Source organism: Occultella kanbiaonis (assembly GCF_009708215.1).
GTDB lineage: Bacteria > Actinomycetota > Actinomycetes > Actinomycetales > Beutenbergiaceae > Occultella > Occultella kanbiaonis.
Genome location: NZ_CP046175.1, coordinates 1,716,950 through 2,627,051 on the forward strand (window position 1 = coordinate 1,716,950; position 910,102 = coordinate 2,627,051).

Below are 910,102 nucleotides of genomic sequence, written 5' to 3' on the forward strand. Positions count from 1 at the left end.
GTCAAGGGCTACGGGCAGCGGGCCCCGATCAAGACCAGCAACGGGAAGTGGACCGGCCAGTTCCACGCCGGCGTGGACATCACCGCGCCCGAGGGTGACCTGCTCGTGGCGGCCGTTTCCGGGACCGTCGTGGCCACCGGGTGGGCCGGCTCCGGGCTCGCCGTGGGCCGCTCCGGCATGTTCGTGCTGATCCGCTCCGGCGCCTACGACATCTACACCGGGCACATGTCCTACATCGGCGTCCGAGCAGGCCAGCACGTGGTAGCCGGCCAACCGTCCGGCGCAGTTGGCTCCACCGGCAACGTCACGGGCCCGCACGTGCACGTTGAGGTCCGCTACGCCGGCACCACCACCACCCTCGACCCGATCGTGTGGTTCGCCGCACGGGGCGTCACCCTCGGCGCCGACAGTCCCAACCCATCACCAACAGCAGAGGATCCCGACATGGCATTCACCGACGCCCAGGCCAAGCAGCTCGCCACCCTCGACGCCAACGTCAAGTTGCTCATGGAGTGGATGCAGACCAGCGCCGGCCCGACCTACCTGTGGCAGATCCGGCAGGACACCGCGAGGCTGCTCGGCCGCGACCCGGGCGCCGCCACCGATCCGGCGGCCCTCGCGGCCGACATCGTGGCGGCGATGGGCAAGGACATGGCCAAGCAGGTCGTGCAGGAGCTCGGGCGCGAGCTCACGACGTAGAACGGGCACAGAGCGGCCCCGGCGCCATGGTGGGACTCACCAGGTGCCGGGGCCGCTTTCGTGCGCTCAGACGGGCAGCGGGGCCATCCGATAGAGCTGATTCTCGGCGGTGACCCACAACAGGAACCAGTGCGGGCCGCGGCCCCACGTCTCATGACACTCAGCGTGGAACCGATCGGCCGGGTAACCGATCGTCTTGGCGATCCGTCCCGGTCGTCGGGGTTCGGCAACTGGAACACCGCCACCAGGTCACTCTGCGCGAGCACGAGCGGGGAGACGTTCACCGCGGGGGGCCCGTCGAAGAACGCCGTCGTGCGGTAGTGCCGGTTCTGCATCAGCAACCGGCGCATGTGCGGGCCGATCTTCGCCGCGGTGGGCCATGAACTCGCCCACCTCGCCCGCCCACACCCGCCGCCGGCCGGTCCTGCGGGTACAGACCCAGCCTACCGCCCGGTCCAGGTCGTCCACGTAGGTGTCTGACCCGGGATCGGCCCGGTAGTGCAGGTTCCGGGTGACGCGGCGCCCGTTGCGCGCCGGCGCGGCCGGGAACGCGTCCGGCACCGGGCCCGTGAGCTGCTCGGCGTCGTCGCCCGGCTCGGCGTTGCCGTTGACATCGATCGCGACCTTGTCGAACGGGTAGGACTGGTAGAGCCGGCGGTTGAACACCGACTTCCCCGACCCCTTGCGACCCCACGCGCTCACGATCATCGGCCGGGACGGGTCCAGGTCGCCCAGCGGCATGCCCTGGTCCTGCTCGTGCGCGCTGGACGTCACCACGCCGTGGGGCTCGTGCTCGAGGTAACGCCGGCGTCCAGGTCGTCGAGCTGCTCGCCGTCGTCGGTGGGCACGGTCGCCGCGGCGGCCGCCCGCTCAGCCTTCGCCTGGCGGTTGCTGCGCCACTTCACGAGCTGCTTGCCGAGGTACATGACCAGGCCGACGCCGGCCGCGATCGCGTCCACGACATCGGGGTTCGCCGCTGAGGTGATCATCGACCGGCGGGCGGCGATGTTGCCCAGCGGGTCACCGATCGCCTTCGCGTCGTCGTCGTCGGTGAGCCAGATCCCGGAGTCCCGGTCCACGTCGTCACGGGCGGCCACCTCGTGCACCACGACGCCGGCCCCGAGTACGCCGTCACGGGCGGCCTTCTTGATGATCGCCTTGGGTGCGACCGGCTTACCGGATGATCCCGCCGAGGAAGTCGGGGATGGGCCGGGGTCCGCGACGTCGCCGCTGGCGCTCCACGGGTCGCCGGCGTCGGAAGGTGACGGGGCCGCCGTCTCTGCCATCGTCGCCGGGTCCGGCTCCCGGAACAGCAGGGCTCGGGCTCGGGATCGCCCGCGGGCTGCTCGGGCTCGGGTCCTGGAGCTGGCTGCTGCTGCTGTCGTCGCTGCTTGGGTTGCGTGCCATAGTCGGTCACCTCTCGGACGGTGTAGGGGTCGGCGTCGGCGGCCGCCGGCTTGGCGGTCACGACGTCACCGGGCGGGGGAGTGTCGGCCGGGATGCGCCGGCCCTTGACCGGCAGACCACACCCCTCGACGGCACACACCAGCTCGGCGGTGAGCCGGCCGGGGTCGGACTGACCCTCGGTCGTGTGCCCGTCGCGACACGTGCCACGGACTCTGACAGTTTTCTTCGATCGGGTGCTCACGGTTGTGTAATCTGCCATCGGGGCTGGGTGTTCATGGAAGTGAACAGCGCCGTTCACGCGGGTGAACGTGTCACCCGAGATTGGCTAGATTCCGTGGCTACCGCAGTGCTCACCGACATGAAAACCCGCCTCTCGACCGCCGGCGCGGCGGTCACCAGCGCCAAGGACTCCTACGACGCCAAACGGGAGCAACGGGACCGGCTCATCTGCGAAGCCGTCGACGGCGGCATGTCCCAGCGGGGCGCCGCGGCCGCGGCCGGCGTCTCCATCGCCCGGGTGTCCGCGATCCTGCTCGCGAGCTACGGCGACTAGCTCGCGATCGCGAGCACGGTCCGGCGCAACGCGTCCGGTTGCACCAGCACGTAGCGCTGCGTCGTGGACGGTGAGGCGTGCCCTAGGAGCTGCTGGACGCTGAGTAGGTCCCGCTCAACGGCGTGGGCCCGGGTGGCGAACCGGTGCCGGAGCGTGTGCGTGCTGACGCCATCGGGCAGCAGGTCCGAGACCCGCTTGGCGAGGTAGTGCGCGGACAGGTGCCCATCGATCCGGCCCGGGAATGCGAACCCGCCGCCGGCCTCGCACGCTCGCCGGATCGCGCCGGCGGAGGGAGTCCGACAACGGGACGTCCCTCTCGCGGTCGCCCTTGCCGTGTACCACGAGCGTCCAACCGATCAGGTCGTCCACCAGGTCCCGGGCGTGCACGAGCACCATCTCCCCGCGGCGGAGGCCGGCCTCGGCCCCGAGCCGCAGCGCCAGGTGCTCGCGGGGCTGTGCCCGGGCAAGGGCGGCGGTCAGGGCGCGCTCCGGCGTTGGCGCGGCCGCGGCTGCCCGGGCTTGACCGCCTGCAGGGCCCGGGTCGGGTCGGTGTCGGTGTGGCCGGCCTCGATCGCCCATCGGTAGAACTGGGTGAAGCTCGACCGGTGCGAGCGGCGCGTCTCGGCCGCCCACGTCTGACCGCCGGTCCACGCCACGAGCTGCGCTCCGGTGACCTGCCAGGGCCCGCGGGGCCGCATCACCGCGGCGAGCCGGTCCAGGTGGTAGCGGCGAAGCGCGATCGTCTGCTCAGACCGTCCAGCCGACCGGAGAGCCAACACGAAACCCGCTACCGCCACTGCCCACGTCATTGTCACGCCAGTGCCTATCGGGCGATTCCGGGCACCTGAAAGCCGGCACCCGACGTGACGCCGGACACATGCAGGCCATCACGAGCTGCCGTCGCGTCGGCACCGAACGCCACCGACCCGCACGTGCACCGCGCCGCCCACTCGCCGGCGAGCTCGGCCACGGTCACCCGGTGCACACCGGTCCCCGGAGCGCCGGACCACGCCGCGAGGCCGGCCTGTGACGAGTGCCCGCTCACCGGATCGCCTTCGGCTCAGGGTTGGAGTCCAGTCCAGCCCCACGGTCCAGCCCCACGATCCGGGCGCGGCTGATGATGTCGGAGACGTTGAACAGAACGTCGGCGTCCCAGCCCTTCAACCACGCGACGATCCGCAGTTGATCCGCGGTCAACGGCACACCTTCGAGCGCGTGGTCAAGCGCGTCCTGGCCGGCGGCGCTCATGCCGGCACCGCCGTGTCGGTAGCGCGGTTGCCGCGCCGGCGCTCCCGCTCGGCGTCCAGGTCTACGACGGCTCTGACCTGCGCATCCTCTGAATCACTGGGTTCTGGGTTCGAGTCCCAGGGGGTGTACTCCACATGATCCCCGTCCGGTCCAACCGGGCGGGGATCATCTGTCTCTCCGAGCAGGAAGCCTCCGCCCACATTGAGGTGGCGCGCGGCGGCGACGACATCGCCGGCTGACCACGCAACCTGACCACGGAGCTTGCGCCCGACTACGGACGCGGACACTCCGAGCACCGGGGCCATCTCTCGCGCCGTGATGCGCTTCAGGAACATGACCTGGTGAGCGCGTTGACCGATCGCCTCGTCGAGCGATCGCGGTTCCGTAATTCCCGTCAATAGCGTCATACGCGTCACGGTAGCACCGTACGCGACACGCCACTAGTAGTTCGTATGTTGACGTGAGTGACGCGAGGCGTCACCCTGTGACGCATGGCGAACGATGATGACTCGACATGGCTAACAACGACGCAAGCCGTCACTTTGCTGCCGGCTGTCACCCCTCGCACTTTGCAGCGATGGGCACAGAAGGGCTCGGTCCAGGTCCAGGTACTGGCAAGCGGTCGCTACCGCTTCCGCCGCTCGGACGTTGAGAAGCTCGCTCGGGAGCGTCAGTCGTGAGCGGGCCGACGCTCGTGCACCTGCTGCGCCTGGAGGCGGAGCGGCGCCGGGTGATCGACCGCATGGTGGCGGACCTGGCGCGGCTGACTGGCACGCCTGAGGCGGTCGTCCGGCTCAAGTACGCGCTGACGCCGGCGGAGCTGGCGGAGCTCGACGCGGAGCTCGTCGCGTGAGCCGGGCGCTGCGGGCGATGGCCCGCGCCGCCGTGCTCTGCGTGCTCGCGTCGGTGCCGCTGGCGGCCACGCTGCTCGCCGGGTGGTGGGCCGCGTGAGGGTCACCGAACCGATGCTCCCCGGGATGGCAGCGGTGCCCGGCTACAAGCGGCCGGCCGCGCGGACCCCGAAGCCGAAGCCGGCCCCGCGGGCACCATGGGCAAAGAAACTCCAGGCGAAGAACCCAACCGTCTGCGACGTGTGCGCGGCGTCGGTCCTGGCGAAGCTCGGCGCCGGCGAGCGGACCTACGCACCGCGCCGGGCCGCGTTCGTCGTCTCGGACGGCAAGGGTCCCGGCCAGCCGCTGTGTGCTGAGCACGCCGCGGACCGCAAGCGCCGGTTGGGGCTCAAGTGAGCGGGCGCTGGGGCCGGCTCGCGGTCGTCGTCGTCGGCTCGGCCGTGCTCGGCGCGGCGCTCGGCGTGTGGCAGGCGTGGGCGGGCACTCCGGTGCCGTTCGTGCCTGAGCCGGAGCAGACCCGGTGAGCGGGTACGTGCCGTCACCGGGTGACCTGGTGACGCGGGGGAGCGGCCTGGCGTTCTACGTCGTGGTCAAGGTGCACCGGTCCACGGTCACGCTGCGCTCGACCAAGCGGAACTCCCGCTCTGGTGCTTTCGCGACGTACACGGCGACGCTCGGGGAGCTCTCCCTGGTGGAGCGTGGCTCGTGAGCGCGGCGGCGGACGGCGCGGCCGTGATCGTCGCGGAGCTGCTAGGCGACGGCGACGGGCACACCCGGGACCTGGCCCCGACGAGGCGCGGGAAGTTCGTGCCGTTCCGGCTGTTCTACGACGTGACGCCGGCGGGCGAGCTCGTGCCCGTCACGGTGCAGCCGGCCACGCTCAGGCGCCGCGCCTGGCCTGAGTTCGGGTGAGCGCTGCGGCCCTGGCGGCGCCGGCTACTAGGCCGGCGCCGCCCCGTGTGCGTCGGGCGAACCGTCGCACGGAGCGAACCTCGACGTTCCACCTGATGCGGGGCGTTGCCGGGCGGCTCGACCCGCGCCCGGCGGATGACCGACTGGCTGGAAGCGGTGGAGGACGCCGCTACGACGCACTGCCGTGCCGATGGGCGCCGGACGGTGCTCGCGATCGCTGACGGGCTGCGTGAGCGCGCTCTGGGCGCGTCTGCGTGCATCACGTCCCGGCCGACGTGGGCGTTCCTGGCGGAGCGCGCCGGCGTCTCCCGCGCCCGGGTGGCGTACTGGCTCGGCCGGCTGCGCGCGTGGGGCTTGCTCGGGATCGTCGCCACGGGCCGCTCACGCGCCTACGCGGCGGCCGCGAAGGACGGCCGGGACGGCATCAACGAGGCCGCGGTGTACCTGCTCGCGGTGCCCCGCCGGCTCGCGCCTGTGGACGTAAACGAGACCCCTCCCCTGGTAAGGGTTGGGATGACCCCCGCACGCACGCGCGAGGCCGGGCTGGGAGGCTCCATCGGAGCCGCTGCGCGGCAGGAAAGCCCTATTGAAGCGCCGCGCGCCGCAAGGCTCGCCCCGGTAGGCGACCTCGCCAGCGCGGCGACCGGTCACCCGGGCGAGCAGCGGCGCCAGGGCGCGTGGCCGGGTGGGATGACGGCAAGACGCCGGGACGAGGCCATGGTGGCCGCGGAGCACCTGCGGCGCCGCTACCCGGTGTTGCGACGCGTGACGGCCAAGCACGTCCGATCGGTGATCCGGGAGTTCCTGCTGGCCGGGTGGACGCTCTCGGACCTGGCGCACGCGATCGACCAACGCCCGACCGGCCGGCAGCCGCACTCCGGCGCCAACGGTGTCGGCAACGTGGGCGCCTGGCTGACCAGCCGGCTCGCGTGGTGGCGAGACGACAACGGCACCGTGGTGGTGTCCCCGTCGCAACGGGTGGCCGCCGAACGGGTGGAGCTGCGGGCCCGAGCTCGGGCACGAGCTGAGGCGGAGGCGGCGGCGGCCGCGGCCCGGGTGCCGGCGACGTCGAACGCCGAGTACCTCGCGGCCCGGGCCGCGCTGCGAGCCAAGGCCTCGCTGTCGAATACACCCCTGTGAAACCTCGGCGTGTCGTGGACTTCCGAACCTAGGTCCCGCGACAGTGCGCCTGTTAGCCGCTTCCGGTGGGGCCGGGTGTGGCGAGGATCGGCCCGGCCCCACCGACGCCCGATCCTCACCGCACCCGGCCGCACCGGCCGCGCTGGCTCGCCACCGTGCACCTACCTAGGAGACACCATGAAGAAGCTTCTCTACACGGCCGGGATCGCCCTCGTCGTGGTCCTGGCCGTCGACGCCGCGAAGGGTGGCGGGATCAAGCTCCCGTCCATCCCGGGGCTCAAGGGCTGACCCACCGATGAAGCCGCTCAGTTTCTGGCTCGCCGTGGGCGGCGTGTCCATCCTCGCCCCGGTGGTGTTCAACATCGCCGCGGACCGGCTCGGGGACCACGTTCCCGGGCTTCGCACCCTGAACGACTACCTCACCCGCCGCAACGGCTGAAAGGCATCAACCAACATGGCAACCATCGCCACCCCGACCGCCGCCGCGCCGCAGCGGTACATGCAGGGCATCGCCGTCCCGGCGTCGTCCGTGCGACCCCCGGAGTTCTTCGCCCGCACCCGCCGGCACATCAGCCTGGAGCGGTCGTTCACCTACGACGGCTCCGAGACGCAGACCGTCGTTGAGCTGCGCAAGTCCGACATCCTCGCCGGGATCGATGTCCGGTTCACCGGCTCGGTCACCGTGGCCCCGGGCACCGGCACCGTGGCGTCCACCGCCCGCTGGCCCTACGACCTGCTGCGCGCGCTGCGGTTCACCGCCAACGGCGCGTCCAACATCATCAACGTGTCCGGCCTGAAGCTGAAGGTCCGCGACATCATGAAGCGCTCGGACCTCACCGACCGCGGCGTGTCCCAGACCTTCGGCGGCTCCGCCAAGTCCAACGGCACGCTCGCGATCGCGTCCGAGGCGTGGGGCGTCGGCGCGAACAGCTCCGGCCTGGCCGCCGGGACCTACGACGTGGAGCTCGTGTGGCACGTCCCGGTCGCGGAGGACGAGCAGGACCTGGCCGGCGCGATCTTCCTCGCCACCTCGAGCTCGGACCTGACCCTCACCCTGGACTACGCCCAGAAGGCGGACCTGTTCGCCATCACCGGTGACGCCGCGGTGGACATCGACGGCACCTTCCAGGTGTCGTCCACCAAGTACTCCATCCCGATCGGGCAGGACGGGCAGATCGTCGTTCCCGACCTGTCGGTGTTCCACTCGCTGATCCAGTCCCGCTACGCCAACGGCGTGCAGGCCGGCGAGAACGAGCTCCGCCTCATCGGGCAGGGCGCGGGCAAGTCGCTGCTGCGGATCTTCTTCCAGGTCTACAACGGCACCCCGGCCGCGCCGCTGGCGATGAACGCCGCGAACTTCGGCCGGCAGGCCTGGCGCTACGCCAACAACGAGACGCCCGACGCGTTCCACGACGGGACGCACATGCGGGTGGACTCCGAGCGTCGGTACAACTCCGACATCGGCGCGCTGTGGGGCTTCGGCTGCCACGACTTCGCCCACGAGAACGCGTTCCGTGACGTCGTGGACATGGGCACCACCTCCGAGCTGCGCCTGGTCACCACGATCAACTCCGACGTGGCCCTGACCTCCCCGGCGGTGGAGATCGTCCAGGAGACCGTGTTCCTGGCCGGGCAGGCGGTCTGACCCATGACCACCAGCCCTCTGGCTACCACGTGGGCCCCGGCCGGCGTGGACGCCAAGTACGCGCTCCACGGCGGCGGACCCGTCAGCTCGGCACCCACCGAGCTGAACACGGTCGCGTCGCCGGCGGAGGGTGCCAACGCCGAGGGGACCTGGACGGCGCGTAACCCGCTCGTCTGGTTCGGCGCCATCGCGGCCGTCACGTTCGGCCTGATGGCGTTCTCGACGTCGGTACGGGTGGGCGGCACCACGGCAACCCTCGCGCTCGGAAACGCGAAGGGCTGACCCGTGGCCATCCCAGCCGCCGCGGCCGCGGGCGGCACTGTCGCCCGCGGCGCGGGTGCCGCTGCTACCCGTCAGGCAGCCGGCACCCGCACCGCGGCGGCCGGCCGCGCGTCCTCGGGCCGGGCACCAGCCACCACGGCTGGCACGCGGGCCGGCGGCGCGCCGCCGGCGTCCGCGCCCGCGCCCGAGCCGCCGGCCAAGCCGTCCCGCCTACCCGGGCCCGCCGGCAAGTCCGCCACGAAGGCGAAGGCCACGCGGCGGCGGGTCACCCGCCCGCTGCGCGGCGCCGCCCGAGCCGGCGGAAACGTCCTGCTCGGCACGCTGGCCTACGTCCTCGCACTCACCTACATGCGCGGCGGGGCGCCGGCCGTCAAGCAGCTCCTGGCCGCAAAGTTCCTCAACAGAACACCGCTCGATATTCAGGGCACCGGATCAGAAAGGATCGGCTGAAATGAATAGCGGCGGAATCGTCCTGGTCGTCTTTGGCATTTGGGTGCTCACCCAGGTCCTGGCCGGCGACATGCTCGGCCGGCTCAACGTCGTCGGCGGTGACGAATAGTGCGCGGGCTCCTGTCAACACTGTTCGTCACCTGGCTCGGCCTCATCGCATTGCAAACCCTGTCCGGCTCGGGCGCATCCGGTCGCGTTGCAGAAGCATTCCGCGACGCGAACACCATCATCGAAAAAGCGCTCGACCCGACCGTTCCCGCAATTCCAGACCTGCGCAAGTAGAAAGAGGAAACATCATGCTTCGGCAACTCACCAAGTACGGCGCGGGCCTGATCGCGCTGTACGTCATCGTCGCCAACGGCTCCCGGTTCGGATCCGTCATCAGCGCCGGCGCCCGCGGCGTCTCGGACGTCACCCGCACGCTCCAGGGGCGCTGACCCGTGGCCCGTACCGACGTCGCCGCGGCGGTGAACGCCCGCGTCTCGGCCATCGTGTCCTATGGGCTCGACCGGCGCGGCGCGGGCCTGTTCGCGGCCCTGACCGGCCGCACCAACGGCGAGCTCAACGGGTCCCGGCCCGTCGTGGACACCGCCCGCGACGGCGGCCGCACCTTCCACGGCACCACCGCGACCCCGCAGCGGTTCACCGGGATCGCCCCGCTCGGGATCGCCCGCCCGGTCGCCCCGACCAACGGCACCATGGCGGACGAGCTGTCGGCGTCCCCGCTCAACGATGGCGCGTTGCGCATCTTCGCCCAGCGGCTCGCGCGGGGCCGGCGATGAACGTCAAGGCGCTGTGGGCGAAGGTCCAGGACAACAAGTGGGTGCTCGGCGGGCTCGGCGCGGCCGCCGTCGTCGCGCTGGCGTGGTTCTCGCGTCGCTCTGCCACCACGCCCGCCGCCGACGACACCGGCGGCGCTGGCTACGGGCTGGCGGCGCCGGGTGCGACGTCCACCACGGGCGGCTACACCGCCTCGGCGGGCGGCGCCTACGACTCCAGCGCCAGCGACGTCTACAACGCGCTGCAGCCGGCCTTGGAGAACGTGGGCAAGCAGTATGACGAGCTGCGCGACCTGCTCAACAAGACGCCCGTGCCCGAGGCCGAACAGCCGCGCGAATCGCTCGGGTTCTTCCAGGTCCGCGGCACGCCCGGGATCTACGAAGTGTTCACCGACAACACCCGCCGCCACCTCGGCAAGACCGAAGCGCAAGAGCGCGGCATCTTGCACAACCCGGCCGCGGTGAACGCCTCGGACGCGAACGCCGATTGGTCCAAGTACCGGATCGTCCCGGACTGATGCCCGCCCTCGCCACACCCACCGAGCTCCAGGAGCCGCCCGCGCTCCCGGGGCTCGGCCGTGCGTGCGCCCGCACGTGCGCGAAGCCGCCACCCTGCTCGCCGGCCGGTTCGGGATCTCCACCGTGGGCGGGTGGCGCGCGCTCGCCCGCGACATGGGCGGGCACCCCGCCGGCCTGGCCGTGGACTTCATGTGCACGAAGGCACAGGGAGACGCGCTCTCGGCCTACGTGGCCGCCAACCACCAGGCGCTCGGCGTTGACTACCAGATCTGGTGGCAGCAGCTCTGGACGCCGCGGCGCGGCTGGTCCGCGATGGCCGATCGCGGATCCCCGACACAGAACCACCTCGACCACGTACACGTGCAGTGGAAGTCCGGCGCCGTGCTCGCCCTCGACGGGCTCACGGACGGCACCGGCAGCGGGAAGATCGGCACCGGCTCCGGCACGTCCGGCGGCGGCCTCGGTGGCGTCGGGGAGGCGCTCTCCGGGCTGAACCCGTTCTCCGGGTGGCAGGACGACGCCCAGGAGCTCGGGATCAAGGTCGTGGTAGTCGTGGCCGGCCTCGCCCTGGTCGTGCTCGGCCTCGTGCGGGGCGTGCGCTGATGGCCACGCTCACCACCGCCCAGGTATACGGGCTCGCCCGCCGGGCCGGCCTGGATGCTGCGGACGCCACCATCGCCACCGCGATCGCCGCGGGAGAGTCCGGCCTACGCACCGACGCCCGCGGCGACGTCGGGCTACAGACGTCGAAGTGGGGCCCGTCCATCGGGCTATGGCAGGTCCGCTCCCTCAACGCCGAACGCGGCACCGGTGGAGTGCGGGACGAGCTCGCACTCACCGACCCCGAGCACAACGCCCGATCCATGGTCTCCATCAGCGCCGGCGGGAGCACCTGGCGCCCATGGACCGTCTACACCTCCGGAGCCTGGCGCCAGCACCTGGCCGCCGCCGAAGCGGCCGCGGACGGCTCCGAGAGCGGCGAGACCGACTGGCGCAAGGGCGGCGGCGCCGGCACCCAAGGGCTCGGCGGCAGCGCCGGCAGCGGCGGCAGCTCGGGCGGCAGCTCGGGCAGCGGCGGCGGCCTGCTCGACGGGCTGAACCCGTTCTCCGGGTGGCAGGACGACGCCCAGGCGCTCGGTATCAAGTTGGCCGTCGTCGGCGCCGGCGCGGTCCTCATCATCGTCGGCGCCTGGCGCGCCGTCTCCACCAGAAAGGCAAGCGAATGAAGGACACCATCAGCGACCGGATCGCCGCGACCCTGGCCGCCATCCCGCTCGAGCTCGAACGCGTCAAGTCCGAGCTCGCCACCGGGCTACAGGCCTTCGCCGGCAACACCGCACTCCAGGGCGCCCGGGTACTGCCCGTGGGCCCGACCGGGCGGCCGCTCGCGTGGGCCGGCCCCGGGCGCCTGGTCGGCTGGTCCGTGCGCGCCGGCGAGGCCGCCGCGGCGCTCACCCTGCGCGACTCCCGGCAGGCCGGCGAGGGTGACGTCGTGGCCGTCCTGGACGTGCCCGCCGGCGAGTCCGCCACGGTGTGGCTCGGCCCCGGTGGCGTCTCGATCACCGAGGGCCTGTACGTGGAGACCGCCGGCGACGTCACCGCCGGCGCCGTGTGGCTCGGAGCGGTCGACTGATGCTCGACTCGCTCCCCGGCCTGATCGCCAACGCCGGCGCGCTCGTCGTTCTCGCCCTGGCCCTGCTGCGCATCGCTGTGACTCTTCGCCGCGACACCGCGGAAGAGCTCACGAGGCGGGTCGGCGCACTGGAGACCGAGTACCGCTACGCCGTCGCCCGGATCTACCAGCTCGAAACCACCATGCGCGAGGCCGGCATGACCGTCCCGCCGTGGCCCGCCCGCACACAGGAGGCAACCCCATGAAGAACGTCACCCCCTACGCCTACGCTCTCGCCGCGCTCTGCGTCGTCACCATCGGCGTGCTCGGCGGACTCAGCCAGCCGATCCCCGACGTGCTCGGCCTGGTCGCCACGGGCGCCATCGGCGTCGGCGCCGGCTCCAGCCTGCCCAACGCGGCCGCCCGCGCGATCGCCCCAGCCCCGGAGCCGGCGTCGGTGGTCCCGCACGTGCGCGAGCTCGTGCCCGACCCGACGCCGGCGACGGGGGAGACCACGCCGCAGTCCCCGCGCCTGCCCGGCGGTTCCGAGTGAGGCCGTTCATCGGTGACCGGCGGGTGGCCCTGACCGCCGGCCTGGTCCTGGTCGTGGCCGGCGCGTGGCTGCTCAAGGACGCCTACGAGCGCCGCGGCCGCTCGCGTCCGTTCCTGATGCGGCTGGTGCCCGGGGCGTGAGCCTGATCCTGCCGGAGTCGCGGGCCGGCACCGCCCGCGGCTGGACACTGGCCGACTTCCGCACCGTGCAGGGCCGCACCACGCCCGCGGTCGGCGGCGCGTGCGAGCTGCGGCTGCCCGAGGTGGAGCAGGACGAGCTGTGGCTGATCGATCACATGGTGGCCGCCTGCGACTCCACCACGCCGACGTCGGTGCGCCTGTACGAGTCGTCCGTTGACCCGCTCGCGCTGCTCGACGGCAGCTCGGCCGGGAACTTCGACGTCGCGGACTGGCCCGCCGGCTTGCAGGTGCGCTCCACTCAATTCCTGATCGCTCGGTGGGATAGCGCCAGCGACGGCGCCCGCGGCACCCTCACTGTGCAACTGCGCTCTCTGAGGCGGTGAACAATGGGATTCCGAAACCCCATCACCACGGTGACTGCGCAGAATGCAACCGGAACAATGACGTTCGGCGCTGATCAGTGGGACGAAACAACACCCGGGATTGTCTTTACTACCGTTGAAGGTGGCGAGGAAAGTCCGGCCGGCCTCGCCTACGGCATGGATAACCGCATTGCGGGCGGGCAGTGGGGGCCGGGCATTCTCGGCCTGGCCCTCGTCGGTCCGAGCGGCGACACGGCACAGGAGCGCACCTACGTGATGATCACGAAGAATGGCCGTCTCAGCGTCCGCGCGCTTTCCTACACCGATAACGATGACCCGGTGCCGGTCAATCACGGGATGCCGGCCACGTTGAGCGTCGGTGGCGGCAACGTGGGCATGGATCCCGGCGGACTCGGGGCGCCCACGTTGCGGGCAGACTCCACCGTGGCGGCAGACGGCACCCTCACCGCCGGCTCGGTCACGGCCGGTCGGGCCGACTGGCAACCAGCCGCGCTCACTCACCACGGCTTCTACCACACCACCGCCACCATCAACGGAGTGCCGCCCGCGTGGTACCTCGGAGACTCCGATGGGGCGCGCATCGTGGCCGCGGTCGGCGGGGCGCACCAGCTGACGATCACCGCGCCCGGCGGCGCCACCGTGGACGGCGACTTGGAGGTGACCGGCTCCACCACGCTCGCCGGCCTGGAGCTCGCCGGCGGGCTCGACGTCGCCGGGGCGCTAACACTGCCCGGGGTGACCCTGATGGGGGACGCCGGCACCGACGTCCTCGACATCGCCGCGCTCGGCGGGGTGACCGTCAACGGTGCCCCGATCGCCGGCGCGAGCACACCGCTGGTCTACTTCGAGGCGACGTCCGCAACCGGCGTCAAGGGCACATGGGTGCTGCCCCAGTCGTCCTTCGTCACGGTGCCCAAGGCGCTGGTCACCGTTGATCAGGGCGGCGGTGTCTGGGACCCGATCGCCAACACCTACGCTGTGCCGGTCGCCGGCATCTATCTGGTCACCGCCTCGGTGAGGCTCTGGGACGACACAACCGCCGGCGTCGCCCGCTCGACCGGGCACGGCGCCGATATCGCCAACGTCGATACCGCCGCCGGCTTCGCCTGGCGCAAGATGCAGGCCACCACGGGCGCCGATCGCCGCGACGTCTTCCAGTTCACCCGGGTGATGCACTGCAACGCCGGTGACCCGCTGCGCCAGTTCATCTACTCCGACGCCCGCACGTTCGACGTCCAGGCGTCCGCGCTGTCGGTGCTACTACTCCGGGAGGACTCGTGATCGTTTCACCTGCGGCGGGCTCGACATCGCCGCTCAGCAAGGCCGGCCTGGCCGTCAAGGGCTACGGGCAGCGGGCCCCGATCAAGACCAGCAACGGGAAGTGGACCGGCCAGTTCCACGCCGGCGTGGACATCACCGCGCCCGAGGGTGACCTGCTCGTGGCGGCCGTTTCCGGGACCGTCGTGGCCACCGGGTGGGCCGGCTCCGGGCTCGCCGTGGGCCGCTCCGGCATGTTCGTGCTGATCCGCTCCGGCGCCTACGACATCTACACCGGGCACATGTCCTACATCGGCGTCCGAGCAGGCCAGCACGTGGTAGCCGGCCAACCGTCCGGCGCAGTTGGCTCCACCGGCAACGTCACGGGCCCGCACGTGCACGTTGAGGTCCGCTACGCCGGCACCACCACCACCCTCGACCCGATCGTGTGGTTCGCCGCACGGGGCGTCACCCTCGGCGCCGACAGTCCCAACCCATCACCAACAGCAGAGGATCCCGACATGGCATTCACCGACGCCCAGGCCAAGCAGCTCGCCACCCTCGACGCCAACGTCAAGTTGCTCATGGAGTGGATGCAGACCAGCGCCGGCCCGACCTACCTGTGGCAGATCCGGCAGGACACCGCGAGGCTGCTCGGCCGCGACCCGGGCGCCGCCACCGATCCGGCGGCCCTCGCGGCCGACATCGTGGCGGCGATGGGCAAGGACATGGCCAAGCAGGTCGTGCAGGAGCTCGGGCGCGAGCTCACGACGTAGAACGGGCACAGAGCGGCCCCGGCGCCATGGTGGGACTCACCAGGTGCCGGGGCCGCTTTCGTGCGCTCAGACGGGCAGCGGGGCCATCCGATAGAGCTGATTCTCGGCGGTGACCCACAACAGGAACCAGTGCGGGCCGCGGCCCCACGTCTCATGACACTCAGCGTGGAACCGATCGGCCGGGTAACCGATCGTCTTGGCGATCCGCTCCCGGTCGTCGGGGTTCGGCAACTGGAACACCGCCACCAGGTCACTCTGCGCGAGCACGAGCGGGGAGACGTTCACCGGGCGGGGCCCGTCGAAGAACGCCGTCGTGCGGTAGTGCCGGTTCTGCATCAGCAACCGGCGCATGTGCGGGCCGATCTTCGCCGCGGTGGGCATGAACTCGCCCACCTCGCCCGCCCACACCGCCGCCGGCCGGTCCTGCGGGTACAGACCCAGCCCTACCGCCCGGTCCAGGTCGTCCACGTAGGTGTCTGACCCGGGATCGGCCCGGTAGTGCAGGTTCCGGGTGACGCGGCGCCCGTTGCGCGCCGGCGCGGCCGGGAACGCGTCCGGCACCGGGCCCGTGAGCTGCTCGGCGTCGTCGCCCGGCTCGGCGTTGCCGTTGACATCGATCGCGACCTTGTCGAACGGGTAGGACTGGTAGAGCCGGCGGTTGAACACCGACTTCCCCGACCCCTTGCGACCCCACGCGCTCACGATCATCGGCCGGGACGGGTCCAGGTCGCCCAGCGGCATGCCCTGGTCCTGCTCGTGCGCGCTGGACGTCACCACGCCGTGGGGCTCGTGCTCGAGGTAACGCCGGCGTCCAGGTCGTCGAGCTGCTCGCCGTCGTCGGTGGGCACGGTCGCCGCGGCGGCCGCCCGCTCAGCCTTCGCCTGGCGGTTGCTGCGCCACTTCACGAGCTGCTTGCCGAGGTACATGACCAGGCCGACGCCGGCCGCGATCGCGTCCACGACATCGGGGTTCGCCGCTGAGGTGATCATCGACCGGCGGGCGGCGATGTTGCCCAGCGGGTCACCGATCGCCTTCGCGTCGTCGTCGTCGGTGAGCCAGATCCCGGAGTCCCGGTCCACGTCGTCACGGGCGGCCACCTCGTGCACCACGACGCCGGCCCCGAGTACGCCGTCACGGGCGGCCTTCTTGATGATCGCCTTGGGTGCGACCGGCTTACCGGATGATCCCGCCGAGGAAGTCGGGGATGGGCCGGGGTCCGCGACGTCGCCGCTGGCGCTCCACGGGTCGCCGGCGTCGGAAGGTGACGGGGCCGCCGTCTCTGCCATCGTCGCCGGGTCCGGCTCCCGGAACAGCAGCGGGCTCGGGCTCGGGATCGCCCGCGGGCTGCTCGGGCTCGGGTCCTGGAGCTGGCTGCTGCTGCTGTCGTCGCTGCTTGGGTTGCGTGCCATAGTCGGTCACCTCTCGGACGGTGTAGGGGTCGGCGTCGGCGGCCGCCGGCTTGGCGGTCACGACGTCACCGGGCGGGGGAGTGTCGGCCGGGATGCGCCGGCCCTTGACCGGCAGACCACACCCCTCGACGGCACACACCAGCTCGGCGGTGAGCCGGCCGGGGTCGGACTGACCCTCGGTCGTGTGCCCGTCGCGACACGTGCCACGGACTCTGACAGTTTTCTTCGATCGGGTGCTCACGGTTGTGTAATCTGCCATCGGGGCTGGGTGTTCATGGAAGTGAACAGCGCCGTTCACGCGGGTGAACGTGTCACCCGAGATTGGCTAGATTCCGTGGCTACCGCAGTGCTCACCGACATGAAAACCCGCCTCTCGACCGCCGGCGCGGCGGTCACCAGCGCCAAGGACTCCTACGACGCCAAACGGGAGCAACGGGACCGGCTCATCTGCGAAGCCGTCGACGGCGGCATGTCCCAGCGGGGCGCCGCGGCCGCGGCCGGCGTCTCCATCGCCCGGGTGTCCGCGATCCTGCTCGCGAGCTACGGCGACTAGCTCGCGATCGCGAGCACGGTCCGGCGCAACGCGTCCGGTTGCACCAGCACGTAGCGCTGCGTCGTGGACGGTGAGGCGTGCCCTAGGAGCTGCTGGACGCTGAGTAGGTCCCGCTCAACGGCGTGGGCCCGGGTGGCGAACCGGTGCCGGAGCGTGTGCGTGCTGACGCCATCGGGCAGCAGGTCCGAGACCCGCTTGGCGAGGTAGTGCGCGGACAGGTGCCCATCGATCCGGCCCGGGAATGCGAACCCGCCGCCGGCCTCGCACGCTCGCCGGATCGCGCCGGCGAGGGAGTCCGACAACGGGACGTCCCTCTCGCGGTCGCCCTTGCCGTGTACCACGAGCGTCCAACCGATCAGGTCGTCCACCAGGTCCCGGGCGTGCACGAGCACCATCTCCCCGCGGCGGAGGCCGGCCTCGGCCCCGAGCCGCAGCGCCAGGTGCTCGCGGGGCTGTGCCCGGGCAAGGGCGGCGGTCAGGGCGCGCTCCGGCGTTGGGCGCGGCCGCGGCTGCCCGGGCTTGACCGCCTGCAGGGCCCGGGTCGGGTCGGTGTCGGTGTGGCCGGCCTCGATCGCCCATCGGTAGAACTGGGTGAAGCTCGACCGGTGCGAGCGGCGCGTCTCGGCCGCCCACGTCTGACCGCCGGTCCACGCCACGAGCTGCGCTCCGGTGACCTGCCAGGGCCCGCGGGGCCGCATCACCGCGGCGAGCCGGTCCAGGTGGTAGCGGCGAAGCGCGATCGTCTGCTCAGACCGTCCAGCCGACCGGAGAGCCAACACGAAACCCGCTACCGCCACTGCCCACGTCATTGTCACGCCAGTGCCTATCGGGCGATTCCGGGCACCTGAAAGCCGGCACCCGACGTGACGCCGGACACATGCAGGCCATCACGAGCTGCCGTCGCGTCGGCACCGAACGCCACCGACCCGCACGTGCACCGCGCCGCCCACTCGCCGGCGAGCTCGGCCACGGTCACCCGGTGCACACCGGTCCCCGGAGCGCCGGACCACGCCGCGAGGCCGGCCTGTGACGAGTGCCCGCTCACCGGATCGCCTTCGGCTCAGGGTTGGAGTCCAGTCCAGCCCCACGGTCCAGCCCCACGATCCGGGCGCGGCTGATGATGTCGGAGACGTTGAACAGAACGTCGGCGTCCCAGCCCTTCAACCACGCGACGATCCGCAGTTGATCCGCGGTCAACGGCACACCTTCGAGCGCGTGGTCAAGCGCGTCCTGGCCGGCGGCGCTCATGCCGGCACCGCCGTGTCGGTAGCGCGGTTGCCGCGCCGGCGCTCCCGCTCGGCGTCCAGGTCTACGACGGCTCTGACCTGCGCATCCTCTGAATCACTGGGTTCTGGGTTCGAGTCCCAGGGGGTGTACCACGAGAGGGCCTCTGACCAGCGTAAACGCGGTCAGGGGCCCTTCCTCATGCCCGGCTCCGGCCCGGGCCGGCGGCCTTCGGCGGCGTCGCCGCATCCGTTCTGGCGGCGGGCGTTCACGCAAAACCCCTTGATCGCACACCCGGCGTGGCGTAGGAACGTGATCGGGGACCGACGAGGAGAGTGGTGCTTATGGCGATCGCCGTGCTGAACCCGCCCGACGACAAGGTCCTGCACATCGTGCCCCTGCGCAAGGCGATCGCACTGCTGCGCCGCAACGTCGTGGAGATCGTCGAGGTCGAGGACGGCTCCACCTTCGGCCCCTACGTGGTGCCTCGTGTGCTGCGCCTGACCCGCGCCGTCTCGATCGTGCACCAGCTCGAGGGCCGCCGTCCGGTCTTCTCCAAGGCCGGCGTGCTCCGCCGTGACCGGTTCACCTGCGCCTACTGCGGTCGGTCGGCCACGACCGTCGACCACGTCGTGCCCCGCGCCCGCGGCGGCCGGTCCTCCTGGCTGAACCTGGTCGCGGCCTGCCGCCCGTGCAACCAGGCGAAGGCGGACAAGTCGCTGCGTGACTGCGACATGCGGCTGCAGTTCCTGCCCTACGAGCCGGACTGGGTGTGACCGAGACCGTCACGGGTACCTGGTTCGTGGTGCGCACCAGCCTGCCGTTCTGGCGCCACCGGCGCGATCCTCGGATCAGTTACCTGTCACTGCCGGACGGGCGGGTGCTGGATGCCGTGAGGTATACGCGCCGTGGCCGGGAACGGTGGGTCCTGGGCATCGATCTGCCGGTCCCGGGCGGCGGCTACCGTTGGCGGGGACTCGGCTCGTTGACTCGGCTGACCAGCAGCATGTGGCGCGTGGTGCACGCCGAGGAGGACTGGGCCGTCACGTACTTCGCCCGGACCCTCTTCACCCCCGCCGGGGTGGACGTGTACGCGCGGGGCCCGACCCTCGGGTCCCGCGCGGAGCGCTCCGCACTTGCACAGATCGCGGCGGACCCCAGCGCGGCGGAGCACCTGGACGAGTTGTTCGCACCGGCGCACGGCGGGGCCTGATCCCACCGAGCCCGAGCGGTGACCTCCGGGAGGCGGACCGGACAGCCGCTGCCGAGCCACCGCCGTCGGGCCTCACCGCACCTGCAGCGCCGCCATCTTGTCCGTGGCGGCGACCAGTGCGCGGGCGATGCCGGGCTCGGTCGAGGCGTGCCCGGCGTCCGGCACCATGACGAACTCGGCCTGCGGCCAGGCCCGGTGCAGGTCCCAGGCGGTCGTGGCCGGGGTGCAGGCGTCGTAGCGGCCCTGGACGATCACGCCGGGGATGTCCGCCAGGGCCGCGGCGCCCTCGATGAGCTGGCCCTCGGTGAACCAGCCCCTGTTCACGAAGTAGTGGTTCTCGATCCGCGCGAACGCGAGCGCGAACTCCGGCTGGGAGAACTTCGTGATCGAGTCGTCGTCGATGAGCAGGGACGTGGTCGCCGCCTCCCAAGTGGACCAGGCGACGGCGGCCGGGCCGTGCACGCTCGGGTCGGGGTCGTGCAACAGGCGGTGGAACGCGCCCATGCAGTCGCCCCGTTCCGGCGGCGGAACCGGCGCGACGTACCGCTCGAACCAGTCCGGGAACAGCGCGCTCGCGCCGCCCTCGTAGAACCAGTCCAGCTCGGCCTTGCGCAGCGTGAAGATGCCGCGCAGCACGAGTGAGCGGACCCGCTCGGCGTGCTTCTGTGCGTAGGCGAGGGCGAGGGTGGAGCCCCAGGACCCGCCGAACACGTGCCAGGACTCGACGTCCAGGTGCGTGCGCAGCGCCTCGATGTCGGCGACCAGGTGCCAGGTGGTGTTCGCGCTCATGTCGGCACCGGGAGAGGCGGCGTGCGGCGTGGAGCGGCCACAGCCGCGCTGGTCGAACAGGATGATCCAGTAGGCGACCGGGTCGAAGAACCGGCGCTGGTCGGGGTTGGTGGCCCCGCCCGGACCACCGTGCAGGAACACCACGGGCTGCCCGTCGGGATTGCCCGAGACCTCCCAGTAGATCTCGTGCCCGTCGCCGACGGCGAGCATGCCGCTCGCGTACGGGTCGATCGGTGGGTACAGGGGTGAGTCGTCCGAGGAGATGGCCATGGCGCCACGGTACGGCGCCGGTGCACCTGGCGTAGTCCCGCCGGCGTGAACTTCTTAGTACGGTTCAGGTGTGCCCACCACTCCACGCCTCGCGCTCGTCACGTGCGCCGAACTGCCCGACCTCGACGACGAGGATGCCCCGCTCATCCCCGCACTGGCCGAGCGCGGCGTCGCGGCCGAGTCCGTGGTCTGGGACGACCCGGCGGTGGACTGGTCGCGCTACGACCTGACCGTGATCCGGTCCGCGTGGGACTACGCCGCCCGTCGTGAGGAGTTCGTGGCGTGGGCCGGGTCCGTGCCGCGGCTGGTCAACCCGCCGAACGTGGTGCGCTGGAACTCGGACAAGCATTATCTGCAGGCGCTCGAGGACCATGGGCTGCCCGTGGTGCAGACCACCTGGCTCGAGCCGGAGCGCGGGTACGACAAGCGCGCCCTGCACAACAGGTTCCCGGCCCGCGAGGACTTCGTCATCAAGCCGGCGATCAGTTCCGGCTCCCTCGACGCCGGTCGGTACACGGCCACCGACGCTGACTCCCGCCGGTACGCCATCGAGCATGCCAAGCGGCTCCTCGGCGAGGGCCGTTCGGTGATGGTCCAGCGGTATCTGCCCGAGGTGGACTCCCACGGCGAGATCGCCCTCGTGTTCTTCCACGGCACGTATTCGCACGCGACCCGCAAGGCCGCGATGCTGACCACCGAGGAGGTGGAGGCCGAGCGTCCCCGCGAGGAGGTCATGGAGGCCTACCACGCCACCCCCGAGGAGATCGCTGCGGGACAGCAGGCCCTGGCGTTCGCCCGGGCACGGATCCCCGGCCGGTCCATCTCCAGCCGGCCGCTCGCCTACGCGCGGGTGGACCTGGTGCCCACCAACGGCAAGTCCGTGGTGATGGAGCTCGAGCTCATCGAGCCGTCGCTGTTCGCCTCGCTCGGCCGCGGCGCGCTCGACCGGTTCGCTGACTCCCTCGTCGCGGAACTGCGGATGGGACCGGACAGCAACAACATCGACCTGGCCTGATCGCGGCGGCGCCGTCAGGCGCGCGGTGCCACGATCGAGCGCTCGGCGGGCACCGCCAGTTCACGGGGTACGAAGGTTCGGCCGCGCGCGGGCATCTCCTCGAAACGCGTGAAACTGATCGGCAGGCCGCGGGCGGACAAGGGGTCGACGGCGTCCATCGCCTGTACATGGACGTGCGGCTGGGTGGAGTTGCCCGAGTTGCCGCAGTCGGCCACCTGCTCGCCCACGGTGACCCGTTGGCCGACGGCAACCCGGACGGAGCCCGACCGCAGGTGCATCAGACCGACGTACGCCCCGCCGTCGGACGTCTCGATCACGACGTGATTGCCGGCGAGGGCGATCGCACCCTGCCGGGCGCGGCTCGCCTGGCCGAGCAGGTACGGCACCAGGGCCACCGAGCGCCGGGCGTGGTGGTCGGCCTCGCCGTCGTGCACCGTGGCGACCCGGCCACCGACCGGTGCCAGGATCGGGCGCCCGAACGCGTGGAACAGCTCGGGTGGCTCGGCGGCGAGGAGCGTGCGCCAACTCGTGCTCGGCGCGGTCCGGCCGCGCTCGTCGACCCCGACGAAGTCGATCGCATACCTGGTCGCGAACAGGTTCGTACCGTGGCTCGGCACGCGTCGGGCCGGGCTGTTCTCCACTCGCCACCGGCCGTCGAACGGCAGGGCCAGGGTCACGGCCGGCGGGGTGGTGCCTGGTCCGACGGGCACGGGAACTCCTCATCCGTTCTGGGTGGTCCGGGCGAGCCGCTCTGGCGGCGGCTCCTGCGGAACGTGATACTGATCACTTCAGGTGCGACTCCGAGAGGAAACATACGCGTGACTACGTTCACCACATGGAAGTTCGATTCGGTCGACGGTGCCGATCGTGCGGCGTCCACGCTCAAGCAGGTCAAGAGCGAGGGCCTGATCAAGGTCGAGGACTACGCCGTCCTCACCTGGCCCGCCGATGCCGATCGTCCCGAGGTCAAGTACGAGAACCGTGACAACTGGCGCGCTGCCGGCTGGGGTGCGTTCTGGGGCGTGCTGTTCGGGGCGCTCTTCTTCCTGCCCCTCATCGGAGCCGCCGCGGGTGCCGCGATCTCACTGCTGAACAAGCACATGCAGGACGTCGGCATCACCCGGGAACAGCTCGACGCCATCGGCAAGCAGGTGGGCCCAGGTAGTTCCGCGCTGTTCGTCGTCACCAGCGAACGCGACCTCGACCTGGTGGCCGAACGGTTCCGCGGCCACGAGGGCACGCTCATCGCGACCAACCTGGTCGCCGGCGAGGCCGACGAGGTCCGTCAGGCGTTCGAGGGCTGAGCGCCGGCGCCGCCGTGGACGGGCGATCCCGCTCGTCTGCGGCGCCCCCGGCCGAACCGGGCGAGGCCCGAACCCTGACCGGAGCGCTTGTCCGCCCTGGGTTCGGGCCTCGTTCGTGCTTGGGGTGAGTAACGGGGCTTGAACCCGCGGCCTCCTGGACCACAACCAGGCGCTCTACCGACTGAGCTATACCCACCATGACGTCCCGCGCAGGCGCGGTCGCGATTGCCAATCATAGCGAAGTTCGGAGGGTGGTCGCGCCACCGCCGAACGCCCGACGGCGCGGGTCAGGTTGCGGAGGTCGGCGCCGCCGCGACCGTGGGCGCCGACGCGATCATCGCGGCGACCTTCCTGCTCGTGGCCGAGTCAGGCCCGGAGCCGTCGGGGAACAGCACGGCACGGTAGTACCGCAGCTCGTCGATGCTCTCGGCGATGTCCGCGAGGGCGCGATGGCCGCCGGCCTTCTTGGGTGCGTTGAAGTAGGCGCGCGGGTACCAGCGGCGGGCCAGCTCCTTGATCGAGGAGACGTCGATGATCCGGTAGTGCAGGAACTCGGTGAGTGCCGGCATGTCCCGCTCGAGGAAGCCACGGTCGGTGCCCACGGAGTTGCCCGCGAGCGGGGCCCGGGCTGATTCCGGCACGAACCGGCGGATGTAGGCCAGGACCTGCTCCTCGGCGTCGGCGAGCGTGATGCCCGAGTCGAGCTCGTCGAGCAGGCCGGACGAGGTGTGCATCTCGACGACCACCTCGTTCATGTCCACAAGCGACTCGGCCGGTGGCTTGATCACGAGGTCGAGGCCGGGGTCGAGCGCGTGCAGCTCGGAGTCGGTGACGATGACGGCGATCTCGACGAGGGCGTCCCTGGTCAGGTCGAGGCCGGTCATCTCGCAGTCGATCCAGACGATCGCGTCGGAGCCGGCGGTCTTGGCGGAATTGCTCACTGGGTCAGCCTAGTCCGAGCCTGCGACATGGTGGCAGTCGCTCACGCTCCTTAATCAACTCAAGGGTTGACAACGACTCCTGCGCGGTCTTCAATGAGGTCAACGAACTGGTTGATTACGAACCTGGTCAACGGGTGACCTAGAGGAAGGGCAACGAGATGAGCAGGGATCCCGCAGCCGAGTACCGAGAGGTCGCGGCGACATTCACAGCACGCGTGGAGGGCACCGACCCGGGCAGCTGGGGAGATCCGTCTCCGGTACCCGAATGGGTCGCCCGGGACGTGGTGGCCCACCTCATCGAGTGGCTGCCCCAGGTGCTGGGCTTCCAGGTCGCGGAGGTGCCGCCGGTGGCCGACGATCCCGTCGCCGCATGGCGTGCGCACTCGGACGGGGTCCAGGCGTTGCTCGACGATCCGGTACGCAGCCGGCGAAGCGTCAGCAATCCGAACTTCGGAGAGATGGCGGCCGCGGACGTCGTTGACCGGCTCTACACGCCGGACGTGTTCATGCACACCTGGGATCTCGCCCGGGCGACAGGTCAGGACGACCGGTTGGATCCCGATCGGTGCGCCGCCGGACTGGCGGCCGGCGAGCCGATGGAGGGGATCATGCGTTCGAGCGGCCAGTTCGGACCGCGGGTGCCGGTGCCCGACGACGCCGACGTGCAGGACCGGATGCTCGGGTTCATCGGCAGGGACCCGGCCTGGCGGGCTCCGGAGCGCCGGGCCGTGTGAGCGGCCCGGGCCCGGCGACTGCACGGCCCGGGAAACAGAGAACCCGGCGGCACCGAAGTGCCGCCGGGTTCTCCGGCCGGTCCGGACTCGATCCGTCCGGTCTGGTTTCGGGCGAGGCGACCACCACCACGCGCCCACACGGGCCGGCGTTCAGCTGGCCCTGACGTAGTCGCGGTCTGCGGGCTCGTTCGAGCCGGACAAAGAAGAAGGACGGCCGATTCTCCGGCCGCCCCGAGCGGTGATCTGGTTGCTTCGCGTGATGCGATCGAACAGTTGCTGCCTGAGCCTGCGGCGCTGTTCGACCTCGGTGCGCAGCTGTGCCTGCTCGAGGTGTTGGACGTCATAGATCGTCAACGGGTGCATGGGTGTTACCTCTCGATGCGGTGGTGGTGGGTGCCGCCCGACGGAGCGACCCCGATAGGTAACCATCGGACCGCAGCCCCGGTCACTGCTTTATTCCTGAACGAGCTCGGCGCGGGTCGGCGCGCACAGCTGCTTCCCGGTGACGGTGGACGGTCGTAGGGTCGGCGGCATGCCTTCGACGTCGTCCGAGCCCAATGCCGCGCGGTACGCGGTCCTGCTGCGCGGGGTCAACGTCGGCGGGATCAACGTCAAGATGGCCGATCTGCGCAGGGTCCTGGAGGCCGCCGGTCTCGCCGAGGTGCGCACGGTCCTGGCCAGTGGCAACGCCCTGGTCACCTCCGACCTCCCGGCCGCGCGGTTACGGCCCGAGATCGAGACCGCGCTGCGGGACGCGTTCGGCTACGAGGCCTGGGTGCAGGTGCTGCCGCTGGAACGGATCGCCGCCATCGTGGCGGACTATCCGTTCGACACCGACGAGGCCACCCACCACCCCTACGTGATGTTCTGCGCCGACGACGCCGCGCTCGGGGAGGTCGGAGCACTGGCCGCGGAGGTCGACCCCGACGTCGAGCAGGTGCGCCCCGGGGAGGGCGTCATCTACTGGGAGGCGCCGAAGGGTTCCAGCACGGACACCGCGTTCGCGAGGCTGACCTCCCGGGCGCGGTACAAGTCGGTGCTGACCACCCGTAACCTGCGGACGCTGCGGAAACTGCTCTGATCCGAGCGCGGAGCCGCGTGTCGGATTTGTTCTATCGACGCAGGCGCGGGTGCGGCATCGTGGCCGCCATGCCCGCACCAACGCTGAAGATGATCACCCTTGACTGCGCCGACGTGCGCCCGCTCGCGACCTTCTGGTCCGCCCTGCTCGAGACACAGACCCTGGTCGTCCAGGACGAGTACGCCATGCTGGCCGGTCCCGGTGCCGCCATCGGGATCGGCCGCGTCGAGAACTACCTGCCGCCCGCGTGGCCGAACCCGAACGGAAGCAAGCAGTTCCACTTCGACCTCGCCTGCGAGGACATCGCCGCCACCGAGGCGCGCTGCGTGGAACTGGGTGCGACCGTCCCCGCGGACCAGCCCGGCGAGACCTGGCGGGTGCTCCTGGACCCGGCCGGCCACCCGTTCTGCCTCACCGACGCCGCCAACTGGGGGTGACGCCCGCGTCCTGATCATGCGGCGTGGTCGGGCCGGCCGGCTCCCTGCGCTCGCGAGCAACGCCCGACCCGAGCGCGATCGTCGACCCTTGACCGTTCTGACCGATCGGCCTAATCTCGGATCATGCGGTCAGAAAGCGGTTCAACCGGTCGGTCCGGGACGTTCACCGAGGCCGCCCGCCGCGCGCAGATCATGGACGCGGCCATCGCGACGGTGAACGACGTCGGCTATCACCGGGCGTCGCTCGCGCAGATCGCTGCCCGGGCCGGGATCGCGAAGAGCATCATCAGCTACCACTTCGAGGGCAAGGAGCAGCTGCTCCTGTACGTGATCGACCAGGTGTTCACCGGTGTCGAGGAGGCCACGCGCGCGGCCGTCGCCGGCGCCGACGACCCCGCGGCCCGGCTCGCGGCGTTCGCGCGTGGCTACCTGACCTTCGTGCGGGACCACCGGGAGGAGATGATCGCGGCCGTCGAAATCGCGGTCTCGCACCGTGACGGTGACGGAGTGCCGCTGTACCTGGCCGAGAGCGACGAGGAGAACGCACTGCTCGAGGGCATGGTCGCGGAGGGGATCGCCGCGGGCCAGTTCCGCCAGGTCGACCTCACCGTCGCCCGGACCACCGTGATCCACGCCCTCGACGGCGCCCTCACCAGATCGCAGATCGATGCGGGCGTCGACCTCGACGCCTACGGCGACCAGCTGATCCCGATGCTGCTCGCGGCGCTGGGATACCGGCCGGATGGGTGAGCGTGCGTTCGGCGTGCAGGGCATCGGCTACGACGCCGGTGTCCGCTACGAACGTGACTTCGAGTCCAACCCGCACTGGACCCCCGAGCGGGCCCGTCGCGACATGCGGGCCATCCGGGACGGACTCGGCTGCGACACCGTGCTCGTGATGGCCACGGACGCCGGCCGGCTGCTGGAGACCGCCACCGTCGCCCGCGAGGAGGGCCTGGCTGTCTGGATCCAGCCGCGCGTGTTCGACGTGGACCCGGAGCGGATAGCGGAGAATCTCGAGCTCGTGGCCGAGCGGGCCGAGGCGCTGCGCCTCAGCAAGGGCGATGTGAGCCTGAACGTCGGTTGCGAACTCAGCCTGTCCGCCAACGGCTTCGTGCCGGGTGGGACGTTCATCCGACGAGGGCTCGCGCTCCCGTACGTGTCGATCGCCCTGCCACTGATCAACTGGCGGCTACGCCGCTTCCTCGCGCGACTCGTCACCGTTGCCAGGGGCCGATTCGCCGGACCGATCAGCTATGGCGCGGGGGAGTGGGAACGGCCGGACTGGTCGTTGTTCGACGCAGTCGGGCTCGATGCGTACCGGGACGCGGCGAACGCCTGGCGGTTCGCCGGCGACGTGCGCCACGCCGTCGAGCGCCACCACCGGGCCGGACGTCCGGTCCTCATGTTCGAGTTCGGCACCTGCGCCTACGTCGGTGCCGCGGAAAACGCCTCCGAGGCCGCCAATGTACTCAGAGCCGGCGCCGACGGCGGGATGCGGGTCCCGATGTCACTCGAACGGGACGAGCGCGTCCAGGCGGACTATCTCGACGAGCTGTTCGACATCTTCGGGGACGCGGGTGTGGACGGCACGTTCGTGTGGGGCTTCAGCGAGCCCGCCCTGACCCGATCCGAAGAACCCGGCCATGACCTCGACGCCGCCAGCTACGGCGTCGTCGCCCCTATCGCGGACTCGTGGCTCCCGAAGCTGGCGTTCGGCACGATCGCGCGCCGCTACGGCGGTAGCGGTCGCGCGGCGCCCACCCACACCGATGAGCGGAGATCACCATGAGTGCGCACGGCACGACCAGAACGATCGTCGAGACGCGACCCGGCGTGGTGAGTTTCCTAGCGCGGCTCGCGATCGCCGTCGGGTCCTTGGCCGGTGGCCTCCTGCTGCTGGTCGCAGTGGCGGGCGACGGCGGACCGGCCGAGTCCCGTTCCCTCGCCGTGCGGGTGGTCGGCGGTGCGATCCTCTCGGCGGCCGTCCTCGCGATCGTCGCGGTCCTCGTGCGACGCGTGGACCGCCGCGACCTCGCGTCGTTCGGGATCACCCGCCCGCGGGATGGCTGGCGAGCGTTCACGACGGGCTTCCTGGCCTGGCTCGTGCCGGCCGCAGTCGTCCTCGCGGTCATGGCGCTGACCGGGACGCCGCTGGCGCTGCATGGGTCGCCGACCCAGGTCGTCACGGCCGTGGTGTTCGTCCTCTTCGCGGTGCTGGTCAGCGAGGCGATCCCGGAGGAGGTCGTGTTCCGTGGCTACGTGACCGGGGTCCTCGGGGAGCGGCTACGAGGCTGGTGGATCATCGTGGGCCAGGCCGTCCTCTTCGCGGGGTTCGCGCTCGCGCTGCGCGGCTACACGGGCGTGGCCGACCTGTCGATGTTCGTGGCGATGGGGATCGGGCTCGGCTACCTGCGGATGATCACCGGATCGGTGTGGACGTGCATCGGCTTCCACGCGGCGTTCCAGACGGTCTCCCAACTGCTGCTCGCGCATGACGTGGTCGAGTTCGGCGGGAGCACCGGGATGGCGATGCTCGCGCTCGGAGTCGTGCCCTTCGCCGTCGGCATCACGGTGGTGGCGGTCCTGGCGCCGACGCGGCCGGCGCTCTTCCGGCGCGTCCCGAGCCGCCGCTCACGGTGACCGGTCGGGCGATTCTCAGGTCGTGGCATCAGGCAGTACGCTCTGCGGGTTAGATGTTCCTTACCTAACTTGTGGAGTGCTCCATGCGTCGTCGTGCCCGTATCACCGCAGTGCTCGTCTCCGCCGTTCTCACGGTCGCCGTCGGAGGATGCGCGGGGCAATCGGAGGCCGATTCCGAGGGCGGGTCGTCGGCGGAACCCGGCTGGACCTACGTCTCGGGTGACGGCGAGACCTACACCGCGGACGAGGTTCCGGTGCGGATCATCGCCGAGGCGTACGCCGCGAAGGTCCTCATGGAGTTCGGCATCACGCCCGTCGCGATCTGGGCGAGCTCGCCGGTCTCCGAGGACGTCGGTCTGCAGGGCGTGGACTTCACCGGCATCGAGGTGATCGGCCAGGAGTGGGGCAAGATCGACGTCGCCGCCGCTGCCGAGCTGGCACCAGACCTGATCGTCGGCGACTGGTGGCCGGTCGAGGAGGCCTACAGCGGTTTCGAGGCGGGCGTCGAGGACTCCAGCCGTCGGTTGGCCGACCTCGCTCCCGTGGTCGGGGCGAGCCAGGGTGACTCCATCGTCACCCTGATCGAAGGCTACGCCGACCTCGCCGCCTCGCTCGGTGCGGATCCCGAGGCGATCGCCCAGTCGCGCGCCACGTTCGAGGAGGCCGTGGCGGACTTCGAGGCCGCGAACGAGGAGAACCCCGGTGTGACCGCGCTCGCGATCAGCCCCTGGGACACGGACTACTCCGTCGCGGTGCCTGCCTATGCTCCCGAACTGCTCGACTTCCAGCGCTGGGGCCTGGACGTCATCGTTCCGGAGACCCCGGACCCCGACTTCCCGTACTGGGAGACGCTGAGCATGGAGACCGCGGACACCTACCAGCCGGACCTGCTCCTGTTCGACGACCGCAACCACCCCGGCAACGAGGAGATCCTCGCCGAGGCGCCGATCTCGGGTGAGATCGCCGCGTTCGCTGCCGGCCAGACCACGACGTGGCCCGCCTACTGGGTCCACACCTACGGTGACTACGCCGCCGAGCTCACCCGCCTCGCCGAGGTCATCCGGGCCACGGACTCCTCCGTCGGCGAGTGAGCGCGACGCAGGTCGCGCCACCGCCCTCGGTCGCACGACGCTCCGGTCGCGCACTCGGTCTGCTGCCGGTGGTCGTCGTCCTGCTCGCCCTCGTCCTGGTCAGCCTCGGCCTTGGCTCGCGTGACGTCGCGCCGGTCGATGTCTGGAACGCCCTGATCGGGGCGACCGACCTGGCCGATGCCACGGTGATCCGGGAGATGCGGATGCCTCGGACCCTCATCGCGATCGTGGTCGGGTCGGCACTCGCCCTCGGCGGGACGATCCTGCAGGGAGTCGCGCGCAATCCGCTCGCCGACCCCGGTGTGCTGGGCATCAATGCGGGCGCGGCGCTGGCTGTCGTGGTCGCGGCGCTCCTGCTTGGAACGATGCCGGTCAGTGGAGCGGTGTGGTTCGCGTTCGCGGGCGCAGGCGTTGCCACGGTGGTGGTGTACGCGATCGCGGCGGTCGGGCGCGAGGGGGCGACCCCGGTCAAGCTGGCCCTCGCGGGGGCCGCCGCGACGGCCCTGTGCAGCTCGTTCTCCTCGGCCATCCTGCTCGCGGATCCGGACGCGCTGAACGAGTTGCGGATGTGGCAGGTCGGCGCGCTCGCGGGGCGGTACTACCCGGTCCTGGTCCAGTTGGCCCCGTACTTCGCCATCGGCATCGTCGCTGCCCTGTTCACCGGGCGGGCCCTCAACCTGCTCTCGCTCGGCGACGACCTCGCCAGCACCCTCGGGCTGCGCATCAGCCGCACCCGCGGGGTGCTGTTCGCGATCGTGGCGGTCCTGTGCGGGGCCGCGACGGCGGCGTGTGGGCCGATCGTGTTCGTCGGCCTGATGATTCCGCACCTCGCCCGGCTCATCACCGGGAGTGACTACCGCTGGATCCTCGTCTACTCCGCGCTCCTGGGTCCGGTGCTGTTGCTCGGCTCCGACATCCTGGGCCGAGTGCTGCTGCCGACGGCGGAGGTGCCGGTTGGCGTGGTGATCGGCGTGCTCGGCGCGCCCGCCTTCGTGCTTCTGGTGCGGTTCCGCAAGATCGTGAAGATATGACGGCGGTCGTGGCTCCGGTCGCGACGGCGGCCCGTCGGTACCGTGCGGGCGCGCGTCGCCGCGTCGGCGTGGTGGTGGCGGCCCTCGGCGTGGTGGTGGCCGTGTTGTTCGTGGCCTCACTGGTGGTCGGCAGCGTCGTGGTTCCGCCCGTCGAGGCCGTCCTGGCGTCCTTCGGAGTCGGTGAGGACGCCACCGTGTTCGTGGTCCGGGAGCTCCGCCTGACCCGGGCGGGTGCCGCGGCCCTCGTGGGCATCGCGCTCGGAGTCTCCGGGACGCTGTTCCAGCGGGTACTCGGCAATCCGCTCGCCTCGCCGGACTTCCTCGGCGTCGCCGCGGGGGCGGGCACGGCCGCCGCGGCCGCGCTCGTGCTCGGCGGTGTCGCCGGTTTCACGCTGTCCGGCTACGCGCTCCTCGGGGGCCTCGCGACCGCGGCCGGTGTCTACCTGCTCGCGTGGCGCCGAGGCGTGTCCGAGTACCGGTTCATCCTCGTCGGGATCGGGGTGGCGGCGTTCGCATTGTCGGTCACCTCCTACCTCGTTGCGCGTGCCGAGTTCACCGACGCGCGTGCGGCGCTCAGCTGGCTCGTCGGCTCGGTCGGGATGGCGACCCCCGGCCTGGTGACGGTCGTCGCGGTGCTGCTGGCCGCCGTCGCCCTGGTCGGGCCGGGCCTCGCCCGGATGCTGCGCGCGCTCGAGCTCGGCGACGAGCCGGCTCGGATGCTCGGCGCCCGCGCGGAGCGAGACCGCTTCGTACTGCTGGGCGTTGCGGCCGTGCTGGTCTCGGTGGCGACGGCGGCCGTTGGCCCGGTCGCTTTCGTCGCGATGCTCGCCGGACCGATCGCGACGATCGTGCTCGGCCCGGCCAGTCGGAGCATCGTCGCCGCCGGCCTGATGGGTGCCGTCATCCTCCAGGTGGCCGACCTGGTGGCGCAGCACGCGCTGGCCTGGCCGATCTCGACAGGCGTCGTCACGGGCATCTTCGGTGCCCCCTACATCGCGTGGGTGCTGATCAGCGCCGCGCGGGAATCGAGCGGCACGTGAGCCCCGAACACCTCCTGGAGGCCAGCGCGCTGACGCTCGGCTACAACGCGACCCCGGTCGTGCGTGAGGTCGACTTGAGCGTGCCAACGGGCCGGATCACCGCGATCATCGGGGCGAACGCGTCCGGCAAGTCGACGCTCCTGCGCGGGTTCGCACGGCTCCTCGAGCCGCGCTCGGGCGTGGTCCACCTCGACGGCGAGCCGCTGCACCGAATGCGGCCGGGGGACCTGGCGCGGGTCCTCGGGATGCTGCCCCAGGCCCCGGTCGCGCCCGACGGGATCACCGTCGCCGATCTCGTCGGACGGGGCAGACACCCGCATCAGGGCTGGTTCCGGCGGTGGAGCGCCGCCGACGACGCCGCGGTCGACACCGCACTGCGCGCGACCGCCACCCTCGACCTCATCGACCGGCCGGTCGCCGAGCTCTCCGGCGGCCAGCGCCAGCGGGTCTGGATCGCGATGGCACTCGCCCAGCAGACCGACATCCTGCTGCTGGACGAGCCGACCACGTTCCTCGACATCAACCACCAGATCGAGCTGCTCGACCTGCTCGTCGACCTGAACCGGGAACGGGGCACCACGATCGTCCTGGTGCTGCACGAGTTGAACCTCGCGGCCAGGTACGCCGACCACCTCGTCGCGATGCGTGACGGGCGCGTCGTCGCGGCCGGGCCACCGGCGACCGTCGTGACGGCACAGACCGTGCGTGAGGTCTTCGACCTGCCGTGCGACGTCGTCGCCGATCCGCGCACCGGCGCGCCCATGGTGATCCCGATCGGCAGGCACGCGCCCGGCGCCACCGCCTGAGCCCCGGTGGCGTCGCACGGCCCGGTCGCTCAGGGTGAGGGCCGCCGTCGCCGGCTCGGGGCTCGGACTACGAGACGATCCCGTCGAGGTCGCCCAGCGTGTGCCGCGCCCACCGCTCGACGGCGTCGGCGTAGTCGGCCTGCGGCCCACCGATCACGTCGGTCGCCGTCATGGTCCAGCGCCTGGGCCAGTGCGGCACATGCGCGCGGTCGCCCGCAGGGGCGCGGCGGGCAACGCGGCTCGGCCCCTCGGCGAACCCACGCACCTGCCGGCGAAGGTGGTCGATCGGCGGACGGTCGCTACCGAGCATCCGCCGGACGCCGTCGCGCAGTTGTGTCACGGCTCCGCTGGTGAGCCGTGACGGGTGCTGCAACTGATACGTCGCGATCGCGAAGAAGTGTGCGAGCAGGCCCACCTCGACGTCCTCGATGCCGGGCAGCAGCCGGGCCTCGATCTCGAGGAGCTCGTGCACCCGCTCCCAGCAGTCGCGACCGGAGGGCAGGACGGCACCGCACTCGGGGCACCTCGCGGTGCGCTCGTCGATGCGTTCGCTCACATGGCGGAGTATTCCAGCCCACCGAACCGGGCCCGTGTGATCGTCCGGCCTCATCCATCCCGGGTGATTCTCCCAGGAACAGGGCGAACGTCCTGTCCGCGCCGGGGGCCATGTGCAAGGCTTCCAGGCGTGGATCTGACGATCGGTACATGGCTGGAGCGGCCCGAGGACGAGGCGCGCCTGGCCGCTGCTCGGTTCAACCGACACACGTTCTGGTGCGGCCAGAGCGGGTCGGGAAAGACGTACGCGCTCGGAGTGGTGCTCGAGCAGCTCCTGCTCAAGACCGACCTGCCGCTCCTCATCCTCGACCCCAATGCCGACTTCACCCGGCTGCACCAGACACGGCCAGGACGGGACCCGGACGCCGTTGCGGCCATCACAGGTTCGGACGTCCGGATCCTGCACTCCACGCGACCACACGGCGAGCGGCTGCACGTCAGGTTCTTCGACCTGTCCGCCGCGTCGAAGGCGGCCGTGCTCCAGCTCGACCCGATCGCGGACGCCGAGGAGTACAACGTCCTGCTGCATGTCGACGCGGACATTCAGACCTTCGCCAACGAGAGTTTCCTGGCGTCGCTGCGCGACTCGAACGATCCTGGCCAGCAGCGGCTGGCGCGGCGGATCGAGAACCTCCAGGTGCTCGAGTGGGAGCTGTGGTCACGCGGTTCGACCTCGGCGACCCAGGTCATCGACGAGCGCCCCCCGGCGACCGTGCTGGACCTGGGCGGGTTCGCGGACGTGGCCGAGCCGAAGGTCGCTGCCCTGGCCGTGCTAGAGCACCTGTGGGACACCCGTGAGTCCCGGCGTCCGGTCCTCATCGTGATCGACGAGGCGCACAACATCTGCCCGCCGGACCCGGTGACGGCCGTCGAGCGCGCGCTGACGGACCGGGTCATCCAGATCGCCGCAGAGGGCCGGAAGTTCGGCCTGTGGCTGTTCGTGTCCACCCAACGTCCCACCAAGATCCACCCGAACGTCCTGTCGCAGTGCGACAACCTCGGCCTCATGCGGATGAACGCACCGCGTGACCTGGCCGAGCTGGCCGACGTGTTCGGGTTCGTACCGGAGGAACTTCTGGCTCGGGCCGCGTCGTTCACGCAGGGCCAGGCACTGTTCGCGGGTGGCTTCATCGGTGAGCCGACCCTGGTGCAGATGGGGGAGCGGCTCACCGAGGAGGGCGGCTCGGACGTGAAGGTTCCGCTCCGACCGGAGGCGTAGCCACGCGGCTCGGCGGCCACGGGTTCACCCGGAACGGGTGGGTCCACCACGCGATCCGCCATGCCACGATCGGCCAACGGTGCGGCATCACGCACACCCGAGCGCCTCAGGGCGTGGCCGTCGTCAGTTGGTCCGTGCTTGACCGAGTTGAGGAGTCCCACAGTGTTCGAGACGATCTGGAACGTCATCGTTGTCTTCTTCTGGGCGTTCGTGTTCATCGCCGCATTGGTCACCCTGATCACGATCATCTCCGACCTGTTCCGAGACAAGAGCCTGGCAGGCTGGAAGAAGGCGATCTGGCTGATCTTCCTGGTCTTCGTGCCGCTGATCACCGCGCTCATCTACCTGATCGCTCGCGGCGACGGCATGGCCGACCGCAACGCGAAGCAGATCCAGCAGTCCCAGCGTGCCGCTGACGACTACATCCGTTCCGTCGCGGCCGCCAGCCCGACCGACGAGATCGCCAAGGCCAAGCAGCTCCTCGACTCGGGCACGATCACCGCGGAGGAGTTCAACGGCATCAAGGCCAAGGCGCTGGCCGCCTGACGGCGCACCGACGTACGTAGGATGCCGCCATGGGCAGGCGCGTCGAGGACGTCATCGACGGACTCGACGCGCCCGTCCGTGAGATCGCCGAACGGCTTCGGGACCTGGTGGCCGGGACCATCCCGGAGGTGATCGAGGAGCCGGACCCGGCGTCCGGGTTGATCGGCTACACCTTCGAGCCCGGCACCTACACGTTCCTGGTGGCCGGGATCGCACCGCACACCGCGCACGTCAACCTGATGTTCGCCAGAGGCGCCGAGCTCGCCGGCCATGACCCGGGCGGGCTCCTCGAAGGTACCGGGAGGCGGGCCCGGCACATCCGCTTCGTCTCCGCCGCAGACGTCGACAGGCCCGGAGTCCGGGACCTGCTCGCGGAGGCCGCCCGCCGAACACCTCGGCCGTGACTCGGCCGTCCGCTGGGCTCGGCGGCTGAGTCAGGCGCCCTGTGGGTGGCGCCCGGCCTCGACGACGGCGAGGTAGGCAGCACCGAGGGCCTGCGCGATCGACTCGGGGTCGCTGAGATAGCCGTTCACCATCGCGCCGTCCCGCAGCATCATCAGCTGCCCGGCGACCGTGTCGGACTCGGCCACGCCGGCCTCGACGGCGAGTCCGGCGAAGACGTCCTGGGTCCACCGGCGGTGCGCTTCGACGACGATGCGCACGGGGTGCTCGGCCTCGGGGAACTCGGCCGCCGCGTTGATGAACGCGCACCCGCGGAACCCGGGTCGGCAGCTGTCAGCACCGATGCCCATGGCGATCGCTCGAAGCGAGTCGAGTGCGGTGCGCCCCTCGAGCGCCAGTGAGATTGCGTTCCGCTCCCACGCAGCGCTCCTCTCGAGATACGCCACCACCAGATCGTCCTTGGTCCGGAAGTGCCGGTAGAAGGTGACCTTCGTTATCCCGACCTGCTCGATGATGCGGTCCGCACTCGTCGCACGGATGCCGTTCGCGTAGAAGAGCTCGGTCGCGGCCGCCAGGATGCGCTCGCGCGTCGACGGCCCGCCCCGGCTCCCAGCTGCCTGCTTCGGGGCCTCGGTCTCCACGCCTTCCTCCGCCTCATCGAACCGCGGGCTTGCGCCCGATGCCGTCACCACCTTAGAGTCCCGGATGTAGACGTACTAGTTACTCTACTTCAAGATCCACTGTCGATTGAAGGACTCCACCTCATGTCTGAACCCCTGTACACCACCGTGGCCACGTCGACCGGTGACGGTCGCTCCGGAGGACGTGCGGTCACCGATGACGGCCTGCTCGACGTCACGCTGGCGATCCCGCGCGCCATGGGAGGTCCGGGAGGCGCCACGAACCCCGAGCAGCTCTTCGCCGCCGGTTGGTCGTCGTGCTTCCACTCCGCACTCAAGCTGGTGGCCGCTCAGCGCAAGGTGCCCGTCGTCGATTCAGCGGTGGTCGCCGAGGTGAGCGTCACGCCGACGCCAGAGGGAAGCTTCGGGCTCAGCGCCGTCCTGAACGTGGAGTTCGGTGGCGGGATCCACCAGGACGTCGCCGAGGAGATCACGGAAGCCGCCCACTCGGTCTGCCCCTACTCGGTCGCGACCCGCGGCAACATCCCCGTCGTCCTCGTCACCACCGTGGCCTGACCACGCAAACCATCCCCGAGACCCGAAACGGACAGACCCATGATCACGACCGAACCCCCGGCCGCATCGACCCTCCCCGCCACCCTGCGTCGCCTCTACCTCGGCCGCTTCGGCTTCGCCGTCGTGTGGGCTCTGCTGGTGGCCCTTGTCTCGCCCAGGTCCGACGCACTCCTGACCGTGCTGCTGGTGCTGTACCCGCTCGTGGACGCGGCCTCGGTGTACGTCGAGCTCCGAGCGTCAGGATCGTCCGCGCGGTCCCGGCTGAGCGAGCGGGCCAATGTCGCTCTGAGCGTCCTCGCGGCGGTCGCGCTGGGCTGGTCGGCGCTCAACTCGGTCGGCGCGGTTCTGACCGTGTGGGGCGTGTGGGCCGTCGTGTCCGGCGGCACACAGCTGCTGACCGGCATCGGCCGCCGCCGGCTCGGCGGGCAGTGGCCGCTGATCGTCAGCGGGGCACTTTCGTTCCTCGTCGGGTTCGGATTCATCGGCCAGGGGTTGGGGAACGCGACGGGTCTCGGCCCGATCGCCGGATACGCCACGCTCGGAGGAGTCTTCTTCCTCATCTCGGCGATCCGGCTCGGCCGCACGGCGCGGGCGTCCTGACGCCCGGGTGGGCGTATCAGGTGGCGGCGAACCGGCGCAGCGCGGCGGAGGACGCGCTGCCGGGCTCGGCGGTGTGGGTGAGAATGCGCTGGCCGTTTCCTTCGGGTAGGTGCAGGAGTTCGTAACCAAGCGTGAGCTCGCCGAGCTCGGGGTGGTGGAGCCGCTTCGTCCCGCTCGTGCACAACCGCACGTCATGACCGGCCCAGAGCCGGGCGAACTCGGGACTGTTCATGCTCAGGTCGCCGACCAGCTCGACGACTCGCCGGTCCTCGGCGAACCGTGCTGCGACGAACCGCAGTGATGCCACCGCCAGCGCGGCCTCGTCCTCCCAGTCGACGTAGAGGTCGCGCATCCGCTCGTCGAGGAACAGCAACCTGATCTGGTTCGGACGCCGATCCAGGTGGGACGGAGCCTCGGGGTCGAGGTGGCCGGCGAGCACCAGGTGTCCGGTGCGATTCCAAGCGAGGATGTCGTTGAACCGGCCGAGGAGCACCGCGGGCACGTCGCCCATCGCATGGAGCAACCGCTCGGCTCCCGGTCTGGCGTGTTCCGACTGCGATCGGTAGGGTCGCGCTGCCGGGGCCGGGTGGGCAAGAGCGAACAGATGCGCTCGCTCGTCAGGGTCGAGTTGCAGCGCTCGGGCGAGCGCATCGATGACCTCTGCTGAGGCGTTCTGCGACTGTCCCTGTTCCAGCCGGGTCAGGTACGTGATCGACACTCCCGCGAGCAGGGCCAGCTCCTCGCGTCGGAGGCCGGGCACGCGGCGACGTCCGTAGCTGCTGACGCCGACATCGCCGGGAGCGAGGCGGTCGCGGCGGGAGCGCAGGAACTCGCCGAGCTCGGTCACGGGACTGCCCGACGCCGTGGCTCGCGGCGGGTCGGTCGACGGTCGGTCCATGCATACCAGTGTGGCTCAGCACGCCCGGCCGAGCCTGACCCTGCCAGTGCTAGGCAAGCGGGGGCCACGCAAACCGGGGTTCTGGCTGCCGACGTCGCCCGTCCGCAGTCTGGACGGCATGGCTCAACTCGACGCACCACCAACGGCTTCATCCGCCCGCACGGCTCGGTTCACCCCGCTGCAGAAGATCGCGATGGCCGTGCTGCTGACGGCGAACTTCACCCTCGCGGTGGACTTCTCGATCCTGAACGTCGCGCTGCCGCACATCGGGCGCGACCTCGGATTCGCCACCGACGCGTTGCAGTGGATCGTCACCTCGTTCGCGCTGTGCGCCGCTGGGTTCACCCTGTTCTTCGGCCGGGTCGCCGACCTGTTCGGCCGCAGGCGGCTGTTCCTGATCGGGATCGTGCTGCTCGGTGTCTCCTCCCTGGCCGGCGGGCTTGCCCAGGACCCGGCCCAGCTGATCGTCGCTCGGGTCGGGCAGGGCTTCGCCACCGCGATGGTCACTCCCGCGGCGCTGTCGCTGATGACCACCATGACTCCCGAGGGGCCCGCCCGCTCGCGGGCGCTGGGGCTCAACGGCGCGCTCATGGCCGCCGGCTTCACTGCGGGCGCCGTCCTCGGTGGCGTCCTCACGGGCACCGTGTCCTGGCGTTGGGCGTTCTTCACCAACGTCGTCGTTGCGATCGCCGTGACCCTCATCGCACCATTCGTCCTGCGCGAGACTCGTGGCGGAGTGCGTCCCCGACTCGACATCCCGGGAGCGGTCGCCATCACCTCGGCCCTCGTCGCCCTCGTGTTCGGCATCGACACCGCCGGAAACGCAGGGTGGCTCCATCCCGGTGCATGGGGGACGATCCTTGCCGCGATCGCGCTGTTCGTGCTGTTCTGGGCCATAGAGTCACGCGTCGCCCAACCGCTCCTTGCCCCCGCGCTGCTCAAGCGCCGCACGATCGCCTGGGGCAACATCGCGGGTCTGCTCGCCTTCGCGACAGAGACATCCCTGGTGTTCCTGCTGACCCTTTACCTGCAGGAGACCCTCGGGTTCACCGCAGTGGCCGCCGGCCTCATCCTCGGCGTCCTCGGCATCGGAACGGTCGTCGGCGGGCTCATCGCTCCCAGGATCATCGTCCGCACGAGTGCCAAGGCCGCGGTCGTCGCCGGCTTCCTGGTCCAAGCCGCTGCGACGGTGCCGCTGGTGTTCGTCTCCGACAGCCACGCCTGGGTCCTCCCGTTGCTCATCGTCACGTTCATCGGCGGCGTGGCGAATCTCGTCGCGATCGTCGGTTACGTCGTGACCTCCACCAGCGGCGTCCCCGACCACCAGCAGGGCCTCGCAACTGGACTCGTCACCATGAGCCAGCAGGTCGGCATCGCTCTCGGCACACCGATCATGTCGGCGATCGTCACGGTTTGGGCTACGGCGGACCTCCTGCCCGGGCTGCGGGCCGCGATCGGCGTCAACGCGGCACTTGCTCTGGCCGCCGGACTCCTGGTGGCGGTCGTCCTGCCCCGGCTCCGTGGCACTCCCGATCCTTGTGCCGAGTCGGAAGCAGGTGAACACGTGGTGCCCCTGAACCAGTGGTGCCCCTGAACTACTTCGGTTGATGCTTGACGTGCTTATGCCGGCTGATCCTTGACACTCGTTCGTAGCGTACGTCTGCTGTGGGTGCCCTGGGAGTGCTTGACCCTGACCGGTCCGGTGGTGGTGCGTGTGTCGGTGCGCAGGAGGTGGTCGCCGTCGTAGAACTGCAGGACCTCGTCGGTGACCCAGACGTCGATCAGCCGCCCTGCACTGGCCACACCTAGGCAGACCTGCTGGTGGTTGACGCACACCACTCCGACCGTGCTGGCTCGGCGGGCGACCCACTGCCCGTCGGTGCGGTCGGGGTCAGGCCGAAGGGCCGCGGGAGGTAGCCGCAGCGTGAGGACATCGGCCGGCTCGGCGCGCACGAACCGCTCCGCGGGCGTGGCCATCTGCAATCCCTGGTGCGGACGGCGGGTGTTGTAGTCCTCCACCCAGGCGTCCAGCTCGGCCTGCGCGGCGACCAACGACGCGAACATCCGGTCGGTCCGGAACTCCGTGCGTAGCGCCCGATGGAACCGCTCGATCTTGCCCGTCGTGGTCGGCGACCTGGGCTGGGTCAGCAGGTGCTCGATCCCGTTCTCGCGACAGATGCGGTCGAAGAGGACCTCCACCGGCGGATTGTTGAACCGGCCGGTGAACACCTTGCCGTTATCGGTCAGGATCTGCGCCGGCACCCCATGGGTGCCCAACGCGAGCGCTAGCGCCTCGCACACGGCGCGGGAGGTCTCCCTGACCATCAACCGGGCGCTGACGCAGTACCGGGAGTGATCATCGACTCCGGTCAGCGCCTTGGCCCGGGTGCCATCGGCCACCAGGAACCCGCCCACCACGTCCATCTGCCACAGCTCCATCGCCGACCCGCGCTCCCACCGCTTCCACCTGCGCTCACGAGGCCGACGCGCGGCAGGATCGATCAGCCCCAACCGCACCAGCGCCCGATACACCCCCGACTCACTCGGCGCCGGATCCACTCCACGCTTGACAAGCTCATAGACCAGTCGGCGCGGGCCCCAGCCCGGATGCACTCGCCGCAACTCGGCGACCACGACCTCCACCGAAGCGCTCATCTGGTGCGGACACGACCGCGGGCGATGAGAACCATCGCCCAGCCCCTCCAGGCCGCCCGCCTCGTACTTGGCCAGCCAGGCATGCACGCACTGACGCGACACACCGAACCGGGCCGCCACCGAGACCACCGTCTCACCCTCGGCAATGACGGCGAGAACCGCTTGATACCGCTGCTCAGCCACACTCATCTCCCTCATCAAGGGAGTGTCAGGGATCAACCGAAGCAACCGTCAAGCATCAACCGAAGCACCGTCACCCATCAACCGAAGCCCGAACGTCACCCATCAACCGAAGTCATACAGAACCAGTGGTGCCCCCGGCAGGACTCGAACCTGCAACCTACGGATTAGAAGGCCGTTGCTCTATCCATTGAGCTACGAGGGCGCCCGCTCAGGATATCCGGGTGCGGACGCTCCGCCGTCGGGGTCGATCGCCGACGCCACGCATAGAATGACCACCGTGTCCCGACCCTCCTGCACCGCCGCCGCCGGGACCGGTACCGATCCGTCACGACAGCCCCAGGTTCCGTGGGGCCGCGTTTGGTCCAGGGCACCCGGAACGGGCAGGCTAGGGCCGTGACCGACACGCCCACCACCACCGCAGACCCGGACGTGACCGCGCGCCCGGAGCGGCTGCCGATGGTCGAGGTCATCGAGGACCTGCTGGCCAACCTCGACGCCGCGTCGCTGCCCCTGGACACCGCCGACGCCGAGAACGCGCGTGGCCGGCGCGACCGGCTCTCCACGCAGGTCCGCAATCACCTGCTGCCGCGCCTGAAGCAGGTCGCAGCCCCGGTGATCGTGGTGGTCGGTGGAAGTACCGGCGCGGGCAAGTCCACCATCGTCAACTCGGTGGTCGGCTCGGACGTGAGCGAGGCCGGCGTACTGCGGCCCACCACCCGCGAGCCCGTCCTCGTGGTGCACCCCAAGGATGCGGAACTGCTCGAGGGGCACCCGGTCACCGCCGTCGCCCGGGTGAGCGCCCACGAGGAGGTGCCCCGCGGGCTCGCCCTGCTGGACGCCCCGGACCTCGACTCCGTGCACTCCGGCAACCGTGGCCTCGCCGACGAACTCGTCGAGCTCGCCGACCTGTGGGTGTTCGTGACCACCGGGTCCCGGTACGGCGACGCCGTGCCGTGGGCGCGACTGCACACCGCGTCCGAGCGCGGGGTCTCCCTCGCCGTCGTGCTGAACCGGGTGGAGCGCGCCGGCCTCGGCAAGGTCCGCCGGGACCTGTTCGACCGCCTCGACGCGCAGGGCTTCGGAGCGGTCCCGTTTTTCGTGATCCCCGACGTCGGGCCGCACGAGGGGGTGCTGCCGCCGGAGCGGGTCGCCGAGTTCGCCAAGTGGCTCACCGTGCTCGGCTCGCAGAGCCAATCCCGGAGCATCATCGCCCGCACCGTGCGTGGCGCGTGGCCCGCGCTACGCCAGGACGTCCAGGACGTCGCCGCGGCGTTGGACACCCAACGCCGGACCGCGCTGGCGCTGCGCAACCAACTGGCCGCTGCGCCGTCGAGCGCAGCGGCCCAGGCCAAGGCGGACGTCGCCTCCGGTGCGGCGGCCACCGGGGCTCCGACCACGACGTGGCTGGCCGGCGCCAGCAGCGGTGGCATCCTCGCCCCGCTCGTCGCGCCGCCCGCGAACGTGTTCGAGAACTGGCGCTTCCGCCGGGCCGCCAATGCGCGCAACGAGTCGGTGCGGAACCTGAGGGAAGTGGCCATCGGGGCGACCCGCACGCTGATCAAGGAGGCCGCCGAACGCGGCGAGCGCCTGGTGCGCAGAGCGGCGGAGCGCACGCCGGCCGGGCGGCAGGTCGCCGAACTGGTCTCTGCCGATGCCTCGGTCACGGCTCGCACGAACCGTCTCGAGGTGCTCGTACGGGAATGGGACGACGTCGTCGCGGACGTCTGCGCGGCGCTCAAGCCGGTCGGTGACGACGCCGGGCTGGAGCCCGACGCGCTGTCCGCCCTCGTGGAAGTGGCCGCAGCCGGCCTGGACGGGGCCGAGCGAGCGGTGCGCCGGATCTTCGGTGATCGTGGAGCCAGCGCCGTGACCCGCCTGCGCCGGGACCTGGCGGACTGGGCGGAGGTCGCGGTGAACGCTGAGGCGGAGCCGTTCCTGACCGCTCTCGACGGCATCGGCCTGGACGACGGCGCAGCGCACCGGCTGCGTGTGCGCGCGAGCGAGCTGAAGGGGTACCTGTGAGCACTGCCGCGGAGACCGGCGCGGAATTGAGCCGGCGGATCGCCGAGATCGGCGCGGCGCTGGAGTTGGCCGGTGACCGGATCGATGCCGACGTGGTCGGCCGGGCCCGGGCCGACCTCGCCGCCGTGACGCAGCGGGTCGAACTGGGCGTGGACTACACGGTGGTCGCGCTCGTGGGCGGCACCGGTTCCGGGAAGTCCAGCCTGTTCAACGCGCTCACCCGCCTCGAGTTCGCCGACGTCGGCGTGCTCCGACCCACCACCGCGCGGGCCGCCGCGTGCGTGTGGGGCAGCGACGCCACCGCACTCCTGGACTTCCTGCAGGTGGACCCGAAGCGGCGGATCCAGCGTGTGTCCGAACTCGACGCGGGCACCGGCGAGGAGGCGCTGAACGGGCTGGTCCTGCTCGACCTCCCGGACCACGACTCCGTCGAGGAGGACCACGCCCTTCAGGTCAACCGTCTGCTGCCGCTGATCGACCTGCTCGTCTGGGTCGTGGACCCGCAGAAGTACGCGGACAACGCGCTCCACGAGAAGTACCTGCGTGCGCTCGCGGCCAGGCACGAGGCGATGATCGTGGTGATCAACCAGATCGACACGATCCCGGAGCGCTCCCGTGACCCGGTCCGCGACGACGTCCGACGCCTGATCGACGAGGACGGCCTCGGCGACGTGCGGATCCGAATGGTCTCCGCACGTGCCGGCGACGGCGTGGAGGCGCTGCACGGCGAGCTGGGCGAGGTCATCGCGGGGGAGTCCATCAGCGCCCGGACCGCGCGCTCGGAGATCGACGCCATCACCGAGCGGCTTCGACCGCACCTCGGCGACGGCGAACCGCAGCCTCCGTACGAGGAGGCCACGGCGGAGCGCATCGCGGTCGCGGCCGGGGTGCCGTCGGTGACCGAGTCCATCCGGTCGGCGGTTTCGAGCCCGCGGCGGGTCGCGCTCAGCCCGGTCCAGCAGCCGGCCCGCAGCCGGATCGAGGCGATCCGGGACCGCTGGATCGCCGAGGCGACGAAGGGACTGCCGCCGCTGTGGTTGGAGTCCGTGACCGCAACGGTCCCCGACGGTGCGGAGTTCGACGCGCACGTGTGGAAGGTGCTCTCGGCCGAGGAGCTGCCCTCAGCACAGGACGGTGCGGCGGCTCGGCGAAGGATTCTGGGGGTGCTCGCCACCGTCCTCGGTGCCGCGCTCGTGATCGGGGCGCTCGTGATCCTGGTGCTGCACACCCCGGTGCCCGCCGCGGCCCTCGCCGCCGGCGGCGTGGTCGTGCTCATCGGCGGGATCCTGCTGCTCAGCGCCGCGAAGCGACAGCGACAGGCGACGGCGGTCGCCCGGTCCGAGGACTACCTCACCCGGACGACCAGTGCGATCGCCGACGTGGTCCGCCGTGATCTGAGAGAGCCGACGGCCGGCGCGCTCGCCGATCACGCCGCCGTACGCCGAGGTATTCGCGGCGCCTGAACGTCCACAACTGCGCAGTTGATGCGTCGGGATCCCCAGCCCGCTCCCCGGCCGAACGTCGCCGAGGTGCCTGGTTCCACGCTTGAGCTCACCGGAACACGCCGGTTCGAGCGAAGGAACAGATCATGCCGAAGGACGTCGAAGTCACGATCCAAGGACACGTGGGGCAGACCCCCACGCTCTACCTCAACGACGGGCGCCCGCCGTTCGTCAGCGTGAGCGTCGCCACCACGCCCCGCTACTTCGACCGGAAGTCGCAGGAGTGGACCGACGGCGCCACCCAGTGGTACGCCGTGAAGGCGAACGGCGACCTCGCCACCAACATCTCCGAGAGCGTGCACAAGGGCGACGCCGTGCTCGTCCAGGGCCGGTTGTCCTTCCACGAGTACGCCACCAAGGACGGCGGGTCCGGGTGGGAGCCCGTCATCCGACCGTCCGCGTTCGGGGTGGAGATCAGCCGGGCCGTCGCCTCGGTCCGGAAGGTGCGGCGGGACGCGGCGGACGGGTCGGTGGACGTGTCCGGCCTGGCCGAGCTGTCCGGTGACGAGGAGGCACCACCCGACCCGCTGGACGACGCACTCGGTCAGGACCCGGATGCGCCTGACCCGGAAGACGAAACGTCGCAGTTCCAGGACGGCCAGTCGCTCGTCGCGAAGGTCGGGGCCCCGTTCTGACCCGGGCGGTGCGGTCCGCCCGTGCGTGGACCGCACCACCCCGCCGCGGAGGAGCCGGCTGCTCTCACGCGGCCGCGAGGCGATCGACGACGAGGTCGGCATCCTCGCCGACACCGATCAGCAGCGGGGACTTCCGGGTTCGCAGCCATGGCACACCCACGAAGTGGAGACCGGGCACGCGTGTGCTCGCGCCGTCCACCTGGATGGGGAAGCCGACGTCGTCGACCACTCCGGTAACCCCGATCCACTCGTACGCCGGGCGGTAGCCACACGCGTTGACGACGACGGCGAGGTCCGCCAGCCGCGGCGCCGGCGCCGGATCGAGCCCCGACGCGGGCATCTCGGGTACCTCGGGGGCCGGCCATCCCCGCGAGAGGGCGAGCCGGACGACTCCGGCGCAGACCTCCCTGAACACGCGGTCGCCCGTCGCCACGCACTCGTCGAGGTCGTCGGCGGCCACCACACGGTCCCCGTCGATGCCGACGACGTGGCCGATCAGCCCCACGCCACGGCCGGCGAGGGTCCTCAGGTTGAGGTCGTGACCACCGTGCGCACCCGTGGCGAGGGGGTTCGAGGCCAGCCGCGCGGCGGGAGACGGCAGCTGTGCGAGCGTCTGCTCGAAGAAGCCGAGGTCGATCAGCCAGTCGAAGATGTCGCGTCCGGCGACACGACGCGGTACCGCGGGCGCGCGGCCGGCTGCCAGCACCACCTCGCGCCCGGCATGCGAGAGTTCCTCGGCGATCTGGCACCCCGACTGGCCGCCCCCGACCACGAGCACCCGGCCCGCGGGCAGCAGGTCCGGTGCCCGATAGTCCGTCGTCGCGACCACCGGTAGCCGGCGAGCGAAGTCGGCGATGAACGGCGGACGATGCTGACGCTGATACGCGCCTGTGCACACGACGACGCGACGCGCCCGGATGCCCCCGGACGCCGTCTCAGCAACGAAGCCACCGCCGTCGACCCGGAGTGCCTCCACCCGGGTCCGCTCGGACACCGGCGCGCCGAACGAGGATGCGTAGCCGCGCAGATGCTCGGCGATCTCGTCGCGCGCGAGATAGCCGTCGGGGTCGTTTCCGCCGTATTCGCCGCCGGGCAGGCGGATGGTGTGGTTCGGAGTGACGAGCCGGAAGCTGTCCCAACGCCCGTCCCAGGTATGACCGATTCGGCCCTGTTCCACCACCACGTGCTCGAGGCCGGAGCGGGTCAGGGCGTGGCTGACGGCGAGGCCGGCCTGACCGCCACCTACGACGAGGACGTCGACGTCCGATCGCATGCGTCAACGGTACGCGCGCCGGTCGGCGTGCGCCGGACACCCGGGTCGACCGAATCGAGGGAGGTGCCGGCGTCAGCGGGCCCTCTATAGTTGGCTCCTGTGTGCGTCCGCCTGCTGCCGTAGTTCCGCAGGGTGCACGCGCTCCCAGACACAGAGGCTCTCACTGGCGTTCCCGCAGGTCAGAAGCCATAGACGGAGGTTCATCCCCATTGGCCGAGTACATCTACTCGATGGTGAAGGCGCGCAAGGCGCACGGAGACAAGGTCATCCTCGATGACGTGACGATGGCGTTCCTGCCCGGAGCCAAGATCGGTATGGTCGGCCCGAACGGGGCCGGGAAGTCCACGATCCTGAAGATCATGGCCGGCCTCGAGAAGGAGTCCAACGGCGAGGCCCGGCTCACGCCCGGCTACTCCGTGGGCATCCTGCTCCAGGAGCCGCCGCTGAACGAGGAGAAGACCGTCCTCGGGAACGTGGAGGAGGGCGTCGGGGAGATCAAGGGCAAGATCGATCGGTTCAACGAGATCGGCAACCTGATGGCCGAGCCGGACGCCGACTTCGACGCCCTCATGGAGGAGATGGGCACGCTCCAGGGGGAGATCGACGCGGCCGACGCCTGGGACCTCGACTCCCAGCTCGAGCAGGCCATGGACGCCTTGCAGCTGCCGCCCGCGGACGCCGACGTGACCACCCTGTCCGGTGGTGAGCGCCGTCGCGTGGCGCTGGCGAAGCTGCTCCTGGAGAAGCCGGACCTGCTGCTGCTCGACGAGCCGACGAACCACCTGGACGCGGAGAGCGTGCAGTGGCTCGAGCAGCACCTTGCCAAGTACCCGGGCGCCGTCATCGCCGTCACCCACGACCGGTACTTCCTGGACCACGTGGCCGGCTGGATCGCCGAGGTGGACCGGGGCCGGCTGTACCCCTACGAGGGCAACTACTCCACCTACCTGGAGAAGAAGTCCGAGCGGATGCAGGTCCAGGGCAAGAAGGACGCCAAGCTCGCCAAGCGCCTCAAGGACGAGCTCGAGTGGGTCCGATCCAGTGCGAAGGGCCGGCAGACCAAGTCCAAGGCGCGCATGGCGCGCTATGAGGAGATGGCCGCCGAGGCCGATCGCACCCGCAAGCTGGACTTCGAGGAGATCCAGATCCCGCCCGGCCCGCGGCTCGGCTCGACGGTGCTCGAGGCGAAGGACCTGCGCAAGGGCTTCGGGGACCGGGTTCTCATCGACAACCTGAGCTTCTCGCTGCCACGCGCCGGCATCGTCGGCATCATCGGCCCGAACGGGGTCGGCAAGACGACGCTGTTCAAGACGATCGTCGGCCTCGAACCGCTCGACGACGGTGAGCTGAAGGTCGGCGAGACGGTCAAGATCTCCTACGTGGACCAGAGCCGCGGCGGCATCGACCCGAGCAAGACGCTCTGGGAGGTCGTCTCCGACGGGCTGGACTTCATCCAGGTCGGCAACGTGGAGATCCCCTCCCGGGCCTACGTCTCCCAGTTCGGCTTCAAGGGGCCGGACCAGCAGAAGCCGGCGGGCGTGCTCTCCGGTGGCGAGCGCAACCGCCTGAACCTGGCGCTGACCCTGAAGCAGGGCGGCAACCTGCTGCTGCTCGACGAGCCCACCAACGACCTGGACGTGGAGACGCTCGGCAGCCTGGAGAACGCGCTGCTCAACTTCCCCGGCTCGGCGGTCGTGATCTCCCACGACCGGTGGTTCCTGGACCGCGTGGCCACCCACATCCTCGCCTACGAGGGCACCGCCGAGGATCCCGCGAACTGGTACTGGTTCGAGGGCAACTTCGCCGACTACGAGGAGAACAAGGTCGAGCGGCTCGGCCCGGAGGCGGCCCGCCCGCACCGCGTCACCTATCGCAAGCTCACCCGGGACTGATCCGTGCCACGGATCAGCGTCCCGGTGCCGATGCGCTGGGCCGACCTGGACGCCTACGGCCACGTCAACAACGCGGCGATGTTGACTCTCCTCGAGGAGGCCCGGATCGCCACGTTCTGGGCCACGGGTGATGGCCGCGAGTCGGCGGCTACGAAGGTGCTGGCAGGCGGAGCCGGCGCGTCCAGCTACACGCTGGTCGCTCGGCAGGAGATCGAGTATCTGGCTCCGCTGGAGTACCGCCAGGAACCGGTCCACGTCGAGTTGTGGATCGGCAGGATCGGCGGGGCCAGCCTCGAGGTCTGCTACGAGGTGAACGGCCCAGGTGGGCAGGTCTGCGCCCGGGCGGCGACGTCGATCGTCATGGTCGACGCAGCCTCCGGGCGGCCCCGGCGTCTCACCGACGACGAGCGCGATGCGCTCGAGCCGCTCCTCGAGGAGCCGATCGAGTTCCGGCGCCGCGGCTGAGCCACCGGGTGCGCTCAGCTCTCGCCGTCGAACAGCCCTCCGTCGAGCAGCCAGTGATAGCGCAGGCGCAGCGCGCGTTCGGTGCTGGCCACGAGGGTGGCCAGCACGAGTGCGAGGTTGAGCCACGCGGGGAGCTGGATCGGTGAGGTGAAGGTACCGAGGTTGGCCGCCACGGGCGGGATCTGCGAGATCTCCTCCACGATCTGCGGGACGCCGAGGGCGAGAGCAACGACGAGGACAACCACGCTCGCGAACCCGATGGTGCGGCTCAGGCCGGGCCGCTTGCGCTCCAGGCGTGCGCGTCGACCCTCGGCGGACGCGGGGTCCGGACGTAGCTGCTGCACGGCGCCGGCGTCGCTCACGTAGTGGCAGCGCTTCAGCCCGTAGCTGCTGGTCTCCACCTCCACCGTGCCGCCGGGCACGGAGAACGCGGCCGGAAGCTTGGACCGGGCGTAGTGCTGGCCGTCACGGTAGAGCTCGGCTCGGACCTCACCGTTCGAGTCTCCCCAGAGGCGTACATCGACGGACCAGGTCTCCCGCTCGCCGTCCGCAGCGGTCAGGGACAGGTGGAACAGCGCGCGAGAGAGCAACTGCCACCAGCGGAAGCGTTGCAGCGCGTGCCCATCCCCGGGCTTGACCCGCCGGGCGGCACGCCGACGCTTCCAGTCCGAGAACACGTGAGCCACCGTAGCAACACCGGGCATGCTCCCCCGATCGTGGGCCGCTGCGACCCGTCCGTCGGCTGGGTGCCTCAGCCCGACCGCTACACGTCGCGCGGTCGCCTCGTGCCGTCTCCGGGAGTTCCGGCGAGGGGATGGGTCTGGGCATCACCCGGTCCCTCGCGGACTACGACTCCATGCTCGGGCACGTCGGGGAATCGCATCCTGCCCAGGTGGTCGAGGCGGCCCTGCCCGCCCCGCGAGGTCAGCACCTGTGGGGCGCGCGTGCGAACCCACCGCGCGGTCGATGCCGGGCGACCAGGCGGCCCTTGCTCGAGCCGGGCGAGGTCGTGATCCAGGGACGCGTCCCACACCCGCGCGGCAAGTTGCGCCACGTATCGCAGGGATCTGTCCGGCAGGAGTGGGGTGTCTCGGACCACGACGCGACGCAGGAGCGGCTTGTACGAGCCCGGGTCCGGACCCACGGAGACGGCGTGCATCAGCTCCTCGGCCAGGTAGCCGGATCGGAGGAAGCGCGGTCGCGCGTCGAGGTAGGCGACCGCGTCATCGAGGCCGGCGGCGTTGCCCCTGCGCAACTGGTGCGCGGCCAGATCGTACGGGTCGAGCACCGCGCCGAACGCCGCCCAGTACGCCATGGCCTCCTCGTGCGTCACCGCACGGGTGCGTGGCGGTGTCGGGTCGCGCCGATTGAGCCGGGGGACGTGCGCGTCACCGTTGTCGATCGCGTAGACCCGTTCGAGCAGCGAGTAGGCCGTGGTCATCACGTAGGAGTAGCACGCCGCGGGCTCGGCCGGGTCCGTTCCACTGCGCCGCCTCGTGAAGGGACCCTGTTGTCCCGGCCGGGATGATGATAGTTTCCCAATCAGCAGGGGATCTAGGAAGAAATCACCATGACGGGTGTCGGCGACGAGGCCGACGCACCACCCTGGACCGGCGGGGGACGACAGCCGGACGCGAGGGAGTAATCGGCATGAAGAGATCGATTCCCGCACTGACGGCCGGCGCCCTGGTTCTGGCGCTCGCGGCGTGCGGCAGTGGCGGCGACAACGCGGACGAGCCGACGGACGCCGGCAGCGGCGCCGAGGAGAGCGGTGGGTTCGAGGGACAGACGCTCACCGTCTGGATCATGGAAGGCACCAACCCGGACGCCGGCGGCTACTTCGAAGGCGTTGCTGAGGAGTTCACGGCCCGGACCGGTGCCGAGCTGGACGTGCAGTTCCAGCCCTGGGACGGCGCCCATGACAAGTTCGTTACCTCGATCGCGGGCGGCACCGGCCCGGACGTGGCCGAGGTGGGCACCACCTGGACCGCCGAGTTCGCCGAGCTCGGTGTGCTCGCGGACCTGACGGGCAGCATCGAGGGGGCGGGCCTGGACGGCGACCTCGTCGAAGGGCTCGCTGAGGCGGGTACCTACGATGGCGCGCTCTACGGCATGCCCTGGTACGCCGGGGTGCGCTCGATCATCTACAACCGGGACCTGTTCGAGGCGGCGGGCATCACCGAGACGCCCACGAACTGGGAGGAGCTGACCGCCGCGGTGGAGGCGCTCAAGGCTTCCGACCCCGACGTGATCCCGTTCCCGATCCCGGGGGACTCCCAGTACAGCGCGTACCCGTTCATCTGGGGCGCCGGGGGAGAGATCGCCACCGAGTCCGACGGTACCTGGACCGCCGCGCTGGACTCCCCGGAGGCGATCGAAGGGCTGGAGTACTACACGGGCCTCGCGCTCGAGCACGGATCCTCGACCGCAGCCGCGGACACCTGGAACGAGGCGGACGCCCTCACCGCGTTCGAGCAGGGCAACGTCGGGATGATCGTCGCCGGCAACTGGACCGTGGGCAGGATCGCGCAGGATGCCCCGGATCTGATGGAGAGCATCGGCGCCTTCCCGATCCCGTCGCGTGACGGCGGTCCGGCCGGCTCGTTCCTCGGCGGCTCGCACCTCGGCGTGTGGGCCGACTCCGATCAGCAGGAACTCGGCTGGGAGTTCATCGAGCTCATGAGCACCGGTCAGGCCGCCGCCGACTGGTCCGAGCAGACCGGGTACTTCCCGGGTCAGGCCAGCGCCCTGGCCGAGATCGCTGCCGACGAGGACCCGCTGGTCGCCCCGTTCGCCCAGCAGATGCTGGAGGCGGGCAGGTCCGTGCCACTGACGCCCGCGTTCGGTCAGATCCAGGGCGCGAAGACCGTCGAGGCCATGGTTCAGAACATCCTGACCGGGCGGATGGGTGTCGAGGAGGCGGCCGCGGAGGCGGTCGCCGCCATGAACGAGACGTTCAGCGCCGGGTCCTGAGGTGACCACGTCCACGGCCCGCGTGGCACCGATCGTGCCACGCGGGTCGGCCCCAGACGCGCATCGACGCCGAGCGGCCCGGCGCCGGGCCGTTCGCCCGTGGGTGCTGCTCGCGCCGACCCTGGTCGTGCTGGCAGTGCTGCTGCTGTGGCCGTTGGTGCGCGTGGTGGACCTGTCCTTCCAGGACTTCGGCCTGCGCGAACTGGTCTCCGGAGAGTCGAACTACATCGGCTGGGCGAACTACGCCGCGATCCTGGGCGACTCCTACCTGTGGACTGTCGTGCTGCCGAACACGGTCGGCTTCGCCGCCTGCTGTGTGGTGTTGACCGTGGGGCTCGGCACGCTTGTTGCCCTGTTCCTGAACATCCTCGGCACGTTCTGGAAGACGGTCTGCTCGACGGCGATCATGGTCGCCTGGGCAGTGCCCGCCGTGACCGGCACCTACGTCTGGATCTGGCTGTTCGATCCGCTGAACGGGCTGGTGGCGAGCGTGCTGGCCGGGCTCGGCATCATCGAGCCGGGAACCGTGAACTGGTACACGGACCGGCTCGGCTTCTATGCCATCGCCACCCTGAACGTGGTCCATCACGGCTTCCCGTTCGTGGCGATCACCGTGCTCGCCGGCCTGCTCACCGTGCCGAAGGAGCTCTACGAGGCGGCCACCATGGACGGCGCCGGCGCCTGGCGACGGTTCTGGCAGATCACCGCGCCGATGCTCAAGCCGGTCTTCGCCGTGGTCACGATCCTCTCCACGATCTGGGACTTCAAGGTGTTCACCCAGATCTATCTGATGCCGGGCGGCAACGGCGGCAACGCCGAGGTGTTCAACCTGGGGGTCTGGTCGTACATCCAGTCCTTCGCCCAGGGCAAGTACGGCATGGGCTCGGCCATCGCGGTGCTGCTCACCGGGATCCTGCTCGTCATCACGGTGGTCTACATGCGCACGCTGTTCAAGGAGGAGGACCTGTGAGGCGCACCGGTTCGGCGCTGGCGTGGCCGGCCCTCGGCAAGTCACTCGGGGTGGCCGCGATCCTGGCGTTCGCGCTGTTCCCCGCGTACTGGATGTTCTCCAGCGCGGTGGACGTGGACGCCGCGCGCCGCGGCGCCACCCTGATCCCGACGGACCTGACCCTTGACCACTTCGTCCGGGTCCTGGACGTCGGCGGGTTCGGCCAGTTCATGCGGAACTCGGCGATCGTGGCGCTGGGGACCGTGCTCATCTCCGCGGCCGTGGCCCTGCTCGCCGCGGTCGCGGTGGCACGCTTCGCGTTCACGTTCCGCAGGGCGGTGCTCGTGCTGATCCTCATCGTGCAGATGGTCCCGCTCGAGGCGCTGGTCATCCCGTTGTTCCTGCAGGCGAAGAACCTGCAGATGCTGAACAGTCTCCTCGGCCTCGTGATCGTCTACCTCGCCTTCTCGCTGCCGTTCGCGGTCTGGATGCTCCGTGGCTTCGTGGCCGCGGTGCCGAAGGAGGTCGAGGAGGCCGCCTACATGGACGGCGCCTCGTGGGGCCGGATGTTCTGGGCGGTCCTGCTGCCGCTGGTGGCTCCCGGCGTGGTGGCGACCAGCGTGTTCTCGTTCATCACCGCCTGGAACGAGTTCATCTTCGCGCTCACGTTCCTGCAGGACGCGGACAAGTACACGGTGGCCGTGGGCCTGCAGCGGTTCTTCGGCCAGAACACCGCGGACTGGGGGGCGGTGATGGCCGCGTCCTCGCTGATCACGGTACCGGTCGTGATCTTCTTCGTGGTCGTCCAGCGGCGCCTCGCATCCGGCCTGACGGCGGGGGCGGTGAAGGGATGAGGGTGCTCGCGCTGAGTTCGGGTACCTCGGTCGACGCCATCGACGTGGCGCTGGCCGAGCTCGACGACGCCGATGGGGTGGTCCGGATGCGGATGGTGGCGCACACGGAGCGGAGCTGGCCGACGCAGCTGCGCCGGCGGATCCTGGCTGCGCTGCCGCCGGCGGCCACCGACCTGGGTGAGGTCTGCCGGCTGGACACCGAGATCGGGCAGGCGTTCGCAGACGTGGGCGCCCGGGCGATCGAGGAGTGGGGTGCCGTGGATCTGCTGGTCAGCCACGGCCAGACGGTGCACCACTGGGTGGAGCACGGCCCGCCCGACGGCGGTGGTGGCGCGGGCGATCGGGCCGGCTCGGCCCGGGGCACGTTGCAACTGGGCTCGGCGGCGTGGATCGCGGCGCGCACGGGGCGGCCCGTGATCCATGACCTGCGCACCGCCGACATCGCCGCCGGTGGTCAGGGCGCCCCGCTGGTGAGCCTGCTGGACGCGCTCTGGCTCGGCGACCGGCCCACGGCGGCGCTGAACATCGGAGGCATCGCGAACATCACCCTCGTGGGCGACGGGCCGGTGCGGACCGGCGACACCGGGCCAGGCAACTGCCTCCTGGACGAGGCCGTCGCGGCCCGCACCGGCCACAACTTCGACCCCGACGGAGCGCTCGCCGCGGCGGGCCGCGTGGACCCGCCGGCCCTGGCCGCGCTGCTCGCGGATCCCTACTACGCCCGGCCGTTGCCCAAGAGCACCGGACGGGAGACCTTCGACGGCGGATACGTCACCGCCGCACTGGGTGCCGCCGGGGTGCCCGTCCCCAGTGGCAATGACCTGTTCGCCACGCTCACCGAACTCACCGTCCGGACCATCGCCGAGGCGATCGGCCGTGACGGCGCCCGCACCGAGCGCGTCGTGGTGTCCGGCGGCGGTGTACGCAACGCCACGCTGATGGCCGGACTACGCTCACGGCTACCGGGCGTGATCACCTCCGATTCGCTCGGGCTGGCCGCCGAGGCGAAGGAGGCCTACCTGTTCGCGTTGCTCGGCTACCTGTCGGCTCGTGGGTTGCCCGGCACGGCCCCAGGCGTGGGCCGCCGCCGCGCGACCGGGGCGAGGTCCGCCGTCGTGCTGGGCTCGTTGACCCCACCCGCACCCGCGCCGTGTCCGCCCGGACGCGACCCGGTGCACACGCTCGTACTCGAGGAAGGATGACCATGGCCGAGATGTCCCACGACTGGCGCGAGGTGCTGGGGCTGCACTCACCCACGGAGGAGCGCAACCCCCGCACCGAGGATCTCGATCGGCTGCCCACCGACGAACTGGTGAGCCTGATGATGGAGGAGGATGCCGCGGTCCTGACGGCGGTGCGAGCGGTCGCCGACCAGGTGGCCGCCCTGGTCGATCTCGCCGTGGCGGCCCTAGGCGCGGGTGGACGGGTGCACTACAGCGGCGCCGGGACCTCCGGGCGGCTCGGCGTGCTCGACTCCGTCGAGCTGATGCCCACCTACCGGGTCGGCGCGGAGACGGTGGTGGCACACCTGGCCGGCGGTGACCGGGCGATGATGCAGGCGGTGGAGGGCGTGGAGGACGACCCGGACGCGGGCGCCGCGGACCTGGGCGTCGTCGGCCCGGCGGACGTCGTCGTCGGGATCGCAGCCAGCGGACGCACGCCGTATGTGGGCGGCGCCCTCGCCAGCGCTCGGGAGCAGGGAGCCCGGACCGCCCTGATCGCCACGAACCCCCGCGCCACCCTGGCCGCTGGCGTGGACGTGGCGGTCCTCATCGACACCGGCCCGGAGGTGATCACCGGATCCACCCGGATGAAGGCGGGAACGGCCCAGAAGATGGTCCTGAACATGTTCTCGACGGCGGTGATGGTCCGCCTCGGCAAGACGTACTCGAACCTGATGACCGAGGTGGCGCCCACGAACCAGAAGCTGCGCGCCCGCACCGTACGGATGCTGGTGCAGGCCACGGACCAGGACCCGGAGCGGTGCGCGGACGTGCTGGCCGCGGCAGGGGACGCCCGGACGGCGCTGGTCGCCCTGATCGCCGGGATCGACGTGGCCCAGGCCCGTGAGCTGATCGCCCAATACCCGCCCGACGTCACCCGGATCGCCGATCCGGGAGGGGTGCGTTCAGCCGTAGCCGCAGCAAGGGGAGGGCACCACGAATGACCCGGCCCCCGCTGGTGCTGCGGTTGCGCGGCGGGCTGGACCAGCTCCAGCCGTCCATGCGCCGGGTGGCCGAGTACGTGCTCGAGGATCCGCGGCGGGCCGCCCGGACCACCATCACCGACCTGTCCGCCGCGAGCGGCGTCAGCCAGACCACGGTGATGCGGCTGTGTCACGAGCTCGGCCTGGCCGGGTATCGGGAGTTCCGGCTCGCCCTCGCGGCCGAGACGGGCCGCAGCGATGCCGCCGCCGAGCGTGAGCTGCGCACCGGGGACATCGCCGAAGGTGACGACCTGGCCAGCGTGATCGCGAAGATCGCCTACGCCGACGCCCGTGCCGTGGAGGACACGGCCCGCTCGCTGTCCGTCCCGGAACTCGAGGCGGTGGTCGAGGCCATCGTGACCGCCGGCCGGGTCGACATCTACGGGGTCGGCGCCTCCGGCACCGTCGCAACGGACCTGCAGCAGAAGCTGCACCGGATCGGGCGGGTCGCGTTCGCGCACGCCGATGCGCACCTCGCTCTCACGTCGGCCGCGCTGCTCGGGGAGCGGGACGTCGCGATCGGGATCTCCCACACCGGGACCACCATCGACACCGTCGAGGCACTGCGGCTCGCCGGGGCCCGGGGTGCCACCACGGTGGCGCTGACGAACGCCCCCGGGTCGCCGATCGCGCGGCTCGCCGACCGCGTGCTGCTCACCGCCGCCCGGGAGACGACGTTCCGGTCGGGGGCGACCGCCAGCCGCCTCGCTCAGCTCACCGTCGTGGACTGCGTGTTCGTGGCGATCGCCCAGCGCACTTACGACGCCAGCCAAGCGGCGCTCGAGGTCACCCGCGCCGCCGTCGAGGACAGGAGGTACACCCGGACCCGATCCGGTCCCGGCGGGATCTGATCATCGACGATCACGACTCATCTCGTACATGGAGGGGAACATGCGACGATCACTCGCAGCAGTATTGGGCCTGGCACTGGTGCCGGCCCTGGCATTGGCCGGACCGGCCGCCGCGGACGAACCCGAGGAGCAGTTCCGCGCACTCTGGGTCGACGCGTTCAACGTCGGCATCTACACGCCCGAGCAGGTCATCACGTTGGTCGAGGACGCGAGCGAGCTGGGCGTGAACGCCCTGATCGTGCAGGTCGGTCGGCGGTTCGACTGCTTCTGCAACGACGCGCTCTACCCGCGCACCGACGCCGCCGTCGACCCGGCGCCCTACGACCCGCTGGCCGAGGTCATCGACGTGGCGCACGCGGCCGGGATCGAGGTGCACGCCTGGGTGAACGCCACCACGCTGTGGAACTCGGCCACACCGCCCACCTCGCCGGAGCACGCCTTCAACGCGCACGGACCCAGCGCGACCGGCGCCGACCGCTGGCTGAACCAGCGTGAGGACGGCACCGAGCTCGTCGGAAACAACTCCTACATCGACCCGGCCAACCCGGCCGCCGTCGACTACGTCGTCGAGGCGATCTCCTCGATCACGGACAATTACGACGTGGACGGGGTGAACCTCGACTACATCCGCTACCCGGACTACAGCGCCGGCGAGTTCCAGAACGACTGGGGCTACTCCGAGACGTCGCTGGCCCGGTTCGCCGCCGAGACCGGCCGGACGGACCGCCCGGCCGTCACCGACGAGGAGTTCAGCCAATGGCGCCGCGACCAGGTCTCCGCACTGGTACGCAAGATCTACGTGGCGATGTACGGCTCCGACCCGAGTGACCGGCTCAGCATCAACGGCATCACGTACGCGTTCGGCCCGGTCAGCTACGGCGGTTGGGAGAACGCCCGGCCGTACACGAACGTGCTCCAGGACTGGGTGGGCTGGCTGGATGAGGGCATCATCGACACGGTCACCGCGATGAACTACAAGCGCAACTGGATGCCGGCCCAGGCACAGATGTTCACGGAGTGGAACGACGCACTCATCGCCAACCGCGCCGACCGGCACGTGGTCAACGGGCCGGCTCTCTACCTGAACGAGTTGCCGGACATCGTGGCCCAGGCGGAGGAGACGGTGGCCGCCGGATTCGACGGGTGGAGCGGATACTCCTATGCGAACTTCAGCGCCACGGCGACGGCGTCCACGGATCCCGCCGTCAAGGACGCCGAACGGGAGGCGGTGACCGCGGCACTTCGGGCCGGGCCGCTCGCCGACGACGTGGTGGTACCCGAGATGGAGTGGAAGACCCAACCCACCGCCGGACTTCTTGAGGGCACGGTCACGCTGAGGACCGGCGCGGTCGCCGACCAGGTGGAGGTGCGGGTCCAGCCTCTCGGCCGCACCCCGGGGGAGTCGTTCACGGTGATCACGGACGGGTCCGGGTGGTTCGCGGCCGTCGACCTTGCCCCCGGGCAGTACCGGTTGCGCGTGGTCGAGGACGGCGCCACCGGCACGGGAGCGACGGTCGTCGTCGTCGCCGCCGGTCGGATCACCTCGGCGGAGGTCACCGCCGGCGGGGTCTGAGGGTGCCCGCCCTCGTCGGCCCGGTCACGTGGAACGGGGCGGCGAGGGCGGCGGCGCGGTCCGACCCGCCAGGGGCCGTCTGCGTGTCAGGATATGGGCATGGATCGATCTAGTAGCGACGCCGACGCCACCCGTTCGCGCCGGGCGACGATCACCGACGTCGCCCAGCTGGCGGGGGTGTCGCGCTCGGCCGTCTCCCGGGTGTTCAACGCCCAGGGCGGCATCTCCGCCGCCACCGAGAAACGCATCCGGGATGCCGCGCGCAAGCTGCACTGGACCCCGAGCGCCACGGCGATCGCGTTGCGCTCGGCCAGGTCGCGCACCGTGGGACTGGTCCTGAACCGACCGGGGGTCGCCAAGGACGGCGACCCTGAACTGCCGTCCGGGATGTTCACCGGTCTCGAGAAGGTGCTCGCAAGGCACGACTTCGGGCTGCTGCTGCACATCGCCACGTCCGCGGAGCACGAGGAGCAGACCTACCGGCGGCTCGCCGAGGCCCGTCGCGTCGACGGCGTGGTGCTCCTGGAGTCACGGGTCGGTGACACCAGGTTCGACCTGGTCCGTCGGCTCGGGCTGCCCGCCGTGCTCCTCGGGACCCCGTGGGTGGAGGATCCGATCTCCTACATCGGCCACGGGCCTCGAGGCGCCGGGATGCGCGAGGTGGCCGAACACCTTCTCGAACTGGGCCATCGGTCGATCGCCGCGGTGAGCGGGCCGGAGGACTACGTCGAGTCGAGCCACCGGGACCGGATCCTCCGTGAGGTGCTCGCGGCGGGCGGCGCCGGACTCGTGGCGCATCGCCCGGGACCGTACACACCGGTCACGGCGGCCGAACGCACCCGGGCGATCCTCGAGCAGCACCCCGAGATCACGGCCATCGTCTATGCGACCGACGAGATGGCCATCGCGGGGATGGCGACCCTGCGCGAGCACGGTCTGCGGATCCCCGAGGACGTCTCCGTGGTCGGGTACAACGGCACCGATATCGGCGCGTGGTACTCGCCCGCGCTCACGACGGTCCGGCGTGATGTGTCCCAGCGCGGTCGGGCGGCGGCCCGCACGCTCCTGGGCCTGATGGGCGTGACGGTCGAGGCGTCGGATGAGCAGGTCGTCGACCCGGAGCTCGTGATCCGCGCCTCGACCGCACCCCCACGTGAGGCGGCTACGGCCACCGCGACTGCAGGCTGAGCGCGATCCGGTCCCGTTCCTCCTCGCCGAGCGGAGTGTCCTGCGCGTTGTAGGCACCGACCTTGGCGCCGCGCCGGTCGGCCGGCAGCTCCGCCATCCGCGGAACCAGGCTGAAGTGCAGATGCCGGATGCCCTCGGAGAACTGCATCACATAGGAGCGGTTCGCACCGACGGCGTCCACGAGCGCCCGCGTCCCCTCCCGCAGCACCGCGCCGAGTTCGGCCGCCTCACCTTCGGTCAGGTCTGCCAGCGATTCGACGTGCCGCCGAGGAAGGACGAGCATCCAGCCCGGGAGGGCGCTGCGGTGCGCGATCACCCGCCAGTGCTCGGTCACCCGGACCCGCTCCCGGGGCGGCAGGGCGGATTCCGGTTGGGCGTTCCCGGCGCAGAGCGTGCACTCGGTCATCGTCACGTCACTGAGCCGTGAGGTAGCCGGCGGCGTCTGAGACGAGGCGCGCGACCGCCTCGGTGACCGTGACCTCGCCGTAGGCGATCTCCTCACCGATCCTGGTGAGGGCGCCGTTGAACTGCTCCGATCCCTCCGGCCGGATGGGGAACGGTCGGGCCGGGTGCTCCATCTCCCGCGAGATCTGTTCGATGAAGGCGGTCTCCGCACCTTCGAGGTCGGGAGTGAGCCCGTCACGGATCTCGGAGGAGGACGGTGCGCCCTGGTTGAGCCGGGTGACATCGGCCGCAGCGGTGTCGTTGATGAAGAAGTCGATGAGTGCGGCGGCGACCTCGGGGGAGTCGGTGTTGGCGGCTGCGCTGATCAGGATCGGCGGGAAGAACCACCAGTCGTCGGTGGAGTCGGCGAAGGACGGGGTGCTGAACAGCCCGAGCGTTGCCTCGGTGAGTCCGGAGACGATCGTGAAGTGGTTCGTGCTGGACAGCCGCATCGCGGAGGTCCCGAGGACCAGGAAGTCGCCGGACCAGCCGGCGCCGTTGGCCTCGCTCTGGGAGTCGGCCGGCGGCAGCACCCCTTCGTCCCGGAGCGTCTTCCAGAAGACGAACCATTCCTCGATCGCCGCCGGGTCGGCCGCGAGCGTGCCTTCGGGGGTGAACAGTTCGCCGCCGGCCTGTCGGATCCACGCCTCCAGGTGCCGGTGCGTGTCATCGAGCGTGGGGTCGTTGAGCCCGAAGACGCCGGTGGTGGGGTCGGCCACCTCGCGGGCGGCAGCAGCGAGATCGTCCCAGGTCGCGATGTCGCCGCCGAAGACGCCGGCAGCGCCCAGCAGGTCCTCGGCCGTGATGAGCGCCTGGCCGACGTAGTGCGTCGGCAGCGCGAACACGCCGTCGCCGACCGTCCCGCTGGCGACGCCGGCGTCACCGATCGCGCTGACGTCGATCACGTCGTCGAGGTACTCGGAGAGGTCGAGCAGCGAGCCGCCGGCGCCGTAGCGGCCGACGTGCGTGTCCCGCATCCAGAGGACGTCCGCGAGGTTCCCGGCCGCGGCGGCGGTCGCCATCCGCTCGAGGTAGGGACCGAGGTCGGCGAACTCGGATCGGGTCGTGACGCCCTCATGGTCGGCTTCGAACAGCGCGAGGGCGGCGTCATAGAGCTCGGTCCGGCTCGCGTCGCCCCACCAGGTCACGGTGAGGCTCGCGTCGGCGTCGGACTCCGACCCGGAACCTCCGCCGCCGAATCCGGCACAGCCGGCGGTGGTCAGCAGGGCGCCGGCTGCAGCAGTGCCGAGGAAGGAGCGACGGGACAGGGGTGGGTTCGGGTTCAACGGGTTCAACATGGAATTCCCTTCAGGAGCGTCGTTGCTGGTGGCGGGCCGGGCCGGTTACTTCAGCCCGGTGGTGGCGATGCCGTTGATCAGGTGCTTCTGGGCGAACAGGAACACGAGGAAGAGCGGCAGGATCGACAGGATCGACATCGCGAACATCGGGCCCCACGAGGAGGCTCCGGTCGAGTCCAGGAAGGCGTTCAGCGCGATCGGGGCCGTGTAGAGCTCACGGTCGGAGATGTACAGCAGCGGCCCGAGGAAGTCGTTCCAGGTCCAGATGAAGGTGAAGATCGCAGCCACCGCGAGGGCGGGGCGCATCAGGGGCAGGATGATCCGCCAGAACACGCCGAACGGGCCGCAGCCGTCCACGGTCGCGGCGTCGTCGAGGGTCCTCGGCAGCCCCCGCATGAACTGGACCATGAGGAAGATGAAGAACGCGTCGACCGCGAGGAACTTCGGCACCACGAGCGGGAAGTACGTGTTCGTCCAGTCGATCGACTGGAAGAGGATGTACTGGGGCACGAGGGTCACGTGGAACGGCAGCATCAGCGTGGCGAGCATGGCGGCGAAGAGCGTCTTCTTGAACCGGAAGTCGAGCCGCGCGAATGCGTAGGCGGCCAGTGAGCAGGACAGGAGGTTTCCGAGCACCGAGATCGCCGCGATGACGAATGAGTTCAGGAAGAACGTCGAGAACGGGATGCCGAGCGCGTCCCAGCCCTTCGTGAAGTTCTCCGTCGTGAACGTCGCGGGCAGGAGACCGGGGTCGGAGAAGATGTCCGACTCCGGTTTGAAGGCGCTCGCCACCATCCACAGGAGCGGGTAGACCATGGCGACGGCGCCGAGCAGGACGACGCCGTGCAGGACGATCCGACGCCACGGGCGACGCTGCGGCCTCGGGGCCGGGGCGCGCACCACGGCGGGTTGCGTGGTTGTCGAAGTCATGTCATTCCCCGTCGTAGTGGACCCAGTACCGGGAGGTGAAGAAGGCTGCGCCGGTGAACAGGCCGATGACGACCAGCAGGAACCACGCCATCGCCGAGGCGTAGCCCATGTCGAAGTCGGTGAACGCCTTCTGGTAGAGGTACAAGGTGTAGAAGAGCGTGGAGTCGACCGGCCCGCCGGAACCGCCGGAGATGATGTAGGACTGCGTGAATGCCTGGAAGGCATTGATCATCTGCAGCACCAGATTGAAGAAGATCACCGGGGTGAGCATCGGCATGGTGATTCGCCGGAACCGCCCCCACGCGTTCGCACCGTCGACGCTGGCCGCGTCGTACAGCTCCTGTGGTACCTGCCTCAGGCCGGCCAGGAAGATGATCATCGGGGAGCCGAACGTCCAGACATTCAGCACGATCAACGTCCCGAGCGCCCATTCGGGTGTGGCGATCCAGTTCGGCAGGTCGGTCAGCCCAAGAGCACCGAGCGCCGTGTTGACGAGCCCGGAGCCCCCGAAGATCTGACGCCAGAGCAGCGCGATCGCCACGCTGCTGCCGAGCAGGGAGGGCAGGTAGTAGACCGAGCGGTAGAAGGCCAGGCCCCGCAGACCCCGGTTCAGCAGGGTCGCGAGCGCGAGTGCGAACGCCAACTGGAGCGGCACCGAGACGAGTACGTACTTCAGGGTGACCAGGCACGCGCTGACGAAGCGTGGGTCGTCGGTGAACATCCGGACGTAGTTGTCGAAGCCGACGAACGACAGCCGGCCGAGCAGGTTGTAGTCGGTGAAGGACAGGTACAGCGACGCGATCATCGGCCCGAGGGTGATCCCGAAGAGCCCGACCAGCCAAGGCAGCAGGAACAGCCAGGCGGCCCACCTGCGCTTGCGCCGGCGGCGTCCGCGCTCGGGGAGGTCGCCGGTCGGGGGGACGGCGACGGTGGTCCCCGGGGGTGATGCGGTGTTCACGCTCATCAACGCCTCCTTTGGCGTAGCGGTGCGGGCCTTGAGTCAGTACCCGGCGGCCTTGTCGACGACGTTCGCCAGCGGGGCACCGTCCAGGAAGCGCTCGAGATTGCCGAGGAAGATGTCCCCGCCGCGTGCGGCGGTGGCCCCGGTGGTCGCCCCGTTGTGCGGGGTCACGACGACGTTCGGCAGGTCCCAGAACGGACTCTCCGGCGGGAGTGGCTCGGTCCCGTGTGCGTCCAGGCCGGCCCCGGCGATCCACCCCTCCCGCAATCCCCTCAGGAGTGCCGTGTCGTCGGCGATCCCGCCCCGGGAGATGCAGATGAAGTAGGCGTGAGCGGGCATCGCCCGGAACGCGGCCTCGTCGAACAGACCCCTGGTGTCGGCCGTCAGTGGCACCGTGACCACCACGAAGTCGGCCCGGGCCAGTACCTCGCGGAGCCGTTCCGGTGCGAACAGCTCGTCCACGCCGGGCACGGGGCGGTCGACCCTGCGGCGGACGCCGAGCACGTGCATGTGGAATGCCTTCGCCTTCGCGGCGAGGTCCGCGCCCGCGTTGCCGAGCCCGACGATCGCGACCGTGCGGCCGTTGAGCTCACCGTGGGTGAACCGGTCCCAGCGGTGCTCGGCCTGGGCACGCTGCCAGCGCGGCACATCCCGGCTGAGCATCAGCATCAGCAGCATGGAGTGCTCGGCGAGCGGGATCCCACCGTTCCCGGTCGAGCTCGTCAGGGTCACCTCGCTGGCGAGCATCTCCTCCGACAGGTCGGCGTTCGCTCCCGCGGCCCAGCTGTGCACCCAGCGGGTGTTCGCCGCGGCCGTCAGCTGGCCCGGTCGCAGCGTGCCCGCGATCGCGGTGGCACGTGCGAGGGTGTCTGGGCCCGCGTCGGCGGCACTCGACACGATCTCCAGGACGCCGCGGCCCGCCAACAGGGCCTCGGCGCGGCTGCGTACCTGGTCATCGAGTGATCCGAAGGCGACGATGTGCTCGGTCAACTGTTCTCCTTGGTTGTGATCGTGATGACGTCGAACGTCTCGATGGCCGGCAGCAGCAGCTCGCCGGCGGGTGTCACGGGCACGTCCTGACCGGCGACGAGGGCCGTCGCCGCGGCGATGTGCAAGCCGCGCGGTGGCGTGATCCGAACGCCCGTGATCGGGATCGGCGGTCCGTAGGACCGTCGGCGCAGCCCGCTGTGGTTGACCAGGTGCACGACGACGCGCCCGTCCGCCGCGCGGTGCACGGTGTGTTCGAGCTGCTCTGGTGCCCAGAGGCGCAGGCAGCCCCAGGGATCGCCGTCGGGCCCGGTCCGAGCGCCCGGCACGCTGCTCAGCAGCACGTCGCGGATCTCGCGGGTGCCGAGCCTGTCGTAGGTGCGGCCGGCGGTCCAGGGCAGGTAGGCGGCGGAGCCGGCCCCGTAGGAGCGGCTCGCGAGGCCCGGTTGGTCGGTGGTCCGCTGGCCGTGGGCCAGCTCCGGTGGCCCGTACGGGGCCGGGCCGATGATGGTGAGCCAGCGGTCGATGTCCGAGTGCCAGGCCATGCTGCGCCGGGCGCCGAGGATGGGGACGGTGGGAGCCGTGTAGACGCCACTGTCGGCGGTGGACTCCAGCCCCGCGCTGACATAGGTGCCCTTCAGCGACTCGACGTCGCCGACGACGGCGAGCTCCGCCGTCGCCGGCATCGACTCCAGCTGCACCCGGCCGCCGCTCAGGCCGCTCGAGCCGGTGGCGACGAGCGTGCCGCCGGCCTGGACGAATGCGTCCAGGAGCTCGGCGACGCCGGGAGGCAGCGGCCCGACGTCGGGGAGCACGAGCACGCCGAACCGAGCCAGCGAACCGTCCACGGCGAGCCGCGCGACCTCCTCCAGGGCAAGCACGTCGGCGGCCAGATGGACCTCGGCGAGGGCGTCGAACCAACCGTGGAACTCCTCCGTCGCCCCGGCGGCATCGGCGGGTTCCCTGCCTGCGGCCGGCGGTCGGATCAGGGCGAGCGGCGCGATCGGACGGATGCCGGCATAGAGGTCCTGGTGATCACGGTGGAAGCGGGTGATCGCCCGGGCCGCGGGGAGCCCGGCGTAGGGGATGTCCCCGGGCACGCCCATGATGTAGGTCGACGGTGTTCCGCCGCGCGCGATCGTCTGGGCGAAGTAGGTGGCGAAGTGATGGGGTTCCTCGGCGGCCATGCGGTAGGGCATGTCCACGAACGCGACCGAGTTCACCAGGACCGGGGTGTGCTCGTGGGCGGTGCGGGAGGCGCTCACCGCGGCTGAGGTCGCGTACGGCCAGAGCGGACGTCCGATGGCGTTGTTCGCCTCGTGGAAGACGATGTCGCTGGAGTCACCGAGGATCAGTGCGGCCTCCGGCCGGCGGGACTTGATGTGATCACGGATCCGCTCGGTCAGGGTGGCGACCGTCTCCCGGGCGTAGGCACGCCAGCGCCCGTACTCGGCGTCGTCCGGACCCGCCGGCAACCGCGCACCACCGGCGAAGGCCGCGAACCCCGCCACGCACGCGTCGCAGTGACAGACACCGTGGTAGGTGCCCGCGTAGTCCACCTCGTTGAAGCCGAACCAGTTGCAGAAGAAGCCATCGACGTCGTAGCGGCCGAGCACCTCGTCCAGGACGTCGAGGGTTCGCTCCTGGTAGTAGCCGGCACTCGGGCACGTGCTCACCAGACCCTGGTAGATCTGGCGCCCACCGTCCGCGCTCCGGAAGCACCACTGCGGGAAGCGGTCGGCGATCCGGGGAGCGATCTTGGAGAAGTCCATCCGCGCCATGAGTCGGATCCCACGGTCCTTGGCGGCCCGGCGGCAGTCGCCGAACAGGTCGCCGCCGGGCCGCCGGGCCAGCAGCGGGTTGCGCGTCTGGAAGTCGAGATCGGTGGGATAGAAGGACAGGATGCCGCCGGCGTTGACGAGCCAGGTGTCGGCGCCGTGGTCCTCGATGGCGTCGAGGACGGCCTTCACGTCGAAGGTGACATCGGTCTCGCGCAGGTTGGTCTGGAACATCCGGAACGGTGCGTGCCACCAGCGGGTGGTCGGCTCCTGGTGCTGCTCCAGCGTGGACGTGGTCGTCACTGACCGGCTCCCTGTAGATCGTGGCGCCCTGGTCGGGCACGCACCGAAACTAGATCGATCTAGTAGGGATGTCAACCCCATGCATCGCACGGAGAAGGTGAATTGGCTGCCGGGTACTAGATCAATCTAGTTTCCACGCGACGAGAACTCGCCGGATCGGCGCGGACCAGTGGCCCGCTGCACCACGGCGCCGCGGGCGTGACCGGGGCGCCCCATGCGGGAGCGCGCGGACCCGGCCTATTCGCTCGGGATCTCCGGGATCCGGAGCATGCCCTCCTGGGCGATCGTCGCGACCAGCAGGCCGGACCGGTCGAAGACCTTCGCGACACCGAGGCCACGCCCACCGCTGGCGGACGGCGAGGACTGCGCGTACAGCAACCAGTCGTCCAGGTCGACGTCGCGGTGCCACCACATGGCGTGGTCGAGACTCGCCACGCTCGCGCCCCTGGTCCGCCAGCTGAGGCCGTGGCGACGCATGATCGGCTCGAGCATCACCTGGTCGCACGCGTAGGCGAGCATCGCGCGCTGCTGCAGCTGGCTGCCGGGCACCTCGGCCCGTGCGCGCATCCACAGGTACTGGGTGTCGGTCTGCTCCGCGGCCGGCTTCGTGAACAGGGCGCCGTCGACGTGCCTCATGTCGAAGGCGCCGTTGCGATAGAAGAACGCCGCGATCGGGTGGTCGAGCGCGTTGAAGAACTCGACGGAACTGGCCAGCTCCTCCGGCTGCGGCACCTGCGGCATGGTCTCGGCGTGGTCGAGGCCCTGCTGGGGTTCCTGGAAGGAGGTGATCATGGACAGGATCGGCTTGCCGAACTGGATGGCGTGGGTACGCCGGGCACTGAACGACCGGCCGTCGCGCATCCGCTCGATCGAGAACGTGATCGGCTCGTCGAGGTCGCCCGGGCGGAGGAAGTAGCCGTGCACCGAGTGCGGGAGCCGGTCGGGCGCCACGGTCCGCCCGGCGGCGAGCAGTGCCTGGGCGAGCACCTGGCCGCCGTAGACCCGTCCGTGGATCTGCGGCAGGGACCGGCCCGTGAACGTGTCCTCGTCGACCTGGTCCAGCTCCAGTGCGGACAGCACGGCCTCGAGTGGACGGGCCGGCTCCACCTCCTCGGTCACTGCGGCCCCCCGGGCTCTGCGGTGTTCACCAGGGAGAAGGCCGCGCGCTCAAGATAGTCGAGCAGGGTGGCCTCGTGCAGCGGGGCCAGACCGGCCTCCTTGACCGCGACGGTCATGAGCTTCAGCCACCGGTCGCGGGCCGTGGGGGTCACCGGGTAGGGCGCGTGCCGCATCCGTAGCCGCGGGTGCCCGCGGGTGTCCGAGTACGTGGTCGGGCCACCCCAGTACTGCTCGAGGAACATCCGCAGCCGGTCCTCCGCGGGGCCGAGGTCCTCGGGCTCGGGGTACATCGGGAACATGATGTCGTCCACTGCGACCTGCTCGTAGAAGCGGTGCACGATGCGGCGGAACGTGGGCTCGCCGCCGATCGCCTCGTAGAAGGAGTCCGGCCGGCGGGCCGGCGGCGCGTCGGCGCCGCGCAGACCGAGGCTGCGGCGTCCGGCCGGCTGGGGCGAGGCGGGGGAGGAGGCGGTACTCACCCGGTCAGCCTAATGCTCGCGGGCTCGCCGGCCCGCTCGGGCAGCCTGCCCGACGGCGGTGGGTGGCAGCCGTCACAGGCCCAGTTCGGCGAGGGCCGGCAGGGCGTCGCGGGCGGTCAGGCGGGCCGCGTCGGCGTCGTCGGTGCCGAGGGCGAGGGTGGCTGCGCGGCGGCACTGCTCGAGGGACGTCGCGGCGAGGACGGCGGCGACGTCACCGAGGGCTCGTGGGGTCATCGACAGGCTGGTCACGCCCATGCCGACCAGCACGGCGGCCAGGGCGGGGTCGGCCGCGGCCTCGCCGCAGACCCCGACGGGCCGCGACTGGGCCTGCCCACCCTCGCAGGTGGTTCTGATCAGCGACAGCACGGCCGGGTCCCACGGGGTCGACAACGGCGCCAGGGCACCGAGCAACCGGTCGGCGGCCAGGGTGTACTGCGTGAGGTCGTTGGTGCCGATGGACGCGAACGCGGCTCGGGCCAGGATCGGGCCGGCCAGCAGCGCGGCGCTGGGCACCTCGACCATCACCCCGGCGGTCTCGAGGCCGTGCCGGGCGCACGCGGCGACGAACTCCTCGGCCTCGCCGACCCGGGACACCATCGGAGCCATCACCCACACCTGGGCGGAGTGCGCAGCCGCGGCCGTCGCGATCGCGGCGAGCTGGTTCTCCAGCACGTCCGGATTCTTCCAGGAGGTGCGGAACCCGCGGACCCCGAGCGCCGGGTTCGTCTCGTCCGTGGGGTTCAGGAACGGCATCGGCTTGTCCGCACCGGCGTCGAGCGTGCGCACCACCACCTTCTTGCCGGCGAACGCGGCAAGCACGGTGCCGTAGGCCTCGACCTGCTCGTCGATGCTCGGCTCCGTGTCCCGGTCCAGGAAACAGAACTCCGTGCGGAACAGTCCGACACCCTCGGCGCCCGCCGCCGCCGCGGGCTCGGCCTGAGCCACCTCGCCCACGTTCGCGAGCAGTTCCACGCGGTGCCCGTCGCTGGTGGCACCCCGCCCGGAGAAGGTGCGGGCCTCGTGCTGCTCACTCGCCTGGGCGACCTCCTCGGAGGTGGGCGCGAGGACAACGGCGCCCGATCCGCCGTCGACCACGATCACGGCACCCTCGACGATCTGCGCGGCGGCCTCCCCGAGACCGACGACGGCCGGGATGCCGAGTGCCCGGGCGAGGATCGCGGTGTGGGAGGTGGGCCCGCCCTCGGCGGTGATCAGGCCGCGGACCACGGCGGGGTCGAGTTGCGCGGTATCGGCGGGCGCGAGGTCCTGCGCCACCAGGATGAACGGCTCGGTGCGGGCCGGCACCCCCGGCGTCGGGACCCCGGTGAGCCGGGCGACGATCCGGTCCCTCACGTCGTGGACGTCCCGGACCCGTTCCGCGAAGTACCCGCCGAGCTCCTCGAACTGGGCAGCGACGGCGGCGGCCGCCTCCCACAGTGCTCGCTCGGGGCTGACCCGCTCGGTCGTGATGCGCTGCCGGGCGTCCTTGATCAGCGTGGGGTCGGTGGCGATCTGGGCGGTCGTCTCCAGCACCTCCTTGGCGGTGCCGGTCACGGTCTCCGCCCGGGCCCTGAGCTCGATGGCGACGGCGTCCGCGGCGGTCGTGAGGGCCGCCTCCGACTCCTCGGGGGCGGCCGGGGAGCGCCGCAACGGCGGTTCCGGCACCCCGGCGGCGAGGCGAACAGTGGGCCCGGCGGCCCGTCCGGGGGAGACCCCGACGCCCTGGAGCGTGCTGCCCCCGGCGGCCTCGGCGCTGTCCATCTCGACGTTACTCACGGTGGTCCGCCTTCCGTCGCACGGGGTTCGTCATATTGTGGCCAGCGCGCTGGGGGGCGGGCACCGGTTGTAGAGTGTCATTCATCACAGGACGATGCTTGTTGGGAGAAGAAGTGAGCAAGGCCGAGGACATTCTCGCCGCACTGGGAGGCGACGCGAACGTTGTCGACCTGGAGCCGTGCATCACCAGACTCCGGGTCGAGGTGAATGACCCGGCGCTCGTGAACGAGGAGGACCTGCGCACCCACGGTGCGTTCGGTGTGGTCCGTTCCGGCCGCGTCGTGCAGGTGGTCGTCGGCCCGGAGGCGGACGACCTCGCTGCCGACATCGAAGGGCTTCGCCCCGGCAGCTGAGGCCCACGCCCCGGCCCGGCGAAGGCGCCTCACGGGGCGAGTTCGATGCCGCGCTCGGCGAACGCCACGGCGATCCGGTGGCGCAGTTCGCTCGCGACCGACTGGTCGTGGTCGGCGCTGACTCGCACCCGCCAGGTGAGCGCGACCAGGTCGGCGGTGACCTCGTTGATCAGGCACTCCGGCTCGAGGTGACTGACGACGTCCGCGTAGAGGTTCTCGTTGCGCATCTGTGTGGTGAGTTCGCTCAGGGTGGTCCGCACCAGGGTGAGGTCGGTGGTGCGCGCGACCCGGAGCTCCACCACCGCGAAGGCCCAGCCCTGCGTCAGGTTGGCGACCCTCAGGATCTCGCCGTTTCGGACGTACCAACGGCGGCCGTCGTCGTCGCGGATGAGGGTGACCCGCAGGCCCACCTCCTCGACCACACCGGAGGCGAGGATCCCGCCGCCGGTGCCGAGTTCCACGCGGTCGCCCACGCCGTACTGGTCCTCGATGAGCATGAAGCCGCCCGTGATCACGTCCCTGACGAGGGCTTGTGCCCCGAAGGCGATGGCGATGCCGACCACCCCGGCGGAGGCGATCAGGGGTGCCACGTCGACCCCGAGGGTGGTCAGGATCATCAGCACCGCGACGCTCCCGATGAGCGCGGTGGTCGTCGAGACGAGCACCGTCCGGAGGGTCTCGAGGCGCTGCTTGCGGCGCGGGTTCGGGGCCACGCCGAACTTCTCGGGCGTCCGCAGCAGACCCTTCGCCTCGGTGGCGATCAGCCCGCGTATGGTCCGGGAGATCAGGAAGCGCACGAGGACCGTGGTCAGGCTGGCGATCACGATGATGATCAGGACCGTCAGCGGGGCACCGGTCAGCGCGGCGACGACGTCGGGCGCGGCGATGTTCACGGCTGCCAGCCTAACCACGGGTGCCCGAGTGGCCGAGCACGCGGGTCCCCGGGCGTTGCCACGCGGACTATTGCCGTGCGCTCTGGCAAGATCAGGGCAGGAGTCGTCCCGCCACCATCTCGCACTGACTCAGGAGCCTGGAACCTCACGTGAACGATCAGGACAAGAGTGACGTCCTCAGTGACAGCCTGCGGGCTCTCGCGGCCGCGCATGGCGTCGCCACCGAGTTCTGGGACTACCACGGGAACCACCGTGCGGTGAGCGCCGGCACCATCACCGCGGTTCTCGCCGCGATGGACGTGCCGGCCGGCAGTCCGCGCGAGGTCGAGCGCTCCCTTGCCGCGTGCGACCTCGCGCCCTGGCGCCGCGTGCTGCCGCCGAGTGTGGTGGTGACGGCGGGGATCGAGTCCCGCGTGCCGGTCCACGTCCCCGACGGCGAGACGGTGCATCTGCGGGTGGACCTGGAGGACGGCGGCTCCCGCGCCCTGGAGCAGGTCGACGACTGGGTCGAACCGCGGCTCGTGGACGGCCGCTCGATCGGGCGCGCCACGTTCCTGCTGCCGATCGACCTGCCGCTCGGGTGGCACACGCTGGTCGCGACCGTCGGCTCCGGCGGCAGCGAGGTGGGTGCCGTCCTCGCGGTCACTCCCGCCGTGCTCGAGATTCCGCAGCTGCGCGATGATCTCGGTCATCGCGCCTGGGGGCTGATGGCGCAGCTGTACTCGGTCCGCTCGCAGCGGTCGTGGGGGATCGGGGACCTCGCCGACCTCACCGAGCTGACGTCCCTGAGCGGGGAGCTGGGCGCCGACTTCCTGCTCATCAACCCGCTGCACGCCGCCGAGCCGAGCACACCGATGACGCCGTCGCCGTACCTGCCGGCCACCCGCCGGTTCGTCAACCCGATCTACATCCGCCCCGAGGACATCCCCGAGGTGGGCTACCTGCCCACCTCCCAGCGCACCCTGCTGGAGTGGGGCATCGAGGAGATCCAGGGCACGAACACCGAACCCGGCCCGCTGGACCGGGACGCCGTCTGGGACGTGAAGAAGCCCGCCCTTGAGACCATCTACACCTCGGGCCGGTCCCGGTCCCGGCAGCGCGCGTTCGAGCGGTTCCGTACCGATCAGGGCCAAGGACTGGAGGACTTCGCGCTCTGGTGCGCCGTGCAGGAGAAGTATGACGCGTCCAACTGGCCGCTCTCGGTGGAGCAGAGCAGCCCGGCGCGAACTCTCGCGCTGCGCCGGGAACTGGCGCAGCGGGTGGACTTCCACTGCTGGCTGCAGTGGATCGCCGACTCCCAGCTGAAGCGCGCGCAGGAGACCGCGCTGGCATCCGGCATGCGGATCGGGGTGATGCATGACCTGGCCGTCGGCGTACACCCGGAGGGTGCCGACGCGTGGTCCCTACGCGAGGTGCTCGCCCGCGGGATCAGCGTCGGGGCGCCGCCGGACATGTACAACCAGCAGGGTCAGGACTGGTCCCAGCCGCCGCTGCGCCCCGACGTGCTCGCCCAGCAGGGGTACGCGCCGGTCCGGGACATGGTGCGCACGGTGCTGCGGCACGCGGGCGCGCTCCGGGTCGACCACATCATCGGACTGTTCCGACTGTGGTGGATCCCGCAGGGCGCCGGCGCGGCCCAGGGCACGTACGTGCGCTACGACCACGAGGCGACGATCGGGGTGCTCGCGCTCGAGGCGCACCGGGCCGGCGCGATCGTCATCGGTGAGGACCTCGGCACCGTGGAGCCCTGGGTCCGGGACTACCTGAGCGACCGGGGCATCCTCGGCACCTCCGTCCTCTGGTTCGAGCGCGAGAACGACCGACCGCTCCCGCCGGAGCAGTACCGCTCCCTCGTGCTGTCGACAGTGACCACCCACGACCTGCCGCCGACCGCCGGATACCTGGCCGAGGAGCACGTCGACCTGCGGGACCGGCTCGGGCTGCTGACCGAACCGGTCGCCACCGTGCGCCTGGCCGCCCAGGTCGAACGGGAACGGATGCTCGAGGCCCTGCGGCACCGGTTCCTGCTGCCCGAGGACCCCACCGAACGGCAGATCGTCGAGGCGCTGCACCGGTACGTCGCACAGACGCCGTCGGTGCTGATCGGGGTGGGCCTCGCCGACGCGGTGGGGGAGCGCCGCGCCCAGAACCAGCCCGGCACCGACACCGAGTACCCGAACTGGAAGGTGCCCCTTGCCGACGGCGGGGAGAAGGTCGTGTTGGTCGAGGACCTCGCCGGTAACGCCCGCTTCGCCTCACTGGTGGCCGCCCTGACGCAGGAACTGCGCGAGCAGGCCTAGCGATGGCAGCGACGGACGCGAACCAGCCGGCCACGCCCGCCGTCGGCGTCGTCACGGTCCTGGCGCCGCTTCCGGGTCGCTCGGTCCCGCTGGCCGAGGTGCCCGACCCGGTGTTCGCCGATGCGATCGTCGGCCCCGGGGTCGCGATCGACCCGCACCGTGAGGGCGAGGTCGAGGTGATCGCGCCGATCGGCGGAACCCTCGTCAAGGTGCACCCGCACGCGTTCGTGGTCGCGGACGGCAACGGTCACGCCGTGCTGGTGCACCTGGGGATCGACACCATCCAGCTCGCCGGCGACGGGTTCACGGTGCACGTGGCCGAGGGCGCGGACCTGGTCGCGGGACAGCTCGTGATCACCTGGTCGCCGCAGGCCGTCGTCGACGGCGGCCGCAGCCCGGTCTGCCCGGTGATCGCCCTGGACACCCGGGCCGCGAGCCTCACCGAGCGCGTGGAGCTCGGCGACGTGCTCGACGCCGGGGACCCGCTCTTCGACTGGGCCTGACGCGTCGTGCGGTCCCTGCTCACGGGGTTCCCGGGCTTCATCGGAACCCGGCTCGTCCGGGCGCTGCTCGACGATGACGACGTCGCGGTCGACGCACTGGTTGAGCCACGGATGCTCGACCGAGCCCGGGCCGCGGCACGGGAGTTCGGCGGCCGGGTCCGGGTGCTCGAGGGCGACATCACCGAGCCTCGGCTCGGGCTCGACGAGGCCACCTACGTCGACCTGGCCGCGACCGTGACGCGGGTCTACCACCTGGCCGCGGTCTACGACCTCGCCGTCTCCGAGGCGCTCGCCACCCTGGTCAACGTCGAGGGCACCAGGCACATCCTCGACCTCTGCCGTGCCAGCGCCCGGCTGGAGCGCCTCCACTACGTCTCCACCTGCTACGTCGGTGGCGAGCGCACCGGTGTGGTCCTGGAGTCCGAGCTGGACGAGGGCCAAGGGTTCAAGAACCACTACGAGGCCACGAAGTTCGCCGCGGAGGCGCTCGTCCGGGACGCTATGCCTCGGGTGCCGACCACGATCTACCGGCCCGGCATCGTCGTCGGTGACTCACGCACCGGCCAGACCCAGCGGTTCGACGGCCCGTACTTCATCCCGTGGTTCATCCACCGGATGAACCGGTTCGGCCTGACGGTCGGGGCGATGGGCAGCGAGGAAGCCACGTTCAACGCCGTGCCGGTCGACTTCGTCGTCGACGCGATCGCCGCGTGCTCGGGCGATCCGGAGACCGTCGGGGCCACTCTGCACCTGGCCGATCCGGACCCGTTGACCACGGCGGAGTTCGTGCGCGTCCTCTCCCGCACCCTGATCGGCAAGGACCCGCGCGGGCCTGCCGTCCCCGACGCCCTCCTGCGCCCGCTCCTCTCGCTCCCACCGGTGCGCAGGTACGTCGGTGGGACCCCGTTCGAGTCCCTCGTGTTCCTCCATCACCCGGTGCGCTACGACACGACCGAGGCCAGCCGGCACCTGACCCGCAACGGACTCACGTGCCCGCCCTTCCGCCAGTACGCGCCGGTCATGGTCGACTTCTTCCGGCGCCATCTCGGGGACGAGGAGCTGCGGGCACCTGTCTGAGGTGGGCGCCACGCGCTCCGGTGCCCGCACGGCTGGACGAACGCCGCCCGACCGTCAGGCCAGCGCGGTACCGCGGAACAGCGTCTGTGTCTGGCCGCCGACCCACACGGCCCGATGCGCGTCGACGGTGACGGTGATGTCACCGGCGCGGTCGAGCCTTCGACCCTGGGAGACGCGGTAGCCGTCGACCCTCTCGCCGGTGCGGACGAGCCACTGGCCGACGGAGGCGTTCATCGACCCGCACACCGGGTCCTCGGCCACGCCCGCACCGGGAGCGAAGCTGCGCAGCTCGTAGGCGTGTTCCGAACCGGGCGGGTATGGACCGAGCGCGCCGATCATCGCGTCCGGGATCAGGGACAGGTCGGGGTCGAGGTCGAGCACCTCCTGGGCTGTGGACAGACGGATCACGGCCCAGCCGGGGCCGTTGTCGATCCACTGGTGATCCACGACCTGGGTGCGGTCGATGCCGAATGCGGCCACGACCTTGCTCAGGTGGTCCGCGTCGAGGTTCCCGCTGCGCAGCGTCGGCGGGGCGGCGAAGGCGAGCAGGTCACCGTCGCGCCGCACGTCGACGAGGCCGGCGCCGCACTCCTGGACCACGACGCGCGGATCACGGGGCGCTCCGCCGTGCTCGAGCCAGGCGTGCGCGGAGCCCAGCGTCGGGTGGCCGGCGAACGGCAGTTCTCCGCCGGGGGTGAAGATGCGCACCCGGTAGTCGGCGCCCGCGGACGTGGGAGTGAGCAGGAACACGGTCTCGGACAGGTTGGTCCACCTGGCGATGCGCTGCATCTGTTCGGTGTCGAGGTCGTCGGCGTCGTGGATGACGGCCAGGGGGTTGCCCAGATAGGGGTCGGCCGAGAAGACGTTGACCTGTGCGAACGGGCGGTGGCGAGTCACGATGACGGTTCCTTCTCCTCGCGGGCGGGTGGCTTTCGTGCCCCCCAACTATGCGACAGATCCCCCCACGCATCCACGCGTCACGCTCACCCGAGCAGCGCCTCGAACTCCGGAAGTCGGCGGAACATGTCGGGCAGGCCCCGCACACCGTCGCGGACGACCTCGTGCGACAGGGCGAGGTCAGGGCCGGTGCTCGCCTCGACGTCGGCGAGACAACGGATGATGTTCCACCTCGTGTGTCCCAGCCAGCCGCCGATCGTGAACACGAACCAGCTCGGACCCGACGGTGGCAGCGCGCCGCCCCCTGCGACATAGCCGTCGAGGACCGAGCGGAAGATGGTGGGCTCGATGTCGTCGAAGCCGGGCCCCTTCGAGAGGCCCAGCGCGGTCGAGCCCAGCTCACCGGCCAGGTCGAGCATTCCGGAGAGCTCCCAGTCGAGCACCACCGGCCGGCCGCCTCGGGAGAGCAGGTTCCACGGCTGGATGTCCCTATGGGTCAGTACGACGGGGCCCGGCCGTTCGCAGGTGTCGACGAAGTGGGCGATGGCGAGGAACGTCTCGACGTGCGAGGCGAGTTCGTCGGCCCACGGTTGTCCGGTCGCCGCAGCCCGCTCGGCGAGGTCCGGCCAGTCTCGCGCCGACGGGCCCTCGACCGACCGGTCGGTCCACTCGACGCCCAACGAGTGGATGCGCGCGAGGATCTCACCGATCTCGAACGCGTACGGCGCCGACACCGGTGCCTCGGGCATCGAGCGTCCATCGACCCACCGGTGGATGAGCACCTGGTGGCTCGCCGAGATCGGCTCCGGCATCGGGATGCCGGCGGCGAAGGCAGCCTGTTCGAACCTGAACACATCGCCGGCCCGATAGGCCCGGCGGCGGTCCACGAGGTTGAGCTCCTTCACCGCGAAGGACCCTTTGTCGGTGTCCAGCCGATACATCCGGTTGGCGAACCCGCCGTGCATGCGGGTCATCGGCGCGATCGGCGTGCCGAGATGCGAGAGATCCGGGCCGCGCAACTGGGATGAACCGTTCATCGACCTACCGGGGACCCGCCTCAGCGAGCGGCGCGGTCCACCGCCTGGGCCGCCAGGGCGCGGCGCACCGCGTCCCGGGACTCCACCACCAGGCGGCGCAAAGAGGGGGTGCGCTCGCCCAGCTGGGCGAGGAACTCATCGGTGCGGGCGAGCACGTCGACGCCGGTGGAGGTATCGATGTCCGCCAACTGCGCCGGGTACAGCCCGACCACGATGTTCTGCGCGATCTCGTTCGTGCGCTCGGCCCAGACCCTCTCGAGGCTGTCGAAGTAACGGTCGGAGAACGGGGCCACCAGAGCCCGGTCGCGGGCCCGACCGAAGCCCTCGATGACCGCCGCCTGCACGGCGTTCGGCAACTCGTCGCCGTCGACGACCGCAGCCCAGGCAGCCTCCTTGGCCTGCGCCGTCGGGATCGCCGCCCGGGCCGCCGCCGCGGCCCGCTGGCCGGCGGCGGTCGAGTCCCGCTCGAGCTCGGCCGCGATCTCGGCCTCGCGCGCGGCGCCACCGGCGGTCAGCCCGGTCAGAAGGCTCCAGCGCAGGTCGGTATCGATGGCCAGCCCGTCCAGGCTGACGTCGCCGGCGAGCAGACCGCGCAGGGTCTCGATCTGGGCGCCGGTGGTGGCCCGGCTCGCGAATGCCTTGACGAACTGCAGCTGCGAGTCGGACCCGGTCTCGGCTGCCACGGCGAGCTCCCAGAGCGCGTCCGCGGCGTCCGATGCGACCTGCTCACGCTCGGCCGGGTCGGTGTAGTACTCGATGCTCGTGGCGAGCTGGCGAAGCAGCACGAGCACCACGGTCGAGTCCGTCTCGGCGCCGATGTTCGCGGTGACCAGGTCGATGAACCGGCTCGCCGGCCACTCGCCGTCCCGGGTCATGTCCCAGGCGGCCGCGAGCACCAGGCTGCGCGGCAGAGAGTCGGTGAAGTCGCGCAGGTGCTCGACGGCGGTGGCCAGGGAGGCCTCGTCGAGGCGCACCTTGGCATAGGCGAGGTCGTCGTCGTTGACCAGGATCAACTGCGGTCGGTCGATGCCCACGAATCCCGGCACCGGCGTCGCCGCGCCGTCGATGTCGAGCTCGACGCGATGGGTGCGCACCAGGGCGCCGGTGGCGTCGACGTCGTAGCCGCCGACGGCGATCCGGTGCGGTCGGAGCACCGGGTTCGTCTCCGGCGCCTCCTGGGTGATCACGAACGAGGTGATCCGGCCCTGGGAGTCCACCTCGAGCTCGGGCCGCAGCAGCGTCACGCCGGCCTCCTCGAGCCACAGCTTCGACCAGGCGGTCAGGTCCCGGCCGCTGGTGGCCTCGAGCTCGGTGAGCAGGTCCTTCAACTCGGTGTTGGACCGGGCGTGCTTGCGGAAGTACTCCCGGACCCCGGCCAGGAAGTCGTCCTGGCCCACCCACGCCACGAGCTGCTTCAGCACCGAGGCACCCTTGGCGTAGGTGATGCCGTCGAAGTTCACCTCGACGTCCTCGAGGTCGTTGATCTCCGCGACGATCGGGTGCGTGGACGGCAACTGGTCCTGCCGGTACGCCCAGGACTTCTCCAGCGAGGAGAACGTCGTCCATGCCTGCGTCCACCGGGTCGCCTCGGCAGTGGCGAGCGTCGAGGCGTACTCGGCGAAGGACTCGTTCAGCCACAGGTCGTTCCACCAGCGCATGGTCACCAGGTCGCCGAACCACATGTGTGCGAGCTCGTGCAGGATCGTCACCGCGCGCCGCTCGACGGTCGCCTCGGGCACCTTGGAGCGGAACACGTACGTCTCCACGAACGTGACCGCGCCGGCGTTCTCCATCGCACCGGCGTTGAACTCGGGCACGAACAGCTGGTCGTACTTCTCGAACGGGTACGGGACCTCGAACGCGTTCTCGTAGAACGTGAATCCGGCCCGGGTGATGTCCATGATGTTCTCGGCGTCCAGGTGCTGCGCCAGGGAGGCGCGGCAGAGCACCCCGAGCGGGATGGTGCGGCCGTCGCTCGACGTGAGTTCGCCGTCGACCCGGTGGTAGGGGCCGGCCACCAGGGCGGTGACGTAGCACGGCAGCACCCCGGTCGGGGCGAACGCCCACGTGGCGCTCGCGCCGTCACCCGTGGCGGCGGGGGTCGGCGAGTTGGAGACCACCTGCCAGCCCGACGGCGCAGTCACCGTGAACTGGAACGTCGCCTTCAGGTCGGGCTGCTCGAACACGGCGAACATGCGCCGGGTGTCGGCGACCTCGAACTGTGTGTACAGGTAGACCTCATCGTCGACGGGGTCGACGAACCGGTGCAGGCCCTCGCCGGTGTTCATGTACGCGCCGTCGGCGACGACCCTCAGCTCGTTCTCGGCGGCCAGGCCGGTCAGGGTGATCCGGGAGTCGGCGAACACCTCCGCCGGGTCCAGCGCGACCCCGTTGAGCACGACCTCGTGCACCACGGGCGCGATGAGGTCGATGAACGTGGATGCGCCCGCGGTGGCGGCGAAGCGGACCGTGGTCGCGGAGCCGAACACCTCGGCGCCGCGGGTGAGGTCGATCGCGACCTCGTAGCTGGACACGCTCAGCAGCGCGGCGCGCTCCTGGGCCTCGACGCGGGTGAGGTTCTCTCCGGGCACGGACGTGACTCCTTGATCGACGAGCTGGTGGTATCGACGGTGACGGTGGGCCGGGTGGGCCGTGGTGCGATCCTGCCACTTCCGCCTGCCCGGCCGGAAACCGATTAGTGCCCTGTCGGCGCCGGGCCGATCGTGGCCGGGGTGCCGACGACCACTCAGCGAGACGGCACCCCACCCCGGAATGCCACGGCCGGGGCCGGTGTTGCCGCCAACGCCGAGAACTCGCACCCCGCTGAACCCGTCCGAAGGAGAACCGTGAGCACCGCAACCGAGACAGCCGCCAGCACGACCCGTGAGACCGCCAAGGACGTCGCGGACTTCTGGTTCGACCCGGCCTGCCCGTGGGCCTGGATGACCTCACGCTGGATCAGCGAGGTCGAGAAGGTCCGCGACATCACCGTGCGCTGGCACATCATGAGCCTGTCCGTGCTGAACGAGGACCGCGACCTCGACCCCGGCTACCGGGAGCTGCTCGACAAGTCCTGGGGTCCGGTGCGCGTGATCAACGCCGCCCGCGAACTGCACGGCGAGGAGGTCGTCAAGCCGCTCTACGACGCGATCGGGACCCGGTTCCACCCGGGTGGGCGCGGCAAGGACCGGCACAACGTGCTGGTCGAGGCCCTCGCCGAGGTGGGCCTGCCCGCGGACCTGATCCGGTTCGAGGACTCCGACGAGTTCGACGAGTCGCTGCGGGCCTCCCACGCCGAGGGGATCTCCCTGGTCGGCGAGGACGTCGGCACGCCCGTCGTCGCCTTCAACGGCACCGCGTTCTTCGGTCCGGTGATCACCCCCGCGCCCAAGGGCGAGGAGGCCGGCCGGCTCTGGGACGGCGTGGTCACGGTGGCCTCCTACCCGGGCTTCTACGAGATCAAGCGCACCCGCAAGCAGGGCCCGATCTTCGACTGACGCCGACGAGCTCGCCGGTGATCCCCGGCCCCCGCCGAGGGGCCGGGGATCGCGAGCACCCGCGCGGACCGCGTACCGTATGGGAGTTCCCAGGGCCGCGATAGCGGTACCGGTGCCGGTTCTGGAGGAGGAAGTGATGGCGAAACAACGTGCGCTCGGCGGCTGGGCGATCGCGCTCATCGTCATCGACGTCATCCTCATCGCGATCCTCGTCGTGATGCTGGTCACCCACCCGCGTGGCGACTCGGGAACTGACGGTGGCACCGACGGCGCGTCGACCGGTGCGACCGATGGTGAGTCAGGGGCCACGGGCGAGGCCGAACCCACCACGCAGGCACCCGCCGTCACCGTGCCGGAGGATGCCTTGGACGTTGCCGCGTTCTCGTCGCCGAGCCGCAACATCTGGTGCCAGATCGAGGACGACAACGCCACCTGCATGATCGGTGACATCACGTTCACGCCTCCGGCCGTCGAGGACTGCGACCCGGCGATCGCCGGCCACTACTGGCGGGTCACCGCCGAGAGCGCGGACCCGATCTGCGGCGCCGAGGCGCCCACCGAGGCGCCGTCCGACCTGCCGGACCTCGCCTACGGAGCCAGCACCGTCGTCGGCGACTTCCTCTGCACGAGCGAGACCGACGGCGTCACGTGCGTCGCGATCAGCACCGGGCACGGCGTGACGATCGCCCGGGGCGGCTCCAGCCAGTACTGAGGTTCAGCCAGGACTGAGGTTCAGCCAGCCCTGAGGTTCAGCCAGCCCTGAGGTTCAGCCAGCACCGAGGTCGTCGGTAGGGTCGTGGGGGTCCCGTTCACGCCCCGCACCCGGCCAGGAGCCTCCCGTGTCGCACGCGTACCTGTTCGCCCTCGTCGACGGTGGCGGCACGGTTCCGCCCGAACTCGGGGTCGCGCGACGGCTGATTGAGCGCGGTCATCGGGTGCGGGTGCTCGGAGAGGACTCCATGGCCGCCGACGTCGCGGCCACCGGGGCCACGTTCGTGCCCTGGCGGCATGCGCCGAACCGGCCCGACCGCAGCGTCGCGCACACCGCCTACCGGGACTGGGAGACCACCGATCCCCTCGCCCTCGCCCGAGGCATGGCCGACCACATGATCGCCGGCCCCGCGTCCGGCCAGGCCCGCGACGTGGCGGCCGCCATCGAGGGGGAGCGGCCGGACCTCGTGCTCGCCTCCTTCACCGCCCTCGGGGCGATGATCGGCGCCGAGGCCGAGGGGGTGCCGTTCGATGTGCTGCTGCCGAACATCTACACGATGCCGGCGCCGGGGATGCCACCGATGGGGCTCGGGCTGCCGCCTGCCACCGGTCGCCCGGGACTGCTGCGCGACCGGGCCGTGAACGCGATGAGCACCCGGCTGCTCGGACGCTACGGCCTTGACCGGGTCAACGCGGCGCGTGCCGCGCACGGACTCGCCCCGGTACCCACGATCTGGGACCAGGTCCACCGCGCCCGCCGCGAGCTGGTCATGACCAGCCCCGAGTTCGACTTCCCGGCCACCCTCCCGGCCAACGTCCGATACGTCGGACCGGTGCTCGACGACCCATCCTGGGCCGGCGGGGACTGGACCCCGCCTCCTGGCGACGAGCCCCTGGTCCTGGTCGCGATGTCCTCGACGTTCCAGGATCAGACCGGGTGCCTGCAACGCATCACCGATGCCCTCGGGACGCTGGTGGTGCGCGGCCTGGTGACCACCGGACCGGCACTCGACCCAGCGGTGATCCACGCCTCCCCGAACGTGCGCGTGGTGACCGCCGCACCGCACGCCCAGGTGCTCCCGGTGGCGACCGCCGTCGTGACCCACGGCGGCCATGGGACCGTGATCAAGGCACTGGCCGCCGGCCTGCCCACCGTGGTGCTCCCGCACGGGCGGGACCAGGCGGACAACGCCGTGCGGATCACGGCCCGCGGCGCCGGGATCACGATCTCGCGGGAGTCCTCGACGCCGGTGATCGCCCGTGCGATCAACCGGGTGCTCTCCGACCCTGCCTTCGCCAGGGCGGCGCGGGAGCTGGGCGCGGCCGTCGCAGCGGATGCCGCCGGCGATGTGCTGATCCGTGAGCTCGAGAACCTCGAGGATGCAACACCCGCCGAGGGTTGAGCGGCACCGGATCACCTCCGGGTGTCAGGTCCGAGCCGCGCGGTCGGTCAGAGGTGTTCACGGGCCGCACCGGCCCGTCCTGACCGAGACGAGGTGGAGACCCATGAACGTCGCCCTCTGGATCGTCGCCGGACTGCTCGCCCTGTTGTTCCTGTTCGCCGGCGCCAACAAGGTCCTGATCCCCTACGACACGCTGTCCAGGGCTCCGCTGTCCGAGTGGGTCAGCCACGTGAGCCCGGGCCTGGTCAAGGTCATCGGCGTCTTCGAGATCCTCGGCGCCCTCGGTCTGATCCTTCCCGCCGTGACCGGTATCGCGCCGGTCCTGGTGCCGGTCGCGGCGCTCGGGCTTGCCACCGTCATGGCGGGCGCCGCTCTCCTGCACGTCCGGCTGCGCGACCCGAAGCACCTGACGTTGAACCTGGTCTACCTCGCCCTGGCCCTGTTCGTCGCCATCGGCGCCCTCGTCACCGGACACCCGGCCTGAGGCGCTGATGCGGAAGGGCGCGGCCGACGGCCATCTCAACCTGTGAGATGCGCGGCCCGACGGTCGTCACGGGCGGCCCGACCTGTTTGGCTGTCACCCATGGTGAACGGAGTGCGGACCCGCGTCATGCGGGCATGTCTGATGTGTTGCTGCGCCTGAGCGCGCCCCCAACACATCCGACCACCCCTCGCACACCCTGGAGCCATCACATGGCCATCACCACCGGCACCACCTGGGACATCGTCCTCAACGCGGCCCCGACCCGCGCCACCACCCTCGAGCAGGCCGTGAGCGCCCGCGCCGCCTACCAGGACGCGCTCCACTCGCGCGCCGTGGTGGTGGACCTGCGCCCGGCGGACGACCGGGCCGGATCCGGATCGATCCACCCGGATCTCGGCGCCGTCACGATCGAGCCGCGGGAACTGCCGACCTGGCTCGTGCACAACGGCCGCGGCGCGGACGCGATCCTGCTCACCCAGGACGGCACCCTGGCGGCCGAGCTCGCGACCGGGCTCGACGCCGTCGGGATCGCCCGGACCACCTACGTCACCGGGGGCTTCATCGCCTGGCGAACCGCCGGGCTCCCGGTGATCACCGCCGGCTGAGCCGGCGGCGCGGGGCTCCGGCGACGGTGCACCGCAGCGGCCCTGGGCCCGTGGGGGGACCCGGGGCCGATCCCTCGGCCTACCCGATGCTCACCAGATCCGGACGCGCTCGGACTCCTCGAGCCACATCCCGTCCCCGGGGCGCACCCCGAACGTCGTGTGGAACTCGTCGATGTTGCGCACCACCGCGTTGCAACGGACCTCGTCGGGGGAGTGCGGGTCGATCGACAGCAGCCGGATCATCTCCTCGTCGCGGGCCTTCAGACGCCAGCCGCGCGCCCACGAGAAGAACAGCCGCTCCAGGTCGCTCTCCCCGTCGATGACCTCACCCTCGGTGCGGCCCTGCCGCTCGAGGGCGATCCGGTAGGCCTTGATGGCGATGCCGAGCCCACCGATGTCCCCGATGTTCTCCCCGATGGTCAGGGCGCCGTTGACGTGGTGCGAGCCGTTCAGCTGTGCGGGGGAGATGGCGCCGTACTGGTCGATGAGGACCTTGGTGCGCTTCTCGAACTCCTCGCGGTCGCTCGCCTCCCACCAGTCGTGCAGGCGGCCCTCGCCGTCGTAGCGGCTGCCCTGGTCGTCGAAGCCGTGCCCGATCTCGTGGCCGATGACCGCACCGATGGCGCCGTAGTTGGTCGCGGCGTCGGCGTCGGCGTCGAAGAACGGCGGCTGCAGGATGGCCGCGGGGAACACGATCTCGTTCATCGCGGGGTTGTAGTAGGCGTTCACCATCTGCGGCGGCATGAACCACTCGTCCCGGTCGATCGGCTTGCCGATCTTGCCGAGCTCGTAGTCCGTCTCGAACGCGCTCGCGGCCCGGACGTTGCCGATCAGGTCCGTCTCGTCCACGGCCAGTGCGGAGTAGTCCCGCCACTTCGCGGGGTAGCCGATCTTGGGTGTGAAGGCGTCCAGCTTGGCCAGCGCCCGCTCGCGGGTGGCCGGGCTCATCCAGTCCAGCTCCGTGATCGAGCGACGGTAGGCCTCGATCAGGTCCGCGACCAGAGTGTCCATGGCGTCCTTGTGGGACGGCGGGAAGTGGCGCGAGACGTAGATCTTGCCGATCGCCTCACCGAGCACCCCCTCGACCAGGGAGACGCCTCGCTTCCAGCGCTCGCGGACCTCCTGGGCGCCGGTGAGCGTGCGCCCGTAGAAGTCGAAGTTCTCCTCGACGAACGCCTCCGGCAGGTACGCCGCACGGGACCGGATCACCCGCCAGGTCAGCCACAGCCGCCACAGGTCGACGTCCTCGGTGGCCCAGGTCTCGGCGAACGCCGCGAGGTAGGAGGGCTGGCGCACGATCAGGTCCGCCATCGCGCCCTCCGGGGCGCCGAGGGCGCCGGCCCAGAGGGCCCAGTCGAAGCCGGGTGCCTGCTCGGCGAGGGCGGCCAGGGTGCTCGGGTTGTGCGTGGCCTGGGCATCCCGGCTGCGCACGTTGTCCCAGTGGCCGGCCGCAAGCTTCGTCTCCAGCGCCATGATGCGCTCGGCGGCACCGTGCGCCTCCGCCTCGGTGACCACGCCGGCGAGGGCCAGCATCGCCGCGACGTGCGCCACGTAGGCCGTGCGCACCTGCGCGTGGGTGTCGTCGCGGTAGTAGGCCTCGTCGGGCAGACCGAGTCCGGACTGGGTGAGGTAGACGACGTAGCGGGTCGGGTCGTCGGCGTCGTTCTCGACGAAGAGCCCGACGCCGCCGCCCACACCGGTGCGCTGCAGCCCGCCAAGGGCACGGGTCAGCTGCTCGCGGGTGTGTGCCGCGGTCACCGGCTCGAGGTCCGGGGTCAACGGGTTCGTGCCGAGCGCCTCGATCCGCTCGCTTCCCATGAAGGAGGCGAAGACGGCGGCGATCTTCGCGGCCTCGTCGGCGGCAGGGTCGTCGGCGGGAACGCTCGCGGCCTCGGTGATGATCGTGCGGACATCCTGCTCGGCCTGGTCATGGAGCAGGTGGAAGGTGCCGTCCCTGCCGCGGTCCGCGGGAATGGTGTGGGAGGCGAGCCAGGAACCGTTCACGTGTCGGTAGAGGTCGTCCTGGGGACGGACGCCGGTGTCCATGGCTGCGCGGTTGGCCTCGTGGGACGTGGCGTCGGCTATTGAGATCGTCATGGATCGAATCTAGTTCACGGCGCCGACGCCTCGCTCGGGCGAGTTGGCGTGTCCCCGGGTCGTGGGCCGGCCGGCAGGGCGCTCGACCGGGTGCGGGGAGCCATCGGTGCCTAGTCTTGCCGGTGTGCTCGACGACGACCGCCTCCAGGACCTTGCCGACGATCTGTGCCAGGTAGCAGGCGTGCGCGCCGTCGCGCTCGGCGGGAGCCGTGCCCGCGGCACCCATCGCCCGGACTCGGACTTCGACCTCGGCATCTACTACGAGGGAGACCTCGATCTGGTTGCGCTCGAGCATCTCGCCGCGCGTTGGGCCGATGCCCCTGTGCGCGTCACGGCGCCCGGTGGTTGGGGGCCCCGGGTCGACGGCGGTGCGTGGCTCACCATCCGCGGGACCGCCGTGGACTGGATCTTCCGCGACCGGCATCGAGTGGCCGAGCAGTGCGAACGAGCACGCAGAGGAGAGTTCGGTTTCCACGCGCAGGCCGGCCACCCGTTGGGATTCCTGGACGTCTCCTACGCGGGTGAGATCGCCACGTGTGTCCGGCTGCGCGACGACGATGCGCTCCTCGCCGAGCTGTCCCAACGAGTATCGCCATATCCTGAGGCGTTGCGGACCGCCATGCTCACGAACCTGTGGCAGGTGGACTTTCTGCTCGATGCAGCAGAGAAGGGTGCGAAGGCCCTCGACGTCGCCTACGTCACGCTCTGCCTGACGACGGCGGCGATGCTGACGGCGCATGGCTGGCATGCTCTCGCCGGCCGGTGGGTCACCAACGAGAAGGCACTCGTACCAGGCGTCGCGCGTCTCCCCGTCGATGCTCACGGTTTCAGCGACCTGGTCGCCGCCATCCTCGGGTCCGTCGGGGCGACGAACCCCGCTGAGCTCCATCACTCGATCGCCGCGATGCGCGCGGCGCCTCGCCCGAGCCGCGAGTAGGAGCACGATGGTGCGGCATGATGACCTCCATGCGCATCCACATCGCCGCCGACCACGCCGGTTTCGAGCTCAAGTCCGCACTGATCGCCCACCTCGCCGGTGCCGGTCACGATGTGGTGGACCACGGCGCCGAGGACTACGACGCCCTCGACGACTACCCGTCGTTCTGCTTCGCCGCCGGAGAGGCCGTCGTGGCCGAGCCCGGCACGCTGGGCATCGTCATCGGCGGCAGCGGCAACGGGGAGCAGATCGCCGCGAACAAGGTCACCGGGGTGCGCGCCGCGCTCGCCTGGAGCACGGAGACCGCGAAGCTCGGCCGCCAGCACAACGACGCGAACGTCGTCGCCGTCGGAGCCCGCCAGCACAGCGAGGCCGAGTCGATCGCGATCGTCGAGGCGTTCCTCGCCGAGCCGTTCTCGAACGACGAGCGGCACCAGCGCCGCATCGACCAGCTCGCCGCCTACGAGGCCGCCCGCTGACCACGCCGCCGGGCGACGCTCCCGCCCGCGCCGGCGCTGAGACAGAACCTCGCGCCTGACGTAGACGGCTATACCCTTCTGTTTCGGGCCTGACGTCCTGCCTCACGGGCGGCGGTGGGGCAGACTCCTCGCGCAGGTCCTTGCGCGGCCCGGTCAGGCCTCGCGCAGGCGGCGGGACAGCGCCAGCAGGGCCACGTGCAGGGGGATCAGCACGATCACGAGCACGGGCAGGAACTGGCACGCGAACACCCAGAGGCCGAACACCAGGGCGCTGGCCACGGTCCAGACCAGGTCACGGACCGGGTGCCCGGACGCTCGGGTGCGCACCGCGACGTCTCGCGCCGCCTCGCCGGCGCGGGACTCCTGCAGGAGCAGCCGGCGCAGGCTGATCGTGCCCACCACCTCGGACCCGGCCGAGCCCAGGTACCAGCCGAGGGCGGCTGCCACCGCCAGCGCCGTCGCCGCACCGAGAGCAAGTGCACTTGAGCTGTCGGAACCGCCCGCGCCGGCGAGCCCGTCCCGCGCGGCCAGGGCCACGCCGAACGCGGCCAGCGGCGTCAGCGCCGCACCGGCGAGCACCGCCGTCAGCACGAAGGCGCCCTCACGCCGGTTGCCGGTGCGAGCGGCCCGGAACGAGGCGACCAGCAGACCGAGCGCCGTGGTGAGCGCCCACGCGACCAGGCCCGCGAGGACGTAGGCGAGGGCCGCCGTCGGCGGGGTGAGAACGAGCAGCGCCACCAGGGCGAGCACGCCGATACCGGCCCGCAGCCATGCGAACCGCGCGAGCGAGGTCAGCCGGGCCAGCACCACGGCGTGCTCGTCGACGTGGTCGTGCTCGTGGGTGGCTTCGCAGTGTGGGCACACGTAGCCGGCGGACTCGTCGGGGGCGGGTGCGGACTCGGAATGGGTGCTCATCGACATCTCATGGGTGATCATAGGCGGGTGAGAGACGTCGCCGAGGACTACGTCGAGGCCGTGCTCGACCTGGTCGCCCAGATCCCGCCGGGCCGTGCGAGCACCTACGGGGTGATCGCCGAGGCCGCCCGCGAGCGCACCGGCAAGGGCAGTGCCCGCACCGTCGGCCGGGTGATGGCCCTGTACGGGTCGGACGTGCCGTGGTGGCGGGTGGTCACCGCGAGCGGTGCCGCCGCCGAGCGGGTGGCCGGGCGCGCCCTCGAGGCGTTGCGCGCCGAAGGTGTCCCGCTGACCGCGCACGACCCGCCGCGGGTGGACCTGCGCGAGGCCGGCTGGGAGCCCGGCGAGGAAGCCGAGAGCGCCTAGGACAGAACCGGCGGCTGGGCCGAACCGCCTGCGCGATCTACGCAGGCGGCCCGGGGACGGCGTCAGTCGTTCGTGGTCCCGAGAACGACGGTTCCATCGCGAGCCACCGTGTACCGGACCTGCTCGCCACTCCAGAAGTGGAAGGTCAGTTCGACGGCGCGGCCGTCCTCGACCTCGGCGAAGAACGCCGGGCGGAGCACGATCTCACCCGCGGCCGCGTCCGGCGCGAACGTCTGGTCGAACTCCTTGAAGGGCGTCCAGTTGTTCGGGCCGGCGTTGGATCCATCGTCTGCGTACCGCGCCTCCATGGTGGCCAGCCGATCCCCGTTGAACTGCGTGGGGATCGCGAAGTCCTCCGTCGTGCCCGTGGCGTCGGCAGGTGAGGGTGTCTCGTATGCGATCACGTCGATCCGCCAGGGCAGGCCCAGTCCGCGGGAGAAGGCAGCGGTGAGCTCGGCGCGCTCGCCCAGTTCGCCGCCGGCCACGATCGAGCGCAGCAGGGCGGCGGTCAGCGTGAGCGTCTCACCCTCGATCAGGTAGTCCCTGCCCCTGCGGAGCCCTTCGCCGTCGAGGTAGAGCCCGATGAACCGATGGCGGTCCAGGTCGAGGATGACCTCCTGCGCCGTGACCGCGCCCGGACGCACGAACACCTGGTCGGTCGACGCCGTGGCGGACTGTGTGGTCCAGCTCGTGGAGATGCGGGCGAACAGCTCCGGGTCCCGCCAGGTCAGGGCGGTGCGGTCGAGATGCTGACCGTTGTCCCACAGCATGGTCGTGGCACCGGTACGGCGAGCCTCCTGGCCGAACTGCTCGAAGAACTTCAGCTTCTCGCCCTGCTCGATGGTCCCGGTGTGGCGGTCGAAGCCGAGCAGGCCGTACTCGCCGATGATCACCGGGATGCCCTGGGTGATCAGCGAGTCGTTGACCCGGGTGAACATGTCCCGCATGTGCTGTTGAGCGACCTCGTCGAAGCGGGTACCGCCGGCGATGTTCACGCTGAACGGCCAATAGCCGTAGTAGTGCACGGTCGCGGCAAGGTTCTCGTCGTCCAGGGCGTCGAAGGTGGCGAGCAGGGCGTCCAGCCGCGGCTGTTCGTCGTTCGTGTGCAGCGTCGGGAGCACGAGCAGGCGGTCGGAGTTCTCGCCGCCGGAGGAGCGGACGACGTCGTGGAAGATGACGTTGAGCTCGTGCAGCAGCGCGTAGGCATCCTCGTCGGTGACGTCGGCGAACTGCGGCTCGTTGAGGCTCTCGAACACCAGCTCGGAGGGGTAGTCGACGAAGCGCTCGGCGAGCTGTTCCCAGGTGGCGGTGAACTGTGCTCGCACCTCGGCTCCTCGTGCGGCCATCTGATTCGTCCACATCCAGGAGTCGTGGTGCAGGTCGAGCATCACGTAGAGGTCCTCGGCGAGGGCCCAGTCCACGACCTCGGCGATGCGGTCGAGGAACTCGGGCTCGATGGTGTGGTCCGGCGCGGCACCCTCGTGCTGGCCGAGGGTCACCGGGAGTCGAATGCTGTGGAATCCCTGGTCGGCCACGGCGGCGATCAGTTCGGGCGTGACGCGTGGATTGCCCCAGGCGGTCTCGTCCGCGCCGACGGCGTCGAAGGTGTTGCCGAGGTTCCATCCCGGCTGCATCGCGGCCACGGTGCGCTCCGCGAACGTCGGTGCGGAATTCTGGTCCGGCGGGTCGGCCGCGACGGGCATCGCGGTGCCCAGCGCGAGTGCCAGCCCTACGGCCAGCGCGGTGATGGAGGACGGGATCGATCTCTTCACGGGGTGCCCTTCTTTGCGCACGGTTTCCTGGGCCCCCGACTCAAGTGTCGAAGCGCCTCGATAAGCCAACTGGCTTCAGAGGTCTCCTGTCAAGGGGCCGTGCGGGAACCAGCACGACAAGGAGGCGTCCGTCGGATCGAATCGGTTCGAATCCCGATGCTCGAGGAAGCGCCGCGCGGGCACGTCGGAACCGCGCACCCCACCCGTGCTACGGCCCTGGTGTGCGTCCGCGCCGACGGCGGCGAGAGTCCCCGGCCGTCGGCTCCAGCCGGCTCAGATGTAGATCGCCGGGTCGATCAGGTCCTCGGGGGATGCCTCGGCCGGCCGGGGCCGCGGGCGACCGGGCACGCCCACCACCACGTCGCCGTCGGCCACGTCCTTGACCACGACGGCGTTCGCGCCGATCTGCACGTCGCTGCCGATGGTGACCGGTCCGAGGACCTTCGCCCCGGCTCCGATCACCACGTTGTTCCCGACGGTCGGGTGGCGCTTGCCGTGCGACATGGTGCGCCCGCCGAGGGTCGACCCGTGGAACATCAGGACGTCCTCGCCGACCTCGGCGGTCTCACCGATGACGACACCCATCCCGTGGTCGATGAAGAATCGCCGGCCGATCACGGCGCCGGGGTGGATCTCCACCCCCGTGAGCGTGCGCGCCAGCTGGGAGATGATCCGGGCCGGCAGCCGCAGCAGCGGCGAGACGTGCCACACCTTGTGCGCGACCCGGTGCAGCCACAGGGCGTGCACCCCGGAGTAGGTCAGCGCGACCTCGACCCGGGTGCGCGCCGCCGGGTCCCGACGGCGCGCCGTGGCCAGGTCCTCCGCGATCAGTGCGCGCAGTGGCAGATGGTGCACGTTACTCGGCGAGGTCCGCGAACAGGATCGTGGACAGGTAGCGCTCGCCGAAGGACGGGATCACGACCACGATCGTCTTTCCGGCGTTCTCCGGGCGGGCCGCGACCTGCAGGGCGGCGTCGATCGCGGCGCCGGAGGAGATGCCCACCAGCAGACCCTCCTCGGTCGCGGCGCGGCGGGCCACCTTGACGGCGGTCTCGGCGTTGACGTCGATGACCTCGTCGTAGATCGAGGTGTCCAGGATCTCCGGCACGAAGTTCGCGCCGAGGCCCTGGATCTTGTGCGGACCTGGCTGGCCGCCGTTGAGGATCGGTGACTCGGCGGGCTCGACCGCGATGATCTGCACCCCGGGCTTGCGCTCCTTGAGGACCTGCCCGACGCCGGTGATGGTGCCGCCGGTGCCGATGCCGGCCACCACGATGTCGACGGCGCCGTCGGTGTCGTTCCAGATCTCCTCGGCCGTGGTGCGGCGGTGGATCTCGGGGTTGGCCTCGTTCGCGAACTGGCGCGCCAGGATCGAGCCGGGCCGCTCGGCCGCGATGGCCTCGGCGCGGGCGACCGCGCCCTTCATGCCCTCGGCGCCCGGGGTCAGGATCAGCTCGGCGCCGTAGGCCTTGAGCAGCATCTTGCGCTCGTTCGACATCGTCTCGGGCATGGTCAGCACCACGTCGTAGCCGCGGGCGGCGCCGACGAACGCCAGCGCGATGCCGGTGTTGCCGCTGGTCGCCTCGATGATCGTGCCGCCCGGCTGGAGCTCGCCGGAGGCCTCGGCAGCATCCACGATGGCCACACCGATCCGGTCCTTGACGCTGTTCGCCGGGTTGTAGAACTCGAGCTTGGCGAGCACGGTGGCGCCGACGCCCTCGGTGAGGCGGTTCAGCCGCACCAGGGGCGTGTTGCCGATCAGTGCGGTCGCGTTGTCGTAGATGCGGGCCATGGTTCCTCCGGGTGGCTTCGTCTGCATGGGCGGTCAGCCGCTCGACCGGAGGTCCTCACCGACCGATTGGTTGAACGGACGACTTTCGTTACGCCGTCATCCTTCCACCACCGACACGCACCACGCACCCCGTCGTGTGCTCGGGAGTGCGGCAACGCCCGACGGCGGCCGGGCGGGTCGTGTGCGTCCCGTCAGCTAATCTTGTCGAACTAGTTTTTGCGAACTAGTCTGGTGCGCATGCCCCGACGAATGACGAACCTGCTCGGCCTCGCCGTGCTCGTCTACCTCGAAGAACGACCGATGCACGCCTACGAGCTGCATCGCCAGTTGCTCGATCGCGATGCCGCGCAGACCTTCCGGCTGAGCTACGGCGCGCTCTACAGCGTGGTCCGGCAGCTCGATGCGGCGGGCTTCATCAGTCCATCGGGCACCGACCGCGCCGGCCGAATGCCCGAGCGCACCACCTACACGGTGACCGGCGAGGGCCGTGCCGAGACGCGCCGGTGGCTCAGTCGCCTCATCGCCGAGCCGCAGCATGAGTACCCCGCCTTCGCGGCCGCGCTCTCGCTCATCGTCGTGCTGCCCCTGGACGACGCGCGCACCCTGCTGGAAGCCCGGCTGGAGCGTCTCGGGGGCGACGTCGCGGCCATCGCCGAGCAACGCACCGCGATCGTCGCCGGCGGGCTGCACCCGATCTTCGTGATCGAGGACGAGTACCGCGAGCGGGTGCTCGGCGCCGAGGCCGACTTCATCCAGACCCTGCTCGACCGCCTCGACGACCCGGATGCCGGCTGGACCGAGCCCTGGCGTGCCTACCACCAGGGGGTCGTCGGCGCTCCCGAGAACCCCGCGGACACCACAGGAGAACCGTCATGACCGCAGCACGAACAGCACTCGTCATCGGTGGTGGTGTCGCCGGCTCGGCGGCTGCCGTCGCCCTGACCCGGGCCGGGATCGAGGTGAGGGTGGTCGAGGCGCGTGAGCGCGCCGACCGCGACCGCGGCTCGTTCCTGACGCTCGCGACCAACGGCATCGACGCCCTGCGGGCGATCGAGGCCGACGGGCGCGTGCTCGAGGCGGGCTTCCCGACGGCGGCGATGACCATGCGCAGCCATACCGGCAAGCTGCTCGGCACCACCAGCACCGGCAGCGCGCTCGCGGACGGCACCGTCAGCCAGACCATCCGCCGCGCCGATCTGGTCCGAGCGCTCCAGGCCGAGGTCGAGGCACGGGGGATCGAGATCCGGTACGGGCGTCGCCTGGTCGGGCTGGACGCCGGCCCGGGGCGGGTGCGCGCCGAGTTCGACGACGGAAGCGTTGCGGAGGCGGACCTTCTGGTGGGCGCGGACGGCATCTACTCCACCGTGCGTCGTCTCGCGCTGCCGGCGTCGCCCGGGCCCGTCTACTCCGGCCTGGTGACCACGGGCGGGTACGCGCCCGGGCTGGCGCTGGGTTCGCCGCCCGGCGACTACGAGATGATCTTCGGCAAGCGCGCGTTCTTCGGCTTCGCGGTGGCACCGGGCGACGAGGCGTGGTGGTTCGTGAACCTGCCCCAGCGCCGTGAACCGGCTCGGGGAGAGCTGGACGCGGTGGGCGCGGCGCAGTGGCGTGCACGGTTCGCCGAGCTGTACGCGGACGACGCCGGGCCGGCTCTGGAGATCATCGCCGCCACTGCCGACTTCGCGCCGATGACTCCGATCCAGACCGTTCCACGGCTGCGACCCTGGTCCTCGGGCCGGGTCATCGTGATCGGCGACGCTGCCCACGCGCCGTCGCCGACGTCGGGTCAGGGCGCCTCGCTCGCCATCGAGGACGCGGTGGTGCTCGCCATGGCGCTGCGTGACGGCGACAGTGTCGAGGAGGCGTTCGCCCAGGTCGAGGCCGTTCGCCGGCCGCGCGTCGAGGCGATCATCCGGATGGCCGCCCGGATCAACAACAACAAGGCGCCCGGGCCCGTCGGCCGGCTCGTCCGGGACGCGGTCCTGCCCAGGATCCTCGGCTCGGCGATGGCACAGAACGGCGCCAACCGGGCCTCCGAACACCATCTCGACTGGACGGCCGGCCTCACCCAGGGCAGCCGCTGACGCACCCCCCGATCAGGCGAGCGGCCCGCCCGAGGAGGATCCGCCGTCGGGCATCGGCGTCCGTGCCCGGACTGCCACCGTGTTCAAGAGAGCGGCGCCGCGCTCGGCGTCGGGGACCGTCACCACGACGACGCGCCCGCCGCTGCGCTGGATGCTGATCGCCGGGCCCTTGCGGACGACGAGGCCGGTGCGGCCGCGCACGTCCGTGCGTAGGCCCCAGCCGCCGAACTCTGCGAACGGGGAGATGGTGATCGCGTCCGCGCGCTCCACCTCGTCCGCCGGCACCCGGATGCGGGGCCACCCGTACAGGCCACGAGCGGTGAGGCCGCGCGCGTCCACCCGCACCGACCAGGAGGTGGTCGCGGCGACCAGGGCGGCCGTCGCGGCCAGGACCGGGATCAGCCACCACTGGCCGGTGAGCACGCCCAGCACCGCGCTACCGGCGAGCACCACCACCACGAGCGTCCACAGCAACCACGGGCGCGCAGGAGTCACCGTCCGGATCCAGACGGCGGTCTCGGTCGGCCCGAGCGGGAGCCGGGCCGCATCGGCCGCAAGTTCGCCCGTCGCGGCCTGCGGAGGATCGGAGCCGGCCAGGGCGCCGACGGCCGCGCCGACGACGGCCAGCGCGAGCAGGCCAAGGGCGATGGTGGTACCCGGGTCGCCGGCCTGCTCGGCGGTCGGGACGTCCAGCTGCACCCAGCACATGCCCACCAGCAGCACCGCGTACATCGCCGCCATCCCCGCTGAGATCCCCACGATCATCCGGCGGTTCAGGGCACTACGGCCGGTGACGACCGACAGGGTCGCGGTCACGGCGAGCGTGGCGAGGCCGAGGATCAGCATCGGCGCGACCAGCCCGGCGAACGAGCCGGTCCGGTCCACGCCCGAGATGCCCCAGTGAACGGCGACCGGGTCGGGCAGTCGGTCGCGCCAGGACAGCACGAGGGCGTAGGCGCCGCCCAGGAGCAGTGCGGGCAGCACCGCGCCGAGCGCGATCGCGCGGCCCCGATGTGGCAAGGGTGTCCGGGACTCTCCGGCAGCAACGGTCATCGGGTCTCCTCGTGAGTGAGCAGGCCCGCGAGGGCCTGACGGGTCAGTCCGAGCCGGTCGCCCTCGGCGACCAGAGTGTCCAGGGCGGCGCGCAGGTCCCGGAAGTCCCGCCCGCCGGTCGTCGAGACCGTGGCGCCGCGGCCGCGGCGGACCTCGAGCAGGCCCTCGTCGCGCAGGGTGCGGTAGGCGTGCAGGACCGTGTGCACGTTCAGGTCGAGGGACTCGGCCAGCTCGCGGGCGCTCGGGAGCCGCTCGCCGGCGCTGAGCTCGCCGCGCACCACCGCGAGCCGGACCGCCGTGGCGATCTGGTCGAACAGCGGCGCGGCGCTGGTGGGGTCGACCGTGATGAGCATGGCCTCATTCTATTGTTCTAGTTGAACTAGAACAACTTGGGTGAGGCGGCGTACGCAGGGTGAGGGATCCGTCACACCCCGCGCGCCCGGGCGGGTGGCAACAGGGTGCGAGGTGTCCCGCGAGCGGAATCTTGGGTATCATCTCTGAGGCGCATCGTGACCTCGAAGGTCCCGTGTGCCCACGGGTGGCACGCCCGCGACCGGGATTCCGGCGCAGACGTTGACAGCCAGGTTAGTGGGGAAGCGCCCTTCACCGGGATGGCGACCTCGCCCTCACCGACATGAGCGCCGGGGTGACCCGGGGGTCGGGCGTGTGGGGGAGCAGGAGCAAGGTGCCACTAGAGCGCACACCGTAATCGCAAGGAGCAGAGGACACGCATGGCGAAGAAGTCCAAGATCGCCCGCGACGCGCAGCGTCGCGTGATCGTGGCACGGTACGCCGAGCGCCGCGCCGAGCTGAAGAAGACGTCGGTCAACCCGAACGTCGCCGAGGCCGAGCGGGACGCGGCCCTGGCCGCTCTGCACGCCCTGCCCCGGAACGCGAGCCCCACGCGTGTGCGCAACCGGGACGCAGCGGACGGACGCCCCCGCGGCTACCTCCGCAAGTTCGGACTCTCGCGGGTCAAGCTCCGTGACATGGCACTGCGCGGCGAGTTGCCGGGCGTGACGAAGTCCAGCTGGTAATCACCGCACAACCCCCCATGCAGCGAACTAGGTAGGAAGCAGACATGAAGAACGACATCCACCCGGATTACCACCCGATCGTGTTCCGGGACATCTCGGCGAACTTCTCGATCCTGACGAAGTCGACCCTGACGTCGGACGCCACGGTCGAGTGGGAGGACGGCAACACCTACCCGGTGGTCGACGTCGACATCTCCGCGGCCTCGCACCCGTTCTACACGGGCAAGCAGAAGATCATGGACACCGCCGGCCGCGTCGAGAAGTTCCGTCGCCGCTACGCCAAGTCCGGCGACCAGGCCTGATTTCTCCGGCGGGGCCCACACCGGGTCACCGACGGTCTGTGCATCACGCATCGGCGTGAGGCAGTTTCACGACGATGCTCCATCGAGGACGGAAGGGGAGGTAGAGCCATGGCAGTTCCGAAGCGGAAGATGTCGCGCAGCAACACGCGTGCGCGTCGCTCACAGTGGAAGATGACGGCGGCGGACCTCGTACCTGTCCGCGCCGGCGGGCGCGAGGTCAAGGTGCCGCGGCGCCTGGCTCGCGCCGTCGAGCGTGGCCTGGTCGACGCCGACGACTGATCCACCAGCGCAGCCTGGCGATGGCCGCTCCCTCCTCGTGAGGGGGCGGCCATCGTCGTCTCTGCCCGACGGCGGAGCCCGCCCTGCGTGATCGGGCGACGGCCCCGTAGGGCGCGAGCACGCACGAACGCCCGGGCCGCGAGGCGGCCCGGGCGTCCGGGGTCTGGAGCGGGTGACCGGGATCGAACCGGCACCATCTGCTTGGAAGGCAGAGGCTCTACCATTGAGCTACACCCGCAATGACTCGCCCATAAGGATACTGGGTCAACGGGAGTGCTCGGTCATCGCTAGACTCAGACCAGCAGCGGGGTGTGGCGCAGCTTGGTAGCGCATTGCGTTTGGGACGCAAGGGTCGCAGGTTCAAATCCTGTCACCCCGACAAAGAAGAAGGCCAGACGGCGCCAGCCGTTCTGGCCTTCTTCTCTGTCGCGGTGACACGATGCTGGGAGGAGGAACGCCCGGCGAGGAACGAGCCGGTCGTGACGCCGGTTCCTGTCACCCCGACCGGCGACCCCCATCTCCTAACCCGCGGCCCCCCAGGTACCGGCCCGCTACGTCAGGTCCCGGCGCATCAGCCATCGCGTCAAGCCACCCGACGTCGAGGTGGTCCGGGCGACGCGCTCGAACCCGGCGGCCTCGAACAGCCCCGTCGTGCCGACGTAGGCGAACGCCGAACTGATCCGCCCGCCCTCCGGGTCGATCGGGTACGCCTCGAGCGCCGGAGCTGCCCGGGTCGTGGCGTAGGCGACGGCGCCATCGAGCAGCTCGGCGGCCAGCCCCTGGCGTCGGAACGGTGGCCGGATCACGAAACAGATGACGCTCCAGACGGGAACGTCATCCACGGTCGGAATCGTGCGGGAATGGGTGAGGCGGTGATGGCTCGCCCGCGGGCTCACCGAGCACCAGCCCGCGGGCTCACCGTCGACGTAGGCCACGACCCCGGGCGGCGTGCCCTCCTCGGCGTACCGGCGCAGCCGGGCGGCCCGGTCAGGTCCGCGCAGGCCCTGGTTCTCCCGGTTCGGCAGCCGGTAACTCAAACACCAGCACACCGGGGCGTCCGGGTTCTTCGGCGCGAGGATCGCGACGACATCGTCGAAGCGCTGAGCCGTTGCCGGGCGCACCTCGATCGCGCCCGGGTCTGCGCCGTTCATGCGTTGCCGATCGGCCGACCGACCACCATGCCCTCGAGCACCTCCGGGTCGAACGCCGCCGCCGTCTGCGGGTCGAGCCGGGCGCCGAGGCCGTCGAGGACGGTCGTGAAGAACAGGCGCGCGGCGACGGCGTGCACGACGTCCGCGATCTCGGCGTCGGTGAACCCGACATCCCGGAGGGCGTCGACGTCCGCGGCAGCGACGGTGGAGGCGTCCTGGGCGACCTTCGTCGCGAACGCGTAGACGGCGGCGTCCTGAGCGGAGAGGGTCTGCCCGTCCGGCGCCAGGCCGAGCTGCTCGAGGGTGTCGCCGTCGCCGCACACGTCCCGCAGGAATTTGCTGTGCGCCACCGTGCAGTATGTCGAGCGCCGGGCGCGCGCCGCCGCGATGGTCACCAGCTCGAACCGGCGCCGATCCATGCCGCCGCGGATCGTCAGGTTGAGGTTCGCCCACGCGCTCGCCACGTCCGGCCGGGTCGAGAAGCAGCCGGCGTAGTCGGGCAGGAAGCCCCAGCTGCTCCGCTGGGAGTGGTACCACTCGGCGAGCGCACCCTCGGCCGCGCTCTCGGCCGTCGTGTCGATGAACATGGCCAATCGTCCCGCCGCACATCCGTGCAGACAAGTAGGGACGAGGGCGACCGGCCCCGAACATTGCTGGACAGGTATATAACCAGTCGGATATGTTATCCGGGATGATATCGATGTGGTCGGCGGTGGGTGACCCGAACAGGCGAGCGATGCTCGGGCTGCTGCGGGTGAGGCCGCGCACCGTGACCGAGCTCGTGGACGAGCTCGGACTCAGTCAGCCGGGCGTCTCCAAGCACCTGCGGGTGCTGAAGGAGGCCGGGCTGGTCTCGGCGCGGCCGGAGGGCGCTCGCCGCCACTACCGACTGGAGCCGGAGCCGCTGCGCGAGCTCGAGGACTGGCTCGGCCCGTTCCGCGCGTTCTGGAACGCGAGCCTCGACGCCCTTGAGGACCACCTCGACGCCCGGGCGCAGGAGCCCGAGCCGGCTCCGGCCGCACCGGCACCCACGACCGAGACCAACCGACGCAAGGACCTCCGATGACAACCGAACGTGGAACCTACGAGCAGATCGACGGGCAGCACGCCCTGCGGTTCGTGCGCGACCTCGCCCACCCGATCGAGCAGGTCTGGGACGCCGTGACCACACCCGAGGGACTGGCGGCGTGGTTCCCGTGCCGGATCGAGGGCGACCTGCTCAGCGTCGGCGCCGCCCTGCGTTTCGTCTTCGACGACGACCACCCCGAGGTCGAGGGCACCGCCGGTGGCACCGTGCTGCAGGTGGAGCCGCCGACGACGCTCCGGTTCAGCTGGGAGGCCGAGGAGCTCTGCCTGCTGCTCGAGCCACACGGGCAGACAGGCTGTCGCCTGACCTTCATCGACCTGATGCCCGAGGACTACACGCCTGGCGCTGCGCGGACCGCCGCGGGTTGGCACGTCTGCCTGGACGAGCTCACCGAGCACCTCCGCACGGGTGCGGGCACGGCGCCCGGCCCCGAGCCGACGCCGCAGTGGCGCGCCCGGTACGAGGAGTACGTGGCAGACGGTGTGCCCCACGGTGCACCGGTCCCCGGCGCGGACTGAGCCGCCGCCGAGCACCGGTCACAGCCGAGCCATGGCCTCCCGCGCCAGGGTCCGGGTGAGCTCGGCGGCTCCCAGACCCGCGTACCTGGCGCTGAGCGCCCCCGCCTGCCCCGACCACAGCGACATGAAGTCGACGGAGCCGGCCGGCTCCGTCGCCGACCGCAGCGGCGCGAGCGCCCCGCCGGCCCGCGGGAACGGCGGCGTCGCCTCGCTCATCGGCCCGAGCTCGCGCATGGCCCGGTTCACGATGCCGCGCGCGGGACGACCGGTGAACACGTTCGTGAGCGCCGTCGCGTCGTCCGAGTTCTGCTCCAGCAGGGCGTTCCGATGCCCGACGGCGATGCGCGCCTCGGGCGTGTAGAGGTAGGCCGTGCCGATCTGCACCGCGGCGGCGCCGAGTGCGAGGGCGGCCACGATGGCGCGCGGGTCGCCGATGCCGCCGGCCGCGATCACCGGCACGTCGACGGCGTCGACCACCTGTGGCACGAGCGCGAACGTGCCGACCTGAGTGCTCACGTCCGTGGACAGGAACATGCCACGGTGCCCGCCCGCCTCCGCGCCCTGCGCGATGATCACGTCGGCGCCGCGGTCGGCGAGCCAGCGCGCCTCGGCCACGGTGGTGGCGCACCCGAGCACCTTCGCGCCGGTGGCCCGGACGCGCTCCAGGAGCGCCGCCTCGGGCAGCCCGAAATGAAAACTGACCGCCTCGGGACGGAACTCCTCGATGATCTCGCACGCCGCGCCGTCGAACGGGTTCCGGTCCGACGCCACCGGCGTGACGGACGGGTCGAGACCGGCCTCGACGTAGTACGGTGCCAGCCGGGCTCGCCAGGCGAGGTCCGCGACCGGGTCCGGCTCGGGCGTGGTGTGGCAGAAGAAGTTGAGGTTGATGGCCGCGTCGGTGCGCGAGCGGATCTCGGTCAGCTCGGCGCGGACGCGGTCCGGCGGCAGCAGCGCGCACGGCAGCGATCCGAGGCCCCCGGCCTGAGCGACCGCGACCGTGAGGTCGGCCAGGACCGGCCCGGCCATGGGGGCCAGCACGATCGGTGCGGAGATGCCGAACAGGTCCAGGATCCGGGTGTCCGGCCACGACGTCATGACAGCGATGGTAGTCACGCCGGCGGGCGTCGCCGGGGGCTTGCGCCTCACGTGACGTGAGGGCCTACCGTCATCACACCAGCGAGGTCGACCGCCCCGCATCGGACGAAGGAGACCGAGATGACCCGCCTGATCCCGTACCTGACCGTGCATGACGGCGCCGCCGCTGTCGCCTTCTACGCCGCCGCGTTCGGGGCGCGGGAAACGGGGGAACGCTACGACGACGACGGGAAGATCGGTCACGTCACCCTCGCCATCGACGGCGACGTGTTCTACCTCTCCGACGAGTACCACGACTACGGCGCGTACGCCCCCGCGACCCTGGGGCACAGCACGGCGGCGATCGTGCTCGGCGTCGACGATGTCGATGCTGCCTACGCCACCGCGGTGGCGGCCGGAGCGACCGTGGACCGTGAGCCGAGCGACTCCGGCGACGAGCGCCGCGGCTGGCTGGTGGACCCGTTCGGGCACCGGTGGGCGCTGTACACCCCGAAGGGCTGACCGTGGCCGGGGGAGGCCCGCCGGACGGCTGGCGGGTGGGTGAGCTCGCCGAACTCTCCGGGCTCACCATCCGCACGCTGCACCACTACGACGACGTCGGTCTGCTGCGCCCGGAGCGCACGAGCGCAGGGCACCGCGTCTACCGTCGCGAGCACGTCGAACGGCTCTACCGGATCAGCGTGCTGCGCCGGTTCGGCACCCATCTCGACGAGATCGGCCGTGCCCTGGACGACCCGGCCTGGACCCTCGACGACGCCTTGCGCGGGCACCTCGCCGCCCTCGAGGATCAGGTGCTGCGGACCGAGCGAATGCTGCACCGTCTCTCCGGCGTGCGCGCGGCCCAGGCGCCGGCGGCCGGTGCCATGGCGCACACCAGCGACGGCGGGCCAGATGTCGACGTCTGCCGCCGGCTGCTCGCGGTGCTCGAGGACACCGCCGTGGCCCGGACCGAACCCCTGCGCCGGATCGCCGTCCTCGTCTACGAGGACCTCGAGCGGGCCCACGAGCACCTCGTCCGGGTGTTCGGGCTCGAACCCGGACCGGTGCACCGGGATGCGCACGGCGCCGTCGTCCAGGCGGAGGTCCGCACCGTCGACGGGCTCGTCATGCTGCACCCCGTCGCGCCCGGGTGGCGGCTCGCGTCACCCGCCGCCCTCGGGGCCGCCACGGGCATGCTCGTGGTCACCGTCAAGGACGTCGACGCCCACCACGCCGGCGTCGTCGCCCGCGGTGGCACGATCACGTTCGCGCCCACCGACCAGCCCTACGGCGTCCGTGAGTACGGTGCGCTCGGACCCGAGGGCGAACCGTGGTCCTTCTGGACACCGCTCGGCCCCTGAGGGCGATCTCGGCGTCCTTGTGCGCTCCCGCCGGAGGCTGCCAGAATCCACCCCCATGAGCTCGGACGGCCCGCTGACGCTGTGTTGCCTGCTCTGGGCGACGCCCGGGAACGAGGCGGACCTGTCCGCCTACGAGGACACGGTGATCGCGCTGCTCGTCGACCACGGCGCGCAGATCGTCCAACGGGCCGTCGCCGGCGGCGCGGACGGCAACCCGCACGAGGTGCAGGTCTACCGCTTCGCCGACCAGGCCGACCTGGACGGCTACCTCACGGACCCGCGCCGCACGGCCCTGGCCGCCGAGCGCGACCGGGTGGTCGCGCGGACCGAGTTGTTCCCGGTCACCCTGCGCGAGGGAGAGCAGGTCAGGGACCCCGCGGGGGCAACCTGACAGGGGTCCTGGGTCCCGCGTCTCGCCGCGTACCGGTCTCCCACCGGCGGGGTAGACTAGGGGCCGCTGTTCGCTTCGCCGTGCCCTCACGTGTCTGCGGACGCCAATGACGAACGAAGAGGCGGCGACGCCGCCGAGTGCGTTCGCGCGACTTGCCCGACAGACACCCATGAGTGGAGAACACGTAGTGAAGAGCGCCGTCGAGAACCTCGAGCCGACCCGGGTCAAGCTGACCGTTGAGGTCACGCCGGAGGAACTCAAGCCGAGCATGGACCACGCCTACTCCCACATCGCCGAGCAGGTGAACATCCCCGGCTTCCGCAAGGGCAAGGTGCCGCCGCGCATCATCGACCAGCGGGTCGGCCGCGGCGCCGTCGTCGAGCACGCCGTCAACGACGCGCTCCCGGGCCTGTACCGCCAGGCCGTGACCGAGGCCGAGGTGCGCCCGCTGGGCCAGCCGAGCATCGAGGTGACCTCCGTGCCGGGCGTCGCCACCGAGGGTGCTGACGAGGACGCACTCGTCTTCACCGCCGAGGTGGACATCCGCCCCGAGATCGCCCTGCCGGAGCTCGACGGCGTGACGCTCACCGTCGAGGACGCCGAGGTGTCCGATGAGGACGTCGAGGAGCGCCTGACCACGCTGCGCCAGCGCTTCGCGACCCTGGTCTCGGTGGACCGCGCCGCCAAGACCGGTGACTTCGCCACGATCGACCTGCGGGCCACCATCGGCGAGGAGGAGATCGACTCGGTCTCCGGCGTCTCCTACGAGATCGGCTCCGGCAACATGCTCGAGGGCCTCGACGAGGCACTGACCGGCCTGACGGCGGGGGAGACCACGACGTTCAAGGCGCCGCTGGCCGGCGGCGAGCGCTCCGGCGAGGAGGCCGAGGTCACGGTGACCCCGACCGCCGTCAAGGAGCAGGAACTGCCCGACGTGGACGACGACTTCGCCCAGACCGCGTCCGAGTTCGACACCGTGGCAGAGCTGCGCGAGAACCTGCGCGAGCAGGTCGCCGACGCCAAGTCGAACAACCGCGCCGTGCAGGCCCGCGACCAGCTGCTCGAGCACCTGCTCGCGAACACGGACTTCCCGCTGCCGAGCGGCGTGATCGAGGAGGAGATCCACCGTCACCTCGAGAACGAGGGCCGGCTCGAGGACGACACCCACCGCGAGGAGGTGCGCGTCGAGGCCACGGACACGCTCCGCCGTCAGCTCCTGCTCGACACCCTCGCCGAGAAGGTCGACGTCAAGGTCGGTCAGAACGAGCTCATCGAGTTCCTGCTCCGGACCGCCCAGCAGTACGGGATGGACCCGAACGAGTTCATCCAGCAGGCCGACACCAACGGCCAGATCCCGACCTTCGTGGCCGAGCTGTCCCGGAACAAGTCGCTCGCGGTCGCACTGCGCCAGGTGAAGATCGTCGACGGCGCCGGTGCGGAGGTCGACCTGACCGACTACATCGGCTCCGACGAGGAGGACGCCGTCCAGGCCGCCGTCGCCGCTGCGCAGGCCGCTGCCGACGGGGCCGTCGAGGCCGGTGGCATCGAGACCGTCGAGGTGGATGTCGAGGACCTCGAGTCCGCCGACAGCGCCGAGTCCGCCGACAGTGCCGACTCGGCCGACTCCGCGGACAGTGCCGACTCGGCCGAGGACGCCGACGACGCCGACGACGCGAAGGCCTGAGCCTCACCTCACCCGCGCAGGAGGTCCCGCACCCACCCGGGTGCGGGACCTCCGCCGTCCCCGGCAGGCCCGGGCGTGCGCCAACAGCGAAACCAGCGATGTGCGGGCAGATACCGACGGCACTCGGCGTTAGTGTCATGCGCAGGGACAACAACCGACGATCAGGAGCACGAACCGTGAGCGAGATTCCCAAGGCCGCACAGTCGGACCAGCCGGGACTGGGTCTGGGCGACCACATCTTCAACCGACTCCTCAAGGAGCGGATCATCTGGCTCGGATCCGAGGTCCGCGACGACAACGCGAACCAGATCTGCGCGCAGATGCTGCTGCTCGCGGCGGAGGACCCCGAGAAGGACATCTGGCTCTACATCAACTCCCCGGGTGGTTCGGTCACCGCGGGCATGGCGATCTACGACACCATGCAGTACGTGCAGCCGGACGTCGCCACCGTGGCGATGGGTATGGCCGCGTCGATGGGGCAGTTCCTCCTCGCCTCGGGCACCAAGGGCAAGCGCTACGCGACCCCGCACGCCCGCGTCATGATGCACCAGCCCTCCGGCGGCATCGGCGGCACGGCGACGGACATCAAGATCAACGCCGAGCTGATCCTCCACATGAAGAAGGTCATGGCCGAGCTGACCGCCGAGCAGACCGGCAAGACCGTCGAGGAGATCGACCGCGACGCCGACCGCGACCGCTGGTTCACCGCGGCCCAGGCCCTCGAGTACGGCTTCATCGACCACGTCGTCACCGATGCCGCGTCCGTCACCGGTGGTGGCGGGACCACCGACTGACGCCCGCCGATCATCGATTCGTAGGAGAACACTTGTGAACCTTTCCCAGCAGGCGGCGAACTTCGGCGGGCGGGCCATGCCCGCGCCCACGTCGCGCTATGTGCTCCCGCAGTTCGAGGAGCGGACCGCGTACGGTTTCAAGCGGCAGGACCCGTACACGAAGCTGTTCGAGGACCGCATCATCTTCCTCGGCGTGCAGGTCGACGACGCGTCGGCGGACGACATCATGGCCCAGCTCCTCGTCCTGGAGAGCCAGGACCCGGACGGCCTGATCACCTTGTACATCAACTCACCGGGTGGTTCGTTCACCGCGATGACGGCGATCTACGACACGATGCAGTACATCAAGCCGCAGATCCAGACGGTCTGCCTCGGGCAGGCCGCGTCCGCGGCCGCCGTGCTTCTCGCCGCCGGTTCGCCCGGCAAGCGGCTCGCACTGCCGAACGCCCGCGTGCTGATCCACCAGCCCTCCCTCGAGGGTGGTGGCTACGCGCAGGCCTCGGACATCGAGATCCACGCCGCCGAGGTGCTCCGCATGCGCGAGTGGCTCGAGGACACCCTTGCCCTGCACTCGGGCAAGCCGGTGGAGGACGTCCGCAGCGACATCGAGCGGGACAAGATCCTCTCCGCCGCAGGCGCACTCGAGTACGGCCTGGTGGACCAGGTGCTGGAGAGCCGCAAGGCCCCGCAGCTGCCGGCCGGCAAGTGACCCGGAGCGCATGACCCGAACGGCCCGACGCGTGACGACACGCGGCGGGCCGTTCGCGCAACAAAAGACGTGGCGCACGTAGTGTGAAATGGTTGTTGTCGAGGATCGATGACGCACAATGGAACGACGGCGGATCGCCGGGCGACCAGGTTGACCAGCAGATCGGAGAGGTGAGGCGCATGGCTCGGATAGGGGAGGGCGCCGACCTGTTGAAGTGCTCGTTCTGCGGAAAGAGCCAGAAGCAGGTCATCAAGCTGATCGCTGGCCCAGGCGTCTACATCTGCGACGAGTGCATCGACCTCTGCAACGAGATCATCGAGGAGGAGCTCGCCGAGGCGAACGAGCTCGGCCTGGTGGACCTGCCGAAGCCGAGGGACATCTTCGAGTTCCTCGAGCAGTACATCATCGGCCAGGAGGGCGCCAAGAAGTCGCTCGCCGTGGCCGTCTACAACCACTACAAGCGGGTCCAGGCCGGCCCGTCCGCGGCCTCCACCACCGGCGACGACGCCGACGTGGAACTCGCCAAGTCCAACATCCTGCTCATCGGCCCGACGGGCTGCGGGAAGACCTACCTCGCCCAGACCCTCGCCAAGATGCTGAATGTGCCGTTCGCGATCGCCGACGCGACCGCGCTGACGGAGGCCGGCTACGTGGGCGAGGACGTCGAGAACATCCTGCTCAAGCTGATCCAGGCCGCCGACTTCGACGTGAAGAAGGCCGAGACCGGGATCATCTACATCGACGAGATCGACAAGATCGCCCGCAAGAGCGAGAACCCGTCGATCACCCGGGACGTCTCCGGTGAGGGCGTGCAACAGGCCCTGCTGAAGATCCTCGAGGGGACGCAGGCCTCGGTGCCGCCGCAGGGTGGGCGCAAGCACCCGCACCAGGAGTTCATCACGATCGACACCACGAACGTGCTGTTCATCGTGGCCGGAGCGTTCGCGGGTCTCGACGAGATCATCTCCGCGCGGTCCGGTCGCCGCGGCATCGGCTTCGGGGCACCGCTGCACAGCGCCGACGACGTCGACGTGATCGACGACGTCATGCCCGAGGACCTGCTGAAGTTCGGCCTGATCCCCGAGTTCATCGGCCGGGTGCCGGTGATCAGCACCGTTTCCCCGCTCGACAGCCCCGCCCTGGCACAGATCCTCACCGAGCCGCGGAACGCGCTGATCAAGCAGTACCAGCGGATGTTCGAGATGGACGGCGTGGAGCTCGAGTTCACCCCGGACGCGATCGAGGCGGTCGCGGACCAGGCGATCCTGCGCGGCACCGGCGCGCGTGGCCTGCGGGCCATCATGGAGGAGGTGCTCCAGTCGGTGATGTTCGACGTGCCCAGCCGCGAGGACATCGCCCGTGTCGTGATCACCCGTGAGGTCGTCCTGGAGAACGTGAACCCGACCCTGGTGCCCCGCGAGGCCCCCCGGTCCAAGCGGACCCCGCGCGAGAAGAGCGCCTGAGCGCACCCGACGATGACGCCGCAGTAGCGGCCGAGCACCACCCGATCCCGGCGGGACCGCCAGGATCGGGTGGTGCTCTCGTTCCACGCCCGGAACCGATAAGCATCCGCTATCGGTGGGTCGGCGGATCGTTGTTGGACGCCGGCGCCGTGCCCCTGCGAGCATCGACGTCATGACTCGGAGCACCCTGAACCGGCCCGCCGCCACGCGGCGTGGGTCCCGGGCTGCCCGGATGCGGTGTCGGGAGTGTCCCAGCGGGCGCGCCCGAATGTCCTGCTGTCGGCCCTGACGCCGACCCCGCCGGGCACGTGCCCGCCCTGCGGCCACTCGGGCACCGTCCCGACGCCGCCGCCGGTTGAACCCCGGCCCTCCGCCCACCGTGCCCCCGCACACCTCCCTCCGCACCACACAGGACGCCCCCATGACTTCACGCCGACGCCCCGTCCGCGCGCTCATCCCTCTGCTCCTGCTCGCCCTCCTGGCGGCCTGCTCCGGCGGCGCCGGCGGGAACAGCTCCTCCGACGGCACCCCGGACCCGGACGGCACGCTCATCTGGGGCTGGCACCTGCCGACCTCCTGGGACCCGGTCGCCTCGACCGCCGGCCAGGACGTGCACGCCCTCGCGCTCGCCTACGACGCGCTCGTCCAGCAGGAGAACAACGGCGACGCGCGACCCGGGCTCGCGGAGTCCTGGTCCTACAACGACACCGGTGACCAGATCACCTTCACCCTCCGGCCCGACCTGACGTTCAGCGACGGCACCCCGGTGGATGCCGAGGCGGTCAGGGCGAACATCGAGCGCGGGCAGACCCAGTCGAACTCCACGATCGCCGCGCAGCTCGCCGTGATCACGGGAGTCACCGTGGTCGACGAGCTGAACGTCACCTTCCAGCTGGACCAGCCCGACTACCAGATCCCGCTGCTGATGGCCGGCAAGACCGGCATGCTCGTGAGCCCGACGGCGTTCGCCGCCGACGTCGACGGCCTCGCGATCGCCCCGGTCGGCTCGGGCCCGTTCGTCCTCACCGAGTACGTGCCCGACTCGCGCGCCGTCTTCGAGCGCAACGCCGAATACTGGAATGCGGAGAACATCCTGCTCGGTGGGGTGGAGCTCAAGCCGCCGCCCGACCCGACGGTCGCCGTCGCGGGGCTCACCTCCGGCCAGTTCGACATCGCCGTGGTGCCGCCCGCGCAGGTGGCGGCCGCCGAGGCGGCGCAACTGACCGTCGAGGAGCAGCGCGTGTTCACCGTGCGAACCCTGGACGTGAACAACACGGTCGCCCCCTACGACAACCCGCTGGTGCTGCAGGCGCTGAGCCACGCGATCGACCGCCAGGCCCTCGTGGACGTCGCCTACTTCGGCCACGGGGAGCCCAACTGGCAGCCGTTCCCGGAGGGCTACCTCGCCTACGACGAGTCGCTGGACGACCTGTACGCCTACGACCCCGACACGGCCGCCGACCTGCTGACCGAGGCCGGGCACCCGGACGGCATCGACCTGACGCTGACCATCGGAAGCGCCGCCGACCAGGCGCTCGCCGAGCAGATCCAGGCGCAGGTCGCCGAGGCCGGCATCACGATCACCATCGAGGTGGCCACGCCCGGCGTGAGCAACTACATCTCCCGCCAGTACCCGCTGTACCTGGACAGCTTCTCCGGGCGGGAGTCCCCGCTGCAGGCCCTCGAGGTGCTGTTCGGCCCGGAGGGACTGATGAACCTCGGCCGCAACAGCCCGCCCGAGCTCGACGCCGCGATCGACGCGGCCCGCCAGGTCCCGCTGGACGACCCCGCCTACGCCGAGACGCTGCAGACGGCCGTGCACACGGCCGTGACCACGATGCCGAACACGTTCCTGTTCACCTGGCCGCGGCTGTACGTCCACGGTGACAACGTGCACGACTGGCAGCACCAGATCGGCACGGTGCGATTCGAGGGCGTGTGGGTCGAATGACGGCGGTCGCGACCCCCTCGGTGCAGGCCCAGGACGAGGAGGTGCTCGCCCCGCTCGACGAGGTCGCCGACCTCGCCCCGCACTCGCCGGCGCGCGGTGTCCTGATCGCGCTCGGCAGGGGCCTGGCCATCGCGGTCCCGGTGCTGTTCCTGACCACCCTGATCACGTTCGCGCTCGGCGCGTTCAGCGACCAGGACCCGGCGGCGGCGGTGCTCGGCGAGGTCGCCACCCCGGCCGACGTGGAGCGGATGCGCCACGAGTTCGGGCTCGACCGGCCGTTCTACGAGCAGTACGGCAGCTGGGTCTGGAACGCGCTGCACGGCGATCTCGGCTCCTCGTGGTTCACGAACATCCCGGTCGCCGACTCGATCGTCGAGCGACTCCCGGTCAGCCTGTCCGTCGCCGGGCTCGCCCTGGCGATCGCACTGGTCCTCGGCGCCAGCGGCGGCATCGTCGCAGCGCTGAACCGGGGCCGGTTCGTCGACCGGGCGATCACCGCCGTCTCCGCGGCAATCACCACGGTGCCGGCGTTCGTCGCCGGCATCGGCCTCATCATCGTGTTCGCGGTGCTCATCCCGGTGTTCCCGACCGGCGGCTATGTGCCGATCTCCGCCGGCATCGGCCTCTGGGCATCGTTCCTGGTGCTGCCGGCGTTCGCGCTCGGACTCGACGCCTCCGCGGACCTGGCCCGGCAGCTGCGCACCGGTCTGGTCGGCTCGCTCGACGAGAACTACGTGCTCGGCGCCCAGGTGCGCGGCCTGCCGTGGCGGCGGGTGGTGCTCGTGCACGCCCTGCGCAACGGTGCGGCCCCGGCGATCGCGGTCGTCGGCCTGCACATCCCACGGCTGGTCGGGGGCGCCGTCATCACCGAGGCCGTGTTCCAGATGCCCGGCATCGGGCAGCTGACCCGGGACGCGGCCCTACGTGGGGACGTGCCGGTGATCCAGGGTGCGCTCCTGGTGGCCGTGCTGCTCGTGCTGGTCTCCTCGCTCGTGGTGAACGTGGTGCTGGCCCGGCTGCTGCCCGCGTCGGGACGTGCGGCATGATCCGCCGGGCACTGCGGGCACGAACCGCCCAGGTGGCCGTGGCCTTCCTCGGCCTCGTCCTCGTGCTCGTCGTCACCGGTGACCTGTTCGCACCGCAGGACCCGCTGGCCCAGAACACCAGCGCCATCCTGCAGGGTTCCAGTGCCGCGCACTGGCTCGGCACCGACTACCTCGGCCGGGACGTGCTCTCCCGGCTGATCGCCGGGACCCGGGTCTCCGTGTTCGCCGCGCTGACCGCCGTCGTGATCGGCGCCCTGCTCGGGATCGTGCCGGGCATGCTCAGTGCGTTCAGCGGCAAGGTGGCGACCTGGACGAGCCTGCGGGTCGCCGACGCGTTCATGGCCCTGCCGTTCATCATCTTCGCGATCGCCGTCGCCGGCCTGTTCGGCAACGGACTGTTCCAGGCGATGGTGGCCGTCGGGGTGCTGATCGCCCCGGTCTACTTCCGGATCATCCGGGCCGCGGCCCTCAGCCACGCCGGCGCGCAGTACGTCGAGGCGGCGACCTTGCTCGGCGCGCCCTGGTGGCACGTGCTGGCCGTGCACATCTGGCCCAAGGTGCTGCCCGCCGTCGTGGTCACCACGGCGAACCTCGCCGCGGGCGGCCTGCTCGTGGTCTCGTCGCTGACGTTCCTCGGCATCGGGATCCAGCCCCCGGAGCCCACCTGGGGTGGCATGCTCGCCAGCGACCTCGGCTACCTCACCCAGCGTCCGTTCGGCCCGGTGGCCCCGGCACTGGCGATCATGGGCACCGTCGCTGCCCTGAACCTGCTCGCCGACGCGATCCGCGACGCCAGCGGTGACGCCGGCCGCGCGGCAGAGGCCCTGCGCAACCCACTCAAGCGGGAGGTGGCCGATGTCCGCTGACGCCGGCACCGGTTCGACCGTCCCCGCGACGGCGAACACCGACCTGGTCCAGGTCGAGGACCTGTGGATCGCGGCCCCGGACGGCCGCGACCTGGTCGCCGGGGTGTCGTTCAGCCTGGCCCGGGGCGGCTCCCTCGGGATCGTGGGGGAGTCCGGCTCCGGCAAGACCCTCACCACCCGGGCGCTGCTCGGGCTGCTGCCCCACGGGATCACCGTGACGAGTGGCAGCGTCGGTTTCGACGGTCTCGACCTGCGCACGCTGCGACGCAAGGAGTGGGAGCAGGTGCGGGGCTCGCGCATCGGCGCCGTGTTCCAGGACCCGGCCTCCTACCTGAACCCCTCGATCGCGGTCGGGAAGCAGCTCACCGAGGTGCTTCGCGTACGCGGCGGACTCTCCCGGGCCGCAGCGAAGGAGCGGGCCGCCGAGCTGCTCGAGTCCCTGGGGCTGCACCGGGTTGACCTGGTCCTGACCCAGTACCCGCACGAGCTCTCCGGCGGGATGCTGCAACGGGTCCTGCTCGCGATCGCGATCTGCCTCGGGCCCGAGCTGCTCATCGCGGACGAGGCCACCACGGCCCTCGACGTGACCGTCCAGGCGGACGTGCTCGACCTGTTCGACACGGTCCGGACCCGGGAGGGGCTGGCCCTCGTGCTGGTCTCGCACGACCTCGCCGTGGTGGCCCGGAGCACGGAGAACCTGCTCGTCATGCGGCACGGCGAGGTCGTCGAGTCCGGGCCGACGACGCAGGTCCTGGCGAACCCACAGCACCCCTACACCCAGCTGCTGGTGGAGCACCACGACGCGTACTCGCTGGCCGGGTACCTGGAGAAGGAGTCCGCCGATGTCTGAGTCCGTCGTGACCGCGTCCCGACCGGGCAGCGCGCCCGGCTCCGCCGACCGGGTCGGGCCCGGCCCGGTCCTGCTGACCGCCACCGGGGTCAGGGTGCGCCTAGGGCGCCGGGAGATCCTGCACGGGGTGGACCTGTCGGTGCGCTCCGGTGAGGTCGTCGGCCTGATCGGGGAGACCGGATCCGGCAAGACCACCTTCGCCCGGGCGGCGCTCGGTCTGGTCCCGACCACGGACGGGTCGATCACGGTCGGCCGGGAGGGCACCCAGGTGACCGGCCTGCGCGGCTCCCGGCTACGAGCATTCCGCCGCACCGGCGCCGTGCAGTACGTCTTCCAGGACCCGCTGCGCTCCCTCGACCCTGACCTGACCGTTGGCCGCTCGGTGGCCCAGGGGCTGGTGCTCCGTGGCGGACTCGGCGCCGCGCAGATCGAGACGGGAGTGACCGAGGCGCTGCACGCCGTCGGGCTCGAGCCCGACCTGACCGACCGCACGCCGGGACAGCTCTCCGGCGGCCAGCGTCAGCGCGTCGCGATCGCCCGTGCGCTCGCGGTCTCGCCGCAGGTCCTCATCTGCGACGAACCCGTCAGCGCGCTCGACGCGGCGCACCGCAACCACGTGCTGCAGTTGCTGAACGGGCTGCGCCGAGACCGCGACCTCGGCCTGCTCCTCATCTCCCACGACCTCGGCTCGGTGGCCGCGGTCAGCGACCGGGTCGCTGTGCTGTATCGCGGCTCGATCGTGGAGGAGGGCCCGACGGCGCAGGTGCTCGCCCACCCGGAGCACCCGTACACCCGGATGCTGCTCGCGTCTGCGGCATCGCTGCACGCCGGTGACGCCGGGGCCGCACAACGCCAGGCCCTGCGCCGGGAGGTGCTCGCCAGCAGCTGAGCAGTGCCGGACCGTCTGCCCCACCCACCCGTCAGAACCACCCGACTTGACCCGACCTCATCGTCACCCAAGGAGTTCGAAATGAGCATCCAGATCCTCGGCATGGTCGCCACCCAGAACGGCTCCGAGTCCCTCGGCTGGGCCAACAGCAAGGTCGTCGACCCCGCCTTCCTGCGCGCGTTCGCCCGCGCCCACGACGCAGCCGGCTTCGACCGCACCCTGATCGGCTACAGCGCCGCCTCCCCGGACGGCTTCGCGATCGCCTCGGACATCCTCGCCACCACCGAGCGGCTCGGCGTGCTGATCGCGCACCGTCCGGGGTTCACCGAGCCGGTGCTCGTGGCCCGCAAGCTCGCCACCCTCGAGAACCTCTACGGTGAGGGCCGCGTCGCGATCCACCACATCTCCGGTGGCAGCGACACCGACCAGCAGCGTGAGGGCGACTTCTCCGACAAGCCCGCCCGCTACCGCCGCACCGCGGAGTTCATCGACGTCCTGCGTCGCACCCTCACCAGTGCCGAGCCGTTCGACCACGAGGGCGAGTTCTACAAGTACGTCGGCGCGTTCAGCGCGGTCAAGCCCAACGGCCAGATCCCGATCTTCTTCGGCGGCCAGTCCGGTGACGCCGTCGCGATCGGCGCCGAGCACACGGACACGTTCATGCTGTTCGGGGAGCCGCTGGCGCCCACGGCCGAGCGGATCGCGCTGATCCGTGCCGAGGCCGCCAAGCACGGCCGCAACGTCGAGTTCTCCGTGTCGCTGCGCCCGATCGTCGCGGACACCGAGGACGCTGCGTGGGAGAAGGCCGCGGCCATCTACGACGCTGCTGCGGAGCGCCTCGGCAACCACCAGGCCGGGTGGCGCTTCGGCAGGCGGCAGGGGGACCAGACCTCCACCTCCGCGCAGCGCCTGCAGGACGCCGCCGCCGAGTCCGAGGTCCACGACGAGCGGCTCTGGACCGGCATCACCAAGCTGGTCGGCCCGGCCGGCAACTCGACGGCGCCCGTCGGCACCCCGGCGCAGGTGGCCGAGGCGATCCTGAAGTACTACGACCTCGGCGTCACCCGGGTGCTGATCCGCGGCTTCGACCCGCTGAACGACGTGCGCCGGTGGGGCGAGGAGCTGGTCCCGCTGCTGCGCTCCGGCGCCGCCGCGCGCGACGCCGCCGCGTCCGACGTCTCCGGCGAGCCCGCCCTTGTCGGCGCAGGCGGGACGGCATGAGCACCCTGATCGAGAACGCGGTCGACGCCGTTCGCTGGGACCCGCCGGCTGCCGTCCGCGGCACGATCGTGGTCGTGCCCGGCCGCGGTGAGCGCCCCGGGCACTACGAGCGGTTCGGGCGCCGGATCAGCGCCGACGGGTACGCCGTCGAGGTCCTGCCGCACCTGGCCTCCGACGGAGACGAGCTCGCGCACGCCTGGGACGCCCTGGCCCTGGCCGGGCGGCTCGGGGACGCACCGCGAGTGCTCGTCGCCACCGATGTGTCCGCAGCGGCCGCCGTGCAGGCGCTCTCCCCGGCCACCATCGACGCGAACGCGCTCGTGCTGGCCGGCACCACCCTTGAGGTGGGAGCCGCGCCGACCGACGTCGAGGAGGCACTCGCCGCCCGCACCGCCTGCCCGTTGCACCGCGGGCTGCTCGCCGCGGACGAGGCCACGGTGACCGCGCTCGCGGACAGCACCCCCGCCGTCGGGCAGTGGCGCGCCGCGCTCGACGGCGCCGCCATCGAGGGCGGCGAGGCCTGGCAGGTCGCCGTCCCCACGCTCGTCCTGCACGGCGAGGCGGACGAGCTCGCGCCCTGGGACCGGGTGCGCGACGCCGTCGGGCACTGGCCCGGCGTGGAACTGGTCACCGTGCGAGGCGGCGTCCACGACGTGCTCAACGACGCCAACCACCGCAGCGTGGCCGGTGTCATCGTGCAGTTCCTCGAACAGTTGCGCGTCGGCGGCCAGATCCTCAACCACGGCGGCCGCCCGGCCTGAACCGGCCGGCGAGCTCCGAACACCACCCCCACACCCCCGAAGGAGACCAGCGATGCGACTGGGCTATTGGACCCCGATCTACGGCGGATTCCTCCGCAACATCGACGACGAGCAGATGCCGGCCACGTTCGCCTACGTGCGCCGCGTGTCCGAGATCGCCGACCGGCTCGGCTATGACATCACGCTCATCCCGGAGTTGTACCTGAACGACCGCAAGGGTCCGTCGGCGCCGAGCCTGGAGGCCTGGGAACTCGCGGCGGCGGTCGCCGCGGTCACGGAGCAGGTCGAGATCATGGTGGCGGTGCGGCCCGGGTTCCACACGCCGCAGGTGCTCGCCAAGCGGGCCGCGACGCTGGACGACATCAGCGGGGGCCGGCTCGCCCTGAACGTGGTCTCCGCGTGGTGGGCCGAGGAGGCCAAGCAGTACGGCGGGGTGTTCGGTGAGCACGACGAGCGGTACGTGCGCACCGAGGAGTGGATGGACGTGGTGTCCGGGCTCTGGCGGGAGACGCCGTTCAACTTCGCCGGCCAGTTCTACACCGCGGAGGGCACGATCCTCGAGCCCAAGCCGCAGCGGATCCCGCCGATCTGGGCGGGCGGTGAGAGCGAGGGCGGCAAGGCCTCGATCGCGAGGTTCGCGGACTCCTACGTGATGCACGGCGGCACGGTCGAGGAGATCGGCACGAAGGTCTCCGATATGCGCCGGCGCCGCGAGGAGCTCGGCAAGGAGGGCTTCGGCGAGTTCGGCATGGCCGCCTACGTCATCGTGCGGGACACCGAAGCCGAGGCGCAGGCCGAGCTCGAGCGGATCACCGCCGCGCCGTCCGCGGACAGCCCGAGCTTCGCGTCCTACCAGGAGTTCATCTCGCACTCCCAGCTGGAGCAGCAGGTCAGTCTGCGCGACTACTCGGTCGGCACCCGTGGGCTGCGCCCGAACCTCGTGGGCACCCCGGAGCAGGTCGCGGAGAAGCTGCTCGCCTACGCCGACGCCGGCCTCGACCTGGTGCTCATCCAGTCCTCGCCGCTGCACGAGGAGCTGGAGCGCATCGCCGAGCAGGTGTTCCCGCTGGTGGGGCACCGCCTCGGCACGGGCGCGGGTGTGAGCCTGGCCGAGGTCACCAACTGAGAAAGGACCTCTCGGCCTCGCGCAGCATTCCCTTTCTGGCCCCTCGCTGCCGGCGGGAGCGACTGCATGTAGTGATCCCTGATGTCACCCGTCGGCACTGGGCGATCAGCATCCGCGAGTACGTGGTCCGGGCAGAGCGGGGTCGCCGATCTTGTGGCACCGCCCTACCTCTCGGCCCTGCTAGACGTTGCCAGTTGGTCGGCGTTGAGCCGGACCACGTAGCCGTCGCTGTACCTGGCCCAGCGTCGCCCGGACACGTCGGTGAACTCGACCCGGCACCGAGGAGGCTCAGGGGAGCTCAGATCGGCGCCGTCCACCGTGGCCACCATCTCCTCACCGGGCGTCACGAGCTGCCACGGCGTGCCCGTATCCATGGTGCCGGTCGGCGCTCCCGGGACCACATTGAACACCGGGTTGTCCGAGTGGTTGGCCACGTGCACGGTCAGGTACATGACCGTCGTCGGCCCCATGCCACTGTGGAAGGGCAGCAGCGTGGGCCAGACGGCAACGCGGCGCACCTGGGCGAGCAGGTCAGCCTCGGCGCGGCGCTGCTCTGCCTCGGCGCGGTCGCGGCGCTCGGCGGTGAGTGCTTTCTCCGCTGCCTGGCGCCCGCGGCGCTCGAAGAAGAACAGCACGCCGGGGACGATGGCTGCCAGGACCGTGCCGATAGCAGTGACCCACAGCAGCGCGACTTCCAGGCCTCTCATGAGCTGGCCCGCTCACGCTGTGCGACCAGTGTCGCGCGCTCCCGCGCGATGGCGGCCAGCGCTTCACGGAACTCGCGGCGGAGCGTTAGAAAGCTCTCATCGGACAGTGGCGCTGCTGTGCCTCCGGCGGTCCTGAACCTCGGCGCCGTCCCGCCGACGATCGCCTGTGTAGCGCCCCGCAGAGTGTCCGTAACCTGAATGAGTGCGTCGCTGCTACGTGGGTTGGCCTGGAGAATCTCGGTCGCCGCGAGCAGAGCTCCGACATCGGTGAGTCCCTTCACGCTGCCCATGGCTGCGTGGAACCCTCGGAAGTCCTCGCGGAACTGTGCACTCTCGGCGTCCAACGCCGTAATGCGGTGGTTCAACGAAGCGATGCGGTGGGCTCCCTCGGTGGCGGACTTGGAGGAGCGATAGGACAGCACTGCCGCCGCGACGCTGGCAAACGCGGCGATGACGGCGATTGCGAGAGCGGTCTGCATGCCGGACAGCGTAGGAGCCCCTACCGACATTTAGGTTGGTGGTGGGTCCGTGGGCGGCCGTGCTTGCCGACTGGGACACGTGGTGATCTCTTGCAGCTGAGTGGCCGTCCGCGGACCCGGTGTCTGGTCGAAGCGGTGTCCCTGTTCGGGAACTTGGAGCCAGCCTGGGTGCGGGACTCCTGCTTAGAGAATGTCTGGGCCGTGGCCGTGGCGGCTAGCCACCCGGGATTCGCAAAGTGACTGACAGGAGGACGCCGATGGCGCTGACATTGGGAATCGATGTGGCCTGCCGGGCCGCTCATCAGGCCACGCTCGCGGTCGAGGGCAAGACCGTGTGGCGGGGTCGGAAGTTCTGGACCCGATCCGCCGAGCTCGAGCGGCTCTGGGACGATCTCGAGCTCGCGGACCCGGCCGAGCTGACCGTGGTGGTCGAGCCGACCAGGAACGCGTGGATCGTGGTCGCGGAGTGGTTCCGCCGCCGGGGCGCGAAGGTGGTGATGGTCCCGACGACGCAGTCCTCGGACCTGCGCAAGTACTACTCCAAGCACACCAAGAACGACCGGATCGACTCCGAACTGCTCGCCCGGCTGCCGCTGCTGCACCCTGAAGGTCTGCGGGAGTACTCCGGTCAGGGGCCGGCCGATCCGTTGCGTCGGTTGACCAAGCAGCGATCGACGATGGTCAAGCGTCGCACCGCGGTCTTCGCACGGCTGGACGCGCTGATCGAGCTCCTCGGCCCGGCTTGGTACGAGGCCATCAACGCCCGCTACGGCATAGCCGCGCTGGAGTTCCTGGCCCGCTACGCCGACCCGCACGCGGTGATCCGGCTCGGTCAGGCCCGGCTCACCAGGTTCCTGATAGCCCGTTCCCGCGGTGCGTGGCGCGAGGACCGCGCCGCTGCCCTGATCGTCGCGGCGAAGGAGGCTCTCGCGCTGTGGGGAATAGGGGACGGCGACGGATGGACTTCGCCGAGCTCGCCGCCGACATCGCACATGAGGCTGAGCAGGCACTGTTCCTGACCGGCCAGATCAAGGAGATCGACGAGCGGATCGCGAACCTCTACGCCGACGCCGATCCCGACGGCATCGTCGCCTCAGCTCCCGGCGTCGGACCTACCATCAGCGCCGTGATCGCCGGCCGGCTCGGCGACCCACATAGGTTCACCTCGTTGGCTGCGATCCGCGCCTACTCCGGCTTGGTGCCCAAGGTCAGTCAGTCCGGGGTCACCAAAGTCGAATCGAACATCACCAAGGCCGGCGACCCGCTGCTACGCGAGATGCTGTTCGCCGCTGCCGATCAGGCACGCAAGGTCGACCCGCAGATCGCTGCGAAGTACCAGCGGCTGATGGCCGGTGATCGCCACCATTCCTCGGCGATCTGCCACCTGGCAACGATCTACCTGACCCGGATCGCGACCTGCATGCGCAACCACGAGCACTACGTTCTGCGCGACGTCGACGGCACCGTCATCAGCGAGGCTGAGGGCCGCGCAATCGTCCAGGAGCGCTATCAACTCGAACCGCGGCGGCGCGACAACATCCGTCACAAGCGGATGCGGGAGCGCCGCAAGCAGGCGGCGGGCCAGGAGTCACAGGAGTCGCAGAGCGCTCCAACATCCCAGCCCGCCAACACCAAGCCTACAAACCGCCAAGTGGCTTGACGTTCCTTAGGAACTCACTGCGTGGGCGAACTCGGTGTCAGTCGGCTAACGCGCCGACCCTGACACTGATATCCATGGGCAATGGACTCGTCAGCGTGGATAGCCAGTGCCTGCGCCGTCGTCGCGCTGGTAGCCCTCATCTTCACTGGGATAGCTGCCATCGCAGCCAAGCGCCAAGCCGCCGCCGTAACGGCCCAGACCGAGGTCCAGCGCGCTCAGGCGGACGCCGCGATCGCCCAGACCGAGGTCCAGCGGGAACAAGCCGCCACGGCCGTCGCCCAGACCCACCTACAGGAGGAGCTGGCGAGGCGGAGCCAGCAGCCCTACGTGTGGGCCGACATCCTGCCCGACATGCAGCAGGGCACCTTGCTCAACTTTGCGGTCGGGAATTCGGGCCCAACCATGGCGCACAACGTGCAGGTGACCATAGATCCACCCCTGCCCGCTGGTGACCAGATGGCAACGAAGATCGTGGGTGTGCAGGAACGGCTCGCAGGGTCTGGCATCAAGTCGATCTCGCCCGGCCGCACCATCAGCTGGTCGCTAGGCGCAGGCTACGACCTGCTGAAGGAGCAGGAATCCCAGATGTATCACATCCGGGTCGAGGCTGAAGGGCCCCACGCGCCGGTTGACCCGTTGGAGATCGATGTGGATGTTTCCGATTGGCGCGAGGCCAGGGATGCGCCGGACGGCTCGCTCCACCACCTGCGCAATACGCTCAACGACCTGAACAGGACGATCGAGAGTGCTGCCAAAAAGTTGCCGCGCTAGCAGCCCTCGTCAGAGGCCCTAGGCGGCGAGGGTCTCATCGTCGGGGACCTCGATGGGGCCGACTTGCTCGGGCATCTTCCATTTGAACGTCAGCCGTGACGTGTCGAGACCGCGCCCGGTTCGGCCTCGGCGTACCACGATGCCGACCAGTACCCCGCGGCGCTCCTCGACCGTCTCGGCCTCGGCCCAGTCGGCGCCGAACCGCTGGGTGCTGCGGACCTCCCGCTGGACTACTCGGGGAGCCGTCGCCCGTGCCTCGCGGCGCACCCGCCGAAGGTTGCCCATCTCCTCGGTCAGCCGCTCGGCCTCGGCGTCAGCGTCGGTAGCCTCGAGCTCGGCACTGAGCTCGGCGAGCCGATGCTCGATCTCCGGCAGCATCGCCGCGCCGCCCTCCTCGACGTCGTCCACAACCGACCAGCGCTCGTACGGGCCCTTCTGCCGGAGGAACTCGCTCCTCGATGTTCGAGATGGCCATGTGGCAGCGCGGGCAGTAGTAGCTGTGGCGTCCCTGGGTGGTGCCGCGGTGCATGCGGGCGTCGCAGTGGCCACACCGGACCAGACCCGAGAGCAGCGCCGAGGGTCTCGGAGCGAAGCGCACGCGGCTTCGACTGGCCCGAGTCGCGCTCGTCCAGAGCCTGCCATTCACCGACGGACATGATCGCTGCGGACTCGTCCACGACCGGCAGCCCGTCGCTATCCCTGACCAGGCCGTCCCCGCGAACCTTGGTGTCGTTGCCGGGGTTGAACGCCGTCATCCCCGCGAGGACCGGGTTGCGGAGCAGCCGCTCGACCGTGGCGTAGTTCCAGCCGGTCCGCTTGTGCGTGGTCTGCGAGTGCTCATGGGCTAAGCATGCCCTGAACGTGCTTGGTTGGCACCGGGCTACACGCAGGCGGGCAAGACGACCATGGTGCACGCGCTGTCAAGCGTTGCGGCATGACTCTTTACACCTTGCGTGCGTTCTCGCCATCCCGCCCGCGCATGCGCGGCTGGCGCTCTGACCTTAGGTCCTCGCCCGCCTCACCGAGCTCGCCGCGGCCATCCCCCCGCCGGCCTCGCCACCGACCGGTCCGCATAGGGCGAGAGGTCGGCTGAGGGCTGAAACGTCCCTACGCGCGAGCGGAGTTTGCCTGCGCGCCCGCGTTGCCAGGTGGGAGTGTGGAGCGGTCCGGCCCAGAGTGGTGCCGGTCTCCGCCAAGGAAGGCAAGGCAGGCATGGATGCAATCTCGTCTGGGCACTACGTACCAATCCTGCTCGCGAAACAGGGGGAGCGTGGCGCACTCACTGCTCTGAGTGGTCACGTGCGATCGGCGCTGACACCGATACTCGTGGTCGCACCGATCGACTGGAACTTCGACGCCGATGCACCCAAGCGTGACGTCAACGAGCACGTTCAGAAGGTGCCTGACCAGATCTTGAAGGCTTGGGGCACGCAGGACGCGTTTATTGACCTGGTGTTCCTGCCGGATGGGGCCATGGACACAGGCCAACATGCGCTCGTGTGGCTGACCGAGCGGGCCGCGGCGTCGGGTTTGGCCCTCACTCCAGTCGTTTCGCCAGACAGGACAGACGAGTACCTTCAGGCCGCCCGCGACGTAGTCGCTCGTGACATGTCCGATCTCTGTGTGCGGCTGGCTATCGACGAGTGGCCGACTATCGCCGGCGATTCTGCCGTCGATGATCTCCTGGCTTCGTTCTCTCTCGGACCCGAGCGGGTGCACCTGGTTCTCGATCTGGGAGAGGATCTCGGTCCCGCAGCACTCGCCGCGATAACCGGGGAGCTGCGCACGATCCGCCATCTCGATCGGTGGAAGAGCTTGATCGTGGCGGGAGCGGGCATGCCCAAGACGATGCCGCCAGGGAAGGGTGCTCACACGCTGCCGCGTCGAGACTGGTTGCTGTACGGCGAGCTCCGGGGAGCGCTCGCGGCCGGTGCTCGTGTGCCGACGTTCGGCGACTATGGGATCGCGAGCCCGGACCCTACCTCGGACGTCGATCCCAAGTTCATGAATATCTCGGCCACGCTTCGATACACCACGGATGATGCGTGGCTGATCGCAAGGGGCGGATTGTTCAAGGGGAACGGTGGCAAGAGCCTCGGAGCCGAAGCAGTGCCCCCCGTCTGCCGCCTTCTGCTCGCGCAGCCCGCCTACATGGGGGTCGATCACTGTGACCTAGAGAAGTGGGTGGAGGAGGTTGCGGTGTCCGACAAGGGCGGGGGCGGCGCGGCGAAGTGGAGAGACTACGGAACAAGGCACCACCTTCAGGTGGTCACGGACCAACTCGCCAGTCTTGTCGGCCCTTGAGGCATTGGCGCACTTCGGCGCGCAAGTCATCTAAGGCGACTCGCTCTGCGATTCTCTGCCAGAGCACGGTTCGTGGCTTGCTCCGCACCCCGCGGTCGGCGCCGTGACGCTCTAGCAGCGAGAGAGCCTCGTCGCGCCAGAGCAGTTGTGCCAGCGCATACGGGACGATCCCGGGGTTGGTGCCGGCTGGACGGTGCTCACGTAGCGTCACGTGAGCCCCGTCCCAGTCAGCGACAAGACAACCCCACCACTCGGGGATCAGTGCCAGCGAATGCTCCGCATGGTTCTCCGCAACGACCAGGGTGGCGTGATCGAGCACCCGCGAGTAGACGTCGACCTGGGTTGGGAGACGCCGCAACGTGTCAGATGCGCTCTTCAATTCGTAGCCGGAGAGCGTCCCGTTGACGACGGCGACATCGACGCGGACTTCACCGCACAGTCCGAGTTCGTCGACGCGCACCGTGTCGTCAGCGTCCGCCCAATGCTCCGCCGTAAGTTGGGCGTGGAGGGCGCTGCGCACGTGCCGGTCCCGCATGTTTGTCACAGTACACGCGCAAGATGAGCGCGCATCCGCGCTGGGACGGCATGTTCCGTAGCGCTCGGTCATCCGATCAGCCGATGCGCGAGACGCCAGGTTCGTTGGATCTCGGAACGCTGGCAGCGGCCCAGGCGCTCGCGTGGAGCGAACTGCTCGGTGAGGTCGAGCCGCAGCGCCCACGCGGCGTGGGACAGGGGGGTTCGGCGTCGTGCTGGTGCGCCCACGCAACCAGGCTTGCATCGAACCGGGCGACGGCCTGAGCGAGGCTCTCGCGGTCACCACGTACCGGGTCCAGTAGTCCAACTGGCAGCGGGTGCAGGCGCTTCATGATGCCCTCGCGGTGAGCTTGTGCTGAGCGTTGGCGTGGTGCCTACGCAGCTCGTCCGCGATCTCGGCTGTGATCTCAAGTGCGCCGATGACCTGCCAGCGCAGCAGGAGCGCGATCGCCTCGGCGCGCACACGGCGCGGTGCGTTCGTGTGCAGGGCGCACCAGGTGGCGAGCGAGCCGGGATCGAGCACCTCGGGTAGCGGGACGAGGGAGACCGCGATGGGCGGCCCGCGGCGCCTCACTGGACAGCGCCCCTGATGCCGTAGGCGCCGCGTGAGCCGCCTCGGCGCTGTGGGCCCTGCGGTTGCGTTCATGTCACTGGCCTTCCGTACCTGCCCGGCACCTTTGGTCGGGCTCGCACTCAATACAGTGTCATCGGTACATATGCCCTCGCAGGTGCGATCCCTTCGAACGATGCGAGGAATTTTCGAACTCCCGTTCGCGGCCAGGGACGTCGTCGGCATGCAATGTCGCAAGGTGAATCTCGAGGGGAACGGGGGAGATCCCGCCCCGATGTCTCGTGAAGGAGGCCCCGCGGACGCGCCCCGACCGGTTGAACATCGGTGAGGTGCGCGAGGCGGAGGCGCTCGACCTGGTCCTCGCCCTCAAGGCGGGGATGCTTAACATCGTGGACGCACTATCTAGGGTCCAAGCCACAAAATCGGGACACCGTTCGCCGGACGACCACGCCGAGCGGATGTCACACTCCGAGGCATGGTTGAGGTAACTGGGGCCGCTGCGGTAGTCGGTGCGGCGATCCTCGTCGGCAAGCAGGTGCTTGGCCCAACGATCCAGCAGTTCGGCAAGGACCTCGAAGCCGTGTACTCGGCCTGGCGTGCCGAGAACTTCAAGCGCATCCTGGAACGCGCCGCGCGGAGGAAGCCGAGCGGCGACAGCGGCGTGCACCCTCGGGTAGCACACGAGGTGCTAGACGCTGGCTCATGGGTCAACGACGACGTGCAGCAGGAGTACCTCGCGGGCCTGCTGAACTCGGCCAGAAGCCCGGACGGCCAGGACGACGGGATGGCGTACCTCGCCCGGATCGCCGCCAATATGACCGCGCTACAGACCCGGGTGCACAACGCGATCTACTCCGCGCTCCCGAGGTCCGTGGAGCCCGAGGGCGGGGAGTGGCCCCGCCCATTCGCGTTTCATGCGACCTTGGGCTTCACGGTCACCACCGACCTGGCCGACTTCGAGGCTGCAGTCGGCAACCACGGGGTGAAGATTGTGGACGCCTTCAACGCGTTGAACCGCGACGGTCTGCTGGTGGACTTCGGCCACGGTCTCGCGATCCAGGGCGGGCCCGTAAACATGAAGTACGTGTGGGCAATGCCGACAGCGCTCGGGGCGCGGCTTTACCTGACCGCCCGCGGATCCGGGATGCGCCCAGCTGATGACATCCTGCAATTGTCGCGGGAGCAACTGGACACGTTCGACCCGGAGCCACCCCGCCTTCAACGGGCGAAGGTTGGCCGTTCGCCGGAGCGGGCGCAGTAGGACGCCCCAGACGAGGCCATGTCTCGCCTGGTCAGTGCCTGAGCGCGTTCGTCCGTGCGCTTCTGGCGCGCTCCCCCGACGCCACGGTCATTGGGGTGGCCGGGGCGGCCGTGCTCTGCGCGGTGCCCAGCCGGTCGAGCCGGTTCCGGTGGGGCCCCGCGCGGTCGGTGAACATTCGTAGCCGGGCCTGTGCGTCGGCCTCGGCAAGCGCGTTCAGCGCAGCCTCGGCGGCCTGGCGCTCGAGGTGCGGTCCCACGCCGTCCGTCCCGCCACCGCCGGCGGGAGCGGGCCCGATACCCGCGGGAAGCATGCCATCGATGGGTTACGGCCCGCCTGTCCAGCCCAGTCGTCGGGGGAGGTCCTGCGGGACGGAGTGCCGTGGGTTGAACCTGGACGTGGAGGGCTCGGGTCAGTTCGCCGTGACGAACGTGCGGACGTGGGTGTCCGAGTCCGAACGCAGGTGGTCGCGGATGGCCTGCGCGGCCACCCGGCCGAAGTCGATCGCACCGACCCGGGCGCGGACGCGCAGCGGGATCGGCTCCAGATCCGGCAGGTCCGGGCGGAGCACGAGGCCGGGGACGGCGTCCTGCAGCGGCAGGGCGGTGACGCCGAGGCCGGACCGGACCGCGACCAGAACGCCGGACAGTGAGGTGCAGTCGACCGCCACCTCGCCCGGGCGGCCGTCCTCGGCCAGGCCCTGCAGGGCCCGGTCCCGGATCCGGCAGGGGGCGTCGAAGGCGACCACCGGGATCGCGCCGTGCTCGGGGGCGCGCCAGCCGGGCGCTGCGAACCAGCTCAGCGGCAGGGGAGCGGCGGGCAGATCACCGGGTGTGGCGTCGTCCGTGCCGAGCAGCAGGGCCACGTCCACGGTGCCGTGCTCGACCTCCTCCGCCAGCCGGGCGCCGCGGTCCACGCGGAACCGCACGGTGGCGCCGGGGTTCGCGGCGCGCAGGGCGTCGGCGACGACGGGGAGCAGGTCCTCGGCGCCGTGCTCGGTGGAGCCGACCACGATCGTGGTCGGCAGGGCCTGCAGCCGTCCGAGCGCGCCGTCGTGGGCGCTCAAAATCAGGCGGGCCTCGTCGAGCAGCTGGGTGCCGGCCTCGGTGAACACGCTGACCCGGCCGCGCTTGGTGACCAGGTCCCGCCCGACGGCCTTCTCGAGCTTGCGGATGTGCTGGCTCACCGCGGGCTGGGTCAGGTGCAGCGCCTCGGCGGCCCGTGCGAAGCCGCCGTGGTCGGCGACCGCGACGAGGCTGCGCAGCGGGGTGATGTCGAGGGTGGCCTGCATGCCGCGAGTCTAGGAATCCGCCGGGACGTCCACAGGCTGCGCCGCATTCGTCTCACCTGGTGGGAACAGCCCACCAGCGACTCAGCCACCGCCGACTGAGAACTCTCCGACCTGCGTGGTGCCGTCCGACTCGTAGACCGGTAGCAGCCGGACCTCGCCGGCGTGCTGCTCCTGCCACGCCAGCGCCTCCTCCGGATCGGTGACGTGGGCACCCGACGCCTCGTCGAGCATGTCCCGGTCGACGTAACCGAACAGCCCGTTGGTGGCCAACACGGCGATCAGGTCCGGCTCGCCCTGCGAGGTCCCTGTCGCCCCGTAGGTCTGACCGTTCGCGTTGAGGCCGAGCAACGTCGGCAGGTGCGCGACGTACTGCACCGTGACAATGCCGGTGAAGCCGGCCGGTTCCAGATACAGCGTGTCGACCGAGCCGTCGAGTGGGAAGTCGTACCAGCTGGCTGACGACGGACCGTCGGTGAGTTCATCCGCCGACCACTGGGCCGACGGGTTGTTCCCACCAGCGTCAGTGCCCCAGTTCAGCGAACCCGCGCTCGATGCGGTCACGATGACTCGCGCGTGGGTTGCCTCTGGCGGTCGCTCGGTCAGCGGGACCTGGACGTCGGAGTCGACGGTCAGGGACAGCGGCTCGCCCAGGAGCGAGATGACCGGGGATCCCGGCACCACCCCGGCCGGTGCCACGACGGCGTCCGGGAGGTCCGGCGTGGGCTCACCGTCCGGTGTGGCGGTGGCCTCGGCGACGACGGGCGGCGGGGTGTCGGTGGCAGCGAACGCACTGGCGGTGGCGCCCGCCCCGACAAGGGCACCGGAGACCAGGAGTGCGATCGTCCGGGACGCGTGACGCCCTCGGCCGGGATGACGCGACACATGCTCGATGAGCGCCCGCTCGATCGCCTCGGAGCGCTCGGGGGTGAAGTCAGCAGCCATCATGACCCTCCTTCGGTGAGTGGTTGTTCGCCGATCACGGCTCGAAGAGATCTGCGCAAGCGAGACAGGCGCATCTTGGCCGCGGACTCCGAGAGTCCCAGTGCCGCGGCCGCCTCCCGGATGGTGAAGCCCTCCACGGCGGTCATCGCGAGCAGCCGCGCGTCGGCGGGACGCGCCGCGGCCATTGCCTCACGCACCACGACGAGCCGTTCGTCGTGTTCGTCGACCACATCCTCGGCATGATCGTGGACTTCGGCCGGTGGCGGCAGGGCGGCCAGGAAGCGGTGGTAGCGGCGCCGTGAGCGTGCGGCGTTGCGGGACACGTTGTGCGCCGTGACGATCAGCCATGGCAGCAGCGAGCGATCCACGAAGCGCACCGCGTCGCGGCGTCGCCACAACTCCAGGAACGTCGCGGCGGTCAGGTCCTCCGCGTCCGACGCCGGGGTGCCACAGGTCAGGTGATGACGGAAGACGCGATCCCGGTGGCGGCGCCAGATCGTGCCGTAGGCCGGGGCGTCCCCCGAAAGCACCCGCTGCCACACGGACTCATCGGAATCGTCGGTCACACCCAGTAGTGTCCGCGCGGCACCGGATGGTCACAATCGTGGTGACGCTCGCAACCGTGGGACGAGTCAGCCGAGCCGGCCCAGCGCGTCGTCCAGGTCTGCGATCAGGTCGGTGACGTCCTCGATGCCCACGGACAGGCGCACCACGTTCTCCGGCACCGCGAGCTCGGTGCCCCGCACCGAGGCGTGCGTCATCTCGGGCGGGTACCCGATCAGCGACTCGACGCCACCGAGCGACTCGGCCAGCTGGAACAGGTGGGTGCTCTCGGCGAGGCTACGGGCCGCCGTCGGGCCCGCCGTCAGAGCGAGCGAGACCATGCCCCCGAACCGGGACATCTGGGTCGAGGCGATGCCGTGCCCGGGGTGGTCCGGCAGGCCCGGGTAGTAGACCCGCTCGATGGCCGGGTGGCCGGCGAGGTGCTCGGCGATGGCCTGGGCGTTCTCGCTGTGCCGCTGCATCCGGACCGAGAGGGTCTTGATGCCGCGGGTGGTGAGCCAGGCGTCCAGCGGGGCGGAGACCGCGCCGGCCGCGAACTGGATGAAGCCGACCTTCTCGGCCAGTTCGTCGTCGTTGAGCAGCACTGCGCCACCGAGCACGTCGGAGTGGCCGCCGAGGTACTTCGTCGTCGAGTGCACCACCACGTCCGCGCCCAGGGCGAGCGGGGTCTGCAGTGCCGGGGTCGCGAACGTGTTGTCCACGACCACGAGCAGACCCCGGTCGTGACCGACCTGCGCCAGGCTGGCGATGTCGGTGATCTTCATCAGCGGGTTCGACGGGGTCTCCACCCAGAGGACCTTCGTGCTCGGCCGGATCGCGGTGGCGACGGCGTCGAGGTCGCCCATCTCCACGGTGGTGATCTCGATGCCCCACCCGCCGAGGATCTTCGAGATCAGCCGGTGGGTGCCGCCGTAGACGTCGTTGCCGAGCACCACGTGGTCGCCGGGGCGCATCGCGGCACGCAGCAACGCGTCCTCCGCCGCGAGCCCGGACGCGAACGAGTACCCGTGCGCCGCACCCTCGAGCGAGGCGAGCTGGGTCTGCAGCGCGCTCCGGGTCGGGTTGGCGCTCCGGTTGTACTCGTAGCCGCCGCGCAGTCCACCGATGCCGTCCTGCACGAACGTGGAGGTCTGGTAGATCGGGGGGATGACGGCGCCGGTGGTCGGGTCGAACGCCTGGCCGGCGTGGATGGCCCGGGTGTCAAAGGCACCGGAGGCGCTGTGGGGGTCGTTCCCGTGGTCCTCGGTCATGATGGTTCCTCTCCTCAGACGCCCGCGTAGGCGAGCAGGTCGTGCCGGGTCAGGACACCGACGGGCTTGCCCGCCTCGGTGACCAGAAGGGCGTCCGCGTCGGCCAGGGCGGACCGGGCGGACCGGACGGACTCGGTGGCCCCGATCAGCGGCAGCGGCGGGCCGATCACCTTCGAGACCGGGTCGGTCAGCTCGACCTCACGCGAGAAGACGAGGTCGACGAGGGTGCGCTCGCTGATCGAGCCGGCGACCTCGCCCATCACAACCGGGGGCTCGGCGGACAGGATCGGCACCTGGGAGACGCCGTACTCGTTGAGGATGTCGATGGCCTCGCGCACGGTGTCGGCCGGGTGCACGTGCACGAGGTCCGGAAGGTGCCCGGTCTTGGCGCTGATCACGTCGGCCACGGTGCGCTCCTCGGAGTCGGGTGCGAAGCCGTACGAGCGCATCCAGGCGTCGTTGAAGATCTTGCCGAGGTAGCCGCGGCCACCGTCCGGCAGGAGGACGACCATGACGGCGTCGGGCCCGAGGTTCTTCGCTGCCCGCAGCGCGGCGACCACGGCCATGCCGCTGGAGCCGCCGACGAGGATGCCCTCCTCCTGTGCGAGCCGCCGGGTCATCTCGAACGACTCGGCGTCGGACACCGCGATGATCTCGTCCACCACGGACGGGTCGTAGGCGCCCGGCCAGAAGTCCTCGCCGACGCCCTCCACCAGGTACGGGCGGCCGGTCCCGCCGGAGTAGACCGACCCCTCCGGGTCGGCACCGATGACGGTGACCGCGCCCTCGGAGACCTCCTTGAGGTAGCGGCCGGTGCCGCTGATCGTGCCGCCGGTGCCGACCCCGGCCACGAAATGGGTGATCCGCGAGTCGGTGTCCCGCCAGATCTCCGGCCCGGTGCTCTCGTAGTGGGAGAGGGGGCCGTTCTGGTTCTCGTACTGGTTCGGCTTGAACGCCCCGGGGATCTCCGCGGTGAGCCGGTCGGAGACGGAGTAGTAGGACTCGGGGCTGTCCGGCGCCACGGACGTGGGCGTGACGACCACTTCGGCCCCGTAGGCGCGCAGCACGGCGCGCTTGTCCTCGCCGACCTTGTCCGGCACCACGAACACACACCGGTACCCGCGCTGCTGGGCCACCAGGGCCAGCCCGACACCGGTGTTGCCGGAGGTCGGCTCCACGATCGTGCCGCCCGGGCCGAGCTTCCCCTCGGCCTCGGCGGCCTCGATGATCTTCGTCGCGATCCGGTCCTTGCTCGACCCTCCCGGGTTGAAGTACTCGACCTTGACCAGCACGGTGGCTGCGATGCCGGCCGTGACGTGGTTGAGCTTGACCAGCGGGGTGTTCCCGACGAGGTCGACGATGGTTTCTGCGTACTTCATCTCAGTGTCCTTGCGTGGGGCTAGGAGAGGTGGTGTGGGCCGGGAACGGTTCGTGAGCGCCGAGCGCTTGATCGGCTGAGGCGGGCCCGTCGTCGGGCCGTGAGGTCGTGCGGGGTGCAGCGGCGGTCGGGGTGCGAACGCGCCGCGCGGCGTGGGTCGGAGCTCGGCTCAACAACAACACAGGCGGGTGCACAGGACCATGGCTTGACTGTAGCCGACGCCGCGGCCCGCGTCGGCCCGGCCCCGGTGCCGACGCCGGCGTCACCGGCGCGGACCCGGGTTCGGCCCGGGCGGGCGTAAGCAGTGGCGCGCACAGTGCCGTTGATGCAAGGTTGGGGGACAGTCTCACCAGCGGGATCCGAGCAACGTTGCGGAGGAGCAAATGCGCCTGAATGTCCCCGAACTGCCGGCCGGTGAGCCGGTGGTGACCGTGATCCTGGACGCCACGCGAACCAGTGAGAGCGGCGACCAGACGGTGCTCGGCCGGTGGGCCGATCTTCGCCGTCAGTTGCACAAGCAGGGCACCGACGGCGCGCTGCTCGAGGCCATCGACGACACGGTGTCCCGGCCCACCTGGCTCAGCGGCCCGCACGGCCGGGTGGTGGTCGCCGCGGGGAGCCGGGTGTACCTGGACCGGTCCCTGGCCGCGCCGCCCGGTGTCGACAGGGCCGTCGTCGGGGACGCCCCGCACGCGTTCGCGCTCGCTCGGGTGGCGGACTGCGGCGTGCGCTACCTGCTGGTCACGGTGGACCGGGCGGGGGCGGACCTGAGCCTGCATGACACCACCGATCTGCAGGCCACCCGTGAGCAGCACAGCGTGGAGGGCGATCACGACGAGCTCGCGAAGCCGCAGCTCGGTCCGCTCGCACACAAGCGCATCGAGAACCGCGCCGAGGACTCCTGGGAGCGGAACGCCGAGGTGGTCGCCACCGAGATCGACCGCGTCGTGGCCGAGCGGCGTCCCGAGCTGCTGCTGCTCACCGGGGACCTGCGCGCCGTGTCCCTGGTGCGGGCGGACCTGGGTCAGTCCGCGCGGGAGATCCTCGCGGAGGTGGAGGGTGGCGCCCGAACCGAGGGTGTGAACAACCGTGCGTTCGATGCCGCCATCGGTCAGGCTCTCGGCGAGTTCCGGGACCGGCGGCGCGAGGCGGCCCTCGATCACCTGCGCCAGGAGCAGGGGCGGGACGGTGCGGCCGTGTCCGGCGTCGAGGACGTGGTGGAGGTGCTGCGCCGAGGGCAGGTCGCCGAACTCGTGATCACCGAGGAGGTGGCCGGGCCGCCGTCGGCGATCGCGCAGCGGCTGCTCTGGGTTGGACCCGGCGCGCTCGAACTCGCCCTGACCCGCTCCGACCTCACCGACCTCGGGGTCACCGAGCCGACCGAGCTGCGCGCGGACCTCGCGATCGGGCGGGCGGCCCTGGAACAGGGCGCGGGCATCACGGTCGCGGACGCCGACTCGGTCACTCTCGTCGACGGTGTTGGCGCGATCCTGCGCTGGAACGACGCGTCCACCCCGGGGGAGACCGCGTACACGCGCAGCACGGACCGCAGCCGCGCCTGAGGGCGTTCGCGCGGGCTCGGCGCCTGAGCGACGGGCCGGGTCAGGCGCGCCAGGCGGGGTCGCGGCCGAGCAACCGCAGGAACGTGGCCAGCAGGTCCGAGTCCGGGTCCGCGACCGGGAGCCGCGGCGCGAACGCGGCGCCCGGGACGAGCCGCGCGGGACCGTCGGGCACCTGCTCGGCGATCCGCACGGCCGTCGCGAGCACCTCGTCGTCGAACGCCACGTCCGTCCCGAGCGCGCGAGCCACGTCCCAGCCGTGGGCCACGTAGTCGATCAGGTGGAAGCCGAGCGCGCTCTGCCCGGGGAAGTCCTGGCGCGGTGAGAACTCCGCCAGGTGCCACGTCCGCTCGGTGGCCCCCTCGGCGGCGACGGCGGCCAGCACCCGGTCCACCGACGTGTCGTAGCCGGCCGCCGGGTCCGCGGCCACGTCCCGCGGCAGGAAGTCCTCGGTGGTGGTGCTCGGTCCGTCCGCCGCGGCGGCGAAGCCGTGGTTCTGGCCGGTCATGTGCGCGAGCAGCGCACCCAGGTCCCAGTCCGCGCACGGTGTGGGCGCCCCGAGTGCGTCCGGGCCCACCCGGCCCACCAGGTCACGGCTCACGGTCAGGGTCCGGTGGTGCAGCTCCAGCAGCGTCGCCATTCCGCAAACCTAGCGCGCGGCGCCGCCGTTCGGTCCGTGGGACTGCACTCCCATGAAGCGGACGTCTGCCTAGGATGGGCGTCCATGAGCGAGGGAACAGACGTGGACCTTCCGGCCGAGCTGGTCCGGATCCGCGGCAGTATCGACAACATCGACGCCGCGCTCGTGCACATGCTGGCCGAGCGGTTCAAGTACACCCAGACGGTGGGCCGCCTGAAGGCACGCACCGGTCTGCCGCCGTCGGACCCGGCACGTGAGGAACGGCAGATCAAGCGCCTGCGCGCGCTCGCGGAGGAGGCCGGGCTGGACCCGGTGTTCGCGGAGAAGTTCCTCAATTTCATCGTCGCCGAGGTGATCCGGCACCACGAGGACATCGCCGGCGCGCAGGGCTGATCGCCGCCTCCGGGCCGCTCGAGCGAGCCCGGGCGCGTTCCTCTCACAACGAGCCCGACCGGCCTGTGCGGAAATGATTACGGGCGGGTAACCGCCCGCGCGGGCCGGTGAAACACGCGGTTCCTACCGTCCTCGGTACTGACACCGAGCGCGTGAGGAGCCGCCATGTCTGCGCCTGCGACACCGTCGAGCACCACCGAGGAGACCACGGATCGAGGCGCCGCGCCCGCGGCGGCGACCACCGCCGTCGGGCAGGTCACCCACCGCGGTGGGCGGTGGATCGACCACTGGGACCCCGAGGACCCGACGTTCTGGCGTGACGGCGGCGCGAAGGTCGCCGGCCGGAACCTGCGGGTCTCGATCTTCGCCGAGTTCCTCGGCTTCTCCGTGTGGGCGCTGTGGTCGATCGTGGTGCCGCAGCTGGGTGCGGCGGGGTTCGCGCTCACCGTGGACCAGCAGTTCTGGCTGATCGCGGTGCCGTCGCTGGTGGGGGCGACCCTGCGGATCCCCTACACGTTCGCGGTGCCGATCTTCGGCGGCCGGAACTGGACCGTGGTGAGTGCGCTGCTGCTCCTGCTGCCCACGATCGCCCTGGCCATCGCGGTGCAGAACCCGCAGATCCCGTTCGGGGCGTTGCTGGCGATCGCGGCGCTCGCGGGCGTCGGCGGCGGCAACTTCGCCTCCTCGATGGCGAACATCTCGTTCTTCTTCCCCGAGCGGGAGAAGGGCCGGGCCCTCGGGCTGAACGCCGCCGGTGGGAACCTCGGTACCGCGGCCGTGCAGTTCGCGGTGCCGCTCGTGATCGTCACCGGCGCGGGCATCGCGCTGGAGCGGGCCGGGCTGATGCTGATCCCGTTCATCCTGCTGGCCGCGTTCCTTGCCTGGCGCCGGATGGACAACCTGTCCACCGCGAAGGCGGACCTGCGCTCGTTCGCGGCAGCGACCCGCAACCGGCACACCTGGATCATCTCGTTCCTGTACATCGGCACGTTCGGGTCCTTCATCGGCTACTCCGGGGTGTTCCCGACGCTGCTGCGCGGGGAGTTCCCGACCGTGACGCTGTCCATCGCGTTCCTCGGGGCGCTCGTCGGCTCCGTGTCGAGGCCACTCGGCGGCATCATCGCCGACCGGGTCGGCGGCGCACGGGTCACCATCGCCTCGTTCGTGGTGATGGGGCTCGGCGCGGCCGGTGCGATCGCGGCCCTGGACCGGGGCAGCTTCGGCCTCTTCTTCGCCTCGTTCCTCGTGCTGTTCGTCGCGACCGGGGTCGGCAACGGGTCGACGTACCGGATGATCCCGGCCGTGTTCCGGGTCGACGGCGGTGGGCCGGCTGCAGTGAAGGCGGCGGCCGGTTGCATCGGCATCGCGGGCGCGATCGGTGCGTTCGGCGGGTTCCTCATCCCGCGCGGGTTCGCCGCGTCGAGCTCGATCGCGGGCTCGCTCGCGCCGGCGCTGTGGATCTTCATCGGGGTCTACGCGGTGATGGCCGTGGTGACCTGGGCCGTCTACGCGCGGCGCGGCTCCGCCATGGCTGCGGCCGGGATCTGAGCAGCGTATGAGCGTCGGCACGCAGTCCCACTGTCCGTACTGCGCGCTCCAGTGCGCGATGAGCCTGACCCGTCCCGAGGCAGGGACCGGGCCGACGCCGGTCACGATCACGCCCCGGCAGTTCCCGACCAACCTCGGCGGCCTGTGCCAGAAGGGCTGGACGAGCGCCGAGGTGCTGTCCACCCCGGACCGGATCACCACCCCGCTGCTGCGTGGCGCGGACGGTGCGCTGCACCCGGCCGGCTGGGACGAGGCACTCACGGTGATCGCGAGCAGGGTCCGGGCCATCCGGGCCGAGCACGGCCCGGCGGCGATCGCGGTGTTCGGCGGCGGCGGGCTCACGAACGAGAAGGCCTACGCGCTCGGAAAGTTCGCCCGGACCGTCCTGCGCACGCCGAACATCGACTACAACGGCCGGTTCTGCATGGCCAGCGCCGCGGCCGGGGCGAACCGCAGCCTCGGCGCGGACCGCGGGCTGCCGTTCCCGCTCGCCGACCTCGCCGGGGCCGGCGCGGTCATGCTGCTCGGGTCCAACCTCGCCGAGACGATGCCGCCGTCCGTGCAGCATCTGGCCGGTGCGCGCGAGCGCGGCGGTCTCGTGGTGGTGGACCCGCGTCGGAGCACGACGGCGGCCCTCACCGGTGCCGAGGGCGAGAGTGGGGTGCACCTGCAGCCGGTGCCCGGCACGGACCTGGTGGTCCTGCTCGCGCTCACCCACGTGGTGCTCACCGAAGGGCTCGCGGACCAGGCCTACCTCGCCGACCGCACCACCGGCGCGGCCGAGGTCCAGCGCTCCGTGGCGGCGTGGTGGCCCGAACGGGCCGAAGGCGTGTGCGGGGTGCCGGCGGCGCAGCTGCGGGCCACGGCCAGGCTCCTCGCGGCCGCCGCACCGGTGCACGGGGGACCGGGTGCCTACATCCTCACCGGCCGCGGGGTGGAGCAGTCCACCCAGGGCACCGCCACGGTCACCGCCGCCATCAACCTCGCCCTGGTGCTCGGCCTGCCCGGCCGGGTCGGTTCCGGCTACGGCGCCATCACCGGGCAGGGCAACGGGCAGGGTGGACGCGAGCACGGCCAGAAGTCCGACCAGCTGCCCGGCTACCGCAAGATCGACGATCCGGCCGCCCGCGCCCACGTCGCACGGGTCTGGGGCGTGGACCCGGCCACGATCCCCGGCCCCGGCAAGCCCGCGGTGCAGCTGCTTACCTCGCTCGGCACCCCGGGCGGCCCCCGGGCGCTGTTCGTGCACGGCTCGAACGTGCTCGTCAGCGCCCCGAACGCCGACCGGGTCGCGGACCGGCTGGCTGCCCTGGACCTGCTCGTGGTGTGCGACTTCGTCCCCTCGGAGACCGCACTGCGCGCGGACGTGGTGCTGCCCGTCACCCAGTGGGCGGAGGAGGAGGGCACCATGACCTCCCTCGAGGGCCGCGTGATCCGGCGCCGCCGCGCCGTCGACGCCCCCGGACAGGCCCGCTCGGAACTGTGGATCCTCGCCGAGCTGGCCCGCCGGCTCGGCTCCGACGTGCACTTCGCGACCGACCCCGCCGCGGTCTTCGACGAGCTCGCCGCGGCCTCCGCCGGCGGGATCGCGGACTACGCCGGCCTGAGCCACGCCCGCCTCGACGCCGACGAGGCCGACGGCGGCCCCGGCCTGTTCTGGCCGGTCCCCGGCCCGGACCACCCGGGCACGCCTCGGCTGTTCCTGGACGGCTTCCCCACACCGGACGGGCGGGCCCGGATGATCGCGGTCGACCACGCCGGCCCCAGCGACGACGTCCGGCCCGACGCGCCGATCTATCTCGTCACCGGCCGTGTCCTGCAGCACTACCAGTCCGGCGCGCAGACCCACCGGGTGCCCGAGCTCGAGCGCCTCAGCAGTGAGCCGTTCGTGGAGCTACACCCCATCCTCGGCTTCCGGCTCGGCATCGCCGACGGCGACCGGGTCCGGCTCACGTCCGCACGCGGCACCATCCAGGCACCCGCCCGCTGGACCGACCGGATCCGCCCGGACACCGTGTTCATGCCGTTCCACTGGAGCGGCGCCGGCAGCGTGAACCGGATCACCACCGACGCGACCGACCCGATCTCGCACATGCCGGAGTACAAGGTCTGCGCCGTCTCGGTGACCCCGCTGCTCCCCGCCGCCGCCGAGCCGCTGGCCGCGCAGGGGGTCGCCCCGTGACCGGACGCACCAGGATCGTGGTGGTCGGCAACGGCATGGTCGGCTCCCGCTTCGTCGCCGACCTGACCGCCCGGGACGCCGACGCCGAGTTCGACGTGACCCTTCTCGGCGAGGAGGAGTACCACCCCTACAACCGGGTGCTGCTCTCCGAGGTGGTGGCCGGCAAGGTCGACCTCTCCGCCCTCGCACTGCCAGAGCCCGACGGCGACCGGGTGCGGGTCGAGCGTGGCGCCCCGGTCATCGCGATCGACCGCGCCTCGCGGACCGTGCTCACCAGTTCCGGGTCGCACCACTACGACCGGGTGGTGCTCGCCACCGGCTCGGTCGCCCGGATCCCGGACCTGCCCGGCCTCGAGGGCGACCTGCCGGCCGGCGTGCACGCGCTGCGCACCCTCGACGACGCCCGCGAGATCGTCGCGGCGACCGCGAACGCCCGCCGCGCCGTCGTCATCGGCGCCGGGGTGCTGGGCCTGGAAGCCGCGTGCGGGCTGGCCCGCCGGGGGCTCGAGGTCGCCGTGATCCACGCCGCCGGGACCGTGATGGACCGCCAGCTCGACGCCGACGCCGGCCGGGTGGCGCAGGCGTCCCTGGCCGGCCTCGGCATCGCCACCTGGACCCGGGCCAGGACCCGGCGCGTCGTCGTCGAGGACGGCCGGGTCACCGGGATCGAGGTCGACGCGGGGGAGGACCCGGTCACCCTGGCGGCCGATCTGGTGGTCCTCGCCTGCGGCACCGCTCCGGAGGTCGCGCTGGCCCGCTCCGCAGGCCTCGCCGTCGACCGGGGGGTGCTGGTCGGCGCGGACCTGGCCAGCCCCGACGACCCGAGGATCTTCGCGATCGGGGACTGCGCCCAGCCGCCCGAGGGTGGAGCCGGTCTGATCGCCCAGGGGTGGGACCAGGCCCGCCGGCTCGCGGGCCGGCTCACCCGCCCGGATCAGGGGCCGCCCACCGCGGCCCGGCCGGAGCGGCCGAGCATGGCGCTGCGGCTCAGTCTGAACACCGGGGTGGTGTCCCGCCCGGCCGTGCCCGCGTCGACGCCGGCCCTCGCCGCCGGCACCGACGTGGTCCGGCTCAAGGCCGCCGGCCTCGAGGTGGTCACCATGGGCGTCAGCGGCGCCCGTCGCAGGTCGGACTCCGCCCACCGCTCGGTGCGGCTGTCCGACCCGGCCGCGGGGCGGCATATCGAGGTGGTCGTGGCCGACGGGCTGCTCGTCGGCGCCACCTGCGTGGGAGCGCCCGACGTGGCCGCGGACCTGAGCGCCGCCTACACGCGCCGCACCCCGGTCCCCGCCGACCCGGCGCAGTTGCTGATCCGGCCCCTCGCGAGTGCCGCGGCCCCCGCGGCCACCCCGGAGCGGATGCCGGACTCGGCCACCGTGTGCCTGTGCAACGGGGTCACGAAGGGAGACATCGTGACGGCCTGCCGCGCCGGCGCCCACACCGCCGCGGACGTCGCGCGCGCCACCCGCGCCACCACCGGGTGCGGCAGCTGCAAGGAGACCGTCTGCGGCCTGCTGGACTGGCTCGGCGCGGCCGAGGGACCTACCCGGCCAACGCCGTCGGGCCGCAGCGACGCGATCTCTCACCAGGCCAGGGCGGCGAGTGAGAACAACGTTACGACCGGGCAACGGGCGGGGCACTGACGTGAAACCGCCGCCGCATAGCGTCACCGACATCGCCCCACCACTGCCGATCGGCAGCCGGTCGACGATCCCCGGAGGAGTTCTGATGAGCCAGACCGAGAACCAGCCCAAGCACCTGGTCGTCGTCGGTGGCGGCATGGTGGCCCAGCGCCTCGTCGAGGCCCTGCGCGCCCGGGACGGCGCAGGCGCCTGGCGGATCAGCGTGTTCGCCGAGGAGGCCGCGAAGCCGTACGACCGGGTGGCCCTGACCTCCTACTTCTCCGCCCGTGACCCCGAGGAGCTCACGCTCGGCGACCCGGCGTTGTGGGAGGACCCGCTCGTCACGCTGCACCGGGACTGTGCGATCACGGCGATCGACAGGGACAACCACCAGGTCACCGACCGGCTCGGGCGCACCCACCACTACGACGAGCTCGTCCTCGCGACCGGATCCAGCGCGGCGATGCCGCCGATCCCCGGCAACGACCTGCCCGGCGTGTTCGTCTACCGCACCATCGACGACGTCGCCGCCCTGCGCGGCTGGGTCGAGGACAAGCGTGCCGCCGCCGGCAAGGGGAGGTCCACCGACTTCGAGCGCCCGGTCCGCGGCGCCGTCATCGGTGGTGGCCTCCTCGGCCTCGAGGCCGCCGGCGCGCTCAAGGCGCTCGGCGCGCAGGCCACCGTGATCCAGTTCGGCACGCACATGATGGACGCCCAGATCGACCTCGGCGGCGGGCAGGCACTCAAGCGCCTCATCAACGACATGGGCATCGCCGTGCGCACCGACACCGCCACCGCGCAGATGCGCCCGTCCCGCCGCAACGGGCACGTGGGCCGGCTGGACTTCGTCGACGGCGGCCGGCTGGATGTCGACGTCGTGGTCGTCGCCACGGGCGTGCGTCCCCGCGACGAGCTGGCCCGGGCCGCCGGGCTGGACATCGGGGACCGCGGCGGCGCCGTGGTGGACCTCGGCTGCCGTACGCAGGACCCGCACGTCTGGGCGGTCGGTGAGGTCGCGTGCATCGAGGGCCGCTGCATCGGCCTCGTCGCCCCGGGGTATGCGATGGCCGAGGTGGTCGCGGACCGTCTCCTCGGTGGCGAGGCCACGTTCCCCGGCGCGGACACCGCCACCAAGCTGAAGCTGCAGGGTGTCGACGTGGCCAGCTTCGGGGACGCGTTCGCCCGCACCGAGGGCGCGATGGAGCTCGTCTGGGCGGACCCGGTGGCCGGCGTCTACAAGAAACTGGTGCTCTCCGACGACGCCCGCACCCTGCTCGGCGGCGTGTTCGTCGGGGACGCGACTCCGTACGCATCGCTTCGTCCCATGGTCGGAAGCGAGCTACCGGGGGATCCCGGTGCGTTCCTGCTGCCGGAGTCCACCGGCGGCGCGGCGAGCCTGGAACTGCCCGACGCAGCCACCGTGTGCTCCTGCAACAATGTGACGGCCGGGACGATCCGCGCCGCGGTCACCGAGCACGAGTGCACGGACGTCGCCGGCGTGAAGGCCTGCACCAAGGCCGGCACCTCCTGCGGGTCCTGCCTGCCGCTGGTGAAGAAGCTCACCACCACCGAGCTCGAACGGGCCGGCGTGGAGGTCTCCAACGCCCTCTGCGAGCACTTCGACCTGTCCCGGGCGCAGCTCTTCGACGCCGTCCGGGTCGCGGACCTGCACACGTTCAGCGAGATCATCGGCCGGTTCGGCGCCGTCGGGACTCTCGGCTCCGTCAGCGCCGCTTCCGCGGAAGCGCCCGACGGCCTGGGGCCGGGCCGCGGCTGCGACATCTGCAAGCCGGTGGTCGCCTCGATCCTGGCCTCCCTCGGCAACGGCCACATCCTCGACGGGGAGCAGGCCACCCTGCAGGACACGAACGACCACGTGATGGCGAATCTGCAGAAGGACGGCACCTACTCCGTGGTGCCGCGGATCCCCGGTGGCGAGATCACCCCGGACGGGCTGCTCGTCATCGGGCAGGTCGCCAAGGACTTCGGCCTCTACACGAAGATCACCGGCGGCCAGCGCATCGACATGTTCGGCGCCCGGATCGAGCAGCTGCCGCAGATCTGGCGCCGGCTCGTGGAGCACGGGTTCGAGTCCGGGCACGCCTACGGCAAGTCGCTACGGACCGTGAAGTCCTGCGTCGGCTCCACCTGGTGCCGGTACGGCGTGCAGGACTCGGTCGGCATGGCCGTCGAGCTGGAGCTGCGTTACCGGGGGCTGCGGTCCCCGCACAAGCTCAAGCTCGGGGTCTCCGGGTGCGCCCGCGAGTGCGCCGAGGCCCGCGGCAAGGACGTCGGCGTGATCGCCACGGACAAGGGCTGGAACGTCTACGTCGGCGGCAACGGCGGGTTCACCCCACGGCACGCGCAACTGCTCGCCGAGGACCTCGACTCCGAGGCGCTGATCCGCACCATCGACCGGTTCCTCATGTACTACATCCGCACCGCGGACCGGCTGCAGCGCACCGCGCCCTGGATCGAGGACGTCGAGGGCGGCCTCGACGGCGTCCGCGAGGTCATCATGAACGACTCCCTCGGCATCGCCGCGGACCTGGACACCGCGATGGCCGCTCACGTCGGCAACTACGAGGACGAGTGGCGGGCGGTGCTGGAGGACCCGGAGAAGCTGCGCCGGTTCGGATCCTTCGTCAACGCCCCGGCCACCCCCGACCCCGACCTGGCCTACGTGCCCGAGCGTGGTCAGATCCGCCCGGCCACCGAGGCGGAACGCGAGGCCGCCGCCGAGACCGGCGCCCCCGTCCTGATCGCCGGCGCCACCCTGGCGGTCCGCTCATGAGCGCCGCCGCCACCGCCGCGGACGAGGCGAGCACCGCCGTCGGGCTGCGTTGGGTGCGCGTCTGCCTGCTCGACGAGCTCGCGGTCGAGCGCGGGGCAGCCGCCCTCGTGGACGGCGCCCAGGTCGCCCTGTTCCGGCTCCCGGACGACTCCGTCCGGGCCGTGCAGCAGCGCGACCCGTACAGCGGCGCTAACGTCATGTCCCGCGGGATCGTCGGAACCCGGCAGGGCCGGCCCACGGTCGCGGCGCCGATGTACAAGCAGGTGTTCAGCCTCGAGACCGGTGCGTGTCTCGACCCGGTCGGCTACACCCCGCTGGACCCCGCGCACGCGCATCTGGTCACCTATTCCGTGCGGGTCACCGACGGCGTGGTGCAGGTGGGACTGCCCGACGGCGCAGCGGAGCCGGCCGCGTGAGCGCGCCGCGGGTTCGTGGTGCCGCGGGTGCCGGCACCGCCTCCGGCGGCGCCGGCCGGGTGATCCTCGTCGGCGGCGGCCCGGGCGCGCTGGACCTGCTCACCCTGCGGGCGTGGCGAGCGCTGCAGACGGCGGACGTGGTGGTGGTGGACCGGTTGGCCCCGACCGAGGTGCTCGACGACCTGCCGCCGCACGTCGAGGTCATCGACGTCGGGAAGGTGCCCGGCCACCACCGGGTGCCGCAGGAGGAGATCAACGAGATCCTCCTCGAGCACGCCCGGCGGGGCCGCGTGGTGGTGCGCCTCAAGGGCGGCGACCCGTTCGTGTTCGGCCGCGGCGGCGAGGAGGCGATCGCGTGCCGGGAGGCCGGCATCGCCGTCGAGATCATCCCCGGGGTGAGCAGCGCACTGTCCGTGCCTGCGCTCGCGGACATCCCGGTGACCCACCGCGGCACCGTGGCCGCGTTCCACGTGCTCAGTGGCCATGACGGGCTCGACGAGGCCGCCGTCACCTGTCTGAAACACCGCAGCGCTACCGTCGTCATCCTGATGGGCGTCGCGATGCTGGAGCGGATCGTGGACCAGGCGCTGGCCGCCGGGTCCGACCCCGGCCTGCCCGCGGCCATCGTCGAGAACGGGTCCACGCCGGCCCAGCGGGTCACCCGTGCGCCGCTGGGGGAGCTGGTCGTCCGCGCCGAGCAGGTCGGGGTGCGCAATCCCGCCGTGATCGTGCTCGGCGACGTCGCCGCGCCGGGCCTGCTCACGCCGGCGCCCACCGGGGACCACGGGGTGGCGGGTCGCCCGACGCGGGTGCGCTCCGGGTTCGACCCCGAGCATGCGGGTCACGACGTGGCGCCCGGCGCCCGGGTGCTCCTCGCGTGAACCGCGAGGACCTGCCGACGGGCAGGCCCGCCCTCGGTCAGGTGATGGCCGGGTGCACCGTGCTGATCACCGCGGACCGCCGCTCCGCCGAGCTCGCCGCGGCACTGACCCGGCGTGGCGCGCAGGTGCGGCACGCGCCCGCGCTGAGCATCCTGTCCAACGTCGACGACGAGCAGCTCATCGCGGACACCCGGGAGCTGGTCGAACACGCCCCGGACGTCGTGGTCGTCACCACCGGGATCGGGTTCCGCGGCTGGATCGAGGCCGCGGACGCGCACGGCATCGCCGATGACCTGCTGGCCGTGCTCGCGGGCTCGCGCATCGTGGCCCGCGGCCCGAAGGCCCGCGGCGCCATCCAGGCGGCCGGGCTGCAGGCCGACTGGGTCGCCGAGTCCGAGACCTCCGGGGAGATCGCCGACGTCCTCCTCGGCGAGGGCGTGGCCGGGCTCCGGGTGGCCGTGCAGCACCACGGCGCCGGCGCCGACGGGCTGGACGCCGTGTTCGCGGAGGCCGGCGCGGACGTGCAGAGCCTGATCGTCTACCGCTGGGGACCTGCTCCGGATCCCGACGCGGTGCGGGCCTCCGCCCGCGCCGCAGCGGCCGGGGAGATCGATGCGGTCGTGTTCACCTCCGCGCCCGGCGCGGAGGCCTGGCTGTCCGCCGCCGAGGCGGAAGGGGTCGGCCCGCAGATTGTGGCGCGCTTCGTCTCGGGGTCGATGATCGCGGCGGCAGTGGGCCCGATCACGGCCAAGCCGCTGGAGCACCGCGGGATCACCACCCTGCAGCCCGAACGCGGCCGCCTCGGCGCGCTCGTGCGGGCCCTGGTGAGCCACTACGAACAGGCCGAGACCCTCGCGCTGTGCACGGTCGTCGGGATGCTCCAGATCCGCTCCCGGGTCGCCGTCCTCGACGGCCAGGTGCTCCCGCTCTCACCGAGCGGGGTCGAGGTGCTGCGCCTGCTCGCCGGCGGCGGCGTGGTGTCCCGCGAGGCGGTCCTGGCCGTGCTGCCGGGCGACTCCACCGACCCGCACGCCGCCGAGGTGGCCATCGCCCGCCTGCGCGAGGCGGCCGGGCGGGGCCTGATCAAGACGGTGGTCAAGCGGGGGTACCGGCTCGAACTCGCCTGACGCGGCTGGTCCGATCGGCGCCGGCGCACCCGGGCCGGTCACGACTCCCGACTCCGATCCGCCACGGCCCGACTGTCCGGCTCGGTACTCTGCGCTATCCGTCGAACGGCGGGACGGGAGGTCGTGGCTGATGGACCAGGCGTCGCGGCGCTGGGACGAACCGGCATGACGCGAGGACCGAGAGCCCTCACGCCCGCGAACCGAGCCTTGGAGATGTATGAGGACGGGCGCGTCGCTCGGGAGACTCCGTCCGACGGCGAACCGGTGACGCGGAGGGACCCCGGCCCGGAACGGCCGACTCCAGACGCCGCAGGCGGGCCCGGCACCCGAAGGCGAGCGGCAGGCGATGAGTCTCGATGAGGTCCACCACCTGGCTACGGCTCGCTCCGCCACGGCCTGTCATCGCCTTCTTCTGCACAGCCGCGTCGCTGTATGTGGTCACGATGTTCTCCCTCGTCATGATCAGTGATGCGGCGTGGCCCGGGTATGCGGGCTATGGGGTCCTGATCACCGGGTTGGTCGGATTCTTCGGCGCGATCGGCACCGCGCAGGTCTACGCACAGGACGACGACATGGTGATCACGGATGTCTTCGTCGAGTCACGGATTCCCCGGTTTCTGATCGCAAATGTGGAGCGGCACAACGGGATCACCGTGCACTTGTTCGACGGGACCAGTCACGAGCCGGCCGCGTACGGAGGCTCGTTGCTTCAGAGCTTCGTTGCGAGCCGTCGATTCTCGGATGCCGGTCGCGCGATGCGGGCCTGGGTGGACGATGACCCCGGAGATCCACCAGACGGGCGGACCGTGCGCCGGCGGCTGCGGAGGTGGTGGACGACGGCGGTTCCGGCGATCCTCGTCGTTGCACAGGCGTGGGGGCTCATCCTCTGGTGGCTGACCCCGATGCTGCGGCCCTTCGTGGTCTCGTGAGCACGTGGGATCCGGCCTCCGCGATCTGTGAGGTCGTCGCTGCTCGCGCCGCCAGGGTGACATCGTGCGGCTGATGGCGCCGTTACGCCGCAGGAGCGCACGTTCGTCACCATCAGACCAGGACGACCTTGCCGGTGGTGGCGCGGGACTCGAGGTCGCGGTGGGCACGGGCGGCCTCGGCGAACGGGACCTCGTGGATCAGCGGACGCCACGTGCCGGCGGCCGCGAGGGCCAGGGCGCGTTGCTGGCGTTCGTGGATGTCCGTGATCGGCTTCGCGCCGGGTCCGACGATCGGCACCACCGTGTAGGGGGCGTCGGCCGGGACATCGGTCGCGGCGCCGGAGGCCCAGCCGTAGCCGACCAGGCGGCCACCTGAGGCGAGTAGGGACGCCGCCGCAGTGCCCGATGCGCCGCCGACGCCGTCGAACGCGACGGTCGCGCCGCCGTCGCCGAGCGCCGTGCGGGCCTCGTCGAGCCAGCCATCGGCGCGGTAGTCGAGGACGGTGAGGGCGGCCGTGTCCACGTCGCCGAGCGCCCCGGCGAGTCGGTCCGCCTTCGCCCGCCCACCGACGAGTGCGACCACCCGGGCGTCGGCCCGCAGCGCGGCCTGCACGAACAGGTTGCCCAACCCACCGGCCGCCGCGGTGATGACCACCCTGTCCTCGGGCCCGAGTCGAGCGGCGTCGAGCACGATCGTGGCCATCCGGCCGGTGCCGATCATGGCGACCGCCACGGCCTCCGAGAGCCCGTCGGGGATCGGGTGCAGCACCTCGAGCGGTGCCACGACGAGCCTGGCGTAACCTCCGCCGTCGGGCACCGCGCCCAGGTGCGCGGCGACCCGGCGACCGACCAAGGCCGGGTCCACCCCGGACCCGACGGCGGCGACGGAGCCGGCGACCTCGCGGCCCGGGATCGTCGGCAGAGCCGGCAGCGGCAGTGGGCCGGGCTCGCCGCGGCGCAGCGTCGTGTCGAGCAGGTGCACGCCGTGCGCGCGCCCGGCGATCAACACCTGGCCGACGCCCGGCTCGGGGTCGGGGACCTCGTCCAGGACGAGGTTCTCGGGTGGGCCGAAGGCGTGCAGGCGGATGGCGTCCATCGATGGTCTCCCTGTGGTCGGTGGGTCAGGACTCCAGCCAACGACATCAACAATGGTTGAGGTCAAGACCTGGGAGGTCGGCTCAGCCGCCGACCCGGACCACGTCCCCGAGCACGATGACGGCGGGGGAGGAGATCCCGGCGAGGGTCGCCTCGGCGACGGCGTCCCCGACGCTGCTCACGGTGCTCGCCTGGTCCGGGGTGTACCCGCGCTCGATCGCCGCGACCGGGGTCTCGCGGGCGAGGCCGGCCCGGAGCAGCCCGGCGAGCAGGTGCGGCAGGGTGCCGACGCCCATCAGGACCACGACGGTCCCACCGAGGGTCAGCGCTCGGGCCAGGTGGGCGTGCTCGTCGTCGGAGAGGGGGTGGTGGCCGGAGATCACGGTGAAGTGGTGCGAGAGGTCGCGGTAGGTCACCGGGATCCCAGCCGCCGCCGGCACGGCGATCGACGCGCTGATCCCGGGGACCAGCCGCGCCGGGACCCCGGCGGCCCGCGCGGCCGCGAGCTCCTCGGCGCCGCGGCCGAACACGAACGGGTCCCCGCCCTTGAGCCGGACCACCCGCTGCCCGGCGGCGGCCCGGGCGATCATCAGCTCCTCGATCTCGGCCTGCCCCAGCGGGTGATGGCCCGGCCGTTTGCCGACGTCGATCAGCTCCGCGCCGGGAGCGAGATCGGCCAGGTGATCGGTGGGCGCGAGCCGGTCGAACAGGATCACATCCGCGGCAGCCAGGGCGTGCACGGCGGCAATGGTGAGCAGGTCGTCGGCACCAGGACCGCCTCCGACGAGGGTCACCTGCCCGGCCGGGGGACCGGGCTCACGGCTGATCAGGTGCGTGCGGGCGACCCTGGCGAGCGCGTGCTCCCAGTCCGCCGAGACCTCGGCCGGGTCCAGCCCGACCACCACGAGAGCGACGCCGTCGAGCGCGGCGGGCGTGACGCCGTCGGGCATCGACGCGGTGCGCACGGAGGCGCCCGCAGCGGCGTAGCGGCGCTCGAGGCGCGCGGCCTGTTCGCCGGAGCCCAGCACGAGCACGGGCAGGCCGTCGACCTGGGTCTCGATCAGCATCCGGCGGGCTCCCTCATCGCTTGGTGGACAACATTGTCGACTACGTTTGACCTACCGCACGCCCGCCACGGAGGAACGTCCCATGCTGCCCCTGAAGCTCGGTTACAAGGCCTCGGCCGAACAGTTCGCCCCGCGGGAGCTGGTCGAGCTCGCGGTCGCCGCGGAGGCGCACGGGATGGAGAGCGTCGCCGTCAGCGACCACTTCCAGCCGTGGCGCCACGACGGCGGGCACGCCCCGTTCTCGCTCGCGTGGATGGCGGCCGTCGGTGAGCGGACCTCCACCGTGCAGATCGGCACGTCCGTGCTCACCCCGACGTTCCGGTACAACCCCGCCGTGATCGCGCAGGCGTTCGCGACCATGGGGGTGCTCTACCCGGGCCGGATCATGCTCGGCGTCGGCTCCGGTGAGGCGCTGAACGAGATCGCCACCGGCTTCCGCGGCGCCGGCGAGCAGGACTGGCCGGAGTTCAAGGAGCGGTTCGCCCGGCTGCGCGAGGCGGTCCGCCTGATGCGCGAGCTGTGGTCCTCCGACCGGGTCGACTTCGAGGGCGAATACTACTCCACGCATGGGGCGAGCATCTACGACCGGCCCGACGGCGGCATCCCCGTCTACATCGCGGCCGGCGGCCCGATGGTGGCCCGGTACGTGGGCCGCGCCGGGGACGGGTTCATCTGCACCTCGGGCAAGGGCTGGGACCTGTACACCGAGAAGCTCATCCCGGCGGTCGCCGAGGGCGCGGCGAAGGCCGAGCGGGACCCGGAGACGATCGACCGGATGATCGAGATCAAGATCTCCTACGACACCGACCCCGAGGCGGCGCTGGAGAACACCCGGTTCTGGTCGCCGCTGTCGCTGAGCGCGGAGCAGAAGCACTCGATCCACGACCCCATCGAGATGGAGCGGGCTGCGGACGCCCTGCCGATCGAGACGATCGCCGGCCGGTGGATCGTGGCCTCCGACCCGGACGAGGCGGCCGAGAAGGTGCTCGAGTACCGCCGGGCCGGGTTCAACCACCTCGTCTTCCACGCGCCCGGCCACGACCAGCGCCGGTTCCTGGATCTGTTCGAGCGAGACCTCGCGCCGCGGCTGCGCGCGCACGGCTGACCGGCGCGGCGTGCGGAAGTCTTAACCGTCCCGAAACGGATCGGCACCCTCGGACGTAACAGCGCCCTCCTACCGTCGGGGCATGACAGCGATCCTCGCCGGTGCCCCGCACACCCGCCACGGCCGAGCACCGCTCACCCCTGCCACCCGGACGATGCCGGCGCTGCTCGCGTGCTCGCACGGCACCTCCTCGCCGGCGGGCCAGCGGGCCGTCGCCGGGCTCGTGCAGGCGGTCGCGGAGCGTCGTCCGGACGTGCCCGTGGCCGGCTCGTTCGTGGACGTCCAGCAGCCCGACGTTCCGACGTCGCTGACCGGGCTTGGCCGCGGAGCCGTGCGGATCGTGCCGCTGCTGCTCTCGGCCGGCTACCACGTGCACGTGGACCTCACCGAGGCCGCCGCCACGAACCCCGACACTCGCGTGATGCGCGCGCTCGGTCCGGATCCACGGCTCGTCCGCCAGCTCCAGCGCCGGCTCACCGAGGCCGGTCTGGCGCCGGGTGATGCGGTGGTGCTGGCGGCCGCCGGCTCCTCGGACGCGGGCGCCGTGGCCCACTGCGAACAGACCGGCGAGATGCTCGCCGCGGCGTTGCGCCGCGACGTCATCACCGGCTTCATCTCCGCGGCCGGGCCGCGCCTGGGGGACGCCGTGGCGACCGCGCGGGCCGGCCTGCGGTCCCGGGGCGACGGCGCAGGTCGCGTCGTCGTCTCGACGTACCTGCTCGCTCCGGGCTACTTCGCAGACCTCGCCGCGGGCTGCGGCGCCGACGTGGTCACCGCCCCGCTGCTCGTCGACGGCGAGCAGCCGCCGGCCGAGCTGGTGGACCTGGTGCTGGACCGGTACCTGGCCTGCTGAGGGCCGCCGCGTCAGCGGATCTTCGCCCCGTACACCCGCTCGACCTTCATCGTCATCAGCACCCGGCGGTCGGAGACCATGACCGCGCGGTACTCCGCCCAGTCCGGGTGCTCCCCGGCCGCGCGCCGGTAGTAGTCCACGAGCGCCTCGACCTCGGCTCCGTTCTGGTCGGTGCCGGGTCCGGTCAGGGTCACCGGGCCCTCGGCGGTCGCCCACTCCCAGCCGTCCGCACTGGTCACCTCGAGCGCGGCCCGGGGATCGCGGCGCAGGTTCACCGTCTTCGCACGGCCCTCGGTCATCGAGACGAGCAACTGCTCGGTGTCGCGGTCGTAGAACGGGGTCACCGGCGAGAGTTGGGGCAGGCCGTTCGCCTTGATCGTGGCGAGGACGCCGATCTTGGCGGCGGAGAGCACGGTGCGGGGATCGAACGTGGTGTCGGTCATGCTGCGTCGAACCCCGTCACGGGCACGGCTATTCCGGCCGGGCCGCTCCGAAGGTGAAACGGTCGCGCTCGAGCCACCGGACGCCGTCGAACTCGTGCAGGGCGAGCGCCGTGGCCGAGAACGTGACCGGCAGCGCGGCCGACACCTCGGCCGCCACCTCGGCGAGCACCTCCTCCGGCTGCTCGTGGGCGACCGTCAGGTGGGGGACCACCGTCTCGAACTCGCCGCCGTAGGGTTGTGCCTGCGGCCACCGGAGCGCGACCGCCTCGGTCAGCGCCCGGAACCGGTCCGCCGGTCGCGGATCCAGCCAGAGCGTGCGCGGGAACCGCGCCGTGCGGGCCAGCACCGCCTCGAACGGGGCGCTCGCGCGCGCGAGCGAGCGGACGCCGTCGAGGTCGTCGGCTCCGAGCTCATCGCGCGGCAGCCACGGGTAGAGCACCGTCACGTGGGCGGGCATCCCGAACTGCGCCGCGACGTCGAACCGGGAGCGCGGACCCGCGACCAGCGGTTCCGCCTCCGGAACCAGGACGGTCAGGCCCGTCGCGCCGAGGGGGAAGGGAGCCACCATCGGAGCATACGGACACCCCGTCCGCCCGAGCGAGGGGAACCAGGGGCGGCGGGCGGATAGTCTCGCCCTGTGCGCGACGACTCCATCTCCGAGACCGTCGGGGACGAGTTGTGCTTCCGCCTCGCCGACCCCGACGCCCGCTACCGGCGCGTCCGGGTGGACGCCGACCTCGGCACCACCGACGCACCCCGGGACCTGACCCGGACCGACGGCGTCTGGGAGCTGCGCATCCCGCGCCCCCCGCTCGGCCGGGTGGAGTACCAGTTCGAGGTCACCACCACACTCCTCGACCCGACCAACCCGCGCACCGCGCCGGGCGGCTTCGGCGACCGGTCCGTGCTCGAGCTGCCCGGCTACGCCGAGCCCGACTGGCTCGCCGCCGAACCCATCGCGAGCCGGCTCGCGGACGTTTCCTTCACCGACACCCCCGTCGGGGACATCGACGCCACGCTCTGGGTTCCGGAGCGGCTCGACCCCGACGAGCCCGCGCCGCTGCTGATCGCCCACGACGGGCCCGACTACAGCGCGATGGGGCACCTGACCGATTTCATCGGGGCCCAGATCGGCGCCGGACGCCTCGCGCCGCTGCGGGTGCTGCTGCTCGGTGCACCCGACCGGATGTCCTGGTACGCCGCCAGTGACGACTACGCCGACGCCCTCGTGCTGCACGTCCTGGACGCCGCGCGCGACCAGTGGCCCACGACCGCCACCATCGCCGCCGGGGTCAGCCTCGGCGCTCTCGCCGCGCTGCACGCCCAGTGGCGCCACCCCGGCACGTTCGACGGCCTGTTCCTGCAGTCCGGTTCGTTCTTCACGCCCGGCACCGACGCGCAGGAGTCGTGGTTCAGCAGGTTCGGCGACATCACCTCGTTCGTGGCCGAGGTCGCGGGAGCGCCGACAGCACAGTCGGCGAAGCCCGTACCCACCGTCACGCTCACCTGCGGCGCGACGGAGGAGAACGTCGTGAACAACCGGCTGATGGCCGCCCACCTGAGCCGGCTCGGCTGGGACGTGCGCTACGTCGAGACCGATGACCTGCACAACTTCGTCTCCTGGCGCGACGCCCTGGAACCGCACCTGGAACGGCTGCTGACCTCCGCCGTCGGGCACCCCGTGGCCGGAGGCCACGATGCGACGTGACCAGCTCGAGCTGGACGCACCCGGCCTGGACCGGCCCGGCACACTGATCCGGTACGGGCACTGGGGCCGCCCGGTCGTGGTGTTCCCCACGGAGCTCGGACGGGCCTGGGAGTACGAGGAGAACGGCATGGTCGGCGCGCTCGCGTCGCTGATCGACGACGGCCGGATCAAGCTCTACTGCGTGGACTCCTTCGACCACATGACCTGGTCGGACACCTCGATCTCGCACGAGGAGCGGGCCCGACGCTACCGGGACTACGAGCGCTGGGTGACCGACACGGTCGTGCCGGTGATCCGCGACGACTCCCCGGGCGCGGGTGATCTGATCACCACCGGCGCGAGCCTCGGCGCCTACCACGCCCTGCACCTGATGCTCGCGCGGGCGGACCTGTTCACGGTGGCGATCTGCCAGTCCGGCAACTACGACCCGTCGTTCTGGCGCACCTGGGGCGAGCGCGGTGACGACGCGTACTTCACGAACCCGATGGACTACCTGCGGGGTGCGGACGGTGACCACCTCGACTGGTTGCGCGCGCGGGTGTACCCCGTGCTGGTGGTGGGTCAGGGCGAGTTCGAGGTCGACCCGACCGGAGCGCTGCCCGCCACCCTCGCGATGGACCGGCTGCTCACGGGGAAGGGCATCGGCCACGAGCTGGACGTCTGGGGCCACGACGTGTCCCACCAGTGGCCATGGTGGCGCAAGCAGATCGCGCATCACCTGCCGCGGTTCTGCTGAGCAGCCCACTCAGTGGTCCAGATCGGCCCGGTAGCGCAGATCGGCCCGATCTGCGGGAGCGAATCCGGCCGCGAACTCGGCGTCGTTCGGCGCCCAGACCTCGGTCCAGAGCCGGTCATGGCGGCGCCCGAGCATCCGGTCGCGAGACATCCCGCGCCGAAGGGCATCCTTCGGGGCGGCCTCCACCCAGATCGTCAGCGAGAAGAGGTCCCGGAGGTCGGGATGGAAGATGCCGATCGCGTCGAGTACCAGGACGTTGCCGGCAGGCAGCGTGACTGGCTCGCCGAGTTGCCGACGGGACCAGTCGAACGGTCGGTACCGGATCGGGTGGTCGCCGCGCAGGTGCGGCCGGAGCACCTCCTCGCGCAGCCGATCCCGCTCGACGCCATCCCAGTCCGGTGATCGCCGGTGTGAGCGTGCAGGGTCCAGGAAGTCATCCCCACGCAAGCGGATCGCGCCGGGCAGTCGATCAACTAGGGCACGGGTGAGCGTGGACTTCCCCGCACCGGCATACCCGGAGATCCCGATGGCGACGCGGCCGGGTAGTGCGGCGATCCGCGCCGCGAGCGAGTCCTCATCGGCATGGACGACCACCTGGCGACCCTATCGCGGGGGCTGCGGCCGCGGCCGCGCCAACCGAGTAGGTTGCAGCCAGGCACGAACCCCACCTGCGGAGGACGCAATGGCCGACATCTCCCGGCACCTGATCGGCCTGCTGCTCGGGCAGGAGGAGGACTGGCCGCGTGCGTTCGAGGCGATCGTCTCCCGGCTCGGGCCGATCACCGACGGGGGCGGCCGCACTCACGAGATCACCACGAAGCGCCTCACCGTGGCACCGTTCGAGCTCACCGACCCGGTGGCCTCGGACCTCGTGATCGACCGGCTCGCGTACTGGTACTACGTGCCTCGGGAGTGGCTCAAGAAGGCCGCCCTGATGGACGGCACGTACCTGCTGAACTCGCCGTTCACGTTCCAGTCGATGGAGAAGCACAGCGCCTACTGCGCGATGCTGCGGCTCGGGCTGAACATCCCGCGCACCGTGCTGGTGCCGTACAAGAACCCGGTCGACAACGCCCGCTGGGCCTACACGTCGGCGAAGTACAACGAGCAGTTCGACCTCGAGGCGATCGCCGCGGACCTGGGCTACCCGCTGTACATGAAGCCGTTCGACGGCGGCGGCTGGCGAGGAGTCTCCCGCATCAGCAACCCGGAGGACCTGCGCACCGCGTACGACTCCTCCGGGCAGATGCTCATGCACCTGCAGGCGACCGTGGACTACGAGCACTTCGCCCGGGCCCTGTCGATCGGGCCGGAGACGATGGTGATGGACTTCCGCCCGGACCAACCCATGCACAACCGGTACGCCGTCACGCACGACTTCCTGTCGCCGTCGGCGGGGGACCAGGCGGTGACCATCTCCCGGCTGGTGAACGCGTTCTTCCGGTGGGAGTTCAACTCCGCGGAGATGCTCGTGACCGGGGACGAGGTGTACCCGATCGACTACGCGAACGCGTGCCCGGACGTGGCCGTGACGTCGCTGCACTACTACTTCCCGTGGGCGATCACGGCGCTGGTGCGCTGGAGCACGTACGCCCTGGTGACCGGGCGCCGGGTGTCGGTGGACACCGACACCGCGGCCTACTACGCGATCGCCGACGACCCCGAGCTGGACTACGCGGGCAGGCTCGCCGCATACCGCCGGCTCGCCGACGACCACTTCGAGACCGACCGCTACTGGGACTGGTGCGTGAAGCACCTGGCGGACCTGCCCGGCCGGGTCCTCGACTGGGTCACCTCACCCGACTTCGACCGCATGCTCGTCGACACCGTGCGCGCCACGTACCCGCCGCACGAGCACGAGCAGTTCCTCGGGCACTTCCGGGGACTGATCGGGCTGTGGACCTCCGACGAGCAGGCCCGGCTGGCGGGCGGCGCGGCCGGCTGAGCGCCGAGCCGGTCCGAGGACGACCCAAGCATCGCCGGGCCGCACGGCAGGAGACTGAACGCGTCGACGTGGGCGGGTCGCACCACGGTGAACTGACGTCGGTCGACGGTGGCGATCTCACTGACCCCGAGACGTTCCGCACGACCGAGGGCGTCGACGGTCCCCAGTGGCAGGTCCCGGTAGCGCGCGGCCGCTCCGCGAAAGCGCAAGCGCACCCCGAATCCCATCGATTTGGTGCGGCTCTAGACGTTCTTGCTCACGTGTGCGAAACTGCTTTCGCACCGACCCCGACCAGCGATTCCGGTCACCCGACGCTCACCGATGAGATCGAGGCCAGGCAACATGATGCGATACCGATCGGCGGCACTCGCCGCCATCCTCGCCCTGGCGGCCAGCGCCGTCACCGCCCTCGGCGCCACCGCGGCGCCGCTCCCTGCCGAACCCGCACCGGCGGCGACCGGGCAGGTCGTCGTCGGCGACTTCGAACCGGGCTCGCCGGACTGGGACGTGTACACGACCGGGGCGGCCAGCGGCGCGATCACCCTCGCCACCGAGGCCCCGGCCAGCGGAGCCGGGCACGGCCGGATCGAGGCCTCGGTGCCGACCGGCACCTTCGAGCTCGCCCGCTGGCCAGGTCAGATCGAGGCCACGGCGCTCGAGCTGCAGGTGCGCACCGCGGACGTCGACCTCGTCACCCTGCGGCTGCAGGACTCGACCGGCCAGGCGCACCAGCAGCGCGTCGCCGTCGAACCGGATGCCGAGGGTTGGCAGACCCTGCGCCTCGAGGACTTCACCTCGGGCGACGGCTACCTGCACTTCGGTGGCGCCGACGACGGCGTCTGGCACGGCCCACTGCGAGCGTTCTCGGTCATTCTGGACACCTGGTCGTTCCGGGAGGGCAGCACCGCGGGCACGCTCGACATCGATGCCGTCGTCGCCGAGGTCGACGTCGTGACCGCGCCGCTGGCGCTGCAGACGCTCGCCCGCGGAAACGTCTTCCACACCGGCGATGACGTCGCCGTCGCCTTCACGGGCGACGACGTCGTCGAACTGTCCTGGACCGTCCGCGACGCGCACGGCACCGTCGTCGACCAGGGCGCGGCGCCGGCCGCCGACCTGGAGGGAACGCTCCCCTTCGGCGTCACCGATCCCGGCTGGTACACGGCGGACGTCGTCGGGACCACGGCGGACGGCACCCGGTACCTGGTCGGTACCGACCTCGCGGTGCTCGAGCCGCTGCCGGCGGACTTCGTGCGCGACCCCCGCTTCGGCGTCGCCACCCACTACGGCCAGTCCTGGCCCCTGGAGACCGCCGCTCTGGTCGCCGATGCCGGATTCGGGCTCGCTCGGGACGAGGCCTACTGGGCCGGCCAGGAGACGACGCCCGGTCAGATCGTCTGGCAGGACAAGGTCGTGGCCTACCAGGACGAGTTCGAGGACCTCGGCCTCGGCCACTTCCGCGTGCTCAGCTACGGGAACCCGCTGTACTTCCCGGACGAGGCACCGACGACGCCCGAGGGTCGGGAGGCGTTCGCACGCTATGCCGTCGCCACCGTGGCCGAGCTGGGCGTCGAGGGCAACTACTTCGAGGTCTGGAACGAGTGGAACTGGCGCGACCTCGACGGGCCGGCGGCCGGCAGCGCGTCCCAGTACGTCGCGCTGCTGCAGGTGGTGCACGACGCGGTCAAGGCCGAGTACCCGGACGCGGTGCTGGTGGGCCCGGCGCTCGCACCGATGAACGACTGGCAGGACTGGTTCTCGGAGTTCGCCGACCTCGGTGGGCTCGAGTTGATCGATGCGGTGTCGACCCACCCCTACACGCACCCGAACGCCCCCGAGGGGTCGTCGCGGTTCCAGGGCCAGTACGGCGCGCTCCGCACGATCATGGGTGAGCACGGCCACGCCGACATGCCGCTGCTGCTGTCCGAGGTCGGCTGGCCGACGGCCGAGACCGCCGTCGGCGTCGACGAGGCGACCCAGGCGCGCCTGATGGTCCGTGGTCAGCTCACCGCCTTCGCTGACGGCGCGCAGAACTTCACCATCTACGACTTCATGGACGACGGCACCGACGCCGGTGAGGTCGAGCACCGGTTCGGGATCGTGCGCAACACCGACGACCCCCGCGGTGCCTGGGTGCCCAAGCCCGCCTACGTGACCAGTGCCGTCATGAACCGGATGCTCGCGGGCCTGCCCTTCGAGAGCTCCGGTGACCTCGGGGACGATGCGTGGGATGTCGTGTTCTCGGACGGGAACCGCACGGTCCACGCGGCGTGGGCCACCGTCCCGACGACGGCAGCGTTCGCTGCGACGGGTCCTGTCACCGTCACCGACGCCTACGGCGGCGCCGTCGAACTCGCTCCGGACAGCGACGGGCTGGTGCACGTGAGCCTCGACGAGGAGCCCATCTACGTCGAGGGTGCCGTCACCGCCGCCTCGGTCTCGGACGCCTACCGGTTCGACATCGAGCCCGAGGTCGCGGGAACCCCTGCGACCGGCCACGTCGTCGTCGACCGGACCGGACGGGCGGGCATCGAACTCGAGCTCGAGCCGGTCGGAGGCGACTCGGCGAGCGCGAGCGTCGGTGCCGGCCAGAGCGCGACGGTCGACGTCGCCTACCTGCCGCAGAGTTCCGGCGCCGAGCGCACCTACTCGGTGCTCGCACGGGTCGACGGCGTCGCGGTCGCGCTGCTGCGCACCACGGGCTCGCCCACGCCGGCACTCTCGATCACCGGTGTGCACGGCGTCGACTCCGACGGTCAGGTCCTGCGGCTGCAGGTGACGAACGCGACACCCACGGCGATCACGCTCGACGGCGTCGACGTGGCCGTCGGGGACGAGCGCACGCGGTTGGGTGACGGCGAGTCGGTGCCGGCGACGGGCACCGTCGTGCTGAGCGTCCCGATCGCGCCGACCGAGCCGACCGACTGGACCGCGACGGTCCTGACCATCACCGGCACGCCCGCCACGGCGTCAGGCACGCTGACGCCGCTCGGCGAGCCGGTGGCGGTGCCCGCGGTCGGGGTCGACGTCGACGGTGTCGCCGACCCGGCGGTGCTGGAACTGGCCGCGCAGGAGGTCGGGGTCGAGGAGGCTCCCGCGCTCCCCGGCTGGGAGGGCCCAGCGGACTCCTCGGCGTCGATCTGGCTGACCCATGACGACGAGAACCTCTACCTGACGCTTCGTGCCCAGGATGACGTCCACGCCCAGCCCAGCACCGGCGGCGACATCTGGCAGGGCGACAGCGTCCAGATCGGACTCGTCGCCGGAGCGCCCGGCGAGGACCCGGTACCGCAGGAGATCGGAGTCGCCCTCACCGATGCCGGCGAGGTGGTCGTGCACAGGTGGGCGCCCGCCGACGTCGCCGGCACGCCCGCCGGTGTGACCGCCGCCGTCGTCCGTGACGAGGGCGCCGCGACCACGACCTACGAGGTCGCGATCAGCTGGGCGGAGATCGGCATCGACCCGGCCGGGCGACTGCTGGCGAGCACGGTCGTCCTGAACGAGAACGACGGGTCCGGCCGGGAGGGCTGGCTGAGCTGGGGACTCGGGCTCGCCGAGACCAAGAACGTCTCGTTGTTCAACGCTCTCGTCCTCGCGGTGACCGACGAACCGCTGCCACCGGTGACGCTGCGGATCTCCGTCCGACCGCAGTGCTGGGGAGCCGAAGCGGTCATCGCCGTCCACGTCGTCAACACCTCGGAGGTCCCGCTCGACATCCGCATGACGACGGACTACGGCAGCCACAAGCTGACCGGTACCGCGCCCGGCGCGGCCGGCTACCACGGCTTCACGAGCGGAGCCGGGGCGGTCGACGCCGGATCGGTGACCGTCGCCGCGTACGCCTGGAACGACGGTCAGCCCGTGTACGAACGCTTCACGGTGGCGTACGAGGCGGTGACCTGCGCCTGAGGGCGGCTGCCGAACCGTTCGAGCAGGGCGTCGAGGTCGTCGACGGTGAAGGTGCCGCCCATCCCCATCAGCGGCACCTTCACCAGCGGCATCGCGGTCAGGAACGCGGCGGTCGCCGGCTCCGGACTGTCCGGGCCGAACATGGCCCCGAACTCGCCCATCGCCTCGAGCAGCGCAGGCCCGGCGGCGGGGTCGGCGACCCACTCGCCGATCGTCGAGTACGCGGTCAGGGGCACCGGGCGTACCGGGGCCTCGAGCGGAACGGTCGCGGTCAGCGGGAGGTCCCGCGAGGACGCACCGACCGAGATCTCGAGGGTCCCCGGCTCGACCGACCAGCCGCCGGTCACCGTGTCCCAGTGGCTGAGGTCGCGCCGGGTCAGGGCGAACTCCACCGTCCGGGACGCACCGGGCGCGAGCTCGAGCCGCGCGAAGGCCCGCAGTTCCCGCGGCGCCCGCGCGATCAGCGAGTCCGGCCGCCCGACGTACAGCTGCGGCACGGCGACGCCGGCCCGACCACCGGTGTTCGTGACGACTGCGGTGACCACGACCACGCCGTCGCCCGCGCCGGTGCGCTCCGTGACCGGGGTGGCCTCGACGGTGAGGTCGGAGTAGGCGAACGTGGTGTACGTCAGGCCGTGCCCGAACGGGTACGACACCGGCGCCGACGTCGCGTCAAGCCCCCGGTAGCCGATGAAGATGCCCTCGCCGTAGCGCACCACCCCGTGCTCACCCGGGAAGTTCAGCTGTGCGGGCACGTCCGTCAGCCGCTCCGGCATCGACTCCGCGAGGCGGCCCGACGGCGCGGCGTCGCCGAGGATGAGGTCGACGGCGGCGCTCCCGCCCGCCTGACCACCGAGCCAGAGCTCGAGGATCGCGTCGGCCCGCTCCTGCCAGTCGGCGACCGTCACGGCGGACCCGTTCGCCAGCAGCACGACCGTCCGCTCGGCCACGGCCGCCACCTCCGCCAGCAGCAGCGTGTGGCTGCTGGGCAGGTCCAGGTGCGCGCGGTCGTAGCCCTCGGACTCGTCGATCGCGGGCAGGCCGAGGAACAGCACCGCGGTCCTGCCGGTGGCCAGCTCGACCGCCTCGCGGCGCAGCTCGCTGTCGCTGCGCTCCTGCCCGACGGCGCCCGCGGCCTCCGCGAGCGGGTACCCCGGGGCGAAGGGCACGTCGAGGCCCCGCTCGCGCAGGGCGTCGAGCGTGCTGACCAGCCGGGTCGGGTTCACCTGCGAGGAGCCGGCGCCCTGGTAGCGCGGCGTGCGCGCCAGCTCACCGATCACGACGGCGGTCGAGGCGAAGGTCTCGCGATCCAGCGGGAGCACGCCGCCCTCGTTCTTCAGCAGCACCGCAGCCCGGGTCGCGGCCTCATGGGCGAGCGCGTGGTTCGCCTCGAGGTCCGTGGTGCCCGGCTCGGCGAGCGCGGCCCGGGACCGCGCGATCAGGGCGAGCACCCGCGTGACGGCGCGGTCGAGGTCCGCCTCGTCGAGCGCGCCGGAGCGCACCGCCTCGACCACCCGGGCGTCGTTGATCCCGTCGGAGGCGGGCATCTCCAGGTCCAGGCCCGCGGCCACCCCGGCGACCCGGTCGTCCACGGCGCCCCAGTCGGAGACGACGAGCCCCTCGAAGCCCCACTCGGTGCGCAGCACGTCGGTGAGCAACCACGGGTCCTGTGAGGCGTAGGTGCCGTTGATCCTGTTGTAGGAGCACATCACGGTCCAGGGCTCGGCCCGGGTGACGACCTTCTCGAACGCGGGCAGGTAGATCTCCCGGAGGGTGCGCTCGTCGACCTCCGCCGAGACCCGCATCCGGTCGGTCTCCTGGTTGTTCGCGGCGAAGTGCTTGAGCGAGGTGCCCACACCCTTGGACTGGATGCCCTGCACCAGCGGCGTCGCGAGCTCGCCGGCGAGGTGGGGGTCCTCGGCGAAGTACTCGAAATTGCGCCCACAGAGCGGGCTGCGCTTCATGTTGATACCGGGACCGAGGAGCACGGCCACCCCGTTCGCGCGGGTCTCCTCGCCGAGCACCTCCCCGACCCGCCGGAGCAGGTCGGGGTCCCAGGAGGAGCCGAGCCCCGCGGCGGACGGGAAGCACGTGGCCGGCACCGACTCGTTCAGCCCGAGGTGATCCGTCGCCCCCGCCTGCTTACGCAGCCCGTGCGGACCGTCCGTGAGCATCACCGCCGGAACGCCGAGCCGCTCGACGGCCTGGGTGTGCCAGAAGTCCGAGCCGGACAGCAGCGAGGCCTTCTCCTCGAGGGTGAGCTCGGCGAGGAGGCGGGGAATGTCGGAAGCGGTGACGCCCATGTCTGCGGATCCTTCGGATGGGAGGTGGCCGGCGGAAGCGAGGGAGCGGGTGCCGTCGGGCCCGGACTCAGCCCTACGCCGTCGGGCCCAGGAAGAGCTCCACGACGGGAACCGCCACGTCCGGGCGCCGCACCGGAAGGGTCAGGGTCAACGTGCCGGGCGCCGGCCCGTCCGGGGTGGTGTTCCACCCGGCCTGGTCCGGGTCGACCTCGGAGTAGGCGACCTCGGAGGCGTCGTGCAGGAACTGCGCGTAGGTCACCTTGCCGGCGAGCCCGGGCAGCTGCACGTGCCCGAACGGCCACGTGAACAGGTGCAGGTAGAGCCGGTCCCCGGCGCGGGTGTAGCGGGCATCCGGCGGGGGCGTGAGGTCGGTGGCCCCGGCCCCGCGGATCGAGCGGGCGTGCGGGTCCATCCAGGCGCCGATCCCGGCCAGCGACTCGATGGCGCGCGGGTCCAGGTCGCCGCGGCCGGTCGGCCCGACGTTCAGGAGCAGGTTGCCGTCCTTGGCGACGCCGTCGATGAGCATCCGGACGAGCAGGTCCGGCGACTTGTAGTCGTCGTTGTCCCGGTCGTACCCCCAGGACCCGTTCAGGGTCTGGCACGCCTCCCAGACCACCGGCACGCCGTCACGCTCCATCGGGCCGTCCGGCTGGTACTGCTCGGGGGTGATGAGGTCCCCGGGGATGCCGAGGCGGTCGTTGACGATGATGCCGGGCTGCAGCTCGCGCACCATGGCGAGCAGGTTCTCTGAGTCCCAGTCCGCGGCGCCCTTGCCGGGCAGGTCCGCGTGGTGGTCGCGACCATCGGGGTAGGAGAAGTCGAAGAACAGGTAGTCGATCTGCCCGTATTCGGTGAGCAGTTCGCGGACCTGGCCGTGCAGGTACTCGCGGTAGCGCGCCATGTCCCGGCCGGCGTTCTGCTCGGCGATGTCCGCGTCGTCGCGGCGTGGGTGCAGGGCGTCGATGGTGAAGTCCGGGTGGTGCCAGTCGATCAGCGAGTGGTAGAACCCGACCCGCAGCCCTTCGGCCCGGACCGCCTCGACGAACTCGGCGACGGCGTCCCGACCGAACGGCGTGTTCGTCGCCTTGTAGTCGGTGAGGGCGGAGTCCCACAGGCAGAAGCCCTCGTGGTGCTTCGTGGTGAGCACGACGTACTCCATGCCCGCCGCCTTCGCCGCCTGCGCCCAGGCGCGCGGGTCGTACCGGTCCGCCTCGAAGTGGGTCGCGTACCGCTCGTAGTCGGCAAGAGGGGTGAACTCTCGGCTCATCACCCACTCGTGCCGGGCGGCCAGGGAGTACAGGCCCCAGTGGACGAACATGCCGAACCGGGCGTGGGTCAGCCACGCGTGCGCAGGATTCACGGGCGCCATTCAACCCGATCCTGCGTGCCCGCGCTACGAGCTGGCGGTGCTACGGCGCAACGGCCCGATCAGGATGACCCGCTCGAGGTCCTGGGAGGATGGCGGCATGGACACCGAGGGGGTCGCCCGCCGGATGGACCACCTGATGGCCGCCGGGCACGTCCGGGCGCTCGCGGTCGGCATCGTCGCAGATGACGAGGGGCAGGTCAGCTGCCGAGGTGGTGTCGACGGCCGGGCCGTGACCGCGCGGACCTCGTTCTACGCCGCCTCGGTGACCAAGCAGGTCATCGGGCTGCTGCTCGCGCGGGCGGTCGTGGCCGGGGCCGCCGACATCGGCGATCCCGTGCGCCGCTGGCTACCGGAACTGCCCGACTGGGTCGAGCCGGTCCGGCTACGTCATCTCGTCCACCACACGTCGGACCTCCCGGATGTCACCGACCCGACCCGCTCGGTCCCGACCGGCAACGCCGAGGTCATCGAACGCCTCCAGGCGTGGACGCCGGTACAGCCGCCCGAACCCGGTGTGCGCTACGCCTACAACAACACCGGCTACGTGCTCCTGGCCGAGGTGGTGGGCCGGATGTCGGGCCGGCCGGTCGACGAACTGGCGGCGGCCGAACTGTTCCGGCCGCTCGCGCTGCGGGAGACCAGGCTCGGCGGACCCGCCGTCCGGGTCCCCGGGGCGCCGGACCCACCGGGCACGATCGGAGACGGCGGCCTGTGGACCTCGGTCACGGACCTGACCACCTGGCTGGATGCCTGCAACCGGGACCGCCTCGGGGAGCGTGCCCAGCGCATGGCCGAGACACCGGGCGGGCCCGACGCCGGGAGCGGATCCGGGTACGCCTGGGGTGTTCGCGTGAGCGCCCGACCGTACGGCGCCCTGGTCACCCATGGTGGCTCCTGGGGTGGCTGGCAGGCGAAGACGGTCCGGGTCCCGGCGCGCCGGATCGCCGTTGCCGTCCTCAGCGTGGGTGCCCCCGAACAGGCCATCAGTGACCTCGGCACCGACCTCGCGCAAACCCTCGCAACCGGGTAGTCGGCCACACGAGCGCGCGGTCCTGCGGCGCAACGGCCGCCACAGGACCGCACCCTCGCGAGCGGGACTACTGCTTCGGTTCGGCGGGCAGGAGCTCTCCGGCGACGGTGACGCCGGCCGTGCCATCGCCAGCCGCGAGGGTGAGGTCCCCGGCCACGCCACCCGCGGCGCGCAGGTCCGTCAGCACGGCCAGCACCCGGTCGTGGTTCGCCCGGTCCAGGGTCAGTTCGGCCGAGGCGAACTTCGTCCGCTGCGAGACCTTGGCCTCGGACTTCACCTTGCGCAGCGCGGCCAGGGCGGTGCCGGCCACGGCGACCAGCTCGGGGTCGCCGTCGCCGGCGGCCTCGCGCAGCACCTCGGAGGTGGGCCAGGCGGCGCGGTGCACCGAGCCCTCCCGCCACCAGGACCAGACCTCCTCGGTGGCGTACGGCAGCACCGGGGCGAACAGGCGCAGGATCGTGTCCAGGGCGAGCGAGAGCGCGGCCCGGGCCGAGGCCACCGCGGCCGGGTCCAGGCCCTCACGACCGTAGGCGCGGTCCTTGACGAGCTCGAGGTAGTCGTCGCAGAACGTCCAGAAGAACGTCTCCGTCACCTCCAGCGCCTGGGTGTGGTCGTAGGCGTCCAGTGCCCCCGTGGCGGTGTCCACCACGTCGGCGAGGCCGCGCAGGATGGCCCGGTCGATCGGCTCGGTCACGGCGTCCGGATCGAGCCGGACGGGGGCGTCCCCGGCGAACGAGAGCGCGAACTTCGAGGCGTTCAGCACCTTGATCGCGAGCCGTCGCCCGATCTTGATCTGGGTCGGCCGCTGCGGGTCGAACGAGGCGTCCGTGCCGAGGCGGGCCGAGGCAGCCCAGTACCGGACCGCGTCCGAACCGTGCTCCTCGAGCATCGCGAGCGGGGTCACCACGTTGCCCTTGGACTTGGACATCTTCTTGCGGTCCGGGTCCAGGATCCACCCGGAGATGGCGGCGTGCGCCCACGGCAGGGCGCCGTGCTCCAGGTGTGAGCGCACGATCGTGGAGAACAGCCAGGTGCGGATGATGTCCTGCCCCTGCGCGCGCAGGTCCATCGGGAACACCCGCGAGAACAGGTCCGAATCCACCAGCCACCCGCCGGCGATCTGCGGGGTCAGCGAGGACGTCGCCCAGGTGTCCATGATGTCCGGGTCGGCCACGAATCCGCCCGGGACGCCGCGCTGGTCCTCGGTGAACCCGTGCGGCACGTGCGAGGACGGGTCGATCGGCAGGCTGGTCTCGTCCGGGACGATCGGGTGGGCGTGGTCGATCTCGCCGTCCGCCGTCACCGGGTACCAGAGCGGGATCGCCACGCCGAAGAAGCGCTGACGGGAGATCAGCCAGTCGCCGTTCAGTCCGCCGACCCAGTTCGCGTACCGGACGGCCATGAACTCGGGATGGAAGTCGAGCTCGTCGCCGCGGGCGAGCAGCTCGGCGCGCAGGTCGCGGCCCGGGGTCTCACGGCCGCCGTTGCGGATGTACCACTGTCGGGACGTGACGATCTCGAGGGGCTTGTCACCCTTCTCGTAGAAGTTCGCCTTGCGCTGGGTGGCCACCGGCTCGCCGAGCAGGTCGCCGCTCTCACGCAAGGCGTCGACGACGGCGGTGCGGGCCGAGAACGTCGTCTTGCCGGCGATCTCGGCGTACGTCGTGCGCCCGGCGTCCGTGGTCAACCAGTCCGGGGTCTCCCGCAGCAGCCGCCCGTCCCGGGCGATCACCGAACGGGTGGGCAGCTGGAGCTCGCGCCACCAGGTGACGTCGGTGAGGTCGCCGAACGTGCAGCACATCGCGATGCCGGCGCCCTTGTCGGGCTCCGCCAGCGGGTGTGCGAGCACCGGCAGCTCCACCCCGAACAGCGGGGACGAGACGGTCGTGCCGAACAGGTGGGCGTACCGCTCGTCGTCCGGGTGCGCGATCAGCGCCACACAGGCCGGGAGCAGCTCGGGGCGGGTGGTCTCGATGACCACACCCTCGCCGTCGGCCGTGTGGAAGGTGATCTTGTGGAAGTGGCCGGGATAGTCACGGGCCTCGAGTTCGGCCTGGGCGACCGCGGTCTGGAACGTGACGTCCCACAGCCCGGGTGCCTCGGCCTGGTAGGCCTCGCCGCGGGCCAGGTTGCGCAGGAACGCGGTCTGCGCCACCTGCTGGGCCCGGTCGCCGATGGTCTGGTAGTGCTGGGACCAGTCCACGCTGAGGCCGAGGTAGCGCCACAGGTGCTCGAACTGGCGCTCGTCCTCGGCCGTGAGCCGCTGGCACAGTTCCACGAAGTTGCGCCGGGAGATGGGCTGCTGGTCCGCGGCCTTCACGGACTTCCCGTCGCCGCCGTCGTGCGGGGGCGTGAAGTCCTCGACGTACGGCAGCGACGGGTCGCAGCGCACGCCGTAGTAGTTCTGCACCCGGCGCTCGGTGGGCAGGCCGTTGTCGTCCCAGCCCATCGGGTAGAACACCTCGCGCCCGCGCATCCGCTGGAACCGGGCCACCACGTCGGTGTGCGTGTAGGAGAACACGTGCCCGACGTGCAGCGAGCCGGACACCGTGGGCGGCGGGGTGTCGATGGAGTACACCTGCTCGCGGGTGGCGCTGCGGTCGAAGGCGTAGGTCCGTTCCTGCGCCCAGGTCGCGCCCCAGCGCTCCTCCAGACCCTCCAGGGAGGGCTTGTCCGGTACCTGCGCGACCGGGCGGATGGCCTCGGTCGGGGCGGGTGCGGGACGGGTGGAGGATGCGCTGGAAGTCATGGTTCTAGATCATCCCAGATCGCCGGGGTGTGGCCGAACCGATCTGGGTGGCGCCCTCACCCGGCCGGCGCCGCCGTCTCCCAGAGCCCCACCAGGTTGCCCTCGGAGTCGGTGAAGTAGGCGGTGAAGCCCATCTCACCGACCGGCTGCTTGCCGATCACGACGGCTCCACCCGCGGCGGTCACCTTCGCCAGCGTGGACTCGATGTCCGGGGTGTCGATCGTGATCACTGGCGCTTCGATCGGTGCCTCGCGCTGCATCATGCCGCCACCGATGTAGCCGGGCTCCGTTGGGCCCCGTTCGGGCGAGCTCGGCCCGGTGGTGACGACCGAGTAGTCGAAACCGGGCATCGCATCGATCTGCCAGCCGAAGATGTCGCGGTAGAAGCCGCGGGCCCGGTCGCCGTCGTCGAACGGGACCTCGAAGTGCACCACTCGACCGGTCATGGAACTCACCTCCACGTAGAGGCCGCGCCGCTCGCGGCCGCGAGTTCCAGGCTACGTCCGCTACTCCCGCACGGCACCCTCGAGCATGCCCCGGATGAAGGACCGCTGCGCGAACAGGTACAGGATCACCACCGGCAGGGCCACCAGCACCGCGGCGGCGGCGAGCAGCGCGGTGGCCTGCACGTGCTGCCCCTTGAAGATCGCCAGCGCGAGCGGGGCCGTGCGGAACTCCCCGTTCGGGCTCATCACCAGCGGGATCAGGAACTCGTTCCAGGTCCACATGAACGCCAGCACGGTCAGCGTCATGACCGCGGGCCGGCCGATCGGCACGAGGATCGACCACAGCACGCGGCGCGGGCTCGCGCCGTCGAGGGTGGCCGCCTCGATCAGCGACGGCGGACTGGTCCGGAAGTACGCGCGCATCCAGTAGGTGCCGAACGCGATGGACTGGGCGATCTGCGGGAGCGCCACGGCCCACAGCGTGTTCGTCAGGCCGAGGTCGCGCAGGTCGTAGAACAGCGGCACCACGATCGCCTCGGTCGGCACCATGATGCCCAGCAGGAACAGGTAGAACAGCGCCCGCGAGCCGGCGAACCTCATCGTGCCGAACGCGAACCCGGACAGGATGGACGCGACCACGGCCACCGACACCACGGTCACCGACACCAGCAGCGACGTGCGCAGGTACCGCGAGAACTCGCCCTCGGTCCAGGCGTCGACGAAGTTCTCCGGGTGCAGCCCGAGGATCCCGGGTGCGGCTGCGGCGGACTGCGGCGAGAGCGCCGCGGCCAGCACGGTGACGATCGGGGCGAGCGCGAACGCCGCGAACACGATCAGGATCAGGTAGTTCAGGGCGCGTTCGGTGCCGGAGGTGATCATCCCTGGCGCCCCTCGGCGATCCGGTTCACGATCACGTTGAGCACGAAGATGATCGCGGTCAGGGCGACGGCGATCGCGGCCGCCGAGCCCACCGCGCCCTCCCGGAAGGCCCGCTGGAACACCTCGTAGGCGGGCACCGTGGTGGAGTTGCCCGGGCCGCCGCCGGTGGTCACGTAGACGAGGTCGAACGTCTTCAGCGCGGCCACGATCGTGAGGGTCAGCGCCACCGCGATCTCCCCGCGCACGCTCGGCAGCGTGATCGCGAAGAACTCCCGGATCGCCCCGGCACCGTCGAGGCGGGCCGCCTCGAACAGTTCCCGCGGCACCCGCCCCATCCCGGCCAGCAGCAGCACGGTCACGAGCCCGGTCTGCACCCAGGTGCCGACGATCCCCACCGCCGGCAGGGTCCACGTGTAGTCACCCAGCCAGGTCCGGGTCAGCGCATCCAGCCCGACGGCGCGCAGCGCGGTGTTGAGGCCGCCGTCGGGTGCGTAGATCTGACGCCACGCGACCGCCACGACCACCATGGCCAGGACCTGCGGCAGGAACACCACCGTCCGGAACAGGCCGAGACCGCGCACCTGCGCCCGGTTCAGGATCGCCGCGACCACCAGGCCGAGCACCAGCGGCAACACGCTGAAGAAGAGGATCAGCACGAGGGCGTGCCCGAACGCGGCCCGGAGCACCTCGTCGGTGAACAGTTCCACGTAGTTGTCGAACCCGACGAACTCCGACGCCCCGAGCCCGTCCCATTCGAACAGCGAGAACTGCACGGACCGGATCAGCGGGTAGATCAGGAACCCGCCGAACAGCAGCAGGGCTGGGGCCAGGTACAGGTACGGCAGGTAGCGGCGCTGGTGCCTCATCGTGCGCCCGTGGTCCGTGCCCGGCCCGTCGCGTCGTGCACCCTCGCTCAGCCTTCGGCGACGAACGCGCTGTAGTCGTCCTCCAGGACCTGCGTGAACTGTGCCGGATCCGTCTGGGCGGCGATCAGGTCCTGCAGTGCCGCGCCGATCGTGTCACCCATGGTCGGGGTCGCCCAGTCCAGGTACGGGAGCAGATGCCCGTTCTCGCTGACGTCCCCGAACGCCGCGAAGATGTCCGCGTTCACCCCGGACTCCGGGGCGAGCTCGGCGGTCCGGTTCACCGGCATGTTGCCGGTCTCGGCGAGGACGGCCATAGCGTCGTCGCTGGTGATGAAGTCGATGTACCCGGCCGCGGCGTCCGCGTTCGGGCTCTGCGCCGTGACGGCGAACGGGAGCCCCGTCGCACCGGTGGTGGCGCGCTGTCCGCCGGCCTCCGCGGGCGGCGGTGCCATGAAGCCGACGTCCTCGCCCATGGCCGCCTCGAGGTCCGCGGCGAGCCAGGAACCACCGATCAGGAACGTGCCGGTGCCCTCACCGAAGGAGGCCCAGGCGGCGTCGTAGTCGGTGCCGTTCGGACCCTCGTTGAAGTAGCCGGACTCCACCCAGCCCTGCAGCTCGGCGGCCGCGGCCTCATTCTCGGGGGTGAGCCAGGAGGCACCCGCGTTGCCCTGCCCGAGCGCGGCGATCTGGTCCGCGGGCACGTGCTGACCCTGGATCGGGCCGAACACGTGCACGGCCGGCCAGCCGTCCAGGTTGCCGAGCTGGATCGGCACCTGACCGGCGGCCTGCGCGCTCGCCAGCGCGGCGGTGAAGTCCGCCCAGGTGCCGCCCGTCAGCGCCGCCTCGTCGATGCCCGCGGCGCTCAGCGCGGCCCGGGAGTAGAAGATCCCGACGATCTCACCGACCTGCGGCAGCCCGTAGATGTTGCCCTCGCCGAACGTGACGCCGTCCGCGGAGTAGGTCGAGGCCGCCAGCACGGACTCCGAGTACCGGTCGGTCCAGCCGTACGCGTCCGCGTACGGGGTCAGGTCGAGCAGCAGGTCGGCGCCGACGAACGCGCCCATGGTGCCGCGGGAGTTGTTGGCCTGCACCACGTCCGGGGCGTCGTCCCCGGTGAGGGCGCCGCGCAGGGTCGTCTCGAGGTCGTCGAAGGACTGCGAGAGCCGGTCGATGGTGATGTTCGGGTAGGCGTCCATGAACGCCTCGTTCAACTGCGTCATCTGCTCGTCCTGGCCGCCGCGGGTCTCCTGGTCCCACACGGTCAGCGTGATGTCCCCGAGGGCGGCGAGATCCGTCGAGATCTCCCGGTCCTCGGACGACGGGGGATCCTCCGAGCCCGAGCCGGGAGCGCAGGCGGCGAGCAGCACGCCGGCGGCGAGCACCGCCGTCGAGATCTTCAAAGCATTGCGGTTCATGATCGTCCTTGTGTTTCGGGGGGATGGGTCAGCGGGTCGACGGCGGCCCGTCGGGTCGTGGGGGCGGCGGCGGATAGCGCAGCGCAGGCTGGGCGACGGGCTCGTCGGTGGCGGCGTCCGCGTCCGAGAACCGGGCGATCGTGGCCTCGGCCCGGCGCACCCGGCGGGTGTCCACACCCTTCAGGCACTCCTCCATGAAGCCGTAGTGGGTCACGGTCTCACGGGCGTCGGCCCTTCCGTCGGCCGCGTGCTCCTTCGTCACGCGCCACCAGTCGGCGAGGTCGCCCCACCCGGGCGCGGCCAGCGAGCCGCCGAACTGCTGCACGGCCAGCGCCGAGCAGAGCACGCCGAACCGGAGCCGCTTCTGCAGCTGCCAGCCGCGCAGGGTGCCCAGCACCAGGGCCGCCGCGAACACGTCGCCGGCACCGGTGGGGTCGATCGCACCGACGCGCAGCGACGGCGCCGCCGCCCGCTCCCCGGTGGAGGAGTCGATGGCGATGACGCCCTTGTGCCCGCGGGTGACCACCGCGAGCGGCACGTGCTCGGCGAGCGCCACCAGGGCGGCCTCGGGGGTCGTGGTGCGGGTGTAGCCCATCGCCTCGTCGGCGTTCGGGGTGAACGCGTGGCAGTCCGCGAGGTCGGTGAGGATCCGCCGGTCCCACTGCTGCTCCGGGTCCCAGCCGGCGTCGGCGAACACGAGGGCGCCGTCCCTGGCGGCCGCACGCCACCAGGACGCCTCCCGCACCTCCGGGTCGCCGAGGTCCGCGAGCACGGCGCGGGTGCGCGGCGGCGGTGAGAGCAGGTCGGTGATCGGCTCCGGCGCGGGATGCCCGTGCGTCACCATCGACCGGTCGTCGTCCAGCGCGAGCGAGACCGTGACCGGGGTGTGCCAGTCGTGGAAGCGCCGGGACCTGCTCAGGTCCACGTGCTCCTGGTCGCGCAGCACCGACCACATCCAGTCGCCGTAGAGGTCGTCGCCGAAGCCGGCCGCGAGGCCCGTGCGCAGGCCGAGGCGGGCGGTCGCCACGGCAAGGTTCGCGATGCCGCCGGGGGAGGAGCCCATGCCCTCGGTCCAGACCTCCGTGCCCGGTGCCGGCGGGACCGGGAACCCGGTGAAGACCAGGTCGAAGAAGACGGTCCCGGCGAGCAGCACATCGAGCGTGGGTGGGACGGGGGCGGCGGCGGGCGGCCTGGCGGGGTAGATCATGGTGAGTAGGGAGTCTGCCATGGTGGGCTACGTTGCGGACATGAGAATTGCCATCCTCGGCGGCGGAGGGTTCCGGGTGCCGCTGGTCTGTTCTGCGCTGGCCCACGCCCACGACCGCGTGGGCACCACCGAGGTCGTGCTGCAGGACACCGACCCGGCCCGGCTGCGGACCATGGCGGCCGTCCTCGACGGCATGGCCGCCGACCTGCCGCACCCGCCCACGGTGACCGTCGCCGCCGACCTGGACTCCGCCGTCGCCGGCGTCGACGTCGTGTTCAGCGCGATCAGGGTGGGCGGCACGCACGGGCGCACCGTCGACGAACGGGTCGCCCTCGGCCTCGGCCTGCTCGGTCAGGAGACGATCGGCGCGGGAGGCCTTGCCTACGCGCTGCGCACCGTGCCCGTCATGGACCACGTCGCCGCCCGCATCGCGGCGCTCGCACCGCAGGCCTGGACCATCAACTTCACCAACCCCGCCGGCATCATCACCGAGGTGATGCGGACCCACCTCGGGGACCGGGTGGTCGGCATCTGCGACACCCCGATCGGGCTGGTCCGGCGAGTCGCTCGGACCCTCGGCGTGGACCTCGCCGACGCCGTCGTCGACTACGTCGGGCTGAACCACCTCGGCTGGCTGCACTCGTTGACGGTCGACGGCGTCGATCGCCTTCCCGAGCTGCTCGCCGACGATGGGCTGCTCGGCTCGATCGAGGAGGCCCGCACCCTTGGGCCGGACTGGGTCCGGGCGCTGGGGGCCATCCCGAACGAGTACCTGTACTACTACTACTTCGCCCGGGAGGCGGCGGCCCGGATCTCCGGCGCCGAGCAGACCCGTGGTGAGTTCCTCGACGCCCAGCAGTCGGCGTTCTACGCGCGCGCGGGCACCGGCACCGAAGCCGTGGTGGCCCGTACCGCCTGGGACGAGACGCTGCACGAGCGGGAGGCCACCTACATGGCCGAGGCACGCGAGGGCGAGCGGGAGCAGGCCGATGTCGAGGGGGGCGGCTACCACGAGGTGGCCGTCGACCTGATGGCGGCTCTGCTCGCGGGCGAGCGCGCGTCGATGATCCTGGACATCGCGAACAACGGCATCATCCCGACGCTGCCGGACGACGCGGTCATCGAGGTGCCATGCCAGGTGGACTCCTCGGGAGTGGCGCCGTTGGTGCCGCCGTCGCCGTTGAGCCTGGACGAGCTGGGTCTGGTCACCGCGGTCAAGGCCGCGGACCGGCTGCTCATCGAGGCCGCCCGGACCGGTTCGCGTGAGCTCGCCTGGCGTGCGTTCGCGGTGCACCCGTTGGTGGACTCGGTGGACCTGGCCCGGCGCCTCGTGGATGGCTACGTCGCCGCGAGTCCCGAGATCGCGGCGGTCCTGCACGCTTCGTGAGTCATCTCACACCACGGGTGCCATTCGCGATCCGGCATGGCACACTCGTTTGGCCGGGGGGCGGCGCCGCGGGGCGCAGGGGGAGGATCCGAGAACGAGGGGAAGTCTATGGCGGGAGGGTTGCGGATGCGCCGCGCCATCGTCGGGCTGACCCTTGCGATCGTCGTGGCGCTCGCGGGCTGTGCCGCCGAACAGACCCTCCCACCGGAGGAACCGATCACGCCCGCAGCACCCCAGGAGACCGAACCCACGCCCGAGGACGGACAGGGCGGCAGACCGGGGGACCCGCCGTCGTCCACCGCGCCCGGCGGCAGCGACAACCCGGCGCCGGGACCGACGTCCACAGACCCGGACAGGTCCGACCCGAGCGACCCGGCCACACCGCGCACGCCGGACCCGACCACCTCCGACCCGGGCGCCGAGACGCCCACGTCGGGCCCGACCACGTCCGATCCGACGACGTCGCCCTCGCCGGAGCCGACCGACCCACCCACCGACCCGGGAGCCACCCCGGAGCCGGCACCGCCCACGCTGCTGCGGCCGCCGCCGGGCTATGCCCGGGGCGATGGCGCCGTGACCGCGGACGGTTGGACCGAGGTCCTGGTCGGCCGGTGCACCTACCTGACCCGCGCGAGTGCGGGCGAGGACCCGGTGAACCCGCGTGAGGCAGGCAATGCCCGTGAACTGTCCGCGACGACCCTCACCGGGCACCTGGCCGCGGACGGTGGCGCCGGAGCCACGGCTGCGACCGACCTCGCCCTCTACAACGGCGCCGCTGCCGACGCCGACCAGCAGGACCGGACCAACCTGCTCACGTCCGACTGGACGAACGCCGAGGGGTCGGTCGTGCGCGGCGCCGCCCGTACCGAGGTGATGCTGGACCACTGGGGCACCGCCTACCTGGACACCATCGAACTGCGGTTCGTGTGCCCGGACGGCACCGTCGACGAGGACGGCTGGGCCGAGCTCTGGCCACAGGTGCGGGTCGCGAACCCGGCCCATGAGCGCCCGGGCGAGTGGTCGCCGGCGCCGGCGACCGACTAGCTGTAGCCGGGCCGTCGGCACCGCCGGTGGCGGGCGTCGACGCCCGCCACCCGCGCGGCAGCGCGGTCAGCGCGCTTCGCGGAACTCCACGTGCCGGCGCACCCGTGGGTCGTACTTGCTCAGCACGATCCGGTCGGGATCGTTGCGGCGGCTCTTGGTGGACACGTACTCGTAGCCGGTACCTGCGGTGGACCGCAGGGTGATCTTCGGCCGCAGGGTCTTGCTGGTCGAGGCCATCGATGCTTCTCCTTCTGCGCAGGACTCCCGCGCGCGTGCATCCGGCACTGCGCCGGACATTGCGTCAACCCGCGATAGGTGAGAATCATTCCCGACAGCGGCGAGGGTTCGTCGGACCTGCGCCTGCCGGCGGGACAACGGAAAGGGGGGCAACCGTGACCTAGGCTCGCCACATGACGTTGACCATCGGCTACGCGGCGATGCTCGAGCAGTTCCATCCGACGGACGTACTCGCCCACGCGGCCCACGCGGAAGCGCACGGGTTCTCCGGGGTGATGGCAGCCGACCACTACCAGCCGTGGGTGCCCGCGCAGGGTCAGGCGTCCTTCGTGTGGAACGTGCTGGCCGCGCTCGGGGAGCGCACCTCCGGCGACATCGGTCCGGGCGTGAGCACTCCGACGTTCCGGTGGCACCCGGCCATGGTGGCGCAGGCGAGCGCGACCCTTGCGGCGATGTATCCGGGGCGGCACTGGCTCGGGATCGGCTCGGGTGAGGCGATCAACGAGCACATCGTCGGCGGGTACTGGCCGGAGGCGCCGGAGCGGATCAACCGGATGTTCGAGGCCGTGGACATCATCGGCCGGCTGTTCTCGAACTCCCTCGCCGGCCGGGACTACAAGCACAGCGGTGAGTACTTCAAGCTGGAGTCGACCAGGTTGTGGACGATGCCGGAGGTGGCCCCGGAGATCCTGATCGCGACCGCGGGACCGGTGACCGCACGCCGCGCGGGCAAGCACGCCGACGGTCTGATCACCATCGGCGCCCCGGTGGACAAGGTGGCCACCCTGCTCGAGAGGTTCGCGGCCGGTGCGAAGGAGGCCGGCCGGGCACCGGACTCGATGACGAAGGTGGTGCGGCTGCACCTGTCCTGGGCGCCGACCGACGAAGAGGCGCTGACGAACGCGATGACCCAGTGGCCGAACGGGGCGATGCGGTTCCCGAAGGCGGATATCCGGTCCCCGTTCGAGTTCGCCCAGGTGGCGAAGATGGTCCGCCCGGAGGACTTCGAGGGCAGACTCGTGATCTCCGCGGACCCGGACGTGCACCTGCGCGCGATCCAGGCCTACGCGGACCTAGGATTCGACCGTATCTATCTGCACAACGTCGGCCGTAACCAGACCGAATGGATCGAGACCTTCGGCCGCGACGTCCTCTCGAAGGTGGTCCACTGAATGTTGCTCGTCCAAGCGCCCGACGGCGTGGGTGAGGTCACGTCCGGAACCGACCTCGCCGCGCTGCTCACCCCGTTCCTGGCGACCCTGACCTGGCCGGACGGCTCGGTCGGGCCGGCCGAGGGGGACATCGTGGTGATCGCCTCCAAGATCGTGGCCAAGTCCGAGGGCCGGCTCGTGGCCGGCAAGGACCGCGAGGCCGCGATCACCGGAGACGGTGCGCGTGGTCGCCACCCGCGACTACCCGGACGGCTCCACGCTGCGGATCGTGGAGAACAAGCAGGGGCTGGTGATGGCCGCCGCCGGCGTGGACGCCTCCAACGTGCTGCCCGGCACCGTGCTGCTGCTCCCGGAGGACCCGGATGCCTCCGCCCGGCGGATCCGACGCGGTCTGAACGCCCGGCTCGGGCTGCGCCCCGGCGTGCTGATCACCGACACGGTCGGACGCCCGTGGCGCCGCGGCATCGCCGACATCTCCATCGGCGCGGCCGGCATCGACGTCCTGGAGGACCTGCGCGGCCAGCAGGACATGCAGGGCCGGGATCTGCGCGCCAGCGTGATCGCCGTCGCGGACGAGATCGCGGGCGCCGCCGACCTCGTGCGCGGCAAGGCGAAGGGCCGCCCGTTCGCCGTCGTCCGAGGGCTAGGACACCTGGTCACCCACGAGGACGGCGACGGCGCGGCCGTCGCGATCCGCCCGCCCGAGGAGGACATGTTCCGCACCGGCAGCTGACGGCCGCAGCAGTCGCGGGCTTCGCACCGATCCACGCGTCGGGCCTGCCGACCGCATTAGGATCAGCACCATATGAGTGCACGAGTCGATTCGGTCCACGTCAGCCCGACCCATAACTTCAGCAAGTCCTCGACGCCGGCGATCGAACTCGTCGAGGGCGTCGGCGTCCGGGGGGACGCCCATGCGGGTGCCACGGTGAAGCACCGGAGCCGGGTCGCTGCGAACCCCAGCCAGCCGAACCTGCGCCAGGTGCACCTGATCCACGCCGAACTCCTCGAGGAGCTCGGCGGGGCGGGCCACCGGGTCGCGCCCGGTGAGCTGGGCGAGAACATCACCACCGCGGGTATCGAGCTGCTCGAACTGCCGGTCGGTACCCGGCTGCACATCGCCGACGCGGTCATCATCGTGACCGGCCTGCGCAATCCGTGCCAGCAGATCAACGACTTCCAGCCCGGACTGCTCAAGAAGGTGCTCCGCAAGGACGACTCCGGGCAGGTGCACAAACTGGCAGGGGTCATGGGGGTCGTGGCGCGCGGCGGCACGGTCCGTCCCGGGGAAGCGATCGCCGTCGAACTGCCACCGGAGCCCCACTTCGCCCTCACGGGCGTCTAGGACGCGGTGCCGGGGGCACGGCATCGACGGCGTGGGCTGGGTAGGTTGAGGTCATGCTGTTCGAGGTACGGTTCCGCGACGGGGTGCAGTCGGGCGCGGTGACGCTCACGTTCCGCCGGTGGAAACGCCACCAGGTCCTCGCCGGGAACCGGTACCGGACCATCGTCGGACGCCTCGCCGTCGACGAGGTGTCCGTGGTGGATTCCGCGCAGATCACCGACGCCGAGGCAGTCCGGGCCGGCTATCCGAACGCGGCCACCCTGGTCGCGGATCTGCGTGGCACGCCGGACCTGCCCACCTATCGGGTCCGGTTCCACCTGGACGACGGCCCGGACGAGCGTGCCGACCTGGCCGCCTCCGACCGGCTCGGACCCGATGACGTGGCCGCCATCGCCGCGCGGCTGGACCGACTGGACCGGGCCAGCAGCCACGGCCCTTGGACGGCGCAGACCCTGGACCTGATCCGCGACCACCCGGCCCGCCGGGCACCGGACCTGGCCGGAATGGTCGGCCGGGAGCGGGACCCGTTCAAGCTGGATGTGCGCAAGCTCAAGAACCTCGGCCTCACCCTGAGCCTGCCGGTCGGGTACGAGCTCTCGCCCCGCGGGTGTGCCTATCTGGCCGCTCGAGCCGCGGAGTCCGGCTAGAGCAGTGGACCGAACGGCCTGGTCAGGTACTCCAGCAGCCGCGTCACCCGGCTCCGCTCGCTCCACTCCTGCGGCGTCAGTTGGCGCGCGTTCGTCAGGTCCGTCTTGAACACGCGCTCCATCTGCGCCGCGAGCTCGTCGTCGTAGAACTCGAGGTTCACCTCGAAGTTCCCGGTCATCGACATCCGGTCGATGTTGGTGGTGCCGATGGTGGACCAGCGGCCGTCGACGGTCATGGTCTTGGCGTGCACCATGGCGCCCTTGAACAGCCAGAGGGTGACACCCGCCTTGAGGAGGCGGGTGTAGTAGGACCGCGCGGCCCAGTCCGCCAGCACGTGGTTGGAGACCTCCGGGATGAGGACCCGGACGTCCACGCCGCGGCGAGCGGCCGCGATCAGGGTGGCAAGGATCTCCCGGTCCGGGATGAAGTACGCCTGCGTGATGTACACGTGGGACTCGGCCCGGTCGATCGCCTCCAGGTACAGGCCTCGCACGGGGAACAGCAGCCGGCTCGGCGCGTTCTGTGCCGCACGGATCCGAGGCTCCCAACCATGCGCACCGGTGTCCGGGAGTTCGGGGAAGTCCGCCTTGCGGTGGTCGTTCCAGAAGTCGACGAAGGCGTTCTCCAGCTCCCACACCGACGGGCCGTCGACGCGCACGTGGGTGTCGCGCCACTGGGTCCGGTACAAGGATCCGATGTTGTACCCGCCGACGTAGCCGACGTTGCCGTCCACGACGAGCACCTTGCGGTGATCGAGCCCGGTCTTGCGTACGTTCATGGTGAGCATGCCGCCCCGGAACAGCGGGAAACGGAGCGCGTGCAAGGTGGGCAGATCGGGCATCCGGTAGAAACGGGGGTCGACCACCAGGTTCCCGAACGTGTCCCAGATCAGGTAGACGTTCACCCCCCGGCGGGCGGCGGCGATCAATGCCTCCTTGAACTGGTGCCCGACCTCGTCGGCCTTCCAGATGTAGGTCTCGAACAGGATGGTGTGCTTGGCGTTGTTGATCGAGTCGAGCATCGCGTCGAAGACGTCCGCCCCGTAGGTGAACGTCGTCACCTCCGAGTCCGCCACCGGCATGGTGCGCGGGGCGGTCCGCGGGAACTCCCCGGTCAGTGGGGTGCGCCGCTTGCGCATGTGGTCCACGGTCATCACGGTCACGGCCGCACCGAGGTGCACCGTCACGGTGGCCGCGATCCACCAGCGCGCCGCTCTGATGAAGGTCTTCAGGCTCGGCCGGGGGATGTCCAGGCGCCAGCGTCGTCCATCCTCGCTCACAGGCATGCGCCCCAACCTACAGTCGGAAGGGCTCCGCCAGTAGCGCCCGGTCCGTATGAGCGGGGCCGGCGTCGTGCAACGGCGAGAACACCAGCGCGGACCCGTGCTCGCCGTCGACCCATTCGGCCCGCACGCCGTAGACGGCGGCGATCAGCTCCGGGGTGAGGACCTCCCGCGCCGGCCCGGCGGCAGCCACCACGCCGGCGTCCAGGACGAGCACGTCGTCGCACACCGTGGCGGCGTGGGCGAGGTCGTGGATGGCCATCAGCACGCCGGTGCCGGCCGCCGCGACCTCCCGCACCAGTGCGAGCACCTGCAGCTGGGCGGCGACGTCGAGATGGTTCGTGGGCTCGTCCAGGAGCAGCACCCGGGGGGTCTGGGCCAGGGCACGGGCCATCTGCACGCGCTGCTTCTCCCCGCCGGAAAGGGTCGCGAACTCCCGTTCCGCCAGGTCCAGCGCGCCGGTCCGCCGCAGTGAGGTCTCGACCAGTTCGAGGTCTGCGGCGCTGTCCCCGGAGAAGGCCGGGCGGTGCGGAGTCCGCCCGAGGAGCACCACGTCCCGGACGCGCAGGTCCACCTCGGCGTGCGCCTCCTGCTCCACGAAGGCCACCCGCCGGGCCCGCTCACGCCGGCTCACCTGTGCCACGTCCCGGCCCATCAGATGCACCTGGCCGCTCGAGGGCGGCAGGGCGCCGACGATGAGCCGCAGCAGGGTCGACTTCCCGGATCCGTTCGGGCCGAGCACACCGGTCACCCGCCCGGACCGGACACTCACGTCGACACCGCCGAGGATCTGCGTCGCGTTGACCCGGTACCGCAGCTCGCTCGTCCACAGGTCCGCGACCGTCACGGCCGGCTCCGTCGCCCCGCTCACGCCGCCCTCCTCGAGCGCACCAGCAGCCAGGCGAACACCGGGGCGCCGATCGCCGCGGTGAGGATGCCCACCGGGACCTCCTGCGGTGCGAACACGGTCCGTGCCGCGGTGTCGGCCCAGATGAGGAACGTGGCGCCGCCGAACGCTGCGACCGGGAGCAGGCGCAGGTGCCGCCCACCGATCAGGAGCCGCACCACGTGTGGGAGCACGAGACCGACGAAGCCGATCGCGCCGCTGACGCTGACGAGCGCTCCGGTGAGCAAGGCCGTCAGCGTCAGCAGCACCCACCGGGTGCGCGTCACGTGAACACCGAGGGAAGCCGCCGCGGCGTCCCCGAACGCGAACGCGTCGAGCGTGCGCCCGAACCCGAGCACGATGAATCCGATCAGCACCGTCGCGATGCCCGCGATCGTGACCGAGGCCCACGTGCGGCCCGCGAGCGAACCCATCAGCCAGTTGATGATCTCCCGGTACGCGTCGCCGCGTGCGCTCGCGAAGATCGTGAAGGACACCAGCGCTGAGCAGGCCTGGGCCACCGCGATCCCGGCCAGGATGGTCCGGTTCGGCGTGAGGGCGCCTCCGATCCCGGCGAGGGCGAGGGTGGCGCCGAGCGCGAGCAGGGCCCCGCCGAAGGCGGCGACGGGCAGCGCCACGCCGAGACCGAGGAGCAGGACCGCGACCGCCCCGAGGGCCGCGCCCGAGGACACTCCGAGCAGGTACGGGTCCGCGAGCGGGTTGCGCGTGATCGCCTGCATGACCCCGCCGCACAGGGCCAGTCCGGCACCCACGAACGCGCCCGTCGCCAACCGTGGTGCACGCCCGGCCCACACGATCCCGTCCCGGATCTGGGTGAGCGGATTCGGGGGTACGTCGACGCCAAGTCCGAGCCCGTGCAGCCAGGACAGGACATGGTGCCACGCGGACCCCGCGATCTCCGCGACGGTGATCTGAGCCGGACCGATCGTCAGTGACACCAGCAGCGACGCGACCAGGATCCCGACCGCCACGGGTAGCCAGAGCAGCACCGACCTGGAGATCGGGGCGCCGGTGCGGCCGGGGCTGCTCGGTGCGGGCGTCCGATCGCCGCGAGCTCGGACGGGGGCAGGCCCGGGGTCCGCGGCGCCGAGCGCCGGGCCACCGCCGAGGTCGGTGCGGGTCATGATCCGGAGCCCTCCTGCGCCAGCTGCTCCAGCTGCGCGGCGAGGTCTGACGCAGCCGGCACGCTGCGCACCCCGGCCTCGGTGGCCGGGAAGTCGACGATCAGGTACCGGCCCTCCTGCACGGCGGGAAGCAGCGCCGTCGTCGGGTTCGCCTCGAGCTGACCGATCTTGTACTCGGCGGTGTTCCAGGCGGAGTCGACCAGGATGATGACATCCGGCTCGGCGTCCGCGATCGCCTCCCAGGACAGCGAGGACCAGGAGTCGTGGACGTCGGCGGCGATGTTCTCCACTCCGATCGCGTCCATCAGCATCTGCGGCGCGCCGATGCCGGCGCCGACGTACGGGGTGTCCGAGCCCGAGGAGTACCAGAGCGCGCTGAGCCCGGCTTCGGACGGCGTCACCTGCGCCAGCTCCGCCTGCTGGGCGGCCACCAGGTCAGCGGCCGCGTCCGGGGCGCCGAGCAGATCACCGGCCTCGATGATGTCGGCGAACACGCCCTCGAACGTGAGTGGGTCGGGCTGGTAGCCCTCCTCCAGGCACGCGGCCGGGTTCACGTAGGTGGCCACGCCGAGGTCGGCCAGCGCGGTCCGGTCCCCGGCGGTCTCGGCGCTCAGGTTCGACTCCCACCCGGCGTAGACGAGGTCCGGCTCGGTGCTCAGCACCACCTCGGACGACGGCGCCTGCTCGGCGAGCACGGGCACGCCCGCCCCGGCGTCGGCCAGGTCGTCCGGAAGCGGGCCGTCGGCGAAGGCGGTGCCGACGAGCCGGTCGCCGAGGCCGAGCGCCAGCACCATCTCCGCGGCCGCCGACTTGATGGTCACGATCCGCTGCGGGGGAGCGTCGAGGGTCACCTCGGTGCCGCAGTTGTCCACCGTGATCGGGTACCCGGCCACGGCCGGCGCGGTGGTTCCCGAGGGGTCGTCGTCGGGTGCGCCGCCGGCGCCGGCCGAGCAGGCAGCCAGCGCGAGGACGAGCGGAACCGCCGCAACGAGGCGCACGGCGGAGGGTCGAGCAGAGGACATGGGCAGGCTCCAGCGCAGAGTGGGCGTTCGGGATTGCGCATTGGACCCGCCGGCCAGATCGGGCCGGGCTGGCACGGGGCACAGTCAGCCCCGGTGTCCGTCATCTCCCACCCTACAACGGGAGCCGACCGCGCCCCCGCGCGGCCGGCTCCCTGTGGCGCCGGATGGCCCTCCCCACTCCGGTGCCCGGACCTGCTCGATCCCGTGTAGACCGGGCCGTCCAAGATCTGTTCGGTTCTGTGCTCCGGCTCAGTCGCTGTCCTCCGGGTCGGCCGTCTCGTCGGAGGTGCTCGGCACCGCGGCCACTTCCCGGGTGGTGCCGTCGCTCGTGGTCACGGTGAGATCGGTGCTCAGGTCCACGTCGCCCGGGAACCAGACGGCCCACCAGCCGTCGGCGAGGGAGGCATGCGCGAAGCTGCCCGAGTCCGTGTGCACGTCGACGGCGGTGACGTCGGTCCCGGCCGTGCCGAACACGTAGGTGATCGCGTCCTCCTCCGAGGCCACGCTCCAGTCGACGCTGTCGTTGAGCACGACTACCGCATCCGGTGCGGACGGAGCCACCACCGCGTCCGCGGGAAGAATCGCACCCTGAGCGGTGGTCCGGTCCGGCTCGATGAGGCAGACGCTGTAGGCACTCTCGCCCTGTGCGCCGACGCCGGAGGAGACGGCGAACGTGTAGTCCCCGCGCTCCTCGGCCAGGTGCAGGGTCAACGGGATCTCGGTCACGTCCACGCCGCCGTCGTCGGCCGGCTCCTGCAACAGTTCCACGTCGGGGCACTCGGCTGCGCGCTCGGCCGCGACCGGGGCCGTGAGCTCCGTCGGGGTCGGTGTCCAGGAGGCGTATGCCGGTGGCTGGTCCGGATTCGCAACCGTGTACACCGCGGCACCGAGGAGGATCGCTGCTGCTGCTCCGGCCACGACCCGCCGGGTGGTGCGGGGGACCGGCCGCGGCGCGAGGTCCGGCATCTCCTCCGGCGCATCCGCGATCGCCAGCCGCACCCGCGCCAGCAGTGCCTCGCTGTCCACCGGATCCGGATTGGCCTGCGGGTCCAACTGTTGCACCGCCCGCAGCAGTGTCGAGTTGCGATCGGTCATGACTGGCTCCCCTGTGCCTGGCGCCGCGGGCCCGACCCTGAGGATCCGGTCCCGGTGCGTTCCAATAGATGCAGGAGACGGCGGCGAGCCCTGAACAGTCGCACGGCGAACGCGCTCTTGGTGCACCCCAGCACCGTGGCGGCCTCGTTGTTGCTGAGGTCATCCCATGCGGTGAGCGCGATGACCTCCTGCTCGGAGTCGGTCAACAGATTCCAGGCCCGGACCAGGTCCGCACGGCTGGCGATCGACACCGAAAGGTCGTGCTGCGCCTCCGGCGGCTCCTGCTCGAGCCGGATCCGGAGTGCCTGTTGTCTGCTGTCCGCCCGCACATAGTTCCGGATCGAATTCCGGGCGACGCCGAACAGCCACGGTCGCGCTTCCATCGGCACCTCCTCGATCCGTCGCCACGTGACCACGAACGTCTCGGCCAGAATGTCTTCCGCGACGTTCGGCGAGGTGCGACGGCGGATGAAGGCCAACAGCTCCTGGTGGTGAGTCCAGTACAAGGACTCGAACCGTTCCTCCGGCGTGGCCTTCATCCACCCTCTCCCCGTCCCCTACACCTTGATATGTCCGGCACCCCAGGGGTGATTACATACGTGATGTGTGTCACGATCGTGCGGGTAAGGCTTTAGTCGAACTGACCCCGGTCGAGCGACCGGCGAAGGGGGAGTACGTGAGTACCTCACGAATGAAGGCGGCCGTGACCGCGGTCGCCGCTGCGGCAGCCCTGTTGGCCGGCGCGGTCATGGCGGCACCGGCCTCGGCCGACGTCCAGGTTCTGGAGCCGCAGGCCGGCGACCAGCCGGCCGCCGATGCGACCGACGCGCAGTGGTACGCGTGGGCGGAGGCGGAGCGGGAGGCAGCGCGCGCCACCGATTGGGCAGCGGATGCCGCCCAGCGCGGCTGCACGCTGCTCTCGGTAGAGATCACCGACACCACCATGCCAGACGTCGCCGCCCAGATCGGCGCACCGACCGACGTGTTGCTGCCTGTGGTCGACCGTCAGGAGAACTGCGCCGCCGCGACGAGCAGAACCTTCGGGGGTTCCGCCACCCAGGGGCTCGCCAGCGCCGAGGCGCACACCCAGCAATTCGGCACGGCCGCAGCCGACTGCACCACGACGAGCGGACCCGGTTCGATCTGCGTGAGCCGCAGCGGCAACTATGTGGTGAGCAGCTTCGCCTACTACGGCAGCGGCAGCATCTCCGGCTACATCAGCATCTACAAGAGCTGCGGGACCTCCCCGAAGCTCGTCAGCGGCAGTGTCGCGAGCTACAGCTATGGGACGCAGCGCAGCGTCAGCGTGTACTCGGCGGCTACCTCGAACTACAGCGCCCGATTCTGGCGGCACGTCGGGCTCGGTCACTACACGAACTGGGGCACCGCCTGCGGTTACCTGTGACCGCGGCCCTCGCCGGTGGGCGTCGAGTGACGTCCACCGGCCAGGGTGCGTCCCGTCCCGTGGACGGTGCTACCCCGGCGGCCGTGGCGACGGGCACGATGACGGCATGAGCCAGCCACCGACCACCCGGCCCGACGCACCGACCGCACCGCGCGCCGTCGTCACCGGCGCCTCCACCGGCATCGGAGCCGCAACGGTGCGCGCGCTACGGGCGGCCGGCTACGCCGTCGTCGCCACCGCCCGACGTGAGGACCGCCTCGCCCAACTGGCCGCGGAGACCGGCGCCGAGTACGTCGTCGCCGATCTCACCAGGGATGCGGACGTGGCCGCGCTCGTGCACGCCGTCGCGGCGGGCGGCCGGCTCGACGCCCTCGTGAACAACGCCGGCGGCGCCCGCGGCGCCGACCGGGTCGAGTCCGCCTCCGTGTCGGACTGGGAGGAGATGTTCCGGATCAACGTCTCCTCGACCCTGCGCGTCACCCAGGCGCTGCTCCCACACCTTCGCGCCGACGGCGGCGGGGACATCCTGCTGCTCACGTCCACGGCGGCGCACGGCACCTACCCCGGCGGCGCCGGGTACGTCGCCGCCAAGCACGCCGAGCGGGTCATCGGCAACACCCTGCGCCTCGAGCTGAACGGTGAGCCGATCCGGGTGATCGAGATCGCCCCCGGCATGGTGCGGACAGAGGAGTTCGCACTGAACCGGCTCGGCGACCCGGCGCGGGCCGCCGCGGTGTACGACGGCGTCACGAACCCGCTGCTCGCCGAGGATGTCGCCGATGCCATCACCTGGACCCTGACGCGGCCGCGGCACGTGAACATCGACTCCCTCACCATCCGTCCGGTCGCCCAGGCCTCGAACACCCAGGTGGCCCGCGGCGTCGGACTCTGACCCACGTCCCCACGGTAGGCACGAATCGTTGAAGATCGTGCCAGAGTGCCCGCCGTTCGATTACGTTGGGACGGGCACGAGGACGTGTCACCGTGTGACACCGAGTGAAACGTCGTCGTAACACGCACGCCTAAGAATGACCAACCACGAGCCGGGTGTGGGTCGATCGGGCACACATCCGTCTCCTAGACGGGAGCCACAGCATGGCCGTTGTACGCGCTGCGATCACGCAGACGACCTGGACCGGGGACAGGGAGTCGATGCTCGACAAGCACGAGCAGTTCGCCCGGGACGCGAAGGAGCAGGGGGCGCAGATCATCTGCTTCCAGGAGCTGTTCTACGGCCCGTACTTCGGCATCACCGAGGACCCGAAATACTACGACTACGCCGAGCCCGCGGACGGGCCGATCGTGCAGCGCTTCGCCGCCCTCGCGAAGGAGCTCGGCCTGGTGATGGTCCTGCCCATCTACGAGGAGGAGCAGCCCGGCGTCTACTACAACACCGCGGTCGTGGTCGACGCCGACGGCGCCGTCCTCGGCTCCTACCGCAAGCACCACATCCCGAACCTGGACAAGTTCTGGGAGAAGTTCTACTTCCGTCCCGGCAACCTCGGCTATCCGGTGTTCAAGACCGCGGTGGGCCCCGTCGGGGTGTACATCTGCTACGACCGGCACTTCCCCGAGGGCTGGCGCGAGCTCGGCCTGAACGGCGCGCAGATCGTGTTCAACCCGAACGCCACCAAGCCCGGCCTGTCCAACCGGCTGTGGGAGATCGAGCAGCCCGCCGCGGCGGCCGCGAACGGCTACTTCGTGGCGGCGCCGAACCGGGTGGGCACCGAGGACAACGAGTACGGGGACCTGGCCGTCACGTTCTACGGCTCCAGCCAGTTCGTGGACCCCCGTGGCAACCACATCGGCGACCTGGGCTCGTCCGAGCACGAGGAGATCGTGATCCGCGACCTCGACCTGGACCTGATCCGGCAGGTGCGCAACGAGTGGCAGTTCTACCGGGATCGCCGCCCGGACTCCTACACCGCGATCCCCAAGCCCTGACCCGGATCCGAGAGGAGCACACCATGGCCACCACCCTGATCAGCGGAGGCACCGTCGTCTCCAGCACCGGGCGCCGCGAGTTCGACGTCCTCATCGACGGCGAACGGATCGTCGCCCTCCTCGAGCCCGGTTCCACCGTGCTCGGCTCCGACCTGCGGTCCACCGTGGACACGGTGATCGACGCGTCCGGGAAGTACGTCATCCCCGGCGGGATCGACGCGCACACCCACATGGAGATGCCGTTCGGCGGCACGTTCGCCTCCGACACGTTCGAGACCGGTACCCGCGCCGCGGCCTGGGGCGGCACCACCTCGATCGTCGACTTCGTGGTGCAGTACCCGGACCAGGGCGTCCTGGACCAGTACCACGCCTGGCATGAGAAGGCCGCCGGCAACTGCGCCATCGACTACGGCTTCCACCAGATCCTCTCCGACGTCCAGGACTCCTCCCTGAGCGCCATGGACGAACTCGTCAACGAGGGCGTCACCAGCTTCAAGCTGTTCATGGCCTACAAGGGGGTGTTCCTCTCCGACGACGGGCAGATCCTGCGGGCGTTCCAGAAGGGCGCCGGCAACGGCGCCATGATGATGATGCACGCCGAGAACGGCGCCATGATCGACGTGCTCGTGCAGCAGCTCATCGCCGAGGGCAAGACCGACCCGTACTTCCACGGGATCTCGCGCCCGTGGCAGGCGGAGGAGGAGGCCACCCACCGGGCGATCATGATCGCCGACCTCACCGGGGCGCCCCTGTACGTGGTGCACGTGTCCGCGAAGCAGGCCGTGGAGCAGATCACCGCAGCCCGGGACCGTGGCATGAACGTCTTCGGCGAGACCTGCCCGCAGTACCTGTACCTCTCCCTCGAGGAGCAGCTGGGTGCGCCCGGCTTCGAAGGTGCCAAGTGGGTCTGCTCCACGCCGCTGCGGTCCCGGGCCGAGGGCCACCAGGACCACATGTGGCGGAGCCTGCGCACGAACGACATCCAGATGGTCTCCACCGACCACTGCCCGTTCTGCATGAAGGACCAGAAGGACATGGGCATCGGCGACTTCTCCAAGATCCCGAACGGCATCGGCTCCGTGGAGCACCGGATGGACCTGCTCTACCAGGGCGTCGTCGAGGGCCGGCTCAGCCTGGAGCGGTGGGTCGAGATCACGTCCACCACCCCCGCGCGGATGTTCGGCATGTACGGGCGCAAGGGCGTCATCGAACCGGGCGCGGACGCGGACGTGGTGGTGTATGACCCGAACGGGCACACGTCCATCGGGCTCGGCAAGACCCACCACATGAACATGGACTACTCCGCATGGGAGGGGTTCGAGATCGACGGGCACGTGGACACGGTGCTCTCCCGGGGCACCGTGGTGGTCGACGACGGCGAGTACCGCGGGCGCGCGGGGCACGGCCGGTACATCAAGCGCGGCCTGTCCCAGTACCTCGTCTGACCCCTCGCGAAGGAGCGCACATGGATCTCGGCATCGTCCTGCAGACCAACCCGCCCGCCTCGCGCGTGGTCGAGCTGACCGTGGCCGCGGAGGAGGCCGGCTTCTCCCACGTGTGGACGTTCGACTCGCACGTGCTCTGGGAGGAACCGTTCGTCATCTACTCCGCGATGCTCGCTCGCACGCAGCGGGTGATCGTCGGCCCGATGGTGACGAACCCGGCGACCCGGGACTGGAGCGTCCTGGCGTCGATGTTCGCGACCCTGAACGAGATGTACGGCAACCGCACCATCTGCGGGATCGGGCGCGGGGACTCGGCCGTGCGGGTGCAGGGCGGCAGGCCGACCACCCTCGCCAGCCTGCGGGAGTCGGTCGGGGTGATCCGCGAGCTCGCGAACGGACGCGAGGCGACCGTGGGTGAGAAGACGGTACGGATCCCCTGGATCACCTCCTCCGAGCTCGAGGTGTGGGTGGCCGCGTACGGCCCGAAGGCGCTCGCCCTGGCCGGGGAGGTCGGGGACGGGTTCATCCTGCAGCTCGCCGACCCGGAGATCGCGTCGTGGATGATCACGGCGGTCCGAGCCGCCGCCGAGGCGGTGGGCCGGGATCCCGCGGACATCACGTTCTGCGTGGCTGCACCCGCGTACGTGGTGCCCGACGGCGGCGCCGAGGCTCGGGCGCACGCGCTGGAGCAGTGCCGGTGGTTCGGTGGGATGGTCGGCAACCACGTCGCCGACATCGTCGCTCGCTACGGCGCCGGCGACGGCAGCACCGACGGTGCCGGGGTGGTGCCGCAGGCACTCACGGACTACATCAAGGGCCGGGAGGGCTACGACTACGCCGAGCACGGCCGGGCCGGGAACACCCACACGCAGTTCGTGCCGGACGAGATCGTGGAGCGGTTCTGCATCATCGGCACCCCGGACGAGCACATCGCCAAACTTGAGGCGCTGGCCGATCTCGGGGTGGACCAGTTCAGCGCCTACCTCCAGCACGACGCCATCGACGCCACGCTGGCCGCCTACGGCCAGCACGTGATCGACGCCTTCGCCACGGCATGAGCGCACCGGTCGCGATCGGGCGGGGTCGCCGATGAGCGAGCACACCACGGCGACCGCGATCGCCGAGCGCACCGCCGACCCGGCGGCGGCGCTGACCACGCCCACCCGGGAGGGTTCCGGCCGGGCGCGGCGGCTGCTGATGGGTCTGCTCGGGGTCCTGGCCGTCGGCGCGGCGTGGGAGGCGTACAAGTTCCTCGGCCCCGACGACGGGGTCGTCGTCGCCGGGGTGCGGGTGCTGCCGCGGACCACGGACATCGCGATGCCGCACCTGTGGGACATTGCCATCCGGATGACCGAACCGGTGACCCGGGCCGAGGGCGCGGACCTGCTCTGGGTGGCCACCGCCAAGGCCGCGGCCTTCAGCCTCGGGGTCGCCGCGCTGAGCTGGGTCATCGGGGTCACGGTCGGCCTGGCGCTGGCCCTGCTCATGCAGCGCCTGCGCACCGCCGAGTCCGCGGTCCTGCCCTGGGTGGTGCTGTCCCAGACGGTGCCGCTGATCGCGCTCGCACCACTGGTGCGGAACTGGGGCTCGAAGCTGTCCCTGGGCCCGATCTCCTGGGAGAACTGGATGTCGGTGGCGGTCATCGCCTCCTACCTGGCGTTCTTCCCCGTGGCGGTCGGCGCCCTGCGCGGCCTGAAGTCCCCGGACGCGATCCACGCGGACCTGCTGCGCTCCTACGCCGCGTCCTGGTGGCAGACCCTGATCAAGCTGCGGCTGCCGGCGAGCGTGCCGTACCTGCTGCCGGCGCTGCGCCTGGCCGCCGCGAACGCCGTCATCGGCACCGTGGTGGCGGAGGTGTCCATCGGCCTGCGTGGCGGCATCGGCCGGATGATCCTCGAGTTCGCACAGTCGGCGGCCGGGGATCCACCGAAGTCCTGGGCACCGATCTTCGGCGCCATCTGCCTCGGCCTGCTCGCCGCCGGCGCGGTCGCGCTGCTCGGCCTGGCGCTGCGCCGCTACCGACGAGGAGAGGAACCAGCATGAGCACCACCGAGACGACGGCGCCGCCCGAGCGTGCCGGCGCGAGTGCCCCTGCGGTCACGGTCGCCGGCCTGGACAAGACGTTCACCACGAAGGAGGGCCGGACCCAGGCCCTCGAGGGCATCGACCTGGAGGTCGCGGCGGGGGAGTTCGTGTCCCTGATCGGGCCGTCCGGATGTGGCAAGAGCACGCTGCTGCGGATCATCGCCGACCTCGAACGGCCGACCACCGGCGAGGTGAGGGTGTTCGGGACCTCCGCGCCGCAGGCCCGCCTCGACCAGGCCTACGGCATCGCGTTCCAACAGGCCGGGCTGCTCGGCTGGCGCACGGTGGCCGCGAACGTCGAACTGCCCCTCGAGCTGCACGGTGTGGGTAGGGCCGCGCGCCGGGACCGGTCCACGGAGCTGCTCGACCTGGTCGGCCTGAGCGACTTCGCGGCCCGGTTCCCCGACCAGCTCTCCGGCGGCATGCAGCAGCGGGTGGCGATCGCCCGGGCCCTGGCGGAGCGACCCCGGCTGCTGCTCATGGACGAACCGTTCGGTGCCCTTGACGAGATGACCCGGGAGCGCATGCAGACCGAACTCGCCCGGATCAGCGCCGAGACCGGCGCCGCCGTCGTGTTCGTCACGCACTCCATCTCCGAGGCCGCTTTCCTCTCCGACCGGGTCGTCGTGATGTCGCCTCGGCCCGGCCGGATCACCACCACGGTGACCACCGGTCTCGGGCCGGTCGGGGAGCGCACCGACGCGCTGCGCGAGGATCCGCGCTTCTTCGCGGCGGTCACCGCGATCCGCGAGGGTCTGCACGCGGGCAGCGCCGGCACGCTCGGCCCCGAAGGCCGGTCCGGCGGTACCGGGGCGGCGACATGAACGTCGTCGCCCGCCGGGTACTGCCACCGGTGCTCCTCGGCGTCGCGGTGCTCGCGGCGTGGCAGATCCTGGTCACGGTGCTCGCGATCCCGCAGATCGTGCTGCCGAGCCCGGCGGCCATCCTCGCCGAGACCCTCGCCTACGTTCCGGTGCTCTTCTCGGCGGCGCTGGTGACCGGCTGGAACGCGCTCGTCGGCCTCGTCGTGGGCAGCCTGCTCGGGATCGGGCTCGCGCTGGTGGCAGCGAGCATCCGGGTCTTCGACGAGCTGACGACCCCGCTGGTCGCCGCGCTCGCGGTGATCCCGATCGTGGCCCTCGCACCGGTGCTCTACACGATGTACGGCGCGGACGTGCAGTCCGCCCGGCAGGCCGTGGCCGGCATCAGCGTGTTCGTTCCGGTGTTCCTGAACACCCTGCGCGGCCTGCGCCAGACCCGGCCCGTGCACCGCGACCTGATGCGCGCCTACGCCGCCACCCGGTGGCAGGCGATGCGCACGGTGACGCTGCCCACGGCCCGTCCGTTCATCTTCACCGGCCTGCGGATCGGGTCCTCGCTGTCCGTGATCGCCGCTCTCGTGGCCGAGTACTTCGGCGGACCCCGCGGTGGCCTCGGCACCTTCATCACGGCCTCCGTGGCCGGCAGCGACTACGCGCGCGCCTGGTCCTACGTGCTCGCCTCGATCGTGCTCGGCCTCCTGTTCTACCTGGCCGCGCTCGCAGTCGAGACCCTCGCCGTGCGGCACCGCCCCGCCTGAGGCGACCACCGCCGTCGACCCCTACCAGGAGCCACCCCCGGAACGAAACCTCCGACGCACCGCACCACCAACCGGAAGGAACCACGATGAGGCACTCCAGACGACTGGCCATCGGCGCCAGCGCGATCGCGGCGGCGCTGCTACTGGCCGCCTGCACCGTCGACGACGGCGGTGACGACGGCACCGGTTCCGGCGCGACCGGTGGGGGAGACGACGGTGAGCTGACCCAGGTCCGGCTGCAGCTGCAGTGGCTCACCCAGGGGCAGTTCGCGGGCTACTTCGCCGCCCAGGACCAGGGCTACTTCGCCGACGAGGGCCTCGAGGTCGAGATCGTCGAGAGCGGCGGTGACATCGTGCCCCAGGATGCCCTGGTCAACGGGGACGTCGACTACGCGATCGCCTGGGTGCCGAAGGTGCTCGGGTCCATCGAGCAGGGCGCGAACATCACGAACGTCGCCCAGATCTTCGAGAGGTCCGGGACGCTGCAGGTGTCCATGGCCGACTCCGGGATCGAGACGATCGCAGACTTCGAGGGCCGCCGGATCGGGTCCTGGGGCTTCGGGAACGAGTGGGAGATCTTCGCCGCGCTCTCCCAGGAGGGGCTGACGGTCGACGACATCGAGCTCGTCACCCAGGGCTTCGACATGCTCGGTTTCCTCTCCGGGGACATCGAGGCCGCGCAGGCGATGACCTACAACGAGTACGCGCAGGTGCTCGAGACGCTCAACCCGGACACCGGCGAGCTGTACCAGCCGGAGGACCTGAACGTCATCGACTACAACGAGGTCGGGTCGGCGATGCTGCAGGACGCCATCTGGGCGGACACCGAGCGGCTCGCGAACGAGGAGGGCTTCGCCGAGACCACCGTCGCATTCCTGCGCGCGGTGATCCGCGGGTGGGTCTACGCCCGGGACAACCCGGCCGAGACCGCCACGATCGTCACCAGCGCAGGGTCCACCCTCGGTGAGAGCCACCAGCTCTGGATGACGAACGAGACGAACCGCCTCATCTGGCCGTCCACGAACGGCATCGGGCTCGTCGACCAGGCCACCTGGGACAACACCGTGGACATGGCCCTGCAGACCCAGAACGAGACCGGGTCCACGCTGATCACCGCCGCGCCGCCGGAGAGCGCGCTGGACATGCAGTACATCGAGCAGGCGCTCGAGGACGTGGAGGCGGAGGGCCTGGACGTGATGGGCGCCGACTTCCAGCCGATCGAGGTGGAACTGGTCGAGGGCGGCAACTAGCGGCCAGTGGCCGGTCACGGGCCAACCTCTCCCACGCGGGCCGTACCCGGCGATAGCCTCGCCGGGTACGGCCCACTCCAGAACAGAAGGTCATCGATGACTGAATCCGATCTCGGCGCCGAGGCACTGGCGCTGGACAAGCAGGTCTTCCACTCCTGGTCCGCGCAGGCGCACCTGAACCCGATCGCGATCGCCCGCGGTCGGGGCTCGCGGCTCTGGGACCACGCCGGCCGGGAGTACCTGGACTTCTCCTCCCAGATGGTCAACGTCAACATCGGGCACAGTCACCCGAAGGTGGTCGCCGCGATCGCCGAGCAGGCCGCCGAGCTGGCCACCATCGCGCCGCCGACGGCGAACCTGGTGCGGGGCCGCGCCGTCGCCGAGATCCTGCGGCACGCGCCTGAGGGCATGACGAAGGTGTTCCTGACCAACGGTGGGGCGGACGCCGTCGAGAACGCGATCCGGATGGCGCGCCTGCACACGGGCCGGGACAAGGTGCTGTCCACCTACCGCAGCTACCACGGGAACACCGGCGCCGCCGTCGTCGCCACCGGGGACTGGCGCCGGCTCCCGAACGAGTACGCCCGCGGCCACGTGCACTTCTTCGGGCCGTTCCCCTACCGCTCGGAGTTCTGGTCGGACTCACCGGAGCAGGAGACCGAGCGCGCCCTGCACCATCTCGAGCGGGTCATCCTCAGTGAGGGTCCGACCTCGATCGCGGCGATCCTGCTCGAGACCGTGCCCGGCACCGCCGGCGTGATCGTGCCACCGCCCGGCTACCTCACCGGGGTCCGGGAACTGGCCACCCGGCACGGCATCATGCTCGTCCTGGACGAGGTCATGGCCGGGTTCGGCCGCACCGGTCATTGGCTCGCCCGCGACGGGGTCGACGGCGGCACGGTGGTCCCGGACCTGGTCACCTTCGCCAAGGGGGTCAACTCCGGCTACGTGCCCGTCGGCGGGGTGATGATCTCCGAGCCGATCACCAAGACCTTCGACGACACGGTGTTCCCCGGTGGGCTGACGTACTCGGGGCACCCGCTCGCCGCGGCGTCCATCCTGGCGGCCCTGCAGGCCATGGAGTCCGAGGGCATCGTGGCCAACGCGAACCGGATCGGGGCCGACGTGCTCGGTCCTGGCCTGCGCGCGCTCGCCGCGAAGCACCCGATCATCGGCGAGGTGCGGGGGATGGGGGTGTTCTGGGCGCTCGACCTGGTCACCGATCCGCAGGCACGCACCCCGGTGCCGCCGGCAACGATCGGGGCGATCAAGGCCGCGTGCGCGGAGCGCGGCCTGCTCGTGTTCGCCGCCGAGAACCGGATCCACGTGGTGCCGCCGTGCATCGTGACGGATGACGAGGTGGCCCGGGCACTCGCGATCTACGACGAGGTCTTCGGCGCGCTCGGAGCCGCCTGAACGATCCCGGGCGGTCCCGGACGCCGGGTCGAGGGAGGTCAGGAACGCGGGGGAGTGCATCGTGAGGGAGGAACGAGTGCCGGAGCATCCCATCGAGGCCGGTCAGGAGATCACCGCGCCGGATGCGGAGCCGAGGTCAGCCGCCCCATGGCCGTTCGCGGGCCTCACGGCACGCTCGGGCGACCTCGAACTGCGCTACCCCGATGACGAACTGTTGGCTGCGGTCGCGACCGTGGCTGCCACCGGCGTACATGCGGAGGACCTCCTCCCGTTCAACAGCCCGTGGACGCGTGGGACTCCGGTGCAGGTGGCGCGCAGTGTGTTCGCCTACGCGTGGGGCAAGCGCGCGGCGATGTCGCCCTCTGACTGGACCATCGAGCTGGCGGTCCTCGTCGACGGCGTCCCGGTCGGGCTCCAGGCGATGACCGGCCGGGACTTCGCGGTGGTGCGCTCGGTCAGGAGCGGCTCCTGGATCGGCCGCGCCCACCAGGGGCGCGGCATCGGCACCCGGATGCGCGCGCTGATGCTGCACCTCGCGTTCGCCGGGCTCGGGGCCGAGGTCGCCACCACCGGCGCCTGGGCCGACAACGGCCCTTCCATCGGGGTCACCCGCAAGCTCGGCTATTCGCCGAACGGCCGGCAGGTGGAGTCCCGGGACGGCCGAGCCACCGAGAAGCTGCACTTCCGGCTCGCCCGCGCCGACTGGGAGGAGACCGTGGCTGCTCGGCTTCCGAACGTCACCCTCACCGGGACCGAGCAGGTGCGGGAGTTCCTCCTGATCCGCTGACGCTCTCCTCGGCGCCCGGGTCGGCTCAGCCGCGGCCGGCGTCAAGTTGCGCCTTCGTGAGCACCCGTCGCACCTCGAGCCCGACGTCGGCCAGCGGGTTCACGCCGGCGGGCGAACGATCGATCGCGCAGACCACCACGGTCACGACCGCGCCCCGTTCTCGCAGGGCCGTCGTCGCGGCACGGACCGCGCCACCGGTGGTGAGCACGTCCTCGATCAGCGTCACCCGGCGGCCGGCCACGTCCGGACCCTCGGCCAGCTTGCAGGTGCCGTACTCCTTGGCCTCCTTGCGGACGAAGAGCGCCGGGAGGCCGGTCTTCGCCGACACCATGGTCGCAATCGGCACGCCACCGAGCTCGAGGCCGCCGAGGAGCTCCGTGCCCTCGGGCAGCAGGTCGACCATCTGGCCGGCGACCCGGTCCAGCAGCCGCGGGTCGGACTCGAAGAGGTACTTGTCGAAGTACTCGGTCGACACCTGACCGGACCGGAGCGTGAACTCGCCGCTGAGGCGGCACACGGCATCGATGTCAGCGGCGAGGGTCTCATCAGTGGCCATGCGCCAGAGGCTACCGGGCGCACCCCCACACCCCGGACCCGACCGCTCGATGTCTGCCCGTCGTGCAACCGGGCGCGCCGTGAGGCAGACCCTCATGCCTGAGGAAGACGGGTGTTCAGTTCTGACTCGGGCGCGAGGGTCTGCCTCACCGCGGCGGCCCACTCCGGGTGGCGGCGTTCTGGCTCGTGGACTGGCGGCCACCGGGGCCGGTGCCAGTCGTGAGGCGCTCACCGGCCCCCGCAGTCAGACAGACCCTGGCGCGGTGAGGCAGACCCTCGTGCCTGAGGAAGTCGGGTCTACCGGTCTGGCTCAGGCGCGAGGTTCTGCCTCACGTCAGGTGGCTGGCCGGTGCGGCTGGCCGGCGCGAATTCAGCGTGATCGGGGCCAGGATGCGCCGTTAGGGTGGCGCCCATGCCCGCACCGATCGAACCCGTGACCGCCGCTGAGCCGGACCTGAGCCCTGCCGCTCTCTGGCCCTTCACACGTCTCGCGGCCAGGTCGGGCGACCTCGAGCTGCGCTACCTCGACGACGACCTGCTTGCCGGGGTCGCCGCGGTGGCCGCTCGAGGAGTGCACGCCGAGGACTTCATGCCCTTCGACTTCCCGTGGACGCGAGGCACCCCGGTGGAGGTGGCTCGCAGCGTGCTCGCCTACGAGTGGGGCAAGCGGGCCGCCATGTCGCCGGACGCGTGGACCATCGAGCTCGCCGTCCTCGTCGACGGCGTCCCGGCGGGCATCCAGGCGATCGATGCGACGAACTTCGCCGTGACGCGCACGGTCGAGACCGGCTCCTGGTTGGGTCGCGCGTTCCAGGGCCGCGGTATCGGCACCCGGATGCGGGCTCTGATGCTGCACCTGGCGTTCGCCGGACTCGGCGCCGAGGTCGCCACCACCAGTGCCTGGGCGGACAACGGTCCCTCCAACGGGGTCACCCGCAAGCTCGGATACTCCCCGAACGGCGTGCGCCTGGAGTCCCGCGAGGGCAAACGGACCGAGAAGCTGCACTACCGGCTCGCCCGCGCCGCCTGGGGCGAGAACGAGGCCGCCTGGCTCTCGGACGTCACCCTCACCGGCACCGAGCAGGTGCGGGAGTTCCTGCGGATCTCCTGAGCGCACCGGTCCCGGCGGAACTGCCCGGACTCCCGGGACAGGATGCCCTGCCGGCCGGGACATCGGGCCGTCCAGCATGACGTTGAAGCGCCCGCACGCCCCGGTCACGGTGACCGACCCGCGTCGGGCCGGAGGAGAACGATCATGTCCACACACGCCGTCGCACCCCGCACGGTTCCGCCGGGCGGTCCGGCATCGGAGCGACCGTCCCGCGGCTGGGCCCTCGCCGGTATCGGCGCCGGTCTCGCGGGGATCGTGAGCATCTACCTGTCCCTGTCCCTCAGCCCCGCCTACGACCCCGCGGCACCACCCACCCCGGAGTCGATCACCGAGCACCTGTCCACCCAGGTGCCCCAGCTGCTCGGCTTCCACGTCGCGACCATCGTGGCCGCACTGCTGCTGATCCCGTTCGCGGTCGGCCTGCACCGTCATCTGGCCCGCCGGTCCCCAGCCGGGTCACTGCTGCCGGGCGTCGCCGCGGTGGGACTCGTGGTGCTCTCCACGGTGCTGGTCCTCGGCTCCGGCCTGAATACCGAGTTCGTGTTCGGGCTGACCGAACCGGAGCTGCTGATCGCGACCGACGTGTCGTTCTACTCGCACTGGGTCGCGACGATCCCCTGGCTCTGGGTCACGGCCGGCGTCACCGGCCTCGCATTGGGTCTGGCGGCCGTCCGGCACGGCGCGTACCCGCGTGGGATCGGTGTGGTCAGCCTGGTGCTCGGCGCCCTGATCGTCCTGGTCGGCGTCTCGCCGCTGCAGTACATGGCGGGCTTCGTCGGACCGGTCTGGTTGTTGGTCGTCGCGGTTGCCGCGCTGCGCGCACAATCCCGGCCCGATACGGCCCCGCCGGGACGCTGACCCTCTCTACAGTTTGCTCATGTCGGAGCCAACCGAGCCCGGGCGCGGCGGTCACGGACTGCCGCGCCTGGCCGTCGTCCTGGGCGGGGCGGCGTGGCTGCTCGCGCTCGCCGGGCTGCTGCTGTTCCTGTCATCCCGGCCGGTCGGAACCGTCGACGACCTGTTCCTGATCGTCGACGTCATGGTCGGCCTCGTGTACGGAGCGGTCGCCACCGTGGTGCTGCTGCGCCGCAGCCACGTGGTCGGCTACCTCGCGGCACTCACCGCGCTCGGTGGTGGACTGTCCGCGCTCGGCGGCGGCTGGCGCATGTTCGCCGAGAGCCGTGGCCTGACGCCCGGCGCGCTCGCCGACACCTTCGGCTGGGCGTGGGTACCTGGGACCCTTGCGATGTTCCTGGTGGTGCCGTGGCTGGTCAGGGAACGCCCGCTCGGCCGCGCCTGGTGGGGACCGGCAACCGGCGGCCTGATCGCCGCGGCCGCCCTGGTGGCGAGCCTGGCTGGCAACTACGCGGTGCTCGCCGGAGTGCTCGTCGTCGCCGTGGTCTTCGGGTTGATCACCGCTGTCGCGGTCGAGGCCCGACGGCGTAGGTCGCCCGAGTCCGAGGCCGTCGGCCTTGGCTGGCTCGGACTGGGCACCCTGGTGCTGGCCCTGTCCTTCGTGCCGCTGCTGCTCCCGGTGGGAACGGTGCCGGACTGGCTCACGCCGGCGCTGCACCTGGCCAGCCAGGCGCTGTTCCCCGTGGCGATCCTCACGGTCGTGCTGCGCCAGCGGTTGTGGGGGATGGAACTCGCGGTGTCCCGGGCGCTCCTCGCCGGCGTCCTCACGGCGGCGCTCGTCGGCATCTACCTGCTGGCGGCGTTGCTCGCAGGGGTCCTGATCCCGGGGCAGGGCATCGCCCAGGCGGTCGCCGCCGCTGCCGTCGTGATCGCGGTCGGCCCCACCCGTCTGTGGTTCGCGGAACGGATCCGGCGGCTCGTGTACGGCGTCGCCCACGACCCCTGGCGCGTGGCCGGCTCGATGGGGACGCGGATCGGGCGAGGCGGCACGGACGACGGCCTGCTCACCTCTCTCGTGGAGAGCGTCGGGACCGCACTCCGGCTGGAGTCGGTCAGCGTCCGCGGGGCGGACCCGGCCGAGCCCTCCACCGGCGGCGGCCACGACCCGCAGGCCCCGGTGCTGGCCGCCTGGGGCCTGCCGACCGGCGACCCCGTCGCCGTTCCCCTGCTCTCCGGAGACCGGACGATCGGCACTCTGGAGGCCACGCCGCGCCCCGGGGAGACCCTCGACCCCACCACCGGCCGCGCACTCGACGAACTCGCCGCCGTCGTCACGGCAGGGCTCGTGCTCATCCGCACGGCCGACGAACTCACACGGACCCGCCGCCGGCTGACCGACGCGCGGCTCCAGGAACGCCGGGTGATCCGGCGCGAGCTCCACGACGGGCTCGGCCCCTGGCTGGCGGGTCTGCGCCTGGGCCTGCAGGGCGTGACCAACACGATCGGAACCGACCCGGAGGGGGCCACGAAGATGCTCCGGGCGCTGCAGGGCGAACTCGACCAGCGGATCGAGGACGTCCGCTCCATCGCCCGCACGCTGTTGCCGCCGGTGCTCGAGGAGCTCGGACTCGAGCCCGCGCTCGCGGAACTTGTGGCGCGGCACCGGCGCAGCGGCTTCGACGTGCACCTGCGCTTCGCCGTCGACTCCGACCTGCCCGGCCCAGTCGCCGCGGCCTGCTACGGGATCGCCGCCGAGGCGGTGCTGAACGCGGCCCGGCACAGCGGTACCGCCGAGTGCGACCTGGAGGTGTCCGAGCACGAGGCCCTGGTGCGCGTGTGCTGCCGGGACCACGGCGGCGGCTATCGCGAGGACGCACGCGTCGGCGTCGGCACCCTGTCAATGCGTGAGCGGGCCGAGGAGCTGGGTGGGACGGTCGAGGTCCGCGATCTCGCCCCGCACGGCATCGCCGTCGAGGCCAGGATCCCGGTGCGGCCGCCGGGCACGAACCGGCCCGTCTCGCAGGCCGGGGTGGGCGCCGGTGGCGCAGTGAGCGCGGCAGGCACCCTGCGAACCGCGGGCACCGCATGACCGGGCCGATCCGCGTCGCCATCGTCGACGACCACCCGGTCTTCCGGCTCGGCATGGCCGGACTGCTCGAGTCGCTGCCCGGCGTCCTCGTCGTCGGTCAGGCCGCCGACGCCGACCAGGCCCGGGTGACGATCACGGCCGACGTGGACGTGGTGCTGATGGATCTGCACCTCGGGGCCGACTCCGGCATCGAGCTGACCCGGGAGATCGTCCGCGAGCACCCCGGAATCGGGGTCCTGATGATCACCATGAGCGACGACGACGAGGCGGTCGTCGCGGCCGTGCGCTGCGGCGCCCGGGGCTACCTCCTCAAGACGGCCGGCCCGGACGAGGTGGAACGGGCGATCCGCGCCGTCGCGAACGGGGAGATGATCCTCGGCCCGCAGGTGGCGGCCCGGGCGATGTCCACGCTCGTCTCCGGACGCACCGCCGTCCGGGTGCCGTTCCCGGAACTGTCCGCCCGCGAACGGGAGGTCCTCGACCTGGTCGCACGCGGCCATGACAACGCGGCCGTCGCCCGCCGGCTGGTGCTCAGTCCGAAGACCGTCCGCAATCACGTGACGGCGATCCTGACGAAGTTGTCGGTGTCGAGCAGGTCGACGCTGATCGTGCGGGCCCGCGAAGGCGGTCTCGGCGGGACGGATCCCGCGCGGGCGACGGATCAGGCCTGAGACGGGCCCGAGCAGCCGGAGCGCGTGTCCGCCCACGCCCGCAGCCGGCGGTGCCGATGCGCGAAGAGCGCGTCGATCAGCGCGTGCATGCCCCGCCCGGGCAGCGGGAACCGCGGGACCATCGTCACCTCGTCGGTGACCCGGGTGAACCCGTCGGCCAGGCCCACGAGCTCGCGTCGGTGCTCCCAGACCCGGGCCGTGAGCATCTCCGAGCGCTCATGGAACATGGTCGGGGCCGTCACCGCGACGAGGAACAGGTCGTCGTACTCGACCGGGATCAGGCCGGCGAGTCGCAGGCCGGCCCTGCCCAGGGGTTCGCCGACCGGTACGGTCGCGATCGTCCCGGCCCGCCAGCGCGCCGGCATGGTCATGGTGAGGTACGGCGCGAGTTCGTCGTTGATACCGGCCGGCGCGGTGACCCGGTCCCAGACCTCGGCCAGCGGTGCGGCGACACCGACACTGCGGGTCATGCGCACGGGTGGGCTCACCCTGTCGATGGTAGGTGCGGGGGTGCCTTTCCCGGCCCACCGGGCGGTGCCGCCGGTAGACTCGGGCCCGGACGCCGTCGTCGAGGAGGGCTCGCCAGGGGAACCGGTCGCAGGTGACTGGGACCCGGCGACCGGTCGATCGCCGTCGACGCCCCCCGGGACAGACCCACAAGGTCACCACCCGGGCCACGATCCACAAGATCTGACGAGGGAGTCACGAGCATGTCCTATGGGTTCACGCCGCAGCAGCAGGAACTGATCGAGCAGGTCCGCGAGTTCGCCGACACCGTGGTCCGGCCGGCGTCGTACGAGTACGACACCAAGCGCGAACTGCCGTACGGCATCATCAAGCAGATGGGGGACCTCGGCCTGTTCGGCCTGCCGTTCCCGGTCGAGTACGGCGGCGGTGGCGGTGACTACGTCTCCTTCTGCCTGGCCGTGGAACAGATCAGCCGGATGGACCAGAGCCTCGGGGTGACCCTGGAGGCGGGCATCGGGCTCGGCGCCATGCCGATCATGCGGTTCGGCACGGAGGAACAACGGCGCGAGTGGATCCCGAGGTTCGCGTCCGGTGAGGCGCTCGCTGCGTTCGGGCTCACCGAGGCCGCGGCCGGCTCCGATGCGGGCGGCACCTGTACGACGGCGGAGCTCATCGACGGCGAATGGGTCATCAACGGCTCCAAGCAGTTCATCACGAACTCCGGCACGGACATCACCCGCCTCATCACGATCACGGCGGTCACGGGTCGGACCACCCGGGCTGACGGCACGGTCAAGAAGGAACTCTCCGCGATCCTGGTGCCGGTCCCCGCCGAAGGGCTGACGGTCGGGCCCGCCTACGACAAGGTCGGCTGGCACACCTCCGACACCCACCCGCTGACCCTGACGAACGTGCGCGTGCCGGAGGCGAACCTGCTCGGCGAGCGCGGGCGTGGGTATGCGAACTTCCTGGAGTCCCTCGACGAGGGCCGGATCGCGTTCGCGGCGCTGTGCACCGGTGCGGCCCAGGGCTGCCTCGAGGAGGCGATCCGCTACGCCCAGGAGCGTGAGGTGTTCGGGCGTGCCCTGGCCGACAACCAGCACACCGCGTTCATGATCGCGAGGATGCAGGCGCGGGTGCACTCCGCCCGGCTGACCTGGCTGAACGCTGCCCGGCAGATGGCGGCGGGGGAGCCGTTCAAGATGCAGGCGTCCATCGCGAAGCTCACCGGCAGCGAGGCGGCGATGGCGAACGCCCGGGACGCGTCCCAGATCTTCGGTGGCTACGGTTACCTCAACGAGAACCTCGTGGCCCGGCACTACCGTGACTCGAAGGTGCTGGAGATCGGCGAGGGCACCACGGAGGTGCAACTGATGGTGATCGCCCGCGGACTGGGCCTGGCCGGCGCCGGGCTCTGAGCCGGCGCGAGGGTCGCGGAGCGGGCGAGGAGAGGAATCCATGACCGATCGACCGAGTCTGACGCTGACCACGATCAACATCGGTTCGCCCGACCCGGCGGCGCTCGCGCACTTCTACGCGAGGCTGTTGGACTGGGAGGTGGCCCGGGTGGAGGAGACCGACGCCTACCTGCGCAATCCCAACGGCGGGATCTCGGTCTCGTTCCAGCTCGAGGACGTCTTCACGCCGCCGGTGTGGCCCAACACCGCCGACCACCAGCAGATGATGATGCACCTCGACATCATGGTCTCCGACCTGGAGACCTCGGTCGAGTTCGCGCTGGGGTGCGGCGCCACGCTCGCGCAGTACCAGCCGCAGGAGGACGTGCGCGTCTGCGTGGACCCGCACGGCCACCCGTTCTGCCTCTGGCTGGGCTGAGCCCGGTCGGATCGGCGGTCCGGTGTCAGTCCGCGACGGCCGGACCTGAGCCCAACCTGCGCTCGAGTGCGGCCGCCAACTGGGCGTAGGCATCGGCGAGCGCCCGGAGCGCGTCCAGGTCCAATTCGCCGAGGATGTCCCGGCCGAGCCGTGACCTCATGTCCGCCGCCTCGGCGAACAGCCGCTCCCCGTCGTCGGCGAGGCCGACGAGCCGCACCCGCCGGTCGTCCGGGTCCTCGCGGCGGCTCAGCAGACCACGCTCGACGAGCCGCTCGATGGCGCCGGAGACGGTGGGCATCGAGACCCGCATGGCCTCGGCGAGCGCCGAGATCGTCTGCTCGCCCTGGAAGTGCACGATGGCGAGCAGCTTGAACTGCTGCATCGTCAGCGTGCTGTCCAGGAGCGGCTCGAGTTCGGCCGCGAGACTCGACCGCATCATCGCGTGCTGGGTCTCGAAGACCTGCTCGATCAGTCGGTCCCGCTCATCGTCGTGCTGACCCACGTGTAACCTTACTTCGGTTGAACCGAACTGTTCGGTTCTCTTTCACCATTGCGATCCTATCGGAGTCCGCTCGTGACGTTCCTCGCCCGCTTCAGCCTCGGCAACCGTGCCCTCGTGGCGCTGGCCACCATTCTCGCCGTAGCGGGTGGCCTGTGGTCGACCACCACGCTCAAGCAGGAACTCATGCCGTCACTCGAGCTACCCGTGGTGGGCGTGGTGACGGTCCTGCCCGGTGCGTCCCCGGAGATCGTCGAGGAGCAGGTCACCACCTACGTGGAGCAGGCCACCGGCTCCGTGAGCGGGCTGGAGAGCACCTCGTCCACCTCGAGCGCGAACGTCTCCACGGTGCTGCTCACCCTCGAGTACGGCACCGATGCGACGACGGCGCAGCAGGAACTGCAGTCCGCACTCTCGCGGATCTCCTCGAGCCTGCCGGCCGAGGCGGACGCCCAGGTGTTCACCGGCAGCCTCGACGACCTGCCGGTGCTCCAGCTCGCGGTCACCGCCGACGCAGACCCGGACGCCACCGCGGCCGTGCTCGCCGAGTCGGTGGTCCCGCAGCTCGAGGGGGTCGACGGCGTCCGTGACGTCACGCTGACCGGTACCGCCGCGCAGGTGGTCACGATCGCCGTCGACCCGGCGGCGCTGGCCGCCGCGGGTGTCGGCGCGGACGCGATCAGCACCGCCCTGACGGCGAACGGCATCGTCGTCCCGGCAGGGTCTCTCACCGAGGGCGACACCACGCTGAGTGTTGAGGTCGGGCAGCGCCTGAGCACCGTCGAGGACATCGCCGCGTTGCCGCTGCTCACCGCTGCCGGGCCGGTCCGGCTGGACTCGGTGGCACAGGTGAGCCTCGACGACGCCGCGGCCACCTCCTTCGCGCGCACGAACGGGGAGCCGTCGTTCGGGATCGCGATCACCCGTGCCCCGAACGGGAACACCGTGGAGATCTCCCACGCCGTCCAGGACCTGTTCGGTGACCTCGAGGCCGCCCTCGGCGAGGGCGCCGAGATCTCGATCGTGTTCGACCAGGCACCGTTCATCGAGCAGTCCGTGGAGGACCTGACCACCGAGGGCCTGCTCGGGCTGGCCTTCGCGATCATCATCATCCTGCTTTTCCTTCGGGCCTGGCGGCCCACCGGGGTGACCGCGCTGTCCATCCCGCTCTCACTGCTGGTCGCCCTGATCGGGCTCAAGGTGGGCGGGTTCTCCCTGAACCTGTTCACCCTCGCCGCGCTCACCGTCTCCATCGGGCGGGTCGTCGACGACGCCATCGTCGTCATCGAGAACATCCAGCGACACCTCTCCTACGGAGAGGACAAGCGCACCGCCATCCTGCGCGCCGTGCGTGAGGTTTCCGGCGCGATCACGGCGTCCACGATCGCCACCGCGGCCGTGTTCGTGCCGATGGGCCTCGTCAGCGGCCTCGTCGGTGAGCTGTTCCGGCCGTTCGCGTTCACCGTGGCGCTCGCGCTGCTCGCCTCCCTGCTGGTGGCGCTGACGATCGTGCCGGTCCTGGCCTGGTGGTTCCTTCCGGTACCCAAGGACGTGGCCGACGCCGCCCGGGCCCGTGAGGCCGCGGAGGACAAGGAGCGTCGCGGCGCCCTGCAGCGGGGCTTCGTCAAGGCCCTCGGGGGAGTCCTGGCCAGGCCGGTGGTCACGGTCATCGGCGCGGTCGCGGTGCTCGCCGGCACCCTCGCGCTCGTGCCCCAGCTGGAGACCGAGTTCATCGGGGACACCGGACAGAACACCGTCTCGGTGACCCAGGAGCTGCCCCCGGGCACCTCCCTGGCGGCGCAGGACTCAGCCGCCGCACAGGTCGAGGACGTGATCGCGGGCATCGACGGGGTGGAGACCTACCAGGTCTCCGTGGGCTCCGCCGAGGGCATCCTGGCGATCGCCGGTGGGGGCGGCACCACGTTCTCCATCACCCTGGACCTGGATGCGGACACCGCAGCGGTGCAGGAGCAGCTGCGCGACGGCGTCACGGGACTCGAGAACGCCGGGACCGTCACGGTCACGGCCGGGCAGGCCGGCTTCTCCTCCGGCCTGGAGGTCATCGTCAGCGGACCCGACGGCGATGCCGTGGCGAGTGCCTCCGAGCAGGTGCTGGACGCCGTGGCCGGGGTGGACGGGACCACCGATGTCGCCTCGAACCTCGCCGCGGACCTGCCCACCGTGGAGGTGATCGTCGACCGCGACGCCGCCGCGGCGCTCGGCATCCCCGAGGCCCAGGTGGGCCAGACCGTGCGGGTCGCGCTCAGTGGCGCGACTCTCGGCACCCTCACCACCGACGCCGGCACCAGCGACATCGTGATGCGGGTCGGCGAGTCCCCGGCGAGCGTGGAGGCGCTGCGGGCGCTCCCGATCGCCGGCGCGGCCGGCGTGACCACCCTCGGCGAGATCGCGACCGTCGAGGAGGTGGAGCGGCCCGCCACGATCACCCGCCTCGACGGGCAGCGCAGCGCCACCATCACCGCGGCGACCACGAGCGCGGACCTGACCACCCAGAGCGCCGACCTGCAGGCGGCGCTCGACGGGCTGGAACTGCCCGACGGCGTCACCGCGGAGATCGGCGGCGTCAGCGCCGATCAGGAGGAGGCGTTCGGCAACCTCGGCCTGGCCCTGCTGCTGTCCATCGCGATCGTCTACCTGGTCATGGTGGCGACCTTCAAGTCGCTGGTGCAGCCGCTGATCCTGCTCATCTCGATCCCGTTCGCGGCCACCGGCGCCATCGCCCTCCTGCTTATCACCGGCACCCCGCTCGGGGTGGCCGGCCTGATCGGGGCGCTGATGCTCGTCGGCGTGGTGGTGACGAACGCGATCGTGCTGATCGACCTGATCAATCAGTACCGGCGGCAGGGTCGTCCGCTGCGTGAGGCGATCATCGAAGGCGCCCGGCACCGGCTGCGCCCGATCCTGATGACGGCCCTGGCCACGATCGGGGCACTGACCCCGATGGCCATCGGGCTCACCGGCGGCAGCGCGTTCATCTCCCAGCCGTTGGCGCTCGTGGTGATCGGTGGCCTGATCACCTCCACGTTCCTGACCCTGCTCCTGGTCCCGGTGCTGTACTCACTGGTGGAGGGGCGCAAGGAGCGCAGGGCGGCCGCCCGGGCCGGCACCGATCAGCGCGTCGGCGCCGGCGCGGACGCGGGACCGGACGGGTCCGGTTCCCGGGGCAAGCACGCGGCGAGCGACTCCTCCGACGCGGAGGCGGAGACCGCGCCCGTCGACTGATCGCCGTCGGCGCGCCGGGTCGAGTGGGGCCGGCGGCCGACCGTGATCACCACGGCACCGAGCAGCACGAAGGCGATCGGCACCCCGATCGCCGCACGGATCGCGTCCAGGCCCGCCTCCGGTCCCGTCGCCGCTCCGAGCGCCGCGACCTGAACGGCGGTGGCGGCGGAGATCCCCAGGGCCGCGCCGAACTGCAGGGAGGTGTTGAGCAGCCCTCCGGCGATCCCTTGGTCGGACCCGGCCACGCCGTCGGTCGCGGCGATCGCGAGCGGGCCGTAGACGAGGGCGAACATGAAGCCGATGCCCACCATGGTCGGCACCATCGCGGCATAGGCCCAGTCCAGGTCGGCACGCAGGAACAACGTGTACGCGACCAAGCCCGCGAGGAGCCCGCCCGCTATCACCCGGCGCACCCCGAACCGCTGCACCAGCCGCGGCGCGAGCGTCGGCGCGAGCACCACGTCGAGCGCCATCAGAAGCATCGCGAGCCCCGTCTGCAGCGGGGTCCAGCCGCGCAGTTCCTGCAGGTACAGGGTGGTCAGGAACTGGAACCCGTAGAACGAGCCGGCGAACAGCAACGCGGTCACGTTCGCGGCGGCCAGCCCCGGCGCACGCAGCAGGCCCGGCCGGATCAGCGGGTCCGCCGCCCGGCGTTGGCCGAACGCGAAGACGACCAGCAGTGCGGTGGCCAGCAGGAGGGTGCCGACCGCGGGCACGCCCGTCTCGTGGACCCGCTCGAGCAGGGTCAGCCCGAAGGCGAACAGCACCATCGACACGGTCAGGGTGAGCGCCGCGGGCACGCCGAGCCGGCCGCGCCGTCCGTCGTGAGGCGGTTCGGTGAGCAGCGGGATCGCCAGGGCGAGCAACACAGCGGCGATCAGCACCGGGGCGAAGAAGACCCACCGCCAGCCGATCGAGGTGAGCAGACCGCCCGCCACGAGACCGAGCGAGAACCCGGCCGCACCGGCGGCGCCGTAGATGATCAGGGCCCGGTTGCGCGCCGGTCCCTCGGCGAACGACGTCGTGATGAGTGAGATCCCGGCCGGGGTGAGGAAGCCCGCCGCGATGCCGGTCACGAACCTGGCCAGGAGCAGCATCCAGCCCTCGGTGGCGAACCCGCCGAGACCGGAGAACAGCAGGAACACCACCAGCCAGGTCAGGAACATCCGGCGCCGCCCGAACACATCGGCGGCGCGCCCGCCGAGCAGCATGAATCCGCCGTAGCCAACCACGTAGGCGGTGACCACACCGCTCAACTCGGTGGTGGTCAGGCCCAGATCGGTACGGATCGCTGGTAGGGCCACGTTGAGCATCGCGACGTCGCTGCCCTCGAGGAAGATCGCCCCACACAGGACCACCAGCACCCCGAGGTCTCGCGCGCTCATCCTGCCGGCTGTCGGTTGTGCCATCGCCGTGTCGTTCCCTTCGCCCCGGGGAAGGCGTGAGCGGTTCCCCGATTGTTGGTCAGTTACTTCTTGTAACCTCGCCAAGCGTGCGGCACAGTGAGTCACTATGGAAGAAGGCACTTCTCAGTCCCTCGGTTCCCCCGCGGATACCGCGGGCCACCGCACCGACTACGACGTCTGGCAGTGGGACGCCCGCGAGGACTGTGAGGTGCGCCAGATCCTTGACCGGGTCGCGGACAAGTGGTCGCTGCTCGCCATCGCGCTGCTCGACCGGCGCAGTCTGCGGTTCACCGAGCTGAAGCGTGAGATCGACGGCATCAGTCAGCGGATGCTGACCCGCACGCTGCGCCACCTCGAGCGGGACGGGCTGGTGGAGCGCACCGTCCACCCCGTCGTGCCGCCCAGGGTCGACTATGCCCTGACCCCGCTCGGGAGCACCCTGCACGCGACGATCAAGTCGCTCGTGGTGTGGACCGAGGCGCACCAGGAGGAGATCGCCCGGGCCCGCGCCGACTATGACCGGCGTGAGGCGGACCTGCACGAGGCCGCCGCGGGACGCTAGGCCGAGAGTCGACGAAGCCCCAGGGGCGGGCAGCGGATCTCGGCGCCGTCGAAACGACCCCTTGGCTCATCGAGATGCACGATGGCGTTGTGGGACGCCCAGCCGGTCACGGTCCCCGTAGCTCCCTTGAGGTACAACGGCCGGATGTGCTCCGTCAGGGCGACCCGGTCGCCGACCCGCAGCTGCGCAGCCGCCTGGTTGGACGCCTCCCGCACCCGGGCCTGATGGCGTTTGCTGATGGCGGCCTGCAGGGTGCCGAGGTGCACGTCGAGGGCGCCGGTCGTGATCAGCCCGACGATGACCTGGAGCTGGGCGAGCGCCGCGTCCGGCCCGTCGCTCCGGTTGCCGGCGGGCCGCTGACCGGGGGGTTCCGTCAGTTGGCCCGAGCGGGACCCTGACCGCGGCCGGCCAGCGCCCGCCGGGCGGGGTCGGTCGGTACCGCGACGCTTCCTCTTGCTCATCGCTCCAGGGTGCCGGACCGGCGCGCACGGCGCCGGGCGGGTGTGGATAACCCGACGGGCCGCCGACTTCCGGCGGCGTACGGCTCAGGCCGCGTGCCGGCCCGGCCCCCGCGGGCGCCATGTGTGCACCATGTACCCGTAGCTGAGTCCGAGCCGGTGCCGGTGCGCGCGCAGCCACGGGTCGGCGACGTCGGCCGGGAACTCGAGCCGGAGCACCGTCTCGAGGTCGGCCCGGGTCTCGAAGCTCCAGCTGCTCAGCACCGCCTCGCTCGTGGCTCCGTGCTCGCGCCACCAGTCGAGGATGTAGCTCCCGGTGCCCTGCTTGGCCGCCCAGGGGCTGACCGCGAGCAGCTCGGCGAACTCGCCGTCGTCGTGGTCGTTGTCGATCACCACGAGCGTGCCGCCGGTGGCCAGGACCCGTTGGACCTCGTGCAGGCCGGGGGTGGCGTCGAAGTCCGGATCGGGGAAGAAGTAGGCGAAGCGTGCGTGCACCACGTCCACGGACGCATCGGGCAGCGGGATGTGCTCGGCGGAGCCGCGCAGTACCTGGGCACCGCCGGGCCGCGCCTGCGCGAGGGGCAGCAGGTCGGGATCGGGTTCGACCCCGATCACCTGGGCCGCGTCGGCGTAGCGGGGCAGCCAGAAGCCGCTGCCGCAGCCGAGGTCGAGGAGCCTGCGCCCGGCCCACGGCGCGACCGCCTCCAGGTGCGCCCAGAGCGTGCCGTCCGGGTCGATGGCCGCGTTCTCGATCTCGTAGACGGCCGGGTTCACGCCCTGGTTGCCCGCCTTCACGAAATCGCTCAACTCGGTCATGGTGCCTCACCCTGCCACACGCCACGGAGCGCGCCGTCCGGCGCCGGGTCGGCGTACTCGGCCGGTCGCCCATAGGCTGACGGGTATGGATTCCGAAGAGCGCCTCGCCGTATTCCTCGACTACGAGAACCTCGCGCTCGGGGCGCGTGAGCACCTGGGCGGGATGACGTTCGACTTCGGACCGATCGCGGATGCGCTGGCGGTGCGCGGACGGGTGGTGGTGCGCCGCGCCTACGCGGACTGGTCCTACTTCGACGAGGACCGCCGATCGCTCACCAGGCACCAGGTGGAGCTGATCGAGATGCCCCAGCGAATGGGCGCCTCCCGCAAGAACGCCGCCGACATCAAGATGGTGGTGGACGCGATCGAGATGGCGTTCGAGCGCGACTACATCTCCACGTTCGTCATGTGCACCGGGGACAGCGACTTCTCCCCGCTGGTGCACAAGCTCCGCGAACTGAACAAGCGCGTCATCGGTGTCGGCGTGGAGAAGTCGACGTCCCGGCTGCTGCCGCCCGCCTGCGACGAGTTCCTGTTCTACGACCGCCTCGAGGGTGTGGAGGTCCCGGAGCCCACACCGGTGAAGCGCGCCGAACCAGCCCCGGCCACCCGTCGGGAGACGCGGCTCAAGGCGGCCCCGGACCCGGCGCCGACCCCCGAGACCCCGGACGAGGACGAGGACGACGAGGTCGCCGACGACACGACCGCGCTGGACGTCCTCGTCGCACAGACGCTCGCGGGGCTGCAGTCCTCCACGAGCGCGTCGGTGACCGCCTCGGTGCTCAAGCGCACCCTGCTCCGCAAGGACCCGACGTTCAGCGAGTCCGACCACGGCTACCGGACCTTCGGCGAGGTGCTCCGCAACCTGGCCGAGCGGGGCATCGTCGAGCTGGGCACCGGCCCTGCCGCCGGCGACCCGGAGGTGTCGCTGCCCGAGCGCGACGAGCGGGACGACGCCTTCGCGCTGGTCGCCGCCGTGGTCTCCGAGTCCGACGGGCCGTCGGCCCTGTCCGGCCTCAAGAACCACCTGCGCAAGCGTCGCCCGGACTTCTCCGAGAAGGCGCTCGGCTACCGCAACTTCCTGCAGTTCTGCCGGGCGGCGGCGGAGGCCGGCGCGGTGACGCTGCGCTGGGACGACGACGCCGAGGACTACCTGCTCACCACCTGAGCCTTCACCTCACCCGCCGCGCTCCGCACCCGGGGTGCGCGTCCGGTGGGGACCGGTTCAGAACAGCGTGGAGCCCCGGGACTCCAGGTCGAGGAGGAACTTCTTCGCGTCGATGCCGCCGCCGTAACCGGTCAGGTTGCCGTCTGCGCCGATCACCCGGTGGCAGGGCACGATGATCGAGATCGGGTTCCGGTTGTTCGCGAGTCCGACCGCTCGGGCCGCACCAGGCTGCCCGAGCGCGTCTGCGATCTGGCCGTAGCTACGGGTCTCGCCGAACGGGATCAGGAGCAACTGCTCCCAGGCCGCCTGCTGGAACGACGTTCCCGCCGGCGCGAGGCGCACGTCGAAGCTGGTCCGCCCACCCGCGAAGTACTCCTCGAGCTGGGTCCGTGCCTCCCGGAACGGTGCCGGGTCGGCGAGGGCGCCCTCGGCGAGCGTGATGGTCCGGTGCCCCGGGTAGAGCAGGCCGGTGAGCGCGCCGTCGGAGTCGGCGAGCAGGACGAGTGGCCCGATGGGGGAGTCGAGGTCATGGCGGTAGGTGGTGCCCGCCGCGAGCATCTCAGTCATCCCGGCCCCGTTCATCTCGGTCATGCTGCCTCCAGTTGGGCGTGCCGCCACAGGTGGTGCGCGGCGTAGGTGCGCCACGGTGCGAACTCCGCGCCGATCGGGTCCACCGGTGCGCCCGCGAGCCGCTCCGCCGCACGCCGGAGCACGAGGTCGGTGCCACAGTAGGCGTCGGGGTCGCCGAGGGCGCGCATGCGCACGTACTGGGTCGTCCACGGGCCGATCCCGGGGAGTGCGAGCAGACGCCGCTCGGCCTCGTCGGCGTCGAGTCCGCCGTCAAGGTCGAGGCCGTCGGCGGCGGCTCGGGCGAGCGTGATCAGGGCCCGACGGCGACCGGTCGGCATCGCGAGCGTCTCGCCGTCGTCCGGGTCCACCCGGGCGAGCTGCGCCGGGGTCGGGAACAGATGGGTGAGCGTGCCGTCGGGGGCGGCCAGCGGCGTCCCGATCGTGTGCGCGAGCCGGGAGGTGTGCGTACAGGCGGCGGCGAGCGAGACCTGCTGGCCCAGGACGGCCCGCACCGCGATCTCGAACCCGCCCGCCTGTCCCGGTGCGCGCACGCCGGGCCGCGCACGCACGAGGGGACCCAGCCACGGATGCTCGCCCAGACCGGCGACGATCGCAGCCGGGTCGGCGCCCACGTCCGCGATCCGGCCGGCCGCGCCGGTCGCGGCGCCGAGGTCCGCGGGGTGCGCGGCGACCTCCAGCCTCAGGCCGGCCGCCCCGGGCGCCGGCCGCGCGATCGTGATCACGCCGGGTCCGTGCGGCAGTGCCAGCGTGCGCCGGTACCTGTGCGCGTCGATCTCCTCCACACCGACGATGATGCGCGCGGCGAGGTAGTCCCACAGCGCGTCCCCGTCGAGCGGGGGCGTGAACGGGAGCGCAACGGTCGTCGACGGCATGCGGCCCATCGTGTCACCCACCTCCGACACCGCCTCGGCACGTCGACACCGACGGTACCGGCGCACTAGGGTCATTCCGTATCTAGAAACGCAGTTCATGATGAAGAACGAGGCACCCATGCCCACGACCGTCCCGGCACAGATGCGCGCGCTCGTGCTCGCCGAATTCGGCAACCTTCTCCTCGAGGTTCGGCCGACCCCCGTCCCGGCGCCGGGGGAGGTGCTCGTGCGCATCGTGGCGACCGGGATCTGCGGCTCCGACCTGCACGGGTACACCGGCGAGAACGGGCGTCGCCAACCGGGTCAGGTGATGGGGCACGAGACGGTCGGCGTGGTCGCGGCGCTCGGCGACGGTGCCACCGGCCACTCCCTCGGTGACCTCGTGGTGCTGAACCCGAACCTGGCGTGCGGGACGTGCGCTCGCTGCCTGGAGGGCAACGCCCACATCTGCGCCAAGCGCCGCGTGATCGGTGTCGACCCGGCCATCTCCAGTGCGTTCGCCGACTATCTCGCCGCTCCCGCGGTCAACCTCGTGCCGTTCGCCGGCGATGTCGCCGTCGGCGCCCTCGTCGAACCCCTCGCGGTCGGCTACCACGCGGCGCTGCGCGGCGGGGTCGACGCGCACTCGCGCGTGCTCGTCCTCGGTGGCGGCCCGATCGGGCAGGCCGTCGCGATCGCCTGCCGCCGGCTCGGCGCGGCGTCGGTCCTCGTCTCGGAGCCGCACCCGGCCCGCCGCACGCTCGTCGCCCAGCTGGGGTTCGCCGTCGTCGATCCCGGCACCGACGACGTGCACGAGGCGGCCGGCGAGATCGATGTCACCATCGACGCCGTCGGCGTGAGCGCCACCCTGGCGACGGCCCTGGCCGTGACGGCGGCCGGCGGCACCGTGGTGCTCGTCGGCATGGGCGCACCGACCGTCGAACTGCCCGCCTACGCGATCTCGACGGCGGAACGCACCCTGGTCGGCGCGTTCTGCTACGCACCGGCCCACTTCGCGGACACGGCCGAATGGGCTGCCGGCGCGACTGCGGAACTGGCGCCGCTGATCTCGCGCACGGTCGGCCCCGAACAGGCGCAGGCCGCGTTCGCCGGGCTGGCGGACGGCTCTGACTCCGCGAGCAAGATCCTGGTCGCGTTCGCCCCGGACCTGCTCCGCTGAGTCAGGTCACCCGGGACTCCGGCCGGGCGGCCGATAGGTGTGCCACGTCTCGGTGATCTCGTAGCCGACCGCGCGGTTCATCGCCAGGCTCGCAGTGTTGACCGAGGCGCCGCCGGTGCCGAACAGGTCCGCGCCGTCCGCCGCATGCGCGAGGACCGACGCCGCCTTGACCGCGGTTGCGAGCCCCTGCCCCCGATGCGCCGGGTCGACGGCGGTGAACGCGGTCTCCACCAGGGCGCCGACCTCCTCGGTGGCCGTGACGGCGACGAGCACGCCGTCATGCTCTGCGCCGAAGACGCGGCCACGGGTGAAGAGATCCCTCGTGCCGGCCGCGTCCAGCGGTTCGTGGAGGGTCGCGGCGCCGCCGGGGTAGTCCGATGCCGTCGCCGCGTCCAACGTCAGGACCGCATCGGCATGCGAGACCGTCAGCTCTCGGATCCTCGCGCCGGACTGCCCGGCACCGGCCACCACCTGGCCCAGCCTCCCGAGCAGTTCCGGCGTGACGCGCAGGCGGGCACCCCACGAGGTCGCGACGACTGTCCACCCGGCGCTCTCCAGCTCGGCGCGGCGCGGGTCGTCGGATCGGATCACCATGTCAGGCACGGCGCCATCCTGTCAGTCGCGTGCAAGATGCCCTGCAACCCCTCGACCGGTCGCGACACAATCTCGGTAGGACAAGGGAGGCTCGGCATGGGTCGACGATCGGTGGGTGCGGCGCTGGCCGCGGTCGTGGGACTGGTGCTCGCGGCGTGCGGCGGGCTCGGTGGGGCGCCGGGCAGCGGAGGGCCGTCGGACGACGGACCGACGGTCGACGGCACCACCGCCGACCCGTCGGGCGTGGTCCTGGTCGGTACGGGACTGATCATGCAGGTCGGTGACGAGCCACCACAGCTCTGCCTCGGCGCCGTCGCCGACTCCTACCCGCCCCAGTGCGGCGGGCCGGAACTGATCGGCTTCGAGGGCTGGTCGGGCATCGAGCACGAGTCGGCGTCGGGCAGTACCTGGGCGAGCGCCTGGGTGGTCGGCACCTATGACGGCACCTCGTTCGCGCTGACCGAGCCGGCGTCCGTGGAGCCGCCGGCCGGGTGGGAGCCGCCCGCCGACACATCCCCGGACTTCCCGCAGCTGTGCGACGACGACGCGGCCCGGGCCGGTGACGGCCCCAGCGGTTCCGATCTCATCACGCAGCAGTCGGAGCTGTCGGTGTTCCTCGAGACCTACGACGGGTACGTGCTCAGTTACGTCTCCGGAGGTGGCGAGGTCATGAACGTGCTGGTCTCCGGTGACGCGACCCAGGCGCGGGCGCAGTTCCGGGAGATCTACGCCGGGCCGCTGTGCGTGCAGACCAGCGATCTGCCGCTGCAGGCCGACGTCCGCGCCGCCCAGGACGCGCTCAGCGCCGTCTGGGAGGACCTTGACCTGCTCTCGAGCGGCAGCGGCGTCAGCGGACTGCTCGAGGTGCAACTCGTGGTCGCCGACCCCGCTCACGTCGAAGCGGTGACCGAGGTCGTGGCCCCGTGGCTCGAGCCGGACGAGCTGGTCTTCAGCGGCGCGCTGGAGCCGTTCCCGAGCTGACCGAGGATCCGGCCGGCATGCCCTCCTGCGTCACCGCGCGCCGGCCCGGTCGCTGACCGCGCCGGTCAGCCCGGTCAGCCCGAGCAGCCCGAGCAGCCCCGCCATGGTGCCGCCGAGCACGGCGGCCGAGGATCCGCCGTCGAGCCCCGAATACGACCGGACGGTCTCGAGAGACTGCCGATAGGTCAGGTGCGGGCGGGAGACCGGGAAGTCCGAGCCCCACACCAGCCGCTGCGGCCCGAAGTGCTCCAGCAGGTCCCCCAGGACCCGCCGGTCGGAGTACGGGAAGTCCCAGGTTCGCTCGGTCAGGTGGTGGAATCCGCTGACCTTCACGTACACGTTCGCCACCGTGGCGAGGTCACGAAGTGCCGCGACCTCGGCCGGTGCGTCGGCGTCGACGTGGCCCTGGTGGTGGACCAGCACCGGCACGTCCGGGTGCGCTCGGGCCGCCGCCGCGACGGCGCCGAACCACGCCGGCCGCGCGTGCAGCGAGAGGAGCAGGCCGTGCGCGGCGAGCGTGGAGAGGAAGCCGGCCGCGTCGTCACCTCGGAACCAGTCGTCGGTCTCGTCGGCGAGGTAGTGGGTCACCCCGGCCACCTGCCCGACGGCGTCGCCCGCCTCCGCGAGCGCCCTCGCCAGCCGCCCGGGTGCGCCGGGCAGGTGGTACTCGTTGGTCCAGCGCGAGTCCACGTCGAGCGCGACGCTCAGGCGGTCCGGGTGCGTGGCCGCCGCGGCCAGGACGTAGTCGTTGTTCCCGGTGTTGTCCGTGCGGTCCTCGCCTGCGCCGATCCCCGCGCAGACCACCAGCGCCCGGTCCACGCCCGCCGCGTCCATCTCGTACAGCAGCGAGCCGATACTGCCGCGGGTGAGCGGGTCCGGCACGGCGGCCGGATAGGGCCAGCGCGCCCAGGCGTGGGCGTGCGCGTCGATGATCACGGGACGACTCCTCGGGCCGGCGGGGGCGTGCGCGGAAAGCCTAGCGAGCAGTCTGCGGTTGTCCATGGTGAAATATCGTTCGACATGGTGAACGACAGGGGATCATCGGTGGACAACGAACGACGAACCGGCGCACCGGCGCTCGCCCGCGGCCTGCGGGTGCTGGAGCTGCTCGCCGACTCCGAGAGCCTGAGCCTCACCGAGGTCGCTGTCGCCCTCGACCTGCCGAAGTCGAGTGCGCACCACCTGATCGGCGCCCTGATCGACGGCGGCTGGGCCGAGCGCGATCCCGCCACCATGCGGGTGACCCTCGGCCTGCGCGCCTGGGAGGTCGGCCAGGCGTATGACGGTGCCCAGAGTCTGAGCCAGCGCGCCCGCCCGTTCATGGACGCCGTGCGGGACGCGACGGGTGAGACGGTCCGGCTCGCGATCCGGTCCGGCGCGGACCAGGTCTGCCTCGCGAAGAGTCACGGCACCCACAAGCTCGTGTTCGACCAGCGCATCGGTGCGCGGCTGCCCTGCCACGCCACCGGCCTCGGCAAGGCGCTTCTGACGGCCCTGGACGATGCCGGCCTGACCGAGCTCTACGGGAACGGCGAGCTCGAGGTCTTCACCGAGCACACCCGTCCCGACGTCGCCTCGCTGCGGGCGGACGTCTCCGCAGCCCGGGAACGGGGCTGGGCCGAGGACGACGGCGAATACATCCTCGGCATCCGCTGCGTCGCCGTGCCGGTGTTCGACCGCGGCGGCGGGGTGGTCGCGGCGCTGTCCGTGAGCGGCACCACCGCGCGGTTCTCCGCGGAGCAGGCGGACCGGTGCCGACACGAGCTGCAGCAGGCGGCCGGCGAACTCGCGCAGCGACTCGGCGAGCACACGCTGCCCGCGTAGACGAGCGCGCTCGAGTGAGACATCGACGTCGAGGGAGACGATGAGTGAGTACCGCACCTGACCTGACCGAGCCGTACGACGTGGTGGTCGTCGGAGGAGGCCCGGCCGGCTATCCCGCCGCCGTGCAGGCCGCGAGGATGGGGGCGCGCACGCTCCTGGTGGAGAAGAACGGCTCCCTCGGTGGCACCACCACGGTGGCCGGGGTGTTCACGACCTCGCTCTTCCACGCCTGGGGTCGGCAGGTCATCGCCGGCATCGGTTGGGACGCCGTCACTCGGGCCGTGGCGCTGGCGGGGGACACGCTGCCGGACTTCACCGACTGGGATCGACCGCACTGGAAGCTGTCCGTGCGGGTGACGCCCGTGATCTACGCCGCGGTCCTCGACGAGCTGGTCGCCGACGCCGGCGTCGACGTCCTGATGCACACGATGCTCGGGGACGTGACCCAGGATCCGGACGGCGCCCACCTGACCCTGTGCACCAAGGAGGGTCTGGTCGCAGTGCGCGCCGCGATGGTCGTCGACGCCACCGGCGACGCGAACGTCGTGGGTCAGGCCGGCCTGCCCCGCCGCCAGCACGAGGAGCTGCAGCCGGGCACGCTCATGGTCCGCCTCGGCGGGTATGACGTCGACGTCCTCGACCTGGACGCCCTGGACACGGAGTACGCCCATGCCGTCGCCGACGGGCGGCTCCGGGCGGACGACTTCAGCAGCGCCGACGCGCCGCTGCGCACGCTCCTGCGCAACAGGGGCCTCAACGCGATCCACGTGACCGGGATCGAGGGCGCCACCAGCGCCGAACGCACGGACGCGGAGATGGCGGGCCGGGCCGCCCTCCTGCGGATCTTCACCTTCCTCAAGAGCCAGCCGGGCCTCGCCGCCACCACGGTCGACTGGGCCGCACTGGAGACCGGCATCCGGGAGACCTCGACGATCGAGGGCCTGGTCACCATCACCGGCGAGGACTACGCGTCCGGCCGGTTGTGGGAGGACGCGGTGAGCTACAGCTACTTCCCGATCGACATCCACCGATCCGACGGCGCCGGCGTGGACTTCCGGATGCTCGAGGTCGGCACGTTCCCGAGCATCCCGCTCCGGGCGCTCATTCCCGCGGGTAGCGAGCGGATCGTCGTGGCCGGGCGCTCGCTCAGCGCGGACCGGGTCGCCAACTCCGCCGCCCGGGTGCAGGCCTCCTGCATGGCGATGGGGCAGGCCGTGGGTGCGCTCGCGGCCCTGGCCGGGCCGGCCGGGGGAGCGACCCGGGTGGCCGTGGACGAGGTCCGCAGCGCCATTCGCGCGGACGGCGCGATCGTGCCGGGCGACCCGGGGACACCGCACGGCACGGCTGCTTCAGGCGGTGTCGCGATCATCGGGTGACGTCCCGCCCACCCGGGCGACGATGCGCTCAGGCGCGTGGCTCCCAATCGGAGGACGTCGACCGTGCCCGGCTGAGCGGTCGGCGGCTCAGCGCGTCCGCGCCGGCGAGGACGTCGGCGCGCACGCGTTCGGCGTCACGGTCGGTGCCCCGGCGCCAGTACGGCTCGGCGTCGCGGTTGCGATGGTCATCGCGGTGGAGCAGGAATCCCAGCAGGGCGATGGCGAGGACGGCGAGTGCGAGTTCCATGTCAGTCATCATGCGCTCGCAGCATCTCTGCCACGAGTGGCAGAGATGCCATTGCGCGCAGGAATCCAGCCACCTACGCTGTGCCCATGGCACTGCACCGCATCGCCGCGCTGCTCCTGGAGCCGATGGCCGCGTTCGAGTACGCCGTCGCGGCCGAGGTCTTCGGCCTCGACCGCACCGATGACGGCGTCCCATCCTTCGAGTTCATCACCGCCGGCCCGGTCGTCGGGGAGCCGGTCGGGCTCAACTCCGGCGGCGCCATCGTGCCCACCCATGCGTGGTCGGACGCGATCGACGCCGATCTCGTCGTGGTCCCGGCTTCCGCGATCCGGGAGGACTACCCGGTGGACCTCCTCGACGTGATCCGGACCGCGCACGCACGCGGCGCCACCATCCTGACGATCTGCTCCGGCGCCTTCACGCTCGCGGCCACCGGCCTGCTCGATGGGAAGAGGGCCACCACCCACTGGCGCTACCTCGAGCTGTTCCAGCAACGGTTCCCGCAGGTCGACGTCAGCATGGATGTGCTCTACGTGGACAACGGCTCGATCATCACCGGAGCCGGGACGAGTGCCGGCATCGACGCCTGCCTCCACCTGGTCCGGCGCGAACTCGGCGCCGGCGTCGCGAACGTCATCGCCCGCCGAATGGTCGTGCCGCCGCAGCGTGACGGCGGGCAACGGCAGTACGTCCAGGCTCCCGTGCCCGAGTGCACCGCCGACAGTCTGCAGCCGATCCTGGCGCACGTGCTGGAGAACCTCCAGGAGCCGCACTCCGTCAGCTCGCTCGCCCGCCGTGCGGTGATGTCGGAACGCACCTTCGCGAGGCGGTTCGTCGCCGAGACCGGTACCACGCCGCACCGGTGGCTGCTGCAGCAACGCGTGCTCCGCGCCCGCGAGCTGCTGGAGCGCACCGACGCCTCGATCGAGCAGATCGCCGGTGACGTCGGCTTCTCCTCCGCCGCGCTGTTGCGCGCGCACTTCCAGACCGTCGTCGGCACGGCGCCCCAGCGCTACCGCCGCGCCTTCTCCACCACCTGATCTCGGCGCCCGTCAGGTGCTGGTCGCCACGGTCGCCGATGCCACTACGGCTGTGGCTGTAGGCTCGGCGAGCACACGATCGGCTGCGTCGAGCGCGTGCCCCCAGTCCTCGACGGTGAGGTCGTGGCCGCCCGATCGCACGTGGTAGGAGAGCCGGCCGCCGATCCGCTCACCCAGGGACGGCAGTGACACCGGCTGCTCGCCCTCGACCCGGGTACCCGTGAGCGCGAACGACTCATACACCGGCGAGGCGGCCACGGTGGCCAGGTACTCGCCGAGCGGGTCCGCCCATGCGTCCTCGACCGCGCTCGCGACGTGCAGCGCGCGCGGTGCGATGAGCGCCAGCAGTTGGTGGGCGTCCACCGGGAGGTCGTCCTCGCGGCCGGCGTAATCGGCGAAGCCGGGCGCGAACCAGTGCGGGAAGCTCGTCGTGATGGCTGCGATGGTCTCCTTGCCCGGCACGTGGTGCCGGTGCAGGGCCGCTCCTGCGCAGCCCGAGTCGTTGGAGACCACGACGGCGAACCGCTCGTCCTGCGCGCCCGCCCAGAGGGCCGCCTTGCCGAGCCGGGAGTGCCCGATGGCCACGGCCGCGGCAGGGTCGATGCCGGGTACCCCGGCGACGGCGTCGAGGATCCGGCCGAGCCCCCACGCCCAGGCGCCGATCGCGCCCCAGCCCTCGGGATCACCCGGGTCGCGGACGAACAGGCCCCGCACACCGTCGTCCGCGTGGCCGGGCGCGTCGACCTCGACGTCGTCGTAGTGCGCGGTGGCGACCGCGTACCCCCGCCGCAGGATCTCCTCGCACGGCCACCGGGACGCCTGCGCACCCCGCTCCGTCTCGGCGTTGCGGTGGATCCGGACGCCCGGCGCCGGGGTGGTGGTGTGGTTGCCGGCGAAGTTGAGGCCGATGACGACCGGGACCGGGCCGGCCGCTCCCTCGGGCACGTGCACGAGGACCGGCACGACGCGTTCCCCGAGCGGGCCGGCGACGGTGACGTCCAGGTCCAGCCGGTGCCCGCCCGGCACCGCCTCGGTCCCGCGGTCCTCGACCCCGGCGGTGCTCCCGCCGGCGGGCGTTCGGCCGTACACGTGCCGCGCGAACTGCTCGAGGAGTTCCGCGCGGCGGTCCGGCCACTCGTCGGGCTGCGTCACGGACAGGGGTGGCAGTTCGAGCATGGGTGGCACTCCATCGGGCTGGACCGTCGGGTCGGGTCGAGCGTAGTTGACCCGACGGCGGCGGTTAGGCTCGCGGGCATGCGGGGGAACCAGGGCTGGCCGGTCGGCGTGCGCGCGCTGCTCGGCATGGCCGGCTTCGGCCCCGGGCCCGATGCCGTCCACGAGGTCGTGGCAGGGCGAACCGTGCTGATCACCGGCGCGTCGCGGGGCGTCGGCGAACGGGTCGCGATCCGCCTCGGGGCCATCGGCGCGCACGTGCTGCTGCTCGCCCGCGGTGAGGCGGTCGAGGACGTCGCGGAGCGGATCCGGACCCTCGGTGGCCGGGCCGACACCTACCGCGCCGACCTGCGCGACACCGACGCCGCCCGCACCACCGCCGAGACGATCCTGACCGACCACGGCACCCCCGCCGTCGTCATCTCCAACGCGGGTCACAGCATCCGCCGCAGCCTCGCCGACTACACCGACCGCTTCCACGACGTGCAGCGACTGACCGGTGTCAACGCCCTCGGCCCGATCGCCCTGCTGCTGCCGCTGCTGCGGGAGATGACGGCCGACGGCGCCGGTCACCTGATCTCCGTGGCGTCCGCGAGCGTGGACGTGCCCAGCCCGGGCTACTCCGCGTACGCGGCGAGCAAGTCCGCGTTCGAGGCGTGGCTGCGGGCCGTGGCACCCGAGTTGGCGGCCGACGGCGTGGCCACCACGTCCATCCATCTGCCGCTCGTGCACACCGCCATGAGTGCCCCGACCGCGCACTACGCCACCGCGCCCGGCCTCGGTGCCGACGACGCGGCCGCGCTCGTCTGCCGGGCGATCGTGGACCGGCCGCGGCTGATCTCGCCGTGGTGGGCCCGGCTCGGCGGTGCGGTCAGCGCGCTCGCCCCCGCGACGTCCGACCTGCTGCTGCGCACGGCGCTCCGGAACCGGTGGTGAGTCACCGGTCCGGTTGGCACGCCGTCCCCGAGGCCGCCGCGGTGCTCGGCGCGATGGCGCCGCGGCCGGCTGACCTACCCGCGGTCGGCCCACTGTGGCGCTACGGCACCACCCTTCCCGGGGCGGCCCTCGCGGCCGCACGCCGGAGCCCGCATGGCCCGGTGCTCGTCGATCACCGGGGCCTGCTCGACGGCGAGGGGTTGGCTCGCGAGGTCGAGGTCGCCGCCGCGCGCCTCACCGGGGAACTGCGCGTCGCCCGCGCCGACCGGGGCGCGGCCGGCGGCGAGCCTGCGCCACGGATCGCCGTGCACGCCCGCGACCACCGCGGCCAGGTCGCGACCGTGATCGCCGCCGGTGCCCTCGGCGTGGACGTCGTGCTCATCGGCCCGAGCGTCGGCACCACTCGGCTGCGGTCGATCCTCGGCCGGACCCGCCCCGACGTCGTGGTCCATGACGACGCCACCGCCGCCGGTCTCGCCGCAGCCCTCGACCCCGGCACCCGGCACTACGACTGCTCGCCGCGGCCCGACCCGGCGGCCGTAGGAGGGGACCCCTCGGGGGGTCCCGCTCGCCCGGCCGATCGGTGGCGACGGCGGCGGGTCGGGACGCTGCACCTGTTGTCCTCCGGGACCACGCACACCCCGCACGCGACCGCCCGGCCGGGGGTACGCCGCGCGCAGTTGGCGACCGTGCTCAGCCTGCTCGCAGCGCTGGGGCTGCGCCGCGGCGAGCCGGTACTCGTCACCGCGCCGCTGTCGCACGGGCACGGGCTCAGCGTGTTCTCGGCGGCCCTGGTGATCGGGGCGCCGGTCGTGCTCGGCCACGGCCAGGCGCCAGAACGCTGGGCAGAGCTCATCGACACCCACCGGATCGGGGCCGTCCTGGGTGTCCCGGCGCAGCTCCTGGGACTCGTCGACGTGCTCGAGACGTACTCGCCGCGCCCCCCGTTGCGTCGGATCGCGGCAGGCTCCGCGCCGCTGCCCGTCGACCTCGCCACCCGGATCGAGGCGCTCTACCCCGGCGCGCTCGTGGACTTCTTCGGCACCAGTGAGACCGGCACCGCCACGATCGCCACCGCTGCCGACCTGCGGGCCGCCCCGGGGACGGTGGGCCGGCCGGCAACCGGCGTCCGCCTGCGGATCCGCGACGACGGCGCCGACGTGCCCGACGGCGTCACGGGACGACTGTGGCTCCGCTCGCCCTGGCGGGCCGCCGACACCCCGGGTGGCTTCGTGGCAACCGGGGACGTCGGCCACCTGGACGGCACGGGCCGCCTGTTCCTGGCCGGGCGCGCGGACGACGTCGTCGTGGTCGGTGGTCACAACGTCCACCTGGGCGAGGTGCGGGACTGGTTCCTGCGCCAGCACGAGGTGAGCGACGCCGTTGTCCACGCGGTCCCCGACGAGCGCCTCGGGCAGGTGCTGCACGTGGAGGTCAGCGGCGTCGACATCGACGACGCGGCCCTGCTCGGGAGGGCCCGGGACGAACTGGGCTCGGCCCGTGCGCCGCGGCGCGTTGATACGGTGGGTGCAGGGCAGGCACACACAACGCCCGGGCATCGTGGCCCGGGGCCGTCACGGCACGAGGGGAAGTCACGCGTGAGCCAGACCGAGGTACCGACGATCGTCCGCAACGACGCGGAGGGGCAGTACGAGATCTGGGTTGGAGGGACCAGGGCCGGGATCGCCGCCTTCCACACCGAGGCCGCCGGCACCGCATTCAGTCACACCGTCGTCGACGACGAGTTCGCCGGCCAGGGGCTCGGCAGCGCCCTCGCGCGCGGTGCCCTCGACGACACCGTCGCCCGGGGCGAGACGATCGTGCCCTACTGCCCGTTCATCGTCGCCTACCTGCGGCGCCACCACGACTACGACGACTCGGTGCACTGGCCGGACCCCGACCAGGGGCGGTGACCCACGCCGTCGGCGGGTGACTCTCGGCGGCCGAGGTCATCCGCACCGTCCTGGCCGGGCTCGACCTCACGCCGGCGCGCCGGGCGGCCCGTCGAGCACCGTGGGCCGGTACTCGAGCATCTGGAGCCGGCCGTCGAACACCCGGTGGTCCAGCAGGTCGAGCCGGACGTCGGGCCAGTCGGTATAGATGTTGTCGTAGCCGGTCGCTCCGTTCACCACCGGGAACACCACGACCCGGTACCGGTCGACCAGCCCAGCGGTGAGCAGCGTGCGGCACAGCGAGAGGCTCCCGAGGGTATGCAGCGCGGTACCGTCCTTCTTCATCGCCCGCACCACTTCGACGGCATCGCCGCTGACGAGCTGAGTGTTCTGCCAGGTGAGCGGCTCCGAGAGCGTCGATGAGAACACGACCTTCGGCAGGCGATCCAGCGGGCCGAGGTCTTCCTCGCCAGTACCGGCGAACCCCGACATCAGCTCGTAGGTCTTGCGACCCATCAGCACCGTGTAGTCGGTCGGTTCGTTCGCCATCCACTCGAAGTACTCGGGGCCTTCCATGCCCCAGAAACCCGGCCAGCCCTCGGCGGCTCCATAGCCGTCGAGCGAGGTGATCACGTCCACGGTCAGTTCCGACATTGTCGTCGCCTCCATAGGTCTCAGGTGACCAGTCACGCTAGCGGTGGCCGTGATGTCGGTAAAGGGACCTTCCGGGTCGCTGGGGTCTCCGTCCAGCACGCTGGGGTTCAGGGGGTGGTGGTGCCACCGGGCCGTGGCCGGGTCCGAGGTCCGATCGGGCGCGGAGCGCGCCGGGACGCGCCATGATGGACCAACCGCACCCTTCGGAGGGACCCCGGCATGGCCAGCCTCGACGACGCCGTCGCCACCCAGATCGCCAACATCGAGGCGAACTCCGGGCGCACCATCGCTCAGTGGACCGCCGCGATCACCGCCGCCGGGCTGACCAAGCACGGCGAGATGATCGCCTGGCTGAAGGCGGAGCACGGCTTCACGCACGGCAACGCCAATCTCGTGGCGACGCTCGCCCGCCAGGGTGACGCCCCGCCGTCGGACGATGAGCTTCTGGCGGCCCAGTACGCCGGCGCGAAGGCGGCGCTGCGGCCCATCCACGACGCGATCCTCGACGCCGCCACGGCGCTCGGCGACGACGTCGAGGTCGCCGTCAAGAAGACCGGGGTGAGCCTGCGCCGGCGCAAGCAGTTCGCGCTCGTGGAGGCGCCGTCGGCGAAGCGGGTGGTGCTCGGGCTGAACGCCGCCGACGTCGCACCCACGGACCGGTTGGAGGCTGCGACCGGCATGTGCAACCGGAGGGTGCTCCTCACCGACGTCGAGCAGGTGGACTCCCAGGTCCGGTCCTGGCTGAGGGCCGCTTACGAATCAGCGTGACGTCGGCGCTAGACTCGCGCACAGAGGCATCGACCCGGCCATCACCGGTGAGCCTTCCGGAAGAACGGTCGACCCGCCCGCGGGCCGGCTCAGTAGAACCGGAACGGGTGGGCCCGTCATAGCCTTCAAGGAGCGGTCGGGTGCCCTCGGGCATGCGGCAAGCGAGGTGGTACCGCGGTACGTCCCGAACCCGGGCGCGCATCGTCCTCGTACGGCAGGCAACCCGTACCCACGAAGGATCCGCGCAGATGGCCACCCAGCCGAGCGAGCAGCACTACCCCCGCCACAACCAGGCCGACGGCATAGCGCCCTCCCCGAGTTTCCCCGAGCTCGAACAGGGAGTGCTCGCGTACTGGGACTCCGACGGCACGTTCCAGGCCTCGATCGACCAGCGGCCGGCCGGCGAGGACGGGTCGAACGAGTTCGTCTTCTACGACGGGCCGCCGTTCGCGAACGGGCTGCCGCACTACGGGCACCTGCTGACCGGGTACGTCAAGGACGTCGTGCCCCGGTTCCAGACCATGCTCGGCAAGCGGGTGGAGCGCCGGTTCGGCTGGGACACGCACGGCCTTCCGGCCGAGCTCGAGGCCGAGCGGATCCTCGGCATCAACACCAAGGCCGAGATCGAGGAGATGGGGATCGAGGCCTTCAACGCGGCCTGCCGTGACTCCGTGCTCCGGTACACCAAGGAGTGGGAGGAGTACGTCACCCGGCAGGCCCGGTGGGTGGACTTCGAGAACGACTACAAGACGCTCGACGTCACCTACATGGAGTCGGTGATCTGGGCGTTCAAGCGGCTCTACGACAAGGGCCTGGCCTACGAGGGCTACCGGGTGCTGCCGTACTGCTGGCGCGACGAGACGCCGCTGTCCAACCACGAGCTGCGGATGGACGACGACGTCTACCAGATGCGCCAGGACCCGGCGCTGACGGTCGGGCTGCGGCTGGAGACCGGGGAGCTCGCGCTCATCTGGACCACCACCCCCTGGACGCTGCCCTCGAACCTGGCGATCGCCGTCGGGCCCGAGATCTCCTACGTCGTGGTGCGCCCCGCGGAGGGCGCGCTGGCGGGGGAGAAGGTGCTGCTCGCGTACTCCCGCCTCGGCGCGTACGCACGCGAGCTCGGCGAGGACCCCGAGGTACTCGAGCGGCTGACCGGCACCGAGCTCGCCGGGCGCTCCTACACGCCGCCGTTCCCGTACTTCGCCGGCCACGAGAACGCCCACCGGCTGCTCGCCGCGGACTTCGTCTCCACCGAGGACGGCACCGGGCTGGTGCACCTCGCGCCCGCGTTCGGTGAGGACGACATGGCGGTCTGCGACGCCGCCGGGATCACGCCTGTGGTGCCGGTGGATGCGGCCGGGAGGTTCACCGCCGAGGTGCCCGACTACGCCGGGCTCCAGGTCTTCGACGCGAACCCGAGGGCGATCGCCGACCTCAAGGGCGGGACCGGGGCCGTCGGGCAGTTCGCGCCGCAGGTGCGCCCGGTGGTGGTGCGGCACGAGACCTACGACCACTCCTACCCGCACTGCTGGCGTTGCAAGAACCCCCTGATCTACAAGGCGATGACCTCCTGGTTCGTGCGCGTCACCGAGTTCCGGGACCGCATGGTGGAGCTCAACGAGGACATCACCTGGGTCCCCGAGCACATCAAGCACGGTCAGTTCGGCAAGTGGCTCGCGAACGCGCGGGACTGGTCCATCTCCCGGAACCGGTACTTCGGCACGCCGATCCCGGTCTGGGTGAGCGACGACCCCGCCTACCCACGAGTGGACGTGTACGGCTCGATCGCCGACCTCGAGGCGGACTTCGGGGTGCCGGTGACCGACCTGCACCGCCCGTTCATCGACGAGCTGACCAGGCCGAACCCGGACGACCCGACCGGTGGCGCCACGATGCGCCGCATCCCGGACGTGCTGGACGTCTGGTTCGACTCCGGGTCGATGCCGTTCGCACAGGTGCACTACCCGTTCGAGAACGCGGACTGGTTCGAACACCACTACCCGGGCGACTTCATCGTCGAGTACGTCAACCAGACCCGCGGCTGGTTCTACCTGCTGCACGTGCTCGCCACGGCCCTGTTCGACCGGCCCGCATTCCGCACCTCGGTGTGCCACGGCGTGGTGCTCGGCAGCGACGGGCGCAAGATGAGCAAGTCACTGCGCAACTACCCGGACGTGAACGAGGTGTTCGACCGCGACGGGTCGGACGCGATGCGCTGGTTCCTGATGGCCTCGCCGATCCTGCGCGGCGGCAACCTGATCGTCACCGAGGAGGGGATCCGGGAGAACGTCCGCCAGATCCTGCTGCCGCTGTGGAACACCTGGTACTTCTTCAGCCTCTACGCGAACACCTGCAACGACGGCGCCGGCCTGGATGCGCGGGCCCCGTCGCCGGAGGAGGTCGCCGACCTCGACGACATGGACCGGTACCTGCTCGCGCGGACGCGCACCCTCGTGACCGGGGTGCGCGCGGACCTGGAGGTCAACGACATCCCGGGTGCGTGCGCGAAGGTCCGCGAGCACCTCGACGTGCTCACGAACTGGTACGTGCGCACCTCGCGGCAGCGGTTCTGGGACGAGGACGAAGGCTCCTACAACACCCTCTACACCGCGCTCGAGGTCCTCACCCGGGTGATGGCGCCCCTCGCGCCGCTCGTCTCCGAGGAGGTCTGGCGCGGGCTCACCGGCGGCCGGTCGGTGCACCTGACCGACTTCCCGGACCCGGCGAACGCCGGCGATGCCACGGCATCGGCCCTGCTCGCCGACGATGAGCTCGTCGCGGCCATGGACGCCGTCCGCGACGCCGTCTCCACCACGCACGGCCTGCGGAAGGCGAACAAGCTGCGCGTGCGCCAGCCGCTGCGCAAGGTACGCGTCGTGGTCCCCGACACCGCGGCACTCGCACGGTTCACGGACCTGATCGCCGAGGAGGTCAACGTCAAGGACGTCCAGGTGCTCGACCTGGCCGACGGTACCGCCGGCGACTACGGCGTCTACACCAAGCTGACCGTGAACGCCCGGGCCGCCGGCCCCCGCCTCGGCAAGGACGTCCAGAAGGTCATCGGCGGGGCTCGCGCAGGTGCGTGGGAACAGTCCGACGACGGCGTGGTGACGGTCTCCGGGATCGCGCTGGAGGAGGGGGAGTACTCGCTGAGTACAGAGATCGAGGACCGGTTCGGCGACTCCATCGCCGCCGGGGTGCTCGACGGCGGCGGGTTCGTGGTGCTCGACCTCGAGCTGGACGACGAGCTCATCGGCGAGGGGTATGCCCGGGATGTCATCCGCCAGGTGCAGGACGCCCGCAAGGCGGCCGACCTGCACGTCGCCGACCGGATCTCGCTGCGACTGGCCGTGCCCGGCCAATGGGTGCAGGCCGTGACGGACCGTAAGGAATTCATCGCTGCCGAGACGCTCGCGCTCTCGGTCGCCGTCGACGTGTCGCCGGTCGTCTCCGAGGACGGCGACCACGGCGTCGGCATCGATCTGGAGAAGGTCAGCCTGTGAACGTCACCAGCCACCGGTACGGATTCGGCGAAGAGGACAAGCCGAAGGTCTCGCCCGTCGAGCGGGCCGCGGAGGAGGCCGCCGAGGCCGAGGCGAAGGCGATCTACTCGGCGATCCTGACCCGCGCGCCCGAGCACGACATCGACCCGACCATCGACCGGGTCGCGGCACTGGTCGAGCTGCTCGGCGACCCGCAGAAGTCGTTCCGGGCGATCCATCTGACCGGCACGAACGGGAAGACCTCCACCTCACGGATGGTGGAACGGCTGCTGCGCGAGCTCGGGCTGCGCACCGGACGGTTCACCTCCCCGCACCTGCACACGGTCCGCGAGCGGATCGCGATCGACGGCGAGCCGATCTCCGCCGTCCGGTTCGTGGAGGTCTGGCGCGACATCGAGCCGTACGTGGCGATGGTGGATGCCCAGCTCAAGGAGAAGGGGCAGTCCCGACTGAGCTTCTTCGAGGTGCTCGCCGGGTTCGCGTTCGCGGCCTTCGCCGACACTCCCGTTGACGTGGCCGTCGTCGAAGTCGGGCTCGGCGGCGAGTGGGACTCCACGAACGTCGTGGATGGTGAGGTGGCGGTGTTCACCCCGATCTCGCGGGACCACGAGCGCTGGCTCGGGCACACGATCGCCGAGATCGCGACCGTGAAGTCCGGCATCATCAAGGCGCTCGACCCGGGCGCCATCGTGGTGACCGCCGAACAGCCCGAGGAGGCGGCCGTCGTCATCGCGGGCGTGGCGCAGGCACGCGGGGCCCGGGTGGTCGCCCAGGGCTACGACATCGAGGTGGTCAACCGGACCGTCGCCGTCGGTGGGCAGCTCATCGACCTGCGTGGCACCGGCGGGCTCTACACCGAGATCTTCCTGCCGCTGCACGGTGCCCACCAGGCGCAGAACGCGCTGCTGGCGCTGGTCGCCGTCGAGCAGTTCACCGGCGGGGGAGCCCTCGACGGTGGTGTGGTCGAGGCCGCGTTCGCGGACGTCGACTCGCCCGGACGCCTCGAGGTGGTCCGGCGCAGCCCCACCGTGCTCGTCGACGCCGCGCACAACCCCGCCGGCGCCCAGGTGCTCGTCGACGCGCTCGGCGAGGCGTTCGCGTTCCATCGGCTCGTGGGCGTGGTCGGGATCATGGCGGACAAGGACGCCGAGGGCATCCTGAGCGTCCTCGAACCGGCCCTGGACGAGATCGTCATCACCCGCTCGACGTCCATGCGGTCCATGGAGATCGACGACCTTGCCGACATCGCCAGGGACATCTTCGACTCCGACCGGGTACACACGGCCGAGCACGTGGGGGAGGCCGTGGCGCTGGCCGCGGACCTGACCGAGCAGGGCGACTCCGACCAGGTCGCGTCCGGCACGGGCGTGCTCGTTGCGGGATCGGTGATCCTGGCCGCGGAGGCGCGGGCGCTGTTCCGGCGGGACTAGGGGGCGAGTTCCATGGAGTGGACGGTGGAGGACCATCTGCGCGACAAGCCGGCCGCCGCCGTGGCCCTCTACGAGCGGTTCGTCGAACTGGTCGCCGCGTGCGGCCCGTTCACGTACGCCGTCGCCAAGACGACCATCACGGTCAAGGGGACCCGCCGCGGGTTCGCGGGTGCTCGACCCACCGAGAAGGGCCAACTGGTCGGGTACCTGGACCTGCAGCGGGTGGTCTCCGACCCGCGGATCCGCAGCGCGGCGCCGTACACCAAGCGACTGTTCGTGCATCACTTCCGGGTCAGCGACCTGGCGGAACTGGACGAGGATTTCGCCGGCTGGGTGGCGGAGGCGTATCAGGTGGGCGCTGGCGCGCACCTGGACCGCCAGGTCTAGGTCGCCGTCGCCGGGCCGGGCCCGACGATCCGGTTCTCCCGGGAGTCTGATGGTGCGTGGCCCGGCTCGCCCGGTCCCGACGGTCGCCTTCCTGACCCGCCCACTAGGCTGACGCCCGTGAAGGTACTGGTCACCGGCGGCGCCGGCTACATCGGGTCGGTGACCGCGACGGCGCTCGAGCAGGCCGGGCACACCCCGGTGATCCTGGACTCGCTCCTCAGCGGCCCGCGCGCGTTCACGACGGGGCGGACCTTCTACGAGGGTGACATCGCCGACCGGGGCCTGCTGCGCAGAGTCGTCGCCGAACACCCTGACATCGAGGCGACGATCCACATGGCGGCCCGGATCGTGGTCCCCGAGTCCGTCGCGCAGCCCTATCTGTACTACCGGGACAACGTCGCCAAGTCGCTGGAGCTCTTCGACGAGCTGACCGCGCTGGGCAGGCCACGGGTGCTGTTCTCCTCCTCGGCCTCGCTGTACGCGCCGAAGGAGGGCTTCGAGGTCACCGAGTCGGACCCGCTGGAGCCGACGTCCCCGTACGCGCGCACCAAGCGGATCATGGAGCAGATCCTGCAGGACCTGGCCGTTGCGACCGATCTACGCGCGGTGATCCTGCGCTACTTCAACCCGATCGGCTCGGACCCCGGCCTGACCAGCGGGATCTACGACAAGGAACCCTCGCACGTGCTCGGCCAGCTCGTCCTCGCGGCCCGCGGGGAGCAGGAGGCCTTCACGATCACCGGCACCGACCTGCCGACCCGGGACGGTACCGGGATCCGCGACTACATCCACGTGTGGGACCTGGCGCGGGCGCACGTGCGCGCGATCGAGACGTTCGACGACATCCTCGCCGGGGTCGACGCACCGAGCGTCATCATCAACGTCGGCACCGGTTCGGGTGTGACGGTGCGGGAGCTGATCGGCGCTTTCGAGCGGGTCGCGGGTGCCGACGTGCCCACGGTGACGGCGCCGCCCCGCCCAGGGGACGCCGTCGGGGCCTTCGCGAACGTGGACCGGGCGACGGCCTTGCTCGACTGGCGCGCCGAACTCACCCTTGAGCAGGCGATCGCGTCCGCACTGGCCTGGGCGGAGCGACGTGCCCAGGTGCTCGGCCAGGGGTGAGACGCCGGGCAGAGAGCGGCGACCCCTCAGTCCGCTAGAACTGCGGCCAGCTCAGCGGCGACGGCACGGGCGTCCTTTCCGTCGGTGCGCAGGACATGGTCCGACGGCGTCCGCTGCGCCTCGTCGTAACGGCGCCGATAGAAGTCGTCGAGTTCGGGACGACCGGGGTCGGTCTCGAACCGCCGTCGCCAGGTCGCGGGTTCGGCGTGCAGTTGCACGCTGACCGTCGGCAGCCCGGGCGGCGCGAGCGAGCGGACCAGGTTCTGCATCCGGGCGTCCTGGAACACCCAGGTGACCAGGAGGAGGTCGACCCCGGCGGTACCGGCGTTGGCGATGACGGCTCGCAGGTTCGCCTGCACCATCGCGGTGGTCCGATCGCTCACCTCCCATGGTTGGTGCGCCCACAGGGTGTCGACGTCCACCCATTGGGTGAGGAGGGTGCCGCCCACGGCGAGCTTCAGGAACTCGCGGGCGGCTGCGGTCTTCCCGATGCCTGGCGCACCACCGAGGAGGGCCAGGCGCATCGGGGCAGCCCGCTGACGGGCGGGATCTGGCGTCGCGGTCGGATCTGGCATGCGTGCACGGTGGCAGTCATCCGGGCATGGATCAACCGTATTGATCCGTTCTGGCTCCCAGCCTTGCACCGAAGGTCTTGGGTGGATCCGGGCGCGTGGTTTTCCACAGTCCTGGGCGTCCCGGAACGGTTGTCGTACGTTTGTTCTAGGGTGGGCGAATGGCATCGGAACCGGTGGGTGGAGCGGCCCGCAGCGAGGGCGGGGACGCCTCGCGGGTCGAGTTCTGGCCTGCCGGGCCGAGGCCGGCGCGGGTCGCGCTTGCCGTGGCGGACGCCGCGTCGCAGGACGCCGCGTCGCAGGACACCGCGACGCAGGACACCGCGTTGGAGGCCACCCTCTCGGCGTTGGTGGCCGGGTGGGATGCGTTGCCGGAGGCGGCCCGGTTGTCGCGGATGCTCCCGACGCCGGCGTTGATGACTCGCATTCAGGCGTTGGATCTGGATGCGGCGGATGATGCGACGCTGGTGGAGGTCGCGGCGGCGGCCCGGCGGGTGCAGGCGGCCGCGCAGGAGACGTTGACGAAGGCGGCGGCGATCCTGGCGGAGCGGTCGGCGATGAATCAGCCGGCGCTGGCGTTGGTCACTGATGGGCAGCCCAGTACGGCGGGTGAGGAGCTCTCGATCCGGTTGTCGGCACCGAGGAATGAGTGCTTGTCGTTGGTGCGGCAGGGGCTGATGCTGACCACGATCCTGGCCAAGACTGGGATCGCCCTGCGGCTGGGCCGCATTGATGCGGCGAAGGCAAGGGCGATGGTCGACGCGTTGTGTGAGGTGCCGTGGCAGACCGCGATGGCGGTCGAGGACCTGGTGTTGCCCAAGGCCGCGGGTCGAACGCCGCAGCAGTTGCGTCGCGACATGTCGAAGGCGCTGATCAGTGTCGACCCCGACGATGCCCATGAACGCGCCCAGCGTAAGGCGCGTGGGCGTAGGGTCACCCGGCCCCGGGCGTTGCCTGATGGGGCGGCGTCGATGTGGATCGAGGGACCGGCCCGCAGGCGTTGGCCCTGGATGTGGCGTTGGATGCCGCGGCTCGGGCGGCGAAGGCCGATGGTGATGACCGTACGTTGGACCAGTTGCGTTTCGACTCCCTGGCCGGGGTTGCCTCGCGCGCGTTGGCCACCGGGGAGTTCCCTGATGGCACCAAGCTGGCGGACACGGTGGGTGGGCGTCGGCCGGTGATCCACGTCACGATGGCGCTCGAGCACCTGTTGCCACCGGGTGCCCTCGCTGGCGGTGACGTCGTCATCGTGATGGGCCAGGGCACCGCTGCGGGCCAGGACTCTGCCCCGAGCGCCCCGCCGGTGGTGCAGGCTCCACCCGGCACGGGTGGCCCGGACGTGGCTGCTGCCGGTACGGGTGGTCCATCTGAGCCTGACGCGTCCTTTGCGGCGCCCACGGCGGCGCCGACCGGGGCCGATTCGTCGGTGCGGGGTCGGTGTCGGGATCCGTTGTGCCCGAACTCCGCCGCGCCGCGGCAACCCGGCGCTGGGACCGGTGTGGTGTCGTCGGATCCGCATGCCGATCATCCGGATCCGCCGACCCGGTCGATCGATCCGGGGTCGGTGCCGATCCTGGCCGGGTACGGGCCGATCACCCCGGCCACGGCGCGGGCGATCGCGGCGGGTGGGATCTGGCGGCGCCTGGTCACCGACCCCCTCTCGGAGACGGTGCTGGATCTCGGGCACACCCGGTACCGGCCGACCCAGGAGTTGGCCGATCACGTCGTGGCCCGGGACCGCACCTGCGTGCGGCCCGGCTGCTCGTGCCCCGCGGGCGGGTGCCAGTTGGACCACAACGTGCCCTGGGTCGATGCCCCGGATGGGTCCGAGGAGCCCGGCGACCCCGCCGGTGGGCGGACTGCGGCGGACAACCTGTCCCCGCTGTGCGGCCGGGACCACAACGTCAAGACCCACGGCGACTTCGAGGTCGAGCAGACCGAGCCCGGCGTGTTCGAGTGGACCACCCCGGCCGGGCTGCGCTACCGCCGCGAACGCGACGAGACCACGACCTTCCTCGGCCACATCATCAACGGCACCCTCCACCCACCCCTGCCCCCAGACGCACCACCACCCTTCTAGCCAGGCCGGCGAGGGCCTGTTCTCGGCCGCAAGCAGTCGGCAGACTAGGGCGCATGCGATACACGACGGCGATCCATCAGACCGGAAACAACACTGGCGTCCCAGTTCCGGAGGAGGTCATGGCGGCCCTGGGGCCGGCGAAACGACACCTCGTCGTCGTGACCATCAACGGACATACCTACCGCAGTTCGGCCGTCTCCTACGAGGGCCGGTTCATGATCTCCCTGAGTGCCGCGAACCGGGCGGCTGCGGGTGTCGCCGGCGGCGACACGGTCGAGGTGGACGTCGAGCTCGACACCGAACCCCGCGTGGCCGAGGTCCCGCCGGAGCTTGCGGCGGCGCTCGCGGAAGACCCGGCGGCCAAGTCCTTCTACGAGTCGCTCTCGGCCAGCAAGCAGAAGCGTTTCACGCTGCCCGTGGCCGAGGCGAAGACGGACGAGACCCGGACGAGGCGGGTCGAGAAGGCCATCACCGCGTTGCGCGAGGGTCGGGTGCTCTGACGACCGGGCTCGCGTGTCGGCCGCGTCAATCGCCGATCACCTGAGCCCTGCGAGGGCAATCGGACCTACGATCACCAGATGACCTCAAACATCGTCACCGTCAACGGCACCGTCGGGATCCGGGAGCGCCTCGCGTTGCCGGAGGGCTCGGTCTTCACGGTCAAGCTGGTCGCCCACGACGGTGAGGTGCTCGCCGGGGCTGCCTTCGACGCAGGGGTGGGGGACGCGGACTTCACGCTCACCGTGGACGCAGCCGACGCCCCGAACCGGAAGAAGCTCGGCCTCTGGGCGAAGCTGACCTCATCGGTGGGTACCTGGGGCACCCCGGAGCTCGTCCACGTGTACGAGCCGCTCACGGACCTGCTCCTGGTCCGCGTGGAGAACTGACGAGCCCGCCTGGGTGAGCTGACCGCTAGGGCGTCAGGCCGTCAGAGGCGAGCTGGCGAGAGTGCCACTCCGCGGCTCATCCACCGGATGCGCCGCACGATCGCACCCGTCAGGGACCCGAATCAGCCGGGGATCCGGTTCCGCAGTCGGTGCTCCAGGTTCGCCCGGACCGCTGGCCACTCAGAGCGCAGGATCGAGAAGAGGACCGCGTCCAGCAGGGCGCCGTTTCGGAAGCGTCGATTCGCGCGCAGCACGCCGTCCTGCTTCGCACCGAGACGTTCGATGGCGGCACGGGACTGGTGGTTCACCCACTGCGTCCGCAGGCCGACACACTCGCACCCCAGGGTCTCGAACGCATGCGTGAGCAGCAGCAACTTCGACTCCGCGTTCGTGCCGCTCCCGTGGGCAGAGGCCCGGTTCCAGGTGTACCCGATCTCCAGGCGTGGCACCGCGGGGTCCCAGTCGTAGTACGTGGTCATCCCAAGCACGGTCCCGTCCGGCCGGAGTGCGGTGAACGCCAGCATCTCGCCGCGAGCCTGACGCTCCAGTCGGCTCTCGATCTCACCGGCCATGTCCTCCGGCCGCGGGATCGAGGTGTACCAGCGGTCCCACATCCGACCGTCCTGCACCGCGTCGACGAGGCCGTCGTGGTGTGCTGGGGAGAGCGGCTCCAGCCGAACCAGGTGGCCGGTCAGGGTGAGGTGTTCGAGCGGAATCGACATGCGCCAAGGGGATCACGCCGGGCCGGGGCGGCTCCACTCGCCACGCCCGGCGAGCCTGCGCCCGCCCCGGGAGTCCAGCGGCCACCCGGGACAGCGACCGCCTCAGGACTCAGGCTCGGGCGGCGGCCACGTCCGCCAGGCGCATCTGCCCGAGCCAGCCCGGGATCGCCCGCCTGACGTCCGCGGGCCCCTCGACGGTGACGTCCCCGGAGCGCAGGGCGCCTTCCCAGCGGGCCTCCCCGCGCCACAACCGGACCAGCGTGCGCAGGGTGGTCCGGACGGTGGCGATCGACCCGAACCCCGGGTCGTAGTCGCAGACGTCCACGTCGTCACCGGTGACCACCAGCCACCATCCGCCGACCCGGAGGGGCAGGTCGGAGAGCCGGAACTCCAGCACCGTGCGTGTCCGCGGCCACGCCGCCACCGGGATGGTCCGGCGCATGTCCCAGAACAGCAGGTGCGGGTCCAGGTCGTCCTCGCCGAGGTCACCCACCCACCGCAGGCCCCAGACCCCGAGTGCCTCGACCACCTCCTGCAGATCCAGCCCGGACTCGGTCAGGGCGTAGCTGACCTTGCCGCCCACCTCCACCCGGCGCACCAGGCCGGCCCGGTCAAGGCTGCGCAGGCGCTTGGAGAGCAGCGCCGGCGACATCTTCGGCAGCCCGCGGCGCAGTTCGTTGAAGTGGCTGCTGCCGGAGATCAGCTCCCGGATGATCAGCAGCGTCCAGCGCTCGTCGAGCACCTCCATCGCCTTCGCGACAGGGCAGAACTGACCGTACGTCGCCATAGTGACCTCCTCGTCCTGCGCCAATTAGACGCCTGCCGCGACCCGCTGACCAGTACAGATCGTGAACCACCTCCGGTTCAGAGATGGCACTGGAGGCGCAGGTCCGGCGGCCGCACGCTGGGAGCTCCCCCAAACGAAGGAGTTCCGACCATGGCACAACAGATCACCACCGACCCCGTCGACCGCGAACTCAAGGCGAAGCACCGCACCATGTGGGGCCTCGGCGCCTACGACCGGGTGGCCGCCGAGATCATCCCGTCACTGGGGCCCGTGCTCGTCGAGGCCGCAGGCATCACCCCGGGGCAGCGGGTCCTGGACGTCGCGGCCGGCACCGGCAACGCCGCCGTCCCCGCGGCCCGCGTCGGCGCGCACGTGGTCGCGAGCGACCTCACCCCCGCCCTCCTCGAGATCGGCGAGCGGACCGTCGCCGGCACCGGCCTGCGCCTGGACTGGCTGGAGGCGGACGCCGAGGCACTCCCGTTCGACGACGCCGCCTTCGACGCCGTCCTGTCCTGCGTCGGCGTGATGTTCGCGCCCCATCACCAGGACGCCGCCGACGAACTCCTCCGAGTCACCCGCCCGGGCGGAACCATCGGGCTGCTCTCCTGGACGCCCGAAGGATTCATCGGCCAGATGTTCGCCACCATGAAGCCGTTCGCCCCGCCGCCTCCGCCCGGCGCCCAGCCTCCGCCGCTGTGGGGCCGGGAGGACCACGTCCGCGCCCTGCTCGGAGACGGCGCCGAGCTCCGGGCGGCGCAGCGGCGCACCCTCGTGGTCGACGCCTTCGCGGACGGCGAGGCGTTCCGCGACTACTTCAAGGAGACGTACGGGCCCACGATCGCGGTCTACCGCGCCATCGCCGGCGACCCGGGGAAGGTCGCCGCCCTGGACGCCGCGCTGGCCGGGCTCGGCGAGCAGTACGGGCGCGAGGCCGGCGGGTCGTTCGTGATGGAGTGGGAGTACCTGCTGCTCACGGCGACCCGAACCTAGCGAGCAGGTGCCAGACCCGTTTGAGGTCCTGCTCGTCGTAGTTCCCACCGCGGGCGGCGGTACCGATCATGGTCGCGTCCAGAACGCCGTCGACGGCGAGGCGCAGCCCGAGCTCGACGAACCGCCGCCCGCGGTAGGCCGCGTGCGCCCTCAACTCGTCGGCGGTGATCCGGAAGCCGGGATGCCACTCGACCGCGCAGCCGAGCCGGGCCGCGTCGGACTCCACGGCGGTAGCGCGGAAGCAGGGGTCCAGCACCAGTGCCTCGACGTCGTCCGGGATCCGGACCGGCCCGTGCACGTGCGCCTCGATGCAGTCGTCGAGCAGGTCGACCGAGTCCGCATCGGCGATGGCGATCAGCGGCATCCTCATCGCCACCCCGAAGTCGACCGGCTCCAGCACGCTGTCCGGATAGCAGAACGTGGTGCGGGCGTTGACGTCGGCAGTCAGCCGGAAGTGGGCGGAGCCGAAGCGCTGCGCGCCTCCCACGGCCCGACGGCGGTGGTTCAGTGCGCCGTACACCGGCCGCTGGTCCGGCGGTGCGTCGTCGTACGCGCTGCCGAACAGGCGGCTCTCCCAGGCCCAGCGGTCGCCGCCCGGGTGGGCGGTCAGCCCACCGTTGCTGGTCCGCGTCTCGAACTGTGAGCGGTACCGGCCGTCGTCCGCCATCGCCGCCAGGATCGCACGGCCGCCCGCGAACCGGTCCGGGTGGAACTGCAGGGTCACCCGCTCATCCGAGGAGAGCGGCGGCCCGGCGTCACGCTCGACCTGCACCGCCACGTGCGCGAGCGCACGTTGCTGTGCCGGCGTGAGTGTGAGGGTCATCGCGAGGAGACTATGCCGCCGGCCGGCGCCCGCCCGTGCGCGGCGTCGGGTGGCGGGCGCACGTTGTTCCAATCGCTAGGCAAATCCGTGCTGAGAGGTACAGAGTTGGGAGCACAGTGTCGGTCCCCACGCCTTCGGCCAATCGCCGGGGCGCAGATGCGAAGGAGCAGTCATGAAGAAGTTGATCAACGACCCGCAGAACGTGGTCGCCGAGAGCGTCGAGGGCTTCGTGGCCGCCCATGCGGACCTCGTCATCGCCAGCGACAATCCCGAGTTGCTGTTCGTGTCCCGGGCCGGTGGGGCGGTCCAGGGCAAGGTGGGTCTGGTCAGCGGCGGCGGCAGCGGGCACGAGCCGCTGCACGCGGGCTTCGTGGGTGTCGGCATGCTCGACGCGGCGGTGCCCGGCCCGGTGTTCACCTCGCCCACGCCGGACCCGATCCTGGCTGCCACGAAGGCGGCCGACGGGGGCGCCGGCGTGCTGCACATTGTGAAGAACTACACCGGCGACGTGCTCAACTTCGAGACCGCCGCCGAGCTGGCCGACGCCGAGGGGATCAACGTCAGGGCCGTGGTCACCGATGACGACGTGGCCGTGCAGGACTCCCTGTACACGGCTGGCCGCCGGGGCGTGGCGGGCACCGTGCTCGTCGAGAAGATCGCCGGCGCCGCCGCCGAGCGCGGCGACGACCTGGACACCGTGGCCGAGATCGCCACCCGCGTGAACGCCGGAGCGCGCTCGATGGGCGTCGCGCTGACCGCCTGCACCGTGCCGCACGCGGGCAAGCCCTCCTTCGACCTCGGCGAGGACGAGATCGAGATCGGCATCGGCATCCACGGCGAGCCGGGCCGCCGGCGCATCCCGCTCGCCGGCGCTGACGAGATCACCGACCTGCTCCTGGACCCGATCGTCGAGGACCTCGCCGTCACGAGCGGCGACCAGGTGCTCCTGTTCGTCAACGGCATGGGCGGGACGCCGTCGTCGGAGCTCTACATCGTCTACCGTCACGCCCGCGCCCAGCTCGAGGCCAAGGGCGTCACCGTGGCCCGCTCCCTGGTCGGCAACTACATCACCTCCCTTGAGATGCAGGGCGCGTCCATCACCGTGCTGCGCCTCGACGACGAGCTCACCGCCCTCTACGACGCGCCGGTGCACACGCCGGCGCTGCGGTGGGGCGTCTGATGGCGGACGTGCTGGACGTCGCCTGGGCGACGGAGTGGGTCCGCCGCAGTGCCGCCGTCGTCGGTGAGCACCGGATGGAGCTGATCGATCTGGACCGTGCCATCGGCGATGGTGACCACGGCGAGAACCTCGACCGCGGCTTCAAGGCGGTGCTGGTCAAGCTGGACAATCCGGACACCCCGAAGCCGGAGTCGGTCGGCGACGTGCTCAAGCTGGTCGCGACCACACTGATGTCCACGGTCGGTGGTGCGGCCGGCCCGCTGTACGGGACGGCGTATCTGCGTGCCGCCAAGGTCGCCGACGGCCCCACGGTCGACGCCGCCGGCATCGCGGCACTGCTCGACGCCGCCGTTGGCGGCATCGTCGCGCGCGGCAAGGCCGAGGTGGGCGACAAGACGATGGTCGACGCGTGGACCCCTGCGGCCGCGGCCGCCCTGGAGGTCGCCGACGGCGGTGGGACGGCCACGCAGGCGCTGCGCGCGGCGGCGACGGCGGCCCGCACCGGTGCCGAGTCGACCGATCCGCTCGTGGCGCGCAAGGGCCGGGCCAGTTACCTGGGGGAGCGGGCCGTCGGGCACCGGGACCCGGGTGCGGAGTCCTCCGCCCTGCTCCTCGCGGTGGCCGCCGACGTGGCCGAGGCAGCCGGGGCCGGCGCGGCCGGGGCGGCGGGGTGAGCGCCGCCACGGCGCTCGTGCTCGTCTCCCACTCCGCGCAGCTGGCTGCGGGTGCCGTCGAGGTGGCCCAGCAGATGGCTCCGGACGTGGCCATCCGGGCGGCCGGGGGCACCGAGGACGGCCGGATCGGGACGAGTTACGACCTGGTCGAGCAGGCCGTCACGGCCCTGCTCGACGGCGGGGCGACAGCGGTCGCGATCCTCACCGACCTGGGGTCGGCAGCGCTCACGGCGGAGTCGGTCGTGGACGTGCTCGACGACGACCGCGTGGTCATGGTCGACGCCCCGTTCGTCGAGGGGGCGGTCGCGGCGGCGGTCGCGGCCCAGTCCGGCGGCGACGCCGCCGCGGTCGGCGCCGCCGCCCGCACCGCGATCGACTCGTTCGGCGACTCGGCCACGGTCGGGGCGGGCAGCGCGGGCGACGTCGCCGCGGCGGCCACGGACGCCGTCGAGCGCTCCGTGGTGCTGCGCAACCGGCTCGGGCTGCATGCCCGGCCCGCGGCCACCCTGGCCCGCAAGGCGGCGGACTTCGACGCCGAAGTGACCCTGAACGGGGTGGACGCGGCCAGCGTGCTGGCCCTGATGGGTCTCGGCCTGACCGGCGGTGCCGAGCTGCACCTGCGGGCCACCGGTCCGCAGGCCGCGCAGGCCCTGGAGGCGATCGTGGCGGACGTGGAGGCCGGCTTCGGCGAGGAGTGAGCCGGGCAGGTCGGGCGGAGGTGACGGGCGGCTGTGGCGAACGCCACAGCCGCCCGCTCCCTTGTACTGACGCCGGAACCGCCGGTCGTCCACCCCTGGTCTGACTCGGCTGGGACACATTTCCCCATGTCGGACGACCCGCCGGCCGTCGGCATCGCGCACTATTGATCTGATCGGTGCGCCCTGCCCGCCGGCGCCGCACGAGAACCGAACGTCGAGGAATCCATGGCACACGCCCCTACGTTGACCGATGACAAGCCGAAGATCGTCCTGAACCAACGGATGGTCTGGCTCATCTTCGGTGCGTTGATGGCCGGGATGTTCATGTCCTCGCTGGACCAGTCGATCATCGGCACCGCGATGCCGACGATCGTCGGCGAGCTGAGCGGCGTCGAGCACCAGGGCTGGCTCGTCACGATCTACATCCTGTCGCTCGCGGTGGTGATGCCGCTGTACGGGAAGTTCGGTGACATCTGGGGCCGGCGCTGGCCCTTCCTCGTCGCCATCGCGCTGTTCACGATCGCCTCGGCGGGCGCCGGGTTCGCCCAGGACTTCAACCAGCTGGTGATCTGGCGGGGCGTCCAGGGCCTCGGCGGTGGTGGCCTGATGATCCTCTCGCAGGCGATCATCGCGGACATCGTCCCGGCCAGGGACCGCGGCAAGTACATGGGTCCGATGGGTGCGCTGTTCGGCATCTCGGCCGTGATCGGCCCGCTCCTCGGCGGCCTCTTCACCGAGAACGCGGACTGGCGCTGGTGCTTCTGGATCAACATCCCGATCGGGATCGTCGCGTTCGCGATCGGCTGGTTCACGCTGAAGCTGCCGAGCCACCGGTCCGGTCGCCGGATCGACGTCGGCGGCATCGTGTTCATGGTGCTGGCCACGTCCGGGCTGGTGCTGGCCACCAGCTGGGAGAGCTGGAGCGGCTCGCGGGGCTACGACTGGAGCGACCCGCTCCTGCTCGGCCTCGTGATCGGCACCGTCGTCTCGGCGGTGCTGTTCGTGATCGTCGAGAACCGGGTCGCCGACCCGCTGCTGCCGATGCACCTGTTCAAGAACCGTACGTTCTCGATCTCCACGGCGGTCGGGCTCATCATCGGGGCCGGCATGTTCGCCGCCCTCGGCTTCCTGCCCACGTTCCTGCAGATGTCCACCGGCGCCGGGGTCACCGAGTCCGGGTTCCTGCTGCTGCCGATGATGGTCGGCGTCATGGTCACCGCGATCGGATCCGGTCTCGCGATCACGAAGATCGGCCGGTACCGGATGTTCCCGATCACCGGCATGGCGATCGCGACCCTCGGCCTGATCTGGTTGACCCGGATCACCGGGGACATGTCGATGGTCCTGTTCGGGGCGATGATCTTCACGCTCGGCGCCGGGCTCGGCCTGGTGATGCAGACGATCGTGCTCGCGGTGCAGAACTCCGTGGACCCGCATGAGATCGGGACGGCCACCAGCGCCAACAACTTCTTCCGGGAGATCGGCGCCGCCGTCGGCGCTGCGCTGTTCAGCACGATCTTCACGACCCGCCTCGTGGACAACCTCACCGAAGGACTCGCCACGATCCCACCCGACGAGCTGCCCGCGGACGGGCTCGGTATCGAGACGCTCACGCCCGGGGTCGTGAACCAGCTGCCCGACGCCCTGAAGGAACTCGTCGTGAACAGCTACGCCGAGTCGCTGGCACCGTCGTTCTGGGCGTTCGTGCCCCTGCTCGCGTTCGGGTTCGTGCTCACCCTGTTCTTGCGCGAGGTGAAGCTGTCCGACACCGCCGGCATGGTCGCCCGCGGCGAGGCAGTGGTCGAGGGTCCGCCGCACAACCACGGGCACTGGCACGGTCACCACGTCGCCGAGTCCGACGAGGATTCGGGGGCGGACGAACCGGCCCATGAGCACGGGCCCGCGAAGCACAGAGCCGGCGACCGCAGGTCCGGCGAGCATGGGCCCGGCGGTTCGGTCGACGAGACCGAGGACGCGGGCTCTCGCAGCCGGTGAGCCGGACTAGCCTGGGGTGGTGACCATGCCCCCCGCCCCCGTGCCGAGCCCCGACGACCGGGCCGCGTCCGCCGTCGACGGTGTCCACGTGGCGCCCGCGGCCACCGGATCCGGCACCGCGACACCACCCGCTCGGCGACCGCAGCGTTCGGCGCGGCTGATCTTCTGCCTGACCGTGCTCACCCTCGAGGTGTTCGTGGTCTTCTTCGCCACCCTGGTCGCGTTCGGGCTGCAGCTCTCCGAGCCCGGGGTGGCCTGGGCGGTCGGTGGCGCAGGCATGCTGGTCTGCATCGTGGCGGCCTACCTGCAGAAGTACCCGATCGGGCTGATCGCCGGGTACGTCGTCCAGGCGCTGCTCCTGCTGAGCGGCATCCTGGTCCCGATGATGCTCGTGATCGGCATCGTGTTCGCCGCCATCTGGGTCACGGGCGTATGGCTCGGCGGGAAGATCGACGCCGAACGCCTCGAGCGGCTGCGCGCCGAGCAGGCCGCCGCTGCATCCTGACGCCACTACTGTGAGTGCCATGACGACCAGCACCGAGCGCACCCTCATCCTGATCAAGCCCGACGGCGTCCGGCGCGGTCTCGTCGGCGAGATCCTCCGGCGGGTGGAGGCGAAGGGGTACACGCTCACCTCCGTCGAACTCCGGACCGCCGACGACGACCTCCTTGCCGCCCACTACGCCGAGCACGAGGGCAAGCCGTTCTACGCCCCGCTCGTGGAGTTCATGGGCTCCGGCCCGGTGCTCGCCGCGATCGCCGAGGGCAACCGCGTGATCGAGGGTTTCCGCGCGCTCGCCGGGGCGACCGACCCCACCGCGGCGCTGCCGGGCACCATCCGCGGCGACCTCGGTCGCGACTGGGGCCTGAAGGTGCAGCAGAACCTGGTGCACGGCTCCGACTCCGTGGAGTCCGCCGAGCGCGAGATCGGCCTCTGGTTCCCGGGTCGCTGACCGCTCACGGCCTCGGGACAGGCGCCTCAAAACGCACACGAACCGGGCCGGCGTGAGGCCACGATCGGACATTGCCCCGCCCGATGCCGCGTCCGTAGCCTGCTTCCAGGGACGGGTGACGACGCCCTCCTGTGACACGACACCTTCACGGACCGCAGGGGGAGCCTTGACCAACCCGCCCAACCCGACCATCCTGATCGACCTGTTGCCGGACCTGCGGCGTGACCTGTTCGGTCCGGCGCGGATGGCCAGGCTGGCCGAGTTCGGCGAGGTGTTCGCACCCGATCGCAGGCTGGTGGCCGAGCGGCGCCTGGAGTACGACATCGTCGTCACCGGGTGGGGGTCGGCACGGTTCCCGGACCGGTTGCAGCCGGAGAACCGTCTTCGGATGATCGCGCACAGTGCGGGCACGATCCGCAAGGTCGTTCCCAGGACGCTGCTGACGGACGGCGTCCGGGTCAGCCAGGCGGCCTCGGGGATGGCCGTCTCGGTGGCCGAGCTCGCCCTGTACATGACGCTGTCCCTGATGCGGAACCTCGCCCAGGTCGATCGACGGATGCAGCGGGGCGACTGGGCCGGCGCGTCGGGATTCGGCCTTGGCCGCACGATCGCGGGCACCCGGATCGGCGTGATCGGAGCAAGCAGGGTCGGCCGCGCCTACATCGAGCACCTGACCGGGCTGGGCGCCGAGGTGGTCGTCACCGACCCCTACCTGACCCGGCGGGACGCGGAGGAGATGGGCGTTCAGCTCTGTGACCTCGACGAGTTGCTCCGGTCCTGTGCGGTCGTTGCTCTGCACGCTCCGGTCACCGACGAGACCCGCGGGATGCTGACGGCGCAGCGGCTCTCGCTGATCCCGAACGGCGGCATCCTCGTCAACACGGCCCGGTCGGCGGTCCTGGACAGCGGGGCGCTGCTCTCGGAGTTGCGCAGCGGTCGACTGAGTGCGGCTCTCGACGTCTACGACGTCGAGCCGTTGCCGGCCGACGACCCCTTGTGGACGCTGCCGAACGTCCTGCTGACACCACACATCGGCGCCTTGACCACCCATTCGCGGGCGATGCAGGGCGATGTGGTGGTCGACGAGATCGACCGGTTCGTGGCGGGTGCGCCGTTGGTCTTCGAGGTCACGGACCTGACGTACGACCGTCTCGCATGAACCGGAGCCTGGCGTACTCGACCCTGGGTGAGCCAGGGATGGACGTCTCGACGGTGATCTCGCGTGCGGGACTCGCCGGCGCGGTCGGCCTGGAACTTCGGGTGGCGCCGGGCGAGGTCCTCACGCTCGCCTCCGGCGTGGTGACGGCGCGGGGGCTGGGCGAGCGGCTCCGGGCCGCAGGACTGACGGTGCTCGCGCTGAACTCCTACGTCGCCCTGGCCTCCGGGCAGGACCCGACCGCGGTCGACGGCGAGCTCCGTCATCTTCTCGATCTCGCCGACGCCGTCGGTGCAGCAGGCGTTCGCGTCTTCGTGAAGCGTCCGGAGCACGCGTCGGCTGCCGAAGGTGACCGTCTCGCCGTCGAGCGGCTCGGCCGTGTGCTGGGCACCGCCGCCACCGGTCCGCTGGTGCTCATCGAGACGCACGACTCCCACTCGACCGGAGCCTCGGTGCGGGCCCTGCTCGATCGGCTGCCGCAGTCGATCGCCGACCGGGTGGGCGTCATCTGGGACACCGCGCACACCTGGTCGGCACGGGAGGATCCGGCTCGAAGTGCGGCATTGTTGCGCCCCTGGCTCACTCACGTGCAGGTCAAGGACGTGGCCGACCGGGCCGATCCGAGACCGGTGGACCTGGGGACCGGTCGGTTCCCGGTCCAGGAACTCGCCGACGCGCTCGACGGGATCGGTTACGACGGGCCGGTCAGCCTCGAGTGGGAGCGCACCTGGCACCCGGCACTCCCGCCGCTCACGCAGGCCCTCGGACACCTGCGTGGCTGGGCCGCGCCACTGCTCCCGGAGGGTGGACCGACATGAGCGACTCTGCGTCCGCGGCACCCGAGGTCGCCGGAAGGGCGTCGGCGGTGCAGCGGCGCCGGACCGAGCTCCTCGCGCTCGTTCGGCGGGAGGGTCGCCTCGACGTGGGTCCCACCGCGGCCCGGCTCGGCGTCACCCAGGAGACCCTGCGACGCGATCTGCTGGCGATGGAGCGGTCCGGACTGGTCCGCCGGACCTACGGGGCCGCGTTCCCCGTCGAGAGTGGCCGGCTCGAGGCGAAGTACGAGGTGCGCAAGTCCCGCAACGTCGAGGAGAAACGGCGCATCGCCGATGCGGCGGCCGCCTTGGTCGGACCTGCGCAGACGGTCTACATCGACGACGGGTACCTGCCGAGTCTCGTCGCGCAGCGGCTGACGTCGGAGCGGCCGGTCACGGTCGTGACGAGTTCCCTGCCGACCGCGATGGCGGTCGCGGAGCGACCGGGAGTCGAGGTGCTCCTCGTCGGCGGCCGGGTGCGCGGATCCGCGTTCAGCACGGTCGAGCACGGTCGCGACTCCCTCCTCGAACGGCTCCGCATCGACGTCGCCTTCATGAGCGCCGGCGGGATCTCGCCCGAACGTGGCTTGACCACCACCGATCCGGCCGTGGCCGCCGTGAAGACGGCCGCGATGGCTGCCTCGGCACGCCGGATCTTCATCGGCACCCACGCGAAGTTCGGCATGACCGCCTTCGTCCGATTCGCCGACGTCCACGAGTTCGAGGCCCTGGTCACGGGCACCGAGGTCCCCGCGCACCGCACCGCCCGGTACGCACGCCTGGGCCCGCGGGTGATCCGAGCATGACCGGCGCATCTCGTCCCCTCCGCAACGACGCGTCACCGGGAGCGCGCGATCAGCCGGTCGCGACCCAGCCGGACCATCGGATGACCTTCGCGATCACGGCCGGCCCGGCGGGCGGGTGGGCGGCGTACTGCGGGTGGCGGGCCACCAGCGCCTCGAGGGCGGCGTCGTACTCCGGCCCGGACGTGACCACGCGCGCACGCGCATCCGCGCGCACCCACCAGAGCCGGCTCCAGTCCGCTTCGTAGTGATCGGCGAGGAGACCAACCGTCGGGTTGGCCGCGATGTTCGCGAGCCGGCGCAGCGCCCGGGAGCGCTTGGGCTTGTGGTCCACGGCATGCACGACGGCGTCGCCCATCAGAGCGTGCACCACCGGCACGAGGTGGGGCACGCCGACCGCGTCCGCCGTGGCGAGGTACGCGTGCGGTGCCGCCTCGAGTCGACTCCTGCATTCCTCGGGACTCAGCGCCGTCATAGGGACTCACTACCACGCCGACGGTGCCGGCCGCTCGCGCGGGACCGGCGGGGCGAGTACCCGCCCGGAACGACCACGTCAATGGGGGTGACGTAGTGCGCGTGCGGAGGTAGAACTGGGGGGTACCCCAACGAGGAGGACCCCATGAGCGCACCCACTGTGGAGCACGTGATCAACGGCCAGCGGCGTAGCACCGGCGGCGATCCCATCGACGTCACCGATCCCGCCACCGGCCGGGTGATCGCCGTGATCCCCGCGGCCGGTCAGGCCGAGCTGGACGAGGCCGTCGCCGCGGCGCAGGCGGCGTTCGACCAGTGGTCCCAGACGTCGCTCACCAAGCGGGCCGGGGTGCTGTTCGCGTTCCGGGAGCAGGTTGCGAGCCGCCGCGCGGAGATCGAGGAGATCATCTCCCGCGAGCACGGCAAGACCCGCCCGGACGCCGCGGGGGAGATCACCCGCGGGCTGGAGATCATCGAGTTCGCCTGTGGGCTGCCGCAGCTGCTCCAGGGCTCCTACGCCGACCAGCTCTCCACCGGGGTGGACACCTACGCCTACCGGGAGCCGCTCGGGGTGTGTGCCGGGATCACGCCGTTCAACTTTCCGGCCATGGTGCCGCTGTGGATGGCCCCGATCGCGATCGCGGCCGGGAACTCGTTCATCCTGAAGCCGTCCGAACGGGACCCGAGTGCGTCGCTGAAGCTGGCCGAGCTCTGGGCCGCGGCGGGACTGCCCGACGGCGTGTTCTCGGTCCTGCAGGGCGGGCCGGCTCTGGTGGACGCGATCCTCGCGCACCCCGGTATCGAGGCGGTGTCGTTCGTGGGCTCCACCCCGATCGCCAAGCACGTCTACGAGCGCGGCTCCGCGCACGGCAAGCGGGTGCAGGCCCTCGGCGGCGCCAAGAACCACGCCGTCGTGATGCCGGACGCCGACATCGACGAGGCCGCCGACCATCTCGTCGCGGCCGGCTACGGGTCCGCCGGGCAACGGTGCATGGCGATCTCCGCCGTCGTCGCCGTCGGCACCGAGGAGGAGACCGGGCCGCTGATCAAGGCGATCGCCGAGAAGGGCGAGGCCGTGGTGGTCGGGCCCTCGACGAGCGAGGACTCCGAGATGGGCCCGGTCATCACGGCCGCGTCCCGGGACCGGATCCTGGCGATCATCACCGAGACCGAGGCCGAGGGCGCCCAGGTGGTGCTCGACGGCCGGGGCCTGACCGTGCCCGGCCACGCCGAGGGCTACTTCGTGGGGCCGACCCTGATCACCGGGATCGACCGGTCCTCGCGGGCGTACACCGAGGAGGTGTTCGGGCCGGTCCTCGTGGTGCTGCGCGCGGCGGACGTCGACGAGGCCATCCGGATCGTGAACGAGGGCCCCTACGGCAACGGGGCCGCCATCTTCACCTCCTCCGGCGCGGCGGCGCGCAAGTTCCAACGGGAGGTGCAGGCCGGGATGGTCGGCATCAACGTGCCGATCCCGGTGCCGGCCGGGTCCTTCTCGTTCGGTGGGCGCAAGGCGTCCCTGTTCGGTGACACCCACGTCTACGGCCGCGAGGGGCTGAACTTCTACACCCGCGCCAAGGCCGTCACCAGCCGGTGGCCGGACAGCGCGCTGCGGCCGGCGGCCTCACTCGCGTTCCCGTCCGAGCCCAGGCACTGACCTCGCCGTCCCGTCAGTTCGTGGGTCCGGCTCGGTCGGGCCCGTCACGGACCGCGTCGCGCCGGCGCGCCTCGTGGGCGGCGATCGCCAACTGCACCCGGTTGTCCAGCTCCAGCCTCGCCAGCGCGCTCGAGATGTGCGACTTCACGCTGCCGACCGAGAGGTGGAGCCGCTCGGCGATGTCGCCGTTCGACAAGCCCTCGGAGACTGCGAGGGCCACCTCGCGTTCCCGGCCGGTGAGGCTGCTCAACGGGTCGGGAGCGGGTTCCGGGTCCTTCCGGCTGCTCGCCTGCCGAACCAGCTGACCGAGCACCGCCGGTGAGATCGTGGCGTCCCCCGCGGCCGCGGCGTGGATGGCCGTCACGATCTGCTCCGGGGCCGTGTGTTTGAGCAGGAACCCTGTGGCCCCCGAACGGAGCGCGTCCAGGACCACCGAGTCGGTGTGGAAGGTGGTCAGCATGATGACGGCGGGCGGATCGGGATCCTTGGCCCGTAGGTCCCGCAGCGCCCGCACCCCATCCAGTCTCGGCATGCGCACGTCCAGAAGAACCACGTCGGGGCGGTACCGCGCGACGGCCCCGGTGAGTTCGTCGCCGTCCGCGGCCTCGCCCACGACGTCGATCGACGGGCTGCCACCCAGCATCAGCCGCAGTCCGGTGACCACGAGCGGGTCGTCATCGACGAGCAGTACCCGGATCGTCATCGCGCCTCCAGCGGCAGTTGCGCCCACACGCGGAAGGTCCCGTCCTCGATGGTCGCCTCGAAGCAGCCGTCGTCGATGCGGACCCGTTCGTCGAGGCCGGTGAGTCCGTTGCCGGCCGGCGGCAGGTCCAAGCCGGTCAGGCCGGGCGGTACCGCGTTCGTCACCGTCACCTCGACGGCACGGTCGGTCTGTCGGATCCGCACGGTGACCGGCGCGTGCGGCGCATGCTTGCGTGCGTTGGTGAGCGTCTCCTGGACGATGCGATACACCGTCCGCTGGGTGCCGTCCCGGATCGATGCCGGGCGAGCCTGGCTGACGTAGTCGACCTGCTGCCCGGCGGCCGCGGCCTCGGTGATCAGCTGCTCGAGGTCGGCGAGGTGGGGCTGTGGAACCGCCGTGGTCAGCGCGTCGTCACTGCGCAGCAGGCCGAGCAGCTCACGCAGATCCTCCACCGCGGCCGCGGCGTTGCTCCGGATGACGCCGGTCGCGGCCCGGATCTCGGCGAGGTTCGGGGGCGTCGGGGACGTGGCGCGGTACTCGAGGGCGCCGGCGTGCACGGACAGTAGGGACATCCGGTGGGCGAGGACGTCATGCATCTCCCGCGCAATGCGCTCGCGTTCGTCCCGGCGGGCGTTCGCGAGCCGTCCCTCGTACTGCTCCCGGTCCCGGTCCGCGTTCTCGCGCAGCCCGGCGATGACCTCCCGCCGGGAGCGCCTCAGCAGCCCGAGGCACAGGCACAGCAGGTACAGCAGCGGGATCATGATGGTCCACACCGCCCATGGCAGACCGGGGATGGGCACGACCGCGTGATACGGGAGGGCCGTCGCGATGTGCGCTCCCGTCAGGGCGAGTGCGGGCCAACGCCGCCCGAGCGGTCCCATCCGGTAGACCGCGACGAGCACCGGGAAGCCGGCCGTGATCGCGAATGCGCCGGGGATGATCATGATGGCGCCGACGATGAGTGGGTAGCGACGGGTCCACCACAGCAGCACGCAGGCCACCGCTCCGAGAACCCAGTCGACCGGCCACCACCAGCCTTCGATCTGTGGATGCACCCCGGGTATCCCGTTGTAGCCCCAGGACGCGAGTGCGATCACGAACAGCGCGACGTCGGCCACCAGGTCCCCGGCGCTGCGCCCGGCGGCCGGGGAGAGCCGGGCGGCCAGACTGCGCCAGGCAGGCGTCGTCGACGGGGCTGGGGGCATGGTCAGATCCTACGAACACGTCCGGGCAGCGGTGCGATCCGGCACTGATCCTGGCCGATCGGCACCCAGGTCTGGCCGGTCGGCCGAAGACAGGGCCCGGCCGCCGGGGTGTGCTTGGACCATGACTTCGACACCTGATGCGCCGGGCGTGCCGGCGCTGGAACTGCGCGGCCTGCGACGGGAGTTCGGCGAGAAGGTCGCCGTGGACGACGTCGACCTGGCGGTACCGGCCGGATCCTTCTTCGGGATGGTGGGGCCGAACGGGGCCGGTAAGACCACCGCCCTGTCGATGGCGGTCGGATTGTTACGCCCGTCCGCAGGGCATGCCCTGGTCCAGGGCGTGGACGTCTGGGCCGACCCGGTGGAGGCGAAGCGCCGGCTGGGCGTGCTGCCCGACGGTCTCGCGCTTCCGGAGCGGCTCACCGGCGGTGAGCTGCTCACCTACTGGGGGCGGTTCCGGGGGATGCCACGCGACGTCGTTGCCGCCCGGGCGCAGGAACTGCTGCGTATCCTCGAACTCGGCGAGGCCGAGCAGCTCGGCACACTGGTGGGGGAGTACTCCACCGGGATGCGCAAGAAGATCGGTCTGGCCACGGCGCTGCTGCACACCCCGAGGGTGCTCGTGCTGGATGAACCGTACGAGGCCGTGGATCCCGTCAGCGCCCGGGTGCTGACCCGGATCCTGCGGCGGTTCACCGCCACCGGGGGGTCGGTGATCATCTCCAGCCACGTGATGGCGCTGGTCGAGCAACTCTGTGATCGCGTGGCGATCGTGGCGAACGGCGCGATCGCCGCCGAGGGCACCCTTGAGCAGGTGCGCGCCGGCTCGACCCTCGAGGACCGGTTCGTCGAGCTGGTCGGCGCACCCGACGCCGGCGAGGAGGAGTTGGCATGGATCGGGGGCTGATCTCGCTCAAGTTCGCGATGCTGCGCAACTCCTCCGGGGGGATGCGCAAGGCAGGATGGGTCATCGGCGCCCTCCTGGTCGCCGCGACCTGGGCCGTGGCGGCTCTCGCGGCCGACGACGGCGTCCGCCACTCCGCGCTGACCCTGGTCTTCCTGGTGTGGGCCGTCGGGGCGATGGTCGGCCCGGTGATCATGAGTGGCGCGGGGGTGCTGCGGCCCGACTACTTCGCGTTGCTGCCGATCTCCCGCGCGGCGTTGGGCCGCGGCCTGCTGATGAGCGTGTTCGTCGGGGTGGCCGCCGCGTACGTGCTGGCGGCGTTGCTGGCCGGCACCTGGCACGCGGTAGCGCTGTCCCCTCCGACGGCGGTGCTCGCCGTGATCGGGGCGGCGCTCACCTGGATCTTCGTGATCACCCTGTCCCGGCTCACCTACGGTGCACTGGGTGCGGCGATGCGCAGCAAGCTCGGCATCGAGATTGCCGGAGTGCAGTTCGGGATCATGTTCGCGGCGATGTTCGCCGGGTGGATCGTGGTGGCCGTGGCGGTGCAGTCGATCCCTGCGCTGCTGAGCGAAGGGCTGCCGGCGGGACCGATCACCCGGGTCCTCGACGCCGCACCGACCTCCTGGGCGCTGCTCGCCGTCGAGGCGGGAGCGTCCGGCCGGGCGGGCGTCGCGACGGCGTGGTTGCTGGCGCTGGCCGCGCTCGACGTCGTCATGGTCCTCGCGACCGTCCGACTGCTCGTCCCGCGTTCGCAACGGGTCAGCCCACGCCGCGGGCGCCCGCGATCGATCGGCCTGGTCGCCGGCGGCGGGCTGCTGCCCGCGACTCCCACGGGCGCCGTGATCGGCAAGGAAGTACGCCAGTGGCGCCGGGACCCGTGGCGAGCCCTCGAATCCAGCACCGGGGTGTGGAGCGGCGCGATCATCGGCCTGTTCGCCCTGCTCGGCGGCTACACCGCCCCCGTGGCGGCGTTCTCGGGCGTCATCGTCGCGCTGATGCTCGGGCTCGCCGGCTGCAACCTGTACGGGCAGGATGGCTCCGCCGTCTGGCAGAACGTCGTGGGCGAGTCCTCGGACTCGGTGCGCGCGGACGTCCGCGGGCGGCAATGGGCGATGGTGGTGATCTTCCTGCCCCGGGCCATCCTGGTCTCCGCGGTGTTCCTCCTCCTCGGCGGTGCCTGGTGGGCAGCGCCGTACGTGATCGCGTTGATCCCGGCGGCGATCGGGGCAGCGGCAGGAGCCGCGGTGCTGGTCTCGGCCGTGGGTGTCTCACCGGGCGTCGATCCGCGCCGTCGGGTCGGACCGAACGACGCGAACGGCAACATCGCCCTGCACGTGTGGGCGTCCATGATCATGATGGCGATCGGGTTGCTGCCCACCGCCGCGATGATCGCCTGGGCCGCGGTCAGCGGGTCGCCGTGGGTCACGGCGGCGACGGCTGTGGTCGGCGTGCTCAACGGCTTCGCCGCCGCATGGTTGTTCGGTCGGATCGCGATCGGCTACCTGCGTGGCCGGATGGTCGACGTGTTCAGCCGGATCCGGTACGGCCGCATCTTCCGGGACTCCGGGACGGGCGTGCTGGACTGGTTGGAGACGCACACGCTTGCCGGCGAGGTGCAGCTGCAGAAGCAGAAGCAGGACGAGCGGGACCGCAAACTGGGCCACTCGAACGTGGGTGGCTGAGCGTTCGTGGGAAACTGCTCGGGTGAGCAAGGGACGTATCGCGTATCAGGGCGAGCCGGGCGCCAACTCGGACATCGTCTGCAAGCAGCACTATCCGGACTGGGAGGCCGTGGCGTGCGCCTCCTTCGAGGACGTGTTCGCGGCCGTCGAGCACGGCGACGCCGATCTCGCGCTGATCCCGATCGACAACTCGCTCGCCGGACGGGTCGCGGACATCCACCACTTCCTGCCCACGTCCGGGCTGCACATCATCGCCGAGCACTTCCTGCGGATCCGGTTCAACCTGATGGGGATCCCAGGGGCGTCCCTTGACACGATCCGGACCGTGCACAGCCACGTGCACGCCCTCGGGCAGTGCCGCAACGTGATCCGCGCGCTGAACCTGACCCCGGTGATCTCCGGTGACACCGCCGGCGCCGCACGGGAGGTGGCCGAGGCCGCCGATCCCACCATGGCCGCCATCTCACCGCCGCTTGCGGCCGAGATCTACGGGCTGGAGATCCTCGCCACGGACGTGGAGGACGAGGATCACAACACCACCCGGTTCGTGGTGCTGTCCCCGGAACTGGTCCGGACGCCGGCGGGGAACGGGCCGGTCGTGACGAGTTTCATCTTCAACGTGCGCAACCTCCCGGCCGCCCTCTACAAGGCGCTCGGCGGGTTCGCAACGAACGGCGTCAACATGACGAAGCTGGAGAGCTACATGGTGGGCGGGGAGTTCGCCGCCACCCAGTTCCTCGCGGAGGTCGACGGCCACCCCGACGAGCTCGGGCTGCGGCGTGCGCTTGAGGAACTGGAGTTCTTCACCACCGAGGTGAAGATCCTCGGCGTCTACCCCGCGGACGAGTACCGCCAGCACCAGCCCAGGAGGTGACGCCATGCGGCGGGTCGGCCCCGAAGGTGACGGCGGCGGCTCGGCCGGCGGCGTGGTGCCGAAGTGGTTCGACGTCCTGCTGCGGGCGCAGGCGCTCGGTATCCTCGGCGGCATCCTGACCGGCCTCCTCCTGATGTTCGTGGGCCTCCCGCTGGCCCGGGACGTGTTCCGGTTGGGGTGCGGCCCTGTCGGACCCTCCGGAGACCATGGGTGCGCGGACGGGGTCGGCTACGCGGCCGGCTGGGTGTTGTGCTGTGCGCTGGTGGCGGTCGTCGTCTTCGCCGTGACCATGCTCCGCGGGGCCAGGGCGCGACGGATGCGTCGCGAGTAGTGGCGCGGTCGGCGCCGTCGGTCCACTATGGGCAGACCCGAGTCGAGGAGGAGTCATGAGCACGCTTCCCGGTCACGAGTCCTGGCGCGACGCCGGTCTCGTGGAGGACGACGAGACCGACCCGAAGAACCTCGTCGAGGAGATCGCGCACCCGGACCCGCGCGGTGTGGGGGAGGACTACCACCCCGGGACCGCGCGTCCCGACCTCGACGACCTCGCCGAGGAGGCGGACGTGGTCGACCAGTCCGTCGTGGTGCCCGACGAGGACGCGGACGCCGAGGGCGACTGACGCACCGGAGGCCACCGCCGACCGCGGCCGGGATCCCTGACGCGGGACCCCCGACCGCCCCTGATCACGATCAGGGGCGGTTCAGGGACACCACCGATACCCGCGCGCACCCTGGCCCGCGAGGCTTGAGGCATGAACCCCAGCCAGGGGCACGTCCTGAGCCGGCTCACGCGCAACGCCATCCGGCGCAACCCGATGACCGCCGTCGTCCTGGTGCTGTTCGTGGCGCTGTCCGCCGCGCTCGCGAGCTCGGCAGGAGCACTGGTGGTCACCGTGACCGGGGCGAGCGCGTCGCTCATGCAGCAGGCACGCACCCCGCACTTCCTGCAGATGCACGCCGGGACCGTCGACTCCGAGCGGATCGCCGCCTTCGCCGCGGCGAACGACCTGGTGGACACCTACGCCGTCGTGGAGATGCTGAACGTGGACTCCTCCGCGATCCGGATCACCGGAGCCGGCACCGATACCACGCTCGCCGCTGGGCTGCAGGACAACTCGTTCGTGACCCAGAACGCGCAGTTCGACCTGCTGCTGGACACCGACGGCGCCGTCATCGACCCCGCACCCGGCACCGTCTGGCTGCCGTTGTTCTACCGGGAGCTGCTCGACCTCGAGCGGGGGCAGCTGCTCACGGTCACCGGCCCGAACGGCTCCGTGGACCTGACCGTGGCCGGGTTCCTGCGGGACTCCCAGATGAACTCCTCGTACGCCTCGTCCAAGCGGCTGCTCGTCGCGCCCGCCGATCTGGGGCGGCTGACCCACGCCGTGGGTCAGGCGGGCGCCATCGAGCATCTCATCCAGTTCCGGCTCACCGACGTCGCCGCCGTCGGTGAGTTCGAGACCTCCTACCGGGCCGCCGGACTCGAGGCCAACGGGCCCACGATCACCTGGACCCTGTTCGTCCTGGTCAACTCACTCTCCGGCGGTATCACGGCCGCCATCGTCATCCTGGTGACGGTGCTCCTCGTCGCGATCGCCCTGCTCTGCGTCCGGTTCACGCTGCTGACCACCCTCGACCGGGACTACCGGGAGATCGGGATCCTCAAGGCCATCGGCGTCCGTGATCGCGACCTCCGGCGGCTCTACACGCGCCGGTACCTGGTGCTCGCGGCGGTCGGCGCCGTCGTCGGGCTGGGTGGTTCGCTCGCCCTGAACCAGGTCCTCCTCGCGGACGTCCGACTGTTCCTCGGACCCGCGGGGCGGACCGTGCCGTCGCTGCTGCTCGGCGTGGCGCTGAGCGCGCTGATCGTCGCCGTCGTGGGGCTCGCGGTGCGACGCGCGCTTGGCCGCCTACGGACGGTCTCGCCGGTCCAGGCGATCCGGACCGGCGCCCCGGTGCTCGGGGCCTCGCGCCGGCGCCCCCCGCGGCTGCTGTCCGCGCTCGGCGAGCGCCCCGGCACCCCGGTGCGCCTCGGCCTGCGCGACGTGGTGCGGCGCCCCGCCCTCTACGCGGTGCCGCTGGTGATCTACGCCCTGGGCGCGTTCATCCTGATCCTGCCGCAGAACCTGCACACCACCGTGACCGCGCCGGACTTCATCACCTACCTGGGTGCCGGCGTCAGCGACCTGCGGGTCGATGCCCAGGGCGGCACAGCCACCGAACGCATCGCCGACCTCGACCGCGACCTCGCGCAGGATCCGCAGGTGGCCGGCCACACAGTCCTGACGACGGCTTCCTACACGGCCCTCGACGCCGACGGGGTGCCCGCCACCGTGAAGATCGAGTCCGGTGATCTGGCCGCGTTCCCGCTCACGTACTCCGACGGTGCCGCACCGACCGTCGACACCCAGATCGCCCTGTCCCGACTGCAGGCCGATGCCCTCGGTGCGGCGGTGGGGGACCGTGTCTCGGTGACGCCGGTGTCGGCCGGCAGCGCCGGGGCCGCCGGGCCGCTCCCGCCGCTCGAGCTGACCGTGACCGGCATCTACCAGGACCTCACCAATGGGGGGCGCACCGCGAAGATGGTCGCCCCGCACACCAGTTCCGACCTGATGTGGAGCACCCTCTACGCCGACTTCGCCCCGGGGGTGGACGTGCCCGCCGCGATCGGCGGCTACACAGAGGCCTATCCCGACCTCGAGGTGAGTTCCGTGCGCGACTACGTCGACGCCACGATGGGCGGCACGATCGACGCCCTGCGCACCGTGGCCGTCGCGGCGCTCGCGATCGGGCTGGCCGTGGCCGCGCTGATCACGGCGCTGTTCATGAGGCTGCTGATCGTGCGCGACGCCTTCGGGATCGGCGTGATGCGGGCGCTCGGCTTCCGCGACGGCCACGTGCAGACCCAGTACGTGGTCCGGTCCGCGGCGGTGCTCGCGGTGGGAGTGCTCGTCGGTGCGGTTGGCGCGAAGGTGCTCGGCGGCGGCCTCGCCGGAGTGTTCCTCTCGGGCATCGGCCTGTCCGAGTTGCGCCTGATCGCGGACCCCTGGCTCGCCTACGCCGCCTCCCCGGTCGTCCTCCTCGCCATCGTCGCGGTCGCCACGCTGGCGAGCACGCGGCAGGGTGCCCGCGCTGGCATCTCCACCACCATCAAGGACCAGTGAGGACCCGCCGATGATCACCACCGTCCCACCGACCGGCACCGGCACGGCGCTGCTGAGCGCCCGCGGCCTCAGGAAGAGCTTCAGCCACGACGGCCAGGACGCCGAGGTGCTCCGCGGCGTCGACCTGACCGTCGCCGAGGGCGAGTTCGTGACCGTGATGGGGCCGTCCGGCTCGGGAAAGTCGACCCTGCTCCACAGCCTCTCCGGGATGGACCCGGTCGACGCCGGGACGGTGCGGCTCGATGACGTCGAAATCACGGCGCTGAGCCCCGACGAGCTCGCCGATCATCGCCGGAGACACATGGGGTTCGTGTTCCAGCAGCCCACCCTGCTGCCGGACCTCGGTCTGCTCGAGAACATCGTGCTGACCAGTTCCCTCGACCGGGTCGGCACCCCCGCGGACCGCGTCGCCCGGGCGAGGGAGCTCATGACCAGGGCTGGGATCTGGGACCTGCGGGCCAGGATGCCGGCCCAGGTCTCCGGTGGTCAGCTGCAGCGGGCCGGGATCTGCCGGGCCCTGATGCGCCGGCCCCGGATCATCTTCGGCGACGAGCCCACCGGGGCGCTCAACCGCGACTCCGCCGAGCAGATCCTTGACCTGCTCACCGAGCTCAACCGCGACGGCACCACCCTGCTGATCGTCACCCATGACGTCGGTGTCGCCGCGCGCGCCGACCGGGTGGTCTTCATGATCGACGGCCGGATCGCCGACGAGCTCACCCTCGACGATCGCGGCCCGGTCGCCGATCCCGCCCGGGTGGACGCGGTCATCGCCCGGATGCGCGCCCTAGGTATCTGAGCCGCACTCCGGCTGCGTCACCCGGACGTCGGTGTCGATGAGGATCGTGACCGACTCCGCCGAGCACGCCAGGGTGCCCACCACCTCGGAGTCGAGCAGGGCCAGCGTGCCGCCGGGCGCCAGGGCGGTGACCGGCCCTCGAACCGTGCTGGCCTCCACCCACATCGAGGAGGAGTCCCCGGCCAGTTGCACCGGACCGTTGATCGTCGTGTCCGCCACGATCACGGAGCCCGCGGCGGGCACCGTGACCGGACCGGCGATCGTGGACCCCTCGATCCGGACGGACGTGCCGTCCGCCGCGGTCACCGGCCCGCGCACGTCGGCATCGACGATGCAGGCCATCGACCCCGTCAGGGCGATCGCGCCGGTGGTCGATCCGGTCACCGTGGACGTGCACGCCGTCGCCTCGGCCCAGTGCAGGACGAGCGTGGGGCCGCCCGCGCCGCGCTCACGGGACCAGACGGACGTGCCGAAGGCCTGCGAGTCCTGAGCGTTCTGCCGCAGCGCGAAGCCGAGGCTCGCCCCACCCTCGCCGAGTGCCGCGACCGCGGCGCCGGTGACGTCGATGCTCACCGGTGCCGTCTCGCTGCCGGCCGTGAACTGTCCGACCGCCGTGCCGACGGCGGGGCGTGAGTTCCAGGTCAGGTCCGCCTCGGTCCAGTCCGTGGCGGCCGTGCTCACGTCGACCAGCATGGTCCGGTCGGCGGCCACCACGGTGGTCAGGACCAGTTCGGCGGCGACCAGTTCCCGACCGTCGAGCGGTTCGAGGTCGAACGCGAGGTACGTCTCTCTGTTGAAGCCGGCGTTGTTGCTGCTCGGGTCCCGTTTGACAGTCATCGAGGCGGCCGTGCCGTAGGAGGTGTCGGCGTAGGTGCCGTCCCGCACGTACCCGTCGCGGGCGGCGGTCAGGGTGCTGGTGCCGGGATCGGTCACGGCCACCGTGGCGCGTCCGCCCACCAGGGTCCCTGTCGGTGAGCGCCAGAGCGCGGTCAGGAGCGTCGATCCGACGGACCGGGCCACCACCGCGCCGTCGCTCGTGAACTCGGCGACCTCGGGGTCGGAGGACCGCAGGGACGCCGCGGTCGGATCCAGTGGGACTGCGGTTCCGTCACTCATCGTGACGGTGAGCGACGGGCTGTCCACCATCTGCGGGTGCAGGTTCAGCGCACCCGAGCCGATCCCGATCGCGACCGGGTCGGGTGCGGCGGGTTCGGTCTGTGGCCACTCGCCCTGTGCCGTGCTGATCCGGAGCTCGGACAGGCTCATCCACGTGTTGGCGTTGTTGCCGTGGGCGAGGATCCGCACGTAGCCGGCCTGGACCGGATCGAAACTGATGTCCTCCAGCTCCAGCGTCGTCCCCGAGCTGGCACCCGACCAAGCAGTCGACCACTGCTCGCCGTCCAGCGAGGTCTGCACGTCATAGGTGTACACCCGGGCGTTTCCCATGCTCCAGGCGACCCGGACGCCGTCCACCGTCGTCGTCTCCGGGAGGTTGGCGCGCAGCCACTGACCGTCTCCCTGCGCCGACCAGAACGTGCCGAGATCGTCGTCGACGGCATTCGACGTCGGGTTCGTTCCGACGATGCTCCCGGTCAGTGGGCCGCTGTACGGCCGGGTCAGGTGCACCTCGTACCGCGTCCGGCACACCTCACCCGCCGGTCCGACGCAGACCACGGCGGTTCCGGGCAGCGCGTCCGGCATCTGCACGTCGACCTGGTCGGTGCCGTTGCTCGGGACCGCCTCGATCACGCCGAGGTCCGTCGTCTCGAGCACGAGGGTGCGAGTGTCGGCGGAGAAGCCGGGGACCGTCACGTCGTCGTGGGTGAGGTCGCTCAGCGTGGAGGCCCCGGTGGCGGGCACCGTCCAGTCCGCCAGGGCGGTCACGGCCGGCACCGGTTCGCCTGTCCCGCCGACCGGGAGCGGCTCGAGCAGGATGGACAGGCGCAGGTCGGTGACCCCCGGCAGGTGCACGGTCAGCTTGGACTGGCCGTTGGCCGCCTGCCCGTCCGGGTTCGGCGACGCGGGCAGCGGTTCGGCGGCCATCACCGAGAACTGTGCCTGCGCCGGTGCGTCGACCAGTCGGGCGAGCAGTTGCCGGCCCTCGATGGTCAGCACTGCGCTACGTCCGTCGTCGGCGATCTCGACGTCGGCCGAGGTGTGCATGAACCACCACGCCTCGACCGGGGTGGTCGAGGTCAGCTCGTCCTGGACGACCACCCGGGACCGGTCGTCGATCATCGCGACGCCGCGCTGCCAGGAGGTCACGCCCTGGTCGGCGTAGGCCTCGGTGAGCTCCGCGACGGCGAACGCGCCGGCGGGCGAGTCCTCCTGGGCGACGATCCGGCCGGCCACCGCGACCGACTGGTCCGGTCCCGATCCGGGGTTGATGACCAGGGTGTTCTGGCCCTCCGCGCGCTTGCGGTAGTACGTCCAGCGCTCGCCGTCGGGTCCGGTGCTGAAGTAGCCCGGCAGGCTGTAGGAGTCGGCGCCGAGCTCGTCCGCCCACCGGGTGCCGAGCGCGTCGAGGACGAACGTGCCCATGTCCAGATCACCGTGGTTGTTGCTGTTGTCGCCGGCCTTGAACCCGGTGAACAACGCCGTCGGCGTGCTCCACGCCGAGCGCGACAGGACGGTCTCGGTGCCGCTGAAGTACCGGTCGAGGGGCATCTCGGTCTGCGCCGGTGTGGCCCGCTCGGACAGGCCGTACCAGAGCAGCGCCTGGGGGTTCGTGGGCGTGCTCAGCCCTTCGTCGGCCCACCACGCGTACCCGGGCTGGCCGTACCGGTCCGCCATCCAGTAGGCGGCGGGCGGGCCGCCGTACGTCGAGGACGCATCGGAGTAGTTGAACGTGCGTCCGGACGGGCCGGCCATGTACATCGAGAAGTCGACCGTTCCGGACAGTCCGGGCGCGTCGGAGATGCCGAAGTCGTCGCCGACGGCGGTGCCGAGGCTCGCCAGGTAGGGCACAAGGTAGCGGGTGGCGTAGTCCCAGTACGTCGGACCCTCGGGGTACCCGCCGTCCGGGGCGTACTCGTCGAGGGCCGGCCCGACGTGCGAGAGCCCGAGCTGCAGCAGTGACTCGGCCCGTTCGGGTTCGACGTCGGCGAGGGCGAGCGCCGCGATGCCGATGCCGCTGGTGCACACGATGGACCAGTTGCTCGTCGTGGTGGTCCAGGAGGCGCCGGCGTCATAGCCGGCCTGGGCCGGCTGGAATCCGTGCGTGACCATGGCGGTCTCGAGCACGCCGCGCTGCTGCGCGGTCAGGGCCGGGTACAGCCAGTCGTACCCGATCGCGAACGCGTGCAGCATCTCGGCCACGGACAGGAAACTCTCCGGGTTCCAGTCCGGGAACTGCGCCGCGGCGGCCAGCTCCGCGTAGGCCCGGTCCAGGAAGCGGGTGTCCTCGGTCAGGCGGTAGGAGAGGGCGAGCACATAGGTCCGGTTGAGGATGGTCCGCACGGGGGTGAGCAGGCTGCGCCCGTCCGGGAAGTCGTAGATCGTGACCGGGGCGGCCAGGAGCGCCTCCGCCTGCCCGAGGACGTCATCGGCCAGCGCCGCGGCGGTGTCGTCCGTGGCGATCCACTCCTGCACGCCGGTCAGGGCGGCGTCGTCGAGGATCAGTCGCGGGTGGTCGATACGGACCAGGTCGACGACGCTCTCGGGCGCCTCCGGCGTGAAGCCGGGATCGGCGGCTGCGGTCCCGGCCGCGGCCAGCGACGTCGCGACCATGGTCAACGCGGTCGCGACCGACGTCACGACTCTCGCTCGAACTGTCCTCACTCGAAGCCTCCGTTGCCTCTGCCGATGCGTCGTTACATCGATCGGCGCTCAGCGTCGCCCCACGTGATCGGCCCGGTCCAGCCGTGGCGGAGAAACGATCAGAACCGGTCACGTTGCGATGGCGCCCCCGACCCGCTATTCCTGAGTCGTGCTCACCGAGGAACGTCGCGCCCGCATCGCTGCGGAGCTCCAGGCCAGCGGCGCCGTGGAGGTTCGCGAGCTCGCCGAGCGGTTCGACGTCAGCGTGATCACGATCCGGCGCGACCTTGCGTCGGTGGTCGCCTCCTCGCCGCAGTCACGGCGGGTGCGCGGTGGCGCGGTTCGCGAACCGGCCTGGGCGGCCTCGGAGCGGTCGCGCGGTCGCAGCGCTCGCAGTCCTCGCGAGACGGCTCCCGACGGCGAGGGTGCCCTGGTCGGGATCGTCGTGCCGGCGCGGGACTACTACTACCGCGCCGTCGTGGACGGCGCCCACGACGAAGCGGACCGGCTCGGGCTCCGGCTGCTGCTCGGGGTGTCCGACTACTCGAGGGAGGACGAGGTGACCCTGGTCGAGCGGATGCTCGCGCGCGGCGTGGACGCCCTGCTCGTCACGCCGGCCCGGACCCAGACCGCGGATGCCCGCATCTACCGCCTGCTCGCCGACGCCCGGGTGCCGGTGGTGCTGGTCGAGCGCGAGGTGCCCGATCCGTTCTCCGGCATCGAGTCCGTGCACACCGACCACGCGCTCGGGATGGCGGCGGCCATGCGCCACCTCATCGCCCTCGGACACCGCAGGATCGGGCTCGCCATGCGCCCGCGCAATCCCACCGGGCCGTGGCTGCGGGCCGGGATGGCGCTCGCGCGCGACGAGGCCGGCCCGTCGGTGTTGACGTTCGAGCACACCGTCGGCCCGGGCACCGGCGAGGAGTACACCCGGAGTCTGCGTCAGGTCCTGGACTCGGTTCGCGCGGCCGGCGAGAGCGCGGTGGTGGTGCTCTCCGACCATGAGGCCGTCGACCTCGCCGACGCGGCACCGGCGGCGGGACTGCGGATCCCACAGGACCTGGCGATCGTCGCCTACGACGACGAGCGGGCCGCGGACGCCACGGTTCCGCTCACGGCCGTCGCGCCGCCGAAGCGCGATCTCGGACGTCTCGCCGTGCGGATGTGCGCAGACCGGTTCGCGGAGCGGGACGCACCGGGGGAGCAGGCCCTGAGCCCGCGCCGTCAGGTGCTGCTGCCGACGCTGCGGGTGCGCGCGTCCACGACGATCTGAGTGACGCTCACGCGCAGATCGCGAGCACCCGCCGGTCCGGGTCCTCGAGGCGGTACGGCCCGATGCCCCAGGACGAGGCGACCGTGACCGAGGGACCGGTGATCCGCCGTCGGGCACCTTCGATGTCCACGAGCACAGAGCCCTCAGCCGACAGCGCGATCAGGTCCTCACCGAGCCGCAGCAGCATCGGGGTGTGCAGCGGGTCCGGGGTGGCGTCCGGGCGCACCCCGACGCTGATCGAGGTCCGGCCGGCCTGCACGCCGGCGACGATCGCCTCCGGCGTGTTCTCCGTTGCGGCCACCCACGTGGTCGGCGTGCCCAGGGTCCAGCCCTGACCGGGCTTGTGGAAGTCCGAGCCGCCGATCGGAACGACCTCGCCCCAGCGCGCCCAGAACGCCCACGGGAACGAGGCGGTCAGGTCCCGGAACCACGAGATGTGCCACAGTTCCAGGGCCCGCGGCAGGGTGGTGAGCGGGTGCTGCCAGGCGCAGTCGCCGTCGACGGCGTGGTTCACCGAGAGCACGCCACCGCGGGCGGCGACCTCGTGCACCCACCGCTGCGCGCTCTCGCGGAAGTCGATCCAGCCGATGTCCCCGAACGCGTTCGCGTGCCCGCGGGCGGTGGTGACCTCCTGGCCCGGGAGCAGGGTCACCGAGTGCCGGGCGCCGGCGCCGGGAAGGTGTGGGTGGTGGCTGGTCGTGTTGTGGTCGGTGACCGCGAGGAAGTCGAGCCCCGCGGCGGCTGCGCGGGCGGCGAGCTGGTCGATGCTCTCCGCACCGTCGGAGTGCAGGGTGTGGGCGTGGAAGTCGCCCGCGAACCAGGTCAGGCCGTCCGGTGCGGGCAGGCCGCGGGTGGACCCGGGCGGCGGGCCCGCTTCGACGGCGGCGGCCGGTTCGGTCTCGACGGCACCGGTCGCGGGGGCGTCGACCTCGAGCACGACGTCCAGCCCCGCACCGGGCAGCTGGTGCAGACCGAGGATCACGTGCCACTCGCCGGGCTCGAGCTCACCGGGCAGGTACCCGGGCGTGGCCGCGGTGGGGGTGATCACGAACCGGCTCCGGGCGCCGCCGGACCAGCCGCGCCACCCGCCCGGGCCCTCGCAGCCGAGGTCGAGCACGCCGGCGGAGGTGTCGTAGGACAGCCGGACCTCCACCGAGTCCGACCCCGGCGGCACCTCGAAGGCGACCGGCAGGTACCGGTTCTCGATCTGGTCGTCGATGGTCAGGTGCAGCCGGTGGGTGGTGGTCACGCTCAGCCGATCAGGTCGGTGGTCTCGGAGTCGAACAGCAGGCTACGTCGGGGGGTGGCGAGGACCCAGCCCCGGTCACCGGGTGCGGGCTCGTCGTCCTCGTCCAGGACGAGTTGCAGCCGGGTCTGGCCGCTGTGCGCCGAGACCAGCACCGACGCCCCGAGGTTCTCGATGACGCTCACCTCTGCCTCGATGCCTCCCTCGACCGGGGTGGTCGACCACTTCAGGTACTCCGGGCGGGCGCCCCAGACCACCGTGGCGCCGTCGCTGACCCGGCCCTGCGCGCCGGCCGGCAGCGGCACGGTGGCCCCGGCGACCCGGACCGCGCCGTCGGCCGTCTCCGCCTCGAGGAGGTTCATCGGCGTGGATCCGATGAACCCGGCCACGAAGGTGTTCACCGGCCGGGAGAACACCTCCCGTGGCGTGCCCACCTGCTGCAGCCGGCCCGCCTTCATGACCGCGATCCGGTCGGCGAGGGCGAGCGCCTCCGCCTGGTCATGGGTCACGAACACGGTGGTGACGCCGAGCTCGCGCTGGAGCTCCTTCAGGAAGGTGCGCGCCTCGAGGCGAAGCCGGGCGTCCAGGTTGGACAGGGGCTCGTCCAGGAGCAGCACCTCCGGGCGGGTGGCGACGGCGCGGGCGAGTGCGACCCGCTGCTGCTGCCCACCGGAGAGCTGAGCCGGCCGGCGCTGCATCAGCCCGTTCAGCGACAGTCCGTCGCCCACCTCGGTGGCCGTCCGGCGGCGGGGCACCTTGGCGATCCGCTTGATCTTCAAGGGGTAGGCGATGTTGTCCGCGACGTCCATGTGCGGGAAGAGCGCGTAGTCCTGGAACACCATGGCCACGCCCCGCTCACCGGGCTCGAGGTCGGTGACGTCCCGGTCGCCGATCTGCAGGGCGCCCTCGGTGATCGACTCGAGGCCCGCGATCGAGCGGAGCAGGGTGGTCTTGCCGCAGCCGGACGGGCCGAGGAGGGCGAAGAACTCGCCGTCGGCGATGGTGACGTCGACGCCGTCGACGCCGCGGACTCCGCCCGGGTACTCCTTGACCAGAGCGGTGGTGGTGATGGCTGCCATCAGGACTTGATCCCTCCGTGGAACCGGAATCCGTACCGGCGGTTGACGAGGAAGTACATCGCGATCACCGGGACGGAGAACACGAGCGAGAAGGCCGAGAGCAGGCGCAGGTCCGGCTGCCCGCCCTCGGTGTAGAAGGTGTACATCAGCACGGCCGCCGGCTGGGACTCCGGGGTCCGCAGCAGCAGGAACGGCACCAGGAAGTTGCCCCAGACCTGGACCACGGTCCAGACCGCCACGAACGCGAGCCCCGGGCGGGCCGTGGGCACCACCACGTGGGTCAGGATCTGCAGCGGGCTGGCGCCGTACAGCCGCGCGGACTCCTCGTAGGACTTCGGGATCGAGTCCATGAAGTCCTTGAGGATGAAGATGACGGTCGGCAGCACGCCACCGGCGAGCACCAGGATCACTCCGATCTGGGTGTTGATCAGCCCGATCTGGGTGATCAGCTGGAACGTCGGGACCATCGCCGCGGTGCCCGTGACGATCGAGGAGAGCAGCAGCAGCGCGTACAGCAGCCCATCCCGGCCCGGGATCCGCACCCGGGAGAGCGCGTACGCGGCGAGCGAGCCGAGGGTGAGCACCAGGGCCATGGTCCCGAGGCCGAGGATGAGCGAGTTGCGCAGCGAACCGAGGGCGTACCGGTTCTCGGCGATCCGGGCGAAGTTCGCCAGGGTCCAGTCCGGCCAGCCGACCGTGAGTGACGGATCGGCGTCGAACGGGGCGGTCACGAGCCACAGCATCGGCAGCGCGAAGAACGCGAGCACCAGGCCCATCGCGACCACGAACAGCACCCGGGACAGGTAGTGCCGCACCATCCGGCGTCCGAGCGACGGCGCGGGAGTGGCCGGGCGTGGGGCCGGTCCGTCGGATGCCTGTGGCAGCACGGGTTCGCCCGTCATCTCGACCCTCCGGAGGCGGCCCGGGCCACGCGCAGGTAGCCGAGCGCGATGACGAGGTTGATCAGGAGCATGATCAGCGAGATCGCGGCGCCCATGCCCAGCTGCCCGCCGGGGATCGCGGTCGTGTAGATGTACACGGCGAGGATCGCCGACTCGTCGCGCGGTCCACCGGCGGTGAGCAGGTACGGCGTGAACGTGTTGAACGTCCACAGCGTGATGAGCAGCGTGTTCGTCAGGATGTGCCCACGGATGTTCGGCAGCACCACGTCGCGCAGCTGCTGCCACGAACCGGCGCCGACCATCCGGGCGCTCTCCAGCTGCGAGGGCGGCACCGCGGCGAGCGCGGAGGAGAACAGCAGCATGGAGAACGCGGTGCCCACCCAGACGTTGAAGACGATGATGCTCACCATCGGGTACTCGATCAGCCAGGCGGTGCCCTCCGTGCCGAGCAGTGCGTTCAGCGTGCCGGTGCGCCGGTCGAGCAACGCCAGCCACAGGAACGAGGCGACGGACGCGGGCACCACCCAGGCGGCCAGGACCAAGGTCTCGATGACCGACTTCGCCCACCCGCGCACGTGCCGCAGCGCCCACGCGATCGAGAACCCGAGCAGGGTCTGCCCGATCACACCGGAGACCAGCACGAAGATCAGGGTGAGCCAGAGCGAGTGCCAGAACGCGTCGTCGGTGAGCGCGCTCGCGAAGTTGTCCAGCCCCACGAACTCCGGGTTCGCGGCCGCGAGGCCGGTGAGCCGGTAGTTCGTCATGCCCAGGTAGATGGTCCAGACCGCCGGGAAGACCAGGAACAGGCCGATCAGCGCCAGCGCCGGCGCGACGAACCCCCCCGCCCGGAGCCGGCCGAGTCCCGCGACGTCGTCCGCGCGCCGACGACGACCCGGCGACCGGCGGGGCCGTGGCCCCGCCGCCGCGTCGATCGCGCTCACCGCGCCGGCCGGTGTCGGCCCCGGAGGTGAGCGTCAGCCATTGTCGACGTTCTCCTCCCCGACGATGCCGGCGACGGCGTCCGCGTAGTTCGCGAGGGCGTCGTCGACCGGGTCTCCGGCAACCACGGCCTCGGTGGCCTCCTGCAGCGCCAGCGAGACCTCCGGGTAGGCGGCCAGGCCGGGCCGGTAGGCCGTGATCGGCAGCACCTCGTCGCTGACGAACGTCAGCATCGGGTCGCTGGCGAGCAGCTCGGCGTTGACGTCGGCACGCGGGGTGATGTTCAGCCCGTCCACGGCGCGGGCCTCGTAGGCCTCCGCGGAGTTCATGAACGCGAGCAGCTCCCAGGCGAGCTCGGGGTTGTCGCTGTTCGGGTTCAGCACCCGTCCGGTGCCGCCGGACATCGACACGAAGTCCTGCCCGTTGATGCCGCTGCCGGGCTCCTGCGCCGGGATCTGGGTGTACCCGACGACCTCGTCGCGGTTCGCCATCGGTGCGGTCCCCACGCCCTCGGCCGGGTTGATGACCGAGCGCCAGAAGTAGTCGCCCTCGAGCAGGATGCCGATCTCCCCTGCGGCGAACTGTGCGAACGAGGTGTCCCGGCCCGCGGCCTCCTGCTGGAGCACGGCGTCGCCGAGCTGCTCGTCGACGTAGATCGTGCGGTAGAACTCGAGCACGTCACGCAGTTCGTCGGTGCCTCCGATCCACTGGTCGTCGCGATACACCTCGGCCCCGGTGCCGACCAGCAACGGCAGCAGCCCCTGCATGGTGGTCGCCTCGCCCATGGCCGTGCCGGCGTTGATCTGGAGCGGGATCGGGACCCCCGACTCGGCCAGTGCCCGGCCTGCCTCGAGCACCTCCTCCCAGCTGGTCGGTTGCCAGTCCTCGGGTAGCCCGGCCGCGGCGAACAGGTCCTTGTTGAAGTAGAGCACCCGCCCGTCCGCGCCCTGGGGGATGCCGTACCGCTCGCCGTTGAACGAGAGCGCGTTCTGCACCGCGTCCGAGATCTGGTCCCAGCCCTCCCACTCGTCGACGGCCGAGCCGCCGACGGCGCTGAGCGGCTGGATGTAGCCGGCCTCGGCGAACTCGCCGACCCAGATCCCGTCCATGCCGATGATGTCGGCGCCGCCGCCGGACTGCAGGTCGAGCGAGATCTTCGTCTTGTAGTCCTCGTCGTCGACGCCCTGCGGCTCGAACACCACCGTGACGTCCCTGCCGTCGGCGGCCATGGCCGCCTCGAACTCCGGGATCACCCAGTCCTCGATCCACGCGGCCTCGGCGGCGTTCTTGCCGCCGGCGATGGCGTTCAGGGTGATGGTGATGGTGACCGGTCCGTCACTGCCCTCGCCGCCGCCGCCGCCGCCGTCGGTCGGATCGTCCGACCCGTCGTTGCCGCAGGCGCCGAGCAACAGGGCCGCCGTGGCCGTGCCGGCGATGATCGCTGCCAACTTCCTTCTCATGCTGGATCCTCCGGGAATCGCCCACGACGCGCAGGCGTCGTGGGACGGACGTGGATGATGTCGTTCGATGACGGGCGAATCCCGCGTAGGCATGACGATGCCGCCCCTGTGGGTTCCCCGTGGTGACGCATGTGCGTTTCGGTCCTCCCCGACCGTGGTATGTCCATATGTCCGGACGAAGTTGACTCTAGGGCGTCGGGTGCGCGGGGTCTAGGGGTGCGCCTCCATGGCGCGGCCCGGCCCCGGCGCTAGGCTGCGGGGGTGCACCTGAAGACGCTGACCCTGCGAGGATTCAAGTCCTTCGCGTCGGCGACCACGCTCCACCTCGAACCGGGCATCACCTGTGTGGTCGGGCCGAACGGCTCGGGCAAGTCGAACGTCGTGGACGCCCTGTCCTGGGTGATGGGCGAGCAGGGCGCGAAGACCCTGCGCGGCGGCAACATGGCGGACGTCATCTTCGCCGGCACCTCCTCCCGTCCGCCGCTGGGCCGGGCCGAGGTGTCGCTGACCATCGACAACGCCGACGGCGCCCTCCCGATCGAGTACTCCGAGGTCACCATCTCTCGGACGCTGTTCCGCAACGGCGGCTCCGAGTACGCCATCAACGGTTCGAGCTGCCGGCTCCTGGACATCCAGGACCTGCTCTCGGACTCCGGTCTCGGCCGCGAGATGCACGTGATCGTCGGGCAGGGGCGCCTCGACTCCGTGCTCTCCGCGAGCCCGGAGGAGCGCCGCGGCTTCATCGAGGAGGCGGCCGGGGTCCTCAAGCACCGCAAGCGCAAGGAGAAGGCGCTCCGCAAGCTCGAGGCGATGGCCGCGAACCTGGCCCGGGTGAGCGACCTCACCACCGAGATCCGCCGTCAGCTCGGCCCCCTGGCGAAGCAGGCCGACGTCGCGCGCCGGGCCCAGGTGGTTCAGGTGGACCTGCGCGACGCCCGCGCCCGGCTGCTCGCCGACGACCTGGTCCAACTCACCTCCACCCTCGCGCAGGAGGTCGCCGACGAGACCGCCCTGCGTGCCAAGCGGGCCGAGGTGGAGGCCGCGCAGCAGCGGGCCCGGGCCCGGCTCACGGACCTGGAGGCGGCCGCGGCAGCCGCCGCTCCGCACCTGTCCGACGCCACCGAGCAGTGGTACCGGCTGTCCAGCCTGCGCGAGCGGCTGCGCGGCACGCACACGCTCGCCGCCGAGCGCTGCCGCCTCCTCGGCGGACCTGTCGAGGAGGAGCAGAGCCGCCGGGATCCGGACGATCTCGACGCCCAGGCCCGCCGGGCCAGGCAGGCCGAGGCGGACCTGGACACCGAGATCGGCAAGGCCCGCGCCGACCTTGAGGCCGCGACCACCGAACGGCGGTTCGCGGAGGAGAAGGCGGCCGGGGCCGAACGGGCGCTCGCGGCGGTGCACCGCGGCGTCGCGGACCGGCGCGAGGGCCTCGCCCAGCTCACCGGCCAGGTCGGCGCCCGGCGTAGCCGGCTCGAGGCGACCGAGGCGGAACTGCAACGCCTGCGCGCGAACCTGGACTCCGCCGTCGAGCGGGCCGAGACCGCGCAGGCGGCCTTCGCCGCCCTGGAACAGCAGGCCGTCGGCGCCCAGGAGGGGGAGGAGGGCCTCGACGAGGCGCACGAGGCGGCCCTCGCCGCGCTCGAGGTCGCCACCGAGAAGGTTCGCGAGCTGCAGGAGGCGGAGCGGGAGGCCGAGGGTTCCCGTGCCACCTGGACCGCGCGACGTGATGCCCTCGACCTGTCGCTGACCCGCAAGGACGGCACCGGCTCGCTGCTCGAGGGGAACCCGGTGCCGGGTGTGCTCGGCTCGCTCGCCGACGTGCTCACCGTCGAACCCGGCTTCGAGAACGCGATCGCCGCGGCTCTCGGCCCGCTCGCCGACGCGGCCGCCGTCGAGTCCGTCGAGGTCGCCGTCGACGCGCTCCGGCACGTTCGCGAGCAGGACGCCGGGCAGGCCCGGCTCGCGATCGCGGCGCAGCCCGACGGCGCCGGCTCGTTCGGCGAGGCGCCTGCCGGTGGTCGGTGGGCGGGTGACCTCGTTCGGGTCGAGGGCCCGCTGGCGCCGACCGTTGCCCGGCTGCTGCGCGGGGTCGTGGTCGTCGAGGACCTGCGCTCGGCCAGGGCGGCCCTGGCCGGCGCCGGTGACGACGACCCGACCGGCGGCGCCGGGCTCGTCGTGGTCACCAGCGACGGCGACGTGCTCAGCCACACCGACGCCCGTGGCGGCAGCCCCGGTGGTCCGAGCGTGCTCGAGGTGCATGCCGCCCGCGAGGAGGCGCAGACCGAGCTCACGGCCGCGATCGCCCGGGCCGAGCAGACCCGGTTCGCGCTCGGCCCGGCGAAGCAGGCAGAGGCGGACGCCAAGGCCGAGGCGGACCTCACCCTGAACGCCCTGCACGACTCCGACGCCCAGCTCGCCGCGGTCTCCGAGAAGCTCGGCCAGCACGGGTCCGCCCTCCGGGCCGCCACCGCCGAGGCCGAGCGGGCCCGGCCGGCCATCGAGGCGGCCGAGGCCAAGCGGACCACGTACGCGGCCGAGCTGGCGGAGATCGCCGAACGGCTCCAGCACGCCCAACGCGAACCGGACCAGGCCGCGACGGATCTGGAGGGGGCCACCGCCGCGCGGGACGAGACCGCGGCCGCGGCCACCGCCACCCGCGCGAAGGAGACCGACGCCCGGCTCGTGCTGCGCACCGTGGAGGAGCGGGTCCGGGCGATCTCCGGTCGCGCCGAGTCCCTCGAACGCGCCGCCAAGGCGGAGCGGCACGCGCGCGAGGTCGCCGCCCAGCGCGCCCGACGCCGCGCCGAACAGTCCCGGGTGGCGGCCGCCGTCCGGGCCGGCGCAGCCCGCGCGCTCGAGCAGATCGAGTCGTCCCTTGCCCTCGCCCACACCCAGCGGCAGCAGGCCGAGGACGCCCGTGCCCAACGGGACGCGGAGCTGACCACCGTAAGGGCGGACCTGGACGAGCTGTCCAGGCAGTACTCCGAGCTCACCGACGTGGTGCACCGCGACGAGGTGGCCCGGGCCCAGCAGAAGCTGCGGATCGAGCAGTACGAGCAGCGCGCCGTCGAGGAGCTGGGGCTGGACCCGCAGGTGCTCGTCGCCGAGTACGGACCGGACCAGCTGGTGCCGGCCGTGCCGGCACCGGGCACGCCCGAGGACGACGTGCCCGAGCCGCACCCGTACGTGCGCGCCGAGCAGGAGAAGCGGCTGCGAGCGGCCGAGCGGGCGCTGTCCCTGCTCGGGCGGGTGAACCCGCTCGCCCTCGAGGAGCACGCCGCCCTCGAGGAGCGGCACCGGTTCCTCACCGAACAGCTGAACGACCTGAAGAAGTCCCGAGCGGACCTCCTCGAGATCGTCAAGGAGATCGACGAGCGGGTCGAGCGGGTGTTCACCGAGGCCTACCGGGACACGGCCGAACAGTTCGAGGGCGTCTTCTCCCGGCTGTTCCCAGGCGGGGAGGGCCGGCTCATCCTCACCGACCCGGAGAACATGCTCACCACCGGCATCGAGGTCGAGGCCCGCCCACCCGGCAAGAAGGTCAAGCGGCTCTCGCTGCTTTCCGGTGGCGAGCGTTCGCTGACCGCCGTGGCCCTCCTGGTCGCGATCTTCAAGGCCCGGCCGAGCCCGTTCTACGTCATGGACGAGGTGGAGGCCGCGCTCGACGACGTGAACCTCGGCCGCCTGCTGGACATCTTCCGCGAGCTGCAGGAGGACTCGCAGCTCATCGTGGTCACCCACCAGAAGCGCACGATGGAGATCGCGGACGCCCTGTACGGGGTCACGATGCGCGGCGACGGCGTCACGACCCTGATCAGTCAGCGACTGCACGAGAACGTCGGATGAACATCCGACGACGTGTGAGTGAGGTCATGATCACGATCCGGTGACGACTCGGCGAGTCCGGGCCGAGGGTGTCCCGGCGCGGGTGATACTCACGTGGTGATGGATGCAGTGGTCGTGGTCGCCATCGGCGTGATGCTCGCCGTGGTGGTGGTGGCTGTCCTGGTGCGCCGGCACGTGCCGGCGCAGGGTGTGTTCTCCTGGCTGGGCGAGTCGCTGCGATCCGTTCGCACGCGCACCGATCCGGCCGACCAGGGGGAGTACCTGGAGCAGACCGCGGTCGACGCCCAGCGGTCGCTGACGGTCTCCGACATCCTCGATCTCGCCGAGGACGGTCCGGCCTACCACACCCCCGTGGACCTGCGCGAGGTCATGGACCGGGCCCGCCCCGGCCGCTGACGCCCGACCCGGAAGTGGCTCCGGACCGGCCGTGTGGGCCACACTGAGGTCGTGCTCGAAGACATCTGGATCTACCTCGTCCTGGCCGTCGTGGTCATCGGCGGCGGCGCCGTCGCCCTGTTCCGCGGGCGTGGCGGCAAGCCGCGCGACCTGCCGCCGGGCTCGGGTGCGAGCGGCGGTGCCCGCTCGGGGACCGCCACGCTCGACACCGACACGGACACCGATGGTGCCGCCGGCCCGGTCGCCCCGCCCGAGGCGGACACGGACACGACGGCGCAACCCACCGCCGTCGAGCCTGCCGAACCCGAGGCACCCGCGCTCGAGCACCCCGAGCCGGCGGCCGGCCGCCTGGTCCGGCTCCGGGAACGGTTGGCCCGCTCCGGTGCGCTCGGCTCGACGCTGCTGCGGCTGCTCTCCCGCGGGGACATCTCCGAGGCCGACTGGGAGGAGATCGAGGAGACCCTGCTCCTCGCCGACATCGGCGCCGGCCCCACCGACGAGCTCATGCAGGCGCTGCGCACCCGGGTCAAGGTGCTCGGCACCACCGACCCGGAGCAGGTCCGCGACATCCTCCGGGAGGAACTGCTCACCCTGGTGGACCCGGGCATGGACCGACGGCTGGCCGCCAGCCCCGTCGTCGGCGACGACGGCGAACCGCACCCCGCCACCATCCTCATGGTCGGCGTCAACGGCACCGGGAAGACCACGACGGTCGGCAAGCTCGCCCGGCTGCTCGTGGCAGAGGACCGGGACGTGCTGCTCGGCGCCGCGGACACCTTCCGCGCCGCCGCCGCGGACCAGCTCGCCACCTGGGGCGAGCGCGTGGGCGTGCCGGTGGTCCGCTCGGACCGGGACGGCGCCGACCCCGCCGCGGTCGCGTTCGACGCCGTCAAGGCTGGCCGCGAGGCCGGTGTGGACGTGGTCCTGATCGACACGGCCGGCCGCTTGCAGAACAAGGCCGGCCTGATGGACGAGCTCGGCAAGATCAAGCGGGTCGTCGCGCGGCAGGCACCCGTGGCCGAGGTGCTGCTCGTCCTGGACGCGACCACCGGGCAGAACGGGATGCGGCAGGCGCAGGTGTTCGCCGACGTCGTCGACGTCACCGGGATCGTCCTGACCAAGCTCGACGGCACCGCCAAGGGCGGCATCGTGGTGGCCGTCCAGCGCGAGCTCGGGGTGCCCGTGAAGTTCGTCGGCCTGGGGGAGGGGCCGGACGACCTGGCGCCGTTCGATCCGAAGGGCTTCGTCGACGCGCTCGTCGCCTGACCCCGCCGGCGCTCCGCAGGAGCCTGCCCGTCTCAGGATCCGGGATCCAGGTCTCGCGAAACCTGACGTTCACATCGATCGCGAATCTGTCACACGCCCGTAACACCAGCGGTGGGGCAGTGAAACGCCACTCCAAGAGTCTTCTCCACAGACCGGCCGCCCGGCCGGCGTGTGGAAAGGCGAGCGAATGGAAGAGCTCAACTACGGAGCCACGGCCTGGATGCTGACGTCGGCGTCCCTCGTGCTCCTGATGACACCCGGCCTGGCGTTGTTCTACGGCGGCATGACGCGGAGCAAGTCCGTCCTGAACATGATGATGATGTCGTTCGGCGCCATGGGCGTCATCGGCGTGATCTACGTGCTCTGGGGGTGGTCGATGTCCTACGGAGCGGACGTCGGCGGAATCTTCGGCAACCCGTTCGACCAGTTCGGGCTGGTCGGCACGATCTACGACGAGAGCGGCGAGTTCATCATCGACGGGTTCGGCGTGCCGGCGATCGTCGGCGTCGCGTTCCAGGTGACGTTCGCGATCATCACGACCGCCCTGATCAGCGGCGCCATCGCCGACCGCACCAAGTTCTCCTCCTGGATGGTCTTCGTGGCCCTCTGGGTCACCCTCGCCTACTTCCCGATGGCCCACATGGTCTGGGGTGGCGGACTGCTCTCCGGTGACGGACCGTTCGCCGGGATCGCGGCACCGATCGACTTCGCCGGTGGCACGGTCGTCCACATCAACGCCGGTGTGGCGGGCCTCGTGCTCGCGCTGATCATCGGCAAGCGCAAGGGCTTCGGCACGGACCCGATGCGTCCGCACAACCTGCCGCTGGTGATGCTCGGTGCGGCGCTGCTCTGGTTCGGCTGGTTCGGCTTCAACGCCGGCTCGGCGTTCACCGCCGACGGCACCGCGGGTCTGGCCTGGGTGAACACGACGTCGGCGACGGCGGCCGCCATGCTGGGCTGGCTGCTCACCGAGCGCATCAAGTACGGCAAGGGCACGTCGCTGGGCGCCGCGTCCGGGGTCGTCGCCGGTCTGGTCGCGATCACGCCGGCCGCCGGTGCGCTGAACCCGGTCACCTCGATCGCGCTCGGCGCCATCGCCGGGGTGCTGTGCGCCCTGGCCGTGGGACTCAAGCACAAGCTCGGCTACGACGACTCGCTCGACGTGGTCGGCGTACACCTGGTCGGTGGGCTGGTCGGCACCGTCCTGATCGGAGTCTTCGCCACCGACGGAGGACTGATCTTCGGCGGCGGCTTCAACCAGCTCGCCGTGCAGATCATCATCGCGGTGGTCGCGATCGTCTTCTCCGGGGTCATCACCGCCGTCATCGGGCTCGCCATCAAGGCCACCATGGGCTGGCGGGTGCCGGAGGAGGATGAGGTCCGGGGCATCGACCTGGCCGAGCACGCCGAGACCGCTTACGAGGAGATCAACTCATGAAGCTCATCACCGCAGTGATCCAGCCGCACAAGCTGGACGACGTCAAGTCCGCCCTCGAGGCCGCGGGGGTCCGTGGCATGACGGTCAGCGAGGCCAGCGGCTACGGCCGGCAGAAGGGTCACACCGAGGTCTACCGCGGTGCCGAGTACACCGTGGACCTGGTGCCGAAGGTGCGCGTGGAGGTGCTCGTCGAGGACGGCGACGCCACCACTCTCGCCGGGGTCGTGGTCAACGCCGCCCAGTCCGGGAAGATCGGCGACGGCAAGGTCTGGGTCAGCCCCGTCGAGGACGTCATCCGGGTCCGCACCGGAGCCAGCGGGCCGGACGCCCTGTAGACGTGATGTCCGCGTCCCCAACCGGGCACGAGGAGGCCCCGCAGCCCTTGCTGCGGGGCCTCCGCCGGGCTCGGCTCGAGCACCCCACCAGCCCCGCCGGCACCCGCTACCGGCAGGCGCTCGCCGACCTCGTCGACGGCGCCCTGATCGACCTCTGGCACGACGCCGCGGAGCGCAGCGGCGTGGACGTCAGCACCGGCGTGGCGCTCAGCGCCGTCGGCTCCCACGGGCGCCGGGATGCCGGCCCCACCAGCGACCTCGACCTCATGCTCGTGCACGACGGCCAGACCCACGCGCCGGAGCAGGTAGCGGCCCTCGCCGAGGCACTCTGGTACCCGATCTGGGACTCCGGGCTCGACCTGGACCACTCGGTACGGAGCCTTGCCCAATGCCGACACGTCGCGTCCGCGGACCTGCCGGCCGCCGTCGGGCTCCTCGACGTGCGCTGCCTCGCCGGCGACGCAGGAGTGTTGCACCGGGCCCGCTCCGCCGTGCTCGCGGACTGGCGCTCGGCGGCCCGCCGCCGGCTGCCCGAGCTGCTGAACTCGACCCGTGCCCGCGCCGAGCGACACGGCGAGCTCGCGTACCTGACCGAGCCGGACCTGAAGGAGGCCCGCGGCGGGATCCGGGACGCCATCGTGACCTGGGCGCTCGCCGCGACCTGGCTGACCGACCGGCCGCACGGGGACGTGGACGGCGCCTACGAGCACCTGCTCGACGTGCGTGACGCGCTCGCGTCCGTGACGGGCCGGCCCGCGTTCCGGCTGCTCCGGGTCCACCAGGACGACGTGGCCGCGCGACTTGGCCACCCGGACGCCGACGAGCTGCTCGCCGGGATCGCGCACTCCGCCCGCGTGGTCGCGTACTCCCTCGACACCACGGTGCGCCACGCGAAGCAGGCCCTGCGGCGGCCCTCGCTGCGGCTGCGCCCGGCGCTCGTCCGGGGTCGGCGGGTGCCACCCCGGCTGCGCACCGTGGCCGACAACCTCGTCGAGCACGACGGCGAGCTCGTCCTCGGTATCGACGCGCGACCCGAGGCGGACGCGGAGCTGGCGCTGCGCGCCGCGGCGACGGCGGCCCGCACCAGGCTGCCGCTGTCGCCGGTGACGATCGCCTCGCTGCAGCGCACGGTGGACCTGCCGACGCCCTGGCCGGCGTCGGCGACCGAACATCTGCTCGCGCTGCTGCGCAGCGGCGAGGCTCAGATCCCGATCTGGGAGGTGCTCGACCTGGCCGGGCTGGTCACCCGGTGGTTCCCCGAGTGGGCCGCCGTCCGGAACCGGCCGCAGCGCAGCCCCGTGCACGTCTACACCGTGGACCGGCACCTGGTGCAGACCGTCGCGAACGTGCACCTCGTCACCCGCCGCGGCGAGCTCGACGACGGCGGCGACCCCGCCGACCGCGACACCGTCCTGTGGGCCGCCCTCTTCCACGACATCGGCAAGGTCGCGGGAGCCGAGGACCACAGCGAGGTCGGGGAGCGGATCGTCGGCCCGATCCTCGAACGGCTCGGCCTGCCCGAGCAGACCCGCCACGACGTGGGGCTCCTGGTGCGCCACCACCTGATCCTGGCCGAGACCGCCACCCGCGCGGACCTGGAGGACCCCGCCGTCGCCGCCCGGGTGGCCGCCGCCATGGAGAACCGCCCGGCCATGGTGCGGCTGCTGCGCGTGCTCACCGAGGCCGACGCCCGCGCCGCCGGACCCAAGGCGTGGACGGCCTGGCGGGCGCAGCTCGTGGACACCCTGACCACGCGGGTGCTGGCCCGGCTGGCGGTCGCGCCGGGGGCCTGACCGGCATCGCCGGGTGCGCCGAGCCGGGCCGCGGGCGAAGGGCCGGCGACGGGAAGATATCCTGGAAGGCAGTCCCGCCCACTCGCTTAAGGAATCCGCGTGTTCGCCAGCCTCTCCGATCGGCTCTCCGCCACCTTCAAGTCGCTACGTGGCAAGGGGCGGTTGTCCGAAGCGGACATCGAGACCACCGTCTCGCAGATCCGCCGGGCCCTGCTCGACGCCGACGTCGCGGTCCCGGCAGTCCGTGCGTTCACCTCCGCCGTGCGCGAGCGGGCCACCTCGGCCGAGGTGTCGCAGGCGCTGAACCCGGCGCAGCAGATCGTCAAGATCGTCAACGAGCAGCTCATCGAGATCCTCGGTGGCGAGAGCCGCGAGCTGGCCTTCGCCAAGCACCCGCCGACCGTGATCATGCTGGCCGGACTGCAGGGTGCCGGTAAGACGACGCTCGCCGGAAAGCTCGGCAAGTGGCTGAAGGAGGAGGGCCACACCCCGCTGCTGGTGGCCTCGGACCTGCAGCGACCCAACGCCGTCACCCAGCTGCAGGTGGTCGGCGGCCAGGCCGGCGTGCCCGTGTGGGCGCCCGAGCCGGGCAACGGCGTCGGGAACCCGATCGAGGTCGCCCGCAGCGGTGTGGCGCACGCGCGGGAGAAGTACTACGACGTCGTCGTCGTCGACACCGCCGGCCGCCTCGGTGTCGACGCCGAGCTGATGCAGCAGGCCGCGGACATCCGCGACGCCGTGAACCCGGACGAGATCCTGTTCGTGGTCGACGCCATGATCGGTCAGGACGCGGTCACCACCGCCCAGGCGTTCGCGGACGGCGTCGGGTTCACCGGGGTGGTGCTCTCCAAGCTCGACGGCGACGCCCGCGGTGGTGCGGCGCTGTCCATCCGGACCGTCACCGGCAAGCCGGTCCTGTTCGCCTCGACCGGTGAGAAGCTCACCGACTTCGAGCGCTTCCACCCGGACCGGATGGCCTCGCGCATCCTGGACATGGGCGACGTCCTGACCCTCATCGAGCAGGCCGAGAAGGCGTTCGACGAGGGCCAGGCCGAGGAGATGGCCAACAAGATCGCCGGCGACGGCGACTTCACGCTGCAGGACTTCCTCGGCTACATGCAGCAGATGAAGCAACTCGGCTCGATGAAGAAGATGCTCGGCATGCTGCCGGGCATGGGCCAGATGCGTGAGCAGCTGGAGAACTTCGACGAGCGTGAGGTCGTGCGGGTCGAGGCCATGGTCCAGTCCATGACCCCGGCCGAGCGCCAGAACCCGAAGATCATCAACGGCTCCCGCCGGTCCCGGATCGCGAAGGGATCCGGTTCCACCGTGAGCGAGATCAACGGGCTCCTGGACCGCTTCGAGCAGGCGAAGACCATGATGCGCTCGATGGCTCGGGGCGGGATGAAGGGCGGCATGCCCGGGATGGGTGGCCTGCCCGGCATGGGTGGGATGCCCGGCGGTGGGAAGAAGTCCCGTGGCCGGATGGCCCCGCCGCCCAAGCGTGGCAAGAAGGGCAAGTCCGGGAACCCCGCCAAGCGTGCGCAGCAGGAGCGGGAGGCCGCCGAGCGTGCGTCCGCCCCGGCGAACGCACCCGCCGGGTCCGCGTTCGGGATGGGCTCGGCGGACCCGACCACCGTGGACCCCTCGGCGCTCGAGCTGCCGAAGGGCTTCGAGAAGTTCCTCGGCCGCTGACGCCCCGGCCACCATGACCTCCTCCGGCGACGCGATCGCGCTCACCGGCACGATCGTCGCCGACGGCGAGCGCGAGTACGGGCGCGCCTGGGTTCGCGACGGGCGTCTCACCCTCGATGAGCCCGCATCGGGCCCGACGGCGGCGGTCACCATCTCCGGGTGGGTGCTGCCGGGACTGGTGGACCTGCACTGCCACCTCGGCCTCGGCCCGGACGGCGCAGTCGACGAGGCCACGACCCTGGCCCAGGCCGCGACCGACCTCGCCGCCGGGACCCTGCTCGTGCGCGACGCCGGTTCGCCCATCGACTCCCGCTGGCTGCAGCACGCCCCGGCCGGGAGCCCGTCGCGAGCGGGTGACGCGGCGGCGCGACCGGCGGCTCCGGCCGTGCGACCACGCCCTCGTGTGGACGCGCCGGAGCTGATCAGAGCCGGCCACCACCTCGCCCGGCCGAAGCGGTACCTGCGCCACTACGCCACGGAACTCGACGACGTCGCCGACCTGCCCGTCGCGATGGCCGAGCAGGCCGCCTTCGGTGACGGCTGGGTGAAGATCGTGGGGGACTGGATCGACCGGGCTCGCGGGGCCGACAGCGACCTCGAACCGCTCTGGCCGGCGGACGTGTTGGCCGCGGGCATCGCCGCCGCGCACGACGCCGGCGCGCGCGTCACGGTGCACACGTTCGCGACCGAGACCGTCGACCCGCTGCTGGACGCCGGCGTGGACTGCCTCGAGCACGGGACCGGGCTGACCCCCGCCCAGATCGAGCGCGCCGCGGCCGCGGGCGTCGCGGTGGTCCCGACGCTGCTGCAGATCCACCGGTTCGAGGCGATCGCGGCCCAGGGCCAGGCGAAGTACCCGCGCTACGCGGCCCGGATGCGGGCGATGCACGCGCGGCGGTACGCGCAGGTCCGCGACCTCCACGACGCCGGGGTGCGGCTGTTCCTCGGCACCGACGCCGGCGGCACCATCGGGCACGGCCGGATCGCCGACGAGGCCGCCGAACTGGTCCGGGCCGGCCTGACCGCCGCCCAGGTGGTGGCCGCGGCCAGCTGGCTGGCCCGTGATTACCTCGGCCGTCCGGGCATCGCCGACGGTGCGCCCGCGGACGTCGTCGTCTACCCGGCCGACCCCCGCGAGGACATCGCCGTCCTCGCCCACCCGAGCGCCGTCATTCGCGCCGGGCACCTGCTAGCGCGCTGACCATCCAGGCCCCACTCGCGGGCCCGGACCACCCGCTCGCCGGCCGGCCCCAATCGCTCGCCGGCCGGCCCCAATCGCTCGCCGGCCGGCCCCTCGCACTCGTCGGCCGGCCCCAATCGAGTTAGTCGCCAACACCTCGAGGTAGGCCTGAATTTCTGGCTGACTCGAGGTGTCGGCGACTAGGTCGATGAGGGGGGTGCGTACCGGTCGGTGCCTCGCACCTCGATCACTCCTTGACACCTCTTCGGTTCTGTGGTTCATTAGTCGAGTAATGAACCAGTGAACGGAGGTAGTCGTGTTCGACGGTCGTGAACCCATCTACATCCAGATCGCCGACCAGATCCGCGGCGACATCCTCGCGGGACACCTCGCGGAGGGAGAACAGGTGATGTCGACCACCCAGTACGCGACGACGTTCCGCATCAACCCGGCCACCGCGGCCAAGGCCTTCGCCCAGCTCGTGGACGAGGGCGTGCTCTACAAGCAACGAGGAGTCGGCATGTTCGTCGCCGAAGGGGCACCCGACCGATTGCGGGCGGGCCGTCGCGAGACGTTCCTCGAGGACCTGCTCGAGCCGGTTCTGGCCGAGGCCAGGGTCCTGGGCATCAGTACCTCGGAACTGATCCGCTGGATCGAGCGCTCCGGCGCCGCTGCCGACCTGACCACCACCACCAACAGCACCGAAGGAGAGCAGCGATGAGCGGCTTTGCCGTGTCCGTCCGCGACCTGACCGTCCGCTACGGTCGCACCACCGCCGTCGACAACGTCTCGTTCGACCTCGAACCGGACGGCATCTACGGCCTGCTCGGCCGCAACGGCTCGGGCAAGACGAGCACGCTCTCGGTGCTCGCGTCGATGCGCAGGCCCACGGCGGGCTCCGTGCTCATCGACGGCACCGAGCCGTTCGAGAACGAGCGCGTCATGGCCGGCGTCAGTCTGATCCGCGAGAGCGGCGACGTCCTCGCCAACGAGAAGATCTCGGCGAGCCTGACGTACTACGAGCAGGCCCGCCCCGGGTGGGATGCGCAGTTCGCGGACGAGCTCGTGGACGCGTTCGGGCTGAACCGGAAGAAGGCGATCAGTACGTTCTCTCGGGGGCAGCGGTCCGCGTTCGGGGCGGTGATCGGCCTCGCCGGCCGTGCCCCGCTGACGATGTTCGACGAGGTGTACCTCGGCATGGACGCCCCCTCGCGGTACCGGTTCTACGACCTGCTCCTGGCCGACTACGCCGAGCACCCGCGCACGATCATCCTGTCCAGCCACTTGATCAGTGAGATCGAGCGGCTGTTCTCGGGGGTGGTCATCCTCGACGAGGGCCGGCTCCTGCTGAACGAGGAGGTGGAGGACTTCCGCACCCGCGGCGCCACCCTCACCGGCCCCACCGCGCAGGTCGACGCCCTCACCGCCGGCCTGCGGGTCGTCGCGAGCCGCTCGCTCGGCCCCACCAAGGAGGTCACCGTGTTCGGCGACCTCGACGGCGCGGCACTCGACGCCGCCCGGGCCGCGGGTGTCGCGATCGGCGGCGTCGGCGTGCAGGACCTGTTCGTCCACCTGACCGAGAAGGAGTCCCGATGACTGCCACCGCACCTCAGTGGGCCCGCACCGCCCGGCGGATGACACGTGCCTCACTGCTGTCCATTGCCTGGTTCTGGGCCATCTGCGTGATCGCCGGAACCGTGGTGATCCTGGTGCTCGACTGGCGGATGGGGGAGCCGCCGTTCTCGATCATGTCGACCATCCGCTACGCCGGGATCTGGTACCCGTTCTCCGTCGCCCTGATCGTGGTCACCGCCACGATCAACGTGCACGTGGCCGCAGGGATGACCCGCCGGTCCTTCGTGATCGGGGCGCTGATCAGCAACGTCGTGATCGGCGTGGTCAACGGCATCGCGATGACCGCCGTCCTGGCGATCGAGCGCGGCATCTATCTCGACCAGGGCTGGTCCCACGTCGCCACGTCCGCCGCGCCGATCCCCTCGGCGTGGGGGGTCTCCCTGGTGTTCCACTGCGTCATGTTCCTGGCCGGCGGCCTCTCCGGGGTGCTCGTCGGGCTGACCTACTACCGCTGGGGCGCCTGGGCCACCGTGGCGCTGCCACTGACCGTCCTGCCACCCATCATCGCCAGCGGCCTCGACCCCGCCGTCGTCACGGTCGCCGTGATCGCGGCGACCACGGTCGCCACCGCCGTGGCCAGTTACGCCATGGCCCGCACCATCGCCATCCGCAAGCCATTGGAGATGTCATGACCATCGTCGTGCAGGTCGAGAACCTGCGTAAGTCCTACGGAGCCAAGACCGCCGTTGCGGACGTCAGCTTCGCCGTCGAACGGGGAGAGATCTTCGGGATCCTCGGCCGCAACGGCGCCGGCAAGACCACCACGGTGGAGACCCTGGCGGGCCTGCGTCGCGCCGACGGCGGGTCGCTGTCCGTGCTCGGCATCGACCCCAGGAAGGATCCCCAGGCCATTCGGGCGGTGCTCGGCGTGCAGCTCCAGGAGGCTCGCCTGCCCGCCAAGATCACGGTCATCGAGGCCCTCGAACTGTTCGCGTCGTTCTACCCGCACCCCGCGGACCCCGAGGAGCTGATCGGCATGCTCGGCCTCGGTGAGCACCGGAGCAAACAGTTCGCGAAGCTCTCCGGCGGGCTCAAGCAGCGGCTGTCCATCGCCCTGGCGCTCGTGGGCAGTCCGCAGGTCGCGGTCCTGGACGAGCTGACCACGGGCCTGGACCCGCAGGCCCGGCGCGACGTCTGGGACCTGGTGGAGCGGGTCCGGGACTCGGGCGTCACGATCATCCTCGTCACCCACTTCATGGACGAGGCCGAGCGCCTCTGCGACAGGCTCGTCGTGATCGACGAGGGTCGGGTGGTGGCCGCCGGCTCCCCGAAGGAGCTGGTCCGTGGCGGCAGCGACGAGCGCACCTTCCGGATGCGGCTGCCCGAGGGCGCTGCCGACCCGGTCGAGCTGATCGAGTCGCTCGCCGACGTGCACGCGGTCTCCACCATCGAGGACGAGCTGGAGGTGACCGGCACGACCCACGTGCTGCCCGCCGTCATCCTCGCGCTCGCCGAGGTTGGCGTCGTCCCGGACGAGATCCGAACCATGACCAGAACGCTCGAGGACGTCTTCGTGGACGTGACCGGGCACCCAGTAGAAGAGGAGTTGGCCGCATGAGTGCCACGACCGCAGCACGCACCACGTCCACCGCGCGCCCGATGCGTGGCCTTGGCGCCCTGATCGCGTCCGAGTTCCGCCTGTTCCTCCGGGACACCGGCAGCGTGGTCTTCGCCCTGCTGTTCCCCGCCGTGCTCATGGTCGGCGTCGGCTACGCCCTGCCCGGGATGCGGGACCCGATCACCGGCATGGGGCAGCCCTGGGACGGTCACCTGGCCATCCACCTGTACGTCCCGATCGCGCTGTCGTTGGCGGTCGCGACGGTCGCGCTGAGCACGCTGCCTACCCAGATCGTGACCGCGCGTGAGCTCGGCGTGCTCCGGCGCATCTCGACGACACCGATGCGCCCGCAGGGTGTGCTGATCGCGCAGGTCGTCGTCAACCTGGCCGCGCTCGTGGCGGCCAGCCTGCTCGCCCTGGCGGCCGGCGCGCTCGCGTTCGGGATCCCGGCACCACAGTCACCGGCCGTGGCGCTGCTCGCGTTCCTCCTCGGGGCCGCGGCGACGGCGGGAATCGGGTTGTTGATCGGGGCACTCGTGCGGAAGGCCTCGGCCGCCGGCGGGATCGGGATGCTGATCTACTTCCCGATGCTGTTCTTCGCAGGGATGTGGACCCCCGGGCCGCTCATGCCGGACGCGGTCGCCGCGATCGCTCGGTTCACGCCGCTCGGTGCGCTCAGCCAGGCGCTCAGCGCGGCCTGGTTCACCGGGGAGTTCCCGGCCCTGCAGATGGTGGTGATGGCCGCCTACATCGCGGTCCTGTACCCGTTGGCCGCGAAACTGTTCCGGTGGCAGTGACCCGGCGGCCGTGATCGACGACGTCACACGACACCCGGGGTGAGGCATCTCACCCCGGGTGTCGCCATGTCACCGGGTGGGCAGGTGGAACGCACCCGTGCGGGTCTGGCAGAATGACCCGCTGTACCCGCTGGTGTTCGGCCCTCTCACCGAGCAGCCGGCGTGTCCCGAGCCCGATCCGCAGCGCCGGCCCCACTGGCGCCCTCGAACGGGCTCACCCACACATGAACCAGGAGTGACCACCACAGTGGCCGTCAAGATCCGTTTGAAGCGTCACGGCAAGATCCGGACGCCGTTCTACCGTGTTGTCGTGGCCGACTCGCGCACCAAGCGCGATGGCCGCGTGATCGAGGAGATCGGGAAGTACCACCCCACCGAGGAACCCTCCCTGATCGAGATCAACCGCGAGCGCGCGCAGTACTGGCTCGGTGTCGGCGCCCAGCCGACCGAGCAGGTTCTCGCCCTGCTCAAGGTCACCGGCGACTGGCAGACCTTCAAGGGGCTCCCGGGTGCCGAGGGCACCCTGCGGGTCAAGGAGGGGGCCGCCGAGGCCGCCGCCGCCGTCAAGGCTGCCGAGGACGAGGCCGAGCTGCGCAAGGCCAAGGCGTCCGAGGCGAAGGCCGAGAAGGCCGCCGAGGAGGCGAAGGCTGCCGCGGACGCGAAGGCCGCCGAGGCTGCCGAGGCACCTGCCGCCGAGGAGAGCGCCGACGAGCCCGAGGCCCAGGCCTGATGTTGGCCGATGCACTCGAGCACCTCGTGCGCGGCATCGTCGACCACCCCGACGACGTCGAGGTCACCTCGCGCACGCTGCGTCGCGGTGACCTGCTCGAGGTTCGGGTGAACCCCAGCGACCTCGGCCGGGTGATCGGCCGCTCCGGCCGCACCGCCCGCGCACTGCGGACCGTCATCGGTTCGCTGTCCACCACCGGCGCCGTCCGGGTGGACGTGGTGGACGTCGACCGCCGCTGAGGCACGAGTGTCATCGAATCAGGCCCGCCCCGGCCACGCCGGGTGCGGGCCTGATCCGTATCCGGCGCCGGGTCGGCTCGGTGCCACGGGCCGGACCCGTTCGCCGGGCACCGTGCCGATGCGCCATGATCGACCAGTGAACGCATCTGAGAGCCTGCTCCGGGTCGCGACGGTGGGCGGCCCGCAAGGTCTGCGCGGTGAGGTGCGACTGGCTGTGCACACGGACGATCCCGAGACGCGTCTCGCCCCGGGAACGAGCCTGCAGACCGAGCCGGTCGCCGCCGGGCCGCTGACCATCGCCGACCTGAGCCACCGGAGCAAGCACTGGTACGTCCGCTTCGAGGGCGTGGCCGACCGGACCGCCGCCGAGGGGATGCGCGGCGTGGTGCTGCTCGCCGAACCCCTGACCGAGGTCGAGGAGGACGCGTGGTACCCCCACGAGCTGGCCGGCCTGCGCGCCGAGACCCCCGACGGCGAGCACCTGGGTGAGGTCGAGGGGATCCGGCACCTGCCCGCCCAGGACGTGCTGATCCTGCGCGAGCACACGGGCGAGCGCACCCTGGTGCCGTTCGTCCGCGCGATCGTGCCGACCGTGGACGTGGCCGGCGGCCGCGTCATCATCGACGCACCGCTCGGTCTGCTCGCCGGCTCCGACGTGCCCGACGACGCGGAACCCGAGCAGGGGGAGGACCGGTGAGCGGACGGATCGACGTCCTCACCATCTTCCCCGGCTACCTGGCGCCGCTGGAACTGTCGTTGGTGGGGAAGGCGCGCCGCGACGGGTTGCTCGAGATCGGCGTCCACGACCTGCGGGACTGGACGAGCGACCGCCACCGCACGGTGGATGACACGCCGTTCGGCGGTGGCGCCGGCATGGTGATGCGGCCGGACGTGTGGGGCGACGCGCTCGACGGCGTCCTGGTCGCCGACAGCCCGTCCCGCACCGTCCTCGTGCCGACGCCGGCGGGGGACCGGATGACCCAGGCCATGGCCGAGGAACTGGCGCTGCTGGTGTCCGCCGGCGGACAGCTCGTGTTCGCCTGTGGCCGGTACGAGGGCATCGACGCGCGCGTGAGCGAGCACTACTCCGGCCGTGACGACGTGACCATCAGGGAGATCTCCCTCGGCGACTACGTGCTCAACGGCGGCGAGGTTGCCGCGCTCGTGGTGATCGAGGCGGTCGCACGGCTGTTGCCCGGCGTGATCGGCAACCCCGAGTCGCTCGTCGAGGAGTCGCACGGCGCCGCGGGGCTGCTCGAATACCCGGTGTACACCAAGCCGCCGTCGTGGCGCGGGCTGGACGTGCCCGAGGTGCTGCTCTCCGGCGATCACGGCCGGATCCGGTCGTGGCGCCGTGCCCGCGCCGTGGAACGCACGGCCCGGCGCCGCCCGGACCTCATCACGGGTCAGGGCTCGCCCGAGATCCGGCTCGCGCGCCCCGTCGACGCCGAGGCGATCGCCGACGTCGCCGCCCGCACGTTCCCACTCGCCTGCCCACCTCAGTTGCCCGCCGAGGACGTCCTGGCGTTCATCGAGGAGCACCTCACCGCCGTCGACTTCCGCCGCTACCTGCGTGACCGCAACCGTGACGTGCACTTGGCCGAGGTCGCCGGCGCCGTCGTCGGCTACACGATGACGGTGCACGGCGAGCCGGCGGACCCGGACGTCGCCGCCGTCGTCACCGGGCGCCCGACGGCGGAACTGTCCAAGTGCTACGTGCTGCCGGAACACCACGGGGCCGGGGTGGCGCGGGCGCTCGTCGCGGCCACCGCGGCACGGGCGCTCGAGCGCGGCGTGCACACGCTCTGGCTCGGCGTGAACCAGCAGAACGAGCGCGCGCAGCGCTTCTACCGGGCCTGCGAGTTCACCCGCGCCGGCACCAAGCGCTTCACCGTCGGGACGTTCCGGGCCGACGACTACGTGATGACGCGCACACTCCGGCCCGCGTGATTTCCGCCTGCCCGGACCGTATGGCAAACTAGGTCAGTCGCGCGGGCCGCGACGTGCTCTGCCACAGGGGAGCGCGACTTCAGCCGCCCACCAACGCGACCACCACTGACATCAGGTGGCTCCGGCCGCCCTGACCATCGCGCGTGACCTGTGCGCACGAGCGGGAAGGCATCACCATGCAGACTCTGGACAGCATCGACGCAGGCTCCCTGCGTTCGGACATCCCCTCGTTCCGCGCCGGCGACACCCTCAAGGTGCACGTGAAGGTCATCGAGGGCAGCCGCTCCCGTATCCAGGTGTTCCAGGGCGTCGTGATCGCCCGCTCCGGCGGCGGGGTCCGCGAGAGCTTCAAGGTCCGCAAGGTCAGCTTCGGCGTCGGCGTCGAGCGCACCTTCCCGCTGCACTCCCCGACGATCGACCACATCGAGGTCGTCACCCGCGGTGACGTGCGCCGCGCGAAGCTGTACTACCTGCGCAAGCGCCACGGCAAGGCCGCCAAGATCAAGGAGCGTCGCGACACCCCCGCGAGCTGAACGTAGTGACCAGCGGGCCCGGCCCGCTTGAGGATGACGGGACGGCGCGGTGACGCAACGGCATGACGGTCCGACGGACCTGCCCGAGGAGTCACCCGCCGACCCGGAGACCGACGCCGCCGAGACCGACGCCGCGCCGCCGTCGTCCAGTACCGACGCCGAAGGTGACGAGACAAGCGACGGCGACGACGACGGCGAGCGCAAGCCCCGTCGTGGTCCGCTCCGGTCGTTCCTGCACGAGTGCGTCATCGTGCTCGTCGCGGCGCTGGCGCTGTCGCTGATCATCAAGACCTTCCTGGCGCAGGCCTTCTACATCCCCAGCATCTCGATGGAGGACACCCTCCTCGTGGGCGACCGGCTGGTCGTCAGCAAGCTCACCCCGGGTCCGTTCGAGCTCGAACGCGGAGACATCGTGGTCTTCCTCGATCCGGGCGGCTGGCTGGACAACCCCGAGTCGGAGCCGCTGAACCCGGTGGAGCAGGTGCTCACGTGGATCGGGATCCTGCCCGAGCACGCCGACGAACACCTCATCAAGCGGATCATCGGAGTCGCCGGCGACCACGTCGTCTGCTGCAATGAGGCCGGGCAGATCACCGTCAACGGCGCCGCCATCGACGAGCCGTACGTGATCGACGGCGCCGCGCCGAGCAACGACCCGTTCGACGTCGTGGTGCCCGAGGGGCACCTGTGGGTGATGGGGGACAACCGGCCCCGATCGGCGGATTCGCGATACAACGCCGCGTCGGTTGGCGGAGGGTTCGTTCCGATACGTAACGTGGTGGGTACCGCCTTCGTCATCATCTGGCCATTGGATTCGATCACGTGGTTGAGCAACCCCGAGGAAACGTTCGCCGACGTCCCCGACCCGTCGTGAGCCGCCCGCCCACCCGGCTGCTGGAGCGTGAGCTCCTCGCCGGTGGGCGACGCTACGTGGCCGGGATGGACGAGGTCGGACGCGGCGCGCTGGCCGGTCCGGTGAGCGTGGGAGTCGTCGTCATCGACGCCGGCACCGGTCGCAGCCCCGCGGGCCTGCGCGACTCCAAGCTGCTGCGTCCCGAGGCACGGGAGCGCCTGTGCGCGCCGATCCGCCGCTGGAGCGTCGCGAGTGCCGTCGGCCACGCGGACCCCGCGGAGATCGACCGGATCGGCATCATCGCGGCGCTCCGGCTCGCCGGCACCCGCGCGCTGACCGCGCTGGTGGGCGACGGCATCGAGGCGGACGTCGTGATCCTCGACGGCAATCACGACTGGCTCAGTGCGCCGGCCGACCTGTTCACCCCGGCGGCGGTGACGCCGCCGGTCACCACCCGGATCAAGGCGGATCTGACCTGCTCCGTGGTCGCGGCCGCGAGCGTGCTGGCCAAGTGCGAGCGGGACGCCATGATGCGCGAGCTGCATGAGGACTTCCCCGCCTACGGCTGGCACGGGAACAAGGGGTACTCCGCGCCGGAGCACCTGGCCGCCCTCACCGAGCACGGTCCCTGCGAGCTGCACCGCAGGAGCTGGTCGCTGCCCGGCGTTGCCGTCGGCACCGGCACGCCCGTGGTCACCGGAGGGGGCATGATGGACCAGTGAGTGCAGAGGACCTCGAGAACTACGAGACGGACATGGAGCTCGCGCTCTACCGCGAGTACCGCGACGTCGTCGGACTCTTCTCCTACGTGGTGGAGACCGAGCGCCGGTTCTATCTGGCGAACCAGGTGGACCTGCAGGTCCGCTCGGCCGGCGGCGAGGTGTTCTTCGAACTGACCCTCGCCGACGCCTGGGTCTGGGACGTGTACCGGTCCGCGCGGTTCGTGAAGTCCGTCCGGGTCGTGACGTTCAAGGACGTCAACGTCGAGGAACTGGCCAAGCCGGACCTGGAGCTGCCCCGCTAGGAGGGCGTGCACCCCAACGGTGCGCCAGCCCCCTCCACAGTCGGTCGGTGATGCACCGCTCTCCACAGCCTTGTCCTCGGCGCGATCGGGACCGCGCCGGCGCGGGCAGCATCGCCTGCGGAGGTGGTCGCGATGCTCGCGAAGGACGAGGTGGGCAGGTCCGGGGAGTTGCGTGCGCGCAGATGGCTCGAGCGCCGGGGCTACGAGGTGCTCGACACGAACTGGCGCTGCCCGGCCGGTGAGATCGACATCGTCGCCAGGGACGGCGATGACGTGGTGGTCGTCGAGGTGAAGACGCGGACGTCGCTGAGTTTCGGGCATCCGGCCGAAGCCGTGGACCGGGCCAAACTGGCGCGGCTGCGCCGTCTGGCCGGACTGTGGCTGGCCGAGCACCCGACCCGAACCGCGGGCGTGCGGATCGACGTGATCGCCATCTGGCACCCCGCCGGGCAACCGCCGCGCCTGGAACACCTGCGCGGGGTGAGCTGAGATGGGCCTCGGCCAGACCTGGTCGGTGGCTCTGATCGGCCTGCTCGGCCACCCCGTGCAGGTCGAGACCCACCTGCAGCCCGGGCTGCCGCACTTCGGCCTCGTCGGCCTGCCGGACGCGTCTCTCGGCGAGTCCAAGGAACGCGTCCGGGCCGCGGTGAGCTCGAGCGGACTCGCCTGGCCGGCGTCCCGGGTGACGGTCAACCTCTCTCCTGCGGACCTGCCGAAGTCCGGGTCCGGGTTCGATCTGGCGATCGCCGTCGCGAGCCTGCTCGCCGCCGGGAAGATCGACGGCGAGCAGGTGCGGCAACGGGTCCACCTCGGCGAGCTGGGCCTCGACGGGCGGATCCACCCCGTGCGGGGGATCCTCCCGGCCGTCGCGGCGGCGGTCGCCGCCGGTCACCCGCACGTGGTGGTTCCCGAGGCCAACGCCGACGAGGCCCGCCTCGTGCCGGGCGCCGTGGTGCACGGCGCCGCGCACCTCGGCCACCTCGCGCAGGACTACGGAGCCGACATCCCCGCGGCCCGGCTGCGCGCCATCGCCGTCGTCCCGGCACCGCGCTCGGCGCAGGCCCTGCCGAGGATGCCGGTCGTGAAGGACCTGGTCGACGTGCTCGGGCAGGGCGAGGCTCGTCGAGGCCTTGAGGTCGCGGCCGCCGGCGGGCACCACCTCTACATGGTGGGACCGCCCGGTACCGGCAAGACGATGCTCGCCTCCCGGCTCCCCGGGCTGCTGCCGGACCTGACCGATTCCGAAGCGCTGGAGGTCACGTCGGTGCACTCGGTGGCGGGCACCTTCGACGCCGCCGGCGGCCTGCTGGTCCGGCCTCCGTTCGAGGACCCGCACCACACCGCCACACCGGCGTCGGTGGTGGGCGGCGGCTCCGGGCTGCCCCGACCCGGGGCCGCCTCCCGGGCCCACCGCGGGGTGCTCTTCCTCGACGAGGCCCCGGAGTTCAGCGTCCGCGTGCTCGAGACGCTGCGCCAGCCCCTCGAGGAGGGGCAGCTGGTCATCCACCGGGCCCGCGGCGTCGCCCGGTTCCCGGCCCGGTTCCAGCTCGTGCTCGCGGCGAACCCGTGCCCGTGCGGGCGGTCCGTGGGCAAGGGCCTGGACTGCACCTGTACGGCGATGGCCAGGCGTCGCTACGAGGCGCGGCTGAGCGGTCCGCTGCGCGACCGGATCGACATCCGGCTCGAGGTCCCCCTGGTGACGCGCGCCGAGTTGAATGCGGCCGCCGCGCCGGAGTCGACGGCGGTGGTGGCCGCCCGGGTCCGAGGAGCGCGGGAACGGCAGCGCGAGCGGCTCGCGGGCACGGGCTGGGCCACGAACGCGGAGGTGCCCGGGTCCTGGCTGCGGGAGCGGACCCGCCGCGTCGGACCCGCGATCGCGGGCCGGCTGGACGCCGAGCTCGATCGCGGACGGCTCAGCCTGCGAGGGCTGGACCGGGTTCTGCGGGTCGCGTGGACGCTGGCCGATCTCGCCGAGCGTGACCAACCGACGAGCACCGACGTGGGCGAGGCTCTCGCATTGCGGATGGTGGGCAGCCATGCGTGACCGGTTGCCCTTCGACCACCTCGACGAGCGGCTCGCCCGCGCCGCCTGGAGCCGACTCACGGAACCGGACGACCGGGCCGCGAACCGGCTCGTGGCGACCCTGGGGGCGGGTCCGGCCCTTGACTGGCTGCTCGAGGCCGACCGGGGACTGTTCCGCGCGGTGCCGGTGCGGCCACCACGCGGCGACTGGCGCACCGCGGTCGCCCGGTGGGCGCCCCGGCTCACCGATCTCGACCCCCGGCGCGAGCTCGAGGTGATCGCCCGCCGTGGTGGGGATCTGATCCTGCCCGGCTCGCCGGCCTGGCCCGCAGGTCTCGACCAGTTGGGTGAGTCCGCGCCACTGTGCCTGTGGGTGATCGGTGCCCGTAACCCGGCGACCCTGGCTGCGTCGTCGGTCGCGCTGGTCGGCTCCCGGGCCAGCACCGCGTACGGGGAACGGGTCACCACGGACCTCGCGATGGGCATGGCGGACAGGTCCATCACCGTGGTGTCCGGGGGCGCCTACGGCATCGACGCCGCCGCGCACCGGGCCACGCTGAGCGTGCACGGACCGGCACTGGCCGTGATGGCCGGAGGACTCGATCGGTACTACCCGAACGCGAACTCCCAGCTCCTGGCGCAGGTCGCTGCCACGGGAGCGGTGCTGGCCGAGGTGCCGCCGGGCACCGCGCCGATGCGGACCAGATTCCTGTCCAGGAACCGACTCATCGCGGCGCTCGCCCGGGCGACAGTGGTGGTCGAGGCGGCCTGGCGATCGGGTGCGCTCAGCACCGCGGCCAGGGCAGCCGAGCTGCACCGGCCGGTCGGGGCGGTGCCCGGGCCGGTGACCTCCGCGGCCTCCGCCGGGTGCCATCGGCTGCTCCGGGACGCCGGCGCGACCTGCGTCACCGACGCCGCGGAGGTCGCCGAGCTCGTCCAGCCGGTCGGGACCGCGCTGCCCGAGGAGCCGACGGTGGCCGCGGGGCTGCTCGATGATCTCGACCTCGAGCAGGCTCAGGTGCTGGACGCCCTCCCCGCCCGCGGCGAGGCGGTGTTCGGCGCCGTCGTGCGCAGCGCCGGGCTGGACGAGGCCTCGGTGCGGGCCGCGCTCGGGTTCCTCGAGCTCGCCGGCCGGGTGACCCGCGAGGGCAGCGCGTGGCGGCGGGCACGCGTTCGGCGTGGGTGAGGGGTGCGTGCCGGTGGCCCGGCCCCGCCCCGCCGCGTGGCAGGCTGATGGCATGTCTGCACCGCGTTCGCGTGCCGGCGCGACGCAGCCGCGCCGGATCCCCGAACGCCCCGGCGACACCGCCGTGCTCGCCGCCTTCGTCGCGCATCTGCAGGCCCAGCGCGGGCTGTCCGAGCACACCAGCCGGGCGTACCGCGGCGACGTGCGCACGCTCCTGGACGCCGTCCCGACCGACGACGCCGACACCCCCACCGACCTGGACGCCATCGACCTGACCGCCCTGCGTTCCTGGTTGGCGGGCCAGTCGGCGCGAGGCCTGTCCCGCTCCACCCTGGCCCGCCGCGCAGCGGCGGCGCGGACGTTCACCGCGTGGGCGACGCGGACCGGCCGGATGACCGAGGACCCGGCGCTCCGTCTGCTCGCGCCGCGCCCGGACTCGGTGGTGCCCGCCGTGCTCGCCGTCGACGAGGCAGACACGTTGCTGACCGTGGCCAGGACCCGCGCCGACGACGGCGAACCCGTTCACGTGCGTGACTGGGCGGCGCTCGAACTGCTCTACGCGTCGGGCCTGCGGGTCTCCGAGCTCGTGGGGCTCGACCTCGCGGACGTCGACCAGGGCCAACGACTGGTGCGGGTGCTCGGCAAGGGCAACAAGGAACGCATGGTGCCGTTCGGGGTGCCCGCCGCTCGCGCGCTCACGCACTGGGTCGACGTCCGCGGGGGACTGGTGGACCCGGCGACGACGACGAACGCCCTGTTCCTCGGGCACCGGGGCCGGCGCCTGGGGACCCGGCAGGTCCGCAGCACGGTCCATGAGCTGGCGGCCGCCGCCGGGGTGCGCGACCTGGCACCCCACGGCGTCCGGCACTCCACGGCCACCCACCTGCTCGAGGGCGGCTCCGACCTGCGCTCGGTCCAGGAGGTCCTCGGACACGCGTCGCTGGCCACGACGCAGCGATACACCCACATCTCGGCGGAGCGGCTGCGCGCTTCGTTCCAGCAGGCACATCCGCGGGCCTGACCCCGCCCCGGCTCCGGTGCGGGCACCCCTCGCGTGGCCGGCGCCATCTCACGTTGCCGCCCCGAGCAGGCCGACTAGCCTGTGAGGTATGGCACAGGAGCCGGAGTCCCGTTCCCCCGTGGACGTGGCTCGAGACTATGAGGAAGCCGTCTCGCCGATCGTCGCCCCGTTCGTGGCGGCACTCATCGACGCCGCCCGGATCCCCGTCGGCGGCTCGGTCCTCGACCTGATCTGTGCCACGGGCGTCGCGACCCGGGCCGCGGCCGAGGCAACCGGCCCGATGGGCCGGGTGGCCGGGCTGGACGACGATCAGAACCTCCTCGACGTCGCCGCCGACCATCGCGGTCTCGTGATCGAGTGGGTGCGGGCCCAGCCGGACGCCCTGCCGTTCCCGAGCCGGACGTTCGACCGGGTGATCAGCCAGCAGGGTCTGCAACGGATCCCGGACCTGCGCGTGAGCGTCGAGGAGGCCTGCCGGGTCCTCCGGGTGGACGGCGGTTTCGCCGCCACGGTGTGGCTGCCACCGGACCGGAACCCGTTCTTCGCGGCCGAGGCGCGTGCCATCGCCGCCGTTGCCGGGCCCGGGGCGCTCGCCGGGATCGAGGACCTCCCGGACCGGCTGGCGCTCGTGGCCCACGAACTACGCGCCGGTGGCCTCGTGGAGGTCACCACCGCGGAGGTGACCGCCACCGTGGACCTCCCCGCGGACGAGGGGTTCATCGCCGACCACCTGGCCACCTCCTACTGGGCCAGGGATCTCGACGTCGCCGGCCGTGCGGAGGCCGCCGCGGCGGTGCTGGCCGACCTGGCCGAGCACCGCACGACCGGGGGCACCGTGCGCCTACCGTTCGTGTCCGCGGTGGTGCACGCGTTCCCGTAGCCGCGCGACCGGATCCGGTGCGACGGACCGACCGCTCGGCGCGCCGGCGACCGGATAGAGGCGGATCACCGGATCCGCGACCAACAGCGTCAACGGATCCAGGTAGCGCTCCCGACCCAGCCGGGCGCCCCAGTGCAGGCACCACCGTGCCGGTCCGCAGTGCGGGCCGGCGTCGCCGTCGGCGAGCCGTCCGATCACGTCGCCACGGCGCACGGCCGTACCCACCGTCAGGGTCGTCGTGACCGGCTCATAGGTGGTGCGGATCCCGTCGGGATGGTCGATGGAGAGCACCGGCCGGTCCACGACCCGGCCCGCGAACGCCACCACACCGTCCGCCGCAGCCAGCACGTCCTGACCCGGTGTGCCGGCCAGGTCCACGCCCCGGTGCCCGGGCGACCAGACCTGTTCGGGTTCGCTGAACGGGGTCAGCACCGCCGGTTCGGGGCTCAACGGCCAGCCGTACGCACCGGCCGCCGGCGGTGTGGTCGGTCCGACGTCGGCCGGTGCGCCCGGCTCGGCGGTGGGCGAGTCGGCCCGGGCCGCTCCCGGCAGCTCCCCGCCCGGCGGCGACGGGTCCAGCGGCGCCAGCAGGGCGAGCCCGGCCGCCAGCGTGATCGCGAGGGCGCCGAGGGTGATGGAACGGGTACCGGCCATCCGCTCAGCCAACCCGACGAATGCCCGCGGCCACCGGCGCGACGGTCTACCTGGGGACGACGAGTCACCCGCGAGGGGGCTGTGTGGGGCCGCCCCGCGGATCCGGTAGACTCGCACCTGCAGGTGGTACGTCCTCCGGGACCGCCGCCTGACATCGCGCGCTCACAGACCACTCCCAGCGAGTGGGGTCGTGCGGCATGGTCCGGATCCTCGATCCGGTGCCGAACGGCCGTGAGCACCAGGAATGAGCACCACCCGGTGACTCAGAGACAACCGAGTTGTGCCCGGCCCACACGCCGCGGCACGTGATGTGTGGGGTCCGCCCCACGTCGAAAGGACGAGCCATGGCCGTCGTCAGCATGCGTCAGCTCCTCGAGAGCGGTGTCCACTTCGGGCACCAGACCCGCCGTTGGAACCCCAAGATGAAGCGCTTCATCTTCACCGAGCGCAACGGCATCTACATCATCGACCTGCAGCAGTCGCTGCTGGACATCGACCGCGCGTACGAGTTCGTCAAGGAGACTGTCGCACGCGGCGGAACAATCCTCTTCGTCGGCACCAAGAAGCAGGCGCAGGAAGCCGTGGCCGAGCAGGCCACCCGCGTGGGGATGCCCTACGTGAACCAGCGCTGGCTCGGCGGCATGCTGACCAACTTCGGCACCGTGAGCAAGCGTCTGCAGCGCCTCAAGGAGCTCGAGGAGGTCGACTTCGACGACGTCGCCTCCAGCGCCTTCACCAAGAAGGAGCTGCTCATGCAGCGCCGTGAGCGGGACAAGCTCGCCCGTACCCTCGGCGGCATCCGCGACATGGCCAAGGTGCCTTCCGCCGTCTGGGTCGTGGACACCAAGAAGGAGCACCTCGCCGTTGCCGAGGCGCGCAAGCTCAACATCCCCGTCGTGGCCATCCTGGACACCAACTGCGACCCCGACGAGGTCGACTTCCCGATCCCGGGCAACGACGACGCGATCCGCGCCGTCAGCCTGCTGACCCGCGTGGTGGCCGACGCCGCCGCCGCGGGTCTGGTCGCCCGTCACGGTGGTGGTAGCGACGCCGCCACCACCGAGGCCGAGCCGCTGGCCGAGTGGGAGCGCGAGCTGCTCGCCACCCACGAGGCGCAGCAGGGTGCCGAGGCCAGCGCCGAGGGCACGGCCGCCGAGGCGACCGCTGCCGAGGCCGCCGCTCCGGCCGCGCCCGAGGTCGTCGTCGAGGCGGCGGACGCTGCTGACGTGACCCCGGCCGTCGCGGAGACCCCGGCCGTCGAGGACGCCGCGGTTGCCGAGGAGACCCCGGTTGCCGACGAGGCCACCGAGGAGACCCCGGTTGCCGACGAGGCCACCGAGGAGACCCCGGCGGCTCCCGAGCAGGCCTGACGCACAGTCCCCAAGACACCAAGGATCTGGGAAGGATCAGATATGGCGAACTACACCGCTGCCGACATCAAGGCCCTGCGCGAGCGCACGGGCGCCGGCATGCTCGACGTCAAGAAGGCTCTCGACGAGGCCGACGGTGACGCCGAGAAGGCGATCGAGATCATTCGGGTCAAGGGCCTGAAGGGTGTGAGCAAGCGTGAGGGTCGCTCCGCCTCGGACGGTCTGGTCGCGGCCTCGATCAACTCCACGCCGGACGGCGAGGGGCAGGTCGGAGTGTTGGTGGAGATCAACTCCGAGACCGACTTCGTGGCCAAGAACCAGGTGTTCGTCTCGCTCGCGGACCGCGTCGTCGCCACTGCGGTGGCCTCCGGTGCCGCGGATGCGGACGCACTCCTGGCCGCCGAGTCCGACGGCGTGGCCCTGTCGACCGTGGTCGACGAGACCGCCGCAACGCTGGGCGAGAAGATCGTGGTCCGCCGGGTCGCCCGACTGGCCGGCGAGCACGTCACCACGTACCTGCACCGCACCGCCAAGGACCTCCCGCCGCAGGTGGGCGTCCTGGTGTCCTCGGACGCCGCCGGCGCCGCGGTCGCGCACGACGTGGCGCTGCACATCGCTGCCTACTCCCCGCAGTACCTCAGCCGCGACGAGGTCCCCGCCGACAAGGTGGCCGACGAGCGTCGGATCGCCGAGGAGACCTCCCGCAACGAGGGCAAGCCGGAGCAGGCACTGCCGAAGATCGTCGAGGGTCGCCTGAACGGCTTCTTCAAGGAGGTGGCCCTCCTGGACCAGCCCTTCGCGAAGGACCCGAAGAAGTCTGTGGGCCAGGTCGTCACCGAGGCCGGTGGCACGATCACCGGCTTCGCGCGGTTCCGCGTCGGCGCCTGAGCAGCAACATCCGGCGGTGGCCCCGGTCCTGATCCAGGGCCGGGGCCACCGCTGTCATACGCTCACCCCAGCACATCCACTCAGCGTTCTCACCCAGGAGGATCTCGCCGATGCCTGCGCTCACTCCCGCCCCGACCACGCGTCGGGTCCTGCTCAAACTCTCCGGCGAGGTGTTCGGCGGTGGCAGCGTCGGCCTCGACCCCGACGTGGTCGCCTCGATCGCCCGTGAGATCGCCGAGGCCGTGCACGAGGGCGTCCAGGTGGCCATCGTGGTCGGCGGCGGCAACTTCTTCCGTGGTGCCGAGCTCTCGCAGCGCGGCATCGACCGTGCCCGGGCCGACTACATGGGCATGCTCGGCACCGTGATGAACTGCCTCGCCCTGCAGGACTTCCTCGAGAAGGCGGACGTCACCACCCGGGTGCAGACCGCCATCACGATGGGGCAGGTCGCCGAGCCGTACATCCCGCTGCGTGCGATCCGCCACCTCGAGAAGGGTCGCGCCGTGATCTTCGGCGCGGGCGCGGGGATGCCCTACTTCTCCACGGACACGGTTGCGATCCAGCGAGCACTCGAGACCCACTGCGAGGAGGTCCTCGTCGGCAAGAACGGGGTCGACGGTGTGTACACCGCGGACCCCCGCGTGGACCCGACCGCCACCAAGCTCGACTTCCTCACCTTCGACGACGCGATCCAGAAGGACCTGCGCGTCGTGGACTCCACCGCCCTGGCGATGTGCCGCGACAACCAGCTCTCCATGCGCATCTTCGGCATGGAGGGGCCGGGTAACGTGGCCGCTGCACTTCGAGGTGAGAAGATCGGCACATCAATGACGTCCGGTGCAGGAACCGACCAGAGCAAGGAGCAAGCGTGATCGACGAGACCCTCTTCGAGGCCGAGGAGAAGATGGACAAGGCCGTCGAGGTGGCGCGTGAGGACTTCGGCAACATCCGCACGGGTCGCGCGAACGCCGGCATGTTCAACAAGCTCGAGGTCGAGTACTACGGTGCTCCCACCCCGCTCCAGCAGCTCGCCTCGATCACGATTCCCGAGGCCCGCACCGTCATGCTCTCCCCGTATGACAAGACCTCGATGACGGCGATCGAGAAGGCCCTGCGCGAGTCCGACCTTGGCGTCAACCCGAGCAACGACGGCGTCCAGATCCGGATCATCCTGCCGACCCTCACCGAGGAGCGCCGCCGCGACTACGTCAAGCTCGCCAAGACCAAGGGCGAGGACGCGCGCGTCGCCGTGCGGAACGTGCGCCGGCGGGCCAAGGAGGAGCTCGACCGCATCGCCAAGGACGGCGAGGCCGGCGAGGACGAGGTGAACCGCGCCCAGGCCGAGCTCGACGCGCTCACCAAGAAGCACACCGACACCGTCGACTCGCTGCTCGCCGGTAAGGAGAAGGAGCTGCTCGAGGTCTGAGCGGGCCCGGCCATGGTTGATCCAAGTCCGCCACCTGCCACCGGGAGCGATGGCGTGCCGCTCTCGCGGCGCGCCCTGCGCGCCGCGGAACGTGCCGCCCGGCTCGAGGCGGAGCTCAACGGCACCGACGCCGAGCCGGCCGGTCCCGCCACGGCGGCGGACCGTGCCGCACCGACGGGGCGCGCCGACACGCCCGCGCCGCTCGCGGCGCGGGCCGGCTCTGCGGCTTCGGCGGCGTCGCCCGAGCCCGCGACGCCGTCGGGCAGCCCTGAGGACCCGGCGACCGGAACCCGCGGCGCCGGGACGGACCGGCTGACGGCGACAGCCGGGGCACGGCCGACCTCCGGCGCCTCGCCGGCGTCCGCCGGACCCGCGCGCTCCGGTGACTCGCCAGCGTCCGCGGGCTCCGCCGACGAACCCCCGCCTGCCTCGCGCGCCGGACGCAACCTTCCCGCCGCGATCGGGGTCGGCCTCGGCCTCGGTGCCGTCCTGGTCGCCTCCCTGTTCATCCGCAAGGAGGCCTTCGTCGTCCTCGCCGTCGTCGTGTGCGCGATCGCGCTCTGGGAGCTCGAACGGGCGCTGCGCACCCGCGACATCCGGCTGCCCTACCTGCCACTCGTGGTCGGCACCGTCGGCATGCTCGTCTCCGCCTACCAGGCCGGCATCGAGGCACTCCTCGTCGCATTCCTGCTCACGGCCGGCGGCGTGTTCGTCTGGCGGGTCCTGGACGGGGGCGGCGGCGACGCGTTGCGCGATGCCACTGCCGGCATCTTCGCGGCCGCCTACATCCCGTTCCTCGCCGGTTTCCTGATGATCATGCTGTCCGCCGACGACGGGCAGTGGCGGGTCCTGATGTTCGTCGCGCTCGTGGTTGCCAACGACACCGGCGGCTACATTGCCGGGGTCCTGTTCGGCAGGCATCCGATGGCGCCCTCGGTGAGCCCGAAGAAGTCCTGGGAGGGTGCCGCCGGGTCCGTGGTCCTCGCCGCCCTGGTCGGGGTCGGCTTCGCGATCTTCGCCATCGACGCCACGTGGTGGGCCGGGCTCGCCATCGGCGTGGTCGCCGTCGCCGGTGCGACCATGGGCGACCTGTCCGAGTCCATGCTCAAGCGGGACCTCGGGGTCAAGGACATGGGCAAGATCCTGCCCGGGCACGGCGGCATCCTGGACCGGGTCGACTCGATCCTGATCTGCTCCCCGGTCGTGTTCGCCCTGCTCCTCGTGGTCGCGCCGGCCTGAGTCGCCGCGGCGCCGGGCTGACCCGTTCGGGAGCCCACCCGGGCCACGGCCCGGTACCCGTTCGTCGGTGCAAGAACGGGTACCGGGCCATCCGGGCCAGGATCGTCGCGGCCGCGGCTCAGCCGGCCACGGAGCTCAGTTCGTTCGGGACCACCGGCAGCACGGCGCTGTCGATCACCTCGCCGCCGAGCAGGTCCACCACGAACACGGTCGACGTGGCCGGCTCGGTGACGTACGCGAACGACCCCTCGACCCGCAGCGTCGGGCGCGGGTCCTGCCACTGCTCGGGCTCGGTCCAGGAGCCGGTCACCGGGACCTCGGCGGTCACCGTGCCCGCCTCGGGATCGATGATCCGCAGCGTCCCATCGGTGCCGAGCACGAGCGCCTCGCCGCCGGGGCCGCGGGCGAGCGAGCGGAAGCTGTAGCTCACGCCGAGGTCCACGAGCCGGATCTGCGCCGTGCGGGTGTCGATGAGGGAGACCCGGGTGGGCCGTTCGAGGTCGGCGTCGGGGTCGGACTTGTAGTCGCCGAGCACCACGGGGGAGGCGTCCGAGCCGGCCAGGTTCCCGATCCGCCCGTACGCGTCCGGTGCCGCCGCGTGGGTGAACTCCGACCCGGTCACGATCAGGGCACCGTTCTCGCAGCCGAACACGACCGTCTCGTCGGCGGCCACCGTCTCACCGTGTACGCCCGGGCAGGTCTGCGCGCGGGCGACCTCGGTTCCCTCGGCGTCCAGGAGGACCACGCCGGAGCGGGACTCGGAGTCGCCGATCGTGTGCAGGAGACTGTCGTCGGTGCGCACCACCGCGACCCCGTGGTGCGCCTGCGGGGTGCTCGTGGTCGACAGCACCGGGGCCTGTGCACCGGCCGCCAGCGCGTGCGGGTCCAGCACGGTGATCTCGCCGGTGCCGTCCGCGAACAGCACGGTGCGCTCGGCGTGGGTCACGACATGACCGGGATGGTCCGCCGTGATCACGACGTCGGTCAGGAGCGGCTCGGTCGTGTAGGAGTGCGAGTGGTCCCCGTGCGCCTCGCTGAACGCGCCGGTGTCGAGCAGCCGGAACTCCTCGCCGACGGTCAGGAACAGGTGCCGCCCGTCCCCGGCGGGGTTCACCCGGGTGAATCCCTGCGCCGGGAAGTCGGCGAGGACCTCGAGCGAGAGCGCGTCGACGATCAGGACGCCGCCGTCATAGGTGACGGCCAGCCGCGGCGACGGGCCAGCCGCCTCCTCGGTGGGCCGGCCGTCCTCGGGCGCCGACTCCTCGCCGTCGTGGTCGTGTTCGTCGTGGGTCGCGGTACTGCCGGCGTCCTCGGTGGTCGCCGGCGCCGCGCAGGCGCCGAGCAGGACGACGGCGGAGGTGAGCAGGGCGAGTGGGGCCAGTCTTCTTGTTCGGTTCATAGCGAGAATGATTCTCACTCTATTTAGCTCGCGTCAAGTCGTGTGGCGGCGCGGCGTCGCCGCGCGTCTGGGAGACTGGGGGCACCATGACCACTCCCGCACAGCCTCAGGTCCTGCCCGGGCACGCCCCGGACGCCGGTGACCGCCCGCGCCTGTCCTTCGCGGTGCCGCGCCGCGGCAAGCCGCCACGGCACCTCGCCGACCTCACCTCCGCGGAGCGCGCCGCCGTCGTCGCCGAGCTCGGCCAGCCCGCCTACCGGGCCAAGCAGATCTCCACGCACTACTTCGGGCATCTCACCCGCGACCCGGGCGCGATGACCGATCTGCCAGCCGGGATGCGCGAGGACCTGGTCCCGCAGCTCCTGCCCGAGCTGCTCACGGAGGTGCGCCGGCTCGAGGCCGACGGCGGTGACACCGTCAAGACGCTCTGGTCGCTGTTCGACGGCGTCAAGGTCGAGTCGGTCCTGATGGGCTACTCCGACCGGGCCACGCTGTGCGTGTCCAGCCAGGCCGGGTGCGGCATGGCCTGCCCGTTCTGCGCGACCGGCCAGCAGGGCCTGACCCGTAACCTGTCCACCGCCGAGATCATCGAGCAGGTACGCCGCGCCGCCATCAGCTGCCGCGACGGCGAGCTGCCCGGCGGCCCGCGCCGGCTCACGAACATCGTGTTCATGGGGATGGGCGAGCCGCTCGCGAACTACCGCACCGTGATCAACGCGGTGCGCCGGATGGTGGATCCCACGCCGGACGGCCTCGGTATGTCCGCCCGGCACATCACCGTCTCCACGGTGGGACTGGTGCCGGCCATGAGGAAGCTCACTGCCGAGGGGATCCCGGTCACGCTCGCGCTCTCGTTGCATGCCCCGGACGACGAGCTGCGCTCGCAGCTGATCCCGATCAACACCCGGTGGACCGTCGGTGAAGCGCTCGACGCCGCCCGTGAGTACTTCGAGGTGACCGGCCGCCGGGTCAGCATCGAGTACGCCCTGATCAAGGACATGAACGACCACGGGTGGCGTGCGGACCTGCTTGCCGCCGAGCTGCTCAAGCGTGGCAAGGGCTGGGTGCACGTGAACCCGATCCCCCTGAACCCGACGCCCGGCTCGATCTGGACCGCGAGCGACAAGGACGTCGAGAACGAATTCGTGGCACGCTTGCGCTCGGCGGGGATCCCGACCACGGTGCGGGATACTCGCGGGAGCGACATCGACGGGGCGTGTGGGCAGCTCGCCGCGGAGGTATGAGCCACGATTCACCACCGTGGGTCAGGCCCGGGTCAGCCGGGCCGCCCCCATAGGCTGAGCACGTACGCGCCGGAACGAGGAAAGGATCGTCGATGGAGGGCCTGTTCTCCACCGTCGGGAGTCTGTCGAGCGGGTATGACCGTGAGCAGGTCGATGAGTTCTTCGAGAGGGCGAAGGCGTCCTACGAGGGCAGCGGCGAGGAGACCCTGAGCGCCGCGGACGTGCGCCAGGTCGCCTTCGATCTGGTCCGGCACGGCTACAACCCCGCGGCCGTCGACGCCGCCCTCGACCGGCTCGAGGGTGCGTTCATCCAACGAGACCGTTCGGACTTCATCGCCACCCACGGCCAGGAGGCCTGGATGGAGCGGGTGGCCGAACGGGCGACCACGCTCTACCCGCGCCTGGTCCGACCCGACGGCGAGCGGTTCGCGCCGCCGGAGCGGGGTCGCGGCTACGCCGCCGATGCGGTGGACGACGTCCTGGACCGGCTCGTGGACTACTTCGACTCCGGTGCCAAGCTCTCTGCGGCCGAACTGCGGCAGGCGACCTTCCCCTCGGCGCCGCGCTCGCGTGCGTACGGCGAGGGTCCGGTGGACGCCTACCTCGACCGCGCCGTGGACGTGCTGCTCGCCGTCGAATGACCCGCACCGTCGCGCTGCTCGGGTCCACGGGGTCTGTCGGGACCCAGGCGCTCGACGTGATCGCCGCGGCGCCCGAGTCGTTCCGGGTCACCGCGCTCGCGGCCGGCGGCGGACACCTCCAGCTCCTCGCGGAGCAGTCGGTCCGGTTCGAGGTAGAACTCGTCGCGCTGGCCGACGGGACCGCCGCGGCGTTCGCCGACCACCTCGACGACGCCGCGCAGCGGCTCGGCCTGCCCCGGCCACGGCCCGAGGTGCTTGTCGGTGCGGACGCGGCCCGCGCCGTCGCCGGCGTCGGTGCGGACGTCGTCCTGAACGCGATCACCGGCTCGATCGGGCTTGCCCCCACCCTGGCCGCGCTGCGCGCCGGCTCAACACTCGCGCTGGCGAACAAGGAGTCGCTGGTGGCCGGGGGCGCCCTGGTGCACGCGGCCCAGCAGCGCCCGGACCAGATCGTGCCGGTCGACTCCGAGCACTCGGCGATCGCGCAGGCGCTGCGCTCGGGTGCGCCGGCGGAGGTCGCCCGGCTGATCCTGACCGCCTCCGGCGGGCCGTTCCGGGGCCGGACCCGCGCCGAGCTCGCGGGTGTGACGCCGCAGCAGGCGCTCGCGCACCCGACCTGGGCGATGGGTCCGATGGTCACCACGAACTCCGCGACGCTGGTCAACAAGGGACTCGAGCTCATCGAGGCACACCTGCTGTTCGGTGTCCCGGTCGCGGACATCGTGGTGGTGGTGCACCCTCAGTCGGTGGTGCACTCCATGGTCGAGTTCGTCGACGGCTCCACGATCGCGCAGGCGTCTCCGCCGGACATGCGGCTGCCGATCTCCCTCGGCCTGGGCTGGCCGGACCGGGTGCCCGGTGCCGCCGCGGCATGCCGGTGGGACCTGGCCACGTCGTGGACGTTCGAGCCCGTGGACGACGGCGTGTTCCCGGCTCTGGCGCTCGCGCGCGCCGCGGTCGCCGCGTCCGCCACCCACCCGGGCGTGCTGAATGCCGCGAACGAGGAGTGCGTGACCGCGTTCCTCGGTGGCCGGATCGCGTTCCTGGACATCGTGGACACGGTCGCCGCCGTGCTGGACGAGCACCCCGGCACCAGCGCCGCCGACCTGAGCGTCGAGGCCGTCGAGGATGCGGAGCGGTGGGCCCGGGCGCGCGCGGGGGAGCTGCTCGCCCGACGCTGAGCCGCGAGCCCTCGCTCGCCCGCCCGGCGGTGGTGCGATCTGCCCACCGGTCACCCGGGTGGTTCGGTGGCTCGTTCTCAGCAACGCGACGTACGCTGAGGCGGCACTGCGCAGCCGGGACGGTCCCGGGCCCGGTGCACTGGGGTAGGAATGGACTTCTGGTTGGGCGTGCTGTTCGTGGCGGTGGGGCTGATCATCTCCATCGCGCTGCACGAGATCGGCCACCTGGTGCCCGCGAAACTGTTCGGCGTCAAGGTCTCCCAGTACTTCGTCGGGTTCGGCAAGACCCTCTGGTCCACCAAGCGCGGCGAGACCGAGTACGGCATCAAGATGCTGCCGCTCGGCGGGTACGTGCGGATGGTCGGCATGTTCCCGCCCGCCCGCGAGGAGGTCAGCGAGGACGCTGCCGCCGAGGCCAGGTTGCGGCGTCGGGGACTGCGCGGCCTGATGGACTCGATGGCCGAGGACGCCCGCTCCGCCAGCGCCCAGGAGATCGGCGAGGAACTCCCCGACGGGCAGCGGCACCGGGTCTTCTACCAGCTCAGCACCCCGAAGAAGTTGGCCGTGATGTTCGGCGGACCCGTGGTGAACCTGATCATCTCCACGGTGCTGTTCGCGATCATCCTCACCGCGTTCGGGACCGCCACGGCCAGCAACCGGATCAGCAGCGTCTCCGAGTGCATCGTGCCGGCGAGCGAGCAGCGCGAGTGCGCCGCCGGCGATGCGGACTCGCCCGCGGCGATGGCCGGCTTCGAGGAGGGGGACCGGATCGTCTCCTGGAACGGGGAGCCGGTCACCGAGTGGGCCGACATCTCCACCGCGATCACCGACGGCGGCACCGAGCCCGCGACGGTCGTCGTCGACCGTGGCGGCGAGGAGGTCACGCTCACCGTGACTCCGGTCCTCGAGGACCGACCGGTCGTGGCCGACGGTGCCGTGGTCACCGACGCCGACGGCGAACCGGTGCTCGCGCCGGTACCGTTCGTGGGCATCTCGGCGGCCTACGAGCTCACTCCGCAGCCGTTGTCCGCGGTGCCGGCGTTCGTGGGGTCGGTGTTCACGGGCACCGTCGACGTGGTGCTCTCGCTCCCGCAGCGTCTGGTCGCGATCGCCCAGGCAGTGTTCGGGACCGAGGAACGCGACCCCGGCGTGGTCGGTCTGATCGGCGTCGGCCGGTTCGCCGGTGAGATCGCCTCCATCGACTCGGCCGACTACGGAGCCGCGGAGCGCACCGCGGACCTGCTCTCCCTGGTGGCGTCGCTGAACATGGCGCTGTTCGTGTTCAACATGATCCCGTTGCTGCCCCTTGACGGCGGGCACATCGCCGGGGCCCTGTTCGAGGGGGCCAGGCGCCGCCTCGCGCAGGCGTTCGGTCGCCCGGACCCGGGTCACGCGGACACCGCGAAGCTGATGCCGCTCACCTACCTGGTCATCATCGTGCTGGGCAGCATGAGTCTGCTGCTGGCCTTCGCCGACATCGTCAAACCCGTCACCCTGGGCTGAGGCGCCCGTGGCGGGCGCGGTGTGATACTTGAGGCGTGAGCGTTCCGATCAGTCTGGGCATGCCCGAAGTCAAGGAGACCCCGCCGGTGCTGGCGCCGCGGCGAGCCACCCGCAGGATCCGGGTCGGCACGGTCGACGTCGGTGGGGGCGCCCCGATCTCGGTGCAGTCGATGACCACCACGCCGACGAGCGACATCAACGCGACCCTGCAGCAGATCGCCGAACTCACCGCGGCCGGGTGTGACATCGTCCGGGTGGCCGTGCCCACCACCGAGGACGCGGCCGCGCTGCCCGTGATCGCGAAGAAGTCGCAGATCCCGGTGATCGCGGACATCCACTTCCAGCCCAAGTACGTGTTCGCCGCCATCGACGCCGGCTGTGCGGCGGTGCGCGTGAACCCGGGCAACATCCGCAAGTTCGACGACCAGGTCAAGGAGATCGCCCGCGCCGCGGCCGACGCCGGCACCTCGCTACGGATCGGGGTGAACGCGGGCTCGCTCGACAAGCGGCTGCTCGAGAAGTACGGCCGGGCCACCCCCGAGGCACTGGTGGAGTCCGCGGTGTGGGAGGCCTCACTGTTCGAGGAGCACGACTTCCACGACTTCAAGATCTCGGTCAAGCACAACGACCCGGTGGTCATGGTGCGTGCCTACGAGTTGCTCTCGGAGGCAGGGGACTGGCCGTTGCACCTCGGGGTCACCGAGGCCGGCCCGGCGTTCCAGGGCACGATCAAGTCCGCGACCGCGTTCGGCGCCCTGCTCAGCCAGGGCATCGGCGACACGATCCGGGTGTCCCTGTCCGCGCCACCGGTCGAGGAGGTCAAGGTAGGCATCCAGATCCTGCAGTCGCTGAACCTCGCCGAGCGCAAGCTCGAGATCGTCTCCTGCCCCTCGTGCGGGCGCGCCCAGGTGGACGTGTACACGCTCGCCGAGCGCGTCACCGCCGGTCTGGAGGGCATGGACGTGCCGCTGCGGGTGGCCGTCATGGGTTGCGTCGTGAACGGGCCAGGGGAGGCCAGAGAGGCCGACCTCGGGGTGGCCTCCGGGAACGGCAAGGGCCAGATCTTCGTCAAGGGCGAGGTCGTCAAGACCGTGCCCGAGGCGCTCATCGTCGAGACCCTGATCGAGGAGGCCATGCGGATCGCGGAGGCCCAGCCGGGCGGTGCGACCGGCGGCCCGGTCGTCACCGTGTCCTGACCCGCCAGGTGAGGCACAATCGCAACATGCCGACGTGGCCATGGCGCGCAGCCCTGCAGACCCACCCCGATGTGGTGGTCCAGGACGCGCGCTCGGCGGACGTGGCCGAGCTGATCGCGTTCGCCAAGCAGGACCCGGTCGACGCCGCCCTGCTGGGGGAGCACGTCGAGGCGATGTCCTCCTACGGGTTCTACCGCGACCAGCTCCTGTGCATCCGGGAACCCCACGGGCTGACCGGCCTGTGCTGGACCGGCGGGAACCTGGTGCCGTTGCGCCTGTCGGACGTCGCGGTCGAGGCCGTCGCCGATCACGTGCGGCGACGCTCGCGCCGGTTCTCCTCGGTGGTCGGCCCCGCCCACGACGTGATGCGGCTGTGGGAGGCGATGCGCGGCTTCGCACCCACCCCAAGGGACATCCGCCCCGACCAGCCGTCCATGGTCATCGACGGTGACCCGCTCGTCGCACCCGACCCCGGGGTCTGTCTGACGTCCGTGAACGACCTCGACCTGCTGCTGCCGGCGTGCGTGGCGATGTTCACCGAGGAGGTCGGCTACTCCCCGCTCACGGCCGGTGGTGGGTACGAGCGGCGGGTCCGGTCCCTGGTCCAGGGCGGTCGGTCGCTGTCCCGGATCGAGGATGGCCCCGAGGGCCGTCGCGTGGTGTTCAAGGCCGAGCTCGGCACCGTGGCGCTCGGCGTCACCCAGGTCCAGGGTGTCTGGGTGCACCCGGACCTGCGCGGCCAGGGCCACGCCGTGGCCGGCATGGCCGCCGTGGTCGCGTACGCCCGCGCCCAGGTCGCCCCGCTGGTGTCCCTGTACGTGAACTCCTACAACGCACCCGCGCTCGCGGCCTACCGCAGGGTGGGCTTCCGCGAGGTGGGGACGTTCGCGACGATCCTGTTCTAGGACCACCCCGCTGACATCGCACCTTTGCCCCTGAGATCGGACCACGAACGTGTCCGATCTCGACCCCGTAGGTGCGATCTCAGCGCCTGGGGTCGCGCGCCTCAGCGCAGCAGCTTCGACATCCGCCGGTCGGCGAGGATCTTCCCGCCGGTCTGGCAGGTGGCGCAGTACTGCAGGGCCGAGTCGGCGAACGAGACCTCCCGGATCACGTCCCCGCAGACCCCGCACTCCGCTCCGGCGCGACCGTGCACGCGCATCCCGGACCGCTTCGCGTCCTTCAGCTCCGCTGCCGGGCGGCCCGAGGACGCCTCGATCGCGGGCCGGAGCACCTCCCCGATGGCGTCGTAGAGCCGGGTCACGGCCTCGTCGTCGAGAGAGGAGCTGATCGCGAACGGGCTCATTCGCGCCGCGTGCAGGATGTCGTCGCTGTAGGCGTTCCCGATCCCGGCGATCGTGCCCTGCTCGCGCAGCACGCCCTTGATCTGCTGCTTGCGCCCGGCGAGGATCGCCGCGAACGCGTCCCGGGTGAACTCCGCCGAGAGCGGCTCGATGCCGAGGCTCGCGATCGCCGGAACCTCCTCGGGGGAGGCCACCACGTACACGGCCAGGCGCTTGCGGGTGCCGGCCTCGGTGAGGCTGAAGCCGGACCCGTCGTCCAGGTCGACCCGCAGCGCCACCGGCGACTTCGGCGACCGGGACACGCCGACCGGGAGCTTCTCGTGCCAGCGCAACCACCCGGCCCGGGCGAGGTGGAAGACCAGGTGGAGGTCGCCGTCGGGCAGGTCCTCGACCCGCAGGTCGAGCCACTTGCCGCGCCGGGCCACCTCCGCCACGGTGCCGCCGGCGAGCGCGTCCGGTGCGGGGGAGAACGTCTTCAGCGTCTGGATCCCGAGCACGTGCACGGCTGCGACCTTGCGGCCGACGGTGCGTTCGGTGAGGAAGTCGACGAGGCCCTGGACCTCCGGTAGCTCCGGCATCGTCCCAGTCTGGCAAGGGAGTTCGGCTCATGCCAGGGAGAATCCGGGCCTGTTGCAGCGGATAGACTCGCCCGCGTGCTGATGCGGATGTCGAAACTGTTCCTGCGGACCCTGCGAGAGGACCCGGCCGACGCCGAGGTCGCGAGCCACCGCCTCCTGGTGCGGGCGGGCTACATCCGCCGCACCGCCCCTGGGATCTACTCCTGGCTGCCGCTCGGGCTGAAGGTCCTCGCCAAGGTCGAGGCGATCGTGCGCGAGGAGATGGACGCGACCGGGGCGCAGGAGGTCCACTTCCCGGCGCTGCTGCCGCGGGAGCCCTACGAGGCGACCGGCCGCTGGACCGAGTACGGCCCGAACCTGTTCCGGCTCCAGGACCGCAAGGAGGCCGACTACCTCCTCGCGCCCACGCACGAGGAGATGTTCACCCTCCTGGTCAAGGACCTGTACTCCTCCTACAAGGAGCTGCCGCTCACGCTCTACCAGATCCAGACCAAGTACCGCGACGAGTCGCGCCCGCGCGCCGGCCTGATCCGAGGCCGCGAGTTCATCATGAAGGACGCCTACTCCTTCGACATCGACGAGGCCGGCCTGGCCGCCTCCTACGACGCCCAGCGCGCCGCGTACGAGCGGATCTTCACCCGCCTCGGCCTCGACTACGTGATCGTCTCGGCGATGTCCGGGGCGATGGGTGGCTCGCGCTCCGAGGAGTTCCTGTTCCCGTGCGAGATCGGCGAGGACACCTACGTGCGCTCGCCCGGCGGGTACGCCGCGAACGTCGAGGCGGTGCACACACCGTCGCCGGAGCCCGTCGAGGCGGCCGTGGTCGCCGGCCTGCCCGCCGCGTACGTCGCGGACACGCCGGACACCCCGACGATCGAGTCGCTGGTCGACGTGGCCAACGCCACGCAGGCCAGGCCCGACGGCGGCGCGTGGACGGGTGCGGACACGCTGAAGAACGTGGTGGTCACCCTGGTCTCGCCCACCGGCGCCCGGGAACTGCTCGTGATCGGCCTGCCGGGGGACCGGCAGGTGGACGCCAAGCGCCTCGAGGCCGCCGTGTTCCCGGCGGAGGTCGAGCAGGCCACGGCGAAGGACCTGGCCACCCACCCCGAGCTGGTCGCCGGGTACATCGGGCCCGGTGTACTCGGCCCGAACGGTGCGCCGCGTGACTCCGACGGCACCGACGGTGCCAGCGGGGCGGTTCGTTACCTGCTCGACCCCCGCGTCGTGGACGGCACCGCGTGGATCACGGGGGCCAACGAGGCGGGCAAGCACGTCTTCGGGCTCGTCGCCGGGCGGGACTTCACCGCCGACGGGGTCATCGACGTCGCCGAGGTGCGCGTCGGCGACCCCGCCCCGGACGGTTCCGGCCCGCTCGAGCTGGCCCGCGGCATCGAGATCGGTCACATCTTCGCCCTCGGGCAGAAGTTCGCCAAGGCACTCGACCTGAAGGTGCTCGACGCCAACGGCAAGGCCGTCACGGTCACCATGGGCTCCTACGGGATCGGGGTCACCCGGGCGCTGGCCGCCATCGCCGAGAAGACCTGCGACGCCAAGGGCCTGTCCTGGCCGGTCCAGGTCGCGCCCGCGCACGTGCACGTGCTCGCCACCGGCAAGGACGAGGCCGTCTTCACGACGGCGGAGGGCCTGGCCGCGCAGTTGGAGGCGGCCGGCGTCGAGGTGCTCTACGACGACCGGGTGAAGGTCTCGGCGGGCGTGAAGTTCGCCGACTCCGAGCTGCTCGGACTGCCGTTCGCGCTGGTGGTCGGTCGTGGACTGGCCGACGGCGTGGTGGAGGTTCGCACCCGCGCCTCCGGCGAGCGTGAGGAACTGACGCCCGACGCGGCCGTGGCCCGGCTGTTGGAGCTGCTCGCGGAGGCGTCAGCCTAGGCCGGGATACGTCGCGATCCGCAGGTCCGGGTCCTGGCCGAGGAACGCGGCCTGCGTGGCCAGCGCGATCAGCGGCGCCCGGACGTCGGTCTCGGCGTCGGGCACCTGGGCGAGCCAGCCGGGCAGCAGTTCGGCGATGAGCGTCGCCCGGGCACCCTGCAGGTCCGCGGTGTCGATCGAGTACGCCGCCACGCGGGGGTCCGCGTCGGTGCCGTCGATGCCGGCCGCGACGGCGACGTCCTCCGCCATGTCGCGCAGCGTGACCGCCGCGGCGGCCGCCTCGCCGCGCTCGGAGGAGTCCGCGCGGGCCGCGATCACCTCCTGGGTGTAGCCGAGCGCGTCAAGGGTGCGCACCACCGGCGCCGCCGACGCCGGGAGCGGGTCCGGAATGTCGTGGTCGGCGGTGGCCGGATCGGCTGAGCCGTCGGGGCCGCCCGGCAGGCCGAGGTCGGCGCGGAGCTCGGCGGCCCACAGTGCCCGGTTGATGGCGATCGAGGCGAGCAGGGTCGCCAGGTCCGCGTCGGCGTCCGGGTCGGCGGCGCGATCCGCGGCCGTGGAGCCCTCGAGCGCGTCGAGCACGTCCTCGCCGGTGACCTGGCCCGACGGCGTGGGGGTGGGTTCGGTGGCCGCGTCGCCGGAGTCGGGGCCGTCGGTCGCCGAGGGCCGCGGCGGCGCGGTCCATACACCACCGAGATCGGTCAGGTGGGTGCTCGCGTCGGAGGCAATGTGCGCGAGATCACCCGGCGCGTCCCCGGTCGCGCCGGACGCCTGCGCCTCGGCGCCGGCCGCCTCGGCGAGCGCCAGGATCTCCGCCGTCTCCAGCGCGGCCTCCTGCCGCAGGATCTCGCCGGGTTCGGGGCTCGGGACCTCCGGGGGCGGCCCGTCCAGGCGCACCCCGCACCCGCCCAGCAGGAGGGCGCCGGACACCAGCAGGGCGCCGAGGAGGCGGCCCTGGGAGCGGCGGACGCAGGTGTGCACGCGTTGATCCTGCCACGGCGCACACCTACGCTGGGGTGTTCGCCGCGGGGACCGCGCGCCGCCGGAGCTGGGCGGGCATGATTGGTCCACACACCATCACTGAGACAGTGACAACTTCACAAGGAGAGTCCGATGAGCCGATCGCAGGGCCCTGGCGCCGACGTGGGCGCCCTGTTGTTCGAGGCACTTGAGCCGGTCGTCACCGACGGCGGGCTGTTCCTCGAGGACGTGTCCGTGGTCGGCTCGGGCCGGCACCGGGTGGTGCAGGTCACGGTCGACCTGGCCGACGGTCCGGGCGGGGTCGACTCCGACCTCCTCGCCGACGTGTCCAAGGCCGTGTCCACGCGCCTGGACGAGGTCGACGACCTGATCGACGGTGCCTACCTGCTCGAGGTCTCCACCCCGGGGGTGTCCCGGCCGCTCACCGAGCCGCGCCACTTCCGCCGCGCCGTCGGCCGGCTGGTGACGCTCACCACCTCCGGTGGCACCCTCACCGGCCGGATCCGTGAGGCGGACGGCACCGCGATCGTCCTGCAGCCCACTGCCGATCGCGCCGAGCCCCTCACCATCCCCCTGGCCGACGTGGTCCGGGGCACGGTCGAGGTCGACTTCCATCGCGTCGACGACGCGCAGGACTGACAGGGACTGAGAGGAACACAGTCATGGATATCGACATGAACACCCTGCGCATGATCGAGCGGGAGCGGGACATCCCGCTGGACGTCCTCGTCTCGGCGATCGAGCAGGCGCTGCTGTCGGCGTATCACCGCACGGAGGGTGCCGCCGAGGACGCACGCGTCGAGCTGGACCGCACCAGCGGTCACGTCACCGTGTACGCGCGGGAGCGGCTCGAGGACGGCGAGCCGGGCGACTACGGCCCCGAGTACGACGACACCCCGGCCGACTTCGGCCGGATCGCCACCTCGACCGCCCGCCAGGTGATCCTGCAGCGGCTGCGGGACGCTGAGGACGACGCCGTGCTGGGGACCTTCCGTGGCAAGGAGGGTGACGTCGTCGCCGGCGTGATCCAGCAGGGCTCCAACCCGAAGGTGGTCCTGGTGGACATCGGCGGGATCGAGGCGGTCCTGCCGGCTCACGAGCAGGTGCCGACCGAGACCTACACGCACGGCGAGCGACTGCGCGCCTACGTGCTCGAGGTCACCCGCGGGCCGAAGGGCCCGTCCATCACGATCTCGCGCACCCACCCCAACCTGGTGCGGCGCCTGTTCGCCCTCGAGGTGCCCGAGGTCGCCGACGGCAGCGTCGAGATCGCGGCGCTGGCCCGTGAGGCCGGGCACCGCAGCAAGATGGCGGTGCACTCCAAGGTGGCCGGACTGGGCGCCAAGGGTGCCTGCATCGGTCCGATGGGGCAGCGGGTCCGCGCCGTCATGGCCGAGCTGCACGGCGAGAAGATCGACATCGTCGACTACAGCGACGACCCCGCGACGTTCGTGGCGTCCGCGCTGTCCCCGGCCCGGGTCAGCAGCGTCGAGATCGTCGACGCGGCTTCCCGCTCCGCCCGCGTCGTGGTCCCCGACTACCAGCTCTCGCTGGCCATCGGCAAGGAGGGCCAGAACGCCCGCCTGGCCGCTCGCCTGACCGGGTGGCGCATCGACATCCGGCCCGACACCCCGGTACCCGGGGACGCGTACCCGGGATCGCCGGGCGAGCAGGAGTAGTACACTCATCCGTGGGCCTCCGCGCCCGACACCCCCACCTGCAGACGTATGCCGTTCAGGTGTGCCGGATTCCGGCCACCCGTGAGCTAAGAGGTCATTGCGATGACTGAGAGCATCCGACGGTCCCAGACCGCCGGACCGGTACGCACCTGCGTGGGATGTCGTGAGCGGGGTCCACGGTCCGGCCTGGTACGCCTGGTGGCAGATCGAACGATCGCGGCTCACGCCGTCGTCGTCGATGTGACCACGAGCGCACCGGGACGGGGAGCCTGGGTGCATCCGCATCCCGACTGCCTGGACCGCGCCGTCAACCGCCGAGCGATCGGACGCGCGCTTCGACTCGAAGCGCCGGCCGAGGTCTCCCGGGTGGAGGAGTGGTTCGTCCGGAACGTCCGCACGACACCGTCGATCATCGAACAAGAGAGCGGGTCAGAAGCCGATGGGCACCCGATGAGTACCCAGCGATGAGTAAGCAGCACTAACGACGGTCCGTCCCTGTCTTGGGCGGACCGAGACAGGAGAGTTGTGGCAAAGGTCCGCGTCCACGAGCTAGCGAAAGAGCTCGGCGTCGACAGCAAGTCCGTGATGGCGAAGCTGAACGAACTCGGAGAGTTCGTCAAGTCCGCCTCATCCACCATCGAGCCGCCGGTCCAGCGTCGGCTCCGCGAGGCCTTCCCGGCCGCGGAGGCCGCACCGGCCGCCCCGGCGAAGAAGCCCGCCAGCAAGCCCGCCCCGGCCCCGCGCCAGGCGGCGGCGAAGCCTGCGTCCGAGGCCGCTCCCGCGGCTCCGGTCGAGCGGCCCGCCGAGCCGGCCGCACCGGCACCGAGCCAGGCCGCACCGGTCGCCGAGGCGCCCGCGACACCTGCTCCGGCTGCCACCGAGGCTCCGGCCGCACCAGCGGCGAAGGCCCCGGCCCCCGGTCCGCGGACCCCGCAGGAGCGTCCCGACGAGGCCAAGGCCGACTCCGCCGACCGGCCCACCCCGGGCGCCCGCCCGGCGCCGCGCCCGTCGACGGCGCGTCCCGGCAACAACCCGTTCGCGCCGTCGCAGGGCATGCCCCGCCCCGGCGCCCGACCCGAGCGTGGCGAGCGCCCCGACCGTGGCGACCGCCCCGATCGCGGCGACCGTCCCGACCGTGGCGACCGCACCGGCGGCCCTCGGCCGCCGCGTCCGGGCAACAACCCGTTCGCGCCGTCGCAGGGCATGCCCCGTCCGGGCGGCACCGGCGCGGCCGGACCGCGTCCGGGCGGCACCGGCGGCCCGCGCCCCGGTGGCGCCAACCGGCCCACCCCGGGCATGATGCCCGGCCGTAGTGCCGTGTCCCGGCCCGGTGCTCCCGCCCGTGGTGGCGGCCCCGGTGGCGGACGTGGCGCACCCGGCGGTGGCCGTGGTGGCCCCGGCGGCGCCGGTGGTGGCGGTGGCTTCGGCGGCCGTCCCGGCGGCGGTGGCGGCCCGGGCGCTGGTGGTGGCGGTGGCTTCGGCGGCCGTCCCGGCGGCGGTGGCCGTGGAGGCCGTGGCGGCACCCAGGGTGCGTTCGGTCGCGCCGGTGGCCGTCCGGTCCGTGGCCGCAAGTCCAAGCGGGCGAAGCGTCAAGAGTTCGAGCAGCAGTCCGCGCCGTCCATCGGCGGCGTCCAGGTCCCCCGTGGCGACGGCTCCACCGTCATCCGGATCCGGGCCGGTGCGTCCCTGGCGGACTTCGCGGACCGGATCGATGCGAACCCCGCGAGCCTGGTCACGGTCCTGTTCCACCTCGGTGAGATGGCGACCGCGACCCAGTCGCTGGACGAGGACACGTTCCAGTCCCTCGGCGCCGAGCTCGGGTACGTCATCGAGATCGTCTCGCCCGAGGAGGAGGACCGCGAACTGCTCGGCACGTTCGACATCGACCTCGAGGCCGAAGAGGCCGCCGAGGACGATTCGGACCTGCAGCCGCGGCCGCCGGTCGTGACCGTCATGGGTCACGTCGACCACGGTAAGACCCGGCTGCTCGACGCGATCCGCAGCACCGACGTGGTGGCCGGCGAGGCCGGTGGCATCACCCAGCACATCGGTGCCTACCAGGTGCAGACCCAGCACGAGGGTGCCGACCGTGCGATCACGTTCATCGACACCCCCGGTCACGAGGCGTTCACCGCCATGCGTGCCCGTGGTGCGCAGGTGACCGACATCGCGATCCTGGTGGTCGCAGCGGACGACGGCGTGATGCCGCAGACCGTGGAGGCCCTGAACCACGTGCAGGCCGCTGGTGTGCCGATCGTGGTCGCCGTGAACAAGGTGGACAAGCCGGACGCCAACCCGGACAAGATCCGCCAGCAGCTCACCGAGTACAACCTGGTGGCGGAGGAGTACGGCGGCGACACCATGTTCGTGAACGTCTCGGCGCGCAACCGCACCGGCATCGACGAGCTTCTCGAGGCCGTCCTGCTGACCGCGGATGCCGCGCTGGAACTGCGGGCGAACCCCAACAAGGACGCCCGTGGTGTGGCCATCGAGGCCAACCTGGACAAGGGGCGCGGCGCCGTCGCGACCGTGCTGGTCCAGTCCGGGACGCTGCGCGTCGGCGATGCCATCGTGGCGGGGACGGCCCACGGCCGGGTCCGCGCGATGTTCGACGAGCACGGCGAGACCGTGCCCGAGGCGAGCCCGGCTCGTCCGGTGCAGGTTCTCGGTCTGACCTCCGTGCCGCGCGCCGGTGACACCTTCCTGGTGGCCCCGGACGACCGCACGGCCCGCCAGATCGCCGACAAGCGTGAGGCCGCGGAACGGGCCGCCACGCTGGCCAAGCGCCGCAAGCGGATCTCGCTCGAGGACTTCACCCAGGCGCTCGAGCAGGGCAAGGTCGAGACCCTCAACCTGGTCCTCAAGGGCGATGTCTCCGGTGCCGTGGAGGCACTCGAGGACGCGCTGCTCAAGATCGACGTGGGCGACGAGGTCGAGCTGCGGATCATCCACCGCGGTGTCGGTGCGATCACGCAGAACGACGTCAACCTGGCGACGGTGGACAACGCCGTCATCATCGGCTTCAACGTGCGGCCCGCGGAGCGGGTCACCGAGCTGGCCGACCGCGAGGGTGTCGAGATCAAGTACTACTCGGTCATCTACTCCGCGATCGAGGACGTCGAGGCTGCGCTCAAGGGCATGCTCAAGCCGGAGTTCGAGGAGGTTCAGCTCGGTACCGCCGAGGTGCGCCAGGTCTTCCGTTCCTCGAAGGTCGGCAGCATCGCCGGTTCGATCATCCGCTCGGGCACGATCCGGCGGAACACGAAGGCCCGGCTGTTGCGCGATGGCGTCGTCATCGCCGACAACCTCACGGTCGAGTCCCTGCGTCGCGAGAAGGATGACGTCACCGAGGTCCGCGAGGGCTTCGAGTGCGGTATCGGACTCGGGTACCGGGACATCCAGGAGGGCGACACGATCGAGACCTTCGAGATGCGCGAGAAGCCGCGCGCCTGAGCGTCGGCGAATCGGCACGGTGTCGGCTCCGCGTGGGCCGGGCGGGATCTCTCCCGCCCGGCCCACGCAGCCATCGTGATCACAACAGCGGTACCGCCCAGGTACCGACCACAGGAGGAGGAGCACGGTCATGGCAGACAGCGGACGTGCGCGCAAGCTCAGCGACCGGATCCAGCAGATCGTCGCGACCATGCTGGACACCCGGATCAAGGACCCACGGCTCGGCTTCGTGACCGTGACCGACGTCCGGGTCACCGGTGACCTCCAGCACGCGACGGTGTTCTACACCGTCCTCGGCGACGACGAGGCGCGGGTCGACTCGGCCGCGGCCCTGGAGTCCGCCCGCGGGCTGATCCGGTCCGAGGTGGGCAAGCAGACCGGGATCCGACTCACCCCCACCCTGGAGTTCGTCCTCGACGCGGTGCCGGAGACGGCCGCCCACCTCGAGGACGCGCTGCGCAAGGCGGCCGAACACGACGCCGAACTCGCACGGCTGCGCGAGGGTGCGGCGTATGCGGGCGAGGCCGACCCGTACAAGAAGCCGGCTACCGACGACGGCAGCAGCGAGGCCTGACCGGCCTCGCCGCCGCCCAGCCCGACCGGCGTCAACCGCGCCGGTGGCGGGGTAGGAACATGGACACCCCGGTGGCGACGGCGAGCGTTGCCGCTCCGACGGCGAGCGCCGGTACCAGCCCGCTCGCATAGGTATCGGGCTCGAAGCCGCCGCCCGCCCCGAGGAAGACCGCGGTCAGGACGGCCACGCCGAGCGTCACACCGATCTCGCGCATGGTCGAGTTGACGCTCGAGGCGGTCGCCCGTTCGGACTGCGCCACCTCGGCGAGCACGGCGGTGGACAGGGGCGCGAACGTCAGGCCCATGCCGAGACCGGCGAGCACGAACGCGGGCACCAGCGCCGCGTAGACGGACGGGTCGGTGTGGATGCCCCATGCCATCCACCCGAGGGCCACGGTCTGCAGGGCGAGGCCGGTCACCACGAGTGGCCGTGCCCCGATGCGGCCTGCCAGAGCACCGGCCAGCGGCGCGACGAGCATCGGCGCCGCCGTCCACGGCAGCGTGCGAACGCCGGCCTCCAGGGGCGAGAAGCCCTGGGAGATCTGCAGGAACTGCGTGAGCAGGAAGACCGCGCCGAACATGCCGAGCGAGAACGTGAACGCGGCGGCGTTCGCCGCGCTGAAGCTCCGCAGCCGGTAGAGCCGAAGGGGCACGAGCGGGTGGTCCGTGCGCGCCTGACGCAGCACGAACAGGACCAGGAGCACGACGGCGGCGGCCAGCATCGCGATGATGCGCACCGAGGACCACCCCGCGTCGTTCGCGTCGACGATCGCCCAGACCCCGACGAGGATTCCCGTGCCGGCCAGGAGCAGGCCGGGCAGGTCGAGCCGCTGACGCCGACCCTTGGTCGCCCTCAGGCCGCGGAGGACGAGCGGGATCGCGACGGCGGCGACCGGTACGTTCAGCCAGAAGATGGCCGCCCAGTTCACGCCCTCGACCACGGCACCGCCGACGAGCGGACCGATCGCGATGCCGAGGCCGGACACGCCGCCCCAGACTCCGATCGCGAGCGGACGCCGGTGGTCCGGCACGGCGTCGGCCAGGAGCGTCAGGGACAGCGGCAGGATCGCGGCGGCGCCGACCCCCTGGAGCGCCCGGGCCGCGATGAGTGCCTCCGAGGACCCGGACAGCGCGGCCGCCACGGACCCCAGCGTGAACACGACGATCCCGGCCAGGAAGATGCCGCGTCGGCCGAGCCGGTCGCCGAGCGTTGCCGCCGGGATCATGAACGTCGCGAACGCGAGCGTGTACGCGTTCACGAACCACTGCAACTGCTCGACGGAAGGGTGCAGCTCGGCGGCGATGACGGGCAGCGCACCGGTCATCACGAGGTTGTCGAGCGTCGCCATGAACATCGGCAGGGAGGCCGCGAGCAGCGCGAGCCAGACGGGCGCCCGGCGGGCGGTCGTCGGTGTGCCGGCCGGGTCGTCGCGAACCAGGGTGGTTGTCACAGAAGTCTCCGATCGGGAGTTGGCATCAACTGATTACAAGACGCGAGAGCGACGGTAGTTATCCGCTGATAACATGTCAACCATGAATTCCGACGAGGCTCCTGCGACCGAGAGCGCCCGCCGCATGAACCGGGTCGAGCGGCGCGAACAGATCCTTGCCGCGGCCATCGTTGCGTTCGCGGAGGGCGGCTACGCCGGCACGACCACCGATCAGGTGGCACGGGTCGCCGGGGTCTCGCAGCCCTACGTCGTGCGGCTGTTCGGCACGAAGGCCGACCTCTTCGTCGAGGTGTTCGACCACGTCGCAGGCCAGATCCTCGAACGGTTCGAGCGGGTCGCGCCGGGTCCGGATGCGAAGCAGCGGATGGCGGACGCCTACACCGACCTCATCGGGGACCCGAACCGGCTCCGGGTCCTCATGCACGGCTTCGTGGTCGGCGCCGAACCTGCTGCCGTCGGCACGCGCGCCCGTGAGGTCCTTGGCCGCGTGTTCGAGCTCTACCGCAGCCGCACCGGCGCAGACGTGGAGGCGGCCCGGACGTTCGTGGCGACCGGGATGCTGCTCAACGTGCTCTCCGCGCTCGAGGCGCCCCGGCACGTGGACGAGGACGAGAACCTGGCCGCGCTGGTCGAGTGCTCGATCGGCCGGATCGCGCAGGGCACCCGATGATCGACGGGATCGTCCTCGTCGACAAGCCGGACGGTCTGACCTCCCACGATGTCGTCGCCCGGGTGCGAAGGTTCGCCGGCACGAAGAAGGTCGGGCACGCCGGCACGCTCGACCCGATGGCCACGGGCCTGCTGGTGCTGGGCGTCAACCGCGCCACCCGGCTGCTGACCTACCTGGTCGGGGCGGACAAGACGTACCTGGCCACGATCCGGCTGGGGCAGGGGACCGTCAGCGACGACGCCGAGGGCGAGATCACGGCGACCCCGGGCCTGCCCGAGACCGACGACGAGGCGGTGCGCTCCGCCGTCGCCGGCCTCACCGGTGCGATCGACCAGGTACCGAGCGCCGTCAGTGCGATCAAGGTCGACGGCAAGCGGTCCTACGCCCGGGTGCGGGCCGGTGAGGACGTGGACCTGCCGGCCCGGCCGGTCACCGTGCATGCCTTCGAGGTGCTCGCGCGGCGGCCCGGCGTCGCCGCCGACGGCACCCCCGTCCAGGATCTCGACGTCGAGGTGCGCTGCTCCAGCGGCACCTACGTGCGCGCGCTCGCGCGCGACCTCGGTGCCGCGCTGGACAGCGCCGGTCACCTCACGGCGCTGCGCCGGACCCGGGTCGGCGACTTCGACGTGGCGCAGGCGCAGACCCTGACGGACCTGGCCGACGACGGCGTCCGCGCCCTGGGGATGAGCGAGGTCGCCCGTCGGACCCTGCCGGGCCGTGACCTGACCGACGCCGAGACCACCGAACTGCGGTACGGGCGCCGCGTGCCGCCGTCGGGCCGTGACGGCGTGGTGGCCGCGTTCGCACCGGACGGACACGTGGTCGCGCTGGTCACCGACCGGGGCGAGGTCGCGCGTGCGGTGCTCGTACTCGACCCGGCCTGATCGACGACCCCGCCTGATCGACGACCCGGTCCGATCAGTCACCCGGCGCGACGGTGCCCCGCAGGACGCGGGTCTGCATGGTCGAGCCCGGTTCGATGCCGACGCCGTGCCACCACGCATCCAGTTCCGGCGACGACGTGCGGGCGAGCAGGTCGGCGTACTCGCGGGAGGAGTGCGTGTTGACCGAGCCCCAGACACCGGTGACCTCGATCGCGGCGTCCGCGGCGCCGCCGATCCGGGCGACCGGGTCGAGCGGGTTGCGGACCGAGACCAGCGTGGTGCCGGCCGGGAGGTCGAAGTTCCCACCGCCCGCACCGGTCGTGACGACCGAGGCGAGGTCGTAGCGGGCGCGGATGAAGGGGTCGGCCGCGAGGTCGAGCGCCGCGAAGCTGCTCTGGCTGTGCGTGGCCAGATGGACTGGGACGCCATCGGGTACCTGGTCCAGGGCCGCGAGCATGACCCGCCGGATCGGGGTGTCCTTGCCGGACGCCGCCCCGACCGCGCCGTACGCGCCCATCGGGTTCGCGCCGTCGGGGTCAAGGGACCAGTCCTGGGTGCCGGGCACGTACATCAGCGCGACCTGGCTGCCGTCCGGCCGGGTGATCACGTCGAGGCGCACCGCGCCGTCGTGGTCGTACAGGTCGGCCATGTCGTGGAGCAGATCCGCCGGCCCGGTGGGCAGCGTGTCGGTGATCGCGACCTCGTCGGTGACGTCGGCGACCGAGGTCCGAGCGGCCCGGTCGTCCGCCACCCCGACCAGGTGCCCGACGAGCCGCGGCCCCGCGACCGCACTGAGGACGCCGCCGACCGGCCCGCCGACCGCGCTCCCGACCAGGCCGAGCAGGACCCGACCGGCGCCGCGCGCCCAGCCGGCCTCGCGCGCCTCCCGGTCGGCGTCGGCGGCCGCGTCGAGGCCGGTGACCGCGCCGATGGTCGGGGGAGGTGTCGGTCCGGCGCCGGGCCCGCTGCTGGCGTTCTCCTGCTCGACGGCGTCCCGTGCGACCTGCGCGGACGCGCTCAGCAGTGCGTCGCTGACGCCTCGTAGACCGGGCGCACAGCGCCCGGTCCAGTCGTCGGCGAAGCGCTGGCGGTCCGGGCCCGACCAGGTCAGGGCGCCGACGGCGATCTCGACCCGGCCCGCGACGTCGGCAAGGGTCCGTGCCCCCGCCGCGGCCGCCGACGACCAGTCCCGCAGCGCGGTGACGTCCGCGCCGTGGGTGACGCTCACGTCGCCCGCCCGTGAACCAGCGCCTGCACGTCGCCGGCAAGGCCCGGACCGGTCTCGACCGTCCGGATCGTCCCGCCGGCATCGGCGACCATGACCACGGCGTCGGTCCCGAGCCCAGCCGCGACCTCGGCGACGGCCTCGCCCACGGGTGTGCCGCCGTCGACCGCTGCGATCTCGAAGCCGTTGCGGCCGTCCGGGGCGACGAGCAGCACTCGGTCCCGGCCGATCGCGGCCAGCACGGCCAGGGCGTCCGCCGTCCCGACCGAGACCAGCGCCGAGGCCGAGGTGAGCACGTCCCCGGCGATGGCCGCGTCGGCCCGCGGCAGCTCGTCGTCGCCGAGAGTGCGCGGCGAGCCCTGCGAGGCCCGTCCGGCCGGAGCGGGCGCGGGGACGCCGAGCGCCGCCGCCACCAGGGCGGCCGATCGACCCGGCCGCAGCGAGAGCAGCCATGCAAGTTCCGCCGTCGTGAGCCGGAGCGCCGCGGTGGGGGAGGTGGGCATGGCGCCGACGCTAGGGGACCTCGCCGGGCCGGACCAGGCCAGGGCGGGCGGAAACTTCCGCCGCCGGCGTCGCTAGCGTGGGTACATGACTGCCTTCCAGGATCCGACCGTCGCCCTGCCCTCTGTCCCCGTCCTCCGTCTCGACGCGAACGAGTTGGCGCTGCTGCTCGCGAACACGCCCACTCCCGCGGCCCGGATCAGCGGGGCCGTCTTCGGCCTGGACCCCGAGGCCGGCAGCGACAGTGACAGCGACAGCGCCCCGGACCTGGCCCGGGGCCGAGAGTCGCTGGTCGGTCGGGGTCTGCTCGGTCCGTCCGGAGCGGTCGGGGACGCGAAGCGGGTGTCCCACGTCCTCACCCACTCCCGGGCCTGGATCAGAGTGATCGGCGCATCCGGGGACGCCGCGCACGTGGTGATGGGTGCGGGGCACGCCGTGCTCAGCTCGCCGATCCCGAACGGCCATGAGTTCGCGCCGATCGTCGCGTCGGTGGCGGTCGCCGAGGCGGTCGCCGACCTGGTCGGCGCGGTCGTGCAGCGCTCGGGCAGACCCGCGAAGGTCCATGTGGTGCGGCTCGGGGCGGCGCGAACCGATGACGTCATCGACGTGCCTGTCGACTTCCTGGAGCGGGACGTCGTGATCGACGTGGTCCGGTCGCTCGGCCTCCCGCTCAGCGACGTGCGCTGACCGCCGGTGCCGCCGCGAACGCGGACCGCCCCTTGACGTTTGGCATATCGCGATATATCGTGAGCGTGTCGACGAAAGGACACGACATGACTTACCACGATGACTCACACATCAGCGGCGCCCGTGGGCGCCGAGGCCGGGGTGTTCCCGGCGAATCCCGCGCCCGTCGCGACGGTTACGGCGACGCGTTCGAACCCGGGCAGATGCCCGACTACCTCGCCGGCCGAGGCTTCGGTCCGCGCCGGCGCCGCGGTGGACGTGGCCCGATCCCCGAAGGCGCCGGTGCGCCGGACTTCGCGGGCGGACCGCACCGCGGCCACCGTGGCCATGGCCGCGGCCGCCGCGGGCCACGTCCGCGTGGCGACGTCCGCGCCGCGATCCTGCTCCTCCTGGCGGAGGAGCCGCGGCACGGCTACCAGCTGATCCAGGAGATCGGCGAGCGCAGCTCCGGAGCGTGGACGCCGAGCCCCGGCTCCATCTACCCGACGCTGCAGGCACTCGAGGATGAGGGATTGCTCACCATCGAGAACATCGAGGGCCGGCGCACCGCGGCACTGACCGAGGCGGGCCGGACGTACGTCGAGGAGAACCGGGCGTCGCTCGGCACGCCCTGGGAGGTCGGTGGCCCCGATGCCGCGCTGGCCGTCCGCCGCAGCATGATGGCCTTCATGGATGCCGCGAAGCAGGTGGTCCGGGTCGGTGACGCCGCGCAGCAGCAGGCTGCCGTCGCGATCCTGGACGGCGCTCGCAAGGACCTCTACCGGGTCCTCGCCGAGGACTCCGAGGCCGCCGACACCGACACGGACTCGTAACGCCTTCGCGCGCACCCGCCCGGAGGTGGCACGCTTGGCCTCGGTGTCCCGACCCGGGACCACATGGGAGGCGAACAAGAACGTGCGGCGCTGGAACGGCATCACGGAGATTCCTGCGGATCTGACCGCGAGCGTGCTCACCATCGGCAATTTCGACGGCGTCCACCTCGGGCACCGCGCGGTGCTCGCCGAGGTGGTGGCCGCGGCGCGCGCCGAGGGGGTTCCGGCCGTTGCGGTCACCTTCGACCCCCACCCCGCCACGGTGCACCGGCCCGAGAGCGCGCCGACGCTGCTGACGGGGCTCGACGACCGGTTGGCGCTGATGGCGCAGACCGGACTGGACGCCGTCCTGGTCGTCGGCTACACGGAGGAGTTCGCCCGGCAGGCGCCGGAGGAGTTCGTGCGCCGCTACTTCGTGCAGGCGCTGCACGCGCGCCGCGTCGTGATCGGCGAGGACATCCGCTTCGGCTGGGGCAACGTGGGGGACCGCACCACGATGACCGAGCTGGGCCGTCGCCTGGGGTTCGAGGTCGAGGTGGTCCACGACGTCGCCGAGCCGGGGGAGCGGCGCTGGTCCTCCACCTGGGTCCGGGAACTGCTCGCCGAGGGCGACTGCGCGGGTGTGACCCGCGTCCTCGGGCGGCCGCACCGGATGCGTGGGGTCGTCGTCCACGGCGAGGCCCGTGGGCGTGAGATGGGGTTCCCGACGGCGAACCTCGACACCGGCGCGACCGGCACCATCCCCGCCGACGGCGTGTACGCGGGCTGGCTCGTGCGGTACCCGGGCGCGCCGGAGGAGGTCTCGTTGCCAGCGGCCGTCTCGATCGGCACGAACCCCACCTTCGACGGTGTCCAGCGCCGGGTGGAGGCCCATGTGCTCGGCCGCACCGACCTGGACCTCTACGACGAGGAGGTCGTGGTGGAGTTCGTGCGCCGGCTGCGTCCGACGCTTCGTTACGAGGGGATGGCAGCGCTCATCGAGCAGATGCGCCAGGACGTCATCGCCGCCGCCGACGTGCTCGGCGTGCCCCACCCGGCCCAGCTGCCGGCCTCCGGGTCCGCCACGCACTGAGGCCCGGCAGCCACGCGATTCCTCGGCCCCCTCCAGCGGGTGATAACCTGAGCGTTGCCGTCAGATCGGCCGCGGATTCGTCATGCCCGGGAGAACATGCCCCGGAGCTCCGCGCAACGAACACACCAAGGAGAACCGTGGCCCTCGATGTCGCAGTCAAGTCGCAGATCATTGCCGAATACGCCACCCACGAGGGTGACACCGGCTCCCCTGAGGTCCAGATCGCGCTGCTCTCGCGGCGGATCAAGGACCTGACCGAGCACTTCAAGGAGCACAAGCACGACCACCACTCGCGTCGTGGCCTGCTGCTCCTGGTCGGCCAGCGCCGTCGCCTCCTCGGCTACCTGCGCGACGTCGACATCGAGCGTTACCGCTCGCTCATCGAACGTCTCGGCCTGCGCCGATAGTGACGTGACCGGCCGGCCCGGGACCCCAGGGTTCCGGGCCGGCCGGTTCATGTGCCCGCCGGTGCGCGGGCGCCGTATCACCCACAACTACAGACAAACCACCCACTCGGGGCTTTCGTTGGTCCTCGGTAGTGGCTTCCGGACAGGCGTCCGTGGGCCTCGATCGATGACCGTCGAGCCCCGGACGAACACGAAGGAGGGCACCCCATGGAGGGTCCCGAGATTCAGTTCGCCGAAGCCGTCATCAACAACGGCAGTTTCGGCACGCGCACGGTCCGCTTCGAGACGGGTCGTCTCGCCAAGCAGTCCGGCGGCGCCGCCGTCGCGTACCTCGACGAGGACACGATGTTGCTGTCGACCACGACGGCCGGCAAGTACCCCAAGGACCAGTTCGACTTCTTCCCGCTGACGGTGGACGTCGAGGAGCGCCAGTACGCCGCCGGGAAGATCCCCGGCTCGTTCTTCCGCCGTGAGGGCCGTCCCTCGACCGAGGCGATCCTGGCCTGCCGCCTGATCGACCGGCCGCTGCGTCCGCTCTTCGTCAAGGGCCTGCGCAACGAGGTCCAGGTCGTCGAGACGATCCTCGCGATCCACCCCGACGACTCCTACGACATCCTCGCGATCAACGCCGCGTCGATGTCCACCCAGCTCTCCGGCCTGCCGTTCTCCGGCCCGGTCGGGGCGGTCCGGATCGCCCTGATCGACGGTCAGTGGGTCGCCTTCCCGCGCTACAGCGAGACCGAGCGCGCCGTGTTCTCCATGGTCGTCGCCGGCCGCGCGGTGACCGTCGCCGACGGCACCACCGACGTCGCGATCGCGATGATCGAGGCCGAGGCCACCGACAACGCCTGGACGCTCATCAAGGAGCAGGGTGTCGGCGCCCCGACCGAAGAGGTCGTCGCGCAGGGCCTGGAGGCAGCGAAGCCCTTCATCAAGGTGCTCGTCGAGGCCCAGCAGGACCTCGCCACCCGAGCCGCGAAGGAGGTGCAGGAGTTCCCGCTGTTCCCCGACTACCAGCCCGACGCCTACGCCGCCGTGGAGGCCGAGGTCGGCCAGGCGCTGTCCGACGCCCTCGCCATCGCCGGCAAGCAGGAGCGCGAGAGCCGGATCGACGAGATCAAGGACGCCATGGTCGGCGCCCTCCAGAACGGTTTCGACGGTCGCGAGAAGGAACTCTCCGCTGCCTACCGCGCGGTCACCAAGAAGCTGATCCGCCAGCGCATCCTCACCGACGGCTTCCGGATCGACGGGCGTGGGCTGCGGGACATCCGCACCCTCTCCGCCGAGGTCGAGGTACTGCCCCGCGTGCACGGTTCGGCGCTGTTCGAGCGCGGCGAGACCCAGATCCTTGGTGTCACGACGCTGAACATGCTGAAGATGGAGCAGCAGCTCGACACGCTGTCCCCGCAGACGCGCAAGCGCTACATGCACAACTACAACTTCCCGCCCTACTCGACCGGTGAGACCGGCCGGGTGGGCAGCCCGAAGCGGCGCGAGATCGGCCACGGCGCCCTCGCCGAGCGCGCGATCATGCCGGTGCTGCCGAGCCGCGAGGAGTTCCCGTACGCGATCCGTCAGGTGTCCGAGGCTCTCGGCTCCAACGGGTCGACGTCCATGGGTTCCGTGTGCGCCTCGACCCTGTCCCTGCTGAACGCCGGGGTGCCGCTGCGCGCGCCCGTCGCCGGCATCGCGATGGGCCTGGTCTCGGACACCGTTGACGGGGAGACCCGCTACGCGGCGCTCACCGACATCCTTGGCGCCGAGGACGCGTTCGGCGACATGGACTTCAAGGTCGCCGGTACCCGCGAGTTCGTCACCGCGATCCAGCTCGACACCAAGCTCGACGGCATCCCCGCCTCCGTGCTCGGTGGTGCGCTCACCCAGGCCCGCGAGGCCCGGCTGCACATCCTGGACGTCATGGCCGAGGCCATCGACACCCCGGACGAGATGGCCCCGACGGCGCCGCGCGTGATCACCGTCCAGGTCCCGGTATCCAAGATCGGCGAGGTCATCGGGCCGAAGGGCAAGATGATCAACCAGATCCAGGAGGACACCGGCGCCGACATCTCCATCGAGGACGACGGCACCGTGTTCATCGGCGCGACGGACGGCCCCTCGGCCGAGGCCGCGCGTCAGGCGATCAATGCGATCGCCAACCCGCAGATGCCCGAGGTGGGCGAGCGGTTCGTGGGCACGGTCGTCAAGACGACCTCCTTCGGCGCGTTCGTGTCGCTGTCCCCGGGCAAGGACGGGCTGCTGCACATCTCCCAGGTGCGCCGCCTCGTCGGTGGCAAGCGGGTGGAGAACGTCGAGGACGTGCTGTCCGTGGGTCAGAAGGTCGAGGTCGAACTGGCCGAGATCGACCCGCGCGGCAAGCTCTCGCTGCACGCCGTCATCGCAGAGGACGACGCCGAGAAGTCGGAGTCCGCGCCTGCGGATGCGTGACGTGTCAGAACTGATCCTCGGCCCGGCGGGATCGCCGGGTACGGAGATCACCGTGGAGACCGGAGCCGGCGCCGTCGTGCGCCGCTCCGTGCTCCCCGGTGGGATCCGGGTGCTGACCGAGGCCATGCCCGGTCAGCGCTCGGCCGCGATCGGTGCCTGGGTGGCCGTCGGTTCTCGTGACGAGACCGACGGCCACCACGGCTCCACGCATTTCCTCGAACACCTGCTGTTCAAGGGCACGCCCTCCCGCGACGCGATGGAGATCGCCTCGGCGTTCGACGCCGTCGGCGGCGAGGCGAACGCCGCGACCGGCAAGGAGCACACCTGCTACTACGCGCGGGTGCTCGACGCGGACCTGCCGATGGCGACCGACGTCATCCTCGACATGGTCACCTCCGCGACGCTCGACCCCGACGACTTCGACAGCGAGCGCGAGGTCATCCTCGAGGAACTCGCGATGAACGAGGACGACCCCGTCGACGTCGCACACGAGCGCTTCTCGGCCCTCGTCTTCGGGGACCACCCGCTCGGCCGTCCGATCGGGGGCACCCCGGAGAGCATCCGTGCGGTGCCAAGGGATGCCGTCCACGAGCACTACCGGCGCACCTACACGCCGTCCGAGCTCGTGGTCACCGCCGCCGGTGGGGTCGACCACGACACGCTCTGCGAGGCCGTCACACGCGCCGTCGCTGCGGGCGGCTGGTCTCTGGACCCGGCGGCCGCGCCGGCCCCGCGCCGCAGCCCGACCACCAACGGTCTGGACCTGCTCCCGGTGCAGGGCTCCGCCGCGACCGTGCGGCGCGGCACGGAGCAGGCCAACATCATTCTCGGCGGACTCGGCCCGGTGGCCGGAGACGATCGGCGCTTCGTGCTCTCCGTGCTGAACGCGGTCCTGGGCGGTTCGATGAGTTCACGCCTGTTCCAGGAGATCCGCGAGAAGCGCGGACTCGCGTACTCGGTCTACTCGTTCGCCTCGGGCTACGCCGAGACCGGCGCCTTCGGCCTCTACGCCGGCTGCGCGCCGGGCAAGGTGGCGCAGGTCGTCGAACTCCTCGACGCCGAGTGGGCCCGCCTGGCCACGACGGTGATGGACGACGACGAGCTCGCTCGGGGCATCGGTCAGATGTCCGGTGGACTCGTCCTCGGCCTCGAGGACTCCGGCTCCCGGATGTCGCGCCTCGGTCGCGCCGAGATCACGATGGGCGAGTTCGTCGGCCTCGACGAGACCCTCGCGCGGATCCGGTCGGTGACCGCCGAGCAGATCCGGGACCTCGCCGCGGAACTGTACGCGGCGGCGCGGCACCTGGTCGTCGTCGGCCCGTTCGAGGAGGACGTCGCGGCCACCGCGTTCGGGGCTCTGCCGACGGCTGCCTGAGGCGAGGAGCCGGTGGGCGCGCGGATAGCATGGCGATCATGCCGAACACGCCGAATACTGCCGCCGCGCCCCTGACGATCGCCCTCCTCGGCGCTGCCGGGCGGATGGGATCGACCGTCTGCGACGCCATCGAGAGCGCCGGCGACCTCGTCCTCGGCCCCCGGCTCGACGTCGGCGACGACGTGGCGCTCCTGGCCGGCAGCGGGGCCACCGTGGCCGTGGACTTCACCGTGCCGTCCGCCACCGAGGCGAACGTGCACGCCCTCATCGACGCCGGTCTGCACGCCGTGGTCGGGACCACCGGCTGGACCGAGGAGTCCCTGGGACGGGTGCGCACCCACCTCGCCGAGGACGGTCGCGGGCTCGGCGTTCTGATCGCTCCGAACTTCGCGCTCTCCGCGGTGCTCGCGATGCGGTTCGCGGCCCAGGCGGCCCGCTTCTTCGAGTCCGCGGAGGTCATCGAGCTGCACCACCCGAACAAGGTGGACGCGCCGTCCGGGACGGCCGTGCACACGGCCCGCGCGATCGCTGCCGCCCGCGCTCAGGCCGGCCTCGCAGCCGGCCCGGACGCCACCGAGACCGCCCTCGACGGCGCCCGCGGCGCCGTGGTGGACGGCGTGCACGTGCACGCCGTGCGACTGCGCGGCCTGGTCGCGCACGAGGAGGTCCTGTTCGGCAACCCGGGGGAACAGCTGACGATCCGCACGGACAGTTTCGAGCGGTCCTCGTTCATGCCGGGCGTGCTCCTCGCCGTTCGCGCCGTGGTCGAGCACCCGGGCCTGACCGTCGGCCTGGACGGGTACCTGGACCTCGGCTGATCCGGCCGGGCCGGGGCGTCGTGGGACCCTGCGGATCGGCCGGATGACCCCGGCGCTCGGACCGGTGCGGGATTGCCCTGTTCGGGTGTCGGGGGTCGGGGTTAGCATTGGCGACCATGTCAACGACGCGAGCTGTCGATGCCGATTTCGCCGAGATCATCGCACCCTTCGAGCGCGAGATCTTCGCCCACTGCTACCGGATGATGGGCTCGGTCCACGATGCCGAGGACCTCGCCCAGGAGACGATGCTGCGCGCGTGGCGCGGCTACGCCCGGTTCGCCGGAGCCTCCTCGGTGCGGACCTGGATCCACAAGATCGCGACGAACACGTGCCTGTCCGCACTGGAGTCACGGCAGCGTCGACCGCTGCCGACCGGGCTCGGCGCACCGAGCACTGCGCCCGACGCGCCGTTGGTGGAACAGGACATTCTCTGGCTCGAGCCGGCCCCGGACGGTGCGCTCGGTCACGACGACCCGGGGGACGTGGCCGAGTCCCGGGAGTCGGTGCGACTCGCCTTCGTGGCCGCGCTGCAGCTGCTCCCGCCGCGCCAGCGCGCCGTGCTGATCCTGCGGGACGTCCTGGCCTGGCGGGCCGCCGAGGTGGCCGAGGCGACCGGTCAGAGCGTCGCCGCCGTGAACTCCCTGCTGCAGCGGGCCCGGGAGAAGGTGGCGCAGGCCGCGCCGACTCGAGAGGACGCGCTCGAGCCCCACTCCGCTGCCGAGCGGGAGCTCCTGGCGCGCTACGTGGACGGGTTCGAGCGCTACGACATCGCGGGTCTGGTGGAACTGTTCACCGCGGACGCGGTCTGGGAGATGCCGCCGTTCGAGGGCTGGTACTCCGGTCCCGAGAACATCGGTGAGCTCATCGCGACCCAGTGCCCGGCCACCGGACCGGGGGACATGCTCCTGGTACCCACCCGGGCGAACGGGCAGCCCGCCTACGGGCTCTACATGCGCGGCGATGACGGCCGTCATCACCCGTTCCACCTCCACGTGGTCGAATGCTCCGGTGGGGGAGTGCGGCACGTCGCCGCGTTCTTCGACACCTCACTGTTCGAGACGTTCGGACTCCCGCCGGTGGTGGACGCCCCGACCGCCTGACGGCGCGTGCGCCGACGGTGTCAGTACCCGACGGCGGTCAGCTCGCGGTGGTGAACACGGTCGCCGATTCGGCGGCCGAGCCGGCGAGCGACTGCTCCCGGTCTCGGCGCCGGCGGTCGGCGCGCTCCAGGATGATGCCAAGCCCGATCCCGAGCAGCGTGCCCGCCGCGACCCCGACCGCGATGTCCACGACGATGTTGCCGAGAGCGACGCCCACGGCCACGCCGAGCCCGATGCCGGTGCCCAGCCAGGAGCCGCGCGGCGAGGTCACGGTGGGCTTCCGAGTGCCGGGGGTGCTGGTCTGGATCATGGCTCCAGCCTAGGAATCATGCCGTTCCGGCGCGTCCGTCGACCGGACGATCCTGGCCTCCCCCCAAGGGTGGACGGCGCTCGTCCGAGTGGTCGTCGGAGGGTGCTGGCGACCCGCCGGCCTCATCCGGACGGATGAGTCCGGGGCCGGCTCAGTGCTGGGACTCGAGCGCCCGACCGTCGGCCGGACCGTCGGCCGGAGCGGCTTCCCCGGCCGCGGACCGGGCGTTCGCGGCCCGCTGGTGGGAGGTCAGCGACATCCGGTCGATCAGCGCGAGCGCGACCGCCGAGAGGATGAACGCGATGTGGATGACCGTCTGCCAGAGCATGACCTCGGGTTCGGTTGTGTCGCTCTCGATGAACGTGCGGAGCAGGTGGATCGAGGAGATCCCGATGATCGACATCGCGAGCTTCGTCTTCAGCACGTTCGCGTTCACGTGGGAGAGCCACTCCGGCTGGTCCGGGTGGTTGTCGATCCGGATCCGTGAGACGAACGTCTCGTACCCGCCGATGATCACCATGATCAGCAGGTTCGAGATCATCACCACGTCCACCAGGCCGAGCACGATCAGCATCGTGTCCGCCTCGTCCATCCGGTGGCCGGAGAACACCTCGGAGATCAGGTGCCACAGCTCCTGCATGAACATCACCACGTACGCCGCCTGTGCCACGATCAGGCCCAGGTACAGCGGCGCCTGCAGCCATCGGGACAGGAAGATCAGATAGCCGAGGGATGCGGCTGCGGGGTGGCTCGGGTTCTGGTCGGCACGTTTGAGCATGGCCAGGGTCCTCTCGGTCCGTCGGTGGGGGTGGGTGCCCCACTGACGGCGGGGCGGCGCTGACTTTAGCAGTCGTTCGTGATCACTTCGTGACCTAGAACGAGCGCTCCGCGTTCACGGTTCCCAGATGTGAGGCAGATCGCTCACCGGGGATCCCACGCGGCCACCGGCGGCCCCGGTACGGGGCCGCCGGTCGGGCCGGGCAGGTCAGCCGGCGAGGTGGCTCCACTTGGGCGCGAGCCGGTCCCAGGGCCCGACGTCGGCCACGGTGCCATCGACCAGCACCACGACCCGGTCCGCCCGCGCGAGCGCGGCTCGCTTCGACGTCGCGCCGACCACGGTGGTGCCGCGCTCGCGCAGGGCGGCCCAGAGCTCGATCTCGGTCGAGGCGTCCAGGGCGCTGGAGACGTCGTCGGCGAGCAGGAGCTCGGTGTCCGCGGCGAGGGCTCGTGCGAGTGCGAGGCGCTGCACCTGACCACCGGACAGGCGCACACCGCGGTGCCCGACGAGTGCGTGTGGCCCGCCTGCCTCCTCCACATCCTGCGTCAGCCGTGCACCCCGGATCGGGCCGTCGAGGTCGCGGGCGTGGTCCAGGCGGACGTTGTCGGAGAACGTGCCGGACAGCACCCGCGGTACCTGGGCCACGTGCGCGACCTGGGCCGGTCGCAGGAACGCCTGCGCGTCGCTCACCGCGACCCCGTTCCACCGGACGTCACCGGTGTGCTCCACCAGGCCGGCCAGCGAGGAGAGCAGCGACGACTTGCCCGAGCCGACCTGCCCGAGCAGCAGGATGAGCTCGCCGCGCCGGACCTCGAGGTCGACGTCGTAGACGCCGATCGTGCCGTCGTCGTGCACGGCACTCAGGTGACGCAGCTCGAGGCGCTCGAGCGGCTCGTGCGCGGGCGCGGTGGGCGCGGGGGCGACGCCGGTGACCAGGTCGACCCCGGGCCGGGCTGCGACGAGGTCGGCGCCGTCGGCGAACCGGGCGGTGGCGACCTGCCAGGCCCGGGTGCCCGGCGCCTCGGTGACCACGGCGCCGGCGACGACCCCGAACCAGGCGAACCCCATCACGGCGTTGGCCACGAGCAGGGTGGTGGCCAGGTCCCACCGGCCGGTGAGCAGGAACCCCCACGCGACGACGACGCCCACGTACAGGGTGACCATCGGGACCGAGTCGAGCACTGCCTGGACGCGGTGCTCGAAGATCGCCGCGCGGACCCGGCCGGAGTCGACCTCGCCGAGGTGCCGGCGCACGTCCGGGGTGCGGGCCGCGAGCTTCACCGTCCTGGCCGAGTCCAGCGCGGAGACGAGGGCCCGGCCGAAGCGGGCCCGGGCCGCGGACGACGCGGTCGCCGAGCGGCCCGCGATCGGCCGGCCGATCGCCGAGGCCGCGGCGGAGACCACCATCACGGCCAGGAGCACGGCGCCCGCGGTCCAGGTCCCGCTGATCAGGGCGGTGACAGCAACGATCAGGAGGCCGTTGATGAAGTCGACCCAGCGGTCCGCGTAGCGCGCGAACCGGTCCGCGTCCATCGCCCGGGCCACGACCTCACCCGGCGGCGTGGCCGGCAGCCGGTGCTGCCGGGTCTGCCCGTACATGACGGTCATCCGGATCCGCAGCAGGACCTCGACCCACCAGCGCGGGTACAGGCCGATGGCTCGGGACAGGATCAGTGGCTGCGCGAGCAGCAGCACCGCGAGCGCGACGACGAGCACCACGGGAACCGTGCCGGTCTGCACCTGCTGGACGGTGCGGCCCCAGAGGTAGCCGCTGACCGCACCCTGGGCGGCCACGAGGCTCGCCAGCAGGAACAGGAAGGCGGCGAAGATCCCCCACCGCGGCCGCACCAGCAGGCCGTTGAAGATCCCGCGGGCCAGGCTCGGCCCCGTGCCGGGCTCGGGCACGTCCGGCGGGGTGCCGGTCCGACGGCGCCCGCCCACCGACTCCGCAGCGTTCAGCGCGCGCGCCCCACCAGAACCCGCCGGTGTCGTCTCGTCGGGCGCGCTGCGCCGGAGCGTGTCGCCCGCCTGCGTACCGGCGCCGACCGGGCTCGCGTCGACCGGGCGCTCGGAGGCACCGTCCTTCTCGTAGTCCTCGTCGTCCAGCGAGCCGTCGCTGGCGCCGGCCTCCACCAGCGTGCGGAACGGGCCGGGCGTCCGGGCCAACTCGGCTCGCGAGCCCTGCTGCACCACGCGGCCGTGATCGAGCACGGCGACCAGTCCGGCTCGCTCGATGGTGCCGAGACGGTGCGCGACCAGAACGCCGGTGCGCCCGCTGAGCAGCCGGTCCGATGCCGCCACCACGCGGGCCTCGGTGAGCGGGTCCATCCGGGCGGTCGCCTCGTCGAGGACCACCAGCTGCACGTCCCGGACCAGCAGGCGTGCGAACGCGACCAGCTGCTCCTCACCGGCGGACAGCGTGGTGCCACCCGGGCCGAGGAGGGTGTCCAACCCGTCGGGCATCCCGGACGCCCACTCGGTCAGCCCGAGCTCACGGACCGCGGCCTCGATGTCGGCCCGCGGGACGTCGGCGAACAGCGCGATGTTCTCGGCGAGCGTCCCGGCCAGGATCTCCGTGCGCTGGGTGACCACGCCGACGGCGCGACGCAGCTTCTGCAGGTCGAGGTCGCGGACGTCGGCGCCACCGAGGAACACCATGCCGCGCTCCGGCTCCACGGCCCTCGACAGCAGCGCGGCCAGCGTCGACTTGCCGGAGCCGGTCCGGCCCACGAGCGCGATCGTCTCGCCCGCCGGGACCCGCAGGTCGACACCGCTGAGCGCGAAGGTGCCCTCGGCGTAGGAGAACTCCAGGTCGCGCAGTTCCAGGTCGAGCGACCCGGCCGGGACGTCGTTCCCGCCCTCGGGCTCGGGCTCCAGGGCCAGCATCTGCCGCAACCGCAGGACCGCGCCGAGCCCTTCCTGGATGTCGGGCAGGTGGTGGACCAGGTTGTCGATCTGTCCGATGAACATCGCGGTGACCAGGAACAACGTCACGAGCTGCTGCACGGACAGGCCGCCGTCGGCGGCGATCACCGCGCTGACCACGGCGATCGCGGCCAGCAGCGAGTAGGTGAGCAGCCCGGCCCGCCGGATCAGCCGCTCCTCGACCCGCACCACCTTGTGGAACTTGTCGTGGACGAGCGCCGAGAGCTGAGCCAGGCGCCGCACCGCGAACGCCTGCCCGAGGCTCGTGCGCAGGTCGTTGCGGGCGGCGACGGCCTCCTCGAAGGCTGCGGCGTGGTCGGTCCAGGCCATCTCCTCGATCACCTTGCGGCGAGCGATCTCGTCGAGCATCTTCCGGGTCACGAACCAGACGACCACGGCGAGCAGTGGGAACAGGAACCAGGACGGCCACCAGGTGAGGCCGGCGACGATCCACATGGGCACGGTGCCGGCGACGGTGCGGCCCGCGCCCCAGAGCTGGCGGCGCACGAGGGTGCCGACGGCGTGGGTGTCGTCGTCGACCCGGTCGAGCACTTCGCCCACGGCCTGCTCGGAGAGCGCCGCGAGCGGCTGACGTAGTGCCGCGCTGAGCAGGTCGCTGCGGAGCTTTCCCTCGGCCCGGTCGACCACGCCGGCCCAGATCACCTGACCGACGCCGTCGAGCAGCGCGCCGCCCACCACGCACACCGCGAGCAGCGCGAGCCCGGCCATCGTGGCGTTCTCGGCGAGCCGGCCGGCCGCAGCCGTGCCGAGCACCTGGCCGAGGGCGCCGATCGCGAGCGCGACCAGGGCGATCGCGGCGGCGGGCCGCCGCAGGCGGCGCCAGTCGAGCCGGCGAGCAGGGTCGGTCGGGACCGGCGCAGGCAACTGCGACGCCTCGGGAACGGGCGTGGTCTCGGGGGTGCGTGGTGCGTCGATCATCGCCCCCGAGGTTACGTCCAGCCACCGACATGTCCCGCCTCTATTTTCCGCCCGGCGACCCGGCCCCGCACCCCGCTCGGCCGGTTCCGAGAGACTCCGGATCGCCGGGTGTGACCACGATCACCTCGTGGCCGGTCAGCGCGGGTATCGACACCCACAGGCGTGGCCCTTCCCGCCGGGTCACCAGCGGGTCCCCGGCGACGAGGCCGCGGGCGTGGCTGAGCGCACCGTCGGGGTCGTGGACCCCGAGCCGGTGCGGCCCGATGCTCCACAGGTCCTCGACGGTGCCGGGGGTGGCCTCCGAGCGCCCCACGTCCATGAGGTGGATGACCCAGTGATCTCCCTGCCGGTACGGGTGCAGGTCGATCCGGCCCGGTCCTTCCAGGAGCACGGGCTCGGGTCCCCGGAGGGTCCACCGGACGAGTCCGGCGAGCAGGTGGTGGTGGTCGGCGAGGTCGTTGCGGCCCGCGCACCGGTCGAGGTCGGCGGCGAGGTGGACGGTGCGTCCGCGCCCGCCGGCTCCCTCGGTGACCACGATCGCCGGCAGGCCGGGCTCCGCCACGGGCGGCCGCCAGGAGGTCTCGGGCGGGTAGACCCCGAAGGCCGGGACTGCCGTGGCGAGGACGTGCGCGCCCGGCCGGACCGTCACGTGCTCCAGGCGGCCGCCGAAGCCGATCAGGTCGGTGCCGGTGAGCTCGGACCAGATCGGCGCTGCCGACTCGGGCCAGTCGGGGGTCCGCTCGAGGTAGGTGTGCCGGCGGGCGTCCTCGAAGCCGCCGGTGTGCGGGCCCAGCTCCCCGGTTGCCGTTCCGAGCGGACGGGTGCCGAGGATCTCGGCGAGCCGGCCGGCCGGTGCGGGGTCGCCGTTCTCGTCGAGGGCGCCGAGGGGGCCGGAGGCGATCACGTTTCCGCCCGCCGTGACGAAGGCGGCGACGGCGTCGCGTTGCGCGGCGGTGAGCACGGCCAGCTGGGGCAACACCACGGTGGTGAACCGATGCCCCTGCTCGGCCAGGTCGTCGATGTGCAGGGGCGTGGCCGGGATCCGGGCCGCGAGCAGCGCCCGTCGGAACCCGTCCGCCGGGACGGTGGTGCGGGAGACGGCGTCGTCCCCGCCGTACACGGCGGCATTGAGGTCCGACCAGATCAGCGCCACCCGCGCCACCGGGGTGCGCTCACGCAGGTGGGCCTCGTTGCGCCGGTGCCACGCGAACAGCCCCCCGGCCCGGTGGTACTGGCGCCGGTCGCCATGGACGGCGCCGATGTGGTGCCACCACGGGTCGATGCCACCCGCGGCCCCGGCCGCCATCCACAGCGTCGCTTCGCCGGCGGGCATGGCCGCGAGCCGGAACACCGGGTTGCCCGACCGGTACATCGCCATCGACTCGGCCAGGACGGACCCGGCGGGCATCAGCTCGGTGAGCCTGCGCCCCGTCTCGGCGTTGTCCTCGAAGCCGCGCCGGCCCCGGAACTGGTGGTCCAGGAGCGCGAGGCGGGCGTCGGAGAGCAGGGCGCGCGCGTCGATGAACCGGTCCACCTGCGCGGTGACCGAGCCGGGCAGCATGCCGAGCCAGAGGCAGTCGGCGCCGCCGAGGTCGCGCACGATCCGGGCGTTCTCGGTCCAGATCCGGCTCCGTCGGGCCACGTTCCAGCGGTACCAGGACCGGTAGGTGGCCTCGGTGGGGTCGACCACCGTGGGCAGGGCGAGCCCGGTGGCGTCGCGGAAGCCCGTGCGGCAGTGCTCGCAGTGGCAGACCCGACGGCGGTCCAGGCCCGCCCAGCTGTTGTCGGCGAAGCCGTCGGGCCGGTAGGCCGCGATGATCTCCGCGAGCACGGCCGGCAGGTGTTCGGTGTAGTACGGGCTGTTCACGCATGCCACGGTCAGGTCGCCGGCCCGGTACGGCGCTCCCGAGGCATCGCGGGCCAGCCACTCGGGCCGGCGCGCGGCCGCGTCGGCACCGACCCGGGAGGAGTCCATCCGCGCCACGACGGCGAGGCCGGCCGCCCGGGCGTCGGCGACGACCTCGCCGAAGAGGTCCCGGTCGCCGAGATGCACGGCGCGGGTGTGGTCGTCGATGGCGGTCGGGTAGTAGGCGACGATGCCGCCGGCGTTGACGATCACCGCGTCGATCCCGGTGGTGCGCCACTGCTCGCGCCAGAGGTCGTTCGGGTATCGGGTGGGGTCCAGTTCGGTGAGGTTCGTCTGACCCCAGCGGCGGACCCGCGTGAACCAGGGATCGGATGGGGCGCCGGTCATGAGTCGCTCCTTCGCGTGACGGTGGGCAGATCTTGGCTTGCCGGAGAACTTGTTTGACAAGATTACATTGCGACTGCACACTATCAGCGAACCGCTTCGACAGTCCGTTTCCCCGTCCGAGCGGCTCGCAGACCCCACGCCACGACGAAGTGAAGGTGATCCACAGATGAATCCCCGCCAACCGACGCGTATCGCTCGGCGTTCGTTCCTCACCCTGGCCGCGGGCAGCGCCGCGGCCGTGCCGCTGCTCGCCGCCTGCGGCTCCGGCCCCGCGGGATCCGGACCGGGCCCATCCGGCGGCGCCGCCGTCGACGTCGACTCCGTGATCCCGGACTACGTCCCGCGGGACATCGTCACCCCGGACTTCCCCAGCGTCGACGGCTCGACCCCCGGCTACCTGAGCTTCCCGGACGAGTTCGTGGCCTCGGTGGAGGAGGTTCCCGGACGGGGCAGCTCCTTCACCGCGATGACCCCGCTGTGGTCGACGGTGCCACCGGGCCTCCCGGACAACAGCTACATGGTCACCGTGAACGAGGAGATCAACGCCGACTTCCGGTTCCAGATCACCGACGGCAACGCCTACGGGGAGAAGCTCCAGGCGGTGCTGGCCGCCGAGTCCAGCGTGCCCGACTTCGTCACCATCCCGTCCTGGACCCTGCCGCCGCGCTTCGGTCAGGCGGCCGAGAACCTGTTCGCCGACCTGACGCCCCACCTGGCCGGGGACAAGATCACGAAGTACCCGAACCTGGCCAACATCTCCTCGGACGCGTGGCGGTGCTGCGTGTTCAACGGCAAGCTGTACGGCCTGCCGTACCCGAGCGACCTGATCAACTCGGTGATCTTCTACCGGCACGACCTCACCTCGGAGCTCGGCATCGAGGTGGCCCCCGCGAACGCGCAGGAGTTCCTCGACCTCGCCCTGGAGCTGACCGACCCCGGCGCGAACCGCTGGGCCATGAACGACATGTGGGCCGGCGCCCAGCTCATGTTCCGGGTCCCGGACAAGTGGATTCTCGAAGGCGGCAATCTGGTGCACCGCGTCGAGAGCGAGGCCTACCGCCAGGCGCTGGAGTTCCAGGCGGAGCTGTTCGCGGCGGGCGTGGTCCACCCGGACGCGGTCGCCGGCAACGAGCAGCAGGCGCGGCAGCGGTTCATCTCCGGCGAGGTCGTCATCACGCCCGACGGCGCGGGTGGCTGGCTGAGCGCGACCCGGGAGGCCTACGCCGGCAACCCCGACTACAACCAGCAGCCGGTCCCGGCGTTCGCCGGCGACGGCGGGACGCCCGTGATCTTCAAGGGCACGCCGTCGAACCTGTTCACCTTCATCAAGCAGACCGACGACACCGAGCGTCTCGAGGAGCAGCTCGCCCTCGCGAACTACTTCGCGGCCCCGTTCGGCACGAAGGAGCAGATGCTCCTCGAGTACGGCGCCGAGGGCGTGCACCACGACCTCGACGACGCGAACGTGCCGACGCTCAACGAGACCGGCCTGCGCGAGGTGGCGCGGACCTACACCTGGATCACCCGGCCGCCGATCGTGGCCTCCCAGGTGCAGTACCCCTCCTACGTCGAGGACTTCGCGACCTGGATGGCGGGCGTGATGGAGTACGCCGTCGACCCGGTGTTCTACACCCAGCAGATCGTGGAACCGCCGGAGTTCGGGGCCCTCGAGCAGCCCTTCATCGACCTCGAGATGGACATCGCGCGGGGCCGCAGCGACATCTCGGCCCTTGACGCGGCGATCGAGAACTGGCGCTCGGCCGGTGGTGAGCAGCTGCGCGAGTTCTACGCCGAGTACCTGGACGAGCAGTGACGGCTGCCCCGCAGGCGGCGCGGCGGCGCGAGCGGGTCGCCGCGCCGGCGCCGGAGGCGAGGCCCTCGCCGCGCCGCAAGCGCCCGTTCCTGTCCCGGCTGCGCGAGGACTATCCGCTGCTGCTCATGTGCGCGCCGGTGGTCATCCTGCTCGCGGTGTTCATGTACGCGCCGATGCTCGGCAACGTCATCGCCTGGATGGACTACTCGCCCTACGTCGGGATCCTCGGCTCGGACTTCGTCGGCTGGTGGAACTTCCAGCGGGTCGTCGCCGACCCGCGGTTCTGGCACGCGGTCACGAACACGCTGATCATCACCGGGTTCCAGCTGCTGTTCTTCTTCCCGGTGCCGATCGCGATGGCCATCCTGCTGAACAGCGTGCTGACCCGGCGGGTCCGTACCGTGATCCAGTCGATCGTGTACCTGCCGCACTTCTTCTCCTGGGTCATCGTCGTCTCGATCTTCCAGCAGATCCTCGGCGGCGCCGGGCTGGTGAACCAGTTCCTGCGCTCGCGTGGGCTGGAGGCCGTCGAGGTCATGACGAACCCGGACACGTTCCTGCTGCTGATCACCTCGCAGCAGGTCTGGAAGGATGCCGGCTGGGGCATGATCGTGTTCCTCGCGGCCCTGTCCACCGTGGACCGCTCGCAGTACGAGGCGGCCGCCGTTGACGGCGCGGGTGCCTGGCGCAGGATCTGGCACGTGACCCTGCCCGCGCTGCGGCCGGTGATCATCCTGCTCCTGATCCTGCGGCTCGGCGACGCCCTGACGGTCGGGTTCGAGCAGTTGATCCTGCAGCGCGACGCCGTCGGCGCAGGGGCCGCCGAGGTGCTGGACACGTTCGTCTACTACTCGGGCATCGTCTACGGCGACTGGAGCTACGCGGCCGCGGCCGGCCTGATCAAGGGCACCGTCAGCCTGATCCTCGTGCTCGGGGCCAACAAGATCGCGCACGTGTTCGGTGAGGCAGGGGTGTACCAGCGATGACCACGACAGTCCCCAGAACGTCCGCCCGGGTGAGCGAGGCGGGAGGTGCCGCGGCACGCGGACCCGGGCGCCGCCGTCGGCACCCCGACCGGCCGCCCTACGAGGCGGAGCCGGGCCCGGTCGCCAAGACCGCGAAGACGACCGCCCTGACCCTGATCGTGCTGGCCGTGCTGGTGCCGCTGTGGACGGTCGTGGTCACCAGCCTGTCCACCCAGGCGGCGATCAACGACGCCGGCGGCCTGGTCCTGGTGCCCGGTGAACTGACCTTCAAGGCGTACACCGACATCATCGCCGGCGGCGTGGTCACCCGCGCGGTCGGGGTGAGCGTCTTCGTCACCGCGGTCGGGACCGCGCTCAGCCTGGCGGTGGCGATCCTCACCGCCTACGGGCTGTCCCGGCCCGGGTCCCTCGGCCACCGGCCGATCCTGTTCATGCTGCTCATCACCATGTTCTTCGGGGCCGGGATGATCCCGACCTACCTGGTGGTGGCCGGGCTGGGCCTGATCGACTCGCTGTGGGCGCTGATCCTGCCCACTGCCGTCTCCGCGTTCAACATCCTGATCATGCGGAACTTCTTCACGAACATCGACCGCGGCATCCTCGACAGCGCCCGGATCGACGGCGCCAGCGAGTGGCGCATCCTCGGCCAGATCGTGCTGCCGCTGTCCAAGGCCGTGATCGCGGTGGTCGGCCTGTTCTACGGGGTCGCCTACTGGAACGCGTTCTTCAACGCGGTGCTCTACATCAACGACTCGGCCAAGTGGCCCCTGCAGCTGGTGCTGCGCTCCTACGTGCTCCAGGGGCAGGCCGTGCCGGGCACCACGTTCGACCCGTCCAGCCTCGACGGCGGCCAGACGGCCGGCCTCGCGATCCAGATGGCCGTCGTGGTGCTCGCCATGGTGCCGGTGCTGATCGTCTACCCGTTCGTCCAGAGGCACTTCTCCAGCGGCGTCATGATCGGCGCCATCAAGGGCTGAGCGCTCGCCGGCCCGCAACCCGAAGGGAACACCCATGACCGAATCCGACACCCCGCTCCGCGTGCTCGTCTGGGGCGAGAACCGGCACGAACGGCTCGAGGAGCATGTGGCCGCGCTCTACCCGGACGGGATGCACGGGGCGATCGCCGCCGGCATCACCGAACAGGCGCAGGTCCCCGTCGAGGTCGGCACCACCACTCTCGACGACCCGGAGCACGGGCTCACCGAGGAGGTCCTCGCCGCCACCGACGTGCTCACCTGGTGGGGGCACAAGGCGCACCGGGAGGTCTCCGACGAGGTCGTCGACCGGGTCCAGCAGCACGTGCTGGCCGGGATGGGCCTGGTGGTGCTGCACTCCGGGCACTTCTCGAAGATCTTCAAGCGGCTGATGGGTACGACCTGCAGCCTGCGCTGGCGCAACGACGGCGAGCGGGAGCTGGTCTGGACCGTCGCCCCCGACCACCCGATCGCGGCCGGGGTGCCGCACCCCATCGTGATCGACGCCCAGGAGATGTACGGGGAGTTCTTCGACGTCCCCGTTCCGGACGAGACGGTGTTCCTGAGCACGTTCGCGGGCGGCGAGGTCTTCCGCAGCGGGCTGGTGTACCGGCGCGGGCGTGGGAAGATCTTCTACTTCTCACCCGGCGACCAGGAGTACCCCGTGTACCACCACCGCGATGTCCGGCGCGTGATCGCCAACGCCGTCGACTGGGCCCGCCCGGAGGTGTCGCAGCGATCGCTGCCGGGCCTGGTCCGGGTGGGGGAGCAGCAGGACTGGTCCGCCCTCGCGAGCACGCCCGAGCCGGTGCGATGACCGCCGCGTCCGAGCGCCGGGTGGTCGTGGCGGGCGCGGGCAACATGGGCCGCAAGTGGATCGCCACGATCGCCGCGACCCCGGGCGCACGCGTCGTGGGCATCGTCGACGTCGACGCGGCGACTGCGTCCGCCGCGGCCGGGACCCTCGACGGCGGCGCGCAGGTCGGCACCGAACTGGCCGGCCTGGTCGCGGCCACCGGCGCCGACGTCGTGATGGATGCCACCATCCCGGCCGCGCACCACGCCGTCACCGCCACCGCGCTGCGCGCCGGCTGCGCGGTGATCGGGGAGAAGCCGGCGGCGCAGACCCTCGCGCAGGCACTGTCCCTGTGCGCGGGTGCCGAGGCCTACGACCGGCTCGTACTGGTCAGCCAGTCCCGCCGGTACAACCCGCACGTGGACGCGCTCGCAGCCAACGGCGCGAGCCTCGGTGGGCTCGGGATCGGCCAGACGGACTTCTACCGGGCACCGCACTTCGGCGGCTTCCGGGAGGAGATGGACCACCCCCTGCTGCTGGACATGGCGATCCACCCGTTCGACACCGCCCGGTACGTGCTCGACGCCGAACCGGTCAGCGTGTACTGCCGCTCGTTCAACCCACCCTGGAGCTGGTACCGGGGGGACGCGGCCGCGGTCGCGACGTTCGAGATGGACTCCGGTGCGCAGTACACCTACAACGCCAGCTGGTGCAGCGACGGCGCCGAGACGTCCTGGAACGGTGCCTGGCGGCTGAACGGCGCCGGCGGGACCGTGCGCTGGGACGGCGAGTCCGAGCCGGTGCTCGACGCGGCGACGGACCTCGACCCGGCGGCCCCGGCGGCGACTGAGAGCGCGGCCAGGTCCGGCATAGCCGGAGCCTGGGACGCGTTCCTGGCGGCCCTCGAGGCCCCGCCGACCACGCCCCGGCCGCGCGGGCACATCCACGAGAACGTGCTCAGCCTGGCCATGGTCGAGGCCGCGATCTCCTCCGCGCGAGCCGGCCTGCCGGTGGTGATCGACGACCTGCTCGAGCAGGCCCGGGAGCGGGCGCTCGCGGACGAGACCGACCCCCTCGTCCGGGAGCGGCTGGCCGGCTGGGGCACGGTGCGCGACCACCTGCTCGGGGCGGGCGCGCCCGCGGCGGTCGGGTAGGCCGCGGGCCCGACGGCGGTCGCCGGCTCGGGCGCTCGGCCGAGCCGTGCCTCATGCCCGACGGCGGTCGCTGGGTTCCCGTTGTCGGGCACGGGCCGGTCGGCGTCGTCGTCGGGCGTGCCTCGACCGGCCGACCGGTCGCGTCAGAGCGTCGCGGCCCAGGCCGCCTCGGGCACCTGCGTGCCGGCGATCTCGAGCACGCGCCGGACCCCGAGCGGTTCGAACCCGGCGGTGCCGAGGAAGTCCTCCCTGGCGGCGTCGCCCTCGAGCACCCAGGTGCGCACCAGGCTGGCGCTCGTGCTGCCGAGGATGTCGGTGCAGGCGGCGAGCAGCCGCGAGCCGTGGCCCTCGCGCACGTGCTCGGGGTCCACGTACAGGGCCACGATCTCGCCGGTGTCGTTCGACTCGGGGGCAGGTGCGAGGGCCGCGAAGCCGACCACCTCGGGACCGGCACACGCCGTCAACAACCGGTGCTTCGCCGTCGGCGGGGCTGTGATGGCAGCGCGCCACGCGCCCGCGAACACCTCCGGGTCGAGCCCGGCGAGGACCTCCGCCGGGACGACCGCGGCGTGCGCCGCGCGCCACGCCGCGACCTGGATGGCGCCGAGGGTCGCGGCGTCCTCCGCCAGCGACGGCCGGACCGAGACGTCGGCCGTGAGTCCGTGGGAGTGGCCGGCGTGCGAGCTCTGCGAAGTCATCCACCCAGGCTAGGCGCTGGGAGGCGCGGCTGCGTCCAGGCCACCGCCGGCCGGCACGACGGGCCGGCACGGCGGGCCCGCCGGTGGTCCGATACGCCTGCGGAGGCGCGCAAGCGGTACCGTCATCCCATGCCCAGCCTGAGCCCTTCGCGCACGTTCGGGTCCGTCTCGGTGGCGATGGTCACCCCGATGAACTCCGACGGCAGCATCGACATCGCGTCCTCCCGTCGACTCGCCCGGCACCTGGTCAAGTCGGGCTGCGATGCCCTGGTCCTGAACGGAACCACGGGGGAGTCCCCGACGACGCACCAGCCGGAGAAGGACGAGTTCGTCGCCGCGGTCGTCGACGAGGTCGGTGCGCAGGCGATGATCATCGCCGGGGCGGGCTCGAACGACACGGCGCACGCGGTCCGGATCGCCGAGGCAGCGCAGCGCACCGGTGCCGACGGCCTGCTCGTGGTGAGCCCCTACTACAACCGGCCCTCGCAGGAGGGCGTCTACCAGCACATCCGAGCCGTCGTCGACTCCGTCGACCTGCCCGTCATGCTCTACGACATCCCCGGCCGTACCGGCGTCGCCATCGGAGATGCGATCCTCGACCGGCTCGCCGAGCACCCCCGCGTCCTGGCCGTCAAGGACGCCACCGGCGACGTCGCCCAGGGCTTCGACCGGATGCGCCGAACCGGGCTGGAGTTCTACTCCGGCGACGACGCCCTCAACCTCGCGTGGCTGACCCACGGCGCCTCCGGCGTCGTGAGCGTCGTCGGGCACGTCGTGGCGGGCGGCTACGTGGACATGGTCCGCGCCATCGACGACGGCGACCTCGCCCGAGCGCGCGACCTGTCCGCCGGCCTCACCCCGGTCCTGGACGCGCTGATGGGCGGCGGTCAGGGTGCCGTGATGGCCAAGGCCGCCCTCGCCCTGCAGGGCGTCATTCCGCATCCCACCGTCCGCCTGCCCCTCGTGGAGCCGAGCGACACCGAGATCTCTGACCTGCGCGCCGTCTTGCGCGCCCACGGACTACTTGAGGAAGTCACTACATGAGTCATCCCCACCCCGACCTTCAACTCCCCGGGCCGCTCGCGCCCGGCGCACTTCGCATCGTCCCCCTCGGGGGCCTCGGCGAGGTCGGCCGCAACATGACGGTGTTCGAGTACGACGGCAAGCTCCTGATCATCGACTGCGGGGTGCTGTTCCCCGAGGACCACCAGCCCGGCGTCGACCTGATCCTGCCCGACTTCGACTACATCTCCGACCGCCTGAACGACATCGAGGCGATCGTGCTCACGCACGGCCACGAGGACCACATCGGCGCCGTGCCCTACCTGCTGCGGCTGCGGCGGGACATCCCGCTGGTCGGTTCCCAGCTCACGCTCGCGTTCCTCGAGGCGAAGCTGAAGGAACACCGCATCAACCCGAACCTGCAGCCGGTCTCCGAGGGCCAGCGACGCAAGTTCGGCGCGTTCGACCTCGAGTTCGTGGCCGTGAACCACTCGATCCCGGACGCGCTCGCCGTGGCCGTCCGGACCCCGGCCGGATCGATCCTGCACACCGGCGACTTCAAGATGGACCAGCTGCCCCTCGACGGGCGCATCACCGACCTGCGTGCGTTCGCCCGGCTCGGCGAGGAGGGCATCGACCTGTTCATGGTCGACTCCACCAACGCCGAGGTGCCCGGCTTCACCGTGGCCGAGCGGGAGATCGGGCCCGTCCTGGACGGCGTCTTCACGCGGGCCGACGGCCGGATCGTGGTGGCCTCGTTCTCTTCGCACGTGCACCGCGTGCAGCAGGTCCTGGACGCCGCGAACGCGCACGGGCGCCGGGTGGCGCTGGTCGGCCGGTCGATGGTGCGGAACATGACCATCGCCGCCGAGCTCGGCTACCTGCACGTACCCGACGGTGTCCTCATCGACGTCAAGAAGATCGACGACCTGCCCGACGACCGGGTGGTGCTGATGTGCACCGGGTCCCAGGGTGAGCCGATGGCGGCGCTGTCCCGCATCGCGAACCGGGACCACCGGGTCTCGGTCGGCCCCGGCGACACCGTGATCCTCGCGTCCTCGCTGATCCCGGGCAACGAGAACGCCGTGTTCCGGATCATCAACGGCCTGATCCGGCTCGGCGCGAAGGTGGTGCACCAGTCCAACGCGCGCGTGCACGTCTCCGGGCACGCCTCCGCCGGTGAGCTGCTGTACTGCTACAACATCGTGCGACCGAAGAACGTGATGCCGGTGCACGGCGAGATCCGCCACCTGGTCGCCAACGGGGCGCTCGCCGTCTCCACCGGTGTGCCGCCGGAGCGGGTCGTGCTCGCCGAGGACGGCGTGGTCGTCGACCTGATCAAGGGCAAGGCCCGCATCGCTGGCGCGGTGCCGTGTGGCTACGTGTACGTGGACGGCTCGTCCGTCGGCGGGGTCACCGAGGCCGAGCTCAAGGACCGCCGGATCCTCGGCGAGGAGGGCTTCATCTCGATCTTCGCCGTGGTGGACTCCTCGACGGGCAAGGTGGTCTCCGGCCCGCAGCTGCACGCCCGCGGCGTGGCCGAGGACGACGCGAAGCTCGCCGAGATCGTCCCCGAGCTGACCAAGGCGCTGTCCGAGGCGACCGCCGGTGGCACCGCTGACACCCACCAGCTGCAGCAGGTCATCCGTCGGGTCGTGGGCCGCTGGGCCTCGACCCGGCTGCGTCGCCGCCCGATGATCATCCCGGTCGTCGTCGAGGCCTGAGCCACAGGCGCTGCGCTCCCGAGGACCCCCGGCACACCAGTGCCGGGGGTTCTCGCACGTCGGGGTCTCGGCGGGCCGGGCGTCAGCCCGCTGAGGACCGGAGCGCCGCGGCGTAGCGGTCGGAGTGCTCGCGCTCGTCGCCCGGCAGCAGGCCGGCCAGCTCCAGGCTGACCAGCCCGTGCACGAGACCCCACAGGCGCAGGGCCGTCGGCTCGGGGCCGGCATCGCCGACCTCCGCACGAGGGAGCCGGGCGACGGCGTCGCGCAGGACGCCGAACGTCGGCTCGGCCAGGGGGTCCTTGGACCGGCGGACCCCGTCCGCCGCGAACATCACCCGGTAGAAGTGCGGGTCCGCCAGTGCGCTCTCCCGGTAGGCCAGCCCGAGCGCGAACAGGTCCGCCCCCGCGTCGCCCGTGCGGGGCACTGTCGCGAGATGCCGGCCGAACCGCTCGAACCCCTCGTCCACCACCGCCTCGATCAGCCCGTCACGCCCACCGAACAGGGTGTACACGGCGGCCGTCGTGGTGCCGGCCGCGGCGGTCACCGCCCGCAGCGACATGCCGTCCGGTCCATTGGCGGACAGCGCCCGGGAGGCGTGTTCGAGCAGGCTCGTGCGGAGGGTCTCGTCATGGGTGCGGGGGCGGGCCATGAGCCGAGTCTAGGGCTTGACACCAGTTTTCTTACAGCGTTAGATAACAGTGTTAGTAAACCGGAGCAGAGATCGGATGATCGCCATGATCGAGTTGTCCCAGGCCGCCACGACGACGGCCGGCGTTGCGATCCTCGCCGCCGTGACCGTCACCAGCGGTGGCTACTTCCTGACGAAGGTGGTCACCGGCAAGGTGCCAACCACCGCCTTCCAGACCGCGTTCTTCCGCGCCGGGCACGCCCACGCCGGTGTGCTCATCGTGTTCGGCCTGGTCTGCCTGCTGCTCACCGAGGCGACGGCGCTGGCCGGCTTCTGGCGCTGGCTCGCCGGCACCGGGGTGCTGGTCGCGGCGATCGCCATGCCGGCCGGCTTCTTCTTCTCCGCCATGGGCAAGGGCCGGGAGCGGCCGAGCCGCTGGATCGCGATCCTCTACCTGGGCGCACTGTCGCTCGTCGCCGGTCTCATCACCCTGGGGATCGGCCTCCTGACGGCGTGAGAACCGGCCCGCAGGCGCCCGCGATCGGCTCGCAGCAGGCGACCCGAGCGTGATCCAGGACACCCGCGTGCGGCGGTCGGCGTGCGTGTCATCCCGGACTCGGCGGCGGATCTTTGGTTGAGTAGAGCCGACAGGCTTGTCTCGGCACGCCTGACCCGAGAGGACAACCAACAATCATGGCGACCCGTACGACTTCCCCCGGACGGTCCGCCTCACCTGGACGCAAGAAGAGTTCGCCGGCCGCGAGCCGGGCGGGCTCCACCTCGCGTTCCGGCGGGAGTGGGCGCAAGAAGCCGGCGCAGCAGCAGCAGTCACCGCTGCCCGTGCGCATCGTGCGCGGGATCTGGATGGGACTCGCCCACCTAGTCGGAGGGACGGCGCGCAGCATCGGATCCGGAGCCCGCAACCTCGACCCCGCCCATCGCAGGGACGGCATCGCCTTCCTGCTGCTCGCCCTCGCCGTGATCGTCGCCGTGCGCGAGTGGTTCGGCCTGTCCGGCGCGGCCGGGGAGATCGTCCACGCCGCGGCGGCCGGCCTCGTCGGCGTGCTCGCCATCGTGATCCCCGTGATCCTCGTCCTCATCGCCGTGCGCCTGATGCGTCACCCGGAGCGCAGGGAGGTCAACGGCCGCGTCTTCATCGGCCTGAGCGCCATCGCGGTGGCGGCCTGTGGGCTGATCCAGGTGGCCTCCGGGCTGCCCGCACCGCCCGCGTGGCAGGACGTGTTCGCGGCCGGTGGCCTGATCGGCTTCGCCGCCGCCAACCCGCTCTCGGCCGCCCTGACCAGCTGGGTGACGGTGCCCCTGCTGGTGCTGTTGGCGTTCTTCGGCCTGCTCGTGGTGACGGCCACCCCGGTCGCCGCCATCCCGCGCCGGATCCGCCAGGGCGTCGACTGGGTCACCGGCGCCGACATCGACGCCCGCGAGGCCGACGCCGCCCAGGGCGCCCCGGACCCCGACGCGACCGAGGAGCTCGACGGACGGCCCCGCCGTCGTCGGGCGAAGGCGAAGGGGACCACCCCCGCCGTCGAGCCCGGCGCGTACACCGGTGACGAGGCGTTCGTGCACCCGCACGAGACCGAACCCGGCGACGAGCCCGCCGAGACTCCCCGCGGCCGCAGCCGCACCCCCCGGGCGGGTAAGGCCACCCCGGCGCCGGAACCGGCCGCCGTCGAGCCGTTCGACGAGCCCGCCGAGGAGAGTGCCGCGCCCGAGGACCTGATCGCTCCGCCCACCCAGGCGCTGCCTGCCCGCGCGGAGCAACTGGTCCTCGACCCGGGCCTGACCTACACGCTCCCCGGCGACGAGGCGCTCGTGCAGGGCGCGCCGCACAAGCTCCGCTCGCCCGCGAACGACCGGGTCGTCGAGGCGCTGACCACCGTGCTCACCGACTTCGGCGTGGACGCCCAGGTCACCGGCTTCACCCGGGGCCCGACGGTCACCCGCTACGAGGTGGAGCTCGGCTCCGGGGTGAAGGTCGAGCGGGTCACCGCGCTCAGCAAGAACATCGCCTACGCCGTCGCGAGCGCGGACGTGCGGATCCTGTCCCCGATCCCGGGGAAGAAGGCGATCGGTATCGAGATCCCGAACGCCGACCGCGAGATCGTCGTCCTCGGCGACGTGTTGCGGTCCGCCGTGGCCCGCCGCAACGAGCACCCGATGGTGATCGGCGTCGGCAAGGACGTCGAGGGCGGCTACGTGGTGGCCAACCTCGCGAAGATGCCACACATCCTCGTCGCGGGCGCCACCGGTGCCGGTAAGTCCTCGTTCGTGAACTCGATGATCACCTCGATCATGATGCGCGCCACCCCCGAGGAGGTGCGGATGGTCCTCGTCGACCCGAAGCGGGTCGAGCTGACCATCTACGAGGGCATCCCGCACCTGATCACGCCGATCATCACGAACCCCAAGAAGGCCGCCGAGGCGCTCGAGTGGGTGGTCCGGGAGATGGACGCCCGCTACGACGACCTCGCCGCCTTCGGGTACAAGCACATCGACGACTTCAACGCCGGGGTGCGCGCCGGCAAGGTGAAGCCGTTGCCCGGCAGCGAGCGCAAGATCGCGCCGTACCCGTACCTGCTCGTGGTGGTCGACGAGCTCGCCGACCTGATGATGGTCGCGCCGCGGGACGTGGAGGCGTCCATCCAGCGGATCACCCAGCTCGCCCGCGCCGCCGGCATCCACCTGGTGCTGGCCACGCAGCGTCCGAGCGTCGACGTGGTCACCGGCCTGATCAAGGCCAACGTGCCGTCCCGCCTCGCCTTCGCGACCTCCTCGCTCGCCGACTCCCGCGTGGTCCTGGACCAGCCGGGCGCGGAGAAGCTCATCGGGCAGGGCGACGCGCTGTTCCTGCCGATGGGAGCGTCCAAGCCGATGCGCGTGCAGGGTGCCTGGGTCAGCGAGACCGAGGTGCACGCCGTCGTCGAGCACGTGAAGAGCCAGCTCAAGCCGACCTACCGCGAGGACATCGTGGTGTCCGCGGCGAAGAAGCAGGTCGACGAGGACATCGGCGACGACCTGGACCTGCTGCTGCAGGCGGCCGAACTGGTGGTCACCACCCAGTTCGGGTCGACCTCGATGCTGCAGCGCAAGCTCCGGGTCGGGTTCGCCAAGGCCGGCCGGCTGATGGACCTGCTCGAGTCCCGCGAGATCGTCGGGCCCTCCGAGGGATCGAAGGCCCGCGACGTGCTGGTCCAGCCCGACGACCTGCCCGCCACGCTCGCCATGCTGCGCGGCGACGGTCCCGCACCCGCGGCGGACGTCGACGACGAACCCGGCTACGACGACGGCCCCGAGGACCTCGTGGCCGCCGACCTCGCCGAGCGCGAGCAGGCCGTGGACTACTACGACTCGGACGACGAGGACGGCTCCGAGGACGCCTGGGACCTCACCGACCGGAACTGAGGCAGGTCCGGGCGAGAGGCTTTGCCGCGCAGGGTAGCGTGCCATATCGTTTGTCAATAATATCGATGAACGATAAGGGGACGATGATGTCGAAGAAGCGGAAGGCCGGGGATCCGCGGTCTGAGGCGACCAGGCTGGCGATCGGGTTCGTCCGGTCGTTGGCCGTGTTGGGGGCAGCGTTCGCTTTGCTGCAGGCGTGGGTCATCGTTCGCGGCCGGACCGTGAGCCTCAACTCGGCGGACCCGGGGATGCCGATCCGGGATCTGCCCCAGATCGCCGCCGCGGAGCCCGGTCCCGACAATGTCATGACCGTGCTGGACCTGTCGTGGTGGATCAGGTTGTCCGCAGCACTGCCGGGCTTGCTCCAGGCGGTCCTACTCCTGCTGGCTGCGTTGCTCCTGGTCAGGATCCTGAGTGCGATCGCGGCGCACCGATCGTTCGGAGCAGAGGTCCGGCGAGATCTGTCCGGCATCAGCCTGCTGCTCATCCTCGGCGGCGTCGCCATGGCATTGCTGGACCTGCTCGCCGTGGTGCTGCTCACCCAGACCTTCTACCCTCTGGACGGCAGGGTCTGGGAGCGGTTCGGGATTGATCTGCCCTCGGTCCCGGTCTTCCTGATCGCCCTCGGCTTCGTGGCCTCCGCGTTCATGTACGCGATCCGGGACGGCGCCGACCTCGAGAAGGAGACCGTGGGTGTCGTCTGAGCCCGACCACCGGATCGTCTGCCACCTCGACCGCGTCCTCGAGGAGCGTGGCGTCACTCTGACGGAGCTGTCCGAGCGCACCGGGATCACCCTCGCGAACCTGTCCATCCTGAAGACGAACAAGGCCCGGGCGATCCGGTTCACGACGCTCACGGCGATCTGCGACGCCCTCGACGCCACGCCCGCCGACCTCTTCGGCCTGCGCTCGGGCTGAGTCCCGTGGAACGCCGGTGCCGGGCCGTTCAGGAGCGGGGGACCACCGCGGCCTCGTCCCCGGTGGGCGTCGGTGGCTCGGTCCGCTCGGGGAAGTCCGCGCCGCTGGAGTTCGCCATCACCTGCGCCACGAGCGACTGCCGGTTCTCGAGCGTCCCCGAGGACAGCGTCAGGCCCGACGGCGTTTCCCCGGCCAGGAGCGCGGGCAGCGGGTAGACCCGCTGGGCGCCGACCCGGTCCACGGTCATCGGGGTCCACTCCAGGCCGGTCACCCGGGCCGGGCCGTCGGCGGGCTTGACCACGGTCGCCGTCAGGAACAGCCCGGTGCCGGTCTGCGGGACGCAGCACAGGTCGTCCTGGTTGGAGATGAAGTTCCCCAGCGAGTAGGCGACCCACATGCCGGAGCCGTCAGGGCCGCCGTCGAGCAGTGCCATCGGCTGGGGCACGTGCGGGTGGTTGCCGATGATGAGGTCCACCTGCCCGGACGCGGCGAGGGCCTCGGCGACCGCGACCTGGTCGTCGGCGGGGGAGTTCTGGTACTCGTAGCCCCAGTGCAGCGTGGCCACGACCAGGTCCGCCCCGGCCTCGCGGGCCGCCGTCGCCTGCGCGATCAGCGCGTCGGCGTCGATGATCGTGACGGCCCAGGGGGCGTCGGCGGGGATCGGCAGGCCGTTCGTGCCGTACGTCGCACCGATCTGGGCGATCCGGATCGTCTGCCCCTCCCGCTCCAGCTCGTAGAACTGCGGTGCGAGCTCCTCCTCGGCGCTCCGGGCCGAGCCGGCGTGGCCAAGGCCCGCCTCGTCGAAGGTGTCGAGGGTGTAGGCGAGGTTGTCGTAGCCGCGGTCGAGGGAGTGGTTCGTGCCGGTGGAGCACCCGTCCCAGCCGAGGTCGGCGAGGTTGCCCGCGATCTCGGTGGGCGCGCCGAACAGCGGATATCCCGACGGCGTCTCGTCCGGCAGCGAGAGCGGCACCTCCATGTTGCACAGCGCCAGGTCCACGCCAGAGCTCCAGGGCCGGGTCGCCTCCAGCATGGGCGTGAAGTCGTACCCGCCGTCGGTCCGGGCGTTGCGGATCACCGTGTCGTGCGGCAGCACGTCGCCGGCGGCGCCGATCGTGAAGACGGCGTCCGCCTGCGGTTCTGGAGTCGTCGGCTCCGTCGTGGCAGCCGGCTCGCTCGTGCTGGACGCCGCTCCGGGCTCGGTGGTCGGCTCAGCGGTCGGGCCGGGCGTGCCGCCGGCGTTCCACGGCTGCCAGGCCGCGACCGCGCCACCGACGCCGAGGCTCAGCGCGAGGATCAGCAGGATCGCGGGGAGCGGGAGGCCGCGTCGACGGCGTCGGCGCCGACGCTGGGTGGGGGTCTCAGACACCGGAAGAGTGTATGTCGGCGTGGTGCCGCGTCTGTGCCCGGTTCGGTCCCGGTCCCGTACCCTGATCGCGTGACGAGTGAATCCCGGTCCAGCGATGAGGCGACCGCCGAGGTCTGGAACCTGCCCAATGTCTTGACGATGGTGCGGGTCGTGCTCGTCCCGGTCTTCGCGGTCCTGCTCTGGCAGGACTCGACCGCGGCCCGCGTCGCAGCGCTCGTGGTGTTCCTGCTCGCGGCGTACACCGACCGGCTCGACGGCCAGATCGCCCGCAGTCGCGGGATCGTGACGAACTTCGGCAAGATCGCGGACCCGTTCGCCGACAAGCTGCTCACCGGCACCGCGATGGTGATGCTGTCCATCATCGACTCCGGCCTGATGCCGTGGTGGGCCACGATCGCGATCCTCGTCCGTGAGATCGGGATCACCGTGCTCCGGTTCGTGATGGTCCGTCGCGGCGTCGTGATGCCCGCGTCCAAGGGCGGCAAGCTCAAGACCGTCCTGCAGATCGTCTTCATCTCGCTGATGCTGCTCACCGTCGCCCTGGCCGACCTGGCCTTCGGTGACGTCCTGCGGATCGTCGCCTTCGTCATCATGTTGGCCGCGCTCGCGGTCACGGTGGTGACCGGCGTGGACTACTGCGTGAAGGCCTGGCAGTCGGCCCGTTCGGGCGGCGGCGCCGCTGCCGAACCGGGTGCCCGCTGACGCCGATGCCCGCTCACAGCACCGCCGGGACCGTCGCGCGCCTGATCGAGTCAGGCCGCACCGTCGCGGTCGCGGAGTCCCTCACCGGTGGGGCGCTCGCGGCCGAACTGGTCTCGGTCCCCGGTGTGTCCGCGGTGCTGCGCGGCGGTGTGGTGGCGTACGCGACCGACGTCAAGGCCTCGCTGCTCGGCGTCGACCCGGACCTGCTCGCCGTCCACGGACCCGTCCACCCGCAGGTGGCCCTCGAGATGGCCGACGGCGTGCGGGCGGCCCTCGGTGCCGAGATCGGGCTGGGCACCACCGGCGTAGCGGGCCCCGGGCCGGCCGACGGGCAGCCGGCCGGCACCGTGTTCGTCGCGTGCACCACGCCGACCTGGCGCGCGGTGCGCGGCTATCACCTCGCGGGCGCCCGTCCCGCGGTCCGGTCCGCCACCGTGGCGCTCGCCCTCGCACTGCTTCGCCAGGCCGGGGAACAAGCGGGGCGGCCGCGGCGTTGGGAAGGGTAATGAAGCACAACATGACGCCAGTGAACGCCCGGCCGGCGACCGGGGCACCGAAGGGGCGACACCCGCATCGTTCGTCCACGGTGCGCAACGCACCCGTCGCACCATCGGGGTACGGTAGGACTACGGCAAAGGCAACAGCGCGAGAGGAGGGACGCACCATGGTGGTACTACGGCGAGAGATCGGTGATGTCCTGCGGGGCGCACGCCAACGTCAGGGACGCACTCTGCGCGAGGTGTCCTCGGCAGCACGGGTCTCCCTCGGCTACCTCTCGGAGGTCGAGCGGGGCCAGAAGGAGGCCTCCTCGGAGTTGCTCTCCTCGATCTGCACAGCTCTGAACATCCCACTCTCGGTGGTGCTGCGCGAGGTCTCCGACCGCGTCGCACTCGTCGAGGGCATCGCGATCCCGGACACCATTCCCGCGGACTTCGCCTATCAGCTCGGCCGCGACGAGGATCTCGCCACCGTCTGATCCCCTATCAGTCTCGAACCGATGGCCCCGGCACTGCGCCGGGGCCATCGGTGTCTTCGCAGGTCCGCGCTCAGCAGGTGTTGTTCCTGACCTCGCCCGGCACGAGCACCAGGGGAGTCGCCGACCGGCAGCTGAGCGTGCCGTTCACCGTCATCCCGACGAGGACGACCTCACCCACGGCGTCGAACAGTTCGAACGGCCCGGTGACCGTGCTGTCCTGCAGCCACGCGGTGCCGGTGCCCCCGGTGAGCGTGAGGGGTCCCTGCACCTCGGTGTCGAGCAGGTCGATCAGGACTGCGCCGGTGGCGTCCAGCGGTCCGCGGACGGTGGAGTCCTGCGCCCGCAGGCCACCGCCGGCAGCGACGGTGACCGCCCCCCGCACCTGTGCGTCATCCAGGCACAGGATCTCGCCGCCGCCCACCGTGACCGCGTCGATCACCGGCCCGGTCAGGGTCCGTGTGCAGGCGTTCTCGACGGCCAGCCTGACGGTGAGGACGGGAGCCGTCGCACCGGCCTCGCGGCTCGCGATGGTCGCCCCGGCGAGTTGTGGGTCGGTCGGGGACTGCAGGAACGCCAGCCCCAGCTCCTCGCCGACTGCTGCTGCGACGGCGGTCGTCACGTCGACCGTGATCGCTTGCTGGGTCTCGGGTGCCACGAAGGAGCCGACCGGTTCGGTGCCGACCGGTGGTCGCGTGTTCCACGACAGGGTGGACTCCGTCCAGTCGGTCCCGGCGGTCATGACGTCGATCTGCATCGTGCGGCCGGCGGACACCCCGGCCGTGAGCGTCAGTTCCGCCGAGACCACCGACCCGGCCTCGATCGTGGACAGGTCGAACACCGCGAGGCCCTGCCGGGTGCCGCCCACGGTGCGCGGGTCGTTCTTGACGGTCATCGAGGGCAGCCGACCGTAGCGGCCGCCGGCGTACTCACCGTCGCGGATGAAGCCGTCCCGGGCGGAGACGATCGTCTGCTGCGTCGGGTCGACGACGCGAACGTCCGCGCGGAGGAAGGCGAGGCGTCCCGCCGCGTCGCGGTAGCGGCCGTGGATCACGGCCTCGCCCGGAGCCAGGGCCACGATCACGCCGTCGACCACCTCGGCGACGTCCGGCGCCGAACTGACGAGTTCGACCTCGTCGGCCCCGAGCTGGGTCGTGCTGTCATCCGAGTAGGTCGCCACGATGCTCGGTCGCGTCGCGCTGCGCAGCGTGAGCTCACTCGGTAGGTCCGCGACGAGACCGGTCAGCTCGGCCTCGCCGACCGCCGCGCCAGGCCAGGTCTGCCCGTCGGCGACGAGCCGGAAGTCTGCGAGCGAGTTCCACTCGTTGGCGTTGCTGCCGTATCCGATCAACCGGACGTAGCGTGCCGTGACGGGGGCGAACGGGTGGGACTCGGGTTCCGCCGTGGCGCCGGAGGAGGTCGAGGTGAGCGCCTCGGTCCAGGTCGCTCCGTCCACGGAGGTCTCGATCGTGAACGAGTACTCGCGCGCTGCCCCCTGGCTCCACGCCAGTGAGACCCCGTCAACAGTGCGCGCCTCGGGCAGATTGAGCTGGATCCACTGGCCTCGGCCCTGCGCCGACCAGAACGTCGCCAGATCGTCGTCGATGGCACGCTCCGCCGGGTTGACACCGACGACGCTCGCGACGACCGGGGCCCGGAACGGATCGAGCAGGTCGATCGTGTACCTGGCCGAGCACGAAGACCCGGCGCCGACGCAGATCACCGCGGTGCCGGGCACCTGCGCCGCCTGCTCGACGTGAACGTCCGCTCCGGCCGCGCCGACCGCTTCGATGACCGGCACGCCGCTCGCGGCGGGGCGCTCGATCACGTAGCTGTGGGAGTCTGCGGAGAAGCCGTCGAGCGGCTCGCCGTCGACCGTGACCGACGCCAGGGACGCCGGCGGCGCCGGCGGCACCGTCCAGTCGGCGAGCGGCGTTGGCGTGGGAGCGGGTGCAGGATCCGCGCCGGTCGGGAGCGGCTCCAGCAGCACCGAGATCCGGAAGTCGGCGCTCTCCTCGCCGGTGACGACGAGCTTGCGCGTGCCGGCGTTGGCGTTCTGGCCGGCCGGAGCCGGCGAGGTCGGCAGCGGCACCGCGTCCATGACGGACAGTTGTGCCCCGGGTGGCCCTTCGAGGAGTCGGGCGCTCATCTGGCGGCCGTCGATGGTCAGGGTCGCGGACAGGCCATCCGGCGCGACGTCGACCGCGGCGGCGGTGTGCATGAACCACCACGGCTCGACCGGCTCGGTGGCGGTCACCTCGTCCTGGATCAGGAACCGGGACCGGTCGTCGATCAGCGCGACGCCACGGTCCCAGTTCGTGACGCCGAGGTCGGCGTACGCCTGGGTGAGGTCGGAGACCACGAAGCTGCCTCCCGGGCTCGAGCCCGTGGCCACGATGGTCCCGGTCGCATCGAGTGCCTGCCCGCCACCGGAACCAGGATTGAGCACCAGCGTGTTCTGACCCTCGGTGCGGGTGCGGTAGTAGGTCCAGCGCGGCCCGTCCGGGCCGGCCGATGAGTACCCGGGCAATCCGTAGCTGTCCGGGCCGAGCTCGCTCGCCCACCGCATGCCCATCGAGTCGATGACGAAGCTGCCGAGGTCGAGGTGGCTGTGGTTGACGCCGTTCTGCCCGGCCTTGAACCCGAAGAAGTTCGCCATCGAGTCCCAGCCGCTGCGGGCCAGATAGGTCTGCAGCCGTTCGAACCTGCGATCCAGGGGCGCGCCCGCGTCCGCGGGCGAGGTCGAATCCTGCAGCCCCTGCCACAGCAGGTAGAACGGTGGGTACGTGAGGTTGTTGGTCTGGGCGAGCTCCTCGGCGAGCCACGCGTACACCGGGTCGTCGTAGCGGGCGGCAAGCCAGGCGCCGACAGAGCCGCCCTCCGGCGAGCTCGCCGCGGCGTCGTAGTAGTTGAAGCTCAGACCGGTCGGGCCCGTCATGTAGAGCGGGAAGTCGAGGGTGCGGTCCAGCCCGGGGAGCTCGGAGATCCCGAAGTCGTCTCCGACGGCGCTCTCCAGCGAAGCCATCAGGGGCACCAGGTAGCGGGTCGCGTAGCCCCAGTAGACGATGCCCTCGGTGTACCCGCCGTCCGGGCCGTACTCCGCGAGCGCGACCGGCAGTCGGTCAAGCGCCTGCGCGATCATCGAGTTCGCCAGCTCCGGCTCCTCGTCCGCGATCGCCAAGGATGCGATGACGATCGCGCTGTTGCACACGACGTTCCAGTTGTGCTTCGCCCGGGTCCATGACGTCTCGGCGTCGTAGTGGTCCTGCGCCGGGGCCAGCCCGAGCTCCACGATCGCCGTGCGAACGACCGTACGCTGCTCGGCGTCCATCCACGAGTACAGCCAGTCGTAGGAGACCGCGTACGCGTGCAGCAGTTCCGCCGTCGACAGGAAGCTCACCGGATTCCAGTCGCTGAAGGCAGCCACCGCGGCGAGCTCGTCGTAGGCACGCTGGGCGTAGACCTCATCCCCGGTCAGCCGGTAGGCCATCGAGAGCACGTAGGAGCGGTGCAGGACCTCCCGCGCGACGAGCAGCAGCGTCCGGCCGTCCGGGAACTCGTAGGTGGAGACCGGCTCGGTGAGCAACCCGTCCGCCGCATCGATCAGCTCCCCGTGCAGCCGCTCGGCGAACGGGTCCGTGCCGATCTCGGCCTGGATGCGCGCCACATCGGCGTCACCGAGCATGAGTCGCGGATGAGCGCCGACGAGCGCGGCGACGTCCTCGGGGGCGTCGATGACCGGGATGTCATCGGCGCGCGCCGGCGCCCCGATCCCGAAGGCCGGGATGAGGACGAGCGTCGCCGCGGTCATCATCGCAAGGATCGAGGGCTTCCTACGGCGCGCGGGGCGTGGTCGGTTCGGTGTTCGCACGGTGCGTTCAGCTCCATCACTGGTCGTCGGCGGCGGGTGGCTGGGCAGCGGTTTGCGGCCCAAGTTCGATTCCTATCGGGACTGTTCGTGGAGCCCGACGGCGTCCTCCGGGCGGATCCGGGTGAGGTCGCCGCTGTAGTGGCGCAGGTCGTGGCGCACGTAGGGATGCCGGGACATCGCCTCGAGGTCGAGCTCGACGCCCAGGCCCGGTCGGTCGGGGATGGTGGCGCGACCGGCGATGATCGGGGGCTCATCGATGACGACGTCGCGTCGCCACGGCACGTCGGTCGCCATGGTCTCCAGCAGGCCGAAGTTCGGGATGCAGCCCGCCAGCTGGAGCGTTGCCGCGTGCGCGACCGGGCCCGAGGGGTTGTGCGGCATGAACGGGATCTGCCACATCTCCGCGATCGTTGCGACGGCGCGCGCCTCCCAGATCCCGCCGACGTGCGAGACGTCGGGCTGCACCACATCGGCGGCGTGTCGTTGGAACACCTCCACGAAGTCCCAGCGGGTGTACAGCCGCTCGCCGAGCCCGATCGGGGTCGCGGTCGCGGACCGCAGCTCGGCCGCGTTCGCGAGGTTCCCGGGGATCAGGGGCTCCTCGAGCCACAGCAGGTCGAAGGGCTCCAGTGCCCGCGCCACCCGCAGCGCCGTGGGCATCTCGAACCTGCCGTGCGCCTCGACGATCAGTGACGCATCGTGGCCGACCTCGGTCGCGACCGCCTCGACCACCGCGAGGGCGTCGCGCAGTTCCGCACGGTCGAGGCTGCGGAAGGCCGATCCGAACGGGTCCCACTTCAGGGCTCGGTAGCCCCAGTCGACAGCGCTGCGTGCCCGCTGCGCGAACTCGGCGGGCGTGCTCGCGCCGGCGAACCAGGCATTGGCGTAGCACTCGACGTCCTGGCGGACGGCCCCGCCGAGGAGCTGGTGCACCGGGACGCCGAGGGCCTTGCCCTTGAGGTCCCAGAGCGCCATCTCGACCGCGGAGAGTGCGCTCGTCAGGACCGCGCCGCCGCGCCAGTACGCGTCCCGGTAGGCGCGCTGCCACCACGCCTGGATGTCGTGCAGCTCGACGTCCGCGAGCCCGTTCTCGAGGTAGCGGATCGCTTCGGCCACGACATGCTCGCGGTACTCCAGGGTCGCCTCGCCCCAGCCGTAGCGGCCGTCGTCGGTCTCGAGCCGTACGAACACCCAGTTGGTGCGGTACGCGTCGCAGACGTAGGTGGTCATCGAGCGCAGCCTCATCGCATCCTCACCCTCGAGTCTGTTAACCGGTTGACACGGTGCAATTGAGCCATGCACGAGTGGTCCTGTCAAGGTTTCCCGGACGGCCGGCCGTGACGTACTCTCAAGCAGACCGCGGTGGATCAGCACCGGGCGGGAGCCACCGCGACGACCACCGGGAGGCCACATGCCGACGACGCCGAACGACGCTGCGACGCCCCGTCGGCGGACCACCATCTATGACATCGCCAGGACCGCGGGCGTGAGCGCGGCTGCCGTCTCCCTCGCCCTGAACCAGCCCGGACGACTGAGCGCGGACAGCGAGCGCCGCATCCTTGCCGTCGCGGACGAGCTGGGCTATCGCGCCAACCCGTTCGCGCGAGCCGTGGCGACCGGCACGACGCAGTTGATCGGGCTGCTCGTCCATGACAGTGCGAACCCGGTCTTCGCCGGCGCCGTCCGCGGCGTCACCGACGCCGCCGCGAGGGTCGGTTACACCGTCGTCGTATCCGACACCCACGATCTCGCAACACCGGTCACGACCATCCTCGAGCGACTGTTGCCGCTCGTCGACGGCGCGGTCTCCTGCTCGGCGCGGGTGACTCCCGAGGCACTGGCAGGCGTGGATGGGACGCCGATCGTCCTGGTCAACCGTGAGGTAGCGGGCCGAGATTCGGTGATCCCTGACGTCGGTGCCGCGACCCGCGCCGCGATCGAGCTGCTTGTCGGTCGGGGCCATCGGGACCTCGGGTTCATCGCCGGCCCGCAGGACTCGTGGCTGAGCCGATACCGGCTCGCCCTGCTCGAGCGTGAGGTGGCGGCCAGCACCGCGCGGCTGCAGGTGGTGGCCTCGGTCGAGCCGACGATCGACGGCGGCCGGGAGGCACTCGCCCAGCTCGAGGGCCGCTGCACCGCCGTGCTGACGTTCAATGACCTGATCGCCTTCGGCGTGCTGCTCCAGGCGCGCGATCGTGGGCTCCGGGTGCCGGAGGACCTGAGTGTGGTCGGGTTCGACGACACGTTCGCGGCCATGCTCGTGACCCCCGCACTCACCACGATCAGCACGGAGCTCGAACCGGCGAGCAGGCTCGCGACCGTTCGGCTCCTTGCCGCCCTCGGCCACCCGAACTCGGACCCGGACGCGCGGATCGAGGGCCGGCTGACCGTGCGGGACTCGGTCGGCGCGGGGCCGCACCGGTGAGACAGGCTCAGTCGGGTTGGCAGGTGGGGCAGTAGTAGGCCGGCCTGGTCATCGGTTCCACGCCGATCGGGGCGACCACGATCAGGGTCCGGCAGCGTCGGCAGCCGCGCCCCGCGCGCCCGTGCACGTGGGTGGTGTGCCCGGCGCGGGTGTCCCCGGTGGCCGTCAGGGACGGGCCGTCCGCCGAGCGGCGCATCAGTCGGTGTGCCGTCGCGAACAGTTCGCGCGGTGCCTGCACTCCCGAAGAGGATCGCCACGGGTTGATCCGGTGCCGCCACAACGTCTCGGCCAGGTAGATCGTGCCGATGCCCGCAGCCACGGACTGATCCAGCAGGGCCTCTCCGATGGGTCGCTCCGGGTCTGCCCGCAGGTTCGCGACGGCGGTGTCGAGGTCCGGGTCGTCGGCCATCAGGTCCGGGCCGAGCTGCCGGAGCAGCGAGGCCTCCTCGCGGGTGCGGACCAGATCCATCATGCCCAGCTGCAGCCCGACGCAGGTCCACTGGTCGGTGCCGAGCACGGCCCGGACGTTCGGGCGCCGCAGCGGCTCGGGCGGATCCGCGGTGTGCCGGACCTGCCAGGTGCCGTCCATGCGCAGGTGGGTGTGCAGGGTGCGGCCGTCATCGAGCCGGGTGAGCAGATGCTTGCCGTAGGAGACGGTGCCGACCGAGCGCAGGCCGGTCAGGTCGTGACCGGCCAGGCTGGGCCAGCGCAGCTCGCCGCGCAGCAGGGGCCGGTCGCTCAGCGCGAGGCTGAGCCGCCGTGCGACCCGCAACAACACATCGCCCTCGGGCATCGGTGCTTCACCTCTTGTCCTGCCGCAACCTTAACCCGCGGGGCGTTGCGATGAACCCGGATTCGGCCAGGGCGGCCACCAGCGGGGAGCGTTCGGACAGCGCGGGTGCGCCGTCCGCCCGATGCACCGTGAACCGCCCGAGGGCGCCGGTCCGGGCGACCTTGGCCAGCTCCAGTGCGGCCGGTCCGAGGGCTGCCGGGTCCCGCGTGAAGGAGAGCAGGGCCTTCGCGCCACGTTCGAGGTAGAGCACCAGTTCACCACCGACGATGATGACGCTGGCGCCGACCTTACGGCCGGGCCGGTGCCCGCTGGTCTGCTCCACCATGCCCACCGGTTCCGGCCAGCCGAGCGCGGCGCCGTAGGGGTTCGCCGGGTCAGTGGCCGCCAGCAGCAGGGCGCCGACGCCGGCGCGGGCGTCCGAGCGGAGCCGGTCCACGCTCTCGGGCAGGGCGAACTGTGCGGCACCGAGGCCCTCGACGAAGTAGCCGCGACGCACCTGGCCGGTCTCCTCCAGCCCCGCCAGGACCCGGTACACGCTCGAGAACCCGCCGACGAACCTGTCGCCGACGGTGCCGCGGGTCAGCAGCCCGTCCCGCTCGAGCAGGGCGACAGCCGCGGCGGTGGCCCGGCGGGCCTCGTCCGAACGGGCCGGGACGCAGGACCACCGCCCGACGGCGTCGTCGGGCGTCGCAGGTCCGAGCGGGTTGGCACCGGGTCGGCGCAGCGCCACGGCGCGCAGCGACCGTCCGCGGGGCCGGGCCCGGTGGCTGGTGCGGGTGCCGGCCCGCGGCTTCGCGCCGAGGCGGGCTCGCAGCGGCGTGAGCGTGTCGTTGGTGGCGACTCCGCCCCAGGCCGCGTCCCAGAGGGCGTCGAGGATCTCACCGGCCTCCGGCGGGGGGTCCGTGCCGGTCCACTCGAGGCGGACCTGGGCCACGATGTCCCGGAAGAACCGACCACCACCGTCGCCGAGCACCTCGCGCACCACCCGGCCCACCGCCGTCGGGGGGTCGGAGCCGACCGGCGGGGCGAGGTCGGCCACGGCGTCCGCGGTGAGCAGTGCGACCATGCCGTCGGTGCCGGGCCCGCCACCGGCCCCGACCCAGGCGACCTCACCGGCGGAGGTGAGTTCGTCGAGCATCTCGGGTGCGTAGTCGACCACCCGGGTGGGCAGGACGAGCGATTCCAGCGCCGAGGCGGCCACGGGCGTGCCGGCGAGCTGGTCGATGGCGGTGAGCAGCCCGTCGACGCCGCGCAGCTGGCGTACCTGGTGCCACCGCGGCAGGAACACCCCGAGCGCCTCGGGCGGCACCGCCTCCACCTCCGCGCGCAGCACGGCGAGCGAGCGACGACGGATCCGGCGCAGCACGTCGGCGTCGCAGTAGTCGGGGCCGGGCAGGGCGAGGGTCTGCGCGGTGTGCGAGTCGGCGGGGCGCAGGGTGCCGGACTCGACCAGGCCGCGGTCGGTCAGGTCCCGCAGCACGGGAGCCAGGGCGGCGGTGCCAAGTCCGTACCGGGCCGCGACCTGCCCGGCGCGGAACGGGCCGTGGGTGCGGGCGTGCCGGCGGACGAGGTCCGTCAGCGCCGTCGGGACCGGGCCGGTCATGGCCTCGGGCAGGCCCACCGGGAGGGCGACCCCGAGCGCGTCCCGCAGCCGGCCGGCGTCCTCGACCACGCACCACTGCGCCTGCCCGGCGACCCGGACGCTGAGGATCCGGCGGGACGCGGCGAGTTCCGTGAGCCAGCCGTCCAGCAGTTCCGGGGTGCGCACCCGTGTGGCAAGTTCGGCGTCCGTGATCGGCCCGAGCCGACGGATGTGGTCGAGCGCGGCCTCGGCACTAGCCGCAAGGGAGTTCTCGGTGCGGAGCCCGACCTCGGCCTCGACGGACGCCAGTGCGCCCGGGTCGAGCAGTTCGGCGACGTCCGCGCCCTCGCCGAGCAGTTCGGCGAGCAGCGTCGGGTCGAGGGTGAGGGCGGCGGCCCGGCGCTCGGCCAGCGGCGCGTCCCCCTCGTACAGGAACTGGGCGACATATCCGAACATCAGGGACTGTGCGAACGGGGACGGATGGGAGGTGTGCACCTCGACGACCCGGACCCGCCGGCCCTGGACCGCCCTCATCAGGTCCGTGAGCGCGGGCACGTCGAAGTCGTCCTGGAGGCACTCGCGCACGGCCTCCAGCACCACCGGGAAGTCCGGATACTCGGCGGCTACCGAGAGCAGCTGGGCGCTGCGCTGGCGCTGCTGCCAGAGTGGCTGGCGCTTGTCCGGGCGCCGTCGCGGCAGCAGCAGGGACCGTGCTGCTGCCTCCCGGAACCGGGCCGCGAAGTGGGCCGAGCCGGCCAGTGCCGCGACCACCTCGCGCGAGGTCGCGTCGGGTTCCAGGAGCAGATCCTCCAGCGGTACCTCGCCGGCCCTGACGGTGGCGCCGGGGTCGGCTGTGTTCTCGGCACCGCTGGTGTCCCAGTCGGCGTCCCAGACGTCCGCGGTGTCCGGCAGGCGCAGCACGATCCCGTCATCGGAGTGCATCGCGGCCACGTCCATGCCGAACCGGCGGCGCAGGTTCGCCGCGAGCACGAGCGCCCACGGGGCGTGCACCTTCGCGCCGTAGGGGGAGTGGATCACCACCCGCCAGTCCCCGAGCTCGTCCCGGAACCGCTCCACCACGATCGTCCGGTCGGTGCTCAGCCGCCCGGTCGCGGCCTCCTGATCGCGCAGGTAGGCGAGCAGGTTGTCCCGGGCCCAGTCGTCCAGGCCCCAGTCCTCGAGTGACTCGGGCGCGAAGGCGGCCGCGCCGATCTCCCGGATCATCGCGCCGATCGCCCGGCCCAGCTCAGCGGGCCGGCCCGGGGCATCGCCCTTCCAGAACGGCAGCCGCCCTGGCAGCCCCGGCGCGGGGGAGACGAGCACCCGGTCCGGGGTGATGTCCTCGATCCGCCACGTGCTCGAGCCGAGGGTGAACGTGTCGCCCACCCGGGATTCGTAGACCATCTCCTCGTCGAGCTCGCCGACCCGTTTGCCGCCCCGCGCGCTGGTCTCCTGACCCACCACGTAGACGCCGTAGAGGCCGCGGTCCGGGATGGTGCCGCCGCTGGTCGCGGCCAGCCGCAGCGCGCCCGGGCGGCCGGCCAGGGTGCCGGCGATCCGGTCCCAGACGATCCGCGGGCGCAGCTCGGCGAAGTCCTCGCTGGGGTAGCGCCCGGCGAGCATGTCCAGCACGGCGGCGAGGACCCCGGGCCCGAGGTCCGCGAACGGCGCGGCCCGGCGCACCAGCGTGGTCAGCTCGCCGACGTCCCAGACGTCGAGGGCCGTCATCGCTACGATCTGCTGGGCCAGCACGTCCAGCGGGTTCGCCGGCACCGTGACCGCTTCGATCTGGCCTTCGCGTGCCCGCACCGACGTGGTCGCGGCAGCGAGCAGGTCACCCCGGTGCGTGGGCAGGACGACCCCGTGGGACAGGGCTCCCACCTGGTGCCCGGCCCGGCCGATCCGCTGCAACGCGCTCGCCACCGACGGCGGTGCACCCACCTGCACCACGAGGTCCACCGCGCCCATGTCGATGCCGAGCTCGAGGGAACTGGTGGCCACCACGGCGGGCAGGACCCCGGACTTCAGTGCGGACTCGATGGAGGTCCGCTCCTCGCGGCTCATCGACCCGTGGTGGGCACGGGCGATGATCGCATCCGCTGGTAGTGCGAGCCCGGTCCCGGACTGGGCCGGCGTCTGCGCGGCCTGCGCGGCGCCCGCGTCGACGTCCGGAGCGAGTCCGAGCCGCTCCGCCTGGACCTCGTTGATCCGGGCCGTGAGCCGCTCCGCGCCGCGGCGGGAGTTCGTGAAGACGATCGTGGACCGGTGCGAGGTGATCAGGTCGACGACCCGCTCGGTGACGTGCGGCCAGATCGACCCGCCGGACGGCTGTCGCGCCTGCGGCGCGGCGCCCGCCGCGTCACCGGACAGATCGAGGTGAGCCCCGCCGTCGGGCGCGGCGTCGCCGGAGACGACCCCGAGCGGATCGAACGCCTCGGTGCCGGGGCCGCGGGACGCCGTTGGGGTTCCGGCGACGTCCGCCAGGTCCGGGACCGGGACCACCACGTCGATCCGCAGCTCCTTGTCCACGCTCGGCTGCACGATCCGGGTGGTGCGGCCACCGTCGGCCAGGGACCGGGCGCCGGCCAGGTACCCGGCCACGGTGTCCACCGGCTGCACGGTCGCGGACAGCCCGATCCGCTGCGCCGGTGCGTCCAGCAGGGCGTCCAGCCGCTCGAGCGAGAGGGCCAGGTGGGCGCCGCGCTTGTTCCCGGCGAGCGCGTGTACCTCGTCCAGGATCACGTACTCCACCCCGCGCAGGCCCTCGCGCGCGGCCGACGTCAGCACCAGGAACAGCGACTCCGGCGTGGTGATCAGGATGTCCGGTGGCTTCGTCCCGAACGACCGCCGTTCCGAGGCGGGCGTGTCCCCGGTCCGCACGCCGACCCGCACGTCGTTGACCGGCTCGCCAAGGCCGGTGGCCAGTCGGGTGATGCCCACCAGCGGCGAGCGCAGGTTCCGTTCGACGTCCGTGGCCAGCGCCTTCAGCGGTGAGACGTACAGCACCCGGCAGCGCCGCTCCCGCTGCGCCGGCGGCGGCGCGAGGAGCAGGTGGTCCAGCGCCCACAGGAAGGCGGCGAGCGTCTTGCCGGAACCAGTCGGGGCGACCACGAGCGCATGGTGCCCGGACGAGATCGCCTCCCAGGCCCCGGCCTGCGCGGAGGTGGGGGCGTCGAACGCACCCGAGAACCAGGCCCGGGTCGGCGCGCTGAAGCCTGCCAGCACCCGCTCGCTCGCCTCCGTGGTCACCTGGGTCATTCTGCCCCGGGCCGCCGACATCGGATCGCCCGGTGCGCACGCGTTGTCGGTGGGGTGACCTACGCTGGCCCGCGTGAAGCACTCCGAGTTCTGGGCCGCCATGGAGGACACGTTCGGTCGCTACGGCGCCTCCCTGGCGCAGGACCTCGTCCTCGCGCCGCTGAACGGCCGCACCGCGAACGAGGCACTCGCGGACGGGGAGAACCCGCAGCGGGTGTGGGAGGCGATCTGCACCGTCAACGAACTCCCGGAGTCGGTGCGCTGGCACCACCGCACGGCCGATCACAAGTCGAAGCGACGTTAGGGTGTTAGGTTGCTAGCAACCCGGCAGATGTGGTGACATAGAGCCATGTCCCTGATCCGCGGCACCGGCCTGCGCAAGACGTTCGGTGACTTCGTCGCCGTCGACGGCATCGACGTCGAGGTCGCCGCGGGGGAGTCCTTCGGATTCCTCGGCCCGAACGGCGCCGGCAAGACCTCCACGATGCGCATGATCGGCGCCACCTCCCCGGTCTCCGGCGGCGAGCTGCGCGTGTTCGGCATGGATCCGGCCACGCATGCGTCGGCGATCAAGGCGCGCCTGGGCGTGGTGCCGCAGACCGACGCCCTCGACGAGGAGCTGCGGGTGCGCGAGAACCTCCTCGTCTACGGCCGCTACTTCGGCCTCTCCCGCGAGCAGGTGCGGGCGCGCACCGGACCCCTGCTCGAGTTCGCGCAACTGACGGAGAAGACCGACGCCGTCGTCGAGTCGCTGTCCGGCGGGATGAAGCGCCGGCTGACCATCGCCCGCGCGCTCATCAACGAGCCGAGCCTGCTGCTCCTCGACGAGCCGACCACGGGCCTGGACCCGCAGGCCCGGCACGTCCTGTGGGACCGGCTGTTCCGGCTCAAGCGGGACGGCGTCACGCTCGTGCTCACCACGCACTACATGGACGAGGCGGAGCAGCTCTGCGACCGGCTCGTGGTGATGGACCACGGCCGGATCGTCGCGGAGGGCTCGCCCCGGTCGCTGATCACCCAGCACGCCTCCCGTGAGGTGCTCGAACTGCGCTTCGACGCCGCCGATCACGCCGAGCACGTCGCGGACGTCGCCGGCATCGCCGAGCGGGTCGAGGTCCTCGCCGACCGGCTCCTGCTCTACGTCCACGACGGCGACGGCGCCCTCGAGACGGTCGCCGCGCGCGGTGTGCACCCGCTCTCGGCCCTGGTGCGCCGTGCCTCGCTCGAGGACGTGTTCCTGCGGCTGACAGGGCGGAGCCTGGTCGAGTGAGCCGGGCGGACGAGCAGAGCCCGACGGCGCAGCCCGGCTCCCCGGGTGAGGTCGCCCCGGGAGGAGGTTCCGCCGTCGACGGAACCGGGCGCGAGGCGGGTCCGGCGCCGCGTCTCGCCGGGGGTGGCTGGCGAGCCGTGTTCGGCTACTGGTTCGCCGTCTACAAGCGGATCTGGCGCTCCACGGTGATCTCCTCGTTCCTGGCCCCGCTGCTCTACCTGGCCGGGATGGGTTACGGACTCGGGGCGCTCATCGACTCCGGGGACCGCACGGCCGTGCCCGGGGTGCCGTACGTGGCCTTCGTCGCGACCGGGCTGGTGGCCGCGCAGGCGATGATGACGGCGTCCGCCGAGACCACCTACAACGTGTTCGGCGCGATCAAGTGGTTGCACACCTACGACGCGATGCTGGTGACGCCGCTGCGCGTGGTGGACCTGGTCCGCGGCCACCTCGTCTACGTGTTGATGCGCCTGACCCTCGTCGCCGGGGTGTTCGTGGGCGTCGCGCTCGCACTGCGGGCCATGGACGGACCGCTCGCCCTGGCCGCGGTGCCCGCCGCGGTGCTCGGCGGCCTCGCGTTCGCGACCCCGATCTACGCGTTCTCCGCGACCATCGACAGCGAGCAGGGCTTCAATGTGCTGCAGCGGTTCATCATCATGCCGCTGTTCCTGTTCTCCGGGACGTTCTTCCCGCTCACCCAGCTGCCCGTCGCCCTGCAGGTGTTCGGTTGGGTCTCGCCGCTGACCCACACGGTCGCGCTCACCCGGGCGCTCGGCCTGGGCACGGACTCTGCACTCTGGCTCGAGCCGTGGCGGTTCGCGGTCCACCTCGCCTACCTCGTGCTCTGGGCCGGGGTGGGCTACCTGCTCGCGGTGCGCGGCCTGCGGCGTCGGATGGTGGTCTGAGTGGCCACGACCAGCACCCCCACGTCCCGCCGGGCACTGCCGTTCCCGGTCGCGATGGCCCGCCCCGCTGCGCTCGTGGAGCGCAACCTGCGCGCCGCCAGGCACTACTGGCTCACCTTCGTCTCCGGCTTCTTCGAGCCGGTGTTCTACCTGTTCGCGATGGGCGTGGGCATCGGGGCGCTGGTCGGCTCTGTCGAGGTCGCCGGCCGTGAGGTCCCGTACGCGGTGTTCGTTGCGCCGGCGATGATGGCGACGTCGGCGATGAACGGCGCCGTCTACGACTCCACCGGCAACGTCTTCTACAAGCTCAAGCACTCCAAGCTCTACCGGTCCGTGCTGTCCACGCCACTACGGCCGTGGGACATCGCGGTGGGGGAGATCTCCTGGGCGCTGCTGCGCGGTCTGATCTACTCGGCTGCGTTCCTGCTCGTCGCGGCGGTGGCCGGGTTCGTCCCGTCCTGGTGGGCCCTGCTCGCAATCCCGGCCTGCACACTGATCGGGCTCGGCTTCGCCGCCGTCGGCATGGCCGCCACCACCTACATGCGATCGTGGAACGACATGGACTACGTGCAGCTCGCGATCCTGCCGATGTTCCTGTTCTCGGCGACCTTCTACCCGCTCGCGACCTACCCGCCGGCGCTGCAATGGGTGGTTCAGGCGACGCCGCTCTATCACGGCGTGGATCTGGTCCGCGCTCTGACGATGGGGGACCTGCATGTGGGCCTGCTGGTCCACGTCGCCTACCTCGCGGCGTTCTCCGCGTTCGGCCTCTGGGCCACCACCCGCCGGATCGGGAAGCTGTTGCTCACCTGAGTGCCGTCAGCGTCCGTCCCGCCACGAGTGCACCGGGGCGTAGCCGAGGACGCGGCGGGCCTTGTCGATCGAGAGCATGGTGTCGTGTTCGCCCAGGTCGCGCGTGCGGGGCACGTCCGGGAAGACCTCGGCCACGAGCTCGGCGTTCGGGCGCGTCGTCACCGTGTCCGGCGAGGCGATGATGAACCGGTCGAACCCGGTTCCGTCGAACTCGAGCGCCCGCAGCACGGCCTGCGCGCCGTCGCGGGCATCGATGTAGGACCACAGGTTCCACTTGCGCGCGAACGGGTCCGCGTCGAACGGGAACGCCTCATAGTCCGCGGGGGACATCACGTTGGAGAACCTCAGCGCGATGATCTTCAGTGCCGGGTCCCAGCGGGTCAGCTCGATCGCCATCGTCTCCTCGAGGTGCTTCACGAGGGAGTAGGTCGACTCCGGCCGCGCCGGGTACTCCTCGTCCACCGGGAGGTACGGGGGCGGCGTGTCGAACGGGAGCCCGAGCACGGTCTCACTGGAGGCGTACGCGATGTTCCGGATCCCGAGACGCCTGGCGGCCTGGAACACGTGGAACGTGGACAGGATGTTGTTCTCGAACGTGGCGACGTCGCTGGCGAGGCCGGGCGCCGGGATCGCGGCGAGGTGCACGATGGCGTCCAGCCCGTCATGGGAGCCGTCGATGCCGGCCAGTGCGTCCACCACCTGCCCGTGGTCGGTCAGGTCCACGCGCGTGAAGCCCGGCCCGCGCTCGCCGTACCGATCAAGGGCGACGACGGCGTGACCCGCCTCGCGCAGGTACGTCACCACGACTCGACCCAACTTGCCGGACGCCCCGGTCACCGCGATGTGCATGGGCCGAGAGTACGCCCACCGCCCGATGCCGCCGCGATCCGAGGGGCATCGCCGCGGCTCACCCGGCGGTGACTGCCGCCGTCGCCGGGACGGTGACGGCGTGCCGTGCCAGCATCGTCAGCCAGACCATCGTGAACGGGATGACCGTCACGTTCTTGATAGCCAGCTCCCAGGACTGGTACGTCGCCTGCGCGGACGCGTCCAGGCTCGCCCCGATGGCGTCGGGGATCACCTTCGCGACGATCGTCAGAGCAACCAGGAGCGCGGCGCTCGCAAGCAGCACTCCGGTCCGACCGTCGACGAACCGGCCCAGCCGGGCACCCACCTCGGACCACGGCACGTCGGTGTCCGCGAACGCGCGCCGGATCACCCAGGCCAGGAACAGCACCCGCACCGCCGCCGTCACCACCTCGCCGCCGACCCCGCCCGCCCACGCGTACCGCTCGTCACCGCCGACGGCGAGGAACCGCTGCACCGACGCCACCGCGCCGAACGCGAACACGATCGGGTAGTGCCGGATGAAGAATCCGCCGGACGCCCCGAACACCCGGATCGCCTCGCCCCATGCCCCGCTCCACCGCATCTCCTCAATCCCTTCAGTCATCTAAATGATTCAGTAGACTAAAAGGTAACAGAAGGTGGAGGATGTGACCATGGCCGATGCACAACCTGTCCAGATGCCCGAGCCGGACCGGCTGGGGGCCGAGCTGAGCGACGCCGTCGTGCTGTTCCACGAGGCGATCGGCTCCCTGATGGGACTGTCCGCCGCGGACCACAAGGCGCTCGGCATCCTGGGCCGGGAGGGACCGATGTCCGCCGGCGAACTGGCCGAGCGCACGGCGCTGACGGCCGGCGCAGTGACCGGACTGGTGGACCGCCTCGAACGCACCGGGCTGGCCCGCCGCGAGCGGGACCCGGGGGACCGGCGGCGCCTCGTGGTGACGGCGTCCCGGCCCGCCGACCCCCGGGTGGCCGAGGCGTTCGCGGGCCTCAGCACTGCGATGGCCGAGGTGACCGCGCGGTTCAGCCCGGAACAGCTCGTTGCGATAGCCGAGTGGGTCGCTCTGTCGAGTGCCGCGCTGCGCGGCCAGGCCGCGGCGATCGCGGCCCGGCGCGAGACGTAGGACAGCCGGCCGTCACGGAGTGCCCGACGGCGGACCATCGTCGGCAGATGTGCTCGGCTCCGTGGTGGGTGCGTCAGGCGTCGCGGTCGCATCGTCGGGTGGCTCGACCGGGTCGGCCGGGTCTGCGGCCTCATCCTCGCCGACCGCGCCGTCCGTCGCCGTCGCGTCCTCGGTCGCCTCAGGGTCGGTGGCCGGGTCGCCGGTCATCGCACGCTCGAGCGGGAACAGGGAAGGCGCCGGCCAGACCGGCTCGATCGCGAGGGCGCCGGGGCTCGGTACGAGGAGCCCGTTCGCGCCCGGTTCGACGTCTTCCACCGCATAGAAGGTGTACGGGAAGGCGTTCAGCGGGATCTGGGGGTCCGTCGCCCCGAGCGGAATGTCGCCCCAGGTCGACTCGCCACCCCACTGCGCCCACGACCGACCAAGCTCGGGCTCGGTGAGCACCACGGGCTTGCCGTCCTGATCGACGATGCGCGCATCCGTGATCGGGGCGCCGTCCGCGCCGTAGACGAACAGGTTCGTCGCCGCAACGCCGTCGACCTGCACGCCGTCGTTCGTCGCCTCCGCGATGCCACTGCTGAAGCCGCTCTGCCATCCTGACTCGTAGTCGCCGTTGCCGTCCTGGGCGATGTACGAGGCGGAGAGTACGAAGACCGGCAGCGCGGCGACGGCACAGATGGTGCTTGCCGTCAGCAGGACCGCATGGACCCGGCGGCCCTGCCCGAAGCTGCCCCGGCCCCACTGCACGCTCGCCACCACGAGCGCGATCAGGAACAGCCAGGCCCCGAGCGAGTGCGGCACCGGTCCCGTTCCGGACATGGCCCGAAGGATCACGAAGACCACCCAGGCGCGCAGCAGCCACCACACCGGCCGCAGGGCCGCGACGAACCCGGCGACGGCCCGCACCCAGCGGTTGTCCTCGGCCAGGCGGCGCCAGTCGGTCACCAGTTCGGCGCCCGCATCGGAGAGCACCCGCCCGAGCGTGCGGCGCGGGCGTGGCCCGGCGGGTGGCAGCTCGATCCCGGCGGCCTCGCGCAGCTCCTCGGCATAGGTGCTCGGATCCCCGAACCGGGTGGCCAGGGCCGCGGCATCGAGCCCGGCCAGCGCCGCTGGGTCCGCGACCTCGTCGAGGAGGGCGTCGGTGAGGTCCGCCTGGAGTCCGCCGGTGAGCTCGTCCAGGGTCTCCGCGTCGAGCGCGGCCAGGTGGTCCCGGACGGCGGCGGCGTAGGCAGCCACGGCATCCGATTGCGTCAGGGTGGACATCAGTGTGCCTCCGCCAGGTCGAGAAGATCGGTCATGGTGTGCGCGAACTCGTGCCAGTGCTTGGTCTGCAGGTCCAGGGAGGCCCGGCCCTGCGGGGTGATGCCGTAGTACTTGCGGTGCGGTCCCTCGTCCGAGGGCACCACGTAACTGGTGAGCGCACCGGCGGCGTACAGGCGCCGCAGGGTGCCGTACACCGAGGCGTCGCCCACGTCGGTCAGTCCGGCGCCGCGCAGCCGCCGCACCACGTCGTAGCCGTAGCCGTCCTCGGCCCGGACCACGGCGAGCACGGCCAGGTCGAGCACGCCCTTGAGCATCTGTGTCGTGTCCATCGCCACTCCTTGATCGCGCGGGCGACCATCGGCCACCACCCAATGCACTGCACACTACTGCGCGATGTGCGGTACTGCGCGATGCGCCGTCGGCGTGTCGTATCCCTCGACCGGGTCCGCCGAGAGTGTGATTGTGCGGCGGAACCGGCTTGTGGGCCGCACAACCGCACCCGCGCCGGTGGGAGTCCTGCCGAGAGCGCGATCGTGCGGCGAGCGCGTGGCGGTGGGCCGCACGATGACACGTTGGCGGCATCGAGGGCAGGCCCGATCGGGCTGCCCGCCGGCGCCGCGCGGGCTACGCTCCGGTGAAAGGAGGTCCTCGTGGCGGAGCCGACCATGATCCACTCGGTGGTGCGAGCCCTGCGGCTGCTCGACGAGGTGGCCGAGTCGGATGTGCCGGTCACCGCCAAGCAGCTCGCGAGCCGGACCGGCACGCCGCTGCCGACCGTCTACCACCTGCTCCGCACGCTCGTGCACGAGGACTACCTGGCTCGCACCGCCGCGGGGTACGTGATCGGCGACCACGTCGACCGGCTCCGCGGTACGAAGGTGGGTGGTCTGCGCACCGACCGGGCCCACGAGATCCTGAGCGGACTGCACGCCGACCTCGGCGCCGCGGCCTATCTGTCCGTGCTCGTGGACGGCGAGATCCAGCTGCGGGACATCGTCGACAGCCCGACCGCGCCACGTGCGGACCTGTGGGTGGGCTTCCACGATGCCGCCCACGCCACCGCGCTCGGCAAGGCGGTGCTCTCGGTGCTGCCCGACGACGCGCGCCGCGACTACATCGAGTCCCACTCACTCGAGGACCTCACGCCGCGTACGCTCACCGACCGGCGCGCGCTGCTGCGCCAGCTCGGCACGCAGTCGCGGTTCCGGCTGGACCGCGAGGAGTACTCGCTCGGCACCGTCTGCATCGCCGCGCCGGTGCCGTCGGCGCGGACGATGGCTGCCGTCGCGGTGTCGGTGCCCGCGCACCGCGGCGCCGACGTGCTCGCCCGTGCCGCGCGGCTGACCCGCGCCGCCACGCTGATCGCGCTGAGCACCGACGAGGGCGCTATCACCATCTGAAATAGCGCACGTTGCCACCCGCGATGCGCGGGATGAGGCTGGTTGTCCAGAGGGGAACGACCAGCCAATGGAGGCAACATGTCGACGACCACACCTGCGCCGGCGGTGCAGGAGCTCAGCACCGAGACCCGCCTCGGCCTCTACGCCTCGATGGTGCTCGTGCGCACCTTCGAGGAAGCGATCCTGCGTGAGTACCACGCAGACAAGGGACCGGGCTTCGACATCGGGAAGGGTCTCGTCCCCGGCGAGATGCACCTGGCGGCCGGGCAGGAGCCGGTCTCCGCCGGCGTCTGCGCCCACCTCACCGCCGACGACGCGGTGACGGCCACGCACCGCCCGCACCACTTCGCGATCGCCCACGGGATGGCGCTGCGCCCCATGGCCGCGGAGATCTTCGGCCGGACCACCGGGCTCGGCCGCGGGCGAGGCGGGCACATGCACCTGTTCGACCCGGACACCCACTTCTCCTGCTCCGGGATCATCGCCGAGGGCTACCCGCCGGCGCTCGGCATGGCTTTCGCGTTCCGAAGCCGCGGCACCGACGCGATCGCGGTCGCCGTCACCGGGGAGGGCGCCGCGAACCAGGGTGCCTTCCACGAGTCCCTGAACCTCGCGGCGCTGTGGAACCTGCCCGTCGTGTTCGTCGTCGAGGACAACGACTGGGGCATCTCGGTGCCGCGCTCGGCGTCCACGTCGATCCCGAACAACGCCGACCGGGCCGCCGCGTACGGCATGCCCGGGCACCGGGTCGAGGGCAACGACGTCGAGGCCGTCCACGAGGCGGCCGGGCGTGCCGTGGCGCGGGCCCGTGCCGGGAGCGGGCCGAGCCTGATCGAGGTGCACACCCTGCGGATGTGGGGCCACTTCGAGGGCGACGCCCAGGGCTACCGGCCCGATCTCGCCGACGTCGCCAGCCATGACCCGATCCCCGCGTACGAGGACCGGCTCAGGTCCGCGCACGTGCTGGACGACGCCACCGTCGCCCGGGTCCGCGCGCAGGCGAGCGCGCAGGTCGAGGACGCCATCACCTTCGCCAAGGACAGCCCCGAGCCGGACCCCGCCGACGCGGCCCTGTACGTGTTCGCCGAGGAGGCGCAGTCATGACTCTCACCGACACCGAGCAGGCACCGCAGGCCAAGGGCGGGCGGCGGCTGAGCACCTCCAAGGCGATGGTCGAGGCCATCGCACAGGAGATGGAACGCGACGAGTCCGTGTTCTACCTCGGTGAGGACGTCGGCGCGTACGGGGGCATCTTCTCCTCGACCACCGGCCTGCTGGAGCAGTTCGGCCCGAAGCGGATCATCGACACCCCGATCTCGGAGACCGGGTTCATCGGGCTCGCCGTCGGGGCCGCGACGGAGGGAATGCGGCCGATCGCCGAGCTCATGTTCGCCGACTTCATGGGCGTGTGCCTGGACCAGATCTACAACCACATGGCCAAGATCGGCTACTTCTCCGGAGGCCGCGTGAAGGTCCCGATGGTGCTCACCACGGCCGTCGGCGGCGGCTACTCCGACGGTGGGCAGCACTCCCAGACACTGTGGGGCACGTTCGCCCACCTGCCGGGGATGAAGGTGGTCGTCCCGTCCAACCCGGCGGACGCGAAGGGCTTGATGACCTCCGCCATCCGCGACGACTCACCCGTGGTCTACATGTTCCACAAGGGCATCATGGGCCTGCCCTGGATGGCCAAGAACCGGCGGTCCATCGACCTGGTTCCCGAGGGTGAGTACACGGTGCCGATCGGGAAGGCCGCCGTCGCGCGGGCCGGCACCGACGTCACCGTGGTCACCCTCTCGCTCTCGGTGCACCACGTGCTCGACGTCGCGGACACGCTCGCCGGCGAGGGCATCGACGTGGAGGTCCTCGACCTGCGCTCGGTGGTCCCGCTGGACCGGGAGGCGATCCTGGCGTCCGTGGCCAAGACCCGCCGGCTCGTCGTCGTGGACGAGGACTACCTCTCGTTCGGACTGTCCGGGGAGGTCGTGGCCGGGGTGGTCGAGGCCGACCCGACGCTGCTCACCGCGGTTCGGCGGGTGGCCGTCCCGGACGTACCGATCCCGTACGCCCGATCCCTTGAGTACGCCGTCCTGCCCCGCCACGACCGGATCGAGGCGGCCATCCGGAGCGTGCTCCCATGACCGACGTCGTCTTTCCCGTCCTGGACCAGACCAAGCCCGAGACCGAGGGGGTGCTGGCCACCTGGTTCGTCGCCGACGGCGACACCGTGGCCTCCGGTCAACTGCTCGGCGAGGTCCAGGTGGACAAGGTCGACGCCGAGGTGACCGCCCCCGTCGCGGGCACCGTCAGCCTGCTCGTGTCCGAGGACGAGGCCGTCGTCCAGGGCGCGCCCATCGCGCGCATCGAGTAGGAACAGGCCACGGGGCGCCGGGAATCCATCCGAAGGACCCGGCGCCCCGTGCTCCATCGTCCAGGCCCGACGGCGGAGGTGCTTCGGGTGCGCCGCCGACCGTGGACGTCGTCGTCCGCGCGGGAGAAAACGTCTTGTCCCGGTGCTCCGCGGGCACCTAACGTGCCGCGGGTGGAACCGAACGCATCGACCGAGATCCGCCGCGAGCGACCGGGCGAGCGGGACGCCGTCGGGCACGTCATCCGGGCCGCCTTCGGCGGCGAGGGCGAGCGGGTCGCCGCCCTCGAGAGCGCGTTGCGTTCGAGGACGTGCGGGCGTGACGCTCTCGCGTTCGTCGCGGAGGCAGCCGGCGACGTCGTCGGGCAGGTGCTGATCACCCGGTCCTGGCTGGACGCACCACGAGAGCTCGTGGAGGTCGGCGTGCTGAGCCCGCTGTCGGTCGCGCCGTCGCACCAGGGGCGACGGGTCGGGACGGCCCTGGTGCGGGCGGCGCTCGCGGCGGCGGCGGATCTCGGGCTGCCGGCGGTCTTCCTCGAGGGCGATCCCGGGTACTACCCGCGGCTCGGGTTCGTCCCGGGTGCCGCCCGCGGCTTCACGGCGCCCTCGGTGCGGATCCCGCCGGCAGCGTTCCAGGTGGTGACGCTGCCGGCGTACCGGGACTGGATGACCGGGGCGCTCGTGTACGCGGACGTGTTCTGGGAGCACGACTGCGTCGGCCTGCGCGGCTGACGAGATGTCAGGCCGGCCAGTGCGCCACGAGGTGCTCGGCCACCCGGAACGCGTTCGCCATGATCGTCAGCGTCGGGTTCACGGAGCCGTTCGTGGGATGCAGCGAGGAGTCGCAGACGACCACCCGGCGCGCCCCGTGCAGGCGACCGTAGGGATCGGTCGCGGACGTCTGCGGCGAGGTGCCCATCCGTGCGGTGCCGCACGAGTGCTCGCCGGCCGCCGACGCCGTGGCGGTCCCGACCAGCCGGCGCACGCCCGCCGCGCCGGCCGCGCTCAGCCACGTCGCACCCTCGCGGGCCATGCCGTCGTCGATCTCCAGCGAGGCCGGGTGGACGTCCTTGCGCAGGATCGCGCCGGGGCGTCCCCACCGGTCCCGGACCCGGGGGCTCAGGCCCACCCGGGACGTCGCGACCGGGATCTCCTGGCCCATCCCGAACACCCCGAACACATGCGCCCGGCCGGTCCGCATCCACTCCTTGTGACCGGCACCCCACGCGGGCACGCCCTCCGCGGGCGAGCCCGCGGAGGTCAGCGGCAGCAGGCTCATCAGGTCCACGAGGACGCCGCCACCCCACGGGACGGTGGCCGCGTGCACGTGGTCGAGGGTGGCGATGCTGTGGCCGGGGCCGACGTACGGCTTGACCGGCTCGTCGACCGTGCCGAGGATGCTCACGAACCGGTGGTCGTGCAGGTGCCGACCGAGCTGGTCGTTGCCGAGGCCCGAGGCGAGCAGCAGCCGGGGCGTCTCCACCGCGCCCGCGGAGACGACCACCACGTCCGCGGCAACGTCCAGCGCCACCGGCGCCGGTCCCGATGCGCCGACCATCACGGTGACCCCGGCAGCGCCGTGGCCGTCGCGGACCTCGACGACCTCGGCGTCCTGGAGCAGGTCGCAGCGTCCGGTGGCGAGCGCGAGCGGGATGACCGTGTTGTGCGCCCCGTTCTTCGCGTCGACGGGACAGGCGTGGCCCACGCACTGCGCGCACCGCACGCAGGCCGGGCGGCCGGCGTGCGGGACGCTGTTCAGGGCGAGCGGGATCGGTCCCCAGCCCCACCCGAGGTCCTCCGCTGCGCGCGCAAGGAGTTCGCGAGCGGGCTCGGTGCCCATGGCCGGCATCGGGTAGCCGCCCGAGCGCGGCGTCCGCGCGGTGAGTGAGCCCTCGGCGCCGCTGACGCCCAGCTCGGCCTCGGCCCGCGCGTAGTAGGGCTCCAGCTCGGCGTAGTCCACCGGCCAGTCCGCCAGACTCGCGCCCTCGGGATTGCCGTAGACCTGCCGCATCCGGAAGTCCTCCGGCAGGAACCGCCACGCCATGCCCTGCCAGACCCGGGTGCCGCCGCCGAGGACATCGGCGTTCAGCCCGTACAAGCCGGCGTCGGTCGCCGCGTCGACCTCGATCGGCCCGGCGGCGGTATCCAGTTCCCGCGGGTACCCGGGACCGGGCCCGACCGTCGGGGAGTACACGGCGTTCCGCTTGCCGCGCAGGTGATCGCCGCGCAGCTCGGCGTTGCGACGGGCCGGCGCCCGCTCGACGAGCAGGACGTGCCGGCCCGCCGCGGTGAGCACCCGGGCGGCGGTACCACCGCCCGGACCGCTGCCGACCACGATGGCGTCGTACCGCCGTCGGACCTCGTCGATGCGGACCGAGGCGGGAGCCTCCGGCTCGACCGGCACCACCCCGGGCGGTACTGCCCGGAAGCCGACCATCGCGAGCCCCGCGGGCGAGCGGCCCGCCGTCGCCGCGTAGTACCCCTCCCAGCACAGCCGCCGGAGCAGGGCGAAGCCCGGCGCCAGGGCCGGGTCGGCCTGCGCTGCCGCCAGCCCTTCGTCCTGGTCCGCGGGCGGCAGCGCCGCGAACCCCGTGGCGCCGCGGGACCGGGCGAGGGCGTCGAGACCCGTGGCGAGATCGGCGAGGACCGCGCGGGCCGGCTCCTCGACGAACGGCGAGGCGAGGTGCTCTCGGACGCCACCGGCCCAGCCGCCCGGCCAGTCGTCGGCCGGGATGACCCGGTCGACGGCCGCCCTCAGAGCGTCACTTCCCGGCAAGGGAACCCCCGATGCCACCGACGCTGAAGTACTTGTTCAGCACCCCGAACACGATGATCGGCGGCAGCATCATGACCACCGCGACGGCCATCACCAGGCCCCAGTTCGTCGAGTTCTGCTGGAAGAAGGTCTGCACCCCGATCGGGAGCGTGTAGTTGTAGTCCGACCGCAGGAACACCGTGGCGATCAGGTAGTCGTTCCAGCTCAGCAGGAACGCGAAGATCGCCGTGGACAGCACCCCGGGCAGGGAGTTGCGCAGCACGATCCGGACGAACCCGCCGAACACGCTGACCCCGTCCATCCAGCCAGCCTCCTCCAGGCTGATCGGGATCGAGTCGTAGTAGGCCGCCATCATCCAGATCGCCACGGACATCGTCGAGCCGACGTAGACGATGGTCACCCCGGTCAGGCTGTCCACCAGATTGAGTCGCGCGAACAGGATGAACAGCGGGATGACCGCGGTCACGATCGGCAGCGACTGGATCACGAACAGCAGCAACGAGTACCCCGAGACCAGCTTGCTCCGGCCCCGGGAGAGCACGTACCCGGCCGGGGCCGCGACGGACACCGCGATCACCACGGTGATCAGCGTGACCACCATGCTGTTCTGCAGCCAGAGCAGCACGTTCGTCCCGGCGAACACGTTCGCGAAGTTCTCGAACGTGAACGGGGCGGTGACCGCGCTGCCCAGGGCTGGTTGCAGGGACAGGTACACCACGGCGACGATCGGCACGATCGTGATCGCGGTGACCACGAGCAGCACCGTGAAGCGCCACCAGCGCCCGCGGAGTTCGGCCTCGGTGGCCGTGGGGCGGCGCGAGGCCGCCTTCGGCGAGGTCCGGGGGAGGGTTGCAGCGCTCATTCGATGTCCACCTTCTTCACGCTTCGATACAGCACGACAGAGATCACCACGAGCACGACCGTCATCAGGAAGGCGATCGCGACGCCGGGCCCGGTCTCGAAGTCGAGGAACACCGTGCGATAGGCCTGCACCACCAACGTCTGAGTGGCATTCACCGGGCCACCGCCGGTCAGCAGGAAGACGGTGGGGAAGTCGTTGACACAGAAGATCGTCATCAGGATCCAGCTGATGAACGTCGACTTCGCGGTCAGCGGCAGGGTCATGGTGCGCAGCAGCTGGGCGCCGCTGGCACCGTCCACCCGGGCCGCCTCGTACACGTTGTTGTCCACCGCGGCCAGCGCGGCGCCCATCATCATCATCATGAACGGGAAGCTGATCCAGACCTTGAAGACGCACACGGTGATCTGGGCCAGCAGCGGGTTCGCGAGGAAGAGCACGCGGCCGAAGCCGAGCGCGTCGGCCAGGATCGGCAACGGGCTCTGCGGGGTGGCCACGAGCCAGTTCCAGGACGTGGCCGAGACCACCACCGGGACCACCCACGGGAGCAGCAGGAGCACCTTGAACAGGCCGCCGGCCGGGATCCGGCGGCGGAGCAGGAGGGCGAGCCCCATCCCCATCGCCCAGCTGCCGAACACCCCGACGAGCGTGAACACCAGGGTGAACCGGGCCGCCTGCCAGAACACCGGGTCGGACAGGACGGTCTGATAGTTCGCCAGGCCGACGAAGTCCCCGGCGGAGATCAGGTCCCCGTCCCGCACGGACTGGACGCCGGCGTAGAGCACCGGGTAGGCGTTCAGCAGCAGGACCAGGAGGATCGAGGGTAGGACCAGCGCGAGCATGGTCACGTTGCGCGGGCTCAGGACGCGCTTGGGGCGCGTGCCCGGCGGGCGGCCGGCGCCGGCGACGCCGACTCCCGAGCGCGCGCGGCGCAGCGACTGCGCCACGGAATCGGTTGACATGCAACTCCTTCGTTGACAGGTGCGGTGTGCGGCGGGGGCCGTGCCGGCGGTGCGGCGCCGGCACGGCCCCGGTTCGGCTCAGCCCTCGAGGGCCTGTTGCAGCGTGGTCAGCGCGTCCACGGCGGTGGCCCCTCCGGACAGGATCTGCTGCGTGAAGGTCCCCATCGCCGGAGTCCCGTCGACGTCGGTGACGCCGAGGAACAGCGCGTCCGAACCGGGTGCACCCCAGGTCCGCGAGATCGGCTGCCACTCCTCGATGATCTTGACCGCGTTCACGTCGGACTGGAACTCCGGGGTGTCCGCGATCGACCTCAGCGGGGGCAGCCCGATCCCGGTGTGCTCGGTCCAGAGCGGCGCCATGTTCTGGTAGTAGTACGTCAGGAAGGCCTCCGAGCCCTCCTGGCTCGGGGTGTTCGTGTACATCATGATGTTGTTCGGGAAGTAGAGGGCGCCGAAGTCGCCGTGCGGGCCGACGAGCGGGCTGTTGACCGCGAGTTCCGCTGCGACGTCGCCGCCGACGTTCGCTGCGAGCCCGGCACCGTCCCAGCCCATGGCGAACCGGCGGTCCTTCCACTGGGTCTGAACGTTGTCGCTGGTGTAGGTGACCGAACCCGGGTCCACGTAGCCCTTGGCGACCATCTCGAGGACGAACTCCATCGCCTCGATGTTGGCGTCGGTGACGCAGTCCGGCTCCTGGTCCGCGTTGAACAGGCCGCCGCCGTTGTTGATCATGAAGCTGGTCATGATGTGGCTGCCGGTGAAGCTGCCCGAACCCGCACCGACGCCGAAGCTGTAGGCGCCGATGCCCTTGAGTGCCTCGCTCACCTCGAGGTAGCTCGGCCAGTCGGTGGGCGGCTCGACGCCCGCCTGCTCCAGGAGCGTGGTGTTGTACCACTGCACCCGCATGTCGAGGTTGTACGGGACGGCCGCGTAGCCGCCCTCGACCTTCATCGCGTCGATGAGGCCGGGCAGGAAGTCGTCATAGAGGCCGTTGGACTTCCAGCTCTCGAGGAGGTCGTCGGCGTAGGCGATCTTGCCCTGCGACTCGAACAGGAACGCCTGGGTGCCACCACCCGAGCTGACGGCGGGGCCGGTGTTCGAGGCGACGGCCGAGGAGAAGGTCTGGGTGAAGTTCGCCCACTGGATCTCCTGGTAGACGGCGGAGGGCAGGCCGTCCGCCGGCTCGTAGGCCTCGGTGATCTCCTTGTCGCTGGGGTTGAACTCGGTACCGCCCCAGGGCATGTTCCAGAACTTCAGGGTGTCGCCGCCACCGCCGCCGGAGCCACCGCCACCGGAGCACGCGGCGAGGGCGGAGACGGCGGCCGTACCGCCGGCAACGCCGAGGAATCCACGGCGGCTCAGTGCCGCCTTCGAAGCACGCATTGACATGTCGGGTCCTTTCTTGCGGCGGCGTCATCGCCTGCCGCTTGTTCATCCTTGAACGTGCGGACCACCCTCGGCGTGGAGGGTGCCTGGTTGTCTAGCCGTCCTCCTTCCCGGTCCGGTGTGGATGGTCGGTGGTGGGCCAGGGTGCCGTGCTGCCCCGGGCCACGAGGCGGGTGGCGAGCTCCTCGCGAGGCGTGTGGCCGTCACCGACGACGGTGTCGGCACCGCCGCGCACCCGCAGCAGCATCCGCAGCGCGGCCGCTCCCATCTCGGCGACCGGCTGGCGGATCGTGGTCAGTTGGGGTGAGGTCCACCGAGCCTCCGGGGCGTCGTCGTAACCGATCACGGACATGTCACCGGGAACGCGGACGCCGAGTCGCCGGGCAGCCTCCAGGGCGCCGAGCGCCATGTTGTCCGAGCACGCGAACACGGCACTCGGGCGGTCCGGGCGGTCCAGGAGCGTCATGGCCGCGGCCAGCGCGCCCGCGTAGGACCAGTCCGCGTGCACCACGTCGGCATCCCGGACCTCGAGCCCGTGCTCGCGCAGCGCCGAGCCGAAGCCGTCCACACGCGCGCGGCCGTACAGGTGGTCCGGGGCACCGGCGATCACGCCCAGGTGCCGGTGTCCCAGCTCGAGCAGGTGCCGGGCGGCGGCCCGGCCCCCGGCCCAGTTGCCGGCGCCCACGCTCGGGACCGCCGCCGGAGGCTCCGACCGCGGGTCGAGGATCACGACGGGGATCCGGGCCACGTCGAGGGCGGCGTACTGCTCCGGGGTCGGCTCGACCAGGGCCAGCACCGCCCCGCTCGAGCGCCGTGCGACCAGGCGCGCGGCCCAGTCCCGATCCGCTGCCGGCCGGGCGACGGTCACGACGACGTCCAGCCCGACGAGGTTCGCAGCGAACTCCACGCCGGACAGGGCCCGGTTCGCCCAGGTGCCCTCGACACCGCTGATGACCAGGTCGATGAGACCGCTCTCATCGTCCGCGCGAGCAGCCCCGTGTGCGCGCCGGCTCCGGTACCCGGTCTCGGCCACGGCGGCCAGGACCCGGGCGCGGGTGGCGGCCGAGACGTCGGTCCGGCCGTTGAGGACCTTCGACGCCGTCGGCACGGTCACGCCGGCGCGCTCGGCGACCTGGGCGAGGGTGACGGTGGGCACGATCGGGAGGTTAACAGTTGCGCAACGTATTGCCTAGGGGTTGACCCTTGATGGCGGGAAATAGACGTGACATGCTTCCGTGAGTCGAAGTGGATCCCAGAAGTTGCGCAAGTTTCCGCCGCTCGACGCCGACCGGCACACCACATGTAAGGACACGGAATACCCATGGCAGACAGATCGGCCCTCATCGTCCGCGGCGGCTGGGACGGCCACCAGCCCGTCGAGACCACGGATTCGGTCATCCCGTTCCTCGAGGCTGAGGGCTTCACTGTCCGGGTCGAGGAGTCCACCGCCGTCTACGCGGACGCGTCCTACCTCGGCGGCGTCGACCTCATCGTGCAGACGAACACCATGACCACGATCGAGCCGGAGGAGCTCGCCGGCCTGATCGGCGCGGTCCGTGCCGGCACCGGGTTGGCCGGGTGGCACGGCGGGATCGCGGACTCCTACCGCAACAGCGCCGACTACCTCCACCTCGTCGGGGGCCAGTTCGCCCACCACCCGCCCAGGGCGCCCAAGGAGCAGCTGCCGGGGGAGCAGTCGGACAACTATCTGCCGTACACGATCTCGATCGTGCCGGACCGCGCCGACCATCCGATCGTCGCCGGTCTCAGCGACTTCGACCTGGACACCGAGCAGTACTGGGTCCTGTCCGACGACTACAACGACGTGCTCGCGACCACCACGCTGGCAGCGCGGGACTTCGACCCGTGGCACCGGCCGGTCACCACTCCCGCGGTCTGGACCCGGGAGTGGGGCGCGGGCCGGGTGTTCGTGTGCACCGCCGGCCACCGCCTCGAAATCCTCGACGATCCGAACGTGCGCACCATCGTGGAGCGGGGGTTGCTGTGGGCGAGCCGCTGAACGTCGCCATGATCGGGGTCGGCAACATCTCCGGCCAGTACTTCGAGGCGCTGCGCCGGCTGCCGGGCTTGCGTCTGAGCGCGGTCGCCGACCTGGATGCCGGCCGCGCCAGGGCGGTCGCGGCCGAGCACGAGGTGCGCGCGGCGTCCGTGGACGAACTGCTGGCCGACGGCGCAGTGGACGCGGTCCTGAACCTCACCGTCCCGGCGGCGCACGCAGAGGTCGCGCTGCGCGCGCTCACGGCCGGCAAGCACGTCTACGGCGAGAAGCCGCTGGCCCTGTCGGTGGCGCAGGCGCGACCGGTGCTCGAGGCGGCTGCCGAGCGCGGCCTGCGGGTCGGCTGTGCGCCGGACACGGTGCTCGGCACCGGCATCCAGACCGCGCGGCAGGTCCTAGACACCGGCGGCATCGGCGACCCGGTCGGGGCGCACGTGCACTGGAGCGCGCCCGGGCACGAGCGCTGGCACCCGGCCCCGCACTTCTACTACCAGCCCGGCGCCGGGCCGCTGTTCGACATGGGCCCGTACTACCTGACCAGCCTGGTCACCCTCCTCGGGCCCGTGGTCAGGGTCTCGGGCACGGCGATGGCGTCCACGCGGGAGCGGTCCGTCGCCACCGGCCCGCTGGCCGGTTCCGCGATCGACGTCGACGTGGCCACGCACGTCTCGGCGCTCCTGGAGCACGCGAACGGCGTCACCTCGACGGTGACCGTCAGCTTCGAGGTCTGGGCCACCCGGAACCCGCTGTTCGAGGTGTACGGGACCGCCGGGACCATCGCGGTCCCGGACCCGAACCGGTTCTCCGAGCCGGTCGAGGTGTACACGACCGCGACACCGCAGTGGACGCAGGTACCGGTGGCCGCCGGCTATGCCGACGCGGGCCGCGGCTACGGGCTGGCGGACCTGGCCCGGGCGGTCGAGACCGATCGTCCGCACCGCGCCGGCGGCGACCTCGCGCTGCACGTGCTGGACATCATGGAGTCCGTGCTGCTGGCAGCGGACTCCCAGCGGGTGGTGACGCTCGGCACCACCGTGGCCCGGCCGGAACCGGTGCCGGCCGGGGTGGCTCCGGACACCTGGTAGTCACCGGCAGCAGCGGAACCGAGCGTGGATCGCGACACGCTCGGCGTGTCGCGGGCCGCAGACTTCGGATCGAACGGCTGTTCGTCTAGAGTTGTGGACAGGTGAGGGACGGAACTGCGTCATCCACAGCCAGTGGGTGCCCAGAACCGGATGTCGGTGGTCGGACATAGCCTTCGTCGCAGGTTGCCGCCCGGAGAGGGCGGGTCCCTGAACAGGCCAGCCCTGGTCCGAAACATGCGGTGGAGCTCAGCGAGCATCTGCCCGAGACACGAAGTGAAGGTGACACCATGGCTGCACCAGTTGCAGACCGTAGCAAGGCCCTCGAGGCCGCCCTCGGCCAGATCGATCGCGCGTTCGGCAAGGGATCGGTGATGCGCCTCGGCGACGACAACCGCCCGCCGGTCGCCGTGATCCCCACCGGCTCCATCGCGCTCGACGTCGCGCTCGGGATCGGTGGCCTGCCCCGGGGCCGGGTCGTCGAGATCTACGGCCCGGAGTCCTCGGGTAAGACCACGGTCGCGCTGCACGCGGTCGCGAACGCCCAGAAGGCCGGCGGGATCGCCGCGTTCATCGACGCCGAGCACGCCCTCGACCCCGAGTATGCGAAGAAGCTCGGCGTGGACACCGACGCCCTGTTGGTCTCCCAGCCGGACACCGGCGAGCAGGCGCTCGAGATCATGGACATGCTGATCCGTTCCGGTGCGCTGGACATCGTGGTCATCGACTCCGTCGCCGCGCTCGTACCGAAGGCCGAGATCGAGGGCGAGATGGGAGACAGTCACGTCGGCCTCCAGGCCCGGCTCATGTCCCAGGCGCTGCGCAAGATCACCGGCGCGCTGAACTCCTCCGGCACCACGGCGATCTTCATCAACCAGCTGCGCGAGAAGATCGGGGTGTTCTTCGGATCTCCCGAGACGACCACGGGTGGCAAGGCGCTGAAGTTCTACGCCTCGGTCCGCATCGACGTGCGTCGTATCGAGACCCTCAAGGAGGGCACCGACGCGGTCGCCAACCGCACCCGCGCGAAGGTCGTCAAGAACAAGATGGCCCCGCCGTTCAAGCAGGCCGAGTTCGACATCGTCTACGGGGTCGGCATCTCCCGCGAGGGCAGCTTGATCGACCTCGGCGTGGAGCATGGCATCGTCCGTAAGTCCGGCGCCTGGTACACCTACGAAGGTGACCAGCTCGGGCAGGGCAAGGAGAACTCCCGCCGGTTCCTCAAGGACAACCCCGAGCTGGCGGAGGAGATCGAGAAGAAGATCATGACGAAGCTCGGCATCGGCAAGCCGCTCGAGGTGGTGCCGGACGCCGGCGGTCCCGCCAACGCCGTCGACTTCTAGGCCCACGGCGCCGATGGCCTTCCAACAGCGCCGATCCCGGCCGGACCGGGCCGGGGTCGGTGAGCCAGGGCAGGCGCGGCGCCGCTCCGGTGGCCGGGTGGGTGAACCCCCGGGCACCGGTGCCGCGGCCGTCGACCCCGAGCCGGATCATGAGTCCGTGGCGCGCAACATCGCGCTGCGGCTCCTGACCCACTCGCCGCGCTCCCGCGCCGAGCTGGCGCAGGCCTTGGCGAAGAAGGACGTGCCGGACGACGTCGCCGCGTCGGTGCTCGACCGGTTCGAGGAGGTCGGGCTGGTCAACGACGTCGAGTACGCCGAGATGCTTGTGCGCACCCGCCGGACCGAACGGGGTCTGGCCCGCCGCGCCCTGGCCACGGAGCTGTACCGCAAGGGCGTCGACTCCGAGATCGCGGCGGAGGCACTGGCCGCCGTCGATCCCGAGGACGAGGAAGCCACCGCGCGGGACCTGGTCCGGCGCAAGGCTCGATCCAGCGTGGGCCTGGAGCACGAGAAGCGCCGGCGGCGGCTCGTCGGCATGCTGGCGCGGAAGGGTTACTCGCCCTCGGTCGCGCTCCGGGTCGTGGACGGCGTGCTCGCTGAAGAGGGCGTCGTCGACACCGACGACCGCGTCGGCTGAGCCGAGGCGCAGAGGAGTCCGAGGCACGTGTCCGAGACCCCGGTCGAGGAGGAGTGGGCGCAGCCGCTCCTGACGTTCCTGACGGTGGTCGAGGGACCGTTGGATTGGATGCTCGTCGGCAGCGCCGCCACCCGGCTGCACGGTGTTGACCTGGTGCCCGGCGACGTCGACGTGCTCATCCACCCCGACGCCACGGACGCCGCGTTCGCGCAGGGCTGCCGGGCGCTTGCGGCATTCGCGGCCCGCGGTCCGGCAGTGCGTGGCCTCGAGGACTTCGTGAGCACCCAGGAGCACCCGTTGGTCGCGTCCGAGGACGGGACCTGGCTGTTCGGGCGGTGGATGATCGCCGGACGCAAGCTCGAGGTGGCGCGGATCCGCTCCGCGACGCCCGCGGGGCTGCTGACGGAGACCCTTGGCCCGGCAGTCTGGGAGAGCCGTCAGCACATCGAGTGGCACCGCTTCGACGTCCCGGTGGTGCCGCTCGAGGTGCAGTACGCCACCTGTCGCCTTCGCGGGAACGACGCACGGGCACGGGAAGTCGGGCAGCGGTTGCACCAGCGTGGCCATGACGCCGACCTGCTGGCCCGAGCCCTCGCCGATCGTGGCCTTGCCGATCGTGGCCTCGACGCCGGCGCTCCCGACCCGACCTGAGCCGCGAACGTGCGGGCCAGGGATCCGTCAGGCCGGCGCTATCTCCCGCCACCGCCCACGGCGGGCACCGTGACGGCGTTCGGGGGTGCCGGGTTGGCGCGCGCCTTGCCAGAGGTGCGTCCGCCTACCTTCCGGGCGACCAACTCGGCGACCTTCGAGAGGAGGTAGTTGAGGACGATGAAGATCAGTGCGGCGACGAACAGGCTCTGCAGGATCGCGAACGGTGCCCCGCTGCCCAGCAGTCGGGCGCTGCGCAGCAGTTCGGGGTAGACGATGATGTAGCCGAGGGCCGTGTCCTTGAGGATTACGACGAACTGGCTCACGAGTGAGGGCAGCATGGCGATGAGTGCCTGCGGCAGCTCGATCGAGCGGATCGACTGCCCGCGGGTCATCCCGATCGCCAGTCCGGCCTCGCGCTGCCCCTTCGGCAGGCCGTGCACCCCGGAGCGGACGAGTTCGGCGATCACCGCGCCGTTGTACAGGGTCAGGGCGATGACCACACTCAACAGGAGCTGGGCGGTGCCGCTGACGGCCGTGAAGCGACCGAGGATCTGGTAGCCGGCAACCATCATGACCAGCACCGGTACGGCGCGGAAGAACTCGACGACCACGCCGCTGAACCAGCGCAGTGCCCGGTTCGCGGCCAGCCGTCCCACTCCGAACAGCAGACCGAACACGACGGACGTCACGATGGCGTATGCCGCGGCGACGAGGGTGTTCTGCAGCCCCGGTAGGAAGTTGTAGCGCCAGGAGTCCGGATCCACGACCACGGCCCAGAGCTCCGGGCGCAACTGGCCGGCCGCGTTCATCTGGACCAGCACGAACACGGCGATGCCGATCACGACGACGGCGCCGACCCAGTTGCCCACGCGGACGTTGCGCCGGGCGCGCGGGCCAGGTGCGTCGAACAGGACGGTCTGCCGGCTCATCGGGACACCGCCAGTCGCTGAGAGAGATAGGTCACGGCGAGCCCGATCGGGACGACGATGATGACGAAGCCGACCGCGACGGTAAGGAAGATCGGGATCACGTAGTTCCCCTCGTTCTCCATCATCTCCTTCATCAGGATCGAGATCTCGGGGACCGAGATCGCCGCGGCGACGGTGCTGTTCTTGATGAGCGCGATGAGCGTGTTGCCGAGCGGAGCGATCGCCCCGCGGAAGGCCTGGGGCAGGATGATCAGCCGCGCCGCGGGTAGGAACGGCAGTCCGATCGCCCGGGCGGCCTCGGCCTGGCCGGCCGGCACCGTGTTCACCCCGGAGCGCAGCGCCTCGCACATGAACGAAGCGTGGTAGACCGAGAGCGCCAGCACGGCGAGCCAGAAGAAGTTGGTGGCGAAGTCGGTCGAGAACTCCACGCCCAGCACCGGCCACAGGACCAGCGCCGCGAACACCACGATGATCGTCAGCGGCGTGTTGCGGATCAGGTTGACGTAGGTGGTGCCGGCGAACTGCAGAGACGGGATCGGTGAGATCCGCATGAGCGCCAGGATCGTGCCGATCACCAACGAGGCCACGGCCGCGAAGAAGGTCAACTGGATGTTCAGCCAGTACGCGCCAACCAGGTCATAGTTCGAGAGGACGGCGAGGAACTCGCTCAACGGACACCACCTTCATCGCTGCTTCGGCTTTCTGACGTCGGACGCGGTGGTGCGGGGACGGGCCCGGGCCCGCCCCCGCACACCCGAATCAGGAGGCGGCGCACTCCCGCAGCTCCGGCGGGTTCAGGTCCGCGTTCGGGGTGAACCCGGTGCCCTCGGTGTTCGCCTCGATGGCGGCCTCCCAACTGCCGTCGTCGAACATGGCCTGGATGGCCTCGTTGATCGGCTCGCACTGGTCGGATCCCGGCGGCAGGCCGACACCGTAGTTCTCCTCGGAGAACGGGTTCCCGACCACCACCATGGCGCCGCTGCCCTCGGCGGCTGCGAGGCCGGCGAGGATGATGTCGTCGGTGGTGACGGCGTCCACCTGTCCACCGAGCAGGTACTGGATGCACTCGGAGTACCCGGGCTGCTCGATCAGCTGGACCTGGTCGGCGAAGTCATCCTGGATGCGCTGCGCGGACGTCGAGCCGGCCACGGAGCAGAGGTTCTTCCCGTTCAGGTCGTCCGGCCCGGTGATGTCCGTCTCGTCGGCCCGCACGAGCAGGTCCTGACCCGCCACGAAGTACGGGCCGGCGAAGTCGACGACCTCGTCACGGGTGTCCGTGATCGAGTAGGTCGCGAAGATCATGTCGACCTGACCGCCCTCGAGCATCGTCTCCCGGTTCGCGGAGGGCGTCTCGACCCATTCGATCTGGTCGGCCGTGTACCCGAGGGCCTCCGCCACGTACGTCGCGACGTCCACGTCGAAGCCGGTGTACTCGGCGCCGTCCTGGAAGCCGAGGCCGGGCTGGTCGAACTTGATGCCGATGCGGATGGTGCCTTCCTGGCCACCGCCGCCTTCGTCGGTGGTCTCCTCGGCGCCCGTGGTCCCGTCATCGCCGCTGTCGCCCGGCTCGGCGGTACACGCGGCCAGGGTCAGCGCGCCGACGGCTGCGATCGCGGCGAATGCCACTCGCGTTCTCTTCATCGTTGTCTCCTTTTGGTTGGCAACTGGTGTTGGGGTCGATCTGGTCGGCTGGATCAGTGGGTGAGGATCTTGCCGAGGAAGTCCTTGGCGCGGTTGCTGGTCGGGTGGTCGAAGAACGTGTCCGGGTCCGCCGATTCCACGATCTGCCCGTCGGACATGAACACCACGCGGTCGGCGGCCTTGCGGGCGAAGCCCATCTCGTGGGTCACGACCACCATGGTCATGCCGTCCTTCGCGAGGGCCACCATCACGTCCAGCACCTCGTTGACCATCTCCGGGTCGAGGGCGGACGTCGGCTCGTCGAACAGGATCACCTTCGGCTGCATGGCCAGGGCCCGGGCGATCGCGACGCGCTGCTGCTGCCCACCGGAGAGCTGTGCGGGGAGCTTGTCCGCCTGGTTCGCCACCCCCACCCGTTCGAGCAGGCTCATGGCCAGTTCCTTGGCCTTGGCGGTCTTCATCTTCTTGACCTTGATCGGTCCGAGGGTGACGTTCTCGAGGATCGTCTTGTGGGCGAACAGGTTGAAGGACTGGAACACCATGCCGACGTCGGCACGCAGCCGGGCGAGCGCCTTGCCCTCCTCGGGCAACGCCTGACCGTCGAGGGTGATGGAGCCGTCGTCGATCGACTCGAGGCGGTTGATGGCGCGACACAGGGTGGACTTGCCCGAGCCGGACGGCCCGATCACCACCACCACCTCGCCACGGTGCACGGTGAGGTTGATGTCCTGGAGCACGTGGAGCTCTCCGAAGTGCTTGTTGACACTGTCCAGAACCACCAGCGGTTCGCCCGAATGGGCGGGCATGCCGCGGTCGTCGTCTGCTGTGACACCGGTCACGGAACTGTCAGCCATGGGATGCAACCTAGTCGCTCAATGTTTCCGGGGCGACGCAGGCGGGGTAACAGTGCGGACACGATCGGCTCTTTCCGCGTGATGGGCGTCCCCGGCCGGCAGCGCCCGGGCCCGCGGGAGCGCCGTAGAATCAACGATCGTGACCGCTGAACTGACGCACCCGCGCACCTATCTGGTGCGGACCCTCGGCTGCCAGATGAATGTGCACGATTCGGAGCGCATGTCCGGCCTGCTCGAGGACGCCGGGTACGTCAGCGCCGAGACCGCGGGCACCGGATCGCTCATGACGCAGGCCGACGGCGCCGACGTCGTGGTCATCAACACGTGCGCCGTGCGGGAGAACGCCTCCGATCGTTTGTACGGCAACCTCGGCCAGCTCGCCTCGCTCAAGCGGGAGCGCCCGGGCCTTCAGATCGCCGTAGGCGGGTGTCTGGCCCAGCAGGACCGGGCCGGCATCGTGGCCCGCGCGCCCTGGGTGGACGTCGTCTTCGGGACCCACAACATCGACGTGCTGCCGGCGCTGCTGGAGCGCGCCCGGCACAACGGCGAGGCACAGGTCGAGATCGAGGAGGCCCTCAAGGTCTTCCCGTCGACGTTGCCGACCCGCCGGGAGAGCGCCTACGCGGCGTGGGTCTCGATCTCGGTCGGCTGCAACAACACCTGCACGTTCTGCATCGTGCCGCACCTGCGCGGCAAGGAGCGCGACCGGCGGCCCGGTGACGTGCTCGCCGAGGTCGGGGCCGTCGTCGCCGAGGGCGCCCTCGAGGTCACCCTGCTCGGCCAGAACGTCAACTCCTACGGCGTCGGTTTCGGTGACCGTGGCGCCTTCGCGAAGTTGCTGCGCGCCTGCGGCCGGATCGAGGGACTGGAGCGGGTCCGGTTCACCTCACCGCACCCGGCTGCGTTCACCGACGACGTCATCGACGCCATGGCGCAGACCCCGAACGTGATGCCGTCGCTGCACATGCCGCTGCAGTCCGGCTCGGACACGATCCTGCGCGCCATGCGTCGTTCGTACCGCAGCGAGAAGTTCCTCGGGATCCTCGACCGCGTCCGGGAGCGGATGCCCGAGGCGGCCATCACCACGGACATCATCGTCGGGTTCCCTGGTGAGACCGAGGAGGACTTCCAGTCGACCCTGGACGTGGTCGAGGCCTCCCGGTTCGCCAGCGCGTTCACGTTCCAGTACTCCCAACGGCCCGGTACTCCCGCCGCGGACCTGCCCGACCAGGTGCCCGCCGACGTGGTCACCGAGCGGTACGGCCGGCTCCAGGCACTCCAGGAGCGGATCTCCACCGAGGAGAACGCCACCCAGGTCGGGCGTACCGTCCAGGTGCTGCTCGCCGAGTCCGAGGGACGCAAGGACACCGCGACCCGCCGCCTGAGCGGCCGTGCGGAGGACAACCGGCTCGTCCACGTCGGCGTGCCCGACGGCGTCGCGAGCCTTCCCGAGACCGAGCGCCCTCGTCCCGGGGACCTGATCACGGCCACGGTCACCGGGTCCGCGCCGCACCACCTGATCGCGGACTCCGGCCTCACCGGTGGCACGTTCGAGCTCCGGCGGACCCGCTCCGGGGACGCCTGGGCGGCGCGCGAGCGCGCCGCGGCTGCCGCGGCGAGTGCAGCGGAAGGTGGGCCATCCGCTCCGGCAGGCCGCGCCGTCGGGCTCGGCATGCCCACGGTGCGGCGCGGCTGACGCAGCCGACGAGCGTCAGGTGCGGCGTTCGATTCAGGAGCCGAACGCGGAGGTCAGTGCTCGCAGGCACTGTCCCGAGGTGGCCAGGCCCAGCGTGACTGCTTCGGCGAACTGGTCGTCGGTGGCGCCGCCGCTGAAGTCCGCGACGAACAGGGTTCGGACCGCGAGCCGGTCCTGCGCGTCCGAGGACCAGAACACCGTCGGCCAGATGTGCTCCCGGTGCCAGTCGTTGGCGAAGCCGACCAGGTCCGCCTCCCGCGTGGCGGGGATCGGGTCCGCGTAGGAGCCGCGCACCTGGAGCACGCTCACGTCGCCGACCCGGATCGCGATGTCGAACGGGTAGGCGCCCCAGACGCCGCGCAGGCCGTTGGTGCCGGCGGGGGTGACGGCGAACCCTTGAGCCCGGGCGTGGGCACGCAGTCGCTCGATGCTGATCGGGTACGGCCAGTCGGAGGCGGGCAGATCCGCCGGGGAGCTCATGCCAGCCCGCCGGGTGCCTGCAGGGCCGGGTCCGGGTAGCGGTCGTCCAGCTCCGCGAAGACGGCGAGCGCGGTGGTGATGGCGGCCCGGATCGCCCGGCCGAGTTGGTGCTCGGACAGGCCCTCGCGCAGCGGCGTGGCGGACTCCGCGCAGAACCGCATCGTGCCGTCGTCGTGGACGAGCAGGAAGCACTTCGGCCACAGCGTGCGCGCGTGGCGGGCGTTGATGAAGTCCATCAGCTCCGGTCGGCGCTCGATCGTGATCCGCCGGTTCCACTGGGCCCGGATCTGCAGCACCTCGTTCGCGCCCGCCAGCGCGACCGTGAACACGTGCCCGTTCCAGAGGCCGCCGAGATGTGAGTCGTCGGAGACGAAGAACTTCTGGTCGTGCTCGCGCAGCCACGCCTTCAGCCGGTCGCGGTCGACGGCCACGACCTCATCGGCGAGCGCGGGTTCGGAGCCCGCGGCGTCATCGGCGGGATCCGGTGGTGCGTGGTCGGAGGCTGCCATCACCTCCAGTCTAGGTCGCCCGGGAGCGGCGACCGCCTGCCGGTTCGGGGCCATCCAGGGCTGGGACGGTAGGTTGCCTCCGTGCTGAACCGAGGTGTGCCCGTGGTGGCCGTGGTGGGTCCGACCGCCAGCGGCAAGTCCGACCTCGCCCTGGATCTGGCCGAAGGGCTCGGCGCCGAGATCATCAACGCGGACGCCATGCAGCTCTACCGCGGCATGGACATCGGCACCGCGAAACTGCGCCCCGAGGAGCGCCGCGGCATCGCCCACCACCAGCTCGACGTGCTGGACGTGGACACCGACGCCACCGTCGCCGCCTACCAGAGGCATGCCCGCGCCGACCTGGCCGGCATCGCCGCCCGGGGACACGCCGTCGTCGTGGTCGGTGGTTCGGGCCTGTACGTGCGTGCCCTGCTGGACGACCTGTCCTTCCCCGGCACCGACGAGGCGGTCCGCGCCGCGCTCGAGGCGCGCGCCGAGGCCGAGGGGCCCGGGCTCCTGCACGCCGAGCTCGAGGCGGCGGACCCGGTCGCGGCCGCCCGGATCGATCGGCGCAACGCCCGCCGGATCATCCGGGCGCTCGAGGTCATCGCGATCACGGGTGAGCCGTACTCGGCGAACCTGCCGAGCCACTCCTCACACATCCCGGCGGTGCACGTGGCGGTGGATCTGCCGCGGCCGGTCCTGCACGAACGCATCGACGCGAGGGCGCGGTCGATGTTCGACGGCGGACTGCTCGCCGAGACCGGCGCGCTCCTCGATCGTGGGCTGGAGCGAGGCCGAACCGCCCGCCGGGCGGTCGGCTACGCGCAGGCGCTCGCGGTGCTGCGCGGTGAGACGGACGTGGCGACGGCCGTCGCCGACACCGCCCAGGCCACCCGCCAGCTGGCCCGCCGGCAGATGACCTGGTTCCGGCGCGATCCCCGGATCGCCTGGCTGGCGCCGGGCCCCGATCTGGCCGAGCGGGCCCGTAGGCTGCTGCCATGACTTCACCTGTTGCGGCGCCCGTGCACACCTTCGTCAAGGGCCACGGCACCGGCAACGACTTCCTGCTGTACGCCGACCCCGACGGCGCGGCCCCGCTCAGCACGAGCGAGGTGGCCGCGCTCGCCGACCGGCACACCGGCATCGGCGCGGACGGCGTGATCCGCGCCGTGCGCAGCGCCGCGATCACCGAGGGCGCCGACCGGGCGGCCGGGCGGGAACCGGCGGCACTGTGGTTCATGGACTACGTGAACGCCGACGGCTCGGTCGCCGAGATGTGCGGCAACGGGATCCGGGTGTTCGTCGCGTTCCTGCGCCACGCCGGGCTGCTCGCCCTCGACGACGGCGACACGGTCCAGGTCGCCACCCGGGCCGGCGTGCTGGGCGTGCGTCGCGAGGGCAGGGACTACGCGGCGGACCTGGGCCGGTGGAGCGCACCCGGCGGCGACGCCGCACTCGCGCAGGGCTTCGACGCCAGCGTCGGGGTGGCCGGGCTCGCCGAGCCCCGCCCGGGCCTACGCCTGGACCTGCCGAACCCGCACACCGTGATCGCCCTCGAGGACACCGAACAGCTCGAGGTCCTGGACCTCACCCGGGCGCCGATCGTCGACCCCGCGCCCGCGCGCGGCACGAACGTGGAGTTCGTGGTGCCGCTCGGCGACCGCGAGGTGGACATCGTCGACAGCACCGGTGCCGTGGTGGGCTCGAAGACGGTCGGTGTGGTTCGGATGCGGGTGTACGAGCGCGGCGTGGGGGAGACGCTCTCCTGCGGTACCGGTGCCTGCGCGGCCGCGCTCGCGGTGCGCAACTGGTTCGGCGAGGGCGCTCCGCAGGAGTGGATCGTGCAGGTTCCCGGCGGCGAGCTGCGGGTTCGGATGCTGCCCGACGACCACGTCGAGCTCGCCGGACCGGCCGAGCTCGTCGGCACCGTCACCGCCCTCTGAGCTGCGGCGAGCCGCACCCGGGTCGACGGTCGATGACTTCCGGTCGTGGCGACGGTCCATCCGAATGGGACCGAACCGCCTCGGCCCGGAAGCGAACGGAGACCTGTCCATGACCGTCCTGATCTACTCGGCGACGATGTCGCTCGACGGATTCATCGCGGGGCCGGGAGGAGACATGTCCTGGTTGGCTCCGTACACCGCCCCCGATCCCGCCGCCGACGAGCTCGCGGCCCGGACCGGGGCGCTCCTGGTCGGCAACACCACCTTTGGCGGGGACGACCCGAACCGCGGCACCGACGCCGAGGGGGCGTTCGGTGGCACCTGGCACGGCCCACAGTTCGTGCTCACCCATCGCCGGCCGGACGCCGGGCCGCCGGACGTGACGTTCACCGACGACCTCCGCTGGGCGGTCGCGGCGGCCCGGGCTGCGGCGGGCGCGAAGGACGTCAACGTGCTCGGCGCCGACGTCGCGCGGCAGTGCCTGGAACTCGGGCTGCTCGACGAGGTGGTCGTGTTCGTGGTCCCGGTGCTGCTCGGCGACGGCGTCCGGCTCTTCGACCACCCCGGCGGCCACCCGGTCCGTCTCGAACACGTCGCCCGGGGTATCGGCGAGGAGTCGACCCACCTGCGGCTGCGGGTGGTCCGGGACTGAGTGGTCCGGGTCAGTGCACGGTCAGGACCCGGAACCCGTTCACGCTCGTCAGGCGGGTCACGTCCCGGTCCAGCTCCGCCGCGATCCACCGCTGCAGCGAGTCCGAGCCGAGGTTGCGCTGCACCACCAGCTGCGCGCGGGCACCCGGGGTCAGCCGCGGCAGCCAGGTCCGCAGGATCTCGTGCAGCGCCGCCTTGCCGATCCGGATGGGCGGGTTCGACCAGAGCTCGTCGACGCGCAGGTCCGGCTCGGTGGCGAGCAGTTCCTCGGGCAGGTACGTCTGGACGTTCTCGAGGCCGAGCCGCGCCGCGTTGTCCGCCGTGAGCGCGAGGGCCCGCTCGTTGACGTCCACCGCGAGCACGCGCGCACCGGGGGAGGCGAGGGCCATCGCGATCGCGATCGGGCCCCACCCGCAGCCCAGGTCGAGGAGGGTGCCGGTGGCGGGCGGATCATCAACGGTGTCCAGCAGCACCGTGGTGCCCGGGTCCAGGCGATCGCCCGAGAAGACCCCGGCCGCGGTCTCCAGTCGCACCCGCCGTCCCCGGAGTGCGACGTCGATCTCCCGCCGCCGGTCGGGGCCGCTCGGTGTGGTCGAGAAGTAGTGGGACACGGCGACGAGCCTAATGGCGTGCTTGCGCACGAGCCGCTCGGGCCTACGGCCGACAGCGAAATCCCTTGGGTACATCTTGTCCGCGTGCCACCATTGAGTCATCGGACCCCCAACAAAGGACACCATGACCGAACGCACCGCCCCGACGACCCCCCGTAGCGACGCATCCCACGGCGACGACGCCCAGGACCGCGCGCAGGACGTCGTCGCACGAATCCTGGCCCGGGCGGGCACGGCGATCCAACCGACCGACGACGGACCGAGCGCCTACGACGGCGAGCAGTTCGACGTCGAGGACCGTTCTGCCCTGCGCCGGGTCGCCGGCCTGTCCACCGAGCTCGAGGACGTTACCGAGGTCGAGTACCGGCAGTTGCGCCTCGAACGCGTGGTGCTGGTCGGCCTGTGGAGTTCCGGCACCGCTGAGGCCGCGGAGGTCTCGCTGCGCGAGCTCTCCGCGCTCGCCGAGACGGCCGGTTCGGAGGTCCTGGACGGGCTCCTGCAGCGGCGCACCGCGCCCGACCCGGGCACCTACCTGGGTTCCGGCAAGGCCCGCGAGCTCGCTGATCTCGTCGCCTCGACCGGCGCCGACACCGTGATCGTCGACTCCGAGCTCGCCCCGTCCCAGCGCCGCGCGCTGGAGGACGTCGTCAAGGTCAAGGTCATCGACCGCACGGCGCTGATCCTGGACATCTTCGCCCAGCACGCACAGTCCAGGGAGGGCAAGGCACAGGTCGAGCTCGCCCAGCTCGAGTACCTGCTCCCACGACTGCGTGGTTGGGGTGAGTCGATGTCCCGGCAGGCCGGTGGTCGGGTCGCCGGCGGTGCCGGGATCGGCTCCCGCGGTCCCGGTGAGACGAAGATCGAGCTCGACAGGCGGCGGATCCGCACCCGCGTGGCGAAGCTGCGCCGCCAGATCAAGGCGATGGCGCCCTCCCGCGCCACCCGTCGGCACTCCCGTCGTGCTGGAGCCGTGCCGTCGGTCGCGATCGCCGGTTACACGAACGCCGGCAAGTCCTCCCTGCTGAACCGGCTCACCGGCGCCGGGGTCCTCGTCCAGAACGCACTGTTCGCGACGCTGGACCCGACAGTCCGCCGGACCGAGACGCCGGACGGGCGTACCTACACGCTCGCGGACACGGTCGGTTTCGTGCGGAACCTGCCCACCGAACTCATCGAGGCGTTCCGGTCGACGCTCGAGGAGGTCGCCCAGGCTGACCTCATCGTGCACGTCGTGGACGCCTCGCACCCCGACCCCGAGGGTCAGCTCGACGCGGTGCGCTCCGTCCTGCGCGACATCGAGGGCACGTCCGACATCCCCGAGATCGTCGCGCTGAACAAGGCCGACCTCGCCGAGCCGGAGACCATCGCACGGCTGCGCACCCGGGTGCCGGACGCCGTCGCCGTGTCCGCCCGGACGGGTGCGGGCATCGAGGAACTACGGGACCGGATCGCCGAGCTGCTGCCGCACCCGGCGGTCCATGTCGACGTCGTGGTGCCCTACCAGCGGGGCGACCTGGTGCACCGCGCGCACGTCAGCGGTGAGGTCCTCGCCGAGGAACACACCGAGGCCGGGACCCGGCTCGTGGCGCGGGTCGACTCCGAGCTCGCCGCGGCGCTCGCGGACGCCGTCGCCAGCTGACCCGGCGACGCACCGGGACCGGTCCGGGCGTCGTCGTGGCACCGTCGTCCACAAGCCGGAGCGCCGCACCGCCGGCTCGACGGCGTGGCGCGATACCGTCGAGGACGTGCCTGCCGACCCCACCTCGACCGATCCCGACGACGCCCTGACCATGACGAAGGACAGGTCGGCCGACGCTGCCGAGGACGAGGCGGGCACGGGTCGTGCGGGCGCTTCCGCGGAAGCGCCCGAGGCAGCCGGGAGCACCCCGGCACCGGCCGGACGCATCGGCGCAGGGCGACCGACGCCGTCGGACATCGATGCCGTGCTCGACGCGGTGGTCGCCTCGATGGGCGGCGCCCGGCGCGAGGGGCAGCACGAGATGGCTCGTGCCGTCACCGAGGCACTCACCGAGTCCAAGCACCTGCTCGTGCAGGCCGGCACGGGTACCGGGAAGTCGCTCGCCTACCTCGTGCCGACGCTGGTGAACGCGGTCGCCACCGGGGAGCGGGCGATCGTCTCGACGGCCACCCTCGCGTTGCAGCGGCAGGTGATCGGCCACGACCTGCCGCTGGTGGCTGACATCCTCTCCGACAAGCTGCCCCGGGAGCCCACCGTCGCCCTGCTGAAGGGCTGGCACAACTACCTGTGCCTGCACAAGATCGCCGGCGGCTACCCGGCCGAGGACGACTCGGCGCTCTTCTCGGAGGCGCTCGTGGCGCCGTCGGTGGCCGAGGAACACCCCAGGGAGCAGGACGACTCGCTCGGCGCCCAGGTCGTGCGCGTGCGCGAGTGGGCGGAGCAGACCACCAGCGGCGACCGCGACGAGCTGATCCCCGGGATCAGCGACAAGGCGTGGCGGCAGGTGTCGATCACGTCGATGGAGTGCCTCGGCCAGCGCTGCCCGTTGCTGGCCGACTGCTTCCCCGAGAAGGCGAAGGCCGCCTCCCGGGAGGCGGACGTCGTGGTGACGAACCACGCGATGCTCGGGATCGCCGCATCCGGATCGCCCAAGGTGCTGCCCGAGCACGAGGTGCTGGTCGTCGACGAGGCGCACGAACTGGCCGACCGCGTCACCGCGCAGTCCACCGTGGAGCTGTCCGCGTCCTCGGTGGACCGGGCCGCGCGGCTCGCCCGCCGGCATGCCGGGCTCGCGCTGCCCGGGCTGGACGACGCCGTGAACACCCTGCGCACCGAGCTCATGGGCGTGCCCGAGGGACGGCTGCAGGCCGGCCTGCCGGAGGCGCTGATCGGCACGGTCCGGCTGATCGCCGACGGCGCCCGGGAGGCCATGACCGCGATGCGCACCGAGGCCGGCGCGAGCGTCAGCCCGGAACAGGCCGGCGCGAAGAACATGGCCAAGAGCGCGATGCTGATCCTGTTCGAGGTGTGTGACCGGCTCCTGTCCGACCGGGTCGCCAACCTCCGGGACGTCGTGTGGTGCGAGCGCGGCCGGCGGCCGGGGGAGGGCTCCCGCTTGATGGTCGCGCCGCTGAACGTGTCCGGGTCGATCAACTCCGAGCTGTTCACCGACCGTGCGGTGGTGCTCACGTCGGCCACCCTCACCCTCGGCGGCACCTTCGACTCCACGGCTCGCGCCGTGGGCCTGTCCGACGGCGGCTACCGCGGCGTGGATGTCGCGTCACCGTTCGACTACGGCAAGCAGGGCATCCTGTACGTCGCCAAGCATCTGCCTGCGCCCGGGCGGGACGGCACCGACGAGCGGATCCTGACCGAGATCGCCGAACTGGTCGAGGCCGCCGGGGGCCGGACCCTCGGACTGTTCTCCTCCCGGCGCGGCGCGCAGCTCGCAGCCGAGGCGATGCGTGAACGCCTCGACACCCCGGTGCTGCTCCAGGGTGAGGACTCGTTGCCGTCCCTGGTCAAGCAGTTCGCAGCCGACCCGGCGACCTCCCTGTTCGGCACGCTCTCGCTGTGGCAGGGCGTGGACGTGCCGGGGGAGTCCTGCCAGCTCGTGATCATCGACCGGATCCCGTTCCCGCGCCCGGACGACCCGATCAAGGCCGCCCGGACCGAGGTGGTCGCGGCAGGAGGCGGCAACGGTTTCATGGCCGTCTCGGCCACGCACGCCGCCCTCCTGCTCGCCCAGGGCGCCGGCCGGCTGATCCGGCGTACCACCGACCGGGGCGTCGTGGCCGTTCTCGACCCGCGGCTGCGGACCGCCCGCTACGGGAGCTTCCTGGCCGGGTCGCTGCCGCCGCTGTGGCCGACCACGGATCCCGGCCTGGTCCGGGCGGCGCTGCGCCGGCTCGCGGCTTCCTAGTACTCCGAACGGATCAGGGAGCGGTCGAGACGTACTCGGCCGTGTCCTCATCGACGAGGATGACGATGAGGTCCACCTCGCCGCTGCGCTCGCCGGACCGTTCGACGAGGTCGAGGTCCTCCAGAGGCGCGCCGACGATCTCGACGTTCGGGTCTGCGCACTGTGCGGGATCGGTGTCTTCGACGGCGTCGCACAGGAGCAGGACACCACCCTCCGTGACGAGCGTGACGGCGAGGCGCACCTGTTCGCCGTAATCGGGCTCCTCGAGCGCCTCGCGCATCGTCATGGGGTGGAGCTCCGAGATGTCGACGGTCATTGGGCTGGGCGTCGGCGGGCTCTGGTCGGAGGTGCACCCAGCCAGCACCGCTGCCACGCTCACGCTCGCGAGGACTGCGCTCGTGACCGTTCTCACGGGTGGTCAGTTCTGATCACTGGCACGCCCTTCGTCGACGGCCTCATCAACGTGGGCCGCCAGCCGGACGACCGGATCGTGAGAGCCACTGCGCTGCAGTGCAGCCAGTCGCTCGGGCAGAACGTAGACCGTGACGGTGTTCGTTTTGTCATCGATCTGCGCACTGACGATCTCCTCGGCCGGCACCCCTAGTCCACCGGCAGTTGCCTGGCGTGCGAGCTCCGCCAGATCCGTGTAGGAGAATTCCGCCCCTATGACGCCGACTTCAACTCCGTACTGGTCCGCGCGTCGCTCGACGGTGGTGACGTCGCGGTCGGGGTTCGTCGTGAGCACGGCAAGGACACCCGTAGCCGGGTCGAAGCGGAAGCCGGCGAACGTCTCGCCAAGCTCCGAGACAATGACCTCGCGAAACATCGTCCGGGCAGCCTGCGACTCGACGTTCGCGCGAGCCTGCTCCTCGGATATCCCGAACTCCGCCACGAGGATCCGTTGCGCCTCGTCCCACTCCGAGGGTCGTGCCGCGGCCGTCTCGCGTTCGACGGGCCGTGTCGCGAGGGTGGGACCGGCCGATCCCGCCACGCGACCGGTCGTACCAGCTCCAGCACCGGCGATGAGGCTGGGGACCACGAGTGCTACCGCGCACACCACACGCGAGGCACGGTTGCCAGCCATCCGACTCTCCTTGCTCGTGGTCGCATGCTCCCCAGCGGTAAGGTCGCGACGTTGCCCCTCTGGTGTGGAAACTACACCGCGATCGAAGGCTGAGGAACCGATCGGCGGGACTCGTGAGCACGGATCGCGTCGACCTGGTCCGGGCGTCGCCGGGCAGGCTCGCGGGCGCCTGATCGGGCGGCCCGCCGTGGGCCGGATAGGGTTACCGCGAAGGCGATCCACCACGAGAGGAATCCCGTCGTGACCCAGGCACCAGACCGCGCCACCACACCTCCCGGGGTCTCCACCCTCGCCATCGTCGGCGCCGGCTCGGTCGGCGCCACGCTCGCATACGCGGCGCTGATCCGGGGCGTCGCCCGCCGGGTGGTCCTGTACGACGTGAACCGGGCCAAGGTGGAGGCCGAGGCCCTCGACCTCTCCCACGGCATGGCCTTCATGCCCATGGGTGCGGTGGAGGGATCGGACGACATCGGGATCTGCGCCGGCGCGGACATGGTGGTGGTGACCGCCGGTGCAAAACAGCAGCCGGGGCAGACTCGTATCGAGCTCGCGGACCGGACCATCAACCTGATGCGCACGCTCGTGCCGCAATTGGTGGAGGTCGCGCCCGACGCCATCTACATGATGGTGACGAACCCGGTCGACGTGGTCACCTACGCCTCGCTGAAGATCTCCGGGTTGCCGCCGCGGCAGATGTTCGGTTCCGGCACGGTGCTGGACACCTCACGGCTCAGGTACCTGCTCAGCGAACACAGCCGGATCGCGGTCCGGAACGTGCACGCTTACATCGTCGGCGAGCACGGCGACTCCGAGTTCCCGCTGTGGAGCGCCGCCAACATCGGCGGGGTGCCACTGCGGGAGTTCGTGGCCGCCACCGGCGTGCTCAGCCCAGGGGACCTGGCCGAGATCGCCGACGAGGTGAAGAACTCCGCGTACCGGATCATCGACGGCAAGGGCGCCACGAACCACGCCATCGGCCTCGCCGGCGTGCGGATCATCCAGTCGGTGCTGCGTTCCGAGCGTGCGATCCTGCCTGTCTCGAGCCTGCTCGAGGACTACCTAGGCATCTCCGACGTGTGCCTGTCGGTCCCGTCGATCGTGGACCGCGACGGCGTGGGCGAGCGTCTCGAGTTCAACTTCAATGAGTCCGAGCTTGCCAGCCTGCGCGCCAGCGCGGACGAGATCCGCGGCGTCGCCCGGCAGTTCGGCTTCTGACCCGGGCGCCCCAGAAGCCGAACCCCGACCTCAGATCGAGCGGAGCACACTCACCACACGGCCGAGGATCTGCGCCTCGTTCCCGTCGATCGGTGAGAACGCCGGGTTGGCCGGCATCAGCCAGACCTGCGAAGCGGAGCGCTTGAGCGTCTTCACGGTCGCCTCGCCGTCGATCATCGCGGCGACGATCTCGCCGTTCTCAGCGACGTTCTGCTGCCGCACGACCACCCAGTCGCCGTCGCAGATCGCGGCGTCGATCATCGACTCGCCGACCACCTTGAGCAGGAACAGATCGCCTTCGCCGACCAACTGGCGGGGGAGCGGGAACACGTCCTCCACGGCCTGCTCTGCCAGGATCGGGCCACCGGCCGCGATCCGGCCGACGACCGGCACATACGCGGCACCGGGATCGATGCCCTCCCGGTCCGGCGCCTCGAAGATGTCGATGTCGCCGCGGACGGACTGGGCGTCATCCGGCGCGATGACCTCGATCGCGCGGGTGGAGATCGGGTCCCGGCGCAGGTACCCCTTCTGTTCGAGCAGGTTGAGCTGGTACTTCACCGAGGATGGGCTCGCCAGCCCCACGGCCGCACCGATCTCTCGCATGGTGGGCGGGTAGCCCTTGGCCTCGATGCTCGACCGGATGGAGCCCATGATCTGCCGCTGACGCACGCTGAGGCCGTCGGGGCCGGGGGTGTCCTTCGGGTCGGGGGACTTGGAGCGGCTGGATCGGGTCACGGTCTCCTCCTGATGGTCGGTTCGGCCTGTGTTTCCGCCATTGTCAGAGGGCGGTGATGTGCTGTCGAAGTGTTCAGGACCACAGTAGGCGTCATCGGCCGATCCGCAAAACATGTGTTCGACTGGCGTGTCGACATCGGAATCGCCGCGTGCTACCTTCAGTACAGCCGTTCGACGAACAATCGTTCTACCCGCGACGACCGAGGAGACTCCCGATGAGTGCACTGGCCTTCCCCCACGCCGAGCTCCGCGCGGGTGCCAACGCCGGGACGCGGCGCGGCCGAGCTGTACGTCGTCGCCACCTGTCGGCGGTGCCGGGGGGCCGCGCCGGGGCGGCCCGGCCGGTGACCCGGGTCGTGAGTGCGCACCCGACCGTCGGGTCGTCCGCGGTCGCGCTGGTGCCTTCGCCCGCGGCATTGGTCGGCCCGCTCGCACCGGCGCCGACTCGTCGACTCGCGCCCGCCCTGCCCGACCTCACCTCGGCGCCCGCGCTGGCACCGGTGCCCGTGCCGCTCGCGCGGCCCGAGCGTGACGGCGCCCCGGTGCGGCCGGTCCGTCGGCCAGTGCGCCGTTCGGACGCACTGCCCGCCGAGACGGTCGAGCCGGCCCGCACGGCCGTCGATGCGCCGCTGCGGCTGACGGTCCGCGGTCGCCGGGTGCTCGTGGTGCTCGGACTCGTCGTCGCCGCGGCGCTCGGGTCGGTCCTCGGCCTCGCATTCCCGTCCGAGCCGGCCGCCCCCACCGAGGTGGCGACGGTGGTCGTCTCGCCCGGGGAGAGCCTCTGGGCGATCGCCGCCGAGCACGCCGCACCCGGCGCGGACGTGCGCGTGGTGGTCGACCAGATCATGGAGCTGAACTCGCTCGCCACCTCCACGGTGGTGGCAGGTCAGGCGCTCACGGTTCCCGTCGGCTGACCCACTGTTGGCCCGGCAGCAGGGCGAAGCCGCTCGTGTGCCCGAAGTCGCTTGCATCTGGGCACGCGAACGCCTAACGTTTCCCTACATCTAGTAGTTACACCGTTGTGATCCGCGCACATGTAGTGCACGGGAACGACGGCCACGATGTGGGAAGGATCCGTCGGTGCACTGCCCGTTCTGTCGGCACTCCGATTCCCGCGTCGTGGACTCCCGGACCGCCGAGGACGGGTCCGCGATCCGGCGGCGGCGCCAGTGCCCGAACTGCGGGCGGCGATTCACGACGGTCGAGACCACCAGTCTGAACGTGATGAAGCGTTCCGGTGCCGTCGAGCCGTTCAGCCGGGACAAGATCATCTCTGGCGTCCGCAAGGCTTGCCAGGGGCGGCCTGTTTCCGATGACGACCTTGCCCTGCTCGCACAGCAGGTCGAGGAGACGATCCGCAGCAACGGTGTCGCGGAGATCGATGCGCATGAGGTCGGACTGACCATCCTCGGCCCCCTGCGCGAGCTGGACGAGGTGGCCTACCTCCGGTTCGCCAGCGTGTACCAGGCCTTCTCCTCGCTGGAGGACTTCGAGGCCGCGATCGCCGCCCTGCGGGTGGACCGCCCGGACCAGAGCGAGGAATCGCTCCCATAGACCGCCGCCGGTGGCGCTGGAGGGGAAGCCAGCACCACCGGCGGCAGCATCGACCGGGTCCCGGCGGGCGTCCGCCGGCCGGGCCGTCGGCAGACGCGGACGCCGCGCCGCATCGGGCCGGATCGGTACCCCTCACAGGTCGCTTGAGCGCGCGCCCCACAGATTCACGCCGCCGTCGCGGGCGTACCGATCGATCTCGGTCAGTTCTGCGCTGGTGAGGCTCGGTGCGTCGAGCGCGGCGAGGGTGTCGTCCAACTGGGCCACGCTGGACGCGCCCACCAGGGCGGTCGTGACACGCGGGTCGCGCAGCACCCACGTCACCGCCAGCTGGGCCAGCGTCTGGCCGCGCCGCTCGGCGATGGCATTGAGCGAACGGATCCGGTCGAGGTTGGCGGCCGTGAGGTACTCCCTCTTCAACGAGGCACCCTTCGCGCCACGCGAGTCGGAGGGGACGCCGTCCAGGTAGCGGTCGGTGAGCATGCCCTGCGCCAGCGGCGAGAACACCACCAGAGCGAGCCTGGCCGCCCCGGCGACGTCCAGGAGTGACTCGCCGGCGGGACCCGGGTGCTCGATCCAGCGGTTGATCATCGAGTACGACGGCTGGTGCACGCTCAGGCGCAGCCCGAGCTGGTCCGCGACCGCGAGAGCCTCACGGGTCCGCTGCGCCGAGTAGGAGGAGATGCCCGCGTACCTGGCGCGGCCGGAGTCCACCGCCGTCCTGAGCGCGCCGAGCGTCTCGGTCAGGGGTGTGCTCGGGTCGTACCGGTGGCTGTAGAAGACGTCGACGTGATCCAGGCCGAGCCGCTGCAGCGAGGCGTCCAGCGAGGACAGCAGGTACTTGCGTGAGCCGCCCTCGCCGTAGGGTCCCGGCCCCGCCCGGTAGCCGGCCTTCGTCGTGATCACCAGCTCGTCCCGCAGGGCCCGAAGGTCCTTGGCCAGCAGGGCGCCGAGGTTCTCCTCGGCGGCGCCGACCGGCGGTCCGTAGTTGTTCGCCAGGTCCAGGTGGGTGATACCACGGTCGAACGCGTGATGGATGAGCTCGCGCTGGCGGTCGATCGGCGTGGCGACGCCGAAGTTCTGCCACAGGCCGAGGGAGATGGTCGGCAGGTCCAAGCCGGAGTTCCCCGCTCGGCGCATCGGCATCCGGTCGTAACGGTCCTCGGCCGGGAACGCGGTGGTCATGGCCACCGAGCGTAGTGCGCCCTTCGTGGCGGCACGTAGCGTGGGCGCATGCTGATCGTGATGTCCGGGCCGCCAGGCGCCGGCAAGTCCCATCTGGCCGGCCGGATCGCCCGCGCGCTGACGGTTCCGGTGCTCTCAGTCGACCCCGTCGAGGCCGCCATGTGGCGCGCCGGGGTCGGTGGCCCCGGCGGATCGCTACCCACCGGCCTGGCTGCCTACGTCGTGGTCGAGGCCCTCGCGGAGGGGGTTCTCGTCCTGGGCCAGTGCGTGCTGGTCGACGCCGTCAACGCGGTGGAGCCGGCGCGTGAGCAGTGGCGGAGGCTGGCGGCGCGGTCCGGCGTCCCATTGCGGGTCGTGGACGTGATCTGTTCCGACCCGGACCTGCACCGGTCCCGGCTCGAGGGACGACGGCGGGACCTGGCCGGGTTCCCGGAGCCCACCTGGGCGCAGGTGTCGCAGGCGACGGCCCCGCCGTGGACCGACCCGCACCTGCGCGTCGACACGGCCGATCCGGCTGACCCTCTGCCCGTCGTGCTGGCGTACCTCGGGCGGTGAGAAGGCTCAGTCGGGCGGCGCGAGGTCCCGTAGGTACTGCCTGCACACGTGCACGCGCCGGTACCGTCGACGCATCTCGTCCTCGTCGTCGATGCGGGCGTGCGCGAACACGAACAGCGGGGCGCTCAGCGGTTCCGGCGACGTGAAGCCCTCCAGTTCGGCGTCCGTCACCCCGCTGTCGGCGTAGACGTGCAGATAACGGTGGTTCTCCCGGAAGCCGCGGGCCAGGTACCAGCCGTTGGCGGCCTCGTTCCCGCGGGTCCACGCGTCCAGGGTGTGCGCGCCGGCCAGGCGCGGCAGCGCCGCGTCCAGGAGCCGGCTCGCGATGCCGGTCCGGGCGTGATCGGGGTGCACGGCCACCGACTCGATGGTCGCCTCGACTCCGTCGACGGTGACGTCGAGCAGACCGACGACAGTTCCGCCGTCGTCCGCCACGAGCTGGACCGACGGTAGTTCGTAGGTCGGGCGCTGCGTGTACACGTCGTCGTAGTACTCGGTCTCGAAGAAGCTCAGCAGCCGGCAACGCAGCCAGCTCGCGGCGTCGTCCGACCGGTAGTCGCAGATCGTGAGGGGCATGCCACCCACCCTGGCTACCTCGTAGGCCTGCCGCAATCGAATATGGGTGGCGCCGGCCAGCCCGCCACGGCAGGGTAGGGGGCACGCCGGAGAACCCGGCGGACGAACGAACGAAGAGGTGTGACGATGCCCGATCCCACAGATGCCGGACCCGACGAGGCCGCTCTGGCCGACTCGAAGGCCAAGATGCGTGAGGCCCTCGAGCGCAAGCGCGAGAAGGAGCACATGACCGCCGAGGGACGCCGCAACACCGGGAGCGTGCACGGCTCCGAGGTCACCGGCGCCGAGGGTAAGCGGGTGTTCCGGCGCAAGTCCGGCTGAGCCACGTGACGCGGCGGGCCGGGCGAATGGGGAGCACCCCGTCGCTCGGCCCGCCGTTCGCGTCCGTGGGGAAGGTCAGTCCTCGGAGTCGGGGTGCAGCGCCCGCACCCGGATCGTCGGCTCCATGTCCAGCAGTTCGGTGAGCTCGGACGGCCGCAGGTCGGCGCTGAGGTCGGTCACCACGTAACCCACGTCGCCGGAGGTGCTGAGCACCTGGCTCTCGATGTTCGCACCACCCGCGGCCAGCGTCCGGTTCACCGCGGCGAGGACACCCGGCACGTTGCGGTGCAGGTGCGCGATCCGGTGCGAGCCGTCGCGCGGGCGGTCCAGGATGAGCGCGGGGACGTTGACGCTCAGCGCGGTCGCACCGGTCTCGAGGTAGTCGCGCAGCTTGCCGGCGACGAACATCCCGATGTCCTTCTGTGCCTCCTCGGTGGAGCCGCCCACGTGCGGGGTGAGGATCACGTTCGGCAGGTCGCGCAGCTCGGACTCGAACGCGTCGCCCTGGGCCTTGGGCTCCTCGGCGAACACGTCGACCGCGGCGCCGACGATCCGGCCCGAGACGATCTGGTCACGCAGGTGGGCGTAGTCGACGAGGAAGCCGCGGGAGAGGTTGAGGAAGATCGATCCCTCCTTCATCCGGGCGAACTGCGCCGGCCCGAACATGCCCGCGTTCCCGGGCCGCCCGTCGACATGCAGGGTCACCACGTCCGCCACGTCCAGCAGCTCGTCGAGGCTGCGCATCCGCTGGGCGTTGCCGAGCGCGAGCTTCTCGGCGGTGTCGTAGAACACCACGCGCATCCCGAGGGCCTCGGCGAGCACCGAGAGCTGGGTGCCGATGTTCCCGTACCCGACGATGCCGAGCGTGCGGCCGCGCACCTCGTGCGCGCCAGTCGCCGACTTGTCCCAGGTGCCGGCGTGCAGCGCCTTGTCCTTCTCGGTGAGCCGCCGGGTCAACGCGATGATCTCGGCGAGGGCCAGCTCCACGACCGAGCGGGTGTTCGAGAACGGCGCGTTGAACGCAGCGACGCCACGGCCGGCGGCGGCTCGCAGGTCGATCTGGTTCGTGCCGATGCAGAACGCCCCGACGGCGAGCAGATCGGGTGCGCTCTGCAGCACCCGGGCCGTCACGTTCGTCTTGGACCGGATGCCGAGGACGTCGACGCCCTGCAGCGCCTCGATCAGCTCGTCCTCGTCGAGGGCACCCTTGGCGGTGACCACCTCGACGCCGGCGTGCGCCAGCAGTTCCCTGCCGAGCGGATGGATGTTTTCCAGAAGGAGTGCCTTGACCACGGCCCTATCGTCCACCTGCGCGGCCCAGTAACAAAAACGCGACCACTCAGTGGACGTCGGCGAGGCCCTCCGGCAGCGGGCCGTGATGCACCACGTGCAGGCGCCGGGTCGGCCTGGTCATCGCCACGTACAGGTCGCCGGCCCGGTCCGACTCGGGCATCAGCTCGGCCGGTTCGCCGAGCACGACGACGTCGAACTCCAGGCCCTTGCTGCCCGCCGGGTCGAGCAGGACCACCTCGTCGGTGAGGTCGACCACGGCCGACACCCCGAGCGCCTCGAGCAGCCCCGCATGCCGGTGCCGCGCCGCGACCACGGCGAGCCGGCCGCCGTCGAGCGTCTTCCGCTCGGCCTCGACGGCCGCCCGCAGACCCGCCGTCAGATCGTCGACCTGCGTGATCGCCAGCGCGTCGTCGATGTCCCGGGCCGAGGTGACCGGCGTCGGCGGGTGCTCCGGGTCGGCGGCCGTCGCCACCCGCCTGGCGGCGTCCATGATGTCCGACGGCGTCCGGTAGTTCACGGTCAGCGTCGCCAACCGCCAGCGGCCGCGCAGCGGTCCGTCGAGGGTCGCGCCCCAGTCGGAGGTGCCGGCCCGGGTGGAGGTCTGCGAGACATCACCGACGATGGTCATCGACCGGGTCGGGTTCCGGCGCAGCAGCGCCCGCCACGCCATCGCGGAGAGCTCCTGGGCCTCGTCGACCACGACGTGCCCGTAGGTCCAGCTGCGGTCCGCGTAGGCGCGTTCGGCCGTCGTCTGCCGCGGACCGGAGGTCGCGAACCGGTCGGCGAGGACCTCGGCGGAGACCATGCCGCCACCCGCCCCGCTGGCCTCCAGGACCTCGCGGGCGTACTCGACCTCCTGGGCCCGGCGGGTCTCGGCCTCGCGGGCGCGCGCGCGATCGGCCTCCTCGTCGGCGCCTATGAGTTCGGCGGCCTCGTCGATGAGCGGGACGTCCGCGGGGGTCCACTCGGCGTCGGTCCGCTCGAGCAGCCTGCGCTCGGCAGCGGTCAGCATCGGTGCCGCCTCAGTGAGGCGGTGCGGCTTGGCGTACAGGTCGGCCAGCAGGCCGGTCGCGGACAACGGCATCCAGCACAGGTTCAGCGCCACCCGCACGTCCCGCGCGGACCGGAGCTCCTCGAGCACCTCCACGTGATCGTCCTCGCCGAGACCGGGGACCATCTCGGCGTACTGACGGGACAGGGCGGTGAGCATCTGGCGCACGAACGTCACCCGGGCGAGGTTGTGCGGCGCTCGCCCACGCCGGGCCCGAGCCTGCGCCTCGCGCACCTCGGCCGGACGCAGCGTGAGCCGGACCGAACCCACCTTCAGCTCCCGCTCGGGCAGCACCCGCTGCCGGGCGCGTACGGCCGAAGCGATGATCCGCGCCCACACGGCCCGGCCCTTGATCTCGGCGACGCGGTCCGACTCGATGCCACGCGCGCTCACGCCCGGCACCAGGTCCGCCATCGTCGAGGCGACCACACCCGTCTCGCCGAGGGAGGGCAGCACCTGCTCGATGTAGCGCAGGAACACCCGGCTCGGCCCGATCATCAGGACTCCGGACCGCTCGAGGCGTTGCCGGTGCGCGTAGAGCAGGTAGGCGGCGCGGTGCAGGGCCACCGCAGTCTTCCCGGTGCCGGGACCACCCTGGACCACCAGCACGCCGTCCAGGTCGGAGCGGATCACCGCGTCCTGCTCGGCCTGGATGGTGGCCACGATGTCGCCCATCCGGCCGGTGCGCTGAGCGTTCAGGGCGGCCAGCAGCGCGCCCTCGCCGGAGAGGTTCACCTCGGCGGCATCGGTGAGCGCATCCAGGTCGAGCACGTCGTCCTCGACCGCGATCACCGTGCGCGCGCGGGTCTGCAGGTGTCGGCGCAGGATCAGGTCACCAGGAGCCGCAGCGGTCGCCTGGTAGAAGGCGCGTGCGGCCGGTGCCCGCCAGTCGGTGAGCATCGGGGCGTGGTCGTCGTCCGAGAGGCCGATCCGGCCGACGTACCGGCGCCCGCCGTCGCGCAGGTCCATCCGTCCGAACACGAGCCGGTCCTCGACGGCGTCGAGCTGGGCCAGGCGGTCCTCGTACAGCGTCGCGAACGCGTCGCGCTCGGAGCGGTTCTGGGGCGAGCCCGACGGGCCCTCGCGCCGCACCTGCGCGAGCCGCTGGGTGGTGTGCTCGCGCAACTCGTCCAAGCGGGCATAGACGGCGTCCAGATACGTCTGCTCGGCGAACGGCACGATGTTCTTGGTGGGTTCGGTCGCGGTCACGATGTGATCGGATCTCCCTGCATGCTCGGCGGCAGTTCTCGGTACTGGAGTGGATCGGACGGCCGTCCATTATCCCCCTGATCGGCGCGGTCCGCGTCGCGATGTCCACTCTCCGGTCGCGAGAGGACGATGGGGAATGACACCGGCGGTCCTCGTGTTGGATCGGTGGAGAGGTGAGTGACATGACGAAGGACCCACGAGAGTTGTACAGCCGCAGCGACGGCCCGGTGGACCTGCGCGACGGCGAGGTCCCGGTGCTGGTGCACGCCCTGCAGGGCGCCATGGACGCCGGCCACGCGGGTCGGCTGATGGCCCGTCACCTGACCCGCAAGCTTCCGAGTGAGCGACTGATCGACTTCGATGTGGACGCGCTCCTGGACTACCGTTCTCGCCGGCCGTCGATGGTGTTCGACGACGGCGCCTGGACGTCCTACGAGGACCCCGAGCTCGTGGTCGACCTGATCCGCGACGACGAGGGCGCCCCGGTGCTCTTGCTGCACGGGCTCGAGCCGGACCTGCAGTGGGAACGGTTCGTCGCGGCCGTGCGCACCATCATCGAGGACTTCGGCGTGACCACCACGATCGGAGTGCACGGCGTACCGATGGGCGTGCCGCACACCCGCCCGATGACGGTCACGGCGCACGCGACCCGGGCGGACCTGATCGGGGAGCACCCGAACTACTTCTCGAACGTCCAGGTGCCGGGCACCGTCTCGGCACTGCTCGAGTTCCGGCTCGGCCAGGAGGGGCGCGACGCGCTCGGCTACGCGGTCAACGTGCCGCACTACCTGGCCCAGATGGAGTACCCGCAGGCGGCCGCGGAACTGGTCCGGCAGATCTCGCGCACCACGGGGCTGAGCCTGCCCGTGGGTGACCTCGAGGCTGCCGGGGCGAAGGTTCGCGCTGACATCGACCGGCAGGTGTCCGGTTCGGAGGAGGTCGGCGCCGTGGTGCACGCGCTGGAGACCCAGTTCGACTCGTTCCTCAGTGCGAACGGTGAACCGGGGCGCGGATCGCTGACCGCGCCGGCGGAGGAACTGCCCAGTGCCGACGAACTCGGCGCGCAGTTCGAGGCCTACCTGGCCGGCAAGGACGGCGACTCCGACTGACGCCCGGTCCACCGATTCCTGCGAATCAGTGGAATTCTTGACGCCGGCCATGCCAGACTTGCCGGTGTTGCAGGCGTTTCACTTACGTACGATCCGGGGCAAGCACAACCGGTGCAGGTCTCACGGACGAACGAGTGGGGCCGTTGAGGTGCCACGAGTCCGTCCACACTGACGTGGGGCGAAGCATTGCGGCATCACCGGGGTGGGCACCGGGCCCGCCCCAGAATTGTCCCCGGAAGGACACGCACAACATGGCACAGGGAACCGTCAAGTGGTTCAACGCTGAGAAGGGCTACGGCTTCATCGCCCAGGACGGCGGCGGCGACGACGTCTTCGTCCACTACTCGGCCATTCAGTCCGACGGCTACCGCAGCCTCGAAGAGGCACAGCGCGTCGAGTTCGAGATCACCCAGGGCCCGAAGGGCCCGCAGGCGGAGAGCGTTCGCGCCGTCTGATCTCGCTCGGTGAGGGGGCCCGCACCCACGGGGTGCGGGCCCCCTCGCATGCTCGGACCCGCCGGCGTCCGCGCTGCTCAGGACGAGTGGTCGACGGCGGCGCTCGCCGGCGTAGGCCCGTCGCCGCCGGCCGTGGTCGCCACGGCGGCCGGGTCCGATCCGAGCGTCGGCGGCGGGTCCGTGAACGGGCGCGAGGTGCCCATGAACACCTCGAACGCCGGGCCGTGGACCAGGCTCGCGGGCGCGGGCAGGGTCCGCACCCGCCGGTCCAGGTGGGCCAGGGGCAGCGGTTCGGCGGAGCCGACCAGCACGACGTTGCCGTACCGGCGGCCCTTCAGGACGCCCGGCTCCGCGATCACGGCGGTGTACTCGAACACCTCGGCCACGGTTGCCGCCTCCCGGCGGGCCAGCGGCAGCGGTGGATGGTCGGCGGTGTTCGCGAGGTAGAGCCCACCGGGCCCGAGGACCCTGGCCACCTCGCGGGTGAACTCCAGGGTGCGTAGGTGTGCCGGTACCGCCCGGTCCGCGAACGCGTCCCGGATCACGGCGTCGTAGCTGTCCTCCCGGGCCGCCGTCGTGGTGCGCCGGGCATCGTCGACGCGGATCCGGAGCCGCGGCGCGCGGGGCAGATCGAACCAGTCGCGCACGTACTGGGCGAGGAGGGCATCGACTTCGACGGCGAGCTGGCGCGAGTCCGGCCAGGTCGCGTCGACGGCCCGGGCAAGGGCGCAGCCGGCCGCACCGAGGTGCAGGGCCCGGACACCGCCGCCCTCGGGCAGTGACTCCTCCAGGGCGGCGAGCATCTGCTGCATGTACTCGAACATCAGCCGACGCGGATCGGCGAGATCGAGGTGGGAGCTCTCGACCCCGTCGAGCAGGACCAGCACACCGTCCGGATCGGCACTGTCGGTGGTCAGTTCTACAGTCGACAGCGAGGTTGGAACGGGGCCGGTCGGCCACGGTGACCGCTGCGATCGTTGCGGAACGGCGCGGGAGCGCGGTGAGCGGCGGCGGGCCATGGACAGACCGTACCTCTTGACAGGTTCGAACACGTGTTCGATACTGGAGGCAGGTCGAACACCGGCTCCCGAAGGCCCGGCGGTCGATCGAAGGCGGAACAGGACGGAGGCAGGCGAGATGGCGGCATATACGAGTCCCGATCAGCTCCTGCGTCGCGCCCAGGCCGAGCTCGACGAGGTCGGGGCCGGTACCGGCGCGCGCTCGGTGTTCCTGCATGCCCACATGGCCGGGCTCCGGGCGGCGGCCGCGGTCGTCGCCGTCGGGTCGGGAGCCGTGCCGGTGCCGGCCAGGCGCCGGCGGGCCGTGCGCAGCGTCTGGGAGCAACTCGCCGAGGCGGGCGAGCAGTGGCAGCCTTGGGCTGTGTACTTCGCAAGCGGCGCGCCGATCCGGGCGGCCATCGACTCCGACCGGGACGTCGCGCTGAGCGTCGAGCGTGCCCAGGAGACGTTCGAGGCGGCCACCGAGTTCCTCGGGCTCGCCGGCGAGCATGTGCTGCGGGCGTCCGCGGCGCGGGACCAGCGCGTGTCCGCGTTGGCGTCATGAGTTCGGTATGAGCCGGGGTCCGCGCGGCGTCGGCGCGAATCGCGACTGGGGCAGCGACGACTCGCGGACCCCGATCCTGCACGTGGACATGGACGCCTTCTTCGCCGCGGTCGAGCTGATCGATCGCCCGGAACTGCGCGGCCGGCCGGTCATCGTCGGCGGCCAGCACCGCGGCGTGGTGCTCTCGGCAACCTACGAGGCGCGCGCCGCCGGGGTCCACTCGGCGATGCCGATGGCGCAGGCACGCGCGTTGTGCCCGCAGGCGATCGTGATCCAGCCCGAGCACGGGCGCTACCGCGAGGTGTCCCAGTCGGTGATGCGGATCCTCGGCGAGGTCACGCCCGTGATCGAACCGTTGAGCATCGACGAGGCGTTCCTCGACGTCTCCGGCGCGCGGCGCCGGATCGGGCCGCCGCGACTGATCGCCGAGCAGATCCGAGAGCGGATCCGCACGGAGCTCAAGGTGGTCGCGTCGGTCGGTGTCGCCTCGACGAAGTTCGTCGCGAAGCTCGCGTCCAGCCACGCCAAGCCGGACGGTCTGTTGCTCATCCCGGACGAGGCGAGTGTGCCGTTCCTGCACTCGCTGCCGGTCGGCGCACTCTGGGGGGTCGGGGAGCGCACCCAGGCGAACCTGGCCCGGCTCGCGATCCACACGGTCGCCGACCTCGCCAACACCCCGGTGGGGACGCTGAACCGGCTGCTCGGCAACTCCGCCGGCGGGCGGCTGTTCGACCTGTCCTGGGGGCGTGATCCACGGCCGGTGCAGCCCGTCCGTCAGGAGAAGTCCATCGGTCACGAGCAGACCTTCGCGATCAACCTCACCGGGCGGGCGGCGATGGCCGCTGTCCTGCTCGACCAGGCACACCGGTGTGCGGCCCGGCTGCGTGCGGGTGATCTGGTCACTGCCGGGGTCTCCATCAAGGTGCGGTTCGCGGACTTCACCACCCTGACCCGGTCGCGTGCCCTGGAGGCTCCGACGGACGTCGCGCACGAGCTGTACCAGGCGGCGCGGTCGCTGCTCGCGGGCGTGGACGTGCCGGCCGGAGGGGTGCGGCTCCTGGGCGTCCGGTGCGACGCGCTCAGCGATTCCGCGACCACGGTGGTGCAGGCTCGACTCGACGATCCGGGGGAGGAACGACGCGAGGCGGAGCGTGCGATGGACGCCGTCCGGGCCCGATATGGAGTGAATGCGCTCACAGCGGGATCACTGCTGTCCGTTCCGGCTACCGCGAACCGCTCAGGGGACTTAAACTAAGATTCAACAGCCCCGCACGGGGGCGGTCCGGAACCCTTTTGGGAGGTGACATGCCTCTCTCTGAGTACGAGCAACGCGTGCTGGAGCAGATGGAGCAGCAACTGCGCTCCGACGACCCCAAGCTCGCGGATGCGATCTCCGGCACGCCGACGCGCCGACCCTTGCACGTGGTGCTCGGCACACTCGTGGCGCTGGCCGGGCTGGGCATGCTCGTTGGTGGCGTGGCCAGCCAGTTCATTCCGCTCGGCATCGCTGGTTTCCTCGCCATGTTCGGTGGCGTCATGTGGGCGATCTCGCGGCCCCGTGTGGGGAGCCCGGCACCGACAGGTGAAGCTGGCAAGGCCACGAACGTGCGTCGGATGAAGCCACGGAAGTCTTCGTTCATGACGCGCCTTGAGGAGCGTTGGGACCGTCGCCGCGGCGACGGTCAGTAGGGCACCGGTCCGGTAGCACCGAACCGGAGTTGTCGTAGTGCCGAGTAGTAGTGCTGAGGGCGTCGTCCGGACGCAGTCGTTCGGACCGCCCGCATGACAATCCGCTGCACTGGCGCGCCGTCCGCGTCTCGCAGGCGGCTTCGCTCGCACCCTCAGGCGTTGAGCGCGCCCAGTGCCGGAACGCGCCCATACTGAAGGCGCCCGGCGTTCAACGCGCCCGTGGCGGAACGCGCTCAGTGGCGCGTAGCAGCGGCCTGCCGGCCTGCGGCCCTGGCGCCGGCAACCACCTGCTCCGCCCAGAGGTCGACGTTCACCGGATCGGCCGCGGGGGCATCGGAGCGCCCGTACCGCTCGGTCGCCACCGCGTCCGCGAGCTGCTGGAGTGCGGCCGCTGCGTCGGGCTCGAGACGTTCGGTTGCCGCCCGCGCCAGCGCCATCGGCGTCAGCGCGGGTGACGTGTCGAACCCGGCCCGCCCCAGCGCACGGACCGCTCGTTCCCAGTGGTGTTCGAGCGTGCTTCCCGAGGCGCGCCGACGGCGCCAGGCGCCGACGGCGGCGAGGAGCACGATCAACCCGGAGATCACGGCGAGCACCACGGCCACGTTGGAGCGCTGGGCGCTCGAGGAGTCGGGAGCTGTGGTCGACGGCGTCGTGGCAGCCGGGCCGGTGGTGGGAGCCTGTGAGGTAGCGGCCGTGGTGGGCGCCTGCGTCGTGGTCGGCTCCTGACTCGGCTCGTCACCCGTGGCCGGGGTGGGTGCCCACGCCGGCGCATCCCCGGACTGCAGGCTGGGCGTCGGCTCGAACCGCACCCAGCCGACGTCGGGGAACAGCACCTGCGGCCAGGCGTGAGCGCGGTGCGCGGTGATCGCGTTGACACCGTCCGGGCGCGTCTCACCGGGCAGGAACCCGATCGCGACCCGGGTCGGGATGTCGAGCGTGCGCAGCATGATCGCCATCGCCGTCGCGAACTGCACGCAGTAGCCGTTCCGGTCGGTGAGGAAGTCCCAGACCGCGTCGGTGGTGCGAGCACCCTCGATGGTCTGGGTGTAGACGAACAGGGAGTCGTCGCGAAGGAAGTTCTGGATCGCGAGTACCTGCTCGTACGGCGTCGTCGCGCCGGCCGCGTCCACGACCTCACGGGTCAGGTCGGCGATCTCCTGGCCGTACCCGGTGTCGGGTACCTCCAGCAACTCCGGGTCGACCTCCAGGGACCGTGGATCGAGCGTGCTCAGCGCCGTGGCGCTGAGATCCCGTGGCGTGAACGCGACGTCATAGGTGAACGGTGACGGCGGCGAGCCCTGAGCGATGACCTCGTCGGCCGTCGGGTCGTAGGCCCAGACCCCCTCTACCGAGACCGTGCGTGGCTCCCCGGGTACCAGCAACCGGTCCTGCCCGAGGTCGTGGATGGTGATCGTGGCCCGCTGATCGGCACCGGCGCCCGGGTCGTCCTGCGGCCACAACGTCTGGCCCTCGACCGGAACCGTGTCGCCGGGCTCGCCACGCTCCCAGGTGCTGCCGTTGAACTCGGTGAGCGTGTAGGCCTGAAGCGGTCCGAGCTGGGCGGGCGTGACGCCCTGGTAGGTCACCAGGAGTACGTCCTCGTCCCGCTGCAGGTTCTCCCGCAGGTCCAGACCGAGGTCAAGCCGGGTGGAGTTGGACGAGCTCAGGTCATAGAGCGTGTGCAGGCGCACCGGGCTCGGCAGCCGGAGCAGGCTGGGTGCCCCGACCAGAGCAACCACCAGGGTCACCCCCACCACCGTCGCGCTCGCCACCAGCGCCCGGCGGCGCAGCGCGTCGGGCGCACGCCGTCTCGACCGGGCCGCCGGCTCGTGGGCCCGCGCCTGGACGGCGAGCAGCATCAGGAAGCTCAGGCCGGCCACGACGAAGACCCACGTGTGCACCCGGGCACCGATCACTACGGGGACCGTCCAGAGCCCCAGGAGTGGCAGCGCAGCCCAGGCGGGCGCGCCGGCTCCGACCCCCAGGAGTTCCGCGAACAGGTAGACGACCACCATCCCGGTGACCACGAGCAGCCCGACCCCCACGTTCCCGGAGATCGGCGGCGTGGACTCCCGGGAAGCCAACAGGCCGGACTCGACGAGGGCGCGCAGTTCGTGGATGGACGCCCTCGTGGGGAGGATCCCCAGCAGCGCCGAGCCCGGGGCGAACATGGCCGCGAGGGTGAACGCGGCCACCACCAGTCCGATCAGGGTCGGCAGCAGGTCCGAGCGCAGGAACCGGCGCGCGAGCAGGACCGCGCCCGCGACGATGATGAGGGCGAGGATCCCCTTGCGCAGCCACACGTCCTGGTCGACGAGCCGCGCCAGCGCGAACGTGGATGACAACGTGGCGACCAGGATCGCCCCGGTGGCCGTCAGGCGGCGGCCCATCAGCGCGCCCCGACCGTGAGCAGGTCGGACCAGGCGTCGGCGACTGAGGCGTCCGGACCCACCTGGGACACGCTCCAGCCCTCGGACTCCAGCGGCCCCAGGTCTGTGCCGGCGACCGTGGACACCACCAGTGCGAAACACCGGCGGCGTCCGGCCAACGGCGCGATCCGGTCGATCAACGCCTCCTCGGGCTCCCGGAGCACCACCATGAGGATCGGCGCCCCGCTGCCGCGGGCCCTGCGCATGAGCTCGGCGTGCACGTCGTCCCGGATGTCGGCGGGGATGGCCTCGGCCCTGGCGAGCAGGTCCAGCGCCTCGGTCTGCGACGGGCCGACCAGCGGTTCGTCGCTCGCGCCACCGCGGGTGGTGTGATGCGTGGCGATCCGGACCCGGTACCGGTGCCGGATCAGTGAGACCGCCAGGGACGCGGTGGCGCTGACCGCCCACTCGGTCCCGTTCTCGGGGGAGTGGTCCTCCGGTGCACCGAGATCCAGGAGGACGTCCACGCCGTGCGTCGTCGACGGCTCGTCCTGGCGGACCATCAGGGCGCCCTGACGCGCGGAGCTGCGCCAGTGCACCCGATGCAGATCGTCACCGCGCTGATACTCGCGCAGCGTCAGGTCCTCGAGATTTCGCTGCGGACTGCCCTGGGGCCGGGACACGGCGGCGTCCAGCGTCACCGCGCGGATCTCCCGGGTCAGGTCGGCGTACCGGGGCCAGACGATCACCTCGTCCGTCGGACCACTGGTGACCCGCCAGCGCACGAGGTTCAGGGGGTCGGAGCGATGCACCGTCGCCGGGCCGAGGGAGAACACACCACGACTCGGCGGGGTGATCGTGTAGCCGCCTCCACTGGTCCCGCTCCGGTGCAGTGCGCTCGGCACGCGCTCGCGCAGCGTCGTCCACGGCCCGAGCCGTACATCGGTCGTGTGCAGCCGGACCGTTGCGCTGGAGCCCGCCGTCGGGCGCTGCGGGATGACCGTGCGCACCACCGCCGCCGGCTTCGACATGGCCCGGGTGACCAGCGACCAGAGCAGGCTGACCAGCGGCACCGCGACCACCAGGGCCGCGATCCGGGCCAGCGTGAGCGACTGCATCGACGCGGCGAGCACGGCCAGCATCGCCCCGCTGATCAGCAGGCCGATCGCCCGGGCGCTCAGTCGCACGGCAGGATCCTCACGCAGGCACGGGCACGGTTCGCAGGATCTCGTCCAGGACCTCCGGCGCCTCCGCGCGCCCGCGTCGCGCCGACCGGGTCAGGGCGAGCCGGTGGGCCAGCACCGGCAGGGTGTTCTGCTGGACGTCGTCGGGCAGTACGAAGTCCCGTCCGGCCATCACGGCACGGGCCTTGGACAGCGCCACCAGTTGCAGACCGGCCCGGGGCGAGGCGCCCAGTTCGACATGCGCGTGCTCCCGGGTGGCCCGGACCAGACTCAGCACGTACCGCAACACGGCGTCGGAGACGAAGATCTCCCTCACCTCGGCGATGATCCGCAGCGTCTCGGCCTGCGACAGCACCGGCGTGACCGCCTCGAGCGGATCGCGGAACCCGCCCGAGGCGAGCAGTTCGAGTTCGTCCTGAGCCGGCGGGTAGCCGATCGAGGACTGGGCCATGAACCGGTCCCGCTGCGCCTCCGGCAGCGGATAGGTGCCCTCCATCTCGACGGGGTTCTGGGTCGCGATCACCATGAACGGCTGGGGTAGCGGGTGGGACCGGCCGTCGACCGTCACCTGCCGCTCCTGCATCGACTCCAGCAGTGCCGACTGGGTCTTCGGCGAGGCCCGGTTGATCTCGTCACCGATGACCACGGTTGCGAACAACGGGCCGGGGTGGAACTCGAACTCCGCGGACTCCTGCTTGTAGATCGTGACCCCGGTCAGGTCGCTCGGCAGCAGGTCGGGAGTGAACTGGATCCGACCGACCGTGCCCTCCACGGAGGCTGCCAGGGCCTTGGCGAGGGTGGTCTTGCCGACCCCGGGCACGTCCTCGAGCAGCAGGTGACCCTGGGCGAGGAAGACGGCGATCGCCGTCGCTACCGCCTCGTCGCGGCCATGGACCACCGATCGGAGGCTGCGCTGCAACGCATCGATCGATCGCCCCGTCTCGGTCAGGTCGACGGTGTGCTGCTGCTGCGCCATGGGCCGAGCCTATTCGGTCGCGACCGCCCGCGTTCGGTGAAGCGACTGCGGGATCGGCACGACCGAAACCCTCCACTTCACACCACCGGCCCTGACCTGCACGTTTGTACGGGATCTTCACGACTCGATGCGCCTTCTGCCTTGTGGGTGGAGCAAAGTGGAGTAGCGTGGGGGCATCCGGAGTGAAGTGGGAAGGGGGTGGGTGATGTTTCTCGGTACGTACGAGCCTCGGCTGGACGAGAAGGGCCGCCTGATCCTGCCCGCCAAGTTCCGTGACGAGATGGCACCGGGGGTCTTCATCACCCGAGGCCAGGACCGCTGCCTGTACGCCTTCCCGCGCGACGAGTTCGAGCGCGTGCACACCGAGCTCCGTCAGGCCTCGAGTGCGGACAAGCGCACCCGCGACTACATGCGGGTGTTCCTCTCCGGTGCGTCCGAAGAGATCCCGGACCGGCAGGGCCGCGTCACGATCCCTGCGAACCTGCGGAAATACGCCGGTCTCGACCGGGAGCTGGCCGTGATCGGCACCGGCACCCGGATCGAGATCTGGGACGCCGCGGCCTGGGCCACCTACCTCGAGGCCTCCGAGCAGGCCTTCGCCGACATCAGCGAGGAGGTGATCCCGGGTCTCTGACGCACCACCGCCCCGCGAGGTCTCTCACCGCGACTCTGACGCACTTCCCCGGCGCCAGAGCAGGCGGGGGGAGTCCTGGTCGGGCGGCGGAGGGCCTCCCGACCACCCACTCGCTCCACTTCCCACCACGCACTCCACTTCCCACCACCGAACGGACCGAGTCCCGCAGGAAGGCCCCATGAGCTCCGAAGACATCGACGGCAGGCACATCCCGGTGCTCGCCGACCGATGCGTCGAGCTCCTCGGTCCCGCACTCGCCGAACCCGGCGCCGTCTACGTGGACGGCACGCTCGGCCTCGGCGGTCACAGCGAACTGGTGCTGACCCGCTTCCCGCAGGTGCGGGTGATCGGCATCGACAGGGACCCGGCCGCACTCGCCCTGGCCGGAGCCCGGCTGGCCCGGTTCTCCGCTCGGTTCACACCCGTCCACGCCGTCCACGACTCGATCCGCGAGGTCGTCGCCGCAAACACCGAGTCCGGCCGGGTGCAGGGGATCCTCCTCGATCTCGGCGTCTCCTCGATGCAGCTCGACGAGCCGGAGCGCGGGTTCGCCTACGCGCAGGACGCGCCGCTGGACATGCGCATGGACCAGACCACCGGGCGCACCGCGGCCGACCTGCTCGCCACCGAGCCGGAGCACGAGCTGCGCACGATCCTCTACCGCTACGGCGACGAGAAGTTCGCACCACGGATCGCCCGGGCCATCGTCGCCCGGCGCGAGAGCGACCCGGTGACCCGGTCCGGACAACTGGTCGACCTCGTCCGCGACAACATTCCCCAGGCCGCCCGGCGCACCGGTGGGAACCCCGCGAAGCGGACCTTCCAGGCGTTGCGGATCGCCGTGAACGCCGAGCTCGAGGTGCTCGAGCGTGCGATCCCCGCCGCGGTTTCCACCCTCGCGGTCGGCGGGCGGATCGTCGTGATGTCCTTCCAGTCGCTCGAGGACCGGATCGTCAAGCGGGCCCTTGCCCGCGGGGCGACCTCCTCCACCCCGCCGGGTCTCCCGGTGGAACTGAGTGAGCACGAGCCCTACCTGCGGCTGCTCACCCGCGGTGCCGAGGAGGCCGACGAGGCCGAACAGGCCCGCAATCCCCGCTCGGCCTCGGTCCGGCTCCGGGCCGCCGAGCGGTTGCGCCCCACTCCCACCCACCTGGAGGCCCACTCATGAGCGCCATGCCGGCTCGCGCACCTCGGACGGCGCGACCGCTCTCCGTCCCGACGTGGAGACCGCGGTTGCGGATCGTCCGCGCGCCTGCACCCGCTCGGACGGTTCTGCCGTTCATCCTGTTGTGCATGGCCATCCTCGGCGGCGCCCTCCTCGGTGCTCTGGCGCTGAACACGGCGATGGCCTCGACGGCGTACGAGATGCACGACCAGGAGGTCGCGCTCGCCCGGCTCTCGGAGGAGCAGCAGGTGCTCGCCCGCGAGGTGGACACCCTCGGCTCGCCCGCGGCACTGTCCGCTCGGGCGGCGGCGCTCGGCATGGTGCCGGCCGAGGGCATGAACTACATCCTGCTCGAGCAGGGCACCGTGCTCGGTGAGGCGGCCGGGCTGATCGGCGAGGACGGGTGAGCGGCATGGCGCAAGGACAGAACCGCTTCACCAAGGTCGGAGCACCCGAGAAGCGGCAGACGGTCCTGCTGGCCGCCCTCCTCGCGGTGATGATGGTCTTCGCCGGCCGCCTCATCTACGTCCAGGCGATCATCGGGCCGTCCCTGGCTCAGGCCGCCCTCGCGGAGCGCACCCATACCTACACCCTGACCGGCGCCCGCGGGAACATCGTGGATGCGAACGGGACCGTGCTGGCCACCACGGTGGAGACGTACCGCGTGGTCGTCGACCAGAACCAGATCCCGGACTTCCGCCTCTACAACGAGGACGACGAGGTGATCGGCTACGGCGCGGCCGCGGCCGCGCAGGTGCTGGCGCCCGTGCTCGGACTGGACGTCAACACGCTCGGTGCCCAGTTGGTCGGCGAGGCCGGCTACGTGATCCTTGCACGCGATGTCTCGCCCGAGGTGTGGCAGCAGGTCGCGGCCCTCGGCATTAACGGGGTCGCCTCCGAGGACACCTTCGAGCGGGTCTATCCGAACGGCGCCACGGCCGGCAGCATCCTCGGCTGGGTGAACTCCGAGGGCGTCGGCGCGGCCGGCATCGAGCAGACCCAGAACGAGGACCTGCTCGGCACCGACGGCCGGCTCGAGGTGGAGATCGGCGCGTCCGGTCAGGTGATCCCGACCGGGCAGCAGTCCACCACCCCGGCGATGCCGGGCTGTGACGTGCAGCTGACCATCGACTCGGACATCCAGTGGCACACCCAGCAGGTGATCGACGACGCCGTCGACACCTACGGGGCGGACTGGGGCTCGGTCGTGATCATCGAGCGCAGCACCGGCCGGATCATCGCGCTCGCCGACTCCGACAGCGTGGACCCGAACAACCCGGGTGCCTCGGCCGTGGAGGACCGCGGTGCCCGTTCGGTGACGAGCCCGTACGAGCCCGGTTCGACCGGCAAGGTGCTCACCATCCTGAGCGCCCTCGAGGAGGGCGTGATCACGCCGACGAGCCCGGTCGAGGACCCGTACCGGCTCACCACCGACAACGGTCAGACGTTCCACGACCACACCGAGCACCCCGATCAGATCCTCACTCCCGCGGGTGTGCTCGCCGAGTCCGCGAACACCGGGACCGTCAACATCGGCCGCCTCATGTCGGACGCCACCCGGTACGAGTACATGCAACGGCTCGGTTGGGGCGAAGCCACCGGGATCGGCCTCCCCGGGGAGTCCGGGGGCATCCTGTCCGCCCCTGAGGACTGGGACGGTCGCCAGCGCTTCACCACCATGTTCGGTCAGGGCGTGGCGGTGACCCTGCTGCAGAACACCGGGGTCTTCGCCACCGTCGCGAACGAGGGTGTCCACATCACCCCCCGCCTGGTGGACGGCTACGACTGCGACGGCGAGTTCATCGAGAATGCGCCGGCCGAGCCCGAGCAGGTCGTCTCCCCGGAGAGCAGCGAGCAGATGATCAGGATGCTGGAGAGCGTGGTCGGCGACGACGGCACCGGTGAGCACGCCGCGATCGAGGGATACCGGATCGCGGGCAAGACCGGTACGGCCCAGGTGGCCGACGAGACCGGGCAGCTCAACGACGTCGCCGCGTCCTTCGTCGGCATCGCTCCGGCGGACGATCCCGACCTGGCCGTCGGCGTGGTCATCTACAACCCGTCCAGCGGGATCTACGGCGGCACCATCGCCGCGCCGGTGTTCCACGATGTCACCGCGTTCGCCCTGCAGTCGCGCGGCGTCGCCCCCAGCACGGAGCCGGCGGACCCCTACCCGCTGACGCCGGATGCCTCCTGAAACGGTAGATTTTCCTCCCATGAGCACCACTGGCGATACGGGGCAGCCGCGCACCGTGGCCGCCCTCGCAAGCGCGTTCGGACTGGCATTTCCGGACGCGTCCGACGCGGGGGCGACCACGCTCTCGGGCGTGAGTCTCGACAACCGCACCGTCTCCGACGGAGACCTGTTCGCCGCCCTACCCGGTGCCAAGGCGCACGGCGCCGCGTTCGCAGCCAACGCCGTCGCGGCGGGTGCGGTGGCTATCCTCACCGACGCCGCGGGCGACGAGCTGATCGCCACGCATGGCGGCGCTGCGCCGCGGGTGCCCGTGCTCGTGGCGGACGACCCCCGGCTGATCCTCGGGGACGTCTCCGCCTGGGTGCACCACAACCCGGCCGGATCGGTCCGGACGTTCGCGGTCACCGGCACGAACGGCAAGACCACCACCACGTACCTGCTCGAGGAGATCCTCGCCGCCCTCGGCGGGCAGACCGGGCTGATCGGCACCGTCGAGCTCAAGGTCGGTCCGGACCGGACCCCCGCCCGGCTGACCACGCCGGAGGCACCGCAACTGCACGGGCTGCTCGCCGAGATGGTCGCAGCGGACGTCGACGCGGTGGTCATGGAAGTGTCCTCGCACGCCCTCGCCCTGCACCGGGTGGACGGGGTGGTCTTCGACGTCGTCGCGTTCACCAACCTCACCGAGGACCACCTCGACTTCCACGGCGGCATCGAGCACTACTTCGAGGCCAAGGCCTCCCTGTTCACCCCCCAGCACGCGCGCCGGGGGGTGGTGCTCGTCGACGACGCCTGGGGCCGACGGCTGGCGGAGCAGGCGAGCATCGACGTCGTCACCGTGGGGACCGGCAAGGCCGGCCAGGACGCCGACTGGATGATCGTCATCAACCACGCTGCCGCCGACCACACCGACTTCACGATCACGCACACCTCGGGGCGCAGCCTCTCGACGTCGGTCCACCTGCCGGGCCGGTTCAACGTCGCCAACGCCGCGGTGGCGCTGGTGATGGCGATCGAGTCCGGCAGCACGCCGGCCGAGCTGAACCACGCGCTGCCGCACGGCCTGCGCGCACCCGTCCCCGGCCGGATGGAGCTGGTCGCGAACCGGCCGCGGTGCATCGTCGACTTCGCCCACAACGCGGACGCGCTGCACCTGGCGCTGGCGGCCCTGCGGCCCTCGACGAAGGGCCGGTTGTTCGTGGTGTTCGGCGCGACCGGGGAACGGGACCGGGGCAAGCGAGCGGTGATGGGGCGGGTCGCCGTCGAGAACGCGGACGTCGTCGTGATCACCGACGACGACCCACATGACGAGGATCCGACCGCGATCCGTGCCGAGGTGATGGCCGGGGCGCTCCGCGCGCTGCCCACGGCGCAGCGCGCCGGCCGCGGTGTCGACCTGTTCGAGGTCGCGCCGCGGCGCACCGCGATCCACCGTGCGATCAGATTCGCAGGCCCGGCCGATACCGTGCTGATAGCGGGTCGCGGGCACGAGACCCTGCAGGAGATCGCCGGGGTGGAGTTCCACCTCGACGACCGGGAGGAGGTGCGCACCGCGATGTCCGAGCGGTCCCCCCAGCGCACCGAGGAGCCATGATCGAACTCACAGTGGCGCAGATCGCCGCCAGCACGGGCGGGCGGGTGATCTGGCCCGAGGGGACCGGTGCGCCCTCCGGCCGGCAGCCCGAGACGCCCGTCGTCACCACCGTCGTCATCGACTCCCGGGACGCCGCACCAGCGGCGTTGTTCGTCGCGCTGCCCGGCGAGCACGTCGACGGTCACGACTATGTGGCCGGAGCGCTCGAGCGCGGCGCCGTCACGGCACTGGTCGCCCGCCCGGTCGCCGGGGCGGTCGCGCCACTGGTGCTCGTTCCCGACGTCCAGCGGGCCCTCGGGGACCTGGCCCGTACGGTCCTGGCCACCCTCCGCGCCGAGCGGGACGTGCTGGTCGTCGCGATCACCGGCTCCGCAGGCAAGACGAGCACCAAGGACCTGCTCTCCCGGCTCCTCGCGCCGCTCGGACCGCTGATCGCCCCGGTCGGCTCGTTCAACAACGAGATCGGGCTGCCGCTGACCGTCCTGCGCGCCGATCGCGACACCGTGGCGCTGGTGCTGGAGATGGGCGCCGACGCCCCCGGCAACCTCACCTACCTCACCGGCATCGCGCCCCCGGACATCGCCGTCGTCCTCATGGTCGGCTCGGCCCACCTGGCCGGGTTCGGTGACCGGGACGGGATCGCCGCCGCGAAGTCCGAGCTCGTCCAGGGTCTGCGCAGCCACGGTGTCGCGGTTCTGAACGCCGACGACCGGCGCGTGGCCGCGATGGCCCCGCTGGCGGCGGGGGAGCGGGTGCTGACGTTCGGCGCCGAGACCCCGGGCGCCGACGTCCGCGCCGCCGACGTCCGCCTCGAGGCCGGCGGGCACGCGAGGTTCACGCTCACGACGGCGCAGGGTGCCGCCGACGTGACCCTGGCCCTGGTCGGTACCCACCACGTCACCAACGCCCTGGCCGCCGCGACCGTCGCGCTCGAACTCGGCCGCCCGCTCGCGGAGGTCGCGCAGGTGCTCGCCGACGCGGGCCCGCTCAGCCCGCACCGGATGCAGGTCTCGACCGTCGCCGGTGATGTGAGCCTCATCGACGACGCGTACAACGCCAACCCGGACTCCATGCGCGCCGGCATCGACGCCCTGGTCGCGATGGCGGGCGCCGAGCGGCGCAGCGTCGCCGTGCTCGGCGAGATGCTCGAACTCGGAGCCACCGGCCCCGGTGAGCACGAGGCGGTCGGTCGCTACCTCGTCGAGCGTGGCGTCGACCGGCTCGTCGTCATCGGCGACGGAGCCCTCCCGATCGCGGACGGAGCCCGCGCCGCCGGCGCAACGGCCGCCGTCGTCAGCACGTTCGGCGGTGTCGACGAGGCGATCGAGGCGCTGGGTGCGCTCCTGCGCCACGGCGACGTCGTCCTCGTCAAGTCCTCCAAGGGGTCCGGGCTGGCGCGGCTCGCCGACCGCCTCACCGAACTCGCGGAGGTTCAACCGTGATCGCCATCCTCGCCTCCGGGGCGGTGGCCCTGATCGTCTCCCTGTTCGGCACCCCGCTGTTCATCAGGTTCCTGGTCCACCGCAACTACGGCCAGTTCATCCGCCAGGACGGCCCGACGGCGCACTTCACCAAGCGCGGTACGCCCACCATGGGCGGCGTGGTCATCATCATGGCCACGCTGATCGCGTACGCGTTCGCGAACGTCTTCGCCGGGAGCAGGCCGAGCGCATCGGGCCTGCTGCTGTTGTTCCTGATGGTCGGCCTCGGTGTGGTCGGCTTCCTCGACGACTTCATCAAGATCAGCCGACAACGATCCCTCGGCCTGAGCCCGAAGTGGAAGATCATCGGCCAGGGCGTGGTCGGCATCGTGTTCTCGGTGCTCGTGCTGCAGTTCCCGAACGACCGCTGGCGCACCCCGGCGAGCACGCACATCTCGTTCTCGCGTGACCTCGGCATCGACCTCGCGTTCGCCGGGGCCACGGTCGGGCTGATCCTGTTCGTGATCTGGGCGAACTTCCTGATCACCGCGTGGTCGAACGCGGTCAACATCACCGACGGCCTGGACGGCCTTGCCACGGGCGCCTCGATGTTCGTGTTCGGCGCGTACGTGCTCGTGACGATGTGGCAGATGAACCAGAGCTGCCAGATCCTCTCCAGCGTCGGGCAGAGCTGTTACGAGGTGCGCGACCCCCGCGATCTGGCGATCATCGCCGCCGCGATCGTCGGCTCCTGCTTCGGGTTCCTCTGGTGGAACGCCTCCCCGGCGAAGATCTTCATGGGCGACACTGGCTCGCTGGCCCTCGGCGGCGCGCTGGCCGGGATCTCGATCCTGACCCGCACCGAGATCCTCGCCGCGATCATCGGCGGCCTGTTCGTGATCATCATCCTCTCCGACATGATCCAGATCGGGTTCTTCAAGATGACCGGCAGGCGCGTCTTCAAGATGGCCCCCCTGCACCACCATTTCGAGCTGATGGGCTGGGGTGAGGTCACGATCGTGATCCGGTTCTGGATCATCGCCGCCCTGTTCGTGTGCGCCGGGCTCGGCATCTTCTACGCCGAATGGGTCGTCGGTTGAGCGCCGGAGCCGCCATCGACGAACTCCGCGGGACGCGGGTCCTGGTCGCCGGCCTCGGCGCGTCCGGTCGCTCCGCCGTCGCCGTGCTCACCGAACTGGGTGCCAAGGTCACCGCCGTCGACGCCGACCCGCGCGTGGGCGACCGGGTGGACCTCCCGCCCGGCGTCGCCCTGATCGCGGACGCCGACCCGGAGGCCCTCGCCGAGCGCGCACTCGGGACCGACCCCGCCATCGTCGTCACCTCGCCCGGGCTGAACCCGCGCACCCCGGTGCTGGCCCACGCCGTCACGGCTGGGATACCGGTCTGGAGCGAGGTGGAGCTCGCCTGGCAGATCTGCAGGCCCGACGTCGACTGGCTCACCCTGACCGGCACGAACGGCAAGACCACGACCGTCGGCATGCTCGCCTCGATCCTGGCCGCGGCCGGCCGCAATGCGCCGGCCGTCGGCAACGTCGGCACCCCGATCGCCGAGACGGTCCTGAACTCCCGCGCCGGCGGGGCCAGGCTCGACGCCCTGGCGGTGGAGCTCTCGAGCTTCCAGCTGCACTTCACCTACTCGGTGTCACCCGTGGCCGGGGCGTGCCTGAACATCGCCGACGACCACCTCGACTGGCACGGCGGCTACGCCGGCTACGCGGCGGACAAGGCCCGGGTCTACTCGGGCGCGCGAGTGGCGTGCGTGTACAACGTGGCCGACCCGGCGACCCGCGCCATGGTCGAGGCGGCCGACGTGATCGACGGTGCCCGCGCCGTCGGGTTCACGCTCGGTTCCCCGGGGCTCAGCGAGGTCGGCCTCGTCGAGGACGTCCTCGCTGACCGGGCGTTCGTGCCGAACCGGTCCAGCCACGCCGCGGAACTCGGCACGCTCGCCGACCTCGCGCACCTCGCCACCGGACCGCTCCCGCCGCACATCGTCGCGAACGCGCTCGCGGCCGCCGCGCTCGCCAGGGCTGCCGACGTGCCGGCGCCCGCCGTGGCGCAGGGGCTGCGCTCCTACGCGCCCGGCGGGCACCGGATGGAGCACGTGGCCACGATCGACGGCGTCCGTTACGTCGACGACTCCAAGGCCACCAATGCGCACGCGGCCGCTGCCGCACTGGCGGGCGTCGAGCACGGCCGGGCGGTCTGGATCGCGGGCGGTCTCGCCAAGGGCGCCCGGTTCGACGAGCTCGTCTCCTCGCGCCGGGACCGGCTGCGCGCCGTCGTGGTGATCGGGGTGGATCCCGAGCCCATCGTGGACGCACTTTCCCGACACGCCCCCGACCTCCCGCGAACCGTGGTGCCTGCTGGTGACACTGAGGTCATGAGGACAGCAGTGGCCCAGGCGCGTGATTACGCCCGGACGGGCGACGTGGTCCTGCTCGCGCCCGCCTGTGCCTCGATGGACCAGTTCCGCTCCTACGCCGAGCGCGGCGAGAAGTTCGCCGCCGCCGTGGCCGCATTGGCGGCGGCCCGATGACCACGACCGAGGCGCCCCGGCGCACCGCGACCCGTCCCGCCCGCAGGCCGACCACCCGGGCCACGAGCAGCCGGGCGGCGAGCAGCCGGACGGCGACCGGCTCCGGGCGGGCGGGCACGGGCCGCGCCACGACCGCTTCGAACCGGACCAAGGCGGCGCCGGTAGCACGCACCGCGACCTGGAGCTCCCCGGCGACGAGCTACTACCTGGTCGGGGGAGCCACACTCCTGCTGCTCCTCCTCGGGCTCGTGATGGTGCTGTCCGCCTCCACGGTCTACTCCTTGCGGGACACGGAGGGTGCGACACCGTTCGCGGACTTCCTCAACCAGGCGAAGTTCGCGATCATCGCGGCGCCGGTCGCCTACGGGATCTCCCGGCTGCCGGTTGGTTGGATCCGCAAGCTGGCCTGGGTGGGCATCATCGGTGCCCTCGGCCTGCAGCTGTTGGTCTTCAGCCCACTCTCCCTGAGCCAGGGCGGGAACTCCGGCTGGATCCACATCGGCCCGCAGAACCTGCAGCCGGCCGAGTTCTCCAAGCTGGCGCTAGCGGTCTGGCTCGGCGCGGTGCTCGCAGCGAAGGGGCCGCTGCTGAAGAAGTGGTCGCACGTGCTGATGCCTGCCGTGCTGGTCGCGGGTCTCTTCCTGGGCATCGTCCTGTACACACACGACCTGGGCACGGCCCTGATCCTGATCGCCCTCGTCGCCGGCGCCCTCTGGGTGGCCGGGGTGCCACTGTCGATGTTCTCTCTCGCGGCCGCCGGGGTCACCGCGGCGGTCGCCTACCTCGCAGTCTCCTCGGCGAACCGCCGCGAACGCCTGCTGAGCTTCCTCTCCCCGGAGACCGCGGACCCGATGGGACTCGGGCTGCAGCCCCGGCACGCGCTCGGCGGCCTCGGCACCGGCGGCATCTCCGGCGTGGGCCTGGGTGGCTCCCGCGAGAAGTGGCTCTGGCTGCCGGAAGGGCACAACGACTACATCTTCGCGATCATCGGCGAGGAGCTCGGCCTGCTCGGCACGCTCCTCGTGCTCGTCCTGTTCGGTGCGCTCGCGGTCGGGCTGACCCGGATCATCAAGCGGCACCCGGACCCGTTCGTGAAGATCACCACCGCCGCGATCGGCTGCTGGATCATCGGGCAGGCGCTCATCAACATCGGCGTCGTGATCGGGGTGCTCCCGGTGATCGGGCTGCCACTGCCGCTCGTCTCCGCGGGCGGTTCGGCACTGGTCACCACGCTCGCCGCGCTCGGGATCGTGCTCGCCTTCGCCCGCAGTGAACCCGGCGCGAAGGAGGCGCTCGCGGCGCGTAAGGCATCGGTGCGCCGGTCGCTCGCCGTGATCGCGCCACGGCTGGCCTCGGGCAAGGCACGTGGCTGACCTGAGCGTGGTCCTGGCCGGTGGTGGCACGGCCGGACACGTCAATCCGCTGCTCGCCACCGCCGCGGAGCTGCGCCGCCAGGACCGGGACACCCGCATCCTCGTGCTCGGCACGGCCGAGGGCCTCGAGGCGGACCTGGTGCCCGCGGCGGGGCTGGAGCTCACGGTCATCCCCAAGGTGCCGCTGCCGCGCCGCCCCTCCACCGAGTGGCTCGCGTTCCCGGGACGGTGGCGCACCGCCGTCCGGACCGCCGCCGACGCCCTGGCGGCCGTCGACGCCGACGTCGTGGTCGGCTTCGGTGGCTACGTCGCCACGCCCGCCTACATCGCGGCCCGACGGCGGGGCGTACCGATCGTCGTGCACGAACAGAACGCACGCCCCGGCCTGGCGAACCGCGTCGGCGCGAGGTTCGCGGCCGCCGTCGGCGTGACGTTCCCGGGCAGCTCGCTGCCGGGTGCGCAGCTCGTGGGGCTGCCGCTGCGACCCGCGATCGCCGACCTCGTCGCCGCGCGGACCACCGATTCGGCCGGGGCCGCCCGGCACGGGGCGCAGCGCCTCGGGCTGGACCCCGAACGGACCACGGTGGTCGTCACGGGCGGTTCGCTCGGCGCCCTCCGGCTGAACACCGCCGTGCCGCAGGTGGCGGCCGAGCTCGTCGACGCCGGTGCCCAGGTGCTGCATCTGACCGGCCGGGGCAAGTCGGAGACCGTCACCCGGGCGCTGGCCGACCTCGACGATCCGGTGCGGGCCCATTACCACGTGCGCGAGTACCTGGCCGAGATGGAGGACGCGCTCGCCTGCGCCGACCTCGTGATCGCCCGCGCCGGCGCGGGCACGGTCAGCGAGCTCACCGCGCTCGGTATCCCCGCCGTGTATGTGCCGCTGCCCGTCGGCAACGGCGAGCAGCGCCTGAACGCGGCCGCGACCGTGGCGGCCGGTGGCGGCATTCTCGTTCCGGACGCGGACCTCACCGGTGTCTGGCTGAGCGAACGCGTGCTGCCGCTCGTCGCCGACGCCGACCGGCTCGCCGACATGGGCCACCGGGCCGCCTCCGTGGGGGTCCGGGACGGCGCCGCGCGCCTGGTCGGCCTGGTGCTGGCCGCGGCCCACCGCGACGAGTCCGGGCCGACATGAGGGTCCACTTCATCGCGATCGGTGGCGCCGGGATGTCCGTGGTGGCCGAGCTCATGCTCGCCCGTGGGCACGAGGTGAGCGGGTCCGACTCCCAGGCCTCCGACGCGCTGGACCGGCTCGCCCGGCTCGGCGCGCAGGTGCACGTAGGCCACGACCCGGCGCACGTCGACGGTGCGGACCTCGTGGTGGTCTCCTCCGCGATCCGTCCCGAGAACCCGGAGCTGCGCGCGGCACGGGCCGCCGGCATCGAGGTGATCCACCGGTCCCAGGGGCTCGCCCTCGCCGCCGCGGACACCGACTTCGTGGCCGTCGCCGGCGCCCACGGCAAGACCTCCACCTCCGCCATGCTCGCGGTGGCGTTGCGCGAGGCCGGGCTGGACCCGTCGTTCGCGATCGGCGGGCGCGTGCTCGCCCTCGGCACCGGTGCCCACCTGGGCAGCGGGACGGTGTTCGTGGCGGAGGCCGACGAGTCCGACGGTTCGTTCCTGAACTACACCCCGCGCGTTGCCATCGTCACGAACATCGAACCCGACCACCTCGACCACTACGGCACCGCCGCGGCGTTCGAGGCGGCGTTCGACGCGTTCGCCGCCCGGGTCCGGCCCGACGGCGCCGTGATCGCCTGCGCGGACGACGAGGGCGCCCGGAGGTTCACCGACCGCGCGCGCGCCGCGGGGATCCGCGTGCTCACGTACGGGCTGGCGGCGGGCGCGGACGTCCGGATCGTCGAGACCGAACTCGGTGTGGGTTCCTCCGCCTCCCGGCTGCGCTCCGCTGCCGGGGAGTTCGAACTGGACCTGGCCGTCCCCGGAGCGCACAACGTCGCGAACGCGACGGGCGCGTGGTGCGCCGGGGTGGAGCTGGGTGTCGATCCGGCCGCCATGGCGAGCGCCCTCGGCACGTTCAGCGGCACGGCGCGCCGGTTCGAGGACAAGGGCACCGTCGCCGGTGTCCGGGTGGTCGACGACTACGCGCACAATCCCACCAAGGTCGGTGCCGCCGTAGCGACCGCGCGCCGCTCGGCCGGGGCCGGGCGGGTCATCGTGCTGTTCCAGCCGCACCTGTTCTCACGCACCGAGGCGTTCGCCGCCGAGTTCGCCGACGCCCTCACCGGTGCCGACGAGGTGATCCTGACGTCGATCTACCCGGCCCGGGAGGACCCGCGGCCCGGTGTCACCTCCGCCCTCATCACCGACCGGCTGCCCGGGGCGCGCTACCTGCCGGACCACCTCGAGGCGGCCCACGCCGTCGCCGCTGCCGCGCGCAGCGGGGACCTCGTGGTGACCATCGGGGCCGGGGACGTGACTCTGCTCGGCCCGGTGATCCTCGCCGACCTCGCCGAGCGCGAGGGACAGGGACGGGCGCGATGAGGGCACCGGCGAAGCCCCGCCAGACCGCGGCACCCGCGAAGCGCTCGGCACCCGCGAAGCGCACGTCGCCGGCGAAGGCCAAGCCGTCCGCCCGGCGGACGAACACGGCGACTGAGAGGCCGGCGGCACCGAAGCAGACGGTGACGACGACCGAGAAGCCGGCCGCCGCCGTCGTCGGTAGTTCGCCGGCGAGCCGGGTCAGCGGGCAGTTCGCCGAGAGGGTGGCCGAGCGGCGGACCGCCCGGCGCCGGTTGCGCTGGCGCACCATGGCCTGGATCGGTGCGGCCGTCCTGGTCGCGGCGGCGCTCGGCTGGCTGGTGCTGTACTCACCGGTCCTCGCCCTCGCCGAGGACGAGATCACGATCACGGGCACGACCGAGATCGTCACCGATGCCCAGGTCCGCGAGGTGGTCCAGGCCCAGGCCGGGGTGCCGCTCGCCCGCCTCGACACCGGCGCCATGGCCAACGGGATCGAGTCGCTGACCGGGGTGCTCGACGTGCGGATCAGCCGGGTCTGGCCGTCCGGCGTCGAGGTGGCGGTCGAACCCCGGGTCCCGGTCGCCAGCGTGGCCGCCGACGGCGGCGGGTTCGCACTCCTGGACGCCGAGGGTGTGGAGCTGGCGCACACGGAGGCACCCACCGAGGCACTGCCGGTGATCACGGTGCCGCTCGGCGAGGAGGGCACCGCCGTTTCGCTGCAGGCGGTCCTGACGGTGCTGTCGCAGCTGCCGCCGGACCTGCTCGCCCAGGTCGCCGACGCCGGAGCACAGACGCCGAACCAGGTCCGGTTCACCCTGACCGACGGGGCCGAGGTGATCTGGGGGAGTGCGGACGACGGCGACCTCAAGGTGGCCGTGCTGACCACTCTGCGCAGCGTCCCCGCGGCCGTCCCTCCGGCCGTCTACGACATCTCCGCTCCGCTCAGCCCGATCACCAGGTAGCCGGTGAATCGAACCCACGGCGCGACACGCCCGCGTGGTGATTGCCGAACGTCCCGACGGCACCTAGCGTCATCTGCATCGAGAAAATGACATAACTCTAAACCTCAGGTTGAGGTTGAGAGTTCAGGGTTCCTCCCGGGGGACCACGCACGAGTGGGAAGCACGATCGGCCATCGGAAGGCCGGGACTGTCAGCCCAGCACCAAGCGACTGGCGAACGAGAGGGACTGACGTGGCGGCACCGCAGAACTATCTGGCGGTCATCAAGGTGGTCGGGATCGGCGGTGGCGGCGTGAATGCCGTCAACCGCATGATCGAGGTCGGGTTGAAGGGCGTGGAGTTCATCGCCGTCAACACCGACGCCCAGGCCCTGCTGATGAGCGACGCCGACGTGAAGCTCGACGTCGGCAGGGAACTGACCCGAGGGCTCGGCGCGGGCGCCGACCCGGAGGTGGGCAAGAAGGCGGCCGAGGATCACTCGGAGGAGATCGAGGAGGTCCTGCGCGGCGCCGACATGGTCTTCGTCACCGCGGGTGAGGGTGGTGGCACCGGGACCGGTGGCGCGCCGGTGGTCGCGAAGATCGCCCGCTCCCTCGGAGCCCTGACCATCGGTGTGGTGACCCGGCCGTTCACGTTCGAGGGTCGCCGACGCGGCGTCCAGGCGGACACCGGCATCGAGGCGCTGCGCGCCGAGGTGGACACCCTGATCGTGATCCCGAACGACCGGCTGCTGTCCATCAGCGACCGGAACGTCTCGGTGCTCGACGCGTTCAAGTCCGCCGACCAGGTGCTGCTGTCCGGTGTGCAGGGCATCACCGACCTGATCACCACACCCGGCCTGATCAACCTGGACTTCGCGGATGTGAAGTCCGTGATGCAGGGCGCGGGCAGTGCCCTGATGGGGATCGGGTCCGCGCGCGGGGAGGACCGCGCCGTGCAGGCCTCCGAGCTGGCGATCTCCTCGCCCCTGCTGGAAGCCAGCATCGACGGCGCCCACGGCGTCCTGCTGTCCATCCAGGGCGGCAGCGACCTCGGCCTGTTCGAGATCCACGAGGCGGCCCGGCTGGTCCAGGAGGCCGCGCACCCCGAGGCGAACATCATCTTCGGTGCGGTCATCGACGACGCCCTCGGCGACGAGGTGCGGGTCACCGTGATCGCGGCCGGCTTCGACGCCGGCGGCCCGAAGGTGGCCAACCGGGCGGACCAGCAGCAGAGCAGGTCCAAGCCCGCCGCCGCCCCGGTGCCGGCCCAGCGGCCCACGCCGCCGGCCGTCGTCGAGCCCGCCGCCGAGCGGGTGGAGGAGGCGCCTCGACCGGCGCCCGTGCGCGAGCCGGTGCCGGTCGCCCAGGCAGCGCCGGAGCGTCCCTCGCAGAACGGCCAGCCGACCCAGGGGCTGGAGGTGCCGCGGGTCTTCGACGAGCAGCCCCGCAGCCGCCGCGAGGACGACCTGGACGTGCCCGATTTCCTCAAGTGACGTGCTGGCCGCCGACCTCGGCCCGATTGCGGTCGGCGGCTTCACCACGCGTGCGGGCGGCGTCAGCCGCGGGGCGTACGAGTCGCTGAACCTCGGCGCCGGGGTGTCCGACGACCCCGACGCCGTCGCCACGAACCGACGCCGGGTCGCCGACCGGCTCGGCCGGCCGGTCGCGTTCCTGACCCAGGTGCACTCCGACCGGGTGCACGGGGTGAGCGTGCCGCCCGAGCCGGGCGTGGTCGCCGTCGCCGAGGCGGACGCCTCGCTGACCGACCGCACCGACGTCGGCCTCGGCGTGCTGGTCGCCGACTGCGTGCCGATCCTGCTCGCCGGGGACCACCTCGTCGCCGCCGTGCACGCCGGGCGTCGCGGCCTGCTGGCCGGGGTGCTGAGCAACACCCTGTCCCGGATGCGTGCGGCCGGGGCGCCGGCGATCTACGCGTCCATCGGCCCGTCCATCTGTGGGCGCTGCTACGAGGTTCCGGAACAACTGCGCAGCGAGTCCGCCGCGGTGATCCCCGAACTCGCCGCCACGACGTCCTGGGGGACGCCGTCGCTGGACCTCGTCGCCGGGGTGCGCGTCCAGCTGGCCGAGGCTGGCGTGGCGACCGTGCAGCACCACGACCGGTGCACGCGCGAGGACCCGGACCTGTTCTCCTACCGGCGGGACGGCCTGACCGGACGGTGCGCGGGTGTGGTGGCGCTGGCGGGGTGATCGCGGGCCGCGCGACGACACGCCGCGACCGGTGACGGCGGGCTCGGGATCGCTGGTCTAGCGTCAGAGGCAACGACACCCACCCCACACCGACGGGCGAGATCACCCGCCGCCCGGCGATCACATGAGGAGCAGGCATGGCCGGAGCGCTGCGCAAGACGATGATGTACCTCGGGCTCTCCGAGGCCGACCGCGAGAGTGCCTACGACGACCAGCAGGTCGACGAGCACGACGTCGAGGACTCCTACGACGACTACGAGGCGTACGAGACCGTCGAGCACGCCCCTGCCCAGGAGGCCCAGGTGACTCCGATCACACGTGCCGCATCGCACACCGGTGCCAACCTGCGCCGGATCACGACCGTGCACCCGCGTACTTACAACGACGCGAAGGTGATCGGCGAGGCGTTCCGGTCCGGGACCCCGGTGATCATGAATCTCACGGACATGACCGACGCCGAGGCCAAGCGCCTCGTCGACTTCTCCGCGGGTCTGGTCTTCGGGCTCCGCGGTGCCATCGAGCGGGTCACCAGCCGGGTGTTCCTCCTCTCGCCCGCCACGGTGGAGGTGGCGACCGAGTCGCACGAGCCCGACACCAAGGCCCGGTTCTTCAACCAGAGCTGATCGTGGCGTGGGTCGTCGGGGTCGTCTATCTGCTCCTCCTGCTGTTCCTGATCCTCATGTTGGTCCGGGTGGTCCTGGACTGGGTAATCCAGTTCGCCCGGGACTGGAAGCCCACCGGTGTGATGCTGGTGGTCGCCGAGGTGGTCTACACCATCACCGACCCGCCCCTGAAGGCGCTCCGGCGGCTCATCCCGCCGTTGCGGCTGGGCGGTTTCGCGATCGATCTCGCGTTCCTCGTGCTGATCATCGTGGTGTCCGTGCTGATGGCCGTCCTGCGGCCATTGACACCTGCTTGAGATGCAAGTACCGAGAAGTCCGCTACCGTGAACCTGCGTCAGTGACACACTGTCGCTGACCGAACGACCTAGACCGAGGTGACGACTATGGCGCTGCTGACGGCAGACGACGTCCTCAACAAGAAGTTCCAGCCGACCAAATTCCGTGAGGGCTACGACCAGGACGAGGTCGACGATTTCCTCGACGAGATCGTGAACACCCTTCGGGTGGTCGGCGGCGAGAACGAGGAACTGAAGGCCAAGCTCGACGCGGCGGAGCGCCGCATCTCCGAGCTCTCCGGCTTCGCCGGCGGCGAGGCGGCCTCTGCGGAGGACACCACGCAGTTCGCCGCCGTGGGCGAGCAGCCCGAGGCGCAGGCCGAGCCCGAGCAGGCTCCCGAGGTCGAGGAGACCCCCGCAGCCCCTGCGGCCGCCGCGTTCACGCCGCCGTCCGCTGGGACCGAGCCGGAGTCCGCCACCGGGATGCTCCAGCTGGCCCAGCGGGTCCACGACGAGTACGTCAGCAACGGCAAGGCCGAGGCGGACCGGATCATCTCCGAGGCCACCGTCGAGAGCGAGCGCCTCACCCGTGAGGCCGACGAGCAGCGGGCCCGCACCCTGAACCAGCTCGAGGGCGAGCGCTCCCTGCTGGAGCGCAAGATCGACGAGCTGCGCGTGTTCGAGCGGGACTACCGCACCCGCCTGAAGAGCTACCTGGAGGGCCTGCTCTCCGACGTCGAGGGTCGTGGCAACGTGTCCTCGGCGTACTCCGGCGAGCCCGGCGAGTCGCGCCGCCCGTAGTTCATAGCGCACCATAGTTCGCACCACACGGCGGCGGGCCTCCGACCAGGGGGCCCGCCGCCGTTCCTGAGCCGAAGGGCAGTACCCATGGACCGTTCGACGGAGCCGACGCCGTCGGACGCCGAGGAGACGCGCGGATCGGACGGCTCCTCGGCCGCCGGCCGGCACCTGGCCATCGCGCCGGCCCGTCGGCGGCGCCTGCTGGCGCTGCTGGTCGGACTCACCGTGGTGGTGCTGGTCGTGGACCAGGTCGTCAAGTACCTCGCGGTGACCCGGCTCGAGCCGGGTGAGTACGTCCCGATCATCGGGGACCTGCTCGGGCTGAGCCTCGTCTTCAACTCCGGGGCCGCGTTCTCGTTCGCGGAGGGCTCCACCTGGTTCTTCACGATCGCGGCCGTCGTGGTCACGGCCGTCATCATCGTCGTCGCCCGGCGGCTCGGGTCGCTCGCCTGGGCCATCGCACTCGGCGCCCTGCTCGGCGGCAACCTCGGCAACCTCGCGGACCGACTGTTCCGCGAGCCCGGCTTCGGCGTGGGCCACGTGGTCGACATGATCAACTACAACAACTGGTTCGTCGGCAACGTCGCGGACATCGCGATCGTGCTGTCCGCGATCGCCATCGCCGTGCTCACCTTCCGCGGGCTCAGCGTGGACGGTCGCCGGCTGGCCCCGGCCGGGCACGGGTACGAGGAGACCAGGGGGGCGGAGGCGGCAGACGTCGCGGACGCGACCGGGGACGTCGACCCCGAGGAGAAGACGGCCGCCGTCGACGAGGAGGCGAGCGCCGCCGTCGGGCCGGAGGAGACCGCGCCCGAGCAGAACCGGGACGGCCCCACCACCGCCAACGGCACCGACCGTGGCTGACACACGCTCCATGCCGGTCCCGGACGGGCTGGCCGGGGAACGGGTGGACACCGCGCTCGCCCGGCTGCTCGGGCTCAGCCGCACCCGCGCCGCCGAGCTGGCCGCGAACGGTGACGTGCTGTTGGACGGTCGTCCGCTCGGCAAGTCCGACAGGCTCGTCGCGGGCGGCTGGCTCGAGGTCACCCTCGCGGACCTCGCCCCCACTCCGACCACGCCGCCGGAGCCGGTGCCGGGGATGGCGATCCGCTACGACGACGACGACGTGGTGGTCGTGGACAAGCCGGTCGGCGTCGCCGCGCACCCGAGCCCGGGCTGGAGCGGGCCGACGGTCGTCGGCGGGCTCGCCGCGGCGGGCTACCGGATCTCCACGTCGGGGGCGCCGGAGCGCCAGGGCGTCGTGCACCGGCTCGACGTCGGCACGTCCGGGCTGATGGTCGTCGCCAAGAGCGAGCGGGCCTACACCGTGCTCAAGCGGGCGTTCAAGGAGCGCACCGTCGAGAAGGTCTACCACGCGGTGGTGCAGGGGCACCCGGACCCGTCGACCGGCACGATCGACGCTCCGATCGGACGGCACCCCACGCTCGACTACAAGTGGGCCGTGGTCGCCGACGGCAAGGACAGCGTCACCCACTACGAGACCCTCGAGGCGATGCGGCGGGCCTCGCTCCTGGAGGTCCACCTGGAGACCGGGCGGACCCACCAGATCCGGGTGCACATGAGTGCCGTGCACCACCCGTGCGTGGGGGATCTGACCTACGGCGCCGATCCGACGATCGCCCAGGAGCTCGGGCTGACCCGCCAGTGGCTGCACGCCATGCGGCTCGGCTTCCACCACCCGGGCACGGGCGACTGGCTCGAGGTCACCAGCTCCTACCCCGAGGACCTCACGGTCGCGCTGGAGAGGCTGCAGGGGCCATGAGGGTGCTCCGCATCGATGCTGCCCGCCCCGGCTACGCGGCCGGCCTGGCCCGCGTGCACGCGATCCGGTTCGAGGTGTTCGTCGGCGAGCAGGGCGTGCGCGAGGACGAGGAGCTCGACGACCTCGACGCCCGGCCCGGCACGGCGCACGTGCTCGTCACCGACGATCCCGAGGACGTCACCGGTGCCGCGGACCTCGGCACCGCGCGGCTGCTCGCCGACCCCGCGCACCCGGGCGTGGTGCACGCGACCCGGGTCGCGGTGCGGGGCAGTGCCCGACGGCGGGGCGTGGGCCGGGTGCTCATGGCCGCCCTCGAGGAGATCGCCCTGGCCGAGTACACGGCCGGGGAGCCCGCGTCGGTCCGGGTCGAGCTGTCCGCGCAGGAGACCGCCATGCCGTTCTACCGTTCGCTCGGGTACGAGATCGGCGCCGACCGCTACCTGGACGCCCGGATCTGGCACCGCGACGCCGTCAAGGTGCTCACGACGTCGTGACGTCGTCCCAGCGGCGCGGTCCGGTGCCGGTCGCGCCGAGGGTGTCCGAGGGGTTCTGCAGGGTGCAGGTGCGCAGGCTCAGGCAGCCGCAGCCGATGCAGCCGGTCAGGTCGTCACGGAGGTGCTCGAGTGCCGCGATCCGCTCGTCGAGCTCGCTGCGCCACATCCGGGACAGTCGGGCCCAGTCGGCCTTGGTGGGGGTCCGGCCGGCCGGCAACGAGTCGAGCGCCAGACGGATCCGGGCGAGTGGGACCCCGACCCGTTGGGACACCCGGATGAACGCGACCCTTCGCAGCGTGTCCCGCCGGTACCGGCGTTGGTTGCCGGCGGTACGCTCGGCGCTGATCAGCCCCTCCCGTTCGTAGAAGTGCAACGCCGACGGCGCAACACCACTGCGCGCGGAGAGCTCACCGACCGTCAGCACGTGCGTCTTCCCACCTTCGATCCTGGGCATGTGTCAACTCCTTGACCTGAACCTAGGTTGAGACTCTAGCCTGATGATCATGACCGCTCCCGTGGCCGCTGAGCCACCACTGTCCGTCCTCGGACCCGGGCTGCGCTGGATCAGCATCGGCATGTGCGCCCTGGTGTTCCTCGCGGCGTTCGAGTCGCTCGCCGTGACCACGGTGATGCCCGGCATCAGCGCGGCCCTTGATGGTGCCTCGCTGTACGCCCTCGCGTTCTCCGGACCGTTGGCGGTCGGCATCATCGGGATGGTCATCGCGGGGCAGTGGTCGGACCGGACCGGGCCGCGGGGTCCGCTGCTCGCCTCGCTCGCGCTGTTCGTGATCGGCCTCGGGATCGCCGGGTTCGCCACCTCGATGGAGGTGCTGGTCGCCGGGCGCCTGCTGCACGGACTCGGTGGTGGGGCGATCACGGTGTCCCTGTTCGTGATGGTCGCCCGCATCTACCCGCCCGAGCTGCACGCCCGGATCTTCGCCGGATTCGCCGCGGCGTGGGTGGTGCCGTCACTGGTCGGGCCGTTCTTCGGCGGCCTGGTCGCCGAGAACCTCGGCTGGCCCTGGGTGTTCCACGGCGTGATCCTGCTCGTCGTGCCGGCCGTCATCATGCTCCGACCGGCATTGCGCCGGCTCGCCGCGGACGTACCCGGCGCGGCGCCGTGGCGCCTCGGCACGGTCGCCTGGGCGGCGCTCGTCGCGGCGGGAGTGCTCACCGTCGACCTGACCTCAGGCACCGGGACCCCGGCGGGCTGGATCGCAGCGGCGGCCGCTCTCGTGGTGGTGCTGATCGCGCTGCGCCCGCTGCTGCCCGCCGGTGCCCTCCGTGCGCGGCGCGGCCTGCCCGCCGTCATCACCCTGCGGGGATTCCTGTCCGGTGCGTTCGTCGGTGCCCAGGTCTACCTGCCCTACCTGCTCACGGACGTCCACCACGTGACTCCGGTGCTGGCGGGCTTCGGCCTCACCTTCGGCGGACTGGCGTGGGCGCTCGCATCCCAGATCCACGGCCGGGTTGCCACCCGGGTCAGCGACCGGGGCGTCCTGCGCCTTGGCACGAGCCTGGTGCTCTTCGCCATCGCCGCCTCGACGCTCACGAGCGTGCTGGCGGCGCCGGCGCTGGCGACCGTGGCCGTGTGGACGTTCGCGGGTGCCGGCATGGGACTGGCCTACCCGCGGATCTCCACGATGACGCTGGCGCTGTCCTCCGACACCGATCGCGGCTTCAACAGTTCCGCCCTGACGATCGCCGACTCCATCGGTGGTGCGGTCGCCCTGGCCGGTACGGGCGTGGTGTTCGGTGCCCTCACCGACGGCCCGACGGCGTTCGCTCCGTTCAGCGGCGTGTTCGCCCTGGCCACGCTGTTCGCCCTGGCCGCGGCCCTTCTCGTCCGCCGCGCCACCCGGTCCCGTCGGGCCGGGCACCCCGCCGCGGAGCCCGGCGCATCGCGCGCCGACGCGGCCGGTGGCGACTCAGATGGCGTCACCGTGGCCGCCTGATCCGTCGAGCGCGAGGTTGTTGGCCCCTGCAGCGAGCTCGAGGACAACGATGTCGCGTTCGGCGGCCTACAGGTAGCCGGTCTCGGGGTCGATCTGACCGAGGAATCCGCGGATCTCGGTCTCCAGTACCCGCGGCTCGAGTACTGCGACCGTGTTGCTGCCGATGCTGAAGCCGTAGCCGGGGTTCGGGCCGCTCAGCCAGGTGAGGTGGTAGGTGCCGGCCTGACGCCGCACCTCGAACCGCTCGCCGTCGACCACGACGATCTCGATCCCGGACACGGCACACCTACCCTTCGGCCCCGCGAACGGGTGGGCCGGTCGCACCGACCATCATCGCACCCCGGCCGGGTAGGGTTCGCGGCGTGCTGGAACTCGCCGCGGCCTTCGGCTATTGCCTGCTCTCGGCGATCGTGATCGTGCTGCCCGCCGAGGTGTACCTGCTGGCGGTGGCACTGGTCTCGGACGTGCCGGCCGTGTGGCTGGCGCTCGCCGGCGCCGTCGGGCAGGTCGCCGGGAAGATGCTCTACTACCTACTCGGCCGCGGCGTGCTCGACCTCGCCCACCTGCGCAAGCGGTCGACGGCGAAGGGCCGCTGGGTGGATGGCATGGACCGGGTCGAGGCCTGGTGCCGCCGCCACGTCTGGGGTCCCAGCCTGGTCACCGCCGTCAGCGCGTTCGCCGGCGTGCCCCCGTACGCACTGGTCAGCGTCCTGGCCGGCACGGTGCGGATGCGCTGGTGGCTGTTCGCCCTGATCTCCGTGGCCGGGCGCTGGCTGCGCTTCTGGGCCGTGATGACGGTGCCGCACCTGTTGCCGGACACCCTGTTCGGGATCTGAAGCGGCACGAGGGGCCTCGTCCATGCCGGTCGCCGCGCTCACGCCGTCGGCGCGCGCCCCCTGGCCATCTCGGTGTCGCGCATCTCGAGCAGCGAGCAGCCGACGCCGTACGTCACGAAGTCACCGGCCGGCCGCACCCCGACGCCGATCAGGGCGCCCCGCTCCGCGCCGCCGAGCTCCAGCCCGCGGAGCAGCTTCTCCCGCGCGCCCGGCGGCATCTGCGTGGCCGGGAGGATCTGCGCGACGCCGGCGAACGTGACGGTCGCGGCGGGGATCTGGACCCAGGGCACGAACGGAATGCGTTTCGGGATCGGAACCGTCGCCGACACCTCGGGGTTCGCCGCCAGATGCTTGGCCTTCCACTCCTGTGTGTTCGTCGTGAACCACAGCACCCGCTCGACGACGCACGGCATGACCCCGGCCGTCCGCGCCATCCCGCGCGCCGAGACCATCCCGATCACCATGAAGTTCTGCTTCTCGAGGACACGCCACACGTCGTCCGTGCTCAGCTCGACCATCGGGTGCCTCCTCAGGCCCGGGCGGTGTCAGGTCTCACGCTAGTCCTCTGAGCATCCGCAGGCGTCGGACCGCCTCGGTGAGCACCTCGGTCGACTTCACGAACGTGAACCGCACGGTCGTGGCCAGCGCGAGATCGGCGTCGGAGCCGGCCCTGGTGAACGCACTCGTCGGCACTCCGACGACGCCGGCCAGGCTGGGCAGCTCACGGCACAGGTCCACGCCGGTCTCGATGCCTGTCGGCGCGAGCGAGCCGGCGAGCAGGTCGGCGGCGTCGGCGATCACGAAGTAGGTGCCCTGGGGCCGGACCACGGTGAATCCGGCGTCGGTCAGGCCCTCGGTGAGCAGGTCGCGGCGCCGTTGCAGGGACGTCGCCAGGTCGCGCACCCAGGTGGAGTCCGGGCCGCTGCCGGTCTCCAGGTCGAGCGCGGTGGCGATCGCCGGCTGGAACGGCGCCCCACTGACGTAGGTGAGGAACTGCTTGACGGCGCGGACGGCGTCGACGAGCCCCGCCGGCCCGCTCACCCAGCCGATCTTCCAGCCGGTCAGGGAGAACGTCTTGCCGGACGAGGAGATCGTCAGGGTGCGCTCGGCCATGCCGGGCAGGGTCGCGATCGGGACGTGGACGGCGCCGTCGTAGGTGAGGTGCTCGTAGACCTCGTCGGTGACCACGACGGCGTCGTACCGGGCGGCGAGGCGGGCGATCTCGGTGAGCTCGGTGCGGTTCAGCACGGCGCCGGTCGGGTTGTGCGGGGAGTTGAGCAGCACCACCCGGGTGGCCGAGGTGAACGCGGCCCGCAGGGCGGTCAGGTCCAGCCGGAAGCCGTCGGCGGGGTCGGTGCCGGGGCGCAGCGGGGCGCTCGTGTGCGTGGCGCCGGCCAGGGCGATCACCGCGGCGTAGGAGTCGTAGAACGGCTCGAGGGTGAGGACCTCGTCACCGGGACCGGCGAGCGCGAGCACCGCGGCCGCAATCGCCTCGGTGGCACCGGCGGTGACCAGGATCTCGGTGTCCGGGTCAAGGGCGATCCCGTAGTGGCGGTCCTGGTGGGCGGCGATCGCCTCACGCAGGACCCGGATCCCCGGTCCCGGCGGGTACTGGTTGTGCCCGGCCGCGATGGCTGCCGTGGCGGCTGCCTTGACGGTCTCGGGCCCGTCGGCGTCGGGGAAGCCCTGGCCGAGGTTCAGCGAGCCGGTGCTCGCGGCGAGGGCGGACATCTCCGCGAAGATGGTGGGCCGCGGTGCGCCGGTGGCGCCGAGCAGTCCCGTGGCTGCGGCCACCTCGCGCCAGCGCCCACGCGGCAGCGCGCTCAGTTCAGCCATTCGGTGACAATAGCGGCCTCACTCACAGCCCGCCCGCCAATCGTCGAGGTCGCGGTGCTTCAGGATCAGCGAGAACCCGGACAGGGCGGGATCGTCGCAGAACTCGGCGAAGTCACCGGAGCCGGTGCGGTCGGTGTACTCGATCGCGAACACCGGCCGTCCCGCGTCGAGATACCGGCTCAGGTCCGCGCACCACCCGTCCGCCGCGCAGTCCTCGGTGACGGCGAAGTCGAAGGAGTCGACGAGGTCGCCCACGAGGTCGGGTGCGTTCTTCTGCCCGACGGCGAGTCCCCGCTCGTGCGCGGCGCTCGCCCACCACAGGGCGTAGGTGACGGCGTCCGCCCGGGTCAGGTCGAAGCCGGTCTCGGTGTCGTAGGAGTCGATGTTGTCCGGGTCGACGGCGTCGAAGCCCGCCGCGGCGCACGCGTCCAGCCGTGCCTCCATCAGCGGCGCGAGCAGATCCAGGCGGCGGATGTCCAGGAAGCGCTCCCCGTCCCAGCCCGGGTACGCCGCCCCGATCACCTCGGCGGGGAACTCGTCGGCATCGTCGCGCCAGTCCTCCCAGGCGCCCGCGTTGACGTAGCAGATCGTCCGTGCCCCGGCCCCCGAGAGAGCGGCGACCTGCTCGGGCGAGGTGTCCGCGCCGTCGAGGTCGTAGACGGCCACGCCGTCGAGGAGCTCGACGCCGGCCGCCGGCTCGGCGGCCAGCACGATCTGCCAGTTCGCGCCGGCCTCGGGGGACCACCGCTGCGGCGCGCCCCCCGCGCATCCGACGCACCCCGCGGCGAGGGCGAGCACGAGGGCGACGGGTGCCACCCGCCGTCGGCCCCCGCCCGTCCCCACCACGGGATCAGGGTACGGCCGGCGCCGGGGCCGGGGACCCGCCGTCGGGCCCTGACTCGGCCCGGACCGAGACACGCCGGGCGGGACACGCCGGGCCCGGTCGGGCTCGCCGGACACCCTCCCCACAGTGTCCCCGGCTCGACCTAGAATCGCCTGCATGTCCGACGACTTCGTGCACCTCCACGTCCACACCGAGTACTCGATGTTGGACGGGGCGGCGCGGGTGGACGACCTGTTCAAGGAGGCGCAGCGCCTCGGCCAGTCGGCGGTCGCGACCACGGACCACGGGTACTTGTTCGGCGCCTACGACTTCTGGTCGAAGGCCCGCAAGTACGGCATCAAGCCGATCATCGGCGTGGAGGCGTACGTCACCCCGGGCACGTCCCGGTTCGACAAGACCCGCGTCCGCTGGGGCGACGCGAGCCAGGCGGGCGACGACGTCTCCGCGCGTGGTGCGTACACGCACATGACGCTCCTCTCGCGGACCACGCAGGGCATGCACAACCTGTTCCGGATGAGCTCGCTGGCCTCGCTCGAGGGGCAGCTCGGCAAGTGGCCCCGGATGGACCGGGACCTGCTGTCAACGTACGCCGAAGGCCTGATCGCGACCAGTGGCTGCGCGTCCGGGGAGATCCAGACCCGGCTGCGCCTGGGGCAGCGCGAGGAGGCGATCCGGGCAGCGGGGGAGTTGCAGGACATCTTCGGCAAGGAGAACTTCTACATCGAGATCATGGATCACGGTCTCGACATCGAACGCCGCACGCTCGCCGACCTGATCGAGATCGCCAAGGAGATCGGTGCGCCGCTGCTGGCCACCAACGACCTGCACTACACGAAGGAGGAGGACGCCCACGCCCATGAGGCCCTCCTGTGTGTGCAGTCCGGAGCCACGCTGGACGAGCCCACGTACGAGCAGGGCGGCAAGCGGTTCGCGTTCGGGGGCCAGGGGTACTACCTGAAGTCCGCAGCGCAGATGCGCGAGCTGTTCCGGGACTACCCGGAGGCGTGCGACAACACGCTGCTCGTGGCCGAGCAGTGCGACGTGACGTTCACCGAGCAGGTCGGCAAGTACATGCCGCACTTCCCGGTGCCCGAGGGTGAGGACGAGATCTCCACCTTCGTGAAGTCCGTGGAGGTCGGCCTGCACAAGAGGTTCGGCGAGACCGTCCCGGAGGAGGTCCGCAAGCAGGCCGAGTACGAGATCGACATCATCACCTCCAAGGGCTACGCCGGCTACTACCTGGTGGTCGCGGACTTCATCAACTGGGCCAAGGACAACGGCATCCGCGTCGGGCCGGGCCGTGGCTCCGGCGCCGGGTCGATGGCGGCGTACGCGATGAGCATCACCGAGCTCGACCCGCTGAAGAACGGGCTGATCTTCGAGCGGTTCCTCAACCCCGAGCGGATGTCCCTGCCGGACTTCGACATCGACTTCGACGAGCGTCGCCGCAGCGAGGTCATCAAGTACGTGTCCGACACCTACGGCGAGGACAAGGTCGCCTACATCGTCACGTACGGCACCATCAAGGCCAAGCAGGCCCTCAAAGACTCCTCACGGGTGCTCGGCTACCCGTTCGGGATGGGGGAGAAGCTCACCAAGGCGATGCCGCCGGCCGTGATGGGCAAGGACGTCACGCTCTCGGGCATCTACAACCCGGACGACAAGCGCTACGCGGAGGCGGACGAGTTCCGCAAGGTCGTCGAGATCGACCCGGACGCCCAGCGGGTGCTCGAGACGGCCCGCGGCCTGGAGAACCTGAAGCGGCAGTGGGGCGTGCACGCGGCGGGCGTCATCATCGCCAGCGAGCCCCTGATCGACATCATCCCGATCATGCGCCGCGAGCAGGACGGCGCCATCATCACCCAGATCGACTTCCCGGCCGGGGAGGACCTCGGCCTGGTGAAGATGGACTTCCTCGGGCTGCGCAACCTGACCATCCTCGACGACGCACTCGAGAACATCGTCGTCAACGGCAAGGAGCCGGTGGTGGTCGAGGACCTGCCGCTGGACGACCGCCCGACGTACACCCTGCTCAGCCGCGGGGACACCCTCGGCGTGTTCCAGCTCGACGGCGGCGGCATGCGGTCGCTGCTGCGGCTGATGCGGCCGGACAACTTCGAGGACATCTCCGCCGTCGGCGCCCTGTACCGGCCCGGCCCGATGGGCGCGAACTCGCACACGAACTACGCCCTGCGCAAGAACGGCCAGCAGGACATCACCCCGATCCACCCCGAGCTGGCCGAACCGCTCGAGGAGGTCCTCGGCACCACCCATGGCCTGATCGTCTATCAGGAGCAGGTGATGGCGATCGCCCAGCACCTGGCCGGGTACACGCTCGGGCAGGCCGACCTGCTCCGGCGGGCCATGGGCAAGAAGAAGCGCGAGGTGCTGGACGCCGAGTTCGACAAGTTCAGTTCCGGGATGCGCGAGGGCGGCTACTCCGCGAACGCGATCAAGACCCTGTGGGACGTGCTCGTCCCGTTCTCCGACTACGCGTTCAACAAGGCGCACTCGGCCGCGTACGGACTGGTCTCCTACTGGACCGCCTACCTCAAGGCGAACTACCCGACCGAGTACATGGCCGCCCTGCTCACCTCGACGCGGGACGACAAGGACAAGTCGGCGCTCTACCTGAACGAGTGCCGCCGGATGCGCATCACGGTGCTGCCACCGGACGTGAACGCCTCCGCGGCCACGTTCACCCCGGTCGGTACGGACATCCGGTTCGGCCTCGCCGCCGTGCGCAACGTCGGTGCGAACGTGGTTGCCGCGATCGCCGCCGCCCGCGAGGAGAAGGGGGACTTCACCTCCTTCACGGACTTCCTCGAGAAGGTGCCTGCGGTGGTCTGCAACAAGCGGACCATCGAGTCCCTGATCAAGGCCGGGGCGTTCGACTCCCTCGGCCACACCCGCCGCGCGCTGCTGATGGTGCACGAGCAGGCCGTGGACTCGGTGATCGGGGTCAAGCGCAAGGAGGCAGAGGGGCAGTTCGACCTGTTCGCCTCCCTGGGTGGCGGGGACGGCGACGGCGGAGGTTTCGCCGTGGAGGTCCCCGACCTTCCCGAGTGGGACAAGAAGCAGAAGCTCGCCTTCGAGCGGGAGATGCTCGGCCTGTACGTGTCCGACCACCCGCTCTCCGGCATCGAGCACGTGCTCACCCAGTCGGCGGACGTCTCGATCGCGACGCTCAATGCGGACGAGGCGCGCCCGGACGGGTCCACCGTGACGATCGCCGGGCTGATCACGTCCCTGCAGCGCAAGATGTCCAAGCAGGGCAACGCGTGGGCCGCGGTCACGATCGAGGACATGGAGGGCTCGGTCGAGGTCATGTTCTTCGGTGAGACGTATCTGGCCTACTCGACGATCCTCGCCGAGGACCAGGTGGTGGTGCTGCGCGGGCGGGTCCGGCGCCGGGACGAGGCCATGCAGCTGCAGGCCATGGAGGTGTCCATCCCGGACGTGTCCGTGGGTGACGACGCGCCGATGATGCTGTCCATCCCGACGAACCGGTGCACCACGCCGGTGGTGGAGCAGCTCCGCGACATCCTGTCCACGCACCCCGGGGTCACCGAGGTGCACGTGAAGCTCACCTCACCGGGCCGGGCCACCGTGCTCCGGCTCGAGGACGGGCTGCGGGTGGAGCGGACCCCGGCGCTGTACGGCGACCTGAAGGCGTTGCTCGGGCCAAGCTGCCTGGTCTAGCGGACCGGGGGCCGCCGCTCACTCGAGCCAGGTCGTCACGAACCGTTCGTTGGCGTGGATGTGGATCGCCTCGTACCCGTGCGGGCCGGTCCGGAACGTGTGCGGGGTGTCCGCAGGGGCCACCAGGATCTGGCCGGCGTGGCCCTCCACCTCGGCGTCGCCGATCCGGAACGTGGCCGAGCCACGGCGGATCAGGAACGTCTCCGCGTACGGATGCTGATGCAGGCGGGGGCCGACGCCGGCGCGGGTGGTGGACTCGAGGATCAGCGAGATCCGGGCACCGCCGGGCAGCTCCTCGTAGTTCTCGGCCCAGTCCTCGCCGTCGGCGCGGCCATCGGCCCGGTTGATCACGAGCGTGTCCATCACCTCACGCTAACGCCGGGTCGCGGCGACCACCAGGGCCGCGGTCGGCCGGGCCCGGCGAGCCACGCGCTCAGGCGGGCCTGACCACCCGGAGCCGCCGGACGCCGTCGGGCAGGTCCACCTCGACGACGTCACCGGGGTGCAGTTGCCGCCCTCGGCGGGTCTCCACGTCGCCGTTGACGTCGATCGCCTCGTCGGTGAGCAGGTCCCGGGCTCCCGCGCCGTCGTCGGCGATACCGGTGAGCTTGAGGAACTGGCCGAGGCGGATCATCTCGTCGCGGATCTCGACGTCGGTCGGCTGATCAGGGGTCGGCGTGGCCATCCGGCCAGTATCGCAGCCGCGCCGGGGTCTGAGTCCGTGCACCGCGGCACCGGGTCCGCGCGCCGCACCACGCGGGCCGGCGTCACGAGCCTTCGACGGTCACCCACGCCGCGCGCCACTGCGGTGCCTCGAACGGCTCGGCCCAGTAGGCCGTCTCCCGGGCGATCCGGCCATCGCGCAGCTCGAAGATGAACACGCTTCGGTACACGGGGCCGTCATAGTCCAGCGTTGCCTCGAGGACCACCAGGTCCCCGGCGGACAGCATCCGTCGCGGGGTGATGGTCGGCAGCCCGGGGAACGCCCCGTAGACCGCTCGGCGGTTGACCGCACCAATCACCTGTTCGCCGGACTGGGGCCAGTCCATGACGGCGTCCTCGTGGAACAGCTCGTCCATGACCTCGGTCCGCTTGTCATTGAGGCACTGGACGAGCCGCTCGATGACGGCCCGGTTCTCGATCTCACCCATGACGACCTCCTGGCCGCTCCCGCAGCTCCATCGCGTGCGGACGTGCCAATTCTAGGTCATATGGGCCTGGCTTAGCGTGTCTTCGGGCCGGCCTCGTGAACGCCCTAGACTCTTCAGGTGATGCGAACGATCGATCTGCGTGGCCGGGCACTCGGAGCGGCGGAACTGCGAGCCGTGCTGCCGCGCGCCGAGGTGGACATCGAGGTGGCGACCCAGCGGGTCGCGCCCATCCTGGCGCGGGTCCGCACCGAGGGCGCACCGGCGCTGGCCGACTACGCCGAGCAGTTCGACGGCGTCCGGCCGGCCAGCCTGCGGGTGCCGCCCGAGGCACTCACCGCCGCGCTCGAGGGCCTCGCCGCCGACGTGCGGGTGGCACTGACCGAGTCGATCCGGCGCGCCCGGCTCGGCCACGAGGCGCAGCTGCCGACCCCTCGCACCACGGAGTTCGGGCCCGGCGCCCGGGTGCACCAGCGCTGGGTGCCGGTGCAGCGCGTCGGCCTGTACGCGCCCGGCGGCCTCGCGCCGCTACCGTCCTCGGTCGTGATGAACGTGGTGGCCGCGCAGGTTGCGGGCGTGGCGTCGCTCGCCCTGGCGAGCCCGCCGCAGAAGGACCACGACGGCCTTCCGGACCCGACGATCCTGGCGGCGTGCGCGCTGCTCGGGGTCGACGAGGTCTACGCCGTTGGCGGCGCCCAGGCGATCGGGATGTTCGCCTACGGGGTGCGCTCGGACCGGCCCGAGGACTCCTGCGAGGCGGTGGACGTCGTCACCGGGCCGGGCAACATCTACGTGGCTGCGGCCAAGCGGGCCGTGCTCGGAGTGGTGGGCATCGACGCGGAGGCCGGCACCACGGAGATCGCGGTGCTCGCCGACTCCGGCGCGGATCCCCGGTTCGTCGCGGCCGACCTGATCTCCCAGGCCGAGCACGATCCCGCCGCCGCGTCCCTGCTGGTCACGGACTCGCCGGCGCTGGCCGCCGCCGTCGCGGAGGAGATCGAGACCCGCGCCGCCGCAGCCAAGCACAGCGCCCGGATCCGCACGGCCCTGAGTGGCCCCCAGTCCGGTGTGGTCCTCGTCGACGACGTCGACCACGGCATCGAGGTGGTCAACGCCTACGCCGCCGAGCACCTGGAGATCCAGACCGCCGACGCCGCCGCGGACGCCGAGCGGATCCGCAACGCGGGTGCGATCTTCGTCGGCCCGTACTCACCGGTGCCGCTCGGGGACTACATCGCGGGCTCGAACCACGTGCTGCCCACCGGCGGCACGGCCCGGTACGCGAGCGGCCTCGGTGTGCAGGTCTACCTGAAGTCGGTCCAGGTGATCGACTACGACGAGGCCGGTCTGAAGGAGGTGACGGACGACCTGATCGCCCTCGCCGCCGCCGAGGACCTGCCCGCGCACGGTGAGGCCGCCAGGGTGCGCCGGGGCGACTGAGCGGATCCGGCCGACGCCAACCGAGGGCCGGGAGCTGGAGCGCTACGCGCCGAGCGTGGTCAGCCATCGCTCGGTCTCGCGGGAACTGCGCAGGTGAACTACGACCGGCGGCGCCGGGTCCGTCGCCAGATTGTCCGCATTGCCCGTGACCTCTGCACGCGTGGCACTGGTGGCATCCGCGGCGCGGGCAGTGTCTGTGGCACTCGTGGCACTCGTGGCAGCTGTTGCTGCTGTTGCACCTGTGGCACTGGAGTGACGACCCCGCACGGTCGACGGGTCGGCCACCCAGCCCCGGATCCGCATCCGCTTGCGGGCCCAGCTCTGGAAGTGCCAGACGATGATCGAGTCGCGAGCGAAAAGTTTGCGCACCGTCTCGGTGTTGCCGTTGCACATCTCCTCACGTGTGACCAGTCGCGAGAACGTGCGCCGGATCAGGCGCTGCAGAGAGAACCAGCGGGGGTAGTCCAAAGCGACGATCAACTCCACCCGCGCCATCGGCACGTCGGCCCACGTGCCGTACGCCGTGTCCATGACCCAGCGCTCGCCGGCGCAGATCGCCTCGGCGATCTCGCGCTGCTGCCGCGGAGGCCGCTCGACCCAACCGGGCAGCCAGCCGATCTCGTCGTCCACCGAGTGCCACGGCAGACCGGTCGCCTCACCGATCCTGCGGGCCAGCGTGGTCTTGCCCGTCCCGGTGACGCCGTAGACCAGGATCCGCTCAGCACGTGCAACGTCCACCCGGACATGCTGGCACACCGGTGCCACCGGGCTCAGGGGGTGGTCAGGGCGATCCCCGATATCGCGTCGGACCGAGTCCCCGTACCGTTGGGGTCATGGACGCAATCTTCGACACCATCCGCAAGATCGGCTTCCGCCGTGGGCCAAGCAGGATCCTCGGCGGCATCGGTGGCGGGATCGCCGATCAGACCGGCGTCAGCGTGGGCCTCGTCCGGATCCTCCTGCTACTGCTCGGCCTGCTCCCCGTCCTCGGGTGGGGCGTGTACCTCATCGCCTGGGTGCTGCTGCCGTGGCAGGACGGGTCGATCCCGCTGGAGCGGTTCATCCGCCAGCTCACGAACAGCCGCAGCCAGTAGCCAGTCGCCAGCAGCGACCCTGATCCGTCTCAGCCCTGCGCCAGGACCAGCGGCAGGACCGCCCCGGCGCCGGCGCGCCGCAGCAGCATGGCGGAGTAGGCGAGGGTCCAGCCCGAGTCGGTGAAGTCGTCCACCAGGACGACGCTCCTCCCGGTCATGCCGGCGGTCGCCGCCTCGGACAGGTCCAGGTCGAGCCGCCGTGCCACGGAGGCGAGTCGCTGCGCGGAGTTCACGTCGTGGCGGCCGGGCCCACGCTCCGGCGCGGGCGCGATGCGCCCGACCAGGGGCGCCTTGAGCAGCCGGGCGACCCCCTGGGCGAGGTGCTGCACCAGCAGGGGGCGGGTGGCCGAGTCGACGAACACGACACCGTCGGCGCTCGGCGCCCAGTCGGCGACCACTCGCATCAGTGGCGCCCGCAGACCCACCGGTAGTTCGCCGTCCGGCGTGGTCGACGCGAACAACTCGCGCAACTGCACCGACCAGCCCAGGCCGTCCAGGCGCGCGATGGCACGACCGGTCTGCGCGCGCTCGTCCTCGGCCAACCGGCCGCGCAGCTCCACCCCCAGCTCCGACATCCCGCTCGGCCACTGTCGACGCGGCGTGATCTCGATGCCGGGTGCGTCCAGGCGCTCGCGGGCGGCCTCCACCACCTCCAGATCCGGTGCATCCGGCACGGTGACCCCGCCGCAGTTGTCGCACCGGCCGCAGCGCTCGCCGTCGGCCAGCTCAGGGTCGTCCAGGTCCCGGCGCAGGAACACCATTCGGCACTCGTCCGTGCGCTCGTAGGCGATCATCGCGTCCTGCTCGGCGACGCGGGCCGCCTCGACGCGCTCGTACCTGTCGGCGTCGTAGTTCCACTCCTGGCCGGTGGACGACCAGCCGCCTTGGACCCGGCGAACGGCACCATCCACGTCCAGCACCTTGAGCATCATCTCCAGACGGGTCCGGCGCAGGTCGACCTGGGTCTCCAGGGCGGCCACCGACATCGCGCCGTCGCCGAGCATGGGCAGCGCGTCGATCGCGGCGCGCACATCGGAGGCCTTCGGGAATGCCAGTGACCCGAAGTAGTCCCAGATCTGCTTGTCCTCGGAGCCAGGTAGGAGGACCACGTCGGCCCGCTGTACCGCGCGGCCCGCACGGCCCACCTGCTGGTAGTAGGCGATGGGCGACGGTGGTGCACCGAGGTGGATCACGAAGCCGAGGTCCGGCTTGTCGAATCCCATCCCGAGGGCCGATGTGGCCACCAGGGCCTTGACCCGGTTCTCCTTCAGGTCCGCCTCAAGGGCCTCCCGCTCGCTCGGGTCGGCCGCGCCGGTGTAGGCCTGCACGGCGTAGCCCGCGTCCCGCAGCTGCCGAGCCACCTCCTCGGCTGCTGCCACAGTCAGGCAGTAGACGATCCCCGAGCCCGTATACGAGCCGAGGTTCGCTGTGAGCCAGGCGATCCGGGTCGGCTGGTCGGGCAGCTGGGCGACGGCCAGATGCAGGGAGGGGCGGTCGAGTCCGCCCCGCAGCACGAGCACGTCGGTGCCGAGCTGCTCCGCGACGTCCGCGGTCACACGTTCGTTCGCGGTCGCGGTGGTGGCCAGGACCGGGATGCCGTCCGGGAGATCGTCGAGCAGGGTGCGGATCCGGCGGTAGTCGGGGCGGAAGTCGTGGCCCCAGTCGGAGATGCAGTGGGCCTCGTCGACGACGACCAGGCCGGCGCTCGCGGCCAGCCGGGGAAGCACCTCGTCCCGGAACGCGGGGTTGTTCAGGCGCTCGGGAGAGCACAGCAGCACGTCGACCTCGCCGGCGGCGATCTGCTCGTGGATGCCGGCCCACTCGGTGGTGTTGGCCGAGTTGATGGTGACGGCGCGGATCCCGGCCCGCGAGGCGGCGGCGATCTGATCGCGCATGAGCGCAAGCAACGGGGAGATGATCACGCTCGGCCCGGCACCGCGTTCGCGCAGCAGTGAGGTGGCCACGAAGTAGACGGCGGACTTGCCCCACCCGGTGCGTTGCACCACGAGGGCGCGGCGGTCACCGTCGACCAGCGCGGAGATCGCGTGCCACTGGTCGTCGCGTAACTGTGCCTCGTCGGAGCCGACCAGGCGCTGCAGGACGGCGGTGGCACGCTCCCGGGTTCCGTTCGGGTCGTCACTGTTCGGAGCGGCGGGCGTGTCCGCGGCGGTGCCTGCTGTGGTCTCGTTCATCGGTGGCAGCCTTTCATGAGGGGACCGGTCGTGCGCGCGGCCTGTGGATCGCCGAACGCCGGTATCCGCCGAGGACGACTCAGGCCGCAGCCGGATCGGTCTCGCGGTCGTCGGGTTCGCCCTCGGCGTCCCGAGCCTCGTCGGCGTCCTGGCGCCGCAGTTCCCAGTTGCCCATCACCACGCCGACTGCCCCGTCGAGGTCCAGCGGGCCCCCGTTGACCGGGGTGAGCGGGTGCACGGGGTCGCGCAGCCAGTCGGTCTCGGATGCTTCCGCGGAAGCGTCGCCGCCGAGCATCCCCGAGTCCGTCGCTCTCGACTCGGTCCCGGTGGCCGCGGTAGGCGTCGAACCTGCCGCGACACCTGAGGCCACGGATGTCCCGGGAGCCTCGTCGGCGGCATCCGCCTGCCCGGCTCGGACCGGATGGGGGATGGGTACGGGTGGCAGGATGCGGCCGTCGGGGGTGGTGACCAGGACGGTGCCGTCGGGGCGGAGGGTGATGTCGTAGTTCCCTTCGTGCAGCAGCCGGTGGTGGGTGCTGCAGAGCAGGACGAGGTTGTCCAGGGTGGTCGGGCCGCCGTCGGCCCAGTGCTGGATGTGGTGGGCGTGGAGGTAGGCGCGTCGACCGCAGCCGGGGACACGGCAGCTGTGGTCTCTGGCCCAGAGTGCTCGCTTGAGGGCGGAGTTCGTGCTGCGGGTGCGTCGTCCGACGTCCAGGGTGCGTCCCGGGCGGGCGTTGGGCACGACGGTGAAGCGGGATCCGTCGGCGTGGACGTGCATGACGATGCCGGTGTCGCAGGTCAGGCGGCGTGCGGTCTCCGGGTGGAGCGCTGGGCCGAGTTCCAGGTGCGGGCCGATCAGCTTCGCGGTGTCGGGCGCTACCGCGGAAGCGCCGGCGTCGGAGTCCCGGCGTGTGGTGATCTGTGTGACGGTCGCGAGTTCTCGGCGGTCCGTGGCGTCGTCGGTATCGACACCTTGAGAGTCGCCTCCCGCATCGTCGGTCTGGGAGGGGTCGTCGTGCCCCGGCGCCGCTGTCTCGTCCTGCGCCGAAGCGTCGCCCGCCGTCTCGAGCCCGGGGAGCGGCGGTGGATCTGCGGCCGCTGGCTCGTCGGCCGTGGGTCGGGCCTCGGCCAGGTCGTGGAGGGTGACATGTAGGACCGTCTCGCCGCGGCGTGAGCCGCGTGGGGTGTGGTCGGCTCCGGTGGTGGTCACCGCGGGGTCGGTGTGGCCGGGGTGGGCCACGTTCGATTGTTCGCAGATCAGGACGAGGGCATCGATGAGGGCGTGCCCGTGCACGACGCTCTCGCGGAGCCAGGGTGGTGGCTGCGGATCGGTGCTGTGACCGGCGTCGGTGTCCTTGAGGTAGTCGCCGACGCGGTGCACCTCTTCTATCAGGACGGCGGCGTCCTCGGGGGAGCAGCGCCCGGAGAACGAGAACGAGCCGTCCGCTTCCTCGCGGAAGCGTAGGTGGCGTTCGGCGTGGCGCTGGTTGATGTCGGCTAGCGAGTAGGCGGTGCGCACGCCCGCGACGAACCGTTCGAGCTGGTTGGCGGTGGCGGATGCGGCGACCGCGAGGAGTTCGGGTTCGGTCTCGGGGGTGGCGACCCGCGTGATGGCGCGGACCTTGGAGTAGGACAGGTGCCCGGCGGTGAACGCGGCGGTTATGCCGGGGAGGTCGCTGAGGGCGTGGGCGATGCGGACCTGTTCGCGGGCGGTGGTCGCCGACATCCCGCACCGCCAGGACAGCCAGTTGACGCAGGAGGCGAACCCTCCGGTGTTCCAGCCCTGGCGTGCGTCGAACTCGGCGAGCAGGAGCAGGAACCGGCAGGTGGTCGCGGCGATCTTCACCGCCAGCCCGGACAGCTCCGCCTCGATCTCCTCGAGCGGTCGTTCGGATACCGGGTCGGGTGGGGGATCTGGTTCGGCGACGGCCAGAGGGGCGGCATCGGGCTGGTTCGGCCGCGCTGCTTCGATGACTGTGGTGCTCACGGTGACCTCCAGGGCTAGAACGACTGTTCTAAATCTACGCGCGAGGGGTGACATTGCGCTCGAGCCTGTGGACAGGCACGGTGACGCGAGCGGATGGCCGACGGAGCGCTTCCGCGGAAGCGCCACGACGGCTGGAGGGCACGATCGTCGTCATCCTGGCGTTGGCCGGGGCGGCGAACCGGAGGCGGGCTGCGCTTTCGCGGAAGCGCCGGAGGATGGAGGCGCGAGGCACGCGCAGCGGCGGGACGCTTCGCGCAAACGCCTGACGGCGCGGCGTCCGCAACGTCGTGCTCGAGCGGCTTGCTAGGTTCGAGGAGTGGATCTGCGGCGCTGCGTCTTCCATATGCGAACCCCCGCGAACGCCCTTGCCCGGGAGCTCGTGCCGCTGAGCGCGCTCGAGAGGACGGATCCCTCGGCATACGCCGAGGCGATCGTGAAGTACGACGGCGATCCCGAGCGCCGGAACCTGCGCAACACGCGCATTCCCCGGACCAGCGCCACCTGGGCCGACGTCGTGTTCCTGTCGCCGATCCTTCCCCACGCCATCCTGCAGGCGTGGCGCGCCATCGGCAGAATCCAACTTCCCGCCCAGGAGTTCTGGGCCATCCCGGTCGAGGCGCTCCCGGACGCCGTTGTGTTCGACAGGACCCTCAGCCGCACCGGGGATCCGATCGACCTCGGTGAGGTGACACCGCTCGATCCGCGCGCGTACCGGGCACTCGAACAGACGACCCCAAGGAACAGGGCATGGATCGCTCGACTCACGCAGCGAGGCGAACGAGGCGCTTGGTTCAACGGCACGCCCCAGATACTCGTGCCCGGCCCCGTACCGCTCCGTCACGCGCAGCTCGTCGACTGGGCCGACGCGCTTCCGCTCGACCAGCCTCCTGCCCAGTTTCGTCCGTGACCCGGCACGCTTCCGCGGAAGCGCCGAACTCACTCGCGGAGGGCAGCGGGGCGCCTCGGGTCGTCGTCCGCGCGGTCAGGTCCCGTTCCAGAGGTCTCGGTAGTACGCGAGGCGCGCACGGTCGGGAACGACGCCGTACGCGGCGATGAGCGCGTCCTCCCACCCTGGGCCGTAGTTCCACTCGGTGCTCATCGACGCCACCGCGATGTCTGCCCATCGGTCGGCGACACCCAACGCGCCGAGATCGACGTGCGCGACCCAGGATCCGCCGTCGTCCAGGAGCGTGTTCGGACAGCACGCATCGCCGTGGCACACGACGAGCCGGTCGACGGGCGGTGGCTCCCACAGCGGGTCGGACACCTGGATGCCGCGGGCCAGTGCGTTCGCGAGGCGGGTCGGCACGTTCCAGTCGAACGGGCAGGCATCGACCGGCAGTGCCTCGTGCAATGCTCGGAGCCCTTCGCCGACGGCGCGCACGGCGGTTGCCGGATCCCCGATCCACCGTGGCGCGACCGCGGTCTCCGCGTCGATGGCTGCCGTGACGAGCCACTCGTGCGTCGCGTCACCGCCCACCTCGATCACGCGGGGCACGGGAGAGTGGGGCGCTGCCCAGGTCAGGCGCGCGGCCTCGGCGTCCATCGAGGTCTCGGCGTTGCGTGGGCCGTACTTGAGGTAGCGGCCGTCGTCGGTACGGAACGTCACCCCGCCGAGTCCGTTGCGCCACACGGGGGTCAGCCGGGCGTCGCCCGCGAGACGCCGCACGACCGCGGGTTCGGTGACCGGTTCGATGGGGATCGACATGGTTCCATCCTGCCCTGCCCGGAAGCGTGGTCAGAGGAGCTAGCCCCCGTCGGTGAACCGGAAGCGCCCCTGCGCATCGATCTCGGCACCGCGAACGGACACGACCGCGGCCACCGGCAGCGGCCCGCCGTACATGTGCGGGAACGGCTCCGGCGCACCGTCGAGCGCCTCCACCCGAACGGTCCGACCCGCGGCCTCGAGTGCCGCCACGTCGATCTCGAGCACCACCAGCGGCTCCGGATCGTCGGCGTAGAACGCCTCGGCCACGCCGGCGACCTGGCGCGGGAACGAGCAGTGCATGTACCCCACCTGCTCGATCGTGGCGCCGCGGGTGGAAACGGCGTACTCGCCGGTCGCGCTCGCGGCGGCCCAGTCGGCGGCGTGGGCGAGGTGCAGGATCGTTGCGCTCATGCCCGTGAGAGTACGGTGCCCGACGGCGTCACGCACCGAGGCGATGACGGCCGCGGCGGCGGTCCGGCAGCGCGCTCCGGCAGGTCGTCGGCGTCCGAGTGACGGGCGCCACGGCCCTCTCGTGCTCCGGCGCTCCTAGACTTGCCCCGTGACCGGTGACCCGACGACCCAGCCAGCCCTCGCCGTCGCGCTGCCTCTGCGCGCGGACCTGATCGGCGAGGTGCCCTACGGCGCCCCGCAGCTGGACGTCGCGCATCTGCTGAACGTCAACGAGAACCCGTACGCGCCGCCGGCCGAGGTCGTCGCGGACATCGCCGAGTCCGTCGCCGCCGCGGCCGCGGGCCTGAACCGCTACCCGGACCGGGACTTCCCGGCGCTGCGCCAGGACCTCGCCGACTACCTCGCCGCGGAGTCGGGCGCCCGCGATCTCGAGGTCGCGAACCTCTGGGCCGCGAACGGCTCCAACGAGGTCATGCTGCACCTGCTGCAGGCCTTCGGGGGACCGGGTCGGAGCGTGATGTCGTTCGCGCCCACCTACTCCATGTACCCCGAGTACGCCCGCGACACGTTCACCCGCTGGGTGGCCGGGACCCGCCGGCCGGACTTCAGTCTCGACCCCGACGAGACGATCGCGCAGATCGAGAACGAACGCCCCGCCGTCGTCCTGCTCGCGAGCCCGAACAACCCGACCGGCACCGCTCTGGACGTGGCGACCATCGACGCGATCGCGTCGGCGACCACGAACACCGGGCCGGACGGCGCCGCGAGCGTGCTCGTCGTCGACGAGGCGTACGCGGAGTTCCGCCGCGACGGCACTCCGAGCGCGCTGAGCATCCTGGCCCGGCACCCGCACCTCGCGGTGTCCCGGACGATGTCCAAGGCGTTCGCGTTCGCCGGTGCGCGGCTGGGCTACCTGGCCGCCGCACCCGAGTTGGTCGACGCGCTGCGGGTGGTGCGGCTGCCGTACCACCTGTCCGCGGTCACCCAGGCGGTGGCCCGCGCGGCGCTGCGGCACCGCGCGGTGCTGCAGGCGCAGGTGGCGCAACTGCGCACGGAACGGGACGCGACGGTGTCCTGGCTGCGCGAGCAGGGTTTCACCGTCGCCGACTCGGATGCGAACTTCGTCCTGTTCGGCCGGTTCGACGACCGGCACGCGATCTGGCAGGGTCTGCTCGATCGCGGCGTGCTGATCAGGGAGACTGGTCCCACCGAGTATCTGCGCGTCTCGATCGGGACCGCTGAGGAGATGGCCGCGTTCCGCGGCGCACTGAAGGAGGTGACCGGCCGGTGAGCGAGTCCAGCCAGGTCGACGCAGCGCAGGCACCGGCGAGCCCGACGGCGGGGGTCGCCTCCGCGCACCGCTCCGCCCGGGTGGAGCGCACCACGTCCGAGTCGAGCGTCGTGGTCGAGATCGACCTCGACGGCACCGGTGCCGTGGACGTGTCCACGACCGTGCCGTTCTTCGACCACATGCTCAACGCCCTCGGCAAGCACTCCCTGATCGACCTCACCGTGCGTGCCACCGGAGACACCGACATCGACGTGCACCACACCGTCGAGGACACCGCGATCTGCATCGGCGAGGCGCTGCGCCAGGCACTCGGGGACAAGTCCGGCATCTCGCGGTTCGGGGACGCCCTGGTGCCCCTGGACGAGGCCCTCGCGCAGGCCGTCGTGGACGTCTCCGGCCGGCCCTACATCGTGCACACCGGTGAGAGCGAGGCGCAGGTCTACCACCTCATCGGCGGCCACTACACGGGTTCCCTGACCCGGCACGTGTTCGAGTCGATCGCGCTGCACGCGGGCATCTGCCTGCACGTGCGCCTGCTCGCCGGCCGCGACCCGCACCACATCGTCGAGGCCCAGTTCAAGGCGTTCGCGCGCGCCCTGCGGTTCGCGGTCGCCCGCGACCCGCGGGTCACGGGCGTGCCCTCGACCAAGGGCGCGTTGTGAACGACACCGGCGAACGGCCCGACGGCGGTGGCTCGCCGGAGGAGTTCGACGAGGCGGCGTTCGAGGCCGCCTTCGAGGAGGCGTTCGGCGCCGCCGCCGAGCCCGACCGGCAGTTCCGGCAGCCGGTGGACGGTTCGGCCGCCGGGCAGGCCGGCGCCGAGCGGGCGAGCGACGGCGCGGCGGAGCCCGTGGCCGACGGCGCCGATGCCGTTCCCGCCTTCGGTGCCGACGGTGTCCGCAAGCGCTCCGTGGTCGCCGTGGTGCTCACCCCGATCACGTCGGCGCCCGCCCTCGCCGGGCTGTGCGCCATCGCCAAGATCGAGGCGGACATCGTGCCGATCAAACGGGGCAGCCTCGCCGTGCGAGTGCTCCCGCAGGCCGACGAGGTCGACCCAGAGGAGTTCCTCACCGGGGCACCGGCCGCCGCCGTCGATCTCGCCAGGACGCTCTCGCGGACGGCGAAGGCCGGCGTCGTGCTGCTCATCTCCCGGCTGGGCGAGGGCGACGAGGGCCTGACCGGCACGATCAGCGGGCGCAACTACGTCAACGGCGAGCCGGGCGCCGAGGTCAGCGCCGGCCTGATCCTCGCGAACGCCGACGACGTCCTCGAGAACCTCCTCCTCGGCGTCATCACACCCGACCAGGCCCCCGGTCACCTGAAGCCCGGGAACCTGACCCGGTGGCAGGCCGGCCGCCTGTTCGGCCGGACCCAGCGGAAGAAGAAGCCGTGACCGCACCCGCCCCCACGGTCGTGGTCCTGGACTACGGCTCGGGGAACGTCCGCTCCGCCGTGCGCGCGCTCGAACGCGTCGGCGCACAGGTGGAGCTGACCGCCGACCCCGACGCGGTCGCCGCCGCGGACGGGCTGGTCGTGCCGGGCGTGGGCGCCTTCGCCGCCGTGATGGCGGGCCTGGTCGGAGTCGGCGCGCCACGGATGATCGAGCGGCGGCTCGCCGGTGGCCGCCCGGTCCTCGGAATCTGCGTCGGACAGCAGGTCCTGTTCTCCGCCGGGGTCGAGCACGGTGAGCGGACCGACGGACTGGACCAGTGGCCCGGTCTGGTCGAGCGTCTGGAGGCTCCGGTGGTGCCGCACATGGGCTGGTCCACGGTGACCCCACCCGAGGGCAGCGTCCTCTTCGACGGGATCGCCGACGAACGCTTCTACTTCGTGCACTCCTACGCCGCCCGCACAGCCCCCGAGTACGTCCGGGTCACCTGGGCCGAGCACGGCCACCCGTTCGTCGCCGCCGTCGAGAACGGCGCCCTGAGCGCGACCCAGTTCCACCCCGAGAAGTCCGGCGACGCCGGTGCGCAGCTGCTGCGCAACTGGCTCGCCACCCTGCGCTGACGGCGCCGAACGCGCCGCACCCCCGAAAGGACCCAGATCCCCTGTGAGTACCCGCCTCGAACTGCTGCCCGCCGTGGACGTCGCCGATGGTCAGGCCGTGCGCCTGGTCCAGGGTGAGGCCGGCTCCGAGACCACGTACGGCGCCCCGATGGACGCCGCGCTGGCCTGGCAGTCAGGTGGCGCCGAGTGGGTGCACCTGGTCGACCTGGACGCCGCGTTCGGGCGCGGGTCGAACGCCGAGCTGCTCGCCGAGGTCGTCGGAACCCTCGACGTCGCCGTGGAGCTGTCCGGCGGCATCCGGGACGACGAGTCCCTCGAGCGGGCGCTGGCCACCGGCTGCCGGCGGGTCAACCTCGGCACCGCCGCGCTGGAGAACCCGGACTGGACCGCGTCGGTGATCGCGAAGTACGGGGATCGGATCGCGGTCGGGCTGGACGTGCGCGGCACCACGCTGGCCGCACGCGGCTGGACCAAGGAGGGCGGCGACCTGTGGGAGGTGCTCGCGCGCCTGGACGCCGACGGGTGCTCCCGCTACGTCCTCACCGACGTCACGAAGGACGGCACCATGCGCGGCCCGAACCTGGACCTGCTCCGTGAGTTCAGTGCCGCCACGACCGCCCCGGTGGTCGCCTCCGGTGGCATCTCCAGCCTCGACGACCTGGCCGCCCTGCGGACGCTGACCGACGTCGGCGTGGAGGGCGCGATCGTCGGCAAGGCGCTGTATGCCGGCGCGTTCACGCTCGGCGAGGCGCTGGACGTCGCCGGCCGCCCGTGAGGCCGGTGCCGGACCGGCTGCCCGACGGTCGGCCGCTGCCGGCCGGCGGCGGGCGGTCGCTGCCGCCCACCCCCAAGTACGCGGGGGACGACGGCGGCACCGATCCCGGTCTGGCCGCTGCGCTCTCGGAGCCCGACGGCGGAGCGCGCCTTCGCGCGGTCGTCCGCGCCCTCGGCGCGGCGCGGGTCCTGGTGCCCGTGGTGGCGCACCTGGAGGAGCGAGCCGACGCCGTCGGGCACGAGATCAACGGACATCAGGTGCAGCTCGCGGGGGAGAAGAGCGCCTCGGCCGCGATGGTCACGGTCGCGACGCCGGACGGGCGCGCCGCGATCCCGGTGTTCTCCGGGCTCGCCGCCCTGACCGCGTGGAGAGCCGATGCCCGGCCGATCCCGGCCGAGGGGGTGCGGGCCGCGCTCTCCGCGGCCGCCGACGCCGACGGGCTGCTGGTCCTGGACCCGGCCGGCCCGGTACCCGTGCTGGTGCCGCGGCCCGCCGTCTGGGCGATCGCCTCGCAGCGCGAGTGGGTGCCCGCCGTCGAGGACCCGGCGGTGACGCAGGCGATCCGGGCTGCCCTGGCGCCGGTGCCCGGCGTGGTCGACTCCCGCGTGGAACCGGGGGAGCGGGCCGAGGTGCGGGTGGTGCTGGTGCTGCGGCCCGGGCTGGACCGGACCGGACTGGACGAGGTGGTCGGCCGCGCCGGTGCCGTGCTGGCCGCGCAGGAGATCGTCGCCGGGCGGGTGGACTCCCTCGAGGTGCGGGTGGTGAGCGCCACATCCTCCTAGGGTGCGGCCGGCCCGGACCCCCGTGCTAGTGTTGGTCACTGACCGACTGGTCTCGCTTCGGCGTGACCGGTGTGCAAGCGGAGTTTCTCCCACCTTTGCTCGACCGGAACGGATCAAGCCGCCGACAGAGTACGGGTTCAGGTCGAGGGTTCTGACGAACTCTCAGTGCCGGCCGAGGCGACTCGTGCCGGGACGCGACCAGAGGCCTCCGTGTGCACCGCACCCGGAGGCCTTTTCCGTGTGGCGCGGTGACTTTGAACTCTCTCGTAAGGAGCACCACATCAGCGAGCCCCGCATCAATGAGCGGATCCGCGTGCCGGAGGTGCGTCTGGTCGGGCCGAACGGTGAGCAGGTAGGCATCGTTCGAGTCGAGGACGCACTGCGACTGGCGGCGGAGGCCGATCTGGATCTGGTCGAGGTCGCCCCCGAGGCGCGCCCGCCGGTCTGCAAGCTCATGGACTTCGGCAAGTTCAAGTACGAAGCCGACATGAAGGCACGTGACGCCCGGCGCAACCAGGCGAACACCGTCCTCAAGGAGATCCGGTTCCGGCTGAAGATCGACCCGCACGACTACGGCACCAAGAAGGGCCACGTCGAGCGGTTCCTCAAGGCCGGTGACAAGGTCAAGGTGATGATCATGTTCCGCGGCCGCGAGCAGTCCCGCCCGGAGATGGGCATGCGCCTGCTGCAGCGGCTCGCCGAGGATGTGGCAGAACTGGGTCACGTCGAGAGCACCCCGCGGCAGGACGGTCGCAACATGACGATGGTGCTCGGCCCGAACAAGAAGAAGACCGAGACCCGCAACGAACAGCGCCGCCGCGCTCAGGAGGCCGCCGCCACCGCGGAGCCTGCCGAGCCTGAGGCGACCGAAGCCGGCTGACCCCAGCCTGCTACCAACAAGGAACAAGAGATGCCGAAGAACAAGACGAACTCCGGTGCCAAGAAGCGCTTCCGGATCACCGGTTCCGGGAAGGTCATGCGCGAGCGTGCCCGTCACGTCCACAAGTTCCAGGAGCGCACCAGCAGCCAGGCGCGCCGCCTCGTGAACGACGTCGAGGTCTCCCCGGCCGACGTGAAGAAGATCAAGAAGCTGCTCGGCAAGTAACGCCGCGCCTTTACACCGAGAATTAGGAGTACGACTTGGCACGCGTCAAGCGGGCGGTCAACGCCCAGAAGAAGCGCAGGACAACCCTCGAGCGGGCCAGCGGTTACCGCGGCCAGCGCTCGCGTCTCTACCGCAAGGCCAAGGAGCAGGTCACGCACTCGCTGACCTACGCCTACCGGGACCGCCGGGCCAAGAAGGGTGACTTCCGTCGCCTGTGGATCCAGCGGATCAACGCCGCGGCCCGCGCGAACGGCATCACCTACAACCGTTTCATCCAGGGTCTCAAGGCCGCGGGTGTCGAGGTGGACCGTCGCGTCCTCGCCGACCTCGCCGTCAACGACATCACCGCCTTCGTGGCGCTGGTGACGGTGGCCAAGAACAGCCTTCCCGAGGACGTCAACGCGCCGGCCACGCCGGCTGCCTGACCAACTCGAAGCACCGAACGCACACCGAACGCCCGGACGATGCCCCTTCCGGACCTGACCAACCCCCGCGCTGAGCGGGTGAAGGCGGTCCGTGGCCTCGCCGGGCGTTCGGCGCGTTCGCGACACGGCCAGTTCCTCGCCGAGGGACCGCAGGCCGTGCGCGAGGCGGTCCGGTTCGCCGCCGAGCATGTGCGTGACGTCTACCTGACGCCGCAGGCCGCCGACCGGTACACCGAGATCGTCGACGAGGCCGGAGCGGCCGGGCTGTACCTGCACCTCGGCAGCCCCGAGGTGCTCGACGCGATGAGCCCCGACGCCCAGGGTGTCCTGGCCGTCCTGAACACCTGGGAGCGGACGCTCGAGTCGGTGCTGGCCGCCGAGCCCGCGCCGCGCCTGATCGCCCTGCTGTCGCAGGTTCGTGACCCGGGCAACGCCGGGACCGTGATCCGTGCAGCGGACGCCGCCGGCGCCGACGCGGTCGTCCTCACCTCCGCGAGCGTCGACCAGCACAATCCCAAGGTGGTGCGGGCCACCGCGGGCTCCATGTTCCACCTGCCCGTCGTCACCGGACCCGGTCTGGCCGAGGCGATCGACGCGGCGCGTGCCGCCGGGTTCCAGATCCTCGCCGCCGACGGTGCCGGCACGGTCGACCTGGACGAGCTCGCCGACTCCCCACGCAGCGGCGCCGACATCGCCGCGCCGACGGTGTGGGTGTTCGGCAACGAGGCCTGGGGACTCGGCGAACAGGAGCGTGAGCTCGCCGACGCCGTCGTGCGGATCCCGATCCGCGGCCGCGCCGAGTCGCTGAACCTGGCCATGGCAGCGACCCTGTGCCTGTACGCCTCCGGCCGCGCCCCGCGGCACCGCCGCCCGTGGGCATCGGTCGAGGAGTGAGCGACCTGCGTGCCGCACCGGACGCCGTCGGGCCCCTGGTGCGGCGGATCCGCGACCTCCTGGGCTCCACGGACCGGGTCCTCATCGGCGTGGTCGGCTCCCCGGGAGCAGGCAAGTCCACGCTGACCGACGCCCTCGGCGCCGCGCTCGAGGCCGGCGGAGTGCGCTGCGCCGTCGTCGGGATGGACGGGTTCCACCTCGCTCAGACCGAGCTCGACCGCCTCGGCCGCGCCGAGCGCAAGGGCGCGATCGACACGTTCGACGGCGACGGCTACCTCGCGCTGCTCCGTCGCCTGCGCGCGCAGCGCCCGGGAGACGACGTGATCTACGCGCCCCGCTACGTCCGTGGCGTGCTCGAGCAGCCGATCGGCAGCCACGTCCCGGTCGCCGCGGACGTGCGGGTGGTGCTCACCGAGGGCAACTACCTGCTCGCCGACACCCCGCCGTGGGACCGGGTGCGGGAGGTCCTGGACGAGACGTGGTTCCTGCGCACCGACCCGGTGGCCCGGCGCGAACGGCTGCTCGCCCGGCACCTGGCGAACGGCAAGTCGATGGAGCGTGCGCTCGCGTTCACCGACGGCTCCGACGCCCGAAACGCCGAGCTCATCGAGGCGACCGCCGAGGCCGCGGAGCTGGTCGTCGACTGGGACTAGCCGCCAGCTCGGTGCCGTCGTGGGTGGAGACGTCCGTTGGTGTGCAGGTACTGGGCGTGTCCGTCGTGGAAGTCGAAGATCGCGGCGGTCTGGGACTCCTCGAGCGGATCGTTGGCGGGAATGAGGAAATGGGTATCGCTGATCGGCAGGAGGTCGCGGGAGATCCGGTCGGGTAGGTCCAGGAGCGCGGCTTGGATGGGGTCGACGTCGAGGGTGAGTCGGAGTCCGCCGTGTTCGGTGATGACTTCGAAACGGGTGCCAGGGCGTTCGTAGACACCGACGTAGCGTGCAGGGTCGAGGGAGACGAACAGTGCCGGGTCCGGCACAGGCAGCGGTGGGATCGTCACGGTGCCTAGTTCGGTCAGGATGAGATCAAAGATCCTCCGGTAGAGGCTGTCGCGAGAGTCGCCGTTGGTCAGCAGGACCAGCGCGAGGTCGTCCTCAGGGAGGACGCGCATGCGGGCGTTCTGTCCGATGGTGCTGCCGTCATGGCCGTAGACGGTGCGTCCGTGCCAGTCGGACACGACGAGGCCGAGGGCCCACTCCTGTCCGAGAAGGTAGGGGTCCGGGATCGGAACTCGTGAAGTCATCATCTCCCGCACCGCTTCTCCGGAGACGATTCGGCGACCGTTTCGGGCCAGGCCGGCATTCAGATAGACGTGAGCGAGGGCAAGGACCTCGCCGACGGTGGAGGTGATGTTGCCTCCCGGCCCGAAGGCCCGGGGGAGGTAGTCGACAGGGGTGGGGATCGGTCCCTCCTCGAGGGAGCGGACCAAGTGGCCACGCGCGGCGCGTGCGGGATCGACCCCGCCGCGCCATGTGTTCGTGCTGACCAGGCCCATCGGTGCGAAGATCCGGTCGGCCATGATGGCATCCCACGGCTTGCCGTCGACGACTTCCATGATCCGGGCCAGGATCGCATAGCCGAGAGCGGCACTGTATCCGTGGACAGAGCCAAGAGGGCTGAGTTGGTGCGCGTCGACGATCTCATCGACCATGCGCAGATACACCCCTTCGTCCTCGCCAGGGTCCTCGGCGACCTCTTCGATGCCGTTGGTGTGGTTCAGGAGGTGCCTCGGCGTCAGCTGGGCGCTGACGCCGGGATCGGCGACCTTGAACTGCGGCAGGTGGCTGCGCACCGGCTCGTCCAAGGCCGCCCTGCCTTCGTCGACGAACTGCATGAAGGCCAGCGCCGTCCAGGACTTCGTCAGAGACCCACACTGGAACACGGTGTCGGATGCGACGGGCTCCCCGGTCACGATGTCCTTCACGCCATACACGAGTTCGGTGACGACCCCTCGGTGCATCACGCCCACGGCCGCACCAGGCGCCTGGTACGCGGCGAGAATCTCGGCGATCGGGGTGGACAGGTTCCGCAGCCGGGTCACGAGCCGACCTGTTCGGCGAGCCCGATCGCGTTCGCGGCGTCGGCCTCGAAATACTCTGTGATCGCCGACGAGCCCGCAGCCCCGTCCAGGATGTCGCGGACGGCATCGACGGAGTCGTGCGTGATCACGTTCACCGCTCGCGTCCCGTCCGTGCTCGCCAGTGCCAGAACCCATGCGGCACCCAGAGGTAGGCGCGCATACGCCTTCTTCAACCCGCCCCAGAACCGGGCGTTGTCCGTCACAGTCGAAAGCACCAGGACGTGCATAGTGTCCTCCTTCAGACTTTCCATTTGCTGAAAAGCTACGTTGCGTTTCACAAGTCGTCAATGTAAAGTCCCGGAAAGCCTGCAATCGTTGCGTGGAGCTGTCCCTGAACGCAATCGTGGATGCGGTGACATTGCGATCGGAGATGGTGGCGGATGGCCGGAGGCAGACTGGGTCTCGGAGACCGGCAGGCGATCGCCGCCGGCATGGCTGAGGGACTGGCGTATGCGGAGATCGCACGACGGATCGGGCGACCGACCTCGACGGTCAGCCGCGAAGTCGCCCGCAACGGGCACAGCGACTACACCGCAGACCGGGCCCAGCAGGCGACGCATCGCAAGGGCCGCGGCCGCACCATCGCGCCGCAGCCAAACGCCGGCGACGATCGAGCACGCGCGTTCGTCGACGAGTTCGCATCACAACTCGTCGGGACCGGAATGCCCCGCATGGCCTCGCGGGTGTTCGCCAGCCTGATCACCTCGATGACCGCCACGGTCTCCGCGGCCGACCTCGTGCGAGAACTGGACGTGAGCCCCGCGTCGGTGTCGAAGGCGATCAGCTACCTGGAGGCCATGGAGCTGGTCGTACGCCAGCCCGAACCTGGCCGCCGCAGAGAACGCTATTCGATCAGGGACGACGTCTGGACCCAAGCCATCCGAGCCGACTCCAGCGGACACGCCAGCGTTGCCGATGCCGCCCAGCGCGGCCTTGCCCTCTTCGGCACGGACACCCAGGCCGGCATCCGCCTCGCCCGGATGGGCGAGTTCTTCGGCAACCTCGCCTCGCAGCTCCGGGGGAACGATCTCGCCGACCCTGGTGTCGATGACGCCATGACAGTCGTGGCTGCGCTCGGCCACGGCCAGCGCCCGATGACACCACAAGAACTCGCCACAGCTCTGAGCTGGCCGACGGACCGGATCCACAACGCGATCCGGCTGCTGCAGCACCGACCGGCACTCAGCGATCCCTTCGTCGTGAGCGAATCGGATGCGGGCCACGCCCTGGAGCCGCGCTCGGACCGCCTGTCAACAGAACAACGCGCAATGCTGCGCGGCGACTGAGTCCCGGGGCGCGACGAGACGACCCCGCCGGATGACTCAGTCCTGCCCCGTCCTCCCGAACCGAGCGAGCACGTCGAGGATGTGCTCGGGCGCGAGCAGGAACATCGGTGTCAGCTTCTCCCAGCCACGTTCCCTGACGCGCTCGTCGAACGCCGCGTGGGCGGCGTCCACCGGGTTCGACGTGTCCAGGCCGCCGCCGCCGGACCCGGTCAGGCCGAGGTGGTACATCCACACGGACCCGTCCGCCTCGGTGTGCTTGAACGTCGCCTCGAACGCGGCCCGCTCGGCGGGGAGGGTGGCCTGGCACTCGGCGTAGCGGTCGGTGAGCATCTGCATCCACTCGCCGAGCTCGGCCTCCTTGCCGGGGAGGAGGCGGGCCCGGAACAACGCCAGGCGGAGCCCTTCCGGAACGGTGGCGGGCATCGGGTGTGGTTCGGTGCCGAACGGAACGGGCCGGAACGGCGTGTACGGCTCGCGTGCGGCCGAGTCGACCGGGTGGTGTTCGCTGCCGGTGGCCCCGCCCGGCCCGGCGGCGGGCTCGGTGCCCCGGGCGAGGCCGTGCACCATCAGGTGGGCCGAGGCACCGAGCAGGCTCGGCACCCGCTCGATCCGGCGGATCGCCGCCAGTGCACGCTCCTGCGTCGCGCCGCCGTCGAGCAGCTCCGCCATGGCCGCCGTGGCACCGCCCGGGCCCTCGATCGCGAACGGGCCGTCGGCCTCGAAGCCCGCGGCGGCGACCTCGGCGGCGAGCTCGTCCGGGCGGTGGAAGTACGCGGTCGTGAACCAGCCGGGCACGTTGTTCGGGTTGCGGTGCCGCCCGGTTGCGACGTCCTCGGCGACGATCTCGGCGAACTCCTCCGACGCCAGGTGGGACGCGCCGATGCCGTCGATGGTGGAGGCGAAGGCACTGATCCCGACGGCGAGCAGCACCCCACCGGGGCGCAGCACCCGGTGCGCCTCGCGCAGCGCGAGCGCGCGGTCGTCGGGTTCGGTCAGGTGGTACAGCGGGCCGAGCATGAGCACGGCGTCCACGCTCGCGTCGGCGACCGGCAGGTCGCGCGCGTCGCCCACCGTGGCCGAGTGCAGGGGGTCGGCCGCCACGGTGCTCGACCTGCTCGCGGTCTTCGCCTCCTCGACGTGCCGGGGCACCGGGTCGAGCAGGTCCACGGTGTAGCCGCGCTCGGCCAGCCAGACGGCGTAGGCACCCGGGCCGCCGCCGACGTCGAGCACGACGGCCGGGGCAGGCGGCAGCAGCCGGGTGAGCAGTTCCCGGGTGCGGATCTGCTCGAGCAGGCCCGGGCCGTCGCTGAGCCGGCCGGCCTCGCGGCCCTGATCGTAGTAGTCGCGGATCTCGCTCTCGATGGGCATCGCTGTCAGTTCCCGTCGTCCTCGGTGGGTCGCGGGGCGATGGCCCCGGCAGCCCGACGGCGTCGCGCCGGGTCGGTCAGTACGGCGACGTTCCCGACCCACTGCTCGACCGAGCCGACCTCGGGTGGCAGGGCGAGCACGGCGGGGTCGGTGATCGACTCGCGCAGCGGTCCGTCGTGGGAGACCAGGGACCGGAACGGCCGGTCCCAGAAGTTCTCGATGGCTACGTCCGGTGTGGGCAGACCGAGGTCGCGCTGGCGTGCGCTCAATGCCTCCAGGGCCTCCACCAGGGCGGCCTCGCGTTCGCGCCACACCGGCGCCGTGACGGCCCTGGCGAGGGCGGGCCCGACCTCGGCGGCGTGGGGGAGCGCGGCGAAGCGGCTGCCCCGCCACTTCGGGTACGGCGGCCAGGCCCGGTCGAGGAGGAACCCGAGGTGCATCGCGACGTCGACGAGCCGGGCGGTGATGACGGCGGCGCCGGTCTCGTCACCGCGGGAGCCGGTGCGGCCCACGAACGGCAGCTCCTGGGTGAGCCGGGCCCAGTCCGCGGCCAGGAGGTAGCGCCAGAGGTCGTCGGGGTACCAGGCCAGACGCTCGCGAATCTCGCTGAGCGTCCCGGCCGTATCGGTGAACACGGCGCCGGCGGTCACCTCGAGCATCGCCTGCCCGGTCACGCTCAGCCAGTCGGCGACCTCGAGCGCGGTGCGCGTGTCCAGCCCGGTCCGGGACGCCACGAAGTCGTGCGGCTCGGCGACCTCCACCTGGTGGCGCACCTGCGGCTGCCAGCTGGTCGGGAACCGGACGGGCAGGCCCGCGTACCGGGCGGGCAGCTCGGCCTCGAGCAACGCGTCGACGTCGGCGACGGCGTCACCGGGCACCAGCAGCGTCAGGCGCAGGCCCCAGTCGTGGTCGCGGGACATCGCGTCGTCCAGGCCGAGCACGTCGGAGCCGCTGCCGAGCCGGGCCGCGGCATGGGGCAGCCCGGGCCGGCGAGCCAGCACGAGCGGGCTGACCACGTCCCGGTAGTAGGCTGCGGCGAGCTCGATCCCGGGGACGTCAGGGACGCCGTCGACGGTGGCGTGGCCGGACCACACGTGCGTCACAGGTGCCTGCTCCATGCCGCGACCCTGCCATGTGCGGCCGCCGTGCTGCCAGGGATTTCAGACCCCGGACGCGTCCTCGATGACGCGTCTCATGAAGTCCGCCGTCCGGACCCGCCACTCCTCGCGCGGCGGTGCGGCCGGCAGTGGCTCGCCGGCGAGGGTGGCGAGCGCGACCGTGACGATCGGCTCGACGTCCGGCCCGAACGCGCGGATCGCGTGCGTCCCCGCCTCCCGTTTGGACAGCACGGCTCCGGTCGTGATGGTGGCGTGCAGGCGGGGCGGGCCGAGCACGCACCACTCGACGGCGGCCGCTCGCAGTGGACCCGTACCGGCCTCGACCCGGTCGGCATGTCCCGCCCAGTACCCGCGCAGGTTCGCCAGGTTCCAGTCGCGCAGTCGACCGGGCTCCGGATCGAGGCCGAGGTCGGCAGGCGCCGGGCCGCGCAACGCGATGCCCCGGCTCCCCAACACCTGCCACATCACCGGGTTCACGTCGAAGGCCCAACCTGCGACGAACTGATGGCCCACGTGTGAGGCGACCGGTTCGATCCTGGTGACGGGCCGTCCCAGGTCCGCGCGCCGGACGAACGCCGTGTTGCAGGTGGCGAACAGGTGCCGGGTACGGGCCAGGCCGACCAGCACCCGCGGCAGCTGGGACGCGTGCAGGGCCCGCAGCCGGCGCAGGTCGTGCCCGGTCACCGGCTCGTCGTCGAGCACCACGAGCAGGTCGATGTCGCTGCGCCCCGGCCGGTAGGCACCCAGGGCCGTGGAACCGAACACGTAGGCGCCGACCACTCGACCGGGCAGCAGCCGGTCGGCCCAGCCGAGGTAGGCGTCGACGGCCCGGCGGACCTCGGCGGGGAGCATGCCCGGCAGCCTATGCGGCTCGCGGCCTCGCACCGGTATCCGGCAGACCCTAGGAGGTCTCCAGGTGCAGGCGGCACCGCGGCTGGTAGCTCTCGATGCCGCCGACATGCTCGGCGCCCGGGACCAGGGCGTCTCCCACCGCGCCCGCCCGGACCCTCTGGTGGAACGCCGCGTCCCGACCGCAGACGGCGCACACCGCGGTCAGCTTCGTGACCGACTCGGCGACGGCCATCAACGCGGGCAGCGGCTCGAACGGTCGGGCGTCGAACGTCACGGACAGCCCGGCGACGACCACGACGATGCCGCGACCGGCGAGCTCCGTGGCCGCATCGAGGAGGTCGGGGCCGAAGAACTGGGCCTCGTCGATCGCGACCAGGTCGGGCGTACGGTCCTCGAGCACGCCCATGAGATCGACCAGGTCCATGAGTGCCGGGACGTCGGCGACCATGTGCGCCTCGGCGCTCTGTCCGGCGTGCGAGGACACGGTTCCGGTGCCGCGCCGGTCGTCCAGGGAATGGTTGATGACCTCGACGTCCAGGCCGGCCAGCCGGGCCCGGCGGACCCGGCGCAGCAGCTCCTCCGACTTGCCGGCGAACATCGGCCCGCAGACCACCTCGATCCGGCCGGCGGTCCCGATGTCTGTGCGCATGGGGGCGAGGTTACCTGCCCGGGCCGACACGGCCACCCACCGGCATGGGTGACGCATAATCCCGTGGCCGGGCCCGCGTTCGCACTGGCACCATGGCCGGCATGGACTACGCGCAGTGGTGCGCCGAAGGCGCCGCGGCGATCGCGTGGCGACGCCCCGACGGCCAGTGGCAGCTCCGTCTGCCCGAAGCGACCGAGGCGTGGCCCGCCCTGCTCGCGGACCGGCCCGCCGCCGTCGACCGGGTCCTGGTCACGGCGACCGAGGAGACCTGGGACGCGCCGCTGGCGGACCTCGGCTTCACCGCGGCCCGCACCGAGCAGGTCTGGCGCCTCCCGCTCGCCGCGCTGCCGGCGCCGGTCACCGGCGGCTCGCACGAGTTCACCCCGGTCACCGGCTGTGACCTGGTCCGCGTGAGGGACCTGGACAACCTCGTGCGGCGCCAGATCCCGGGGAGCGAGGACTGGAGGGGCACCGTCGAGGACCTGCGGGTCACGCTCGCCGACGACGAGTTCGACCCGGACCTGTACCTGATCGCCGTGCACCGGGGCTCCGGGACCTACGACGGGCTGATCCGGGTCTGGTACCGCCGGCCCCGGCCCCGGCTCGGCTGCCTGGGGGTGGTGCCGCAGTGGCGGCGCACCAGGCTCGCCGCCGGGCTCCTCGGCGCCGTCGCCGCCACCCTGCGCGAGCGCGGCGTCACCGAGGTGGAGACCGAGACCGACGTGCGCAACCGGGACTCCCACACCATGGCGGCCCGGCACGGCGGCGTCCCGGAGCACCGCACCACCGAGTGGACGGCCACGCTCTGACCGCCGGATAGCATCGAACAATGACGGCCCGCCCCCGCACCGCCCGCGCCGTCGGCACCACCGTCCTGACTCTCGCCCTGCTCGTACTTTCGCTCGCGACCGGAGCCACGCCCGCCCGGGCCACGACCGGGGGAGTGGCGAGCGCGACCGGGGTGTACGCCGTCGCCTCCGAGGTGGACCTGACCATCACCACCACCGGGGCGATCGGGGCCCTGCAACCCGTGATCGACCTGCTCACCGAGGACCCGATCCTTCAGGGTCAGACCATCACGGCGGCGCAGGTCGGCACCCCGGCGGAGACCAGCGGCACCGAGTCCGACGCCGTCGGCCCGGTCTCGGTCGCGGACCTGGTCGTCATCGAGGCGGTCACAGCGGACACCGAGCGGGTCGAGAACGAGACCCTCTCCGCCCACGCGGGCGTCGGCGGTGCGAACGTGACCCTGTTCTCCTACGAGGTGCTCGACGTCGGCCCCGTCCACGCCACGGCCACCACGCACCCGACCGACCCGCCCACCGCGGACGCCGCCGTGACGAGCCTGACCGTGTTCGGCTCACCGGTGACGATCCCGGAGGGGCAGTTCGTCGACCTGTCCCTCTCGCTCAGCACCGCCGAGATCCTCGAACTCCTCGAGGAGCAGTTCCCCGGACTGTCCACGATCACCCAGTTCATCGGCACGGCGGTCAGTGCCGACGGAGCCATCGACGCGCGGGTGGGCCGCGTCGGCGAGAGCGACGACGCGGCCGGCTCGGCCAACGCCGTCGGTCTCAGCGCCGAGGTGGATCTCGAGCTGAACCTCGAGCTGTGCCTGCCCGCCTCCGGTGGTGGCTGCCGCGGCTCCGTCGCGATCAGCACGAACGCGACGGTGCTCGACCTCAAGCTCGCGCAGGCCATGGTCGAGCGACCCGAGGCGCTGCCGGAACCGGCCGTGAGCCTGAACGGCTGGGTGATCGCCGCGATCGTGGTGGTCGTCGCGGCGATCGGTGTCGCGATCGGGGTGATCGTGGGCCGGCGAGCGCGGCGCCAGGACGCATGAGGCTCTTCGCGGCGATCCGACCGCCTGCTCCGGTGCTGGCCCACCTGGGGGCGGCGAGCACGGCGCTGCGCCTGGGCGCCGGTGCGCCGTTGCGGTGGGTGCCGGCCGACCAGCAGCACGTCACCGTCGCGTTCTTCGGTGAACTGCCCGACGGCGCCGCCTCGGAACTGCAGGACCCGCTGGCCCGGTTGGTGGCCGGCTTCGCGCCGCTGGAGCTGCGGCTGCGGGGCGCGGGGGAGTTCGCGGGGCGTTCGCTCTGGGTCGGGGTGGCCGATGGTGACACGGTCGATGGTGGCGCTGCGGGTGGTGGCGCGGCTGCCGGTGCGCACGCGCGTGCGGGCGACGTGGCCCGGTTGCTGGCACTGATGGCCGCGGCGGACGAGCTGCCCGACGCCCGGGCGCGCGAGCGCCGTCGCGCCCACCTGAGCGTTGCCCGGCGTTCGCGGCGCGCGGCCGACGTGGACCTGGGCGCGCTCGCCCGCGTGCTCTCGGTGTACTCCGGCCCCGCGTGGCTGGCCGACTCGGTCGAGCTGGTGTCCTCCCGCCTCGGTGCCGGAGCAGGCGGCGGGCCGTTGCACGAGGTGATCGACACCTACCCGTTGCGCGGCTACGACGCCTGACCCCTCGCCGTCGGGCATCCGTCACGGCAGACTGGGCGGATGCGCCTGCCGATCGACCTGCCCGTCACCCCGATGCTCGCCAAGGCCGTCAAGGCGGTGCCCGCACCGGACGCCGTCGAGGGTGGCTACTCCTACGAGCCCAAATGGGACGGGTTCCGCGGGATCATCCTGCGCGACGGTGACGACGTGGAGATCGCCTCCCGGGGCAGCAAGCCGTTGACCAGGTACTTCCCGGAGCTCGTCGAGGCGATCAAGGAGCACCTTCCGCAGCGGTGCGCGATCGACGGCGAGATCGTGGTGCGCTCCGGGGCGGCGGGCAGCCAGCGGCTGGACTGGGAGGCGCTCTCGCAGCGGATCCACCCCGCGGAGTCGAGGGTCAACCGGCTGGCGGCCGAGACGCCGTCGGAGTTCGTGGCGTTCGACCTGCTCGCGCTCGACGACGCCGACCTCATGGGCGAACCATTCTCGGTACGGCGGGCGCGCCTCGAGGCACTGTTCGACGGCGTCGCGGCGGGCGCGCCGATCCACCTCACCAGGGTGACCGGTGACGACGCACTCGCGCGGGACTGGTTCGAGCGGTTCGAGGGAGCCGGGCTCGACGGCGTCGTCGCCAAACCGCTCGCGCAGCCGTACGCCCCGGGCAAGCGCACCATGCTGAAGATCAAGCACGCCCGCACGGCGGACGCGGTGCTCGTCGGCTACCGCGTGCACAAGAGCGGCGAGGGGGTCGGGTCGCTGCTGCTCGGCATGCACACCGGCGACGGGACCCTGGTGAACGTCGGCGGGATCTCGGCCTTCACGAACGCGCGCCGGCTCGAGCTCGTCGACGAGCTGGACCCGTTGGTGGTCCGCGATGACGACGGCGAGGCGGTGCGCGGTGAGACCGACCGGTCCCGGTTCAGCGCCAGCAAGGACGTCTCGTTCGTGCGACTTCGCCCCGAGCGGGTGGTCGAGGTCGCGTTCGACCAGCTGGAGGGATGGCGGTTCCGGCACTCGGTGACGTTCCTGCGCTGGCGGCCCGACCGGGAGCCCGAGTCCTGCCTGATCGACCAGGTGGACCGGGCCGTCGCCTACGACCTGGATTCCGTCCTGGCCCGGTGACGGTGGCCGGCGGACCGGCGCACCCCTACCGGATGCGCACGGGTTCGGGCAGCATGGCTCCATGCCGATGCGCCTGGCACTCGAGGACTACCTGGGCGCGATCGGCGTGGGCGTCGCGGAGATGCTCGACGCGCATGCCCGCGCCGGCGCCACGGCGCGGGTCCCGACCTGCCCGGCGTGGACGGCCGACCAACTGCTGGCGCATCAGGCGATGGTGCATCGCTGGGCGGCCGGGAACGTCCGCGGATCGGGATCCGGCGTCCCGATCACGCAGACGCGCATCCTCGCCGAGGTGGCTGATCTGCGCGGCTACCTGCGCGAGGGGGCCGACGCCCTGCTCGCCGCGATCGCGGCTGCCGACGGCGACCTCCGCGCGATGGTCTTCCTCAACGACGCACCGCCGCCGCGACTGTTCTGGGCGCGACGGCAGGCGCACGAGACCACCATCCACGCCGTCGACGCCCGCGCCGCAGCGCTCGGCAGGGTGCCGACCGCCGCCGAGGTAGAGATCCCGACCGAGCTGGCGCTCGACGGCATCGACGAACTGCTTCTCGGCTTCCAGACCCGGGGCCGGCGGACGAGCCCACTGTTCGACGGCTCCGACGTCACCTTCACGGTGCGGCCGACCGACGCCGCGGCGTCCTGGACGGTGCAGGTGCGCGACGGCCCGCTGGTCGTCGAAGGCGTCGCGGGGCCGGTGCAGCCGGCCCTGACCGGCACCGCCGTGCAGCTCTACCTGGGGCTGTGGAACCGCGGCAGCGAGATCGTCGAGACGGGCGGGCTCGGACTCATGGACCGGTGGCGCGACGTGCGGGTGCGGTGGAGCTGAGCCGGCCAGTGGTGCACGATGGGGCGATGGACACAATGAGATCACCCGGGTCGATCACCCCGAAACTCGTGGTCCGGGGCGCAGACGCGGCCATCGACTTCTACCGACGCGTGTTCGGGGCCGAACTGCAGCAGCGGTTCACGGCCGGGGAGTCCGTGGTGTTCGCGCAACTGCAGATCCTCGGCTCCACGGTGCAGCTCAAGGATGAGGACACCCACGATCCGTCGCCGACCTCGCTCGGCCGTCCGGGCGTGCTGCTCAGTGTCGACACCGAGGACCCCGACGGCGTCGCGCGGGACGTCGTGGACGCCGGCGGCGAGGTCGTCTTCGAGGTCGGCGACCAGCCCTACGGCGCCCGCGGTGGCCGGGTCCGCGACCCGTTCGGTCACGAGTGGCTGGTGCAGACCCCGTTGACCTGGAGTGCCGAGGAGATCCAGTCCGGCCTCGACGGGGCCGACTGATACCCGGATCGGCCGCGCCCTATGGTGGGACCGTCCGTGGGCACGCTAGTCTGCGGCGCACCGCGGGCCATCGGCGGCCCGCTCGGAAGCGAATGCGGGGGCCCTGTGATGAAGACGGCGCGACGTGGCGTGGTGATGACATTCCTGCTCGGCCTGGTGCTGACGCTAGCGGCCTGCTCGAGCGGCTCGGGTCCGACGACGGCGGTGGCCGGGGACTGCCTGGTCGAGGCCAGCAGCGCGGACGACATGAACGTCGTCGAGTGCGCCGACGCGGAGGCGAAGTGGTCCGTGCTCGCGGTGGCCGACACCACCGACGGCACAGTCTGCGCCGACCAGCCGGACGGCGACATCTACCTGACGTTCGAGGACGATGGGAAGTCGGTCTGCCTGCGTCTGCTCGGCGCAGTCGGCGACTGTGCCTGGACGGACTTCTCCGGGCTCGCCGACTGTGAGGAGGACTCCGGGTACCAGCTCGCCGCGATCCTCGAGGACACCGACGACGAGGCCGGCTGCCCGGCCGAGACCGAACAGGTCCGCGTCTACAGCGACCCGAGCGTGTACTGCTGGATCCGCTGGCCCGCTTCGTGACCGGTGCGAGCGGGGGCCGCGCCGGTCTGGCCGGCGCGGCCTCTTGCCGACTCGTCACGACGGGTCGGCGGACCGGGCGCCAACACGTGGTGTCGGTGTGGTTCGTGCTCGAGGAGGACACCCTGTTCGTACTCGCACGGGGACCCGGCACCGACTGGGTCCGCAACGTTCGGGCCCAGCCGGCTGTCGAGGTCGGCTATCGCCGGGCCCGTCTGGCCGGACGGGCCAGGCTCGTGACGGACGAGCAGGAGAGCCGCCGGGCGCAGGCCGCCTGGTTCGCGAAGTACTCGGGTCGGCTCGCGGGCCCGACCGAGGGCTCACCCGGCGCCACCGTCATCGCGATCGACCTCGATCGGTGACGCCCGGGCTCGGGCCCGTCCCACGATCGGAGTACCGTGCCGGGATGGCCCACCTCGTCCCGCTCGATGGCGTCCACCCCGAGATCGACCCGACCGCGTTCGTGGCATCGACCGCGACCCTGATCGGAGACGTGCGGATCGGCGCGCGGACCGGCGTGTTCTACGGCGCGGTCGTTCGTGGCGACCTGGCACCGATCCGGATCGGCTCGGGCACCAATCTCCAGGACAACGTGGTGGTGCATGCCGACCCGGACTTTCCGGCGACGATCGGCGACGGAGTGACCGTCGGTCACGCCGCCGTGGTGCACGGCTGCACCGTCGCGGACGGCTGCCTCATCGGCATGAGCGCGACCGTCATGAACGGAGCCGTGATCGGTGCCGGGTCACTGGTGGCCGCCGGTGCTCTCGTGTTGGAGGGGACGGTGGTCCCGCCGCACTCGCTCGTTGCTGGTGTGCCGGCGAAGGTCCGCCGCGAGCTCACCGATGACGAGATCGCCGGGCTCGCTGGGAGCGCCTCGCGGTACGCGGAGATCTCCCGCCGACACCGGGGGGCCGCCTCCTAGCCGAGGTGAGTCCGGCTCAGCCTTCCATCTTCTTGCGGGAGGGCTGCACCCTTGGCGGCTCGCCCGGCATCTTCGGGTACTCGGGCGGGAACGGCATCTCACCGAGGCCGTTCGCGACGTCGGTGTCCCAGAGGCCGAGCGCGGCCTCGAACGTGCCGACGGCGTCGTCGATCCCGGCCCACGCGTCGCCGTGGTCCTCGAGCAGGCCCGGCACCGTCAGCACGGTGAAGTCCGCGGTGCTGACCTCGGACAGTTCCTCCCACCGCACCGGCATGGAGACCGGAGCGCCCGGAAGGGGCCGGGGGGAGTAGGCCGCGGCGATGGTGCGGTCGCGGTTCGCCTGGTTGAAGTCGACGAAGATCTTCTCCCCGCGTTCCTCCTTCCACCAGGCGGTGGTCACCAGCTCCGGCAGTCGCCGCTCCAGCTCCCGGGCGATCCCGATGACGCCGTGCCGCACCTCCAGGAACTCGTGATCGGGCGTGACCCGGGCGAACACGTGCAGCCCCCGGTTCCCGCTCGTCTTGACCCACGGGGTCAGCCCGAGCTCGGTCATCAGGTCCCGCAGCGCGAACGCCGCCGTGACCACGTCGGCGAAGGACCGGCCGGGCTGCGGGTCCAGGTCGATGCGGATCTCGTCGGGATTGTCGGCGTTCGCGGTGCGCACCGGCCAGGGGTGGAACGTGACCGTGTTCATCTGCACGGCCCACACGGCGGTGGCGATCTCGTCGATGACCAGCTGCGGGTGCTGGCGCCCGGAGGGGTAGGTGCAGATCACCGTTCGAGCCCACTCCGGGGCCCCCTTGGGAGGGTTCTTGGAGAAGAACTCCTCCCCGTCTGTGCCCTGCGGGAACCGCTGCAGGGTCACCGGCCGGTCGCCGACCGCCCGCAGGAAGCCATCGGCCACGGCGGCGAGGTAGCGCGCCAGGTCCCACTTCGTGATGCCCGGCCACATCTCGCGATCGGGCGAGGAGATGCGCACCGAGCGCGCACCGTCTCCTCCGGGCAGGTCCAGGTGTTTCGCCGTCGTGGCCATGGCTGCGAGCCTAGAGGTCGGCCCCGACACGAGCCAGGTCGGCAGGCCGGTCGATCCCGTACCGGTGCCCCGCGTAGCCCCAGACCGCCAGAGCGAGCATCGGGCCCCAGAACCAGGCGGGGAAGACCACGGCGCCGGCGATGCCGATCATGCCGAGCACCGGGATCGCGACGCCGCAGAGCATGAGCGCGATGGTGGCCCCGGGAATGATGGCGAACAGCGGCGGGACCGGTTGTCCGGCGCGTACCGGGAACCAGCGCGGGAACACCTCGCCCCAGCGGGCGATGAGCCCGAGGGTGAGGACGAAACCGAGCCACGCACCCGAACTGAGCAGCAGACCCTGCAGGCGGACCGCCGGGTCGAGCGCCTGATCGCTGCCGAGCTGGGGCCAGGGCGTCAGCCACGTGAGGCGGATCAGTGCGTACGGCAACGGACCGAGCGCAGCCAGTGCCGTGAACAGCCGACGGTGCCTGGTCACCCACGCCGTCGCCCGCCGCAGCGAGCCGGTGCGCGACCATCGGGACACCAGCACAGCCGCCCAGGCCACGCCCGAGCCAAGGGTGAGCAGCACCGCCAGGATCGACCAGGTCTGCGCCAGCAGCGCCGGGAAGATGAAGCCGGCGTAGGTGACCACCACGTCCCGGCCGATGAGGATCAGGACCACCATGGCCACGGCCGCGAGGGCCACCACGATCCGCGCGGCCGGCCGGGTCCGGAACACCTGGATGCCGAGGCCGACCAGGATCAGCGGCACCATGAGGGAGACCAGGTACCCGAACGTGCTCAGTGTGCCGCTGCCCTGGGCAAGCACCGCGAACACGACGACCTGGATCGCCGCGACCGGTCCGACGATCCGTCCGAGGAGTCGCTGGTGCGGGAAGGCCAGCTGCAGCAGGGCCACCAGCCCTCCGACCGCCGCGAGGGCGCACAACGACGCCGTCAGGTCGGGCCCGGAGAGCCAGGCTCGGGCCAGCGCGCCGTCGGGCAGGAGGAAGGCGTTCAGATCCGGACGAAGCAGCAGCCAGCCGGTGAGCAGCGCGACCACGAGGGAGGACAGCAACGCCCAACGGGTCGGCCGGTCGCGGGCAGTCGGCGCCGTCGCCCGCGACGTGGTGGGAGGTGAAGTCTGAGACATGAGGAGCCCTTTCGATCGTGTGCTTCCACGATCGGGGCTCCCTGGGTCGTGCGAACTCCCTCATCCGGGGGAGCGGAGTGCCCCGGGTGAGGGAGATCGGAACAGGCGAGGGTGAGGAACGGCAGGCGACCCTCGGCGATGCCTCCTAGCCGGGCAGGGAGGCGTACGCCTGCGCGAGCCGGGTGACGCCCTCGTCGATCTCGTCCGGCGTGACGCCCGAGTAGGCGATCCTGATCGAGTTCTTCGCGCCGTCGAGCAGGAAGTCGCTGCCCTTGACGATGGCGAGACCACGGGCGGCGGCGGCATCGAACAGGGCGTCGCCGTCGGTGCCTTCCGGGAACTCCACCCAGAGGAAGTAGCCGCCCTCGGGGTCCACGAACCTCGCGTCCGGGAGCTGGGTGCGCAGTCCGTCGCCCAGTCGCGCGGCGCGCTCGGCGAGGGCGGTCTTGACGGTGGCGATCGAGGTCTCGAAGGACCCGCCGCGCACGAACTCGTTCACGATCGACTGGGCGACCATGTTCGGCGAGATGTAGGTGCCAGTGGCGAGCTTGGCGATCTTGGCGATCAACTCCTCGTCACCGACCAGGTAGCCGACCCGGATGCCCGGGCAGACCGTCTTGGAGAAGGACGACGCGTAGACGACCTCGCCGGAGGTGGACAGTGACAGCATCGTTGGCTGGGTCTCGCCGGAGAACCGGAGCTCCACGTACGGGTCGTCCTCGAAGATCGTGACGTCGTACTCGCGGGCCAGCGCCACCAGTGCGCGGCGCTTGTCGCCGGAGAGGGAGTACCCGGCCGGGTTCTGGAAGTTCGGGATCAGGTGGGCCAGGCGCACGTCGGTGCCGCCGGCGAGCAGGTCGGCGAACCCACGCACGTCGACGCCGTCCTCCTCGAGCTCGATGGCGCGCAGGTCCGCCTGCCGGCCCTTGAGGGAGAGCAGGGTGCGGTCGTAGGAGGGGCGCTCCACCACGACGGTGTCACCGGCGGAGACGAGCGTCTCGAACAGGAACGCGTCCGCCTGCATCGACCCGTTCGTGACCAGCACCTGATCCTCGGTCACCCCGTGCCGCTCGGCGATCCAGGCACGCAGCGGCTTGTAGCCCACGGAGGTGCCGTAGGCGAAGGTGCCGGCCGGGTCGTTGGTGAACGCACGATCGGCGGCGGCGCGAAGACCCTCGGTGTCGATGATGTCGAGGGAGGGGGCGCCGCGGGCGAACGAGATGGGGGCGGGTTCGGTGGCCATGGCGCCCAGCGTAGTTCCCGGTCGCGGCACGTCGCCAACGCGTCTCGCAGCGCGGCCACCGGGGGCGCTGCGGTCGGCGAGACCTCCTCGCGGACTGTGCCGAGTCAGTCCGGAAGCCACCGAGTCAGTCGGTCGGTTCCGACCGGTCCGAGGTGCCCGGGACCGACGATGCGCGGCCGGTCTCGTCCGACGCGGGTCGACGGCCGGCCCAACCCAGCGCCCCGGGGTATCGGACCGACCCACTGGCCGTCCGCACGGCCTCCGCCAGGGCGTCCGGCCAGGCCCGGCCGGAGGCGATCCCGTGCGCGAGGGCCCCGTGCAGCACGTCACCGGCGCCGAGCGTGTCAACGACCTCTGCCGCGGGAACGTGCGGGACCTCGATGCGGTGCCGGACGCCGTCGAGCAGGCAGTCGATCGCGTCGGCGCCGTGGCTCTGGGCGACGACGCCGGGCCCGTGCGCGGCGACGGCGTCGAGCAGCTCTGCGGCGGTTCGCGGGTCGGCGTCGCCGAGCCGGAAGTCCCCGGACAGCACGGCGGCGTCCAGGTGCGCCAACAGCCTGGGCAGGCCCGGCTTGTCCGAGCCGCCGTCGAGCAGGGTGGGCACGCCGCGGGCGCGGGCGGCCGCGCAGAGCGCGACGGACGCCGCCATCAGGTGAGCGTCGACGAGGACGCACCCGACGCCGTCGAGCACCGACTCGTCCGGGGCGCGCAGCACCCGGGCGCCGTCGTGGTTGGTGGAGGCGACGGCCCGCTCGCCCGTGGCCTCGGTGACCAGCACCGTGGAGACCGGCGGGGCGCCGTCGTCGGTCGCGAGGTCGACGACCTCGACGCCCCCGGCCGCGAGCTCGTGGCGGGCCAGGTCGCCGAGCGTGGAGGCGCCGAGCGCGGTGACCAGCGTGGCCCGCCCGCCCAGGGCCGCGACGGTGAGCGCCGCGTTCGCCGCCGGCCCACCGACGTGTACCCGCGTGGCGCGGGCGACGACCTTCTGGTTCGTGGTCGGGACGGCCGTGACCACCTGGGTCACGTCGATCGTCGTCAGGCCGCAGCAGACGACGGCGGCGCTCACCTCGTGGGGTCCTCGACGTCCTCGTCCGTGGTGGTGCCGGCGCCGACGGTGCCACCCTCGTGGGCCAGCCGGGCGCGCTTGCGAAGGCGGACGATGACGAACCAGACGATCAGGCCGGCGATCGCGATCAGCACCAGGTTCGAGATGACCCCGCTCCACTGTTCGAGCACCGGCTTGATCGCCGGCCCGAACGCGTAGCCCAGCCCGATCCAGATGCCGTTCCAGAGCAGCGACCCGGCGAACGTGTACAGAGAGAACTTCCACAGGTTCATCCGCTCGATCCCGGCCGGGATGGAGATGAACGAGCGCACCAGTGGCACGCACCGGCCGGTGAACACGGCCACGCCACCCCAGCGGGAGAAGAACTTCTCGGCCTTGTCGAAGTCTGCGACCTCCACGAGCGGCATCTTCTCGAAGATCCAGCGGGTCCGGCTGCGGCCCAGTGCGGCGCCGAGGCCGTACCAGATCCAGCCGCCGATCAGGCCGGCCAGCGTTGCCGCGACCAGGGCGCCCCAGAAGCTCATCCGGCCCTCATAGGCGAGGAAACCCGCGCCGGGCAGGATCGCCTCGGACGGGATCGGTGGGAAGAACGTCTCGATCAGCACCGCGAGACCCACGCCGACCTCACCCGCGATCGTCATCAGGGAGAGCACCCACCCGATGAACCCGTCGTACTCGATGGCGGGGTCGACGGCCTGCATGGGCAGGTGGTGCAGCGCGGGCATGGAGCTCCTCGAGGATCGGGCGGCGACGGGACGGCTGGTGCGGTGATCGCCCTTGACCCCTCAAGGTTCTCACGCGTGCGCGCAGCATCGCCTCACACCCTGGGAGGACGCGCGGGTACGACCGGTGGGCGACTGGGCCACGGCTCCTGCTACTGCCCGACGCGACCGTCCACGCGTTCCCTGATCAGGTCTGCGTGCCCGCAGTGCCGGGCGTACTCCTCGATCATGTGGATCAGGACCCGCCGCAACGGGGTCTGCCCGTCCGCACCGATCCAGCCGAGGTCCGCGTGGGCGGCGACGAACGCCTCCGAGTTCGCCACCTCGCCGCGCCAGGTGGCCCAGGCCTCCTCGACCACGGCCGGATCGGCGACGGCACCGCTGAACTCGGTGTCGACGCCGTCGACCACATAGGGCGCCGGTACGTCCTCACCCGCGAGGATGCGACGGAACCAACTCCGCTCCACGCCCGCGAGGTGGCGCACCAGTCCCAGCAGGGACAGATCCGACGGCGGCACCGACGCTTTCGCGAGACCGGCCGGGTCGAGGCCGGCGCACTTCATCTCGAGGGTGAGGCGGTAGTCGCTGAGGAAGCCGAGCAGCATGGCGCGCTCGCTGTTCTCGAAGGCGCCGTCCTGGCGTGGGTCCTCGTCCTCGGGCACCCACATGTCCCACCAGCCGAACTTCCGCTCGGGGAGTCCCTGATCTGCCTCGTCGACCGTGACCATGGCTCGACACTGCTCCCGGCGTCCGGGTTCGGCAAGGTGATTTCGGGCGGGGTCTCGCGGTGTCAGCCGAGCCGCTGGTATCCGTACAGGTCCTCCTGGGTCTGGTTCACCCAGATCCGGGCGCGCAGCTCCTCGGGTGAGTCCGGGTTGGCGATCCGCAGGGACAGGCCGTAGTTCTCGTCGACCACGTCCGCCGCGATGCCCGCGTCGCCCAGGCGCTCGGCAAGGGCCCGCACGTCCGGATGCTCGAAGGAGAGCACCGCACCGGTCCGGGCGTCGCCGTGGACGGCCAGCAGCCCACCACCCGGCGCGGACAGGTCGACCCACTCGCCCGAGTCGGACCGGATCCGAGTGCTCAGACCGAGTGCCGTCAGCACACGCGCGCCACCCGGGACGTCCCCGGTGTACCAGAGCGGGAGCACCTCGGCCGGGGCGAGGTCGCCCGACCCGGTCCCGGCGACCCGGCCGACCAGGTCCGAGTTCTCGTCCAGGTACACGTGCTGGCCGTCGGGCGCGGTCACCGCGGCGTAGCGGCCGAAGTCCTCGGTGGTCACGCTCGCGCTCAGGCCGAGCTCGATCAGTGCCGGCGTCACGGCGCGCAGCGCCGCGTCCAGGTCGGCGACCACGAACCGCAGCTCGATCCGGCCGACCGCAGGATCGCCGTCGGGCATGCCGTGGATGGCGACGCCACCGCCGGCGAGGGCGAACAGCCGCCAGTCGCCATCGTCGCGCACGCGCTCGCCACCGAGCGCGGTGACCAGGGCGACCCAGTCCTCGGGGTGGGCGGTGTACTGGATCGGGCGGACGCGCAGGCTCATCGGTCGTGCTCCCTCAGGTAGGTCTCCAGCGCGCGCTGGACGAACGCGGACAGGCTCAGGCCGTCGTCGATCGAGCGGTGCTTGACCGCCCGGATCAGTTCCGGCGGAAGGTAGACGTTGAACTGGGCCTTCGCGGCCTTCTCGTCTGTCATGCGAGAATGCTAGCAACCTATGACCGGTCGGGCAACGGCGAACCCGGGCAGCCCTCGCGGGCGGAACGGTCGGTGTGCCACCATGGGCCCATGCTCATGCGTCGATTTAGCCGGCCCGCCCTCGGGCCGGCGCGCGCCATCTGAGCCGAGCCATCACGCCCGGGGCGGGCACCTCTACACTCCCAGTGGTCCCCACACGCCCCGGAAGGTTCGCATGCCCACCCCCGAAACACCCTCCCCGCTCGATGCCGACGCCATCGGCGCGGCGCTGACCGCGGCCCTCGACGCCGTCGCCGGCGCCGACTCCCTGGACGCGCTCAAGGACGTACGGCTGGCCCACACCGGGGACAAGAGCCCACTCGCTCTGGCCAACCGCGCGATCGGCGCCCTCGCGCCCGCGGACAAGGCCGTGGCCGGCAAACTCGTCGGTTCCTCGCGTGGCCGCCTGAACGGCGCCATCGCCGCCCGTCAGGTCGAGCTCGAGGCCGAGCGCGACGAGCAGGTGCTGCGCACCGAGGCCGTCGACGTGACGATCCCCGTCGACCGCGCCCCGCTCGGCGCCCGGCACCCGCTGGACTCGCTGATGGACGAGGTCGCCGACTTCTTCGTGGGGATGGGCTGGGAGATCGCCGAGGGCCCGGAGCTCGAGCACGAGTGGTTCAACTTCGATGCGCTGAACTTCGGCCCGGACCACCCGGCCCGGCAGATGCAGGACACCTTCTTCGTCGATCCCGCCAGCGCCGCCGAGCATCTCGTGCTGCGCACGCACACCTCTCCGGTGCAGGCTCGGGCCCTGCTCACCCGGGACCTGCCCGTGTACATCGCGTGCCCGGGCAAGGTGTTCCGCACCGACGAGCTCGATGCCACGCACACCCCCGTGTTCCACCAGATCGAGGGCCTCGCGGTGGACAAGGGCCTGACCATGGCGCACCTGACCGGGATCCTCGACCACTTCGCCCGGGCCATGTTCGGACCCGACGCGAAGACCCGGCTGCGACCCTCGTTCTTCCCGTTCACCGAGCCGAGCGCCGAGATGGACCTGTGGTTCCCGGCGAAGAAGGGCGGTGCCGGCTGGATCGAGTGGGGTGGCTGCGGCATGGTCAACCCGAACGTGCTGCGGGCCTGCGGCGTCGACCCGGACGTCTACTCCGGGTTCGCGTTCGGGATGGGCATCGAGCGCGCCCTGATGCTGCGCCACGACATCACGGACATGCACGACATCATCGAGGGCGATATCCGCTTCTCCCAGGAAGGACAGCGCTGATGCCGTACGTCGTGCCGAGCTGGCTCCGCGACCACGTCGAGATCCCCGCGGGCACCACGGCCGCGCAGCTGGCCGCGGACCTGGTCCGGGTCGGGCTCGAGGAGGAGGCGGTGCACGCCGCCGGCGTCACCGGCCCGCTGGTGGTCGGCCGGGTCCTCGAGGCGATCCCCGAGGAGCAGAAGAACGGCAAGACCATCAACTGGTGCCAGGTCGACGTCGGCGCCCACAACAACGCCGACTCCTCGCCGCGGGGGATCGTCTGCGGTGCGCACAACTTCACCGCGGGTGACTCCGTGGTGGTCGCCCTGCCCGGTGCCGTGCTGCCCGGGGACTTCGCGATCGCCGCCCGCAAGACCTACGGCCACGTCTCGGACGGGATGATCTGCTCCGAGAGCGAGCTCGGACTCGGCGAGGGGCACGAGGGCATCATCGTGCTCGAGGACGCACCCGAGCCGGGCACCGACGCGATCGAGCTGCTCGGCCTCGGCGAGGAGATCCTCGAGATCAACGTCACGCCGGACCGCGGCTACTGCTTCAGCGTGCGTGGGGTGGCTCGCGAGTACGCCCACTCCACCGGAGCCGCCTTCACCGACCACGGCCTCGCGACGGCGGACCTGCCGGCCGCCAACGACGGCGGGTTCGCCGTCGACCTCGCCGACGACGCACCGATCCACGGTGTGCCGGGCGCGGACCGGTTCGTCGCGCGGATCGTCCGGGGCATCGACGCAGCCGCGCCGACGCCGGACTGGATGGCCACCCGGCTGCGCCAGGCGGGCATGCGTCCGATCTCCCTGGCCGTGGACATCACGAACTACGTGATGCTCGACCTGGGTCAGCCGCTGCACGCCTACGACCTGGCCACGCTGGCCGCACCGATCGTGGTGCGCCGGGCCCGGGCCGGGGAGAAGCTGACCACCCTGGACGACGTCTCGCGCACGCTGGACGCCGAGGACCTGCTGATCACGGACTCCCCGGACCCCTCCGGCACCGTCGGCTCACGGATCCTCGGCATCGCCGGCGTGATGGGCGGCGCCGACACCGAGGTGACGGACGCGACCACGGACGTGCTCATCGAGGCGGCGCACTTCGACCAGATCTCGGTGGCCCGCAGCGCCCGCCGGCACAAGCTGCCCAGTGAGGCCGCCAAGCGGTTCGAGCGCGGCGTGGACACCGCGCTGCAGGCGGTCGCCGCGCAGCGCGTCGTCGACCTGCTCGTGCAGTTCGCGGGCGGCCTGCCGGATGCCGGCGTCACCGACCTCGACCGCACGACGGCGCCCGAACCGATCGCGATCGACGCCGGCCTGCCGGGTCGGCTGGCCGGTGTGGCGTACTCGACCGAGACGGTCGTCGCCACCCTCGAGTCCCTCGGCGCCCAGGTCGTCGCGGACGGCGACGCGCTGGTCGTCAGCGCGCCCACGTGGCGGCCCGACCTGACCGAGCCGGCCGACCTGGTCGAGGAGGTAGTGCGCCTGCAGGGGTACGACCGGGTGCCCTCGGTGCTGCCGCCGGCGCCGCCGGGTGGCCGTGGGCTGAGCCTCACGCAACGGCGACGCCGGAGGGTGGCGAACCTGCTCGCGGACTCCGGGCTCACCCAGGTGCTCACGTACCCGTTCATCGCAGCCTCCCGTCACGACGACCTCGCGCTGCCGGCGGCGGACCCGCGGCGCCGGTCGGTCCGGCTGGCCAACCCGCTCTCGGAGGCGATGCCCTACCTGCGCACGTCGCTGCTGGACACCCTGGCCGACGCCGCGGTGCGCAACGTCGGCCGCGGGCTGACCGACGTCGCGATCTACGAGCTCGGCCTGGTCACCCGACCCGACGGGGCGAGCCACGACTCGCCGCTGCCGCCCACCGGGGTGCGTCCGAGCGATGCGGACCTGGACGCGATCCGCGCCGCCGTGCCCGCGCAGCCGCAGCGGGTGGCCGGCATCCTGGCCGGCAACCTCGTCGCGCCCGGCGTCTACACCAGCGCCAGGCGTGCCGACCACGCCGACGCCATCGCGCTGGTGCACCGGATCGCGCAGGCGGTCGACGTCACGCCCGTCGTCGAGGCGGACACCGAGCACCTGCCGTGGCACCCGGGCCGGTGCGCGCGGTTCACGACGGCCGACGGCGTCCTGCTGGGCCACGCGGGCGAGCTCGCCCCGAAGGTCACGGCCGCCCTCGGCCTGCCGGCCCGTACCGTCGCGTTCGAGGTGGACCTGGACGAGCTGTTCGGTGCGGCGCCCACGGAGCCGAAGCGGGTCCCGCCGCTGTCCACGTTCCCCGCCGCTAAGGAGGACATCGCCCTCGTCGTCGACGCTGCCACGCCGGTCGCCGACGTGCTCGCCGCCGTGCGCGAGGGAGCCGGTGACCTGGCCGAGGAGATCCACCTCTTCGACATCTACACGGGCGAGTCCGTGGGCGAGGGCAAGGCCTCGATGGCGTTCTCGCTGCGCCTGCGCGCGGCCGACCGGACGCTCACCGCGGCCGACACGGCCGGGGTGCGCGACGCCGTCGTGGCGCTCGCGGGAGCGCGGTTGGGCGCGCAGCTGCGCGGCTGAACCGAGGTTCCAGCGGCCCGGGCGAGATCGACGACGCCCGGGCCGCGACCGACTGCCGGACGAGGACCAAGGTCCCTCGATCGGCCGGATCCGGTGACGCACCCTGGATACATGAGAGTCCTGGTAGCGATCGCATCCACCTACGGCGCCACCGCCGAGATCGGTGAGGCCATTGCGGCCGAGCTTCGCGAGGGCGGCCACGACGTGCACGTCCTCGCGGTCGACTCGGTGGAGTCCCTGCACTCCTACGACGGCGTCGTGCTCGGCTCCGCCGTGTACATCGGCCGGATCCTGACCTCGGCCCGGCAGTTCGCAGCCCGCCTCGCCGAGGAGTTCGCCCCGCGCCCGGTGTGGGTGTTCGCCTCCGGGATGAAGAGCGTCACCCCGTACCCGCTCGGCGCCGCGTTCACCTCGCCCGTGCAGCCGCCGTACTTCGGCGGCCGGTACGCGATCTTCGGTGGCGTGGTGGACCGCAGCAAGCTCGGCACCGCGGAGCGCTCGCTGATCGGGTTCGTCGGCGCGACCCACTCCGATGAACGCGACTTCGACCTGATCGCGGCCTGGTCCGGTGAGGTCTCGGTGCGGATGAATGCCTACGACGCGCTCACGCGGGCCAGGTCGGGTGAGAACGTTCCGAGTCACCCTCGATGAGCGGGTCAGGCAGCCGGGTCCAGCCGGAAGTGCAGCTCGGGTGACAGGTCCGGTCTGCTTCCGGCCGCCCCGGGGCCTGACCAGAATCGGATCGCGAGCACACGACCTCGTGGTCGCTCGGGGAGGTGTCGAAGCATAGCGGCTCCGGGCCAGGGCCTCGGGCCATCGGATCGGCTGGGCTCACGCGGGAATCAGGTGCCGGTTCACCGCACCGCGGGTGAGCCAGTCCCGCAGCACCTCGTTGAACAGTGCCGGGTCCTCCGCGTTCCAGGCATGGTGCATGCGCGGCACCAGGCGGGTGGTGACGTTGGCCGAGTTCGGATACGCGCGCAGTGCCTCGCGCACCGGCCGCAGGTCCCGCTCGCCGGCCAACCCCAGGACCGGCACGTCCGCGCCGGCCAGCGCCGCCAGATCGGATGCGGGCAGGCCGCCGTAGACCTCGGCCACCACGGCCCGCATGTTCTCGACGCGGATCGACAGACCGTTGCTGACGAACTGGTCGACGGACTCCGGGGGGAGCCGGAACAGCCGTGCCTGCGCGGCCCAGTACCAGTGCTGGTCCCACACCCGCAGCTGCACGGTGTTGAGCCGCCGGGCGAGACCGGTGATCCCGTTGAGCAGCGCCCCGGTCAACAGCGCGGAGCGCACCACCTCGGGGTGTCGGGCGGTCAGGACGGTGCCGACCACGGCGCCCATGGACAGGCCCACCACGTGGGCCCGACCGCCGTCGGCCCGGTCTGCCACGATCACGGCGAGCTGGTCGACGACGTCGGCGATGGACGTCCAGTCCAGCGCGGCGGACGCGCCGAACCCCGGCAGGTCGGGCACCAGGCTGTGATGGTCGGGCAGTGCCCGCACCTGGTCGTCCCACATCCACCCGGCGACGTTGCCGCCGTGCAGGAACAGCACACTCGGTCCGGCCCCGTCGTGGGTGCTGGCGACATGCATCAGGCGAACTCCCGGTCCATCTCGTCCAGCCAGTCCAGCTCGGCCCGGGCGTGGGCCAGTCCGTTGCGCAGGGTGGCCAGCCGCAGTCGTTCGTCCCTGCTCTCGCCCGGTCCCTCGGCCTCGTCGAGAGCGGTCAGTCTCTGCAACGCGGCGGTGATGGCGGTGCGGCGGGCACGCAGCAGGTCGCGGACGCCGTCGTCGTCGAGCACGGGTGCGAAGAACACCCGGGCCAGGAATTCGCTCCGGGCCGGTGCCGGCTCGGGGTCGGCGCGCAGCCAGCGCTCGAGCTCCACCCGGCCCGCGGCCGTCACCCGGTGCAGCTTCCGGCTCGGGCGTCCGTCCTGGGGCACCACCTCGACCTCGGCGAGGCCGGCGTCGACCAGCGCGGTCAGGGTGCGGTAGATCTGCGCCTGGTCGCCGGACCAGAAGTGGTTGACGGACTCGTCGAACGCCTTCTTGAGGTCGTAGCCGGTCAGCGGGGACAGGTCGAGCAACCCCAGGACGGCGTGCTTCATACTCATGGAGCTATAGGACCATGCACATATAGGACTATGCAAGTATCAGGGCAGCAACAGCACCTTGCCGGTCGTCTCGCGGCCCTCGAGGGCGCGGTGCGCGTCGGCGGCCCGCGCCAGCGGGAACGTGGCACCGACGCGCACGTCCAGATCACCACTCGCGAGGGCGTCGAACACGGCGCCGGACCGGTAGGCGAGCTCCTCCGGGTCAGCGGTGTAGTGCCCGAGCGTCGGCCGGCTGACGAACAGCGAGCCCGAGCTGTTCAGCCGCTGCAGGTCGAACGGGGGCACCTGGCCACTGGCGCCGCCGAAGAGCACGAGCATGCCCCGGCGCCGCACACTCGCCAGGCTCGCGTCGAAGGTGGTCCTGCCCACGCCGTCGTAGGCCACGTGTACGCCGGCGCCACCGGTGAGGTCCCGCACGATCTGGGGGAGCTCGCTCGTGACGTCGTCGAGGTCGGTGTAGCGGATCACCTCGCTGGCACCCGCGGCCCGGGACAGGGCCTCCTTCTCGGCAGTCGACACGGTGGTGATCACCCGGGCCCCGCGGGCGACGGCGAGCTGGGTGAGCAGCAGCCCGACCCCGCCCGCACCGGCGGTGAGCAGCACGTCCTGGCCAGGCTGCACGTCGAAGACGCCGTCGACGAGCATGTGCGCCGTCATGCCCTGTAGCGGCAGCGCCGCGGCCAGGTGCGCATCGACGCCGTCGGGCACCACGATCGCCGCGTCGGCGGCGAGCAGGACCTCCTCGGCGTAGGACCCGGTGAGCGAGCTCGACCACGCGATGAGGCGGCCTTCCGAGAGGTGCGTGACGCCGTCGCCGACCGCGATCACCTCGCCGGCGCCCTCACTGCCGGGCACGAACGGGAACTGGCGCGGATACACCCCGGAGCGGACGTAGGTGTCGTAGAAGTTCACCCCGATCCCGCTGGTCCGGACGAGCACCTGTCCGGCCTGGGGCGCCGGTGCCCGGCGGTCGGTGGGCGTGAGGACGTCGGGACCGCCTGCGGCCCGGGCTTCGATCGCGAGCATGTGGCCAACCTACAACCGACCACCCCCTCCGGAGGTAGGGAGAACCCCCGGGTCCAGATGCCGGTGGGCACCAGTGATCGCGGACCTTGCGGCGACCAGGCTGGACACCATGACCGCAACGCTTGATCCGCCCGTCCTCGCCCCCGCCGCGAGCCCACCGCCGACGCGGGACCTGTTCGTGGACGTCCTGCGCCTGTTCGCGATCGCCCTCGTGGTCGCCCAGCACTGGCTGATGCCCGTGATCGACTACTCCGACGGCCATCTGGTCACCAGCAACGCCCTGACCGTCCCCGGTGGCTGGGTGGTGACCTGGATCAGCCAGGTGATGCCACTGATCTTCTTCGCCGGTGGCGCCGCCACCGCGATGAGCCTGCGCCGGCGCCCCACCGGCGCCGATCGGGCCTGGGTGGCCGCTCGACTGTTGCGCCTGGCGATCCCGGTCCTCGGGCTCGCGGCCCTCTGGCTGCCGCTGCCGCACCTGATGCTGGCCCTCGGGATGCCCGCCGAGCCGGTCTCGGTCGGTGCCCGGCTCGTTGGCGCGCTCCTGTGGTTCCTCGGCGCGTACGTCCTGATCACCTTGCTCAGCCCGGCGCTGGTGCGCCTGGCCGACGCGCTGCGTGGCCGCGAGCTGATCGGCTTCGCAGCCGTCGCGATCGCGGTGGACGTGCTCCGGTTCTCCTTCGGGGCGCCGGACGTGCTCGGCTACCTGAACGTGATCGCCGTCTGGGGCGCGGTGCATCAGGTCGGCATCCACTACGGACACGGACGCCTTCGGGACATCCGCGGGCTGCGCGCGGTCGCGCTCGGTGCCCTCGGGTTCGCCGCGGCGGCGCTGGCCGTGGGCTTCGGCCCGTACCCGCTGAGCATGGTCGGTCTGCCGGGTGACCCGATGTCCAACATGAACCCCCCGACGGCGGTGCTGCTCGCGCTCGCGGTCGGTCAGCTCGGCCTTGCGCTCGCCGTCCGCGAGCAGATCGCTGCGTGGGCCGCGCGACCGCGGGTGGCCGCCGTCGTGGGCCGGTTCTCCGGGTCGGCGATGACCGTGTACCTGTGGCACACGCCCGCCCTGGTGCTGGTCGCCGGGGTCGCGGTGCTCGCCCTCGGCCGCGACACCCCGGACCCGTTGAGCGCCGAGTGGTTCGACGGGGTGACCGCCTGGGTGGCCGTACTCAGCGTCGTCCTCGCCGCGGCCGTGACGATCTTCTCCCGCCTGGAGCGGGTCCGGCTGCCCCGCCTGGCCGCCACGGACGTGGGCGCCGGGCGGCTGCTCACGGCCGGGCTGCTCGTCGGCGCGGGTGTGCTGGCGCTGACCATCGGCGGATTCCGCCCCGAGACGCTCTTGGACGCCACCGGGCCCCTCGTGGCTGTCGTCTCGATCGCGGTCGGAGTGCTGCTCCTGCTCACGGGTGCGGCCCGGCGCACCGGATCTCGCTGGTCTTCGGTGGCTCGAACCGGCAAGGTGGCGTCATGACCGCGCTCGAGACCCCAGTCGGCCCCGGTCCGCAAGCACCCGAGCACGTCTCGCTGCTGCGCCGCGCCGCCCGGGAGAGCGGGTACCTGCTCCTCTGTCTACCGTTCGGCATCGCCGGACTCGTGGTCTTCGTGGTCGGGATCGCACTGGGGGCGGGCCTACTGGTCACGCTGCTCGGCCTGCCGATCCTGGCCGGGACCCTCGCCGCGGCCCAGGGGCTCGGGAACGTCGAACGGACGCGGCTGGCCGCGATCGGCTATCCGGTACCGGCGACCCTGCCGTTCCATACCGAGCGCAAGGGCCTGCGCCGGTTCCTGGCCAGGCTCGGCCATGGGCAGAGCTGGCTGGACCTGCTCCACGCGCTGCTGTTCTTCCCGGTCTCCCTCCTCACCTTCATCGTCACGGTGGTCTGGTGGGTCGTCGGCGCCGGGGGCGTGCTGTACATCGTCTGGGAGCGGTACCTGCCCGACGGCGGCCGCACCGATCTCGCGGACCTGCTCGGCTACCCCGGCCAACTGGCCGACATCCTGCTGACCACGGTGCTCGGCGCCCTCCTGCTCCTGACCGCACCCTGGGTGGTGCGCGGCATGGTCGCCCTGCACAGCGGCCTCGCACGGATCACCCTCGGCGGCACGTCGTCGTCGGCCCTGCGCGCCCAGGTCGCGGAGCTGACCCGCAGCCGGGCCGCCGTGGTCGGCGCCGAGGCGGATACGCTGCGCCGGATCGAGCGGGACATCCACGACGGGCCGCAGCAGCGGCTGGTCCGGATGAGCATGGACCTGCAGTCCGCACAGCGGCGGCTCGCCGCCGACGACCCGGACGCTGCCGAGCGGTTGATCGCCGAGGCGATCGGGCATGCCCAGGCGAGTCTCGACGAGCTCCGCACACTCTCCCGCGGTATCGCCCCGCCCGTCCTCAGCGACCGTGGCCTGCGCGCCGCGATCGGGTCCGCCGCGGGGCAGTCACTGATCCCGGTGGAGCTGGACATCGGGCTCGAACCGGGTCAGCGGCTTGCCGCCGCCCGTGAGTCGGCGGCGTACTTCGTGGTCACCGAGTCGCTCGTGAACGCAGCCAAGCACTCCCGTGCGACGGCGGTGCGGGTGACCGTGGAGGAGCTGGACGGCGGCATGCTGCGGGTCGAGGTCGCGGACGACGGCATCGGCGGCGCGCATCCGGGCAAGGGGCATGGCCTGACCGGGCTGGCCGACCGGCTCGCCGGCGTGGACGGGGTGCTCGAGGTGCACAGCCCGGACGGCGCGGGCACCCGCGTGGTCGCCACGATTCCCTGACCCGACCCGCGCTCGGCTAGGGTCGGGGACCATGCGCGTCGCCCTCGCCGAGGATTCGGTCCTGCTCCGTGAGGGCCTGATCCGGCTCCTCGAGGAGGCGGACTGCGAGGTGGTCGCCGCGGTCGGGGACGGGGACGCGCTCATCGAAGCCGTGACCGAGGCCCGTCCCGACGTGGCCGTCGTCGACGTGCGGATGCCGCCCTCGTTCACCGACGAGGGCCTGCGTGCCGCGCTCACCATCCGCGACCGGGTGCCCGGGACCGCCGTCCTGGTGCTGTCCCAGTACGTCGAGGAGTCCTATGCGGGGGACCTGCTCGCCACCGGCGGCGGCGTGGGGTATCTGCTCAAGGACCGGGTCGCCGACCTCGACGAACTCTCCGATGCCCTCGAGCGCGTGGCGGCCGGGGGGACCGTGCTCGATCCCACCGTCGTCGCGCAGCTGTTCGCCGGACGGCGGGCGCGGCCGGTGCAGCGGCTCACCGCGCGCGAGCGCGAGGTCCTCGGCCTGATGGCGCAGGGGCGCACGAACGCGGCGATCGGTCGCGCCCTGGTGATCACCCCGAAGGCGGTCGAGAAGCACGTCTCGTCGATCTTCGACAAGCTCGACCTGCCGCCGTCGGGGGACGACCACCGCCGGGTGCTGGCCGTGCTCACCTGGCTGCGCGAGGGCGACGCCCCGGCATCCTGAGCCGGGTCCGAGCCGCCATACCCTGAGTCGCCACGGGTGGGATCCCGGGGGCGAATGGGGGGCTTACCCCATGGCCGCGGCACCGCCCCGGACGGTTGGCTGGGACGCATGGAATCCCTCCTCGCCGGACTCGCCGACCACTACGGTCCGCTGCTCCTCGCACTCGGCGCGCTCTTCGCGTTCGCGGAGTCGGCACTGGGGCTGGGATTCGTGTTCCCCGGGGAGACCGTGGTCCTCGGCATCGGCGCGGCCACCACCACCGGTGACCAGGTCGCGGTCGCGATCGGGGTCGTCGCGCTCGGCGCCACGGCCGGCGATCACCTCGGCTACCTGATCGGGCAGCGGGCCGGCCCGGCCCTGCGGGAGTCGCGGGTGGTACGCCGGGTCGGCGCCCGACACTGGGACCGCGGTACGTCGATGCTGCGCCGGTACGGCGTGCTGGCGATCATCGTGTCCCGGTTGCTCCCGGCGGTGCGCACCCTGGTGCCGCCGGCCGCCGGCGCGAGCCGGCTCGGTTATGGCAAGTTCCTGGCCGGGTCGGTCATCGGTGCGATCCTGTGGTCCGGGCTCTGGGTGGGCGTCGGCGCCGCCGCCCGGACGGCCCTTCCGCAGGCCGCGGCGGCGCTCGGCACCGCGAGCTGGCTGGTGTTCGGGGGCATCGTCGTCGCCGTGATCGTGGTGGCGGTCACCGTGCACCTGGTCCGCCGCCGGTCCCGCCCCGCCGATCGCGTCGGAGCTGACGAGGTCACCGAATGCGCCTGACTGCCGGAAGTCAGGGTCTGGCCGGGACCACGCCACCGCGCGCCAGCCAGTTGAGCCAGGCGTCCCGCCAGTCGGTGACCGGTGCGCCGACCTCGTCGGCCAGGCCGAGACCGTGCCGGCCGGTGGGGTAGACGTGCAGCTCGAACGGAACGGCAGCGTCCCGCAGCGCCGCGGCCATCAGGAGTGAGTTCTCCATCGGGACGGACGGGTCGTCGGCCGTGTGCCACAGGAACGCCGGGGGAGTGTCCGCATCGACCCGGCGCTCCACGCTGAGGGACGTGGCGAGGGCCTCGGTGTCGGTGTCGCCGAGCAGGTTCCGGCGGGAGCCGATGTGGGCACGGTTGACGAGTGAGATGACCGGGTAGCACAGGGTGGCCAGGTCCGGTCGGGCCAGCGACGCCGGGTCCGTACCCTCGCGGCCGGCCAGGTCGGCGCGCTCGGACCCGGTCGCGGTCGCGGCCGAGCCGGCCAGGTGACCACCAGCGGAGAACCCGATCACCGCGACCGGGCCGGGGAAGGCGCCGTGCACCCCGGCCCGCAGGTCTGCCAGGGCCAGCAGCACCTGGTCCAGCGCCTCCGGATAGATCGCGGGCGCGACGGGGTACTCCAGGTACCCCGAAGGGATGCCGTGGTCGGCGAGGAACGCCGTGATCACCGGACCCTCGTGCTCCGCCCGCCTGCCGTAGCCACCGCCCGGCAGCACCAGCACGAACCCGGAGGCGCCGCCGTCGGCCAGTTCCCCGGCCTGAGGATGCAGAACGAGCGCAACGCGCGGGAGGTGACCATCGGCGGACATGCGCAGCACTGTAGGGCACCGCGCCGGCGACGGACCCGTCCGTCTCGCGCGCGTGGGACGTCAGGATGCGGGGTAGGCCGCCGGCTCCTTCGCGAACGCCCGCGAGATGCGTTCGCGGCGCTCGAGGACCTCGTCACGCATGTCCTCCATGTCTCGCAGCACCCGCTTGCGGACCCGCTTGCTGAGCAGATCGATATAGAGCTGGCCGTGCAGGTGCCCGACCTCGTGCTGGAAGCACCGGGCGAGGTAGTCCCAGCCCTCGAGCTCGACCGGCTCACCGTGCTGGTCGACGCCTCGGACCCGTACGTGCACGGGCCGGAACAGGTCCGCGCCGGGCCCGGGCACGCTCAGGCACCCCTCCTCGCCCTCCTCGGTGTCCCCGTCCAGCACCGTCAGGACCGGGTTCGCGACGTGCCCGACGTGCCGCACCTCGTCGGAGTCGGTGAGGTCGTAGACGAACACGCGGAGGTCCTCGCCCACCTGGTTCGCGGCCAGACCGACGCCCTCGGCCACGAGCATGGTGGCGAACATGTCATCGATCAGGCCAGCCAGTTCTGGCGAACCGAAGTTCTCGACGTCCCGGCACGGGTGATGCAGGACGTCCTCGCCGACCTCGGTGATCCGCAGCGCCCGGCCTCGGGCGGCCTCGGGTGGGACCTCGGGGTAGTTCTCGACGGGGACGCCCAGGAGGTAGGTGGTGCTCATGGCCACCATTGTTCCGCAACCGTGGCAGTGCCCGTGCGAAGCCGCGACAACCACCACCCCTCGGCGGCGACTCAGCAGCGTCGGCCTCGGTCAGCGGCTACTCGGTGGCCTCGGCGAGGGCAGCGAGGCGATCGACGGACGCCTGCAGATTCGCCGCCGTCGTGCTTCGGGCCCGTTCGAACCTGCGCTGGTCGGTGAGGTTGGTCCAGTCGTAGGTGTGCCTGACGAGGGTGGTGCTGTCGTCGGACGGTTCGAGTTCCCAGCGCCACAGATGACCGGGAGGCGCCTCGCCCCGCGGCGCGGGAGTCCACGCGATGCGGCGCCCCTCCTCGAACTCGACGACGTGGTTCTCGCGGACGGCGCCCTTCGTGAGCTCCATCGTGAACACGTCGCCGACCGAGCGCACCCGCTGGCCGGGCGGTGCGTGCCCGAGGTTGTCGTTGCCGTCCCACTCCGGCTGCCGGGCCGGATCGGCGATCAGTTCGAAGATGTCGGCCGCGGGAGCCGCCACCACCCTGGACGCGGTCACGATGCGCTGGTCGTCGCTCATGGGCAAAGCCGACCACGGGCGGTGCGCGGACGCAAGGATCGCCCGCGCCTCGGATCTCAGTCCCAGCGGACCACGGGTGCGTCGGCGCCGAAGTCGACCACGGGTGCGCCGAGGATGCCAGCGCTGCCGAAGAGCAGTTCGCAGCGGCCCGACTGGCCGTTCTCCGTGCAGTCGAACTCGACGTCGACGGCGCCGATGGATTCGCCGGTCACGACTCTCGGCTCGTCGGAGGCGACGGTCGCCTCGAGCGAGTCGAGGGTCACCTGGGCCTCGGCGGTCAGGGACCGGGCGACCGTGCCATCGTGAACCGTGGTGCCCTGGATCGTGTCAGGCAGGTCGATACCGCAACCGGCGACAAGGGTCGTCGAGGCGACGCACGCGCTGACCGCTGCGCTGACGAGGGTGCGGAACGCCACGAGTCCCTCCTCGGTCAGGACGACCTCGGCATCGAAGTCAGCCTCGAGGGAGTCCACGGAGATGGTCGCCGCCGTCGTGCCCTCAAGCCCGAACCTGGTGTCGGACAGGCTCAACTGGTAGGCGCCGAGGAACACGTCGACGATCGTGGACGTGACTGGGACGCCGTTGACCAGTCCACCCGCAGCGACGAACGGGTCGCTGACGAAGACGGTGCCGTAGCCGCCGGAGATCTCCCATGGGGCGTCGTCGTTCTCTGTGACTGGCCCCGAGACGCTGAAGGTGATGTCGATCTGCTCGTCACCGAGGCGGTACGACACCGGTACGTCGACGACTCCGAGCGCCGTTCCCGGGTCGACCGGACTCACCTCGATCGCGGAGATCGGCGCGATCGCGTTCGATGCCGCGAGCACCTCGTCCGTCATGAGTTCAGACGGCGAGGAGTCGATCGAGAGGAATGAGAGTGCCGCTGTGGCGTCCGCATCGGCCAGGGCCCGCAGGTACCCCTGGACGGGAGCGATGGCCGCGTCCGCTCGCGCCTGCGCGGCGGCCTCGGCGGCCGCCTCGGATGCCGCGGCCTCCTCCGCCGCGCGCTGCTCCGCGCGCCGGGCGTTGGTGACCGAGAGCACGACGACGAGCGCGATGACGAGGACGACGGCGCCGATGATGCCGAAGAGCACGCCCTTGCGCATCGGCTTGCGCTTCGGCCTGGGCGGCGGGGCGGGAGCGGGCGTCCACCTTTGCTGCTGCGGCGCCTGGGGGAGGCCCTGTTGCCATGGCTGTTGGGGTTCGGGTGCGGTGCCCTGTTGCCACGGCTGCTGGGGTGCCGGTGCGCCGCCCTGTTGCCACGGCTGTTGGGGTGCGGGAGCGCCGCCCTGCTGCCACGGCTGTCCACCGCTGCTCAGTGGCCACGGACGGCTACCGTCCTGCGGCTGTGGCTGGCCGGGCGGCGACCACGACTGCTGCGCCGGCGGCTGTCCCGGGTGCGGATCCTGCTGGTGTCCAGGCTGCTGTGCGTCATGCCCCACGGCCACTCCTCACCCCTGTGCAGGGCCCTCGTCGCTCGTAGGTCACGGGTGCGGGGCCGCTCGCTTTCCCGCGGATCGTACCGGCACCTCCGGGCGCGCCGCGCGCAGTCTCCACGCACCGCACGAGCAGAGGCCCGCACGCACCGTACGAGCGGGGCCTCAGCCGGTCTCGGTCCTCCCGGTCCCGGTCGCGGGCTCCCCGGCAGCGACGTCCGCCTCGTCGTCCGCAGAGAACTCGGCTCCGTCGGGCCACGCGCAGACGCACACCTTGTTACCGGCCCGGTCGGCGAGGATCCAGTGCCCCGGTGCGGCGTCGTGCACCACGATCCCACCGGCCGCCACGGCCGCATCGAACCGAGCCTGGGAATGCTCGCGTGCGACGGAGACATCGACGTGCATCGCGTGCCTGAGCGGCTTGGTCTCGTCCAGGTCCTGCATCCAGACCGTGGAGCCGTGGCCGAGCGGGTCGACGCCGTTGTCGTCGGCCACCGGGTCGTAGCCGAGGACGGCCCGCCAGAAGCCGACGTCGATCGCCCCGGGCTGCGCCGCGATCGCGAGCTGGACCTCCTGCACCGCCGCGCGATCAGCCGGTGCGCCGTGCCGCGCGGCCGTGGCCGAGACTGCCCTGGCCAGGTCGACGTGCTCCGGCTCGAGTGCCCACAGGTCCCGGGTGAGTCGCACCGTGAGCCGGTCGTCCGCGACGGTCAGGAGCCGGCCGGACCCCTCGAAGCCGGCGATCTCGGCGATCGCAGCCGCGAGCCGCACGGAGTCGGCCAGGGAGCCGGTCCGGAACACCGCCGTCGCGCCGCCGTGCAGCACGACCCAGTCCTCGACGCCGGTGGCCTCGAGGAAGTGACGCCAACCCTGCTCACTCATAACCGGACCTCCGGGTCTGGTGGAACGACCACAATCCTGCCCGATGCGATGCGAGAAGGTGCGCAGCGGCGCGGTGGTATCGCGTCGAGGCTCGATGTAAATCGCGTTGACAGTGCGCCGGGCACGGCCGCAGGATCGTCGGGTCCTGTCCGAACAGCCGACAGATTCCCCGACCGGAAGAACGGAGCCACCATGCGCGAGTTCGTGTGCCCAGCCACTGCCGACCTGCACACGAGGAGCCATGGACCGTTCGAACTCGCAGAGATCCGCATCACCTGACGCCGACCGGGGCGCAGCCTCGGATCCGCCCGCGGCAGGCGCGCCGCCCCGTTCGGGCTCGCGCCGGCTCAACCTCGGCGTACTGGCCCATGTCGACGCCGGCAAGACCTCTCTGACCGAAGCGCTACTGCACGCCGGGGGAGCGATCGACCAGATCGGCCGGGTGGATGCCGGCACGACCCAGACGGACACCCTTGCCCTGGAGCGGCAGCGCGGTATCACCATCCGCTCCGCCGTCGCGTCGTTCAGCGTCGGCGAGCTCACCGTCAACCTGGTGGACACACCGGGCCACCCTGACTTCATCGCCGAGGTCGAGCGGTCGCTGGCAGTTCTGGACGGTGCGGTCCTGGTGCTCTCCGCAGTCGAGGGCGTGCAGGCCCAGACCGTGGTGCTGCACCGGGCGCTGCGGCGCATGGGCGTTCCGACGGTGCTGTTCGTCAACAAGATCGACCGATCCGGAGCGGCGCCCGAGCGGGTCCTCGACGAGATCCGGTTCCGGTTGGGCTCGTCGGTGGTGCCGTTGACCCGCGTGCTCGGCGCTGGCGCACCCGCGGCGCAGAGCCAGTCGCTCGCCTGGGACGAACCGGTGGTGGTGGAGGACCTGACGGCTCGGTTGGCCGACCATGACGACGAACTGCTCGCCGAGTGGGTCGCCGTCCCGCGACCGGTCGGCGTGGCGCGGCTGCGCATGAGTCTGGAGCGGCTGACACGTTCCGGAGCCGTCCAACCGGTCGTGTTCGGCTCGGCCCGAACCGGTGCCGGAATCGCCGAGCTGATCGACACGGTGACCCGGTTGCTCACGCCGCCGGCCGGCGATGACGCAGCCCCCGTGTCGGCGCAGATCTTCAAGGTCGAGCATCCCGCGTCCGGGGGACGGCAGGCCACGCTGCGGATGCGCGCCGGCGTCATGCGCCTTCGGGACCGGGTGCCGCTCGGTGGTGGCCGGTCGGCGACCGTGACGGATCTCGAGGTCTTCGAGCCGGGCGGGCCGGTGCGGCGTGATCGGGTCGCGGCGGGGCAGATCGCCCGGGTCCGAGGCTTGGACTCCGCGCAGATCGGTGACTGGATCGGCTCCGGACCCGCGCCCGCCGCTCGGTCGGTGCTGCCCAGGCCGGGGTTCGAGACGCGTGTGGCCGCGCGTGATCCTCGCAGGCAGTACGACCTGCGCAAGGCACTGACGGAGCTGGCCGACATCGACCCGCTGATCTCCGTGCGGCCCGATCGGGGCGCCGTGCGGATCAGCACGTACGGGGAGGTGCAGCAACAGGTCCTGGCCCAGACGCTGGCTGCCGACTTCGGCATCGATGCCGCCTTCAGTGGGACCACGGTGGTGTGCGTCGAACGACCGTCGAGCACAGGGACGGCCGTGCGCCGGATGGGTGACCCGGACCACCTGTACGGCTACTCCCTCGGGGTGCGCATCGTGCCGGCCGCGCCGGGCAGCGGCGTCGACCTGGTGGTCGAGGCGCCGCGTGCCGGGCTTCCGTTGCACGTCTACACCACCCTCGACGGCTTCCGGTCGGCGATGCTGGGCTACTTGGCGGAGCCCCTCGGATCTGGACCGCACGGCTGGCCGGTCACGGACCTCAGGGTCACGGTGGTCGAGAGCGACTACCCTCCGGCCGGACCGCGCGCGTCCGACGTGCGGCACACCACGGAGGTCGTGGTGCGAGAAGCGCTCGACCGTGCGGGCACCACCGTCTGCGAGCCGGTCGACCGGTTCACCGTCGAGGCACCGATCGGCACCCTCGCCGCGGTCCTCACCCTGCTCTCCCGGCACGGCGCAACGCCGGACGCCACCGACGGCCACGGCCGATTGGCGGTGGTGACGGGAACGGTGCGAGCCGCCGCGGTCGGCGCGGTCCGGGCAGGTCTGCACGGCGCCGCGAACGGGCAGGGCGTCCTGGAATCGGTCCCGGACCACTTCGCGCCCATCGTCGGTGGCGAGAGGTCGGACCGGGCCCACCGGTGACCGCGGCTGGACAGGCATCCATCCGACTGTATAGTTATGCACATGCCTGTATCTGTCGCGATCGCCGGTGCCAGTGGCTACGCCGGCGGTGAGGTCCTGCGCCTGCTGCTCGGTCACCCAGAGGTCACCATCGGTGCGCTCACCGCCCACAAGAACGCCGGTGACCCGGTCGGGGTGCACCACCCGCACCTGCGCGACCTCGCCGAGCGCCGGTTCGTCGAGACCACGGCCGAGAACCTGCTCGACCACGACGTCGTGGTGCTCGCCCTGCCGCACGGTGCCTCCGGCGCGATCGCGGCCGCCCTCGAGGCGGCCGGGTCCGAGGCGCTGGTGCTGGACTGCGGCGCCGACCACCGGCTCGTGGACGCGGGGGACTGGGAGGCGTTCTACGGCTCGCCCCACGCCGGCACCTGGCCCTACGGGCTGCCCGAGCTCGTGCTCGCCGACGCAGGCACCCGCCAGCGTGAGGTACTGCGCTCGGCCCGGCGGATCGCCGTGCCCGGCTGCAACGTCACCGCCGTCACCCTGGGCATCCAGCCAGGTATCGCGACCGGGGTGGTGGAAGCGACCGACCTGGTCGCGGTCCTCGCGAACGGGTACTCCGGTGCCGGCAAGGCGGCCAAGACCCACCTGATCGCCTCGGAGGCGCTCGGCTCCGCGGTGCCCTACGCCGTCGGCGGCACGCACCGGCACATCCCCGAGATCGAACAGAACCTGCGCGCGGCGGGCGCCGAGCGGGTGCGGCTGTCGTTCACCCCGACGCTGGTCCCGATGGCCCGAGGCATCCTCGCGACCACGACGGCGCGCCTGACCGAGGGCATCGACCCGGCCACGGTCCGGGCCGCCTGGCAGACCTACTACGCCGACGAGCCGTTCGTGCACCTGCTCCCCGAGGGCCAGTGGCCCACCACGGCCGCCACCGTCGGCGCGAACACCGCCCTGGTCCAGGTGGCCGTGGACGCCCGGGCCGGCCGGGTCGTCACCGTCTGCGCGATCGACAACCTCGTCAAGGGCACCGCCGGCGGTGCCATCCAGTCCATGAACCTGGCCCTCGGCCTGCCCGAGACCATGGGCCTGCCCACGAACGGAGTCGCCCCGTGAGCATCACCGCACCCGCAGGGTTCCGCGCCGCCGGCGTCACCGCCGGCCTCAAGTCCTCCGGAAAGCCCGACCTCGCCCTGGTCGTCAACGACGGGCCGGACCAGGTCGGCGCCGCGGTGTTCACGAGCAACCGGGTGGTCGGCGCCCCGGTGATCTGGTCGCGCCAGGCGGTGACCGACAACGTCGTGCACGCCGTGGTCCTGAACTCCGGCGGCGCGAACGTGGCCACCGGCCCGGACGGCTTCGCCCACGCCCACGCCACCGCCGAGAAGGCGGCCGCCCTGCTCGGCGCGTCCGCGGCCGACGTGGTGGTCTGCTCCACCGGGCTGATCGGGGTGCCCTTGGCCGCCGACAAACTGCTCGCCGGGCTCGACCGGGCCGTCGACGGCCTGTCCGTGGCCGGCGGTCCGGCCGCAGCGACGGCGATCATGACCACCGATACGGTGCCCAAGGAGGTGCTGGTCGAAGCGGGGGGCTGGTCCCTGGGGGGCATGGCCAAGGGCGCCGGCATGCTGGCCCCGTCGCTGGCGACCATGCTCGTGGTGCTCACCACCGACGCCGTGGTCGACGCCGCCACCGCCGATGCCGCGCTGCGGGCGGCCACCGCCACCACGTTCGACCGGATCGACTCCGACGGCTGCATGTCCACCTCGGACACCGTGGTGCTGATGAGCTCCGGCGCCAGCGGCCACACCCCGGAGCCGGCCGAGTTCGCCGAAGCCGTCCAGTCCGCCTGTGCCCAGCTCGCCCGGGCCCTGATCGCCGACGCCGAGGGCGCCAGCCACGACATCGCCGTGCAGGTGGTCGGGGCCAGCGACGAGGCCGCGGCGGTGGCCGTGGGACGCGCGGTCACCCGCTCGAACCTGTTCAAGGCCGCCATGTTCGGCAACGACCCGAACTGGGGCCGGATCATCGCCCAGGTGGGCACGGTCCCGGAGGAGGTCGCGCCGTTCGACCCTGCCGAACTGGACGTGCGCATCAACGGGCTGCTGATCTGCCGGGCCGGGGGCGCCCACGAGGACCCGGCGCAGCTCGACCTGGCCGCCTCCCGGGAGGTGCACGTGGTCATCGACCTGCACGCCGGCGACGCCACGGCCACGATCTGGACCAACGACCTCACCCACGACTACGTCCACGAGAACAGCGCGTACTCCACATGAGCGAGCCCACCGACAACCAGCTCACCGACGGACCCACCCAGCACCCGGGCCCGACCGCCGCCGTCGGCCCGGACGCGACCGCCGCCGTCGACCCCTCGTTCGTCTTCAACACCGAGACGGACCTGTTCCCGCACCAGAAGGCCGAGGTGCTCGTCCAGGCCCTGCCGTGGCTGGAGGAGTTCGCCGGGGCGATCGTCGTCATCAAGTTCGGCGGCAACGCGATGGTCGACGCCACCCTTGAGCGTGCCTTCGCCGACGACATCCGGTTCTTCCGGTACGCCGGTCTTCGGCCCGTCGTGGTGCACGGCGGCGGCCCGCAGATCTCGGCCATGCTGGCCCGGCTCGGGATCACCTCCGAGTTCCGCGGCGGCCTGCGGGTGACCACCCCCGAGACCATGGACGTGGTCCGGATGGTGCTCACCGGGCAGGTCCAGCGCGACCTGGTCAGCCGCCTCAACGAACGCGAGCCGCTCGCGGTCGGGCTGTCCGGGGAGGACGGCGGCCTGTTCCGCGCGGTGAAGCGGCCCGCCATGATCGACGGCCAGCCCGTCGACGTCGGCCTGGTCGGCGACGTCGTCGAGGTGCGGCCGAAGGCCGTGCAGGACCTGCTCGACGCCGGCCGGATCCCGGTGGTCTCCACGATCGCGCCCGATGGCGAGAGCCCCGGTGACGTGCTCAACGTGAACGCGGACACCGCCGCCGCCGCGCTGGCCACCGCGCTCGGCGCACAGAAGCTGGTGGTGCTCACCGACGTGGAGGGCCTCTACGCGGCCTGGCCGGACCGGACCTCCCTGATCCGCTCCATCGACGCGGACGCCCTCGAGGAGATGTTGCCCGGGCTCGAGTCCGGGATGGTGCCGAAGATGGAGGCGTGCCTGCGCGCGGTCCGCGGCGGTGTGCGCCAGGCACATGTCATCGACGGCCGCCAGCCGCACTCGCTGCTGCTGGAGATCTTCACGAACGAGGGCGTCGGCACCATGGTGCTGCCGGTCGCCGACGGCGCCGCCGAGGGTACCGAGCCCAGTGAGAACGAGGAGGACGACGCGTGAGCGAAGTGATCGAGGCAGCCACCGGCTCGCTGACCCAGGACGACTGGCAGCGCCGGTACTCCGGCGCGCTGATGAACACGTTCGGGCCGCCGCAGCGGGTGCTCGTGCGTGGCGAGGGCTGCTACGTGTGGGACGCCGACGGCAACCGCTACCTCGACCTGCTCGCCGGCATTGCGGTCAACGCGCTCGGCCACGCCCACCCCACGCTCACCGGGGCGATCAGCGCCCAGCTCGGCACGCTGGGGCACATCTCCAACTTCTTCGCCTCGCCCACCCAGATCACGCTCGCCGAGCGGCTGCTCGCCCTCGTGGTCGACGGCGGCGCACCGGCGGGCGGGCGGGTGTTCTTCACGAACTCCGGCACCGAGGCGATGGAGGCCGCGTTCAAGCTGGCCCGCCGCCACGGCGGCCCGGACCGGGACCGCATCCTGGCCCTGCAGGGCGCGTTCCACGGCCGGTCGATGGGGGCGCTCGCCCTCACCGCCAAGGCCGCGTACCGGGAACCGTTCGAGCCGCTGCCGGGCGGGGTGGAGCACCTGCCGTTCGGTGACCTCACGGCCCTGGAGGCCGCGTTCGCCGACGGCGGTGGGCGGGTCGCGGCACTGATCGTCGAGCCGGTCCAGGGGGAGGCCGGCGTGCGCGCGCTGCCGCCGGGGTACCTGGCCGCGGCGCGCGAGATCACATCCGCGCACGGAGCCCTGCTGATCCTCGACGAGGTGCAGTCCGGGATGGGCCGCACCGGCACCTGGATGGGCCACCACCTGCCGCACGTCGGCGGGGGAGTCGTGCCCGACGCGATCGCGCTCGCCAAGGGTCTCGGCGGCGGCTTCCCGATGGGCGCGCTCGTCGCGGTCACCGAGGAGGCGGCCACGCTCCTGACCCCCGGCCAGCACGGGACCACGTTCGGCGGCAACCCGGTGGCCAGTGCGGCCGCCCTCGCCACTATCCACGTCATCGAGCGCGACGGGCTGCTCGCCAACGCGACGACGGTGGGGCAGCACCTGCGCACCGAGGTCGCAGCGCTCGACCACCCGCTCGTGACCGGATGCCGCGGCGAGGGCCTGCTGATCGCGATCGAGCTCGCCGAGCCCGTGGCTCCGGCGGTCGCCGCCGCGGCGTTGCGCCGCGGCTATATCGTCAACGCGGTGGCACCGGACGCGATCCGGCTCGCCCCACCGCTGATCCTGACCACCGCGCAGGCCGACGCCCTCGTGGCGGACCTGCCGACGATCCTCACGGAAGCGAGTGCCGCATGAGCCTTCGCCACTTCCTCGCCGATGACGACCTGACCAGCGCCGAGCAGCGCGAGGTCCTGCTGCTCGCGCTCGCCACCAAGGCGGCCCGGCACGCGTTCCGGCCGCTGGCCGGCCCGCAGGCCGTCGCGATCATCTTCGACAAGCCCACCCTGCGCACCCAGGCGTCGTTCACCGCGGGCGTCGCCGAGCTCGGCGGCTACCCGATGCTCGTGGACGGCAAGCTCGCCCAGGTCGGCGTCCGGGAGTCCGTTCCGGACGTCGCGCGGGTGCTCGGCCGGATGACGTCGGCGATCGTCTGGCGCACATTCGGGCAGGACCGGATCGAGGAGATGGCGGCCCACGCCGGGGTGCCGGTCGTGAACGCGCTCACCGACGACTACCACCCGTGCCAGATCCTCGCCGACCTGCTCACGATCGCCGAGCACACCGGCGGCCTGTCCGCCTCCGGTCCGGCGCTCGCCGGTCGCTCGTTCGCGTACGTCGGCGACGGCGCCAACAACATGGCCAACTCCTACCTGCTCGGCGGCGCGGTGGCCGGTCTGGACGTGCGGATCGGCGCGCCCGCCGACTACCACCCGCGCGCGGACATCGTGGCCAGGGCCACCGCGATCGCGCGCGAGAGCGGCGGGTCGGTCACCGTCACCACCGACCCGGTCGAGGCCGTCCGCGGCGCGGACGCCGTCGCCACCGACACCTGGGTGTCGATGGGACAGGAGTCCGAGTCCGAGGCGCGCGAAGCGCCCTTCCGGGCCTACCAGCTGAACGACGACCTGCTCGGCCAGGCTGCGCCGTCGGCGATCGCGATGCACTGCCTGCCCGCCTACCGCGGCAAGGAGATCACCGACGAGGTGATCGAGGGACCGCGTTCGGTCGTCTGGGACGAGGCCGAGAACCGGCTGCACGCGCAGAAGGCGATCCTGGCGTGGCTGCTCGAGCGCCTGGTGCAGCAGTGATGACCATCCCGGCGACGAAGACGGCCCGGCACGCGCTGATCCGGCAGGTGATCGAGGCGGGTGCGGTGCGCTCCCAGGGTGACCTGCAGGCCCTGCTCGCCGACCGGGGCGTCAGTGCTACCCAGGCAACCCTGTCCCGGGACCTGGACGAGCTGCGCGCCTACAAGGTCCGTGGCGCCGACGGCAGCCAGCACTACGCGCTACCGCCCGAGAGCGGTCTCGGCTACGCCGGCGGCGACACCGAGCAGCTCGCCACGCGCCTGGCCCGGCTGTGCACCGAGCTGCTCGTCTCCGCCGACGTCTCCGGGAACCTGGTGGTGCTGCGCACCCCTCCCGGCGCGGCACAATTCTTGGCATCGGCGATCGACCACTCCGTCCTGCCCCCGGTGATAGGCACGATCGCCGGGGACGACACCGTGCTGGTGATCGCGGCCGAAGCAGAGGGTGGACCCGTGGTCGCCCAGCTGTTCCTGGATCTGGCCGGTGGCCGCGATCCCGATAGAGACACGACGACCCCTGAGGAGAACCGGTGAGCAAGGTACTGACGGAACTGCCGGTCGGCGAACGAGTAGGCATTGCGTTCTCCGGCGGTCTGGACACCTCGGTCGCGGTGGCGTGGATGCGGCACCACGGGGCGATCCCGTGCACCTACACCGCCGACCTCGGCCAGTACGACGAGCCCGAGATCGAGAAGGTGCCCAGCCGCGCCATCGAGTACGGCGCCGAGCTGTCCCGCGCCGTCGACTGCAAGAGTGCGCTCGTCGAGGAGGGGCTGGCGGCGCTCGCCTGCGGCGCGTTCCACATCCGTAGCGGCGGCCGCGCCTACTTCAACACCACCCCGCTCGGCCGGGCCGTCACCGGCACGCTGCTGGTGCGGGCCATGCAGGCGGACGGTGTCGAGATCTGGGGCGACGGGTCCACGTTCAAGGGCAACGACATCGAGCGGTTCTACCGCTACGGGCTGCTCGCGAACCCGTCCCTGCGGATCTACAAGCCGTGGCTGGACCCGGCGTTCGTGTCCGAACTGGGTGGCCGCGCGGAGATGAGCGAGTGGCTCACCGACCACAACCTGCCCTATCGGGACAGTGCAGCGAAGGCCTACTCCACCGACGCCAACATCTGGGGCGCCACGCACGAGGCGAAGACCCTCGAGCACCTGGACGTCTCCCTGGAGACGGTCGACCCGATCATGGGCGTGAAGTTCTGGGACCCGGAGGTGGCGATCGAGTCCGAGGACGTCACCATCGCCTTCTCCCAGGGCCGCCCGGTCGCGATCAACGGGCGCCCCTACGCCGACCCGGTGGCGCTCGTGCACGAGGCGAACACCATCGGTGGCCGGCACGGGCTCGGCATGTCCGACCAGATCGAGAACCGCATCATCGAGGCGAAGTCCCGCGGCATCTACGAGGCCCCAGGGATGGCGTTGCTGCACATCGCCTACGAGCGGCTGGTGGCCGCCATCCACAACGAGGACACCATTGCCAGCTACCACGCCGACGGCCGGCGGCTGGGGCGGCTGCTCTACGAGGGCCGCTGGCTTGACCCGCAGGCGCTCATGATCCGCGAGTCGATCCAGCGGTGGATCGCCTCCGTCGTCACCGGCGAGGTCACCCTCCGGCTGCGGCGCGGCGAGGACTACACGCTGCTGCGCACCGACGGACCCGCCTTCTCCTACCGCCCGGAGAAGCTGTCGATGGAGCGCACCGAGTCCGCGGCCTTCGGCCCGACCGACCGGATCGGTCAGCTCACCATGCGCAACCTCGACATCGCCGACTCGCGCGACAAGTTGGAGATGTACGCCCGGCAGCCGGTGAACCAGGGTCAGGTGCTGGTCGAGAACGGCACGCTGTTCGGTGAGCTGCCCACCGGCGGCGCGGCCGTCATCACGGCCAACCCGACGGTCGCGGACGACGAGACCGCTCTGGAGAGCGCCGCCATGGAGGTGGGATCCGACTGATGGCCGAGCACACCACGTCCGGCGCGCTCTGGGGTGGGCGCTTCAGCGGTGGACCCGCCGACGCGCTCGCAGCCCTCAGCAAGTCGACCCATTTCGACTGGCGCCTCGCACGGCACGACATCGCCGGTTCCCGCGCCCACGCCCGGGTGCTGCACGGCGCCGGCCTGCTCACCGCGGAGGAGCTGGCCGGCATGCTCGCCGCCCTGGACGCACTCGACGCGGACGTCACCTCCGGCGCGTTCGTGGCCGCCGACGGCGACGAGGACGTGCACAGCGCCCTCGAGCGGGGTCTGATCGAGCGGGCCGGGCCGCACCTCGGCGGCAAGCTGCGCGCGGGGCGGTCCCGCAACGACCAGATCGCCACCCTGGTCCGGATGTACCTGCGTGAGCAGGCCCTCCTCATCGCCGGCGGGGTGCTCGATGTGGTGGACGCCCTGATCGCGCAGGCGCAGGCGCACCCGAACGCCCCCATGCCCGGGCGCACCCACCTGCAGCACGCCCAGCCCGTGCTCCTCGCCCATCACCTGCTCGCGCACGCCTGGCCGCTGCTGCGCGACGTGGACCGGCTCCGCGACTGGGACGCCCGAGCGGCGATCTCGCCTTACGGGTCCGGTGCGCTCGCCGGTTCCTCGCTCGGCCTCGACCCGGCCGCCGTGGCCGCGGACCTGGGCTTCGACGCCCCGGTGGCGAACTCCATCGACGGCACGGCCGCCCGGGACGTGGTGGCCGAGTTCTCGTTCGTGACCGCGATGATCGGGGTGGACCTGTCCCGGATCTCCGAGGAGGTCATCCTCTGGGCCACGAAGGAGTTCGGCTTCGTCACCCTCGACGACGCGTTCTCCACCGGCTCCTCGATCATGCCGCAGAAGAAGAACCCGGACGTGGCCGAGCTCGCCCGCGGCAAGGCCGGCCGCCTCATCGGCGACCTTGCCGGGCTGCTGGCCACCCTGAAGGGCCTTCCGCTGGCCTACAACCGGGACCTGCAGGAGGACAAGGAGCCCGTGTTCGACGCCGTCGACACACTCGCTCTGCTGCTGCCCGCCGTCTCCGGCATGGTCGCGACCCTGACCTTCCACGTCGACCGGCTCGCCGAGCTCGCCCCGCAGGGATTCGCCCTCGCCACCGACATCGCCGAGTGGCTGGTGCGTCAGGGCGTCCCGTTCCGCGACGCCCACGAGATCGCCGGGGCCTGCGTGCAGGCCTGCGAGGGGCGCGGCATCGAGCTCTGGGACCTCAGCGACGACGACCTCGCCGCGATCAGCGAGCACCTCACCCCCGGGGTACGGGACGTGCTCAGCGTGGCCGGCTCCATCGGCTCCCGCGACGGCGTCGGTGGCACCGCCCCGGAACGCGTCGCCGAGCAGCTCGAGGCGGCGCGCGGCACGTCCGCGACGTGGCGCGCCGGCATCGCCGCGATGCGGTGACCCGGACGACCACGGACGGCGCGGCCGCCGCTGCCGGGACCGTCGCCGCGATCGTCGCGGCGGCGGCCGCGGTGGGGCCGCAGTGTGGGCGGACCACGGTGATCGCCATCGACGGGCCGGCCGGCTCCGGCAAGACGAGCCTCGCCGCCGCCCTCGCGCCCGTGCTGGCCGCCCGGACCATCCACATGGACGACCTCTACGAGGGGTGGTCCGGACTCGCGGCGGCCGGGGACCGCCTCACCGAGGAGATCCTGGCGCCGATCTGGCTCGGCCGACCGGGCCGATACCGGCGCTACGACTGGCACTCCGAGGAGTTCGCCGAGTCCCACGAGGTCCCGATCGCCGACCACCTCGTGGTCGAGGGTGTCGGGTGCGTGCGGGCGTCCTCGCGCCGGTTCCTGTCCGTGATCGTGTGGGTGGAGGCCGACGACGACGTCCGGCTGGCCCGCGGCCTCGCCCGCGACGGCGTCGCCGCCGAACCGCACTGGCGGAGCTGGATGAGCGCCGAGCGTGACCTGTTCGCCCGCGTCGGGACCCGCGACCTCGCCGACGTGCAGGTGGACGCCTGGGGCCGGCTACGACCATGAGCACCGCCCTCGACCTGTCCCGGCGCAGCACCGAGTTCGCGACGGAGCTGCTGGGGGCCACGCTCACGTCCCGGGTCGGCGGGCACGAGGTCACCGTCCGGCTCGTGGAGGTCGAGGCCTACGAGGGCACCGATGATCCGGGCTCGCATGCCTACCGCGGCCCGACCCCGCGCAACGAGGTGATGTTCGGGCCGGCCGGGCATCTCTATGTGTACCGACACCTCGGGCTGCACCACTGCGCCAATCTCGTCTGCGGGCCCGACGGCGTCGCCTCAGCGGTCCTGCTGCGCGCCGGCGAGGTGGTGGCCGGGACCGGCGAGGCCCGACGGCGTCGGCTCGCCTCGGGCGTGTGCCGCACCGATCGAGACCTCGCGAGGGGACCGGCGCGCCTGGCCGTCGTGCTCGGACTCACCCGCGAGCACAACGGAGCCGCCGTCACCCAGGGCGGCGACGCCGTCGGGCTCCTGAGCCTGGACCGCGGCGAGCCGCCGGCGGCGGTGGCCAGCGGCGGCCGGGTCGGCGTGAGCGGCGCCGGGGGAGACGCCGAGCGGTTCGGCTGGCGGTACTGGGTCGACGGTGACCCGCACGTGTCCGCCTACCGGTCCGCCGGTCGCCGTTAGGCTCGCACCTGGCGGGCAACCCGCCACACCCCACGCGGACCCGAGAGCTACGCGTGTGTCACCCCACCCGAGAGGCAGAGAAGTAGCCGTGAACGACATCCTCGACGAGCTGCGCTGGCGCGGTCTGATCGCCCAGTCAACCGATGAGTCGGCCCTGGCCGACGCACTCGCGGCGGGGCCGGTCACCTACTACGCCGGCTTCGACCCCACCGGCCCGAGCCTGCACCACGGGCACCTCGTGCAGCTGGTCCTGCTGCGTCACCTGCAGCGCGCCGGCCACCGGGCCCTCGCGCTCGTCGGCGGCGCCACCGGGCTGATCGGCGACCCGCGGATGTCCGGCGAGCGAACCCTGAACACGAAGGAGGTCGTGGCCGAGTGGACGATGCGTCTGCACGCCCAGATCTCCCGGTTCCTCGACTTCGAGGGCGACAACCCGGCCACCATGGTGAACAACCTCGACTGGACCGCGCCGCTGTCCGCGATCGACTTCCTGCGGGACATCGGCAAGCACTACCGGCTCGGCACCATGCTCGCGAAGGACACCGTGGCCCGCCGGCTCAGCAGCGACGAGGGCATCAGCTTCACCGAGTTCAGCTACCAGATCCTGCAGGGCATGGACTTCCTGGAACTGAACCGGCGCTACGGCTGCACGCTGCAGACCGGCGGCAACGACCAGTGGGGCAACCTGCTCTCCGGCGTGGACCTGATCCGCAAGGCCGACGGTCGCACGGTCCACGTGCTCACCACCCCGCTCATCACGAAGGCGGACGGCACCAAGTTCGGCAAGACCGAGGGCGGTGCGGTCTGGCTGGCCCCGGACCTGATGAGCCCGTACGCCTTCTTCCAGTTCTGGGTGAACACCGACGACGCCGACGTGGTGGGCTACCTGAAGATCTTCACGTTCCTCGACCGGGAGCGGATCACCGAGCTGGAGCAGGCCGTCGCCGACGCACCCCGCGCCCGCGAGGCCCAACGGGTGCTCGCCCGTGAGGTGACCACGCTGGTTCACGGCGCGGACGCCACGGCCAGGGTCGAGGCCGCCTCGGCGGCGCTGTTCGGCGCCGGGGACCTGCACGACCTCGACGCCGGAACCCTCGCCGATGCCGTGGCCGAGGTGCCGCGGGGCACCGTGGTGCCGGGGGAGTCCACCATCGTCGATGCCCTCGTGGCCGCCGGCCTGGAGAAGGGACGCAACGCCGCCCGCCGCGTGGTCGGCGAGGGTGGTGCGTACCTGAACAACGTGAAGATCACCGACCCGGAGCAGATCATCACCGAGGGAGACCTCCTCGCCGGCGGTGTTGCCCTGGTGCGCCGGGGGCGTCGGAACCTGGCGGTCATCACCCGCCGCTGACCGACCCGCACCCGCTGCCCGATGCCGGCCGGCCTGCCGAGGACCCTTGGTCCCGGCGGCCGGCCGTGCCCGTTCCGGCGAGGGCCATCACCCGAGCAGTCGCGGATCGTGACTCAGGTCACTGGGACCAGTTCCTGCCGGATCTGGGCCGAAGCCGAGACCTGGGAGTTCCGCCGAACGGACGTAGCCGCAGGTCAGGGGCCATGGACGGGGTCCGGACCGGTGCCCGTGGGGCGCGCTGCGGGTGATTTGACCGCTGCCTCGGCACGACGTAATGTTTCACCTCGTTGCCCCGACAGGGAGGAACGGACACCGAGAGGTGGACGGTCCCGGATAGAGGGCACGAACCCCCGGCAGTCACCCGATGCGATGCATCGAGGAGCGACAGGACGGGCCTTGGACCACAGTCCACGCAGCAACTCCATGCCCACCGGCAGCAGGTACGAGCCGGAACGCAGGATTTGACGGCGAGGGTGCGGGAGGCTAAGGTAGAGAGGTTGCCCCAGCGAGGATCTGAACGGGTCTGGGTTGGTGCGCGTCCGCTCCTTGAGAACTCAACAGTGTGTCATATGATCGATGCCGAATAGTTTGTTTATTTGGTTTGACCAGTTGTGCCAGATGACTGGTCGGGCCGGGTTTTGAATCGGCTTCCATTGCAGCTTTGGTTGTGGTGGGGGTTGCTTCGTAGTGTCGGTGCTTGTGGCTGCCTTTGGGTGGTTGTGGGTGCTGTTATGCATTTACGGAGAGTTTGATCCTGGCTCAGGACGAACGCTGGCGGCGTGCTTAACACATGCAAGTCGAACGGTGAAGAGGGAGCTTGCTTCCTTGGATCAGTGGCGAACGGGTGAGTAACACGTGAGTAACCTGCCCCGAACTCCGGGATAACGCTGGGAAACTGGTGCTAATACTGGATATGAGATGCGCCTGCATGGGTGTGTTTGGAAAGAATTTTGGTTCGGGATGGACTCGCGGCCTATCAGCTTGTTGGTGGGGTAATGGCCTACCAAGGCGACGACGGGTAGCCGGCCTGAGAGGGTGACCGGCCACACTGGGACTGAGACACGGCCCAGACTCCTACGGGAGGCAGCAGTGGGGAATATTGCACAATGGGCGAAAGCCTGATGCAGCGACGCCGCGTGAGGGATGACGGCCTTCGGGTTGTAAACCTCTTTCAGTAGGGAAGAAGCGATAGTGACGGTACCTGCAGAAGAAGCGCCGGCTAACTACGTGCCAGCAGCCGCGGTAATACGTAGGGCGCAAGCGTTGTCCGGAATTATTGGGCGTAAAGAGCTCGTAGGCGGTTTGTCGCGTCTGCTGTGAAAACGCGAGGCTCAACCTCGCGCCTGCAGTGGGTACGGGCAGACTAGAGTGTGGTAGGGGAGACTGGAATTCCTGGTGTAGCGGTGGAATGCGCAGATATCAGGAGGAACACCGATGGCGAAGGCAGGTCTCTGGGCCACTACTGACGCTGAGGAGCGAAAGCATGGGTAGCGAACAGGATTAGATACCCTGGTAGTCCATGCCGTAAACGTTGGGAACTAGGTGTGGGGTCAGTTCCACTGATTCTGTGCCGCAGCTAACGCATTAAGTTCCCCGCCTGGGGAGTACGGCCGCAAGGCTAAAACTCAAAGGAATTGACGGGGGCCCGCACAAGCGGCGGAGCATGCGGATTAATTCGATGCAACGCGAAGAACCTTACCAAGGCTTGACATACACGAGAACGTGTTAGAGATAACGCACTCTTTGGACACTCGTGTACAGGTGGTGCATGGTTGTCGTCAGCTCGTGTCGTGAGATGTTGGGTTAAGTCCCGCAACGAGCGCAACCCTCGTCCTATGTTGCCAGCACGTGATGGTGGGGACTCATAGGAGACTGCCGGGGTCAACTCGGAGGAAGGTGGGGATGACGTCAAATCATCATGCCCCTTATGTCTTGGGCTTCACGCATGCTACAATGGCCGGTACAAAGGGCTGCGATACCGCGAGGTGGAGCGAATCCCAGAAAGCCGGTCTCAGTTCGGATTGGGGTCTGCAACTCGACCCCATGAAGTCGGAGTCGCTAGTAATCGCAGATCAGCAACGCTGCGGTGAATACGTTCTCGGGCCTTGTACACACCGCCCGTCACGTCACGAAAGTCGGTAACACCCGAAGCCGGTGGCCCAACCCTTGTGGGGGGAGCCGTCGAAGGTGGGATTGGCGATTGGGACGAAGTCGTAACAAGGTAGCCGTACCGGAAGGTGCGGCTGGATCACCTCCTTTCTAAGGAGCACTGGCCGGCCCTGGTTTGATCGCCCTTCGTGGTGGTTGGAGGGGGACGGTTCAGGTACCACTGCTCGGACGGATGTTCCGAGGTGGTGCTCTCGGGTGGAACATCGATGGAACGGCCCTGTTGGTTGGGCTGCTCGCGTTAGTACAGCTTGCTGCTCTGTTGGGTGGTGGGTGGGAACGGGTGGGTGGTCTGGTTGGGGGGTCGGTTGACACACTGTTGGGTCCTGAGGGAACGGGCGAGAGCTTGTTTCTTCGTTCGGGCCATGCGCCTTCCGGCACGGTTGTGTCGGGTGGGGGTGTGGGACCGCCCGTAGCTTGAGAACTGCACAGTGGACGCGAGCATCTTTGATTTTTGTGGTACAAGTTTTTAAGAGCATACGGTGGATGCCTTGGCACCAGGAGCCGAAGAAGGACGTAGTAGCCTGCGATAAGCCTCGGGGAGTTGGCAAACGAACCTTGATCCGAGGATTTCCGAATGGGGAAACCCAGCCGGGGTCATGCCCGGTTACCCGCATCTGAACACATAGGGTGCGTGGAGGGAACGTGGGGAAGTGAAACATCTCAGTACCCACAGGAAGAGATATTCCGAGAGTAGTGGCGAGCGAAATCGGATCAGGCCAAACCATTGGTGTGTGATAGCCGGCGGGCGTTGCATCAGTGGGGTTGTGGGACTTATCAGTTCGTTCTGCCGGACGGACGGGGAGTCAGAAAGCCTTGTGATAGTCGAATGGTCTTGAAAGGCCAAGCATAGTGGGTGTAACTCCCGTAGACGAAATCGCATGGCCTCCCGATGAGTATCCCAAGTAGCACGGGGCCCGAGAAATCCCGTGTGAATCTGTCAAGACCACTTGATAAGCCTAAATACTACCTGGTGACCGATAGCGGACAAGTACCGTGAGGGAAAGGTGAAAAGTACCCCGGGAGGGGAGTGAAATAGTACCTGAAACCGTGTGCTTACAATCCGTTGGAGCCTCCCTAGCAGGGGTGACAGCGTGCCTTTTGAAGAATGAGCCTGCGAGTTAGCGGTACGTGGCGAGGTTAACCCGTGTGGGGAAGCCGTAGCGAAAGCGAGTCCGAATAGGGCGATTGAGTCGCGTGCTCTAGACCCGAAGCGAAGTGATCTATCCATGGCCAGGTTGAAGCGCGGGTAAGACCGCGTGGAGGACCGAACCCACCTAGGTTGAAAACTGGGGGGATGAGCTGTGGATAGGGGTGAAAGGCCAATCAAACTTCGTGATAGCTGGTTCTCCCCGAAATGCATTTAGGTGCAGCGTCACGTGTTTCTTGCCGGAGGTAGAGCTACTGGATGGCTGATGGGCCCTACAAGGTTACTGACGTCAACCAAACTCCGAATGCCGGTAAGTGAGAGCGTGGCAGTGAGACTGCGGGGGATAAGCTTCGTAGTCGAGAGGGAAACAGCCCAGACCACCAGCTAAGGCCCCTAAGCGTATGCTAAGTGGGAAAGGATGTGGAGTTGCACAGACAACCAGGAGGTTGGCTTAGAAGCAGCCACCCTTGAAAGAGTGCGTAATAGCTCACTGGTCAAGTGATTCCGCGCCGACAATGTAGCGGGGCTCAAGTATACCGCCGAAGCTGTGGCATTCACATTTTTACCCGGCCGGCACTCTTGTAGTGTTGGTCCAGGTGTGTGGATGGGTAGGGGAGCGTCGTGTGGCGAGTGAAGCGGCGGAGTGATCCAGCCGTGGACGCCACACGAGTGAGAATGCAGGCATGAGTAGCGAATGACGGGTGAGAAACCCGTCCGCCGAATGACCAAGGGTTCCAGGGCCAGGTTAATCCGCCCTGGGTAAGTCGGGACCTAAGGCGAGGCCGACAGGCGTAGTCGATGGACAACGGGTTGATATTCCCGTACCGGCGAAGAACCGCCCATACCGAGCCCGGTGATGCTAAACACCCGAAGCGTCCTAGATCCTCTTCGGAGGACGTGGTCGTGGAGCGTGTGACCCGAACCGGTAGTAGGTAAGCGTATTAACAGGGGTGACGCAGGAAGGTAGCCCAGCGTGTCTTATGGCTTGGCACGTCCAAGGTTGTAGGGCGAGGTATAGGCAAATCCGTACCTCATATAGCCTGAGAACTGATGGTGACAGCGTATGCTGGATGATTGGGTGATCCTATGCTGCCTAGAAAAACCTCGGCGCGAGGTTCTAGCCGCCCGTACCCTAAACCGACTCAGGTGGTCAGGTAGAGAATACTAAGGCGATCGAGTGAATCGTGGTTAAGGAACTCGGCAAAATACCCCCGTAACTTCGGGAGAAGGGGGGCCTGAGGCGTGAACACACTTGCTGTGGGAGCGTTTGAGGGCCGCAGAGACCAGGGAGAAGCGACTGTTTACTAAAAACACAGGTCCGTGCGAAGTCGCAAGACGATGTATACGGACTGACGCCTGCCCAGTGCTGGAAGGTTAAGAGGACGGGTCAGCCTTCGGGCGAAGCTCAGAATTTAAGCCCCAGTAAACGGCGGTGGTAACTATAACCATCCTAAGGTAGCGAAATTCCTTGTCGGGTAAGTTCCGACCTGCACGAATGGCGTAACGACTTCTCCGCTGTCTCAACCGCGAACTCGGCGAAATTGCACTACGAGTAAAGATGCTCGTTACGCGCAGCAGGACGGAAAGACCCCGGGACCTTTACTATAGCTTGGTATTGGTGTTCGGTACGGCTTGTGTAGGATAGGTGGGAGACTATGAAGCGGGCACGCCAGTGCTTGTGGAGTCAACGTTGAAATACCACTCTGGTCGTTCTGGATATCTAACCTCGGTCCGTAAGCCGGATCAGGGACAGTGCCTGGTGGGTAGTTTAACTGGGGCGGTTGCCTCCTAAAATGTAACGGAGGCGCTCAAAGGTTCCCTCAGCCTGGTTGGCAATCAGGTTTCGAGTGTAAGTGCACAAGGGAGCTTGACTGTGAGACTGACAAGTCGAGCAGGGACGAAAGTCGGAACTAGTGACCCGACGGTGGCTCGTGGAAGCGCCGTCGCTCAACGGATAAAAGGTACCCCGGGGATAACAGGCTGATCTTGCCCAAGAGTCCATATCGACGGCATGGTTTGGCACCTCGATGTCGGCTCGTCGCATCCTGGGGCTGGAGTAGGTCCCAAGGGTTGGGCTGTTCGCCCATTAAAGCGGTACGCGAGCTGGGTTTAGAACGTCGTGAGACAGTTCGGTCCCTATCCGCTGCGCGCGCAGGAAATTTGAGAAGGGCTGTCCCTAGTACGAGAGGACCGGGACGGACTAACCTCTGGTGTGCCAGTTGTTCCGCCAGGAGCACGGCTGGTTAGCTACGTTGGGAAGGGATAACCGCTGAAAGCATCTAAGCGGGAAGCCTGCTTCAAGATGAGATTTCCATAGGGCTAGTCCCTGAGAGGCTCCCAGCTAGACTACTGGGTTGATAGGCCGGATGTGGAAGTGAGGACTCAAAGACTCATGGAGCTGACCGGTACTAATATGCCGATAACTTGACCACACAAAAAAGTCAATACCTGTGTGTTACGCGTCCACTGTGCGGTTCCCGAGATACGGTCGGGAAACCGAGAACATCTCCATAGAGTTACGGCGGTCATAGCGAGGGGGAAACGCCCGGACCCATTCCGAACCCGGAAGCTAAGCCCCTCTGCGCCGATGGTACTGCGTGGGAGACTACGTGGGAGAGTAGGACGCCGCCGGACAACACTTAGACAAGGGCCACCCCACACCGGGGTGGCCCTTGTCGCATTTTCAGGTAGTTTTGGGAACGCATCACTGAGCGGGCATGAAGGAGCACGATGTCGGACGAGCGACCTGACCGCGGCGAGAACGCCGACGGCCGGAAGCCACGTAGCAGTGGCGAGGGCGGCTCTCGAAGCCCGCGGCGCGAGGGTGCCGGTGCGTCCGGTTCCAGGCCCCAGCGCGGAAGTGGCTCCGGCCGGCCCCGCGATGGCGAGCGACGCGAGTGGAAGCCGCGCGACGGCCAGAGCTCGGGGCGTCCGCCTCGTGATGGGGACAGCCGTTCCTACGACTCGCGTCCTTCTCGCGACGCGGACCGTCGAGGCTCCGACTCGCGTCCGCCTCGTGATGGGGACAGCCGTTCCTACGACTCGCGTCCGCCTCGTGACGGGGACCGTCGAGGCTCCGACTCGCGTCCGCCTCGTGACGGGGACCGTCGAGGCTCCGACTCGCGTCCGCCTCGTGACGGGGACCGTCGAGGCTCCGACTCGCGCCCTCCGCGTGATGGTGAGCGGCGTTCCTATGACTCCCGTCCTCCGCGTGATGGGGACCGTCGAGGCTCCGGCTCGCGCCCTGCTCGTGATGGTCAGCGGTCTGGTGACTCGCGTCCGCCTCGTGATGGTGAGCGGCGTTCTTATGACTCGCGTCCTCCTCGTGATGGTGAGCGGCGTCCGTACGAGTCAAGCCCGCCCCGTGATGGTGAGCGGCGCTCGTATGACTCGCGCCCGCCCCGTGATGGTCAGCGGTCTGGTGACTCGCGTCCGCCGCGTGATGGTGAGCGGCGTTCTTATGAGTCGCGTCCTCCGCGTGATGGTGAGCGGCGTTCTTATGACTCGCGTCCGCCGCGAGATGGTGAGCGGCGTCCGTTCGAGTCCCGTCCTCCGCGTGATGGTGAGCGGCGCTCGTATGACTCGCGCCCGCCCCGTGATGGTCAGCGGTCTGGTGACTCGCGTCCTCCGCGTGATGGTGATCGACGCTCGTACGACTCGCGTCCGCCTCGCGAGGGTGAGCGGCGTTCCTATGATTCCCGTCCGCCTCGCGAGGGTGAGCGGCGTTCCTATGATTCCCGTCCGCCTCGCGAGGGTGAGCGGCGTTCCTATGACTCGCGCCCGCCTCGCGAGGGTGAGCGGCGTTCCTATGACTCGCGCCCGCCTCGCGAGGGTCAGCGGTCTGGTGACTCGCGTCCGGCCCGTGATGGCGAACGTCGGGAGTGGAAGTCTCGCGACGCCCAGGGCACCGGACGGCCGCCGCGAGCTGATCGAGCCGGGGGCTCGCAGCGTCCCGGCTCGGACGACTCGCGTCGTCCGCTGCGCAGCGCCGATCGCCGCCTCGACAGCCGCCCGCCGCAGAGTGAGCGGGTGCCGGCGCCGGAGATCGACGAGGACGTCGTTCCTCAGGACCTCGATCCCGTGGCACGGCAGCGACTCCGGACCCTCTCGAAGGAGAACTCAGACGAGGTCGCACGTCACCTCGTGATGGCCGGCCGTCTCATGGACCTTCGCCCCGAGGAGGCCTACGAGCACGCGCAGGCCGCGCTCCGCCGCGCCGGCCGGGTGGACATCGTCCGCGAGGCGGTCGCCCTCACGGCCTACGCCACCGGGAACTACGCGGAGGCTCTCCGTGAACTGCGCACCGTTCGCCGGCTGAGCGGCATCGATGCGCACCGTGCACTCGAGGCCGACTGCGAGCGTGGACTGGGGCGCCCCGAACGTGCCCTCACGCTTGCAGCCGCCGAGCCGAGCCCGGACATGACAGACGTGGATCGCGTGGAGCTCGCGATCGTGGCGAGTGGCGCGCGACTCGACCTCGGTGAGTCCGAGGCGGCGTTGCTCACCCTCGACACACCCGTCACCGCGGCCGTGACCGACCCCGACCTGAAGCATCGGTTGGACGAGGCCCGCGTGGAGGTGCTGCGGGCGCTGGGCCGGGAGGACGAGGCGGACGCGCTCGCCGCAACATTGCCGGTGCCGAGCGAGGACGACCTGGAGGACGACGGCGTCGAGTTCGCCGAGGTGCCGTACTCGACGGCCGAACTCGAGGCCATGGCCGCTCAGGTCGAGGAGCAGGAGGAGGCCGCCGAGCGTGAGCGCGCGGCGCGCGCTCAGCAGCGACTGGACGAGGCTGCCGAGGAAGAAGCCGAGGAGGAGGCCGAAGTCGATCGGGGGCCGGCAGGCGACTCGGACGACGGTTTAGACGATTCGGACGATTCGGACGATTCGGACGACTCGGACGACGCGGACGACTCGGACGACGCGGACGACGGCTTTGACGATTCGGACGACTCCGAGGACTCCGACGTTGAGGAGGACGCGGAAGCCGCGACGGAGCCCAGCCCCGAGGAGGACGCGGATCCCGACGCGGAGCAGGTGGACGACCCCGACCTCGAGGTCGATGCCGAGCCGGACCCTGAGCCCGTTGACGAGTCCGGGTCAGCGGCTCCGACCGACGCTGCCGAGGACGCTCCGGAGAGCGAGAAGTGACGACGGGCGCCAGCCTGCTCGGCTCGAGCGGGCCGCTGCAGAACGCCTACGACGTCGCCCTCCTCGACCTCGATGGCGTCGTGTACCGGGGCGCGCTCGGTGTTCCGCACGCGCCGGAGGCCGTGATCGGCGCCCGCGCCGCGGGCATGCGAGTCATGTACGTGACGAACAACGCCGCTCGCGCCCCGCAGACCGTCGCAGATCACCTGACCGAGCTCGACATCCCGACCAGCGCCGACGAGGTCACCACGGCCGCGCAGGCGGCCGCTGCCCTGGTCGCCTCCGAGGCGGACGCGACGACCCGGGTGCTGACGATCGGTGGTGACGGGCTCCGGCAGGCGATGCTCGCGGAGGGGCTCACGGTCGTCGCCTCCGCGGACGACGCGCCCACCGTCGTGGTTCAGGGCTTCGCACCGACCCTCGGCTGGACCGACCTCGCCGAGGCCGTGTACGCGATCCGCGCTGGTGCCGGCTACATCGCCTCGAACCTGGACGCGACCCTGCCCACCGACCGCGGCATGGCTCCCGGGAACGGCTCGCTCGTGGCGGCCGTCGTGCACGCCACCGGAGTCACCCCGCGCTCGACCGGCAAGCCGCAGGCCTCGATCTTCCACCAGGCCGCCCGCCGCTCCGGCGCCGAGCGCCCGCTCGTGGTCGGCGACCGGCTGGACACCGACATCGCCGGTGCCCGGGCCGCCGGCTATCCGAGCCTGCACGTGCTCACCGGCGTCGACCAGATCACCGAGGTGCTCCGGGCCGTCCCGGGGGAGCGACCGACGTTCCTCGCCGCGGACCTGCGCGGCCTCGCCCAGGCACACCCCGAGCCACAGTGGCGCGAGGGAGCCTGGACCAGTGGCACGGCCGCAGCCCGCGTCGATGACGCGACGCTCATCCTCACCAGGCCGGGCGGCGAGCTCACGCTGACCGCCGGATCGGACCCCACCACCGTCTCCCTGGACGAGTTCCGCGCGGCCGCCGCCGCGGCCTGGGCGGCCAGCGACGCCGTCGGCACTGTCGGCACTGCCGGAACCGACACATCCGTCCTGCCCGCCGACTTTCCACCGTTGCGCCTCGCCTCCGAGTGAGCGCGCCGCGGGGCAGGTAGCGTGGGTCAGGCGAAGGGAGAACGACCGTGCCCCCCAGTGACGACAGCGCCTACGACGAGCCGACCGAGTTCGACGACCCCGAGATCGAGGCCGCCCTCACGGCACTCGGAGGCATGTCCGAGGCGCCGCTGAGCCAGCACGTCGAGGCCTTCGAGAACGTCTACCGGGTGCTCCAGGACCGGCTCACCCAGGCCGAGAACTGACGTGGCGCGTCGGGCGCGCCTGGATGCCGAGCTGGTCCGCAGGGGGCTGGCCCGGTCGCGGCAGCATGCCGCCGAGCTGATCGACGGCTCCCGTGTGCTGCTCGACGGCACGACCGCCACCAAGGCCGCCACCCAGCTCGACCCGGCCCAGGCCGTGCGCGTCCTGCCGCCGGCCGAGGGCATCGAACCGGAGTACGCCTCCCGGGGCGGCCACAAGCTGGCCGGAGCGCTCGACGCGCTCGCCGGCGCCGCCCCACGGGTCGCGGGTCGTCGCGCCCTCGATGCCGGCGCCTCCACCGGTGGCTTCACCGATGTGCTGCTGCGGCGCGGCGCCGCCCACGTGGTGGCCGTGGACGTCGGATACGGCCAGCTCGTCTGGGAGCTCCAGACCGACGAGCGGGTCACCGTCCGGGACCGCACGAACGTCCGCTCGCTCACCCCCGCCGACGTGGCCCCCGCACCGGAACTCGTGGTCGGGGACCTCTCCTTCATCTCACTGACCCTGGTGCTGCCCGCGCTGGTGGGCGCCGTCGCCCCGGACGCCGACTTCCTCCTGATGGTCAAGCCGCAGTTCGAGGTGGGCCGGGAGCGGCTCGGCTCCGGGGGAGTGGTGCGCGACGTCGCCCTGCACGCCGACGCCGTGCGCACCGTCGCCCGCGCCGCGGCCGAGCTCGGCCTGGCCCTGCGGGCCGTCGTGGCCAGCCCGCTGCCCGGGCCGAGCGGTAACGTCGAGTACTTCGTCCACCTTCGCGCCGGCGACGGCGTGTTCCCGACTCCGGAGGAGATCGACGCGATGATCGCGGTCGCCATCGAGAACGGCCCCGCGGGGTCGGCGCCATGAGCCGCCGGGTCCTGATTCTGACCCACCCGACCCGGCCGGCCGCGGTGCACACGGCGGAGTCGGTGGCGTCCGGACTGCGGGACCGCGGGATGACCCCGATCGAGGAGTCGGAGGTCGACGACGGCGACATCGAGCTCGCGATCGTGCTCGGCGGGGACGGCACGATCCTGCGTGCCGCGGAACTGATCCGCGGCCGCGAGACCCCGCTGGTCGGCATCAACCTCGGCCACGTGGGGTTCCTCGCCGAGTCCGAGGTGGACCGGGTCGCCGACGTGGTGCGCCGGGCCGCCGAGCGGGACTACGTCGTCGAGGAGCGGATGACGCTGGACGTGACCGTGCAGCGACCCGACTCCGACGAGCTCCACCACGGCTGGGCCATCAACGAGGCCAGCGTGGAGAAGAGCGAGCGCGAGCGGATGATCGAGGTGGCCATCGGCATCGACGAGCGGGGCCTGTCGACGTTCGGGTGCGACGGCGTGGTGCTGGCAACGCCCACCGGCTCCACCGCCTACGCGTTCTCCGCTGGCGGCCCCGTGGTCTGGCCCGACGTCGAGGCCATGCTGCTCGCCCCGATCAGTGCCCACGCGCTCTTCGCCCGGCCGCTCGTGGTCGGACCGGACTCGCGCATGTCCGTGGAGATCCTGGCCCGCAGCTACTCCTCCGCGGTGGTGTGGTGCGACGGCCGACGGCGGATCGACGCCCCGCCCGGCTCCCACATCGACGTGGTCCGCGGCGCCGAGCCGGTGCGGTTGGCCCGGCTCAACCTGGCCCCGTTCACCGACCGTCTGGTCGGCAAGTTCAACCTGCCGGTGGCCGGCTGGCGGGGCGGTCGGGAAGCGCCATGATCGAGGAGATCCGCATTGAGAACCTCGGTGTGATCGTGTCCGCCCGGATCGAGCTCTCCCCGGGACTGACCGTCATCACCGGGGAGACCGGCGCCGGCAAGACGATGGTGCTGACCGGGCTCGACCTGCTGCTCGGCGGCAAGGCCGACGCCGGCGCGGTACGGCCCGGCGCCGACACCGCCTCCGTGGAGGGCCGGCTCGTGCCCCCGAGTGGACACCCGGCGCTCGACCTCGCTGCCGACGCCGGTGCCCTGCTCGACGACGACGCCCTGATCGTGCTGCGGACGGTGGCCGCTGCCGGACGTTCTCGTGCGCACCTCGGTGGCCGCACCGTCCCGCAGGGCATTCTCGCGGACGTGGGCGCCGAGCTGGTGACCGTGCACGGGCAGAGCGACCAGCTGCGCCTGCGGTCCAGCGCCCACCAGCGCCAGGCCCTCGACGCGTTCGCGGGCCCCGAGCACCTCGACACCCTGACGACATTCACCCAGGCCCACGGCCGCCGTCGGGCACTGGAGCACGAGCTCGCCGCGTGGGACGCCGAGGTCGAGGACCGCCGCGCCGAACTGGCCAGGCTCGAACGCGACCTGGAACGCATCGACGCCCTCGAACCCGTGCCCGGCGAGCTCGCCACACTCCGGGACGAGGCCGAACGGCTCGGCAACGTGGAGGAGCTACGGCTTGCCGCGGAGCAGGCGCACGCAGCACTGGCCGGCACCGAGGACACCCTGGACGCGCCGAACGCCGTCGCCCTGACCGAGGCGGCACGCCGAGCCCTCGCAGCCGCGGAGGGCTTCGACGCCTCGCTGGCGGACTGGTCCGCCCGACTGGCCCAGATGTCCTACCAGCTCAGCGACCTCGTCACCGAGATCAGCAGCTACGCCAGCGCCCTCGAGGCGGACCCGGATCGGCTCGAACAGCTTCACAACCGGCGTTCCGCCCTCGGCGAACTGACCCGCGCCTACGCCGACCCGGGCGACGACGACCCCCTCGCCGCCGTGCTCGCCCACGCCGCCGCGGCCCGGGTGCGCATCGGGGAACTCACGGCACCGGGGGCCGGCCGGGACGCCCTCGAGGCCAGGGCCGCCGAGGCCACCGAGGCCGAGTCGGCGGCCGCCGCGGCCCTGACCGCCGGGCGTCAGGACGCGGCGGCCCGGATGGCCAGTGCCGTGAACGCCGAGCTCGCCGGGCTCGCCATGGGTGGCGCGAGCATCGAGGTGGTCCTGACCCCGCGTGCGGAGCTCGCCGGGTGGGGCGCCGAGGACGTCGAACTGCTCCTGGTCGCCCACCGGGGAGCGCCCTCGCGCCCGCTCGCCAAGGGTGCCTCCGGCGGTGAGATGTCCCGCGTGATGCTGGCGATCGAGGTCGCGCTCGCCCGGGAGCAGGCGACCTCCACCGATCGCGCGTTGCCCACGTTCGTGTTCGACGAGGTGGACGCCGGCGTCGGTGGACGGGCCGCCGTCGAGGTGGGTCGCCGGCTGGCCGAACTGGCCCGCCACACCCAGGTGATCATCGTCACCCACCTGGCTCAGGTCGCCGCCTACGCGGACCGGCACGTGGTGGTCACCAAGACCACGCACGACGGTGCGGATGCGGTGACGAACAGCGACATCCGCGAGGTGCTGGGCGCCGAGCGCGAAGCCGAACTGGCCCGCATGCTCAGTGGCGACGCGGACTCCGACACCGCCATGCGGCATGCCGCAGAACTCCTCGAACGAACGGGCGTGGGACCATAGACTCGATGAGATCCCTGCTCCGACGCCGATCGAGTGACGCCAACGCTCCCTCCGATGCGCTCCACCATGTCCGCGTGGACCCGCGCACCAAGTCGTTGACGAAGCGCCTGCGGGCGGGCGAGGTCGCCGTCATCGACCACGAGGACATCGACAGGGTCTCCGCGGAGGCCCTGGTCGCGGTGAAGCCGACCGCCGTGCTGAACGCCGCGAAGTCCACCTCCGGGCGCTATCCGAACCTCGGCCCGCAGATCCTCGTCGACGCGGGAATCCCGCTGATCGACGACCTCGGCCCGGACGTGATGACCCTCAAGGAGGGCACCACCATCCGGTTCGACGGCGGCACCGTCTTCGACGCGGCCGGTTCGGTGGTCGCCGAGGGCACCCGCCAGGACGACGCGAGCGTCGCGGCCGCGATGGAGGACGCCCGGGCAGGCCTGTCGGTGCAGCTCGAGGCGTTCGCCGCGAACACCATGGACTACATGAAGCGGGAGCGAGAGCTCCTGCTCGACGGCGTCGGCGTGCCGAGGATCACCACCAAGATCGAGGGCCGGCACGTGCTGATCGTGGTCCGCGGGTACTCCTACAAGGAGGACCTGGCCATGCTGCGCTCGTACGTGCGCGAGTACCGGCCGATCCTCATCGGCGTGGACGGCGGCGCCGACGCCATCATCGAGGACGGGCTCAAACCCGACCTGATCGTCGGGGACATGGACTCCGTCTCGGACAAGACCCTGCGCAGCGGTGCCGAGGTCGTGGTGCACGCCTACCGCGACGGTCGCGCACCCGGACTGGAACGCGTGGAGCAGCTCGACGTCCCCCACGTGGTGTTCCCGGCCACCGGCACGTCCGAGGACATCGCGATGCTCCTCGCCGACGACAAGGGTGCCGCGCTGATCGTGGCCGTCGGCACCCACGAGACCCTCGTGGAGTTCCTCGACAAGGGACGCTCCGGGATGGCCTCGACGTTCCTGACCCGGCTGCGGGTCGGCGGGAAGCTCATCGACGCCAAGGGTGTCTCCCGCCTGTACCGGCACCGCATCTCCAACTGGCAGGTCACCGGCCTGATCCTGGCCGGCCTCGCGGCACTGATCGCCGCGCTGGCCTCCACGCCGGCCGGCCAGGCGTTCTTCGGGATCCTGCTGGCCCGGTTCGACGACATCTGGTCCTGGATCCGGGGCCTGTTCGGCGGCTAGTACGCCGTCCCGCCGCCCCACCTGCCCCGGCCGAAGACCGAGAAGGAAAACCCACACGTGATCGACTTCCGCTACCACATCGTCTCCCTGATCTCGGTGTTCCTCGCGCTCGCCGTCGGCATCGTGCTCGGCGCCGGGCCGCTGCGCGACTACATCGCCGACGAGCTGACCGGTCAGGTGGAACTGCTGCGCGACGAGAAGGATGCGCTGCGCGCCGAACTCGACGTGGCCGAGATGAACCTGCAGCGCCGCTCGGAGTTCATCTCCGCGTCCGCCCCGGCCCTGCTCGGCGGCGTCCTCGAGGACCGGTCCGTGGCCGTCGTGGAACTGCCGGGTGCGAACCCGGAGGTGACCGAGGCCGTGATGACCCGCCTGGAGCAGTCCGGCGCCACCGTGACCGCCCGGGTGATGGTCGGCGAGAACTGGGCCGACCCCACCGAGCGCGCGTTCCGCTCCGGGATCGCCCAGAGCCTTGTCGGTTACCTCAACCCCGCACCCGCCGCCGACGCCAGCACCGAGACCATCCTCGGTCAGGCGCTTGGCCAGGCCCTGACGCTGCGGGACCCGGCGAACCTCGAGGCCAGGTCCGCCGAGGCCGAGAACCTCTACGAACTCCTGATCAGCAGCGAGCTGATCACCGAGGTGAGCGCGCCAACGGCGCCGGCGTACGCCACCGTCGTGATCGCGCCGGAACTGGTCGAGGAACCGGCCGACGAGGCGGCGGTCACCGAGCTGACCGAGGCCAACGTCGCCTACACGGGTCTCGCCGTCGAGCTCGCCGGTTCCGGCGAGGCATCCGTGCTCGCCGGCGGGGACGCCGTCCAGGGCGACCTGGTCCGAGCAGTGCGCGCGGACGAGGCGGCCGCCTCGGCCGTGACCACGGTGGACGGTGTCGGCACCATCACCGGACAGGTGACCGTGCCGCTCGCGGTCGCCGCGACCACGGGCGGAGCGCCCGCGAGCTATGGCTTCGCCGAGGGCGTCACCGCGGTCATCCCGGAGCCGACGACCCTGACCCCGCCCGACCCGGCGACGTTCGCCCCCGGCCCCGTGGACGCCCCGGCCGGCTCCGACGACACCGGCGACGCGGAGCCGACCGACGACGCCACGGACGGCGAGGGATGAGCCGGCTGGCCGCGGCGCTCCTCGGCGGCGGCCTGACCGTGGCCGCGTCGGTCCTGCTGCGTGAGGCCGCCCCCGGCGGTGCGGCGCGTTGGCAGCGGAGCAACTACCGCGGCAACACGGTCAGCCTGCTCGGCGGTGTGGCCACCGCCAAGGGGTCCGTAGCGGCGGCGCTGGGCGCCGGCGGGCGGGCCGGTGCGGCCGGTGCCCTCGCCGCCGCCGTCGGTGGCGCCCTCGGGGCCGTCGACGACCTCGACCCGGGCGCTCCCGCCTCCAAGGGCCTGCGCGGTCACCTGGGCGCCCTCGCCCGGGGTGAGGTGACCACCGGCGCCATCAAGCTCCTCGGCATCGGCGCGTCGGCCATGGTCGCCGCCGCCGTCGGCACCCGGATGGGTGAGCGCGCCGCGATCGACCCGGGTGAGACCGGGACGGCCGTCCGCTCGGCGGCCGCCCGCGGACTCGACGTGCTCACCTCGGGCGCCCTCGTGGCCGGCACCGCGAACCTCGTCAACCTGTTCGACCTGCGCCCCGGCCGGGGACTGAAGGCCGCGGGAGCGCTCGCCGCGCCGCTGGCCCTCGCGGGCGGGCCGGGCGCCCCGCTCGCGACCGGCGTGCTCGCCGTGATCGTGGCCTCCTGGTCCGACGACCTCGCCGAGCGGACCATGATGGGCGACACCGGCGCGAATGCGCTCGGTGCCCTGGTGGGCACCGCGTTCGCGCTGCATCCGAGTGCGCGCGTTCGCGGGATCGGCCTCGGTGCCGTGGTGGCGGCGACGCTGCTGAGCGAGCGGGTCAGCTTCTCGAAGGTCATCGAGGCGACCCCGGTGCTGCGCCGGGTGGACGGTTGGGGCCGGACGGCGTGAGCTCACGCCGCCTGCTCGGTGGCGTCGCCGGGGCGGCGACCATGATCGCCGTCCTCACTGTCGCGTCCCGCCTGATCGGCTTCGGCCGCTGGTGGGTCCAGGCCAAGACCGTCGGTGCGACCGCCGTCGGCAACGCCTACGCCACCGCGAACACGGTCCCGAACGTGCTCTACGAGGTGGTCGCGGGCGGTGCGCTCGCCGGCGCCGTGATCCCGCTGCTCGCGGGACCGCTGGCCCGGAAGATCCAGGCCGACGTGGACCGGATCTCCTCGGCGCTGCTCACCTGGGCGATGCTCGCGCTGATCCCGATCGCGCTCGCGCTGACCCTGCTGGCCCGGCCGATCGCCGAGGCCCTGCCGCAGTCCGTCGGCGGGAACGCCGCCGCTCAGGAGGACCTGACCACCTTCTTCCTGATCGTCTTCGCACCGCAGGTCGTGTTGTACGGCATCGGGGTGGTGCTGACCGGTGTCCTGCAGGCGCACCGGCGCTTCCTGGCACCGGCGCTGGCGCCGCTGGTGTCCTCGACGGTCGTCATCCTCAGTTATGTCGCGTTCGGCGTGCTCGCGGACGGGATGCAGGACCAGCCGGGCCAGCTCTCGGACGCCGCGCTGGCCTGGCTCGCCTGGGGCACCACGGCGGGGGTCGCCGTGCTGTCCCTGCCGCTGCTGATCCCGGTCCGCCGGTGTGGGGTCCGGCTGCGCCCGACGCTGCGGTTCCCGCCCGGGGTGGCCCGCCGGGCCGGCGCCCTCGCGCTCGCCGGCATCGGTTCCCTCGTGGCACAGCAGGTCAGCGTCCTGGCGGTCGTGCTGCTGGCCCGCAAGGGCGGCGCGGAGGGCACCATCAACGTGTTCCAGTGGACCCAGGCGGTCTACCTGCTGCCGTACGCGGTGCTCGCGATCCCGCTCGCCACCGCCGTGTTCCCTCGCCTCGCGGAGCTCGCCTCGAACGGGCACCGGGACCAGTTCGCCCGCACCGCCGACGGGTCGACCCGGGCGGTGCTGGCCGTCTCGATGCTCGGCATGGCTGCCCTGCTGGCCGTGGCCCCGGCGGCGGAGGCCGTCTTCGCTCTCGACAACGACACCGCCGGGATGACCATGGCGCTGACGCTCATGGCACCCGGCGTGGTCGGCCTGGCGATGATCTTCCACGTCGGCCGGGCCCTGTTCGCGCTCGACCGCCAGCGGGTGGCCGTGGCGGCGACGGCGGGCGGGTGGCTCGTGGTGACCGTCGCCTGCGCCGTCGGCGTCCGGGTGGTGGCGCCCGACGGCGGAGCACCCGCGGCGACGCTGGCGGTACTTGGCCTCGGGCACAGCATCGGGATGACCGTCGCCGGGCTGGCCCTGCTCGTCGCGTTCGCGCGGGCCCTGCCCGGCTCGGTGACGCGGGCGACTGCTCGGACGGTACTGGTCTGTGGTGGTGGCGCCGTGATCGGCTCGTTGGTGGGCCGGTGGGCCACCGACGCGGTTCTCGACCTCGCCGGTCACTCCGGCCTCGCCGCCGTGATGGCCGGCCTGCTCGGCGCCATCCTCGCCGCGGCGGCCGTGTGCGGTGCGGTGTTCGCCGCGGACCGTGACATCCTGAGCATCCTGAGGAGGACCCGTGCCTGAGCTTCGGATCGTGCAACTCACCGGCTCCAGCGACGGTGGGGTCGGCCGCCACGCCCGGGAGCTGGCGGAGCATCTCGCCCGCGAGCACCGGGTGATCCTGGCCGGACCGCCGGGCGTGATCGAGGCCGCCGCCGACGGGGTGCACACCCAGCAGGTGACGATCGCCGACCGCCCCCGGATGTCCGACGCGAACGCCGTCGCCCGGATCCGCAGCATCGCCCGGCGCGCGGACGTGGTGCACGCGCACGGCCTGCGGGCCGGGGCTCTCGCGGCGCTTGCCCTGACTCCTCCCGGGCACGGCCCGGACCGGACCGCGCTCGTGGTCACGCTGCACAACGCACCGGTGGGTGGCGTCGGGATGCGGACGGTGGCCGCGGGCCTGGAACGGCTCATCTTCGCCCGCGCCGACGCCGTCCTCGGCGTCAGCGGCGACCTCGTCGAACATGCCCGCCAGCTGGGCGCCAAGAACCCCGAGCGTGCCCTCGTGCCGGCGCCGGTGCGCGTCACCGGGTCGGCGGGGCAGAGCGGTGCGACGCCGTTGGACGCCTCCGGGCGGCGCCACCTCGGTATCTCGCCCGAGCACCGGATGGTGCTGACGGCCGCCCGGCTCGCTCCGCAGAAGGGTCTCGGCCTGCTCGCCGATGCCGCTGCGCTGCTCGCCGCCCGGGCCCCCGACGCCCGCTGGCTGGTGGCCGGTTCGGGGCCGCTGCTCGACGAGCTGGCCGATCAGGTGCTCGGGGAGGATCTCCCCGTGATCCTGCTCGGGTGGCGCGACGACCTGTCCACCCTGATGGCCACCGCGGACGTGGTGGTGAGCACCAGCGCGTGGGAGGGGCAGCCGTTGAACCTCCAGGAGGCGCTCGCCGCGGGCGCACCGATCGTCGCGACCGACGTGGGTGGCACCGCCGAGGTCACCGGCGACGCGGCGGAGCTCGTGCCCTTCCCGGACGCGGACGCCATGGCGGCCAGGATCGCCGCCGTCCTGTCCGATCCGGAGCGCCAGCAGTCGATGCGTGCGGCCTCGCTGGCGCGGGCCGCCGGGCTGCCGACGGCGGCCGACTCGCTCGCTCAGGTGCTCAGGATCTACACAACGGTGATAGCGTAAAAGTCCGTGGTGAACTCTTCGGACCGGTACGCCGGCAACCTGGCCAACATCCCGCGTCATATCTTCGTGACGGGCGGTGTCGCCTCCTCGCTCGGCAAGGGTCTGACCGCCTCGAGCCTCGGCCATCTGCTCCGCGCTCGCGGGCTGCGGGTGACCATGCAGAAGCTCGACCCGTACATCAATGTGGACCCGGGCACGATGAACCCGTTCCAGCACGGTGAGGTGTTCGTCACAGAGGACGGCGCCGAGACGGATCTGGACATCGGCCACTACGAGCGCTTCCTCGACGTCAACCTGAACGCCGGGGCCAACGTCACCACGGGCGTCGTCTACTCCACGGTGATCGCCAAGGAGCGCCGCGGTGAGTACCTCGGGGACACGGTCCAGGTGATCCCGCACATCACCGACGAGATCAAGCTCAGGATGCGCGCCCAGGCCACCCCCGCGGCCGGCGAGCAGGCACCGGACGTCATCATCACCGAGATCGGTGGCACTGTCGGCGACATCGAGTCCCAGCCGTTCCTCGAGGCGGCGCGCCAGGTCCGCCAGGACATCGGCCGCGACAACGTGTTCTTCGTGCACGTCTCACTGGTGCCGTACCTGGCCCCGAGCGGTGAGCTCAAGACCAAGCCCACCCAGCACTCCGTGGCCGCGCTGCGCAGCATCGGTATCCAGCCGGACGCGATCGTGTGCCGTGCCGACCGGGACATCCCCGAGTCCGTGAAGGGCAAGATCGCCGCGATGTGTGACGTGGACCGCGAGGCCGTCATCACGTGCGTCGACGCCCCGAGCATCTACGACATCCCCAAGGTGCTGCACAGCGAGGGCCTGGACGCCTACGTGGTCCGCCGCCTGTCGATCCCGTTCCGGGACGTCGAGTGGGACTCCTGGCACGGTCTGCTCGACCGGGTGCACCACCCGGCCGACGAGGTCGAGGTGGCCCTGGTCGGCAAGTACATCGACCTGCCGGACGCCTACCTGTCCGTCACCGAGGCGCTGCGCGCCGGTGGCTTCCACGAGAACAGCCGGGTCAACATCCGCTGGGTCGCCTCCGACGACTGCGCCACCGAGGCGGGCGCCCGCAAGGCCCTCGCCGACGTCGACGCCGTGCTCATCCCCGGTGGTTTCGGCGTCCGTGGCATCGAGGGCAAGCTCGGGGCGCTGCGATGGGCCCGGGAGCAGCAGGTGCCCACGCTCGGGATCTGTCTCGGGCTGCAGTGCATGGTCATCGAGTACGCCCGTAACGTCCTCGGCCTCGAGCAGGCGTCTTCCACCGAGTTCGACCCGCAGACCCCGGACCCGGTCGTCGCGACCATGGAGGAACAGCTCGCGATCGTCGACGGCGGGGGAGACCTGGGCGGCACGATGCGCCTCGGCAGCTACGAGGCCGTGCTCACCCCCGGCTCCGTGGTGGCCGAGACCTACGGTGCGGAGCGCGTCTCCGAGCGGCACCGGCACCGCTACGAGGTGAACAACTCCTACCGCGACGTGCTCGCCGAGGCCGGACTGCAGATCAGCGGCCGGTCGCCGGACTCCTCGCTGGTGGAGTTCGTCGAACTCGGCCGCGAGCAGCACCCGTACTACGTCGCCACCCAGGCGCACCCGGAGTTCAAGTCCCGGCCGACCCGCGCCCACCCATTGTTCGTGGGGCTGATCGCGGCCGCGCTCGGCCGCCAGCGCGAGACCCGCCTCCTCGAGGTGGAACCGGCCCGCAATGCCTGACGGCGGCCCCGTGCCGGATGCTGTGCCGTCTGTGCCGGACGCCACGCCGATCGAGGGTCCGATCGCCGACGAGCGTGTTGACCTGCCGGTCACGGACTCCCGCACCATCCACGCCGGCTACGTGTTCGACATCGTCGCCGAGACGGTCGACCTCGGCGCGGCCGGCACCGTGCACCGGGAGTTCATGAAGCACCCGGGCGCCGTGGCCGTGGTGGCCCTCGACGACGCCGAGCGGGTGCTGCTGCTACGCCAGTACCGGCACCCGGTCCGGTCCTACCTGTGGGAGGTCCCGGCGGGACTGCTCGACGTGGCGGACGAGCCGCTCGTGGACGCCGCCGCCCGGGAGCTGGCCGAGGAGGCGGACCTGCGCGCCGGCCGCTGGGACACGCTCGTGGACTACTACACGAGCCCCGGCGGCTCCGACGAGGCCCTGCGGATCTTCCTCGCCCGGGACCTCGGCGAGCTTCCCGACGGCGACCGGTTCACCCGCGAGGGCGAGGAGGCCGGGATCCAGCTGCGCTGGGTGCCGCTCGCCGACGCCGTCGCCATGGTCATGGCCGGGGACCTGCACAACCCGAGTGCGGTCGCCGGGCTACTGGCCCTGCAGGCGGCTCGCGCCACCGGCCTGAGCGGGCTCCGGCCCGCCGACGCTCCCTGGGTGCGCTGACCGGACGGGCCGACCTCAGGCCGCGCCGGCGTCGACCGACGTGACCGACCCGGCTGCGGCCGGGGTGACCGGGCGGACCCGCAGGCCGAACACCGCGACGGTCGTCGCGACGATCAGCAGCGCCGAGCCCACCAGGTGCATGCCCACCACGAGCTCGGGCAACCCGTTGAAGTACTGGTAGTAGCCGATGCCCCCCTGCAGGGCCGTCACTGCGACCAGCACCCACCCGCGCCGACGCGCCCTGACCAGAGCCGCTGCGCCGTCGGGCACGTCGGCCTGCGGCCGGGCCCGGTACAGAGCCACCAGCAGCAGCGCCAGCACGCCCACGAACACCCAGACGGTGCCGGAGTGGAGCCTGGTGACCAGCAACGGGTCGACGGCGAACCGGTAGCCGACCTCATCGTCGCCGGAGTGCGGGCCGGCGCCGGTGACGACGACCCCGAGGACGACCACGAGGCCCGCCAGCACGGCGAGCACCCGGCCCAGCACCCGCACCGCGGGTGCCACCACCGACACTGGCGCCCCGTCGCCCTCGCGCCAACGCAGCAACAACACGGTGGACACCCAGACCAGGGCCGCCGAGAGCAGGAAGTGTGAGCCCACGATCACCGGGTGCAGCTCGATCAGCACCGTGATGCCACCGACGACCGCCTGGACGAGCACCCCGATCAGCGGGACCAGTGCGAGCCGCCGGAAGCCCCGGTCCCGCACCGGGGTGACGCCCGCGCGCTCCTGGGTGAACACGAGCAGCACCACGGCTGCGGAGATGGCCACCAGCACGCCGGACATGGTCCGGTTCCCGAACTCCACGAACGGGTGGTAGGTGGCAGCCTCGTGGAACACGGGCGCGAACTGGCCCGGCTCGCACTGCGGCCAGGTGGAGCAGCCGAGGCCGGAACCGGTCAGGCGCACCGCACCGCCGGTGCCGATGATGAGGATCTGGCCGATCAGGTTCGCCACGATCGCGGCGCCGGTGAGCTTGGTGTGGGTTACGGGGGACACATGCCTACCGTAATCGCCCCGCTCACTCCCACTTGAACCAGCGCACGGTGGCAACGCTGAAGACCGCGGTCCAGGCGGCCAGCACGGCGAGCGCGATCCACGTGGCGCCCGACGGACCGGGGCCGAGCGCGGTCCGCATCGCCTCGCCGAGCGCCCCGGAGGGCAGGAATCGGGTGGGGCCGGCGGCCGGGAGCAGGATGCCCCCGCCGACCACGAGGAGCAACCAGAGCAGGTTCGCCCCGGCCAGGACCGCCTCGGCGCGCAGCGTCCCGGCGAGCAGCAGGGCCAGGGCGGTGAACGCGCCGGTGCCGAGCACGACGGCGAGCAGCGCGGCGGCGATCCCGGACGGGTTCGGCTGCCAACCGAGCGCGAGCGCGAGACCGCCGAGGATCACGACCTGGACGGCCTCCATCGCGAACACGCCGAGCACCTTGCCGCCGAGCAGCCCGGTGCGTCCGAGCGGGGTGGTGGCGAGCAGACGCAGTGCGCCGGCCCGCCGGTCGAACCCGGTGGAGATCGCCTGGGACGTGAACGCGGTGGACATCACGGCCAGCGCGAGCACTCCCGGGGCGGCGACGTCGATCGCCGGGGCGCCGCCGGTGTCCAGGCGGATCAGGTCGGTACGCACGAGCACGACGAGCATCAGCGCGGGCAGGATCAGGGTGAGCAGGAGCTGCTCACCGTTGCGAATCAGATTGCGGAGCTCGAAGCCGCCATGTGCCACCACCCGGCGCGGCCACGGGGCGCCGCCGGCGTGGGGTTGCCGCGTGAGCGTCATCGCAGGCTCCGTCCGGTCAGGTCGAGGAAGACGTCCTCGAGGGTGCGTGCGCCACCCTCGAGCTCGAGGGTGAGTCCGTGCGCGTCGGCGAGCTGTGCGAGCGCGGTCCGCGCGGCCGGGGTCAGCGGACCGGACAGGCGGGCGGCGTGCGGGGTGGGTGGCGCCGCGGACCCGGCGGAGCCGTCCGGGGCCTCGAGGCCCGGCGCCGACCTGGCCGCCGGGACCCCGACCGATTCGGTCAGCTCGGCGACCGTGCCCTGCGCCAGCACGGCGCCGTGGTCGATGATCGCGACGTGATCGGCGAGCCGGGCTGCCTCGTCCATCAGGTGCGTGCTCAGGATGACGCTCACGCCGTCGGCCCGCAGCGCCTCGATCAGGTCCCAGACCACCAGGCGCGCCTGCGGGTCGAGCCCGGCGCTCGGCTCGTCCAGGAACACCAGGTCGGGCCGGCCGACCAGGGCGATCGCCAGGGCCAGGCGCTGGCGCTGTCCCCCGGAGAGGCGGCGCACCGACGTGCGCGCGAACGCGTCCAGGCCGAGGAGGTCGACGAGCTCGTCGACGTCCCGGGGCGCGGCGTACATGCGGGAGACGTGCCGCAGCAGCTCAAGCGGCCGGGCCATGATGGGCAGGCCGCCGTCCTGGACCATCACGCCGACCCGCGGCCGCAGCTCGGCCGCGTCCCGCCGGGGATCGAGGCCGAGGACCCGCACCAGCCCGCCGTCGGCGCCCTGGAGGCCCTCGCAGATCTCCATCAGCGTCGTCTTGCCGGCACCGTTCGGGCCGAGGATCGCGGTCACGGCACCGCGCCGGGCCGACAGGGACAGGGACCGCAGGGCGTGGGTGTCGCCGAAGGACTTCGTGACGCCGTCGAGTTCGAGACACCAGTGATCGGTGCCGGGTGCGAGCATCCCGTCAGCGTAGTGCGGATGTCTCAGGTGCCCGCACTGTGGCGTGTCTCTCATTTCTCGCATGCTGGACGCACCGTTCCGGGACCTGATCCGCCTCAGGTGGCGTCCTCGAGCGGCTTGCTGGTGCCGGTCCGAGCGGGTCGGGCGGCCGGATCCGGGCGGCGCGAGCGTTGCGATAAGGCTTGCCTTGCTTGCCTGGAAGCATTTGGGCAACGAAACTGTTGAGTAATTCGAGGGCCGTGGCATGCCCATCGACGCCAGGAGGTGAGCACGTGACGACCGAACCGGTAGAGGACACCGAGTCCAGCACCCGCGAACGGGTCCTCGCGCTCATCGTGGAACTCGGCCCGGTCACGGCCGCGGTGCTCGCGGAGCGCCTCGACCTGACGTCGGCCGCGATCCGCCGGCACCTGTCGGCGCTCGACTCCGACGGTCAGATCGCCGAGCGTGAGGACACCACGCACGCGCCCCGCGGACGCGGGCGGCCCGCCAAGCAGTACATCGCCACCGCCGCGGCGCACAGCCACCTCGGTCAGGCCTACGCGGACCTCGCCGTGCACGCGCTCGAGCACCTCAACCGGGTCCTCGGGCCGGGTGCCGTCGACGGCTTCGCCGAGGAACGCTCGACGGAGCTGCGGGAGCGGTACGCCGCCGCCGTGGACGCCGCCGGGCCCGACCTGCCGGCCCGGACCGCAGCCCTCGCGGAGGCGCTCAGCAAGGATGGCTACGCTGCCACATCGCGTCCGATCGGGAACGACCTGGCCGTGCAACTGTGCCAGGGTCACTGCCCGGTGCAGGAGATCGCAACCCAGTTCCCCCAGCTGTGCGAGGCGGAGACGCGTGCGTTCTCCGACCTCCTCGGCGTCCATGTCCAGCGGCTCGCCACCCTCGCCGGCGGAGAGCATGTGTGCACGACCCATATCCCGGTGACGATCCAGACCCGTGCGGAAGGAAAGAGAACACACCCATGACGACACCGACCGAGACCACCCCGAAGACAGAACCGATGACGCAGGACGAGACGATCGCGTCCATCGGCAACTACAACTACGGCTGGCACGACGCCGACGACGCCGGTCTGAACGCCACCCGGGGACTCTCGGAAGACGTGGTCCGCAACATCTCGCATCTCAAGAACGAGTCCGAGTGGATGCTCAAGACCCGGCTCAAGGCGCTGCGGCTGTTCGACAAGAAGCCGATGCCGAACTGGGGCGCCGACCTCACCGGGATCGACTTCGACAACATCAAGTACTTCGTCCGGTCGACCGAGAAGCAGGCGCAGAGCTGGGAGGATCTCCCCGAGGAGATCAAGAACACCTACGACAAGCTCGGCATCCCCGAGGCGGAGAAGCAGCGCCTCGTGGCCGGCGTCGCCGCCCAGTACGAGTCCGAGGTGGTCTACCACCAGATCAACGAGGAGCTCGAGCGTCAGGGTGTGCTGTTCCTGGACACCGACACCGCGCTGCGCGAGCACCCGGAGATCTTCGAGGAGTACTTCGGCACCGTGATCCCCTCCGGGGACAACAAGTTCGCGGCCCTGAACACCGCGGTCTGGTCCGGCGGGTCGTTCGTGTACGTGCCCCCGGGGGTGCACGTGGAGATCCCGCTGCAGGCCTACTTCCGGATCAACACCGAGAACATGGGTCAGTTCGAGCGGACCCTGATCATCGCCGACGAGGGCTCCTACGTGCACTACGTGGAGGGCTGCACCGCGCCGATCTACTCCTCCGACTCGCTGCACTCGGCGGTCGTGGAGATCATCGTCAAGAAGAACGCCCGGGTGCGCTACACGACGATCCAGAACTGGTCGAACAACGTGTACAACCTCGTCACCAAGCGGGCGACGGCAGCCGAGGGCGCCACCATGGAGTGGATCGACGGGAACATCGGGTCGAAGGTCACCATGAAGTACCCGGCCGTCTACCTGACCGGTGAGCACGCCCGCGGCGAGACCCTCTCGATCGCGTTCGCCGGCGAGGGTCAGCACCAGGACACCGGCTCCAAGATGGTCCACATGGCACCGCACACCTCCTCCTCCATCGTCTCCAAGTCGGTGGCCCGGGGCGGCGGGCGCGCGTCCTACCGCGGCCTGGTCCAGGTGCTCGACGGCGCCGAGGGCTCCAAGTCCAACGTGCTCTGCGACGCGCTGCTGGTGGACACCGAGTCCCGCTCGGATACCTACCCGTACGTGGACGTGCGCGAGGACGACGTCGAGATGGGCCACGAGGCCACGGTCTCCAAGGTGAGCGCCGAGCAACTGTTCTACCTGATGTCCCGCGGCCTCGCCGAGACCGAGGCGATGGCGATGATCGTCCGCGGCTTCGTGGAGCCGATCGCCCGCGAGCTCCCGATGGAGTATGCGCTCGAACTGAACCGACTGATCGAACTGCAGATGGAAGGGGCCGTCGGCTGATGTCGACCACCACAACTGAGACCACCGACAACGCCGGACTGACCACCGACCACTCCCGAGCGGTCGCCGACGGCGCCCACACCCACGGTCAGGGGACCGTCCCGGAGAGCTCGCGTGGCGACCGCGCGACCTCCTTCGCGCTCGCCGACTTCCCGCTGCCCACCGGCCGCGAGGAGGACTGGCGGTTCTCCCCGGTCGGTCGGTTCCAGGGCCTCTTCGGTGGTGTCCTGACCGGGGCCGCCCCGCAGGTCGAGATCGCCGGGGACCCGGCCGTCACGATCGAGCGCGTCGGTCACGACGACCCGCGCCTCGGCGCCGCCGGCGCCCCCGGGGACCGGCTCGCCGCGACCGCGTGGGAGTCCTTCGCGGAGGCCCTGGTGATCACCGTGCCGGCCAACCACGTCACGACCGGCGAGACCATCGTCACGATCACCGGGACCGACACCACGCCCGCCGCGCAGCACGTCCTGATCGTCGCCGAGTCCCTCAGCGAGGGAGTCGTGGTGCTCGACCACCGCGGCAGCGCCGAGCTCGCGCAGACCGTCGAGATCCAGGTCGAGGACGGCGCCTCGCTGCGGGTCGTCTCGGTCCAGGACTGGGACGCCGGCGCCGTGCACGCGTCGAGCCACCGCGCCGTGATCGGCCGGGACGCGACCCTGCGGCACGTGGTCATCACCCTCGGTGGGGACGTCGTCCGGATCACCCCGGAGGCCGCGTTCACCGCCCCCGGTGGCGAGGTCGAGATGAACGGCCTGTACTTCGCCGACGCCGGCCAGCACCAGGAGCACCGCCTCTTCGTGGACCACGCCGTGCCGAACTGCCGGTCCCGGGTGACCTACAAGGGCGCCCTCCAGGGCGACGGTGCTCACTCGGTCTGGATCGGCGACGTGCTGATCCGCAAGGAGGCCGAGGGCACCGACACCTACGAGCTGAACCGCAACCTCGTGCTCACCGACGGTGCCCGCGCCGACTCGGTGCCGAACCTGGAGATCGAGACCGGTGAGATCGAGGGCGCCGGGCACGCGTCCGCGACCGGCCGGTTCGACGACGAGCAGCTGTTCTACCTGCGCTCGCGCGGCATCCCCGAGGCGGCCGCCCGCCGCCTGGTGGTGCGTGGCTTCTTCGCCGAGATGATCTCCAAGATCGGCGTGCAGTCCGTGCAGGACCGCCTCCTCGCCGCGATCGACGCCGAGCTGGACATCGTCATGGGCCAGCTCATCGGCACCGATGACCTCGACGAGGCGGACGTGATCGCCGCCGTGGAGAGCGGCGTGGTGAAGTGACCGCGCAGGTGGTGGCCGCCCGTGACGACCTCGAGCTGGGGGAGACCCTCAAGCTCGAGCTCGACGGCGAGGACGGCTCGCTCGTGGAGGTGGCCCTGGTCCGGGCCGAGGACGGCGAGTACTACGCCGTCAACGACATCTGCTCGCACGGGCAGGTCTCGCTCTCCGAGGGCGAGGTGGACGGCACCACCGTCGAGTGCTGGCTGCACGGCTCCACCTTCGACCTTCGCACCGGCAAGCCCCTGTCCCTCCCGGCCACCCGGCCGGTCCCCGTGTATCCGGTGAGTTATGACGGCGACAACGTCCTGGTGGACGTGGACGCCCCGCTCGCCGCCCACCAGAACGTCTGAGAAGAAGGAGAACCGCACACATGTCGACACTTGAGATCCGCGACCTGCACGTCAGCGTCGAGACCCCGGAGGGTGCCAAGCAGATCCTGCGCGGCGTCGACCTCTCCGTGAGCAGCGGGCAGACGCACGCCATCATGGGCCCGAACGGCTCCGGCAAGTCCACCCTCGCCTACTCCATCGCCGGGCACCCCAAGTACGAGGTCACCTCCGGCGAGGTTCTCCTCGACGGCGAAGACGTCCTGGCCATGACCGTGGACGAGCGCGCCCGCGCCGGCCTGTTCCTCGCCATGCAGTACCCGGTGGAGGTCGCCGGCGTGACCGTCTCGAACTTCCTGCGGACCGCGAAGACCGCGATCGACGGCAAGGCGCCCGCGCTGCGCCAGTGGGTCGGCGACGTCCGCACCGCCATGGAGAACCTGCGCATGGACCCGGTGTTCGCCGAGCGCAACGTGAACGAGGGGTTCTCCGGTGGCGAGAAGAAGCGCCACGAGATCCTCCAGATGGAGCTGCTCTCCCCGAAGTTCGCGGTGCTGGACGAGACCGACTCCGGTCTCGACGTCGACGCCCTGCGGATCGTCTCCGAGGGCGTCAACCGGGTGAAGTCCACCACGGACGTGGGCGTGCTGCTGATCACCCACTACACGCGCATCCTGAACTACATCACCCCCGACTTCGTGCACGTCTTCGTCGACGGCCGGGTGGCCGAGCAGGGCGGCCCGGAGCTGGCCGAGCGCCTCGAGGCCGAGGGGTACGACCGCTACCTCGTCGGCACCAACTGACCCTCACCACGATCGAGGAGTACCGGATGACCACCACGGCCGCAGCGTCGCTCACGGCGACGGAGTTGATCGCGATCCGCGAGGACTTCCCGCTGCTGGAACGCACGGTCCGCGGTGGTCGCCCGCTCGTCTACCTCGACTCCGCGGCCACGTCGCAGAAGCCCGAGTGCGTCACGGACGCCGAGCAGGACTTCTACCTGCGCCGCAACGCCGCCGTGCACCGCGGCGCGCACCAGCTCGCCGAGGAGGCGACCGAGGCCTACGAACAGGCGCGGGCCGCCGTCGCCGGCCTGGTGGGCGTCGACGCCGGTGAGATCGTCTGGACCAAGAACGCGACCGAGGCGATCAACCTCGTCGCGTACGCGATGTCCAACGCGACGCTCGGCCGGGGCGGCGAGGCCGCGGCCGCGCTGCGGCTCGGCCCGGGCGACGAGATCGTGGTCACCGAGGCCGAGCACCACGCGAACCTGGTGCCCTGGCAGGAGTTGTGCGCCCGCACCGGCGCGACCCTGCGCTGGCTCGGCGTCACCGACGAGGGCCGGATCGACACCGACAACCTCGGCGTGATCAACGAGCGCACCCGGGTGGTGGCGTTCGCGCACGCCTCGAACGTGACCGGCGCGATCGCACCGGTGACGGCGATCGTGGCCGCCGCCCACGCCGTCGGGGCACTGGTGGTCCTGGACGCCTGTCAGAGCGTGCCGCACCTGCCCGTCGACCTGCGCGCCCTGGACGTGGACTTCGCTGCGTTCTCCGGCCACAAGATGCTCGGGCCCACCGGTATCGGCGTCCTCTACGGCCGTGCCGACCTGCTCGCCGCCATGCCGCCGTTCCTGACCGGGGGATCGATGGTCGAGGTGGTCACCATGGAGGCGACCACGTACGCCCCGCCGCCGCAGCGGTTCGAGGCCGGCACCCAGATGGTCGCGCAGACCGTCGGTCTGAACGCCGCCGCGGACTACCTGGCCGAGCTCGGCATGTCCGCCGTGGCCGCCCACGAGGCCGTGCTGACCGAACACCTGGTCCGCGGCGTCGCCGGCATCGACGGCGTGCGGGTACTCGGGCCCACCGACGCCGCCGACCGCCTCGGTGTCGTCGCGTTCGACGTGGCCGGCGTGCACCCGCACGACGTCGGTCAGGTCCTCGACGACGCCGGCATCGCGATCCGGGTGGGGCACCACTGCGCACAGCCGGTGCACCGCCGGCTCGGGGTGCACGCCTCGGCGCGCGCATCCGTGGGCATCTACACCACGCACGCGGAGATCGACGTGTTCCTCGAGCAGCTGGCCGGTGTCCGCTCGTTCTTCGGACTGGGAGGCAGCCGTGGCTGACGCGATGGAGCAGCTCTACCAGCAGGTGATCCTCGACCACGCCCGGGAGAAGCACGGCTACGGCCTCGAGCAGGGTGCGGCGGGGGAGTCGTTCCAGGTCAATCCCACCTGCGGCGACGAGGTGCGCCTGCGCGTCCACCTCGCCGACGGCACCGCCGCCCCCGTCATCGAACGGGTCAGCTGGGAGGGCCTGGGCTGCTCGATCTCGCAGGCGTCCCTGTCCGTGCTCAGCGACCTGGTCGCCGGCGCCGACGTGGCCCGCGCCGACGAGCTCACGGAGACCTTCCGCGCCCTCATGTCGGGCCGTGGGCAGCCGCTGGACGCCGACCGCGAGGAGCTGCTCGGTGATGCCGGTGCCTTCGTGGGCGTGGCGAAGTACCCGGCCCGGATCAAGTGCGCTCTGCTGGGCTGGATGGCCCTGCGGGACGCCCTCGCGCACGCCCTCACCGCCGAACCGTCCACCGTGGCACCGGATCAGGAGAAGTCATGAGCACCGAAGCAACCAGCGCCGTCCCGAACGCGGCAGACGTCGAGGAGGCCCTCCGCGACGTCATCGACCCCGAACTCGGCATCAATGTCGTGGACCTGGGTCTGATCTACGGGATCACCCTCGACCAGAACAACGTGGCCATGATCGACATGACGCTCACGTCCGCGGCCTGCCCGCTGACCGACGTCATCGAGGAGCAGGCCGCCCAGGCGCTGGAGGGCATCACCGCCGGCCAGCGCATCAACTGGGTGTGGATGCCGCCGTGGGGTCCGGACAAGATCACCGAGGACGGCCGCCAGCAGTTGCGGGCGCTCGGCTTCAACGTCTGATCAGAGCGAGGCGCCGTCCACGGCGAACGTGTCGCACGCGTTCGGACCGGAGTCGTAGCCGGCGGTGAACCACCGCTGGCGCTGTTCCGAGGACCCGTGGGTCCAGGACTCGGGGTGCGCCTGACCGCCCTGCTGGGTCTGGATGTGGTCGTCCCCGACGGACGCCGCCGCGTCCAGCGCGGAGGCGAGCTGGTCGGGCGTGAACGGTTCCAGGAACCTGTTGCCGTCGGAGTCCAGGGTGTTCACGGCGTCCGCCGCCCACGCGCCGGCCAAGCAGTCCGCCTGCAGCTCCAGCCGCACCGCGTCCGACGTCGGACCGGTGTCGGAGGTGTCCACCTGCCCCATGATCCCGGACAGGTTCTGGATGTGGTGGCCCCACTCGTGCGCCACCACGTACAGCTCCGCGAGCGGCCCGCCCTCGGCGCCCAGTTGGGTCGTCATCACCTGGAAGAACGTCGGGTCAAGGTAGATGCCCTGGTCCGGTGGGCAGTAGAACGGCCCGACGGCGCTGCTCGCCTGGCCGCAGCCGGTGGTGGTCCCGTCGGTGAACAGTTCCATGCCGGGGGACGCGTACGCGCCGCCGCTGATCTGGGGGTAGGCGTCCGCCCAGTAGTCGTCGAGGGAGTTGTACGCGCCGACCATCCGGCACTCCACGTCCTCGTTCGCGGCAGCACCCGTGGTGCAGTGCTCGAGACCCGTGTCGCTCTCGCCGGCGGGAGCGCCGCCGTCGCCGCCCGGGGCGAGTCCGGTCAGGTCCACGCCGAGCAACTGGGAGAGCAGGAACAGCACGAGTACGGTGCCGCCACCCACGGCGACGCCGGTGCCGGTGCGGCGGCGTCGCCGGACCCGGGACGGGTCCAGCTTCGCGTCCTCGTTGAACGTCATGGGCAAACGCTAGCGCCGAACCGGCATGGCTACCCGTCGAGCGTCTGCGCTGGTCAGGCCGGGGTCGCGGCGATCTCCGTCTCGGCGCCGATGGTTGCCGACCCGGCGTTCAGGAGCCCGGTGACGACCGCCGCGAGCGGCTCCATGGCGTCGTCGACCTCCACCTGGACCGGGTACCGGGCCACCAGCATCGCGAGCAGGTTGTGCACCGCCCCGCGGGCCCGGGCCGGATCGAGGTCCGCGTCGTAGCCGAGCAGCACCTCGGTGGGCGCGTCCAGCGGCTCCGCGGTGTCGGTCGCGGGCGGGTCGTAACTCACCGCGAAGGACAGGATCCGGCCGCCGGCGTCCTTGGGGCGGTCCCGGAGCACGACGGCGCCGCGTGCCCCGGTGGCCGGCGCGAGGAGGTGGTCCTGCGCCCGCCCGAGCGTCATCTCCGACCGGTCCCAGGATGCGTGCACCGCGTCGTAGAACGCGGCGACCACCTTCGTCAGTTCGACGGAGCCGGTGGCGAGATCCTCCAGGGTCGGGCCGGTCGGTCCGAACGGCGGGACCGCCAACGAGTCCGGGGAGACCACCACGAGCCGGGAGCGCTGGATCGGGACGAGCCCGATCGACGCGGCGAACGGTGCCGCGGCGAAGTCCTCGGAGTCCTCGTCCTGGGTCACCGGGTAGCGGGTCCGCAGGCCGCTCGTGCCCGACGGCGGGATCTCGTCCGTCAGGGCGCCCACCAGGGCGGTGCCCACGCCCTGCCGACGGCTGGCGGGCCGCACCTCCGCGTACAGCCAGAGCCGGTCCGGGTGCAGACTGCTCTCCGAGACCGCCGCGGCCCCGACGACCACGCCGTCGGCCTCGGCGACGACGGTGCGCCGCCACGGCCGCTGCGTGGCCGGACCGAGCAGCGCCCGGCTGAGCGCGGCCTGCGGCGACCCGGCCGGTCCGAGCGCGTCGGCGACCGTCACGTCGTCGCCGTCGCGCCAGTCGCGCAGCGAGAGTGTCGGTTCGCTCACATCTACCTCCTCGGATCGGCCGCCGGTGGCGGCAGAAGCCGCCCGCCGGACCCTGCCACGGTACTGGGTCCGAGGTCTGCCGGTAATCTGCTGGTCGCCGATCGGTAGACTGGTGCCAGTGATCATCGCGCAGGACGTCGAACTCCGGATCGGGGTTCGCCAGCTACTCAGCGGGGCAACCTTCCGCATCGACTCCGGTGACCGGATCGGCCTCGTGGGCCGCAACGGCGCCGGGAAGACCACGTTGACGAAGACCCTGGCCGGGGAGGGGCAACCCACCGGAGGCACGATCACCCGGACCGGCGAGGTGGGCTACCTGCCGCAGGACCCACGGACCGGTGACCTGGACATGCTGGCCCGGGACCGAGTGCTCTCCGCGCGCAACCTGGACGAGGTGGTGCGCCGGATCCGCAAGGCCGAGGTGGACATGGCCAGCGAGGACGACGCCGTCCGCGAGAAGGCGATGAACCGCTACACCCGGCTGGACGAGGAGTTCACTGCGCAGGGCGGTTGGGCCGCGGAGAGCGAGGCAGCGAGGATCACCTCGAACCTCGGCCTGCAGACCGGGGTGCTCGCGCAACCACTGGGCACGCTCTCGGGTGGTCAGCGCCGCCGGGTGGAACTGGCACGGATCCTGTTCTCCGACTCCGAGACGCTGCTCCTGGACGAGCCCACGAACCACCTGGACGCGGACTCCATCGCCTGGTTGCGGGAGTTCCTCGCGTCCTACTCCGGCGGGTTCATCGTGATCAGCCACGCCACCGACCTGCTCCGCGCCACCGTGAACAAGGTGTTCCACCTGGACGCCAACCGGAGCGAGCTGGACGTCTACAACCTCGGCTGGGACGCGTACCTCGAACAGCGGGAGACCGACGAACGGCGCCGCAAGCGCGAGCGCGCGAACGCCGAGAAGAAGGCCTCCACCCTGATGGTGCAGGCGGACAAGATGCGCGCCAAGGCCACCAAGGCAGTCGCCGCCCAGAACATGGCCCGCCGGGCCGAACGGATGCTCTCGGGCCTGGACGAGGTCCGCACCAAGGACCGGGTGGCGAAGCTGCGCTTCCCCGACCCCGCCCCGTGCGGGCGCACCCCGTTGCGCGCCGCGGGCTTGTCCAAGACCTACGGGTCGCAAGAGGTCTTCACCGACGTGGACCTGGCGATCGACCGCGGCAGCAAGGTGGTGGTGCTGGGCCTGAACGGTGCCGGGAAGACCACCCTGCTGCGGATCCTGGCCGGGGTGGAGGCCTCCGACACCGGGGAGGTGCAGCCCGGGCACGGGCTGAAGGTCGGTTACTACGCGCAGGAGCACGAGACCCTCGATACCGAGCGCACCGTGGTGGAGAACCTGCGCTCGGCGGCCCCGGACCTGAACGACACCCAGGTCCGCAGCGTGCTCGGGTCGTTCCTGTTCTCCGGCGACGACGCGGACAAGCCCGCTCGGGTGCTCTCCGGCGGGGAGAAGACCCGCCTCGCGCTCGCGGTGCTGGTGGTGTCCTCGGCGAACGTGCTGCTGCTGGACGAGCCCACGAACAACCTCGACCCGGCCAGCCGCGAGGAGATCCTCGGCGCGCTGCGCTCGTTCACCGGTGCCGTGGTGCTGGTGACGCACGACGAGGGCGCCGTGGTGGCTCTCGAGCCGGAGCGGGTGCTCCTGCTGCCCGACGGCGACGAGGACCACTGGAACGACGGTTACGTCGAGCTGGTCTCGCTGGCCTGAGCGGGTCGGGGCAGGCGCTCAGATGAACGTCAGCGCCCGCGCCAGCGCGGGATTGTCGTTGTCGGAGCGCCAGACGCAGTGCACCTGCACCGCGTGGTCGGGCATGTCCGAGACCTCGAGGTAGGTCACCGACGGCAGCTGCAGGGTGGCCACGGACGACGGCACCAGCGCTACCCCGAGTCCCGCACCGACGAGCGCCAGCACGCTGTTCACCTGCGCGACGTGCTGGACGTAGCGCGGGGTGAGGTTCGCCTCCCGGAAAACCCCCGCCACCGTCTCGTAGAGGTAGCGAGCCTGGGCCGGGGCGTAGGTGACCACCGGGTGCGCGGCCACGTCCGAGAGCGTCGGGCGCAGACCCGTGAACGGATGACCCGTCGGAACCGCCAGGACCATGGACTCGCTGGCGACCGGGCGCGCGGTGAGGGGCTCGGTCCGGGCGGGGCCGCGGGCCAGCCCGACATCGATCTCGCCGGCGAGCAGCGCCTCTACCTGCTCACCCGTGACCATCTCGGTGAGGATCAGGTCGACGTCCGGCAGCTGCTCGGCGAGCGTGCTCGCCCAGGGGCCGAGCACGGTCATCGCAGAGACGGCCGTGAAGGCGATCCGCACCGTGCCGGTTGTCCCGTCCGCGGCGCTCCGGGCGCGCAGTCGCGCCGTCTCCGCCCGGGCCAGGAGCCGGCGCGACTCCTCCAGGAAGACCCGGCCGGCCGGGGTCGGGCGCGCGCCCCGGTGGTGGCGCACGAGGAGCTCGACGCCGACGTCCCGCTCGAGCTTGCGCACCTGCCGGCTCAGTGGGGGCTGCGTCATCCGCAGGCGGTCGGCCGCGCCCGCGAAGCTGCCCTCCTCGGCGACGGCGACGAAACCCACGAGCTGATCGAGCGTGTACATCTCCGTCCTCCCCACCCAGGTATGCCCTTTGTGTATCGCACGATACTTCATTGGACTTGGACGGGTATGGCTCGGGCGGCGTAGGTTCGACCCGACGACCTACCTCTCGGAGCGCAGACATGAACACCTCACGTTTCTCCCCGCCGGAGCTACGGACCCGACTCGGATCAGGACTGCTCTCCTTCCCGGTCACACACACGGCACCGGACCTGGGCTTCGACGAGGCCGGCTACCGCGAGCACGTCGCCTGGCAGGCCGGCTTCGGCCCGGCCGGCCTGTTCGCGGCCGGTGGCACGGGGGAGATCTTCGCGCTGACTCCGGACGAGGTGCCCCGGGTGGTGCGGGCCGCCGTCGCGTCGGTACCGGAGGAGGTGCCCATCGTCGCGCCGGCGGCGTACGGCACGGCGCAGGCGGTGGCGATGGCGGTGGACGCGGAGGCCGCGGGTGCCGACGGGATCCTGTTGTTCCCGCCGTACCTCGTCCAGGTGAGCGAGGCGGGTCTGGTCGCGCACGTGCGTGCCGTGTGTGCCGCGACGTCACTGGGCGTCATCGTCTACCACCGGGCCAACGCCCGTTTCACCGCCGCGGCCGTGGCCACGCTCGCGCAGACGTGCCCCAACCTCATCGGCTTCAAGGACGGCGTCGGCGACGTGGACCTGATGACCCGGCTGTGCCACGGCACCGAGGACCTGCTCCTCATCGGGGGGCTCCCGACGGCCGAGGTGTACGCCCTCCCGTACCTCGAGCTCGGGGTGCGCACCTACTCCTCGGCCATGTTCAACTTCATCCCGGAGTTCGCTCTCGCGTTCCACCGGGCGGTGCTCGCCCGTGACCGCGCGGAGGTGGCCCGGCGGCTGCGGGAGTTCGTGCTGCCCTACCTCGAGATCCGCGACCGGAGCGAGGGCTATGCGGTCTCGATCGTGAAGGCGGGCATGACCGCAGTCGGGCGCCCGGCGGGTCCGGTGCGCGGCCCGCTGCTGGATCTCGGACCGGACGACCTCGCGGACCTCGCCGCGCTCATCGAGAGCGCCGTGCACCCGGACGAGGCGCGGACCGCGTCCTCGGTGACGCGGTGACCGGCGTGGAGGCGGCGCCCACGCCGTCGGGCCACGTCGGCGCCTTGCCCGTGATCACGCACATGCGGGTGGTTCCCGTGGCCGGCCGGGACAGCATGCTGCTGAACCTCTCCGGAGCGCACGGGCCGTACTTCACCCGCAACATCGTGGTGCTCACCGACTCGGACGGACGCACCGGCGTCGGCGAGGTGCCCGGTGGGCAACAGATCACCCGGGTCCTCGAGGACTCGGTCGACCTGGTCGTGGGCCGCCCGGTGGCTCGCCATCACTCGGTGCTGCGCGACATCAGGGCCCGGTTCGCCCAGCTGGACGCCGGTGGTCGTGGCGCCCAGACGTTCGACCTGCGGGTCGCAATCCACGCCGTCACCGCCGTGGAGGCCGCCCTGCTGGATCTGCTCGGCCAGTTCCTCGAGGTGCCCGTCGCCGCGTTGCTCGGTGAGGGCCAACAGCGCGACCGGGTGCCCGTGCTCGGCTACCTCTTCTTCGTCGGCGACCGGGCCCGCACGGACCTGGCCTACGCGGCCGGCACCGACGCCGACGACGACTGGCTGCGGCTGCGTCACGAGGAGGCCATGACGCCCGGCGCCGTGGTGGCGCTGGCGAAGGCGGCGCAGGCCCGGTACGGCTTCAGCGACTTCAAGCTCAAGGGTGGCGTCCTGCCCGGTGACGAGGAGGCGGAGGTCGTGACCGCCCTGGCGCGGGAGTTCCCCCGGGCGCGGATCACGATCGACCCCAACGGCGGCTGGCTCCTGGATGACGCGGTCCGGCTCGGCCGCGGGCTGCGCGACGTCCTGGCCTACGCGGAGGACCCGTGCGGAGCGGAGGACGGCTACTCCGGCCGCGAGACCATGGCCGAGTTCCGTCGCGCGACCGGCCTGCGGACCGCCACGAACATGGTCGCCACGGACTGGCGCCAGTTCGGCCATGCGGTGCGCTCCTCCTGCGTCGACATCCCGCTGGCGGACCCGCACTTCTGGACCATGAACGGCTCCGTGCGGGTGGCCCAGATCTGTGCTGCCTGGGGTCTGACCTGGGGCTCGCACTCCAACAACCACTTCGACATCTCACTGGCCATGTTCACCCAGGTGGCGGCGGCGGCGCCGGGTGAGATCACCGCCATCGACACCCACTGGATCTGGCAGGACGGGCAACACCTCACGTCGAACCCGCTCCGGATCGCCGACGGAGCCATCGCGGTGCCGGACCGTCCGGGGCTCGGCGTCGATCTGGACCTCGACGCGCTGGCCGCGGCCCACGAGCTCTACCTCGCCGAAGGGCTCGGAGCCCGCGACGACGCCACCGCCATGCAGTACCTCGTCCCGGGATGGACGTTCGACCCGAAGCGTCCGGCGCTGAGCCGCTGAGCAGCTGAGCCGCTTTGCCCTGCGCAGGAGCGGCCGGTTCGGATCCGATCGCCGACCGACCAGGGCGACGTCAGGCCCGGTGCCGCAACTGCCCGTCGATGAGGGCGTCCTCCTCCTCCTCGGCGCTGCGGCGGCGGTCCCGGGCCACGTGCGGGCTCGGCCCGCTCGGGCCGGAGCTCGGACCGTCGGCCGGGGCGGGACCGGAGCCGGAACTCTCGACCGCCTCGCGGCGGGCGAGGATGACCGTGCCCACCAGGGCTCCGATCCCGAAGATCCACCACTGGAACGCGTACGAGAGGTGGTTCCCCAGGTCCGCGGCCGGCCGCGGGAGCATGCTCGGGGGTGAGGCCGTGGTCGGTGACTCGACCGCGAGCACGCCGTAGGCCCCGGTGACCAGCTCGCCGTCGCCGCCAACCGCAGGGTTGCCCGAGGCGCCGTCGCCGATCGTCGCGGCCAGCACCTGTGCCGGCGCGAGGCCGTAGACCTGCCCGTCCGGGGCGTCCCTGTCGGTGGTCGGCTCCGCGGGGCGCAGGCGCACGGTGAGCGTGACGTCGCCGCTGGGGACCTCCTGCTGCGCACCGTGGTCGGTGAACGTGTCCGTGGCGTACCAGCCGCGGTCGACGGTCAGCAGCCAGGTGCCGCCGTCGGCCAGCTCCACGGCGAAGACGGCGGCCACGTGGTCGGCGGGACTGCCCCCGATCGGACGCTGCGGCAGCACCACGGAGGGGTGCGGGGCGTCGGTGAGGTAGTGACCGGTCACGGTCACCGGGGTCCAGGTCTGCGACGTGGCCAGTACCGTGCCCGGCGAGGGGAGGACCTCCTCGATACCGACCGGGGCGGACTCGTAGTTCGCCTCGACCAGCTCGATCGCGGCGGCCTTGCCCTGGTAGCGGGTCAGCTGCCAGTAGCCCAGGGCCGTGCAGGCGAGCGCGACGACGAGGGCGACGGCCACGGTGCCCGCCCACCGGCCGCTCAGCAGGAACCCGTACCGTCCCTGCATCCGGTTCGTCTCAGCACTCACGTCGGCTCGTCGGGGCTCACTCGAGGCTCCGATCCACCCACGCCCGACTCCGGCGGCAGGTCCGCCACCGGGATGGTCTCGCGCAGGAACGAGCGGGCGCCGAGGAAGTTCTCCAGGTGGACGCGGTGGTCCGGGCACGCGAGCCAGGTCTTGCGCCGGTCCGCGGTGTGCAGCTTCGGGTTGTTCCACCGCAGCGCCCACGCAGCCTCCTGGCGGCAGCCCTTCGCGCTGCAGACGAGGTGCTCAGCCATCGTGCGTGCCCGGCTCGGGGTCGTCGTCGGCGGGATGCGCGGCGGGCAGTGACGGCTGCTCGACCTGGGTACCCGGTGCGGCTCGGCGGTCGCCGCCGGCGTTCGCAGCCACCACGGCCAGGTACGGCAGCACCACGGCGAGCGCCGCGAACGTCCAGCGCAGCCAGGTGATCGTGACGAAGATCGCCAGCGCGAAACACACCGTGCGGATGCCCATGGTGATGAGGTAGCGCTTGGTGCGATCGTGGAGCTGCTCGCTGCGGCCGCGCCCGACCGAGGTGATCGCGTGAACTTCTGGCACCCTCCCAGGTTACGCCGGGTCGTCACCACCTGGGGCTGCCGCGGACGATTGTGACGCCCGGCCGCGATCTGCACTAGCGTCTGGGCGTGAGGATTCGAGGGAACAAGGGCCCCGGACGAACGACTGGGATGGCGCAGTGAGCGAGAACGAACGGACCGTGGTGGTCACCGGGGGGAACCGGGGAATCGGGCGGGCGATCGCCGAACGCTTCGTCGCCGACGGCTACCGCGTCGCCACGATCTACCGCGGCGGGGACCTGCCCGATGGGGTCTTCGGGGCGGTCGGGGACATGCGGGACTCCGACTCCATCGACGCGGCGTTCACGGCGATCGAGGAACACCAGGGCCTGACCGATGTCCTCGTGGCGAACGCCGGGATCAACCGGGACACGCTGCTGATGCGGATGACCGACGAGGAGTTCACGGACGTCGTCGACGTGAACCTCACCGGCACGTTCCGGTGCGTGCGCCGAGCCAGCAAGGGCATGATCCGCAAGCGGTCCGGCCGGATCATCCTGATCTCGTCCGTGGTGGGCCTGTACGGCTCGCCCGGGCAGGTCAACTACGCGGCCACCAAGGCCGCACTGGTGGGCATCGCGCGGTCCGTCACCCGCGAGCTCGGCGCCCGCGGCATCACGGCGAACGTGGTGGCGCCCGGGTTCATCGACACGGCGATGACCCAGGAACTGCCGGAGGCGACGCAGCAGAAGTACCTGGCGTCGATCCCGGCCGCACGCTTCGCCGAGCCGGCCGAGGTCGCCGGTGCGGTCAGCTTCCTGGCCGGCCCGGACGCCGGCTACATCAGCGGAGCCGTCATCCCGGTCGACGGCGGCCTCGGCATGGGCCACTGACCGCGGGGCCCCAAGGGCCCAACAACGACAACCACCCGACGCACCACACACAGGCACCACAGACACAGCACAGGAGACGCAGGCATGGGACTGCTCGAGGGTAAGAAGCTACTGATCACCGGCGTGCTCATGGAGAGCTCGATCGCGTTCACGGTCGCCAGGCTCGCGCAGGAGCAGGGCGCCGAGGTGGTGCTCAGCTCGTTCGGCCGCCAGTTCAAGCTCACCCAGGCGATCGGGCGCCGGCTGCCCGCGCCCGCACCGGTGGTGCAGTTGGACGTCACCGACGACGACGACCTCGCCGCCCTGGCCGACCGGGTCGGCGAGCACGTGGACTCCCTGGACGGCGTGCTGCACTCGATCGGGTTCGCGCCGCAGAGCGTGATGGGCGGCAACTTCCTCACCGGGCAGTGGGCGGACGTCGCCACCGCCCTCGAGGTCTCCGCGTTCTCCCTGAAGTCGCTCGCGGTCGCGGCCAAGCCGCTGCTCGGCGCGGGTTCCTCGATCGTCGGTCTCACGTTCGACGCCCAGTTCGCCTGGCCGGTCTACGACTGGATGGGCGTGGCCAAGGCCGCGTTCGAGTCGACGGCCCGCTACCTGGCCCGGGACCTCGGGCCGGACGGCATCCGGGTGAACCTCGTCTCGGCCGGGCCGCTGCGCACCACCGCGGCCAAGTCGATCCCGGGGTTCGAGGCGATGGAGGGCGGCTGGCCCACCCGTGCCCCGCTGGGCTGGGACGTCAACGACGCCGAACCCACGGCCCGCACGATCGCCGCCCTGCTCTCGGACTGGATGCCGGCGACCACCGGAGAGATCGTTCACGTCGACGGTGGCGTGCATGCCATGGGACTCTAGGTCCATGAACGAGTCAGCTTCTGAGCGGCACCTGATCCTGCTCCGGCACGCGCAGGCGGAGCACTCGGCACCGACCGACTACGACCGGGTCCTGACCGTCACCGGACGGGCCCAGGCCACGGTCGTCGGTCAGCGGATCGCGGAGCGGGACATCGTGCCGGACCTGGTGCTGTGCTCGGCGGCCGTTCGAGCCCGGCAGACCTGGCAGTTGGCCGCGGCGGCCCTCGGCGATGCTGCCGAGGCCATCGAGGTCACCTACTCCGACGACCTCTACAGCGCCGATGTCGACGAGATCCTGGACCTGCTGCGGGCGGTCGCGCCCGAGGTGGTCCGGGTCCTGGTGGTCGGGCACGAGCCGGTGCTCTCCGGAGCCGCACACCGGCTCGCCGGCCCGAAGTCGCAGGAGTCCGCGGCGCTGCGGGTACGCACCGGGATCTCGACGGCGACCGCGGCGTTCCTGGAGTTCAACGCGCCCTGGTCGACGCTCACGGACCGCTCCGCGGTGCTGACCGGGTTGTCGACGGCTCCGACGCCCGTCGAGTAGGTCGGTCGCTCGGGACCGGGTCAGTTCTCGTCGGGACCGGTCAGCTCTCGTCGAGCAGGGCCAGCACCGCGTCCAGGCGCGGCCCGGGCAGGGCGACGTCGGCCTGGGCGGCCACCACCGGCTTCGCCGCGAAGGCGACCCCGAGCCCGGCGGCGGCGATCATGTCGAGGTCGTTCGCGCCGTCGCCCACCGCGACCGTGTCGGCGAGGTCGATACCCTCGGCGGCCGCGAACTCGCGCAGGTGCCGAGCCTTCGCGGCCCGGTCCACGATCGGGCCGCTGACGCGGCCGGTGAGCACCCCGCCGTCGGCCTCGAGCCGGTTCGCCCGGACCAGGGTGATGCCGGCCTGGGCGGCGATCGGGTCGACGATCTCGTGGAAGCCGCCGGAGACCAGGGCGACCGGCCAGCCGCGCGCGAGTAGTTCGCGCACCAGCTCGAGGGCGCCCGGTGCGGTGCGCACCTGCGCGCGGACCTCGTCCAGGACCGACGCCGGTAGCCCGGCGAGCGTGGCGACGCGCTCGGTCAGCGACCGGGCGAAGTCGAGCTCGCCACGCATGGCCCGCTCGGTGATGGCCGCGACGAGGTCGCCGGTACCGGCGTGCGCCGCGATCAGGTCGATCTGCTCGGCGGTGATGAACGTGGAGTCCACGTCCATGACCACCAGCCGGCGGCGAGAACTCGGCGTCGTCGGTCCGGTCGGCCCAGTCGGTCCGGTCGGCGTGGTCGGCATGGGGCAATCATGCCGTAGCCGCCCACCCGGGCGGACCCGCATGGCGAGGACGCGTGCCCGGATGCGTGCTCAGACGGCGGTGACCCGGGTGCCCTTCGGAACCACGGTGACCCCGGCGGGCGTCACCGCGAAGCCGCGGCTGGCGTCGAGCTCGGCGTCGACCCCCACCGTGGCACCGGCCTCGATCTCCACGAACTTGTCCACGATCGCCTTGTTCACCTGTGCCCGCCGGTGCACCTGGACACCGTCCATGAGCACCGAGTCCGCGACCGAGGACCAGGAATTCACGCGGGTCCCGGGGGACAGGATCGAGCCGGACACCTCGCCACCGGAGACGACGACGCCGGGGGAGATGATCGAGTCGTGCGCCTGGCCGATCCGGTCGGCGGACGCGTGCACGAACTTCGCCGGCGGCAGACCCACGTACCCGGTATGCAGCGGCCAGTTGTCGTTGTAGAGGTTGAACACCGGCTCGACGGCGATGAGGTCCTTGTTCGCCTCGTAGTAGGCGTCGAGGGTTCCGACGTCGCGCCAGTAGTCACGGTCCCGGTCGGTGGAGCCGGCGACGTCGTTGTGGATGAAGTCGTACAGGCCGCACTGCCCGCGGTCGACGAAGTACGGCACGATGTCGCCGCCCATGTCGTGGCGGGAGGCGGTCGACGCGGCGTCCTTGGTGACGGCGTCCAGCAGCGCGTCCGCGTTCATCACGTAGTTGCCCATGGAGGCCAGGACCTCCTGCGGGGAGTCCGCCAGGCCGACCGGGTCGGCCGGCTTCTCGAGGAACTCGGCGATCCGCAGCGGGTCGGACGCGTCCGCGGAGATCACCCCGAACTGGTCGGCGAGGCCGATCGGCTGCCGGATCCCGGCGACGGTCATCTCCGCGCCGGAGGCGATGTGGGAGGCGACCATCTGGGAGAAGTCCATCCGGTACACGTGGTCGGCGCCCACCACGACCACGATGTCGGGACGCTCGTCGTCCATGATGTTCAGGGACTGGTAGATCGCGTCGGCGCTGCCGAGGAACCAGTTCTTGCCGACCCGCTGCTGCGCCGGGACCGGGGCCACGTAGTTGCCGAGCAGGTGGGACATCCGCCAGGTCTTCGCGATGTGGCGGTCCAGTGAGTGCGACTTGTACTGCGTCAGCACCACGACCTTGAGGTAGCCGGAGTTCACGACGTTGGACAAGGCGAAATCGATGAGGCGGTAGATGCCGCCGAACGGGACCGCTGGCTTGGCGCGATCAGCCGTCAGTGGCATCAATCGCTTACCTTCTCCACCGGCCAGGACGATCGCGAGAACTCGTGGTGCTGCCATGGTCTGAACCATAGGGTGAGGCGAGGGTTCCCACCATTGCTTGCCGTGGTTTGTCACCAGCAGTTCCGCCCGGGGCCCGGCACCGAACCGGAAGGAGAGCGGGATGCGCGTCGACCTGCTGACCAGGGAGTACCCGCCGAAGGTCTACGGGGGTGCCGGCGTGCACGTCACCGAACTCGCGGCAGTTCTCGCCGAGCACATCGAGGTGCAGGTGCGGTGCTTCGACGGCCCGCGGCCGGACGCCGTCGGCGTGACCGGGTACGACGTGCCGCCGGGCCTGGCCGGCGCCAACCCCGCGTTGGCCACCCTCGGCGTCGACCTGGAGATCGCCGCCGACGTCGCCGGGGCGGACCTGGTCCACTCGCACACCTGGTACGCCAACCTCGCCGGGCACCTCGGCGGACTGCTCAACGACATCCCGCACGTGCTGTCAGCACACAGTCTCGAGCCGTTGCGGCCCTGGAAGGCCGAGCAGCTCGGCGGCGGCTACGCCGTCTCGAGCTGGGCCGAACGGACCTCCTACGAGGGCGCCGCCAGGGTGATCGCGGTGAGCGCGGGCATGCGCTCCGACATCCTGCGCAGCTATCCGTCGCTCGACCCCGAGAAGGTCGTGGTCGTCCACAACGGGATCGACCTGGACTCCTGGCGCCGCCCGGAGCCCGCCGAGGTGGACGCCGTCGCCGCGAAGTTCGGCGTCGACCGCTCCCGGCCCACCGTGATCTTCGTGGGCCGGATCACCCGGCAGAAGGGGCTGCCCTACCTCCTGCAGGCGGTCCGGGACCTGCCCGCCGAGGTCCAGATCATCATGTGCGCGGGAGCGCCCGACACCCCGGAGATCGCGGTCGAGGTCTCCGGCGCGTTCGCGCAGCTCACCACCGGACGCACCGGGGTGATCTGGATCGACGAGATGCTGCCCCGCGCGGAGGTGGTCGGGCTGCTCGCGGCGTCCACGGTGTTCGTCTGCCCGTCGATCTACGAACCGCTCGGCATCGTGAACCTGGAGGCGATGGCGGTCGGGCTCCCGGTGGTGGCGTCCGCGACCGGCGGCATCCCGGAGGTCGTCGAGGACGGTGTGACCGGGCTCCTGGTGCCGATCGAGCAGGTCACTGACGGCACCGGTACGCCGGTGCACCCGCAGACCTTCGTCCGCGACCTGACCGCAGCCCTCACCGAACTCACGTCGGACCCCGAGCGTGCGGCGCGGATGGGCGCCGCCGGGCGGACCCGGGCCGAGGAGCACTTCTCCTGGGCCGCGATCGGGGAACGCACCCTCGAGGTGTACCGGGGGGTGCTCGCCGAGCGCTGAGCATCCCGCGCGGCGATCACGGATCCGGTCAGCCCGGTCGCGGCGCGCTCGCGCTCGCCGCGGTCAGGGCCCGCCGGGCCGCGGCGGCGACGTGCCGGAGCGCGGCCGAGCGCTGATCGGCCTGCCAGGCGTTCACCGCCGCGCCGTCGTCGGTCCGGGCGAGCTCGACGATCGCGGTGAGCCTGGCCGCGCGGGCCAGGAGGTCGGTGCGGCGGGGGTCCTGATCGGGGGGCAGCCGGATCTCCAACGCCGGGGGTACGACGGACGAGGCCAGCCTGGAGATCTCCTCGGCGGCCTCCTCGCGCCACCGCGCCACATCCATCCGGCTGAGCGCCTCGATGGCGACGTTCAGCGCCTCGGCGAGCCCCGCGCGTGCCTCGCCGAGGGAGTCCACCGCGGGGGGCCCGGCCGTGCCCGCGAACACCTGCCACGCCACCATCGCACCGGGCTCGAGCGCCGAGCCGAACTCGGTCACGATCGGCACCGCGACGAAGGACCCGGTGGCGCCGTTCGGGCCGTTCGGCGGCCCGAGCTGCGAGCCGGACACCACGAGCGCCTCGCCGACCTCCATGGCCAGCTCCCCGGCCGGGCCGCCGAGGGCGACCGGTTGGCCCGGGCTCGGCAGCGCCGCGACGACCTGACCACCGCCGGCCCGCAGCAGCAGCTCAGCGAGCGAGCCACCGCCGTCGACAGTGTGCGGTTCGTCCTCGCCGATGATCGCGGCGAGGGCGTCCGAGACGGAGGTCCGGGCGTCCGGGTCGCGCAGCGCGTCGACCCAGAGCGCGGCCAGCACGCTGCGCGGCACGTCGATGGTCACAGGCAGAACCTAGGTCAATTAGGGTCAGGAGTCATGGGTGACGTGCTGCAGTTCGACGACGTGAGCGTCCGTCGCGGGACCAAGACCATTCTCGACGGCGTGAACTGGTCGGTCGAGGAGGGTGAGCGTTGGGTGGTGCTCGGCCCGAACGGGGCCGGCAAGACCACGATCGTGCAGCTCGCCTCGGCACGGATGCACCCGAGTGCGGGACAGGTGGAGATCCTGGGCGAGCGGATGGGCGCCGTCGACGTGTTCGAGCTGCGCCCGCGGATCGGCCTTGCCAGCGCGGCGCTGGCCGACCGGATCCCGGGCGGCGAGACCGTCCTGGACGTCGTCCTCACCGCCTCCTACGGGGTCACCGGCCGGTGGCGGGAGAACTACGAGACGCTCGACGTCGGCCGAGCACACGATCTGCTGGGTGCGTTCGACGTGGCGGACCTGAGCGGCCGATTCTTCGGAACGCTCTCGGAGGGCGAGCGCAAGCGGGTCCAGATCGCCCGGGCCCTGATGACGGATCCCGAGGTGCTCATCCTCGACGAGCCGGGGGCCGGCCTCGACCTGGGTGGCCGGGAGGAGCTCGTCGCCGCCCTCGGTGAGCTCGCTGCGGACGTGTACTCACCCGTGCTCATCCTGATCACCCACCACGTCGAGGAGATCCCGCCCGGGTTCACCGACGGTCTGCTGCTGCGGGACGGGAAGGTCGAGGCCTCCGGGCGTCTCGAGGACGTGATGACCCCGCAGGACCTCTCGCGCACGTTCGGACTCGACCTGCTGGTCGAGCGGCACGGCAAGCGGTGGAGCGCGCGGGCCCTCACCCGTGACGAGCGTGAGCCTGAACGTCGTCACGTGCTTTAAACTTCCTTTACACTGCACTCAAAGGCGACAGGTGAGGGGAGGCAGCGATGAATTACGGCTGGCTGTGGTGGCTCGGAGCGGCGTTGCTGCTCGGGGTCGTCGAGATGCTCACCGTCGACCTGCTGTTCCTGATGCTCGCCGGTGGTGCGGTGGCCGGCGCGATCGCGGCCGGCCTCGGTGCCCCCTTCTGGGTGTCCGCCCTCGTGGCCGCCGCGGTCTCGATCCTGCTGATCTTCGCGGTCCGGCCGTGGGCACTGGCTCACCTGAAGAAGACCACCCCAGAGGCGGACACGAACATCTCGGCGCTCACCGGCCGCACTGCGACGGTGCTGGCCGACGTGACCCAGCAGTCCGGCCGAATCAAACTGGTCGGCGAGGTCTGGACCGCGCGGGTGGACCAGCCCGGAGTGGTGCTGGGCGTCGGCTCGGTGGTCTCCGTCGTCCGCATCGAGGGCGCCACCGCCGTGGTCACGGCGCAAGCCGTGCCGCAGAACCCGAGTCAGCCGTACGGCACGCCGGGTCCCGGTTACTGACCGACGACCTTCCACACACGCACGGCCCGATCTGCGGGCCAGAGGAGAGTAGGGGTAGCTGATGGATTTCGGTCAGGTAGTCGGAGCGATCATCCTGATCCTGGTGGTGATCTTCGTGGTCGTGGCGGCTCGCCGCGCGATCCGGATCGTGCCCCAGGCCGTGGCACTCATCGTCGAGCGCCTCGGGCGGTACCAGACGACCATGTACGCCGGGCTGCACCTTCTGATCCCGTTCGTGGACCGCGTCCGGGCCGGCGTCGACCTGCGTGAGCAGGTCGTCCCGTTCCCGCCCCAGCCGGTGATCACCTCCGACAACCTCGTGGTCAGCATCGACACGGTGATCTACTTCCAGGTCACCGACCCGAAGTCCGCGACGTACGAGATCGCGAACTACATCCAGGGCATCGAGCAGCTCACGGTCACCACGCTCCGTAACATCATCGGTTCGATGGACCTTGAGCAGACCCTGACCAGCCGCGACCAGATCAACGGCCAGCTCCGTGGGGTGCTGGACGAGGCCACCGGCCGCTGGGGGATCCGCGTGAACCGGGTGGAGCTGAAGGCCATCGACCCGCCCCAGAGCGTGCAGGGCGCCATGGAGCAGCAGATGCGCGCCGAGCGTGACCGCCGTGCGGCGATCCTCACCGCCGAGGGTGTCAAGCAGTCCCAGATCCTCACCGCCGAGGGTGAGAAGCAGTCCTCCATCCTGCGGGCCGAGGGTGCGGCCCAGGCCGCGATCCTGCGGGCCCAGGGTGAGTCGCGAGCGATCCTCCAGGTGTTCGACGCGATCCACCGTGGCGACGCCGACCCCAAGCTGCTGGCCTACCAGTACCTGCAGATGCTGCCGCAGATCGCGAACGGCTCGTCCTCGAAGCTGTGGGTCGTGCCGGCGGAGTTCACCGCCGCGCTCGGCTCCATCACGTCCGCGTTCGGCGGTGGCGGCGACACCTCCCCGCCGGCCCCCCGCGGCGACGGCCCCTCGGACGCGGGCAAGGCCCGCGAGGCGGCACCGGAGATGATCGAGGGCCTGGACATCGCCCTGCCCGAGACCTCCCTGCAGGACCCCGCCGAGGCACTGCGCGAGGCACGGAGCCAGGTGGACGAGGCGACAGCCGAGGCGAGCACCGCCGGCGAGCACACCGGGGCACCGTTCAACCGGTCCGCGGAGGCCGGCCAGGCCCCGCCGGACGAGCCGATTCCGCCGGCAGCGAAGCCGTGGAGCCCACACGGGGAGTAGATGCTGACGCGGTGTAACGTCACCGTGTGCTTCGACTGGTCCGCAACTTCCTGAGGCCGTACACGTCGGCGATCGTGATCGTCAGCGTCCTGCAGCTGGTGCAGACGCTCGCCGCGCTGTACCTGCCGACGCTGAACGCCCGCATCATCGATCAGGGTGTGGTCACGGGCGATACCGACTTCATCATGCGCACCGGCGGCATGATGCTCGGCATCTCGCTGGTGCAGATGGTCGCGAACGTGATCGCCATCTACTTCGGTGCGCGGACGGCGATGGCCCTCGGGCGGGACCTGCGCGAGGCCCTGTTCGGACGGATCATGGACTTCTCCGCCCAGGAGATGTCGGCGCTCGGTACACCGTCGCTGATCACTCGCTCCACGAACGATGTGCAGCAGGTGCAGATGTTCGTGTTCATGTCCCTGACCATGATCATCACGGCGCCGATCATGCTCGTCGGCGGCATCATCATGGCGGTCCAGGAGGACACCGGGCTGTCGTTGCTGCTCGTCGTCGTGGTCCCGGTGCTCGGCGGCACCATGGCCCTCGTGGCCAGCCGGATGGTGCCCTACTTCCGCAGCATGCAGAAGCGGATCGACTCCATCAACGGGATCCTGCGTGAGCAGATCACCGGGATCCGGGTGGTCCGGGCGTTCGTGAAGGAGGGCGACGAGCAGGCCCGGTTCGCCGTGGCGAACACGTCGTTGCGGGACGTCGCGATCAAGGTGGGCTGGGTGCTCGCGTTCGCGATCCCGCTGGTGATGCTGATCGTGAACGTCGCGTCCGTCGGAGTGATGTGGTTCGGCGCCCAGCGCGTGGACTCCGGTGCGATGGAGATCGGGTCCATCGTGGCGTTCCTCAGCTATCTGATGTTCATCCTGTTCGCCGTGATGATGGCGACGATGATGTTCATGTTCGCCCCGCGGGCCGTGGTCTCGGGTGAGCGGATCGACGAGGTCCTCGGATCGGAACCGACGGTGCTGGCCCCCCTCGACCCGAAGCGGCCCGACCAGGTGCGCGGCGCCGTGGAGTTCGACGCCGTCGACTTCCACTACCCGGGGGCCGAGGCCTCGGTGCTGCACGAGGTCTCGTTCCGGGCCGAGCCGGGCCGGACCACGGCGATCATCGGGTCCACCGGTTCCGGCAAGACCACCCTGCTGAACCTGGTGCCCCGGCTGTTCGACGCCTCCGAGGGCGCGGTACGCATCGACGGGATCGACGTCCGGGACATCGCCCCGGAGATCATCACCGGTGAGATCGGGCTGATCCCGCAGAAGCCGTACCTGTTCTCCGGAACGGTCGCCTCGAACCTGCGGTACGGACGTGAAGACGCCACCGACGAGGAGATGTGGGACGCGCTGAGGGTCGCGCAGGCCGAGAACTTCGTCCGCTCCATGGACGGCGGCCTTGAGGCGGAGGTCGCGCAGGGCGGCACGAACGTCTCCGGTGGGCAGCGCCAACGCCTGGCGATCGCTCGGGCCCTGATCCGCAAGCCCTCCATCTACCTGTTCGACGACTCCTTCTCCGCGCTGGACTACGCCACCGACGCGGCGCTGCGGGCGGCGCTGAGACCGCGGACGCGGGACGCCAGCGTGATCATCGTGGCCCAGCGGGTCTCGACGATCCGGGACGCGGACCAGATCCTGGTGCTCGAGCACGGCCGGGTGGTGGGCAGGGGCACGCACGACGAGCTCCTCGCGTCGAACGAGACCTACCAGGAGATCGTCTCCTCCCAGCTGACCGCGGCGGAGGCGGCATGAGCACCGACGACCGCGATGTCACCAGCGGCGAGCGCGCCGACGACTCCGAGCTGAAGGCGTCCGTCAAGCCCGCGGCACGCCGGCCCCAGGCGCACGGCCCCGGGGGCGGGCTCGGGATGCCCGCCGAGAAGGCGATGAACTTCGGCGGCACCTTGCGCCGGATCGTCTCGGAGCTGCGTCCCCAACGGGTCGCGGTCATCGTGGCGATCGCGTTCGGTGTGGTCTCCACGGCGCTTGTCGTGGTCGGCCCGAAGCTGCTCGGGAACGCCACCAACGCCATCTTCGAGGGGTTCATCGGGAGCCAGTTCGAGCCGGGCCTGACCCAGCCGGAACTGGTCGAGCTCCTGCGCTCGCAGGGGATGGACGCCCAGGCCGATCTGATCAGCGGGATGCCGAACCTGATCCCCGGGCAGGGCATCGACTTCACCCGGCTCGCCCAGCTGCTCGGCGTGGTCCTGGCCGTGTATGCCGCATCGTTCCTGTTCAGCTGGCTGCAGGGCCGGATCACGACCAAGGTCGTCCAGCAGACCGTGTACGACCTGCGGGAACGCTCGGACACGAAGCTGGCTCGGCTGCCGCTCAGCTACTTCGACAAGCAGGCCCGCGGCGAGGTGCTCTCCCGGGTCACGAACGACATCGACAACATCGCCCAGACGTTGCAGCAGTCGCTGTCCCAGCTGATCACCTCGGTCCTGACCGTGGTCGGCGTGCTGTTCATGATGTTCTACATCTCCTGGATCCTCGCGCTGGTGGCGCTCGTGACGATCCCGCTCTCGGCCGTGGTGGTCGCCCAGATCGCCAAGCGCTCCCAGCCCCAGTTCGTGGAGCAGTGGAAGCGCACCGGCACCGTGAACTCGCACGTCGAGGAGATGTACACCGGGCATTCCCTCGTGAAGGTCTTCGGCCACGAGACGACCGCCCGGGAGACGTTCGAGCAGGAGAACAGGAAGCTCTACGAGGCCAGCTTCAAGGCGCAGTTCATCACCGGCACCATCCAGCCGGTGATGGGCTTCGTGTCCAACCTCGGCTACGTGGTGGTGGCCGTGGTCGGCGGGCTCCGGGTCGCGTCCGGTCAGATGAGCCTCGGTGACGTGCAGGCCTTCATCCAGTACTCGCGCCAGTTCTCCCAGCCGATCACCCAGATCGCCTCGATGATGAACCTGCTGCAGTCCGGTGCGGCCTCGGCCGAGCGTGTCTTCGAACTGCTGGACGCGCCGGAGGAGTCCGCGGACCCGGTCGCACCGGCCACGCTGGAGACGGTCCAGGGCCGGGTCGCGTTCGAGGACGTGTCCTTCAGCTACACACCGGAGCGGCCGCTGATCGAGGGCCTGTCCTTCGTCGCCGAGCCCGGGCAGACCATCGCGATCGTCGGCCCGACCGGGGCCGGCAAGACCACGCTGGTGAACCTGATCATGCGGTTCTACGAGGTGGACGGCGGTCGGATCACGATCGACGGCGTGGACACCCGCGACCTGACCCGCGCCGGGCTGCGCTCGAACATCGGCATGGTGCTGCAGGACACCTGGCTGTTCGGTGGCTCCATCGCGGACAACATCAGTTACGGCACCCACCGCGAGGTGACCGAGGCCGAGCTCGTCGCCGCCGCCGAGGCCACCCACGTGGACCCGTTCGTACGGACCCTGCCGGACGGCTACGAGACCAGGCTGGACGACGAGGGCACCAACGGCACCGCGGTCAGCGCGGGGGAGAAGCAGCTCCTGACCATCGCGCGGGCGTTCCTGGCGGACCCTTCGATCCTCATCCTCGACGAGGCCACCTCCTCGGTGGACACCCGCACCGAGGTGCTCGTCCAGGAGGCCATGAACGCGCTGCGGCGCGGGCGCACCAGCTTCGTCATCGCGCACCGGCTCTCCACCATCCGCGATGCCGACATCATCCTGGTGATGGAACAGGGATCGATCGTCGAGAAGGGCAGCCACGACGAGCTGATCGCGGTCGGCGGCGCCTACGCCCGCCTGTACCAGGCCCAGTTCGCGGCGGCCGCGGCCGAGGTGGAGTGACTCCGTCGTACACCTGAAGTTCGACAACACGTCGGATGACATCACCCGCGCGGTGGATACGCTACGCGGCCCGCTTCTGCCACGATCGGCCTATGCGCATCGCCGTGGTAGCCGAGTCGTTCCTTCCCCAGGCCAACGGGGTCACCGTGACCCTGCTGCGGCTGCTGGAGTACCTGGACGTGCGCGGCGAGGACGTGCTGGTCCTGGCGCCGGCTCCCGGCCGTGGTGAGCACGCCGTCGCCGAGTACGCCGGCGCGACCGTGCGTCGTTACCGGGCGGTCCCGCTGCCGGGCTACGCCGAGATGCGGCTGTCCAACCCGCGGGTGCGGACCCTTGAGGAGCACCTGCGCTACTTCGGGCCGGACGTGGTGCACCTGGCCGCGCCGTTCGTGCTCGGCTGGCAGGCGATCGGAGCGGCGCAGTCGCTCGGTCTGCCGTCCGTCGCGGTGTACCAGACCGAGGTGCCCAGCTACGCGAAGCGGTACAAGGTGCGCCAGATCGAACCGCTGCTGTGGCGCCGGATCGAGGACATCCACAAGAGCGCCACGCTCTCTCTCGCGCCGTCCTCGTACGCCTGCCGGCAGCTGATCGACCGGGGCGTGCACAGGGTCGCGGTCTGGCCGCACGGGGTGGACCGAGACCGGTTCTCGCCGGTGCACCGCGACGATGCCCTGCGCGCCACCGTGGCGCGCGGCGACGAGGTCGTGGTCGGATACGTCGGCCGGCTGGCCCGGGAGAAACAGGTCGAGGACCTCGCCGTGCTGCAGAACCTGCCCGGCGTGCGCCTGGTGGTGGTCGGCGACGGGCCGCGCCGCGACCAGGTCATGCGGGCGCTGCCGAACGCGACGTTCACCGGCCGGCTCGAGGGCGCGGACCTGACCCGGATGATGGCCAGCCTCGACGTGTTCGTGCACACCGGGGAGATGGACACGTTCGCCCAGACCATCCAGGAGGCCCAGGCCTGCGGCGTGCCCGCAGTGGCGCCCGCCCGGGGTGGGCCGATCGACCTGATCGCGGACGGTCAGAATGGATTCCTCTACCCGCCCGGCGACCTGGTCGCGATGCGACGTGCGGTCGCCACGCTCGCCGCCGACCCGGTCCGCCGCACGATGATGGGCCTCGCGGCGCGGGAGTCCACCGCGCCCCGGACCTGGGACGCGGTCAACGCCGAGGTGACCCAGCACTACGCGAACGCGATCGAGTTCGCGGCCCGGGATCGGATCGCGTCCGGCGGACGACCCATGCGGCGCCGGCTGATCACCCGTTAGTCTCGCGGGCGTGCCGATCGTCCCGCTCACAGATCTCGGATCCACCGAACTCGCCGACTACACCAGCCTCACCGACGTGGCGCTGCGCTCGCGCAGCGAGCCCGAGCGTGGCATGTACATCGCCGAGAGCTCCACGGTGATCAGCCGGGCCGTGGCGGCCGGGCACCGGCCCCGCTCCTTCCTGCTCGAGCCCAAGTGGCTCCCGGACCTGGAGCCCCTGCTGGCGCAGGTCGGTGCCGGGGAGCACGGGGACATCCCGGTCTACCTGGCCGAGCAGGACCTCCTCCAGGAGATCACCGGCTTCCACCTGCACCGCGGTGCGCTCGCGGCCATGCACCGGCCACCGCTCGCGCCGGTGGCGCAGATCGTGGCTGGGGCGCGGCGGGTCGCGATCCTCGAGGACATCGTCGACCACACGAACGTCGGCGCGGCGTTCCGCAGCGCCGCCGGGCTCGGCGTGGATGCGGTGCTGGTCACCCCTCGGTGCGCCGACCCGTTCTACCGGCGGTCCGTGCGGGTCTCGATGGGCACCGTGTTCCAGGTGCCGTGGACGCGCGTGGACCCCTGGCCCGACGGGATCGACGCACTGCGCGACGCCGGTTTCGTCACGGCCGCCCTGGCGCTCGACGACGACTCGATCACCCTAGACGAGCTCGCGGACGACCCGCCGGAGCGGCTCGCCATGGTGCTCGGCGCCGAGGGTCACGGACTCAAGGCCCGCACCGTCGCGGCGTGCGACCTGACCGTGCGGATCCCGATGGCCGGTGGCGTGGACTCCTTGAACGTCGCGGCCGCCGCGGCGGTCGCGTTCTGGGCCACCCGGCGCCGCTGACGGCCACCTCCGGTCCGGCCACACCCGCCGGGCGTCAGCCCTCGAGCTCGGCCAGGGCGAGTCGCCGCTCCTTCTGTGCCACCGGGTCCGGAACCGGTACCGACGCGAGCAGGCGTTGCGTGTACGGGTGCGTCGGTGCCCCGAGTACCTGCGCGCTGGTGCCCTCCTCCACCAGCTCGCCCCGGTGCAGCACCCCGACACGGTCCGCAACCATCGCCACCACGGCGAGGTCGTGGCTGATGAACAGGGTCGCGAACCCGAGGCGTTCCTGCAGCTCCGCGAACACCTCGAGCACCCTCGCCTGCACCGAGACGTCCAACGCCGACGTGGGCTCGTCCGCGATCAGCAACTCGGGATCCAGGGCGAGCGCCCGGGCCAGGCTGGCCCGCTGACGCTGCCCGCCGGAGAGTTCGTGCGGGTAGCGGCCGGCGTACTGGGTGGGCAGGTGTACCGCATCGAGCAGCTCATGGACCCGGTCCCGGGCCGCGTTCACGTCCGGGAACCGGCCGTGCACCACCAGGGGCTCGGCCACGCAGTCAGCGATCGTCAGCAGCGGGTTGAAACTCGTCGCCGGATCCTGGAACACGAACCCCAGACGTGCCCGAAGGGGGCGGAACTCCCGCTCGCGGAAGCCGACCATCTCGTGGCCGAGGACCTGCAACGAGCCACCGGTGGCCGGGGTCAGGCCGGCGATCGCCCGCCCGATCGTCGTCTTCCCGGAGCCGGACTCACCCACCAGGCCGACCACCTCACCGGGCGCGATCTGCAGGCTGACCCGGTTGACGGCACGGAACCCGCTCCGACCGAACCGCCCGGGGTAGACCACCTCGAGATCCTGGGCGGCCACGACGGGGGCCACCGCGGACCCGCCGGCCGACGTCGCAGCGGCAGGGCCGCCGTCGGGCTCGCTCGTGTGCGCCTGCAGCCGCGGCACCGCGGCGAGCAGCGCGCGCGTGTAGGGATGCTGCGGTCGGGCGAACAGCTCGAGCGCACTGGCCTGTTCCACCAGCTGGCCCTGGTACATCACCGCGACCCGGTCCGCGAGGTCCGCGACCACACCCATGTTGTGGGTGATCAGGACGATCGAGGAGCCGAACTCGTCCCGGACCCGGCGCAGCAGGTCCAGGATCTCGGCCTGCACGGTCACGTCGAGCGCCGTGGTCGGTTCGTCGGCGACGATGACCTTGGGGCCGAGGACGAGCGCCATGGCGATGACGATGCGCTGTTTCTGCCCGCCGGAGAACTGGTGCGGGTACTGATCCACCCGGATCTCCGCGTCCGGGATGCCCACCCGGTCCAGGACCTCGATGGCACGGCGGCGGGCGTCCTTCTTGGAGACGGCGCCATGGGCACGCAGTCCCTCGGCGATCTGCCAGCCGACCGTGTACACCGGGTTCAGCGCAGCGGAAGGCTCCTGGAACACCATGGCCACGTCCCGGCCCCGGACCCGCCGCATCTCGGTGGCACCGAGGGTGACCACGTCGTTGCCGGCCAGGATCACGGCACCGTCGACCGTGGCCGTCTCCGGCAGCAGCCGCAGGATCGTCTTCGCCGTGACGGTCTTGCCCGAGCCGGACTCGCCGACGATCGCGAGCACCTCACCGGGCTGCACCTGCAGGCTCACCCCGTCGACGGCGGTGACCGGATCCCCGTCGGTGGCGAAGGTGACGTGCAGGTCCTTGATGTCCACGACGGCGCTCATGTCGGTGCTCCTTCGGTGGCAGGCTCGGGTGGTGGGGTGGTGAGCACACCCTTGACCCGCCGTCGGATCCGCAGCCTGGGATCGGAGAGGTCGTTCAGGCTCTCGCCGACCAGGGTGACACCGAGCACCAGCAGCACGATGGCGGCGCCGGGGAACACGCCGGTCCACCAGATGCCGCTCGCCACGTCGGAGATCGCCCGGTTCAGGTCGTAGCCCCACTCGGCGCCCGCCGTCGGGTTGATGCCGAACCCGAGGAAGCCGAGTCCGGCCAGGGTGAGGATGGCCTCGGACGCGTTCAGGGTGAGGATCAGCGGCAGGGACCGGGTCGCGTTGCGGAGCACGTGCCGGCCGAGGATACGCGGCGTGGAGGTGCCGATCACGCGGGCCGACTCCACGAACGGCTCGGCCTTGAGGCGCACCGTCTCGGCGCGTACCACCCGGAAGTACTGCGGCACGAACACCACGGTGATCGACAGGCCGGCCGCGAGGATGCCACCGAGGAAGCTGGCCCGACCGCCGGAGATGACGATGGACAGCACGATCGCCAGCAGCAGCGACGGGAACGCGTAGATCGCGTCCGCGATGGTGACCAGCACCCGGTCCAGCCAGCCGCCGAGGTAGCCGGAGACCAGCCCGAGCAGGACCCCCAGGAACAGGGATCCGATGATCGCCACGACGACGACCATCAGCGCCGTCCGGGCGCCCCAGATCACCCGTGAGAACACGTCGTAGCCGCCCACCGTGGTACCCCAGACATGTTCGGCCGACGGCGGCGCCTGGCGTGGGAAGTTCCCGTCCGGTCCGGAGAGCTCGTTGTAGGAGTAGGGCGCGATCAACGGCGCGAACACGGCCAGCAGCAGGAACAGCACGCACAGCGCGAGACCGGCGACGAGCATGCCGCGCTGGAGGCCGACGGAGCGCCGCAGCTGCCAGATGAGGGGCAACTTCTTCCACCGTGGCTCGGCGGAGGTGCCGTGCACCACCGCGGGTTCCTCGATTGGCCCGGGCAGCTCGCTCTCGGTCAGCAGCCGCTCGCTCATCAGTACCTCACCCTCGGGTCGATGAGCGCCGCGGCCACGTCCACGATGAAGTTCGTGACGGCGACGATCACGGCCAGCATGGCGACGATGCCCTGCACCGCCACGAAGTCACGGGCGCCCAGGTACTGCGCCAGCTGGAAGCCGAGCCCGCGCCACTCGAACGTGCTCTCGGTGAGGATGGCCCCGCCCAGCAGCAGCGCGATCTGCATGCCCATCACGGTGATGATCGGGATCAGTGCCGGCCGGTAGGCGTGCTTGCGGACAAGGCGGGACTTGCTCACGCCACGCGACCGGGCCGCGTCCACGTAGTCCCGCCCGAGGGTGCCGATCAGATTCGTCCGCACCAGGCGCAGGAACACCCCGGCCGTGAGCAGACCGAGGGCCATCGCCGGCAGCACCGCGTGGGCGGCCACGTCCCCGATCAGATCCATCCGTCCGGTGCGCAGCGCGTCCAGCATGTTGATGCCGGACGATCCGCTGATCCCGCTGAGGGTCAGCTGGGTGCTCGAGGTGGCCCGGCCACTGAGCGGGAACCAGCCCAGCCAGACCGAGAACACCAGCTTCAGCAACAGGCCGGCGAAGAACACCGGCGTGGCGTAGAAGAGGATGGCCATCACCCGGAGCACCGCGTCGGGCCACCGGTCCCGCAGCTGGGCGGCGAGCATCCCGAACGGGATGCCCACCGCGAGCGCCACGATCAGGGCGTAGATGGCCAGCTCGAGGGTGGCCGTGCCGTAGGTGACCAGGATCTCGGAGATCGCTCGGTTGTCGGTGAGAGTGCGCCCGAAATTGCCGGTGAAGATCTGACCGAGGTACTCGAAGTACTGCACGTGCAGGGGCCGGTCGAAGCCCGCGTCGGCGAGCCGCTCGGCGAGCTGCGCCGCGGTGAGCCGGTCGCCCACGGATGCCGTGATCGGGTCTCCGACCACCCGCATCAGGAAGAAGACGAGGGTGACCAGGATGAACACGGTGGGAATGATGAGCAGGAAACGGGTGAGGATGTAGCCGCCGAGTCCGGAGCCCTTGCTCCGGACCGCGGCGGTCGACCCCACCGTGCGATCGTCGACGATCGTCACACTTGGACCTCTTTCGCAGGCGTTCCGGCGGCGTCACGAGCGCCGGTGCCACCGCACGGCGGCACCGGCACCCGGTCTTCGACTCAGCGGCCCAGGGCCGCGTACCGGAACTTGAAGGACGCGTCCAGCGTGTCCGTGACGCCGGTGATGTCCGCCGCCGCGACGGCCACCTGGGCGCCCTGGAGGTACGGCACCGTGGACAGATCGGCGGCGACCAGGTCCTGCACCTGCTCGATCAGCGCGGTGCGTTCGGCCTCGTCCACGGTGGTGGCCTGCGCCAGGATCAGGTCGTTGACCTCCTGGTTGTCGTAGTGGTTGCCGAGGAAGTTCTCGGTCAGGAAGAACGGGGACAGGTAGTTGTCCGCGTCCGAGTAGTCCGGGAACCAGCCGAGCTGGTAGGCCGGGTACAGATCCTGGGTGCGCTCGGCCGAGTACGCATCCCACAGGGTGGAGTTGAGCTGCACGTCGAACAGGCCGGTCGCCTCCAGCTGCGCCTCGATCATGGCGTACTCCTCGTCGGAGGAGGCGCCGTAGTGGTCCGGGCTGTACTGCAGGTTCAGCGTCACCGGGGTGGTCACGCCGGCATCGGCGAGTACCGCAGCGGCCGCATCGGCATCCGGGCCGCCCTCGCCGTCACCGTAGAGATCCTGCAGCGCCGTGTTCGCACCCGTCAGCCCCTCCGGGATGTAGGAGTACAGCGGCGTGTAGGTGCCCTGGTAGATCTCCTCGGACAGTGCGTTGCGGTCGATCAGGTGGGCGACGGCCTGCCGGACGGCCAGGGCCATCGCGGGATCGGCCTCGGCGGTGGTGGCACCGAACGGCTGGGTGTTGAAGTTGAACACGATGTAGCGGATCTCCCCACCGGGCCCGTCGTGGACCACCACGGAGTCGTCGGTGCGCAGGTCGCCGATGTCGGTGGGGCTCATCGACCGAAACGCCACGTCCACGTCGCCCTCTTGCACGGCGAGCTTCAGCGAGGTCTCCTCGGCGAAGTACTGCACCGTGATCTCTTCCGTCACGGCCGGCGGCAGCACACCGGCGTAGTCGGCGAACGCCGTGTAGCGGATCACCTCGTTCTCCACGTAGTCACTGATCGAGTACTGGCCCGCGAACGCCTCGGCCTCGGCGATGTCGGCCGACGGCGTCACCTCGGTCGCGGAGAAGACCTCCTCGTCCACGATCGGGGCCACCGGTGAGGCCAGGATCTGCGGGAAGATCTGGTCGTTCTCGCTGAGCAGGTGGAACACGACCGTGGTCTCGTCGACGACCTCGGTGCTCTCCAGGTTGTAGAGCAGGGAGGCCGGGCCCTGCGGGTCGTTGATGGCGACCTGGCGGTCGAACGTGAACTTCACGTCCGAGGCGGTCAGCGCGTGGCCGTTCGCGAAGGTCAGGTCGGGCTTGAGTACCACGGTGTACTCGGTCGGGGCGGTGAACTCGGCGGACTCGGCGATGTCCGGCTCCACGTCCGGCGACCCGTACGGGGAGTTCATCAGGAACGGGTACACCTGGTTCATCACGGCCCAGGAGCCGTTGTCGTAGGACCCCGCCGGATCGAGCGCGATGATCACATCAGTGGTGCCCACCGTGATCCCGGCGCCGGTGTCGCCGCCGGTGCCGTCATCGGTGTTCGGGTCCTCGGTCTCGGCGCACGCGGCGAGCACGAGGGCGAGGGCGGCGGCAGTGCCGACCACGCTCAGGCCGCGACGCCGGAAGCTGGCTGTAGCCATGTTCCACATCCTTCTTGCGATCTCTGGGTCCGTGGGTGCACGAACGCCTGGTGATGCTTGTCACATTCTGTGTGGTCTGATGTCTAGCACACCGAGATTGCGTTTCGATCACGGGCCCCGCGTGGTCCGGCCCTCCTGGCCCGCACGGGCGCGGGCACCGTGTGCCAGAATCGGCCGGGTGATCCGGCCCGCTGGTGGAACCCGCGTCCCGCGGCCGTGCATCGTGGCCGGCCGGATTCGGCCGGCCGCATGAGGACTGTTCCGGTCGGGGCGACCGGTCCGGGCCACGACGGCGGGCCGCCCGGTGGCGCCCACGATGTGTGGCATCGGATCGATGGCGGCCGTTGCCGCACCAAGTCCGACCTGCTCGGTGAGATCGCGCGGGTGCTCGAGTTCCCGGACTGGTTCGGCCGTAACTGGGATGCCCTCTTCGACTGCCTGCTCGGCCTTGACCGGCTCGGCCCGCAGCGACGTGGGGCGCCGCGCCCGGGGCTGCCTCACTCCGGACGGCCGGTGGGCACCGGCCGGCACGTGCTCGTGTTCACCGACCCCGAGGCCCTCCTCGTCGACGCCGGGTCCGAGCTCGGCACGTTCCTCCAGGTGCTCACCGACGCGCGCCTGTACGGCATCGACGCGGCCGTCCTCACGGACGCCCCCGAGCAGTGGCGCGAACGTGCGCGACGGGCGATGTCCGCGCGCCGTGACAGACTCGGCGACATGGACCGACTGATGCTCCTGGACACCGCGAGCCTGTACTTCCGTGCGTTCTACGGCGTTCCCGACTCGATGACGGCACCCGACGGCACCCCGGTGAACGCGGTCCGCGGGCTGCTGGACTTCATCACCCGGCTGGTCGAGCAGTACCGGCCGACCCATCTCGTCTGCTGCTGGGACAACGACTGGCGGCCGCAGTGGCGGGTGGACCTGATCCCGTCCTACAAGGCCCATCGGGTCGAGGAGGTCGTCCCCGGCGGCTCGGACGTCGAGGAGGTCCCGGACCCGCTCCAGGTACAGATCCCGATCATCGTGGCGACCCTCGAGGCACTCGGGATCCGGATCGTCGGCGCGGACGGCTACGAGGCCGATGACGTCATCGGCACCCTGGCCACGGACGCGGGCATGCCGGTGGACGTGGTCACCGGGGACCGGGACCTGTTCCAACTCGTCGACGACGGCGCTGCCGGCGGCCCGGTGCGGGTGCTGTACACCGCGCGCGGGGTGGGCCGGCACGAGGTCCTCACCGACGCCGTCGTGGTCGAGAAGTACGGCGTCCGGCCGGATCAGTACGCCGACTTCGCGACGATGCGCGGGGACTCCTCTGACGGGCTGCCCGGGGTGGCCGGGGTGGGGGAGAAGACCGCCGCGTCGCTGCTCGCGAGCTTCGGCGACCTGGCCGGGATCCGGGCCGCCGCCGCCGACCCGGGCACGCCGCTCGCCGCCGGGGTGCGCGCCAAGATCAAGGCCGCGTCGGACTACCTGGACGTGGCGCCGGAGGTGGTCGCGGTCGCGCGCCGGATCAACCTCGGCGAGGTGGACACCGCGCTGCCCGGGAGCGGGCCGGGCTATCCGGTGCCCCGGGACCCGGCGGCGCTCACCGAACTCGTGGACCGGTGGGGCCTCGGCGGGTCGGTGTCCCGGCTGCTGGAGGTGCTCCGGCCCACAGTGTCGTGACTCGTGCTCGGACGGCGCCGCAGCCGCCTAGACTCGGGGGATGCTCCCCGAACGCGCCGCCGCACTGAAGCACGCCATCAGCACCCGGGTGGTCGTCGCCGACGGTGCCATGGGCACCATGCTGCAGGACGCCAACCTGACCCTCGACGACTTCCAGGGACTCGAAGGCTGCAACGAGATCCTGAACGTGACCCGGCCCGACGTCATCGAGTCCGTGCACGACGCGTACTACGCCGTCGGCGTGGACTGCGTCGAGACGAACACGTTCGGCGCGAACTGGTCGAACCTCTCCGACTACGACATCGACGACCGGATCTTCGAGCTCGCCGAGGCCGGCGCCCGGATCGCGCGGCGCAGCGCCGAGAAGAACTCCACCCCCGACCACCCCCGCTGGGTGCTCGGGTCGATGGGTCCCGGCACGAAGCTGCCGAGTCTTGGGCACACCACCTACGCCCACCTCAGGGACACGTTCGCGCAGCAGGCCGCGGGCCTGATCGCCGGCGGCGCGGACGCGATCCTGGTCGAGACCAGCCAGGACCTCCTCCAGACGAAGTCCGCCATCAACGGCGCCAAGGCTGCCATGGCCGAGTCGGGCACCGAGTTGCCGATCTTCGCGCAGGTCACCGTGGAGACGACGGGCACCATGCTGATGGGGTCGGAGATCGGGGCCGCGCTGACCACCCTGCGCGCCCTCGGCATCGACTCGATCGGGCTGAACTGCGCCACCGGCCCGGCGGAGATGAGCGAGCACCTGCGCCACCTCGCCCGGCACGCCGACCTGCCGGTCACCTGCATGCCCAACGCCGGACTGCCGGTGCTCGGGGCGAACGGTGCCTCCTACCCGCTCACCCCCACCGAACTCGGTCTCGCGCACGAACAGTTCGTGACGGAGTTCGGGCTCGGCCTGGTCGGTGGCTGCTGCGGTACCACCCCCGAGCACCTGGCGGAGGTGGTCCAGCGTGTCGGCGGCCGCCCCGTGGTGGCCCGCTCGCCGGAGCCCGAGCAGGGCGTGGCGAGCCTGTACACCCACGTCGACTTCGACCAGGACGCCTCGTTCCTCGCCATCGGCGAGCGCACGAACGCGAACGGGTCCAAGGCGTTCCGGGAGGCGATGCTCGCGGAGGACTGGGACGAGTGCGTCCAGATCGCCCGGGCCCAGACCCGTGACGGCGCGCACCTGCTGGACGTCTGTGTCGACTACGTGGGGCGGGACGGCGTCGCCGATGCCCGCGAGGTCATCTCCCGGTTGGCCAGCGCGTCCACCCTGCCCCTGGTGATCGACTCGACCGAGCCCGAGGTGGTCCGCGCAGGGCTGGAACTCGTGGGCGGCCGGGCCGTGGTCAACTCGGTGAACTTCGAGGACGGCGACGGTCCGGGCTCCCGCTACGCCCGGGTCATGCCGATCGTGAAGGAGCACGGTGCCGCCGTCATCGCTCTCACCATCGACGAGGAGGGGCAGGCCCGCACGGCGCAGACGAAGGTGGACATCGCGACCCGCCTCATCGAGGAGCTGACCGGGACCTGGGGCATGGCGATCGAGGACATCATCGTCGACGCCCTCACGTTCCCGATCGGGACCGGCCAGGAGGAGACCCGCCGGGACGGCATCGAGACGATCGAGGCGATCCGGGCGCTGAAGGCGAAGTATCCGGGCGTGCACACCACCCTTGGCGTCTCGAACGTGTCGTTCGGACTCAACCCGGCGGCCCGGGTGGTCCTGAACTCGGTGTTCCTGCACGAGGCGGTCCAGGCCGGGCTCGACTCCGCGATCGTGCACGCCGCGAAGATCCTGCCGCTCGCGAAGATCCCCGACGAGCAGCGCCAGGCCGCGCTCGACCTGGTCTGGGACCGCCGCGAGTTCGACGAGACCGGCGCGATGACGCACGACCCGCTCGCGCACCTGCTCGACCTGTTCTCGGGCGTCGACTCGGCCGCCCTGAAGGATCAGCGGGCCGCGGAGCTGGCGGCACTGCCCCTCGGGGAGCGGCTGCAGCGCCGCATCATCGACGGCGAGATGAAGGGCTTGGACACCGACCTCGAGGCTGCGCTCGGCGAGGGCTGGAGCGCGCTCGCGATCATCAACGACCACCTGCTCGAGGGCATGAAGGTGGTCGGCGAACTGTTCGGCCGTGGCGAGATGCAGTTGCCGTTCGTGCTGCAGTCCGCCGAGGCCATGAAGTCGGCGGTGGCCTACCTCGAGCCGTACATCGAGAAGACGGACGAGGCAGGCAAGGGCACCATCGTCCTGGGCACCGTGCGCGGCGACGTGCACGACATCGGCAAGAACCTCGTCGACATCATCCTCACCAACAACGGCTACACGGTGGTCAACATCGGGATCAAGCAGCCGGTCTCGGCGATGATCGAGGCCGCCGAGGAGCACAACGCGGACGTCATCGGGATGAGCGGTCTGCTGGTGAAGTCCACGGTGGTGATGAAGGAGAACCTCGCCGAGCTCGCCGCCCGTGGTCTCGCCGAGAAGTACCCGGTGCTGCTCGGCGGTGCCGCCCTGACCCGCGTGTACGTCGAGGACGACCTCGCCGGCCAGTACCCGGGCGAGGTCCGCTACGCCCGGGACGCCTTCGAGGGCCTGCGTCTGATGGAGCCGCTCGTCCGGGTCGCGCGCGGGGAGGCGCGCGACGCCGTCGGGCTCCCCGCACTGAAGAAGCGCATCCACGCGAAGGTGACGGTCGACGAGACCCCGCCGGAGGACCTGCCGGCCCGCTCGGACGTGACCCTGACGAACCCGATCCCGACGCCGCCGTTCTGGGGCACCCGGATCGTGAAGGGCATCAAGCTCGCCGACTACGCCGCGTTCCTTGACGAGCGCGCCACCTTCATGGGGCAGTGGGGTCTGAAGCCCTCCCGCGACGGCGAACTCTCCTACGAGCAACTGGTCGAGACAGAGGGACGACCGCGTCTGCGGGACTGGCTGGACCGCATCCAGACCGAGGAGATGTTCGCCCCGGCCGTGGTCTACGGGTACTTCCCGGCCGTGTCCGAGGGTGACGATATGGTCATCCTGCACCACGAGGGGCCAGACGGCGGCTCCGGGGGCGAACCCGGCACGGAGCGGATGCGATTCACCTTCCCCAGGCAGCGGCGGGACCGGCACCTGTGCCTGGCCGACTTCGTGCGGCCGCGCGAGTCCGGCGAGATCGACGTCGTCGGGTTCCAGCTCGTCACCGTCGGAGCGGCCGTGAACGACCACACGGCACGGTTGTTCGCGGCCAACGCCTACCGCGACTACATGGAGCTGCACGGGCTGTCGGTGCAGCTGACGGAGTCGCTCGCCGAGTTCTGGCACTCCCGGGTCCGCGAGGAGCTCGGCTTCGCAGCCGAGGACCCGGCAGACCTGGACGGCATGTTCAAGGTGGCCTACCGCGGCGCCCGGTACTCCCTCGGCTACCCCGCCTGCCCGAACATGGAGGACCGCCGCAAGATCGTCGACCTCCTCGGCGCCGACCGGATCGGGGTCGAGCTCTCCGAGGAGCTGCAGCTGCACCCGGAGCAGTCCACCGACGCGATCGTGTTCCACCACCCGGAGGCGAAGTACTTCTCGGTGTGAGCGGTGCGCAGGCCCCCGGTCCGGCTCACCCCCGGGCTGGGGTGCCCGGCGCCGGGCCGGTGGAGCCGCGCACGATCAGTTCCGTGCCCAGTTCACGGATCACCGGTTGCGTGGAGGGCGCCGGGGCGAGCGCGATCTCGAGCGCAGCAGCGCCCATCGCGCGTAACGGCAACCGCACCGAGGTGAGTCCGGGGTTCAGGTCCCGGGAGACCGCGATGTCGTTGAAACCCGCGACCGAGACGTCCTCGGGCACGGCCCGGCCGTGTTCGCGCAGCCAGGACATGGCTCCGATCGCCATCTGGTCCGCGGTGCCCACGAGAGCCGTCAGACCGGGCCGGTCGGTCAGCAACGCACCCGCGCCCGCATAGCCCTCGTCCCGCGTGGGCGCACCCTGGCGCAAGGTGACAGACCCGCCCGCGCCCTCGATGGCCGACCGGATACCGTCGACACGTTCCACCGTTGAGCTCACCTCGGCCACGCCGACCAGCACCCCGACGTCACGGTGGCCCAGCGCGACCAGGTGCTCGCCGAGCCGGCGACCGCCCGTGGCGTTGTCCACGAGCACGTGGTCGACGTCGAAGTACGGATGCCCGATCGCCACCACCCGCCCGCCGGCCGCCTCGAAGGAACGGGCCCGGGCGGCCATCATCGTGCCGTAGCGATCGTCCGTGCGACCCGAGCCCGCGATGATCACCACGCCGGTGCGATGCGCCTGCAGCAGCCGGAAGTACTCGAGCTCACGGTCCACGTCCCGTTCGGTGCTGCAGATCGTGACCAGCAGCTGACGGTCGGTGGCGACCTCGTGGATGCCGTTCACGATCTCGGAGAAGTACGGGTCGTCGACGGTGCCGACCAGGACTCCGACGGTCCGGGCGGCGCCGCCGAGCAGACCCTGCGCCTGTGCGTTCGGGACGTAGTCGAGGTCACGGGCGGCCCGCTCGACCCGCTCACGCAAGGCCGTGGCCACCGGGTAGTCGCTGCCGGAGAGCACCCGGGACGCCGTCGGCACGGACACGCCGGCGCGGTGTGCGACGTCACGCAGGTTGACGGCCATGGCAGGAGGCTATGGCATCGGGCGGCTCGTCACCGATTCGACAGACCTCCGGCGCGCGGGGTTGACGGCGATGTGTCCGCGGTCATAGTTTCATCACCTACCCCCTGAGAAAAGGCTTTCTATATGTCGACGAGTTCTCCGCCGGTCGAGTCGCGGGTCCGCGTGCCGGGTCGTCTCGGTCCAGCCTTCATCACCGCGGCGCTGGTGTTCGGCCCGGGCAGTGTGACCACGGCCAGCTCGATGGGGGCGGAGTTCGCCTACGACCTCGTCTGGGTCCCGGTCATCGCCACGGTGCTGATGCTGTGCTTCGTGGACCTGTCCGTACGGATCGGCCTGACCACGGACACCGGCCCGATCGGAACCGTGTCGCGCCGGCTGGGGCGCGTCGTCGGCGTGCTCGTCGGACTCGGCGCGTTCGCCGTCACCGCGTCGTTCCAGGCGGGGAACTCCGTGGGAACCGGCGCGGCCGGGAACGTGCTCTTCGGTGGCAGCACCGCGGTGTTCGCGGCGGTGTTCACGCTCGTCGCGATCGGGTTCCTGTGGCTGCCGTCGTTCTACAAGTACCTCGAGCGCACCATGATCGTGATCATCCTGGCGATGCTCGTGATCTTCGTGGTCACCGCGGTGGTCTCCGCCCCAGACCTCGGTGCGCTGGCCGCCGGCCTCGTGCCGAGCATCCCGACCGGCTCCTCGGCGGTCATCGTCAGCGCCGTGGCCACCACCTTCTCGGTGGTCGGCGCGTTCTACCAGATCCAGCTCGTCCGCGAGAAGGGCTGGGGCGTCGACGACTACCAGGTGGCTCGTCGGGACGCGGTGGTCGGCACCCTCATCCTCGGCACGCTCTCGACCGTCATCATGATCGCGGCGGCGGCCGTGCTGAACCCGGCCGGACTGTCGGTCACGTCCCCGGCGGACATGGCGACGATCCTCGAACCGGCGATCGGACAATGGGCCACGGTCCTGTTCGCGCTCGGCCTCTGGGCGGCCGCGTTCTCCTCGCTGATCGGCAACAGCACCATCGGCGGCAGCATGCTCGCCGGTGCGCTCGGGATCGAGGCCGGTGGCCTGGAGTCGAAGCGGGTGAAACTCTGCATCACGCTGGTGCTGGTGCTCGGTGGGGTGGTCGCCGTGGCGTTCGGGGGCATCCCGGTGCAGCTGATCCTCACCGCGCAGGCGGTGACGATCCTGCTGGTTCCCCTGATCGGCGTGGTCCTGGTAGCCCTCTCCCGGGATCGCGCCCGTGGCACGCTGCGCCTCGGCACACCGCAGCTGGTGCTTGCCGTCATCGGGGTCCTCTTCCTGACCCTGCTCGCCATCACCTACGTGAGGAACCTGCTGTGACCGAGATGACCCGGCCCGTGGACGAGGCCGACCTGGACGAGCTGCTCTCCCGGCCCGGACCCGGCGTGGGTGCCGCGCTCGCCGCGGTGAGCGGCGACATCGTGCTGCTCGGTGCCGGCGGCAAGATCGGTCCGACGATGGCGCGGATGGCCAAGCGCGCGCTCACCGAGGTGGGCTCCGACGCCCGGGTGATCGCCGTGTCCCGGTTCTCCGACCCGGTCGCGGCCGAGTCGCTCGAGGCGCACGGGGTGCGGGTGCACCGCGCGGACCTGGCCGAGCCGGCGAGCTACTCCGCGCTGCCCGATGCGGCAGCCGTGTTCTTCCTCGCCGCGATGAAGTTCGGCACCACCGGCGCCGAGCACCAGACCTGGTGGTCGAATGCGGCCATCCCGGTGCTCGTGGCCGATCGCTACCGTGGCGTTCCGACGATGGCGTACTCGACGGGGAACGTCTATCCCCTCACGCCACTGGCTCACGCCGGCTCGATCGAGTCCGACCCGCCGGGACCGGTGGGCGAGTATGCCCAGTCCGGGCTGGCCAGGGAGCGGATCTTCACCAACGCAGCGCACACCTGGGGGACCCCGACGACGATCTTCCGGCTGAACTACGCCTGCGAGCTGCGTTACGGGGTCATCGCCGACATCGCCACGAAGATCGCCGCCGGTGCACCGGTGGACGTCACGATGCCGGCGGTGAACGTGGCCTGGCAGGGCGACATCAACGCGTGGGCGCTGCGCAGCATCGAGCTCGCCGGGGTACCACCACACGTCCTGAACGCCACCGGGCCGGAGACGGTCTCGGTGCGCCGGATCGCCACGCTGCTCGGCGAGGTGATGGGCAGCGCGCCCGTGCTGGCCGGCGAGGAGTCCACCGATGCCCTCCTGAGCGACGCCGGTGAGTGCCATGACCGCTACGGCTATCCGAGTGTGCCGTTGCGCCGGCTGGTGCGCTGGGTGGGGGAATGGGTGGCCGACGGCGGGCGCCAGCTCGGCAAGGTCACCAAGTTCCAGCAACGGGAGGGAAAGTTCTGATGCGCCTTCAGGAGCGTCTGCGTGGCGGTGTGGTCATCCCTGCCCACCCGTTGGCCGTCACCGCCGACGGCGACATCGATCTGCAGGCCCAGCGTGCGCTGACCCGGTACTACCTCGAGTCCGGTGCCGACGGCCTGGCGGTGGGGGTGCACACCACCCAGTTCTCGTTGCACGCGGATCGGGGCGCGTTGCGTGAGGTGTGGGACCTCGCCGCTGCCACCGTTCTCGAGCTCGCCCCCGAGCGGATGCTGATCGCCGGCCTGGTTGGCGACACCGTGCAGGCCGTAGCCGAGGCGCAGGCGGCGGTGGCCGCCGGCTATCACGCCGCGCTGCTCAGCCCGTGGGGGATGGCGGACGGCAGCGAGCGGGCCCTGCTCGAACGCGCCGGAGCCGTTGGGGAGATCCTGCCCACCATCGGTTTCTACCTGCAGGACAGCGTGGGCGGCGGGCCGCTCGGGCGCGGCTACTGGAGCGCCCTGTTCGATCTGGAGTCCGTGATCGCGGTCAAGACCGCGCCGTTCGACAGGTACCGGACCAACGACGTGGTCCGGGCGCTGCTCGAGCACGATCGCTGGGCCGAGGTGGCGCTGCTGACCGGTAACGACGACGCGATCGTGCACGACCTGATCACCCCGTACCGCCGCGGCGACCGGGTGGTACGAGCGGCCGGTGGCCTGCTCGGACAGTGGGCGGTCGGTACCCGGGCCGCGGTCGGGCTGGTCCGGCGCGCCCGAGAAGCAGTCGCGGCCGACGCGGTCGGGACCGATCTGCTTGCCGAGGCGACCGACCTGGTCGAGGTCAACGCGGCCGTGTTCGACGTCGACCATGACTTCGCCGGATGCGTGCCCGGGGTCAATGAGGTGCTCCGGCAGCAGGGGCTGCTCACCTCGGCGCACTGCCTCGACCCCGTCGAGGCGCTCTCACCGGGGCAGGCCGATCTGATCGGACGCGTCCGGACGCAGTTCCCGGAGCTGCTTGATGAGGAGTTCGTGGCCGACCGCCGCGATGAGTGGTTGCGCTGACGGGGTCGTGATGACGGTGACGATCGTGGCCGCGCGGTTGGCCCCGGAGGTGAGGTCGGCGCGGACGGCCGGGGTCGGCGGGGGCTGACCCGAGGCGGTGCGGGACGAGTCGTGATGTCCCGATCTCTCCGATGCCTTGCACTATACGTATACATATGCGTATCCTCCTACCGGAGGATACGATGAGCCCATGCCGAACAAGACGATCTATGTCTCCGACGCCGACCTGCCCCTCTACGAGCGGGCGCAGGAACTCGTCGGCGGCAACCTCTCCCAGGCGATCGTCAAGGCGCTGCGTCGGTACGTCGACGTCGAGGAGGGAAAGGACGAGGGTTTCGAGGAGATCACCGTCCGGGTCGGCCCCGGCAAGGGGCGGCGCCAGCGGTTCCTGGGTGTGCTGCTCGTCGAATGGCTCCAGTCCACGAAGGACCGGGTGCACAAGTACAAGGTGTATCGCAGCCGGACCGGCAAGTACGTCGTCCACGCCGAACACTCGCCGGAACAGATCTGGGCGGCCGGGGCCGACGGGCAGGCCAAGGGCTGGCGCAAGCACGTCAGTTCGGACCAGACCTGGGGCACCACGGCTGCCGTCGCCACGCTCGAGATCTTCGACGACCTGGACGCTCTCCGTGAGAAGGTCCCGGCCTCGCTCTACGACCTGGTCGCGGCCAGTGCCGACGTTCCCGAGGTCGAGGACCTCGACATCTGAGTCCGCCGGGGGATAGGCCCCGGGCGCACCACCACCGCCCACGGGCGGGCGCGAGCCTGCCCAGCAACGCCCGCACGTCTCAAGGGCGGGCGCGAGCCTGCCCACCCACCCACTGCCTCGGGAGGTGGGCCGGCCATGCCAACACGACCTCCGCCGTCGGCCATCGACGCGCCGGACGAAAGGAACGACCAGATGACAACCATTGCGGACCGACCCCCAGCGATCCACGTCAAGGACCTGGAGAAGTCCTACAAGGACCTGCAGGTGCTGCGCGGCGTCGACTTCGACGTGGCGCCAGGCGCCATCTTCGCCCTGCTCGGCTCCAACGGGGCCGGCAAGACCACGATCGTGCGGATCCTGTCCACCCTGCTGCGGGCGGACGCGGGAACCGCGACCGTGAACGGTTTCGACCTCGCCACGCAGCCGACCGACGTGCGCGAGTCCATCAGCCTGACCGGCCAGTTCGCGGCTGTGGACGAGATCCTCACCGGACGGGAGAACCTCGTGCTGGTCGCCCGGCTGCGGCACCTGTCGAACCCGGGCGGGGTGGCGGACGACCTGCTCGCGCGCTTCAACCTGACCGACGCGGCGGCCCGGCCGGTCTCGGGCTACTCCGGCGGTATGCGTCGGCGGCTCGACATCGCCATGAGCCTCATCGGGACTCCGCGGGTGGTCTTCCTGGACGAGCCGACCACGGGGCTCGACCCCCAGGCCCGCAACGACATGTGGCAGATCGTCCGCGACCTCGCCGACGACGGCACCACGGTGCTGCTCACCACCCAGTACCTGGAGGAGGCGGAGAAGCTCGCGGACCGGATCGCCATCCTGCACGAGGGGAGGATCATCGCGAACGGCACGCTGGCCGAGATCAAGCAGCTCGTACCGCCCGCCGAGGTCACCTACGTCGAGAAGCAGGCTTCGCTCGAGGACGTCTTCCTCGCCATCGTCGGGACCAACACCACCAAGGAGCAGTCATGACCGCACACGTCCTCGCCGACACGTCCGTCCTCGTCGGCCGGTCGATGCGCCACATCACGCGCAGCATGGACACCATCATCACCGTCACCATCACGCCGATCGCGATGATGCTGATGTTCGTCTACGTCCTCGGCGGCGCGATCCAGGCCGGGGCGGGCCGGTACGTCGACTACCTGCTGCCCGGGATCCTGCTGATCACGATCGCGTCGGGGATCGCCTACACGGCCGTCAGGCTGTTCAACGACATGACCAGTGGGATCTTCGAACGGTTCCACTCCATGCCGATCGCGCGCTCGTCGGTGCTGTGGGCGCACGTGCTGACCTCGCTGGTCTCCAACGGGCTCTCGGTCGCGATCGTCGTGCTCGTCGCGCTCGTGATGGGGTTCCGATCGCCGGCGGGACTGCTCGCGTGGCTCGCGGTGGTGGGCATCCTGGCGCTGGTCACCCTGGCGCTGACCTGGCTCGCCGTGCTCGCCGCGCTCGCCGCGAAGACGGGGGAGGGCGCCACCGCGTTCTCCTACCCGCTCATCTTCCTGCCGTTCATCAGCTCCGCGTTCGTCCCGACGGACACCATGCCCGCCCCCGTGCGAGCCTTCGCCGAGAACCAGCCGGTCACCTCGATCGTGAACACGATCCGCGCACTGCTCGCGGGGGAGCCGGTCAGTGGCGACATCTGGATCGCGCTGGCGTGGTGCGTGGGTATCCTCGCCGTCGCCTACGTCCTGTCGATGGTCGCCTACCGGCGCCGGATCGCCTCGTAGGGGTCAGCTCGCCAGGCCCTCGACGACCTCGACGCCGGGCATCGCGGCCAGTACCTCGCCCGGGAGCAGGATCTTGGACCGGCGCAGGCCGCTGCCGATGATCGCCCGGCCGGTGCCGACCGCCGGATCGAGCAGGATCCGGTGGTCGGCGGGCAGCCCGATCGGGGTGATCCCGCCGTACTCCATGCCGGAGTCGGCGACCGCACGGTCCATCGGCAGGAACGAGGCCTTGCGGACGTCCAGCAGGCGCTTGACCACGTTGTTGACGTCCGCGCGGGTGGTGGCGCGCACGACGGCGGCCGCGATCCGCTCCTGGCCGGCGCGCCGCCCGGCCACCAGCACGCAGTTCGCGGACGCCTCCAGCGGCAGGTCGTAGGCCTCGGTCATCTCCGCGGTGTCGGCGCAGCCCGGGTCGATCTCGGCAACAAGCACCTGCCCGACGGCGTCGGGCGCCTGCTGCGCCCACGCTGCCAGCGCGGCGCGGACGCCGGTCGCGAGCAGGTCCGGGTGATCGAGGGCGGGTGCCCAGTCCAGGGTTCCGAACCGCATCAGCGCTCGAACGTCGGCGTGATCACCGCGCGGGCGAGGGTGTGGAACAGCGCGACGAAGGAGAACTTGGTGGCGCTCTCCTCATGGGAGAGCTCCAGGGTCTCGACGTCGAGGGCGTGCACCGCGAACGCGTAGCGGTGCGGGCCGTCACCGGGCGGGGGTGCGGCGCCCTCGTAGGCGAACGCCCCGCCGTCGGTGCGGGCGTGGAAGGACGCGCCGGGCAGGGTCAGGTCGCTCTTGCCCCAGCCCTGCTCCATCTCCGTGACGGTCACGTCAAGGTCCGCCACGGTCCAGTGCCAGTAGCCGGACGGGGTGGGGGCATCCGGGTCGAAGCAGGTGAGCAGGAAACTCTGCGTCTGCGGCGGGAAGCCGGACCAGCTCAGCTGGGGCGAGACGTTGCCGCCGGTCAGCGAGTGCAGCGCGGGCAGGGGAACGCCGTCGGTGATGTCGGTGCTGGTGACGGTGAACGTGGCGGTGGCGGGCAGTACGTCATAGGGGGCGGGGGCGACGGGGCGCTGCAGGTCCATGTCATCTCCTTGCGCGAGGTGAGCCGGCCGTTGCCTCCGGCTCCACCTCTAAACCTACGACGACTTCGGGCGCTCGGCCCTCAGGGCACGCGCGCGTCGGGTCGCCGCTCGCGAGCGGTCCGACCTTGGTACAGTATTCGAACCGACGTTCGAATGTCGGTGGTGGCTTCTAGCGTGATGGACGTGGGAGGAGGAACGATGGCGACCACGTCGAAGTTGGAGGATGCGCGGCGGGCGCTGGCCGCCGCGGAGGCCTCGGCCGGGCTGCGGACGGTGCTGAGCGGTCCCACCGTTCGCGCGGTGTCCGGCCTCGCGCCACCCGCTCACGCGGCGCCGGGCTCGCCGGAGCCCCCGCCTCCTCCCGCTGGGGTGGGCCTCGATCCGGAACGGGTGCTGCCGGTGCCAGCCGCGCTGGCGCCGCTGTTCCCCTATGGCGGGATCCGCCGCGGCACCGGGGTGCAGGTGGCCGGGTCCACCTCGCTGCTGCTGCGCCTCGCGGCCGCGGCCTCCTGCGCCGACGTGTGGTGCGCGGTGGTGGCCCTGCCGGACGTGGGGCTCGCGGCCGCCGCCGAGGCCGGCCTGCCCCTGGACCGGATGGTGGTGGTGCCCCGGCCCGGCCCGGACTCCCCGTCCGTGGTGGGAGCGCTCGTGGACGGGTTCGACGTTCTGGTGCTGGGGGACTGCACGGCGTTGGCGGACCGGGACCGGCGGCTGCTCGCCTCCCGGGCCAGGACCCGAGGGTCGGTGCTGCTGACCACCACGCCCTGGCCGGGTTCGGAACTCGTGCTCGACGCCGGGGACCGGGTCTGGCGCGGCGTCGGGCGGGGGGCCGGGGTGCTGCGCACCGAGGAGCTCACAGTCGTGGCGTACGGGCGGGGCGCCGCGGCTGCCCGACCGGTCCGGGTCCGGGTGCGGATCGGCCCGGGTGGGGTGGAGACCGCCGCCCCCGACGAGGTCGGCGCGAACGGCCCGACGGCGGCCCCGGAGTTCGTCGTGCCGGTCGCCGGACGCTCGTTGGCGCAGGTCGGCTGATGGGCGCCGCCGAGCAGTTGCCACCGCCGGTTCCGGCTCCCGAGGGCGCGCGGCTCGCCGAGGCCGCCACCCGGCTCGCGGTGCTGTGGGTCCCGGACTGGCCGATCGCCGCCGCCGTCGCCGAGGGGTTGATCGGTGCGCACCAGAGCGTCGTGCTCCACGACGGGCGCGGCGTCACCGCAGTCTCCGCCAAGGCCCGTGCGGAGGGGGTGCGCCGTGGGATGCGTCGGCGCACCGCGCAGGGGCTCTGCCCGGACCTCGTGCTGCTGCCCGCGGACGAGGCGCGGGACGTGCGTGCGTTCGAGCCGCTCGTGCAGGGCGTGGAGGAGGTGGTGCCGCAGGTGCAGGTGATGCGGCCCGGGGTGATCGCCGTGGGCGCCCGTGGCCCGAGCCGTTACCTGGGGTCGGAGGAGGCGGTGGCCGAGGCGCTCGTCGGTGCGGTGGCGCAGGCCAGCGGCTCCGAGGCCCAGGTGGGGATCGCGGACGGCCTGCTCGCGGCCCTGTTGGCGGCCCGCACCTCCACGGTGGTGCCGCCGGGGAGGTCGGCACGGTTCCTCGCCCCCCGGGACGTGCGGGACCTCATCTACATCACCACCACGCGTCAGTCCCGGGCGGCCTACACCGATCTGGTGGACCTGCTGCGCCGGTTGGGGCTGAGCACCCTGGCCGATCTCGCCATGATGCGCACGGCACACGTGCTGCCCCGGTTCGGTGAGCTCGGGGTGCAGGCCCAGCGGCTGGCCAGAGGGCTGGACGCGTACCCGCCGCAGACGCATCGGCCCGAACCCGACATCACCACCCATGCCGAGCTCGACCCGCCCGCGCAGCGCATCGACACCGCCGCGTTCGCGGCGCGCCGGCTGGCCGAGGAGTTGCAGAGCCGGATGGTCCGGCGCGGCGTGGTGTGTGCCCGGTTGCGGGTGTCCGCCCGGGCGGAGAACGGCTCCGAGCTGACCCGTACCTGGCGAATCGACGGCGCACTCACCGCCACCGAACTGACCGACCGGGTGCGGTGGCAGCTGGAGGGCTGGCTCAGTGGGCGCAGTGGCCAGCCACCGAGTGCGGCGCTGACCCATCTGGAACTCGCCGCCGAGGAGATCAGTCCGGCCGCCGCGGTCCAGGACGGGCTGTGGGGCCGGGTGGGGCGGGGCCAGGTCCAGGCCGGCCGGGCCGTGCTGCGGGTCCAGGGGCTGATCGGTGCCGAAGGGGTGCTCGCCCCGGTGCTGGAGGGCGGACGCTCGCCGCGGGACCGGGTGCGGCTGGTGACCTGGGGGGACGAGCTGCGCCCGCTCCGCGACCCCGAGGCGCCGTGGCCGGGGCAGATCCCGCGGCCGTTGCCGGCGACGGTGCCGGCCGAGCCGGTGCCGGCTCGTCTCGTGGACGCCCAGGGGGATCCGGTGCGAGTGGGCCGGCGCGGCGAGCTCGAGGGCGATCCGGCCCTGGTTGAGGTGCGCCGAGCCACCCGAACCGCGTCGAGCGGGACCGTCTCGACGGCCGGGACCGTCCGGGCGGCCGGGACCGTCCGAGGTGCCGGGGCCGCTCGCGGAACTGGAACCACTGCGACTGCGCACCCCATCACCGGGTGGGCCGGCCCATGGCCGGTGCATGAACGGTGGTGGTCCGGCACCGAGCCGCGCACCTACCTGCAGGTGGTCACCGAGGGCGGTGCCCTGCTGTTGGCGGGGGAGGGCGGCAGGTGGTGGGTCGAGGGGGTCTATGACTGACGGGTGACGAATCCGGACGGCAGGCCGGTGGCGAACCGCTGCGGACCGATCACGATCGGGCATCGATCCGGCCATGCCCCGGCGGTCGGAGGGCGCCGGGATACCCTCGACCACATGACCAGCAGAGTCCGGCACGCTCTCGTGGCCGCCGCCGTCTCGCTCGGACTGGTGCTCGTGGCCGGGTGCGGGGGAGCCGGCGGTGAGGACCCGGGCGACGGCGCCCCGCCCACCGACTCGACCGGGACCACGGGCGACCCGACGGACACACCGCGCGGCGACCCGGTCGACCTGGTCGACCTCTGGCGGGTCAGCGGCGCGGAGGGTGAACGGCCCGACACCTGGTTGCGCCTGGAGGCCGGCCAGTTCCAGTTGTGGCGTGACTGCGGGATGCTCATGGGCGAGTGGGCGGCGTCGTCCACCCTGTTCCTGGCGAGCCTGTCCGGGTGGTCGGGATCCTGCTCGACCGACGACGCCGACGATGCCGACGACGCCGACGATGCCGATGGCGCCGACGATGCCGCGACCCCGGTCGCGCCGTGGCTCGACCGGGTCACCGAGTACCGGTCGGCCGCCTCGGGCTGGGACCTGCTCGACGCCGATGGCGCGGTGGTCGCCACCCTGAGCATCGACGGCGCCCCCGAGCCGATCGACACGGCGGCGTCGTCCTACGCGGAGCCGCCCGAGGTCACCGACGAGGTGCGAGCGTGGCTCGCGGCGCCGGCACCGCTTCCCGACGGCGTGACCCCGGCCTCGGAGGACGACCTGGTGGGTCGGTGGGTTCCCACCGACCCGGTGCCCACCGACCCTCATGTGGAGTTCGCCGCCGACGGCACCTGGACCGGTTCCGATGGCTGCAACGGTGGCGGTGGCCGATGGGTCATCGACCCCGACGGCCTGGTGCTCACCACGTCCGGGCCGCAGACGCTCATCGGGTGCGAGGGTGCGCCGGTGCCGTCCTGGGTGGCGATGTCACGCACGGCCGCGCTGGACGGCGCAGTGCTGAGCCTGTTCGACCGCGACGGCGACCTGGTCGGGGAGCTCGCCGCAGGCTGAACCGCGTCGTCAGGCGGGCCAGATGTGTGCGAGGTCACAGCCTACGCAGGGTCCGATGAGGTTCGCCTTATTTAGGTAAGGGTAACCTGCATTCTTGCGTACCGTTCGGGTGCGTGCCCCTCTGACGAAAGGACGCACACCCGTGTCCCTCGGTACCCTCGCGCCCCGGCGCGCCCGCGCCGTGCTGGCGACGATCGCCGGCGCAGCCCTACTCCTGAGCGCCTGTTCCTCCGGTGACGACTCCGACCCGGACAGCACCACCTCCCCGAACGGCGAGCAGGCCGACGTCGCCGTCGAGGGTGACTGGCCGCGCACCGTCGAGCACGACGCCGGCGAGACGGAGATCCCCGAGGCGCCGATCACGATCGTGTCCACCTCGATCACCATCACCGGGACCCTCCTGGCCATGGACGTCCCGGTCGCCGCCAGCGCGGCCACCGGCGTGGGGCCGCTCACGGACGAGAACGGGTTCTTCGCGCAGTGGGCGGACGTCGCCGTCGAGCGCGGCGTCGAGGTCCTCTACCCGAACCTGGAACTGGATCTGGAGGCGGTCGACGCGCTCGCCCCGGACCTGATCATCGGCTCGGTCACGGGTGCGGACTCGACGGTGGACGCCTACGACCAGCTCAGCGAGATCGCTCCGACGATCCTGCTCGACTACGGCTCGAACACCTGGCAGCAGCTGGCCGTCACCCTCGGTGAGGCGACCGGCCTCGAACAGAACGCGACCGACGTCGTCGAGGAGTTCGACGCCTTCCTGACCGAGTCCGCCGCGGCGATCACGCTGCCGGACCAGCCCGTCACGACCGTCGCCTACAACGGCGCGGACGGCGGCGGCATCTTCTCCGACACGAGTTCCCAGGCCGCCATCATGACCGGGCTGGGCTTCGAGTACGCCGCCGGCCCCGAGGACCTGGCCGACGAGGTGCGCACCGATGTCACCTTCTACACCGCCGAGAACCTGCCGTCCGCCCTCGCCGAGCCACAGACGGTGTTCATCATCTCCGGTGGCGACGAGGACACGGACGCCTTCCTGGCGGACTCGCTCCTGGCCAACACCCCCGCCGTGGTGGCGGGCAACGTGCTGCCGCTCGGCCCGACGTCGTTCCGGATCGACTTCTACTCCGGCACCCAGGCGGTCGAGGCGATCATCGCCGCGTTCGGCGCCTGATCGGTGTCCCGAGCGGTCAATGCACCCGCGCCGTCCGACCCGGGGGTCGCTCGCGAGAGCGGCCCCCGGGTCGGTGGGAGCGTCCGAACGACCTCGACGGCGGCCCGCGCCGTCCGGAGGTTCGTCGCCCTCGTCGTGGGTGCCCTGATCGTGCTCGTCGTGGCCGGTGTCGGTGGCCTCGCGGTCGGCTCGCACCCCATCGAGCTCGCCGCGGTCGTCGAGGCGATCCGCGCCTACGACCCCACCGACGGTGATCACACCATCGTCGTCGCCTCACGGATCCCACGGACCGTGCTCGGGGTGGTCGTCGGAGTCTGCCTCGGCCTCGCCGGTGCGCTCATGCAGGCGGTGACCCGCAACCCGCTCGCCGAACCCGGGCTGCTCGGGATCAACGCCGGCGCCTCCCTGGCCGTGGTCATCGGGATCTCCTACCTCGGCGTCACCACGGTCGCCGGCTACCTGCCGCTGGCCTTCCTGGGAGCGGCGATCACCGCCGTCGGCGTGTACCTGCTCGGGACCGCCCACCGGAGCCAGGGCACCCCGGTGCGGATGGCGCTCGCCGGCGCCGCGATCAGCATCGTTCTCGGTGCCCTGACCCGGTCGATCCTGCTCGGCGACCAGGCGGCCTTCAACCAGTTCCGGTACTGGGCCGTCGGCTCCCTGCAGGGTCGCGGCTTCGACGTCATCGGGACCGTGCTCCCGTTCGCCCTGCTGGGGGTCGCGATCACGCTCCTGCTGGCCCGATCGCTGAACGCCGTGGCGCTCGGTGACGAGACCTCGCGGGCGCTCGGCGTGAACGCCGGTCTCGTCCGCGGTGCGAGCGCGCTCGCCGTCGTGCTACTCGCCGGAGCAGCCACGGCCGCGGCCGGCCCGATCGCGTTCGTCGGGCTCGCCGCCCCGCACATCGTGCGCTCGATCGTCGGGCCGGACCAGCGCCTGCTGCTCCCGGCCACGTTGGTCGTGGCGCCCGCGTTCCTCGTCGCCGCCGACGTCATCGGGCGGTGGGCGATCGCCCCGGGCGAGCTGCAGACCGGCATCGCCGCTGCCATCCTCGGCGGCCCGGTGTTCGTGTTCCTGGTGCGCTCCCGACGGATGGCCTCGCTGTGAGTGGGACCCGCGGCGCCGCACCGGTCGCCCTCGTGACCCGACCCGGCCTGATCGGCGGGTGGGTGCTGCGGCTGGGTCCGCTGTCGATCCGCCTCGATCCCCGGCTGCTGTTCGTCGGGACCCTCCTGCTGCTCGCCGTCGTGGTCGTCGGCACGGTGACCCTGCTGACCGGAACCATCGAGCTCTCCGTCGGCGAGGTGGTCGCCGCCGTCTTCGGCCACGGCGACGATCGCACGCTCCGCACCGTGCAGGGCCGCCGGCTGCCACGACTGCTGACCGCGCTGCTCGTCGGCGGCAGCCTCGGGGTGGCCGGCTCGGTCTTCCAGAGCCTGTCCCGCAACGCCCTCGGCTCCCCGGACATCATCGGGTTCACCACCGGCGCCGCGACCGGGGCGGTCGTGCAGATCGTGCTCTTCGACGGCGGGGTGGTGCAGGTGGCGATGTCCGCGATCGCCGGCGGTGTCCTGACCGCCCTCGTCGTGTACACCCTCGCCCGCAAGGACGGGATCACCGGTGGGATGAGGCTGGTCCTGGTCGGCATCGGGGTCGGCGCGATCCTGGCCGCCGTGACGTCGTTCCTCATCGTGCGCGCGGACATCAACGATGCCGAGACCGTCCAGCGCTGGGAGGCCGGGTCCCTGATCGGGCGCGGCTGGCCGCACGCCGTGAGCGTCGCCGTCGCCGTGGCCGTGCTGCTCCCCGCGATCATGGTGTGCGCGCGCCGGATCACCTACGTCGAGATGGGCGACGAGTCCGCCCATGCCCTCGGCATCCCCGTGGAGACCTACCGGTTCGCCGTCCTGGTCATCGCCGTTGCCCTCACGGGCGTGGCCGTGGCCGCGACCGGACCGATCGCATTCATCGCCCTCGCAGCGCCACAGATCGTGCGGCGCATCACCCGGCGCGGCGGTGTGATCGTCATCCCGTCGTTCCTGATGGGGGCCGCCCTGCTCGCCTGCGCCGATCTGATCACCCAACGCATCGACTTCGGGATGCCGGCCCCCGTCGGACTCGTGACCTCGGTGATCGGCGGCGTCTACCTCATCTGGCTGCTCGCCCGACGAGCCTGAAAGGACCGCATGACGCTCACCTCGACCTCCCCCGCAGCGGCAGGATCCCCGCCCGGCGGCGCCCTGCGCGCCGACCACGTCGACCTCGGGTATCCCGGCCGCACCGTCGTGCAGGACCTCAGCCTGGAGGTTCTCCATGGCGAGTTCACCGTCATCATCGGCCCGAACGCGTGCGGCAAGTCGACGCTGCTTCGAGCCCTCGGGCGGATGCTCGCACCCACCGGTGGGCAGGTGCTGCTGGACGGCCGCGTGATCACGCAGTACCCCACCAAGGAGGTCGCACGGCGGATCGGGCTGCTGCCCCAGTCGCCCGTCACGCCGGACGCGATCACCGTCGCCGACCTGGTGGCCCGGGGCCGGTACCCGCACCAGCGCCTGCTCCGGCAATGGTCGAACGAGGACGCCGAGGTGGTGGAGGCCGCGCTGCGACAGGTGGGCATGCTCGAGCACGCCGACCGGTTGGTGGACGAGCTCTCCGGTGGTCAGCGCCAGCGGGTCTGGATCGCGATGACCCTCGCGCAGGCTACGCCGATCCTCCTGCTCGACGAGCCGACCACCTTCCTCGACGTGGTCCACCAGCTGGACGTGCTCGACCGCTGCTCGGACCTGCACCGGCAGGGTCGAACCTTGGTGGCGGTGCTGCACGACCTGAACATGGCCGCCCGCTACGCGACGCACCTGGTGGTCATGAGCGAGGGGCGGGTGGTGGCGCAGGGTGACGCTGCGGACGTGCTGACCCCCGACCTGCTCCGGACGGCGTTCGGTCTGGACGCGCTCGTGCTCGCCGACCCCGAGAACGGCCGGCCACTGGTCGTGCCCCGGGACCGGCGCGCCGCCTCGGACGAGGGGACGGACCGATGACTCGCGAGAGCCGAACCACCACCGATGGCCCCGTCCCGGCCCTGCTCGAGGAGGTCGTCGCCGCACCCGACCGGGGCCGGGCCGCGAGCGCGTTCTGGGACACCCTCGAACGCGCGCCGCTGATCGGCCCCGCTCGGGAGATCGACGGCAGACGCCGCCACCCGGTCACGTTCCTGTGGCGTGCACAGGACCCCGGCGCCGAGGTCATGGTGCACCTCAACGGCATCACCGACGCCCACCGCGAGGACCTGACGCCCGCGCGGCTGCACCGGATCGAGGGCACCGACCTGTGCCACCGCACCGACTGGCTACCGGCGGACGGCACCTGGGGGTACCGCATCGTCGAGCTGGACCGGCTGCCCACCGACGCCGGCGCCACGCGAGCGGGCTGGCTGGCGATCCACGAGGCCGGGCGCCCGGATCCACTCAACCCGCGCTCGCAACCACATGCGCTCGGTCAGATCTCGAGTCTGCTCGTGATGCCCGACGCCTATCAGCACCCCGCGTGGGCGGACACCCCGGGCACCGCGGCGCCGTGGATCACCTGGGAACTGCCGGGCGACGGCGACGCTCCCCGGACGCTGCACCACTGGCAGCCGGCCGGAGCGAGCACGCGGCGCCGGGTCCTCGTGCTGTTCGACGGCGAGCAGTGGACGGCCCTCGGTCTCGCCGACGCCATGGAGCGGTCCGGCCTGGACGTGGAGATCCTCCTTGTGGACTCCCACGGCCCACAGCGTCGCGCGGCGGACCTGCCGTACCCGGAGCGGGCGAGCCGGATCGTCGACGCCGCGCTGGCCCGGCGCGCGACCGAGTTCGGCGGGCGGGTACCCGCGGACCGGGTGATCGTGGCAGGTCAGAGCTTCGGTGGGCTGGCGGCCGCCGGTGTCGCGCTGGTACGGCCAGATCTGGCCGCGACGGCGATCGTCCAGTCCGGGTCGTTCTGGTTCACCGACGGCGATGAGCCGCGGCGCCACAACCCGGTCCCCGCCGACCTGGTGCGCCGCCTGCGGGCCGGCGAGTTCGGGCGCCCGCTGGCGCGGTTCCACGTCCAGGCGGGCACCGACGAGGGCACCATGGTCGACCAGGCCGAACACTTCCACGCCGCCTGCGCCGGGGCCGGGGGAGCGGCGAGTCTGCGCGTGGTCACCGGCGGGCACGACTACGCCTGGTGGAAGCACCACCTGCTGAGGACCCTCACGGACGTCGTCACCGACTGACCGCCCGCTGGGTGTCCGGGATCGGCGCGTCCCAGCGTCGCGGCCGGACCCGCACCAACGGCATCCGCTCCGCGATGTCCTCGGGCAGCGGGCCGTCGACGGTGAACCCCTCGATGCCGAGGCCCTTGGCCAGTGTGCGCACCGTGCCCGGGTGCCGTTTGCGGTAGTCGTCCAGGACGATGCGACCCTCCACCGGATCGAGGATCCGGGCGATCGCACTCACGCCGGTGCCCCACCCGGACCACATCCGTACCCGCGGATCGGCCTTGACGTTGCGCAGCCACTGGGACGTCCACCCGTACCCGGAGATGACGTAGACGTCGTCCCCGTCGATCTTGATCGTCTCCAGCACCACCTCCCTGATCAGCCCACTCCTGCGTCCGCGGTGCTCGAGCATCACGAACCGCTTGCTGAGCAGCCCGCCGAGACCGAGGCGGAACATGGGGATCGGGGCACGGGCGATCACGCGGGGGATCTTGCGCATGGACCAGCCTAGGCATGAAAGCGCGATGTAAGCAGGTCGGGGGACGCTTGCCGCCGACGGTCGCCCGACGCGGCCACGGACGAGGGGACGACGATGTCGATGATCGTGGCCGCGCGCCGAGCGAGCTGGGCCGGGCTCACCGCGCTGACCGGAGTCATGCTGCTGACGGGGACGTACGGGGTGGAGCGCAGCGACCCCGTCGACTGGGTCTCGACGTCGACCGAGACGTCGGGGGCCGAGCCGGCCGGCGCCGTCGTCGTGGGCCTGACCGACCCCGACGGCGCGGTCGGGTACCGCGCCGAGCTCCAGCCGGGGCCGGGCCGGCTGGTCCTCGTCGACAACGCCGACGACGGCGCACCTGTGCTCGCCTACGTCTGGATCGAGAGTGAGGGTCCGCAGGTGTTCCTCGGTGCCGGTCCCGGAACGCAGACGCTCGACCTGGACGTCCCAGCGAACAGGGAGTTCGGTCTGCAGGTGTGCGTCCAGGGCGGTGCCTGTTCGGCCACCGTCCACGGCAGGACCTGATCGGGCGTCAGCGTCCCGGGTGGAACTCCACCGACTGCACGGAGGCCATCGCCTCCTGGAAGCGCGGCAGGGTCATCCGGCGCTCGGCCTCGGCCTCGTCGACGTCGGCTCGGTGATCACCCGCGCGCCGATCTGCTCAGAGCAGATCCGCCGTCGGGCGCATCGACCCCGACCGACGCGTGAGCGGCGCAGGCTGAGTGGACCAACCCACGAAGGGAGCCTGCCATGTCCGAAGGGACCAGACTCGACGACCGCCTGGCGGACGGTCTCATGCAACACCGCGTCATCGCCATCGGCACCGAGGTCGACGACGACGTCGCCGCCCGCATCACCAGCCAGCTCCTGCTGCTCTCCGCCCAGGACCCGAGGGCGGACATCACCCTGCTCATCAACTCGCCGGGTGGCTCGGTCTCGGCCGGGCTCGCCATGTACGACACGATGCGGCTGATCCCCAACGACGTCGCCACGGTCGCGATGGGACTGGCCGCGAGCATGGGCCAGTTCCTGCTCTCCGCGGGCACCCCGGGCAAGCGGTACGCGCTGCCGCACGCGCGGATCCTGATGCACCAGGGTTCCGCCGGGCTGCAGGGTACGGCGGTGGACATCGCGATCCAGGCGGAGAACCTCGAGCACACCCGCTCGGTCATGCTCTCCCTCATCGCCGAGCACACCGGGCAGCCGCTGCAGCGCATCGAGGCGGACTCCGACCGGGACCGGTGGTTCACCGCCGAGGAGGCCCACAAGTACGGCTTCGTGGACGCGATCGTGAGCGACGTCGGTGAGGTGATGCCCGTGCGGGCCCGCCGCGCCGGGTTGGGAGGGCAGCTGTGATGAGCCAGTACACGATCCCCAGCGTCATCGAGCGGACCACCTCGGGGGAGCGGGCGGCGGACGTCTACTCCCGGCTGCTCTCGGACCGCATCGTGTTCCTCGGCACCGAGATCGACGACGGGGTGGCGAACACGATCATCGCCCAGTTGATCCATCTCGAGTCGGTCGACCCCGACGGCGAGATCAACCTCTACATCAACTCACCCGGCGGCTCGGTCACCGCGATGCTCGCCATCTACGACACCATGCAGTTCGTCCGGGCACCCGTCGCGACGATCTGCGTGGGTCAGGCCGCGTCGTCCGCGGCGGTCCTGCTGGCGGCGGGGGAGCCGGGCCGGCGCGGGGTGCTCCCGCACGCCCGGGTGTTGTTGCACCCGCCGTCGATGGGCGGGCAGGGCGCGCTGCCGGACCTACGCATCCAGGCGGCGGAGATCGCCCGGATGCGCGCCGAGGTGGACGAGATCCTGTCCCAGCACACCGGGCAGCACGTCGAGCGGTTGGCCGAGGACACCTCGCGGGACCGGATCTTCACGGCGCCACAGGCGGTGGACTACCACCTGGTGGACGAGGTGGTCGCCGTGCGGGCCCGCGCAGTCGCGTCACGCTGACCCGGGTCGACGGCGGGCGTGCCCCAGTCTCAGGCCGCGAGGAGCACCGGGGTGCTCGCGGTGAGCGAGCGGGATACCCGGCCGGCCAGCTCGGCGAGCTCAAGGCCGAGGGAGCCCCCGAGCGCCTCGAGGATCTCCGAGGACGGCTCCTTGCGGCCGCGTTCGATCTCGGACAGGTACTGGGTGGAGACCCCGGCGACCGAGGCGACGTCACCCTGGGTACGGCCCTGTTCGTGGCGTTCGGCGCGCAGCTCGTGACCGACGGCCTCGCGCCAGAGCAGCGGGCGGGGCTGCACGCCGGGGCGCGGGCGCGGCTCCGGGTCGTCGACGGCTGGGACGATCGACGGCGGGGGCGTGGTGCCCGACGGCGAGGGCGTGGTTCGGTGGTCGGGTGCAGGTTGGTCGTACCCGGGTCGGGTCCGCTCGGGTCGGTCGCGGGACGACGGTGACTCCACAGGCGGCGCGGCTCGTGCCGCCCGCGCCGCTTGGTGGGTCGCGAACTCGATGACCTGTCCCATGTCGGGCAGCCTACGGACGACGTGAGCGCCGCGCACGGATGTTCCCGTGGAGCGTAATCGGGCCCGCTCGAGGCGGAGTCGCGATGATGCCCGCCGTGATTCCGGCTACCGAGCGGCCGGCGCCAAGGCAAGGGTATAATCGAACACATGTTCGCATCGGGTTATGCCGAACTGCACGCCCACTCGGCGTTCAGCTTCCTCGACGGCGCCAGCCAACCCGAGGAACTGGCGATCGAAGCCGCCGGGCTCGGCCTGTCCGCGATGGCGATCACCGACCACAACGGCCTCTACGGGGTGGTCCGGTTCGCCGAGGCCGCCCGCACCCTGGAGCTGCCCACCCTGTACGGGGCGGAACTGAGCCTGGACGCACCCGTGCGTCCCACCGGGATGCCGGATCCGCCGGGCACCCATCTGCTCGTCCTGGCCCGCGGGACCGAGGGGTACCGACGGCTGTCCCGGTCCATCGCGAACGCCCACCTGGCCAGCGGGAAGAAGGGGGAGGCCCACTACCGGCTCGGTGAGCTCGCCGATCTCGCCGCCGGGAACTGGCTCGTGCTGACCGGCTGCCGCAAGGGTGCGGTGCGCCGGGCCCTCGAACCCGAGCCCGGTCGGTTCGACCTGGCCGCCGCGCGCACGGAGCTGGACGTCCTGGTGGACCACTTCGGCGCGGAGAACGTGGTCGTCGAGATCACCGACTCCGGTGCGCCGCTGGACTCGGTACGCTGCGACGCGCTCGCCGAACTCGCCGCGGCCGCGCGGCTGCCGGTGGTGGCCACCGGCGCGGTGCACTGCGCGAGCCCGGCGGACCAGCCCCTCGCGGACGTCCTGGCCGCGGTGCGGGCGCGCTCCACCCTGGCCGAGCTCGACGGCTGGCTCCCGCCCAGCGCCGCCCACGTGCGTGCGCCGGCGGAGATGTACGCCCGGCACGCCACCCGTCCGGAGGCGGTCGCGATGAGCGTGGAACTGGCACAGCAGTGCGCGTTCGACCTGCGCCTGGTGGCACCGAACCTGCCTCCGCACCCGGTGCCGCCCGGGCACACCGAGGCCACCTGGCTGCGCCACCTCACCTACGAGGGTGCCCTGGACCGGTACGGCCCGCCGGAGGCGCCGCGGCTGCCCGGCGCGTACGCCACGATCGAGCGGGAGCTCGACATCATCATCGACCTGGACTTTCCCGGGTACTTCCTGATCGTGCACGAGATCGTCGACTTCTGCCGGCGCAACGACATCCTCTGCCAGGGCCGTGGCTCCGCCGCGAACTCCGCGGTCTGCTACGCCCTCGGCATCACCGCCGTCGACGCCGTGCAGCACAAGCTGCTGTTCGAACGGTTCCTGTCCCCGGGCCGCTCCGGCCCGCCGGACATCGACGTGGACATCGAGTCCCGGCGCCGGGAGGAGGTGATCCAGTTCGTCTACGAACGGTACGGACGCACCCACGCCGCGCAGGTGGCGAACGTGATCTCCTACCGGCCGCGCTCGGCGATCCGGGACGCCGCGAAGGCGTTCGGCTACGACGCCGGGCAGCAGGACGCCTGGTCCAAGGGCATCGAACGGTGGGGCAGCCTGCGCCCGAGCCCGTCGCCCGGCGGCACCGACGACACCGGCGAGCGGCTCAGCGAACTCGAGCGCCGCCGTCGGGACGGACCGTGGACCCCGAGCCCGGAGGTGGTCGCCGCAGCCGACGACGCGGGCGGCGGCGACCTCGACGGCATCCCCGCGGAGGTCGTGGACATGGCCGAGCGGATGCTGCGCCTGCCCCGTCACCTCGGCATCCACTCCGGCGGCATGGTGCTCTGCGACCGTCCGGTCATCGACGTGTGCCCGGTGGAGTGGGCCACCATGCCCGGGCGCACCGTGCTGCAGTGGGACAAGGACGACTGCGCCGACGCCGGCCTGGTGAAGTTCGACCTGCTCGGCCTCGGCATGCTCACCGCGCTGCGGCTCGCGTTCACCTGGGTGCGGGACCTCGAGAGGGTGGACGTCGGGCTGCACTCGCTGCCGCAGGAGGACCCAGCGGTCTACGACCTGCTCTGCGCCGCGGACACGGTGGGCGTGTTCCAGGTGGAGTCCCGGGCGCAGATGGCCACCCTGCCGAGGCTGCAGCCCCGGGAGTTCTACGACATCGTCGTGGAGGTCGCCCTGATCCGCCCCGGGCCGATCCAGGGCAACTCGGTGCACCCCTACATCAACCGGGCCAGGGGACGGGAGAAGATCACCTATCTGCACCCGCTGCTCGAGCCTGCCCTGTCCAAGACCCTCGGCGTGCCGCTGTTCCAGGAGCAGCTCATGCAGATCGCGATCGACGTGGCCGATTTCAGCGCCGCCGAGGCGGACCAGCTGCGCCGGGCGATGGGATCCAAACGGTCCGCCGAGAAGATGGAGGCCCTGCACGCCCGCCTGCTCGCCGGGATGGCCGTCAAGGGGATCTCCGTCGAGATCGGTGAACAGATCTTCGACAAGCTCAAGGCATTCTCCGACTTCGGGTTCCCCGAGTCGCACGCGTTCTCCTTCGCCTACCTCGTCTACGCGAGCTCGTGGCTGAAGGTGCACCACCCGGAGGCGTTCTACGCGGGGCTGCTCGCGGCGCAGCCGATGGGGTTCTACTCGCCACAGTCGCTCGTCGCCGATGCCCGACGGCGGGGGGTCCGGGTCGAGCGTGCGGACGTCGCCTTCTCGCAGGTACAGGCGTGCGTGGAGCGGGTCGACGGCGGAGGGCTGGTGGTGCGCCTCGGGCTCGCCCCGGTCCGGGGGATCGGAGAGAAGGGGGCCGAGCGGATCGTCGCGGCCCGGGAGGCCGCGCCGCTGCGCGACCTCGCCGATCTGGCTCGCCGGGTGCGGCTGTCCGCCGGCCAGCTCGAGGCGCTCGCGACCGCCGGTGCGCTGGACTCCTTCGGGCACTCCCGGCGGGAGGCGCTCTGGCTCGCCGGTGCCCTGGCCGCCGAGAGCGGCACCTCGACCCTGGTCCGCTCCGGCGACGGGCAGCAGGTGCTCCGGGCCGTGCAGGAGCCGCTGCCGTTCACCGCCGTCGGCATCGACCTGCCCACCCTGCCGGGCATGGACGAGGTGACCACCGCCGTCGCCGACGTGTGGGCCACCGGGGTGTCCACGGACTCGTTCCCCACCGAGTTCCTGCGCACCGACCTGGATGCCCGCGGGGTGGTGCGGGTGACCGACGTGCCCGGCGCGGGGTCCGGCACGAGGGTGCGGGTGGCCGGGGTGGTCACGCACCGGCAGCGCCCGTCCACGGCCGGCGGGGTGACGTTCCTGTCCCTCGAGGACGAGACCGGCCTGCTGAACGTCATCTGCACACAGGGGCTGTGGGGCCGTTACCGGCGGGTCGCCCGCACCAGCGCCGCGCTGGTGGTCCGGGGCACCGTGGAGACCGCCGACGGGGTGACGAACCTGATGGCCGACTCGATCACCGCCCTGAGCCTGCGGGTGGCCTCCACCTCCCGCGACTTCCAGTGAGCCCGCGTGTCCAGCGCTACGGCTCCATGGCCTTCGCGTCCGGTTCGAGGTCCTCCATCGGCGGGTCGAGGTTCCGCAGCTTCGCGTAGACGGCCCAGATCACCGCGACGATCGGGATGACGATCACGGCGCCGAGGATGCCCGCCACCAGGGTGCCGGCGGTCACCGCCAGGGCGACGACCAACGGATGCAGGGAGACCTGCTTGCCCATCACCAGCGGCTGCAGGATGTGCCCCTCGAACTGGCCGATGAGGGCGATCCCGATGCCGACCAGGATCGCGTTGACCGGGCCGTTCACGGCCAGGGCCACCACCATCGCGATGATCATCGCCGCGGGCGCACCCACGAGCGGGATGAACGCACCGATGAACACGAGCACTGCCAGCGGCGCGGCCAACGGCACCCCGGCGATCAGCAGGATGATCGCGGCCAGGAAGCCGTCCACCAGGGCGATGATCACGGTCCCGCGGGCGTACCCGGAGAACGTGTACCAGCCGACGCCGCCGGCGAGCATCCACTTCTCCCGGACCTTGGCGGGCAGCTGGTTCAGGAACCACTTCCACATCTCGTTGCCGCGGGCGAGGAAGAACACGGTGCAGAAGATCGCCAGCGCGAGGGCCGCGAACACCTCGAACACCGATCCGGCGCCGGCGGCGGCCCGGTCCAGCAGGGCGCTCTGGTTCTCCTGCAGCCAGGCCTGGCCCTGCTCCAGCCATTCGCTGACCTGGTCCTCGGTGATCGTCAGGCCGAACGGCAGGTTCTCGGCGAGTGCGAACAGCTGGGCGATACCGGTGGAGAACTGTTCCGAGAGGGACTCCCACTGCCCGGTCACGGACGTGATCACATACGTGAGCAGCCCGCCGACGAACGCGAGGGCGGACAGCAGGCCCAGTGCGGTGGCCAGGCCGCGCGGCATGACCTTCGCGAACACGTTGACCAGCGGGCGCAGCACGGCGGTGATGACCAGGCCGAGGAAGACCGCGACGAACACCAGCTGGATCCGGGCCGTGGCCCAGACCAACAGCGAGATCAGCGCGATCACCACGAGGATGCGCCACGACCAGCCGGCCGACTTGCGCATCCACCGGGGGACGCCGTCGCCGCCGTCGTCGGCGCGCAGGTGCGCCTCGGGGAGTCGGTGCACCCGGGCCCGGGCGCCCCGGGCGGGGGAGCGCGGCAGCGGGGGCAGGGGGGCTGGGGTGGCGGGCGAACCGTCGTCGGCGTCGGTGGCGGATCCGATCGCCGCCGCCGACCCGCCGGCGTTCGCGGACGCCGCCCGGCGCGCGGCCGCGGCTTGGCGGACCGCGACGGCCTGGATGCGTTGGGGCACGAGTCTCACGCCGCCAGTCTGCCCCAGAGTCGGCCGGTTCGCGCGGAAGCAGACCCGGTCCTCGAATCCTGCCCGTGGCGACCCCGGCGTGCCCTACATTCGGCCCACCGGGCGAACGTACCGGCGCCACGAGTGGCCTCCACGAAAGAACACGCCCATGGCCGCCCAGCCTTCCGACCAGTCATTCGCCCCTCCGTATCCGCAGCACCGCCCGACGGTGACCGGCAGCTACCCGACCGGTCACGCCGCCGGCTACCAGGCCACCTACCCGACCGGGAACCAGGCCGCCTACGCCACCGGGAACCAGGCCGGCTGGTCGTACCCGCAGACCGGCACTGCGCCGTCGGGCGGTCCCGGGGCGATGTGGCCGCCGGCACCCCCGGCTCGCAGCCGCGTCCTGGTCTGGCTGGTGCCGAGCCTGGTCGGGGTGCTTGCGCTGGTGTTCGGATTCGTGGCCGGAGCGCTCACCGCGCCGTTCGGCGGACCGCTGGCCGTCGGCTGGGAGTCGGGCAACACCACCTCGCGTGAGCAGCCGGCCGCGCTCGGGTCCAGCGTGACGATCCTGGACGAGGGGTACGAGTGGGAGGTCACGCTCGGCACTCCGCAGTACGACGCCGATGACATCGTGCGCGACGTGGATCCGCTCAACGATCCCGCCCCGGACGGTCAGGCCTATCTCGTGGTGCCGGTCACCGCGACCTACCATGGGCCCGATCGTGCGAATGCGGGCGTGGACCTGTGGGTCTCATTCGTCTCGGCGCAGGGGAACTCCTACGACGAGGCGAGTCTGTTCACCGCGGACGGCTACCTGATGGGGCCGGATCCGCTCTACCTGGCTGCCGACGTGTTCGACGGCGCCACCGTGACCGGCAACGTCACGTTCGCCATTGCCGAGGGCGCGCAGGACGAGCCGGGCGCGGTGTGGCTGGTGGCGGACACGTGGACCGGGGACGGCGCGTACTTCGCCGCGCACTGACGGCCGGTGGGCGAACCGCGACCGGGGCGCCTCAGCTGCGGGCGAGCATCGCCCAGCACCGCACCTGGGTCAGATCCTTCAGCGCGAGCGCCTGGCGGGCCGGATCCGGCCAGGTCTCGAGCTGCCACAGGACGGACTCCACCGATCGGGCGCACGCCCACTCGCAGATCCGTCGGAACGGGATCCCGAGCGCACGCGCGGCGAGCTCGACCCGCGGGCGCAGCACGGCCAACGGATCCGGGTAGAGGAACGGGTTGTCGATCTGCGAGAGCACCGGCCACAGGTCGTACCCGGGATCGCCGATCATCGGCTTCGGGTCGATCGCGAGCCACTGCGGCGGCACCGAACCGGGCGCGTCGAGCAGGATGTTGCCGGGGTTCAGATCGCCGTGCAGGACCACGAGCGGTCCGGGCTTGGCTCCCGGCCGCCCGAACGCCGCGAGCAGGCCGAGCCCGTAGGTGACCTCCTCCCGGTATGCCTCGTACAGGTGGGCCCACCGGTTCGCCCGCTGCGTCGCGATGTGGGACCACGCCGCACTCACGGTCGTCAGCGACGGCATCTCGGTCCCGCTGGCCACGGCGCGGTGCAGATTCCGCAGGATCTCCACCGCGATGCCCAGCCGCACGTGCGGCGGTGAGATGTCCGCCAGCAGCAGGGTGCCGGGGTGGGCCCGGCGCAGCAGCAGCGCCCAGTCCTGGGTGTCGTGGTCGAGCAGTTCCACGGCGGCGTGACCCTGCCAGAGCGCCAGCGCGGTCGCCTCGTACTTGGCCTCGTCATGCGGGAAGGTGAGCTTGAGGACGACCGGGGTCCCGTCCGCCATGACGCCGGGCGTCGTCCACGCCGCGGTGCCCACCGAGAACGGGGTACCGAGACTCAGCCCCCAGCGGCGGGTCGCACGGTCGATCAGGCCCGGAAGCCGAGCCACCCAGGCCGCGCCGGCCGGTGTCGATGCTGCCCCGGTCGTCAGCGACGTGGGCAGGACGGGGCCGTTCAGTGCCCGACCGCCGCGCCGTGGGCGCTGACCGGCCCGCCCTTCGGGCCCGCTGGCAGCCCGAGCAGGGCGGCCAGATGCCTGGGATCGGCGGCGACCGCGTCCGCGTCCGCGTGTTCCGCCTCGGTGCCGTAGCCCCAGGCGACGAGCACGCACGGCACGCCGTGCGCGCGGGCGCCCTCGAGGTCGTGCACGCGGTCACCGACCATCACCGCGCCGGACAGGTCCGCCCCGGCCGCGCGCAGCACCGTCAGGGCCTTGCCCATCACGTACGCCTTGTCCGAGTTGCGGCCACGGTCGTCGGCGCCGCAGATGGCGGTGAAGTACTCCGTCAGCTCGAAGTGGGCGAGGATCTCTCGAGCGAACTCCTCCGACTTGGACGTGGCCAGGCTCACCGGGACGCCGGCGTCGCGCAGTTCGACCAGCAGGTCACGCATCCCGTCGAACACGGCGGAGTTGAACATCGACCCGCCGCCGTAGTGGGCCCGGTAGAGGTCCTGGCCGCGCTCGACGTCTGCCGGGGCCACGCCACCGATGTGCTCGAGCGTCCAGGCCAGGGGTGGGCCGACGACGGCTCGAAGGGCGGACTGCGGCGGTTCGGCGAGGCCGAGGCCGCGCACGGCCGTGACGAACGAGTCGATCACGCCGGGTGCCGAGTCCGTCACGGTTCCGTCCAGATCGAGCAGGACCGCTGTCGCAGTTTCGGGCATCCTCACCCGCGTCAGCCTAATAGGTAGGGTGGCGGCATCGAACCGACCGACCGCATCACCCCGACCGCCGGCGCCCCGTCCGCGGGCCCCGACCTGCGCGCCGACTGCGCCCGGTGCGTGGGTCTGTGCTGCGTTGCCCTGGCGTTCGCGAGGTCCGCCGACTTCGCGTTCGACAAGGCGGCGGGGGACCCCTGCCGGAACCTGCTCGCCGACCATCGGTGCGCGATCCACACGAACCTGCGGGCCACGGGGATGGCCGGGTGCACCACCTACGACTGCTTCGGGGCCGGGCAACACATCACCGGGACCACGTTCGCGGGGCGGACCTGGCGGGACGGCCCGGACACCGGCGCGGCCATGTTCGCGGCGTTCGCGGTGATGCGGCGGCTGCACGAGGCGCTCTGGTACCTCTCCTGCGCCCGGGCGCTCGACCTGCCCGGGGAACTCGCCGCCGAGCTGCACCGGCTAGGGACCCGGATCGAGGACGCGACCACCGGCGATGCGGCGGACCTGGCCGCGCTCGACGTCGACGCCCTCTGGGCCGAGATGGCCGACGCCGCGCTGCGGGCCAGCGCGTACACCCGGGCCCGGGTACCCGGACCGCGTCGCGAGCACCGGGGCGCGGACCTGATCGGTGCGGACCTGCGCGGGGCCGACCTGCGCGGGGCGAACCTTCGCGGTGCCGCCCTGATCGGCGCCGACCTGCGCGGTGCCCGGCTGCACCGGGCCGACGTGATCGGCGCGGACCTGCGGGGCGCGGACGTGCGCGGCGTTGACCTCGCCGACGTCCTGTTCCTGACCCAGCCGCAGCTCGCCGCCGCGACCGGTGACACCCGCACCAGGATCCCGGACGGGCTCACCCGCCCGGCACACTGGTAGGCGGGGGAGAGGGGTCATGGCGGACTCCTCGCTCGGGTCCGGGTTCCGGAACGTCTTCGTCGCGAACCTGGGATCCAGCCTCGCGGACGGGATCGCCCGGGTCGCCGCGCCGCTGCTCGCGGTCCGGCTCACCGACGACCCGCTGCTGATCTCGGGGATCGCCGCCGTCGCGTTGCTGCCCTGGCTGTTCTTCGCGATCCCGGCCGGGATCGTCCTGGACCGGATCGACCGGCGGCGGGCGCTCGCCATGGCGAACGCCGTGCGGACCGTGCTGGCGGTCACCCTGTTCGTCCTCACCGCCACCGGTGCCCTGACCATCTGGTGGTTGTACGCCGTGATCTTCGTCTACGGCGCGTTCGAGACCCTGTACGACGGCGCGATCCGGGCGGTGGTGCCCAGCCTCGTCGAGCGGCACAACCTGCCGCGCGCGAACTCGCGGGTCGAGGCCGGTGAGATCGTGGTGCAGAACTTCGCGGCCGCTCCGTTCACGTCCGCGTTGTTCGCCGTCTCGGTGCTGATCCCGCTCGGGATCGGCGCGCTCGGCTACGCCGTCGCCGGGTTGCTCGCGCTCTGGCTGCCGTTGGCCGCCGCCGGGGCGCACCGAGCCGACGGCGCAACCCGTGAGCGGGTGCCGTGGCGTGACGAGGTACGGCAGGGCCTGCGGTTCATCCTCGGGAATCCGATGTTGCGGCCGCTGTGGTTCCTCAGCACGGTGGTCGCGCTGGGCCACTCCGCGGCGACGGCGACGCTGGTGCTCTACGTGCTGGACCGCCTCGGCGTGCCCGAGGCCCTGTTCGGGGTGTTCATGCTCTCGATGGCGCTCGGCGGGATCGTCGGTGCCTGGGTCGCGTCGCCGGCGAAGGAGCGCTTCGGCGCCGGGCCGGTGATGGCGGTCGCCAGCCTCGCTTCGGCGCTCGCCCTGGTCGCGATCGGTGTGTGGCCCACGGTGGTCGGCGGCGCCGTCGGACTGGCGGTGTCCTCCGGCGCGGTGACGGCGTGGAACGTCCTGGTCATGTCGCTGCGCCAGAGCATCATCCCGAGCCGGCTGCTCGGCCGGGTGCACGGGACCTGGCGGACCCTGCTGTGGGGCGTGGTCCCACTGGGATCGGTGATCGGCGGCCTGCTCGCACGGATCGACCTGGTCACACCTCTCCTGGTCGGTGGAGGGCTGGCCGCGCTGACCTCGTTGATCGGGTACCGGTTCCTGTACTCTCTGCCCGATCCCGAGGACGTCCCGGTGCCGGCGTGAGTACGTCGCCGGCCGGCCGCAGGTCTCTCAGGAGCCGCCGGCGTAGCCGTGCTGGCGCCAGGCCTCATAGATCGCCAGGGCGGCGGCGTTGGACAGGTTCAGCGAGCGGATCCCCGGGAGCATCGGGATCCGCACCCGGTCGGTGACCCGCTCGTCCGCCAGCACGTGCTCGGGCAGTCCGGTCGGCTCCGGGCCGAAGAGCAGCGTGTCGCCCGGTGCGTAGGCGACATCGGTGAACGAACGGGTCGCGTGGCCGGTGAAGGCGTACACCCGCCCGGTTCCGACGGCCTGCACGCGCGTCAGCGCGGCGTCGAGACCGGGATGCACCTCGACCCGGGCGAGGTCGTGGTAGTCCAGGCCGGCCCGGCGCAGGTTCGCGTCCGAGAGGTCGAAGCCGAGCGGCTCGACCAGGTGCAGCGTGGTGCCGGTGGCGGCCGTCAGCCGGATGGCGTTCCCGGAGTTACCGGGGATGCGCGGCTCGAAGAACATGATGTGGAACACGCGACCATCGTCCCACCGCGGGCGGGCCCGACCGGCCGCGGGCCGGATTCAGCGGCTCGGCCAGGTCCACGACGGTCTGCTGAGCATGCCCTGCCCGGCGATCGTCGTCTCGCCCAGCTCCTTGACGAGCTCGACCCGCTCCAGCTCCTCGCCGGCCAGGTCGGCGAGCGAGGCCTGGAGGGCACCGGAATGCGTCACCACCACCACCTGCATCTCCTCGCTCGCCGCGTGGATGAGGCCGGCGAGGGGCCCGATCAGCTCCGGGTGCAGGCTCGTCTCGGGCTCGTTCAGGACGAGCAGCTCCGGCGGCCGGGGCGTGAGCAGCGCCGCCGTGAGCATCAGGTACCGCAGGGTGCCGTCGGAGAGTTCGTCGGCGCGCATCGGTCGGAGCATGCCGTCCTGACGCAGCGCGAGCGAGAAGCGACCCGAGTCCACCGACACCTCGATCCGCGAACCGGGGAACGCGGCGTCGACCGTGCGGACGAGCATCGCGGACCTGCCGATCTCCTGGATCGTTGCCAGCGCGGCGGCGAGGTCCGCACCGTCGTGGGCGAGGACCGGCGTGCGGGTGCCGACCGGTGCGAGCCGGGCCGGTGCGGCCGCGTCGGTGCGCAGGTGGTCGTAGAAGCGCCAGCCGCGCAGTTGCTCGCGCAGTTCCAGCAGCTCCGGTGCCCGGTGCGGGTCCGCGACGTGCCCGAGCATGGAGTCGTAGTCCGCGAGGGACCGGGTGAGCTCGGACCAGGAGCGTCCGTCCCGCACCCGCACCACGGGCCCGCGGCGGTGTGCCAACACCGCCGCCGGCCGGGCGACCGGTCCGGACCACACCGTCTCCACCTTGATCTCCGGGTCGAGGGCGAACGCTCCCGAGCCCACATCCGGACGTGGCAGCCCGAGGTCCATCGCGTACCCGAAGCCGTCCCCGGCGAACCCCAGTTGCAGGCGCACCGGTCCTGTGCGCCGGGTGCCCTGGACCGGCACCTCGCCGCGGCGCATCGACCCCGAGATGGTCTCCGGGCCCGCCCAGAGCGTGGACGGCAACCCGCCCTCCCGGGCCAGCGCCGCCACCGCGCCACCGCGGGCGGCGTCCGTGAGCAGGCGCAGGGACCGGTACAGGCTGGACTTGCCGGAGCCGTTCGCGCCGGTGATCAGGGTCAGCCGCCCCAACGGCACCACCACATCACGCAGCGAGCGGTACCCCTGGACGGCGAGCGTGGTGAGCATGGACCGAACAGTAGAGGCCACCGCTGACACGGAGCCGCCGTCAACCGGGCCGCGGCGACCGACGGCGGCAAGTGGTGGCAACCTTGCAGTCACGGTGGTGCCGCGGCACTACCGTCGCGCCATGGCGCAGGAGCTCTCGGAACGGTCCGAACTTGCCCCGGGGGTCACGTTGACCACCGGAGAGGCCGGCCTGCCCATGATCCGGGTGGAGTGCGGACCGGCGACGGGTTCGATCTACCTGCACGGCGCGCACGTGGTCGAGTGGGTACCGGTCGGCAGCGGTTCGGCCCTGTGGCTCAGCGCCGTGCCATACGACGGCGGGGGTGCGCTCATCCGCGGCGGCGTCCCGATCTGCTTCCCGTGGTTCGGCAACGGTCCCGACGGGACCCGGAGTCCGTTGCACGGCTTCGCAGGCCGGCTCCCGTGGGCGATCGAGGAGGTCCGCGGCACCGACGACGGCGTGCTCGTCGTACTGCACCTCACCGAGTCCTCGGCCACGACGGCCCAGTGGCCGCACCCGTTCGAGGCGACGTACCAGGTGCTGTTCGGGGAGAAGCTCCGGCTGAGTCTGCAGATCCGCAACACCGGTACCGAGGCCTTCACGTTCGAACAGGCCCTGCACAGCTACTTCAACGTCAACGACGTCGCCGGTATCGCGATCCGCGGCCTCGAGGGCGAGACCTACACCGACCGCGCCCCGGGTGCCGCCGCGTCCGGCGTCCTCAGCGGGCCGATGCACATCGTGGCCGAGACCGACCGGGTGTTCGAGGGAACGACGGCCCCCACCTACATCCAGGACACCCTGCACACGGTGCGGATCGCGAAGACCGGGGCGGCCAGCACCGTGGTGTGGAACCCCTGGTCGGACAAGGCCGAGGCCATGCCCGACTTCGGCGACGACGAGTGGCCGTGGATGGTGTGCGTCGAGACCGGGAACGTCCGTTCCGACGCGATCACCCTCTCACCCGGGCAGGCCCACACGATGACCACCACGATCACGCTCGACTGAACCGGTCGCGACCGCACACACCCCGGCCGCACGACCCATCCGGAGCTCGGTCGGCTCCGAATTGCCCATATGACCCCGGCAACAACCCGGCGACCGCGCGTGCCGTCGCGTCCGTTCCGAGCCGCCGTCGGCGTGGTGAGCGCCGCCGCAGGGATCGGGATCGCCCATCTGGTGGCCGCGCTCACGGTCCCGGCGGCCTCGCCACTGCTCGCGGTCGGATCCGTCGCCGTCGACGCGGCCCCCACCGCGGTCAAGGAGTGGGCGATCGCGACCTTCGGCACCGCGGACAAGCCGGTTCTGCTGGGCGGCATCGGCGCGACCCTGCTCGTGGTCACCGCCCTGATCGGCCTGATCGGCTTCCGACGGCGGTGGCTGGGGCTGGTCGGCATGGTCCTGCTCGGGGTCGTCGCGGCCGTCGCCGCGGCCGTGCGCACCCCCCAGGTCGCCGCCGTGGCGCCGGCCGCCGTCGCGGCCCTGGTCTCGAGCATCACCCTCGCGCTCGTGCTCCGAGCCACGCAGTCGTCCCCGAGCGCGGACGGGACTGCCCGAGCCGTGGACGGTGCCGAGGCTCCGGCCAGCTCGCCACTCGCCGGCCCGAACGTGCGCTCGGGCAGGTTCCTTCCGAACCGACGCAGCCTGCTGCTCGCAGGGCCCGTGGCGGTCGCCGTGGCCGGCATCGGTTCGGGAGCCGCGATCGGAGCGTTCCGGGCCTCCGACGACGCGGTCGGGCGGGACCGGATGCTGCCGTCGCCGACCAGCGCGGCGGGTGACCTCCCCGCCGGCGTGCAGCCAGATGTCCGGGGCATCACGCCGTACGTCACGGACAACGCCGATTTCTACCGGGTCGACATCGCGCTCACCACGCCCCGCATCGACGCCACGACGTGGCGGCTGCCGATCGGCGGACTCGTGCGGGAGCCCGTCGAGTTCAGCTACGACGATCTGCTCTCGATGCCGCTGGTCGAGCGCTTGATCACGCTCAGCTGCGTCTCGAACCCGGTCGGCGGACCATACGTGAGCACCGCTCGCTGGCTCGGAATCCCCCTGGCCGACCTGCTCGAGCAGGCCGGGATCGACGACGGCGCCGAGCAGCTCTTCGCGCGTGGTGCGGACGGATTCAGCTGCAGTGTGCCGCTGGAGGTCATCCGCGACGGCAGGGACGCCCTGCTCGCAGTGGGCATGAACGGCGAGCAGCTCCCGTTCGACCACGGCTTCCCAGCACGGCTGATCGTGCCCGGCCTGTTCGGCTTCGTGTCGGCTGCCAAGTGGCTGACCGAACTCACGCTGTCCACCTACGCGGATGACATCGCGTACTGGACCGAGCGAGGCTGGGCAACGGACGCACCGGCCCTGACACAGTCGCGTATCGACGTCCCGGGTCCGCTCCAGAACGTCCCAGCGGGGGAGGTGACCGTAGCCGGCATGGCGTGGGCCCAGCACCGCGGCGTCGCGAAGGTCGAGGTGCGCGTCGACGACGGTGAGTGGCAGGAGACGGACCTCGCCGATGACGCAGGGGTCGACCTGTGGCGCTCCTGGAGTCTGAATCTGGTCGGCATGGCCGCAGGCCGGCACGACGTGCAGGTGCGGGCCACGGACGGCACCGGGCAGACGCAGCCGGAGGCGCGCACCGAGCCCTTCCCCGACGGGGCTCGCGGCCGGCACTCGGTCGTGTTCGCGGTCGAGGGCTGACGGACCCATCCGTTCGGCGACCAGCTCCGAATGATCGGTGACTGGACCATCCGGTCGAGAACGACTCCCGAGGAGATCATCGTGAAAATTCGCTCCATCGCTCCCGCGCTCACGCTCGTGGCGGCCCTGTCCTTGGCTGCGTGCTCAGGCGGCGGCACCGACGACGGCACCGACGCCCCCGACGACACCGCGAGTTCGCCGGCGGACGAGACCAGCGAGGCCACCGATGACGGTGCGGACATGGCGGGCCCGTTCGGACCTGCATGCGCCGATGTCCCCGCCACCGGAGCGGGCAGCTTCGACGGCATGTCCGAGGACCCGGTCGCCACCGCGGCGGGCAACAACGCCGACCTGTCGACGCTCGTGGACCTGGTCGGACTCGCAGGTCTGGGTGACACGCTGAACACCACGGAGAACATCACGGTGTTCGCGCCCGCCAACGCTGCGTTCGAGGCGCTGCCGCCCGAGACCGTCGAGGCCGTGCAGGCAGACCCGGACGGACTGCTCACGACGGTGCTCACCTACCACGTGGTCCCGGAGCGGATCGCGCCCGAGGACCTGGCCGGTACCTTCACCACGCTGCAGGGTGACGAGCTCACGGTCGAGGGTTCCGGTGAGGACTTCACGGTCGGCGCCGACGCGGCGAGCGTCGTCTGCGGCAATGTGCAGACCGCCAACGCGACCGTCTACATCATCGACGGCGTGCTGATGCCGCCGACCGAGTGAGTCGGCCGGCGTAGACAGGACCCGAGCGAGACGAGCCACATGGTTCCGCGAGTACAACCGGCGCCGAGGGAGCGAGAGCCCCTCGGTGCCGGCTCGGGACACGACGAGCCGACCGAGCTGGCGGACCTGCTCCGTCGGAGCGCGCGGGGTGACCAGCAGTCGTTCGCGCGGCTCTACGACTCGACCTCGGCCCGGGTCTTCGGCGTGGTGCTGCGCGTGGTGCGAAACCGCGCGCAGGCCGCGGAGGTGACTCAGGACTGCTACCTGCAGGTCTGGCAGCAGTCCGCGAGGTTCGATGCGGCCAGGGGTTCCGTGCTCGCCTGGATGCTCACCCTGGCCCACCGGCGAGCCGTGGACCGGGTGCGCTCCGCGCAGGCCGCCCGGGCGCGAGACGCGCACTACGCCGTGCGTGAACCTACGCAGGAACGCGATGTCGGCGAGGCGGTCGTGGACACGCTGGACGCTGAACGAGTGCGGCGGGCCCTGGCGACCCTGACCACCATCCAGCGCGAGGCGATCGAGCTCGCCTACCTGGGTGGATACACCCACACCGAGGTGGCCGGCCTGCTCGACATTCCGCTCGGCACGGCCAAGACGCGGCTGCGGGACGGATTGATCCGGCTACGAGACCAGTTCGAAGGTGAGACGCGATGACTGTGGCAGGTGAGTCCGCGCACGCGCTGACCGGGGCCCACGTCCTTGATGCCCTCGATGGCGACGAGCACGAGGCATTCGAGGTCCACCTCGCCGCGTGCTCAGACTGTCGTGAGGAGGTGCGGACCCTGCGCCGGGCGGTGCTGCGACTGCCCGCCGTGAGCGCGGCCACCCCGCCGCCCGAGCTCCGCGGATCGATACTCGAGCTCATCTCGCAGGTGCGACCGCTGCCGCCGCTGCCCGAGCGCAGCGGCAGCGCCGACCGCGAACCGCCGATGTCCGGTGCCCCCGGCCCGGACGTCGCGACCGAGCCGGCCGAACTTGGATCTGTTAGGGCTCGTCGGGATCGGCGCGCCAACCGATGGCGACTCGTGGCGGCGGCGGCCGTCGTCGTCGCGCTCGGCAGCGTCGGGTGGGGAGCGCTCGGACCCGACGGGCCACCGGTTCGCGAGACCGCCGGCGTGCAGCAGGAGAGCGAGACCCGACTGCGGGCCCTGCTGGACGCACCTGACCTCGAGGTCCATACGGGCGGTGACCCCGACGGGGTACACGGCACCGTGCTGCGCTCGGGTGCCCTGGACAGTTCGGCCGCCATCCTGCAGAACCTGCCGAGTCTTGGACCGGACGAGGTCTTCCAGGCGTGGACGCTCACGGGGTCGACTCCGGCGAGTGCCGGGGTGTTCAACGCCTCGGACGGCGGCGCGACCGTGCTGCTCGGTGGCGACGTCCTCGCCGCGGACGCCGTCGCCGTGACGATCGAGCCACCGGGGGGCTCGCCCGCGCCGACGGGGGACATCCTGTTCGAGGTCGACGTCGCGCAGTCGTGACAGGGATGCGCGGTCCCGCCGTGCCAAGGCCGCAGGCCCGTCGTACCCTGACCGGAGAACGCGCATGGCACGAGAGTCACCCGGCATCGAGGAGGTCACGGCATGGAGCAGACGCACGGCGAGGATCCGGACCGGAACCGGGAGGTTGAGGAGCCAGTCGAAGACCCTCGACCCGAGGCGCCCGGCTCGGAACACGGCGATACCCACGTGGACGTCTCCGTGACGCCCGAGCACGGCACCGGATCGGAGCCCGAGCTCCCCGACGAGGACTGACGCGCACCGGGCCGCCACATGCCTTTGGCCCCGACTGCCCTGACAAGGGGTCGTCCTGCCGAACTCCGACCGGCTCAGCGACGGCCCACCCGGAAGACGGGCCAGCCGATCTCCGTGCGCCGCCCGGCCGGATCGGCCGTGTTGCTGCCTGCGGCATTCATCCTCCTCGGCGTCGTTGCCGTGACGTTCCTGCGCAAGGCGCCGGCGGCGAAGGACCGGGCGCCGGCAGAGGTCCCCGCGCACGCCGCGGCCGACCTTCGCGCCCGCTGAGTCGAGGCGCACCACAACGAAGGCCCCTGACCTGGCGTTTCCGCAGGTCAGGGGCCTTCGTGTCGCTGTCTCAACGAGTGTCCGAGGGGGGACTTGAACCCCCACGCCCGATAAAGGGCACTAGCACCTCAAGCTAGCGCGTCTGCCAATTCCGCCACCCGGACTCAGGTGTGTGCGCGACCCCGGTGGGGGCCTCACAACGCCCGTAAAGATATCACGCGCGCGCCGCTGTTCCGAACCGGACGATGGGGCCCGGCCGAGTGGCCGGACCCCATCGCTTCAGTACCGAATCAGCCGATCAGCAGATCCCGAACAGGATGCACTTCAGCAGCGCGGCCAGGAGCTGGGCGAGCAGCTTCAGCAGGTCCCCGATCGACGGCGGACCCGGCGGGTCCACCGGCGGGTTCCCGTCACCGTCACGGTCGACCGTGAACGACGGCGTCGTGAAGTTCTCCACGTGATCGGGGTTCGCCTCGTCACCGAGGGCGGCCAGCACGGTGATCTCCATGATGTAGTCACCGTCCGGCAGGGTCTGGACGCCCCCGCCGGTGCGCCCCGGGCCGTGGCCCGTCAGCGTGCCGTCCCAGGTGAAGGCCCCGAACGCGTCCGGGTTGGCGTCGCGACCCAGGTAGTCGTGCACCTGGTAGGTCGGGTTCACCCCGGCCGGGTCGCCACGCGTGCCGTCCGCGTTCGCGTGGTAGATGTCCACCTGCAGGGACCGCGCCGGGTGCTCCAGGTGCACGAGGGCGGTCGGCACGTCGCCGTCCGCCATCGAGTAGACCTGACCGGCCTCGGCCAGCTCCCAGACGCCACCGGCGGCGCAGTCGACGCCCTCGAAGACGCCGCACTCGCTGAGCGTCGCCAGGGTCGGGAAGACCGAGCCCTCGTTCAGCATCAGCGGCAGTGCCTGGTAGTCACCGGCGAACCCGGCGTAGGGCACCCGGATCGGCTCGGCGTCGGTGGCGGACAGGCTGATGTAGCCGCCGTACTGAGCCAGGTCCAGGTCGGCGCTGGGCGTGATCGAGACCTCCACGTCGACGCTGCCACCGGCCGGTACGGTCACCGACGCGGGCATGTCCACGGTCGACTCGGCCCAGTAGAAGCCCGGGTCGTACGGTGCGTCAGCGGTCGAGATGGCGTCCTCGAACGTCAGGGCGTACGTGACGTCCTCGGCACCGGTGTTGGTCACCGTGATGGTCCGCGTGACCGCACCGGCCTCGCTCTCACCGAGGGACAGCTTGCCGGGGGAGACGACGGTCTCGGCGAGGATGGAGTCGTCGATGTCCAGCATGCCGGCGCCCTGACGGTGCACCGGCTCCAGCAGCCCGACCGTCGGGTTGAGGGACCACTGGCTCGGGTCGGCGTTGTTCTGCAGGACGTCGCGCACCGTTGCCGGCGTCGCGTCGGGGTGGGCCTGCAGGTACAGCGCGACGGCGCCCGCCACGTGCGGGGACGACATCGAGGTGCCGGAGTTGCTGGCGTGACCACCCAGCTCGAGCGGAACCGTGGACCAGATCGACCCGCCGGGGGCGCCCAGGTCGGGCTTGATCTGCAGGTCCGCGGTCATCCCGTACGAGCTGAAGCTGGAGATCAGCCCGCCCGTCGGGTTCGGCGCCGTGGTGGTCTGATCCGTCCAGGTCAGGTCCACCGGCCCGGCGAGCGCCGCGGCGGTGTACGCCTGTCCGTCCTCGGCCCCGATGAAGATCACCGGGATGGTGATCTCCTCGGCGCCCTCGACGGTGGCGTTGAGCAGGCCCGGCACGTTGTTGTAGATGATGACGGCGGCCGCGCCGGCGTTCTGCGCGGTCAGCGCCTTGTTGTAGAAGCTGGCGTCACACTCGGGCGTGTTCGGCCCGAGTCCACGTTCGACCAGCACGACGGAACCGGTCAGGTCCGCCTCGATGGGTGTGCACGCCCGAGCCTCGTCGGTGCCGGGTTCGCCGAGGGCGACCAGAGGCATCGAGCCGGACGTCGGCGGTGCCGGGGCGGCGCTGGCCGGCGTGTACGCGGCCAGACGGTCACCCACGGCGACGGCGTTGGCCGTGATCTGGGTGTTGTCGTAGGAGGCGACACCGATCACCTTGTCACCGACGCCGGGGGCGCCGGCGGCCCAGGTGCCGAGGTCACCCTCGTTGCCGATCGAGGCGACCACGACGACGCCCGCGTCGACGAGGTTGTCCGCCGCCACGGCCGTCGGGTACTCCGGCCAGGTGGCCAGGGCCGAACCGATGGACATGTTCAGCACGTCCATGCCGTCGGCGAGCGCCAGTTCCATGGCCTCGATCATGACGTCGGCCGTGGTGGAGCCGGCGCAGCCGAAGACACGGTAGGCGCCGAGCGTCGCGTCGGGGGCCACGCCCCGCACGCCGTCTCCTCCCAGGTCGCCGTTGGCTCCGACGATCCCGGCCACGTGCGTGCCGTGACCCTCGCAGTCGTCCGGGACGGCGTCCGGCTCCGGTACCGGCTGGTAGGCCGGGTCGGAGGGATCGGCGTTGTAGGAGTCGCCGACGAGGTCGTAGCCGTAGGCGATGCGCTCGGTCGGGAAGGACGTCTCACCGGGTACGCCGGAGCCGCCGAAGTCCGGGTGGTCGATGTCGATACCGGTGTCCATGACACCGACGCGCAGGCCCTCACCGGTGAAGCCGAGCTCGCTCTGGGCGATGTCAGCGCCGGTCTGCCCCAGCGCCGACGCCAGGTCCGGGACCGGTGAGTTCTGATCCTCGGGGATCTCGTACAACAGGACCGGGAAGACCGCGACGACGCCGTCTGCCTCCTCGGACAGCGTGACGGCGTCCTCGTCCGACACGGTGACCGAGAGGCCGTTCCAGAGGGTGCTGTAGCTGCTGCGCACCTCCACGTCGACGCCCAGGTCCGCCGCCTCGTCCAGGAACGCCTGCTGGTCGCTCGCGGTGGCGGCGACGGTGCCGCCCTGGGCGGTCGGCGCGGCCTCGAGCTGGACGAACCAGGCCCCGGTCGGGGAGGTGAGGTCGCCGGCCTCGGTGGGAGTGGTCACTCCGTAGTCGGCGGCCGAGCCGAGATATCCGGCATCGTCGGGACTGGCGGTCGCGCTTGTCATGGGGACAGCGGTGGCGGCGATGATGCCCGCCACTCCGCCCAGGGCGATGGCCCGACGTCTGTTCGGGCTCACCCCGGACCTACTGGGTCGACGCATGAAGGATCTCCTCATCGTGATGTCGCGGTGCTCCCGGACCAGGAGCATTCGATGAACATACTGGGAATGAGGGGGAAATGTGAACAGGCTCACACCGAACGGTGGGTCCGGCGGGCGTTCGGGCCCGTCGGCACGGCGCGCCAGAAAGGGAACGGCCCCGAGGCGCAGTACGCCTCGGGGCCGCCCGCGCGACGGCCGTTCAGAGGGGGGCCGTTCGGCCCGTCGCGACGAGCCGGGCTTCAACGTCTCCGAGGGGGACGGGGACTCGTCCCGGCTGAGGACCAACTGTACTAGAAAGTCCGGCATTCAACGAGTGGTCCACCGACCGGTTCGAGCGTGTCCACCGACCGCGCCCGGACCGGGACAGGAGACCGCCGATCGGGCGTTCCGGTAAGAATGGGCGCATGACCTCATCGACACTCGGCGACAACCCCTTCGCCGCCGCGTCCACCCTTCCCTTCGGACTCCCGGACTTCGCGGCGATCCGCACCGAGCACTTCCGGCCCGCGTTCGACGCCGGCCTCGCCGAGCAGAGGGCGGAGTGGGAGGCGATCGCCACCGATCCTTCCGCGCCCACGCTCGCGAACACGCTGGAGGCGCTCGAGGTGTCCGGCCGGCTGCTCGACCGGGCGCTGACCGTTTTCTACACGTTGGTCAGTTCGGCGGGCACGGACGAGATCCGTGAGATCGAGGCCGACTACGCGCCAAAGCTCTCCGAGCACCGCGACGCGCTCCTGCTCGACGGGCGGATCTTCGCCCGGCTGGAGGCGCTTACCGACGCCGCCGCCGAGGCCGGGCCGGAGACCGTCTGGGTGCTGCGGACACACCTGAAGAACTTCGTCCGGGCCGGCATCCGGCTCGGGACGCAGCAGCAGGAGAGGTTGCGCGCCCTGAACGGCGAGCTCACCTCTCTGGAGACGGAGTTCTCGCAGCGCGTCGTCAAGGCGATGGAGGCCGCCGCCGTCACGGTCACCGACCCGGCCGAGCTGGCCGGCCTGGCCCCGGACGCCGTGTCCGCCCTCGCCCAGGCGGCCACGGACCGAGACGTCGAGGGCTACCTGATCACCCTGCAGCTGCCCACCCCCCAGGCCGTGGTGTCGCAGAGCCCGAACCGCGAGCTGCGCCGTCGGGTGTTCGAGGCCTCCACCGGCCGCGGCACCGGCTCCGACCCGGACTCCGACACCCGCCGGGTGATCCTCGACCTGGCCCGCAAGCGCGCCGAGCGGGCCCGCCTGCTCGGCTACGCCCACCATGCCGCCTACGTCGCCGAGGACGGCACGGCGGCCACCACCGAGGCCGTGAACGAGATGCTCGGCCGGCTCGCCGGGCCCGCCGTGCGCAACGCCCGCGCGGAGGCCGCCGACCTGCAGACGGCGCTCGCAGCCGACGAGCCGGACGCCGAACTGGCGCCGTGGGACTGGTCGCTGTACGCCGACCGGGTCCGCCAGCAGACGTTCGCGTTCGACGAGGGCGAGCTGCGCCCCTACCTCGAGCTCGAGCGCGTCATCGCCGACGGGGTCTTCTTCGCCGCGAACGCGATCTACGGGCTCGAGTTCACCGAGCGCGCGGACCTCACCGGCTACGCGGACGGTGTCCGTGTCTTCGAGGTGGCGGAGGCCGACGGCACCGCCCTCGGTCTGTTCGTGGCCGACTACTACGCCCGCGAGGGCAAGCGTGGTGGCGCCTGGATGCACAACCTCGTCGACCAGTCCGGCCTGCTGGGTCTGCCGCCAGTCGTCGTGAACAACCTGAACATCACCCGTCCCGCCGCCGGCGAGCCAACGCTGCTCACCTGGGACGAGGTCATCACGGCGTTCCACGAGTTCGGGCACGCCCTGCACGGTCTGTTCTCGCAGGTGCACTACCCGTCGCTGTCCGGCACCTCCGTGCCCCGGGACTTCGTCGAGTACCCCTCCCAGGTCAACGAGATGTGGGCCTGGCACCCCGAGGTGCTGGCCAGCTTCGCGCGGCACCACAGCACCGGAGCGCCGCTCGACGCCGCGACCCTCGACCAGTTGCGGGCCTCGCAGGCCTACGGGGAGGGCTTCGCCACGACCGAGTACCTGGCCGCCGCGCTGCTGGACCAGGCGTGGCACCAGATCGCTCCGGAGGAGGTGCCCGACGACGTCGCCGAGGTCGAGGCGTTCGAGGCGGCGGCCCTGCAGCGGGCCGGCGTGGCCTACCCGTTGGTGCCGCCGCGATACCGGTCCACGTACTTCAACCACACCTTCGGTGGCGGCTACGACGCCGGGTACTACTCCTACATCTGGAGCGAGGTGCTCGACGCGGACACCGTGGACTGGTTCAAGGATGAGGCCGCCGAGAACGGCGACGGCGGCCTGAACCGCGCCGCCGGAGCCGCCTTCCGCGCGAAGCTGCTCTCCCGCGGGCACGCCCAGGACCCGCTGCAGTCCTACCGTGACCTGCGCGGCCGCGACGCCGTGATCGACCCGCTGCTCAAGCGTCGTGGACTGGGCGAATGACCGACCCCACCCAGGTCAGCGCCGCGGAGCTCGACGCGGTCGCCATCTGCCGTGCCCTGATCCGGATCGACTCCTCCAACTACGGCGACGGGACCGGCCCGGGGGAGCGGGAGGCCGCCGAGTACGTCATGGGCCTGCTCACCGAGGTCGGTTACGACCCGGAGTACTTCGAGTCCGCCGACCGCCGCGGCAACGTGGTCCTGCGGATCCCCGGCACGGACCCGACCAGGCCGGCGCTCGTGGTGCACGGGCACACGGACGTCGTTCCCGCCCGGGCCTCCGACTGGAAGATGGACCCGTTCGGCGGCGAAGAGATGGACGGCATGATCTGGGGCCGCGGCGCCGTGGACATGAAGGACATGGATGCCATGATCCTGGCCGTCCTGAGGGACATGCGACGCTCCGGCTGGCAACCACCCCGGGACCTCGTCGTCGCGTTCTTCGCCGACGAGGAGGCCGGCGGCACCTACGGGGCGAGGTACGCCGTCGACCACCGGCCCGAGCTGTTCGAGGGTGCCACCGAGGCGATCAGCGAGGTCGGCGGGTACAGCGTCGAGGTGAACGGGCGCCGCGCCTACCTGCTGCAGACCGCGGAGAAGGGCCTGGCCTGGCTCAAGCTCATCGCCGACGGCACGGCGGGGCACGGATCGCAGGTGAACACCGACAACGCCGTCACCCGGCTGGCCGGCGCGGTGGCCCGGATCGGGGCGCACTCGTTCGGGCGGAGCCTGTCCCCGACGGTGGCGGCCCTGCTCGACGGCGTCGCGGAGCTGACCGGGACCTCGTTCGATCCGCAGGACGAGGGCTCGGTCGACGCGCTCGTGGCCGCGCTCGGGCCGGCGAGCAAGTTCGTCGGCGCGACGCTGGCCACGAACGCGAACCCGACCCAGCTCGGGGCCGGGTACAAGGCGAACGTGATCCCCGGCAGCGCCGAGGCGGTCATCGATGTCCGATTCCTGCCCGGGCAGGAGGACGCCACCATGGCGACCCTGGCGGAACTGGCCGGGCCGGGCGTGCGGTTCGAGGACGTGCAGCGCAACATCGCCCTTGAGGTGCCCTTCTCCGGCAACCTGGTGGACGCGATGGTGGCGGCGCTCGACACCGAGGACCCGGGCGCGGTGGTGCTGCCGTACATGCTCAGCGGCGGCACGGACAACAAGTCCCTCGCCCGGCTGGGCATCACCGGCTACGGCTTCGCGCCGCTGCTGCTGCCCCCGGAGCTCGACTTCGCGGGCATGTTCCACGGCGTGGACGAGCGGGTGCCGGTCTCCTCCGTGCAGTTCGGGGTCCGGGTGCTGAGCAGGTTCCTGCGAACCTGCTGAGGAGCACGGTGTCGGGCCTGCAGCGCTCTAGAGTGTGCTGGCCACCTTGATGACCCGGCGCCGCAGCCACACCTTGCGGTGCCCGCCGACGTACAGGCACAGCCGCGCGAGCTCCCACCGCCCGTACTCCGCCTCCTCGGTCAGCAGGCGGCGCACATCATGGCGGCTGGTGCTGCGGGGCAGGGTGAGCACCCGGAACTCGTACTGGGAGGCATGGGTAGGTCTGGACGGTCTGGGTGCTGCGGACTCCATCCGCACAGCGTAGGCGAGGAGTTCGCATTTTTGCGGTGTCAAACGCCGCCGTTCACCGCTACGGTCAGCACATGGCTACCGAACCTCGCGCAGCACTGGACCGCCTCATCGCTGCCTTCGAGGCGCACCTCGACGCCGTCGGATCCGCCGCCGACGACGACGCGCCGGCCGTGATCGCGGCCACCAACACCCTCGCCGACGCGTTCGAGACCTACGACGAGGCCCTGTACGACGCCCACGGCGTGGACACCCCGTTCGTGGTCTACGACGGCGAGGACGACGACGAGGACTTCGACGATGACGACTTCGACGACGAAGAGGACGAGGACGAGGACCGTCCCGACGGCGACGACGACGACGAGTAGGTCGCCGGACCGGCCCGACGGCGGAGCCTGACCTGGGCGGACGCCGTCACCGTCGCTCGGGGTAGCCCAGCGACGGCGCGGTGACCTCGTCGAGCACGGCCCGGATCTGATCCGGCAGCTCGAGGTCGACGGCCGCGAGCGTGCCCCGCAGCTGCGCGGGGGTGCGGGCGCCCACGATGGCGCTCGCGACGCCGTCGACGTCCCGGGCCCAGGCCAGGGCGACCTCGACGGGGGAGCGACCCAGTCCGTCGGCCGCGGTCGCGACGGCCTCGACCACGCCCCGCGCCTCGAGCGTCAGGTATGGGTCCACGAAGCCGCGCAGGTGCGGTGACGCCGCCCGCGAGTCCGCCGGCACCGAACGCCGGTACTTGCCGCTGAGCACGCCCCGCCCGAGCGGGGACCAGGCCAGCACGCCGACACCGAGCTCCCGGGCGGCCGGCAGGACCTCCCGCTCGATGCCGCGTTCGAGCAGCGAGTACTCCATCTGCGCCGCGGTGCAGAACGTGTCGTCCGCCTCGAGCAGCGTGGCCATCCGGGCGAGCTGCCAGGCCGGGAAGTTGGACAGGCCCACGTAGCGGGTGCGCCCGGACCGGACCGCCTCCCGCAGCGCGGAGATCGTCTCCCGGACCGGCGTGGCCGGGTCCGGTGCGCCCACCAGCCAGAGGTCCAGGTGATCGGTGCCGAGCCGGGCCAGGCTCGCGTCCAGCGTGTCCAGGAGGCTGCGCCGGGAGGCGTCGACCCGGCCGTCACGGACGCCGGCCTTGGAGCACAGGACCACCTCGTCGCGGTCGACCGCGTCCGCGAACAGGGCCCCGATCAGCTCCTCGGCCGCGCCGTCGGCATAGGTGGCCGCCGTGTCCAGCAGGGTGCCGCCCGCGTCCAGGAACGCGCGCAGCTGTTCGGCGGCCTCGTGCTCGTCGGTGTCACGGCCCCAGGTCATCGTGCCGAGGCCGACCGCCGAGACCGTCAGCCCGCTGCCGCCCACACGCCGTGACTCCATGGGAGACGAGGCTACCTGCCGGGGCGTCTACCCTTGGCCCGTGACATGGTGGGAAGCAGTGATCCTGGGTCTGGTCCAAGGACTGACGGAATTCCTCCCGATCTCGTCGTCGGCGCACCTGCGCATCGTCGGTGAGTTGCTGCCCGGCGGCAGCGACCCCGGCGCCGCGTTCACTGCGATCACGCAGATCGGTACCGAGGCGGCCGTCATCCTCTACTTCCGGCGTGACTTCGCCCGGATCATCAGCAGATGGTTCCAGGCCCTGCCGGTGGGCCCGTGGAAGAACCGGGTGCCCACCTCGGACCCCGACGCCCGGATGGGGTGGTACATCATCCTCGGGTCGATCCCGATCGTGGTGCTCGGTCTCCTGTTCCAGGACGCGATCGAGCACGCGCTGCGCAACCTCTACCTGACGGCGCTCGTGCTGGCCCTGTTCGCGTTGATCCTCGGCTTCGCCGACGTACGGGGCGCGAAGACCCGCCCACTGGAGTCCCTCACGATGAAGCACGCCTGGCTGTTCGGGTTCGCCCAGGCGCTCGCGCTCATCCCCGGTGTCTCCCGTTCCGGTGGCACCATCACCGCCGGGCTGCTGATGGGGTACACCCGTGAGGCCGCCGCGCGCTACTCGTTCCTGCTCGCGGTGCCGGCCGTCCTCGGCTCGGGGTTCTACCAGCTCGTCAAGAGCGGCGGCACCGGGGGAGCGGCCGGGTTCGGACCGACGGCGCTGGCTACCGTGATCGCGTTCGTGGTCGGGTATGTGGTGATCATCGCGTTCCTGAAGATCGTCTCGACCTACTCCTACAAGCCGTTCGTCTACTACCGGCTCGCGCTCGCGGCCCTCGTCGTGGTGCTGCTCGTCGCCGGCGTGCTCCAGCCGCTGCCGACAGGCGGATAGGGTGGGCGGGTGCAGTCATGGCCCGCCCCCCACGTTCCTGAACTTCCCGGTCGCGGCCCGGGCCTGAGGCTCTCCGACACCGCGACCGGCACCCGGGTGGAACCGGCGGCCGACGGCGTCGGCAGGCTGTACGTCTGCGGCATCACCCCGTACGACTCGACCCACCTGGGCCACGCGTTCACGTACGTCACCTTCGACCTGATCGGGCGCGTGTGGCGCGACGCCGGCGTGGACGTGCGCTACGCGCAGAACGTCACCGACGTGGACGACCCGCTGCTCGAGCGGGCCACCGAGACCGGGGTCGACTGGCGGGACCTGGCCGCGGACCAGGTGGACCTGTTCCGCGGGGACATGCTGGCACTTCGGGTGATCCCGCCGGACGACTACGTCGGCGTGGTCGAGTCCATCGACCTCGTCGTCGAGGCCGTCGAGCGGCTCGTCGCGGCCGGCGCCGCCTACCGGGTCGATTCCGACGTGTACGCCGACCTGAGCGGCGACGCCCGGTTCGGTGGCGTCTCCCACCTGGCCCCGGCGCAGATGGACGAACTGTTCGCCGAGCGCGGCGGTGATCCCGAGCGCCCCGGCAAGCGGCACCCGCTCGACCCGCTGCTCTGGCGTGGCCGCCGCGACGGCGAACCCCACTGGGACGGCCGCAGCCTCGGCGAGGGGCGGCCCGGCTGGCACATCGAGTGCGCGGCCATCGCCGCCACCCACCTCGGCCTTCCGGTGACCGTGCAGGGCGGCGGGACGGACCTGATCTTCCCGCACCACGAGATGAGCACGAGCCACCTGCGCCTGCTCGGTGACGGCAGCGAACCGATCCGGGCGTTCGTGCACTCGGGGCTGGTCGGCTACGACGGCCACAAGATGAGCAAGTCGCGCGGCAACCTGGTGTTCGTGTCCGCGCTGACGGCCGACGGCGTGGCCCCCGGCGCGATCCGGCTCACGCTCCTCGCGCACCACTACCGGGCGGACTGGGAGTTCACCGACGCCGACCTGGTGGCCGGCGCGGCCCGGCACGAGGCCTGGCGGTCAGCGGCGACCCGTCCGGCCGAGGGCGGCGGCACGGACCCCGAGCCGGTGCTGCACGGTCTGCGCGCGGCGCTCAGCGACGACCTCGACACCGTCGCCGCGCTCGCGGTGGTCGACGCCTGGGCACGGACGGGCACGGCCGCGGACACCGTGGTGATCGACGCCGTCGACGCGCTGCTCGGCGTGGACCTGCGGGCTTAGCGGCCCAGACCTGGCCGCCCGGGCCTACGACCCGGCGACCGGGCCGCCGCCGGTGTCCCGACGGCGCAGGTACCGCTCGAACTCGCGCGCGATCGCCTCACCGCTGGCCTCGGGCAGCTCGGCCGTGTCCTTGGCCTCCTCGAGCTGGCGCACGTACTCGGCCACCTCCGGGTCGTCCTCGGCGAGCTCGTCCACCCCGAGCTGCCAGGCCTTCGCGTCCTCGGCGAGCTCGCCGACGGGCGCCGACTCACCGAGGAACTCCTCGAGCGCCATCAGGATCGCCAGCGTGGCCTTCGGCGACGGCGGCTGCGCCACGTAGTGCGGCACGGCGGCCCAGACGTTCAGGGTGTGGATGCCCCGCTCGTAGGCCAGGTGCGAGAGCACCCCGACGATGCCCGTCGGACCCTCGTAGTCGCTGCCCTCCACCCCGAGCAGCGCCTGCACGGTCGGGTCCTCGGACGACGTCTGCACCGGGATCGGCCGGGTGTGCGGCACGTCGGCGAGCAGCGCGCCAAGGCACACGACGGTGCGCACCCCGAGCTCCTCGGCGGCGTCGAGGATCTGGTTGCAGTAGGTGCGCCACCGGGTCGACGGCTCCACGCCCTGGACCAGCACGATCCGGCGCCCGGTCTGCGGACCCACCGTGACCGAGATCGTCGTGGACGGCCAGGTCAGCGTGCGCCCGCCGGAACCGTCCGGGCCGACCATGGGCCGGTTCACCTGGAAGTCGTGGAAGTCGTCCGGGTCCAAGGTGCGGTAGGTGTGGGCGCCCCAGACCTCGGCGATCTGCGCAAGGGCGGACGTGGCCGAGCTGCCGGCGTCGTTCCAGCCCTCGAAGGCAGCGACCAGCATCGCCGGCGGGACCTCGCCGGTCTCGTCGGCCTGCGCGTGCTCGTCCGGTTCGCGATGACGGGGGGAACTACTCACCGTCCTACCCTACGGGAGGTGTGACGCCCGGCCGTGGCCCCCGGTTCCGTCGGCCCGCGCGGGTCGCGCTGGGTAGACTTGCTGACCGTGCCCCCAGCCTCCACCACCGTGCTCTCCGCTGTCCTGTGGGACATGGACGGCACCATCGTCGACACCGAGCCGTACTGGATCGGGGCGGAGATCGACCTGGCGACCGAGCACGGCGGCACCTGGGACGAGACGCTCGCCGTCGAACTCGTCGGGAACTCGCTGGAGACCAGCGCCGAGCTGCTGCGCGAGCGCGCCGGGATCCGGGGCACGGACGCCGAGATCGTCGACGAGCTCCTCTCCCGGGTGGTTCGCCGGGTCCGCGAGGAGGGCGTGCCGTGGCGTCCGGGGGCCCTCGATCTGCTCGCCCAGCTGCGGGCGGCCGACATCCCCTGCGCACTCGTGACGATGTCCTGGCGTGCGCTCGCCGACGTCATCGTCGGGGCACTCCCGGCCGACACCTTCGCCGCAGTCGTCACCGGCGACCAGGTCACCAACGGCAAGCCGCACCCCGAGCCGTACCTGCGGGCCGCCCGCGAGCTGGGCGTGGACATCGCTGCCTGCGTCGCGATCGAGGACTCGATCCCCGGGCTCGCGTCCGCGGAGGCCTCCGGTGCCCGCGTGCTGGCCGTGCCCGCGGTGCAGCGGATCGAGCCCGCACCCGGCCGAAGCAGGGTCGACAGCCTGTCCGACGTGGATCTGGACGTGCTGCGGCGCATCGTCGCCGGAGAGGTGCATGACCACGCCGGCCAGGACTGAGAGCCGCGGCTGGCGGATCGGCCGGATCGGTGGGGCGCCGGTCATCATCACGCCCGGCTGGGCGCTCATCGCCGTCGTCCTGGTCGTCACCTTCGCACCGTGGCTGGACTCGCTGCTCAACCTCGGCTTCGAGGCGTACCTGTGGGCGCTCGTGCTGCCGGTGCTGCTCCTGGTCTCGGTCCTGGCGCACGAGCTCAGCCACGGCCTGATGGCCCGCCGGTTCGGGGTCGGCGTCGGTGAGTACGTGATCACCCTCTGGGGTGGGCACACGTCCTTCACGGACGCGATCCGCACGCCCGGCCCGTCCGCCGCGATCTCCGTGGCCGGCCCGCTCGCGAACGTCGCACTCGCGCTGCTCGCCGCCGGCGGCGCCTACCTGACCGACGGCGTCGCCTCGGTCGCGTTCGCCGCGGCCACCTACTCCAACGGCTTCGTCGCCGTGTTCAACCTGCTGCCGGCGCTGCCCATGGACGGCGGCAAGCTGCTCGAGGCACTGATCTGGAAGGTCCGCGGGGACCGGCTGGCCGGCACCATCGCCGCCGGCCGGTGCGGGCAGGTGGTCGCGATCGCCCTGCCCGTCGTGGTCCTCGGCGGCCCGGTGCTGCAGGGCGGCCGACCCGACCTGTTCGCCGCGATCTGGTCCCTGCTGCTGGCCGGAATGCTGTGGAACGGTGCGTACGCCTCGGTCCGCTACGCCCGCGCCCAGCGCAGCGCCCAGGGCATGGACCTGCGCAGCCTCGCCGTCGGTGCGCACGTGCTGCCCGCCGGCGCGAGCGTCGCCGACGTGGACCGGGCGGTGGCCGCGGCGCCGTCCGTCGCCGTCGTCCTGGTGGACCCCCGCGGGATCCCGGTGGGACTCGTCGATCCCGGCGCCCTGGCGACCGTGCCCGCTGCGGGCCGCGACGCGGTGCCGGCCACCGCCGTCGCCACGGCCCTCGCCCGCCTCGCCCTGATCACCCAGCACACCGGACCCGCCGCCGTCGCCCAGGTGGCCCGGGCCGCGAAGGCGGGCGCCGCCACGGTCGTGGTGGTCGGGCTCGACGGCGGGACACCCCAGGTCCTCGGGCTGGTCGCCGTCGCCGACGTCGCGCACGCGCTCACGCCCCGCCGCGGATAGAGCGGATAGACTCGCGGCCCGTGACTGACGAACCCACCGGCGCCACCATCCGCCGCGGCCCGTTCCGCGAGGGTGACAAGGTGCAACTGACCGACCCGAAGGGCCGGTTGCACACCATCGTGTTGCAGGCGCAGAAGGTGTTCCACACCCACCGGGGCTCGTTCGACCACGACGTCCTGCTCGGTGCGCCCGAGGGCACCGTCGTGGCAACCACGTCCGGGATCGAATACCTGGCGCTGCGCCCGCTGCTCTCGGACTATGTGCTGTCCATGCCGCGCGGCGCCGCGGTGATCTACCCCAAGGACGCGGGGCAGATCGTCACCATGGCCGATATCTACCCGGGTGCCCGGGTGGTCGAGGCCGGGGTCGGCTCCGGCGCCCTGTCCCTGTCGTTGCTGCGCGCCGTGGGTGACCGGGGGACGCTGCTGTCGATCGAGCGGCGAGAAGACTTCGCGGCCATCGCCCAGGGTAACGTCGAGGAGTTCTTCGGCGGGGTCCACCCGGCGTGGGACGTGCGGGTCGGCGACCTCGCGGACGTGCTGCCGGACGCCGTCGAGCCCGGCTCGGTCGACCGGGTGGTGCTGGACATGCTCGCGCCCTGGGAGAACCTCGGCGTCGTCGCGGACGCGCTCGCCCCGGGCGGCGTGCTCGTCGCCTATGTCGCGACCGCCACCCAGCTGTCCCGGTTCGCCGAGGACGCCAAGGCCGACGGCCGGTTCACCGAGCCGACGGCGTGGGAGTCGATGGTGCGCGGGTGGCACCTGGAGGGGCTCGCGGTGCGACCCGAGCACCGCATGATCGGGCACACCGGCTTCCTCATCACCACCCGCAGGATGGCGCCCGGCGTGGTCGCCCCGGTGCGCCGCCGTCGCCCGGCACCGGGTGCCTACGCCGAGTCCGCCGTCTCCTTCGACGAGGGTGAGCTGGCCACAGATCTGGGTCAGCGCGCCGTCTCGGACAAGAAGATCCGGCGGGTCCGGCGCGACCTCGATGCCCGGCGGGACCGCCGCGAGGGCGGACCAACCACTGGACCGTCCGACGCGAGCTGATGACACTGACCTATTCTTGACACTGAGGCGAGGAGGGTCCGATGGCCGAGCAGAACGAGGTTCCGGGGCGGGTGTCGAGCACCCCCCGCGAGCGTGAGCTTGAGAAGAAGGCCATCGACCTGGCCGGCAAGAACGAGCGTCTCGTGACGGCGCTGACGTCCGCGCGCTCGCAGCTGGTGGAGATGCGCACCCAGCTCGAGGAGATGACGAAGCCGCCGGGCAGTTACGCGATCCACCTGCACGATCACGGGGACCGCACCATCGACGTGATGTCATCCGGGCGCAAACTCCGGGTCGGGGTCGCGCCCAGCGTGGACATCGAGACGCTGCGGCCCGGACAGGAGCTCCAGCTCAACGAGGCGATGACGGTGGTCGCCGCAGGTGGGTACGAGCCGGTCGGCGAGCTCGTCACCGTGAAGGAAGCGCTCGACGGCGGACGCGTCCTGGTCCTCGGGCGCGCCGACGAGGAGCGGGTGGTCCGGCTCGCCGGGCCGTTGCAGGACGTGACCGTCCGCGTCGGGGACACGCTCACCGTCGACGCCCGCACCGGCTTCGCGTTCGAACGGATCCCGCGTTCGGAGGTCGAGGACCTCATGCTCGAGGAGGTCCCGGACGTCGACTACGCCGACATCGGCGGGCTGGCGGCCCAGATCGAGCAGATCAAGGACGCCGTGGAGCTGCCGTTCCTGCACCCGGACCTGTTCCGTGAGCACGGGCTGAAGCCGCCGAAGGGGCTGCTGCTGTACGGCCCGCCCGGATGCGGCAAGACACTGATCGCGAAGGCCGTCGCGACGTCGCTGGCCGAGACCGCGGCCGCCCAGAACGGTGGCGCGGCCCCCGGGGCGGCGCGCAGCTACTTCCTGAACGTCAAGGGACCGGAGCTGCTGAACAAGTTCGTCGGTGAGACGGAGCGGCACATCCGGCTGATCTTCTCCCGGGCCCGGGAGAAGGCCTCGCAGGGTATCCCGGTGGTCGTGTTCTTCGACGAGATGGAGTCCCTGTTCCGGACCCGCGGCACCGGCGTGTCCAGTGACGTCGAGACCACGATCGTGCCGCAGTTGCTCAGTGAGATCGACGGCGTGGAGCGGCTCGAGAACGTCATCGTGATCGGCGCCTCCAACCGGGAGGACATGATCGACCCGGCCATCCTGCGGCCCGGGCGCCTGGACGTGAAGATCAAGATCGAACGGCCCGACGCCGAGGCGGCCCGGGACATCTTCACGAAGTACCTGACCCCGGACCTGCCGATCCACCCGGACGACCTGGCCGAGCACGGCGGGGACGCGGCGGCGGTCGTCGAGGCGATGATCGAGCGGACCGTGGGCCGGATGTACTCGGAGGAGCCCGAGAACCAGTTCCTCGAGGTCACCTACGCGAGCGGCGACAAGGAGATCCTGTACTTCAAGGACTTCAACTCCGGGGCCGTGGTGCAGAACATCGTCGACCGGGCGAAGAAGAGCGCCATCAAGGACCTGCTCGCCACCGGCGTGCGTGGGATCCGGGTGGAACACCTCCTGGACGCGTGCGTGGCGGAGTTCAAGGAGAGCGAGGACCTCCCGAACACCACCAACCCCGACGACTGGGCGCGGGTGTCCGGCAAGAAGGGTGAGCGGATCGTGTTCATCCGCACGATCGTGCAGAAGAAGGGCAACCCCGAGGCGGGGCGCACCATCGAGAACCTGAACCCGACGGGGCAGTACCTGTAGGAACTCCGTCGACCCGTGGGTCGCGCGGCGGCTCGGGCCGGCGGAACTAGGGTGGGCCCGTGACAGTGCGACGCATCATGGGTATCGAGACCGAGTACGGCATCCTCGGGATCGGCAATCCCGGGGCGAACCCGATGCTGATGTCCGCGCAGGTAGTCACGGCCTACGCCAACGAGGGCGTGCACGGCGGTTCGCGGGCGCGCTGGGACTACCAGGACGAGGACCCGCTGCGGGACGCGCGCGGGTGGAGCCTCGACCGATCCTCCGCGCACCCCAGCCAGCTCACCGACAACCCGAGCCGGCCAGCGCCGGACGGCGACCGTCCTGACGACGGTGGCGCCGGCGGCGACGGCGGCACCGGAGGCACCGACGAGGCCACCGGGGTGCACTGGGGCGGCGTGACGCAGCGTCGGCGCCCGGCCCCGCAGCCGGAACCGGCGACGGTCGCCAACGTGATCCTGCCGAACGGCGCGAGGTACTACGTCGACCATGCCCACCCGGAGTACTCCAGCCCGGAGGTCACCGGCCCGCTCGACGCGGTGCGCTGGGACCGGGCCGGCGAGGAGGTGCTGCTCCGCTCGGCTCGGCTGCTCGCCCAGATCCCGGGCATGCCCCAGGTGGCGCTGTACAAGAACAACACCGACGGCAAGGGCGCCAGCTACGGCACCCATGAGAACTACCTCGTGGACCGTGCCGTGCCGTTCGACGACATCATCGACTACCTCACCCCGTTCCTGGTGACCCGGCCCGTGTTCTGCGGTGCTGGCCGCCTCGGCCGGGGTCAGCGCGGTGAGCAGCCCGGGTACCAGATCTCCCAGCGGGCCGACTTCATCGAGGCCGAGGTCGGGCTCGAGACGACGTTGCGGCGTCCGATCATCAACACCCGGGACGAGCCGCACGCGGACGCGACCCGGTACCGGCGCCTGCACGTGATCGTCGGGGACGCGAACATGCACGAGGTGTCCACCTACCTCAAGCTCGGCACCACCTCGGTCCTGCTCTGGCTGCTCGAGCAGGGCCAGGTGCCCCTCGAGCTGAGTGCGCTCCGGCTCGCCGACCCGGTCGGTGCCGCACACGCCGTCAGCCACGACCTCAGCCTCGGCATCCCGCTCGACCTGGCCGACGGTCGCCGGATGACGGCTCTGCAGATCCAACGCGTCTACGTCGACGTGATCACCGCCGCCGTCGGCGCCCACGCCGAGCGCACCGGCACCGCCCCGGACGGCCAGACCGCGGACGTCCTGGCGCGCTGGTCCGACCTGGTCACCCGGCTCGCGGACGCACCAGCCTCCTGCGCCCGGGAGGTCGAGTGGCTCGCGAAGCTCCGGGTCCTGGACGGGATGCGGACCCGGGACGACCTGCCCTGGGACCACCCGCGGCTGGCGGCGCTGGACCTGCAGTGGTCCGACCTGCGGCCCGAGCGCGGCATCTACGCGAAGATGGCGGCCGCCCGGGCCGTGGAGCGGCTCGTCGAGGCGGCCGACGTCGAGCGCGCGATCACCCACCCGCCCGAGGACACCAGGGCGTACTTCCGCGGTGAGGCGATCCGCCGGTTCCCGGATGCGATCAGTGCCGCGAACTGGGATGCGATCGTCTTCGACGTGCCCGGGCTGGCGCACCTGCAACGGGTCCCGACGGCGGACCCCCTGCGAGGCACCCGGCGGCACGTTGGCGAACTGCTCGACGCCCACACCGACGCCGGCTCGTTGTTGCGCGCCCTGACGGCCGTGCCGCCTCCGGCGGGGGAGTCTGGGACGTAGGATCGAACCACCCGCGTCAGCGCCACGAGGAGGACATCTTGGCAGCACGGCAGTACGACCAGCGCAACACCCCCGACGCCCGGCCGGACGACGAGCCCGCGGGCCCGCCGCCGACCGGAGCGAGCGCGAGCGCCCGCGATGCGGAGGTGGACTCGCTGCTGGACGAGATCGACGACGTGCTCGAGACGAACGCGGAGACCTTCGTGCGGGGCTTCGTCCAGAAGGGCGGCCAATGACGGCCGAGTTCGGCGACCGGCTCCCGGCCGCGTTCTCCCGACCCGGTAGCTCGTCGTTCGTCGACTTCCTCGCCGACCACGCCCCGAACCTGCTGCCGGGCCGTGAGCCGGCCCCGATCGGGTCGGTCGAGGCCCCGCACGCGACCACGATCGTGGCGCTCACCTACGACGGCGGGATCGTGATGGCGGGGGACCGGCGCGCCACGATGGGCTCGACGATCGCGCACCGGAAGATGGAGAAGGTCTTCTCGGCCGACGACTACTCCGCGGTGGGCATCGCGGGAACCGCCGGGGTCGCCATCGAACTGGTCCGGTTGTTCCAGCTCGAGCTCGAGCACTTCGAGAAGATCGAGGGCACGCTGCTGTCCCTCGAGGGCAAGGCGAACCGACTCGCCACGATGGTCCGGGCCGGCCTGCCGATGGCGCTGCAGGGGCTCGCCGCCGTCCCGTTGTTCGGAGGCTACGACGAGCGGCGCTCCGAGGGCCGGATCTTCTCCTACGACGTGGCCGGCGGTCGCTACGAGGAAGCGGACTTCCACGCGATCGGCTCCGGCTCCGTGCACGCCCGCGGCTCCATGAAGAAGCTCTGGGCGCCGGGGCTCGGGTCCGAGGAGGCCGTGCGGATCGCGGTGCACGCGCTCATCGACGCCGCCGACGAGGACTCGGCCACCGGCGGACCGGACGTGGCCCGGGGCATCTACCCGATCGTCGCCGTGGTGGACTCGGGCGGTTACCGACGGGTGGGCGACCTCGACCTCGCCGCCGTCGTCCGAGCGATCACATCGGGGCAGGAGGAGTCATGACCCAGCCGTTCTACGTCTCGCCCGAGCAACTCATGAAGGACCGGGCTGACTTCGCGCGCAAGGGCATCGCCCGGGGCCGGTCCGTGATCGTCGTCGGCTACCGAGGCGGCATCGCGTTCGTCACCGAGAACACGTCCCGCGCGCTGCACAAGATCAGCGAGATCTACGACCGGATCGGCTTCGCGGCCGTCGGCAAGTACAACGAGTTCGAGAACCTGCGGGTGGCCGGGGTCCGGTACGCGGACCTGCGCGGGTACTCCTACGACCGCGTCGACGTCAGCGCCCGTGGCCTTGCGAACGCGTACGCACAGACCATGGGCGCCGTGTTCACCACCGAGTCCAAGCCGCTCGAGGTCGAGCTCGCCGTCGCCGAGGTGGCCGCCTCGCAGGCCGGCGACCAGATCTACCGGCTCGGTTATGACGGCTCGGTCGCCGAGGAGCCCGGCTTCGTGGTGATGGGCGGCGCCGCGGAACGCCTCGGTGCCCTGGTTCGCGCGGAGTGGACCGAGGACCTCTCGCTGGCCGAGGTGCTCGGCCTTGCGGTGCGCGTGCTCGGCGCCGGCGAGGAGGAGGACGGCTCGGCCGACCGCGTCCTCGCCCCGGCCAGCCTTGAGGCCGCCGTGCTCGACCGGGACCGGCCCCGGCGCGCGTTCCAGCGGCTGAGCGTCCCGGCCCTCACCGACCTGCTGCCCACCGCGGAGCAGGGATGAGGATCCGCCGCATCTTCGGCCTGGAGACCGAGTTCGGCGTGACCTGCGCCGCTCCGGAGGGCCGCGGCCTGTCCGCGGAGGAGGTCGCCCGGTACCTGTTCCGCAAGGTGGTGGCCTGGGGCCGCTCCTCGAACGTGTTCCTCGGCAACGGCTCCCGGCTGTACCTGGACGTGGGCTCCCACCCGGAGTACGCGACCGCGGAGTGCGACGACCTGCGCCAGCTCGTCTACCACGACAAGGCCGGCGAGCGGATCCTCGAGGGCCTGGTCGGCGACGCGCAGGAGCGCCTCGACGCCGAGGGCATCCCGGGCCGGATCCACCTGTTCAAGAACAACCTGGACTCCGCTGGGAACTCCTACGGCTGCCACGAGAACTACCTGATCCGCAGGCGCGGCGACTTCGCCAGGACCGCCGAGGTGCTCGTCCCGTTCCTGATCACCCGCCAGATCCTCACCGGCGCCGGGCACATCCTGACCACCCCCCGCGGGCCGACATACTGCTTCTCGCAGCGGGCCGATCACCTGTGGGAGGCGACCAGCTCGGCCACCACCCGGTCCCGGCCGATCATCAACACCCGCGACGAGCCGCATGCCGACGCGGACCTGTACCGCCGCCTGCACGTCATCTCGGGCGACTCCTCGATGTCGGAGACGACCACCATGCTCAAGGTGGGCATGACCGACATCGTGCTGCGGATGATCGAGGCCGGCCACATCTTCGGCGACCTGAACCTGGAGAATCCGGTGCGGGCCATCCGGGAGATCTCCCACGACATCACCGGCACGAAGCAGGTGACGCTGGCCCGCGGCACGAAGGTGACCGCGGTCGAGCTGCAGGCCTCGTATCTGCAACGCGCCCGCGACTTCATCGCCGAGGCACCCGAGGGGGGCCCGCACGACGAGTGGGTCCTCGAACTGTGGGGGCGCGGGCTGGACGCGCTCCGCAGCGGCGACCTCAGCCTCGTGGACCGGGACCTGGACTGGGCCATCAAGAAGCGCCTCGTGGACCGCTACGTCGACGCCCACGACGTGCCGCTGTCCGACCCCCGGGTGCAGCGCCTCGACCTCGCCTACCACGACATCTCCCGCACCGACGGCTTGTTCGCCCGGCTCGCCGCGCGCGGCATGGTCAGCCGGGTCGTCACCGACGACGAGATCGACGCGGCCACCACCGAGCCGCCGCAGACCACCCGGGCCAAGCTCCGCGGTGACTTCGTGACGGCGGCGACCGCGCGCCGCCGGGACTACACGGTCGACTGGGTGCACCTGAAGCTCAACGACAACGCCGGCCGGACCGTGCTCTGCAAGGACCCGTTCCGCAACGTCGACGACCGGGTGGACCGGCTGATCGCGAGCCTCGATCCACCGGCGCAGGCCCAGGGGACTCCCAGCCTCGCCCCGTAGACTCGACGATCATGCCTGCTTCTCGACGACCCCACGGCCCCGGCCCGGTGGGGATGATGGTCCTGCGTCTGCTGGCCGTGATGGCCCTGCTGACCGTGGCCGCCTGCGCCCCCGACGAACCCGAGCCGACCGGGATCGACCTGGTCAGCGTGGGTGGCAACTTCGGTGCGCACCCGCAGGTGACCTTCGACGCCCCGCTCGAGGTCACCGAGACCGACACCGAGGAACTGGTCACCGGCGAGGGCACCCTGCTCGTCGACGGCGCCGCCGTGATGGTCTCCTTCCTCGCCGTGGACGCGGTCACCGGTGAGGTGATCGAGGACACGTTCAGCGCCCAGCCGGAAGTGATCCTGCTCACCGAGGCGGATGCCGGGCCGCTGTACGAGGACCTGCTCGGTCGTACCGAGGGATCCCGGCTGCTGCGCGTGGAGGTCGGCACCACCACCAAACCGAACCCGCTGGTGCTCGTCTACGACATCCTGCACACCCGCGCCTGGGGTGAGGAGGCGCCCGCGGTCGCCGGGATGCCGGTGGTGACCCGCAGTGAGACCGGCGAGCCCACCGTGGCCGTCCCGGACACCGCACCGCCCGCGGACCTGAGCGTGGTGCAGCTGATCCGGGGCGACGGCGCCCAGGTGCGATCCGGGCTGGCCGTCACCGTGCGCTACACCACGGTCGCCTGGAGCACCGGCGCGGTCGTCGAGTCGACCTGGGGGGAGGGGCAGGCGCCCACCACGGTGGCGTTCACCGGGCTCATCCAGGGCTGGCAGGAGGGCCTGGTCGACGAGACCGTCGGCTCGCAGGTGATGCTGGTGGTGCCGCCCGAGCAGGCGTTCGGTGACGATACGCTCGTCTACGTGATCGATGTGCTGGCCGTGTCCGCCCTGAACGGCACCGATGGGGCGGGCGAGTGAGCCTCGCGCTGCGGGTGATCCCCTGCCTGGACGTGAACGCGGGCCGCGTCGTCAAGGGCGTGAACTTCGAGAACCTGCGCGACGCCGGGGACCCGGTCGAGCTGGCCCACCGCTACGACGCCGAGGGCGCCGACGAGGTGACGTTCCTCGACGTGAGCGCCTCCACGGAGGGGCGGGCGACCACGCTGGAGATCGTCGCCCGCACCGCCGAGGAGGTCTTCGTGCCGCTGACGGTGGGCGGCGGGGTGCGCAGCACCGACGACGTGGACGCCCTGCTGCGCGCGGGCGCGGACAAGGTCGGCATCAACACGGCCGCGATCGCCCGCCCGGAGCTCATCGCCGAGGTGGCGCACCGGTTCGGTTCCCAGGTACTGGTGCTGTCCGTGGACGCCCGCCGCACGCCCGACGGCGTCAGCACGCCCTCCGGCTACGAGGTCACCACGCACGGGGGTCGCCGGGGCACCGGCATCGACGCGCTCGACTGGGTCAGCCGGGCTCAGGACGCCGGGGTCGGGGAGATCCTCCTGAACTCCATCGACGCCGACGGCACCACGTCCGGGTTCGACCTCGAGATGCTCACCGACGTGCGCGCGCGGGTCCAGGTACCGCTGATCGCCAGCGGCGGCGCCGGCACCGCCGAGCACTTCGTCGAGGCGGCCCGCACCGGCGCGGACGCGCTGCTCGCGGCCAGCGTGTTCCACTACCGCACCCTCACCATCTCCGAGGTCAAGGACCACCTGCGGGCGGCCGGCTTCGAGGTGCGCTGAGCGCAGGCTGAGCCGCTGAGCGCAGGGCTGAGCCGCCGCGCACAGGCCTGAACGTCAGAGCGCCGCCCAGGCCTCGAAGGCGGTGACGGCGTCAGGCGTTCCGGTGACCTGCACCTGCGCGGCGCCGCGGCGCCCCATCGCGAACAGCGCCTGCTCGAGGGGACCACCGGTGAGGGCCACCGACACCGCGCCGGAGCGGGCACGCCGTCGGCGGCCCCCTGGGACCACCAGCACCACACCGACGGGCGCGGACCGGAACGCGAACCCGGCGAACTGACCGAGGCGCCGCCAGATGTCGTCGAGCATGGGCGCCGGCAGCTCCCGCGGGGACAACGGCTCAGGGCCGCCGCGACGGACGTCCTCGTGGTGGACCACGTACTCGAGCAGGTTCATCGCCTCGTCGGCCCGGCCGCGCACCAGCCGCATCGGGTTCGCCCCGTCCGGGCCGGCCGCGAACGTCTCGACCGCGTCGGTGTAGGCGGCGCGCTCGCGCAGGCCGTCCGCGACGTCGTCGATGAGCCGGTCCGCGGCGTCGGGCGCCCACGGCAGCGGGGTCAGCCGCCACGGTTCCTGCCCGCGCAGGAGCAGGTGCGCGGCCAGGTGCCGGGTCTGCCAGCCCTCGCACAGCGTGGGGGCGTTCGGACCCGCCTCCGTCAGGGACTCGACCAGGGCGGACTTCTCGCGCGCGGACCACATGGGCTCCACGTTCTCACACACCTGCGCCGGACTCGCGTCGGCAGGGCCGGGCCGACCTCAGGCGACGGTAGGCTTGTGCCAGTGCCCGCAGAACCCGCCGGAGACGGCAACCCCGCAACGCCCAGCCCCGACGACGGAGGGGGCCACGCGGAGCCCGTTCACGCTCTGTCCGGCGGCGCCGTCCGACGCTCCCTGCTCCTGATCGGCCGGGGCATCGCCTCGCAGCCGCGCACGTTCACGATCGCGATCATCGCGAGCGTGGTCTACGGCATCGGCCTGGTCGCCTCCGGCTGGCTGCTCGGCCGGATCACCGACGGCGTCGTGCTGCCCGCGATCCAGGGGTCCGGGGTGTCGACCGGGTCCATCTGGCTGGCCGGGTTCGGGCTCCTGCTGATCGGCGCGGTGACCGCCGTCGGAGTGGCGCTGCGCCGCATCTACGCGGGGATCGGCGCCCTCGACGTGCAGGCGGGGCACCGGCGCGCCGTCACCCGCCAGTACCTCAGGCTGCCGATGACCTGGCACCGGCGGCACCCGGCCGGCCAACTGCTCTCCAACGCGAACGCGGACGCCGAGGCCGCCGGCGGCGTGTTCATGCCGCTGCCGTTCGCGCTCGGAGTGCTCGTGATGATCATCGTCGCCGGGGTCGCCATGATCGTCGCCGACCCGGTCCTCGGCATCATCGGGGTGAGCGTGCTCCCGCTCGTGCTCGTCGTGAACGCCGTGTACCGCAACTACATGAGTCCGGCGATCACCCGCGTCCAGCACCAGCGGGCGGTCGTGGCGGACGTCGCCCACGAGAGCTTCGAGGCGGCCGCCGTCGTGAAGGCACTCGGCACCGAGGACTTCGAGGAGCGGCGCTTCGCCTCTGCGAGCCGCACCCTGCGGGACGCGAACATCGCGGTCGGGCGGATCCGGTCCGTGTTCGACCCGGTGATCGACCTGCTCCCGGGCCTGGCCACGCTCGGCGTCCTCGCGGTGGGCGCGACGCGGGTCGCGGCCGGCGTGGTGGACACCGGTGCCGTCATCACGACGGCCTATCTGCTCACCGTGATGACGTTCCCGGTCCGCGCGATCGGCTTCGTCCTGGGTGACCTGCCGCGCTCGCTGGTCGGCCACGACCGGGTCTCGCGGGTGATCGACGCCCGTGGCTACCTCGGCGCGGGCCGGCGCCGGCTCGGCGACGCGGCCGGAGCCGAGCAGGGCCTGCGTCTGGATCTCGACCGCGTCGGCGTGCGGGTGCCGAGCCACGATGCCGACGGCGCGGCCACCGAGGCGGACCTGCTCACCGATGTCACGTTCTCCGTACCGGCCGGCCGGACGGTCGCGATCGTCGGGTCCACCGGCTCCGGCAAGTCGACGCTGGTGGACGTCATCGCCCGGCTGCGGGACCCCTCGGCCGGGGTGGTCCGCTACGACGGCCGCGACGCCCGGGAGATCACCGACTCCGACCGCACCGGCGCGATCGCCCTGGTGGCGCAGTCGGCGTTCGTGTTCGAGGACACCGTCCGCGGCAACGTCACCCTCGCCGACGAGGTGGAGCCCGACGGCGAGGGGCAGCCGGTCGGCACGGGTCACGGATACACCGACGAGCAGGTCTGGGCCGCGCTGGCGATCGCGCAGGCCGACGGTTTCGTCGCCGCGCTGCCCGATGGCCTGGACACCGTCATCGGCGAACGGGGCGCGTCCCTGTCCGGTGGTCAGCGCCAACGGCTGGCGATCGCGCGCGCCCTCATCCGGCGCCCGAGGCTCCTCATCCTCGACGACGCGACCTCCGCCGTCGACCCGCTCGTGGAGCAGGCCATCCTGGCCGGGCTCCGCCGCAGCGCCGGGGACGTCACGGTGATCCTGGTCGCCTACCGCACCGCCACGATCGGGCTCGCCGACTCGGTGGTGCACGTCGAGCGTGGTCACGTGGTCGACGCCGGCACCCACACCGACCTGCTCGGCCGCGACCGGGGCTACCGGCGCCTGGTCACCGCCTACCAACGCGGCCGCGAGGAAAGGCACGAACAGCACGAACGGAAGGTGGCCCGGTGAGCGCCACGACCCCCGGAACCAGCGCCCGGATCGAGAGCACCTCCTCGCTCGGGGTGCTCGGCACCCTCAGGGCGGGCCTGGCGCTCTCGCCGGCGATGCGCACGGGTATCGGCGTCACCCTCGCCCTCGCCGTGCTGGCCACCGCCGGGCGACTGATCGTCCCGATCGTGGTGCAGCAGACCACGGACGTCGGCATCCTCGCGCCGGGTGGGGTCGACGTCGGCCTGGTCCTGCGGCTGTGCGGGATCGCCGCGGTCGGGCTGCTCGCCGCGGCCGCGTGCACCACCTGGGTGAACGTGCGCCTGTTCCGCGCGGCCGAGGCCGGGCTCCTGCAATTGCGGGTGCGGGCGTTCCGGCACGTGCACGACCTGTCCGTGCTGACCCAGAACACGGAGCGGCGCGGGTCGCTGGTGTCCCGGGTGACCTCCGACGTGGACACCATCTCCCTGTTCGTCCAGTGGGGCGGCATGCAGCTCGTGCTGTCCGTGCTGCAGATCGCCGGCGCGACCGTGGCGATGCTGTTCTACTCCTGGCAGCTGACCGTGGTGGTGTGGCTCGCGTTCGCGCCGATGATCGTGCTCGCACCGAAGGCGCAGAAGTCCCTGAACGTGGCCTACGGCACGGTGCGCCTGCGGGTCGGGGCCATGCTCGGGCGGATCTCGGAGTCGATCGTCGGTGCGCAGACGATCCGCTCCTACGGCGCGGGTGCCCGCACCCAGCGCCGCATGGACGAGGCCATCGGCGAGCACCGGGACGCCGCGGTGCGGGCGCAGGCGTTCGCGTCGCTGGCGTTCTCCTCCGGGGTGCTGCTCTCCGGCCTTGCGCTCGGTTCCGTGGTGGTCGTGGGCACCCTGCTCGGGATCGACGGCGATCTCACCGTGGGCGGGCTGCTCGCGTTCCTGTTCCTGGTGCAGATCTTCACCGGCCCGGTGCAGTCGGCCACCGAGGTCCTGAACGAGCTGCAGAACGCCGTGGCCGGGTGGCGCCGGGTGATCTCGGTGGTGCACACCCCGCTGGACATCACCGAGCCGGACGAGCCGACCCCGGCCGGACCGCGCGGCCCGGCGGCCCTGGACTTCACCGACGTCACCTACGCCTACCCCGGCACGGCGGCCGCGGTGCTGCACGACATCGACCTGGCGATCCCCGCGGGTGCCCGCGTGGCCGTGGTCGGGGAGACCGGATCGGGCAAGACCACGCTCGCCAAGCTGCTCACCCGGATGATGGATCCGGACGCGGGCTCGGTGCGCCTGAACGGTGTGGACCTGCGTGAGATCGCGCTCGCGGATCTGCGCTCGCGGGTCGTGATCGTGCCGCAGGAGGGGTTCCTGTTCGATGACACGATCGCCGGGAACGTGGCGTACGGCCGGGCGGACACCGACGCGGACAGCGTGGCCGCCGCGCTCGAGCGTCTCGGCCTGGGCGACTGGTTGGCCACGCTGCCGCTCGGTGTGCACACCGATGTCGGGCAGCGCGGCGAGTCCCTCAGCGCCGGCGAACGGCAGCTCGTCGCGATCGCGCGTGCCTACCTGGCCGACGCGGACGTGCTGGTCCTCGACGAGGCGACCTCCGCCGTCGACCCGGCGACCGAGCACCGGATCAGCCGGGCCCTGGCCGAACTGACCCAGGGGCGCACCTCGGTCGCGATCGCACACCGCCTCTCCACGGCGGAGGCCGCGGACCTGGTGGTCGTCGTTGACGCCGGCCGGATCGTGGAGCTCGGCCCGCACACGGCTCTGGTGGCCGCCGACGGGGTCTACGCACGGATGCACGCGACGTGGATCTCGGCGAGCGAATGAGGCCCCGCGGGGGTCCGTGAACGTGCCCCGGGCGTGGGAGGATCGAGGGCGTGTCCGACGTGAACCCCTCCGCCCTGGATCCCTCGATCGCGGCCCGGCTGAAGCGGGACGAGCTCGGTCTCGTCTGCGCCGTCGTGCAGGATGACGCAGGAGGTGACGTCCTCATGGTCGGCTGGATGGACGACGAGGCCCTGCACCGCACGCTGACCACGGGCCGGGCCTGGTACTGGTCCCGGTCCCGCCAGGAGTACTGGCGCAAGGGCGACACCTCAGGGCACACGCAGCACGTGCGCTCGGTGGCGCTGGACTGTGACGGCGACGCCCTGCTGGTCCGGGTGGAACAGATCGGCCCGGCGTGCCACACCGGCACCCGGACCTGCTTCGAGGCGGGCGGGGACCTCGGCGCCGTCGTGGGCGGCCAGACCCCGGAGGCCGGACGATGACCGGCGCGCAGCCCGACGTCGCCGCCGACTCGGGCGCCGACCTGAAGCTGGCCTGGGGCGAGACCTGGCCCTCCGGCGCCGGCTTCCGCGACCTCGCTGAGGAGCGCCGGGTGATCCCCGTGGTGCGCCGGATCCTCGCCGACGACGTCACACCGGTGGGGCTGTATCGCCGGCTCTCCTCGGGCCGGGCCGGCACGTTCATCCTGGAGTCGGCGGCCTCGGACGGCGTCTGGTCGCGGTGGTCGTTCGTGGGGGTCTCCTCCCGGGCGATCCTCAGCGAGGCCGACGGTCAGGCCCACTGGTACGGCGACGTCCCGGTCGCGGTGCCCCGCACCGGTGACGTCCTCGACGTGCTCCGGGAGACCCTGCGGGTGCTGCACACCCCGGCGCTGCCTGGCCTGCCGCCGCTGACCGGCGGGCTGGTCGGCGCGCTCGGCTGGGACGTGATCCACCACTGGGAACCCACGCTGCCGCGGCTGGCCCGCGAGGAGCTCGGCGTCCCGGAGGTCGCGCTGTGCCTCGTCGGGGACATGGCCGCCGTCGACCACAACACCGGTGACGTCTGGCTGATCGCGAACGCCATCAACTTCGACGACACCGACGAGCGGGTCGACGAGGCCTACGCCGACGCCGTCGCCCGGCTCGACGCCATGGCCGCCGCGCTGGTGGCCCCCGCCCCGTCCCGCGCGATGGTCACCCTCGACGGCGCGGCGGCGCGGGAACCGGAGCTGCGGTTCCGGACCGAGCGGGCCGACTTCGAGGCCGGCGTCCTCGCCGCCAAGCAGGCGATCCGCGAGGGCGAGGTGTTCCAGGTCGTGCTGTCCCAGCGCCTGGAGCTGGAGTGCACCGCGGACCCGCTCGACGTGTACCGGGTGCTGCGGACCATCAACCCGAGCCCGTACATGTACTTCCTGCACCTGGGCGACCCGGGGGCGGACGGCGAGGGCGACTACCACGTCGTCGGGTCCAGCCCGGAGACCCTCGTCAAGGTCACCGGCCGGGACGTGGTCAGCTTCCCGATCGCGGGCTCCCGCCCGCGCGGCGAGAACGCCGCCCAGGACCGCGAGCACGCCGACGAGCTGCTCGTGGACCCGAAGGAACGCGCCGAGCACCTGATGCTGGTGGACCTCGCCCGCAACGACCTCGGCCGGGTCTGCGAGCCGGGCAGCGTCGCCGTCGTGGAGTTCATGGAGATCAAGCGGTACAGCCACATCATGCACATGTCCTCCACGGTCAACGGCCGGCTCCGCCCGGAGTCGACGGCGGTGGACGTGTTCACGGCGACGTTCCCGGCGGGCACCCTCTCCGGGGCGCCGAAGCCGCGGGCGATCGCCCTCATCGACGAGCTGGAGCCGGCCCGCCGCGGCATCTACGGCGGCACGGTCGGGTACTTCGACCTGGCCGGCGACCTCGACATGGCGATCGCGATCCGGACCGCGCTGATCTCGCGGGGCGTCGCGAGCGTTCAGGCCGGCGGGGGACTGGTGGCGGACTCGGTGCCGGAGACGGAGTACTGGGAGAGCCGGAACAAGGCCGCCGCGGCGGTGCGGGCGGTGCAGATCGCCGCCGGTATCGAAGCGATCGCACCGTGACGCCGGCGTTCAGGCGCCGACGGTTGGGCCGTGGTCCGGCCGTGCTGATCCTGCTCGTGGCCGGGGCGGCCCTCCTGGTCACCACGCTGGGCACCTGGGTCAGCGCGCCCGTGGCGGGCACGCTCGGGACCGAGACGGTCAGCGTGGGCGGCGCCGCTGCCGCCCCGGTGGTCCCGTCCGTGGCGCTCGTCGTGCTCGCAGCCGCGCTCGCCCTCGGCCTGTCCGGCCGGGTGGTCCGGATGCTGGCGGCCGTGCTGGCGGCCCTCGCCGGAGCTGCGGCGCTGGTGGCGGTGCTGGCGTTCCTGCGGGACCCGGCCACCCCGGCGCAGGCCGCCGCGGGCGAGCTGATCGGGGTCCGCGAGATCAGCGGCGAGCCTGCCGTGACCGCCCTGCCCTACCTCGCGCTCGGGGTGGCCGCGGTGATCCTCGTCCTCGGTATCGCCCTGCCGTTCCTGGTCGGGCAGTGGGGCCGGGTCGGCCGCCGCTACGAGCGCGGCTCCGATCCGGCCGCGGCCGGCGCCGCGGCGCCGGGACCGGGTGCGCCGGGGTCGACCGCGGCGCCGGCCGCCGCCGGGTCGGCGCGCACGGTCCGGATGGAGGACTGGGACGCGCTGAGCCGCGGCGAGGACCCGAGCGAGGAGGCGGACCGGTAGTCTGGTCGCGCCGAGCACGACCACCGCGAAGGGCCACAGCACCATGATCAACGAAGCCATGACCGAATCCACCCGGCACTCCGAGGATTCGGTGGCGGGCGGGCACTACGCCCCCGAGAACCTGCCGACCGCCGCGCCGTCCAACCACGGCCGCACGATCGCCGGCTGGACCCTGTTCTGGGGCGGCGTGGTCGGCTCCCTGGTGGTCGGCATCGCGTTCATCCTGCAGAACCTGACGCTCGGGATCGTCGGAGCGGCCGTCGTCGTCATCGGGTGCGTCGCGAGTGCGATCCTGCGAGCCCTCGGCTACGGCCAGCTCGAGCGGAACTCGGGGCGGAGCGCGTAGCCTGCGATGTCCTACCCACCCGTGCCACCGTCCAGCGGTGGTGTGAACCCCTACGAGTCACAGGACCCGTACGGCGCGGCGGGATCGAACCCGGTCCCCTCGCACGAGGACCGGGCGTTCGTGGAGGGGCCACAGCCCTGGGACCCGCAGGTGCCCGGCGCGTACGGCCAGTCCCAGTACGGCGCACCGCCCCAGTACGGTGGCCAGCCCCAGTACGGAGCACAGCAGTACGGGCAGCAGTACGGCCAGCCGCAGTCGCCCTACGGCGTCAGCCCGTACGGGTACGGCCTGGCGGCCTCGCACCGGAACGGTCTCGGCACCACCGCTCTCGTGCTCGGGATCGTCGGGTTCTTCCTGGCGTGCATCCCGCTCGTGGGCCTCGGCCTCGGGATCGGCGCCGTCGTGACCGGAAACAAGGGCCGCCTGGCCGCCGACGCCGGCCAGGCGACCAACCGCGGCGCCGCGACCGGGGGCCTGGTCATGGGGGTGCTGGCCATCATCGCGGGCGTCTTCTGGATCCTCGTCTCCCTCTCCCGGGGCTACTACGGGTGAGCGTCGAGGCCACGGCACCGCCCCGGGACCGGCGCACGCCGGTGTTGGTCGGTGCCGCTGTGGCCGCCGGCACCGCGCTGCTGGCGCTGGTGGACCCGCACGACGGCGGATACGGGTTCTGCCCGATGCTGCGGCTGACGGGGTGGTTCTGCCCGTTCTGCGGTGGCCTGCGGACCACGCACTCGCTCGCGACCGGCGACCTGGCCGGTGCGTGGGCGGCGAACCCGATGCTCACCATCGCGTTGCCGATGGTGGCGCTCGGCTGGGTCTGGTGGCTCGTGCGGGCCTGGCGTTCGGAGCCCGTCCGCCGGTCGCCGACGTGGGTGTGGGTGGCGCTCGGCGTCGGCCTGCTCGCGTTCACGGTGCTGCGCAACCTGCCCGCGCTGGCGCCCTATCTCTCCCCGGTCTGAGGTGTCCCCGACGCCCTTCGTGAGATGCGTCCGGGGCGTCGGAGGTTTCGGCATACGATGGTGGCCGAGCAAGGGAGAGGCGGATGGTGACCGTTCTTGAGGAGATCGTGGCCGGGGTCCGGGAGGACCTGGCGGTCCGGGAAGCGGCGACTCCGCTCGAGGAGTTGAAGGAACAGGCGGCGGCCCGGCCGTCGGCCAAGAACGCCCTCGACGCGCTCGCGAAGGACGATGCCGTCACGGTGATCGCTGAGGTGAAGCGGTCCAGCCCTTCCAAGGGTGCGTTGGCCGACATCGCGGATCCGGCCGGCCTGGCCGCGGACTACGAGGCCGGTGGGGCGTCCGCGATCAGCGTGCTCACCGAGCGACGCCGGTTCGGTGGCTCCCTCGACGACCTCGACGGGGTCCGGGCCGCCGTCGAGGTGCCGGTGCTGCGCAAGGACTTCATCGTCACCCCCTACCAGGTGTGGGAGGCCAGGGCGCACGGCGCGGACATCGTGCTCCTCATCGTCGCGACCCTCGAGCAGACCGTGCTGACCTCGCTCACCGAACGGGTGCACTCGCTCGGCATGACCGCCCTCGTCGAGGCGCACACCGCCGAGGAGGTGGACCGAGCCGTGGATGCCGGCGCCCGCCTGCTCGGGGTGAACACCCGCAACCTGCACACCCTCGAGGTCCGCCGCGAGGTGTTCGCGGAACTGGCCCCCCGGATCCCGGACGGGATCGTCCGGGTCGCCGAGTCCGGCGTCCGGGGTCCGCACGACCTCATGGACTACGCCCGCTGGGGCGCGGACGCGGTGCTCGTCGGGGAGGCGCTGGTGACCCAGGGCGACCCGCGGTCCGCCGTCAAGGACATGGTCGCCGCAGGCACCCACCCGTCGCTGCGGGCGGTGCGGAGCCGGTGAGCGAGCCCAGGACCGAGCCAGCCGCCGTGACGGACTTCCGGGACGCCGTCGGCCCCTACTTCGGCGACTTCGGCGGCCGATTCGTGCCCGAGGCACTGATCGCGGCGCTCGACGACCTCGCGACCGCGTGGGACAAGCTCAAGGATGACCCGACGTTCATCGAGCGCCTCGCCGCGCTGCACCGGGACTACACCGGCCGGCCCAGTCCGATCACGGAGGTGCCCCGGTTCGCCGAGCACGCCGGCGGCGTGCGGGTGTTCCTCAAGCGCGAGGACCTCAACCACACCGGGTCCCACAAGATCAACAACGTGCTCGGTCAGGCACTGCTCACCCAACAGGTCGGCAAGACCCGGGTCATCGCCGAGACCGGCGCGGGCCAGCACGGCGTCGCCACCGCCACCGCGGCCGCACTGTTCGGGCTCGACTGCACCATCTACATGGGCGAGGAGGACACCCGCCGGCAGGCACTCAACGTCGCGCGGATGCGTCTGCTCGGCGCCGAGGTCATCCCCGTGACCGCCGGCTCCCGGACCCTCAAGGACGCGATCAACGAGGCGTTCCGGGACTGGGTCGCGAACGTCGAGACCACCAACTACGTGTTCGGCACCGCCGCCGGTCCGCACCCGTTCCCGGCCCTGGTGCGCGACCTCCAGAAGATCATCGGCGAGGAGGCCCGCGAGCAGCTGACGGAACGGATCGGGCGGCTCCCGGACGCCGTCGTGGCCTGCGTGGGCGGCGGGTCCAACGCGATCGGCATCTTCACCGCCTTCCTGGACGACGCCGACGTTCGCCTGATCGGTTGTGAGGCCGCCGGTGACGGTGTCGAGACCGGGCGTCACGCGGCCACCATCGGCGCCGGCAGCCCCGGCGTGCTGCACGGTGCCAAGACCTACCTGCTGCAGGACGAGGACGGGCAGACCATCGAGTCCCACTCGATCTCCGCGGGCCTGGACTACCCGGGCGTCGGGCCGGAGCACTCCTGGCTCGCGAGCATCGGGCGGGCCGAGTACCGGCCGGTCACCGACGCGGAGGCCATGGAGGCGTTCCGGTTGCTGACCCGCACCGAGGGGATCATGCCCGCCATCGAGAGCGCGCACGCACTCGCCGGCGCGATGACCCTCGGCCGCGAGCTCGTCGCCGCCGGCGCCGACCCGGCCGAGACGGTGCTCCTGGTGAGCCTGTCCGGACGTGGGGACAAGGACGTGGAGACGGCCGCCGAGTGGTTCGGGCTCGTGGACTCGGGTTCAGCCGGCGGCCAGGACGAGGGCGGGAGCACGACGGCATGACCGGATCCAGGACGGCTGCAACCATCGACGCAGCCCGGGCTGAGGGTCGCGCCGCACTCGTGGTGTACCTGCCGGTCGGGTACCCGGACGTGGACGGCTCGATCGCGGCTGCCCGCGCCGCCGTCGAGGCCGGTGCCGACATCGTCGAGCTCGGCCTGCCGTACTCCGACCCCGGCATGGACGGCGCGGTCAACCAGGAGGCCATGCAGGCCGCCCTGGCCGGCGGCACCCGCACCGCCGACGTGCTGCGCGCGGTCCGCGAGGTCGCCGAGACCGGTGCCCCCACGCTCGTGATGACCTACTACAACCCGGTGCTGCGCTACGGGGTGGACCGCTTCGCGACCGATCTGGTCGCAGCCGGGGGAGCGGGTCTGATCACCCCGGACCTGATCCCGGACGAGGCCGGGGAGTGGATCGCCGCGGCGGACGCCCACGACCTGGACAAGGTGTTCCTGGTCGCGCCGAGCTCCACCACGGAGCGACTTCACCTGACCACCGCCGCGAGCCGGGGCTTCGTCTACGCGGCCTCCACGATGGGCGTCACCGGGGCGCGCGCGAGCGTGGGCCCGAAGGCCGAGGCGCTCGTGGCGGCCACCCGGGCGGCCGGGGCCGAACGCGTCTGCGTCGGCCTCGGGGTCTCGACCGGTGCCCAGGCGGCCGAGGTGGCGAGCTACGCCGATGGCGTGATCGTCGGCTCGGCGCTGGTGCGCACCCTGATCCGCTCCGACGGTGACCGGGACGCGGCCCTGGAGGACCTGCGCCGCCTCATCGGCGAGCTCGCCGAGGGCGTGCGATCGGGCCGACCGGTCACGTCCGGCGGACCGGCCCGATGAACACGCTGATGCGAGTGACCGCCGAGTCCGCAGGCGCCACCGGCGGTTTCGGGGGCATCCCCAGCCCTTCGCAGGGGGTCTGGTACCTCGGACCGATCCCGATCCGGGCCTATGCCCTGGCGATCCTCGCCGGCATCGTGGTGGCGGGCTTCATCGCGATCCGCCGGTACCGGGCCCGCGGCGGACCCGAGGGCGCCGTCCTCGACGCGATCTTCTGGGCGGTGCCGTTCGGTATCGTCGGCGCGCGGATCTACCACGTCTTCTCGTCACCGGACGCGTACTTCGGGCCGAACGGCGACCCCTGGCTCGCGTTCGCGATCTGGAACGGCGGGCTCGGTATCTGGGGCGCGATCCCGGCGGGCGCGCTCGGTGCCTGGATCAGTCTGCGCCGGGCCGGCCTGCGCCTCGCCCCGTTCGCGGACTCCCTCGCGCCCGCTCTCGCCGTGGCGCAGGCGATCGGCCGGCTCGGCAACTACTTCAACCAGGAGCTCTTCGGTGCGTCCACGACGCTCCCGTGGGGCCTGCAGATCTCCGAGCAGACCCTGCGCGCCCAGGGCCTCGACTATCCCGCCGGGACCCTGTTCCATCCGACGTTCCTGTACGAGCTGCTCTGGAACCTGGCGCTCGCCGGCGTGCTCGTCTGGCTCGATCGCCGGCTCCGGCTCGGGCACGGCCGGGTGTTCTGGCTCTATGTCTTCGGGTACACCCTCGGCCGCGTCTGGATCGAGTACCTGCGCATCGATGAGGCCGAGGAGGTCCTCGGTCTGCGACTGAACGTCTGGACCTCGATCATCGTCGGTGTGGCGGCCCTGATAATCTTCATCGTGATCTCCCGCCGCCACCCCGGGCGGGACGAATCGGTCTGGCTCCCCGGTCGTGAACCGGACGAACAGAGCGAGGACGAGGCCGAAACCTCGGCCGATGACGAGGTCGACGCAGCATCCGAGCGAGACTCGGACGACGTGGTCGACACAGCCGAGACCGATCCGGTCGACGACGCTGAGGAGAACGACATGAGCGACGAGACTCCAACGGAGACCGTCGACGAGCAGGCAGACCTCGAGCAGACCCGCACCAAGGCGGGCGCTGAGGATCCCCTCCCGGAGGACGACCCCGGTCGGTGACCCGTGTGCGCAGCGAGCCCTCCACGATCGCAACGGTCCGGGCTCTGCAGGTCTGCTATTTCACATGGGCGTAACACAACCGAAACATGGGGCGTGCATCCTCTGATGGTCTGCGGAGAGTAAAGTCTCCGCCGCAGGTGGGTCGACGGCGTCCCAACAAGTAGTGCAACCGATGCCGCGGGTCCCCCGATCTCCGCGGTGGTGAGGATGATCGGATGAACAGGTCCCCGCAGTCCCGAAGCGCGAACAGCGTCGGCAACGTCACGACCGCCACGAGCGCCTTCACGGCGTTCAGCGCCACTCCCGAGAAGCAGGGTCTGTACGACCCCGCCCAGGAGCATGACGCGTGTGGGGTGGCGTTCGTCGCCACCCTGCGGGGCACGCCCGGCCGCGACATCGTCGATGCCGGCCTGACCGCGCTCGCCAACCTCGACCACCGCGGTGCGGTGGGCGCCGAGGAGAACTCCGGCGACGGCGCGGGAATCCTGACCCAGATCCCCGATGCCTTCGTGCGGGACGTCATCCCCGGTGAGCTCCCCAGGCCCGGGCACTACGCCATCGGCATCGCCTTCCTCCCGGCCGACGCCGACGAGGCTGCCGCCGCCCAGGCGGGCATCGAGGAGCTGGCCGGTCAGGAGGGTCTTGACGTCCTCGCCTGGCGCGACGTGCCGGTGACCGCGGAGCTCGTCGGCCCGACGGCGCGCGCCTGCATGCCGACGTTCCGCCAGCTCGTGGTCGCGGACCCGGCCCGGGAGCTGTCCGGGCTCGACCTGGACCGCCGCACGTACCGGCTGCGCAAGCGCGCCGAGCACGCCCTCGGGGTGTACTTCGCGTCCCTGTCCTCGCGGACCATCGTCTACAAGGGCATGCTCACGACGACCCAGCTCGCCCCGTTCTTCCCGGACCTGACCGACCCGCGGTTCGCGTCCGAGATCGCGCTCGTGCACTCGCGCTTCTCCACGAACACGTTCCCGTCCTGGCCGCTGGCGCACCCGTTCCGGATGGTGGCGCACAACGGTGAGATCAACACGGTGCGCGGGAACCGGAACTGGATGGCGGCCCGGCAGGGCACCCTCGCCTCGGACCGGCTCGGGGACGTGCGTGACCTCCTGCCGATCTGCAGCGAGGAGGAGAGCGACTCCGCCAGCTTCGACGAGGTGCTCGAGCTCCTGCACCTGGGCGGGCGCTCGCTGCCGCACGCGGTCCTGATGATGATCCCGGAGGCGTGGGAGAACCACGCCTCGATGAGCGCGGACCGGCGCGCCTTCTACCGGTACAACTCCACGATCATCGAGCCGTGGGACGGCCCGGCCGCGATGTGTTTCACGGACGGCCGTTACATCGGTGCGGTCCTGGACCGGAACGGGCTGCGCCCCGGTCGGTTCTGGATCACCGACGACGGGCTCGTGGTCCTCGCCAGCGAGGCAGGTGTGCTCGACATCGACCCGGCCCGGGTGGCCCGTAAGGGACGCCTGGCGCCCGGGAAGATGTTCCTGGTCGACACCGGCTCCGGCCGAGTCATCGAGGACGAGGCCATCAAGGGCGAGCTCGCCGACGGCCACCCGTACCCGCAGTGGCTCGACGAGAACCTGGTCACCCTCGAGGACCTGCCGGACCGTGAGCACGTGGCGCACTCTCGCTCGTCCGTGTTGCGCCGCCAGCAGACGTTCGGCTACACCGAGGAGGAACTGCGGATCCTGCTCCGGCCGATGGCGGCCAGTGGTGCCGAGGCACTCGGCTCGATGGGTACCGACACCCCGATCGCGGTGCTGTCCTCACGGCCCCGGCTGCTGTTCGACTACTTCAGCCAGTTGTTCGCGCAGGTCACCAACCCGCCGCTGGACGCGATCCGCGAGGAGCTCGTCACCTCCCTCGGCGGTGCGATCGGGCCGGAGCCGAACCTGCTCGAGGACACGCCGACGCACGCCCGCAAGCTGATCGTGCCGTTCCCGACGATCGACAACGACCAGCTCGCGAAGATCAAGCACGTGCAGCGCACCCCCGGACCCGGGCGCGGCTTCGAGGCGATCACCATCTCCGGCCTGTACCGGGTCGGCGGCGGTGCCGCAGCGCTCGAGGCGCGCCTCGAGGAGATCTTCGACGAGGTGGACGAGGCCGTGGAGCGGGGCGTCTCCTTCATCGTGCTCTCCGACCGGGAGTCGGACGCCGAGCTCGCGCCCATCCCGTCCCTGCTGCTCACCTCCGCCGTGCACCACCACACGCTGCGCCGCCAGACCAGGACCCGGATCAGTCTCCTCGTCGAGGCCGGGGACGTGCGCGAGGTGCACCACGTCGCGCTGCTCATCGGTTACGGCGCGGCCGCCGTGAACCCCTACCTCGCGATGGAGAGCGTCGAGGAACTCGTGCGCTCCGGCGTCGTGGAGGGCGTCACGCCCGAGCAGGCCGTCAAGAACCTGATCAAGGGCCTCGGCAAGGGCGTGCTCAAGGTGATGAGCAAGATGGGCATCTCCACCGTGCACTCCTACCGCGGCGCCCAGGTGTTCCAGGCCCTCGGTCTGTCGGGCGACCTCATCGAGAAGTACTTCACGGCCACGCCGTCGCCGCTCGGCGGAGTCGGCCTGGACGTCATCGCCGCCGAGGTCGCGGCCCGGCATGCGATCGCGTATCCGAAGAGCGGCATCACGGCGGCGCACCGGCGCCTGCAGGTGGGCGGCGAGTACCAGTGGCGCCGCGAAGGTGACCCGCACCTGTTCGATCCGGAGACCGTGTTCCGGCTCCAGCACTCGACCAGGTCCCGCCGCTACGACGTGTTCCGGGACTACACCCGCCGGGTCGACGACCAGGCGCGCAGGCTGATGACGCTGCGCGGCCTGTTCCAGTTCCGCGAGGGCCTGCGCCCGCCGGTGCCGGTCGAGGAGGTCGAACCGGTCTCGGAGATCGTCAAGCGGTTCTCCACCGGGGCGATGAGCTACGGCTCCATCTCGATGGAGGCGCACGAGACCCTCGCGATCGCCATGAACCAGCTGGGCGCGAAGTCCAACACCGGCGAGGGCGGCGAGGACGCGGAGCGGTTGTACGACCCCCGACGGCGCAGCGCCATCAAGCAGGTCGCGTCCGGCCGGTTCGGGGTCACCTCCGACTACCTGGTCAACGCCGACGACATCCAGATCAAGATGGCCCAGGGTGCCAAGCCCGGCGAGGGCGGCCAGCTGCCGGGGAACAAGGTCTACCCGTGGGTGGCCCGGACCCGGCACGCGACCCCCGGCGTCGGGCTCATCTCGCCGCCGCCGCACCACGACATCTACTCCATCGAGGACATCGCCCAGCTGATCCACGACCTGAAGAACGCGAACCCGCAGGCGCGGGTGCACGTGAAGCTGGTGTCGGAGGTCGGCGTCGGGACCGTCGCCACCGGGGTGTCCAAGGCGCACGCCGATGTCGTGCTCATCTCCGGCCACGACGGTGGCACCGGCGCGAGCCCGCTCACCTCGCTCAAGCACGCGGGCGCGCCGTGGGAGATCGGCCTCGCCGAGACCCAGCAGACGCTGGTGATGAACAACCTCCGGGACCGGATCGTGGTGCAGGCGGACGGCCAGCTCAAGACCGGCCGCGACGTGGTGATCGCCGCCCTGCTCGGCGCCGAGGAGTTCGGTTTCGCGACCGCACCGCTCGTCGTCTCCGGCTGCGTCATGATGCGGGTCTGCCACCTCGACACCTGCCCGGTGGGGGTCGCCACCCAGAACCCGGAACTGCGCGCCCGGTTCTCCGGCAAGCCGGAGTTCGTGGTCACGTTCTTCGAGTACATCGCCGAGGAGGTCAGGGAGTACCTGGCTGCCCTCGGGTTCCGCACCATCGACGAGGCCATCGGCGCGATCGATGCGCTGGACACCAGGGCCGCCGTCACCCACTGGAAGGCGTCCGGGCTCGACCTGAGCCCCATCCTGGTCCAGCCCGTGCTGCCTCCCGGATCCGCACCCCGCGCGGTGCGCGGACAGGACCACGGGCTCGAGAAGGCACTCGACAACGAGCTGATCGCGGCCGCGCGGCCCGCCCTGGACGACGGCGAGCCGGTCCGCTACACGACGCGTGTGCGGAACGTGAACCGGACGGTCGGGACGATGCTCGGCCACGAGATCACCAAGCGCCACGGGGCCGCTGGGCTGCCTGACGGGCTCATCGACGTGACGCTGCACGGCTCCGCCGGGCAGTCGTTCGGTGCCTTCCTCACCCCGGGCGTGACCCTGCGCCTGTTCGGGGACGCCAACGACTACGTCGGCAAGGGGCTCTCCGGTGGGCGGGTGATCGTCCGGCCCGATCCCGGCGCCACCTTCGCTCCGGGGGACAACGTGATCGCCGGGAACGTGATCGCCTACGGCGCCACGTCCGGGGAGATCTTCCTGCGCGGGCTGGCCGGCGAACGGTTCGCGGTCCGCAACTCCGGTGCGACCGCCGTCGTGGAAGGGGTCGGCGACCACGGCTGCGAGTACATGACCGGTGGCACCGTGCTGATCCTCGGCCCGACCGGGCGGAACTTCGGTGCCGGGATGTCGGGAGGCACCGCGTACGTGCTCGACCTCGACCGCGACCTGGTCAACGGCCCCGCGGTGGCCGCCGGCGACCTGGCCCTCGACGAGCTCGACGAGGAGGACCTGAACCTGGTGATGGACCTGCTCGCCCGGCACACCGAGCACACCGGTTCGCGGATCGCGGCGCAGTTGCGCGATGACCGGGAGGAAGTGCGGCGCCGGGTCACCCGGGTGCTGCCACCGGCGTACGCCCGCGTCAACGCCGTCCTCGCCGACGCCCGCGCGGATGGCGTGGACGTCAGCGAACCCCATGTCTGGACCCGAGTGTTGGAGGCGACCCATGGCTGACCCCAAGGGATTCCTGAAGATCCGCGACCGGGAGCTCCCGGTCCGCCGGCCGGTCCCGATCCGGCTGATGGACTGGAAGGAGGTCTACGAGAAGCGGGCGGAGGACGCCGATGCGCTGACCCGGCAGGCGGGCCGGTGCATGGACTGCGGCATCCCGTTCTGCCACAACGGCTGCCCGCTGGGGAACCTCATCCCGGAGTGGAACGACCTCACCCGGACCGGCCGCTTCGACGAGGCCATCGAGCGCCTGCACGCGACGAACAACTTCCCCGACTTCACCGGCCGGCTGTGCCCGGCGCCGTGCGAGACGGCGTGTGTGCTCGGCATCAACCAGCCCGCCGTGACGATCAAGAACATCGAGCAGTCCATCATCGACAAGGCGTTCGACGACGGCCTGGTCACCCCGCAGATCCCGGACCGGCTGACCGGCTCGACGGTCGCGGTCATCGGGTCCGGCCCGGCCGGCCTCGCCGCCGCGCAACAGCTGACCCGGGTGGGGCACACCGTCGCCGTGTTCGAGCGTGACGACCGCATCGGCGGCCTGCTCCGCTACGGCATCCCCGAGTTCAAGATGGAGAAGCGGCACGTCGACCGCCGCCTCGAGCAGATGGCCGCCGAGGGCACCCGGTTCCGACCGGGCGTCGAGATCGGCGCCGACGGCGAGCTCACCGGGACCGAGCTGCTCGAGCGGTACGACGCCGTCGTGCTCGCCATGGGCGCCACCGTGCGCCGCGACCTGCCCGTGCCCGGCCGGGAGCTCGGTGGCATCCACCAGGCCATGGAGTACCTGCCGCAGTCGAACCGGGCCACCGCCGGAGACCTGGTCCCGGACCAGATCACCGCCGCCGGCAAGGACGTGGTGGTCATCGGTGGCGGCGACACCGGCGCGGACTGCCTCGGCACCGCCCTGCGCCAGGGCGCGAAGAACGTGATCCAGCTGGAGATCATGCCGCGTCCCACCGAGGACCGGCCCGATGGACAGCCGTGGCCCACCTACCCGATGGTCTACCGCGTCGCCAGCGCCCACGAGGAGGGCGGCGAGCGGGTCTACGCCACCTCCACGGTCGAGTTCGTCGGCGGCGACGACGGCAACGTCAAGGAGCTGCGGGTCGTCGAGGTGGACATGGCGTCGGGCCGGCCGGTCGCGGTCGAGGGCACCGAGCGCGTCATCCCGGCGCAGCTCGTGCTGCTTGCGATGGGCTTCACCGGCGTGCCGACCGCGGGAGTCGTGGAGCAGCTGGGGCTCGAGGTGGACCCGCGCGGCCGGATCGCGCGGGACGGCGCCTGGGCGACCTCGGTGCCCGGCGTGTTCGTCGCCGGTGACGCCGGACGCGGTCAGTCGCTCATCGTGTGGGCGATCGCCGAGGGCCGCTCCGCGGCCGCCGCCGTGGACGAGTTCCTGCGCGGGCACACCGAGCTGCCGGCCCCGATCGAGCCCACCACGGTCTCGATCACGGTCTGAGCCGCAGGAACCGGATGGCCACCCACCGAACGGGTGGCAAGGAGTTGTCGAACGGGCGGTGACGGCTCGTTCGAGTGATGCCGCGTGCCGTCAGGGCACCCGGCGAGAGGGCATAAGGTTTGAACATGCGTAGAGCCAAGATTGTGTGCACATTGGGACCGGCAACCGAGTCCCCCGAGATGGTCCAGGCGTTGGTGGACGCCGGCATGGACGTCGCCCGGATCAACCGCAGCCACGGGGACGTGGCGGCGCACGAGGCGGTCTACCGTCACGTGCGCGCCGCGGCGGAGGCGTCCGGGCGTGCCGTCGCCGTCCTGGTGGACCTGCAGGGACCGAAGATCCGTCTCGGACGGTTCGTCGAGGGCAAGCACTACCTCGCCGAGGGCGACGTGTTCACGATCACAACCGACGACGTGCCCGGGACCAAGGAACTGGTCTCGACGACGTTCAAGGGCCTGCCCCAGGACGTCAAGCCGGGCGACCAGATCCTCATCGACGACGGTCGGGTGACGGTCCGGGTCACCGACGTCACGGCAACCCACGTGACGACCCGCGTCGAGGTGGCCGGCCCGGTGTCCAACAACAAGGGGCTGAACCTGCCCGGCGTGGCCGTCAACGTGCCGGCCCTGTCCGAGAAGGACGCCGAGGACCTGCGCTGGGCGCTGCGGCTGGGCGCCGACTTCATCGCGCTGTCCTTCGTCCGGTCCGCGAAGGACTACGCCGACGTCGCGGCGATCATGGACGAGGAGGGGCGCACCGTCCCGGTCATCGCGAAGATCGAGAAGCCGCAGGCGGTCGAGAACCTCGCCGAGATCGTCGACGCCTTCGACGGCATCATGGTCGCCCGCGGCGACCTCGGGGTGGAGCTCCCGCTGGAGCAGGTGCCGCTCGTGCAGAAGCGGGCCACCGAGATGGGCCTGCGCAACGCCAAGCCGGTCATCGTGGCCACCCAGGTGCTGGAGTCGATGATCAGCTCGCCGCGGCCCACCCGCGCCGAGGCCTCGGACTGCGCCAACGCGGTGCTCGACGGCGCCGACGCGGTGATGCTCTCCGGTGAGACCTCCGTTGGCGAGTACCCGATCGAGTGCGTGCGGACCATGGCCCGCATCATCGAGAACACCGAGGAGCACGGCCTCGAGCGCATCGCGAAGCTGCGGGCCACCCCGCACACTCGCGGCGGCGTGCTGACCAAGGCGGCCGCGCAGATCGGCGAGACCCTCGGCGTGAAGTACCTGGCCTGCTTCACGCAGTCCGGCGACTCCGCTCGCCGGATGTCGCGGCTCCGTTCGGCGACGCCGCTGCTGGCCTTCACACCGGTCGAGGCCACCCGCAACCAGCTCGCACTGACCTGGGGCACCCAGACCTTCATCGTGCCGAAGGTGCAGCACACCGACGACATGATCGACCAGGTCGACGTGGTGCTGCGCAACTCCGGCCAGGCGGAGGACGGGGACACCGTCGTGGTGGTCGCGGGCATGCCCCCGGGCCAGCCCGGCACCACGAACTCGATCCGCGTGCACACCGTGGGCGAGGAACAGAGCGTCAACTGAAGACTTGGCTCGGCCGGGTCGAGCCCGGAGCAACACCTCGCCGACGGCGCAGGGCAGGACTACCCGCCCTGCGCCGTCGGGCGTTCCGACGGACCCGTGCGACGATGACGACCATGCAGAGCACCCGCGCCCACGCCCGCTCGGGCGCCGTGGTGCTCGTGCTCGGCGTGCTGCTCACCCTGGTGGGCTGCGCCGAACCGGCACCCGGGCCGGCGGGGGCGCAGACCACGCCCGGCGGGGAGGTCTCCGGCGGCGCGACCGGCCCGGCCACCGTGCCGCCCGGGCTGCTCGAGTGCGACGACGCCAGCAAGGACGCGGGCGCCGAGCCGGCGCCGCAGGTCCTGCACCGGTTCGACCACGGCGTCCCGGACGGCTTCACCGAGAGCGGCGGCTACACGCAGATCTCCTCCCCGGAGGGTGACTACACCGCCGACTACCTGGTGCCGACCGCGTCGGGCGTCGGCAACCTCAACGTCCTCGCGGTGGTCTACTACGCCGAGCTCGCGCTCGGACCGGTGACGAGCGACTGCGGGCAGCTCGACCGCAAGCTGGTGCTCGCCCGGCTCGACGTCGTGAACGCCGAGGCCGGCGCCGAACTCCTCGGGGAGTACGCCTGGGTGGAGGTCGGCGGGCTTCCGGCCGTCCGGTACGACGCGTGGTACCCGAGCCATGGCTTCACCGTCCGCACGTACGCCGTCTACGGGGAGAGCGAGCTCGTGACGTTCGGCTGCCAGTGGGTGGAGGCGGAGTCGGTCATCACGGCCGGCTGCGACGAGCTGATCGCCTCCGCATCCTTCTGACGGGTCCGCGCCGGCCGCAGCCGGGACCGACATGGCCGGCTGGGCGGGGTGCGTCCCGGCGCCGTGGGCAGTGCTGCCCGCCCGCGGCTCCGGGCGCTCCCACCTGTGTGTGCTAGACAAGCCATGTGATGCGCAGTGGATGGCGGGTGGCGCTCGTGGCCACGCTCGCGACGGTGGCCCTGGCCGCCTGTGGACCGGGAGCTGACGAGCCCTCGGCGGACGATCCGACGACCCCGGCCGACGCGAGCGGCGACGCGACCGACACGCCCTCGCCGCCCGGCGGGTTCCTCGAGTGCGGCGACCCGGATGCGGACAAGGTGGTCGAGCTCGCCGACGTCGACCTCACCACCGCCACCTGGTCGACGCCGACCGGGTTCCAGGAGACCTTCATCTACCACGAGGAGAACCCGGTCGACGAGGTGTTCTCGACCTGGACCGCGGAGCCGACCGCGGACGTCGACATCCTCAACATCGTGAACGTGGTCATCTATGACGGCGTCGACTGGGGCGAGCAGGCGGGGGAGTGCGGCACCCTGCCCGTCGACGTGATCACCGACCAGCAGGCCGGCTACACGGAGGAGATCGGTGCCGTGCCGATCACCGAAGCGGAGGTGACCACCGTCGCCGGATTCCCCGCCGTCGAGCAGTACATCGACCTGCCCGACTACGACTACCACGGCTACTGGCTCTTCTCCCAGGATCAGCTGCTGCACGCCTACTGCCAGTGGACCAACGAGCAGGAGCTCGTCGAGGCCGCCTGTGCCGAACTGATCCCGTCGATCCAGGTCGGCCAGTGAGCGGCGTGCCCACGTCGGCGTGGCAGCGGGCGCTCACCGCGGGTTTGGGCGCCGGCCTGCTGCTCACCGGACTCGCCGCCTGCGCGCCGGGCGACCCCGAGGGCACCGGGGTGCCCACCGGTACCGGGACGACCACGTTCCCGGGCGGCACGGGGGGATCCGGTGGCGAGACGCCGTCGGGCGCGGGCGGACTGTTGGAGTGCGGGCAGGAGGTCAAGGACTCCCTCGGCGACGTGGACCTGGAGGGCGTCACCTGGACCACCCCGGCGGACTTCCATGAGAGTGACGACTTCGTCTCCGTCAACGACTACGAGGAACAGAACGTCGAACTCTGGGTGGCCTCCTACGAAGGGCCGGAGGCCACGGCCGCGTCGGCGATCGCGGTGACGTTCTACCCGGAGGTCGCGTGGGGGGACCTGGTCGTCGGCGGCTGCGCCCAGATCCCGATCGAGGCAGCGCTGGCCCGGGTCGCCGAGTACTGGGAGGTTGCGGGCACCACCGATGTGCCGGTCGGTGAGCCTGAGATCGTCCGGATCGGTGGGCAGCCGGCGATCGCACACGACTTCACGTTCGAGGGCACCCAGGCGCACGGCTGGTGGCTCTACTCGAACACCCAGCTGCTGCACCTGCAGTGTCAGTGGGTCTCGGAGGCAGAACGGCCCGGCCTCGAGACGGGCTGCGACCAGTTCCTCGAGTCGGTGGTGATCCCGTGACGGCCGGACTCTGGCGGCGACTGGGAGTGCTGCTCGCGGGCGCCGTGCTCCTTGCGGGTTGCACCACGCCCACCGACGGCGCGGGGGACCCGGGCGGCGCGGACCGCCCCACCGGCGGCGGCTCGATGAACGGGACACCCACCGCCCAGCCGAGCGCGCCCGCCGGCTTCCTCGAGTGCCCCGACGCTGCGAGCGACAAGGACCTGCAGCTGGCCGATGTGGACCTGACCACGGCCACCTGGGCGACCCCGACCGGGTGGGCCGATGCTAGCGGCTACGTCGAGGACAACCCGCTGGAGGAGATCCTGGCGAACTGGGTCGGTGAGCCGGTCGACGATCCGCTACCGCGGCTGAACGTCGGCGCCGTGGTGATCTACGGCGGCCTCGACTGGACCGACCTGGCCGACGAGTGCGGCCGGGTCCCGATCACCGCGATCGAGGCCCAGCTCGACCGGTACCGCGAACAGATCGGGGCCGAGCCGCTCAGTGAGGTCGAGCGGATCACCATCGCCGGTCTGCCGGCCCTGCACCAGGACATCCGGCTCCCGTCCTACGACTACACCGGCTACTGGGTGTTCTCCGAGAACCAGCTGCTGCACGCCTACTGCCAGTGGACCGCCGAGGAGTACCGGGGCCCGATCGAGGACGGTTGCCTGCAGATCGTCGAGTCGCTGACGGTCAGCTGATGGGCCACCGGATGCGGCCCGCGTGGCGGGCGACGGCGGTGGCTGCCGTGGCGCTGGCGGTAGCCCTCGTGGCCGGGTGCGACCGGGCGGGCCCGGCGCCCGGACCCGACGGCCCCACCGGCGCGGGCGGCGGGACCGGTGCGACACCTACGGAGCCGAGGACCGTGCCGCCAGGATTCCTCGAGTGCAGCGACAACCCGAACCCGAAGGAGCTGCAGCTCGCCGACGTGGACCTGGCCACGGCCACCTGGTCCACCCCGTCGGGCTTCGAGGTCGTCACGACCTACCACGAGGACAACCCGGTCGAGACGATCGAGAGCACCTGGTACGCGGAACCGACGAGTCCGCCGTTGCCCACGCTGAACGTGCTGAACGTGGTGCTCTACTCCGGTCTCGACTGGGGCGACGTGGCCGACGACTGTGGCCGGGTACCACTGTCCGCGATCGAGACCCGGCTCGCCTCCTATCGCGAACAGATCGACGCCGAGCCCCTCACCGACGCCAGCATGACGACAGTCGCCGGGCTGCCCGCCCTCGAGCAGGACATCGGGCTGGCCTCCTACGACTACCACGGCTACTGGCTGTTCTCCGAGACGCAGCTGCTGCACGTCTACTGTCAGTGGACCTCCGGCAACCGGGACGTGGTCGAGGCCGGGTGCGGCCCCCTGGTGGACAGCGTCCAGGTGGGTTGACCCCCGCGCGGACCCGACCGGGTGAGGACTAGCATGCGATGCGAGCGGACCGACTGCCGCCGGCATCCCGCCGGTGCCAGGGCACCGCAGAGAGCAGGTCCGCCGGATGATCCGCTTGCTGATCCGACTCGCCTTCTTCCTCGGGGCGGCCGCCGTCGGGCTCGCCATCGCCGTGCTGGTCATCGACGACCTGACTATCACCCCGGTCTCGTTCATCGCCGTGGTCGTGGTGTTCGCGGTGATCCAGTCCGTGCTCACGCCGTTCATCTCGACGGTCGCGAGGAACGCCGCGCCGGTGCTGATCGGTGCCGCCGGACTCGTCAGCACCTTCGCCGGACTCCTGGTCAGCTCGCTGGTGTTCGGTGACAACTTCCAGATCACCGGCGGGGTGGGTTCCTGGCTCATCACGTCCGTGGTGGTCTGGCTCCTGACGATGATCGCGACCGTGCTCCTGCCGGTCATCTTCGTCAAGCGCAAGGTGGCCGACGCCCGCTCCGGCGATGGCGGCTCGAGCAGGAAGACCAAGGCGAAGTAGTTCAGACGTCGCCACGCCGTCGGAGCCAGCCAAGGGCCGGGCCTCCGTAGGCGGGCGGCAGGTAGAACGTGGCGATCCGGAACACGAGGGCCGTGGACAACGCCGTCGCCTCCTCGACGCCGGCGGCGACCAGGGCGGCGGTGAGCGCGGCCTCGGCCACCCCGATGCCTCCCGGCACGGGCATCAGCCCGGCGAAAAGGGCGACCACACACTGGATCAGGATGAGCTCGGTGAGCGGCAGCTCCTGACCGAAGGCCCGCAGGGACAGCCACAGCACGACGGCGAGGAGCGTCTGGGCGACGACGTTGCCGACGAGCATCAGGGCCAGGTTCTTCGGCGAGCGGAGCACCTGCAGGCTCTCGTGGGTCTCCGCGAACCGGGCCCGGAGGAATCGGCGCACGGGCGGGATCGCCCAGGCGATCGCGATCGCCGCGACCACGCCGAGGGCGATCAGTGCCAGCGGCAGGTCGATCTCCAGGCCTCCCGAGGGCAGGGTGAGCGAGACCAGGCCGGTCGCAGCCAGCACGACCAGCATGATCGCCTGGGTCACGATGCCGCTGGCGCCGTCGATCGCCCCAACGGTCACCGCGGTGGTCGAGGGCAGGCCGGCGCGCTGGAAGAAGCGCACGATGAGGGCGACGCGGGCTGCCACGCTCGGCACCACCAGCCCCATGAACTGGATGGCGTACTGGAGCGCGAGCACAGGCATGAACCGCAACGGGCGAGGCGACGCGCCGATGGTGGACATCGCCGAGCCAACCTGCACCAGCGGTGTCACCAGGATCGCCGCGATCACCCAGCCGGGTATGGCCTCGCTGAGCTCGGCGATGAGGTTGTCCAGCCCGATGCCGCTGATCGCCCCGACGATGACGTAGGCGAGCAGGACCACCACGACCACGGTCAGCACCTTGCCGAGGCTGAGCCGGCGCAGCTGTGCGAGCTTCGGCGGCTCCACACCGGCGGCCTCGCTGGCCATCGCGCGCAACGCGCCGAGGTCGAGCGCGTGATCGCGGACCTGCTTGCGGGTGGTGCGACCCAGCAGCCCCGGCTGCAACAGCGGTAGCACCTCCGCGAGCCGCTCCGCGCCGAGTGCGGCCGACGCCGCCGCCACGGCGCGTTCTGGCCCGAGCACCAGGGCCGTCGCGATCAGGAGCCCGGCGTTGTCCGCCGCTCGGAGGAACGGGGTAGGGCTGATCCGGGCCTGGCTCAGGTCGGCCAGGGCGGCACTGCCATCGGCGCGCACCACCAGCGCGGAAGGCCGGAGCGAGCCATGTGAGAGCCCGATCTCGTGCAGGCGGGCGACGGCGGCCCAATAGCCCGCCACCAGGGCCTCGGGCTCACCGTCCTCACTGGCGCCCGTGTTCGCGAACGGACTGGTGTCGGCCCGCACCACGAGGAGGGCGTCCCGGTCGCCCGCGAGACCCGCGGCGACGATCGGCTGTACCGGCACCCCGGACCGTTCGGCAAGCAGGGTCGCGAAGGCCTCGTGCTGCACCTGTCCGAGCCGGGAGACGCGCGCGGACGGCTCCCGGTCGCGGTACCACAGTGAGGTGCCGACGGCCGTCACGAACTGGCTGTCCCAGGCATCGCGACCGTAGACGCGCACCAACAGCTCCGCGCCGTCCGCGGCGACGCCGGTCACGAGGAGCTGCCCCCGCTCGTTCATGGCCAGGTACCGCAGGTCGCCGGCATCGACCCCGATCTCCTCGAGGGCCCGCCCTACCTCGGCGAGAGTGAGCCTGCCGCCGGGTGATCCGGCGATCAGGTGGACCACGGCCGCGGCGACCCAGCCCAGGGCAACACCGGTGAGGCTGCCCCAGGGACCGGTGATGCCGGTGGCAACGGCGGCGACGGCGCCGGAGATCACCAGAGCGCGGCCGATCCGGCGTATCGGTGCGACCACCTGCGGCGCCGTGACGGTGACGACGGCGGTCGTCACGGCGAGCACCAGGCCCGGGTACGTGGCACCGGCGGCTGACCACGGCACGAGCGCGTCCGTCACGTCGGCCGCGGAGCCGACCGTCAGCCCCACCACGACCGCACCCGCACCCGCTGTGACGGCGGCCCCGACCTGGTCACGGACGAGGTGCCAGCGACCGCGGGCGATCGCGACCGAGACGAGCAGGACCGCCCACATCATCAGCAGGGTGAGGAGGGCCTGCCAGATCCAGGACCCGAACCAGGCGGAGTCGGAAAAGGACTCGAGCAGCCGGACATCCGTGCTCGCGGGGCGCGCGAACGCCCACACCAGGAGCAGGACGAGCGCGGACAGGCCCAGCAGCACCGCGTCCGTCGGACGGCGGTCCCGCGGTGCCCGGGGTGCGCCGGCGAACCACCGGCTCGCCCGGCCCGACCGGCCCACCTCGCCGGCCGGCACGGTGGCCGCACCCACGTCGGGGAGCGGATCAGCGTCCGGATCGCTCGCTGCCGCGCGGTGCTCGGTGACCATCTGGTGCCCATCTGTGCTTCGGGTGGTCCGCACATCGTGGCAGCGCACCGTTCCCGGGGCCACCACCCAGTTCGGATGGTTCTGGTCCGGTCGTCCGGATCCGGGCCCGGTCAGCCCAACCAGAGCACGTCGAGCGAACCGACGGCGGGCCTCAGCACCAGCACCAGGGCCAGCGCCGCAACGGCGACCGCCGCCCAACGCCAGCGGGTTCCACGTGGGCTCGCGATGGCCAGGCCGAGGGACACCGGCACGGCGATCAACAGAGCCGCCAGGAGCATCGCCAGAAGCAAGGTGCCGGCTCCCCAGCCCGCAGCGGAGACGACCGCCGGCAGGATCGAGATCGCGGTGACGAGCGAGCCACCTGCGCCCACGGCGAGACCGGCGAGCGACCGGACCCGGTCGCCTCGGGCCGGCTCAGCCACGGGTCAGCTCGCTCATGATGATGCGGGTCGCCTCGGCGACGACCTCGTTATCGTTGACCGCGGCCGGGTCGTCGGTGCGGGTCAGGATCACCAGCGTGACCGGGTCGGGACCGCCGGTCCAGAGCACGCCGGCGTCGTTGACGACGCCGTAGCTGCCCGCACCGGTCTTGTCCGCCAGTTCGACGTCACCGTCCAGGCCCGCCCTGATCCGTGCGGCCGAGGTCGTGTTGCGGAGCATCCAGTCCCGCAGTCGCGCGCCCGCCAGCGCGCCGGCCCGGTCCTCGAGCAGCAGCGCCCGGTACAGCAGTGCGATGTCCGAGGGGGTGGAGGTGTCGCGCAGGTCGCCCGGGGTCGCCTCGTTGAGTTCCGGCTCCCAACGGTCCAGCCTGGTGTTCGCCGCGCCGAGGTCCGCGGCGAAGGTGGTGATCGCCTCCGGACCACCGAGCTCGGCCAACAGCAGGTTCCCCGCCGTGTTGTCGCTGAACCGCAGCGCCGCATCGGCGAGCGCCGTCGGGCTCATCGCCCACGTGGTGGTCGCCGAGGTGACCGGTGAGTCCTCGACCAGGTCCGCCGGTCCGAACGGGATCGGCTCGGCCCAGTAGGCGTCGTCATAGGCCCGCTCGCGCAGGAGCGCGGCCACGGCAAGGACCTTGAACAGGGAACACATCGGGAACGCCTCCTCGGCCCGGTGATCCACGCGAGCGGCCGCGCTGATCCCGACGGCGCCGATCCGGACGCCGGACTCCTCCTCGAGCCTGACGAGTGCGTCGTGACCCGGGGCGGTCGGCTCGGAGCGGGCCGGCGAGGGACCGGCGCACGCAGTGAGAGCCGCGCTGCCGAACAGGCCGACGGAGGCGGCGGTGGCCGAACCCCAACGGAGCAGGGCGCGGCGGCTGGGTGCGGTGAGGTCGGTATCGGTGCTCATGGCAGAGAGCATCGGTGCCGAGCAACCATGCAGTCCAAGCACTGAAGGTCGCCATTGATGCTAATTTCGCATCTATGCCCGTTCGGATGGATCTCGTCTCCGCGTGTGAGGTGTTCGTCAGCGTCGCGGAGCGGAGCAGCTTCACGACCGGCGCCGCAGTGGCGGGCGTGACCCAGTCGGTGGCCAGCCGCAAGGTCGCCGCCCTCGAGGTCGAGCTCGGCGGTCGCCTCTTCGAACGGACATCGCGACGCGTGGAGCTGACTCGACTCGGCCATGAGGTGCTGCCGGCGGCCGAGCGCCTGGTCCGCGCCGCCGGTGAGCTCCGGGTGGACGCCCGGCGTTCGCGCCGCCGTCCGATCGCCCTCGGCATACCGAGCGGCCTCCCGCCCGCCGAGCTCGCCCACCTCGTCGCGACCGCGCGCCGCGCCGACCTTCACCTCGAGGTGCGGCCCGCGGATCCGGCCGAGCGTGCGGATGCGCTCCGCTCGGGGGTGCTGGACCTTGGACTGGAGCCCGCTGCCGCGGACCAGGCCCGGTGGTGCGTCCCGCTCGGCGTCGGCCGATCGAGCCGTGGCGGCCGGGACCCGGGTGCGGACGTCACCTTCTACCTGGCGTCGATCCGGAGCGGGCGCGGCTCCCGGCCGGCGGACGCCGGCCGGATCTGGATCCAGCCGGAGGACGCCGTGCCGCACGTGCGCGACCGCCTGGTGTTCGCCGCACAGTCCGCCGGACTGGCTCCGGCGCAGGTGCGGGTCGCGACCGACATGGTCGCCGCCGTGGCCGAGGTGTGGTCGCGGGACGACCTGGTGCTGTGCTCGGAGGCGGACGCCGAGCAGTACGGGCTCGGTTGGTCACGGGTGGGGATTGCCGGCCTGGTCAGGGGCTACGACGTGGTGGGCCGGGACGCCGACCTGGTCCGTCGGTTCCTCGTGGTGGCCATCACCGACGTCGCGGGTGCACTCGGCGCCGAGCTGACCGACCGGGTCGCGGTGGCGAGGTGAGGCGCACCTCGGAGGTGCTGGCGGCCGCTTCGAGCGCACTGGAGGATGCCGGGCTGCGTGGCTCCTTCCTCGTTCGCGACCTCGACACCGGCCGGGAGCTCGGCCTCGAGCCCGACCTGTTGTTCCCGCTCGCCTCCCTCGTGAAGGTGCCACTCGCCCTCGACGTCCTCGAGCTCGCCGGCACCGGCGACCTCGACCTCGACGAGCAGGTCCTCATCGACGCCACGATCCGCGTGCCCGGGGCCACCGGGCTGTGCCGGTTCACCGAACCGGCCTCCATCGCGCTCGCCGATCTGCTGTATCTCGCCGTCGCGGTCAGCGACGATACGGCGGCCGAGGCGCTCTTCCGCCTGTGCCCACCGGAGCAGGTGACCCGGCGGCTCCGGTCGATGTCGGTCACCGACGTCACCGTGCGGCACACGATCGGAGAGCTGCACCGGTCCCTTGCGTCCCGGCTCGATCCGGCCGACGCGCATCTGGCCCAGACGCTCGCGATCGACTCCGCCACCCAGGGCCGGGGCCACGTGATCCCGCAGCTGGACGTCTCCATGGCCAACTCCGGCTCGGCGCGCGCCATGGCGGACGTCTTCGAGCGGATCTGGAGCGGCACGGACCTACGGCCGGGCACCTCCGACCGGCTTCAGGAACTGCTCGCCGGCAACCTGCTGCGGCACCGGCTCGCGCCGGACCTGGCCACCGACGCCGCGTCCTGGGCCTCGAAGACCGGCACGTTCCTGCACCTGAGGCACGAGGTGGGCGTCGTCACGCACCGCGACGGCGGACGGTTCGTCGTGGCCGCTCTGACCGAGTCGCGAGTACCCGCCACCACGCAGCCCGTGGCCGAGCAGACGATCGGGTGGGTCGCTCGGATGCTGCACGACGAGGTCCGCGGGTACGCCGAGCCGAGCCGGACGGGGTAGCGTGCGTTCGTGAATGCTGCGCAGGTGGTCGGGTCGATCGCGGACGTGTTCACCTGGACGACCCTGCCGCTCGGCCTGCTCTGCATCCTGGTCGCGGCCGTGGCCAAGGCGTGGCTGCGCGGGGCGCCGGAGCCATCCGCGATCAGCACCCTGCGGCTCGTCGGCGGGCTGCTGGTGGGCGTTGGCCTGCTCTCGATCGTCGTCTCGGTCGTGCTGACGTTCGCGGGCGGCTGAGCCGCGTGTTCGCCCCAGCACCACCGGACCTGGTCGAGGTGACGCCCGGTTCCGTGACGCTGCACGACCGGCGCACCTCCACGCGGTGGCAGGTCGACGTCACCGCACATCTGCTCGGACGGACACCCGTCACCCAGGCGCAGTACCGCGCCGTGCTCGGCGCCTCCCCGAGTGCCGCGACCGGAGACGATCTCCCGGTGGAGACCGTCTCCTGGCTCGACGCCGTGCGGTTCTGCAACGCGCTGTCGATGCGTGAGCACCTCGAGCCGGCCTACACGATCGACGACGAGGTGACCTCCGCCGTCGGGAGTACCGGCTACCGGCTCCCCACGGAGGCGGAATGGGAGCATGCCTGCCGGGCCGGCACCACCGGACCGCGCTACGGCGAGCTCGACGAGATCGCTTGGTACGCCGGGAACTCGGGGGAGCGGCCGCACCGGGTCGCCACCCGGGCGCCGAACGCGTGGGGGCTGCACGACATGCTCGGCAACGTCTGGGAATGGTGCTTCGAGCGCTACGACCCGGACGTCTACGGGGACTATCGGGTGTTGCGCGGCGGCGGTTGGAGCGACCCGGAGTGGAGCGTGCGGGCCGGGGTCCGTAGACGCAGTCACCCGACCTTCGCCATCGAGGACGTCGGGTTCCGGCTGGCCCGGTCGCTGCCCTGACGCGGCGTCACCGCCACGGAACGCGAACGCCCGGAACCGCCTCCTCGGCGGCTCCGGGCGCAGCGGCTGTGCCTCTGGGGGTCACTGCCAGACGATCGGGGACTCCAGGTAGGGGTTGCCCGGGGTCGCGACGAAGGAGTAGTAGCCCTCGCCGTTGTACTCGACGGCGCTCACCGGCTGGCCCGAGTTGGACAGGCCCACGAAGCAGCTGACCGCGATGTCCGTCTCCTCGTCGAACGGCGGCAGTTCGAGACCACACGCGTCGCCCGGGCTGTTGAAGGAGAACTGCGTGGTCAGGTACTCGGCGTCGGCGCCGTCGGCGAGCAGGGGGAACAGGTCCGCGGACGGCGGGTTCTCGTCCGCCGGGACGTCCCCGATCCACTGCTGCTGCGTCACGATCAGGTACGGGATGTAGTCGGCGAACTCGTCCGCGTTGGAGTACTGCTCGAACAGCGACGCGTCCGACTCGATGATCTGCAGGACGCTGATGCCCTGGGTGCCGGTCACCTCCGTCTCGTCGCTGAAGGTCACCGTCCGCTCCACCCACGCGACCTGGCCGAGGGTCAGCGCGGCTCCGGGCGCGGTGGCCGCACCCGGCTCACCGAAGTCGATCGCGTCGACGTCGAAGGTGCTCTCGGGCTCCTCGGTGGTCTCCTCCTCCGTGGGCTCGTCGGCTGCCACGTCCTCGACGGTCGGGTCGGTACCGGCGTCCGGTTCGTCCGTGTCGCCACCGCCGCAGCCGGCCAGCAGCAACGCCCCCGCGACGGCTGCTGCCGACGCCGTCCACATACGCCTGGAGTTCATCCCCGGTCTCACTTTCGTCTGTTCGGATCCCCGTCGCCTGATGGCACGGGTGCGGGTGGGCGCACCGGTGCACGGGTCTCATCACAGGCGCGGCGGGCCGCGCAGAAGAGCCCCGGGAGCCCTCCGCGGCGGACCGCGGGGACTGGGGCCAACCCCCTGGCCTTCAACCCTAGTAGGCGTCGACCGGTGCGAGCGCCCCGCAGGCGTCGCGCCGATGGGGAGAAGTCACCACCTCCCACGCGCGGGTGGGTCAGATCAGAGTGCCGACGAGGATCGCGACCACGATCGCCACGATCACGGTGTTGAACGCGAAGGCCAACAGCCCGTGGCCGGTGACGAGCCGGCGCATGCGGGCGGTCTCGACGGTGACGTCGGAGGTCGCGAACGTGGTCGACACCGAGGTCGCGAAGTAGAGGTAGTCGGCGAGACCGTCCGGCTCCTCGCCGGGGAACCGAAGACCGGCGTCCCGGGTCTGGGCCCGCGCGTAGTGCAACGCGTAGGACACGAGCACCGTGAACCAGGAGGTGACCACCGTCGCGACACCGACGAGGAGAAGCGCCGGATCGGACCGGACCTGGGAGTTGACGCTGAGCAGGAGTGCCGCGGCCAGCGCCACCAGGGCCACCTGAGCGGCCCAGCTCGGGCCGTCGCCACCGGTCAGCATGGTCCGGGCACCCGGCACCCGGAGGATGCGGCGCACGGCCCGGGGCTCGGTCGACTCGGCCTCGACGAGCGACCGGCGGAAGCGTTCGCCACGCAGCCCCCGGAACGCCCAGAGGGTCAGTGCGCAGTAGATGGCGGCGAAGCAGCTCCACCCGAGCATCCCGGCGCCGACCGCGCTGACCGGACTGTCCCCGACGGGCTCGGCGAAGATGACCGGGCCGAGCACCACGACGATGACGAGGCCCGGGATCAGGCAGACCATGCTGCGTCGGATGTCCGAGGTGAGCCTCGGGATGGCGGCGGGGTCTCGGGACACCGCATGAGGCTAACGTAGGCGGGGTGAGCACCCAGAGCGCGCAGAGCAGCCGGACGAGCACCGAGTGGACCCAGGTCGACGACAAGACCCGTCGCCGGATCCTGGCACACACCCCGGAACTGATGGTGGTGGAGGTGGAGTTCGCGCCCGGCGGTGTCGGCGCCACGCACACCCATCCGCACGTGCAGGCCACCTACGTGCGCGAGGGCACGTTCGACTTCGTGGTGTCCGGGGAACCGATCACGATCACCGACGGGGACAGCATCGTGGTGCCGTCGAACGAGTGGCACGGCTGCGAGACCGCCACCGGCGGGACGTTGATCGACGTGTTCACCCCGGCCCGCGAGGACTTCCTGCCCGGCACCTGACCGGTTCGGCTCACCGCCGAGCCCGGTCCGGCCGGGTCGCGAAGGCCAGCCGTAGGAACGGCACGCGTTCCCGGGGAAGGACCGCGGTGAGGATCCGGTCACCGCGGTCCGCTGCGAGCCCGAGGACATCGGGGTCACCGTCGAGGCGTAGTCCCGGGACGTCCCGCCCGTCGACCCGGATCGGGACGTCCCGGGTGAGATCGTCCTCGGTCGCCGCGTCGCGCACGGTGCAGTGCGGCCCCCCCGCTGGTCCGCGTATCGCGGAACGTGTTCGCCAGGATGTAGTTGGTGTGATCGACGAGCTCGTACGCCGGCGTGTGCCAACCGGCGAGCGAGTGGTCACTGATGTGGGTCGTGCGGACCGCCTCCCATAGCAGGAAAGATCTAGGCGGACTCGAGAACGGCGTGCTGCTGGTCGTCGGTGCTGCCGTGCGTCTCGACCTGCTCGCCGACCGAGGCCTCCTCGATCGAGTCCTGCTCGACGAGCGTCAGCAGCGGCACCGCGAAGGACCGCGCGACCTCGTCCACTCCCCGGGGTGCGGGGAGGTCGCCGGCGTCGCGATCGCGGTCGATGAACACCCGACCAGTCTCACCATCCCGCCGTGGGCGCGCAACGACGGTTCAGGAGCGGTTCCGCACCAGTTCCGTGAGCTCCGCGACCTGGTCCCGCAGGCCCCGGATCTCGCCCTCCAGCGCTCGCGTGGTCGCGGCTTCGGCGGGCGCCTCGTCCTCGGTCGCCGCCGGCTCATCGGCCCGGATGTGCTGCATGGCGTCGACGATCACGGCGATGAACAGGTTCAGCACGGTGAACGCGCTCAGCAGGACGAACGGCACGAAGAACGCGACGGCCCACGGGTGGACGTCGAGGACCGCTCGGCTGATGACGCTCCAGTTGTCCAGGGTCATGATCTGGAACAGCGTGAACAGCGACCGCGAGAGACTGCCGAACTCGGTGGGGAAGGAGTCACCGAAGAGCATCGTGGCCATCACCGCGCTGACGTAGAACAGCAGGATCAGCAGGGCGCCGATCGAGAGGATCCCGGGCACCGCCTTGACCAGCGCCTCGACCACGCGGCGCAGCTGCGGGACCATCGAGACCAGGCGTAGCACCCGCAGCACCCGCAGGGACCGCAGCACTCCGAACGCACCCGAGCCCGGGATCAGGGCGACGCCGACCACAAGCAGGTCGAACACGTTCCAGCTCGACCGGAAGAACGAGCCACGGAAGGCGTACAGCTTCACGGCGAGCTCGACGACGAAGAACGCCAGGCAGATCCGGTCGAGGGTGTGCAGCAGGTCGGCGTGCCCGGCCATCACGGCGTCGGAGGTCTCCAGCCCCAGCGTGGCGGCGTTGATCAGGATCAGGACGATCACGAATCGCTGGACCCGGTCGGACTCCACCCAGCTGCCGAGCGTGGCGCGGGCGTACCACCGCGGGGGTGGCGTGGGACCGGCGGCGCCGGGCGCCCTCTCCTCGAGCGTCTCGGTCGTGGTCATGCTCCTGCTCTCAGTCTCGACAAAAGCTGGCGCAGGAAGAATGCAGGCCGACGGCGGGGGTCGGCAAGGGGCGCGGGTGGTGACCGCTGCCCACCGCCCCGGTGTCCGCATGGAACTCTCAGCGGGATGTGGGCTCTGCGACCGGCTGTTCGCGGCCGCGAGCGAGACGGTCCACCCTGGCGAGAGCGGCAGGGATGCGATGGGGTCCCGCCATCGCGGACACGATCCGTGCGGCCTCGGCCACGTCCAGGCCGCCGGCCGCCGTGACGTAGAGCGGCCGTGACGCGGCGCCGCGGATGATCTGGAAGGCGTGGGTTGCGGTGCGGAACGGCGTCTTCGCGACCCCGATCACCGGGATGCCGAAGGCGTCTGCGGCATGGGCACCGAGGCCCGGGCGCCCCTCAGGATCGAGCGTGGCGTAGCCCTCGATCACTAGGAGTTCAAGTGGTGGGCCAAGGGCCCGACGGTCCTCAAGCGATCCATCGGCGCAGGCCTCGGTCGGCTCCGCCGGTGACCGGGCGGTCGCTGTGGAACGGGCTGGGCATCGGGGTGACCTCCGGGCGCGTGGTTGATGCTCCATTGTGCTGCGCCATGACGACGGCCATGTCTGCGTCGGATGTAGAGGAGCCGTGCCGCTGCCTACCTGGCCCGCCGGAGAGGCTCAGGCCGGACTCGGACGCAGCCCCACCCGCCGGGCGACGTAGGCGCCCCATTCGGTGGCCCGCTCAAGTTCGCCGGACACCACGGGCCCGTCCGTGCCTGCCACCTGGAAGCTCACCGGGTCGGTGACCAGCGTGCAGCCGCGCCGGGTCAGGAGCCTGGCCATCGTCTTGGCCGCGGATCCCGGGATCGGGGCGTTCACATGGGTGTCGAACGTCGCGACGGATAGCGACAGGGCCGACCGGGAGTCGATCCAGTCGCGCATCAGGCGGCCGTCGGAGATGACCTGACCGGCCCGGTCGACGGCGTCGTCCCGCGTGCGCGGCCGGCTCAGGCCGAACACGTGGGTCGGCGCGCCGACGATCAGCAACTCCGTGACCAGGTCGCGGATCATCGGTGCGTCGCCGACCTCGACCAGCTCGACCGGCAGGCATGTCGCGACCCCCGCCGCTACCGACTCGGCGAGGCCGGCGGTGTTTCCGAACATGCTCTCGTAGACGATGTAGGCGGTCATTGCGCTCACCATTCCTCTCTGTTCTCCAGAGTGGAACGGCCCGACGGCGGATGCCAGGGACCTACGTCACGTTCCGTCGCGCTCGGCTCACCTTCGGGTGACGAATAGTTCGGACCCGCGGCACTTGACCGTGACCGGCCAGCGCCTCGCCCGACGCGAACCGAGCTGAAGCGAACCGACCGGAGTGAACGGACCGGACAACACCTGCGACGGCAGCATCCTCGCGCAGTCTGGCCCGTGCGGTCCTCCCGTCCGCGGTGGACGAGGGTTGAGCCACCGTGGTGCCTCGACCGTCTGCGATCCTGGATCTTCGCGGCGACACGCGCTCGAGCCGGAATCAAGCTACCCGGCGAGCGAATGGCTGTCTGTCAACTACCTGTGCACGCCGGCGAGCAGCCGAGACAGTCTGTCTGCCGTCCCGGTGGGTGGAACCGATCCGACGAAGCGGTCGCGGCCCGACCTAGCATGCGGCCGATGGCTTGACCAATCGTCGCGAAGAAGGTCCGCTCGTGAACAGCCCGCCCGGTCCGCACAGCATCGCCATCTCGACCGTGTGCCTCGCCGGCGCTCTCGAGGACAAGTTGGCAGCGGCAGCGGCAGCGGGGTTCACCCGTGTCGAGTTGATCGAGTACGACCTGGTCATGTCGTCGTGGTCGCCGCGCCGGCTCGCCGAGGAGGCGGCGGGCATGGGCTTGTCCATCGAGGCGTATCAGCCGTTCCATGTCGAGGCGATCTCGCCCACTGCGTTCCACGCCACTCTTCGCCGGGCCGAGAGCAAGCTCGAACTCCTGTCTGAGCTCGGCGTTCGGGTGATGGTGTGCTGCGCGACGAGGACCGCCGACGGTATCGATGACGACGATCTGGCGGCCGATCAGCTGCGTTCGCTGGCGGAACGGGCGGAGGCGCACGGAGTCCGCCTCGCGTACGAGGCGGTGCCCTGGGGGCGGCTGCGCACACATGAGGACGCCCTCCGTGTGGTCCGCAAGGCCGACCATCCTGCGCTCGGGCTGTGCCTCGACAGCTTCCACCTGCTATCGCCGGAGAACGATTCCTCGGCCGTGGAGCGGATCCCCGTCGACCTGGTCTCGCACGTCCAGCTCGCCGACGCCTTCAGACCGAACCTGGACGTCCGCGAGTGGAGCCTGCACTACCGGATGTTCCCCGGCCAGGGCGCACTGGACGTCGCGGGCTTCGTCGACCGGCTGCTCGTCAAGGGCTATGGGGGATCGATCGCGCTCGAGGTCTTCAACGACGTCTATCAGCAGGAGGACCCACGGCATGCCGCGACCGACGCGATGCGCTCGCTGTTCGCGTTCGCCGAGGCACTGGACTCGCGAGCCTCGTTCGGCATTCCTGAGCGGTTCGGCACGGAGGACCTACCGGCGGTGCCCGAGCTGGGGGGCTTCGCGTTCGCGGAACTCGCTCTGGACGATGTGTCGTCCCCTCTGGTCTCGCGTGCACTGGCCTCACTGGGGTTCGCCCAGGTCGGTCGGCATCGCTCCAAGCCTGTGGAGCTGTGGGAGCAGGGCGGAGCTCGGGTTCTGCTCAACCTGGCGCCGGAGCGGTCCATCACTCCGGCGACAGCCTCGATCTCTGCGCTGGCGGTCGAGAGTGCCGATCCGGATGCCTCGATGCGACGTGCCGAGCGGATGCTCGCACCGGAGCTGGCCAGGCGGCGAGCTCCTGACGAGGCCACCCTGAGCGGTGTCGCCGTGCCCGATGGCACCGCGCTGTTCTTCTGTGCTCCCGGAACCGGGAACTCGTGGCGTGACGACTTCGACCCGACCGAGAGAACTGCGGAGCCGTCGCCGTTGCTCACCGGGATAGATCACGTGTCGATCACCGAGTCGGTTGACGACTTCGACCAATCGACTCTGTTCTTCCGGTCGGTACTGGGACTCGTTCCGGGAGAGGCGACGGAGGTCACGGCGCCCTTCGGGCTGATCCGTGGCTGGTCTGCGAGCGACCCCGGGCGCAACGTCCGCGTGACCCTGAATACAACCGCGCTGCGACGCGGTGACTGGGCCCCCGGCGTCTCGAGTCCCCAGGTCATCGCCTTCGCCACGGAGGACGCGATCCGGTGCGCAAAGGTCCTCCGTGAGCGGGGTGCGAGGATCCTCGAGATCCCACGCAACTACTACGACGACCTCGACGCCCGGATGCCGCTCCCAGCCGAGGTGTTGACGGCGCTGCGTGAGAACTCGGTCGTCTACGATCGCGACTCCCGCGGCGAGTACCTGCACTTCTTCACGGAGATGCTCGGCTCGCGCGTGATCTTCGAGGTGGTCCAGAGGGTCGAGGGATACGACGGCTACGGCGATCCGCACAGCATCCCGTTGCGAATGGCAGCGCACCGCCGTCAGCGGCTGCGCATGCTCGCGAGCGCGCCAACCGTTGCTGAGGCCGACCACTTTCATCGATACTCGCTCGCACATCTCACCGCGCTCAGCCTGTCGCCCCCGGAGCTGGTGGACGCTGCCGCTGCCGCCGGCTATCGCTATGTGGGACTTCGGATGACGAAGGTCACCGCGCAGGAGCCCTACTACCCGCTGCCGTACGATCCGGCACTCATGCGCGCGACGAAGACGCACCTCGCCGCGACCGGCATCGAGGTGCTCGACATCGAGCTCGCACGGATGACCTCCGGTGACAGCCCCCGCGACTACCTGCGTTTCCTCGAGGCGGGTGCGGAACTCGGAGCGCGTCACGTCATCACCCAGCTACCCGACGCGGACTTCTCGCGCAAGGCGGCCCGGTTCGCCGAGCTGTGCCAGCTCGCAGCCCCGCTCGGCCTCACCATCGACCTCGAGTTCCCCTCATGGACCGAGACACCGAACCTGACCGAGGCCAGCAGGGTGCTGCGATCAGCGGATCAACCCAACGCCGGAATGCTCATCGATCTCCTCCACTTCGCCAGATCTCGTTCGAGCGTGGACGAGTTGCGTGAGCTCCCGCGGGAGTGGTTCCGCTTCGTCCACGTGTGCGATGCCCCGGCCGAGATCCCCGCCACGACTGCCGAGCTCATCCACACGGCGCGATTCGAGCGGCTCTTCCCGGGGGAGGGAGGCATCGACATGCACGGCATCCTCGCGGCTCTGCCCGTCGGCATCCCGTACGCGCTCGAGATCCCGCGCGCGATGCTGGTGGCGCAGGTCGGGGCCAAGGAGCACGCACGACGGGCGATCGACGCCGCGCGCCGCCACCTCGACGCGGCCGCGGCGATGACGGCCTGAGGTGCCGCGCCGGCCGTCGTCGGCGTCTTGTCGACCGCCGGTCAGGCGGGCTCCGCCGAGCGCCCCTGCGTCATGGTCGCGACGACCATGTCGCCGATGAGCTGGCGGTGCGAGTCCTGTAACCCCGGCGCGAGCAGGTCGCGTTCGAAGATCGCGGCGAAGGTGTGCCGGTTCGCCACGTGGAAGCACGCGTACGCACTGATCATCATGTGCACGTCGACGGCATCGATGTCGTCGCGGAACAGGCCCACCCGCACTCCGCGCTCGATGACCTGCTCGAGCAGTGTGATCGCCGTGACGTTCTCGCGCATGATCGTCTCCGACTGCCGCAGGTGTTCGGCGCGGTGGATGTTCTCGATGCTGACGAGCTTGATGAACGCCTCGTGCGTCGTGTGATGGTCGTAGGTGGCCTCGGCGAGCCGGCGCAGTGCCTCGTCCGGCGAGAGCTCCTCGATGTCGATCCCGCGCTCCACCCGTCGGATCTGTGCGTAGACCCGCTCGAGGACGGTGAGGTACAGGCCTTCCTTGGAGCCGAAGTAGTAGTAGATCATCCGCTTTGTGGTCCGCGTGCGGGCGGCGATGACGTCGACCCGCGCGCCGGCGTAGCCGTTCGCGGCGAACTCGTCCGTCGCGATCTCGAGGATGTCCGCCTGGGTGCGGGCAGCCCGCCGCTGGCCCGGGCGGACGTCGGCGACGTGGGCCGAACCTTCCTCCATCAAGGCCTCCTCCGGCCGCGGGCCCGGTCCTCAGCGCTGGTCAGAATTCGGAAGTGCCGCTCCATACGGTCCCGATCGGGCTGCGCGCCGGTGATGATCCGGAGACTAGCGTAGGCCTGCCCGACCGCCATCAGGCCGCCGTCGAGGACGCGATGACCGCGTTCAGCAGCCTGCCGGAGGAGTTCCGTCTGCAGTGGCCGATACACGACGTCCGACACCCAGGCGTGGGGCTGCAGGAGGCCCACATCGAAGGCGACTCCCGGGTGGTGACGCATCCCAGTCGGTGTCGCGTGGACGACGCCGGACGCTCGTGCGATCGCGGCGGAGATCTCCCCGGGCGGCCAGGTCCGGACGACCTGGGTCGGGAAACGCGTGCGCATTCGGGCCGCGAGGTCCTCGCGCCGCGCCTCGTCGACGTCGCAGAGCTCGAGCGTGGCGGTGCCGTGTGACAGCAGCGCGTAGGCGGTCGCTGCGCCCGCGCCACCGCAGCCGACCTGGACGACGCGTTCGAACGAGGCACCCGGTAGACCGATGATGAGCGCATCGCGGTAGCCCATCCAATCGGTGTTGAACGCGACCGTGCGCGAGCCGACGAAGACGACCAGGTTCGCTGCCCGCAGGTGGTCGGCGTCCTCCTCGAGCTCATCCACGACGTCGACCACGCGCTGCTTGCACGGATGCGTGATGTTCATGGCTGAGAAGCCCTCTTGCCTCGCCTGGATCAGGAGCGAGCCCACGTCGTCCGGCGCTCGTCCGAGCCGGGCCAGGTCGAGGATGCGGTACTCGTAGTCGAGAGCCAGCGCCGATGCCTCGGCCTCGTGCATCGGGGGAGTGAGGGACTCGGTGATGCCGGAGCCGATGAGGCCGACGAGATATCTCATGCGGGCGCCAGGTCATGCCTGCGCGCTGCCGTCGCCTGTGTCAACGTGCGCATGGCACCCCTTCTTAGACCTGGTACGGCGGTGACCCCGACCCTCGGAGCACCGTTGCCTCTAAACGTACTAACTAGTACGTTTAACAGTGTAGGGCGATCTATGGCGATTCAACCCTCTTGAAGGAAGGCGCTCGATGAAGAGTCTCGCCGAATGGAACACGTCGGCTACCGCCCCGGTCGCGCCGGTGTCCGTGCTCGGTCGGGTCGTTGCGATCCTCGACGGGGTCAAGGAGAGCGGAGGTCCGATCTCTATCACGGAGCTCGCCGGGCGGACCGGGATCCCGAAGTCCACCGTCTCCCGGTTGGTCGCCGAGATGGTCGACCGGCGCTATCTGCAACGCGACGACGGCGGGGTGACCCTCGGGTTGCGGCTGTTCGAGCTCGGCGCGCGCGCGATCCTGCCCAGGCGTCTGCTGGCGGCTGCGGCACCCGTCATCCGCGCCCTGCACGACGCCACCGGGGAGAGAATCGGGCTCTGGGTGCAGCAGGGCACGGACATGGTCTCGATCGCCGTGGTCGTCGGGCGCCTGCCGATGCTCCCCACCTGTGCCGGTATGCGATCACCCGCACTCACGACGGCGAGCGGCAAGGCGTATCTCGCGTTCTGCGCCGATCAAGCGGTGGTCAGGCGCGTGAGTGCGCCGCTCATCTCCTCTGCTGCGCACGCGTTCCTCGATGAGCTTGACCAGGTGCGGGAGGAGGTCGTCGCCGTGGACAGGGAGATCTCGTATCCCGGCATCCTCGCGGTCGCGAGTCCTGTTCTCGGGGCCGACCGGAACGTCGTCGGTGCGCTGTCGATCGCCGCTCCAAGCGGTTCGATGGACGCCGGCCACCTCGCCCCGTTGATCCGCAGCGCCGGGACTGCTGTCACCCGCCGTCTCGCGGCGGCATGACGGCCATGCGCACAGCAGGCTGGACGGAGTCCATCAGTGTCCTCGACCGGATCACGACCGTGTTCGAGGCGTTCGGCGAGACGGAAGGCATGGGAGTCACGGAGCTGGCGCGACGTGCCAACCTGCCGAAGTCGACGGTCTCACGGATCGCTGCGGACCTCGTCGGCCAACGACTGCTCGACCGCGAGGGCGACGTGCTCCTTCTCGGAGTTCGGCTCTTCGAACTGGGTCAGACGGTCGAGCGCCCGCGGCGCCTTCGCGCCCTGGCTCATCCCGTCATGACAGAGTTGCGCAACGTCACCGGTCACACCGTGCACCTCGCGGTACTCGACGACCGTGACGTCGTCCTGCTCTCTGTGGTCCGCGGCAGGACCGACGACGCCTCGTGCGCGGTGGTGGGCAGCCGTCTCCCAGCGCACGCGACCGCGCTCGGCAAGGCACTACTGGCCTTCTCGCCGTCAGATCGGACCGCGCCCTACCTGCTCGAAGGCGCGTTGCCACGACGCACGCCGAATACGATATGCGACCCGGCAGCGCTCGTTCGTGAGCTCGGTGAGGTACGGCGCAACGGCGTGGCGTTCGAGCGCGAGGAGTGCGACGCCGGCCGCGCCTGCGTCGCGGGCGCGATCCTCTCGCTGGGCACGGTGCCGAAGGCGGCGATCTCCGTGACCGGGCCGCCGCCGGTGATCGCTGAGGAGCGCGTCGCTGCCGCCGTTCGCTCCGCGGCGATCACCCTCGGCCGTCGGGTCGATGCGCGTGAGGATCGCTCACTGGAGGAGACGAAGCGGGTGGGCCATCCCGCACCCACCCGCTCTCCGACCGGTCAGCCTGCGGACTCGCGAATCGCCTGGTAGGCCTCCAGGCTCTCGCCGGTGAAGTAACTCTCGAAGAACTCCTCGGATTGGCTGATGAAGGCATCAATGTCGATGTCCTCCGTCTCGACGACGGTGAACGCCGGGTCCGACCTCAGTTCGTCCAGGATCTCCTCTGTCGCCTCTTCGACGCACGTGCGGTTCTCCGGACGGATCTCCCGAATGGTCTCGTCGAGCATGGCGGCCTGCTCCTCGCTCAGCTTCTCGTAGGTGGCGTCGCTGACCAGGATCCAGTGGATGCCCACCTGATGGTTGTTCAGGCTCGCCGTGTTGAGTACCTCGAAGTAGCTCGAGGACTGCGTCGCCACGATCGGGTTCTCCTGACCGACGGCGATGCCCTGCTGGAGGGCGGTGTAGAGCTCTTCGACGGCCACGGAGACAGGGTTGGTGACTCCGAGAGCCTCGGCATTGGCGAGGAACTGCGGCGAGTTCGGGAAACGGATCGGCACACCCGCCAGGTCATCCGGGCTGGTGATCTCGATGTCCGCCGTCGAGAAGGTGCGGCTGCCGAAGAACCAGCCGTCGACGATCGTCACGCCGGTCGCCTCGTGGAAGTTTGTGAAGAGGCCCTCGGAACTCTCGTCGATCCACTGGAACGCGTGTTCGACGTCGTTGAAGGCGTAGGACGCGTCGACGACCCCGATCGGCTCGAACGTCGAGCTGAGTGCCGACGCTCCCTGCAGGTCGATGTCGATGTCGCCGGCCTGCACCTGCGGGAACCGGTCGGCATCAGGGCCGAGCTGACTGGAGGGGTACAGCTCGATCGTGAACCCGACGTCAGCTGTTTCCAGGCGTTCCTTGAGCAGCTCGACGCCGCAGTAGTAGTTGGGGGTTTGCTCGTTCTGAGAAGTCGCGACACTGAGCGTGACCGGATTGTTCTCCGAACCGGCCGCGTCCCCCTCGTCCGACGTCTCCTCGGGGCCCGCGCCGCCGCCGGAGCAGGCGGCGACGAGGGTGGCGGTTGCGAGCACCGACGCGGCGACCAGGCCCCGGCGCCTCGAGCGGGCTGTGCTCATCTGACTCTCCTCTTGTCTGTTGCACGCCTTCGTGCAAGTGCAGGACTTCGAATGCCGGTTGATCGCCTCCCAACGAGGCGGTCGTGTGGTCGTACCGACTCTGGCGGAAATCCTTACCTTCTCAAACGGATGTCCCGACGAGTGGAACAGCCTCTGCGACTTGTGCCGGGTCCTAGGTGAGGCCGAGCAGGGTCGGCACGATGGTGACGATCTCCGGGAACAGGGTTAGCAGCAGGAGAACCACGCCGAGGGGAATGAGGAAGGGGAGGATGCCGCGGAACAGTTCGGCCATGGGCCGTCTGGTGATCGACCCGACAACGAAGAGCACCGCGCCCACGGGTGGTGTCAGGGACCCGATCATGAGATTGAGGATCATGATGACGCCGAGGTGGATCGGGTCGATGCCGAACTCGCCGATGATCGGCATGAGGATCGGGACGAGGACGAGGATGACGGGCGGTGCCTCCAGGAAGATGCCGAGGAGGATCAGGACGACGTTCAGCAGCAGGAGGAAGACGACCGGGTTGTCGGTGAGGCTCGCCAGCCAGTTTCCGAGGGCGCGCGACACCTGCTCGCGCGCCAGCACCTGACCCATGAGGTTGGAGGCTCCCAGGATCAGCAGGATGCCGCCCGAGACGATGACAGTGTCCTTTGCGGCCAGCCAGAAGCGCCGTAGCGTGAGCGTCCGGTAGACCACGCCGAGCGCGAGCATGTAGACCGACGCGATGCCGGCGCTCTCCGTGGGAGTGAACCACCCGCTGAAGATGCCGCCCAGGATGATCACGGGGAGTAGAAGTGGGCCCAGCACGCGCACCGAGGTGTGACGAAGCGTCCCGCCGTCGAAGGGCCGCTTCACCGCGATGCCAGGGTGCATCTTGACCCAGACTGCGACGTAGACGGCCAACCCGACCGCCATCAGTCCTGCCGGGAGGATCGACCCCGCGAAGAGCGCCCCGGTCGAGACGGCGGCAGTCGCCGCGAAGATGACCGCGGGGATGCTGGGTGGCATCACCGTGCTCATGAGCGAGCCCGAGGCGGTGAGGCCGGCCGAGAAGCCGTAGGGGTACCCCTGCTTGAGCATCTGCGGTATCTGCACCTTGCTCGTCGAAGCAGCGTCGGCGAGCGCTGACCCGCTGATCCACGAGAACCCGATCGCCGTGCCCAGGTTCACGTACGCGAGATTGCCGGGCAATCGCGGAAGCAGTGCTTTCGCGAAGTCGTACAGCCTGGTGGCGATCCCCAGGTGGTTCGCGATCGTTCCGACGAACACGAAGAGCGGGACCGCGAGCAGGGGGAAACTGTTGATGCCGTTCAGGACCGACGTGATCGCGTATCCCGGCGACAGGTTGTGGCTGTAGAAATACGCCATGCTGGGGGCGATCATTGCGAACGCGACGGGCACCCGGAGCAGCAGCAGGACGACGAGCAGCAGGATGTAGAGCCAGAGATCCACCGTCCCTAGCCCTCCATCTCGGAGATGTCGAGCTTGCGCTCCGGACGATTGGCGTATGGGATCTTCCACGCCGAGTGGATCGCGGCGGAGAGGAATCCCATGAACGCGAAGACGTAGAGGGTTCCGATGGGCACGCGCATCGCGGCACTCGCGCGAGCCCACTCGATCTCGATCTTGACGAACGCCTCGTAGGCGAGCGCCAGGCAGGTGGCGACCATGATGAGGGCCGAGACGACCCGGAGCACGCTGAACGCGCGGGATCCCGCGAGGACCTGGTCGAAGACCTCGATCACGATGTGGCCATTGCGCCCGACCAGGTAGCCGGTCGTCATGAAGGTCATGGCGATCATCGACAGCAGCGCGAGCTCACCCGCACCCACCCATCCGATCTCAGGGAAGTACCGGCCGATCACCTGGTACATCACCCCGATGACGATGAGGGCGAACAGGATCACTCCGATCGTGAGCTCCACGCCTGACCAGATGCGCAGCAGGAGGGGTTCGCGCGGCACGTCCTCACCGGCGGCCGGCGCGAGGCCGTAGTTTGACGCCGCGATGTCGGGGTCCGGCGTGTCGTCGGGTTTCGGGATCCGGTCTCCATCCGGCGTGCGCTTGCTCACGTCGTCGCCGCCGGCAAGTCAGAAGCCATAGCCAACCTCTCCGTTGGGGTCATGCCGCTCTCGGGCGCACACGGGCGACCGTCGGTGAGACTCTCGATCGTGTGCCATGCCTGCGCAAAGCCGAGTCTCGCGCAATGGGACACCGGCATCGCGGTGGCGCACCGACGTGTCGCGCCGATCGGGTGGTTCTGCCCAGTGAGACACCGTTTGTCGGCTCGGTCGGGCCTGTGTTTGCATGCCGCCGTCGGACCAGCCTGAAGACGGAGAAGTCATGGCAACCACCGCACCATCCCGGCCATTGTCGCCTGAGCAACAGAGCGAGCTCGGCGACGTATTCGCCCGCGCGCAGGCCGCGCTCGAGGTGATCGAGATCTATGACCAGGAACGCGTCGACCGCCTGATCCAGGCCATCGCCTGGGCTGTGGCCAACCGCGCCTCGTTCGAGCGGCTCGTCCGGATGGGCATCGAGGAGTCCGGGCTCGGCGACCACGACAGCCGGATGAACAAGCGGATGAAGATCCGCGGCGTCCTCCGGGATGCACTTCGAAGCCCGTCTGTGGGAGTCATCGAGACCGATGCCGCGCGAGGCCTCGTGAAGTATGGAAAGCCGGTCGGCATCATCGGCTGCGTGGTACCCACCACCAACCCCGACCTCACGCCGGCGGGCAATGCGATCTATGCGGTCAAGGCTCGCAACGTCGTCGTGTTCTCTCCTCACCCACGCTCACGCGAGACGACGTTCGAGACGGTTCGGCTGATGCGCGAAGCACTGGAGGCCGAGGGTGCCCCGCCCGACATCCTTCAGTGCATCACCCGTCCGAGCCTCGCAGCGTCTCAGGAGGTCATGAGGCGCTCCGATCTCGTCATCGCGACCGGTGGGCAGGGCCTCGTGCGTGCGGCGTACAGGTCCGGCACCCCGGCCTACGGGGTGGGAGCCGGTAACGCGACCGAGTTCGTGGACGAGACCGCAGACCTTCAGGAGACCGCTCGCAACTGCATGCTGTCCAAGACCTCGGATTTCGGCTCGGGCTGCTCGGCCGACGGCAATGTGCTCGTGCCCGCGGCCCGCTATCGCGAGATGCTCGACGAGCTTGAGAACGTGGGTGGGTATCTCGCCTCCGCGGATGAACGTGCCGCCCTGCAGCGCGCGATGTGGGACGAGGACGGGCAGCGACTCCCAGGCACGGTCGCGATAGCCCCGCAGGCGCTCGCGCGCGCGGCGGACTTCGAGATCGACGCCGACCGACGCTTCGTCGTCGTCGAGGGGGACGGCATCGGCGAGGATCACCAGTTCTGCAAGGAGAAACTGACGACCCTGATGACGGTCCACGCCTACGAGGGCGACTTCGAGGACGGTGTAGAACTCGCCAAGCACCTGTACGAGATCGGAGGAAAGGGCCACTCCTGCGGCATCGCGTCAACCGATGACGCCCACATCGACTACTTCGCGCGACACATGCCCGTCTCGCGCATCATGGTGCGCCAGCCCAACTCGAAGGCGAACGCGGGCTCTTTCACCAACGGGATGCCGATGACGTCCTCCATGGGATGCGGTACCTGGGGCGGCAACATCACCTCCGAGAACGTCTCGCTCCGCCACTACCTCAACACGACGTGGGTCTCACGCACGATCGCTGAGGATCGCCCCACCGACGCCGAACTCTTCGGGGACTTCTACGATGCGGAGCTCGAGACGGCGGGCGCGGTCCCATGACCGAGCACTCGCCCGAGGAACTCGTCGCCGAGGTTCGGCGGTGGTGGAGCACCGGAATCATCGACGTCCGACCAGGAGAGATCGCCCTGCGCGGCTACCCGATCCAGGAACTGATCGGTGACGCGAGTCTCGTCGAGACGATCTGGCTCATGCTGCGTGGCGAGCTGCCGACACGAGCGGAGGCCGCGCTGCTGGAGGCGGCCATGGTGGCGTCCGTCGACCACGGACCCCAAGCCCCCTCGATCGCGATCGGACGGATGGCGGTGACGTGCGGGTCGCCGATCAACGCGGCGATGGCGTCGGCCATCAACGTCCTCGACGACGTGCACGGCGGTGCCGGCCAGCAGTGCATGGAGCTGTACCTCGAGATCGATGGCGAACGCGACCGCTCCGGCGGACTCGACACCGCCGTCGGGCTGGTCCTCCAGCGGCGTCGCGAGGCGGGGCTGAACTACGTGCCAGGATTTGGTCACCGACTTCACCCGCTCGACCCGAGGACACCCCGTCTGCTGGCGCTCGTCGACTCCGGCGCCGCAGCGGGTGTCGTGGACGGCCGGTTCGCCGCCATCGGCCGTGCCGTCGAAGTTGCGCTCAGCACGGGCAAGGCGGCACGCGTCCCGATGAACATCGACGGGGCGACGGCGGTCGTGTACTGCGAGCTCGGGCTCAGACCCGAGCTCGGACGCGGGGTGTTCGTCCTCGCGCGCTCGATCGGCATCCTCGCCCATGCCGCCGAGCAGTTGGCGCAGGGTGGACGCATCAAGGGCCCCACGCCGAAGTCGGTCCGCTACACCTACACCGGGCCGGCGCGGCGACCGGTCCCTCGCGATCGCGACGCCAGAAGGAGCCCGCTATGAAGGACCTCGTCTCCAACCAGATCGTCCGATATCTCCGGGCGCGCCAGGTCGAGCACATCTTCGGACTCTGCGGGCACACGAACATCGCGCTGCTCGCCGCCATCGAGAAGAGTGCCAGCATCTCCTTCGTCAACGTGCGTCACGAGCAGATCGCGTCGCACGCCGCCGACGGCTACGCCCGGGTGACCAAGCGGGCGTCGGTGGTGCTGACCCACCTCGGACCAGGGATGACGAATGCCGCGACCGGTGTGGCGAACGCCGCACTCGACTCGATCCCGATGGTCGTGATAGCCGGCGACGTACCGAGTCACTACTACGGCAAGCATCCGCACCAGGAGATCAACCTCCACGCCGACGGCGCCCAGTACGAGATCTACCGACCGTTCGTGAAGAGGGCCTGGCGGCTCGACCGCGCGCACCTCGTGGCCGAGGTGCTCGACAAGGCGTTCACCCTCGCCGAGAGCGGCCGGCCCGGGCCGGTGCTCGTCGACGTGCCGATGGACGTGTTCTCCGCCGAGGTCGATGTCGCCTCGTTCGACAAGGTGATCGCCAACACCCGGTCGCTCGCGAAGCCGAGCCTCGACGAAGCGGTGGCCGAACAGATCGTGGGCAACCTCCTCGCCGCGGAACGCCCGGTCCTGTACGTCGGCGGCGGGATCGTCGGCGCCGACGCCGCGGCGGAACTCGCCGAGTTCGCCGAACTGCTCTCGCTTCCCGTTGCCCACAGCCTCATGGGCAAGGGCGCGTTACCGGATGACAACCCGCTGGTTCTGGGTATGACGGGATTCTGGGGAACGGCTCTCGTCAACTCCACGACGCGCACCGCCGACTGGATCCTCGCCCTCGGCACTCGCTTCGCCGAGGCAGACTCGAGCTCGTGGTACCCGGAGTACACATTCGACATCCCCGCCACCAAACTCATGCAGATCGACATCGATCCCGCCGAACTGGGCCGCAACTACCCCCTCGAGATCGGCGCGCTCGCCGACCTCAAGGCCGCGCTCATGGTGTTGGTGAGGGTCGCGCGTCGGCTCGCGCCGGCCGGCGTTTCCCGCGCCGCCCTGCGCGCGCAGATCGCGGCGAACCGTCAAGCACTGAAGGATCGCAACGCTGCGGCGCAGGCATCCGACGACTGGCCCATGCGCCCCGAGCGGATCCTCTCCGAGACGAGGGAAGTGCTCCCCGCCGACGCGATCATCACCACCGATGTGGGATGGAACAAGAACGGCGTCGGCCAGCAGTTCGACGTCCTGACGCCGGGCACGTTCCTCACCCCCGGGGGCTTCGCGACGATGGGCTTCGGCGCGTCCGCAGCGGTCGGAGCGAAGTTGGCCGGACGCGATCGCGTCGTCGTGTCGCTCGTGGGGGACGGCGGCTTCGGGCAGAACCCGTCCGTACTCTCGACCGCCCGGGAAGAGCGCATTCCCGTGGTTTGGGTCGTCATGAACAACAACGCGTTCGGCACCATCGCAGGTCTCGAGAAGGCGGCGTTCGGCACGACATACGGGACGGTCTTCGGGGACGTCGAGGATCCGATGTACACCGACTACGCGGCGATCGCTCGCGCCTACGGCGTCGAAGGAATCAGGGTCACGTCGGCGTCGGAGTTCAAACCCGCGCTCGAACGGGCCATCGCCCTGGACGAGCCGGTCGTGATCGACGTGTCGATGGTCAACGTGCCCACGCCCACCACCGGACATTGGAACATCCTGGACATCTACTCGCCGGGCAAGAGGCTGGAGCACCTCGCGACGAACTGAGATCGGTGCATCGAGACGAGGGATCGCCGACGCCGAGAGCCCTGCGAACAAGCCAGAAGATGCCACCACCGGCACCAACATGGCTCGGGGTGAAGCGCGCCAGGTTCTCTGCCGCCGCAATCTGGGTTGCGACTCCCGGGTGAGGGTCGCGTAGTGGCTTTCGAACTCCGCTGGGCTCGTCATGCCAAGGGAGCCGTGAAGCCACCGTTTGGTTGTACCAGTCGACTGATGTACCGGGCGCTTCTCGGGCGAGGTCTTGTCTCCACCCAGGTCGAACTCGCTTTCACCGCCGCGCTCGACCTCGAAGGGGCTCCTCGAGGCCTTCGCCTCGTCGCAGCCTTGCGCTGGCCCACCGTCAGACCCATCCAGTTGGCGTAGAGCACTCCACCCACCACGCGACGCCACACCGACATGCGGACGTTCTCAGAGGTTCAACTGAGGCAACGTCTGGATCCACGCGGAGGTCTTCATGAGTCAACGCGCATCCTTGACGCCCATCGGCACCGCACCTACGATCAGCCAGATCCAATTACAGTCGCCTCAATGGTTGATTATGTTGGGTCTAAAATTAGGAGACGAGATGGATCGTCGGACCATGTTGCGCATGACCGTGCTGGCCGCCGGGGCGGGCACGGGGATGGCGTGGACCTCGAGCTCGAGCGCCGGCGCGCAAGAGCCGGTAGAGACCGTTGACCTCGGACCCGCCACGTTGGCCTGCACGACCCTCTCGGGAGGTTTCGTCGGCGATCGTCCCTACATCGTTTCGCACTTGTTGCAGCCCGTGCGACTCGGCGTGTTCACTCCCGCCGCGGACCAGATCGTCGACCTGGTGGAGATCCCTTCCGGCGGAGGAGCATGGGCAAGTCTCGTGGACGCCGAGCGGATCTACGTCGGTACGCACACCGTCGCCGACCTGTACGCCTTCGACACGACCACGCACCGGCTCGACAAGCTGGCCGGCCCGGCAGGAGCGACGTACATCTGGGATATGACGCGCACCTCGGATGGCACCATCTTCCTGGGCACCTACCCGGACGGGAAGGTCTGGGAGTACCGGCCCGCCGACAACACCCTTATCGACAGGGGCGTCGCCGTCGCTGGGCAGAAATACGTGCGCAGCATCATCGCCGACGACACCACCGTCTATGCGGGGGTGGGGGCGCAGGCCACCCTGGTGGCCTATGACCGCGGGACCGGCACGCGGACCGACATCACACCGCCGGAGCTCAGCGGTGAAGCCTTCATCTATCAACTGACTCAGACCGACAGCCACGTGATCGGCGGCACCCATGGCTCCGGTGTGATCGCGATCATCTCGAAGGCGGATCCGGGCGACTATCGGATCGTGCACCCCGACTCGGGCATCACCATCGGCAAGATGGCAGCGCAGGACGACGATGTCTACTACGGCGCCGGTGATTCTCTCTGGCACCTCGACCTCACCACAGGGGTCGCAGAAGCTGTCGGTGCCACGGCCGGCGGGGACTTCATCACCGCGGTCAGCATTCGCGCCACCACGGTCGCCGTCTTCACCAACTCGGCGACCATGTGGACCTACGACCGCAGCACGGGGACCATGTCCATGGCCGATCTCCAGGCGGCCGGGATGCCTTCCGCACCCGATCTGCCACAGTCGATCGCCGTCCACGCCGACAACGTCTATGTCGGAGGGCACGGTGGCTTCCAGATCCACCACCGGAGGGCGCCGGCTGCCACAGATCGAGTCCGCCTCGGTGGTGAGGTCAAGGCGATGCAGGCAGTGCGGAACACGCTCTATCTCGCGATGTATCCCTCGGCGACGATCGTGGCCTACAACCCGACCACGGGTGCCCTGAACACGATCGCGTCGATCGGACACGACCAGAACCGCCCCGGCGACATCACCTACCATCGCCGGAGCCAGCTTCTCCTCGTCCCGACCAGCCCTGGCTACGGCCAGCTGGGTGGAGCGCTGTCGACGCTGGACCTGCGCACCCGGAAGCTCGATGTCTACCGCAACCTGGTCGAGAACCACGCGTTGGTCTCGGTCGCCGCCCATGAACGGCGCGGCCTCGCGTACGTCGGGAGTGCTCCGCCCGACAGTTCGTACGGTCCGGCAACCGTGGCGATCTTCGACCTGGGGACCCGGACCCGAGTCGGCACCACGGTGCCCGACAGTGCGGCGACGTCGATCCCGTCGCTGGTCGTCCTGCGCGACGCGCTCTACGGCACAACGAATGATGGCCTGCTGTTCAGGATCGACACCCGCAGCGGCGAGCTGCTCCGAACCGCCGAGATCGGCACGGCCCGAGTGGATCTCACGGTCTCTGACGATGTGCTCTACGCCGTTGATCACCAACGTCTCTGGAGGATCGACCCGACCACGTTGAGCGCCGAGACACTGGTGGATGAACTGGCTGCCGACCCGACCAGCTTTCCCATGGTGGCCGCGGACGGGACCGACCTCTTCACCATCACCGGACGCAACCTTCTGCAAGTCTCGCTGCACTCAGTCCCGTAGCCGTGATCCACCGACCTGGGTGTCGGTCGATCGAGGCAAAGGGCCGGGTCCCGTACCGGGTCACCCTGATGCGTGTGGGGGCGGAGCTGCGTGCCGCGGCACAGGACATGCTCGCGGTGATGTTGACGAGGATCCACGCCGAGATGCGGGTGCTGCTGGGTGCGAACCCGTCGACGCAGCAGCGGGCATGCGTTGTCATACCCTTGGCGAAGCAGGGGCCAGATGTAGCCACTTGGAGTTAGCCTGCGAGGGTTACTCAGGGCCCACTGATCAGGCCGAGAGATGCCGACTGGTGGGTCTGGTTGTACCTCGCTGCTGGTGCCCCGAGTGGGATTCGAACCCACACTGGATCGGGTTTGAGCCGAACGCCTCTGCCGGTTGGGCTATCGGGGCCAGTGCGCCGCGTCACTGCGATCGCTGTCGTGCCATTCTGGCACAGGCATTAGGCTAGGCGATCGTGAGCACGGATGAGACCACCGGCGGGAAGCCGGGCAAGAAGTCGTCGAACGACGCAGATCTCCTCGACCTCGACACGGCCCCTGCGGCCGAGCCGGCGCCGAAGCCCAAGGCGGGGCGGACCCGACGCGTGGTCGTGGCCGAGGACGAGGCTCTGATCCGCCTCGACGTGGTCGAGACGCTCAACGAGGCCGGGTACGAGGTGGTCGGCGAGGCCGGTGACGGGGAGACCGCCGTGCGGCTGGCCACCGAGCTCGAACCGGACATCGTGGTGATGGACGTGAAGATGCCCATCCTCGACGGCATCTCCGCGGCCGAGCGCATCACGAAGGCACGGATCGCCCCGGTCGTGCTGCTGACCGCCTTCTCGCAGACCGAACTCGTGGAGCGCGCCCGGGACGCCGGCGCCATGGCGTACGTCGTCAAGCCGTTCACCCCGAACGACCTGCTGCCTGCCCTGGAGATCGCCCTCTCGCGGCACCAGGAGATCGCGGCCCTGGAGTCCGAGGTCGCTGACCTGACCGACCGCTTCGAGACCCGCAAGCGGGTGGACCGGGCCAAGGGCCTGCTGATGACGAAGATGGGCCTGTCCGAGCCGGAGTCGTTCCGGTGGATCCAGAAGACCTCGATGGACCGGCGTCTCACCATGCGTGAGGTCGCCGACGCCGTCATCGCGCAGGTCGGCGCGGCCAAGGACTGACGCACGCAACGGCCGACGACCGCAGTGACCGCACCCGCGGTCACGGTCGTCGGCCGTTCTTGTGGCGTTTCAATCCTGGTCCGGGTTTCATTCGTTCGAATGCATATCGGGACTTCTGCCCGTGGCCCCATCGGGCGTATGGTGGGGGCCGACCTCGCTGGAACGGACGATGAACGGTGGTGAGACGGTTGGTTCGGATGGGTGGTGTGACCGCACGGGTGGCACACGCCGAGGACCTCGAGGCCGTCCTCCCCGTCCTCCGGGCCGCGCGGGCCGACTCACCGCTCGGCGTCCAACTGATCAACCCCGACTCCGGGGCCCTCAACGAACTCCTGCGGGCCTGGTTCGGGATGGAGAACTCCAGCCTGATCATCGCAGAGGTGGACGAGACGATCGTCGGGCTGGCCCTCGTCCAGCAGATCGACGTGAACCTGTTCTCGGACATCGCCTACCTGCACATCGAGGCGCTCTACGTCGACAACGAGCACCGACGGCGGGGCGTGGGTCGGGCGCTGATGCACCAGATCGCGGTGGTCGCCGCCCGCTGCGCCGGCGAGCGCGTCGTGACCATGCCGCTCACCGGTGCCCGCAGCGAACAGCGCTTCCTCTCCGGGCTCGGGTTCGTCCCGGCAGGTTCCCGTCGGATCGCCGAGACCGCCGCCCTGCTCCGCCGCCTGGAGCAGCCAGCCGGCGGCCGTGACAAGCGGGTCCGTGGCATCGACGAGCTGATCGCCCGCCGTCGGCGGTCCCGTGGGCTGCCCGAGACCCCGCCCCGGGGGCTCAGCCTGGTGGACCTGGCCGACCGCGCGGAGCGGACCGACCGGGCCGATCAGGCGGATCAGGACGGGGCGTCCAGCAGCATGCAGGTCAACCGGGACGTGCAGACCCGCCGACCGGACTCGTCCGCCACCGCGATCTCGTAGGTCGCCGTCGAGCGGCCCAGGTGGATGGCCGTCGCCGTCCCGGTCACCCAGCCCTCCCGCGCGGCGCGGTGGTGGGTGGCGTTCAGCTCCAGCCCGACGGCGTAGCGCCCGGGTCCCGCGTGCGCGACCGCCGCGAAGGAGCCGAGGGTCTCGGCGAGCGCCGCGGTCGCGCCGCCGTGCAGGAGGCCGACCGGCTGGGTGTTCCCGGCCACCGGCATCCGGCCGACGGCCCGCTCCGCGCTGATCTCGAGCATCTCGATACCGAGCTTCTCGATGAGCGTGCCCCGGGTCAGGTCGGCCAGGTCCGCGATGTCAGTCATGACGCATAGGGTGGCACCTGTGAGTGAGAACGTGCGACCCAAGCTCCTGCTGATCGACGGGCACTCGATGGCGTACCGCGCCTTCTTCGCCCTGCCCGTGGAGAACTTCTCCACCTCCACGGGGCAGGCCACGAACGCCGTCTACGGGTTCACCTCGATGATGATCAACCTGCTCCGCGACGAGGAGCCGACGCACGTCGCCGTCGCGTTCGACGTCTCGAGTCAGACGTTCCGCAAGGAGACCTACGCAGAGTACAAGGGCACCCGGAGCGAGACCCCGCAGGAGTTCCGCGGGCAGATCCCGCTGATCGAGGAGGTCATGGCCGCGCTCGCGGTGCCGACCCTCGGCAAGGAGGGCTTCGAGGCGGACGACATCCTCGCCACCCTCGCTACCCAGGCCAGCGCCGCCGGACTGGACGTGCTCATCTGTTCGGGGGACCGGGACACCTACCAGCTCGTCGGGGAGTCGGTCACGGTGCTCTACCCGCGCAAGGGGGTCTCCGACCTGGTCCGGATGACCCCGGAAGCGGTCACCGAGAAGTACGGCGTGACGCCCGCGGAGTACTCGGACCTGGCCGCACTCGTGGGGGAGACGAGCGACAACCTGCCCGGGATCCCCGGCGTCGGCCCGAAGACGGCGGCGAAGTGGATCAACACCCACGGCGGGCTCGAGGGCATCATCGCGAACGCCCCAGCGATCAGCGGCAAGGCGGGGGAGAACCTACGCGCCCATCTGGACCAGGTGATCCTGAACCGGCAGCTGAACCATCTGCTCCGGGACATGGAGCTGCCGCTCGGCGTCGATGACCTGGCCCGCCGCCCGTTCGAGCGTGAGAAGGTGCATCAGGTCTTCGACGCGCTGGAGTTCCGGGTGCTGCGGGACCGGCTGTTCGAGATGACCCCGCAGGACGCCGAGACCGAGGCGTCCGAGGGTTTCGACCTGGACGTCACCGCGCTCGCGCCGGGTGGCCTGCCCGCCTGGCTGGAAGCCCGCGCCGGTGCCGAGGTGGGCCTGGATGTGCGCGGCTCCGCGGCTCAGGGCAGCGGGGACGCGTGGGGTCTGGCGCTGGCGGCCGACGGCGGCACCGCCCTCACGATCGATCTCGCCGACATCTCGGTCGAGGACGAGACGGCGCTCGCGGCGTGGCTCGCGGACCCGGCCGCACCCAAGGTGGTGCACGAGGCCAAGGCAGCGTGGCACAGCCTGGACGGGCGCGGCCTCGTTCTCGACGGCATCACCTTCGACACCGCCATCGGCGCCTACCTGTGCCACCCGGACCAGCGCAGCTTCACGCTCGCGGACCTGTCCGTGCGGTACCTGCACCGGGAACTGCGCGCCGGCGAGGACGACTCCGGTCAGCAGATGCTCGTCCTGGAGGGTCCCGCCGAGGATGAGATCGGCGCCGTCCGGGCCGCCGCCGTCCTCGATCTGGCCGCCGCCTTGCGCACCGACCTCGCGGACCGGGGTGCGGCCGAGCTGCTCACCGATCTCGAGCTGCCGGTGGCCGCGGTCCTCGCCGAGATGGAGAAGGCCGGCATCGCCGCGGACGTCGACTACCTCAACGAGCTCGAGAGCCAGTTCGGCGACGCGGTCACCGCTGCCGCGACCAAGGCCTACGAGGTGATCGGCCGCGAGGTGAACCTGTCCTCCCCGAAGCAGCTCCAGGAGGTCCTCTTCGACGAGCTCGGGATGCCGAAGACCCGCAAGACCAAGACCGGGTACACGACGGACGCCGACGCCCTCGCGGACCTGTACGCCAAGACCGAGCACCCGTTCCTGGAGCACCTGCTCATCCACCGGGACCAGATCCGGCTCCGGCAGACGGTCGAGGGGCTCCTGCGCACCGTGGCCCCGGACGGGCGGATCCACACCACCTACTCCCAGACGATCGCGGCCACCGGCCGGTTGTCGTCGGCGGACCCGAACCTCCAGAACATCCCGATCCGCACCGAGGAGGGGACCCGGATCCGAGCCGCGTTCGTCGTCGGTTCCGGCTACGAGAACCTGCTCACGGCCGACTACTCCCAGATCGAGATGCGCATCATGGCGCACCTGTCCGGGGACGCCGGTCTGATCGAGGCGTTCCGGTCGGGGGAGGACCTGCACTCGTTCGTCGGGTCGCGGGTGTTCGAGGTGGAGCCGGAGGAGGTCACCGCCGCGATGCGCTCGAAGATCAAGGCGATGTCCTACGGGCTCGCCTACGGCCTGTCCGCGTTCGGGCTGTCCAAGCAGTTGAAGATCGAGACGTCCGAGGCCCGCACCCTCATGGACGGCTACTTCGAGCGCTTCGGCGGCGTCCGCGACTATCTCGCCTCCGTGGTCGCGCAGGCCCGCACCACCGGCTACACCGAGACCATCCTCGGCCGCCGGCGGTACCTGCCGGACCTCACCTCGGACAACCGGCAGCGTCGGGAGATGGCCGAGCGGATGGCACTGAACGCGCCCATCCAGGGCAGCGCGGCGGACATCATCAAGGTCGCGATGATCGGGGTGGAGCGGGCCCTGCGCGAGCAGGGGCTGACGTCCCGCCTGCTGCTCCAGGTGCACGACGAGCTCGTGGTCGAGGTCGCACCCGGTGAGGCCGAGGCGGCGGAGGCGGTGCTGCGCGAGCAGATGGGCGCTGCCGCGGACCTGGCGGTGCCGCTGGACGTCTCCGTCGGCACCGGGAAGAGCTGGCGCGACGCGGGTCACTGACGGGTGCGGGCCGGTCGTCGCCCCTTGGGCACCGCGGGGTCCTCGCACCCTGGGCACCGCGGGTCCTCGGACACTGGTCGCCGCGGGTCCGGCCAGGAGGTCAGCCCGGCAGCCGGGTCCGCAGGATCACGGTCCCTGGCAGCAGAGCTCCCCGCTCCGGCCCCCAGCCGCCCCACATGTTCGCGTTGTCCGGGGGCCACTCCGGCTCGATCAGGTCCTCGATGACGAGGCCGGCCCCGATGACGTCCCGGACATGGTCGCCGATGGTCCGGTGGAACTCGGCGTAGAGCGGTTCGCCGGCGTCGTCGGTCTCGACGTAGGGCGTGCGGTCGAAGTAGGACCGGACCGCGGTCAGCCCGTGCGCGCTCGGGTCGTCGGGGAACGCCCACCGGATCGGGTGGGTCACCGAGAACACCCACAACCCGCCCGGGCGCAGCACCCGCGCCACTGCTGCGTGCACCCGCTCGGCGTCGGGCACGAACGGCAGCGCCCCGAACGCCGTGAACACCACGTCGAACGAGGCGTCCGCGAACGGTAGGTCGCGGGCGTCGGCCACCACGGTCGGCACGCCGATCCCGGTCGCGGCGTCCAGCGCCGCGGCCGCGGCCACCATCCCCGGCGCCACGTCCGTCGCGACCACGTCCAGCACGCCCCGCGAACGCAACCACCGGGAGCACTGCGCCGCCCCGGCGCCGACCTCCAGCACCGAACGGGAGGCGAGGTCCGCCGTCGGCCCTAAGAACTGGGCCCGCTCCTCCCGCAGCCCCTCCGGGCACCAGCAGAAGTCCGCCGCCCCCAGGAACTCGCCGTGCTCGCCCAGGTACTCCTGCGCACCCTCGCTCCACCAGGCGGCGTTCGCGCCCGCCGCCCGGCCGCCGTCGACCTGCTCGTACCCGGCCCTCGCCAACGGCCCGCGCCGATCGGTCCCCATGGGTCCTCCCTCGTTCGGCGTCAGCCTAGACTCGAACCCGGGCGGCCCTGATGCCGAGCGACCAGCCGACGGGAATCGACATCAGGGAGTGGCCATGCGCATCGGACTGATCACCGGGGGCGGCGACTGCGCCGGACTGAACGCCGCGATCCGGGCGGTCGTCAAGCATGCACACGGCTCCTACGGGCACTCGGTGACCGGTTTTCGCAACGGCTGGCGCGGCGTGGCCGAGGGCGACGTCCGACCGCTCGCCCGCGACGACATCCGCGGCGTGCTGGCGCTCGGCGGGACGCTGCTCGGCACCGCACGGTTCCACCCGCACTCGGAGCCCGGTGGCATGGACGCGGTGCTGGCCACCCTGGAGGCGGAGCGGATCGACGCGATGATCTGCGTGGGCGGGGACGGCACCCTGCACGCGGCGAGCGTCGTGGCCGAGCACGGGGTGAACGTCATCGGGATCCCGAAGACCATCGACAACGACGTCGAGGGCACCGACGCCTCGATCGGATTCGAGACCGCCGTGCACGTCGCCACGGAGGCGATCGACCGCCTGCACACCACCGCCGAGTCGCACAACCGGGTCATGGTGGTCGAGGTGATGGGCCGGCACGCCGGCTGGATCGCCGTGCAGGCCGGCATCGCCGGCGGCGCCGAGATCGTCCTCGCACCGGAGGCACCGTTCGACATGGACCGGGTGGTCCGCACACTCAAGCACCGGCACCGGGCTCACGCGTCGTTCTCCATCGTGGTGGTGGCCGAGGGTGCCGTGCCCGCCGAGGGCACGTCGTTCGAGTTCGAGACCCGGCTCGGCCCGCACGGCGAGATCATCGCCGGTTCCACGGGGGAGCGGGTCGCCGCCGAGATCGCCGCGCGCACCGGGTTCGAGACCCGGGTCACGGTGCTCGGTCACGTGCAGCGCGGGGGCACGCCGCTCCCGGGTGACCGGATCCTCGCCTCCCGGTTCGGCTACGCCGCGGTGGAGGCCCTCGCCGAGGGCCGCAGCGCCGTCATGACCGCGCTGCGCGGGGACCGGGTCGAACTGGTGCCGCTGAGCGAGGTCGCGGGCCGGTTGAAGCGGGTCCCGGACGAATTGATCGCGGTCGCGTCCGCGCTGGCGTGAGCCTCGGTGCCCGGGTGTCGCGGCCGACATCGGGGCTGGTAGCGATGCCTGGCCGGACACGATAGACTAGTAGACGGCTTTTCGTGCCCTCCTGCGCCGCCCGGTGATCGGAACTCCGATGACCATGGGAACACACGGTTCGCGGGGGCTACGTGTGCCACCAGCCCCTGTCCGTACTATTCCTGTCCACATCGGAGTCCAACACTCTATGACTATCACCACCCCCGCCACGACGAAGGTCCCGCAGGTCGCGATCAACGACATCGGCTCGGAAGAAGACTTCCTCGCAGCCGTCGATGCGACCATCAAGTACTTCAACGACGGAGACATCGTCGAGGGCACCGTCGTCAAGGTCGACCGGGACGAGGTCCTCCTCGACATCGGTTACAAGACCGAAGGCGTCATCCTTTCCCGCGAGCTCTCCATCAAGCACGACGTCGACCCCGATGAGGTCGTCTCCGTGGGTGAGCGCGTCGAGGCCCTCGTCCTCCAGAAGGAGGACAAGGAGGGTCGTCTGCTCCTGTCCAAGAAGCGCGCGCAGTACGAGCGGGCCTGGGGCACGATCGAGAAGATCAAGGAGGAGGACGGCGTCGTCACCGGCACCGTCATCGAGGTCGTCAAGGGCGGCCTCATCCTCGACATCGGCCTGCGTGGCTTCCTGCCCGCCTCCCTCGTGGAGATGCGCCGGGTCCGCGACCTCCAGCCGTACATCGGCCAGGAGATCGAGGCCAAGATCATCGAGCTGGACAAGAACCGCAACAACGTGGTCCTGTCCCGTCGCGCCTGGCTCGAGCAGACCCAGTCCGAGGTTCGTTCCACCTTCCTGCAGACGCTGCAGAAGGGTCAGGTCCGCCCCGGTGTGGTCTCCTCCATCGTCAACTTCGGTGCGTTCGTGGACCTCGGCGGCGTCGACGGTCTCGTCCACGTCTCCGAACTGTCCTGGAAGCACATCGACCACCCGAACGAGATCGTGGAGGTCGGCCAGGAGGTCACCGTCGAGGTCCTCGACGTCGACTTCGACCGCGAGCGTGTCTCCCTGTCGCTGAAGGCGACCCAGGAGGACCCGTGGCAGGCCTTCGCCCGCACGCACGCCATCGGGCAGGTCGTGCCGGGTAAGGTCACCAAGCTCGTTCCGTTCGGTGCGTTCGTGCGCGTCGAGGACGGCATCGAGGGCCTGGTCCACATCTCCGAGCTGGCCCAGCGCCACGTGGAGCTGCCGGAGCAGGTCGCGAAGGTCGACGACGAGGTGTTCGTCAAGGTCATCGACATCGACCTCGAGCGTCGCCGGATCTCGCTGTCCCTCAAGCAGGCCAACGAGGGCGTCGACCCCAGCAGCGACGACTTCGACCCGTCCATGTACGGCATGGCGGCGGAGTACGACGAGCAGGGCAACTACAAGTACCCCGAGGGCTTCGACCCGGAGACGAACGAGTGGCTCGAGGGCTACGACACCCAGCGCGAGGCATGGGAGGCGCAGTACGCGCTGGCCCAGGCTCGCTGGGAGGCCCACAAGCAGCAGGTCGCGGCGGCCATCGAGGCCGACGCCGACCCGGGCACCTCCTCCAGCAGCTCCTCGTCGTCGTCGTCCTCCTCCTCGGACTCGGGCTCGGACTCCTCGTCCTACAGCTCGGCTCCGGTCGAGGCGGCCGGCACGCTGGCCTCCGACGAGGCCCTCGCCGCACTGCGCGAGAAGCTGACCGGCGGCTGATCCAGCCCCACGCAGTACCTCGACGGCCCGTCACCCCGCACCGGGGTGGCGGGCCGTCGCCGTCGGCGCACGTAGGCTGCACGGGTGCCCGCCCTGAACCGCACCGTGCTCCTCACCGGCTTCGAACCCTTCGACGGCGCCGGCCGCAACCCCTCGATCGAGGCGGTGCGCGTGGTCGAGCGCGACTGGGACCGTGCCGAGCTGCTCGTCGCCGCCGAGCTGCCGGTGGCCTATGACCGGATGGGCGCCGACCTGGACGCCCTGCTCGCCGAGCACCGGCCGGACGTCGTGATCGGCGTCGGCCTGGCCCCCGGGCGGGGCCGGGTCAGTCTCGAGCGGCTCGCCGTGAACCTGTGCGACGCCCGGATCCCCGACAACGACGGTGCCCAGCCCGCCGAGGCACCCGTGCTGGCCGGGCAGCCGACCGCGCTGTTCACCTCGCTGCCGGTCAAGGCCACCCGCGCCCTGCTCGCGGACGCCGGCATCGAGGCGGAACTGTCCATGACCGCGGGCACGTTCGTGTGCAACGCGATGTTCTTCCGCGCGACGGCGTGGGCGGGCCTCGCGCAGGGCCGTCGCGCCGGCTTCGTGCACGTGCCGATGCCCGACGGCGTCGGCTCGCCCGGTCTGGCGACGCTCGCCCGGGCGGTGCGCGTCAGCGTCGACGCCGCGTTGGACGTTGCGGCGGACCTGCGGGTCGCCGCGGGCGAGACCGACTGAGGCCACACCCCGCCCCACCTCGTAGGGTGGTGCCCGTGCTACACATCGGCCTCACCGGGGGCATCGCCGCCGGCAAGTCCACGATCGCCGCGGCTCTCACCGACCTGGGCGCGCACCTCATCGACGCGGACGTGATCGCTCGCGAGGTGGTCGAACCGGGCACCCCGGGTCTGCGGGCCGTGGTCGAGGCGTTCGGCGACGGCGTGCTGACGGCCGACGGCGCCCTGGACCGGCCCGCCCTCGGCCGGGTGATCTTCCGTGACGACGACGCCCGGGCGCGGCTGAACGCCATCGTGCACCCGCTCGTCGGCGAGGCCACGAAGGCCCGGGTGCGTGCGCTCCCGGCCGACGCGATCGCGGTGCACGACGTTCCGCTCATCGTCGAGAACGGACTGGCGGCCGGCTACCACCTGGTCCTGGTGGTCGGTGCGTCCGCCGACGTGCGGCTGGACCGGCTGGTCGCCGACCGTGGCATGACGCCCGAGGACGCCCTCGCCCGAATCGCGGCGCAGGCCGACGACGAGGCCCGGCGCCGGGTCGCCGACGTCTGGATCGACAACGAACGGCATCCGGACGAGGTGCGTGCCGCCGTCGGGCAGGTGTGGCGGAGCCGGATCGTGCCGTACGCGCGCAACCTCGAGGCGGGCGCCGTGGCGGCCCGATCCGGGCGGGCAGTGCTGGTCGAACCACCCGAGCCGCCACGTACCTGGGCCGTGCAGGCGGACCAGATCCTCGCCCGATTGCGCCGCGCCGGCGGGGAACGGGTCCGGTCGGCGGAGCACATCGGGTCCACCGCCGTGCCGGGACTGGTGGCCAAGGACGTGCTCGACCTGCAGCTCGGCGTGGACACCCTCGCGGATGCGGACCGGATCGCCGAGGCGCTCGGCCGGGCCGGGTTCCCGGTGCGGGCCGGGGAGTGGGTCGACACCTCGAAGCCGAACGAACCCGATGCGCGCCGGTGGGACAAGCGCCTGCACGGCAACGCGGACCCGTGCCGTGCCGTGAACCTGCATGTGCGGGTGGTGGGCGGACTCGGCTGGACCTACGCTCTGGCCTTCCGGGACTGGCTCCGCGCCGACGATGCCGCCCGCGAGGAGTACGCGGCACTGAAGCGCCGTACCGCGTCGGCCACTGCCGACACCGGCGCCTACGCTGCGGCGAAGGAGCCCTGGTTCACCCAGGTCTGGCCCCGCCTGCAGGCGTGGGTCGACGCCGAACGGTGGCAGCCACCGACCCGGTGACGGACGGACGGGCGCTCCCGTGCCGACCGGCTGCTCGGCACGGGAACGCCGCGCGCTCAGACAGTCCTGCGGGTGCGGTGGATACCCACCCACAGCCCGACGGCGCAGGTGAGCGCGGCCGCCACCCAGCCCCACAGCACCTCGGCGGCTCCGAAGGACCCGCTGAGCAGGGCTCGCTCCGCCTCCACGATGTAGGTCAGCGGGTTGAACTGCGCCGCGACCTGCATCCAGCTCGGTGCGCTCTCCAGCGGCAGCATCATGCCGGAGAGGATGAGCAGCGGGAACAGGAGCGCCTGCTGCACACCCCAGAACAGCCACTCCCGGCTCTTCGCGGCCAGCGCCAGCGCCATCGACAGCGCTCCCACGCCGATCCCGAACAGGCCGAGCAGCGCCAGGCCGACGAGCAGGTGCAGTGGGTAGAGACGGAAGCCGAACGGCACGCAGATCAGCACGATGATCAGCCCCTGCACCACCAGCGGGGCGAACTCCTTGAGTGAGCGCCCGATCAGGATCGCGGACCGGTTCAGTGGCGTCGCCAGAACCCGCTCGTAGGACCCGGTCATCAGTTCGTACAGCAGGTTCGATCCGGTCATCGAGGTACCGAACAGGGAGATCATCACGATCACCCCGGGCACGAACCACTGCAGCGTCTCGGCCGTGGAACCACCGCCACCGCCGAGGCCGCCGACCGCACCGGTCAGCATCGGCGCGAACAGGCCGAGGAAGACCAGCGGCTGCAGCAACGAGAAGATCAGCGTGAACGGGTCGCGGATGACGAGCAGGATCTCCCGCACGAACACGGCGCCGACGTCGCCGATGAACTTGCGGGCGCCGGTATGCAGCAGCACGGTACGTACCTCGCGCTCGGGCTCCTGGGTGAGCGTGGACATCACGCGGCCTCCTCTCGCAGGCTGCGCCCGGTCAGGTTGAGGAAGACGTCATCGAGGCTGGCCCGTCTGAGGTCGGCCGAGGTGACGGTGTGTCCCGCCAGCCGCAGCGCCTCGATCGCGGCCGGCAACCGGTCCGATCCGTGCGTCGTGGCGATCACGACGACCAGTGCGGCGTCCGGTCCCGGTTCGGTGCGCACCTCGCCACCGGCTCCCGCGAGCAGCGTGGTGATCTCCTCAGCTCGGCCGCCGGCGGCGAGCGTCAGCGTGATCACGTCGTCGGCGTACTCGCGCTTGAGGACCGACGGCGGTGCATCCGCGATGATCGTGCCGTGGTCGATGACCACCACCCGTTCGGCCATGGTGTCCGCCTCGTCAAGGTAGTGCGTGGTGAGCACGATGGTCATTCCGTAGCGCTCTCGCATCGCGCCGATGTGCTCCCACAGGTTCGCCCGGCTGTGTGGGTCCAGCCCGGTGGTGGGTTCGTCGAGGAACAGCAGCGGCGGGTGGTTCATCAGTCCCATCGCCACGTCCAGACGGCGGCGCTGGCCCCCGGAGAGGCTCTGCACCGTGCGCTTCTCGAGCCCGGTGAGTTCGAGCGCCTCGAGCAGGCCGGAGGTGCGGCGGCGGTACTCCTCGGCGGGCAGCCCGTAGAACCGGCCCTGGTTGTGCATCTCATCGAGCACCCGGTAGGAGTAGCCACCACCGTTCCCCTGTCCGATGTAGCCGATCCGGGCGCGCACCTGCGCCGGGTCGTCGGTGACGTTCCAGCCGGCCACCTCGGCGGTGCCGGAGGTGGGTTCGAGCAGGCTGGTGAGCATGCGCAGCGTGGTGGACTTCCCGGCCCCGTTCGGGCCGAGGAACGCCACGAGCTCACCCTCGTGGACGTCGACGTCGATGCTCTTGACCGCTTCGACGGTCTCCTTCTTGCGTTGGAAGGTCTTGGTCAGGCCTCGTGCACGGATCACCCGGGAGCTTCCTCTCGTACGGTGTACTGAAATTGGGATCCGAACGATAGCATACGCTGTACGGGAAATGGGTGCCGGCGGATGTGGTCAGATTGCCTCGCACGTGACGGAGGAGGATGAGGGCCGGTGACGATCGACGATCAGGTTGCGGACGACGGTGACGGGCTGAAGCAGCTCGCCGCACAGAAGGCGATGGCCGACGGGTACCCGTTCGTCACGCGCACGCCCGAGGTGACCCGGCGGCTCGCACTGCTGTGGTCGCCGCCGGAGCCGTCGACGAAGGGCCGGCCGGCCAGCACGAGCCTCGCGGAGGTGATCTCGGCGGGGCTGGCGGTGGTGCGGGCCGAGGGCCTCGAGGCGCTGTCCATGCGCAAGGTGGCCAAGGAGCTCGGCGTCGGCGCGATGTCGCTGTACACCTACGTGCCCGGCCGCACCGAGCTCATCGACCTGATGATCGACAGCGTGTATGGCGGACTCGGGCTGCCCGAGGCGGGTGAACCCTGGCGGACGGCACTGGGGCAGTACTGCCGGGAGTTCTGGGAACTGTACGAGCGCGAGCCGTGGCTGCTCCAGACGAATATGTGGCGTGCCCCGCTGTCGCCGCGCGTGCTCGACGCCCAGGAGGCGGGTCTGCGCACCCTGATCCGCACGGCGCTGGCCCCTGTCCAGGTGGTGCAGACCATCGGCCTGGTGGACACGGTGCTGCAGGGCCTCGCGCGCAGCTCCATCGCCGAGTCCGTCGACAGCGACGCCAGTGGGGTCGGGCAGGACGACTACTGGGAGTCGATGAGCAGCTTCTGGGAGGACTGGTTCGACGTCGATCGGTATCCGGTGATGACCGAGGTCTATCTCGCGGGGGCCTTCGACAACGATGTCGGTGGGTTCGAGACGACCTTGGAACGGCTACTGGACGTGGTCGAGATGTCCATCGACGCAGCCGCGGAGGCCGGCTGAGCGGCCCCCGCGGCGCGAACCGGATCGAGCAGGATCAGGCGAGCGACGCCGTCAGCGTGATCTCGGTGCCCGCGAGGGCCTTCGAGACCGGGCAGCCCTCCTTCGCCGCGAGGGCGAGCTTCTGGAAGTCCTCCTCCGAGAGGTTCTCGACCGTCGCCGAGACGGTCAGGTGGATGCCGGTGATCGCGGCGCCGCCCTCCGCGCCCGGGTCGAACGTGACCTTGGCGCCCGTGTTGATCTGCGTCGGCGGGGTGCCGTTGGAGTCGAGCACGTTCGAGAACGCCATCGAGTAGCACGCGGCGTGCGCGGCGCCGATGAGCTCCTCGGGGTTGGTGGTGCCGCCGTTCTCCTCGGTGCGCGCCTTCCAGTTGATGTCGAAGGTCGCGAGCTTGGAGCTGTCCAGGCTCGCTGAGCCCGACCCCTGGAACAGGTTCCCGGACCAGGATGCGCTTGCACGGCTGACGAGTGCCATCTGTCGATTCCTCCTTCGCCCGCCCGGACGTTCCGTGCGCGGCGTCGTGAGCCAGTCTGCCCCGCCGGCCGCCTTCGCGACAGCGCGGCTCAGGACCCGGGCGAACCGACGTGCTCGCGGAGGAATCGGGCGACGTCCTCGAGCTCGGCGGCGGCCACGCCGTGGCCGAGACCGGGGTACCGGCGCTCGGTGAGGTCGACGTGCGAGGCGAGGAACGCCGTCGTGCGTTCGACCGCGGCGGCCGTGATGACCGGATCGGCCTCGTCGCGGCCCCAGAACACCGGCGGGCGGATCTGCGAGAGGGCCTCGTCGCCGGCCACGAGCCCACCGGCGGTGAAGCCGGACAGGACCACGCCGCACGTGTAGTCCTCGGGGTTGTGGCGCAGCAGGTGGGTCACCATCGCGCCCCCCTGGGAGAACCCGAGCAGGGCAACGGGTCCCGGGGTCCGTACCCGTGCATGCGTGTGCTCCAGCCAGCGGCGGATGCCCCGCACACCGGCGTCGAGGTAGGCGGGGTCCGGGCGGCCGGGGTCGGTGATCGGGAACCAGGCGTAGCCGCGGCCGGCCCCGACGGCGACCGGCAGCGGTGCCCGCAGGCTCGCGATCACGAACTCCGCAGGCAGGTGCGGCATCAGGCCGGCGAGGTCGGCCTCGTTGGAGCCGAAGCCGTGCAGCAGGACGAGCAGCGGACGCTCGTCGAGCGCCGCGTTGACCCGGTTCGGCGGCACCGACCAGACGGTCGCCCCGGCGTCCAGCGGCAGGGTCTCGGGGCGAAGTGTCGACATGGCCGAAGTCTGGCACGCCTCGTTCGGCCGACGGCGTACCGGCGCGATCGATGAATGTCACCGGTCCGACGTACCTTTGTGTCATGCGCCCTGTCACCGATCTGCAGCGGACCGTCGCCCCGTTCGAGGTGATCTCCGAGTACACCCCCTCGGGGGACCAGCCGACCGCCATCGCCGACCTCACGGAGCGGTTGAAGGCGGGGGAGAAGGACGTCGTGCTGCTCGGTGCGACCGGTACCGGGAAGTCGGCGACCACGGCCTGGCTGATCGAACAGGTGCAACGGCCCACCCTGGTGATGGCGCCGAACAAGACCCTGGCCGCGCAGTTGGCCACGGAGTTCCGTGAGCTCCTGCCGAACAACGCAGTCGAGTACTTCGTCTCCTATTACGACTACTACCAGCCCGAGGCGTACGTCCCGCAGTCGGACACCTACATCGAGAAGGACTCCTCGATCAACGACGAGGTCGAGCGGCTGCGGCACTCGGCCACGAACAACCTGCTCACCCGGCGCGACGTCATCGTGGTCGCGTCGGTGTCCTGCATCTACGGTCTCGGCACCCCGCAGGAGTACGTGGACCGGATGGTGCCACTGCGGGTCGGGGACAGCATCGACCGCGACGACCTGCTCCGCCACTTCGTGACCATGCAGTACACGCGCAACGACATGGCCTTCACCCGGGGTACGTTCCGGGTCCGCGGAGACACCATCGAGATCATCCCCGTCTACGAGGAGCTCGCGATCCGGATCGAGATGTTCGGGGACGAGATCGAGTCCATCCAGACGCTGAACCCGCTCACGGGTGAGGTGGTGCGCTCGGAGACCGAGACGCACCTGTTCCCGGCCACCCACTACGTGGCCGGGCCGGAGCGGATGGAACGCGCGATCGGGACGATCGAGGTCGAGCTCGCCGAGCGGCTGGCCGAGTTCGAGGCACAGGGCAAGCTCCTGGAGGCGCAGCGGCTGCGGATGCGCACCACGTACGACATCGAGATGATGCGCCAGATCGGGTCCTGCTCCGGGATCGAGAACTACTCGCGGCACATCGACGGGCGCGAGGCGGGCTCCGCCCCGCACACGCTGCTGGACTACTTCCCCGAGGACTTCCTGCTCGTCATCGACGAGTCACACGTCACCGTGCCGCAGATCGGAGCCATGTTCGAGGGGGACTCCTCCCGCAAGCGCACCCTGGTCGAACACGGGTTCCGGCTGCCGAGCGCGATGGACAACCGCCCGCTGCGGTGGGAGGAGTTCCTGGACCGGATCGGGCAGACCGTGTACCTCTCCGCCACCCCGGGCTCCTACGAGCTGTCCCAGTCCGACGGCGTCGTCGAGCAGATCATCCGGCCCACCGGTCTGGTCGACCCGAAGGTGGTCGTCAAGCCGACCCAGGGCCAGATCGACGACCTGCTCGCCGAGATCCGGGAGCGCGCGGGCCGGGACGAGCGGGTGCTGGTCACCACGCTCACCAAGAAGATGGCCGAGGACCTCACCGACTACTTCCTGGAACGGGACGTGCGGGTGCGCTACCTGCACTCCGAGGTGGACACGCTGCGCCGGGTGGAACTGCTCCGCGAGCTGCGCTCGGGTGTGTTCGACGTGCTCGTCGGCATCAACCTCCTCCGGGAGGGCCTCGACCTGCCCGAGGTGTCCCTGGTGAGCATCCTGGACGCGGACAAGGAGGGCTTCCTGCGCTCGTCCACGTCGCTGATCCAAACGATCGGGCGGGCCGCTCGGAACGTGTCCGGTGAGGTGCACATGTACGCGGACTCGATCACGCCGTCCATGAAGCTGGCACTGGAGGAGACCGACCGGCGCAGGGAGAAGCAGGTCGCCTACAACACGGCGAACGGCATCGACCCGACGCCGCTGCGGAAGCGGATCGGGGACATCACCGAGATGCTCGCCCGCGAGGAGATCGACACGAAGGAGCTCCTGTCCGGTGGCTACCGCCAGCAGGGCAAGGGACGCGGTGGGAAGGCACCCACGCCCACGACCACGCGGGAGAAGCTCGCGGGGGCGGCCGCATCGGATCTCGCCGACCTCATCCAGGAGCTGAACGACCAGATGCACGCGGCGGCGGAGGAGCTGCAGTTCGAGCTCGCGGCCCGGCTGCGGGACGAGGTCTCCGACCTCAAGAAGGAACTGCGGCAGATGACGCAGGCGACGGCCTGAGGCCGGGGCCCGCCTGCGTCGCGATGGGTGGGGGCACGCGACCGTCACGGCGCCAGGGTCGTGATCACCCACTCCGCCGCGGTCCAGTCCTGCGCTGATACCGCGGCGGCGTCCGCGACGAGGGCGGCGGGATCCAGGGTCAGCCCCCGGCTGGCGTCGGCGCCCAACTCGGCCTGCTGCATCTGCTGGGCATCGAACTCCACCGTGCTGACGAACAGCTTGAGAACGTCCACGGCCCGGGACCGGCCCGGGGCCACCGTCATCCGGACCGTCGGCTCACCGGTGGCGTCGAGGACCCAGGCCTCCTCGCCGGCCCCGAGCCAGGCACCGCCACCGGGCAGCAGCGGCACCACGCCGTGGTCCTGGGTGAGTGCGAACAGGGCGCAGTACAGCCTGGGCCCGAGCCGGTTGACCACCCGGATCCGCGCTGGCGCCCACCGTTGCCCGGGTGGGCACCGCACCTCCACGGTGCCGTCCACGGGTAGCGGGGTGCCGTCGGGCTGCTCGACGGCGACATCGACGGTCCCCACCGGGATCGTGGTGCCCGGGTTGCGCCGGTCGAGCAGGTCGTGCCAGCGACCGATGTGCGCGGCCCGGCCCGGATCCCCGCCTGCGTCACCGGGGAGGTCACCGGCCGGGCCACCGCCCACGCCGCCGGCGTTCGCGCGGCCACCGACCGCGCCGCCGTTCGCCGCGCCGCCGGCCGGGCCGCCCGGGGCGTGGCCGGCACGGCCGACGCTCGCACGATAGGTGCGCGCGGGATCGAGGGCGCCCTCGCCGTCGGTGATCCGGACGTCGCTCTCGCCGACCCGCACCTGCGTGAGGACACCCCGCGCGAGCGGCTCGGCCGAGGGTGGCGGCGCGCCGTCCTGCGGCGCGCCGATCGGGAACAGTGCGATCTCCGTGCTGCCGACGGAGACGTCCGGGAGACCGTGCACCGCCCCGCCGTCGAGCAGCCACCGACCACCGCGGATGCTCATCGTGAACGGGTGCGCAGCCAGCACCGCCGCTCCGCCGAGGAACGGCCGGTCCAGGTCGCCCGGCTCGGAGACCTCGAGCTGCGGGCTCTGATCGGCGACGAGGTCAAGGGTGGCCGCGCTGCACATCCGGTGGATGTCCCGGTAGGAGAGCGGCCCGATCGCACCCGTGAGGGCCCGCTCGAGGCCCGCCGAGAGCACCCCGCGGGTGACACCCCGCACCGGTCGTTCCTTGGCCTTCTGGTCCGAGCGGCAGGCGGACAGCGCCACCCAGCGAGCGGCCGGACCACCGCCGGGCCCGGGAGGTCTCGCCCCGCCCGGGCCCCTGGTGGCAGGCAGGGACAGGCTCGCCCCCGGCGGGCGGATCCGCTCGTCCGCCGGCGCCGCGCGGACACCGTCGGTGACGTCGTCGTCGATCGTGCGGGTCCCGCCCCCCGAGTGGCAGCAGTCGAGCACGGCGAACATATGACCGCCGCGCCCCGCGGCCAGGCCGAGCAGTTGCGCGAGCTCCTTGTCCGCCAGGTCGAATACGCCGGGAGTGCGGGCGTCGTAGGGGACCAGGGTCTCGATCAGTCGATCGGGCTCGGCGTGCCAGATGGACTCCGGCGCCTGCTCCTGGGAGCCGTGCCCGCTGTACCAGAACACGGCGACATCGTCCGGCCCGGTGCTGCCCAGGTGTTCGACGAACGCTGCGATCAGGGCCTCCCTGGTCGCCTCGGCGTCACGGAGGGTGCGCACCTCCAGGGTGGCCCCCGCGGACTCCGCGCGCACCCGCAGCACCTGCTCGGCCGCCGCGACGTCGTTGCCGCAGCCCGCGAGAGGCGTGATCGCGAGGTAGTCGTCGATCCCCACGAGAAGTGCCCGTACGGTGCCGGCCATGTGATCCTCCTTGTCGCCGGCCGTGTTGCTCAAGTCTCGCGCGGTCGGCCCTGCCGCGACGGGTGATTCGGTGCCCGTCCCCGGGTGAATCGGCCGGTTCGCGGGAATCACACGGGAAATCGCTGTGCCGGGCTGCGCAGCGGTCGGACAATGGAACCGAGCCGTCCTCGGCGTTCACCGATGAACGCGGTCCGCGGAGCGGAGGTGTTACTTGTGCGTGCGTATCTCGATCTGGATCTGGCCCTCGTCTCCGACCGCGGCGGCGCGGTACAGGCGCGGGTCACGAGTTCGCCGGCGGGCGTTGCAGAGGCCGCCTTCGAACTGCCCGTCACCCCGATGGAGCTGGCTCGATTCCTGGTCGCCACCGGCCCCGCACGCGCGCCGGCGAGAGGTATCTCGCTGAGCCCGGGCCCGATCGACCTCCAGGACATCGGCGGCCGGCTCAACGACGCGATCTTCGCCGGTGACATCCGGGCCTGCTTCCAGCGCAGCCTCACGCTCGCTGAACGGCAGGGCAAGGGGCTGAGGATCCGGCTCAACCTGAGCGGCGCCCCGGACCTGGCCGGCGTGCCCTGGGAGTACCTGTACTCGCACGCGCTGAGCCGCTTCCTCACCCTGTCCACCGACACTCCGCTGGTGCGCTTCCTGGACACCCCGGCGCGGTCGACGCCGGCCGGGCTGGACCCGCCGCTGCGCGTCCTCGTGATGATCTCCAGCCCGAGCGACGCCGCCCGACTGGACGTGCACCGCGAGGCCGAGCTGCTCCGCACGACGACGGCGGACCTGACCGCGGCCGGCTCGCTCGAACTGGTGTTCCTAGAGTCCGCGACCCTGACCGGGCTGCAGCACGCGATCAATCAGCGCTTCCACGTCTTCCACTTCATCGGGCACGGCGGCTTCGACCGCGCCGCCGGCACCGGGGTCCTCGTCCTGGAGCGTGAGGACGGCACCTCCCACCTCGTCTCCGCCGCGAAGCTGGGCACGCTCCTGCACGATGCCAAGAGCTGCCAGCTCGCGGTGCTGAACGCGTGCGAGGGTGCGCAGACATCGGGCCAGGACGTCTTCTCCGGCGTCGGGCAGACCTTGGTCCGGCAGGGGCTGCCGGCGGTGGTGGCGATGCAGTCGGAGATCTCCGACCGCGCCGCGGTGGCCTTCTCGCACGAGTTCTACTACGTGCTCGCAAGCGGCCGCTCGGTCGAGGAGGCTGTCGTCGAGGCGCGCAAGGCCATCTACCTCACCTACGAGGACTCCGAGTGGGGCACCCCGGTGCTGTTGCGGTCCGCGGCCGAGGAGCAGCCGTTCCTGCTCACCCGGCCGGCTGCCCTGCCCACCCGGGACCAGCACTGGGCCGCGATGCGCGCCGCCGCCCAGGAGGCAGCCGCAGCAGGCTCCGACCGCGTCGCGGTGCCGTTGCTGCAGCAGTTGGTCGCCGAGAACCCCGCTGACGACGGGGCGACGGCGTTGCTCGCCAGGGTGCAGACCGACGCACGCGCCGATACCACCGGTGACCCCACTCACCCGGTCCCGCCCGACGCGCGCGCGGACGTTCCGGTCCGGCCCGGACCGCAGCCGCGCCACCAGGCGCCCCAGCCCGCCCCGCCGGCACCGCCGGCGGCGTTCCCACCCGTCGGCCCGAGCACGCCGCACCCAGACCCACGCCGACGGCGCAGGCTCACCACCGCCGTCGTGCTCACCGCGGCTCTCGTGTTCGCGGGCGTCGGTGGCTATGCGCTGTGGCGGTCGGTCCAGCCGGCCGACTCCGCGAGCGGTGCGAGTCCCAGCGTGGACCAGAACTACGTGGTCACAGCGTGCGGCGAGGAGGCCGAGCTGCCCGATCCGAGCCCGGACCTCGTCAGCATCCCGTGTGCCCTGCAGGCGCCGGTGATGGACGGGGACATGTCGGACTGGGGGGATGTGCCCGCCTGGCACGCGAGCGAGACGGTGTATGCGAACCCTGAGGACGCCGGCGCCACCGACTTCGCGAGCGCCTGGTACCTGGTGTGGACCAGGGACTTCCTGTTCGTCCACGTCGAGGTCCTGGACCCCGCCCATACGCCGGTCGACCCGTACTCACCGTCGGCGTTCTGGGAGGGGGACGGGGTCTCGTTCGAGTTCGGCCCGGACCCGCGCGCGCTCGCCGACACCGAGCAGCTGCGCCCCGATGACCTGCACGTGCTGCTCGGCGTCACCGCGGAGCGTGTGCTGACCGCCGCGAACGCCCCGGGCGGGCGGGGCACGTTCGAGGCCGCGATCGGAGATCTCGGCGTCGACACGGGGCTGCAGTTCACCGAGCAGGGGTACCTGATCGAGGCGGCGTTCCCCTGGAGCACCCTGAACGTGGCCTCGCCGCCTGCCCGGGGTGACGTGTTCGGGATGAACCTGAACGCGAGCAACGCACGCGTGAACGGGCCGGCCGCGCCCACGGATCTGGCCCGGATGGTCAGTTCGAACCCGATCCGGACCGCCGTGGAGCAGAACCTGCCCGGGCTCTGGCACACCGTGGTACTGGCCGGGCCGAGCGCCTGACGCGTCGTCCGCCGAGTCGTTATCAAATCGGGACCTCATCGGGCCCGGAACGACTTGACGTGCCCGGGTTGCGAGAATACCTTTCAGCGATACCCACGGCGTCGTGAGAGGAATTTTCAGTGGAACTGGATTCTGTCGAGACAGCGGACGGCACGCTCCGCATGGTCGAGCGCATCCAGGCCAATCTCCCACAGATGTCCGCGACGATGTCGAAGATCGGTGACCTGCTGCTCGCCGAGCCGGCCGCACCGCTCGAACTCTCCATCACCGAGCTCGCCGACCGGGCCGGCACCTCCGCGGCCACCGTGACCCGGTTCTGCCGCCAGCTCGGGTACCCCGGCTACGTCCAGTTCCGGGTCGCCGTCGCGGCGGACAGCGGCCGCGGTGAGGCCGACGACCAGTGGCGCGACGAGATCGGGCGGACACTCTCGCCGACCGACCCGCCGCAGGCCGTGCTGCGGACGCTGCTGAATGCCCACATCCGCTCGCTGCGCGCCACGGCCGGCACCGTCGACGTCGCCGAGTGCGCGGCCGTGGCAGAGCGCATCGCCAACTCCCGGCACCTGGACATCTACGGGACCGGCGGTAGCGCCGCGATGGCCGACGAGCTCGAGAACCGGCTCTACCGGATCGGCGTCAACGTGCACTCCTGGGGCGACGTGCACGCCGGCCTGGCGAGCGCTTCGATCCAGGACGAGCGCACCATCGCGATCGGCATTTCCAACAGTGGCCGCACCAAGGAGACGATCGAGATGCTCGCCCGCGCGAAGGCGTCCGGGGCGTTCACGGTGGCCATCACGAACCGGCACACCTCCCCGCTGGGGCAACTCGCGGACGTCTGCCTGACCGCGTCCGTGCCGGAGCAGTACCTGCACCCCGCCGACCTCTCCGCGAAGCACTCCCAGCTGTTCGTCCTGGACCTGATTTACCTCCTGGTAATCCAACAGGACTTCACTGACAGCGTGAACAAGATCGCGGCGTCCGCCCGCGCAGTTTCCGGGCACCGTCGGTTCGCCTCCGCGGACCGCAATGATCCGAGCGCGTCATGATCGCCGGCGCACCCGATCTCCTCGCCGAGGCCACAGATCGCCTGGAGCGGCTCGCAGCCGCGGCCGCCCACGGGGCCTACGACCCCGCGATCGACCTCATGGTCGACGCGATCGATGCCGGCGGGGTGATCCAGGCGTTCGGGACCGGGCACTCCCAGGCGTTCGCCATGGAGATGGCGGGCCGAGCCGGCGGCCTGATCCCCACGAACGGCATCGCGCTCCGTGACGTCGTCCTGTTCGGGAACCGGGAGCCCGCCGCGTTGTTCGGAAGCGAGCTCGAGCGCGACCCGAACGTCGTCGGCGAACTGCTCCGGGTCACCCGGATCGGGGAGGAGGACGTCTTCCTGATCGCCTCGAACTCCGGTGTGAACGGGTCGATCGTGGGGCTCGCGCTCGCGGTCAAGGAGCGCGGCCACAAGGTGATCGCCGTGACCAGCCTCGAGCACACCAACAGCGTTGAGCCCCAGCACCCGAGCGGGGTCCGACTGGCCGAGGTCGCCGACGTCGTCGTCGACAACCTCGCTCCTCGTGGGGACACCACCCTGACCATCGCCGACGGCGTGGGCGTGGGTGCGGTCTCCTCGATCACCGGGGCGTTCGTCGCCCAACTGTTGACCCTCGGCGTGGCCCAGCGCCTCGCCGATGCGGGTGGCACGCCACCCGTCTACCTCTCCGCCAATGTCCCTGGCGGCGATGAGCACAACCGGGCACTGCAGCACCTGTACCGCGACAGGATCCGCTGGAGTGTCTGACCCGCAGGCGTCTCGGTAACCTCCGCCGCCTACCCCCCAAGAAAGGTAACCACCATGACCGTCCAACACGTTCCAATGAACCGGCGCACCGTTCTGCGCGGCGCGTTCGCCGCCGCGATCGGAATCCCGACGGCGGGAGCACTCGCCTCCTGCGCCACCGGTGGCGCAGGCGACGACGACCCGACCGACGGTGGCAACACCGGCGAGGCGTCGGACACCAATCCGTTCGGCATGGCGGAGAACACCGTCGTGGACGCCGTCATCTTCGACGGTGGTTACGGCATCGACTACGTCGAGTTCGCCGCTGCGATCCTCGCCGAGACCCACTCCGGCTCCAGCGTGGAGGTGCAGTCCTCGACCCAGATCGCCACCGAGTTGCAGCCGCGATTCGTCGGCGGCAACCCGCCCGACCTGATCGACAACTCCGGCGCGCAGTCCATGGGCTTCAACACCATCCTGGACCAGCTCGAGGACCTCACCGACGTCATCGATGCGCCCAACCTCGAGGGCACCACGATCCGGGACACGCTGTACGGCGGCGTGCTCGCGCCGGGCACGTTCGACGGCAAGCTCGCCGCGATCAACTACGTCCTGACCGTGTACGCGCTCTGGTACTCCGCGAGCCTGTTCGAGGAGAACGGCTGGACCCCGCCCACCACGTGGGCGGAGGCGAAGGAGCTCGGTGCCGCGGCGGCGGAGCAGGGCAAGTATCTGTTCCTCTTCGGCACCGAGGCGGCCACCTACTACCAGACGCTCTGCATCGACTCCGCGATCATCGAGGGCGGGGACGAGGTGCGCCTTGCCCTGGAGAACCTGGAGGAGGGCTGCTGGTCGCACCCGGCGATCCAGTCGGTGTTCACGGCGTTCAAGGAGATCATCGACCTCGGCTACATGAAGCCCGGTGGCTCCGGCACCCAGTTCACCGCTGCGCAGGCACAGTGGAGCAACGGCCAGGAGGCGCTGCTGTACCCGTCGGGCTCCTGGATCGAGAACGAGATGAAGGATCAGACGGCGGAGGGCTTCGAGATGACGGGAACCAACACGTTCCCCGTCACCGCGGACTCGACGTTCCCGGCCACCGCGCTGCACTCCACGGCCGGTGAGCCGTTCATCGTGCCGTCCGACGCAGCCAGCGTCGAGGGCGGCAAGGAGCTGCTGCGCACGATGCTCTCGAAGGAGTCGGCGGAGAACTTCAGCAAGACGAAGCTCGCGCCGACCGTGATCAAGGACCTCGTGCCCGAGGACGGTTTCGGGTCCACCGCCCTGGTCTCGCAGACGGACATGCTCTCGGCCGCCGGCGACGACATCTTCACCTACAACTTCGTCGCCACCTACGGCATGAACCAGGAGCAGCTCGTGTTCTGGAACTCCTTCCTGGACGGGCAGAGCACCGTGGAGAAGCTCACCGCCGATCTGCAGGGCCTCACCGACCGGATCCGGGAGGATGACTCGATCACCAAGATCGAGGTCCAATGACCACGACCGATGCCGCGGACGCGCTCGGCGTCCAGGTGGGTCCCCGGCGGCGGCGCATGCCGTCCCGGGGGCCCCGGCGGCGCAAGCTGTCCTTCGACTACGTCAGTTTCATGCTGGTGTTCCTCGGGCTGCCGCTGGCGATCTTCCTGATCTTCGTCATCTGGCCGTTCATCCAGGCCGTGTTCTACTCGATGACGGACTGGACCGGCTTCACGGCCGAGTTCAACGTGATCGGTCTGGGCAACTTCGAGAAGCTGATCAACGATCCGATCTTCATGCGGGCAATGGGCAACAGCATCAAGATCGCGATCGTGGTGCCGCTCGTGACGATCGTGATCGCACTGACGTTCGCGACCCTGATCACCGTGGGCGGCTCCAGCCGGGGCCAGATCCGAGGCATCCGCAACTCCAGCTTCTACCGGGTCGTCTCGTTCTTCCCGTACGTGATCCCCGCCATCGTGATCGCCCTGATCTGGCGGCAGATGTTCGACCCCTCCGCCGGGCTGCTGAACGGCATCCTGACCGGGCTCGGCTTCGAACAGTTCGAGTCCTACGCCTGGCTGGGCAAGATGAGCACGGCGCTGCCGGTGACCATGTTCGTGATCGTCTGGGGTGCGGTGGGCTTCTACATGCTGCTGTTCATCGCCGCGATCAAGGGCGTGCCGGCGGAGACGCTCGAGGCCGCCCGGATCGACGGTGCCGGACGGTTCCGTTCCGCGGTCTCGATCGTCATCCCGCTGATCCGGGACAACGTGCAGACGGCGTTCATCTACCTCGGCATCATGGCGCTCGACGCGTTCGTGTTCGTGCAGGCCCTGAATCCGAGCGGCGGGCCGGACAACTCCACCCTGGTGATGTCCCAGCAACTGTTCCGGACCGCGTTCACGCAAGGGCAGTTCGGGTACGCGAGTGCGATGGGTGTGGTGCTGGCCATCATCACCCTGCTCTTCGCCGCCCTGGTGTTCGTCATCAACTGGGCGACCGGCGGCCGCGACGAAGGAGGACGAGCATGACCACGCTCACCCGGACCAGTACCCCTGGCCCGCCCGTGGTGGTTCCAGCCAGGAAGGGCGACACTGCAGGTGGGGACCGCGCGGTCGCCACGGTCTCGCACACCGTGCTGATCATCTGGTCGATCATCGTCATCCTGCCGCTGTTGTGGACCCTGCTGTCCTCGTTCAAGACCTCCTCGGAGATCTTCGCGTCCCCGTTCGCTCTGCCGGCGGAGTGGAGTTTCGACAACTACGTCTCGGCGTGGTCCGAGGCCGGTATCGGCGGGATGTTCCTGAACACGGTCATCGTGGTCGGGTTCGCGCTCGTGCTCGTGATGCTGCTCGGCGGCATGTGCGCGTACGTGCTGGCTCGGTTCGCGTTCCCCGGCCGGCGGGCGATCTACTACCTGATGTTGGCCGGGCTCACTTTTCCGGTGTTCCTGGCGATCGTGCCGCTGTTCTTCGTGCTGCGGAACATCGGCATGCTGAACACGCTGCCCGGCCTGATCCTCACCTACGTTGCGTTCGCGCTGCCGTTCACGGTGTTCTTCCTCTACTCGTTCTTCCGAGGGCTCCCGGAGGAGATCTCCGAGGCGGCTGCCGTCGACGGGGCGGGGGAGTGGCGCACGTTCTTCCAGGTGATGTTGCCCATGGCCAGGCCAGGCATGGCGTCCGTCGCGATCTTCAACTTCCTCGGGCTCTGGAACCAGTTCCTGCTCCCAGTTGCCTTGAACACGAACCAGGACAACTACGTGTTGTCCCAGGGGATGGCGGGATTCGCGTCGTCGGCTGGTTACGCCGTCGACTTCGGCTCGTTGTTCGCCGCAGTGGTGATCACCGTGGTTCCGGTGCTCATCGTGTACGTCGTCTTCCAGCGTCAGCTCCAGGGCTCGGTGTCCCAGGGCACCATGAAGTAGCAGTTCTGGCGGGCAAGGGCCGGTGCCGCTGGGGCGGCGCCGACCCTTCCTAAAGACTGATCGGAGTACGGTGGCTATCGCCGCGGGCAGCGCCGGCCCCACGGTCCGACACGAGAAGCCGTTCCACCCGACGGGCGTCTTCGGCGGGTAGCCCGTGGGTGATGGCGATGGCCTCGCTGACGACGTCGGCCAGGAGGCCGCGGCGTTCGTAGGCCCGCCGCTGGCGGCTCGCCCCCGTCCCGTCTCGGAGGATCCGCTGCAGGGACTCCTCGACGTGCGTCGCGTCACCGGCGTCGTCCAGGGCAGCCCGGACATGGTTCTGCAGTGCCGTGATCGCACGCCTCGCGGGGACCGGCCGATGGGTCTCCGGGTGGAGCAGGTCACCGGCCAGGCCCCATCGGCTGGCCTGCCACGCCGCCTGACGCAGGACGATGGCCGGAACCGGGTCCGGCTCCGTTCCGGCCCTCCACTCCCGGGCAGCGGTCTCTGCCAGCGCCCGCACCAGGGCCGCGATCAGCACGGTGTCGCGGGGATCCAGGCACACGTCGGAGACCCGGATCTCAACGGTCGGGTGCCGGGCAGACAGGCGTGCATCGAAGTCCGGGCTGACGACCACGCCGGTGCCCGAGAGGTCCGCGATCAGTGCATGGTAGGCCTGCGCCGAGCCGAAGACCTCTGTGGGACCTGCGGTGGACCACCGGTTCCAGGCCTGCGTGCGGAAGCTGGCGTAGCCGCTGTCGGCGCCGTGCCAGAACGGGGAGTTCGAGCTCAGGGCGATCAGCGGCGGCAGCCACGCCCTGATGCGGTCCAGGATCGCGACGCCCTCCTCGTCCGCGCCGACGCTGACATGGACGTGCAAGCCGCAGGTCAGTTGCTCACGGGCGGTCAGGGCGTACTTCACCAGCAGCGCATCGTAGCGGTCGGTGCTGGTGGGGTGGGGCACGAGGGCCAGCGGCGATGTGGCGAGCGCCACGATCCGCGCGCCCGCGCTTCGGGCGAGGGAGTCGGCGAACGCGCGTCCGGCCACGATCTCGTCCGCGAGTCCGCTCAGGCTGCTGTGCGGGCGGGTGATGACCTCGAGCTGCTCCTGGTGCAGCTCGGCCGTGAGCGTGGGGTGAGCGGTGGCGTCGACGGGCTCGCGGCCCGGGTCCTCCAGGCGCAGCAGGTCCGCGGCCAGGGGCAGGGGAGCGCCGTTGTAGGGATCTACGATCAGGAATTCTTCCTCGACACCAAGGGTACGCACCCGCTAAGTGTCACCGACGAAACCGGCGCCGGACGTCGTTCGGAGTACGCCTGGGGCGAAGCCGCGGCAACACGCCGCAACGGGTGGGGCGCCGGCCCTGCGATGGCGTAAGGTGTCCGGTGTTGGAGGGGAGTACCTCGCAAGCGGTGGTGTCGTCATCACAGTCGATCTCGGATCGACTCGGTGCCACCGGCCCGATTCTCGGGTGAGGGAGACCTCCGGTGTCCAGTACCGCTCACCGGAGGTTGAATAAGTGGATGTCCACCCCTGGGCCTGGGGCGTAACCCTCGGCCTGATCGTCATCATGCTCACCGTCGACTTCGTCGGCCACGTACGCAAGCCACACGCCCCCAGTCTCAAGGAGGCGGCACTCTGGTCCGCCGGCTATGTCGGAATCGCGCTGTTGTTCGGCGTGTACGTCTGGATGGTCTGGGGCGGCGACTTCGGCAACCAGTACTTCGCCGGCTACATCACCGAGAAGTCACTCTCGGTCGACAACCTGTTCGTGTTCGTCCTGATCATGGCCAGCTTCCGGGTACCCCGGGAGTATCAGCAGAAGGTGCTGCTGATCGGCATCGTGATCGCGCTCGCGCTGCGCACCGTCTTCATCTTCCTGGGCGCCGCGATCGTGAACGAGTTCGCCTGGGTCTTCTACATCTTCGGCGCGTTCCTGCTCTACACGGCGTACACGCAGATCAAGGCCAAGGACTCCGACGACGAGGAGTTCAAGGAGAACGCCGTCCTGCGTCTGGTCCGTCGGATCTTCCCCACCACGGATGGCTTCGTGGGGGACAAGATGCTCGTGGTCCAGGACGGACGGCGTCACATCACGCCGATGCTGATCGTGATGCTGGCGATCGGCAGCGCGGACATCCTCTTCGCCGTCGACTCGATCCCGGCGATCTTCGGGCTTACCCAGGAGACCTACCTGATCTTCGCAGCGAACGCGTTCTCCCTGCTCGGCCTGCGGCAGCTGTTCTTCCTCATCGACGGGCTCCTCGACAAGCTCGTCTACCTCAACTACGGGCTGGCCGCGATCCTGGCCTTCATCGGTGCCAAGCTGGTGATCCACGCCATGCACGAGAACGAGGTGCCGTTCATCAACGGGGGCGAGCCGATCCACGCCATCCCGGAGATCAGTACGAACGTCTCGCTGGTCGTGATCGTCGGCATCCTCGCCGTCACGACGGTCGCCTCGCTCACCTTCGGCAAGAAGCGCGCCGAAGCGGCGGCCACAACAAAGGAGCAGGAGCGCGAGCTCGACCCTCGCTGACCCGATCCTCAGTCACGACACACGAATGCCGGCGGGCCCTGCCCGCCGGCATTCGTGTGTCGTCGCGGATCAGTCGTTCTGCGCCGTGAACGGCCCGATCACGGGGTTCCAGGCGCGCACCGTCCGGTGCGTGATGAACTTCGCCCGCTGGAACGGGTCCTGGTCGAGGATCCGGCGCGCCGCGTCCGCGTCGTCGGCCACGACGAGCAGCAGCGCACCGGGCGTGGCGCTGTCGAGCCAGGGACCGGACGCCAGCAGCGTGCCGTTCTCGAGGAGGTCGCGCAGGTAGGCGCGGTGGTCCGGGCGGAGTTCGTCCATCTCGGCGGTGCGGGTGATGTCGTAGGTGTACTCGACGGCGAAGGTAGTCAGCATGCCTGCGACATTACTGGCCCAACCGGCTTCGCGGCGCGCTCGTCAGGCTCTGCCGGTACCGCAGCGGTGACAGTCCTACCTGCCGTTTGAACGCGGTGCTGAACGCGCTCTCGGAGCCGTACCCGAGCCGCGCGGCGAGGTCGCCGACGCGGACCTCGTCATCGCGCAGCGCCCGCTGGGCGAGCAGCATCCGCCACCGAGCGAGGTAGGTCAGTGGCGGAACGCCTGCCACGGTCCGGAAGTGCTCGGCGAACGACGTGCGTGACATCGCGGCCGCCCCGGCCAGGTCCGCAAGGCTCCAGGGCTCGCCGGGATCGGCGTGCATCATGGCGACGGCCGGCCGCAGCCGCTCGTCCGTGAGCACCCGGAGCCAGCCCGGCGGCAGATCGGCCTGCTCGACGTGGGCGCGAACCATCTCCAGCACCAGGAGCTGGACGTGCTGCCGGATCGCGAACTCGGCGCCGATCCGGCGCAGCCGTACCTCCTCGAACAGGCGGTGGAGCGTTCCGCGCAGATTCGTGGCGCTCGAGCCCGATCCGCGCAGGTGCCCCACCGGTGGCAGCGCCTGCATCAGTAGCGTCCGGCCGGCCGGGTTCAGGTCGATCCGACCGCCAACGATGGCGTCGGCTGTGTGGTGGTCGATGACGGCGAGCGGGCCGTTCTCCTCGGGCCGGATCTCGCGAGGTGGCCCATCGCCGCTGCCACCCTCCAGCTCGAGCCAGGCCCGGTTGTTCAGCATGGCGACGTCGCCCGCCTCGAGCTCGAGCGGAGCGTCGATGCCGTCTGTCGTCAGTCGGGCCCGCCCGCTCACGACGGCGAAGAACTTGAGAGGCGACTGGAGCGGTCCTCGCGAGACCCACCGGTCGCGGGCCACGAACCCGCCAGAGAGCACCCCGCGGACGTCGACCAGGTCGAACACCTCGGACACCTGGTCTGTGCTCATGTTCGTACTATTGCGAAGAAAATACGGATCCACAAGCATTCAGAGTCCGACGATGGTGGGCGAGGATCGAGCCATGACCTACATCACCGCGCACCGGCAGCACCCGATCGGATCCGGCTTCACCCCCAGCTCGACGGCGGACGACGTGCTCGCGGGCATCGACCTGACCGGCCACAACGTGATCATCACCGGGGGCCACTCCGGGCTCGGCCTCGTGGCCACCCGCGCGCTGGCCCGAGCCGGCGCCTCGGTCACCGTCGGATCCCGTGACACCGAGCGAGCGGCCGAGGCGGTCGCCGGGATCGAGCGTGTCGAGGTCGGCCGGCTGGACCTGCTGGACCCGGACTCGATCGACGACTTCGCCACGCGCTTCCTCGACACCGGGCGTCCGCTGCACGTCCTGATCAACAACGCGGGCTTCCCCGGCTCGGCCGAGATCGTCCGGGACGCGCGTGGCTATGAGGCGCAGTTCGCGGTGAACCACCTCGGCCACTTCCAGCTGGCGCTCGCGTTGTATCCCGCCCTTCGAGCCGCACGCGGGGCCCGGGTCGTGACCACCACCTCCGGCGCCCAGCGGGCCTCCGACATCCTGTGGGACGACCCGAACTTCACCACCGGCGCCCACGACTTCGGCCTCTCCTATGCGCAGTCGAAGACCGCGAACGTGCTGTTCACCGTCGAGCTGGACCGCCGTTGGGCCGCCGACGGCATCCGCGGGTACGCCCCGCACCCGGGCATCGTGCCGGCCACCTCGTTCAACCGGTCGGTCGGCGAGGACGCGCAACGCGCCATGCACCTCATCGACGGTGCCGGCCGGCCGATCATCGAGCCGGACCGCGGCAAGAAGACCCCCGAGCAGGGAGCCGCGACGATCGTGTTCGCAGCCACCAGCCCGCTGCTCGACGGCATCGGCGGGGTCTACCTGAACAACTCCGACATCGCACCCGTCGACCCGGACCTGCGGCCCGTCGACCTCACCGATCCTGGCGTCGACGTCCCGGTCGACGTGGCACCGCACGCCATCGATCCCGGATCCGCACGGCGCCTCTGGGTCATGAGTGAGCGGATGATCGGCCGCGAGGCACCCGGTGGACAGGTCGGCTAGCGCGTCACCAGCCCCGCTCGCGCCACTGCGCCAGCTGTCCGCGTTCGGCGCCCAGCGTCGTGTTGTCGCCGTGGCCGGGGTGGACCACCGCGTCGTCGTCGTACACGCCGAAGAGCCGGTCCTCGACGTCGTCGATGAGCGAGGCGAACTCGGCGGGCGAGCCGGTCCTGCCCACCCCACCGGGGAACAGCGAGTCGCCGGTGAACAGATGGACCCGACCTCCGCCGTCACCCCGGTTCTCGCGCAGGGCGAGTGCCACCGAACCCGGCGTGTGTCCGCGCAGGCCGACCACCGCGAGGTCCATCCCACCCAGGGTGAGCGTGTCGCCGTGGGTGAGTTCGCCGTCGGCCGGGATCGGCAGCTCGCCGGCGTCGGCCGTGCCGGCGAGCACCCGCGCGCCGGTCGCGGCGGCCACCTCGGCCAGCGCACGGTGGTGGTCGGCGTGTCGGTGGGTGGTGACGATGGCCGTGACCGGCCCACCGCCCGCTTCGGCGACGAGCGCCAGCACCCGTGCGGCGTCGTCGGCGGCGTCGATGATCAGGTGCGTGCCGCCGTCGGCCTCGGTGAGCACGTAACAGTTGTTGTCCTGCGCGGACACGCTGGCCTTGCGGATCTCCAGGCCCGGCACGGCCCAGTGGACGGACGGACCGCCCGGACTGACATGTCCGGGCACGAAAGCTGCGCTGTTCACTCGATGGCCTCCAGGGTGTGGGCGGCGCGCACCAGGGCGAGGTGGGAGAGCGCCTGTGGGAAGTTGCCCGCGAACCGGGCGTTGGCCGGGTCGTATTCCTCGGCGAGCAGCCCGAGGTCGTTGACCGTGGCGACGAGCTCGGACATCCGCCGGGCGGCCTCGTCCGTGCGCCCGATCCGCGCGAGCGCGTCCACCAGCCAGAACGAGCACGCATAGAAGTGATGCTCGCCCGCGGGCAGCCCGTCCACGCCCGTGGCGGTGTGGTAGCGCAGCACGTGCGGCCCGTGCGCGAGTTCGGCGTCGATCCGGGTCACGGTACCGACGATCCGCGGGTCGTCGGGTGGCAGGAAGTCCACCTGGAGCAACTGCAGGAGCGACGCGTCCACCTCGGTGGACCCGTAGTGCTGCGTGAAGCTGTTGGTCGCGGGGTCGTAGCCGTGGGCGAGGACGTCCGCGCGGATCTCGTCGCGCGCGGCGCGCCACATCCGCACCGGGCCGGGCAGGCCGTGGGCCTCGACGCCGTGGATCGCCCGGTCGACGGCGGCCCAGCACATCACCTTCGACTGGGTGAAGTGCTGCCTGTCGCCGCGGATCTCCCAGATGCCGTGGTCGGGCTCGCGCCACCGCTCGAGCATGTCCTCGACCAGGTGGACCTGCAGCGACCAGGAGTCCTCGCTCTCCGCGAGGCCGGCCTCGCGGGCCTGGTCGAGGGCGACCATCACCTCGCCGAGGACGTCGTTCTGGACCTGCCCGACGGCGCCGTTCCCGATCCGTACCGGGGCGGAGGCCGCGTAGCCGGGCAGGTGGGGCAACTCCCGCTCGGGCAGGTCGCGACCGCCGTCCATGCGGTACATGATCTGCAGGTCCTCGTAGTCGCCGGCGACCGCGCGCAGCAGCCACGACCGCCAGCCGGCGGCCTCCTCGCGGTACCCGAAGTCGAGCAGTGCCTCGAGCGTGAGTGAGGCGTCGCGCAGCCAGCAGTAGCGGTAGTCCCAGTTGCGCACGCCACCGAACTCCTCCGGCAGTGAGGTGGTGACCGCGGCCGCGATCCCTCCGGTCTCGTCGTTGGTGAGGAGCCGCAGCACGAGCAGCGACCGTTTGACGGCGTCCGGGTGCGACCCGCCGTACGCACCCGCCGATGCCCAGGCGTCCCAGATCCCGGTGGTGGCGCCGAGGTAGTCGTCGGCCGGCAGCGCCTCCGGGACGTCCGCCCACGAGGGGGTCCAGGTCAGGCTGAACTGGAGCCGCCCGCCGGCCGGCACGTCGAATTCGTCCTCGTGGCGCTTGTCCGTGGCACGGGGGAGCCGGTCACCGTGCAGGGTGAGCGCGTCCGGTCCGGCGACCGCCCTGATCACCGGCCTCCCGTTCGGGTCCTCGGTGCGGCGCACCCACGGCACGATGGCGCCGTACCCGAACCGGATGGCCAGTTCGTGGCGGAACGACACCGTGCCCTCGAGGCCCTCGACGCGGCGCAGCACGTCGGCGCGCTCGTCCTCCATGGGCATCCACTCGGTCACCCGGGCCCGACCGGTCGCGGTGGTGTACACGGTGGTCAGCACGAACGACCCGCCGTCGTAGGTGCGTCGCACGTCGGTCGCGTCCGGGGCGGTGAGGAGCCACCGGCCGTTCTCGGGGGTGCCGAGGAGGTTCGCGAAGCACGCCGGCGAGTCCAGGGCGGGCAGACACAGCCAGTCGATGGAGCCGGTCCGGCTGACGAGGGCGGCGGTGCGGGAGTCGCCGAGGACGGCGTAATCCTCGATCGGCGTGCGCGATGCGGCTGTGCTTGGGCTGCTCATCCCAGCCATTGTTGCCCCTGCCGGTGGACCACGCAGGCGCACGGCGCGCCGAGGCGGCGCCGACACGCCGTCGAACGGTTGTACGATGTCCGAGATTCGACTTACCATGTTGGGCGTGAGTGACACCCTTCTCGTCCGCGGCGCACGCGAGCACAACCTCAAGAACGTCAGCATCGACCTACCCCGGGATCAGCTGATCGTGTTCACCGGGCTCTCCGGCTCGGGGAAGTCCTCGCTGGCCTTCGACACGATCTTCGCGGAGGGGCAGCGCCGATACGTGGAGTCGCTGTCCGCCTATGCGCGGCAGTTCCTCGGCCAGATGGACAAGCCGGACGTGGACTTCATCGAAGGGCTGTCGCCCGCGGTCTCGATCGACCAGAAGTCGACGAACCGGAACCCCAGGTCCACGGTGGGCACCATCACGGAGGTCTACGACTACCTCCGGCTGCTGTTCGCGCGTGCGGGCACCCAGTTCTGCCCGGTGTGTGGCGAGCGGGTCACGGCGCAGACGCCGCAGCAGATCGTCGACCAGCTCCGGGAGATGCCCGAGGGCACCCGGTTCCAGGTGCTGGCGCCGGTGATCCGCGGTCGCAAGGGGGAGTACGCGGACCTGTTCCGGGACCTGCAGTCGCGGGGGTTCAGCCGCGCCCGGGTGGACGGCGAGGTCGTCCAGCTGAGCGAGCCGCCGGTGCTGGAGAAGAAGCTCAAGCACAGCATCGAGGTCGTCGTCGACCGGCTCGTGGTGCGCGAGAACATGCGTCAGCGACTGACCGACTCGGTCGAGACGGCGCTCGGGCTGGCCGAGGGCCTCGTGATCGTCGACCTCGTGGACGCGGACGCCGATGACCCGGGCCGGGAACGCCGGTTCTCGGAGAAGCGCGCCTGCCCCAACGAACACCCGCTCGCGCTCGATGAGATCGAGCCGCGCACGTTCTCGTTCAACGCCCCCTACGGCGCGTGCCCGGAGTGCACCGGGATCGGGACCCGACTCGAGGTGGACCCAGACCTCGTCGTCTCCGATGACGAGCTGAGCCTTGCCGGGGGAGCGATCGCCCCGTGGGCGCAGAGTTCCTCGCAGTACTTCGACCGGGTCCTCGCCGCGCTCGCGGACGACTTCGGGTTCTCCATCGACACCCCCTGGCGGGCCCTGCCGCAGCGTGCGAAGGAAGCGGTGCTGTACGGCAAGGACCACAAGGTGCACGTGAAGTACAAGAACCGGTGGGGCCGCGAACGCTCGTACTCCACCGGGTTCGAGGGGGTCATCGCCTTCCTCGAGCGGCGCCACTCAGAGACGGACTCGGAGTGGTCGCGGGAGAAGTACGAGGAGTACATGCGGGAGGTGCCGTGCCCGGTGTGCGAGGGCACCCGGCTCAAGCCCGAGGTGCTCGCCGTGAAGATCGGCGGCAAGTCGATCGCGGATGTGTGCGCCCTGCCCATCGACGAGGCCAAGACGTTCCTGGACGGCCTCGAGCTCGGCGAGCGGGAGGCCGCGATCGCCGGGCAGGTGCTCAAGGAGATCCACGCCCGGATGGGGTTCCTGCTGGACGTCGGTCTCGACTACCTGTCCATGTCCCGCCCGGCGGCCACGCTCTCCGGTGGCGAGGCGCAGCGGATCCGGCTGGCCACGCAGATCGGGTCCGGTCTGGTCGGCGTCCTGTACGTGCTGGACGAGCCGAGCATCGGCCTGCACCAGCGGGACAACCGGCGCCTGATCGAGACGCTGACCCGGCTGCGTGACCTCGGCAACACGTTGATCGTGGTCGAGCACGACGAGGACACGATCCGCGCGGCCGACTGGATCGTGGACATCGGTCCCGGTGCCGGCGAGCTCGGTGGGCACATCGTGCACTCCGGTGACTACGCCGGGCTGCTCGCCAACGAGGGCTCGATGACCGGGGCGTACCTCTCCGGGCGACGCTCCATCCCGATGCCGGCCAAGCGCCGTCGGCCGGAGAAGGGTCGGTACATGACCGTCGAGGGCGCCCGGGAGAACAATCTCCAGGGTGTCGACGTGTCGTTCCCGCTCGGGTGCTTCGTGTCCGTCACGGGGGTGTCCGGGTCCGGGAAGTCGACCCTGGTCAACACCATCCTCTACAACGTGCTCGCGAACGAGTTGAACGGCGCCCGGCACGTGCCCGGCCGGCACAAGCGGGTCACCGGTCTGGACCAGCTGGACAAGGTCGTGCACGTGGACCAGAGCCCGATCGGTCGGACGCCGAGGTCGAACCCGGCCACCTACACGGGTGTCTGGGACCACGTGCGCCGGCTGTTCGCGGAGACCACCGAGGCCAAGGTCCGCGGGTACACCCCCGGCCGATTCTCGTTCAACGTCAAGGGCGGCCGCTGTGAGGCCTGCTCCGGTGACGGGACGCTCAAGATCGAGATGAACTTCCTGCCCGACGTGTACGTGCCCTGCGAGGTGTGCCACGGCGCCCGGTACAACCGGGAGACCCTGGAGGTGCACTTCAAGGGCAGAACGGTCGCCGAGGTGCTGGACATGCCGATCTCGGAGGGCGCCGAGTTCTTCGCCGCCGTGCCGGCGATCGCCCGCCACCTGAACACCCTCGTCGACGTGGGCCTCGGGTACGTGCGCCTGGGTCAGCCGGCCCCGACGCTGTCCGGCGGTGAGGCGCAGCGGGTCAAGCTCGCGTCGGAGCTGCAGAAGCGGTCCACCGGCCGCACCGTCTACGTGCTCGACGAGCCCACCACCGGTTTGCACTTCGAGGACATCCGCAAGCTGATGGACGTGCTCCAGGGCCTGGTGGACAAGGGCAACACCGTCATCGTGATCGAGCACAACCTCGACGTGATCAAGAACGCCGACTGGATCATCGACATGGGCCCCGAGGGCGGCAACGGCGGCGGGACCGTCGTGGCGCAGGGGACTCCGGAGCAGGTCGCGGCCGTGCCCGCATCGCACACCGGGACGTTCCTCGCCGAGATCCTCGGCACCGACGCGGTGGCCGAGCTGAAGCCGATCACGAAGGTGGCCGACCTCGCCAAGCCGAAGGCTCGCTCGGTGCGCCGGGCGCAGAAGGCCAAGACCGCCTGAGACGGCCCGCCACACCTCGGCCCGGGGTGTGGCGGGCCGGCCTCAGCCGCCCACGGTCGCGGTCGCGAGCGAACCCAACCGGGAGTCGGCGCCGAGCCACACGCCGTCGGCCGCGGTGTGCCGCTCGTCGGAGAGGTGGGGCAGGAGGATGAACTTCATGCGACGGCGGCCACCGATCGCACGGGTGCCAGGGCGTCGCTCCACAGCTCGAGCTGGCCGAACAGCCGCTCCAGGGCAGCGGCCCGGGACGGGGCCGGGCTGAAGCCGGGGTAGCTCGGGAAGTCCACCTCGATGGGCAGCGTCACCTGCGCCGCCACGGTGGCCAGTTGCACCTCGGCCGCGATCAGCCGGATCTGTTCCACCGCGCGGACGCCGCCGGCGGCGCCGTAACTGACGAAGGCGGCCGCCTTGTGGTTCCACTCGGCGTAGAGGAAGTCGATCGCGTTCTTGAGGGCACTCGGGACCCCGTGGTTGTACTCCGGGGTGACGAAGACGAAGCCGTCGTAGGCGTCGATCACCTCGGCCCAGCGCCGGGTGTGCTCCTTCTCGTAGATCCCGAGCGCGGCCGGGTTGGGCTCGTCGTAGACGGGCAGGGCGAAGTCCGCGAGATCCACCAGTTCGTAGGTGGCGGTGCGGTTCGCGGTCTGGGTCAGCACCCAGTCCGCGACGGCGGGGCCGACGCGGCCCGGGCGGGTGCTGCCGATGATGATGGCGATCCTGGACATTGCTGCTCCTGTCGATGGCGGTCTTGGGACCCTTGGCTGCGATGGTGTGACACGATGTTGTCGTGTCAACTTGACGCTAGGAGCGCTCAGGTTGACATGTCAACCATGAGGTGGCTGTCTCGATGTCTGAGACGCGGACTGCGCAAGGAGGAAGATCGCGAATGGATCGGTCAGGACGGCCGGGGACCGTGACCGGCGAGCTGGAGGCGGCGGGTGCCGACCCGGAGGCGGAGACCGGTGAGGTCGAGTCCGCGGCTGGTGACCACGGGGCCGAGGTGCTGACGGCGGCCGCAGGCGGCGGGTCCGATGTGCTGACGCCGGCGGGTGCGTCCGCCGGGTCCGGTGGGCTGACGCCCGCGGAGGAGCGGCTCTGGCTGCCCTTCTACACGATGCAGGTGGAACTCTGGCGGCGGCTCTCCCGGAAGCTGCAGACCGAGGCCGGTCTGTCCGAGCCGGACCTGACGGTGCTCTCCGCGCTCCACGGCGCCCCGGAGCAGCGGCTGCGGCCCAGCCAGCTCGGAGAGTTCATCGACTACGAGAAGAGTCGGCTCTCCCGGCACGTGGACCGGATGGCGGCCAGAGGGCTCGTTCGGCGTGAACCGCAGCCCGGGGCGCGCGGCGGCGTCGTCGTGCTCACCGACGCCGGCCGGGGCGCACTGGACCGCGCGCTGCCGATCCGGGCCGCCCATCTTCGCAGCGTGCTTTTCGACGCGCTCAGCGCGGAGCAGACGGCCCAGCTGGAGCAGATCTCGACCACAGTCTCGGCGCACCTCGGACTGGTGCCGAGCCCGGCGAGGGTGCCCGACTGCGGCTGACCGGCTCCGGCGACGTCCGCAACCCGATCGCCCGGTCGCTCCTCACACGCCCTGGGGTGCTCCGACCTCGGTCGCCAGCGGCGCGTGCCGCACGGGGAAGTTCACGGACCGCGCGATGAAGCAGTGGTCGTGCGCCTCCTGGTGCAGCGTGGCGATCTGCTCCTCGGAGACCTCCGCCGCCACGGTCACCCCGGGGTGCAGCACCACCTCGGTGAACTGCCCGGCGCCCGCGGTCTCCACGCGCATCGTCCCGGTGGCCCGGTCCGTGTAGCCGACCACCACCACGCCCGCCATCGCCGCTCGGTGCAGGAACCACAGCATGTGGCACTGGCTCAGCGAGGCGACGAACAGCTCCTCCGGCGAGTACCGCGAGGGGTCCCCGCGGAACGCAGCGTCCGAGGATCCCGGCAGTGGCGGCTTCTCGCCGATCTGCACCACGTGATCTCGGGTGTAAGAGGTGTAGGTCTCGGTGCCGTGCTCTCCGGCGCCGGTCCAGTCCACGTTGACCGTGTACATGTGCAGCGGGCCCATTGACACACGCTAGCGCGAACTAGTCTTGAGGGCATGGCTGATCCCTCCACGTACCGACCCAAGCCGGGGGAGATCCCCGAGTCGCCCGGCGTCTACCGGTTCCGGGACCCGCACGGACGGGTCATCTACGTGGGCAAGGCGATCAACCTCCGCTCCCGGCTGAGCAGCTACTTCCAGAACATCACCGCGCTGCACCCCCGCACCCAGCAGATGGTCACCACCGCGAGCTCGGTCGAGTGGACCGTCGTAGCGAACGAGGTCGAGTCACTGGCGCTGGAGTACTCCTGGATCAAGGAGTACGACCCCCGGTTCAACGTCAAGTACCGCGATGACAAGTCCTACCCGTACCTTGCCGTCACGATGGGCGAGGAGGTGCCGCGGGTACAGGTGATGCGCGGCGCGAAGCGCAAGGGCACCCGCTACTTCGGCCCCTACTCGCACGCCTGGGCGATCCGCGAGACCGTCGACCTGTTGCTGCGGGTCTTCCCGATCCGCAGCTGCTCACCCGGGGTCTACAAGCGCGCCGCGCAGTCCGGTCGGCCGTGCCTGCTCGGCTACATCGACAAGTGCGCCGCGCCCTGCGTCGGCCGGATCTCGGTCGAGGACCACCGCGACCTGGCCGACGACTTCTGCGACTTCATGGCCGGCAACACCGGGTCCGCGGTGAGCCGCCTCGAGGCGCAGATGAAGGCCGCCGCGGCGGAGCTCGACTTCGAGCGGGCCGCCCGCTTGCGCGACGATCTCGGAGCGCTGCGCAAGGTGGTTGAGAAGAACGCCGTCGTGCTCCCGGACGGCACCGACGTGGACGTGTTCGCGATGGCCAGCGACGACCTCGAGGCCTCCGTGCAGGTGTTCCACGTGCGCGGCGGCCGGGTCCGCGGTCAGCGCGGCTGGGTGACCGAGCGGGTCGAGGACCTCCGGCCCGGGGAACTCGTCGAGCGTCTGCTCGAGCAGGTCTACGGCGACATCGCCGCGAGCCCGGACGCCGAGGGCACCGAGCGGGCCGTGCCGCGGGAGATCATCGTGCCGACCGTCCCGGACAACGTGGCCCAGATCGAGCTGTGGCTCAGCGAGATCCGCGGTGCGAAGGTCCGCGTGCGGATGGCCCAGCGTGGGGACAAGCGCGCCCTCGCCGAGACCGTCGAGAGCAACGCCAAGGCGGCGCTCGCCCTGCACAAGACCCGCCGGGCCGGCGACCTCACCGCCCGGTCGCACGCGCTCGCCGACCTCCAGGAGCACCTCGGCCTGAGCGAGTCACCGCTGCGGATCGAGTGCTACGACATCTCCCACACCCAGGGCACCGAGCAGGTCGGCTCGATGGTCGTGTTCGAGGACGGGCTGCCCCGCAAGAGCGAGTACCGGCACTTCGTGGTGCGCGGCCCGGACGGCACCGGGGCCCGCGACGACACCGAGGCCATGAACGAGGTCCTCACCCGCCGGTTCCGGCGCTACCTCGCCGAGCCGGCCGGTTCGCCGACCCAGGAGGAGGTCGACGGCGTTGCCCCGCTCGGCGTCGACGGCACGGCCGAGTCCGTGGCCGTAGACGAGACCGCGGTCGACGGCGCAGCCCGGGTGACGCCGTCGGGTCCCCTCGATCTGTCCCCGGGTGAGGCCGGCGCGGGCGCACCGAAGAAGCGGTTCGCCTATCCGCCGAACCTCGTGGTGGTCGACGGCGGTGCACCGCAGGTCGCGGCTGCCCAGTCCGCGCTGGATGCGCTGGGCATCGTGGATGTGGCGCTGGTCGGCCTGGCCAAGCGGCTCGAGGAGGTCTGGGTGCCGGGGGAGGAGTTCCCGCTCGTGCTGCCCCGTACCAGCGACGGGCTGTTCCTGCTGCAACGCCTGCGTGACGAGGCCCACAGGTTCGCGATCACCCACCACCGCAAGCGCCGCGCCAACGGCATGACCCGTTCCGCGCTCGACTCGGTGCCCGGCCTGGGCCCGACGCGTCAGGCCGCGCTGCTCAAGGCATTCGGATCCGTCCGCGCGATCCGCGGGGCGTCCGAGGCCGAGATCGCGCAGGTGCCCGGGATCGGGCCGAAGATGGCCGCGACCGTCGCGGAAGCGCTCGCTCCGGAGGTGGACCGGCGGGCCGACGTTGCCCGAACGTGACATTCTGAGACCCATGACCGAGGCGACCGATCCTGCGCTGCCCCCGACCGTCCCGGAAGGTATCCCGCTGCTCGAGCGCGACACCCCGCCGGCCGAGGATGCCCGCCCCGAGGTGCTCATCATCACCGGCATGTCGGGCGCCGGGCGGAGCCGCACGGCGGCCGTGCTGGAGGATCTCGACTGGTACGTGGTGGACAACCTGCCGCCCAAGATGCTGCTCGCGCTGTCCGGGATGATGACCCAGGCCGACGGCGGCGTGCGCCGCCTCGCCGCCGTCGTGGACGTGCGCAGCCGCGAGTTCTTCTCCGACCTGGTCCAGGTGCTCGCCGACCTGCGCACCCGGCAGGTGGACTACCGGATCGTGTTCCTTGACGCGGCCGACGAGGTGCTGGTCCGCCGGTTCGAACAGGTTCGCCGCCCGCACCCGCTGCAGGGCGACGGCCGGATGCTCGACGGCATCGCGGAGGAGCGCCGGCTCCTGGACCATCTGCGCTCGCGCGCCGACGTCGTGATCGACACCAGCGACCTGTCCGTGCACGATCTCGCGCGGCAGGTCCGGGACGTCGTCGCGGGGGAGGCCGGGGACCGCAGGATCCGGATCACCACCGTCTCGTTCGGGTTCAAGTACGGCCTGCCGCTGGACGCCGACCACGTCGTCGACGTGCGATTCCTCTCGAACCCCTACTGGGTCACCGAGCTTCGGCACCTGAACGGCAAGGACGAACCGGTGCGGGACTACGTCCTCGGCCTGCCCGGGGCGGAGGAGTTCGTCGAGCGGTACGTCGCAGCGATCGAGCCGGTGCTCCAGGGGTACCTCACCGAGCAGAAGCCGTACGTCACGATCGCCGTGGGCTGCACGGGCGGCAAGCACCGCTCCGTCGCCATCAGCGAGGCGATCGCCGCCCTGCTGCGCGAGGGCGGACAGAGCGTGCGCACCGTCCATCGTGATCTGGGTCGCGAATGAGGGCGACCGCTCCCGCCTGGCTGGGTGCCGCCCGCCCCGACGCCCTGCGTGTGGTTGCCCTCGGCGGCGGGCACGGCCTCGCCGCGACCCTCGCCGCCGTGCGGCACGTGACCCGCGACGTGACCGCCGTGGTGACCGTGGCCGACGACGGTGGATCCTCCGGGAGGCTGCGCCAGGAGCTCGGCGTGCTTCCACCCGGGGACCTGCGGATGGCACTGTCGGCGCTGTGTGACGAGTCCGAGTGGGGCCACATCTGGCGCGACGTCCTGCAGCACCGGTTCTCCTCCGACGGGCCCCTCAACGGGCACGCGGTCGGGAACCTGCTGATCGTGGCCCTGTGGGAACTGCTCGGGGACTCCGTGGCCGGCCTGGACCTGATCGGGCAACTGCTCGGTTCGCGCGGCCGGGTGCTGCCGATGGCCTCCGTGCCGCTGGAGATCGAGGCGGACGTCGAGCTGCCGAACGGGCCGGCCGACCAGGCGACGCTCGTGCGCGGACAGAGCCGGGTCGCGGTGACCTCGGGCCGGGTCACGAAGGTCCGGCTGCTGCCAGAGGAACCGCCCGCGTGCACCGAGGCCGTCGCCTCGATCATGGGGGCCGACTGGGTGATCCTCGGACCCGGCTCCTGGTACACCTCGGTGATGCCGCACCTGCTCGTGCCCGGGATCGCCCGAGCTCTGCACGAGACCTCGGCGCGGCTCGCGCTGACCCTCAACCTCTCCCCCCAGCAGGGCGAGACGGACGGCTTCAGTGCCGCGGACCACCTGCGGTCGCTGCGTGAGTACGCCCCCGACCTGCTGGTCGACGTCGTGATCGCCGATCCGGGTGCCGTCGAGGACCTCGACGACCTCAGCGCCGCCGCCGAGGCCGTCGGCGGCGCCATGCTGCTGCGCCAGGTCTCCGCGGGCGACGGCACCCCGCACCATGACACGTTGCGGCTCGCGGCCGCCTACCGTGATGCCTTCGACCGCTTCCTCTCAGACGTGGGGGAGCGGTCGCGATGAGTGGGAGGATGACCCTCATGTCCCTGACGGCCGAGGTGAAGGATGAGCTGGCCCGGCTCCGCGTGGACAAGATGTCCGCGCGCAAGGCCGAAGTGGCGGCGACCCTGCGGTTCGCCGGCGGTCTGCACATCATCTCCGGGCGGATCGTGATCGAGGCCGAGCTGGACACCGGCATTGCCGCACGCCGGCTCCGGCAGGCCATCCACGAGGTCTTCGGGCACACCAGCGAGGTGATCGTCGTCTCCGGCGGAGCGCTCCGGCGCGGGAACCGGTACGTGGTCCGCGTGGTCAAGGACGGCGAGGCACTCGCCCGGCAGACCGGCCTGCTCGACTCCAGGGGACGACCGGTGCGCGGTCTCCCGCCGCACGTCGTCAACGCGAGTCTCGGCGACGCCGTCGCCGCCTGGCGGGGCGCGTTCCTCGCCCACGGCTCCCTCACCGAGCCCGGCCGTTCCTCGGCCCTCGAGGTGACCTGCCCCGGCCCGGAGGCCGCGCTCGCACTCGTCGGCGCCGCCCGGCGCCTCGGCATCGGCGCGAAGGCCCGGGAGGTCCGCGGCGTTGACCGCGTCGTGATCCGCGACGGGGACGCGATCGGCGCCATGCTCACCCGGATGGGAGCCCATGACGCGGTGATGGCCTGGGAGGAACGGCGGATGCGCCGGGAGGTGCGCGGCACCGCGAACCGGCTCGCCAACTTCGACGACGCGAACCTGCGCCGCTCCGCACAGGCCGCCGTCGCCGCCGGTGCGCGCGTGGAGCGGGCCTTCGAGATCCTCGGTGAGGACGTCCCCGGGCACCTGCTCAAGGCCGGCCGGCTGCGGCTGGAGCACAAGGAGGCGAGCCTGGAGGAACTCGGGCAGATCTCCGACCCGCCGCTGACGAAGGACGCCGTCGCCGGGCGGATCCGCCGGCTCCTGGCGATGGCCGACAAGAAGGCCGCGGAGCAGGGCATCCCGGACACCGAGAGCAACCTGACGCAGGACATGCTCGACATGTGAACACCCACCCTCGTTCCGACCTTCGGCACGGGAGCGGTGCCCTGGAGCGGGTGTACCTTTGGATCTGGTGAATGACCCACCATGAAGCAACAATCGAAGGGTCATCACACTCCCCACAAACTCGCGCGTGAGCGCGAAGACCGACAGACGCTATGCGCGCAGTGAGCGCGCGAGGAGGAAAACGTGACCATCCGCGTCGGAATCAACGGCTTCGGCCGCATCGGACGGAACTTCTACCGCGCCGTCCTGGCCAGCGGTGCTGACATCGAGGTCGTCGGTGTCAACGACCTGACGAGCAACGAGACCCTGGCGAACCTGCTGAAGTTCGACTCGATCCTCGGCAGGCTGGACCGACCCGTGTCCTACGGCGAGGACACCATCACCGTCGGTGACCACACGTTCAAGGCACTCGCCGAGCGTGACCCGTCCGCTCTGCCCTGGGGCGAGCTCGGTGCGGACATCGTGATCGAGTCGACCGGCATCTTCACGGACGCAACCAAGGCCAAGGCGCACATCGACGCGGGCGCCAAGAAGGTCATCATCTCCGCCCCGGCGAAGAACGAGGACGCCACCTTCGTGGTCGGTGTGAACCACACCGAGTACGACCCGGCGAACCACCACATCATCTCGAACGCGTCCTGCACCACCAACTGCCTCGCGCCGCTGGCCAAGGTCATGGACGAGAAGTTCGGCATCGTGCGTGGCCTGATGACCACGATCCACGCCTACACGGCCGATCAGAACCTGCAGGACGGCCCGCACAAGGACCCGCGTCGCGCCCGCGCCGCCGCCCTGAACATCGTCCCGACCTCCACCGGCGCGGCCAAGGCCGTGTCCCTCGTGCTCCCGCAGCTCAAGGGCAAGCTGGACGGCTACGCGCTGCGCGTGCCGGTCCCGACGGGCTCGGCCACCGACCTCACCTTCACCGCCTCCCGCGAGGTCACGGTCGAGGAGATCAACGCCGCCGTCAAGGAGGCCGCCGAGACCGACGAGCTCAAGGGCCTGCTCGTGTACTCGGAGGACCCGCTGGTCTCCACCGACATCGTCACCGACCCGGCCTCGAGCATCTTCGACTCCGGCCTGACCAAGGTGATCGGCGACCAGGTCAAGGTCGTGGCCTGGTACGACAACGAGTGGGGTTACTCGAACCGTCTCGTGGACCTCACGGTCTACGTCGGCGAGAAGCTCTGACCCTCGCTCCGCTCATGATGGCGCCCGCGTACCGGTGTGTACGCGGGCGTCGTCATGTCCCGAACCGAACCACTCCCAGAAGGGATCCACGGGAACCGTGGCAACCATGAAGACCATCTCCGACCTCGGCGACCTGCGCGGCAAGCGCGTGCTCGTCCGCTCCGACTTCAACGTGCCGCTGGACGGCACCACGATCACCGACGACGGCCGCATCCGCGCCGCCCTGCCCACCATCAAGACCCTGGTCGACGGCGGAGCGAAGGTCGTCGTGACGGCTCACCTCGGTCGCCCGAAGGGTGCGCCGGAGGACAAGTACTCCCTCGCGCCCGTGGCGACCCGCCTCGGTGAGCTGCTCGGCCAGGAGGTCGTCCTCGCGTCCGACACGATCGGCCCGGGCGCGCAGGCCGCCGTCGCAGCCGCCTCCGACGGTGACGTCGTGCTTCTCGAGAACATCCGGTTCGACGCCCGCGAGACCTCCAAGGACGACGCCGAGCGCGGCGCCCTCGCGGACGACCTCGCCGCGCTGGCGGACGCGTACGTCTCCGACGGGTTCGGCGTGGTGCACCGCAAGCAGGCCAGCGTCTACGACGTCGCGACCAAGCTGCCCGCCGCCGTCGGCGGTCTCGTGCAGACCGAGATCGAGGCACTGCGGCGCGCGACCGACGACCCGGAGCGGCCCTACGTCGTCGTCCTCGGCGGGTCCAAGGTCTCCGACAAGCTCGGCGTGATCGCGAACCTGCTCGGCAAGGCGGACCGCCTCCTCATCGGCGGCGGCATGGTCTTCACCTTCCTCGCCGCCCAGGGGTACAGCGTCGGCAAGTCGCTGCTCGAGGAGGACCAGATCGAAACGGTCAAGGGCTACCTCGCCACGGCCGCCGAGAAGGGCGTGGACATCGTGCTGCCCACGGACATCATCGTGGCGCCCGAGTTCAAGGCGGACTCCCCGGCGACCGTGGTGCCCGCGAGCGAGATCCCCGACGACCAGATCGGTCTGGACATCGGACCCGAGTCCGGTGCCGCGTTCGCCGCGGCGATCGCGTCGGCGAGGACCGTCGTCTGGAACGGCCCGATGGGCGTCTTCGAGTTCCCGGCGTTCGCCGGCGGCACGAAGGCCGTCGCACAGGGCCTCGTCGACGCGACCGCGGCCGGCGCGTTCACGATCGTCGGCGGCGGTGACTCGGCGGCGGCGGTGCGTCAGCTGGACTTCGACGAGGCCGGCTTCAGCCACATCTCCACCGGTGGCGGAGCCTCCCTCGAGTTCCTCGAGGGCAAGGTCCTGCCCGGCATCGACGTTCTCAACTGACCCCGACCGGACGAAGCAGGAAGGCACCACCGAAGATGGCAAAGAACCGCACCCCGCTGATGGCGGGGAACTGGAAGATGAACCTCGACCACCACGAGGCAACGCACACCGTCCAGAAGCTGGCCTGGACCCTCAAGGACGCGAAGCACGACTTCAAGGCCGTCGAGGTCGTGGTCTGCCCGCCGTTCACCGACCTGCGTTCGGTGCAGACCCTGGTCGACTCCGACAAGCTCGAGATCGGCTACGGCGCGCAGGACATCTCCGCGCACGCCAAGGGCGCCTACACCGGCGAGATCTCCGCGGCGATGCTGGCCAAGCTCGGCGTGGGCTACGCCGTCGTCGGTCACTCGGAGCGCCGCCAGTACCACGCTGAGGACGACGCGCTCGTGGGTGCGAAGGCCAAGGCGGCGCTGGCCGCGGACATCATCCCGATCGTCTGCGTGGGCGAGGGCCTCCAGGTCCGTCAGGCGGGCGACCAGGTGTCCTACACCCTCGCCCAGGTGGACGGTGCCTTCGACGGGATCTCCGAGCAGGATGCTGCCCGATCCGTGATCGCCTACGAGCCGGTGTGGGCCATCGGCACCGGCGAGGTCGCGACCCCGGAGGACGCCCAGGAGGTCTGCGGCGCGATCCGTGGCCGGCTCGCCGAGCTGTACTCGGCGGAGGTCGCCGACGCCGTCCGGGTCCTCTACGGCGGGTCGGTGAAGTCCGGCAACGTGGCCACGATCATGGCCCAGCCGGACGTCGACGGCGCGCTCGTCGGTGGTGCGAGTCTCGACCCGACGGAGTTCGCCGCGATCGCGCGGTACCAGTCCCACGACGTGGGTCTGTAGACAGGTGTCCGCGTCGGCGCGGGGGCAACGCGTGAAGTCCCCGCGCCGATCGCGTAAACTCACCGAGGGTTCCAAGGTTGTGCGCCGTCCGCGCATGCCCATAAGACGTGAGGAAGTACTGACGACGTGACGGTAATGACCATCATCCTGCAGGTCCTGCTGGTGATGACCAGCGGCGTGCTGATCATGACGATCCTCATGCACAAGGGCAAGGGCGGTGGCCTCTCCGACATGTTCGGCGGTGGCATGTCCTCCAGCCTCGGTTCGTCCGGAGTGGCCGAGCGCAACCTCAATCGGATCACGATCGGCTCCGCCGTGATCTGGGGCGTTGTGGTCGTGCTGTTGGGTCTCATCCAGAAGTTCACGATCTGAGCAGGGAGTCTTCACGTGGCTGGTGGTAGTGCAATTCGAGGTTCGCGCGTCGGCGCCGGACCGATGGGCGAGGCTGAGCGTGGGGACGCCGCACCGCGGGTGTGGATCTCCTACTGGTGCGCGTCGGGTCACGAGACCCGGCCGAGTTTCGCGCAGGAGCCCGGCATGGTGGTCCCGGAGACCTGGGACTGCCCACGCTGCGGGCTGCCCGCCGGTCAGGACCAGGCGAACCCGCCCTCGGCTCCCAAGAACGAGCCGTACAAGACGCACCTCGCGTACGTGAAGGAGCGTCGGACCGACTCCGACGGCGCCGCGCTCCTCGACGAGGCCCTCGCGGCCCTGCGGGCCCGGCGCGGCGGCTGACCCACGCGGGCGGCCTGTTCGGGCCGGGCTGCCCTTGCGGGCCTGACTGGGCCGGTTCGGAGGTCGGGCCTGCGACCAGCCCCGTTCCGGTGCGATTGCGATGTACCTGGTACGTCGGAACCACACCGCTCCCGCGACTGTGGCCGCCGGCCCGCCTAGTCCCCACGGGCGCCGACACCCTCCGTGTCGGCGCCCATCGGTTCAGCCGACATCAGGAACGGTCGCAGCAGCCCCGGCACGGCCTCGTCGGCGAGGCCGAGACCGGTGGCCGACCCGACATCCACGACGGAGTACCTGCCGCGGCTCGCGGCCGTGGTGGCCGTCACCGTGAGCACGCCCAGCCGGCGCTGGAACACGGACTGCCGGATCCGCCAGCCGATGATCCCCGGCCGGGACAGCGCCGCCGTGCTCCGTCGGATGCTGCCGTGCCGGGCCACCAGGTGGTCTGGCGTGAGCGCGTGCCCGAGGCTGCGGGCGCCGTCCACGGCGACTGCGACCGCGATCACCGAGCCGACCACGGCGGCGACGATCAGGACCGACGTCCAGAACGCCGTCGGGCGTACCGCGACGACCAGCACGCAGACCACGGCGACGAGCCCGACGATCACCAGGGCGGCCCGGAACAGGCGGCGGTTGCGTGCCGCGCGCGGGTGCGGGCGCAGGTCCGCCGGCAACGGCACGCCGAGGATTCGTTCGGCCACCGCGAGGGGAACCTCCCGCGGCGATCCCGGCACCAGCGTGGCCGCGTCCTGCTTCTCCGCGTCCGCGCGCAGGCCGGTCGCCAGCACGTCCAGGCGGGCCGCGCCCGCGAGGCGGATGCCGAGCGGCTCGACCAGCTCAACGCCTCGGACCCGGGACTCCTCGAAGCTGGTCGAGCGGGAGGTGAGCAGGCCGCGTCGGACCCGGAGCGCGCCGTCGGCCCGTTCCAGCCGGTAGTTCCACCAGGACTCCACCCCGAGCGCGGTCAGGCCGACCGCGCCGGCCACGACGAACACCACGATGGCACCCAGGAGCGCGGGCCAGGCGCCGAACCGGTCCGCGAGCGAACGCGCCCACGCCACCGGCAGCTCGGGTGCGCCGAACCACTCCGCGACCTGGAACACGGCGCCCGCCGCGCCGGCGGCGATCAGCAAGGTGAAGACGGACATCGGGACGTACCGGATCCACCGCGGGGACCAGACGGCCAGCGCCGTCTCGTCGGCCGGATCGGCGGCGGGCCCGGCGCGGCGGAGCAGGTCCGTGCGCAGGCGCTCGCCCTCGGCCCTGGCGACCGGGTCGAGCACGATCGACTGACCCTCGCTCTCGCTGACCTTCTCCCCGGTGCCGATGGACAGGCGCACCAGCCCGAACGCCCGCAGCAGGATGTTGGCGGTCAGGTCCACGTTCCGGATCCGCTCCCGGGCCAGGGACCGGCGCCGCTTGAACAGGATGCCGCTGTGCATCTCCAGGCGGGTGTCCGTGAGGCGGTACCGGGTGGTGCGCCAGCGCAGGTGGTCGGCGACGGCGGAACCCGCCGTGATCAGCACGGTGCCGGCCACGCACCAGGCGAGCGCGGCCGGGCCAGCGTCACTCTGTGCCCAGATCGGGATGACGATGAGCACCGAGCTTCCCGCGAAGATCGCGAACAGCAGGATCGCCGTGACGAGCGCGGTCCGGCGGTCGAGCGGGTGCCAGTCCTCAGGGTTCGGGCCGCCGTCGTCCCCCGGCGGCGTGGGGGACTCCTCCTCGGGTGCGCTCACGTCGCGTCGCCCGGGGTCGCGTCGGTGACGATCGTCAGCTCGTGCGCGATCTCGGTCGCCTGCTCGTCGTCGAGCCCGGCGATCGACACCGGGCCGGCCGCGGACGCCGTCGTCACCACCACGGTGGCGAGCCCGAACGCCCGCTGCAGCGGCCCGCGGGTGGTGTCCACCGTCTGGATCCGGCTCATCGGCGCGACCCGCCAGGTCTGCCAGAAGTAGCCGGTGCGGGTGTAGACGGCGTGCTCGGTCACCTCCCACCGGTGCTTGGCGTACCACCACTGGGGCAGCGCCACCGCGAGGGCTGCGCCGATCACGATCACGACGGCGGCCGGCCCGAGCAGCCAGGTGCGGGCCGGAGCGATGATGATGCCGAGGATCACGAGGGGGAGTGCGACCACCGCGGTCCAGCAGATCGCGCTCCAGCGCCACCAGGCGACGACGCGGTGGTCGTACCTGTTCCGTGGTGGCCGCAGCGCCAGCACGGTCGTCCGTGGATCCGACATCAGCGCACGTAGGCGAGCAGGATGCCGTCGTATCCCTTGCTCCCGACGGTCTGCAATGCGGTTGCGTCGAGGCGCTGCTCGGCGACCGCCGTCGCGACGGCATCGACCATGGTGCGCGTGCCCCGGACATCCGGGCGGTCACTGTCGGGGTCGGCGACGGCGCCGCCGCGGACCACGTTGTCCACGATGATCAGCCCGCCGGGCCGGGTCAGGCGCAACGCCCAATCGAGGTAGCCCGGGTTGTTCTGCTTGTCGGCGTCGATGAAGACCAGGTCGAACGGTGCGTCGATGTCCGCGGCGACGCCCGGCAGCGTGTCCAACGCGGCCCCGACCCGCACCTCGACCAGGTCCTGCAGGCCGGCCCGCTCGATGTTCTCCCGGGCGATCCGGGCGTGCTCGGCGGAGTACTCCAGCGAGATGAGCCTGCCGTCCAGGGGAAGCGCCCGGGCCAGGTGGATCGCGGAGAATCCGAACAGGGTCCCGACCTCAAGGACGCGCCGGGCCGAGACGGTCCGGGCCAACACGCCGAGCAGTCCGCCGAGCAGGTCGGAGACCTGGATCTGCGGGAGCTCGGAGCCGGCGGCGACGGCCTCGGTGAGGGCGTGGTCGCGAGGGCGCAGGCGGTCGGCGAAGTAGCGGTCGACTTCTGTCCATCCTTCTATGTCCATGCCTCGATCCTGACAAACGGCGCGGGCGCTGACTAGGGGTGAGGACGCATCCGCTACGGTGACCGTCGAGGGGAGTCGATGGGGCGATCTGCCCGCGCGGACCGCCGGAAAGCGGCGGCATCGGTTGCGTGGAGTCGATAGCGTGCTTCCTGCGGGCGATCCTCGCCCTGCGTGAACAGAGAACACGTTGCATCGAAGGGAGAACGGATGAGCGGCGATCAGCCACTCCCGCAATCCGCAGCACCGACGACCGAACCGGGTGACCTCACCCCGGAACTCATCGACACCGACATCTGGACGGACGAGATGGTCGCGCGCGCGGGCATCCCCGTGGTGCCGGTGCCGTTCGTGACGGTGGGCGGCGGCATCGGTTCCTTCGTGACCGTGGACTATCTGCGGATCTACGGGGTGCCGGCGCAGCAGATCGTGGTCCTGACCGGTCTTGACGTGCCGTGGCAGAGCTACGAGTACCTGACGCGGGTCTCCCAGATCCCGCGCAACGAGCGGCTGCGCTCGGACTCCCAGTCGCGGCCGGACAACATCTGGGGCTTCCCGTCCTATGCGCTCTCCGAGGCGTTCGCGGCGAAGAACCTCAAGGAGTTCGTGTGGCCGCTCTGGAACGTGTTCACGGAGCCGATCCTGACGAACTACTTCACCCCGAGGGCCGGCCAGGCGTTCTCCGCGATGGAGAAGGAGATGAACCGGATCGGCTACCTCCAGTCGGTGCGCAAGGGGCAGGTCCGGATGGTCCGCCGGCGTGCGGGCGGCGGGTACTACACGATCCTGACCCCGCCCGCGGGGGCCGCCCAGACCAAGCGGATCGCCTACCAGAGCCAGTACGTGCACATCGCGATCGGGTACCCCGGTCTGAGGCTGCTCAAGGACCTGCAGGACTACCGGGAGCGCTACCGCGACCCCACGAAGGTGGTCAACGCCTACGAGCCGCACGAGCAGGTCTACGACCAGCTCCGGATCCGCCCGGGCAAGGTGATCGTGCGCGGTGGCGGCATCGTCGCCTCGCGGGTGCTGCAGCGGCTCATCGACGACCGGGACAAGTACAACCTGCAGACGGAGATCCTCCAGGTGTTCCGCACGTTCTACACCGGACCGCACGGGAAGAACGTCTTCAACCGGCGCCCCGGCGGCCATGGCTGGGCCTATCAGGGCTTCAACTACCCGAAGTCGGTCTGGGGCGGTCAGCTCAAGGAGAAGATGGCCAAGCTCGAGGGCGACGCCCGCGCGCAGGCCTATGAGGAGATGGGCGGCACGAACACGCCGTTCCGGAAGAACTGGCTCGAGCAGCTCAAGCGCGGCCGGTCACAGGGTTGGTACCGCGAGATGCAGGGCGCGTTCGACTCGCTCCGCCCGGGACCGAACGGCTCCGGCGTGGTGGTCGCGATGAGCACGCAGCACGGCGCGCTCGAGGAGTACGCGGACTTCGTGGTCGACTGCACCGGTCTGGAGGCGGACATCCGGGAGAGCCGCGTGCTCGCCGACCTGCTCGACCACAGCGGTGCCGGGCGGAACCCGAAGGGCCGCCTCGACGTGAGCACGCAGTTCGAGGTGATCGGCACCCGGAGCCGCCCGGGGCGTCTGTACGCCTCCGGGAGCTCGACCCTCGGTGGCCCCTTCCCCGGCGTGGACACGTTCCTCGGTCTGCAGATCTCAGCGCAGGAGATCGCGGACGACCTCGCCCGACTGGGCTTCGTGAAGAAACTGGGTCCGGGTCGATCCATCGCCCAGTGGTGGCGCTGGGCCCGGAACCGGCCGATCTAGGAAGGCGAACCGTGCTACCCACCCTCAACGGGCGACTCCAATCACGGATTCTCGTCACCGCCGTCCTGGGCGGGATCTGGACGCTGATCATCACCCCGGTGCTGCCGACCGGCGCACCACTGGGCGAGAGCTACCGGACGACGTTCATCATCCTGCTCACGGTCATCGTGCTCGGCGTGCTCTGGGAGTTCCTCTACCACTTCCTCCAGCAGTTCCGGTGGGAGAAGGACTGGCCCACGAGCTGGGGTCTGTTCACGGGGATCAACGAGGGCCTGCTGATCTGGCTGCTGATCAACCTCGGTTGGATCCCCGGCGTCGGGCAGGTGCCGGGCTGGGCGTTCGTGATCCAGTTCTGCACCACGTGGTTCCTCATCTGGGCGGTCCAGAATGGACCCCTGCGGGTCCCGTTCATCCGCTGGCGCTTCAATGGAGGTCGTTTCCTGTGAAGGTGAACTTCGACGATGTCCCGGCACGGGTCCACCCGGGCCGCCATCACCTGGTGCGTCTGCCGGGGGTGGTCGCGATCATCCGCACCGACCCCGGGACCGACCCGGACGCCGCCAACGACCTGCTCGAGCGCATCCAGACGTCCTCCCGGACCGCGCCGACGGCGCCGGGGCGCGACCTTGCCCGGCAGCTGTCGATCTGGCTGAGCCGGTTCGAGGAGACGAACGGGGTCGCCCCGGGGTTCGGGGCCATCTCCGCCAGCGAGAACGGCGTCGCGATCTTCCTGTACGGCGACATCAGCGTCACCGAGCGCGGCGCTGATGCCGCGACGTCGCCCGAGGACCGGGTCGCGCTGTTCGGCAAGGATGCGGCGTTCACCGTGGACCGGCTGCTGCCGTGGCCCGCGGGTGCTCTGCAGCTGATCGCCGACGACGATGCCGACGGCGAGCTGGACATCCCCGAGCACGCCGCCGACGCGCTCGCGTCCGCCGATGGCCCGATGCCGGCCTGGGCCGGCTTCCACCGCGGCGTGACGCCCGGCGGCGGGCTGCTGTTCGGGCCGGTCACCGACCACATGAGCGAGCCGGCCGTCGCCGACGTCCCGGCCGCGTCCGGGAGCCACCTGGCCGGGCCCGAGGTGCCGGTGCCGTCCGGCCCGGGCGCCCACGGGCCCGTGCCCGGCTCGTCCGCGACCCTCTCGTCGGCCGCCTACGACGCCGAGGCGATGTCCGACGGCGAGGCGATGGCTGCCGAGCCCGCGTCCGGTGAGGCGGTGGCTGGCGGCGAGGCCCCGGCTGACGGCGAGCCGATGGCTGAGGGTGCGGGCGGTCCGCCGCCGCCGTCCGGCGCTCCGGTGTCGGCCGGTGCTCAGGTGCCGCCGCCCCCGGCGGCCGGGTCCGTACCGGCGCCGCCCTCGGTACGGTCCGTGCCGCCGCCGCCGCCCTCGGTGAGCTCTGTGGTGCCGCCGGCGCCGTCCGCCGGTACTCCGGTGGTGCCGCCGGCGCCCTCCGCCGGCACCCCGGTCGTGCCGCCGCCGCCGTCCGGTACCCCCGTGCCGCCGCCGTCCGGTGCTCCCGTGGTGCCACCGCCTCCGTCAGCGGGCACTCCCGCGGCCGCACTCGCGCCGCCACGGTTGTCCGAACTGATCCAGGACGGCCCCGCCGAGCCCCCGCGAGCGCCGCTCCCGCCGGCCGCGCCGGCTCCGCGCCAGACCGCGCAGCAGAGGGCGGCGGAGAAGGCCGCCGGCGTGAAGGAGCGCCCACAGGACTACGTCCAGGGTTTCCGATGCTCCCGCAAGCACCTCAACGACCCGCGGGTCTCGTTCTGCCGCGTCTGCGGCATCAGGATGGACCAGATGACCGGCGTGCTCGTCGAGGAGCGGCGCCCGCCGCTCGGTCTGCTGGTGCTCGACGTCGGCGCGACGTTCGTGCTGGACGACAACTACGTGCTCGGCCGCAACCCCGAGTCGGACGCCGCGGTCCGCGAGGGCACGCTTCGCCCGGTCCGGCTCGATGACACCTCGGGCGCGCTCTCCCGGGTGCACGCGGAGATCCGGCTCTCCGGCTGGGACGTCGTGCTGATCGACCGCGGTTCGGCGAACGGGACCTACGTGGCGGCCACGGACGAGCAGTCCTGGCAGCGGTTGGCACCGAACCAGCACTTCGTGCTCACCCCGGGCACGCACGTGCGGGTGGGGCAGCGGACGTTCACGTTCGAGTCTTCGGCGGCGCGCCTGCGTTGACGCTGCGTGCGGCCGGGTTCCGGAGGGCTGTGTTCCGGATGGAACCTCAGGTCCTCGGCGCCCCGGTGGTCTCCTCGTCCTCGGTGACGAGCGCGCCGAGGGCCTCGGTGAGTTCGGCGTCCGCCACGTCCTGACCCGCCCACAGCGTGACCGCAGCGGTACCCGGCGAGGACGCTGCGCCGTCGGCCAGGCCTGCTGCCACCACCCGGATCGCCGCGCCCGCGGCGTCCGCCTCGCTGCGCTCGACCATGCGGTAGCCGAGGCCGTCCGCGTGCAGCGCCGCCAGGGCGGCGCCGAAGCGCCGGGCGAGCCGGGCCCCGTCGGGCAGGTGCAGGAGCAGTTCCGTCCCACGGGCGCGGGCGGCCGCGGCTCCTGCGAGCACCGCGCCACGCCCGTCGGGGTCGCCGCCGGCGATGACGACGACGGGTGCGTCGTCCGCGGCATCCGCCTCGGGCAGGCGCACGGCGGCCACGCTGAACCGGTGCCCGGACAGGTCGGTGCCGGTTCCGTCGCCGGAGGGTGCGTTGGCGGCGAACCAGTCCGCGTCCACCAGCAGCACGGCGGCCTCGGCCGTGTCAGCCTGGCCCAGGAGATCGGACCAGGGATCCGCGGTGAACCGCGACAGCACCGTCGCCGGAACCCCGGTGGCCTGCACACGGGAGGCGAGGGCGTTGAGGTCGTCGACGGTGGCGGCCATCAGGGTGAGGTTCGTGGACAGGCCGGCGCCGAGCTCAACCGGTGAGGCCTCGCGGGCCACGAACCGGCTGAGCACGACCTTGCCGGCGCGGCCGGTGCCGAGCAGGGCGCCGGCGATCGCAGCCATCCGGTCCGCCCTGGCGGGGTCGTCGACCAGGACCAGCACCCGGTAGGACTCGTCCACGCCGAGCGCGGCCCGCTCGGCGGCGGCGATGTCCTTGGCGATCGCCCGGTCCGGGTAGACGCGGCGCAGCAGCGGGCCGGTCATCATCGTGGTCAGGATCGCCATCAGCACGAGCAGGGTGAACAGTTCCCCGTCGAGGACGCCGAGCTGGCGGCCGATCTGCAGGATCACCAGCTCGGTGAGCCCGCGGGTGTTCATCAGGACACCGAGCGCGGTGGCCTGCCGGCTCGGCACCTTCATGAGGCGGGCCGCGACGAACGCGCCGCCGAACTTGCCGCCGACCGCCACCAGCATGATCAGCGCCAGCTGCCAGAACCCGGCGCCGGTGATGCCGCCGATGTCCGTGCTGAGACCGGTGACCACGAAGAACAGCGGGAGCAGGAGCAGGACGCTCACCTGTTCGAGCCGTTCGAGGATCTCCCGGGTGAGGTCCGCGGCGCCCTGGCGCGGCATGATCGCGCCGAAGATGAACGCACCGAAGATCGCGTGGATGCCGATGACATCGGTCATGACCGACGAGGCCAGCACGCCGATCAGGACGATCGCGAGGATGTTGGGGGTGAGGCGGCCGGCCCGCCGGTAGGCGTCGACCAGCCGCTTCAGCAGCGGCCGCACGATGCCGAACATCAGTGCCGCGAACGCGGCGGTGAGGACGACGATCCGGATCACGTCGGCCGGCCCCTCGCCCTGGACCACCGCCACCACGAACGCCAGCAGGGTCCAGGCGAGGATGTCGTCCACGGCGGCGCAGGCCAGTGCGAGCACGCCGGTGGTGGTGCGGTGCATTCCCCGGTCGGTGAGGATCCGGGCGAGGACCGGGAAGGCCGTGATGGCCATCGCGATCCCGAGGAACAGGGCCAGGCCCAGGAATGGCACCGGGCCCGCGTCCGTCTCGTTGTGGAACGGGTACAGCACGAACGTGAGTCCGAAGCCCATTGCGAACGGCAGGATGACCGAGCTCAACGAGATCGTGCCGGCCAACTTCTCCCGACCTCGGACCAGGGTCATGTCGAGCTCGAGGCCGACGATGAACATGAACAGCACCAGGCCGAGCTGGGCGAGCATGTCCAGGTACGGGAGGATCTCCGGGGGGAACAGCTTCGTGTCGAGGTCACCCGGCAGCAGTCCGAGGACACTTGGCCCGAGCGCGATCCCGGCGATGATCTCACCCACCACGGGGGGCTGGTGGATCTTGCCGGCGAGCCGCGCGAAGACCCGCGCGACGAGCATGATGACGGCGATCGCCAGGAATACGTGCGCCGCGATATGCATGACCGTTCGGACCCCTTGTGGCTGTCGGATGGGGACGATTCCCCTCGTGGGGGAGGAACGCGCCCGATAGACTTTCAGATGATCTGCCACGAATGATATTGGGTCCGTGACCCACCGAGTCCACGTTTGGGGAAGTCACATGTCGTTGCGCGATCAGCGTGTCCGCGACCTGCCTGTTCTGGCCGACTTCGAGGTGGTGCGGCCGATCGGGGACGGCAATCACGGCCAGTTCTTCCTGGCTCGGCCACCGGCGCGGCTCGGGATCGCCGACGAGTACGTCGCGGTCAAGGTCTTCGCCGGTCAGGTCACAGAGGACGCCTACCGACGCGGCGCCAGGGAGCTGCGTGCGTTCGCCGCCGTCGACTCGCCGTACCTGGCGACCGTCTACGACGCGGTGCTGGACGACCGGTTCTTCTACGCCATGGAGTACTTCCCGCTGGGTTCGCTGGCCAACCCGGAACGGCCGTTGGAACGGGCGCAGGCGCTCACCGTGTTGGAGCATGCCGCCCTCGCGATCGACGCCCTGCACGAGGCCGGGCTGGCGCACGGCGACGTCAAGCCCGCGAACGTGATGATCACCCCGACCGGGGGCAAGGTGTCCGACCTCGGCCTGGCTCGGGTGTTCGCAGCCGGTGCCGCGCTGACGGGCATGGCACCGGAGACGTCCGTCGAGTTCGTCGATCCCGAGCTGCTGCTGGGGGAGCCACCCTCGCGCGCCACGGACATCTGGGGCCTTGGCGCCACCGCGCACCGCGTCCTGACGGGTGTCGGTCTGTACGGCGACCTGCCGGAGCACCAGCCGCTGCTGGCCATCCGCACGGTGTTGAAGGCCGACGGTCCGACGTTGTCCGAGCGACTGTCACCGGCCGAGGCCGACGTGGTCGGTCGCTGCCTCGCGCCGCTCGGGCAGCGCTACGAGACGGCGCAGGCCGTCGCGCAGGCGATCGCCGGCCTGCGCGCCTGATCGGCCGCCGGACCGTCAGAACGGGGCGCCGACCCACCAGTCCCGGCGGATGTCGAGCCGCTCGTGGTCGGGCCACCACACGGCCACCATGTACTGGGCGCGGTCGGGGTGGACGAACGTGGTGTAGATGAAGCCCGGGTCGGTCACGCCGTCCTGGCTGCCGTACTCGGTCCCGGCCGGGTCGTCCGGAGCGGAGTCGTAGAACCACTCCTGGCTGAACCAGCCCTCGTTGGCCACACCATCGGAGCCGAACGTGGCCAACGCGTCCGCCGAGGTGAAGTGCAGCAGGGTGAACACCAGGCCGTCCGACTGGGTGCAGGTGATCGCGGCGTCGACCGTGTCCGGCTGTGGCAGCTGCTCGGAACTGCCGAGCGCGCAGGTGGCGTCGTTGTGACCGGGCAGGTTCGGGCCGTCGGGCACCAGGCTCGGGAACGCCGTCCGCATGAACTCGGCATCACCCCAGCTGCCGGGGTCCAGCGACGCTTCGGCGACGGCGGGGGTGCTGTCGTCCGAGGTCTCACCGTCCGGCCCGATGGCACGCACCGTGTACTCCTGCCCGCTGGGGGCCGTGTCGACGAACTGACGCGCGGTGCCCTCGTAGACGAGCTCACCGTCCCGGTCCAGCTCGTAACCGGTGGCGTCCGGCACGGAGCTCCAGTTGACGACCGTCTCGCCGTCGCCGTTCACGGTGATCGTGAGTTCGGCCGGCGCCTCGATCCCGTCGGGATCGTCGTTCGCGCCGCCGAACCCGCCGTTGGCGGCGATCACGATGAGCACGATGATGGCGACCAGCGCCACCGCGAACCCCGTGATCATCGCCGGGTTCGGTCCGCGGCGGACGGGCGCCTTGTGACCCACGGCGTGGATGCCGCTGTGCTGGGCGTTCGGCATCGCTGGCGCGGAGAGGTAGCTCGGCATGCCGCCGGTGCTCCGGGTCGGCGCCGCGCCGGTCGGTATCGGCCCGGTCGGCATCGAGCCGGTCTGCATCGGACTGGCCGGGATCGGTCCGGTCGGCATCGGCACGGGTGGGACCTGGCCGGTCGCGTTCGGGCCGGTGTCGCGGCCGCCCTGGCCGATCGGGCCGATGGTGGCGTTCGGTGACCAGCTGCGGTTGCCCGGTGCGTTGTTCGCGCGCAGGTACGCGGCCGGTGCCGCCGAGGTGACGTGCCAGGGTGCGATGCGGGCCAGGCGCGGTGCGATCTGGTCCAGCACGAGTGGGTGTCTCGACCCCTGGTGCTCGTAGGCGACCGTCCAGGTGCGCTCGCCGGCGCCGACGGTGATCTCCTCGAGGTAGTCGCCGGTGATCTGGCGCTCGAGCGGCAGGCGCGGCGGCAGGTCGAAGAATCGGGCCTCGTGCAGGAGCGCCTCGAGTGCGGTGCGGTCCGCCATCGGCACGTTCCGGGTGTCGACCGGGCCGACCTCCTGGCTCTGGCGGCCGTCGGCGAAGTAGCGGCGGACCTTCAGCGTGAACGGAGGCCGTGGGCCGGTGTGTGCCCGGCTCGGCGTGGGCGTCGGGTGCGGGCTGCCGGGCTGCTCGCCGGGGGCGGCCGCCGGCGTCCGGGCGGGCTGCAGCACCGTGGCGGTCTCGGACTGTTCGGTCAGTGTCTTCAGCGCGGCGGCCGCTGCCCGGCTCAGCGCCCGGCAGCTCTGGTACCGGTCCTCGGGCTTCTTGGCCATCGCCTTCGCGACGACCGCATCGAAGCTCGTGCCCAGACCGGGCTGGGCCTCGGACGGCTTCGGCGGGTCCTGGGTGAGGTGGGCCGTCATCTTGGCGAACGGTGAGTCGGCGACGAACGGCACGCTACCGGTGAGGAGTTCGTACAGCACGCAGCCGAGCGCGTAGACGTCGACCTCGTGGCCGAGGGGGCGGGCCTCGATCTGCTCGGGAGCGGCGTACGCCAACGTGGCGAGCATGTTGCCGGTGCCGGTGAGGTTGTTGTCGCGATCGTCGATGGCCTTGGCGATCCCGAAGTCGGTCAGCAGGACCTGTTCCGGCTCCTCGGGATCGTCCGGGTCCAGACCGGGGGCGAGCAGGATGTTGGCGGGCTTGACGTCCCGGTGCAACAGCCCGGCCCGGTGGGCGAAGTCGAGTCCGTTGCCGACCTCGGTGACGATGTGCACGACCCGCGCCGGGTCGAGACCGCCGCCGGCGTCGGCGATCGCGTGCGAGGCGTCGGTGCCCTCGACGTACTGCATCGCGATCCAGAGCTGACCCTCGAACTCACCGCGGTCGTAGACGGCGACGATGTTCCGGTGGAAGAGCTGTGCGGCGAGGTCGGCCTCGCGCTCGAACCGGGTCCGGAAGCTCTCGTCCGACGACAGGGACGTGCTGAGCATCTTGAGTGCGTCGCGGCGGGGGAGCCGTGGGTGCTTGGCCAGATATACCGAACCCATGCCGCCACGCCCGAGCTCGCGCTCGATGGTGTAGCCAGCAAAGACCTGGCCCGGCTCGAAGTCCACCCTGTTCCATCCCCTTGATGTCGTGAGGCAAATGCCCGGCTCACCTTATCGGAGAGCAGGGCGATCGTCAGACGAGCCCGGGGTCGGCTCCGGCCGCTTCGGTGTCCAGCAGCCATAGCGTCACGTCTCGTCCGGCCACGACGGCGGAGGGCGTCTCCTGCGCGTCGGTGGCACCGCCGAGGGCGCGGCGCACCGCGCCCGACTTCTCCGCGCCCGCGACGACGAGCCATACCTGGCGGGCCGACTCGAGTGCCTCGAAGGTCAGCGAGATCCGGTCCGGCGGCGGTTTGGGCGAGTCGTGGACGGCGACGGCGGTCGTGCCGGTCGCGCGCAGCGCGGGGTGGCCAGGGAACAGCGAGGCGACGTGGGCGTCCGGGCCCATGCCCAGCAGGATCACGTCGAACACGAGAGGCCCGTCGGTGCCCCCGAACGCGGCCAGTTCCGCCGCGTAGGCGGTGGCGCCCTCCTCCGCCGTGGCGACGTCCTCGGTCGCCGCCATCGGGTGGACGTTCTGCGCCGGGATCGGTAGGTGGTCGATCAGGGCCGCTCGGGCCAGACCTTCGTTGCGCTCGGGGTCGGCGCGCGGCACGAACCGTTCGTCGCCCCACCACAGGTGTACCCCGGTCCAGTCGACGGCGTCGGCCAACGGCGTCTGCCGGGCCCGCTCGAGGAGCCGGATCCCGACCGTGCCGCCGGTGAGCGCGACGTGGACGGGGTGGCGCACGGACTGGGCGTCGAGGATGGCCAGGAGCAGCCGAGCGGCGGTGGCCTCGGCCAGGGCGTCGGCCGACGGGTGCACCACCACGGCGCGCGCTGGCCCGTGGTGGGCCGGGCCGTCGACGTCCACCGGACTCACTCCCCGGCCACCTTCGGCAGGCCCTTGAGCAGGCTGCGGGCGTAGGTCTCGTCCGGGTCGAGCCGGCGCAGATCCTCCATCAGACAGTCGGCGATCGGTCGCTTGGCCATGGCGATCTGCTGCGTCGGTGTGCCGTCCTGGGTGACGGTCACCACCGCGCTGCCCTCCGGGCGGCGCATCGTGATCGACCCGGTGCGCCGTTCCAGGTCGAGCCCGGTGATCGCGGACGCCTCCGGGTCGTGTTCGATGGTGACCGGGGCCTTCAGGTTCGCCGCGAGCCACGCCGCGAACAGGTGCGTCGACGGGCGGTCCCGGCTGCCGATGACCCGCACGGCCCGGACCGTCTCGTAGGGCGGCTCGTCCAGCGCCGCGGCGGCGAGGCCACGCCACAACGTGGTGCGGGCCCAGGACAGGTCGGTGTCGCCCGGGGCGTAGGTGTCGGCAAGCCCGCCGAGGTGCTCGATCGGCTTGCCACAGGTGCCCACGTCGCTGATCCGGCGCTGGGCCATCGCCCCGAGCGGGTCGGCCGCCATGTTCTCGGGCGGTTCGTGCGGCCACCACACCACGATGGGCGCATCGGGCAGCAGCAGTGGGACCACGAGCGTGTCCACCTGGTCGCGGGCGGCACCCAACGGGCGCAACACGATGACCTCGCTGGCCCCGGCGTCGCCGCCGATCCGGATCTCGGCGTCCAGCCCGGCGGCCCTGCGTCCGTCGCCCGGGTCGACCACGATCACCCGGCACGGGTGCTCCCGGCTGGCGTCGTTGGCGGCCGCCACGGCCGACTCGACGTCGTCGCCGGTCGCCACGATGACCAGCGTCAGCACCCGGCCGAGGGCCACGGCGCCACCCTCCTCACGCAGCGCCACGAGCCTGGCACCGATGGCGGAGCTGGTGGTGTCCTCGAGGGTGATGATCATGGTCGCCTCCACGTGCGTCCGTCGCGGGCCAGCATGGCGTCGGCCGAGGGTGGGCCCCAGGTGCCCGGACGGTACTGCTCCGGCTTCCCGTGCTTCGCCCAGTGGTCGATGATCGGGTCGAGGATCTGCCAGGAGAGCTCGACCTCCCGCTGGCGCGGGAACAACGGCGGGTCGCCAAGGAGCATGTCCAGGATGAGCCGTTCGTACGCCTCGGGGGAGGACTCGGTGAACGCGTGCCCGTAGCCGAAGTCCATGGTGACGTCGCGGACCTCCATGGCCGTGCCGGGCACCTTCGAGCCGAACCGGATCGTCACGCCCTCGTCCGGCTGCACGCGGATCACGATGGCGTTCTGGCCGAGCTCCTGGGTCTCGTTCAGGTCGAACGGCAGGTGTGGCGCCCGCTTGAAGACGATGGCGATCTCGGTGACGCGGCGGCCGAGGCGCTTGCCGGCGCGCAGGTAGAACGGCACCCCGGCCCAGCGTCGGGTGTCGACATCGAGGCGGATGGCCGCGTAGGTCTCGGTGATCGAGCCGGTGCTCATGCCCTGTTCCTGCAGGTAGCCGAGGACCTCCTCGCCGCCCTGCCAGCCCGCCTCGTACTGACCGCGGGCGGTGTGCCGTCCGATGTCCCGTGGGATGGTGACGGCGGAGAGCACCTTCTCCTTCTCGGCGCGCAGCTCGTCGGCCTCGAAGGAGACCGGCTCCTCCATGGCGGTCAGTGCGAGCAGTTGGAGCAGGTGGTTCTGGATGACGTCCCGAGCCGCGCCGATGCCGTCGTAGTACCCGGCCCGCGAACCGATGCCGATGTCCTCGGCCATCGTGATCTGGACGTGATCGACGTAGTTGGCGTTCCAGATCGGCTCGAACATCTGGTTCGCGAACCTCAGCGCCAGCAGGTTCTGGACCGTCTCCTTGCCGAGGTAGTGGTCGATGCGGAAGACCGACTCCGGTGGGAAGACCTGCTCCACCACGTCGTTCAGCTCCCGGGCGCTGGTGAGGTCGTGGCCGAAGGGCTTCTCCACGACGACCCGCCGCCAGGTGCCCTCGGCGGGCGTGGACAGGCCCACCTTCGCGAGCTGCTGGAGCACCAGCGGGAACTGCCCGGGCGGCACGGACAGGTAGAAGGCGTGGTTGCCCCGCGTGCCGCGCTCGTCATCGAGACGCTGCACGGTCTGTGCGAGCCGCTCGAAGGCGGAGTCGTCGGAGAACTCCCCGGAGACGAACCGGAAGCCCTTGGACAACTGCTCCCAGACACCCTCGTCGAACGGGGTGCGCGAGTGTTTCGAGATCGCGTCGTGCGCGATCTTGCGGAAGTCCTGGTCCTCCCAGTCCCGCCGGGCGAACCCGGTGAGGCCGAAGGCCGGGGGCAGGAGCCCCCGGTTCGCCAGGTCGTAGACCGCCGGCAGCAGCTTCTTCTGCGCCAGGTCGCCGGTGACGCCGAAGATCACCAGGCCGCTGGGCCCGGCGATCTTCGGCAGTCGCCGATCGGATGGGTCACGGAGCGGGTTGTGCCCGTTCGTCACCTTCGCCGGTGCCATCCGGTGGTACCACCCTTCGTTGCTGTCTCGCCTGGTCAGGTCAGGAGCCGGCGGCCGCGAGGCCGTCGGTGACGTCCCCCAGCAGCTCCGCCCAGCTCTTCTCGAACGAGTCGACGCCGGAGTCCTCCAGACCCTCCAGGATCTTGCCGTACGGGACACCGAGACGCTCGATGGTGTCCAGTATCTGGCGGGATTCCTCGAACGTGCCGTGCACGGTGTCGGTGCCGTCGGCCGGTGAGTGGTCGGCGACCGCCTCGAGGGTCTTGGCGGGCATCGTGTTCACGACGTCGGCCACGACGAGCTCGTCGACGTACATCGTGTCCGGGTACGCGGGGTCCTTGGTGCCGGTGGAGGCCCACAGCGGGCGCTGGGTGTGCGCACCCGCGGCCGCCAGCGCCTCGTACCTGGGGGTGGAGAACACCTCCTCGTACACCTCGTAGGCCAGTCGGGCGTTCGCGATCGCGGCCTTGCCCCGGAGCGCGAGCGCCTCCTCGGTGCCGATCTCGGCGAGCGCCTTGTCGACCTGCGTGTCGATGCGGGACAGGAACAGCGAGGAGACCGAGCGGATGGCGGACAGGTCCTTGCCCGCCTGGTGCGCCAGCTCCAGCCCGTCGATGTAGGCCTGCGCCACGGCACGGAACCGGTCCAGGCTGAACACCAGGGTGACGTTGACGCTGATGCCGGCCGCGATCGCAGCGGTGATGGCCGGCAGACCCTCCACCGTCGCGGGGATCTTGACGAACAGGTTCGGCCGGTCGACGGTGTCCCACAGCGTGTGCGCGGAGGCGATGGTGGCCTCCGTCTGGCGGGCCAGGCGCGGGTCGACCTCGATCGAGACGCGCCCGTCCTGGCCGCCGGTGGCGGCGTGGATGCCGGCGAAGAGGTCACACGCGTTGCGCACGTCGTCGGTGGTCAGGGTCAGGACCGCGTCATCGAGGGACGTGCCGGCGGCGGCGAGCTCGCGCAGCTGCTCGTCGTAGGCGTTCCCCTCGGCGATGGCCTTGGCGAAGATCGTCGGGTTCGTGGTGACGCCCACCACGGACCGGGTGTCGATGAGGTTCTGCAGCGCGCCGGAGGTCAGGGCCTCGCGGGACAGGTCGTCGAGCCAGACGGACACCCCGGCCTCGCTGATGGCGGTCAGGGCGTTGGCGGTGGTCGCGGACGGTTGGGTCATCGTGGTCTCCCTCGTTGCGGTCGATGGTGCCGACGGCGGCACGCGGCCGCCGTCGGCATCCAGGCTCAGGCCGTGGCTGCGGCGATCGATTCCTCGGCCGCGGCGACGGTCGCCTCCGCGGTGATGCCGAACTCGGCGAACAGGACCTTGTAGTCGGCGGAGGCGCCGTAGTGCTCGAGGGACACGGCGCGTCCGGCGTCGCCCAGGTACTTGTACCAGGACAGCGCGATGCCGGCCTCGACGCTGACCCGGGCCCGCACCGCGCGGGGCAGCACGGACTCCCGGTAGTCGGCGTCCTGCTCCTCGAACCACTCGAGGCTCGGCGCGGACACCACCCGGGTGCCCACCCCCTTCGCCTCGAGCTGCTCCCGGGCGGTCACGGCGATCTGCACCTCGGAGCCGGTCGCGATCAGGATGACCTCCGGCGTGTCCGTGGAGGACTCCAGCAGTACGTACGCACCCTTCGCGACGCCGTCGGCCTCGGCGAAGCCGTCGGTGCCACGCGGGAAGGTGGGCACGTTCTGCCGGGTCAGGACGATCCCGGCCGGGCCGTCGCGGCGCTCCAGGATGGCCTTCCAGGCCTGCGCGGTCTCGTTGGCGTCGGCGGGGCGGACCAGGGCAAGGCCCGGGATCGCGCGCACCGCGGCGAGGTGCTCCACCGGCTGGTGCGTGGGACCGTCCTCACCGAGGCCGATCGAGTCGTGCGTCCACACGTAGATCGACGGCGCCTTCATCAGGGCGGCGAGGCGGACCGCGCCGCGCATGTAGTCGCTGAAGGTGAAGAACGTGCCGCCGTAGGCACGGGTCAGGCCGTCGACGGCGATGCCGTTGACGATCGCGCCCATCGCGTGCTCGCGGATCCCGAAGTGCAGCGTGCGCCCGTACGGCGTGCCGGAGAACTCCTCGGTCGAGCGTTCGACCGGAATGAAGGACGGCTCGCCCTTCATCGTGGTGTTGTTGGAACCGGCCAGGTCGGCGCTGCCGCCCCACAGCTCTGGCAGCACGGGGGCGAGGGCGCTGAGGACGCTTCCGGACGCGGCGCGGGTGGCCACGTCCTTGCCGGCCTCGAACGTGGGCAGGGCCTGCGCCCAGCCGTCCGGTAGCTCGCGCGCCTGGAGTCGGGCCAGCAGGGCGGCCCGCTCGGGGTTCGCGGCCGACCAGGTGGCCAGTGCCGCATCCCACTCGGCGTGCGCCTTGGCGCCGCGCTCGACGACCTCACGGGTGTGCGCGAGCACCTCCGCGTCCACGTCGAAGGACTTCTCCGGGTCGAACCCGACGATCTCCTTGAGCGCCTTGACCTCGTCGCCGCCCAGCTTGGAGCCGTGTGCGGAGTGCGAGCCCTGCTTGCCGGGGGAGGGCCACGCGATGATGGTACGCAGCGCGATGAACGTCGGCCTGTCGGTGACCGTGCGCGCCTGCGCGAGCGCGGCGTTCAGGGCATCGACGTCCTCGCGGTAGCTGCCGTCGGCCTGGGTCCAGTCGACCCGGATCGTGTTCCACCCGTAGGCGTCGTAGCGGGCCACGACGTCCTCGGTGAACGCGATGTCGGTGTCGCCCTCGATCGAGATGTGGTTGTCGTCCCAGACGACCACGAGGTTGCCGAGGTTCTGGGTGCCGGCCAGCGAGGAGGCCTCGCCGCTGACGCCCTCCTGCAGGTCGCCGTCGGAGGCGATGACATACACGCGGTGGTCGAAGGGCGACTCACCGGGAGCGGCGTCCGGGTCCAGCAGGCCGCGGACGCGGCGCTGTGCCATGGCGATCCCGACGGCGGTCGCGACACCCTGGCCGAGCGGGCCGGTGGTGGTCTCGACGCCCTTGGTGTGACCCCACTCGGGGTGCCCGGGGGTCAGCGATCCCCAGGTACGCAGCGACTCGAGGTCCTCGAGCTCGAGGCCGTATCCGGACAGGTAGAGCTGGATGTACTGGGTGATCGAGGAGTGTCCGGCGGACAGCACGAACCGGTCCCGGCCCAGCCAGTCCGGGTCGCTCGGGTCGATCGTCATCTCGTTCTGGTACAGCAGGTACGCCAGCGGGGCGAGGCTGATCGCGGTGCCGGGGTGACCGTTGCCGACCTTCTCGACGGCGTCAGCGGCGAGGACTCGGACGGTGTCGACGGCCTTGTGGTCGAGTTCGTTCCAACCGACGGTGTCCGACTTCGGGGCTTGCGCGTTCACTGAGCCTTCTCTTCCTGCGTCCGCGTGCGTGCGGGCGCGAATGGGATCTGTTGCGGGTTCGGGAGGCGGTCCGCGCACAGCGGTCCGACGCTGGTCCCGACCCTACTCATATTCGGCCGGAGGGCACGTGGTTGCCCGCATTTGCCTCACCGCGCCCTACACTGGCGAAGGCGGGTCGTGCCCGCCCGATGGCGCCGTCGTTCGGCGCATGATGATCCGGAGATGTTGACCCAGTGGCTGACCACCGCCCCGTGACCGTGCCAGATCGGCCTGACCGGACCGTGCCGAACGACCGGTCCGACGGCGCCTCCTCCTCGTTCCATGGTGGGCCGGCCCTCGCCGGATCCGCGCGGTCGGGATGGCGAGCGAAGGTCGGGGCCTACATCGCGCTCACCAAGCCACGGATCATCGAGCTGCTCCTGATCACCACCGTGCCGACCATGATCCTGGCCCAGGGCGGGTTCCCGTCCTGGTGGCTGATCATCGCGACCCTCGTCGGCGGCACCGCGGCGGCCGGCTCCGCGAACACGCTGAACATGTACTACGACCGCGACATCGACGCGCTGATGAACCGCACGAAGAAGCGGCCGCTGGTCACCGGCGCGGTGAGCCCGACGGGCGCGCTGATCTTCGGGATCGCCCTCGGGGTGTTCTCGGTCCTGTGGCTCGGCCTCGCCGTGAACTGGGTGGCCGCCGGCCTCGCGTTCGCCGCGAACCTCATGTACTCGGTCGGATACACGATCCTGCTGAAGCGACACACCTCCCAGAACATCGTCTGGGGTGGGGCCGCGGGTTGCATGCCGGTCCTGATCGGCTGGGCCGCGGTCACCGGTTCCCTGGACTGGGCGCCGTTCCTGCTGTTCGGGATCATCTTCTTCTGGACGCCGCCGCACTACTGGCCGCTGTCGATGAAGTTCAAGAAGGACTACGCCGCGGCCGGGGTGCCGATGCTGCCCGTGGTCAGCGCGGACACCCGGGTGGCCCGTCAGATGATCGGCTACACGGTCGCGATGATCGCCTGCTCCCTCGCGCTGATCCCGGTCGCCCAGATGGGCCTGCTCTACACGGTGGCCGCGGTCGCCGCCGGAGGCTGGTTCCTGATCCTGTGCATCAACCTGTACCGCCGGGCGGTTGCCGGCACCACTCGCAAGCTGGGCGCCATGAAGGTGTTCCACGGCTCGATCACGTACCTGACCCTCGTGTTCGTGGCGCTCTCGATCGACCCGTTCCTGCCGTTCTGACCCGATGCCGGCCGACGAGTCTGCTCCCTACGGCGGGCAACTGCGCGAGTACCTCGCGCACCTCGGCATCGAACGCGGCCTCTCCGTGCACACCCTCGCCGCCTACCGGCGGGACCTGCTGAGGTACGCGGCGTTCCTGGGCTCGCTCGGGCGGACCTCGTTCGCCGAGGTCACCGAGGCGGACGTCGGCGCGTACGTCGAGGCGCTGCGCGCCGGGTCCGACGGCGGCAGCTCGCTCTCGGCGTCATCGACGTCCCGGGCGGTGGTGGCGGTGCGCGGCTGGCACCGCTTCGAGGCCCTCGAGGGACGTACCGACCATGACCCGGCAGCGGCCGTCCGCCCGCCGAGCGGCGCGAAGCGCCTGCCGAAGGCGATCTCCACCGACGAGGTGGACCGGCTCCTGACCGGGGCCTCGGCCGCGGAGGGCGTGCTCGGTCTGCGGGACCGGGCCCTGGTGGAGGTGCTCTACGGCACCGGCGCCCGGATCAGCGAGGCCGTCGGACTGGCCATCGACGATCTGGACCTGGACCACGCGGCACCGTCGGTGCGGCTGTTCGGCAAGGGTCGCAAGGAGCGGATCGTCCCGATGGGACGGTTCGCCGTCGAGGCGCTGGAGGCCTACCTGGTGCGGGCCAGGCCGGTGCTCGCCCAGTCCGGGCGGGGCACGCCGACGGCGTTCCTGAACCAGCGGGGCAACCCGCTCAGCAGGCAGAGCGCGTGGGCGGTGCTGCAGACCGCGGCCGAGCGCGGGGGAGTCACCGCGCACATCTCCCCGCACACCCTGCGCCACTCCTACGCCACCCACCTGCTCGCCGGCGGGGCCGACGTCCGGGTGGTGCAGGAGCTGCTCGGGCATGCCTCGGTGACGACCACGCAGATCTACACCCTGGTCACCCCGGACACGCTGCGCGAGGTGTACGCCGCAGCGCACCCGCGCGCTCGGGGCTGATACCCCGGCCCTCGCCGGCGCAGGTTCGTCAGCCGACGGATCGGGTCCGCACCGCGGGGGCGCCCTCGTAGCGCTCACGGGCATCGATCAGGTCCTCGAAGTGAGCGGCGGTCCAGTCGCAGACGGCGGCCAGGGGTACCAGGATGCTGCGGCCCAGGCCCGTCAACGGGTACGTGACGCGCGTCGGGCCGGGCTCGTGTCCCTGGACCGCGCCGCGGCAGCGGCCGCGCTCGCGACCTGCCGGACCCGCCGCCGGACCACCTGCTCGAGGCGATGTGGTGCCTGACCGCCCACGCCGCGATCGCCGTCGGGGACCGGCCCGCGATGCGGCGTGCCCAGGCGGCCCTCGGCCCTGCATGCCACGAGCAGGCCGGAGCCGGAACGGGCCTGTTCACCCTCGGCCCGGTGTCGGCGTTCCTGGACGGCCTGGAGCACGCGCTCGGGCGTTGACGACCGCGCTGCGGGTCCGGTCAGCGCAGTGCCGTGACCCGGAGCGGGGCATCGGGGTGGAACGGGTCGGCCGTGTGGATCTCGGTCCCCGGGTGCAGCAGGGTCTCGGTGCGGTACAGCTCCTCCAGCTCGACGGCCGCCGGTCCACCGTGTACGCCGTTCGCCTCTTCTTCGTCGGCCGCCACGAGCAGCGAGGCCACCCGGTCGATCCGGTCGAGGAAGGGCGCGAGACCATCGACATCGCCGGGCGGCGGACCCTCGCTGAGGAGCCCCCAGATGTCCCACAGGAGCAGCTCGTCGCGGTGCCGGTGGGCCGCCTCGAAGACCACGTACTCGGCCACGAACACCGGGCCACGGAGCGGGAGCGTCGGGTCCACGCCGTAGGTGTCCGCGTCGATCGTGCCGGCGCGGTGGGCGAGCCACACCTGGGCGGCCGTCTCGAACGGGGTACCCAGGCCGGTCGGGATGTCGGTGACGTCGAAGGTGGGGCGGAACCCGGGCGCGTAACCGACGTCCAACTCGGGGTCGAAGCGGACCCAGCGTCCGCCGTCGAACACCTCGACGACCACGTGATCGTGGTGGAACCCGGCCCGGAAGTAGTCGGCGAACCCGATCCGGGTCCGGGCCGGCACGCCGTGCTCGCGCAGCACCCCGACGCTGAACAGGGAGTGGTCCCGGCAGCAGCCCTGGAGCCGCTCGGGCAGGGCCCGGGGTGCGCTCAGCGGCAGGCCGTGCCGGGCCTGGTCGGTGGCGAGCTGGTCGGCGAGCCAGCGCAGGTCGATGTCACCGCGGGTGGACTCGGGCAGCTGGGCCTGTTCACCCCGGTAGTGCGCGATCAGGTTCCGCGCGGCCGCGGAGACGTCGGCGATGGTCGGGTTCACGGCCCGCAGCAGGTCGGCGTGGGGCCCGGGGTCGCTGTACCGGGAGTGCCGGGCGTAGCGGGCGACGGCGTCCGGCGGCGGTGCGGGCAGCCTTGCCTCGGTCTGTGGTGCAGTGCTCATCGGTGATCCTCTCGGTAGGGCAGGGCGATCTGGGCGGCGGGCGCGGACGGTGCGTCGGGCCAGGGCGTCGGGTAGACCTCGCGCGGAGGCCCGGTCACCGTCCCGTGCGCACGGGCCCAGCGCCCGACGGCGTCGTAGGCATGCAGGATCTGGGGGTAGGCGCACTGGGCCCGGGTGATCGTGGTGGCAGCCTCCGTACGCGCCGGCTCGAGGCGGATCACGATCGGACCGGACGGGCCGGCGGTGCCCTCGTACGGCACGCACACCTCGATGGGGCCGTCGCTGTCCGGGGAGACCACGCCGTGGAAGATGGCCCACCATTCGTCGCCGAAGGTGGCCTCCTGGGTGCCCAGGTGGTCACGGATGCGCCGCACCGAGTCGTTGAGCGTCCCCATGAGTTCGGTCTGCAGCACGTGGGTGGTGATCGAGGCCAGCAGGCGTTCGGGGACGGTCCGGGCGGCGACGTCGAACGCGGGGGAGGTGGCGCCGTCGCGCCACTGCTCGACGAGGTACTCCACGGTGCCACGCCGGGTGGCGAGCGCGTGCTCCTGCTCGGTCCACCACGCGATCAGGTCATCGGTGGCGGCCGCCGGGTTCTGCGCTGCCAGGATCGCCCGGACCCTGGCCAGCGGCATGTCGAGGCGGCGCAGCAGGGAGATCCGCCGGGCCGTCGGCTCCTGGGCGGGGGAGTAGTAGCGGTAGCCCGTGTAGGGGTCCACCGAGGCGGGCACCAACAGGCCGGACTCGTCGTACCCTCGCAGCGCCTTCAGGGACAGGCCGGTCCGGCGCGCGAACTCGCCGATGGTGAAGTGGTCCGTCTCGGTCATGACCCCAGTGTTGGCCCTGCCCCTGGGGGAGGGTCAACACGATTGGGGACGCGGCTCAGAAGTAGGTGCGCACGAGCCCCACGGCCACGGAGTCGGGTGTCAACCGGCCGGTGATCTCGACGATGTCGCGCCACTTGTCGAAGGTCGTGCACGGGTGGGAGACACCGAGGACGACGAGGTCGCCGACCGCCGGCTGTGTCGCGAAGGTGCCCGCCGGGACGAACGCATGCTGATCGTTCATCGCCGCCACCTCCGCGGGATCGGCGACGACGTCGCGCACCCGGCCGTCGCGCCACAGCTCGACCGGGACGGGCAGCCCGTTGTCGTGCCCGGCGTCACGCCGCCCCACATCGAGCAGGGCGACGCCGCCATCGTGCACCGCGAGAACCGTCGCCACCAACCTCAGCGCGGGCCGGAACCGCGGTGCGCTCGGCGGCGCCGCGTCCTGCGCGTGGCGGTAGTGCCAGTCGTCGTGGGCGACGCTGACGCCGGAACGGATCAACACCGCGCCGTCCGCGGCAGACAGCTCCGCCAACCCGTCGGCGACCTCGGCGAGGTGGTCGCTCCCGCCGATGGTCAGGTACGCCTGCGCCCCGACGAGCGGCAGCACGACCTCCCGATGCACCTGGAGGACGTGCGTCGTGAACGCCGCGAGGTCGCTGCGGCTCGGATCGCCGCCGATGGCCCCTTCGTACGCGGCCGAGCCGGCGAGCCGCACACCCGGGGTTGCTCGTACCCGGGCGGCAACGGCGTGTGCCTCCTGGACGTCACGTACTCCGGTCCGCCCGCCCGGGCGTCCGATGTCGAGCAGGACCGGCAGCTCGGGTCCGGTCCGGGAGGCCAGGGCCTCGACGGCGGCCTCGCTGTCCACCCACGACAGGATCTCGCGGTGCGGGTCGCGACGTAATGCGGCCCTGGCTCGCTCGCCTCCGGCGGCAGATGCGAGCGGGTTCGCGAGCAGGATCCGCCGCACGCCGAACGTGAGCGCAACCCGCAGCTGCGCCTGGGTCGCCACCGTGATGCCCCAGGCGCCGGCCTGGAGCTGTCGCGACCACAGCTGTGGCGCCATCGTCGTCTTGCCGTGCGGCGCCAACAGGTAGCCACGGTCGTCGCACCAGCGCTGCAGTGCTGCGACGTTCTCCGAGACGGCGGTGGAGTCGATCGTCAGGTACGGCGTCGTGAGTGCTGCGAGCGGTGGCGTGGTCGAGGCCAGGTCGACGCGGGCGACGTCGTCGAAGCCCGGTCCGCTGATCTTGCTCAGCGGGTCCGGCGGCAGGGTGCCGAGCTCGGCCAGGTCGAGTGACTGCGCCATCATCGGTCCGCGACCGCACGACTGCGATCTCGACCCGGGCGCCCGGAACTGGAGGTGGCTGACTTCATGTCGTCTTCCTTCGTCTCGTGCCATCGACCGAGGTGCCGCAACGGAGCCGGCTCACCTGCGGCTACCGTAGTCGGCCATGGCCAACGGACAAGGACAGGGCGCACCCCACAGCGGTGCGCGATACGCCGGCCAGTTCCTGATCGCCGCACGGACACCGACCGGCGGACTGTGGCGCTGGGACGGCGGCACCGGCCCGGCGGAGCAGGTCGCGGACGCACCGGACACGGCGTTCGTGCTCCCGCTCCCGGACGGTCGGATCGCCACCCTCGGCGGCGAGGAGGACGGGCACCTGCGCATCCTCGAGCGCAGCGGAGCCCGGTACACCGTCGCGACGGAGCTCGCGACGCAGGGCGGCGAGCCCTGCCACGCGGCGCTGCTGCCCGACGGTGAGCACCTGGTGGTCGTCAACTACCACCTCGAGGGTTCGGTGCTCGTGGTCGCGTTGATCGGCAGCCCTCGCATCGTGCAGCGGATCGTGTTCGACGAGCCCGGCGCCGGGGTGGTGCCGGACCGTCAGGACGCACCGCACCCGCATTTCGCGCTCGTCACCGGCGAGCGGGTCGTGGTCTCCGACCTCGGCTGCGACACGCTCCGACTGCTCCGTTGGGACGCCGGCGTGCTCGTCCAGGTCGGCACGTGTGCGACCCCGCCCGGGTCCGGGCCGCGACACCTCGCGATCCACGACGCGAACCTGGTGGTCAGCGCCGAACTGTCGAACGAGGTGCTTTCGGCACCGCTCGACGACGTGTTGGCCGGTGCGGCGCGGTGGCGGGTGCAGCCGGCCAGTCGGAAGGGCTTCGCCTCGGCGCGCGACGGCGGTGGACCACTGACGCATCCAGGCGAGATCGTCGTTGCCCACACGGGCCGGGTGTTCGTCGCCAATCGTGGCGCCGGCACGCTCGGGCTGCTCGACGTCGAGGGTGAGGAATTGACCTTCGAGTCGGAGGTCGACGCCGGTGGTGCCTGGCCGCAGCACGTCGCGCTGTGGCGAGACGAGCCGTACGTCGCCCTGCGCGACGACGATCTGGTCATCGGGCCGGGTGGACGTGCATCCGTGCCTTCGCCGGTATGGGTGACAGTCCTGCCCGAGCGGCTCAGTGCTGCGCGTCGGGCAGTGCCCGCATGAACCAGAACGGCCCGATCACGACGCACAACGCAGAAAGCAGCTGCCCCGACGCGCCGATCCACATCGTCGGCACGACGCCCAGCCAGGTGCCGAGCGCTCCGGCGAGCACCGCCGCGATCGGCATCACGCCCCACACGCAGAAGCGCACGGAGGCGTTCATGCGGCCGAGCAGGCGGGGCGGCGTGATGCGCTGGCGGAAGGTGACCTGCGTGATGTTGTAGAGCAGCACGGTGAAACTGCCGATGAAGCCCTGCACGACCAGCAGCGGGAAGGCGACGGCCGGGAAGGTCGCGGCGAGCGGCAGCATGCAGGCGACGGCGCTGAACGCGATCGCGCTCACGGGGATCGCCCGCGCTTCGCCGATCCACCGGACGATATGCGGCGTGGCAACGGCGCCGGCGAGACCGCCGACCGAGCCGAGCGAGAAGATCACGCCCATCGCGGCGGGCGTGAGCCCCAGTTCGCGCAGCAGGAAGATCGGCAGCATCGTGAACGAGATCGTGTTGAAGAAGTTCGAGATGCCGGTGGTGCCGACGATGCGCCGCAGCAGCCCGTTGCCGAACACCCAGCGCAGCCCCTCCCCGATCTCGCGCAGGATCGGGCCGCGGTCCTCCGCGTCGCGTGACACCTCGTGATCGCGCGTGAGCAGCAGCGCGACGAACGACGCGATGTAGGTGCCGACCGTCGCCAGGATCGCGAAGGGCGCCGTGATCAGGCCGATGAGCCAGCCGCCCAGCGCCGGCCCGCTGATGTTGGCGAGCTCGCGGGTGGACTCGAGCTTCCCGTTGGCCTCGGCGATCTGGTTCGCTCGCACGAGCGAAGGGATGATGCTCTGGTAGGAGACGTCGAAGAAGACGGTGGCGATACCGACCACGAGCGCGACGGCGTAGAGGTGCCACATCGCGAGCAGGTCTGCCCACCACAGCAGCGGCAGGGCGAGCAGCGCGGCCGCACGCACCGCGTCCGCCCAGATCATCACGCGGCGCTTTCGCATGCGGTCGATCCAGGCGCCGGCGGGAAGCCCGACGACGAGGAAGGCGGCGACGCCGGCGGCGTTCAGCAGCCCGATCTCGAACTCGGTCGCGTGCAGCAGCAGGACCGCGAGCACCGGGAGCGCGAGCTCGGTGACCTGCGAGCCGACCTGCGCGAGAGCCTGCCCCGACCACATGGTGAGGAAGTTCCCGTCGCGCCAGAGCGAGCGCTGCGGTGCATCGGGCACCACTGTCGGCTCGAGCGGCTCAACGGGTTCGCTCGCAGTGCCGCTCGCTCGGTCCGGCTCGGACATGCCGATCAGGATCCGGGAGTGATTGGGACTTGTCAATCAGCCTGGTCGGGACGGGTCAGAAGTGGTCCCGGATGTGTACCTGACCGGGGCCGAACACGTGGTCGATCACCTGGTCGGCCTCGGTGGGCCCGCTGAGGTGCCCGACCAGGCGCAGGTTCGCGCAGGACTGCACGCCGGCCCACGCCAGGGCAAGCCCCTGCGGTGTGAACGTCGCGACCTGCTCGCGCGAGCCCGGACCGGCCGCCACCCGCGTGCAGTCGACCGCTCCGCCGTCGACCCGCAGGTCGTAGACGCCGTTCATCGAGGCGAGCCGGTCCCCGGCGACGGCGAACCGCGCCCGCGCCGAGCCGTGCGAGCGGCGGGCCGTGAACGCCCCGGCGACGTCGTCGACACGGAGCATGTACCCCTCGGTGTCCACCTGCCGCCACGCGGCGGACGGCAGCACCAGGCGGGCGGGGTCCGCGCCGGAGGTCTCCAGCTTGATCGTCTCGATGATGGAGGAGAACGAGCCGAGCACCCGCCACAGCTCCCGGTAGGCGTCCGGGGTCAGCGCGAGCAGGTCCTCGACCTCGAGCGGGTCGCCCTCGCTCGGTCCGCGCGTCCAGCTGACGTAGCCGACGACGGCGCCGCTCGCGTCCTGCGCGAGGCTCACCCCGGTGAATGCGTCGACGACCTCGGTGTCGGTGGCCGGGAAGGACACTCCGCGGCGGCTCAGCGGGCCACGCTGGAGCGGGGCCCACGCGTCGTAGACGGCACGCGCGGCAGGGATGTCCGCGGCGCCGGCGCGACGCGTGGTGACGCCGGAGCCGGGCCGGACGGCAGCGGCAGCCGCGGTCGGGACCTCGACGGTGTCCGCGGCCCCGATCTGCTCGTAGCCGAACCGGCGGTAGATCCCCGGTGCCGTGGGGAAGAGCGTCGAGATGACCTCGCCGCGCTCGCGGGCCCCGCCCAGCACCCGCTCGAACAGGGCCTCGAGCAGTCCCCGGCCGCGGTACTCGGCCGCCACGGTGACGCCGGCGATGCCGCAGGTGGGGATCGAGGCGCCGTCCCACCAGGAGGAGTACTCGCGGCCGATGACCCGGGCGGCGAGCCGGTCGTCGTCGAACGTGCCCCACAGGTGCATCCCGGCCGGGTAGGAGACCGGTTGTGGGGCGGTCAGGCCGCCGGCGGGCATGCCGAAGGCCTCCGCGCCGAGGCGGCGGCTGGCCGCGATGTCGTCCGGGCCGAGCTCCCGCGTGGTGAAGGTCATCGGGCCAGCGTAGGGGTCGCGGAAACCGAACGTGTGCGGCGCGCGCAGTTGGTGATGTCCGGTCAGGACAGTAGTTTGGCGGGGTGAGTACCGAAGCCTCCGACACCAGGACCGAACGCGACTTCCCGGTGCCCCAACCGTTGAACGGTCACGGTCCGGCTCGGATCATCGCGATGTGCAACCAGAAGGGCGGCGTGGGCAAGACCACCACCACGATCAATCTGGGTGCAACGCTGGCCGAGTACGGCCGCAAGGTGCTCATCGTGGACTTCGACCCGCAGGGCGCGGCGTCCGCAGGACTCGGGGTCGCCGCCCACGAACTCGACGACACCATCTACACGGAGCTGATGGCGGCGAAGCCGGACGTGCACCAGGTGATCCGGGAGACCGGGGTGCCGAACCTGGACCTGATCCCCGCGAACATCGACCTGTCCGCGGCCGAGGTGCAGCTGGTCAACGAGGTGGCTCGCGAGCAGGCCCTCGGCCGGGTGCTGCGCCCGATCACCGACGACTACGACGTCATCCTGATCGACTGCCAGCCCTCGCTCGGACTGCTCACGGTGAACGCGCTGACCGCCGCGCACGGCGTGATCATCCCGCTCGAGACCGAGTTCTTCGCGCTGCGCGGGGTCGCGCTGCTGGTCGAGACGATCGACAAGGTGCGCGACCGGCTCAACCCGCGCCTGCACACCGACGGCATCCTGGCGACCATGTACGACGCCCGCACGCTGCACTCGCGGGAAGTGCTGGCCCGGGTGCGGGAGGCGTTCGGGGACACCGTGTTCGACACGGTGATCACCCGGACGGTGAAGTTCCCGGACGCGTCCGTGGCGACCGAGCCGATCACCACCTACGCCCCGAACCACGCCGGCGCGTACAACTACCGCAAGCTCGCCCGCGAACTCATCTCCCGTGGCGACGTCGCCTGACGACACCCTCGCCGGCGACGCGCCCTCCGACGAGGCGGTGCGGCGGGCCACCTTCGAGGTGAGCCTGGTCAACTTCTCGGGCCCGTTCGACGTGCTGCTCTCGCTGATCGCGAAGCACAAGATGGACGTGACCGAGGTGGCCCTCGCCGTCGTCACCGACGACTTCATCGCGCACATCCGCGCGCAGGAGGAGTGGGACCTGTCCCAGGCGAGCGAGTTCCTCGTGATCGCCGCGACCCTGCTGGACCTGAAGGCGGCCCGGCTGCTGCCCCGGGGCGTGGTGGACGACGCCGAGGACCTGGAGCTGCTCGAGGCCCGCGACCTGCTGTTCGCGAGGCTCCTGCAGTACCGGGCGTTCAAGGAGGTCGCCGGGCACCTGGACGCCGAATGGGTCCGGATGGGCAGGTCCTACCCGCGCAACGTGGCCCTGGAGGCGCGGTTCGCGGCACTGCTGCCCGAGCTCGTCATGCAGGTGGGCCCTGCCGAGCTGGCCGCCCTGGCCGCGGCGGCGCTCGCCCCGAAGGCCCCGCCACCGGGCGTGGACCTCAGCCACCTGCACAACCCGGTCGTGAGCGTCCGGGAGCAGGCGGCCCACATCGTCGACCGGTTGCGCCGGTCGGGATCGCTGTCCTTCCGGGCCCTCACCGATGACGCCGACGGCACGAACGTGGTCGTGGCCCGGTTCCTCGCGCTGCTGGAGCTGTACCGGGAGAGCGCCGTCGCGTTCGACCAGGCCGACGCGCTGGGGGAGTTGACCGTGCGCTGGACCGGCGCCGACGAGGGGGACGTCACCGTCGAGGACGACTACGAGGACGGGCCCGTGGTGCCACAGGACGAGCCCGACCCGACCGGAGCGCCCGACCCGACCGGAGAGCAGGAGCAAGGATGACCGAGTTCACCACGGAGCCGAGCGTGGCCCCCGGCGCGCCCACGGCGGCGCCCACCGGGGTGGGCCAAGCAGGGCAGGACCCGCCCGCGGACGAGGGCTCGGCAACGGAGCCCGCCGCGCCGGCCGCAGCCGGTGTCCTGGACGCCCCGGGCGGGCTGCACGCGGCGCTCGAGGCGATCCTCATGGTCACCGAGACCCCGATCGCGGCCGCCCAGCTGGCCACCGTCCTGACCGTCCCCGAGGTCGAGGTGGCCGAGGCGCTCGCGGACCTGGTCGCCGACTACACCGGCGGCTCCCGGCCACGCGGCTTCGAGCTGCGTGAGGTCGCCGGAGGGTGGCGGTTCTACTCCGCGCCGGCGTTCGCCGTTGCCGTGGACGCGTTCGTGCTGGACGGGCAGACGGCCCGGCTCACCCAGGCCTCGTTGGAGACCCTGGCCGTGATCGCGTACCGTCAGCCGGTGGCCCGCGGTCGGATCGCGGCCATCCGCGGTGTGAACGTGGACTCGGTGGTGCGGACCCTGCTCACCCGTGGTCTGATCGAGGAGGCGGGTACCGACTCCGAGAGCGGGGCGATCCTGTACCGGACCAGTTCCTACTTCCTCGAGCGGCTCGGGCTCCGCTCGCTGGAGGACCTCCCGCCACTCGCCCCCTACCTGCCCGATATCGACGCGTTCGACGACATTGACGGAGCAACCCGATGACCCCCCGATCCCAGCGACCGAACAACCCGCCCAGAGACGTCCACGACCCCGACGGCGTCCGCCTCCAGAAGGTGCTCGCCGGCGCCGGCCTCGGCTCCCGCCGGGCCTGCGAGGACATCATCACCGCCGGCCGGGTCACCGTCGACGGTGTCCAGGTGCGCGAGCTCGGCGTCCGGGTGGACCCGACGACCGCCGTCATCCACGTGGACGGGGACCGCGTGCAGCTCGACGACAGCGTCGTCACCATCGCGCTGAACAAGCCCTTCGGTGTCTACTCGAGCATGCGCGACGAGCAGGGCCGCCCCGACCTCGCCCAGTTCGTGGCGGACCGCACCGAGCGGATGTTCCACGTCGGCCGCCTCGACGCCGAGACCGAGGGCCTGATCCTGCTCACGAACGACGGCGAGCTCGCGCACCGGCTCACCCACCCCTCCTACGAGGTCGCCAAGACCTACCTGGCCGAGGTCGACGGCCGGGTCGCTCGGGGCCTTGGCCGCCAGCTCATGGACGGCGTGGAACTCGAGGACGGCCCCGTGAAGGTCGACTCCTTCAAGGTGCTCGAGACCACCCCCGGTGCCTCCATCGTCGAGGTCGTGCTGCACGAGGGCCGCAACCACATCGTGCGGCGACTGTTCGAGGAGGTCGGCCACCCCGTGGTCAAGCTCTCCCGCACCCAGATCGGCCCGATCCGCCTCGGCCACCTCAAGGTCGGGCGAACCCGGGTCATCGAGGGACGCGAGCTCGGGTCCCTGATGTCCGCGGTCGGCATGTAGCCAGGCACGTGGAGACGCAGGCGCCGGACACCGCCGGCCTGTACCGCCGGTTCGCGCGGCTCGAGGCCCGCAGTTCCTCGCCCATCTACGAGGCACTCTGCCTCGCGATCGCCGAGTCGGCGCCGGCGCTCGCCGTGCTTGCGTCGCTGCCGCGCCACAAACGCCAGCCGAACCTGCTGCTCGGCGCACTGCGCTGGTTCGGGGTGCCCGTCGAGGAGCCGACGGCGGCCCTCGCCTTCGTCGAGGACCGCGCCGAGGACCTGCGCTGCTTCATGCTCTCCCACGCCACCCAGACGAACGAGGTGGCCCGCTGCGCGGTGATGCTGCCCGCCCTCGCGCTCGTGCCCGGCCCGGTGGCCCTGCTCGAGCTCGGGGCGAGCGCCGGGTTGTGCCTGCTCCCGGACCGCTGGTCCTACTTCTGGACCCGGCCCGACGGGAGCGTGGCGCGGCTCGGCTCCGGTGCACCCGAGCAGGTGGGCGTCGGCGCCCGGGTCAGCGGGCCGGCGCCGCTGCCGACCGTGATGCCGGACGTGGTCGCCCGCCTCGGCCTCGACGCGAACCCGATCGACGCCGCCGACCCGGACCAGCAGCGCTGGCTGGAGTGCCTGATCTGGCCGGAGCACACCGAACGGGCCGAACGGCTGCACGCTGCCCTGGCGGCGGCCGCCGCCGACCCACCCCCGATCCGGACCGGACTCTTCCCGGGCGACGTACCGGCCGCCGTCGACCACCTGCACGGGCAGGCACCCGGGGCGACGGTCGTGGTGCTGCACAGCGCCGCCGTCGCCTACCTGGACGCCGACGCACGCGCCGAGCTCGCCGGGGTGCTGGCCGGGCTGGACGTGCGCCGGCTCGGCCTGGAGGGCGCCCAGGTGACCCGTGACCTCGGCCTGGCAGGTGTCCCCGACGCCGACGGCCGCTTCGTGCTCAGCCTCGACGACCGCGTCCTTGGCACGGCGGATCCGCATGGCCGCGACCTGGACTGGTCCGAGGCCGACGGCCGGTACGCGGACCTGGACCGGCTGCCGAGCCGGTCGCACCGCTGATGCGCTTGGGTGGCCACCGCCGACGGTAGGGTGAGCCCTCGTGAACGCCGAGCCGAGCAACGTCGCTGCGACCCACGGTCCGGTCCGGATCGTCGGCGCTGGGCTGCTCGGTGCCAGCATCGGGCTCGGCCTGTCCGCGCAGGGGGTCCCGGTCACGCTCTCGGACGCTTCGCCGACGGCGCAGGCCCTGGCCCGGGATGTGGGTGCCGGCGCGATCGCACGGACCGAGGACGCGGTCCCCACGCTCGTCGTCGTGGCCGTGCCGCCCGACGTCGCCGCGCGGGTGGTGGCCGCCGAGCTGCGGGCGTACCCGGGCGCCGTCGTGACGGACGTCGCGAGCGTGAAGTCGGTCATCCTCGCCGAGCTCGCCGCGATGGCCTCCCTCGACCTGAGCCGCTACGTCGGGTCGCACCCGATGGCCGGCCGGGAGCGCTCCGGGGCCGGGGCGGCCTCCGCGGACCTGTTCGTCGGACGGCCCTGGGTGATCACCACCCGTGCGGGCCTGGACCCCCAGGCGCTGCTCGCCGTGCGGTCCCTGGCCGTGGACCTCGGCGCCGGCCCGGTGCAGATGACTCCGGCCGAGCACGACGACGCGGTGGCCCTGGTCTCCCACCTGCCGCAGCTGATGGCCTCCCTCACCGCCGGGCGGCTGGTCGAGGCACCGGAGGCGGCGCTCGGCCTGGCCGGCCAGGGCCTGCGCGACGTCACCCGGATCGCGGCGAGCGACCCGCGGCTGTGGTCGGCGATCCTGACCGGGAACGCCGCAGCCGTGGGTACGCACCTGCGTGGTGTCCGTGACGACCTGGACGGGCTGCTCGAGGCCCTGGACCGGGCCGCCGTCGACGGGCCGCTCGCACTCGGCGCGATCGCCGGCATGGCCGGCGTGATCTCCGCCGGCAACGACGGCGCCGCGCGGATCCCCGGCAAGCACGGCGGTCTGCGCAAGCGGTACAGCGAGGTCACGGTGCTGGTACCCGACGAGCCGGGTGAGCTCGGTCGGCTGTTCACCGAGATCGGCGAGATCGGCGTCAACATCGAGGACTTCCAGATGGAACATGCGACCAGGCAGAGAGTGGGGATGGCGATCGTGTCGGTGATCCCGGCGTCGGCTACGACGCTCGAGGTGGCGTTGGAGGAGCGGGGCTGGCGCGTGGTGGCGCCGTGACGGCGCTGGTGGTGGCGATCGACGGACCGTCCGGCACCGGCAAGTCCACGATCAGCCGGCGGATCGCCGCCGAGTTCGGCCTCGCCTACCTCGACACCGGCGCCATGTACCGGGCCGCCGCGTGGTGGTGCGTGCGCGAGGGCATCGACCTGGCCGACACCGCGGCCGTCGCCGCGCAGGTGCGTGAGCTACCCCTGCAGATCGGTACGGACCCGCGCGAGCCGAGCTTCGCCGTCGGCGGCGAGGACGTGAGCATCGTGATCCGCAGCACCGAGATCTCCACGATGGTCAGCGCGGTCGCCACGAACCTGGACGTGCGCGCGCAGCTGCAGGACCGCCAGCGTGCCGCGATCGCCGCCGAGCAGCGCCCGGACGGGTTCTCCGGCGGCCGCGGCATCGTCGCCGAGGGACGGGACATCACCACGGTGGTTGCCCCGGACGCGCAGGTGCGGATCCTGCTCCTCGCCGACGAGGCGGCCCGGCTCGCCCGCCGCGCCAAGGAACTGCACGGCACCACGGACTCGGCCGCACTTGAGGCCACCCGGGACCAGGTGGTGCGCCGCGACGCGGACGACTCCACCGTCTCCAACTTCACCACCGCTGCGGACGGTGTCCTGACCGTGGACACCTCCACGATGACCCTTGAGGAGTCCGTGGACACCGTGCGTGGCATCGTCACCCGGGCACTGGCCACGATCGAGGAGGAGGCCCGATGACGGAGCCGAAGGACGCCGGCGCCGCCAGGTCCGCGAAGCCGGCCGGTTCGCCCGGTCAGATCGTCACCCCGGACGACATCCGGCGCTGGGGCCCGGTGTGGTCGCGCCGAGTGGGCTGGATGCTCGCCCACGTGTTCTGGAACACGACGGTCATCGGGGCCGAGCACATCCCGCGGACCGGGCGGCTGCTGATCGCGGCGAACCACACCGGCGTCATCGACGGGCCGCTGCTGCACGGCGTCATCCCGCGCAGCTCGCACATCATCATCAAGGAGGAGATGTTCTCCGGGATCATCGGCTTCCTGATGCGCGGCGCGGGTCAGATCCCGGTGGACCGCAAGAACGGCCGGGCCGCCCTGCAGACGGCGCTCGCGCTGCTCAAGGAGGACCGGCTCGTCGGGGTGTTCCCCGAGGGCACCCGCGGGCGCGGTGACGTCAAGGAGACCAAGGCCGGGATCGCCTGGCTGGCGGTGCACTCGGGTGCCCCGGTCGTGCCGGCGGCGATCCTTGGCAGCCGGCCCACCGGCAAGAAGCCCGGGCACATCCCGTTCTTCCGGACCCGGTTGCACGTGGTGTTCGGGGAGCCGTTCGTCGCGGCCGACCCGGCCACCGGGAAGGGCCGCAAGGCCGTGGCCGAGGCGATGGAGACCATTCAGACCCGGATGAGCGAGCACGTCCACGCGGCGTCGGAGCTGACCGGCGTGGAACTGCCGGGGAGCACCGAGATCTGAGGTCCCCGGATGCGCCCGAGCCGCGGCGGGCGCACGCTGTAGTGACCCGGCGGGGCGAGACGCGCACCGCGCGGGCGGCTGCGGAGGGAGCAGGCATGCCTGGCAGGAAGAGTCCCGGACCGAGCGTGAAGGACCCCGAGCTCTACGAGAAGCTGCGTGACGAGGGCAACTCGAAGGAGAAGTCCGCCCGGATCGCGAACGAGGCGGCATCCTCGTCCCGGTCCACGGTGGGCAAGCGCGGCGGCAGGGCCGAGGACTACGAGGACCGGACCGTCCCCGAGCTGCGTGAGCGCGCGAAGGAGATCGGAATCGGGGGCCGCTCGAGGATGAGGAAGTCCGAGCTCATCGACGCCCTGCGCAACCACTGACGGCGCGCGAGGGCGGCGGACACGGCGGCGCGTTAGGTCATCGGGCGTCGAGCGGGAACAATGGGCGGGTGAACGAGCAGCAGAACGACCCGTCAGGCCCCGCCGACCTCCCGCGCGCCGCCGTCGACGACTTCGACGCGGCGGCGGCCGAGGAGCGCGACGAGCGTTACGACGTGGCCGACACGACCGACGATGTCCAGCGCGCCGACGCGCTCCGGGCCGGGCTGTCCGACTACGACCTGGACGAGACCGACCTCAGTCTGCTCGAACAGGGCGAGGGCGACGGTGTCGACTCAGGTGCCAAGGGACCGTTGCCCGTGCTTGCGGTCATCGGGCGCCCGAACGTCGGCAAGTCGACCCTGGTGAACCGGATCCTCGGCCGCCGTGAGGCCGTGGTCCAGGACGTTCCTGGCGTCACCCGGGACCGCGTCAGCTACGCGGCCGACTGGGCCGGACGGAACTTCACCCTGGTGGACACCGGCGGCTGGGAACGTGACGTCAAGGGGCTCGCCTCCCGCGTAGCCGACCAGGCGGAGATCGCGATCGAGCTCGCCGACGCAGTGCTGTTCGTGGTGGACGCCACCGTCGGCCCCACGGACACCGACTCCTACGTCGTGAACCTGCTCCGTCGGGCGAACAAGCCGACCATCCTGGTCGCGAACAAGGTTGACGACCAGCGCGGCGAGGCCGACGCGGCGATGCTGTGGTCCCTCGGCCTCGGCGAGCCGTTCGTGGTCTCGGCGCTGCACGGGCGCGGGGCGGGCGACCTGCTCGACGCCGCCATGGCGCTCCTGCCGGAGGTCTCCGAGGTCGGCACCCGGATCCCCGAGGGCGGTCCACGCCGGGTCGCCCTGATCGGCCGGCCGAACGTGGGCAAGTCCTCGCTGCTGAACGCGATCACGCGCACGGACCGAGTGGTCGTGGACAGCGTCGCCGGCACCACGCGCGACCCGGTGGACGAACTCGTCACGATGGGGGACCGGGCCTGGTGGTTCGTGGACACCGCCGGTATCCGGCGCCGCGTGCACCAGACCTCCGGCGCCGACTTCTACGCCTCCCTGCGCACCCAGGGTGCGCTGGAGAAGGCGGAGGTCGCCGTCGTGCTCGTCGACGCGAGCACCCCGATGACCGAGCAGGACATCCGTGTGGTGCAGCAGGTCATCGACGCCGGCCGGGCCCTCGTGATCGCCTACAACAAGTGGGACCTGATGGACTCCGACCGGCGCCCGTTCCTCGAGCGCGAGATCGAGCAGCAACTCGTCCAGGTGCAGTGGGCGCCGCGCGTGAACTTCTCCGCGAAGACCCGCTGGCACGTGGACCGGCTCACCCGCGCCCTGGACACGGCACTGGCCTCCTGGGACACCCGCATCCCGACCGGGCGTCTCAACGCGTTCCTCGGCGAACTGACTGCGGCGCACCCGCACCCCGTGCGCGGTGGCAAGCAGCCCCGGATCCTGTTCGCCACCCAGGCGAGCACCCGTCCGCCGCGGTTCGTGGTGTTCGCGAGCGGGTTCCTCGACCCCGCCTACCGGCGGTTCATCGAGCGTCGGCTGCGGGAGACGTTCGGGTTCGAGGGCACCCCGATCGAGATCAGCGTGCGGGTCCGGGAGAAGCGCAAGCGCTAGGGCCGCGAGGCCGTCCCACCGGGCTCGGGGACGCGCGCGGACCGGGCCGGCAACCTGGTCAGCGCCACACCGGCCAGGCACAGCACCCCACCGGCGAGCACCACGGCGGTGGGCACCTCGCCGAGGAACGCCCAGGACAGCAGCACCGAGCAGAGCGTGGCCACGTATCCCACCAGGGCGGCGCGTCCGGCGGGCAGGCGCCGCAGCGCGTAGGCCCAGGTGAGGAACGCGACGGCGGTCGGGAACAGGCCGAGGTAGACGGTCCCGGCCACGGCGCCGCCGGGGGTGGTGGGCAGCGCGGCCAGCAGCGCCGGCGCGAACGGGAGCAGCACGATCGTGCCCACCAGCGCGCCCAGCCAGGTGGCCCGCAGCCCGTCCAGGTCACGCAGCAGCACCTTCTGGATCAGCACGGACACGGCGTACAGCAGCGCCGCCAGCAACGCCAGGCCCAGGCCGGCCGGGTCCAGTCCGCCGGCCCCACGCCCACTCAGGGACATCAGCGCCACCCCGGCGAACGCCACCACCGTCCCGATCAGCACCGGGCGTGGGAACCCCTCGCCGAGGAACACGCCGGCTCCGACCGCGATCAGGATCGGCGCCGTGTTCACCAGCATCGCGGCCGTGCCGGCGTCGATGGAGCGTTCCGCAGTGTTCAGTACCAGGTTGTAGCCGCCGAACCAGAGTGCGCCGTAGAGGCCAACGAGCAGCAGCACCCGGCCCCGTGGCAGGCCGCGCAGGCCCCCGGCGCGCAGCGCCAACGGGGTCAGCGCCAATGCCGCCACGCCCACCCTGGCCAGCGCCATCGGGCCGGGCGCGAACTCCGCGCCCACCCCGCGGATCACTACGAACGCCGAACCCCACAGCAGGGCGGTGACTCCCGCGGCGACCAGGGCGAGCCGAGGGATCGAGGCACGGGGCGCCGTCGGGCGGGCACGTTCCGAACCGGTGCGCGTGGTGGGGGAGGCGACCATGGGCACCATCCTGCGACGCACGACCCGTAAGGACAAGCACGGCTTCCTGTACCACTCGTAAGCAGCACTGTAGTATCGCGAGCATGCTGGACATCCACCGCCTGCGCATCCTGCGATCCGTCGCGGCCACCGGCTCGGTCAGCGCCGCCGCCGCCCTGCTCGGCTACAGCCCGTCCGCGATCAGCCAGCACGTGACCGCGCTGCAACGCGAGACCGGCCTGCGCCTGACCGAACGGGCCGGCCGTGGCATCAACCTGACCGCGGCCGGGCGGGCCCTGGCCGCCGAGGCCGAGCACGTGATGGCCTCGCTGAGCGGGATGGAGTCGCTGGTCGCGGACCTGCGCGCAGGCCGGGTGGGCACGCTGTCCCTCGGCTACTTCAGCAGCGCCGGCACCGCCTGGATCCCCACCGTGGTGGCGGCCCTGGTGCAGGAGTTCCCCGAGCTGCGGGTGGACCTTGGCCTGAACGACGTGGGCGGTACGAACACCGCCGGTGCGGACGTGGAGATCGTGGTGGACGAGCAGTACGACGCGGTGCTCGGCGGCTACCGGGTGCACCCGCTGATGCGCGACGACTACGTCGCCATCCTGCCTAGGACGCACCCGGCGGTCGCGGTCGGGCAGGTCCCGCTGGCCGACCTCGCCGGGGAACGCTGGGTGGACAGCGACCCCTATGCCGGGTACTGCCGGCAGGTCACGATGAGCGCGTGCGCCGAGGCGGGCTTCACCCCGCAGTTCCGGGTGCAGGCACCCGAGTACGCCACCGCGATCTCGTTCGTGGCGGCCGGGGTCGGCGTGGCGGTGATGCCCTCGCTCGCCGTCGGGCTGCTGCCCCCGAACGTGCGGGCCGTGCCCGTCGTGGCGCCGGCGCCGTCGCGCCGGATCGGGGTCGCGGTCAAGGACTCGGCGGCTCAGCACCCCGCCGCGATCCGGGTCGTTGACCTGCTCAAGGAACAGGCCGGCGCGCTCACGCCAGCCTGACGTCCCAGCGTGGCGCGACGCTCACGTCGAGGCGCGGACCAGCAGGTGATGGGCCACCTGGGCGCGGGCACCCTGCAGCGGCACCTCGCCGGCGTACATGGCCAGGGCCATCCCGACGGCGGCCTCGGCCACGGCGCCCATGTCCACCGCGAGCGTGGTCAGCTCGGGGGAGACGAACCGGCCGAGGTTCAGCCCGTCGCAGCCGGCCAGGCGCACCTGCCCGGGCACGTCCACACCGGCCTCGTGCAACGCCTTCAGCGCGCCACAGGCGACGATGTCGTTGAAGGTCATGATGGCGTCGACGTCCGGATGCGCCTCGAGCAGGGCGTTCGCGCCGGCCACCCCGGAACTCAGTGACTTGGACGCGGCGCTGACCGTCGGGACCTGCACGCCGCGCGCCGCCATCGCCGCCAGGAAGGACTTCCCACGCGCGGACGGGAACCCCGGCAGGCCCACGTCGAGCAGCACCGGGCGCCGGGATCCCCGTTCGAGCAGGTGGTCGGCCATGGCGCCCATCGCGTCGCCCACGTCCATCTGGATGCCGCCGCCGTAGGTGTACTCGCCCATGTCGATGCGCACGAACGGGACCCCGGCGAGAACCTCCTGCGCCTGGGTGTCGGTCAGCGCCGGGTACCCGACCACCACGTCCGCCTGCTTGGCGAGGTCCGCGATGAGCGTGTACTGGTCCGCCGCCTTCGCGGTCTGGGCGAGGACCACGTTCCAGCCGCGGTCCCGGGCGCTGGAGACGACGGCGGACGCCAGTTGCGGGTAGTACGGGTTCATCAGGTCGTCGACCACGAGACCGACGGTGCGCTGGGTGTGCCCGACCAGGCCGCGCCCGAACCGGGACGGGCGGTAGGCGAGCTCCTTCGCGGCCGCGAGCACCCGCTCCTTGGTCGCCTCCTTGATGCCGGGCATGTCGTTCATGGCCCGGGTCACCGTCTGCCGGGACACCCCGGCCGCCTCGGCCACGTCGATGATCGTGGCCGGGCGGGACCCGGGCCGGTCGGCTCGCGCGTTCATGGCGTGTCCGAGCGCAGGTCCAGGTAGTCCACCTGCCCCGGGGTGAGATCGATGGCGAGAGCCTCCAGGGAGGAGCGGGTCTCGGCGATCGTGCGCGGCCCGATCAGCGGGAACGTCGGGAACGGCTGGTGCAGCACGAAGGCGAGCGCGATCGCGGTCGGGTGCACCCCGAACTCCTGCCCGAGCTCGCGGGCGCGCCGCAGCCGCTCGAAGTTCTCGTCGCTGTAATAGCAGCGCACGAGCTCGGCGTCGGAGCGGTCCTCCGGATCGGCGCGGGCGAAGAACCCGCGGGCCTGGGAGGACCACGGCAGCAATGGCGTCCCGGTGCGGGTCAGCCACGCCTTCGACTCGGGGTCGGTGGCGTGCCGGCAGCCCGCCCACGGCACGTCGTAGGCCTCGGCGAGCCCGAAGTGGTTGCTCAGCACGCTGAAGCCCTGTCGGCCGTTCGCCGCGGCGTAGGCGTTCGCCTCCTCGAAGCGCTCGATGGTCCAGTTGGACCCGCCGAACACCCCGATCCGGCCCGCTCTGGCGTGCTCGTCGAGGACATCCACGAACTCCCCGACCGGAATGTCCGGGTTGTCCCGGTGCATCATGTAGATGTCAGCGCCGTCGATGCCGAGCCGGTCCAGCGAGGTGAGCAGCTGGCTGCTGAGAGCCTCAGGATTGCAGTTCGGGCTGTGCGCGCCCTTGGCGATCACGACCACCTCGTCGCGCACGCCACGGGTGGCGAGCCAGCGCCCGAGCAGGGTCTCCATCCGGCCACCGCCGTACTGGAACGCGGTGTCGAAGGCGTTCCCGCCGGCCTGGGCGAAGTGGTCGAACATCGCGGCGGCATGGGGGAGGGTGCGCTGGTTGTCGCAGCCCATCACCACGCGGGAGATGTCCTTGTCCACGCCGGGGATGCGGCCGTAGCGCATGGCGTCGCGACCGAAGGTGAGCGGCGCACCCGAGACGGTGCGGATCTGCGCCTCGTCCCGTTCGAACGGATAGGTCAGACCGATCTGGGCGCGCCAGTCGTCGAGGACCCGGGCGTTGCCGAGGGAGTCCGCCAGGCTCATCCGAACGACCTCACCCGTGCCGACCGCCTCCGCCAGGGCATCCGCCTCGAGAGCGTAGGGCTGGTGCCCGTCGAACGTCTCGGTGACCGGCTCCTGCCCGACGACGGCGAGCGTCAGCACGTTGTCGTCGGCGATCGTCCAGGGGTTCTTCAGGCGGATCTGGCCGGCTGAGCCGTGGACGGTGAGCGCCACGTCGGCGAGTCGTACGCCGGTGCGCACCGACGCCGTCGTCCCGTCGGCGAAGGTCAGGTCGGCGACGGCCCAGGTGTCCACGCCGTTCTCGACGGTGCCGGCCGCCCTGACCTCGACCGGGTCCGCGAACGGGGTCCCGGCAGCGGCGCCTGCGATGGCGCGGGCGTAGGAGACCGGGTAGCCGCCCACGTCGAGGATGCCGCCGCCGGCCAGATCCGGCTCGAACAGCCGGCCCTCGGTGGATCCGGTGGCGAACGCGAACGCCGCGTCGACGTGGCGCAGTTCGCCGATGGCACCGGCGGCGACGAGCTCGAGGACCCTGGTCGTCTGCGGGTGGAACCGGTACATGAACGCCTCGAGGAGCACTTTGCCGCTGGTGCGGGCGGCGTCGGCCATCGCCATGGCCTGCGCATGATTGGGGGCGAGCGGCTTCTCGCTGAGCACGTGCTTGCCGGCGGTCAGCGCGGCGATCGCCAGTTCGGCGTGTGTGGTGTGCACCGTGGCGATGTAGACGGCATCCACCTCGGGATCGGCGAGGATCTGCGCGTAGTCGCCCGTGCGCAGCTCGCCGTGCGCAGCGGCGAACTCCTCGGCGAAGGTTCTGGCCCGGCCCGGGTCCGAACTGCCGACTGCGACGAGGGTGCCGTGGGCGCTGGCCGAGAGCTGGGTGGCGAAGCGACGGGCGATGCGGCCGGGGCCGAGCACGGCCCAGCGAACGGGGGAGGTCATGGGGGAGATCACCTTTGAGACTCGGGAAACGACGGTTCGGCAAGCACGCGGACCAGCATCGGGACGCTGACCTGGTGAACGTTCACGCTAACGTGCTCCCCGGCGACCGGACAAGGGTTTTGACGGCGATTGTCCGTGTGTTTTCAGTCGTCGGAGCCGAAACCTAGCCCGATCACCTCGAACGTGGTGCCGTAGCGCGTGCCGGTGGCCTCGCCGCCGGCGGTGCCGAGCCCGGTGAGGAACTCCTCGGGGTCGAAATGCCAGGAGAGCCCGTCGATGTAGGCCCGGTGCTCGGAGAGCGACGCGAGACCGGCGTCGAAGGTGTCGGTGGTGTCGACGCCGTGCGTGGCGTCGGGGGAGCCGGCCACCCAGACCTGGCGGACCCCGCTCCACGGTTCGAGACCATCGGTGAGCTGGTCGTGGAACACCCACCGGTTGCCCGCGTCCCGGACCGCGTCCAGCGTGGCGCGCCCGGTGGCGATGTGGTCGGCCTGGTTCAGCCCGCCGCCGGGGAAGGACTCGGCGAAGTTGATGGTGATGACGATCTCCGGCCGGTGTTCGCGCACGACCTGCGCGATCGCCCTCCGCAGGTCGACGCCGTACTCGAGGACGCCGTCGGGCAGGTGCAGGAACTCCACCGTGTCCACCCCGACGGCGCGCGCGGAGGCGACCTCCTCGGCCTCGCGCAGCGGGCCGGACTCCTCCGGGTGGATGCCATCGATGCCGGCCTCGCCCGAGGTGACCATGCAGTAGACGACCTCCTTGCCCTGGCGGGTCCACCGGGCGATCGCGGCGGCCGTGCCGAACTCGAGGTCGTCCGGGTGCGCCACGACGGCGAGCGCCTTGGTCCAGTCCTCGGGAATCGGGGGCAGCGTCATCGGGACTCCTGGGTGTCGTGGCCGGCCGCAACCGGGTTGCTGCCCGGGTTCGGCGGGGGTGCGGGGTTACGCATCGGCTCGGCGTCGGTGAGCCAGCGGAGCCCGGCGGTGCCGATCCGCCCGCCCAGTAGGGCGATGCGGTCGCGCCGGGGGTGGTCGGGTAGCCGCAGCGGCTCGCGTGCCCAGCGAGGCAGGGTCGCGACGGCGGCGCGGCCGAGGAGCCAGTACGCCGGCCTGACCGGGCGGGGCAGCGGCGCATGCCGGAGCAGGAACTGGGCCACGTCGGCCGCTGCCGGGGTGCCCTGCAGTTCCGGGCGGAACGCCTCGATCGTGGCGGTCAGGCCGGCCCGCGTGGTCGGCACGTCGACCGCGCCGAGCCGGGTCGCGACCTCGCCGGCCTGCGCCACGTACTCGTCGTACTGCGCCGGGGTCAGGTGCACGCTGCCGAAGTGCTCGTGGGCGACGAGGAAGGAGTCGATCTCGGCGACGTGCACCCAGGTGAGCAGGTGCGGGTCGTCCGCCCGGTAGGGCCGCCCGTCCGGGGCGGTGCCATGGACCCGCTTGTGCACGGCCTGGACGATCCGGATCGCCCGCTCCGCGTGCTCGATCGTGCCGTAGGTGGTCTCCGCGATGTAGGTGGCGGTCCGTGCCAGCCTCCCCCAGGTGTTCTCCCGGTAGTCGGAGTGCTCTTCGACGGCGGCCATCGCGAGCGGGTGCAGCGCCTGCAGCAGCAGCGCCCGCATCCCGCCGATGTACATCGACTCGTCGGCGTGCACCACCCGGATCGGCGACCCCTGCGGGAACCACCTCGGCCCCGGTGTGTGGTGGATGCGGCGCTTCTGCTCGGTGCCGTCCGGTCCGGCGACCTTCTCCAGCAGGGAGTGGCTGAGCCGGTTCCGCAGTCCTGTGATCTGTCCCACGGATCCAGTCTGCATCATGGATCTGACAGTTGTCGGATTCGGATCCGCGCCCCGGCTGCGGTAGTCTCGTCCAGGCCCGTTCACGCGGGCCGGCGGGCTGTGGCGCAGCTTGGTAGCGCACTTGACTGGGGGTCAAGGGGTCGCAGGTTCAAATCCTGTCAGCCCGACAGAAGGAAGGCCAGACGGCGTCAGCCGTGCTGGCCTTCTTCTGTCGCGCTACACCCTCATCGGGTCAGCTGTCGAAAACCTCGCGGCCCGGGTAGTGGGGTTTGACGAAACGGTTGACGAACGCGCCGATCGACTTCGCCGCGAGAAGGTCCCGATGGACCGAGGGCGGCACCATCGCGTAGCGGTAGAGGTCGCCACTGATGTACTCGATGTCGAGTTCGTTCGTCGCGGGGTCGTACCCGACGGAGGCGACCGCCTCCGACCTCACCTGATCGCGTCTCACCGGTACAGCCTGCGCCGTGAGGTCGCTCCGGGCAAGGCCGAGTGCGCCGAGACTCGTCAGCGGGGTTCGACAGGGCGCTCCAACGGGGTCCCGGGTTGCGGGTTGCGGCCCACACCGTGATTCCCGGCATACGTTGGTGGGCGTAGATGCTCCTACCCTCCTCGACGGATGCCGACCGCCCCACCGGCTCCTATCGTGAGCGCACCACGGGACCGCGCCGATCGAAAGGAACAGGCTCCCGACCATGCGAGACGTAGTGGTGTACGAACTGCTCTCCCTTGATGGCGTCGCCGAGGAACCGGGCGATTGGATGCACGACAGCGACCGGCCGATCTTCGACAATCTCGGCGGCATCATCGAGCGTCAGGACGACATTCTGCTCGGGCGCGGTACCTACGACTACTGGGCGGGCTACTGGCCGACGTCGGACGTCGAGCCGTTCGCGAGCTTCATCAACCGGACACCCAAGCACGTCTTCACCTCCTCGCCGTTGGATCAGGAGTGGGCGAACACGCACGTTGTCGATCGCCCAGCCACCGAGTACGTCGCGGAGCTCAAGCGCAGAGAGGGTGGTGACATCGGTGTTCACGGCAGCATCACGCTGGCGCAGTCGCTCCTGGCGGCCGGCCTGGTCGACGAGTTGCGGTTGGTGGTCTCGGCGGCGATCGCCGGGAGTGGGCGGCGGCTGTTCGACGGGGTGGGCCGCCATTCCAGGCTCGAACTGGTGGCTGCGGAGCACACGCCGAAAGGTAGCCTGCTCCTGACCTACGGCCGAAGCGTGCCACCCGAGGGGACCCGAGGATGACCAAGACCACCCACACCCTGGACGTGCCCGGAGCGGTGCTCACCTACGACATTCGTGAGCCGAGCCGGCCGGGCGACCACCCGCCCCTGTTCATCTTCGGCTCACCGATGGGAGCATCCGGCTTCGAGCAGCTGGCGCTGCACTTCGACGACCGCGTCGTGATCACCTACGACCCACGCATGACGGAACGCAGCCACCTCGAGGAGGGTGGCACGGTGACCACGGAGATCCACGGTGATGACCTCCACCGCGTCGCCGAGGCAGCCGGTCTCGGACCCGTCGACGCGTTCGGGTCGAGCGGCGGGGCCGTGTCCGCGCTGCCGTGGGTGGTGCAGCACCCGGACGAGTTCCGCACGTTCGTCGCGCACGAGCCTCCCCTTGCGGTGCTGCTGGAGGACGCCGACGTCCTCCTGAAGGTCAACGCGGATATCGTCGACACCTACCGGCGCCGCGGATTCGGCCCCGCGATGGCGAAGTTCATCCAACTGGTGAGCCACCCGGGCCCCTTGCCGTCGGACTACCTGGACGGGCCCGACCCCGACCCGGCGCAGTTCGGACTGCCCACCGAGGACGACGGATCCCGAGACGACGCCCTGCTCGCCTACAACATGGCCATGCCGCCGTACACCCCGGACGCGGCGGCACTGGCCTCTTCTGGAGTGCGGATCGTGCCGGCCGTCGGTGCCGAGGGCGAGGGTGCCATGGCACGGCGCGGCGGCGAGGCCTTCGCGAGGTTGTTGGGCATCGCGCCCGTCACCTTTCCTGGTGACCACGGTGGCTTCGCCGCCAACGAGTGGACGCCGGACAATGACCCGGCGGCGTTCGCCGCCACGTTGCGTCAGGTGCTGGACGACGGTGGTCGGACCGTCCCCTCGGATGGCTCACTGGCCGCGGCCGAGACCGAGCTGCAGCGTGCCCAACTGGCGGGCGATGTCATCGCGCTGGAGTCCTTGCTGCATGCCGACGTCGTCTACATCGGCCCTGACGGAGCCGAGTCCGGCAAGGCACAGGACCTGGAGTCGCATTCCTCCGGGCAGCTTCGCCTGACCAGGCTGGAGCCGGTCCGAAGCGTCGCCCGTCAGTTCGACTCGGTGGGGGTCACCCGGACTCAGGTCAGGATCGCGGGTCGCGCGGGCGACCAACCGTTCGAAGCGGAGATGGTCTACACCCGCACCTGGCTGTTCGAAGACGGCGGGTGGCGGGTGATCCAGGCGCAGGGCATCAGCGTTGCGCGTGAGCCGTGAGCCGCTGGTGGCAGCAGCGATATTCGATGGCGTCACGGACCGGCCACGTGACAGGTTTGCTCCGAAACGCGTAACGAACCGCCGTTGACCCGACGGGTTGATGCCACCTACGAACAGCACGGAGCCTGTGATGCAGATCGACACCGGCGCGCTCGACGACGCCGTCGCCAAGGCGACCTTCTCGGGGGTGGTGACGGTGGACGTCGCCGGCCAACGCACCTTCGAGCGGACCGAGGGGTTTCTGCACCGAGCGCTCGGCGTGCCGATGACCGCCACGGCCCGGATCGCGATCGCGAGCGGCAGCAAGTCGTTCACCGCCCTCGCGGTGATGCGGCTGGTCGAGGACGGTGCGCTGCGGCTCGACCAGCTGGTCCGCGACCTTCTCGGTGACGACCTGCCGCTCATCGATAGCAGCGTGACGGTCGAGCACCTGCTCACCCATACCTCCGGCATCGGCGACTACCTCGACGAGGAGGCCGACTGGGACGCATCCGACTACGTGCTCACCGTGCCGGCGCACACGCTCACGACCGCCGTCGCCTTCCTCCCGCTGCTCGACGGACACGAGCAGAAGTTCCCACCAGGCGAGCGGTTCTCGTACTGCAACGGCGGCTACATGGTGCTCGCGGTCCTGATCGAGCGGCTCACCGGCGAGACGTATCACGACGTGGTGCGGCGCCTGGTCCTCGCCCCTGCCGGTCTCGAGGCCACCGACTTCCTGCCGTTGAACGCGCTGCCGGCCGATGCCGCACCCGGGTACGTCTTCGACGACGGCGACCTCGTCAACACGCTGCACCTGCCCGTGCTCGGAAACGGGGACGGCGGAGCGTTCACGACGGCAGCCGACCTGCACCGGTTCTGGCTGGCACTGCTCAACGGTCGCATCGTCTCCAGAGCCGGCGTCGAGGCGATGACCCGCCCGCGGCACGACGTGCCCGACGAGGGAATGCGCTACGGCATGGGATTCTGGCTGCACCGGACCGCACCGGCGTTGGTCCTCGAGGGCTACGACGCCGGCGCGTCCTTCCGCTCGACGCACATCATCGAGTCGCAGACCACGGTGAGTGTGCTCGGGAACAGCACCGAGGGGGCCTGGCCGGTCATCGGGGCGTTTGCGGCGATCATCGACGCCGAACTCGGCTGACCCAGGACGCCAGCTCCAGCGGCATGCGACCGCACGGTCACAGCGTGAGTTGCCTGCGGTGGTGCTCGAAGTGCTGGGTGCCATAGCGGTAGACGTCCAGGACGCTCATGGTGGGAGTGAAGTAGGGATCCCAGCTGGTCGGGAAGTGCATCGTCAGAGCCAGCGTGCCGGGGCTCGCGGTTCGGAGCTGACGCTGCAGCGCATCGATGGTGCGATCCATGAGGATGCCGACGGTTCCGGCGGGCAGGAGCTGGCCACCCAGGCAGGAGCCGAGGTAGTTGACCAGGTGGAACGGCCCGCGGCAGGCGTCCAGCGAGGCGGCGAAGCGCCGGCTCCACCCGAGCCGCCCGAGCACGCGCACCAGGGGGACCAGGGTGCGGACGATCACATAGCCGAACACCATGTGGTAGAGCAACTGCCGGTTGGTCCACCGGGTTCCGGCGGACCGACGTCGCAAGCTCTCGGCGGACGCCTGCGCGACCAGGTCGTGGAAGGTGCGTCGGGCACGCTCCAGCTCCTGCTCGACCTGGCGGACGTCCATGGCAACGGCATTGTCCCTCGCAGGCGCCACGGATGCGATGTCGGGCTTCCTGGTACCGCGGGCAGAACCCGCCGGCCCACGCGCTGACCACGATCCGGTCGCCGGGCCGGGGGGTCGGTCCCACCGGGGGTGGGTACCGACCCCGAGCCCGTCAGCTCTGTGCCGGCGCTTCCTCGGCGGCCTCCGGCCCCATTCCTTGCGCCGCTTCGCCGACAGCAGCCAGTTCGCCCTCCGGCTGCTCGTGACCACCGAGGAACTGCGTCATGTAGAGGTCGTAGTACGCCCCCTTGTCAGCGATCAGCTCGTCGTGCGTGCCGCGCTCCACGATCCGGCCGTCCTCCATCATCAGGATGGTGTCCGCGTCGCGGATCGTCGACAACCGGTGCGCGATGACGAAGCTGGTCCGGTCGGTGCGGAGCGCGTTCATCGCGTGCTGGACGAGCAGCTCGGTGCGCGTGTCCACGCTCGAGGTCGCCTCGTCGAGGATCAGCAGCGACGGGTTCGCGATGAACGCACGCGCGATGGTGATCAGCTGCCGCTCGCCGGCAGAGATCGAGCCACCCTCGGCGCTCACCTCGGTGTCGTAGCCCTCGGGGAGCTGACGCACGAACCGGTCGACCATCGTGGCCTCGGCGGCAGCGATGACCTCCTCGTCCGTCGCGTCCAGCCGGCCGTACCGGATGTTCTCCATGATCGAGCCCTGGAACAGCCACGTGTCCTGCAGCACCATGCCCACCTGACTGCGCAGGGCGGCACGGCTGAGCTTGCGGGTGTCGACGCCGTCGATCAGGATCCGGCCGCCGTCGAGCTCGTAGAAACGCATCACCAGGTTGACCAACGTGGTCTTCCCGGCACCGGTCGGGCCGACGATCGCGACCGTCTGACCCGGCTGGACCGAGAACGAGAGGTCCTCGATGAGCGGCGAGTCCTTGCTGTAGGAGAACGACACCGCCTGGAACTCCACGTGCCCGTCTGTGCGCTCCGGCAGGTGCGCTTCGTCGCTGTCCGGGTCCTCCTCCTCGGCATCGAGCAGTTCGAACGTCCGCTCCGCCGACGCGACGCCCGAGATCAGCATGTTCGCCATCCCGGCGATCTGACCGAGCGGCTGGGAGAACTCGCGCGAGTACTGGATGAACGCCGTCGCGTCGCCGATCGTCAGCGTGCCCGACGCGACGCGGAGGCCACCGGCGACCGCGATCAGCACGTACTGCAGGTAGTTCACGAACTGCATCGCCGGCATGATGATGCCGCTGACGAACTGGGCGCCGAACGAGCTGGAGAACAGGCCGTCGTTGCGCTTGTCGAACTCCTCGAGCATCTCCTTGTCGCGGCCGAACACGCGCACCAGTTCCAGGCCGGAGTAGGACTCCTCGATGTGCCCGTTCAGCTCGCCGGTGCTCTTCCACTGCTTGGTGAACAACTTCTGCGACTGGGACCCGACCACGCCGGCGATGATGGCCGACAACGGCAGCGCGATCAGCGCCAGGAGCGCGAGCTGCCAGCTCACGATGAACATCATGATCCCGATGCCGATCACCTGGAGCGCGGACTGCACCAGCTGGCTGAAGGCCTGCTGCAGTGCCTGCTGCATGTTGTCGACGTCGTTCGTGACCCGCGACATCAGGTCGCCGCGCTGCCGGGTGTCGAAGTAGGACAGCGGCAGCCGGTGGATCTTCTCCTCGATCTGCCGGCGCAGGTCGTAGATGACCTTCATGGTGAGCGCGTTGAGGATGAAGCCCTGCGCCCACATGAGGATCGACGCGACCACGTACATGACGAGGACGGTCAGGATCAGCCGGGCCAGCAGGGCGAAGTCGATCCCCATGCCGGGCACGATGCCCGCGGCGCCGGACAGGACGTCGGCGAACCGGTCCGCCCCCGGGTCGTCACTGGACCGCAGGATCTCGATGATCTCCGCGAGGGACATGCCGGGGAACTGGTCGTCCAGCTGTCGGCCGAGGGCGCCGTCGAAGATGACGTCCATGGCCTGGCCGAGCACCTTGGGCGCGATCACGGTCAGCACCACCGACGCGGCCACCAGCACCACGACCAGGGCGAACCGCACCCGGTGCGGTCCGAACAACCCGAACAGCCGCTTCGCCGAGGGCCAGAAGGCCTTCGGCTTGCGCGCGGGTGCCCCCTCGCCGAACATCCCCATGTCGGCCTCGCCGGGGGTGAACTCCTCCAGTTCGTCCTCGGGCGCCTCGGCCACGGCGACGGCGGAGCCCGGCTTCGTGGTCGCCGCACCCTGGCCGTCGGCCGGGTCGACGCGGTTGTTGTTCACGTTCGGGTTCTCCTCGGAACGCTTGCGGGGGCTCATCGGGCGGCCTCGATGCTCATCTGGGACTCAACGATCTCGCGGTAGGTCTCGTTGGACTCGAGCAGTTCGTCGTGCCGGCCCTGGCCGACCACGGCGCCGTCGTCGAGGACGACGATGTTGTCCGCCTCCGAGATCGTCGAGATCCGCTGGGCCACGATGATCACGGTCGCGCCGCCGGTGGCGTCGTCGAGCGCGGCCCGGAGCCGGGCGTCCGTCGCGACGTCGAGGGCCGAGAACGAGTCGTCGAACACGTACACCTTCGGCTGGGCGACGAGCGCGCGAGCGATGCACAGGCGCTGCCGTTGACCGCCGGAGACGTTCATCCCGCCCTGCGCGACCTTGGCATCGAGCTCGCCGGGTTTGTCACGGACGAAGTCGGCGCCCTGCGCGACCTCAAGTGCCTGCCACAGGTCCGCGTCGTCGGCCTCGGTGTTGCCGAACCGGAGGTTCGAACCGATGGTTCCCGAGAACAGGTACGGGCGCTGCGGAACGAGCCCGACCAGCCCTGCGATCTGGTGACGGGTGAGCGAACTCACGGAGACGCCGTCGATCGTCACCTGTCCCGACTGCGGGTCGAAGAGCCGCGGGATCAGCTTGACCAGAGTGGTCTTGCCCGCTCCCGTCGAGCCGACGATCGCCGTCGTCGTGCCGGGCTCGGCGACGAAGCTGATGTCGTCGAGGACCGGAAGCTCGGCGCCCGGGTATCCGAAGGTGACGTGGTCGAAGACGACCCGACCGTTCGCCGGGAAGTCCTCCGTGCCCCGCTCGCGGACCGGCATCGAGGTCTCGGTCACGAGCAGCTCGTCGATGCGCTCCGCGCAGACCACCGCTCGGGGGATCATCATGACCATGAACGTCCCCATCATCACGGCGACGAGGATCTGCAGCACGTACTGCAGGAACGCGCTCAGCTGACCGACGTCCATCTGGCCGGCGTCGACCCGGTGCCCGCCGAACCACAGCACGGCTGCTGTCACGATGTGCAGCACCATCATGATGATCGGGAACATCAGCACGAAGACGTTGCCGACCTTGACCGACGTCTCGGTGATCGCAAGGTTCGCGTCGCGGTACCGGTCCTCCTCGAACGGCTCGCGCACGAAGGCGCGGATCACCCGCAGGCCGACGATCTGCTCGCGGGTGACGTCGTTGATGCGGTCGATCCGGTCCTGCATCAGGCGGAACAGGGGGAGCAGGATCCGCACCAGGAAGCCCACGATGATGAACAGGGCGGGCACCGAGACCCAGACCAGCCAGGACAGGCCCGGGTCCTCGCGCAGGGCCATGATGATGCCGCCGATGCACATGATCGGCGTCGACACCATGAAGTTCAGGGTCATCAGCACGAGCATCTGGACCTGCTGCACGTCGTTGGTGTTGCGGGTGATCAGCGAGCCAGTGCCGATCGAGGAGATGTCCAGCGCGCCGAGGCTGTCCACCTTGCGGTAGATGTCGCGGCGGATGTCGCGGCCGACCGCCATCGCGGTCTTGGCGCCGAAGTACACGGCGGCGACGGCGGTGACGGCCTGGACACCACACCAGATCAACATCTGCCGGCCGAGATCCCAGATCAGGTCGACGTTGCCGGTGCTGACACCTTCGTCGATGATCCGGCCATTGAGGCTGGGCAGGTAGAGCGCGGCGATCGTGGAGATCAGCTGGAGGACGACAACGGCGGCCACCCAGCGCTTGTAGGGGGAGGCGTACTGAAGGGAGAGTCGAAGCAAGGTCATGAAGGGTGCTCCCGAGAGGTGAGGTTCGAGCCGTCGTCGAGGTTAGATCAGGGGTCCGACATCGCGCATCGTCATATTGGATGATCCCTGCCTTCCGCGGGCGCGGGAGCGTCCGGGTCGACCGGCCCGAGCCCGCAGCCGTGCGCGCAGATCCGGGCCCGACACGACCAGCAGCATCGGGCTGGCGCTTTCGCAATCTTCGTTCCAGGTCTTGACATGTAGCGCCAGGTAACGCCATGCTCATCTGCGAAAGCACTTTCGCAAGCACGTCAAGACCTGAGCAACGCTGCTGAAGGGATCACTGTGAACTCGTCCGAGTCCCTGGACGCCTGGTCCGACCTCTCGGTCGTCCGACCCGGACGGGTCCTGGTCACCGGCGCCGACGGCCTGATCGGACGAGCCGTGGTGGCCGCGCTGGTGGAGGCAGAGGTCGGCGTCACGGCGCTGTCGCCGAAGTGGGACCGACCCAGCCCTGCCGACCGGATCGTGACCGGTGACGCCACCGAGGTCGACGACGTCTCCGAAGGTCTTGCCGACGTCGATGCCGTGGTGCACCTGGGCGCGATCGCCCACCGCGATCTCGCGCCGCCCTACGAGGTGTACCGGACGAACACGAGCGCCACCTTCAACGTGCTCTCCCAGGCCGGGCAGCGTGGCATCTCGCGGGCGGTCATCGCGAGCAGCATCAACGCGTTCGGCGTGCCGATGAACCACCACGACGTGCAGCCCGCGTATTTCCCGATCGACGAGGAGATCCCGACCCAGATCGACGACTGGTACTCGCTGTCCAAGCGCAGCGACGAGCTGACCGCCGCGATGGCCGCCAGCCACTGGGGCATCGACGTGCTCGCCGTCCGGCTCCCGCACGTGGCGTCCCTTGAGAGCCTGCGCGACTACGCGGCGCAGGTGGCGCTGGCCCCGGAGCGCCTGGTCCGGGAGGGCTGGTCCTACCTCGACCTGCGCGACGCCGTGCGCGTCCTGCTGCTCGGTCTGGTCGTCCCCTTCGACGGCGCCCATGTGATCGCGGTCGCAGCGCGGGACACGCTTCTCGCGACCGACGCGACCACCCTGCTGGACCGATACGCCCCGGGCGTGCCCCGCCGTCGGGCCTTCACCGGCCGCGACAGCCTCATCGACACGACCCGAGCGGCGAACCTGCTCGGCTTCAGCCCGCGTCACTCGATCCACGCGTCCGAGGGCTCCGGCCCGGCGCCCGCACCCGTCGGAGCCCCGCAATGACCACCCAGACCGTCGAAGCCGCCGCCTTCAGGCAGCCGTGGGAGGCGCCCGCGGACGTGCGGATCACCGGGGTGCGCGCCATCGTGACCGCACCCGAGGGGATCCCACTGGTGGTGGTCCGGGTGGACACCTCCGACGAGGGCCTGTACGGGCTCGGTTGCGCAACCTTCACCCAGCGCTGGCGCGCGGTCGTCAGCTTCGTCGAGGACCACCTCGCGCGGCTCGTGATCGGCCGGTACCCGGGTGACATCGAGGACCTCACCCGGCTGGCCCGGTTCTCCGCGTACTGGCGGGAGGGCCCGGTCGGCAACAATGCCATCTCCGGGCTCGACCAGGCCCTCTGGGACATCGCCGGCAAGCGGGCCGGACTCCCGGTCCACGAACTCCTCGGCGGGCGGGTGCGGGCTGCCGCGGACACCTACATCCATGCCGGTGGTGCGGACATCGAGGCGACGCTCGACCAGGCCGAGGGGTTCGTTGCGGCCGGGTGGCGGCACGTGCGCCTGCAGGTCGCCCAGCCGGGTGCCGGCAGCTACGGGGCACCGAGGTTGGGCACCGTCACGGACGCGACCGCGCCCTACCCGCGGGGCTGGCGGGTCTCCGAGTACCTGCGCCGGACGCCGCAGCTGTTCGAGGCTGCGCGTGAGCGGCTGGGGGAGGACGTCGAACTCCTGCACGACGTCCATTCGAGGCTGGACCCGAAGCAGGCGGTCACGCTCGCGCGGGCCCTCGAGCCGTACCGGCTGTTCTTCCTCGAGGACGTGCTGCCGCCGGAACACTGGGATGCGCTGCCCCAGGTCCGGGCCGCGTCCCCGGTGCCGATCGCGGTCGGCGAGCTGACCACGTCGATGACCGACGCCACCCGGCTGGTCCTGGACGGGGGAGTCGACCTGATCCGGTCGCACGTTTCCATGCTCGGCGGACTCACTCCCGCGCGGAAGCTGGCTGCCGCCGCCGAACTCGTCGGAGTGCGCACCGCCTGGCACGCCCCGGGGGACACGTCCCCGATCGGGGCTGCGGCCAACGTCGCCCTCGACGTGACGTCGGCCGCGTTCGGGATCCAGGAAGGGCACCTGTACCGCGAGGCGGTACACGAGGTGTTCCCCGGAACGCTGCGGATCGAGAACGGCTGGCTGCGGCCGAACGAGGCGCCCGGATGGGGCATCGAGATCGATGAGAGTGCCGCAGCCCGATTCCCGGCGGAACTGTCCAGGCACGACGAATGGGCCGCGCAGGTGCGCGGCCTCGACGGGGGGCTCATCGCCCCCTGACCTGCTTCACCTACCCAACCCTGAAGGAGTTTCAACGATGAGACGCAGGACACGACGAGCGGCACCGGTCGCTCTCCTGGGCGTTGCCGCCATGATCCTCTCCGCGTGCAGCGGCGGCGGAAGCGGGGATGACCCGACCGGGGGCGACGCTCCCGACACCGACGCACCGGTCACCATCTCCGTCGGCGGCAAGCCGACCACGGAGAATCCCGAACAGTTGGCCGACTTCGAGCGTCGACTGGACGAATTCACGGCGGACCACCCCAACATCACCGTGGAGGCGGAGGAGACGCAGTGGGAGGCTGATACCTTCCAGGCACTCCTCGCCGGCGGCACGATGCCCACGGTGATGCAGGTCCCGTTCACCGAGATCGGCGCCCTGATCGAACGCCAGCAGGTCGCGGACATCACCGACCAGATCGAGGGCAGCGAGGTCCTCCAGCACCTCAACCCGACGGTGATGGACGTCGTGACCGATGACAGCGATCGGATCTTCGGCGTCCCGATCGCGGCATACACGATGGGTCTGCTCTACAACCGCGCCCTGTTCGAGCAGGCCGGACTGGACCCGGATGCACCGCCGCAGACCTGGGACGAGGTGCGGGCCGCGGCGCAGGCGATCGACGAGGCCACCGACGCCCAGGGCTTCGGCACCATGACGCTCGACAACACCGGCGGGTGGATCCTCACCACGACGTCGTACGCGTTCGGCAGCACGCTGCAGAGCGACGACGGTGCGACGGCCACCATCGACAACCCGGCCACGACCGAGGTCCTTGAGTTCTACCGCTCGCTGCGGTGGGAGGACGACAGCATGGGCTCGAACTTCCTGCTCAACTACGACGACGCCGTCAACGCGTTCGCGTCGGGGCAGATGGGCATGTTCGTGCAGGGGGCGGACAACTACAGCAACATGGTCGTGAACCGTGGGATGGATCCGCAGGACTTCGGCGTCGCCCCGCTCCCGCAGACCGATGACGGTCTCGGCACGCTCGGCGGTGGCACGATTTCGATCGTCAACCCGACAGCGACGCCGGAGGAGATCGCCGCCGGGCTCGAGTGGATCGAGTTCCGGAGCTTCGAACAGTTCACGGATGAGGAGGTCGCGGTTGCGAACGCCGAGGCGGCGGCGGCGGACGGGCTGGCCGTCGGGGCGCCCGGGCTGCCGGTCGTCAACGCCGAGCTGAACGACCAGTACCTCGCGTGGATCGCCCCGGCGATCAATGTGCCGAGGGAGAACTTCGAGCTGTACCTCGGCACGGTCGAGGACATTCCGCTGATCCCCGAACCTCCCGTGAAGGCCCAGGAACTGTACGCGAGCCTCGACCCGGTGGTGCAGGCGGTCCTGACTCGGGAGGATGCGGACATCGACCAGCTCCTGACCGACGCTCAGTCCACTGTGCAGGCGGCGCTCGACGCCGGATGAGTCCACGGCGGCGCGGTCACCGATCGGCCGCGCCGCCGTCCGTCCCGATAGGAGGTCCCCGCATGGTTGCCCTCGATGACCCACCGGCCGTGGCCCACCGTTCCAGCCCGACGCGCGGTCGCCGGCGTTCGCCAGTGACCTGGCTGCGCCGCGGCGGTCTCACCACCCTGGTGTTCTTCCTTCCGCTCCTGCTCTCCTTCGCGTACTTCTCCTGGTGGCCGATCCTGCGCAGTCTCGTGCTCAGCCTGCAGCAGACGAACTTCATCGTCACCGAGTGGGTCGGGCTGGCGAACTTCGAGCGGGTCCTGGCCGACCCGCTCCTGATGACGGCGGTCTGGAACACCACGTACTTCACGTTGCTCGCCGTGGCCATCGGGTTCCCGGTGCCGATCCTGCTCGCCGTCCTCATCGCCGAGATGCGCCGGACCCGTGGGTTCGCCTCGGTGCTCGCCTACTTGCCGGTGATCATCCCGCCGGTGGTCTCGGTGCTGCTCTGGAAGACCTTCTACCGTCCCGACGAGGCCGGCCTGTTCAACACCATCCTCGGCTGGTTCGGACTCGGGCCGTTGCCCTGGCTCAACGATCCGGACCTCGTGATCCCCGCCATCGTGGTGCAGGCCACCTGGGCGAGCTTCGGCACCGCCGTCATCATCTATCTCGCGACGCTGATGACGATCCGCACCGAGCTCTACGAGGCGGCCGAGATCGACGGCGCGAGTATCCTGCGCAGGTTCTGGCACGTCACCCTGCCGCAGATGCGAGGCATCCTGCTCATCATGTTGCTGCTGCAACTGATCGGGACGTTCCAGGTGTTCACCGAGCCGTACATCATGACCGGCGGTGGGCCCGAGAACCGGAGTATGACCCTGCTCCTGCTCATCTACCGCTACGCCTTCGTCTCCGGTGACTACGGCCGGGCCACCGCGCTGAGTCTGCTGCTCGCGCTGGCACTGTCCCTGCTCTCGGCTATCTATCTCTGGGCCACCCGACGTTGGAGCACCTCATGACGAACGCGACGACCCAGCCGGCGACCGTGGCGTCGAGCGTTCCCCGCCGGCGCGGCGCCAGGCCGGAGGACGTGCGCGACGAGCGCAGCATCATCTCCACGATGGACCGCAAGTCCCCACTCGTGCGGGGGGTGGTGGCCGTCGCTGGGGGACTCCTGCTGGTCGCGCTCGTGATCACGTGCGCCGGACCACTGTTCTGGCTCTTCAAGGCGGCCACGTCCACCTCGACCGAGACCCTCGCGCAGCCGTTCGGACTGTGGCCGAGCGGGCTGCACTGGGAGAACGTGACCGCGGCGTGGAGCACGGTCAGGTTCGGCACCTACCTGCGGAACACGTTGATCATCTGTGCGGGGTCGTGGTTCTTCGGGCTCCTCGTCGCCACGACCGGTGGTTACGGCATCGCGGTGCTGCGCCCCGCCTACGCGAAGGTGGTCGAGATCGCCGTCCTGGCGACCCTGTTCATCCCGGGCGTGATCTCGCTGGTCGCGCTGTACCTGACCGTGGTGAACGTCCCGCTGCTGAACGTGAACCTCCTGAACACGTTCTGGGCGGTCTGGCTACCGGCTTCGGCGAGCGCCTTCAACGTGCTGCTCGTCTCGCGCTACTTCCAGGCCATCCCACGCGAGCTCTTCGAGGCCGCCCGGATCGACGGGGCAGGTTCCTTCCGGGTGTTCTGGAGCCTGGTCCTGCCGCTCGCCAAGCCGATCCTCGGCGTCGTGTCCCTGTTGACGATCATTGGGGCGTACAAGGACTTCCTCTGGCCACTGCTGGCGTTGCCCGACCACGACCTCCAGCCGATCTCGGTCGCTCTGCCGCGAGTGGAGTCCAGCACCGACCTCGGCGTGTTCATGGCGGCCCTGTTCATCTCCGTGGTGATCCCGGTCGCACTCTTCCTGGCCTTCCAGCGCCAGTTCCTCCGGGCCGCGGGCAGCGCAGGGGCGATCAAGGGCTGAGGCCCGTCAGCCGGTCGTCTCGCCGACGATCAGGGTGGGCGGCTGGTAGTGCACACCGGGGGTCTGTTCGCCGCCGAGCAGGTGCGCGGCCGCAGCCTCACCCATCCCGGTCAGCCCGACGTCGATCGTGGTCAGGTGGCGTGCGGACTGGTTGATGATCAGACCCTCCCAGTTGTCGACGCCGATGAGCGCGACGTCCTGCGGCATCCGCACGCCGGCGGCCGCGAACACGTTCTCGACGCCTCGCGCGATGTGGTCGTTCCCGCCGAACACGGCGTCGATCTCCCAGTTCTCCGCAAGCATCCGCTGGGCTGCGGTTCGTCCCCAGGCTTCGGTCCACGATCCGTGGAGCACCTCGTGGGCGAGCGTCACGCCGGCCTCCGCGAGGGCCTCGCGCAAACCTTCGAGACGCAGCTGGGCCGCCAGGTCGTCCGCCTCGGCGGCGACGTGCGCGATCCGTCGGCGCCCGAGGGCGAGCAGGTGCTCAGCCGCCATCCGCCCGATCGCCCGATTGTCCGGGACGAACATGACATCGTCCGGTTCGTCGGAAAGGGTGAACGCGTAGGTGACCGGCACGGAGAACTCGGCGGAGACCGAACGGGTCCGGTGATGCAGGCCCTCGCCGACCACCAGCACGCCATCGATCCGGCGGGCGTTCAGGGCCCGGATGCTCTCCGCCATGTCGTCTCGGCGCCGCAGGCGGGCGTCGTACAGCAATACCGCTTGCTCATGCTGGCCGAGGTAGGTCGCGGCGCCGATGATCACGGGGCGGGAGAACGTGCTCTCGGCGCGGTCGGTGAGGACGGCCACCGTGCGGCTGCGTCCGAGGGCCAGCGATTGGGCCAACCCGTTCGGCCGGAAGTCGAGCCGAAGTGCCGTCTCCTCGATCCGTTGCCGTGTCGCGGTGGAAATTCGCCCTCCGCCGTTGAGTGCCTTCGAGGCGGTCGAGAGCGACACGCCGGCGACTGCCGCCACGTCGCTGAGCGTCACCTTCTTCTTCGAGAGCGCCATGGTCGCCAATCGTAGTGGGTCGGTAACCGCCGTGGGCGGATGCCGCGCGAAAGCGATTTCTCAGATCGGCGTCATCCGGAGCCGCGAGCGCGAAGCACGGCGGTCGCCGTGAGCGAGACCGGCCGGTCCGGATCGTCGACGAGTGCCTCCAGGATCGTCCGCGCCGCGACGCCGGGGACGTCCGCGAGCGCCGTCGCGAGGCGCTGTCTGGCGTCGGCGCCGGCCTCGGGCAGCGCGTCGGCGAGAGCGCGTGCGATCTCGTCGCCGCGGTCGTAGCGTTCGGCGAGCGCGCCGAGCGCGCCGGCGGCCGCCACGTCGTCGGTGCCGTCGACGACCATGGCGACCAGCCCCGGGACGGCGTCGAGGCCACCACGCGAACCTCGTGCGAGGGTGGCGCGTGCCCGCACGATCGGGTCCTCGTGTTGGAGCGCAGCGGCAAGGATCGCGTCGGCGCCGGACGACTCGAACTTCGTCAGGGCGACCACCGCGCGTTGCCGCCGCTCGGCGGCGGGGGAGGCCAGGGCGTTCGCGAGCACACCGAGGGCGGCGTCCCCGGTGCGAGCGAGGGCCCATTGGAGGGCGCCGCCGGCATTGGGCTCGGCCTCGGAGAGCACCGCCTCGGCGAGGACGACGGCGTCACTCGACCGGCCGCCGTCGGGCATCGACAGCGCGACGCGCTGACGCGCCGAGCTGCCGGCGTCGAGCGCCCGCATGAGGCCGATCGTGCGCAGCACGTCGGACCAGTCGGCTGGTTCGCTCGCGCGCACCTGCCCGAGCCGGCCGAGCAGCTCCTGCTCGCGCGCGAGGCGCTCGCTGGTGCGCTTGAGGAGCTGCTCCACCATGGCCGCCGGGCTGAACGAGAGGTCCTCGAGCGCACCACCGATCTCGGCCAGGGTGAGTCCGAGCGCCCTGAGCCCCTCCACGTGGAAGAGACGCCGGACGTCGTCCGGCGAGTACTGCCGGTACCCGCCTGCGGTCCGCCCGGTCGGGCGGACCAGCCCGATGGCGTCGTAGTGCCGCAACATCCGGGCGCTGATCCCGGACCGCTCGGAGACCTCACCGATCAACATCGGCTCAGTCCCGTACCTCGGGCGCCCCGAGGAGCGCGAGGACCCGGTTCGCCTCGTGGACCGCCGCCTCGAACCCCTCGTCGGGGTTCTCGATGAGCCGTCCGGTCGCGATCGCGTGCCTGCGCACCCCGGTGTCCGGGTGGGCCTTCGCCCGCTCGACGACGTCGGAGGCCGGGTCCCCGAGGTCGACGAGAGCGCGGCTGAGGCTGCGCTGGACGTCGTGGTCGCCCCGATCGAACTGCGTCGCCAGGACCTCGGCGAGCTCGGCGACACCGTCCGGCGGGACGACGGCGACGGCGGCGCGCCAGGCGGCGCGGGCTACCTCCGCGTCGTCGTCCTGGAGCAGCTCGGTGGTGATCGCGGGCCAGGTCCGCGGGTCGCCGAACTTGGACAGCGTGTGCAGCGACTGGCTGCGCGCCTGCGGGATCTGCGACGTCAGCTCGCGCAGCACCCGGTCGACGGTGGCCGGCGCGGCGTGCCGGGTGAGCGCCCAGGTGAGCGTGTCGCGGACGTAGAAGTCCGGTTCGACCGCGCACTGCTCCACCAGCACCTCGACGTACTCGGGCCTGGGGTACGTTCCGGCGGAGAGCGCCGCCCGCAGGCGCGCCGACGGGTCCGGACTCTGCAGCAGGGTTCGTAGGGACTGTGCGCCGTGGGGACGCGTATGGGTCATGGTGACCACCTCCACCCTCCATGACAGACCTTGTCACAGTGAGAAGGTCAAGCGCAGGTATCACCAGCCGTAGAAGCGCGCGCCACCTGGGATCAGCGCGAGCACGAATGGAACGAGGAACAGTGCGGCTGCGAAAGCCCAGCCACCGGTAAGCCGGCGGGGTCGGGGCGGCACCAGCTTGCGCTGCCACCACGGGACCGGCTCGAGGACCAGGTAGGCCAGCCAGATCGGGGCTGCCGCAAAGGTGAGCCAGAACCACGCCCACTTCGTCGCGAGCCGGGGTTGCGGGCCAACGACGAGCAGGATCAGTGCGGCCATGGCGGCGAACGCTGCCAGGCTGACCTGGACGCCCGGCTGATCCCAGCCCTGGCGGTGGGTGACCGACACCGGCGCCGGCGAGTCCTCGGCGGCCGCGAGGATGGTGGCGCCCTCGTCGACGTATGGCGAGCCAGCGAAGGTCGAGAGCTCGTAGCGGGCCACGCCGTGACCGGAATCGCCGGACCACTCCACCCAGAACGTCCCCTGGCCCTGCCCGCCGGCCGGCAGCCGCTCGATGGCGAGTTCGGACACGCGCCCGGCGCGCAGTTCGCTGAGCAGCTCGTCGACCGTCCGCTCCACCGGTTGCAGGGCCACCTGGACGAGGCCCGCGACCATCAGGACGGCGATCAGCGCGCGCACCACCAGGCCCAGCGGTCCCGACGGGAGCACCAGCGGCGACGCGCCCGGAGGCGCGCTCAGGTCGTTCTCGAGCAGTCGGTGCCCATCGTCGATCTCGAGCAGTCGGTGCCCATCCCCGCCCGTTCCGGCCCCCATGGCCCCTCCTCGACGTGTGCCACGACCCTACCGGTGCCGGCCCGGGCGGAGGGATACCTTGGGGAGATGGCCACAGCGATGTCGGCACAACCGACCGGGGCGAGTTCGCAGCGGGCCGACGCCGTGCGAGTGAGTCTGCGGCGGGCGGGCTGGGCGTCCCTCGGTGTGGTGCTCGTACAGGCGGCGAGCGCGGCCGTGCGGTCGCCGGACCTGTCGACGCTTCCCGTGTTCGTCGGCCATGCCGTGCTGATCTGGGCGCTCCTGCCGGTGCTCGTGACCGTCATGGTCGCCTGCGTCGTCGCGCTCGGTTCGGGCGGTCCGCTCTCGATGGCGTCGACGGCGGTCCTCGCGGGGATCGCGCTGGCCGGCTGGGTCTCCTGGGGCGTTGGGCTGCCGATCGGTATCGCCTACGGACTGCCGCTCGGGCTCGGTGCGGCCGGCGCCGGCTGGGTGGCCGGCGCAGGCTGGGTGGGCGGCACGAGTCGGCGGGTGGTGGCCGTGACGGCGATCGTCGTCGTCACGGCCGTGTTCTCGGCCACCGTGACGACGGCGGCCTGATCCACTCGTGACCAGGTGCAAGGTCGCGGCGACGATCCGGACCGCGGCATCGTCATCCCCGTACGGGCCCGCGGTGCGAGGCAGCACGGCATCGCACGCTCGCCGAGGCGCCACCCGGTGTTCTCCTGACGGACCATGGCGGGCCACCCGGGCTTCATAGGATCGAGGCGCCAACCTTCACCGGAGAACTTGGAGCTCCCATGAACAGCACACCACGGCGCGCGATCACGGGTCTGGCCGCGATGACGCTCGCCGCAGCAGGGATCGTCGTCGCCTTCCCAGCCGCGGCATCCGCCGATCCGGGCGACATCGTCCTCTCGGAGGACTTCGACTCGGGCGAGCTGCCCGACGGCTGGAACCCGGTCGAGGGGGACTGGCGCGTCGAGGACGGGCGCCTCGTCGTCACCGCCGGCGGCATCGACCAGCTCACCTTTGGGACCCACCTGGACAACTACCGGATCGAGGCGACCGTCCGTTTCGAGGAGGTCGCCAACGCCACGAGGTGGGCGGCGATCGCCCTCGACATCGCCGGTGACGGGTCAGCGCCGTGGTGGCAGGCGGCGCTACGGACCACGAGTTCGGCGAGCAACGGCATCGAGCTCGCCAACCGCACGGCTGCCGGCAGCTGGAACGTGCCCTACACCGGTGCCGCCCCGTACGACGCCGGCGTCGGCCAGGATGTCCGGGTCGCCGTCGAGGTCCGGGGCACCACGGCGAGGTGGTACTTCGACGGCGAGCTCGTCCTGCGCGGCCAGATCCAGCGTTCCGAGGCCGGCGTCCTCGGCCTCGTCGCGGACAACTCGACCGTCAGCTTCGACGACATTCTCGTCACCGAGATCGAGCCGGCGGACTTCATCCTCGAGGAGGGTGAACTGCCCGTGGCCATCGCCCACCGCGGGTACTCGCAGGTCCTGCCCGAGAACACCCTGATCTCGGAGGCGGCCGCCATGCAGTCCGGCGCGGAGTACTTCGAGATCGACGTACACACCACGGCCGACGGGGTACCCATCGTGCTGCACGACCAGACGGTCGACCGGACCACCGACGGCACCGGCGACGTGGCACTGCTCGAGAGCAGCTACCTGCAGACCCTCGACGCCGGGTCGTGGCGCGATCCCGTCTTCGCGGGCGAGCCGCTGCCCACGTTCGCGCAGATCCTCGAGCTGATGCAGCGCAACCCGGCCACCCTGATGCTCGAGATCAAGGGCCCGGAGACCCGCGCCGAGGTCGAGCACACGATCGATCTGATCCGCGCCGCCGGCCTGTCCGACCGCGTGGTCATCGAGTCCTTCGATCTCGCTGCCGTGGGCTACGCCCGCGACTACGCCCCCGAGATCCCGCGCGGGGTGCTCCGTGGCGCCGTGGATGCCGACCCGGTGGCGGTGGCCCAGTCCGTCGGCGCCACCATGTACAACCCCTCGGCGACCGGTGGCCTGACCGCCGAGATCATCGACCGGCTGCACGAGGCCGGCATCGCGGTGCTGCCCTACACCGTGAACGGCGTGAGCGCCTGGCAGGAGCTGACGGACCTGGGCGTCGACGGCATCGTCACCGACCGCCCGGGTGCCTACATCGGCTGGCGCGAGGCCCAGTACGCGGCCGAGCCGGGTGAGCCGAGCGAGCCGACCGTCGACCTGGTCGCGGTCGCCGACGACGCCGAGGTCGAGCGGGGCGGGCAGATCATCGTGGCCGCCGCGAGCACCGATGTGACGTCCGTCGCCTACGAGCTCGACGGCGTGCCCGTGTCCGTCGGCGATGTGGTCGCCGCGTCCGACCTGGCCCTGGGAGCCCACCTGCTGACCGCGACCGCCGAGGGGGAGCACGGTAGCGCCACCGACGAGGTCGCGTTCACCGTGGTCGTCACGGCCGAGGGTCTTCGGGAGAGGATCATCGCGCTCGACCTGCCCACGGGCTTCCAGAGGCAGCTGCTCACCGCCCTCGACAACGAGGACTGGGACGAACTGGCCTCCGCGGCGGGGCGCCGCATCCCGGACGAGACCGTCCGGGCAGCGATCCTCGAGGAGATCGCCTATCTCGCCGATCGCTAGGCACGCCATGCCCCGCTGATGGCACGAATGCCCGGTCCGCATCGAGCGGACCGGGCATTCGTACGGTGGGCCGACGCGGCCGGCCCGGGGTGCGCGGGATCAGACCTCGCGGTTCTCCGAGGAGATCATCCACGCCTGCTTCTCCAGGTCGGCGATGATGGCGTGCAGGAGGTCGGCCGTCGTCGGGTCCTCGGCATCGACGTCGTCGTGGACCTCACGGGCGACGGCGGTCGCCTGGGCGATTCGCTCGACGATGGTGTCGACCGTGTCGCCGACGGAGACGAGGTCGGCGGGGTAGGGGGTCAGGTCGGTGGTGGCGGCGACGGTCTCGGTCCGGCCGTCGGGCACGACCTGTAGGGCGCGCATGCGCTCGGCGACGACGTCGCTCTGCTCACGCGCCACGTCGACCAGTTCGTCGAGCTGCAGGTGCAGGTCTCGGAAGCCGCGGCCGGTCACGTTCCAGTGGGCCTGCTTGCCCATGACGTGCAGGTCGACCAGTGCGACCAGGACCCGCTGGAGGTTGGCGCGCAGCTTCTCTGAGGCTGTCGTGGTGGTGATGGACACGAGATCCTGCCTTTCTGGCCGCCGGTCGGGCGGCGATGCTGGTGCTGTATTCGTGAACGACTCCAGTTTAGGACGGTCGGTTCGCTCGCGCCAGCAAGGAGAGGCGTACCTACTCGGCTGCGGGTCGGGCGCACTCGTCGCAGATGCCCCAGAAGATGACCTCCGCGGTTGCCACGGCGAAGCCGGGCGGGGTGGGCCCGTGCAGGCAGGGTGCCTCGCCGGTCGTACAGGCGACGTCCGTCACCTTCCCGCACACCGAGCAGACGGCGTGGTGGTGATTGTCGTGCACCAAGCGCTCGTACCGCGCGGATGACCGCGCCGGCTCGAACCGGCGGACCAGCCCGGCCCGGTGCAGGTCGGCAAGGATGTTGTGCACCGCCTGCAGGCTCGGCGCGTGTTCGCCCAGGCGTCGCCGCAGCGTTTCGGCGTCGAGGTGGGGGGTCTCGGCGAGGACCGCCAGGACCGCCAGGCGCCCCGTGGTCGCACGCAACCCCGAGGCGCGCAGCAACTCGACATCCGACGGGTCGGCGATCGCGGTCATGCCAGCACGGTAGATCGAAATCGTGAACGACTCAAGTAACGCCCCCGGATGCGAACCGCCGTCAGCCGGAACACGATGACTCATGACGTCACACGCGAAGCCCACGAACGTCCCGGCCCAGAGCCAACCGTGGCCGGGGCGGACCACGGAGATGGAACCGCAACCCGATCACGGGGAGCAGAGTCACACCGGACGTGACCGCTTGGTCGGCAAGAAGGCGTTGATCACGGGCGGCGACTCCGGGATCGGCCGTGCCACGGCGATCGCGTTCGCGAAGGAGGGTGCCGACGTGGCGATCGCTTACCTACCACAGGAGCAGGCGGACGCAGAGGCGACCCGCGCCGCCGTGGAGGGCGCCGGCCGCCGCTGTGTGCTGCTCCCGACCGATCAGCGCACCGAGTCGGCCAACATCGATCTCGCCGCGGCAGCCGTCGACGCCCTCGGCGAGATCCACGTCCTGGTCAACAATGCGGGCTTCCAGATGGCGCAGACCGGAGGGATCACCGACTTCCCCAGCGGTCAGTTGGAGCGGGTTTTCGAGACGAATGTGTTCGCGGGCTTCTGGCTGACGAAGGCGATGGTGCCGCACCTCGCCCCCGGCTCGAGCGTGATCTTCACGACGTCGATCCAGGCCTACGACCCGTCCGAGCCGCTCCTCGACTACGCCGCCACGAAGGCGGCGCTGAACAACCTGATGGTCAACCTCGCCGCCGACCTCGGGCCGAAGGGGATCCGAGTGAACGCCGTGGCACCGGGGCCGATCTGGACGCCGCTGATTCCCAGCACGTTCAACGCCGAGAAGGTGAAGGACTTCGGCGCCGACACGCCACTGGGGCGCCCGGGGCAACCTGTCGAGGTCGCCGCGGCGTTCGTGTTCCTCGCCTCGGACGAGGCAAGCTACGTCAGCGGCACAGTGCTCGGCGTGACCGGCGGGAAGGCGATCTTCTGATGCGGGCAGTGACCTGGCAGGGCACTGAGGACGTGCAGGTGCAGGACGTACCGGATCCGCTGATCCAGGAGCCGACGGACGCGGTCATCAAAGTCACGTCGACGGCCATCTGTGGCTCGGATCTGCATCTGTACAGCGTGCTCGGAGCATTCCTCGACCCCGGCGACGTCCTCGGCCACGAGGCTATGGGGATTGTGGAGGAGGTCGGTTCCGAGGTGACCCGGATCCGGCCCGGTGACCGGGTGGTGGTTCCGTTCCCGATCGCTTGCGGTACGTGCTGGATGTGTCAGCACGGCTTGTCCACCCAGTGCGAGACCACGCAGGTGCGGTCCCAGGACAAGGGCGCGGCCCTGTTCGGCTACACCAAGCTGTACGGGCAGATCCCGGGCGGTCAGGCGCAGTACCTGCGGGTCCCGCAGGCGCAGTTCGGGCCGATCCCGGTGCCGGACGATGCCAGCCCGGACGAGCGCTACCTCTACCTTTCGGACGTGCTGCCGACGGCGTGGCAGGCGGTGGAGTACGCGGGAGTGCCCGAGAACTCGACGGTCCTGGTGCTCGGGCTCGGGCCGATCGGCCAGATGAGTGCGCGCATCGCGCTGCACCGGGGCGCATCGCTGGTGCTCGCCGCGGACTTCGTGCCCGCACGTCTCACCATGGCGGCCCGGCACGGGGTAGAGGTGCTGGACCTGCGCGAGATCGACGATCTGCCGGCGACCGTGCGCGGGCTCACGAAGGGCCGCGGCCCCGATGCCGTGATCGACGCCGTCGGGATGGAGGCCCATGGCTCGCCGGTAGCGGCGGGCGTGCAGAAGGTCGCGGGGGCATTGCCCGACGCGCTGGCCGCACCACTGATGAAGAAGGCCGGGATCGACCGCCTGGCGGCGTTGCGTACCGCGATCAGCGCCGTGCGGCGCGGGGGCACGCTCTCGCTGTCCGGTGTCTACGGTGGCGCGGCCGACCCATTGCCCATGATGGAGATGTTCGACAAGCAGCTCACGGTGCGGATGGGACAGGCGAACGTGCACCGGTGGGTCCAGGCGTTGCTGCCACTGGTGGCTGACGACGCCGATCCACTGGGCGTTCTCGACCTGCGTACCCACCGGCTGCCGCTGGAGGACGCGCCCGGCGGCTACCGGACGTTCCAGAAGAAGGAGGACGGCTGCGTCAAGGTCGTCCTGGACCCGCAGGGCTGAGCCGTGGAGAAGTACTGGAGCTCCACTACCACGTCGGCGCCTGAGGCTGTAGCCGCGGTCAGCGGCGAATACGACGTGGCGGTGGTCGGTGCCGGCATCACCGGGCTGAGCACCGCCGTGATGCTGGCCGCTCGCGGCTGCCGTGTCGTGGTCCTCGAAGCGCGACACGCGGGCGCCGGCACCACCGGCTCCTCGACGGCGAAGGTGTCCGTGCTGCAGGGGCGCCGGCAGTCCGAGATCGCTGCCAAGCAGTCCGGCGACCTGCTCGCGCACTACGTGGCCGGTGGGCGGTTCGGGCAGGACTGGTTGTTGGAATTCTGCGCGAGTGCGGGGGTCGGGGTACAACGTCCGAGCGCGGTGACCTACGCCGCAGGCCCCGACGAGGTGGCGACGGTCGAGCAGGAACAGCGGGTCTGCGAGGACGTGGGCCTGCCCGTGACCTGGCGGGCGCAGGACGACGTGCCGTTCCCGTTCGTGGGCGGCGTCGTGCTCGCGGACCAGGCGCAACTGGATCCGCTCGAACTCCTCGCCGCGCTCGTCGCCGACGCCACGGCCCGCGGCGTGCACGTGTGCACGGGCACGCGGGTCACCGATGTCGACGACGGCCCCGACCGCCTGGTGACCACGGAGCGCGGCTCCGTGCGCGCGGACCGGGTCGTGCTTGCCACGGGTATCCCGATCGCGGATCGGGGTGGCTTCTTCGCCAGGGTCGCGCCGCAACGGTCGTATGCCCTCGCGCTGCGGCTGCCCGACCTCCCCGCGTCGGACATGTATCTATCCGCAGGCAGTCCGGTCCGGTCGATCCGCACCACCCCTCGAGGGCAGGGACAGACGCTCCTGGTCGGGGGCAACTCGCACCCGGTCGGCCGAAGCAGTTCCGAGCGGGAGGCGGTCGAGGACCTGGTCGCGTGGGCGTTGCGGCACTACCCGGGAGCGGAGGTGACGCACCGATGGTCCGCCCAGGACTACCACCCGATCGATGCCCTGCCCTACGTCGGGCCCTTGACGCCGTCGAACGACCGGGTGCTGGTCGCGACCGGCTTCGCGAAGTGGGGGCTGACCACCGGAGTGGCCGCTGCGGCCGTCCTCAGTGGGCTGGTCGACGACGGCGCACCCGAGTGGGCGGACGCATTCGCGAGTTGGAGCGGTCACGAACTCGCAGGGGTCGGCACCGGCGTGAAGCAGAACCTCAAGGTCGTCGCCGATCTTGTGGTCGACAGGGTGGCGGCGCTCGAGCCGGTCCCCGACGTTGCTCCGGTCGAGGGTACCGGGTGCGTGGGCCGGGCAGGAGGGCGCCCGGTTGCTATCTCCACCACCGACGGTGTGACCCGGGCCGTCTCGGCCACCTGCACCCACTTGAGTGGGCTGGTGCACTGGAACGATGCCGAACGGAGCTGGGACTGCCCGCTGCATGGATCCCGGTTCACGACCGACGGCACTCTGCTCGAGGGACCGGCCACCAAGGATCTGCCGGGACTGGAGGGTTCCGAGGCCGACTGACGTCGGTGCGGCCTACTCGTTCGCGTCGCTGAACCGCCGATGGAGGCCATGCAGGACGAGACCGACGATGATCAGGCCGCCACCCAGCGCCCACACCTGCCAGGACTGTTGGACCAGCAGGATCAGGCAGCTGACCAGGGCGAGGACCGGAACAACGGTGGGGACCCGGAAGTGCGTGTGCCCGGGTTCGTCGCGTCGCAGCATCAGGACCGCCAGGTTTGTCGAGATGAAGACGAAGAGCAGGAACAACACGACGGTCTCGGCAAGCAGTTCAAGGGTGCCGACCGCGGCCAGGAGCGCGGACAGCGCCGTTGTCGCGAGGATCGCCACCCACGGGGTGCGGCGCCCGGGCAGCAGCCGGGCGAACACGGTGGGTAGGAGCCCCTCGTCGGCCATGCCGTAGGTGAGGCGGGAGCTCATGATCGATGTCAGCAGTGCCCCGTTCGCGACGGCGATCAGGGCGATCGCGCTGAACAGCCAGTTGGGGACCGAGAACCCGGTGGCGTTGACGACGTCGAGCAGCGGACCGCTCGAGCCGGCGAGGTCCTGGGGCGGAAGCATCGCCGCCGAGGCGAGAGCGATGAGGACGTAGACGACACCGGCCACGATCAAGGCGCCGAACAGAGCGCGTGGGTACACCCGTGAGACGTCACGAACCTCCTCGGCCACATTGGCCGAGGTCTCGAACCCGACGAAACTGTAGAACGCGAGGAGCGCAGCACCCAGCACCGCGAAGCCGGCCCCGGGACCCGGCGGCGGTTCCAGCACCCGAGCCACGTCACCCCGGCCTGCTCCGAGGGCCAGTCCGACGAGGACGATCACCAGAACCAGACCGCTGACCTCGATGATGGTCATCACCAGGTTCGACGTCACCGACTCCCTGATGCCACGCAGGTTCAGGAGGGCGAGCAGGAGCAGGAAGATGGGAGCGGCCACGGGAACGGGGACCGCGAGGAACGTGGCCAGATAGTCGCCGCTGAATGCGATCGCGAGTCCCGCCACACTCACGATGCCCGCACACAGCATGCAGTAGCCGACGAGGAAGGAGACGACCGGTCGGCCGAACGCGCGCTGGGCGAAGATGGCCGACCCGCCGGCGCGCGGGTACTTCGTGACGAGTTCGGCGTAGGAGCCCGCAGTCAGCAATGCCATGCCCATCGCGATGACGATCGGTACCCACATCAGACCGCCCGCGTCAGCAGCGAGCTCTCCGGTCAACGCATAGACGCCGGCGCCGAGCACGTCACCGAGGATGAACGCGAACAACAAGCCCGCACCGATGCCCTGCCGAAGACGAGTGGGTGATGGTTCGGCTTCGGTCATCAGGTCATCGTGGCGGACACGACCGGAACCAGCGAGCCGAACCGGCCACCGGGTGCTGGACACCTGATCGGATGCGAGCCTTGGCACCATGACCCGGCTCACGCGATGGACCCACCAGACGTGGCTCCGGCAGCCCCGGATCGCGCTGACGCTGCGGGCGGCCTCGGCGGCCGGGATTGCGTGGACGATCGTGAGTCTCCTGCCCGAAGCTGCGGCGCAGTACCCGTACTACGCGCCGTTCGGAGCGGTCATCGCCACGACCGCCACCGTGTCGAGCTCGGTCAGGGAGTCCGTGCAAGCCGTCACCGCCATCGCGCTCGGTGGCCTGACAGCGGGCATCGTGGACCTGGCGATCGGTACGACGTCTCCGCTCACGGTCGTCCTTGTGGCCGCGATCGGCGTGGCACTGGCCGGACTCCGGTGGCTCGGCACCATGGGGGGCTGGGTGCCGACGGCGGCGATCTTCACCTTGATCATCGGCCACGGCGACGCCGCCTTCGCGGGCTCCTACGCTGGCCTGACCCTGCTGGGCGCAGGCGTGGGCATCGCCGTCAACGCCGCCTTCCCGCCGCTCCCGATGGGCCCGGCCGCGCGCTCGATCGAGGCGACCCGGGAACGCCTCGCCGCTCAACTCGGTGATCTCGCGCAGGTTCTGGAGACGACCGACTTTCCCGCGGTGGCGGACTGGGAGGAACGGCACCGTGACCTCGATCGCGCCCGGCTCACGATGCGGCAGGCGATCGCGCAAGCACTGGAGGCCCGCCGGGCGAATCGCCGCGCCAAGCGCTACTCCGACGACATCGACGCGCTCGTGCGCGAGGCGGATGCGGTTGAGAGATTGACGTTCGTCGCGACCGACCTGGGTGACCTCATCGTGCGCGATCACTTCGCTCCCGGTCCCGATGGAGGGCCGACGAGGCTCCCACCGGATCTCCGGGCGCCGATCGTGCACTCCATCCGGCTGCTCGCGGGGGCACTCACGATCATGGACGTCGAGGCTCGGCGTGACGATCTGGTCAGTGTGGACAACGAACTCGCGGAACTCGTGCGGGCCGCATGCGACCGGGCGGGCGGGCCGGACGACCTCATTCTCAACAGTGTGCTGCTGGCGCTGCGCCGGGGCTTGGATACGTTCGGCGACGGCGTGAAGAACACCTCGTAGGGCGTCATCGCGGCACCGTGGGCGGGATTGCACAGTGCCCAGCGACTCGCCGGGACGCCGAGCCGATCGATGTGCGGGGTGCGTCCTGGTCTGGCCCCACCCTGAGCCTCAATGACCGCCAGCCCGAACTCCTGCACCTGCTCTGGCCGCCAGAATCGCACCGTTCTACTTCTGGGGCTGCTCCCTGACGATCTGCTTGCCCTCCGAAGGTGGGACCCGTTGTCGGCGCATACGGTTGGAGAATGCGGGAACTGCAGAAGATCATCCGATCCGAGGTGGGCGTCCAGCCCCACTTCGACGCCGACACGGAGGTTTGAGGCGCGCGTGGTGTTCCTATCCGACCACCTGGTCGCCACCGGCGCCCTGGGCTATGTGCGCGGTATCTCTGGCGGGCTGGGTTCCACCCTCGCGGGCCGGCTCGCCCAACTCGCGGTGGAGGGCCGGCGCGAGGTGGATGCCGAGACCGTCTTCGTGACAATGCGCTTGCCCTGCAAGATGCAGCTCGACGAGGACGATGCGCGAGCGACGCTGGACTACGTCGGCCCGGACGAGATCGTCGCGTGCAACGTGGCGGAGGCGGTGGACGTGTTCGAGGCCGAATACTTCAATGCGACCCGGCTCCCGCTCTCGGATTCCACGAAGGGCAACACCGAGGCGCGGTTGCGGATGGTCACGCAGTACGCGTTCGCGGGCGAGCGCGGGCTCCTGGTCATCGGCACCGACCACGGCGCGGAGTCCGTGACCGGGTGCTTGACCAAGTCCGGTGACGGCGCGGCTGACGTCGTGCCCCGGTTCGGTCTCGACGAGCAGCGCAACCGCGAACTTCCGCGGCACCTGGGTGGTCCGGAACGGCCCTGGGGGAAGGGGCCGACCGCCGACCTGCTGGACGGCATCCCCGGCCGGCCCGACGAGGTGGAACTCGGCCTGACCTCCACACAGATCGACGCGCTGACCATCCCCGTCACGCCCCTACACACCTGGTGGCGTCGGTGAGCACAGGTCCGGGCTACTCAACCGGCGTGGCATTGCTCGTCATCGACCTGCAGAATGCCTACTTCGAAAATCCGGATCTCGCCGCGCGGCTGCCCAAACTTCTGCAACGCACCAACGAACTCATCCGCGCGGCGCGGACCGCCGGCCGGCCGGTGATCCTGGTGAGGACCGTCCACGCACGCGACCGGTCCACATGGACATTGAACATGCTCGAGGACGATGAGGGGTTCGCATTTCCCGGTACCGAGCAGGCGGCCTACGTCGACACGCTGGAGGTCGGGGACGCCGTCGACATCAGGAAGACGCGTGACAACGCGTTCCATGGCACCCGGCTGCTCGAGATCATCGCGCAGCGGGCGATTCGTCATCTGCTGATCGGGGGTGTGTCCACGCACAGTTGTGTCGCCCAGACGGCGATGGCCGCCTTCGCGGAGGACCTGCAGGTCGCGATCGCGGGGGACGCGATCGCCTCGGAGAACCGGTCGCTGTCCGAGGCGGCGCTGACGTTCCTCAGCGAGGAGATGCGCCAGCCGGTGCTGGACCAGGACTCGTGCCTGCAACTGCTGCGGGGTTAGGGCCGCAGACCCATGTGCACGATCGCACGTGCAACCTCGACCAGCCTCAGGTTCCGATCCCGCGCGTACTTACGCATCACGTCGAAGGCCCGAGCGACCTCCAGGCCGCGCGCTTCCGCGAGAATCCCCTTCGCCTGCTCGATCACGATCCGGCTGTCCAAGGCGTGCTGCAGCTGCTCGGTGACCAGTGCCTGCTTGGCGTGGGAGGAGGCGTTGATCAGGAAGCCGGTAGCCAGATCGGTCAGGACCTGAGCCGCGGCCAGGTCTTCGGCGTCCCAGATGCGTGGAGCCTCGCCGTACAGGTTCAGGGCGCCCAGCGTGTGAGCGCCGAGGTGCATCGGAATCCCAGCGGCGGCCCGCACGCCGATGCGCGCGGCCACCGCGCGATAGTCCGGCCACCTCGTATCTGCTCGGAGGTCGGCGACCGCCACCACGACGCCCGTGGCGGACGCGTCGATGCACGGGCCCCTCTGGGTGTCCTCCTGGTGCCGTCCCAGGTCGGCAAGCCACTCCGGGATCGTGGTGATCGCCCGCACTCGGTCGTCGACCTCAACCGTGACGCCGCCGCCTGCCAGCGCCAACAACTGCGACGTCCGTTCCGCGAGATCGCCGAGCACCTCATGGACCTCGTAGGGCTCGATGAGTTTCTGGGCGAATTCCGAAGTCGTCCGGACGAACTCTGCGTGGTCATACACGAGGTTGATCTCCTTCGAACCGCGGCGGCGACGTGGTGCCCTGCCGACGCGTCGATCGCAGGTGAAGTGCCAGGTCAGTGGGTGCAAGTTTACGCAGTGCCCCTGGGAACACAGTGGGGCCGGTCGGCCCGCCTGGCGGTCTGCTGGTTGTGGCCCGACGGCTCGTCACCTACAAGGTCAGGTCTCGCTGCCGCCTTCGCCGCCGTCACGGCCACGTGACCTGCGCAGGGCGCGACCGCGTGCGATCGCTTCCTTCTCCTTCGCAGCCTTCTTGTCGCTGGCACGGGTGTCCCGCGGCGGGAGCTGGACCGTCTCCTCGGCCGCGATGCCGGCCTGGAGCTGCCGTCCGCGCTCCATCTCGGCATCGAACTCCGCTCCGAACAGCAGCGCCAGATTCATCGCCCACAACCACAGCAGGAAGATGATCACGCCGGCAAGCGCGCCGTAGGTGGCGTCGTAGCTGGCGAAGTTCGCCGCGTACAGGGCGACGCCGAGCGAGGCGAGTGCGCCGACCACGATTGCGATCACGGCGCCCATGCTGATCCAGCGAAACCTCGGCTGCTTGACGTTCGGGGTGACGTAGTAGAGCAGCGCGAGCGCCACGATGACGATGAGCAACAGTACCGGCCACTTGGCGATGTCCCAGACGCTCACGGCCGTGGCCCCGAGCCCGACGACGTCTCCGATGGCCCGCGCGACCGGCCCGCTCACCACGAGGATCACGCCTGCGGCCGCGACGAGCAGGAGCATCACCACGGTCAGGACGTACATGACCGGGCGCAGCTTCCAGATCGGCCGGCCCTCGGACATCTCGTACATCCGGTTCATCGCCCGCGAGAACGCGTTGACGTAGTTCGAGGCCGTCCACAGCGCCGTGAGGAGGCCGACGATCAGGCCCAAACCGGGCGCGGGCGCGTTGGTGAGGGTCTCGATGATGGGGCCGAGGGTCGCCATCGCCTCCTCCGGGACCGCATCGGAGGCGGTTCCGAGCAGTTGCTCGGTGGTGGCCCGCTGCCCGACCAGGCTCAGGATCGAGACCAGGGCGATGATCGCCGGAAAGATCGAGAGCACCGAGTAGTAGGTGAGCGCGGCGGCGAGGTCGGTGCACTGGTCGTCGAGGAACTCGGTCACCGTGCGGCGCAGGATGTACAGCCAGGACGGTTTCCGCAGATCGGTGGGAGAGTCGGGCTTCGCCGGGTGGTCGGCGTCGGGGCGGGTGTGCTGGGGCATCGCAGACCTCCTGGCGGGGGTGGCGCCCCGTGGGCCGGCGCGCCGGCCCACGGGGCGGGATGGATCAGGAACCCTGCAGGCGGTCGCGGGACTGCTCGGCCTCGCCGCGCACGTCCTCGGCGGCCTGCCGACCCGAGTCGCGGACCTCTTCGGCTCCGGACATCGCGCTCTCCTTGACGTCCTGGGCACCCTCCGTGGCGGTCTCCTTGACGGCCTGGGCGGCATCCCGTGCGGGCTGCTTCAGATCTTCGCCCACCTCCTGTGCGATCGACCTGGCCTCGCCCGTGGCCCGATGCACGACGTCGGAGTCCTTGGCCTGGGTGACCAACTCCTGTTCCTTGCGGCTGGACGGGATGAGCGACCCGGCGAGCAGGCCCGCGCCGAACGCGATCAGGCCGGCCGCCCACGGGTTGCCCGTCGCCTTCTCCTTGACCAGGTGTGGTGCGTGGCCGATCCGGTCGGCGGCAACGTGGGCCGCCCCGGCGACTGTGTCCGCGGCGCTCCCGGCCGAATCCGAGGCGGACGGGCGGGCGTCTTCAGCGGCGCCGAAGACCTTCTCCTTGGCATTGCTCACGGCGCTCTTCACCTTGTCGGTCTGTCTCTCGGCGATCCGGCTCGGGCTCACCCGGTCGGTGAGCGCGTCGACGTCACTGCTCAGTTCGGCGCGGGTCCGCTCGATGTCGGAGCGGATGCGGTCGGGTTCGGTGCTCATGATTCGTGTCCTTTCAAGGCGTCGGGGATCTTCTTCACGGTGTCTGCGGTCTGCGGGATCCCCTCCACGGCCTCGAGCGACTTCTTGCCCGCGAGCGCCAGGACGAGCGCGACGATCGCCCAGACGCCGGCGACGATCAGAGCGGACCAGCCGAGAGCGGGTACGTCGTCCCCCTCGCCGATCATCGCCCCGAGGGCCCACCACACGGCCAGGGACAGGAACAGCAGCAGGAAGTTCGCGGCCCAGGCCGCTCCTCCCAGCATGCCCGCGCCCTTGCCGGCGCGCCGCGCCGAGTCCGCTACCTCCGCTTTCGCGAGTTCCACCTCCTGACGGATGAGCGTGGACAGATCCCTGCTCACCTCGCCGAAGAGGTCACCGATGGACCGCTCGTCGCGCGCCGGAGGCTCGTTCGGGGCGATCATGCCGGTCCACCTGGGGGAGTGCTGAGCGGGTCCCCGGTCGCGCCACCGACCAGTCGCCAGTCCGGAGCGCCCGCGGCTGCGGTACTCGCGGGTCCGGGACTCGCCGGCACGGCACTCATGGACGACGGGGTCGCGCCGGTCCGCTCGGCGCTCACCGAGCGCCGCACGGGGCCGGCCGCGGTGCGGCCGGTCGGCTGCGTCGTGTCGGCCCGGCCCGAGTCGGCCTGATCGTTGTCGCCGGCGTCCTTGGCGCTGCGGGCCACGCGTCCGACGAGGACGCCGAGCCCTGCCGCGATGGCGATGAACGTGCCCGGGTGCCGACGCGCGTACCGGGAGACCTCGTCCAGTGCCTGCGCCGAGTCGCGCTGCTCCAGCCAGTCTCCGGCCCGCAACAGGTAGTCGGCCGCCTGACGGGTCACGGTGCCGGCCAGTCCCTGCTCCTGGCTGCTGTCCGCCATCGAGGAGAGTTCGGAGGAGAAGGAGCGCAGCCCGCCGGCGAGGCGCTGCTGCTGGCCATCGGCCTGGTCGGTGAACTCCCGGCGGGCCTGCTCGAACAGGCTCTGGGCCTGGTATCGCGCCTCCGCGGCGGAGACTCTGACCTGCTCCTTCGTGGTCCGGGCCACGTCGCGTGCCTGCTCGATCGCAACATCCTTGACGTCCTGGGCGCGGTTACGGGCCTCTGACGCCACTCGGGTAGCTTCCTCCTTCGCGCTGCCCTGATCATCGGCGGACGGCGCCAGCGCGTCCCGCGACGGCGTGGCGCCCGGGTCCGGCGGATACGTCGGAGGTAGGGCGCCCGACGGACTGACGCTCGGCTCGTAGGGTCGGTTCTGATCTGTCACGGTCGTATCTCCCGGTCTGTCCCTGAGGTCTTCACCTTGAGGCGTGCGGGGTCCGGGCGCGCCGTTGACGAATCCGCCGATGGCGGTCCGACACCCCCGAGCGATCAGGGGCGTGCCAGAAGCATCACCCCGGACGGTCGTTCGCGCATCCGGAGCGCATCGGCGGCCGGTGCCCGTGCGGTGCGGCCGGCCGCGTCGGTCACCCGGTCGCAGCGCCGTCCGGTTTGCCCGCTCCCGGATCCGGCGGCTCGCCTCCCGGGCCGGCGGCGAAGACGTGGGGACGAAGCTGCGCGTGCAGCCGGTCCAGGGTCGTCTTCTGCTGCCGCGCGGCCTCAGCCAGGTCGGTGAACGTCGAGGATTGCAGCCCGAGGTCGGGGGCGAGGGTCTCGAGTGTCCGCCAGACCCCTTCTTTGCCGATCACCGCACTGCGCATCAGTTCGACCTCGAGGAGCGGCGTCATCGGCGAAGTACTCACGATGCGCTTGTTCAGCTTGAGCCGCCCGACGTGTTCTGCGGCCCAGGCCACCGCCTGCCGGTGCGGGCGCTGCCGGAGGCCGAGGAGCTCGATGAGCTCGCGGAGGAGTTCGCGCTCCCTGGTGATCTGGTCACGGATGGCCATCAGGTCGGGACCCATGGGCGTGTCGGCGAAGGCGTGTGCCATTCGCTGGATCCGCTCGGTGCCCGCGGTCGCCCCCGTCAGATGGTCGGACAGGTACAGGCCGAGCAGCTCGGCGTCCACGTGGTCGGGAACGCGCGCGGTCAGGCCACCCGCCCGGAGCATCCGCAACCCCCGATCCGCGGCGGTCTCCGAGGGCTGCGCAGTGAGGGACTCGACCGGCCCTCCGAAGCGGGTGTCGCCAGCCCGCAGGGAGGGGCTCGGCATGCCCCGGCGCTCCTGCATCCCGACGAGCAGTTCATGCAGGGCATCCTCGGCGGTGCGCTGCTCCGTCCAGCCGAGTTCGCGGATCCGGGAGGTGTCCATCACCGGCACGCCCATCGCCATATCGAGCCAGCCCGCGTCCGCGGCGATCGCCCGTGCACGCCAGCCGTAGTGAATGAGGGGCCGGATGACCTCCGGTGGGATCTCGAGGTAGCGGCCGTGGTCCAGGATCCGGGCAAGGTCGGCCGGCCACAGAGTGCCTGCGGCGGCGACATTGAACGCCCCACCGGCCCGCCTCGCGACCACGGTGGCGTAGGCGCGGCCCGCGTCGTCCGCGTGTAACACCTGCAGGCGCAGGCCCTTCGGCAGGGGAAGTGCGGGAAGGGTCCCGGCGCGCAGCAGAGACGTCGGTACGTACGGGCCGAGGAAGTAGCGCACGATCTGGGCGCCGGCGTCACCCTGGAAGATCAGCGCGGTCCGCATCCGGGTGACGGTGAGATCGGGGGCTGCTGCCTCGATCTCGTCGAGCACCCGCTCCTGCGCTGCCTTGTCCACGCTGTCGTGCGACGAGGGGATGCCGCCGCGGGGGGCATCCTCGTCGCGAGATACGTCGCCCTCGACGGGTGAGTACACGGCCACCGAGGAGGCGACCACCAGGTGCGTCACGTCCGCACGCACCGCGGCTCGCGCCACCCGCTCGGTGCCGCCCACGTTGACGCGGCGCAGGTAGTCGCGATCGGTGTTGGGTTGGATTGCCCACACCAGGTGGATCACGGCATCCGCACCATGGAACGCCTCCGCCAATGCCTCCACCACCCCCGAGCGTGCGGCGAGGTCCACGCTGTGCCAGTCTGCGCGGTCGTACGGTTCCTGGCTCGGCTCCGGCGGCCGTCGGGAGATGCCGACCACCGAGGTCACCGCATCAGCAGTCGCGAGTGCGCGCAAGACCGCGGTGCCTACGTTGCCACTGGCCCCGACGACGACGACCTTCACGTCGTCCCCGACTCGATGAGCTCGGTCACGCTGTTTGCCTCGCCTTGATCCGACATGCCGGTCCCTTCGTCGAGTGAACCGTGATCGAGTGTTCATCCAAGCGGGCCGTCCCGCACCTCGGGAGGGCCGGAGCAGATCGCTCGGAGCCCTGACCGCAACGAGCTCCAGGTCCCGCGCCTGGCCGAGCCGTTTTGTGTGCATGAGCCGGACCGTCGTAATATCAACTCAGCACCGCGCGTCCGACGCGACGGTCTCATTGTCGCTCCTGTCCCCGGCGACGCCACGTTTGGCGACGGGCGGGACAAACACGAGATGGCAGCGCTTGGAACTTCGCGGGATGACAACACCGGAAGCGTGGGCTCGGTAAGCCTGCTCGTTTCGGAAGTCGCGACATGTCTTGTGTTCCGCGGTGAGGTGGACATCGCGATGAACAGTCGCCTGACGTCCGTCGTCGAGCAGGTCTTGGAACGAGGTGGACAGCTCGAGGTTCACACCCGCGACGTCACGTACATGGACTCGGCGGTCATCGCGGCCCTGGCTCTGTTGGCGACCCGCCTGCGCACCCGCGTGCGGATGATCGATCCGCCCGCGCGCGTACTGTTCCTCCTCGAGGCGACGCAGTTGAACGAACTGGTCGACATCGTCGATACCCAGCCGCCGACCGGAACTCACCGGCAGGGTCGGGACGACCGGCCAGGTCATGATGGAGACGGTAGCCGGGACGGACACACCGTGGCCGAGGCACTCCGGGCGACGTCCACCGGATGCCGCTGCTCGACATGTGCCGCATGCCAGGCGGACGGCCAGAACTAGGCTCGGTCGTCGCGCGGTTGCTCAGGACGCAAGTCACTGGCCCGCGGGGTCGCCACCCCCGCGGGCCCATGCAACTGGCGGAACTACTTGAAGGCGTCCTTGACGTTCTCGCCGGCCTTCTTCACATTGGCCTGGGCCTGCTCGGCCTTGCCCTCGGCCTGGAGACGCTCGTTGTCTGTCGCGTCTCCCGCGGCCTCCTTGGCCTTGCCCTTGGCCTCTTCGGCAGCGTTGCTGATCTTGTCGCCGATGCCCATGTCAGCCCTCCATCTCGTGTCGTACCCGTTGTGGGTCCGTCCTAGCCACGCTAAGTCAGCCCAGCCGGGTACGCACCCGGGGGTTCACGACGAGTCCTCGCCGGAGTCGAGTACCTCGAGCACGGCTGCTTCGATCCGCGGCGGCGCCGGAGTGGCCGGTGATTCGTCCGGCACCGGCAACGTCGCCAGCACCGTGTCCTGCTCGTACGCCTCGAGAACCCGGGGGTCGATGTACGCGGATCGGCTCACCGCCGGGGTGTTGCCGAGTCGCTCGGCCACCTCGGACACGGCTTCGCGCACACTCCGGTCGCGTTCGGTTGCGGACTCGGAGCCACCGTGCCGGGCCAGTGTGATGGCGGCGAGGACGGTGCCGTGCCAGGTGCGGAAGTCCTTTGCGGTGGCGTCCTGCCCGAGGCGAAGCTTGACGTAGGCGCCGATGTCCACGCTGGTCAGATCGCGCCAAGGACCTCGTCGTGCCGATCCCTCGCGGTAGGCGAGCAGCTCGGGGCCGCCTCCTCGTCGGCGGCGCAGTACCCGGACGGCATCGACCACCCCGGGGTCGTCGATCTCGACGTGCCGCTGCTGACCGGACTTGGCGACGTAGTCGAACACGGCGACGCCCGCCTTCGTGATCCTGACGTGTTGCTTGAGCAGGGTCGCTAGGCCGAAGCTGCCGTTGTCGGCGGTGTACGCCTCGCTGCCGATCCGAAAAAGGCCCTGATCGAGGAGCAGGAATGCGACGGCGAGGGCTCGCTCACGAGGCATCCCGGGTCGGCGCAGGTCGCGTCGCACGTTCCTCCGGGCCGCCGGCAGGCGGTCGGCGATCTCGCGCACCCGTTCGTGCTTGGCTGCGTCCTGCTCGGCGCGCCAGACCGGGTGGTAGAGGTACTGTCGTCGGCCGGCCTCGTCGGTTCCGACGGCTTGGATATGACCGAGCGCGTCGGGGCAGATCCACACGTCCTGCCACGCGGGCGGAATCACAAGGTCACGGCACCGGGCCACGAGGGTGACGCTTGCGATGCGCTTCCCCTCGGCGTCGAGGTAGACCCAGCCACGCCCGCACCGTCGCCGGCCCCACCCGGGAGCCGTGACATCGACCTCGTGGAGCGCGCTCATTCATGCCCTGCCGTCCGTCGTACCGCCGCGGCGACCACTTCGGCCATGGCTCCGGTCCGCTCCAGGGTGCGGCGCTGCAGGCGCGCGCCGTTGCCACGCTCGCGCAGTTGCGTCATCGATTCGTGGACGAGGTCCGAGTCGCCGCTGTCCTCGAGTGTCGGCCGTACGTGGGCCAGGAGAGCATCGATCACCTCAGCGGCCGGCCGCGGCCGGTACGTCGCCGGGTCGAGGAGGTTTCCCTCAAGTCCGTGACGCGCGGCTTGCCAGGTTGCCAGCCGCAGCATGCGGGTGGGCACGGCCGGGGCCGGGTCACCGGTCGCCGAGTCCCGCGCCGCCGTCTCAACCAGGGCGCGACTGAGTGCTGCCAACAGCACCGCATCGGAGGCGTCCTGGCAGATGTCCGCCACGCGCACCTCGACCGTCGGGTACCGGCGGGAGGCGCGGGCGTCGAAGTAGAGCATGCCGTCGTCGAGGAGTACCTCCGTGGCCAATGCCTCCGAGATCATCTGTTCGTAGGCACGTGCCGACCCGTAGATGTCGGTGGGTCCGGACAACGGCCACCGGATCATCGACTGACTCCGGTAGCTCGCATAGGACGTGTCCCGGCCGTGCATGAACGGGGAGTTCGCGCTGATGGCCAGGAGCGCGGGCAACCACACGCGGATCCGGTCGAGTACCGCGATGGCCTCCTCCGGCGAGTGGATCTGCACGTGCACGTGGCAGCCGCAGATGAGCAGGTCGGAGGCGGCCATGCCGAACCGCTCCACCATCTCCTCGTACCTGCGCTTCGGCGCGGTCGATGGCTGGACCGGGAGCGGGGAGGTCGCGAGCGCGGCGACGCGAGCGCCCGCCGCCCGCGCCGCCAGATCCGCCGTACGGCGCCAGGACCGCAGGTCGGCGAGCAGATCGGTCATGCTCTCGCGCGGCGGCGTGTCCGTCTCGAGTTGCTCGCGCTGGAGTTCGCCGACGAGGGATCCGCCGCCGTCGTCGTTGCCGGCTGCTCCGCCGAACGGGCGCAGCACCGCGGGCGACATCGACATGGCCACACCCGTTTCGCCGTCGACAAGCAGCAGTTCTTCCTCCACGCCAACCGTTCGCATGTGCACAGTCTGAGGGCCTCCTGGGGGTTTCGCTCGATAGGGGCTCCCGGCGGCGGAGCCGGCCGGGGGCTCGTACGGTCGGGTGCAGTACGGCACCAGAAAGGAGTCCCACCATGTCCCATCTCACCAACAAGACCATCGCCTTCCTCGCCACGAACGGCTTCGAGGACAGCGAGTTGACGAGCCCTTGGCAGGCGGTGACCGAACACGGCGCGACGGCGGTGCTCATCTCACCGGAGCGCGGCAGCATCACCGGTAAGAAGGGCCACGAGGCGAGCGTCGACGTTCTCATCGCCGATGTGGATGCGGCCTCCTACGACGGGCTGGTCCTACCCGGCGGAGTCGCGAACGGGGATGCACTGCGGCTGGACCCGGATGCTGTCGCCTTCGTGCGTGCCATCTTCGACCAGCGCAAGCCTGTCGGGGTGATCTGCCACGGCGGCTGGATCCTGACCGACGCAGATGTCGTGCGCGGTCGCACGCTCACGTCCTACCCGAGCCTACGGACGGATCTGCGCAACGCTGGTGCGACCTGGGTCGATGAGGAGGTTGTGGTGGACCAGGGACTTGTCAGTTCCCGTACGCCAGACGACCTGCCGGCGTTCAATGCGAAGCTCGTCGAGGAGTTGGCCGAGGGCGAGCACGCCGGCCAGACAGCCTGACGGACCGGCACGGAACAGGTCAGACCACGTGGCGAGTGCCGGCGCTCGACGGCGGCCGGGTCAGTCGTGCATGCCGTGCTCGTGTCCGGAGTGGGTCGAGGGTTCGAGCTGGAACGTCGAGTGCTGCACGCCGACGTCGAAGTGCTCGGCGACGCAGGCCTGGAGGTCGTCGAGGATGCGGGGCGCGTGGCCGTCCTGGAAGCACTCGTCGTCGAGCACGATGTGGGCGGTCAGGACGGGCAGTCCGGTGGCGATCTGCGAGGCGTGCAGGTCGTGCACGCCCCGGACGTGCGGCTGGGCGAGGAGATGGTCGCGCACGACGTCCAGGTCGAGTCCTTCGGGCGTGGTCTCCAGGAGCACGCGGCCGGCCGTGCGCAGGACCGCGAGCGCCCGGGGTGCGATCAGGACGGCGATGGCGATGCCGGCGAGAGCGTCGGCTCTGGTCCACCCGGTGAAGGTGATGATCAGCGCGCTGACGATCACGGCCACCGAGCCGAGCGCGTCGTTGACCACCTCGAGGAACGCGGCCCGCATGTTCAGGTTCGCGTCGCGGCCGGTACTGAGGACTGCGATGGCGGCAACGTTCCCGGCCAGACCGATGATGCCGAAGACGAGGGTGCCGGTCGCACCGATCTCGGGTGGCTCGAGGAGCCGCCGCACCCCCTCGATCAGGGCATAGATGCCGACCGCGAACAGCAGCGCCGCCTGCGCGCCTGCGGCCAGGATCTCGATGCGGCGCCAGCCCCAGGTGCGCCGGGAGGTCGCCGGCCGGGACATCAGGGTCGCGGCCAGCAGGGCCATGAGCAGGCCGCCCGCGTCGGTGATCATGTGGCCGGCATCGACGAACAGCGCCAGGCTCCCGGTGATCAGGGCGCCGATCACCTGGGAGACCAGGATGGTGGCGGTGATCGCGAACGCGATCGCCAGCCGTCCCCGGTGCGTGGTCGGCGGGTGTGCATGGCTGTGCTCACCCATGGTCACGGTGCCCTGTTCGGGTGCGCCCGCAGGTCCGCCGGGGCCGGGTTCGAGGTGGTCCCGATGCCGTAGTTCGGGCACAGGGTCACGACGTATCCGGTGGCCGCGAGCAGGCGTTCCGCGCTCGCGAGCACATCGAGCAGTTCGGCGGAGGTGCTCAGCGAGAACATCGAGGCTCGACCCTGCGGCCGGGACGCCACGAGCCCGCAGTCACGCAGACAGGCGAGGTGTGCGCTGACCGTCGACTGGGCGAGACCGAGGTGCTCGGTGAGGTCACGGACCTTGTGCTCGCCGAGCGTCAGGTGCTGCAGGATCGCCAACCGGGTCGGGTCGGACAGGCCATGGAACAGCGCCGCCGCCGGCGCCAGGTCCTGCGCTGCGGCAGTGTCCGCCTCGCGGTTCAGCATCGTCATATGACGATGATAGCGGCTTTCGACGTCAGGCTGAAGGCCACGGTGGACTCACGCCGGCGTCGGTCCGAAGGGCTCGCCCACCGTCGCGTTCGCCTCAGGCGGCGCCACCGTTGACGTGGAGCACCTGGCCGTTCACCCATCGGGCCGGCCCGGCGAGGAACGCGACCACTTCCGCGGTGTCTTCCGGGGCGCCGAGGCGCCCCATCGGGTTCGCGGCCGCGATCGCCTCGATCAGCTCCTGGCTCTTGCCCTCGAAGAACAGTGGCGTCGCGGTGGGGCCGGGCGCGACCGCATTGACCGTGATGTCGCGACCCCGCAGCTCCCGGGCGAGGATGAGGGACATCGCCTCGACGGCGGCCTTGGAGGCCGCGTAGGCGCCGTACGTCGGTGTCTGGAGCCGGGTGATCGACGTTGACAGGTTGATGATCGCCCCGCCCGCACGCAGACGGCGCGCCGCGAGCTGGTCGACCACGAACGTCCCTCGGACGTTGACGCGCTGAACCCGGTCGAACACGTCCAGGTCCATCTGCGCGACCGGCGCCAGCGGCATGATGCCCGCCGTGTGCACCAGCACGTCGACGCCGCCGAACTCCCGCTCGGCGACATCGAACAGGGCCGCCATCTCCGTCTCGTCCGCCACGTCGCCCCCGGCCGTGACCGCCCGGCCGCCGCCGGCCCGGATCGCGGCGACCACCTCGTCCGCGCGCTCGCGGCCACCCGCGTGGTGCACGACGACGGCGAAGCCGTCCGCGGCCAGGCGTCCGGCACAGACGCTCCCGATGGCGCCCGAGCCGCCGGTCACGATCGCGACGCGATCCCCGTCGTTCGTCATGGTGCGAACCTCCCGCTAATATGTGGACGTCGTGTCCATTTCATGGTCACCTAGAAATGTACACCCTGTCCAGATAGGAGCGGGAACGATGACGGGTCACCAAGCGCCGCGGCGCGGCCGCGGACGGCGGCCGGCGGCCGAGGTACGCGCGAGCGTCCTCGAGGCAGCGGGTCGCGTCCTGCTCCAGGAGGGCCTGCCGGCGGTCACGTTCGACCGGGTCGCCCGAGAGGCAGGGTCGAGCAAGATGACCCTGTACAAGTGGTGGCCCTCGCCCGGCGCGCTCGCCGCCGAGGCGTACTTCGCCGGCAGCGAGGAAGCGCTCGACTTCCACGACACCGGCGACCTGGCGGCGGATCTGACGGCCCAGCTGACCGCGTTCGTGCGACTGCTCACGGTCGCGGGGGCCGGCCGGCCGGTCTCCGAACTCATCGGTGCGGCACAGCTGGACGCCGAGCTGGGCCGCGCCTGGTCCGAGAAGTACGCGCTGCCGCGCCGTGAGCTCGCCCGCGTCCGGCTCCGGATCGCCCGCGACCGGGGCGAGCTGCGCGAGGGTGTCGACCTCGACGTGATCGTCGACCAGCTGTGGGGGGCCGTCTACCACCGGATGCTCGTGCTCCGGGTGCCGTTCGACGAGACGCTCGCCCCGCGCCTGGTCGATCAGGCCCTCCATGGGGCGGCACGACGAGGCGGCGAGCCGGGCGCGTGAGTGCGATCCGTCGCCCGTCCCACACAGATCCACACAATTCCTCAGCACCGATGCACTGGTGATCGTCGCCCACGCGACGTACCGTCGAAGCAGACGTACGTCTTCGAGGGAGTGAATGTTCATGGCACGCACCTGGTCCCGCTGGCTACCGGCCGCGGCGGTCCCGCTCGTGGTCGCCGGTTCGGTGGCGTTCGCCGCACAGGCGGGCGCCGACGAGTTGCCCGAACGCACTCCCGAGGACGTCCTGACGCTTCTCGCCGACCGGGACCACCAACCGTTCTCCGGCGAGTTCGAACAGACCTCCGACCTCGGCCTCCCGGAGCTGCCCGGTGGCGTGGACCTCCCGGACGGCGATGGTGACGCCGCCGCCGTGACCGCCGCCCTCGAGGCGCTCACCAGTGATCACAGTGGCCGGGTGTTCGTCGGCGAGCAGGACCAGGCCCGGCTCCAGGTGTTCGAGAGCTTCGGCGAGCGCGACGTCATGGTCAACGGCGACGAGGTCTGGGTCTACGACTCCGACGAGAACGCCGCCACCCACGCGACCCTGCCCCCCGACGCCCGTACCGCCGGCCTCGACCAGCGGTTCACACCGGACGAGGTCGCCGACCGGATCATCGAGGCCGTCGGTCCCAGCACCGAACTGACTGTCCGCGAGGACGTGGAGGTCGCCGGCCGCGCCGCGTACGACCTCGTCCTGACCCCACGCACAGACGCGACGCTCGTCGGCGAGGTCGCGATCGCCGTCGACGGCGAGACCGGCCAACCGCTGCGGGTGAGCGTCACCGCCCGCGGCGCGGCCACGCCCGCCTTCCAGATCGGCTACACCTCGCTCGAGCTCGCTGCCCCCGATGCCGACCTCTTCGAGTTCACCCCGCCGGCCGGCGCCGAGGTCGAGGAGATCGCCCCGCCGGCGCAGGACCAGGCACGCGACGACGCCGAGCAGGCCGAACACCCGGAGCCGACCGTGGTCGGGACCGGCTGGGAGTCCGTGGCGATCCTCGACGCCGGCGCCACCGACCTCGGAGGCGAACCGCTGCTCGCACAGCTGACCACCGCCGTCGACGGGGGTCGCCTGCTCGGCACCGACCTCGTGAACGTGCTGATCGCCGACGACGGCAGGGTCCTTGTCGGGGCGGTGCCGCTCGAGCGGCTCCAGGCCGCGGCCGCTGAGTGAGCGACACCGCGACAGCCGCGGCTGAGGCGGACGCGCACGCCGCCGACCTCGCGATCGCGACGACCGGCCTGACCAAGCGGTTCGGCAACCAGATCGCCGTCAACGCCATCGACCTTGCCGTGCCCCGCGGCTCGGTGTTCGGGTTCCTCGGCCCGAACGGCTCCGGAAAGACCACCACGATCCGGGTCCTGCTCGGCCTCGCCGCAGCCACCAGCGGGAGTGCCCGCCTCCTCGGCAGCGACGTGCCCACCGAGCTGGCCGAGGCCCTGCCGCGGGTCGGGGCGCTCATCGAGGGGCCCGCGTTCTACCCGTTCCTGTCCGGGGCGGACAACCTGCGCCGACTCGACTCGGCCGACGCCCGCGCCGATCCCGCCACCCGCGACGCCCGGGTCGCCCGCGCGTTGGACCGGGTCGGTCTCACGCACGCCGCCAGGAAGAAGGCACGGGCCTACTCGCTCGGCATGAAGCAGCGACTCGGAATCGCCGCCGCCCTGCTCACCCCACGCGACCTGCTCGTGCTCGACGAGCCCACGAACGGCCTCGACCCGCAGGGCACTCGCGAGGTGCGCTCGCTCATCCGTGCCGTCGCCGCCGAGGGCACCACCGTGTTCGTGTCCAGCCACCTGCTCGCCGAGGTCGAGCAGATCTGCACGCACGCGGCCGTGATGCATGTCGGCTCGCTCGTCGCCCAGGGCAGCCTGGACGACCTGCGGGGCACCGGTGCCCGGGTGGTCCGGGTCGAGACGCCCGACGGCGAGCGAACGGTTGCCGAGTTCGCTCGCCTCGGGCTGGACGCGGCGCTGGCGGGTCCGGCCCTGCGGGCCGGGCCGGGGGAGGTCGTGGTCGAGGCGCCGCTGCCCGACGACGGGCCGGCCGCCGAGGATCTCGTCGCGGCGCTGGTGACCGCCGAGGTGCGGGTGCGGGGCTTCGACGTGGCGCGGCCAAGTCTCGAGGACCGGTTCGTGGCCCTCACCGGGGAGGGGTTCGACGTTGCCCGCTGACTCCGACACCGCCCGCGCCCGGACCCATGGCGGCGCCCTGCTCGCCTCGGAGCTGCGGGTGCTCTTCCGCCGCTGGCGTACCTGGGCGATGCTGGCCGCGCTGGCGTCGATCCCGGTGCTCATGGCCGTCGTGGTGCGGCTCTCCTCCGAACCGCCGGGGCCGGGGGAGGGCCCGCCGTTCCTGGACCAGGTGACCAACAACGGCATGTTCGTTGCCGTCACCGCGCTGGTGCTGACGACGCCGCTGTTCCTTCCCCTGACCGTTGCCGTCGTCTCCGGGGACACGATCGCCGGCGAGGCGAGCCTCGGCACGCTGCGCTACCTCCTCGTCGCACCGGCCGGCCGGGTCCGGCTGCTCCTGGTGAAGTACGTCTCCACGGTCGCCTTCTGCCTGGCCGCGAGCGGCACGGTGCTGCTCACCGGGTGGGTGATCGGCGCGGCGCTGTTCGGCACGGGGGAGGCGACGCTGCTCTCCGGGGACACGATCGGCGTCGGTGACGCCGTCGTCCGTTCCCTGCTCGTGGGCGCCCACGTGACGATCTGCATGCTGGGGCTGGCCGCCGTCGGGCTGTTCATCTCGACCCTGACCGACGCCGGGGTGGGCGCCATGGCCGCCGTTGCCGTGCTCACGATCGTCGCGCAGGTGCTCGGCCAGCTGGACCAGCTCGCCTGGCTGCACCCGTGGCTGTTCACGCACCACTGGCTCGCGTTCGCCGACCTGCTCCGGGAGCCGATCGTGTGGACCTCGGTCACCGAGAACGCGCTGCTCCAGGCCGCGTACGTCGCGTTCTTCGGGGCGCTCGCGTACGGGCGGTTCAGCACGAAGGACGTCTTGTCCTGACGCCATGATCGCGGAAGTAATTTTCACAGGTCCGCAAAAGTTCGGAAATACTTGACGCATCCTCCTGCCCTCAATAGGGTCCCGGACAGGCGGTCGGGCAACGAGGTCCGGCCGTGCGGAGAGCCGTCGGAGTGACGTCGTCGTCGCCCGAGGCATGACCGAGGAGACACATCGTGACTCTGACAGGTTCGCGAACGGTCCGAGCAGGCCTCACCGCGCTCGCGACAGGAGCCCTTGTCCTTTCCGCTCTCGCGCCCGCCGGTGCCGTCCGGGCGCCCGAGCCGGGCGGCGTCGGGGTGATGGAGGTAGGGGAAACACCCACCGCGGCCGAGATCGACGCCATCGTCGCGGCGATGAGCCTCGACGAACTCATCGGTCAGATGACCTGGACGCACGTCTACGGCGCATCCGCCGACGACACGTCGATGGCGGCCAGCAACCAGGCCCGCTACGGGGTCGACACCCCGGCCGAGGTGGTCGAGAAGTACCACCTCGGCGGCGTCCTCTACTTCGCCTGGTCCGGCAACACCGGCAGCCCCGAGCAGACCGTCGCGCTGTCGAACGGTCTGCAGGAGGCCGCGGTCGGCGAGAGCGGCCCGGGCATCCCGCTCGCGGTCACGATCGATCAGGAGGGCGGCCTCGTCGCCCGGGTCGGACCGCCGGCCACGCTGCTACCCGGGAACATGGCGCTGGGCGCGACGTTCGACGAGGACCTGGCCCGTCGGCAGGGCGAGGTGCTCGGGTCCGAGATGCAGGCACTCGGCGTGAACGTCGACTTCGCTCCCGTGCTCGACCTGAACTCCAATCCGGACAACCCCGTGATCGGGATCCGCTCGATGGGCGAAGACCCGGACGTGGTCAGCGAGCTCGGGGTCGCTCAGATCCAGGGGATCCAGACGTACATCGCGGCTGCCGCCAAGCACTTCCCCGGACACGGCGACACCGCCGAGGACTCGCACTACGGGCTACCCGTGGTCACCTACGACCGGGCCACCCTCGACGAGCACCTCGCGCCCTTCCAGGCTGCGATCGACGGCGGCGTGGACATGATCATGAGCGCGCACATCATCGTGGAGGCGATCGACCCGACGATGCCCGGCACGCTGTCGCCCGCCGTGCTGACCGGTCTGCTGCGCGAGGAGATGGGCTTCGAGGGGATCATCACCACCGATGCCCTGGACATGGCCGCGCTCGCGGCGAACTGGAGCCAGGAGGACATCGCCCGCCTGACCATCCTGGCCGGCTCGGACATCCTGCTGAACTCCCCCGACGTGGACGCCTCTTTCGCCGGCGTCCGCCAGGCGGTCACGGACGGCGAGATCACCATCGAGCGGCTGCAGGAGTCGGTCCGCCGGATCCTCACCTGGAAGGCGGAGCGGGGGATCCTGGCGGACCCGTTCACCGACCCCGGCGCGATCGACAGCGTGGTCGGCTCCGCGGAGCACCAAGCCACGGCGGCGACGATCTCCGACAGGGCCGCCACGCTGGTACGGAACGAGGCACGCGTGCTGCCGCTCGGCTGCGACGAGACGATCCTGATGGTCGGCGCCGGCTCCGGCTGGCCGGAGCGGGTCGGTCCGATGCTCGCCGACCACGGCTATCAGGTGATCGAGGACTACGAGAACGGTTCCTCGCCATCGGCCGCCTACCGGGCCCGCGCCGTGGCGGCCACCGCCGAGGCAGATGTCGTCGTGTTCACCTCGAACAACGCGACCGGCAACGCGGCACAGCAGCAGATGGTCGCCGAGCTCGCCGCGACCGGGGTCCCCGTGGTCGTCATCGCCACCCGCAACCCGTATGACATCAGCGTGCTGCCCGGTGCGGACGCGGTGATCAACAGCTACGGCACCGGGGTGATCAACTTCCAGGGGATCGTCAGGGCGATCGCCGGGGACATCAACCCGGCGGGCCGGCTGCCGGTGGACGTCCCCGAGGCCGACGGCGACGGCATCCTGCTCCCGCTCGGCAGCGGTCTGTCCTACCCCGGGCCGCCGCAGCACGCCGGGCCACCCGCGAACGCCGGACCGCCGGACGGCCGGCCGCCGCACGCCGGACCGCCTGACCACGCCGGACCGCCGGACCACGCCGGACCGGGCGGGTGCTCGCACCCGGGCCGCCCGACCGACTAGACCTCCGATCCCGAGTGAGATGAGGACCGCTATGTCCAGGAAACGACCGATGTTGATGAGTGCGCTGGCCGTCGCGGCGGCGACCGCCGTCGGAGTCGCCGGCGTGATCGCGCCCATGGGCGGCGGGCCCGGCGGGCGACCGGAGACGCCACCCGGGCATGACCGCCCGCTCCAGCTCGGCGTGGAGGTCCTGCTCGCCGACGAGCTCGACCTGCTGGCCGGCCAGCGGGTGGGCCTGATCACGAACCCGACCGGAACCACGAGCGACCTCACCCACACCATCGACGCCCTGATCGCCGGGGAGGCCGAGGGCGACTACGAGGTCACCGCGCTGTACGGGCCGGAGCACGGGGTGCGCGGCGGAGTGCCGGCGGGTGCCTACGTCGAGAGCTACGTCGACGAGCGCACCGGCCTGCCGGTGTACTCCCTGTACGGACCCACTCGCAAGCCGACCGCCGAGATGCTGGAGGGCGTGGACGTGCTGGTGTTCGATATCCAGGACATCGGCGCACGCTTCTACACGTACATCTGGACGATGTACTACGCGATGGAGGCGGCCGCCGAGCAGGGCAAGCCGTTCGTGGTGCTGGATCGGCCGAACCCCCTGGGCGACCGTATCGACGGACCCGTGCTCGAGTACCCAGAGCTGAGCTCCTTCGTGGGGCTCCGGGAGATCCCGTTGCAGCACGGCCTGACCGTTGGCGAGCTGGCTGGGTTGTTCAACTCCGAGTTCCTCGCGGCGCCGGCGGATCTGCACGTGGTCACGATGCGCAACTACGACGCCGCCAGCATCGTGGCGGACTGGGACCTGCCCTGGGTGCTGCCGTCGCCGAACATCCCGACCCGGGAGACGGCCCTGGTGTATCCCGGCACCGGGCTCATCGAGTCCATCAACGTCTCCGAGGGCCGCGGGACGACCACCCCGTTCCTCTGGTTCGGCGCGCCCTACATCGACGAGACGGAGTCCTACGCGCTGGCCGCCGAGCTCAACTCCCGTGGGCTGCCCGGCGTGACATTCCGGCCGATGTCCGCCACGCCGACCTCGAGCAAGCACACCGGAGCGTTCTCGGGCGGCGTTCAGATCCACCTCACCGACGCGGCGGGCTACGAGCCGATCCGGACCGGGCTGCACGTTCTCGACGTGCTGTTCGACCAGATCGACGAGGTCGACTGGCGGGAGGGCGCCAACTGCCGCACCGCGGAGGACACGTGCTGGATCGACCAGCTCACCGGTACCCGCGACGTGCGCGCCCAGCTCGAGGCGGGCGTCGCACCGGACGAGATCATCGCCGGATGGCAGGCGGATCTCGCTGCGTTCGATGCGCTCGCCGAGCCCTACCGGCTCTACCCCGACGGTCCGGGACGCGGCCGTCCCTGATCCGAGCGCCTCCGGGCGGTACCGAGCCCTTACCCGGCTCGGCGCCTACTACAACAGCTCGGATTCCCGTTCGCGGCACGGTCGTGCGGATCGACCAGTGGCGCCCGGCGATGAGTTCCGGTTCCGGCCCAGGTCGGTACCGGCATGGATACCGAGAGGGAACTGGATCTGTTCGCCGGCGTCGCGGTGACCGACCTCGGCCGCGCCGTCGGGTGGTACGACCGGCTCTTCGGCGAGGTCGAGACGTCCGAGCCGAACGACGTCGAGCGGGTGTGGACGGTCGCCGAACGTCGTCATGTGTATGTGATCGTGGCGCCCGAACACGCCGGCCACGCGCTGGTCACCCTGTACGTGGGGAACCTCCCCGCGATGGTCGATGCGGCGGCCCGCCGGGGGATCCACGCGGAGACCGAGGAGGACTACGGGAACGGCGTGCACAAGATGATCTACCGCGATCCCGACGGGAACGAGATCGGGCTCGGTGGGGTGCTCGCAGCGGAGTAACCTTCCGTTATGACCCGATACGCTACGGTGGTCATAACGGAAGGGTGTCATGGAACCGAGCCGATCGATCATCGACCTGCCCTGGGGGCCGGTCTCCTACCTGCACTGGTCACCGCCGGCCGAGGCAACGACCTCGCCGTCCGTCGTAGTGCTCCTGCACGGCGGGAACGCGGACAGCGCATCGCTGTCCTGGGGCGAGCTGGGCGGGCACCTGGCCGCGGCTGGCCACCGCGTGATCGCGCCCGACCACCCGGGTTTCGGCGAGAGCCCGCGCGCCCCCTGGACGGCGACCCAGGACCGGCTCGTCACCTACGTCGGGGAGTTCGTGGACGCCCTCGGGCTGGGGGAGTACGCGATCGGCGGCCTCTCGCTCGGCGGCGGGCTGACCATCGGGCACGTCCTCGCCCGTCCCGAGCGCGTCACGGGCGCGATGCTGTTCGGCAGCTACGGGCTCCAGGACCGCCTCACCGACGGCTGGCTCAGCCTGCCCACCCAGACCCTGACCTGGCTGGCGCTGCGCACGGGCCCGCTCGGTCTTGCCCAGGAGGCATACGCGCGTAGCCCGCGACTGCTGGCCAGCGGCATGCGGCAGATCGTCCGCAGTCCGGACCGGCTGACCGAGGACCTCCTCGCGGAGATCACCGTGGCGGCGGGGCGCAAGGGCGCCCGGGTGGCGTTCGAGCAGTGGCAGCGCGACCAGGTCCTGTGGAACCGGACCCGCACGAACTACCAGGACCGGCTCCCGGACGTCGCTGTGCCGACCCTCGTCGTGCACGGCTCACGGGATTCGGGCGTGCCCCTCGCCCGTGCTCGCGAAGCTGCGGCCCGCATCCCCGACGCCCGCCTGCTCGTCGTCGACGGAGCCGGGCACTGGGTCCAACGGGACCGACCGGACCTGGTGACCCCCGCCGTCGTGCGGTTCCTCGACACCCGAGGTGAGCGAGACGGAGGCGACGGTGCCGCGCCCGCTCATCCCTGACCGGCGGAAGAGGATCCTCGACGCGGCGCAGGCACTCGTCCTCGCGGACGGCTTCGACGCGATGAGCATCCAGGCCGTGGCGACCGAGGTCGGCATCGCCAAGGGGGCGGTGTACCGGGAGTTCACCAGCAAGCGCGAGATCCTCGACGTCCTGCTGACCCGCTCGATGGACCGGATGAACGCCGCCGCCAGGCAGCGACTCGGGGAGGCTGAGCCGCCCTCGCCGAGCCGGGCCTACGCCGTCGCCGTGGAGGTGCTCCTCGACGATGAGCTCATGACCGCCGCGTTCCTCGATGACGAGGGCGTGCTCGGCTCCTATGTCGACGGCGTCACCGACGGCAGGTACGCCGAGCGGCACCGCGCCGTGGTGGCGTGGATCGCCGACCTGCAGGCGCAGGGTTCGCTGAGCACACGAGTGGCGCCCGAGCCGCTCGCACTCGCACTGTCCGCGACGACGATCGGGCTGCTCACCGCGGCCCGGCACCTCGGGCCGCTCACCCGAGCGGACCTGCAGGGCGCGCTCGAGGCGGTCGCGGTCCTGGTCTCCTCGCTCGAGCCGGCCCGGCCCTCGTGACCTGTGTCAGGAGCCGAGGTTGCCACTGAGCCGGTCGTGGCGGGCGGCACTGTCCGGGTTCAGCCCGACGATCCGGACCTGTTTGCCCTTGGCCTGATACCTCGTCGTGATCGCGTCCAGGGTCGCGACCGTGGACGCGTCCCAGATGTGCGCCTTCGTCATGTCGATGACCACACGGCTGGGGTCGCCGGCGTAGTCGAACTGGTAGACGAGGTCGTTCGAGGACGCGAAGAACAGCTCGCCCTCGACCGCGTAGACGCGTTCGCCGTCGGCGTCCGATGCGTCCAGCCGGGTGACCGACGTGAAGTGGGCGACCCGGCGTGCGAACAGCACCATGGCGATGAGCACGCCGACGAGCACGCCGTAGGCGAGGTTGCTCGTGGCGACCGTGACCACGACCGTCGCGGCCATCACCGCGACCTCGGACCTCGGCAGCCGGCGCAGCGTCGAGGGCCGGATCGAGTGCCAGTCGAACGTGCCCACCGAGACCATGATCATGACGGCCACGAGGGCAGCCATCGGCATGATCGCCACGAGGTCGCCGAGGCCGACCACCAGGATGAGCAGGAACAGCCCGGCCAGGAAGGTCGAGATGCGGGTACGAGCGCCGGAGACCTTCACGTTGATCATGGTCTGGCCGATCATCGCGCAGCCGCCCATGCCTCCGAAGAAGCCGGTCACGATGTTCGCGATGCCCTGGCCCCACGCCTCGCGCGTCTTGTTCGAGTGGGTGTCCGTGACGTCGTCGACGAGTTTCGCCGTCAGCAGGGACTCGAGCAGCCCGACGAGAGCCATCGCGAGCGCGAACGGCGCGATGATCTGCAGCGTCTCGAGGGACAGCGGCACGTCCGGGAACAGCAGGGACGGCAACGACTCGGGCAGCTCGCCCTCGTCGCCGACGGTGGGTACCGTGACGCCGGCGAGCACCGTGAACGCGGTGAGGACCACGATCGCGACGAGGGGGGCGGGTACCACCTTCGTCAGGCGGGGGAAGAGCACGATGATCGCGATGCCGACGGCGAGCAACGGGTAGACGATCCACGTCACCCCGAGCAGGTGGGGCAGTTGGGCGATGAGGATCAGGATCGCGAGCGCGTTGACGAAGCCGACCATGACCATGCGCGGGATGAACCGCATCAACTTGGCGACGCCGAGCAGCCCGAGCACCACCTGGAGGATCCCGCCGAGGATCACGGTGGCGATCAGGTAGTCGACGCCGTGATCACGAACCACGGGCGCCACCACCAGGGCGACGGCGCCGGTGGCCGCGGAGATCATCGCCGGGCGGCCGCCGACGAACGCGATCGTGACCGCCATCGTGAACGACGCGAAGAGCCCGAGCCGGGGGTCCACGCCCGCGATGATCGAGAACGAGATCGCCTCCGGGATCAGCGCGAGGGCGACCACAAGCCCGCCGAGCACCTCCGTGCGCAGGCGGCGGGGGGAGCGCAGCGCGGCACGGACGGAGAAGGACTCGTCGGCCTCGGGGGAGCCGGTGGCCGGCTGCGGGTCGGTGGCGGGATCGGGGACTCTCAGTGGAGCGTCGTTCGACACGCAGGATCCTTCGGGCTGAGCGGAGGGCGGGGATGCCCGCGCTCACGGTAGTGCCTGCGTGCCGCGGTCCGGCCGCGGTGCCCGCGCCGCGATCGGCGGTGCCACGCCCGGTCAGACGGCGGGGAGGCGCTCGGAGGAGAAGTCGTCGAGCCTGCTCGTGTCGCTGCCCTGCAGGGAGAACAGGGCCAGGGAGACCCGCCTCGGTAGCCGGATCAGGAGCCTGAGGGTGCGCGGCGTCAGCCAGGCGGCGAGACGGTTGCCTGGCACGAGCTGCCGGAGCGAGCTCGGGCCGACCTTCCGACTCTGCGCGATCGCCGGAGCCAGCACCGACTCCGCGCTCGCGAAGGCTGCGGCGTGGTCGTCGCGGGCGAGCGCGAGTTCGTTCGCGAGCACGTACGCGCCGAGCACCGCCATCGCCGTGCCGCCGCCGACGGCCGGGCCGGGGGAGTATGCCGCGTCGCCGACGAGGCTGACGCGTCCCTTCGACCACGTGTCCATCCGGATCTGGCTGATCGAGTCGAAGTAGAAGTCCTCGGACTCGTGGAGGTCGGCGAGGGAGAACGGGAGGTGTGCCTCGATGCCCGCGAACGCGTCCCGGACCACGCGCAGCTGGTGCGCCGGGTCGCGCAGGTCGCCGGCGGGGTGGCCGCGGAAGAGCAGGAGCGCACGGGCGAGGTGTCCGTCGTCGACGGGGTAGGTGAAGGCGGCCCGGCCGGAGTCGAAGTAGCCGATCACCCCGCTGCCGAGGCCGGCGTTGTTCGGGTAGCTGTAGACGGACAGATAGGCGCCGAGGTCGTGCCGGTACGACTCCTCGGGACCGAACACGAGGCGCCGGACCCCGGAGTGGAGACCGTCCGCGCCGATGACGAGGTCGAACGCGCGCGGGGGGGAGTCCTCGAACTCGACCGTGACGGCGTCCGTGCCGTCCGTGATCGCGGTGATCGTGTCCCCGAAGATGTACTCGGCGTGCGGCGCGGCAGCGGCGTGCAGGATCCCGGTGAGATCGTCGCGCTGGATCTCCACGTGCCGGTCCGCGATCGTGGCGGTCAGGCGCGGCATCTCGATCGGGCGTCCACGGCGCTGGTTGAAGGTCATTCGATCGTGCCGGACGTGGGCGCCGGTGACGGCGGGCAGGAGGCCCATCCGCTCGACCACCTCGATCGAGACGCCGGCCAGGTCGACGGCGTGGCCGCCGGTCTGGCGCAGGTGTGGCCGCTTCTCGACGACGGTGGGGTTGAAGCCGCGTTGTGCGAGCCAGTACGCGAGGACGGATCCCGCGATGCCGGCACCGGAGATGAGGATGTTGTGTGCCATGGGGAGTAGATTACTTGCCGACCGACTAGGTATCAATGAGGGGCTCGCCGGCGCCCGTCTCATAGGCTCTGGGGACCGAGCACCAGGAAGGTGGTGACCATGCCCGTGGGAGAGTCCGCGCCCCGTCGCGACGGTCGGACGACCGACACGCGCCAACGCATCGAGTCCACGGCGTTGCAGCTGTTCGTGACCAAGGGCTTCGCCGCCACCAGCCTGAAGGACATCGCCGACGAGCTCGGTATCACGAAGGCGGCCCTCTACTACCACTTCCCGGCCAAGGCGGACCTCGCGCGCGGTGTCTTCCAGCCGTTCATCGACGATGTCGACGCCGTCCTGGACGATCTGGACGGTCGGCGGCTGCCACCAGAGGACGTGCTGGCTGCCTACGCCGACGCACTCCTGCCGCACCGTAGGGCGCTCGCCGGCACGCTCCGCGACCCGGGCGCCGTGGCCGACCTCGACCTCGAGGGTGCGAGCTTCCGGTGGCTCGCCAGACTGTCGGCTCTGCTCGGGTACGACGTCGCGACGGCGGAGACAAGGGTGCGCACCGCCGTCGCCGTCGGTGGCCTCACCCGGGCGCTCGTGCTGCCGGAGGCCGAGGACGAGCGGGCCCGCGCGATCGCCGTCGAGGCTGCCGTGGCTGCGCTGGGTCGAGGTACGACGGCGCAGCGGTAGTTCCGTATGGCGGCTCGGCTTCGTGCCGGTGAGGTCAGGCGCCTTCCAGCGCGTCGTCGATCGGCACGCACAGCCAGAGCGAGGCCGGACGCACGGTGGCCACGAGCTCCCGGCCCGGCTCGACGACATCGCCGTCGAGCTCGCGCTCCTGGTCCTGCGTGCTTCGCACCCGGATGCGCCTGCCGCGCAGGATCTCGAGGTTCGGCACCCGCTTCTGTCGTGTCAGGACGCCAGCCACGGTCGAGACCCAGTGTCCGAGGTGCTCCGGCGCGAGGATCGCCACGTCGAGGTAGCCATCGTCCGGCTCGGCGTCCGGGAACAGGGCCACGCCGGCCTGGATCTGCCCGACGTTGCCGACGATGACCGAACGGGCCTTGCGCACCAGCGGCTCGGCGTCGTCGACCGTGACCTGCACCCGCATCGGGTGGTCGAGCAGGTGCTTGCCTGCGGACAACACGTAGGCCGGGGTGCCGATCCGTGCCTTCAACTCCGTGGACGCGCTGTCGAGCATCTTGGCGTCGAAGCCCATGCCCGCCATCACCGCGAACACCTGGCCATCCACCTCACCGACGTCGATGCGGCGACGCCCGCCCGCGACCGCCAGGCGCACCCCCTCGGCGGGATCGGTGGGGATCCCGAAGTTCCCCGCGAGCAGGTTCCCGGTCCCACCCGGGAGGATGGCCAGGGCCGCATCGCTGCCGGCCAGCCCTTCGACGCAGGCCCGCACCGTGCCGTCACCGCCGCTGACGAACACCACCTCGGCGCCGCGGGCGACGGCCTCGCGGGCCTGCCCCGTACCCGGATCCTCCTCCGTGGTCTCCAGCCAGATCGGCGTGGGCCAGTCGGCATCGGCGAGCACCGCGCTGATGGTCCGTCGGAGTCCCTCGACGTCGTCGAGCCGGTGCGGGTTGACGATCACGGCGGATGGGCGAGGTCCGCTTCCGGCGAGACGCCTGAGCTCGGCGTGGGAGGAGGGCTTTGGTTCGGTGGTCACGTGGTCAGTATCGGTGCCACCGCGACGACGCGCTCGCGCAGGAGGCATGCCCGGCCAGGGGCCGAGCCCGACCAGGGCGCCGGCCGCGTGCCGACGCCACGCCGACCAGCCCGGAAGGCGAGATCGACAGCCGCGGAGGCGCCGACGTCGCCTATGGTCATACTTAACTGTCCGATATGAGAGAAGGAGCACCATGACCCTGCCCCAGGTGACACTGAACGATGGCGTGACGATCCCGCAGCTCGGCTTCGGGGTGTTCCAGGTGCCGCCGGAGGAGACCCAGATCGCGGTGACCCACGCACTCGAGGCGGGCTACCGCGCGATCGACACGGCCGCCCGGTACCGTAACGAGGTCGGCGTCGGTGCAGCGCTTGCCGCCTCCGGGCTCGGCACCGACGAGGTCTTCGTGACGACGAAGCTCGCCAACGACGACCAGGGTTATGACAGCACCCTCGCGGCGTTCGACGCGAGCGCGACGGCCCTCGGCCTGGACGTCGTCGACCTCTACCTGATCCACTGGCCCTGCCCGAAGCGCGGCGAGGCCGCGAACTCCTGGCGCGCGATCAGCGAGCTGAAGGAGGCCGGCCGGATCCGTTCGATCGGCGTCTCCAACTTCCTGCCGCACCACATCCAGCAGCTCCTCGACGCGGGTCTGCCGCTGCCGGCCGTCAACCAGATCGAGGTGCACCCGTACCTGCAGCAGCGCGAGGTCCGCGAGTTCAACGCCGCGCAGGGGATCGCGACCGAGGCCTACAGCCCGCTCGGTCAGGGGCGGGTGCTGGCCGACCCGGTCATCACCGCGATCGCCGACCGGCTCGGCCGCAGCCCCGCGCAGGTGGTGCTGCGCTGGCACCTGCAGCTGGGCAACATCGTGATCCCGAAGTCCGTGACGCCCGAGCGCGTCAAGGAGAACATCGCCGTCTTCGACTTCGAGCTGACCGACGTCGACATCGACCAGATCAACGGCCTCGAGCGCGGCGACCGGACGGGCTTCCACCCGGACGAGTTCAACGGCTTCCCAGAGGACTTCGCGAAGAAGGCCTGACCTCAGGCCCGCACGAGCAGACGGTCCAACGCGACTCGGCATCCCTTGGTGCCGAGTCGCGTTCCGTCCTTCTTGTAGAACACGGACCCGTCCCCGGTGACCGTGACGCGCACGGAGTACTCCCCGCGCGGCAGTTCCGGACCGACGTAACGCAGCCCGGACTCCGCGGCGCCGGCGTAGAGATCGATGAGCAGTGAGGCCACGAGAGCGCCGGAGTAGTCGCGGATCTCGACGAGCGCGTAGCCGCCGTGGTCGTCCGCGGTGCCGACGAGAGCGACCTGGGTCCCCGCGAACGGCACGTCGACGGCGTCCCCTGGCCCCTCGGACCGGAACGTCACCTCGATCGGTGGTCCGTCGAACACCGACTCCGGGGGGACGGGCTGCACGCGGGCGACGTCCCAGGCGGGCCAGTACTCACCGAGGGTCAGGCTGGTCCCGTCGACGGTGATGGGCAGCCACACGTAGGTGGCAGCGGACGCCTGGTGCGGGAACGACCACCGGTCACCCATGTACATGGGGACGGCTGCGCCGTCGACCGGTAGGTCCAGCACGAACGTGCACTGCGAGTTCCAGGTCAGGCTGCCCGCCGGCGCGAGCAGACCCCGATGCGTCCACGGGCCGGCGAGCGCCGGGGCGCTGAGGTAGTAGTTGTCGTTGCGATCCCAGCTGGTCTTGTTCGAGAAGAGCAGGAAGTAGATCCCGTCCCGCTCGAGCATGGCGGGTGACTCACCGCCGGGGGCGACGCCGCTGACCACCTTCTGCTCGGCGACGGTGTAGTCCTCGCTGAGCCGGTACACGTCGCCCTCGTGCAGGAGCAGGTACCCGTTGCCGTCACGGTCGATGAAGGTGCCCATGTCCCACCCGCGGATCGGCTCACCGCCGTGGGTGAGCGCACCGTGGAAGGTGTACTCGCCGTTGACCGTGTCGCTGGACGCGAGGCCGATCTGGGGGTCCGAGTAGCCGAGGTCGTCGGTGTGCATCAGCATGATGAACCGCCCGGTCGAGGGGCACCTCATCACCTTCACCCGCTCGCCGATGCGGCCCGGTCCCAGGAGCCCGCCCGGCTGGGGTGGCAGGACGAGGCGCTCGAACGTCCAGGTGGCGAGGTCGGGCGAGGAGTAGCAGCTGAACCCGATGAAGCGGTTCTCGTCGTCGGTCTTGTACTCGCCGAACAGGTAGTACCGCTCGCCGTCGGCGACGATGCAGGCGCCGTGGGCGTTCACGGTCCGCCCACGATCATCGAACCAGGGGACGCCGTTGACGATCAGGGCAGGGGTCGACGGCGTGGAGCCGGCTTCGGGAGGCACGGTGCAGCAATCTAGTGGGTCCGGTGAGCCGGTCCTGGTTCAGGCACGCGGGTCCGGCTCAGGCCCGCCGGCGCCGGCGGCCCCGCCCCGGCTGCCGCCGCGCCAGCATCGGCACCATCGCGACGACGATGAGCGCCGCGCCGACGGCGGCGACGGGGGAGATGCCCTCCCCGAACGCGGCCGCGCCGATGCCGATCGCCACGACCACCTCCCAGTAGGACAGGCCGGAGAGTTCGGCGGCACGCAGGTGCTTGCCCGCGAGGACGAGCAGGCCGAGGGCGAGGAGCCCGCAGATCAGGAAGAACGCGCCGGCCCAGGCCCAGTTCTGGGTCGTCATCCCGGACAGGTCCGGCCGGGTCACCGCCACCATCGCGCCGGTGCCGAAGGCGCCGAAGACGAAGTTCCAGAAGCTGCGCACGTCGGCGGGCATGTCTGTCCGGTACCGGTAGCAGAGCAGCGCGACCGCGTAGCAGACACCGGAGATCACTCCGAGGATGGTGCCGAGCGTCTCCTGCTCCGGCGGGTGGGACGAGCCGGCTCCCGAGGTGAGCAGCCCGGCGGCCAGGACCATCCCGATCGAACCGATCCCCAGGGAGAGCACGTCCACCCGGCCCGGCCGCTCCTTCAGCAGCACCCGGGCGAGCACGGTCGCCAGCACCGGTCCAATGTAGTGGAGCACGACGGCGCGGGAGAGGTCCGTGAGCACTGTCGCGGACAGATAGGTGGCCAGCGAGAGGCCGAGGAACACGCCGCCGAGGACCACCGATGGTGACAGTCGGACGCGGCGCAACTGCCCGAGCCGACCGGCCAGCGCGAGGACCGCGAAGGTTCCGACCGCGCCGACCAGCATCCGGCCGAGCGTCAAGGACTCGCCGATCACGGCACCGGACGGCGTCGCCATCCGGCTGAACAGTCCGGCCGCACCCATCGCGGTGGCGGACACGATGATCGCCAGGATGCCGAGCCGCCGGTTCGGGCCGTGGCGGGCTGTGTCCGGCTCGCGAGTTGGCCCGGGATCGGGCGCTTGAGCCCGGTCGGCGGCGAGCGGGGGCGTGCCGACGGTGAGTGCCACGGGACTCCTTGGGACAGGGCGCGGGGACGCCTGGGACGGGGTGGTGGTTCCCCGCTCTGTCATCGGACCTGAGAGTTTTCGCGAGCCGTGACCCGCTTACACCGTCGGTGAACCCCGAAGGGCTGCTTTCCAGAGGAGCCTCGCCGCTGGCGGTCCAAGGGGCCTGAGAGTTTCCCGGGGAGGTTGCTCCTTCGGCGCCCGCTGGTGCGGGACTCTCCCGCCGCGGTTCGGTGGCATTCAGTTGTCGTACGGCTCCATTATGCCGATGGTCGGCACGGTTCCGGCTGCCCGGCGCGGTGAGATCCGCGCCACACCGCGCTCACGCCGGTGCCGGCTCGGCGCTCGTGCCTGCCCGGGCCGCGGCCACGCGGGCGGCGATGGCGGCGTCGATCACGGCCGGGTCGTACACGAGGTCGACGACCTTGCGGGTGAGGCCGACGACCGCCCCGTCGGCCCCGAGGTGTGCCGCGCCCACCACCAGATGTCGCCGGGCCCGCTCGGTCACGTCCTCGCGGATCAGCGCGTCGATCCGGGCCACCACCCGGGGCAGCCGGCCGAGGGAACCGCCCAGCACCAGGTTGTCCGGGTTGACCGCCGCGACCACTGTGGCGAGCACCCGGGACAGGCGCGCGGCGGCATCGTCCACGGCCGCGCACACGACCGGGTCCCCGGCCGCGACGCGTTCAGTGATGTCCTTCAGATCCCGCACCCCGGTGTCGGCGAGCCTACGGATCAGCGCGTGCCCGGACGCCCAGGCGGCCAGGCAGCCGCGTCGCCCGCAGGTGCACATCGGACCCTCGTCGCTGATCCGGACGTGGCCGATGTCTCCGGCGGCACCGTCGGAACCCTCGAGCACGTGCCCCGTGTCGACGATGCCGGCGCCGATTCCGGTCGCGTACTTGATCGCGAGCACGGAGCGGTCCGCACCGATCACGCTCGACTCGCCCAGGGCGAAGGCGCGGGCGTCGTTCTCGATCACCACGGGCACCCCCCAGCGCTCGCGCAGGCTCTGGAACACCGGATACCCGTCCCACCGCGGCATCGTCGTGGAGGTGCCGAGCACGCCGGTGCCCGGGTCGACCGGTCCCGGGATGCCGAGGGCGACCCCGATCAGGGTCTCGTCCCCTCCAGCGCGCAGGAGGACGTCGCCGATCTTGGCGACCTGCTCCAGGTAGCCCTGCGCGTCGGTGTCGATATCGAGGGCGACGTCCCGCATCCGACGGATCCCGCCGTCCACCCCGGTCACACAGATCCGCGCGTGGGTCTGGCCGAGGTCGAGCACGAGGACGACCCGACCACGCGTGTCCCAGCGCAGCAGCTCGGAGCGTCGGCCCGGCCCTCGCGTGCCCCCGCCGGGGGGTGCGGACCCGTCCTGGTAGACGTAACCGTGCTGGAAGAGCCCGTCCAGGCGGTCGAACAAGGTGGTCCGGGACAGCCCCGTCGCGGACAGCAACTGCTGCCGCGTCCAGCCTGGCCGGGACCGGATGAAGGACACGAGCGCCCCGTGGGAGGTCGCCGGGAGCGTGGCGGTCAGGGTCGGCACAGGTGCGGCGGGCGGCGATACGGGTGGGTCCGTGGCCATCGACTGCCTTCCTCGATCCGGTCCGGGAGAGGCGAACGTTCGCCGGTCCCCTCGCGCCGGCGGCTCGGCGTGAGCGCCGCGGCGTGCCGCAATGATGACACGTTGACGTCTCTCGAACAAGCAGTTATGTTCAGGGCGCGAACGCAATTCGCGATACCGATGCCAGCCCCACGAAGGACGAAGATGCCCGACGTCGCCACCCCGCTCATGCACGCCGCCGCCGATGTGCTGCGTGCCAATGACCGGGGCGAACGCACGGTTGCCGCGCCGCAGCTGTACCCGCACCAGTGGTCGTGGGACGCCGCATTCGTGGCGATCGGCTGGGGAACCGTGTCGGTGCCGCGGGCGCTCGACGAACTCCGGCACCTGCTGCGTGGCCAGTGGGCGACCGGGATGATCCCGCAGATCGTCTTCAGCGCCGAGCCCGGCTACTTCCCGGGCCCGGACCGGTGGCGGACGCAGGGCCTGCCAACCGTCCCGAACGACGTCCAGACTTCGGGAATCTGTCAACCGGCCGTACATAGTCTCGCGGTCTGGGTGATCGGGGAACAGGCCCGCCGCAATGGCGGCGCCGACGCTGAGGCGTTCGAGGCGTTCCTCGCCGACACGTTCGAGGCATGGTTCCGCTGGCACGCCTGGCTGGACGGCGCGCGCGGGTCGCACCCGAGCGGGCTCATCGAGATCCACCACCCGTGGGAGTCGGGCATGGACAACTCGCCCCGTTGGGACGCCGCGTGCGCCAGGGTGCGGGTCGGGCAGATGGCGCCGTACGTGCGGGAGGACACCAAGCACGTCGCGGACGTGGAGCAACGGCCGGCGGACGCAGACTACGACCGCTACCTCTGGCTCGTCGAGCAACTCGTCTCGGTCGGGTACGAGGACGCGGCGGCGCGCGAGGTGATCGACTTCCGGGTCGGCGACGTGTTCTTCACCGCCACCCATGCGCTGTCCGCCGCGGTCCTCGCGACGCTGGGCGATCGACTCGGCCGGACGGCGCAGGCCAGGACGCTGCGGGGGATGGCCGCGCGGGCGAGGGCCGCCGTCGCAGCCACGGCGGACCCCGAGACCGGGCACGCCCGGGACTTCGACATGCGGGCCGAGGAGTGGCTGCGCGCCGACACCATCGGCGGCTTCGCGGCGCTGATCTGCGGCGCCGAGCCGGACGTCTACGCCGCTCTGACGAGCGACCTGCTCGGTCCCGACTGGTGCGGCCATCCGCGCCTGGCCAACCCGCTGCCGCCCACAACGTCCCCGGACAGTCCCGCGTTCGTCAGCCGCAACTACTGGCGCGGTCCGCAGTGGCCGGTGATCACCTGGTTGTTCACATGGGCCCTGCGTCACCACGGCCACGCCGAGGCGGCCCAGACCATCGCGGCCGCCGGCCGCAACCAGCTCGCCGACGGCACGTTCTCCGAGTACTACGACGCAGTCACCGGCGCGCCGCTCGGCAGCGGGAACCAGTCCTGGACCGCCGCGGCCGCCCTGGCCTGGGCCACGGACGAGGAATCATGACGGCGGACGCGCACGCGATCGAGACGCCACCCGCACCATGGGTCGGCCGGTCCCGCCCCTCACTCGAGGGCAACGACATCGTCACCGGCGCCATCACCTACGTGACCGACCGGCGCGAGGACGGCATGCTGCACGGCTACGTGCTGCGCAGCTCGGTGCCGCACGCACGTGTCGACGGGATCGACGTCAGCGAGGCGCTCGCCCTGCCCGGCGTGGTCACCGTGGTCACCGCGGCCGACGTGCCCGTCAACGCCCTCGGCCCGCGGGACGTCGACGGCCCCGCACTCGCCGCCACGGTGGTCCGCCAGGTCGGCGAGGCGATCGCACTCATCGCAGCCACCGACGCCCGGACCGCGGAAGCGGCGGCGCGCCTGATCCGGCTCGACCTCACCCCGCTGCCGGTCGTCGACGGCCCGGCCGCCGCGGCCGCATCCGACGCGCCGCTGCTGCACGAGGGCGGCAACGTCTCGGGCGCCATCGCGTTCTCCTCCGGAGACGTCGAGGCGGCCCTCGCCGACGCCCACCTGGTGCTGCGCCGCCGGGTGCGCACGCCGGCCCAGGAGCACGTGGCGATCGAGACCCCCGGCGGGGTGGCCCGCTGGGACGCCGACGCGACCTCGGTGACCATCTGGTGCGGGTCCCAGAACCCGGGCCTGCACCAGCGCAAGGTGGCCCGCGCCCTGGACATCCCGGCGGAGTCGGTGCGGATGATCGCCAACCCCGTGGGCGGTGCGTTCGGCTCGCGCAACGACGACCCGATGCCGGTGTTCCTCGCGCTCCTGGCCCGCGCGGCCGGTGCCCCGGTGCACGTGCACATGACCCGGGAGGACGTGATGGCCGCCGGCGCCAAGCGGCACCCGTTCTGGACGTGGATCGACATCGGGTTCGCCGCTGACGGCCGCATCCTCGGCTCGGCCGTGCGCGCCGTCGCCGACACCGGCCCCATCATCACCTCGGGCCCGAACGTGATGAAGACCTCGGCCGAGATGTCCACCGGCCCGTACGGGTTCGACGTCGCCTCCTTCGACGGCACCGTCTACTACACGAACAACGCCAACGCCGGCGCGTTCCGCGGCTACGGCGTGCCCCAGGTCGCCTTCGCCATCGAGAACGCGATCACCGAGGCCGCGCACGAGCTCGGCCTCGACCCGGCCGAGGTCCGGCTGCGGAATGTCCTCGAGGGCGGCGACCGCCACAGCCTCTACCGGCACCGGACCACGACGAGCCTGAACGTACGCGAGACCCTGCGCACCGCCGTCGAGCACCCGCTCTGGGCGCAGCGGCGCCAGTGGCAGGCGGGAGCCGTCGGCCCGTGGCGTCGCGGCACCGGTATCGCGGTCGCCATGAAGGGCGTCGGGATGGGCTCCGGGACCGGCGACACCGCGCGTGCCCGGCTGCACATCGACACCCGCGGGCACGTCATCATCTGGGCCGGGCCGAACCACACCGGCCAGTCCATCCAGACCACCTACGGACAGGTCGCCGCGGACGCGCTCGGTCTGCCCATCGAGACGATCGACGTGCGCGTCGGGGACACCGGCGGGGTGCCGGAATCAGGCCCGACGGCGGCGTCCAGGTCCACCTATGCCGGCGGCGCCGCGGTGCGTGCGGCGTGCGACGAGCTCGTCGCACGGTGCCGCGGACTCGGCCTGCCCCTCGGCACCGACGCCGCGGGCGCCGGGACGAAGCTCATCGAGCTCGGCGAGGCCGAGGTGAACGCCGAGTTCCGGCTCCCGGACACCGACGACATCGGCATCGTCCCGCCGGAGCAACTCGCCACGTTCGCACCGCACCGCGTGTACGGCACCTGCACCCAGGTGGTCCGCGTCGAGGTGAACGTCCTCACCGGGGAGGTCCGGGTCCCGGAGTTGCTGTGCGTGCTCGACTGCGGCACCCCGATCAACCCGGCGGCCACGATCGGACAGGCTGAGGGCGGCATCCTGCAGGGCCTCGGCCTGGCGATCATGGAGGACCACCGCGTCAGCGACGGGATTCCCCGCACCACCAGCCTCGAGAACTACCTGGTGCCGACCATCGCGGACACCCCGCGCATGCACACGCTGTTCATCGAGGGCAGTGAGGACTCCGGACCGTTCGGCGCGAAGGGCATGTCCGAGGTCGTCGTGGTGCCGACCCCGCCGGCGATCGCCGCCGCGATCCTGGACGCCGTCGGCGTGCTCCCGCAGGAACTGCCCATCACGCCGGAACGGATGCTCGCCCTGATCGAGGAGGAACCATGCGTGTGAACGGAGCCCCGGTCGCCACGCCCGTCCAGGCCGACCACGGCCTGCGCCTGCTCGACTACCTGCGCGAGGTCCTCGGCCTGACCGGCGCGAAGGAGGGCTGCGGCATGGGGGAGTGCGGCAGCTGCACCGTCATCATCGACGGCCGGGCGATGACCTCCTGCCTGGTGCTCGTCGGTCAGGTGCTGGAAGCCGAGATCCTCACCGTCGAGGGCCTCGCCGCGGCCGGGCACGGCCCGCTCCAGGACGCGTTCGTCGCGCGGCAGGCCGTGCAGTGCGGCTACTGCATCCCGGGCGTGCTGAACTCCTGCGCCGCGCTGCTGGACCGCGAAAGCGACCCGAGCGACGCCCAGATCTGCCAGGCGCTCGACGGCAACCTGTGCCGCTGCACCGCCTACAACCGGTTCTACGACGCGGTCCACGACGCCGCCGCGGCCCGTCACCCGAACGGTGCCGGCGCATGACGCCCACGGCCCCGACGCTGCTGCGGCCCACGGATCCCGCGGATGTGTCGCGACTGCTGGCCGGGGCACGCGCTGTCGCAGGTGGCACCGACCTGCTCGTGCAACGCCGCGCCGGCGCCGAGGCGCCCACGCTCGTCGACCTCACCGGGCTCGCCGGCGCGCGCCCGGCCGTCACCTCCGACGACGCGGCCGGCGAGCTGACGATCTCCGCCGTCCACCCGCTCACCGACATCGCGAACGGCCTCACCGACGGAGCCGGCGTCTTCCCCGCGCTGACTGCCGCCATCTGCCAGTTCGCCTCGACCACGATCCGCAACCGCGCCACCATCGGCGGCAACCTGGTCACCGGTTCCCCGGCCGCGGACACCGTGCCGGCCCTGCTCGCGGCGGGTGCGGCGATCGACATCGTCACGCCCGACGGCGGCCTGCGCACCGTGGACCTCGCCGAGTTCCTGCTCGGCCCCCGGCGCGTGGACCTGGCCGCCGGCGAGTGGGTCACGAGCGTGCGCGTCCCACAGCCGCCGGTCGAGGGTGGGTTCCGCAAGATCGGCGGCCGGCGCGCGCAGGCGATCTCGTTCCTCAACCTCGCGTGGCAGTGGCACCGGGAGCCCGACGGCCGGCTCACCGGCGTGCGGCTCGCGATGGGATCCGTCGCACCCACGGTGGTGCGGCTGCGCACCGCGGCGGCGGTCCTCGAGGCACAGCTACCCACCCAGGACGTCGTGGACGCAGCCGTCGCCGCGATCGACGCCGACATCAGCCCGATCGACGACCTGCGCGCCAGCGCGCACTACCGCCGCCGATGCGCGGCCGGACTTCTGCGCGAGGCCCTCCTGCCGCCGTCGGGCACAGCCCGAGCCGACCAGTACGTGACCCCCACCACGAGAGAGAAGAACCAGTGAACGTAGGCGTCACCGTCCGCCTGGACCAGCCCATCACCGCCGCCGCCGAGGGCGCGCGGCGAGCCGAGGACCTCGGGTTCTCGACCGTGTGGCTCGCGGACCACTACTTCCACCGGGACGTGTCCGCGGCGCTCGCCCTGATGATGGCGAGCACCGAGCGGGTCCGGCTCGGAACCGCCGTGATGTCCCCGTTCCTGCGCCACCCCACGCTGCTCGCGAGTCTTGCCGCCACCCTGCGCGAGATCGGACCGGACCGGTTCGTGCTCGGGCTGGGCACCGGCGGCTACGAGTTCGCCGGCGAGATGGGCATCTCGATGCGCCGCCCGCTGCAGATCACCCGGGAGACCGTGCAGATCGCCCGAGAACTCGGTCGCGGCACGGCCCACGTGACCGGCGAGACGTTCTCCGCCGACGGCTCCACACTGCGCTGGACACCGCAGGACGGCCCGCTCTACCTCGCCGCCCGCGGCCCGAAGATGCTCGAACTCGCCGGTGCGATCTCCGACGGCGTGATCACGCACGGCATCTCCGCCGGGCACATCGACTTCGTCAAGGACAAGGTCGCCGCCGGCGGCGCCGGTCGCGCCGACTCGGCGGCGATCTGCCTCATGCTCGATGTCGAGATCAACGACGACCGGACCGAAGCCCTGCGTGCCCTGGCGCCCCGCTGCGTCACCATGGCCGGCGGTTCCTACGCGGACGAGCTCATCGGGATCTACGGCCTCGACGCCGACGAGGTCCGGGCTCTGCGGGCCACGGTGCGCAGCGGCGACCGCACCGCGGCCGCGACCCAGGTCACCGACTCGATGGCGGAGGCATTCGGCCTCGCCGGGTCTGCCGCGCAGGTCGCCGCCGGCCTGCACGCCCTGTTCGAGGCGGGCGTCGACGAGGTCATCGTCAGCGTCGGCGGCTCGACCCCCGACCAGACCGCACACCAGCTCACCGCTCTCTCGGAGGCCCTCTCCTCATGACCACACTGCCCCAGTCCGTCACCGTCCTCGGCTCAGGCGCCGGCGCCCTGTCCAGCGCCATGGAGCTCTCGCTGGCCGGCGTGGAAGTGACCGTCGCCGACTTCGAGCGGTTCCGCACGAACATCGACGCGATCAACGCCCACGGCGTGATCCGCCTGAGGACGCCGTGGCATCGGATCACCGAGAGCCCCGCGCGCGGCAGCCTCGACCCGGCCGCCGCCATCCGCGATGCCGACGTGATCGTGGTGTCGGTGCCTGCGTTCGGGCACGACACGTTCGCGGACCTCCTCGCGGCGAACCTGTCCGGCGGCGAGCAGGTCATCTTCGCCGGTGAGGGCGGTGGCAGCCTCGCGCTCGTGGCCGCCATGCGCCGCGCCGACCGCCGCATCGAGGTCGACATCGCCGAGCTGAACAGCCTGCCGTACGGCGCGCGGGTCCGGGAACCCGGACTGATCACCGCCTCCCGCAAGATCGGCGGCACGATCGCGGCGGGGATGCCGGCCGGGAACCGCGCCGTGCGGACCGCATGTGCGATCTGGTCCTCGGTGAGCGCGGGGGAGAGCGTCCTGGAGACCGTGCTGCTGAACTTCAACGCGATCGACCACGTGCCCCCGATCCTGGCCAACCTGGGCGCCATCGAGGGCCGGCCGGGCAAGTTCCTGCTCTGGGGCGAGGGCGCCAGCCCCGCGGTGGCCCGTTTCATCGGGGCGATCGACGCCGAGCTCATCGACATCCGCCGGACCCTGGGATTCGCCAACCTCAAGGGCTACGAGACCTACCTGGTGGAGCAGGGCTTCGCGCCGACGTTCCTCGGCGACCTGCACGCCACGCTGCAGTCCTCGGCGTTCTCCGACTCCACGTTCGGCACCGGCCCGAACGCGCTCGAGAGCCGGTACATCACCGAGGACGTCCCCTACGCGCTGTGCCTGATGGCCTCCATCGGCCGCGAGGTCGGTGTGCCGACCCCGACGGTCGACGCGATGATCCACCTCGCCGGCATCGCGACCGGGACGGACTACCGGGCGCGGGGGCGCACGCTGGCCACCTTCGGGCTCGACGGCGTGGGCCGGGACGGTCTGCTCGAGGCCACTCGGACCGGGTGGTGGTGACCGGCGTGGGTTCCCCGACCGTGTTGACCGGTCTCGCCGTCGCCGACGCGACGAGCGAGCCCGTGCCGGCGACCGCCACGGTCGCCAGTGAGGCGTTGCGCGTCGAGACGCTCACCGGCGGGGCGGACGACGGCGCGCACGTCGCCGGGGCCGCGCTGTTGCCCGGACTGGTCAACATGCACGACCACCTGCGGGCGTTCCTGCCCACCGGGCGCGCGTCCGAGGGGATGCCGCTCGCCACCGCGATCACCTCCTCGGCGGCCGCCCAAGCGGTCGCCGAGCCGGCCGACTACCGGGCCCTGACCGCATTGGGCGCCGCCCGTCAGGTCCACGCCGGCGTGACCACCGTCGTGGACCACGTGTACCCGCTGCACCGGGACGGACTGCTCGAGGCGGTCGTCGAGGGACACCGGGACGTCGGCCTACGCGGATACGTCGCGCTCGGCATCATGACCCGCGGCGCGGCCGACCTGTGCACCTCGGTGGAGGACGTCGTCGGCCTCGCCGAACGGGCTGCCGACTCGGTGCTGCCCCGCGAGCACCTCTACCTCGCGCCGGTGTCGATGCGGTCCAACGCCCCGGACGACTACGCGGTCGTGGCCCGGGCCGCCGAACGTCTCGGCGTGCGGCTGTACACCCACATCGCGGAGACCCAGGCCGAGGTGGACGCCTGCCGTGCAGAGCACGGGCTTCGGCCCGTGGAGTTGCTCCACCGCGCCGGGTTCCTGCGCCCCGGGACGGTCCTGGTGCACGGCGTCCGGCTCAGCGACGCCGAGATCGCGCTGATCGCCGACACCGGCGCGGTGCTGGCGTACTGCCCCACGAACCACCTCCGCTTCGCGAAGGGCTTCGCGCCGGTGACCGACCTGCTCGCCGCAGGGGCTGCCGTCACCCTCGGCGTCGACGGCATGGAGAGCCCGTTCCACGAGATGCGCCAGGCGGTCCACGCCCAGGGGCAGGCGGCCGGTGACCCCGGTGCGCTGACCTCGGCCCAGGCCTTCGACATGGGCACCGGCGCCGGCGCCCGGGCCCTCGGGCTGCCCGAGGGGCTCGACGGCGGCGACCTGGTCCGCATCGACCTCACCGCACCGGCCCTGCAGCCCCTGGCGGACCCCGTGTGGTCCGTCGTCCACCGCGCCGCGCCCGCCCACGTCACCGACGTGGTCGTGGCCGGCCGGCACATCCTGCGCGACGGCGAGCTCACTGCTGCCGACGGCGTCGCTATCGCCGAGAAGGCGGCCTCCGTGATCCGGAGTCTCGCCGCTCGTACCGGTTCCAGCGTCCCGCAGTTCTGGGACATCCCCTCCCGCACAGCTCCCCCTCAGTGAAGAGACAAGGAACGAAGAACAATGAGCACTTCCTCTCCCCGCCTCAGCCGCCGTCAGCTCCTCGCCATCGGTGGTGGCGTCGCGTCCGGCCTCACCCTCGCCGCCTGCGGCACCGGCTCCGGTGGCGGCGGTGACGACCCGACCGGCGGCGGCTCCGGTTCCGGCGGTGGCACCCTCGAGCTCTGGGCGAACGCGGCGATCGCCGGCGACTCCGACTCGGGTCTGCAGCGCGCCGTCCTCGCCTGGGGTGAGGCCAACGGCGTCACGGTGAACGTCCAGGGCATCCCCACTCAGGACCTCGTCCCGAAGCTGACCACCACGAGCAGTGGCGGGTCCGGCCCGGACGTGGCGATCGTCGACGTCTCCTCGGTGCCCCAGCTCGCGGCCGCGCAGGTGCTCGCCGACGTCACGGACCAGGCGAGCTCGGTGACCGGCGACTTCGGCGACGAGCTGCTCGCCAGCTCGAGCTACGACGGCAGCCTCTTCGGGCTCCCGTACACGACGAACAACGTGGGCCTCTACTACAACCGTGAGCTCCTCGACGGTGCCGGCATCGCGGTGCCGACCACCTGGGACGAGCTGCGGGAGGCTGCGATCGAGCTCACCGGCGGGGACCAGTACGGGTACATGATGGGCGCCCAGGGTCAGGGTGCGTTCCTGTTCTGGCCGTGGCTCTGGCAGAACGGCGGGACCATCCTCAGCGAGGACCTCACCACCGCGACGTTCGCCGATGACCTTGGCCAGGAGGCCTTCGCGTTCTACGCCGGCCTCGCGGTCGGTGACAAGGTGGCACCGCCGGAGTTCGTCGGCTCCAACGCGAGCTGGGACCAGTACGTGGCTCCGTTCGTCCAGGGTCGATGCGCCATGATGGCGATCGGGCCGTGGGGCACGGCGCCCGTCGTCGAGGGAAACCCGGATCTGCAGTGGGCGGTGGCCCCGCTGCCCGGCGGCGCCGAGCAGGCATCCGTCCTCGGCGGCGCGACGATCAGCGTCGGGCACAACTCCGGCCAGAGCGATCTGGCCTGGGAGCTCGTCAGCTGGCTGACCGCCTCCGACCAGATGCCCTACATCCAGGACACCGGCAACATCCCGGGCCGCCGGGACGTCATCGACTCCGACTGGGCCTCCGAGGATCCCGACCGGCTCGTGTTCGTCGAGCAGATGGAGGTCTCCAGGGCCCGCCCGGCGTTGCCTGTCTGGGGCGACATCGAGTGGGGCGTCATGGCCAACATGTGGGACGCGGTGATCCAGGGGCAGCAGGCACCCGCCGACGCTCTGGCCGCCGCCGCCGAAGAGACCAATCAGAAGCTCTCCAGCTAGTCCGCCACCGAGCCGGTCGCCCCAGCGGCGACCGGCTCCGGACCCGAGCCAGGAAGACCATGGCAACCATCACCACTGAGCGTCCGCGCACGTCGCCGGAGCACGCAGCCCACGCGCGCAAGCAGCGCGTCCGCAGGCAACGCCTCGCACCGATCCTCTACATCGGACCGGCCTTCGTGGCCATCGCACTGATCATCGGGTACCCGGTGTTCAACGCGATCGGCACCAGCTTCCTGAACGCGAGCCTGCTCGCGCCGGGTCAGGACACGTTCGCCGGGTTCGACAATTTCACGGGACTCTTCCGCGACCCGGCGTTCTGGGTCGTCATGGGCCGCACCTTGGTCTGGGCCGGCGCCGCGCTCATCGTGCAGGTCGGCCTCGGGCTCGTCATCGCGAACACGCTGAACAAGAAGCTGTTCGCCCGGGGCGCGATCCGGACCACGCTCATCGTGCCGTGGGTGGTGCCGACCGTCCTGGTCGCGCTGATCTGGCGGTTCCTGCTGGACCCGGTCTCCGGCCCCATCAACGAGATCCTGCGCGGCACCGGGCTCTGGGAGAACCCACCGGTCTGGCTGGCCGACACCCGGTTCGTCCTCGGCGTCCTGGTCCTGATCAGTGCCTGGAAGTGGACGCCGTTCACAGCCGTGATCCTGCTCGCGGGGATGCAGCAGATCCCGCCGGAGCAGCACGAGGCCGCGATGATGGACGGCGCGAACGCCTGGCAGCGGTTCCGGAACGTGACCGTGCCGGGCATCCGCACCTCGCTCGCGCTGGTCACGCTGACCACGATCTCCGGCGCCATCAACAACTTCAACGGTATCTGGCTGTTCACCCGCGGCGGGCCCGTGGGAGCCACGGAGATCCTGACCACGATGGCCTACCGGACCGCGTTCACCGAGTTCGACTTCGGCAAGGCGGCGGCCATCTCCGTGATCATCTTCGTGATGATGATGGCGGTCGCCGTCGTGTACTTCTACGTGGTCGAGGGACGCAAGGGAGACAAGCGGTGACCACCATGACCACACGCCCGCGCCGCCGGGACCGGCGGTACGCCTCGCCCGGCGCCCACGCCTTCGCGATCCTGCTCCTGCTCGGCACGCTGCTGCCGTTCGCGTGGATGGTGCTGTCCGCGTTCAAGACCCCGATGGAGCTCAACGGCGTCGACAAGCGCCTGCTGCCCAGTGGGTTCTACCTCGGCAACTTCGAGAAGATCGCGGACACGAACTTCTTCACGTACTTCCTGAACTCCGTGATCGTCGCGGCGGCCACGACCACGATCGCCCTGCTGCTCGCGATCCTGGCCGGCTACGGCTTCGCCCGGTTCACGTTCATCGGGAACCGCGGCATGCTGCTCATCGTCGTGGCCGCCCAGATGTTCCCGGCGGTCATGCTCGCGATCCCACTGTTCATCACGGTCAAGACCCTCGGCCTGCTCGACTCCCTGACCGGTCTGATCCTGGTCTACATCTCGTTCGCGCTGCCGTTCTGTATCTGGCTGATGCGCAACTACTTCATGGCGGTACCGGTGGAGACCGAGGAGGCTGCCTTCATCGATGGCTGCTCCCGCTTCCGCGCGCTGTGGCAGGTGGTCCTGCCCCCGGCGATGCCCGGTGTGATGGCCGCGGCGGTGTTCACGATCATCCAGGTGTGGGAGGAGTTCCTCTACGCCAACACGTTCATCGACACCGACGCCAAGCGCACCCTGTCCGTCGGGCTGAACTCCCTGATCGGAGAGTTCACCACCGACTGGGGCCGCCTCCTGGCGGCCGGGGTGCTCGTGATGATCCCGGTGCTTGCCATCTTCGGATACCTGCAGCGGTACGTCACCCAGATCGCGGGCGGCGGGGTGAAGGGCTGAATGACGGCACATCTCCTGCGCGGCGCGCACCTGACCTCCGGCGAGCGCGTCGACGTCCGCATCGAGGGTGAGCGAGTCGCCGCGGTCCTCCCCGCGGGCACGCCGGACAGCAGCGTCGACGAGCCTGCCGGCTCAAGCACGGACCTGACCGGGTACCTGCTCGCCGGGGCGTTCGTCGAGCCGCACGCGCACCTTGACAAGGTGTTCACCGCGGCCCGGGTACCCACCGGTGACGGCACCCTCGCCGGGGCGATGGCCGGCTACCAGACGATCCTCGCGGACGCGTCCGATGCGGACGTGCAGTCCCGGGCGCGGCGCGCGCTGCGTACCCTCGTCGCAAACGGGACGACGGCGGTGCGCAGCCACGTCGGGTGCGGTCGCCTCCTCGGGGTGCGTGCGGTGCTGTCGCTCGTGGCCGTGCGGGAGGACCTGCGGGACCTCGTGGACCTGGAGCTGGTCGCGCACGTCGGCGGCCCGGGCCCGGGGGAGACGTGGCGCGTCCACCGGCGCCGGCTGACCGACGCCCTCGACGCCGGCGCCGACGGCGTGGGCGGCAACCCCTCGAACGAAGCGGACCCGGTAGCGGCGCTGGAGGAGTGCGTCGCGGTCGCCGCCGAGCGTGGTGTGCCCGTGGACCTGCACATCGACGAGACCTCCGACGCTTCCATGCTGCTGCTGCGCCGCCTCGCCGTCCTGGCCCCGCAGGTGGGCGTGCCGGTCACCGCGAGCCACTGCGTCTCGCTCGGCTTCCAGGATCCCGGCGTGGTCGCGGACGTGGCCGCCGAGGTCGCCGCGGCCGGCGTGTCCGTGGTGACCCTGCCGGCGACGAACCTCTACCTGCAGGGCCGCCACACGTGGCCTCGACCTCGGGGCCTGACCGCGGTCGACGCCCTCCTGGCGGCGGGGGTGCGCGTCGCGGCTGGTGGCGACAACGTGCGCGACCCGTTCAACCCGGCCGGCCGGCTCGACCCGCTCGAGACCGCGTCGCTGGCCGTCACCGCGGCGCACCAGAGCCCGGAGCGTGCCTGGTCGATGATCGGGAGCGACGCCCGCGCCGTCATCGGCCACCCACCGGCCGGCCCGGTGCCCGGGGCGCGCGCGGACCTGGTCGCGATCCGCGCCGACTCCGTGGGCGACGCCGTCGCCCTCGCCTCGGCCGAGCGGCTCGTCTGGCGAGCGGGACGGCTCGTCGCACGCACCGCCGTCGACCGTTCCGGCCCCGTGCACGAGGTGACCGGATGAGCATCGCCACCACCCGCTCCGGGTCGCTGTGGGCGATCGAGGAGATCCGCGCGGTCTTCGTGCTGTGCTTCGCGGGCCTGACCAGCTTCTCCATCACGCTCGCCGCGCTGCCTGCCTGGGCTGCCCAGCAGGGCCACGCGGACACCGTGGTCGGCACCGTGACCGGGGTGATGCTCGGCGTCACCGTCCTCGTCCAGCTCGGCTCGGCCCGGCTCATGCGCCGGTACTCCACGCGCACGCTGCTGATCGTGGGCTGTCTGCTGCTCGGCCTGCCGTCGCCGCTGTACCTGCTCGGCACCGACCTCTGGGCGTTGTATGCGATCTCCGCGGTGCGAGGTGTCGGGTTCGCCCTGGTCACGGTCGTCGGCGCGCTCGCGATCCCGCGCGCCGCCCCCGCGCACCGGCGCGGCGAGGCCATCGGCATCTTCGGCCTGGCGGCCGCGGTCCCGATGATGCTCGGCATCGCCGGCGGCGCCGCGCTGACTCTTGGCGGGTCCTTCCCCGTCGTCGCGACGCTCGGTTTCGTGCCGGTGGTGGCGCTGGTCGCGGCCCACCCCGTCTCCCGCACCCCGCTCGGTGGCCCCGCCAACGGATCCGGCTCCTGGCGGCGGGTCCTGCTTCCGCTGCTGATCCCGGCCGCGGTGCTGCTCACCGTCACGGCCGCCGGGGGAGGCCTGGTCACGATCCTGCCGCTCCAGCTGCCCGCGGGCGCCACGGCCGGGACCGCGCTGCTCCTGTACGGGGCCGTGGGGATGGTGGCCCGGTGGCGGATCGGCCATCTCACCGACCGGATCGGGCACCGCGTGCTGTACCCGCTGCTGCTGGTCGTCGGGGTCGCCGGCCTGATCCTGACCGCGCACGGCCTCGCAGGAGGAACCGTGGCCACGCTCATGGTGGGCGCCGCCCTGTTCGGGCTCACCTACGGCGGCATGCAGACGGTCCTGCTGGACCTGAGCTACCGGGCCGTGCCCGAGCAGGACGCGCCCACCGCGAGTGCGGTCTGGAACGCGGCGTTCGACGGCGGCACCGCGGCCGGGGCGTCCGTGCTCGGTTTCGCGGCCGGTTCCGCCTGGAGCGGTGACGGCGCACTGCTCGCCGGTGCGGCAGCCGTCGCCGTCGTGGGCATCATGGGGCTCGCACCGGTGCTTGTGCACCGGGCCCCCGCACGCACCGATCGAGAGGACACCCCGTGATCATCACCGACGTCAGGTGCGTCGAGTATGTGGGCCACATCGACGCCCCCGAGCCGATCTTCGCCGACCGGCTGCGCCGCCCGAGCGACGTGTACCCGGAGTTCCGCGCCGGGAGTGCGCAGGAGTTCACGGAGGTGGCGCCGGGGCGCTACGAGATCCGGTCGACGTTCCTGCACATCGAGACCGACACCGGCCTGGTGGGGAGCACGGCGCAGCTGTCCGGCGAGCAGGCGTTCATCATCACGCACACGCTCCGGCCGCTGCTGCTCGGCGCGGACCCGCTCGCGACCGAACGGATCTGGGACGTGCTGTACCGCTCCTCGATCCACGGCCGGCGGGGAGCCGGGATGGTGGCCCTCTCGGCCGTCGACTGCGCCCTCTGGGACATTCGCGGCCAGCACCTCGCGGTGCCGGCGCACGTGCTCCTCGGCGGGCCCACCCGGACCGACATCCCGGCGTACGTGTCCACGCTCGGCGAGAGCCTCGAGTTGAGGCGGGTCGCGGCCCGCACGGCCGATCTGGTCGAGCAGGGCTACCGCGGCCTGAAGTGGTTCCCCCGCTGGGGCCCCGAGGACGGACGGGCCGGGGTGGACGCCGTCGTCGCGCTCGTCGGCACCGTGCGCGACGCCGCTGGCCCGGACGTCGACATCATGCTCGACGCGTGGAGCGGGTGGGACGTGCCGTTCACCCTCGAGGTCGCGCACGCCACCCGGGACCTGCGCGTGGCCTGGATCGAGGAGCCGCTGCTCGCGGACCAGGCGGCCGGCTACCGGACCCTGCGCAGCCGTCTGCCCGACGGCGTCCGGATCTCGGGCGGCGAGCACGAGTACGGGCGCTGGGGCTACGCCGACCTGATCGCCACCGACACCCTCGACCTGTACCAGCCCGACCCGCACTGGGACGGCGGCATCTCCGAGACCACGAAGATCATGGCCCTGATCAGCGCGGCCGGCGGGCAGCTCGTCCCGCACGGACAGTCGCTGCAGTGCAACGCCGCGGTCTCGTTCGCGGCCTCGCCCGCCCTGATCCCGCAGATGGAGTACCTGAACCGGCTGATGCCGATGTACCAGCACTTCCTCGCCGCGCCGATCCGTCCGCTCGACGGCCGCATCGCCGCACCGACGCAGCCCGGCCTCGGGATGGCGATCGATCCGGCGAGCGTCGTCTCCGATCGCGTCGTCGGGATCCGCGCATGAACTCCACGAGCCGCACGGGCACCGTGCTGGTGTGCCTGTCCGCCTACCCGAGGGACCTGGTGGAGTCCTGGGTCGAGCGCGCCGGGCGCGTCGAGGTGGTGCTGGCCGACGGTGCCCCGCTCGCGCAGCTACTCCCCGACCTCGAACGCGCGGACATCGTGGTCGGCGACGCGGCGCGGCGCTACCCCCTTGATGCCGCCGTGCTGGCCCGGATGCGGCGCTGCCGGCTGCTCGTACACCCGGCCGTCGGGCTCGACGGGGTCGTGGACCTGGCCGCTGCGGCTGCCGCGGGCATCCGGGTCGTCAACGCTCCCGGCTACAACGCCGAGGCGGTCGCGGACTGGACCCTGCTGGCGATGCTGACCACCCTTCGGGACGGCGTCGGCGCGGACCGGGACCTGCGCAGCGACGGCTGGCACGCTCGTCCGCTCGGCCGGGAGCTCGGCGCCATGACCGTGGGGATCGTCGGCTTCGGCGCCATCGGCCGCGCCGTCCACCGGCGAGTACGAGGCTTCGGCGCCAGGGTGCTGTGCAGCGACCCGCGCCCGCTGACCGCCTCGGACGCCGAGGGGGCAACTCAGGTGGACCTCGACGAGCTGCTCGCCGACAGCGACCTGGTCACCCTGCACGCCCCGCTCACCGACGCCACCCGGCACCTGCTCGACGCCGCCCGCCTGGCGGGCATGCGGGAGGGCAGCGTCCTCGTGAACGCTGCCCGCGGCGAACTCGTCGACGAGGTCGCGCTGGTCGACGCCCTCCGGGCCGGACGCCCGGCGGCCGCGGCGCTGGACGTGTACGCGACCGAGCCGCTGCCGCCGTCCAGCCCGTTGCTGGACCTGGACAACGCCTTCCTGACGCCGCACATCGCCGCGGGCACCGAGCAGGCCCGCCAACGCGTGCGCACGCTCGTGCGGGACGTGATCCGCGCCGAGCTCGACGCCACCTGACCCACCCTCCGACCCGACGAACCCCCCGAAGGAACACCATGCTGCGCCTGGGCTACAAGGCCTCCGCCGAGCAGTTCGCCCCCCGCGACCTGCTCGGCTATACCGTGCTTGCCGAACAGGCCGGCTTCGACTCGGTCTTCGTCAGCGATCACCTCCAGCCGTGGCGCCATGACGGCGGCCACGCACCGGCCGCCCTGCCGTGGCTCGGTGCGGCGGCGGCCAGCACGGAGCGGGTGCTCCTGGGCACGAGCGTGCTGACGCCGACCCTGCGCTATCACCCCGGCGTCGTGGCGCAGGCGTTCGCGACGCTCGGCTGCCTTGCCCCTGGGCGGGTGATCCTCGGTGTCGGGTCCGGCGAGGCGATGAACGAGTCACCGCTCGGACTCGAGTGGCCGGACGGCAAGGAGCGGTTCGCCCGGTTCAAGGAGGCCATTGCGCTGATCCAGGCGCTCTGGGCGGGTGAGCGGGTCACGATCGAAGGCAACTACTACAGCACGCGCAACGCGACCATCTACGACCTGCCCGAGTCCCCGGTGCCGATCTACATCGCGGCCTCGGGGCCGTCGGCCACCCGGCTGGCCGGCCGCCTCGGCGACGGCTTCATCTGCACCAGCGGGAAGGGCCGCGAGCTCTACACCGAGACGCTGCTGCCGGCGCTTGCCGACGGCGCCGCGAAGTCGGCGCGGACCCTCGCGGACCTGGACCTGACGATCGAGGTGAAGGTCTCATTCGACACCGACCGTGCCCGCGCCATGGACGCGACCCGGAACTGGGGCGCGCTCGCGCTGACGTCGGAGGAGAAGACCGGTGTCGAGGACCCGGTCGAGATGCAGCGGCTCTCCGACGCCCTCCCGGTCGAGCGGACCGCGAGCCGATGGATCGTCTCCGATGACCCCGATGAGCACGTCGAGGCGATCTGGTCCTACGTCGAGATGGGCTTCACGCACCTGGTGTTCCACGACCCCGGCGCGGACCAGGCCGCCTTCATCGAGCGCTACGCCGAGCACATCCTGCCCCGGCTCCGGGCTCGGGCGATGCGCGAGGCCTGATGGACGCCGTCCTCGATGCGATCGCGCGTGAGCGCGAACCCTTCGCGCTCGCCACGGTCGTCTCGGCCTGGAGCTCGGCGCCCCGCGAGAGTGGGGCGCGGATGCTCGTGCGCTCCGACGGGTCCGTGGTCGGGTCGGTGTCGGGCGGCTGCGTGGAGGGGGACGTCCACGCCCTCGCGGGCGAGGTCCTGGCCGACGGCGCACCTCGCCTCGTGCGGTACGGCGTCAGTGATGAGGTGGCCGGCGCCGTCGGGCTCACCTGCGGGGGGACGATCGAGGTGCTCGTCCAGCGGGTGGAGCCGGGCGATGGGTCCGCACCGGCCGGCGACGCTGGCGCCGCAGCGGTCGCGCTGACGGCATTCGCGGCTGCCGTGACGGCTGGACGGGCCACGGCCCTGGCCACCGTGGTCGACGGTGCCGAGGGCGCGGTGACCCGTCAGGGTGCCGTGCTGAGTGTCGACGACGTGGGCCGGGCGACGGGGGCGACCGGGTCGGTCCGGCTGGACGCCGCGTTGGCGGCCGACGCCGCGGCGGTGCTCGAGACCGGTCGGACCGCGGAGCTCACCTACGGGGTCGACGGGTCCCGGCAGGGCGTGGGCATCCGCGTGCTCGTCGACGTCGTCGCGCCGCCACCGCGGCTGATCGTCGCCGGGGTCACGGACTTCGCCGCCGCCGTGGTGTCGATGGGCAGGTTCCTCGGCTTCGAGGTGACGCTCTGCGACGCGCGGTCGGCCTTCGCCACCCGCGCACGGTTCCCGGATGCCCACGAGGTCGTGATCGACTGGCCGCACCGCTACCTGGCCGGGGAACTGGCCGCGGGCCGGGTCGACGCCCGCACCGTGGTCCTCGTGCTCACCCACGACCCGAAGTTCGACGAGCCGTTGCTCGAGGTCGCGCTCGGCGCCGACCTCGGCTTCGTCGGGGCGATGGGTTCGCGCCGCACGCACGCCGACCGGCTCGACCGTCTGCGCGAACGCGGCCTCGGCGAGCACGCCCTGGCCCGGCTGCACTCACCCGTCGGCCTCGACCTGGCCGGCCGCAGCCCTCGCGAGACCGCCGTGTCGATCATGTCGCACGTGGTTGCGACACGTGCGGGCGGTTCCGGTCGTCCGTTGGCGGAACTGAGCGGCCCGATCCACCGCGATGCGGGCGCGGGCGGGTACCCGGCTCCGCCGGCATGACGCCTCGGTCCGTAAGGCCGGGCGGAGCACCGGCCGGTCGACGGCGGGCGCGGCGCATGAACCGCGGTCAGCGGTGGTCACCGAGATCGAGGAGCGGTGGTCCCGGCTCGACTCGCCTCGGTGCCCTGGTCCGTCAGCTCGCCGTCGACCACGGCACCACGGTGCGGGTCAACGCGATCCTGCCGGGCGCGATCGAGACGCCGTTGTGGGCGCGGCGGGACGAGGGCTTTCGCGAGGAGGTCTGCACCCTGATCCCGATGGCGCGCCTTGACGCCGTCGACGAGGTGGCCTCCTCGGGCCGGAACCCGCCGCTAGTCTGTGCGGATGTGCCGCATCCGGTCTGTCGTGGCCGCGACCACGGCCCTCCTCCTGTTCACGTCCGCCTGCTCCACGGCGAGCGGCGGCGGTGACGACCTGGCCGTCGGGACGTCGGTCGAGGTGAGCGCCGGGGAGTCGGCGACGCTCGCCGTGACGGTGACGGACGTCCGCGCGGGCACCGTCGAGGACCTCGAGAGCATGGGTGTCGACGCGTCCTCGCTGGCAGGCCGGAGCCCGTGGTTCCTGACGGTCACCATGGGTCTCACGGAGGGCACGATCCAGGACGTCGACCGTGACCTGATGCCATCGCTCGCGCCCGACCAGTGGTCCGGTGAGGTCTCCAACGGCGCCGATGCGCAGCCGTTGCAGGTGATCGGTGACTACGACTGCACCGTCGACGGCTCCGCGACCGCCGGTTTCACGGACGACGAGCCCCTCGTCGACTGCGTGGCGCTGCTGACCGCGGACTCCGCCGTGCTCGAGAGTGTCACGCTGGCGGACGTCGGCACCTGGGCCGTCACCGCGGGCTGAACCTCAGCGGGCGCCGCGGCGCACCGCGTCCGGTTCGCGCACGTCCTCGTCCCGGCGCCGCGGACCGCGGCGGTGGCGGCGCCCGGCATCGACGGCGACGGTCGTGGTGGCCGCAAGGAACACCAATTGCAGGATGGTGCGCGGGAGCAGCTCGTCCCACCAGGGCAGCGAGCCGCCCGAGAGGGCAAGGTTCACGTTCGCGGGGAACATGACGACGAGCAGCAGCGTCAGGCAGGTGGCGGCCGCGGCCACCGTGCGCGGCCAGAGCAGCCCGATCGCCCCGGCGATCTCGGCGAGACCGGTCAGGGTCACGACCAGCTCGGGAGCGGGCACCCAGTCGGGCACCATCGCGATCATTTCGGGTCGCATGCCGACGAAGTGCGAACCGCCGGTGAGCAGGAACATGGCCGCCAGGCCGCCACGGAGAGCGACGGCCGGGCGCCGCGGCGGTCGGACCCGGATCCGCCCGACGACCAGGAGCACGCCCGTCACCGCTACCAACACGATCACCGGTTCCATCTGTCCACTCCTGTGCCTGAGAGTTCATTCGCAGCGGCTCCTCCACGCGAACTTGTCGCTGTCTAGATTAGGTGGCACGCCGAGAACTTGTCAATGACTAGTTCCGTTTGGGGCATGCCCCGACGACGATCGCGGTCGGCTCGAGGCGGAACCCATCGACGTCGAACGGATGTGCGATTAGACTCGGGTTCGTGTTCGTCGGACCGACCATCCTGCATGCCGACCTGGACGCGTTCTACGCGTCGGTCGAGCAACTGCTGGACCCTGCGCTGCGGGGTCGGCCGATCGCCGTCGGCGGCAGTGCGCACGGCGGCGTCGTGCTCGCGGCGTCTTACGAGGCGAAGGCGTTCGGCGTGCAGGGCGGGATGCCGGGCTGGCGGGCCGCCCGGCTGTGCCCGGAGCTGGTCTTCGTGCGCGGGAACTTCTCGAGGTACCAGCCGTTGGCGGACCAGGTCATGGACATCCTCGGGGACCTGACCCCGGCCGTGCAGCGGATCTCGATCGATGAGGCGTTCCTGGACGTGTCCGGTTCCGTGCATCTGTTCGGGCCGCCCGGCGTGATCGGCGCCCGGCTGCGCGCCCGGGTGCGGGCCGAGGTCGGACTCGCGATCTCGGTCGGGGCCGCCCGCACCAAGCACCTCGCGAAGGTTGCCTCCCAGGTGGCCAAGCCCGACGGGCTGGTGGTGGTCGAACCGGAGCGGGAGCGGGAGTTCCTCGAGCCGTTGCCGGTCGCGCTGATGTGGGGCGTCGGACCGGTGACCCAGCAGCACCTGGCCGATCGTGGCATCCACACCATCGGTGAGCTAGGGCAGGCCACCCCGGCGATGCTGCGCTCCCTGCTCGGCCCGGCCGCCGGCGAGCGGCTGCACGCCCTCGCCCACAACGAGGACCCCCGGCGGGTGTCCTCGGGTCAGCGGGCCCGGTCCGTCGGCGCCCAGTCCGCTCTCGGACGGAGGGAGCCGACGGCGGAGCTCGTCCGATCCGTGCTCGGTCACCTGGCGGAGCGGGTCGGTGGGCGGATGCGCGCGAAGGCCCGGGCCGGGCGCACCATCACCGTGCGGGTGCGCCTCGCAGGAATGCGGACCGTGACCCGATCGAGCACCCTTGGCGCGCCCGTCTCGTCCACGCTCACGATCACCGAGGTGGCGGAGCGTCTCGTCTGGCAGGCGCTCGGCGACCAGGGGGAGCCGGTGCCCGAGGTGAGCCTGCTCGCGATCTCGGTCTCCAACCTCGGTCCCCAGCACGGTGTGCAGCTCGAACTGCCGCTCGGCACCGAGGACCCGTGGCGGCCCGGCTCGGCGATCGGCTCGGCCCGGTGGGCACTCGACGCCTCGATGGATGCCGCCCGGGCGAGGTTCGGCAAGAACGCGGTCGGCTACCTGCCTGCCACGCTGGGTCGGGGCGCAGGTGTGCCGGACGACTTCCGCGAGCTGGCCGAGAAGGATCTCGGGTGAGTGCGGGTCACCGGTCGCTGTCCCGGCCCGCCGGGCGGCGGGCCGGGTTCAGGACATCACGGCCCGCTCGGCGAGGACCGCGGCACCCTCGCCGGTGAGCTCCGCGCAGTAGTCGACGCGACCGGTCATCGCCATGATCAGCGCGAGCGTCGATCCGACCACGGGCGCACCGGAGCCCGCCTCGAAGTCGGAGTCGTCGGCCCGCAGGTGCAGTCCGCCGATCCGGCCCTTCGCCACGACCACCTGGTCCGTGCCGGCGTAGTACCGGGCCAACGTGACGAGCGTGTCCGTGGGGAACGCCCGAACCAGACCGAGCGGACGGCGGATGTCGCTGCCATGCACGATCGTCTCGCCGAGGATCGCCGGGCGCGGCAGCGGGGGAGTCGTGGTGCCGCCGCGGACGGCGTTGAAGCGCGCCAGCGTGTCCGCCCCGGACGACCCGAGCTGCTCGTCCAGGCGCATCCGGACCTGCTTGTCGAAGTCGAATCGGCACCGGACCACCCCGGCGAACCACCGGATCCCGTTCAGGCTGGCGCCCGCGGTCAGGTGGGCAAGCACTTCCCGCACGGTCAGGCCCGCGCACAGGGAGGGGGTCCGCCAGGCATCCTCGTCGAGGTCGGCGACGTCGGCCGCGAGGGCGGCTCGTTCAGCGTGGATCAGGGGCCAGATGCCGGTCCGGTCGGTGCGCGCCACACCCGGTACCCTCCCGCGCCCTGCCACCGGTGTCCAGGGACCTTGGGCCCAGGGCCGTGTCACGTCCTCGGACGTAGCGTGGTCATAGAGGTGACAGGTTCCGACTCTCCGACCCGAAGGACCCATCCCATGCCTGCAGCCGAACGTCGCGTCTCCACCTCCGTCCTCGTGATCGGGACGGGTGGCTCCGGACTGCGGGCCGCCATCGAGCTCGCCGAGTCCGGTGTCGATGTGCTCGCGGTCGGCAAGCGGCCGCGAATGGACGCCCACACCGCGCTCGCCGCCGGCGGGATCAACGCCGCGCTCGGCACCATGGACCCGCAGGACAGCTGGCGTCAGCACGCGGCCGACACCATCAAGGAGAGCTACTACCTGGCGAACCCGCACACCGTGGAGATCGTCACCAAGGGCGCCGGCCAGGGGATCGCGGACCTGGAGCGCTACGGCATGGCGTTCGCCCGCGAGGACGACGGCCGGATCTCGCAGCGGTACTTCGGCGCACACACCTACCGGCGGACCGCGTTCGCCGGCGACTACACGGGCCTGGAGATCCAGCGGACCCTGGTCCGCCGGGCGGAGCAGCTCGACGTCCCGATCCTCGACGGGGTGTACATCACCCGGCTCCTGGTCCGGGACAACGTGGTGTTCGGCGCGTACGGGTTCGGCCTCGAGGACGGCACCCGCTACCTCATCCACGCCGACGCGGTCATCCTCGCCGCCGGCGGGCACACCCGGATCTGGCGCCGCACGTCCTCCCGTCGGGACGAGAACACGGGCGACTCGTTCAGGCTCGCCGTGGAGGCGGGCGGCCGGCTGCGGGATCCCGAACTCGTGCAGTTCCACCCCTCCGGCATCCTCGAACCGCAGAACGCGGCCGGCACCCTCGTCTCCGAGGCGGCACGTGGGGAGGGCGGGATCCTCCGCAACGGTCTCGGTGAGCGGTTCATGTCCCGCTACGACCCGGAGCGGATGGAACTGTCCACCCGCGACCGGGTTGCGCTGGCCGCCTACACGGAGATCAGCGAGGGCCGCGGCACCGCGAACGGCGGGGTGTGGCTCGACGTGTCCCATCTCCCGCGCGAGACGATCATGACGCGGCTGCCACGGGTGTACCAGACCCTGTTGGAGCTGCAGATGCTCGACATCACGACGAGCCCGATCGAGATCGCACCCACCGCGCACTACTCGATGGGCGGGGTCTGGGTGCGTCCGGAGGACCACGGCACCGACGTCGACGGGCTCTACGCGATCGGGGAGGCCTCCAGTGGGCTGCACGGCGCCAACAGGCTCGGCGGGAACTCCTTGATCGAACTGCTCGTGTTCGGGCGGATCGTCGGGCAGGCCGCGGCCGCGTACTCGGCCGGACTCGAGGCGCAGCACCGGTCCGCGGACGCCGTCGTCCGGGCCCGGTCCGAGATCGACGACCTGCTGGCCGCCGAGGGCACGGAGAACGTGCGTGCCCTGCAGCGGGCGATCCGGAACACGATGACCGAGTACGCCGGCGTGGTCCGCAACGAGGAGGGCCTGCGCGCCGGCCTGGCCGAGCTCGACGCGATCGAGGCGCGGATCGAGGACGTCGGCATCCACCCGGACATCGCCGGCTACGCCGATCTCGCCCACGCGTTCGACCTCAAGGCCTCCGCGCTGGCGGCCCGCGCGACCCTGGCGGCGGCGCTGGAGCGCCGGGAGTCCCGTGGCTGCCACAACCGCAGTGACTACCCGGACCAGGATCCCGAACTGCAGGTCAACCTGGTCTGGTCCCCGGGGGCGGGCGTGGTAGCCGAACCGGTCCCACCGGTGTCGGCGGAGATCGCCGAACTCATCGGGGACGTGAGCCAGGAAGGCAAACTCGTCGAGTAGCCGCCAAGATGGACCCATGTTGACCCTTCCCATCCACGGCACCGACCTGCACTCCTCCAACGTGGTGCTTGGCTTGATGCGTATCGAGCGACTCCGTGACGACGAGATCCGCCACCTCGTGGCAGCGGCCCGCGATGCCGGCGTGAACACGTTCGACCACGCGGACATCTACGGGGGCCAGCGGCACGGGTGCGAGCAACGGTTCGGTGACGCGATCAGCCTCAGCCCGTCCGAGCGCGAGTCCGTGGTCATCCAGTCGAAGGTCGGGATCCGGCACGGCTTCTACGACTTCAGCAAGGCCCACATCGTCCGCTCGGTCGAGGAGTCGCTGCTCGCCCTGCGCACCGAGTACCTCGACCTGTTGCTGTTGCACCGACCGGACACCCTGATGGAACCGGATGAGGTCGCCGAGGCCTTCGACGAGCTCCAGTCCAGCGGGAAGGTCCGCAACTTCGGGGTCTCCAACCACACGCCCGGCCAGATCGAGGTGCTGCGCCGCTCGGTACGCCAGCCGCTGGTGGTGAACCAGGTACAGCTGAGCCTCGTCCACGCGCCGCTGATCGCGAGCGGGCTCTCCGCGAACGTGGCGCACCTGGAGCAGTCGATCGACCGCGGCAGTGGGATCCTCGACCACGCCCGGCTCAGCCGGATGACCCTGCAGGCATGGTCGCCGTTCCAGAGCGGGTTCGACTCCGGGGTGTTCCTCGGCGACCGAGAGCACTTCGGCCCCCTCAACGACGAGATCGACGACCTGGCGGATGCCTATCGGGTACCCGCGGCTGCGATCGCCGTCGCCTGGATCACCCGACACCCCGCGAACATGCAGGTGGTGCTCGGTACCACCAACCCCGAACGGGTGGCGGACGCCGCGGCGGGCTCGGAGATCCCGCTGACCCGGGAGGAGTGGTATCGGCTGTTCACCGCGGCGGGCCACGCCCTACCCTGAGGCGCCGCCGTCGGGCTGGGCGCCGCGGAAACGGCCCGCCGAGACCTGAGCGAGGCCGACGTCGCCGCGATCGTCGCGCGGGAGGTGCGCGAGCGCACCGACGCGGATCTCGAGTACGAGGCGGCCGGGCGGACCGAAGGCAGCGCGCGGCTCCGCGAGGAGGCGCAGGTGCTCAGCCGCTACCTGGACGCGACCGGGTGAGGGACCCGGCCGCTCACTTCTTCGTCCAGCGCACCGTGCCGGAGGGGTCCACGAGCCGGCCGATCCTGGTGCCGCTGGCGACGACCGAATAGCCGACCGGCAGCACGAAGTACTTGGCCAGGTTCCTGTTCCGCCGGTGCAGGTCACGCCCGCGCAGGAGCTCGAAGTCGGTCGCTGCCGGCGAGCCGACGACCCAGCCGCCGAAGTCGCCGTCGGGCTGGGTCCGGGTCATGGCGATCTCCGGGGCGGTCAGGTCGGTGCCGGCGGCGACACGGACCGTCCTATTGAAGTTGACCGGACTCCACGTCGCGTCCTTGAGGTACCGGTAGATCGCGGTCTGCTCGTGTCGTAGCCGCGCGGCCGGGGTCAGGTCCCACTGGTTGGCGGAGTCGCGGTCGGCGTTGATATTCGTCTGGCTCACCCGGTAGCCCCCGTCGACGGCGTGCATCGAGTGCCACCAGAAGGCGCCCCAGAAGGTGCCGAGGTCCTTGATCGAGCCGGCGTGCAGGTTGCCGATGAAGCCGACGATCGCCTCGGCCTCCTTGCGGAACTGCGGATCGGCCTCACCCGCGAACGACTGCCCGAACAGGGTGACGGTGAACTTCTCGCGCGTCGGGGTCGTCGGGGTGTCCGGGGGTGGCGGTTCGTCCTGGGTCGAGGCGGCTTGGACAGGCACTGCCTGAACCGGCACTGCCTGAACCGGCTGAACCGGCACTGCCTGAACCGCCTGAACCGGCTGAATCGGCACCGCCTGAACCGGCCGAACCTGTGCGCCCGCGCCGAACAGCGGACGCCCGACGAGGCGCAGGCCCTCGAGCATGCTCGCGCCCCGGAGCGAGGGGTCGCTGTCCAGCCGTCGGCGACCCTCCGGTGGGAGGTGCCAGGCGCCGGCGATCAGCCCGCCGCTGAACATCACGAAATGGTCGAACGGCAGCATCAGCGGCGCGGCCAGGTACGGCGCGAACGAGACCAGTGCAGCCGCCGGTACCTCCACCAGGTCGGCCTGCGCACCCGTCGCCGGACCGGCGTTCGCGAGCATCCACCCGGTCAGCCGGGTTCCGTCCTCGCGCTTCGTCGCACCGCTGATCCGCTCGAGGTAGAGCGGCGGGGCGGCGCCGGCGATGATCGTGTCCACGATGCCGCGCTGGCAGGACACCACGGACGCCGGCGTGATCGGGTCCATCTCCGTACCGGTCGCATCGCGGAACCGTTGCTGGATCCCGTGGATCCACAGCGGGAGGGTCAGGTCGGGTGTGGTGTCGGCCAGCGGGTTCCGCCGGTAGTCCGCACCCAGGAGCGTGAAGGCGCCGGCACCGATCTCCTGGATGATGTACGGGCTGAACCCGACATGGATCGGGAAGCCCGCGAGGTTGCGCAGCGTGGCGCCGTACCCGGCAAAGTGCCCGAGGAACGAGTTCGCATGGTCCGCGAGCTCGGGAGCCGCCCGCACCGTGATGCGGACCCCGTCCGCCCAGTGGTCGAACTGCTGCGGCGCGCTCTGCGGCGGCGTGCCCGGGAAACCCCCGAGGTGTGCCGCTCCGGCCGTACTCTCGCTCACGTATGGTCCCCGATGTCGACGATCGCTTGCCTGATCCCCAGGCCACCGCCACGGCGCCGGACCCGGCCCGAGCCTACCTATCCCCGCGCGCTAGGCTGCCGACGTGACGCGCGAACAGCGCCTGGTGCTTGCGATCGCCGTGCTCGGATCGTTCGTTTCGTTCCTGGACGGCACGCTCGCGACCGTCGCGCTGCCCGCGATCCGCGACGAACTGGGTGGAGGCCTCAGCTCACAGCAGTGGATCGTCGACGCGTACCTGATCACGCTCGGGGCTCTCATCCTGATCGCCGGGTCCCTCTCCGACGTGTACGGGCGCCTCGTGGTGCTGCGGGTGGGCCTGATCGGGTTCGGTGTCACGTCGGTCCTGATCGCCGTCGCGCCGACGGTCGAGTTCATCGTGGTGATGCGTGCGCTCCAGGGTGTCGCCGGTGCGCTCCTGGTGCCGAGTTCGCTCGCCCTGATCATGTCCAACTTCTCGGGCGCTGCGCAGGCGCGCGCGATCGGGTCGTGGACGGGGTGGACGTCGGTGGCCCAGCTCGCCGGGCCACTGGTCGGCGGTGGGTTCATCGATCTGGTCTCCTGGCGCGCGGCGTTCCTGGTGAACGTGCTGCCGATCGGGGTCTGCCTGTACCTGCTCGGGCGGCTCGAGCAGCGTGACGTCCGTCGCCCCGACGCCACGATCGACTACCCGGGCGCGGTGCTGGCCGTCCTGGGCCTTGGCGGCACGGTGTTCGCTCTCATCGAGCACGGGAACCTGGGCTGGTCACACCCGGCGATCTGGGTCCCGATGGCCGTCGGCGTCATCTCCCTTGCCCTGTTCCTGCACCGGCAGGCGACCACGGCCCAACCGATCATGCCGCTCGGGCTGTTCCGGGCGCGCAACTTCGCCTGGGGGAACCTCGCGACCACGTTCGTCTACGCCGCCCTGAGCCTGTCCGGGTTCGTGATCGTCGTCTACCTGCAGCAGGAGGCCGGCTTCGGTGCCACCCTCGCGGGGCTCGCCACGATCCCGACGACGATCCTGATGATCGCCCTGTCCTCGACGTTCGGGCGGCTGGCCGGACGGTTCGGGCCGCGGCTGTTCATGACCGTCGGACCACTGCTCGCCGGCGCCGGGTTCCTGCTGATGCTGAGCGTCACCGAGCCGCTGAACTACTGGACCCAGATGTTGCCCGGCGTGATCGTGTTCGGGCTTGGCCTGAGCATCACCGTGGCCCCGCTGACGTCCGCGGTGCTCGGCGCCGTGGCTTCCGAGCGTGCCGGCATCGCCTCGGCCGTCAACAACGCGATCGCCCGCGTGGCCGGGCTGGTCGCGGTGGCGATGATCGGCGTGATCGTCGGCGGAGCGCTCGACCTGGCCGGGTTCTACCGCGGACTCGTGGTCAGCGCCGTCCTGATGGGGATCGGTGCGACGTTCTCCTGGATCGGCATCAGAACCCCGACGGCGGAGCCCACCGAGCGCTGACGCGTCACCTTCCGTGGGGCTCACCCCGCGGCGTCCGCCGCTCGCTGGTACCGCGCGCCGAGCGCGCGCACGTGCTCGACGAGGGCCGCGGGCGTGATCACCTCGAAGTCCACGCCGAGCAGACCGAGGTAGCTCGCGAGCACCGCAAGGCTCGAACCACCGGTGCGGAACTCACAGTGCTCGTCGTCGATGGGCGTCACCGACCCCATCGTCGGGTTGATCCGTCCCGCCACCGCGGCCGCTGGGGCGTGCAGGCGGATGCGTGCCTGGACCTCCCAGACCGCGGTCCCGGTGCGCTCGCTGACGTATCCCGCGAGGTCCGTCGCCGGCGGCTCGCGCGGGGCGAAGCGAGGGCCGAGCGGGATCTTCGGTTCGAGACGGTCGGCGCGGAACGTGCGCCAGTCCCTGCGATCGGTGTCCCATGCCACCAGGTACCAGCGGCTGGCGGTGTGCACGAGTCGGAGCGGCTCGACGTCGCGCCGCGTGATCGCGCCACGGTGGTCGCTGTAGTCGAACCGTAGGCGCTGGTGCTCACGCGCGGCCGACGCGATCGCGGTCAGCACGTCGACGGCGATGGTGGGCTCCGCCGTCGGGATCGGAACCACGGCTTCGGTGAACGTGGCGACCCGGTGCCGCAGCCGACCGGGCAGTACCTGCTCGAGCTTGGCGAGTGCTTGCAGTGAGGTCTCCTCGATCCCGCCCACGACGCCGGTCGCCGCGGAGCGCAGGCCGACGGCGACGGCGACGGCCTCCTCGTCGTCGAGCAGCAGCGGCGGCAGTTTGGTGCCCGCCACGAGTCGATAGCCGCCGCCCGGGCCGGGCACCGCACCGACCGGGTATCCGAGTTCGCGCAGCGCTTCGATGTCCGCGCGCACCGTGCGGGTGCTCACTCCCAGGCGCTCCGACAGATCTCCGGAGGACCAGGTGCGATGGGCGTGCAGCAGGGACAGCAACCGGAGCAGTCGGGCCGACGTGGAGATCATTCCTTGATCGTGGCAGAAGATGCGGAAGCAAGCCCGCCACATTTGTCCGTACTGTCGTCTGTATGGAGATGAACACGCAGATCAGGCCCTTTTCCGTCGACATCCCGCAGGCCGAGCTGGACGACCTGCACGAGCGGCTCGCCCGCACCCGGTGGCCGGTCGCCCTGCCCGGTGTCGGCTGGGAGCGTGGCACCCCGGTCGGCTACCTGCGCGAGCTCGCCGAGTACTGGCGCACCGGTTTCGACTGGCGGGCGCAGGAGGCACGGCTGAACGCGTACGCGAACTACACCACCGAGATCGACGGCCAGGCGATCCACTTCCTGCACGTGCGCTCGCCCGAACCGGACGCGCTGCCCCTGCTGATGAGCCACGGCTGGCCGAGCACGGTCGCCGAGTTCGAGAAGGTCATCGGGCCGCTGACGGATCCGCGGGCGCACGGCGGCGACCCGAGCCGGGCGTTCCACCTGGTGATCCCGAGCCTGCCGGGATTCGGGCTCTCGCCCGAGGTGGCGACCACCGGTTGGGGTCTACCGCGGACGGTCGACGCGTACGCCGAGCTCATGCGCCGGCTGGGGTACGAGCGGTATGGCACGCAGGGCGGCGACATCGGCGCCGGCGTGGCCGGCATGCTCGCCGGGGTGGCGCCGGGGTCCGTCGTCGGGATCCACATGAACGGACCGACCAACTTCGCCAAGCCCACCGCGGGTCAGAGCTTCACCCCTCGGGAGCAGGAGCGCCTGAGCGTGGAGGCGGAGCTCGGCGAGCACCGGTCCGGGTACCTCCTGCTGCAGAGCAACCAGCCGTCCACGATCGCGGTCGCGCTCACGGACTCACCGGTCGCACAACTGTCCTGGATCGTCGAGAAGTTCCAGGCGTGGACCGATCCGGCCAAGCAACTTCCCGAGGACGCCGTGGACCGCGACCAACTCCTCACCAACGTCACCCTCACCTGGTTCTTCCAGGGCGGGGCAGGTTCGGCGAACTTCGTCTACGAGTCAATGAACGGCGAACTCGCCTGGGCTCTGCCGGGCGTCGAGGGCGATGAGCGCCCCGATGCGGACGGCGTCGGCACGGCCGCGGACGGAGGCGAGGAGTGGTCACAACCGTCGGTGCCCACCGCGGTGGCCGTGTTCGCGGCCGACACCTCGGTGCGCTCGCTCATCGACACCGGGAACATCAGTCGCTGGACCGAGTACGAGGTCGGCGGCCACTTCCCCGCGATGGAGGCCCCCGAGGAGTTCGTGACGGACGTTCGGGAGTTCTTCGCCGAGGTGCGCTGATCCACACCGCCGAGCAAGGCGGGTGAACGGCCGGACGGCCCGGGTCCGTGGGACCCGGGCCGTCCGTGCCCGGTCAGGAGGTGCGGCCGAGCGCGCCCTTGATGAACGCCGCCTGACCCGCGTGCTGCAGGTCGTCGGCGATGACGCTGACCAAGCGCACCGCGAGGGTGACAGGCGGGTCCCAGCTCGTGTCGATGACGGCGGTGAGGTCGTCCTCGGTGAGTCCGGCCACGTACCCGAGGGTGCGGGCGTGGACCGCGTCGTGGTACCCGCGCAGGTCCTGCACGGCCGGGCGGACCAGGCCCACCTGCTCGGCCGAGTGGTCGTAGCCGGTGTCGGCGGCAGGCAACGGCAGGTCGAACCTGTCCGCCCAACCGGCCGAGGTCCACACCTGGTCCGATCCGGCGGCGTCCGCGATGTGGTCGTCCTGCACCCGGGTCAGGTGCCAGACCAGCCAGGCGATCGTGTTCGCCGCCGGGTCCAGCCGAGCGGTGAGGACCGCCTCGTCGGCGCCAGCGAGGATGCGGTGGACCACACCCTGCACGCGGGAGAATCCGTCGGTCAGGATGTCCGTGCTCACGCTCATCGGATCAGAGCAGCCCGTTGTCGGTCAGCCACGCGGTCGCGATGGTCGCCGAGTCCTGCTCGTCGTTGACACTGCTCGCGTTGAGAGCGATGAGCTCCTCCGTGGTCAGCAGCGCGTTCACCGCGTCGAGGGTGGGCGCCACGTCCTCGGCCAGGTCGGCCGCGACCACCGGGGTCACGTTCTGCGCAAGGATCATGCTCTCCGGGTCCTCGAGGGTGACGAAGTCGCCGGTCGCGAGGTCCGGGTCGGCGGTGTAGATGTCACCCATGGTGATGGTGCCGTCCCGGATCGCGTCCTTGGTGAGCGGGCCACCGCTGTCTCCGATGGCGAGGAACTCCACCTCGACGCCGTAGAACTCGCTCAGTCCCGGGGGGCCGTACGGGCGCGACTCGAGCTCGGCGTTGCCGCCGACCGTGATGGTGCCCTCGTAGCCGGCGAGGTCGGCGAGCGACGTGATGCCGTTCTCCTCGGAGAAGGCCGCGGTGACGTTGTAGGAGTCGGCGTCCTGGGCGTCCGCCGGGTCGAGCACCGTGAGCGATTCGGGCAGGGCGTCCGGCAGCGCGGCGGCGACGTCCTCGGTGCTGCGGGCCTGCGTCTGCGCGTCGTAGAACTGCAGCAGGTTGCCGGAGTACTCAGGGATCAGCTGGACCGAGCCGTCCTCCATGGCCGCCATGTAGACGTCGCGCTGGCCGATCTGGAACTGCCGCTCCACCTCGAACCCGTCCGCCTCGAGGGCCTGGGCGTAGATCTCGGCGATGATCTCGTTCGAGTAGTAGGCCTGCGAGCCGATCACGATCGGACCGGAGGCGCTGCCGCCGCCGGTCTCCGAGTCGGAGTCCTCCGGGTCGAGCGGGTCGCCGGAGCCGCAGGCGGCCAGGGCAAGGACGGCGCCGACGGCGATTGCGCCTGTGGCCAGGCGCCCCGTCCGGACGGTTCGGATGCTCATCGGATCTCCTCCAGTGTTGACTGCTGGTCGGTGGTGAGTGGTTCGGTTCGGTCCGGGTGAGGCCGGGAGCGGGTCGGGCCGGAGCCGATGGCCCGCCGCGCGACCCACTCGCCGATGGCGAACACGGCGTCCACGGCCAGCGCGAGCAGGACGATCAGGATCGCCCCGCCCAGCATCTCGTCGTAGGTCCGCAATGAGATACCCCGTTGGATGTAGATACCCAGACCGCCGAGGCCCACGTAGGCCGCAAGGACCGCCGTGGCGATGATCTGCAGCGCGGCACTGCGTAGACCGCCGAGCAGCAGCGGCAGACCCAGTGGCGCCTCAACCCTGAACAGGATCTGGGTCTCGGTCATTCCCATCGCACGCGCCGCGTCCACGACGGTACGGTCCACGGCCTCCACCCCCGCGTACGCCCCGGCGAGGATCGAGGGCACCCCGAGGATCACGAACACGGCGATCGCGGCGACCTGGGCGTTCCCGACGCCGACGAGCAGCGTGAAGATCGTGAGCAGTCCCAGGGAGGGCAGCGCCCGCGCGGCCCCTGACCCGAGGACGGCCAGCTGTCGCCCGCGCCCGGTGTGCCCGATCAGGTAGCCCAACGGGATCGCGATGAGCGCGGAGACCACGAGGGCGAGCACGGTGTACCAGAGGTGTTCACCGATCCGGTCCACCAGGGGGTTCGGACCGGAACTGCGCTCGGGGTCGGTGAGCCAGGCCAGCGCGTCCTGGAACAGGTTCATGTCGGACCCTCCGTGAGGGCGACGCGTCGAGCGGCCCGTCGGGTCCGGCCGGCGCCGGCGCCGGCGCCACGGGTCCACGGCATCACGAGGCGCCCGGCGGTGGCGAGGAGCAGATCGAAGACAACGGCGATCAGGACGGTCATGACGATCCCGGTCGCGATCTCGGCGACGATGCCGCGCTGCAGGCCGTTCAGGAACAGGTAGCCGAGGTTGCGGCTACCCACCAGGACGCCGACCGTGACGAGGCTGACCGTGCTCACCGACACCACCCGCAGGCCCGCGAGCAGCACCGGACCGGCGAGCGGCAGGTCGACCGCCCAGAACCGTCCCCACCCGGAGTAACCCATCGCCGACGCGGCACCGCGCACGTCCGGGTCCACGGACTCCAGGGCCTCCGTCGCGGACCGGGTCATCAGGGCGACCGCGTAGATGCTGAGCGCGATCGTCACGTTCAGCTCGCTCAGGAAACTGATTCCGATGATCGGTGGGAGCAGCACGAACAGCGCCAGCGAGGGGATGGTGTAGAGCAGGCCGACGACGGTCAGGGTCAGACCGCGCGCCCATCGGAAGCGCCACGCGAACGCGCCGAGCGGGACGGCCACGACGAACCCGATCAGGATCGGCAGAAGGCTGAGCCTGGCGTGCGTCAGCGTCAGCTCGACGATGAGGTCGCGGTTGGCGCCGACCCAGTTCACCGGGCCGCCGAATCGTCGGTGAGCACCCCGGCGGCCCGCCCGTCGCCATCGACCACGATGCGTCGCCCACCTTGGTCGACGATCCGCAGGGCACGGCGGCCACGGTCGGCGCCGATGAAGTCGGCCACGAAGTCACTGGCCGGGTTGGCGAGGATCTCGGCCGGGGTGCCCTTCTGCGCTATCACCCCACCGGTGGACAGGATCACGACCTGGTCCCCGAGCAGGAACGCCTCGTCGATGTCATGGGTCACGAACACGACCGTCTTGCCGATGTCCCGCTGCAGGCGCATCAGCTCGGCCTGCAGGTCCGCGCGCACGATCGGGTCCACGGCGCCGAACGGCTCATCCATGAGCAGGATGTTCGGGTCCACCGCGAGCCCGCGAGCCACGCCGACACGCTGCTGCTGCCCACCGGAGAGCTGGTGCGGGTAGCGCCGCGCCAGGGACCGGTCCAGCCCGACGGTGTCCATCAGGGACAGGCCGAGCTCGTCGGCCGCGGCGCGGCCCATGCCGTTCAGGCGCGGCACGGTGGTGATGTTGTCGAGCACGCGCCGGTGCGGCAGCAGGCCGGCGCTCTGCATGACGTAGCCGATCCGCCGTCGCAGCTGTACCGGCTCCAGGGTGGCGACGTTCTCACCGTCGATCTCCACCTCGCCCTCGGTGGCGTCGACCATCCGGTTGATCATCCGCAGGATCGTCGTCTTGCCGGATCCGGACGACCCCACCAGCACCGTGACCTGGTGCGAGGGCATCACCAGGTTGAAGTCGATGACGGCGTCCGTCCCGTCCGCGAAGCGTTTCCCGACGCCGCGGAACTCGATCACGGCATCGGCGGGGGTCGGCGAAGAGTCGCTGGCATGGGCCCGAGCGTAACGGGACGCGCCGACACCGGCTCATCGGGTCGTTCCTCGGAGCGGGTGGACCTATCCGGCGGACGGGGTGCGGGTTAGGGTGCGAACCGGGCCGTCCGGTGTCCACCGCCGGCCTCGACGCCGATCCGCCGAGGGGATTCACACATGTCCGAGCAGGGTGCCACGCAGGACCGGATCGAGCCGGAGTACGACCTGATCGTCATCGGCGGCGGGGCGGTCGGGGAGAACGTCGCAGACCGCGCCGTCCAGGGCGGACTGAGCGTGCTGCTCGTGGAGAACGAACTCGTCGGAGGCGACTGCTCCTACTGGGCGTGCATGCCGTCGAAGGCGCTGCTGCGCAGCGGGGCGGCCCGCCGCGCGGCCCAGCGGGTCGCCGGCGCCCGGGAAGCCGTCACCGGCCCACTGGACGTTGCTGCGGTCCTCGCGCGGCGCACCTCCTTCACCAGCGACTGGGATGACTCGGGTCAGGTCGACTGGGTGGCTTCGGCCGGCATCGACCTGTTGCGCGGTCGTGGTCGTCTCGCCGGTGAGCGGACCGTCGAGGTGACCACCTCGACCGTCGCTGACGACGACGCGAGCGAGACGGTCGTCCGCACGGTGCGGGCTCGGCACGCCGTCGCGGTCTGCACCGGGTCGCGGGCCGCGGTCCCCGATACCCCCGGCCTGCGGGCCGCGTGCCCGTGGACCTCGCGGGAGGCCACGTCCGCGACGGAGATCCCCGGCCGGCTGGCCATCATCGGCGGGGGCGTGGTGGCCGTCGAGATGGCCACCGCGTACGCGGACCTGGGCGCCGCGGTCACGCTCCTGGTGCGCAGCGGACTGCTCGCCAAGGAGGAACCGTTCGCAGGTGAGCTGGTCGGCGCCGGCCTGCGCGAGGCCGGGGTCGACGTGCGCCTCGGTGTGAGTGTCGACGAGGTGACCCGGCCGCAGGCGGGCGGCGAGGTGCGGCTCGCGCTGTCCGACGGCAGCACGCTCACCGCGGACGAGCTGCTCGTGGCGACCGGCCGCGAACCGCGCACGGACGACCTGGGGCTGGACGCCGTCGGGCTCGACGACGGCGCCTGGCTGCCCACCGACGAAACGTTGCGGGTCCTCGGCGCCGACGGCGCGCCGATCGACTGGCTGTACGCCGTCGGGGACGCGAACCACCGCGCCCTGCTCACCCATCAGGGCAAGTACCAGGCCCGAGCCGCCGGCGACGTGATCGCGGCGCGTGCCCGCGGCCGGGCGGTCGACGACGCAGCCTGGGGCACCCACGTGGCCACGGCGGATCACCGCAGCGTCCCGCAGGTGACGTTCGCGGACCCCGAGGTGGCCTCCATCGGGCTCACCGCGGCCGCGGCCGAACGGGCCGGCCTGGCGACCCGGGTCCTCGATTACGAGATCGGGCAGACCGCCGGGGGTTCGCTGCAGGCGGACGGGTACACGGGCACGGCGCGGATCGTCGTGGACACCGACCGCGAGGTGCTCGTCGGGGTCACGTTCGTGGGGCAGGACGTGGCCGAGCTGCTCCACTCTGCGACCGTCGCCGTGGTGGGGGAGGTACCGCTGCACCGGCTCTGGCACGCGGTGCCGTCATACCCGACCATGAGCGAGGTCTGGCTGCGGCTGCTGGAGGCCTACGGCAGGCCCGGCCGGCTCGACTCCTAGCACACCGATGGCTGGTATTCGAGCCGCCGGCCCGTTGCCGCTGGCTAGTGTTGATCCCGGTGCTCGAGGGGGCACCCACGGGAGCAGGAGGCGACGATGACGTTGCAGGACAGTCCGCTGGTGGCATCGGTGCGGGACCTCGGCGTCCAGTTCCTGAACAACGACGTCGACATCACGGGGCAGGACGCGGTGAGCTCGGTGGAACTGGCCGACGGCAGCACGTTCTGGATCTTCGGGGACACCATCGAGGGCCCGTTCGACTCCATCCGGGGCTTCGAGCTCACCGAGGTGCTGTCGAACACCGGGGCGATCGTGCCGCTGCAGGACCTCTCGGACGGGGTCCGGGAGTTCCGGTACCTGACCGAGCCGGACGGGTCCCGGGCACGCCAGCTGATCCCGTTCATCCCGCCGGAGCACAGGGCGCGGCAGCGACTGTGGGCGATCCACGGCACCCAGGTCGGCGACCGGCTGTACCTCTACTACCACCGGATCACCATGGACCCGGAGGTCGACGTGTTCGAGACCTTCGTCCTCGATGGCATGGGCGTGGCCAAGGCGGGACCGGACCACTACTTCGAACGGATGCCCGCACCCGACGGCAGCTACGAGTGGTGGAAGGGCGACGAGCCCGGCTTCGGTGTCTGGGTGCAGGAGCACGGCGACCACCTCTACCTGTGGGGCTCGATCCAGCCGGCGGAGAAGTCGTCGGGCGACATGTACCTGGCTCGGGTCCGGCCGCAGGACATCGAGGACATCTCCGCCTACTCCTACCTGGTCGAGGCGCCGACCCTGCAGCGACCGGACGTGCAGCCCCGGTGGGCGCAGACGTTCGCACCGACCGCATGCCTGTTCTCGGACGTGCCGAACGAGATGTCCTCGTCCTGGAACGAGCACCTGGGTGCGTTCATCTCGCTGACGACGTACCGGCGCGAGAACCTGCTCGTCCTGCGCACGGCCCCGGAGCTCACCGGCCCGTGGAGCGAGCCGCAGGTCGTGTTCCGCCCCGAGCCGACCCGCCCGGAGTCGCTGTTCAACGCCGGCAAGGAGCACCCCGAGTTCGCCCGCGACGGCGGAAGGATCACCTACATGACGTTCATCGACTCGTCGGTGTACGTGCCGCACCTGGTCGAGATCCGTTTCGCCTGACCGGTGTGGGGTGGGCGCCCGAGCCGTGGCGTCCGCTCAGCGGAACCTGCCGAGGCGGATACCGGCGAAGGCGAGAGCGGCCACGGTCTCCCCGTCGCTGATGCGGCCGTCGGCGACCATGCGCAGTGCCTCGTCGAACGGCACCCACGAGACGTCCTCGATGCCCTCCTCCGCGCGCGCCTCGCCGTCGGCGGCGTGGAGTCCGCGCGCCAGGAACACGTGTTCCGGAGCCACCGTCACGCCGTTCAGCGCGTTCATCGTGCCGATCGGTGTCCATTCATCGGCACGTAGGCCGGTCTCCTCGAGCAGTTCTCGCTGAGCGGCGGGCAACGGGTCCTCGCCGTCGCTGCCACCGGCCGGAACCTCGATGGAGGGTCCCACCGTGTAGCGGTCGAGCGTGACGAGGCACACCCGTTCGCGCTCGTCGACGGCGACGACGAACACGGCCGGATGCCGCAACGTCACCACCCCGTAGATGCCATCGCCCGCGGGCCCGGTGACGGCATCCTCTCGCACGGAGATCCACGGGTTCTCGTAGACGATGCGGGAGTCGTTGGTCTGCCAGGCCATGCCGGTGAGCCTATCCGTCGCGAAGAGTGCGGCCCCGGACCGGATCCCTCGTCAGTGCGCCGTCGCGGCCGGGTAGCGGGCCCCGGTGACGTTCACCATCAGCGAGTAGAGCGTGTTCGTCGCGGTCACGAACAGCGTGTTCCCGCGCGGGCCGCCGAAGGTCAGGTTCGAGCAGATCTCCGGGAGCCGGAGCTTGCCGAGCAGGGTGCCGTCGGGAGCCAGGCAGTGCAGGCCGTCGGCAGCGGCGGCCCAGATCCGGCCCGCGGCGTCGAGGCGGATCCCGTCGTAGCCGCCCGCGTCGCACTCGGCGATCACCTCGCCGCCGCTGAGCGGGTGGTCTGTGCCCGCTGTGCCCGGTGCGCCCGGTGCGCCCGCTGTGAACCGGCGCAGGTGCCGCCGACCGGTGTCGGTGACGTACAGGGTGCGCTCGTCGGCGCTGAAGGCGAGGCCGTTCGGTCGGTCGAAGTCGTCCGCCACCCGGGTCACGGTGCCGTCGGTCCCGATCCGGTAGACGTGGCAACCGCCGGTCTCGGTCTCGGCGCGGTGCCCCTCGTAGACGGTGTCGATGCCGTAGGCGGGGTCGGTGAACCAGATCGTGCCGTCGGCGCGGGTGACCACGTCGTTGGGGCTGTTCAGCGGGTGGCCGTCCCAGGCGTCGGCCAGCACCGTTCGGGTGCCGTCCGGCTCGATCCGGGTGACCGAGCGGGTCCCGTGCTCGCAGGAGACGATCCGTCCGGCCCGGTCCAGGGTGCGCCCGTTCGCGAAACCGGCGCCCTCGCGCCAGACCCCGACGGCGCCGGTCGTCTCGTCGAGGCGCAGCACCCGGTCGTTCGGGATGTCGGAGAACAGCACCGAGCGCCAGGCCGGGGAGTACACCGGTCCCTCGAGCCAGCGGCCGCCCTCGAAGAGGACCTGGACGAACCGGTCCCCGCCGATGCCGCGGAACCGCTCGTCCTTGATCTCCCACTCGGTCCTGATCGTCGCCACGTCGGGGCGTCCAGCTGCGCGTCGATGCATGGCCGCCATCATGCACGATCCGGCGCTCGGGCAGGACGCCTGGCCGTCGTGGATCGTCCGGCCCGTGGACGACGTTGCGTTCGTCGGTCCGGGAGGGTCAGGCTGGGTGACATGGATTACACCCACCTCGGCCGTACCGGCCTGTCCGTCAGCCGCATCTGCCTGGGCACGATGAACTTCGGCCCGTTCACCTCCGAGCCGGACGCGCACGCGATCATGGACTCCGCGCACGCGAGCGGCATCAACTTCTTCGACACAGCGAACGGCTACGGCCGGGACAAGGGCAAGGGCGCCACCGAGAAGATCCTCGGCAACTGGTTCGCCAAGGGTGATGGCCGGCGTGAGCGCACGGTGCTGGCGACCAAGGTGTACGGGGACATGGGGGAGTGGCCGAACGAGGGCAAGCTCTCCGCCTTGAACATCCGCCGGGCCCTCGATGCCAGCCTGCAGCGGCTCCAGACCGACTACATCGACCTGTACCAGTTCCACCACGTGGACCGGAACACGCCCTGGGAGGAGATCTGGCAGGCGATCGACGTCGCGATCACGCAGGGCAAGATCCTGTACGCCGGTTCCTCCAACTTCGCCGGCTGGCACATCGCCCAGGCGCAGGCCGCGGCGACGGCCCGGCACACCATGGGCCTCGTCTCGGAGCAGTCGCTCTACAACCTCGCCACCCGCAACATCGAGCTCGAGGTGATCCCGGCCGCCCAGCACTACGGGCTCGGCATCCTGCCCTGGTCCCCGCTGCAGGGCGGGCTGCTCGGCGGCGTGCTGCGCAAGGAGCGCGACGGCGTGCGCCGCACCGAGGGCCGGGCCGCCCAGGTGCTCGCGGAGCGGCGCGAGCAGGTGCAGGCCTACGAGGACTTCGTCGACGAACTCGGCCACCCGGCCGGGGACGTGGCGCTCGCGTGGTTGCTGCACCAGGACGCCGTCACCGCACCCATCGTCGGGCCGCGGGTGCAGGACCAGCTCGACTCCGCCGTCCGGGCCGTGGACGTCACCCTCGACGCGGACGCACTCGCGCGACTGGACGAGATCTTCCCCGGCCACCGCACCGCGCCGGAGGACTACGCCTGGTAGGGGAGTGACAGGGACCGGCATCGGCGCAAGACTGACGTGATGAGCGCCGAGCCGGGCCCCAGCACGCCCGGCACCACCGTGCACCGGGTGCTGCACGTCGACCTCGACCAGTTCATCGCCGCCGTCGAGGTGCTCCGCCGCCCCGAGCTGGCCGGTAGGCCGGTGATCGTCGGCGGCCGGGGCGACCCGACGGAGCGCGCCGTCGTCTCCACCGCGTCCTACGAGGCGCGCGAGTTCGGCGCCCGGTCCGGGATGCCGCTGCGGATCGCGGCCCGCAAGGTGCCGGACGCGGTCATCCTGCCGGTCGACCACGACGCCTACAACGAGGCGTCCGAACAGGTGATGGCGACGCTGCGCGGCCTCGGCGTGGTCGTGGAGGTCCTCGGCTGGGACGAGGCGTTCCTCGGCGCCCCCGCCACCGACCCGGGCATGTTCGCCGACCCCGAGGCGTTCGCCGCCAGGGTCCGCGCCGCCGTCCTGGACGCGACCGAGCTGCACTGCTCGGTGGGCGTCGGGGACAACAAGGTGCGGGCGAAGATCGCCACCGACTTCGGCAAGCCCCGCGGCACGTTCGTACTGACGGCCGCGAACTGGTTCGAGGTGATGGGGGACCGGGACACCATCGCGCTCTGGGGCGTCGGCTCCAAGGTATCCAAGCGCCTGCTCGGCCACGGGATCCGCACCGTGCGCGAGTTGGCGGCCGCCGACGAGGACGTCCTGGTCGCCGAGTTCGGGCCGCGGATGGGCCGGTGGTACCACGACCTGGGCCGCGGCGAGGGACCGACGGAGGTCGACGACAGTCCCTGGATCGCGCGCGGCCACAGCCGGGAGAGCACCTACCAGCGCAACCTGACCACCCCCGCGGAGGTCGCGGACGCCGTCGCCGTGCTCGCCGAGCAGGCGTTCGCGGACACCGACGCCGAGGGGCGCGCGGTCATGCGGGTGACCCTGAAGGTGCGGTACGCGCCGTTCTTCACGTTCACCCGGGCCCGCAAGCTGCCCGCACCGACCCGGGACCGGGCCGAGGTGGTCGCGGCGGCGCTCGCGCTCACCGCGGACCTCGACCCCGAGCGGGAGGTGCGGCTGCTCGGGGTGCGGGCCGAGATGGTCATGCCCGACGGCGGTGACCCGGCCGAGCGGACACCGGTGCGTGGGCGGCTCTGAGCCGCCGTGACGGCACTCGGCACGCCGGCGCGTCGCTGCCGGGTGCGCTCAGCGGCGGGCTCGCACCAGGGCCGGGGCGCCGAGGACGGACCGGTACAGGTCCGCGGCGGACTGGGCGACGACCTCTGCGCCATAGGTGTGCGCCAGCTGCTCCGCGTTCGTGGCCGCGGTGGCCCGAGCCTTCGGATCCAGGCGCAGCGACTCCACCGCCTCGGCGAACCCGGCGGCGTCGGACGGGAACAGGGCGCCGTCGGCACCGAACAGCTCCCGGAACACGGTGATGTCCCGGAGCACGATCGGCAGGCTTGCCGCCGCTGCCTCGAGGGCCACCAGCCCGAACGTCTCCTGGCGTGCCGTGGAGGTGAACACATCCGCGGCCAGGTACCACTGCGCGACCTGTTCCCGGTCGAGCTGCCCCACGAACCGGACGTTCGGCGGCGCCGAGCGCATCTGCGCCTCGAGCTGGCCGCGGGCGGACGCCAGCGCGCCGAACAGGACCGAGCCCACCCACACGAACGTCACGTGCGGCAGCGCGCGGGCCACCTCGAGGAATGTCTCCACGCCCTTGCGGGGCTGCACCTGGCCCACGGTGAGCACGACGAACTCGTCCGCGCCCACGCCCAGGTCCGCTCGCGCGAGCCCCCGGCTGTCGGCGGAGCGCTCGAACGCCCGCCGGTCGATCCCGTTCGGGATCACGCTGATCGGGGTGCGAACGCCGCCGTCGAGCAGTTCGGCCTTCGCCGCCTCGGAGACCGCGACGACGTGGTCGGCGGACCCGTAGAAGTACCGGAGATAGCCCTCGATGGGCTTGCGGAACAGGGTCGAGCCGCGCAGGCTGCCCCGCAGGCTGTCCGCCGTGACGTGCGCGGAGACGACCTTCGGCCCCCGATGGGTCCGCAGCCGGTACAGCGGCCACGGTCCGAGGGTGTGCACGTGCAGGATGCCGTCGCGCCAGCGCTCGTTCGTGCCCACCTGGTAGCCCAGGTCACGCAGCCCCTGGGTGGTCTCCAGGAATGCCGTGTGGACCCCGTGGCCCTTGGGACCGAACACGGATTCGGACATCTGGTTGATCCGGGGCAGGTCCGTGCGGACCGCCTCCGGTTCGATGCCGGTGCGGGTGGGCGGGATGAAGGCGAGCGTCATAGAGCAACTTCCAGTCGCAGATATCTGTGTGACTCACTGAAGACCTGGCGGGTGACTGCGGCGTGAACCCCTCGAAGATAGCGGGTCGGGCGCCGGTGAACGGGGATGGTCATGGGAGTGCCTGACGTCGCTGGGCATCGTGCGGCGGCGCCATCCCGGCCCGGAGCCGGTCCTGAACACCGGGCGCCAGCGCGCTGAAGTCGGCCTCGGTGTCGAGGTCGATCGCGGTGCCGTCCCGACGGACCAGGGCGGCGGGTGAGCCAAGGGACTCGGCTTCGTGGCGGTGCCGGGCGAGGCTGCCCGGGCCGAAGGCGAACGTGAAGGCGTCGGTGCCCGGCCGCAGGACCACAGCGTTCGTGCCGAGGCCGGCACGGTCCGGGCCGAGCGTGACCGGTGCGGCCGGGGCCAGCAGGGCCGCCACGTCGGCGGTGGTCAGGGCGGGCAGATCGGCATGGATGACGAGCAGCCGGTCGCCGGGCCGGCGCCGGCGGACCTGCTCGCGACCGAACTCGACCGCCGCGTTCAGGCCGGGGGGAGCGGACGGCTGGGTGAGGATGTCCAGCCGGGGATCGGCATCGAGGGCGTCGGTGACGAGGATCGGGTCGGCGGTCACGACCAGGACCCGGCTGATGCCGTCGGCGGCGAGCAGGGTGGCCACGACGTGCCGGGCCAGGGCGACCACGAGCCGGCCGCGCTCGGGGGCGGGCAGGTGCTCGGCGAGGCGGGTCTTGCCGGTGCGGCCGTCCCGCAGGGGGACGACGGCGGTCGCCGGGGCCGGCCGCCCGGTCACGCCGGTCGGTGGCGCGGTCATCGGGCCCGCTTTGCGAGCAGCTCGCGGGCGAACCGCTCGCGGTCGGCGCCGTCGCCCATCACGGTGTTCGTGACGATGACGTCGACGCCGAGGTCGGCGATCGCGGGGGCGAGGCCGGCGTCCCGCTCGTCGATGCACATGGCATCGATCAGGCCGGCGTAGAGCCGGGCGACCCCGAGCGCGGACACCTCGTGCCCGAGGTCGGCGAGCATCTGGGCGGCCGGGCCCTTCAGCGCCGCGCCACCGATCACCGGGCTTACCGCGACCCGCCAGGCCGTGGACGAGGCCAGCGCGGCACGGACGCCCGGGACCGCGAGGATCGGCCCGACGCTCACGAACGGGTTGGACGGCGCGATGGCGACCACGGCGGCCTCCCGCAACCCTTCGAGAACGCCCGGGGCCGGACTCGCCTCGGCGACGCCGTCGAACGTCAGCGCGGTGACGGTGTCCGCGTGCCGGCGGGCGACGAAGTACTCCTGGAACGCGAACCGGCCCGCCGGGGTGTCGACGAGCGTGGCGACCGGGTCGTCGGTCATCGGGACCAGGGCGGCCCGCACGCCGAGCGCTGCGGCGAGTTCCGCCGTCACCGTCGAGAGCGGGATCCCGCGGCTGCGCCGGTCCGTGCGCAGCACGTGGGTGGCGAGGTCGGCGTCGCCGAGGGAGAACCAGGTGTCCTGCCCGAGCCGGCGCATCTGGTCCAGGACTGTGAGGGTGTCACCGTCGATGCCCCAGCCGGTCCGCGGGTTCGCGATCCCGGCGAGGGTGTACATGACGGTGTCGAGGTCCGGGCTGATGGCCAGCCCGTACACGCGTGCGTCGTCGGCGGTGTTCACGATGACGGTCAGGTCATCACCGAGGCGGGCGAACCCCTCGGCGAGTTTCGCGCCGCCCACGCCACCGGCGAGAACGGTCACGGAGTTGTCGCTGCGCACCCGACGAGCCTAACCGCGCGTCGGGCCGCCGCTCGTCACGCCGTGGACGGAACCGAGCACCGGAGATCGTCCTACCAACGGATGACGACGGCCGCCGGAGGTCAGGGATCCACCTGAGGTTCTGCATCGGTGCCGTCGGGGTCGGGGCCCTCGCCGGCGTCGTCCTCGGCCGCCTGCTGCACGGCGCCGCGCCGGCGCCGGTGGTCGCGGCCGTGGACCGCGTAGTACAGCACGATGGCGCCCAGCACCACGACGGTGAGGGTCAGGTACATGGTGCGGTAGTCGCTCGCGCCGAGCAGCAACCCGAGCAGGAGCGGGCCGACGCCCACGCCGAGGTCGGTCGCGAGGTAGAACGTGGACGTCGCCAGTCCCACCCGGTGGACCGGGGCGGAGGTGACCGCGATCGCCTGGGAGCTCGACATCAGGGTGCCGAAGCCGAGGCCGACCAGACCGCCGGACGTCCACATCATCGCGGGCGACTGCGCGAGGGCGAGGACGGCGAGACCGGCGGCGAAGGCAAGCATCGCCGGGATCACCACCACGTTGTCGCCGCGGCTGTCCTGGAGGCGGCCGGCGAACGGGCGACCGATCAGGGTCACCACCGCGAACACGATGAAGAACGTGCTGGCGGCGTCGACCAGGTCCGTCTCGAGCGCGTAGGAGTTGATGAAGGTGAGGATTCCGGAGTACGCGAGTCCGACGAGCAGCATCATCGAGGCGATCGGCAGGACACTGACCTCGACGAACTCCTTCGGGTGCATGCGCCGGACGGCGGCGCGCTGGTCCGCCGAGAGCGTCACCGTCGGGAACCGGATCAGCACCCCGACGCCCATCGCCAGGGCGGACACGACGGCGCAGAGCGCGAACAGCGTGGGGTAGCCGGGGCCGGCCACGAGCTGCAGCGCCAGGAACGGTCCGATCGCGGTGGCGAGAGTGTTGCTGGTGCCGAAGAACGCGGTGCCCTCGCCGCGGCGCAGCGGTGGGATCAGGCCCATCACGGACGCGGCCAGCGCGGTGGTGCCGGCACCGAAGGCGATCCCGTGCAGGACCCGGACCGTGATCAGCAGGCCGAGGCTCTGCGCCGGGATGTACAGCAGTGACATGACCACGAAGAGGGCGAGGCTGACCAGCAGGATCCGGCGCCGCCCGAGCGCATCGAGCAACTTCCCGGCGAACACCCGGCCGGCCACCGCGCCGAGGATGAAGCCGCTGGAGGCCAGCCCGGCCGCGGTCTGGTTGGCCTGGAACCGGTCGATGGCGTACACGGCCATCGTCGTCATCAGCAGGTAGAAGATCATCGCGATGAAGAAGTTCGTGACGATCGAGAACACGAAGTCCCTCGTCCACAGCCGGTTCTCCGGCGCGTTGCCTACTGCCACCATGCTCACTCTCCGCGGCACAGGGGCCGCCACTCATCTCGCAACCTACCCGGCAGGCGAGCGCGTCGCCTCGGACGTCCAGCCGGTGGCCCAGCACGGGCGCCGTTCGCGGGTTCGGGTCAGACTGGCGTCATGACCACGCAGGAACCGAGCGGCGACGGACGGGACGAGACGGCCTCCGAGCGCGCCGACCGCAACTGGGACGAACTCATGCAGGAGCTGCGGGTGACCCAGACGGGGTCCCAGATCCTCACGGGCTTCCTTCTCACGCTGCCGTTCCAGCAACGGTTCGCGGACCTGCGCCCCGATCAGGTGGCCATCTACCTGGTGCTGGTCGCTCTGGCGCTCGCCGCGACGGCCCTCGTCGTGGCACCCGTGAGCCTGCACCGGGTGCTGTTCCGGCGTCGGCGCAAGCCCGAGCTGGTCTCGGCCGCGAACCGGCTCGCGCAGGTCGGCCTGCTCACCCTGGCGCTCGTGATCACCGGGACGGCGCTGTTCGTCTTCGACGTCGTGGCCGGCCGCACGGCCGCATTCATCAGCGCCGGGCTGGCGGTCGTGGTCCTGCTCGGGCTGTGGGTGCTGCTGCCTCGGCGGCTCGGGCGGACCTGAGCGGCCCGCTACCCGATCCCGGTCAGGCGCAGCAGCGCGGCGGCGCCCGCACCGACGAGCACCACCACGAGGAACGGTGCCCGCAGCACCAGGGCGATGGCCGCGGCGACGAGTGCGCCGAGGCGGGCGTCCAGGACGACCTGCTGCCCGTTGGAGACGGTGTTCATGGCGACCAGGGAGGCGAGCAGCCCGATCGTCAGAGCCCCGGCGACCCGGGTCATCCGCTCGTCCTCCAGCAGCCGCGCCGGCACGAGGTGGCCGACGAGCTTCGTCAGGAACGCCACGGCGCAGGCCAGCAGGATCCAGAACCAGATGCCGGTGCTCACCGGACCTCCCCGTGGGTCGGATCGGCGGGGCCGTGCCCGTCGGACGGGTACGGATCGACGTCCGGTTCCAGGCCCTCGTCCGCCCTGCCGTGGCTGATCCAGCCCCAGACCGCGGCGACCAGGCCGGCCACCAGGATCGGTACGCCCGGCGGCAGGTGCGGCACCGCGAGCACCGTGACGAGGGCGCACACCACGGCGATGGCCACCGGTTCGCGCCCCTTCAGCCGGGGCCACAGCAGGCCGAGGAACGCGGCCACGGCGGCGCCGTCGAGCCCCCACCGGGTCGGGTCGCCCAGGGCGCCGCCCAGGATCGCACCGAGGAGGCTGAAGGCGTTCCAGAGCACGTAGATGCCGACCCCGGCGACCCAGAACCCGCGGCGCTGCTCGTCCGGGTCGTCCTGCCCGACGGCGGTCGCGGTGGACTCGTCGATGGTGACGTGGGCGGCGGCCAGCTTGAGCGGCCACCGGGTCCTGAGCATCCGGTTGATCTGGGTGCCGTAGACGGCGTTCCGGAGCCCGAGCAGCGTGGCCGCGCCGAATGCGGCCGAGCCGGTCCCGCCGCCGGAGATCACGCCGATGAAGGCGAACTGGGAGCCGCCGGTGAACATGAGCAGGCTGAGCGCCATCGTCTGGGGCACGCTCAGCCCGGACGCGACCGCGAGGGCTCCGAACGACACGCCGTACAGCCCGGTCGCGACGGCGATCGAGGCGCCGATCCGGACCGCCGGTGACGCCCACAACCTCCGCACCCGGCCAGTGTAGGTGGGCACGCACGCCAACGGGGGTGCGCCCGCGACCACGGCGGTCGCAGCCACACCCCCGGTGGAGAGGTCGGCAGGGCTCGGGCTCAGGTGGCCCGGGCCGACTACTTGCGGCGAACCTCGTCCAGGACGGCCAGGCGCTGGCGGTACTCCTGTTCGTCGATCTCGCCGCCGGCGAACCGCTCGGCGAGCCGGGACCGCCCGGCTCCCACGCCGCTGCGGGCCTCGGCCCAGCGGCGGCGGCCGAACCGGCCGACCAGCAAGATCACGGTCACGATGACGAGGAACCAGACGATGGGAAAGACGATCCACCAGCCAGGTCCGCCGCCACCGGCCCACATCGGCCCGTGCTGGGCCGCGATGTCGGTGAGGGTGTTCATGGTGTGCTCCTTCGGTGCGGACTCGATCCCGTGTCTCGGGACGTGATCGATCCTCGCGATCGCGGGCCGCCACGTCGTCGGGCGGGGGAGGACACTTCGGCTGCGTCGCCGGAACCACGCGGTGCCCGCGTGAGTACCCCGGCGGGAGTACGCGACCCCGCCACCGGTCAGGGCGCCCAGCCGGGCCGGACCAGGCCGGTCTCGTAGGCGAGCACGACGAGCTGGGCGCGGTCGCGGGCACCGACCTTGATCATGGCGCGGGAGACGTGCGTCTTCGCCGTGGCGGGGCTGAGCACCAGCCGGGACGCGATCTCGTCGTTGCTCAGGCCCTCGCCGACGAGCGCCACCACCTCGCGCTCGCGGTCGGTGAGCCGGTCCAGTCGGCCGGTCGGCGCGGCCGCGCGGCTGCGCTGCGCGAACTCCCCGATGAGCCGGCGGGTGACCGAGGGTGACAGCAGCGCGTCACCGTCCGCGACGGCGCGGATGGCGGCGAGCAGGTCCACCGGTTCGGTGTCCTTGACCAGGAAGCCGCTCGCGCCCTGCCGGATCGCCTCGAACACGTACTCGTCGAGCTCGAACGTGGTCAGGATGATGATCCGGGTCTCGCCCAGGTCCGCGTCGGCGGTGATCCGGGCGGTCGCCTCGAGCCCGTCCAGGCGGGGCATCCGGATGTCCATCAGCACCACGTCCGGCCGGGTGCGGCGCACCACCTCGACGGCGTCGCGGCCGTCACCGGCCTCGCCGACCACCTCCAAGCCGTCCTCGGCGTCGATGAGCGCGCGGAAGCCCGCGCGCAGCAGTGCCTGATCGTCCACCAGCACGACCCGGATCATGAGTGCATCCCCCACGGTAGTTGTGCGACAAGAGCAGCCCCGCCGTCGGGCCCGTCGTCCAGCCGGACCGTGCCGCCGACGGCGGTCGCCCGCTCGGTCATGCCGCGCAGGCCGTTGCCGGGCGCCGGGTCGGGGCCCGGCCCGCGACCGTTGTCGGTGACGGCCAGGTCCAGGGTGCCGGTACCGACGGTGACCCGGACCCGGGCGCGGGTGGCGCCGCTGTGCCGGACCACGTTGGTGATCGCCTCCTGGATGATCCGGAAGCCGACGGCGCCGACGGCGGCGGGCACGTCGTCGAGGTCCCCGTCCACCTCAAGGGTCGTGCTGACGCCCGCCTGGGAGGCCCGGTTGATGAGCGGCGCGAGCCCGGCGAGGTCCGCCGCGGGCGCGCGTGGCGCGTCCTCCCCCTCGGCGCGCAGTACACCGATCAGCGCCCGGAGCTCGGTGAGTGCCTCCTTCGAGGCATCCTTGATCGTGGTCAGCGCGAGTTCCACCTGCTCGGGCCGCCGATCCACCAGGTGCAGGGCGACGCCCGCCTGCACGTTGATCAGGGACATGTGGTGCGCCACCACATCGTGCAGCTCGCGGGCCACCCGGAGCTGATCCTCGCTCGCCCGGCGCCGCTGCGCCTCGGCGCGGGCACGGCGCCATTCCGCCTGCCGGGCCCGGTTGAGCCGGATCAGCTCGCCGACGCCCAGGACGATCAGGCCCCAGGCGACGGTCGCGGTGAGACCGAACCAGGAGAAGTCCTCGTCACGCAGGCCGATCCGGATGAGCTGAACCCCGAGCAGGGCGAGACCGGCGGTCAGCCAGGCGAACGCGCGATGGCCGCGCACCACCGTGACGATCGCCGCGGCGGCGAGGGAGAGGAGGACGGGGCCGTACGGGAAGCCGAGGGCAAGGTAGCCGAGCGTGATCGCGAGGACCGCCAGCAGGACGGCCCGCGGGCGCCGGCGTGCCGCCAGGAGCGCGGCGGGGCCGGCCAGCAGCAGCAGTATCCCGAGCGGCCCGGGCGGTCTGGCGTCCGGCTGGTTGTGCCAGGCACTGAACGTCCCGAACAGCGCGACGACGGCGATCGCCACCGGCCCGAACACGGCCGCGCGGCGACCCCGTCGCAGTCGCGTCTGCTCGTCCCAGGCCCAGGTCACCAGACCACGCTAGGCCGTGCGGGCCTCGGCGTCGTCCGCTGCCGGGTGCAGGCGGGCCTACTCCCCGGGGCGTAGGTCCAGTTCATCCATGAGCCGGCCGAGGAGGTCACTGAACCGGTGGAGGTCCTCCACCCCCCATTCGGTGAGCCGCGCCTGGAGCACCGCGCGCTCGCGGTGGCTGACCGCGTCGTAGCGCGACCGACCCAGTTCGGAGGCCGTGACGAGGAACGCGCGGCCGTCGCTGGGATCCGCCGCCCGCTCCACCAGGCCGAGGTCCTCGAGATGCTTGATGGTGCGACTGGCCACGGCCTTGTCCAGCTCGAGCCGTTCCGCGATGTGCCCCTGCTGAAGGGCGCCCTCGCGGACGACGGTGCCGAGGATCCGGTATCCGAGGATCGACAGGTCCGGGTGGATCCCCAGCGCGCGGCGCCGGAACAGCTGCTTGGCGTGCACGAACAGGTTGGAGAACTGGATCTCCACCTCGTGGATGGCCGCCTGCAGCTCCGGGTCGTCCGGACCCGACGCGGCAGCCGCCACATCGGATCCGGACCTGGTCATGGTGGGCATCCTACTGAGCCGGCATGACCACGCGGGGCTGCTCGCCGCCTCCGGGTCCGTCGCCGTCCGAGGATTCGGTTCGGACGGCGTCGCGAGCGTCACCGACGATCCCGACCCCGGCGCCGGCCGCGGCCACCCCGACGAGCTCCGCCTCGGCCGTGACGGCCTCGTCGAGCTCACGCTCGTGGCGGGTCTGGTTGCTCAGCGGCAGGTTCGGCAACAGCGCCACGGCCACGATGCTCAGCAGCGCGAGGGGCGCGGCGACGAGGAACACGTGGGCGACGGCCTCACCGTAGACCGACTCGATGATCACCTTCACGGACTCGGGCAGGGAGTGCACGGCCGGGATGGTGCCCGCGGCCAGTCCGTCGGCGATCGCCGTGCCCTCGTCGCCGAGGGCCGCGATCGCACCGAAGAGCTCCGTCTGGCGGGCGGCCAGGAGCGCGGTGACCTTGTCCGCCAGGACGGTGCCGAGCACGGCGATGCCGATCGTGCCGCCGAGGCTGCGGAAGAACGCAACGCCGGAGCTGGCCACGCCGATCTCCTCCGGCGGCACCGCGTTCTGCACCACCAGGACGAGGTTCTGCATGACCATGCCGACGCCGGCGCCGAGCATGAACATGTAGATCGAGACCAGGGCGAAGTTGGTGTCGTAGCTGATCGTGCTGAGCAGGAGCATGCCCGCTGTGAACAGGATCGAGCCGAGCACCATGTAGCGCTTCCAGATGCCGGTTCGGGTGATCACGGCGCCGACGACGGCGGAGAGGATCAGCATGCCCGCGGCCATCGGGATCGTCATCAGGCCGGACGCGGTGGCGCTGGCCCCGCGAGCGAGCTGCATGTACTGGGCGAGGAACACGGACGTGCCGAACATCGCCACACCGACGGCGACGGAGCCGAGTACCGCGAACAGGTACGTGCGGTTCCTGAACATGGACATCGGGATGATCGGTTCCTCGGCGCGCAGCTCGACGAACACCAGGGCGACAAGGGCGACGACGGCGCCGCCGACCATCCAGGCCGTGGTGGCCGAGGCCCACTCGAACTGGGTGCCGGCCAGGCTGACCCAGATGAGCAGGAGCGAGACGCCCGCGGCGAGCAGGGCCACCCCGAGGTAGTCGATGCTGACCTTGCGCCGCCTGATCGTGGGCAGGTGCAGGGTCTTCTGCAGCATGACGATCGCGACGATCGCGACCGGGACGCCCACGAAGAAGTTCCAGCGCCAGTTGATCGTGTCCGTGAGGAAACCGCCCAGCAGCGGTCCGCCGACGGTGCCGAGGGCCATCACACCACTGAACAGGCCCATGTACCGGCCGCGCTCACGCGGGCTGACGATGTCCGCCATGACGATCTGCGTCAGGGCCGCCAGGCCACCGGCGCCGAGGCCCTGGACCACGCGCAACGAGATCAGCATCGAGGTGTCCTGGGAGAAGCCCGCGGCGGCCGAGGCCAGCACGAAGATGATGAGCGCCAGCTGCAGCAGGAACTTGCGGTTGAACAGGTCGGCGAGCTTGCCCCAGATCGGGGTCGAGACCGTCGTCGCGAGCAGGGTGGCGGTGATGACCCAGGTGTAGGAGGTCTGCGAGCCGCCGAGGTCGGAGACGATGACCGGCAGGGACGTGCCCACCACGGTGCTGGCGAGCATGGATACGAACATGCCGAGCAGCAGCCCGGTGAGGGCCTGGAGGACCTCGGCGTGCGTCATCCGGGTGGGGGAGTCGTTCGAGGGTGGTGCGGATGTGACGGTGTCGGCTGACCTGCCGGCACTGCTTGCGGTGTTGGTGCTCACGCGAGCGTGCTCCTAAGCGACGAAGAATTAGTTGATCGACAGCAACTATACGTCGATGGTTGAGGTTCATCAACTAAATTTCGTGAGACGCATGTCACGTCCGGTAGGCGCACGGTTCACGCGTTGTCCGTGCGAACTTCATCCCGCCTGGATACCGTCGCCGGAACGCTGGGCCGTGGGGGCCGCTGTCGCTGGAGGGGACGTCCGATGGGTTTGACGATCACGAACGAGGATGCCGCCGGATGGGCGCAGGCCACCTGGCCGCTCGGGGCCGAGTGGGACGAGGCCACCGGCACCGCCTCGTTCGCCGTCCATGCACCGCTCGCCAGCCGGGTGCTCCTGGAGTTCTATCCCGAGGCGGTCGGCGCGGACGCGGCCGCCGACGCGGTGATGGCTCGCTGCGCGGACGGTGTCTGGCGGGCCAGGATCGGCGGCATCGAACCGGGCGCTCTCTACGCGTTCCGCGTCTGGGGACCGGGATGGGACGTGGCGCAGGACTGGACCCGCGGGGACAGCAGCGCCGGATTCAGCGCTGACTTCGACGAGGTCGGGAACCGCTTCAATCCGAACAAGGTGGTGTTCGACCCGTATGCGCGGGAGATCAGCCACAACTTGTCGCACCGCGCGCTCGCCGGCCGCCAGGGCGCCGCGGAGGTCCTCGGCACCGGCGGCGAGATCGTGCGGGGCAGGCCGCGACGCGAGCTCGACTCGGGCCGATGGGCGCCGAAGGCCGTCCTCGTGCACGACCAGACGCCCACCGGTGTGCGACCCCGGCGCCGCGCCGAGGACGCCGTGATCTGCGAGACGCATGTGCGCACGGCGACGGCGCACCCTTCGGCAGGTGCGCTGCGGGCGACTCTGGCGGGCGTGCCCGGGTTCGAGGACGTGGTGGACATCCCCGAGGAGCTCCGCGGCACCTACGCGGGGCTAGGGTTGCTCGCGCCGTACCTGCGCGCTGCCGGATTCACCACCGTGGAGCTGCTGCCCGTGCACGCGTCGGACACCACGGCCGTGCCGGGTGACGCAGGCACCTCGAACTACTGGGGCTACCAGACGCTCGCCTTCTTCGCGCCGAACCGGGACTATGCGCACGACCAACGGCCGGGCGGTCCGACCCACGAGTTCAAGGCGATGGTCCGGGCGTTCCACGACCATGGACTCGAGGTGTACCTCGACGTGGTCTACAACCACACCGGTGAGGGCGGGCACTGGGCCGGCGACCTGCACACCACCGGGTTCACCTCCCTCGGCCATTTCGCGACCGCCGAGTACTACTCGATGACGGACGAGCATCGCCTGATCGACGGCGCGACCGGCACCTCGAACCAGGTGAACCACTCCTCGCCGGCCAGTCAGGCCCTCGTCCTGGACTCGTTGCGGTACTGGGTCGACGAGATGGACGTGGACGGCTTCCGGTTCGACCTCGCCACCGTGCTCGGCCGGACCCCGAGCGCCTTCGAGCGTGAGGACTGGCAGGCTCAGCGCCGGTTCTTCACCGAGCACCCGCTGCTGATCCGGATCGCGGAGTTCGCCCGGCGCCGGCACGTCGAGGTGATCGCGGAGGCCTGGGACCTGTGGGGCTACGAGGTGGGCAACTTCCCGCCGGGCTGGGGTGAGTGGAACGGGCGCTACCGGGACGCCATGCGCGGGTATCTCAAGGGCGATGGCAACGTCGCCGAGTTCATGCGCACGTTCAACGGCGACCACCGCCACTTCGCCGACCAGGGCGGCGCGCAGCGCTCGATCAACTTCATCACGGCGCACGACGGGTTCACCCTGATGGACCTGGTCAGCTACCCGGCCAAGGTGAACGACTCGCCGCCGCCGTTCGGACCGTCCGACGGCGGCAGCGACGACAACAAGTCGTGGGACTCCGGCGGTGACCATGCCCTGCGCCGCGCCCGCCTGCGCAACTTCTGGGCGATCCTGTTCCTCTCCCGCGGGGTGCCGATGGCCGTCTCCGGCGACGAGTTCGGACGCACCCAGAACGGGAACAACAACCCGTGGAGCCTGAACTCCATCGGGATCTGGAACAACTACGGGATGCTGGCCACGAACGCCCCGCACCGGGTCGCCGTCGACCCGGCCCGACCCGAGATCGGCTACCACGACAACTTCGCAGCGGCCGCGACGCCGTCGGACGTCAATCCGTACTTCCGGTTCGCGGTCGCGCTCGCGCGGCTGCGCGCAGCCGAGCCGGCGCTGCGGCAGGCGCGCTACGGGGATCTGGACCACGATGACGACGACGTCTCGTACTTCTTCGCCCGGCCCGACGGTTCCGGCGGTCCCGGCGAGGGCGACCGTGCCGTGCGGGTGCACATCGACGGCTCCGGCGTGGGCGGGCACGACTACCTGGTCCTGGTGAACATGACGGCGGCCGAGGTCGGCTTCGCCGTCCCGGAGGACCCGGACGGCGGGGGCTGGCGGCGGATCATCGACACCGCCGCGTGGGCGGAGCCGGAGTTCAACGTGTGGCTGGACGAGGCGGGTGCACCCACCGCCGGCGCGGCCGACGTCGTGGCCGGCTACTCGGTGGCGCCCTGGAGCCTCGCCGTGCTGCGGGCGCACCTGACGACCTGACCCGTCGGCCCGCCAGGGGAGTTCTGCCCGTGGACGACGTCACCGGTGGCCCCGGAGCGGATCATATGATCATGCCGATCTCGCCCCGACCGGAGCCGATCCGTGCCCCGGACCCGACGACCCTGTGAGGCCCCCGTGACGACACCAGCCGGTTGGTTCCCCGATCCGAGCGGCGCCGACCAGCTCCGGTACTGGGACGGTGCCAACTGGTCGGAGCAGGTCGCTGCGAACGGCTCGCAGCCCGGCGGGTTCGGGCAGGCGAGTGCGCCCGCCGGGTACGGGCAGACCAGTGCTGCTGCCGGCGGGTTCGGGCAGGCGAGCGTGGCCCCCGGTCACGGGCCGGCGGATCCGTACGGGCTCGCCACCGGCGGGTACGGGCAGACCGGTGCGAGCGGTGCCTACGGACACAATGGCGCAGGACCGGGCGGCGCCGGACTGTCCGGCTACGCGGCAGCACCGACGGCCTACAGCGGCGACACCACGAGCGCCTACGGCGCGTCAGGCGGGTCAGCCGGAGCCGGCGGGTATGGCGGGTACGGTGCCACGGGTGCCCAGGCCGGTGCACCCGGCAGCGCCGGCTACTACGGCCCGGCCAGCGCGCCTCCGTCCCGGAGCCAGACGCCGGTCATCGTGGCGGTCGCGGTGGCCGCGGTGCTGGCCATCGGCGTCGCCGTGTTCTTCGCCTACGGCGCGCTGACGGCCGTCCCGACGGCCGGCCCGACCGCCACCAGCGAGCCGACCTCGGACCCGACACCCACGCCGACGCCGACGGCGACGCCGACACCCACGCCGACCGCCGCGCCCACGCAGAGCGCCCCGGCGCCGGTGACCCTGGGCGCCACGACCGCCGGCACGCTGCCCGCGGACGGCACCTGGGACGGTGTCGTCACGATCCCAGCCGCAGGGGTGTACGCGTTCATCGGTCATGCGGAGGAGGGCATCGACCTGACGCTCACCCTGCTGGACGGGAGCGGTCAGCAGATCGCGTTCAACGACGACCCGCCCGGCAACGCCGACGTCCTGGTGTCCAACCGCCGTGATCCGCTGCTGGGGTTGTACCTGGAGCCGGGGGAGTACACCGTCCGACTCGAGGAGTACGGCGGCTACGCGACCGACTTCGACTTCACGGCCGCGCTCCTGGACGTGGTCACCGAGATCCCGCCCGACGCCACGCACTCGATCGCCATTCCCGAGGACAACGTCTGGCTCGGCTACGTTCCGGTGTCCGCCACGGGAATGGTCACCGTCGACGTTCGAACCACCACCGACGCCGACCCGGTCCTGACCGTGATCTCCCCGGACGGCACCTATCAGGACCAGGACGACCGGGGCAGCGAGTCGGCCGCCCAGTACGGCGGGAATCAGTGGGACCCGTATCTCACGTTCCCGGTCGAGCCAGGGGTGTACCTCGTGATGGTCTCCGACTGGACCGGAGCCGAGTCCGAGGCGAGTATCGCCGTCACGGTGGACTGACCCGCCCGCACCGCGCCGGATCGGACCGCGGGGAACAATCCTCTCGATCACCGGACGCGGTGATCGCGCGAACCATAGAATCCAGATGCCTCGGCTGCGGCCCGGCCTCCCGTCGTTGCCCTATCTCACCGGACCCCGTGGGCCCACTGCGTTGGAGGTTTCTATGAGTGCACCTGCTGGCTGGTTCCCCGATCCTGAGGGACAGGACCGTCTCCGATACTGGGACGGCGCCGCCTGGACCGAGAACTACGCCCCCCGGCCCGCCGGGGCCGCCCCGGCCGCTGATGCGTCGGCAGCGCCGACCGCCCCGTTCACGCCGGCGCCGACCACGCCCGCCCCAGCGGTCGCAGCCGCTGCCCCTGGTGTGGCTGCCCCGGCCCCCGTCGGCTACCCGCAGGCGGGGCCGTACGGCGGTCCCGCCGTGCCGCCCGTTCCCGGCGTCCCGTCCGGCGGCTACGGCCAGGCGAGCGCGCCGGGTGGTCACGTCCAGGCGGGCGCACCGGCCGGTTATGGCCAGGCCGGCGGGTACGGGCAGCCCGGTGGCCCGGGTGCCTACGGCGGTGGCTACGGCCAGGGCGGCGGGCCGCAGAGGAAGAACACCGGCCTGATCGTCGCGATCGTCGCGGTCCTGGTCGTCGCGCTCGGGGTGGGCGGCTACTTCGGGTTCCGCGCCCTCAACCCCGACGATCCGGAGCCGACCGCAGGACCCGGGCCGACCAGCGCTCCGACCGACGCCCCCACGGACACACCGACCGAACCCGTCGAGGGCCCCACCGACGCTCCAACCGGCGACATGCCGGAGATGGTCGCGACGCTCACACTGGGTACGGCACTGCCAGGCTCCTTCGCGGCGGACGGGAGCTGGGGCGCCCTGCTCCCGATCACCACGCCGGGCGTCTACCTCCTCCATGGGCTCGCCGACGGTGCCGAGGACCTGGAGCTGACGGTGTACGACGAGGGACTCAACGCGATCTCCTTCATCGATGACGTCCCGCAGGGCGCCGACGTCCTCCAGCCCAACTCCCTGAACCCGTTGCTGCCGATCTATCTCGAGGCCGGGCAGTACGCGGTCGTGATCACCGAGCTCGCCGGTGCGCCGGCCTCGTTCCAGGTCCTCGCCGAGGATCTCACCGCGATCCCGGAGCTGCCCCAGAACACCGACGTCACGATCTCGATGACCGCCGGCAACGTGTGGGTCAACTACGTCGTGGTCGACGCTGCCGGCACCATGACGATCGACGCCCGGACCACCAACGACGCGGATCTCCTGATGACCGTGATCAGCCCGCTGGGTGGCTGGATCGCCAACGACGACCGGGGGCCGGACATCGCCGGGCAGGTCGGCGGCGACACCTACGACCCCTTCGTCGAGGAGGCCGTCGATCCGGGCGTCTACATCCTGATGATGTCGGAGTACTCCGACGGGGCCGGTGAGGCGGTCGTCACCGTCGGCGTGGGCTGACCGACGCGCCGGCCGGCAGGGTGATCAGCCCTGCCGGTCCGGCCGCAGGTCCAGGCGCCGCAGCAGCTGGGCGTTCAGGGCCACCACCACCGTCGAGGCGGACATGAGCAGCGCCCCGACCGCCATCGGCATGACGAACCCGATCGGGGCGAGCAGCCCGGCCGCGAGCGGCACCGAGATCAGGTTGTAGCCGGCGGCCCACCACAGGTTCTGCTTCATCTTGCGGTACGCGGCCCGGGACAGTTCGATGATCGAGAGCACGGCCCGGGGGTCGTCGGAGGCGAGGATCACGCCCGCGGACGCGATCGCGACGTCCGTGCCCGCGCCGATCGCGATGCCGACGTCGGCCTGGGCCAGCGCCGGCGCGTCGTTCACGCCGTCGCCGACCATCGCCACGCTGGCTCCCCGCTCCTGCAGCTGACGCACCTTCGCGCTCTTGTGCTCGGGGTGCACCCCCGCGAACACCTCGGTGATGCCGAGGTCGGCGGCCACCGCACGGGCCACCGGCTCGGCGTCGCCGGTGATCATGACGACCTCGACGCCACGATCGCGCAGCGCCGCGACCGCCTCGCGGGACTCCGGCCGGACCTCGTCCGCGAGCGCGAGCGCGGCGACCACCCGGCCGTCGACGAGCACATGCAGGACCGTGCGTCCGGCGTCCGCCTGCTCGGCGAGCCAGGCGGTGTCGGCGAGCGGCTCCCGGCCCGTCGCGGCGAGCAGCCCGGGACCGCCCACCGAGACCTCGCGGGCCGGCCCCGCGTCGTCGGGCACCATGGCCCGGACGCCCTGACCGGGCACCGCAAGGAAGTCCGTGGCGGCTTCGACCGCCAGGCCACGCTCGGCCGCGGCCGCGACGATCGCGCGGGCCAACGGGTGCTCGCTCGCCGCCTCGGCGGCAGCCGCGTAGCGCAGGGCCTCGTCGGCGTCCTGCCCGACGGCGGAGGTCACCGCGAGCAGGGCGGGGGCGCCCTTGGTCAGGGTGCCGGTCTTGTCGAACAGCACCGTGTCCACGGTCCGCATCCGCTCGAGGGCCATCCGGTCCTTGACGAGGATCCCGGCCCGCGCCGCCCGCTCTGTGGAGATCGAGACCACCAGCGGGATGGCAAGGCCGAGCGCATGCGGGCAGGCGATCACCAGCACCGTGATGACCCGGATCAGGGCTTCCTCCGGGGTGCCCCAGAACAGCCAGGCGATCAGGGTCAGCGCTGCGGCACCGAGCGCGAACCAGAACAGCGCCGCCGCGGCCCGGTCGGCGAGCCGCTGGGCCCGGGAGGAGCTCGAGCGGGCCTGTTCGACGAGCCGGCCGATCCCGGCGAGGGCCGTGTCGTCACCGACGGCAGCCACCCGCACCCGGATCGCGGAGTCGGTGGCCACGGTGCCGGCGACCACCCGGTCGTCGGTGCCGCGGCGCACCGGCGCGGACTCGCCCGTGATCATCGACTCGTCCACGTGGGCGGAGCCGTCGATGACGATCCCGTCGGCCGGGACCCGGCCGCCGGGGCGCACCAGGATCACGTCGCCCACCACGAGGTCGGCCGGGGCCACGAGGGTGATCTGCTCGCCGTCGAGGCGCTCGGCCTCATCGGGAAGGAGCGCGGCGAGCGAGTCCAACGCCGACGTCGTCTGCGCGAGCGAGCGCATCTCGATCCAGTGCCCGAGGAGCATGATCACCACGAGCAGGGCGAGTTCCCACCAGAAGTCCAGCTCATGCGCGAACAGCCCGAGGCTGGAGCCGAGCGAGGCGACGAAGGCGACCGTGATCGCCATTCCGATGAGCAGCATCATGCCGGGCCGGCGGGAGCGGAGCTCGTCGACGGCACCGGTCAGGAACGGGCGCCCACCCCAGACGAAGATGACGGTGCCGAGCACGGGGGAGACCCAGCCGGTGCCGGCGGGCAGGGTGTACCCGAGGATGTCCGCGAACATGCCGCTGAAGGCTGCGGTCGGGATCGCGAGGATCAGTGTGATCCAGAACAACCGTCGGAACTGGGCGACGTGGCCCTCGTGGCCGCCGTGGCCCGCGTGGGCGTCGTGGCCCGCGTGGGGGTCGTGCTGGCCGTGGTCGTGCTCGGCGTGTCCCTCCTGCGCGGTGTGCTCGTCATGAGCATCGGGGGCGTGTTGCTCGGGTGTGGCGTGCGTGGGGTGCGGCTCCATGATGGTGGAACCATATACCCCCCGAGGGTATTTCCTCGAGGGGTATATGGCTGGTTCCGGGCTCAGGCCTGGAGCTTGAGGGCCTGACGCCAGGAGAGCGCGGTGCCGCCCTGCATCACTGCTCGCTGGTAGATCCGTTCGCCCAGGCGCAGCAGCCCGTACGCGGCGACGGCCGTGAGGGCCAGGGAGACCAGGCCCTGCCAGATCGGGACGTCACCGGCGAGCATCCGGATCGGCATCGCGACCGAGGAGACCACCGGGACGAAGCTCGCGATGTCGAGCCAGATCCCCTCGGCGAACAGTCCGACGAACAGGGCGACCATGATCACGGTGATGATCGGGCCGGTGTTGGACTGCAGGTCCTCGCTACGGCTGGCGAGCGAGCCGAGCACGGCCCAGACGGCGGCTAGCGCCGTGAACCCGACCACGAAGAAGGCGATGAACCATCCGGATGCGCTGAGGATCCAGCCGATGTCGCCCGCTAGGCCGGTGAGGTTCACCGCGGTCAGGCCGACCACGCAGTAGAGCAGGATCTGCGCGAACGCCAGCAGCGAGTTGCCGAGGACCTTGCCGTAGAGCAGCTGGCGGATCGGGATGGCGGTCGCGAGGATCTCGACGACGCGGTTCTGCTTCTCCTCGAGCACCGAGTTGGCGATGGTCATCCCGAAGATGATCGCGGCCATGTAGAACAGGAACGCGAAGATGAAGCCCACGATGAAGGCGAGGGCGCCACGGTCGGCGTCCGGGTCGAGGAACTCCGTGGTGACCTCCGACCCGGCCATGAGCTCGCCGAGCGTGGTCCCGGCCGCCTCCGCATTGGCGGCGAGGACCGACTGACTCACCGCGTCCGTGAGCGCGGTGGAGAGGGCGGAGTCCACCTCGGAACCGCCCAGGAGCACCCAGCCGTCCGCGCCGGCGAGCAGCCCCGCATCCACGTCGCCCTCGAGGACCGCGGCGCGCAGCGCATCCTCGGAGTCGAACTCGGTGACCTCGAGGGTGTCGCCGGCGGAGGTGATGGCCTCCGTGCCGGCCTGCGCCACCACGGCCGCGTCGGTCTGGGTCGTGCCGACCGTGAAGTCGGACGTGCGGTTGCCGACCACGGCGCCGATGACGACGCTGGCCGCGATCATCGCGAGGGTGACGATGGTGGAGATCACGAAGCTCTTGTCGGCCAGCTTCACCATGATCTCGCGGATGGTGACGATCAGCCAGGGGTTGCGCACCGGGGACGGCGGGCTCTGCCCGTCCAGGGACGGCGTCGGCGTCTGCGGGGAGGAGTCGGTGGTGGTCATCGGGTCACCTCGCGGTAGATCTCGGACAGGGACCGGGTGATGGGGGCGAACTCGGCGAGGCCGCGTTCGGCGGCGCGCTTCAGCAGCGGCTCCCGGGCGCCGTCGGCCAGCTCGAGGACGGCGCTGGGGCCGTCGACGTCCAGCACGCTCACGCCGGGCACGTCGCGGAGCCACCCGGCGTCCGGCGTGGTGACGATGCGGTAGCGGGTCGGACCGGCGTTGCGGAGCTCGTCCGCCGCACCGGCGGCCATGACCTTGCCGTCCGAGAGCACCACGAGCGAGTCGCAGAGCCGGTCGACGAGGTCGAGCTGGTGGCTGGAGAACAGCACGGGCACGCCCTGGCGGAGGCGGTCGCGGAGCAGCTCCACCATGGAGTCGACGGCCACGGGGTCGAGGCCGGAGAACGGTTCGTCCAGGATCAGACCGCTCGGTCCGTGCAGCAGCGACGCGGTGATCTGGACGCGCTGCTGGTTCCCGAGGGACAGCGACTCGAGCTTGTCCTTGACGCGGTCCGCGAGTCCGAACCGCTCCAGCAGGCGGGTGGCCTCCTTGGCGGCGTCACCTCGGCTCATGCCGCGCAGCTGGCCCAGATAGCAGAGCTGGTCGAGGATGCCCTGTTTCGGGTACAGGCCACGTTCCTCCGGCATGTACCCGAACCGGGAACGGTCCGCGGCCGTGATGGGCCGGCCGTCCCAGAGCACGTCGCCGCCGTGGATCACCAGGACGCCCATGATCATGCGCATGGTCGAGGTCTTCCCGGCGCCGTTGGCGCCGACGAACCCGGTCATCCGGCCCGGCTCCACCGTGAACGACACGTCGTCCACGGCAACCTTCTCGCCGAAGCGGCGGGTCAGTTCCCGCACCTCGAGCCTGGCGTCCGCTTGCCTCATGCTGGTCCTCCTGTTGTTCCGGTCCTCGCCGCGGCGCTGGTCGCTGCCGTTCGGCCTGGTCCGAGCCTAGGAAGGACCGGTGCCCCGGTGCGTCGGCCGCACGGGGGAGCCGTGAAGATCCGCCGCAAGGGGGAGACGTGGGCGCCGGTGGGCGGCGCTGCGATCAGTCGCCGGCGCCGGCGACACCGACGATGCCGGATCGGTGTGCGAACACCACGGCCTGGACGCGGTCCCGGGCACCGACCTTGGCCAGCACGTGGGAGACGTGGGTCTTCACCGTGGACTCGCCGACGAACAGCTCGGTCGCGATCTCGGCGTTCGAGTAGCCCTCGGCGAGGAGGGCGAGCACGTCGCGCTCCCGGGCGGTCAGGCTCTCGACGGCACGCGCCGAGTCCGAGCCCGGTGCGGCCGCGCGGTGGGTGGCTGTGCCGTCGGCCGCCCGGCGGGCCGGGCCGGGGGCGTCCGGGACCGGGTCGGCGCCGGCTGCCAGGCGTGCGATCACCTTGACCGTGACCTCCGGGGACAGCAGCGCGTGACCGTCGGCAACCGCCCGGATCGCGGCGACCAGGTCGTCCGGGTCGGCGTTCTTGAGCAGGAAGCCGCTCGCGCCCGCGCGCAGCGCCGCGAACAGGTAGTCCTCGCGATCGAACGTGGTCAGGATGATGACCTTCGCGCCGCCGGCGGCGACGATGCGCTCGGTGGCCGTGATGCCGTCGAGCACGGGCATCTGCACGTCCATCAGGACCACGTCCGCGGGTGTGGTCGTGAGCAGGTCGACTGCCTGGGCGCCGTCCGCGGCCTGGCCGACCACCTCGATGTCGTCCTCGATCGAGAGCACCATGGCGAATCCGGACCGGACCAGGGCCTGGTCGTCGACGATGGCGACGCGGATGGTCATCGGGGCTCGCTCTCGGTGTTGGTGTTGCCGTCGGTGTCGCGGAGGTGGAACCGGGCTCGGACCCGCCAGCCGGTTCCGGTCAGGCGAGGGCCGATCTCGGCCTGACCGCCGTGCAGCGAGACGCGCTCGGACACCCCGCGAAGACCGTAGGCGGTTCCGGACGTGCCCCCGCGCGGTTGTCCGTCGTCGAGGACCTCGACCTCCACGAAGGCGCCGGCGGGGGAGTCCGTGGCAGCGCCGTCGGCAGGGCGACCGGTGGTTCCGGTGCGGAGGGTGACCGACGCTGAACCCGCCGTGGAGTGGCGGACCACGTTCGTGAGCGACTCCTGCACGCAGCGGTACACGGACAGGCCGAGTGCCGGCGGCACCCGGTCCAGGTCGCCCGGGGCGGCCTCCACCCGGGTCAGGGTGATCCGGAGTCCCTGCCGGCGGTGCTGCTCGGCCAGGTCGTCCAGATCAGCGAGGCCTGGCTCGGGCGCCCGGGACTCGTCGCCGCGGCCGGCGTCGGTCTCGCTGCGCAGCACCCCGAGCAGGGCGCGCATCTCCCCGACGGCGTCCCGGCTCGCGCCCTCGATCGTGCGTAGGGCACCCTCGGCGGCCTCCGGTGCGCGGCTCAGCACCCGCCGGGCCGCGCCCGCCTGGACCCCGATCACCGAGACGTGATGGGCCACGACATCGTGCAGCTCGCGGGCGATCCGGAGCCGCTCGTCCACCACGGCCCGGCGCGCGAGCTCGTCGGCCTGGGCGTGGATCCGCTTCGCCTGGTCGGCCAGCCGGGCCCGCTGCAGCGCGCCACGCCACGAGTTCCGGCCGACCAGGATGGCCCCTCCGAAGTAGGCGAGGTTGATGGCCGCCGTGTAGAGCACGTAGGCGAGGACCGGGTCGAGTGGGCCGGTGGGGCCATCGGTGCCGTAGAACAGCGCGACGGCGTTGGAGATCGTGAACGAGATGATGATCCAGGCTGCCATCTCCAGCAGCACCAGGGCCACGGCGATCCAGAGCCAGCGGCGCTCGCGCGCCCAGGCGACGGCCGCGTAGATGGCGGCGAAGTAGGCCGTCTGGAACGGGAGCTGGACGCTCGCCTCGGGGCTGAGGTAGGCGAGGCCGAGGAACAGGGCCGAGGAGATCACCAGCGCGACCATCGGGTAGCGACGCCGGATGGCCAGCGGCGCGATCATGGCCGCGACGGCGACGTAGGCACGCCAGGACTCCTCGCCCTCGATCACCAGGCCGAACGACTTGGTGGCCACGGTCATGCCGAGGCCCACCATGATGAACACGACGGTGCCGAGGACGTCCC

885 protein-coding genes, 7 tRNA genes, 3 rRNA genes, 6 pseudogenes and 1 riboswitch (2 of these 902 cut by a window edge) are annotated in these 910,102 nt (G+C 71.3%); of the genes and pseudogenes, 575 read left to right on the plus strand and 326 right to left on the minus strand.

Features of this window, described 5'->3' with window-relative positions:
- Positions 1-699, plus strand: the 3' portion of a protein-coding gene (locus GKS42_RS07690; protein ID WP_154793310.1) for a M23 family metallopeptidase. It extends 57 nt beyond the left edge of the window; the window shows 699 of its 756 coding nt (coding positions 58-756); its start codon lies off the left edge, out of view; it ends in the stop codon at positions 697-699.
- Between the two features lie 249 nt (positions 700-948).
- Here the strand turns inward: GKS42_RS07690 and GKS42_RS07695 are convergent, their stop codons facing one another.
- Both GKS42_RS07695 and GKS42_RS07700 read right to left on the minus strand, forming a co-directional pair.
- Complete coding sequence (locus GKS42_RS07695; protein WP_154793311.1) at positions 949-1,476, minus strand: hypothetical protein; 528 nt, start codon at positions 1,474-1,476, stop codon at positions 949-951.
- A complete protein-coding gene (locus GKS42_RS07700; protein WP_154793312.1) occupies positions 1,470-1,985 on the minus strand; it encodes a hypothetical protein in 516 nt (171 codons plus the stop codon). Before GKS42_RS07700 ends, GKS42_RS07695 begins: the two co-directional genes overlap by 7 nt.
- Positions 1,986-2,440: 455 nt before the next feature.
- Here GKS42_RS07700 and GKS42_RS07705 point away from each other — a divergent pair, with 455 nt between their 5' ends.
- A complete protein-coding gene (locus tag GKS42_RS07705; RefSeq protein ID WP_154793313.1) occupies positions 2,441-2,659 on the plus strand; it encodes a hypothetical protein in 219 nt (72 codons plus the stop codon).
- Here GKS42_RS07705 and GKS42_RS26895 read toward each other — a convergent pair.
- The 4 genes from GKS42_RS26895 to GKS42_RS07720 all read right to left on the minus strand — a co-directional run bounded on the left by GKS42_RS26895 (position 2,656) and on the right by GKS42_RS07720 (position 4,314).
- On the minus strand, positions 2,656-2,937 hold the full coding sequence (locus GKS42_RS26895) for a tyrosine-type recombinase/integrase (protein WP_210769389.1): 282 nt from the start codon (positions 2,935-2,937) through the stop codon (positions 2,656-2,658). The genes GKS42_RS07705 and GKS42_RS26895 overlap by 4 nt on opposite strands.
- A 198-nt stretch (positions 2,938-3,135) precedes the next feature.
- The gene (locus GKS42_RS25985) at positions 3,136-3,468 is read right to left on the minus strand and encodes a site-specific integrase (RefSeq protein ID WP_168217674.1); all 333 of its coding nucleotides are present in this window, start codon (positions 3,466-3,468) and stop codon (positions 3,136-3,138) included.
- Positions 3,469-3,700: 232 nt separating this feature from the next.
- The gene (locus GKS42_RS07715; RefSeq protein ID WP_154793314.1) at positions 3,701-3,907 is read right to left on the minus strand and encodes a hypothetical protein; all 207 of its coding nucleotides are present in this window, start codon (positions 3,905-3,907) and stop codon (positions 3,701-3,703) included.
- Positions 3,904-4,314, minus strand: a complete 411-nt coding sequence (locus GKS42_RS07720; protein ID WP_154793315.1) for a helix-turn-helix domain-containing protein — start codon at positions 4,312-4,314, stop codon at positions 3,904-3,906. The genes GKS42_RS07715 and GKS42_RS07720 overlap by 4 nt, the downstream gene beginning before the upstream one ends.
- 84 nt (positions 4,315-4,398) lie before the next feature.
- On the opposite strand from GKS42_RS07720, the gene GKS42_RS26900 reads away from it, so the two are divergent.
- From GKS42_RS26900 to GKS42_RS07835, 24 genes are all read left to right on the plus strand, one after another.
- Complete coding sequence (locus GKS42_RS26900; RefSeq protein ID WP_154793288.1) at positions 4,399-4,587, plus strand: helix-turn-helix domain-containing protein; 189 nt, start codon at positions 4,399-4,401, stop codon at positions 4,585-4,587.
- On the plus strand, positions 4,584-4,760 hold the full coding sequence (locus GKS42_RS07730) for a hypothetical protein (protein WP_154793289.1): 177 nt from the start codon (positions 4,584-4,586) through the stop codon (positions 4,758-4,760). Before GKS42_RS26900 ends, GKS42_RS07730 begins: the two co-directional genes overlap by 4 nt.
- A gap of 94 nt (positions 4,761-4,854) precedes the next feature.
- Positions 4,855-5,154 carry a hypothetical protein gene (locus GKS42_RS07735; RefSeq protein ID WP_154793290.1) on the plus strand — a complete coding sequence of 100 codons (300 nt, stop codon included), beginning with the start codon at positions 4,855-4,857 and terminating at the stop codon, positions 5,152-5,154.
- Complete coding sequence (locus tag GKS42_RS26775; protein ID WP_290368048.1) at positions 5,151-5,282, plus strand: hypothetical protein; 132 nt, start codon at positions 5,151-5,153, stop codon at positions 5,280-5,282. Before GKS42_RS07735 ends, GKS42_RS26775 begins: the two co-directional genes overlap by 4 nt.
- On the plus strand, positions 5,279-5,467 hold the full coding sequence (locus tag GKS42_RS07740; RefSeq protein ID WP_154793291.1) for a hypothetical protein: 189 nt from the start codon (positions 5,279-5,281) through the stop codon (positions 5,465-5,467). Before GKS42_RS26775 ends, GKS42_RS07740 begins: the two co-directional genes overlap by 4 nt.
- Entirely contained in the window at positions 5,464-5,670 is a 207-nt protein-coding gene (locus GKS42_RS07745; RefSeq protein WP_154793292.1) for a hypothetical protein, read from the plus strand. The genes GKS42_RS07740 and GKS42_RS07745 overlap by 4 nt, the downstream gene beginning before the upstream one ends.
- A 135-nt stretch (positions 5,671-5,805) precedes the next feature.
- Entirely contained in the window at positions 5,806-6,810 is a 1,005-nt protein-coding gene (locus GKS42_RS07750) for a hypothetical protein (protein WP_154793316.1), read from the plus strand.
- Positions 6,811-7,105: 295 nt separating this feature from the next.
- Positions 7,106-7,249 carry a hypothetical protein gene (locus GKS42_RS07755; protein WP_154793295.1) on the plus strand — a complete coding sequence of 48 codons (144 nt, stop codon included), beginning with the start codon at positions 7,106-7,108 and terminating at the stop codon, positions 7,247-7,249.
- Positions 7,250-7,264: 15 nt separating this feature from the next.
- The gene (locus GKS42_RS07760; RefSeq protein ID WP_154793296.1) at positions 7,265-8,455 is read left to right on the plus strand and encodes a hypothetical protein; all 1,191 of its coding nucleotides are present in this window, start codon (positions 7,265-7,267) and stop codon (positions 8,453-8,455) included.
- Between the two features lie 3 nt (positions 8,456-8,458).
- Entirely contained in the window at positions 8,459-8,737 is a 279-nt protein-coding gene (locus GKS42_RS07765; RefSeq protein ID WP_154793297.1) for a hypothetical protein, read from the plus strand.
- A 3-nt stretch (positions 8,738-8,740) separates the two neighbouring features.
- A complete protein-coding gene (locus GKS42_RS07770) occupies positions 8,741-9,187 on the plus strand; it encodes a hypothetical protein (RefSeq protein ID WP_154793298.1) in 447 nt (148 codons plus the stop codon).
- Between the two features lie 108 nt (positions 9,188-9,295).
- Positions 9,296-9,469 carry a hypothetical protein gene (locus GKS42_RS07775; RefSeq protein WP_154793299.1) on the plus strand — a complete coding sequence of 58 codons (174 nt, stop codon included), beginning with the start codon at positions 9,296-9,298 and terminating at the stop codon, positions 9,467-9,469.
- Positions 9,470-9,483: 14 nt separating this feature from the next.
- On the plus strand, positions 9,484-9,624 hold the full coding sequence (locus GKS42_RS07780; protein WP_154793300.1) for a hypothetical protein: 141 nt from the start codon (positions 9,484-9,486) through the stop codon (positions 9,622-9,624).
- A gap of 3 nt (positions 9,625-9,627) precedes the next feature.
- Positions 9,628-9,969 (plus strand): hypothetical protein, encoded by a 342-nt coding sequence (locus GKS42_RS07785; RefSeq protein WP_154793301.1) that lies wholly within the window; start codon positions 9,628-9,630, stop codon positions 9,967-9,969.
- Positions 9,966-10,484 (plus strand): hypothetical protein, encoded by a 519-nt coding sequence (locus GKS42_RS07790; protein ID WP_154793302.1) that lies wholly within the window; start codon positions 9,966-9,968, stop codon positions 10,482-10,484. The genes GKS42_RS07785 and GKS42_RS07790 overlap by 4 nt, the downstream gene beginning before the upstream one ends.
- A 64-nt stretch (positions 10,485-10,548) precedes the next feature.
- Positions 10,549-11,088 (plus strand): VldE C-terminal domain-containing protein, encoded by a 540-nt coding sequence (locus GKS42_RS07795; RefSeq protein ID WP_487247352.1) that lies wholly within the window; start codon positions 10,549-10,551, stop codon positions 11,086-11,088.
- Positions 11,088-11,711, plus strand: coding sequence for a transglycosylase SLT domain-containing protein (locus GKS42_RS07800; protein ID WP_154793304.1), 624 nt, complete (start codon positions 11,088-11,090; stop codon positions 11,709-11,711). Before GKS42_RS07795 ends, GKS42_RS07800 begins: the two co-directional genes overlap by 1 nt.
- Entirely contained in the window at positions 11,708-12,118 is a 411-nt protein-coding gene (locus tag GKS42_RS07805) for a hypothetical protein (protein WP_154793305.1), read from the plus strand. Before GKS42_RS07800 ends, GKS42_RS07805 begins: the two co-directional genes overlap by 4 nt.
- Positions 12,118-12,363: a hypothetical protein gene (locus tag GKS42_RS07810; RefSeq protein ID WP_154793306.1), complete on the plus strand. Its 246-nt coding sequence runs from the start codon at positions 12,118-12,120 to the stop codon at positions 12,361-12,363. Before GKS42_RS07805 ends, GKS42_RS07810 begins: the two co-directional genes overlap by 1 nt.
- A complete protein-coding gene (locus GKS42_RS07815) occupies positions 12,360-12,650 on the plus strand; it encodes a hypothetical protein (RefSeq protein WP_154793307.1) in 291 nt (96 codons plus the stop codon). Before GKS42_RS07810 ends, GKS42_RS07815 begins: the two co-directional genes overlap by 4 nt.
- Positions 12,647-12,790, plus strand: coding sequence for a hypothetical protein (locus tag GKS42_RS07820; RefSeq protein ID WP_154793318.1), 144 nt, complete (start codon positions 12,647-12,649; stop codon positions 12,788-12,790). The genes GKS42_RS07815 and GKS42_RS07820 overlap by 4 nt, the downstream gene beginning before the upstream one ends.
- Positions 12,787-13,173 (plus strand): hypothetical protein, encoded by a 387-nt coding sequence (locus GKS42_RS07825; protein WP_154793308.1) that lies wholly within the window; start codon positions 12,787-12,789, stop codon positions 13,171-13,173. The genes GKS42_RS07820 and GKS42_RS07825 overlap by 4 nt, the downstream gene beginning before the upstream one ends.
- A 3-nt stretch (positions 13,174-13,176) precedes the next feature.
- Positions 13,177-14,454, plus strand: a complete 1,278-nt coding sequence (locus tag GKS42_RS07830; protein ID WP_154793309.1) for a hypothetical protein — start codon at positions 13,177-13,179, stop codon at positions 14,452-14,454.
- Positions 14,451-15,206: a M23 family metallopeptidase gene (locus GKS42_RS07835; RefSeq protein WP_154793310.1), complete on the plus strand. Its 756-nt coding sequence runs from the start codon at positions 14,451-14,453 to the stop codon at positions 15,204-15,206. Before GKS42_RS07830 ends, GKS42_RS07835 begins: the two co-directional genes overlap by 4 nt.
- A 66-nt stretch (positions 15,207-15,272) precedes the next feature.
- On the opposite strand, the gene GKS42_RS07840 is transcribed toward GKS42_RS07835, so the two are convergent.
- The gene (locus tag GKS42_RS07840) at positions 15,273-15,983 is read right to left on the minus strand and encodes a hypothetical protein (RefSeq protein ID WP_154793319.1); all 711 of its coding nucleotides are present in this window, start codon (positions 15,981-15,983) and stop codon (positions 15,273-15,275) included.
- Entirely contained in the window at positions 15,977-16,615 is a 639-nt protein-coding gene (locus GKS42_RS07845; RefSeq protein WP_154793320.1) for a hypothetical protein, read from the minus strand. The genes GKS42_RS07840 and GKS42_RS07845 overlap by 7 nt, the downstream gene beginning before the upstream one ends.
- A 334-nt stretch (positions 16,616-16,949) precedes the next feature.
- Here GKS42_RS07845 and GKS42_RS07850 point away from each other — a divergent pair, with 334 nt between their 5' ends.
- Positions 16,950-17,168, plus strand: coding sequence for a hypothetical protein (locus tag GKS42_RS07850; protein WP_154793313.1), 219 nt, complete (start codon positions 16,950-16,952; stop codon positions 17,166-17,168).
- Here GKS42_RS07850 and GKS42_RS07855 read toward each other — a convergent pair.
- Together GKS42_RS07855 and GKS42_RS07860 are read right to left on the minus strand one after the other, a co-directional pair.
- Positions 17,165-17,977 carry a tyrosine-type recombinase/integrase gene (locus GKS42_RS07855; RefSeq protein WP_154793321.1) on the minus strand — a complete coding sequence of 271 codons (813 nt, stop codon included), beginning with the start codon at positions 17,975-17,977 and terminating at the stop codon, positions 17,165-17,167. The genes GKS42_RS07850 and GKS42_RS07855 overlap by 4 nt on opposite strands.
- A 232-nt stretch (positions 17,978-18,209) precedes the next feature.
- On the minus strand, positions 18,210-18,416 hold the full coding sequence (locus GKS42_RS07860; protein WP_154793314.1) for a hypothetical protein: 207 nt from the start codon (positions 18,414-18,416) through the stop codon (positions 18,210-18,212).
- A gap of 320 nt (positions 18,417-18,736) precedes the next feature.
- Here GKS42_RS07860 and GKS42_RS07865 point away from each other — a divergent pair, with 320 nt between their 5' ends.
- Complete coding sequence (locus GKS42_RS07865; protein WP_154793322.1) at positions 18,737-19,168, plus strand: HNH endonuclease; 432 nt, start codon at positions 18,737-18,739, stop codon at positions 19,166-19,168.
- A complete protein-coding gene (locus GKS42_RS07870; protein WP_154793323.1) occupies positions 19,165-19,605 on the plus strand; it encodes a hypothetical protein in 441 nt (146 codons plus the stop codon). Before GKS42_RS07865 ends, GKS42_RS07870 begins: the two co-directional genes overlap by 4 nt.
- A gap of 72 nt (positions 19,606-19,677) precedes the next feature.
- Here the strand turns inward: GKS42_RS07870 and pip are convergent, their stop codons facing one another.
- Positions 19,678-20,664 (minus strand): prolyl aminopeptidase, encoded by a 987-nt coding sequence (gene pip, locus GKS42_RS07875; RefSeq protein ID WP_154793324.1) that lies wholly within the window; start codon positions 20,662-20,664, stop codon positions 19,678-19,680.
- Positions 20,665-20,734: 70 nt separating this feature from the next.
- Between pip and GKS42_RS07880 the strand changes: the two genes are divergently transcribed.
- Complete coding sequence (locus GKS42_RS07880; RefSeq protein ID WP_154793325.1) at positions 20,735-21,679, plus strand: ATP-grasp domain-containing protein; 945 nt, start codon at positions 20,735-20,737, stop codon at positions 21,677-21,679.
- Positions 21,680-21,693: 14 nt separating this feature from the next.
- Here the strand turns inward: GKS42_RS07880 and GKS42_RS07885 are convergent, their stop codons facing one another.
- Positions 21,694-22,389 (minus strand): M23 family metallopeptidase, encoded by a 696-nt coding sequence (locus GKS42_RS07885; RefSeq protein ID WP_154793326.1) that lies wholly within the window; start codon positions 22,387-22,389, stop codon positions 21,694-21,696.
- Between the two features lie 108 nt (positions 22,390-22,497).
- Here GKS42_RS07885 and GKS42_RS07890 point away from each other — a divergent pair, with 108 nt between their 5' ends.
- The gene (locus GKS42_RS07890) at positions 22,498-22,983 is read left to right on the plus strand and encodes a DUF1269 domain-containing protein (RefSeq protein WP_154793327.1); all 486 of its coding nucleotides are present in this window, start codon (positions 22,498-22,500) and stop codon (positions 22,981-22,983) included.
- A gap of 120 nt (positions 22,984-23,103) precedes the next feature.
- Here the strand turns inward: GKS42_RS07890 and GKS42_RS07895 are convergent.
- Positions 23,104-23,179 (minus strand) — tRNA-His (locus GKS42_RS07895).
- A gap of 91 nt (positions 23,180-23,270) precedes the next feature.
- Entirely contained in the window at positions 23,271-23,924 is a 654-nt protein-coding gene (gene orn, locus GKS42_RS07900) for an oligoribonuclease (RefSeq protein WP_210769332.1), read from the minus strand.
- Between the two features lie 158 nt (positions 23,925-24,082).
- On the opposite strand from orn, the gene GKS42_RS07905 reads away from it, so the two are divergent.
- The gene (locus tag GKS42_RS07905) at positions 24,083-24,658 is read left to right on the plus strand and encodes a TIGR03086 family metal-binding protein (protein ID WP_154793328.1); all 576 of its coding nucleotides are present in this window, start codon (positions 24,083-24,085) and stop codon (positions 24,656-24,658) included.
- 150 nt (positions 24,659-24,808) lie between these two features.
- On the opposite strand, the gene GKS42_RS07910 is transcribed toward GKS42_RS07905, so the two are convergent.
- On the minus strand, positions 24,809-25,021 hold the full coding sequence (locus tag GKS42_RS07910; RefSeq protein ID WP_154793329.1) for a hypothetical protein: 213 nt from the start codon (positions 25,019-25,021) through the stop codon (positions 24,809-24,811).
- 169 nt (positions 25,022-25,190) lie between these two features.
- Between GKS42_RS07910 and GKS42_RS07915 the strand changes: the two genes are divergently transcribed.
- The 9 genes from GKS42_RS07915 to GKS42_RS07955 all read left to right on the plus strand — a co-directional run bounded on the left by GKS42_RS07915 (position 25,191) and on the right by GKS42_RS07955 (position 32,787).
- Positions 25,191-25,739, plus strand: coding sequence for a DUF1697 domain-containing protein (locus GKS42_RS07915; RefSeq protein ID WP_154793330.1), 549 nt, complete (start codon positions 25,191-25,193; stop codon positions 25,737-25,739).
- Positions 25,740-25,807: 68 nt separating this feature from the next.
- Positions 25,808-26,176 carry a VOC family protein gene (locus GKS42_RS07920; protein ID WP_154793331.1) on the plus strand — a complete coding sequence of 123 codons (369 nt, stop codon included), beginning with the start codon at positions 25,808-25,810 and terminating at the stop codon, positions 26,174-26,176.
- A 123-nt stretch (positions 26,177-26,299) separates the two neighbouring features.
- Complete coding sequence (locus GKS42_RS07925; protein ID WP_154793332.1) at positions 26,300-26,926, plus strand: TetR/AcrR family transcriptional regulator; 627 nt, start codon at positions 26,300-26,302, stop codon at positions 26,924-26,926.
- Positions 26,919-27,968, plus strand: coding sequence for a glycoside hydrolase family 113 protein (locus GKS42_RS07930; protein WP_154793333.1), 1,050 nt, complete (start codon positions 26,919-26,921; stop codon positions 27,966-27,968). Before GKS42_RS07925 ends, GKS42_RS07930 begins: the two co-directional genes overlap by 8 nt.
- Entirely contained in the window at positions 27,965-28,819 is an 855-nt protein-coding gene (locus GKS42_RS07935; RefSeq protein ID WP_154793334.1) for a CPBP family intramembrane glutamic endopeptidase, read from the plus strand. Before GKS42_RS07930 ends, GKS42_RS07935 begins: the two co-directional genes overlap by 4 nt.
- A gap of 83 nt (positions 28,820-28,902) precedes the next feature.
- The gene (locus tag GKS42_RS07940) at positions 28,903-29,910 is read left to right on the plus strand and encodes a TroA family protein (RefSeq protein ID WP_154793335.1); all 1,008 of its coding nucleotides are present in this window, start codon (positions 28,903-28,905) and stop codon (positions 29,908-29,910) included.
- Entirely contained in the window at positions 29,907-30,941 is a 1,035-nt protein-coding gene (locus GKS42_RS07945) for a FecCD family ABC transporter permease (protein WP_154793336.1), read from the plus strand. The genes GKS42_RS07940 and GKS42_RS07945 overlap by 4 nt, the downstream gene beginning before the upstream one ends.
- Positions 30,938-31,981: a FecCD family ABC transporter permease gene (locus tag GKS42_RS07950; protein WP_154793337.1), complete on the plus strand. Its 1,044-nt coding sequence runs from the start codon at positions 30,938-30,940 to the stop codon at positions 31,979-31,981. Before GKS42_RS07945 ends, GKS42_RS07950 begins: the two co-directional genes overlap by 4 nt.
- The gene (locus tag GKS42_RS07955; RefSeq protein ID WP_154793338.1) at positions 31,978-32,787 is read left to right on the plus strand and encodes an ABC transporter ATP-binding protein; all 810 of its coding nucleotides are present in this window, start codon (positions 31,978-31,980) and stop codon (positions 32,785-32,787) included. The genes GKS42_RS07950 and GKS42_RS07955 overlap by 4 nt, the downstream gene beginning before the upstream one ends.
- A gap of 67 nt (positions 32,788-32,854) precedes the next feature.
- On the opposite strand, the gene GKS42_RS07960 is transcribed toward GKS42_RS07955, so the two are convergent.
- Positions 32,855-33,343, minus strand: coding sequence for a DUF5946 family protein (locus GKS42_RS07960; protein WP_154793339.1), 489 nt, complete (start codon positions 33,341-33,343; stop codon positions 32,855-32,857).
- A gap of 129 nt (positions 33,344-33,472) precedes the next feature.
- Here GKS42_RS07960 and GKS42_RS07965 point away from each other — a divergent pair, with 129 nt between their 5' ends.
- The 3 genes from GKS42_RS07965 (at position 33,473) to GKS42_RS07975 (ending at position 35,511) form a co-directional block, all read left to right on the plus strand.
- A complete protein-coding gene (locus GKS42_RS07965) occupies positions 33,473-34,561 on the plus strand; it encodes an ATP-binding protein (RefSeq protein ID WP_232847970.1) in 1,089 nt (362 codons plus the stop codon).
- Positions 34,562-34,723: 162 nt separating this feature from the next.
- Positions 34,724-35,107, plus strand: coding sequence for an SHOCT domain-containing protein (locus GKS42_RS07970; protein ID WP_232847971.1), 384 nt, complete (start codon positions 34,724-34,726; stop codon positions 35,105-35,107).
- Positions 35,108-35,136: 29 nt separating this feature from the next.
- Entirely contained in the window at positions 35,137-35,511 is a 375-nt protein-coding gene (locus GKS42_RS07975) for a DUF1801 domain-containing protein (RefSeq protein WP_154793342.1), read from the plus strand.
- Positions 35,512-35,541: 30 nt separating this feature from the next.
- Here the strand turns inward: GKS42_RS07975 and GKS42_RS07980 are convergent, their stop codons facing one another.
- A complete protein-coding gene (locus GKS42_RS07980) occupies positions 35,542-36,150 on the minus strand; it encodes a TetR/AcrR family transcriptional regulator (RefSeq protein ID WP_154793343.1) in 609 nt (202 codons plus the stop codon).
- A 123-nt stretch (positions 36,151-36,273) separates the two neighbouring features.
- Here GKS42_RS07980 and GKS42_RS07985 point away from each other — a divergent pair, with 123 nt between their 5' ends.
- A complete protein-coding gene (locus tag GKS42_RS07985) occupies positions 36,274-36,705 on the plus strand; it encodes an organic hydroperoxide resistance protein (RefSeq protein ID WP_154793344.1) in 432 nt (143 codons plus the stop codon).
- A gap of 39 nt (positions 36,706-36,744) precedes the next feature.
- Entirely contained in the window at positions 36,745-37,305 is a 561-nt protein-coding gene (locus GKS42_RS07990; protein ID WP_154793345.1) for a hypothetical protein, read from the plus strand.
- Positions 37,306-37,321: 16 nt separating this feature from the next.
- On the opposite strand, the gene GKS42_RS07995 is transcribed toward GKS42_RS07990, so the two are convergent.
- Positions 37,322-38,203, minus strand: coding sequence for a helix-turn-helix domain-containing protein (locus tag GKS42_RS07995; protein ID WP_154793346.1), 882 nt, complete (start codon positions 38,201-38,203; stop codon positions 37,322-37,324).
- 118 nt (positions 38,204-38,321) lie between these two features.
- Here GKS42_RS07995 and GKS42_RS08000 point away from each other — a divergent pair, with 118 nt between their 5' ends.
- Complete coding sequence (locus tag GKS42_RS08000; protein ID WP_154793347.1) at positions 38,322-39,797, plus strand: MFS transporter; 1,476 nt, start codon at positions 38,322-38,324, stop codon at positions 39,795-39,797.
- Positions 39,798-39,823: 26 nt separating this feature from the next.
- Here GKS42_RS08000 and GKS42_RS08005 read toward each other — a convergent pair whose 3' ends face one another.
- Both GKS42_RS08005 and GKS42_RS08010 read right to left on the minus strand, forming a co-directional pair.
- A complete protein-coding gene (locus tag GKS42_RS08005) occupies positions 39,824-41,056 on the minus strand; it encodes an IS481 family transposase (RefSeq protein ID WP_154793348.1) in 1,233 nt (410 codons plus the stop codon).
- Positions 41,057-41,167: 111 nt separating this feature from the next.
- Positions 41,168-41,243, minus strand: a tRNA-Arg gene (locus GKS42_RS08010).
- A 191-nt stretch (positions 41,244-41,434) separates the two neighbouring features.
- Between GKS42_RS08010 and GKS42_RS08015 the strand changes: the two genes are divergently transcribed.
- The 3 genes from GKS42_RS08015 (at position 41,435) to GKS42_RS08025 (ending at position 45,200) form a co-directional block, all read left to right on the plus strand.
- Positions 41,435-43,063 (plus strand): GTPase domain-containing protein, encoded by a 1,629-nt coding sequence (locus tag GKS42_RS08015; protein WP_154793349.1) that lies wholly within the window; start codon positions 41,435-41,437, stop codon positions 43,061-43,063.
- Entirely contained in the window at positions 43,060-44,526 is a 1,467-nt protein-coding gene (locus GKS42_RS08020; RefSeq protein ID WP_154793350.1) for a GTPase, read from the plus strand. Before GKS42_RS08015 ends, GKS42_RS08020 begins: the two co-directional genes overlap by 4 nt.
- 125 nt (positions 44,527-44,651) lie before the next feature.
- Positions 44,652-45,200, plus strand: a complete 549-nt coding sequence (locus tag GKS42_RS08025) for a single-stranded DNA-binding protein (RefSeq protein ID WP_154793351.1) — start codon at positions 44,652-44,654, stop codon at positions 45,198-45,200.
- Positions 45,201-45,264: 64 nt separating this feature from the next.
- Here the strand turns inward: GKS42_RS08025 and GKS42_RS08030 are convergent, their stop codons facing one another.
- Positions 45,265-46,473: a flavin-containing monooxygenase gene (locus tag GKS42_RS08030; protein WP_154793352.1), complete on the minus strand. Its 1,209-nt coding sequence runs from the start codon at positions 46,471-46,473 to the stop codon at positions 45,265-45,267.
- Positions 46,474-46,682: 209 nt separating this feature from the next.
- Here GKS42_RS08030 and ettA point away from each other — a divergent pair, with 209 nt between their 5' ends.
- Both ettA and GKS42_RS08040 read left to right on the plus strand, forming a co-directional pair.
- On the plus strand, positions 46,683-48,365 hold the full coding sequence (gene ettA, locus GKS42_RS08035) for an energy-dependent translational throttle protein EttA (protein ID WP_154793353.1): 1,683 nt from the start codon (positions 46,683-46,685) through the stop codon (positions 48,363-48,365).
- Between the two features lie 3 nt (positions 48,366-48,368).
- Positions 48,369-48,830, plus strand: a complete 462-nt coding sequence (locus tag GKS42_RS08040) for an acyl-CoA thioesterase (RefSeq protein ID WP_232847972.1) — start codon at positions 48,369-48,371, stop codon at positions 48,828-48,830.
- 14 nt (positions 48,831-48,844) lie between these two features.
- On the opposite strand, the gene GKS42_RS08045 is transcribed toward GKS42_RS08040, so the two are convergent.
- Together GKS42_RS08045 and GKS42_RS08050 are read right to left on the minus strand one after the other, a co-directional pair.
- Complete coding sequence (locus GKS42_RS08045) at positions 48,845-49,507, minus strand: hypothetical protein (RefSeq protein ID WP_154793354.1); 663 nt, start codon at positions 49,505-49,507, stop codon at positions 48,845-48,847.
- Between the two features lie 86 nt (positions 49,508-49,593).
- Positions 49,594-50,271, minus strand: a complete 678-nt coding sequence (locus GKS42_RS08050) for a hypothetical protein (RefSeq protein WP_154793355.1) — start codon at positions 50,269-50,271, stop codon at positions 49,594-49,596.
- Between the two features lie 209 nt (positions 50,272-50,480).
- Here GKS42_RS08050 and GKS42_RS08055 point away from each other — a divergent pair, with 209 nt between their 5' ends.
- The 8 genes from GKS42_RS08055 (at position 50,481) to GKS42_RS08090 (ending at position 59,424) form a co-directional block, all read left to right on the plus strand.
- On the plus strand, positions 50,481-51,803 hold the full coding sequence (locus GKS42_RS08055) for a sugar ABC transporter substrate-binding protein (protein ID WP_154793356.1): 1,323 nt from the start codon (positions 50,481-50,483) through the stop codon (positions 51,801-51,803).
- A gap of 1 nt (position 51,804) precedes the next feature.
- On the plus strand, positions 51,805-52,773 hold the full coding sequence (locus tag GKS42_RS08060; protein ID WP_174791055.1) for a carbohydrate ABC transporter permease: 969 nt from the start codon (positions 51,805-51,807) through the stop codon (positions 52,771-52,773).
- Entirely contained in the window at positions 52,770-53,606 is an 837-nt protein-coding gene (locus GKS42_RS08065; protein WP_232847973.1) for a carbohydrate ABC transporter permease, read from the plus strand. Before GKS42_RS08060 ends, GKS42_RS08065 begins: the two co-directional genes overlap by 4 nt.
- Positions 53,603-54,808 (plus strand): anhydro-N-acetylmuramic acid kinase, encoded by a 1,206-nt coding sequence (locus GKS42_RS08070; RefSeq protein WP_154793357.1) that lies wholly within the window; start codon positions 53,603-53,605, stop codon positions 54,806-54,808. Before GKS42_RS08065 ends, GKS42_RS08070 begins: the two co-directional genes overlap by 4 nt.
- Positions 54,809-54,810: 2 nt before the next feature.
- On the plus strand, positions 54,811-55,773 hold the full coding sequence (locus GKS42_RS08075; protein WP_210769333.1) for an N-acetylmuramic acid 6-phosphate etherase: 963 nt from the start codon (positions 54,811-54,813) through the stop codon (positions 55,771-55,773).
- Positions 55,770-56,663: a MurR/RpiR family transcriptional regulator gene (locus GKS42_RS08080; protein ID WP_154793358.1), complete on the plus strand. Its 894-nt coding sequence runs from the start codon at positions 55,770-55,772 to the stop codon at positions 56,661-56,663. The genes GKS42_RS08075 and GKS42_RS08080 overlap by 4 nt, the downstream gene beginning before the upstream one ends.
- Positions 56,664-56,742: 79 nt before the next feature.
- Positions 56,743-58,236 carry a family 10 glycosylhydrolase gene (locus GKS42_RS08085; RefSeq protein WP_168217786.1) on the plus strand — a complete coding sequence of 498 codons (1,494 nt, stop codon included), beginning with the start codon at positions 56,743-56,745 and terminating at the stop codon, positions 58,234-58,236.
- Between the two features lie 99 nt (positions 58,237-58,335).
- Positions 58,336-59,424 (plus strand): LacI family DNA-binding transcriptional regulator, encoded by a 1,089-nt coding sequence (locus GKS42_RS08090; protein ID WP_168217787.1) that lies wholly within the window; start codon positions 58,336-58,338, stop codon positions 59,422-59,424.
- Here GKS42_RS08090 and GKS42_RS08095 read toward each other — a convergent pair.
- The 9 genes from GKS42_RS08095 to ptsP all read right to left on the minus strand — a co-directional run bounded on the left by GKS42_RS08095 (position 59,399) and on the right by ptsP (position 69,484).
- On the minus strand, positions 59,399-59,836 hold the full coding sequence (locus GKS42_RS08095; RefSeq protein ID WP_154793361.1) for an HIT family protein: 438 nt from the start codon (positions 59,834-59,836) through the stop codon (positions 59,399-59,401). The genes GKS42_RS08090 and GKS42_RS08095 overlap by 26 nt on opposite strands.
- Before the next feature lies 1 nt (position 59,837).
- Complete coding sequence (locus GKS42_RS08100) at positions 59,838-61,166, minus strand: ABC transporter substrate-binding protein (protein WP_154793362.1); 1,329 nt, start codon at positions 61,164-61,166, stop codon at positions 59,838-59,840.
- A gap of 45 nt (positions 61,167-61,211) precedes the next feature.
- The gene (locus GKS42_RS08105; protein WP_154793363.1) at positions 61,212-62,096 is read right to left on the minus strand and encodes a carbohydrate ABC transporter permease; all 885 of its coding nucleotides are present in this window, start codon (positions 62,094-62,096) and stop codon (positions 61,212-61,214) included.
- 1 nt (position 62,097) lies between these two features.
- Positions 62,098-63,060: a carbohydrate ABC transporter permease gene (locus tag GKS42_RS08110; protein ID WP_154793364.1), complete on the minus strand. Its 963-nt coding sequence runs from the start codon at positions 63,058-63,060 to the stop codon at positions 62,098-62,100.
- Between the two features lie 36 nt (positions 63,061-63,096).
- On the minus strand, positions 63,097-64,047 hold the full coding sequence (locus tag GKS42_RS08115) for a D-2-hydroxyacid dehydrogenase (protein ID WP_210769334.1): 951 nt from the start codon (positions 64,045-64,047) through the stop codon (positions 63,097-63,099).
- Positions 64,044-66,125 carry an alpha-amylase family protein gene (locus GKS42_RS08120; protein ID WP_210769335.1) on the minus strand — a complete coding sequence of 694 codons (2,082 nt, stop codon included), beginning with the start codon at positions 66,123-66,125 and terminating at the stop codon, positions 64,044-64,046. The genes GKS42_RS08115 and GKS42_RS08120 overlap by 4 nt, the downstream gene beginning before the upstream one ends.
- A gap of 237 nt (positions 66,126-66,362) precedes the next feature.
- Positions 66,363-67,244, minus strand: a complete 882-nt coding sequence (locus GKS42_RS08125) for an acyl-CoA thioesterase (protein WP_154793365.1) — start codon at positions 67,242-67,244, stop codon at positions 66,363-66,365.
- Positions 67,241-67,666: a globin gene (locus tag GKS42_RS08130; RefSeq protein ID WP_154796601.1), complete on the minus strand. Its 426-nt coding sequence runs from the start codon at positions 67,664-67,666 to the stop codon at positions 67,241-67,243. The genes GKS42_RS08125 and GKS42_RS08130 overlap by 4 nt, the downstream gene beginning before the upstream one ends.
- A gap of 129 nt (positions 67,667-67,795) precedes the next feature.
- Positions 67,796-69,484: a phosphoenolpyruvate--protein phosphotransferase gene (ptsP, locus tag GKS42_RS08135; protein WP_154796602.1), complete on the minus strand. Its 1,689-nt coding sequence runs from the start codon at positions 69,482-69,484 to the stop codon at positions 67,796-67,798.
- A 128-nt stretch (positions 69,485-69,612) separates the two neighbouring features.
- Between ptsP and GKS42_RS08140 the strand changes: the two genes are divergently transcribed.
- Positions 69,613-69,852 carry a PTS sugar transporter subunit IIB gene (locus GKS42_RS08140; protein WP_154793366.1) on the plus strand — a complete coding sequence of 80 codons (240 nt, stop codon included), beginning with the start codon at positions 69,613-69,615 and terminating at the stop codon, positions 69,850-69,852.
- 29 nt (positions 69,853-69,881) lie between these two features.
- Here GKS42_RS08140 and GKS42_RS08145 read toward each other — a convergent pair whose 3' ends face one another.
- On the minus strand, positions 69,882-70,745 hold the full coding sequence (locus GKS42_RS08145; protein WP_154793367.1) for a mechanosensitive ion channel family protein: 864 nt from the start codon (positions 70,743-70,745) through the stop codon (positions 69,882-69,884).
- Between the two features lie 149 nt (positions 70,746-70,894).
- Here GKS42_RS08145 and malQ point away from each other — a divergent pair, with 149 nt between their 5' ends.
- From malQ to GKS42_RS08160, 3 genes are read left to right on the plus strand one after another with little or no spacing between them, the layout of a single operon-like run.
- Complete coding sequence (gene malQ, locus GKS42_RS08150; RefSeq protein WP_174791057.1) at positions 70,895-73,045, plus strand: 4-alpha-glucanotransferase; 2,151 nt, start codon at positions 70,895-70,897, stop codon at positions 73,043-73,045.
- 2 nt (positions 73,046-73,047) lie between these two features.
- Positions 73,048-73,548: a PTS sugar transporter subunit IIA gene (locus GKS42_RS08155; protein WP_154793369.1), complete on the plus strand. Its 501-nt coding sequence runs from the start codon at positions 73,048-73,050 to the stop codon at positions 73,546-73,548.
- A 6-nt stretch (positions 73,549-73,554) separates the two neighbouring features.
- Positions 73,555-74,625: an SDR family oxidoreductase gene (locus GKS42_RS08160; protein WP_154793370.1), complete on the plus strand. Its 1,071-nt coding sequence runs from the start codon at positions 73,555-73,557 to the stop codon at positions 74,623-74,625.
- Between the two features lie 54 nt (positions 74,626-74,679).
- On the opposite strand, the gene GKS42_RS08165 is transcribed toward GKS42_RS08160, so the two are convergent.
- The 3 genes from GKS42_RS08165 to pepN form a co-directional block, all read right to left on the minus strand.
- Positions 74,680-75,522 (minus strand): PhzF family phenazine biosynthesis protein, encoded by an 843-nt coding sequence (locus GKS42_RS08165; protein WP_154793371.1) that lies wholly within the window; start codon positions 75,520-75,522, stop codon positions 74,680-74,682.
- An 86-nt stretch (positions 75,523-75,608) separates the two neighbouring features.
- Positions 75,609-76,559 carry a phosphotransferase family protein gene (locus GKS42_RS08170; protein ID WP_154793372.1) on the minus strand — a complete coding sequence of 317 codons (951 nt, stop codon included), beginning with the start codon at positions 76,557-76,559 and terminating at the stop codon, positions 75,609-75,611.
- Positions 76,560-76,579: 20 nt separating this feature from the next.
- Positions 76,580-79,150 carry an aminopeptidase N gene (gene pepN / locus GKS42_RS08175; protein ID WP_154793373.1) on the minus strand — a complete coding sequence of 857 codons (2,571 nt, stop codon included), beginning with the start codon at positions 79,148-79,150 and terminating at the stop codon, positions 76,580-76,582.
- A 255-nt stretch (positions 79,151-79,405) separates the two neighbouring features.
- Between pepN and GKS42_RS08180 the strand changes: the two genes are divergently transcribed.
- The 5 genes from GKS42_RS08180 to GKS42_RS08200 all read left to right on the plus strand — a co-directional run bounded on the left by GKS42_RS08180 (position 79,406) and on the right by GKS42_RS08200 (position 83,259).
- Positions 79,406-80,056, plus strand: coding sequence for a mycothiol-dependent nitroreductase Rv2466c family protein (locus GKS42_RS08180; RefSeq protein ID WP_269455300.1), 651 nt, complete (start codon positions 79,406-79,408; stop codon positions 80,054-80,056).
- A gap of 136 nt (positions 80,057-80,192) precedes the next feature.
- Complete coding sequence (locus GKS42_RS08185; protein WP_154793374.1) at positions 80,193-80,768, plus strand: hypothetical protein; 576 nt, start codon at positions 80,193-80,195, stop codon at positions 80,766-80,768.
- A gap of 127 nt (positions 80,769-80,895) precedes the next feature.
- Positions 80,896-82,170: a glycosyltransferase gene (locus tag GKS42_RS08190; RefSeq protein WP_154793375.1), complete on the plus strand. Its 1,275-nt coding sequence runs from the start codon at positions 80,896-80,898 to the stop codon at positions 82,168-82,170.
- A 103-nt stretch (positions 82,171-82,273) separates the two neighbouring features.
- A complete protein-coding gene (locus GKS42_RS08195; protein WP_154793376.1) occupies positions 82,274-82,654 on the plus strand; it encodes a DoxX family protein in 381 nt (126 codons plus the stop codon).
- A gap of 209 nt (positions 82,655-82,863) precedes the next feature.
- Positions 82,864-83,259 (plus strand): rhodanese-like domain-containing protein, encoded by a 396-nt coding sequence (locus tag GKS42_RS08200; protein WP_154793377.1) that lies wholly within the window; start codon positions 82,864-82,866, stop codon positions 83,257-83,259.
- A 90-nt stretch (positions 83,260-83,349) separates the two neighbouring features.
- On the opposite strand, the gene GKS42_RS08205 is transcribed toward GKS42_RS08200, so the two are convergent.
- Positions 83,350-85,356 (minus strand): M13 family metallopeptidase, encoded by a 2,007-nt coding sequence (locus tag GKS42_RS08205; RefSeq protein ID WP_154793378.1) that lies wholly within the window; start codon positions 85,354-85,356, stop codon positions 83,350-83,352.
- A gap of 124 nt (positions 85,357-85,480) precedes the next feature.
- Between GKS42_RS08205 and GKS42_RS08210 the strand changes: the two genes are divergently transcribed.
- Positions 85,481-86,293 carry a nucleotidyltransferase family protein gene (locus GKS42_RS08210; RefSeq protein WP_232847974.1) on the plus strand — a complete coding sequence of 271 codons (813 nt, stop codon included), beginning with the start codon at positions 85,481-85,483 and terminating at the stop codon, positions 86,291-86,293.
- 29 nt (positions 86,294-86,322) lie between these two features.
- A complete protein-coding gene (locus GKS42_RS08215) occupies positions 86,323-86,772 on the plus strand; it encodes a ribose-5-phosphate isomerase (RefSeq protein ID WP_154793380.1) in 450 nt (149 codons plus the stop codon).
- Positions 86,773-86,925: 153 nt separating this feature from the next.
- On the opposite strand, the gene GKS42_RS08220 is transcribed toward GKS42_RS08215, so the two are convergent.
- On the minus strand, positions 86,926-87,687 hold the full coding sequence (locus tag GKS42_RS08220; RefSeq protein WP_154793381.1) for a hypothetical protein: 762 nt from the start codon (positions 87,685-87,687) through the stop codon (positions 86,926-86,928).
- Between the two features lie 27 nt (positions 87,688-87,714).
- On the opposite strand from GKS42_RS08220, the gene GKS42_RS08225 reads away from it, so the two are divergent.
- Positions 87,715-88,053 carry an MGMT family protein gene (locus GKS42_RS08225; protein ID WP_232847975.1) on the plus strand — a complete coding sequence of 113 codons (339 nt, stop codon included), beginning with the start codon at positions 87,715-87,717 and terminating at the stop codon, positions 88,051-88,053.
- 62 nt (positions 88,054-88,115) lie between these two features.
- On the opposite strand, the gene GKS42_RS08230 is transcribed toward GKS42_RS08225, so the two are convergent.
- The 3 genes from GKS42_RS08230 to cysK form a co-directional block, all read right to left on the minus strand.
- Complete coding sequence (locus tag GKS42_RS08230; protein ID WP_232847976.1) at positions 88,116-89,825, minus strand: cellulase family glycosylhydrolase; 1,710 nt, start codon at positions 89,823-89,825, stop codon at positions 88,116-88,118.
- A 273-nt stretch (positions 89,826-90,098) separates the two neighbouring features.
- Positions 90,099-90,680: a serine O-acetyltransferase EpsC gene (gene epsC, locus GKS42_RS08235; RefSeq protein ID WP_154793383.1), complete on the minus strand. Its 582-nt coding sequence runs from the start codon at positions 90,678-90,680 to the stop codon at positions 90,099-90,101.
- A gap of 1 nt (position 90,681) precedes the next feature.
- A complete protein-coding gene (gene cysK, locus GKS42_RS08240) occupies positions 90,682-91,617 on the minus strand; it encodes a cysteine synthase A (RefSeq protein ID WP_154793384.1) in 936 nt (311 codons plus the stop codon).
- A gap of 237 nt (positions 91,618-91,854) precedes the next feature.
- Between cysK and GKS42_RS08245 the strand changes: the two genes are divergently transcribed.
- Both GKS42_RS08245 and GKS42_RS08250 read left to right on the plus strand, forming a co-directional pair.
- On the plus strand, positions 91,855-92,493 hold the full coding sequence (locus tag GKS42_RS08245; protein WP_154793385.1) for a PadR family transcriptional regulator: 639 nt from the start codon (positions 91,855-91,857) through the stop codon (positions 92,491-92,493).
- Positions 92,490-93,701 carry an FAD-dependent monooxygenase gene (locus GKS42_RS08250; RefSeq protein ID WP_154793386.1) on the plus strand — a complete coding sequence of 404 codons (1,212 nt, stop codon included), beginning with the start codon at positions 92,490-92,492 and terminating at the stop codon, positions 93,699-93,701. Before GKS42_RS08245 ends, GKS42_RS08250 begins: the two co-directional genes overlap by 4 nt.
- Before the next feature lie 12 nt (positions 93,702-93,713).
- Here the strand turns inward: GKS42_RS08250 and GKS42_RS08255 are convergent, their stop codons facing one another.
- Together GKS42_RS08255 and GKS42_RS08260 are read right to left on the minus strand one after the other, a co-directional pair.
- Positions 93,714-94,754, minus strand: coding sequence for an SdpI family protein (locus GKS42_RS08255; protein ID WP_154793387.1), 1,041 nt, complete (start codon positions 94,752-94,754; stop codon positions 93,714-93,716).
- Positions 94,751-95,107, minus strand: coding sequence for a GntR family transcriptional regulator (locus tag GKS42_RS08260; protein ID WP_154793388.1), 357 nt, complete (start codon positions 95,105-95,107; stop codon positions 94,751-94,753). The genes GKS42_RS08255 and GKS42_RS08260 overlap by 4 nt, the downstream gene beginning before the upstream one ends.
- 378 nt (positions 95,108-95,485) lie before the next feature.
- Between GKS42_RS08260 and rpsN the strand changes: the two genes are divergently transcribed.
- From rpsN to rpmF, 3 genes are all read left to right on the plus strand, one after another.
- Entirely contained in the window at positions 95,486-95,791 is a 306-nt protein-coding gene (rpsN, locus tag GKS42_RS08265) for a 30S ribosomal protein S14 (protein ID WP_154793389.1), read from the plus strand.
- Between the two features lie 44 nt (positions 95,792-95,835).
- Complete coding sequence (locus tag GKS42_RS08270) at positions 95,836-96,093, plus strand: type B 50S ribosomal protein L31 (RefSeq protein ID WP_154793390.1); 258 nt, start codon at positions 95,836-95,838, stop codon at positions 96,091-96,093.
- Between the two features lie 108 nt (positions 96,094-96,201).
- Positions 96,202-96,372 (plus strand): 50S ribosomal protein L32, encoded by a 171-nt coding sequence (rpmF, locus tag GKS42_RS08275; RefSeq protein ID WP_154793391.1) that lies wholly within the window; start codon positions 96,202-96,204, stop codon positions 96,370-96,372.
- 164 nt (positions 96,373-96,536) lie between these two features.
- Here the strand turns inward: rpmF and GKS42_RS08280 are convergent.
- Positions 96,537-96,610 (minus strand) — tRNA-Gly (locus GKS42_RS08280).
- Between the two features lie 67 nt (positions 96,611-96,677).
- Here GKS42_RS08280 and GKS42_RS08285 point away from each other — a divergent pair.
- Positions 96,678-96,751 (plus strand) — tRNA-Pro (locus tag GKS42_RS08285).
- A 172-nt stretch (positions 96,752-96,923) separates the two neighbouring features.
- Here the strand turns inward: GKS42_RS08285 and GKS42_RS08290 are convergent.
- Together GKS42_RS08290 and GKS42_RS08295 are read right to left on the minus strand one after the other, a co-directional pair.
- Entirely contained in the window at positions 96,924-97,523 is a 600-nt protein-coding gene (locus tag GKS42_RS08290; protein ID WP_154793392.1) for a GNAT family N-acetyltransferase, read from the minus strand.
- Positions 97,520-98,110 (minus strand): carboxymuconolactone decarboxylase family protein, encoded by a 591-nt coding sequence (locus GKS42_RS08295; protein WP_154793393.1) that lies wholly within the window; start codon positions 98,108-98,110, stop codon positions 97,520-97,522. Before GKS42_RS08295 ends, GKS42_RS08290 begins: the two co-directional genes overlap by 4 nt.
- 113 nt (positions 98,111-98,223) lie before the next feature.
- Between GKS42_RS08295 and GKS42_RS08300 the strand changes: the two genes are divergently transcribed.
- Positions 98,224-98,589, plus strand: coding sequence for an ArsR/SmtB family transcription factor (locus GKS42_RS08300; protein WP_290368049.1), 366 nt, complete (start codon positions 98,224-98,226; stop codon positions 98,587-98,589).
- Positions 98,586-99,128: an SRPBCC domain-containing protein gene (locus tag GKS42_RS08305; protein WP_154793395.1), complete on the plus strand. Its 543-nt coding sequence runs from the start codon at positions 98,586-98,588 to the stop codon at positions 99,126-99,128. Before GKS42_RS08300 ends, GKS42_RS08305 begins: the two co-directional genes overlap by 4 nt.
- Positions 99,129-99,146: 18 nt before the next feature.
- Here GKS42_RS08305 and GKS42_RS08310 read toward each other — a convergent pair whose 3' ends face one another.
- Complete coding sequence (locus GKS42_RS08310; protein ID WP_154793396.1) at positions 99,147-100,226, minus strand: NAD(P)H-dependent flavin oxidoreductase; 1,080 nt, start codon at positions 100,224-100,226, stop codon at positions 99,147-99,149.
- Between the two features lie 120 nt (positions 100,227-100,346).
- On the opposite strand from GKS42_RS08310, the gene GKS42_RS08315 reads away from it, so the two are divergent.
- The 15 genes from GKS42_RS08315 (at position 100,347) to GKS42_RS08385 (ending at position 115,317) form a co-directional block, all read left to right on the plus strand.
- Positions 100,347-100,727, plus strand: a complete 381-nt coding sequence (locus tag GKS42_RS08315) for a VOC family protein (protein WP_154793397.1) — start codon at positions 100,347-100,349, stop codon at positions 100,725-100,727.
- On the plus strand, positions 100,700-101,566 hold the full coding sequence (locus GKS42_RS08320) for a MerR family transcriptional regulator (protein ID WP_210769337.1): 867 nt from the start codon (positions 100,700-100,702) through the stop codon (positions 101,564-101,566). Before GKS42_RS08315 ends, GKS42_RS08320 begins: the two co-directional genes overlap by 28 nt.
- Positions 101,567-101,621: 55 nt before the next feature.
- The gene (locus GKS42_RS08325) at positions 101,622-101,957 is read left to right on the plus strand and encodes a hypothetical protein (RefSeq protein ID WP_154793398.1); all 336 of its coding nucleotides are present in this window, start codon (positions 101,622-101,624) and stop codon (positions 101,955-101,957) included.
- Positions 101,958-102,144: 187 nt separating this feature from the next.
- Positions 102,145-103,641 (plus strand): trigger factor, encoded by a 1,497-nt coding sequence (gene tig, locus GKS42_RS08330; RefSeq protein WP_154793399.1) that lies wholly within the window; start codon positions 102,145-102,147, stop codon positions 103,639-103,641.
- 176 nt (positions 103,642-103,817) lie between these two features.
- Positions 103,818-104,435 (plus strand): ATP-dependent Clp protease proteolytic subunit, encoded by a 618-nt coding sequence (locus GKS42_RS08335; protein ID WP_174791059.1) that lies wholly within the window; start codon positions 103,818-103,820, stop codon positions 104,433-104,435.
- Positions 104,436-104,511: 76 nt separating this feature from the next.
- Positions 104,512-105,144 carry an ATP-dependent Clp protease proteolytic subunit gene (locus tag GKS42_RS08340; RefSeq protein ID WP_154796606.1) on the plus strand — a complete coding sequence of 211 codons (633 nt, stop codon included), beginning with the start codon at positions 104,512-104,514 and terminating at the stop codon, positions 105,142-105,144.
- 179 nt (positions 105,145-105,323) lie between these two features.
- Complete coding sequence (clpX, locus tag GKS42_RS08345) at positions 105,324-106,607, plus strand: ATP-dependent Clp protease ATP-binding subunit ClpX (RefSeq protein ID WP_154793401.1); 1,284 nt, start codon at positions 105,324-105,326, stop codon at positions 106,605-106,607.
- Positions 106,608-107,028: 421 nt separating this feature from the next.
- Positions 107,029-108,558, plus strand: a complete 1,530-nt coding sequence (locus GKS42_RS08350) for an ABC transporter substrate-binding protein (RefSeq protein WP_154793402.1) — start codon at positions 107,029-107,031, stop codon at positions 108,556-108,558.
- The gene (locus GKS42_RS08355; RefSeq protein ID WP_154793403.1) at positions 108,555-109,604 is read left to right on the plus strand and encodes an ABC transporter permease; all 1,050 of its coding nucleotides are present in this window, start codon (positions 108,555-108,557) and stop codon (positions 109,602-109,604) included. The genes GKS42_RS08350 and GKS42_RS08355 overlap by 4 nt, the downstream gene beginning before the upstream one ends.
- Entirely contained in the window at positions 109,601-110,470 is an 870-nt protein-coding gene (locus GKS42_RS08360) for an ABC transporter permease (RefSeq protein ID WP_154793404.1), read from the plus strand. The genes GKS42_RS08355 and GKS42_RS08360 overlap by 4 nt, the downstream gene beginning before the upstream one ends.
- Positions 110,460-111,320 carry an ABC transporter ATP-binding protein gene (locus GKS42_RS08365; RefSeq protein ID WP_154793405.1) on the plus strand — a complete coding sequence of 287 codons (861 nt, stop codon included), beginning with the start codon at positions 110,460-110,462 and terminating at the stop codon, positions 111,318-111,320. Before GKS42_RS08360 ends, GKS42_RS08365 begins: the two co-directional genes overlap by 11 nt.
- Positions 111,313-112,209 carry an ABC transporter ATP-binding protein gene (locus GKS42_RS08370; RefSeq protein WP_154793406.1) on the plus strand — a complete coding sequence of 299 codons (897 nt, stop codon included), beginning with the start codon at positions 111,313-111,315 and terminating at the stop codon, positions 112,207-112,209. Before GKS42_RS08365 ends, GKS42_RS08370 begins: the two co-directional genes overlap by 8 nt.
- 81 nt (positions 112,210-112,290) lie before the next feature.
- Positions 112,291-113,430, plus strand: a complete 1,140-nt coding sequence (locus tag GKS42_RS08375) for an LLM class flavin-dependent oxidoreductase (protein ID WP_154793407.1) — start codon at positions 112,291-112,293, stop codon at positions 113,428-113,430.
- A complete protein-coding gene (locus tag GKS42_RS08380; protein ID WP_154793408.1) occupies positions 113,427-114,191 on the plus strand; it encodes an alpha/beta hydrolase in 765 nt (254 codons plus the stop codon). The genes GKS42_RS08375 and GKS42_RS08380 overlap by 4 nt, the downstream gene beginning before the upstream one ends.
- A 52-nt stretch (positions 114,192-114,243) precedes the next feature.
- Positions 114,244-115,317 (plus strand): LLM class flavin-dependent oxidoreductase, encoded by a 1,074-nt coding sequence (locus GKS42_RS08385; protein WP_154793409.1) that lies wholly within the window; start codon positions 114,244-114,246, stop codon positions 115,315-115,317.
- Positions 115,318-115,481: 164 nt separating this feature from the next.
- Here the strand turns inward: GKS42_RS08385 and GKS42_RS08390 are convergent, their stop codons facing one another.
- Positions 115,482-116,024: a hypothetical protein gene (locus tag GKS42_RS08390; protein WP_154793410.1), complete on the minus strand. Its 543-nt coding sequence runs from the start codon at positions 116,022-116,024 to the stop codon at positions 115,482-115,484.
- Complete coding sequence (locus GKS42_RS08395; protein WP_154793411.1) at positions 116,021-116,503, minus strand: hypothetical protein; 483 nt, start codon at positions 116,501-116,503, stop codon at positions 116,021-116,023. The genes GKS42_RS08390 and GKS42_RS08395 overlap by 4 nt, the downstream gene beginning before the upstream one ends.
- Before the next feature lie 257 nt (positions 116,504-116,760).
- Here GKS42_RS08395 and GKS42_RS26450 point away from each other — a divergent pair, with 257 nt between their 5' ends.
- The 3 genes from GKS42_RS26450 to GKS42_RS08405 all read left to right on the plus strand — a co-directional run bounded on the left by GKS42_RS26450 (position 116,761) and on the right by GKS42_RS08405 (position 118,934).
- Positions 116,761-117,522 carry an IS110 family transposase gene (locus GKS42_RS26450; protein ID WP_232847977.1) on the plus strand — a complete coding sequence of 254 codons (762 nt, stop codon included), beginning with the start codon at positions 116,761-116,763 and terminating at the stop codon, positions 117,520-117,522.
- Positions 117,462-118,163 (plus strand): transposase, encoded by a 702-nt coding sequence (locus GKS42_RS26455; protein WP_232847978.1) that lies wholly within the window; start codon positions 117,462-117,464, stop codon positions 118,161-118,163. Before GKS42_RS26450 ends, GKS42_RS26455 begins: the two co-directional genes overlap by 61 nt.
- Before the next feature lie 81 nt (positions 118,164-118,244).
- Positions 118,245-118,934 carry a hypothetical protein gene (locus GKS42_RS08405; protein WP_154793412.1) on the plus strand — a complete coding sequence of 230 codons (690 nt, stop codon included), beginning with the start codon at positions 118,245-118,247 and terminating at the stop codon, positions 118,932-118,934.
- Between the two features lie 18 nt (positions 118,935-118,952).
- On the opposite strand, the gene GKS42_RS08410 is transcribed toward GKS42_RS08405, so the two are convergent.
- From GKS42_RS08410 to GKS42_RS26910, 3 genes and pseudogenes are all read right to left on the minus strand, one after another.
- Positions 118,953-119,342: a hypothetical protein gene (locus tag GKS42_RS08410; RefSeq protein ID WP_168217675.1), complete on the minus strand. Its 390-nt coding sequence runs from the start codon at positions 119,340-119,342 to the stop codon at positions 118,953-118,955.
- Positions 119,248-119,580, minus strand: coding sequence for a recombinase zinc ribbon domain-containing protein (locus GKS42_RS26905; RefSeq protein ID WP_354002703.1), 333 nt, complete (start codon positions 119,578-119,580; stop codon positions 119,248-119,250). Before GKS42_RS26905 ends, GKS42_RS08410 begins: the two co-directional genes overlap by 95 nt.
- Positions 119,567-119,848: pseudogene (locus GKS42_RS26910) on the minus strand (recombinase family protein); the annotation flags it as partial. The gene GKS42_RS26905 and the pseudogene GKS42_RS26910, both read right to left, overlap by 14 nt.
- 298 nt (positions 119,849-120,146) lie before the next feature.
- Between GKS42_RS26910 and GKS42_RS08420 the strand changes: the two are divergent.
- The gene (locus GKS42_RS08420; RefSeq protein WP_154793415.1) at positions 120,147-121,238 is read left to right on the plus strand and encodes a beta family protein; all 1,092 of its coding nucleotides are present in this window, start codon (positions 120,147-120,149) and stop codon (positions 121,236-121,238) included.
- Here the strand turns inward: GKS42_RS08420 and GKS42_RS08425 are convergent.
- The gene (locus tag GKS42_RS08425) at positions 121,204-121,773 is read right to left on the minus strand and encodes a sce7726 family protein (RefSeq protein ID WP_154793416.1); all 570 of its coding nucleotides are present in this window, start codon (positions 121,771-121,773) and stop codon (positions 121,204-121,206) included. The two genes, GKS42_RS08420 and GKS42_RS08425, sit on opposite strands and share 35 nt — an antisense overlap.
- A gap of 327 nt (positions 121,774-122,100) precedes the next feature.
- Entirely contained in the window at positions 122,101-122,346 is a 246-nt protein-coding gene (locus GKS42_RS08430) for a hypothetical protein (RefSeq protein WP_154793417.1), read from the minus strand.
- Between the two features lie 169 nt (positions 122,347-122,515).
- On the opposite strand from GKS42_RS08430, the pseudogene GKS42_RS26460 reads away from it, so the two are divergent.
- A pseudogene (locus GKS42_RS26460) lies at positions 122,516-122,723 on the plus strand (ATPase, T2SS/T4P/T4SS family); the annotation flags it as partial.
- Positions 122,724-122,818: 95 nt separating this feature from the next.
- The gene (locus GKS42_RS08440) at positions 122,819-123,604 is read left to right on the plus strand and encodes a hypothetical protein (RefSeq protein WP_154793418.1); all 786 of its coding nucleotides are present in this window, start codon (positions 122,819-122,821) and stop codon (positions 123,602-123,604) included.
- A 31-nt stretch (positions 123,605-123,635) separates the two neighbouring features.
- Here GKS42_RS08440 and GKS42_RS08445 read toward each other — a convergent pair whose 3' ends face one another.
- The 6 genes from GKS42_RS08445 to GKS42_RS08470 all read right to left on the minus strand — a co-directional run bounded on the left by GKS42_RS08445 (position 123,636) and on the right by GKS42_RS08470 (position 129,027).
- Positions 123,636-123,914, minus strand: coding sequence for a hypothetical protein (locus tag GKS42_RS08445; protein ID WP_154793419.1), 279 nt, complete (start codon positions 123,912-123,914; stop codon positions 123,636-123,638).
- 99 nt (positions 123,915-124,013) lie between these two features.
- Complete coding sequence (locus GKS42_RS08450; protein ID WP_154793420.1) at positions 124,014-124,892, minus strand: LysR family transcriptional regulator; 879 nt, start codon at positions 124,890-124,892, stop codon at positions 124,014-124,016.
- 81 nt (positions 124,893-124,973) lie between these two features.
- A complete protein-coding gene (locus tag GKS42_RS08455; protein ID WP_154793421.1) occupies positions 124,974-125,834 on the minus strand; it encodes a hypothetical protein in 861 nt (286 codons plus the stop codon).
- Entirely contained in the window at positions 125,834-126,400 is a 567-nt protein-coding gene (locus tag GKS42_RS08460) for an RNA polymerase sigma factor (protein ID WP_168217789.1), read from the minus strand. The genes GKS42_RS08455 and GKS42_RS08460 overlap by 1 nt, the downstream gene beginning before the upstream one ends.
- A 66-nt stretch (positions 126,401-126,466) precedes the next feature.
- On the minus strand, positions 126,467-127,648 hold the full coding sequence (locus tag GKS42_RS08465; RefSeq protein WP_154793423.1) for a cystathionine gamma-synthase: 1,182 nt from the start codon (positions 127,646-127,648) through the stop codon (positions 126,467-126,469).
- A 14-nt stretch (positions 127,649-127,662) separates the two neighbouring features.
- Complete coding sequence (locus GKS42_RS08470) at positions 127,663-129,027, minus strand: cystathionine beta-synthase (protein WP_154793424.1); 1,365 nt, start codon at positions 129,025-129,027, stop codon at positions 127,663-127,665.
- A 382-nt stretch (positions 129,028-129,409) separates the two neighbouring features.
- Between GKS42_RS08470 and GKS42_RS08475 the strand changes: the two genes are divergently transcribed.
- Positions 129,410-130,588, plus strand: coding sequence for a baeRF2 domain-containing protein (locus GKS42_RS08475; protein WP_154793425.1), 1,179 nt, complete (start codon positions 129,410-129,412; stop codon positions 130,586-130,588).
- A gap of 40 nt (positions 130,589-130,628) precedes the next feature.
- Here the strand turns inward: GKS42_RS08475 and GKS42_RS08480 are convergent, their stop codons facing one another.
- On the minus strand, positions 130,629-131,225 hold the full coding sequence (locus GKS42_RS08480; RefSeq protein WP_154793426.1) for a TIGR03086 family metal-binding protein: 597 nt from the start codon (positions 131,223-131,225) through the stop codon (positions 130,629-130,631).
- Positions 131,226-131,309: 84 nt separating this feature from the next.
- Between GKS42_RS08480 and GKS42_RS08485 the strand changes: the two genes are divergently transcribed.
- The 9 genes from GKS42_RS08485 (at position 131,310) to GKS42_RS08525 (ending at position 143,117) form a co-directional block, all read left to right on the plus strand.
- Positions 131,310-131,618 carry a chorismate mutase gene (locus GKS42_RS08485; RefSeq protein ID WP_154793427.1) on the plus strand — a complete coding sequence of 103 codons (309 nt, stop codon included), beginning with the start codon at positions 131,310-131,312 and terminating at the stop codon, positions 131,616-131,618.
- Between the two features lie 165 nt (positions 131,619-131,783).
- The gene (locus GKS42_RS08490) at positions 131,784-133,166 is read left to right on the plus strand and encodes an MFS transporter (RefSeq protein ID WP_154793428.1); all 1,383 of its coding nucleotides are present in this window, start codon (positions 131,784-131,786) and stop codon (positions 133,164-133,166) included.
- A 58-nt stretch (positions 133,167-133,224) separates the two neighbouring features.
- Entirely contained in the window at positions 133,225-135,348 is a 2,124-nt protein-coding gene (locus GKS42_RS08495; RefSeq protein WP_232847979.1) for a molybdopterin oxidoreductase family protein, read from the plus strand.
- Positions 135,345-136,991: an FAD-dependent oxidoreductase gene (locus tag GKS42_RS08500; protein WP_232847980.1), complete on the plus strand. Its 1,647-nt coding sequence runs from the start codon at positions 135,345-135,347 to the stop codon at positions 136,989-136,991. The genes GKS42_RS08495 and GKS42_RS08500 overlap by 4 nt, the downstream gene beginning before the upstream one ends.
- A gap of 85 nt (positions 136,992-137,076) precedes the next feature.
- Positions 137,077-139,764, plus strand: a complete 2,688-nt coding sequence (gene nirB / locus GKS42_RS08505; protein ID WP_154793430.1) for a nitrite reductase large subunit NirB — start codon at positions 137,077-137,079, stop codon at positions 139,762-139,764.
- A complete protein-coding gene (gene nirD / locus GKS42_RS08510; protein WP_154793431.1) occupies positions 139,761-140,180 on the plus strand; it encodes a nitrite reductase small subunit NirD in 420 nt (139 codons plus the stop codon). The genes nirB and nirD overlap by 4 nt, the downstream gene beginning before the upstream one ends.
- A complete protein-coding gene (gene cobA, locus GKS42_RS08515) occupies positions 140,177-141,061 on the plus strand; it encodes a uroporphyrinogen-III C-methyltransferase (RefSeq protein ID WP_232847981.1) in 885 nt (294 codons plus the stop codon). The genes nirD and cobA (GKS42_RS08515) overlap by 4 nt, the downstream gene beginning before the upstream one ends.
- A 44-nt stretch (positions 141,062-141,105) precedes the next feature.
- Positions 141,106-142,188, plus strand: a complete 1,083-nt coding sequence (locus GKS42_RS08520) for a uroporphyrinogen-III synthase (RefSeq protein WP_154796609.1) — start codon at positions 141,106-141,108, stop codon at positions 142,186-142,188.
- Positions 142,189-142,544: 356 nt separating this feature from the next.
- A complete protein-coding gene (locus tag GKS42_RS08525) occupies positions 142,545-143,117 on the plus strand; it encodes a hypothetical protein (RefSeq protein ID WP_154793432.1) in 573 nt (190 codons plus the stop codon).
- A 112-nt stretch (positions 143,118-143,229) separates the two neighbouring features.
- Here GKS42_RS08525 and GKS42_RS08530 read toward each other — a convergent pair whose 3' ends face one another.
- Positions 143,230-144,213, minus strand: a complete 984-nt coding sequence (locus tag GKS42_RS08530) for a zinc-binding dehydrogenase (protein WP_154793433.1) — start codon at positions 144,211-144,213, stop codon at positions 143,230-143,232.
- Positions 144,214-144,295: 82 nt separating this feature from the next.
- The gene (gene cobA, locus GKS42_RS08535; RefSeq protein WP_154793434.1) at positions 144,296-145,279 is read right to left on the minus strand and encodes a uroporphyrinogen-III C-methyltransferase; all 984 of its coding nucleotides are present in this window, start codon (positions 145,277-145,279) and stop codon (positions 144,296-144,298) included.
- An 82-nt stretch (positions 145,280-145,361) separates the two neighbouring features.
- Between cobA (GKS42_RS08535) and fgd (GKS42_RS08540) the strand changes: the two genes are divergently transcribed.
- Both fgd (GKS42_RS08540) and GKS42_RS08545 read left to right on the plus strand, forming a co-directional pair.
- A complete protein-coding gene (fgd, locus tag GKS42_RS08540; RefSeq protein ID WP_154793435.1) occupies positions 145,362-146,384 on the plus strand; it encodes a glucose-6-phosphate dehydrogenase (coenzyme-F420) in 1,023 nt (340 codons plus the stop codon).
- Positions 146,385-146,466: 82 nt separating this feature from the next.
- Positions 146,467-147,237 carry a sirohydrochlorin chelatase gene (locus tag GKS42_RS08545; RefSeq protein ID WP_354002704.1) on the plus strand — a complete coding sequence of 257 codons (771 nt, stop codon included), beginning with the start codon at positions 146,467-146,469 and terminating at the stop codon, positions 147,235-147,237.
- An 11-nt stretch (positions 147,238-147,248) separates the two neighbouring features.
- Here the strand turns inward: GKS42_RS08545 and GKS42_RS08550 are convergent, their stop codons facing one another.
- Both GKS42_RS08550 and GKS42_RS08555 read right to left on the minus strand, forming a co-directional pair.
- Positions 147,249-147,680 carry a PPOX class F420-dependent oxidoreductase gene (locus GKS42_RS08550; protein ID WP_154793436.1) on the minus strand — a complete coding sequence of 144 codons (432 nt, stop codon included), beginning with the start codon at positions 147,678-147,680 and terminating at the stop codon, positions 147,249-147,251.
- A gap of 28 nt (positions 147,681-147,708) precedes the next feature.
- Positions 147,709-148,245 (minus strand): 2'-5' RNA ligase family protein, encoded by a 537-nt coding sequence (locus GKS42_RS08555; RefSeq protein ID WP_168217790.1) that lies wholly within the window; start codon positions 148,243-148,245, stop codon positions 147,709-147,711.
- Positions 148,246-148,317: 72 nt separating this feature from the next.
- Here GKS42_RS08555 and GKS42_RS08560 point away from each other — a divergent pair, with 72 nt between their 5' ends.
- Complete coding sequence (locus tag GKS42_RS08560; RefSeq protein WP_154793438.1) at positions 148,318-149,388, plus strand: alpha/beta hydrolase; 1,071 nt, start codon at positions 148,318-148,320, stop codon at positions 149,386-149,388.
- Positions 149,378-150,124 (plus strand): esterase family protein, encoded by a 747-nt coding sequence (locus GKS42_RS08565; protein ID WP_154793439.1) that lies wholly within the window; start codon positions 149,378-149,380, stop codon positions 150,122-150,124. The genes GKS42_RS08560 and GKS42_RS08565 overlap by 11 nt, the downstream gene beginning before the upstream one ends.
- A 9-nt stretch (positions 150,125-150,133) precedes the next feature.
- On the opposite strand, the gene GKS42_RS08570 is transcribed toward GKS42_RS08565, so the two are convergent.
- Positions 150,134-150,718 (minus strand): uridine kinase family protein, encoded by a 585-nt coding sequence (locus GKS42_RS08570; protein WP_154793440.1) that lies wholly within the window; start codon positions 150,716-150,718, stop codon positions 150,134-150,136.
- Between the two features lie 88 nt (positions 150,719-150,806).
- Between GKS42_RS08570 and GKS42_RS08575 the strand changes: the two genes are divergently transcribed.
- Both GKS42_RS08575 and GKS42_RS08580 read left to right on the plus strand, forming a co-directional pair.
- A complete protein-coding gene (locus GKS42_RS08575; RefSeq protein ID WP_154793441.1) occupies positions 150,807-152,069 on the plus strand; it encodes an ATP-grasp domain-containing protein in 1,263 nt (420 codons plus the stop codon).
- Positions 152,070-152,411: 342 nt separating this feature from the next.
- Positions 152,412-155,978 (plus strand): hypothetical protein, encoded by a 3,567-nt coding sequence (locus tag GKS42_RS08580; protein WP_154793442.1) that lies wholly within the window; start codon positions 152,412-152,414, stop codon positions 155,976-155,978.
- Here GKS42_RS08580 and GKS42_RS08585 read toward each other — a convergent pair.
- Positions 155,924-158,281 carry a glycoside hydrolase family 3 C-terminal domain-containing protein gene (locus GKS42_RS08585; RefSeq protein ID WP_154793443.1) on the minus strand — a complete coding sequence of 786 codons (2,358 nt, stop codon included), beginning with the start codon at positions 158,279-158,281 and terminating at the stop codon, positions 155,924-155,926. The two genes, GKS42_RS08580 and GKS42_RS08585, sit on opposite strands and share 55 nt — an antisense overlap.
- Before the next feature lie 73 nt (positions 158,282-158,354).
- Positions 158,355-159,650 carry an alpha-L-fucosidase gene (locus GKS42_RS08590; protein WP_154793444.1) on the minus strand — a complete coding sequence of 432 codons (1,296 nt, stop codon included), beginning with the start codon at positions 159,648-159,650 and terminating at the stop codon, positions 158,355-158,357.
- A gap of 97 nt (positions 159,651-159,747) precedes the next feature.
- Here GKS42_RS08590 and GKS42_RS08595 point away from each other — a divergent pair, with 97 nt between their 5' ends.
- Positions 159,748-160,680 (plus strand): serine hydrolase domain-containing protein, encoded by a 933-nt coding sequence (locus tag GKS42_RS08595; protein WP_168217791.1) that lies wholly within the window; start codon positions 159,748-159,750, stop codon positions 160,678-160,680.
- A 67-nt stretch (positions 160,681-160,747) separates the two neighbouring features.
- On the opposite strand, the gene valS is transcribed toward GKS42_RS08595, so the two are convergent.
- The 6 genes from valS to GKS42_RS08625 are packed head-to-tail and all read right to left on the minus strand — an operon-like array spanning position 160,748 to position 168,263.
- Positions 160,748-163,429: a valine--tRNA ligase gene (valS, locus tag GKS42_RS08600; protein ID WP_154793446.1), complete on the minus strand. Its 2,682-nt coding sequence runs from the start codon at positions 163,427-163,429 to the stop codon at positions 160,748-160,750.
- 56 nt (positions 163,430-163,485) lie between these two features.
- On the minus strand, positions 163,486-163,875 hold the full coding sequence (locus GKS42_RS08605; RefSeq protein WP_154793447.1) for a VOC family protein: 390 nt from the start codon (positions 163,873-163,875) through the stop codon (positions 163,486-163,488).
- 60 nt (positions 163,876-163,935) lie between these two features.
- Positions 163,936-164,754, minus strand: a complete 819-nt coding sequence (locus tag GKS42_RS08610) for a carbohydrate ABC transporter permease (RefSeq protein ID WP_154793448.1) — start codon at positions 164,752-164,754, stop codon at positions 163,936-163,938.
- Positions 164,751-165,620, minus strand: a complete 870-nt coding sequence (locus GKS42_RS08615; protein WP_154793449.1) for a carbohydrate ABC transporter permease — start codon at positions 165,618-165,620, stop codon at positions 164,751-164,753. Before GKS42_RS08615 ends, GKS42_RS08610 begins: the two co-directional genes overlap by 4 nt.
- Positions 165,621-165,667: 47 nt before the next feature.
- Complete coding sequence (locus GKS42_RS08620) at positions 165,668-167,035, minus strand: extracellular solute-binding protein (RefSeq protein ID WP_154793450.1); 1,368 nt, start codon at positions 167,033-167,035, stop codon at positions 165,668-165,670.
- 28 nt (positions 167,036-167,063) lie between these two features.
- Positions 167,064-168,263 (minus strand): carbohydrate kinase family protein, encoded by a 1,200-nt coding sequence (locus GKS42_RS08625; RefSeq protein WP_435529668.1) that lies wholly within the window; start codon positions 168,261-168,263, stop codon positions 167,064-167,066.
- A gap of 19 nt (positions 168,264-168,282) precedes the next feature.
- Between GKS42_RS08625 and GKS42_RS08630 the strand changes: the two genes are divergently transcribed.
- Positions 168,283-169,629 carry a 6-phospho-beta-glucosidase gene (locus GKS42_RS08630; RefSeq protein WP_154793451.1) on the plus strand — a complete coding sequence of 449 codons (1,347 nt, stop codon included), beginning with the start codon at positions 168,283-168,285 and terminating at the stop codon, positions 169,627-169,629.
- A gap of 126 nt (positions 169,630-169,755) precedes the next feature.
- Positions 169,756-170,673, plus strand: a complete 918-nt coding sequence (locus GKS42_RS08635; protein ID WP_154793452.1) for a hypothetical protein — start codon at positions 169,756-169,758, stop codon at positions 170,671-170,673.
- A gap of 66 nt (positions 170,674-170,739) precedes the next feature.
- Here GKS42_RS08635 and rpmG read toward each other — a convergent pair whose 3' ends face one another.
- Entirely contained in the window at positions 170,740-170,910 is a 171-nt protein-coding gene (rpmG, locus tag GKS42_RS08640) for a 50S ribosomal protein L33 (protein WP_154793453.1), read from the minus strand.
- Between the two features lie 173 nt (positions 170,911-171,083).
- Between rpmG and GKS42_RS08645 the strand changes: the two genes are divergently transcribed.
- From GKS42_RS08645 to GKS42_RS08660, 5 genes and pseudogenes are all read left to right on the plus strand, one after another.
- Entirely contained in the window at positions 171,084-172,082 is a 999-nt protein-coding gene (locus GKS42_RS08645; RefSeq protein ID WP_154793454.1) for a TIGR03557 family F420-dependent LLM class oxidoreductase, read from the plus strand.
- Positions 172,083-172,214, plus strand: a pseudogene (locus GKS42_RS26915) (coenzyme F420-0:L-glutamate ligase); the annotation flags it as partial. It lies immediately after the preceding gene.
- 85 nt (positions 172,215-172,299) lie between these two features.
- Positions 172,300-172,815: a coenzyme F420-0:L-glutamate ligase gene (gene cofE, locus GKS42_RS08650; protein ID WP_354002705.1), complete on the plus strand. Its 516-nt coding sequence runs from the start codon at positions 172,300-172,302 to the stop codon at positions 172,813-172,815.
- 72 nt (positions 172,816-172,887) lie between these two features.
- A complete protein-coding gene (locus GKS42_RS08655) occupies positions 172,888-173,427 on the plus strand; it encodes an MOSC domain-containing protein (RefSeq protein ID WP_154793455.1) in 540 nt (179 codons plus the stop codon).
- A gap of 53 nt (positions 173,428-173,480) precedes the next feature.
- Positions 173,481-174,074 (plus strand): ASCH domain-containing protein, encoded by a 594-nt coding sequence (locus tag GKS42_RS08660; protein ID WP_154793456.1) that lies wholly within the window; start codon positions 173,481-173,483, stop codon positions 174,072-174,074.
- Here the strand turns inward: GKS42_RS08660 and GKS42_RS08665 are convergent.
- The 6 genes from GKS42_RS08665 to GKS42_RS08690 form a co-directional block, all read right to left on the minus strand.
- On the minus strand, positions 174,071-175,360 hold the full coding sequence (locus tag GKS42_RS08665; RefSeq protein WP_210769338.1) for a phospholipase D-like domain-containing protein: 1,290 nt from the start codon (positions 175,358-175,360) through the stop codon (positions 174,071-174,073). The two genes, GKS42_RS08660 and GKS42_RS08665, sit on opposite strands and share 4 nt — an antisense overlap.
- Positions 175,361-175,370: 10 nt before the next feature.
- Entirely contained in the window at positions 175,371-176,228 is an 858-nt protein-coding gene (locus GKS42_RS08670; RefSeq protein WP_232847982.1) for an ABC transporter ATP-binding protein, read from the minus strand.
- Positions 176,225-177,388 carry a putative F420-0 ABC transporter permease subunit gene (locus GKS42_RS08675; protein WP_154793457.1) on the minus strand — a complete coding sequence of 388 codons (1,164 nt, stop codon included), beginning with the start codon at positions 177,386-177,388 and terminating at the stop codon, positions 176,225-176,227. The genes GKS42_RS08670 and GKS42_RS08675 overlap by 4 nt, the downstream gene beginning before the upstream one ends.
- Positions 177,385-178,410 (minus strand): putative F420-0 ABC transporter substrate-binding protein, encoded by a 1,026-nt coding sequence (locus GKS42_RS08680; RefSeq protein ID WP_154793458.1) that lies wholly within the window; start codon positions 178,408-178,410, stop codon positions 177,385-177,387. Before GKS42_RS08680 ends, GKS42_RS08675 begins: the two co-directional genes overlap by 4 nt.
- 249 nt (positions 178,411-178,659) lie before the next feature.
- Positions 178,660-179,505 (minus strand): hypothetical protein, encoded by an 846-nt coding sequence (locus GKS42_RS08685; protein WP_154793459.1) that lies wholly within the window; start codon positions 179,503-179,505, stop codon positions 178,660-178,662.
- A complete protein-coding gene (locus GKS42_RS08690) occupies positions 179,502-180,044 on the minus strand; it encodes an RNA polymerase sigma factor (RefSeq protein ID WP_154793460.1) in 543 nt (180 codons plus the stop codon). The genes GKS42_RS08685 and GKS42_RS08690 overlap by 4 nt, the downstream gene beginning before the upstream one ends.
- A 137-nt stretch (positions 180,045-180,181) precedes the next feature.
- On the opposite strand from GKS42_RS08690, the gene GKS42_RS08695 reads away from it, so the two are divergent.
- From GKS42_RS08695 to GKS42_RS08745, 11 genes are all read left to right on the plus strand, one after another.
- Positions 180,182-180,910, plus strand: coding sequence for a hypothetical protein (locus GKS42_RS08695; protein WP_154793461.1), 729 nt, complete (start codon positions 180,182-180,184; stop codon positions 180,908-180,910).
- A 106-nt stretch (positions 180,911-181,016) separates the two neighbouring features.
- Positions 181,017-181,802 (plus strand): SDR family oxidoreductase, encoded by a 786-nt coding sequence (locus GKS42_RS08700; protein WP_154793462.1) that lies wholly within the window; start codon positions 181,017-181,019, stop codon positions 181,800-181,802.
- 203 nt (positions 181,803-182,005) lie between these two features.
- Complete coding sequence (locus GKS42_RS08705; protein ID WP_154793463.1) at positions 182,006-182,854, plus strand: nitrilase-related carbon-nitrogen hydrolase; 849 nt, start codon at positions 182,006-182,008, stop codon at positions 182,852-182,854.
- Positions 182,855-182,877: 23 nt separating this feature from the next.
- A complete protein-coding gene (hydA, locus tag GKS42_RS08710; RefSeq protein WP_154793464.1) occupies positions 182,878-184,299 on the plus strand; it encodes a dihydropyrimidinase in 1,422 nt (473 codons plus the stop codon).
- A 20-nt stretch (positions 184,300-184,319) separates the two neighbouring features.
- Positions 184,320-185,357: a TIGR03842 family LLM class F420-dependent oxidoreductase gene (locus GKS42_RS08715; RefSeq protein WP_154793465.1), complete on the plus strand. Its 1,038-nt coding sequence runs from the start codon at positions 184,320-184,322 to the stop codon at positions 185,355-185,357.
- A 31-nt stretch (positions 185,358-185,388) separates the two neighbouring features.
- A complete protein-coding gene (locus GKS42_RS08720) occupies positions 185,389-186,342 on the plus strand; it encodes an ABC transporter permease (protein ID WP_154793466.1) in 954 nt (317 codons plus the stop codon).
- Positions 186,339-187,208: an ABC transporter ATP-binding protein gene (locus GKS42_RS08725; RefSeq protein WP_154793467.1), complete on the plus strand. Its 870-nt coding sequence runs from the start codon at positions 186,339-186,341 to the stop codon at positions 187,206-187,208. The genes GKS42_RS08720 and GKS42_RS08725 overlap by 4 nt, the downstream gene beginning before the upstream one ends.
- A complete protein-coding gene (locus GKS42_RS08730; protein WP_154793468.1) occupies positions 187,205-187,963 on the plus strand; it encodes an ABC transporter permease in 759 nt (252 codons plus the stop codon). Before GKS42_RS08725 ends, GKS42_RS08730 begins: the two co-directional genes overlap by 4 nt.
- 86 nt (positions 187,964-188,049) lie before the next feature.
- Positions 188,050-189,213, plus strand: a complete 1,164-nt coding sequence (locus tag GKS42_RS08735; RefSeq protein ID WP_154793469.1) for an ABC transporter substrate-binding protein — start codon at positions 188,050-188,052, stop codon at positions 189,211-189,213.
- 96 nt (positions 189,214-189,309) lie between these two features.
- Complete coding sequence (locus GKS42_RS08740; protein ID WP_154793470.1) at positions 189,310-190,629, plus strand: aspartate aminotransferase family protein; 1,320 nt, start codon at positions 189,310-189,312, stop codon at positions 190,627-190,629.
- Positions 190,630-190,690: 61 nt separating this feature from the next.
- On the plus strand, positions 190,691-191,416 hold the full coding sequence (locus tag GKS42_RS08745; protein WP_232847983.1) for a GNAT family N-acetyltransferase: 726 nt from the start codon (positions 190,691-190,693) through the stop codon (positions 191,414-191,416).
- A 25-nt stretch (positions 191,417-191,441) separates the two neighbouring features.
- Here the strand turns inward: GKS42_RS08745 and pyrE are convergent, their stop codons facing one another.
- On the minus strand, positions 191,442-191,972 hold the full coding sequence (pyrE, locus tag GKS42_RS08750; protein WP_154793472.1) for an orotate phosphoribosyltransferase: 531 nt from the start codon (positions 191,970-191,972) through the stop codon (positions 191,442-191,444).
- Between the two features lie 411 nt (positions 191,973-192,383).
- Between pyrE and GKS42_RS08755 the strand changes: the two genes are divergently transcribed.
- The 4 genes from GKS42_RS08755 (at position 192,384) to GKS42_RS08770 (ending at position 196,697) form a co-directional block, all read left to right on the plus strand.
- Entirely contained in the window at positions 192,384-193,082 is a 699-nt protein-coding gene (locus GKS42_RS08755) for a GNAT family N-acetyltransferase (RefSeq protein WP_154793473.1), read from the plus strand.
- Positions 193,083-193,226: 144 nt separating this feature from the next.
- Entirely contained in the window at positions 193,227-193,940 is a 714-nt protein-coding gene (locus GKS42_RS08760; protein ID WP_154793474.1) for a hypothetical protein, read from the plus strand.
- 19 nt (positions 193,941-193,959) lie between these two features.
- Positions 193,960-196,026 (plus strand): sensor histidine kinase, encoded by a 2,067-nt coding sequence (locus tag GKS42_RS08765; RefSeq protein WP_154793475.1) that lies wholly within the window; start codon positions 193,960-193,962, stop codon positions 196,024-196,026.
- Entirely contained in the window at positions 196,023-196,697 is a 675-nt protein-coding gene (locus tag GKS42_RS08770; protein WP_154793476.1) for a response regulator, read from the plus strand. The genes GKS42_RS08765 and GKS42_RS08770 overlap by 4 nt, the downstream gene beginning before the upstream one ends.
- Here GKS42_RS08770 and GKS42_RS08775 read toward each other — a convergent pair.
- On the minus strand, positions 196,688-197,185 hold the full coding sequence (locus tag GKS42_RS08775; protein WP_210769339.1) for a hypothetical protein: 498 nt from the start codon (positions 197,183-197,185) through the stop codon (positions 196,688-196,690). The two genes, GKS42_RS08770 and GKS42_RS08775, sit on opposite strands and share 10 nt — an antisense overlap.
- Positions 197,186-197,407: 222 nt before the next feature.
- On the opposite strand from GKS42_RS08775, the gene GKS42_RS08780 reads away from it, so the two are divergent.
- Both GKS42_RS08780 and GKS42_RS08785 read left to right on the plus strand, forming a co-directional pair.
- Positions 197,408-198,583 carry an acyl-CoA dehydrogenase family protein gene (locus GKS42_RS08780; RefSeq protein WP_154793477.1) on the plus strand — a complete coding sequence of 392 codons (1,176 nt, stop codon included), beginning with the start codon at positions 197,408-197,410 and terminating at the stop codon, positions 198,581-198,583.
- Between the two features lie 40 nt (positions 198,584-198,623).
- Positions 198,624-199,001: a VOC family protein gene (locus GKS42_RS08785; protein WP_154793478.1), complete on the plus strand. Its 378-nt coding sequence runs from the start codon at positions 198,624-198,626 to the stop codon at positions 198,999-199,001.
- Between the two features lie 25 nt (positions 199,002-199,026).
- Here the strand turns inward: GKS42_RS08785 and GKS42_RS08790 are convergent, their stop codons facing one another.
- Positions 199,027-199,503 (minus strand): MarR family winged helix-turn-helix transcriptional regulator, encoded by a 477-nt coding sequence (locus GKS42_RS08790; RefSeq protein WP_154793479.1) that lies wholly within the window; start codon positions 199,501-199,503, stop codon positions 199,027-199,029.
- Between the two features lie 72 nt (positions 199,504-199,575).
- On the opposite strand from GKS42_RS08790, the gene GKS42_RS08795 reads away from it, so the two are divergent.
- Positions 199,576-202,743, plus strand: a complete 3,168-nt coding sequence (locus GKS42_RS08795; RefSeq protein WP_154793480.1) for an efflux RND transporter permease subunit — start codon at positions 199,576-199,578, stop codon at positions 202,741-202,743.
- On the opposite strand, the gene GKS42_RS08800 is transcribed toward GKS42_RS08795, so the two are convergent.
- A complete protein-coding gene (locus GKS42_RS08800) occupies positions 202,632-204,128 on the minus strand; it encodes an MFS transporter (RefSeq protein ID WP_232847984.1) in 1,497 nt (498 codons plus the stop codon). The genes GKS42_RS08795 and GKS42_RS08800 overlap by 112 nt on opposite strands.
- A gap of 127 nt (positions 204,129-204,255) precedes the next feature.
- On the opposite strand from GKS42_RS08800, the gene GKS42_RS08805 reads away from it, so the two are divergent.
- On the plus strand, positions 204,256-204,711 hold the full coding sequence (locus GKS42_RS08805) for a winged helix-turn-helix transcriptional regulator (protein WP_154793481.1): 456 nt from the start codon (positions 204,256-204,258) through the stop codon (positions 204,709-204,711).
- Here the strand turns inward: GKS42_RS08805 and GKS42_RS08810 are convergent.
- Both GKS42_RS08810 and GKS42_RS08815 read right to left on the minus strand, forming a co-directional pair.
- Entirely contained in the window at positions 204,708-205,172 is a 465-nt protein-coding gene (locus GKS42_RS08810; protein WP_154793482.1) for a hypothetical protein, read from the minus strand. The genes GKS42_RS08805 and GKS42_RS08810 overlap by 4 nt on opposite strands.
- An 84-nt stretch (positions 205,173-205,256) precedes the next feature.
- Positions 205,257-205,985: a class I SAM-dependent methyltransferase gene (locus GKS42_RS08815; RefSeq protein ID WP_154793483.1), complete on the minus strand. Its 729-nt coding sequence runs from the start codon at positions 205,983-205,985 to the stop codon at positions 205,257-205,259.
- A gap of 85 nt (positions 205,986-206,070) precedes the next feature.
- On the opposite strand from GKS42_RS08815, the gene GKS42_RS08820 reads away from it, so the two are divergent.
- Positions 206,071-207,153, plus strand: a complete 1,083-nt coding sequence (locus tag GKS42_RS08820; RefSeq protein ID WP_154793484.1) for an NYN domain-containing protein — start codon at positions 206,071-206,073, stop codon at positions 207,151-207,153.
- 57 nt (positions 207,154-207,210) lie between these two features.
- On the opposite strand, the gene GKS42_RS08825 is transcribed toward GKS42_RS08820, so the two are convergent.
- Both GKS42_RS08825 and GKS42_RS08830 read right to left on the minus strand, forming a co-directional pair.
- Entirely contained in the window at positions 207,211-207,744 is a 534-nt protein-coding gene (locus GKS42_RS08825) for a methylated-DNA--[protein]-cysteine S-methyltransferase (protein ID WP_354002706.1), read from the minus strand.
- Positions 207,741-208,616, minus strand: coding sequence for a DNA-3-methyladenine glycosylase family protein (locus GKS42_RS08830; RefSeq protein ID WP_168217792.1), 876 nt, complete (start codon positions 208,614-208,616; stop codon positions 207,741-207,743). Before GKS42_RS08830 ends, GKS42_RS08825 begins: the two co-directional genes overlap by 4 nt.
- A 118-nt stretch (positions 208,617-208,734) precedes the next feature.
- Here GKS42_RS08830 and GKS42_RS08835 point away from each other — a divergent pair, with 118 nt between their 5' ends.
- On the plus strand, positions 208,735-209,775 hold the full coding sequence (locus GKS42_RS08835; RefSeq protein WP_232847985.1) for a zinc-dependent alcohol dehydrogenase: 1,041 nt from the start codon (positions 208,735-208,737) through the stop codon (positions 209,773-209,775).
- Positions 209,776-209,781: 6 nt separating this feature from the next.
- Here GKS42_RS08835 and GKS42_RS08840 read toward each other — a convergent pair whose 3' ends face one another.
- Entirely contained in the window at positions 209,782-210,369 is a 588-nt protein-coding gene (locus GKS42_RS08840) for a GNAT family N-acetyltransferase (protein WP_354002717.1), read from the minus strand.
- Positions 210,370-210,465: 96 nt separating this feature from the next.
- Here GKS42_RS08840 and GKS42_RS08845 point away from each other — a divergent pair, with 96 nt between their 5' ends.
- Positions 210,466-211,350 (plus strand): hypothetical protein, encoded by an 885-nt coding sequence (locus GKS42_RS08845; RefSeq protein ID WP_154793487.1) that lies wholly within the window; start codon positions 210,466-210,468, stop codon positions 211,348-211,350.
- A gap of 30 nt (positions 211,351-211,380) precedes the next feature.
- On the opposite strand, the gene GKS42_RS08850 is transcribed toward GKS42_RS08845, so the two are convergent.
- Complete coding sequence (locus tag GKS42_RS08850) at positions 211,381-212,286, minus strand: amidohydrolase family protein (RefSeq protein WP_168217793.1); 906 nt, start codon at positions 212,284-212,286, stop codon at positions 211,381-211,383.
- An 84-nt stretch (positions 212,287-212,370) separates the two neighbouring features.
- Between GKS42_RS08850 and GKS42_RS08855 the strand changes: the two genes are divergently transcribed.
- Together GKS42_RS08855 and GKS42_RS08860 are read left to right on the plus strand one after the other, a co-directional pair.
- Positions 212,371-213,174, plus strand: coding sequence for an IclR family transcriptional regulator (locus GKS42_RS08855; RefSeq protein WP_154793489.1), 804 nt, complete (start codon positions 212,371-212,373; stop codon positions 213,172-213,174).
- 44 nt (positions 213,175-213,218) lie between these two features.
- Complete coding sequence (locus GKS42_RS08860) at positions 213,219-214,550, plus strand: FAD-dependent oxidoreductase (RefSeq protein ID WP_154793490.1); 1,332 nt, start codon at positions 213,219-213,221, stop codon at positions 214,548-214,550.
- 28 nt (positions 214,551-214,578) lie between these two features.
- Here the strand turns inward: GKS42_RS08860 and GKS42_RS08865 are convergent, their stop codons facing one another.
- Complete coding sequence (locus GKS42_RS08865) at positions 214,579-214,797, minus strand: hypothetical protein (RefSeq protein ID WP_154793491.1); 219 nt, start codon at positions 214,795-214,797, stop codon at positions 214,579-214,581.
- Positions 214,798-214,883: 86 nt separating this feature from the next.
- Between GKS42_RS08865 and GKS42_RS08870 the strand changes: the two genes are divergently transcribed.
- The gene (locus tag GKS42_RS08870) at positions 214,884-215,837 is read left to right on the plus strand and encodes a GlxA family transcriptional regulator (RefSeq protein WP_154793492.1); all 954 of its coding nucleotides are present in this window, start codon (positions 214,884-214,886) and stop codon (positions 215,835-215,837) included.
- Positions 215,838-215,849: 12 nt separating this feature from the next.
- Here the strand turns inward: GKS42_RS08870 and GKS42_RS08875 are convergent, their stop codons facing one another.
- Entirely contained in the window at positions 215,850-217,013 is a 1,164-nt protein-coding gene (locus tag GKS42_RS08875) for a glucuronyl esterase domain-containing protein (protein WP_154793493.1), read from the minus strand.
- Between the two features lie 78 nt (positions 217,014-217,091).
- Between GKS42_RS08875 and GKS42_RS08880 the strand changes: the two genes are divergently transcribed.
- Positions 217,092-217,946, plus strand: a complete 855-nt coding sequence (locus GKS42_RS08880) for an SDR family NAD(P)-dependent oxidoreductase (RefSeq protein WP_154793494.1) — start codon at positions 217,092-217,094, stop codon at positions 217,944-217,946.
- The gene (locus GKS42_RS08885; protein ID WP_154793495.1) at positions 217,943-219,859 is read left to right on the plus strand and encodes an AMP-binding protein; all 1,917 of its coding nucleotides are present in this window, start codon (positions 217,943-217,945) and stop codon (positions 219,857-219,859) included. Before GKS42_RS08880 ends, GKS42_RS08885 begins: the two co-directional genes overlap by 4 nt.
- Before the next feature lie 66 nt (positions 219,860-219,925).
- On the opposite strand, the gene GKS42_RS08890 is transcribed toward GKS42_RS08885, so the two are convergent.
- A complete protein-coding gene (locus GKS42_RS08890; protein WP_154793496.1) occupies positions 219,926-220,492 on the minus strand; it encodes a dihydrofolate reductase family protein in 567 nt (188 codons plus the stop codon).
- A gap of 219 nt (positions 220,493-220,711) precedes the next feature.
- Here GKS42_RS08890 and GKS42_RS08895 point away from each other — a divergent pair, with 219 nt between their 5' ends.
- From GKS42_RS08895 to galE, 5 genes are all read left to right on the plus strand, one after another.
- Entirely contained in the window at positions 220,712-221,260 is a 549-nt protein-coding gene (locus GKS42_RS08895; RefSeq protein ID WP_154793497.1) for a DUF5655 domain-containing protein, read from the plus strand.
- 248 nt (positions 221,261-221,508) lie between these two features.
- Positions 221,509-224,766, plus strand: coding sequence for an isoleucine--tRNA ligase (gene ileS, locus GKS42_RS08900; protein ID WP_154793498.1), 3,258 nt, complete (start codon positions 221,509-221,511; stop codon positions 224,764-224,766).
- Complete coding sequence (locus tag GKS42_RS08905) at positions 224,763-226,196, plus strand: bifunctional folylpolyglutamate synthase/dihydrofolate synthase (RefSeq protein ID WP_413230909.1); 1,434 nt, start codon at positions 224,763-224,765, stop codon at positions 226,194-226,196. The genes ileS and GKS42_RS08905 overlap by 4 nt, the downstream gene beginning before the upstream one ends.
- Before the next feature lie 12 nt (positions 226,197-226,208).
- Positions 226,209-226,583 carry a DUF5655 domain-containing protein gene (locus GKS42_RS08910; protein ID WP_154793499.1) on the plus strand — a complete coding sequence of 125 codons (375 nt, stop codon included), beginning with the start codon at positions 226,209-226,211 and terminating at the stop codon, positions 226,581-226,583.
- A 117-nt stretch (positions 226,584-226,700) separates the two neighbouring features.
- Positions 226,701-227,705, plus strand: a complete 1,005-nt coding sequence (gene galE / locus GKS42_RS08915; RefSeq protein WP_154793500.1) for a UDP-glucose 4-epimerase GalE — start codon at positions 226,701-226,703, stop codon at positions 227,703-227,705.
- A 26-nt stretch (positions 227,706-227,731) separates the two neighbouring features.
- Here galE and GKS42_RS08920 read toward each other — a convergent pair whose 3' ends face one another.
- Positions 227,732-228,280 (minus strand): DEAD/DEAH box helicase family protein, encoded by a 549-nt coding sequence (locus tag GKS42_RS08920; protein WP_154793501.1) that lies wholly within the window; start codon positions 228,278-228,280, stop codon positions 227,732-227,734.
- Positions 228,281-228,438: 158 nt separating this feature from the next.
- On the opposite strand from GKS42_RS08920, the gene GKS42_RS08925 reads away from it, so the two are divergent.
- From GKS42_RS08925 to GKS42_RS08940, 4 genes are all read left to right on the plus strand, one after another.
- Positions 228,439-229,458, plus strand: a complete 1,020-nt coding sequence (locus GKS42_RS08925) for a 13E12 repeat family protein (RefSeq protein WP_154793502.1) — start codon at positions 228,439-228,441, stop codon at positions 229,456-229,458.
- A gap of 383 nt (positions 229,459-229,841) precedes the next feature.
- Entirely contained in the window at positions 229,842-230,357 is a 516-nt protein-coding gene (locus GKS42_RS08930; protein WP_154793503.1) for an HNH endonuclease signature motif containing protein, read from the plus strand.
- A 53-nt stretch (positions 230,358-230,410) separates the two neighbouring features.
- A complete protein-coding gene (locus GKS42_RS08935) occupies positions 230,411-230,857 on the plus strand; it encodes a YdeI/OmpD-associated family protein (protein WP_154793504.1) in 447 nt (148 codons plus the stop codon).
- 78 nt (positions 230,858-230,935) lie between these two features.
- A complete protein-coding gene (locus GKS42_RS08940) occupies positions 230,936-231,244 on the plus strand; it encodes a YbaY family lipoprotein (protein WP_154793505.1) in 309 nt (102 codons plus the stop codon).
- 122 nt (positions 231,245-231,366) lie between these two features.
- Here the strand turns inward: GKS42_RS08940 and GKS42_RS08945 are convergent, their stop codons facing one another.
- Both GKS42_RS08945 and GKS42_RS08950 read right to left on the minus strand, forming a co-directional pair.
- The gene (locus GKS42_RS08945) at positions 231,367-231,966 is read right to left on the minus strand and encodes a GNAT family N-acetyltransferase (RefSeq protein WP_154793506.1); all 600 of its coding nucleotides are present in this window, start codon (positions 231,964-231,966) and stop codon (positions 231,367-231,369) included.
- 109 nt (positions 231,967-232,075) lie between these two features.
- Entirely contained in the window at positions 232,076-232,753 is a 678-nt protein-coding gene (locus GKS42_RS08950) for a winged helix-turn-helix transcriptional regulator (protein ID WP_154793507.1), read from the minus strand.
- A 150-nt stretch (positions 232,754-232,903) separates the two neighbouring features.
- Between GKS42_RS08950 and GKS42_RS08955 the strand changes: the two genes are divergently transcribed.
- Positions 232,904-233,743: a class I SAM-dependent methyltransferase gene (locus GKS42_RS08955; protein ID WP_154793508.1), complete on the plus strand. Its 840-nt coding sequence runs from the start codon at positions 232,904-232,906 to the stop codon at positions 233,741-233,743.
- Here GKS42_RS08955 and GKS42_RS08960 read toward each other — a convergent pair.
- On the minus strand, positions 233,724-234,566 hold the full coding sequence (locus tag GKS42_RS08960) for a DUF3626 domain-containing protein (protein WP_174791061.1): 843 nt from the start codon (positions 234,564-234,566) through the stop codon (positions 233,724-233,726). The genes GKS42_RS08955 and GKS42_RS08960 overlap by 20 nt on opposite strands.
- 172 nt (positions 234,567-234,738) lie before the next feature.
- On the opposite strand from GKS42_RS08960, the gene dhaK reads away from it, so the two are divergent.
- From dhaK to GKS42_RS09005, 9 genes are all read left to right on the plus strand, one after another.
- Entirely contained in the window at positions 234,739-235,746 is a 1,008-nt protein-coding gene (gene dhaK / locus GKS42_RS08965; RefSeq protein WP_154793509.1) for a dihydroxyacetone kinase subunit DhaK, read from the plus strand.
- Positions 235,746-236,420 (plus strand): dihydroxyacetone kinase subunit DhaL, encoded by a 675-nt coding sequence (dhaL, locus tag GKS42_RS08970; RefSeq protein ID WP_154793510.1) that lies wholly within the window; start codon positions 235,746-235,748, stop codon positions 236,418-236,420. Before dhaK ends, dhaL begins: the two co-directional genes overlap by 1 nt.
- A complete protein-coding gene (gene dhaM, locus GKS42_RS08975; RefSeq protein WP_154793511.1) occupies positions 236,417-237,118 on the plus strand; it encodes a dihydroxyacetone kinase phosphoryl donor subunit DhaM in 702 nt (233 codons plus the stop codon). The genes dhaL and dhaM overlap by 4 nt, the downstream gene beginning before the upstream one ends.
- 225 nt (positions 237,119-237,343) lie before the next feature.
- Positions 237,344-239,113 (plus strand): MDR family MFS transporter, encoded by a 1,770-nt coding sequence (locus GKS42_RS08980; protein WP_154793512.1) that lies wholly within the window; start codon positions 237,344-237,346, stop codon positions 239,111-239,113.
- Positions 239,114-239,138: 25 nt separating this feature from the next.
- Complete coding sequence (locus GKS42_RS08985; protein WP_232848080.1) at positions 239,139-239,618, plus strand: DUF4233 domain-containing protein; 480 nt, start codon at positions 239,139-239,141, stop codon at positions 239,616-239,618.
- A gap of 19 nt (positions 239,619-239,637) precedes the next feature.
- On the plus strand, positions 239,638-240,066 hold the full coding sequence (ndk, locus tag GKS42_RS08990; RefSeq protein ID WP_154793514.1) for a nucleoside-diphosphate kinase: 429 nt from the start codon (positions 239,638-239,640) through the stop codon (positions 240,064-240,066).
- A gap of 166 nt (positions 240,067-240,232) precedes the next feature.
- Positions 240,233-241,225: a hydroxyacid dehydrogenase gene (locus tag GKS42_RS08995; protein ID WP_154793515.1), complete on the plus strand. Its 993-nt coding sequence runs from the start codon at positions 240,233-240,235 to the stop codon at positions 241,223-241,225.
- Entirely contained in the window at positions 241,222-242,040 is an 819-nt protein-coding gene (locus tag GKS42_RS09000; RefSeq protein ID WP_154793516.1) for a sugar phosphate isomerase/epimerase family protein, read from the plus strand. Before GKS42_RS08995 ends, GKS42_RS09000 begins: the two co-directional genes overlap by 4 nt.
- The gene (locus GKS42_RS09005) at positions 242,037-242,843 is read left to right on the plus strand and encodes a DeoR/GlpR family DNA-binding transcription regulator (protein WP_154793517.1); all 807 of its coding nucleotides are present in this window, start codon (positions 242,037-242,039) and stop codon (positions 242,841-242,843) included. Before GKS42_RS09000 ends, GKS42_RS09005 begins: the two co-directional genes overlap by 4 nt.
- A 49-nt stretch (positions 242,844-242,892) precedes the next feature.
- Here GKS42_RS09005 and GKS42_RS09010 read toward each other — a convergent pair whose 3' ends face one another.
- Positions 242,893-243,315 (minus strand): TIGR03668 family PPOX class F420-dependent oxidoreductase, encoded by a 423-nt coding sequence (locus tag GKS42_RS09010; RefSeq protein WP_174791064.1) that lies wholly within the window; start codon positions 243,313-243,315, stop codon positions 242,893-242,895.
- 144 nt (positions 243,316-243,459) lie between these two features.
- Here GKS42_RS09010 and GKS42_RS09015 point away from each other — a divergent pair, with 144 nt between their 5' ends.
- Positions 243,460-244,971: a CoA-acylating methylmalonate-semialdehyde dehydrogenase gene (locus GKS42_RS09015; RefSeq protein WP_154793518.1), complete on the plus strand. Its 1,512-nt coding sequence runs from the start codon at positions 243,460-243,462 to the stop codon at positions 244,969-244,971.
- A 13-nt stretch (positions 244,972-244,984) separates the two neighbouring features.
- Here the strand turns inward: GKS42_RS09015 and GKS42_RS09020 are convergent, their stop codons facing one another.
- The gene (locus tag GKS42_RS09020) at positions 244,985-245,674 is read right to left on the minus strand and encodes a response regulator (RefSeq protein ID WP_154793519.1); all 690 of its coding nucleotides are present in this window, start codon (positions 245,672-245,674) and stop codon (positions 244,985-244,987) included.
- Positions 245,671-246,879: a sensor histidine kinase gene (locus tag GKS42_RS09025; protein WP_154793520.1), complete on the minus strand. Its 1,209-nt coding sequence runs from the start codon at positions 246,877-246,879 to the stop codon at positions 245,671-245,673. Before GKS42_RS09025 ends, GKS42_RS09020 begins: the two co-directional genes overlap by 4 nt.
- Before the next feature lie 121 nt (positions 246,880-247,000).
- Between GKS42_RS09025 and GKS42_RS09030 the strand changes: the two genes are divergently transcribed.
- The 7 genes from GKS42_RS09030 to GKS42_RS09060 all read left to right on the plus strand — a co-directional run bounded on the left by GKS42_RS09030 (position 247,001) and on the right by GKS42_RS09060 (position 254,305).
- Positions 247,001-247,786: an ABC transporter ATP-binding protein gene (locus GKS42_RS09030; protein ID WP_154793521.1), complete on the plus strand. Its 786-nt coding sequence runs from the start codon at positions 247,001-247,003 to the stop codon at positions 247,784-247,786.
- Positions 247,771-249,468, plus strand: coding sequence for a hypothetical protein (locus tag GKS42_RS09035; protein WP_154793522.1), 1,698 nt, complete (start codon positions 247,771-247,773; stop codon positions 249,466-249,468). The genes GKS42_RS09030 and GKS42_RS09035 overlap by 16 nt, the downstream gene beginning before the upstream one ends.
- Positions 249,469-249,490: 22 nt before the next feature.
- The gene (locus GKS42_RS09040; protein WP_154793523.1) at positions 249,491-250,342 is read left to right on the plus strand and encodes a prephenate dehydratase; all 852 of its coding nucleotides are present in this window, start codon (positions 249,491-249,493) and stop codon (positions 250,340-250,342) included.
- 4 nt (positions 250,343-250,346) lie between these two features.
- Entirely contained in the window at positions 250,347-250,673 is a 327-nt protein-coding gene (locus GKS42_RS09045; protein WP_154793524.1) for a hypothetical protein, read from the plus strand.
- Between the two features lie 55 nt (positions 250,674-250,728).
- Entirely contained in the window at positions 250,729-250,962 is a 234-nt protein-coding gene (locus tag GKS42_RS09050) for a hypothetical protein (RefSeq protein ID WP_154793525.1), read from the plus strand.
- Between the two features lie 132 nt (positions 250,963-251,094).
- The gene (locus tag GKS42_RS09055) at positions 251,095-253,506 is read left to right on the plus strand and encodes an FtsX-like permease family protein (protein ID WP_154793526.1); all 2,412 of its coding nucleotides are present in this window, start codon (positions 251,095-251,097) and stop codon (positions 253,504-253,506) included.
- 10 nt (positions 253,507-253,516) lie between these two features.
- On the plus strand, positions 253,517-254,305 hold the full coding sequence (locus tag GKS42_RS09060; protein ID WP_154793527.1) for an ABC transporter ATP-binding protein: 789 nt from the start codon (positions 253,517-253,519) through the stop codon (positions 254,303-254,305).
- Here GKS42_RS09060 and GKS42_RS09065 read toward each other — a convergent pair.
- Complete coding sequence (locus GKS42_RS09065; RefSeq protein ID WP_154793528.1) at positions 254,294-258,061, minus strand: CBM96 family carbohydrate-binding protein; 3,768 nt, start codon at positions 258,059-258,061, stop codon at positions 254,294-254,296. The genes GKS42_RS09060 and GKS42_RS09065 overlap by 12 nt on opposite strands.
- Positions 258,062-258,233: 172 nt before the next feature.
- Between GKS42_RS09065 and GKS42_RS09070 the strand changes: the two genes are divergently transcribed.
- On the plus strand, positions 258,234-259,340 hold the full coding sequence (locus GKS42_RS09070; RefSeq protein WP_154793529.1) for a substrate-binding domain-containing protein: 1,107 nt from the start codon (positions 258,234-258,236) through the stop codon (positions 259,338-259,340).
- Between the two features lie 7 nt (positions 259,341-259,347).
- Here GKS42_RS09070 and GKS42_RS09075 read toward each other — a convergent pair whose 3' ends face one another.
- The 5 genes from GKS42_RS09075 to GKS42_RS09095 are packed head-to-tail and all read right to left on the minus strand — an operon-like array spanning position 259,348 to position 264,966.
- A complete protein-coding gene (locus GKS42_RS09075) occupies positions 259,348-260,589 on the minus strand; it encodes a CehA/McbA family metallohydrolase (protein WP_154793530.1) in 1,242 nt (413 codons plus the stop codon).
- Between the two features lie 2 nt (positions 260,590-260,591).
- Positions 260,592-261,665 carry an ABC transporter ATP-binding protein gene (locus tag GKS42_RS09080; protein WP_154793531.1) on the minus strand — a complete coding sequence of 358 codons (1,074 nt, stop codon included), beginning with the start codon at positions 261,663-261,665 and terminating at the stop codon, positions 260,592-260,594.
- On the minus strand, positions 261,665-262,567 hold the full coding sequence (locus GKS42_RS09085) for a carbohydrate ABC transporter permease (RefSeq protein ID WP_232847986.1): 903 nt from the start codon (positions 262,565-262,567) through the stop codon (positions 261,665-261,667). Before GKS42_RS09085 ends, GKS42_RS09080 begins: the two co-directional genes overlap by 1 nt.
- Positions 262,564-263,508 (minus strand): carbohydrate ABC transporter permease, encoded by a 945-nt coding sequence (locus GKS42_RS09090; RefSeq protein WP_232847987.1) that lies wholly within the window; start codon positions 263,506-263,508, stop codon positions 262,564-262,566. The genes GKS42_RS09085 and GKS42_RS09090 overlap by 4 nt, the downstream gene beginning before the upstream one ends.
- 33 nt (positions 263,509-263,541) lie before the next feature.
- Positions 263,542-264,966, minus strand: a complete 1,425-nt coding sequence (locus GKS42_RS09095; RefSeq protein WP_154793532.1) for an extracellular solute-binding protein — start codon at positions 264,964-264,966, stop codon at positions 263,542-263,544.
- 261 nt (positions 264,967-265,227) lie between these two features.
- Between GKS42_RS09095 and smc the strand changes: the two genes are divergently transcribed.
- The 27 genes and pseudogenes from smc to GKS42_RS09225 all read left to right on the plus strand — a co-directional run bounded on the left by smc (position 265,228) and on the right by GKS42_RS09225 (position 291,344).
- Complete coding sequence (smc, locus tag GKS42_RS09100; protein ID WP_154793533.1) at positions 265,228-268,812, plus strand: chromosome segregation protein SMC; 3,585 nt, start codon at positions 265,228-265,230, stop codon at positions 268,810-268,812.
- 99 nt (positions 268,813-268,911) lie between these two features.
- Complete coding sequence (locus GKS42_RS09105; protein ID WP_154793534.1) at positions 268,912-269,208, plus strand: hypothetical protein; 297 nt, start codon at positions 268,912-268,914, stop codon at positions 269,206-269,208.
- A gap of 51 nt (positions 269,209-269,259) precedes the next feature.
- Positions 269,260-270,474 carry a signal recognition particle-docking protein FtsY gene (gene ftsY / locus GKS42_RS09110; protein WP_154793535.1) on the plus strand — a complete coding sequence of 405 codons (1,215 nt, stop codon included), beginning with the start codon at positions 269,260-269,262 and terminating at the stop codon, positions 270,472-270,474.
- 187 nt (positions 270,475-270,661) lie between these two features.
- Positions 270,662-271,912 (plus strand): ammonium transporter, encoded by a 1,251-nt coding sequence (locus tag GKS42_RS09115; protein WP_154793536.1) that lies wholly within the window; start codon positions 270,662-270,664, stop codon positions 271,910-271,912.
- The gene (locus GKS42_RS09120) at positions 271,909-272,247 is read left to right on the plus strand and encodes a P-II family nitrogen regulator (protein WP_154793537.1); all 339 of its coding nucleotides are present in this window, start codon (positions 271,909-271,911) and stop codon (positions 272,245-272,247) included. The genes GKS42_RS09115 and GKS42_RS09120 overlap by 4 nt, the downstream gene beginning before the upstream one ends.
- Before the next feature lie 5 nt (positions 272,248-272,252).
- On the plus strand, positions 272,253-274,040 hold the full coding sequence (locus tag GKS42_RS09125) for an HD domain-containing protein (protein WP_154793538.1): 1,788 nt from the start codon (positions 272,253-272,255) through the stop codon (positions 274,038-274,040).
- Between the two features lie 99 nt (positions 274,041-274,139).
- Complete coding sequence (gene ffh / locus GKS42_RS09130; RefSeq protein ID WP_154793539.1) at positions 274,140-275,735, plus strand: signal recognition particle protein; 1,596 nt, start codon at positions 274,140-274,142, stop codon at positions 275,733-275,735.
- A 13-nt stretch (positions 275,736-275,748) separates the two neighbouring features.
- Positions 275,749-276,936: an amidohydrolase family protein gene (locus tag GKS42_RS09135; protein WP_154793540.1), complete on the plus strand. Its 1,188-nt coding sequence runs from the start codon at positions 275,749-275,751 to the stop codon at positions 276,934-276,936.
- 295 nt (positions 276,937-277,231) lie between these two features.
- Positions 277,232-277,636: a GntR family transcriptional regulator gene (locus GKS42_RS09140; RefSeq protein ID WP_154793541.1), complete on the plus strand. Its 405-nt coding sequence runs from the start codon at positions 277,232-277,234 to the stop codon at positions 277,634-277,636.
- Positions 277,633-278,511 (plus strand): ATP-binding cassette domain-containing protein, encoded by an 879-nt coding sequence (locus tag GKS42_RS09145; protein ID WP_154793542.1) that lies wholly within the window; start codon positions 277,633-277,635, stop codon positions 278,509-278,511. Before GKS42_RS09140 ends, GKS42_RS09145 begins: the two co-directional genes overlap by 4 nt.
- A complete protein-coding gene (locus GKS42_RS09150) occupies positions 278,508-279,182 on the plus strand; it encodes a hypothetical protein (protein ID WP_154793543.1) in 675 nt (224 codons plus the stop codon). The genes GKS42_RS09145 and GKS42_RS09150 overlap by 4 nt, the downstream gene beginning before the upstream one ends.
- Positions 279,179-280,108, plus strand: coding sequence for an ABC transporter ATP-binding protein (locus GKS42_RS09155; RefSeq protein ID WP_154793544.1), 930 nt, complete (start codon positions 279,179-279,181; stop codon positions 280,106-280,108). The genes GKS42_RS09150 and GKS42_RS09155 overlap by 4 nt, the downstream gene beginning before the upstream one ends.
- Positions 280,105-280,905 (plus strand): ABC transporter permease, encoded by an 801-nt coding sequence (locus GKS42_RS09160; protein ID WP_154793545.1) that lies wholly within the window; start codon positions 280,105-280,107, stop codon positions 280,903-280,905. The genes GKS42_RS09155 and GKS42_RS09160 overlap by 4 nt, the downstream gene beginning before the upstream one ends.
- A gap of 247 nt (positions 280,906-281,152) precedes the next feature.
- The gene (gene rpsP, locus GKS42_RS09165) at positions 281,153-281,635 is read left to right on the plus strand and encodes a 30S ribosomal protein S16 (RefSeq protein WP_154796622.1); all 483 of its coding nucleotides are present in this window, start codon (positions 281,153-281,155) and stop codon (positions 281,633-281,635) included.
- On the plus strand, positions 281,635-281,874 hold the full coding sequence (locus tag GKS42_RS09170) for an RNA-binding protein (protein WP_154793546.1): 240 nt from the start codon (positions 281,635-281,637) through the stop codon (positions 281,872-281,874). The genes rpsP and GKS42_RS09170 overlap by 1 nt, the downstream gene beginning before the upstream one ends.
- A gap of 136 nt (positions 281,875-282,010) precedes the next feature.
- A complete protein-coding gene (gene rimM, locus GKS42_RS09175; RefSeq protein ID WP_232847988.1) occupies positions 282,011-282,571 on the plus strand; it encodes a ribosome maturation factor RimM in 561 nt (186 codons plus the stop codon).
- Positions 282,568-283,341 (plus strand): annotated as a pseudogene (gene trmD, locus GKS42_RS26465) (tRNA (guanosine(37)-N1)-methyltransferase TrmD); the annotation flags it as partial. The gene rimM and the pseudogene trmD, both read left to right, overlap by 4 nt.
- Before the next feature lie 36 nt (positions 283,342-283,377).
- Entirely contained in the window at positions 283,378-283,824 is a 447-nt protein-coding gene (locus GKS42_RS26470) for a GNAT family N-acetyltransferase (RefSeq protein ID WP_232848081.1), read from the plus strand.
- Positions 283,825-284,000: 176 nt separating this feature from the next.
- Complete coding sequence (gene rplS / locus GKS42_RS09185) at positions 284,001-284,357, plus strand: 50S ribosomal protein L19 (RefSeq protein WP_154793549.1); 357 nt, start codon at positions 284,001-284,003, stop codon at positions 284,355-284,357.
- 49 nt (positions 284,358-284,406) lie between these two features.
- The gene (gene lepB / locus GKS42_RS09190) at positions 284,407-285,231 is read left to right on the plus strand and encodes a signal peptidase I (RefSeq protein WP_154793550.1); all 825 of its coding nucleotides are present in this window, start codon (positions 284,407-284,409) and stop codon (positions 285,229-285,231) included.
- Positions 285,228-285,932, plus strand: coding sequence for a ribonuclease HII (locus GKS42_RS09195; RefSeq protein WP_232847989.1), 705 nt, complete (start codon positions 285,228-285,230; stop codon positions 285,930-285,932). The genes lepB and GKS42_RS09195 overlap by 4 nt, the downstream gene beginning before the upstream one ends.
- Positions 285,929-286,234 carry a DUF2469 domain-containing protein gene (locus tag GKS42_RS09200; protein WP_154793551.1) on the plus strand — a complete coding sequence of 102 codons (306 nt, stop codon included), beginning with the start codon at positions 285,929-285,931 and terminating at the stop codon, positions 286,232-286,234. The genes GKS42_RS09195 and GKS42_RS09200 overlap by 4 nt, the downstream gene beginning before the upstream one ends.
- Positions 286,235-286,357: 123 nt before the next feature.
- Positions 286,358-286,723, plus strand: a complete 366-nt coding sequence (locus GKS42_RS09205; RefSeq protein ID WP_154793552.1) for a YraN family protein — start codon at positions 286,358-286,360, stop codon at positions 286,721-286,723.
- Position 286,724: 1 nt separating this feature from the next.
- Entirely contained in the window at positions 286,725-288,278 is a 1,554-nt protein-coding gene (locus GKS42_RS09210; protein ID WP_154793553.1) for a YifB family Mg chelatase-like AAA ATPase, read from the plus strand.
- Positions 288,271-289,443, plus strand: coding sequence for a DNA-processing protein DprA (gene dprA / locus GKS42_RS09215; protein WP_154793554.1), 1,173 nt, complete (start codon positions 288,271-288,273; stop codon positions 289,441-289,443). The genes GKS42_RS09210 and dprA overlap by 8 nt, the downstream gene beginning before the upstream one ends.
- A gap of 52 nt (positions 289,444-289,495) precedes the next feature.
- Positions 289,496-290,464 carry a tyrosine-type recombinase/integrase gene (locus GKS42_RS09220; RefSeq protein WP_154793555.1) on the plus strand — a complete coding sequence of 323 codons (969 nt, stop codon included), beginning with the start codon at positions 289,496-289,498 and terminating at the stop codon, positions 290,462-290,464.
- 88 nt (positions 290,465-290,552) lie between these two features.
- Positions 290,553-291,344 carry a class I SAM-dependent methyltransferase gene (locus tag GKS42_RS09225; protein WP_154793556.1) on the plus strand — a complete coding sequence of 264 codons (792 nt, stop codon included), beginning with the start codon at positions 290,553-290,555 and terminating at the stop codon, positions 291,342-291,344.
- On the opposite strand, the gene GKS42_RS09230 is transcribed toward GKS42_RS09225, so the two are convergent.
- Positions 291,306-291,998, minus strand: a complete 693-nt coding sequence (locus GKS42_RS09230; RefSeq protein WP_154793557.1) for a M23 family metallopeptidase — start codon at positions 291,996-291,998, stop codon at positions 291,306-291,308. The two genes, GKS42_RS09225 and GKS42_RS09230, sit on opposite strands and share 39 nt — an antisense overlap.
- A gap of 344 nt (positions 291,999-292,342) precedes the next feature.
- Here GKS42_RS09230 and rpsB point away from each other — a divergent pair, with 344 nt between their 5' ends.
- The 5 genes from rpsB to GKS42_RS26475 all read left to right on the plus strand — a co-directional run bounded on the left by rpsB (position 292,343) and on the right by GKS42_RS26475 (position 296,921).
- The gene (gene rpsB / locus GKS42_RS09235; RefSeq protein ID WP_154793558.1) at positions 292,343-293,368 is read left to right on the plus strand and encodes a 30S ribosomal protein S2; all 1,026 of its coding nucleotides are present in this window, start codon (positions 292,343-292,345) and stop codon (positions 293,366-293,368) included.
- Positions 293,369-293,410: 42 nt separating this feature from the next.
- Positions 293,411-294,256 carry a translation elongation factor Ts gene (tsf, locus tag GKS42_RS09240; RefSeq protein WP_154793559.1) on the plus strand — a complete coding sequence of 282 codons (846 nt, stop codon included), beginning with the start codon at positions 293,411-293,413 and terminating at the stop codon, positions 294,254-294,256.
- A gap of 110 nt (positions 294,257-294,366) precedes the next feature.
- On the plus strand, positions 294,367-295,128 hold the full coding sequence (pyrH, locus tag GKS42_RS09245) for a UMP kinase (protein ID WP_154793560.1): 762 nt from the start codon (positions 294,367-294,369) through the stop codon (positions 295,126-295,128).
- On the plus strand, positions 295,125-295,682 hold the full coding sequence (gene frr, locus GKS42_RS09250) for a ribosome recycling factor (protein ID WP_154793561.1): 558 nt from the start codon (positions 295,125-295,127) through the stop codon (positions 295,680-295,682). Before pyrH ends, frr begins: the two co-directional genes overlap by 4 nt.
- Before the next feature lie 54 nt (positions 295,683-295,736).
- The gene (locus tag GKS42_RS26475; RefSeq protein WP_354002707.1) at positions 295,737-296,921 is read left to right on the plus strand and encodes a phosphatidate cytidylyltransferase; all 1,185 of its coding nucleotides are present in this window, start codon (positions 295,737-295,739) and stop codon (positions 296,919-296,921) included.
- Between the two features lie 118 nt (positions 296,922-297,039).
- Here the strand turns inward: GKS42_RS26475 and aztD are convergent, their stop codons facing one another.
- Positions 297,040-298,320, minus strand: a complete 1,281-nt coding sequence (aztD, locus tag GKS42_RS09260) for a zinc metallochaperone AztD (RefSeq protein ID WP_154793562.1) — start codon at positions 298,318-298,320, stop codon at positions 297,040-297,042.
- Between the two features lie 86 nt (positions 298,321-298,406).
- Here aztD and rlmN point away from each other — a divergent pair, with 86 nt between their 5' ends.
- The 6 genes from rlmN to GKS42_RS09290 all read left to right on the plus strand — a co-directional run bounded on the left by rlmN (position 298,407) and on the right by GKS42_RS09290 (position 304,990).
- Positions 298,407-299,564, plus strand: a complete 1,158-nt coding sequence (gene rlmN, locus GKS42_RS09265) for a dual-specificity RNA methyltransferase RlmN (RefSeq protein WP_154793563.1) — start codon at positions 298,407-298,409, stop codon at positions 299,562-299,564.
- Positions 299,565-299,656: 92 nt separating this feature from the next.
- A complete protein-coding gene (locus GKS42_RS09270) occupies positions 299,657-300,205 on the plus strand; it encodes a DivIVA domain-containing protein (protein ID WP_154793564.1) in 549 nt (182 codons plus the stop codon).
- On the plus strand, positions 300,202-301,386 hold the full coding sequence (gene dxr / locus GKS42_RS09275) for a 1-deoxy-D-xylulose-5-phosphate reductoisomerase (RefSeq protein ID WP_154793565.1): 1,185 nt from the start codon (positions 300,202-300,204) through the stop codon (positions 301,384-301,386). The genes GKS42_RS09270 and dxr overlap by 4 nt, the downstream gene beginning before the upstream one ends.
- Positions 301,387-301,536: 150 nt before the next feature.
- Entirely contained in the window at positions 301,537-302,889 is a 1,353-nt protein-coding gene (locus GKS42_RS09280) for a M50 family metallopeptidase (protein WP_154793566.1), read from the plus strand.
- A 35-nt stretch (positions 302,890-302,924) separates the two neighbouring features.
- Complete coding sequence (gene ispG, locus GKS42_RS09285) at positions 302,925-304,085, plus strand: flavodoxin-dependent (E)-4-hydroxy-3-methylbut-2-enyl-diphosphate synthase (RefSeq protein ID WP_154793567.1); 1,161 nt, start codon at positions 302,925-302,927, stop codon at positions 304,083-304,085.
- A 26-nt stretch (positions 304,086-304,111) separates the two neighbouring features.
- Complete coding sequence (locus GKS42_RS09290) at positions 304,112-304,990, plus strand: GNAT family N-acetyltransferase (RefSeq protein ID WP_154793568.1); 879 nt, start codon at positions 304,112-304,114, stop codon at positions 304,988-304,990.
- A gap of 101 nt (positions 304,991-305,091) precedes the next feature.
- On the opposite strand, the gene GKS42_RS09295 is transcribed toward GKS42_RS09290, so the two are convergent.
- On the minus strand, positions 305,092-305,967 hold the full coding sequence (locus GKS42_RS09295; RefSeq protein WP_154793569.1) for an Fpg/Nei family DNA glycosylase: 876 nt from the start codon (positions 305,965-305,967) through the stop codon (positions 305,092-305,094).
- 75 nt (positions 305,968-306,042) lie between these two features.
- Between GKS42_RS09295 and GKS42_RS09300 the strand changes: the two genes are divergently transcribed.
- Positions 306,043-307,857 (plus strand): proline--tRNA ligase, encoded by a 1,815-nt coding sequence (locus tag GKS42_RS09300; protein ID WP_154793570.1) that lies wholly within the window; start codon positions 306,043-306,045, stop codon positions 307,855-307,857.
- On the opposite strand, the gene GKS42_RS09305 is transcribed toward GKS42_RS09300, so the two are convergent.
- Positions 307,849-308,835, minus strand: a complete 987-nt coding sequence (locus GKS42_RS09305; RefSeq protein WP_154793571.1) for a hypothetical protein — start codon at positions 308,833-308,835, stop codon at positions 307,849-307,851. The genes GKS42_RS09300 and GKS42_RS09305 overlap by 9 nt on opposite strands.
- A 132-nt stretch (positions 308,836-308,967) precedes the next feature.
- Here GKS42_RS09305 and GKS42_RS09310 point away from each other — a divergent pair, with 132 nt between their 5' ends.
- The 5 genes from GKS42_RS09310 (at position 308,968) to rbfA (ending at position 314,541) form a co-directional block, all read left to right on the plus strand.
- The gene (locus GKS42_RS09310; RefSeq protein WP_154793572.1) at positions 308,968-309,474 is read left to right on the plus strand and encodes a ribosome maturation factor RimP; all 507 of its coding nucleotides are present in this window, start codon (positions 308,968-308,970) and stop codon (positions 309,472-309,474) included.
- Between the two features lie 23 nt (positions 309,475-309,497).
- Entirely contained in the window at positions 309,498-310,514 is a 1,017-nt protein-coding gene (gene nusA / locus GKS42_RS09315; protein WP_154793573.1) for a transcription termination factor NusA, read from the plus strand.
- Between the two features lie 102 nt (positions 310,515-310,616).
- Positions 310,617-310,982 carry a YlxR family protein gene (locus GKS42_RS09320; protein WP_154793574.1) on the plus strand — a complete coding sequence of 122 codons (366 nt, stop codon included), beginning with the start codon at positions 310,617-310,619 and terminating at the stop codon, positions 310,980-310,982.
- Positions 310,983-311,039: 57 nt separating this feature from the next.
- A complete protein-coding gene (gene infB, locus GKS42_RS09325) occupies positions 311,040-313,967 on the plus strand; it encodes a translation initiation factor IF-2 (protein WP_154793575.1) in 2,928 nt (975 codons plus the stop codon).
- A 130-nt stretch (positions 313,968-314,097) separates the two neighbouring features.
- Positions 314,098-314,541 carry a 30S ribosome-binding factor RbfA gene (gene rbfA, locus GKS42_RS09330; RefSeq protein WP_154793576.1) on the plus strand — a complete coding sequence of 148 codons (444 nt, stop codon included), beginning with the start codon at positions 314,098-314,100 and terminating at the stop codon, positions 314,539-314,541.
- A 31-nt stretch (positions 314,542-314,572) separates the two neighbouring features.
- Here the strand turns inward: rbfA and GKS42_RS09335 are convergent, their stop codons facing one another.
- Positions 314,573-315,991 carry an MFS transporter gene (locus GKS42_RS09335; protein ID WP_232847990.1) on the minus strand — a complete coding sequence of 473 codons (1,419 nt, stop codon included), beginning with the start codon at positions 315,989-315,991 and terminating at the stop codon, positions 314,573-314,575.
- Positions 315,992-316,073: 82 nt separating this feature from the next.
- Here GKS42_RS09335 and GKS42_RS09340 point away from each other — a divergent pair, with 82 nt between their 5' ends.
- Together GKS42_RS09340 and truB are read left to right on the plus strand one after the other, a co-directional pair.
- Positions 316,074-316,661, plus strand: coding sequence for a TetR/AcrR family transcriptional regulator (locus GKS42_RS09340; protein WP_232847991.1), 588 nt, complete (start codon positions 316,074-316,076; stop codon positions 316,659-316,661).
- Positions 316,658-317,545: a tRNA pseudouridine(55) synthase TruB gene (truB, locus tag GKS42_RS09345; RefSeq protein ID WP_154793577.1), complete on the plus strand. Its 888-nt coding sequence runs from the start codon at positions 316,658-316,660 to the stop codon at positions 317,543-317,545. The genes GKS42_RS09340 and truB overlap by 4 nt, the downstream gene beginning before the upstream one ends.
- Before the next feature lie 34 nt (positions 317,546-317,579).
- Here the strand turns inward: truB and GKS42_RS09350 are convergent, their stop codons facing one another.
- Positions 317,580-318,773 (minus strand): hypothetical protein, encoded by a 1,194-nt coding sequence (locus tag GKS42_RS09350; protein WP_154793578.1) that lies wholly within the window; start codon positions 318,771-318,773, stop codon positions 317,580-317,582.
- Positions 318,770-319,273 (minus strand): hypothetical protein, encoded by a 504-nt coding sequence (locus GKS42_RS09355; protein WP_154793579.1) that lies wholly within the window; start codon positions 319,271-319,273, stop codon positions 318,770-318,772. Before GKS42_RS09355 ends, GKS42_RS09350 begins: the two co-directional genes overlap by 4 nt.
- 85 nt (positions 319,274-319,358) lie before the next feature.
- On the opposite strand from GKS42_RS09355, the gene GKS42_RS09360 reads away from it, so the two are divergent.
- The 8 genes from GKS42_RS09360 to GKS42_RS09395 all read left to right on the plus strand — a co-directional run bounded on the left by GKS42_RS09360 (position 319,359) and on the right by GKS42_RS09395 (position 327,987).
- The gene (locus tag GKS42_RS09360) at positions 319,359-319,958 is read left to right on the plus strand and encodes a hypothetical protein (RefSeq protein ID WP_154793580.1); all 600 of its coding nucleotides are present in this window, start codon (positions 319,359-319,361) and stop codon (positions 319,956-319,958) included.
- 86 nt (positions 319,959-320,044) lie between these two features.
- A complete protein-coding gene (locus GKS42_RS09365; protein WP_210769342.1) occupies positions 320,045-320,770 on the plus strand; it encodes a PadR family transcriptional regulator in 726 nt (241 codons plus the stop codon).
- A gap of 82 nt (positions 320,771-320,852) precedes the next feature.
- Entirely contained in the window at positions 320,853-321,842 is a 990-nt protein-coding gene (locus GKS42_RS09370; protein ID WP_154796628.1) for a bifunctional riboflavin kinase/FAD synthetase, read from the plus strand.
- A gap of 137 nt (positions 321,843-321,979) precedes the next feature.
- A complete protein-coding gene (rpsO, locus tag GKS42_RS09375) occupies positions 321,980-322,249 on the plus strand; it encodes a 30S ribosomal protein S15 (RefSeq protein ID WP_154793581.1) in 270 nt (89 codons plus the stop codon).
- Positions 322,250-322,456: 207 nt separating this feature from the next.
- Complete coding sequence (locus GKS42_RS09380) at positions 322,457-324,694, plus strand: polyribonucleotide nucleotidyltransferase (RefSeq protein WP_154793582.1); 2,238 nt, start codon at positions 322,457-322,459, stop codon at positions 324,692-324,694.
- Positions 324,687-326,069 carry a M16 family metallopeptidase gene (locus GKS42_RS09385; RefSeq protein ID WP_154793583.1) on the plus strand — a complete coding sequence of 461 codons (1,383 nt, stop codon included), beginning with the start codon at positions 324,687-324,689 and terminating at the stop codon, positions 326,067-326,069. Before GKS42_RS09380 ends, GKS42_RS09385 begins: the two co-directional genes overlap by 8 nt.
- Before the next feature lie 38 nt (positions 326,070-326,107).
- A complete protein-coding gene (gene dapB / locus GKS42_RS09390) occupies positions 326,108-326,887 on the plus strand; it encodes a 4-hydroxy-tetrahydrodipicolinate reductase (RefSeq protein ID WP_154793584.1) in 780 nt (259 codons plus the stop codon).
- A gap of 116 nt (positions 326,888-327,003) precedes the next feature.
- Complete coding sequence (locus tag GKS42_RS09395; protein WP_154793585.1) at positions 327,004-327,987, plus strand: sigma-70 family RNA polymerase sigma factor; 984 nt, start codon at positions 327,004-327,006, stop codon at positions 327,985-327,987.
- A gap of 37 nt (positions 327,988-328,024) precedes the next feature.
- Here GKS42_RS09395 and GKS42_RS09400 read toward each other — a convergent pair whose 3' ends face one another.
- From GKS42_RS09400 to GKS42_RS09415, 4 genes are all read right to left on the minus strand, one after another.
- The gene (locus tag GKS42_RS09400) at positions 328,025-328,297 is read right to left on the minus strand and encodes a glycine zipper domain-containing protein (protein ID WP_154793586.1); all 273 of its coding nucleotides are present in this window, start codon (positions 328,295-328,297) and stop codon (positions 328,025-328,027) included.
- A gap of 151 nt (positions 328,298-328,448) precedes the next feature.
- A complete protein-coding gene (locus GKS42_RS09405; RefSeq protein ID WP_154793587.1) occupies positions 328,449-329,075 on the minus strand; it encodes a TIGR00645 family protein in 627 nt (208 codons plus the stop codon).
- 207 nt (positions 329,076-329,282) lie between these two features.
- Complete coding sequence (locus GKS42_RS09410; protein WP_154793588.1) at positions 329,283-332,939, minus strand: ATP-binding cassette domain-containing protein; 3,657 nt, start codon at positions 332,937-332,939, stop codon at positions 329,283-329,285.
- A 40-nt stretch (positions 332,940-332,979) separates the two neighbouring features.
- Positions 332,980-335,193 carry an alpha-amylase family protein gene (locus tag GKS42_RS09415; protein WP_154793589.1) on the minus strand — a complete coding sequence of 738 codons (2,214 nt, stop codon included), beginning with the start codon at positions 335,191-335,193 and terminating at the stop codon, positions 332,980-332,982.
- A 166-nt stretch (positions 335,194-335,359) separates the two neighbouring features.
- On the opposite strand from GKS42_RS09415, the gene GKS42_RS09420 reads away from it, so the two are divergent.
- From GKS42_RS09420 to GKS42_RS09440, 5 genes are read left to right on the plus strand one after another with little or no spacing between them, the layout of a single operon-like run.
- Positions 335,360-337,006, plus strand: coding sequence for an extracellular solute-binding protein (locus GKS42_RS09420; protein ID WP_154793590.1), 1,647 nt, complete (start codon positions 335,360-335,362; stop codon positions 337,004-337,006).
- Positions 337,003-337,992, plus strand: a complete 990-nt coding sequence (locus GKS42_RS09425) for an ABC transporter permease (RefSeq protein WP_232847992.1) — start codon at positions 337,003-337,005, stop codon at positions 337,990-337,992. Before GKS42_RS09420 ends, GKS42_RS09425 begins: the two co-directional genes overlap by 4 nt.
- Complete coding sequence (locus GKS42_RS09430; protein WP_154793591.1) at positions 337,989-338,969, plus strand: carbohydrate ABC transporter permease; 981 nt, start codon at positions 337,989-337,991, stop codon at positions 338,967-338,969. The genes GKS42_RS09425 and GKS42_RS09430 overlap by 4 nt, the downstream gene beginning before the upstream one ends.
- 34 nt (positions 338,970-339,003) lie before the next feature.
- Complete coding sequence (locus GKS42_RS09435) at positions 339,004-339,783, plus strand: ThuA domain-containing protein (protein ID WP_154793592.1); 780 nt, start codon at positions 339,004-339,006, stop codon at positions 339,781-339,783.
- Complete coding sequence (locus tag GKS42_RS09440) at positions 339,780-340,916, plus strand: Gfo/Idh/MocA family protein (RefSeq protein WP_154793593.1); 1,137 nt, start codon at positions 339,780-339,782, stop codon at positions 340,914-340,916. Before GKS42_RS09435 ends, GKS42_RS09440 begins: the two co-directional genes overlap by 4 nt.
- Positions 340,917-341,059: 143 nt before the next feature.
- Here GKS42_RS09440 and GKS42_RS09445 read toward each other — a convergent pair whose 3' ends face one another.
- Positions 341,060-341,614 carry a GNAT family N-acetyltransferase gene (locus GKS42_RS09445; RefSeq protein ID WP_154793594.1) on the minus strand — a complete coding sequence of 185 codons (555 nt, stop codon included), beginning with the start codon at positions 341,612-341,614 and terminating at the stop codon, positions 341,060-341,062.
- A gap of 129 nt (positions 341,615-341,743) precedes the next feature.
- Between GKS42_RS09445 and dapA the strand changes: the two genes are divergently transcribed.
- A complete protein-coding gene (dapA, locus tag GKS42_RS09450; protein ID WP_154793595.1) occupies positions 341,744-342,658 on the plus strand; it encodes a 4-hydroxy-tetrahydrodipicolinate synthase in 915 nt (304 codons plus the stop codon).
- Complete coding sequence (locus GKS42_RS09455) at positions 342,655-344,340, plus strand: ribonuclease J (RefSeq protein WP_154793596.1); 1,686 nt, start codon at positions 342,655-342,657, stop codon at positions 344,338-344,340. Before dapA ends, GKS42_RS09455 begins: the two co-directional genes overlap by 4 nt.
- A gap of 82 nt (positions 344,341-344,422) precedes the next feature.
- On the opposite strand, the gene GKS42_RS09460 is transcribed toward GKS42_RS09455, so the two are convergent.
- Positions 344,423-344,989: a TetR/AcrR family transcriptional regulator gene (locus tag GKS42_RS09460; RefSeq protein ID WP_154793597.1), complete on the minus strand. Its 567-nt coding sequence runs from the start codon at positions 344,987-344,989 to the stop codon at positions 344,423-344,425.
- 85 nt (positions 344,990-345,074) lie between these two features.
- Here GKS42_RS09460 and GKS42_RS09465 point away from each other — a divergent pair, with 85 nt between their 5' ends.
- The 4 genes from GKS42_RS09465 to GKS42_RS09480 all read left to right on the plus strand — a co-directional run bounded on the left by GKS42_RS09465 (position 345,075) and on the right by GKS42_RS09480 (position 349,306).
- Positions 345,075-345,485, plus strand: a complete 411-nt coding sequence (locus GKS42_RS09465) for a hypothetical protein (RefSeq protein ID WP_154793598.1) — start codon at positions 345,075-345,077, stop codon at positions 345,483-345,485.
- A gap of 176 nt (positions 345,486-345,661) precedes the next feature.
- The gene (locus GKS42_RS09470) at positions 345,662-348,388 is read left to right on the plus strand and encodes a DNA translocase FtsK (RefSeq protein WP_154793599.1); all 2,727 of its coding nucleotides are present in this window, start codon (positions 345,662-345,664) and stop codon (positions 348,386-348,388) included.
- Positions 348,389-348,609: 221 nt separating this feature from the next.
- A complete protein-coding gene (locus GKS42_RS09475; RefSeq protein WP_168217794.1) occupies positions 348,610-349,092 on the plus strand; it encodes a hypothetical protein in 483 nt (160 codons plus the stop codon).
- Positions 349,082-349,306: a helix-turn-helix domain-containing protein gene (locus GKS42_RS09480; protein WP_154793601.1), complete on the plus strand. Its 225-nt coding sequence runs from the start codon at positions 349,082-349,084 to the stop codon at positions 349,304-349,306. The genes GKS42_RS09475 and GKS42_RS09480 overlap by 11 nt, the downstream gene beginning before the upstream one ends.
- Positions 349,307-349,334: 28 nt before the next feature.
- On the opposite strand, the gene GKS42_RS09485 is transcribed toward GKS42_RS09480, so the two are convergent.
- Positions 349,335-350,672 (minus strand): CapA family protein, encoded by a 1,338-nt coding sequence (locus tag GKS42_RS09485; protein WP_154793602.1) that lies wholly within the window; start codon positions 350,670-350,672, stop codon positions 349,335-349,337.
- Positions 350,673-350,741: 69 nt separating this feature from the next.
- Here GKS42_RS09485 and pgsA point away from each other — a divergent pair, with 69 nt between their 5' ends.
- From pgsA to GKS42_RS09500, 3 genes are all read left to right on the plus strand, one after another.
- On the plus strand, positions 350,742-351,374 hold the full coding sequence (pgsA, locus tag GKS42_RS09490; protein WP_154793603.1) for a CDP-diacylglycerol--glycerol-3-phosphate 3-phosphatidyltransferase: 633 nt from the start codon (positions 350,742-350,744) through the stop codon (positions 351,372-351,374).
- 5 nt (positions 351,375-351,379) lie between these two features.
- On the plus strand, positions 351,380-351,880 hold the full coding sequence (locus GKS42_RS09495; RefSeq protein WP_154793604.1) for a CinA family protein: 501 nt from the start codon (positions 351,380-351,382) through the stop codon (positions 351,878-351,880).
- Between the two features lie 158 nt (positions 351,881-352,038).
- Positions 352,039-352,350, plus strand: a complete 312-nt coding sequence (locus GKS42_RS09500) for a helix-turn-helix domain-containing protein (RefSeq protein ID WP_154793605.1) — start codon at positions 352,039-352,041, stop codon at positions 352,348-352,350.
- 70 nt (positions 352,351-352,420) lie between these two features.
- Here the strand turns inward: GKS42_RS09500 and GKS42_RS09505 are convergent, their stop codons facing one another.
- Positions 352,421-356,158, minus strand: a complete 3,738-nt coding sequence (locus GKS42_RS09505) for a CBM96 family carbohydrate-binding protein (protein WP_168217795.1) — start codon at positions 356,156-356,158, stop codon at positions 352,421-352,423.
- Positions 356,159-356,290: 132 nt separating this feature from the next.
- On the minus strand, positions 356,291-357,448 hold the full coding sequence (locus GKS42_RS09510) for a mandelate racemase/muconate lactonizing enzyme family protein (RefSeq protein ID WP_232847993.1): 1,158 nt from the start codon (positions 357,446-357,448) through the stop codon (positions 356,291-356,293).
- 181 nt (positions 357,449-357,629) lie between these two features.
- Between GKS42_RS09510 and GKS42_RS09515 the strand changes: the two genes are divergently transcribed.
- A complete protein-coding gene (locus GKS42_RS09515; protein ID WP_154793608.1) occupies positions 357,630-358,643 on the plus strand; it encodes a LacI family DNA-binding transcriptional regulator in 1,014 nt (337 codons plus the stop codon).
- 7 nt (positions 358,644-358,650) lie between these two features.
- On the opposite strand, the gene GKS42_RS09520 is transcribed toward GKS42_RS09515, so the two are convergent.
- Together GKS42_RS09520 and GKS42_RS09525 are read right to left on the minus strand one after the other, a co-directional pair.
- The gene (locus GKS42_RS09520; protein WP_154793609.1) at positions 358,651-359,436 is read right to left on the minus strand and encodes a DNA-formamidopyrimidine glycosylase family protein; all 786 of its coding nucleotides are present in this window, start codon (positions 359,434-359,436) and stop codon (positions 358,651-358,653) included.
- A gap of 7 nt (positions 359,437-359,443) precedes the next feature.
- Positions 359,444-364,276, minus strand: a complete 4,833-nt coding sequence (locus tag GKS42_RS09525; RefSeq protein ID WP_210769396.1) for a DEAD/DEAH box helicase — start codon at positions 364,274-364,276, stop codon at positions 359,444-359,446.
- Between the two features lie 73 nt (positions 364,277-364,349).
- Between GKS42_RS09525 and GKS42_RS09530 the strand changes: the two genes are divergently transcribed.
- Genes GKS42_RS09530 through GKS42_RS09545 form a run of 4 tightly spaced genes read left to right on the plus strand, consistent with a single transcriptional unit; the run spans position 364,350 to position 367,264 of the window.
- Positions 364,350-364,580, plus strand: coding sequence for a DUF3046 domain-containing protein (locus GKS42_RS09530; RefSeq protein WP_154793611.1), 231 nt, complete (start codon positions 364,350-364,352; stop codon positions 364,578-364,580).
- 45 nt (positions 364,581-364,625) lie between these two features.
- Positions 364,626-365,546, plus strand: a complete 921-nt coding sequence (locus GKS42_RS09535; RefSeq protein ID WP_154793612.1) for an ABC transporter ATP-binding protein — start codon at positions 364,626-364,628, stop codon at positions 365,544-365,546.
- Positions 365,543-366,451 carry an ABC transporter permease gene (locus GKS42_RS09540; protein WP_210769343.1) on the plus strand — a complete coding sequence of 303 codons (909 nt, stop codon included), beginning with the start codon at positions 365,543-365,545 and terminating at the stop codon, positions 366,449-366,451. Before GKS42_RS09535 ends, GKS42_RS09540 begins: the two co-directional genes overlap by 4 nt.
- Entirely contained in the window at positions 366,452-367,264 is an 813-nt protein-coding gene (locus GKS42_RS09545) for an ABC transporter permease (RefSeq protein ID WP_232847995.1), read from the plus strand. It begins immediately after the preceding gene.
- A gap of 6 nt (positions 367,265-367,270) precedes the next feature.
- Here GKS42_RS09545 and GKS42_RS09550 read toward each other — a convergent pair whose 3' ends face one another.
- Together GKS42_RS09550 and GKS42_RS09555 are read right to left on the minus strand one after the other, a co-directional pair.
- On the minus strand, positions 367,271-368,113 hold the full coding sequence (locus GKS42_RS09550; protein ID WP_154793613.1) for an NAD-dependent epimerase/dehydratase family protein: 843 nt from the start codon (positions 368,111-368,113) through the stop codon (positions 367,271-367,273).
- Positions 368,114-368,171: 58 nt separating this feature from the next.
- Positions 368,172-368,717 (minus strand): hypothetical protein, encoded by a 546-nt coding sequence (locus GKS42_RS09555; RefSeq protein WP_154793614.1) that lies wholly within the window; start codon positions 368,715-368,717, stop codon positions 368,172-368,174.
- A gap of 49 nt (positions 368,718-368,766) precedes the next feature.
- Between GKS42_RS09555 and GKS42_RS09560 the strand changes: the two genes are divergently transcribed.
- A complete protein-coding gene (locus GKS42_RS09560; protein WP_207632218.1) occupies positions 368,767-369,237 on the plus strand; it encodes a MarR family transcriptional regulator in 471 nt (156 codons plus the stop codon).
- A 12-nt stretch (positions 369,238-369,249) separates the two neighbouring features.
- Here GKS42_RS09560 and GKS42_RS09565 read toward each other — a convergent pair whose 3' ends face one another.
- The gene (locus tag GKS42_RS09565) at positions 369,250-370,500 is read right to left on the minus strand and encodes a hypothetical protein (protein ID WP_154793615.1); all 1,251 of its coding nucleotides are present in this window, start codon (positions 370,498-370,500) and stop codon (positions 369,250-369,252) included.
- Positions 370,500-370,829, minus strand: a complete 330-nt coding sequence (locus GKS42_RS09570) for a PadR family transcriptional regulator (protein ID WP_154793616.1) — start codon at positions 370,827-370,829, stop codon at positions 370,500-370,502. Before GKS42_RS09570 ends, GKS42_RS09565 begins: the two co-directional genes overlap by 1 nt.
- Positions 370,830-371,150: 321 nt before the next feature.
- Here GKS42_RS09570 and GKS42_RS09575 point away from each other — a divergent pair, with 321 nt between their 5' ends.
- The 5 genes from GKS42_RS09575 to GKS42_RS09595 all read left to right on the plus strand — a co-directional run bounded on the left by GKS42_RS09575 (position 371,151) and on the right by GKS42_RS09595 (position 375,000).
- Positions 371,151-371,900 carry an IclR family transcriptional regulator gene (locus GKS42_RS09575; protein ID WP_210769344.1) on the plus strand — a complete coding sequence of 250 codons (750 nt, stop codon included), beginning with the start codon at positions 371,151-371,153 and terminating at the stop codon, positions 371,898-371,900.
- Positions 371,901-371,978: 78 nt separating this feature from the next.
- The gene (locus tag GKS42_RS09580) at positions 371,979-373,004 is read left to right on the plus strand and encodes a thiamine pyrophosphate-dependent dehydrogenase E1 component subunit alpha (protein WP_154793617.1); all 1,026 of its coding nucleotides are present in this window, start codon (positions 371,979-371,981) and stop codon (positions 373,002-373,004) included.
- Entirely contained in the window at positions 373,001-374,041 is a 1,041-nt protein-coding gene (locus GKS42_RS09585) for an alpha-ketoacid dehydrogenase subunit beta (protein ID WP_154793618.1), read from the plus strand. The genes GKS42_RS09580 and GKS42_RS09585 overlap by 4 nt, the downstream gene beginning before the upstream one ends.
- Positions 374,038-374,271 carry a biotin/lipoyl-containing protein gene (locus tag GKS42_RS09590; RefSeq protein WP_154793619.1) on the plus strand — a complete coding sequence of 78 codons (234 nt, stop codon included), beginning with the start codon at positions 374,038-374,040 and terminating at the stop codon, positions 374,269-374,271. The genes GKS42_RS09585 and GKS42_RS09590 overlap by 4 nt, the downstream gene beginning before the upstream one ends.
- Positions 374,272-374,442: 171 nt before the next feature.
- Positions 374,443-375,000, plus strand: coding sequence for a GNAT family N-acetyltransferase (locus GKS42_RS09595; protein ID WP_154793620.1), 558 nt, complete (start codon positions 374,443-374,445; stop codon positions 374,998-375,000).
- A gap of 7 nt (positions 375,001-375,007) precedes the next feature.
- Here GKS42_RS09595 and GKS42_RS09600 read toward each other — a convergent pair whose 3' ends face one another.
- The 5 genes from GKS42_RS09600 to GKS42_RS09620 form a co-directional block, all read right to left on the minus strand.
- Complete coding sequence (locus GKS42_RS09600; RefSeq protein WP_168217796.1) at positions 375,008-377,044, minus strand: GMC family oxidoreductase; 2,037 nt, start codon at positions 377,042-377,044, stop codon at positions 375,008-375,010.
- On the minus strand, positions 377,031-377,906 hold the full coding sequence (locus GKS42_RS09605) for a carbohydrate ABC transporter permease (RefSeq protein ID WP_154793622.1): 876 nt from the start codon (positions 377,904-377,906) through the stop codon (positions 377,031-377,033). The genes GKS42_RS09600 and GKS42_RS09605 overlap by 14 nt, the downstream gene beginning before the upstream one ends.
- Entirely contained in the window at positions 377,903-378,865 is a 963-nt protein-coding gene (locus GKS42_RS26780; RefSeq protein ID WP_154793623.1) for a carbohydrate ABC transporter permease, read from the minus strand. Before GKS42_RS26780 ends, GKS42_RS09605 begins: the two co-directional genes overlap by 4 nt.
- 78 nt (positions 378,866-378,943) lie before the next feature.
- Complete coding sequence (locus GKS42_RS09615; protein ID WP_232847996.1) at positions 378,944-380,254, minus strand: ABC transporter substrate-binding protein; 1,311 nt, start codon at positions 380,252-380,254, stop codon at positions 378,944-378,946.
- Positions 380,255-380,345: 91 nt separating this feature from the next.
- Complete coding sequence (locus GKS42_RS09620; RefSeq protein WP_210769345.1) at positions 380,346-381,407, minus strand: LacI family DNA-binding transcriptional regulator; 1,062 nt, start codon at positions 381,405-381,407, stop codon at positions 380,346-380,348.
- Between the two features lie 165 nt (positions 381,408-381,572).
- Here GKS42_RS09620 and GKS42_RS09625 point away from each other — a divergent pair, with 165 nt between their 5' ends.
- The 5 genes from GKS42_RS09625 (at position 381,573) to GKS42_RS09645 (ending at position 385,981) form a co-directional block, all read left to right on the plus strand.
- Positions 381,573-382,271 (plus strand): ThuA domain-containing protein, encoded by a 699-nt coding sequence (locus GKS42_RS09625; protein ID WP_154793625.1) that lies wholly within the window; start codon positions 381,573-381,575, stop codon positions 382,269-382,271.
- Positions 382,256-383,353 carry a Gfo/Idh/MocA family protein gene (locus GKS42_RS09630; protein WP_154793626.1) on the plus strand — a complete coding sequence of 366 codons (1,098 nt, stop codon included), beginning with the start codon at positions 382,256-382,258 and terminating at the stop codon, positions 383,351-383,353. Before GKS42_RS09625 ends, GKS42_RS09630 begins: the two co-directional genes overlap by 16 nt.
- Positions 383,354-383,640: 287 nt before the next feature.
- A complete protein-coding gene (recA, locus tag GKS42_RS09635) occupies positions 383,641-384,693 on the plus strand; it encodes a recombinase RecA (protein ID WP_154793627.1) in 1,053 nt (350 codons plus the stop codon).
- Between the two features lie 97 nt (positions 384,694-384,790).
- Positions 384,791-385,330 carry a regulatory protein RecX gene (locus GKS42_RS09640; protein ID WP_232847997.1) on the plus strand — a complete coding sequence of 180 codons (540 nt, stop codon included), beginning with the start codon at positions 384,791-384,793 and terminating at the stop codon, positions 385,328-385,330.
- 27 nt (positions 385,331-385,357) lie between these two features.
- A complete protein-coding gene (locus tag GKS42_RS09645; RefSeq protein ID WP_154793629.1) occupies positions 385,358-385,981 on the plus strand; it encodes a hypothetical protein in 624 nt (207 codons plus the stop codon).
- Between the two features lie 38 nt (positions 385,982-386,019).
- On the opposite strand, the gene GKS42_RS09650 is transcribed toward GKS42_RS09645, so the two are convergent.
- The 4 genes from GKS42_RS09650 to GKS42_RS09665 all read right to left on the minus strand — a co-directional run bounded on the left by GKS42_RS09650 (position 386,020) and on the right by GKS42_RS09665 (position 389,357).
- Entirely contained in the window at positions 386,020-386,910 is an 891-nt protein-coding gene (locus GKS42_RS09650) for an amino acid ABC transporter permease (protein WP_154793630.1), read from the minus strand.
- Positions 386,907-387,581: an amino acid ABC transporter permease gene (locus tag GKS42_RS09655; protein ID WP_154793631.1), complete on the minus strand. Its 675-nt coding sequence runs from the start codon at positions 387,579-387,581 to the stop codon at positions 386,907-386,909. Before GKS42_RS09655 ends, GKS42_RS09650 begins: the two co-directional genes overlap by 4 nt.
- 88 nt (positions 387,582-387,669) lie before the next feature.
- Positions 387,670-388,551 carry a glutamate ABC transporter substrate-binding protein gene (locus GKS42_RS09660; RefSeq protein ID WP_154793632.1) on the minus strand — a complete coding sequence of 294 codons (882 nt, stop codon included), beginning with the start codon at positions 388,549-388,551 and terminating at the stop codon, positions 387,670-387,672.
- Positions 388,552-388,604: 53 nt separating this feature from the next.
- The gene (locus tag GKS42_RS09665) at positions 388,605-389,357 is read right to left on the minus strand and encodes an amino acid ABC transporter ATP-binding protein (RefSeq protein WP_154796635.1); all 753 of its coding nucleotides are present in this window, start codon (positions 389,355-389,357) and stop codon (positions 388,605-388,607) included.
- Positions 389,358-389,601: 244 nt separating this feature from the next.
- On the opposite strand from GKS42_RS09665, the gene miaB reads away from it, so the two are divergent.
- Positions 389,602-391,101, plus strand: coding sequence for a tRNA (N6-isopentenyl adenosine(37)-C2)-methylthiotransferase MiaB (gene miaB / locus GKS42_RS09670; protein ID WP_232848085.1), 1,500 nt, complete (start codon positions 389,602-389,604; stop codon positions 391,099-391,101).
- A 33-nt stretch (positions 391,102-391,134) separates the two neighbouring features.
- Here miaB and GKS42_RS09675 read toward each other — a convergent pair whose 3' ends face one another.
- Together GKS42_RS09675 and GKS42_RS09680 are read right to left on the minus strand one after the other, a co-directional pair.
- Complete coding sequence (locus tag GKS42_RS09675) at positions 391,135-391,581, minus strand: YbjN domain-containing protein (protein ID WP_154793634.1); 447 nt, start codon at positions 391,579-391,581, stop codon at positions 391,135-391,137.
- Complete coding sequence (locus tag GKS42_RS09680) at positions 391,578-392,090, minus strand: type III secretion system chaperone family protein (protein WP_168217797.1); 513 nt, start codon at positions 392,088-392,090, stop codon at positions 391,578-391,580. Before GKS42_RS09680 ends, GKS42_RS09675 begins: the two co-directional genes overlap by 4 nt.
- Before the next feature lie 81 nt (positions 392,091-392,171).
- Here GKS42_RS09680 and miaA point away from each other — a divergent pair, with 81 nt between their 5' ends.
- The 3 genes from miaA (at position 392,172) to GKS42_RS09695 (ending at position 394,670) form a co-directional block, all read left to right on the plus strand.
- Complete coding sequence (miaA, locus tag GKS42_RS09685; RefSeq protein WP_435529669.1) at positions 392,172-393,077, plus strand: tRNA (adenosine(37)-N6)-dimethylallyltransferase MiaA; 906 nt, start codon at positions 392,172-392,174, stop codon at positions 393,075-393,077.
- Positions 393,074-394,018 (plus strand): diaminopimelate epimerase, encoded by a 945-nt coding sequence (locus tag GKS42_RS09690; RefSeq protein WP_154793636.1) that lies wholly within the window; start codon positions 393,074-393,076, stop codon positions 394,016-394,018. Before miaA ends, GKS42_RS09690 begins: the two co-directional genes overlap by 4 nt.
- A 109-nt stretch (positions 394,019-394,127) precedes the next feature.
- A complete protein-coding gene (locus tag GKS42_RS09695) occupies positions 394,128-394,670 on the plus strand; it encodes a dihydrofolate reductase family protein (RefSeq protein ID WP_154793637.1) in 543 nt (180 codons plus the stop codon).
- 10 nt (positions 394,671-394,680) lie between these two features.
- Here GKS42_RS09695 and GKS42_RS09700 read toward each other — a convergent pair whose 3' ends face one another.
- A complete protein-coding gene (locus GKS42_RS09700; RefSeq protein ID WP_232847998.1) occupies positions 394,681-395,280 on the minus strand; it encodes a class I SAM-dependent methyltransferase in 600 nt (199 codons plus the stop codon).
- A 124-nt stretch (positions 395,281-395,404) separates the two neighbouring features.
- Between GKS42_RS09700 and hflX the strand changes: the two genes are divergently transcribed.
- A complete protein-coding gene (gene hflX / locus GKS42_RS09705; protein ID WP_154793638.1) occupies positions 395,405-396,919 on the plus strand; it encodes a GTPase HflX in 1,515 nt (504 codons plus the stop codon).
- 328 nt (positions 396,920-397,247) lie between these two features.
- Complete coding sequence (locus GKS42_RS09710; protein ID WP_232848087.1) at positions 397,248-399,182, plus strand: ATP-dependent DNA helicase; 1,935 nt, start codon at positions 397,248-397,250, stop codon at positions 399,180-399,182.
- A 13-nt stretch (positions 399,183-399,195) separates the two neighbouring features.
- Here the strand turns inward: GKS42_RS09710 and GKS42_RS09715 are convergent, their stop codons facing one another.
- On the minus strand, positions 399,196-399,468 hold the full coding sequence (locus GKS42_RS09715; protein WP_168217798.1) for a hypothetical protein: 273 nt from the start codon (positions 399,466-399,468) through the stop codon (positions 399,196-399,198).
- 16 nt (positions 399,469-399,484) lie between these two features.
- Here GKS42_RS09715 and GKS42_RS26785 point away from each other — a divergent pair, with 16 nt between their 5' ends.
- Positions 399,485-399,610, plus strand: coding sequence for a hypothetical protein (locus GKS42_RS26785; RefSeq protein ID WP_290368052.1), 126 nt, complete (start codon positions 399,485-399,487; stop codon positions 399,608-399,610).
- Here GKS42_RS26785 and GKS42_RS09720 read toward each other — a convergent pair.
- Positions 399,601-400,266, minus strand: a complete 666-nt coding sequence (locus GKS42_RS09720; RefSeq protein WP_154793640.1) for a hypothetical protein — start codon at positions 400,264-400,266, stop codon at positions 399,601-399,603. The genes GKS42_RS26785 and GKS42_RS09720 overlap by 10 nt on opposite strands.
- A 240-nt stretch (positions 400,267-400,506) precedes the next feature.
- Here GKS42_RS09720 and GKS42_RS09725 point away from each other — a divergent pair, with 240 nt between their 5' ends.
- Entirely contained in the window at positions 400,507-401,481 is a 975-nt protein-coding gene (locus tag GKS42_RS09725; RefSeq protein ID WP_154793641.1) for an L-lactate dehydrogenase, read from the plus strand.
- Between the two features lie 30 nt (positions 401,482-401,511).
- Here the strand turns inward: GKS42_RS09725 and lexA are convergent, their stop codons facing one another.
- On the minus strand, positions 401,512-402,135 hold the full coding sequence (lexA, locus tag GKS42_RS09730; protein WP_232848088.1) for a transcriptional repressor LexA: 624 nt from the start codon (positions 402,133-402,135) through the stop codon (positions 401,512-401,514).
- 299 nt (positions 402,136-402,434) lie between these two features.
- Between lexA and GKS42_RS09735 the strand changes: the two genes are divergently transcribed.
- Both GKS42_RS09735 and nrdR read left to right on the plus strand, forming a co-directional pair.
- Positions 402,435-403,133 (plus strand): LysM peptidoglycan-binding domain-containing protein, encoded by a 699-nt coding sequence (locus GKS42_RS09735; RefSeq protein WP_154793642.1) that lies wholly within the window; start codon positions 402,435-402,437, stop codon positions 403,131-403,133.
- A gap of 166 nt (positions 403,134-403,299) precedes the next feature.
- The gene (gene nrdR / locus GKS42_RS09740; protein WP_154793643.1) at positions 403,300-403,773 is read left to right on the plus strand and encodes a transcriptional regulator NrdR; all 474 of its coding nucleotides are present in this window, start codon (positions 403,300-403,302) and stop codon (positions 403,771-403,773) included.
- Positions 403,774-403,905: 132 nt separating this feature from the next.
- On the opposite strand, the gene GKS42_RS09745 is transcribed toward nrdR, so the two are convergent.
- Positions 403,906-404,955 (minus strand): aldo/keto reductase, encoded by a 1,050-nt coding sequence (locus tag GKS42_RS09745; RefSeq protein WP_154793644.1) that lies wholly within the window; start codon positions 404,953-404,955, stop codon positions 403,906-403,908.
- A gap of 48 nt (positions 404,956-405,003) precedes the next feature.
- Between GKS42_RS09745 and GKS42_RS09750 the strand changes: the two genes are divergently transcribed.
- Positions 405,004-405,510, plus strand: a complete 507-nt coding sequence (locus GKS42_RS09750) for a P-loop nucleotide/nucleoside kinase family protein (protein WP_154793645.1) — start codon at positions 405,004-405,006, stop codon at positions 405,508-405,510.
- A 6-nt stretch (positions 405,511-405,516) separates the two neighbouring features.
- Here the strand turns inward: GKS42_RS09750 and GKS42_RS09755 are convergent, their stop codons facing one another.
- Positions 405,517-406,086 carry a GNAT family N-acetyltransferase gene (locus GKS42_RS09755; RefSeq protein WP_154793646.1) on the minus strand — a complete coding sequence of 190 codons (570 nt, stop codon included), beginning with the start codon at positions 406,084-406,086 and terminating at the stop codon, positions 405,517-405,519.
- A 126-nt stretch (positions 406,087-406,212) separates the two neighbouring features.
- Here GKS42_RS09755 and GKS42_RS09760 point away from each other — a divergent pair, with 126 nt between their 5' ends.
- Complete coding sequence (locus GKS42_RS09760) at positions 406,213-406,407, plus strand: DUF5302 domain-containing protein (RefSeq protein ID WP_154793647.1); 195 nt, start codon at positions 406,213-406,215, stop codon at positions 406,405-406,407.
- Between the two features lie 75 nt (positions 406,408-406,482).
- On the opposite strand, the gene serA is transcribed toward GKS42_RS09760, so the two are convergent.
- Both serA and GKS42_RS09770 read right to left on the minus strand, forming a co-directional pair.
- Complete coding sequence (serA, locus tag GKS42_RS09765) at positions 406,483-407,700, minus strand: phosphoglycerate dehydrogenase (RefSeq protein WP_154793648.1); 1,218 nt, start codon at positions 407,698-407,700, stop codon at positions 406,483-406,485.
- 46 nt (positions 407,701-407,746) lie between these two features.
- Positions 407,747-409,960, minus strand: a complete 2,214-nt coding sequence (locus GKS42_RS09770; protein WP_232847999.1) for a HelD family protein — start codon at positions 409,958-409,960, stop codon at positions 407,747-407,749.
- Positions 409,961-410,142: 182 nt separating this feature from the next.
- Between GKS42_RS09770 and GKS42_RS09775 the strand changes: the two genes are divergently transcribed.
- Together GKS42_RS09775 and GKS42_RS09780 are read left to right on the plus strand one after the other, a co-directional pair.
- The gene (locus GKS42_RS09775; protein ID WP_154793649.1) at positions 410,143-411,069 is read left to right on the plus strand and encodes a PAC2 family protein; all 927 of its coding nucleotides are present in this window, start codon (positions 410,143-410,145) and stop codon (positions 411,067-411,069) included.
- A gap of 251 nt (positions 411,070-411,320) precedes the next feature.
- Positions 411,321-411,524 (plus strand): cold-shock protein, encoded by a 204-nt coding sequence (locus GKS42_RS09780; protein WP_133108871.1) that lies wholly within the window; start codon positions 411,321-411,323, stop codon positions 411,522-411,524.
- Between the two features lie 77 nt (positions 411,525-411,601).
- Here the strand turns inward: GKS42_RS09780 and GKS42_RS09785 are convergent, their stop codons facing one another.
- Positions 411,602-412,543 carry a spermidine synthase gene (locus GKS42_RS09785; protein ID WP_168217799.1) on the minus strand — a complete coding sequence of 314 codons (942 nt, stop codon included), beginning with the start codon at positions 412,541-412,543 and terminating at the stop codon, positions 411,602-411,604.
- A gap of 118 nt (positions 412,544-412,661) precedes the next feature.
- On the opposite strand from GKS42_RS09785, the gene GKS42_RS09790 reads away from it, so the two are divergent.
- The 3 genes from GKS42_RS09790 to GKS42_RS09800 are packed head-to-tail and all read left to right on the plus strand — an operon-like array spanning position 412,662 to position 414,776.
- Complete coding sequence (locus GKS42_RS09790; protein WP_154793651.1) at positions 412,662-413,087, plus strand: SAV_6107 family HEPN domain-containing protein; 426 nt, start codon at positions 412,662-412,664, stop codon at positions 413,085-413,087.
- A 7-nt stretch (positions 413,088-413,094) separates the two neighbouring features.
- A complete protein-coding gene (gene dinB / locus GKS42_RS09795; protein WP_154793652.1) occupies positions 413,095-414,342 on the plus strand; it encodes a DNA polymerase IV in 1,248 nt (415 codons plus the stop codon).
- 50 nt (positions 414,343-414,392) lie between these two features.
- On the plus strand, positions 414,393-414,776 hold the full coding sequence (locus GKS42_RS09800) for a DUF3040 domain-containing protein (RefSeq protein WP_154793653.1): 384 nt from the start codon (positions 414,393-414,395) through the stop codon (positions 414,774-414,776).
- A 233-nt stretch (positions 414,777-415,009) separates the two neighbouring features.
- Here GKS42_RS09800 and GKS42_RS09805 read toward each other — a convergent pair whose 3' ends face one another.
- The 3 genes from GKS42_RS09805 to GKS42_RS09815 are packed head-to-tail and all read right to left on the minus strand — an operon-like array spanning position 415,010 to position 419,305.
- Positions 415,010-417,166 carry a transglutaminase TgpA family protein gene (locus tag GKS42_RS09805; RefSeq protein ID WP_154793654.1) on the minus strand — a complete coding sequence of 719 codons (2,157 nt, stop codon included), beginning with the start codon at positions 417,164-417,166 and terminating at the stop codon, positions 415,010-415,012.
- Complete coding sequence (locus GKS42_RS09810) at positions 417,166-418,332, minus strand: DUF58 domain-containing protein (RefSeq protein ID WP_154793655.1); 1,167 nt, start codon at positions 418,330-418,332, stop codon at positions 417,166-417,168. The genes GKS42_RS09805 and GKS42_RS09810 overlap by 1 nt, the downstream gene beginning before the upstream one ends.
- A gap of 10 nt (positions 418,333-418,342) precedes the next feature.
- Positions 418,343-419,305 carry an AAA family ATPase gene (locus tag GKS42_RS09815; RefSeq protein WP_154793656.1) on the minus strand — a complete coding sequence of 321 codons (963 nt, stop codon included), beginning with the start codon at positions 419,303-419,305 and terminating at the stop codon, positions 418,343-418,345.
- Between the two features lie 205 nt (positions 419,306-419,510).
- Between GKS42_RS09815 and mraZ the strand changes: the two genes are divergently transcribed.
- The 20 genes from mraZ to GKS42_RS09915 all read left to right on the plus strand — a co-directional run bounded on the left by mraZ (position 419,511) and on the right by GKS42_RS09915 (position 439,859).
- On the plus strand, positions 419,511-419,939 hold the full coding sequence (mraZ, locus tag GKS42_RS09820) for a division/cell wall cluster transcriptional repressor MraZ (RefSeq protein ID WP_154793657.1): 429 nt from the start codon (positions 419,511-419,513) through the stop codon (positions 419,937-419,939).
- Positions 419,940-420,117: 178 nt separating this feature from the next.
- On the plus strand, positions 420,118-421,107 hold the full coding sequence (rsmH, locus tag GKS42_RS09825; protein ID WP_154793658.1) for a 16S rRNA (cytosine(1402)-N(4))-methyltransferase RsmH: 990 nt from the start codon (positions 420,118-420,120) through the stop codon (positions 421,105-421,107).
- Positions 421,108-421,112: 5 nt separating this feature from the next.
- Positions 421,113-421,511 carry a cell division protein FtsL gene (ftsL, locus tag GKS42_RS09830; RefSeq protein WP_474649523.1) on the plus strand — a complete coding sequence of 133 codons (399 nt, stop codon included), beginning with the start codon at positions 421,113-421,115 and terminating at the stop codon, positions 421,509-421,511.
- A gap of 5 nt (positions 421,512-421,516) precedes the next feature.
- The gene (locus GKS42_RS09835; protein ID WP_154793660.1) at positions 421,517-423,301 is read left to right on the plus strand and encodes a peptidoglycan D,D-transpeptidase FtsI family protein; all 1,785 of its coding nucleotides are present in this window, start codon (positions 421,517-421,519) and stop codon (positions 423,299-423,301) included.
- Positions 423,302-423,320: 19 nt separating this feature from the next.
- The gene (locus GKS42_RS09840) at positions 423,321-424,895 is read left to right on the plus strand and encodes a UDP-N-acetylmuramoyl-L-alanyl-D-glutamate--2,6-diaminopimelate ligase (RefSeq protein ID WP_154793661.1); all 1,575 of its coding nucleotides are present in this window, start codon (positions 423,321-423,323) and stop codon (positions 424,893-424,895) included.
- A complete protein-coding gene (locus tag GKS42_RS09845) occupies positions 424,892-426,337 on the plus strand; it encodes a UDP-N-acetylmuramoyl-tripeptide--D-alanyl-D-alanine ligase (protein WP_154793662.1) in 1,446 nt (481 codons plus the stop codon). The genes GKS42_RS09840 and GKS42_RS09845 overlap by 4 nt, the downstream gene beginning before the upstream one ends.
- Entirely contained in the window at positions 426,334-427,416 is a 1,083-nt protein-coding gene (gene mraY / locus GKS42_RS09850; RefSeq protein ID WP_154793663.1) for a phospho-N-acetylmuramoyl-pentapeptide-transferase, read from the plus strand. Before GKS42_RS09845 ends, mraY begins: the two co-directional genes overlap by 4 nt.
- Positions 427,413-428,876: a UDP-N-acetylmuramoyl-L-alanine--D-glutamate ligase gene (murD, locus tag GKS42_RS09855; protein ID WP_435529670.1), complete on the plus strand. Its 1,464-nt coding sequence runs from the start codon at positions 427,413-427,415 to the stop codon at positions 428,874-428,876. Before mraY ends, murD begins: the two co-directional genes overlap by 4 nt.
- Positions 428,873-430,249: an FtsW/RodA/SpoVE family cell cycle protein gene (locus GKS42_RS09860; RefSeq protein WP_154793665.1), complete on the plus strand. Its 1,377-nt coding sequence runs from the start codon at positions 428,873-428,875 to the stop codon at positions 430,247-430,249. The genes murD and GKS42_RS09860 overlap by 4 nt, the downstream gene beginning before the upstream one ends.
- On the plus strand, positions 430,242-431,384 hold the full coding sequence (gene murG / locus GKS42_RS09865) for an undecaprenyldiphospho-muramoylpentapeptide beta-N-acetylglucosaminyltransferase (protein WP_154793666.1): 1,143 nt from the start codon (positions 430,242-430,244) through the stop codon (positions 431,382-431,384). Before GKS42_RS09860 ends, murG begins: the two co-directional genes overlap by 8 nt.
- Positions 431,381-432,754 carry a UDP-N-acetylmuramate--L-alanine ligase gene (gene murC, locus GKS42_RS09870; RefSeq protein ID WP_154793667.1) on the plus strand — a complete coding sequence of 458 codons (1,374 nt, stop codon included), beginning with the start codon at positions 431,381-431,383 and terminating at the stop codon, positions 432,752-432,754. Before murG ends, murC begins: the two co-directional genes overlap by 4 nt.
- Complete coding sequence (locus GKS42_RS09875; protein WP_154793668.1) at positions 432,751-433,695, plus strand: cell division protein FtsQ/DivIB; 945 nt, start codon at positions 432,751-432,753, stop codon at positions 433,693-433,695. Before murC ends, GKS42_RS09875 begins: the two co-directional genes overlap by 4 nt.
- A gap of 231 nt (positions 433,696-433,926) precedes the next feature.
- Positions 433,927-435,168, plus strand: a complete 1,242-nt coding sequence (gene ftsZ, locus GKS42_RS09880) for a cell division protein FtsZ (RefSeq protein ID WP_154793669.1) — start codon at positions 433,927-433,929, stop codon at positions 435,166-435,168.
- Position 435,169: 1 nt separating this feature from the next.
- Entirely contained in the window at positions 435,170-435,883 is a 714-nt protein-coding gene (pgeF, locus tag GKS42_RS09885) for a peptidoglycan editing factor PgeF (RefSeq protein WP_232848000.1), read from the plus strand.
- 137 nt (positions 435,884-436,020) lie between these two features.
- Complete coding sequence (locus GKS42_RS09890) at positions 436,021-436,506, plus strand: cell division protein SepF (protein WP_154793671.1); 486 nt, start codon at positions 436,021-436,023, stop codon at positions 436,504-436,506.
- Between the two features lie 2 nt (positions 436,507-436,508).
- The gene (locus GKS42_RS09895; protein ID WP_154793672.1) at positions 436,509-436,802 is read left to right on the plus strand and encodes a YggT family protein; all 294 of its coding nucleotides are present in this window, start codon (positions 436,509-436,511) and stop codon (positions 436,800-436,802) included.
- Between the two features lie 87 nt (positions 436,803-436,889).
- A complete protein-coding gene (locus GKS42_RS09900) occupies positions 436,890-437,582 on the plus strand; it encodes a DivIVA domain-containing protein (protein ID WP_174791065.1) in 693 nt (230 codons plus the stop codon).
- A gap of 87 nt (positions 437,583-437,669) precedes the next feature.
- Complete coding sequence (gene lspA, locus GKS42_RS09905; RefSeq protein ID WP_210769346.1) at positions 437,670-438,446, plus strand: signal peptidase II; 777 nt, start codon at positions 437,670-437,672, stop codon at positions 438,444-438,446.
- Between the two features lie 10 nt (positions 438,447-438,456).
- A complete protein-coding gene (locus GKS42_RS09910) occupies positions 438,457-439,365 on the plus strand; it encodes an RluA family pseudouridine synthase (protein WP_435529674.1) in 909 nt (302 codons plus the stop codon).
- Positions 439,362-439,859, plus strand: a complete 498-nt coding sequence (locus GKS42_RS09915; protein ID WP_154793675.1) for a GNAT family N-acetyltransferase — start codon at positions 439,362-439,364, stop codon at positions 439,857-439,859. Before GKS42_RS09910 ends, GKS42_RS09915 begins: the two co-directional genes overlap by 4 nt.
- On the opposite strand, the gene soxR is transcribed toward GKS42_RS09915, so the two are convergent.
- Positions 439,846-440,313 carry a redox-sensitive transcriptional activator SoxR gene (gene soxR / locus GKS42_RS09920; protein WP_154793676.1) on the minus strand — a complete coding sequence of 156 codons (468 nt, stop codon included), beginning with the start codon at positions 440,311-440,313 and terminating at the stop codon, positions 439,846-439,848. The genes GKS42_RS09915 and soxR overlap by 14 nt on opposite strands.
- A gap of 49 nt (positions 440,314-440,362) precedes the next feature.
- Here soxR and GKS42_RS09925 point away from each other — a divergent pair, with 49 nt between their 5' ends.
- On the plus strand, positions 440,363-441,814 hold the full coding sequence (locus GKS42_RS09925; RefSeq protein ID WP_232848001.1) for an MFS transporter: 1,452 nt from the start codon (positions 440,363-440,365) through the stop codon (positions 441,812-441,814).
- Between the two features lie 66 nt (positions 441,815-441,880).
- On the opposite strand, the gene GKS42_RS09930 is transcribed toward GKS42_RS09925, so the two are convergent.
- Complete coding sequence (locus GKS42_RS09930; protein WP_232848002.1) at positions 441,881-442,093, minus strand: hypothetical protein; 213 nt, start codon at positions 442,091-442,093, stop codon at positions 441,881-441,883.
- An 83-nt stretch (positions 442,094-442,176) separates the two neighbouring features.
- Here GKS42_RS09930 and GKS42_RS09935 point away from each other — a divergent pair, with 83 nt between their 5' ends.
- A complete protein-coding gene (locus GKS42_RS09935) occupies positions 442,177-442,650 on the plus strand; it encodes a YqaA family protein (RefSeq protein ID WP_163542488.1) in 474 nt (157 codons plus the stop codon).
- Between the two features lie 38 nt (positions 442,651-442,688).
- Here GKS42_RS09935 and GKS42_RS09940 read toward each other — a convergent pair whose 3' ends face one another.
- From GKS42_RS09940 to GKS42_RS09950, 3 genes are read right to left on the minus strand one after another with little or no spacing between them, the layout of a single operon-like run.
- The gene (locus GKS42_RS09940; protein ID WP_154793678.1) at positions 442,689-443,168 is read right to left on the minus strand and encodes a pyridoxamine 5'-phosphate oxidase family protein; all 480 of its coding nucleotides are present in this window, start codon (positions 443,166-443,168) and stop codon (positions 442,689-442,691) included.
- A gap of 34 nt (positions 443,169-443,202) precedes the next feature.
- Positions 443,203-444,486, minus strand: coding sequence for an aminotransferase class I/II-fold pyridoxal phosphate-dependent enzyme (locus GKS42_RS09945; protein WP_154793679.1), 1,284 nt, complete (start codon positions 444,484-444,486; stop codon positions 443,203-443,205).
- A gap of 18 nt (positions 444,487-444,504) precedes the next feature.
- Positions 444,505-445,332 carry an endo alpha-1,4 polygalactosaminidase gene (locus tag GKS42_RS09950; RefSeq protein ID WP_210769347.1) on the minus strand — a complete coding sequence of 276 codons (828 nt, stop codon included), beginning with the start codon at positions 445,330-445,332 and terminating at the stop codon, positions 444,505-444,507.
- Between the two features lie 154 nt (positions 445,333-445,486).
- Here GKS42_RS09950 and dnaE point away from each other — a divergent pair, with 154 nt between their 5' ends.
- Entirely contained in the window at positions 445,487-449,032 is a 3,546-nt protein-coding gene (dnaE, locus tag GKS42_RS09955) for a DNA polymerase III subunit alpha (RefSeq protein WP_154793681.1), read from the plus strand.
- A gap of 18 nt (positions 449,033-449,050) precedes the next feature.
- Here the strand turns inward: dnaE and GKS42_RS09960 are convergent, their stop codons facing one another.
- From GKS42_RS09960 to GKS42_RS09970, 3 genes are all read right to left on the minus strand, one after another.
- Positions 449,051-449,395 carry a cupin domain-containing protein gene (locus GKS42_RS09960; RefSeq protein WP_154793682.1) on the minus strand — a complete coding sequence of 115 codons (345 nt, stop codon included), beginning with the start codon at positions 449,393-449,395 and terminating at the stop codon, positions 449,051-449,053.
- A gap of 70 nt (positions 449,396-449,465) precedes the next feature.
- The gene (locus GKS42_RS09965; protein ID WP_154793683.1) at positions 449,466-449,717 is read right to left on the minus strand and encodes an RNA-binding S4 domain-containing protein; all 252 of its coding nucleotides are present in this window, start codon (positions 449,715-449,717) and stop codon (positions 449,466-449,468) included.
- 82 nt (positions 449,718-449,799) lie between these two features.
- Positions 449,800-450,183 (minus strand): nuclear transport factor 2 family protein, encoded by a 384-nt coding sequence (locus GKS42_RS09970; RefSeq protein WP_154793684.1) that lies wholly within the window; start codon positions 450,181-450,183, stop codon positions 449,800-449,802.
- Between the two features lie 117 nt (positions 450,184-450,300).
- Between GKS42_RS09970 and hisD the strand changes: the two genes are divergently transcribed.
- Positions 450,301-451,620 (plus strand): histidinol dehydrogenase, encoded by a 1,320-nt coding sequence (hisD, locus tag GKS42_RS09975; RefSeq protein ID WP_154793685.1) that lies wholly within the window; start codon positions 450,301-450,303, stop codon positions 451,618-451,620.
- A 42-nt stretch (positions 451,621-451,662) separates the two neighbouring features.
- Here hisD and GKS42_RS09980 read toward each other — a convergent pair whose 3' ends face one another.
- A complete protein-coding gene (locus GKS42_RS09980; protein WP_154793686.1) occupies positions 451,663-452,358 on the minus strand; it encodes a P-loop NTPase family protein in 696 nt (231 codons plus the stop codon).
- A 95-nt stretch (positions 452,359-452,453) separates the two neighbouring features.
- On the opposite strand from GKS42_RS09980, the gene GKS42_RS09985 reads away from it, so the two are divergent.
- A complete protein-coding gene (locus GKS42_RS09985; protein WP_154793687.1) occupies positions 452,454-452,714 on the plus strand; it encodes a PspC domain-containing protein in 261 nt (86 codons plus the stop codon).
- 29 nt (positions 452,715-452,743) lie between these two features.
- Here GKS42_RS09985 and GKS42_RS09990 read toward each other — a convergent pair whose 3' ends face one another.
- Together GKS42_RS09990 and GKS42_RS09995 are read right to left on the minus strand one after the other, a co-directional pair.
- Positions 452,744-454,906, minus strand: a complete 2,163-nt coding sequence (locus tag GKS42_RS09990) for a RecQ family ATP-dependent DNA helicase (protein WP_154793688.1) — start codon at positions 454,904-454,906, stop codon at positions 452,744-452,746.
- Between the two features lie 79 nt (positions 454,907-454,985).
- A complete protein-coding gene (locus GKS42_RS09995) occupies positions 454,986-456,893 on the minus strand; it encodes an HNH endonuclease signature motif containing protein (protein WP_168217800.1) in 1,908 nt (635 codons plus the stop codon).
- Between the two features lie 316 nt (positions 456,894-457,209).
- Between GKS42_RS09995 and GKS42_RS10000 the strand changes: the two genes are divergently transcribed.
- Positions 457,210-457,800 carry a hypothetical protein gene (locus GKS42_RS10000; protein WP_232848003.1) on the plus strand — a complete coding sequence of 197 codons (591 nt, stop codon included), beginning with the start codon at positions 457,210-457,212 and terminating at the stop codon, positions 457,798-457,800.
- Between the two features lie 75 nt (positions 457,801-457,875).
- Here the strand turns inward: GKS42_RS10000 and GKS42_RS10005 are convergent, their stop codons facing one another.
- A complete protein-coding gene (locus tag GKS42_RS10005) occupies positions 457,876-458,601 on the minus strand; it encodes an aminoglycoside 3'-phosphotransferase (RefSeq protein ID WP_154793690.1) in 726 nt (241 codons plus the stop codon).
- A gap of 39 nt (positions 458,602-458,640) precedes the next feature.
- Positions 458,641-459,012 carry a DUF952 domain-containing protein gene (locus GKS42_RS10010; RefSeq protein WP_154793691.1) on the minus strand — a complete coding sequence of 124 codons (372 nt, stop codon included), beginning with the start codon at positions 459,010-459,012 and terminating at the stop codon, positions 458,641-458,643.
- 148 nt (positions 459,013-459,160) lie between these two features.
- Between GKS42_RS10010 and GKS42_RS10015 the strand changes: the two genes are divergently transcribed.
- The 11 genes from GKS42_RS10015 (at position 459,161) to GKS42_RS10065 (ending at position 466,947) form a co-directional block, all read left to right on the plus strand.
- Complete coding sequence (locus tag GKS42_RS10015; protein WP_154793692.1) at positions 459,161-460,303, plus strand: histidinol-phosphate transaminase; 1,143 nt, start codon at positions 459,161-459,163, stop codon at positions 460,301-460,303.
- Between the two features lie 80 nt (positions 460,304-460,383).
- A complete protein-coding gene (hisB, locus tag GKS42_RS10020; RefSeq protein WP_232848089.1) occupies positions 460,384-460,965 on the plus strand; it encodes an imidazoleglycerol-phosphate dehydratase HisB in 582 nt (193 codons plus the stop codon).
- Positions 460,962-461,696: a hypothetical protein gene (locus GKS42_RS10025; protein ID WP_154793694.1), complete on the plus strand. Its 735-nt coding sequence runs from the start codon at positions 460,962-460,964 to the stop codon at positions 461,694-461,696. The genes hisB and GKS42_RS10025 overlap by 4 nt, the downstream gene beginning before the upstream one ends.
- Complete coding sequence (gene hisH, locus GKS42_RS10030) at positions 461,693-462,313, plus strand: imidazole glycerol phosphate synthase subunit HisH (protein ID WP_154793695.1); 621 nt, start codon at positions 461,693-461,695, stop codon at positions 462,311-462,313. The genes GKS42_RS10025 and hisH overlap by 4 nt, the downstream gene beginning before the upstream one ends.
- Before the next feature lie 43 nt (positions 462,314-462,356).
- Positions 462,357-463,088, plus strand: a complete 732-nt coding sequence (gene priA, locus GKS42_RS10035; RefSeq protein ID WP_154793696.1) for a bifunctional 1-(5-phosphoribosyl)-5-((5-phosphoribosylamino)methylideneamino)imidazole-4-carboxamide isomerase/phosphoribosylanthranilate isomerase PriA — start codon at positions 462,357-462,359, stop codon at positions 463,086-463,088.
- Positions 463,085-463,870 carry an SseB family protein gene (locus tag GKS42_RS10040; protein ID WP_232848004.1) on the plus strand — a complete coding sequence of 262 codons (786 nt, stop codon included), beginning with the start codon at positions 463,085-463,087 and terminating at the stop codon, positions 463,868-463,870. Before priA ends, GKS42_RS10040 begins: the two co-directional genes overlap by 4 nt.
- A gap of 313 nt (positions 463,871-464,183) precedes the next feature.
- Entirely contained in the window at positions 464,184-464,750 is a 567-nt protein-coding gene (infC, locus tag GKS42_RS10045) for a translation initiation factor IF-3 (protein WP_231955671.1), read from the plus strand.
- 30 nt (positions 464,751-464,780) lie between these two features.
- Positions 464,781-464,975, plus strand: a complete 195-nt coding sequence (gene rpmI, locus GKS42_RS10050; protein WP_154793697.1) for a 50S ribosomal protein L35 — start codon at positions 464,781-464,783, stop codon at positions 464,973-464,975.
- A gap of 35 nt (positions 464,976-465,010) precedes the next feature.
- On the plus strand, positions 465,011-465,400 hold the full coding sequence (rplT, locus tag GKS42_RS10055) for a 50S ribosomal protein L20 (RefSeq protein ID WP_154793698.1): 390 nt from the start codon (positions 465,011-465,013) through the stop codon (positions 465,398-465,400).
- A gap of 39 nt (positions 465,401-465,439) precedes the next feature.
- Complete coding sequence (locus tag GKS42_RS10060; RefSeq protein ID WP_154793699.1) at positions 465,440-466,294, plus strand: TrmH family RNA methyltransferase; 855 nt, start codon at positions 465,440-465,442, stop codon at positions 466,292-466,294.
- A complete protein-coding gene (locus GKS42_RS10065; protein ID WP_232848005.1) occupies positions 466,291-466,947 on the plus strand; it encodes a nucleoside/nucleotide kinase family protein in 657 nt (218 codons plus the stop codon). Before GKS42_RS10060 ends, GKS42_RS10065 begins: the two co-directional genes overlap by 4 nt.
- On the opposite strand, the gene GKS42_RS10070 is transcribed toward GKS42_RS10065, so the two are convergent.
- Both GKS42_RS10070 and GKS42_RS10075 read right to left on the minus strand, forming a co-directional pair.
- Positions 466,944-468,335 carry a serine hydrolase domain-containing protein gene (locus GKS42_RS10070; protein WP_154793700.1) on the minus strand — a complete coding sequence of 464 codons (1,392 nt, stop codon included), beginning with the start codon at positions 468,333-468,335 and terminating at the stop codon, positions 466,944-466,946. The two genes, GKS42_RS10065 and GKS42_RS10070, sit on opposite strands and share 4 nt — an antisense overlap.
- Positions 468,332-468,601: a hypothetical protein gene (locus GKS42_RS10075; protein ID WP_154793701.1), complete on the minus strand. Its 270-nt coding sequence runs from the start codon at positions 468,599-468,601 to the stop codon at positions 468,332-468,334. Before GKS42_RS10075 ends, GKS42_RS10070 begins: the two co-directional genes overlap by 4 nt.
- A 153-nt stretch (positions 468,602-468,754) precedes the next feature.
- Here GKS42_RS10075 and GKS42_RS26920 point away from each other — a divergent pair.
- Positions 468,755-468,877: pseudogene (locus GKS42_RS26920) on the plus strand (helix-turn-helix domain-containing protein); the annotation flags it as partial.
- A gap of 168 nt (positions 468,878-469,045) precedes the next feature.
- On the plus strand, positions 469,046-469,660 hold the full coding sequence (locus tag GKS42_RS10080; protein ID WP_210769457.1) for a GbsR/MarR family transcriptional regulator: 615 nt from the start codon (positions 469,046-469,048) through the stop codon (positions 469,658-469,660).
- 36 nt (positions 469,661-469,696) lie between these two features.
- Here the strand turns inward: GKS42_RS10080 and GKS42_RS26215 are convergent, their stop codons facing one another.
- From GKS42_RS26215 to GKS42_RS10105, 4 genes are read right to left on the minus strand one after another with little or no spacing between them, the layout of a single operon-like run.
- Positions 469,697-471,028: a DUF6176 family protein gene (locus GKS42_RS26215; RefSeq protein WP_210769348.1), complete on the minus strand. Its 1,332-nt coding sequence runs from the start codon at positions 471,026-471,028 to the stop codon at positions 469,697-469,699.
- Between the two features lie 5 nt (positions 471,029-471,033).
- Positions 471,034-472,146 carry a DUF4037 domain-containing protein gene (locus GKS42_RS10095; RefSeq protein WP_154793703.1) on the minus strand — a complete coding sequence of 371 codons (1,113 nt, stop codon included), beginning with the start codon at positions 472,144-472,146 and terminating at the stop codon, positions 471,034-471,036.
- Positions 472,147-472,188: 42 nt separating this feature from the next.
- The gene (locus tag GKS42_RS10100; protein WP_232848006.1) at positions 472,189-472,998 is read right to left on the minus strand and encodes a nucleotidyltransferase domain-containing protein; all 810 of its coding nucleotides are present in this window, start codon (positions 472,996-472,998) and stop codon (positions 472,189-472,191) included.
- A gap of 49 nt (positions 472,999-473,047) precedes the next feature.
- Positions 473,048-473,647, minus strand: a complete 600-nt coding sequence (locus tag GKS42_RS10105) for a thymidine kinase (RefSeq protein ID WP_154793704.1) — start codon at positions 473,645-473,647, stop codon at positions 473,048-473,050.
- A 101-nt stretch (positions 473,648-473,748) separates the two neighbouring features.
- Between GKS42_RS10105 and GKS42_RS10110 the strand changes: the two genes are divergently transcribed.
- From GKS42_RS10110 to GKS42_RS10150, 9 genes are all read left to right on the plus strand, one after another.
- A complete protein-coding gene (locus GKS42_RS10110) occupies positions 473,749-474,456 on the plus strand; it encodes a GNAT family N-acetyltransferase (RefSeq protein WP_154793705.1) in 708 nt (235 codons plus the stop codon).
- Between the two features lie 20 nt (positions 474,457-474,476).
- Complete coding sequence (locus tag GKS42_RS10115) at positions 474,477-475,490, plus strand: hypothetical protein (protein ID WP_154793706.1); 1,014 nt, start codon at positions 474,477-474,479, stop codon at positions 475,488-475,490.
- Positions 475,487-476,110 carry a 2'-5' RNA ligase family protein gene (locus tag GKS42_RS10120; protein WP_154793707.1) on the plus strand — a complete coding sequence of 208 codons (624 nt, stop codon included), beginning with the start codon at positions 475,487-475,489 and terminating at the stop codon, positions 476,108-476,110. Before GKS42_RS10115 ends, GKS42_RS10120 begins: the two co-directional genes overlap by 4 nt.
- Positions 476,111-476,149: 39 nt before the next feature.
- The gene (locus tag GKS42_RS10125) at positions 476,150-477,211 is read left to right on the plus strand and encodes an ATP-dependent DNA ligase (RefSeq protein WP_154793708.1); all 1,062 of its coding nucleotides are present in this window, start codon (positions 476,150-476,152) and stop codon (positions 477,209-477,211) included.
- A 61-nt stretch (positions 477,212-477,272) separates the two neighbouring features.
- Complete coding sequence (locus GKS42_RS10130; RefSeq protein WP_154793709.1) at positions 477,273-478,040, plus strand: maleylpyruvate isomerase family mycothiol-dependent enzyme; 768 nt, start codon at positions 477,273-477,275, stop codon at positions 478,038-478,040.
- A 26-nt stretch (positions 478,041-478,066) separates the two neighbouring features.
- On the plus strand, positions 478,067-478,501 hold the full coding sequence (locus tag GKS42_RS10135; RefSeq protein ID WP_210769349.1) for a VOC family protein: 435 nt from the start codon (positions 478,067-478,069) through the stop codon (positions 478,499-478,501).
- Between the two features lie 108 nt (positions 478,502-478,609).
- The gene (locus GKS42_RS10140) at positions 478,610-479,089 is read left to right on the plus strand and encodes an LppU/SCO3897 family protein (RefSeq protein WP_154793710.1); all 480 of its coding nucleotides are present in this window, start codon (positions 478,610-478,612) and stop codon (positions 479,087-479,089) included.
- Positions 479,086-479,448 (plus strand): nitroreductase family deazaflavin-dependent oxidoreductase, encoded by a 363-nt coding sequence (locus tag GKS42_RS10145; RefSeq protein WP_210769350.1) that lies wholly within the window; start codon positions 479,086-479,088, stop codon positions 479,446-479,448. The genes GKS42_RS10140 and GKS42_RS10145 overlap by 4 nt, the downstream gene beginning before the upstream one ends.
- A 44-nt stretch (positions 479,449-479,492) precedes the next feature.
- Positions 479,493-480,011: a gamma carbonic anhydrase family protein gene (locus GKS42_RS10150; protein WP_154793712.1), complete on the plus strand. Its 519-nt coding sequence runs from the start codon at positions 479,493-479,495 to the stop codon at positions 480,009-480,011.
- A 16-nt stretch (positions 480,012-480,027) separates the two neighbouring features.
- On the opposite strand, the gene ligD is transcribed toward GKS42_RS10150, so the two are convergent.
- The 8 genes from ligD to GKS42_RS10190 form a co-directional block, all read right to left on the minus strand.
- A complete protein-coding gene (gene ligD / locus GKS42_RS10155) occupies positions 480,028-481,044 on the minus strand; it encodes a non-homologous end-joining DNA ligase (protein WP_154793713.1) in 1,017 nt (338 codons plus the stop codon).
- A 10-nt stretch (positions 481,045-481,054) separates the two neighbouring features.
- Positions 481,055-482,179, minus strand: a complete 1,125-nt coding sequence (locus GKS42_RS10160) for a hypothetical protein (protein ID WP_154793714.1) — start codon at positions 482,177-482,179, stop codon at positions 481,055-481,057.
- 145 nt (positions 482,180-482,324) lie between these two features.
- Positions 482,325-483,422, minus strand: a complete 1,098-nt coding sequence (locus GKS42_RS10165; RefSeq protein ID WP_154793715.1) for an aminotransferase-like domain-containing protein — start codon at positions 483,420-483,422, stop codon at positions 482,325-482,327.
- 124 nt (positions 483,423-483,546) lie between these two features.
- Positions 483,547-484,488 (minus strand): PfkB family carbohydrate kinase, encoded by a 942-nt coding sequence (locus GKS42_RS10170; protein WP_154793716.1) that lies wholly within the window; start codon positions 484,486-484,488, stop codon positions 483,547-483,549.
- Positions 484,485-485,213 (minus strand): DedA family protein, encoded by a 729-nt coding sequence (locus GKS42_RS10175; RefSeq protein ID WP_154793717.1) that lies wholly within the window; start codon positions 485,211-485,213, stop codon positions 484,485-484,487. Before GKS42_RS10175 ends, GKS42_RS10170 begins: the two co-directional genes overlap by 4 nt.
- A 149-nt stretch (positions 485,214-485,362) precedes the next feature.
- The gene (locus tag GKS42_RS10180) at positions 485,363-485,938 is read right to left on the minus strand and encodes a DinB family protein (protein ID WP_210769351.1); all 576 of its coding nucleotides are present in this window, start codon (positions 485,936-485,938) and stop codon (positions 485,363-485,365) included.
- A gap of 62 nt (positions 485,939-486,000) precedes the next feature.
- Positions 486,001-486,756: a VOC family protein gene (locus tag GKS42_RS10185; protein WP_154793718.1), complete on the minus strand. Its 756-nt coding sequence runs from the start codon at positions 486,754-486,756 to the stop codon at positions 486,001-486,003.
- Entirely contained in the window at positions 486,753-486,908 is a 156-nt protein-coding gene (locus GKS42_RS10190) for a ribbon-helix-helix domain-containing protein (protein WP_154793719.1), read from the minus strand. The genes GKS42_RS10185 and GKS42_RS10190 overlap by 4 nt, the downstream gene beginning before the upstream one ends.
- Before the next feature lie 214 nt (positions 486,909-487,122).
- Here GKS42_RS10190 and pheS point away from each other — a divergent pair, with 214 nt between their 5' ends.
- The 3 genes from pheS to GKS42_RS10205 all read left to right on the plus strand — a co-directional run bounded on the left by pheS (position 487,123) and on the right by GKS42_RS10205 (position 491,366).
- Positions 487,123-488,172 carry a phenylalanine--tRNA ligase subunit alpha gene (gene pheS / locus GKS42_RS10195; RefSeq protein WP_154793720.1) on the plus strand — a complete coding sequence of 350 codons (1,050 nt, stop codon included), beginning with the start codon at positions 487,123-487,125 and terminating at the stop codon, positions 488,170-488,172.
- Positions 488,172-490,715, plus strand: coding sequence for a phenylalanine--tRNA ligase subunit beta (gene pheT / locus GKS42_RS10200; protein WP_154793721.1), 2,544 nt, complete (start codon positions 488,172-488,174; stop codon positions 490,713-490,715). Before pheS ends, pheT begins: the two co-directional genes overlap by 1 nt.
- A gap of 111 nt (positions 490,716-490,826) precedes the next feature.
- Positions 490,827-491,366, plus strand: a complete 540-nt coding sequence (locus GKS42_RS10205; RefSeq protein ID WP_154793722.1) for a flavodoxin domain-containing protein — start codon at positions 490,827-490,829, stop codon at positions 491,364-491,366.
- Between the two features lie 180 nt (positions 491,367-491,546).
- On the opposite strand, the gene GKS42_RS10210 is transcribed toward GKS42_RS10205, so the two are convergent.
- Genes GKS42_RS10210 through GKS42_RS10220 form a run of 3 tightly spaced genes read right to left on the minus strand, consistent with a single transcriptional unit; the run spans position 491,547 to position 493,861 of the window.
- Positions 491,547-492,314: an alpha/beta fold hydrolase gene (locus tag GKS42_RS10210; RefSeq protein ID WP_154793723.1), complete on the minus strand. Its 768-nt coding sequence runs from the start codon at positions 492,312-492,314 to the stop codon at positions 491,547-491,549.
- Entirely contained in the window at positions 492,314-492,835 is a 522-nt protein-coding gene (locus tag GKS42_RS10215; protein ID WP_154793724.1) for a PadR family transcriptional regulator, read from the minus strand. Before GKS42_RS10215 ends, GKS42_RS10210 begins: the two co-directional genes overlap by 1 nt.
- 39 nt (positions 492,836-492,874) lie before the next feature.
- Positions 492,875-493,861, minus strand: a complete 987-nt coding sequence (locus tag GKS42_RS10220) for a quinone oxidoreductase family protein (protein WP_154793725.1) — start codon at positions 493,859-493,861, stop codon at positions 492,875-492,877.
- 109 nt (positions 493,862-493,970) lie between these two features.
- Between GKS42_RS10220 and GKS42_RS10225 the strand changes: the two genes are divergently transcribed.
- From GKS42_RS10225 to GKS42_RS10240, 4 genes are all read left to right on the plus strand, one after another.
- On the plus strand, positions 493,971-495,332 hold the full coding sequence (locus GKS42_RS10225; protein ID WP_154793726.1) for an acyltransferase family protein: 1,362 nt from the start codon (positions 493,971-493,973) through the stop codon (positions 495,330-495,332).
- Positions 495,329-496,621, plus strand: a complete 1,293-nt coding sequence (locus GKS42_RS10230) for a sensor histidine kinase (protein ID WP_154793727.1) — start codon at positions 495,329-495,331, stop codon at positions 496,619-496,621. Before GKS42_RS10225 ends, GKS42_RS10230 begins: the two co-directional genes overlap by 4 nt.
- A gap of 31 nt (positions 496,622-496,652) precedes the next feature.
- Positions 496,653-497,309, plus strand: coding sequence for a response regulator transcription factor (locus GKS42_RS10235; protein WP_154793728.1), 657 nt, complete (start codon positions 496,653-496,655; stop codon positions 497,307-497,309).
- Between the two features lie 108 nt (positions 497,310-497,417).
- A complete protein-coding gene (locus GKS42_RS10240; protein WP_154793729.1) occupies positions 497,418-498,071 on the plus strand; it encodes a DedA family protein in 654 nt (217 codons plus the stop codon).
- A gap of 10 nt (positions 498,072-498,081) precedes the next feature.
- Here GKS42_RS10240 and GKS42_RS10245 read toward each other — a convergent pair whose 3' ends face one another.
- The 5 genes from GKS42_RS10245 to GKS42_RS10265 all read right to left on the minus strand — a co-directional run bounded on the left by GKS42_RS10245 (position 498,082) and on the right by GKS42_RS10265 (position 502,440).
- Positions 498,082-498,867 carry an alpha/beta hydrolase gene (locus GKS42_RS10245; RefSeq protein ID WP_154793730.1) on the minus strand — a complete coding sequence of 262 codons (786 nt, stop codon included), beginning with the start codon at positions 498,865-498,867 and terminating at the stop codon, positions 498,082-498,084.
- A gap of 60 nt (positions 498,868-498,927) precedes the next feature.
- Positions 498,928-499,572, minus strand: a complete 645-nt coding sequence (gene def / locus GKS42_RS10250; protein WP_154793731.1) for a peptide deformylase — start codon at positions 499,570-499,572, stop codon at positions 498,928-498,930.
- A gap of 97 nt (positions 499,573-499,669) precedes the next feature.
- Positions 499,670-500,122, minus strand: coding sequence for an SRPBCC family protein (locus GKS42_RS10255; protein ID WP_154793732.1), 453 nt, complete (start codon positions 500,120-500,122; stop codon positions 499,670-499,672).
- Positions 500,123-500,178: 56 nt separating this feature from the next.
- Entirely contained in the window at positions 500,179-501,228 is a 1,050-nt protein-coding gene (locus tag GKS42_RS10260) for a hypothetical protein (RefSeq protein WP_154793733.1), read from the minus strand.
- 495 nt (positions 501,229-501,723) lie between these two features.
- Complete coding sequence (locus GKS42_RS10265) at positions 501,724-502,440, minus strand: VOC family protein (protein WP_168217801.1); 717 nt, start codon at positions 502,438-502,440, stop codon at positions 501,724-501,726.
- Between the two features lie 241 nt (positions 502,441-502,681).
- Here GKS42_RS10265 and GKS42_RS10270 point away from each other — a divergent pair, with 241 nt between their 5' ends.
- The 28 genes from GKS42_RS10270 to GKS42_RS10405 all read left to right on the plus strand — a co-directional run bounded on the left by GKS42_RS10270 (position 502,682) and on the right by GKS42_RS10405 (position 537,623).
- Positions 502,682-504,691 (plus strand): elongation factor G, encoded by a 2,010-nt coding sequence (locus GKS42_RS10270; protein WP_154793734.1) that lies wholly within the window; start codon positions 502,682-502,684, stop codon positions 504,689-504,691.
- 42 nt (positions 504,692-504,733) lie between these two features.
- On the plus strand, positions 504,734-505,792 hold the full coding sequence (gene argC, locus GKS42_RS10275) for an N-acetyl-gamma-glutamyl-phosphate reductase (protein WP_210769353.1): 1,059 nt from the start codon (positions 504,734-504,736) through the stop codon (positions 505,790-505,792).
- Complete coding sequence (gene argJ / locus GKS42_RS10280; RefSeq protein WP_154793736.1) at positions 505,789-506,952, plus strand: bifunctional glutamate N-acetyltransferase/amino-acid acetyltransferase ArgJ; 1,164 nt, start codon at positions 505,789-505,791, stop codon at positions 506,950-506,952. The genes argC and argJ overlap by 4 nt, the downstream gene beginning before the upstream one ends.
- Entirely contained in the window at positions 506,949-508,001 is a 1,053-nt protein-coding gene (gene argB / locus GKS42_RS10285; protein WP_154793737.1) for an acetylglutamate kinase, read from the plus strand. Before argJ ends, argB begins: the two co-directional genes overlap by 4 nt.
- Entirely contained in the window at positions 507,998-509,257 is a 1,260-nt protein-coding gene (locus GKS42_RS10290) for an acetylornithine transaminase (RefSeq protein WP_154793738.1), read from the plus strand. The genes argB and GKS42_RS10290 overlap by 4 nt, the downstream gene beginning before the upstream one ends.
- Positions 509,254-510,210: an ornithine carbamoyltransferase gene (argF, locus tag GKS42_RS10295; protein WP_154793739.1), complete on the plus strand. Its 957-nt coding sequence runs from the start codon at positions 509,254-509,256 to the stop codon at positions 510,208-510,210. The genes GKS42_RS10290 and argF overlap by 4 nt, the downstream gene beginning before the upstream one ends.
- Complete coding sequence (locus GKS42_RS10300; RefSeq protein ID WP_154793740.1) at positions 510,210-510,743, plus strand: arginine repressor; 534 nt, start codon at positions 510,210-510,212, stop codon at positions 510,741-510,743. Before argF ends, GKS42_RS10300 begins: the two co-directional genes overlap by 1 nt.
- On the plus strand, positions 510,740-512,167 hold the full coding sequence (gene argG, locus GKS42_RS10305; protein WP_154793741.1) for an argininosuccinate synthase: 1,428 nt from the start codon (positions 510,740-510,742) through the stop codon (positions 512,165-512,167). Before GKS42_RS10300 ends, argG begins: the two co-directional genes overlap by 4 nt.
- Positions 512,167-513,591, plus strand: a complete 1,425-nt coding sequence (gene argH / locus GKS42_RS10310) for an argininosuccinate lyase (RefSeq protein ID WP_154793742.1) — start codon at positions 512,167-512,169, stop codon at positions 513,589-513,591. Before argG ends, argH begins: the two co-directional genes overlap by 1 nt.
- Entirely contained in the window at positions 513,588-514,178 is a 591-nt protein-coding gene (locus GKS42_RS10315; protein ID WP_154793743.1) for a nucleoside/nucleotide kinase family protein, read from the plus strand. Before argH ends, GKS42_RS10315 begins: the two co-directional genes overlap by 4 nt.
- Entirely contained in the window at positions 514,175-514,798 is a 624-nt protein-coding gene (locus tag GKS42_RS10320) for a DNA-3-methyladenine glycosylase (RefSeq protein WP_154793744.1), read from the plus strand. Before GKS42_RS10315 ends, GKS42_RS10320 begins: the two co-directional genes overlap by 4 nt.
- Before the next feature lie 88 nt (positions 514,799-514,886).
- The gene (tyrS, locus tag GKS42_RS10325; protein WP_154793745.1) at positions 514,887-516,149 is read left to right on the plus strand and encodes a tyrosine--tRNA ligase; all 1,263 of its coding nucleotides are present in this window, start codon (positions 514,887-514,889) and stop codon (positions 516,147-516,149) included.
- A 736-nt stretch (positions 516,150-516,885) separates the two neighbouring features.
- A 16S ribosomal RNA gene (locus GKS42_RS10330) occupies positions 516,886-518,408 on the plus strand.
- Positions 518,409-518,773: 365 nt separating this feature from the next.
- A 23S ribosomal RNA gene (locus GKS42_RS10335) occupies positions 518,774-521,897 on the plus strand.
- Between the two features lie 85 nt (positions 521,898-521,982).
- Positions 521,983-522,099: ribosomal RNA gene (gene rrf, locus GKS42_RS10340) — 5S ribosomal RNA — on the plus strand.
- The 16S, 23S and 5S rRNA genes sit together here, the layout of an rRNA operon.
- Before the next feature lie 1,395 nt (positions 522,100-523,494).
- The gene (locus tag GKS42_RS10345) at positions 523,495-524,616 is read left to right on the plus strand and encodes a hypothetical protein (RefSeq protein WP_154793746.1); all 1,122 of its coding nucleotides are present in this window, start codon (positions 523,495-523,497) and stop codon (positions 524,614-524,616) included.
- Positions 524,613-525,701, plus strand: a complete 1,089-nt coding sequence (locus GKS42_RS10350) for an HAD-IIA family hydrolase (RefSeq protein WP_154793747.1) — start codon at positions 524,613-524,615, stop codon at positions 525,699-525,701. Before GKS42_RS10345 ends, GKS42_RS10350 begins: the two co-directional genes overlap by 4 nt.
- A gap of 47 nt (positions 525,702-525,748) precedes the next feature.
- The gene (locus tag GKS42_RS10355; RefSeq protein ID WP_154793748.1) at positions 525,749-525,925 is read left to right on the plus strand and encodes a hypothetical protein; all 177 of its coding nucleotides are present in this window, start codon (positions 525,749-525,751) and stop codon (positions 525,923-525,925) included.
- A 1-nt stretch (position 525,926) separates the two neighbouring features.
- Positions 525,927-526,766 (plus strand): TlyA family RNA methyltransferase, encoded by an 840-nt coding sequence (locus GKS42_RS10360; RefSeq protein WP_154793749.1) that lies wholly within the window; start codon positions 525,927-525,929, stop codon positions 526,764-526,766.
- A complete protein-coding gene (locus tag GKS42_RS10365) occupies positions 526,763-527,611 on the plus strand; it encodes an NAD kinase (protein WP_154793750.1) in 849 nt (282 codons plus the stop codon). The genes GKS42_RS10360 and GKS42_RS10365 overlap by 4 nt, the downstream gene beginning before the upstream one ends.
- Positions 527,608-529,344 (plus strand): DNA repair protein RecN, encoded by a 1,737-nt coding sequence (gene recN, locus GKS42_RS10370; RefSeq protein ID WP_154793751.1) that lies wholly within the window; start codon positions 527,608-527,610, stop codon positions 529,342-529,344. Before GKS42_RS10365 ends, recN begins: the two co-directional genes overlap by 4 nt.
- A gap of 5 nt (positions 529,345-529,349) precedes the next feature.
- Positions 529,350-530,537, plus strand: coding sequence for a putative cytokinetic ring protein SteA (gene steA, locus GKS42_RS10375; RefSeq protein ID WP_154793752.1), 1,188 nt, complete (start codon positions 529,350-529,352; stop codon positions 530,535-530,537).
- Between the two features lie 57 nt (positions 530,538-530,594).
- On the plus strand, positions 530,595-531,662 hold the full coding sequence (locus GKS42_RS10380) for a copper transporter (protein ID WP_168217802.1): 1,068 nt from the start codon (positions 530,595-530,597) through the stop codon (positions 531,660-531,662).
- Positions 531,659-532,522 carry a hypothetical protein gene (locus GKS42_RS10385; protein WP_154793754.1) on the plus strand — a complete coding sequence of 288 codons (864 nt, stop codon included), beginning with the start codon at positions 531,659-531,661 and terminating at the stop codon, positions 532,520-532,522. The genes GKS42_RS10380 and GKS42_RS10385 overlap by 4 nt, the downstream gene beginning before the upstream one ends.
- Positions 532,519-534,129: a murein biosynthesis integral membrane protein MurJ gene (murJ, locus tag GKS42_RS10390; RefSeq protein ID WP_210769354.1), complete on the plus strand. Its 1,611-nt coding sequence runs from the start codon at positions 532,519-532,521 to the stop codon at positions 534,127-534,129. Before GKS42_RS10385 ends, murJ begins: the two co-directional genes overlap by 4 nt.
- Positions 534,122-535,234 (plus strand): glycosyltransferase family 4 protein, encoded by a 1,113-nt coding sequence (locus GKS42_RS10395; RefSeq protein WP_154793755.1) that lies wholly within the window; start codon positions 534,122-534,124, stop codon positions 535,232-535,234. Before murJ ends, GKS42_RS10395 begins: the two co-directional genes overlap by 8 nt.
- Before the next feature lie 6 nt (positions 535,235-535,240).
- Positions 535,241-536,956, plus strand: a complete 1,716-nt coding sequence (gene pyrG / locus GKS42_RS10400; RefSeq protein ID WP_290368054.1) for a CTP synthase — start codon at positions 535,241-535,243, stop codon at positions 536,954-536,956.
- Positions 536,949-537,623: an NUDIX domain-containing protein gene (locus GKS42_RS10405; RefSeq protein ID WP_174791067.1), complete on the plus strand. Its 675-nt coding sequence runs from the start codon at positions 536,949-536,951 to the stop codon at positions 537,621-537,623. Before pyrG ends, GKS42_RS10405 begins: the two co-directional genes overlap by 8 nt.
- A gap of 15 nt (positions 537,624-537,638) precedes the next feature.
- On the opposite strand, the gene GKS42_RS10410 is transcribed toward GKS42_RS10405, so the two are convergent.
- From GKS42_RS10410 to GKS42_RS10420, 3 genes are read right to left on the minus strand one after another with little or no spacing between them, the layout of a single operon-like run.
- A complete protein-coding gene (locus GKS42_RS10410) occupies positions 537,639-538,625 on the minus strand; it encodes a COX15/CtaA family protein (protein ID WP_154793756.1) in 987 nt (328 codons plus the stop codon).
- Between the two features lie 22 nt (positions 538,626-538,647).
- A complete protein-coding gene (locus GKS42_RS10415) occupies positions 538,648-539,403 on the minus strand; it encodes an ABC transporter permease (RefSeq protein WP_154793757.1) in 756 nt (251 codons plus the stop codon).
- Entirely contained in the window at positions 539,400-540,311 is a 912-nt protein-coding gene (locus GKS42_RS10420) for an ABC transporter ATP-binding protein (protein WP_154793758.1), read from the minus strand. The genes GKS42_RS10415 and GKS42_RS10420 overlap by 4 nt, the downstream gene beginning before the upstream one ends.
- 272 nt (positions 540,312-540,583) lie before the next feature.
- Here GKS42_RS10420 and GKS42_RS10425 point away from each other — a divergent pair, with 272 nt between their 5' ends.
- The 8 genes from GKS42_RS10425 to GKS42_RS10460 are packed head-to-tail and all read left to right on the plus strand — an operon-like array spanning position 540,584 to position 547,286.
- Positions 540,584-541,282, plus strand: a complete 699-nt coding sequence (locus GKS42_RS10425) for a helix-turn-helix transcriptional regulator (RefSeq protein WP_154793759.1) — start codon at positions 540,584-540,586, stop codon at positions 541,280-541,282.
- Positions 541,279-542,724: a Fe-S cluster assembly protein SufB gene (sufB, locus tag GKS42_RS10430; protein WP_154793760.1), complete on the plus strand. Its 1,446-nt coding sequence runs from the start codon at positions 541,279-541,281 to the stop codon at positions 542,722-542,724. Before GKS42_RS10425 ends, sufB begins: the two co-directional genes overlap by 4 nt.
- On the plus strand, positions 542,724-544,007 hold the full coding sequence (sufD, locus tag GKS42_RS10435; protein ID WP_154793761.1) for a Fe-S cluster assembly protein SufD: 1,284 nt from the start codon (positions 542,724-542,726) through the stop codon (positions 544,005-544,007). The genes sufB and sufD overlap by 1 nt, the downstream gene beginning before the upstream one ends.
- Positions 544,004-544,357: a non-heme iron oxygenase ferredoxin subunit gene (locus GKS42_RS10440; protein WP_154793762.1), complete on the plus strand. Its 354-nt coding sequence runs from the start codon at positions 544,004-544,006 to the stop codon at positions 544,355-544,357. Before sufD ends, GKS42_RS10440 begins: the two co-directional genes overlap by 4 nt.
- A 20-nt stretch (positions 544,358-544,377) precedes the next feature.
- On the plus strand, positions 544,378-545,136 hold the full coding sequence (sufC, locus tag GKS42_RS10445; protein WP_154793763.1) for a Fe-S cluster assembly ATPase SufC: 759 nt from the start codon (positions 544,378-544,380) through the stop codon (positions 545,134-545,136).
- Between the two features lie 26 nt (positions 545,137-545,162).
- The gene (locus GKS42_RS10450; protein WP_154793764.1) at positions 545,163-546,467 is read left to right on the plus strand and encodes a cysteine desulfurase; all 1,305 of its coding nucleotides are present in this window, start codon (positions 545,163-545,165) and stop codon (positions 546,465-546,467) included.
- Entirely contained in the window at positions 546,460-546,957 is a 498-nt protein-coding gene (sufU, locus tag GKS42_RS10455; RefSeq protein WP_232848008.1) for a Fe-S cluster assembly sulfur transfer protein SufU, read from the plus strand. The genes GKS42_RS10450 and sufU overlap by 8 nt, the downstream gene beginning before the upstream one ends.
- Positions 546,954-547,286, plus strand: a complete 333-nt coding sequence (locus tag GKS42_RS10460) for a metal-sulfur cluster assembly factor (protein ID WP_154793765.1) — start codon at positions 546,954-546,956, stop codon at positions 547,284-547,286. Before sufU ends, GKS42_RS10460 begins: the two co-directional genes overlap by 4 nt.
- Here the strand turns inward: GKS42_RS10460 and ypfJ are convergent, their stop codons facing one another.
- Together ypfJ and GKS42_RS10470 are read right to left on the minus strand one after the other, a co-directional pair.
- A complete protein-coding gene (ypfJ, locus tag GKS42_RS10465) occupies positions 547,287-548,171 on the minus strand; it encodes a KPN_02809 family neutral zinc metallopeptidase (RefSeq protein WP_154793766.1) in 885 nt (294 codons plus the stop codon).
- Between the two features lie 53 nt (positions 548,172-548,224).
- Positions 548,225-549,178 carry a GNAT family N-acetyltransferase gene (locus GKS42_RS10470; protein ID WP_154793767.1) on the minus strand — a complete coding sequence of 318 codons (954 nt, stop codon included), beginning with the start codon at positions 549,176-549,178 and terminating at the stop codon, positions 548,225-548,227.
- A gap of 118 nt (positions 549,179-549,296) precedes the next feature.
- Here GKS42_RS10470 and GKS42_RS10475 point away from each other — a divergent pair, with 118 nt between their 5' ends.
- Entirely contained in the window at positions 549,297-550,895 is a 1,599-nt protein-coding gene (locus GKS42_RS10475) for an ABC-F family ATP-binding cassette domain-containing protein (protein ID WP_154793768.1), read from the plus strand.
- 18 nt (positions 550,896-550,913) lie between these two features.
- Here the strand turns inward: GKS42_RS10475 and GKS42_RS10480 are convergent, their stop codons facing one another.
- On the minus strand, positions 550,914-551,783 hold the full coding sequence (locus GKS42_RS10480; protein ID WP_154793769.1) for a LysR family transcriptional regulator: 870 nt from the start codon (positions 551,781-551,783) through the stop codon (positions 550,914-550,916).
- Positions 551,784-551,902: 119 nt separating this feature from the next.
- Here GKS42_RS10480 and GKS42_RS10485 point away from each other — a divergent pair, with 119 nt between their 5' ends.
- Together GKS42_RS10485 and GKS42_RS10490 are read left to right on the plus strand one after the other, a co-directional pair.
- The gene (locus tag GKS42_RS10485; protein ID WP_154793770.1) at positions 551,903-552,859 is read left to right on the plus strand and encodes a 5-dehydro-4-deoxyglucarate dehydratase; all 957 of its coding nucleotides are present in this window, start codon (positions 551,903-551,905) and stop codon (positions 552,857-552,859) included.
- A 62-nt stretch (positions 552,860-552,921) separates the two neighbouring features.
- The gene (locus GKS42_RS10490; protein WP_154796654.1) at positions 552,922-554,223 is read left to right on the plus strand and encodes an enolase C-terminal domain-like protein; all 1,302 of its coding nucleotides are present in this window, start codon (positions 552,922-552,924) and stop codon (positions 554,221-554,223) included.
- 70 nt (positions 554,224-554,293) lie between these two features.
- Here GKS42_RS10490 and GKS42_RS10495 read toward each other — a convergent pair whose 3' ends face one another.
- The 3 genes from GKS42_RS10495 to GKS42_RS10505 are packed head-to-tail and all read right to left on the minus strand — an operon-like array spanning position 554,294 to position 555,796.
- A complete protein-coding gene (locus tag GKS42_RS10495; protein ID WP_154793771.1) occupies positions 554,294-555,244 on the minus strand; it encodes an SURF1 family protein in 951 nt (316 codons plus the stop codon).
- Positions 555,241-555,495, minus strand: a complete 255-nt coding sequence (locus GKS42_RS10500) for a hypothetical protein (RefSeq protein WP_154793772.1) — start codon at positions 555,493-555,495, stop codon at positions 555,241-555,243. The genes GKS42_RS10495 and GKS42_RS10500 overlap by 4 nt, the downstream gene beginning before the upstream one ends.
- On the minus strand, positions 555,488-555,796 hold the full coding sequence (locus tag GKS42_RS10505; RefSeq protein ID WP_154793773.1) for a DUF3099 domain-containing protein: 309 nt from the start codon (positions 555,794-555,796) through the stop codon (positions 555,488-555,490). The genes GKS42_RS10500 and GKS42_RS10505 overlap by 8 nt, the downstream gene beginning before the upstream one ends.
- Before the next feature lie 136 nt (positions 555,797-555,932).
- Between GKS42_RS10505 and fabG the strand changes: the two genes are divergently transcribed.
- The 3 genes from fabG (at position 555,933) to GKS42_RS10520 (ending at position 558,042) form a co-directional block, all read left to right on the plus strand.
- On the plus strand, positions 555,933-556,646 hold the full coding sequence (fabG, locus tag GKS42_RS10510) for a 3-oxoacyl-ACP reductase FabG (RefSeq protein ID WP_154793774.1): 714 nt from the start codon (positions 555,933-555,935) through the stop codon (positions 556,644-556,646).
- Positions 556,647-556,730: 84 nt separating this feature from the next.
- Entirely contained in the window at positions 556,731-557,498 is a 768-nt protein-coding gene (gene fabI / locus GKS42_RS10515) for an enoyl-ACP reductase FabI (protein WP_154793775.1), read from the plus strand.
- Positions 557,499-557,502: 4 nt separating this feature from the next.
- Positions 557,503-558,042, plus strand: a complete 540-nt coding sequence (locus tag GKS42_RS10520) for a SixA phosphatase family protein (protein WP_168217803.1) — start codon at positions 557,503-557,505, stop codon at positions 558,040-558,042.
- Positions 558,043-558,082: 40 nt separating this feature from the next.
- Here the strand turns inward: GKS42_RS10520 and serB are convergent, their stop codons facing one another.
- Together serB and glgC are read right to left on the minus strand one after the other, a co-directional pair.
- On the minus strand, positions 558,083-558,772 hold the full coding sequence (gene serB / locus GKS42_RS10525) for a phosphoserine phosphatase SerB (protein WP_154793777.1): 690 nt from the start codon (positions 558,770-558,772) through the stop codon (positions 558,083-558,085).
- A gap of 69 nt (positions 558,773-558,841) precedes the next feature.
- Complete coding sequence (gene glgC / locus GKS42_RS10530; RefSeq protein WP_154793778.1) at positions 558,842-560,086, minus strand: glucose-1-phosphate adenylyltransferase; 1,245 nt, start codon at positions 560,084-560,086, stop codon at positions 558,842-558,844.
- Positions 560,087-560,189: 103 nt separating this feature from the next.
- Here glgC and glgA point away from each other — a divergent pair, with 103 nt between their 5' ends.
- Positions 560,190-561,392, plus strand: coding sequence for a glycogen synthase (gene glgA / locus GKS42_RS10535; protein ID WP_154793779.1), 1,203 nt, complete (start codon positions 560,190-560,192; stop codon positions 561,390-561,392).
- A 28-nt stretch (positions 561,393-561,420) separates the two neighbouring features.
- Here the strand turns inward: glgA and GKS42_RS10540 are convergent, their stop codons facing one another.
- Positions 561,421-562,209, minus strand: a complete 789-nt coding sequence (locus GKS42_RS10540) for a hypothetical protein (RefSeq protein ID WP_154793780.1) — start codon at positions 562,207-562,209, stop codon at positions 561,421-561,423.
- A 33-nt stretch (positions 562,210-562,242) separates the two neighbouring features.
- On the opposite strand from GKS42_RS10540, the gene GKS42_RS10545 reads away from it, so the two are divergent.
- The 7 genes from GKS42_RS10545 to GKS42_RS10575 all read left to right on the plus strand — a co-directional run bounded on the left by GKS42_RS10545 (position 562,243) and on the right by GKS42_RS10575 (position 570,712).
- Entirely contained in the window at positions 562,243-563,064 is an 822-nt protein-coding gene (locus GKS42_RS10545) for an ABC transporter ATP-binding protein (protein WP_154793781.1), read from the plus strand.
- 47 nt (positions 563,065-563,111) lie between these two features.
- Complete coding sequence (locus tag GKS42_RS10550; RefSeq protein ID WP_154793782.1) at positions 563,112-563,597, plus strand: NfeD family protein; 486 nt, start codon at positions 563,112-563,114, stop codon at positions 563,595-563,597.
- Between the two features lie 61 nt (positions 563,598-563,658).
- Positions 563,659-564,834: an SPFH domain-containing protein gene (locus GKS42_RS10555; protein ID WP_154793783.1), complete on the plus strand. Its 1,176-nt coding sequence runs from the start codon at positions 563,659-563,661 to the stop codon at positions 564,832-564,834.
- Between the two features lie 26 nt (positions 564,835-564,860).
- The gene (locus GKS42_RS10560; RefSeq protein WP_154793784.1) at positions 564,861-566,591 is read left to right on the plus strand and encodes an ABC transporter ATP-binding protein; all 1,731 of its coding nucleotides are present in this window, start codon (positions 564,861-564,863) and stop codon (positions 566,589-566,591) included.
- Complete coding sequence (locus tag GKS42_RS10565) at positions 566,588-568,612, plus strand: ABC transporter ATP-binding protein (protein WP_435529671.1); 2,025 nt, start codon at positions 566,588-566,590, stop codon at positions 568,610-568,612. Before GKS42_RS10560 ends, GKS42_RS10565 begins: the two co-directional genes overlap by 4 nt.
- Before the next feature lie 92 nt (positions 568,613-568,704).
- Entirely contained in the window at positions 568,705-569,880 is a 1,176-nt protein-coding gene (locus GKS42_RS10570) for a glycosyltransferase family 4 protein (RefSeq protein ID WP_154793785.1), read from the plus strand.
- A gap of 10 nt (positions 569,881-569,890) precedes the next feature.
- The gene (locus GKS42_RS10575; RefSeq protein ID WP_232848009.1) at positions 569,891-570,712 is read left to right on the plus strand and encodes a TrmH family RNA methyltransferase; all 822 of its coding nucleotides are present in this window, start codon (positions 569,891-569,893) and stop codon (positions 570,710-570,712) included.
- A gap of 34 nt (positions 570,713-570,746) precedes the next feature.
- On the opposite strand, the gene GKS42_RS10580 is transcribed toward GKS42_RS10575, so the two are convergent.
- The 4 genes from GKS42_RS10580 to GKS42_RS10595 form a co-directional block, all read right to left on the minus strand.
- The gene (locus GKS42_RS10580) at positions 570,747-572,414 is read right to left on the minus strand and encodes an ABC transporter ATP-binding protein (RefSeq protein ID WP_154793786.1); all 1,668 of its coding nucleotides are present in this window, start codon (positions 572,412-572,414) and stop codon (positions 570,747-570,749) included.
- A complete protein-coding gene (locus GKS42_RS10585) occupies positions 572,411-573,454 on the minus strand; it encodes an ABC transporter permease (protein WP_154793787.1) in 1,044 nt (347 codons plus the stop codon). Before GKS42_RS10585 ends, GKS42_RS10580 begins: the two co-directional genes overlap by 4 nt.
- Positions 573,454-574,506, minus strand: coding sequence for an ABC transporter permease (locus GKS42_RS10590; protein WP_232848090.1), 1,053 nt, complete (start codon positions 574,504-574,506; stop codon positions 573,454-573,456). The genes GKS42_RS10585 and GKS42_RS10590 overlap by 1 nt, the downstream gene beginning before the upstream one ends.
- A 107-nt stretch (positions 574,507-574,613) precedes the next feature.
- On the minus strand, positions 574,614-576,257 hold the full coding sequence (locus GKS42_RS10595) for an ABC transporter substrate-binding protein (protein ID WP_154793788.1): 1,644 nt from the start codon (positions 576,255-576,257) through the stop codon (positions 574,614-574,616).
- A gap of 249 nt (positions 576,258-576,506) precedes the next feature.
- Between GKS42_RS10595 and GKS42_RS26485 the strand changes: the two are divergent.
- The 3 genes and pseudogenes from GKS42_RS26485 to metH form a co-directional block, all read left to right on the plus strand.
- Positions 576,507-576,863: pseudogene (locus GKS42_RS26485) on the plus strand (barstar family protein); the annotation flags it as partial.
- 123 nt (positions 576,864-576,986) lie between these two features.
- Entirely contained in the window at positions 576,987-577,928 is a 942-nt protein-coding gene (locus GKS42_RS10600; protein ID WP_168218003.1) for a 5'-3' exonuclease, read from the plus strand.
- Between the two features lie 40 nt (positions 577,929-577,968).
- Positions 577,969-581,496 carry a methionine synthase gene (gene metH, locus GKS42_RS10605; protein WP_154793790.1) on the plus strand — a complete coding sequence of 1,176 codons (3,528 nt, stop codon included), beginning with the start codon at positions 577,969-577,971 and terminating at the stop codon, positions 581,494-581,496.
- A 25-nt stretch (positions 581,497-581,521) separates the two neighbouring features.
- On the opposite strand, the gene GKS42_RS10610 is transcribed toward metH, so the two are convergent.
- Positions 581,522-582,550, minus strand: coding sequence for a LacI family DNA-binding transcriptional regulator (locus GKS42_RS10610; protein ID WP_154793791.1), 1,029 nt, complete (start codon positions 582,548-582,550; stop codon positions 581,522-581,524).
- A 123-nt stretch (positions 582,551-582,673) separates the two neighbouring features.
- Between GKS42_RS10610 and GKS42_RS10615 the strand changes: the two genes are divergently transcribed.
- The 6 genes from GKS42_RS10615 (at position 582,674) to GKS42_RS10640 (ending at position 588,392) form a co-directional block, all read left to right on the plus strand.
- The gene (locus GKS42_RS10615) at positions 582,674-583,891 is read left to right on the plus strand and encodes an Nramp family divalent metal transporter (protein WP_154793792.1); all 1,218 of its coding nucleotides are present in this window, start codon (positions 582,674-582,676) and stop codon (positions 583,889-583,891) included.
- 5 nt (positions 583,892-583,896) lie between these two features.
- Positions 583,897-584,922 (plus strand): NAD-dependent epimerase/dehydratase family protein, encoded by a 1,026-nt coding sequence (locus GKS42_RS10620; RefSeq protein ID WP_154796658.1) that lies wholly within the window; start codon positions 583,897-583,899, stop codon positions 584,920-584,922.
- Positions 584,922-585,944: a dihydrodipicolinate synthase family protein gene (locus GKS42_RS10625; protein ID WP_154793793.1), complete on the plus strand. Its 1,023-nt coding sequence runs from the start codon at positions 584,922-584,924 to the stop codon at positions 585,942-585,944. The genes GKS42_RS10620 and GKS42_RS10625 overlap by 1 nt, the downstream gene beginning before the upstream one ends.
- Before the next feature lie 190 nt (positions 585,945-586,134).
- Entirely contained in the window at positions 586,135-586,653 is a 519-nt protein-coding gene (locus GKS42_RS10630) for an EXLDI protein (RefSeq protein WP_154793794.1), read from the plus strand.
- Positions 586,654-586,845: 192 nt separating this feature from the next.
- Complete coding sequence (locus GKS42_RS10635; protein ID WP_154793795.1) at positions 586,846-587,631, plus strand: ABC transporter ATP-binding protein; 786 nt, start codon at positions 586,846-586,848, stop codon at positions 587,629-587,631.
- The gene (locus GKS42_RS10640) at positions 587,628-588,392 is read left to right on the plus strand and encodes an ABC transporter permease (RefSeq protein WP_154793796.1); all 765 of its coding nucleotides are present in this window, start codon (positions 587,628-587,630) and stop codon (positions 588,390-588,392) included. Before GKS42_RS10635 ends, GKS42_RS10640 begins: the two co-directional genes overlap by 4 nt.
- 3 nt (positions 588,393-588,395) lie before the next feature.
- Here GKS42_RS10640 and GKS42_RS10645 read toward each other — a convergent pair whose 3' ends face one another.
- Entirely contained in the window at positions 588,396-588,941 is a 546-nt protein-coding gene (locus tag GKS42_RS10645; protein WP_154793797.1) for a YbaK/EbsC family protein, read from the minus strand.
- A complete protein-coding gene (locus GKS42_RS10650; protein ID WP_154793798.1) occupies positions 588,941-589,468 on the minus strand; it encodes a YbhB/YbcL family Raf kinase inhibitor-like protein in 528 nt (175 codons plus the stop codon). The genes GKS42_RS10645 and GKS42_RS10650 overlap by 1 nt, the downstream gene beginning before the upstream one ends.
- A 198-nt stretch (positions 589,469-589,666) precedes the next feature.
- Between GKS42_RS10650 and GKS42_RS10655 the strand changes: the two genes are divergently transcribed.
- The 8 genes from GKS42_RS10655 (at position 589,667) to GKS42_RS10690 (ending at position 598,703) form a co-directional block, all read left to right on the plus strand.
- Positions 589,667-590,500: a hypothetical protein gene (locus GKS42_RS10655; protein ID WP_174791069.1), complete on the plus strand. Its 834-nt coding sequence runs from the start codon at positions 589,667-589,669 to the stop codon at positions 590,498-590,500.
- Positions 590,500-592,224 (plus strand): DNA polymerase Y family protein, encoded by a 1,725-nt coding sequence (locus tag GKS42_RS10660; protein ID WP_154793799.1) that lies wholly within the window; start codon positions 590,500-590,502, stop codon positions 592,222-592,224. The genes GKS42_RS10655 and GKS42_RS10660 overlap by 1 nt, the downstream gene beginning before the upstream one ends.
- 114 nt (positions 592,225-592,338) lie before the next feature.
- On the plus strand, positions 592,339-593,277 hold the full coding sequence (locus tag GKS42_RS10665) for a hypothetical protein (RefSeq protein ID WP_154793800.1): 939 nt from the start codon (positions 592,339-592,341) through the stop codon (positions 593,275-593,277).
- Positions 593,278-593,419: 142 nt separating this feature from the next.
- Positions 593,420-594,448, plus strand: coding sequence for a Fe2+-enterobactin ABC transporter substrate-binding protein (fepB, locus tag GKS42_RS10670; protein ID WP_154793801.1), 1,029 nt, complete (start codon positions 593,420-593,422; stop codon positions 594,446-594,448).
- Positions 594,449-594,583: 135 nt separating this feature from the next.
- Positions 594,584-595,555 (plus strand): FecCD family ABC transporter permease, encoded by a 972-nt coding sequence (locus GKS42_RS10675; RefSeq protein WP_232848010.1) that lies wholly within the window; start codon positions 594,584-594,586, stop codon positions 595,553-595,555.
- The gene (locus GKS42_RS10680) at positions 595,552-596,625 is read left to right on the plus strand and encodes a FecCD family ABC transporter permease (RefSeq protein ID WP_232848011.1); all 1,074 of its coding nucleotides are present in this window, start codon (positions 595,552-595,554) and stop codon (positions 596,623-596,625) included. The genes GKS42_RS10675 and GKS42_RS10680 overlap by 4 nt, the downstream gene beginning before the upstream one ends.
- A 9-nt stretch (positions 596,626-596,634) precedes the next feature.
- Positions 596,635-597,486 (plus strand): ABC transporter ATP-binding protein, encoded by an 852-nt coding sequence (locus GKS42_RS10685; RefSeq protein WP_154793803.1) that lies wholly within the window; start codon positions 596,635-596,637, stop codon positions 597,484-597,486.
- Positions 597,483-598,703, plus strand: coding sequence for an enterochelin esterase domain-containing protein (locus tag GKS42_RS10690; protein WP_154793804.1), 1,221 nt, complete (start codon positions 597,483-597,485; stop codon positions 598,701-598,703). Before GKS42_RS10685 ends, GKS42_RS10690 begins: the two co-directional genes overlap by 4 nt.
- On the opposite strand, the gene GKS42_RS10695 is transcribed toward GKS42_RS10690, so the two are convergent.
- Positions 598,693-599,187, minus strand: coding sequence for a nitroreductase family deazaflavin-dependent oxidoreductase (locus tag GKS42_RS10695; RefSeq protein ID WP_154793805.1), 495 nt, complete (start codon positions 599,185-599,187; stop codon positions 598,693-598,695). The genes GKS42_RS10690 and GKS42_RS10695 overlap by 11 nt on opposite strands.
- Positions 599,188-599,280: 93 nt before the next feature.
- On the opposite strand from GKS42_RS10695, the gene GKS42_RS10700 reads away from it, so the two are divergent.
- The 3 genes from GKS42_RS10700 to GKS42_RS10710 all read left to right on the plus strand — a co-directional run bounded on the left by GKS42_RS10700 (position 599,281) and on the right by GKS42_RS10710 (position 601,151).
- Positions 599,281-599,712 carry a hypothetical protein gene (locus GKS42_RS10700; RefSeq protein WP_154793806.1) on the plus strand — a complete coding sequence of 144 codons (432 nt, stop codon included), beginning with the start codon at positions 599,281-599,283 and terminating at the stop codon, positions 599,710-599,712.
- Positions 599,713-599,937: 225 nt separating this feature from the next.
- A complete protein-coding gene (locus GKS42_RS10705) occupies positions 599,938-600,543 on the plus strand; it encodes a ClpP family protease (RefSeq protein WP_154793807.1) in 606 nt (201 codons plus the stop codon).
- Positions 600,543-601,151: a ClpP family protease gene (locus GKS42_RS10710; RefSeq protein WP_154793808.1), complete on the plus strand. Its 609-nt coding sequence runs from the start codon at positions 600,543-600,545 to the stop codon at positions 601,149-601,151. Before GKS42_RS10705 ends, GKS42_RS10710 begins: the two co-directional genes overlap by 1 nt.
- A gap of 29 nt (positions 601,152-601,180) precedes the next feature.
- Here GKS42_RS10710 and GKS42_RS10715 read toward each other — a convergent pair whose 3' ends face one another.
- Positions 601,181-601,669, minus strand: coding sequence for a helix-turn-helix domain-containing protein (locus tag GKS42_RS10715; RefSeq protein WP_154793809.1), 489 nt, complete (start codon positions 601,667-601,669; stop codon positions 601,181-601,183).
- A gap of 147 nt (positions 601,670-601,816) precedes the next feature.
- On the opposite strand from GKS42_RS10715, the gene GKS42_RS10720 reads away from it, so the two are divergent.
- A complete protein-coding gene (locus GKS42_RS10720) occupies positions 601,817-605,137 on the plus strand; it encodes an error-prone DNA polymerase (RefSeq protein WP_154793810.1) in 3,321 nt (1,106 codons plus the stop codon).
- Positions 605,138-605,153: 16 nt separating this feature from the next.
- On the opposite strand, the gene GKS42_RS10725 is transcribed toward GKS42_RS10720, so the two are convergent.
- Positions 605,154-606,476: an AI-2E family transporter gene (locus GKS42_RS10725; protein WP_354002709.1), complete on the minus strand. Its 1,323-nt coding sequence runs from the start codon at positions 606,474-606,476 to the stop codon at positions 605,154-605,156.
- Positions 606,477-606,624: 148 nt separating this feature from the next.
- Here GKS42_RS10725 and GKS42_RS10730 point away from each other — a divergent pair, with 148 nt between their 5' ends.
- The gene (locus GKS42_RS10730) at positions 606,625-607,443 is read left to right on the plus strand and encodes a hypothetical protein (RefSeq protein WP_154793811.1); all 819 of its coding nucleotides are present in this window, start codon (positions 606,625-606,627) and stop codon (positions 607,441-607,443) included.
- A gap of 31 nt (positions 607,444-607,474) precedes the next feature.
- On the opposite strand, the gene GKS42_RS10735 is transcribed toward GKS42_RS10730, so the two are convergent.
- Entirely contained in the window at positions 607,475-608,368 is an 894-nt protein-coding gene (locus GKS42_RS10735) for an aminoglycoside phosphotransferase family protein (RefSeq protein WP_154793812.1), read from the minus strand.
- Between the two features lie 65 nt (positions 608,369-608,433).
- Positions 608,434-609,144, minus strand: coding sequence for an HAD hydrolase-like protein (locus GKS42_RS10740; protein WP_232848092.1), 711 nt, complete (start codon positions 609,142-609,144; stop codon positions 608,434-608,436).
- 117 nt (positions 609,145-609,261) lie between these two features.
- Here GKS42_RS10740 and GKS42_RS10745 point away from each other — a divergent pair, with 117 nt between their 5' ends.
- Complete coding sequence (locus GKS42_RS10745) at positions 609,262-610,023, plus strand: pentapeptide repeat-containing protein (protein WP_232848012.1); 762 nt, start codon at positions 609,262-609,264, stop codon at positions 610,021-610,023.
- A gap of 16 nt (positions 610,024-610,039) precedes the next feature.
- Positions 610,040-611,272: an MFS transporter gene (locus GKS42_RS10750; protein ID WP_154793815.1), complete on the plus strand. Its 1,233-nt coding sequence runs from the start codon at positions 610,040-610,042 to the stop codon at positions 611,270-611,272.
- A 27-nt stretch (positions 611,273-611,299) separates the two neighbouring features.
- Here GKS42_RS10750 and GKS42_RS10755 read toward each other — a convergent pair whose 3' ends face one another.
- Both GKS42_RS10755 and GKS42_RS10760 read right to left on the minus strand, forming a co-directional pair.
- Positions 611,300-611,773, minus strand: coding sequence for a tRNA (cytidine(34)-2'-O)-methyltransferase (locus GKS42_RS10755; protein WP_154793816.1), 474 nt, complete (start codon positions 611,771-611,773; stop codon positions 611,300-611,302).
- Positions 611,774-611,821: 48 nt separating this feature from the next.
- Positions 611,822-612,994, minus strand: coding sequence for an AAA family ATPase (locus GKS42_RS10760; RefSeq protein ID WP_154793817.1), 1,173 nt, complete (start codon positions 612,992-612,994; stop codon positions 611,822-611,824).
- A 121-nt stretch (positions 612,995-613,115) separates the two neighbouring features.
- Here GKS42_RS10760 and GKS42_RS10765 point away from each other — a divergent pair, with 121 nt between their 5' ends.
- From GKS42_RS10765 to GKS42_RS26790, 7 genes are all read left to right on the plus strand, one after another.
- Entirely contained in the window at positions 613,116-614,003 is an 888-nt protein-coding gene (locus GKS42_RS10765; protein ID WP_168217804.1) for a D-hexose-6-phosphate mutarotase, read from the plus strand.
- Positions 614,004-614,072: 69 nt separating this feature from the next.
- The gene (locus GKS42_RS10770; RefSeq protein ID WP_154793819.1) at positions 614,073-615,692 is read left to right on the plus strand and encodes a molybdopterin-dependent oxidoreductase; all 1,620 of its coding nucleotides are present in this window, start codon (positions 614,073-614,075) and stop codon (positions 615,690-615,692) included.
- Between the two features lie 81 nt (positions 615,693-615,773).
- Positions 615,774-616,418 carry a fasciclin domain-containing protein gene (locus tag GKS42_RS10775; RefSeq protein WP_232848013.1) on the plus strand — a complete coding sequence of 215 codons (645 nt, stop codon included), beginning with the start codon at positions 615,774-615,776 and terminating at the stop codon, positions 616,416-616,418.
- 39 nt (positions 616,419-616,457) lie between these two features.
- Positions 616,458-617,072 carry an ECF RNA polymerase sigma factor SigK gene (gene sigK, locus GKS42_RS10780; protein ID WP_154793821.1) on the plus strand — a complete coding sequence of 205 codons (615 nt, stop codon included), beginning with the start codon at positions 616,458-616,460 and terminating at the stop codon, positions 617,070-617,072.
- Positions 617,069-617,899 carry an anti-sigma factor gene (locus tag GKS42_RS10785; RefSeq protein WP_154796661.1) on the plus strand — a complete coding sequence of 277 codons (831 nt, stop codon included), beginning with the start codon at positions 617,069-617,071 and terminating at the stop codon, positions 617,897-617,899. The genes sigK and GKS42_RS10785 overlap by 4 nt, the downstream gene beginning before the upstream one ends.
- 102 nt (positions 617,900-618,001) lie before the next feature.
- Positions 618,002-618,172, plus strand: a complete 171-nt coding sequence (locus tag GKS42_RS10790) for a hypothetical protein (RefSeq protein ID WP_154793822.1) — start codon at positions 618,002-618,004, stop codon at positions 618,170-618,172.
- A gap of 138 nt (positions 618,173-618,310) precedes the next feature.
- Positions 618,311-618,442 carry a hypothetical protein gene (locus GKS42_RS26790; RefSeq protein WP_290368055.1) on the plus strand — a complete coding sequence of 44 codons (132 nt, stop codon included), beginning with the start codon at positions 618,311-618,313 and terminating at the stop codon, positions 618,440-618,442.
- Between the two features lie 78 nt (positions 618,443-618,520).
- On the opposite strand, the gene GKS42_RS10795 is transcribed toward GKS42_RS26790, so the two are convergent.
- Both GKS42_RS10795 and GKS42_RS26795 read right to left on the minus strand, forming a co-directional pair.
- Positions 618,521-618,606 (minus strand) — tRNA-Leu (locus tag GKS42_RS10795).
- 134 nt (positions 618,607-618,740) lie between these two features.
- Positions 618,741-621,518, minus strand: a complete 2,778-nt coding sequence (locus tag GKS42_RS26795; protein WP_174791071.1) for a S8 family serine peptidase — start codon at positions 621,516-621,518, stop codon at positions 618,741-618,743.
- Between the two features lie 500 nt (positions 621,519-622,018).
- On the opposite strand from GKS42_RS26795, the gene GKS42_RS10805 reads away from it, so the two are divergent.
- On the plus strand, positions 622,019-624,097 hold the full coding sequence (locus GKS42_RS10805) for a M3 family metallopeptidase (protein ID WP_154793823.1): 2,079 nt from the start codon (positions 622,019-622,021) through the stop codon (positions 624,095-624,097).
- Positions 624,094-625,419 (plus strand): M20/M25/M40 family metallo-hydrolase, encoded by a 1,326-nt coding sequence (locus GKS42_RS10810; RefSeq protein WP_154793824.1) that lies wholly within the window; start codon positions 624,094-624,096, stop codon positions 625,417-625,419. The genes GKS42_RS10805 and GKS42_RS10810 overlap by 4 nt, the downstream gene beginning before the upstream one ends.
- A gap of 27 nt (positions 625,420-625,446) precedes the next feature.
- Here GKS42_RS10810 and GKS42_RS10815 read toward each other — a convergent pair whose 3' ends face one another.
- Entirely contained in the window at positions 625,447-625,671 is a 225-nt protein-coding gene (locus GKS42_RS10815; protein ID WP_154793825.1) for a DUF5703 family protein, read from the minus strand.
- A gap of 71 nt (positions 625,672-625,742) precedes the next feature.
- Here GKS42_RS10815 and GKS42_RS10820 point away from each other — a divergent pair, with 71 nt between their 5' ends.
- The gene (locus tag GKS42_RS10820) at positions 625,743-626,036 is read left to right on the plus strand and encodes a DNA primase (RefSeq protein WP_154793826.1); all 294 of its coding nucleotides are present in this window, start codon (positions 625,743-625,745) and stop codon (positions 626,034-626,036) included.
- Positions 626,037-626,082: 46 nt separating this feature from the next.
- On the opposite strand, the gene GKS42_RS10825 is transcribed toward GKS42_RS10820, so the two are convergent.
- A complete protein-coding gene (locus tag GKS42_RS10825) occupies positions 626,083-627,036 on the minus strand; it encodes an aldo/keto reductase (RefSeq protein ID WP_154793827.1) in 954 nt (317 codons plus the stop codon).
- 40 nt (positions 627,037-627,076) lie between these two features.
- On the opposite strand from GKS42_RS10825, the gene GKS42_RS10830 reads away from it, so the two are divergent.
- Both GKS42_RS10830 and mshC read left to right on the plus strand, forming a co-directional pair.
- Positions 627,077-627,931 (plus strand): undecaprenyl-diphosphate phosphatase, encoded by an 855-nt coding sequence (locus GKS42_RS10830; RefSeq protein WP_154793828.1) that lies wholly within the window; start codon positions 627,077-627,079, stop codon positions 627,929-627,931.
- 9 nt (positions 627,932-627,940) lie between these two features.
- Positions 627,941-629,164, plus strand: a complete 1,224-nt coding sequence (mshC, locus tag GKS42_RS10835) for a cysteine--1-D-myo-inosityl 2-amino-2-deoxy-alpha-D-glucopyranoside ligase (protein WP_154793829.1) — start codon at positions 627,941-627,943, stop codon at positions 629,162-629,164.
- A gap of 24 nt (positions 629,165-629,188) precedes the next feature.
- On the opposite strand, the gene GKS42_RS10840 is transcribed toward mshC, so the two are convergent.
- A complete protein-coding gene (locus GKS42_RS10840; protein WP_154796663.1) occupies positions 629,189-630,016 on the minus strand; it encodes a PAC2 family protein in 828 nt (275 codons plus the stop codon).
- 162 nt (positions 630,017-630,178) lie between these two features.
- On the opposite strand from GKS42_RS10840, the gene GKS42_RS10845 reads away from it, so the two are divergent.
- Genes GKS42_RS10845 through hisF form a run of 11 tightly spaced genes read left to right on the plus strand, consistent with a single transcriptional unit; the run spans position 630,179 to position 641,342 of the window.
- On the plus strand, positions 630,179-630,877 hold the full coding sequence (locus GKS42_RS10845; RefSeq protein WP_232848014.1) for an HAD family hydrolase: 699 nt from the start codon (positions 630,179-630,181) through the stop codon (positions 630,875-630,877).
- The gene (locus tag GKS42_RS10850; RefSeq protein WP_154793830.1) at positions 630,855-631,994 is read left to right on the plus strand and encodes a site-2 protease family protein; all 1,140 of its coding nucleotides are present in this window, start codon (positions 630,855-630,857) and stop codon (positions 631,992-631,994) included. Before GKS42_RS10845 ends, GKS42_RS10850 begins: the two co-directional genes overlap by 23 nt.
- Positions 631,995-632,014: 20 nt before the next feature.
- Positions 632,015-633,043, plus strand: coding sequence for a tRNA (adenine-N1)-methyltransferase (locus GKS42_RS10855; RefSeq protein ID WP_154793831.1), 1,029 nt, complete (start codon positions 632,015-632,017; stop codon positions 633,041-633,043).
- A gap of 41 nt (positions 633,044-633,084) precedes the next feature.
- Positions 633,085-634,749 carry a proteasome ATPase gene (gene arc / locus GKS42_RS10860; protein ID WP_154793832.1) on the plus strand — a complete coding sequence of 555 codons (1,665 nt, stop codon included), beginning with the start codon at positions 633,085-633,087 and terminating at the stop codon, positions 634,747-634,749.
- Positions 634,750-634,808: 59 nt separating this feature from the next.
- On the plus strand, positions 634,809-636,509 hold the full coding sequence (dop, locus tag GKS42_RS10865; protein ID WP_154793833.1) for a depupylase/deamidase Dop: 1,701 nt from the start codon (positions 634,809-634,811) through the stop codon (positions 636,507-636,509).
- A 38-nt stretch (positions 636,510-636,547) separates the two neighbouring features.
- The gene (locus GKS42_RS10870; protein WP_154793834.1) at positions 636,548-636,745 is read left to right on the plus strand and encodes a ubiquitin-like protein Pup; all 198 of its coding nucleotides are present in this window, start codon (positions 636,548-636,550) and stop codon (positions 636,743-636,745) included.
- Positions 636,742-637,548: a proteasome subunit beta gene (gene prcB / locus GKS42_RS10875; protein ID WP_154793835.1), complete on the plus strand. Its 807-nt coding sequence runs from the start codon at positions 636,742-636,744 to the stop codon at positions 637,546-637,548. Before GKS42_RS10870 ends, prcB begins: the two co-directional genes overlap by 4 nt.
- Positions 637,545-638,258 (plus strand): proteasome subunit alpha, encoded by a 714-nt coding sequence (gene prcA, locus GKS42_RS10880; protein WP_154793836.1) that lies wholly within the window; start codon positions 637,545-637,547, stop codon positions 638,256-638,258. Before prcB ends, prcA begins: the two co-directional genes overlap by 4 nt.
- Positions 638,255-639,661, plus strand: a complete 1,407-nt coding sequence (gene pafA, locus GKS42_RS10885; RefSeq protein ID WP_154793837.1) for a Pup--protein ligase — start codon at positions 638,255-638,257, stop codon at positions 639,659-639,661. The genes prcA and pafA overlap by 4 nt, the downstream gene beginning before the upstream one ends.
- An 11-nt stretch (positions 639,662-639,672) precedes the next feature.
- The gene (locus GKS42_RS10890) at positions 639,673-640,575 is read left to right on the plus strand and encodes an FKBP-type peptidyl-prolyl cis-trans isomerase (protein ID WP_154793838.1); all 903 of its coding nucleotides are present in this window, start codon (positions 639,673-639,675) and stop codon (positions 640,573-640,575) included.
- A complete protein-coding gene (gene hisF, locus GKS42_RS10895; protein ID WP_154793839.1) occupies positions 640,572-641,342 on the plus strand; it encodes an imidazole glycerol phosphate synthase subunit HisF in 771 nt (256 codons plus the stop codon). Before GKS42_RS10890 ends, hisF begins: the two co-directional genes overlap by 4 nt.
- A gap of 54 nt (positions 641,343-641,396) precedes the next feature.
- On the opposite strand, the gene GKS42_RS10900 is transcribed toward hisF, so the two are convergent.
- The gene (locus GKS42_RS10900; RefSeq protein WP_154793840.1) at positions 641,397-642,038 is read right to left on the minus strand and encodes a TIGR03085 family metal-binding protein; all 642 of its coding nucleotides are present in this window, start codon (positions 642,036-642,038) and stop codon (positions 641,397-641,399) included.
- Positions 642,039-642,119: 81 nt separating this feature from the next.
- On the opposite strand from GKS42_RS10900, the gene GKS42_RS10905 reads away from it, so the two are divergent.
- The 21 genes from GKS42_RS10905 to GKS42_RS11005 all read left to right on the plus strand — a co-directional run bounded on the left by GKS42_RS10905 (position 642,120) and on the right by GKS42_RS11005 (position 666,085).
- The gene (locus tag GKS42_RS10905) at positions 642,120-644,075 is read left to right on the plus strand and encodes an ABC transporter ATP-binding protein (RefSeq protein WP_154793841.1); all 1,956 of its coding nucleotides are present in this window, start codon (positions 642,120-642,122) and stop codon (positions 644,073-644,075) included.
- Positions 644,072-645,874: an ABC transporter ATP-binding protein gene (locus GKS42_RS10910; RefSeq protein WP_232848015.1), complete on the plus strand. Its 1,803-nt coding sequence runs from the start codon at positions 644,072-644,074 to the stop codon at positions 645,872-645,874. The genes GKS42_RS10905 and GKS42_RS10910 overlap by 4 nt, the downstream gene beginning before the upstream one ends.
- Positions 645,875-645,924: 50 nt before the next feature.
- Complete coding sequence (gene hisI, locus GKS42_RS10915; protein WP_154793842.1) at positions 645,925-646,317, plus strand: phosphoribosyl-AMP cyclohydrolase; 393 nt, start codon at positions 645,925-645,927, stop codon at positions 646,315-646,317.
- Positions 646,314-647,909: an anthranilate synthase component I gene (locus GKS42_RS10920; RefSeq protein ID WP_154793843.1), complete on the plus strand. Its 1,596-nt coding sequence runs from the start codon at positions 646,314-646,316 to the stop codon at positions 647,907-647,909. Before hisI ends, GKS42_RS10920 begins: the two co-directional genes overlap by 4 nt.
- Positions 647,910-647,950: 41 nt before the next feature.
- Positions 647,951-648,562, plus strand: a complete 612-nt coding sequence (locus GKS42_RS10925) for a Trp biosynthesis-associated membrane protein (protein WP_168217805.1) — start codon at positions 647,951-647,953, stop codon at positions 648,560-648,562.
- Positions 648,563-648,620: 58 nt separating this feature from the next.
- A complete protein-coding gene (locus tag GKS42_RS10930; protein WP_154793844.1) occupies positions 648,621-648,908 on the plus strand; it encodes an HGxxPAAW family protein in 288 nt (95 codons plus the stop codon).
- A gap of 6 nt (positions 648,909-648,914) precedes the next feature.
- Entirely contained in the window at positions 648,915-649,460 is a 546-nt protein-coding gene (locus tag GKS42_RS10935; RefSeq protein ID WP_154793845.1) for a hypothetical protein, read from the plus strand.
- Positions 649,457-649,870 carry a DUF2752 domain-containing protein gene (locus tag GKS42_RS10940; RefSeq protein WP_154793846.1) on the plus strand — a complete coding sequence of 138 codons (414 nt, stop codon included), beginning with the start codon at positions 649,457-649,459 and terminating at the stop codon, positions 649,868-649,870. Before GKS42_RS10935 ends, GKS42_RS10940 begins: the two co-directional genes overlap by 4 nt.
- A gap of 86 nt (positions 649,871-649,956) precedes the next feature.
- On the plus strand, positions 649,957-650,772 hold the full coding sequence (gene trpC / locus GKS42_RS10945; RefSeq protein ID WP_154796667.1) for an indole-3-glycerol phosphate synthase TrpC: 816 nt from the start codon (positions 649,957-649,959) through the stop codon (positions 650,770-650,772).
- Positions 650,773-650,798: 26 nt separating this feature from the next.
- A complete protein-coding gene (trpB, locus tag GKS42_RS10950; protein ID WP_154796668.1) occupies positions 650,799-652,058 on the plus strand; it encodes a tryptophan synthase subunit beta in 1,260 nt (419 codons plus the stop codon).
- Positions 652,055-652,891: a tryptophan synthase subunit alpha gene (trpA, locus tag GKS42_RS10955; RefSeq protein ID WP_154793847.1), complete on the plus strand. Its 837-nt coding sequence runs from the start codon at positions 652,055-652,057 to the stop codon at positions 652,889-652,891. Before trpB ends, trpA begins: the two co-directional genes overlap by 4 nt.
- Positions 652,892-652,899: 8 nt before the next feature.
- A complete protein-coding gene (gene lgt / locus GKS42_RS10960) occupies positions 652,900-654,015 on the plus strand; it encodes a prolipoprotein diacylglyceryl transferase (protein WP_154796669.1) in 1,116 nt (371 codons plus the stop codon).
- Positions 654,016-654,230: 215 nt separating this feature from the next.
- A complete protein-coding gene (gene gltB, locus GKS42_RS10965) occupies positions 654,231-658,850 on the plus strand; it encodes a glutamate synthase large subunit (RefSeq protein WP_154793848.1) in 4,620 nt (1,539 codons plus the stop codon).
- Positions 658,843-660,312, plus strand: a complete 1,470-nt coding sequence (locus tag GKS42_RS10970) for a glutamate synthase subunit beta (RefSeq protein ID WP_154793849.1) — start codon at positions 658,843-658,845, stop codon at positions 660,310-660,312. Before gltB ends, GKS42_RS10970 begins: the two co-directional genes overlap by 8 nt.
- A 125-nt stretch (positions 660,313-660,437) precedes the next feature.
- Complete coding sequence (gene pyk / locus GKS42_RS10975) at positions 660,438-661,862, plus strand: pyruvate kinase (RefSeq protein WP_154793850.1); 1,425 nt, start codon at positions 660,438-660,440, stop codon at positions 661,860-661,862.
- 113 nt (positions 661,863-661,975) lie between these two features.
- Positions 661,976-662,662, plus strand: coding sequence for a hypothetical protein (locus tag GKS42_RS10980; RefSeq protein ID WP_154793851.1), 687 nt, complete (start codon positions 661,976-661,978; stop codon positions 662,660-662,662).
- A 128-nt stretch (positions 662,663-662,790) separates the two neighbouring features.
- Positions 662,791-663,459, plus strand: a complete 669-nt coding sequence (locus GKS42_RS10985) for a hypothetical protein (RefSeq protein WP_154793852.1) — start codon at positions 662,791-662,793, stop codon at positions 663,457-663,459.
- Positions 663,456-664,172, plus strand: a complete 717-nt coding sequence (locus tag GKS42_RS10990) for a hypothetical protein (protein ID WP_154793853.1) — start codon at positions 663,456-663,458, stop codon at positions 664,170-664,172. Before GKS42_RS10985 ends, GKS42_RS10990 begins: the two co-directional genes overlap by 4 nt.
- Positions 664,169-664,858, plus strand: coding sequence for a hypothetical protein (locus GKS42_RS10995; RefSeq protein WP_154793854.1), 690 nt, complete (start codon positions 664,169-664,171; stop codon positions 664,856-664,858). The genes GKS42_RS10990 and GKS42_RS10995 overlap by 4 nt, the downstream gene beginning before the upstream one ends.
- Positions 664,858-665,550, plus strand: coding sequence for a hypothetical protein (locus GKS42_RS11000; RefSeq protein WP_154793855.1), 693 nt, complete (start codon positions 664,858-664,860; stop codon positions 665,548-665,550). The genes GKS42_RS10995 and GKS42_RS11000 overlap by 1 nt, the downstream gene beginning before the upstream one ends.
- A 106-nt stretch (positions 665,551-665,656) precedes the next feature.
- Entirely contained in the window at positions 665,657-666,085 is a 429-nt protein-coding gene (locus GKS42_RS11005; protein WP_154793856.1) for a hypothetical protein, read from the plus strand.
- A 1-nt stretch (position 666,086) separates the two neighbouring features.
- Here the strand turns inward: GKS42_RS11005 and GKS42_RS11010 are convergent, their stop codons facing one another.
- From GKS42_RS11010 to bla, 3 genes are all read right to left on the minus strand, one after another.
- On the minus strand, positions 666,087-668,534 hold the full coding sequence (locus GKS42_RS11010; RefSeq protein ID WP_154793857.1) for a lysylphosphatidylglycerol synthase transmembrane domain-containing protein: 2,448 nt from the start codon (positions 668,532-668,534) through the stop codon (positions 666,087-666,089).
- 110 nt (positions 668,535-668,644) lie between these two features.
- Positions 668,645-668,956 (minus strand): hypothetical protein, encoded by a 312-nt coding sequence (locus tag GKS42_RS11015; RefSeq protein WP_154793858.1) that lies wholly within the window; start codon positions 668,954-668,956, stop codon positions 668,645-668,647.
- Positions 668,949-669,881 carry a class A beta-lactamase gene (gene bla / locus GKS42_RS11020; RefSeq protein ID WP_168217806.1) on the minus strand — a complete coding sequence of 311 codons (933 nt, stop codon included), beginning with the start codon at positions 669,879-669,881 and terminating at the stop codon, positions 668,949-668,951. Before bla ends, GKS42_RS11015 begins: the two co-directional genes overlap by 8 nt.
- Before the next feature lie 86 nt (positions 669,882-669,967).
- On the opposite strand from bla, the gene GKS42_RS11025 reads away from it, so the two are divergent.
- From GKS42_RS11025 to GKS42_RS11040, 4 genes are read left to right on the plus strand one after another with little or no spacing between them, the layout of a single operon-like run.
- Positions 669,968-670,882, plus strand: a complete 915-nt coding sequence (locus GKS42_RS11025) for a LysR family transcriptional regulator (protein ID WP_154793860.1) — start codon at positions 669,968-669,970, stop codon at positions 670,880-670,882.
- Positions 670,879-671,802, plus strand: coding sequence for a serine hydrolase (locus GKS42_RS11030; protein WP_154793861.1), 924 nt, complete (start codon positions 670,879-670,881; stop codon positions 671,800-671,802). The genes GKS42_RS11025 and GKS42_RS11030 overlap by 4 nt, the downstream gene beginning before the upstream one ends.
- Positions 671,803-671,811: 9 nt before the next feature.
- The gene (locus GKS42_RS11035) at positions 671,812-672,036 is read left to right on the plus strand and encodes a hypothetical protein (RefSeq protein ID WP_154793862.1); all 225 of its coding nucleotides are present in this window, start codon (positions 671,812-671,814) and stop codon (positions 672,034-672,036) included.
- Between the two features lie 5 nt (positions 672,037-672,041).
- A complete protein-coding gene (locus GKS42_RS11040; RefSeq protein WP_154793863.1) occupies positions 672,042-672,704 on the plus strand; it encodes a formylglycine-generating enzyme family protein in 663 nt (220 codons plus the stop codon).
- Between the two features lie 81 nt (positions 672,705-672,785).
- Here the strand turns inward: GKS42_RS11040 and GKS42_RS11045 are convergent, their stop codons facing one another.
- Together GKS42_RS11045 and GKS42_RS11050 are read right to left on the minus strand one after the other, a co-directional pair.
- Complete coding sequence (locus tag GKS42_RS11045; RefSeq protein WP_154793864.1) at positions 672,786-673,508, minus strand: hypothetical protein; 723 nt, start codon at positions 673,506-673,508, stop codon at positions 672,786-672,788.
- Between the two features lie 250 nt (positions 673,509-673,758).
- Positions 673,759-674,487 (minus strand): DUF1345 domain-containing protein, encoded by a 729-nt coding sequence (locus tag GKS42_RS11050; RefSeq protein ID WP_154793865.1) that lies wholly within the window; start codon positions 674,485-674,487, stop codon positions 673,759-673,761.
- A 23-nt stretch (positions 674,488-674,510) separates the two neighbouring features.
- Here GKS42_RS11050 and GKS42_RS11055 point away from each other — a divergent pair, with 23 nt between their 5' ends.
- Complete coding sequence (locus tag GKS42_RS11055) at positions 674,511-674,855, plus strand: cupin domain-containing protein (RefSeq protein ID WP_210769356.1); 345 nt, start codon at positions 674,511-674,513, stop codon at positions 674,853-674,855.
- Between the two features lie 10 nt (positions 674,856-674,865).
- Here the strand turns inward: GKS42_RS11055 and GKS42_RS11060 are convergent, their stop codons facing one another.
- From GKS42_RS11060 to GKS42_RS11080, 5 genes are all read right to left on the minus strand, one after another.
- Entirely contained in the window at positions 674,866-675,081 is a 216-nt protein-coding gene (locus GKS42_RS11060) for a hypothetical protein (protein WP_154793866.1), read from the minus strand.
- Positions 675,082-675,239: 158 nt separating this feature from the next.
- Positions 675,240-675,434, minus strand: a complete 195-nt coding sequence (locus GKS42_RS11065) for a hypothetical protein (RefSeq protein ID WP_154793867.1) — start codon at positions 675,432-675,434, stop codon at positions 675,240-675,242.
- Positions 675,435-675,476: 42 nt separating this feature from the next.
- Positions 675,477-676,352, minus strand: coding sequence for an ion transporter (locus GKS42_RS11070; protein ID WP_154793868.1), 876 nt, complete (start codon positions 676,350-676,352; stop codon positions 675,477-675,479).
- A 118-nt stretch (positions 676,353-676,470) separates the two neighbouring features.
- The gene (locus tag GKS42_RS11075) at positions 676,471-676,785 is read right to left on the minus strand and encodes an endonuclease V (RefSeq protein ID WP_154793869.1); all 315 of its coding nucleotides are present in this window, start codon (positions 676,783-676,785) and stop codon (positions 676,471-676,473) included.
- 228 nt (positions 676,786-677,013) lie between these two features.
- A complete protein-coding gene (locus tag GKS42_RS11080) occupies positions 677,014-677,526 on the minus strand; it encodes a flavodoxin family protein (RefSeq protein ID WP_154793870.1) in 513 nt (170 codons plus the stop codon).
- A 509-nt stretch (positions 677,527-678,035) separates the two neighbouring features.
- Here GKS42_RS11080 and GKS42_RS26220 point away from each other — a divergent pair.
- Positions 678,036-680,759: a TIM barrel protein gene (locus GKS42_RS26220; RefSeq protein WP_210769357.1), complete on the plus strand. Its 2,724-nt coding sequence runs from the start codon at positions 678,036-678,038 to the stop codon at positions 680,757-680,759.
- A gap of 41 nt (positions 680,760-680,800) precedes the next feature.
- On the opposite strand, the gene GKS42_RS11090 is transcribed toward GKS42_RS26220, so the two are convergent.
- Both GKS42_RS11090 and GKS42_RS11095 read right to left on the minus strand, forming a co-directional pair.
- Entirely contained in the window at positions 680,801-681,475 is a 675-nt protein-coding gene (locus tag GKS42_RS11090) for a TetR/AcrR family transcriptional regulator (protein WP_154793871.1), read from the minus strand.
- Positions 681,475-682,356, minus strand: coding sequence for a shikimate dehydrogenase (locus tag GKS42_RS11095; RefSeq protein ID WP_154793872.1), 882 nt, complete (start codon positions 682,354-682,356; stop codon positions 681,475-681,477). The genes GKS42_RS11090 and GKS42_RS11095 overlap by 1 nt, the downstream gene beginning before the upstream one ends.
- 187 nt (positions 682,357-682,543) lie before the next feature.
- On the opposite strand from GKS42_RS11095, the gene GKS42_RS11100 reads away from it, so the two are divergent.
- Entirely contained in the window at positions 682,544-683,302 is a 759-nt protein-coding gene (locus GKS42_RS11100) for an IclR family transcriptional regulator (RefSeq protein ID WP_154793873.1), read from the plus strand.
- 5 nt (positions 683,303-683,307) lie between these two features.
- Positions 683,308-684,156: an IclR family transcriptional regulator gene (locus tag GKS42_RS11105; protein ID WP_168217807.1), complete on the plus strand. Its 849-nt coding sequence runs from the start codon at positions 683,308-683,310 to the stop codon at positions 684,154-684,156.
- Here the strand turns inward: GKS42_RS11105 and dctP are convergent.
- The 3 genes from dctP to GKS42_RS11120 form a co-directional block, all read right to left on the minus strand.
- On the minus strand, positions 684,126-685,190 hold the full coding sequence (gene dctP, locus GKS42_RS11110; protein ID WP_154793875.1) for a TRAP transporter substrate-binding protein DctP: 1,065 nt from the start codon (positions 685,188-685,190) through the stop codon (positions 684,126-684,128). The two genes, GKS42_RS11105 and dctP, sit on opposite strands and share 31 nt — an antisense overlap.
- Before the next feature lie 172 nt (positions 685,191-685,362).
- Positions 685,363-686,643, minus strand: a complete 1,281-nt coding sequence (locus GKS42_RS11115) for a TRAP transporter large permease (protein ID WP_154793876.1) — start codon at positions 686,641-686,643, stop codon at positions 685,363-685,365.
- Positions 686,644-686,648: 5 nt separating this feature from the next.
- Positions 686,649-687,263: a TRAP transporter small permease gene (locus GKS42_RS11120; RefSeq protein ID WP_154793877.1), complete on the minus strand. Its 615-nt coding sequence runs from the start codon at positions 687,261-687,263 to the stop codon at positions 686,649-686,651.
- Positions 687,264-687,498: 235 nt separating this feature from the next.
- On the opposite strand from GKS42_RS11120, the gene GKS42_RS11125 reads away from it, so the two are divergent.
- The 4 genes from GKS42_RS11125 (at position 687,499) to GKS42_RS11140 (ending at position 694,094) form a co-directional block, all read left to right on the plus strand.
- A complete protein-coding gene (locus tag GKS42_RS11125) occupies positions 687,499-688,977 on the plus strand; it encodes an aldehyde dehydrogenase family protein (protein ID WP_210769358.1) in 1,479 nt (492 codons plus the stop codon).
- Positions 688,974-689,834 carry a citryl-CoA lyase gene (locus tag GKS42_RS11130; protein ID WP_154793878.1) on the plus strand — a complete coding sequence of 287 codons (861 nt, stop codon included), beginning with the start codon at positions 688,974-688,976 and terminating at the stop codon, positions 689,832-689,834. The genes GKS42_RS11125 and GKS42_RS11130 overlap by 4 nt, the downstream gene beginning before the upstream one ends.
- Positions 689,831-691,594, plus strand: a complete 1,764-nt coding sequence (locus tag GKS42_RS11135) for a thiamine pyrophosphate-binding protein (RefSeq protein ID WP_154793879.1) — start codon at positions 689,831-689,833, stop codon at positions 691,592-691,594. The genes GKS42_RS11130 and GKS42_RS11135 overlap by 4 nt, the downstream gene beginning before the upstream one ends.
- Before the next feature lie 604 nt (positions 691,595-692,198).
- Positions 692,199-694,094: a ligand-binding sensor domain-containing protein gene (locus tag GKS42_RS11140; RefSeq protein WP_154793880.1), complete on the plus strand. Its 1,896-nt coding sequence runs from the start codon at positions 692,199-692,201 to the stop codon at positions 694,092-694,094.
- A 316-nt stretch (positions 694,095-694,410) separates the two neighbouring features.
- On the opposite strand, the gene GKS42_RS11145 is transcribed toward GKS42_RS11140, so the two are convergent.
- A tRNA-Leu gene (locus GKS42_RS11145) sits at positions 694,411-694,487 on the minus strand.
- A gap of 64 nt (positions 694,488-694,551) precedes the next feature.
- On the opposite strand from GKS42_RS11145, the gene GKS42_RS11150 reads away from it, so the two are divergent.
- Both GKS42_RS11150 and GKS42_RS11155 read left to right on the plus strand, forming a co-directional pair.
- Complete coding sequence (locus tag GKS42_RS11150; protein WP_154793881.1) at positions 694,552-695,250, plus strand: ANTAR domain-containing response regulator; 699 nt, start codon at positions 694,552-694,554, stop codon at positions 695,248-695,250.
- Positions 695,251-695,456: 206 nt separating this feature from the next.
- The gene (locus GKS42_RS11155) at positions 695,457-696,173 is read left to right on the plus strand and encodes a GNAT family N-acetyltransferase (RefSeq protein ID WP_168217808.1); all 717 of its coding nucleotides are present in this window, start codon (positions 695,457-695,459) and stop codon (positions 696,171-696,173) included.
- On the opposite strand, the gene GKS42_RS11160 is transcribed toward GKS42_RS11155, so the two are convergent.
- Positions 696,089-696,493 (minus strand): PaaI family thioesterase, encoded by a 405-nt coding sequence (locus GKS42_RS11160; RefSeq protein ID WP_154793883.1) that lies wholly within the window; start codon positions 696,491-696,493, stop codon positions 696,089-696,091. The two genes, GKS42_RS11155 and GKS42_RS11160, sit on opposite strands and share 85 nt — an antisense overlap.
- Between GKS42_RS11160 and polA the strand changes: the two genes are divergently transcribed.
- Complete coding sequence (polA, locus tag GKS42_RS11165) at positions 696,492-699,188, plus strand: DNA polymerase I (protein WP_154793884.1); 2,697 nt, start codon at positions 696,492-696,494, stop codon at positions 699,186-699,188. The two genes, GKS42_RS11160 and polA, sit on opposite strands and share 2 nt — an antisense overlap.
- Before the next feature lie 100 nt (positions 699,189-699,288).
- Here the strand turns inward: polA and GKS42_RS11170 are convergent, their stop codons facing one another.
- Positions 699,289-700,119 carry a class I SAM-dependent methyltransferase gene (locus GKS42_RS11170; protein WP_154793885.1) on the minus strand — a complete coding sequence of 277 codons (831 nt, stop codon included), beginning with the start codon at positions 700,117-700,119 and terminating at the stop codon, positions 699,289-699,291.
- Positions 700,120-700,213: 94 nt separating this feature from the next.
- On the opposite strand from GKS42_RS11170, the gene GKS42_RS11175 reads away from it, so the two are divergent.
- The 4 genes from GKS42_RS11175 (at position 700,214) to coaE (ending at position 704,908) form a co-directional block, all read left to right on the plus strand.
- Positions 700,214-701,239: a 6-phosphofructokinase gene (locus GKS42_RS11175; RefSeq protein ID WP_154793886.1), complete on the plus strand. Its 1,026-nt coding sequence runs from the start codon at positions 700,214-700,216 to the stop codon at positions 701,237-701,239.
- Between the two features lie 208 nt (positions 701,240-701,447).
- Positions 701,448-702,947 carry a 30S ribosomal protein S1 gene (gene rpsA, locus GKS42_RS11180; protein WP_154793887.1) on the plus strand — a complete coding sequence of 500 codons (1,500 nt, stop codon included), beginning with the start codon at positions 701,448-701,450 and terminating at the stop codon, positions 702,945-702,947.
- A gap of 84 nt (positions 702,948-703,031) precedes the next feature.
- Positions 703,032-703,667 carry a pyroglutamyl-peptidase I gene (locus GKS42_RS11185; RefSeq protein WP_232848016.1) on the plus strand — a complete coding sequence of 212 codons (636 nt, stop codon included), beginning with the start codon at positions 703,032-703,034 and terminating at the stop codon, positions 703,665-703,667.
- Positions 703,668-703,702: 35 nt separating this feature from the next.
- Positions 703,703-704,908: a dephospho-CoA kinase gene (gene coaE, locus GKS42_RS11190; RefSeq protein ID WP_154793888.1), complete on the plus strand. Its 1,206-nt coding sequence runs from the start codon at positions 703,703-703,705 to the stop codon at positions 704,906-704,908.
- 56 nt (positions 704,909-704,964) lie between these two features.
- On the opposite strand, the gene GKS42_RS11195 is transcribed toward coaE, so the two are convergent.
- Positions 704,965-705,798: an ABC transporter permease gene (locus GKS42_RS11195; RefSeq protein WP_154793889.1), complete on the minus strand. Its 834-nt coding sequence runs from the start codon at positions 705,796-705,798 to the stop codon at positions 704,965-704,967.
- Positions 705,798-706,763: an ABC transporter ATP-binding protein gene (locus GKS42_RS11200; RefSeq protein WP_154793890.1), complete on the minus strand. Its 966-nt coding sequence runs from the start codon at positions 706,761-706,763 to the stop codon at positions 705,798-705,800. The genes GKS42_RS11195 and GKS42_RS11200 overlap by 1 nt, the downstream gene beginning before the upstream one ends.
- A gap of 126 nt (positions 706,764-706,889) precedes the next feature.
- Here GKS42_RS11200 and GKS42_RS11205 point away from each other — a divergent pair, with 126 nt between their 5' ends.
- Entirely contained in the window at positions 706,890-707,717 is an 828-nt protein-coding gene (locus GKS42_RS11205; protein WP_154793891.1) for a TetR/AcrR family transcriptional regulator, read from the plus strand.
- Between the two features lie 34 nt (positions 707,718-707,751).
- Here the strand turns inward: GKS42_RS11205 and GKS42_RS11210 are convergent, their stop codons facing one another.
- Both GKS42_RS11210 and GKS42_RS11215 read right to left on the minus strand, forming a co-directional pair.
- Positions 707,752-708,189 (minus strand): OsmC family peroxiredoxin, encoded by a 438-nt coding sequence (locus tag GKS42_RS11210; RefSeq protein WP_154793892.1) that lies wholly within the window; start codon positions 708,187-708,189, stop codon positions 707,752-707,754.
- Positions 708,190-708,278: 89 nt separating this feature from the next.
- Positions 708,279-708,974: an alpha/beta hydrolase gene (locus GKS42_RS11215; protein WP_154793893.1), complete on the minus strand. Its 696-nt coding sequence runs from the start codon at positions 708,972-708,974 to the stop codon at positions 708,279-708,281.
- An 83-nt stretch (positions 708,975-709,057) separates the two neighbouring features.
- On the opposite strand from GKS42_RS11215, the gene uvrB reads away from it, so the two are divergent.
- Positions 709,058-711,148 carry an excinuclease ABC subunit UvrB gene (gene uvrB, locus GKS42_RS11220; protein ID WP_154793894.1) on the plus strand — a complete coding sequence of 697 codons (2,091 nt, stop codon included), beginning with the start codon at positions 709,058-709,060 and terminating at the stop codon, positions 711,146-711,148.
- Positions 711,149-711,192: 44 nt separating this feature from the next.
- Here the strand turns inward: uvrB and GKS42_RS11225 are convergent, their stop codons facing one another.
- The gene (locus GKS42_RS11225; protein ID WP_154793895.1) at positions 711,193-713,004 is read right to left on the minus strand and encodes a caspase family protein; all 1,812 of its coding nucleotides are present in this window, start codon (positions 713,002-713,004) and stop codon (positions 711,193-711,195) included.
- Between the two features lie 213 nt (positions 713,005-713,217).
- Here GKS42_RS11225 and GKS42_RS11230 point away from each other — a divergent pair, with 213 nt between their 5' ends.
- From GKS42_RS11230 to GKS42_RS11255, 6 genes are all read left to right on the plus strand, one after another.
- Positions 713,218-715,530 carry a CHAT domain-containing protein gene (locus tag GKS42_RS11230; protein WP_154793896.1) on the plus strand — a complete coding sequence of 771 codons (2,313 nt, stop codon included), beginning with the start codon at positions 713,218-713,220 and terminating at the stop codon, positions 715,528-715,530.
- Positions 715,531-715,649: 119 nt separating this feature from the next.
- Positions 715,650-716,579 (plus strand): MurR/RpiR family transcriptional regulator, encoded by a 930-nt coding sequence (locus GKS42_RS11235; RefSeq protein ID WP_231955722.1) that lies wholly within the window; start codon positions 715,650-715,652, stop codon positions 716,577-716,579.
- A complete protein-coding gene (locus GKS42_RS11240; protein ID WP_154793897.1) occupies positions 716,576-717,331 on the plus strand; it encodes a sugar isomerase domain-containing protein in 756 nt (251 codons plus the stop codon). Before GKS42_RS11235 ends, GKS42_RS11240 begins: the two co-directional genes overlap by 4 nt.
- A 54-nt stretch (positions 717,332-717,385) precedes the next feature.
- Positions 717,386-718,807 (plus strand): N-acetylglucosamine/diacetylchitobiose ABC transporter substrate-binding protein, encoded by a 1,422-nt coding sequence (gene ngcE, locus GKS42_RS11245; protein ID WP_154793898.1) that lies wholly within the window; start codon positions 717,386-717,388, stop codon positions 718,805-718,807.
- A 56-nt stretch (positions 718,808-718,863) separates the two neighbouring features.
- Positions 718,864-719,820 (plus strand): carbohydrate ABC transporter permease, encoded by a 957-nt coding sequence (locus tag GKS42_RS11250; protein WP_232848094.1) that lies wholly within the window; start codon positions 718,864-718,866, stop codon positions 719,818-719,820.
- Positions 719,817-720,716 carry a carbohydrate ABC transporter permease gene (locus GKS42_RS11255; protein ID WP_154793900.1) on the plus strand — a complete coding sequence of 300 codons (900 nt, stop codon included), beginning with the start codon at positions 719,817-719,819 and terminating at the stop codon, positions 720,714-720,716. The genes GKS42_RS11250 and GKS42_RS11255 overlap by 4 nt, the downstream gene beginning before the upstream one ends.
- Before the next feature lie 49 nt (positions 720,717-720,765).
- Here GKS42_RS11255 and GKS42_RS11260 read toward each other — a convergent pair whose 3' ends face one another.
- Complete coding sequence (locus GKS42_RS11260; protein ID WP_154793901.1) at positions 720,766-721,959, minus strand: glutamate--cysteine ligase; 1,194 nt, start codon at positions 721,957-721,959, stop codon at positions 720,766-720,768.
- A 253-nt stretch (positions 721,960-722,212) separates the two neighbouring features.
- On the opposite strand from GKS42_RS11260, the gene GKS42_RS11265 reads away from it, so the two are divergent.
- Positions 722,213-723,232, plus strand: coding sequence for a TerC family protein (locus GKS42_RS11265; RefSeq protein WP_154793902.1), 1,020 nt, complete (start codon positions 722,213-722,215; stop codon positions 723,230-723,232).
- Positions 723,233-723,301: 69 nt separating this feature from the next.
- On the opposite strand, the gene GKS42_RS11270 is transcribed toward GKS42_RS11265, so the two are convergent.
- Both GKS42_RS11270 and GKS42_RS11275 read right to left on the minus strand, forming a co-directional pair.
- Positions 723,302-723,604, minus strand: a complete 303-nt coding sequence (locus GKS42_RS11270; protein WP_232848017.1) for a YciI family protein — start codon at positions 723,602-723,604, stop codon at positions 723,302-723,304.
- A gap of 10 nt (positions 723,605-723,614) precedes the next feature.
- The gene (locus tag GKS42_RS11275; RefSeq protein ID WP_154793903.1) at positions 723,615-724,547 is read right to left on the minus strand and encodes an AraC family transcriptional regulator; all 933 of its coding nucleotides are present in this window, start codon (positions 724,545-724,547) and stop codon (positions 723,615-723,617) included.
- A 73-nt stretch (positions 724,548-724,620) separates the two neighbouring features.
- Here GKS42_RS11275 and GKS42_RS11280 point away from each other — a divergent pair, with 73 nt between their 5' ends.
- On the plus strand, positions 724,621-725,652 hold the full coding sequence (locus GKS42_RS11280; RefSeq protein WP_154793904.1) for an SDR family NAD(P)-dependent oxidoreductase: 1,032 nt from the start codon (positions 724,621-724,623) through the stop codon (positions 725,650-725,652).
- A gap of 4 nt (positions 725,653-725,656) precedes the next feature.
- Here GKS42_RS11280 and GKS42_RS11285 read toward each other — a convergent pair whose 3' ends face one another.
- Positions 725,657-726,343, minus strand: coding sequence for an MBL fold metallo-hydrolase (locus GKS42_RS11285; protein WP_168217809.1), 687 nt, complete (start codon positions 726,341-726,343; stop codon positions 725,657-725,659).
- Positions 726,340-728,139, minus strand: coding sequence for a glycoside hydrolase family 15 protein (locus GKS42_RS11290; protein WP_154793905.1), 1,800 nt, complete (start codon positions 728,137-728,139; stop codon positions 726,340-726,342). Before GKS42_RS11290 ends, GKS42_RS11285 begins: the two co-directional genes overlap by 4 nt.
- Positions 728,140-728,245: 106 nt before the next feature.
- Between GKS42_RS11290 and uvrA the strand changes: the two genes are divergently transcribed.
- A complete protein-coding gene (gene uvrA, locus GKS42_RS11295; protein ID WP_154796676.1) occupies positions 728,246-731,191 on the plus strand; it encodes an excinuclease ABC subunit UvrA in 2,946 nt (981 codons plus the stop codon).
- A 155-nt stretch (positions 731,192-731,346) separates the two neighbouring features.
- Here uvrA and GKS42_RS11300 read toward each other — a convergent pair whose 3' ends face one another.
- On the minus strand, positions 731,347-731,916 hold the full coding sequence (locus GKS42_RS11300; protein WP_154793906.1) for an NADPH-dependent FMN reductase: 570 nt from the start codon (positions 731,914-731,916) through the stop codon (positions 731,347-731,349).
- A gap of 161 nt (positions 731,917-732,077) precedes the next feature.
- Between GKS42_RS11300 and GKS42_RS11305 the strand changes: the two genes are divergently transcribed.
- Positions 732,078-732,731 carry a MarR family winged helix-turn-helix transcriptional regulator gene (locus GKS42_RS11305; protein WP_168217811.1) on the plus strand — a complete coding sequence of 218 codons (654 nt, stop codon included), beginning with the start codon at positions 732,078-732,080 and terminating at the stop codon, positions 732,729-732,731.
- 42 nt (positions 732,732-732,773) lie between these two features.
- Here the strand turns inward: GKS42_RS11305 and GKS42_RS11310 are convergent, their stop codons facing one another.
- Positions 732,774-733,262 (minus strand): OsmC family protein, encoded by a 489-nt coding sequence (locus tag GKS42_RS11310; protein ID WP_154793908.1) that lies wholly within the window; start codon positions 733,260-733,262, stop codon positions 732,774-732,776.
- Between the two features lie 33 nt (positions 733,263-733,295).
- On the opposite strand from GKS42_RS11310, the gene uvrC reads away from it, so the two are divergent.
- The 9 genes from uvrC to GKS42_RS11355 all read left to right on the plus strand — a co-directional run bounded on the left by uvrC (position 733,296) and on the right by GKS42_RS11355 (position 742,399).
- A complete protein-coding gene (gene uvrC / locus GKS42_RS11315; protein WP_154793909.1) occupies positions 733,296-735,371 on the plus strand; it encodes an excinuclease ABC subunit UvrC in 2,076 nt (691 codons plus the stop codon).
- A gap of 13 nt (positions 735,372-735,384) precedes the next feature.
- The gene (gene rapZ / locus GKS42_RS11320) at positions 735,385-736,335 is read left to right on the plus strand and encodes an RNase adapter RapZ (RefSeq protein ID WP_154793910.1); all 951 of its coding nucleotides are present in this window, start codon (positions 735,385-735,387) and stop codon (positions 736,333-736,335) included.
- Positions 736,332-737,339 carry a gluconeogenesis factor YvcK family protein gene (locus GKS42_RS11325; RefSeq protein WP_154793911.1) on the plus strand — a complete coding sequence of 336 codons (1,008 nt, stop codon included), beginning with the start codon at positions 736,332-736,334 and terminating at the stop codon, positions 737,337-737,339. Before rapZ ends, GKS42_RS11325 begins: the two co-directional genes overlap by 4 nt.
- Positions 737,340-737,356: 17 nt before the next feature.
- On the plus strand, positions 737,357-738,337 hold the full coding sequence (gene whiA / locus GKS42_RS11330) for a DNA-binding protein WhiA (protein WP_154793912.1): 981 nt from the start codon (positions 737,357-737,359) through the stop codon (positions 738,335-738,337).
- Between the two features lie 183 nt (positions 738,338-738,520).
- A complete protein-coding gene (gap, locus tag GKS42_RS11335; RefSeq protein WP_154793913.1) occupies positions 738,521-739,528 on the plus strand; it encodes a type I glyceraldehyde-3-phosphate dehydrogenase in 1,008 nt (335 codons plus the stop codon).
- A 106-nt stretch (positions 739,529-739,634) separates the two neighbouring features.
- Positions 739,635-740,831: a phosphoglycerate kinase gene (locus GKS42_RS11340; protein ID WP_154793914.1), complete on the plus strand. Its 1,197-nt coding sequence runs from the start codon at positions 739,635-739,637 to the stop codon at positions 740,829-740,831.
- Between the two features lie 35 nt (positions 740,832-740,866).
- Entirely contained in the window at positions 740,867-741,664 is a 798-nt protein-coding gene (gene tpiA, locus GKS42_RS11345) for a triose-phosphate isomerase (RefSeq protein WP_154793915.1), read from the plus strand.
- A gap of 135 nt (positions 741,665-741,799) precedes the next feature.
- A complete protein-coding gene (secG, locus tag GKS42_RS11350; RefSeq protein ID WP_408637019.1) occupies positions 741,800-742,036 on the plus strand; it encodes a preprotein translocase subunit SecG in 237 nt (78 codons plus the stop codon).
- A gap of 15 nt (positions 742,037-742,051) precedes the next feature.
- On the plus strand, positions 742,052-742,399 hold the full coding sequence (locus tag GKS42_RS11355) for an RNA polymerase-binding protein RbpA (protein WP_133109147.1): 348 nt from the start codon (positions 742,052-742,054) through the stop codon (positions 742,397-742,399).
- Positions 742,400-742,554: 155 nt separating this feature from the next.
- Here GKS42_RS11355 and GKS42_RS11360 read toward each other — a convergent pair whose 3' ends face one another.
- Genes GKS42_RS11360 through GKS42_RS11370 form a run of 3 tightly spaced genes read right to left on the minus strand, consistent with a single transcriptional unit; the run spans position 742,555 to position 745,309 of the window.
- Entirely contained in the window at positions 742,555-744,138 is a 1,584-nt protein-coding gene (locus tag GKS42_RS11360; RefSeq protein WP_154793917.1) for a PH domain-containing protein, read from the minus strand.
- Positions 744,135-744,641: a PH domain-containing protein gene (locus tag GKS42_RS11365; RefSeq protein ID WP_154793918.1), complete on the minus strand. Its 507-nt coding sequence runs from the start codon at positions 744,639-744,641 to the stop codon at positions 744,135-744,137. The genes GKS42_RS11360 and GKS42_RS11365 overlap by 4 nt, the downstream gene beginning before the upstream one ends.
- Positions 744,641-745,309, minus strand: a complete 669-nt coding sequence (locus tag GKS42_RS11370) for an O-methyltransferase (RefSeq protein ID WP_154793919.1) — start codon at positions 745,307-745,309, stop codon at positions 744,641-744,643. The genes GKS42_RS11365 and GKS42_RS11370 overlap by 1 nt, the downstream gene beginning before the upstream one ends.
- Positions 745,310-745,516: 207 nt before the next feature.
- On the opposite strand from GKS42_RS11370, the gene GKS42_RS11375 reads away from it, so the two are divergent.
- The 3 genes from GKS42_RS11375 to GKS42_RS11385 are packed head-to-tail and all read left to right on the plus strand — an operon-like array spanning position 745,517 to position 749,273.
- A complete protein-coding gene (locus tag GKS42_RS11375) occupies positions 745,517-747,085 on the plus strand; it encodes an FAD/NAD(P)-binding protein (protein ID WP_154793920.1) in 1,569 nt (522 codons plus the stop codon).
- A gap of 11 nt (positions 747,086-747,096) precedes the next feature.
- The gene (locus GKS42_RS11380; protein ID WP_154793921.1) at positions 747,097-747,531 is read left to right on the plus strand and encodes a hypothetical protein; all 435 of its coding nucleotides are present in this window, start codon (positions 747,097-747,099) and stop codon (positions 747,529-747,531) included.
- Between the two features lie 2 nt (positions 747,532-747,533).
- Positions 747,534-749,273, plus strand: a complete 1,740-nt coding sequence (locus tag GKS42_RS11385) for an FHA domain-containing protein (protein WP_154793922.1) — start codon at positions 747,534-747,536, stop codon at positions 749,271-749,273.
- A 46-nt stretch (positions 749,274-749,319) separates the two neighbouring features.
- Here GKS42_RS11385 and GKS42_RS11390 read toward each other — a convergent pair whose 3' ends face one another.
- On the minus strand, positions 749,320-751,425 hold the full coding sequence (locus GKS42_RS11390) for a cation:proton antiporter (RefSeq protein WP_154793923.1): 2,106 nt from the start codon (positions 751,423-751,425) through the stop codon (positions 749,320-749,322).
- Between the two features lie 139 nt (positions 751,426-751,564).
- Here GKS42_RS11390 and GKS42_RS11395 point away from each other — a divergent pair, with 139 nt between their 5' ends.
- Positions 751,565-752,389, plus strand: a complete 825-nt coding sequence (locus GKS42_RS11395; protein ID WP_154793924.1) for a serine/threonine-protein kinase — start codon at positions 751,565-751,567, stop codon at positions 752,387-752,389.
- Between the two features lie 15 nt (positions 752,390-752,404).
- On the opposite strand, the gene GKS42_RS11400 is transcribed toward GKS42_RS11395, so the two are convergent.
- From GKS42_RS11400 to tkt, 6 genes are all read right to left on the minus strand, one after another.
- Entirely contained in the window at positions 752,405-754,849 is a 2,445-nt protein-coding gene (locus tag GKS42_RS11400) for a serine/threonine-protein kinase (protein WP_210769359.1), read from the minus strand.
- Between the two features lie 67 nt (positions 754,850-754,916).
- On the minus strand, positions 754,917-755,705 hold the full coding sequence (gene pgl, locus GKS42_RS11405) for a 6-phosphogluconolactonase (RefSeq protein WP_232848019.1): 789 nt from the start codon (positions 755,703-755,705) through the stop codon (positions 754,917-754,919).
- Positions 755,702-756,625 carry a glucose-6-phosphate dehydrogenase assembly protein OpcA gene (locus GKS42_RS11410; protein ID WP_154793925.1) on the minus strand — a complete coding sequence of 308 codons (924 nt, stop codon included), beginning with the start codon at positions 756,623-756,625 and terminating at the stop codon, positions 755,702-755,704. The genes pgl and GKS42_RS11410 overlap by 4 nt, the downstream gene beginning before the upstream one ends.
- Positions 756,622-758,163 carry a glucose-6-phosphate dehydrogenase gene (zwf, locus tag GKS42_RS11415; protein WP_154793926.1) on the minus strand — a complete coding sequence of 514 codons (1,542 nt, stop codon included), beginning with the start codon at positions 758,161-758,163 and terminating at the stop codon, positions 756,622-756,624. Before zwf ends, GKS42_RS11410 begins: the two co-directional genes overlap by 4 nt.
- Positions 758,164-758,203: 40 nt before the next feature.
- A complete protein-coding gene (tal, locus tag GKS42_RS11420; protein WP_154793927.1) occupies positions 758,204-759,337 on the minus strand; it encodes a transaldolase in 1,134 nt (377 codons plus the stop codon).
- A 65-nt stretch (positions 759,338-759,402) separates the two neighbouring features.
- Complete coding sequence (gene tkt / locus GKS42_RS11425) at positions 759,403-761,511, minus strand: transketolase (RefSeq protein WP_154793928.1); 2,109 nt, start codon at positions 761,509-761,511, stop codon at positions 759,403-759,405.
- 251 nt (positions 761,512-761,762) lie between these two features.
- Between tkt and GKS42_RS11430 the strand changes: the two genes are divergently transcribed.
- The gene (locus tag GKS42_RS11430; RefSeq protein WP_290368056.1) at positions 761,763-762,752 is read left to right on the plus strand and encodes a heme o synthase; all 990 of its coding nucleotides are present in this window, start codon (positions 761,763-761,765) and stop codon (positions 762,750-762,752) included.
- A gap of 4 nt (positions 762,753-762,756) precedes the next feature.
- Positions 762,757-763,701: a site-specific tyrosine recombinase XerD gene (locus tag GKS42_RS11435; RefSeq protein ID WP_154793929.1), complete on the plus strand. Its 945-nt coding sequence runs from the start codon at positions 762,757-762,759 to the stop codon at positions 763,699-763,701.
- Positions 763,702-763,729: 28 nt separating this feature from the next.
- Here the strand turns inward: GKS42_RS11435 and GKS42_RS11440 are convergent, their stop codons facing one another.
- Positions 763,730-763,867, minus strand: a complete 138-nt coding sequence (locus GKS42_RS11440) for a hypothetical protein (protein ID WP_154793930.1) — start codon at positions 763,865-763,867, stop codon at positions 763,730-763,732.
- A gap of 107 nt (positions 763,868-763,974) precedes the next feature.
- On the opposite strand from GKS42_RS11440, the gene GKS42_RS11445 reads away from it, so the two are divergent.
- The gene (locus tag GKS42_RS11445; RefSeq protein WP_154793931.1) at positions 763,975-764,151 is read left to right on the plus strand and encodes a hypothetical protein; all 177 of its coding nucleotides are present in this window, start codon (positions 763,975-763,977) and stop codon (positions 764,149-764,151) included.
- 20 nt (positions 764,152-764,171) lie between these two features.
- Here GKS42_RS11445 and GKS42_RS11450 read toward each other — a convergent pair whose 3' ends face one another.
- The 3 genes from GKS42_RS11450 to GKS42_RS11460 are packed head-to-tail and all read right to left on the minus strand — an operon-like array spanning position 764,172 to position 767,291.
- Complete coding sequence (locus GKS42_RS11450) at positions 764,172-765,152, minus strand: transglutaminase-like domain-containing protein (protein ID WP_154793932.1); 981 nt, start codon at positions 765,150-765,152, stop codon at positions 764,172-764,174.
- Positions 765,149-765,979 carry a MerR family transcriptional regulator gene (locus GKS42_RS11455; RefSeq protein ID WP_154793933.1) on the minus strand — a complete coding sequence of 277 codons (831 nt, stop codon included), beginning with the start codon at positions 765,977-765,979 and terminating at the stop codon, positions 765,149-765,151. The genes GKS42_RS11450 and GKS42_RS11455 overlap by 4 nt, the downstream gene beginning before the upstream one ends.
- A 55-nt stretch (positions 765,980-766,034) precedes the next feature.
- On the minus strand, positions 766,035-767,291 hold the full coding sequence (locus GKS42_RS11460; protein WP_168217812.1) for an alanine racemase: 1,257 nt from the start codon (positions 767,289-767,291) through the stop codon (positions 766,035-766,037).
- Positions 767,292-767,436: 145 nt separating this feature from the next.
- On the opposite strand from GKS42_RS11460, the gene GKS42_RS11465 reads away from it, so the two are divergent.
- Entirely contained in the window at positions 767,437-768,486 is a 1,050-nt protein-coding gene (locus tag GKS42_RS11465; protein WP_154793935.1) for a lactonase family protein, read from the plus strand.
- On the opposite strand, the gene GKS42_RS11470 is transcribed toward GKS42_RS11465, so the two are convergent.
- The gene (locus GKS42_RS11470; protein ID WP_154793936.1) at positions 768,455-769,771 is read right to left on the minus strand and encodes an MFS transporter; all 1,317 of its coding nucleotides are present in this window, start codon (positions 769,769-769,771) and stop codon (positions 768,455-768,457) included. The genes GKS42_RS11465 and GKS42_RS11470 overlap by 32 nt on opposite strands.
- 55 nt (positions 769,772-769,826) lie before the next feature.
- Entirely contained in the window at positions 769,827-771,020 is a 1,194-nt protein-coding gene (locus tag GKS42_RS11475; RefSeq protein ID WP_154793937.1) for a GNAT family N-acetyltransferase, read from the minus strand.
- Positions 771,021-771,103: 83 nt separating this feature from the next.
- Between GKS42_RS11475 and GKS42_RS11480 the strand changes: the two genes are divergently transcribed.
- From GKS42_RS11480 to der, 10 genes are all read left to right on the plus strand, one after another.
- Positions 771,104-771,949 (plus strand): ParA family protein, encoded by an 846-nt coding sequence (locus tag GKS42_RS11480; RefSeq protein WP_231955727.1) that lies wholly within the window; start codon positions 771,104-771,106, stop codon positions 771,947-771,949.
- Positions 771,933-772,838, plus strand: coding sequence for a segregation and condensation protein A (locus GKS42_RS11485; protein WP_154793938.1), 906 nt, complete (start codon positions 771,933-771,935; stop codon positions 772,836-772,838). Before GKS42_RS11480 ends, GKS42_RS11485 begins: the two co-directional genes overlap by 17 nt.
- Positions 772,835-773,539 (plus strand): SMC-Scp complex subunit ScpB, encoded by a 705-nt coding sequence (gene scpB / locus GKS42_RS11490; RefSeq protein ID WP_154793939.1) that lies wholly within the window; start codon positions 772,835-772,837, stop codon positions 773,537-773,539. The genes GKS42_RS11485 and scpB overlap by 4 nt, the downstream gene beginning before the upstream one ends.
- Positions 773,536-774,312, plus strand: a complete 777-nt coding sequence (locus tag GKS42_RS11495; protein WP_154793940.1) for a pseudouridine synthase — start codon at positions 773,536-773,538, stop codon at positions 774,310-774,312. The genes scpB and GKS42_RS11495 overlap by 4 nt, the downstream gene beginning before the upstream one ends.
- 8 nt (positions 774,313-774,320) lie before the next feature.
- The gene (locus tag GKS42_RS11500) at positions 774,321-775,358 is read left to right on the plus strand and encodes a DUF2332 domain-containing protein (RefSeq protein WP_154793941.1); all 1,038 of its coding nucleotides are present in this window, start codon (positions 774,321-774,323) and stop codon (positions 775,356-775,358) included.
- Between the two features lie 40 nt (positions 775,359-775,398).
- Positions 775,399-776,523, plus strand: a complete 1,125-nt coding sequence (locus GKS42_RS11505; protein WP_154793942.1) for a prephenate dehydrogenase — start codon at positions 775,399-775,401, stop codon at positions 776,521-776,523.
- Complete coding sequence (gene cmk, locus GKS42_RS11510; protein WP_154793943.1) at positions 776,520-777,239, plus strand: (d)CMP kinase; 720 nt, start codon at positions 776,520-776,522, stop codon at positions 777,237-777,239. The genes GKS42_RS11505 and cmk overlap by 4 nt, the downstream gene beginning before the upstream one ends.
- The gene (locus tag GKS42_RS11515) at positions 777,236-777,970 is read left to right on the plus strand and encodes a lysophospholipid acyltransferase family protein (RefSeq protein ID WP_154793944.1); all 735 of its coding nucleotides are present in this window, start codon (positions 777,236-777,238) and stop codon (positions 777,968-777,970) included. The genes cmk and GKS42_RS11515 overlap by 4 nt, the downstream gene beginning before the upstream one ends.
- A gap of 95 nt (positions 777,971-778,065) precedes the next feature.
- Positions 778,066-778,338 (plus strand): DUF7218 family protein, encoded by a 273-nt coding sequence (locus GKS42_RS11520; RefSeq protein WP_154793945.1) that lies wholly within the window; start codon positions 778,066-778,068, stop codon positions 778,336-778,338.
- A 173-nt stretch (positions 778,339-778,511) separates the two neighbouring features.
- Complete coding sequence (der, locus tag GKS42_RS11525) at positions 778,512-779,963, plus strand: ribosome biogenesis GTPase Der (RefSeq protein WP_232848096.1); 1,452 nt, start codon at positions 778,512-778,514, stop codon at positions 779,961-779,963.
- Here der and GKS42_RS11530 read toward each other — a convergent pair.
- Complete coding sequence (locus GKS42_RS11530; RefSeq protein ID WP_154793947.1) at positions 779,960-780,934, minus strand: DMT family transporter; 975 nt, start codon at positions 780,932-780,934, stop codon at positions 779,960-779,962. The two genes, der and GKS42_RS11530, sit on opposite strands and share 4 nt — an antisense overlap.
- An 83-nt stretch (positions 780,935-781,017) precedes the next feature.
- Here GKS42_RS11530 and GKS42_RS11535 point away from each other — a divergent pair, with 83 nt between their 5' ends.
- On the plus strand, positions 781,018-781,914 hold the full coding sequence (locus GKS42_RS11535) for a LysR family transcriptional regulator (RefSeq protein ID WP_154793948.1): 897 nt from the start codon (positions 781,018-781,020) through the stop codon (positions 781,912-781,914).
- Positions 781,915-781,935: 21 nt separating this feature from the next.
- On the opposite strand, the gene GKS42_RS11540 is transcribed toward GKS42_RS11535, so the two are convergent.
- The 4 genes from GKS42_RS11540 to GKS42_RS11555 form a co-directional block, all read right to left on the minus strand.
- Complete coding sequence (locus GKS42_RS11540; protein ID WP_154793949.1) at positions 781,936-782,937, minus strand: LacI family DNA-binding transcriptional regulator; 1,002 nt, start codon at positions 782,935-782,937, stop codon at positions 781,936-781,938.
- Complete coding sequence (locus GKS42_RS11545) at positions 782,934-784,916, minus strand: aldo/keto reductase (RefSeq protein WP_154793950.1); 1,983 nt, start codon at positions 784,914-784,916, stop codon at positions 782,934-782,936. Before GKS42_RS11545 ends, GKS42_RS11540 begins: the two co-directional genes overlap by 4 nt.
- A 143-nt stretch (positions 784,917-785,059) precedes the next feature.
- Positions 785,060-785,794, minus strand: a complete 735-nt coding sequence (locus GKS42_RS11550; RefSeq protein ID WP_154793951.1) for a PIG-L deacetylase family protein — start codon at positions 785,792-785,794, stop codon at positions 785,060-785,062.
- Positions 785,791-786,714: an oxygenase MpaB family protein gene (locus GKS42_RS11555; RefSeq protein WP_232848020.1), complete on the minus strand. Its 924-nt coding sequence runs from the start codon at positions 786,712-786,714 to the stop codon at positions 785,791-785,793. The genes GKS42_RS11550 and GKS42_RS11555 overlap by 4 nt, the downstream gene beginning before the upstream one ends.
- A gap of 93 nt (positions 786,715-786,807) precedes the next feature.
- Between GKS42_RS11555 and GKS42_RS11560 the strand changes: the two genes are divergently transcribed.
- A tRNA-Pro gene (locus tag GKS42_RS11560) sits at positions 786,808-786,881 on the plus strand.
- A gap of 65 nt (positions 786,882-786,946) precedes the next feature.
- On the opposite strand, the gene GKS42_RS11565 is transcribed toward GKS42_RS11560, so the two are convergent.
- A complete protein-coding gene (locus GKS42_RS11565) occupies positions 786,947-787,165 on the minus strand; it encodes a KTSC domain-containing protein (protein ID WP_154793952.1) in 219 nt (72 codons plus the stop codon).
- A 244-nt stretch (positions 787,166-787,409) separates the two neighbouring features.
- Here GKS42_RS11565 and GKS42_RS11570 point away from each other — a divergent pair, with 244 nt between their 5' ends.
- From GKS42_RS11570 to GKS42_RS11580, 3 genes are all read left to right on the plus strand, one after another.
- Positions 787,410-787,970, plus strand: a complete 561-nt coding sequence (locus tag GKS42_RS11570) for a dihydrofolate reductase family protein (RefSeq protein WP_154793953.1) — start codon at positions 787,410-787,412, stop codon at positions 787,968-787,970.
- A complete protein-coding gene (locus GKS42_RS11575; RefSeq protein ID WP_168217813.1) occupies positions 787,967-789,214 on the plus strand; it encodes a DUF4440 domain-containing protein in 1,248 nt (415 codons plus the stop codon). The genes GKS42_RS11570 and GKS42_RS11575 overlap by 4 nt, the downstream gene beginning before the upstream one ends.
- A 130-nt stretch (positions 789,215-789,344) precedes the next feature.
- Complete coding sequence (locus GKS42_RS11580) at positions 789,345-790,358, plus strand: serine hydrolase domain-containing protein (protein WP_154793954.1); 1,014 nt, start codon at positions 789,345-789,347, stop codon at positions 790,356-790,358.
- Between the two features lie 37 nt (positions 790,359-790,395).
- Here GKS42_RS11580 and GKS42_RS11585 read toward each other — a convergent pair whose 3' ends face one another.
- The 3 genes from GKS42_RS11585 to GKS42_RS11595 all read right to left on the minus strand — a co-directional run bounded on the left by GKS42_RS11585 (position 790,396) and on the right by GKS42_RS11595 (position 794,952).
- Complete coding sequence (locus tag GKS42_RS11585; RefSeq protein ID WP_154793955.1) at positions 790,396-790,899, minus strand: DinB family protein; 504 nt, start codon at positions 790,897-790,899, stop codon at positions 790,396-790,398.
- A gap of 151 nt (positions 790,900-791,050) precedes the next feature.
- A complete protein-coding gene (locus GKS42_RS11590) occupies positions 791,051-793,219 on the minus strand; it encodes an ABC transporter ATP-binding protein (RefSeq protein ID WP_154793956.1) in 2,169 nt (722 codons plus the stop codon).
- On the minus strand, positions 793,216-794,952 hold the full coding sequence (locus tag GKS42_RS11595; RefSeq protein WP_154793957.1) for an ABC transporter ATP-binding protein: 1,737 nt from the start codon (positions 794,950-794,952) through the stop codon (positions 793,216-793,218). Before GKS42_RS11595 ends, GKS42_RS11590 begins: the two co-directional genes overlap by 4 nt.
- Positions 794,953-795,255: 303 nt before the next feature.
- Between GKS42_RS11595 and GKS42_RS11600 the strand changes: the two genes are divergently transcribed.
- From GKS42_RS11600 to GKS42_RS11620, 5 genes are all read left to right on the plus strand, one after another.
- The gene (locus tag GKS42_RS11600) at positions 795,256-796,191 is read left to right on the plus strand and encodes an NAD-dependent epimerase/dehydratase family protein (RefSeq protein ID WP_154793958.1); all 936 of its coding nucleotides are present in this window, start codon (positions 795,256-795,258) and stop codon (positions 796,189-796,191) included.
- Entirely contained in the window at positions 796,188-797,462 is a 1,275-nt protein-coding gene (locus GKS42_RS11605; RefSeq protein ID WP_154793959.1) for an enolase C-terminal domain-like protein, read from the plus strand. Before GKS42_RS11600 ends, GKS42_RS11605 begins: the two co-directional genes overlap by 4 nt.
- A gap of 37 nt (positions 797,463-797,499) precedes the next feature.
- Positions 797,500-798,888, plus strand: coding sequence for an ABC transporter substrate-binding protein (locus GKS42_RS11610; protein WP_168217814.1), 1,389 nt, complete (start codon positions 797,500-797,502; stop codon positions 798,886-798,888).
- A 62-nt stretch (positions 798,889-798,950) separates the two neighbouring features.
- The gene (locus tag GKS42_RS11615) at positions 798,951-799,895 is read left to right on the plus strand and encodes a carbohydrate ABC transporter permease (RefSeq protein WP_154793961.1); all 945 of its coding nucleotides are present in this window, start codon (positions 798,951-798,953) and stop codon (positions 799,893-799,895) included.
- Positions 799,892-800,848 carry a carbohydrate ABC transporter permease gene (locus GKS42_RS11620; protein ID WP_354002710.1) on the plus strand — a complete coding sequence of 319 codons (957 nt, stop codon included), beginning with the start codon at positions 799,892-799,894 and terminating at the stop codon, positions 800,846-800,848. Before GKS42_RS11615 ends, GKS42_RS11620 begins: the two co-directional genes overlap by 4 nt.
- 6 nt (positions 800,849-800,854) lie before the next feature.
- On the opposite strand, the gene GKS42_RS11625 is transcribed toward GKS42_RS11620, so the two are convergent.
- The 4 genes from GKS42_RS11625 to GKS42_RS11640 form a co-directional block, all read right to left on the minus strand.
- Positions 800,855-801,859, minus strand: coding sequence for a LacI family DNA-binding transcriptional regulator (locus tag GKS42_RS11625; RefSeq protein ID WP_154793962.1), 1,005 nt, complete (start codon positions 801,857-801,859; stop codon positions 800,855-800,857).
- A gap of 71 nt (positions 801,860-801,930) precedes the next feature.
- Complete coding sequence (locus tag GKS42_RS11630; protein WP_154793963.1) at positions 801,931-802,929, minus strand: MerR family transcriptional regulator; 999 nt, start codon at positions 802,927-802,929, stop codon at positions 801,931-801,933.
- Between the two features lie 4 nt (positions 802,930-802,933).
- Positions 802,934-803,602, minus strand: a complete 669-nt coding sequence (locus tag GKS42_RS11635) for a HEAT repeat domain-containing protein (RefSeq protein WP_154793964.1) — start codon at positions 803,600-803,602, stop codon at positions 802,934-802,936.
- Positions 803,603-803,662: 60 nt separating this feature from the next.
- Entirely contained in the window at positions 803,663-804,415 is a 753-nt protein-coding gene (locus tag GKS42_RS11640) for a hypothetical protein (protein ID WP_154793965.1), read from the minus strand.
- 66 nt (positions 804,416-804,481) lie between these two features.
- On the opposite strand from GKS42_RS11640, the gene GKS42_RS11645 reads away from it, so the two are divergent.
- Entirely contained in the window at positions 804,482-804,973 is a 492-nt protein-coding gene (locus GKS42_RS11645) for a hypothetical protein (RefSeq protein WP_154793966.1), read from the plus strand.
- Between the two features lie 200 nt (positions 804,974-805,173).
- A complete protein-coding gene (locus GKS42_RS11650; RefSeq protein WP_154793967.1) occupies positions 805,174-807,021 on the plus strand; it encodes a glycerophosphodiester phosphodiesterase family protein in 1,848 nt (615 codons plus the stop codon).
- Positions 807,022-807,120: 99 nt separating this feature from the next.
- Here the strand turns inward: GKS42_RS11650 and GKS42_RS11655 are convergent, their stop codons facing one another.
- Both GKS42_RS11655 and GKS42_RS11660 read right to left on the minus strand, forming a co-directional pair.
- Complete coding sequence (locus tag GKS42_RS11655; RefSeq protein WP_232848021.1) at positions 807,121-807,585, minus strand: Dps family protein; 465 nt, start codon at positions 807,583-807,585, stop codon at positions 807,121-807,123.
- A gap of 109 nt (positions 807,586-807,694) precedes the next feature.
- Entirely contained in the window at positions 807,695-808,126 is a 432-nt protein-coding gene (locus tag GKS42_RS11660; RefSeq protein ID WP_154793969.1) for a Fur family transcriptional regulator, read from the minus strand.
- A gap of 82 nt (positions 808,127-808,208) precedes the next feature.
- Here GKS42_RS11660 and GKS42_RS11665 point away from each other — a divergent pair, with 82 nt between their 5' ends.
- The 3 genes from GKS42_RS11665 to GKS42_RS26500 all read left to right on the plus strand — a co-directional run bounded on the left by GKS42_RS11665 (position 808,209) and on the right by GKS42_RS26500 (position 811,768).
- Positions 808,209-809,075: an SDR family oxidoreductase gene (locus GKS42_RS11665; protein ID WP_154793970.1), complete on the plus strand. Its 867-nt coding sequence runs from the start codon at positions 808,209-808,211 to the stop codon at positions 809,073-809,075.
- Complete coding sequence (locus tag GKS42_RS11670; RefSeq protein WP_154793971.1) at positions 809,075-810,268, plus strand: zinc-dependent alcohol dehydrogenase; 1,194 nt, start codon at positions 809,075-809,077, stop codon at positions 810,266-810,268. The genes GKS42_RS11665 and GKS42_RS11670 overlap by 1 nt, the downstream gene beginning before the upstream one ends.
- Positions 810,269-810,343: 75 nt before the next feature.
- The gene (locus GKS42_RS26500) at positions 810,344-811,768 is read left to right on the plus strand and encodes an FAD-dependent oxidoreductase (RefSeq protein ID WP_290368057.1); all 1,425 of its coding nucleotides are present in this window, start codon (positions 810,344-810,346) and stop codon (positions 811,766-811,768) included.
- Between the two features lie 12 nt (positions 811,769-811,780).
- Here the strand turns inward: GKS42_RS26500 and GKS42_RS11680 are convergent, their stop codons facing one another.
- Entirely contained in the window at positions 811,781-813,091 is a 1,311-nt protein-coding gene (locus GKS42_RS11680) for an APC family permease (protein ID WP_154793973.1), read from the minus strand.
- 88 nt (positions 813,092-813,179) lie between these two features.
- Here GKS42_RS11680 and GKS42_RS11685 point away from each other — a divergent pair, with 88 nt between their 5' ends.
- From GKS42_RS11685 to GKS42_RS26230, 3 genes are all read left to right on the plus strand, one after another.
- Positions 813,180-814,253, plus strand: a complete 1,074-nt coding sequence (locus GKS42_RS11685) for an FUSC family protein (protein ID WP_154793974.1) — start codon at positions 813,180-813,182, stop codon at positions 814,251-814,253.
- Positions 814,254-814,580: 327 nt separating this feature from the next.
- Positions 814,581-815,246, plus strand: a complete 666-nt coding sequence (gene nadE / locus GKS42_RS26225) for an NAD(+) synthase (RefSeq protein WP_210769360.1) — start codon at positions 814,581-814,583, stop codon at positions 815,244-815,246.
- A gap of 26 nt (positions 815,247-815,272) precedes the next feature.
- Positions 815,273-815,821, plus strand: coding sequence for a cysteine hydrolase family protein (locus GKS42_RS26230; RefSeq protein ID WP_232848022.1), 549 nt, complete (start codon positions 815,273-815,275; stop codon positions 815,819-815,821).
- Here GKS42_RS26230 and GKS42_RS11700 read toward each other — a convergent pair.
- From GKS42_RS11700 to GKS42_RS11725, 6 genes are all read right to left on the minus strand, one after another.
- Entirely contained in the window at positions 815,818-816,516 is a 699-nt protein-coding gene (locus tag GKS42_RS11700; RefSeq protein WP_168217815.1) for a GAF and ANTAR domain-containing protein, read from the minus strand. The two genes, GKS42_RS26230 and GKS42_RS11700, sit on opposite strands and share 4 nt — an antisense overlap.
- A gap of 177 nt (positions 816,517-816,693) precedes the next feature.
- On the minus strand, positions 816,694-817,746 hold the full coding sequence (locus tag GKS42_RS11705) for a YihY/virulence factor BrkB family protein (protein WP_154793977.1): 1,053 nt from the start codon (positions 817,744-817,746) through the stop codon (positions 816,694-816,696).
- A gap of 64 nt (positions 817,747-817,810) precedes the next feature.
- Positions 817,811-818,458: a DUF3618 domain-containing protein gene (locus GKS42_RS11710; RefSeq protein ID WP_154793978.1), complete on the minus strand. Its 648-nt coding sequence runs from the start codon at positions 818,456-818,458 to the stop codon at positions 817,811-817,813.
- Complete coding sequence (locus GKS42_RS11715) at positions 818,455-818,880, minus strand: phage holin family protein (RefSeq protein WP_154793979.1); 426 nt, start codon at positions 818,878-818,880, stop codon at positions 818,455-818,457. Before GKS42_RS11715 ends, GKS42_RS11710 begins: the two co-directional genes overlap by 4 nt.
- Positions 818,877-819,722, minus strand: a complete 846-nt coding sequence (locus GKS42_RS11720) for a hypothetical protein (protein WP_154793980.1) — start codon at positions 819,720-819,722, stop codon at positions 818,877-818,879. Before GKS42_RS11720 ends, GKS42_RS11715 begins: the two co-directional genes overlap by 4 nt.
- Before the next feature lie 199 nt (positions 819,723-819,921).
- A complete protein-coding gene (locus GKS42_RS11725; RefSeq protein ID WP_154793981.1) occupies positions 819,922-821,595 on the minus strand; it encodes an NAD-dependent epimerase/dehydratase family protein in 1,674 nt (557 codons plus the stop codon).
- A 426-nt stretch (positions 821,596-822,021) separates the two neighbouring features.
- Between GKS42_RS11725 and GKS42_RS26925 the strand changes: the two genes are divergently transcribed.
- Entirely contained in the window at positions 822,022-822,408 is a 387-nt protein-coding gene (locus tag GKS42_RS26925; RefSeq protein WP_354002718.1) for a hypothetical protein, read from the plus strand.
- Positions 822,409-822,491: 83 nt separating this feature from the next.
- On the opposite strand, the gene GKS42_RS11735 is transcribed toward GKS42_RS26925, so the two are convergent.
- The 3 genes from GKS42_RS11735 to GKS42_RS11745 all read right to left on the minus strand — a co-directional run bounded on the left by GKS42_RS11735 (position 822,492) and on the right by GKS42_RS11745 (position 824,878).
- Positions 822,492-822,662 (minus strand): CsbD family protein, encoded by a 171-nt coding sequence (locus GKS42_RS11735; RefSeq protein WP_154793983.1) that lies wholly within the window; start codon positions 822,660-822,662, stop codon positions 822,492-822,494.
- 84 nt (positions 822,663-822,746) lie between these two features.
- Positions 822,747-823,778: a DNA topoisomerase IB gene (locus GKS42_RS11740; RefSeq protein ID WP_154793984.1), complete on the minus strand. Its 1,032-nt coding sequence runs from the start codon at positions 823,776-823,778 to the stop codon at positions 822,747-822,749.
- Entirely contained in the window at positions 823,775-824,878 is a 1,104-nt protein-coding gene (locus tag GKS42_RS11745) for a carboxylate-amine ligase (RefSeq protein ID WP_154793985.1), read from the minus strand. The genes GKS42_RS11740 and GKS42_RS11745 overlap by 4 nt, the downstream gene beginning before the upstream one ends.
- Before the next feature lie 113 nt (positions 824,879-824,991).
- Between GKS42_RS11745 and GKS42_RS11750 the strand changes: the two genes are divergently transcribed.
- On the plus strand, positions 824,992-825,540 hold the full coding sequence (locus GKS42_RS11750) for a type 1 glutamine amidotransferase domain-containing protein (RefSeq protein WP_154793986.1): 549 nt from the start codon (positions 824,992-824,994) through the stop codon (positions 825,538-825,540).
- 60 nt (positions 825,541-825,600) lie between these two features.
- On the opposite strand, the gene GKS42_RS11755 is transcribed toward GKS42_RS11750, so the two are convergent.
- The 3 genes from GKS42_RS11755 to GKS42_RS11765 form a co-directional block, all read right to left on the minus strand.
- Entirely contained in the window at positions 825,601-826,515 is a 915-nt protein-coding gene (locus GKS42_RS11755; RefSeq protein WP_154793987.1) for a cation diffusion facilitator family transporter, read from the minus strand.
- A gap of 2 nt (positions 826,516-826,517) precedes the next feature.
- The gene (locus tag GKS42_RS11760) at positions 826,518-826,928 is read right to left on the minus strand and encodes an ArsR/SmtB family transcription factor (protein ID WP_154793988.1); all 411 of its coding nucleotides are present in this window, start codon (positions 826,926-826,928) and stop codon (positions 826,518-826,520) included.
- Positions 826,929-827,022: 94 nt separating this feature from the next.
- The gene (locus GKS42_RS11765; RefSeq protein ID WP_154793989.1) at positions 827,023-827,760 is read right to left on the minus strand and encodes an SDR family oxidoreductase; all 738 of its coding nucleotides are present in this window, start codon (positions 827,758-827,760) and stop codon (positions 827,023-827,025) included.
- A gap of 88 nt (positions 827,761-827,848) precedes the next feature.
- Here GKS42_RS11765 and GKS42_RS11770 point away from each other — a divergent pair, with 88 nt between their 5' ends.
- The 9 genes from GKS42_RS11770 to GKS42_RS11810 all read left to right on the plus strand — a co-directional run bounded on the left by GKS42_RS11770 (position 827,849) and on the right by GKS42_RS11810 (position 837,046).
- A complete protein-coding gene (locus GKS42_RS11770) occupies positions 827,849-828,466 on the plus strand; it encodes a TetR/AcrR family transcriptional regulator (protein WP_154793990.1) in 618 nt (205 codons plus the stop codon).
- 121 nt (positions 828,467-828,587) lie between these two features.
- A complete protein-coding gene (locus GKS42_RS11775) occupies positions 828,588-829,640 on the plus strand; it encodes a LolA family protein (protein ID WP_154793991.1) in 1,053 nt (350 codons plus the stop codon).
- Positions 829,637-830,641, plus strand: coding sequence for an ABC transporter ATP-binding protein (locus tag GKS42_RS11780; RefSeq protein WP_154793992.1), 1,005 nt, complete (start codon positions 829,637-829,639; stop codon positions 830,639-830,641). The genes GKS42_RS11775 and GKS42_RS11780 overlap by 4 nt, the downstream gene beginning before the upstream one ends.
- The gene (locus GKS42_RS11785; RefSeq protein ID WP_154793993.1) at positions 830,631-831,482 is read left to right on the plus strand and encodes an ABC transporter permease; all 852 of its coding nucleotides are present in this window, start codon (positions 830,631-830,633) and stop codon (positions 831,480-831,482) included. The genes GKS42_RS11780 and GKS42_RS11785 overlap by 11 nt, the downstream gene beginning before the upstream one ends.
- Before the next feature lie 173 nt (positions 831,483-831,655).
- A complete protein-coding gene (locus GKS42_RS11790; RefSeq protein ID WP_232848023.1) occupies positions 831,656-833,611 on the plus strand; it encodes a glycoside hydrolase family 3 protein in 1,956 nt (651 codons plus the stop codon).
- Positions 833,612-833,666: 55 nt separating this feature from the next.
- Positions 833,667-834,989 carry an exo-beta-N-acetylmuramidase NamZ family protein gene (locus GKS42_RS11795; RefSeq protein ID WP_232848024.1) on the plus strand — a complete coding sequence of 441 codons (1,323 nt, stop codon included), beginning with the start codon at positions 833,667-833,669 and terminating at the stop codon, positions 834,987-834,989.
- Positions 834,990-835,133: 144 nt separating this feature from the next.
- Positions 835,134-835,493: a VOC family protein gene (locus GKS42_RS11800; RefSeq protein WP_154793995.1), complete on the plus strand. Its 360-nt coding sequence runs from the start codon at positions 835,134-835,136 to the stop codon at positions 835,491-835,493.
- Between the two features lie 49 nt (positions 835,494-835,542).
- On the plus strand, positions 835,543-836,472 hold the full coding sequence (locus GKS42_RS11805; protein WP_154793996.1) for an alpha/beta fold hydrolase: 930 nt from the start codon (positions 835,543-835,545) through the stop codon (positions 836,470-836,472).
- Positions 836,429-837,046 (plus strand): TetR/AcrR family transcriptional regulator, encoded by a 618-nt coding sequence (locus tag GKS42_RS11810; RefSeq protein ID WP_232848025.1) that lies wholly within the window; start codon positions 836,429-836,431, stop codon positions 837,044-837,046. Before GKS42_RS11805 ends, GKS42_RS11810 begins: the two co-directional genes overlap by 44 nt.
- Before the next feature lie 6 nt (positions 837,047-837,052).
- Here GKS42_RS11810 and GKS42_RS11815 read toward each other — a convergent pair whose 3' ends face one another.
- Positions 837,053-838,600, minus strand: a complete 1,548-nt coding sequence (locus GKS42_RS11815; protein ID WP_154793997.1) for a SulP family inorganic anion transporter — start codon at positions 838,598-838,600, stop codon at positions 837,053-837,055.
- Positions 838,601-838,711: 111 nt separating this feature from the next.
- The gene (locus GKS42_RS11820; protein WP_168217816.1) at positions 838,712-839,914 is read right to left on the minus strand and encodes an FAD-dependent monooxygenase; all 1,203 of its coding nucleotides are present in this window, start codon (positions 839,912-839,914) and stop codon (positions 838,712-838,714) included.
- A 99-nt stretch (positions 839,915-840,013) separates the two neighbouring features.
- Here GKS42_RS11820 and GKS42_RS11825 point away from each other — a divergent pair, with 99 nt between their 5' ends.
- Positions 840,014-840,589 (plus strand): TetR/AcrR family transcriptional regulator, encoded by a 576-nt coding sequence (locus tag GKS42_RS11825; RefSeq protein ID WP_154793999.1) that lies wholly within the window; start codon positions 840,014-840,016, stop codon positions 840,587-840,589.
- A gap of 34 nt (positions 840,590-840,623) precedes the next feature.
- Here the strand turns inward: GKS42_RS11825 and GKS42_RS11830 are convergent, their stop codons facing one another.
- Entirely contained in the window at positions 840,624-841,583 is a 960-nt protein-coding gene (locus tag GKS42_RS11830) for a diacylglycerol/lipid kinase family protein (protein WP_232848026.1), read from the minus strand.
- 193 nt (positions 841,584-841,776) lie between these two features.
- On the opposite strand from GKS42_RS11830, the gene GKS42_RS11835 reads away from it, so the two are divergent.
- On the plus strand, positions 841,777-842,628 hold the full coding sequence (locus GKS42_RS11835; protein ID WP_154794001.1) for an aldo/keto reductase: 852 nt from the start codon (positions 841,777-841,779) through the stop codon (positions 842,626-842,628).
- Between the two features lie 2 nt (positions 842,629-842,630).
- Here the strand turns inward: GKS42_RS11835 and GKS42_RS11840 are convergent, their stop codons facing one another.
- The 3 genes from GKS42_RS11840 to GKS42_RS11850 all read right to left on the minus strand — a co-directional run bounded on the left by GKS42_RS11840 (position 842,631) and on the right by GKS42_RS11850 (position 846,589).
- Positions 842,631-843,935 carry a family 43 glycosylhydrolase gene (locus tag GKS42_RS11840; RefSeq protein WP_154794002.1) on the minus strand — a complete coding sequence of 435 codons (1,305 nt, stop codon included), beginning with the start codon at positions 843,933-843,935 and terminating at the stop codon, positions 842,631-842,633.
- 58 nt (positions 843,936-843,993) lie between these two features.
- Positions 843,994-845,007: a DMT family transporter gene (locus tag GKS42_RS11845; protein ID WP_210769362.1), complete on the minus strand. Its 1,014-nt coding sequence runs from the start codon at positions 845,005-845,007 to the stop codon at positions 843,994-843,996.
- Between the two features lie 139 nt (positions 845,008-845,146).
- A riboswitch (glycine riboswitch) is annotated at positions 845,147-845,237 on the minus strand.
- 89 nt (positions 845,238-845,326) lie between these two features.
- Entirely contained in the window at positions 845,327-846,589 is a 1,263-nt protein-coding gene (locus GKS42_RS11850; protein ID WP_154794004.1) for an ROK family protein, read from the minus strand.
- A gap of 183 nt (positions 846,590-846,772) precedes the next feature.
- Between GKS42_RS11850 and ggh the strand changes: the two genes are divergently transcribed.
- The 18 genes from ggh to GKS42_RS11940 are packed head-to-tail and all read left to right on the plus strand — an operon-like array spanning position 846,773 to position 865,953.
- A complete protein-coding gene (gene ggh, locus GKS42_RS11855; protein ID WP_154794005.1) occupies positions 846,773-848,101 on the plus strand; it encodes a glucosylglycerate hydrolase in 1,329 nt (442 codons plus the stop codon).
- The gene (locus GKS42_RS11860) at positions 848,098-850,347 is read left to right on the plus strand and encodes a xanthine dehydrogenase family protein molybdopterin-binding subunit (RefSeq protein ID WP_154794006.1); all 2,250 of its coding nucleotides are present in this window, start codon (positions 848,098-848,100) and stop codon (positions 850,345-850,347) included. Before ggh ends, GKS42_RS11860 begins: the two co-directional genes overlap by 4 nt.
- The gene (locus GKS42_RS11865) at positions 850,338-850,808 is read left to right on the plus strand and encodes a (2Fe-2S)-binding protein (RefSeq protein WP_154794007.1); all 471 of its coding nucleotides are present in this window, start codon (positions 850,338-850,340) and stop codon (positions 850,806-850,808) included. Before GKS42_RS11860 ends, GKS42_RS11865 begins: the two co-directional genes overlap by 10 nt.
- Positions 850,805-851,710, plus strand: a complete 906-nt coding sequence (locus tag GKS42_RS11870; protein WP_154794008.1) for an FAD binding domain-containing protein — start codon at positions 850,805-850,807, stop codon at positions 851,708-851,710. Before GKS42_RS11865 ends, GKS42_RS11870 begins: the two co-directional genes overlap by 4 nt.
- Positions 851,707-852,681 carry an LLM class flavin-dependent oxidoreductase gene (locus GKS42_RS11875; protein WP_168217817.1) on the plus strand — a complete coding sequence of 325 codons (975 nt, stop codon included), beginning with the start codon at positions 851,707-851,709 and terminating at the stop codon, positions 852,679-852,681. The genes GKS42_RS11870 and GKS42_RS11875 overlap by 4 nt, the downstream gene beginning before the upstream one ends.
- The gene (locus GKS42_RS11880; protein WP_154794010.1) at positions 852,678-853,790 is read left to right on the plus strand and encodes an NAD/NADP octopine/nopaline dehydrogenase family protein; all 1,113 of its coding nucleotides are present in this window, start codon (positions 852,678-852,680) and stop codon (positions 853,788-853,790) included. Before GKS42_RS11875 ends, GKS42_RS11880 begins: the two co-directional genes overlap by 4 nt.
- Positions 853,791-853,795: 5 nt before the next feature.
- Complete coding sequence (locus tag GKS42_RS11885; RefSeq protein WP_154794011.1) at positions 853,796-855,118, plus strand: amidohydrolase family protein; 1,323 nt, start codon at positions 853,796-853,798, stop codon at positions 855,116-855,118.
- Between the two features lie 21 nt (positions 855,119-855,139).
- Positions 855,140-856,438, plus strand: coding sequence for an ABC transporter substrate-binding protein (locus tag GKS42_RS11890; RefSeq protein ID WP_154794012.1), 1,299 nt, complete (start codon positions 855,140-855,142; stop codon positions 856,436-856,438).
- A 59-nt stretch (positions 856,439-856,497) separates the two neighbouring features.
- Positions 856,498-857,448 (plus strand): carbohydrate ABC transporter permease, encoded by a 951-nt coding sequence (locus GKS42_RS11895; protein ID WP_154794013.1) that lies wholly within the window; start codon positions 856,498-856,500, stop codon positions 857,446-857,448.
- A 5-nt stretch (positions 857,449-857,453) separates the two neighbouring features.
- Positions 857,454-858,296 carry a carbohydrate ABC transporter permease gene (locus GKS42_RS11900; protein WP_154794014.1) on the plus strand — a complete coding sequence of 281 codons (843 nt, stop codon included), beginning with the start codon at positions 857,454-857,456 and terminating at the stop codon, positions 858,294-858,296.
- Entirely contained in the window at positions 858,297-859,538 is a 1,242-nt protein-coding gene (locus tag GKS42_RS11905; RefSeq protein ID WP_154794015.1) for an amidohydrolase family protein, read from the plus strand.
- Entirely contained in the window at positions 859,535-860,731 is a 1,197-nt protein-coding gene (locus GKS42_RS11910; RefSeq protein WP_154794016.1) for an MFS transporter, read from the plus strand. The genes GKS42_RS11905 and GKS42_RS11910 overlap by 4 nt, the downstream gene beginning before the upstream one ends.
- Positions 860,728-861,927: an enolase C-terminal domain-like protein gene (locus tag GKS42_RS11915; RefSeq protein ID WP_154794017.1), complete on the plus strand. Its 1,200-nt coding sequence runs from the start codon at positions 860,728-860,730 to the stop codon at positions 861,925-861,927. The genes GKS42_RS11910 and GKS42_RS11915 overlap by 4 nt, the downstream gene beginning before the upstream one ends.
- Positions 861,924-862,874 carry a 2-hydroxyacid dehydrogenase gene (locus GKS42_RS11920; protein WP_154794018.1) on the plus strand — a complete coding sequence of 317 codons (951 nt, stop codon included), beginning with the start codon at positions 861,924-861,926 and terminating at the stop codon, positions 862,872-862,874. Before GKS42_RS11915 ends, GKS42_RS11920 begins: the two co-directional genes overlap by 4 nt.
- Before the next feature lie 38 nt (positions 862,875-862,912).
- The gene (fgd, locus tag GKS42_RS11925; protein WP_154794019.1) at positions 862,913-863,923 is read left to right on the plus strand and encodes a glucose-6-phosphate dehydrogenase (coenzyme-F420); all 1,011 of its coding nucleotides are present in this window, start codon (positions 862,913-862,915) and stop codon (positions 863,921-863,923) included.
- Positions 863,923-865,104 (plus strand): XdhC family protein, encoded by a 1,182-nt coding sequence (locus GKS42_RS11930; RefSeq protein WP_154794020.1) that lies wholly within the window; start codon positions 863,923-863,925, stop codon positions 865,102-865,104. The genes fgd (GKS42_RS11925) and GKS42_RS11930 overlap by 1 nt, the downstream gene beginning before the upstream one ends.
- A 56-nt stretch (positions 865,105-865,160) precedes the next feature.
- Entirely contained in the window at positions 865,161-865,514 is a 354-nt protein-coding gene (locus tag GKS42_RS26930; RefSeq protein WP_168217818.1) for an SDR family oxidoreductase, read from the plus strand.
- Positions 865,450-865,953 (plus strand): hypothetical protein, encoded by a 504-nt coding sequence (locus GKS42_RS11940; RefSeq protein ID WP_154794022.1) that lies wholly within the window; start codon positions 865,450-865,452, stop codon positions 865,951-865,953. The genes GKS42_RS26930 and GKS42_RS11940 overlap by 65 nt, the downstream gene beginning before the upstream one ends.
- A 3-nt stretch (positions 865,954-865,956) precedes the next feature.
- On the opposite strand, the gene GKS42_RS11945 is transcribed toward GKS42_RS11940, so the two are convergent.
- Positions 865,957-866,472 carry a DoxX family protein gene (locus GKS42_RS11945; protein ID WP_154794023.1) on the minus strand — a complete coding sequence of 172 codons (516 nt, stop codon included), beginning with the start codon at positions 866,470-866,472 and terminating at the stop codon, positions 865,957-865,959.
- Between the two features lie 191 nt (positions 866,473-866,663).
- On the opposite strand from GKS42_RS11945, the gene dinB (GKS42_RS11950) reads away from it, so the two are divergent.
- Positions 866,664-867,926 (plus strand): DNA polymerase IV, encoded by a 1,263-nt coding sequence (dinB, locus tag GKS42_RS11950; RefSeq protein WP_154794024.1) that lies wholly within the window; start codon positions 866,664-866,666, stop codon positions 867,924-867,926.
- Positions 867,927-867,974: 48 nt separating this feature from the next.
- Here the strand turns inward: dinB (GKS42_RS11950) and GKS42_RS11955 are convergent, their stop codons facing one another.
- On the minus strand, positions 867,975-868,619 hold the full coding sequence (locus GKS42_RS11955) for a maleylpyruvate isomerase family mycothiol-dependent enzyme (protein ID WP_232848027.1): 645 nt from the start codon (positions 868,617-868,619) through the stop codon (positions 867,975-867,977).
- Positions 868,620-868,748: 129 nt separating this feature from the next.
- On the opposite strand from GKS42_RS11955, the gene GKS42_RS11960 reads away from it, so the two are divergent.
- From GKS42_RS11960 to GKS42_RS26800, 3 genes are read left to right on the plus strand one after another with little or no spacing between them, the layout of a single operon-like run.
- Positions 868,749-870,479, plus strand: a complete 1,731-nt coding sequence (locus GKS42_RS11960) for an L-aspartate oxidase (protein ID WP_154794026.1) — start codon at positions 868,749-868,751, stop codon at positions 870,477-870,479.
- 16 nt (positions 870,480-870,495) lie between these two features.
- Entirely contained in the window at positions 870,496-871,425 is a 930-nt protein-coding gene (locus GKS42_RS11965; protein ID WP_154794027.1) for an aldo/keto reductase, read from the plus strand.
- Between the two features lie 15 nt (positions 871,426-871,440).
- Positions 871,441-871,626, plus strand: coding sequence for a GatB/YqeY domain-containing protein (locus GKS42_RS26800; protein ID WP_154794028.1), 186 nt, complete (start codon positions 871,441-871,443; stop codon positions 871,624-871,626).
- Positions 871,627-871,639: 13 nt separating this feature from the next.
- Here GKS42_RS26800 and GKS42_RS11975 read toward each other — a convergent pair whose 3' ends face one another.
- Positions 871,640-873,184, minus strand: a complete 1,545-nt coding sequence (locus GKS42_RS11975; protein WP_154794029.1) for an immunity protein Imm33 domain-containing protein — start codon at positions 873,182-873,184, stop codon at positions 871,640-871,642.
- 103 nt (positions 873,185-873,287) lie between these two features.
- On the opposite strand from GKS42_RS11975, the gene GKS42_RS11980 reads away from it, so the two are divergent.
- Positions 873,288-874,649: an MFS transporter gene (locus tag GKS42_RS11980; protein ID WP_168217819.1), complete on the plus strand. Its 1,362-nt coding sequence runs from the start codon at positions 873,288-873,290 to the stop codon at positions 874,647-874,649.
- Positions 874,650-874,669: 20 nt separating this feature from the next.
- Here GKS42_RS11980 and GKS42_RS11985 read toward each other — a convergent pair whose 3' ends face one another.
- The gene (locus GKS42_RS11985; protein ID WP_154794030.1) at positions 874,670-875,632 is read right to left on the minus strand and encodes a helix-turn-helix transcriptional regulator; all 963 of its coding nucleotides are present in this window, start codon (positions 875,630-875,632) and stop codon (positions 874,670-874,672) included.
- A gap of 62 nt (positions 875,633-875,694) precedes the next feature.
- Between GKS42_RS11985 and GKS42_RS11990 the strand changes: the two genes are divergently transcribed.
- Positions 875,695-876,912 carry an epoxide hydrolase family protein gene (locus GKS42_RS11990; RefSeq protein WP_154794031.1) on the plus strand — a complete coding sequence of 406 codons (1,218 nt, stop codon included), beginning with the start codon at positions 875,695-875,697 and terminating at the stop codon, positions 876,910-876,912.
- Positions 876,913-876,985: 73 nt separating this feature from the next.
- Here GKS42_RS11990 and GKS42_RS11995 read toward each other — a convergent pair whose 3' ends face one another.
- From GKS42_RS11995 to GKS42_RS12015, 5 genes are read right to left on the minus strand one after another with little or no spacing between them, the layout of a single operon-like run.
- Complete coding sequence (locus GKS42_RS11995; protein WP_154794032.1) at positions 876,986-877,498, minus strand: mycothiol transferase; 513 nt, start codon at positions 877,496-877,498, stop codon at positions 876,986-876,988.
- Between the two features lie 4 nt (positions 877,499-877,502).
- Positions 877,503-878,444 carry an ABC transporter substrate-binding protein gene (locus GKS42_RS12000; protein WP_154794033.1) on the minus strand — a complete coding sequence of 314 codons (942 nt, stop codon included), beginning with the start codon at positions 878,442-878,444 and terminating at the stop codon, positions 877,503-877,505.
- Positions 878,441-879,187, minus strand: coding sequence for an ABC transporter permease (locus GKS42_RS12005; RefSeq protein ID WP_154794034.1), 747 nt, complete (start codon positions 879,185-879,187; stop codon positions 878,441-878,443). The genes GKS42_RS12000 and GKS42_RS12005 overlap by 4 nt, the downstream gene beginning before the upstream one ends.
- On the minus strand, positions 879,184-879,882 hold the full coding sequence (locus GKS42_RS12010; RefSeq protein WP_154794035.1) for an ABC transporter permease: 699 nt from the start codon (positions 879,880-879,882) through the stop codon (positions 879,184-879,186). The genes GKS42_RS12005 and GKS42_RS12010 overlap by 4 nt, the downstream gene beginning before the upstream one ends.
- Complete coding sequence (locus tag GKS42_RS12015) at positions 879,879-880,706, minus strand: ABC transporter ATP-binding protein (RefSeq protein ID WP_154794036.1); 828 nt, start codon at positions 880,704-880,706, stop codon at positions 879,879-879,881. The genes GKS42_RS12010 and GKS42_RS12015 overlap by 4 nt, the downstream gene beginning before the upstream one ends.
- 192 nt (positions 880,707-880,898) lie before the next feature.
- Between GKS42_RS12015 and GKS42_RS12020 the strand changes: the two genes are divergently transcribed.
- Positions 880,899-882,404, plus strand: a complete 1,506-nt coding sequence (locus GKS42_RS12020) for a dihydrolipoyl dehydrogenase family protein (protein WP_154794037.1) — start codon at positions 880,899-880,901, stop codon at positions 882,402-882,404.
- Positions 882,405-882,500: 96 nt separating this feature from the next.
- A complete protein-coding gene (locus GKS42_RS12025; RefSeq protein WP_154794038.1) occupies positions 882,501-883,550 on the plus strand; it encodes a DUF5005 domain-containing protein in 1,050 nt (349 codons plus the stop codon).
- Between the two features lie 36 nt (positions 883,551-883,586).
- Here GKS42_RS12025 and GKS42_RS12030 read toward each other — a convergent pair whose 3' ends face one another.
- Together GKS42_RS12030 and GKS42_RS12035 are read right to left on the minus strand one after the other, a co-directional pair.
- Complete coding sequence (locus tag GKS42_RS12030; RefSeq protein WP_154794039.1) at positions 883,587-884,120, minus strand: NUDIX domain-containing protein; 534 nt, start codon at positions 884,118-884,120, stop codon at positions 883,587-883,589.
- A gap of 51 nt (positions 884,121-884,171) precedes the next feature.
- Positions 884,172-885,137 (minus strand): SMP-30/gluconolactonase/LRE family protein, encoded by a 966-nt coding sequence (locus GKS42_RS12035; protein WP_210769363.1) that lies wholly within the window; start codon positions 885,135-885,137, stop codon positions 884,172-884,174.
- A 111-nt stretch (positions 885,138-885,248) separates the two neighbouring features.
- Between GKS42_RS12035 and GKS42_RS12040 the strand changes: the two genes are divergently transcribed.
- Together GKS42_RS12040 and GKS42_RS12045 are read left to right on the plus strand one after the other, a co-directional pair.
- Entirely contained in the window at positions 885,249-886,220 is a 972-nt protein-coding gene (locus GKS42_RS12040; protein ID WP_154794040.1) for an aldo/keto reductase, read from the plus strand.
- A gap of 39 nt (positions 886,221-886,259) precedes the next feature.
- On the plus strand, positions 886,260-887,384 hold the full coding sequence (locus GKS42_RS12045) for a DNA polymerase IV (RefSeq protein WP_154794041.1): 1,125 nt from the start codon (positions 886,260-886,262) through the stop codon (positions 887,382-887,384).
- Between the two features lie 48 nt (positions 887,385-887,432).
- Here the strand turns inward: GKS42_RS12045 and GKS42_RS12050 are convergent, their stop codons facing one another.
- The 4 genes from GKS42_RS12050 to GKS42_RS12065 all read right to left on the minus strand — a co-directional run bounded on the left by GKS42_RS12050 (position 887,433) and on the right by GKS42_RS12065 (position 891,652).
- Positions 887,433-888,527 carry a glycosyltransferase family 4 protein gene (locus GKS42_RS12050; RefSeq protein WP_154794042.1) on the minus strand — a complete coding sequence of 365 codons (1,095 nt, stop codon included), beginning with the start codon at positions 888,525-888,527 and terminating at the stop codon, positions 887,433-887,435.
- A gap of 109 nt (positions 888,528-888,636) precedes the next feature.
- Complete coding sequence (gene cofC, locus GKS42_RS12055; protein WP_154794043.1) at positions 888,637-889,338, minus strand: 2-phospho-L-lactate guanylyltransferase; 702 nt, start codon at positions 889,336-889,338, stop codon at positions 888,637-888,639.
- Entirely contained in the window at positions 889,335-890,270 is a 936-nt protein-coding gene (cofD, locus tag GKS42_RS12060; RefSeq protein WP_154794044.1) for a 2-phospho-L-lactate transferase, read from the minus strand. The genes cofC and cofD overlap by 4 nt, the downstream gene beginning before the upstream one ends.
- A gap of 101 nt (positions 890,271-890,371) precedes the next feature.
- The gene (locus GKS42_RS12065; RefSeq protein ID WP_154794045.1) at positions 890,372-891,652 is read right to left on the minus strand and encodes an MFS transporter; all 1,281 of its coding nucleotides are present in this window, start codon (positions 891,650-891,652) and stop codon (positions 890,372-890,374) included.
- Positions 891,653-891,781: 129 nt separating this feature from the next.
- Here GKS42_RS12065 and GKS42_RS12070 point away from each other — a divergent pair, with 129 nt between their 5' ends.
- Complete coding sequence (locus GKS42_RS12070; RefSeq protein ID WP_154794046.1) at positions 891,782-892,258, plus strand: DUF6328 family protein; 477 nt, start codon at positions 891,782-891,784, stop codon at positions 892,256-892,258.
- An 8-nt stretch (positions 892,259-892,266) separates the two neighbouring features.
- Here GKS42_RS12070 and GKS42_RS12075 read toward each other — a convergent pair whose 3' ends face one another.
- The 7 genes from GKS42_RS12075 to GKS42_RS12105 all read right to left on the minus strand — a co-directional run bounded on the left by GKS42_RS12075 (position 892,267) and on the right by GKS42_RS12105 (position 897,969).
- A complete protein-coding gene (locus GKS42_RS12075; RefSeq protein ID WP_232848029.1) occupies positions 892,267-892,584 on the minus strand; it encodes an AzlD domain-containing protein in 318 nt (105 codons plus the stop codon).
- Positions 892,581-893,333: an AzlC family ABC transporter permease gene (locus tag GKS42_RS12080; RefSeq protein WP_154794047.1), complete on the minus strand. Its 753-nt coding sequence runs from the start codon at positions 893,331-893,333 to the stop codon at positions 892,581-892,583. Before GKS42_RS12080 ends, GKS42_RS12075 begins: the two co-directional genes overlap by 4 nt.
- Positions 893,334-893,449: 116 nt before the next feature.
- Positions 893,450-893,725 (minus strand): SHOCT domain-containing protein, encoded by a 276-nt coding sequence (locus GKS42_RS12085; protein ID WP_197522819.1) that lies wholly within the window; start codon positions 893,723-893,725, stop codon positions 893,450-893,452.
- Between the two features lie 167 nt (positions 893,726-893,892).
- On the minus strand, positions 893,893-894,558 hold the full coding sequence (locus GKS42_RS12090; protein WP_154794048.1) for a response regulator: 666 nt from the start codon (positions 894,556-894,558) through the stop codon (positions 893,893-893,895).
- On the minus strand, positions 894,555-895,706 hold the full coding sequence (locus GKS42_RS12095; protein ID WP_154794049.1) for a sensor histidine kinase: 1,152 nt from the start codon (positions 895,704-895,706) through the stop codon (positions 894,555-894,557). Before GKS42_RS12095 ends, GKS42_RS12090 begins: the two co-directional genes overlap by 4 nt.
- A 57-nt stretch (positions 895,707-895,763) precedes the next feature.
- Positions 895,764-896,264, minus strand: coding sequence for a MarR family winged helix-turn-helix transcriptional regulator (locus GKS42_RS12100; protein WP_163544827.1), 501 nt, complete (start codon positions 896,262-896,264; stop codon positions 895,764-895,766).
- 10 nt (positions 896,265-896,274) lie between these two features.
- Entirely contained in the window at positions 896,275-897,969 is a 1,695-nt protein-coding gene (locus GKS42_RS12105) for an MDR family MFS transporter (RefSeq protein ID WP_154796688.1), read from the minus strand.
- A 291-nt stretch (positions 897,970-898,260) separates the two neighbouring features.
- On the opposite strand from GKS42_RS12105, the gene GKS42_RS12110 reads away from it, so the two are divergent.
- From GKS42_RS12110 to GKS42_RS12120, 3 genes are all read left to right on the plus strand, one after another.
- Complete coding sequence (locus GKS42_RS12110; RefSeq protein ID WP_154794051.1) at positions 898,261-900,633, plus strand: alpha-amylase family glycosyl hydrolase; 2,373 nt, start codon at positions 898,261-898,263, stop codon at positions 900,631-900,633.
- Between the two features lie 135 nt (positions 900,634-900,768).
- The gene (locus GKS42_RS12115; RefSeq protein WP_168217820.1) at positions 900,769-902,106 is read left to right on the plus strand and encodes a DUF2510 domain-containing protein; all 1,338 of its coding nucleotides are present in this window, start codon (positions 900,769-900,771) and stop codon (positions 902,104-902,106) included.
- A 163-nt stretch (positions 902,107-902,269) separates the two neighbouring features.
- The gene (locus GKS42_RS12120; protein WP_168217821.1) at positions 902,270-903,568 is read left to right on the plus strand and encodes a DUF2510 domain-containing protein; all 1,299 of its coding nucleotides are present in this window, start codon (positions 902,270-902,272) and stop codon (positions 903,566-903,568) included.
- Positions 903,569-903,592: 24 nt separating this feature from the next.
- Here the strand turns inward: GKS42_RS12120 and GKS42_RS12125 are convergent, their stop codons facing one another.
- The 5 genes from GKS42_RS12125 to GKS42_RS12145 form a co-directional block, all read right to left on the minus strand.
- Positions 903,593-905,722: a heavy metal translocating P-type ATPase gene (locus GKS42_RS12125; RefSeq protein ID WP_154794054.1), complete on the minus strand. Its 2,130-nt coding sequence runs from the start codon at positions 905,720-905,722 to the stop codon at positions 903,593-903,595.
- 62 nt (positions 905,723-905,784) lie between these two features.
- Entirely contained in the window at positions 905,785-907,014 is a 1,230-nt protein-coding gene (locus GKS42_RS12130; RefSeq protein ID WP_154794055.1) for an ABC transporter permease, read from the minus strand.
- The gene (locus GKS42_RS12135) at positions 907,011-907,904 is read right to left on the minus strand and encodes an ABC transporter ATP-binding protein (RefSeq protein WP_154794056.1); all 894 of its coding nucleotides are present in this window, start codon (positions 907,902-907,904) and stop codon (positions 907,011-907,013) included. The genes GKS42_RS12130 and GKS42_RS12135 overlap by 4 nt, the downstream gene beginning before the upstream one ends.
- Before the next feature lie 163 nt (positions 907,905-908,067).
- Entirely contained in the window at positions 908,068-908,802 is a 735-nt protein-coding gene (locus GKS42_RS12140) for a response regulator (protein ID WP_154794057.1), read from the minus strand.
- Positions 908,799-910,102 carry the 3' portion of a sensor histidine kinase gene (locus GKS42_RS12145; protein WP_154794058.1) on the minus strand. Its footprint extends 175 nt past the window's final position, so the window shows 1,304 of its 1,479 coding nt (coding positions 176-1,479); its start codon lies off the right edge, out of view — the gene reads right to left on this strand; the stop codon is at positions 908,799-908,801. The genes GKS42_RS12140 and GKS42_RS12145 overlap by 4 nt, the downstream gene beginning before the upstream one ends.

Coding starts and splice junctions, on each gene's coding strand:
- GKS42_RS07700 (WP_154793312.1), bottom strand. CDS start 1,985: ATGGCAGAGACGGCGGCCCCGTCACCTTCCGACGCCGGCGACCCGTGG.
- GKS42_RS25985 (WP_168217674.1), bottom strand. CDS start 3,468: ATGACGTGGGCAGTGGCGGTAGCGGGTTTCGTGTTGGCTCTCCGGTCG.
- GKS42_RS07715 (WP_154793314.1), bottom strand. CDS start 3,907: ATGAGCGCCGCCGGCCAGGACGCGCTTGACCACGCGCTCGAAGGTGTG.
- GKS42_RS07720 (WP_154793315.1), bottom strand. CDS start 4,314: ATGACGCTATTGACGGGAATTACGGAACCGCGATCGCTCGACGAGGCG.
- GKS42_RS26900 (WP_154793288.1), top strand. CDS start 4,399: ATGGCGAACGATGATGACTCGACATGGCTAACAACGACGCAAGCCGTC.
- GKS42_RS07750 (WP_154793316.1), top strand. CDS start 5,806: ATGACCGACTGGCTGGAAGCGGTGGAGGACGCCGCTACGACGCACTGC.
- GKS42_RS07755 (WP_154793295.1), top strand. CDS start 7,106: ATGAAGCCGCTCAGTTTCTGGCTCGCCGTGGGCGGCGTGTCCATCCTC.
- GKS42_RS07760 (WP_154793296.1), top strand. CDS start 7,265: ATGGCAACCATCGCCACCCCGACCGCCGCCGCGCCGCAGCGGTACATG.
- GKS42_RS07765 (WP_154793297.1), top strand. CDS start 8,459: ATGACCACCAGCCCTCTGGCTACCACGTGGGCCCCGGCCGGCGTGGAC.
- GKS42_RS07780 (WP_154793300.1), top strand. CDS start 9,484: ATGCTTCGGCAACTCACCAAGTACGGCGCGGGCCTGATCGCGCTGTAC.
- GKS42_RS07790 (WP_154793302.1), top strand. CDS start 9,966: ATGAACGTCAAGGCGCTGTGGGCGAAGGTCCAGGACAACAAGTGGGTG.
- GKS42_RS07800 (WP_154793304.1), top strand. CDS start 11,088: ATGGCCACGCTCACCACCGCCCAGGTATACGGGCTCGCCCGCCGGGCC.
- GKS42_RS07805 (WP_154793305.1), top strand. CDS start 11,708: ATGAAGGACACCATCAGCGACCGGATCGCCGCGACCCTGGCCGCCATC.
- GKS42_RS07810 (WP_154793306.1), top strand. CDS start 12,118: ATGCTCGACTCGCTCCCCGGCCTGATCGCCAACGCCGGCGCGCTCGTC.
- GKS42_RS07815 (WP_154793307.1), top strand. CDS start 12,360: ATGAAGAACGTCACCCCCTACGCCTACGCTCTCGCCGCGCTCTGCGTC.
- GKS42_RS07830 (WP_154793309.1), top strand. CDS start 13,177: ATGGGATTCCGAAACCCCATCACCACGGTGACTGCGCAGAATGCAACC.
- GKS42_RS07845 (WP_154793320.1), bottom strand. CDS start 16,615: ATGGCACGCAACCCAAGCAGCGACGACAGCAGCAGCAGCCAGCTCCAG.
- GKS42_RS07855 (WP_154793321.1), bottom strand. CDS start 17,977: ATGACGTGGGCAGTGGCGGTAGCGGGTTTCGTGTTGGCTCTCCGGTCG.
- GKS42_RS07860 (WP_154793314.1), bottom strand. CDS start 18,416: ATGAGCGCCGCCGGCCAGGACGCGCTTGACCACGCGCTCGAAGGTGTG.
- GKS42_RS07865 (WP_154793322.1), top strand. CDS start 18,737: ATGGCGATCGCCGTGCTGAACCCGCCCGACGACAAGGTCCTGCACATC.
- pip (WP_154793324.1), bottom strand. CDS start 20,664: ATGGCCATCTCCTCGGACGACTCACCCCTGTACCCACCGATCGACCCG.
- GKS42_RS07905 (WP_154793328.1), top strand. CDS start 24,083: ATGAGCAGGGATCCCGCAGCCGAGTACCGAGAGGTCGCGGCGACATTC.
- GKS42_RS07910 (WP_154793329.1), bottom strand. CDS start 25,021: ATGCACCCGTTGACGATCTATGACGTCCAACACCTCGAGCAGGCACAG.
- GKS42_RS07915 (WP_154793330.1), top strand. CDS start 25,191: ATGCCTTCGACGTCGTCCGAGCCCAATGCCGCGCGGTACGCGGTCCTG.
- GKS42_RS07920 (WP_154793331.1), top strand. CDS start 25,808: ATGCCCGCACCAACGCTGAAGATGATCACCCTTGACTGCGCCGACGTG.
- GKS42_RS07925 (WP_154793332.1), top strand. CDS start 26,300: ATGCGGTCAGAAAGCGGTTCAACCGGTCGGTCCGGGACGTTCACCGAG.
- GKS42_RS07930 (WP_154793333.1), top strand. CDS start 26,919: ATGGGTGAGCGTGCGTTCGGCGTGCAGGGCATCGGCTACGACGCCGGT.
- GKS42_RS07935 (WP_154793334.1), top strand. CDS start 27,965: ATGAGTGCGCACGGCACGACCAGAACGATCGTCGAGACGCGACCCGGC.
- GKS42_RS07940 (WP_154793335.1), top strand. CDS start 28,903: ATGCGTCGTCGTGCCCGTATCACCGCAGTGCTCGTCTCCGCCGTTCTC.
- GKS42_RS07950 (WP_154793337.1), top strand. CDS start 30,938: ATGACGGCGGTCGTGGCTCCGGTCGCGACGGCGGCCCGTCGGTACCGT.
- GKS42_RS07975 (WP_154793342.1), top strand. CDS start 35,137: ATGGGCAGGCGCGTCGAGGACGTCATCGACGGACTCGACGCGCCCGTC.
- GKS42_RS07985 (WP_154793344.1), top strand. CDS start 36,274: ATGTCTGAACCCCTGTACACCACCGTGGCCACGTCGACCGGTGACGGT.
- GKS42_RS07990 (WP_154793345.1), top strand. CDS start 36,745: ATGATCACGACCGAACCCCCGGCCGCATCGACCCTCCCCGCCACCCTG.
- GKS42_RS07995 (WP_154793346.1), bottom strand. CDS start 38,203: ATGGACCGACCGTCGACCGACCCGCCGCGAGCCACGGCGTCGGGCAGT.
- GKS42_RS08000 (WP_154793347.1), top strand. CDS start 38,322: ATGGCTCAACTCGACGCACCACCAACGGCTTCATCCGCCCGCACGGCT.
- GKS42_RS08005 (WP_154793348.1), bottom strand. CDS start 41,056: ATGAGGGAGATGAGTGTGGCTGAGCAGCGGTATCAAGCGGTTCTCGCC.
- GKS42_RS08025 (WP_154793351.1), top strand. CDS start 44,652: ATGCCGAAGGACGTCGAAGTCACGATCCAAGGACACGTGGGGCAGACC.
- GKS42_RS08030 (WP_154793352.1), bottom strand. CDS start 46,473: ATGCGATCGGACGTCGACGTCCTCGTCGTAGGTGGCGGTCAGGCCGGC.
- GKS42_RS08050 (WP_154793355.1), bottom strand. CDS start 50,271: ATGACCACGGCCTACTCGCTGCTCGAACGGGTCTACGCGATCGACAAC.
- GKS42_RS08055 (WP_154793356.1), top strand. CDS start 50,481: ATGAAGAGATCGATTCCCGCACTGACGGCCGGCGCCCTGGTTCTGGCG.
- GKS42_RS08070 (WP_154793357.1), top strand. CDS start 53,603: ATGAGGGTGCTCGCGCTGAGTTCGGGTACCTCGGTCGACGCCATCGAC.
- GKS42_RS08075 (WP_210769333.1), top strand. CDS start 54,811: ATGGCCGAGATGTCCCACGACTGGCGCGAGGTGCTGGGGCTGCACTCA.
- GKS42_RS08080 (WP_154793358.1), top strand. CDS start 55,770: ATGACCCGGCCCCCGCTGGTGCTGCGGTTGCGCGGCGGGCTGGACCAG.
- GKS42_RS08090 (WP_168217787.1), top strand. CDS start 58,336: ATGGATCGATCTAGTAGCGACGCCGACGCCACCCGTTCGCGCCGGGCG.
- GKS42_RS08100 (WP_154793362.1), bottom strand. CDS start 61,166: ATGTTGAACCCGTTGAACCCGAACCCACCCCTGTCCCGTCGCTCCTTC.
- GKS42_RS08105 (WP_154793363.1), bottom strand. CDS start 62,096: ATGACTTCGACAACCACGCAACCCGCCGTGGTGCGCGCCCCGGCCCCG.
- GKS42_RS08110 (WP_154793364.1), bottom strand. CDS start 63,060: ATGAGCGTGAACACCGCATCACCCCCGGGGACCACCGTCGCCGTCCCC.
- ptsP (WP_154796602.1), bottom strand. CDS start 69,484: ATGGACAGCGCCGAGGCCGCCGGGGGCAGCACGCTCCAGGGCGTCGGG.
- GKS42_RS08155 (WP_154793369.1), top strand. CDS start 73,048: ATGGCAGCGACGGACGCGAACCAGCCGGCCACGCCCGCCGTCGGCGTC.
- GKS42_RS08170 (WP_154793372.1), bottom strand. CDS start 76,559: ATGAACGGTTCATCCCAGTTGCGCGGCCCGGATCTCTCGCATCTCGGC.
- GKS42_RS08185 (WP_154793374.1), top strand. CDS start 80,193: ATGGCGAAACAACGTGCGCTCGGCGGCTGGGCGATCGCGCTCATCGTC.
- GKS42_RS08195 (WP_154793376.1), top strand. CDS start 82,274: ATGAACGTCGCCCTCTGGATCGTCGCCGGACTGCTCGCCCTGTTGTTC.
- GKS42_RS08200 (WP_154793377.1), top strand. CDS start 82,864: ATGGCCATCACCACCGGCACCACCTGGGACATCGTCCTCAACGCGGCC.
- GKS42_RS08205 (WP_154793378.1), bottom strand. CDS start 85,356: ATGACGATCTCAATAGCCGACGCCACGTCCCACGAGGCCAACCGCGCA.
- GKS42_RS08215 (WP_154793380.1), top strand. CDS start 86,323: ATGCGCATCCACATCGCCGCCGACCACGCCGGTTTCGAGCTCAAGTCC.
- GKS42_RS08220 (WP_154793381.1), bottom strand. CDS start 87,687: ATGAGCACCCATTCCGAGTCCGCACCCGCCCCCGACGAGTCCGCCGGC.
- cysK (WP_154793384.1), bottom strand. CDS start 91,617: ATGGCCCGCATCTACGACAACGCGACCGCACTGATCGGCAACACGCCC.
- GKS42_RS08245 (WP_154793385.1), top strand. CDS start 91,855: ATGCCCCGACGAATGACGAACCTGCTCGGCCTCGCCGTGCTCGTCTAC.
- GKS42_RS08250 (WP_154793386.1), top strand. CDS start 92,490: ATGACCGCAGCACGAACAGCACTCGTCATCGGTGGTGGTGTCGCCGGC.
- GKS42_RS08255 (WP_154793387.1), bottom strand. CDS start 94,754: ATGACCGTTGCTGCCGGAGAGTCCCGGACACCCTTGCCACATCGGGGC.
- GKS42_RS08260 (WP_154793388.1), bottom strand. CDS start 95,107: ATGCTCATCACGGTCGACCCCACCAGCGCCGCGCCGCTGTTCGACCAG.
- rpsN (WP_154793389.1), top strand. CDS start 95,486: ATGGCGAAGAAGTCCAAGATCGCCCGCGACGCGCAGCGTCGCGTGATC.
- GKS42_RS08270 (WP_154793390.1), top strand. CDS start 95,836: ATGAAGAACGACATCCACCCGGATTACCACCCGATCGTGTTCCGGGAC.
- rpmF (WP_154793391.1), top strand. CDS start 96,202: ATGGCAGTTCCGAAGCGGAAGATGTCGCGCAGCAACACGCGTGCGCGT.
- GKS42_RS08290 (WP_154793392.1), bottom strand. CDS start 97,523: ATGAACGGCGCAGACCCGGGCGCGATCGAGGTGCGCCCGGCAACGGCT.
- GKS42_RS08295 (WP_154793393.1), bottom strand. CDS start 98,110: ATGTTCATCGACACGACGGCCGAGAGCGCGGCCGAGGGTGCGCTCGCC.
- GKS42_RS08300 (WP_290368049.1), top strand. CDS start 98,224: ATGTGGTCGGCGGTGGGTGACCCGAACAGGCGAGCGATGCTCGGGCTG.
- GKS42_RS08305 (WP_154793395.1), top strand. CDS start 98,586: ATGACAACCGAACGTGGAACCTACGAGCAGATCGACGGGCAGCACGCC.
- GKS42_RS08310 (WP_154793396.1), bottom strand. CDS start 100,226: ATGACGTCGTGGCCGGACACCCGGATCCTGGACCTGTTCGGCATCTCC.
- GKS42_RS08315 (WP_154793397.1), top strand. CDS start 100,347: ATGACCCGCCTGATCCCGTACCTGACCGTGCATGACGGCGCCGCCGCT.
- GKS42_RS08325 (WP_154793398.1), top strand. CDS start 101,622: ATGAGCTCGGACGGCCCGCTGACGCTGTGTTGCCTGCTCTGGGCGACG.
- GKS42_RS08340 (WP_154796606.1), top strand. CDS start 104,512: ATGCCCGCGCCCACGTCGCGCTATGTGCTCCCGCAGTTCGAGGAGCGG.
- clpX (WP_154793401.1), top strand. CDS start 105,324: ATGGCTCGGATAGGGGAGGGCGCCGACCTGTTGAAGTGCTCGTTCTGC.
- GKS42_RS08350 (WP_154793402.1), top strand. CDS start 107,029: ATGACTTCACGCCGACGCCCCGTCCGCGCGCTCATCCCTCTGCTCCTG.
- GKS42_RS08355 (WP_154793403.1), top strand. CDS start 108,555: ATGACGGCGGTCGCGACCCCCTCGGTGCAGGCCCAGGACGAGGAGGTG.
- GKS42_RS08360 (WP_154793404.1), top strand. CDS start 109,601: ATGATCCGCCGGGCACTGCGGGCACGAACCGCCCAGGTGGCCGTGGCC.
- GKS42_RS08365 (WP_154793405.1), top strand. CDS start 110,460: ATGTCCGCTGACGCCGGCACCGGTTCGACCGTCCCCGCGACGGCGAAC.
- GKS42_RS08370 (WP_154793406.1), top strand. CDS start 111,313: ATGTCTGAGTCCGTCGTGACCGCGTCCCGACCGGGCAGCGCGCCCGGC.
- GKS42_RS08375 (WP_154793407.1), top strand. CDS start 112,291: ATGAGCATCCAGATCCTCGGCATGGTCGCCACCCAGAACGGCTCCGAG.
- GKS42_RS08380 (WP_154793408.1), top strand. CDS start 113,427: ATGAGCACCCTGATCGAGAACGCGGTCGACGCCGTTCGCTGGGACCCG.
- GKS42_RS08385 (WP_154793409.1), top strand. CDS start 114,244: ATGCGACTGGGCTATTGGACCCCGATCTACGGCGGATTCCTCCGCAAC.
- GKS42_RS08390 (WP_154793410.1), bottom strand. CDS start 116,024: ATGAGAGGCCTGGAAGTCGCGCTGCTGTGGGTCACTGCTATCGGCACG.
- GKS42_RS08395 (WP_154793411.1), bottom strand. CDS start 116,503: ATGCAGACCGCTCTCGCAATCGCCGTCATCGCCGCGTTTGCCAGCGTC.
- GKS42_RS26450 (WP_232847977.1), top strand. CDS start 116,761: ATGGCGCTGACATTGGGAATCGATGTGGCCTGCCGGGCCGCTCATCAG.
- GKS42_RS26455 (WP_232847978.1), top strand. CDS start 117,462: ATGGACTTCGCCGAGCTCGCCGCCGACATCGCACATGAGGCTGAGCAG.
- GKS42_RS08405 (WP_154793412.1), top strand. CDS start 118,245: ATGGACTCGTCAGCGTGGATAGCCAGTGCCTGCGCCGTCGTCGCGCTG.
- GKS42_RS08420 (WP_154793415.1), top strand. CDS start 120,147: ATGGATGCAATCTCGTCTGGGCACTACGTACCAATCCTGCTCGCGAAA.
- GKS42_RS08425 (WP_154793416.1), bottom strand. CDS start 121,773: ATGCGGGACCGGCACGTGCGCAGCGCCCTCCACGCCCAACTTACGGCG.
- GKS42_RS08440 (WP_154793418.1), top strand. CDS start 122,819: ATGGTTGAGGTAACTGGGGCCGCTGCGGTAGTCGGTGCGGCGATCCTC.
- GKS42_RS08445 (WP_154793419.1), bottom strand. CDS start 123,914: ATGCTTCCCGCGGGTATCGGGCCCGCTCCCGCCGGCGGTGGCGGGACG.
- GKS42_RS08450 (WP_154793420.1), bottom strand. CDS start 124,892: ATGCAGGCCACCCTCGACATCACCCCGCTGCGCAGCCTCGTCGCGGTC.
- GKS42_RS08455 (WP_154793421.1), bottom strand. CDS start 125,834: ATGGCTGCTGACTTCACCCCCGAGCGCTCCGAGGCGATCGAGCGGGCG.
- GKS42_RS08465 (WP_154793423.1), bottom strand. CDS start 127,648: ATGACCGAGGACCACGGGAACGACCCCCACAGCGCCTCCGGTGCCTTT.
- GKS42_RS08470 (WP_154793424.1), bottom strand. CDS start 129,027: ATGAAGTACGCAGAAACCATCGTCGACCTCGTCGGGAACACCCCGCTG.
- GKS42_RS08475 (WP_154793425.1), top strand. CDS start 129,410: ATGCGCCTGAATGTCCCCGAACTGCCGGCCGGTGAGCCGGTGGTGACC.
- GKS42_RS08480 (WP_154793426.1), bottom strand. CDS start 131,225: ATGGCGACGCTGCTGGAGCTGCACCACCGGACCCTGACCGTGAGCCGT.
- GKS42_RS08485 (WP_154793427.1), top strand. CDS start 131,310: ATGAGCGAGGGAACAGACGTGGACCTTCCGGCCGAGCTGGTCCGGATC.
- GKS42_RS08490 (WP_154793428.1), top strand. CDS start 131,784: ATGTCTGCGCCTGCGACACCGTCGAGCACCACCGAGGAGACCACGGAT.
- GKS42_RS08495 (WP_232847979.1), top strand. CDS start 133,225: ATGAGCCTGACCCGTCCCGAGGCAGGGACCGGGCCGACGCCGGTCACG.
- nirB (WP_154793430.1), top strand. CDS start 137,077: ATGAGCCAGACCGAGAACCAGCCCAAGCACCTGGTCGTCGTCGGTGGC.
- nirD (WP_154793431.1), top strand. CDS start 139,761: ATGAGCGCCGCCGCCACCGCCGCGGACGAGGCGAGCACCGCCGTCGGG.
- GKS42_RS08520 (WP_154796609.1), top strand. CDS start 141,106: ATGGCCGGGTGCACCGTGCTGATCACCGCGGACCGCCGCTCCGCCGAG.
- GKS42_RS08525 (WP_154793432.1), top strand. CDS start 142,545: ATGAGGTCCACCACCTGGCTACGGCTCGCTCCGCCACGGCCTGTCATC.
- GKS42_RS08530 (WP_154793433.1), bottom strand. CDS start 144,213: ATGGACGCCATCCGCCTGCACGCCTTCGGCCCACCCGAGAACCTCGTC.
- cobA (WP_154793434.1), bottom strand. CDS start 145,279: ATGCTGATCGAGACCCAGGTCGACGGCCTGCCCGTGCTCGTGCTGGGC.
- fgd (WP_154793435.1), top strand. CDS start 145,362: ATGCTGCCCCTGAAGCTCGGTTACAAGGCCTCGGCCGAACAGTTCGCC.
- GKS42_RS08545 (WP_354002704.1), top strand. CDS start 146,467: ATGACAGCGATCCTCGCCGGTGCCCCGCACACCCGCCACGGCCGAGCA.
- GKS42_RS08550 (WP_154793436.1), bottom strand. CDS start 147,680: ATGACCGACACCACGTTCGATCCCCGCACCGTGCTCTCCGCCGCCAAG.
- GKS42_RS08565 (WP_154793439.1), top strand. CDS start 149,378: ATGCGACGTGACCAGCTCGAGCTGGACGCACCCGGCCTGGACCGGCCC.
- GKS42_RS08575 (WP_154793441.1), top strand. CDS start 150,807: ATGGCCGACATCTCCCGGCACCTGATCGGCCTGCTGCTCGGGCAGGAG.
- GKS42_RS08580 (WP_154793442.1), top strand. CDS start 152,412: ATGATGCGATACCGATCGGCGGCACTCGCCGCCATCCTCGCCCTGGCG.
- GKS42_RS08585 (WP_154793443.1), bottom strand. CDS start 158,281: ATGGGCGTCACCGCTTCCGACATTCCCCGCCTCCTCGCCGAGCTCACC.
- GKS42_RS08590 (WP_154793444.1), bottom strand. CDS start 159,650: ATGGCGCCCGTGAATCCTGCGCACGCGTGGCTGACCCACGCCCGGTTC.
- GKS42_RS08595 (WP_168217791.1), top strand. CDS start 159,748: ATGGACACCGAGGGGGTCGCCCGCCGGATGGACCACCTGATGGCCGCC.
- valS (WP_154793446.1), bottom strand. CDS start 163,429: ATGACTTCCAGCGCATCCTCCACCCGTCCCGCACCCGCCCCGACCGAG.
- GKS42_RS08605 (WP_154793447.1), bottom strand. CDS start 163,875: ATGACCGGTCGAGTGGTGCACTTCGAGGTCCCGTTCGACGACGGCGAC.
- GKS42_RS08610 (WP_154793448.1), bottom strand. CDS start 164,754: ATGATCACCTCCGGCACCGAACGCGCCCTGAACTACCTGATCCTGATC.
- GKS42_RS08615 (WP_154793449.1), bottom strand. CDS start 165,620: ATGAGGCACCAGCGCCGCTACCTGCCGTACCTGTACCTGGCCCCAGCC.
- GKS42_RS08620 (WP_154793450.1), bottom strand. CDS start 167,035: ATGAACCGCAATGCTTTGAAGATCTCGACGGCGGTGCTCGCCGCCGGC.
- GKS42_RS08625 (WP_435529668.1), bottom strand. CDS start 168,263: ATGGCAGACTCCCTACTCACCATGATCTACCCCGCCAGGCCGCCCGCC.
- GKS42_RS08630 (WP_154793451.1), top strand. CDS start 168,283: ATGAGAATTGCCATCCTCGGCGGCGGAGGGTTCCGGGTGCCGCTGGTC.
- GKS42_RS08635 (WP_154793452.1), top strand. CDS start 169,756: ATGCGCCGCGCCATCGTCGGGCTGACCCTTGCGATCGTCGTGGCGCTC.
- rpmG (WP_154793453.1), bottom strand. CDS start 170,910: ATGGCCTCGACCAGCAAGACCCTGCGGCCGAAGATCACCCTGCGGTCC.
- GKS42_RS08645 (WP_154793454.1), top strand. CDS start 171,084: ATGACGTTGACCATCGGCTACGCGGCGATGCTCGAGCAGTTCCATCCG.
- GKS42_RS08655 (WP_154793455.1), top strand. CDS start 172,888: ATGAGTGCACGAGTCGATTCGGTCCACGTCAGCCCGACCCATAACTTC.
- GKS42_RS08660 (WP_154793456.1), top strand. CDS start 173,481: ATGCTGTTCGAGGTACGGTTCCGCGACGGGGTGCAGTCGGGCGCGGTG.
- GKS42_RS08665 (WP_210769338.1), bottom strand. CDS start 175,360: ATGCCTGTGAGCGAGGATGGACGACGCTGGCGCCTGGACATCCCCCGG.
- GKS42_RS08675 (WP_154793457.1), bottom strand. CDS start 177,388: ATGACCCGCACCGACCTCGGCGGTGGCCCGGCGCTCGGCGCCGCGGAC.
- GKS42_RS08680 (WP_154793458.1), bottom strand. CDS start 178,410: ATGTCCTCTGCTCGACCCTCCGCCGTGCGCCTCGTTGCGGCGGTTCCG.
- GKS42_RS08685 (WP_154793459.1), bottom strand. CDS start 179,505: ATGACCGATCGCAACTCGACACTGCTGCGGGCGGTGCAACAGTTGGAC.
- GKS42_RS08690 (WP_154793460.1), bottom strand. CDS start 180,044: ATGAAGGCCACGCCGGAGGAACGGTTCGAGTCCTTGTACTGGACTCAC.
- GKS42_RS08700 (WP_154793462.1), top strand. CDS start 181,017: ATGAGCCAGCCACCGACCACCCGGCCCGACGCACCGACCGCACCGCGC.
- GKS42_RS08705 (WP_154793463.1), top strand. CDS start 182,006: ATGGCCGTTGTACGCGCTGCGATCACGCAGACGACCTGGACCGGGGAC.
- hydA (WP_154793464.1), top strand. CDS start 182,878: ATGGCCACCACCCTGATCAGCGGAGGCACCGTCGTCTCCAGCACCGGG.
- GKS42_RS08715 (WP_154793465.1), top strand. CDS start 184,320: ATGGATCTCGGCATCGTCCTGCAGACCAACCCGCCCGCCTCGCGCGTG.
- GKS42_RS08720 (WP_154793466.1), top strand. CDS start 185,389: ATGAGCGAGCACACCACGGCGACCGCGATCGCCGAGCGCACCGCCGAC.
- GKS42_RS08725 (WP_154793467.1), top strand. CDS start 186,339: ATGAGCACCACCGAGACGACGGCGCCGCCCGAGCGTGCCGGCGCGAGT.
- GKS42_RS08730 (WP_154793468.1), top strand. CDS start 187,205: ATGAACGTCGTCGCCCGCCGGGTACTGCCACCGGTGCTCCTCGGCGTC.
- GKS42_RS08735 (WP_154793469.1), top strand. CDS start 188,050: ATGAGGCACTCCAGACGACTGGCCATCGGCGCCAGCGCGATCGCGGCG.
- GKS42_RS08740 (WP_154793470.1), top strand. CDS start 189,310: ATGACTGAATCCGATCTCGGCGCCGAGGCACTGGCGCTGGACAAGCAG.
- pyrE (WP_154793472.1), bottom strand. CDS start 191,972: ATGGCCACTGATGAGACCCTCGCCGCTGACATCGATGCCGTGTGCCGC.
- GKS42_RS08755 (WP_154793473.1), top strand. CDS start 192,384: ATGCCCGCACCGATCGAACCCGTGACCGCCGCTGAGCCGGACCTGAGC.
- GKS42_RS08760 (WP_154793474.1), top strand. CDS start 193,227: ATGTCCACACACGCCGTCGCACCCCGCACGGTTCCGCCGGGCGGTCCG.
- GKS42_RS08765 (WP_154793475.1), top strand. CDS start 193,960: ATGTCGGAGCCAACCGAGCCCGGGCGCGGCGGTCACGGACTGCCGCGC.
- GKS42_RS08770 (WP_154793476.1), top strand. CDS start 196,023: ATGACCGGGCCGATCCGCGTCGCCATCGTCGACGACCACCCGGTCTTC.
- GKS42_RS08780 (WP_154793477.1), top strand. CDS start 197,408: ATGTCCTATGGGTTCACGCCGCAGCAGCAGGAACTGATCGAGCAGGTC.
- GKS42_RS08785 (WP_154793478.1), top strand. CDS start 198,624: ATGACCGATCGACCGAGTCTGACGCTGACCACGATCAACATCGGTTCG.
- GKS42_RS08800 (WP_232847984.1), bottom strand. CDS start 204,128: ATGAGCGCGCGAGACCTCGGGGTGCTGGTGGTCCTGTGTGGGGCGATC.
- GKS42_RS08805 (WP_154793481.1), top strand. CDS start 204,256: ATGGAAGAAGGCACTTCTCAGTCCCTCGGTTCCCCCGCGGATACCGCG.
- GKS42_RS08810 (WP_154793482.1), bottom strand. CDS start 205,172: ATGAGCAAGAGGAAGCGTCGCGGTACCGACCGACCCCGCCCGGCGGGC.
- GKS42_RS08815 (WP_154793483.1), bottom strand. CDS start 205,985: ATGACCGAGTTGAGCGATTTCGTGAAGGCGGGCAACCAGGGCGTGAAC.
- GKS42_RS08820 (WP_154793484.1), top strand. CDS start 206,071: ATGGATTCCGAAGAGCGCCTCGCCGTATTCCTCGACTACGAGAACCTC.
- GKS42_RS08825 (WP_354002706.1), bottom strand. CDS start 207,744: ATGACCGAGATGAACGGGGCCGGGATGACTGAGATGCTCGCGGCGGGC.
- GKS42_RS08830 (WP_168217792.1), bottom strand. CDS start 208,616: ATGCCGTCGACGACCGTTGCGCTCCCGTTCACGCCCCCGCTCGACGGG.
- GKS42_RS08835 (WP_232847985.1), top strand. CDS start 208,735: ATGCCCACGACCGTCCCGGCACAGATGCGCGCGCTCGTGCTCGCCGAA.
- GKS42_RS08840 (WP_354002717.1), bottom strand. CDS start 210,369: ATGGTGATCCGATCCGACGACCCGCGCCGCGCCGAGCTGGAGAGCGCC.
- GKS42_RS08845 (WP_154793487.1), top strand. CDS start 210,466: ATGGGTCGACGATCGGTGGGTGCGGCGCTGGCCGCGGTCGTGGGACTG.
- GKS42_RS08855 (WP_154793489.1), top strand. CDS start 212,371: ATGGTGAACGACAGGGGATCATCGGTGGACAACGAACGACGAACCGGC.
- GKS42_RS08865 (WP_154793491.1), bottom strand. CDS start 214,797: ATGGAACTCGCACTCGCCGTCCTCGCCATCGCCCTGCTGGGATTCCTG.
- GKS42_RS08870 (WP_154793492.1), top strand. CDS start 214,884: ATGGCACTGCACCGCATCGCCGCGCTGCTCCTGGAGCCGATGGCCGCG.
- GKS42_RS08875 (WP_154793493.1), bottom strand. CDS start 217,013: ATGCTCGAACTGCCACCCCTGTCCGTGACGCAGCCCGACGAGTGGCCG.
- GKS42_RS08880 (WP_154793494.1), top strand. CDS start 217,092: ATGCGGGGGAACCAGGGCTGGCCGGTCGGCGTGCGCGCGCTGCTCGGC.
- GKS42_RS08890 (WP_154793496.1), bottom strand. CDS start 220,492: ATGTCGGAACTGACCGTGGACGTGATCACCTCGCTCGACGGCTATGGA.
- GKS42_RS08895 (WP_154793497.1), top strand. CDS start 220,712: ATGGCCAGCCTCGACGACGCCGTCGCCACCCAGATCGCCAACATCGAG.
- ileS (WP_154793498.1), top strand. CDS start 221,509: ATGGCCACCCAGCCGAGCGAGCAGCACTACCCCCGCCACAACCAGGCC.
- GKS42_RS08910 (WP_154793499.1), top strand. CDS start 226,209: ATGGAGTGGACGGTGGAGGACCATCTGCGCGACAAGCCGGCCGCCGCC.
- GKS42_RS08920 (WP_154793501.1), bottom strand. CDS start 228,280: ATGCCAGATCCGACCGCGACGCCAGATCCCGCCCGTCAGCGGGCTGCC.
- GKS42_RS08925 (WP_154793502.1), top strand. CDS start 228,439: ATGGCATCGGAACCGGTGGGTGGAGCGGCCCGCAGCGAGGGCGGGGAC.
- GKS42_RS08935 (WP_154793504.1), top strand. CDS start 230,411: ATGCGATACACGACGGCGATCCATCAGACCGGAAACAACACTGGCGTC.
- GKS42_RS08940 (WP_154793505.1), top strand. CDS start 230,936: ATGACCTCAAACATCGTCACCGTCAACGGCACCGTCGGGATCCGGGAG.
- GKS42_RS08945 (WP_154793506.1), bottom strand. CDS start 231,966: ATGTCGATTCCGCTCGAACACCTCACCCTGACCGGCCACCTGGTTCGG.
- GKS42_RS08950 (WP_154793507.1), bottom strand. CDS start 232,753: ATGGCGACGTACGGTCAGTTCTGCCCTGTCGCGAAGGCGATGGAGGTG.
- GKS42_RS08955 (WP_154793508.1), top strand. CDS start 232,904: ATGGCACAACAGATCACCACCGACCCCGTCGACCGCGAACTCAAGGCG.
- GKS42_RS08960 (WP_174791061.1), bottom strand. CDS start 234,566: ATGACCCTCACACTCACGCCGGCACAGCAACGTGCGCTCGCGCACGTG.
- dhaK (WP_154793509.1), top strand. CDS start 234,739: ATGAAGAAGTTGATCAACGACCCGCAGAACGTGGTCGCCGAGAGCGTC.
- dhaL (WP_154793510.1), top strand. CDS start 235,746: ATGGCGGACGTGCTGGACGTCGCCTGGGCGACGGAGTGGGTCCGCCGC.
- GKS42_RS08980 (WP_154793512.1), top strand. CDS start 237,344: ATGGCACACGCCCCTACGTTGACCGATGACAAGCCGAAGATCGTCCTG.
- GKS42_RS08985 (WP_232848080.1), top strand. CDS start 239,139: ATGCCCCCCGCCCCCGTGCCGAGCCCCGACGACCGGGCCGCGTCCGCC.
- ndk (WP_154793514.1), top strand. CDS start 239,638: ATGACGACCAGCACCGAGCGCACCCTCATCCTGATCAAGCCCGACGGC.
- GKS42_RS09000 (WP_154793516.1), top strand. CDS start 241,222: ATGAACCGGAGCCTGGCGTACTCGACCCTGGGTGAGCCAGGGATGGAC.
- GKS42_RS09005 (WP_154793517.1), top strand. CDS start 242,037: ATGAGCGACTCTGCGTCCGCGGCACCCGAGGTCGCCGGAAGGGCGTCG.
- GKS42_RS09010 (WP_174791064.1), bottom strand. CDS start 243,315: ATGACGGCGCTGAGTCCCGAGGAATGCAGGAGTCGACTCGAGGCGGCA.
- GKS42_RS09015 (WP_154793518.1), top strand. CDS start 243,460: ATGAGCGCACCCACTGTGGAGCACGTGATCAACGGCCAGCGGCGTAGC.
- GKS42_RS09020 (WP_154793519.1), bottom strand. CDS start 245,674: ATGACGATCCGGGTACTGCTCGTCGATGACGACCCGCTCGTGGTCACC.
- GKS42_RS09025 (WP_154793520.1), bottom strand. CDS start 246,879: ATGCCCCCAGCCCCGTCGACGACGCCTGCCTGGCGCAGTCTGGCCGCC.
- GKS42_RS09030 (WP_154793521.1), top strand. CDS start 247,001: ATGACTTCGACACCTGATGCGCCGGGCGTGCCGGCGCTGGAACTGCGC.
- GKS42_RS09035 (WP_154793522.1), top strand. CDS start 247,771: ATGGATCGGGGGCTGATCTCGCTCAAGTTCGCGATGCTGCGCAACTCC.
- GKS42_RS09045 (WP_154793524.1), top strand. CDS start 250,347: ATGCGGCGGGTCGGCCCCGAAGGTGACGGCGGCGGCTCGGCCGGCGGC.
- GKS42_RS09050 (WP_154793525.1), top strand. CDS start 250,729: ATGAGCACGCTTCCCGGTCACGAGTCCTGGCGCGACGCCGGTCTCGTG.
- GKS42_RS09055 (WP_154793526.1), top strand. CDS start 251,095: ATGAACCCCAGCCAGGGGCACGTCCTGAGCCGGCTCACGCGCAACGCC.
- GKS42_RS09060 (WP_154793527.1), top strand. CDS start 253,517: ATGATCACCACCGTCCCACCGACCGGCACCGGCACGGCGCTGCTGAGC.
- GKS42_RS09080 (WP_154793531.1), bottom strand. CDS start 261,665: ATGGCAGCCATCACCACCACCGCTCTGGTCAAGGAGTACCCGGGCGGA.
- GKS42_RS09085 (WP_232847986.1), bottom strand. CDS start 262,567: ATGACGGGCGAACCCGTGCTGCCACAGGCATCCGACGGACCGGCCCCA.
- GKS42_RS09095 (WP_154793532.1), bottom strand. CDS start 264,966: ATGAGAAGGAAGTTGGCAGCGATCATCGCCGGCACGGCCACGGCGGCC.
- GKS42_RS09105 (WP_154793534.1), top strand. CDS start 268,912: ATGGATGCAGTGGTCGTGGTCGCCATCGGCGTGATGCTCGCCGTGGTG.
- GKS42_RS09115 (WP_154793536.1), top strand. CDS start 270,662: ATGGAAGAGCTCAACTACGGAGCCACGGCCTGGATGCTGACGTCGGCG.
- GKS42_RS09120 (WP_154793537.1), top strand. CDS start 271,909: ATGAAGCTCATCACCGCAGTGATCCAGCCGCACAAGCTGGACGACGTC.
- GKS42_RS09125 (WP_154793538.1), top strand. CDS start 272,253: ATGTCCGCGTCCCCAACCGGGCACGAGGAGGCCCCGCAGCCCTTGCTG.
- GKS42_RS09135 (WP_154793540.1), top strand. CDS start 275,749: ATGACCTCCTCCGGCGACGCGATCGCGCTCACCGGCACGATCGTCGCC.
- GKS42_RS09145 (WP_154793542.1), top strand. CDS start 277,633: ATGAGCGGCTTTGCCGTGTCCGTCCGCGACCTGACCGTCCGCTACGGT.
- GKS42_RS09150 (WP_154793543.1), top strand. CDS start 278,508: ATGACTGCCACCGCACCTCAGTGGGCCCGCACCGCCCGGCGGATGACA.
- GKS42_RS09155 (WP_154793544.1), top strand. CDS start 279,179: ATGACCATCGTCGTGCAGGTCGAGAACCTGCGTAAGTCCTACGGAGCC.
- GKS42_RS09160 (WP_154793545.1), top strand. CDS start 280,105: ATGAGTGCCACGACCGCAGCACGCACCACGTCCACCGCGCGCCCGATG.
- GKS42_RS09170 (WP_154793546.1), top strand. CDS start 281,635: ATGTTGGCCGATGCACTCGAGCACCTCGTGCGCGGCATCGTCGACCAC.
- rplS (WP_154793549.1), top strand. CDS start 284,001: ATGCAGACTCTGGACAGCATCGACGCAGGCTCCCTGCGTTCGGACATC.
- GKS42_RS09210 (WP_154793553.1), top strand. CDS start 286,725: ATGGGCCTCGGCCAGACCTGGTCGGTGGCTCTGATCGGCCTGCTCGGC.
- dprA (WP_154793554.1), top strand. CDS start 288,271: ATGCGTGACCGGTTGCCCTTCGACCACCTCGACGAGCGGCTCGCCCGC.
- GKS42_RS09220 (WP_154793555.1), top strand. CDS start 289,496: ATGTCTGCACCGCGTTCGCGTGCCGGCGCGACGCAGCCGCGCCGGATC.
- GKS42_RS09225 (WP_154793556.1), top strand. CDS start 290,553: ATGGCACAGGAGCCGGAGTCCCGTTCCCCCGTGGACGTGGCTCGAGAC.
- GKS42_RS09230 (WP_154793557.1), bottom strand. CDS start 291,998: ATGGCCGGTACCCGTTCCATCACCCTCGGCGCCCTCGCGATCACGCTG.
- rpsB (WP_154793558.1), top strand. CDS start 292,343: ATGGCCGTCGTCAGCATGCGTCAGCTCCTCGAGAGCGGTGTCCACTTC.
- tsf (WP_154793559.1), top strand. CDS start 293,411: ATGGCGAACTACACCGCTGCCGACATCAAGGCCCTGCGCGAGCGCACG.
- pyrH (WP_154793560.1), top strand. CDS start 294,367: ATGCCTGCGCTCACTCCCGCCCCGACCACGCGTCGGGTCCTGCTCAAA.
- aztD (WP_154793562.1), bottom strand. CDS start 298,320: ATGAACCGAACAAGAAGACTGGCCCCACTCGCCCTGCTCACCTCCGCC.
- rlmN (WP_154793563.1), top strand. CDS start 298,407: ATGACCACTCCCGCACAGCCTCAGGTCCTGCCCGGGCACGCCCCGGAC.
- GKS42_RS09270 (WP_154793564.1), top strand. CDS start 299,657: ATGGAGGGCCTGTTCTCCACCGTCGGGAGTCTGTCGAGCGGGTATGAC.
- dxr (WP_154793565.1), top strand. CDS start 300,202: ATGACCCGCACCGTCGCGCTGCTCGGGTCCACGGGGTCTGTCGGGACC.
- GKS42_RS09280 (WP_154793566.1), top strand. CDS start 301,537: ATGGACTTCTGGTTGGGCGTGCTGTTCGTGGCGGTGGGGCTGATCATC.
- GKS42_RS09290 (WP_154793568.1), top strand. CDS start 304,112: ATGCCGACGTGGCCATGGCGCGCAGCCCTGCAGACCCACCCCGATGTG.
- GKS42_RS09295 (WP_154793569.1), bottom strand. CDS start 305,967: ATGCCGGAGCTACCGGAGGTCCAGGGCCTCGTCGACTTCCTCACCGAA.
- GKS42_RS09310 (WP_154793572.1), top strand. CDS start 308,968: ATGAGCCGATCGCAGGGCCCTGGCGCCGACGTGGGCGCCCTGTTGTTC.
- nusA (WP_154793573.1), top strand. CDS start 309,498: ATGGATATCGACATGAACACCCTGCGCATGATCGAGCGGGAGCGGGAC.
- GKS42_RS09320 (WP_154793574.1), top strand. CDS start 310,617: ATGACTGAGAGCATCCGACGGTCCCAGACCGCCGGACCGGTACGCACC.
- rbfA (WP_154793576.1), top strand. CDS start 314,098: ATGGCAGACAGCGGACGTGCGCGCAAGCTCAGCGACCGGATCCAGCAG.
- GKS42_RS09340 (WP_232847991.1), top strand. CDS start 316,074: ATGAATTCCGACGAGGCTCCTGCGACCGAGAGCGCCCGCCGCATGAAC.
- truB (WP_154793577.1), top strand. CDS start 316,658: ATGATCGACGGGATCGTCCTCGTCGACAAGCCGGACGGTCTGACCTCC.
- GKS42_RS09355 (WP_154793579.1), bottom strand. CDS start 319,273: ATGCCCACCTCCCCCACCGCGGCGCTCCGGCTCACGACGGCGGAACTT.
- GKS42_RS09360 (WP_154793580.1), top strand. CDS start 319,359: ATGACTGCCTTCCAGGATCCGACCGTCGCCCTGCCCTCTGTCCCCGTC.
- GKS42_RS09365 (WP_210769342.1), top strand. CDS start 320,045: ATGACTTACCACGATGACTCACACATCAGCGGCGCCCGTGGGCGCCGA.
- GKS42_RS09380 (WP_154793582.1), top strand. CDS start 322,457: ATGGAGGGTCCCGAGATTCAGTTCGCCGAAGCCGTCATCAACAACGGC.
- GKS42_RS09385 (WP_154793583.1), top strand. CDS start 324,687: ATGCGTGACGTGTCAGAACTGATCCTCGGCCCGGCGGGATCGCCGGGT.
- dapB (WP_154793584.1), top strand. CDS start 326,108: ATGCCGAACACGCCGAATACTGCCGCCGCGCCCCTGACGATCGCCCTC.
- GKS42_RS09395 (WP_154793585.1), top strand. CDS start 327,004: ATGTCAACGACGCGAGCTGTCGATGCCGATTTCGCCGAGATCATCGCA.
- GKS42_RS09400 (WP_154793586.1), bottom strand. CDS start 328,297: ATGATCCAGACCAGCACCCCCGGCACTCGGAAGCCCACCGTGACCTCG.
- GKS42_RS09405 (WP_154793587.1), bottom strand. CDS start 329,075: ATGCTCAAACGTGCCGACCAGAACCCGAGCCACCCCGCAGCCGCATCC.
- GKS42_RS09410 (WP_154793588.1), bottom strand. CDS start 332,939: ATGATCGACGCACCACGCACCCCCGAGACCACGCCCGTTCCCGAGGCG.
- GKS42_RS09415 (WP_154793589.1), bottom strand. CDS start 335,193: ATGACCGGCGCCCCATCCGATCCCTGGTTCACGCGGGTCCGCCGCTGG.
- GKS42_RS09420 (WP_154793590.1), top strand. CDS start 335,360: ATGAATCCCCGCCAACCGACGCGTATCGCTCGGCGTTCGTTCCTCACC.
- GKS42_RS09430 (WP_154793591.1), top strand. CDS start 337,989: ATGACCACGACAGTCCCCAGAACGTCCGCCCGGGTGAGCGAGGCGGGA.
- GKS42_RS09435 (WP_154793592.1), top strand. CDS start 339,004: ATGACCGAATCCGACACCCCGCTCCGCGTGCTCGTCTGGGGCGAGAAC.
- GKS42_RS09440 (WP_154793593.1), top strand. CDS start 339,780: ATGACCGCCGCGTCCGAGCGCCGGGTGGTCGTGGCGGGCGCGGGCAAC.
- GKS42_RS09445 (WP_154793594.1), bottom strand. CDS start 341,614: ATGACTTCGCAGAGCTCGCACGCCGGCCACTCCCACGGACTCACGGCC.
- dapA (WP_154793595.1), top strand. CDS start 341,744: ATGCCCAGCCTGAGCCCTTCGCGCACGTTCGGGTCCGTCTCGGTGGCG.
- GKS42_RS09455 (WP_154793596.1), top strand. CDS start 342,655: ATGAGTCATCCCCACCCCGACCTTCAACTCCCCGGGCCGCTCGCGCCC.
- GKS42_RS09460 (WP_154793597.1), bottom strand. CDS start 344,989: ATGGCCCGCCCCCGCACCCATGACGAGACCCTCCGCACGAGCCTGCTC.
- GKS42_RS09465 (WP_154793598.1), top strand. CDS start 345,075: ATGATCGAGTTGTCCCAGGCCGCCACGACGACGGCCGGCGTTGCGATC.
- GKS42_RS09470 (WP_154793599.1), top strand. CDS start 345,662: ATGGCGACCCGTACGACTTCCCCCGGACGGTCCGCCTCACCTGGACGC.
- GKS42_RS09495 (WP_154793604.1), top strand. CDS start 351,380: ATGCCCGCTCACAGCACCGCCGGGACCGTCGCGCGCCTGATCGAGTCA.
- GKS42_RS09500 (WP_154793605.1), top strand. CDS start 352,039: ATGGTGGTACTACGGCGAGAGATCGGTGATGTCCTGCGGGGCGCACGC.
- GKS42_RS09505 (WP_168217795.1), bottom strand. CDS start 356,158: ATGACCGCGGCGACGCTCGTCCTCATCCCGGCCTTCGGGATCGGGGCG.
- GKS42_RS09510 (WP_232847993.1), bottom strand. CDS start 357,448: ATGACCACCTACGTCTGCGACGCGTACCGCACCAACTGGGTGTTCGTA.
- GKS42_RS09515 (WP_154793608.1), top strand. CDS start 357,630: ATGCCGACGACGCCGAACGACGCTGCGACGCCCCGTCGGCGGACCACC.
- GKS42_RS09520 (WP_154793609.1), bottom strand. CDS start 359,436: ATGCCCGAGGGCGATGTGTTGTTGCGGGTCGCACGGCGGCTCAGCCTC.
- GKS42_RS09525 (WP_210769396.1), bottom strand. CDS start 364,276: ATGACCCAGGTGACCACGGAGGCGAGCGAGCGGGTGCTGGCAGGCTTC.
- GKS42_RS09535 (WP_154793612.1), top strand. CDS start 364,626: ATGTCCCTGATCCGCGGCACCGGCCTGCGCAAGACGTTCGGTGACTTC.
- GKS42_RS09550 (WP_154793613.1), bottom strand. CDS start 368,113: ATGCACATCGCGGTGACCGGGGCGTCCGGCAAGTTGGGTCGAGTCGTG.
- GKS42_RS09555 (WP_154793614.1), bottom strand. CDS start 368,717: ATGACTGAAGGGATTGAGGAGATGCGGTGGAGCGGGGCATGGGGCGAG.
- GKS42_RS09560 (WP_207632218.1), top strand. CDS start 368,767: ATGGCCGATGCACAACCTGTCCAGATGCCCGAGCCGGACCGGCTGGGG.
- GKS42_RS09565 (WP_154793615.1), bottom strand. CDS start 370,500: ATGTCCACCCTGACGCAATCGGATGCCGTGGCTGCCTACGCCGCCGCC.
- GKS42_RS09570 (WP_154793616.1), bottom strand. CDS start 370,829: ATGGACACGACACAGATGCTCAAGGGCGTGCTCGACCTGGCCGTGCTC.
- GKS42_RS09580 (WP_154793617.1), top strand. CDS start 371,979: ATGTCGACGACCACACCTGCGCCGGCGGTGCAGGAGCTCAGCACCGAG.
- GKS42_RS09585 (WP_154793618.1), top strand. CDS start 373,001: ATGACTCTCACCGACACCGAGCAGGCACCGCAGGCCAAGGGCGGGCGG.
- GKS42_RS09590 (WP_154793619.1), top strand. CDS start 374,038: ATGACCGACGTCGTCTTTCCCGTCCTGGACCAGACCAAGCCCGAGACC.
- GKS42_RS09605 (WP_154793622.1), bottom strand. CDS start 377,906: ATGAGCGCTGCAACCCTCCCCCGGACCTCGCCGAAGGCGGCCTCGCGC.
- GKS42_RS26780 (WP_154793623.1), bottom strand. CDS start 378,865: ATGTCAACCGATTCCGTGGCGCAGTCGCTGCGCCGCGCGCGCTCGGGA.
- GKS42_RS09615 (WP_232847996.1), bottom strand. CDS start 380,254: ATGTCAATGCGTGCTTCGAAGGCGGCACTGAGCCGCCGTGGATTCCTC.
- GKS42_RS09625 (WP_154793625.1), top strand. CDS start 381,573: ATGGCAGACAGATCGGCCCTCATCGTCCGCGGCGGCTGGGACGGCCAC.
- recA (WP_154793627.1), top strand. CDS start 383,641: ATGGCTGCACCAGTTGCAGACCGTAGCAAGGCCCTCGAGGCCGCCCTC.
- GKS42_RS09650 (WP_154793630.1), bottom strand. CDS start 386,910: ATGAGCCGGCAGACCGTCCTGTTCGACGCACCTGGCCCGCGCGCCCGG.
- GKS42_RS09660 (WP_154793632.1), bottom strand. CDS start 388,551: ATGAAGAGAACGCGAGTGGCATTCGCCGCGATCGCAGCCGTCGGCGCG.
- GKS42_RS09665 (WP_154796635.1), bottom strand. CDS start 389,357: ATGCCCGCCCATTCGGGCGAACCGCTGGTGGTTCTGGACAGTGTCAAC.
- miaB (WP_232848085.1), top strand. CDS start 389,602: ATGAATGTGCACGATTCGGAGCGCATGTCCGGCCTGCTCGAGGACGCC.
- GKS42_RS09675 (WP_154793634.1), bottom strand. CDS start 391,581: ATGAGCTCCCCGGCGGATCTGCCCGCCTCCGACTGGCCGTACCCGATC.
- GKS42_RS09680 (WP_168217797.1), bottom strand. CDS start 392,090: ATGGCAGCCTCCGACCACGCACCACCGGATCCCGCCGATGACGCCGCG.
- GKS42_RS09690 (WP_154793636.1), top strand. CDS start 393,074: ATGACTTCACCTGTTGCGGCGCCCGTGCACACCTTCGTCAAGGGCCAC.
- GKS42_RS09695 (WP_154793637.1), top strand. CDS start 394,128: ATGACCGTCCTGATCTACTCGGCGACGATGTCGCTCGACGGATTCATC.
- hflX (WP_154793638.1), top strand. CDS start 395,405: ATGACCGAACGCACCGCCCCGACGACCCCCCGTAGCGACGCATCCCAC.
- GKS42_RS09710 (WP_232848087.1), top strand. CDS start 397,248: ATGGGCGGCGCCCGGCGCGAGGGGCAGCACGAGATGGCTCGTGCCGTC.
- GKS42_RS09715 (WP_168217798.1), bottom strand. CDS start 399,468: ATGACGATGCGCGAGGCGCTCGAGGAGCCCGATTACGGCGAACAGGTG.
- GKS42_RS26785 (WP_290368052.1), top strand. CDS start 399,485: ATGTCGACGGTCATTGGGCTGGGCGTCGGCGGGCTCTGGTCGGAGGTG.
- GKS42_RS09720 (WP_154793640.1), bottom strand. CDS start 400,266: ATGGCTGGCAACCGTGCCTCGCGTGTGGTGTGCGCGGTAGCACTCGTG.
- lexA (WP_232848088.1), bottom strand. CDS start 402,135: ATGGGCTCCATCCGGTCGAGCATCGAGGCCAAGGGCTACCCGCCCACC.
- GKS42_RS09735 (WP_154793642.1), top strand. CDS start 402,435: ATGAGTGCACTGGCCTTCCCCCACGCCGAGCTCCGCGCGGGTGCCAAC.
- GKS42_RS09745 (WP_154793644.1), bottom strand. CDS start 404,955: ATGACCACCGCGTTCCCGGCCGAGGACCGTTACGACCGGATGCCGATG.
- GKS42_RS09750 (WP_154793645.1), top strand. CDS start 405,004: ATGCTGATCGTGATGTCCGGGCCGCCAGGCGCCGGCAAGTCCCATCTG.
- GKS42_RS09755 (WP_154793646.1), bottom strand. CDS start 406,086: ATGCCCCTCACGATCTGCGACTACCGGTCGGACGACGCCGCGAGCTGG.
- GKS42_RS09760 (WP_154793647.1), top strand. CDS start 406,213: ATGCCCGATCCCACAGATGCCGGACCCGACGAGGCCGCTCTGGCCGAC.
- GKS42_RS09775 (WP_154793649.1), top strand. CDS start 410,143: ATGACGAAGGACCCACGAGAGTTGTACAGCCGCAGCGACGGCCCGGTG.
- GKS42_RS09780 (WP_133108871.1), top strand. CDS start 411,321: ATGGCACAGGGAACCGTCAAGTGGTTCAACGCTGAGAAGGGCTACGGC.
- GKS42_RS09785 (WP_168217799.1), bottom strand. CDS start 412,543: ATGGCCCGCCGCCGCTCACCGCGCTCCCGCGCCGTTCCGCAACGATCG.
- GKS42_RS09790 (WP_154793651.1), top strand. CDS start 412,662: ATGGCGGCATATACGAGTCCCGATCAGCTCCTGCGTCGCGCCCAGGCC.
- dinB (WP_154793652.1), top strand. CDS start 413,095: ATGAGCCGGGGTCCGCGCGGCGTCGGCGCGAATCGCGACTGGGGCAGC.
- GKS42_RS09800 (WP_154793653.1), top strand. CDS start 414,393: ATGCCTCTCTCTGAGTACGAGCAACGCGTGCTGGAGCAGATGGAGCAG.
- GKS42_RS09805 (WP_154793654.1), bottom strand. CDS start 417,166: ATGGGCCGCCGCCTGACGGCCACCGGGGCGATCCTGGTCGCCACGTTG.
- GKS42_RS09815 (WP_154793656.1), bottom strand. CDS start 419,305: ATGGCGCAGCAGCAGCACACCGTCGACCTGACCGAGACGGGGCGATCG.
- mraZ (WP_154793657.1), top strand. CDS start 419,511: ATGTTTCTCGGTACGTACGAGCCTCGGCTGGACGAGAAGGGCCGCCTG.
- rsmH (WP_154793658.1), top strand. CDS start 420,118: ATGAGCTCCGAAGACATCGACGGCAGGCACATCCCGGTGCTCGCCGAC.
- ftsL (WP_474649523.1), top strand. CDS start 421,113: ATGCCGGCTCGCGCACCTCGGACGGCGCGACCGCTCTCCGTCCCGACG.
- GKS42_RS09835 (WP_154793660.1), top strand. CDS start 421,517: ATGGCGCAAGGACAGAACCGCTTCACCAAGGTCGGAGCACCCGAGAAG.
- GKS42_RS09840 (WP_154793661.1), top strand. CDS start 423,321: ATGAGCACCACTGGCGATACGGGGCAGCCGCGCACCGTGGCCGCCCTC.
- GKS42_RS09845 (WP_154793662.1), top strand. CDS start 424,892: ATGATCGAACTCACAGTGGCGCAGATCGCCGCCAGCACGGGCGGGCGG.
- GKS42_RS09860 (WP_154793665.1), top strand. CDS start 428,873: ATGACCACGACCGAGGCGCCCCGGCGCACCGCGACCCGTCCCGCCCGC.
- murC (WP_154793667.1), top strand. CDS start 431,381: ATGAGGGTCCACTTCATCGCGATCGGTGGCGCCGGGATGTCCGTGGTG.
- GKS42_RS09875 (WP_154793668.1), top strand. CDS start 432,751: ATGAGGGCACCGGCGAAGCCCCGCCAGACCGCGGCACCCGCGAAGCGC.
- GKS42_RS09890 (WP_154793671.1), top strand. CDS start 436,021: ATGGCCGGAGCGCTGCGCAAGACGATGATGTACCTCGGGCTCTCCGAG.
- GKS42_RS09900 (WP_174791065.1), top strand. CDS start 436,890: ATGGCGCTGCTGACGGCAGACGACGTCCTCAACAAGAAGTTCCAGCCG.
- lspA (WP_210769346.1), top strand. CDS start 437,670: ATGGACCGTTCGACGGAGCCGACGCCGTCGGACGCCGAGGAGACGCGC.
- GKS42_RS09910 (WP_435529674.1), top strand. CDS start 438,457: ATGCCGGTCCCGGACGGGCTGGCCGGGGAACGGGTGGACACCGCGCTC.
- GKS42_RS09915 (WP_154793675.1), top strand. CDS start 439,362: ATGAGGGTGCTCCGCATCGATGCTGCCCGCCCCGGCTACGCGGCCGGC.
- soxR (WP_154793676.1), bottom strand. CDS start 440,313: ATGCCCAGGATCGAAGGTGGGAAGACGCACGTGCTGACGGTCGGTGAG.
- GKS42_RS09925 (WP_232848001.1), top strand. CDS start 440,363: ATGACCGCTCCCGTGGCCGCTGAGCCACCACTGTCCGTCCTCGGACCC.
- GKS42_RS09940 (WP_154793678.1), bottom strand. CDS start 443,168: ATGGTCGAGCTGAGCACGGACGACGTGTGGCGTGTCCTCGAGAAGCAG.
- GKS42_RS09945 (WP_154793679.1), bottom strand. CDS start 444,486: ATGGCTGAACTGAGCGCGCTGCCGCGTGGGCGCTGGCGCGAGGTGGCC.
- dnaE (WP_154793681.1), top strand. CDS start 445,487: ATGTCCGACGACTTCGTGCACCTCCACGTCCACACCGAGTACTCGATG.
- GKS42_RS09960 (WP_154793682.1), bottom strand. CDS start 449,395: ATGGACACGCTCGTGATCAACCGGGCCGATGGCCGCGCCGACGGCGAG.
- GKS42_RS09965 (WP_154793683.1), bottom strand. CDS start 449,717: ATGGCCACGCCGACCCCTGATCAGCCGACCGACGTCGAGATCCGCGAC.
- GKS42_RS09970 (WP_154793684.1), bottom strand. CDS start 450,183: ATGGGTGAGATCGAGAACCGGGCCGTCATCGAGCGGCTCGTCCAGTGC.
- GKS42_RS09985 (WP_154793687.1), top strand. CDS start 452,454: ATGGACGCAATCTTCGACACCATCCGCAAGATCGGCTTCCGCCGTGGG.
- GKS42_RS09990 (WP_154793688.1), bottom strand. CDS start 454,906: ATGAACGAGACCACAGCAGGCACCGCCGCGGACACGCCCGCCGCTCCG.
- GKS42_RS10005 (WP_154793690.1), bottom strand. CDS start 458,601: ATGTCGATCCCCATCGAACCGGTCACCGAACCCGCGGTCGTGCGGCGT.
- GKS42_RS10010 (WP_154793691.1), bottom strand. CDS start 459,012: ATGAGCGCAACGATCCTGCACCTCGCCCACGCCGCCGACTGGGCCGCC.
- rpmI (WP_154793697.1), top strand. CDS start 464,781: ATGCCGAAGAACAAGACGAACTCCGGTGCCAAGAAGCGCTTCCGGATC.
- GKS42_RS10060 (WP_154793699.1), top strand. CDS start 465,440: ATGCCCCTTCCGGACCTGACCAACCCCCGCGCTGAGCGGGTGAAGGCG.
- GKS42_RS10075 (WP_154793701.1), bottom strand. CDS start 468,601: ATGCACGTCCTGGTGCTTTCGACTGTGACGGACAACGCCCGGTTCTGG.
- GKS42_RS10080 (WP_210769457.1), top strand. CDS start 469,046: ATGGCCTCGCGGGTGTTCGCCAGCCTGATCACCTCGATGACCGCCACG.
- GKS42_RS26215 (WP_210769348.1), bottom strand. CDS start 471,028: ATGCCCATCGAGAGCGAGATCCGCGACTACTACGATCAGGGCCGCGAG.
- GKS42_RS10095 (WP_154793703.1), bottom strand. CDS start 472,146: ATGGAGCAGGCACCTGTGACGCACGTGTGGTCCGGCCACGCCACCGTC.
- GKS42_RS10100 (WP_232848006.1), bottom strand. CDS start 472,998: ATGCTCCCCGCCGAGGTCCGCCGGGCCGTCGACGCCTACCTCGGCTGG.
- GKS42_RS10105 (WP_154793704.1), bottom strand. CDS start 473,647: ATGCGCACAGACATCGGGACCGCCGGCCGGATCGAGGTGGTCTGCGGG.
- GKS42_RS10110 (WP_154793705.1), top strand. CDS start 473,749: ATGGACTACGCGCAGTGGTGCGCCGAAGGCGCCGCGGCGATCGCGTGG.
- GKS42_RS10115 (WP_154793706.1), top strand. CDS start 474,477: ATGACGGCCCGCCCCCGCACCGCCCGCGCCGTCGGCACCACCGTCCTG.
- GKS42_RS10120 (WP_154793707.1), top strand. CDS start 475,487: ATGAGGCTCTTCGCGGCGATCCGACCGCCTGCTCCGGTGCTGGCCCAC.
- GKS42_RS10125 (WP_154793708.1), top strand. CDS start 476,150: ATGCGCCTGCCGATCGACCTGCCCGTCACCCCGATGCTCGCCAAGGCC.
- GKS42_RS10130 (WP_154793709.1), top strand. CDS start 477,273: ATGCCGATGCGCCTGGCACTCGAGGACTACCTGGGCGCGATCGGCGTG.
- GKS42_RS10135 (WP_210769349.1), top strand. CDS start 478,067: ATGGACACAATGAGATCACCCGGGTCGATCACCCCGAAACTCGTGGTC.
- GKS42_RS10140 (WP_154793710.1), top strand. CDS start 478,610: ATGAAGACGGCGCGACGTGGCGTGGTGATGACATTCCTGCTCGGCCTG.
- GKS42_RS10150 (WP_154793712.1), top strand. CDS start 479,493: ATGGCCCACCTCGTCCCGCTCGATGGCGTCCACCCCGAGATCGACCCG.
- ligD (WP_154793713.1), bottom strand. CDS start 481,044: ATGGCCACGACGGCGAAACACCTGGACCTGCCCGGAGGAGACGGTGCG.
- GKS42_RS10160 (WP_154793714.1), bottom strand. CDS start 482,179: ATGTCTCAGACTTCACCTCCCACCACGTCGCGGGCGACGGCGCCGACT.
- GKS42_RS10165 (WP_154793715.1), bottom strand. CDS start 483,422: ATGGCCACCGAACCCGCCCCCATCTCGTTCGCCCGCGGCGCCCCCTCC.
- GKS42_RS10175 (WP_154793717.1), bottom strand. CDS start 485,213: ATGCCCGCGCTGCACCACCTGCCCATGCAGGCCGTCGACCCCGCCATC.
- GKS42_RS10180 (WP_210769351.1), bottom strand. CDS start 485,938: ATGGTCACGGTCGACGAGGCAGATCAGGGACTCCCCGAGCGGAAGTTC.
- GKS42_RS10185 (WP_154793718.1), bottom strand. CDS start 486,756: ATGAGCCTGCGCGTCCGCCCGATCCAGTACACCGCCCACCCCGAGGAC.
- GKS42_RS10190 (WP_154793719.1), bottom strand. CDS start 486,908: ATGACAGACGAGAAGGCCGCGAAGGCCCAGTTCAACGTCTACCTTCCG.
- pheS (WP_154793720.1), top strand. CDS start 487,123: ATGCCCACCCCCGAAACACCCTCCCCGCTCGATGCCGACGCCATCGGC.
- pheT (WP_154793721.1), top strand. CDS start 488,172: ATGCCGTACGTCGTGCCGAGCTGGCTCCGCGACCACGTCGAGATCCCC.
- GKS42_RS10205 (WP_154793722.1), top strand. CDS start 490,827: ATGAGAGTCCTGGTAGCGATCGCATCCACCTACGGCGCCACCGCCGAG.
- GKS42_RS10210 (WP_154793723.1), bottom strand. CDS start 492,314: ATGCATGTCGCCAGCACCCACGACGGGGCCGGACCGAGTGTGCTGTTC.
- GKS42_RS10215 (WP_154793724.1), bottom strand. CDS start 492,835: ATGAGTATGAAGCACGCCGTCCTGGGGTTGCTCGACCTGTCCCCGCTG.
- GKS42_RS10220 (WP_154793725.1), bottom strand. CDS start 493,861: ATGCTCGCGATCGAAGCCCGGGCCGCAGGCGGTCCCGACGTCCTCACG.
- GKS42_RS10225 (WP_154793726.1), top strand. CDS start 493,971: ATGACCGCAACGCTTGATCCGCCCGTCCTCGCCCCCGCCGCGAGCCCA.
- GKS42_RS10230 (WP_154793727.1), top strand. CDS start 495,329: ATGACCGCGCTCGAGACCCCAGTCGGCCCCGGTCCGCAAGCACCCGAG.
- GKS42_RS10235 (WP_154793728.1), top strand. CDS start 496,653: ATGCGCGTCGCCCTCGCCGAGGATTCGGTCCTGCTCCGTGAGGGCCTG.
- GKS42_RS10240 (WP_154793729.1), top strand. CDS start 497,418: ATGGAATCCCTCCTCGCCGGACTCGCCGACCACTACGGTCCGCTGCTC.
- GKS42_RS10245 (WP_154793730.1), bottom strand. CDS start 498,867: ATGTCCGCCGATGGTCACCTCCCGCGCGTTGCGCTCGTTCTGCATCCT.
- def (WP_154793731.1), bottom strand. CDS start 499,572: ATGAGCACCACCTACCTCCTGGGCGTCCCCGTCGAGAACTACCCCGAG.
- GKS42_RS10255 (WP_154793732.1), bottom strand. CDS start 500,122: ATGAGCGACGACCAGCGCATCGTGACCGCGTCCAGGGTGGTGGCGGCT.
- GKS42_RS10260 (WP_154793733.1), bottom strand. CDS start 501,228: ATGCGCAAGGGCGTGCTCTTCGGCATCATCGGCGCCGTCGTCCTCGTC.
- GKS42_RS10265 (WP_168217801.1), bottom strand. CDS start 502,440: ATGAGTGAGCAGGGTTGGCGTCACTTCCTCGAGGCCACCGGCGTCGAG.
- GKS42_RS10270 (WP_154793734.1), top strand. CDS start 502,682: ATGGACCGTTCGAACTCGCAGAGATCCGCATCACCTGACGCCGACCGG.
- argC (WP_210769353.1), top strand. CDS start 504,734: ATGCCTGTATCTGTCGCGATCGCCGGTGCCAGTGGCTACGCCGGCGGT.
- argB (WP_154793737.1), top strand. CDS start 506,949: ATGAGCGAGCCCACCGACAACCAGCTCACCGACGGACCCACCCAGCAC.
- argF (WP_154793739.1), top strand. CDS start 509,254: ATGAGCCTTCGCCACTTCCTCGCCGATGACGACCTGACCAGCGCCGAG.
- GKS42_RS10300 (WP_154793740.1), top strand. CDS start 510,210: ATGACCATCCCGGCGACGAAGACGGCCCGGCACGCGCTGATCCGGCAG.
- argH (WP_154793742.1), top strand. CDS start 512,167: ATGGCCGAGCACACCACGTCCGGCGCGCTCTGGGGTGGGCGCTTCAGC.
- GKS42_RS10320 (WP_154793744.1), top strand. CDS start 514,175: ATGAGCACCGCCCTCGACCTGTCCCGGCGCAGCACCGAGTTCGCGACG.
- GKS42_RS10365 (WP_154793750.1), top strand. CDS start 526,763: ATGAGCCGCCGGGTCCTGATTCTGACCCACCCGACCCGGCCGGCCGCG.
- recN (WP_154793751.1), top strand. CDS start 527,608: ATGATCGAGGAGATCCGCATTGAGAACCTCGGTGTGATCGTGTCCGCC.
- steA (WP_154793752.1), top strand. CDS start 529,350: ATGAGATCCCTGCTCCGACGCCGATCGAGTGACGCCAACGCTCCCTCC.
- GKS42_RS10385 (WP_154793754.1), top strand. CDS start 531,659: ATGAGCCGGCTGGCCGCGGCGCTCCTCGGCGGCGGCCTGACCGTGGCC.
- GKS42_RS10405 (WP_174791067.1), top strand. CDS start 536,949: ATGCCTGACGGCGGCCCCGTGCCGGATGCTGTGCCGTCTGTGCCGGAC.
- GKS42_RS10415 (WP_154793757.1), bottom strand. CDS start 539,403: ATGACGCTCACGCGGCAACCCCACGCCGGCGGCGCCCCGTGGCCGCGC.
- GKS42_RS10420 (WP_154793758.1), bottom strand. CDS start 540,311: ATGCTCGCACCCGGCACCGATCACTGGTGTCTCGAACTCGACGGCGTC.
- sufB (WP_154793760.1), top strand. CDS start 541,279: ATGACGACACCGACCGAGACCACCCCGAAGACAGAACCGATGACGCAG.
- sufD (WP_154793761.1), top strand. CDS start 542,724: ATGTCGACCACCACAACTGAGACCACCGACAACGCCGGACTGACCACC.
- sufC (WP_154793763.1), top strand. CDS start 544,378: ATGTCGACACTTGAGATCCGCGACCTGCACGTCAGCGTCGAGACCCCG.
- GKS42_RS10450 (WP_154793764.1), top strand. CDS start 545,163: ATGACCACCACGGCCGCAGCGTCGCTCACGGCGACGGAGTTGATCGCG.
- GKS42_RS10460 (WP_154793765.1), top strand. CDS start 546,954: ATGAGCACCGAAGCAACCAGCGCCGTCCCGAACGCGGCAGACGTCGAG.
- ypfJ (WP_154793766.1), bottom strand. CDS start 548,171: ATGACGTTCAACGAGGACGCGAAGCTGGACCCGTCCCGGGTCCGGCGA.
- GKS42_RS10480 (WP_154793769.1), bottom strand. CDS start 551,783: ATGTACACGCTCGATCAGCTCGTGGGTTTCGTCGCCGTCGCCGAGGAG.
- GKS42_RS10485 (WP_154793770.1), top strand. CDS start 551,903: ATGAACACCTCACGTTTCTCCCCGCCGGAGCTACGGACCCGACTCGGA.
- GKS42_RS10490 (WP_154796654.1), top strand. CDS start 552,922: ATGCGGGTGGTTCCCGTGGCCGGCCGGGACAGCATGCTGCTGAACCTC.
- GKS42_RS10500 (WP_154793772.1), bottom strand. CDS start 555,495: ATGGCTGAGCACCTCGTCTGCAGCGCGAAGGGCTGCCGCCAGGAGGCT.
- fabI (WP_154793775.1), top strand. CDS start 556,731: ATGGGACTGCTCGAGGGTAAGAAGCTACTGATCACCGGCGTGCTCATG.
- GKS42_RS10520 (WP_168217803.1), top strand. CDS start 557,503: ATGAACGAGTCAGCTTCTGAGCGGCACCTGATCCTGCTCCGGCACGCG.
- serB (WP_154793777.1), bottom strand. CDS start 558,772: ATGCCGACCACGCCGACCGGACCGACTGGGCCGACCGGACCGACGACG.
- glgC (WP_154793778.1), bottom strand. CDS start 560,086: ATGGCAGCACCACGAGTTCTCGCGATCGTCCTGGCCGGTGGAGAAGGT.
- glgA (WP_154793779.1), top strand. CDS start 560,190: ATGCGCGTCGACCTGCTGACCAGGGAGTACCCGCCGAAGGTCTACGGG.
- GKS42_RS10545 (WP_154793781.1), top strand. CDS start 562,243: ATGGGTGACGTGCTGCAGTTCGACGACGTGAGCGTCCGTCGCGGGACC.
- GKS42_RS10550 (WP_154793782.1), top strand. CDS start 563,112: ATGAATTACGGCTGGCTGTGGTGGCTCGGAGCGGCGTTGCTGCTCGGG.
- GKS42_RS10555 (WP_154793783.1), top strand. CDS start 563,659: ATGGATTTCGGTCAGGTAGTCGGAGCGATCATCCTGATCCTGGTGGTG.
- GKS42_RS10565 (WP_435529671.1), top strand. CDS start 566,588: ATGAGCACCGACGACCGCGATGTCACCAGCGGCGAGCGCGCCGACGAC.
- GKS42_RS10570 (WP_154793785.1), top strand. CDS start 568,705: ATGCGCATCGCCGTGGTAGCCGAGTCGTTCCTTCCCCAGGCCAACGGG.
- GKS42_RS10580 (WP_154793786.1), bottom strand. CDS start 572,414: ATGAGCGCCGTCGTGGACATCAAGGACCTGCACGTCACCTTCGCCACC.
- GKS42_RS10585 (WP_154793787.1), bottom strand. CDS start 573,454: ATGAGCGAGCGGCTGCTGACCGAGAGCGAGCTGCCCGGGCCAATCGAG.
- GKS42_RS10595 (WP_154793788.1), bottom strand. CDS start 576,257: ATGGCTACAGCCAGCTTCCGGCGTCGCGGCCTGAGCGTGGTCGGCACT.
- GKS42_RS10600 (WP_168218003.1), top strand. CDS start 576,987: ATGCTCCTGGACACCGCGAGCCTGTACTTCCGTGCGTTCTACGGCGTT.
- metH (WP_154793790.1), top strand. CDS start 577,969: ATGCTCCCCGAACGCGCCGCCGCACTGAAGCACGCCATCAGCACCCGG.
- GKS42_RS10610 (WP_154793791.1), bottom strand. CDS start 582,550: ATGGCCGTCAACCTGCGTGACGTCGCACACCGCGCCGGCGTGTCCGTG.
- GKS42_RS10615 (WP_154793792.1), top strand. CDS start 582,674: ATGTCGACGAGTTCTCCGCCGGTCGAGTCGCGGGTCCGCGTGCCGGGT.
- GKS42_RS10620 (WP_154796658.1), top strand. CDS start 583,897: ATGACCCGGCCCGTGGACGAGGCCGACCTGGACGAGCTGCTCTCCCGG.
- GKS42_RS10625 (WP_154793793.1), top strand. CDS start 584,922: ATGCGCCTTCAGGAGCGTCTGCGTGGCGGTGTGGTCATCCCTGCCCAC.
- GKS42_RS10630 (WP_154793794.1), top strand. CDS start 586,135: ATGCCGAACAAGACGATCTATGTCTCCGACGCCGACCTGCCCCTCTAC.
- GKS42_RS10635 (WP_154793795.1), top strand. CDS start 586,846: ATGACAACCATTGCGGACCGACCCCCAGCGATCCACGTCAAGGACCTG.
- GKS42_RS10640 (WP_154793796.1), top strand. CDS start 587,628: ATGACCGCACACGTCCTCGCCGACACGTCCGTCCTCGTCGGCCGGTCG.
- GKS42_RS10645 (WP_154793797.1), bottom strand. CDS start 588,941: ATGCGGTTCGGAACCCTGGACTGGGCACCCGCCCTCGATCACCCGGAC.
- GKS42_RS10650 (WP_154793798.1), bottom strand. CDS start 589,468: ATGGACCTGCAGCGCCCCGTCGCCCCCGCCCCCTATGACGTACTGCCC.
- GKS42_RS10655 (WP_174791069.1), top strand. CDS start 589,667: ATGGCGACCACGTCGAAGTTGGAGGATGCGCGGCGGGCGCTGGCCGCC.
- GKS42_RS10660 (WP_154793799.1), top strand. CDS start 590,500: ATGGGCGCCGCCGAGCAGTTGCCACCGCCGGTTCCGGCTCCCGAGGGC.
- GKS42_RS10665 (WP_154793800.1), top strand. CDS start 592,339: ATGACCAGCAGAGTCCGGCACGCTCTCGTGGCCGCCGCCGTCTCGCTC.
- GKS42_RS10685 (WP_154793803.1), top strand. CDS start 596,635: ATGACGCTCACCTCGACCTCCCCCGCAGCGGCAGGATCCCCGCCCGGC.
- GKS42_RS10690 (WP_154793804.1), top strand. CDS start 597,483: ATGACTCGCGAGAGCCGAACCACCACCGATGGCCCCGTCCCGGCCCTG.
- GKS42_RS10695 (WP_154793805.1), bottom strand. CDS start 599,187: ATGCGCAAGATCCCCCGCGTGATCGCCCGTGCCCCGATCCCCATGTTC.
- GKS42_RS10700 (WP_154793806.1), top strand. CDS start 599,281: ATGTCGATGATCGTGGCCGCGCGCCGAGCGAGCTGGGCCGGGCTCACC.
- GKS42_RS10705 (WP_154793807.1), top strand. CDS start 599,938: ATGTCCGAAGGGACCAGACTCGACGACCGCCTGGCGGACGGTCTCATG.
- GKS42_RS10710 (WP_154793808.1), top strand. CDS start 600,543: ATGAGCCAGTACACGATCCCCAGCGTCATCGAGCGGACCACCTCGGGG.
- GKS42_RS10715 (WP_154793809.1), bottom strand. CDS start 601,669: ATGGGACAGGTCATCGAGTTCGCGACCCACCAAGCGGCGCGGGCGGCA.
- GKS42_RS10720 (WP_154793810.1), top strand. CDS start 601,817: ATGTTCGCATCGGGTTATGCCGAACTGCACGCCCACTCGGCGTTCAGC.
- GKS42_RS10730 (WP_154793811.1), top strand. CDS start 606,625: ATGGCCGCCCAGCCTTCCGACCAGTCATTCGCCCCTCCGTATCCGCAG.
- GKS42_RS10740 (WP_232848092.1), bottom strand. CDS start 609,144: ATGCCCGAAACTGCGACAGCGGTCCTGCTCGATCTGGACGGAACCGTG.
- GKS42_RS10750 (WP_154793815.1), top strand. CDS start 610,040: ATGGCGGACTCCTCGCTCGGGTCCGGGTTCCGGAACGTCTTCGTCGCG.
- GKS42_RS10760 (WP_154793817.1), bottom strand. CDS start 612,994: ATGCTCACCACGCTCGCCGTCCAGGGGTACCGCTCGCTGCGTGATGTG.
- GKS42_RS10765 (WP_168217804.1), top strand. CDS start 613,116: ATGGCGCAGGAGCTCTCGGAACGGTCCGAACTTGCCCCGGGGGTCACG.
- GKS42_RS10770 (WP_154793819.1), top strand. CDS start 614,073: ATGACCCCGGCAACAACCCGGCGACCGCGCGTGCCGTCGCGTCCGTTC.
- sigK (WP_154793821.1), top strand. CDS start 616,458: ATGGTTCCGCGAGTACAACCGGCGCCGAGGGAGCGAGAGCCCCTCGGT.
- GKS42_RS10785 (WP_154796661.1), top strand. CDS start 617,069: ATGACTGTGGCAGGTGAGTCCGCGCACGCGCTGACCGGGGCCCACGTC.
- GKS42_RS10790 (WP_154793822.1), top strand. CDS start 618,002: ATGGAGCAGACGCACGGCGAGGATCCGGACCGGAACCGGGAGGTTGAG.
- GKS42_RS26795 (WP_174791071.1), bottom strand. CDS start 621,518: ATGACAAGCGCGACCGCCAGTCCCGACGATGCCGGATATCTCGGCTCG.
- GKS42_RS10805 (WP_154793823.1), top strand. CDS start 622,019: ATGACCTCATCGACACTCGGCGACAACCCCTTCGCCGCCGCGTCCACC.
- GKS42_RS10810 (WP_154793824.1), top strand. CDS start 624,094: ATGACCGACCCCACCCAGGTCAGCGCCGCGGAGCTCGACGCGGTCGCC.
- GKS42_RS10815 (WP_154793825.1), bottom strand. CDS start 625,671: ATGGAGTCCGCAGCACCCAGACCGTCCAGACCTACCCATGCCTCCCAG.
- GKS42_RS10820 (WP_154793826.1), top strand. CDS start 625,743: ATGGCTACCGAACCTCGCGCAGCACTGGACCGCCTCATCGCTGCCTTC.
- GKS42_RS10825 (WP_154793827.1), bottom strand. CDS start 627,036: ATGGAGTCACGGCGTGTGGGCGGCAGCGGGCTGACGGTCTCGGCGGTC.
- GKS42_RS10840 (WP_154796663.1), bottom strand. CDS start 630,016: ATGCTGGTCGCTGCCTTCGAGGGCTGGAACGACGCCGGCAGCTCGGCC.
- GKS42_RS10850 (WP_154793830.1), top strand. CDS start 630,855: ATGACCACGCCGGCCAGGACTGAGAGCCGCGGCTGGCGGATCGGCCGG.
- arc (WP_154793832.1), top strand. CDS start 633,085: ATGGCCGAGCAGAACGAGGTTCCGGGGCGGGTGTCGAGCACCCCCCGC.
- prcB (WP_154793835.1), top strand. CDS start 636,742: ATGACGGCCGAGTTCGGCGACCGGCTCCCGGCCGCGTTCTCCCGACCC.
- prcA (WP_154793836.1), top strand. CDS start 637,545: ATGACCCAGCCGTTCTACGTCTCGCCCGAGCAACTCATGAAGGACCGG.
- pafA (WP_154793837.1), top strand. CDS start 638,255: ATGAGGATCCGCCGCATCTTCGGCCTGGAGACCGAGTTCGGCGTGACC.
- GKS42_RS10890 (WP_154793838.1), top strand. CDS start 639,673: ATGCCTGCTTCTCGACGACCCCACGGCCCCGGCCCGGTGGGGATGATG.
- GKS42_RS10900 (WP_154793840.1), bottom strand. CDS start 642,038: ATGTGGTCCGCGCGCGAGAAGTCCGCCCTGGTCGAGTCCCTGACGGAG.
- GKS42_RS10920 (WP_154793843.1), top strand. CDS start 646,314: ATGACCGGCGCGCAGCCCGACGTCGCCGCCGACTCGGGCGCCGACCTG.
- GKS42_RS10930 (WP_154793844.1), top strand. CDS start 648,621: ATGACCGAATCCACCCGGCACTCCGAGGATTCGGTGGCGGGCGGGCAC.
- GKS42_RS10935 (WP_154793845.1), top strand. CDS start 648,915: ATGTCCTACCCACCCGTGCCACCGTCCAGCGGTGGTGTGAACCCCTAC.
- trpA (WP_154793847.1), top strand. CDS start 652,055: ATGACCGGATCCAGGACGGCTGCAACCATCGACGCAGCCCGGGCTGAG.
- lgt (WP_154796669.1), top strand. CDS start 652,900: ATGCGAGTGACCGCCGAGTCCGCAGGCGCCACCGGCGGTTTCGGGGGC.
- gltB (WP_154793848.1), top strand. CDS start 654,231: ATGAACAGGTCCCCGCAGTCCCGAAGCGCGAACAGCGTCGGCAACGTC.
- GKS42_RS10970 (WP_154793849.1), top strand. CDS start 658,843: ATGGCTGACCCCAAGGGATTCCTGAAGATCCGCGACCGGGAGCTCCCG.
- pyk (WP_154793850.1), top strand. CDS start 660,438: ATGCGTAGAGCCAAGATTGTGTGCACATTGGGACCGGCAACCGAGTCC.
- GKS42_RS10980 (WP_154793851.1), top strand. CDS start 661,976: ATGCAGAGCACCCGCGCCCACGCCCGCTCGGGCGCCGTGGTGCTCGTG.
- GKS42_RS10985 (WP_154793852.1), top strand. CDS start 662,791: ATGCGCAGTGGATGGCGGGTGGCGCTCGTGGCCACGCTCGCGACGGTG.
- GKS42_RS11000 (WP_154793855.1), top strand. CDS start 664,858: ATGGGCCACCGGATGCGGCCCGCGTGGCGGGCGACGGCGGTGGCTGCC.
- GKS42_RS11005 (WP_154793856.1), top strand. CDS start 665,657: ATGATCCGCTTGCTGATCCGACTCGCCTTCTTCCTCGGGGCGGCCGCC.
- GKS42_RS11010 (WP_154793857.1), bottom strand. CDS start 668,534: ATGGTCACCGAGCACCGCGCGGCAGCGAGCGATCCGGACGCTGATCCG.
- bla (WP_168217806.1), bottom strand. CDS start 669,881: ATGAGCACCGATACCGACCTCACCGCACCCAGCCGCCGCGCCCTGCTC.
- GKS42_RS11025 (WP_154793860.1), top strand. CDS start 669,968: ATGGATCTCGTCTCCGCGTGTGAGGTGTTCGTCAGCGTCGCGGAGCGG.
- GKS42_RS11045 (WP_154793864.1), bottom strand. CDS start 673,508: ATGAACTCCAGGCGTATGTGGACGGCGTCGGCAGCAGCCGTCGCGGGG.
- GKS42_RS11070 (WP_154793868.1), bottom strand. CDS start 676,352: ATGACCACGACCGAGACGCTCGAGGAGAGGGCGCCCGGCGCCGCCGGT.
- GKS42_RS11080 (WP_154793870.1), bottom strand. CDS start 677,526: ATGACCGCCTACATCGTCTACGAGAGCATGTTCGGAAACACCGCCGGC.
- GKS42_RS11090 (WP_154793871.1), bottom strand. CDS start 681,475: ATGGAGGAAGGTTCGGCCCACGTCGCCGACGTCCGCCCGGGCCAGCGG.
- GKS42_RS11095 (WP_154793872.1), bottom strand. CDS start 682,356: ATGAGATATCTCGTCGGCCTCATCGGCTCCGGCATCACCGAGTCCCTC.
- GKS42_RS11100 (WP_154793873.1), top strand. CDS start 682,544: ATGAAGAGTCTCGCCGAATGGAACACGTCGGCTACCGCCCCGGTCGCG.
- GKS42_RS11105 (WP_168217807.1), top strand. CDS start 683,308: ATGCGCACAGCAGGCTGGACGGAGTCCATCAGTGTCCTCGACCGGATC.
- dctP (WP_154793875.1), bottom strand. CDS start 685,190: ATGAGCACAGCCCGCTCGAGGCGCCGGGGCCTGGTCGCCGCGTCGGTG.
- GKS42_RS11125 (WP_210769358.1), top strand. CDS start 687,499: ATGCCGCCGTCGGACCAGCCTGAAGACGGAGAAGTCATGGCAACCACC.
- GKS42_RS11130 (WP_154793878.1), top strand. CDS start 688,974: ATGACCGAGCACTCGCCCGAGGAACTCGTCGCCGAGGTTCGGCGGTGG.
- GKS42_RS11135 (WP_154793879.1), top strand. CDS start 689,831: ATGAAGGACCTCGTCTCCAACCAGATCGTCCGATATCTCCGGGCGCGC.
- GKS42_RS11140 (WP_154793880.1), top strand. CDS start 692,199: ATGACCGTGCTGGCCGCCGGGGCGGGCACGGGGATGGCGTGGACCTCG.
- polA (WP_154793884.1), top strand. CDS start 696,492: ATGACGCATAGGGTGGCACCTGTGAGTGAGAACGTGCGACCCAAGCTC.
- GKS42_RS11160 (WP_154793883.1), bottom strand. CDS start 696,493: ATGACTGACATCGCGGACCTGGCCGACCTGACCCGGGGCACGCTCATC.
- GKS42_RS11170 (WP_154793885.1), bottom strand. CDS start 700,119: ATGGGGACCGATCGGCGCGGGCCGTTGGCGAGGGCCGGGTACGAGCAG.
- GKS42_RS11175 (WP_154793886.1), top strand. CDS start 700,214: ATGCGCATCGGACTGATCACCGGGGGCGGCGACTGCGCCGGACTGAAC.
- rpsA (WP_154793887.1), top strand. CDS start 701,448: ATGACTATCACCACCCCCGCCACGACGAAGGTCCCGCAGGTCGCGATC.
- GKS42_RS11195 (WP_154793889.1), bottom strand. CDS start 705,798: ATGTCCACGCTCACCCAGGAGCCCGAGCGCGAGGTACGTACCGTGCTG.
- GKS42_RS11210 (WP_154793892.1), bottom strand. CDS start 708,189: ATGGCACTCGTCAGCCGTGCAAGCGCATCCTGGTCCGGGAACCTGTTC.
- GKS42_RS11215 (WP_154793893.1), bottom strand. CDS start 708,974: ATGTCGACACTTCGCCCCGAGACCCTGCCGCTGGACGCCGGGGCGACC.
- uvrB (WP_154793894.1), top strand. CDS start 709,058: ATGCGCCCTGTCACCGATCTGCAGCGGACCGTCGCCCCGTTCGAGGTG.
- GKS42_RS11225 (WP_154793895.1), bottom strand. CDS start 713,004: ATGGCCGGCACCGTACGGGCACTTCTCGTGGGGATCGACGACTACCTC.
- GKS42_RS11240 (WP_154793897.1), top strand. CDS start 716,576: ATGATCGCCGGCGCACCCGATCTCCTCGCCGAGGCCACAGATCGCCTG.
- ngcE (WP_154793898.1), top strand. CDS start 717,386: ATGACCGTCCAACACGTTCCAATGAACCGGCGCACCGTTCTGCGCGGC.
- GKS42_RS11250 (WP_232848094.1), top strand. CDS start 718,864: ATGCCGTCCCGGGGGCCCCGGCGGCGCAAGCTGTCCTTCGACTACGTC.
- GKS42_RS11255 (WP_154793900.1), top strand. CDS start 719,817: ATGACCACGCTCACCCGGACCAGTACCCCTGGCCCGCCCGTGGTGGTT.
- GKS42_RS11270 (WP_232848017.1), bottom strand. CDS start 723,604: ATGCTGACTACCTTCGCCGTCGAGTACACCTACGACATCACCCGCACC.
- GKS42_RS11275 (WP_154793903.1), bottom strand. CDS start 724,547: ATGAGCACAGACCAGGTGTCCGAGGTGTTCGACCTGGTCGACGTCCGC.
- GKS42_RS11280 (WP_154793904.1), top strand. CDS start 724,621: ATGACCTACATCACCGCGCACCGGCAGCACCCGATCGGATCCGGCTTC.
- GKS42_RS11290 (WP_154793905.1), bottom strand. CDS start 728,139: ATGAGCAGCCCAAGCACAGCCGCATCGCGCACGCCGATCGAGGATTAC.
- uvrA (WP_154796676.1), top strand. CDS start 728,246: ATGTTGGGCGTGAGTGACACCCTTCTCGTCCGCGGCGCACGCGAGCAC.
- GKS42_RS11300 (WP_154793906.1), bottom strand. CDS start 731,916: ATGTCCAGGATCGCCATCATCATCGGCAGCACCCGCCCGGGCCGCGTC.
- GKS42_RS11305 (WP_168217811.1), top strand. CDS start 732,078: ATGGATCGGTCAGGACGGCCGGGGACCGTGACCGGCGAGCTGGAGGCG.
- GKS42_RS11310 (WP_154793908.1), bottom strand. CDS start 733,262: ATGGGCCCGCTGCACATGTACACGGTCAACGTGGACTGGACCGGCGCC.
- uvrC (WP_154793909.1), top strand. CDS start 733,296: ATGGCTGATCCCTCCACGTACCGACCCAAGCCGGGGGAGATCCCCGAG.
- rapZ (WP_154793910.1), top strand. CDS start 735,385: ATGACCGAGGCGACCGATCCTGCGCTGCCCCCGACCGTCCCGGAAGGT.
- GKS42_RS11325 (WP_154793911.1), top strand. CDS start 736,332: ATGAGGGCGACCGCTCCCGCCTGGCTGGGTGCCGCCCGCCCCGACGCC.
- whiA (WP_154793912.1), top strand. CDS start 737,357: ATGTCCCTGACGGCCGAGGTGAAGGATGAGCTGGCCCGGCTCCGCGTG.
- GKS42_RS11340 (WP_154793914.1), top strand. CDS start 739,635: ATGAAGACCATCTCCGACCTCGGCGACCTGCGCGGCAAGCGCGTGCTC.
- tpiA (WP_154793915.1), top strand. CDS start 740,867: ATGGCAAAGAACCGCACCCCGCTGATGGCGGGGAACTGGAAGATGAAC.
- secG (WP_408637019.1), top strand. CDS start 741,800: ATGACCATCATCCTGCAGGTCCTGCTGGTGATGACCAGCGGCGTGCTG.
- GKS42_RS11365 (WP_154793918.1), bottom strand. CDS start 744,641: ATGTCGGATCCACGGACGACCGTGCTGGCGCTGCGGCCACCACGGAAC.
- GKS42_RS11370 (WP_154793919.1), bottom strand. CDS start 745,309: ATGGACATAGAAGGATGGACAGAAGTCGACCGCTACTTCGCCGACCGC.
- GKS42_RS11375 (WP_154793920.1), top strand. CDS start 745,517: ATGAGCGGCGATCAGCCACTCCCGCAATCCGCAGCACCGACGACCGAA.
- GKS42_RS11390 (WP_154793923.1), bottom strand. CDS start 751,425: ATGCATATCGCGGCGCACGTATTCCTGGCGATCGCCGTCATCATGCTC.
- GKS42_RS11395 (WP_154793924.1), top strand. CDS start 751,565: ATGTCGTTGCGCGATCAGCGTGTCCGCGACCTGCCTGTTCTGGCCGAC.
- GKS42_RS11410 (WP_154793925.1), bottom strand. CDS start 756,625: ATGATCATCACCCTCGAGGACACCACCAGCTCCGCCATCGGTGCCAGG.
- zwf (WP_154793926.1), bottom strand. CDS start 758,163: ATGGCACCGGCGAAGGTGACGAACGGGCACAACCCGCTCCGTGACCCA.
- tal (WP_154793927.1), bottom strand. CDS start 759,337: ATGACCCAACCGTCCGCGACCACCGCCAACGCCCTGACCGCCATCAGC.
- GKS42_RS11435 (WP_154793929.1), top strand. CDS start 762,757: ATGCCGGCCGACGAGTCTGCTCCCTACGGCGGGCAACTGCGCGAGTAC.
- GKS42_RS11445 (WP_154793931.1), top strand. CDS start 763,975: ATGTGGTGCCTGACCGCCCACGCCGCGATCGCCGTCGGGGACCGGCCC.
- GKS42_RS11450 (WP_154793932.1), bottom strand. CDS start 765,152: ATGAGCACTGCACCACAGACCGAGGCAAGGCTGCCCGCACCGCCGCCG.
- GKS42_RS11455 (WP_154793933.1), bottom strand. CDS start 765,979: ATGACCGAGACGGACCACTTCACCATCGGCGAGTTCGCGCGCCGGACC.
- GKS42_RS11460 (WP_168217812.1), bottom strand. CDS start 767,291: ATGGCGCAGTCACTCGACCTGGCCGAGCTCGGCACCCTGCCGCCGGAC.
- GKS42_RS11465 (WP_154793935.1), top strand. CDS start 767,437: ATGGCCAACGGACAAGGACAGGGCGCACCCCACAGCGGTGCGCGATAC.
- GKS42_RS11470 (WP_154793936.1), bottom strand. CDS start 769,771: ATGTCCGAGCCGGACCGAGCGAGCGGCACTGCGAGCGAACCCGTTGAG.
- GKS42_RS11475 (WP_154793937.1), bottom strand. CDS start 771,020: ATGACCTTCACCACGCGGGAGCTCGGCCCGGACGACATCGCGGCCAGC.
- scpB (WP_154793939.1), top strand. CDS start 772,835: ATGACCGAGTTCACCACGGAGCCGAGCGTGGCCCCCGGCGCGCCCACG.
- GKS42_RS11495 (WP_154793940.1), top strand. CDS start 773,536: ATGACCCCCCGATCCCAGCGACCGAACAACCCGCCCAGAGACGTCCAC.
- GKS42_RS11515 (WP_154793944.1), top strand. CDS start 777,236: ATGACGGAGCCGAAGGACGCCGGCGCCGCCAGGTCCGCGAAGCCGGCC.
- GKS42_RS11520 (WP_154793945.1), top strand. CDS start 778,066: ATGCCTGGCAGGAAGAGTCCCGGACCGAGCGTGAAGGACCCCGAGCTC.
- GKS42_RS11530 (WP_154793947.1), bottom strand. CDS start 780,934: ATGGTCGCCTCCCCCACCACGCGCACCGGTTCGGAACGTGCCCGCCCG.
- GKS42_RS11535 (WP_154793948.1), top strand. CDS start 781,018: ATGCTGGACATCCACCGCCTGCGCATCCTGCGATCCGTCGCGGCCACC.
- GKS42_RS11540 (WP_154793949.1), bottom strand. CDS start 782,937: ATGAACGCGCGAGCCGACCGGCCCGGGTCCCGCCCGGCCACGATCATC.
- GKS42_RS11545 (WP_154793950.1), bottom strand. CDS start 784,916: ATGACCTCCCCCGTTCGCTGGGCCGTGCTCGGCCCCGGCCGCATCGCC.
- GKS42_RS11550 (WP_154793951.1), bottom strand. CDS start 785,794: ATGACGCTGCCCCCGATTCCCGAGGACTGGACCAAGGCGCTCGCCGTC.
- GKS42_RS11570 (WP_154793953.1), top strand. CDS start 787,410: ATGCGAGACGTAGTGGTGTACGAACTGCTCTCCCTTGATGGCGTCGCC.
- GKS42_RS11575 (WP_168217813.1), top strand. CDS start 787,967: ATGACCAAGACCACCCACACCCTGGACGTGCCCGGAGCGGTGCTCACC.
- GKS42_RS11580 (WP_154793954.1), top strand. CDS start 789,345: ATGCAGATCGACACCGGCGCGCTCGACGACGCCGTCGCCAAGGCGACC.
- GKS42_RS11585 (WP_154793955.1), bottom strand. CDS start 790,899: ATGGACGTCCGCCAGGTCGAGCAGGAGCTGGAGCGTGCCCGACGCACC.
- GKS42_RS11590 (WP_154793956.1), bottom strand. CDS start 793,219: ATGAGCCCCCGCAAGCGTTCCGAGGAGAACCCGAACGTGAACAACAAC.
- GKS42_RS11595 (WP_154793957.1), bottom strand. CDS start 794,952: ATGACCTTGCTTCGACTCTCCCTTCAGTACGCCTCCCCCTACAAGCGC.
- GKS42_RS11605 (WP_154793959.1), top strand. CDS start 796,188: ATGACCACCCAGACCGTCGAAGCCGCCGCCTTCAGGCAGCCGTGGGAG.
- GKS42_RS11610 (WP_168217814.1), top strand. CDS start 797,500: ATGAGACGCAGGACACGACGAGCGGCACCGGTCGCTCTCCTGGGCGTT.
- GKS42_RS11615 (WP_154793961.1), top strand. CDS start 798,951: ATGGTTGCCCTCGATGACCCACCGGCCGTGGCCCACCGTTCCAGCCCG.
- GKS42_RS11620 (WP_354002710.1), top strand. CDS start 799,892: ATGACGAACGCGACGACCCAGCCGGCGACCGTGGCGTCGAGCGTTCCC.
- GKS42_RS11625 (WP_154793962.1), bottom strand. CDS start 801,859: ATGGCGCTCTCGAAGAAGAAGGTGACGCTCAGCGACGTGGCGGCAGTC.
- GKS42_RS11630 (WP_154793963.1), bottom strand. CDS start 802,929: ATGTTGATCGGTGAGGTCTCCGAGCGGTCCGGGATCAGCGCCCGGATG.
- GKS42_RS11635 (WP_154793964.1), bottom strand. CDS start 803,602: ATGACCCATACGCGTCCCCACGGCGCACAGTCCCTACGAACCCTGCTG.
- GKS42_RS11640 (WP_154793965.1), bottom strand. CDS start 804,415: ATGGGGGCCGGAACGGGCGGGGATGGGCACCGACTGCTCGAGATCGAC.
- GKS42_RS11645 (WP_154793966.1), top strand. CDS start 804,482: ATGGCCACAGCGATGTCGGCACAACCGACCGGGGCGAGTTCGCAGCGG.
- GKS42_RS11650 (WP_154793967.1), top strand. CDS start 805,174: ATGAACAGCACACCACGGCGCGCGATCACGGGTCTGGCCGCGATGACG.
- GKS42_RS11660 (WP_154793969.1), bottom strand. CDS start 808,126: ATGACCGCGATCGCCGACCCGTCGGATGTCGAGTTGCTGCGCGCCTCG.
- GKS42_RS11665 (WP_154793970.1), top strand. CDS start 808,209: ATGACGTCACACGCGAAGCCCACGAACGTCCCGGCCCAGAGCCAACCG.
- GKS42_RS11670 (WP_154793971.1), top strand. CDS start 809,075: ATGCGGGCAGTGACCTGGCAGGGCACTGAGGACGTGCAGGTGCAGGAC.
- GKS42_RS11680 (WP_154793973.1), bottom strand. CDS start 813,091: ATGACCGAAGCCGAACCATCACCCACTCGTCTTCGGCAGGGCATCGGT.
- GKS42_RS11685 (WP_154793974.1), top strand. CDS start 813,180: ATGACCCGGCTCACGCGATGGACCCACCAGACGTGGCTCCGGCAGCCC.
- GKS42_RS11705 (WP_154793977.1), bottom strand. CDS start 817,746: ATGCCCCAGCACACCCGCCCCGACGCCGACCACCCGGCGAAGCCCGAC.
- GKS42_RS11710 (WP_154793978.1), bottom strand. CDS start 818,458: ATGAGCACCGAACCCGACCGCATCCGCTCCGACATCGAGCGGACCCGC.
- GKS42_RS11715 (WP_154793979.1), bottom strand. CDS start 818,880: ATGATCGCCCCGAACGAGCCTCCGGCGCGCGACGAGCGGTCCATCGGT.
- GKS42_RS26925 (WP_354002718.1), top strand. CDS start 822,022: ATGAACAGTCGCCTGACGTCCGTCGTCGAGCAGGTCTTGGAACGAGGT.
- GKS42_RS11735 (WP_154793983.1), bottom strand. CDS start 822,662: ATGGGCATCGGCGACAAGATCAGCAACGCTGCCGAAGAGGCCAAGGGC.
- GKS42_RS11740 (WP_154793984.1), bottom strand. CDS start 823,778: ATGAGCGCGCTCCACGAGGTCGATGTCACGGCTCCCGGGTGGGGCCGG.
- GKS42_RS11745 (WP_154793985.1), bottom strand. CDS start 824,878: ATGCGAACGGTTGGCGTGGAGGAAGAACTGCTGCTTGTCGACGGCGAA.
- GKS42_RS11750 (WP_154793986.1), top strand. CDS start 824,992: ATGTCCCATCTCACCAACAAGACCATCGCCTTCCTCGCCACGAACGGC.
- GKS42_RS11755 (WP_154793987.1), bottom strand. CDS start 826,515: ATGGGTGAGCACAGCCATGCACACCCGCCGACCACGCACCGGGGACGG.
- GKS42_RS11760 (WP_154793988.1), bottom strand. CDS start 826,928: ATGACGATGCTGAACCGCGAGGCGGACACTGCCGCAGCGCAGGACCTG.
- GKS42_RS11765 (WP_154793989.1), bottom strand. CDS start 827,760: ATGACGAACGACGGGGATCGCGTCGCGATCGTGACCGGCGGCTCGGGC.
- GKS42_RS11770 (WP_154793990.1), top strand. CDS start 827,849: ATGACGGGTCACCAAGCGCCGCGGCGCGGCCGCGGACGGCGGCCGGCG.
- GKS42_RS11775 (WP_154793991.1), top strand. CDS start 828,588: ATGGCACGCACCTGGTCCCGCTGGCTACCGGCCGCGGCGGTCCCGCTC.
- GKS42_RS11795 (WP_232848024.1), top strand. CDS start 833,667: ATGAGTGCGCTGGCCGTCGCGGCGGCGACCGCCGTCGGAGTCGCCGGC.
- GKS42_RS11800 (WP_154793995.1), top strand. CDS start 835,134: ATGGATACCGAGAGGGAACTGGATCTGTTCGCCGGCGTCGCGGTGACC.
- GKS42_RS11805 (WP_154793996.1), top strand. CDS start 835,543: ATGGAACCGAGCCGATCGATCATCGACCTGCCCTGGGGGCCGGTCTCC.
- GKS42_RS11820 (WP_168217816.1), bottom strand. CDS start 839,914: ATGGCACACAACATCCTCATCTCCGGTGCCGGCATCGCGGGATCCGTC.
- GKS42_RS11825 (WP_154793999.1), top strand. CDS start 840,014: ATGCCCGTGGGAGAGTCCGCGCCCCGTCGCGACGGTCGGACGACCGAC.
- GKS42_RS11835 (WP_154794001.1), top strand. CDS start 841,777: ATGACCCTGCCCCAGGTGACACTGAACGATGGCGTGACGATCCCGCAG.
- GKS42_RS11850 (WP_154794004.1), bottom strand. CDS start 846,589: ATGGCCACGGACCCACCCGTATCGCCGCCCGCCGCACCTGTGCCGACC.
- ggh (WP_154794005.1), top strand. CDS start 846,773: ATGCCCGACGTCGCCACCCCGCTCATGCACGCCGCCGCCGATGTGCTG.
- GKS42_RS11860 (WP_154794006.1), top strand. CDS start 848,098: ATGACGGCGGACGCGCACGCGATCGAGACGCCACCCGCACCATGGGTC.
- GKS42_RS11865 (WP_154794007.1), top strand. CDS start 850,338: ATGCGTGTGAACGGAGCCCCGGTCGCCACGCCCGTCCAGGCCGACCAC.
- GKS42_RS11870 (WP_154794008.1), top strand. CDS start 850,805: ATGACGCCCACGGCCCCGACGCTGCTGCGGCCCACGGATCCCGCGGAT.
- GKS42_RS11880 (WP_154794010.1), top strand. CDS start 852,678: ATGACCACACTGCCCCAGTCCGTCACCGTCCTCGGCTCAGGCGCCGGC.
- GKS42_RS11890 (WP_154794012.1), top strand. CDS start 855,140: ATGAGCACTTCCTCTCCCCGCCTCAGCCGCCGTCAGCTCCTCGCCATC.
- GKS42_RS11895 (WP_154794013.1), top strand. CDS start 856,498: ATGGCAACCATCACCACTGAGCGTCCGCGCACGTCGCCGGAGCACGCA.
- GKS42_RS11900 (WP_154794014.1), top strand. CDS start 857,454: ATGACCACACGCCCGCGCCGCCGGGACCGGCGGTACGCCTCGCCCGGC.
- GKS42_RS11905 (WP_154794015.1), top strand. CDS start 858,297: ATGACGGCACATCTCCTGCGCGGCGCGCACCTGACCTCCGGCGAGCGC.
- GKS42_RS11910 (WP_154794016.1), top strand. CDS start 859,535: ATGAGCATCGCCACCACCCGCTCCGGGTCGCTGTGGGCGATCGAGGAG.
- GKS42_RS11920 (WP_154794018.1), top strand. CDS start 861,924: ATGAACTCCACGAGCCGCACGGGCACCGTGCTGGTGTGCCTGTCCGCC.
- fgd (WP_154794019.1), top strand. CDS start 862,913: ATGCTGCGCCTGGGCTACAAGGCCTCCGCCGAGCAGTTCGCCCCCCGC.
- GKS42_RS11930 (WP_154794020.1), top strand. CDS start 863,923: ATGGACGCCGTCCTCGATGCGATCGCGCGTGAGCGCGAACCCTTCGCG.
- GKS42_RS26930 (WP_168217818.1), top strand. CDS start 865,161: ATGAACCGCGGTCAGCGGTGGTCACCGAGATCGAGGAGCGGTGGTCCC.
- GKS42_RS11945 (WP_154794023.1), bottom strand. CDS start 866,472: ATGGAACCGGTGATCGTGTTGGTAGCGGTGACGGGCGTGCTCCTGGTC.
- GKS42_RS11960 (WP_154794026.1), top strand. CDS start 868,749: ATGCCTGCAGCCGAACGTCGCGTCTCCACCTCCGTCCTCGTGATCGGG.
- GKS42_RS11965 (WP_154794027.1), top strand. CDS start 870,496: ATGTTGACCCTTCCCATCCACGGCACCGACCTGCACTCCTCCAACGTG.
- GKS42_RS11985 (WP_154794030.1), bottom strand. CDS start 875,632: ATGATCTCCACGTCGGCCCGACTGCTCCGGTTGCTGTCCCTGCTGCAC.
- GKS42_RS11990 (WP_154794031.1), top strand. CDS start 875,695: ATGGAGATGAACACGCAGATCAGGCCCTTTTCCGTCGACATCCCGCAG.
- GKS42_RS11995 (WP_154794032.1), bottom strand. CDS start 877,498: ATGAGCGTGAGCACGGACATCCTGACCGACGGATTCTCCCGCGTGCAG.
- GKS42_RS12000 (WP_154794033.1), bottom strand. CDS start 878,444: ATGAGCATCCGAACCGTCCGGACGGGGCGCCTGGCCACAGGCGCAATC.
- GKS42_RS12005 (WP_154794034.1), bottom strand. CDS start 879,187: ATGAACCTGTTCCAGGACGCGCTGGCCTGGCTCACCGACCCCGAGCGC.
- GKS42_RS12020 (WP_154794037.1), top strand. CDS start 880,899: ATGTCCGAGCAGGGTGCCACGCAGGACCGGATCGAGCCGGAGTACGAC.
- GKS42_RS12025 (WP_154794038.1), top strand. CDS start 882,501: ATGACGTTGCAGGACAGTCCGCTGGTGGCATCGGTGCGGGACCTCGGC.
- GKS42_RS12030 (WP_154794039.1), bottom strand. CDS start 884,120: ATGGCCTGGCAGACCAACGACTCCCGCATCGTCTACGAGAACCCGTGG.
- GKS42_RS12035 (WP_210769363.1), bottom strand. CDS start 885,137: ATGCATCGACGCGCAGCTGGACGCCCCGACGTGGCGACGATCAGGACC.
- GKS42_RS12040 (WP_154794040.1), top strand. CDS start 885,249: ATGGATTACACCCACCTCGGCCGTACCGGCCTGTCCGTCAGCCGCATC.
- GKS42_RS12045 (WP_154794041.1), top strand. CDS start 886,260: ATGAGCGCCGAGCCGGGCCCCAGCACGCCCGGCACCACCGTGCACCGG.
- GKS42_RS12050 (WP_154794042.1), bottom strand. CDS start 888,527: ATGACGCTCGCCTTCATCCCGCCCACCCGCACCGGCATCGAACCGGAG.
- cofC (WP_154794043.1), bottom strand. CDS start 889,338: ATGACCGCGCCACCGACCGGCGTGACCGGGCGGCCGGCCCCGGCGACC.
- GKS42_RS12065 (WP_154794045.1), bottom strand. CDS start 891,652: ATGGTGGCAGTAGGCAACGCGCCGGAGAACCGGCTGTGGACGAGGGAC.
- GKS42_RS12070 (WP_154794046.1), top strand. CDS start 891,782: ATGACCACGCAGGAACCGAGCGGCGACGGACGGGACGAGACGGCCTCC.
- GKS42_RS12085 (WP_197522819.1), bottom strand. CDS start 893,725: ATGAACACCCTCACCGACATCGCGGCCCAGCACGGGCCGATGTGGGCC.
- GKS42_RS12090 (WP_154794048.1), bottom strand. CDS start 894,558: ATGATCCGGGTCGTGCTGGTGGACGATCAGGCACTGCTGCGCGCGGGC.
- GKS42_RS12100 (WP_163544827.1), bottom strand. CDS start 896,264: ATGACCAGGTCCGGATCCGATGTGGCGGCTGCCGCGTCGGGTCCGGAC.
- GKS42_RS12105 (WP_154796688.1), bottom strand. CDS start 897,969: ATGACGCACGCCGAGGTCCTCCAGGCCCTCACCGGGCTGCTGCTCGGC.
- GKS42_RS12110 (WP_154794051.1), top strand. CDS start 898,261: ATGGGTTTGACGATCACGAACGAGGATGCCGCCGGATGGGCGCAGGCC.
- GKS42_RS12120 (WP_168217821.1), top strand. CDS start 902,270: ATGAGTGCACCTGCTGGCTGGTTCCCCGATCCTGAGGGACAGGACCGT.
- GKS42_RS12125 (WP_154794054.1), bottom strand. CDS start 905,722: ATGGAGCCGCACCCCACGCACGCCACACCCGAGCAACACGCCCCCGAT.
- GKS42_RS12130 (WP_154794055.1), bottom strand. CDS start 907,014: ATGACCACCACCGACTCCTCCCCGCAGACGCCGACGCCGTCCCTGGAC.
- GKS42_RS12135 (WP_154794056.1), bottom strand. CDS start 907,904: ATGAGGCAAGCGGACGCCAGGCTCGAGGTGCGGGAACTGACCCGCCGC.
- GKS42_RS12140 (WP_154794057.1), bottom strand. CDS start 908,802: ATGACCATCCGCGTCGCCATCGTCGACGACCAGGCCCTGGTCCGGTCC.